The organism is Nonomuraea rubra (assembly GCF_014207985.1).
Lineage (GTDB): Bacteria > Actinomycetota > Actinomycetes > Streptosporangiales > Streptosporangiaceae > Nonomuraea > Nonomuraea rubra.
Genome location: NZ_JACHMI010000001.1, coordinates 11,422,787 through 12,301,034, shown reverse-complemented (window position 1 = coordinate 12,301,034; position 878,248 = coordinate 11,422,787). Strand labels below are relative to the sequence as shown.

Sequence of the window (878,248 nt, the reverse complement as noted above, 5' to 3'; positions counted from 1 at the left end):
GTCCCGGTCCCGGACGTGCTGGCCAACGTCGACCAGCGCCTGCGGCGGGAGAACGGCAAGCTCGACGTCCTCATGCTGAGCGGCGGCGAGCCCACCCTTCACCCCGAGCTGAAGACGCTGCTCGCCGAGCTGAGCGCCCGCCCGATCACCCGCATCCTGATCAACACCAACGGCGTCCTCCTCGCCAGGGACGACTCCCTGCTCGACCTCCTCACCGAGCACAGGGAGCGCGTCGAGGTCTACCTCCAGTACGACGGCACATCGGCCGACGCCTCCAGGCACCACCGGGGCGGCGACCTGACCAGGATCAAGGCGGAGGCCGTCGAGCGCCTGTCCGAGCGCGAGATCTTCACCACCCTCGTCATGACCGCCGCCCTCGGCGTGAACGACGGCGAGATCGGCGACGTCGTACGCCTCGCGCTCGACACCCCGTACGTCGGCGGCGTGTCCCTGCAACCCCAGTTCGGCTCGGGCAGGTCGGGCACCATCGACCCGAACGACCGCCTCACCCACACCGGCGTGCTCAAGCGCCTCGGCCCGCAGACCGGCGGCCTGGTGACCTGGCGCGACCTGACCGCCCTGCCCTGCTCCCACCCCCACTGCTGCTCGGTCGGCTACCTCATCCGCGACGACGCCCGCCAGTGGCGCTCGCTCACCGCGCTGATCGGCCACGACCGGCTCAAGGAGAACCTCGGCCTGGTCTCCAACCGCATCGCCGACAGCGAGCTGCCGAAGGAGCTGCGCCTGGCCGTACAGGAGTCGCTGCTCGGGCTGCTCTCCGAGCAGTCGTCGCTGTCGCACCCGCAGGTCGGGGACCTGTGGCGGACCATCTGCGAGAACTGCGACCTCGGCGTCTCCACCCTGCTCTCGCTCGCGTCGTCGGCGCTGCCCGGACGGCGCAGGAAGCTGCGCAGGATGCTCGGCGAGCGGGTCGTGCGGATCACGGTGAAACCGTTCATGGACATCTCGACGATGATCGAGGAGCGGCTCACGCAGTGCTGCGTGCACGTGGGCACCCGCGCCGAGCAGGACCAGTGCGCGCCGTTCTGCGCCGTGCAGGCGTGGCCGGAGCTGTCCAGGCAGCGGCTCTCGGCGGTGGCCCGGTGACGGCCGCGCCCCCGCCGGAGAAGGAGCCGTACGATCCGCTCCGGTTGTGCGTGTACGCGACCGTCGCGCTGCTGGGGTGGCTGCTCGGGCCGTGGGCGGTGCTGGGGTTCGCGGCGCTCGGGTTCGCGGGGTACTGGAAGGCGCGGCGGGCGGGGCTGACCCGGAGCAGGTGTTTCCTCCGGGACACCCGGCTCGTGCTGGCCTACCTCGGCCTGATCGGGCTGGCCGCCCTGGCGGCGATCATTCTCTGATCGCCCCGGGGTCGAGCACGGTGTACTCCTCGCCGCCGCCCCGCGTCCTGATCTCGCAGGCCCGGTCCGCGCAGTGCTGGTAGAACCGCGCGCCGGCGTCCCAGAAGAGCAGGGAAAAGTCCTGGATGCGGCCCACGTCGCCGCCCTCGACCCCCGGGGTGCGCTCGCCGACCCCGGCCAGCTCGCCGGTGGCGAGGTCGTACACGGCGGCGAGCGGCACGCCGGCCTTGTGCACGTCCGGTTCGTAGACGCGGAACAGGGCGTGCCGGTCGTCGAGCAGCCACCAGACGCCGTACCCCATCAGCATGGGCGGCAGCGTCCGCCGCCCGGACCCGTCCACCCGCTGGACGATCAGGCGGTCGTCCAGCAGGCCCGTGCACCACTCGGTGCCGCACTGCCACCGTTCGGCGCCCGGGGGCACCGCCACGCCGGTGGAGCCGCCCGTTTCGAGGTTGACGATCCTGGTCACGTTGCCGGCGGCGTCCCACTCGTGGGCCCACGGCCAGGAGGCCAGGCGCAGGTTCTCCGCGCCGGGCATCAGTTCCGGTGTGCCGCCCGCGAGCGGCAGCCGGTGGACGCCGCTCCGCTCGCCCGACCAGGCGAGGAAGCCGTCGGTGACCGCGAGCTCGTACACGTCGGACGCGGCCCGGCCCACGCGCCTGGCCTCGCCACCCTCCCTGGGCATGACCCACAGTGTGTGGTCCGGCCCGGCCCAGGCGAGGTGCCGGGCGCCCACCGCCACCCGTACCGGATCGGCCGGCACCTGGCCGAGCACGCGCGTGCCGCCCGTCGCGGCGTCGTACACCTCGAACCGTTTGTTCCGGAACGTCAGCACTTCGCGCGCGCTCAGCGCGGTCATGGGCAGCCTGTCCGCGGGCACCTTCAGCACGGCCTCGGGCCACACCTCGGTGGCGGGACTGATGACGGCGGGGGCGACCTCGCGTTCCTGAGCCGTCGTCACCGCCGTCGTGCCGCCCGCGACGGCGACCACCGCCGCGGCCGCCACCGCCACGCCCAGACGCTTCCTGGTACGCCGGGCGCGCCGCCGCCCTGCCACCCCGCTCGCGAGATCCGCCGGAAGCGCGGCCTGCCGCGCCGCCGCCCGCATGGTCAGTACGAGATCGTCTTCGCTTCTCATCGCAGCACCCGTGCCTCTCGGTTGATCCGGAGCTTGTCCAGGGCACGGGCCGCCTGGCTGCGCACGGTCCCCCGGGAGACGCCGAGTATGGCGGCGATCTCCTGGTCGGGCAGATCCTCGTAGTACCGCAGCACGAGTACGGCCCGCTGCTTGCGGGGCAGTTCCTGGAGCTCGGCCCACAGGTCGGCGTCGCCGTAGCGGTCGGGCACGCCGCGGTCGGGCACGGCGGCCACCAGGTCCTCCCGGTGCCGCCGCCGCCACGACCTGATGTGCAGCCGGACCATGGTCGTCCGGACGTACCCCTCGGGGTCGTGCTTCTGCCGTACGCGGGGCCAGGCGTCACCCAGGCGGGCCAGCGCCTCCTGGACGAGATCGGCGGCGTCCTCGGAGTTGCCGGCCAGCACGTAGCCGTACCGGAGAAGGGCGTCGCCCCGGGCCCGGACGAACTCGTCGAATTCCTCCACGAACCCAGGGAGCGTCTTACGCTGCCGGCTGTTGCACGCCTATTGGGCGCGCACGTACAGGCTGAGGGTTTCCGCGACGCAGGCGGGCCGCTTCTCGCCCTCGATCTCGATCGTCATCTTCAGGCTGGACAGGTGGCCGGCGGGGGAGTTCTTGACGTCGATGAGCTCGCCGACGGCCCTGATCCGGGCGCCGACGGGGACGGGCGTGTGGAAGCGGACCTTGTTGAGGCCGAAGTTGACGCCCATCGCGATGCCCTCCACCTTGATCAGGGAGAACATGAACGACGGCAGCAACGACAACGTCAGGTACCCGTGGGCGATCGTGCCGCCGAACGGCCCCTCCTTGGCCCGCTCCACGTCCACGTGGATCCACTGATGGTCGTCGGTGGCGTCGGCGAAGGTGTTGACCTGCTCCTGAGTGACCGTGCGCCACTCGGTCGGGCCGAACTTCTCGCCGACGGCCGCCTTGAGTTCATCGATGTTCGCGAAGGTCCGCATGGCCCCGAACGCTATTGCGCGGACGGGACGGCTGCCAAGTTCAGCACCTCGTACGCGCCCCGCCGCTCGCTCCAGTAGATGACCGTGCTGGGCTCGCCCGCAGCGCCGAGGGCCAGTGTCCTGGCCTCGATCGTGGCCGTCGAGCCGGTCGCGACGTCGTGGACGCCGTTCTTCAGCGGTACGAAGCGGTTGAGCAGCGGCGCCATCGACAGTGGCTTCGGATGCCCGAAAACGCCGTCGATGGCCCGCAGGTCGCTTCCGTTGATCCGCTGCAGGAAGCTGCCCCCCGCGCGGCGGCCGAGGCACCAGTGCGGGCCGCAGCGCACCCCCTTGGCCTCCGGCAGGCTGTCGACCTCGTGGGAGGTGATGAGGGTGAGGTCGACCAGCACCGTCTGGTTGCGGTCATCGAGGTCGGGCCCGGCGGGGGCGTCGCTCGCCCAGGGCCATCTCAGCAGGTGCAGGCCGTCCGCGGCGGCGATCCGGTCGGGCGCGCCGCCGGCCAGGGGGACCCGCCAGACGCCGCCGCTCCGCTCCGACCAGATGACCTGGTCGTCGTTGACCGAGATCGCGTCGAGGTCGGAGCGGCCGCCGGTCAGCTCGGTGACCAGCCTGGCCTCGCCGCCTGCCAGCGGTGCCGTCCAGATCTCCCGTACGGACTTGCCGGCGGACACCTGCCAGACCACGTTCCTGCCGTCGGCGGCCACGGACGGGATCACGAACTGCCGTGACCGCGGCAGCTCGGCGACCAGCCGGCTCCTTCCCGCCGCGGAGTCGTACACCTCCAGCCTGCTCCGGGCCTTCTCCCTCGGCATCCAGGCCAGGACCAGCACCTCCGTCGGGCTGATGCCGGTCATCGGGACGCGGCGCGCGCCGTCGGGCGCCTCCATGGGCAGGGTGAAGACGGCGCCCGGCCACAGCTCCTCCACGGGGGCCGATCGCGGGGTGGGTGGTTCCGGAGCCGGCGTCGTGGCCAGGTCGCCCTCGCCCCCGCCGGACAGGAGGACGCCCCTGATCCCTACACTCAGCACCACCACGGCGGCCGCCGCCGCCAGCACGCGCACCCTCCGGCGGGTCCTGCGCCGCCTGCGCAGCGCCACGCCCGCCAGCAGGTCGCCCCCGTCGTCGGGAGCGTGCTCGCCGGCCGCCCGCAGCGCGCCGATCAGCTCGTCCTCGCTTCTCATGACCGCTCCCCCTTCCGAACAGACCCGCTCAGGGACTCGCGTACCGACGGTTTGACGCGCAGCGCGTTGAGTGCGTGGAACGCCTGGCTGCGCACGGTTCCCCGCGAGATGCCGAGAATCTCGGCGATCTCCTGGTCGGACAGGTCCTCGTAGTACCGCAGCACGAGGACGACCCGCTGCCTGCGCGGCAGCGTGGCCAGCTCCTTCCACAGCTCGCCGAACGTGTGCACGTCGGTGTACGAGCCTTCGGGCAGGTCGTCGGTCAGGTGCTCCCTGCGCCGCCCGCGCCACCAGCTGATGTGCTGCCTGGCCATGGTCGTGCGGACGTACGCCTCCGGGTTGTCCTTGTTGCGGACCCGTTTCCAGGAGTCGCTCAGCTTGAGCAGCGCCTCCTGCACCAGGTCTGCCGCGTCGTCGGCGTTGCCGGTGAGCACGTAGCCGTACCGGAGCAGGGCCGGGCCCCGCGCCCGTACGAAATCGTCGAACTCCACATCTCCTGGACGCACCGGGGGCTCCGGCCTGTTGCAAAGATCTTTACTCGAAACCATCGCATGAGTGTTCGAGTCCGCGCTACAGTTCTAGGTACCGCAATCGAACAGAGGTTCGGCCTGGTGAGAGGGGGTGTGTCCGATGACGGTGCTTGCGCCCGCCCCTGCTCGGACACGCCGTAGCACTTTCTTCCCAAATCTAAGACGGCCGCTATATCCGGCAATAAAGTCCGAGAGCGTGGACCCTGTGCGAAACCCCTACGCTCCAGGCGCCGGGCAGCGCCCGCCGGAGCTCGCCGGGCGCGATCGCGAGCTGCAGCAGTTCGAGGTCGTGCTGGAGCGGGTGGCCCGCGGCCGTCCCGAGCGCAGCATGGTCGTGACCGGCCTGCGGGGAGTGGGCAAGACCGTCCTGCTCAACACGTTCAAGTCGATGGCCATGCAGCGGCTGTGGGGCACGGGCAAGATCGAGGCCCGGCCCGACCAGTCGATCAGGCGGCCGGTGGCCGCCGCCCTGCACATGGCCATTCGCGAGCTGGCGCCGCGGCACCGCGCGCCCGAGCGCATCGAGGAGTTCCTCGGCGTGCTCAAGGCGTTCGCGATGCGCGACCCGGCCGCGGCCAAGGGCACCTCCCACTGGTCGCCCGGGATCGAGGTGCCGGCCAGCCGCGGGCGCGCCGACTCGGGCGACCTGGAGATCGACCTCACCGAGCTGTTCGTCGACGCCGCGAGCGTGGCCACCGACCTGGCGGTGGGCATCGCCCTGTTCATCGACGAGATGCAGGACGTGCAGCCCGCCGACGTCTCCGCGCTCTGCGCCGCCTGCCACGAGCTGTCGCAGACGGGCGGGCCGCTGATCGTGGTGGGCGCCGGGCTGCCGCACCTGCCGAGCGTGCTGTCGGCCAGCAAGAGCTACTCCGAGCGGCTCTTCCGCTACGCGCGCATCGACAAGCTCGACCGGGAGGCGGCCGACCTCGCGCTGATCCTGCCGGCGCGCGAGGAGGAGGTCGAGTTCACCCAGGAGGCGCTCGACGCGCTCTACGAGGCCGCCGACGGTTATCCGTACTTCGTGCAGGCCTACGGCAAGGTCGCCTGGGATCTCGCCCCGCGCAGCCCGATCACGCTCGACGACGTCAAGGTCTCCGCGCCGGAGGCCGAGGAGGAGCTGGCGGTCGGGTTCTTCGGCAGCCGCTACGAGCGGGCCACCCCGGCCGAGCGCGACTACATGCACGCCATGGCGCAGATCGGCGACGAGCCGGTGCCGACCGCCGAGGTGGCCGACGCGCTCGGGCGCAAGCCGTCCAGCCTCTCGCCCGCCCGCGACAGCTTGATCAAGAAGGGTCTCATCTACAGCGCCGAGCGCGGCCTGATCGCGTTCACGGTGCCGCACTTCGGGAAGTTCCTGCGCGCTCAGCCGATCTGAGCGACGCCCCTAGACCTCTATTGGGCTGTCTAGTGGGGAAGCTAGACAGCCCAATAGAGTCATATCGCCATGCCTGTCGAGGGTTGTATACGGCTCTATAGCGTCAGGCCGATACTGCCGTATATTCCGGCAGAGACCCGCTGCCCTCCGTGCTGACCACGGCCATCCGCACCGCCGGGCGCCGTCCGGTCAGGTAGACGGCGAAGACGACGTCGTCCTCGTCGTGGTTGCGGAAGGCGAAGAAGCGCCAGCACAGCTCGCGCCAGCTGTCGTACGGCTCGGCCGAGGCCAGCTCGCCCTGATGCGCCCGCCAGGTGCCGCTCGACCTGAGCCGCGACAGGACGACCGACTCGGCGGGGCCGCGGCGCTGCTCGCAGGGGGCGCGGTGCCGTACGCGGTCGATCAGCTCCTCGATCTCGGGCGACAGCGCCACGAGCACCGCCACCCCAGCGGCGAGCAGCCACGACGGCGCGAGCGCCGCCGCCCAGCCCGGCACCGGCGCCCACACCGACACCCCTGCCATCCCGGTCAGCGCCACCGTCCTGCCGATCGAGCGCAGCCCGACCGGCGCCGAGCTCACCTCGCCGAAGCAGCCGCACCCCGCGTCGGGCCGCCGCCTGCGCAGTTCGAGCAGCACGTACGTGGACAGCGCGAAGAACGCCACCGTGCCCCAGCGGAACAGCGGATGCGTCGTGAGCAGCAGCCCCGCGGCCAGCACCAGCTCGCCCGCAGCGCACACCAGCAGGGCCGCGGCCTGGACTCGCTCGGGCACCAGCACCGCGGGCCCCAGCCTCGACAGGCCCCCTGGCTCACCCTTCGTGGCGACGGTGACCGCCTTGGCCGCCGTGCCCAGGACGAGCATGACGATCAGGAGCGGGAGCTGCGATTCGAGCACGAGCCTCACCCCAATCCGATCTGCGCGTTGAAGCATCCCTTGACCAGCTCGCCGCCGAGCTCCACGTAGGAGGACGGCGACAGCTCCGCGATCCGGCCGCGCGGCGAGGTGTCGCACTCCACGCACCGGTCGCAGAACCGCCCCGCCACGCACCCGCACGCGACCACCGGGACGTTCGAGGAGCGGTTCGAGCACACGTTCCTGACCTGCAGCAACGACCCCACCGAGAGGTACGGCAGGCCCGCGCACGACACCCCCGTCTGGGTGCAGCCGGTGTCGGCACGCTCCAGCATCGGGTAGGCCGCGCCCCGCTCCTCCTCGTCGAACGTGTCCGACCAGGTGACCGTCCCGGCGATGCGCGCCTGCTTGTACGCCGGCGACGGCGGCGGCACGGAGCGCGCGGGATACGCCGGCTGCGAGGTCGCGGGCAGCAGGGCCAGGCTCGCCCCGTCGCGTCTGACGCCGATCGCGTCGAAGAGGTAACCGGGCTCGAACTTGGGATGCCGCACCTGCAGCCGTCCCGACGAGCGGTAGGGGACGACGACCGTACGGTGGCCGCGGTGCGGCCCGCAGTCGAGCTCGACCGTCAGATCCTTGCGGCCCTGGATGGACAGGATCGTCCCCGTGATCCGGGTGGTGTCGGCCCAGATCCGCTCGACCACCCGGCCGTCGCGCAGCGCGCGCATCAGCACCATGGCGCCGATGGGCAGGTCTGCGGGGGCGAGCTCGGCGCCGTGCCAGGCGGTGGCCCACGGGGCGATCACCAGCCGCTCCTCGGCGCCCGAGGGGGTCTCGATGGTGATCAGATGCGGGCTGACGTCCAGCACCTCGCCCACCACGGCCCGCAGCGGGTCGCCGTCGGCCGGATCGGGGCCGGGAACGCCGCTCGCGCGTCCGAGCGCGGCCGCGGCGAGCACCCGGCGGCGCTCAACGCTCGGATACCCCATCCGCCCCTCCCTCGCTCGGGTACTAGATTCACATGACTTGAGGGCGGCTCACACCGTAGTGGTCCAGAACAGAGCAAAATACGCATCCTCGGGGAAGTGCCTTCACCTACGGCGGCATACAAACCACCACCGACCTTGACGGACCTTTATCCTCGGCGGGCCGAAACCTGAATTGCGGTTCAGGCCGAATAGGGCATCAGGCTGCGATTCTGGCCACGATGCAGACCACCAGCTGGGAAGACGAGTTCCGCGAGTACGTCATGGCCCGCGGTCCCGCGCTGCTGCGTGCGGCCCATCAGCTCACCGGGCATCCGCTGGACGCGGAGGATCTGTTGCAGAGCGCGCTGACCAAGACGTACCAGGCCTGGGAGCGCATCGAGGACCGGGGCGCCCTGGACGGCTACGTGCGGCGGGCCATGGTGAACATCAACATCTCGCAGTGGCGGCGGCGCAAGCTGGAGGAGTACCCGTCGGACGAGCTGCCCGAGCCGGTGACCTTCGAGCCGGCCGGGTCCTCCGAGGTGCACGAGGCGCTCGAACAGGCGCTCAGGGAGCTGCCGGAGCGCATGCGGGCGGCGATCGTGCTGCGGTACTACGAGGACATGACCGAGCCGGAGATCGCCAAGAAGCTCGGGATCAGCGTGGGCACGGTCAAGAGCACGGTGTCGCGCGCGATGGCCAAGCTCAGGGCCGCGCTGGCGCTTCCCTCTCAGTAGGGAACGAGCTCTCCGTGGATCCGGCGGTGGCGCAGGGGCGCACGACGTCCCTGATCTTGCGCAGGCTCTTGAGGAACGCCTCCAGCTCGTCGGAGCCCAGCAGCCCGGTGAAGCACTCCTCGATGTCGCGCAGGTGATCGGGCAGCACCGACTCCAGCCGCTCCCGGCCCGCGTCGGTGAGGGCGGCGTACGAGGCCCGCCGGTCGGTGGCGCACGACTCGCGCCTGACCAGCCCCTCGCGTTCGAGCCGGTCGACGACCCGGGTCACCCCGCTCGTGGACAGCTGCGTCTGCGCGGCGAGATCGCTCATGCGCAGCCGCTGGTGCGGGGAACGTGCCAACCGGATCACCGTCTCGAAGTCGATCTCCGACAACCCCGCGCCGCTCAGCACCGGCTGGAGCCGGCTCATCAACCCGGAGTGGACCTCGGTCAGCAGTCCGATCGCCGTCAGCCGGGGGTCGTCGAAGTTCGTCACGTTCATAGCTTAGCCGACGTTAGTTGACGTGCGGAATATTCCTCATGTAGAAAGTTGTTGCCGCAGACATCCGCACAACAGCTACTCTCTGAGGAGAACCCCGATGACCACCCGCACCTGGGAGTCCCTGACCATCCCGGCCGCCGGCACGTACAACCTCGACGCCGCCCACACCACCATCGGCTTCGTCGTCAAGCACATGATGGTCAGCAAGGTCCGCGGCCACTTCGGCACCTTCAGCGGCTCGGTCACGGTCGCGGAGAACCCGCTCGAGTCCGCCGCCGAGCTCTCGATCCAGGCCGACAGCATCTCGACCGGCGCGCCCGACCGCGACGGCCACCTGCGCAGCGACGACTTCCTGTCCGCCGAGAAGTTCCCGCAGATCACCTTCAAGAGCACCCGCGTCGTCGGCCACTCCGGTGACGAGTTCGTCGTCGCCGGCAACCTGACCATCCGCGACGTCACCAAGGAGGTCGAGCTCGCGGTCGAGTACGGCGGCGTGGGCACGAACCCCTGGGGCCAGCAGGTCTGGGGCTTCTCGATCAAGACGGAGATCGACCGCGAGGAGTTCGGCCTGACCTGGAACCAGGCGCTGGAGACCGGCGGGGTGCTCGTGGGCAAGAAGATCAAGATCGAGATCGAGGGCGAGGCCAACCCGGCCGCCTGACCGCCTTTCGTGATGGGTTATCCACAGGCCTGAAGCCCGTCCCAGCTCTGGACGGGCTTCGTCCACAGGGGGTTACCCACAGGCTGTTGATAACTCTTGGTGAAGAGCGCCGCGGTTATCGCTTTGCCGCCTCGCCAGAAGGCCGGTACGCTGTGCTGAGCCGCGGTGGCTCCGGGAGGATTCGCCTAGTCAGGTCTATGGCGCCGCACTGCTAATGCGGTTTGGGTTTACCGCCCATCCGGGGTTCAAATCCCCGATCCTCCGCAGGTGAGAGGCCCTCTCCCCCAAGTTGGGGAGAGGGCCTTTTTGATCTTCGGGGACGTCATAGTTGCAGTCCTAGTTGCAACGGCTACGAGTTTCCCCAGAGAGCGGACGCGAGCCGTTCCCCCGCATCGCGCATCAGCGGTGTGGATACGTGGGTGTAGCGCTCGGTGGTCGTCACGCGGGTGTGGCCGAGAACCTGCTGTACGACTCGGATGTTCACCCCTTGCTCGATGAGTAGGGTCGCGGCGGTGTGCCGGGCGTCGTGGACCCGGACGTCCCGAACGCCGGCCTGCTTGAGGATGGTCTTCCACAGCTTCCAGTCCTCGGTGCGCTCGATGGGAGTGCCGAGCTTGGTCGCGAACACCAGGTCATGATCCTGCCATCGATCTCCCGCCTTTTCTCGCTCAGTGTCCTGAATCTCGCGGTGTGCCTTGAGCTGGGCGAGGAGCTCGGGCGGGCATTGAAGGGTGAGCTTGCTCTTGCCCTTGCGCTGCCGAAAGACCACGCCGCCACCGCTTCGCTTGGGGCACTTGTCCGCGTGGCCGGTGCAGTCCTTGAGACAGGGCCGCTTGTAGCAGGCATGGCCCGGCTTTGAGCAGTCCGGCTTGCACGCCGGTCCATGTCCGTGGATCTTGCACTTCTTCTGGCACGGTCGGCGATGCCACTTCTCACCGCAGGCATGCGGGTCGTTGCACCCGTGACGCCATTCCTGGCGCTGCACCTGGAACCAGGCGCGGATCTCGCCGGTGTCCATGTCGATGTACGACCAGCGGAGCCCGAGGGCCTCGCCCTGGCGGATGCCGAGCGAGAGCGCCACCGACCAGCGGGTGCCGTTCCTCTTGGTCCTGGCCACGTAGAGGATGCGCCGAGCCTCCTCGCGCGACAGCGGTTCGATCTCGGTCTCCGCTGCTGTGGGCGCCTCAACGAGGGTCGCCACGTTCCGCGTGACCTTGTCGCGCCGCACAGCCACCTTGAGCGCGCGGGAGATGATCCGGTGCACCTTGAGGACGGTACTTGTGGACAACCCCTTGTCCAGCATCGCCGTGTACGCGGTGTCGAGGTGCTCAGGAGCGAGCCGGTTCAGCCGATGGCGGCCGAGAAGGGGAACGATCCAGTGACGTGTCTTCGAGCGGTAGTCCGCCAGGGTACGCGGTGCCATCCTCCCGGAGGCCACGAGGCGTTCGCAGATCACATCGAGGTATTCGGTCATCCATTCGGCGACCGTGGGCACCCGGCCCGGCTTGGTGACCTGTCCGGTCTCGCGGTTGCCCTCCAGTTCGGCGACCTTGCGGGTCACTTCAGCCTCGGTCTTGGCCATTCGGTGACGACGATCGGGAGAGCCATCCGGTTTGATGCCTACCGTGATCCAGCCGTGCCAATAGCCGTCGTTGCCGAAGTAGATGGAGGAGCGGCCATTCGGCTTCTTCGCCATCAGGCCACGTCCTCGGTCCGTACCAGCCCCGCTCTGGCTTCCAGCGTGCGAGCGAACTCCGCGAGCGCCCATCGCGGAACCAGGCGATAGCCGTCCTCCTTGATCGACTTGAGTTCGCCCGTCTTGATGAGTCGGAAGACAGCCGTGCGGCTCATGCCGAGAAGCGTGGCCGCGTCCTTGGGGCGATAGAACAAGGGCTCCATCACGCTGCCTCCTCTCTGACTGCCGAAAGATCTTGGCCCGCTGCTCGGGCTTCGAGTTGGGCCATGTGGGCTCGCCATCGTTGACGTTCGGCCACTGTGCGGAGGAGCCGGACGGCCAGGGGCGGCACGTTGGCGTCTCCGGCCGGGAAGGGCTTCCAGGCGTATCGGTGTGGGTCTGGTGGTTGGTCGGCTTGGCCGAGGGCTTCCAGGACCCACGTACGGCGGTCCTGCTTGTGTTCGGCCAGGGTTTTGTTGGACCACTTGCGGGAGACCAGGACGCGGCGCCCGGCGTAGCCGAGGTGTTCGGGCTTGTGGGCCTTGCCGCGGCAGCGGCCCGGGGTCATCCCGGCTTTGGCGTCCTTGGGCTGGATGCCGTAGCGGAGCCAGTTGGCGCAGGTGGGCGAGCAGGGTTCGAACCGCAGGGCTTCGGCCAGGCGGGCGGCGTGATCACGGCGTGCCTGGTGGTCGGTGTCGAGGCTTTCGCCGAGTGACTTGGTCAGGTACTTGGACAGGTAGCGGATGCACTGGTCGGCGTCGGGAGTGCCGGCCAGCACGCCTTGCACGTCCACCTGAGTGCCGAAGCGGATCACGTGCAGGGGTTCGGTCGTCTCGTCGGTGTCGAGCTGGTCGAGCGCCTCGTCCCAGGTGGGCAGGACCTCGCCCGTGGCGGGATCGATGTAACCGGTCTGGTCGTCCCAGACGGGCAGGTGTTCGCCGTCGAAGACGACCCGCTCGGCAGGGGGCCACCACACTTGGTGGTAGGTGGCCGCCGCGATCTGCTTGATCTCCGCGCGTGGCAGGGTGCCCCTGATCGCCATGTGCAGGTGCGGGGCGAGCCGCTTCTGAGGTTCCACGGAGGCGAAGTACTGCACGTCGTAGCCCGCTACCCGGCGGAGGTTCTGCACGAAGCGATCGACCAGCTTGGAGAAGTGCAGCGCGTCGCGGACCGCGCGAGCGTAGTCGTAGGTGTCGGGATCGATCGGGACGCCGTCGCGGATCTTGCCGTAGCTGGGCAGGGTCAGCGTGACGAACAGCGAGGGCCGGTAGACCTTGCCGTCCGAGCTGGTGAACGTCCGGCCGAGTGTCGTGCTGGCCATCTTGCGGCGGGGCAGGTCTGGAGCATCCTGCCGTCGCCGGGTCGATCGGGTGCGCTTGGGCGTGGTCCGGCCGAGGACGTTGCCGCGCATCCCGGCCGCGTTGATCTCGTCGTCCAGGCCGGACAGGACGGCGTCCAGGTCGGTGGTGTCCTCGCCGGCCTGCTCGGCGGCGTCCCGGCGGGCTTGCATGTCAGCACGGAACTCGATCAGCCAGCGTTGTTCGTCGTTCGGCTCGTCCGGGGTGATGGCCGGTTCGTGGTCGAGGTGCCAGCCTTCCCGGCATTGGGCCATGCGGAGCTGCCGGTTGCGCTTAGCGCACGGCGGGCAGACGGCCTCCCGCGTAGCCCCGCAGGGCACATCGATGATCTCGCTCTGCCCGGTCTGCAGGTCGATCCGCTTGAGTGCGACGGGCCGGATGCACACGCCGTACTGCTTGGCGACCTCCAGAGCGACGTCACGCGCCCACGGCATGCGCAGCCGTTCGGCCCGGGGCAGAGCGCGATCGTAGGTCACCGCTCCTCCCCGTCGTCGGCGACGATGAGCGCGCCCTGGCCGCATTCGCGGCACTCGACGATGCCCGGCTCCAGGTCGAGCCAGAGTGTGTTGTCGGACTGGCAGGTCGAGCAGCGCAGTCCCTCCAGCAGGTAGGCCACGTCACGCATCGGGACGCACCTCCGTCTCGGCCATCTCCGCGCACAGCCGGTACCGGCCGTCGTAGGGGTGGGCGAGCACGCGGGCCTGGTAGAGCTCGAAGACCCGCATCCGGGGCAGGCCATGGGCGGTCAGGAGAACCATGAGCGGGCGGCCCGCCACCAGGTCGAGCTCGTCGGCGGTGCCGTGGAAGCAGATCCTCATGCCGCCCTCCCGAAGGTGGCGACCATGGCGCGGATGTCGGTGTCGGAGACGTAGGCCGCGCGGACCCGGACGGGTTCGGGGCTGGTCTCCAGCCGGACGTATCCGATGCCCGCGCCGAGTTCGGGGACAAGGGAGATGTGGTCTGCCAGAGCGCCCCGGTCGCGGGCGCCGTCACCGAGGACCATGTCCACCTGTTCCGACTCGTCCAGCCGGAGGGCGATCTTGTCGGGGAACAGGTTGCGGATGTTCATGACCTCCTTGCGGGGGTCCTGGAGCGCCGCCAAGACACCGACGCCCACCGCGCGGCCCTGGGTGGTGAGCGTGGCCAGCGCGGCGGAGATGCGGTGCTTGAGCTGCCGGTCCGTCTGGTACGCGGTCAGGAACGCCACCTCATCGACCACGACCAGGACGAACGGGTCATCGACGGTGGGCGTGTGGTTGCGCTGGAGACCGGCGAACCGAGCGGCCCGCTTCTGCATGATGCTCACGGCCTCGTCCAGCAGATCGGCGCACTCTTCCGGCGTGGCTGCGTAGCGTGACCCGAACAGATCCCGGCCGTAGGACAGCTCCATCAGCTTGGGATCCAGCGCCCACAGTTCGGCCAGGCCCTCGGCCACGGCGGGGAGAAGCCCGCGGATCGCGGACCACAGGATCGAGCCCTTGCCGGCCCCGGTCGCGCCTGCCACGAGCACGTGAGTCCCGTGGACCTTGAGCAGCCAGGGACGCCCGTCCTCCTGCTTGCCGACCTCGATCGCCTCGACGGTGGCCGCGTCCGGCAGCGGGCGTGATGGGATCGGGACGGCGAGCGGGTCGTGACGCGGGAAGGTCAGTGTCAGCCGCCCGGAGTGAGTCAGCGCGACCCGGCAGGAGACGGCGCCGAAGCCCTGGGCGAGGTGGTCGAGGCGGTCGGCCCAGTCCTTGACCGCCTGGCCCTTGAGCATGCGCACGGTCACCAGATCCGCCCATGGGGTGCAGGTGACCTTGACGAGGCGGGGCAGGTAGTCGCGTCCCCGGATGTGCCTGCCCAGGCCGGAGACGATCATCACCGGTTGCCAGTGCCGCCGGTAGATCCAGATGAGCCGCCACCAGGCTTGCAGCCGACGCCCGACCAGCCGGACGAACGAGTCCCGGTCGGTCAGCGCCCAGGCGGCGAGCCCGGCCGGGGTGGGTGCGGTAAGCAGAAGCGCGGTCTGCCAGCCGTACAGGATGGTGAGCACGCCGGGAGCGACGGCGGCGAGCATGGCGATGGGGTGCCGCCAGGTCATCCGGACCAGCCCGGCCAGGACACGCCCGGCGAGGATGATCAGGGTGAGGATGGCGGGAGTGGTGACCACGGCCGGGCGGAAGACGACGGCCGTGTCCGGGGTCGTGGAGACGAGGTTGCGTGCCTCGTCGCCAGGTAGGCGCTTGAACATAAGCTGGACACCTCCTCGTTGATGTGGAAGTCGCGGGAGAACAAGGGGGCCGCCGGAAGTTGCCGCTTCTGGCGGCCCCGCCTTACTGGTCAGGCCGCCCCGGGGGTGGCCTGGTCGGTGGCCGACTGTTCGGCGTGCAGGCGCTCGCAGTCGGCCAGGTAGCGAGCGGCGGCGTTGAAGATCTCGCGGGCGGTGTCCAGATCGGCGCTGGTGACCGGCCCGGCTCCGGTGGTGGAGATGTGCAGGTCCGCGTCACGCGAACGGATCTCCAGGTACGGCCGCGGGTCGTCGAACAGCATCCCGGCGCTGACGCGCAGGCCCGGCGTGTAGAACGAGATGGCCAGATGGGGCTCGGAGCCCGGCCGCATCGACAACGTGACATAGGTGTACGGCCCGGAGCTCACGCCGCCGCCTCCTTACCGGCCGGTGCGGCCTGCTGCTTCGGGCGGGCGGGCTTCATGCCGGTGGCCCGGTAGGAGTAGGCCAGCCGTCCGGACGGGTTCACGTACGGCGTGATGGTCATGCCGGTGAACTCGACCGGTGCGATCGGCAGGCCGGCCAGAGCGGGCGGGGCGATGGGCTCGGTCTCCGACAGGATCTTGACCGCGATGGTCTTCTGTCCGGCCTTGAGGTTCGGGTCGCCGTCCATGACGGGGATCTGCCAGATCGGCTCGCCGGTCGTCTTGTCCCGGGCGTAGACGGTCTTGCCGCCGGTCGAGGCCTCGAAATTCTTGACCTGCTCGACCTGGCCGACGATGAAGCAGCCGTGCGGGAACGCCTGCTCGAAGCTGACCGGGATCGGTCCTTGAATTGCCATGAGGGATCCTCCTTTCAACGGGGACGACTCTTCGTTCGCTCGTCCACTTGTCCGCATGAGTTGAGAGTAGGTGATCGCAACTCGTCCGCACAAGTGGATAAGCGGTAAGGGGCGGGTAAGAGTTAGCTCACCTTGAAGACATCTTCGAGCTCGTGCAGGCTCCCCGGCAGGGCCAGGCTGACCACCATCAGCACGTTGCCGGCAGGGTCGTGCACGGTGGCCAGCACGCCGAGGACCGGCCCGGACGAGCCGAGCAGTTCGGCCTCTTCCTTGGTGGGCGGGCGGGCGTTGATCCGCTCGGTGATGTGGTCGAAGCGCAGGTGTTTGACGGCCTGGAGGTGCTGGCGGATGCCGTGCCGCAAGGGTTCGGGCTTGTCCAGGTCCGTGCCGAGGGCGTGTTCCAGGGGGACCCAGACGGTCTCTACCGCCGAGATCACGTCGGCTTGCCGGGCGAGCCGTTTGCGTACGACCACGGGGGTCTTCTCGGCGACGCCGAGCAGCCGGGCGATATGGCGGGGAGCCGGAACTCTTCCGGCTTCAAGGACCGCGTTCGGGCTCTCGCCCTGCTCTGCTGTCGTCAGGCTGGGGTGTGCACGGTCGGCCGCGCTCTGCGGGCGGCCTTTGACGAACGAGCCGCGTCCGTGCTCCCGTTCGATCCATCCCTGCATGGCGAGGGTCTGCAACGCGCGTACGACGGTGGTCCGGCCGACGCCGAGTTCGCGCACGAGCTGGGTTTCGGACGGCAGCATGTCGCCGGGGGCGTACTCGCCCGACTCGATGCGGTCCTGAATTGTCCGCATGACCTGCGCGTATTTAGGTGGGGCGAAATCCATGCCCATCTCAACCGCCCGTTCACTCTTCCACTTGTGCGCATAAGCACAGTACCGGCTGAGCTCAGGCCTGTCAGCGGCCCGCGTTCATAAGCGAGCAGGATGTAACTCAGGAGCCCGTCACCAGGGCCGCGCACATAGGGCAAGCCCGGGAAACGTGCGGAGAAAACCTGACCGACCAGCCGCAGAACGGCAGCGGCCGGACTGGAGCCGAGCAGAGGCTGGCCGTTGTGCCGGGGATGACCGCGTGCACCTGGCCCGCCGAGAGGCCGACCACGTAGTCCAGGGGACAAGCCACCTCGATCGGCTCTTTGAGATCGAGATCGTCCCATTGCAGTGGCCAGCGCAGGACTCCGCAGGGCAGACCGAACGGGTGCTCATCGAGCTGGACGAGAGCCGCTGTGCCGTTACGGAGCACCGCGACCACAACGCCCTCACGGCCTATCAGCGCAGCGCTGTTGGCACGGACGCGGGCATGGCTGTGCAGGGTGCTCACGATGGTGGCCCGCCAGCCGATCCGGCTCACAACGGCTCCGCCGAGGTGCCGGCACAGTGTGAGGTGATCGGGTGGTGCTGGGCGCGCAGCTCGGCGTACCGCATGGCGATGCGGCGGGCCGCCCGGAGAGGATCAGACGCCGGATGCCAGGCGTAAATGACGCGGCGGCGATCGGCATTCCATCCGGTACGCCACCAAAGACGTTCGCCGTCGCACCACACGACCAAGCCCACCCAGACTGAAACCAGCGCCAGTCCGTAACCGTCGTGGACGTCGGAATTGATGCCGTCTCGCTGCAAAGCGTCGCGGAGGGTTTCCGCTGACCGGCATGGGTCCAAAGTGACCATGGCCGGGGAGATCATTTCTCCACCCGCTCGAATCGCACGGACCCGGCTGGATCCACGTACGCGCGGAAGGTCTCGCGGTGAGCCTGGGCGTTCTCACCGGCGCCGAAGTCGTAGCAGGTGTGCCGGATGCTGCCCCGGATCGAGGTTTCGCGCGGCATGGCGCGCATCGCCGTGCGCAGCTCGTCCATCGCGGTGGCCTGGAACCCGCTCCATCCGCTCGGACCAGCGACTTCGCCGTTCTCGGTGAGAACGCGGACGGTCCAGGAGAAGCCCTCTCGCTGCGTCTCGGGGGAGCCGGTGCAGAAAAGGCAGTCCTCCTGAGCGGACGCGGCCAGGCCCAGCCCGGAGGCGGTCATGTGGCCGCGACGAGTGACGATCTTCCAGCCTCGTCCCTCGCACTCTGTGCATCTAACTGGCGTTGTCATGCCGGTCAGCATGAATGTCCATGCTTTTCAGACCTATCTCACGCTGATATAGCACGAGCGCATATAGGCTCCACGGCGGAGCACGACATCATCCCGGCAACGGAAAGCCGGAGGTCCGAAATGCAAAATGGCGCGTTCGACCCAATTGAGCTACCCGATGCCGTCTGGGATCAGGACGAAACCCGGGAAATACTCAAAAGCCGCGACATTGCCGGACTTTTCAGGATCGCCCGAAAATACGGCGCCAGCCAGGTCCGCATCGGCACCGCCACCGGCCTGGGCCAGCCTCGCGTCAACAAAATCCTCAACGGGGGCGGCTGTATCAAGGAGCTCGCCGTCATCGAGCGCGTCGCCAACGGCCTGCGCCTGCCCGATCACGCCCGCATGCTCCTCGGCTTGGCCCCGCTCGCCGGTACACCCCAGGCCCACGAAGAGGACGACGAGCACGAAGACCAGGCCCGCGAACTCGCCGCACTGCTGGACAGCACGGCGACCATCGACCCGACCACGGTCATGATCCTGCGCACCGATACCAACAACCTGCGCCTTCTGGATCGGCGGCTCGGGGGAGTGGCCATCGCGGACAAGATGCTCGCGCAGATCTCGCAGATCCAGCGTGCACACCGTCACTCCGTACGCCCCGGTATGCGCGCCGAGCTCGCCCACCTCCTCGCCGAGACCGCGTCCCTGGCCGGCTGGCAGGCCATTAACGCTCTGGCCCTCAAGGACGCCTGGCACCACTACGAGCAGGCCAAGGCCGCCGCCTACGAAGCCGAGGATCCCGCTGTCCTGGCCTACGTCTCCGGCGAACAGGCCTATGTCCTGATGGAACTCGGCCGGCCTGCTGAGGCGATGGAGCTCCTTCAGCACGTGCACGCCCAGCATCACACCCGCGTACCCGCCCGACTCAGGACCTGGCTCTCATCCGCCGAAGCGGAAGCCGCTGCTGTCCTGGGCGATGAGGCCACCTGCCGCCGAGCCCTCGATCAGGCCGTCTCGCTGCTCCCCGGCGGGGACGCCGACCCGGACATGCCCTACCTGTCGATCAACACCCACCACCTGGCCCGCTGGCGCGGCAACTGCCTGGTTCGCTTCGGTGACCCCGCCACCGCCGAGGACCTGCGCTCAGCCCTGGCCGGGATGGACGGCACCTACAACCGCGCGGAGTCCGGCGTCCGCTGCGACCTCGCCCACGCCCTGCTCGCCGCCGGAGACGCCGAAGCCGCCCAGCCCCACATTCAGCGAGCCCAGCAGTTGGCCACCATGACCGGCAGCCGCCGGCAACGCCGTCGCATCAACGAACTGGCCAAGGCCGTCAACCGCGGTCTTGGTTGTTGAGCCACACCTGCGCCTGCAGCACCCCGACCAAGGTCCCCGACGTCCAGATGTCCCCGCGGGCTACCAAGCCCGGGATCTCGCTCATGGGGACCCACTCGATCCGGTCGGCCTCTACTTCACCCTCAGGCTCGCCCACCAGCTCAGCCCCACGCCCAACGAACAGCATGTGCTCGGAGTCGACCATCCCCGCCATTGGCTGATACGAGACCAGAGGCTCCAAGCCCTTCGGCCGATACCCGGTCTCCTCCTCCACCTCCCGGAGAGCGGTGACCATCGGATCCTCACCCGCCTCGATCAGCCCGCCGGGAAGCTCCCACCCCCACCGATCGAACACGAACCGATGCCGCCACATCATCAACACCCGGTCCTGCTCATCCAGCACGACAGCGATCGCCGCCCGATCCAGGTGCACCACATGATGCTCAAACCGCTCCCCACCAGGGATCTCCACATCTGCCAGGCCCAACCGGACCCACCGGTTCTCGTAGACGAGTCGTTCTCCGTGCACTATCCAGCGCGTCAGCTCAGCGTCGTCAGCCACACCGCGAAGTTACCTTCTTGCTGATCGGCAGTACATAACTCCGAGAAAAGGCATCGCCGTAGATCCTTCCGAAGGCTGTACTCTGAGCTCTTCCTAGCACCCAGGACAGGAAGCCCGGTGGGTTCAGGCTGAGGGCGGCAAGTGCAATGGCAAATCTAGCCACAATCTGATCGAAAGGGCGATAACCACGCATATCGGGTGAACATAGGGTGGAACATGTCTCACCCATCGGATACTCTCAGCTCGTGACCGACTACCGTCTCGACGGGCTAAGCCCTCGTAGCTTCGAGCACTTCGTACAGGCTCTATGCATAAAGACGATAACAGAGACGACCACTCCTTTTGGAGACGGTCCTGACGGAGGTCGCGAGGCAACCTTCGACGGTCCAACCAAGTATGGTGTCGATTCCGGTCAATGGAACGGCTATGGCGTCATTCAGGCGAAATTCCTCCAACGCCCAAGCAATTCGACCGCGGATGGTCGATGGGTACTTAAGGAACTCAAAGCCGAGTTAGCGAAGTATGCTAAGCGAGACTCTAACCGGCAAATGGACTACTACATTTTGGCTACCAACGTTGCTCTAACTTCTGTTTCTCGTACCGGAAGCAAGGACAAAGTTTTCAGAGAGCTTCGCCAATTTGCCAGGAAGCATCAGCTAAAAGATGTAGACGTATGGGACTATGACAAGCTTCGCATCCTCCTCGATAATAACAAGGATGTGCGTGAAGCGTATATGGCATGGGTGACACCAGGTGACGTTTTGGCAGAACTGGCCCAGACACTGCAGTCTCAGCGACCCGATTATCGCTACTTAATTGCTCGGTTCTTACAGAAGGAGCTACGTGTTGACCAATTTGCCAAATTGGAGCAGGCAGGCCATTCGGCCGATGAGGCAATACCGCTTTCGCAGGTATTCGTAGACGTACCAGTGGCAGCGGAGCCGCATCCTGACCTAACAATCGATAGCCCTCATGGTATGCAAGCCAGCAAAGACCTATACTTTGCGGATCTCATTATCCGTGAATCATCCCTCCACTGTCGACAGGATGATTGGCAGGATAATTCTGAAAGAGCGCGGCCAGTTGGACGGCACGTTCTCATTGGAGGACCAGGGCAGGGAAAGACAACAGTCGGGCAGTATATATGTCAAGTATTTCGCGCAGCGCTGTTGGTTGATCTCCCAGATGGAACTGTTGAGCATGAGCCGGCAGCCATAGTAGCTGCGATTAAAAAACAATGGGATGACGGTCTTCTTGCCAAGCCTGGAGCGCGTCGAATCCCATTTCGGGTAGTCCTAAGCGAATTTGCTAAAAGTCTTGCCGATAAGCAAACTACCAGTGTCTTGGGATACCTAACTAATGTCTTCAACATGAGAACAGACGGCGATCTAAGGATACGTGACTTCCAATCCTTACTCGCCGCCTATCCAAGTATTCTCATATTTGATGGCCTAGACGAAGTTCCCGCGTCGACAAATCGCGACCAAGTCCTAGGGGCTATTAAGGACTTCTGGGCTGACATAGCTTCTTCAAAGCTAACAGGCTCCGACATTGACGTCTTGGTCGTCGCCACCAGTCGGCCTCAGGGATATAATGAGGAATTCTCGCCCAAGTTTTATTCCCATCACTGGATGACCCACCTTTCCCCTAATCAAGCCATCGAATATGGAAGTAAGCTTGCAGAGGTTAGATTCAGCGGAGATGTTGACCGGGTAGAGAAGATTAAAAGGCGCATTCGTCGTGCAGCCGAAAACGAGGCGACTGCGCGTTTAATGCGAAGTCCTTTGCAAGTCACCATTCTAACGTTACTGTTAGACCGCATGGGACAACCCCCGCAGGAGCGTTGGCCTCTCTTTGACGAGTATTTTAAGCTGATTTACCATCGAGAGATCGAAAGGGATATTCCGGCCGCTGCGGTCTTGCGTGAGTATAAAACTGACATCATTACCGTTCATCGACAGGTCGGCCTCCTGCTGCAAGTTGAAGCGGAACGATCAGGCGGAACTGATGCGAAGCTGACAATTGGTCAATTCCAAAAGATTGTGGAGTGCCACCTTCACGAAGAGGGGCACGAGAGCGAAAGTCTTTCCACGCTTGTCGCATCCATTATCGAGGCCGCAGCACACCGACTAGTGTTTCTTGTCGGGCTCGAACAAGGCCAGGTTGGTTTTGAGATTCGCTCCCTGCAAGAGTTTATGGCCGCAGAAGGTCTGATGGCTGCTGATGACAAGATGACCCAAAATCGCTTGAAGGCCATAGCGGGAAATACCAACTGGCGCAATGTATTTCTCTTCGCCACGGGCAAGTGCTTTTTTGACCGTCAATATTTGCGTGACACTATTCATGCGGTTTGTAGCGAGCTTAATGATGATATCGAGGACAGGGTTGCTAGGTACACGCTTGCAGGCTCTGAACTAGCTCTTGACGTTCTGGAGGAAGGTTCCGCACGACGCCAGCCACGATGGAATCGAATGCTTACACGTACAGCCCTGAGGCTTTTAGATGATCAGTTCACAGATTGGGCACCTCGCCTCGCTAATGTATGGCAGAAGGAAACTTCGGACGTCTTCTTATCTGAAATACGTAGCAGAATTGGCGGTAGCGATCCGAATGCTGCAAACAATGCATGGGTATGTCTTAGCTACCTAGCAGAGCACGACGCAGATTTCGCGCTTCTTTTTGCGAATCTGCTCGATAGTCGAAATATTGATGAGGAGTTGTTCCAGACGCTCCTCGTGGATGGCAACCACGATTCAGCATCACTGAACGGGTTTTTGGCCGGGAGAATTCTTGATTACCCGGCCAGTGCTCTCGCTCGGGCCCAGGGACCAATACGTGTCGCGGGCCTAGACGATGCACGTCAAACGTGGGTCAGCACGCCATCAGCTCCTGATTGGCTCGGCCCATTAGCAAATCTACTCTGGTTTCCAAGCCGCAAAAGTGGAGATAAGTCAATCAGGATTACGAGTGGGCGCAAACTCCTGCTAGTGGGTCGATTTCCCCCAATCCTGCCGACACGCCTAAGTGAGGCAATCGACACGTTTCCAGGAGGAGATCAAGGCTGGGATGCTATTAGAGCATATCTCGACTTCATGAAATCTCCTAACAGTGACAACCTTGCTAAGGTTCTTATCTCGGCGGCGCGTGAGGCAGATTATTACGTAGTATTCAAAATCGCATCTTTGGCGCCATGGCCACTTGCAGAAGCGCTGATCGCGTTTTGGGATCCGGATAGCACGGAAGCTTTGGTAAGCGCCGCTAGCAGTGGTGCCTTGGGGGACATTGATGATTGGCTGACTTGGCAGCAGGATTGGTTTGGGCGTGGCGTGCATCTCCAGCAACTTCATGATGGAGATATTATGAGGAGTGGGATAGCTGGCAAGCCATGGTTCCCGATAAGGCTGCTAGAGAGGGAATCGCATAATATTCCATACCCTAAAGATCCGCGCAACCTTATAAATGCTGCAATCGAATCTCCTGCTGGGCGGGTTCGTGAATTCCTGGCCAGTATGGCCTTGTCGCCGAGAGGGAGGGCGTCTATTGTCTTCGACGCCAGTTTCGCTGCTCTCTTAGACGGCGTGTTTGAGACGTCTCCGATGCTTGGGGTGCAATTATTGTGCCAGGTGTCTCCTGATGCGTTAAGAAAAAGCAGATGGGTCGAAGCTATCGCGAAATCTATTCGCCGAAATAGCAGTCTACATCTCATGTTCTTGCACGATATCAACGAGCGTAGATACGGCGATATAATGCAGCAGGCTTGGCTTGATCACCCGCAAGAAAAAGAGCTGCTGTTGGCTCTCTCCTATGTTGGAAATAGTCTTGAGCCCCACGCGCTCTTCCTTGAAAAGCTTATAAAGCTCGACACGTCTGAGATTTCAATAGAAGTGCGGCTTGCGCGCATAATGCTGCTATTAAGGTGCGGTTATTGGAATGAATCATTGATTGCTGAGCTTCGTGAATGTGAGGAAGATAACCCGAAGGAGCTGTCTGAGGCTCTCCACATACTATTGCTGGCCTTCAGCTCGTCGGGTTCGGCTAAAGAGGACATTCTAGTCAATTTATACGAGTCCGGCATATTGCATACTAGATGGACGGGACTTGCAATCCGTATACTTAGAGAGAAAATGAGATCGCGTCAAAGTGTGCTCACCCGTATAGCAGCTTGGGGGGAGCTGGGATTTTCTAGAGAACTGTCTCAACTGATCGCTTCGGATTTCCAAGCTCGCAAATAAGGCTTTGGATGTTGCGTCTACCATGGATATGCATTTGAGCGGACTGTTAATTTAAGGCGCGGTATGCTTGAAAAGGGCATCGTTGGGCTGTTAACCTTCTTTCCATCGTTGAGCCGGGCCACGCCAGTCTGTAGCGATGCGGAGACTCTTAAGGTGAACACGATAAGCGTGCGCATCTTGCTCGGTATCGGCCAGTTCGAGCCACACCTATAAAACCCCGGCGGGGAACGCACCGACAGCTGCCCTTGGGCGCTCGCCCTCAAGGACTTGCCGAATTGATCTCTCAGGTATCAAGCGGCGGCGCGGCGCGCCGCCGTACCTCCGGCCCTCCGCCCGCCCGCCGTCCGGGCGTGCGGCCTGGGGGCCGGTCCCGGACGGCGGCGGGACAGCGGGCCGGCCACCGCACGCCGCCCCCGCCGTGTCAACCGAACGCACCGACCAGGGTTGCCACGCCGCCGCACAGATGCAGCCCTACGATCGCCACTGCATGGCTGGCCATCGTGCATGATCGGGGGCGATCGAAGGTCCAGAGCTTCGTTCCTCAGCCCTGGCCCACGGTGTTGCGGGGTGCGGGTAGTGATCGTCGGAAGGTCGGAGGCAACTCCCGACGGCCAGGAAGACGCAGGTCCAGAATGCCTACAGATGCTCGGAGCCGTACGGCATCATGACTGTCATGACCCATCCCAGCATGGAGGAGATCCGCGAACGCAAGCGATGGGTCCTGTCTCTGATGGAGGTACAGGGCGGAGACTTCCTTCGGCTACCGCCAGGCGATCAGGCGTACACCTGCCCATGCTGCTTTCTCCCCACCCTGCACTACCGCGGCGGCTTCGAGATGTGTGAGGAGTGCTGTTGGGAGGACGACGGACAGGACGATCACAACGCTGACGTAGTGATGGGTGGCCCCAACGGATCGGACACCTTGACCGCAGAGCGACAGCGCTACCGAGAGGCTCAGGGACTGCCGCCACTGGAGCTGTGAGGGCCCGTGCAACTGCTCCCTTAGTTGCAGTGCTAGTTGCAATCCAGTGCCGTCTCACTTCGTTCCAGATGGACCGGGCGGGTCTGTTGATCCAGGTTGAACGGATCTGGACGGTCAAGATCCGAGCTGCTAATGCGGTTTGGGTTTACCGCCCATCCGGGGTTCAAATCCCCGATCCTCCGCAGGTAGGAGGCCCTCTCCCCTTAACCGGGGGGAGGGCCTTTGATCTTCTAAGAGGGCCAAGGTTGCAGTTGGCCGTTAGGGAGTGCCCCATGGGGCCTCGTCCATGCGGTTGCTGGCGTCCTTCATCTGGAGGGGCGCCACATGGGTGTAGCGCTCGGTGGCCGTGACGCGGGTGTGGCCGAGGACCTCTTGCACGACCCGGATGTGGACACCCTGCTCTATCAACAGGGTCGCCGCTGTGCGCCCCGCGTCGTGAACCCTGGCATCAAGTACGCCAGCCTGCTTGAGGATGGACGTCCTCTGCTTCCAGTCCTCCGTGCGCTCGATCGGGCCGCTGAGTTTCGTCGTGAAGACGAGATCATGATCGGTCCACTTGTGCCCGGCATTCAGCCGCTCTGCGGCCTGGAGCTTCTTGTGCGCGCGTAGGAGCGCCGGAGGGCACTGGAGCGTGCGCCTGACTCTTCCCCTTGCGTTGCCGAAAGAAGAGGCCGCCGCCCGTACGCCTCGGGCACTTGTCCGCGTGGCCCGTGCAGTCCTTCGGGCAGGGACGCTTGCAACAGCGATGGGAATGCTTCCCGCCCCTAGCGATGCTTCGCATTGGCGCGGAGTCGCGCCTGGTGGATGGTGATTCAGCCGTGATCAGAGTTCCGACCCTTGAAGCGTAGGATCGAAATCATGCTCCCGCCGGAACATCCAACTGCCAGTGCCAAAGCCCGGCACGCCAACTTATATAGGGCCGCGACCATAGTGCTGATGCTGATTCCCTTCACGTTGTCGTGCACTGTTCAGGATGCCACTCCACCTCTCCCAGCGCGTCCACAGGTGCTGCCCGAAGTGCCCGAACTTGAGTTGGCGGCGAACATATGGCGTGATGCTGTTGTCAAGGTGCCTGCGAAGGCCAAGGGCGAGCCAGCCATCAAGCCGGCGGCCATGTTGAGCGAGGACGAGGCTCTGATGGTCACCTCGTCAGAGATGCGTCCCACTTTTTACTCCTATGACCTTCGTACTGGCGGGGTTCACGCCCTCGGCACTGCGCCGAAGTGGGCAGAATGTAGTTTGTGCTTCGAGATCATGAGCGTGGCCACGAGTGAGACCAGGATCGTGTGGAGCGCAGGGGTCTACCGCTCGGAACCGTGGAACGCGGGCAAACGACACATGGAACTGTGGACGATGCCCCGGTCGGGCGGTGAAATGAGATTGGTGACCTGGTTGACCGGGCATGGCGAGGTGCCGTTTGAGGACAAGCTGTCGATAGTCGGTGATGACGTCGTTTGGTACGGAGATCGGCATGCCTATCGTGTGCCGATGGGTGGAGGGCCCGTTCAGCGGCTCCCGTCGGCCGCGCAGACGGCGCCGACGGCTGTGCGGGAATTGGATGGAACGCAGTGCGGGCGCGAGTGGTGTGTCGGCATGCCGCCAACTCGTCTCTATGAACTGACCAAACTCGTAGTGCTGCGAAAGGACGGGACGGAGCGTCGAGAAGTCGTGGCGTCGTACGGAGGGCCCCTGATGAACGATCGGTTCGGTCTTTTCGGGGGGCCGTATGTTAATGACAACAAGGAGATGAAGTACACGGCGAAGCATCCCGCGCCACAGCCGGTTCAGTACGACCGATGCACGGAGAAATCGGGGAGGATCGGCGGGCTGCTGGAGGACAGCGCCGCTTACGACGTGTTCACGGGAGGCGAGCGTGCGGCCAACCCAGAGGAACCGCTCCTATACTGGAACTCGTCTGACCGTAAATCGTGGATAGTGCTTGATCTGTCACGCATTCCCGACTCTTCGTGCACGTAAAGTATGCGAGTTGCCATGGATAGCTTTCCGTGCGGTCTCGTGAAGGTGCCGTTGGTGTAGCGCTCGGTGGTCGTCGCACGGGTGTGACCGAGAACTTGCTGTACGACTCGGAGGTTCACCCCCTGCTCGATGAGTAGGGTCGCGGCGGTGTGCCGAGCGTCGTGTACCCGGACGTCCCGAACGCCAGGCCTGCTTGAGGACGGTCTTCCACAGCTTCCAATCCTCGGTTTCCAGTCCTCGGTGCGTTCGACGGGAGTGGCGAGCTTGGCCGCGAACACCAGGTCATGGTCCTGCCGGCGATCCTCCGTCCTCTCTCGCCCGGCGCCTGGCATTCCGCGGTGTGCCTTGAGCTGAAGAAACTCGCCGTCGACAGCGACGCGCCGCCGTCATTCGACCGGCAGCTCCGGACGTCCGTCCTGCCCGCTTGGATCCAGTCCAAGCAGGTCCTCGTGCAGCCCTTCAAGGGTTCGGCCGGTCGGTACCGGATCGCGTCCGGTGACCTCGACCAAAAGCCAGCTTGGAAGCTGCTCCTGGAGCATCTCTGACACATCGTCCTCGGTGAGATCCGGCTCATCAAGGCGATACAGCACCCCGAAGATGGTTTCGAAGGCGACCCATCGAGCCAACGTGCCGATCTCCTCCGGGCTGACACCCAACTCGTCCACCAGGCGAAGCAGCACCTGCCCCGCATCGGAAAAGGGCCCACTTGGATTGCGCTGAAGCTCTCGTCGCGTGTTGGCTATCCAGGTGGCGGCGCTGTCTCGGTGGGCATCGATATGCTCTGACCACAAGCCGCGCAGCAGCCGGAACCTCGCGAGGTGAGGTACTCCCTCATCCATCTCCGCACGAGTGAACCCTTCGGGATCTCTCGCACCCAGAGCTGCGAATTTGTCGCGAAGCGCCATGGCCTCAGCTCGGACACCCGGAGCGAGAGCCGCGAGCCAATCAGCCCACGCGAGATTGTCCATACGCCGACTGCTCCATCCATGGTTGCACCCAGCCTCCGGCGGGGCTCCGGCTCCGAGATGATCGCCGGGCCCTGGGTGCTGCCCCGTGGCCCTGGCCCGCTTCCCCTTTGGGCGGGTCGACGGCAGACGGGACGATCAGGCAGGGTGAGGTACGCGCACCGCACAGGAACTCTCACCTCCGTCAGCGACATTGCGATGTTCTGCATGGGGTTGGCGCCATCCATCGCGGTACATCGACGACGCCGGCTCTACGTCAAGGTGCGATAGGGCGGTAGCTCAACGCCTGATCAACGACTTGTTCCGCGGTAAGCTCAGTTCCTTCGGGCCAGAAGATCAGGTCGGAGACATATTCCGAAGGACACACGAGCGCGCGGCTCATTTTCTCCAGCCAGCCGTTAAGTTCCCGCTCGTCTCCGTACTCCCCGTCCATGATCCGCTGTACCAAGGAGATCGCTTCCGCTCGACTCAGGTGCGCGCTCAACTAGTACCCTCCCTTGCTGCTGTTTCTTGGTTCGCTCTCCGCTGACTCCTGACGGCATTGTGCAATAGACGCGCAAGGATCTTGGTTTCAGGGGCGGTGAGGTCGACTCCTGCCGCAGGTGGAAGGCCATCTCTCGGTCGCAACGGTCACGTGCTGTAAGCCGAAGAGCCTTGGTCGTGGCCCAGGCGGCGTGATTACGGAGCGTGAGACGATCTGGACGGTCGGGATCCGAGCTGCTGATGCGGTTTGGGCTTGCCGCCCATCAGGGGTTCAAATCCCCGGCCCTTCGCAGGTAGGAGGCCATTTCCCAGATCTTGGGAGGGGGCCTTCTGATCTTCTGTGTGCGGCGGTGGGACACCGGGCCGGGCGCCGTACGCCTGCCGCGTCGTACCAACCGAACGCTCCGACCGGGGATTGCCGGGCCGCCCCTTACGGTCTGGTACCGGTGTCCGGTGAATCCCAGGACAGGACCACCGGCTCGGATGGCATCTCTCCACTCAGTAGGAGTTCCAGCAGGTCGGCGAGGCCGGCGGGGAGCACGCATTCATCCGTGGTACGCAGGTCGGCCGGCGTCCACCAGCGGAAGACGTCCAAGAGAGAGCGCTCGAACTCCTCCATGCCGGAGAAGTCCACCTGCAGGGACGGCACGCGGAGGAAGAAGAAGGAGTGCTCCGAACGCATCGGCGTGCCGTCGTGACGGGTCCAGTCGCCGACGCTGGTGGCAACGAGAGGTCCCAAGGCGCCGGGACGGACATCGTGCCCGATCTCCTCATGGAGCTCTCTCGCGGCTGCCATGCGCGGCGTCTCCCCAGGTTGGATGCCGCCCCCAGGGGTGTACCAAGCGTAATAGGGATCTTGGACGGACCTCAGCGCCCGGTACAGCAGGATCCGGTTACGGCCGTCGACGAGCAGGACGCGAGCCGACGCGCGCAGGATCGGTTGGGGAACGGGCGTAGCCCGGATGCTCGCGGGCGGGATGGTGTGATGAGGTGCTCCATCGCCGAGCATGTGGCCTCACTGCGATCCGCGGGTGCGCCGGCGCACTAGGACGATCAGCCCTATCTGGATGCCAAGTAGCATCAGCGCGATCAGCCCCGATGCGGTGATCGTCTCTTCCTCTGAAAGCCCGCCAACACATTCCGTTATGTTGCCGCCCTCATATATGAGGGCGCAGCTGCGTCCAAGGGCCATGGCGATGATGAACCAGTTGACAAGCAGAAGGGGGACTGCGCCCAAGACCAGGAGCGGTGTGATGTGGTTCACCCTTCCACTCGCCGGGTTCACCTTCGCCGGAAGGGGTTTGAGACGCCCAGCTGTATCGAGATCGCGACTCACTCCGAACACGTAAGCATGAGTAGACGATCAGGACAAGGTCGGTGCGGCCCACTTCCAATCCGGCGGGTGGGTACTGCAACAGCCCCGCACGATGAATCAAGATCACTTGCGAGTGCCCGGCCGGTCGTGCCTGTTCCCTTCCGGCGTAACGCCCGCTGCCCGTAGCCTGTCCTTCGAAGTTCCGGACATGCGCGAAAGCAGGTACCCGGTGGACAGCGCGTCGCCGATGTCTTACGCCTGGTTTGTCGAGGAGTATCGAAGGGACAGTGACCTGATCGGCGTGACGTTCGTGCGGGGCCTGTCTCCTGAGGGGGCGTTGCGCCGGATCGGCGCCACGCCCGGTGACATCTCCCGGGAAGTGGGCATCGCCGCCTACGCGGCGGACGGCGGAGCGGTCCTGATCGACTACCACTGCTGGCCACTCCCAGAGAGCCTCTCCCAGGGTACGGAGATGGCGCGGGTCGTCACAGGCGACACCATCGACGAGCACTTCGTCTACTCCGCCGACGGAGTGGTGATCACGAGCTTCGAGCCGTACTTCCCTGGCGATCGAGAGGGCAGTGAACCGGATCGCCTGCTGTCCCACATGCAGGTTCTGGGCATGCGGCTGGACGGGGAGGCTGACCCGCGGACTCGCCTCGCTCTCGCCATCGCGCTGGCCGCGCGGTCCACCGGGGTCACCCTGACATCGGCTCACTACGCGGCAGAGCCTACGGTCGGGTCGATCGACTGAAGGGTTCGGCAGGCGCCTCGACCCCACGGTCCTTGATCCCCGACAATCACCTCGTGCGTCTCCTCTTGAGGTCGGCCCTGGCGGGGTCCGCGGTGGCGGTCTTACTGGTGCTCCTGCTCCACTGGCCGACCTCAGACTCGGAGTCCGAGCTCAGGCTGGTGCAGGTGTTCGCCCTGGCGCCCTTCCTGCTGAGCATGGCGGTGGCCGGGTTCATCCCTGCGGCCCTGCTCTGTGCGTGGTTGTTCGGCGGAAAGCCGGCGGGCACGCCACAGGGAGACAGCGAACTCCGGGCTTGACCTGGAGTGCGCTCGACCTCCTAGCGTCGAACGCGTAGTGGGACGCCGTCCCCGTCCGGGCCGGCGGCCATCTGACTCTGCAGCGCACCGCTGTTCAGCCAGCTTCTGACGCCATCGACGACAGGAGAAGTCACGTGAAGACCGTACAACTCGGCCGTACCGGCGAACAGGTCAGCCAGCTCGCCCTGGGGTGCATGATCATGGGCACCGTCACGCCGGAGGGCGAGGCCGTCACCATGCTGGACCGGTACGTGGAGGCCGGCGGGAACTTCCTGGACACCGCCGACTGCTATTGCTGGTGGGAGAACCAGGGGAGTTACGGAGGGGACAGCGAGGAGCTGATCGGCCGCTGGCTGGCCGGGGCGCCCGGCCGACGGGAGAACGTGTTCCTGGCCACGAAGGGCAGCGCCGTTGTGCGGGACCTGGACGCGGTCTGGGCCGACGGCCGGCCCGACTGGAGTGCCGCGTACCGGAACTTCGTCGGGGCCGGGGCGAAGACGTTGCGGGACGCGATCGACGGCAGCCTGCGCCGGCTCGGCACCGACCACGTCGATCTGTACTACGTGCACGTCGACGACCGGGCCACGCCCCTGGAGGAGACGCTGGAGGCGCTCGCCGGCATCGTCCAGGCCGGAAAGGCCAGGTACATCGGCTGGTCCAACGTGCGGACCTGGCGGCTGGAGCGGATCCGGCAGCTGTGCGCGCAGCACGGCTGGCCGGCGCCGGTCGCGCTCCAGCAGCAGCACTCCTACCTGCGGCGCCGCGCGGGGCTGCGGCACGTGTCCATCGTGGACGACGAGCAGCTCGACTACCTGGAGACGCACGACGACCTGACGCTGGTGGCGTACTCCCCGATCCTCAAGGGCATCTACGACGACCCGGCCAAGCGGAGGGGCCACGGGATCATGGGGGCGTACGAGGGGCCGGATGCCGAGGCCCGGCTGGCCGCGGTCGGCGAGGTGGCCGCCGAGGTCGGGGTGACGCCGAACGCGCTGGTCCTCGCGTGGATGATGCACCAGACCTCGCCCGCGATCGTGCCGCTGATCGGGCCGCGTACGCTCCAGCAGTACGAGGCGGCGCTGCCGGCGCTCGACGTCAAGCTCACGGCTGAACAGCTCAGCCGGCTCGACACCGCCGGTGCCTGACTCCTCAGGGTCGATTACCCTGAGTGGTCGATATAGTGCGTAGAGCATGCGGATGCCACGGTTCTCGATGCTCGGCCTGGCGCTCGCGGCGGGGGCCGTCGATGCGCTGAGCTTTCTGGCGCTCGGACAGGTGTTCACCGCGAACATGACGGGGAACGTCGTGCTGCTCGGCCTGGCGCTGGGCTACGGGCGTACGGCGCACGTGATGGCGTCCGGGCTGGCGTTCGCCGGGTTCTGCGCCGGGCTGGCTGCCGGCTTCCTCCTGGTCGGACGGGGGGCCGGCGGCGGCGCGGCGCGGGGCCCGGCCGCCGCACTGGGCCTGGAGCTGGTGCTGCTGGCCGGGATCGCCGTGGGGTGGTGGGCCGTGCAGGTGCCCCGGCCGGTGCTCGTCGCGGCGTCGGCGGTGGCGATGGGGTTGCAGAGCGCGGTCACGCGGTGGGCCGGCGGGTCCGGGTTGTCCACGACGTACGTGACGGGCACGGTGACCGGGCTGGCGGGGCAGGTCGTCGCCTTGTGGCGGCCTGGGAGGGATGGGGGGAAGGGCGGCGGGATCGGGCGGCCGCTCGGGGTGGTGCTGGCGCTCGCGGTGGGGGCCGTGGTCGCGGCCCTGGCCCTGCGGCTGTACGAGCCCGCGGCGCCGCTGATCGCTCCGGTGGCCGTGGCGGTGGCGGCGGGCTGGTGGGCCTGGTCCGCGAGGCGTGGCCGGTGAGCAGCTTGGGTGCCTGAGCCTCGAACTCGCGAGGGAGCGGGGTGAGGCACTCGCGGGTGGGCCGCGGGCGGGATTAGCGTGGAGCGGGAGATCGCCCGCGATGACCCGGGGGTGGCCACATGCAGCCTGCCGCGGAGCCGCCGCAGGAGCTGCTGGAGCGGCTCGTCGAGGCGGACGAGCGCGTACGGGGCCCAGCGGAGCATGAGGGGCAGGCCGTGGGACTTCCCCTACCGCCACCTGCCGGGCAATGTCTTCGCGCTGGGCGCGGTGGTCGTCTGCATGACCATGCTGTCCGTGGTCTGGTTGTCGTACGGGACGGCGCTGAAGGTCGGGGGCGTCATGTCCGAGCTGGGGGACGAGGGGGGTCGTGGAGCTCGCGGATCCTGCTGTTTCTCATGGGCGGCTGGATGGGGTTCCTGGCCGGCGACATCCCGTACTGGCTGCCGGCGGCGGCCCTGATCCCCGGCCGGTTGCGGCGGTGCGGACGGCTGCGCATGGTGTGGATCGATCCGGCGAGCACGCCGGCGATCAGGGATCTGTGCCGTTTCTACGCGTTCGTCGCCGGCGGGCTGGCGGTCACGGTGCTCGTCTTCGAGGTGCTGGCCGCGGTGTACGCGCGCTGGCAGCAGTCGGAGGTGGCCGCCAACGTGGTCATCGCCTTACCGGTGCTGACGGTGGTCGTCGCGCTGTACGTGGGCGTGTGGCCGTTCGTGGTCATCGCCCGCCTGGTACGCGACCACCTGGACCATCTCCTCGACCCCGTACGCGCCCAGATGCGGCGACCCCCGGCCGCCCTGCTGACCACGCCCGGCTCCCCGCGACAGCAGGGAGCCGGGCCCGTGAGCCGCTACGGCTGCAGCACCGACAGGATGTTCCCCGAGGGGTCGGTGAACCAGGCGATCGCCGGGCCTTCGCCCCTGGCGATGCCACGCTCGTCCTGATTCATCCCGTCGTAACGCTCGAACCGCACACCCCGCGCCGTCAGCTCGTCCACCGCCCGGTCGATGTCCTCGACGGGGAAGTTCAGGACGGTGTACGTGGCCGGTGCGTGAGCGGCTCCCTTCGGGTAGACGAGCACGCCGTTCCCGACGGGCAGTGTCAGCATCCCGTGTTCCTCCGAGACGCTGAGGCCCAGCGTCTCGCCGTAGAACTTCTTCGCGCTCTCGACGTCGTTCACGGAGAACCCGCTGAACGCCTTGCCGGTGTCGAGCATCGTCACATCCCCTGCCGGTGTTCCTCGCTGAGCTGAATGATCTGCACGTAGTTGCCGTCCGGGTCGATCGCGGTGGCGAACAGGCTGCCGTCGCGGTCCTCCAGCTCGGCCAGCCACTGCGTGCCCGCCCGTTCCATGCGGGCGGCGACGGCGCGGGCGTCCTCGACGTCGAAGTTCAGTATGACCCTGCCGGGCTCCGGATTCTTGTCCGAAACGTCTGCCCGCGTGTCGATGAACAGGAAGAACTCCCCGAACTTGAGCAGGCGGTACCCGTTGACGTCGCTCGTCTCGCCCGGGTCGAGGGCGGCGGCGTACCAGGTGCTCAGCCGCTCGGGGTCGGTGCTGGACAGCAGCAGGCTGCCGAGTACGGGTCGCTTCATCGCGAGTTCCTTTCTCTTCTTCTCGATGTGCAGACCGGGCGGCCGGCCGGAAGTCATCGGTGCGGGAGAGGAGAAAGGAGCGCGGCGCGCCCGGGGAAGGGCACGCCGCGCGGATTTTCAGGGCGTCAGCCGGTTCTGAGCGTGAGGCCGTACACGCTCAGTGCTTCGTTGACCGGCTGGTGGTACGTGGTGCCGCCGGTGGTGCAGTTGCCGGAGCCGCCGGAGGTCATGCCCTGGGCCTGGCTGCCCGAGATGAACGAGCCGCCGGAGTCGCCGGGCTGGGCGCACGCGCTGGTGCGGGTCAGGCCGGAGACGGTGCCCTGGGCGTACCTGACGCTGGCGTTGTGCTGCTGGATGGTGCCGCAGCGCCAGCCGGTGGTCGAGCCGGAGCGGCAGATGGACGCGCCGACGGAGGCCTGGGTGGAGCCTCGTACGGTCACGTTCGCGCCGCCGGAGCCGCGCACGTACGGCGTGGCGGTGTTGCCGGGCGCGGCGACCCAGGCGTAGTCGTTGCCCGGGAAGGACGAGCCCTGGAAGGTGCCGGTCGGGTTGGTCGTCCTGGAGCCGGCCCGGCCGCAGTGCCCGGCGGTGGTGAAGCCGGGGGTGGTGCCGCGGGTGACGGCGAAGCCGACGCTGCAGCGGCTGGAGCCGATGTAGTACGCGGCACCGCCGATGATGTTGATGAACGTCGTCGGCCGCTCGGCCGTCGCCGACACGACGACCGCGTTCCTGTCCACGCCCGCCGCGGCGACGAGGGCCTCGGCGGCCTCGACGGTGGGAGCCTGGACGGAGACGGTGTTGGTCTTGACGTCGGCGAACCACAGCGAGGCCCCGGCCGAGACCCGCCTGGGGGCCCGGTCGAGCTGCTGCACGATGCCGTTGAGCTGGGACAGCGAACGCTGGACCACGACGGGCTGGGCGCCCTGTGCCTCGATGGACGGTGCGGCCGCCGGATTCGTGGTGGCGACCATGAGCTTGGAGGCGTCGTCGTTCAGCCAGGCGCCGCCGAACGTGTCACCCAGTGCGGGGGTGAGGCTCGCCTCGGCGGCGGCCGCGCGCTCCTCGTTGGCCAGGCGAGTGATGACCTGCGCCTCGGAGAGACCCAGGTCGCGCTCGAGCGCGTCGATCATGGAGGGGGGTGCGGTGGGCGGAGCGGCGGCTTGTGGCGCCGTGTCGGCTGCTGCCGGGCTGAGCGGGGTGGCCAGGCAGACGGCGAGGATGGCGCCGCCTACCAGCGCACAGCGTTTACTCAACATGTGCACTCCTCGGGTGGGGGTGCTGTCAAGCTAACGGTTGCTTCGGGCCCTGTTAGATACCAAACGGACACTATTTCGGTGTTATGGACCCTTTACGGCCATCGACCCGAATATGAAATTTTCAGCCTTTAAGGCGAAGGCCCTGATGGGTGGGTAAGGTGCCGTGGCTGGAGGTGTTCTCTGTGCGTAATGGTGTTCGTCATCTGCTCGGCGCCGGCGCAGGACTGCTGGCCACACCGCTCATCGCGGCGGGCCTTCTCTACTTCGCGAGCGGCCGGGCCCTGGCCGCCTGGATCGCCGTCGCCGCGCTCGGCGCCTCGATGGTCGTGGTCGGCGTGCTGTCAGGGTCGCGGATCTCGCCCATCGGATCGCTGGTGCCCGGGCTGGTCCTGGCCGTGGTGGCGGGGCTGGCGTACGTGCCGGGGGTGCGGGTCGCGGGCCTGCTGCCCGCCGAGTACGCCGAGCCGTACGCGAGGCTGGCGGGGACCTGGGCCCTGCCCCTGGCCTGCGTGTTGCTGGCCGCCTCGGTGTTCCCCGCGCGCTGGCGGGGCGCCACGCGTCCCGAGCCGTCGGCGGAGCCCGAGGACGAGGCCGTCCCCGAGCCGCCGCCACTGCCCAAGCGCATCCCGTCCCGCTACTGACCGGCCCGCGCGGGGCCACCATCAGCGCGGTACCGAACCGACCGGCCCGTGCGGGCCGCCGTCAGGGCGACGACGGGCCCGCACAGGCCGCCGTCAGGGCGATGACCGGACCGACCGGCGCGTGCGGGCCATCGCCAGGGCGATGACCACGTACGGCAGCGCCAGCAGGGCGAACGTCGCCCCGTGCGACACCTGGGACGACGCCGTCCCATACGCGGTGTAGACCCCGAGCGTCACCACGTTCGTCCCCAGGCCGGCCACCGAGGTCACGGTGGCGCGCGCCGGGCCGGTGATGCGCTCCTGCAGGCGCACGTCCGCCAGCACCTGGGCGAGCTGGAACGCCCCGACGGCCAGCCCGATCGCCACGAACCCGGCCGGATGCCCGCTGAGCGCGCCCGCCGCCAGGGTCAGCGCCGCCAGCCCGAGCAGCGCGGCGTACCCGCGGGACCCCAGGCGCTCGGCCGGCCCCGCCAGCAGCCCGCCGGCCGTGGCGCCCACCCAGACCAGCAGGATCAGCAGCGGGATCGTGGCCTTGGCCACGCCCGTCTCCGCCCCCAGGTACGGGACGTACTCCTCCAGCGCGCCCCAGATCGCCGTCACGAACGCGACCAGCAGCATCGCGCGCAGCACCCCTCGATCGGCCCGGGCCAGGCCGATCCCCTCGCGCAGGGCTGCCAGGTAGCCCAGGCCCCCGGCGGCGGCCGGCGCGCGGTGCTCGGGGAGGGTCAGCGCCGTGGCCGCGCACAGGACGCAGGCCAGCACGCTGGCCGCCGCCACGGCGGGATAGCCGCCGGCGGCGAAGACGGGAGAGGCCAGGCCGATCGCCGACGCGCTGCCGGCCAGGCCGAGGGCGGTCGCGCGGCCCATGACGGACGCGTACCTGCCGGAGCGGCCGCGCCGCTCCAGCTCCTCGTACGCGAGCGCCTCGTACGCGCCGGAGACCAGCGCCTCCCCGGCACCCCACAACACGAACCCGGCCGCGAACACCCAGTAGGAGGGGAAGAGCACCCAGAGAGCGAAGCCCGCGCCGCTCAGCAGCGGGCCGAGGAACAGCAGCAGCCGCCGGGAGACCGTGTCGGCCCAGGCGCCCGAGGGGATCTCCAGCACCATGCCCGTCACCGACCAGATGACGAACAGGGTGGAGACCTCGGCGACGGAGATCCCGGTGTCGGTGAACAGCAGCGCGTACACCGGGTAGATCAGGATGAATTCGCTGAGGAACGCGTAGACGTACAGCGATACGACAAGCATGAGGCCTTCCAGGGGGACGAGTGGGGACTCCGAGTGATCGCCGTCAGCTCGGAGGCCCGCGCGCCCCGCGCCGGCCCCTGGTTATGGATCAATGTCGCCAGGTCATGTGAACGAGTCTAGGCGTTGACGTCCCCGATGCGCTCGCGAAAATTCCGCCGCTCCAGTGCCTGGAGCGTGGCCGTCATGAGCTGCTCCAGCGGCACGGGCAGCTCGGCGTCCAGCTCGCGTACGGCCCGCTCCGTGGCCGCCCACTCGGCCTCGATGAGGGGGAGCGCGGCGCGGGCCCGGTCGGTGAGGTGGACGATGCGGTGGCGGGCGTCTGCGCCCTTCTCCAGGGTGACGAAGCCGCTGCGGCGCATCTGGACCACCGTCTGGCTGGCGGCGGAGTGGCTCACGCCGATCGCCCCGGCCAGGTCGCGGATGGCGAGCGGGCCCCGCGCCACCAGCGCGCGCACGACGGGCGAGTAGCGCGGCCGGTAGTCGGGCAGGCCGTGCTCGGCGTAGATGCCGGCGATGGCGCCGTCCATCAGCTCGTGCACGTGCCGCATCAACGTGCCCAGTGCGATCACGACACCAATGTAACAGTGCTGTCGGACTCGTCGCCTGGCGGCTGGCACCCGGCGACGTCACGGCGAACTGTCCAGGTACAGCGGCGCCATGCGGTAGCGGGTGGGCTGGGCTACGCTGCGGGGCGTGGCGCTGGCAGTGTGTGTGGTGGTCCGATATCGCAAGGCGGTGACGTACGGCGTGCACGCGCTGCTCGCCGCCCTGGAGACCGCGGGGGTCGAGCACGAGCTGCGGCTCGGCACCACCCCCGAGGAGACCGCCGGGCACATCCTGGCCAGCGAGGCCGACCGGGTGCTCGTGCTCTGGTCGTTCTACTCGCCCGACGCCGAGGCCATGGCCGCCGAGCTGGCCGAGGTCAGGGCGCGCAGCGGCGAGCGCGGGCTGCACATCGCGGGCGGCGTGCACGCCACCGCCGAGCCGCAGCAGGTCATCGACGCGGGCTGGGACCTGGCGGGCATCGGCGAGGGCGAGTCGACGATCATCTCCCTCGTCCGGGCGCTGCAGGAGGACACGCCGCTCACCGCCGTACCCGGCCTGGCGATCAAGGACGCCGACGGAGTCGCGCTGCGCACCAGGCCCGCGCCCCAGCTCCCGCTCGACACGTTCCCCTCGTTCGCCGGCAGGAGCGGGCCGATCGAGATCACCCGAGGGTGCCGCTACACGTGCCGCTTCTGCCAGACGCCGTTCATGTTCGGCGGGCAGTTCAGGCACCGGTCGGTGGCGAGCGTGCGCGAGCACGTGCGCGGCCTGGTCGAGCGCGGCCTGCGCGACGTGCGGTTCATCACGCCGACCTCGCTGTCGTACGGCTCGCCCGGGCCCGATCCCGATCTCGGGGCGGTGGAGGAGCTGCTGGCCGGGGTCAAGGAGGAGCTGCCGCCGCACGGGCGGGTCTTCTTCGGCAGCTTCCCCTCGGAAGTGCGGCCCGAGCACGTCTCGCCCGAGGCCATGCGGCTGCTCAAGCGGTACGTCGCCAACGACAACCTGATCATCGGGGCGCAGTCGGGGTCCGACCGGGTGCTGGCCGCCTCGGGGCGCGGGCACGACACCTCACCCGTACGCGACGCCGTCAGGATCGCCGTCGAGCACGGCTTTCGGCCGAACGTCGACTTCATCTTCGGCATGCCGGGGGAGTCGGAGTCGGATCAGGCGCAGTCGCTCCGGCTCGCGAGCGACCTGGCCGAGCTGGGGGCCCGCATCCACACCCACACGTTCATGCCGCTGCCGGGCACGCCGTGGCGGGACGCCGAGCCGGCGTTCATCCCGCTGGCGACGATGAGCGAGCTCGACCGGCTGGCGCAGCGCGGCGACGCCTACGGGCACTGGCGCAGGCAGGCCGAGCACGCCGTACGCCTGGCCGAGACCGCCAAGGCGTACCCCCGCAGGGCCCGCCGCAGGCGCACCGCCGACTAGCTCGGCCGGGGGCCGTCGTCCTCGTCGTCCAGCATGCGCAGCGCCCGTTCGAAGGCATCGCTCACCGGCCGCAGCGCCTGCGAGAACGCGTTGACGAGCGGGCCGAAGATCTCGCCCACCTCGGTCATGAGGTCGGGACTCTTGTTCTCGGGAGGCGCCCAGCGCATGGCGTCGGCGCTCAGCGTCTCCCACTCGTCGACGACGCCGTCGATGGCGTCGAGCACATGATCAGGATCGCTTGGCATGACCGGTTCTCCGTGAAGGGGCCGTCAAGCCCACGGTACGTCAAGCGGGGATGGACACGCCCACTCCGCCCCGGGTCTGCCCGCCGTACCGCTGCTTGTCGGCGTTCAGGTCGAGCGGGCGGATGCTGGCGCGCCCGGCGAGGAGCTCGTCGGTCAACAGCGAGGCGGGCACCAGCCACGACACCTCGAACTCCAGCCCGTCGGGGTCCCTGGCGTACAGCGCCTTCGTGGTGCTGTGGTCGGAGGAGCCGACCAGGGCGCCGAGCTCGGCCAGCTTGGCCTGCACGCGCTCCAGCTCCTCCAGGGTGTCGACCTCCCAGGCCAGGTGGTAGAGGCCGACGGAGGTGCGTCCGGCGGAGGAGGGGGACGCCTGCTCGCCGATCTGGAACAGGCCCAGGTCGTGATCGTTGGAGGAGCCGGGGGCCTGGAGGAAGGCGGCGCCCCGCATGCCCATGACGACCTCGAAGCCGAGGGCCTCCCGGTAGAAGGCCACGCTTAGCTCCACGTCGCGGACGTAGAGGACCGCGTGGTTGAGCCGCTGTACCGGCATGATGTGCCCCTTTCATCAGTCCTCTCCAAAATAGTTGAACGCGCATATATCTAGCGATGGCCAGATGAGGACGAACCGACACGCGGGGCTGGCGTAGCGCGCGAACTGTCGGGCCGAGGCCGTAGCGTTCTCCGGGTACCCGACCGAGGAGAGGCGATGTACGACACTGAAGATGCGCTGTTCAGGGCGGTTCACGGGGTCGCGGGGCGGTTCGCCGGCCAGCCCGTTCCCGTGGTGATGGAGGCCTTGCTGCGCCATCTGCCCAAGGGTTCGGGCGTCGAGGTGACGGACATCAGGAGAATCGCTGAGGAGATCAGCGTGGGGCGCGATCCCTCGGGCTTGTGAACAACCGCTTGTGAACAACTGATCGCCAGGGGAGCATCGAATCATGTACGAGCCAACCCCTGACGATCGGTTCACGTTCGGGCTGTGGACGGTCGGCTGGCAGGCGCGCGATCCGTTCGGGGACGCCACCCGGGCGCCCCTCGACCCGGTCGAGAGCGTGCACCGGCTTGCCGAGCTGGGGGCCTACGGCGTCACCTTCCACGACGACGACCTGCTCGCCGTCGAACCCGATCGCGAGAGGGCGATCGCGTCCTTCCGGAAAGCGCTAGCCGAGACCGGGCTGAAAGTGCCCATGGCCACCACCAACCTGTTCACCCACCCCGTCTTCCGCGACGGCGCCTTCACCAGCAACGACCGTGACGTGCGCCGGTACGCCCTGCGCAAGGTCATGCGCAACCTCGACCTGGCCGCCTCGCTGGGCGCCTCCACCTACGTGTGCTGGGGCGGCCGCGAGGGGGCCGAGTCCGACGCGGCCAAGGACGTACGCGCCGCGCTCGGCCGCTACAAGGAGGCCATCGACCTGCTCTGCGGCTACGTCCGCGAGCGCGGCTACGACCTGCGCTTCGCCATCGAGCCCAAGCCGAACGAGCCCCGCGGCGACATCCTCCTGCCCACCATCGGCCACGCCCTCGCGTTCATCGGCGAACTGGAGCACCCCGAGATGGTCGGCCTCAACCCCGAGGTCGGCCACGAGCAGATGGCCGGGCTCAACTTCGTGCACGGCATCGCCCAGGCGCTGTGGCACGGCAAGCTCTTCCACATCGACCTCAACGGCCAGCACGGCCCGAAGTACGACCAGGACCTGATCTTCGGCCACGGTGACGTGATGAGCGCGTTCTTCCTGGTCGACCTGCTGGAGCACGGTGGTTACGACGGGCCGCGGCACTTCGACTACAAACCTTTGCGCACCGAGGATCCCGGGGATGTCTGGGTTTCGGCCGCGGCGAACATGCGGACGTACCTGATCCTCAGGGAGAAGGCCCGAAACTTCCGCGCCGACCCCGAGGTGCGCGAGGCGATGCGGGCCTCCCGCGTCGAGGAGCTCGGCCTGCCCACGCTCAACCGCGGCGAGACGCTGGCCGACCTCGCGACGGACGACTTCGATCCCGAGGCAGCGGCCCGGCGCGGATACCATTTCTCCCATCTGAACCAGCTTGCGCTGGAGCACTTGTTAGGAGTTCGTGGGTGACGCTGGTCGCTGGGGTCGATTCCTCCACGCAGAGTTGCAAGGTCGTCATTCGAGACGCGGAGACGGGAGAGCTGGTCCGGCAGGGCCGTGCCGCTCACCCGGCGGGCACCGAGGTGCACCCCTCCCACTGGTGGACCGCGTTGTTGCGGGCCATCGAGGAGGCCGGTGGGCTCGACGGCGTGGCCGCCATCAGTGTGGGCGGGCAGCAGCACGGCATGGTCTGCCTGGACGAGTCCGGAAATGTCGTACGCGAGGCGTTGTTGTGGAACGACACCCGCTCCGCCCAGGCCGCCCTCGACCTGATCGCCGAGCTGGGCGGGCCGCAGGCGTGGGCCGACGGCGTGGGCTCGGTGCCCGTGGCGTCGTTCACGGTGACCAAGCTGCGCTGGCTGGCCGAGCACGAGCCGGACAACGCCCGCCGCACGGCCGCCGTGTGCCTGCCGCACGACTGGCTCACCTGGCGCCTGTCGGGCGCGCTGGCGTCCGGCGTCCCGTTCTCCGCCGCCGCCTGGGCGGACGCGCCGCTGCCTCCGCTGTCGCACCTGGTCACCGACCGGGGTGACGCCTCGGGCACCGGCTACTGGTCGCCCGCGACGGGCGCCTACCGTACGGACCTGCTCAAGGCCGCCTTCGGCGCGGTCCCGCTGCTGCCCAGGGTGCTGGGACCGGCCGAGGAGGCGGGCGCGGCCGTGGCGGGAGGGCCCGGCCCGATCCTGATCGCCCCCGGCACGGGCGACAACATGGCCGCCGCGCTGGGCGTGGGAGCCCGGCCGGGTGACGTCGTGGTCTCGCTGGGGACGTCCGGCACGGCGTTCGCGGTCGCGGAGACGCCCAGCGCCGACCCCACGGGCGCGGTCGCCGGCTTCGCCGACGCCACGGGCCGCTTCCTGCCACTGGTGGCCACGCTCAACGCCGCCCGCGTCCTGGACGCCGCCGCCCGCGTCACCGGGGTCTCCCTGGACGAGCTCGGCACCCTCGCCCTCCAGGCGCCCCCCGGCGCCGGTGGGCTCACGCTGGTCCCCTACCTGGAGGGTGAGCGCACCCCGAACCGGCCCACCGCCACCGGCTCCGTCCACGGCCTCACCCTGGCCACCTCCACCCCCGCCCACCTGGCGCGGGCCGCCGTCGAAGGCATGCTCTGCGGCCTGGCCGACGCGCTGGACGCGCTGGCCATGCGGCCGGAGCGGGTGCTGCTGATCGGCGGCGCGGCCCGCTCGGAGGCGGTCCGCCGGATCGCCCCCACGATCTTCGGCGTCCCGATCACGGTGCCGCCGCCCGCCGAGTACGTCGCCGACGGCGCCGCCCACCAGGCCGCCACGCTGGTGACCACGCCTGACTGGCGGTCGGGCGACACGGCCGTGTACGAGGGCGAGGCGATCCCCTCGATCCGCGACCGCTACGCCCGCGCCACGGGACACATCCTGGACTGACCGCCTGTCGGCGAGCGGGCACCAGGAAACCGGCTACCAGGGTGAGCGTCGGCAGTGCGACGCTCACCCTGTTCGTCACGCTGAAGGCCGCGCCCCAACAGGAGCCTGCCCGGCCGGCACGCCTTCCAGGGTGAGCCGGGCGAGGGGCGCGACGGCCAGGCCCATGCCAGGGGCCGGCGAGTGGTGACTCAGGGGCGGCTCAGGGTCGGGTCGGGGATGGGACCGGATGCCGGAGAAGGGGGCAGGCCGGGAGAGTTGGTGTCATGACCGCAGTGAAGAGGCTCTCCCCCTGGATCGCCTGCGCCTCGATTCTGTTCTCGGTGGTCGCCGTGGTGGCGGGCCAGCTCGGCCCCGACCCCTACCTCGACCCCATGAACGTCACCATCAGCGAGTACGCCGTGTCCGACCGCGGGGGCGTCACGGAGGTCGCGATGGCGGTGCTCGGAATCGGGTCCCTGGCGCTGCTGGCGGGGCTGCGGTCGGTGGGGGCGCCCATCAAGGGCGCGCCGCAGTGGTTGCTGATGGTGTGGTCGGGCGCTCTCGTGGTGGCCGCGTTGGTCCCGACCACGCCCATCGGCCAGGACCTCGACCTGGCGGCCCAGATCCACCGGTACGTCTCGGTCGCGGCGTTCGTGAGCCTGCCCGCCGCCGGCGCGCTGATGGTGCCCAGGCTGGCCTCAGACGCCTCCTGGAAGCCCGTCGCGAGGGCGGTGGAGTGGGTGGCCCTGGCGGGGGGTTTCGGGCTGCTGGCCATCACGTACGTGGCCATGCCCGGCGAGCGGGTGATGATCGGGCTCGTCGAGCGGTTGCTGCTGGGCGCGGAGGTGGCGTTGCTGGCCGTGCTGGCGGGCTGGCTCGTACGGCTCACGTGGCAGCGGAGCGCCGCACGGGCCGCCATGGCCGCAAATTTCCCGACATATCACAGATTTATCGCTAGTCGATCTTAAAAGCATCTGTTTCGGTGCTATTCTCTCCCGCGATCTTCTATCCGGGAGCAGGTGTCATGGCATCGGGCAGATCCATCAGATTCAAGATCTCGACGCTGCTCGTCATCCCCTTGATCTCCCTGATCGCGCTCTGGGGCTTCGCCGCGAGCACCACGTCGGGAGAGGCTCTCAACCTGCTCAAGGTCGAGACCATCTGGACCGATGTCATCAACCACACCGACGGCCTGGTCGGCAACCTGCAGACCGAGCGCCTGGCCTCGGCGCAGCGCCTGGCCGGCACGAGCGGCGACCCGGACGCCCTGGCCAAGGCCCGGGCCAAGGTCGACAACAACAACAAGACGCTGCGCCAGCGGGCGCTCGGCGAGGACGCGCAGTCGGCGCTGACGGACGACATGAAGACCCAGCTCCAGACGGTCTTCGAGGCGATCGACCGGCTGCCGGACATCCGGCGCAAGGTGGACGACCGCCAGCTCACGCCGGGCGGCCTCGTCACCGAGTACGCGAAGATCTCCGACGAGGTCCACCTCCTGTACTCCCGGCTGACGATGAGCACGGACCTGGAGCTGGCGCTGCAGGCGCAGGGCCTGATCTCGGCCGACGAGGTACGCGAGCTGCTGGCCCGCGAGCACGCCCTGATCGTCGCCGCGAACGGCCGGGCGAGCATGCACGACGTGCACCTGCTGGCCGGCATCGACGGCACCCGCAGGCACCTGTTCCCGAAGGCGCTGGCCAACCTCGACACCGAGCTGCGGGCCCCGTTCGAGAAGCTGTACTACTCGCCCCGCTACGTCACCATGGAGAACCTCCTGGAGGCGTACATCGGCGGCGAGCCGCTGGACCTGGACCTCTGGCGGGGCATCTCGGACCAGGTGCAGAAGGAGTACCGCGAGTCGATCTGGCGCACCGGTGACAAGCTGCTGGCCAGGATGGAGCCCGCGGGCGTGGGCATCGCGGTGCGGGCCGGGGTCGCCGGCGCGCTCGGCCTGATCGCGGTCATCGTCTCGATCGTCATCTCCGTCAGGATCGGCCGCAGGCTCACCCGGGAGCTGGGGGCGCTGCGCCGTACCGCGCTGGACCTGGCGGAGATCAGGCTGCCGGACGTGGTGGCCAAGCTGCGCAAGGGCGAGCCCGTGGACATCGCGGCCGAGGCCCCGCCGATCACGGTGAGCCAGAAGTCGACCAGCGAGGTGCGCGACCTGGCGGCGGCGTTCGACAGCGTGCAGAGCACGGCCGTGGACGCCGCCGTCGAGCAGGCCAAGCTGCGCGAGGGCGTCTCCGAGGCGCTGCGGAACCTGGCCAGGCGCAGCCAGTCGCTGCTGCAGCGCCAGCTCAGGCTGCTGGACGAGATGCAGCGCCAGACCGAGGAGCCGGAGGCGCTGGAGCGCCTGTTCAAGCTCGACCACCTCACCACCCGCATGCGCCGCCACGCGGAGGGCCTGGTGCTGCTCTCCGGCGGCGCGGCGGGCCGCAGGTGGCGCGGCGTCATCCCGATGGAGGACGTGCTCAGCGGCGCCGCCGCCCAGGTGGAGGAGTACACCCGGGTACGCGTCTACCCGATGCCCGAGGCCGGTGTCTCCGGCTCGGCGGTGGCCGACCTCATGCACCTGTTCGCCGAGCTGATCGAGAACGCCACCACCTTCTCCTCGCCCAGCAACGAGGTGGCGGTGCACGGCGAGATGGTCGGCAGGGGCTTCGCGGTCGAGATCGAGGACCGCGGCCTGGGCCTGGACGAGGCCACGCGCAGGGCCATCAACGAGCGGCTGGCCAGCCCGCCGGAGTTCGACGCGTCGCAGACCGAGCGGCTCGGGTTCGCGGTGGTCGGCATGCTCGCGGCCAGGCACGGCATCAAGGTCACGCTCAAGCCGTCGCCGTACGGCGGGACCACGGCCATCGTGCTCATCCCGGCCACGCTGGTGGAGCCGATCGCGATGCCGGTGCAGCCGGTGGAGTTCGAGCCGGTGCCGGTCTCGGTGATCCGGCCGGACCCGCAGGAGGTCACGGGGCCGGGCGAGCTGCCCAGGCGCGTACGCACCAGCAGGCGCAACGGCACCGCGTCCACCCCTGCGGCGCTGCCGCAGCAGGCACCGCCGCAGGACGACGCGCCGCCGCGGCAGTTGCCCCGCCGCGAGCGCCCGGCGGGCCTGCCCCAGCGCCAGCGGGCCGAGGGGCCGCCACAGCGCGAACGGCAGGCGGGGCTGCCGCAACGGGAACGGCAGCCGGGGCTGCCGCAGCGTGAAGGGCAGACAGGGCTGCCGCAACGGCTCGGCCAGGAGCCACCCGCCACGCCACCGATCGAGGAGCGTTCGCCGGAGGAGACCAGGGCGCTGCTCTCCTCGCTCCAGTCCGGCTGGCAGCGCGGACGGCAGGAAAGCGACCAGGATGGGGGATCTCAATCGTGAGCCGCGAGCACGAGTGGGTTGACGAGGAGGCCGGGCCTGTCGTGCGGCCGTACGCGGTCGCGCGGGGGCGCACCAAGTCGGCCGCCGCCGAGGTCGACCTGCTGGCGACCGTCGCCTCGACGGGGGTGCCCGTCCCCGCCAAGGCCGAGCTGAGCGCCCAGCACCGGCGCCTGCTGGCCGTGGCGGGCAAGAGCAGGCCCGTCGTGGAGATCGCCTCCGACCTGGGCCTGCCCGTCGGCGTCGTACGGGTGCTGCTGGGGGACCTGCTGGAGCACGGCCTGGTGACGGTGCGCCCGCCCCGCGACAAGGCGACCACCCCGACGGAGAGCCTGCTCCGCGAGGTGATCAACGGTCTCAGGGCGCTGTGACCACGATCAGTTGGCCGAGGTGAGCGTCCTCAGCGAGTGCTCGACCAGCGTGATCATGACCTCCTTGGCCGAGGTCCTGCGGCGTACGTCGCAGAGCAGGACCGGGACGTCGTCGTCCAGGTCGAGCGCGATGCGCACGTCGTCCACGCTGTGCCGTTCGGCGCCGTCGAAGCAGTTGACGGCCACCACGAACGGCGTGCCGCGCTGCTCGAAGTAGTCGACGGAGGGGAAGCAGTCGGTCAGCCGCCGGGTGTCGGCGATCACGACCGCGCCCAGCGCGCCGTAGGACAGCTCGTCCCACATGAACCAGAACCGCTCCTGACCCGGCGTGCCGAACAGGTAGACGACCAGCCCCTCGCGGATCGTGATGCGGCCGAAGTCCATCGCCACGGTCGTGGTGGTCTTGGCCTCGACCCCGTCGAGGTCGTCGACGCCGATCCCGCGGTCGGAGAGCACCTCCTCCGTGCGCAGTGGCTTGATCTCGCTGATCGACCCGACCAGGGTGGTCTTGCCGACGCCGAACCCCCCGGCGATCAGGATCTTGAGCGCGACGGGGTCCTCAGAGAGCACGGAGTCCATTGATCACTTCCTTGAGAATGCGCTCATTCGACCGCGCTCCTCCGGCTGAGGGCGACGTCACCGAGATGAGGCCGTGGTCACGCATGTCACCGAGCAGGACCCGGATGACGCCGACGGGCAGGTCGAGCTCGACGGCCAGGTCGGCCAGCGAGATCGGTTCACGGGCCGCCCGCAGGATGAGTTGCTGTTCGGGCCCGAGGTCGCCAGGGGGGTCGCCGATGGCGCGCACGGTGGCCACGAGGTCGAACGCGTCTCCTGATGAGCGCGTGCGACCGCGAATGAGAGCATAAGGCCGGACGACGGGTCCCGCCTCCTCATCGAACCACTGCGGGCTATCGCTCATGACGCTCCAGCGCGCGGGTTGGTGGTGATGTGCTGGCCCACCCGCTTGACCAGCATCGCCATCTCGTAGGCGATCTGACCGACGTCCACGTTCGCCTCGGCGATCACCGCCAGGCAGGTGCCCTGGCCCGCCGCCGTCACGAACAGGAACGCCGACTCCATCTCCACAATGGTCTGGCGCACGTCGCCGCCGCCGAAATGCCGCCCGGTGCCGCGGGCCAGGCTCTGGAACCCGGCCGCCACGGCCGACAGGTGCTCGGCGTCCTCGCGGGTCAATCCCTTGGAGTGACCCACGGCCAGGCCGTCGGTCGACAAGATGACCGCCTGGCGCACGGCGGCGACCCTCGTGGCGAGGTCGTCCAGCAGCCAGTTCAGCTCACCGGCGTTGGTGGTCGGCGCACTCATGCATCCCCCTTACTCATGGGCCCCTCCTGGGAGGCTTCTTCTCTGGCGCGTTGGGTCCCCCGCTGGAAGGCGGAGAACAGGTCGCGTACCTCGTCGGGAGAGCGTTCCGCCGGCTCGGGTGCCGGCTCCTGCTCGGGCTCCTCCGGGGTCTCCTTGAGCTGCGGGGCCAGGTTCGCCTGCCGTACCCGCCTGGGCAGCCCCGCGTGGGTGCCGGAGCTCACGACCGCGAGCGCCTTCTTCCTCGTACGGCTCGGCAGCGCGGCCTTGCCGTCGCCGCCGGCCGCCTCCAGCGCGGACTGCTCGGTCACCAGCGCGCGCGGCACCAGCACGATGACCGTGGTGCCGCCGAACGGCGAGCGGCGCAGCAGCACCTTGATCCCGTGGCGCTGGGCCAGCGTGGCGACCACGAACAGGCCGAGCTGGTCGCTGTCGGCCAGGTCGAACTCGGGGGGCGCGGCGAGCAGCGCGTTGAACCGCGCGTACTCGTCGGCCGACAGCCCGAGCCCCCTGTCCTCCACCTCGATGGCGTAGCCGTTGCTCACCATGTCGCCGCGCACCTGGACGGCGGTGTCGGGCGGCGAGTAGATGGTGGCGTTCTCGACGAGCTCGGCCAGCAGGTGGGTGACGTCGGCCGCGGCGGTGCCGTCGATGGCGCCCGCCGGCATCGTCTCCACGGAGACCCTGGTGTAGTCCTCGATCTCGGAGACCGCCGCCCGGACGATGTCGATCACGGGCACCGGCTTGCGCCAGGCGCGTCCGGGTGCGGCGCCGGACAGCACGATCAGGCTCTCCGCGTGCCGCCGCATGCGCGTGGTCAGGTGGTCCAGGCGGAAGAGCTCCTCCAGCCTGTCGGGGTCGTGGGTGCGCCGCTGCATGCCGTCGAGCAGCGCGAGCTGGCGGTGCAGCAGGCCCTGCTTGCGCCGGGCGAGGTTGAGGAAGACCTGGCCGATGCCGTGCCGCAGCGCCGCCTGGCCGACCGCCGCCGTCACGGCGGTGCGCTGCACGTACCCGAAGGCCCTGGCCACGTCGGTGATCTCAGCGGAACCGCTCACCTTGATCGCCTTGGCCTCCTTCCGTACGTCGACGTCCTCGCCCCTGCGCAGCCGCGCCACGATGTCGGGCAGCCGCCGGCCGGACAGCTCGACCGCGGCGGCGCGCAGCCCGGCCAGCTCTCCGGCCAGGCGACGACCGAAGCGTACAGAGATGATGATCGACGCGAGCACGGCGATCAAGCCGAGGCCGCCCGCGATGGCGATCTCGACGACGGTGCCGGTGGCGGCCTGCGACGTACGGGCGGCCAGGGTGTCGGAGGAGCTCTTGCCGAGGTCGTCGAGGCGGCCGGTGAGCTGGTCGACGGCCCGGTGCCAGCCGTCGGCGTCGGCGGGAGGGGCGCCGATCTTGATGACGCGCGACTCCATGGTGGCGAAGGTGAGGAACGGCTCGGTGGCGAAGACCTGCTCGTACGGCCTGCGCAGCGTCACGTCGAGCCCGGCCAGGCCGCGAGAGTGCAGGAACTTCCTGGAGGCCGCGTACTCGGTGAAGGCCGCCGTCTCCTGCGGGGTGAGCCGGCCGTCGGACAGCGCGCCGATGGCCAGGGCGTGCTCCCTGGCGATGTACTCCCTGGCCATGCCCATGGCCTGCAGCGACGAGGCCTGCTGGAAGATCTCCAGGTCGGAGACCGTGATCAGGTGGTCGTAGAGCTGGAAGAGGGCGTCGAGCACGCGGTTGTACTCGGTCAGGCCGTCCAGGCGGGAGCTGATCCCGTTGTCGATGTCCGACCGGATCAGGGCGAGCCTGTCGAGAGCCATGTTGAGGGTGTCGAGTGGCCGCCGGAGATCGTCGCCGACCGCGCCGCCGGCGTCGGTGACGGCCTGCCTGAAGTCGGTGACCGACTTGTCGGTGCGGGCGCGCTGGCCGCCGAGCACCTCGGTGAGTTCACGCGTTGTGAGCGCCTCCGCGGAGCGCACGCGCTCGGCCTGAAGCTGAAGTCCCAGGTCGGTGGAGGTGACGCCGATCGTGTCGTAGAGGGTGTTCGCGCGGAGCAGTGACTGGGCGTCGCCCATGGTGAGGTTGAGGACGAAACCCCAGAGCGCGCTCAGAGACAGGAGGGGTAGCAGCAGCAATAAAAAGATCTTGAACCGAATTGACCGGTTTCGCGAGCCCATGTCCCAACCTCGAGTCGGGGGCATTTCCACACCTTGTGTAAATACACCTCCGGAAGATCGCACAGGAGACTAGCACCGATTATGCTTCCGGCGCAGTGGGAGGAAGGCGTTCATTACCGTGATTATTGGGACAAGATCCCCCGATCCCGGCGCGCCGAGGCCACCGTCGTCCACAGCCACCCGAGCGCGACCAGCGAGATCACGATGAGTCCCGCCCAGTTCAGCAGCGTGTACACGTGCACCTGCCACTGCGTCACGTGCGGCACCCGGCCGATGCGCAGCAGCTCGAACTGCCACGGCCGCCCGGTCAGCACCAGCGTGATCGCGATCGCGATGGCGCTCATCGAGTCCCACAACGCGTGCAGCAGCGAGACGCCCAGGTAGGTCAGCACGACCGGCCCGGTCACCCGCCCACCCGCGCGGAACAGCGCCCCGCCCGCGATCGCCGTCCACAGGCCGTGCCCGACCGGCGTCAGGATGCCCCGCAGCACCTCGGTCTCCACGAGCTGCGTCAGCGACAGGCCGCCCGCGGTGAACAGGGCGTTGAAGGCGTAGCCCGCGCTCTCGAAGGCGGCGAAGCCGAAGCCGACGGTGGCGCCCAGCACCACCCCGTCCCTGGTCGCGCGCCTGACCACGTGCCGGGTGACGAAGACCAGGGCCGCCAGCTTGACGCCCTCCTCGATCAGGCCGACGAGCACGTACACCAGCAGCGACGGCCGCAGCAGCCAGCTCTCCAGCAGCGACGCGCCCAGCACCCCCAGCACGCCGCCCACCACGAACGCCACGAACAGCCGCTCGACCGTCACCTCCGGCGAGCGCCCCCGCCCGTACGCCCACACCACGAACGTCACCGGCACCAGGAAGCTGCCGAACAGCACCACCGTCGGCACCAGGTTCGAGTTCCCCGTCCACGCGGTCACCACCACGGTGGCCAGCCAGAGCACCAGCCCCGTCAGGAAGATCCGCAACCACAGGGCCGTCGTCGTGCCGTCTCCGCCGCTGTCCGCGGTCACAGGGCCCTTCATGGCGCCAGCTCCGCCACGGCGCGCAGGGCCGCCGCGACGGCCGCCTCGCCGCGCGCGGCGGGCTCGGCGTCGGAGCCCGCGATCGCGATCCTGCCGAACCGGCCGCGCGCCGCGTCCGCCGGGAACGGCCCGTCCGGGTAGAACGCGTGCCACGGCCGGCAGTACTCGGGCGCCAGCGCGTGCCCCCACCGGTGCACCGTGATCGCCGCGATGCCCCCGCCGGGGTCGAAGCCGGCCGGGCCGAGCAGCCGGGCGAGCTGATCCCTGACCGTGTGCTCCAGCGTGCTGTACGGCGTCCTGAGCAACTCCCGCCTGCCCGCAGCCGACCCCGTCCCAGGGCCCAGCTCGGACCGGCACGGCGTGGCCAGCATCCGCACGGTGTCCGGAGGCGTGAACTCGCTCGCGCACCAGTACGCCCCCGTCCACCGCACCCGCCGCACGCCCAGCCGCCGCCAGGCGCCCGGGTCGCGCAGCCGTACGGTCGCCTCCAGCAGCGGCACCCGCGTCGCCTGCCGCAGCGCCCGCCGCCGCTCCTCCGGCAGCTCGGGCACCAGGTACGGCACCACGGCGCTCCAGCAGGCCAGGATCACCGCCCCCGCCTCCACGGTGCGCACCTGATGCCCGTCGAAGTACCCCACGGTCGCGGACCCGGCGCCGTCCCGTACGGACACCACCGGGCTGGACGTCCGGACGCGCACCCGCCGGTCCAGCGGAGGCACGGCGGCCACGGGCGCGGGCCCGTGCCAGTGCCGGCGGACGGTCGGCGAGTTGTACCTGGAGGGCTCCTCCCTGCCGAGCCCCAGCCCGGCGAAGCCCGGATACCCGGTGCCCCAGGCGTCGATCGCGCCGAACGCCCGCGTGTCGTACCCCCAGCCGGGGCTCGGCATGGTCCTGCAGAACCGCTCCGCGTCGGGATGCGCCCCGCACACCTCCCGCAGGAACTGCGCGTACGTCAGCTCCGCCAGCCGCTCCTGCTTGCCCTCGGCCGGCAGCCCGGGGAACCAGTCGGGCGGGTCCTCGTGCAGGGCGCGCAGGTCCCGCCGCGCCTGCCAGGCGATCGGCAGCCGGTCGATCCAGCCGGGGGAGGAGGTCTCGACCAGGGTGTCGGCGCCGAAGCTCTCCGCGTCGCACATCACGGCGTCGAAGGCGGCCGGCCCGGCGAGGGCTTCACGGCTGCCGATGGCCTCGCGGTCGCCGGAGGTTTCGCGGTCGCCGGGGGCCTCGCGGCCGGCGAGGGGTTCGCGGTCGCTGAGGGCTTCGTGGTTGTCGAGCAGGAGGACGCTCGCCCGCGGGTGGCGGCGCAGCCACTCGGCCGCCGCGCTGCGCCCGCCGCGCCCTCCTCCCACCACAACGAGGTCGTGACTCTCCCCCGTGGGCACGGGCGGGCCGGCGTGCGCCCAGAAACGGCCGTCCCGCAGCGCGTGCGCGACGCTGAGCGCCTCACTGGTGTCGCCGCGCACCGTGAAGGCGTCCGGCGGGTCCGGCGGCTTGAGGGCCGTTCTCCCGGTCGCGCCGCCGGCCACGCAGCTCACGGCGATGCCGTCGAAGAAGTCCCTGCGGGTGATGGGCACGTCCATCCCGAGCGCGCGCGGAGAGAAGCTCATGCCGCGATCATCAGCAGCCGGGAGAAAAGCCGCATCGGGACGCGCAGGGCTCGGGAAACATTTTGCCCGCCCTATTACCGCGAGGCCGATTTGACGGGCGGTGCCGATCTCGCCCGCATCATCCCAGGTAGTGACATGGCGGAGAACCGGGAATCCGCTGAATCCCGTGAATACCGACGTTACTCTCTCCTGTGCTCCTCACTTCCTCTAGCGTTTTGACCAATGTCCATGTAGCGAAATGGAGCGGCCATGCATAAAGCAATTCCCGGGATATTCCTGAGCACTCTGGTCATCGCCGGATGTTCCTCGGCGGAGGAGCCCGCGCCCCCCGCCGCCTCGGCGCCGCCCGCGCAGTCGTCCGCCGCCAGCGCCAAGCTGCGCGCCGCGCTGCTGCCGGTGCCCAAGGGCATGAGCGTCGCGTACGGCCCCGAGCTGGGCGAGTTCGGCACGCTCAAGTCCACCCAGCAGGGGCTGGAGGCCGTCCGCAAGGCCAGGGCGCAGCACCCCGAGTGCGCGGGGGCCGCCCAGCTCGACGCCGCCAAGCCGGAGGTGGCCAAGTCGCCCGCCGCCGTCGTCGCCTTCTCCGCGGCCCGCGGCTCGATCACGCAGGCCGTGGTCTCGCTGCCGAAGGCCGCCTTCCCCGAGCCGCTGCCGAAGCAGTGCGCCGACTACACGGCCGACGTCGGGGGCGCGAAGGTCACGTACAGGACCAAGACGCTGGACATGCCCACCAAGGGCGACCAGTCGCGGGCCTACCTGACGACGGCGGCGGGCGAGAAGAACAACGCGCAGATCGGCTCGGTCATGATCAGGCGGGGGACCCTGATCATGAGCATGCTGGTGGTCGGGCAGCGGGTCAAGCCGCAGGGCCTGTACGAGCTGGCGAACCTGGCCGACCAGAACCTCGCCCGCGTGAAGCCGTAAGTTTCGCGATCTTTGGAAGTGTCGGAGGCGGCTCCGCGGCCCTTGTTAACGTCCCGAACGTTGATCAGGACCGACTTCTCAGGGGGACACATGATCGTACGCCGAGCCGCCGCCCTCCTCGCCGGATGCGCCGCGAGCCTCGCGCTGGCCGTGCCGGCCGCGCAGGCCGCCACCACCGTCGACCTGGTGCGGTACTACAACGGCGCCAAGCACTGGAGCACCACGGGCGAGGCGCCCGGCGGTAAGTACAGGCCGGAGGGGCGCGTCGCCATCCTGGCCAACCGCGCGCCGGGCACCATCCCGCTGTACGGCTGCATGGCCGGCCACGCCAAGCTCGACCAGTTCCTGAGCCTGCGGCGCGACTGCGAGGGCGACAACAACAGCTACCTCAGGCTGGAGGGCTACCTCTACGCCAAGCCCACCGCCGGCTTCACCCGCCCGATCTACCGCTGCCACTGGGCCGCGGCCGACAGCCACTTCTACTCCATCAAGGCCGACTGCGAGAACACGCCCACCACCAAGGTGACGGCCGAGGGCCGGCTCGGGTACGTCAGGGGCTAACCGGCGACGCCGTACAGGTCCATGAGGACGGCCGCGCGGGGCGTCCTGTAGACGTGGATCTCCCTGCCGTCCCGCCGCCGCTCGATCAGACCGGCCGACTCCAGCCAGTTGCAGTGGTAGGAGACCACGTTCGGGGCGTGCTTGACGCGCCTGGCCAGCGCGCCCATCGTCAGCGGGCGGTCCAGGCCGGTCAGGATGGCCGAGCGCACGTCCCCGACGAGGACCTCCAGCCTGTCGTCGCGCTCCTCGCGCCCGGGCTCGGCGCCCGGCAGGGGGTAGCCGATCCACACCGCGTCGGGGCCGTCGAGGCGGGCGATGAGCGCGTTCGGGCCCGCGAGCATGGGCATCAGCACCAGCCCGCGCGAGCCGATGGAGAACCGCTCGGGCTCGAAGTCGGGGAAGCTGAGCGTGCCGTCGGTGAAGCTGCAGCCGGCGTGCAGGTCGTTCAGCACCACGTCGAGCGACCTGCGCGCGGCGGCCACCGCCACGCGCTCGACCTCGCGCTCGAACAGCGGCCGCGCCCGGCTCCACACAGGCCGCATCGCGGCCCAGGCCGCCTCGACCAGGTCGGCGTAGCCGTGCAGCCAGCGGTCCGGGTCCTTCAGCGCGGGGTGCCAGTGCGCCGGCGGCTGCCCGTCGGTGATCGTGTCCAGCTCTTCCAGCAGGGCGTCGGGCCGCAGGTCGCGCAGCATCTCGACCTGTGACGGAACGTCCAGGTCGCGGGTGAACTCGCCGGGCAGCACCAGGTCGGGCAGCACGCTGAAGCCCGGGGTGGCCAGCGAGCGCAGCACCATCTCGTCCGGGATCCTGGCGGCCGAGCGCACCAGGCGGCGCCACGGCTCGGGGGCGCCCCTGGTCCGGCCCGAGAGCGCGTCGGTGATCAGGGCGAGCATGGACAGGCCCGGTGTCAGCGTCACCGACACCGGGATCCGGTCAAGCCGTTCGATGACCAGGCTCGTACGCATGCGCCGCTAGATGAGGACGTGCGCGTCCGGGCGGCCGACGAAGGAGAACTGGGCGTTCCTGGTCAGCTTGATGTGGTCGGCCTGCCAGGTGTGCATCGCGGTGTCGGCGCTGCGCCAGTAGACGAAGTTGAACCGGTCCGCCGAGTAGATCTTGACGCCGTCCTCCTTCAGCCGCCGCACGAGGTGGGTGTCCTCGCCGCGGGTGATGTCGGCGAACGGGTACGTGCGGAACAGGTCCGCCTTGCCGAGGAACGTGCCGCCCTGGACCAGCCACGAGTACCGGTGTTCGAGCCCGGGCAGCCGGAACATGGTGGTGTTGCTGCCCTCGAAGTAGGCGTAGTGCGCGCCCTTGCCGGTCATCTCCGCGTCGGAGTAGTCGAAGGAGCGCACCAGGTCCGACAGGTAGTGCTCGCCGTACAGGTTGTCGTCGTCCATCTTGGCGATCAGCTCGCCCTCGGCGGCGGCGATGCCCAGGTTCATGCACGCGCCGAGCGACAGCGAGGCGTCAGCGGGCAGGACGGTGACGTCCGTGATGCCCGCCATGCGGGCCTTGTCGGCCACCACGACCGGGTCGATGTCCAGGCCGTGCAGCACCATGACGAGCTGCAGCGGCCGGTGGAGCTGCTTGGCGACCGAGGAGATCGCGTGCTCGATCTGGGAGGCGCGGTTGGTGGGCAGCACGACGGTGATCGAGCGCGACCGGGGCGTCACCTGGTGGCCGAGGTCCTGGAGGATCTGGTCCACACGGTGCGAGAACAGGTGCTTGTCGAACACCTCGCGCATCGCCAGGTGCCCCATCCTGGCCCGCAGCTCCGGGCTGTTGATCAGGTGCAGGACCTGGTTGTACGACTCGATCGGCTCGCGCGCGATCGGGATCAGCTCGCCGAACGTCTCCTCGATGGCCCGGGACCACCCCGACACCACGGGCGTGGAGCAGGCGGACAGCTCGAAGACGCGCCGCGCGCACATGGTCGGCGAGTCGAGCACGGAGTTGACGTTGAGGAAGACCTTGTACATCCGGTACGCGGCCAGCATCTGGTCGTAGGGCAGCTCGCCCACGATGTGCGGCCGGTACTTCTCCGGCCAGGCGTACTTCTCGTCCACCTCGCCGTTGCGCGCGAAGATGTGCAGCCCCAGCTCCCTGACCGGGTCGAGCACGACCTCCATCTGCTCGCGGCGCTCGGGGTGCTTGTCGCGGAAGTACATGCCGGCGAAGACGACGTCGTGCAGGCGGCCCTTGTTCTGCTGGATCGGGTTGTGCACGCGGGGCTGGGCGGCGAACTGCAGCACGTCCACCCGGTCGTGTCCCAAAATTTCCCGATATTTCGGCAGCATGTCACCGTCGCAGGTGAACACGTAGTCGAACAGCTTGGCCGTGTCGATGAAGAAGTCGAAGTTCGGCGGGTCCTCCTTGTTCCAGAAGACCGTCGGGATGCCCTCGCTCCTGCACCAGGCCACCAGGTCGCGCAGCGGGTCCTTGGGCGCGTTCGTGCCGGTCATCTGGTAGCGCCAGCGGCCCTGGTTCCCGTGCCAGGCCGACTCGCAGAACAGCAGGTCGGGACGCTTCTCGGCGAAGATCTCCGGCCAGTCCTTGAGCCCGAACTCGATCTGGTCCCACTCGTAGCGGAAGGCCATCCTGGAGAAGTCGTCCAGGATCACCGCGACCTTCAGGTCGGGCCGGTTCACCGGGCCGTTCGGCCACTTCACCGCGGGCACCTCGACCAGCGGCGGCTTGTTCTCGGCCGCCGCGATGGCCAGGCTCACCGGGATGGGCGCCTTGGGCGCCTTCTCCCGCGACCGCACCGCCTCGACGATCTTCCCCGGGCTCTTCGAGCCCAGGGCCTCGCCCAGCTTGTACGTGCGCTTGGCCTGCGTGGCCTCCAGCTTCCAGGTGGCGTACGCGGCCTTGGCCTCGGCGATCTCCAGCCGCCGGCGCAGCTCCCTGACCTCCGCCTCGTACCGCTCGACGAGCTTGCGCTCCTCGGGCAGCCAGTTGACGGGGCCGAGACGCTGGTAAGTGGGCTGTTCAGGGGTTTCGGCCATGGTGGTACGCCAATCGCTCAGCAGAGGTAAGTCATAGTACGGCGGTTATCGCCGTTATTCGGGTCGTTTGCCCTGAGAGGCAGGCGCGAGGTTGTCCCCCTTGAGCCAGGCGGCGATCACCGTGGCGATGCGCGGCCCGGACTTGCCGTCCCACAGCACCGGCAGCTCGCCCGCAGGGGTGGCGGCCCCGTCGGCCAGCGCCTTCTCCGCCGCGGCAGGCAGCAGCGCGGGCGTGACCAGGCGGTTCGTGCCGTGGGTGATCGTGATCGGGCGCTCGGTGTTGGGCCTGACGGTCAGGCAGGGGACGCCCAGCATGGTGGTCTCCTCCTGGACGCCGCCGGAGTCCGTGACGACCAGCGCGGCACCGCGGACGAGTGAGAGGAAGTCCACATAGCCCAGCGGGTCGACCACCTTGATCGACTCGCCGTCCACAAGGCCCGCCTCGGCCAGCCGTACCTTGCCGCGGGGGTGGATCGGCACCACGATCGGGACCTGGCGCGAGACCTCCAGCACCGCGTCGACCAGCTCCTTGGCGGCCTCGGGGGTGTCCACGTTGGCGGGGCGGTGCAGGGTGGCGACCGCGTAGCGCTCCGGCAGGCCGAGCCGCGCCACCACGGGGGCCGGGTCGAGCTTGGGCAGCGCGGAGAAGAGGCTGTCGATCATCGGGTTGCCCACCAGGTGCACCTTGGCCGCGGGCACGCCCTCGTTCGCCAGGAACGCCAGCGCCTCCGGCGAGGTGGCGAAGAGCAGGTCGGCCAGCGCGTCGGTGACGACCCGGTTGACCTCCTCGGGCATGCCACGGTCGAACGAGCGCAGCCCCGCCTCCACGTGTGCGGTCGGCACGCCCAGCTTGGCGCAGACCAGGATCGCGGCCAGCGTGGAGTTGACGTCGCCGTAGACGACGACCAGGTCGGGCTGGTGCTCCTGGACGACCTCCTCCAGGCCCACGAGCAGCGCCGCCGTCTGCTTGGCGTGGCTGCCGGAGCCCACTCCCAGGTTCGCCACCGGCTCGGGCAGGCCGAGGTCGGCGAAGAAGACGTCGGACATCAGCGCGTCATAGTGCTGACCAGTGTGGATGATGCCCTGCCGCACGCCGAGCTCGCCGAGTGCCCGCACCACCGGAGCCGCTTTCACGAAATTGGGACGAGCACCCAATACGTGCAGGACCAGGGGGTTCTCCCTCATTGACCTCGCCTTTCATAGCGGAAGGGAAAAAACGCTGCCTATGGTACGGTCCCACCGTGGCATCCGACGCCAGTCGTCAAGACTCCTCCCGTTCATCAGACAGGGTTTCCGCGAAGTCCGCCCGTGCCGGCGTCGGTGGGCTTCTCAAGGGATTCGTCCAGCACCCGATCATCGTCTCCCGCGTGGTGATGACGAAGGTCAAATCAGACCCTGTACGCGTGGCACAGGCCGCCGCCGACACGCTCCCGCCGAAGTTGCGGCCCATCGTCGGCAGCGTCGCCTGGCCGGCCGCCCGGCGGGCCAGGCGCATCGTGCGCAAGTTCGGCATGCGCGTGGTCAAGGGGCCGTGGAACGAGGCCAAGGAGCACTGGGACGCCGGCCGCGTCAGCGAGGCCGCCGCCGTGCTCGAGGCCCACACCAAGTACCCGTTCGTCAAGCGCAGGGCCGCCTACTACCGGGGCGAGCTGGCCGCGATCAGCCCCGACCCGATCCCGCCGGGGCCCAAGGTGGCCATCCTGAGCCGGGTCCAGAACCGGGTCCTGCACGTGGTCACCAACGCCCTGCCGTACACGCAGGCCGGCTACACCGTCCGCACCCACCGCATCGTCACCTCGCAGAAGGCCGCGGGGATCGACCCGCACGTGGTCACGAGCTGGGGCTGGCCGATGTTGCAGGGGCACGCGGACGCGACGCCGTACGAGGAGATCGACGGCATCCCCTACCACCGGCTGCTGCCCGAGCCGCACGGCGAGATGCCGTTCGAGACCCAGGGGCGCATCATCAGGGGCGCCGACCGGGTCACCAAGCTCACCGCCGAGCTGCGGCCGCAGGTCCTGCACGCCGCCACCGACCACCGCAACGGCTCGATCGCGCACGCCGTGCGCGACAGGACGGGCACCCCGTTCGTGTACGAGGTCCGCGGCTTCCTGGAGGAGACCTGGGCCTCCCGCGACCCGATCCGCGTCGGCAGCCAGCGGCAGGTGCTCCAGCGCGAGCGCGAGGCGTTCCTGATGCGCGAGGCCGACGCGGTCGTCACGCTGGCCGAGACGATGGCCGCCGAGATCGTCGAGCGCGGCGTGCCCAGGGAGAAGATCCACCTGGCGCCCAACGCCGTGGACGACTCGCTGCTGACGGCGCACTACGACGGGGCCTCGTTCCGCCGCGAGTACGGCATCGCCGACGACGAGATCGTGGTCGGCTCGGTGTCCAGCATCGTAGCCTACGAGGGCTTCGCCACCCTGCTGAGGGCCGCCGCGCTGCTGCGCGACCAGCGGACCCCCGTACGCGTGCTCATCGTCGGCGACGGCACCGAGCGCCCGAACCTGCTGGAACTGGTCGAGGAGCTGGGGCTGAGCACCGCCATCCTGCCCGGGCGCGTCGGTCCCGACGAGGCGCTGCAGGCGCAGGACGCCATCGACATCTTCGCCTGCCCGCGTGAGGACCTGCGGGTTTGCCGACTTGTTACGCCATTGAAACCCGTCGAGGCGATGGCGCTCGGCAAGCCCGTCGTGCTCAGCGATCTGCCCGCCTTGTCCGAGCTCGTGGGCTCCGACGGCGCCGGGATGCTGGTGCCGGCAGGCGATCCGGCCGAGCTGGCCAAGGCGATCGCGGGGCTGCGCGAGGACCCTGCCAAGCGCGCCGAGATGGGCGAGGCGGGCCGCGCGGAAGTCGCCGCGAAGCGCACGTGGAGCCGCGTTGCCGAGACTTATCAAGCCCTATACCGCTCGCTTGCCGATTGATGACCATGAATCTTCCTTCCGTTTGGGACGGGTTCGGTCGCATTAGGCGTGAGCTAGGTGGACTTGAGATAACCTTTGCGACCATGAAGTGTTGTTTCCGGCTCCCAAAGGCACAGCTGTGACAGAAATCGACTTGACTGTCATCGGCCTGGGCTACGTCGGCATGCCTCTCGCCAAGGAGGCTGTGGCCGCCGGCCTGCGGGTCGTCGGCCTGGACGTGGACCCCGCCAAGGTCGACGCGCTCAGCGCCGGGCAGTCCTACATCGATGACCTGACCGACGCCGATCTCGAGCACATGCTGGCCAACGGGTTCAGCGCCACGCTCGACGAGACCGTGCTGGCCAGGAGCAACACGATCGTCATCTGTGTGCCCACCCCGCTGGACGACGACCACCGCCCCGACCTGTCCGCCGTGGAGGGCGCAACCAAGGCCGTCGCTCGCAACCTGAGCAAGGGCACGCTCGTCGTGCTGGAGTCCACCACGTGGCCCGGCACCACCGACGAGCTGGCCAGGCCGCTGCTGGAGACCTCCGGCCTCAAGGCCGGCGAGGACTTCCACCTGGCCTTCTCGCCCGAGCGCATCGACCCGGGCAACCCCAAGTTCGGCCTGCGCAACACCCCCAAGGTCGTCGGCGGTTACACGCCGACCTGCCGCGACCGCGCGACGGCGTTCTACGGGCGGTTCATCGAGCAGGTGGTGCCGGTCAGCGGCACCCGCGAGGCCGAGATGGCCAAGCTGCTGGAGAACACCTACCGCCACGTCAACATCGCCCTCGTCAACGAGATGGCGATCTTCTGCGACGAGCTCGGCATCGACCTGTGGGAGGCCATCGAGGCGGCGGCCACCAAGCCGTTCGGCTTCCACAAGTTCCTGCCGGGTCCGGGCGTCGGCGGGCACTGCATCCCCGTCGACCCGTCGTACCTGTCGTACACGGTGCGCAAGCTCGGTTACCCGTTCCGGTTCGTCGAGCTGGCACAGGAGATCAACGAGCGGATGCCGTCGTACGTGGTCGCTCGGGTACAGCGCTTGCTCAACAGGCATAAGAAGCCCGTGAACGGCGCCAAAGTCGTTATGCTCGGCGTCACCTACAAACCGGATATCGCCGACGAGCGTGAGACCCCGGCCCTCCCCGTGGCGCGTGCGCTGCTGGAGCTGGGCGCGGAGCTCTCGTTCGCGGACCCGTACGTCAAGGAGTGGGCGGTGGACGGCACCCCGGTGCCGCGTGAGGAGGATCTGGCCGAGGCCGTGATCAACGCGGACGTGACGCTGCTGCTGCAGCAGCACGCCGCGTTCGACCTCGACATGGTCGAGGCGAAGGCCAAGCTCGTGCTGGACACCCGCGGCGTGCTCGCCGAGGGTGAACGCGTCGAGCGGCTGTAGCGACGGAGGGCTGCGCGCAGTGCACGTGCTCGTCATGACGGTGGTGCATAACCCCGAGGACGCGAGAATTCTGCATCGGCAGATCCGTGCCCTTGTGGATGCCGGTCATGAGGTCACGTATGCCGCCTCGTTCACCGCGCACGGCGTCGTCCCCCGGCCGTGGGTCAACGGCGTCGACCTGCCCCGGGCCGCCCAGCGCAAGCGGATGGCCGCGGTGTGGGCCGCGCGCCGGCTGTTCAAGCGCATGCGGAACAAGGTCGACCTCGTCCTCATCCACGACCCCGAGCTGCTGTTCGCGGTCTGGGGCATCCGCAACAGGCCGCCCGTCGTGTGGGACGTGCACGAGGACACCCCCGCCACGCTCTCGCTCAAGCCGTGGCTGCCGGCGCCGCTGCGGCCGCCGGTGCGGTTCCTGGCGCGCATGCTCGAAGGCACCGCCGAGCGGCACATGCACCTGCTGCTGGCCGAGACGGCGTACGCGGGCCGGTTCAAGCACGCCCACCTGATCGTGCCGAACGAGACCTGGGTGCCCGACTCCGTCACCCCGCCCGGTGACGACCGGATCGTCTACCTCGGGTGGCTGTCCAGGGCTCGCGGGGTGTTCGAGGCGGTCGAGGTGGCCAAGCTGCTGCAGCCGTACCGGGTGGCGGTCGAGCTGATCGGGTACGCAGACCCGCAGAGCCGTCCGATGCTCAACCAGGCCGTCACGGAGGGCCTGCTGGAGTGGCGCGACTTCATGCCCAACGACGAGGCGCTCAAGCGGCTCGACGGGGCGCTGGCGGGCCTGTCACTCCTGCACGACGAGCCGAACTACCGGCACTCCATGCCGACCAAGATCGTCGAGTACATGGCGCACGGCATCCCCGTCATCACCACCCCGTCGCCGCGCGCGGTCGAGCTCGTGGAGCGCTACGACAGCGGCGTCGTGGTGCCGTGGCAGGACCCGAAGGCGGTCGCGCAGGCCGTGCTGACGCTGCGCGACGACGTACGGGAGCGGCGGGCCCAGGGTGCGCGGGGTTACGCGGCGGCCCGCGCGAACCACCACTGGCCCAACTCGGCCAAACGGTTCGTCGCGCAGCTGGAGTCCTGGGCCGGAGTCAAGCCGTAACTTCCGAGGGCGGAGTAGGTTCCTGAACGTGCGCTGGCTCTTCGTGGTCGCGGGCGCGGCCATCCTGGCCGTGGTGGCCGCCGTGATCATCGTCCTGCCGTCCGGCGATCCGGAACCCGTGCCGGCCAAGTCCGCCGCGCCCAAGCCGTCGAGCGCCGAGCCGACGCCCATGGTGGACGAGTTCACCGACGACTGTGGAACGTTCGACACCGACCAGAAGGCCCCGTACGCGGTCACCGGCTACTGGATCACCCCCAAGTCGAACCCCTGCACCTGGCGCAAGCAGCTCCAGGAGATCCACCGCGTCGGCGGTGACACGATCATCAGGATCGGCTACGGCCTCCAGTTCCGCAACGTCTCCGACGCCGGCGAGGTGCTGGACAAGGACGGGAAGCTCGACTCGCTCTACAAGCCGTGCGAGGAAGACGGCCTGACCTGCCACGACGCCGCCCTGCGGGACCTCCAGGAGGCCAACCCGGACAACCGCATCGGCCGCATGTACGTCTACCGCACCGACGAGGCGTTCGGGAAGGACCTGTTCCGCTGCCCCCAGATGGAGCACTCCATCGAGGCCGGCAAGCGCACCTACTACCGGCTGATCACCCAGGCCGACGGCTCCGACGACGCCACCTGCGACTTCAGCAGCAGGCCCCGGTCGTACGACATGATCCTCGTGGCCGGCTCGCCGCAGGACAGCCTGAAGAAGCTGCTCGACCTCGGCGACCAGTTCGGCATGCGGATCTTCCCCGCGCTGCCGCTCGCCCCGCGCGACCGGGACGCGCCGATCAGGGCCGAGAAGCGCCACCTCGGCACGCTCACCACGCTCACCCGGCGCATCCTCCAGGACTACGGCGTGCGCTTCGCGGGCCGCGACTCGCTCGGCGGGGTGTACCAGCCGTTCGAGGTGCAGATGTCGGCCACGCTGGCCACGAACCCGACGCTGGAGGTGTATGCCGACCAGCACACGATCGTCGACCAGGAGCTCCGCAAGCCGATCCTCATCAGCCCCTACCTCGACGCGCGCAAGCGGGTCGCCTTCGGGCAGACGCCCAAGCAGGTGGCCGAGGGGTTCAAGGCCCTGGTGAAGACCGGGGTGGGCATCATCGCGCCGCAGGACAGCCGGGGGACGGGCAAGGTCGGGCTGTTCTGGCCGGACGAGCGGGAGAGCGAGGTGGACGAACGCCTGCAGCCGCTGGTCGGGGAGTCCACGTACGACACCGCGTACCACGGGTCCACGCGCGACTACTACCGCGAGATGGCGGCGGCCCGCGAGGAGATGATCGACCAGGGCCACCACGTGGAGCTCTGGGCGAACGTCGAGGCCTTCGAGCCCTCCGGGGAGCAGCCGTGCGCGCCCACGGGCACGCGTGGCAAGACGGACAAGAAGCGCCTGGACCAGGCGGTCACGATGGCCGGGCGGTACGTGCAGAAGATCGTCTCCTATATGTGGAGCGATTTCATGACTTGTGGTGATCCGTCGCTGGAAAAGGAGATTGAGCGGGATTGGCAGCGGCCGATCGCGGTCGACGCGATCCGGCGGCCGCGCGACATCCAGGACGGGGTCGAGGTCCGCGGCTACAACCTCAAGAACGGCACCGTAACCGTGACCTGGTCCGGGGGGACCAAGGAGATGGTGGTGTCGGCGGTCGGGTGGCTGGATGAGGACCCGATCGAGGAGGAGCTGCCGGTGGGGATGGCTACGGCGTGGGTGCCGTTCGACTGGGCTCAGGTGCCGGCGGGGGAGTGGGTGCAGATCGGGGTCAAGCTGCCGTCGGGGCAGGCGACCACGGAGCCGCTGCACGTACGCATCTCCACGCAGGCGGCCGCGACAGAAGGCGGAGGTTGACCCGGCTCGCGGCGCTGTCGTCCGGTTCGCTGGCTCGAACTCCTGCGTGTAACGTGCCTGCCATGGTCCCGAGCATCCCGGTCAGTGTCGACCTGGTCGTGCTCACCGTACGCAACCAGGCGCTGTGCGCCCTGGTGTGGCGCCGCGACAACCCGCCGTTCCTGCGCCGCTGGTCACTCCCCGGCGGCTTCATCCAGCTCGACGAGGACCTCCCCGCAGCCGCCCACCGCCTCCTGTCCGAACGCGCGGGCCTGCCGGGCGCCCCGGTCCACCTGGAGCAGCTCCAGACGTACGGCTACCCGGACCGCGACCCCCGCCAGCGCGTCCTGAGCGTCGCCTACCTGGGGCTGGCCCCCGACCTCCCGGCCTCGGAGAAGGCCCACATGAGCTGGCAGCCGATCGACTCGCTCGCCGTCATGGCCTTCGACCACCGCCGCATCATGCTCGACGGAATCGAGCGGGCCCGCGCCAAGCTGGAGTACACCCCGCTGGGAGCGGCGTTCTGCCCGCCGGAGTTCACGGTGGCGGACCTGCGCAGGGTGTACGAGATCGTCTGGGGCCGCCACCTCGACCCGCGCAACTTCCACAGAAAGGTCACGAAGGCGGAGGGCTTCCTCCTGGAAACAGGCGGCACCACCACCCGCGACGGCGGCCGCCCCGCCAAGCTCTACCGCCGCGGCCCCGCCGAGCTCCTCCACCCCCCCATGCTCCGCAGCCTCAAGGAGTAGGCTCGGGCGGCACCGCCTCCGCGGCAACCACCCCGGCCAGCAGCTCGGCCGTGCCTTCCGGCGACTCCACCGGGAAGTGATGGCTACCCAGCTCGACGAGCACGATCTCGAGCCGATCCCCGTAACGCTCGATCGCCTCCCGAGTCACCAGCTCACGGATCGCGAACACCGTGACCGGCTGCCTGATCTCCCGCAGTGCCGCGTCCATGTCCCAGCGCACCAGCCCTTCGATGGACCGCACCCCCGCGGGCTGCCGCACGGCGACCATCTTCTCGAAGTACGCGTCCTTCAGAGCCGGATCCGTCCCCTCCGGCGACCCTCCCTCGACCAGCCCGCGCACCCCTGCGGCGAAGTCCTCCCGGAACACGCGCAGCATCCCCTCGACCTGCTCCTCGCTCATCGCCGGGAACAGGGACAGGTAGTGCAGCGCGTCGAGCGCGACCACGTGCGAGACCCTGGTGCGTGCCGTCGTCGGCACGGGCGGAGACGGCGCCGGCGTGTGCCGCAGGGAGCGCCAGCAGCAGCTCGAAGCCATACTCGAACGCGAACAGACCCGGGGTAACCCCACCCCGGCGACCGAGCGCGCCATCGACGCGCTGCTCGCCCCCCTCTACTACCGGGCCGTCTTCACCGACCAGGTCCCCACTCCCGAATGGGCGCGCACCCTCGTGTCACACCTGTTGCCGGACTGACGCCCGCCGACCCGGCCGAAAGTCCCGTCGCGGGTCCGGCGGTCCCGTCTCGCGGCCGATGTCCGCGCCCGGCCTCGTCCCCAGGATGGGCTCCATGCCCCCTCACCTCACGGCACCGGACGCCGCAGGCCCGGTCCTGACCTCCTCCGGACGGCCGCGGATCGCCGCGCTCGACGTCCTGCGCGGGTTCACACTGTGCGAAATCCTGCTCGCCAACATCCAGCTGATGGCCAGCGGAGACACCGCCGTCGCGGTGCAGCCCATGGGCGCCTGGGACCCCTGGCTCGGGCTGCCCGTCTTCTCCCTGCTGTTCGGCATCGGGTTCTCGCTGCTGCTCGACTCCGCCGCCGGCCGCGCCGCCCGCCCCCGGCTCGTGCTGCTGCGCCGGATGGCGGCGCTGCTCGCGATCGGTCTCGCGCACGTGCTGCTGTGGCCGGGCGAGATCCTGCACAAGTACGCCGCCGTCGGCCTGCTGGTGCTGCTGCCCTCGACCTGGCTGCCCCGGTGGGCCGTGGCGGGGTTGTCCGCCGTGTTCCTGGCGGTGGCGCTGGCCGGCGGGGGCGGGCCGCTGCTGATCGCCGGGCTGTTCCTGCTGGGCTCGGCGCTGGTCCGGTACGGGGTGGCCGAGAAGATCGGGACGTCCGCCCGGGGGCCGCTCCTGCTGGGCCTGGCCTTCGCGGCGGGCCTGGCCGCCGCCCTGTGGGTACGGTCCGCGGCGGGCACGACGCAGCCGGTCCTCGTCTCCGGCCTGGCCGATCTGCTGCTCGCAGGAGTGTACGTGTGCGCCCTGCTGGTCCTGCTCAGGACGCCGTTGCGGGTGGTGCTGCAGGTCGTCTTCGCGCCACTGGGCCGGATGGCGCTGACCTGCTACCTGACCGCCACGATCCTCGTCCTGGCGGCCGGTAACCTCCTCGGCCTGCCGATCAGTCGGTCGCTGACGACGGCGTACCTTGCCGCGGGGGTCGTCCTTGTGGCCCAGTGGCTGTTCTGCACGCTCTGGCTGCGCCGCCACCGGCAGGGCCCTGCCGAGTGGGCCTGGCGCTGGGCCACCTGGGCGCGCCGCCCCGCCGGCTGACCTCGACAGAGGAACGGCCCCGCGCTCTCGCGAGCGCGGGGCCGTGGAGGGGGATGGGGGGTTACTGTGTCGATCCGAGCCGTACGGCGAAGGCCTGGACGCCGGTGGGCGCGTCCCAGGTGGCGCCGACGCCTACCAGGCCCCAGCCGCCGGAGCAGTCGGCGGTGCCGTACAGGAACGCGGTGTCGGTGGTGTCGTTGGAGAAGCGGATGGCGCCTCCGGGCAGCTGCAGGCAGGTGTCGCTGGTGCGGCGGCCGGCACGAGCAGGCTGTGGGTGCAGGCTGGGGCCTCATCTAAAGTGATGCCATGCCTCGTTTCCGCCACATCCTGGACACCATGGCCGCCTACAAGCCGGGCAAGGCGGTCGCCGCGCCCGACGGGCGCTCGTACAAGCTGTCCTCCAACGAATCCCCGTACGACCCGCTGCCCTCCGTGGTCGAGGCCATCGCCGAGGGTGCGCGGCAGATCAACCGCTACCCCGACCCCGGCTCCGTCAAGCTGACCGAGGCCATCGCGGAGCGCTTCGGCGTGCCGGCCGAGCACGTCGCGCTCGGCCCCGGGTCCGTGACGGTGGCGCAGCAGCTCTTCGAGACGGTGGGGGAGCCCGGCGTCGAGGTCGTGTACGCGTGGCGGTCGTTCGAGGCGTACCCGCTGCTCGCGGACCTGGCCGGGGTGCGGTCCGTCATGGTGCCGCTGGCGGGCGAGGACCACGACCTGGACGCCATGGCGGAGGCGATCAACGACCGGACCCGCATGGTGTTCGTGTGCAACCCGAACAACCCGACGAGCACCGCCATCCGCCGGGCGGAGCTGGAGTCGTTCCTCGACCGGGTGCCCGAGGACGTGCTGGTGGTGCTGGACGAGGCCTACCGCGAGTACGTGCGCGACGAGGACGTGCCCGACGGCGTCACGCTCTACCGCGACCGGCCGAACGTCGCGGTCCTGCGGACCTTCTCCAAGGCGTACGGGCTGGCGGGGCTGCGTGTCGGTTACCTGATCGCGCCGGAGCCGGTGGCGACGGCGGTGCGCAAGACGATCATCCCGTTCGCGGTTAACCACCTCGCCCAGATCGCCGCCCTCGCCTCGCTGCAGGCCGAGGACGAGCTGCTGGAGCGGGTGGAGGCGGTGGTCAAGGAGCGCACCCGCGTGCGGGAGGCGCTCATCGCGCAGGGCTGGACGGTGCCGCCCACCGAGGCGAACTTCGTCTGGCTCCGCCTCGGTGAGCGCACCACCGCCTTCGCCGCGGCCTGCGCCGCGCAGGGCGTGGCGGTGCGGCCGTTCGGCGAGGAGGGCGTACGGGTGTCGATCGGCTCGCCCGAGGCCAACGACGCGTTCCTGGCCGCGGCGGAGGAGTTCCGCCGGTAGGGCGTCCGGGCCGTAGTAGCGGGAGTTCCGCCGGTAGGCGTCCGGCCGAAGTGGCGGGACTTCCGCCGGTAGGGCGCTTCAGGCGAAGTAGTGGCCCAGGTCGAGGTCGGCGAGCAGGCCGGGGTGGGCCGGCTGCCAGTCCAGCAGGCGCCGGGTGCGCTCGCTGGACGTCGGGTTGTCGAGCGGCACGATGGCCGCCAGGAACCCGAAGCGGTCCTGCGCCTGGTCTGACGGGACGGCGGCGACGGGCACGTCCAGGTGGCGGCCGATGGCTTCGGCGATCTCCAGGAACGGCACCCCCTCGTCGCCCACGGCGTGCAGCCGCGATCCGGCCGGCGCCTGCTCCAGGGCCAGGCGGTACACCCGGGCGGCGTCGAGGGTGTGGACGGCGGGCCAGCGGTTCGCGCCGTCGCCGAGGTAACCGCCAGGCGATCGTCTCGAGCCACGACGACCTGCGCGAACGCGAGCTGCTCAAGTTCGCCACGCTCACCGCGGGCATGGCGGACGCGCTGCGCGAGCGCGGGGTGCCTGATCCCGCCGCGAGCCTGGCCGCCGAGCTGGGCTGCCTCGCCTTCCGCAACGCCTTCGCGCGCTGGGCCGACCCGGCCAACGAGCAGGGCTTCGCCGACCTCGCCCGCCAGGAGCTGGACGACCTGAGAGCCGCCCACCGCCGCACTCGCCTGATGCGGCCCCGGTCACCGCTCAAAGCGGTGGCGGCGGCGCTTGATGAGCAGGCCCGTGGCCCCGGCGCACCCGGCCAGCACGACCGACCCGCCGACCAGCCAGCTCGCGTCCTTCCGCCGGACGCCGTCCTGCCGGCTCGCCGCCACGGGCCTGGCCCGCGGTACGGCGGCAGCAGCGGCGGCGGCGTTGGACGAACGCCGGAAGACCACGTCCGAGCAGGAGTAGTAGGTGTCCGGCGTGTCGGAGTTCTGCCAGATCGTGTAGATGAGGTGCCGGCCGCTCCGGGAGGGCAGCCGCCCCGAGATCGTGTACGACCCGTCCTTCAACGCGGGGTCGGTGGCCGTGAGGAACGGCTTGCGTTCCAGGTCGGACCACTTCAGGGGCTCGCGGGGATCGTACCCCTGCTTCGTGACGTACATCCGGAACGTCCCCCGGTGCGGGATGGTGCCCCGGTACTTGAAGGCGAAGCGGGCGCCGGGCCGTACCGTGGTGGCGGGCCAGTCGGCGCGCGCGAGGTCGAGCCCCCGGTACGCGGCCAGCCCTCCGCTGCACAGCTTGCCGTCGGGGATCACCTGGCGGTCACGCCCCGCCACGTTGGCGACCCGGAGATCGTCCCAGGCCCGGGTCAGGACACCGCCGCTCGCCCGCACGGCGGCCCGGCAGGCCGCGGAGCGGGCCGCCTGCCCGGGGCCCTCGGCGCCGCACGCGGCGGCCCGGCTGAGCGGATCCTCCAGCGCGCCGTGCGCGCCGGCGGGCCCGGCGGACACAAGGGCCCACGGCAACGACACGACGATCACGAACCCGACCCGGTACGACCACATCCGGCAGCCCTCCCGCCCTCGTCCCAAGGAGAGGTACGGCCGTCCGGCGGCCCGGGTTCAGCCGGACGGGGCGGCGACCTTCTCGGCCACGGGAGCCGCCCTGGCCCGCGCGCGCCGCTCGGTCGAGACGACGAGGGCGACGCCGATCAGGATCACCAGGCCGCCGAGCACGATCTGCACGGTCACGTGCTCGTTCACGACCAGCACGCCCAGGATGACGGCGACGATCGGGTTGACGTACGCGTACGTCGAGACCAGCGAGATCGGCGCGTTGCCGAGCAACCACGTGTACGCGGTGAACCCGACCAGCGACCCCACCAGCACCAGGTACGCCAGCGCGGCCCACGAGCGCCCCGACACGGCCGTCACGTCGAACCGTTCCCCGACGGTGGCGCCGACCAGGGCCAGCCCCGCGCCGCCGGCGAGCATCTCAACGGCGCTGGCCGTCCACACGTTGGGCGGCATCGGGATGCGCGACGACAGGAACGAGCCGATCGACCACGACACCGAGCCCAGCAGGATCACCACGATGCCGGTCGTGCCGGCGCTCTCGCCGCCGCCGTTCAGCGACAGGGCGGCCACCCCGCCGAACCCGACCAGCACCCCGGCCAGCGTCAGCACCGCCGGCCTGTCCCTGACGGCGAGCCTGAGCAGCACCAGCCAGAGCGGCACCGAGGCGACGAGCAGCGCGGCCAGGCCGCTGGAGATGTGCTGCTCGGCCACGGCGACCATGCCGTTCCCGCCGGTCAGCAGCAGCAGCCCGACCAGCGCGGCGCCGCCGGCCTGCTTCAGCGTCATCCTGAAGGGCGCCAGCCCCTTCGTGACCAGCAGGAAGCCGGCGAGCAGCAGGGCGGCGGAGACGAACCGCAGCGAGCCGTGGAACAGCGGCGGCATGGTCTCGATCGCGATCCTGATGCCGAGGTACGTCGAGCCCCACACCACGTAGACGATCCCCAGCGCGCCCCACACCATGAGGGTCCGGCGACCGTCAGCAGCGTTTGCACTCATGACTCGTGAACCTACAGGGAGAAGCCGACAAAATGCCCGCGAGTATCAGACTTCGGACTGTGGCGGGATATTAGCGATCAGCGGCTTTCGCGCCACTGGTGGCCGTGCCGGGGCGCCGGGCAGGATCGAGCCATGTCGAACGCACCCGCCATCGCGCACTTCACCGCCCGCCTGTCCTTCGAGACCGACGTCTCCGACGTGGCCGCCGACCTGGCCGCCTCGACCCCCGGCCTGGTCGTGGTCGACGCGCGCAACCGGGAGAGCTGGGACCAGGGTCACGTCGAGGGCGCCGTGCACCTGCCGCACCGCGAGATCGCCGCCAGGGCGGAGTCGTTGATCCCGAAGGACGCGACGGTCGTCACGTACTGCTGGGGCCCCGGCTGCAACGGCGCCACCCGGGCCGCCCTGGAGTTCGCCAAGCTCGGTTACGCGGTCAAGGAGATGATCGGCGGCTTCGAGTACTGGGCGCGGGAGGGCTTCCCGATGGAGACCGCCTCAGGTGTCACCCGGCGCCCGGTGGACGCGCTGACGGCGCCGATCTCCGGCGCCGCATGCGCGTGCTGATCGGAGCGTGAACGGCGCTCCAGCGCCCCCACAGCGCCGTACAGCCGTCTTTCCGGCCCCGCTATGCCGCAACTCCGCCCGAAACCCGCCAGATCGGTACCACCGGGCGGGGCCGGCTGCTCGAAATCGGGTGTTGCCCGAGGGAATCGTTCATCGAGAACGGCCCGGGCCCGCGGGGGAAGGATTTGGTGCCCCCGTCCGAATCCCGTCGATCGGGGGCGTCGGAGAACATACCCCTATCTACACGGGCCAACCAATGAGTTCACAAGAGTCAAGCCGCAAGTTCGCGAAGCTGACACTTTCCGTCAATGCCCGGGGTATGCCAGGGGGCGGGCCCGCGGCTGGCGGACCCGCTCCATGGCTCCGGCTCAGCGTGGACCGAGTTTCTCCACGATCAGCCGGTAGAGCTGGCGCGGCCGGCCGGGCTGCGGCGTACGGTTCGGCGGAAGCGGCCACGCGAGTCCCTCGTCAACCAACGTGCGCAGCAACCGCCGGGCCGTGCGAGGCGTGACCCCGAGCATCTTGCCCGCGCCCTCGGCATCGACCACGGTGTCGCCGCCTTCGAGCTTGGCCGCCAGTCTGGCCAGCACCTCCACCCCCTTCGGCTTGAGTGCGGTGGCCCCGGTCGGCGGCATCCGCGGGGCCGGGATGAGCGCCCGCCCCTCGCGGTCCACCGCGAAGCCCTGTGCCTGCTTGCCCGCCTGCGTGCGGGCCAGCGCGGCCCTGGCGTGCGACTCGGCGTCGTGCGTCGTGCGCCCCATGCCCACACCGACCTCGACCGCCAGCCCCAGCTCGTCCCTGATCCTGGCGGCGAACGGCAACACCCTGAACCCGTCGGTCGCCGCCGCGATCGAGCCCCTGGTGGCGGTCACCAGGTAGCTGTGATCGTCGATCGGCCAGACGGTGGCGTTGATCCGGTTCGCCTCCTGGACCAGGAGCCGGTGCAGCGACAGCCGCAGCTCGTCGCGCCAGTAGCGGGGCGCGGCGCGGCGTACGGGCTCGCGCAGCGTCGGCACCTCCACCAGCACCACGGTGAGCTGTGACTCCTCCAGCCGGTGATGCGCGCCGAGCAGTGCCGCCGTGTGCAGCGCCGTGCGTACCGCCGCGGAGGTCGGCCTGATCCTGATGACCGGCACGCCCGCGGTGTGCAGGCGCTCGGCCACCGCCGGGAGGCACGTCAGAGCTCCCGTCGTGGCGCCCTGCCGGGCCAGGCGTTCGTGGTAGGCCGCGATCGTGCCGGTGGCGCCCGGCTCGTCGCGGCTGTGCACGTCCCCCGCGGGGATGCCGAGGTCGGTGTAGGCCTCCTCGACATCGGCCCTGCTGACCACGTCGATGCTGACCCGTTGCGGGTCCATGCGGGTGTCCAGCGCGGCCTTGGCCAGCGCCGCCACCAGTGCTGCTCCGCCGAGTTGCACGTACGTCGCGGGCATCGTCAGCACACCGGATCGCCTGGCCAGGTCATAGGGGACCGGGCTGGCGAACAGGCATGCGTCGACACCGGGACCGAGCCGCGTCACCTTGTCGGGCGCCTCCTGCTCGTCGCGGTAAGCGGCCGCGACCAGGCGACACGGCAGCGGTGCCGCGGCGTGACCCATCAGCATGACTCGCTCGACCAGGTCGTGGGGTCCGACCACGCCGATGGTGAGGTCCGGTGTCATGGCGCCCGGGCGTGACACTCGGGGAGTTTCTTCGGCCCTCTCGACCAATGTTCGTCCCATCCTGCCGTCCGTTGCAGTGCTCTCTTTTGGAACGATCGCTCGCGGGGGCCGTAATGTCACGCCCGACTTTTCCGGAAAGCCGTTCTGGTTGACCGCCCGACATCATGTTTTAGCAGCTCAACGAGGCATTTCTCGCGTTTTTTAGCGCTCGGAAATCTCTCGTGTAATGTCCGCCCCGAGAGCGCGCATTCGCGCGGCGAGATGGGCGTGACCGCGATCGATCAGGTAACCCGAGTCGATCAGGGTCTCGCCTTCGGCGGCCAGCCCGGCGAGCACGAGCGCGATGCCGGAGCGGAGGTCGTGGGCCGTCACCTCGGCGCCCTTCAGCGGCGTGCGGCCGCGCACGATCGCCCGGCTGCCGTCGACCTCGACGTTGGCGCCCATCTTGTTCAGCTCGCCGGCCAGCGCGAACCGGCCGTCGAAGATGCGCTCGTGGATGTAGCTGGTGCCCTCGGCCAGCGCCGCGACGGTCATCATCGGCGACTGCAGGTCGGTGGCGAAGCCGGGGTAGGTGTCGGTGATGATGTTGATCGGACGCAGCGGGCCGTCGCAACGGACGTGCAGGACGGCACCCTGGCGGTGGAACTCGACCCCCATCTGCTCCAGCTTGTAGCGCACGACCCCGAGGTCGAGGCCGGTGCCCACGAGGCTGACCTCGCCGCCGGTGAGCGCCGCCGCCATCGCGAAGACGCCGGCGTCGAGCCGGTCGGGCATCACGGTGTGCTCGACGGCGTGCAGCTCCTCGACGCCCTCGACGGTGATGAACCCGGTGCCGCCGCCGCTGATGCGCGCGCCCATCTTGGTGAGCATGTCGATGACGTCGAGCACCTCGGGCTCCAGCGCCGCGTTCTCGATCACGGTGGTGCCCTTGGCCAGGGCGGCGGCCATGATGAGGTTCTCCGTGCCGGTGTGCGAGGGGGTGTCGAGGTAGAGCGTCGCCCCGGTCAGGCCGGACGCCTTGACGTGGATGACGGTCTCGCCCTCGTCCACGATCGCGCCCAGCCGCTTGTAGCCGAGGTAGTGGAAGTCGAGGTTACGGCTGCCGAGGTTGCAGCCGCCGACCCCTTCGACGATCGCCTCGCCGAGGCGGTGCAGCAGGGCCGGGGTGAACAGCACCGACCCGCGGAACCGCCTGGCGATCTCGGCGGGCAGGATGGGGCTGTTCACCCGGGAGGCGTCGATGACCAGCGTGCGCTCGGACTCGTGCAGCTCGACGTACGCCCCGACCGCCTCGGCCAGCTCGACCGCGCGGCGGACGTCCTCGATGATCGGCACGTTGCGCAGGACGGTGCGGCCTTTCGGGGCGAGCAGGGCCGCACCGATCATGGGAAGCACGGCGTTCTTCGCGCCCTGAATGAACGCGGTTCCACGCAGTGCGTTGCCACCGCGCACGCGGTAACGGACCATTCGTGCGGCTCCTTGAAATCAACGGTGAGGGCTCGATCGGGCCAACAGTAGTCGGTAACACCACATGACCCAGCCGAATCATCCGCTAAAGGAAGACCCCGTGATGCGCTCATACGCTTCTAGGTATCGCTGCCTGGTGCGCTCGACCACGTCGTCGGGGAGCCGAGGTGGTGGGTTTCCTGAGGCTTTGTCCCATCCGGATTCGGGCGATAGTAGCCAATCGCGTACAAATTGCTTGTCAAAAGAAGGTTGCGGCCTTCCCGGCTGCCATTCGCCGGCCGGCCAGAAGCGCGAGGAGTCGGGGGTCAGCACCTCGTCGCCCAGGGTCAGCACGCCGTCGGAGTCCCAGCCCAGCTCGATCTTGGTGTCGGCCAGGATGATGCCCCGCTCGCGCGCGATCTCGGCGCCGCGCGTGTAGACGGCCAGCGTGATTCGCCGCAGCTCCGCCGCCAGCTCCGCGCCGACCTCGGCCTCGACCTGCTCGTACGAGATCGGCTCGTCGTGCTGCCCCATGGGCGCCTTGGTGGACGGCGTGAAGATCGGCTCGGGCAGCCGCGACCCGTCCTCCAGCCCTTCCGGCAGCCGCACGCCGGACACCGCGCCGCCGGCGCGGTACTCGTTCAGCCCGCCTCCGGCCAGGTAGCCCCTGGCCACGCACTCGACCTGGACCATCTTCAGCGGCCTGCACAATACGGCGCGCGGCTCGTCGCCCGGCGCCACCACGTGGTTGGGCACGACGTCCTTGAGCTGGTCGAACCACCACAGCGACATCTGCGTGAGGATGGCCCCCTTGTCGGGGATGTCGGGCTCCAGGACGTAGTCGAAGGCCGACAGGCGGTCGGAGGCGACCATCAGCAGCAGGCCCTCGCCGGTCTCGTAGAGGTCGCGGACCTTGCCGGAGTGCACGTGCTTCATCGGGCGATGTCCGTTCTGTGGAAGGAGCCGCGCATCGTGATCCGGCCGACGAGGTCGTAGGCCGCCTGCCGCGCGCTCTGCTGGTCGGGGCCGTGGCCGACGACGCTGAGCACCCGCCCGCCGTTGGAGACGAGGGTGCCGCCGTCCTGCTTCGTCCCGGCGTGCAGCACGTACGCGTTCGCCGACGGCTCCACCTCCGTGATCGCGTCGCCCTTGACCGGTGCCTCCGGGTAGTTCTCCGCCGCGATCACCACGGTCACCGCGCAGCCGTCCTTGAACACCGGGTCGAGCCCCAGCTCGCCGGTCGCGGACGCCATCAGCAGCCCGCCCAGCGGCGTCTCCAGCCGGTCGAGGATCACCTGCGTCTCCGGGTCGCCGAACCGCGCGTTGAACTCGATGACCTTCGGCCCCTTGGAGGTCAGCGCCAGCCCGACGTAGAGCACCCCCTGGTACGGCAGCCCGCGCCGCGCCAGCTCGCCGATCGTCGGGTGCACGACCTCCCGCATGACCTGCTCGGTCAGCCCGTCGGGCGCCCACGGCAGCGGCGTGTAGGCGCCCATGCCGCCGGTGTTGGGGCCCTCGTCGCCGTCGTAGGCCCGCTTGAAGTCCTGGGCGAGCTGCAGCGGCACCGCCGTGCTCCCGTCGCACAGCGCGAACAGCGACACCTCGGGCCCGTCGAGGTACTCCTCGATCACCACCCGCTCGCACGCCAGCGCGTGCGCGAGCGCCTTGTCCCTGTCGCCGGTGACGACCACGCCCTTGCCCGCGGCCAGCCCGTCGTCCTTGACCACGTACGGGGCCCCGAACTCGTCGAGCGCCGCCGCGGCCTCCTCCTCGGTGGTGCACGCCCTGGACCGCGCGGTGGGCACGTCGGCCGCCTTCATGATCTCCTTGGCGAACGCCTTGGAGCCCTCGATCATGGCCGCGTCCCTGGACGGCCCGAAGCAGGCGAAGCCGGCCTCGCGTACCGCGTCGCTCACCCCCGCCACGAGCGGCGCCTCGGGCCCGACCACCACGAGGTCGACCCGCAGCCGCCCGGCCAGCTCGGCGACCTCCCCTGGGTCGAGCGGATCGACGGCGTGTACGGTCGCGACCTGCGCGATGCCAGGGTTGCCTGGCGCGCAGTGGAGCTCGCTGACCTGGGGATCGAGGCTGAGTGAACGGCACAGGGCGTGCTCACGCCCTCCGGAACCAATGACTAGAACGCGCACGCGCTCCATTGTCGCAGGCCCGCAGCCTGGCGCACGCTCAGGTCGCCGGTACACCAAATGCCGGAATAGGCAAGGAACTTTGTGGAGTTCTACCTGAGCCGGGGCCCTCAGCCGTGTACCGTCGGTTTGGTTCACCCGCCTGTGGTAACTTAGGGCGGCTTTATGGCGTCTCGTGTGATTGGAGGTGGTCCGGGATGAATCCTGGTGATCCCAGCAGTACGTGCTTCCACACGTACGGCTCGCGTACCCCCGACCACTCCAATCCGGCAGCCTGATCGTGCCTCCACGTCATCCGTGTTGATTGAGGTGACTTCATCGCGCGTGGAGCGTCCCTGGTCGGGCGGAAAGGGACTGCCATGCGCTCGTCCACCCTTTTCCGTCGCATCAACCGTCACCCGGTGCCGACGCGCACCGCGCACCCGCTCCCGAAGCCTGTGCGTGAGATCTGCGTGCCGCCGGTCGATTCGCTAGTGGAGTTCGGCGCCTACGTCCAGGGCAAGAAGGTCACGGCCCCTGGCATCGTCGAGGCGCTCGGCCTCGTACGGGCGCACAACGAGAGCAACGACGGCGCCCGCGCGTTCGTCTGGGTGGGCCTGCACGAGCCGGCCGCGCCCGAGGTGGAGTGGCTCTCCGAGGTCTTCGGCCTGCACCCGCTGGCCGTCGAGGACGCCGTCAAGGCCCACCAGCGGCCCAAGGTCGAGCGGTACGGCGAGTCGCTGTTCATGGTGCTCAAGACCATCGCCTACCTCGACCACGACGAGCTGACCGCCACCAGCGAGATCATCGCCACCGGCGAGATCATGGTGTTCCTCGGCCCCGACTTCGTGGTGACGGTGCGCCACGGCGCGCACTGCTCGCTCGCCGGGGTCCGCGAGCGCCTGGAGGACAAGCCGAAGCTGATGAACCGCGGCCCGGCGGGTGTCCTGCACGCCATCTCCGACCATGTCGTCGACCAGTACCTGCAGGTGGCCGACCTCATGCAGCTGGAGCTGGAAGAGGTGGAGGCGACCGTGTTCGCGGACGTCAGCTCCCGCGACATCAACCGGATCTACCAGCTCAAGCGCGAGATGCTGGAGATGAAGCGGGCTATCACGCCGCTGCAGTCGCCCATGGCCGCGCTGCCCCAGCGCCGCGTCATCCCCTCGGAGATGCGCGACTACTTCCGCGACGTCGGGGACCACCTGTCACGCGTGTGCGAGCAGGTCGAGTCCTCCAACGAGCTGTGCAGCTCGATCCTGCAGGCCGCGCTCGCCCGCTCGAACGCCCTCGCCAACGAGGACATGCGGAAGATCTCGTCCTGGGTGGCCATCCTGGCCGTGCCCACCATGATCGCCGGGATCTACGGGATGAACTTCGACTTCATGCCGGAGACCAAGCAGGTCTGGGGGTACCCGGCGGTGCTGGCCGTGATGGTCACGACCTGCGTGCTGCTGCACCGCGGCTTCCGCCGCAACGGCTGGCTCTAGACGCCGACGGGCTTGAGCGGGGCGACCGGCTCCGGCAGCTCCAGCCCCCGCTCCCGCCACAGCTCCCGCATCCGGTCGGGGTAGTCGGTGACGATCCCGGCCACCCCCAGGTCCAGCATCCTGGCGCCGAGTGCCCGGTCGTTGACCGTCCAGACGGCCACGTCGAGCCCAGCGGCGGACGCCCGCGCCATCAGCGACTCGTCCACCATGACGTGCTCGGGCGAGAGCGTGGTGGCGCCGGCGTCGCGCGCGGCGGCCGGCACGTCGCCGCCGTTGACGGTGCCCTCGTTCCAGTGCAGGGTGTCCAGCTCGATCAGCGCGAAGCGCCGCGTGCCCGGGGCGATCTTGGCGGCGTGCGCGATGACGCGCCAGTCGAAGCTGAGGATGGCGCAGTTGCCGAGCCTGCCGTGCCGGTCGAGCTCCTCGATCACCATCTCGGTGAACAGCTCGGGGTCGGCCGTCAGCTCCGGCCGCATCGGGTCGGACTTCAGCTCGACGTGCATGCGCACGCCCTCGGCGTCGTAGGCGCCCGCCAGGCCGAGCACCGCGCCGAGCGTCGGCATGCGGGTCTCGGGCATGGCGACCTGCGTCAGCGCGAACGGGTCGTCGGGGTGCCGCGGCAGCCGCACGCCCACGTCGAGCGTGCGGAGCTGGGCCAGGGTGAGCGTGTTGATCGGCCTGCCGACGTACGGGTAGAGCGGGTCGCCGGCGTGCAGCGGCCGCCGGTCGGCGCTGGTGACCGCGGAGACCGTGAGATCGTGCGTGAGCACGAGGCGCCGGTCGGCGGTGAGCGCGACGTCGAACTCGAGCGCATGCACGCCCAGCTCCATCGTGCGGCTCATCCCGGGCAGGGTGTTCTCCGGCCAGAGGCCCCTAGCCCCCCGGTGACCATGTATCTCAACGCGCACAACCGGGACCCTACCTGGCACGGGGCATGTCAGGGAGGTGCCACGCCGTGTCCTTTTTATCCTGCTACGCCCGGTCGTGGCGTTCCGGCCAGACAATAGGCTGTTCTCTATGACGGAGGTCCTCAAAGGTGCCCATTTCCCGACAGTTCGGGCATGGGTGGAGGGGTGGGTCATCTCCCGCAACGCCCCCAGACCCGTACGCGAGCCCTGGGGACTGCGGGTGGACGTCGGCCTGCCCGGCCACGTCGCCAGGCACATCGTGGCCGCCCCGACCCCGGAGACCCTCCGCCGCATCACGTCCGCGATCACCACTCCGGGCACCTGGCTCAAGCTCTGCGCTCCCGCCGAGGCCGTCGCCCCGCTGCTGACCTCGGGCTGGGCCGTCCAGGACCCGGAGTTCATGATGACGGCCGCGCTGGCGCGCCACCCCGCCCCGGTGATCCCGGCCGGCTACCACCTGGCCGTCACCACCAGGGCGGGCGTCACGGCGGCCCGCCTGCTGACGGGGGCGGGCGAGGTCGCGGCGCGCGGACAGTTCGCGGTCGCGGGCACGACCGCCGTCGTGGACCAGGTCGAGACCGCGGAAGGCCACCGCCGCCGCGGGCTGGGCACGGTGGTCATGAGGACGATCGCCGTCACGGCCGCCTCGATGGGCGCGCGCACGGGTGTCCTGGTCGCCACCGCCCAGGGCCAGGCGCTGTACTCGACCCTCGGCTGGAGCCTGCACACCCCCGTGACGGCGGCCGTGCTCACGGCAGCCGGTAGGTGACCCTGAACGTGCCGCAGGGGTCGTGGACGGCCTTGAGCGCGGCCAGGCGCTCCAGGTCGGCCGGGTCGTAGGCACTGCGCACCTGCTCGGGGCCCGCGTCCTCGCCGTGCCCCATGAGGTTCAGGAAGCGGCCCACGCTCCACGGGGCGAGCGCCCGTACCAGCTCCTTCGGGCCGTGCGCCGCGCCCGGGTGGAGCTCGGCCAGCAGGTAACGCGCGTCGCGGTGCCCGACGGCGTTCGGGTGGGCGGGCGGCCTGGACAGAGCGCCGCCGAGATGGCGCAGCTCCACGATCAGCTCGCCCCGCGAGATCCGCTCGTCGATCGTCCGGATCGCCGCGTCGTCCAGCTCGCCGAGCAGGACGTCGTCGCCGGTCCACGGCATCGGCACGGGCGGGTCGTCGTGGATGGAGCCGCACTCGGCGTACGGCAGGTCGCGCAGCGTCTCCACCAGCCTGGGCCCGATCGCGCGCAGCGGCTCGACCAGCCGCTCGCCCTCCTCGGCCGGCCCCGCGAACGCGATCCGCACGTGCAGGACCCGCCTGCCGCGCAGCTCCTCCGGCACGCCGGGCATGTCGGGGAACGGGATCAGCGCCACCGACGAGTTCATCCGCTCGGGCACGGTGGCCGTCCAGCGCAGGTACGCGGCCAGGACTCCCGGCACCCCGGCGGCGTCGAAGAACAGCCCGCCGCCGTAGAGCCGGCCCACCGGCACCAGGCCGAACTCCATGGCGGTCACGATCCCGAAGTTGTCCCTGCCGCCGAGCAGCGCCCAGTACAGGTCCGGTTCGCCATTAGGGGTGACGTGCCGCAGCCGCCCGTCCGCGGTCACCACGTCCATGCCGATCACCCGGTCGGCGGCGTACCCGTGGCTGCGGCCGAGCAGGGCGAGCCCGCCGCCGAGGGTGTAACCCAGCACGCCGACGTGCGGCGCCGACCCGTTCAGCGGAGCCAGCCCGTACGTCGCCGCCCGCTCGATCACGTCCCCCCACCGGGCGCCCGCGCCCACCCGTGCCGTGCGCGCCTCCGGATCCACCCGCACGTCCGTCATGCGCCGCGTGGAGACCAGCACCCCGCCCTCGGCCGCCACCGAGATCCCGTGCCCGGTGCCCTGCACCGCCACCGCCAGCCCGCGTGCCGCCGCGTACCCGACCGCCGCCCGCACGTCATCCGCCCCCAGGGCACAGACGACCACGTCGGGCGCATGGCGCGCGGCCAGGTTGAAGCCCGTGCGCTCCTCGTCGTACCCCTCGTCGCCCGGCCGCAGCACCGGCCCCTCCACCCGATCGATCAGGGTCTTCACGTCGTTGTCCATGCCGCCGAGTGTGGCGGCGTAACTTGACAGCCACCGTCATATATTGGGGCCGTGAAGTTCGACCGGCTGCTGTCGATCGTGCTGCTGCTCCAGCACCGCGACCTGGTCCCGGCCAGGGAGCTCGCCGAGCGGCTGGAGGTGTCGCCGCGCACGATCTACCGCGACGTCGAGGCGCTGTCGGCGGCCGGCGTGCCGGTCTACGCCGAGCGGGGCAAGCACGGCGGGGTCGGGCTGCTGGCCGGGTTCCGCACCGACGTCACCGGGCTCACCACCGACGAGGCCCGCGCGCTGTTCGTGCTGGCCTCCCGCAGCGCGCACTCGGCGCTCGGGCTGGACAGGGCGCTGTCGTCCGCGCTGCGCAAGGTGATGGCCGCGCTGCCCGCGCCGCACCGCCCGGCGGCCGAGCTGACCAGCCGGCGCATCCTCGTCGACCCCGACCGGTGGATGGCGCCGTCACGCGCGGAGCCCGACCTGGCGGCCCTGCACACCGCCGTGCTCGCCGACCGCAGGCTGCGCATCCGCTACCGGCACAGCGGCAGCACGAAGCTCGCCGGCTACACCGTGGACCCGTACGGGCTGGTGGCCAAGGCCGGCGTCTGGTACCTCGTCGCCGACCACCGGGGCAGGCCGCGGCTGTTCCGCGCCGACCGCATGCCGGGCGTCACCGTCACCGCCGCGGAGGTACGCCGCCGCGAGGGCGTGGAGCTCCAGGAGGTCTGGGACGACCTGCGGCGATCGGTGGAGGCGAGGAACGACGAGGTCCGCGTGTCCGTCCGGGTGGTGGCGGACCGGCTCGACATGTTCACCCGCATCGCGGGCGGCTACTTCACCGGCACGCCCGTCGCGGGCGACGACGGCTGGGCACGGGTGGAGCTGGCCTACCCCGTGCTCGGCGCCGTCCGCCACCTGCTGCAGTTCGGCCCCGACGCCGAGGTCATGGAGCCGCCCGAGGCCCGCGCGGAGATGGCCAGGGCGGCCGCCGAGATCTCCGCGCGGTACACGTGAAACATCAGACAGGCGCGCGCACCCGGACGAGTGCGCGCGAGACTCAGACCAGCGACCGCACCACGATCGTCTGGTCGCGGCCGGGGCCGACGCCGATGGCGGAGATCGGCGCGCCGCTCATCTCCTCCAGCGTGCGCACGTACGCCTGCGCGTTCGGCGGCAGGTCCTCGAACGACTTGGCGCTGGAGATGTCCTCCTGCCAGCCGGGGAACTCCTCGTAGATCGGCTTGGCGTGGTGGAAGTCGGTCTGCGTCATCGGGATCTCGTCGTGCCGCACGCCGTCCACCTCGTACGCCACGCACACCGGGATGCGCTCCAGGCCGGACAGCACGTCCAGCTTGGTCAGGAAGTAGTCGGTGACGCCGTTGATCCGGGTGGCGTACCGGGCGATCACCGCGTCGAACCAGCCGCAGCGGCGGTCGCGGCCCGTCGTGACGCCGTACTCGCCGCCGGTCGTGCGCAGCCACTCGCCCATCTCGTCGGTCAGCTCCGTCGGGAACGGGCCCGAGCCGACGCGGGTCGTGTACGCCTTCAGGATCCCGATGATCTTCGTGAGCCGGTTCGGCGGGATGCCGGCGCCCGCGCACGCGCCGCCCGACGTCGGAGAGGACGACGTGACGAACGGGTACGTGCCGTGGTCGATGTCGAGCAGCGTGCCCTGACCGCCCTCCAGCAGCACGAACTTGCCCTCGTCCAGCGCCTTGGACAGCACCAGCGAGGTGTCCGCGATGTGCGGCTTGAGCCGCTCGGCGTAGCCGAGGTACTCCTCCAGCACCTGCGCGGGGTCGATGCCGCGCCGGTTGTAGACCTTCGTGAGCACCTGGTTCTTCTCGGTCAGCGCGACCTCGATCTTCTTGGCCAGGATCCCCGGGTCGAGCAGGTCCTGCACGCGCACGCCCATGCGGTAGATCTTGTCGCCGTAGGCCGGCCCGATGCCGCGCCCGGTCGTGCCGATCTTCGCCTTCCCCAGGTAGCGCTCGGTGACCTTGTCGAGTGCCTTGTGGTGCGGCATGATCAAATGCGCGTTCGCGCTGATCAGCAGCCGCTCGGCGGAGATCCCGCGGGCGGCCAGCCCGTCGATCTCGCTGAGCAGCACCCCCGGGTCGATCACCACGCCGTTGCCGATGACCGGCACCACCTCCGGCGACAGGATCCCCGTGGGGAGCAGGTGCAGCGCGTACTTCTGGTCACCGATGACCACGGTGTGGCCCGCGTTGTTGCCCCCCTGATAGCGGACGACGTAGTCGACGTCGCCACCGAGCAGGTCGGTGGCCTTGCCCTTGCCCTCATCGCCCCACTGGGCACCAACGAGAACGGCAGCCGGCATGGTTCAGTCTCCCGAGCACAAAACGAAAACCCCTGGCGCAAGCGCGACAGGGGCTCTTGCGTAGAGAGACTACCCGAACGTGCCTATTCGTCCCAAGGGCTAGCCCTTGGTCAGCGCGTCGTACCCGCTCTCGGTGCTGTCCTTGAGGAACTGCAGGCACCGCTCGGCCTCGTCCTTCTCGCCGATCGCCTGCGCCGCCCTGGACAGGGCGTACAGGCAGCGCAGGAACCCCCGGTTCGGCTCGTGCTCCCACGGGATGGGGCCGTGCCCCTTCCAGCCGTTGCGGCGGAGCGCGTCGAGCCCGCGGTGGTAACCGGTGCGGGCGAAGGCATAGGAGGTCACGGCGTGCCCCTGGGCGAAGTACTCCTCCGCGAGAGCGGCCCAGGCCGCCGGGTGGGCGGGGAAACGGGCGGCCACGTCGGAGGCCTTGACACCCGACTCCAGCGCCTCCCTGGCCTCGGGCAGGTCCGGCAGGTGAGTCGGGGGCGGCCCGGCGAGAAGGTTATCCATAGGACAAGTCATACCCGCCGGGCCGCTGAACTGGCTAGGAGATCTTCGTCCCAGCGCTCTTCAGGCTCTGGCACGCCTCCACCACGCGGGCGGCCATCCCGGCCTCGGCGGCCTTGCCGTACGAGCGGGGGTCGTAGGTCTTCTTGTTGCCGACGTCGCCGTCGACCTTGAGCACGCCGTCATAGTTCTTGAACATGTGCTCCGCGATCGGGCGGGTGAAGGCGTACTGCGTGTCGGTGTCGACGTTCATCTTGACGACGCCGTACGAGATGGCCTCGTGGATCTCCTCCAGCAGCGAGCCGGAGCCGCCGTGGAAGACCAGGTCGAACGGCTTCTCCTTGCCGTACTTGGCGCCCACCGCGTCCTGGATCTCCTTCAGCACGCTCGGCCGCAGCTTGACGTGACCCGGCTTGTAGACGCCGTGCACGTTGCCGAACGTGGCGGCCAGCATGTAGCGGCCCCTGTCGCCGATGCCCACGGCCTCGGCCGTGGCCAGCGCGTCCTCGGCCGTCGTGTAGAGCTTCTCGTTGATCTCGCCGACGACGCCGTCCTCCTCGCCGCCGACGACGCCGATCTCCATCTCCATGATGATCCGCGCCCTGGCGCACTTGTCCAGGAGCTCCTTGGCGATCTCCAGGTTCTCGTCCAGCAGGACGGCCGAGCCGTCCCACATGTGCGACTGGAAGAGCGGGTCGAGGCCCCTCGACACCCGTTCCAGGGAGATGTCGATCAACGGCCGCATGAAGCCGTCGAGCTTGTCCTTCGGGCAGTGGTCGGTGTGCAGCGCCACCGTGACGGGATACTTGGCGGCCACCACCCTCGCGTACTCCGCCAGCGCCGTCGCGCCCGTGACCATGTCCTTGACCGTCGTCCCTGACAGGAACTCCGCGCCACCCGTCGAGACCTGCACGATGCCGTCGCTCTCCGCCTCCGCGAAGCCGCGCAGGGCGGCGTTCAGCGTCTGCGAGGACGTCACGTTGATCGCCGGATACGCGAATCCACCGGCCTTGGCCCGGTCGAGCATCTCAGCGTAGATCTCCGGAGTCGCAATAGGCATGATTCATCTCCCTGAGAAGTTGCGGCTGCGCGCCAGGGCCCAGTATTCCGGCTCCCTACCCGCTCGGGTAGAGACAACGCGTCCTTGTTGGTCATGTCCCTCACGCCGGGTACAGGTAGGCTCCTCGTCGTGGACTGGCTTCTGAATCTCCTCGACCCCACCTGGTGGCTGACGATTTTGGGCGCGTTCGCCACCATCGGCGTGCTCGCGATCATCTTCGCCGAGACGGGTCTGCTGCTCGGGTTCTTCCTGCCCGGCGACTCGCTGCTGGTGGCGGCGGGGATTTTCAGCTCGGCCTCGGTCGCCAAGGGAATGGGCATCGAGCCCCTCTCCTTCCCCGTCCTGCTGATCGGCACCCCCTTGTGCGCGATCGCCGGCGCGCAACTCGGACATTTCCTCGGAGCGCGATTCGGCCGCAAACTCTTCGACAAACCGGAATCGCGGTTGTTCAAGCGGGAGCACGTGCTGCGGGCCGAGGTGTTCTTCGAGAAGTTCGGTCCCGCCAAGGCGGTGATTCTGGCCAGGTTCGTGCCAATCGTGCGCACGTTCATGAATCCCGTCGCGGGCGTGCTGGAGATGACCTCCAAGCGCTTCTTCCTGTGGAACGTCGTCGGCGGCATCGTCTGGGTCGAAGGGCTCATCCTGCTCGGCCACTTCCTCGGCGGCCAGGTCGACCCCAAGCAGATCGACCGCTACATCCTTCCCGGCGTCTTCCTGATCGTGGTCATCTCGCTGATCCCGATCTTCGTCGAGGCCGTCAAGCACCGCCGCGCCGCCAAGTCCCTCCCGATCCCCAACGGCAAGCACCACCGCGTCCCGCCCAGCTTCGACGGCGAGTTCTGACCGGAGCCCCGCGGGAACGCACGGCGACGGCGGATCACCGCAAGGTACGCTGCCCCCTGTGGGACGCCACAGGTCAGATCCGATGGGCCTCGCCCGATTAGCGCTCGCCGTCCTGGCGGTGGGAGCCGTGGTGACGCTCCTGGTCATCGGCGGTCGCGCGCTCCTCGACCTCTTGGACGCGCCGCCTCCCGACCGCGAGTCCGCGACCGCGCCCGCCACCGGCACGGCCACCGGCCCGGCTTCCTCCGCGCAGGTCCCCACCGTGCGCATCGAGTGCGTCGCCGAGACCTGCCCCCTCGTCACGGTCCGCGTGCCGGGGGGTGACGTGCTGCAGCACCGGGAGATGAGCCGGGGCGAGGAGGTCCGCTACTTCGAGCCCGAGCTCGACGTCGTCCTCAGCGACGCGGGCACGGTCCGCGTCACGGAGAACGGCGTCCCCCGCGCCCAGGGCGCGGCCGGCGCCCGCGAGGCCTTCACCGTCCGCGGCAGGTGACCACGGGTCAGAGGCCAAGGTCCTCCAGGGTGTAGGCCGTCCGGTACTCCAGCCCCTCGCCCTCGACCCGCTCCCGAGCACCCCGGTCGACGATCGTCGCCACGGCCACCACCTCGGCCCCGGCCTCCCGCAACGCCTCCACGGCGGTCAGCGGCGAGCCGCCGGTGGTGGAGGTGTCCTCCACGGCGAGCACCCGGCGCCCCTTCACCTCGGGCCCTTCGATGCGCCGCTGCATCCCATGGGCCTTCTGCGCCTTCCGCACCACGAACGCGTCCAGCTCCCGCCCCCGGGCCGCCGCCGCGTGCAACATCGCGACCGCGACCGGGTCGGCGCCCATCGTGAGCCCGCCCACCGCCTCGTAGTCGAGATCGGCCGTGAGGTCGAGCATCACGCTGCCGACGAGGGGCGCGGCGACGCCGTCGAGCGTGATCCGGCGCAGGTCGAGGTAGAAGTCCGCCTCCTTGCCCGACGAGAGCGTGACCTTGCCGTGGACGATGGCCTTGTTCTTGATCTCGGCCAGCAGGTTGTCGCGATCAGTCATGCGTCCAAGCTTAGGGCCGCCGCCGTCGCGGCCCCGGTCCCCGTCACGAGCCCATGCTCCTGATCAGCGCCAGCGCCTGCCCGTACGCCTTCGGCAACGGCCGTACCCGCACCCGGGGTCTGTGCCCGTACAGGATCTCGGAGTCGCGCAGCCGCGCGACCTTCCCGCTCAGCTCGCCGTCCATCCGCGTCACGGCCCCCACCCGCACGGGCCCCAGCAGCGCCAGCGTCTCGTCCCCTGGGAAGGCCCGCCGCAGCGCGGTGGCCAGGTTGAGAGCGGCGGCGAGGCGTTCTGCCAGGTCCTCGGGGGGATCCGGCGGCTCGGCGGCCACCAGGCACGTCCCCCTGGCCGTGCCGCGGTAGAGCTGCGCCAGCCTGGTACGCAGGTACGCCGCCGTGACCAGCCCCGTCAGCGGGTCCTCGCAGTGCAGCTCCCCGAGCGGCGCGAAGCCGTGCTCGGCCCAGCCGGTCGCGAACGAGCGCAGCGCGGCGAACGGCGGCCCGCCCGCGCCGGTGACGGCGAACAGGGCGGCGAGGTCGTTCATGCCCTCGGCGACGCCGACGCCGGCACCGGCCCGGGCCGCGCCCAGCGCCCAGCACGCCTGCGGCAGGTCGCAGGTGCCGCGCACCGCCTTGAGCACGACCTCCACCTCGGGCGTCCACCAGTCCTCCGCCAGCGACCAGCCCGCCGCCATGCTCCTGTGACGCCAGCGCGACAGCACGTCCGCCTCCATCCGTCCCCCTCCGTCGGATCTCCCCGGGAGTAAAGACGCGTGCGCGGTTTAGTCATGACGGGGAATGCGGAATGATTGCGCGGGGCAACCCCGTGTAATCGTGAGGTCACTATGGGTGTCGAATCGCCGCAAAGCGATGCAGATCTGCTTCAAGCGGTCCGAGAGGGCAACGCCGCCGCGTACGGGGAGCTCTACGAGCGCCACGTCGCGGCGGCGCGCGCGCTCGCCCGGCAGCTCGTCAGGGGCGCCGAGGTCGAGGACGTCGTGGCGGAGTCGTTCACGAAGATCCTCGACCTGGTGGGCAGGGGCGGCGGGCCCGACTCCGGCTTCCGCACCTACCTGCTCACGGTGGTGCGGCGCACGGTCTACGACCGTTCCAGGGTCGAGAGCCGCCAGGTGACCACGGGCGAGATCGAGCTGTACGACCCGGGCGTGCCCTTCGTCGACCCCGCGCTGGTCGGGCTGGAGAAGTCGCTGATCGCCAGGGCGTACCTGTCGCTGCCCGAGCGCTGGCGGGCCGTGCTGTGGCACACCGAGGTCGAGCGGGCCAGGCCGGCCGACGTGGCGCCGCTGCTCGGCCTGTCGGCCAATGGCGTGGCCGCGCTGGCGTACCGGGCCAGGGAAGGGCTGCGGCAGGCGTACCTGCAGATGCACCTGGGCTCGCCGCCGCAGCACGACTGCCGGCCCGTGCTGGGCAAGCTGGGCGCGTACGTGCGGGGCGGGCTGGCCAGGCGCGACTCCAAGGCGGTGGACGAGCACGTCAGCGCGTGCGAGGAGTGCCACGGGGTGCTGCTGGAGCTGACCGACGTCAACCGCGGGCTGCGCGTCATGGTCGGGCCGCTGATCGCGGGCCCGCTCTTCGGCGGGTACGCCGCGGCGCTGGCCAGGCCGGGAGCCGTGGGCGCGGGCGGCGCGCTGCGGCTGCTGCGCCGGCTGCGGCGGGTGCCGAGGCAGCAGCAGGTGGCGGTGGCCGGCGGCACGGTGGCGGTGACGGCGGCCGTGCTGGCCTCGCTGCTGCTGGTCTCCGACGAGAAGCCGGTCGTGCGGCCACCCGCGATCACGCCGGTCGCGCAGCCGCCCGCGTCGGTCGCGCCGGTCCCGGTGCCCGTGCCGGTGCCGCTGCCGACCCAGCGGCCCGCGCAGGTGCCGCCTCCGGCCAAGAAGGACAAGCCGGGCAAGGCGCGGCTGCGGGCCACGATCGACGCGCTCGGCTCCCTCGTCCGCGCCCAGCCGGGCATCGTCGGCATCCGCCTGCGCAACTATGGCGAGAGCGCCACCGAGGAGCTGGCGGCCCAGGTGGACCTGCCCGACGGCGTCACCCTTGTCCCCCCGGCGCGGCGCGGCCACAGCGCAGCGCTGCTCGCCCCCGTCGGCACGGTCGACGGCTGGGCCTGCCGCCCGGTCAGCGGCGGCGCCCGGTGCGCCAGGGAGCCGCTGCAGGCGGGGCAGGGCACGGCGGTGTTCCTGCGGGTGCTGGTGGCCGACGAGGCGCCGCAGGGCGCGGGGCCCGCCGTCCGCATCGCCGCCGGCTCGCTGCGGCTCCAGGCCAGGGCCGAGGAGGGCGTACGGACCTCCGGCGCGCCCGCCAGGTTCGCCACCGACGGGAAGGTGGCGGTCAGGGCGGTCGGCAACACGCTGCTGAGCTGCCCGGCCGAGCGCGCGGGCTGCTCGGAGGCCAGGCGCAGGCAGGGCACGCAGCGTGACAACGACCTGTGGCCGATGACCGCGCTCGACCAGGACGAGCGGCCCGACACCACCTCGTCCAGCGGGGCGGAGCTGTCCCTGCCGAAGGGCAGCCAGGTCGTCTGGGCGGGCCTGTACTGGTCGGCGGCCGACGACGAGGCCGGGCCGATCAAGCTCAGGCCGCCGGGGCGGCGCAAGTACCTCACGGTCCAGCCGGGCGAGGTGACGATGCGCGAGCTGCCGCTGGGCCCCGTCTACCAGGCGTTCGCCGACGTGAGCCGGCTGGTCGGCGACGTACGCAGGAACGGCACCTGGTGGGCGGCCGACATCCCGATGAAGGCGGGCGTCTCGCGGCACGCCGGATGGAGCCTGGTGCTGATCGTCACCGATCCGGCGGAGCCGTACAGCCAGGCCGTGGTGCTCGACACGGCCACCGTGGTCGGCGGCCCGATGCGGCGGGTGCGGATGCCGCTGGGCGGGCTGAGCCCGGCGGCCTCGCCCGCCCGGGTCGAGCTGGTCACCTGGGAGGGCGACGCCGATCTCAAGGGCGACAAGGTCTCGCTCGGCTCCGGCGCCCTCGCCCCGGGCGGCGGCGACCGCGATCCGGCCAACGTCTTCGACGGGTCGTCGAACGGCGTGGCGGGGATGACGTTCGGCACGGACGTCGATACGGTCGGCGCTGAGCTCGGGGTGGATCCCGGGCTGACGATCGTCACGGACAAGGACGTGGTCCTGTTCGGAGTGGCCGCGCTGAGCGTGCGGGCGCGATCGTGACCGTGAATGGGACAAACTGGTACGGTCCGGCTAAGACGTCAGGCGCTACGGCGAGCCGGAGCCGAATCGTCGGGATTAACCCTCGCGCGATCACCTGCTTTCATTACCCTGAGAGAGGGCCGCCGAGTCCGGTCTCTGACGGTGCAGAGCCAGCAAGGTCGGACCACCAGGAAAGGGGCGGTGTCAGTGGATCGCTGCGCGCTGTTCGTGGACGCTGGCTATCTGCTGGCTGATGGAGCCATGGCCGTGCACGGCACGCGTCATCGCGAGGCGGTCTCCTGGGACTATCCCGGGCTGCTGCAGCTGATGACCAGCCTGTCGCGCGAGCGCACGGGGCTGCCGCTGCTGCGGTGCTACTGGTACGAGGCGACGGTCGAGGGCCGGCGCACGCCGGAGCACGACGCGCTGGCCGACATCCCCGGGCTCAAGCTCAGGCTGTCCCGCATCCGGCCGGGCAGGCGCGAGGGCGTCGACGCCCAGGTCCACCGCGACCTGATGACGCTCGCCCGCAACAACGCCATCTGCGACGCCGTCGTGGTCAGCGGCGACGAGGACCTGGCCCAGGTCGTGTGCGACGCGCAGGACCTCGGCATCAGGGTGAGCGTCATCCACATCGCGGCCGACGGCGGCTGGGCCGTCTCGCGGTCGCTGCGCCAGGAGTGCGACGACCTGGTGGAGCTGGGAGCGGCCCACCTGCGGCCGTACGTCAGCCTGCTCAGCGGCGTCTCCGAGTCCTCCAACGGCCACCACCAGCCGATCAGCAACGGGCACTCCACGCCCTCGCTGCCGCCGGCGCAGCCGCAGTCCCTGCCGCCGGCCTCGATGCCGAGCTCGCTGCCCACCTCGCTGCCGCAGAGCTCCAGCGGCGGCAGCCACGCCGCGCCCTCGTCCTCCGGCAACGGCCAGTCCTCCGGCCTGTCGCGCGGGCAGTCGTCCACGCCGCCGTCGCTGCCGTCGTACACCGGCTACCAGGCCGAGCAGCCGTCGTCGCCGCCGCCCTCCGCTCCCGTCACCGGGCCGATCCAGGCGCAGCCCCAGCAGTCCAGCCCGACCACCGGCCAGTTCTCCGCGCCGTCGAGCGGCACGTACCAGCCGTCGCAGCTGGGCCCGTACACCGGCCCGCAGCCCGCGCCCGTCACTCCGCCCGCCGCCGCCACGGCGGGGGCCACCACGCTGGCCGACGCCGTCAAGGCCGCGCACCGCGAGGGGCACGACTTCGGCGAGTCGGTGGCCCGCGACGCGCCCGCGCTGTGGCTGGAGGCGGTGCTGGCCCGCAAGCCCCGCATGCCGTCGGACCTGGAGGCCCGGCTGCTGCAGGGCTCGTCACTGCCGATCGACTTCCTGCTGCACGACGAGGTACGCCACGCGCTGCGGCGCGGCTTCTGGGACGCTTTGGAACGCGCCCGCCACTGACCGGTTCCACGTACGCCCTCATCAGCGCACCGCATAGCTTCCGAACAACGGCTCCAGGAGCTCGAACACCCGGCAGGCCGCCACCACCCGCGGCACCGGCCCCAGATCCCCGTCTCCCGTGCCAGGCCGCCTCCATGAAGACTCTCCTGAGCGCGGCGAGCGCGGACTCGCCAGGCTCCCTGCCGGCCACGACCCCGCTCCGCTGACGACCCCGAAGCCTACGGGCGGCCACATGAATCACCCCCGGGCGGACACGGGTCCCGGGGGTGGTGCGGCGAGATCAGGAGAGCGCGTCGAACCCGGCGCGCAAATGACTCAGGCGATCGGTCAGATCGGTCAGCGGTACGGCCAGAGCGGGGTCCTGCGACTTGCGGGCCAGCTCCCTGACCCTGGCCAGCTCGTCCTCCACCGCCGTCAGCCGCCGCGACAGCTCGGGCAGCACGGACGCGTGGTCGCCCGCCCCCGGCGGCAGCTCACCGCTGAGGCGGTCGCGGAGCATCGACGCCTGTTCGGCCAGGCGCTTGTTCATGTTGTACAGCTCGGTGAACACCGACACCTTCGCCCGCAGCACCCACGGGTCGAACGGCTTGGTCAGGTAGTCCACCGCGCCCGCCGCGTAGCCGCGGAAGGCGTAGTCGGGAGCGCTGTCCACCACGGTCAGGAAGATGATCGGGATGTTACGGGTACGCTCCCGCCGCTTGATGTGCGCGGCGGTCTCGAAGCCGTCCATGCCGGGCATCCGCACGTCCAGCAGGATGAGCGCGAACTCGGTGTTGAGCAGCGCCTTGAGCGCCTCCTCACCCGACCTGGCACGCACGGGCACCAGGTCGAGCGAGCTGAGGATGGCTTCGAGGGCGATCAGGTTCTCCTCGCGGTCATCGACGAGGAGGATCTTGGCACGATCCGGCATCGATCACGACCCTTCGGGCGACGAGGCTGACGAGTCGGACGCGGAGCCCCTGCCGCGGCTGAGCCAGCCGCGCAGCCGTTCGAGCAGGCGATCCACGTCGACCGGCTTGGGCACGTAGTCGGACGCGCCCGAGGCGATGGACTTCTCCCGATCGCCCCGCATGACCTTGGCGGTCAGCGCGATGATCGGCAGATCGGCGAACTGGGGCATCCGGCGGATGGCCGACGTCGTGGCCCATCCGTCCATTTCCGGCATCATGATGTCCATCAGCACGAGCGCGACATCCTCGTTGCGTTCGAGCTGCTCGATGCCCTCCCGTCCGTTCTCAGCGTAGACCACGGTGGAGCCGTGCCGCTCCAGCACGCTGGTCAGCGCGAAGACGTTGCGGATGTCGTCGTCCACGATGAGGATCTTGGCGCCGCTCAGCGGGTCGTCGCCCTGCCACTGGCTGGGCGTCTCCACCGGCGGCTCGACCAGCTCGGGCAGCGGCAGGTCGAGCGGCAGCGGCGGCTCGGGCGCGGTCGACGGCTCCTCGCTCGGCGGCGTCATGAGCTGCCTGCGCGCGGTGCCCGCGTCGGTCGCGGCCAGCGGGCCGGTGTACGAGGCCGGCAGGTAGAGCGTGAACGTGCTGCCCTTGCCCAGCTCGCTGTCCACGTGGATCTCGCCGCCGAGCAGCCGGGCGATGTCGCGGCAGATCGCCAGGCCCAGGCCCGTGCCGCCGTACTTCCTGCTCGTCGTGCCGTCGGCCTGCCTGAACGCCTCGAAGATGACCTCGCGCTTGTCGGGCGCGATGCCGATGCCGGTGTCGATCACCTGGAACGCCAGCAGGTCGGTGGAGTCGTGCAGGCTGTCGTCGTCGAAGTCGACCCCCGGAGGAGCCATCGAGACGCGCAGCTTGACCTCTCCGCGAGGGGTGAACTTCACCGCGTTGGACAGCAGGTTGCGCAGCACCTGCTGCAGGCGCTGCTCGTCGGCGCGCAGCTCGTGCGGCACCTCCGGCTCGACGTCCGCGGTGAACGACAGCCCCTTGTCCTGCGCCAGCGGCGCGAACGCGGCCTCCAGCAGGTCCACCATCTTCGGCAGCGACACCTGGATCGGATGGATGTCCATCCGGCCAGCCTCGACCTTGGACAGGTCGAGCATGTCGTTGATGAGCTGCAGCAGCGCCGAGCCCGCGCTGTGGATCGTGCGGGCGAACTCGACCTGCTGCGAGGTCAGGTTGCCCTCGGCGTTCTCGGTCAGCAGCTTGGCCAGCACCAGCAGGCTGTTGAGCGGCGTGCGCAGCTCGTGCGACATGTTCGCGAGGAACTCGGACTTGTAGCGCGAGGAGACCGCGAGCTGCTCCGCGCGCTCCTCCAGCGTGCGGCGGGCCTGCTCGATCTGGAAGTTCTGGATCTCGATCGCGCGGTTCTGCTTGGCCAGCAGCGCCGCCTTGTCCTCCAGCTCGGCGTTGGACCTGCGCAGCTCCTCCTGCTGGCGCTGCAGCTCGTCGGAGCGCTCCTGCAGCTCGCGGGTGAGCCGCTGGGACTCGGTGAGCAGGTCTTCCGTGCGGGAGTTGGCGATGATCGTGTTCATCGTGACGCCGATGGTCTCGACGAGCTGCGTCAGGAAGTCGAGGTGCACCTCGCCGAACGGGGTGAAGGAGGCCAGCTCCAGCACGCCGAGCACGCGGTTCTCGAACAGGATCGGCAGCACCACGATCTGCGCGGGCGTGGACCGGCTGAGCCCGCTGTCGATGGTGATGAACTGCGGCGGCACGTCGTCCAGCACGATGTGCCGGCCCTCGCTGGCCGCCTGCCCGACGATGCCCTCGCCGAACTCGAAGCGCTGGCGCGGCCCCCGGTCGGGGCGTACGCCGTAGCCGCCGATGAGGATGAGATTGCGCTCGTGCTCGGGCTCGATGCTGTAGAAGGCGCCGTAGCGGGCCGACACCAGCGGCGTCAGCTCGCTCATCGTGAGCTTGGCCACTTCCAGCAGGTCGCGGTGGCCCTGCATGAGCCGGGAGATGCGGGCCAGGTTGGACTTCAGCCAGTCCTGCTCCTGGTTGGCCTGCGTGGTCTCGCGCAGGCTGCCCACCATCGAGTTGATGTTGTCCTTCAGCTCCGCCAGCTCGCCCTGGGCGTCGATGGCGATGGACCGGGTCAGGTCGCCGCGCGCCACGGCGCTGGTCACGGTCGCGATGGCGCGGATCTGCGTGGTGAGGCTGCCGGCCAGCTCGTTGACGCTCTCGGTGAGCCGCTTCCAGGTGCCCTCGACGCCCTCGACCCGGGCCTGGCCGCCGAGCTGCCCCTCGGTGCCCACCTCGCGGGCCACGCGGGTGACCTCGGAGGCGAACGACGAGAGCTGGTCCACCATCCGGTTGACGGTCGTCTTGAGGGCGAGGATCTCGCCCTGCGCGTTCACGTCGATCTTGCGGGTGAGGTCGCCGTTGGCGACCGCGGTGGTCACCTCGGCGATGTTGCGCACCTGGTACGTCAGGTTGTTGGCCATCGAGTTGACGTTGTCGGTGAGGTCCTTCCAGACGCCCGACACGCCCTTCACCCTGGCCTGGCCGCCGAGCTGCCCCTCCGTGCCCACTTCACGGGCCACGCGGGTGACCTCGTCGGCGAAGGACGAGAGCTGGTCCACCATCGTGTTGAGGGTGTCCTTGAGCTGCAGCATCTCGCCCTGGGCGTCAACGGTGATCTTCTTCGACAGGTTGCCCTGCGCCACCGCGGACGACACGGCCGCGATCTGGCGCACCTGCGAGGTGAGGTTGTTGGCCATCGAGTTGACGTTGTCGGTGAGGTCCTTCCAGACGCCCGACACGCCGCGCACCTGCGCCTGGCCGCCGAGCTGCCCCTCGGTGCCCACCTCGCGGGCGACTCGGGTGACCTCGGAGGCGAACGACGAGAGCTGCTCGACCATCGTGTTCATGGTGGACTTGAGCTCCAGGATCTCGCCCTGTGCGTCCACGTCGATCTTGCGGGTGAGGTCGCCGTTGGCCACCGCCGTGGTGACCTGGGCGATGTTGCGCACCTGGTACGTCAGGTTGCGTGCCATGGAGTTGACGTTGTCAGTCAGGTCCTTCCAGACCCCGGACACGCCCTTGACCTCGGCCCGGCCGCCCAGCTTGCCCTCGGTGCCCACCTCGCGGGCCACGCGGGTGACCTCGTCGGCGAAGGACGAGAGCTGGTCGACCATCGTGTTGAGGGTGTCCTTCAGCTGAAGGATCTCGCCTTGCGCGTCAACGGTGATCTTCTTTGACAAATTGCCCTGGGCCACCGCCGTCGCCACGGTCGCGATACTTCGTACCTGCGAGGTGAGGTTGTTGGCCATGAAGTTGACGTTGTCGGTGAGGTCCTTCCAGACCCCCGACACGCCGGTCACCTGCGCCTGGCCGCCGAGCTGGCCCTCGGTGCCGACCTCGCGGGCGACCCTGGTCACCTCCTCGGCGAACCCGGAGAGCTGGTCGACCATCGTGTTGACGGTGTTCTTCAGCTCGAACATCTCGCCCACGGCGTCGACCGTCACCTTGCGGCTCAGGTCGCCCTTGGCCACCGCCGTGGTCACCACGGCGATGTCGCGGACCTGCGCCGCCACGCGGGACGACATCGTGTTCACGGCCTCGGTGAGGTCGCGCCAGCTTCCCGACATGCCGCGCAGGTTGGCGCTGCCGCCCAGCCGCCCCTCGGTGCCCGCCTCGCGCGCGACCCTCGTGACCTCGGAGTTGAACAGGGCGAGCTGGTCCACCATGCCGTTGATGGCCTTGCCGAGGCGGCGTACCTCGCCCCGCGCCGAGCGGTCGAGGTCGATGCGCCGTGACAGGTCGCCCTTGGCCACCGCGTCGATGACGTCGGCCGCGCCGCTCACCGGGCTCACCAGGGCGTCGATCAGCATGTTGACCGACTCGACGCTCTCCGCCCACGCGCCGACCCCCGGCCCGGGTGTCAGCCGCTCGCCGAAGCGGCCTTCCTTGACGACTTCTTTACGCACGCGGGTCAGCTCGTTGGCGAGGTGCTCGCGGCGATCGGCCACCTCGTTCAGCAGCAACCGCACCTCGCTGAGGATGCCAGGAGGCGCATGAGGAACCCGACGCCGGAAGTCGCCGTCACGCCAAGAGAAGAGAGTCTCCAGGATGGGCACGAGATCCGACTCGGTGTAAGTCCTCTCCTCTGGGCTTAGTGCGGCCTTGGCCGTGGTCATGGGGCCTCCTTCACTCGTCGCTGCCGCACGGCGAGTGATTCAAGTCTGTCACGATGAGTAGCTCGTAGTCCTGTCCTTGGATTTACCCCAAGTCAGCGGGAAGTGTGGTAGGCACGTTGGGATGACTGCTTCTCCCCATGCGGTGCTCGCTGCGACGTTCGCGCCCGGCGAGACCGCTGTGACGGCTGCGATGAGGTTCACGCGCGAGGTGATGACCGCGTGGGCCACCGGCGGCGTGCTCCATACTGCAGAACAGGTCGCCGCGGATCTGGCCGAGCAGGTCGCTGACGAGCCGTTTGAGGTGATTTGGAAGCATTTCGGGGACGCAGTCCAGGTGGAGTTGCGCCAGCGAAACCTCTCCCAGAGCGATCCGAAGGCTCCTTCCGTCAACGTCGAGGAGTGGGGAGTCACCTTTGCGGGCGATTCCCGTGTCCATTGGGCAAGGCTCACGCTACCTGGCTCCGCTGACCGGGTGGCAGCCGAATGGCTGGAGGAGAGCAGCCGCGGGCCGCACTGGCTGGGGTTCCTGGCCGACGCGAGTGACCTGCTGGCGGGCACGCTCGACCCCGACATGGTGCCGGCGATCATCGCCCAGGTGGTGGTGCCGCGGCTGTCGAGCTGGTGCGCCGTCTACACCTCCGACAACTCCGGGCCGCTGCGGCTGGTCTACCTCTGGCACGCCGACGAGGCCAGGATCGACGGCCTGCGCGAGCAGCTCGCGGACATGGACGTCGACGCCGCCGACACGCGCGTGACCTCCATGATCCACCTGCCCGAGTCGCAGGTGCTCGCCGTGCCGCTGACGGCGCGCGGCCGCGGCCTCGGCATGATGTGCCTGGGCCGGCCCGACCGCTTCCCCGACGAGGTCATCCAGTTCGCCGAGGACATCGGCAGGCGCGCCGCGCTGGCCACGGACAACGCCAGGCTCTACGCGCAGCAGGCCGCCGCCAACCGCGCCCTGCAGCGCAGCCTGCTCCCGCCGAACGAGCCCGAGGTGCCCGGTCTCGACTACGGCGTCATCTACGAGCCCGCCGGCGAGGCCAACGAGGTCGGCGGCGACTTCTACGACCTGTTCAAGGCGGGCGACGACTCCTGGCGCTTCGCCATCGGCGACGTCTGCGGCACCGGCCCCGAGGCCGCCGCCGTGACCGGCCTGGCCCGCCACACGCTGCGCCTGCTGGCTCGCGAGGGCTACGGCGTGGCGGCCGTGCTCGGCCGGCTCAACCAGGCGATCCTGGAGGAGGGCGAGCGGGCGAGGTTCCTCACGCTGCTGCACGGCGACATCACGCCCGTGCCCGACGGGCTGGAGGTGCGGCTCGTCTCCGCCGGGCACCCCGAGGCGCTGCGGCTCAAGCCGAGCGGCAAGGTCGAGGCGGTGACCACGCCGCAGTCGTTGCTGGGGGTCTTCCACGAGGTCGTCTTCGAGGCCGACACCGTGCATCTCGACCACGGCGACGTGCTGCTGGCCGTGACCGACGGGGTGACCGAGCGGCGCTCCGGCGGGCGGCTGCTCGACGACGACGGCGGGCTGGCCAAGCTGCTGGCCGAGTGCGCCGGGTTGTCGGCCAGGGCCGTGGCCGAGCGCATCCGCAGGGGCGCCGCGGAGTTCGCCTCCGAGCCGAGCGCCGACGACCTGGCGATCGTGGTGCTGCGCGCCCGCTGAGCTGCTGGTCAAGGTGCGCCTTTCGGGCTGACTACGGGTGGCGAGATGATGACAGGCGCGCTGGCCGAGCGTCAAGGGCCGTAGTCAGGAACGGTTTCAGAGCGTGACAAGTGTCACGGCGCACCCACGTGCTTGCGGGCGAAGTCGAGCTGCAGCGCCGTCTGCGCGATCCGCTCGGAGACCACGAGGGAGCCCCGGATGGCGTCGTAGGTGTAGACCTCGTGGTGGCGGCCGTGCTCTTCGAGCTTGGTGACGTACTTCTCGATCTGGCGCAGCGGGCAGCGCGTGTCGTTCTCGCCCGCGAGGATCAGCAGCGGGCTCTTGACCTGGTCGACGTAGGTGATCGGGGAGCTGGCCGCGTACCGCTCGGGCTGCTCCTCGGGCGAGCCGCCGAGCAGCGCGCGATGGTAGGCGCGCAGGCTCTCCGCCTCGTCCTCGTACGAGGTCTGGTGGCAGGCGATCGGCACCGCGGCGATGCCGCACGCCCACAGGTCGGGCTGGGTGCCGAGGCCGAGCAGCGTCAGGTAGCCGCCCCACGCCGTGCCGGCCAGCACGGTCTTGCCGGGGTCGGCGATGCCGTGGTCCACCACCCACTGCCGCACGGCCGCCACGTCGGCCAGCTCGATGTGCCCCACGTCGCCGTGCAGCGCGTCGCGCCAGGCCGAGCCGTAGCCGGTCGAGCCCCGGTAGTTGGCCCGGACCACCGCGAACCCGGCGTCCACCCAGGCCGCCACCGTCGGGGAGAACGCGTCGCGGTCGTGCGCCGTCGGGCCGCCGTGCAGCAGGAAGACCGTCGGGTAGGGGGCCGCGCCGAACTCGGGCTTGGAGACCAGCGCGTGGATGCGGCCGCCCTCGCCCTCCACGTCGATGTCCTCCACCGGGACGCTCGGGGGCGCAGGCGGGCCGATGGGGTTGACCACGACCTGGCCGTTGCTCGACCGGACGACCGGCGGGCGCGAGGCGCTGGACCAGGAGTACTCGACGTGGCCGCCGGGCCGCGGCGTGGCCTCGTCGATCACGCCGTGCGGCGTCTCGATGGGGGTCAGGCCGCCGCCGCGGAGGTCGTAGCGGTGCAGGTAGCTGCGGGCGCGGTCGTCGCGCAGGATGAGCAGGCCGCGGCCGTCGTCGTACCACTCGGCGTCCAGGTCGCCCGCGTCGCGCAGCCAGATCTCGCGCTGCTCGCCCGTCACCGGGTCCCAGACCAGGGGCTCCTGGCGCCGGCGGCGCTCGTGCAGGGCCAGCAGGCGGCGGTCGCCGACGATCGGGGCGAAGCTGAGGCCGACCACGCCCTTGGCGGGGCCGTCGTGCAGCTCGCCGACGACGTGGCCGTTCTCGCGTACGACGCGCAGCGCCGGGTGCCGGAAGTCGCCGTACTCGCCGTGGTTGATGGCGATGAGGGAGCCGTCGAGCGACATGGCGGCCACCCAGGCGGCCTCGGTGTGCTCGTACAGCGTCTCGGCCGGCTGGCCGGGGCGTACCAGGTGGATGCGGAACGTGCCCTCGCCGGCCAGGCTGATCGCCGCGACGCCGGTCGTGGACAGCGCGATGCCGCCGGGCTGGCCCGGCGGCAGGCCGGGGGCGATCGGCTCGTCGGGGCCGCCGGTGAACGGCTGGCGCCACCACCCGCCGTACTCGTCGCCGTCGGTGTCGGCGAACCAGTAGATCCACTGGCCGGTGGGGTCGATCGCGGCGTACGCGGTGCCCTTGGGCTGGTCGGTGACCTGGCGGGTGGCGCCGGTCACGCGGTCCCACGCGTAGACCTCCCACTTGCCCGTGCCGTTGGAGCGGTAGACGGCGCGGTTCGGGGCCTGGCGCGCCCAGGACGGCAGCGTCATGCGCGACGCCCGGAACCTGGCCTGCCAGCGTTCCTCCGCCTTCATCCGGCGCGCCCCCTCCCGTTGATGTCCCGCGCCTCCGGGCCCGGGATGCCGTCCAGTATTGCGCCTGTGCCGGGGAAATACTCCGATAATGTGGGGGAATTTCGGACTAAATGCCCCATCAGTAACACCAGTCGCACAGGTCCGTCAAGGAACAGGTCTTGATCGCTGTGCCGGCTCGAAGATAGACAGATGAAACGCGGCGCGCGTTACTACTTTTTGCTGTCCATTCGCGACATTTCGGGAGACAAATGCGGCGATACGCTCATCGAGCGTGTTCGCCTGGTGATGCCACGCACTCGGCCCCATCCCGACCACCTGGGCGATCTCGCCGGGCCCCAGCTCCATCTCGAACTCGATCGAGCGCCGCCCGGTCTCGGCGAACCCCTCCAGGCTCCGGGCCACCCTGCGCTCCTTCTCCTCGTCGACGGAGAGCAGCCCGAGCTCCTCGACCAGCGGGCTGAGATGCCCGGGCGCCGGGGTGACGACCACCGCCGCGCCTCCCGGCCGCAGAACGCGCCGGAATTCGGGCCCGTTCCTGGGCGCGAAAACATCGATCACCACATCAGCCACCCCGCTCCTGATCGGAAGCGGGCGCCACACGTCGGCCACGAACGCCCCTGCCCTGGGATGCACCCGCGCCGCCCGGCGTACAGCGTGCTTCGACACATCGAACGCCATCCCGATGCCATCGTTCACCGCGTTGAGCACGGCCGCCAGGTAGTGCCCGGTGCCCGCGCCCGCGTCGACGATCACCGGTGCGGTCCTGCCCTCCGCGCGGTGGCCCTCGACGCCTTCCGGCTCCCGCCCGCCGCCCGCAGGCGCCGCGCCGGAACCGGCCTCCACTTCAGCCCCACGGTACGCCCTCAACTCCGCGCCGTCATTGGTTTCCGTAGAGGACTCATGTTTTCCTGGAACGTTCTCCAGGTGTGCCCGTACGGCCTGCGCCACCGCGTCCGCCAGCGGGGCGTAGTGGCCCCGGTCGAGGAAGGCCGCCCTGGCGGCCACCATCTCGGTGGTGTCGGCGGTGCCCGGCTGCCCGGAGCCGGTGAGGAGGCTCACATAGCCCTGCTTGGCCACGTCGAAGCTGTGGTTGCCGGCGCATCGCAGGGTCGCCGCCACCAGGCGCAGATCGGCGCCGCAGACGGGGCAGATGAGGTAATCGACGATGTCAGCCAGCATGGGGCCCATTGTGGTGCACGGCCGGCGGTCAGGCGGCGTTGGCCGCTTCCAGGAGGAAGGCGGCGTTGGAGGGGGTGGAGCGGAGCTTGTCCACGAGGATCTCGAGGCCCTGCTGCTTCTCCAGCGACGTCAGCATGCGGCGCAGCCGCCACACCACCTGCTGCTCGGCGGAGTGCATGAGGATCTCCTCGCGCCTGGTGCCCGAGGCGTCGAGGTCCACGGCGGGGAAGAGGCGGCGTTCCGCCAGCTCGCGGACGAGGTGCAGCTCCATGTTCCCCGTCCCCTTGAACTCCTCGTACAGGTTGTTGTCCATCCGCGACCCCGTGTCCACCAGGGCCGTGGCGAGGATGGTCAGGGAGCCGCCGCCCTCGACGTTGCGCGCGGCGCCGAAGAAGCGCTTGGGCGGGTAGAGCGCCCGGGCGTCGATGCCGCCCGTGAGGACGCGCCCGCCGGGCGGCGTGAGGTTGTTGTAGGCCCGGCCCAGCCGCGTCAGCGAGTCGAGCAGCACGACCACGTCACGCCCCGACTCCACGAGGCGCTTGGCGCGCTCGATGGCCAGCTCGGCGAGCGCGGCGTGGTCGCGGTCGGGGTGGTCGAAGGTCGAGGAGAAGACCTCGCCCGCGATGGTGGCGCGCATCTCGGTGACCTCCTCCGGCCGCTCGCCCACCAGCAGCACCATGAGGTGCACTTCGGGGTTGTTGCGGGCGATCCCGGCGGCCAGCGCCTGGAGGACCATGGTCTTGCCGGCCTTGGGCGGCGCCACGATGAGGCCGCGCTGCCCCTTGCCGATGGGCGCGAACAGGTCGATGACGCGCGTGCTGAGCGACTCCGTCTCGATGGTGAGCCGCTCGGTCGGATGTACGGGGGTGAGCCGGTCGAACGCGGGCCGGTCACGCCACGACGTGGCGCCGTTGACCGACTCGACCCGGACCAGCTTGTTCCCGTCGAAGGACGCGGTGACGTGGTCACCGGGACGCAGGTCCCACTGGCGTACCTTCTCGGGGGTCAGGCGTACGTCGCCAGGCCCCGGCAGGTGGCCGGCCCGGATGAACGCGGACTTGTCGCGTATGTCCAGAAGCCCCGCCACGTGGCGGACCGGAGCGGCGGCACGCTGCTCAGGAATGGTGTGCACAGACATGATGAGCCCCTTTGGGGGAGATGCGCCGGAGCCTCGGACGAGGACCGGCGAGGTGATGAAGAAAGGCGGCCATGCCCTGCGCGGAAGGAGGGCCGGGGCCGGACTTGGAAGATCAAGCGGAGCTGGAGCTCGACGCTTGGTGGCAAGATACCACACCGTCCGACCCATACAACGCCTAGCCCTCTTGGGCTATTCCTGGACGGTAATCGGCGCTTCGCCCGCGAATCCGGGGCCCGCCGCGTGACAATGTTCTTCTCGGCAACGTGCAGCGAGGAAAATTACCGCGCCCCGGTGTGCCGAGCAGCACAGAGCCCCCGTCGATGCAGCGTCATCGTGTCAAGTGGCATGCAGGGTCCCTGCAACTCGGTGAGGGTTCCATAGGGACGAAACAGAGAAACCTCCTTGGGGGAGCACCATCATGAAGACCGTCAACTGCCCGCGGTGCCACCACGAGCTGGACGAAGGCCCGATCATGTACCGGTGCGCGAACTGCCGCCGCGCCGTCTACGCCGCCGACCTCGAGAACGAGTACGTTCCCGCCGCCCAGCCTGTCGCCGCCTGATCCGGCCCGCCTAATCTGGCTGGATGCCGCATCAACCGATAACCGTGTCCGGCGTCGAGGTGACACCGCTCTGCGACGCCGTCGGCCCCATGGGACCGGCCATCCGCCGCCCGCCGGCCGAGCTGTTCCCCGGCTCCGGGCTCCCCGACGAGCCGTGGATCCTGCACTTCCACTGCTACCTGATCCGCGACGCGGCCGACCGGCTGACGCTGGTCGACACCGGCATCGGCGGCACGGACTCGCCCGCGTCGAGCTGGGCGCCCGTTCCCGGCACGCTGGCCGGTGAGCTGGCCGCCGCGGGGGCCGACCCCGCCGAGATCGGCACCGTCGTCCTGACGCACCTGCACAGCGACCACGCCTCGGGCGCGGTCGCCGATGGCCGCCCGATGTTCGTCAACGCCCGCTACGTGGTTCAGCGGGCCGACCTGGACGCCGCGCGAGGGCCGGTGCTCGACGACGTGGTCACCGTGATCAAGGCCCAGCTCCAGGTCATCGAGGGCGACGCCGAGGTGGCGCCGGGCGTGCACGTGCACCACACCCCCGGCCACACCCCTGGCCACCAGATCGCCAGGGTGGGCGAGGTGGCCATGACCGGTGACCTGATCCTGCACCCGGCGCAGCTCGCCGACCCGGCCGTCCCGTACGCCTACGACGACGACGTGGAGACGGCCACCCGCACCAGGACCGAGGTGCTGGCCGCGCTCAGGGCCGAGCGGGCGATCCTGGCCACCGCGCACTTCAGCGAGCCGTTCCTGCGTCTGTGATCAGTTTCGGGCAGCATGTCGTGCCATGAAGATTCTTGTCGTGGCAGGGGCCGGGGTGCTCCTGACCACCGCGCTCCCCGCGTCGGCCACCGCGCCCGAGCTGTCCGGGGCCGCCGTCTACGCCGGCGCCTCCGACAACCAGCTCAGCAGGTACGAGGGCGGCGCGTGGAGCACGATCGCCAAGCCCGGCTCCATGCCCCAGTACGCCGCCTCCCCTGACGGCAGGAAGGCGGCCTGGGTGACGACCAGCGGCCGGCTCCAGGTCAGGAGCGGCGGCAGGACCACCACGATCGTCAGCGGCCTCCAGGGCGCCACGCCGTGCCTGACGCCGGTCTGGTCCGCCGACTCGACGCGGGTGGCCTACACCCAGGGCGGCGACACGATCATGTCCGTCAAGGCCGACGGGAGCGGGGCGCCGCGCAAGCTGGGCAGGTCGGCCGGCGTGTGCCACCTCGCCTGGTCGGCGGACGGCCGGTACGTCGCGGGTTACACCGGCGAGGCGAACGCCCTGTACCGGCTCGACGTCAAGACCGGCAAGGCGGTCAGGGCCAAGGGCGTCACGTGGATCACCCACGTGCAGAGCCTGTCGCCGAACGGCCGCAACGCCGTCGTGGAGGTCCCCGCCAACCCCGAGACACTGGGCGACGGGAGCTGGCCGGCCGCGTTCAAGCCGGTCCTGCTCGACCTGGTGACCGGCAAGAAGCGCGCGCCCGCGGTCAAGGGCAAGCTGCTCGGCGCACTGTACCTCAAGGACGGGCGGCTGGTCGTCCGGGTCGCCGGCGCCTCGCACAACACGCTGGTCGTGCTCGACGGCGCCGGCAAGGAGGTCCAGCGGATCGCCGAGCCCGCCAAGGCGAAGAAGCAGGCGCTGCTGCAGGTCCTGCCCTGAGCCCTACCTCCCGGCCAGCGCCGGCTGGTCGGCCAGCAGGGCGGCCGGCAGGGCCACCGTCGCGGTCAGGCCACCGTACGGCGAGGGCACCAGGGCGACCCTGATGCCGTGCCTGGCCGCGAGCCTGGAGACGACGAAGAGGCCGAGCCGGTCGCTCTGCGCCAGGTCGAACTCGGGGGTGTCGGTCAGCCGGTCGTTCAGCTCGTCCAGCTCGGCGCGCGGCAGGCCGAGGCCGCGGTCCTCCACCTCCACGACCAGGCCGTGCGGCGTGGCGGAGCTGCGTACGTCCACCCTGGTCTGCGGCGGCGAGAAGAGGGTGGCGTTCTCGATCAGCTCGGCCATCAGGTGGGCCACGTCGGTGACCGCCGAGCCGAGCAGCGCCACGGGCGGCGGCTGCACGACCTCCACCCGCTCGTACTCCTCGACCTCGGCCACGGCGGCGCGCAGCACGTCGAGGATCGGCACGGGGTTGCGCCAGCCGCGGCCGGGCGCCTGGTCCGACAGGATGATCAGGCTCTCGGCGTGCCTGCGCATGCGCGTGGTCAGGTGGTCGAGCTTGAACAGGTCCGCCAGCGTCTCCGGCGCCTCCGTGGCCCGCTCCATGCTGTCGAGCTGCAGGAGCTGCCGGTGCAGCAGCGACTGGTTGCGCCTGGCCAGGTTCACGAAGACCTGGCTGACGCCGTGGCGCAGCCTGGCCTGGTCGACGGCGGCCTCGACGGCCGTGGACTGCACGTCGTTGAAGGCGCGTACGATGTCGGCCACCTCGGAGGTGTGCGCCTTGACCTCCAGCGGCGCCACCTCGGCCGACGTCGGCGGCTCGGTGTTGGTGCGCAGCCGCTTGACCAGCCCGGCCAGCCGCACCTCGGCCAGCTCCGTGGCCGCGTCACGCAGCGCGGCCAGCTCGCGGACCAGGCGCTTGCGGAAGCGCAGCGACAGCAGGATCGAGGCGACGACGGCGATGAGGCCCACGCCGCCCGCCACGCCGATCTTGACGAGCATGCCGATGGCGGTCGGCGTCACCCGGCTCACGATGCCCTGGGTGGCCTTGGCCTGGTTGCGCTCGACGGCTACCCACAGGTTCTGGGCGTCGATGGGCCAGGTGGCCGCGCCCGCGGGCAGCCCGTTGACGGCCGCCTGCCCCCTGATGGCGTCCTCGGCCCGCAGGAACTCCTGGTAGACCGGCGCGTCGGCGAGCTTCCCGTACGGCCCGCGCAGGTCGCCGTCCAGGTGTGACAGCGCCTGGGAGAACAGCAGCCGCCTGGTCGCCACCATCCCCGTGAACGACTCGCGCTCGCGCGGCTCGACCCGGCCCCTGGCCAGCACGATCGCGATCACCGCCCGCTCCCTGGAGAGCACCTCCTTGGCCTCGCCGAGCATGGTCACCGCGCGGGCCTGCTGGTAGAGGGCCATGTCGGGGACCAGGACCATGGAGTCGTACATGCGGAATGAGGCGTCCACGATCTGGCTGTAGCCGTCGATGACGTCGAGCGGGGCGACGAGCGTGCCGTCCACCTCCTTGCGCACGTCGGAGAGCTGGTCGAGCTTGACGTTCAGCGCGTTGAGCTGGGTGCTCATCTCAGGTGTCAGGTCGCGCAGGTTCCCTGTCAGCGTGCGCAGGGTCTTCACCGCCCGGTCGGTCCTGCCGCGCTGCGCGGCCAGGTCGTCCGCGCCCTGCCCGGTCACCATGAACTCCACGGAGGCCAGCCGCTCGTTCTGCAGCTCGATGTTGACGGTCTCCGACGGTTGCGCCAAGTTGGTCGCCAGGTCGTTGATCGCGAGCAGGCGCATGCCGGCGCCGCCGGTCAGCCCGGCCGCGAACGCCCACAGGCCCACCAGGGAGAGCAGCGGGACCAGCAGGAGGATGAGAAGTTTCAGCGCGATGGGGCGGCCACGCGTGGGGGACATGCGACCTCCGGGTGCATGATGAGATCGCCTCGCAGAGTACACCCCCCTTTGGAAGGATTTCTGTGCGTCTTCCGCGTTCTTTCTCCGGCTGGACCATCGCGGTCTTCGGCTTCCTCGCCTTCGCGCTGGGCCTGCTCGGGCTGATCTCGCCCGACACGCTGCTGGCCATGCTGGGATTCGAGGTGCTCGACGTGCGTCCCGCCGGCGACTACACGCTGGTCTACATGGCCGCCAGCTCGATGGCGGCCGTGAACATGGGCGTCTACTACCTGTTCGCCGCCTCGCACGACTACACCCCGTTCTTCCGCTGGACCGTGCCTTTCAGGCTCGTCACGTTCGCGGTGTTCACCACGCTGGTGCTGACGGGTGCGGCGCCGGGCAAGTTCTTCGGCGTCGGGCTCTGGGAGGGGCTGGGAGCGGTGATCACCGGATTCGCGCTCTGGCGCGAGGGCAAGCTGATGCCCCAGCGCCAGAGCGCGAACGCGGTCTAGCGGCGCTCGTCGCTGCCGGCGACGAGACGGTCACCGGAGTGGTCGCCGTGCGCGGGCCCGTTCGTGTGCTCGCGTTCCAGCTTCCGCTCCAGGTCCCGCTTCTCGTCCTCCAACCGGGCCACCCGGTCCGAGGCCTCGGCCCTGGCGCTGCGCAGCCGGCGGCGTTGCCTGGCGGTCCTGCGCGAACCCGAGCCCAGCAACCAGACGCCCAGCAGGAGTACGGCCGAGGCGGCCGCCCCCGCGAGGAACATCTCCACGTGGTTGGGCTCGAAGGTGTAGCCGAACAGGATGTACCTGGCGCTCTCCTCGGTGAGCACCAGAGCGATACCAGCGCCGGCGAGCAGGATCAGGAGTACTCCCAGTATGATCATCCAACTCACCCCTTGTCGAAAGAGGCGTTTCTCCTGCCCGTAGATCGGCGGGGTATGCGCGATGATGGCGTTCATGAGACCCGAGCCGGGCCAGGTCCTGCACTTCTCCGAAGACCCGACGATCGAGCGCTTCGTGCCGCACGTGGCGGTGACGAGCGTACGGAGCGAGCCGTACGTGTGGGCGGTCGGCTACGAGCGCTGCCCCGACTACTGGTTCCCCAGAGCGTGCCCGCGCGCGATGGCGTGGGTCGGGCCGCGTACCACCAAGGAGGACACGGCCCGGATCATCGGCGCGGGCTGCGGCGAGCGGGTGCACGCCATCGAGTACTGCTGGCTGAAGGCGTTGATGGAGGTGCGCCTGTTCGCCTACCGCCTGCCGGCCGCCGGGTTCGCGCCGATCGGCGAGCCGCCGCACGCCGTGGTCTCCACGACGCCCGTGGTGCCGCTGGGGCCGCCCGAGCCGGTGGGCGACCTGTTCGAGCTGCACGAGCAGGCGGGGATCCAGCTCAGGGTGCTCGACAACCTGTGGCCGTTCTGGAACGAGGTGACGGCCAGCAGCCTGGAGTTCAGCGGGATCAGGCTGCGGAACGCGCGGCGATGAGGGCCTGGAGGGTCTCCAGCGGCATCGAGCCCGGCGGCAGCTTCTCGCGGGCGGCCCTGTTGGCCTCGCGCCGCAGTGTCTCGTTGACCGGCGTGGGCAGCCCGTGCTCGCGGCCCATCAGGACGATCTCGCCGTTGAGGTAGTCGGCCTCGATCGAGCCCGCGCCCCTGGCCAGGCTCTGCCACGACGAGCCGCCGCCGCGGTCCACGCCCTCGATGGGGCGCGCGTCGACCTTGTGCCCGCGTACCTCGGCCTCCTCCTCGGGGGTGGCGTACGCGATGCCGGCGTGCTCCAGCACGGCCCTGGCCTCGGCCCTGGCGCGCTCGACCACCTCGGGCAGGCCGGGCACGTGGCCGAGGAGCGCCTCGGCGGCGTTGCCCAGGTTGCCGAGGAGCTTGGCGTACTTCCAGCGCATCACGTCCGGAACGGCCCGGCCGACGAGGCCGCGCTTGCTCAGGTCGTCGGCGATGCGTGCCGCGAGCCCGTCGTCCACAGCCTGTGGATAGCGGCCGACGTGCAGCATGCCGGAGTAGGGGTGGGCGTGGGCGGCGATGACGCCGGGCTGGGGGATCTGTGCGGGCAACCACACGCACATGCCGTAGACGTGCTCGAACCGCCGCAGGACCATGCGCTCGTTGGCCACGCCGTTCTGGGCGCACACCACGGGCAGGTCGGCCGGCCAGGGGTCCAGCGCGGCGATCGTGTCCTGCGACTTGGTCGCCAGGATGAGCACGTCGTCATCGCGCGTGGGCACGGGGCCGTCGGCGGCGGGGATGTCCAGGGTCTCGGAGGATTCGGGGGTGATCAGTCGCAGGCCGTCACGCTTGAGAGCCTCGTAGTGGGCTCCTCTCGCGATGAGGAGAACCTCGTGCCCGCCCTGAAACAGGCGGGCCCCGATGGTTCCCCCGACTGCTCCTGCTCCGATCACTATGTAGCGCATTGTTCGAGGATGTCACTCCCTACTTGGCGAGTGCCACTTGGGCCTGCGCGGTGGTCACGGCGGCGCCGCGCGAGCGCTCGCGCCAGATCGTCCTGAGCACCCGCCAGCCGTCGCGCACCGCGTTCAGGTTGCTGACGCCGTGGATGCGGGAGCGCTCGTGGCTGGGGACCTCGCGGATGACGAGGCCGGCCTGGGCGGCGCGGACGTTCATCAGGGTCTCGATCTCGAAGCCGTCGCAGTCGAGGTCGAGGGCGTCGAGGTGGCGGGCCCAGAAGGCGTTGTAGCCGTAGCAGAGGTCGGTGTAGCGGGTGCCGTAGAGGAAGTTGGTGAGCCCGGTCAGGACCTTGTTGCCGAGCGAGCGGATCGGACTGAGGTCGTCCGAGCCGCCACCAGGGGCGTACCTGGAGCCCTTGGCGAAGTCGGCGCCGTTCACCAGCGTGGCGACGAAGGAACGGATCTCGCGGCCGTCGGTGGAGCCGTCGGCGTCGATCATGACGATGATGTCGCCCCGGGCGGCCTGGAAGCCCTCGATGAGGGCGTTGCCCTTGCCGCGCCGGCTCTGCACGACGACCCGGAGGTCGGGGCGCAGCCTTCGCGCGACGGCGATCGTGTCGTCGGTCGAGTTGCCGTCCACGAGGATGACCTCGTCGATCCACTCGGGCAGCGTTGCGAAGACGTGGGGAAGGTTCTCGGCCTCGTTCATCGCGGGGACGATGACACTGACGCTGGCGGCGAAAGGCTGCTTGTTCATGTCACCAAGGTTCTCCGTGACGCATGCAAGCCGCTTAACAGCTCCTTGCATAGATCATGCGTATGGCGAAATCTCAGGTGATTTGGGCCTCCCCGGACCGGGAGATGATCTCGTTCACGGTTTCTCCGACGCTCTGGCGGGAGGTGTCCAGCCAGAGGCCGAGGCGTGCCGTCTCGCGCCGTAGCGACGCGTCGAGCTGGGCAATCGTCCAGCCGCCCGCGTAACCGGTCTTGGCGCGGGCGGCCTCGCGGCGTGCCACCTCGGCGGGGTCGGGGGCCAGAACGATCACGTGCAGGGGCCGGGTAACGACCAGCTTCGTGAACCGCTCCAAATCCGCACCGAGAATGACATCTTGAACTATTGGCGTGAATCCGGCGTCGAAATACATATCCGCTGTTTTGGCTGCGATTCGGTAACGAAGATGGAGTTGCCGCACCGCCTCGCCGGTCAATTCCGGGGTCATGTCGGCGCGCCCGTTGACCACCATGCGCCGGAACGCGTCGCCCCGCACGTGGGCCGAGCGGGGCAGCCGCTCGGCCAGGGCCTGGGCCACGGTGGACTTCCCCGACGCCGAGATGCCCGTGATCAGCACGACCCCCTTCAAGCGCCCACCAGCTTGCGCACCCGCTCGGCGCCCACGGCCATCAGCAGCGTGGGCAGCCTCGGGCCGGTGTCGGAGCCGACGAGCAGGCGGTAGAGCAGGGTGAAGAAGGCCCGCTGCGCCGTCTTCATCTCGGGCGTGGGCTTGGCGTCCACCGGCAGCCCGGCCTGAAGCTTGGGCACGCCGTACACGAGCGCGGTCAGCCCCTCCAGAGTCCAGTCGTCGAGGCCGTCGGCCAGCAGCCGCAGCGCCTCGTGCTCCTCCTGCCCGAGCGAGTCGAGCAGCTCCTGGTCGGGCGACTCCCGCACGCGGGTGCGCTGGTCGGCGGGCAGGTGGAGCTCCACCCAGCGCTGCGCCCGCCCGAGGCGGGGGGCGACCTCGTCGAGTGCCTCGACACCGTCGAGGTCGCGCAGGATGCGCAGGGTCTGCTCGGCGTGGCCGGTCGTGATGTCCACCACGGAGGCCAGCGTGCGGTAGGCGACCGGGTGCGGCGTGGCGGGCAGCGGGCCGGCGGCCGTGCTCACCGCGCGGTTGTAGGCGGCCAGCTCGGCGGGCTGGGCCTGCCCGGCGGCGACCTTGCGGCCCAGGGAGTCCCACTCGTCGTAGAGCCGCTGGATCTCCTGGTCGAAGGCGATCTTGAAGGACTGGGCCGGCTTGCGGCGGGCGTACAACCAGCGCAGCAGCGGCGCCTCCATGATCTCCAGCGCGTCGGCCGGGATCGGCACGCCGCCCTTGGAGCTGCTCATCTTGGCCATGCCGGTGATGCCGACGAACGCGTACATGGGGCCGATCGGCTGCTGCCCGCCGAACACCTCGCCCACGAGCTGGCCGCCCACGATCCACGCCGAACCGGGAGAGTGGTGATCGACCCCGGACGGCTCGAAGATCACGCCCTCGTACGCCCAGCGCATCGGCCAGTCGACCTTCCACACCAGCTTGCCGCGGTCGTGCTCGGCCAGCCGGACGGTCTCGCCGAAGCCGCACTCGCAGGTGTAGGCCAGCTCGGTCGTCTCGTCGTCGTAGGCGGTGACCGTGGTCAGGTCGCGCTCGCACAGGTCGCAGTACGGCTTGTACGGGAAGTAGTCGTCGGCGGCCTGCTCGCTCTCCGCCGCCTGCTTGAGCCGGTAACGCGACAGCACGGCGTCGATGCCGGCCCGCGCGCGCACGGCCGTCAGGATCTGCTCGCGGTAGACGCCCGAGGTGTACTGCTCGGTCTGGCTGATCGGGTCGTACTCCACGCCCAGCTCCGCCAGCGCGGTGACCAGCGGGGCCTTGAAGTGCTCGGCCCAGTTGGCGTACGTGCTGCCGGGCGGGGCGGGCACCGAGGTCAGTGGCTTGCCGATGTGCTCGGCCCACGACGGGTCGATGCCCGCGGGCACCCTGCGGAAGCGGTCGTAGTCGTCCCACGACAGCAGGTGCCTGCACTCCAGGCCGCGCCGCCTGATCTCGTCGGCGACCAGGTGCGGCGTCATCACCTCGCGCAGGTTGCCCAGGTGGATCGGGCCCGACGGGCTCAGCCCTGAGGCGCAGACGATCGTTTTGCCCGGGGCACGTCGCTCCGCCTCGGAGATCACCTCGTCCGCGAACCTGGAGACCCAGTCGGTCTCGGCACTGTCAGCCATCGCGCCATTCTTGCGGGTCCGCTCGATTCAGGCGAACGCGCTACCCGTCACCGGGCTCCTGCGGCTCGACGCGCGGGTCGGAGAAGACGTCCACGAGCTCGGCCGGGACCCGCCCGGCCGCGAGGTCGCCGACCAGCCGGCGGGCCGCCTCCTCACTGACGCGCAGCACCCGCAGCCCCGGCACGACCGCCACCAGGCCGTAGCCGGCGTCGGCGTCCTCGTCGGACAGGCGGAGCAGGCGCAACGCGTCGGCGAGGGTGGCCTCCGGCGGCAGCCGCACCTGGACCATGGCCATGTCAGGCGGCTCGGGTGCGGTTCTGCCTGCCCAGCGCGGCCAGGACGGCGGCCGGGTCGATGACGCCGTAGCCGTAGTCGTGGTCGAAGCCGACCGTGCTGCGGTCGTCGGCGGTGCGGTGCAGCAGCGTACGCAGCTGCGCGGGCGACAGCTCGGCAGCGGAGCGGTGCGTGCGCACGGCGGCCACCACGCCGGCGGCCACGGGGCAGGCGGCGGACGTGCCGGTGTCGGCGGCGCCGACCGCCTCGGAGCCGGCGAAGTGCGTGTACGCGCACAGGTCGGGCTTGCGCTCCGACAGCCGCCCCGGCCCCTGCGAGGAGTAGCCGACGCGCTCGCCCCGCGTGTCCACGCCGCCGACGGACAGCACGCGCGGGTGGGAGTTGGCGCCCGCGATCGACCGGTCGGGGAAGCCGCACCGCCCGTCGGGGCACTCGCGCCCGCAGTTGCCCGCCGAGAACAGGATGTCGGCGCCCGCCTCCTCCAGGCTGCCGACGATCACGTTGAACGGGTGCGCCGGGTTGTCGGAGTAGTTGCCCGGATGGCCGGGCGGGAAGTCCATGTCGGGCGAGAACAGCCCCCAGCTGTTGGAGACCACCAGGGACCTTGAGTCGGCGGGCATGGCCTGCAGCACGGTGTTCAGGTGGGAGTAGGCGGCCACCGCGTCCGACAGCAGGCCGTCGGCGGTCGGGCCCGGCTTGCGGCTGAGCAGGACCGGGAGGTCGAGCAGGGTCGCCTTGGGCGCGGCGATCAGCGTGTCGAAGGCGCACATGGAGCCGTGACCCACGGGGTACCGGCCGGGGGACTTGCCGACACCGGGCGGGCTCCAGCTCCGGTCGGCGTCGATGGTCACGTCGTGGCCGAGGCGGGCGGCGACGTGGTCGGCGTTGATGCCGGTGTCGACGACGGCGATGGCCACGCCCTCGCCGTCGTGGCCCGCGGACCACAGGTCGTAGGCGTGCAGCAGCCGCCTGACCTCCTCCCAGTCGCCGACGGGGCCGCTGTCGCCGCAGGTCGGGTGCGAATGGATGGCGGGGTCGGCGAACACGCCCGCCACCTCGCGTACCGAGGAGGACAGCAGTGACGTGCGGGTGCCGAGCTCGGCGTCGGAGATCTCGCCGCGGACGAGCACGGAGGCGTCCTCCGGCGCCATCGAGAACCGCACCCCGTGGTGCAGGGAGAGCGGGGTGCCGTGGGCGGAGACCGGCCTGGGCACGGCCACGGGGGTGAACGCCCGGTCGAGGAGGACTCCGGGCAGCTCGGCGACGACGTCGGAGACCGCGCTGCGGACGCCGGGGTCGATCACCGACGCGACGACGTCGGGGGCCGGGCGGAGCTGGATCAGGACGCGCATGGGATCCCCTTTGGAGTGCTGTTACGAGACGATTACTCACCGTAACAGTGCCCCGCCCGGCGGGTGGTGACTCCTTTGACTTCGCGTAGGGCTTCGCGGTGGGCGGCGGAGGCCCGCCGCCCACGGCGTCAGGACAGCGTGGCGGCGTACGGGTCCCAGCCCGCGGGCAGCGGCTCCGGCGCCGCCGCCGTGGAGGCGATGGGCCTGAACTCCGACCGCTCGCCCGACTCGCTGATCGCCGACATCAGCTCCAGCACGTGGTAGGCCAGCTCGCCCGACGCGCGGTGCGGCGTGCCCGCGCGGATCGACCTGGCCATGTCCAGCACGCCGATGCCGCGCCCCGCCGTGGTGCCCGCCAGCGGCAGCTCCCGCCAGTCGGCGTCGCCGGGGCCGCGGGCGAGCAGCGGGCCGTCGAACGTGTTGGGGTCCGGCAGCGACAGCGCGCCCTCGGTGCCGATGATCTCGATCATCCGGCGGTTCACGGCCGAGTCGAAGCTGAAGGTGGCCGACGCCGTGGCCGAGCCGGGGAAGTCCAGCAGGGCGTTGACGTGGGTGGGCACCTCCACCGGGAACAGGGTGCCCGCCTTCGGCCCGGAGCCGATGACCCGCTGGTCGCGGGCCCTGCGCGTGCCGGCCGCCACGCGGGCGACCGGGCCGAGCAGGGACACCAGGGCGGTCAGGTAGTAGGGGCCCAGGTCGAACAGCGGGCCGCCGCCGAGCGCGTACAGGAACTCCGGGCTGGGGTGCCAGGACTCCGGGCCCAGGCTCTGCGTGGCGGCCGCGACGGCGACCGGCTCGCCGATCGAGCCCGTCCGCAGGGCGTGAACGGCGGACTGCAGCCCGGCGCCGAGGAAGGTGTCGGGGGCGCCGCCCACCCGCAGCCCCCGGCTCTCGGCCTCGGACATGACCTTCGCGGCCTCGTCCAGGTTCATGGCCAGGGGCTTCTCCCCGTACACGTGCTTGCCGGCGCGCAGCGACTCCAGCGCGACGGCCGCGTGCGCGGCCGGGATGGTGAGGTTGACGACGAGCTCGACCTCCGCCAGGGAGAGCACGGCGCCGAGGGTGCCGGACACGCGTACGTCGTGCTCCCTGGCCACGGTGGCGGCCCGGTCGGTGTCGAGGTCCGCGACGGCGACCACGCGCACGTCGGGGAAGGAGTTGAGGTTGCGGAGGTATTGGCCGCTGATGACTCCGGCGCCGACGATGGCGACGCCGACCGGGCCGTTGCTCAAGAGCCCTCCAAGGAGGTGAGGTAGGCGTGGCTGTCCGCGAGGGCGGCGAAGATGTCGGTCGCGCACTCGTCGAGCTCGACGATGCGCCACGCGCCGGGGGCGGCGGCGAGGATCGCGGGCACGGGCATCACGCCCGCGCCCACCGCGACGTGCGGCTCGCCCTTGACCCCCGGGCCGTCCTTGACGTGCAGCGCGTCGATCCGCTCCGACAGGCGGCCGAGCAGGGCGGGCACGTCGGCGCCGCCCACGGCAGCCCAGTAGGTGTCGATCTCCAGGAACACCTGCGGGGCGAGCAGGTCTGCCAGCACCTCGATGGCGTGCCTGCCGTCCACCCGCGGCTCGATCTCCCACCAGTGGTTGTGGTAGCCGATCCGCATCCCGTACGCGGCGGCCTGCTCGCCCAGGGTGTTGAGCAGGTCGGCCGTGCGCGCGAGGCCGTCGCGGGTGGTGAACTCCTCCTCGGCGATGCCGCCCGGGATGATCACCTTGTCGGTCCCGACCGTGGCGATCGCGTCGAAGACCTTCGAGGGCTCCTGGCTGAGCAGCGCGTACGCGTGCGTGCCCGACACGGTGAGCCCGAGGTCGTCGGCGACCCGGCGGAAGCCCTCCGGGTCGGCCGTGGGGTCGTAGGGCTCGACGGCCCGGTATCCGATCTCCGCGATCCGTCTCAGCACGGAGTCGCGGTCGGCGGCCAACTCGTCTCTGACGGTGTAGAGCTGGACACTGATCGGTCGGGTCATCCGCGTACCCCCATGAGGTGCTCGAGCGCGAGCTGGTTGAGCCGGGTGAAGTGGAAGCCGCGGGCGGCGGCCGCCTCGACGTCGAAGTCGTCCTTGGCCAGGTCCTGCCAGGTCTCGCCGGCGGCCAGCGTGGGCCGGGCCAGCTCGTCCACGCGGGAGTTGCGCAGGGCCTCCTGCACCTCGGGGTCGGCGCGGAAGACGCGCGACTTCTCCTTGAGGATCAGGTACGTGCGCATGTTCGCCGCGGCCGAGTCCCACACGTCCTGGGGGTCGTCGGTGCGCAGCGGCTTGTAGTCGAAGACCAGCGGGCCGTCGTAGCCGTGCGTCTCCAGCAGGTCCACCAGGAAGAACGCGCTCTTCAGGTCGCCGTGGCCGAAGATCAGGTCCTGGTCGTACTTGGGGCCGTGCTGGCCGTTGAGGTCGATGTGGAAGAGCTTGCCGTGCCAGAGGGCCTGGGCGATGCCGTGGACGAAGTTGAGCCCGGCCATCTGCTCGTGGCCGACCTCCGGGTTGACGCCCACCATCTCGGGGTGCTCCAGCTCGTTGATCAGGGCCAGGGCGTGGCCGATCGTGGGCAGGAGGATGTCGCCGCGGGGCTCGTTCGGCTTGGGCTCGATGGCGAAGCGGATGTCGTAGCCCTTGTCGATGACGTACTGGCAGATGACGTCCAGCGCCTCCTTGTAGCGCGACATCGCGGCCTTGACGTCCTTGGCGGCGTCGGACTCGGCGCCCTCGCGCCCGCCCCAGCACACGTACGTCTTCGCGCCGAGCGAGGCGGCCAGGTCGAGGTTGCGCATGACCTTGCGCAGGGCGTACCGGCGTACGTCGCGGTCGTTGCTGGTGAAGGCGCCGTCCTTGAACACCGGGTGGGTGAACAGGTTCGTGGTGGCCGCGGGGACCTTCATGCCGGTCTCGTCCAGGGCCTTCCTGAAGGCGGCGATGGCCTTGTCCCGGTCGGGCTCGACGGCGAGCAGGTCGTCGTCGTGGAAGCTGACGCCGTGGGCGCCCAGCTCGGCCAGGCGGTGCACGGTCTCCACCGGGTCGAGCGCGGGGCGGGAGGCGTCGCCGAACGGGTCGCGGGCCTGCCAGCCCACGGTCCAGAGGCCGAAGGCGAAGCGGTCGTCAGGGGTCGGCGTGAAAGCGGTCATTTCCATCCTTCGCGGGCTTTAGTCCATAATCTGTATTAATCCTGAGGAGGTGGGCATGGTGTCGTCAAGGGGGGTCCGGCATGATTCCATGCGCGCCCGTAACCTGGCCGTAGTCCTGGCGACCATCCACCGGTCAGGACCGCACACCCGCGCGGCTCTGGCGGAGAGGACCGGGCTCACCAAGACCACCGTATCCAGCCTGGTCGCGGACCTGCTGGAGGCGGGCGTGGTAACCGAGAGCGGCACCGTGCGGGGCGGCGAGCGGGGGCGGCCCGGCGTGGCGGTCAGCCTGAGCGGGCACCGGGTGGCCGCGCTGGGGCTGGAGATCAACATCGACTACCTGGCGGCGTGCGTGGTGGACCTCACGCGTACCGTGCGGCTGCGGCGGGTGCGGCGTGCCGACAACCGCAACTCCGATCCGGGACGGATCCTGGAGGAGCTGCGTGACCTGGTGAAGGACGTCACGGCGGAGGCCGAGGCCGGCGGGCTGCGGCTGATCGGGGCGGCCCTGGCCGTACCGGGCACGGTCGAGGGCGGGGTGCTGCGGAGCGCGCCGCACCTCGGATGGCGGGACGTGCGGGTGGCTGACCTGGTGGAGCTGCCCTTCGAGATCGACAACGAGGCGAACCTCGCGGCGCTCGGGGAGCTGTGGTTCGGCGCGCGCGAGCCGGACTTCCTCTACGTGTCCGGCGAGATCGGCATCGGCGCCGGCCTGGTGGTCGAGGGGGCGGTGTTCAGGGGCACGTTCGGGCTGGCGGGCGAGCTGGGGCACGTGGTGGTCGTGCCGGACGGGCCGGTCTGCCGGTGCGGCGGGCGGGGGTGCCTGGAGGTCTACGCCGGGCAGGACGCGCTGCTCGGCGAGCTGGCCTCGGTCGGCGACCTGGTGGCGCGGCTGGAGTCCGGCGACGCGGAGGCCCTGAAGGCGTGCGAGCGGGCCGGGAGGGCGCTGGGCGTGGCGCTCACCTCGGCCGTGCACCTGCTGGACCCGGGCAGGATCGTGCTCGGCGGCATCTTCGCGCCGCTGTTCCGGTGGCTGGAGGGGCCGGTGTCGGAGGGGCTGCGGGCGCGGCTGGGGCAGATGCGGGGGACGCCGCCGGCGCTGGTGGTCTCGGGGACGGGCGGCGACGCGGCCGTGCTGGGCGCGGCCGGCCTGATCATCCAGCAGATCCTCGCCGAGCCCGCCCAGATGCTCGGGCTGTGATCAGTAGTAGCCCTTGGTGCCGTCCAGCAGCTCCCTGATCGTGTCGAGGTGGCCGGCGTGCCTGGCGGTCTCCTCGACCATGTGGATGAGCATCCAGCGCAGCGTGGCATGCGCCGAGCGGAAGTCGGGGTGCTTGCCCACGTCGTCGAAGGAGTGGGCGGCGACGATCTCGTTGGAGGTCTGGCACTGGCGCTCGTACTCGTCGAGGAGACGGGCCAGGGGGACGCCTGCCACGCGCATGTCGGCATCCTCGACCGACTCGTCGAAAGCGGGGTTGACGGCCGAGTCGCCGCCGAGGAACAGCACCTCGAACCAGGTGTGCTCGGTCCAGCGCAGATGCGAGATCAGGCCCGCGGGCGTCATGAGCGGCGAGTCGGGCAGCACCGAGCGGTGGGCGTCCTCCTCCGACAGGCCCTCGCACTTCCATCGCACGATCGAGCGTTGCAGGTCGAGCCAGCCGAGCAGTTGCGTGCGTTCATCGGCGACGAAGGGAGGGCGGGGGAGAGCCATGGGCGCCGACGCTAGCTCAACCGGCGTCGGCGCCGCATCAGGTTTTCTACGCCTTCGTGCTGAGGGCGAAGATTTTCACGTTGGGGACGGCGGGCTGGTGAACGAGACCGCCTCGCGGGCCGGGTCGGTCGGCACCGAGACGCGCCAGATGCTCACCTTGCGGCCGTCGGCGGTGCCGTTGACGTTGTAGCGGGTGCCGGCCGTGAGCGCCGCCTCCTCACCGAAGTGCGGTGACGCCGCCGCCCAGTCGGTCACCTTGAGCGGGGCCGTGGAGGTCGTGCCGTCCGCGTAGGTGATCGTGAGCTCGATCTGCTGGTCGCCGTTGACGGCCGTGACCAGCAGGTCGAGCGCCTGGTAGCGGCCCGGCGTGAGGTACGTGCGCTGGCCGCGCAGGCTGTGGAAGTTGCCCGCCGTGCCCCTGGTGCCGGGGATCACGTAGGTCTCGTACGGGCCGGGGGCGGGGAGCTGTTCCGCGGGAAAGCTCCAGCCCTTGCCGTCCAGGTTGCCCTGGGCCTTGGCGTCGGCGGTGGCCACGCCGTCCACGTCGTACTGGAGCCGCTGGGCGCAGGCGGCTCCCGCGGGCTCGCACGCGGCGGGCAGGTTCGGGATCGGGGTCTGCGCGGCGGGCACGTGGTCCACGGGCAGGTCGGCTTCGGCGGTGGCCCACTGCCGGTTCGCGGTGGTGCCGACGTTGACGACGACCTCGCCGCCGCGGTTCAGCAGCGACTCGGGCAGCCACGACTTCGCGTACGCCCTGCCGTTGACCTTGACGTCCTGGACGTAGATCGCGTCCGGAGCGGCCTGCGGGGCCGTCACGGTGCGGAAGCCGTCGCCGCCGGTCGGCCAGGAGCCGTCGGGTCGACGTGGGCGACGGGGTCGGTGACCTTGGCGGGGGTGAGGGTGGATGCTGCTGTGGCGGGGACGGCGACGACGGTGCTGATTAAGGCGCCGGTGATCGCCGTGGCGAGCCACGAACGGGGAGAGAACACCTCGAGATCACACTGCCTCACCTTAACCGGGCCATGAACGCCTGAGTACGTGCAGAAAAATCTCCGGAGGGATGTCGAGGAGGCCGTCCCGGCTCCGACCGACCGGTGAGAGACGAGGAGGACACATCGTGAAGTACATGGTCATGATCTACGGCAACGCCGAGACGTGGGAGTCGTTCCCGGCCGAGGAGGCCGAGCGGGCCATCGAGCAGCAGGACGCGTTCAACCGCAAGTACGCCGAGACGGGCGAGCTGCTCCTCGCGTACGGGAACGCCGACGCGGCGGAGGCGAGGACCGTGCGCGTGCGCGGCGGCGTGCCCGCCGTGACCGACGGCCCCTACCTGGAGACCAAGGAGTACCTGGCGAGCTGGTACCTGCTGGACGTGCCGGACGAGCGCCGGGCCCTGGAGATCGCCGCCGAGGTGCCGTTCGCGTCGGTCGGCGCGGTGGAGGTGTGGCCGGTGCCTCACGAGGCGCCGGGCAACCGGCTCTGACCCGCCTCCGCCCGGTGGGCGTCCGAGATTTTTGCAACGGAGGCGGAGGCTCGGGCGTCCCTGGGGAGTGGAGTTCGAGGAGTTCGTCCGTGCCAGGGGGCAGGCGCTGCTGCGGTATGGGCTGGTGCTGACCGGCAACGCCGATGACGCCGCCGACCTGGTCCAGGAGGCGCTGCTCAAGCTGAGCTCCGCCTGGCGGCGGGTCCGCAACAAGGACGATCCCGAGGGCTACGTCCGCACGATCATGGCCAGGCAGCACGTGAGCTGGTGGCGCGGGCGGCGGCGGGAGTTGCTCACCGGCGAGGTCGTCGCGCCGGTGCGGGAGGACGAGCACGACCTCAGGGAGGTGTGGCAGCGCCTGCGTGCCCTGCCGCCCAAGCAGCGCGCCGTGCTGGTGCTGCGCTACCACGAGGAGCTCGCCGACGACGAGATCGCCGCCGTGCTCGGCATCTCGCGGGCGACCGTACGCAGCCAGGCCTCACGCGCGCTCGCCACCCTCCGGGTCCGCGCGCAGGCGTTCGACGGGAGGCGGGGATGAGGAGCGACGAGGAGATCGCCCGGGCGTTGCGGACGATCGGGGAGCGGGCCGAGGCGCTGGACCTGCTGGCCGGCGTGGCCGTCAAGCGGCGGCGAAGGAGGCGGCGGCGGGTGCGGGCCGCGCTCGCCGCGGTCTGCGCCGCCGCGCTCGGGTGGGGCACGCTGGTCCTGTGGCCCGCGCCGCCGGCCCCCGTCGTCGGCACGCCGGTCACGGCCATCGACTCGCCGCTCACGGCCATCGAGCGAAGGTGGCCGCAGGCGGTGTTCACGATGCCGGAGCGGTACCGGCCGCTGGCGGCGATCGACGCCACGCGGGTGCTGGTGCGGGCGGAGCCGGGGACGATCGAGGTGTACGACTCCGCGACGGGACGCTCGCGACCGCTGGCCACGCTTCCCGATCAGCCGCGGCAGCTGGCGGCCAACGGCGAGTGGGTCGCCTGGATGAGCGGCCGGGAGGTGGCGTTCGTGCCCGTACGCGGAGGGAAGGTCATCCGCACAGGGCCGGTCGAAGGGGAGAACGTCGACCGGATGGAGCTCGTCGGCGACCGGCTCGTGTGGTCGGCGCCGCTCGACGGCGTGTGGCGGCTGGACCTCCCCGCCGGAGTGATCGAGCGGGTTCCCGGATCGGCGGGGTTGCAGCTCGCCGCCTGGCCGTGGGCCACCGACGAGCCGCTCCACCTGCGTGGCAACCCCACCAGGCTCGTCAACCTGGAGACCGGCAGGACCGTGACGATCACCCCGGCGCGTGGGGTGGAGGGGCTGCGCTGCGGCTCCACCTGGTGCCTCGGGGTGCGGGACGGGGCCGCCGTGGTGCAGCGGACCGACGGCGGCCAGGCGCGCGTCCGGCCGGAGCTGCGAGGCCGGACGGGCTACCCCTACCGGGATCGCTTCTTCGTCGGCTCGGCGGTCTACGACACCCGGGCCGGCGTGCTCGTGCCGATCGAACCTCCCGACGGGAAGTGGTCCTCGGGGCCGGGCGTGATCTCGTGGGCGGCACGGGACGGCGAGGTTCGGGTGGTGAACCTGGCGGCCGTCCCGCCCGGGCGTTACTGATCCGACTCCGGAACCCTGGCGGCGCTCAGGCGCCTTCGTGGTGCTCGGCGTAGGCGAGGATGTGGTCGCGCAGCATGGCGCCGGCTCGCGGGTCGTCCCGCTCGAACGCCGCCACGAGGGGCTCGTGGTCGGCGGCGTTCTCCAGGGCGTGCGTCCTGAGCAGGCGGATCGACAGGTGCGTCCACACCTCGATGCCGAGCGACTCCCACACCGACAGCAGCACCTCGTTCCCGGCGGCCGCGACGATCTCGCGGTGGAAGGCGACGGCGTGGCGCACCTGGTCGGCCAGGGAGCCGCCGGCCGCCTCGTGCAGGCGCTCCAGGTGGGCGCGCAGGGCCGCCACGGGCGGGCGGCGCAGCCGTACGGCGGTCTCCTCCAGGCCCGCCCGCACCACGTAGACCTCGCGCAGGTCCGCCTGGGTGAGCTCGCGCACCCGCGCGCCCCTGTTGGGCGGGAACTCGATCAACCGCAGCGCCGCCAGCTCGCGCAGCGCCTCGCGCACCGGGGCCTGGCTGACACCCGCCTCGGCCGCGACCTGCCGCTCCACGATGCGGTCGCCCGGCCCCCACCGGCCGCCGATCAGGCCGTCGAGCAGGGTCTGGCGGATCTGGTCGCGAAGCGGCGAGCGCACGACGGGTTTCATCTGCTCAGCCTACAGAACATCGGATGATCGATCATAGGGTGTTTAATGGAGATATGGAGAAAGACCTGGATCCGCAGGAGACCGCCGAGTGGCTGGAGTCGCTGGAGGCGGTACGGCGGGCTGCCGGCCCCGAACGGGCCGACTACCTGTTGAGCAGGCTCGCCACGAGCAGCCGTCCCATCAACACGGTCCCCACGGCCGAGGAGCCGCCCTACCCGGGCGACCTCGCGCTGGAGGAGCGCATCTCGGCCTACGACCGCTGGAACGCGGCCGTCATGATCACCCGGGGCAGCAAGTACGGCCTCGGCGGTCACCTGGCCACCTACGCCTCGGCCGCCTGGCTGTACGAGGTCGGTTTCAACCACTTCTTCAACGGCGAGCACGACCAGATCTACTTCCAGGGCCACGCCTCGCCGGGCATCTACGCCCGAGCCTTCCTGGAGGGCAGGCTGAGCGAGGCGCAGCTCGACCTGTTCAGGCGCGAGCCCGAGGGCGGGCTGCCGTCGTACCCGCATCCGCGCTCCATGCCGGACTTCTGGCAGTTCCCCACGGTGTCCATGGGGCTGGGCCCGCTCAACGCGGTCTACCAGGCGAGGTTCAACCGCTACCTGCACCATCGCGGCATCAAGGACACCTCGCGCAGCCACGTGTGGGCCTTCCTCGGCGACGGCGAGATGGACGAGCCCGAGTCCACCGCCGCGCTCACCCTGGCCGCCCGCGAGGGGCTCGACAACCTCACCTTCGTGATCAACTGCAACCTCCAGCGGCTCGACGGGCCGGTGCGCGGCAACACGAGCATCGTCCAGGAGCTGGAGCGCGTCTTCAGGGGCGCCGGCTGGCACGTGGTCAAGGCGCTGTGGGGCCACGACTGGGACGGGCTGCTCGGCTCGGACGAGCTGGTGGCGCGGCTGGGGCAGGTGCCCGACGGGCAGTTCCAGACGTTCGCCGCCTCGGACGGCGGCTACATCAGGGAGCACCTGTTCCAGGGGCTGGACGTGCCGTACACCGACGAGGAGCTGCGGCGCATCGTGGGCGGGTCGCGGGCGGGCCACGAGCCGCGCAAGGTGTACGCCGCCTACCGCCGGGCGCTGGACAACCGGGGCGCGCCCACCGTGATCCTCGTGCAGACCGTCAAGGGCTGGATGCTCGGCTCGGGCATCGAGGCGCGCAACGCCAACCACCAGATGAAGAAGCTCACCCAGGACGAGTTCAGGGTGCTGCGCGACCGCCTGCGGCTGCCGGTGACTGACGAGGCGCTGGCGGGCGAGCTGCCGCCGTACGCGCACCCGGGGCCCGACTCCCCCGAGGCCCGTTACGCGGCCGAGCGGCGCCGGGCCCTGGGCGGTGCGGTGCCCCGCCGCACGGTCGTGCCGAGGCCGCTGCCCGAGCCGGGCGAGCGGGCGTTCCGCGCGCTGGAGAAGGGCTCGACCCAGCCGGTGGCCACGACCATGGCTCTGGTGCGGCTCGTCAAGGACCTGATGAAGGAGCCGGAGACCGGGCGCAGGTGGGTGCCGATCGTGCCGGACGAGGCCAGGACGTTCGGCATGGAGTCGCTGTTCCCCACGGCCAAGATCTACTCCCCGCTGGGCCAGCGCTACGAGTCAGTGGACAGGGAGCTGCTGCTGGCCTACAAGGAGGCCACCGACGGCCAGCTCCTCATCGAGGGCATCACCGAGGCGGGGTCGATGGCCTCCTTCGCCGCCGCCGCGTCCAGCTACGCCACGCACGGCGAGCCGATGATCCCGTTCTACATCTTCTACGCGATGTTCGGCTTCCAGCGGACCGGCGACCAGATGTGGGCGCTGGCGGACCAGCTCGGCCGCGGCTTCCTCGTCGGGGCCACCGCCGGCCGTACCACGATGACCGGCGAGGGGCTCCAGCACGCCGACGGCCACTCCCAGCTCCTGGCCTCCGCCAACCCGGCGTGCGTCGCCTACGACCCCGCCTTCGCGTACGAGGTGGGCACGATCGTCCGCGACGGCCTCAGGCGCATGTACGGCCCGTCCGCCGAGGACGTGTTCTACTACCTGACCGTCTACAACGAGCCGATGCCCCAGCCCGCCATGCCCGAGGGCGTCGAGGAGGGCATCCTGCGCGGCATCTACCGCTACGCGGAGGGTGGCGGCCAGGCACACCTGCTGGCCAGCGGCACCGCCATCCACTGGGCGCTGGCGGCGCAGCGGCTGCTCCAGGAGGACTACGGCCTGGGTGTGGACGTCTGGTCGGTCACCTCGTGGAGCGAGCTGCGCCGTGACGCCATGACCTCCTCCGGCGTGCCGTACATCCGGCAGGCCCTGGCCGGGGCGCAGGGCCCGGTGATCGCGGTCAGCGACTGGATGCGCGCGGTCCCCGACCAGATCCGCCCGTGGATCGACCAGCCGTGGACCTCGCTGGGGACCGACGGGTTCGGGCTGTCGGGCACCCGCGAGTCCGTACGCAGGCACTTCGGCGTCGATCCGCGCTCGATCGCCGACGCCGTGTTCAAGGCCGTCGAGGAGCAGGCCCGGCTCTGATCAGCCCGGCTCTGATCAGACATGCTGTGATCAGTCGAGGCAGAACTCGTTGCCCTCGGGGTCGGCCATGATGATGTGACCGGCCCCGAGCGGAGGGGCGGGGTCGGACCGGTGCAGGCGGGTGGCGCCGTGCGAGAGGAGCCGTTCGGCCTCCGCCTCCAGGGCCGCCATCCGCGCCTCGCCCTGGAGCCCGGGGGCGGCCCGCAGGTCGAGGTGCAGGCGGTTCTTGGTGCGCTTGTGCTCGGGCACCCGCTGGAAGAACAGCCGCGGCCCGGCGCGCTCCGGGTCGATCACCGCCGAGGCGTCGTTGCGGCGCTCGGGCGGCACGCCCATCGCGTCCAGGGCCTGCTCCCACGACTCGAAGCCCGGGGGCGGGTCGTCCAGCCGGTAGCCGAGGGCCTCGGCCCAGAACGCGGCCAGCTTGGCGGGATCCGCGCAGTCGAAGGTGATCTGTACTTCGCGGGCCATCTCAGCTCGCCTCCCGGCGGGTGTGCAGGTAGAGGTCGCGCAGCAGGCAGACCTCGGACAGGTGGTGGATCAGCTCGCGGTTGATGTGCAGCACCAGCGCCGCCATCGGATGCTCGGCGTACGGCCCCTCGGCCTCGCCGCACGGGCGGGCCAGGCCGTCCTCGCCGAGCGACTCGACCCCGGCCAGCCAGGTGGCGTACTCCGTGTCGAGCTGGGCCAGCGCTCCGGCGGCCGTCGGGGCGTACTCGAAGGAGTGGTAGTCGACGGGCGCGCGGCCGAAGTGCGAGGCGTTGCGCATCGCGAGCACGCCGACGATGACGTGCCCGAGCCGCCAGGAGATCGTGGTGAACGGCGCCGGGTCGGGCGGCGGCGCCGCGAACTCGATGGTCATCGCGCCGGTGCCGCCCTGGAGGGGCGCGACGCTGGTGCCGCGCGGCCGGAGGTTCCAGCCGGGGGCCGGCTCCCAGAAGTACTCGTCGTCGGTGAGCCCGTCGAGCCGCTTGCGCAGCTGGTGGGTCCAGTGCCAGTCGGTCTGCTCGCGCAGCAGCGTGTTCCAGTTCATGGGTCCAGCCTTCCCCGGATAGCGGACAGGTACGGTCCGTGTTCTGTGGAACGATGAGCGCATGACCGCCGAGGGGACGACCGGACGGGTGCTGCGCCTGCTCTCGCTGCTGCAGCGCCGGCTGTCCTGGACCGCCACCGAGCTCGCCGACGAGCTGGGGGTCACCGACCGCTCGGTGCGTCGCGACGTGGAGCGGCTGCGCGCGCTCGGCTACCCGGTGCACGCGACGGCGGGCGTCGGGGGCGGCTACCAGCTCGGCGCGGGCACCCGCCTGCCGCCGCTGCTCCTCGACGACGAGGAGGCGATCGCGACGGCGGTGTCGCTGCGGCTGGCGTCCGGCGGCACGGTCGCCGGGGCGGGAGAGGCGGCGCTGCGCGCGCTGACGAAGCTCGACCAGGTGATGCCGCCCCGGTTGCGTGCCGAGGTGCGGGCGGTGCACGGCGCCACCGAGACCCTGCTCGGCCCCGGGGTCGAGATCGACGCCGAGTTGCTGGTGACGCTGGCGCGGGCGTGCCGCGACGCCGTACGGGTGCGGTTCCGTTACGCGGGGCGCGGCGGGGAGGAGCGCGAGCGTACGGTCGAGCCGGTGCGGATGGTCGCCACCAGCCGGCGGTGGTACCTGATGGCGTACGACGTCGACCGCGACGACTGGCGGACCTTCCGGCTCGACCGCATGCGCGAGGTGGCGGCGACGACCTGGCGCTTCCGGCCCAGGGAACATCCCGACCCGGTGGCCTACGTGCAGCGGGGCGTGACCGAGGCGCCGTACCGGTATCTCGCCCGCGTGCGGTTGCGCGCCCGGCCCGAGCAGGTGCGGGAGCTGGTGCCGCCCCAGGTGGGGCGGGTGGAGGACGATCGCGACGGGTGGTGCGTGCTGGTCTCCGGCGGTGACGACCTGGGGTGGATCGCCATGCACGTGGCCCGGATGGGCTTCGAGGCGGAGGTCCTGGATCCGCCGGAGCTGCGGGAGGCCGCCGCCCGGCTCGCCCGCGACCTCGCAGCCCTGTCCGGGGGTGGGTGACGGCCGGTCAGTGGTGACGGGTGACGGTGAGCATGTGGCGGGCGCCGCGCTGGAACTCGTACGGGACCTCGCGCACCGCGCACGCCAGCCCCTCGCCGCGCAGCTCGTCCAGCAGCGCGCCGAGGAACGGGACCGGCTCGCCGTCGCCCATGCGGACCAGCGGGAAGATCCTGACCTCGCCCCGGCAGACCCGGCTCATCTCCGTGATCGCCGCCCGGTGCCACTCCCGGCCCAGCCGGTCGGCCCAGGTGAACAGCAGGTGCGAGCAGAGCACCAGGTCCACGCTGCCGCCGGCCAGCGGGAGGTGCGGCAGGCTCGCGGCGACGTACGAGCCGGGCCGCCGGCGCAGGTCGGCGACGAACGCCTTTCTCGCCCGGAGCCGCAGCTCGCTCCGGCGTTCCGGCGAGCCGTACCAGCGCCACACGAACCGCTCGGCGTTCGCGCTGATCATCGCGTTGCCCTGCTCCAGATCGGCCGCGAGCCGGTCGGCGAGCACGCCGGCGCCGTGCGCGTAGAGCGGGTCCGCCGCCAGCGCCCGGACGCCCATGGCCGCGGCCTCGGCGACGAACCCGGACGCGCCCCCCGCGCAGTCGAGGACGACGCCGTCCAGGTCACGCTCGCCGAGCGCGAACATGGCCCGGTACTCGGCGAAGGAACGAGAAGACATGATCATGTCTGCCTGGCCCACGATCCGAGGATGCCCCGCGCCGGATCGGGACATGGAGCCGGGGTATCCGGGTAATGGCCGCCCCACCGGAGTGAAGGATGAGCGGTATGGGCTTATGGGAGAGTTTGCGGGGCCGGTTCGGGCGGCGCGGGCGGAGGTTGCGGGCCGCGGCCCGGGAACGCTTCGGCTGGCGCACGTTGCGACCGGGCCAGCAGGAGGCGATGGAGCACCTGCTGCGCGGCAGGGACGTGCTGCTGGTCATGCCGACGGGCGGCGGCAAGTCGGCGGTCTACCAGGTTCCCGCGCTGCTGCTCGACGGGCCCGCGGTCGTCGTCTCGCCGCTGATCGCGCTCCAGCGTGACCAGGTGACCGGCCTGCTCCAGGCCGACGCGGGCGGCGCCGTGGCGGTGAACTCGACCTCCTCCGTGGCGGCCGGGCTGGAGAAGGTGACGGCCGGGGACGCGGCGTTCGTGTTCCTGTCGCCGGAGCAGCTCGCCAAGCCCGACGTCGTGGAACGGCTCGCGCGGGCGGGCCCGTCCCTGGTCGCGGTAGACGAGGCCCACTGCGTCTCCTCCTGGGGGCACGACTTCCGCCCGGATTACCTGCGGCTCGGGAAGGTCATCGAGCGGCTGGGGCATCCGCCGGTGGTGGCGATGACCGCCACCGCCGCGCCGAACGTCCGCGAGGAGATCGTCCGCTCGCTCGGCCTGACCCGGCCGGCGCAGATCGTCAGGGGCTTCGACCGCCCGAACCTCTTCCTGGAGGTCCGCCGCTTCGCCCGCGCGGAGGACAAGAGCCGGGCCCTGGCCGAGTACGCCGCCTCCCGCGAAGGGCTCGGCCTCGTCTACGTCGCCACCCGCAAGGCGGCCGAGGAGTACGCGGCGGAGCTGGCCCGCAGGGGGCGCAGGGCCGAGGCGTACCACGCGGGCCTGCGCGGCGCGGCCCGCAACCGCGTGCACGAGCTGTTCACCAGGGGAGAGGTGGACACCGTCGTGGCGACGTCGGCGTTCGGCATGGGCATCGACCGGCCGGACGTGCGGTACGTGCTGCACGCCGCGCCGCCCGAGTCGCCCGACGCGTACTACCAGGAGATCGGCAGGGCGGGCCGGGACGGCGCGCCGGCCTCGGCCGTGCTGTTCTACCGGCAGGAGGACCTGGGCCTGCGCCGCTTCTTCACCGGCGGCCGGGCCGACGGCGAGGCGCTGCTGCGCGTGGCGGCACTCGTCCGCGAGCACGCGGGCCCCGTGTCCGGCGGCCCTGTGTCCGGCGGCCCTGTGTCCGGCGGCCCTGTGTCCGACAGCTCCGTGTCCGGCGGCTCCGTGTCCGCCGGGTCCGTGCCAGCCGGTGAGGCGGCCGCGCTGCTCGGGCTGAGCACGTCACACCTGGCCAGGCTGGTCAACCTGCTGGAACGCGCGGGCGCGCTCACCGTGACCTCCACCGGCGACCTCAGCTACGTCCGGGGCGGGCCCGCGCCGGAGCGGGCAGCCGCGCGGGCGGCGGAGCTGGACGAGACCCGCCGCCGCGTCGACGACTCCCGCCTCGACATGATGCGCGGCTACGCGGAGACCAGGGGCTGCCGCCGCCGGTTCCTGCTCGCCTACTTCGGCGAGCCGTACCCGCCCGCCCCGTGCGGCGCGTGCGACACCTGCGAGAGCGGCGACGCGCCCGAACCCGCGCCCGGCCACGGGGAGTTCCCCATGGGGACGAAGGTGACGCACAACCTGTGGGGGCAGGGGACGGTCATGAGCGGCGAGCACGACCGGATCACCGTGCTGTTCGACTCGGTGGGCTACAAGACGCTCTCGCTGGCGGTGGTCAAGGACGTCCTGCGCCCGCTCTGACGGCTCAGCTCGCCGCCTGCGTGACGAGCCGGGCGATCCGGGTCTCGGCGTCGGGGGTCAGCTCGGTGAGGGCGAAGGCGGTGGGCCACATGGTGCCGTCGTCCAGGTTCGCGGCCTCGTTGAAGCCGAGCGTCGCGTACCTGGTCTTGAACTTCGTCGCGGCCTGGAAGAAGCAGACGATCTTGCCGGCCTTGCTGTACGCGGGCTGCCCGTACCAGAGCCTCGGCGCGAGCTCGGGCGCGTGCTCCTTGACGATGGCGTGGATGCGCTCGGCCATGACCCGGTCCGGCTCCTCCATCTCGGCGATCTTCTCGAGCACGTCCTTCTCGCCGTCGGCCTTGGTGGCGCGGGTGCCGCGGCGCGCGGCCTTCTTCAGCTCCTGGGCGTGCTCCTTCATCGCGGCCCGCTCCTCGTCCGAGAAGCCGTCGAACGAGGTGGCCTTGTCGTCCGCCATGGGGTGTTCCTCCCGTTCATGTTCCTCCTGGGGGATTTCATGGTAGGGAGTGGCCCCGGGTGCCGGCTTCTCGAAACCTGATCGATCGTCACCTGGTGGAGGTGAGTCCTGCCGCGATCTTCCGCAGCTCGGCGGTGACGGCCTCCGGGCCGGAGAACTCCTTGGCGTACACGGGGCTGAAGATGATCTCGGCCCACTGCGTGTCGGCCAGCTTCAGGAAGAGGGTCGGGGTGCCGGCCATGCCGTCCTCGCCGACGTTCGTCACGACCAGGTAGCCGCTGCGGTCGCCGACGGTCACGTCCTCGCCCTCGCCCTCGTCGCGGTGGATCTGGAGCCGGTCGCCGAGCTCCTGGACGGCCGCGTCCTCGTGCACGAAGATCTGCACCTGGTAGGTGCCCTCGTCGTCGCCCTTGTGGTTCCAGGAGGTGGAGTAGCTGTCGCCGTTGTCGATCGACCACGTGCTCCACCGCAGCCGCTCGGGCAGGTACCCCACCCTGACGTGGCCGAACTCCCTGCCGTCGCCGAGGTCCCCGAGGGTCTCCGGCTCGGTGCGTACGGGCGGGGTGTCGTCGATGGGGGGCGGCTCGGGCACCGCGGAGGTCGTCGCCCGCTCGCCGGCCGGGGGCGCCGAGCCGGCGGTCAGGTAGACCACGGGCGCGGCCACGACGGCCACGGACGCGATCACGGAGGCGGTCACGGCCGCGGTCCTGACCCTGCGCCGCCTGTCGCGGTGGGCGCGGACCACCCGCTCCAGCAGGTCCGGCGCGGCGCGGAGCCTGGCGGTCTCGTCCGCCATGAGCCGGCGGACCTCGTCCTCAAGTGTGGGCATTCCTGATCACTCCTTCCACTGTGTCGCGGCCGAGCGCCGAACGGAGCTTGGCCATGGCCTTCGACGCCTGGCTCTTGACCGTGCCGATGGAGCAGCCGAGCACCTCGGCGGTCTGCGTCTCGCTGAGGTCCTCCCAGTACCGCAGGACGACCACCGCCCGCTGCCGGGGCGGCAGCGCGCGCAGCGCGTCCATGAGCACGTGGGTCAGGTCGGGGTCGCCCGCACGGGCCGGCCGCTCCGGCGGGCTGTGCATGGGCACGATGCTGAGCACGGCCCGGCGGCGGGCCCGGCTGATGGCCGCGTTGACGATGACGCGCCGCACGTAGGGCTCGGGGTTGTCGTGGTCGACCCGATCCCACTTCCTGTACGTACGCTCCAGCGCCGTCTGCAGCAGGTCCTCGGCCTCCGTCTCGTCACCACAGGCGAGATAGGCGACCCGAAGCAGGCTCGTGGCACGCGCGGCCACGAACGCGCCGAAGTCGTGCTCCACGCCGCTCACGGCTCTCTGTCCGATGTCACGCCTCCTAATACGCCCGGCACTGCGCCGACCGTTGCCCGCCCGTCCCGGACGAATGCGCGGGCAACCTTCCGGGCGGCCAGAGCGTATGGATGGTCGTGAGTTGGAATCCAGTACGCAAGCTGATCACTCTCGGCGCCGGCCTGACCGTGGCGGCCACAGCCCTGGGCGCGCCACCCGCCGCCGCGGCCGCTCCCCCCGAGGGGGCCTACTGGCACACCAGGTCCGTGACGACCATCGCCCACCCCTGGCGCTTCGGCACCAAGCCGGACTCGTACGCGCTGCTCCAGCGGCGGGTCTCCGAGCGGTGGAGCGCGCCCGACGGCAGGCAGTGGTACGGCTACCGGGAGCTGGGCGTGCGTCCCGCGACCGAGGCCGACCAGAAGGCGTGGCAGCGTGACGGCTCTCCGGCCAAGTGGAGCAGGTCGATCGACGGCAAGGTCGTGAAGCTGTCGACCGAGCCGTCCAAGGGCCACGTGAACCGCCTGTACCGGGAGCGTAACCAGTTCCAGTTCGCGGGACAGTGGCTGACGTACGACGAGGTGCAGCGCCTGCCCGCCGACCCGAACCGGCTGAAGGACTGGCTCACGAAGGCCGGTCAGGTCTTCGGGATCAGCGACGCCTCCATGAACAGCTGGCTCTCCTCGTCCCTGCCGCTCCTCCTGCACACGATCCCAGCGCCCAGGGAGGTCCGCGCCGCCGCCTACCAGGCCCTGCTGACGCTGCCGGGCGTGCGTGCCGGCGGCGACACGAAGGACACCCTGGGCAGAACGGGCGCCGCCGTCGTGATCGAGAGCTCCAGCGGCACGGGCAAGAAGGCGTCCACGGCCAAGCAGACGCTGATCGTCGACACCGGCAGGATGGTGTTGCTGTCGGAGGGCCGGACGGTCACGGTCGGCGGCAAGGCGTTCGCGGCGAAGTCGTACACCGAGACGCTGGTCGCGGTCGGCTGGACCGACGCCGGGCCCGCCGTCCCCGCACTCCCCTGAGAGCGGCACGAACGTGGTGATCGCGGCAGTGCTGCTGCGAGCGTACGCAGGGCGTCCGCGAGCCCAACGCGCTGGAACGGCTCGCGGTCGCCACCGTCACCGCGCTCGTCGCCATCCACAGGCCGGCATCGTGCACCGCGACTTCAAGCCCAGCAACGTCGTCTGCGGCCCCGACGGGCCCCGGGTGATCGACTTCGGGCTGGCACGCGCGGCCCGGCCTGTCATCCCAGTAGTGCTTGAGCCGGGCTCTAGCCTCGCGCGCCACCATGAGCGGGAATCGATCAGCGCCATGGCATGACGAGAGACCGGAGAGGGTCAGATGGCCACCGAAAGCTTTCGGCGCAGCGAATTCCCCCGCAGGTGGTTCGCGCTGTTCATCGTCCTCACGGCCATGTTCATGAACCAGCTCGACGTGACGATCGTCAACGTCGCCCTGCCGTACATCCAGCGGGATCTCGGCGCCGGTATCTCCCTGCAGCAGTGGATCCTGGCCGGCTTCGCGCTCGCGTTCGCGCTGCTCCTGGTCACCGGGGGACGGCTCGGCGACATCACCGGCCGCAAGAAGGTCTTCCTCATCGGCATCGCGGGGTTCACCGCCGCCTCCGCTCTGGCGGGGCTCGCCCAGAGCGGCGAGATGATGGCCGCCGCGAGGGTGGCGCAGGGGGTGTTCGCGGCGCTGATGGTGCCGCAGGTGCTGTCCGTGATCCAGGTGATGTTCCAGCCGCCGGAGCGGATCAAGGCCATGGGGCTGCTCGGCGTCGTCGTGCCGTTCGCCTCGATCACCGGCCCGGTCGTCGGGGCCCTGCTCACCGCCGGGCCGGGCTGGCGCTGGATCTTCTGGGTGAACGTGCCGATCGGGGTGCTGGCCTTCTCGGGGGCGGCGCGGCTGGTGCCGGAGTCGAAGTCCGACCGGCCGCTGCGGCTGGACATCCCCGGGGTGCTGCTGCTCGGGCTCGCCTCGATCATGCTCATGTTCCCCCTGGTGCAGGGGCACGAGCTGGGCTGGCCGGCCTGGACGCTGGTGTCGATGGCGCTGTCGCTGCCGGTGTTCGCGGTGTTCGGGTTCCACCAGTTCCGCAGGGAGGGGTCGTCGCCGCTGGTGCCGCCGGCGCTGTTCCGCAACAGGTCGTTCGTCGCCGGCTCCGTGCTGATGGCGCTGGTCTTCTCCGGCATCATGTCGTACCTCATCGTGCTGGTGTGGGACTTCCAGGTCGCGCACGGCTGGAGCCCGCTGCGGATGGCGCTGACGGGGCTGGGCTGGACGATCGGGCTCGGCCTCACCGCCAGCCTCGCGATCAGGTACGGGTCCGTCGCCGGCCGCCGGCTCATCGGGCTCGGCCTGGTGATCATGGCGGCGGGGATGGCGGCCCTGATCCTGGTGCTGCGGCACTACGGCGGCGCCACGGACTCCTGGCAGGTCTTCGCCTGCCTCCTGGTGGCCGGCACGGGCTCTGGCCTGGTCGTGCCCATCCTGGTGGACCTGGTGCTGGCCGGGGTGCCCCCCAGGGACGCGGGCGCCGGGTCCGGTGTGGCCAACGCCACCATCCAGCTCGGCACCGCCGTGGGCGTGGCGATGGTCGGCGCGATCTTCTTCGGGCTGGTCGGCACCGGGCCGCGCGACCCGGCGGTGTGGGCGGGCGCCACCTGGCAGACCCTGATCTACAACGCCGGGGTCTTCCTGGTCGCGGTGGCGCTGGTGCCGCTCCTGCCCCGCCGGACCAGGCGGCACGAGACCCCCGCCGGCGAGGGACAGCCGGCCGGCGCGCCCTGAAATCAGCTCGCCACTAAGGCGATTAACCGCCTGGAAAAAGCAGCCGAGTTGTGGACCTGTGCGCATGACAAAAAATAGTGCACAGTCACCATGGGGCTTGTCAGAATTGTGTGAGTTCGTAAGATCGGGAAAGTGAGGGTGTGCGCGCAGGACGCCACGGCCCCGATGGCGGATCGCGGACAGCCGGGCACCACGTGATGAGCCAGGGGAGGCGGGATCTGGTTCTCCGGCGTCCGTGCCGCTGCACCGCGTAACGAGAAGTTCGCATGCATGTCGCTTGCCACTGATGACATTCCGGCACGGGGGTCGCTGTACATGGAAAAGGCAATGCGTTTCGCAATCCTGGGTCCCTTGGAAGTGCGGCGGGGGAGCCGGGCGATCGCTGTCAACGCCGAGAAACAACGCGTGATCCTGGCGACGCTGTTGCTGTCGGCGAACCGTGTCGTGCTGGCGGACGACCTCATGGAGCGCCTGTGGGAGGACCGTTTACCACGTTACGCGCGGGCCTCGCTGCAGACGCACCTGGCCCGGCTGCGCCGCACTCTTGAAGACGGCAACGGTGACGTCGAGGTGATCAGGACCAGCCCCGGCGGCTACCTCATCGAGGTCGCCCCCGACCATCTCGACCTGCTGCGCTTTCGCGGGCTGGTCGATCGGGCCGGCCACGCGGAGAGCGCGGGCGACCTGGTGGGCGAGCTCAGCCTGCTGCGCGAGGGGCTGGCGCTGTGGCGGGGCGCGCCGCTGGCCGGCATCCGCTCCGACGCCATCCTGCGCGACGAGGTGCCGCAGCTCACCGAGGAGTGGTTCCGGTGCCTGCACCGGCGCTTCGATCTGGAGCTCGCGCTGGGCAACCACGACCAGATCGTCGCCGAGCTGCGCAGCCTCGTCAGGAAGTTCCCGCTGCGCGAGCGGTTGTGCGGCCAGCTGATGATCGCGCTGTTCCGCTGCGGGCAGCAGGTGGAGGCGTTGAAGGCGTACGCGTCCGTCTCCGCGGTGCTGCGCCACGAGTACGGGCTCGACGTCGGTGACGAGCTCGAACGCCTCCAGCATGCCGTACTCACCGGAGATCCCGACCTGGTGTCGGAAAACGGTTACAGAAAGGGGGGCAGGGAGCTGGGCACGGCCGTCGCCCCGTGGACGACACCGCGCCAGCTGACCGTGAGCGCCGGGGACTTCGTCGGGCGGGCCGAGCCGCTCAGGCGCGCCGGTGCGGCCCTCGACCCGGGCCGGTCCGGCGCCATGGCGATCGTCACGATGACGGGGCCTCCCGGCGTCGGCAAGACCGCCACGGCCATCCAGGTCGCGCACCGGGTCCAGGACCGCTTCCCGGACGGCCAGCTGTACGTCCGGCTGCACGGCACGGGCGAGCACCCGCGCACCCCCGCCGAGATCCTGGGCGAGCTGCTGGAGGCGACCGGGCTGAACCCCGGCGCGATCCCGGAGGGCCAGGAGCAGCGCGCCGCACTGTTCAGGTCCAGGCTCGCCGACCGCCGGGTCCTGCTCATCCTCGACGACGCCCTCGACATCGAGCAGGTGGGGCCGCTCCTGCCGGGCACGCCGGCCTGCGCGGTGGTCATCACCAGCCGCCGCCTGCTGTCGGCGCTCCCCGGGGCCGTCCTGGTACGCCTGACGCACCTGTCGGAGCGGGAGTCGCTCGACCTGCTGGAGGCCACGGTCGGCAGCAGGCGGGTCCGGCAGGAGCCGCACGCGGCCGCCCGGATCGCCGCCGCGTGCGGGCACCTGCCGCTGGCCCTGCGGATCGTGGGGGCGAGGCTGGCGGCGCAGCCCCTGGCGCGCCTGGCGACGTTCGCCCACCGGCTGCAGGACGGGGCCCGGCGCCTGGACGAGCTGCGGATCAGCGACCTGGACCTGCGGCGGAGCCTGGAGCAGAGCTACGTCGCGCTCGACCCGCCCGCGCGTACCGCCTTCCGGCGGCTCGGCCTGCTGTCCGACACCGACATCACGCCGTGGACCGTGGCGGCGCTCGCCGGCGCGGGCGACGAGCACCTGGCCGACCGGCTCATCGAGCACAACCTCCTGGAACCGGTCGGCCTCAACACCATCCTCGACCCCACCTACCGCCTGCACCCCCTGTCCGCCCTGTACGCGGCCGACCTCGCCAGGCAGGACGACCCGGCCTCCACGGGAGCCGCCCTGCGCCGCTACATCGACTCCCTGCTGGCCTACGCGGAACGGGCGTCGCGGCAACTGCCCAGGGCGATCGGCCAGCTACCGCCGGAGGGCGGCGCCACGGCGGGCGTCCCCCACGGCGGAGTGCCGATCGACGACGTCGCCCGGGTCGACGTCAGGCCGTGGCGGTGGCTCGCCACCGAGCGCGACCACCTCAGGGACATGGCCCTGCGCTGCTGCCGGCACGGCTGGCACGTGCGGGCGGCGCGGATCACCGAGATCATCACGCAGCTCGCCAGCCACGACGACGCGCTGGAGGGCCTCGGCCGGCTGTGCGTCACGGTACGCGACGCCGCGTGGGCCAACGGCGACCAGCGGACCGGATGGCGCGCCGAGCACCACCGCGCCATGATGCTGCTGCGCCAGGGCCGGGTGGAGGCGGCCCGCAGGGTGCTCGCCACGTGCGTGAACGCCTTCAAGCAGCTCCAGGCCGCCCGCGAGCTCCCGTACAGCGTGGCGGTCCTGGCGGCCATGAGCGTGATGCAGCTCAGGGCCAGGGAGGGGCTCACGCTCGCCGAGCACGCCCACGAGCTCGCCACGGCGAACGCCGACCCGCACGCCGAGCTGCTCGCGCTCGGCGCCGTCGGTGACGCGCTGCTCGGCCTGAGGCGCAAGGCCGAGGCGCGCACCACGCTCGAACGGGTGCTGCGCCTCGCCAGGGAGCTGGGGGAGACCCGGCTGGAGGCGGTGACGCTGAACCGCATCGGCTGGTCGTCCCTGCGCGTCGGCGACCTGCGCGCGGCGCCCCTGATGGCCAAGGAGGCGAGGGGCCTGACCGGGATCGGCGACCGGTACGGCAAGGCGCGCCCGCTGGCGCTGCTCGGCGCGGTCGCCCTGGAGCAGGGGCGCCACCGGGAGGCGATCCAGCTCGCGGAGGAGAGCCGCCGCACGTTCGCCCGCCTCGGCGACGCGTGCGGGGAGGCGGAGGTCGCCTGCCTGGTGGGGGAGATCCACCTGTCGGCCGGTCGCCCGCGCGACGCCGTGGCACTGCTGGTCCCCGGCATGAGCAGGCTCGACGAGCTGGGCGCCTACCGGGTCCGCGACCGGGCCTCGCGGGTCCTCGCCAGGGCGGACGCCGCCCTCGGCGAGCAGCGGCCGGGCCGGCGGGACGGCCGGTGGGCGGAGGACCTGGCGGTGCGCTCGCTCAGCCGCGACGGGCGGAGCGGCGCCGCTTGACGCGGGACCACAACACGCGGACCGCGACGACGGTGCCCACGATCGCCGGAGGGGCCAGCGTGCCCCAGACGCCGCCGGCCTCACGGTAGGTGGCGCCGACGGCCGTCCCCGCGCCGACGTACAGGCATGACCACGTCACGGCGGCGGGGGCGGCCCAGCCGATGAACCGCCGGTACGGCATGCCCAGCGTGCCGGCCACGATCGGGACCAGCGAGTGGATCACGGTGACGAACCGGGAGCCGAACACGGCGGGGCCGCCGTGGCGGCGCAGGTGGTCCTCGGCCTTGGCCCACTTGGCCGCGCCGATCCGCCTGCCCGCCCAGCTCCGCCGGATCGACGGCCCGAAGCGGCGGCCCAGCGCGTACCCGAACGTCTCGCCCGCCAGGCAGCCCGCCGTGGTGGCCGCGACGAGGAGCGCGTAGCGCGCCGGCGAGTCGACGGTGGTCCCCGCCAGCAGGACCACCGCGTCGCCCGGCACGAACAGCCCCACGAGCAGCGACGTCTCCACGCACATGAACCCGAGCGCGGCCGCGCAGAGCAGCAGGGGGTGCAGCTCGGCCAGGTTCTCCAGTACTGGCATGCCGGGCTGCCCCCCTTTCCGATATGTCGAGGCGACTCGCGCGCCGGTCATCTCATGATGGCTTTGACTTGGTGTGTCCACTCCCCGGTCGCCGTATTGTCAGGGTCATTTCAGGGGCTTCCGGAGAAACGTCAGGGTTGTTCCCGATGGCGTGAGCCGGGGGCCGTCGCGATCATGGTGGTACGCGGTCCGATGTTCGGTATCCGACATCGAAGGAGCGACTTCATGACCTTCCGCTTCCTCGCCTCCCTGGCGGGATCCCCTCGCGGAGGACACCCGATCGACGCCACGGCCGGCGATCGCAGGCCGCTGCGGCTGCTCATCGGCACCGACACCTACCCGCCCGACGTGAACGGCACGGCCTGCGCCACGTACCGGCTGGCCCGGGCTCTCGTCACGCGGGGGCACGACGTCCACGTCGTGTGCCCGTCCGAGCAGGGGCCGCCGCGGGTGGAGCGGGCGGGAGGCGTCACGGTGCACCGGCTCAGGTCGGTGGCCGGGCCCGTGCGGCCGGACCGGCGGATCATCGTGCCGGTCCTGCTCACGGGGACGCTGGCGAGGATGGTCAGGAGGATCGCCCCCGACGTGGTGCACGTGCAGGACCACTTCGTCGTGGGACGCGCCCTGATCGAGGCGGCCAGGCGGTTGTGCGTGCCGGTGGTGGCCACCACCCGCTTCCTGCCCCGCGCCGGGCGGCAGGGGCGCGTGGCCGGCATCGCGGTGTGCGAGCTCGGCAAGGCCCTGGCCTGGCACGATCTCGCGAGGGTGTTCGGGCGGGCGGACCATGTCGCGGCCCCCAGCAGGGCCGCCGCCGAGCTGCTCGCGGGCCGGGGCCTCACCCGCCCGGTCGAGCCGGTGCCGTACGGGGTGGACCTCAGCCGGTTCCGGCCCAGGGAGGAGCCCAAGACGTGGGCCCGCGCGACGCTCGGCCTGCCCGACCGCGAGACCGCGCTGTTCGTCGGCCGGCTCGACGCGGAGACGCGGCTGGACGAGCTGCTCCAGGCGCTGCGGCAGGTGTGCCGCAGCGCCGACGCACAGGTGGTCCTGGTGGGCGACGGGCCGCGGCGCGGGAGGCTGGAGCGCCTGGCCGGCGCGCTGGGGGTGGGCGGGCGCGCCCACTTCCTCGGCCCGGTCCCCGAGGACGTCCTGCACCTCGCCTACGCCTCGGCCGACGTCTTCGCCATGCCGAAGGTCTCCGGGCTCGACAGCGCCGCCACCCTGGAGGCGATGGCCAGCGGCCTGCCCGTGGTGGCGGCGGAAGCGGGTGCGCGCACGCACCTCGTCCAGCACGGCACGACGGGTTACCTGTACCGGCCCGGTGAGGTGCCGGCGTTCGCCCGGTTCCTCACCCGGGTGCTGACCGACGGCGAGCTGGCCGCGACGATGGGCACGATCGCCCGCACCGTCGCGGCCACGCACGATCACCTGCGCTCGCTCTCCCGCATCGAGGAGATCTACGCCGGCCTCGCCCAGACGTACGGCGGCCGCGTCCAGCGGCTGGTCTAGCGGCCGGTCCAGCGGCCGGTCCAGCGGCTGGACTAGTGGCTCGCCTTGTCCGCGACCAGGACGCGGAAGGCCAGGCCGGGCACCTCGTAGCGGCGGCCGTTCACGAATCCGGCCCTGTCCAGCATGTGCGTGTAGTCCTGGACGGTGTGCACCTCGCCCTCGAACGTCCACGTCAGCATCAGGATCGAGAACAGGTGCGGCGCGGGGTCCTCGGCGGGCGGCGCGTCCAGCGTGAAGCCCACCAGCACGATCTTGCCGTCGGGCTTGACCGCGGGGGCGAGCCTGGCCAGCAGGTCGCCCGCCCGCTCCGCCGAGAAGTGGTGCAGCACGTTCGTGACGAGGACGACGTCGTACGGCCCGCCGAGCGGCACCTCGAACATGTCACCGGGCAGCCGGTGCACCCGGTCCCTGACCCCCATGCGCTCGGCGTGCTGCTCCGTCAGCGGCAGCACGTTGGGCCAGTCGAGCGCCCACACCTGCGCCTGCGGGTTGCGCTGCGCCAGGGTCAGCCCGTACAGGCCGTGACCGCAGGCCACGTCCAGCACGTCCAGGCTCTCGCGGCCGACCGCCCACGGCTCCAGCGCGTCGGCCACGACGCCGGCCGTGGGGCGGGCCACCGCGACCGCGTAGGACGCGAAGTCCTCCCAGTACTCGTAGCCGGGGGTCTCGGCGTGCACCTCCATGACGGTCCCGCCGTGCCGGACGGCCTCGTGCAGCTTCTTGAGCGCGTCCCACTCCCAGTCGCTGGCCATGACCCTGACCATGTCGCCCAGGTACTCGGGGCTCTTGCTCACCAGGAGCCGGTCGGCCCCGGCGGGCAGGGTGAACCGGCCGCCGTCCTCCACGGCCAGGCCGACGGCGGCCAGGGCGTTCAGCAGGATCCGCATGCCACGGACGTCGCTGCCGAGCCGCCCCGCCACGGTCTCGGCGTCGATCGGCCCCTCTGCCAGGCAGTCGAACACCCCCATCGAGACACCTGTCCTGAGCAGGCTCGTCGTCTTGTACGCCTGCATCATCCCGAGCAGCGACTCGCGGCTGATGGTCTTGTCGTTCGTGCTCATCGTCCCTCCCGCCGAAACGGTGACTGTGGTTTCCGGGCCGCGCGCTCGCCGGCCGGCTGACGTCAGTGCGGAAGCTGGGAGACCCTTCCCGGCTCCGCCTCCCATCGGTAGAACTCGCGGGCCATGGCGTCCCGGGGGGAGCGCCAGGTCTCGGGGTCGTACGGCTCGATGAACTCCGTCAGCCGCTCGCTCAGCCGCCGGAACTCCGGGTGCTCGCGGATCTGGCTCATCGTGTGGTGGGCGTTGTCGCGCACCTCCATGAGCTGGAAGTACAGGCCCTGGAAGGAGAACAGGCTGCGGCTCACGGCCCCGCCGAGCCACGGCAGCTCGGTACGGTCCGACTCGGCGAACAACTCGGCGACCTCCGCCTCGGAGGAGGGCCGCATGCGTGCCACGACCAGGATGCGTTCCATTGGCTGCTCCTCTGAACGATCTCGCGCTCAGTCTCCCCGGCCCGGCTCGCACGCGGCTTGAGTGAGCCTGGAGGGTCGAACGGCCTTCGACCTGTTCTCTAGCCGTGGCCAGGACCATGACAGGTGTTCGGAGACCCTGATCGCCGGCAAGCCCTGGAGGACTCATGAACCCGCCGTCCGGCATCGCGCGGCCATCAGGCCGGCCGCGCTGGCTCACCACGCTGTTCCTGGCCGACATGTGGGAGAGATTCAGCTTCTTCGGGATGCAGGCCATCATGATCTTGTTCGCGGTGGCCCCCGCCGAGGAGGGCGGCCTGAACCTGCCGCACTCGACCGCCGTCGCCCTGTACGGCGCCTACGTCGGCCTGATCTTCGTGCTCTCCATGCCGGGCGGCTGGCTCGGCGACCGGTTCCTCGGCGAGCACCGGGCGACGCTCTACGGCGGCGTCGTCATCGCGCTCGGCCACTACCTGATGATGGTGCTGGCCAGGCCCACCGCCTACCTCGGGCTGGTGACCATCGCCGTGGGCACCGGCCTGCTCAAGCCGAACATGCTGGCGCTGCTGGGCCGCTTCTACGGCCCCGACGAGAGCAACCGGCGCGAGGCCGCGCTCGTCGTGTTCTACATCGGCATCCAGATCAGCGCGCTGCTGGCGCCGCTCGTCACCGGCTTCCTGGGCGAGCGGATGAACTGGCACCTCGGGTTCGGCGCGGCGGGCCTCGGCATGACGTTCGGCGTGATCCAGTACGCCGTGGGCTCCCGGAGGTTCGGCACGATCGGGCGCGCTCCGGCGCACCCGGCGAGCCGGGCGGAGCTGCGTACCGTGGTGAGCAGGATCGCGGTCGCCGCCGCCGTCGTGGGCGTGCTGCTGACCGGCGCCGTCCTGACCGGCCACTTCGCGATCACCCACGGGATCGCGCTCGTCGGTCTCGTCACCCTGACGGCGCCGTTCGTCTACTTCGCGGTCCTGCGCCGCCGGGCCCGGCTCAGCCAGGATGAGACCCGGCGGCTGTCGGCGTTCCGGTGGGTGCTGCTGTCGGTGGCGCTGTTCTGGATGTTCGTGATCCAGGCCGGTTCGACGCTCAGCCTGTTCGCGCAGCGGCACACCGCGCGCGAGGTGGGCGGGTTCCTGGTGCCCGCGAGCTGGTTCCAGGCGGCGATCCCGCTGTTCATCCTGCTGGCGGCGCCCGTGGTGGCGTGGCTGCTGATGCGCGGGGGCGGTCGGGTCAGCGTGGTCGACAAGATCGCTTTCGGGCACCTGCTCGCGGCCGCCGGCTTCGGCGTGATCAGCGTGGCGGCCGTGCTCGCGGCCGGCGGGGAGACGGTGTCCCCGCTGTGGCTGCTGTTCGTGCTGCTCACCCTGGCGTGCGGCGAGGTGATCCTCGGCCCGACCGTGATGAGCGCGACGGTGGACCTGGCCCCCTCCGCGTTCGCCGGCCGCACCATGGCCCTGTACTGGATGTTCGCCGGAGTCGGCGGCGGGCTGGGCAGCATGCTCGGCCGGCTGGTCTCCGCCGGGGACCCGCAGCCGGTGTACTTCCTCGCGCTCGCCCTGCTGGCGCTGCTGACGGCCACGGGGTTCGTCGTGGCCCGGCGCCGGCTCGCGGCCGCCATGTCGTCCGGCTCGCCGGACGCGGCGCTCACGAAATCTTCCGCTGCCATGACCGGCTCAGGCCCGGCGTCGTCACCCTCCTGAAACGCGGCAACCGCGCTGGTGTACATCCCGTGTCCTTCCGGCTTCCGGGACCTCACGCCCGATCGAGCGCGAAAGAGAGACGAAAGCGGCGCTTTACCGCAGTCAACTACAAAGGGCACCTGAGGGGGATCGCGAAATCCCCTCAGGTACGGACAAGGCCGAAGAGCCAACGCCGCTACGTGAGGATCGATTCATGCGTTTTCAGGTGCTCGGAACATTGGAGATCCAGGACGGTACGCGCCGGTTGACACCGAGCGCCCCCAAGCAGCGCAGCGTGCTCGCGCTGCTGCTGTCCTCGGCGAACGAGGTCGTGCCCACGGAGGCGCTGATCGAGGAGCTCTGGGAGGAGCACCCGCCGGTGAGCGCGCTCACGACCCTGCAGACGTACGTGTACCAGCTGCGCAAGCTCCTGACGCGCGACGGGGGTGGGCAGGCCGGGCCGCGGCTCGTGACCAAACATGGGTCGTACCTGCTGCACCTGGACGAGGGCATGCTGGACGCCGTCGAGTTCGAGCGGCTCGTTGACGACGCCCGCCGTCACCTCCAGGCCGACGACCTCGAACGCGCCTCGGCGGTGCTGTGCGGCGCCCTGGACCTGTGGCACGGGACGGCGCTCGCGGACGTGGTCGCCGGCCCCCGGCTGGCGATCTACAAGACCCGGCTGGAGGAGCTGCGCGTGCACGCCACCAAGCTCAGGATCGACACCTGGTGGCGCATGGGACGGCACCACGAGACGATCGCCGAGCTCAAGGAGCTCACCGCGGTCCACCCGCTCGACGAGTGGTTCCACCTGAGGCTCATGGAGGGCCTGTCCCGGGAGAGCCGGCGCCACGAGGCGCTGGAGGTCTACCACAACCTCCGCTCGATCCTGCGGGAGGAGCTCGGGCTGGAGCCGGGCTCCGAGATGCGGGAACTGCAGCAGATGGTGCTCGCCGCCGACCACGTACCCGAGGCCGTGCACGCCGGGAGGAACGGCCGCCAGCCGGCCCGCAACCCGGTGCGCGGGCACCCGATCGCCCGGAAGGCGGACTGCGCGCTGTAAGAGCCGCGCCTCTTGGCCAGCGCCCGGTGGTCGCCCGGCTCACGCCCGGCCCGGGCCCTTCGGGGCCCCGGCCGGGCCTCTGCTCGTGACCGGCCCTGACCGGGCGGCGGTCATGAGGTCGCGGCCACCATGAGGTCCGCGAGGGCCGTCGTGTGCCTCGCCTCCCGGAACCGCGCGTCGTCCAGGATGTCCCGCAGGAACCCGATCGTCGTGCAGATCCCGCGCCCCGAGACGTGGAACTCGCTCAGCGCCCGCCGCATCCGGGCGATGGCCTGGTCACGATCGGGTGCCCACACGATGACCTTGGCCAGCAGGGAGTCGTACTCGGCGCCGATCGAGACCCCGTTGGCCCCGTGCGTGTCCACCCGCGTGAACGGCCCTCCGGGCGGCAGGAACTCCTCGACGACCCCTGGCGTCGGCAGGAAGCCGCGCCGCGGGTCCTCGGTGTTCACCCGGCACTCGATCGCCACGCCCCGCAGGGCGACGTCCCGCTGGCGCAGGGTCAGCGGGCGGCCGGCGGCGATCAGCAACTGCTCCCTGACCAGGTCGACCCCCGTGACCATCTCGGTCACGGGGTGCTCCACCTGGATCCGGCAGTTGGCCTCGATGAAGTAGAACGCGCCTTCGGGGTCGACCAGGAACTCGAAGGTCCCGGCGCTCGCGTAGCCCACGGCCCGCGCCAGCGTGACCGCCGCCTGCCGGATCCGCTCGGTCAGCTCGGGGGACAGACCGGGCGCGGGGGACTCCTCGATCAGCTTCTGCCTGCGCCGCTGCACGGTGCAGTCACGCTCACCCAGGCTCACGATGCCGCCGTGGAGGTCGCCCAGCACCTGGACCTCGATGTGGCGGGCGTCCTCGACGTACTTCTCGACGAAGACCCGCCCGTCGCCGAACACCGCCTGGGCGCTCGTCCGGGTCTCGGCGCACGCCTTCATGAAGTCCTGCGGGTCGCGTACGACGGCCATGCCGCGGCCGCCGCCGCCCGCCACGGCCTTGATGATGACCGGGTACCCGATCTCGTCGGCGACCTGCTTGGCCTCCTGCCCGGTACGCAGCGGCGCGGAGCTGCCCGGCAGCACGGGCAGCCCCGAGGCGGCGGCGAGGTTGCGCGCCTGCGTCTTGTCGCCCAGCGCGGCGATCACCGCCGGCGACGGGCCGATGAACGCCAGCCCCTTCGACTCGCACATCTCCGCGAAGTCGGCGTCCTCGGAGAGGAACCCGTAACCGGGATGTACGGCCTCCGCCCCGGCGTTCAGCGCCGCCTCCAGGATCGCGGGCGGGTAGAGATAGCTGCGCTTGGCCGCCGCGGGCCCGATCTGGACCCGCTGATCGGCCAGGCGCAGCGCGGGGGAGTCACGGTCGGCCGTCGAGTGGATCATGATGACGCGTACGCCCAGCTCGTTACAGCTACGGGCGATGCGCAGCGCGATCTCGCCACGGTTGGCGACGAGGACCGACGAGAACATGGAGCCTCCAGGCGCTCGGGCATCGAGGTGAGTCGTTCACGGTGTCGCGGGCGGGGCGACGGCGATCAGCTTCTGGCCGTACTCGACCGGCGTACCGTCCGGGACGAGGACCTCGACGACCCTGCCTGACACGTCGGCCTCGATCGGGTTCATCAGCTTCATGGCCTCCACGATGCCGACCTGCTGGCCCTTCTCCACCGTGTCCCCCACGGCGACGAAGGGCTCGGCGCCCGGCTCGGGAGCCCAGTAGAAGGTGCCCACCATCGGCGCGCACACATGCCGCAGGTCATCGCCCCCGGCGCCGGCGGCCGGCGTCCCGGAAGCGTCCGCCGGCGCGCCGTTAGCCGGTACGGCGCCTGGCCCCGCGTGTGGCGCGGCGCCTGGCCCGGCATGCGGCCCGGCGCCTGGCCCGGCGTGCGATCCGGCGTGCGGCGCGGCGTATGAGGCGGCGTCCGGGAGCGCGGCGGCGCCCGGCCATGCGGCGGTGGCCGGCCATGCGGCGGGGGCGGGCGGAGACCCGGCGGCGGTGACGGGCGGGCCCGCGGTGACGTCCGGCCATTCCAGCTCGACGACCGCGTCACCGGCCTGCAGCCGGACCCGGCGCATCCTGCCGCCGACCGCGATCAGCTCAGCGGCCTGACGGCACAGCTCTCCCATCAGCGCCTGCGAGGAGACATCCCCCACCCGCTCCGCGGTCTCCTGGGCGGCCGCGTTGCCCGCTCGCTCCGCGGTCTCCTGAGCGGCGGCGTCGCCCGCCAGCCCTGCGGCCTCCTGGGCGGCGGCGTCACCGGCCGGCCCCGCGCCTTCGAGGTCGGCCGCCGGCGCCGTGCCTTCGCGGGCGGTGGGGTCGGCCGCCCGGCCGGCGGCTTCGTGGGCGCTCATCGCGACCCCGTACCGAACTGGCGGAACCGCTGGCGCCGGTCCGCGATCAGCTTGCGCGGCTCGTGGATGGAGAGGTCGCCGAACGCCTCCGCCACCGCGGCGGCCAGCAGCCGTGCGGTCAGTGCCGGATCCGTGTGCGCCCCCTCACCCGGCTCCGGGATCACCCCGTCGACGATGCGGTGCCGCAGCAGCTCCCGGGCGTCGAGGCGCAACGCCTCGGCGGCGCGCGGAGCCGCGGACGGGCTCTTCCACAGGATGGACGCGCACCCTTCGGGACTGATCACCGAGTACACGGCGTTGGACAGGGCCAGCACCCGGTTGGCGACGCCCAGCGCCAGCGCGCCCCCGCTGCCGCCCTCACCGGTGACGACCGCGACGACCGGCACCGGCAGCGTGGACATCAGGCGCAGGTTCTCGGCGATGGCCCAGGCCTGACCGTTCTCCTCGGCCTCCAGCCCCGGGTACGCCCCCGGCGTGTCCACCAGAGTGAGAATCGGGCACCCGAGCTTGGCCGCCAGCCGCATCAGCCGGGCCGCCTTGCGGTACCCGGCCGGGGTGGGCATGCCGAAGTTGCGCTCGACGCGCTCCTTGGTGGTGTGCCCCTTCTGGTGACCGATGAGGACGATCGGCCGACCGTCGAGCCTGCCGAGCCCGCCGACGATCGCGGGGCAGTCGCCACCGAGCCGGTCCCCGTGCAGCTCCACGAACTCCTCGAGCATGTAACGGGCGTAGTCGAGCGTCGTCGGCCTGTCGGCGTGCCGGGCGAGCTGCACGGCCGTCCACCCGCTCCTGGCGGGCACCCGTTCCGGCTGGAACAGCAGCCGCGACGGCTCCCCAGCGGGCATCCGCTCCGGCTGGAACAGCAGCCGGGACGGTTCCCCGGCGGGTGACCGTTCCGGCTGGAAGAGCTCACCAGCGGCACCGGCGGCCTGCAGGGAGCAGAGGCGGGCGAGCGTGGAGCGCAGCTCCGCGCGGGGCCGCACGTCGTCGATCAGCCCCCTCGCCCGCAGGAACTCCGCGGTCTGGAACCCCTCGGGAAGCTCCTGCCCGATGGTCTGCTCGATCACGCGCGGCCCCGCGAAGCCGACGTGCGCGCCCGGCTCGGCCAGGAGCACGTCGGGGAGGGTGGCGAAGGAGGCGGCCACCCCGCCGTACGTCGGGTCGGTGATCAGCGCGATGGTCAGGATCCCGGCCTCGTCGAGCTCGGCCAGGGCCTGGCTGGTCGTGGCCATCTGCATGAGCGACAGCGTGCCCTCCTGCATGCGCGCCCCGCCCGACGCCGTCACCAGCAGGAACGGCACCCGCTCCACCAGCGCGGCCTCGGCGGCGGCGACGATGCGCGCGCCCACGGCGGATCCCAGGCTGCCGCCCATGAACCGGAAGTCCATGACGGCGGCGACGATCCCGTGGCCGTCGATCGTGCCGCGCACGCACAGCACGGCCTCGTCCAGCCCGGACTTCTCCCGCGCCTCGCGCAGCCGTTCGGGGTAGGGCTTGCTGTCGGTGAACCCGAGCGGGTCCTCCGGGGTCGGCGGCGCCTCGATGACCACCGTCGATCCGTCGTCGAAGAGCTGCTCGACCCGCTCGCGGGCGGTGATCCTGGTGTGCAGCGCGCACCCCGGGCACACGCCGAGCTCGCGGGCGAAGCGCTTGCCGTACACGATCTCCCCGCACCGCTCGCACCGGATCCACTCGGCCGCCTCGACCTTGGGGGGAAGGGTGATGGTCATCCTCGGTGCTCCTTTTCCTCGCTCAGCCACCCGTCGGCGAAGCCGGTCCGCCCGATTGCCTGCAGTCCGGCCCACAGGTGCCGCCCCACGGCGAGCAGCGCGCGCCGCACGCCGTACGGGGGAGGGGCGGCCCGCCGGAGCCGGCGCCGTCAGAACTGGTCCACGACTTCATAGATCCCGTAGCCCTTGCCGCGCTCGTCGTCGCGGTACGACCGCAGCGCGGACGTCTGCCCCTTGTGCCGCGACCCCTGCTCCCAGGCGTTGAACTCCGACAGGCTCGTCCACTCGCTCAGCACGGCGAACTCGCTCGGGTCCAGGGTCGAGCGCAGCAGCTGGCTGCTCAGCAGCCCGGCGGTGCCGCGCATGCCCATGTTGACGCGCCGGTAGGCGTCGATCACGGAGCCCGCGTCCCCGTTGGCGGCCGAGTAGTAGACGAGCACCCGGACCACTCCGATCATCGCCTGGCCTCCAGGCGTTCGCGGCCGAGGTCGAACACCACGTGCTGGGTGGTCATCGTGCCGTGCGAGCGGTAGGGGTGCAGCTTCTTGCGGTGCTCGACGTGCGCGTCGCTGCGCTCGAACGCGCGGAAGCCGGCCTCGTCGGCCCAGTCGCTCATGATGTAGTAGACGCCTTCCTCCTCGGCGCTCTTCGACAGCCACTGGCCGACGTTCGCCGGGTTCTCGCCGACCACGTCCGCGACCGAGTACCAGACCCGCTCGAACTCCTGCTCCTTCCCGGGCAGGATCTGCATCCTCAGCATCACCCGGAACACCTGCGTGTCAGCCATCTCAGATCCCTCCATCGACGTGCACGGTCTCGCCGGACATGTAGCGGGAGCGGTCGCTCGCCAGGAACAGCACGACGTCGGCGATCTCCTCCGGCTCGCCGAGCCGGCCGAGCGCGGTCATGTTGCGGTAGCGCTGCTCCTGCTCGGGGCTGAGCCCCTCGGCGGCGTGGGTGGAGATGATGCCGGGGGCGATCACGTTGATCCTGATCCCGTTCGGGCCGAGCTCCTTGCAGAGCGACCTGGCCAGGCCGAGCACGCCCGCCTTGGAGGCCGTGTAGTGGGTGCGCAGCGGCACGCCGACCATCGCGGCCTTGGAGCCGATGGCGACCACCGACCCGCCCTCGGACATCAGCGGCAGCGCGCCGTGCAGGACCAGGTACATGCCGGTCAGGTTGGTGTCCAGCACGCGCTGCCACTCGGTCAGTTCGAGCTGGGCGAACGGCACGTGGCTGATGGCGCCGGCGTTGTGCACGACGACGTCCAGCGAGCCGAGCCCGGTCCGGCACTCGTCGATCAGGCGGGCGACCTGGTCGGCCCTGCCCACGTCGGCCTGGACGACGCTGTGCTTGCCGGGCGTGGCGGCCAGGTCCTTCTCCAGCCGCGCGGCCGCCTCGGCGTCGCCGCGGTAGCACGCGACGACGTTGCATCCCTCCTGGGCCAGGCTCAGCACGACCGCCCGGCCTATCCCTCTCGTCCCGCCGGTGACCAGGGCGTTCTTGCCCTCAAGCCGAAAACTCATGATGCGTCTCCTCTCGGTTCGCGAGTGTCAGAGCAGCGCGACGGCGGCGGAGCCGTTCAGGACGAGGGCGAGCACGGCCAGCCACGTCCTGGTCCTGTTCCATCGCGCCCACGTGCGGCGGAAGGCCTCCATGTCCCATCCGGCGGGCAGCGCGTCCGGGTTCTGCGCCTTGACCCAGCGGTTCATCGGGACGTTCCGCGTGAGCGACACGATCACCACCGAGCCGGCCGTCAGTGCCGCCGCCGCGCACAGCACCCGGCCGGCGAGCCGCGGCTCCGTCGCCGCGACGAGCACGTCGGCGACGAACGTGACCAGCAGGCAGGCGGGCTGGAACGGGTCGTACCGCCCGACGGCGAAGGCGTGCGCCCTGACGTAGCTGGGGGCGGTGAGGGTCATGTAGAACGGCACGACGCCGAGCACCGTGGCCACCAGCACTCCCGCGGCCAGCCCGTTGGCCAGCAGCGCCAGCGGCAGCGCGACCCCGGTCACGAGACACCGCCCTGGGCCGTCAGCTCGGCGGCCCGCCCGGCGCGGGCCCTCTGCGCGGGCATCGCGGCCTCACGCCTTCCCGGCCTGTCGCGCCGCCCGCTCCACCTTCTCCTTGATCAGTTTCATCTGCACGGGCGAGTTGCCGTCGATCCGCCTGGTCATCTGCTCCAGGTTCACGGGGGAGTCCGGCTTCATGCGGAAGTCCTGGATCCAGCGCATCTCGACGCCGTCCGGCACCTCCCGGTACTCCCAGCGCAGGTTCATGTACTCGAACCAGCCCGTCTCGACGCGGTGCGCCTGGACGGTGCGGGTCCGCGGGTCGGCGGTCCGCTCCGACACCCACGACCAGGCGTTGCCGTTCTCGTCGGGGTGCATCGTCAGGCGGAAGCGCACCGTGTCGCCCGACCGGTGCAGCACCTCGGTCTTCGCGTACTCGTCGAACAGCTCCGGCCACGACTCGACGTCGTTCGTCATGGACCAGACGAGGTCCATCGGCGCGGAGATGACGATCGTGTTCTCGGTGTGCCCGGCCATCGTCACTTCACCGCCGCCCGCTCGTTGACGTAGTCGAGCACCGCGCGGGGCGTCTCCAGCGTGGCGGCGACCTCGTCGGGCACGACGACGCCCCAGTCGCGTTCGAGGCGGCTGGCCAGCTCCAGCACGGCCAGGGAGTCGTAGCCCAGGTCCCTGAAGCCGGCGTCGATGATGTCGCCGTCGAGGTCGGTCGACTCGTCCTCGCCGGCGCTGATCCGCATCAGGTGCCGCAGGTCGTCGAGCGTGAGTTCCTTCATCGGTCTCCTCCTGTCGAAGTGCTGTGGTCGGGGGCGCGGAGCACGAGCGCGGCGTTGAAGCCGCCGTATCCGCGGGCGATGATCAGCGCCGAGCGCACCTCCGCGTCGCGGGGCTCGTCCCTGACCAGGTCGATCGCGTAGCCGGGGACGAGGTCGGAAACGCCGATCGTCGGCGGCAGCACCGAGTGCCGCATGGCCATCAGCGCGGTGGCGACGTCCAGGGACGGGCCGCCCGCGTAGAGCCGGCCGGTCATCGTCTTGGGCGCCGTCACGGGCACGCCGCGGTCGCCGAAGACGGCCGCGATCGCCTCCGCCTCCGCCCGGTCGAGGTCCGGGCTGCCGGCGGCGTCGGCGAACACGACATCGAGGTCCCCCGGCTCCAGGCCCGCCTGGGCCAGCGCCTGCTCGATGGCGCGGCGCAGCGCGGGCGGGCGTCCCGAGCCGGGGGCCGGATCGAACGTGGCCGCGTGGCCGGCGATCACCCCGTACGTGTTGCGTGCCCCGCGCTCCCTGGCCTTGCCCGCGTCCTCCACGATGAGGATGGCGCCGCCCTCGCCGGGCACGTAGCCGCCGGCGCGGGCGTCGAACGGCCGGTAGGCGAGCTCGGGGTCGGTGTGGGTGCTGAGCCGGCCGTTCGAGATCTGGCAGGTCAGTCCGTACGGGCTGAACGGCGCGTCGGTGCCGCCGCTCACCACCAGCCGCGCGCCGTCCTCCAGCACCCGCCGGGCCTGTGCGAGCGACTCCAGCGCTCCGGCCTGCTCGGCGACCACGACCCCGCAGGGGCCGCGCATGCCGTGCCGGATGGAGATCTGCCCGGTGGTGGCCGCGTAGAACCACGCGATCGACTGGTAGGCGCCGACGTGCCGGGGGCCCTTGCTCCACAGCTCCTGGATCTCGCGCTGGCCGAACTCCACCCCGCCGGACGAGCTGGCCGTGACCACGCCCATCTCGTACTCGGGCAGGGCCGACGGGTCCACGCCCGCGTCGGCGAGCGCCTGGTCGGCGGCCACCAGCGCCATGTGCGTCCAGTGGTCGGTCTGCGGGATCAACCGGCCGGGCACGTTCCCCGGCGCGCTGAAGCCCTTGGCCTCTCCCGCCAGGCGCACCGGGTAGGACTCCGGGTCGAACCGCGTGATCGGGCCGATCGCCCTCGTCCCGCTCAGCGTGGCGGCCCAGTGCTCCGCCACGCCGATCCCGGTGGGGGCGACGACTCCGATCCCGGTGATCACCGGCGCGTCCTGGGCGAGGCTCATGCCGCCTCCCGCCCGGGGGCGGTGAGCACCATCGCGGTCTGGAACCCGCCGAACCCGCTGCCCACGCTGAGCACCACGTCCACCGGCTGCTCGCGCGCCACGCGGGGCACGTAGTCCAGGTCGCACTCCGGGTCCGGCGTCTCCAGGTTGGCGGTCGGCGGCACCGTGCCGTGCTCGATGGCCAGCGCGCTGGCGGCCACCTCGATGGCACCGATCGCGCCCAGCGAGTGCCCGACCATGGACTTGATGGAGCTGACCGGCGTCCGGTAGGCGTGGTCGCCGAGGCTGCGCTTGAACGCGGCCGTCTCGTGCCTGTCGTTCTGCTTGGTGCCGGAGCCGTGGGCGTTGATGTAGGCGACGTCGTCCGGGTTCAGCCTGGCCCGGCCGAGCGCCACCCTGATGGCCTCCGCCATCTCCCGCCCGTCCGGCTTCAGGCCGGTCATGTGGTACGCGTTGCCCCGCGTGGCGTAGCCGGCCACCTCGCAGTAGACGTGCGCCTCCCTGCGCCGGGCACGCTCCAGGTCCTCCAGCACGAACACGGCGGCGCCCTCGCCGAGGACGAAGCCGTTGCGGTCGCGGTCGAACGGGCGCGACGCGTGCGCCGGGTCGTCGTTGCGCGGCGAGGTGGCCTTGATCGCGTCGAAGCACGCCACGGTGATCGGCGAGATCGGCGCGTCCGTGGCGCCGGCCAGGACGACGTCCGCGGAGCCCTCCGCGATCAGCCGCGCCCCGTAGCCGACGGCGTCGAGCCCGGACGTGCAGCCGGTCGAGATGAGCGTGACCTGGCCCTCCGCGCCGCAGGTCCAGGCCACCTCGGCGGCCAGCGAGCTCGGCACCAGGTGCCCGTACAGGTGCGGCACCCCGTAGGAGGAGTCGACGAGCCAGTTGCGGCCGGAGTCGCTGACGACGACGTACTCCTCCTCGAGGCTCATGGTGCAGCCGACCGCGCTGCCCAGCGTCACGCCGGTCCGCGTCGGCTCCAGGTCGGAGGCGTCGAGCCCGCTGTCGGCGAGCGCCTCGCGCGCCGAGACGACGGCGAACTGCGCGGCGCGGTCCATCCGGCGGATCTCGCGGGCGCTGAGCCCCTCCGCGGCCGGGTCGAAGTCGCACTCCGCGGCGATCCGCGACCTGAACGCGCCCGCGTCGAACATCGAGATCGTCCGCGTGGCGGTGCGGCCCGAGGTCAGCAGCTCCCAGAACGCCTTGCGCCCGGTGCCTCCGGGGGCCACGACGCCGATGCCGGTGAGCGCCACCCGCCTGCCGGTCATCTCTGCTCCCCCACGTCGAGCGAGGGCTCCCCGGCGTTCGGGAGGGGCTCGGTGTCCACGTGGCCGAGCGACGGCTTCGGCGCGAGCGGGCCGAGGTGGAAGACGGCGACGGCCTGCGCCTCGCCGGGGTTCTCCACCCGGTGCCGGACGCCGATGGGGATGTGCAACGCCTCGCCGGGGGAGAGCCGCACCGGCGTCCCGTCCACCCGCACGACCAATTCCCCCCGGACGAGGCACAGGAACTCCTCGGAATATGGGTGGTAATGCTCGGACACGAACTCGGCGGGTTCCAGCGTGAGCATTCCCATGAATCCGGAGGTGGCGCCGACCGTCGCAGGACCGAGCAGGACGCGAATATCACCACCACGCCGCCGATTGGGCGCGATGTCGTCGGCATTCACCTTCGACGCCCGAGTAATCGTCATGTAGAGGCCTCCCTGCCAGCCGGACTGCTTTTGCTGAGCAGCATCATGGCCGGGGCAGCTAGAGCAGACCTCGAAGCGTACTCAAGCCTTCGGCGGGCTAGTCATTAGCGGGATATTCCCCAGTCATATTCGAGTCCGCCTCAAGGTGCCGTCCGGATACTTCGGGGTGGTGGCAGAGGGAGGAGCGTGATGGTCCAGATTCTCACCGCCGCGGTGCTGGTCACCAGCGGGATCGCCGCGGGTGTGCTGTTCACCCACGCCGTCGGCGTATGGCCGGCGATGCAGGCCATGACCCCCGAACGCTATGTCGCGGCGCACAAGCTGCTGGGCCGCGCCTACGACCCGATGATGCCGATCATCGTCGGCTCGTCGGCGGTGCTCGACATCATTCTGGCCATTCTCTCCGAGCCTGGCCTGGCGCGCACCCTGTTCATCGCGTCGGCCGTGTGCCTGGCCGGTGTCGGCGCGGTCTCGCAGACCCGTAATGTGCCGATAAACCGGCGCGTCAAATCGCTCGACCCGCAGGCCATTCCGGCCGACTGGGAGGATCCGCGGGGCCTGTGGGGGAAATGGAACCTGGTACGCACGACGTTCGCCGTGCTCGCGCTCATCGGAAACGCCGCGGCGGCCGTATCGGCATTCTGACATTTTCGAAAAGACCTCTGGCGAAGGGATTCACCATGACTGCGCCCAGTGCCGGCCTCGCCCCTCCCCGCGATCTCGCCCAGCGCAAGGCGGACGTGCTCGGCAAGCTCGCCAGCGAACGGTTCGCCTGGCTGGCGACGAGCGGGGAGTCCGGCGCCCACCTCGTCCCCCTCGGGTGCGTCTGGGACGGCGCCCGGCTGGTGATGGCCACGCAGGAACGGCACGTCACGGTCCGCAACCTGCGCGAGGACGGGCACTGCCGCGTTGCGCTCGGCGACCCCGCGGACGTCGTCCTCGTCGACGGCACCGTGGAGCTCGTGGCGTACGAGGACCTGCCCGCCGACGCCCCGCCCGTCCTCGCGGACCTGCCCGTGAACCCGAGCCGGGTGCCGGGCTGCGTCTACCTCTTCCTCACCCCCCGGCGCGTCCTCACCTGGCGGCACCGCGGCGAGATCCCCGACCGGACGGTGATGGCGGACGGCCGCTGGCTCGCCTGAACTTCGTTGACCGTTCCCTGAGACCTCTTGAGGAGCCCAGATGCCAGAGGCGGCGACAGCCCCGATCGGCAGCATCCCGCATGCGGCCCTGACGGACCCGTATCCCTACTACGAGAACCTGCGGGCGAGCGGGCGGGTGCACCGCCTCAACACCCCCATCGGGCTGGAGGCGTGGTTCGTCCCGCACTACGAGGACGCCCGCCCCCTGCTCATCGACCCGCGCTTCAGCAAGGCCGCGCACCATTCCGACGTCGTGCACGAGGACGGGCAGAAGGCCGAGAGCTCGTTCGCCGACAACATGGTCAGCACCGACCCGCCCGAGCACACCCGCCTGCGCAAGCTGGTGCAGAAGGCGTTCACCCGCCGGCGGATCGAGCTGCTGCGGCCGCGCGTGGAGCAGTTCACCGACGACCTGCTCGACAGGATGGAGCGGGCGGGCGAGGCGGAGCTCATGGAGGACTTCTCCTACCCGCTGCCGATGATGGTGATCGGCGAGCTGCTGGGCATCCCGGTGGAGGACCTCGCTGACCTGCGCCACAAGAGCGTCTTCTGGTTCCTGGAGGAGGACTACGCCGGCAACCCGGTGGACCACTTCCGGGCGCGGCAGGCAGCCATCGGCGAGTACGTGCGCGGGCTGATCGAGCACCGGCGCAGCCATCCCGGCGACGACCTCGTCCAGGGCCTGATCGAGGCCCGCGACGGAGAGAACCGGCTCTCGGAGAAGGAGCTCGTCGCGACGGTGATGCTGCTCATCTTCGCCGGCTTCCTCACCACCGTGAACCTGATCACCAACGGCATGTACGCCCTGGTCCGCAACCCCGACCAGCAGGCCAAGCTGGTCGTCCAGCCCGACCTCATCGGCAGCGCCGTCGAGGAGTTCCTCCGCTACGACAGCTCCCTCTCCCTGATCGAGGGCCATGCGAAGGAGGACATCGAGGTCGGGGGCACCGTGATCCCCGCGGACTCGCTGATCATCGTCCCCGTGCACTCGGTCAACCGCGACCCCCAGGCGTTCCCTGACCCGCACCGGCTGGACATCACCCGCAACCCCAACCCGCACCTGGCCTTCAGCCACGGCGTGCACCACTGCCTGGGCGCGCCGCTGGCCCGGCTCGAAGCTCAGGTGGCCATCACCGCGCTGCTGCGCCGCTTCCCGGACATGACGCTGGCCTGCGACCCCGGTGAGGTGCGCTGGCACCGCGACTTCTTCCAGCGTTCCCTGCACGCGCTCCCGCTGCGGCTCAAGCCCTGACCCGCTGCTCTTGACCGTTCGAGAAAGGAAGCCCGATGTCTCTTCCCGAGACCGCAACACCCCTTGTCAGGACGGCAACGGGATTCTTCCAGGCGCAGGCCCTGTTCGCCGGGATCGAGCTGGGCCTGTTCGCCCGCATCTGCACCGCGCCGGCCACCGCCGAGGAGATCCAGCGCGAGTTCGGCCTGCATCCGAAGCTGACGCGCGACTACCTGGACTCGCTGGTCGCCATGGAACTGCTCGGCCGCGACGGCTCCTCCTACCGGGCCTCCCCCCTCACCGCCACCTACCTCGACCCGCGCAAGCCCGAGTACATGGGCGGCTTCCTCGCCCACAACCAGCGCCGCCTGTACCCCGCCTGGGGCAACCTGCCCGGCTTCCTGCGCTCCGGCGAGAGCCTGGTCAAGCAGCTCTCCGAGGGCGACTTCACCGACGGCCTGTACGCCGACCCCAAGCGCACCCGCCACTTCGCCGACGCCATGGACGGCTACGCGGTGCTGCTCGGCCGCCCGCTCGCGGAGAAGTACCCGTGGGAGAGCGTCAAGTCCTTCACCGACCTCGGCGGCTGCCGCGGTCTGCTCACGATGCGGCTCGCCGCGGCCCACGGCCACCTGCGCGGGGTGACCTTCGACCTGCCCCCGCTGGAGCCGCTCTTCGACGAGCTCGTCGAGAAGGAGGCCGGCGACAGCGACCTGCGCGATCGCGTTTCCTACCACGCGGGCAGCTTCTTCACCGACGACCTGCCCGACACCCAGGTGTACATCCTCGGCCACGTGCTGCACGACTGGGTGGACGAGCGCCGCCGCGCGCTGGTGAACCGGGCGTTCGAGCAGCTTCCCCCCGGCGGCACCCTGCTCGTCTACGACAGCATGATCGACGACGAGCGCCGCGACGCCGCGTTCGGCCTGCTGATGAGCCTCAACATGGCCATGATCAGCGGATCCTCGGAGTACACGGTGTCCGAGGGGATCGGGTGGATGAAGGAGGCGGGGTTCGAGGTCGAGCAGCCGGTCGCGCTGAACGAGCTCAGCACCCTGCTCATCGGCAACAAGCCGGTCTGAGATCCGGAGAGGTCAGGCGGCGCCGGCGCCGAAGGCCCGTTCCTTCAGTGCCGGGATCCGCTGGGCAGTGCGCAGGAAGGCGCGGAAGCCGCGCCGCGCCAGCGGGCTCCTGGTGACGAACCGCCTGGCCGTCCTCAGCGAGTCGCGCACGGCGGCGAAGCCGTACTCGCTCATCTGCCGCTCGTAGGCGCCGATCGCCGCCACGACGTCCGTGTCGCCGGCCGCGGCGGCGCTCAGCTCCCGGCAGAGCAGCCCGGCGTCGCGCAGCGCGGTGTTGGCGCCGAGGCCCAGGTGCGGGGCCATGGTGTGGATGGCGTCACCGAGCAGCGTGATGTTCGTGGCCGGCCACGGCTCCGCCGGCACGGCGCTGCGGATGGGGAGCAGGGACACCGTGTCCGGATCTGTCATGGTGATCATCCGCAGCAGGTCCGGATGCCAGTCCGCGACCATCCGCAGCACGAGCTCGCGGATCTCCGCCCCCGGGAGCGTGGCCGCGTTCTCGGGGAAGTGCCGGGTCTCGGCGCCGAAGGCCCACAACACGTAGCTGCTCGTGTTGTCGTGCATGGCGCCGTCACGCTCGCTGGCCCCGATGCCGCCGGGCAGCACGACGGGGTCGCCACCGAAGTCGTGCGGCGCGCAGAACATGGAGTATCCCCTGGCCGGGACGATGTTCGTGAGCCCCTCGTAGAGCTGCGCCGGGACCTGCCGCTTCGTCTCCTCGTCGAGCGGGAACTTGCCGGCCACGCGGGTGATGCCCGTGTCGATCCGCTCCGCCCGGGGCAGGTACTGCTGCCGCACCCTCGATCCGCTGCCGTCGGCGGCCACCAGGACGTCGGCCGTGGCGGTGGACCCGTCCGCGAAGTGGATCGTGATCCGGCCGTCCGCCGTGCGCTCGTACCGCTCGAACGTCCTGCCGAAGCGCACCACCTCGCCCAGGCCGGTGAGCAGGATCTGGCGCAGGGTGATCCGGCTGACCGAGTGGTGGTCGCGCCAGTTGGCGTCCCGCCGGTCGGCCTCCAGCTTGATCAGCGGCTTGAGCTGCTCGGTCATGAAGACGAAGTCGAGCCCGCCCCTGCCGGTGGTGGCCAGGAACGCCTGCCACAACTCGGGGCTCAGGCACTCGCGCAGCGCCTGCGCGCCGAGCGGGTTGATGTGCAGGCGATAGCCCTGCAGGCGGTTGGCCGGGGTGAGGTCCCGCTCGTAGACGGTGACGCGTACGCCGGCCCGGTGCAGCCCCTGGGCCAGGCAGAGCCCGCCCACCCCTGCACCGATGACTGCTACCTCGAAGGTGCCTCTCATCCCGTCGAACGTAACCCGGGACACCGCCCACGGCAACGGGGTTACGCGTCCCAGGTGACCGGGAGGCTCCATCGAGCTGGTTGCGTTCAGGAGATCTTGCGGCGGTAGGTGGTCATGGCGAAGGCGTAGGCGACGGCGAGGATGCCGGCGCACCAGCCGAGGGCGATCCAGATGTCGGTGCCGACGGGCTGTTCGGCGAACAGGGCGCGGATGGCGTTGACGATGGAGGTGACCGGCTGGTTGTCGGCGAAGATGCGCAGGATGGTGGGCATGGTGTCGGTGGGCACGAAGGCGGAGCTGAGGAAGGGCAGGAAGATCAGCGGGTAGGAGAAGGCGCTGGCGCCTTCCATGGTCTTGGCCGTCAGGCCGGGGATGACGGCGATCCAGGTGAGTGCCAGGGTGAACAGGGTGAGGATGCCGGCCACCGACAGCCAGGCCAGGATGCCGGCGCTGGAGCGGAAGCCCATGAGCAGGGCGACGAGCATGACGACGGCGAGGGAGACGAGGTTGGCGACCAGGGAGGTCAGCACGTGGGCCCACAGCACCGAGGAGCGGGCGGTCGGCATGGATTGGAAGCGTTCGAAGATGCCGCCCTGCAGGTCCATGAACAGCCGGTAGGCGGTGTAGGCGATGCCGGAGGCGACGGTGATGAGCAGGATGCCGGGCAGCATGTAGTTGACGTAGGAGGTGTTCGATCCGGTGTTGATGGCGCCGCCGAACACGTAGACGAACATGAGCATCATGGCGATCGGCATGATCGCGGTGGTGATGATGGTGTCGGGGCTGCGGGTGATGTGGCGCAGGGAGCGTCCGAGCAGGACGGTGGTGTCGCCGAAGAAGTGCTTGCTCATCGCGGCTGTCCTTGGGCTGTGGTGCCGACGAGGGAGAGGAAGACGTCCTCCAGGGTCGGCTGCTTTTCGATGTATTCGACCTTGGCGGGTGGCAGGAGTTGTTTGAGCTCGGCCAGGGTGCCGTTGACCAGGATGCGGCCCTGGTGCAGGATCGCGATCCGGTCGGCGAGATGTTCGGCTTCGTCCAGGTATTGGGTGGTGAGCAGGACGGTGGTGCCGCCGGCGGCGAGGTCCTGGACGGCTTGCCAGACCTCGAGGCGGGCTTGGGGGTCCAGGCCGGTGGTGGGCTCGTCGAGGAAGATGACCGGCGGGTGGCCGATCAGGCTCATCGCGATGTCCAGGCGGCGGCGCATGCCGCCGGAGTAGGTGGCGACCTTGCGGCCGCCGGCGTCGGTGAGGGAGAAACGGGCGAGCAGGTCGTCGGCGATCTGGCCGGGGTTGTTCAGGTGGCGTAGCCGGGCGACCAGGATCAGGTTCTCGCGGCCGGTGAGGATGTCGTCCACGGCGGCGAACTGGCCGGTCAGGCTGATCGACTCGCGCACGTTCGAGGAGTGGGTGCTCACGTCGAAGCCGTTGACGCGGGCGGTGCCGGCGTCCGGTTTGAGCAGCGTGGCGAGGATCTTCACGGCGGTGGTCTTGCCGGCGCCGTTGGAGCCGAGCAGGGCGAAGATGCTGCCGGGCGCCACCTCGAAGGTCACGCCGCGTAGCACGTGCAGGTTCTGGTAGGACTTCTCCAGGCCGTGCACCTGGATGGCCATCTGGGGTGGGGTCATTGCTGTGTCCTGTCGTGTTGCGCGGCGCGGGTGATGGCGCTGGTGAAGCGCTCGCGCTCGCGTCTGCGGTAGTGGCCGAGCGGGTAGTTGGCCATGAACGCCTCGACGAACTCGATCGGGTCGTCGCCGAACAGGTCGCGGATCGGGGTCCGGTCGGCCGCGCTCTGCTCGAACAGGTCGGCCAGGTCCTCGTACATGCTCATCGCGCCGGTGCCGTCGGCCGGCCCGAAGTGCATCAGGTAGCGCTCCAGCGCCTCGACCGCGATCCGGTAGTTCTCCGGCAGCGCCTTGACCCGGGCCTTGTAGGTGCGCCAGCGTTTCTTGTCCTCCAGGGATCCGGTGACGAGTTCCAGTGCCTGCTGCAGGCGGCTGCGCGGCTCGTTCGACTCCGTGGTCATTTCTGGTTGCCCCCTTCGCGGAGCTGTTCGAGGCGTTCTGCGAGGAAGCTCCAGGTCCTCCAGAACTCGTCGAGGTAGGCCCGTCCCTGCGCGTTCAGGGAGTACACCTTGCGTGGCGGCCCCTTCTCCGACGGCACCTTGTCCACGTCGACCAGGCCGCGTTGCTCGATGCGGACCAGCAGGGCGTAGATGGTGCCCTCGGCGATGTCGGCGAAGCCCCGCTCGCGCAGCCAGGCGGTGATCTCGTAGCCGTAGGCGGGCCGGCCGGCGAGGATCGCCAGGACGATGCCCTCCAGTGTTCCCTTGAGCATTTCGGTCATCTGCTTGCCCATGGAGCGCCCTCCTTCCAGCTACTTGGTGCTGCTGACTACCGGTACAAAGTAACACCGACTACCGGTACTTAGCAACACCAAATAGCGCCGATCGCATCGGCCATGGTCAGGGGGTGAGAGGCACCTACACCCGCGCGGTCAGTCGATCAACTCCTCCGCCGGCATCGGCTCCCGCGTCCAGCCCACCCGGCTCGTCCTCGAACACGACACCCGGTCACGAACGTCGTTCACTCGGGCCAGGGCGACTGAAGGATGGTGTCGACGAAGTTGCCGCGCCGGAAGCCGGGCACGTAGCGTTCGAGCACGTCGGCCTTGACGTTGCCGAAGGTGGTCTCCGGCTTGGGCGCGATGCCGTCGGCGAACGCCTGCAGGATCTGGTGCTTGAAATCCGGCCGCGGATGCAGCGCCGTGACCTGGGCCCGCTGCTCCTCGCTGAGATCGTGGTAGCCGATGCCCAGCACGTCGTACTCCACCCCGGCCGTGACCAGCGCCACCTCGGGCTCCATGAACTCGGGGATGCCCGGCGTCGTGTGCAGGGCGATCGCCGTCCACACCCGGCGGACGCTGTCCTCCGGCACCTGATGCTCCTGGAGGAACCGGCGGGCCGCGTCGGCACTGTCCACCTCGAACCGGCGGCCACTGCCGCGATGCTCCTCGTTCAACCCGAGATCGTGGAACATCGCGCCGATGTAGAGCAGCTCGGGGTCGAAACTCAACCCGCGGTTGTGGCCCTGCATCACGCCCCAGAAGTAGACCCGCCGGGAGTGGTGGAAGATCAGGTCGCTGGTCGACTCCCGCACCAGCTCGGTCGCCTCGGCGGCGAGCTTGGTGCCGGGAATGGTGATCTCGCTGGTGGGCATCAGACTCTCCTCGCACTGGTGCCGTCGCGCACACGTGAGCTCTTATCTGCCCGGCCGGACGACGGTGGAAGACCAGGCGAACGTCAAGCGCGGCTTTGACCGGCGCTGGACGGAGCGCTCTTCTGTGCGGCGACAGGAGTGAACGAGGCGTGCCGCAGTCTGGGCAGCCCTCAGCAGTCCCTCTCAAGCCAGCCGACGATGCTACGCACGTACCCCTCGACGTTCGTCAGCGGCCGCCCATCGAGAACCCCAACAAGATGCCCGACACCGAAGGGAGCATCGTAAATCCGAGCACGACGGTAGGTCTCGGGCTCCACGGCCATTTCGACGTTGTCCCAGCCATGCCAGGCCATCAGAGCAGCGTCGATGGCGGGGTCGAACAGATGGGCCTGATCCCAATCCAGCACGCCGACCAACTGCCCGCCCCTGCTCCAATGGACGTTGGAGCCGCCCAGATCGCCGTGAACGAGCACATCCGGCACGGGCTCCAGATCGCGCGCCACTTCGAGACGCCTGCGGCACGTGTCGCGCCACCTGTCCGGCAGCCCCGGAACGACCTGCTCGGCAAGGATCTCGGCCCAGCCCTTGTCCCCCGGGGCGTACAGCAGCTCCCTCAGCCGCGGCGTGACGGCGACTTCCCGTACGGCGCGCAGCAGCTTCCCGATCTGGCCGGGGTCGCCCTGCCCCTCGGGTAGTTCCTCGCCTTCGACCCAGGAGACGGCCACCGCCGTACGCTCGCCGAACCACGTCACGGGCGTGAGCGGCTCCGGCACCTTGAACGGCAGCCCAGCCCGCGAGATCTCGCGCAGCACCTCCATGCGGCGCGGCATCTCCTGGGCCGACGACGGCCGCTTGCTCACCCGTACGGCCGCCGTGCCCGGAAGGAGCACGACGTGGTGCAGGTTTCCGGCCGTGATCCGAGCGTCGTCGAGGGAGTGGCCGGGGAGCAGGGCGTCGGCGATCTCCAGCAGATCCTCGGCGGTCGGTTCGGGGGGCTGGGGGATCATGTCTGCACGAACATCCATGTCGATGCGAGGGTTCCGGGAGGCTTGAACGTCGCCACCGAGGCGACCCAGACGAGACGAGAGGCCACTTCTGAGCTTCGGGACCCTCTGGCCGCAGGTAGACCGGGCATTAGCGTACCAATCGCCGGCCATCGGTTCCCATGGGTGACGACCGCTCGGAGCCTGATGGCATCCGGTGGGCGCCGGCCTCATGTGCCGGCATCGGCCGATGCCGAGTGCACCGCCTCTCTCACGTGGGCCGGTGAGGTGCGCCAGGGGGCGCCGTGGCCGGGAAGCACCCAGGATGCCGGCAGGTCGGCGATCCGGTCGAGCGAGGAGAGTGCTTCGGCCGGGTCGTCGGTGAAGGGTGCCGGCTGGGGGCCCTCGCGGCCGGTGAGGACGTGCCGAGTGGTCAGCGCGTCCCCGACGAAGACCGCGTCGGCGAGCGGCACGTGCACCGCCACACTTCCCGGAGAGTGTCCTGGCATGCCCACGATCGCCGGGCTTCCGGGCAGATCCAGGACGTCGCCGTCACCGATCTCGGTAACGTCGCCGACGTAGCGGGTGCGCAGGCCGTTCTTGCGGATGGAGTATCCGAAGAACCCGAGCGTCGGCCCGAGACGCATGGGGCCGAAGGCGACCTTGGGCTTTTCTCCCGTCCGGGTGCGGACGGCGTCGGCGGCATGCACGAACACCGGTACGCCGTGGGCGCTTCGCAGGCGTTCGGCGAAACCGATGTGGTCGGAGTCGCCGTGGGTCAGGACGAGCCCGCGGATGTCGTCGACGGACTTGCCCAGAGAGTGGAGTTCGCGCTGCAGATCCCGCCAGTGGCCGGGCAGCCCGGCGTCGATGAGCGTGATGCCCTCGGCGGTGTCGACGAGGTAGCACGCCACGAGGTCGTTACCGAGGCGATGCAGACGGGGTGCGAGTTTCATGTGTTCTCTTTCGGAGGCCTGGACGGTTGAACGACAAGCTGAGGGAAGGTCCGCGGTCGTGATCGCCAGCCCATCAGGTCGTGCAGTGCGGTGATGGCGATGCGGCCGGTGGGGCTGGTGAAGTCGCGGACCATGCTCGTGACGAAGCTCGCCACCGACGTCACCGTGCCGCCCGCTGCCTCGATCTGGCGGAAGGCCGCGTTCTCCGTACGCTCCGACACGCCGCCGCTCGCGTCGGCCAGGACGATCACGTCATAGCCGTCGGCCAGGGCGTCGAGCGCGGTGTGCAGGACCACGATCTCCGAGGTCACGCCGCACATGGCCAGTGTTCTGCGGGCCCGCGCGACCCTGCCGAGCACCCCGGCCGAGCGCCTGATGGTCTCGGGGCTGCTCGTCCTGCTCAGGGCAACGACGCTGTCCTGCAGGTCGGCAAGGAGGACCTGTACGGTGCGATGGTCGACCATCGTTCTCATTTCTAATCGTTCACAACGTGAATGATATGGGGACGCTATCATGCTGATCGTGAACGATGTCAAATGGACCGATACCCTCAGCTTCCGGCTCGGCGCCGTGGGTGCGCTGGTCGCAGATCAGTACGCGGAGGCCCTGGCCGTCCACGATCTGAAACCCAAGCACGTCGGATTGCTGGGAGTCCTCGACTCGGGGCTGGCCGCCTCGCAACTTGAGATCGCCAAGCTGATGCGGGTGGCGCCCAGCCTCGTGGTGTCCCTTGCCGACCGCCTGGAGTCCATGGGCGCCATCGAACGGCTCCGTGACCCGGCCGACCGGCGCCGCCAGATCCTGAGCCTCACCGGCAAGGGGCGCGACCTCCTCGCGGAATGCACTGCCAAGGCGCTCGCTCTCGACGCGAACCTCGCCGCCGACCTCACCTCGTCCCAGCACGCCGAGCTCAGCGAGGCGCTCGGCCGCCTGGCGGCGTCCTTGGGTCTGCCCGTGCGCGGGTGATCAAGCGCGAGTACGGCACGCCCTGAGGCGGCAGTACCGGCCAGGAGAGGGTTCCCGCCCATAGGAGTGCCTGCTCAGTGGCTCCCTGGGCAGCATCGGCACGGCATGGCCACCGAGGCGTAGGCGCTTGGCCACGTCCAGCCGTACCTCGCCGTAGGGCTCCACCTTGTCGAGTCCCTCCGGGATCTTCCGCTGCCCCACACCGCACGATCGTCTGGACCTCCGGATCGCTGCCGGACAGCACTCACGACCTGACCGCCGCCCGCATCTGGGGCATCCCGCACGCACTGGCGAAGGCCGCCAACCGATCCCACGCCCGGCTACGCGGGCCTGGCGAACGCGAACATGCCCAGCTCAAGAGCCGGCGCATCGTCCGGGGTTTCGCTGAGAACTACGAGCTCACCACGGATGAAAAGGCCTCAGTGAATCACCTCGACACCATACGCATCGACATCGGCGTACTCGTGACAGACTGCCACCGAGGTATCGTTCTCGACGTAGGCATAATGCCCACGCGTCCAGTAGAGATTTCCGTCGTTCTCCAAACAAGTCGCCCATGCGTAGTAGTAGTCGCCCTTAGTCAGCAGCGGCAAGCCCCAACTGCACGTAGTTGGACCTAGACCTCTTCTCTCAACCACTTGGAAAATGGCTCGAGTCTAGCTATAAGCGACGATAGGCGGTGAAGGGCGTGAGCGAAGTTCGTTGCCAATCGTTTGAGCATCACCTCGAGCTCCACATAGTCGCAGTATTCGATCGGCGGATTGGGCGTCCAATCTGTTCTGGAAATACAGGCGATGGCTACAGTGTCTTGAACACGAGAGAACTTAAGAACACGCTCAACTCCTTGAGCGTACAGATCAATTTCGCCCGCTCCCTTCGTTCGAAGGTCGGCGAGGAGATCTGGCAGGCCCTCAATAAAGGACGACATGTCATACTCGACGTCTAGATTCCAATCATCGGAGCCAAATCCTCCGAGAGTGAACCGATAGTCGGCCGCAGCCAGCAAGCGACTGCCCACCATCACCAGATATTCGTAGTCTCCGTCATCCCCAAAGGGCTCTTGGCTGTCTACAGTCGACTTCATCTGCTTCGGGCAGATCAGGGCAAACTTAAACACTCCGCCTCATTCTATGTTGACGCGGTTACGCAAGTGCCTGGGAAACCTACGATGGTGAGGCGTAGGCATCCCAGGTGATTCTAGCTCCCGAGCGCAGCGGCGGGTTCGCCGCGCCCATTAGTCAAGGAACGGAAAGGCTGTTCTGTACATGCGATTCTTGCTGGGGATGAGTCGTGATCGGTCCACCTACCTTTAGGCTTTCCCTTCTTCAGCACCCGGTCCGCGAGCTGCGCCACGCTCTTGCCGTGATCGCTAAATGTATGGCCGAACGTCTTTACGCTATTCCACTTCCAGTTGATGACAGCCAGGTTGGTGAAATCTTCCGCCGCCTCTTCGATCGCCTTGCCGGGCTCCTTCGCCGCTTTGTCGGCACCGGCTGCCGCCATGTTCAGCAGCGCAGCTTCTGCCAGGCCCTGACAGGTGTCGTCATTACTCTTCCGCGCATTCGACGTAATCGTCGATCGTCAGGTTCGGTGGCGTAGTCGTAGCCGACGAAGCCTTCCACCGCGGTCTGCGCGCCGACGATATTGGAGGAACTGCTGCTTCCGGCGAGGGTCCAGGTGCCGGTGGTGACGGTCTGGCCGGTGTCGGAGTTGTCGGACAGGACGACATCGAGGCCGAGGGGGACGCCGTCGTCGGAGTGGGGTTTTGAGTTTGCCGTCGGGGTAGTGCGACCAGTCCAAAGCGCGCTGGCTGGAGCCGCCCGCGCTGGTGACGGTGCGGCTGGTCTGCAGGCCGAGCTCGTTGTACTGGTAGGTGCTCTTGATGTCGCACGGGTCGGTGGTGGTCTTGAACCAGCCGTTGTCCCAGTAGGTCATCTTCGAGACGTTGCGGACGGTCTGCCCGTGGGAGGGCGGGTGGGAGATCTCCTTCAGGCGGGAGGCCGCGTCGTAGGCGTAGATGGAGACTACGCGAAAAGCTCAAGAGTTATGAGTTCGATAAGTATTAGCAAGCCATTTTGTTGCTTGTTTTGCAGCATAAGACCTGCTAGCCCCGGATTCCAGTTGATGTGTACCTAGAAGCTGATCGCGGCATTCTAGTTCGTACTCGCCGTCGTCCATAATGGAGATGCAGACATACCAAGGCGGATCGACTCCCGGCTGTTCTATCACCACGAAACCGTTATCCGGTTGCCGCAACGTCATTAGCAGGTCAAAGATCGCGTCTTCCGAGGGGTCATTGATAAACGTACCGTTCTCGCACTCGGCCCGATAATACTGCCAATGTTGCACCATGCCGTCCAGTGTAGCCGTATCCAGCCGATTTGCAAGATGTACCATCGGCCTCCGAGTAGGAACTCGGAGGCCGATGGTCAAGCCTTGACTGAATCGCCTAGTGTAGGTTTAGCGCTCTTTGGAGTTCATCTTCCCAACTTCCTTGAGGGGTGATGCTATTGGCCCATGGCTCATCATTTTCCGGACCCCCGAACCGGGATGTCATATAACGCTCGGCCGCGAGCGCGTCTTCCTCTGAGTCGAAGTTCTTAAGGATCTGCATCCGGTAACTGCCGCCGTACTCTCTACTCCAGTCTTCGAAGTCCTTCGCGGTATATCTGCCGACCGGGTTATTACTTTTCCCGTATTTCCAGATGTTGCCGGTCGCAGGATTAACGATGATGTACACGGATGACTGGCCACCATCCGGCCGAGGCCCAAATATAGGCTTTTTCGTATTACAGAATGGGTTGAATGGTGAGTTGTGGACAAGTATCGCAGTCTTGCCTGCTAGCACATAGTACGTGTGGAGGTCTGCGACCGTGAGGTTGTGGACACGTTGTTGTGCGGTCCATTGCTTGATCGCCTTAACCTGAACCAGGGTGCCAGCGGAGGTGCGAAGCCACATGCCGGGCCCAAGCTTTTCGGCGTCGACCCACGTATGTAGTTCAGGGACCCAGAAGGGATGCCCATCGGTGGCTATGATGACGCCGGTGTCTCGGCCTTGTTCTCCATCGATGTCGATGGTGACATGGACGAGCTGCTTGTCACCTTCGCCCACGATGAGATCGATGACCTGCCTGGCCTCTGTCTTGCCAGTTTCTGGATCGGTGGCGAGAACTTCGTCGCCAACCTTGATGTCCTCGATTGGTTTCCGCGTGCCGTCGGCCATGAGCACTTCGGTGGAAGGTACGAAGCTATTGCATTCGGCGTCGAAATTCTTGCTGGTAATTCTTCTCAGGCTGGCCGGAGTTCCGCGCTTGCCGGTTCGGCCTCGGCTGGCACCGTTCGGATTGGCTCCGTTGGCTACAGCAACATCGGCATGCGCTAAAACTAGGCCGATGTACCATTTTCCACACTTGTGTTCCCCGATGATACGGCAGGCGTTTATGGCCGCATTCAGTTCGTCTTCGACGAGAGTCCAGCCGCTGGGGCTCCTGTCGCCGACGACTTCGCTGAATTTCTTCGTGAACGTTTCCCTGAACTTTTTGATGTCCACGTCGCCAGGCACTTTGATGGCACCCGTTTTCCCGATGTGTCGGCTCGTCCGCCCCTCGATGTTCACATTGTTCGTCTGTTTTGAGAGCGGGCCGTTCTTGGCGACTTCTTCAGAACAGACGCCGTAGAGACAGTTATCCGGAGAATGTCCATCGATCTCGGCGTTCGTTATGGGGTTTCCGCCGCCGAAGGCGTAGCGGTTGGCGGTCCAGGGGTCGAGACTGAGGGCGAGATCGTCCAGGGCGCCGTTGTAGCTGTCTAGGTTGAGGAAGCGGTTGAGGCCGGGGTTGTAGTCGCGGAACCCCATGTCGTACATGCCGGTGGAGTTGTCCCAGCGTTTGGCGTTGAAGCGGTAGGGGTTGTACTCCTCCTTGGTAGTGGGATCGACGGGGTCGGGTTTGTCTACGCCGGTGAAGAGTTCGTCGTCGTTCTTGCCGTAAGCGGTGTAGCCGTAAGTGGCGCGGGTATCGCCGGCGTCCCCGACGAGATGTTCAATGCACTCTTCGCCGCCCTCCGCCACAACAGGGACCGCGCTTTGCTGGCTTTCTGGGTTTCCAACGCTGCCCGCGCCGAAGAGCTCCTTACCAGTCGGCAGCGTGATGCCCTTCCCGGTCAGCAGTTGGTCGGCGTGATTCGGAAGGGAACCCGGGCCTACCAGCAGCTTCCCTGCTCAACCGACGCCTTCGTCTGGCTACGGCTCTACCAGGAGGAGGCCCGGCGAGACGGCGTCCCGCACGGCAAGAACCTGCCGTTGTGGTGGACGCTGAGGCGGCCGTGGCGTCCGCTGAACTACGACGCGGCGCGGGCGATGTTCAACCGGACCAACGATCTTCTTGGAGCGAACTGGACGCTCCACGATCTACGCCACACCGCGTCCTACCGACTCGCCCGCGACCCCAACATGCCTCTGACCGACGTCCAATGGGTCCTCGGTCACGCACATCTGACGACCACACAGCTCTACCTTCCGGCCAGTCAGGACGAGGTAATCGAACGCGTCCGCGCCCATCATGCACGCCGGGCCGAGCAGCGCGACCGGCCACCGGCGCCGCCGGCTCCTGGCTACAACTCCGACTCGATGAAGACTCTCTTCGGGAACTCGTGGTGACGAGCACTGAGACCTTGGTCGCTTCGACCGCCATCCGAGCCGCTCAGCCGCTCGCCGGCGAGGCCCTCCGGGCCGCCAAGAAACGTTTCCCGCCGCGGCCTTACGAGGACGACTGGACTGCCACCAGCCATTCCTATGACGAGGTTGTCGCCCGGCTGAACCGACCTCCGCTACGGGCCGCGAGCGAGAGCACCCACTTCTACCGGCGCCGGGGCGCAACACTCATTCTGCACTGGCTCCTGAAGCAGCCGGGCGACACCTGGCAGCAACGCTGGAACGCATCTCCCGCGGCGAGTGGCACCGGGGCACAGTGGAACGAGCTCAACGCGACCTGGGTCGGCTACAACGCGGAGAATGCGAACGGCATCCTCAACACCGGCCTGTTCGCCCTGGTCTGCGCCGACGTGCTCCGGCCATCGCTCCGCTGGCAGCTCACCCGGACCTCGACCAATCTGCGTGCCATCATCACCCGGCACCGTGACCCTGATGGCTTCGCCCGCCTTCAGGAGTTGGTGGGCCCAGAGGCATGGTCCTCCCATCTCGGCATTCTCGCCAAGAACGTGCTGGTCAAGCTAGTCATCGCCAAGGGAGGTGGCTTGGCCGACATCAATGTCGGAGACGCCATTGAGTACATGGAGGAGCATCGAGCTCAACGGGCCACGTCGGGCGGACAAAGCCTGTTCTACTCCTGGGTGAAGAGCCTGGGTCACCTGCCGCCCGACGCACCCGTGTCACTGAGGCTCCTGCACCGAACGTCCGGCCAAGTCTCGGTCGAGCAGCTCGTCGACCGCTACCAGCCGCAGTCCAAGCCGATCCGGGACCTGCTGGTCGAGTACCTCAAGGAACGCCAGCCCACCATGGACTACACGTCCTTGGAGGACGCGTCACGGACGCTCGTGAGGAACTTCTGGCTGCAGATTGAGCGCATTCAGCCCGGCATCGACACACTCCGGCTGCCGTCCGAGGTCGTCAGCGCATGGAAGCAGGCCAGCCGGACGAAAGTCACGCGCCGCCGGCTGCCCGATGGCACAGTCCACGAGGCAATATCGGAGCGCGCCAACTACGGCAGCCTCATGCTCGGAGTGCGAGCCCTCTACCTCGACCTGGCCCACTGGGCCGTCGAGGAACCAGAACGCTGGGGCCCGTGGGTTGCTCCTTGCCCGGTCAGCGCCGCCGATGCCAGTACCTCCAAGCACGAGAAGCGCCGCAAGGCGAAGATGGACCAGCGCACCCGCGAACGACTGCCCGCGCTGTCCACCGTTGTCCGTGCCGCCAGGGCGAATTGGACGGAGGCCCAGGAGGGGATGGACGCCCTCCGAGTCGCCCCACTCGGCGGCCAGTTCATGTTCAGAGGCAGGACCTACACGCGCCAGAAGAAGGACTCGTCGACTCCGTTCCGGGCCTACGACGAGTCCGGCCGACGCATTCATCTGGGACTGCTCGAGGAGCGGGCATTCTGGGCCTGGGCCACGATCGAATCCCTGCAGCACACCGGTGTCCGGATCGAGGAGATGCTGGAGGCCAGCCATCACGCCTTGATCCAATACAAGCTGCCCACCAGCGGTGACATAGTGCCTCTGCTTCAGGTCGCTCCCTCGAAAACAGACGAGGAACGGCTTCTCCTTGTCAGCCCAGAGCTGGCCGACGTCCTGAGCACGGTCATCGCCCGCGTCCGTGACCCTCGAACAGGCGCGATCCCGATGCTGCCCATCTACGACGTTGCGGAGAAGATCTGGAACCCGCCGATGCCGCTGCTGTTCCAGTGGACATACGGAGCCCAGCGCACGCCGGTGTCCCGCCAAATGATCCGCGATGGTCTTAACGAGGTCCTGAAACGAACCGGGCTCACCGACTCCGCGGGCGAGCCCCTCGACTTCGCTCCTCACGACTTCCGAAGAATCTTCATCACCGACGCAATCCGCAGCGGCCTGCCGCCCCATATCGCACAGGTCCTGGCCGGTCACTCCGACATCAACACCACGATGGGCTACAACGCCATCTACCCGGCAGACGCCATCGAAGCGCACCGCGCATTCATCGCCCGTCGACGATCGCTTCGTCCCAGCGAGGAATATCGGACCCCGACGAACGAGGAGTGGGACGCCTTCCTCGCCCACTTCGAGAAGCGCAAGCTCTCTCTGGGAACCTGCGCTCGGGCCTTCGGAACGTCGTGCATCCACGAGCACGCTTGTGTCAGATGCCGCTCCTCCGACCTGACCCGGCCCAACGGGCACGGCTTGCCGAGATCCGCGACAACTTGATCGCCCGAATCACCGAAGCTGAACAGGAGGGATGGCTCGGTGAGATCGAAGGACTCCAAGTCAGCCTCGCCAGCGCAGAGGAGAAGCTCGCCCAGCTCGATGCAGAGCAAGTCCGTCAACGCCAAGTGGTTGACGGACTTGCTCGGCATGCCCCGCTTCAGCCAGATCGCGACACGAATCAGTACGGCAAGAGGACCTTCAAGTTAGCCGAGCTCATCCACACGGATGATCTACACCACCCCGACCCAGGCCACGGGCCACGCTCTACGGGCGGCGGGCCAGCAAATGGGTGTCGAGGAAGCCCCGCTCGGACGCTGGGTCGTGGAGCAACCGAGCAACCGTGACGAGTCCGGCCCCGGTCAGCAACTCGGCAAACTGCTCCGCCGGCCAGCTATAGGCGGGCGCCACCTTGTGGTCGAAGCGGACCGGCTCCGGTCCCTCGGTCCCGAAGAAGGACACCAGGAGCAGGCCCCCTGGCGTCAGGACACGCACCTGTTCGGCGAGCAGCGCGGGCAATTCTCCAGGTGGGGTATGGATCATCGAGTAGTGGGCCAGCACTCCGCCGAGCGCGCCGTCCTCGATCGGCAGGGCCTCCATTCGCGCTTCGTCGAACCGCAGCGTCGGATGGGCCCGCCGGGCGTGGGCGACCATAGCCGGGGAGAGGTCGAGCCCGAAGGAGTCCAGCCCCAAGTCGTGCAGCATGGCTGTCAGATGCCCGGGTCCGCACCCGACGTCGGCTGCACGCAGGTTCCCCGTGCCACGCACGAGCTCGGCGAAGGTGCCGATCATGTTCCGCGCGAACGGCTGCGTCTCCAACCGATTAGCAAACATCGACGCGTACAGCTCGACGACCCCGTCGTAGGCCGCCCTGGTCTCGTCCTGGTGTTTTAACACGGGAAGGAAACTAACACCCGCGCCATTCGCACCCGTTCTCCGGCCCCACACCGGACCTCCCCTTCAGGACTGATCGTCCCGTCACCTGATCACAGGGCACACTCTCGTTGGTTCAGAGAAGCTTGCGTCCGATGTTCGCTCCTCCGGCCTGAACCGTCCCAGCGTGACCGCCTGATCGAGATCCGCTACAACCTGTTTGATCGGATCGCCGAAGCTCAGCGTGAAGGCTGGCTCGGCGAGGTCGAGGGCTTGGAGATCAGCCTGGCGGGCGCCGAGGAGAAGCTGACTCAGCTCATGCCGCACTCAAGCCTTCTGTGATCCACCTGGGCCTGCCCACCTTCAACCAGATCGCCGGGCGGTCCAGCACCCTCTGACCGCCCCTCTCTCAGAACCCGGCAGACGGACGACCCCGGTGCATCTCGACCTCAACGAGGAAGATCGCACTGGTAGTTCGGAGAAGGGATCTTGTGCCAGCAGTGCAACAGGGCGCTGGGGCTCTTGTACGAGAACGTGGAGACCATGCAGCGCATGATCGATTACGTTCTGAAGCACCAGTCTGAGACGCAAGCCACGGACGCCGTAGAAGCGTAGTCACGCACTTAGTCACTCAGAAGACAAGAGAGGCCGCTTCCGATCTTCGGAAGCGGCCTTCTACCTGCGGCGATACTGTCGGGGTGGCGGGATTTGAACCCACGACCTCTTCGTCCCGAACGAAGCGCGCTGCCAAGCTGCGCTACACCCCGGCGCACACACCCGTCGTGTGCGTGCTTGGAAAGTCTAGCGGACTTCCAAGGTGCTTGTGACCGCCTTTATCTCCGCGGCACCAGCGTCAGCAGAGTCGCCTCCGGGAAGCAGGCGAAGCGGACCGGCGCGTACGGGGAGGTGCCGAGCCCGGCGGAGACGTGCAGCCAGGCCGAGTCGTGGCGGTTGAGGCCCTTGACGCGGGCGCGGTCGATACCGCAGTTGGTGACCAGGGCGCCGTAGAAGGGGATGCAGAGCTGGCCGCCGTGGGTGTGGCCGGCCAGCAGGAGCTGGTAGCCGTCGGCGGCGAAGCGGGTCATGTTGCGGGGCTCGGGCGAGTGCATGACGCCCAGGCGGAGGTCGGCGTCCGCGGGGGCGGGGCCGGCGACCAGGTCGTAGCGGTCGCGGGCGATGTGGGAGTCGTGGATGCCGGCCACGGCCACGTCGAGGTCGCCGACCTTGATGCGGGCCGTGGTGTTGTTCATGTCGAGCCAGCCCTCGGCCGCCATGCCGGCGCCCAGCTCCTCCCAGGGGAGGGAGGGGACGTGCTGGCGGTGGTCGTTCTTGGACGTACGCCACAGGTAGCGGGCCGGGTTCTTCGGCACGGGGGCGTAGAGGTCGTTGGAGCCGTAGACGAACAGGCCGGGGCGCGACAGCAGGGGCTCCAGGGCGTGCAGGAGCGCGGGGACGGCCTCGGGGTGGGCGATCGAGTCGCCGGTGTTGACGACGAGATCGGGCTCCAGGGCGCCGAGCGAGCGGACCCAGTTGATCAGCATCGTCCGGCGCGGCGTCAGGTGCAGGTCCGACAGGTGGAGGACGCGCACGGGACGCTGGCCGCGCTCCAGCACGGGCACGTCGAAGCGGCGCAGGCGGAACCAGTTGCGCTCCACCACGGAGGCGTAACCCAGCCCGGCAAGGCCGAGACCGAGCATGGACAGGGGTACTGCGACGGCTTTCCTCACCTCTTCATGATGCCCGAGATCCGGCGTGACATCGGCCGGACGGAGCCGGGACGGCGACGGACGGGTCCCCGCAGGCGGCAAGATGGAGCGCATGAGCGCATTGAAGGACAAGCTGAAGGCCGACTTGACGGCCTCGATGAAGAGCAAGGACGAGGTACGCCTCAGGACCGTCCGCATGGCACTGGCCGCGATCAACGTCGAGGAGGTCGCCGGCAAGGAGGCCAGGCAGCTGTCCGACGACGAGGTCATCAAGGTCCTCACCAAGGAGGCCAAGAAGCGGCGCGAGGCGGCCGAGGCGTTCGCCAACGCGGGCCGCAAGGAGCAGTCGGAGGCGGAGCTGGCCGAGCAGGCGGTGCTGGAGGAGTACCTTCCCGCGCAGCTCTCCGACGAGGAGCTGGCCGAGCTGGTGGAGGCCGCCGTCGCCGAGACGGGCGCCGCGGGGCCGCAGGCCATGGGTCAGGTCATGAAGGCGGTCAACCCGAAGGTCGCGGGCCGGGCCGAGGGCGGCCGGGTGGCCGCGGCGGTCAAGGCCCGCCTGGCCAAGTAGCCCCCGGATCCGCGCCCCGAGCGCGGCCCGAACGCCTCTCCGCGCCCTTGAGACCCCTCAGGAGCCCCCGGGAGACGAGGCCTCCCCCACGAATGGTGGGCGGAGGCCTCAGCGCCTCAGGCGGCGGTCTCAGCGCCTCTCAGCCGTCCGGCTCAGCCGTTCAGCCAGTCGTCCGGCCCGGTCGTCCGGCCCGGTCGTCCGGCGTGATGATCGGCTCAGTCGTCCGGCGTGATGATCGGCCCGGCGTCGCCGCGGCCGTCACGGCCGCCGCCCGGCCCGTCGCCGCGGCCGTCGCGCCCGTCCGGCGGCCCGTCGCCGTTGTTGCCCGGGTCGAAGATGTCGAACGGATCGTCCGGCCCGTCCTCGTCCTTCTTGTCCTTCTTCGGCTTGGGCGCGCAGTTGTCGGTGCAGCCGCCGAACCGCGAGGTGTCGACCGGGTGGAACTCGACCGGCTCGACCCCCTTGAGCGCCTGGATCATGGAGTCCTTCCAGATCCGCCCCGAGATCGACGCGCCGTACACGTACGGGTAGTAGCGCCCGCCGATCGTGATCCCGATCAGCTTGTGCGCCGAGGTGCCGCGCGGGTCGCCCAGGCTGACGGCGGAGGACATGTTCGGCGTGTAGCCGGCGAACCAGGCCGACATGTAGTTGTCGGTCGTGCCCGTCTTGCCGGCCGCGTCGCGCCCGATGCCGCCGACCTCCGTCATCGTGCCCTTGGTGAACACCCCGGACAGGATGCCGCTGACCGCGTCGGCGACCTCCTCCTCCAGCACCTGGGAGCACTTCGGCTTGTACTGCTTGGCCTTGCCGAAGCGGTCCTTGATCTCGGTGATGGCCAGCGGCTTGCAGTACTGGCCGCGCGAGGCGAAGACGGCGTAGGAGCTGGCGATCGTGACGGGGTCGACCTCGTTGACGCCCAGCGTGAACGTCTCGACCTCCGACAGCTTCTGCCCGTCGGCCCGCTTGACGCCGAGCTTCTTGGCCATCTTGACGGTGTCGCAGAGCCCGACCTTCTCCTGCAGCTTGATGAAGAACGTGTTCACCGAGCCCCAGGTGCCGCTCTCCAGGGTCTTGAACCCGCCGCCGCCCTCGCTGGAGTTGCGTACGGTGTGGCTGGGGTCGCCGACGTTCTGGTTCTTGCAGTTCTTGAACGAGCTGTAGCCGCTGGCCTTGTAGCCGGCGGGGGCGGGGAAGCCGTCGCCGTACTTGAGGCCCTCCTCCAGCGCTGCGGCCAGCGTGTACACCTTGGCGGTCGAGCCCTGCTGGAACCCGCGACCGCCGCCGTGTGCGGCGTCGGCCACGATGTTGTAGCTCATCTCGTTCTTCTTCTTGCTGCCGCCGAACTTGCGCGAGCTGGCCATCGCCTTGATCTCGCCGGTGCCGGGCACCACCATGGCCTGCGAGGCCACGGGCTTGTCCTTGGTGCTGACGTACTTCTTGATCGCCTTCTCGGCGGCCTCCTGCATCTTCGGGTCGATCGTGGTCTTGATCCGCAGGCCGCCGCGCTGGAGCAGCTTCCTGCGCTCGTCCTGGTTCTTCCCGAAGTCCTCGTTGTTGAGGATCTCGTACTGGACGTAGAGGCAGAAGTACGGATACTTGCTGGCCTCGCAGCCGCCGGGCACCTTGACGTCCTTGAAGCCCAGCTTCTTCTCCTTGGCGGCCGCGGCCTCCTCGGCGGTGATCTTCTTCAGCTCGGCCATCCGGTCGAGCACGATGTTGCGCCGCTCCAGCAGCCGCTGGCGGGACTCGGGGCCGACGTTGGGGTCGGTCCTGGCCGGGTTCTGCACGGCGCCGGCGAGCGTGGCGGCCTCGACGAGGTTGAGCTCGGAGGCCGACTTGTCGAAGAAGCGCCTGGCCGCCGCCTGGACGCCGTGGGCGCCCGCGCCGAAGTAGGCGATGTTGAGATATTTCTCGAGAATCTCGTTCTTCGAGTACTTCTCCTCGATCGCCATCGCGTAGCGCAGCTCGGACAGCTTGCGCGAGACCGTCGGCGCGATGGCCGCCGCCTGCTCCTCCGGCGTCTCGGCCTTGTTGACCAGCACCTGCTTGACGTACTGCTGGGTGATCGACGAGCCGCCCTGCATGACGCCGCCGCTGCTGACATTCTTCAGCAGCGCTCTGACCGTTCCCTCCACATCGATCGGCCCGTGCTGGTAGAAACGGAAGTCCTCGATCGCGATCAGCGCCGTCTGCATGATCGGGGCGACCTTGTCGAGGGTCACGGACTGCCGGTTCTCGAAGTAGAACTGGGCGATCTTCTTGCCGTCGGCATCAAAGATCTCGGTGCGTTCGGACAGAGGAGGTTCGTCGAGGTTCTCGGGCTTGAGGTCGAGTGCTTCCACCGCGCTCCTGGTGGACATGCCCGCGCCGCCGACCGCCGGCAAGGCCACGGCAGCCGCGAGCACCCCCGCGGCCGCGCCTGCGATGACGAGCCGCAGGACGTTGAGCACGGGATTGGAGCGATCTTTGCGCTGGGCTTGCACGCTACCAAGAGTACGCGGAAACACTGACCGAATCGGTAGCACGACACCATTTCGCCTTGACTGACGGGGGTGACTAGTCATTCCCGGTCAAGACGGCGGCGAGAAATTGGTCCTCTGGGGTCTGTCGGCCCGAACGGGTAGTTGCGTACGTTCTCCTCTGCGGCAACTGAATACGGAGGCTCGGCGCCCGCGCCCGTCGGCCCCAAATGACGACTGACCACCTAAGGGGAGTGGGGTCGAACAATGTGGATCACGGATTGGACCTCCCGTGCCGCCTGTAAGGGTGCGGATCCGGATGCCCTGTTCGTGCAGGGCGCCGCGCAGAACAGGGCCAAGCTCATCTGCCGTGGCTGCCCGGTCCGTACTGAATGCCTCGCCGATGCGCTGGACAACCGCATCGAGTTCGGGGTGTGGGGCGGCATGACCGAACGGGAACGACGTGCGCTGCTTCGACGGCGACCCGACGTGGACTCGTGGCGAGAGCTGCTCGAGTCGGCGAAGGAAGAGTACGAACGAACCAACGAGCTGATCGCGGGCTGACCCCAGCCCGGCGACCGCGTACGGCCGGCGCCGCCGCCGGCCGTACTTCTATGCGGTGGCCAGCAGGTTTCCGATCTCCCGCAACCCGGTGAGATCGTGAACGTCCTCGGACATGGCGCGAACCTGCACCACGGGCACCGTGGGGTGGGCCGAGATGAAATGCTCCTGCTCGCGGCTTTCGCGGGCGGCGAGCTGCATTCGCCCGGCGTGCAGCCGCAGCACGGCCGCGGTGAGCTCGTGCTCGCCCCTCGACTCCAGGTCCTCCGCGGCGGCGGCGCTGCGGGCGGCGGAGAGCCCCGAGGCGGGCGCCTCGTGCACCCGGTTCACGACGAGGCCGGCCAGGGGCATGCGCTCCTCGGCCAGGCGCTCGACGAAGTAGGACGCCTCGCGCATCGCGTCGCGCTCCGGCGCGGCCACCACCAGGAAGGCCGTGCCCGGCGCCTGCAGCAGCCGGTACGTCATCTCGGCCCGCTGCCTGAACCCGCCGAACACCGCGTCCAGCGCCGACACGAACGTCTGCAGATCCTTGATCACCTGGGCGCCGAGCAGCTTGGTCATCGCCCCTGCCATCAGCCCGAATCCGGCGTTGAGCAGCCGGAACGCGCTGCGCCCTCCCGCCTTGGCCGGCGCCGTGAGCAGCTTGATGAACCGGCCGTCGAGGAAGCGCCCGAGCCGCTCCGGCGCGTCGAGGAAGTCGAGCGCCGAGCGTGACGGCGGCGTGTCCACGATGATCAGATCCCACTCGTCGGAGCGGCGGAGCTGGCCCAGCTTCTCCATGGCCATGTACTCCTGCGTGCCGGAGAAGCTGGACGACAGGGACTGGTAGAAGGGGTTCGACAGGATCTGGCGGGCCCGTACGGGATCGGCGTGCGCCTCGATGATCTCGTCGAACGTGCGCTTCATGTCGAGCATCATCGCGTAGAGCTGGCCACCGCCCTCCGGCGAGCTGACCAGGCGCGGGGTGTTGTCCAGCTCGGTCAGGCCCATCGACTGGGCCAGCCGCCTGGCCGGGTCGACGGTCAGCACGACCGCGCACCTGCCGCGTTCGGCGGCCCGCAGGCCGAGCGCCGCCGCGGTCGTGGTCTTGCCCACGCCGCCGGCGCCGCAGCAGACGATGATCCTGGTGCCCTTGTCGTCGAGGATGGCGTCGATGTCGAGGACGGCGGGCTTCTTCACGCTGCTCCCTGGGTGCGCATGCTCTCTGCCAGCTCGTACAGGCCGGCCAGGTCCACGCCGTCGGCCAGCAGCGGCAGCTCGTACCTCGTCAGCCCGGCTCCGGCGAGCGTCTCCCGCTCGGCGCGCTCCAGCTCGGTGCGGTGGGCGTGCTCCACGACCTCCTCGGCGAGCGCCTCCGCCAGCGCGGTGGCCTGGGCGCCGTCGGTCACGCCGGCCGCCTTGAGGCCCAGCGCCAGCTCCCCGGCGTCGAAGCGGCCCTTGACAGCCGTGTCAAGAGCGGCCTGTGGCAGGAGGGACTGGCGCACCATGTTGATGAAAACGCCACCGGCGGGAAGGCCGGCCGCGCGCAATTCCGCGATCCCGTCGAGGGTCTCCTGCACCGGCATCTCCTCCAGCAGCGTGACGAAGTGCACAGCCGTCTCGGGGGACTTCACGACGCCGCTGACCAGGTCGGAGTGGTTCTTGATGGGGCCGACCCTGGCCAGGCCGGCCACCTCCTTGGTGACGTTCAGGAAGCGCGTGATGCGGCCGGTCGGCGGCGCGTCGAGCACGACGGCGTCGTAGATGCGGCGGCCGTTCTTGCCGCGCCTGCGTACGGCCTCGGTGGTCTTGCCGGTGACGAGCACGTCGCGGAAGCCGGGGGCCACGGTGGTGGCGAAGTCGACGATGCCCATCTTGGTCAGCGCCCGGCCCGCCCTGCGCATCCCGTAGAACATCTCCATGTACTCGAGCATGGCCTCTTCGGGGTCGATGGCCAGCGCGTACACGTCGCCGCCCGACGGCGCGACCGCGATCCTGCGCTCCTCGTACGGCAGCGGCGGCAGGTCGAAGATCTGCGCGATGCCCTGCCTGCCCTCCACCTCCACCAGCAGCACCTTGCGGCCGCCCGAGGCGAGGGCGAGAGCCAGAGCGGCGGCGACGGTCGTCTTGCCGGTGCCGCCCTTGCCGGTGACGACGTGCAGTCGTACGTCGGCCCAATCCGTGTCCGGGGAGTCCACGCCTCCACGCTACCGAACGGTCACTTGTCGTCTGCCTGCGACCAACCTTTGAGATTGCTCACACTACGCTGATCCCCATGAAGAAATGGGAGTACCTCACGGCACCCGTGCTGATCCACAACACGAAGATGATCCTCGACAACTTCGGCGCCGACGGCTGGGAGCTGGTCCAGATCGTCCAGGGCGCCACGCCCGAGCAGCTGGTCGCCTACTTCAAGCGGGAGAAGCAGTGACGTCGCCCGAGCAGCGGGTCGAGGAGCTGGGGTTCACCCTGCCGTCGCCCGCCAAGCCCGCGGGCTCCTACCTGCCCGCCGTCCGCACCGGCGACCTGCTCTACACCTCCGGCCAGGTGCCGGTGGTCGAGGGCAAGCTGCACCAGACCGGCAAGCTCGGCGTCGACCTGGGCGTCGACGAGGGCAAGGCGCAGGCCCGCATCTGCGTGCTCAACGCGCTGGCAGCGCTGAAGGCCGAGCTGGGCGAGCTGTCCAGGGTGCGGCGGATCGTCAAGCTCACGGTCTTCGTGGCCAGTGCTCCCGACTTCACCGAGCAGCCGCAGGTGGCCAACGGCGCCAGTGACCTGCTCGCCGAGGTGTTCGGGGACCAGGGCAGGCACGCGCGCAGCGCCGTGGGGGTGGCCTCCCTGCCGCTGGACGCGCCCGTCGAGGTGGAGCTGATCGCCGAAGTCGGCTGAAGCGGGCATATGTCACCATGACCGAGTGATGTTCTAGGAGGAGGTCATGTGACCGGATTGCCACTTCCTGCCGAGCTCGCCGACCGGGCGCGGGACGTCCTGGCCGGCCGGGTCCAGCCGGTGCCGGCGCGGGACGCCGCCACGGTGGTGCTCCTGCGCCCGGGGCCGGAGGTCTATCTGCTGCGGCGCAAGGCGACGATGGCCTTCGCCGCGGGCGCGTACGTCTTTCCCGGCGGCTCCGTGGACGTGCGCGACACCGACCAGGCCGTCGCGTGGGCGGGGCCGTCCCCGGCGGAGTGGGGCGAGGTCTTCAAGGCCGGCGAACGGCTGGCGCGCGGGCTGGTGTGCGCGGCCGTGCGCGAGACGTTCGAGGAGTCGGGTGTGCTGCTGGCGGGCCCCGGGCCCGACTCGGTGGTGGCCGACACGACGGGGGACGACTGGGAGTCCGACAGGCTGGCGCTGATCGACCACAGCCTCGGCTTCGCCGACTTCCTCGCCAGGCGCGGCCTGGTGCTCCGCACCGACCTGCTCAAGCCCTGGGCCCACTGGATCACGCCGGAGATCGAGCACCGGCGCTTCGACACCCGGTTCTTCGTGGCCGTGCTGCCCGAGGGTCAGCGCACGCGCGACGTGGGCGGGGAGGCCGACCGGGTGGTGTGGCGACGTCCCGCCGAGGCGCTGAACGGCGAGTTCTTCCTGATGCCGCCCACCCACCACACGCTCACCGAGCTGACCGCCTACGACAGCGTGGCCGACGTGCTCGCGGCGCCCAGGGAGATCGAGACGATCATGCCCAGAGCCGTGGAGATCGAGGGTGAGATGCGGCTGGTGACGCGATGAGCGGCCTGCACATCCCGATCGGCACGCCCGACGGGTCCCGTACCGAACACGCCGAGAACCTGCTCGCCCCCAACCCCTCCGCGATGACCCTCGACGGCACCAACACGTGGATGATCGGTGCCGGGGAGGAGGTGCTCGTCGTCGATCCGGGCCCGGACGACCAGGCGCACCTGAGCCGCGTACGCGACCACCTCGGCGAGCGCCGCGTCACCGGGATCCTGCTCACCCACGGCCACTTCGACCACAGCGGCGGCGCGCGCGCCTTCGCCCGCATGGTGGACGCGCCCGTGCGCGCCCTGGACCCGCGCCACCGGCTGGGCGACGAGGGGCTCGGCGACGGCGACGTGGTGACCGTGGGCGGCCTGGAGCTGCACGTGTACGGCACGCCCGGCCACTCGTTCGACTCGCTGTGCTTCTGGCTGCCGGCCGACCGGGCGATGCTGACCGGCGACACCGTGCTCGGCAGGGGCACCACGATCATCGCCCGCGACGGCGGCCTGGCCGACTACCTGCGCAGCCTCGACCGGCTCAGGGCGGCGGCCGAGGGCCTGGAGGCGCGGGCCCTGCTGCCCGGTCACGGGCCGGTCCTGCCCGACCCGATCGGCGCGCTCGACGGCTACATCGCCCACCGGCGGCAGCGGCTCGACCAGATCAGGGCGGCGCGCGCGCAGGGCGCCCGCACGCCACGCCAGATCGTCAAGATCGTGTACGCCGACGTCGACCGCTCGCTCTGGCCCGCCGCCGAGATGTCGGTGGCGGCCCAGCTCGACTACCTCGACCGGTTGTAGAGCCGGTCCATGTCGAGGATGACCACGGCCTTGGCCTCGATCCGCAGCCAGCCACGCTGTGCGAAGTCGGCCAGCGCCTTGTTGACCGTCTCACGGGAGGCGCCGACGAGCTGCGCCAGCTCCTCCTGGGTCAGGTCGTGGTGCACCCGCAGGCCGTCGTCGGTCTTGGTGCCGAACCGCTCGGCCAGGTCGAGCAGCTGCTTGGCCACCCGCCCGGGCACGTCGGTGAAGACCAGGTCGGCCAGCACGTCGTTGGTACGGCGCAGCCGCTGCGCCAGCGCGCGCAGCAGGTGCAGCGCGACCTCGGGCCGGCCGGTCAGCCAGGGCCGCAGGTCGTCGTGCCCGAGCCCGGCCAGCCGCACCTCGGTCAGCGCCGTCGCCGTGGCCGTACGCGGCCGCGGGTCGAACAGCGACAGCTCGCCGAACATCTCGCTCGGCCCCAGGACGCTCAGCAGGTTCTCGCGCCCGTCCGGGGAGGTGCGGGAAAGCTTGATCTTGCCTTCCAGCACGACGTAGAGCCGGTCGCCCGTCTCGTTCTCGTGGAAGAGCGTCTGCCCCTTCGACAGCTGGACCTCGGTGATGCTCGTGCGCAGCGCCGCGGCGCTCTCGCGGTCCAGCGCGGCGAACAGGGGGGCCTTGCCCAGCACATCTTCGGTGTTCACTCTGCCTCCTCTGCTGCCATTGTGACTCACCCCACTCCGGGCAGCACACACAGGTTATGGGAATGCCGGAGTGTTCTGGGCTTGCCCAGGTGCGTGGAAGCCCGGGGGAAAGGTACCGGACCGTCGTTTCCGTACTGTGACCGGACTACCCGCAACCCCCGCTCACGACGTCATCCGGCCTGGCGGGCCAGCAGGTCGTCCACCGAGGCGACCGCCGCCGCCATGGAGCGGCTGAGCAGGACGCGCAGCACGTCCACGGACTTCGGGCGCACCGCCGGGTCGGGCAGGCGGCACTGCTGGACCGCGATGCGCAGCGCCGGCGTCAGCACGCGCAGGTCGCCGTCCTCGGCGCCCGTCGCCGCGAACACGACCAGGTCGGCCCAGGCCCGCACGTCCTCCGCCTCCGGCAGGTCGCCGGGGGCCGGGGAGGTCTCCCAGCCGATGAGCACCTGCCCGTGCGCGCCGAGCGCCACGCTCTCCTTGCCGGGCCGGATCCCGGCGGTGCCGCGCGCGTGCAGCTTGGCCATGGCCGCCACGCAGCTCACGGCCAGCCGGTGCAGTGCCTGGCCGCGCAGCGGCCCCGCCTGCTTGACGAACTCCGCCAGCGTCGCACCCTGATCACCCATGTCACGACCCCCTTCCGAGGCGCCAGGTTGTACGCGGCCGGGCCCGTCCTGGGTTCAACCGTTCGCGGGAGCTTCTACTCTTGCGGCATGGCGACGAACGCGGCGGGGCGCAAGCCGGAGACCCAGCTCGCACTGGTCCGGCGGGCGCGCAAGATGAACCGCATCCTCGCGGAGACCTACCCGGACGCCCACTGCGAGCTCGATTTCCGCAACCCGCTGGAGCTGCTGGTCGCGACCATCCTCTCCGCGCAGTGCACGGACAAGCGGGTCAACATGGTCACCCCCATCCTCTTCGCGAAATATCCGACGGTGGAGGACTATGCCGCCGCGGACCGGGAGGAGATGGAGGAGATCATCCGCTCCACCGGCTTCTTCCGCGCGAAGACCAACAGCATCATCGGCATGGCCCAGACGGTCTGCGACCGGTACGGCGGCGAGGTGCCCGCCAAGCTGAAAGACCTGGTCACGCTGCCGGGCGTGGGCCGCAAGACGGCCAACGTGGTGCTGGGCAACGCGTTCGGCGTGCCGGGCCTGACCGTGGACACCCACTTCCAGCGCCTCGTACGGCGCTTCGGCTGGACCGGGGAGACCGACCCGGTCAAGATCGAGCACGTGGTGGCCGAGCTGCTGCCCAAGCGCGAGTGGACGATCTTCTCCCACCGGGTGATCTGGCACGGCCGCCGCATCTGCCACGCCCGCCGGCCCGCGTGCGGCGTGTGCCCGCTGGCGGCGCTCTGCCCCTCGTACGGCACCGGCCCCACCGGCCAGGCAGAAGCACAGAAGCTCGTCAGATCCGGCCCCTTCTCCTGATGCGGGGAAGTCATTCGCACCGCGGCGTGTTGGAGGATGCGTGACCCAAGTGCCCGACTGGCTGGAGAGACTGGCGGCGCAAGCGCAGCGGACCCGAGTTCCCGTACCCCTCCGGCCACCCGACGGGCGCGGGCGGAAGGCGGCGGTGCTGCTGCTGTTCGGCGAGGGGCAGCACGGCCCCGACGTGCTGCTCATCCAGCGCAGCACCCGCGGGCGCAGGCACGCGGGCCAGCCGGCCTTCCCCGGCGGCGGCGTGGACCCCGAGGACGCCGGGCCCATCGAGGCGGCGCTGCGGGAGGCCGAGGAGGAGACCGGGGCCGACCCGCGCGGGGTGCACGTGTTGTGCACGATGCCCGAGCTCTACCTGACCTACAGCGACAACCGCGTCACCCCGGTGATCGCCTGGTGGCGCGAGCCGTCCGCGGTGCACGCGGCCTCGCCCGACGAGGTCGACTCGGTCGAGCGGGTGCCGATCGCCGAGCTGGTCGATCCGGGCAACCGGGTGATGTTGCGGCATCCGCGCGGCACGGCGGGGCCGGCGTTCCGGGTGCGCGGGATGCTGGTGTGGGGGTTCACCGCGATCATCCTGGACACCGTGCTCCGCGAGGGCGGCCTCGAACAGCCGTGGGACCCCACGCGCATGGAGGACCTGCCGCCCGACGTGGTGCGGCTCGCCGCGCGTACCGGCTGACCGGGTCAGTGGGCGGATCGCGGCGCGTACCGGCTGACGGGGTCAGTGGGCGGATCGCAACGCGACCCCGAGCGAGGCCCAGCCGGCCACGTCGGCGTCGCTGTCGGCCGCCAGCGTGCGCAGCGTCTCCAGGCCCGCCCGGTCGGGCGGATCCCCGAGTACGTGCTGCAGCGCGTACGCGGCCCCGTACCTGACCCGCGGGTCGAGGTGACCGGCCAGGTCGATCACGGACGGCAGCGACCGCGGGTCCGCCAGATGACCGAACGCGATCAGCACCGAGTACAGCACCATGGCGTCGTCCTCGCTGGCCGCCAGGTAACGCAGCACCGGCAGCGTACGGTCCACGAACGGCCGCAACATCCCCATGATGTCCACGCCGAGCAGCCGCTCGGCCACGGTGTCGGCGGCGCACAACCGCCTGGCCTCGATGAACGACTCCAGGTCACCCCGCTGGCGCAGCAACGAGATCACGTGCCAGCGCAGAGGCCCGTCAGGATCGGTGTCGCGCAGCGCAGCCTGGATGAGATCGCGCACTGTTCCCTCGTCCGGCGGCATACCGCTCAAGATAGCCAGGTGAGTGACGCCGTCCTGATCGAAGACGTGCACACTTGACCGTATCGCTGGTTACCTTTGAAGCGTGCGCGGTGATCTGCTTGACCTCATCTTGATCGGCCTCGTGATCGCCTTCGGCGTCTCGGGTTACCGGCAGGGTTTCATCATCGGGGCGATGAGCTTCGTGGGGTTCGTGGGCGGTGCCGTGCTGGGCGTCTTCATCGCGCCCCCCATCTCCAAGGCGGTCGTCGACGGTGACACGCCGCAGGCGCTGCTGGCCATCGTGATCGTGTTCCTGTCGGCCACCATCGGGCAGTTCGCCTCCTCGACGCTCGGCGCCGTCGTGCGCAGCCACGTCACGTGGGAGCCGGCCAAGATGGCCGACGCGATCGGCGGCACGTTCGCCAGCGCGCTGTCGGTGCTGGTCATCGCCTGGCTGATCGGCTCGCTGATCGTCTCCACCGCGTTCACCCCGCTCGTCGACCAGGTGAAGAACTCCGCGCTGCTCACCACGGTCGACGACGCGATCCCGCAGGCGGCGCGCAACTGGCAGCAGCCGTTCAAGAAGTTCATCGACCGCTCGGAGTTCCCGCCCGTCTTCGACGCGATAGGCGCGGGCACGCTGATCGACGTGCAGCCGCCCGACCAGAGCGTGCTGCAGGGCGCCAAGCTGGGCCGGGCCCGCCAGGCGATCGTGAAGGTCCAGGGCAACGCCGAGAGCTGCAACAAGCACATCGAGGGCACCGGCTTCGTCTACTCGCGCGGCCGGATCATGACCAACGCGCACGTGGTCGCCGGCGTCACCCGCGACCTCCAGGTGATCGACTACAACGGCGACCGGCACGCGGCCACGGTCGTGCGCTACAACCCGCGCCGCGACATCGCGGTGCTCTACGTGCCGGGGCTCGACCTGCCGCAGCTCGCCTTCGACGGCGACGGCGGCCGCGGCGACAACGCGATCATCGCCGGCTTCCCGAAGGGCAAGGGCTTCACCGCCGAGCCGGCCAGGATCGGCGGCCAGCTCGAGGCCGAGGGCCCCGACATCTACCGCGAGAACACGGTCAGGCGGAAGGTGTACGCGATCCGGGGCCAGGTGCTGCCGGGCAACTCCGGCGGGCCGCTGCTCACGGTCGACGGCCAGGTCTACGGCGTGATCTTCGCCGCCGCGATCAACGAGGAGCAGACCGGTTACGTGCTGACGGCCGAGGAGGTCGAGCCGGACGCCTCCGCGGGCCGCAACGACACCACGCCGGCCAGCACTCAGGAGTGCGACTGACGTCCTGAGCCGAGAGGGCTCCTTCTCTCGCACGCCTGAATGTGATAGCTTCTCACAATGTGAAAGCACATCACATGCTCAGAACGCTCGGGAAGACCGGCATCGAGATCACCCCCATCGGCCTGGGTTGCATGCAGTTCGCCGGCACCGCGAACGTGACACGCTGGATGGTCAGGCCCATTGGCCAGGACACGGCCACCTCCGTCGTACGGGCGGCGCTCGACGGCGGCGTCAACTGGTTCGACACGGCCGAGATGTACGGCAACGGCCACTCGGAGCGGATGCTGGCCACGGCGCTGAAGTCGTGCGGCATCACGCCCGGCGAGGTGACGGTGGCCACGAAGTGGGCGCCGCTGGGCCGTACGGCGGCCAGCATCACCAGGACGATCGGCGACCGCCTGCGCCACCTCGGCGGCTTCCCCGTGGACCTGCACCAGATCCACATGCCCACCGGCTCGCTGTCGAGCATCCCGGCCCAGCTCAAGGCCATGGCGGGGCTGCTGAAGGCGGGCCGGATCCGCTCGGTCGGGGTGAGCAACTTCTCCGCCCGCCAGCTGGAGCTCGCCCACCGCGTGCTCGCCGCCGAGGGCATCACGCTGGCCTCGAACCAGGTGCGGATCAACCTGGTGCACAGGAACGTCGAGCGCGACGGCGTCCTGGACACCGCCCGCCGGCTGGGCGTCACGCTGATCGCGTACTCGCCGCTGGAGGGCGGGCTGCTCACCGGCCGCTTCCACGACGATCCCGCGCTGGCCAGGTCGGCGCCGGTGATGCGCAGGTTCTTCGGCCGCCGCGAGCTGAGCGCCCAGGGGCTCGCCCGTACCAGGCCGCTCATCGACGAGCTGCGCGCGATCGGCCAGGCGTACGGCGTCACGATCTCGCAGGTGGCCATCAACTGGGTCATCAACCGGTACGGCGACACGGTCGTGGCCATCCCCGGCGCCTCCAAGCCGCGCCAGGCGGCCGAGGCGGCGGCCGCCATGGACTTCCGGCTCACCGAGAGCGAGATCGGCAGGCTGAACGAGCTGTCGCTAACCTGATGCGGTGCCCACGACCAGACGAGACCGCTACCACCACGGCGACCTGCGTGCCGCGCTCATCGACACAGCGATGGAGCTGATCGCCGAGCAGGGGGTGCAGGGGTTCTCGATGGCGGAGGCGAGCAGGCGGCTCGGCGTCGCGGTCAGCGCTCCCTACCGGCACTTCACCGACCGCGACGAGCTGCTGGCCGAGGTGGGGGTGCGCACGGGGGAGCTGCTGGTCGCGGCCGTGACGGCCGAACGCGGCGGCGACTCCGCCGAGGAGCGGCTGGTGGCGGTCGTGCGCGGGTACGTGCGCTTCGCCGCCGGGCACCGCGCCCTGTTCGAGGCGCTGCTGGCCACGCTCACCCCGGCCGCGGAGCCGGTGCTGGACCGGGCCATGCGACCGGTGAAGGCGGCCTTCCACGACGCCGCGACGGCCCTGTCGGGTGGTGACCCGGCGGCGGCCGAGGCGCTCGGGATGGCCGTCATCGCCACCGCGCAGGGGCACGCGGGGCTGCTGTACCTGGGGACGTTCGGCACGGGGGAGCAGGCTCTGGAGGCGGCGGTCGGGCGGGCGGCGGCGGCCACCCGGGCGCTGATCGCCGGTCGCGCCGCGCTCGGCTAGCCCGGCAGCTTGGCCAGGACTCGCGGCTAGCTTGGCAGCTTGGCCAGGATCAGGGCGATGGCCTCGTCCGGGTCGCTCTCCTGCGTCAGCGACGAGGCCGCCTTGCCGACGGGGTCGTACGCGCCGCCGTACGACTGCGCCTTGGCCGCCCCCCTGCTGAACAGCGTCACCGCCCCGCGCCCGTTGCCCCGCTGCAGGTGCGTCAGCCCGACGCAGATCTGCGCCAGCCCCTGCCACAGCTCCCGCTCCTCCTCGGGAGCGCACTTCCACCGCCCCTCGAATACCTCGTGCGCGTTGAACGGCAGCCCCTCCTCCAGGAACCGCCGTCCGTCGGCCAGCGCCTGCTCGGTGGAGGGCGCGTAGTCGTCGGGCACCCTGGGCATCCCGGTGGACCCGTAGGGCAGCGGCCGGCCGTAGGCGTCGCGCGGCCGGGCGTTGCGCGGCCTGCCCTCGGGATCGCGGTCTCTCATCGGTCGGGCTCCGGATCGTTCAGCCAGCCGAGCAGCTCGGTGTCGAACACGTCGGGAATCTCCTCATGGGGGAAGTGGCCGGCTCCCTCGAACAGCCGCCACCGATAGGGTGCCGCCACGTAGCGGCTCGAACCCTGTGCCGTACGCGGCAGGACGCTCGGGTCGAGCGCCCCGTGCAGGTGCAGCGTGGGTGCCTCGACCTCGGTCCGCATGGCGCGGGCGTACCGCCGTCCGTCGGGCCGCAGCTGGGAGCGGCCGAACCAGCGGTGGTACTCCAGCGCGCAGTGCGCCACGGTCGGGATCCGGAACGCCTCCCGGTACGTACGCGACTCCGCCGGCTCCGGCCACCCCGGCCGCGCCCGCTCCTCCAGCAGCCGCCCCACCATCGCCGCGTCGTGCCGGGTGAGCCTGCGCTCGGGCAGCAGCGGGAGCTGGAACCCGAACGTCCTGCGGCTGGCCTTGAGCTGCCCGAAGGGGTCGGTCAGCAGGGCGTTGCGCAGCCGCAGCGGGTGGGGGGCGGACACGGCCACGAGCCGGCGCACGCACTTGGGGTCGAGCACGGCCATCGTCCAGGCCAGCAGCCCGCCCCAGTCGTGGCCCACCACGATCGCCCCGGTCTCGCCCAGCGCCCTGATCAGCCCGGTCGCGTCGGCGGCCAGCGTGGGCAGGTCGTAGCCGCGCGGCGGCTTGTCGCTGCCGCCGTAGCCGCGCAGGTCGGCCGCCACGGCCCGGTAACCGGCCCCGGCCAGCGACACGAGCTGGTGCCGCCAGGTCCACCAGAACTGCGGGAACCCGTGCAGCAGCAGGACCAGCGGCCCCTCGCCCGCCTCGACGACGTGGAAGCGGGTGCCGCCCGCGTGCACCGCGCGGTGCGTCCAGGGCCCCTCGATGTGGACGACCGACTCGTCAGGCGCCATCTCGGGTCACCGGCTCGCGATCCCGATCGAGCGCCGGCAGCGTCTGCTCCTCAGGCGTGGCGATCTCCTTGAGATCCTTGATCGAACGCGCCGTCCGCTTCATCCCCGCCAGCCCCTTGAGCCGGCGGATCCCGATGAACACCAGCAGACCCGCGGCCAGCAGGTAGACCACGGTCACGATGAGGAAGGCGAGCCAGTTGGGCATCACCTGGGCCAGCGCGTACGCGATGGCGAACGAGGCGAGGATCAGGCACAGGTGCGCCATGAAGGCGGCGGCGGCGAACAACCCGGCCGCCATGCCGACCCGCTTGGCGTCGAACCTGAACTCGGCCTTGGCCAGCTCGATCTCCGAGCGGATCAGGGACGAGATGTGACTGCTCGCCTGGGCGACCAGCGAGCCCAGGGATTCTTCCTCGGGAGTCTGCGGCATGAACGTCTCCTATCGAGGCCTGGTGGCCGTGTCAAACATCATCCAGCGCAACGCGACGCTTGCGCACCCGTATGTTGAGCAGCACCGCCGCCAGGACCGACGCGACGACGCTGGCCGCGAGGATCCCGGTGGTGACGGCCTCGGCGCGCTGCGGGTCGCCGCCGTACGCCAGGTCGCCGATCAGCAGTGACACCGTGAACCCGATCCCGGCCAGCAACGACACCGCCGCCATGTCCCGCCAGTGGAGCTCCTCGGACAGTCTCGCCAGGCCGAGCCGCACTGACAGCCAGGCACCGCCGAACACGCCGAGGAACTTACCGAGCACGAGTCCCGCCATCACTCCCAGAACTACCCGATCGGACAACATAGCGCCGAGGCTTGATCCATCGAGTTTCACCCCCGCCGACACGAACGCGAACGCGGGCACGGCCAGACCCGCGGAAATCGGGCGAACGTAGTGATCGGCGGCCTCGGCGGGGGAGCGTCGCTCGTGCTCCGCCGTGGTGACCCTGGTCATCAGGCCGAGGGCGACGCCCGCGACGGTGGCGTGCACGCCGCTGGTCTCGACCGCGTACCAGGCGGCCAGGGCGATCGGGACGAGCACCCACGGGCTGGTGACCAGGCGGCGCTGGAGCAGCCCGTACGCGGCCACGAGGGCGGCGCCGAGCAGCAGCATGGGGACGTTCACGTTCTCGGTGTAGAAGACGGCGATGACCGCGATGGCGCCCAGGTCGTCCACGACGGCGCAGGTCAGCAGGAAGGCGCGCAGCGCCGCGGGCATCGCGCTCGCCGTGACGGCCAGCACGGCCAGGGCGAAGGCGATGTCGGTGGCGGTCGGGATCGCCCACCCCCTGGCGGCGTCCTCCGCCCCCCAGCTCACCAGCAGGAACACGATCGCAGGCATGACCATGCCCGCCAGGGACGCGATGATCGGGAGGGCGGCCTTGCGCGGGTTCGCCAGCTCGCCGTGGACGAACTCCTCCTTCACCTCCAGCCCCGCCACGAAGAAGAAGATGGTCAGCAGGCCGTGTTGGACCCACTGGTACAGCTCCATGGGACCGATGTGGGCGTGGCGCATGGCCTCGTAGCCGTCGATGGAGACGTTCGCCCAGAGCAGGGCGGCGACGGCGGCGGCCAGCATGATGATGCCGCCGATCGTCTCCGTGCGCAGGGCCTCGGCGAGGGCACGGGCATAGCGGGCACCGGTGGGGAAGGGCCACTTCTCGGTAGGCAAGGCACTCCTAGGTCGGGTCGGCATGCTCGTCGCACGCACGTGTCGCTCTGACTCGCCGACCAGACTTCCCGGCACACCTTGCGATACAGCGTACCGATATGAGGCCGCATGTCCCTATTTGTCCGGGACATGCGGCCTCATGGGGGTGCTGCTAGTCCTCCGACTTGGCGGAGGGGAGCTTCTCCGAGATCAGGTTCATCACCGTGCTGTCGGCCAGCGTGGTGACGTCACCGATGCTGCGGTTCTCGGCCACGTCGCGCAGGAGGCGGCGCATGATCTTGCCCGAGCGGGTCTTGGGCAGCTCGGGCACCACCAGGATCTGGCGCGGCTTGGCGATCGGGCCGAGCGTCTTGGCCACGTGGTTGCGCAGCTCGGCCGCGATGTCCTCGCCCTCCTCCGCCGTGCCGCGCAGGATCACGAACGACACGATGGCCTGGCCGGTCACCGGGTCGGTCGCGCCGACCACGGCCGCCTCGGCCACCTTCGGGTGGCTGACCAGGGCGCTCTCCACCTCGGTGGTGGAGATGTTGTGGCCGGAGACCAGCATGACGTCGTCCACGCGGCCGAGCAGCCACAGGTCGCCGTCCTCGTCCTTCTTGGCGCCGTCGCCAGGGAAGTACATGCCCTCGAACCGGCTCCAGTAGGTGTCGATGTAGCGCTGGTCGTCGCCCCAGATCGTGCGCAGCATGGACGGCCACGGCTCGCGCACCGCGAGGAAGCCGCCCCCGCCGTTCTGGACGCCGTTGCCCTGGTCGTCCACCACGTCGGCGACGATGCCGGGCAGCGGGCGCATGGCGGCGCCCGGCTTGGCCGCGGTCACGCCGGGCAGTGGGCTGATCATGATGGCGCCGGTCTCGGTCTGCCACCAGGTGTCCACGACCGGGCAGCGCTCGCCGCCGATGTGCTCGCGGTACCAGACGTACGCCTCGGGGTTGATCGGCTCGCCGACCGAGCCGAGGATGCGCAGGCTGGACATGTCGTACTTGGCGGGGATGTCGTCGCCCCACTTCATGAACGTCCGGATCGCCGTCGGGGCGGTGTAGAGGATCGTGATCTTGTACTTCTGCACGATCTCCCAGAACCGGCCGCGGTGCGGGGTGTCCGGGGTGCCCTCGTAGATGACGCTGGTGGCGCCGTTGGCCAGGGGGCCGTACACGATGTAGGAGTGGCCCGTCACCCAGCCGATGTCGGCCGTGCACCAGTAGATGTCGGTCTCGGGCTTGAGGTCGAAGACCGCGTGGTGGGTCCAGGCCGTCTGCGTCAGGTAGCCGCCGGTGGTGTGCAGGATGCCCTTGGGCTTACCGGTGGTGCCGCTGGTGTAGAGGATGTACAGCGGGTCCTCGGCGCCGTGCGGCTCGGCGGTGTGCTGGTCGCTCTGGCGCTCCACCAGGTCGTGCCACCAGACGTCCTTGCCGTTCGTGTCGACGTCCTGTCCGGTACGGCGTACGACGAGGACGTGCTCCACCTGCGGGCACTCGGCGACGGCCTCGTCCACCGTCGGCTTGAGCGCCGAGGGCTTGCCCCTGCGGTAGCCGCCGTCGGCCGTGATGACCAGCTTGGCGTCGGCGTCGTCGATCCGGCTCTTCAGCGCGGTGGCCGAGAACCCGCCGAACACCACCGAGTGGATCGCCCCGATGCGGGCGCAGGCCAGCATCGCGATCGGCAGCTCGGGGATCATCGGCATGTAGATCGCGACCCGGTCGCCCTTGCCCACGCCCAGCTCCTGGAGGGCGTTCGCGGCCTTGCCGACCTCGCGCTTCAGGTCGTTGTAGGTGAGGGTACGGGTGTCGCCCTCGGGCTCGCCCTCCCAGTGGTAGGCGACCTTGTCGCCGCGCCCCTCCTCGACGTGGCGGTCGACGCAGTTGTAGGCGACGTTGAGCTCGCCGCCCACGAACCACTTGGCGAACGGCGCCTTCCACTCGAGCGTCGTGTCCCACCGCTTGGCCCAGGTCAGCCGCTCGGCGGCCCGCTCCCAGAAGGCCAGGCGGTCCGCCGCGGCCTCCTCGTACGCGGCTTCGGTCACGTTCGCGGCCGCCGCAAGGTCAGCCGGCGGTTCGAACCGGCGGTTCTCCTTCAGCAGGTTGGACAGCGCCTGGGTCTCGTTACCAGCGGTCTCCGGGGCCACCTCGTGCTCCTTCTATGGCCAGATTGGATAGGTTCGTGTCCCACTTCACCAGCTCATGACCGTCGTACACAAGAGGTCTAGACAGGTCTGTACCGAGTCCTGGGAAGTGGGGGCGGGTTATCGGTGCGCATTACAAACGCTATTGAAATGTTGTCATCCTGAAATCGGGAAAATACGCGGGCGGGGGAAGGGGGCGGGTTTATGGGTCCCCCTCGCGTTCGGATTTATCGGCGTGGTCGGCCGTGAGCGGGGCTGCGCGCGGCTGTGCCTCGGGGGCGTCGGGTTGGATGCCTGACGCTCGTGCTCACTGTGCGCTACCTCTAACCCACCAAGCGTCAGCTCGGTAGCCGCGGGCTGGGGCTCGTGAACGCACAGGTAAGGTCGGGTCCTGTGAGTGACCCAGACCCGTTGGCCGTCATCGCCCAGCTCCCCGGCGTCCCCGAGGCGGTGGACGAGGCCCGGCAGGCCGTCGACAGGCTCTACCGGCACCGAGTCCTGCGCCGGGCCAGCCCCGCGGTGTCCACCGAGTCGTCCCTGCGCGGAGCGCGGGCGTCGGCCGCCATCGAGGGTGTGGACGTACCTCTGGACGCCCTGCGCCGGGACGCGGTGCACGACCCGCTCGTCCAGGGCGCGCTGCGTGCCTCGGCGGAGCTGGGCAGGCTGGGCTCGACCTGGCGGAAGGCGCCCAGGCAGGTGCTCGCCCGGCTGCACGCCGTCGCCGCCGCCGGCCTCACCTCACCTGAGGCCCTGGGCCGCCCCCGGACCGCGGGCGAGGCTCCTGACCCGCTCGCCCTGGGCCCCGCTCCCGGCGCCGCCGACACCGCGGCCCGTATGGAGGCCCTGTTCGAGCTGCTGGAGCGGCCCACGAAGGCGCCCGCGATCGTGCTGGCCGCCGTGGTGCACGCGGAGCTGGCGGTGTTGCGGCCGTTCGGTTCGGCCGACGGGGTCGTGGCGCGTTCGGCCGGGCGGCTGACGCTCGTGGAGTACGGGCTGGACCCGAAGTCGCTGGTGGTGGTCGAGGCCGGGCACCTGGAGCTGCCGTACGGGGAGGCGTTGCGGGCGTACCTGGAGGGGTCGCCGGAGGGCGTCGCCACCTGGGTACAACACTGTGCCTCTGCGGTAACCCTCGGCGTACGCGAGACGACTGCGATCTGTGAGGCCATGCAGCGGGGCTGACCCGACGGAAGGACTGACATAGCTGACGGCGTCTCAGTCAAGAGACGCCGTCCGCCGGTGCATCACACCGGGTTACCAAGCGTGCACCTCAATCCGTCGGAGCGGGTCAAGCCCGTCACGACGCGCCTCCCGCGGCTGGTCGCGCGTGGGTACCCGGCTGATGCACCCGGACAAGAGGTCCGTGACACCTTTCTACGACGGATCCGCCCTGATGGGAACCCCTCGGACCAAGACCTTTACTCGACCATGGGGTGGCGCTTCCGTCATATGGGGGCAGGCGGGTTCGTCCAGGCGGTTACCAACCTGTGATGATTACTCTCTGTGATCGGCTTTATGTGATCGTTATCGGGTGGCGAAAAAACTTGGCGAAAATGCGAGATTGCTGCTCGACGAAACTCGAGTCGATCGGGCAGCATACGGTGGTATCGCCCGAAACTGGAGCGCCCTTGCACGGGATTGCTTTGCAAGTCCCTTGCCAGGCTCCGGTCCAGTGATGAAAGCTTTCTTCTGAAACGGGACCGGCTCTACCCCCCCGGAGCCGGACCGATCAGGCGACCCCCGCTCTCCCCCCCGGCGGGGGTCGCCCCTTTTCCGGGCCACCCACACCTTCCCCAGCAGGCCATCCAGCCCATGCCGGCCCTGGCTTGTCACTGGCACTGGTGGTCCCTTAGGTCTTGCTCGTCTCGCGGCCGTGGCTCGTCCAGGCCCTGAGCCCGATCACACCCTGCCGCCTGTCACCCTCTGCGCCCGCAGGCCGGCCACTCACCACCCCCACACCCCGGCGGCCCGGCACCCCGCTCCTGCCTTGACGCACCACGCTCCTGGCGCCATCGCGCACCCCAAGCACCACAGCAAGCCTTCCCCGGCACCTCGCTGTGCGCCCAGCGCCCCACCTTGCCGCCTACGCCGCGCCCCGAGCCTTCCACCCCATCAACAAGAGGCGTCATCCACAGGTCCGCCCGCCCGAGCGCACCCTCATCCCCAGAACCCCATTCGGCTCAACCCCTCACCACCACCTCCAGCAAACTCGGCCTCCCACCCCCCGCCTCGCACAAGCCACATCCCACAGGGAGGCCGAACATGCACCGCCCCTTGGCCATCACCGAGGACCCAGCCCTCCTCGACGACCTCGTCCGCATAGCAGCCGCAGCCGGCGCCCAACTGGACGTGGCCCAGACCCCCACCCACGCCCGCCCGTTCTGGAACCTCGCCCCACTCATCGCCATAGGCGCCGACCAAGCAGACCCCGTCGCAGCCACCTCACCCCCACCCCGAGACCAGGTCCTCCTCGTAACCCGCGACCCCGAAGACCCCGACACCTGGCGAAAATGCGTTGCGGCAGGCGCCCGATCCGTCATGACCCTCCCCAACGACGAACGCGACCTGGTGGACAGATTCGCCGACGCCATGGACCCCGATCCCCGCTCAGGCGCCGTGATCTGCCTGATAGGCGGCCGAGGCGGCGCCGGCGCGAGCGTCCTCGCCGCCTGCCTGGCCCTCCGAGCCTCGACCGACCACCTCCGCACCCTCCTCGTAGACGCCGACCCCCTGGGCGGAGGCATAGACGCCTTGCTGGGCCACGAGGAGGCGACAGGCGCCCGCTGGGCAGATCTGGTGGCCAGAGAAGGCCGGATCAACTCCAGCGCGTTGCAGGCGGCCCTCCCGGCGTTCGGAGACCTGGCAGTCCTGTCCTTCCACAGAGGCGAGGTCGACGCGATCCCGCCCCAGGCCATGCGCTCGGTACTCGAAGCCGGCACCCGCGGCTTCGACCTGGTGGTCGTGGACCTCCCCAGACACCTCGACCCCTCAGCCATAGAGGCCCTGACCAGAGCCGGCTCCACCCTGTTGGTGGCCACGGCCGACGTGCGCGGCATCCTCTCCGCCGTCCAGGTCCTCTCCCAGCTGCGCGACCACACGGCCGACATCCGCGCGATCCTCCGCCCCGGCATCCTGGACGCCGACACGGCCATGACAGCCCTGGGCATCCCCTCCGCCGGCACCCTCCCCGACCAGCCCAGACTCACCGCCACCCTCAACCGTGGCGAGCTCCCGAGACTCGGCCCCCGCACCGTCCTAGGCGCCCTGTGCACCTCCCTGCTCCGAGACCTCCTCCCAGCCACATGATCCCGAACCCCACCACCCCACCCCGCCCCCAGAACCCACACCCCAACGAGCCACCCCGAACCCGGCTGGCCCAAGACCCACCATCCCCTCGCACCCACCCAAGCCCTAAACCCGCTCACCAGCCTCAACCACGGAGGACACCGGCCCCCGAACCGCCAACCGCCCTCTCCCCGGACCCGCCGCCGGCGCCGGTCTCCCCAGAGCTGGTGGAGGCGGTACGCGTCCGCCTGGCCAGAACAGGCGTCGAGCCCACCGCCGCCCAAGTAGCACTGGCCCTGAGAGCCGAGAAGTCCGTCTACGGCGACGCGGAGATCCTCGCCATAGCCCGGGCCCTCTGCGCCGACCTCATCGGCGCAGGCCCTCTCGAACCACTCCTGGCCCGCCCGGACGTAACGGATGTCCTGGTCAACGGCCCACGCGAGGTCTGGATCGACGACGGCACCGGCCTACGCCGCACCTCGATCACCTTCACCGACGACGGATCCGTCCGCAGACTGGCCCAACGCCTCGCGACCGCCGCAGGCCGACGCCTCGACGACGCCTCCCCGTACGTGGACGCCCGCCTCCCCGGCGGAGTCCGCCTCCACGCCGTACTTCCCCCGATCGCGTCCGGCGGCACCTGCGTCTCCCTGCGCCTCCCACCCCGCCGCGCCTTCACCCTGCAGGACCTCGTCACGGCAGGCATGATCGCCCCGCCCGCGATCCCCGTGCTCACCGCCATGGTCACCGCCAGACTCGCCTTCCTCGTCACAGGCGGCACAGGCACGGGCAAGACCACCCTCCTGTCAGCCCTCCTCTCCCTGGCCGACCCGGGCGACCGCCTCCTACTGGTGGAGGACTCAGCCGAGCTCCGCCCCCTCCACCCTCACGTGGTCCGCCTGGAAACCCGCCCGGCCAACCTGGAGGGCGCCGGCGGAGTGGGCCTGCGCGACCTGGTACGCCAGGCACTCAGAATGCGCCCCGATCGCCTGGTAGTCGGAGAAGTACGCGGAGCCGAAGTAGTCGACCTCCTGGCCGCCCTGAACACGGGCCACGAGGGCGGCTGCGGCACCCTGCACGCGAACACGGCGGCCGACGTCCCCCCACGCCTGGAAGCACTCGGCTGCGCGGCGGGCCTGACGAGAGAGGCCGTACACAGTCAGCTGGCAGCGGCCCTCGACGCGGTCATCCACCTGACGCGAGGCCGCCCGGACGGCCGAAGACGCGTCGCCGAAGTCTGCCTCCTCTCCAGAACACCGTCCGGCTTCGTCGAGTCGATCCCCGCTCTGACCTTCGACCCCCAAGGTCGCACCCACCCCGGCCCCGGCTACGAAGCCCTAGCCCAACGAGCCCGCCCCTAGCAAACCCACCCTCACCACCGCCCAACCACCGCCCCCAAAAAAACCACAGGCCAGCTGGGCCATCACAAGCAGGCCATCACAAGCCCGGACGAAACCAGACCATGACCAGCATCCTCATAGCCGCGTTGTCCACAGCCTGCGCCGTCTGGCTGTGGACAGGCCCCAACACGGCCACAACCCGCCTGAACAACCTGCTGACCTCACCCGCCCCCACCCCTCGATGGAAATCCCTGCTCAAACTCCTCACTCACCCCAGAGCCACGCCGACCCCAGCCCGCCGCGCCGAGGCCTGGCGACGCGCGTCGATCGAGCTGTGCCAGTCCCTCGCAGCAGAGCTCTCCGCCGGCCGCACCCCGAGCGACGCCCTGACCAGAGCCATCACAGCAGTCGACCTCCCAGACCCAGCCCTCCTGCGCCCGGTCATCGCGGCCGCACGGGACGGCGGTGACGTCTCAGCGGCCCTGACCTCATCAGCCCCCCAAGAAGGAGGCGAGGGCCTGCGCCACCTGGCAGCCTGCTGGGAGGTCAGCACCACAGCAGGCGCAGGCCTGGCCTCCTTGATCGACCGGGTCGCGCACACGTTACGAGCCGCCCACGCCCATCGCCAAGACGTAGCGGCCCAACTAGCGGGCCCCCGCACCACTGCCCGCATGCTCGCCGCACTCCCGGCCCTCGGCCTCCTCATGGCCGCAGCCCTGAACATGCACCCCCTGTCCTTCCTCTTCGGCACCATCCCCGGCCTCATGTGCCTACTGGCCGGCGTCACCCTGGACGTCTGCGGCCTGTGGTGGACCACCCGCATGGCCACCCGAGCCCAATCCTGACCCGATCGGACCCACCGATGCTCCAACTCCTCTCCGCCCTCTGCGCCGCAACATCGGCTTGGCTGTGGCTCTCCCCCCGAACCCCCACAGAACGCCTAACCCGCCTACGTCCAGACCTGACATCCCCCCAAGCCCCTCATCCCCCCACTCACCCAAACCGCGTCACCCGCAGAACAACACTCACCGCCACCGCCGCAGGCCTGCTCTCTTTCCTCCTGATCGGCGGCATCCCAGGAGCCATGGCAGGCATCCTCATCACCCCCGCAACAGCCCTGTTCCTCCACAAAAGAGCACTCCAGCAACCCCATCTCGACCACCGCCGCATAGCCGCCGACCTCCCCTTCGCCGCCGATCTGATGACCGCCTGCCTACACGCGGGCAGACCGGTGAGCGCCGCCACCGAAATCGCCGCCCACGCGATAGGAGGCCCCGTAGGCGAGCGCCTGGCATGGGTGAGCACCCAACTACGCCTGGGCGCCGACCCCGACCCAACCTGGGCATCCCTCGCCAAAGACCCCGCCATGGGCCAGCTCTCCAGAGCCATGAGCCGAGCAGCCCAGAGCGGCGCCCCCGTAGCCGACGTCCTGAAACGCTTGGCCGACGACGCCCGAGAATCATCCGGAGCCGCATCAGTCGCCGCAGCAAGAAGCGTCGGCGTAAAGGCAGTCGCCCCCCTGGGCCTGTGCTTCCTCCCCGCCTTCGTCCTCCTCGGCATCATCCCGGTGATAGCAGGCCTAGCCTCAACCTTCGCCATGCCCTGAGCCCCCCACCGGCACAAACCACGCTCTCCGAATCCCCACCCCGCCCACGCCCGGTGATCACGAAACCTACGCACCACCATCCCCGAGCACACCACCGCGCCACCCTGACTCCCGGCCGCCCTCGTCCCCGCCGCGCCCCGGGCCCACCGCCGTACCGACCTGTGCTTGATCCCGCCCGCTGCGCCCGAGCCCCCACCGCACCGGGCTGTGCCTGACCGTCCCCGCCGCGCCCAAGTACACCGCCGTACCAGCCTGTGCTTGATCGCGTGGCGGGGGCAGGGCGTGCGCGCGTGCTCCTGGCCCCAGGCGTGCGACCGGCCTCATGGCCGCGCCCGGATTCCGCCTGCGCGTGCCCCTATCCCGTGCGCCTTGCCCTCTGCGAGCACCGTGTTCCCACGCCCGCGCCGCCCCGTGCGTCAACACGTTTCCATCCCTGCAGGTCCGCTCTGCGTTCTCGTGAGACTGAGCTCAACCTCATGCTCCATCCACAAGGCAGCGACCAGGCCGTCACCCTTATCCACAGAACGCCGTTCGGCCCGCATCTCCCCACCCCGCCTCCGCCACCCTTTGAACTCCCGCCGGTCAAAACCCCGGCTCCAACCCCTGGAGGCAAGATGCACAGTCCCGCCACGACGCCAGACGACATCGCAGCCGCCACATCGCCTGCCGGCACCACCACACCACCCGCTCAAACACGCACCCTGATCACCGGAAGCCCGACAGCCCCTGTGGTCACCTTCTCCACACCCCGGCAGCACCCCCGCCGCACAGTCGCAACCGCCACCCCCGTAACCGCCACCCCCGCAACCGCCACCCCCGCAATCACCACCCCCGTAACCACCGGCCCCGTAACCACCGGCCCTGCCACGACCACCCCAGTGACCACCACTCCACGCCACAGCACCGCCGCGGATCGGCGCACTCACGAGCCCTCCACAAGCGCCCTCGCCATCCGCCAAAGGGACTCCAGCGCCCCGACCACTTCTACCTCCGACCAGTCACCCCCCTCTTCCTCGATCGGCAAGCGACACCGCATCAGCAACAGTTCCCGGCCGCGAATGAACAAGTGGCTCCACTACGCGGCCACCCACCGAGAGCACGGCATGTCCACCGCTGAATACGCGGTCGGAACCATCGCGGCCTGTGCCTTCGCTGCTCTCCTCTTCAAGGTCGTGAGCAGCCCAGAAGTCCAGGAAATGCTGACCTCACTCATCGACCGAGCACTCAAAACCGGGCAGGAATGACGCCGCGCCGCGCGCGGACCTCCAAGAGCAGCAAGCGGTCGGCATCGCGGGGCTCGGTGACGGCCGAGACCGCCGCGATGCTGCCCGCCCTCATGGTCGTCCTGGCTGCAGCCCTGTGGGCCATCCAAGCAGTCGGAGTCCAACTCGAATGCGTGGACGCCGCCCGGATGGCGGCTCGCGCCGCAGCCAGAGGCGAACCCCTGGATCAGGTTCGCGCCTTCACCCAAACAGCCACCCGCCCGAACGCCCAAGTAGCCATTACTCGCGGCGCTGAGCTCACCAAAGTGGAGATCACCGTAGAAGTACGCCCTTCCTGGGGCGAATCCCTGCCTGCAGTACGCGTCTCAGCCACAGCCACCGCAGCCACCGAACAGTGACAACACACCGCCCCCGCCCCAGGCGCCGAAACTTCCCTCGCCCAACCCCAGGAGTAAACGATCAATCCCAAGGACCGCGGCTCGGCCACCCTGTGGGGTGTGGCGCTCATGGGCCTCCTGATGGCGACGGCTACCGCACTCGCCACGGTGGGTTCCGTACGCGTCGCCCACCACCGAGCCAGCAGCGCCGCCGACCTCAGCGCCCTCGCAGCAGCCAAACTGGCGCTGATCGACCCAGAAGGAGCCTGCCGCAGGGCCTCCGAACTGGCCGCGGAGAACGACGTCGAGCTAACGAAGTGCGAGATAACCGACGACATCGCCGACGTCTGGACTGCCTTGCCCATCTCGCTGCCGTTATTAGGCCCCCGCACCGTACAAGGCAGGTCCCGTGCCGGCTCCACGGTATGGACACCCGACTGATGAAGCGATGGGTTCCTGCTGCCGGGCATGAGCATCTGCAGCGAGCCGGATCTACTCGTGCGCATGGATGCGGGCCGCCGAGGTGTCCGAGTGCATCCAGAGAGCGCGAACTGAAGGCCCGTCCATGGATGGGTGACAGCCCTCAGATGGGGCGGCGGCTGTGCGCTGAATGACAGGAAGAGGGGGAGGTTCGAGGAGGTGGGCGTTATGGGGTGGTTGAGGTCTGAGGGGCAAGGTCGCAATCAAGTCACGACTTCTTAGACGTGGTGTCCAAGAGCTGGATATCTACCGTAAGGTTCCGCTTACCCTCGGTCCATGCCGTATGCGTCAAGGAGCCTGGGAGAGCAGGAACACAGTCGCTAGGGTGCGGGTCCTGGGACGGTCGGTGACCGTATCGGCCGGGCGCACAGCACTTCCGGTCGTCGCGTGAATGCCCCGAGGGTGCTCAGGCGGCGCGAGGCTCTCGATGGAGGGAAGCGTCGTGTCGGTAGTCGGCAGAGTTGTAGCCGCAGGGATGATCGTGGCCGGATCCATCGCGCTCGGCGGTAGTGCCCAGGCGTCGGCGATGACGGCACAGGTCGGCTTCGCCGGACAGGCCGGCTTCTCCGGGCAGGCCGGGATTTCCGAACGGGTCGGGCTTTCTGAACAGGTCGGGCTCTCCGGACGGGTTGGCTCCTCTGGGCAGATCACGTCACCCTCCGATGGGGAGGTGATCTCGAGTTCGTCGGTGGTGGTCTCCGCGCGTACGGGGCTCATGCAGTTGAGGATGGGGCTGTACGTGGACGGACCTTCCACGCCCAGCCAGAAGGTCGCCTCAGGTGGGGCCAACCAGACGCTGTCCGGCACCTTCGACGCGGGCGATGCCCCCAACGGGACCTTCACTGTGACCCTCAAGGGGGAGATCACCGGAAGCAGGTACGCGAGCACCACGTTCAAGTTGCGGCGGCCGGCCGAAGCGCCAGGAGGCGTGAACGCGAGCAGGCAGGGCACCGACAAGGTTCTCGTCACCTGGAACAAGGGATCAGAGCCCGACCTGCAGTCGTACGAGGTCTCCAACACGCAGTCCGGTGTCGTGGGGCGGCTGTCCGCCGACAGTGCCTGCGCGGGTTCCTCGTGCAAGGCGGTGCTTGCCGTGCCGTCCAAGGCGGCGGGCCAGAAGGTGGGGTTCTCCGTCAAGGCGTTCAGAGGGGACGGCGACGGCGGTTCGATCGGGTCGGGCGATTCGGCGGCCGCGTACGTCACCTTCCCCGCCCCACCGGCGGCCCAGCCGACCAGGAAGGCCACCGACAGCGCGCAGGCGCCGAAGAACAGAGACGCCCGGGGCGTCGATGCGTTGCCGACGCTGCCCGCCAAGAAGCAGGCGATTCCCTCGCGCAAGCCGACCACACCCACCCGTAAGCCGACGACCACGAAGCTGCCCGACATTCCGGACGCCGACCCGAGCGGCAACCTTCCCATCCCCTCCGCTGTCGACCAGGGCGAGAACGACGGTCTGGTCCCGGCCGATACGAAAGACGGCGCCGACGAGGCTCCCGTGCAGAGCGATGGCGTGAAGGCCCAGTCGAGCGAGTCGCCGATCGGGAACATCGGCCAGTACGGCCTCTACGTGGCGGGAGGGATCCTCCTGCTGCTGCTCGGCGCGCACGCGGGCGCCTGGGCCAGGCGGCGCGCGCTCGCGACCGGCTCCAGCGGTTCCGCGCGCCTCACACCGGCACCTGACACGGACGCGCCCACGGGAGCGGCGCAGGCACACAACACGAATCCCGGGTTACATGTCAGGCAGCCGGAGACCGGCACTCCGCACACCACGGCCGCACCCCGTCGGCCCGCCGTCATCCTGGCCGTCGCCAAGACCCGGCTTCCCGAACAGCCCTCCCGGCCTCAGCAGGTTCCCGGAATGGACGCTGAGCGCTCACTCGACACTCCGAGTAAGCAGTCGGATGGCGAGGGGCGGTCGCTGTCCGAAGCACGGGGGCGGCGGTCGGAGGCGGGGATGGACGCTGGTGGTGCTGAGCCGCTGTTGCCGGCTTCCGCCGTCGAGTCGTCGCCGACCAGTCCTCTCGCATCCTCTGCTCCGCGCGCCTCCGCCTTGTCTGTGGAGCTTCCACTGCGTGCTGCTACTGCCAAGCCGCCCTACGGTGCTGCTCCTCGGCGGCGGGAGGTGTCCCCCTCAGACCGGAGGCGTGGGGAGGCGTCCACGTCGGATCGAGGGCAGGGGGAAGTGCCCAGACCTGATCGAGGGCGGAGGGATGTGCCCGGGTCTGATCGGGAGCGCGGGGAGGTGCCCAGGTCTGATCGGGAGCGCGAGGAGGTGCTCGCCTCTGATCAGGTGGTGGCTGATCGGATGGGCGGAGGGGCGGTCACGCCTGATTGGACGCGTCGGAGCGGGGCCGGTGGTCGTCGGAGCGGGGCGGGTGGTCCGCTGCCGCACGTTGCCGATGGCGACGATTCAGGTGGCGTTCAGGGGCGGCAGAAGGAGTGGGGCGCGCAGCAGGCGCCGCTCCAGATCGCTCTGCCGAGTTCGGCGGTCACGGACGTTCCCGAGCCCGCCGCTCCAGCGGTCGCTCCTGCCGTACGGCTGGAGGAACGTTGGGATGACTACCTGCCGCCGTCGCCGAGATCGATGGAGGACAGCGGGTTCTGGGAGCGTCCGCAGCCGGGGGCGGCCGACTTCTGGGCCGCGGATGAGGATGCGGATGATCGTGGCGACGAGAAAGGTGAGGAGCGGACTCAGGCGGGCCGTCGGCATCGAGATGGTTGGAGTTAGGCGAGGGCTCTCACTGCTGAGCCGCGGAGGCATGGACGGCACCATCCACCGCCGGGGCGGTCCGGAGATCCGTCGGTGTGTGTGATGCCGGTGTCCGGCTGCTCGTGATTTTCAGGCATTCATCGCGAGTGTCGGGAAGTGCGTAGAAGGTGCGAAGGCCGTAGGAGCTCGTGCTGGGGATGCGTGGCGGGGCTCAGGCTGGATTTCGGGCGTAAGTGATCACTGTGTACAGCTTGACGTGCGCTTGGTAGCAGGGTCCGTGTGGTGCTGATTTCGTAACTCGGATGGGCTTCGGTCAGGAGATTCGTAACTCGGGTGGGCTCGGTCAGGAGAGTTGTCGCGCGGACAATGTGGATGTGCCGTCAGGTTTGTGTTCTGAGGTTGCGTGCTCGTGCGGGCTTGGCTTGTTTGTCTGCTCGGGCCTTCATGAGACCCGGACCGGTTCAGACATGTGGCGATCATTGTGATGCGAGCAGTGTGTTGAGGAGGCGGATGGCGCCTCGTTTGTGCAAGGGCTCGTTGCCGTTGCCGCATTTGGGGGATTGGATGCAGGACGGGCAGCCTCGTTCGCATTCGCAGGACATGATCGCTTCCCGGGTGGCGGTCAGCCAGTCCGTGGCGCGGGCGTAGCCGCGTTCGGCGAAGCCGGCGCCGCCCTCGTGGCCGTCGTACACGAAGACGGTGAGCAGGCCCGTGTCGGCGTGCAGTTCCGTGGAGACGCCGCCGATGTCCCAGCGGTCGCAGGTGGCGAACAGGGGGAGCAGGCCGATCGAGGCGTGTTCGGCGGCGTGTGCGGCTCCGCCGAGGTCGATGCCGGCTTCGGCGAGAGGGGCCACCGCGGAGGCGGGGAGCGTCCACCAGACGGCGCGGGTGCGGAGGGTGCGAGGTGGCAGCTCCAAGGGCTCGTCGCCGAGCATCTCGCCTGATTGGAGGCGTCTCTTGAGGTAGGAGACGACTTGGCGGGTCACCTCCACCTCGCCGAAGTGGAGGGTGCCGGAGCCGAGGGCTTGGGAGCGTTCGGTGGAGAGGATGGAGATGTCGGTGATGTCCCGGGCGAACGTGGTGTAGTCCGGGTTGGCGCTCGTGACCAGGGCCACCCCGGCGTCCAGGTCCAGGAGCTCGACGAGGAACGTCTCGCCCTGGTGCAGGTAGATCGCGCCGGTGTGGACCGTGGTGTGGGCCGAGGGTTCGTCCACGCTGCCCAGGAGGCGGCCCGTGGACGACTCCACGACCTGGATGGGGTTGCCTCCGCCGCCTCGGATGTCGGCGAGGTCGGTGGCGCGCTCCCGCCTGGTCCAGAACCAGCCTGCCGGGCGCCTTCTGAGCAGGCCCTGCGCGACGAGGTCGTCGAGCACCTTCGACGTGGTGGCGCCGAAGATGGGCAGGTCGTCCTCGGTGAGCGGGATCTCGGCGGCCGCGGCGCAGAGGTGGGGGCCCAGGACGTACGGGTTGCCGGGGTCGAGGACGATCGCCTCCACGGGCCGGCCGAACAGGGCCTCGGGGTGGTGGACGAGGTAGGTGTCCAGCGGGTCGTCCCTGGCGATCAGTACGGCGAGCGCGTCCTGGCCGTCGCGGCCCGCCCGGCCCGCCTGTTGCCAGAGGGAGGCGCGGGTGCCCGGCCAGCCTGCGATCAGCACGGCGTCCAGGCCGGAGACGTCCACGCCTAGTTCGAGGGCGTTCGTGGTGGCCAGGCCCATGATGGTGCCGGCGCGGAGGGCCTTCTCAAGGAGCCTCCGGTCTTCGGCGAGGTAGCCGGCCCGGTAGGCGGCGATCTTGTTGGGGAGGTCGGCGAGGTCGTGGTCGGAGGCGTCCGGCAGGGCCCAGGTGAGGGGGCCGTGAGTGGGGGCGACGGTTGGGGCGGTTTGCGACGGCGCCGATGGCGACGGCGACGGCGACGGTTCCGGCTCCGGGGTGGGAGTGGATGTTGCCTTGGTGGACGGCGATGGGGAGGTGGCTCGGGTGGACGGCGACGGGGAGGTGGCTCGGGTGGACGGCGATGGGGAGGTGGCTCGGGTGGAGGGTGGTGTTGTGGTGGTGAGGGGGGTGGGGAAGGGGGGTGAGATGGAGAAGGCGACGTCGGCTAGTTTGGCGCGGGCCGAGAGGGCGACCGTTTCGGCGCCGCGGCGGGAGCGGACGAAGGCGAGCGTGCGTACGTCGGCCAGGACGAGGTCCGCCAGCAGGTCCGCAGCCTCAGCCGTGGCCGTCCGCCGTACAGGAGCCCCTCCCTCGCCCCGGAGCTCCGTCAGGGGCGGCTCCCACAGCGCGATGGTGGTAGAGCCCTTGGGCGAGGTGTCCACCGTCACCTCGTCCATCTCAAGCCCCGTCAGCCGCGTCGCGAACGCGCCCGGCTCGCTCGCCGTGGCCGAGGCGAGCATGAACGTGGGCCGGGCGTTGTAGCGGGCGCAGGCGCGGCGCAGGCGGCGCAGGATCTGGGCGACGTGCGAGCCGAAGACGCCGCGGTAGCCGTGGCACTCGTCCACGACGACCATGCGCAGACGCCGGAAGAACGTCGACCACTGCGCGTGCCTGGGCAGGATGCTCCGGTGCAGCATGTCGGGGTTCGTCAGGACGTAGTTGGCGTGCTGGCGTACCCAGGTGCGCTCCTCGAACGGCGTGTCGCCGTCGAAGCAGGCCGCGCGCAGCTGGGTGATGCGCAGTTCGCGCAGCCCGCGGAGCTGGTCGGCGGCCAGGGCCTTGGTGGGCGTCAGGTAGAGGACGGTGCCGCCGCCCAGACACGAGGCGATCGCCGGAGTGAGGTACGCCAGGGACTTGCCCGAGGCCGTGCCCGTGGAAATGATCACGTTTCGGCCACGGTGTGCCAGGTCGGCGGCCTCGTACTGGTGAGGCCAGAGTCCTGTCACCCCGCGGTTCGCCAAGCGCGTAACAAGTACTTCAGGCGTCCATTCGGGCCAGCGGACTTGACCCGCCTGACGTGCTGGAACATGCTCCACATGGGTGACACGCTCATGACGTGCGGGAACGCCAAGCAGGTGGTGGAGGAGTGGACCTGCCTGTTGTGGGGAGGATCCGGTAGAAGTCACTGTTTCCAGTCTTGCATCGAGGGGCAAAGTCGCCGGGAATCGTGATTTCGTATAGACACAAGCCAGGCGCGTGGTTGAATGCCGCGCGTCAGGGTCGGACAGTTTGGGGGCACGCTCCAGACTGCCAGGCCCGCAAGAGTACTTTCGCAGGCGAGGCGCTGGAGGATCTGTGGATCTGAAGTTGGATCACCGCACCGAAGACCGACTCACCATCGTGGAGGTCGAGGGTGAGATCGATGTCTACACGGCGCCGAGATTGCGTGAGCTCCTCATCGACCTGGTCAACAAGGGCAACTTCCACCTTCTTGTGAACATGGAGAAGGTCGACTTCCTCGACTCCACGGGCCTCGGTGTCCTGGTCGGGGGGCTCAAGCGGGTACGCGCGCACGACGGCTCCCTCGAGCTCGTCTGCACGCAGGAGCGCATCCTCAAGATCTTCCGGATCACCGGTCTGACCAAGGTCTTCGGGATCTACGCTTCGGTCGACGAGGCCAAGGAAGCTCACGGCAAAGACAAGTAGCATGGCTACCGTCGAGCTGACGTTCAGCGCCCTTCCCGCGCATGTGCGGACCGCCCGGCTGGTGGCGACGGCGATCGCTCGCCGCACCGGCGTGGAGGAGTCCCTGCTGGACGAGGTCAGGCTCGCCGTGGGTGAGGCGTGTTCCCGGGCAGTGGAGGCACATCGCGCTCACTGTCCGGGTGAGCCCATCCGCATCGAGCTGCGTGACGACTCGGGGCGCTTCGAGGTCACGGTCAGCGACCAGGCCCCCAGTGATGAGATCAAGCAAGAACAGCCCCTTGACCTGGGCATGCTCTCCGACTCGTTCATGTCGAACTTCGGCATCGCGGTCATCGAGGGCTTGGCGGACGACGTACAGGTCTTTCCCAGTCCCAAGGGGACGAATATTCGCATGAGCTGGCCGGCGGCTGTCGGCGTCTGACCCCGGCGTCCGGTCTCGGCTCACCCCTTGGGCGCGCGTGTGCCGGGCGTGTTCTGGTCACAAGCGTCCAGGGTCCTCGGCCCGTGCCGGTCATGTGGTGTCCCGCGTTCTTCCCGGCGTGTCCAGCGCGGCGTCGGGAAGAACGCGGCGTCGGGAAGGCCGCGGCGTCGGGAAGGCCGCGGCGTCGGGAAGGCCGCGGCGTCGGGAAGGCCGCGGTGTGCGGTCATGCATGCACGGGCGTGCTCTCCTGAGCGCGGGTCCTGCGTGGGCGGGGCGGCGCACGCAGGTACGTCGTGCGCGGGCGCTGGTCGTCCAGCGAGGCGGATGAAAGTGGGGCGGGGCACCCTACGCGCGCGGCGATCGCCGTGCAGTGCGAGTGAGTGACGGCACGCTAGTGATCAACGTCGCATCAGTACGTGACTTACGGCGCTCGGGTGATTCATGGTGCGTGATTCACGCCGCAAAGAGCGTAAGCGGGCAGCACAAACATGCGTACGCCCAAAACGCGCACGCACCGAGAGGACGCGGGCCGACGACCCGAGCGCAACCACACTCAAGCGCAGAACACCGCACGTCACCCACCCAATCCCTCTCCTCCCTTCCCGCCCATCCACCCCCAAAACCCTCCCCAGCCCCCAAACCATGCCACCTCCAAACCCAATTACGGTCCGCCCGTATCCCTCCCTTGCTCTGACCGTAACCCGGGGAAATTCCACTTGTCAGATCCCAAACCGGGTCCCAGGCAGGGGATTACTAGACACTCGCACAATTAGCGACCGCCAGAGCCTTCATATCCGCTGAGTGCCTGCGTAGACTCCCGGCACCGGCCAAGGTGATCCAGAGGAACGCGGATTCAACCGGAAGCGGCACCCACAACCCGGATGGTGCCGCAACACCCGCCGAGGAAAACTGCAGCACCGCCCGGGCAGGACGACCGGTCTTGCCGAGGAGAACGATGAGCAGGCACATGCTGGCAGCGGAGCCAGCGTCCAATCTGGCCCTGAGCGGAAACAATCTCACCATCGTGATCGTGGTCGCCGCGGTCGCACTCATCGCGCTGGCCGTAGCAGGCGGCCTGGTACGCGAAGTGCTGGCCGCCGGCCAGGGCACCGAACGAATGCAGAACATCGCGCGCGCCGTGCAAGAGGGCGCCGCCGCATACCTCGCGCGTCAGTTCCGCACGTTGGCGATCTTCGTCGTCGTGATTCCCTTCCTTTTGCTGCTGCTACCTGGAGAAACCGACGTACGCGTCGGGCGCTCCCTCTTCTTCGTCGTCGGCGCGGTGTTCTCCGCGCTGACCGGGTTCATGGGCATGTGGCTGGCCGTGCGCGGAAACGTCCGCGTCGCCGCCGCGGCCCGGGAGTCCGGGGAGAAGCTCGCCATGCGCATCGCGTTCCGCACCGGTGGTGTGGCCGGGATGTTCACCGTGGGCCTCGGCCTGTTCGGCGCGGCCGTGGTGGTGTTCGTCTACCAGGGCAACGCGCCCGGCGTGCTCGAAGGGTTCGGGTTCGGCGCGGCGCTGCTGGCGATGTTCATGCGAGTCGGCGGCGGCATCTTCACCAAGGCCGCCGACGTGGGCGCCGACCTCGTCGGCAAGGTCGAGCAGGGCATCCCCGAGGACGACCCGCGCAACGCCGCCACCATCGCCGACAACGTGGGCGACAACGTCGGCGACTGCGCCGGCATGGCGGCCGACCTGTTCGAGTCGTACGCGGTCATGCTCGTCGCGAGCCTCATCCTGGGCCGGGCGGCCTTCGGCGAGGAGGGGCTGGTCTTCCCCCTCATCGTCCCGATGATCGGTGTGATCACGGCGATCATCGGCATCTTCGTCACCAGGCTGCGCGACCGCGACCGCAGCGGCATGGCCGCGATCAACCGCAGCTTCTTCATCTCGGCCGCCATCTCGGCGGTGCTGGTGACGGCGGCGGCGTTCTGGTACCTGCCGAGCAGCTTCAGCGGCCTGACCGGCTCCACCATCACCGGCTTCGAGGGCGACCCGCGGCTGATCGCGATCGGCGCGGTCCTGATCGGCCTGGTGCTGGCCAGCGCCATCCAGTTGCTCACCGGGTACTTCACCGAGACCACTCGCCGCCCGGTCAGGGAGATCGGCGAGAGCTCGGCCACCGGCCCCGCCACCGTCATCCTGGCCGGCATCAGCGTCGGCCTGGAGTCGGCGGTCTACTCGGCGCTGATCATCGGCGGCGCCGTCTACGGCGCGTTCCTGCTCGGCTTCGGCAACGTGACGGTCGCGCTGTTCGCGGTGGCCCTGGCGGGCACCGGTCTGCTGACCACGGTCGGCGTCATCGTGTCCATGGACACCTTCGGCCCCGTCTCCGACAACGCCCAGGGCATCGCGGAGATGTCCGGCGACGTCGAGGGCGAGGGCGCCCGCGTGCTGACCAGCCTCGACGCCGTGGGCAACACCACCAAGGCCATCACCAAGGGCATCGCCATCGCCACGGCCGTCCTGGCGGCCACGGCGCTGTTCGGCGCGTTCCGCACGGCGGTGGAGGGCGAGCTGGCCACGGCCACGACGGCGGTCAAGGAGGCCCTGGGCAGCTTCTCGACCTTCTCGCTCAGCATCGACCAGCCGAACGTCCTGGTCGGCCTGATCGTCGGCGCCGCGGTCGTGTTCCTGTTCTCCGGCCTGGCGATCATGGCGGTCGGACGGGCCGCGATGCGGGTGGTCTTCGAGGTACGCGACCAGTTCCGCAACAACCCCGGCATCATGGACGGCACCCAGAAGCCCGAGTACGGCCGCGTCGTGGACATCTGCACCCGCGACTCGCTCCGCGAGCTGGCCACGCCGGGCCTCCTGGCGGTCATGACGCCGATCGCGGTCGGGTTCGCGCTGGGGTACGCGCCGCTGGGCGCGTTCCTGGCCGGCGCCATCGCCTGCGGCACCCTGATGGCCGTCTTCCTGGCCAACTCCGGCGGCGCCTGGGACAACGCCAAGAAGCTCGTCGAGGACGGTCACCACGGCGGCAAGGGCTCCGAGGCGCACGCGGCCACGGTCATCGGCGACACGGTCGGCGACCCGTTCAAGGACACCGCCGGTCCGGCCATCAACCCGCTGATCAAGGTGATGAACCTGGTGGCGCTGCTGGTGGCGCCCGCCGTGGTGCTGTACGCGGGCAACCCGGCGCTGCGCATCGGTGTCACGGTGGTGGCGGTGGCCGTGGTGGTCGGCGCGATCATCGTGTCCAAGCGGCGTTCGGTGACCAACGAGCCGGCCAGCGACAACAACAACGACCGCGACCCGGAGCCCGTCGCGTCGTAGCGGGCACACCCGGTCGGTAGCGGCAGGACGACCGCGCCCGTCCCTCCCGAGCGGGGGACGGGCGCGGCTCCATGCCAAGCCCCGAAGCGCTCGGGAAGACCGCGTGGCCATACAGACCCGGAAACGGGACCTCGCCCACCCCAGTGGGAAACTGGGCGCGTGAACGATGAAAACCGGCCCAGCGGCGGGAAGACCCTGGGCCTGATTCTCCTGGCGATGATCGGCATTCTCGCCCTGATCATCGCCCTGTCCGTCTGGGCCTCGAGGACGGGATGAACTCCGTGCGTACGTTGATCGTGCTCCGCCACGCGAAAGCCGCCCAGCTCCCGGGCCTGGCCGACCGCGAGCGCCCCCTGACGGACCGGGGCGAGCGGGACGCCAAGCGGGCGGGTGACGAGATCAGGGCGGCCGGTCTGGAGCCCGACGTGGTGCTCTGCTCGCCCGCGGTCAGGACCAGGCGCACCGCCGAGCTCGCCTTCCCCGAGGCGGAGATCAGCTACGAGCGCGAGATCTACGAGGCCTACCCCGAGGAGCTGCTGGAGCTGGTCCGCCGCACCGACCCCGGCCTGAGCACCGTCGTGCTGTGCGGCCACAACCCCGGCGTGCACGAGCTCGCGCTGGCCCTGGCCGGCGGCGAGTACGTGTTCAGGCCGGGGGCGTTCGCGGTCATCCGGGTGGAGCCCCCGTGGGAGGACCTCTGGCCGGGCCAGGGGAGTCTCGTCACCAGGTGGGACCCTAAAGAGCCGTGAGCACGCCGTCCTCGGCGTCCGCGGCCTCCACCTCGTCCCTGGAGATCCCCAGCAGGTAGAGGATCGAGTCGAGGTACGGCGTGTTGACCGCGGTGTCGGCCGCCTGCCGGACCACGGGCTTGGCGTTGAACGCGATGCCGAGCCCGGCGGCGGCGATCATGTCGAGGTCGTTGGCGCCGTCGCCGATGGCGACCGTCTGCGAGATCGGCAGCTTGGCCTCGCGCGCGAAGCGCTCCAGCGCCCGGGCCTTGCCGGGCCGGTCGACGATCTCGCCGACGACGCGTCCGGTCAGGCGGCCGTCGACGACTTCGAGCACGTTCGCGGCGGAGTAGTCGATGCCGAGCTCCTCGACCAGCCCGTCGGTGATCTGCGTGAAGCCGCCGCTGACGATGGCGAAGCGGTAGTCGAGCCGCTTGAGCGTGCGCACCAGCGTACGGGCGCCGGGGGTGAGCACGACCTCCTTGCGTACGTGCTCGAACACCTCGGCGGGCAGCCCTTCGAGCAGGGCGACGCGGCGGCGCAGCGACTCGGCGAAGTCGAGCTCGCCGCGCATGGCCTCCTCGGTGACCCTGGCGACCTCCTCCAGGCAGCCGGCGTGCGCCGCGAGCAGCTCGATGACCTCGCCCTGGATGAGGGTCGAGTCGACGTCCATGACGATGAGGCGCTTGGCGCGGCGGGACAGGCCGGTGCGCTGTACGGCCACGTCCACCTCCTGCGCGGCGGCCTCGGCGGCCAGCTCCACGCGCAGCGCGTCGGGATCGGCGCCGGAGACGGACAGCTCGATGCAGGTGACGGGCCACTGGGCGAGGCGTTCGATGCGGTCGATGTTCGCGCCGGCTGCGGCGATGCGGCCGGCGATGCCCGCGATGGCGGCGGGCTGCAGGGTGGCGCCGAGCACGCTGACCGACAGGCGGCCGCGGCGGCGCTGCTCCTTGGCCTGCGATCCGGTGGAGAGCTCCACCTCCATGCCGAGGTCCTCGGCCACGCGTTCGACGGCGGTCCACATGGCGCCGAGGGTGGTGCCCGTGCCGGTCGAGGGGCCGCCCGCGTACGCGACGAGCACGCCGAGCGTGAGCCGGCCTCGGATGACGACCTGCTCGATGTCGGCGACCGTCACCGGAAAGCGCGACAGGACAGAGAAAAGACGCGAGGTGACGCCCGGGCGGTCAGGGCCGGTCAGTGTGATCAGGAGGGTGCGCTGGTCCACATCCAGCCACGGTACTGCGCCCGGTCCGATGCTCGCGAAGCAGGTCGAGCATTCGGGCCCGGGCGCGGAGGGCGAACGCCTAGCGGACGACCTTGGTCTTGACCGTCTTGGCGAAGGCGAACTCGGGGACGCCGAGCCGGTCCAGCTCCTCCTTGGACATGTTCTCCATGCCCTGGTCGACGTTGTAGGTGACCACGCCGAGCGTCGCCGTCTGGGTGCCCTTGGCCTTCTTCGTGGTCTTCGCGACGAAGCGCATGCTGACGGCCTCGTCCTTCTCAACGACCCTGGGGATGAAGCAGTAGAAGGCACGCCCGTCGAGGAAGCACTCGGTGCCCTTTTCCGCCCAGTACTCGATCCGACGCAGGTCGACGCCCTTGGGGAACTCGCCGCCGACGAACCAGGAGTCCGCGTAGTGCGGGCCCTTGTTCACGGCGTGAATCGTGTAAGTGATCTTTCCGCCGGCCTTGACCGTCTTGGACGCCTTCACCTTGACGTCGAAGGTGGAGAACGGCTCAACGGCCGCGGTGGCGGCCGTCGTGACGGTGGTGGTGGCCGCGGCGGGAACGGCCGGGAGGAGCAGGGCGCCGGCCGCAATAGCCAGCGCGGCACCCTTGAGCAGGGAGTTTCGCATTCACGTCTCCGTTACGAAGGGACACGGGGACGTCACACAACCAGGCCCCCGTAAATGTCGGCTTTTCCTATCACAAACGCAAAATCTTCGTAAAGTGTATTACTTCAGAATCAGGTGTGTGTCGCCGAACTCGTGCCACAGATATCCCTTTCGCAACGCTTCGTGGTATGCCCGCCCCAGCGCCGCCTCCCCCGCGATCGCCGTCAGCATCAGCAGATGGCTGGACCGCGGCTCGTGCAGCCCGGTGATCAACCCCGTGACCGCCCGCACCCCGGCCTCGGGCGTGACGATGTGCCCGGTCCAGCCCTCCGACGCGGCGACCCGCCCGTCGGCGCCCGCGGCCGTCTCCAGGGCCCGCACGACCGTGGTGCCCGCCGCGACCACGCGCCCGCCGTTCTCCCTGGTCAGGTTCACCAGCCGGGCCGTGGAGGCCGGCACCTCGTACCGCTCGGCGTAGGGCGGCTCGTCCTTCTCGGCCGACGCCACCCCCGTGTGCAGCGTGATCGGCGCGATCCCGATCCCCCGCGCCACCAGCGCCGTCACCAGCTCCACCGTGAACGGCCGCGCCGCGCTCGGCATCTCCGCGCTCCCCGGCACGGTCGCGAACACGGTCTGGTACGCCTCGATCGGCCAGTCCCGCTCCACGTACGAGTAGCGGATCGGCACCCCGTGCACCCGCAGGTACGCCTCCACGTCCTGGTCGAGCACCGCCCGCCACAGCCGCGGCGTCTCCCGCCCGACCAGCCGCAACGTGGCCCGTCCCGGCATCGGCAGCCACTCGCCGGGCTCGCCGCCGCCGTACGGCTCCGACCCCTTGCCCGTACGGCGGCGCAGCTCCACCAGCCACGTGCCGTCCGGCCTGACGGTCGAGAAGTGCACGGCCAGGCGGTCCAGCCGGACGGCCGCGGGCAGGGTCGCCGAGTTGTTCACCACGATCAGGTCGCCGGGGTCCAGCAGGCCGGGCAGGTCGCTGAAGTGGTGATGGGACGGCTCGGCCTCGCCCCGCGAGACCATGAGGCGAACCGCGTCCCTGGGCATGCCCCTCGCCTCCGGCGGCTCGTTCGCCGACAGGCCGGGCGGCAGCGAGAAGTCCAGCGCGGCGGTCATTGCAGGCTCACTTTCCCGCTCGCCGGGCGGGAGGCGACCAGGTCGTGCAGCGCCGCCGCCACCTTGGCGGGGTCCGCGGCGGCCGCGGCCTCCTCGGCGCCCACGGCGTCGGCGAGCATGCGGGTGTTCATCTCGCCCGGGTCGGCCCACCAGACGCGCAGCTCGGGCTCCTCGGCGGACAGCACGTTGGAGAGCTGCTCCAGCGCGGCCTTGGTGGCGCCGTAGCCGCCCCAGCCCTCGTACGCGCCGGTCGCGGCGTCGGAGGTGATGTTCACGATCGCGCCGCGGGACGCGCGCAGCGCCGGCAGCGTGGCCTGGACGAGCGCGAGCGGAGCCGTCACGTTCGTCTCCAGCAGCGTCCTGAACGCCTCCAGCGGGTAGATCGCCAGCGGCGGCAGCGGCGTCACGCCCAGGTCGCTGGCGTTGTTGACCAGCAGGTCCAGCTCGGGCGCCGCCTCCGCCAGCCGCCGGACGTGCGCGGGGTCCGTCACGTCGCCCGGGATCGCGGTCGCGCCGAGCTCGTCGGCGGCCCGTTCCAGGTCGCGCGCCCCGCGAGCGGTGAGCACGAGGTTCCAGCCCGCGCCGGCCAGCACTCTGGCCAGGGCGAGCCCGAGTCCGCGGGAGGCGCCGGTGATAATCGCGGTGTTCGTCATGTACTCGACGGTAGGAACGCGACGCGCGCCTGACATCGGGCGCAGGGCCGGTGCGGGCCTCGGCACATCGTCCTAGGACCTTAGAGTGGGGCCGTGCCCTCCGACCGAGACGAGATCCTGCAGGCGGTGAGCTCCGCGGTGCTCGCGGTCACCCGCCACCTGTCGGTCCGCGAGGTGCTGCAGGTCATCGTACGCTCCGCGCAGCGGCTGCTCGACGCCCGCTACGCAGCCCTCGGCGTGCCCGACGAGGACGGGTCGTTCGCCGAGTTCGTCGCCGAGGGCCTGACCGACAAGCAGTGGGACGCGATCGGGCCGCTGCCCAGGCAGCACGGCATGCTCGGCGCCATGCTCCGTGACGGCACCCCCGTCAGGCTGCCCGACCTGCGCAAGGACCCGAGGTTCGAGTGGTGGCCGAAGGCGCACCCGGTGATGAAGGACTTCCTCGGGGTGCCGATCCGCGACGGCGAGCAGGTGCTCGGCATCATCTTCCTGGCCAACAAGCGCACCGGCGGCGGCTTCTCCCAGGAGGACCAGGAGCTGCTCACGTTGTTCGCCGCGCACGCCGCGATCGCGCTGACCAACGCCAGGCTGTACGAGCGCGGGCGCGAGCTGGCCATGCTGGAGGAGCGCAACCGGATGGCCAGGGAGCTGCACGACGCCGTCACCCAGAAGCTGTTCTCGCTGCGCCTGTCCGCACAGGCCGCCGGCGCCATGCTGGACAAGGCCCCCGACAAGGCCGCCGCCGAGCTCGAACGGGTCCAGCGGCTGGCCGGCGAGGCCCTGTCCGAGCTGCGCGCGGTGATCGTCGAGCTGCGCCCCGCCGAGCTCGACCGCCACGGGCTGTCCGAGACGCTGCGCAAGCACGTACGCCTGCTCGACCGGCTGCATCCGGCCGTGGTCACGTTCGAGTGCGCCGAGCTGCCGCCGCTCGGCTCGCCGGTCGAGGTGGCGGTGCTGCGGGTGGCGCAGGAGGCGCTGCACAACGCGCTGCGGCACTCGCGGGCCGAGACGGTGTCGGTGCGTCTGTCGTACGCCGGGGGCAGGCTGGAGCTGGTCGTGCGCGACGACGGCGACGGGTTCGAGCAGGCGGAGTCGCGCGGGCTGGGCCTGGCGTCGATGCGCGACAGGGCCGAGGCGGTCGGGGGCGAGCTGTCGGTGGAGTCGGTGCCCGGGATCGGGACCACCGTACGCGTGGAGGTGAGCGTGTGATCCGGGTGCTGATCGCCGATGATCATCCGGTGGTGCGGCAGGGGCTGCGGACGTTCCTCGACCTGCAGGACGACATCACGGTCGTCGGCGAGGCGGGCGACGGGGCGCAGGCCGTCGAGCTGGTCGGGGAGCTGTCGCCCGACGTGCTGCTGCTCGACCTGAAGATGCCGGTGATGGACGGGCTCGGCGCCCTGGAACGGCTGTCGGGCCGGGCGACCAGGATCGTGGTGCTGACCTCGGTGAGCGACCCGTCCGACGTGGGCCCCGCGATGCGGGCGGGGGCCGCCGGGTTCCTCTACAAGGACGTCGATCCGACCGCGCTCGTCCAGGCCGTACGCGCCGTGCACGGCGGGCAGGTGCTGCTGGCCCCCGAGGCGGCGGAGGCGATGCTGGCCACCGCCGCGGACGCGGCCGTCCCCGCGCCGGTGCCGCTGACCGAGCGCGAGCGCGAGGTGCTCGCGCTCATCGCGGCGGGCCGCTCCAACAGGGAGATCGCGCGGAGCCTGGCCGTGGCGGAGAAGACGGTCAAGACGCACGTCTCCAACGTGCTGATGAAGCTGGGTGTGCAGGACCGCACCCAGGCCGCGCTGTACGCGGTACGGCACGGCCTGGGCTGAAGGACGCTTACGTGTCCTTCTTCTTGTTCGACTCCTCGTGGCTGGCGGGCGGGTTGTAGTCCTTGACCGGAGGCGGCGGCGTCCAGCTCCTGCCCGGGTTGCGCGGCGGGCTGACGATCTTCGTCTTGACCGTCTTGAGGTCGTAGTGGTGCTCGACGCCCAGGCGCTTGAGCTCTGCCTCGCTCATGTTCTCCATGCCCTGGTCCACGTCGAACGAGAGCACGCCGATGCGCGCGGTGGCCGTGCCCTTGGTGCTGCTCTTGAGCGTGAGCTGGAAGTTCAGCCAGTCGGTCTCGCCCTTCTCCAGCGCCAGCGGGCCCCAGCACCAGAACCACTGGCCCTCCCAGTCGCACTTGGTGCCCTTGGGGCCGCCCCAGCGCAGGGTGGGCTTGACGCCCTTGGGCAGCTGGCCGCCGATGTAGTACAGGTCGGCGTAGTGCGGGCCGAGGTTCTTGGCCCGGAGGTAATACATGATCTTTCCGCCGCGCTTGGTGGTCTTGGACCATTTGGCGGTGATCTTGAAGTTCGAGTACGGCGCGACGGCGATCCCCGCGGTCCGGGTGACGGTCGTCGTCGCGGCGGCGCCGGCCTGGCCGGGCATGGTCAGGGATGCGGCGGCCAGTCCGCCGGCTAAGAACAGGCTGAAGCTTCTACGCATGTGACGGCTCCCCGTACGGTGCTGGAAATCCCCGATCATCTCCATGATTATTGCGTAGGGCAAATCTTTCGCAAAGAGCGATGATCTTTCGTGACCTGGGATGGCTTGCGGGCTTCTCCATAGGCTCATCACGCTTGTTGGGCGGGGTCACGCACAAGGGGGAGGACCAGGTGCCGGAAACGCACCCCTTACAGTCCAGTGATCCGGTTTCGCTGGGCGAATACCGGTTACTCGGGCGTCTGGGCAAGGGTGCGCAGGGAATCGTCTACAAGGCCGAGTCGCCGGACGGGCGGCTCGTGGCGATCAAGCTGCTGAACACCCGGCTGGACAAACCCGGCCTCGACTCCGAGCGGTTCCTGCGCGAGGTGGCCGCCGCGCGCCGGGTCGCCCAGTTCTGCACGGCCCAGGTGCTCGGGGCGAACATGGACGGGGAGCACCCCTACATCGTGAGCGAGCTGGTCGACGGGGTGTCGCTGCAGGTGGTGGTGCAGCGGGAGGGGCCCCGTGCGGGCGGCGCCCTCTACCGCCTGGCCGTCGGCACGGTGACCGCGCTGGCCGCGATCCACCGCGCGGGCATCGTCCACAGGGACTTCAAGCCGAGCAACGTGCTGCTCGGGACCGACGGGCCCAGGGTGATCGACTTCGGCATCGCGCGGGCGCTCGACTCGGCGATGACGATCAGCAGCGGGGTCGTGGGGACTCCGGCGTACATGTCGCCCGAGCAGATCTCGGCCGAGCGGGTGGGGCCGGCCAGCGACCTGTTCAGCTGGGCACTGACGATGATGTACGCGGCCACCGGGCGGCCCGCGTTCGGCCAGGACAGCCTGCCGGCGGTCATCTACCGGGTGATGAACGAGGAGCCCGACCTGTCGGTGCTGCCGGACGACCTGCGGCCCATCGTGCAGGCGTGCCTGAGCAAGCGGGCCGAGGACCGGCCGTCGGCGGCCGAGGTGCTGTTCTCGCTGCTGGAGAACCAGGGGGAGGAGCCGGGGGCGGACGACGAGGTCGCCCTGACCACGGGCTCCCAGGTCGCCGCCGAACAGAGCCGCCCCCCTGCCCCCGCCTGGGGCACCCCGGACGCCCCCGCCGCGGGCCCCGGCCCGGCTTCGCCCGGTGCGGGCTCCGGCGTGGGCTCGGCTGGTGCGGGCTCCGGCGTGGGCTCGGCTGGTGCAGGTCCGGGCATGGGCACGCCCAGCGCAGGCGGCGTGGGCTCGCCGGGCGAAGGTCCCGGCGTGGGCACGCCCGGTGCGGGCTCCGGTGTGGCTTCGCCGGGCGCAGGTCCAGGCGCGGTAGGTGGCGTGGCGGGTGCTGGGAGTGGGGCGGCCGGTCCTGGCTGGGCCGCGCCGGACAGCCGGCCACCCGCGTCAGGGGCTGCCGGTTCGGGCTGGGTCAGCCCCACGGGGTGGGTCAGCCCATCAGGCGACGGCTACCCGCCACCTCAGGGCCCGCCCGGCGGCTACCCGCCTGCGCCGCCTCAGGGCCCGCCCGGCGGCTACCCGCCCGCGCCGCCGCGGAGCGCGCCGGCTGGACACCCGCCTCACCGGCCTGCGCCACAGGGTCCGCCCGCTGGGTCGCCCGCAGCGCCCGGGGCCGGCTCGCCGCACCCGCCGGCCGCCGGGCCGCATGGCCGGGCGCCGCAGGGTGGTCAGACCGCTGGATGGGCGGGCGCGACGCACGGTGACGCGCCGCGAGCGGGGCACGCGCCGCCCGGTGGCCATGTGCCGCCAGCCGGGCACGGGCAACCGCACGCACCGTCGCCACAGGGCGGCCAGGCGGGCGCGGTCGGGCAGGGGCAGGGGCGGGTGCCGCTGGGCGAGCCCGAGCCGTCTCGTGCGCCGTCGGCCGGGCCGGTGCCCGTGCCCGTGCCCGGGCCCGTGCCCGGGCAGGGGCTGCCGCGGGGCGGCCGGGGCGCGGAGTGGGAGGCGGCGTTCCGGGCGTCATCGCATGATCAGCGCGGGGACGGGCGCGGGGACGGACCTGAGGGCGGACACGGGGGCGGACACGGGGACAGGCCCGGTGAGCGGGCAGGAGACGGGAACGACGCGTTCTTCAAGCACGCCCCCGCCGAGGAGAAGCCCGACGAGGTCAGGGCCAGGCGCCGGCGGGCGGCGCTGGTGTCGGTAACGCTGGTGGCCGCGCTGACCCTGGCCGGCGGCATCCTGTACTTCGGCCCCCGGATGTTCGGCACAGGCGACGGCGGCGGCGGGACGGTGGCGCAGGTGACCACGTCCATCACGCCGATGACCCCCACGACCCTCACGACGGCGCCGCCGACCCCCACCCCCACCGCGGTGACGCCGACGCCCGTGACCCCCACCCCGACCGGGACTCCGGCCGAGGTGGAGCAGGCGGCGGTCCCGGTCCTGGGCAAACAGGACGGCAAGTCGCTCAAGGGCCACACCAAGGGCGTGCAGACGCTCTCCGCCGTCCGTACGGGCGACAAGACGTGGCTGGTCACGGGCGGCCAGGACGGCCGGGTACGCCTGTGGGACCTGGCCGGGCACAAGTCCCTGGCCACGATGAGGGGCCACAGCGAGGAGGTGTACGCGGTCGCCTGCGTGATGATGGGCAAGACCCCGATGGCCGTCTCCGGCGGCTACGACGGCAGCGTCCGCCTGTGGAACCTCAAGACCCGCAAGGGCAAGGTCCTCGGCTGGCACGGCGACGCCGTCTACGCCGTCGCGCTGACGAAGGTCAAGGGCAGGTACGTGGCGGTGACCGGCGACGCCAACGGCTACCTGAAGTTCTGGGACCTGAGCAAGCGCAAGGCGACGGGCAAGATGATCAGGGCCCACCGCAAGCCGGTGAACTGGCTCAGCGCCACCCACATCGGCGACCGCGCGGTGGCGGTCTCCGCGAGCGAGGACGAGACGCTGCGCCTGTGGGACATGTCGTCGCGCAAGCAGTACGGCAAGACGTACAAGGGCCACACGAAGGGCGTGTACTCGGTCGCGCTGGCGAAGGTGGACGGCAAGACGGTCGTGGCATCGGGCGGTAAAGACGGAAAAATCCGGCTCTGGGATGCGAAGAGCGGCAAGACGATCGGCACCATGTCCGGCCACAAGAAGATCGTCTACTCGCTGTCCTTCGGCACCATGAGCGACCGGACCGTGCTGCTGTCGGGCGGCACCGACGGCACCATCCGCCTCTGGGACCCGGAGACCCGCAAGGCGCTCGGCAAACCGGTCAAGGCCCACAAGAGCGGCGTGTACGCCGTCGGCATCGTCCCCATGGACAAGGGAGTGGCCGTCGTCTCCGCCGGCAAGGACAAGCTGGTCAGGCTCTGGAAGTCCGCGGACGACGCTACGGGTTCCTGACGGGCTCGAAGATCGCGTGGTGCGCCGCCACGACCGCGCGGCGTACCGCACGGTCGAGCTCGCGCAGCGCGGCGCCGCGTACGGCGACCTGCCCCGAGGTGAGCCCCCGCTCGTCGGCCACGCGCAGCACCACCGCCAGCCGCGTGGCCAGGGCGGAGACCCGGTGGGCCCGCCCCGGGTAGCCGGGCGCGAGCTCCCCGCCGCGCGCCGGCCCCTCGGGACGGTCCTGCGCTGGACCGTCGACCGACGACAGGGCCTCGATGGCGGCGCTCATCGCGCCGGACAGCTCCCGCTCGGCCTCGGCCAGCGACGGCAGGTCGTGGCGGACGGGCCCGGCGTCGTGCACCTCCAGCCGTACCCCGACATAGGAGGACCCGCGCCGGTCGGGGTGGGGCACGAGACCGAGGTTGCGCTCGGCGAGCACGGCGATGGCCGCCTGGCCGGCGTCCACGGCGGCCGAGTTGAACGGCGGCGGGCCGGACAGCCCGAGCGGGTCTCCGGGCGCGGGCAGGGCCAGCCGCAGCTCGCTCAGACCTTCGGCGCGCAGGTTTGCGAGGTATTTACGCAGGGGCACGTCGCCCGCGACGGCGGGCCCGCCGACGGCTTCCACGTGGTCAGCCGCCTCGTCGAGCCCCACGTGGCCGGACAGCCACGCGTTGCCCCAGGCGACCAGGGACGGACAGACAGGCGATTCAGGGCGCACCGATCCACGATAAGCGCTCGCCCTGCAATAGGTTTGTCCCGAGGGTGACTCCTAAGGAGGTATCGGGGATGGGTGGTCAGGTGCTGCGGCTCCAGGACGTCGCCGTCAGGCGCGACGGAGCGGCCCTGTTGCGCGGCATCGACTGGACGGTCAACGGGGACGAGCGGTGGGCCGTCATCGGTCCCAACGGCGCGGGCAAGACGACGTTGCTGCAGGTCGCGGCCACGTTGCTGTACCCGAGCGAGGGTGTCGTCGAGGTGCTGGGGGAGCGGCTGGGGCAGGCGGACGTGTTCGACCTGCGACCCAGGATCGGGCTGGCGAGCGCCGCGCTGGCCGAGCGCATCCCGCCGGAGGAGAAGGTCATCGACCTCGTCCTGACCGCCTCGTACGGGATCATGGGCCGCTGGACGGAGGAGTACGACTCCAACGACGTGACGAGGGCCGTCGAGCTGATCGACATGATGGGCGCCGCCCATCTCATCAGGCGGCGCTTCGGCACCCTGTCGGAGGGCGAGCGCAAGCGCGTGCAGATCGCCCGCGCGCTGATGCCCGACCCCGAGATGCTGCTGCTCGACGAGCCGGCGGCCGGGCTCGACCTGGGCGGCAGGGAGGATCTGGTGCGCCGCCTGTCGGTGCTGGCCGGCGACTACCGCTCGCCGACGCTGGTGCTGGTGACGCACCACGTGGAGGAGGTGCCGGCCGGGTTCACGCACGCGCTGCTGCTGCGGCACGGCTCGGTGGTGGCCCAGGGGCCGCTGGAGCACGTCATGACCGCCGACAACCTCACGCAGACGTTCGGGGTGCCGCTTACGCTGGACCGGAGCGCGGAGGGCCGCTGGTACGCGCGCGCCCATTAGCCCCGGACGCGCGCTCGCTAGATCACCTTTTATGGTGATAAAAGACGCCGATCCCCAAAACCAAATAGGATCTACGGAGTCGGTTCCCTCGACTCCGGAGCGTCGCCATGTCCGTCGAGCAGCTCATCGTCGCCCTGGTCGTGGTCGCGGCAGTGGGCTTCGGGGTGGCCCGCACGATTCGCATCATCCCGCAGGCCACGGCCGCCATCGTCGAGCGCCTGGGGCGCTACCACCGCACGCTCACGCCCGGGCTGAACCTGGTGGTGCCCTTCATCGACCGCATCAAGGACATGATCGACCTGCGGGAGCAGGTGGTGTCGTTCCCGCCGCAGCCCGTGATCACCTCCGACAACCTCGTGGTCTCCATCGACACCGTCATCTACTTCCAGGTCACCAATCCGAAGGCGGCCACGTACGAGATCGCGAACTTCCTGATCGGCGTCGAGCAGCTCACCGTCACCACCCTGCGCAACGTGGTCGGCGGCATGGACCTCGAACGCACGCTGACCTCCCGCGAGGACATCAACACCGCGCTGCGCGGCGTGCTGGACGAGGCGACCGGCAAGTGGGGCATCCGGGTCAACCGGGTCGAGCTCAAGGCCATCGACCCGCCCGCCTCCATCCAGGACTCCATGGAGAAGCAGATGCGCGCCGACCGCGACAAGCGTGCCGCCGTGCTGACCGCGGAGGGGCAGCGCCAGGCGGCGATCCTGGCCGCCGAGGGCGAGAAGCAGGCGTCGGTGCTGCGGGCGCGCGGCGAGGCGGAGGCCGCCGTGCTGCGCGCGCAGGCGGAGGCCGAGGCCCAGGCCATGCGGGCCAAGGGCCAGGCGGACGCGATCGGCATGGTCTTCAAGGCCATCCACGAGGGCAACCCCGACCAGCACCTCCTCGCCTACCAGTACCTCCAGACCCTGCCCGAGATCGCCAAGGGTGACGCCAATAAGATTTGGATCGTCCCCTCAGAAATGGGCAAAGTCTTGGAGAACCTGGGCGGCCTGTTCACACCCCCCAAGGGACAGGACAGCCCGTAGGGACCCCGCCGCCGCGGCCTGCACCGGGCAGCACATGGCGGCATCGGGAGGGTTTCGTGACGGGCTGGGAGCTGGCCGCGGTGTGCGCGGCCGGTGTGGTGGCAGGGGCCATCAACGCGGTGGTCGGGTCGGGGTCGCTGATCACGTTCCCCACGCTGGTGGCGCTGGGCGTGGACCCCGTCACCGCGAACGTCTCCAACACCGTCGGCCTCGTGCCCGGCTCCTTCAGCGCCGCCTACGGGTACCGTACCGAGCTCCAGGGGCAGCGCGACCGGCTGCTGCGGCTGGGCGCGGCGTCGGCGCTCGGCGCGCTGATCGGCGGGATCCTGCTGCTGTTCCTCGATCCCGACGTGTTCGAGATCGTGGTCGTGGTCCTGATCGCGCTGGCCTGCGTGCTGGTGATGACGCAGCCCAGGCTCAACGCGTGGGTGGCCGCGCGGCGCGAGCAGGCGCACCCGCACGGCGGCCCGGCCCTGTGGCTGGGCGTGCTGGGCGCGGGCGTCTACGGCGGGTACTTCGGGGCCGCCCAGGGCGTGCTGCTGATCGGGCTGCTCGGCATCTTCCTCGACGACGGCCTGCAGCGGGTGAACGCCGCCAAGAACGTGCTGGCCCTGATCGTGAACGCGGTCGCGGCGGCCTTCTTCGTCGTGGCCGCGGACGTGGACTGGCAGGCGGCCGCGGGCGTGGCGGCAGGCGCGGTCGCGGGCGGCTTCCTGGGCGCCAGGCTGGGGCGGCGCATCCCCGCCCCGGTCCTGCGCGCGGTCATCGTGTGCGTGGGGATTGTGGCGATTGTCGTACTGGTGTACGGATAATCGCCTTTGGGTAGGAACCTGGTATGAAAGGTGACCGGGTGGAGATCGTCATCGACGCCGGAGAGTCGTCGCCGCGCACCTACGAGATCACGGCCACCCGCGCCGGCAGGCGGGTCGAGGTGGCCACCCGGCGAGGGCTGGTGGAGGTGAGCGAGGTCACCCGCAGCGGCACCCCGGTGCGTACGGCCCGCTTCATGTCCAGCCGCATCCTCGCCCTCGTCGAGCACCCCGCCGCCGCGGCCGACGGGGCCTGACCATCCCGGGGGGAAGGGTCAGCGGAAGTCCTCCGCGTGGTCCTCCGATCAGCGGAAGTCCTCCGCGTGGTCCTCCGCCCACTGCCGGAAGCTCAGCGCGGGCCGCCCGAGCAGTCGCCGCACCGTGTCCGTGGCCCGCTCGGGCCCGGCCACGAAGCTCTCCCACGCCTTCAGCGCACTGTCCACGAACGCCTCGTCCCCCCAGGCCGCCAGCAGCCGCTCCCTGGCCTCCTCCGGCGGCTGCTCCTCCCAGCGCACCTCACGCCCGACCACCTCGCCGATCACCCGTACCTGCTCGGCCTGGGTCAGCTCGTCGGGCCCGGTGATGGCGTACGCGGCCCCGTTGTGCCCCGCCGAGGTGAGCACGTGGACGGCGACGGCCGCGATGTCCTTCTCGTGGATCAGCGCCCGGGACGCCTCCCCGAACGGCCACCGCACCACTCCCTGCCGCACCTGGTCCGCCCACCCCAGCGTGTTCGCCGCGAACCCGCCGGGCTGCAGGAACGTCCAGCCGAGCCCCGACCGCCGGATGAGCCCCTCGATCTCCCCGTAGTGCCCCCCGGAGCCGCCCGGCACGAACGCCGACAGGTACACCACCCGCCGCGCGTGCCCGGCGATCGCCGAGACCACCTCCGCCGCGTTGCCCGTGGAGAGGCCGGGCCAGAGCAGGAACACGCTCTCCACGTCCTTCAGCGCGGGTTCGAGTGTCTCGGGGGCCGTCAGGTCGCCCTGAACGGCCTCCACGCCCGGCTGCACCCGCTCGGGACGCCTGGCGAACGCCCGTACGTCGATGCCCGCCGAGGCGAGCTGTGCCACCACATGACTGCCGACATTCCCGGTCGCGCCGGTCACAAGAATCTTGCCCATGTCACGACCGTAGAACCTCAACCAAACTTCAGGTCAACCCCGGCCGTACCTGGATGGTGCCGTCACGCCTGATCCGCGTCTCGAACACGGGCGCGGGCGCCGTCGCGGGCCCGTGCTTGACCGACCCGTCGGCCAGCCGGAACGTGCTGCTGTGCCACGGGCACACGACGCACGCCTCGCCGTCCTCCATGACGAGCCTGCCCTGGTGCAGCGGCCCCGCCAGGTGCGGGCACCGGTCCGCCAGCACGGTCACGCCGTCGCCCTGGCGCAGCACGAAGAGCTGGATGTAGCCCAGCCGCCTGGCCACCGGGCGGCCTTCCGGGAGGTCCTTGAGCGGGCACAGGTCGTGCCAGCCCAGCGGCACCAGGTGGGTGATCTGCGGCGCGTGGTTGGCCCCCGCGGCCTGCCGGTAGGCCAGGTGCCCGCCGAGGTACGCGCCGAGCCCGCCCACGGCCAGCCCGGTGAAGGAGAGGATCCGGCCGGGCCGCTCGTGGCCGCGTACGCGGGCCATCAGCGAGGCTGTCATGAGGCCGAGCGCGGTCAGGTTCGCCGCCATGTGCACGAAGCCGACCCGCTGCTGCTCGCGGTGGAGCGAGGACCAGTCGGTGAGCCCTGCCGCCGCCGTGGGCAGGGCGTTGACCAGGCCCGTGGCCAGCAGCAGCCGCGAGGCCCGCGGATCGGCGCGTGCCAGGTCCAGCACGGCCGCGGAGAGCCAGCAGCCCAGGCTGACCGTGGCCAGCGGCGGGTGTACCGGCTCGCCGATGGGGACGCCGTGCAGCAGGTCGCGCAGGCGGCCCTGGCGCAGCCGCTGGCGTACGACCTTGGCCAGTCCCCTGATCGGCTTGTCCATGGCCTTCGACTTCTCGAGCCGATCGGCGATGGCGACCGGCCCGGCGAAACCCCGAAACTGCCGTCGTTTCGCGCGTACTGTCTCTTTCACGACAAGTCCCCTACCCCGGGCATGTGGGGATCACTCGGACAGGTGTCCCCTGGCCACCGAGAGTTCGACCAGCTCCAGGGCGTACGCACCGAGCGAGGGCGAGCCCTCCTCGATGATCCGCACCTTCTCCCTGACCTCCGCGGCCGTCACCTTGAACAGCGGCCACGTGCCGCCCTCGGTGTGGTGGTTGGCCAGAATCGGGGCGAAGCGGTCGAGCGCCTTGGCGAACCTCGCCTCCGGCGTCTTCCTGGCCTCGAACTCGTCCCACAGCTCCCGCAGCCACACCCCCTGCTCGTCCGGCAGCAGGCCGAAGATCCGGTCGGCGGCGGCCCGCTCGGCCTCGGCCTGGGCCTCGACCGCCACCGCGTCGTAGACGAACGTGTCGCCGGCGTCGATCTCCACCAGGTCGTGCACCAACAGCATGGCCACCACCCGTTGGAGGTCCGTTCCGGGTGGGGCATGCTCTCCGAGGACCATCGCCAGCGTGCCCACGTACCAGGAGTGCTCGGCGGAGTTCTCCCGCCGCGAGCCGTCGATGAGATGGTTGCGGCGGATGATCCGCTTCAACTTGTCGATCTCGATGGCGAAGGCGATCTGGGCGTTCAGGCGGTCCTCTTCTGGCGCGATAGTCACGCGCGACACCCTAATGTGCGATGATCACCCCGGTTGGTGAAATCGTGACCGGAACTCCGTTGAACACTGCGTTACCACTCGGAACGTCTATGGTCGTCTCGTCGGTGAGCGTGTTGACGTTGACACCGGGATGCTCGGCCGCCACGTTCTGGGCGCTGCCCGCGTGCCCCCATCCGTGAGGCAGGCTGACGACGCCAGGCATGATCGTGTCGGTCTGCTCGACGGGCACGGTGACCTGGCCCTTCGCCGAGCGCACCACGGCCTCGCCGGCCAGGCCCAGCCTGTCCGCGTCCGAGGGGTGGATCTGCAGCGTGCACGTGTTGCTGCCGCCGACCAGCGGGCCGACGTTGTGCATCCAGCTGTTGTTGGAGCGCAGGTGCCGCCGCCCGATGAGGACGATCTCCGGCGGCTCCTCCTCCAGCTTGCCGCGCAGCCGTTCCACGTCCTCCATGAGCTGCGGCGGTGCCAGCTCGACCAGGCCCGAGGCCGTCTTGAGCACCTCGTCCAGGCGGGGCTCCAGCGCGCCCAGGTCGAGGCCGTGCGGGTTGTCGAGCAGCTTGCGCAGCGACAGGTCGCCCTTGCCGGCCCACTCGCCGTACGGGCCGAGCCTGAGCATGAGGTCGAGCCGCCGCTCGCTGCCCGTCTCGCCGTCCAGCAGGTCGCGCAGCTCCGCCACGTCCCGCCCCTCGATCCCCGAGCCGGGCGTCTGCGTCGCCTTGCCCAACATGTCGTCGATGACGAACGCGTCGAGGTCGCCCTCCAGCCCGGAGGCGATCATGGCCAGCCTGGCGAGGATCTGGGCCTCCGACGGCCGCTCGTCCAGCGGCAGCAGCGGCGGCGAGTACCGCGCGTAGTTGCGCACGGCGAACCCGAGCAGCGCGAAGTCGTAGTGCCCCGACTGCAGGACCCGCGGCGGCGGCAGGATGACGTTCGCGTGCCTGGTGGTCTCGTTCAGGTACGGGTCCACGCTCACCATGAAGTCGAGCCCGGCGAACGCGGTGTCCAGCCGGGCGCCGTGCGGCGCCGACAGCACCGGGTTGCCCGCGATCGTCAGCAGGAACCTGACCTGCCCCTCGCCCGGCGTCTCGATCTCGTCGGCCAGCGTGGCCACGGGCAGCTCGCCGTTCGCCTCGGGCAGGCCCCTGACGCGGCTCTTCCACCGCCCCACCACGTACGGCCTGCGCCGCCCCGCGAACTCGGTCGCGGGCTTGGGGAACATGGCACCACCGGGCCTGTCGAGGTTGCCGGTGAGCACGTTCAGCACGTCCACCAGCCACTGGGCCAGCGTGCCGAACTCGGCCGTGCACGTGCCGATCCTGGCGTAGACGGCGGCCGTGGGCGCCGCCGCCAGCTCCCTGGCCAGCCGCGTGATCGTCTCGGCGGGCACCCCGGTGCGCCTGGCCACGGACTCGGGCGGGAAGTGCTTGGCCGCCTCGCGCACCTCGGCCAGCCCGTTGACCTCGTGCCGCGGCCTGGCCAGGTCCTCGGCGAACAGCGTGTGCACGATGCCGAACAGCAGGTACGCGTCCGTGCCCGGGCGGATGAAGACGTGCTCGTCGCCCAGCGCGGCGGTGCGCGTGCGGCGCGGATCCACCACGACCAGCCGGCCGCCGCGCCCGCGCAGGGCCTTGAGCCTGCCGGGGAAGTCGGGCGCGGTGCACAGGGAGCCGTTGGACTCCAGCGGGTTGGCGCCCAGCATCAGCAGGTAGTCGGTCCTGTCCAGGTCGGGCACCGGGATGGCCAGCGGATGGCCGAACATGAGCCCGCTGGCCACGTGCTTGGGCATCTGGTCGGCGGTGCTGGCGGAGAAGACGTTGCGGGTGCCGAGCGCCTTGATCAGCGGGGCGGCGTACAGGGCGCCGGCCATGGTGTGGGCGTTGGGGTTGCCGAGGTAGACGGCGATGGAGCGGCGGTCCGCGAGGCGGTCGAGGCCGGCCTTCACGGCGGTGAACGCCTCGTCCCAGCCGACCTCGCGCCAGAGCTCGCCCTCCCTGATCAGCGGCTTGCGCAGCCGGTCGGGGTCCTCGTCGAGCCGGCCGAGGCTGGCTCCCTTCGGGCAGATGAACCCCTTGCTGAACGGATCGTCCTTGTCGCCCCGGACACTGGTGACGTGCCCGCCGTCGTCGAGGGTGAGGGTCAGGCCGCAGACGGCCTCGCACAGGGGACAGGTCCGGTGGACGGTCGACGTCATCACGACTCCTGAGTTCGCCAGATGAACTCATCTTCGCGCGGACCGGGCGCATGGGGAAGCCCCGGAGCCCCCGCGGTCTCCGGGGCTTGCACCCCTAGGGACGGCCCCGTTCCCTAGGTCTTCATGCCGCGTGCGGCAGTGTCGCCAGATCAGGCGGCTCCTCGAGCTCGGATCTCAGCGGGATCCACGATCTGTGCCCGTACAGGCGGTCCAGCCCGGGAGAGGTCGCCCCTGGCACCTCGTCCCGCCTGACGATCTCGACGATGAGGAGCTGGGCGCGCGTGCGGTGCCGGTAGACGTTCACGCTGCGGGCCCAGCAGGCCGCCGCGATCTCCTCGCTGTACGCCTCGAACGCCTCGGCGCTGACGCCCGCCCGTACCAGGATCAGCGCCTTCTCGCCGGTGGTCGTCGGGGTGATCCAGAGCACCAGCGGGATGCGGCCCGCCCTGGTGTGCATGGTGGTCTCCAGGCAGGTCCGCTGCAGGCGGTGCCTGGAGACGACGCACCAGAAGTGGGCCACGACCCAGTTGCGGCCGAACCTGGTGGCGGCGGGCACCGAGACGGCGCCGGCCACCAGGACGAAGGGCACCCACCGGCCCGCGTGCGCGGCGCTCAGCAGGGCCGTGACGAGCAGCGCCAGGCCGGCGAGCAGCAGCAGCTCGGTGCGCGCCCGCCAGAGCCTGGCCGGCAGCGAGCCGCCGCGCGCGGCGGGGAGGTCCTCGCTGGCAGGGTACAGCTGGTTGCGTGGGTTCCTCGGCATGTCACGACACCTCCTCGATCACCTTGCTGGGCTGGCGGAGCTGGTCGAACCGTGGGTCGCGGTACCGGCGGGAGCCGAATCCCGTCTTGGTGACGGTCCAGCCCACCCGGTAGGCGAACTCGTCGGGCTCCACGCAGATTTCGTAGTCGGCGGACGCGATGAGATCCTGGATCCAGGACTTGATTCGGCCGACCCCCTTGGTACCTTGTGAGTACATAAGAAGACCCCTTTCGCGGCATTTAGAGGTGGCTTCTTGCCGGTCCGACGGCTGGTGACCGAGTTTCGCCGCAGGGTGGCAGCCCAGATGCGGCGCTCGGTGACCAGCCTCGGCCCGGCTTTTTTCGTGCTCGAATGAGCGAAGTCGCGCTGCGTTGTTCAGACGATGACTGAATCCTTCCGGCAAGTGGCCTCCCTGTGGCGGATGTTCGTTTCGGGGACGGCGACGCTGCCGGAGATGCGGCCCTCGTACGGGCACGCGACGGTGGGCGGAAGCTCTCGTGCGCCGGGCCGTGTCGTCATGCCGGCCTCCTCTGCGACTCGAGAACCCTCCTGGTTCTGATCGTCCCTTGCAGTCGTCGTTGCTGCAAGTCTTCCAGCAAGGGAAGATTTACTTTTCTTTGCTTCTTGCGATGCAACTTGCACGACAAGCATCATGCGTCCGATGGAAGGCGGAAGATCTCCCCAGTATCAGACCTGTTCGCGGAGCTTGTCCTTGCCCCTACGCTGTACCCATGAAAGCCTTCTGGCAAGGCTGTGCGGCACAACTCATGCAACTTGCAGTGTAAGATTGGGCGAACGGCCCAAAAAGCCGGGCTCCAAACGGTCCCTTCCGGCTACACCTTCATTCCTGAGAAGGAGGGTGGACGGTGCCATCGCAGCAGGGCAGTCCAACAGTACGGCGCCTCCGGCTGGGGCAGGAGCTACGCCTCCTCCGCGAGCGGCGAAACTTCACCGGGGCCAAGGCCGCCAGAGAGCTCGGCTGGTCGGCGAGCAAGGTGAGCCGCATCGAGGCCGCCAAGACCATGCCGTCCGCCGAGGACATCAAGTCCATGGCGAAGCTGTACCGCGTCGACGGCGACAAACTTGACGAGCTCGTGGGCCTGTTGCGTGATGCGGAACAGCGCGGGTGGTGGGAAGATTACGAGGACACCCTCCCTGAGGAGTACACAAGATTCCTCGGCTTGGAGGCGGAGGCCGTCCACCAGCGCAACTGGGAACCCCAGGCTGTGCCGGGTCTCCTGCAGACCGAGGACTATGCCCGGGAGGTCATCCTCGCCACGCGGGGTATCGCGCGCATCACGCACAGCGGTGTCCGCAGCAGGGTCGAGGCACGGCTCGACCGGCAGGAGCGGGTCCTGCACAGAGCCGATCCCTGCCGAATGAGCGTCATTCTGGACGAAGCGGCACTTATGCGCCGTTTTGGGGAGCCCTCGGTCATGTGTGAGCAAATGGAACATCTCTTGGAGGTGTCCCTACTGTCACACGTCAGCGTTCAGGTCCTACCATTGGACTCGCTTCACCCGGTCAACACCGGTGCGTTCATTCATCTCAAGTTCGCGGAATTCGATGATGTGGTGTACCTGGAGCAGCTTTATTCTGCTCACTTCGTCGAAGACCTCGAGCGGGTGGCCGGTTACGAGACGGCCTTCGACCACATGCGGTCGGAAGCTCTGGACGAGGACGAGTCACGGGTGCTCATCCAGCGCAAGGCCATGCTCTGGCGGCGGTGACGACCCCGGTACCTCAATACAAGGCAACGGAGCCTAGGGATAAACATGCACAACGACATCACGAAGGCGGCCTGGCGCAAGGCCAGCTACTGCAACGGCGCAACGGCATGCGTCGAGGTTGCACCTCTGACGGATGGCAACGTCGCGCTGCGTGACAGCAAGCAACAGGATGGGCCGGTCCTGGTATTCACGCCGTCGGAGTGGGCTGCCTTTGTGGCAGGCGTTCAAGATCACCAGTTCGACCTGGCCACCCTCGCCGCCAGCTCATGACAAACGGCTCTGGGCAGTTGTTGCAGCAACTTCCCAGAGCCGTTCAACAGAGGCTGTGAATGCGCTCTGTCACAATGACCCGACCTTTCGGTGGGCATAGATCATTTACATTGTGGCATCGCCTGTCCAGCTCACGCAACTGCGCTCGTCCTGCGCGGACGCGGCGCGAGCGTGCCCTGGCACACCTGCGCGTTCCTGGCCTGCTCCCCGTAGTCGGCAGTTCCAGGAGAGACAAGCCATGCCGTTATTCGAGTCGAAGAGGCACTCTCGGCGATACCGGATCAGTGATCGCAAGAGGCTGAACCAAGTGCTCCCCAAGGTCGGGCGGGTGCTCGACGCCGCTCCCCACCAGTCGTTCCGCGTGGAGACGGTCGTGGCCGACGAGGGCTACGAACTGCGGATCCGCGTGCTGCTCGACACCCGGCAGCCGACCATCGACGTCATCGAGAGCGGCAGGGTGCCGCAGGACCTGGTGGAGGAGGTGATCGGCGTGATCCGGCCCCACTGCCGTGGCCGGAAGCCGAACAGTGGCGGGCCCGGGTGGCCGCGACGGGCCTGGGGCTGGTTCCGGGCCAAGGTCTGGCCGCAGACCCTGGCGCAGGTGCTCGGCGGCACCGTGGTCCTGGCACTTTCCGTGGTGGCGGCCGTCGCCGGCCTCACCGACCTCATCTGATGGCGCGCCCGCGGCGTGCCCGCGGGCGGTGTCGGCGAGATTAAGGAGCCATCCAACTCTAGGCGACGGCCGGAACCCGGCGCCGGACGAGGAACAGGGAGCTCACCCCGGCGAGCACGGCCAGGGCCGCCATGGCCAGGGACGTGGTCAGCGACGCGGAGGCCGAGGCGGTGGCGCTCGCGTCCAGGGAGATGAACAGCGTGCCCACGGTGGAGACGCCGATGACCTGGCCGAGCTGCATCACGGTGAGCAGGGCGCCGCTGGCGTCCGCCGCGTACGCGTCGTCCACCTGCTCGGTGGCCATGTTCGTCACCGCGACCTGCACGCCGAGGCCGGCGCCGATGAGGGCGCTCATCAGGGCGTAGCCGAGGCCGCCGCCGGAGGCGAGGCCGAGCCCGACGTAGGCGGGGGCGGCCACCACGTAGCCGAACGGCACCAGCGGGCGCTGCAGCCGTACGGGCAGGCGCGGCCAGGCCAGCCCGACCAGGCCGAACGCGAGGGCGCAGGGCACCAGCATCATGCCGGAGGCCAGCGGCGACAGGTGTAGGTCGCCCTGCAGGTGCAGGGCGGAGGTGAACAGGAACGCCCCCCACGTGGCCGGCCCGAACAGCAGGATCGCCAGCCCCGGCCGCATGCCGGGCGCGCGCAGCACCCGCGCGTCCACCAGCGGGCGCCCGCCCCGCGCGGTCACCCACCGCTCGATGCGGACGAACGCGGCGAACGTCACCACGCTCAGCCCCATCGAGACCCAGCCCCACACCGGCCAGCCGAGGTCGCGGCCGAGCACCAGCGGCACCACGAACAGCAGCACGGCGGCCGACAGGGTCGCCAGGCCGAGCGGGTCGAGCCCGGTACGGCCGCCGCCCTCGTCGGCGGGCAGCACCCGGAGCCCGGCCACCAGCAGCAGCGCCCCGATCGGGACCAGCGTCAGGAACACGAGCCGCCAGCCCAGGCCGAGCCCCAGCAGGATCCCGCCGAGCGCCTGGCCCACCACGATGCCACCGCTGATCACCAGCGACCACAGGCCGATCGCCCGGCCCCTGGCGGCGCCGTGATAGTTGCGCTGGATCAACGTCAGCACCTGCGGCATCATCATCGCGGCCCCGGCGCCCTGCAGCAGCCGGGAGGCCACCAGCCAGCCCGTCGCGGGCGCCAGGCCCGCGGCGAGCGTGGTGATGGTGAAAACGGCGAGCCCGCCCAGGAACGCCTTGCGATAGCCGAACAAGTCACCGACCCTGGCCCCAGTGATCAGCAAGACGGCGTAGACGATGGTGTAGCCCGCGACGATCATCTGCAGCCCGGCCCCCGACGCGTTCAGGTCGGCCTCGATGGTGGGGGTGGCCACGTTCACGATGTTGACGTTCAGGATCGCCAGGAACTGCCCCACGAGGATGATCGCCAGGAGCAGGCCGCTGGGCTTGGGAACGGCTTCCTGTGTCTGGGTGTTCACAGGAGGGGAGAAAGCGGCAGTTTGCGACATGCTGCTCAGTCTGCCGCCATCCTGGTACCAGTAACGAGAGCCCATTTATACTGGTACTGGTGCTAACTGGATAAGCACCCCGTGTGCCCCCATAGTGGAGAAATGACGGTGGCTGAGGCAAGACGTACCGACCTGTCGGCGTTCCTGCGCTCGCGGCGGGAGCGGATCACCCCGGAGATGGTCGATCTCGCGCCCGGCCCGCGCAGGCGGACGCCCGGGCTGCGCCGCGAGGAGGTCGCCCAGCTCGCCGGGGTGGGGGTCACCTGGTACACCTGGCTGGAGCAGGGGCGGCCGATCAACGCCAGCCCGCAGGTGCTCGACGCGATCTCCCGCACGCTCAAGCTCGACAGCGCGGAGCGCCACCACCTCTACCGGCTGGCCGGGCAGGCGGCCGACCCGGTCCCCGTGGACTCCGGCCAGGTGACGCCCGAGATGCAGGGGATACTCGACCGGCTCGGCGACCTGCCGGCCTGCGTGTCCAACAGCCGGTGCGACGTGCTGGCCTGGAACGACGCGTACGCGGCGCTCTTCCCCGAGCTGGTCGGGGCGCCGGAGGGGGAGCGCAACTCGCTCTGGCACGTCTGCCTGTACCCGGTGCCCGTGACGCGGCTGGTCGACCGCGACCACGAGCTGGCGCGGGCGGTGGCCGTCTTCAGGGGCGCCTACAGCCGGCACGCCGACTCGCCGTGCTGGCAGGACTTCGTCCGCCGGCTCAGCGTGGAGAGCGCCGAGTTCGCCCGGTTGTGGGCCCGGCAGGACGTGGCCGATCCGGGGCCCAGGGTGAAGCGCTACAAGCACCGGGAGCTCGGCGGGCTGCGCTTCAGCACGACGAGCCTGACGGCGGTGCCGGAGATCCGGCTGATCGTCTACACCCCGATGGATGACAGGACTCGACTGGCTATGTCCAGGTTGATGAGCATTGGGGAGCCTGCGCGGTAGTCCGTCCCACATGGCATGCTCGATCCCTGTAAGACAGGTTTCGAGCGGAAGTGGCGGCAGATGAGATTCCCCCGTGCCCTCCCGGTGATCGCTGTCGTCGGATTACTGGCCGCGTGCTCGGCGGCGCCCGAGCGCGAGCTCCAGAGCAAGGAGGTGGCCGCCTCTCCCGACCAGCCTGAGGAGGAGACGGCGAAGCCGACCCCCGAGCGCAAGCCGTTCACCATCGCCTTCGGCGGGGACGTGCACTTCGAGGGCATCCTGCGGCCACGGCTCAACAACCCGCGCACGGCGCTCGGGCCGATCGCGAGCGTGCTGCGCAAGGCCGATTTAGCGATGGTGAACCTGGAGACGGCCATCACCACCGGTGGGACGCCCGCGCCCGGCAAGCAGTACACGTTCAGGGCGCCGTCGAGCGCGCTGACGGCGCTCAAGGCCGCCGGGGTGGACGTCGCCTCCATGGCCAACAACCACGGCATGGACTACATGGAGACCGGGCTGGCCGACTCGCTCGCGGCGGTCAAGCGCAGCAAGTTCCCCGTGGTGGGGATCGGGGCGAACGCGGCGCAGGCCTACAAACCCTTCCGCAAGACCGTGAACGGCAACCGGGTGGCGATCATCGGCGCCACGCAGGTGCTGGACGCGGAGTTCATCCAGTCGTGGACGGCCACGGCGGACCAGGGCGGGCTGGCCTCGGCGAAGAACGAGCCGGCCCTCCTGCGCGCGGTACGCCAGGCCCGCAAGAACTCCGACACCGTGATCGTCCACCTGCACTGGGGCACCGAGATGCAGAAGTGCCCCAACCCGGCGCAGCTCTCGCTGGCTCCCAAGCTGGTCGAGGCGGGCGCCGACGTGGTGGTCGGCGGGCACGCGCACATCCTGCTCGGCTCCGGGTACCTCGACGACGCCTACGTCAACTACGGCATGGGCAACTTCGTCTTCTACAACTCCAACCCGGCCACCACCGGCAGGACGGGCGTGCTGACGCTGACCATCAACGGTCGGAAGATCTTGAAGGATTCGTGGACTCCGGCCACCATCCAGGGGGGTATCCCGATTCCGATGACCGGGTCGGCCCGCACCAGTGCCGTGGCCGACTGGAAGGCACTGCGCTCCTGCACGGGTCTGGCCGCCCGGCCCTGATCGATCTATTCTACTGGACAATTCGTCCAATAGGAGGTCGCGATGCGGATGGTCGAATCCGGTGACGTGCGGCTGGCGGTGTACGAGGAGGGCGATCCCGGCAGGCCCGCCGTGCTGCTCCTGCACGGCTACCCCGACACGCATCGCGTCTGGGACGAGGTGGCGGCGCTCCTGCGCGACCGCTTCCACGTGGTGCGTTACGACGTGCGCGGCGCCGGGGCGTCCACCGCGCCGGCGGACCGGGGCGACTACGGGTTCGACCGGCTGATCGGCGACCTGGACGCCGTGCTCGACGCCGTCGGGCGGGCCAAGGTCCACCTCGTGGGCCACGACTGGGGCTCGCTCCAGGGCTGGGAGGCCCTGGGGCGGCCGGGCGTCAGGGACCGGCTGGCCTCGTTCACCAGCCTGGGCGGGCCGGGGCTGCGGCAGGTCGCGGACTTCATGCGCCACGGACGGCCGCGCGACGTGGCGGCGCAGCGGGCCAGGTCCTGGTACATCGGGGCGTTCCGGCTCCCGGTGCTGCCCGAGCTGGCCTGGCGGTCCGTGCTGCCCGGGCTGGTGAGGCGCGCCCTGCGCGGCGACGGCATCGCGCCGCGGCCGGGGCATCCGGCGCCGACCCTGGTCCAGGACGGGATCAACGGGCTCGCACTCTACCGGCGCAACCCGCCGGATTCCGGGCTCGATCCGCGCGTGCCCGGTTTGCCCGTGCAGATCATCGAGCCCACGCGCGACGCGTACGTCACCCCGGCGCTGCTGGAGTCGGTGGGGCGGTGGGCGCCCAGGCTGTGGCACCGGAGGGTCGCGGCCGGGCACTGGGCGCACCGGAGCAGGCCCGGGACCGTGGCCGGGATGATCGCCGAGTTCGTGGAGCACGTGGAGGGCGGGCCCGCGAGCGGGGAGCTGCGGCGGGCACGGGCGGGCGGGGCGTTCGGCGGGCGGCTGGTGGTGGTCACCGGCGCGGGGTCCGGGATCGGGCGGGCGACGGCGCGGGCGTTCGCGGCGCACGGGGCTGAAGTGGTCTGCGCGGATATCGATATCGACGCCGCGAAGCGGGTGGCGGACGGTATTGCGAGAGACCTTCGGATTACGGCTCACGGCGTGCAGGTCGATGTGGCGAATGCCGATGATATGGAGGACTTCTCGCGAAATATCATCTCTGAATATGGTGTGCCGGATATTGTGGTGAACAATGCGGGGATCGCCGTCGCGGGCGCGTTCCTCGACCACACCCTCGACGACTGGCGCAGGACCATCGACGTCAACCTGTGGGGCGTCGTCCACGGCTGCCGGCTCTTCGGCGCCGCCATGGCCGAGCGCGGGCAGGGCGGGCACATCGTCAACGTCGCGTCCCTGGCCGCGTTCGCGCCCTCCCAGGTGCTGCCGGCGTACTCGACCTCCAAGGCGGCCGTGAAGATGCTCAGCGACTGCCTCAGGGCCGAGCTGGCGGGTCACGGCATCGGGGTCAGCGCCATCTGCCCCGGATTCGTCTCCACCGGCATCGCGAGCCACGCCACGTACACGAAGGACAGCCTGCGCGAGGACGCCGTGCGGGGGCTGGCGCGGCGCGGATACCCGCCGGAACGCGTGGCCGCGCACATTCTGCGGGCCGTGCACAGAAACCAGGCCCTCGTCCCCGTGAACGCCGAGGGGAAAATCGGCTACGCGTTGTCCCGGATTTCGCCGCGCGCGATGCGCGGGCTGGCCCGGTTGAGCAAATTCGCGGGTAAGGATCGCCCATACGGGAGAAGATGAATCCGTGTCTTCGCCGCAAATGGACGACGAGTGCGTCCACCCCAACGCCCTCAGGCGGCAGCCAGCACAGCGCCGCAGCGCCCGGCGCGTCGAGCGCATGCTCGACGCGTGTGCCGAGCTTCTCGACGAGACCGGCTACGAGGCCCTGTCCACCACCCGCATAGCGGAGCGGGCGGGCGTGGCCATCGGGTCGGTCTACCAGTTCTTTCCCGACAAGCGGGCCATCACCCAGGAGCTCACCCGGCGCAACGTCGAGGAGTTCGTCCGCAGAGTCGATCGCAGGTTCCTGGAGGAGGACTATCGCGGCTGGTGGGAGGCCGTCGACGCGATCATCGACATCTACGTGGACATGCACAGGACGGTCGCCGGGTTCAAGAGCCTGCACTTCGGCGACGTCGTCGACCTCAACCTGCTCGACTCCGACTCCGACAACAACACGGTGATCGCGGGGCGGCTGCGCGGCCTGTTCCTGAAGGAGTTCGGGCTGGCCGACAGCCCCGAGCTCGACCTGGCCGTGCTCGTGGCCGTCGAGGCGGGCGACGCCGTGCTGAAGCTGGCCTTCCGCCGGGATCCCGAGGGCACGCCCGAGATGATCGACGCGGCCAAGCAGCTGATCAGGGGGTTCCTGACCCGCCAGCTCAGATCCTGGTCGCCGCGCTAGCGCGTGGAGTCGTAGACGGCGACGGTCAGGTTGCCGGGGCGGCGCTCGTACCCGGAGATCTTGCTCCACAGGGTGACCTTGACGGTCACCTTGCCGTCAGGACCTGGCCGCGCCGGGGTGAGGACGGAGTAGCCCACGCCGCCACGCTCGGAAGGCGGCTCGGGGCAGTAGGCCTCCACGTCCTGCCGCCGGCCGTTGACGTGGACCTCGCCGGTCAGCCGCCCCGCGAGGCCGCCGTCGCAGTAGATGACCAGCGCCCACTGCCCGCCCGGCGGCGGGACGGTGACGGTCACCTCGCGGGCCGCCGGCCAGACGGCGCTCTTCGAGCCGATCAGCCGGAACTCGGGAGGCGTGCCGCCGAAGGACCGGGGCGGCGGCACGGGGGAGGGCGCGGGCGGCATGGTGGCGGGCGGGGTCCACTCGTAGACGCCGAACCGCCATTTTTTCGCCTGCTCGCCCGGGTCGGACTTCAACGCCTTCGGCATGGTGATGCTGAGCTTCGCCCGGCGCGTGCCGGAGGAGAACGGGCCGAGGTCGATCGGCATGTGCGTGTCGCACACCTTGATCAGGGACGACCTGGGGGTCAGCGCCCACTGGTCCGGGCCGGGCCGGACGATCCGGACCTGCGGCACCAGGCGGGTTCTGGACGGGCAGTCCGCCATGATGGCCAGCGGCTTCCCGCTCACCTTCACCTCGAACGTCACCTCGGACTTCTTCGGCGCGTCCAGCGTCGCCGTGGCGATCCGGCGGTAGGCCGTGCCGTCCGGCTCCTCGAAGCTCGCCGGGAGCAGGTGGGGCGAGGCGGCGGTGATCGGGGTGTCGTCCTGGCGGGGCTGGGCCACCTGGGCGGGCGACCACGGCGCGACGAGCACGCCCGCCAGCGCGACCGACGCGGCGGCGGCCCCGGCGACGGCGACCGCGACCAGACGGCGGCGCCGGGCCGCCCGCGTACGGGTGCGCAGCAGCTCCCACGGCACCGGCCGCTCCAGGGCGGGGCGGCTGCGCTCCTCCAGCAGGTCATGCAGGTCCTGACGGCTGACGGGCACGTCCCTACCCCTCTCTCGCGTACGCGGTCGCGACGGACTCGTCGATCCGCAGCTTGGCCAGCGCCTTGCTGGTCTGGCTCTTGACCGTGCCGACGCTGCAGCCCAGCGTCGCGGCGGTCTGGGCCTCGGTCATGTCCTCGAAGAAGCGCAGCACGATCACGGCCCGCTGGCGGGCGGGCAGCCGGCCCAGGGCCTGCCAGACCAGCTCGCGCTCGTCCGCCTGCCCCATGCGGTCGGCGACCTCGGGATGGTCCGGCGGCGCCCCCGTGGGCAGCTCCACCTGCCGCCAGCGCCGCCGCCACCACGACACGTGCACGTTGACGATGATCCTGCGCACGTACGCCTCGTGCTCGTCCCTGATCCGGCCCCAGGCCAGCCACGCCTTCATCAGCGCCGTCTGCACCAGGTCCTCGGCGACCGACCAGTCCCTGGTGAGCAGGTAGGCCGTGCGGAGCAATCGATGCCACGCCGCCGCGACGAACGCGTCGTACTCCGATCGATCCGCCATATGCGCAAGCCTCTCTCCACCGCCGGTCACCCGTACGACGCCGGTGAGCGGCGGGAAAGTTGCCCGCGACCCGTTACTGCTCGGCCGGCCCGCTGAGAATCCAGCGCTCGCCGTGATCCCCGAGCCGGTCCCCGAGCCGGTCCCCGAGCGCGGTGGCGGGCACCTGGTACAGGCGCGGCGTGGCCGGCGTGCGCGTACAGGGGGCGGGGAGCGAGACGGCGCGCGTGTCCCTGGCCTCGCGCACGCTCAGCCGGGTCTCCAGCGCCCGCAGGTTGCGTTCGGCCGTCTCGATGGCCTCCAGGCGGGCCGACAGGTAGCCGGCGACACCGGGGACGACAGCCGACAGCACGACGGCACAGGCCAGCGTGAAGGTCAGCTGCTTGGACATGCCCATCACAGTCCCTCCGCTCGCGTGGCGGCAAAGTGACTGGTATATGCCCTGTGACCTGCGCGGACACGCCTCTGGCCGGAAGGCTTGGGCGGGACGTTACCGTTTTGCGCATGACCGGCGATGTGGATTGACCGGGCAAAGGCCCGGGTGGCTCGGTAGTCTCGCGGTGTGGCGCATGTGACCCGTGAGCACCTTGATCGTCTGCTTGAGCAGGCGCTGTTGGCCGACGACCACGATTCCCTGGCCAGCCGGCTGTACGACGTCGCGCTCGACTATTCGTCCGGTGACGTGTCCAGGGCTTCGATCCTGGTTCTCGCCGCCGAGGAGTGGCGAGCGGCGGGGCAGCCGGCGCGCGCGATGGAGTGTTTCCAGCGCGCGGTCGAGGACGGTGGCGAGGCGGGTTTCGACCCGCGTGCCGGCATCGCCGACACGCTCTTCGAGCTCGACAGGCCGGACGAGGCGAGGGAGGTCATCGAGACGATACGCGCGGAGGGAAACGTCTCCACGGCGACGGCTCACACGATCGCCGAGACGCTGGTCGCCTACGGCGATCTCCAGGGGGGCCTCGACTGGGCCACCCAGGCCGCCCTGCGGTGTGACGAGAACGATCCGGAGCAGGTGGCGCTGCTGCGCACCCGCTACCGCATCAGGGTCGATCTCGGGCTCCCCGAGGACGAGCTGGACGAGCTCGTCTCCTGAGACGGCCGCGCGTCCGCTGAGCCCGTCCGGTTGGGCAGGGCTCGCTCAGCCATGCCCATGGGGCGCTCTCGCCGGAGGGGCCGCGGTCCCCGCATGTCCGTTCGGCGGGACCGCGACCCCTTCGGCCAGGGGATGCCGGGCGTGGCAGGCACGGTCCACGCCCGGGCAGGGTGGCTCATTTCAGCCCGAGACCGCCCACGGCATCGGTGAGCCCGGCCGCGCCGGACCCGCCGCCCGGCAGGATGGAGATGCCTTCGAGGCTGTCCACCGCCTTCGGCAGCACCTGGCCGATGACCTCCGCGCTGACCTCGCTGACCGGCTGCTGCAGGCCCAGCGGCGAATCGAGCCCGGTGCCGACGACGCGGTTGTGGTAGGGGCCCTGGCCCACGGTCATCTCGTGCGGCAGCCTGCTGTCCAGCGGCGTCCCCGGCACCTCGGGCAGCATCGGGAGCGGCGGCAGCGGCGGCAGGTTCGCCATGGTCGCCAGGTCCGCGACCCCCGCCGGGCCCGGCATCGTGGGGAAGAGCGCGGGAGAGGCCGAGAACAGCGAGGTCAGGCCCCAGGTGGCCCCCACGCCGCCGAGATCCGCCATGTCCACCACCTCCTTGCCCGCCGCCAGGCCGGTGTGGCCGAAGTACCTGGCCATCTCGCCGGCCGCCATGGCCAGCTTGTTGCTCTCGCTGGTGATCATGCGGCTGCCCGCGTTGCCGCTCTGCTCGATGTGCAGCGAGGTCGGGTCGCCACAGGTCGAGACGGCCGAGCTGGGCGACAGCACGGCGGTCTCCGTGCAATTGCCGGCCATGGAGGCGCCGGTGAACAGCCAGCTCACGCCGGCGGTCAGAGCGGCCACCGCGATCATGCTCCGGAACTTCTGGAATGACACCGCACGTCCCCCTGAGTCGATGTCGGTGATCTGACGAACGCTGACCGTAGTCACCCGCGGGACCGGAGGAGCGTGGCTTGTCCGAAGAGTGGGGCGAACCTTACCGAGCGGGGGGGCCGATGACCGTGCCGTGACACGCCGGAGCCCGGGGATCGCCTGGATCCCCGGGCTCCGGTGCGGACCGGGCTAGGCCGCTCGCTGGATGAGCAGCTCGTCGTCGCCCAGCTCCACCATGACCTTGTCGCCGTCGGCGATCTCGCCGGACAGCACCGCCTTGGCCAGCTTGTCGCCGATGGCGGACTGGACCAGGCGGCGCAGCGGGCGGGCGCCGTACAGCGGGTCGTAGCCGGTCAGCGCCAGCCACTCGCGGGCCGCCGGCGTGACCTCCAGCGTCAGCCTGCGGTCGGCCAGGCGCCTGGCCAGGCGCTCGACCTGGAGGTCGACGATCCGCGCCAGCTCCTCCGAGCCGAGCGCGTCGAAGAGGATCACGTCGTCGAGCCGGTTGAGGAACTCCGGCTTGAACGAGCTGCGCACCGCCCCCATGACCGCATCGCGCTTGGCACCGTTCTCCAGCTGGGGGTCGACGAGGAACTGCGAGCCGATGTTGGAGGTCAGGATCAGGATCGTGTTGCGGAAGTCGACCGTGCGGCCCTGGCCGTCGGTCAGCCGCCCGTCGTCGAGCACCTGCAGCAGGATGTCGAACACCTCGGGATGGGCCTTCTCGACCTCGTCGAGCAGCACCACCGTGTACGGGCGCCGCCTGACGGCCTCGGTGAGCTGGCCGCCCTCCTCGTACCCGACGTAACCGGGAGGCGCGCCGACAAGCCTGGCCACGCTGTGCTTCTCGGAGTACTCGCTCATGTCGATGCGGGTCATCGCCCGCTCGTCGTCGAACAGGAACTCCGCCAGCGCCTTGGCCAGCTCCGTCTTGCCCACCCCCGTGGGGCCGAGGAACAGGAACGAGCCCGTCGGCCTGTCGGGGTCGGCGATGCCGGCCCGGCTGCGGCGTACGGCGTCGGAGACGGCCTGTACGGCCTGCTGCTGGCCGATGAGCCGCCTGCCCAGCTCCTCCTCCATGCGCAGCAGCTTGACCGTCTCGGCCTCCAGCAGGCGCCCGGCGGGGATGCCGGTCCACGACGAGATCACCTCGGCGATGTCGTCGGCGCCGACCTCCTCCTTGACCATGGCGTTGTCCGGCGGCGCGGCGTCGGAGGCGGCCTTCAGCGCCTGCTCCAGCCTGGGCACCTCGGCGTACATCAGCCGGGAGGCCGCCTCGAAGTCGCCGTCGCGCTGGGCCCGCTCGGCGGCGCCGCGCGCCTCGTCGAGCTGCTTCTTCAGCTCGCCGACCTTGTTGAGGCCGGCCTTCTCGTGCTCCCAGCGGCCGACGAGGGCGTTCAGCTCCTCCTGCCTGTCGGCCAGCTCCTGGCGGAGCCGGTCGAGGCGCTGCACGCTGGCCTCGTCGGTCTCCTTCGACAGGGCCAGCTCCTCCATCTTCATCCGGTCCACGTTGCGCTGGAGCTGGTCGATCTCCACGGGACGGGAGTCGATCTCCATGCGCAGCCGCGAGGCGGCCTCGTCGACCAGGTCGATGGCCTTGTCGGGCAGGAACCGGTTGGTGATGTAGCGGTCGGACAGCGCGGCGGCGGCCACCAGCGCGCCGTCGGCGATCTGCACCTGGTGGTGGGCCTCGTAGCGGCCCTTGAGCCCGCGCAGGATCGCGATCGTGTCCTCGACCGTGGGCTCGCCCACGTAGACCTGCTGGAAGCGGCGCTCCAGCGCCGGGTCCTTCTCGATGCGCTCGCGGTACTCGTCGAGCGTGGTCGCGCCGATCATGCGCAGCTCGCCGCGGGCCAGCATGGGCTTGAGCATGTTGCCGGCGTCCATCGCGCCCTCGGCGGCCCCCGCGCCGACGACGGTGTGCAGCTCGTCGATGAACGTCACGATCTGCCCGTTGCTCTCCTTGATCTCGGAGAGCACGGCCTTGAGCCGCTCCTCGAACTCGCCGCGGTACTTCGCGCCGGCCACCATCGCGCCCAGGTCGAGCGAGATGAGCCGCTTGTTGCGCAGCGACTCCGGCACGTCGCCGGCCACGATGCGCTGGGCCAGGCCCTCGACGACCGCCGTCTTGCCGACGCCGGGCTCGCCGATGAGCACCGGGTTGTTCTTGGTGCGGCGGCTGAGCACCTGGACCACGCGGCGGATCTCCGCGTCGCGGCCGATCACCGGGTCGAGCTTGCCGCCGCGGGCCCGCTCGGTCAGGTCGACGCCGTACTTCTCCAGCGCCTGGTAGGTGTCCTCGGGCGTCTCGCTGGTGACGCGGGCGTTGCCGCGTACCTTCTCGAACGCGTCGAGCAGCGCCTGCGGCGTGGCGCCCTGCGCCTTGAGCAGCTCGGCCGACTGGCCCCCGTCGGCGGCCAGGCCGACCAGGAGGTGCTCGGTCGAGACGTAGAGGTCCTCCAGGCGGTTGGCGTGCTGGGCGGCGGTGTTCAGCACCGTCAGCAGCTGGCGCGAGCTCGACGGCGCCCCCACCGTCGAGCCCTGCGCCTTCGGCAGCGCCGCGAGCTGCTCCTCCGTACGGGCCCGCAGCGTGCGCCAGTCGGCGCCGACGGCCTCGAGCAGCGGCACGGCGGTGCCGCCCGTCTGGGAGAGCAGCGTGGTCAGCAGGTGAGCCGGGGAGATCTCCGGGTTGCCCTCAGCGGCGGCACGCCGCATGGCACCCGAGAGCGCTTCCTGGCTCTTCTGGGTGAGCTTGTAGTCCATCCTTCTAGGCCCCCGGTGGCAGCTCGTAGCGGATCAGGGCTCTGACCATGCGCATCTCTGCGCGCAGGCGGTGAACCTCTTCGCGCAGCCGCAGGGCTTCGTTCTCGAGCTCGAGAATCCGCTTGATCCCCGCGAGGTTGATGCCCTCTTCCTGGGAGAGCCGCTGCACCTCGCGGAGCTGGATGATGTCTCTCGTGGAGTAGAGGCGGCCGCGCCCCGCCGTGCGGCCAGGACTGACCAGGCCGAGCCGGTCGTACTGCCGCAGCGTCTGCGGGTGGAGCCCGGACAGCTGCGCGGCCACCGAGATCACATAGACAGGGGTGTCGTCTGACAGGTCGAAATAGTTGGCGTCCATCGGCTTACTCGCTTCTGGCTCGCTGAATGAGCTCGGCGCGCGGGTCGTCGCTCGCGTGCGCGGTGTTGAACTCGTTGAGCAGCTCGCGCGACTTGTCGTCGAGCGTCTTGGGCACGACCACCTCGACGCTGGCGAGCAGGTCGCCCTTGGTGCCGTCCTTCCTGGTGACGCCCCTGCCGCGGACGCGGAACGTGCGCCCGTTCGGAGTGCCCGCGGGAATGCGCAGCGTGACCGGCATGCCCTTGAGGATCGGCACCTTGATCTCGGCACCCAGAGCGGCCTCCGTGAACGTCACGGGAACCGTGATCGTGAGGTTGTCACCCGCCCGGCCGAACACGGCGTGCGGCTTGACGTTCGTCTGGATGTAGAGATCGCCCGCCGGGCCGCCGTTCTCGCCCGGCGCCCCCTTGCCCTTGAGCTTGACCCGCTGGCCGTCGGCCACCCCCGCGGGAATGCGCGCCTGGATGGTGCGGGTGCTCTTGGCGCGGCCGCTGCCCTCGCACACGGGGCAGGGGTCGTCCACGATCAGCCCGCGGCCCTTGCAGTCGCGGCAGGGCTCGGAGAAGGCGAAGTTGCCGAGGTTGCGGCTGGCCGCGCCGGTGCCCTCGCAGGTGGGGCAGACCCTGGGGGTCGTGCCCGCCTTGGCGCCGGTGCCGCTGCACGCGGTGCAGGCGGCGGAGCTGGTCAGCCTGAGTGACACGGTGGTGCCCTCGACGGCTTCGGTGAACGTCAGCGTCACCTCGGACTCGACGTCCTGGCCACGCCGGGGGCGGGTCGTGCCGGTGGTGCGGCCGGCGCCGCCACCGCGGTTGAACAGCCCGCCGAACAGGTCGCCGAGCCGCTCACCCGCGCTCCCGCCCTGACCGGTCTGCTGGCCGGTGCCCCCGAACAGGTCACCGAAGTCGAACGGGAAACCGCCACCGCCAGGACGCTGGCCGCCCACCCCGGACCCGAACAGCGTGCGCGCCTCGTCGTACTCCTTGCGGCGCTTGCTGTCGGACAGGACGTCGTACGCCTCGGAGACCTCCTTGAACTTGGTCTCCTTGGTGGCGTCGCCCTGGTTGGTGTCGGGGTGGTACTGCCTGGCCAGCTTCCGGTAGGCCTTCTTGATCTCGTCGGCGGTGGCGGTCTTGGGCACACCAAGGACGGCGTAGTAGTCCTTTTCCAGGTAGTCCTTGGTGCTCATCTACGGCCCTTCGTCCTAATGCCTTAGTTTTCGTCGTCATCGGACGCGGCAGGGGCGTCCTCGGGCTCGGCGACGGCCACCCGCGCCGGGCGCAGCACCCTGTCACCCATCCGGTATCCAGGCTGCAACACTTCGACGGCCGTTGGCTCGCTCACGTCCGGCGAATAGCTGTGCATCAGCGCCTCGTGGACGGTCGGGTCGAACGGCTCGCCCTTCTGCCCGAAGGCGCTGAGGCCGAGCTTGGTGAGCGCCGACTCCAGCGACTCCGCCACCTTCGCGAAGCCGCCGGTCAGCTCACCGTGGTCGCGGGCCCTGCCGATGTCGTCGAGCACGGGCAGCAGCTCGGTCAGCGCTCCGGCGACCGCCTGCTCGCGCACCGCGGCCCGGTCGCGCTCGACGCGCCTGCGGTAGTTGACGTACTCGGCCTGGAGGCGCTGGAGGTCCGCGGTCCGCTCGGCGAGCTGGGCCTCCAGCTCGCCGTTGCCGTAGCCGGCAGGCGCCTCGGGCGCCTCCTCGGCGGGGGCGGACTCCCTGACCTGACCCGTCTCCGGGTCGATCTTGCGGTTGTCGCGGATCACCGGCTCCTCGTGCCCGTTGTCACGCGGCGGCATCACTGGTCCTTCTTCGGCTGGTCGTCGTCGACGATCTCGGCCTCGACCACGTCGTCATCGGCCTTCTGGCCCTGACCGGCCGTGGCGTCCTGCGGGGCGCCCTCGCCGCCGGCCTGCTGCTGGCCCTGGCTGGAGGCGTAGATCGCCGAGCCCATCTTCTGGCTGACCGTGGCGAGCTTCTCCGCCGAGGTGCGGATGACGTCGGTGTCGGTGCCCTCCAGAGCCTTCTTCAGCTCGGCCAGGGCGTCGTTGACCTCGGTCTTGATGTCGCCGGGGACCTTGTCGTCGTTCTCGCGGAGGAACTTCTCCGTCTGGTAGGCCAGGCCGTCCGCGTTGTTGCGGACCTCGGCCTCCTCGCGGCGCTTCTTGTCCTCCTCGGCGTACGACTCCGCCTCGCGCATCATGCGCTCGATGTCGTCCTTCGGCAGCGCGGAGCCGCCGGTGATCGTCATCGTCTGCTCCTTGCCCGTGCCCAGGTCCTTGGCGGAGACGTTGACGATGCCGTTGGCGTCGATGTCGAAGGTGACCTCGATCTGCGGGATGCCGCGCGGAGCCGGCGCGATGCCGGTCAGCTCGAAGGTCGCCAGCTTCTTGTTGTACGAGGCGATCTCGCGCTCGCCCTGGTAGACCTGGATCTGCACCGACGGCTGGTTGTCCTCGGCCGTGGTGAAGACCTCGGAGCGCTTGGTCGGGATCGTCGTGTTGCGCTCGATGATCTTGGTGAAGATGCCGCCCTTGGTCTCGATGCCCAGCGACAGCGGGGTCACGTCGAGCAGCAGGACGTCCTTGACCTCACCCTTGAGCACGCCGGCCTGGAGCGCGGCGCCGATGGCCACGACCTCGTCGGGGTTGACGCCCTTGTTGGGCTCCTTGCCGCCGGTCAGCTCCTTGACGAGCTCGGAGACGGCGGGCATGCGGGTCGAGCCGCCGACGAGCACCACGTGCGCGATGTCGGAGACCTTGATGCCGGCGTCCTTGATGACCTGGTGGAACGGGCCCTTGGTCCGCTCGAGCAGGTCGGCCGTCAGGCGCTGGAACTCCGAGCGCGTCAGCTTCTCGTCGAGGTGCAGCGGGCCCTCGGACGACGCCGTGATGTAGGGGAGGTTGATGTTGGTCTCGGACTGGCTGGACAGCTCGATCTTGGCCTTCTCGGCCGCCTCGCGCAGGCGCTGGAGCGCCATCTTGTCCTTGGCCAGGTCGACGCCGTGCGCGTTCTGGAAGCGCTTGACGAGCTCGTCCACGACGCGCTGGTCCCAGTCGTCGCCGCCGAGGTGGTTGTCACCGGAGGTGGCCTTGACCTCGACGAAGCCGTGGCCGTCCTCCTGGCCGACGTCGAGCAGCGACACGTCGAAGGTGCCACCGCCGAGGTCGAAGACCAGGATCGTCTGGTCCTGCTCCTTGTCGAGCCCGTAGGCGAGGGCCGCCGCGGTCGGCTCGTTGATGATGCGGAGCACGTTCAGGCCCGCGACGGTGCCGGCCTCCTTGGTGGCCTGGCGCTGGGCGTCGTTGAAGTAGGCCGGGACGGTGACCACCGCGTCGGTGATCTTCTCGCCCAGGTAGGCCTCGGCGTCCTGCTTGAGCTTCTGCAGGACGAAGGCGCTGATCTGCTGGGGCGAGAACTTCTTCCCGTCGATCTCCTGCGACCAGTTGGTGCCCATCTCGCGCTTGACCGAGCGGATCGTGCGGTCCACGTTGGTGACGGCCTGCCGCTTGGCGACCTCGCCGACGAGGACCTCGCCGTTCTTCGCGAAGGCGACCACGGACGGCGTGGTCCGCGAGCCCTGCGCGTTGGCGATGACGGTGGGCTCACCGCCCTCGAGGATCGAGACGACGGAGTTGGTCGTCCCAAGGTCGATACCTACCGCACGTGCCATGAGTACGTCCTTGTAGTCAAAGTTGAGTCTGGTGGACTCAAGCTACGGATGCGTGTCGTCTTTGTCAAACGACTTGAGCCTACCCGACTCAACCTCGATGAGCGTGAAAGCATTCCCGCCGGCAGGGGAGGAACCGGCGCGTTTTTGCACACAACACGCGTAACGGATCCGGAAGGTACGGGGTTCCTCCTCCGGACAGGCGCGGACCCCCGGAACGGTGGGCGCGTCGCCGGGGGTCCGCTATCGGGAATGGCTTCAGAGTGGGGTGCTCATGTCGGTCTGGATCTGGACGGCGTTGAGTGCGCGGTTGTAGATGCGGACTTCGTCGATGAGGCCGTTGAAGTACTCGCCCCAGAGGCTGTTGCCGCCGATGCGGAGCACGCCGTTGTCGGTGCGGATGGGTCCTCCTGCGGTGCGTTCGCTCGTGAGGACGCCGTTGACGTAGAGGCGGAGGGTGGTGCCGTCGTAGGTGGCCGCCAGGTGGGACCACGTGTTGAGGGGGAGGGAGGCGGTGCCGCCGGTGCCGACTTCGCCGGTGGTGTGGATGACCGTGTGGGGGCGGTTGCTGTCGCTTCCGGCGGACAGGACGTAGGCGAGGTCGCCGGTGTACTGCTTCATGATGACGGTGCGCCAGCTGTTGACGGTGGTGGGGTTGACCCAGGCTTCGAGGGTCATGCCGGTGGTGAGGCGGAGGTTGGGGGCGTCGTTGACGGTGACCCAGCTGGAGGTGCCGTTGAAGGACAGGGCGGGGCCGTACTTGCCGGTGGCCGACCAGGTGGTGTTGGCGAGGGTGCCGGTGTTGGTCCCTGCGGAGTCGGCGATGGTGGAGCCCGCGTTCTCGTTCATTCCGTACGCCGCCACCAGGCCCGGGTTGGCCGGAGGCGTGGTGACGGTGGCGGAGACCTCGGGCGAGGCCGGGCTCAGGTTGCTGGCCGCGTCGAACGCGCGGATCCGGTAGTAGTACGTCCCGGCGGCCAGCCCGGCGTCGGTGAACGAGGTGGCCTGTGCGGAGCCCACCTGGTTCACGCCCGACGGCGTGAACCCGGGGGTCGTGGACCGGTGCACCGTGTACCCCTCGACGCCCACGTTGTCCGTGGCCGCGGTCCAGGTGAGCTGGGCGCTGCCGGGGCCGCCGGTGGCGGCGGGCGAGCCGGGGGCGGTGGGCGCCTGCGTGTCGGGTTCGGGTTCCGCGCCGATCGGGGTGTTCATGTCGGTCTGGATCTGGACGGCGTTGAGTGCGCGGTTGTAGATGCGGACTTCGTCGATGAGGCCGTTGAAGTACTCGCCCCAGAGGCTGTTGCCGCCGATGCGGAGCACGCCGTTGTCGGTGCGGATGGGTCCTCCGGCGGTGCGTTCGCTCGTGAGGACGCCGTTGACGTAGAGGCGGAGGGTGGTGCCGTCGTAGGTGGCCGCCAGGTGGGACCACGTGTTGAGGGGGAGGGAGGCGGTGCCGCCTGTGCCGACTTCGCCGGTGGTGTGGATGACCGTGTGGGGGCGGTTGCTGTCGCTTCCGGCGGACAGGACGTAGGCGAGGTCGCCGGTGTACTGCTTCATGATGACGGTGCGCCAGCTGTTGACGGTGGTGGGGTTGACCCAGGCTTCGAGGGTCATGCCGGTGGTGAGGCGGAGGTTGGGGGCGTCGTTGACGGTGACCCAGCTGGAGGTGCCGTTGAAGGACAGGGCGGGGCCGTACTTGCCGGTGGCCGACCAGGTGGTGCTGGTGAGGGTGCCGGTGTTGGTCCCTGCGGAGTCGGCGATGGTGGAGCCCGCGTTCTCGTTCATGCTGTAGGCCGCCACCAGGCCCGGCGGGGTCTGCACGGCCTCGTACGCCGCCGTGTACGTCGTCGCCGTGGCCGGCGCGACCAGGTTGTGCGTCGCCGCGCCGCCGTCCGACCAGGACTCGAAGGCGTGCTCACCCTGCGGGGACGGGGCCGTGACCGAGTTGCTGGAGCCCACGATCACCGTCCTGGTGAACGGCGCCACCGTCTGCTCCTGGTTGAAGCCGAGCTGGAGGCCGGGCGGGTCGGTCTGGAAGGTGAGGTTCACGGTCTTCGGCTGCAGCAGCACGCTCTTGGTGTCGGTCAGGCCGTGCTGGTCCGTCACGGTCAGGCGCAGCTCCAGGTGCGACGGGTACTCGTGGTCAGGGGCCTGGAAGGAGCCGGAAGCGCCGGTGTACCTGGTGATCTCGTGCTCGTGGCAGGCGCCGGGGCAGTGGTGCATGATCAGGGTCCAGGTCATGCGGGAGCCGGGGATCGAGCCTTCCTCCGGGTCCGTGCCGGTGCCCGAGAAGCCGATCGTGTCGCCGACCGCCCACGTGGCCGCGGACGACGGCGTGGTGATCGCCGCAGTGGGCGCGGTGTTGCCCACGTTGACGGTGACCGTGGCGTCCCCCTGGCCGCCCTTGTCGTCCTTCACGCGCAGCGCGACCACGTACGAGCCGGTCTGCGTGTACGTGCGTGACGGCGTGGCCGAGGTGGAGTCGTCGAGCTCGCCGTCGCCGTCGAGGTCCCAGGCGTAGGTGACGGGGTCGCCGTCGGCGTCCGTCGAGCCGGCGGCGGAGAAGTTCACCGTCAGCGGGGCGGCGCCCGAGGTGGGCGAGGCGCTGATGACGGCCGTGGGCGGCGCGTTGTTGTAGAGGTAGCGGACGATCGAGCCGTTGTCGTAGTCGACAGCGAACAGGTCGCCGTTCGGGCCGGTCTCCAGCTCGACCGTGCCGATGCCGGCGTCGAACGTGGTCACCGTCGCCGGATCGGGCAGGCCGTTCGCGCCCTTGGTCATCGCCCAGACGCACTTGCGGCTGTAGTCGGAGAAGAACAGGGCGCCGTCGTACGACTCCGGGTACGTGCCGCCCTCGTAGAAGGCGACGCCGCTGGAGGAGGACTGGCCGCCGGGCGAGCAGGTGTCGCCGGGGTAGAGGCGCTGGCCGTGGTTCCAGGCGTAGAACGGCTGGGCGTGCGCGGTGGCGCCGGCCGAGTAGAGGTTCTCGCAGAGGGTGAGGTTGAGCGCGTCGTAGCCGTCCTCCCTGGAGCCGCCCTCGTAGCAGGGCCAGCCGAAGTTGGCCACGCCGGCCGTCGGGTTGACGACGCGGTTGATCTCCTCGTACGTGCCCCAGCCGACCTCGCCGGACCAGATCTCGTCCGTGCCGGGGCGGTGGGTGATGCGGAACGGGTTGCGCAGGCCGTGGGCGACGATCCTGGCGACGTTGGGGTCGGAGCTGCCCGCGTTCGGGTTGCCGGAGGCGGCAGCCCCCGTGTCCGGATTTATCCGGATGATGGAGCCGGACAGGCCGGCCGGGTCCCCGTTCGTCCGGACGTCCTGGGACCGCAGGGCACCGCCCTCGGCGGCGGGCGGGCTCAGCGCGGTGCCCACCGCGTTCGGCGGGTCGCCGCACGGGTTGTCCGGCACCACGTCGGAGCCGGTCAGGTTGTCCTGGCCGTAGTCGGCGAACTGGAAGCTGGCGCCGTCACCGGCCGAGGCGTAGAGCGCGCCGTCGCGGCCGAACTGCAGGTCGCCGACCGAGTGGCTCGGATACTGCTGGCACCAGTCGGTGATCAGCGGCGTCTCCGCGCCCGAGGGGGAGATGACGGACAGGCGGCCGGTGATGCGGCAGCCGTCCGCGGTCGGCCCGGGAGGCGAGGGGCACTCGTCGTAGTCGTCGTTCACCTGGCCCCAGCGGGGGGCGCTGCCGCCGGGCTCGGCGTCGTAGGAGTAGAGCACGTAGACGCGCGGGTCGTCGGGGAAGTCGGGGTGCAGGGCCAGGCCCAGCAGGCCGCGGTCCCAGAAGTCGTGCACCCGGGTGCGCAGGTCGGCGTACACGGTGGGCGTGGTGTCCGTGAGCGAGTCGAAGACCTTGATGTAGCCGCCCTTCTCGGCCACGAACACGCGGCCGTCGGCGGCGAACTCCACGTTGGTCGGGCTCGTCAGCCCGCTGAAGACGGTCTGCTTCTGGAAGCGCTGGGGCAGGGCGACCGCCTGGGGCGCCAGCGCGACGAGGCTGGTGACGATCAGGGCAGCGGACATCAAGCAACGTAAAAGCCGTCTCACGGATCCCCCCATTGGAGCGTGACATCACCCCCGGCGCCCCCACGCCATGGTGTTCTGATCGATGTATCGCAAGTAATCGATCATTTGTCACTGGGGTTGTCCGTAAGTGGACATTTCGCTACTTCGCGCCGTCCACGATCTTGCGCTTGCCCAGGGAGCTCTTAAGCTTGACGGTCGTCGTCTTCTCGACCGCGATCATGATGCACGACATGTTCTTCGCCTTGGGGGACGTGCCCTCGTACAGGGTGATCGTGACCTTCTTGCCGGTCTCCTTGACCTTGACCCGGTCGAGCACCGTGCACGGCTCCACCCCCGACCACCAGGTGAGCTGCACCTTCTTGCCCTTCGAGACCGCCTTGGCCTTGGTCCAGCGGATCTTGTGGACGTTGATGGCGTTGCCCGTCGGCTTGACCGGCTGGGGGTCCTTCGTCGCCGGGCCGGTGGTCACCGGGCTCGACACGACCGGGTTCGACACGGCAGGAGGCTTCTGCGCGGCCGAGGTGGAGGCCCGCTCGGCCGGCGGGGCCGCCGAGCCGCAGCCCGTGGCGAGCGCCAGACATCCGGCCAGGAGAGTCGCTGTCATTGTCCGCATACCCTTACGACGGACCACAGCGCCCGGCGGTTCAGGTGACTAGTGTGGTTCGCGTGCTCCGACAGGCCATGCTCGCCCTTTCGAAGAGCCGGCGCGCCGAACGGCTCGTCACCACCTCACCGCTGACCGCGGACGTGGTCAGGCGGTACGTCGCCGACGACATCGGGGCCGTGGTCGGCGCGCTGACCCGCGACGGGCTGCTGGTCAGCGTCGACCACCTCGGCGAGGAGGTGAACGACCCGGCCCAGGCCGAGGCGGCCGTCGCGACCTACGTCGCGCTGCTCGACCTGCTGCCCGCGGGCTCCGACGTGTCGGTCAAGCTCACCGCGCTGGGGCTGCGGCAGTCGCAGTCGCTCGCGCTCGCCAACGCCGCCACCATCTGCGCCGCCGCGGCGGGCAGGGGCGTCACGGTCACGCTCGACGCCGAGGAGCACGACACGATCCCCGGGCTGCACGCCGTGCACGCCGCGCTGCGCAGGGAACATCCCGACGTGGGGGTGGTCGTGCAGGCGTACCTGCCGGACTCGCTCGACCGCTGCGAGAAGCTCGGCGGGGCGAGGGTGCGATTGTGCAAGGGGGCGTACACGGCGCCCGGCGCGTACACCAGGCCCGCCGACATCGACCGCTCCTACGTACGGTGCCTGAAGGTGCTGATGGCCGGCACCGGCTACCCGATGGTCGCCACCCACGACCCGCGGCTGCTGCGGATCGCCTCCGCGCTGGCGGTGCTCGACGGGCGCGACCTGAGCGGGTTCGAGTACCAGATGTTGTACGGCGTGCGCCCCGACGAGCAGGCGCGCCTGGCCGGGCTGGGAGCGCGGATGCGCGTCTACGTCCCCTACGGGTCCGACTGGTACGCCTACCTCATGCGGCGCCTGGCCGAACGCCCCCGCAACCTGGCCTTCTTCCTCCGCTCGCTGATGTCGCGCGGCTGACCGGCCCCGATCTCACGCTGTCCCAGCCGCTAGGCTGCCAGGTCAGCGTCTACTTCCTTTCGAGGGGCCGAAATGATCGCGATTCTGGGCACGGGCAAGATGGGCGAGGCCCTGCTGTCCGGGCTGCTGCGCGCCGGGTTCAAGCCGGGCGACATCATGGCGACCACGCGCAGGTCCGAGCGCGCGGAGGCACTGCGCGAGACGTACGGCGTGCGCACCGTGTCCAACGCCGAGGCCGCCAAGGCCGCCGACACGCTCATCCTCGCGGTCAAGCCGCAGGACATGGGGACGCTGCTGGCCGAGATCGCCCCCCACGTGCCCGCCGAGCGGCTGGTGATCTCCGCGGCGGCCGGCATCACCACGGCGTTCGTCGAGCAGCGGCTGGGGGTGGAGGTGCCGGTGGTGCGGGTGATGTCGAACACGCCGATCCGGTTCGACGAGGCGATGAGCGTGATCTCGGCGGGGGCGTACGCGGGGGAGGAGCACCTGAAGCTGGCCGAGGGGCTGCTGAAGCCGGTCGGCAAGGTGCTGCGCATCCCGGAGTCGCAGCAGGACGCCGCGACGGCGCTGTCCGGCAGCGGGCCCGCCTACTTCTTCTACCTGGTCGAGGCCATGGTCGACGCGGGGATCCTGCTCGGCATGCCGAGGGCCACCGCGCTCGACATGGTCACCCAGTCCATCGTGGGGGCGGCGGTGATGCTGCGCGACTCCGGGGAGCACCCGGTGATCCTGCGCGAGGCCGTCACGTCGCCGGGCGGCACGACGATCGCCGCCATCGCGGAGCTGGAGCGCCACAGCGTGCGCGCTGCCTTCCTGGCCGCCATCGAGGCCGCCCGCGATCGTGGCCGCCAGCTCGCGTCCGGCTGAGCACCCGCCCGTCCGTCGCGGCAGGCCCGCCCGAGCGGGCGCTTGTGCGGGGAGCTCGTGAAGATTCACGATAAGTCGGGTGACGATTCGGTACGGGGCCGCCCCGTTGCTCGTCCTGTTAGCGCTGACCGGCTGCACCTCTGAAGAACCGGCGACCGTCCAGCTCGCCGACGTTCGGCGGGCGCCGGTCACCGAGGTCGTCGAGGCGCCCGCCACCATCGGGGCGCGGGCCTCCGCGACACTGCGCTCGCCCGCCCAGGGCACGATCGACAAGCTCCACGTCCGCGACGGCGACCGCGTCCGCAAGGGGCAGATCGTGGCCAGGATCCGCTCGCCCCAGGCCGAGGACCAGCTCCGCCAGGCCCGCCGGGCGTCCGAACTGGCCACCCCGGCCCGCTTCAGCGCCCCGAGCGTGCGCCTGCCGTCGCTCGACACCGCCGCCTTCGACCGCAAGGTCGCGCGGCACTTCGCCAGGGCCCGCGCGGAGGCGCGGAAGGTCGAGGACAAGCGCACCCGCAAGCAGCTCCTGAACGCCATCGACCTCGCCGGCACCCAGTACCGGGCCCAGACCAGGGCGCTGGCCTCGATCACCGCCCAGCTCAACCGCTCGATCAGCGGTCTCATGACGGGCGTCACCAGCGGCCTGTCCAGCTCCATGGCCTCGCTGCAGGCGGCCTCCAAGTCGCAGGCCAGGGCCGCGGTCAAGGTGGCCGAGCGGACGGTGAAGTCGCTCACCGTCAAGGCGCCGTTCTCCGGGGTCGTCACGCTCGGACGGGTGTCGGGCGGCGGCGGCATGCCCGCTGGCGTCGAGAGCCTGCTCGGGCAGCTCCCCGGCGGTGGCGGCGGCCGGCAGCTGCCCTCCCTGCCCGCCGGCGGGGCGGCTCAGGGCACTCCGGTGGCGGCCGGTGTGCCGGTCTCGGCGGGCGACCCGATCGTCACCTTGACAGACGTCTCCGAGCTGACCCTGGACGCCGACGTGGACGAGACGGACGTGCTGCTCGTACGCGAGGGCGTCAAGGCGGAGGTCGAGCTGGACGCGGTGCCGGGCGCCACGTACGAGGCCGCGGTCACCGGCATCGGCGTCACCCCCATGGAGGGCACCACCGGCGGCGTCAGCTACCCCGTACGGCTCAGGCTCGGCGCCGGCGTGTTCGACGACGGCTCCGAGGCGCCCACGCCCAAGCCCGGCATGAGCGCGGTGGCGCGGCTGACCGTGCGCGAGTCGCCGTCGGCCGTCGCCGCGCCCGCCTCGGCCATCGTCTCCAGCGGGCGCGAGAGCGTGGTATGGGCGATCAGGAACGGCGTGGCCCAGCGGCGCGTGGTCAAGCTCGGGGCCCAGGGGGACGCGGTGGTGGAGGTGCTGAGCGGATTGTCCGTGGGCGAGCGGATCGTGGTCAGGGGAGCGGACTCCGTACGGGAAGGGCAGCGTCTCCCATGAGCGGCGGGGTGGCCATCGAGGCGGTGGAGCTGACCCGCCGCTACCAGCTCGACGGCGTGGCCGTCGAGGCGTTGCGCGGGGTCTCGCTGCGGATCGGCCAGGGCGAGTTCGCCGCGGTCGTCGGCCCGTCGGGGTCGGGGAAGTCCACGCTCATGCACCTGCTCGGCTGCCTCGACCGCCCGTCGTCGGGCGTGCTGAGAGTGGGCGGGGTGGACATCGCGCGGCTGTCCGACGGGGAGCTGGCCGAGCTGCGGAACAGGACGATCGGGTTCGTCTTCCAGTCCTTCCACCTGCTGGCCAGGACGTCGGCGCTGGACAACGTGGCGCTGCCGCTGGTCTACCGGGGGCTGGGCAGGGCCGAGCGGCGGTCCAGGGCCCGCGCGGCGCTGGAGTCGGTCGGGCTCGGGCACCGCCTGCACCACCGGCCCTCGCAGATGTCCGGCGGCGAGCAGCAGCGCGTGGCCATCGCCAGGGCGCTGGTCGGCGAGCCCGAGGTGCTGCTGGCCGACGAGCCCACCGGGAACCTCGACACCGCCAGCGGGGCCGAGGTGATGGCCATCCTCGACCGGCTCAACGCCGAAGGCGGCATGGCGGTGGTGCTGGTCACACACGAGGCCGGGGTGGCCGCCCACGCCAGGCGGCAGATCCACGTACGGGACGGCCTGATCGAGCGGGACGACGGCCCGCCGAGCGGCGGCGGGTCGTGAGGGGTGGCGGGCATGAGGAGTGGTGAGGCGCTGGCCATGGCGATGGAGGCGCTGCGCGTGAACCGGCTGCGCAGCGTGCTCACCATGCTGGGCGTGATCATCGGCGTGCTGGCCGTGGTGATCCTCGTGGCCATCGGCACCGGCGCGAAGGACGAGATCGAGAAGCAGATCTCCGGCCTCGGCACGAACATCATCCTCGTCGTCCCCGGCCGCCTCAGCCTCGGCGCGGCGCCCACGCAGAGCAAGCTGGGCCTGGCCGACGTGGCCTACGTGCGGCGGGTGGTGGGCGACCCGTCGAAGGTGACGGTGTCGCTGCAGTCGGGCGAGACCGTACGTGTGGGCAGGACGGAGGCGTTCGTCACGGTGATCGGCACCGACCAGAACCTGGTCAACATCTTCGAGCGGCCCGTCGGCAAGGGCCGCCCGCTGAGCGAGACCGACGTGGACACCCGGCGCAGGGTGGCGGTGCTCGGCTCTGAGGTGGCCGACCGGCTGTTCGGCGAGCTGGACCCGATCGGGCGGCAGGTGACGGTGGCGGGGGCGAGGTTCCGGGTGGTCGGGGTGTACGCCACGGTGGGGCAGACGTTCGGGCTCTCCCGCGACCAGGAGATCCACATCCCGGTGACGACCGCGCAGCGGCTGCTGGGGATCGAGCGGATCAACGGGCTGGCGGTGGGCGCGTCCGGGCCGGACGAGATCGACCCGCTGTCGGACCGGGTGACGGCGGCGCTGCGGGACCGGTATCCGGGCGAGCAGTTCTCGGCGGTCACGCAGACCGCGCTGCTCGGCACGGTCGGCAGCGTGCTGGGCATGCTCACCGGCGTGCTGGCGGCCATCGCGGGCATCTCGCTGCTGGTCGGCGGCGTCGGCGTGTCGAACATCATGCTGGTCAGCGTGCGCGAGCGGACCAGGGAGATCGGGCTGCGCAAGGCGCTGGGTGCCAGGCAGCGGGACATCCTGGCGCAGTTCCTGATCGAGGCGGTGCTGCTGACGACGATCGGCGGGCTCATCGGGATCCTGCTCGGGGTGGGTGGCGCGCTGGCCATCGAGGCGCTCACGGAGGTGCCCGCGTCGATCACGTGGTGGTCGATCGTGCTGGCGTTCGGGGTGTCGGCGGCGGTCGGGGTGTTCTTCGGCGTGGCGCCGGCGCGCAGGGCGGGCCGGTTGGACCCGGTGATCGCCCTCCGCGCCGAGTGAGCGGTCTTACTCCGGGCTCAGGCGTCGCGGCGCTGCATGAGGACCGCGCCCGCGAGCGTGGCGACGGCGACCCACGCCAGGTAGACGCCGAACCCGCCCCACGGCGACAGTGAGTCGCTGCCCTCCCCGACGACGAGCAGCAGGCCGGCGTTGGTGGTGAAGTGCTCGGCCACGAGCCTGCCCCACTGCCCGGGAAGCTGGTTGACCAACTGGGGCAGCACCAGCATGAGCGCGATGGCCGCCACGATCGCGCCGGGCGTGTGCCGGACGAGCGTCCCGAGCCCCAGGCCGAAGAGCCCGCAGGCGGTCAGGTACAGCGAGGCCCCGACCAGCGCCCGCACGACCTCGCCCAGCTCGAGCGCCGGCGGCTGGGTGAAGGCCACCCCCACGCCGAGCGCCGCGGCGGAGGCGAGCGCGGAGACGACCAGCGAGGTCGCGCCGAACACCACGAGCTTGCCGGTCAGCAGGCGCATCCGCCTGGGCACGCTCATCAGCGAGGTGTGGATGCCGCCGGTGCGGTACTCGCTGGAGATCACCAGCACGCCCAGCGTGGCGATGGCCACCTGGGCGAACATGATTCCCTGGAGGCTCGCGGCGATGGCCTGGAGGCCGGGGACCGGTCCGTCGGCGACGTTCTTGACGGAGAAGCTGAGCAGCGCGGACAGGCCCACCATCAGCCCGACGGTGGCCGCCAGCGTCCACACGGTCGAGCGCACCGAGCGGATCTTGGTCCATTCGGACCTGAGGATGTCGATCATGCCGAGAACTCCAGACTGTCCTTGGTCAGCTCCATGTAGGCGGCCTCCAGCGAGGGCTGCACGAACGTCAGCTCCTCCAGCGGGATGCCGGCCCTGGCCGTCAGCGTGCCGATCTCCAGCGTGCTCATCGCGGTCACCCGCAGGTGGTCGGGGTGCAGCTCGCCGACCTTGACCAGCTCGGCCACCTCGGCCAGCCGGGGTGAGCGGACCCGTACGTAACCCTGCGAGCTGCGGCCGATGAACTCCCGCACGCTCGTGTCGGCGATCAGCCGGCCCTTGCCGATGACGATCAGGTGGTCGGCGGTCTGCGCCATCTCGCTCATCAGATGGCTGGAGACGAACACCGCCCGCCCCTCGGCCGCCAGCTCCCGCATGAACGTACGGATCCACAGGATGCCGTCGGGGTCGAGCCCGTTGACGGGCTCGTCGAACAGCAGGATCTCGGGGTCGCCGAGCAGGGCCGCGGCGATGCCGAGCCGCTGCGACATGCCCAGCGAGAAGCCGCCGACCCGCCGCTTGGCCACCTCGCGCAGCCCGACGGCCTCCAGCACCTCCTCCACGCGGGAGGCCGGGATGCCGTTGCTCTGCGCGATGGCGAGCAGGTGGTTGCGGGCGCTGCGCCCGCCGTGCACGGCCTTGGCGTCGAGCAGCGCGCCCACCTTGCGCAGGGGGTGCCGCAGCTCCGCGTACGGGCGCCCGGCCACGAGCACGGACCCGCCGGACGGGTGGTCGAGGCCGAGGATCATGCGCATGGTGGTCGACTTGCCGGCGCCGTTGGGGCCGAGGAAGCCGGTCACCTGACCGGGCTCGACGTCGAACGACAGGTCCGCCACGGCCGTGGTCGACCCGTAGCGCTTGCTCAGGTTCGTTGCTCGAATCGCGGTCATGATCCAAGCGTGCCGTCGCGCCCGCCGGTTTTCTTCCTGCCAGGGAACCGTTCGCAGGCCGGCGGGGTAGGACCGTGGTCCTACTCTCCTGGGTGGACCAGCGCCGCCTCGTAGGCGATGATCACGGCCTGCGCGCGGTCCCTGACGCCGAGCTTGGCGAACAGGCTCGTCACGTGGTTCTTCACGGTCGAGGGGGAGACGGCCAGGCCGGCGGCGATCTCCGCGTTCGATCGGCCGCGGGCTATCAGCACGAGGATCTCCCGCTCGCGGTCCGTGAGCCCGGACAGCTCGGCGGGCGCCGTGCGCGGCGGCGCGGTGCGGACGAACGTGCCGATGAGCCTGGTCAGCAGGCGCGGCGCGACGGCCGACTCGCCCCTGTGCACGACGCGGACGCCCTCGATCAGCTCCTCGGGGGAGACGTCCTTGGGCAGGAACCCGTCGGCGCCGGCCCGCAGCGCGGCCACCACGTTCTCGTCCAGGTCGAACGTGCTCAGCGCGAGCACCCGCACGCCTGGCAGCTCCGCGGTGATCAGCTCGGTCGCGCGCACCCCGTCCATGCCGGGCATGTGCAGGTCCATGAGCACCACGTCGGGGCGCAGCCGCCTGCTCAGCTCGACCGCCTGCTCGCCGTCCGCCGCCTCGCCGACCACGCGAAGGTCGGGCTGGGCGTCGAGCATGAGCTTGAAGCCCGTACGCACGAGTGCGTGGTCGTCGGCCAGCAGCACCTCGATCATGCTCTCTCCAGGGGTAGGCGGGCGTGCACGCGGAATCCGCCCTCCGGCCGGGGGCCGGTGGACAGCTGGCCGCCGCAGAGCGCCACCCGCTCGGCCATGCCGCCGAGCCCGAAGCCCGGCGTGCCCTCGTCCTTGGGTAACCCGTCGTCGAGCACCTCGACCTCCACGGCCGCGCTCTCGAAGGCGACGCGCACGCTGGCCCTGGCGCCGGCCGCGTGCTTGCGGGTATTGGTCAGCGCCTCCTGCACGATGCGGTAGACGGCGTGGTCCACGGCGGCGGGCAGCTCGACGGGCTCTCCCGTCACGGTCAGGTGGGCCGGCAGCCCCGCGGACCTGGCCTCCTTGATCAGCGCGGGCAGGCGGTCGGCGCCCACGCCGGTGGCGGCGTCCGGCCCCTCGTTGCCGTCGGCGCGCAGCACGTCGAGCAGGCGGCGCATCTCCGACATCGCCTGGCGGGCGGTCTGCTCGGCGCTCTCCAGGGCGTCCCTGGTGACCTCCTGCTCCGGTGGCAGGGTGGCGCGGGCGCCGCCGACCAGGGCGTTGATCACGGTGATGTGGTGCGCGACCACGTCGTGCAGCTCCCTGGCGATGCGCCGCCGCTCGGCGCGCACCGCCGCGTCGGCGATCTCGCGCCTGCCGCGCTCGTTGAGCTCGGCCCTGAGCCGGACGAGCTGGCCGAGGCCCACGGGTAAGGCGACCGTGAACAGGGTCGTCACCCAGCCCGCCTGGATCGGCGTGCCCAGCTCCAGCAGGAGGGTGTAGAAGGCCCAGGCCGCCGCCGAGGCGATGGCGGTGGTGCGGCCGGGGGTGAAGCGGCTCATGCTGTAGAGGGCGACGGGCGTGGCGACGTTGAGGGAGTCGACGAGGCCCGTCAGGATGCTCACCGCGTCCACGGCGGCCACCAGGGCCAGGGTCGTGACCGGCCGGCTGCGGCGGATGAGCAGGGGGATCAGGGTCAGCAGGTAGTGCACGTTGCCCAGGGCGAGCCGGGCGTCGCCCAGGGCCAGCACGGTGATGGCGCCCAGGACCGACGGGATGGCGAGCACGATCACGAGCGTCCGGTCGGAGACCTTGGGACGCTGGAAGAACCGCACGATCTTCATGAAGGCCCGCGCCATGCGCACGATCAAACCCTAGTTCAGGAAATGTCGCCCTTGCCGTGAGCGCTCAACCCGGGCTACAACCAGGCGTCTGCCCTGCGGTAACGTCGGCGCAAGGCGAGGGACACGCGGAGGGGTTGGCATGAGCCGGTCGGCACGGGTGATCTGGGACGACGCTCTCACCTCCTACAACTTCGGCCCGAGCCATCCACTGGCCCCCGTGCGGGTGGAGCTCACCATGGCGCTCGCCCGCGAGCTGGGCGTGCTCGACAAGGTCGAGATGGGCGGCTGCGGCCCCGCAAGCGACGACGAGCTGGCCATGGTGCACGACCGGGCCTACATCGAGGCCGTCAAGCGGGTGTCCGCCTCCGGCAGGCCCGACCTGGCCGTGGGGCTCGGCACGAGCGACAATCCGGCGTTCGCGGGCGTGCACGAGGCGTCCGCGCTGATCGCCGGGGCCTCGCTGGCCGCCGCCCGCGCGGTGTGGGAGGGCGCGGCCGAGCACGCGGTCAACGTGGCGGGCGGGCTGCACCACGCGATGCCCGCCACGGCCAGCGGGTTCTGCGTCTACAACGATCCGGCGCTGGCCATCGCGTGGCTGCTGCGGCAGGGCGTGAGCCGCGTCGCGTACGTGGACGTGGACGTGCACCACGGCGACGGCGTGCAGGCCGTCTTCTACGACGACCCGAGGGTGCTGACGATCAGCCTGCACGAGAGCCCGCGCACGCTGTTCCCCGGCACGGGCTTCCCCGAGGAGACCGGGGCCGAGGGCACGGCCGTCAACGTCGCGCTCCCGGCCGGCACGGGCGACTCCGGGTGGCTGCGGGCCTTCCACGCGGTGGTGCCGCCGCTGCTGCACGAGTTCAGGCCCGAGATCCTGGTGACCCAGCACGGCTGCGACAGCCACGCGCTCGACCCGCTGGCCAACCTCATGCTCAGCGTCGACGGCCAGCGGGCCGCGTACGCCGCGCTGCACCGCCTGGCCCACGAGACGGCGGGCGGCCGGTGGATCGCCACCGGCGGGGGCGGTTACGAGCTGGTGCAGGTGGTGCCGCGGGTGTGGACGCACCTCATCGCCGAGCTGTCGGGGCATCCGGTCGATCCGGCCACGCCGACGGGTCAGGGCTGGCGGCAGTTCGTACGGGAGCGTACGGGCGAGGTCCCGCCGCTGACCATGACAGACGGCCGAAATCCGGAATTTCGTGACTTGTCCGGTGGTTATGATCCAGCGGACCCCATTGACCGTGCGGTCATGGCGACCCGAAACGCGGTGTTCCCCCTGCACGGCCTCGATCCGATGCCCTGACCGAGGCTCACGGCCTCGCTCCGTAGCCCTGACGAGGAAGAACCCAGTGCTGAGCCGCGACGAACTCCGAGATCACCTGGTATACAGCCGCATAGCCGGCGATGTCGCGACCCCCCGCGAGAACAACCTGGACCACTACAGCTCGCTGGCCAACGGCGACCCGTACTACGCGCTGGGCCTGACGTTCGACCAGCCGTGGTCCTACCGCGACATCCTCGCCCTGATGGCCAAGTCCGCGGGCGTGGTCTCCGACCCCGGCCACCGCTGGGGCCAGGACACCATCGACCCCGACCTGACGATCGACGCGATCGACGCCATGGCCGAGCGCATCGCCGCCGTGCTGTCGCGGCCGGAGCCGCGCATCCTGTTCGCCACCGGGCACCCCACCGGCCTGCTGGCCGTCCACCTGCCGCTGGCCGCCTTCTGCGCCGCCAGGGGCGCGCGGCTGCTGTCCCCCGGCGAGGGGTGGACGTACGCCGGGTCGGGTTTCGGTCGTCCCAGAAGGATCCGTTATCTCCAGGACATCGCCATGCTCGACGACCGCGGCGCGCTGGTGCACACCCACGACGCGGCCCCGATGCGGCACATGCTGGAGGAGCTGAACGGCGACCTCCCCGACCTCGTGATCGCCGACCACGGCTGGGCGGGAGCGGCCGGAGAGGCCGGTGTGCCGACGGTGGCGTTCGCCGACTGCAACGACCCCGGGCTCTTCGTCGGTGAGGCGGAAGGAAAGCTTGACGTGGTCGTTCCGCTCGATGACAACGTGCTACCCCGCTACTACGCTCCGTTGACCGAGAGGTTGGTCACAGGAGTCTCACGAGCCCTTTGAGTCTAATTCGGTCATCCGCATACCGTCTTTTCGCGCCTGCATTCCAAGAGGCTCGCTGTCCCTTTGCCAACTTTTGATGGGGCTCCGGCGACTCTTATGTGTGGCAACTTGGACAGTTCCAACGTCCAAAAGTGGTGCTCGGGCAGGCTGCTGGCCAGCGATTTTGCTGGTTCGGCTGACAGGTGGCTCCGGCAGTTGAGAAACTAGGGGGTTTGCGCACCCGGAGTCCCGACTTACGCTGACGGCAGTACACGTGCGTGAGCAATGGCACCAGTGGGGATAACCCGGAAACACGTGCGGAAGAGGCGTCCGATGGGTGCAGGCGAAAGACCTCTCAGCGAGGTGAAGTTCCTGACCGTCGCAGAAGTGGCGACGGTCATGAGGGTGTCCAAGATGACGGTGTACCGGCTCGTTCACTCGGGCGAGCTGCCGGCCATCAGAGTCGGCCGATCGTTCAGGGTGCCTGAGCAGGCGGTACACGACTATCTGCGGGAGGCCTACATCGAGGCAGGTTGACGTAGCGACACGCCGAGGCGTGTCGTGAATGCTCTCGCGGGAGAGGCCCGGCCGCCGCTGGTGCGGCCGGGCTCTCACCCCCCGAGGGGCGATCTACCGTGGATCGCCGGTAGTCTGTGAGCCGGTGTGCGCTCGCACTCCGGTTCAGACGTGCTATCAGTACCTGGGGGTCCCGTGGGCTCTGTGATCAAGAAGCGCCGCAAGCGGATGGCTAAGAAGAAGCACCGCAAGCTGCTCAAGAAGACGCGCATCCAGCGGCGCAACAAGAAGTAATCGACGCAGCTGCGAGGCGCTGATGACCCACACCGTGCTTGTCACCGGGGTCTCGCGCCACATCGGCGCCCGGGTGGCGAGTGCTCTGGCGGCGGCCCCGGACATCAGCCGTGTCATAGGAGTGGACACCGTGCCGCCCCCCTCGCTGACGCGAGACGGCGGCATCTCTCTCGGCCGGACGGAGTTCGTCCGGGTCGATCTGCGCAGCCCCGACATCGCTCAGGTGATCGCGGCCGCGGACATCGACACCGTTGTGCACATGAGCCTGGTCAGCGCTCCGTCGCGAAGCGGCGGCAGGGCGGCCATGAAGGAGCACAACGTCATCGGCACCATGCAGTTGCTCGGTGCCTGCCAGCGGTCGGCGACCGTGCGACGTGTGGTGGTGCGCTCCACCACCGCCGTCTACGGCTCGTCGCCCCGGGATCCGGCGGTGTTCACCGAGGATCTGGAGCCGCACGACGGCCCCATCCACGGATACGCCAAAGACGCGGCCGAGGTCGAGGGTTACGTGCGGGGTTTCGCCCGGCGCCGCCCCGACGTGGTCGTCTCGCTGCTGCGCTTCGCCAACTTCATGGGTCCCGGCGTTGACTCGCCGCTGACTCGTTACTTCACCCAGCCGGTGCTGCCGACCGTGTTCGGCTTCGACCCGCGGCTGCAGTTCGTCCACGAGGACGACGCGGTCGAGGTGCTGCGCCGGATGGCGACCGAGGATCACCCCGGCACGTTCAACGTGGCCGGGGCGGGCGTGCTGCTCCTGTCCCAGTGCGCCAGGCGGGCGGGGCGGCCGAAGCTGCCGCTGTTCTCGCCCGCGTTCAAGGCGCTGGGCGGCGCCGTGCGCAGAGTCGGGCTGGTCGAGTACTCGCCCGAGCAGGTCCGCCTGATGTGCCACGGCCGCGCGGTCGACATCGCCCGGCTGGAGGCCGAGCTGGGCTGGAAGCCCAAGTTCACCACCGGCGCGGCCTTCGACGACTTCCTGCGCTCTCGCGGCCTGCGGCCGCTCGGAGGTGTGCGCGCGTGAGCGTCCCCGAGCACGACCCGGAGGTGTGCGGGTGAGCGTCCCCCACGGGGACGAGGCGCGCGTGATCCCCATCAGCGAGGCCCCGTCCTTCGAACAGCAGTCCTTCGAACGGCCCTCCGCCGACGAGCTGGCCGAACGGCTGGCCAAGCTGCTGGCCTTCCTGCGCAGGCGGGTCACCGGCGACTACGAGGTCGACGAGTTCGGCTACGACGCCGAGCTGACCGACAAGGTGGTGCTCGAGCTCATCAGGCCGCTCTACACCCACTGGTTCAGGGTGGAGACGCTGGAGCTGAAGAACATCCCCGACGACAGCGGCGCGCTGGTCGTCGCCAACCACTCCGGCACGCTGCCGCTGGACGCGCTGATGCTGCAGGTGGCGCTGCACGACGAGGCCGGCAGGCCGCTGCGGCTGCTCGGCGCCGACCTGGTCTACCAGCTCCCGGTGCTCAGCCACCTGGCCCGCAAGACCGGCCACACGCTGGCCTGCCGCGAGGACGCCGACCGGTTGCTGCGCAAGGGCGAGCTGGTCGGGGTGTTCCCCGAGGGCTTCAAGGGCGTCGGCAAGCCGTTCGCCGAGCGCTACAAGCTGCAGCGCTTCGGCCGCGGCGGCTTCGTGGCCTCGGCCATCCGCGCCGGGGTGCCCATCGTGCCCACCGCGATCGTGGGGGCCGAGGAGATCTATCCCAAGATCGGCGATCTGAAGACCCTGGCCAGGATGCTGGGGCTGCCCTACCTGCCGATCACCCCGTTCTTCCCGCTGCTGGGGCCGCTCGGGCTGGTGCCGCTGCCGTCCAAGTGGATGATCGAGTTCGGCGAGCCTATCCGCACCGACGAGTACGAGCCGTCCGCCGCCGACGACCCCATGCTCGTCTTCAACCTCACCGACCACGTACGCGAGGTCATCCAGCAGCTGCTCAACGAGCTGCGGCTGCGCAGGGGGCACGCCTTCCCGCCATTTCTGTGACCCTCGGGTGCAACCGCCCCGGTCCCGCCGGTGTTCTTGGCACGGATTTCACGGAACACCGAAGGGAAACCCCATGGATCTGCAGCTTTCCGGCCGCGTCGCCGTCGTCACCGGCGCGTCCAAGGGCATCGGCCTGGCCGTCGCCCGCACCCTGGCCGAGGAGGGCGCCCACGTGGTCGCCGCCTCCCGCACGCCCGCCGAGGCCCTGGCCGACGCCAAGGTGACGCACGTCGCGGTGGACCTCATGGACCCCGCCGCGCCGGCGCGGGTCGTCGCGCGGGCGGTGGAGGAGTTCGGCGGGGTGGACATCCTGGTCAACAACGCCGGCGGGCCGCCGCCCGGGGCGACGCTGCCGCGGGCCGGGTTCATGGCGCCTGACGACGCGGACTGGGCGGCGATGTTCGAGTTCAACCTGTTCTCGGCCGTGCGCATGATTCGCGTCGCTGTGCCGTACCTGCTGGAGCGGGGTGGCGGGTCGATCGTCAACGTCTCCTCCACGATGGGCAGGCAGGCGGGTGCCGTGAACGTGGACTACAGCGCCGCCAAGTCGGCCGTGCGGGCGCTGAGCAAGTCCCTGTCCGCCGAGTACGCCCCGCAGGGCATCAGGGTCAACACGGTCACGCCCGGGGCGGTGCTGACGGACTGGTGGACGAAGGAGGGCGGCGCGGCCGAGGTCTTCGGGGGCATGGTCGGCGCCGACAGGGACAGCGTGATCAGCGAGGTGGCTCCTACGATGATGGGGCTGGCCACCGGCAGGCTGGTGCACCCGCAGGAGATCGCCGACGCGGTCGCCCTGCTCGCCTCGCCCCGATCGGGCAGCACCACGGGCGCGGAGTTCGTGATCGACGGGGGCCAGCTGAAGGAGATCTGAACCCGATCGGCGGGTTGTGGCAAGACATCCGTGACCGATCCCCCACAGAAGGGCGGAGATGATCACGCAACCCGCCGTCAGGGGTGCGGACGCGGACCTCGTACGGGCCTCGTGGACGGACCCCGAGGCCTTCGCCGAGCTCTTCGACCGCTACTCCGCCATGCTCTACCGGTACGTCTCCAGGCGCCTCGGCCCCGAGCCCGCCGAGGACCTCGTCGGTGAGACGTTCCTGGTCGCGTTCTCCCGCAGGAAGAGCTACGACCTGGCGTACCCGGACGCCAGGCCGTGGCTCTTCGGCATTCTCACCAAGCTCGTCTCCCGCCATCACCGCAGCGAGGCGGCCCGCTACCGGGCCCTGCTGCGTGCCCCTGTGGACCCCGAGGTGGAGTCCCCGGCCGACCGGGTGGCGGCCGGGGTGACCGCCCAGGCCGTGCGGGCCGAGCTGGCCGGCGCCCTGGCCGCGCTGCCCGCCAAGGACCGCGACGTGCTGCTGCTGATCGCCTGGGGCGATCTGACGTACGAGGAGGCCGCGCGGGCGCTCGGCATCCCCGTGGGAACCGTGCGCTCCCGCCTCAACAGGGGCAGGCGGAAGGTACGTGCCGCGCTCGGCGACGCCAACCCGATGGAGGAGGAGTGACGATGGACGACCTGAAGCTGCTCCGGGACCTCGGGGCCGAGCTGGAACACCAGCCACCTCCCACGCTCGCCCGCCAGCGCGAGCGGTTCCTGCGCGCCCGGCCCCGGCGCAGGTGGTCGGGATGGTGGACGGCCGGGCTCGTCGCCGTCGCCACGGCCGCCGCCGCCGTCGCGGCGCCCCTGACGTTCGTCGCCTTCCGGCACAACGCGGTGGGACCGCTGCCCGGGACGGACACGGTGGACATGAGCGGCACCAGGAACGTGCTGGTGATCGGCTCGGACACGCGCGAGGGCGCGGGCAACGAGAAGTACGGCCCCGAGTCGGCCAGGCGGGACGTGGGCCAGCGGTCCGACACCATCATGATCGTGCACGTCCCCGCGGACCGGGGCAGGGCCACCGCGGTCAGCATCTCGCGCGACTCGATGGTACGGATCCCGCGCTGCGGCCAGGAGCCCGCCAGGGTCGACCTGATCAACTCGGCCTACGCCAGGGGCGGCGCGGCCTGCCTCAGGACGACGCTGGAGAGCCTGACCGGGCTGCGGCTGCACCACACGGTCGACGTGGACTTCACCGGGTTCAAGAACATGGTGGACGCCATCGGCGGCGTGACGGTCAAGCTTCCACAGCCTGTGGACGACCCGGCCGCGAAGCTGAAGCTGCCCGCGGGCGAGAGCGTGCTCAACGGCGAGCAGGCCCTGGGCTACGCACGCCTGCGCCGCTACGGCGACGGCTCCGACATCTCGCGGATCAAGCGGCAGCAGACGCTGGTGCTGGCGATGCTGAGGAAGGTGCAGCGGCAGGTGGTCGCCGACCCGGGCAAGCTCAAGGACCTCCTCGGCGAGGTACGCCGGGGCGTGCGGACGGACCTGAGCCTGGAGGCGATGTTCGAGCTGGGCCGGCAGCTCCAGGAGGTCAAGGTGACCGTCGTGTCGGTGCCCTGGGAGCCTTACCAGGGTGACCCCAACCGCATCCAGTGGAAGCAGCCGGAGGCCGGCGAGCTGTTCGGCTCGCTGGAGTAAGGGCGGGTCAGCGGCGGTAGTGGCGGTCGGCGGCGGTCAGGGGCCGTCAGCGGCGGTAGTGGCGGCGCAGGGCGATTCCCGCCGCCACGCCCCCGGCCACGGCGCCCACGCCGGCCGCGATCGGCAGGGCCGTCAGCGTCGCCTTGCGCCCGGTGCGGAAGTCCTTGATCTCCCAGTCGTGCTTCCTGGCGTGCTCGCGCAGCTCGCTGTCGGGGTTGATCGCCACCGCCTTGCCGACCAGCGACAACATCGGCAGGTCGTTGGCCGAGTCGCTGTAGGCGGCGCAGCGGGTCAGGTCGAGGCCCTCCCTGCGGGCCAGCGCGCGCACCGCCTCGGCCTTGGCGGGCCCGTGGAGCAGGTCGCCGACCAGCCGCCCGGTGTAGACGCCGTTGCTGGTCTCGGCGACCGTGCCGAGCGCGCCGGTCAGGCCGAGCCGCTGCGCGATCACCCTGGCCAGCTCGATGGGGGTGGCGGTGACCAGCCAGACCCGCTGGCCGGCGTCGAGGTGGTGCTGGGCGAGCGCGCGGGTGCCGCCCCAGATGCGGTCGGCCATGACCTCGTCGTAGATCTCCTCGCCGAGGCGTACGACGTCGTCGACCTTGGCCCCGGCGACGAACGCCAGCGCCGTCTCCCTGGCCACCGCGATGTGCTCGGGGTTCTCGTTGCCGCGCAGCCGGAACACCGCCTGCCCCACCGCGAACTTGAACAGGTCGGACGTGGTGAACAGGCCGCGGGTGGCCAGCCCCCTGGCGAAGTGGTAGATCGACGCGCCGCGCATCATCGTGTTGTCCACGTCGAAGAAGGCCGCGGACTCCAGGTCCGGCTCGGCGGGCGCGACGGTGACCGCCGCCTGTGCCGCGACCTCGCCGGCGACCTCGGGCTGCGGTTGCTGTTGTCGTCGCATAAGCCGCCACATGGGCTTCAGCTTACTTACCTACTCAGGGGCGACCAGACCCTCGATGTAGTCGAGGTAGCCCTCGGCCTGGGCGAGCTGGTCCTCGTCGAGCTCCTGGAGCATGGGCTTGACGGCCTCCTCCTGCTCCCGCGCGAATTTCTTGATCTTCGGTGAGCGGGGCTCGGCCCGTTCGAGCCTGCTGATGCCCGCCCGCGTGGACTCCTCCATGTCCTTGAGCGTCTTCTTGACCAGCGGGCCGTCGGCGGAGGAGCCGAGCAGGCTGGCGACCTCCCTGGCACGGGTCTTGGCCGAGTCCAGCTCGCGCTCGCCGCGTTCGGCGTCGTCGGAGCTGAGGTGCACCAGCGTGGTCTCGGCGGCGCGCTTGAGCGGGTACAGCGAGTCGCCCGGCACGGCCTGGTAGGTCGCGAACGAGGACACCATGAGCGCCCCCGACAGCCCTACTGCGGCGAGCTGCGACAGCAGCGGCCTGCGCCGCGGCCGGCGCCGGCGACCCGGTGACGCGGCCGGCTCCGGCTCGGGCTCCGGGGCGCCGGACATCAGCTCGGCGCGCAGCCGCTCCTTGAACGCGACCCCCGGAGCGCCGCCGAGAGGCAGCTCCCGCAGCTCGGTGAGCTGCTCCAGCACGCGTTCGCGCCGCCTGCGCCCGCTACTCATGACGGCTCCCTGACCGACGCGGCCATGACACCTGCCTAACGAGGAGCGGAGGGTGGAGGTTACGCCAGGTCGTGCTTGAGCGCCCTGGCCAGCGCCCGTACGGCACGGAACTGCAGCGCTTTGATCGCTCCACTCTTCTTCCCCATGATCAGCGCGGTTTCCGCGAGCGAGAGGCCGTGCAGGAAGCGCAGGACGACGCATTCCTGTTGTTCGGGATTGAGGTCTCGTACGGCACGCAGCACCCGGTCGTTGATGATGGCCGTGACCACGGCGTTCTCGGGGATGTGCGAGCCGTCGAGCGGAACGTCGATGACCTCTCCAGTCGGGATCTCCAACCGGTAGCGCCCTGACTTGAAGTGGTCGGTCACCAGGTTTCTCGCGATGGTCACGAGCCAGGCCCCGAAGTCGCGGCCCTGCCAGGTGAAGTCGCCGATCCTGCGCAGCGCCCGCAGGAAGGTCTCGCTGGTGAGGTCCTCCGCCAGCGGGTGGGAGCCCACCCGGAAGTAGATGTAGCGGTAGACCAGGTCCACGTAACGGTCGTAGAGCGTGCCAAAGGACTGCGTGCAGCCGTTCTTGGCATGCATCACCAGCGTACGGAGGTCGCCCGAAGTGTCTTCAGGGACGTCTTCGCGCACGGCGAACTCGCCCGTCCGGGCAGGTCCAGCGACCGCTGGCGCCAGCAGCCCGGCGAACGGCGACGAGTCAGGCATCCGGTATCCCTAGGGGTAAGGGGTGCGGCGTGCTCGAACACTCTAGAAATCAACCGGAAAATCCACAATCCACGGAAGTCATGCATGACTAGGCGTAATCGGCGGATACCGTGGTGGACCGACCCGTTCCCTCTTCGGCTACCGGCTGGGAGGCATCGTCCGGCAGCATTGGAGTCACCATGGAGATCCTCGTTGCTGTCATCGCTTTTGCCGGTGCGCTCCTGGCCGCCGTCGCGGCCGGTGCCCTGATCCAACGACTGCGCGACGAGCCCGAGGGGTGGTTGATCGCCTGGACCGTTGCAGTCGTGGGCCTGTGCCTGTCACTGGGCGTGATCGGCTTCGGCTATCTCGCCGGCTTCGGCGGCGTCACGTTCCGGATCTACCAGGTCACGGGATCGCTCATCGCGCCCCTGTGGCTGGCCATCGGCCTGGTGCAGCTGCTGTCGGAGAAGGCGCCGCCGAGGTTCCTGGCGTGGCTGTTCGGCATCGCGCTGACCTTCGTCTCCACCGTGATCATGGTCTGGGACCCGCTGAAGACCGAGGAGATGGGCGCGTCCCTGCCCACCGCCTCGACGCACTGGAACGTCCCGCCCGCCTACCTGCTGATCGGCGCGCACGCGGTCGCCGTGCTCGTCATGCTGGCGATGCTGGTGGTGGCCGGGCTCAAGTGGCGCAACGGCGACGAGTACGACACCGACAACCTGCACGCGACCGTGGTCATCGTCCCGTCGGGGCTGGCGCTCGTGGGCGCCATGCGGTTCCCCGTGCCGGGGCTGTTCACCACGGCGCTGCTGGCCGTGGCCGCTGCCGCGGTCTGGTACACCGTGCTGCGGCCGCTGGCGCCGTACGAGGACGACGACGAGGACGATTTCGACGACGACCGCGAGGAGCGCGCCCCGCGCCGTGAGGAGCGCTCTCAGCGCCGCGAGGAGCGTCCCATGGTGCTGGAGGAGCACCGGATGACTCCCGGCGACCGCCCGATGTTCCGCGACGAGGTGCCGCAGCAGGGCGGCCACCGGGGCATGCCGGAGCCGGTGCCGGCCGCGGACCCGCAGCCCGGGCCGCCGCGCCGCTCGTCGGGGCTGGGCGACCTGGTGGCCGAGTACCGGGCGGGCGACGAGGGCTACCGGCAGCGGGAGGTCGACTACGCGGCCCGCATGTCCGCGCCGCTCGACGACGGCCCCTCGACCGGCTACATCATGAACGGCGCGCCACCCATGAGCCCGCCGACGGCTCCCCCCGCCCCGGCGACCGGAGTGGTCTACCCGGGCGCCGACCTGTTCTCGCCCGCCCAGCAGCAGCCAGGCCCGGGCAGGCCGTCACCGCACATCTACGGCCTGCTCACCGTCTTCACGATCGTGGACGGCGCGGGGGAGGCGTTCGACCGGCTGGCCGAGGCCACCGTCGAGGCCGTGCGCCGCGGCGAGCCCGACACGCTCGTGTACGCCTGCCACGCCGTGAAGTCGGCCCCGCTGCAGCGCATCGTCTACGAGCTCTACCGCGACGAGGTCGCCTACCGCGACCACCAGCGGCAGCCGCACGTGGAGCGGTTCGTCAACGAGCGGCAGGCGATGGTGCTGGCCACGAACGTCATCGAGCTCGACGTGAACGCCGCCAAGGTCGTGCCGCTCCCCATGGTCACGTACTGAGCGCGGCCCTCAGCCTGGCCTCGTCCACCCGCCAGAAGTCGTGCTGCACGCCGTCGATCAGCGTGACCGGGATCATCTCCCAGTACTTCTCCCGCAACTCCTCGGACGAGTCGATGCTGATCTCCTCCCACGGCACGCCGAGCTCGCCCGCGACCCGGGCGATGACCTCGCGCGCGTCGTCACACAAGTGACAGCCGGGCTTGCCGAGCAAGGTGATGCGATGCATACGGCAACCGTACCCCGCCGACTTTGTGCATCGGTTCACAAAGGGATTAACCTGAAAGACGGTTCGATTCCGTTCACGCGGTCCCCAAGCCGCCCCTACCCTGGAGCACCGGCACGTGAAGAGCCCGTCCCAGCCCCGTGACCGCGGTATACCCGAGGCGACGGTCGCCAGGCTTCCGCTGTACCTCCGGGCGCTGCACGGGATGGCCGAGCGGGGCATCGCGACCGTCAGCTCGGAAGACCTGGCCGTCGCCGCCGGGGTCAATTCCGCCAAGTTGCGCAAGGATCTGTCACATCTCGGCTCGTACGGCACGCGCGGCGTAGGCTATGACGTTGAGTACCTCGTCTACCAGATCTCCCGCGAGCTCGGCCTGACGCAAGACTGGGCGGTCGCGATCGTCGGAGTCGGTAACCTCGGCCGCGCGCTGGCCAACTACGGTGGCTTCGTCTCCAGGGGCTTCCGGGTCGCGGCGCTCGTGGACGCCGACCCCGAAGTCGTGGGCGACACCATCGCGGGATTGAATGTGGAGCACATCGACGAGCTGGAAGCCGTGATCAAACGGCGGGGAGTTTCGATCGTGGTTCTGGCGACACCGGCGGCAGCGGCGCAGGAAGTGTGCGATCGCGTGGTCGCCGTGGGCGTCACCAGCATCCTGAACTTCGCCCCCGTCGTGCTCACCGTGCCCGACAGCGTCGATGTCCGTAAGGTCGATCTATCCATAGAACTGCAGATTCTCGCGTTCCACGAGCAACGCAAGGCTGGGGGGCCACTCATGGCGGTGGACAGTCAATGAGTGTTCTGGCTATCGGACTGAGCCACCGCACCGCGCCGGTGGCTCTGCTGGAGCGGGTCTCGCTGACGGGTGACGCGCTCGTCAAGCTGCTGCACGACGTGCAGCAGGATCCCTGCGTCGCGGAGGCCATGGTGGTCTCGACCTGCAACCGGGTCGAGGTCTACGTCACGGTCGACCGCTTCCACGCCGCCGTCACCGCCATCAGCGACCTCCTGGGCGTGCACACGGGCGTCCCGGTCGAGGAGCTGACGCCGCACTTCTACGTGCACTACGAGGAGCGGGCGGTCGAGCACCTGTTCTCCGTGGTGTGCGGGCTCGACTCGATGGTGGTCGGCGAGGGCCAGATCCTCGGCCAGGTCCGCCAGGCGCTCAAGCTGGCGCAGCGCCAGGGCACCGTCGGCGCCACCCTCAACGAGCTGGTCCAGCAGGCGCTGCGCGTCGGCAAGCGGGCCCAGACCGACACCGGCATCGACAAGCACGGCGCCTCCCTCGTCACCGCCGGTCTCGCGCTGGCGGGCGAGCTGGAAGGGCGGCGCGCCCTGGTGATCGGCGCGGGCTCGATGAGCTCGCTGGCCGCCGCCACGCTGGCGCGCGCCGGGGTGAGCGACATCGTCGTGGCCAACCGCACGTACGAGCGGGGCGCCAGGCTGGCCGAGTCCGTCGGCGGGCGCGCGGTCGCGTTCTCCGCCGTGGGCGAGGAGCTGGCCGCCGCCGACATCGTCATCACCTGCACCGGCGCGGGCCGCCACATCGTCACGCCCGACATGCTCGCCGGGCCCGCGTTCCTGCTCGACCTGGCGCTGCCGCACGACATCGACCCCGCCGTACGCGCCGTGCCCGGCGTCACGCTGGTCGACCTGGAGACGATCCAGGAGTCCGGCATCGGCTCGCACGAGGGCGACGCGGTGCGGTCCGTACGCGCCCTCGTCGCCGAGGAGCTGCGCGCCTACCTCGACGCCGAGCGGGCCGCCAAGGTCACCCCGACCGTGGTGGCGCTGCGCAGCAAGGCGGCCGGCGTGGTCGAGTCCGAGCTGGGCCGCCTGCTCATGCGGGTGCCCGACCTCGACGAGCGGGCCAGGGACGAGGTCGCCATGACCGTCCAGCGGGTCGTCGACAAGCTGCTTCACGAGCCGACTGTGCGTGTCAAGCAGCTCGCCACCTGCCCAGGGGGCGATCATTATGCGGAAGCCCTGCGTGAGTTGTTCAATCTGGATCCGAAGGTGCCCGAGGCCGTGAGGGAGGTGGAGCTGTGACGTCGCGGTCCGGCGCGTTGCGGCTCGGAACCCGCCGCAGCCTCCTGGCGACCACGCAGTCCCGGATGGTGGCCGACGCCTACGTCGAGCGCACCGGGCGGGCGGTCGAGCTCGTCGGCGTGACCACGTTCGGCGACGTCACCAAGGCGCACCTGGCGCAGCTCGGCGGGACCGGCGTGTTCGTCAGCGCGCTGCGTGACAAGCTCGTCGAGAACGAGATCGACTTCGCCGTCCACTCGCTGAAGGACCTGCCGACCAAGCAGGACCCGCGCTTCACGCTGGCCGCGCTCCCGGCCCGCCACGACCACCGCGACGCGCTGGTGGGCACGCACAAGTTCGCCGACCTGGCCCCCGGGGCCAGGGTCGGCACCGGCTCGCCGCGCCGCGTCGCCATGCTCAGCGCGCTCCGCCCCGACCTCGAGTACGTCGCGATCCGCGGCAACGCCGACACGCGCATCGGCAAGGTCCACTCCGGCGAGCTCGACGCGGTCGTGCTCGCCTCCGCCGGCCTGCACCGGCTCGGCCGCGACGCGGAGATCGCGCAGATCTTCGAGGTCGAGGAGCTGCTGCCCGCGCCTGGCCAGGGCGCGCTGGCCGTGGAGTGCCGCGCCGACCGCCCCGACGTGATCGAGTTCCTGCGCGTGCTCGACGACCGGCGGACCCGCTCCGCGGTGACCGCCGAGCGTGCCCTGCTGGCCGCCCTGGAGGCCGGGTGCGCCGCTCCGGTGGGTGCGTTCGCGGCCGATGACGGGCACACTCTGAACCTGACCGCTGTGGTCGTCTCCATCGACGGCCGCGAAACGGTCCGCAAGTCCGCCGCCGGCTCTCCTTCGGAGGCTGCGAACCTGGGCCGCCTCCTAGCGGCCGAGATGATCGCCGAAGGTGCCGACAGATTGATGGGGGAGCATTCCCATTGAGCTCCGATAGTCCAACCTCCGGTTTCGTCGCGTTCGTGGGCGCGGGTCCCGGCGACCCCAACCTGCTGACGCTCCGCGCCGCCGAACTGCTCGCCAAGGCCGACGCGGTCGTGCTCGACGTCGAAACGCAAACCCCGCTGCTGCGCCACTGCCGTGAAGGCGTCGAGGTCGCCGAGCTCTCCGGCGGCGACTTCGTGCGGCGCGCCGCACGGGGGCAGCTCGTGGTCCGCCTGGTCGAGGGCGACCCCATGCTGTTCTCCTCGATCACCGAGGAGGCCGCGGCCTGCACCGCCGCGGAGGTGGACTTCGAGATCGTGCCCGGCGTGCCGCCCGCGACCGCCGTCCTCACCTACGCGGGCATCCCGCCGGCGACGGCGGTGCCCGAGTTCCGCATCGTCGACGCCGCCCAGGAGCAGGACTGGGCCGCGCACGCCGCCTGCCGCGGCACGCTGGTCGTCTACAACGGCATCGGCGACGCCGTGGCCATCGGCAAGGCGCTGATCGCCGGCGGCAAGCCCGACACCACGCCCGTCGCGGTCAGCAGCGGCGGCACCACCACCGAGCAGTACACCGTCGTGTCCTCGCTCGGCCGGCTCCAGGCCGACCTCAAGCACGCCGGGTTCACCGAGCCCGCGCTGATCGTGGTCGGCGAGGCCGTGGGGCAGCGCGACAAGCTGTCGTGGTTCGAGACCAAGCCGCTGTTCGGCTGGCGGGTGCTGGTGCCCAGGACGAAGGAGCAGTCGCGCTCCCTGTCCGAGCAGCTCGTCGCCTACGGCGCGGTGCCCGAGGAGGTGCCGACCATCTCGGTCGAGCCGCCCCGCACGCCGCAGCAGATGGACCGCGCGATCAAGGGTCTGGTCACCGGCCGCTACGAGTGGGTGGCCTTCACCAGCGCGAACGCGGTCAAGGCGGTACGCGAGAAGTTCGAGGAGTACGGCCTCGACGCCCGTGCCTTCGCCGGGCTCAAGGTGGCCGCCGTCGGCGACGCCACCTCGCGGGCCCTGGTCGAGTTCGGCGTCAAGCCCGACCTGCTGCCCTCCGGCGAGCAGTCGTCCGAGGGGCTGGTGGCCGAGTGGCCGCCGTACGACTCGATGCTCGACCCGATCAACCGGGTGCTGCTGCCGCGGGCCGACATCTCCACCGACACGCTCGTGGCCGGGCTCACCGAGCTGGGCTGGGAGTGCGACGACGTCACCGCGTACCGCACCGTGCGGGCCGCCCCGCCGCCCGCGCCCATCCGCGAGGCCATCAAGGGCGGCGGCTTCGACGCCGTGCTCTTCACGTCCTCGTCCACGGTGCGCAACCTCGTGGGCATCGCCGGCAAGCCGCACAACGTCACCGTGATCGCGGTCATCGGGCCGCAGACGGCCAAGACGGCCGAGGAGTTCGGGCTCCGGGTGGACGTCATGGCCGACAAGCCGTCAGCCTCCGCCCTGGCCGCCGCGGTGGCCGAGTTCGGAGCCAAGCAGCGCCAGGCCGCCCTGGTCGCGGGCGACATCCCGCGCCGGCCCTCGCAGAACCGCCGGGGCGCCAGGAGGAGAGCCAGATGAGGAGAAGCAGATGAGCGCGCAGTACCCCGTCTCCCGGCCCAGGCGGCTGCGGCGCAACCCCGCGCTGCGCCGGATGGTGGCGGGCACCAGGCTGCACGCCGCCGACCTGATCCTGCCGATGTTCGCCAAGGAGGGCATCACCGAGCCGCAGCCGGTGGCCTCGATGCCGGGCGTCGTCCAGCACACCCGCGACTCGCTGCGCAAGGCCGCCCACGAGGCCGCCGAGGCGGGCGTGGGCGGCATCATCCTGTTCGGCATCCCGGCGGTGAAGGACGCGCGCGGCTCGGCCGCCGACGACCCCGACGGGGTGCTCCAGGTGGCCCTGCGCGACGTGGTGGCCGAGGTGGGCGACTCCATCGTGGTCATGGCCGACACGTGCCTGGACGAGTTCACCGACAACGGGCACTGCGGGATCCTGACCCCGTCCGGCGACGTGGACAACGACCTGACGCTGGAGCGCTACGCCTCCATCGCGGTGGCCCAGGCCGAGGCCGGGTCGCAGATGGTGGCGCCGAGCGGCATGATGGACGGCCAGGTGGGCGCGATCCGCGCGGCACTCGACGCCGCCGGGCACGGCAACCTGCCGATCCTGGCCTACTCCGCCAAGTACGCCTCCGCCTTCTACGGCCCGTTCCGCGACGCCGCCGAGTGCGCGCCGCAGTTCGGCGACCGCAGCACCCACCAGCAGGACCCGGCGGGCCCGCTGGAGGAGGCGCTGCGCGAGGTCCGCCTGGACCTGGCGGAGGGGGCCGACGCGGTCATGGTCAAGCCCGCGCTGGCCTACCTCGACGTCATCGCCGCCTTCCGCGCCGAGGTGGACGTGCCGGTGGCCGCCTACCAGGTCAGCGGCGAGTACGCGATGATCGAGGCCGCCGCGGCCAACGGCTGGGTGGACAGGGAACGGATGATCATGGAGTCGCTGGTCGCGATCAAGCGGGCGGGCGCGGACCTGATCTTGACATATTGGGCTACAGAAGTGGCACGACGGCTCTAACCAAGGGGTTTCCCGCCGACTCGTGGGGCCCGTGGGTTAGAGTTGAATGACAAGTGCTGGTGTGTCCCGCGTGTGCGTAGGTGCCTGCGGCAGGCCGCTCAACGCGGCCGTCGTTCCGCCCGGGGTCGGGGCCTCCTCAGGCGCTGTGAGTCGAACGGGAGACACCATGGTGGGGGTACCACTGGCTCGGCGTACCAAAAAGCGGGCCCAGAAACAGGCACGGCCGACACGCATCTCGACCGTGCTCGAGTACGCCGCCCTGGGGTGGCCCGTCGTGCCGGGCGCCTATCCGCTGCGTCACGGGCCGCGCGCCTGTTCCTGCGACCGGGTCGGCTGTCCCGACCCCGGCGCCCATCCGCTCTCGCCCGCCTGGCACATGCAGGCCACCACCGACCCCGCCCTGCTCACGCGCTGGTGGCAGGCAGAGCCTGACGCCAATGTGATTCTGCCCACGGGGCGCGTGTTCGACGTCTTCGACGTACCGCTCGCCGTCGGCCTGTCGGCCCTGACCCGGATCGACGCCGCCGACGCCCACCCAGGCCCGGTCGCCGCCAACGGCGACCGGGTCTTGTTCTACGTGGCCACCAGGGGCAACCCGGAGGACGAGGACGAGTGGTGGTCGTGCCACCTCGACTGCGACCCGGCCACCATCGACGACACGCCGGGGCTGCGCTGGCACTGCCGCGACAGCTACGTGCTGGCTCCTCCCTCGGTGCTGCCCAGCGGCCAGCCCGTGGCCTGGCTGCGGCCGCCGGACGGCAGGCCGCTCCCGGATCCGCTGCGGGTCCTGGAGTGGCTGGCCGACTGACCGCGGAGGGGGCGACCCGGCCGGATAACCTAGCCCGGTGAGCCGTACACAGAAGTCCGAAGACCTGTTCGCCCGAGCCAAGGACATCGTGCCCGGGGGCGTGAACTCCCCGGTGCGAGCGTTCGGCGCGGTGGGCGGCACGCCGCGCTTCATGGCCTCGGGGCAGGGGCCCTACATCACCGACGTCGACGGCAACCGCTACGTCGACCTCGTCTGCTCCTGGGGGCCGATGATCCTCGGCCACCGGCACCCCGCCGTCGTCGAGGCGGTGCAGGGCGCCATCGCGGGCGGGTTCTCCTACGGCACCGCCACGCAGGGCGAGGTGGAGCTGGCCGAGGAGCTCGTGGCGCGGGTGGCGCCGGTGGAGAAGGTGCGGCTGGTCAGCTCGGGCACCGAGGCGACGATGAGCGCGGTGCGGCTGGCCAGGGGGTTCACCGGGCGGTCCAAGGTGATCAAGTTCGCGGGCTGCTACCACGGGCACGTGGACGCGCTGCTGGCCTCGGCCGGGTCAGGGGTGGCGACGTTCGGGCTGCCCGACACGCCCGGGGTGACGGGGGCGTCGGCGGCCGACACGATCGTGCTGCCGTACAACGACCTGGCGGCCGTCGAGGAGGCGTTCGCCGCCGCGGACATCGCGTGCGTGATCACGGAGGCGTGCCCCGCGAACATGGGGATCGTCCCGCCGCGCGACGGCTTCAACGCGCGCCTGCGCGAGCTGTGCACCGCCAACGGCGCGCTGCTCATCGTGGACGAGGTGCTGACGGGCTTCCGCGTCTCCGCGGCGGGCTGGTACGGCCTCGACCCCGTGGACGCCGACCTGATGACGTTCGGCAAGGTGATGGGCGGCGGCCTGCCGGCGGCGGCGTTCGGCGGCCGGGCCGACGTCATGGCCGACCTCGCCCCCGAGGGGCCCGTCTACCAGGCGGGCACGCTCTCCGGCAACCCGCTGGCCTGCGCGGCCGGGCTGGCCACGCTCCGGGCGCTGGACGCGGAGGCGTACGCGCGGGTGGACGCGGCGGCGCTCAAGGTGGGCGATCTGGCCTCGGAGGCGCTGGCCAAGGCGGGGGTGCCGCACCGGCTGCAGCGGGCGGGCAGCCTGTTCTCGATCTTCTTCACGGACGCCGAGGTGACGAACTTCGCCGAGGCCAAGACGCAGGACACCGCGGCGTTCACCGCGTTCTTCCACGCCATGCTCGACCAGGGGGTCTACCTGCCGCCGTCGGCCTACGAGGCCTGGTTCCTGTCGGCCTCGCACGACGACGAGGCCATCTCCCGGATCGCGGAGGCGCTGCCGGCCGCCGCGAAGGCGGCCGCCGCCGTCCACTGACTCACCGACTCAGGCTCAGCGAGCGGGCTTCTGGTAGCGGATGCGCTGCTCGCGAGCCTGCTCGGCGAGGACCTTGAGGTACGACACGGAGCTGGTCTGCTGCTTCTTCGTCTTCAGGATTCTCATGCAACTATTTTCGTCTGCTACACATTCAACGACAAGCGAGACTTTCTACGCTAAACCGTTTAGGCTGGCTTACATGTTGGACCTGAACCGGCTCAAAGCCCTTCACGCAGTCCACGTGTACGGCTCGGTCGGCGCGGCGGCCGACGCGCTCATGGTCACGCCATCGGCCGTCTCGCAGCAGATCGCCAAGCTGGAGCGCGAGACCGGCGCCCGCCTGATGGAGCGCAACGGCCGCGGCGTGCGCCTGACGGACGCGGCCGGGCTGCTGGCCGAGCACGCCGAGCGCATCCTCGCCCTGGTCGAGACCGCCGAGGCCGACTTCGAGGCGCTGCGCGGCGCGGTCGTCGGCCGGCTCAACGTGGCCGCCTTCCCCACCGCCGTCCGCGGCCTCATGCCCGGCGCGCTGGTCTCGCTCAAGCAGCGCCACCCCGACCTGTGGGTGCAGCTCAACGAGCGCGAGCCCGAGCGGGTCGTCCGCGAGGTCGCCAGGGGCGAGCTGGACCTGGGCGTGATCCAGGACTGGCTGAACCGCCCCATGGCCATCCCCGAGGGCCTGTCCAAGGCCACTCTGCTCGACGACGTCGCCGACGTGGCCGTGCCCGAGGGCCACCCCCTGGCGGACGCGCGGGAGATCGAGCTGGCCACCCTGCGGGGCGAGCAGTGGATCAGCGGCTCGCCCGGCACCGTCTGCCACGACTGGCTGGTGTTCACGCTGCGCAGCGCCTCGCTGGAGCCGGTGATCGCGTGCATGGCCGACGAGTACCCGACCCAGCTCGCCCTGGTGGCGGCAGGTCTGGGCTGCGCGATCGTGCCGCGGCTGGGCCGCGACTGCGTGCCCCCCGGCGTGCGGCTCGTCCCGCTGCTCCCGCGCCAGTCGCGGCGCATCTACGCGGTGTGGCGCACCGACGCGGCCCGCCGCCCGGCCATCAGAGCCATGGTGGAGGCGCTGGCCGAGTCGAGCAGGAAGCAGGAGAACGCCTGGGCGGTGAACTGACACCGGCCGGGGGCCTGAGCCGCACGGTCCGATCGAGCGGATAGGCTGTGCCCACCATGGCTGAAACCACCGTCGTCCACCTGCTGCGCCACGGTGAGGTGCACAATCCCGGAGGCATCCTGTACGGCAGGCTGCCCGGCTACCACCTGTCCGAGACAGGTCAGCTCATGGCCGAGACGGTCGCCAAGGCCGTCGGCGGCCGCGACATCGTCAAGCTGTTCAGCTCTCCGCTCGAACGCGCCCTGGAGACGGCGGCCCCGCTCGCCGACAAGCTCGGCCTGGAGATCACCCAGGACACCCGCCTGATCGAGGCGGGCAACCTCCTGGAGGGCCGCATCGGCAAGGGCATGGGCCTGCTGCGCGACTGGCGCAACTACCGCTACTTCTACAACCCGCTGCGCCCGTCCTGGGGCGAGTCGTACCCCGCGATCGTCAGCCGCATGAAGTCGATGATCGACGAGGCCAGGGCGGCGGCGCGCGGGCACGAGACGGTGCTCGTCAGCCACCAGCTCCCCATCTGGGCCATCAGGTGCGCCGCCGAGGGCCGCAGGCTCTGGCACGATCCGCGCCGCCGGCAGTGCGCGCTGGCCAGCCTGACCACGTTCACCTTCGACGGCGACCGCCTGATCAGCATCGGCTACAGCGAACCCGCCGGATCACTGGAGACGGGGCCCTCGCTCCCCGGGGCCTGATGTCCGGAGCGTGCGGTCGCCCCGGTAGAGTTGCAAGCTCTACCGGTTGTAGTACAAGGAGATCTTCCTCCGTGCGCGCCAAGTCCCTCCCCTCCGTTCTCCTCCTGGCCGCGCTGGCCGTGGTCACCGCGGGCTGCGCCGGCAACCAGGGCGGTCAGCCGCAGGCGGGCGACACCCGGTTCGTCGCGGGCGACGGGAAGATGCAGGTCTTCGAGGCCGCCGAGCGCAAGCCCGCGCCCGCGGTCGAAGGGCCGACCCTCGACGGCGCCACCGCCTCGCTGGCCGCGCACAAGGGCAAGGTCGTGGTGCTCAACTTCTGGGCCTCCTGGTGCGGCCCGTGCCGGGCGGAGGCGCCGGTGCTCAAGGAGGTCGCGGCCAAGACCAAGGGCAGCGGCGTGGAGTTCCTCGGCGTCGACTTCAAGGACCGCCAGGCCGACGCCAAGGCGTTCGAGCGCACCGAGCAGACCGGATACCCGCACATCTTCGACCAGCCGGGCAAGGTCGCGCTGGCCTTCCAGGGCACGGTGCCGCCCGCGGCCATCCCGTCCACGCTGATCATCGACAAGCAGGGCAGAATCGCCGCCAGGGCGCTCGGCGCCGTCAAGTACACCGACCTGATGAACACGGTGACCAAGGTGCGCGATGAGTGACGTCGTCGCGTCGGGCTCGCTGCTGCTGGCCGTGCCGATCGCGGTGCTGGCCGGGGTGGTGTCGTTCCTGTCGCCGTGCGTGCTGCCGCTGGTGCCGGGCTACCTGTCGTACGTCACCGGGATGAGCGCCGACCCCAGACGGGGGCGGCTGGTGCTCGGGGCGTCGCTGTTCGTGGCCGGGTTCGCGCTGGTGTTCGTGCTCAGCGGGGCGCTGTTCGGCGGTCTCGGCTCGGTCCTGCTGGGCAACGCCGACGTCATCACCCGGGTGCTCGGCGTGCTCACCATCGTGCTCGGGCTCGCCTTCCTGGGCGTGCTGCCCGGGCTGATGCGCGACGTGCGCATCCACCGCCTGCCGGCCGCAGGGCTGGCGGGCGCGCCGCTGCTCGGGGTGGTGTTCGGGCTGGGCTGGACACCGTGCATCGGGCCCACGCTCGCCGTGGTGCTGACGCTGGGGCTCAACGAGGGCAGCGCGGGCCGGGGAGCGCTCCTGGCCGTCGCGTACGCCCTGGGCCTCGGCCTGCCCTTCGTGGGCGCGGCACTGGCCTACAGCAGGGCCCTGCGCACGTTCCGGGCCATCCGCAAGCACTCACGCCTGATCACCAGGATCGGCGGCGGCATGATGGTGGCCGTCGGCGTGCTGCTGGTGACCGGGCTCTGGGGAGAGATGATCGCCGCCATGCAGGGGCTGATCGGCGCGTTCGAGCCGGTGATCTGATGAGCGTCCAGGAGCTGGAGAAGGAGCAGGCGCCCAAGCAGGCCGGGTTCGGCCCGGTGGCCTGGCTGCGCTGGGCGTGGCGCACGCTCACCTCGATGAAGACGGCGCTCATCCTGCTGTTCCTGCTGGCGCTGGGCTCGGTGCCCGGCTCGCTGGTGCCGCAGCGCAGCGTCGAGCCCGACAAGGTCGCCCAGATCTACGAGCAGAGCCCGGTGCTGGCCGAGTGGTACGACCGCCTTCAGCTCTTCGAGGTGTTCAGCTCGACCTGGTTCGCGGCCGTCTACCTGCTGCTGTTCACCTCGCTGATCGGCTGCATCATCCCGCGTACCGCGACCTTCGTGCGCGAGCTGCGCCGCAAGCCGCCCGCGGCCCCGAAGAACCTCTCCCGCCTGCCCCACGCGGCCTCGTTCGACAGCGACCTGGACGTCCAGCAGGCCGCCCGGAAGCTGCGCAAGCTGCGCTTCCGCGTCGTGACCGGCGACGGCTGGGTGTCGGCCGAGAAGGGGTACCTGCGCGAGATCGGCAACCTGTTCTTCCACATCGCCCTGCTCGGCGTGCTGGTGGCCATCGGCGCCGGCGCCCTGTTCGGCTACCGGGGGAACGTCCTGGTCGTGGAGGGCGACGGGTTCGCCAACACCGTGGCCGCCTACGACCGGTTCATGCCCGGCAACCAGGTCTCGGCCGAGTCGCTGCAGCCGTTCTCGTTCACGCTGTCGGAGTTCAAGGTGGCCTACCAGGTCGCCGGCGACAAGCGCGGCCAGGCGCTCGACTACTCGGCCCACCTCAAGGTCAGCGACACGCCCGCCGCGCCCGCCCGCGACTACGAGCTCAAGGTCAACGAGCCGCTCGAGGTCGACGGCACGCAGATGTACCTGATCGGCAACGGCTACGCGCCCGTGTTCAAGGTCACCGACGGGAAGGGGCAGGTGGCCTTCGAGGGGCCCGTGCCCTGCCTGATCGAGCAGAAGGCCACGATGACCTCGGGCTGCGTCGTCAAGGTGCCCGACGCGCAGCCGTCGCAGCTCGGGTTCCTGCTGCAGTTCCTGCCGACCAGCGTGCCGCTGACCAACGGCGACCACGCCTCGGCCTTCCCCGGCGAGCTCAACCCCGAGGTGAAGATCCTCGGCGCGTTCTCCGGCGACCTGGGCGTGCGCTCGGGCAAGCCGCAGTCGGTCTACGAGCTGGCCGAGCCCGAGGTGCTGAAGAAGCTCAAGCCGCTGGTCATGGGGTCCAGCGCGCCCAAGCCGCTGGCCGTGGGGCAGTCGATGGACCTGCCCGACGGGCTGGGCAAGCTGGAGTTCACCGGGGTCAAGGAGTGGATCACGCTCCAGACCTCCTACGACCCGGGGCGCTTCCCCGCCCTGGTGGCCGCCGCCACGGCCGTCGTCGCCATCGCGCTCTCGCTCATGATCCGCCGCCGGCGGGTCTTCGTACGCGTCTCCGAGGGCAGGGCCGAGGTGGGCGGCCTGACCCGTACCGAGGGCTCCGCGGCGGGCTTCGCCGAGGAGTTCGCCGACATCGTCAAGGTTCTATCAGCAGGAGACAAGGATGTCCGCTGAGCAACTCGCCGAGCTGAGCGACCTTTTCGTCGTCGCAGCCGTCCTGCTCTACGTCGTCGCCATGGTGTTCTTCGCGATCGACCTCGCCTTCGGCCGGACCCGGCAGGGCAGGGCGCAGGTGGCGCGGCCCGCCGAGGTCAAGCAGCCGGTCGCGGTCGGCGCGGCGGTGTCCGGCGAGGCCGCCGACCCTGCCGACCTCGCCGGGACCGCCGGGACGCCGTCCGGTGGAGACGCCGGCACCGTTGACGGTGAGGCGCCGGGAGCGCCCGCCGCCGCCCAGGCGCCGGGCTGGAGCGCGAAGGCCGGCGTGGTCGCGCTCGTGCTCGCCTGGGTGGGCTGGGCCGCCAACCTCGGGGCGATCGTCACGCGCGGTCTGGCCGTGGACCGGTGGCCGTGGGGCAACATGTACGAGTTCGTGGTCGCGATCTGCTTCGCCGCCGTGACCGCGTTCCTCGGCACCCAGCTCCGGCACAACGTGCGCTTCCTGGGCGGGTTCGTCATGGTCGCGGCGGCGCTCGGGCTCGGGCTGGCCGTCAAGGTGTTCTACACGGCCGCCGGTCCCGTGGTGCCCGCGCTGAACTCGTACTGGATCGCCATCCACGTCAGCGCGGCGATCGTCGCCAGCGGGCTGCTGACGCTGGCCGGCGTCGCCGGAGTGCTCTACCTGGTGCGGCGCGAAGGGGAGTCGCGGCTGCCGTCCCGCGCCGACCTGGAGAAGGTGGCGCACCGGGCGATCGTGTTCGCCTTCCCGCTGTGGACGTTCGCCGTGATCGCGGGCGCGCTCTGGGCCGACAGGGCCTGGGGCCGCTACTGGGGCTGGGACCCCAAGGAGGTGTGGTCGTTCATCACGTGGGTGGCCTACGCGGCCTACCTGCACGCGAAGGTGACGGCGGGCTGGCGGGGGAAGGCCGCGACCATCGTGCAGCTCGTGGCGTTCGGTTGCCTCCTGTTCAACCTGATCGGGGTCAACATCTTCATCGACGGCCTGCACAGCTACGCCGACGTGGACTAGGAGGGCTCAGGCGACGTCGTCGCCGCGCATCCGCCGGTCGAGGTCACGCAGGAAGTCGGGGTCGTCGTCCGGTCCCTTCGGCGCGCCCGGGCCCGGGGGGACGGGCCAGGCGGCCCGCGGCGCGCGCGGGCGGCCGCGCGCCATCCACACCACGCCGCCGAGCAGCGGGATGACCACGACGATGATGATCCAGAGAGGCTTTGGTACGTTCCGTACCTCGTCTTCTGGGGTGGTGACCACGTCGAACAGTGAGAAGAGCCAGAAGGCCAGCAGCGCCAGGCCGATCAGAACACCTGCCATGTCCCGAACTGTAAGCCATGTTTCGGCGTGATCGTGCTGCCTGATGTCCCATTTCGGGTGACTAGCGGAAGATCGGCGTCGTACGGTGGAAGCCGGTGCGTCGGTGTCCATGGGGCTCCACGTGGCGTTGAGGGGTGCGATGGCCTTTTCTTCCGACAGGGGACCCAACGACAGAGGACGGCATCGGCGTGGCCGTTGGTGGCGGCGCGGCTCGTACCTCTTCTCTCGCCGTGGCGAGGCGCACCCCGACGCCGACCGCTCGTTCTGGTCCGACGGCCGCGAGAACCGTGGCGATCAGCCCCACAAGGCGGCGCGGCCCGGCGAGCGGGGCAGGCCGTCCGGCGCGCGGGACACGATGATGTGGCCCGGTGGTGACGGACCGGAAAGCCCGAGCTGGCCGCTCGACGGCCGCCAGGACACCCGCTTCCCGGGCGCGGCACCGCGCGACCGCGGCCCCGGAACAGGCCGGGACGCCCGCGAGCGCGGCTGGGACGGTTTCACCGGGCGCGAGCGCGGCCCCGGGGCGGGGTGGGATGCGTTCGCGGTGCGCGAGCGCGGTGAGCGCCTGCCCGCCGCCGTCGTGGTCGACCGCCCCCGCTACACCTGGGACGACTTCGAGCTCGTCGACGAGCCGCTCAGGGCCCGCCCCCACCGGCCGGACGCGCCCTCGCTGGGCGACGGCCTGCGCCACTGCGGACGGCTGGAGTCGATCCTGCACCGGCAGTGGGACGCCAGGCAGGGCCCGCCGCCGGCGGACGTCATCAGGGCGGTGGAGAGCCTGGCCAGGCTGCCCGAGCGGCTGAAGGAGCTGCTCGCCTCGGGCCTGGAGGGCATCTACGTCGGCCCGGGCGGCGTCCCCGACCTCGACGACATGGGCTACCTGCGCGGCGCCCCGCTCCCGTCGAGCCGGGCGACCTGGGACATCTGCGCCGGCGCGTACGGCGACCGCAAGATCGTCGTGGGCGACCGCCCCTCGCCCACCCCCGACGTGATGATGCACGAGGTGGGCCACGCCATCGACGACATCGACGCGGCGTACGGCGACTGGGTGTCGGACTCGCCGGAGTTCGTGCGCCTGTACGACTCGGCCGCCCCGCTGCTGGCCTCGACGTTCCACCGCCAGGGGGGCGGGCTGGGCCGCAAGGAGTTCTTCGCCGACGCCTTCGCCGCCATCGCCTCGCGCCAGCGCCCGGCCCTGGTGGACATGCTCGGCGGCGACACGCGGATGGCGCTCGACATCATGCTCTTCTTCAACCGGCGCTACGGAATCTAGGTGATCGGCCATGTACGTCATCCGGCTCGCGGACGGGACCTTGCGCGTACCGCAGAGCCTGACCAGCCAGGACGGCCGTCTGATCGGCAACGCCTACGTCGAGGTCCAGCCGGGTGACCCCGACTACGAGCAGTGGCTGCCGGAGTCGCTGACCGAGGAGGAGGCGGAGCTGCGCCGCCGGCGCTGGGAAGAGGAGAACGACGACCTGGAGCGGGAGTTCCTGGCCTTCAAGGCGAGGCAGGAGGACGCCTGACCTGGTGGCAGCAGGGGGAGTGCCGCGGGGCCAGTCGAGGCGCCGGACTAACGGACAGGCGCCAGCCACGGTCGGCGGTTGGCGCCGCCCCATGCCGTTCCCGTACGGAAGTGTGGCCGGGAGGGCACGCGAACAGTGGGTTCCGCCAGCGGTGATCCTGGCGGGAAGGACCGCTGTTCAGGCGGCCCGCCGTGCAGGATCACCGACTAGACGGAACGTCAGACGCGCGGGGACTCACCTGCTGGCCTGTCGGCCGTGAGAACGTCCTCGCCTCGGAGAAGGGCGTGGACTTCCGACTCGCGGAAGCGCCGGTGCCCTCCGGGGGTGCGGATACTGCTGATGCGGCCTGCCGCAGCCCAGCGCGTAACCGTCTTTGGGTCTACCCGGAAGAGGGCGGCAACCTCTCCTGGGGTCAGCAGACGCTCGCTGCTACTCTCCACCAATCTCTCCCCCTCGCATCCCGCTTCCTGCCAGCGGGCGGACAGGTAACCAGTGTGTCGAGCGAAGCCTGATTTATCCGTGGTTTTCTACAAAGATCACGGGTTGTTATCAGCTGACTGCCCGATTGTTATATGATAGAGCCTCTTTGGGGCTCTCGTGGGTGTTTCTTTACGAAACTCCCTAACTGGGAACAGTAGCAGTGCTCGCGTCCGATGCGAAGAGCGACCGCTACGCAGGTCCGAGTAACCTCGAACCCGTGCGTCCCGTTCTCGTTTACACCGCGTCGCGGATCGGCCTGTTCGTCGTGACCCTGGGTGTCCTCTGGCTGCTAGGACTGCAAAACCCGTTCTGGCTGATCGTCATCTCATTTGTGATCAGTGGCATAGCGAGCTACGTCTTGCTGTCCAAGCAGCGCGACACCATGAGTGCGCGTCTCAGCGACAGGATCGACCGGCCGAAGCCGCACAACGACTAGGGCAGGGGGAACATGCCAATCCGGGCATGGTACTCCCGTCCGAGTCTCGTTGTGTCACTACCGACAAGTAGTCCACTGGCGTGCGCGTAAAACGCCTTCACGCCGATGCCGCGCTCCCGCGTGGGATTCCAACTGAGGGCCTTTCCGGTGCTCGGATGAATGGCACCGATGCCCGGCCGTGACACCGCCCCCGGCCCCGCGGAGTCGCGGCCCTTCGGGTTGTCCAGCCAGCGCTGGTGGCCGCCCACGTACACCGCCGCGCCGGTCACCGCGACCGCGTAGAGCGAGTCGCCTCCGGTGCTGTTCACCCAGGTGGGGCGGATGGCGGAGCCCTTGGCGTAGGTCTCGAAGCGGGCGGTCGTGTCGCACATGCCGCCCTTGGGGCCGCCGGTGGTGACGACCGCGAAGTAGCGGCCGTCGGGGGAGAAGTCGAGGCCGCGTACGTAGGAGGGGAACGAGCTGCTGCACCTGCGCGCGTACGCCTCGGTGCGCCACGGCGCCACCCTGGCGGCCGCCCCGCCGATGTCGATCAGCCCGAGCTGCGGGCGGGAATGGCCGTCGAGCGTGGTGAACGTGCCGTCCACCGCGAGCCTGCGGCCGGAGACCGCCAGCGCGTAGATCTTCACCCGCGAGGTCAGCGGTGCGCCAGGCTCGATGTCGAAGCCCGCGTCGGGCGTGCCGGTGGTGGCGTCCAGCCTGGCCAGCGCCGGGCGCGGGCTGGTGAAGTCGCCGCCGACGTAGAGGTCGGGACCCTGCCTGGCCAGCGCGGTCACCATGCCGCCGCCGATGCGCGGCTGGAAGCCGGGAACCAGGGCGCCGTCGGCCAGCTTGAGCCTGGCCAGGCCGCGCGCCCTGCGGTTGTCGACGCCGTGGAACTCCCCGCCGACGTAGACGGTGCCGCCGTCGCCGGCCGCCAGGCCGTAGACGGGGCCGGCCATGCTCGGCGCGAACCCGGGCAGGACGCGTCCGGTCACCAGGTCGTACGCGAACAGGTTGTCGCGCGGGTGGACCGTGGTGCGGGAGGCGTCGCTCACTTCGCTGAACGATCCGCCGACGACGACCGTGCGGCCGACGACGACGATGGCGTTGACGATGCCGTCGAGCACGTGGGGGGTGCTGTCGATCGGGTCGGCCGACACGACGCGCGAGTGCGGGACGGGGGCCGAGGCGATGATCGCCGCAAGGGCGACACGGGCAAGCATTCGCCAATATCTAGCAGACGTTCGGTAGTCATGCTGCTACTTTCCGTTGATTGTCCCGGATGGGCATGACCGCGTACCCGCAGGCGGGCCCCAATAAGGTGTGAGGCATGACGCGCGCTCAGTTGGACAAACAGCCGGACGAGGTCGCCGCGATGTTCGATCGCACCGCCCGGCGCTACGACCTGGTCAATGACGTGATCTCCCTCGGCCAGGTGCGGCTCTGGCGCAAGGCGGTGGCCGCCGCCGTGGACGCGGGGCCCGGGGAGCTCGTGCTCGACCTGGGGGCGGGCACGGGCACGTCCACCGACTCCTTCACCACGCTGGGCGCGCGGGCGATCGCCTCCGACTTCTCGCTCGGCATGCTCGGCACGGGGGTGCGGCGGCACGGCGGCAACTCGCTGTCGGGGCCCGGCGTGCCGTTCATCGCGGGTGACGCGATGCGGCTGCCGTTCGCCGACGAGGTGTTCGACGCGGTGACGATCTCGGTGGCGCTGCGCAACGTGCACGACACCTCCCAGGCGCTGCGGGAGATGCTGCGGGTGACGAAGCCGGGTGGGCGCCTGGTGATCCTGGAGTTCTCGCACGTGACGTTCGGGCCGTTCGACCTGGTCTACCGCGAGTACCTGATGCGGCTGCTGCCGCAGGTGGCCAAGGTGTTCGGGTCCAACGACGACTCCTACGAGTACCTGGCCGAGTCGATCAGGGACTGGCCCGACCAGCCGACGCTGGCCCGCACCATCCAGGAGGCCGGGTGGGAACGCGTGGCCTGGCGCAATCTCACGATGGGGATCGTCGCCATGCACCGGGGGTTCAAGCCCGCTTAATCGCCGCGCGGCGAAAACCTCATTTCCAGCCGGCCCGCATTCCATTTCCGCAGAGGAAATCATCGATTTTCGCTCGGGCGCGACCGCAGCCCGGCGAGGAAGCGTCTCGAGACGGCATCGCCTCACCGGGCGGGCTCTGATCGTCCAGGGGGCTGCTGCTAGCGTGACGATCATGACTGCGCGGCCTCAGGCGACACGCCGTCCTCATGGATCACAGAACCGCACCCCGACTGCCACTATGTACAGGAAAAGCAGTAGACTGCGGGCCGGTAAGTTTGTGAAGGGGTTCACAAAGGAACGAAGGCGCGACACCCCACGGCCTTCGAGCGTGTAGGGACAGGACAGTCCAGTGACCGTGCCAACAGCCATACCTCGAGCGCAGGAGCTCGCCGCGAGAGAGCGAAGCCAACGAGTGGCGAAGCGGGCGCGACCATGAACACTGATGACGCGGACGTCATCGTCGTCGGCGCCGGTCCCGCCGGTTCCGCAACCGCCTTTTACCTCGCACAGGCCGGGCTCGACGTGCTCCTCCTGGAGAAGACCAGGTTCCCGCGCGAGAAGGTCTGCGGCGACGGCCTGACCCCCCGTGCGGTCAAGCAGTTGCAGAACATGGGCGTCGACATCGACGCACCCGGCTGGATCAGGAACAAGGGCCTGCGCGTCGTCGGCGGCGGCCTGCGCTTCGAGCTCGACTGGCCGCAGTTGGAGCGGTTCCCCGACTTCGGGCTCGTCCGCACCCGCCAGGACTTCGACCAGATCGTCGCCGCCAACGCGGTCAAGAACGGCGTGCGCCTCATGGAGGGCGTCACCGTCACCGGCCCCGTGCTCGACGACCGCAGCGGCCACATCGTGGGCGTGACCACCAAGGACGGCCGCGAGTTCCGCAGCCGCCTGGTCGTGGCGGCCGACGGCAACAGCACCCGCCTGGCCCTGGGCATGGGCCTGCACAAGCGGGAGGACCGCCCGATGGGCGTGGCCGTGCGGACGTACTTCGAGAGCCCGCGCCACGACGACGACTACCTGGAGACCTGGCTGGAGCTGTGGGACGGCGACACGCTGCTGCCCGGCTACGGCTGGGTGTTCGGCGTCGGCGACGGCACCTCCAACGTGGGCCTCGGCCTGCTCAACACCAGCTCACAGTTCGGCAACATCGACTACCGCGACCTGCTGCGCCGCTGGTGCCGGTCGATGCCGCAGGAGTGGGGCTTCACCGAGGAGAACATGACGGGCCCGATCCGCGGCGCCGCGCTCCCGATGGCCTTCAACAGGCAGCCCCACTACACCCGCGGCCTCCTGCTCGTCGGAGACTCCGGCGGTTCGATCAACCCGTTCAACGGCGAGGGCATCGCCTACGCCATGGAGACCGGGGAGATCGCCGCCGAGGTCATCGCCAAGGCCCTCAGGGACACCACCCCCGCGCAACGCGAGCGGATCCTGCGGACCTATCCTCAGACGCTGAAGGACGCCTACGGCGGATATTTCACGCTCGGGAGGTTGTTCGTCGAGGCGATTGGGAAGCCGGGTGTGATGAGCTTCGGCACCAGGCACGGGCTCCCTCACCCGAGGCTGATGCGCTTCGCGCTCAAACTCCTTGGTAATCTCACCGACCGGCGAGGCGATGCGTCCGACATGATCATCAACGCACTCTCAAAGGTCGCGCCATCAGCATGAATCCCGCAATCAACAGATCCGGCTGCGCGCCCGCGCGCGCGGCGACTCCAGAGGAGGCGTAGCGATGGACCTTTACGTGCCCATCCTGGTGCTCGCCGTTCTCGCGGGGGGCTTCGCGATCTTCTCGGTCGCCATCGCTCCCTTCACCGGTCCCAAGCGCTGGAACCGCGCCAAGCTCGACGCCTACGAATGCGGCATCGAGCCCACGCCCCAGCCTGTCGGTGGTGGACGGTTCCCGCTCAAATACATGATCACGGCGATGCTCTTCATCGTCTTCGACATCGAGATCATCTTCCTTTACCCGTGGGCCGTCTCGTTCGCTCCGCAGACGGACGACCTCGGCCGCGTGCTCTCCTCGGGCCTTGGCCTGTTCGCGCTCGTCGAGATGCTGCTGTTCATCGTCACCGTGCTCGTCGCCTACGCGTACGTGTGGCGCCGCAAGGGTCTGGACTGGGACTGAAAATGGGACTTGAAGAAAAACTCCCCAGCGGGTTCATCCTCAGCACGGTCGAAGCGGCCGCGGGGTGGGCGCGGAAGAACTCCGTGTGGCCGGCGACGTTCGGTCTCGCGTGTTGCGCCATCGAGCTGATGGCCACCGGTGGCCCCCACTACGACCTGGCGCGCTTCGGTATGGAGCGCGCTTCGGCGTCTCCCCGGCAGGCCGACCTCATGATCGTGGCCGGGCGGGTGTCGCAGAAGATGGCGCCCGTGCTGCGCCAGATCTACGACCAGATGGCCGAGCCGAAGTGGGTCATCTCCATGGGCGTGTGCGCCTCCAGCGGCGGCATGTTCAACAACTACGCCATCGTGCAGGGCGTCGACCACGTCGTCCCCGTCGACATCTACCTGCCGGGCTGCCCGCCGCGGCCCGAGATGCTGATCGACGCGATCGTGAAGCTGCACGACAAGATCCAGAACATGAAGTTCGGCGCGCACCGGGCCAAGCAGATCGAGGAGCTCGAGCTGCAGGCGCTGCGCACGCTGCCGCTGATCGACCAGGGGGCCGCGAAGTGACCTCGCCCGACAACCTGCCCGGCAGCCCCGAGGGCGGCGAGACGCCGGAGGCCGCGGTCCCCGCGGTGCCCGAGGCGCCCATCGCGCGGCACGGCATGTTCGGCGCCCAGGACAGCGGTGACACCTCCGGTTACGGCGGCCTCGTCGTGCGCAGGGCGCCGCAGATCTCGACGCCGCGCCCGTACGGGAGCTACTTCGACGAGCTCGTCGACACCCTGGCGATGGACGACGCGATCGAGCGCGTGGTCGTCGACCGCGGCGAGCTGACCCTGCACGTCAGGCGTGAGCGCCTGGTGGAGGTCTGCCAGAAGCTGCGCGACGACCCGGCCCTGCGGTTCGAACTGTCGACCGGCGTGTCCGGCGTGCACTACCCGCACCTGGCCGGCGAGGAGCTGCACGCGGTCATCCACCTGGTGTCGATCACCCACAACCGGCGCGTGCGCGTCGAGGCGAGCGCGCCGGACTCCGACCCGCACATCCCATCGACGGTCAGCGTTTACCCTGGTCACGACTGGCACGAGCGCGAGACGTACGACTTCTTCGGGATCATCTTCGACGGTCACCCCGCGCTCACCCGGATCATGATGCCGGACGACTGGGACGGCCACCCGCAGCGGAAGGACTACCCGCTCGGCGGCATCCCGGTCGAGTACCGCGGCGCCACCATCCCCGCGCCTGACCAGAGAAGGAGCTACTCATGAGCACCGCTTATGACGAGGCGACCGAGGGCAAGGTCTATTCGGTCAACGGCGCTGACTGGGACCAGGTCGTCACCGGCGTGCGCGACTCCGAGGAGGAGCGCCTGGTCGTCAACATGGGCCCGCAGCACCCGTCCACGCACGGCGTGCTCCGGCTGGTGCTGACGCTCGACGGCGAGACGGTCACCGAGGCGCGCGGCGTCATCGGCTACCTGCACACCGGCATCGAGAAGAACATGGAGTACCGGACGTGGACCCAGGGGACCACGTTCGTGACCCGCATGGACTACCTCTCGCCGATCTTCAACGAGACGGCGTACTGCCTCGGTGTGGAGAAGCTGCTCGGCATCACCGACCGCGTGCCCGAGCGGGCGCAGGCCATCCGCGTGATGATGATGGAGCTCAACCGCATCGCCTCGCACCTGGTGGCGATGGGCACGTTCGGCATGGAGCTGGGCGCGACCACGCCGTTCCTGTTCGGGTACCGCGATCGTGAAATGATCATGGACCTGTTCGAGTACATCACCGGCCTGCGCATGAACCACGCCTACATCCGCCCCGGCGGCGTGAGCGTGGACCTGCCCGCCGGCGCGGTGGACAAGGTCGGCGAGTTCCTCAAGGAGATGCCCAAGCGGATCAAGGACATCCGCAAGCTCCTCGACGAGAACCCCGTCTACGTGCGCCGCACCAGGGACGTGGCCTACCTCGACCTGACCGGCTGCATGGCGCTCGGCGTCACCGGGCCCATCCTGCGCGCCGCCGGCCTGCCGTGGGACCTGCGCAAGTCGCAGCCCTACTGCGGTTACGAGACCTACGAGTTCGACGTCCCCACCGAGCGCGGCTGTGACGTGTACTCGCGCTACCTCGTCCGCATGAGGGAGATGGAGGAATCCCTCAAGATCATCGAGCAGGCGCTGGACCGCATCGCCGGTCCGCTCAAGGGCGACCCGGTCATGATCGAGGACAAGAAGATCGGCTGGCCCGCGCAGCTCGCGCTCGGCCCCGACGGGTTCGGCAACTCGCCTGACCACATCGCGCACATCATGGGCACCTCCATGGAGGCCCTCATCCACCACTTCAAGCTGGTGACCGAGGGCTTCAGGGTGCCGGCCGGGCAGGCGTACGCCAGCATCGAGTCGCCCAAGGGCGAGCTCGGCGCCCACGTGGTCAGCGACGGCGGCACGAGGCCGTACCGCGTGCACTTCCGCGAGCCGTCCTTCTGCAACCTGCAGAGCTTCCCCGCGATGGCGGAGGGCGGCCAGGTCGCCGACGTGATCGCCGCGGTGGCTTCTATCGACCCCGTCATGGGAGGTGTGGACCGGTGACTTATTCACCGGAGATCCGTGAGCGTCTGGAGCGGGACGCCAAGGAGATCATCGGGCGTTACCCGAAGACGCGGTCCGCCCTGCTGCCGCTGCTCCACCTCGTGCAGTCCGAGGACGGTTACGTCTCGGACGACGGCCAGGAGTTCTGCGCGGAGATGCTCGGCCTCAGCAAGGCCGAGGTCACGGGCGTGGCCACCTTCTACACCATGTACAAGCGCAAGCCCGCCGGCGAGTACCACGTCGGCGTGTGCATCAACGCGCTGTGCGCGGTCATGGGCGGCGACCAGATCTGGGAGGAGCTCTCCGAGCACGTCGGCGTCGGTCACGAAGAGGCGACCGCCGACGGCAAGATCTCGCTGGAGCGCCTGGAGTGCAACGCGGCCTGCGACTTCGCGCCGGTCATGATGGTCAACTGGGAGTTCTTCGACAACCAGACGCCCGAGTCGGCCAAGCAGCTCGTCGACGACCTGCGTGACGGCAAGGACGTGGCGCCCACGCGCGGCCCCAAGAAGCTGTGCACGTTCAAGCAGGCCTCGCGCGTGCTCTCCGGCCTGCCCGACGAGCTCGCGGGCGAGGGCCCGTCGGCCGCCGGCGCCTCGCTGGAGGGCCTGAAGGTCGCCAAGGCCAAGGGATGGAAGGCACCGGAGGCATGAGCACCACTTTGACACCGGTCCTGACCGCGAACTGGGACCAGCCCAACTCCTTCACCCTCGACTCCTACGGCGAGTACGAGGCGGCGAAGAAGGCCCTGGGCATGGACCCCGACGCGGTCATCCAGGCCGTCAAGGACTCGGGCCTGCGCGGCCGCGGCGGCGCGGGCTTCCCCACCGGCATGAAGTGGGGCTTCATCCCGCAGGGCGACGGCAAGCCGCACTACCTCGTCGTCAACGCCGACGAGTCGGAGCCGGGCACCTGCAAGGACATCCCGCTCATGATGGCCAACCCGCACGCGCTGGTCGAGGGCATCATCATCACCTCGTACGCGATCCGGGCCAACCACGCCTTCATCTACGTGCGCGGCGAGGTGCTGCACGTCATCCGGCGGCTGCACGCGGCCGTGCGGGAGGCGTACGAGAAGGGTTACCTCGGCACCGACATCTTCGGCTCCGGCTACGACCTGGAGCTCGTCGTGCACAGCGGCGCGGGCGCCTACATCTGCGGCGAGGAGACGGCGCTGCTGGACTCGCTGGAAGGCTTCAGAGGTCAACCGCGGCTCAAGCCCCCGTTCCCGGCCGTGGCGGGCCTGTACGCCTCGCCTACTGTCGTGAACAACGTCGAGTCGATCGCGTCTGTTCCCTCGATCATCGCCAACGGCGCCGAGTGGTTCGCCGGGATGGGCACCGAGAAGTCCAAGGGCTTCGGCATCTTCTCCCTCAGCGGCCACGTCACCAGGCCCGGCCAGTACGAGGCCCCGCTCGGCATCACGCTGCGAGAGCTGCTCGACATGGCCGGCGGCATCCGCGAGGGGCACCAGATCAAGTTCTGGACCCCGGGCGGCTCCTCCACGCCGATCTTCACCGACGAGCACCTCGACGTGCCGCTCGACTTCGAGGCGGTCGGCGCCAAGGGCTCCATGCTCGGCACCCGCGCGCTGCAGATCTTCGACGAGACCACCTGCGTGGTCCGCACGGTGCTGCGCTGGACCGAGTTCTACGCCCACGAGTCCTGCGGCAAGTGCACGCCCTGCCGCGAGGGCACGTACTGGCTCAAGCAGGTGCTCAAGCGCCTGGAGAAGGGCCAGGGCACCGAGGAGGACCTGGCCACGATCACCGACATCGCGGACAACATCCTGGGCCGCTCGTTCTGCGCGCTGGGTGACGGCGCGACGAGCCCGATCCACTCCTCGGTGAAGTACTTCCGCGAGGAGTACCTCAAGCACTTCGAGATCGGCGGTTGTCCGTTCGACCCGAAGAAGTCCACTCTCTGGGGTGAGCAGTGACCGTCGTAGAGACAGAAGTGAACCTGGTGACCCTGACCATCGACGGGTTCCAGGTCAGTGTTCCCAAGGGCACGTTGATCATCAGGGCCGCCGAGCTGCTGGGCATCCAGATCCCCAGGTTCTGCGACCACCCGCTGCTCGACCCGGCCGCCAACTGCCGGCAGTGCCTGGTCGACATCCCCGACGCGGGCAACGGCCGCGGCTTCCCCAAGCCGCAGCCGTCGTGCGCGATCGAGGTCGCCGAGGGCATGGTGGTGCAGACCCAGCTCACCTCGCCCGTCGCCGAGAAGGCGCAGCGCGGGGCCATGGAGCTGCTGCTCATGAACCACCCGCTGGACTGCCCGGTCTGCGACAAGGGCGGCGAGTGCCCCCTGCAGAACCAGGCCATGTCCAACGGCCAGGGCGAGTCCCGCTTCCAGGAGCAGAAGCGCACCTTCCCCAAGCCGCTGCCGCTGTCGACGCAGGTCCTGCTCGACCGCGAGCGCTGCGTCCAGTGCGCGCGCTGCATCCGCTTCTCCGACCAGATCGCCGGTGACCCGCTCATCGAGTTCTTCGAGCGCGGCGCCAAGGAGCAGGTGCGTACGGCCGAGGGCAAGCCGTTCAACTCCTACTTCTCCGGCAACACGGTGCAGATCTGCCCGGTGGGCGCGCTCACCGGGGCCGCATACCGGTTCCGGGCCCGGCCGTTCGACCTGGTGTCCACGCCGAGCTCGTGCGAGCACTGCGCCGGCGGCTGCGCCCTGCGCACCGACCACCGGCGCGGCCGGGTCACCCGCCGCCTGGCGGGCAACGACCCGCAGGTGAACGAGGAGTGGAACTGCGACAAGGGCCGCTGGGCGTTCACCTACGCGCAGCAGCCCGACCGGCTCAAGCAGCCGCTGGTCCGCAACGAGGAGGGCGTGCTCGTGCCCGCCTCGTGGCCGGAGGCGCTGGCGGTGGCCGCCGAGGGCCTGGCCAAGGCCCGCGGCAAGGCCGGCGTGCTGGTCGGCGGCCGTGTCACGGTCGAGGACTCCTACGCCTACGCCAAGTTCGCCAGGCTCGCGCTCGGCACCAACGACATCGACTTCCGCGCCAGGCCGCACTCCGCCGAGGAGGCGCAGTTCCTGGCCCACTCGGTGGCCGGCAAGGGCATCGAGATCAGCTACACCGACCTCGAGAACGCCCCGCACGTGCTGCTCGTCGGCCTGGAGGCCGAGGAGGAGTCGCCGATCCTCTTCCTGCGCCTGCGCAAGGCGTGGCGGAAGAAGGGCCTCAAGGTCACCTCGATCGCGCCGTTCGCCTCGCCCGGCCTGGTGAAGATGGGCGGCACGCTCGTCCGCACCGCCCCCGGCGCCGAGGCCGACGCGATCGGCGACCTGGTCGGCACGCTGGCCGCGGGCACGATCGTGCTGGCCGGCGAGCGGCTGGCCACCGTGCCGGGCGCGCTGTCCGCGGTCGTCCGCCTCGCCGCCGCCTCCGACGCCAGGATCGCCTGGATCCCGCGCCGGGCCGGTGAGCGCGGCGCCGTCGAGGCCGGCGCGCTGCCCAACCTGCTGCCGATCGGCCGCCCCGTGGACGACGAGAGCGCCAGGGCCGAGGTCGCCAGGGCGTGGAACGTGGCCTCGCTGCCCGCCACGCTCGGCCGCGACACCTCCGGCATCCTGGCCGCCGCCCGCGACGGCGAGCTGGACGCGCTGGTCGTCGCCGGCGTCGACCCCTACGACCTGCCGGACCCGGCGGCGGCGCTCGAAGCTCTGGAGCACACGCCGTTCATCGTCAGCCTGGAGATCCGCGCCAGCGCCGTCACCGACCGCGCCGACGTGGTCCTGCCCGTCGCCGCGGTGCAGGAGAAGGGCGGCACGTTCGTCAACTGGGAAGGCAGGGGCCGCTCGTTCGAGGCGCCGCTGAAGGTGCCCGGTTTGCAGTCGGACCTGTCCGTGATCGGCAACCTGGCCGACCGGATGGACGTGCACCTGGGCCTGCCGGACGCCAAGGCCGCCCGGCGCGAGCTGTCCAGCCTCGGCTCGTGGCGCGGCAGCCGCGTCAGCGCGCCGGTCGCCCTGCCCCGCGCCCTGGACATGCCGGAGCAGGGGCAGGCGCTGCTGGCCACCTGGCACCTGCTGCTCGACGAGGGCAGGCTGCAGGACGGCGAGCCGTACCTCGCGGGCACCGCCCGCACCGCCGAAGCGCTGGTCTCGGAGAGCACCGCCGCCGAGCTGGGTGTCACGGACGGCGACAAGCTCGTCGTCGGTGAGAACGTCACCCTGCCGGTGCGCGTCGCCGACCTGCCCGACCGCGTGGTCTGGGTGCCGGCGAACTCCGGCGGCTGCTCGGTCACGCGTGACCTGCGCGCGGTGGCCGGCGACATCGTCACCATCGGGAGCGCCTCATGAGTCCCACCCTGGAGAACTTCGGCCACGATCCGCTCTGGATCACCATCATCAAGGCCGTGATGCTGTTCGCCTTCCTGATGCTGGGCATCCTGTTCGGCGTCTGGTTCGAGCGCAAGCTGATCTCGCGGATGCAGCACCGCTACGGCCCCAACCGGGCCGGCAAGTTCGGCCTGCTGCAGTCCGTGGCCGACGGCCTGAAGATGGGTCTGAAGGAGGACCTCTTCCCGCGGACCGTGGACAAGGTGCTGTACCTGCTGGCGCCGGTGATCATGGTGGTGCCGGCGTTCCTGGCCTTCTCCATCGTGCCGTTCGGGCCGGTGGTGAACCTGTTCGGGGTGGAGACGCCGCTGCAGCTTGTGGACCTGCCGGTGGCGGTGCTGTTCATGCTGGCCATGGGTGCGGTGTCGGTGTACGGGGTGGTGCTGGCCGGGTGGTCGTCGCGCTCGCCGTACGCGCTGCTGGGCGGGCTGCGGTCGGCGGCCCAGGTGGTCTCTTATGAGATCGCGATGGGGTTGTCGTTCGTGGCGATCTTCCTGTTCGCCGGGACGCTGTCCACCTCCGAGATCGTCAAGGCGCAGGAGCAGACCTGGTTCGCGGTGCTGCTGATCCCGTCGTTCCTGGTGTACGTGGTGTGCATGTTCGGTGAGGCCGCGCGCATCCCGTTCGACCTGCCGGAGGGCGAGGGCGAGCTGGTCGGCGGGTTCCAGACGGAGTACTCCTCGTCGCTGAAGTTCGCGCTCATCATGATGGGCGAGTACCTGCACACCTTCACCGCCTCGGGCATCGCGGTCACCCTGTTCCTGGGCGGCTGGCGGGCGCCGGCGCCGATCTCCACGTTCTGGGAGGGCGCCAACCAGGGCTGGTGGCCGGTGTTGTGGTTCTTCATCAAGTTCGTGCTGACGTTCTGCTTCATCGTGTGGGTGCGCGCGTCGCTGCCGCGGGTGCGCTACGACCAGCTGATGTCGCTGGGCTGGAAGGTGCTGATCCCGGTCAACCTGGCCTGGATCCTGCTGGTGGCCGCCGTGCGCAACGTGGTGGTCAACGACCAGAACCGGACGCTCGGCATCGGGCTCGGCGTGGTCATCGTGATCGCCGCGCTGGCCATCTGGATGCGCTTCGACACCGTCAACCAGCGGCGCAAGGAAGCCAGGAAGGCACAGGTGGAGGCCGAGTTCGAGGAACTGTCCGAGGAGCCGACGGCCGGTGGCTTCCCTGTGCCGCCGCTCGACCTGCCGCACTACCACGGGGTGCAGCACAAGGAGATTCCCAGTGGGACTAACTGATTGGCTGAACCCCGTCAAGGGCTTCGGGGTCACCTTCCACACGATGTTCAAGAAGCCCGTCACGACGAACTACCCGGAGGAGAAGAAGCCCACGGCTCCTCGCTTCCACGGGCGTCACCAGCTCAACCGCTGGCCCGACGGGCTGGAGAAGTGCGTCGGGTGCGAGCTGTGCGCCTGGGCGTGTCCGGCCGACGCGATCTACGTCGAGGGTGCGGACAACACCGAGGAGGAGCGCTTCTCGCCGGGCGAGCGTTACGGGCGCACGTACCAGATCAACTATCTGCGGTGCATCCTGTGCGGCCTGTGCATCGAGGCCTGCCCGACCCGCGCGCTCACCATGACGAACGAGTACGAGCTCGCCGACACCAACCGCGAGAGCCTCATCTACACCAAGGAGATGCTGCTCGCGCCGCTGACCCAGGGCATGGAGCAGCCGCCGCACCCCATGCGGCTCGGTGAGACCGAAGAGGACTACTACCGGCTGGGGCGGACCAATGGGTGAGACCATCACTTTCTGGGTGCTGGCCGTCGTCTCCGTCGGCGCCGCACTCGGCATGGTCTTCAACCGCAAGGCCGTGTACTCCGCGCTGATGCTCGGCACCGTGATGCTCTGCCTGGCCGTCCTGTACGCGGTGCAGGACGCGCCCTTCCTGGCGGCGGTGCAGATCATCGTCTACACCGGCGCGATCATGATGCTGTTCCTGTTCGTGCTCATGCTCGTGGGCGTGGACTCCTCCGACTCGTTCGTGGAGACGCTCAAGGGACAGCGCGTCTGGGCGGTCCTGGCGGCCCTGGGCTTCCTGGCGCTGATCGTGCTGGCCGTCGGCAACGCGATCTTCGCTCCCCAGGCCGGGCTGGCACAGGCCACCGGGCAGGGCGGCTACATCCGCTCGATCGCGCTGCTGCTGTTCACCAAGTACGTCTTCGCGTTCGAGATCACCTCGGCCCTGCTGATCACCGCCGCGCTGGCCGCGATGGTGCTCGCGCACCGCGAGAAGCTCACCGAGAAGGCCACGCAGAAGGACCTGTCCCGCGCCCGGTTCCTCGGCGACCACCCGTCGCCGCTGCCGGGCCCCGGCACCTACGCCAGGAGCAACGCCATCGACATGCCGGCGCTGCTGCCCGACGGTTCGGTCGCCGAGACCTCGGTCAACCGCTACATCGCGCGCTACGACGTCGAGCACGACCACCTGCCCGAGGACCCGAAGCTCGCCGACGCGATCAAGCACACGGCCGAGCTCGACGAGGCGCCGACCGAGGCGGAGAAGGACGCCGAGACCAATGAGGTGACCAAGTGACGACGCACTACCTCGTCCTGTCCGGCATTCTCTTCGCCATCGGCGCCATGGGCGTGCTGATCAGGCGTAACGCGATCGTGGTGTTCATGTGCGTGGAGCTCATGCTCAACGCCTGCAACCTGGCCTTCGTCACCTTCTCCAGGCAGGTCGGCAACCTGGAGGGCCAGATCATCGCGTTCTTCGTGATGGTGGTGGCCGCGGCCGAGGTCGTGGTCGGCCTGGCCATCATCGTGACGATCTTCCGAACCCGCAGGTCAGCGTCCGTCGACGACGCGAACCTGCTGAAGTACTAAGAGGTGACTGGTGGAATCTCATATCGCTGAGATCGTCCAGCACACCGGTGGAGTGATCGGCAACGCCTGGCTGATGATCGCGTTCCCGCTCGTCGGGGCGCTCATCCTGCTGGTGTTCAACCGGTTCACCAACCGCTGGGGCCATCTGCTGGGCGTGGCCATGTCCCTCGCCTCGTTCGTCGTGGCGGTGCTGGCGTTCTTCGAGCTGATCGGGTTCGGGGCGGAGGAGCGCCGCCGGGCGGTGCACCTGTTCGAGTTCATTCCCGGCATGCCGGGTCAGTCGGCCATGGTCGACATGGGGCTGCTCATCGACCCCCTGTCCATCAGCTTCGCGCTGCTGATCACCGGTGTGGGCTCGCTGATCCACATCTACTCGATCGGCTACATGGCCCACGACGAGCACCGGCGCAGGTTCTTCGCCTACCTGAACCTGTTCGTGGCCGCGATGCTCCTGCTGGTGCTGGCCGACAACTATGTCGGCCTGTTCATCGGCTGGGAGGGCGTCGGCCTGGCCTCGTACCTGCTGATCGGGTTCTGGCAGTTCAAGCCGTCGGCGGCGGTCGCGGCCAAGAAGGCGTTCGTCGTCAACCGCGTCGGTGACTTCGGCCTGCTGGTCGGCATGTTCGTCATCTGGACCACGTTCGGCTCGCTCGCCTTCAAGGACATCCCGGTCAACGGTGCCGAGAGCGGCACCACGCTCGCCATCGGCCTGCTGCTGCTCCTCGGCGCCTGCGGCAAGTCGGCGCAGCTCCCGCTGCAGTCCTGGCTTCTGGACGCCATGGAGGGCCCGACCCCGGTCTCGGCCCTCATCCACGCCGCGACCATGGTCACCGCCGGCGTCTACCTGGTGGTCCGCTCCGGGGCGTTCTTCTTCCCCGAGGGCTCGGGCGCTGCGCTCGCCGTCGCCATCGTCGGCGCGGCCACGCTGCTCGCCGGTGCGATCATCGGTTGCGCCAAGGACGACATCAAGAAGGGCCTGGCCGGCTCGACGATGTCGCAGATCGGCTACATGATGCTCGGCGCGGGCCTCGGCCCGGCGGGGTACGCCTTCGCGATCGGCCACCTGATCACGCACGGCTTCTTCAAGGCCGACATGTTCCTCGGCGCCGGCTCGGTCATGCACGGCATGAACGACGAGGTCGACATGCGCAAGTACGGCGCCCTGCGCAAGGTCATGCCGATCACGTTCATCACGTTCTTCATCGGCTACCTGGCGATCATCGGGTTCCCGCTGCTGTCCGGTTACTTCACCAAGGACGGCATCATCGAGACCGCGGTGCACCACCAGCCGATCCTGGGCTGGCTGGCCGTGCTCGGCGCCGGCATCACCGGCTTCTACATGTCGCGGATGGTCTTCATGACCTTCTTCGGCCAGAAGCGGTGGGCCGACGACGCGCACCCGCACGAGTCGCCGCTCGTCATGACGGTGCCGCTGATGATTCTCTCGCTGGGCGCGCTCGGCCTGGGTGCCTACCTGGTGCTCAGCAACCGGCTCCTGCTGTTCCTGGCTCCGGCCGTGGGTCAGCCAGAGGAACTGCCGCACTTCGCCCCGTTCGCCCCGTCCGGTCTGGCCACGCTGGGGCTGGTCGCGGTCGGCGCGATCATCGCCTGGATGAAGTACGGCCGGGTCGAGGTGCCGTCGGTGCAACCGCGCGGCTCCTTCGTCACCACGTTCGCCCGGCGCGACCTCTACGGTGACGCGCTCAACGAGTCGCTCTTCATGCGTCCCGGCCAGTGGCTGACCCGGCTCGCGGTGTTCTTCGACAACCGCGGCATCGACGGGATCGTCAACGGCCTGGCGGCGGGCATCGGCGGCAGCTCCGGGCGCCTGAGGCGGGTCCAGACGGGCTTCGCCAGAACGTACGCGCTGTCCATCTTCATCGGTGCCGCCCTGCTGACCGGCGCCCTGCTCCTCGTTGGGAACATCTGATGTCACCCTGGCTCCCGATACTCATGGCGGTGCCCGTGGTGGGCGCCGTCGTGGTGGCCCTGCTTCCCAAGGGCAGTGACAAGCTGGCCAAGCAGGTAGCGCTGCTCGTCTCGCTGCTGGTGCTGGTCCTCACGGGCGTCGTGGCCGCCGGGTTCAAGCCGTCCGGCGACCGCTTCCAGTTCGTCGCCGAGTACAACTGGATCCCGAGCTTCGGCGTGAAGTTCGGGGTCGGCGTGGACGGCGTGGCCCTGGTGCTCATCGCGCTGTCGGCGGTGCTGGTGCCGATCGTCATCCTGGCCTCCTGGCACGACGCCGACGGCGTCAAGACCGCCGACGGCACGCTGATCACGCCCAAGCGGTCGGTCAAGACGTACTTCTCGCTGCTGCTCGTCCTGGAAGCGATGATGATCGGCGTCTTCGCGGCGACCGACATCTTCCTGTTCTACGTCTTCTTCGAAGCCATGCTGATCCCGATGTACTTCATGATCGGGTCGTACGGCGGCGCCCAGCGGTCCTACGCGGCCGTCAAGTTCCTGCTGTATTCGCTCTTCGGCGGCCTGCTCATGCTGGTCGCGGTCATCGGGCTGTACTTCGTCGCGGGCAAGCAGACGTTCATGTTCCCCGAGCTCGTCGGGGCCATCCAGGACCCGGTCATGCAGAAGTGGCTGTTCGCCGGCTTCTTCATCGCCTTCGCCATCAAGGCGCCGCTGTGGCCGGTGCACACCTGGCTGCCCGACGCGGCCGCCCAGGCCCCGGCCGGCGCCGCGGTGCTGCTGGTGGGCGTGCTGGACAAGGTCGGCACGTTCGGCATGCTGCGCTTCTGCCTGGAGCTGTTCCCCGACGCCGCCAAGGCGTTCACGATGCCGATCGTCGTCCTGGCGGTCATCAGCATCATCTACGGCGCCATCGTGGCCATCGGCCAGACCGACATGAAGCGGCTCATCGCCTACACGTCGATCTCGCACTTCGGCTTCATCGTCCTGGGCGTGTTCGCCATGTCGGACGTCGCCCAGTCCGGCGCGGCGCTCTACATGGTCAACCACGGCTTCGCCACCGGCGCGCTGTTCCTGGCGGCGGGCTTCCTCATCGCCAGGCGCGGGTCGCCGTTCATCAGCGACTACGGAGGCGTGCAGAAGGTCGCGCCGGTGCTCGCGGGCTTCTTCCTGGTCGCCGGTCTGGCCGGGCTCTCGCTGCCGGGCCTGTCGTCGTTCGTCAGCGAGTTCATGGTGATGATCGGCACGTACTCCAGCCAGGCGCACGGCTCCGGCGCGCTGACGGTGGCCGCGATCATCTCGGCGGTGGCCGTCATCCTCGCGGCCGTCTACATCCTGTGGATGATCCAGCGCACCATGAACGGGCCGACGGCCGAGCCGGTCAAGGCGTTCAAGGACCTGAACGCCCGCGAGGTCTGGGTGCTGGCTCCGCTGGTCGCCCTCATCATCGGCTTCGGCTTCTTCCCCAAGCCGCTGCTCGATGTGATCAACCCGTCTGTGCAACAGACGCTGACCAACGTGAAGGTGCCCACCTCCACCATCGCTGAGAAGGGGACAGGTCAGTGAACCCCGCCATCGAAGCGCCGACGATCGAGTACGGCACGCTGGCGCCGCTGCTGATCATCTTCGGCGCGGCCTGCATCGGCGTGCTCGTCGAGGCGTTCGCGCCGCGCTACCTGCGCAAGTCCATCCACGTGCCGCTCACCCTGCTGAGCCTGGCCGGCGCGTTCGCGCTGGTCCTGGTCCAGACGGTACGCGGCCAGGTGTCCACCACGCCCTCCGCCATGGGCGCGATCGCCGTGGACGGCCCCTCGCTGTTCATCTGGGGCATCATCCTCGTCCTGTCGTTCGTCTGCGTGCTGCTGATCAACGACGAGGGGCACTTCGTGGCCTCCGCCGCGGCCGTGCCGGGCAGCGCCGACGAGGAGGAGGCCGAGGCCCACGACAACGGCACCGGCCACACCGAGGTCTACCCGCTGGTCCTGTTCGCCGTGGGCGGCATGCTGCTCTTCCCGGCCGCGCACGACCTGCTGATGATGTTCGTGGCCCTCGAGGTCATGTCGCTGCCGCTGTACCTGCTGTGCGGCCTGGCCCGCAGGCGCCGCCTCCTGTCGCAGGAGGCGTCGATGAAGTACTTCCTGCTGGGCGCCTTCTCCTCGGCGTTCTTCCTGTACGGCACCGCGATGATCTACGGCTTCGCGGGCACCGTCTCGCTGCCGGGCATCAACCAGGCCATGGCCGCGGGCAACGCGCTCGACCCGCTGCTGCTGATCGGGTTCGCGATGCTCGGCGTGGGCCTGCTGTTCAAGATCGGCGCCGCGCCGTTCCAGGCCTGGAAGCCGGACGTCTACCAGGGCGCTCCGACCCCGATCACCGCTCTCATGGCCTCCGGCACGCTCGTGGCGGCCGTCGGGGCCGTGCTGCGGGTGTTCTGGGTCGGGCTGGGCAACCTCGACTGGGAGTGGCGGCCGGTCATCTGGGCCGTCGCCGCGCTCACGATGATCGTCGGCTCGATCCTGGCGATCACGCAGACCGAGATCAAGCGCATGCTGGCGTACTCGTCCATCGCGCACGCCGGCTTCCTGCTGGTCGGCGTGATGGCCACGTACGGCAGCGCCCAGCAGAACGCCGGCTCGCTCAAGGCGATCCTGTTCTACCTGGCGGTCTACGGCATCGCCACCGTCGGCGCGTTCGCCGTGCTGACGCTGGTGCGCGACCCGGGCGGCGAGGCGGGGCACCTGTCCCGCTGGGCCGGGCTCGGCAAGCGCGCGCCGCTGCTGTCCGGCGTGTTCGCCTTCTTCCTGCTCGCCTTCGCCGGCATCCCGCTGACGAGCGGCTTCATGGGCAAGTACGCCATCTTCGCCGCCGCCCTGAACAGCGGCACGCAGCCAGGCGACTCCATGGGCGGCTGGATGGCCGGACTGGTCGTGGTGGGCGTGGTCGCCTCCGCGGTCGCCGCGTTCTTCTACGTCCGCGTGATCGTGCTGATGTTCTTCAGCGAGCCGGCGGCCGACGGCCCGGCCGTGGCGGCCCCCAGTATGGGGACCGTGGCAGTCATCGCGGTTTCGCTGCTGGTTACCGTAGGGGTGGGGCTCTATCCGGAGTCCGTGCTCGGTGTCGCCAACGACGCTGCCAGCAGCCTGTTCATCAGATAGACAAGGGGATCTCGTATGTCTGCGCCACCCGTGGTTGACCTTCCCATTGCGGACGAGCGGTTGGCGCAGGACGTGGCCAACGGACTGGCCGCAGTCGAGAAGCTCCTGCGCTCGTCGGTGGAGACGGAGGACGCCTTCGTCACCGAGGTGTCCAAGCACCTCATCGAGGCGGGCGGCAAGCGGTTCCGTACGCTGATGGTGCTGCTGGCCGCCCAGTTCGGCGACCCGTCGGCGCCGGGCGTGGTGCCCGGCGCCGTGGTCATCGAGCTGACCCACCTCGGCTCGCTCTACCACGACGACGTCATGGACGAGGCCCCGGTCCGCCGGGGCTCCCCGTCCGCCAACGCCCGGTGGGACAACACCGTGGCGATCCTCACCGGCGACTACCTGTTCGCGCAGGCGTCCGACCTGCTGGCCGACCTGGGTCCCGAGCTGATCCGCATCCAGGCGCAGACGTTCTCCCGGCTCGTCCAGGGACAGATCCGCGAGACCATCGGCCCGCGCGCCGACGAGGACCCGATCGCCCACTACCTCGGCGTCCTGGCCGACAAGACCGGCTCGCTCATCGCCGCCTCCGGCCGCTTCGGCGCGCTGCTGTCGGGTTCCCCCGCGGACGTGGAGGAGCGCCTCAGCCGCGCCTGCGAGGCGATCGGCGTGGCGTGGCAGCTCGGCGACGACCTGCTGGACGTGGCCTCCTCCGGCGCCCAGTCGGGCAAGACCCCCGGCACGGACCTGCGGGAGGGCATCAAGACCCTGCCGGTCCTGTACGCGCTGGCCGCCGGCGACTCCCCGCGCCTGACGGCCCTGCTGTCGGGCCCCGTGGCCGAGGAGGACGTCGAGGAGGCGCTCACCCTGCTGCGCGCCCACCCCGGCATGGCGCGGGCCCGGGCGGAGCTGGGAGCCTGGGTGGACCGCGCCCGGACCGACATCTCGGGCCTGCCCGACATCCCGGCCAAGGACGCGTTCCTGGCGCTCTGCGACTACGTGGTCGAGCGCTCCGGCTGAAGCAGCGCCTGCGCTCTACGGGCGGTACGGGTCTTCCGTGCCGCCCGCAGGCTGTCGTACGTGAAGACGGCCAGCGCCAGCCACACGATCGAGAACCCGATCCACCGGCTCGACGGCATGACCTCCTTGGCGATCAGCACCCCGCACCCGAACTGCAGGATCGGCGCGATGTACTGCAGCAGCCCGATGGTGCTCAGCGGCACGCTGATGGCCGCCGCGCCGAAGCAGAGCAGCGGAACGGCCGTGATGACGCCCGCCCCCACCATCAGCAGCACGTGCCGGGCGCCCTCCTGCCCGAACGTGGCCTGCCCCGCCACCTGGAGGAACCCGAGGTAGCCGAGGGCGGGCAGCAGCAGGACCAGCGTCTCGACGGCCAGGCTCTCGGTGGCGGCCACGTTCGCCTTCTTCTTGACCAGCCCGTAGACGCCGAAGCTGAAGGCCAGCGTGAGCGCGATCCAGGGCAGGCGCCCGTAGTCGAGCGTCAGCACCAGCACCGCCAGCGCGCCGAACCCGACCGCCACCCACTGCAGGCCGCGCAGCCGCTCGCGCAGCAGCACCACCCCGAACAGCACGTTGACCAGCGGGTTGATGAAGTAGCCGAGGGCACTCTCCACGACGTGGCCGGTGTTGACGGCGTAGATGTAGGTGCCCCAGTTGACGGTGACGAAGATGGCGGCGAGGGTCAGCAGGCCGAGCTTCTTCGGTTGGCGGACGATCTCCTTGACCCAGCCCCAGTGCTTGCGCAGAGCCAGCACGGCGACGACGACCACCAGCGACCACACCATCCGGTGGGCGAGGATCTCGACGGCTCCGGAAGGTCTGAGCAGAGGCCAGTAGAGGGGGAACAGCCCCCACATGGTGTAGGCGGCGATCCCGAAGAACACGCCACGCCGAAGGTCAGGCATGTCTACCATTGTCGGGCCTTACCACCTTTAATCACAAATTTCATGCACTAAGTGGAAATGTGTAGACCTTCTTAACTGTCGGCGTGTGTAGGCTGGAGACTGACCTGTGGAGGTGGCGGCTATGGGCTGGCTGTTCGGCGGCAACAAGACATCGATGGTCCGACCCGAGGACGCCCTTCCGGGCCGCCCCGACCCCATCCCCGTCCCGGCCCGCCACGCCGTCCTCGACGCTCCTCTCGCCCCGCCGTACCCGGAGGGCCTGGAGATCGCCGACTTCGGCCTCGGCTGCTTCTGGGGCGCCGAGCGCAAGTTCTGGCAGACGCCCGGCGTCTACACGACGGCGGTCGGCTACCAGGGCGGCTACACGGCGAACCCGACGTACGAGGAGGTCTGCAGCGGCCTCACGGGTCACACGGAGGCCGTCAGGGTCGTCTTCGACCCGGCCCGGGTGTCGTACGAGCAGCTCCTGAAGGTCTTCTGGGAGTCCCACGATCCCACCCAGGGCATGCGCCAGGGCAACGACGTCGGCACCCAGTACCGGTCGGCGATCTACTATCACTCGCCTGAGCAGCAGCAGGCGGCTGAGGAGGCGCGGGAGGCGTACCAGAGGGTGCTGAAGGAGGCCGGCTACGGCGAGATCACCACGCAGATCGCCCCGGCCGGGCCGTTCCACTTCGCCGAGGACTATCACCAGCAATATTTGTACAAAGTGCCCAATGGGTACTGCGGCATCGGCGGCACGGGCGTGGCCTGCCCTGTGGGTCTGACGTCCGGCGAGGCATAGATCGCGGAGAGCCGGGCTCCAGCTCCTGATCCCCGGCCTGTCGGTGTTGATCAAGAGCTAGGGCTTCTTCGTCGCACCGACCTCGCAGAGACCCGCATCTTCTTCGCTCTTCGGACCTCTGACGCAGCGGTATGTCCATGGTCCTGCTGACGACCGTTCTCGACTGTGTCCGCCTCTGAGTCGCCAGCGATGTCGCTTGCGTTTATTTCGTTTGTTGCGGATACTTCGAAGAGGGGGTGACGTCGTGGGTGACGTGCAGGCCAAGAGAGTCCGGCCGGGAAGTATCGACGCCGAGGTGGCTGGCCGCGCGGTACGCCGGATCAAGGATTACCTGATGCAGTATCCCGAGCAGCCGACCGTACAGGTCGTCGGTGAGCACGGAGACGATGACCCCTTGATCCTGCCTCGCGAAGCCGTGAGTCTGCTGGCCTTCATCCTTGCCCAAGCAGCCGAAGGACGCGGAGTCACGGTGATTCCGTCGGATGCTGAGCTGACGACACAGCAAGCGGCGGACATGTTGAACGTCTCGCGCCCGTATGTCATCAAACTTCTGGAGACGGGGGAAATTCCCTTCCGGTTGATTGGTAAGCACCGCCGGATCAAGTGCGAGGATCTCCAGGAATACAAGCGTCGCGACGACGCCAAGCGCCGAGCTGCGGCGGATGAGCTCGCTGCGCTGGGGCAAGAGCTGGGCATCCGAGGATGACTCTTGTGGTGATCTACGACGCGAACGTGTTGTACGGCAACACGCTGCGGGACCTGCTCATCCGCCTCGCCATGACCGGACGGGTGCAAGCCAGGTGGACCAACAGCATTCTCGACGAGATGCAGCGCAACCTCGCCGCCAACCGGCCCGACATTCCTGCAGAGAAGCTCGACAAGCTTCGCTCCCTGATGAATTCCGCTGTCCGAGACTGCCTCGTCGAGGGGTATGAGCCACTGATCGAAGGACTGAAACTTCCCGACGCCGATGATCGGCATGTGCTGGCTGCGGCGATCAAGGTGGGCGCAAGGGTCATCGTTACGTCGAATCTCAAGGACTTCCCTGCCGACTACGTGACTCCGTGGGATATCGAGGTGAAGTCGCCCGACGACTTCGTGCTGGACCAAATCGATCTGGACGGAAGGGTCGTCTGGGCTTGTGTGCAGCAGATCGCGGACTCACGGATCAGTCCGCCGGAGACCGTTGACGATGTGCTCGACGCCTTGGAGGCGGCGGGCCTCGTCGAAGCGGTCGCTGCCCTTCGAGCCGGTTGAAGTCCTCCCACGCTGGTTCTGTAGCGCGAAGTGAAGTGCTACCACCAGCAGTACTTGTTCAAGGTGCCGGACGGGTATTGCGGGATCGGCGGCACGGGCGTCACCTGCCCTGTCGGCCTGACGTCCGGTGAGGCGTGATGCAGGCGGAGTGCCTGAAGAGCTTGATGTAGTCGGGCTTGGCAAGCCGACGCATGGTGGCAAATGGGACGTTCGTTTCGGTGCTGGCGAGGCCGTCCGGGGCGGGAAGAGCTGTGCCGTCACGTCTTGGCCAATACGCGTCGATGCTTCGAGACGTTGCGGGCTGATCCTCGCACGGGCGCCGGTCACGATCGGCACCATCGTCTACGTGGCGACCTCGCTACTCATCGTCACAACGGCAAGGATCTGGAGCAGTGGGAGTTCGAGGTCACCAGCGGCGGTCGCGTGCGACATGTCGTTGACGACACCACTCGTACCGTCTGGGTGATCTACGCATCACCCCGACACCCCAAGGACACGGAATAGGCGGTCATTGCTGCGTGGAACCGAGTGCTCGGTGGGGCGCGACCGGTCTGACTTGATTCACGTTGGGTGGATCAAAGAGGAGAACGCGAGGGTCTTCTGCGAGATCCCCGCGTCGCTCGCCGGGTACGAGTTCGATGATCTCGACTGGCAGGCGGCTGGGTATGCGCTGCCCGACACCGATGATGAGCAGGAAGAACGCTGGCCTGCGACGTTGCCGCCGCGTACGGCCTGAGCCGGGCATCGCCCTCGGCATGACCACCGTGCCCCACCCTCGTCTTCGGCGAGTTGCCGGATGATGCAACATCCAAGGGGTCCTGATGCGTCTCTGACGGGATGAACGAGAGGATCCCCCTTCGTGGATGACGCGCCGGATTTCGCGGACTTCGCCGCCAATCGGGGCCATGCGTTGTTCCGCTACGCCTACATGCTCACCGGCAACCCGCACGACGCCGCCGACCTCGTGCAGGAGGCGATGATGCGGCTGCGCGGCTCGTGGTCGCGCGTGCATCGCAAGCACAACCCGGAGAGCTACGTGAAGACCACGATCGCCCGGCTGCACATCTCCATCTGGAGGCGGCGCAGGCGTGAACACCTGGTGTGGGAGGTGCACGAGCGGCCGCAGCCGGTGGCGGAGTCGCCGTTGGACCTGTGGGACGAGCTGGCGAAGCTGCCCAAGCGTCAGCGGGCCGTGCTTGTCCTGCGTTACTACGAGGACCGGTCGGATGTGGAGATCGCCGAGATGCTCGGCATTTCTCCGGGAACCGTGCGGAGCCAGGCGTCCCGTGCCCTGGACAAGCTGCGCGCCACCGTCACCCAGCCGAGGAGCCTGCAATGATCGATGTTGAAGAGGCTTTGCGTCGTACGTTCGCCCGCGCGGAGGAGCGGGTGCCGGCCGTGCCGCCGGAGCTGTTGCGGCGGATGACCGTGCCGCAGGCCCGGCGCGGACGCCGGGGGCTGGTGCTGGCGGGTGTGGCGGCGACCGGGCTCGTGATCGGGGTGACGGCGGTCGTGGTGGAGCGGGCTTCCGGGCCGGAGCCTGCCGTCACGCCGCAGCCCGCCGTGACGGTGAGGCCGACGCCGCGGATCGAGGGGTCACGGGTCGTGGAGGAGGTCGCGCCGCCGTTGGAGCAGGCGCTGCCCGCGGTGGTCGCCGAGGTGCCGCGGAAGGTTCCGGGTGGTCGGGCCTTCACGCCGAAGTTGTTCATCGATGCGCGCACCATGCTGGGATACGTGTCGAAGCAGGGCTACGATCCTGCGCCTGAATTGTGGGCTTATCGCCTGGATTCGCGGACGTTCCGGCGGCTGGCCACCCTCGACAGTCCCATCGCGCCGGTGAACTCGCCGGCGGTGGGCGAAGGGGTGATCGCCTGGTTCAAGTACGTGAAGCGGGACATCCACATCATGACGGTCCCGGTGACGGGGGGCACGCCCCGCACGGTGGTGTCGTTCCCGGCCGAGCGGGATGTGGACAAGGTGAACGGCGACAGCGTCTACGGTGTCGACCTGGCCATCGGGGACGGCAAGATCTTCTGGTCGTCGACCAAGTCGGGCGGGGTCCATCAGGTTCCGGTGCGGGGCGGCGAGCCGTCGTTCGTGCCGGGCACGGAGAAGCTCCGGCTCTTCCGCTGGCCCTGGGCCGGGCGGGCCAACGACCGCTGGGTGGGCATGAGGGAGCTGCTCAACCTGAGCACCGGGGCGCGGCCCGACGACCCCCCGCAGGCGCTCTGCGACGTGACCTGGTGCTTCACCGACGATCAGGCGATCCGCCGCGACGGCAGCCGCGTCGTGGATCTTCCGGGCAACCATCCCCGATCGCTCGTGGCCGATCGTTTCGTCACCATCAGCCAGGTCGACAAGCAGGGACGGAAGGCCGAGGCGGTCTTCGATCTCGAGACGTCACGGGCCGGCAGGTTGTGGATCACCGACATCCACAAGGCCTCCCCGACCCTCTACGTCAGCACGGACACGCTCCACTTCAAGCGTGGGGACAACTGGCTCGTCATCCACGACAGCACAGCCGGTTAGGCGGGCACCGCTAACCTCTTCGGATGATTACCTACCGTACGATCGTCCCCGCGGAGCTCGACCGGGTGACGGACTGGGTCGTGACCGAGCCCGTCGGCTGGATCCGGGCCGATCGTTACCTGGCGGAGCTGTCCGAGAACATGTACCGGCCGGAATGGACGTGGATCGCCGAGGACGGCGACCGGGTCGTGGGGCGGGCCTTGTGGTGGGGGCGCGGTGACAGCGCGCATCCGGTCGCGCTCGACTGCCTCGACGTGGATCCCGCCGTGGGTGAGCGTACGGCCGTCGCCGCCGGGCTGATCGCGGCCGCGCTGGCAGGGTTCCGGCAGCCGGTGCAGTACGCGATCAAGGTGGCCGGCGGCTGGCGCGACGATCCGGTCACGTTCGCGGCCGTGGAGTGGCGACGGGCGGCGGCGCGGGTGGCCGGGCTCACCCGGGAGGTGGAGCGGCTGCAGTTCGAGTGGGCGCCCGCCGACGGGGTGCCCGCGGCGACCGGTTCGCTGCGGTTCGCCGAGGCGTCCGACGAGGAGTTCCTGACGGTCTTCCGGAGGATCGCCGAGGGCAGCCTGGACGCTCACACCCGGGCAGGCGTGGCGGCCAGGGGCGTGGAGGCGACCGCGCGCGAGGAGATGGACTTCTACCTCGGCGCGCCGGGCAAGAGGGAGTGGTGGCGGCTCGCCTGCACGCCCGAGGGCGAGGTGGCGGGCATGGCGATTCCGTCGGCGACGCCGTACAGCGTGAACGTGGGGTATCTCGGGGTGGTCCCGGAGTTCCGGGGGCGAGGCTACGTGGACGAGGTGCTGGGCGAGATCACCCGCATCCACGCCGGGAACGGCGAGTCGCGGATCACCGCCACGACCGACCTGGGCAACGCGCCGATGGCGGCCGCGTTCCGGCGGGCCGGGTATCGCAACACGGAGATCCGGATCAATCTCTCCAACGACGTTCCGGCCCAGAACGGCTAGCAGACACCCGGGAGCGTGCACACCTTGACGGCCATCTTCCTGGCATTCTTGGTCAGCCGGCCCGGGTCGTAGAAGCCCTCGCTGGTCGTGTAGATCATCAGCGCGCCGCCCCTGCGGGCGACGAGGCCGGTGATCGTCTGGTTCACGCTGCCGCCCTGGCGGGTCTCGTAACCCATGCCCACGGCCTCGTCCCCCGCCCTGGCCTTGCTCGTCCGCCACTGGATCTTGAGCCGCGGCGCGGACGGGTCGCTCTTGCGCGCGCATCGCTTGACGTCGGCGCGCAGGCCGTTCAGCGCGGCATGGGCGGCGCGGGGGCTCTTGTAGAGGACGAGCTGTTCGGAGGAGTGGCTCGGGGCGCTGGTCCAGTGGGTGATCGTGCGAGCCGCCAGCCGGTCGCGGTCGGTCGCGCGTTCGCGCAGGCAGGGGTTCAGCTCCAGCGGGGCGGTCCGCTTGCCGCTGATCGTGTAGCCCTGCTCGTCCGCCTGCACGGGGCCCAGGTCCTTGCGCGCGGCGCGCTCGCTCAGCAGGAAGTTCTTCGGGATCTCGGCCGCGGCCACGGGGGAGAGGGCCAGCAGCAGGGAGAGCGTCGCACTGATCACGATGGGTTGGACACCGGCGCGAGCGGGTTGGTTCGCTGGACGCCGATGACCTTCAGGAGCTGGAGCGCCCGGTGCGCGGGGGAGCCGGGATCGGCGGTGAAGATGATGACCTGCTGCTCCTGCTCGGGAACCGTGAGGATGTCGAACTCCAGCTCGATCGGGCCGATCTCCGGGTGGCGCACCGTCTGGCGCAGGTGCCGGTCGATGCGGAACTCGTGGGAGTTCCACCTCGCGGCGAAGTCCTCGCTGCCGGCCAGCAGTTCCTCGACCAGGCTCAGCAGCTCCGCGTTGTCGGGGTAGCGGGTGACGGCCATGCGCAGGTAGCTGACCGCCGTGACGACGAACCGCTCCGGATCCGTCACGCCGTAACGCGGCCGGTCCCGGTCGGGGTTCAGGAAGTAGCGGCGGATGACGTTGCGCTCCTCGCCCTCCAGCTCGGAGAAGTCCTCGAACACGGCCGCCGCCAGCGGGTTCCAGGCCAGGACCCGGCAGGTGGGGTCCACGACGATCGCCGGGGAGTCGGTCAGCCGGTCGATCAGGGTCCGGATGCTCGGCTGCACCTCGCGTACGGGATCGGCCGCCTCCCGCTCCTCCCGCTCGCCCGCGAGCTGGAACAGCCTCGCCCGCTCCTGGGCGGACAGGCGCAGCGCGCGCGAGATGCCGTCCAGCACGCGCCGTGACGGGTGCCGGCCGCGCGCCTGCTCCAGGCGGGTGTAGTGGTCGACCGAGATGTACGCCAGCTGCGCGACCTCCTCGCGCCGCAATCCCGGTGTACGCCGGCGGCGTCCCTGCGGCAGGCCCACGTCGGCCGGGCCGACCCGTTCGCGCTTGTTGCGCAGGAACTCCCCGAGGGCGTGCTTGTCCATGGTCCTGACTCTATGTCCGCAGGTGGGGCGTTACCCACAGACTCATGGTCCCTGGTTGCACGGGGGCGGATGGCGGGAGCGTGAGGTCGTACCGATCACCTAGCGAAGGCGTACGGAATCATGCGGATCTTCATCACCGGAGCGAGCGGCTACGTCGGCGGAGTCGTCGCCGAGCACCTCGTCAAGGCAGGTCACGACGTCGCCGCCCTGGCCCGCTCCGGCGGCGCGCGCGAGCGCGTCGAGGCGCTGGGCGCCAAGGCGGTGCCCGGCGGTCTCGAGGACCACGAGACCCTGCGTACGGCGGCCGCCGGCGCAGACGCCGTGGTGCACGCCGCCGTCGACTACCTTCATCCCGGAATGGGCGAGATGGAGGACGGCGCGCTGCGGGCGATGCTGGACGGGCTGAACGCCGGAGGCACGTTCGTCTACACCAGCACCGGCCTGGTCTACCCGGACGGCGAGGGCGTCGCCGTGGACGAGGAGCGGCCGCTCGACCCGGCTGCCTCGCCGCAACCGTACAAGGTGCTCGGCGAGCGCCAGGTCCTGGCCGCCGGGCACGTGACGGGCGCGGTGGTCCGGGCGGCCCTGGTGTACGGCCGGGGCGGGTCGGGGCTGCTGCAGGGGCTCATCGCCGGCGGCCGGCAGAGCGGCACCGTGCCGTACATCGGGGACGGCGCCAACGCGTGGTCGTCGGTGCACGTGGACGACCTTGCCGCGCTCTACGCGGCGATCCTGGAACGCCCGTCCCCCGGGACCGTCGTGAACGCGGCCGCGGGCGAAGGAACGCCGTTCCGGCGGATCGCCGAGGCGGTGGCCGGGCTGACCGGCGCCCGCGCCGTCTCGCTCACGATCGAGCAGGCGGAGCAGGCCATGGGGCCCTTCGCCGCCGTGCTGGCGCGGTCCGCGCCGATGGACTCGTCGCGGGCCAGGCGGCTGTTCGGCTGGGAGCCCACCGGCCCCGGGCTCCTGGACGACCTCGCCGCCGGCTCCTACCGCTGACGGGTGGCGGCGTCCAGGCCGGCCCTGATCTTCGCGGCGCCGGCCGGCACCCCCGGCGACGCGGAGAGGTTCGGCTGGTCTCCCGCGTACGGGTTGCCGTACACCGGCGTGCCCGGCTGGAACCGCCACCCCTCCGCCAGCGGGCCCGCGTCGGTGGCGTCGTAGCCGATCGCGTCCAGGAACGCGGTCACCGTCTCCTTCGCCGCGGCGTCGTCACCCGCGATCGGCAGGGCGGTGCGGTCGGAGGCGCCGGCCGGGCGGTGCAGGGCGCCCAGGTGCGCGAAGAAGATGTTGTTGAAGACCTTGACGACCTTCGACGCCGGCAGATGCTGCTGCAGCAGCTCGCTCGACGTGACCGACCCGTCGTCGAGCTGGGGGAGGTTCCCGTCCCGCTGCGGGTAGTAGTTGTTGGTGTCGAGGACGGGCTTGCCGGCGAGCGGCTCCACCGGGACGTCGCGGTAGGCCCGCAGCGGGATGCTGACCACCACCAGGTCGCCCGCCGCGGCCGCCTCGGCCGGGGTCGCCGCGCGGGCCCTGGGGCCGAGCTCGGCGACCAGGTCCTTGAGCGTCTCCGGGCCCCGGGAGTTGCTGAGCACGACGTCGTAACCGGCTGCGACGGAGAGCCGGGCCACGGTGCCGCCGATGTGTCCGCTGCCGATGAACGCGATTGTCGTCATGACCGGCCCAACCCCTGAGGCGGGTGCGGCATTCCCCCTTGAACCGACGGCATGAGCGTCGTCGTGGCGGCCAGGTGGCGGAGCCGGGCCTCCGACTCCGAGCCGGCCTCGGCCGCGAACAGGTCCATGCCCTGCAGCTCCGGGTCCCCTGGCAGGGTGACGAGCTCGGCCGACAGCCGCAGCTCGCCCACGACCGGATGGTCGAGGACGTAGTCCCGATGCGTCGCGGCGGCCACGTGATGCTCCCGCCACAGCTCGCGGAACTCGGGGCTCTCCTGGCGCAGGGCGTTGACATGCGCCGTGACGTGCGGGTTCGCCGGGTAGCGCGCGGCCAGGATGCGGAGCTGGGCCACGTGCTCCCTGGCCAGGCGCGGCCAGCGATCGCCGTGCAGGCGCCTGATGCCCTCGTCCATGAAGATCAGGTGGGCGATGGTCCTGCGCTCGTCGGGGATCGCGGCGAAGTCTGCGAACACGGCGGCGGCGAGCCTGTTCCACGCCACGATGTCGGCGTGGCGGCCCAGGACGAAGGCCGGGGTGAGCACGAGGGAGTCGAGCAGCCGTTGCAGCCCCGGCCGGACCGGCGTCCGGGGGAAGTCGCTGCAGCGGTGCGCCGGATGGGCCAGGGCGTGCAGGTACGCCCGCTCGTCCCCGGTGAGCCGCAGCACGTCGGCGATGGCGTTCAGCACCTCGGCCGAGACGTTCTGGCTGCGCCCCTGCTCCAGGCGGGTGTAGTGGGTGACGCTCACGCCGGCCAGCAGCGCCAGCTCCTCCCGGCGCAGCCCGCGCACCCGCCGCGTGCCGTTGCTCCTGTACGGCACGCCGACCTCCTCGGGCCGCAGCCGGGCCCGCCGCGACTTGAGGAACTCGCTCAGCTCAACGCTTCGATCCACATCAGCCCAGCCTAGGCAAAATTTGACTACCCAACACGCGGGGCTGGCTGTGCTTCCGGGCCGCCAGCAGGCTGTCCGGCATGAGAGCCATGATCCCTCTTGTCCTGTTGGGGCTGGGCAGCATGATCACTGCCCTTGACTTCACCATCGTCTACGTCGCGTTGCCGGAGATCGGCAGGGAGCTGGGGTTCTCCTCTGCCGACCTGCAGTGGGTGGTCAGCGCGTACGCCGTGCCGTTCGGCGGCTTCCTGCTGCTCGGCGGGCGGCTGTCGGACCTGCTCGGCAGGCGGCGCATGTTCGTGCTCGGCATGCTGCTGTACGGGGTCGCCTCGCTGCTCGGGGGGCTGGCCGGGGCGGCCGGGCTGCTCGTCGGGGCGCGGGCGTTGCAGGGGGTGGGTGGCGCGGTGTTGATGCCGGCGACGTTGTCGTTGGTGGTCACCATGTTCGAGGAGGGGCGGGCGCGGAACCGGGCCATGACGGTGTGGGCGGTTTGCGGTGCCAGTGGGATGAGTGTCGGGGCCTTGCTGGGTGGGGTGCTGACGGGGACGTTCGGGTGGGAGGCGGTGTTCTTCGTGAACGTGCCGCTGGCTGTGGTCGGGGTCGTGGGCGCGTTCTGGGTGCTCGCGCCTGATGGCGTGGGGCGGGTGGGCGTGCTCGCGGGGGACGTGCCGGGGTCCGATGGGGTGCGGCAGGCGGGTGTGTCTGCGGTGGATGGAGTGCGGCAGGCGGGTGTGTCTGCGGCGGGCGGGGCGCGGCAGGCCGGTGTGTCTGCCATGGATGGGGCTGGGCGTTTGGGTGGGTTTGATCTGCCTGGGGCGCTGACCGGCACCGCGGGTGTCACCGGGCTGGTGTTCGCGATCTCGCGTGGTGCGGAGTGGGGGTGGGGCTCCGCCGGGGTCCTGGTGCCGCTGGTGGTGGCGGTGGGGCTGCTCGTCGCTTTCGTGGTGATCGAGGCGCGCAGCCGCAGCCCGCTCATGCCGCTGCGGCTGCTGGCCAACCGGCACACCAGCGCCGCCGTCGGCGCCATCCTGGTGTACGGCATGACCCTGCAGTGCGTGCCGTACTTCCTCACCCTGTACTTCCAGGGCGTGCTCGGCTACGACGCCATGCAGTCCGGCCTGGCCTTCCTCGGGCCGACGCTGGGCATCGCCCTGGGCAACCTGGTCGGCGAGCGGCTGATCCCGCGTCTCGGGCTGCGCGGCACGCTGCTTCTCAGCGTGCTGGTGGGGGTGGCCGGTACGGGGGTGCTGGCGTTCAGCCTGTCCGTGGACGGTACGTACCTCGGGCTGCTCGTGGGGGCCGTTGGCTTCGGGGTGGGGTCCGGGCTGTCGTTCACCACCATGTTCATCCTCGCTTCCACCGGGGTGGCCGCGCACGAGCAGGGGGCGGTGTCCGGGTTGTCGTCCACGGTGCTGCAGGCGGGAAGTGGTGTGGGGCTGGCTGTGCTGGTGAGCGTGGCTGGCCGGGAGGGTGAGGGGCTGGCGGGGGAGGCGTTGCGGGTGGCGATGGTGGAAGGGCTGAGGGGGGCGTTCTTCGCTGCGGCGGGGATCGCGGTGGTCGGGGTGGTGGCTGGGCTGGTGATCCCGCGGCGGGCGCCCGCTCCGCGATGAGCTGGGCCGGCGCGCTGGTTCTCACCGCCGTGCGGCGCTGGGCTCTCGGGTGGTGCAGTGCGGTGCTCAGGCGCTGTTGCTGAGGGCAGCGGGAAGGGACGTCCGCTCGCGCTGGGTGTTGCGGCCGGTGAGGCAGGACGTTCGTTCGCGGGGACTGCGTTCTGGCTGTGGTCGGATCCTCGGTGCGGGAGAAACCCCAGGTACAACCAGGGTCTGAGGCGAAATCTCCGACCCTGGTCAGATGCCCCGCCCAACCCCCGCGCGGTACGTTCTCCGCATGATGACCCCAGCACGCCGGACGCTGTGGCGCCCGGCCGCCGAGGCCGGAGCGGCGGTGGCCCTGACCCTGTTCATCGGCTACGCGCTCGTCGACCCGCCGGGGCCGTCCTCATGGTTGCCGACGTGGGCGGCCTGGCCGGTCGCCGCTGTCATGAGCCTGCCGGTCGCCTTCCGGCGGCGATGGCCCCGGGCCATGTTCGCCGTCGCGGCCACGGCGGCCACGCTGGCGACCGCGGCGGGTGCCGTGGCCGCCGGCGCGATCTGGGTGACCTTCATCCCGGCCGCGCTCACGCTCTACCTGGCCGCCTCCACCCTTCCGCTCGGCCGTTCGGCGGCGTACCTGGCCGGATGCCTGTGCGGTGCGGAGGCCGCCGCGCTGGCCTTCTACACGCACGTGCTGCCGACCCTGCCACCCGCTCTCGAACGCACCGAATTACCCCCGTACCTGCCGGTGGAAGGCAGCACGATCGCCATCTTCATGAGCGCCGCGTGGGGGATCGGCGTGATGGTCCGCCGCCAGCGGTTCCTGGTCGCCCGCCTCGCTCGCCACCGTGCCGAAGCCGCCGTCACCGACGAACGCAGGCGCATCGCCAGAGAGCTCCACGACATCATCGGGCACAGCATGAGCGTGATCGCCGTCAAGGCCACCGTGGCCAACCACGTCGCCGACCTCCACCCCCAGGAGGTGCGCGCCGCGATGGCGGTCATCGAGCAGACGAGCCAGAGCACGCTGACCGAGATCCGCCGGGTGCTCGGCCTGCTGCGATCCGATGGTGACCCGCACGACTCCCTGTCGCCCGTGCCCGGCCTGGCCGACCTGTCCGGGCTGGTGGATCAGGCCGCGTCGGCCGGGGTCGAGGTCGAGCTGAGCGTGCCCGCGGACGCGGCGCTGCCGTCCGCGGTGGCCCTGTCGGCGTACCGGATCGTGCAGGAGGCCCTGACCAACGTCGTCAAGCACGCGGCGCCCACCCGATGCTCGGTCACCGTGCGGCTCGACGACGGACAAGCGGTGATCGAAGTCCTCGACAGCGGCCCGCGGACGCAGCGCGAAGCTCGGCCGGCGTTCGTGGGAGGGCATGGTCTCATCGGGATGCGGGAGCGGGCGGTGATGTTCGGCGGCACGCTCACCGCCGGCCCTGACGCCGATGGCGGGTTCCATGTGGTGGCACGCCTGCCCTACGGTCCGGTGGGTGCGGCAGCATGACCCCTCAGGTGGGGATCCGGCGCGGCTGGGTTCGTTCGGGGCTGGGTGGCGTGGTCGGTTCGGGCTGGCTGGAGTGGAGGTTGGGGTCGAGTGGCGTGGTGGGCCGGGCCGGCTGGAGTGGTGGGCCAGGTCGGCTGGCGTGGGGGTTGGGGTCGAGTGGCGTAGCGGGCCCGGCCGGCCGATGGGGTGGGTTCGGGGCTGGATGGGGTGATGGTGTGTGAGCCTGGACGCGGGTGAGGGAGTGAGCCGCTTGGGGGCGGAGGAAGGTGCGGGCTCGTCCATCAAGGTCCTGCTCGCTGAGGATCAGGTGCTGGTGCGTGACAGCTTCAAGATGCTCATCGACAGCACGCCGGGGATGGTGACCGTGGGCGAGGCGGGCACCGGGGGCGAGGCGGTGCGGCTGGCGGGCCGGTTGCGTCCCGACGTCGTGCTCATGGACGTGCGCATGCCGGAGATGGACGGGATAGAAGCGACCAGGCGCATCTGCGGCTCCCCGCACGGCTCCGGCACCCGCGTGCTGATCCTCACCACCTTTGACCTGGACGAATACGTCTATGCCTCGCTGCGGGCCGGGGCGAGCGGCTTCCTGATCAAGAACACCACGGCGGCCGAGCTCCTGAGCGCCATCCGGGTGGTGGCCGGCGGGGAAGCCCTGCTCGCGCCGACCGTCACGCGCCGGCTGATCGCGGAGTTCCTGCAGCGCGCCGAGCAGGCTCCGGCGCCGCGCCCCCTCGACGGGGTCACCCCCCGCGAGCGCGAGGTGCTCACGCTCGTGGCCACGGGGCTGTCCAATCGCGACATCGCCGAGCACCTCCACCTCACCGTCGGCACGGTGAAGACGCACATCGGTCATCTACTGGCCAAACTGCGGGCCCGTGATCGGGCGCAGCTCGTGATCGCGGCGTACGAGGCCGGGCTCGTGACCAGCCCTTCTCGGAGCGACCGGCGCTGATGCGCGATCCGGGACCGGTGCAGGCGCACACTCCAGTGGTCGGCCGAACGGTGGCGGGCTTCGGGGGTCACCGGGGGACGCGGTACGTCAGGTGGGTGACGAGGCTGGTGCCGGAGGGGGTGCCGAGGGGTTCGAGGGTGATGTCGCCGACGTTGTGGAGCAGGCGCTCGCCCCTGCCGAGGATCACCGGGGCGACGTGCAGGCGCAGCTCGTCGATGAGGCCTGCCGCCAGGTACTGGTTGACCGTCTCGGCGCCGCCCGCGATGGCGACGTCGCGGTCGCCGGCGGCCTCGCGGGCCTGAGCCAGCGCCGACTCGATGCCGTCGGTGACGAACGTGAACGTCGTGCCGCCCTTCTTCGGCAACGGCTCGCGCGGGTAGTGGGTGAGGACGTAGACCGGCGCGTGGTACGGCGGCTCGTCGCCCCACCAGCCGCCCCAGCTCAGGTCCCAGTCGCCGCGTCCGGGGGTGAACATGTTGCGGCCCATGATGAACGCCCCGGCCGCCGTGACGGCCTCGATCACCGCGGCGTGCTGCTCGGGCTCCTCGAACATCCACTGGTGCAGGCGATCGCCCACACCCTCGCCGAAGGGCTCTTCCAGGCTCTGGTGCAGCCCTGCCACGAAGCCGTCGAGGGACATCGCCATGTCACAAGTGACCTTGCTCATCTCACTGCCTCCTGTTGCTCGGGCGCCTGTCCGGCGCCGCCTTCACCATGAGGTCGGAGTCGCCTGGGCGTCTTCTACACGCCGGCGGAAAGAATTTGTTCGGGCCCGGTAGCCGGGGCGGCGGTCCAGGTTGACCGCCGTGGCGGGGTCAGGAAGATCCGCACTGCGCGGGCGCAGGCGGCTGCCTCGGGGGAGGGAAGAGGCTTGGCGGAGCATTTGCCCTGTGGGAAGGGAAGGCGCCTCGACGGAGCCTTGCCCCGGGGGAAGGCAAAGGGGCCTCGTGGGAAGGGAAGGGGCTTGATGGAGCACTGCTGCGCGGAGATGGCGACATCTGGAGCACGAGTGCGACCTGCATCCGGATCCCTTCGACCGCCCGGACGCGGTGGTGGTTCATTCAGCCGCGTACCGGAGCTACGGGCTGCCGATCCACGACGGGGGCAGCAGCTCCATCGCGATCCGGTACTGCCCGTGGTGCGGGGCGCGGCTGCCGTAACGGCTCGATGGGCGCGATGCTGCCGGGGGCATCACTTGCCGAGGGTGCTCCAGAACCGGTACTGGTGGTCCTTGGCGAAGTCGGCGCGCTTCCAGGCGCCGCGCGTCAGGGACTGCACGTGCCACCCCGCCTGACCGCGATCATCGCGCAGGACGGGCCAGGACTGCTCGCCGCCCCCGTTGGGGTCGCCGGTGCGGGCGAAGCGGGCCCAGGTGGCGATCAGCCGGTCGCCGAGGCGGGCCTGCTGGGGCGACAGCTTCTCGAACAGGGCCAGGTCGAACAGGTAGGGCAACTCGGCCATGTGCTGGGCGGCGGCGGGGAAGCTCGGCTTCGGGTAGCCCGCGTACCAGGGAGTCTGCTGCTCGGCGAACTCGAACATGCGCGTGGAGGTCCAGCGGGACAGGGTGCGGGCGGTGTCGAGGGCCGGTGCCGACCAGGTGGAGTCCGTCTTGACCGTCGCCAGGGTCCTGCCCGCCGACCTGCCCAGCGGGTAGCGCCGCAGCACGGCGGTGGCGTTCGCGCCGTACGCCTGCTCGACGGCGGGACGGTAGTCCTTGGCGGCCATGGGCTTGCCGGTGGCCAGCTCCAGGCCGAGGATCATGCCGTTCTCCTCGTCGTGGTTGACGCCGACGAGGACGGGGACGCGGTTGAAGCGGCCCGCGCGCAGGGCCTGGGCGACCGGGAGCGGCAGGGAGGGTGTGCCGCTGTACGGGCGCGGCTCCCGCTGGGTGCCGTAGGCGTCCAGGAGCTTGGCCATGGGGAGCTCGCGCAGGCAGCTCGCCACGTCGGTGGCGTCGGCGCAGCCTGCCTTCTCGATGACCTCGTTGCTCTCGGCCACCGCCTCCGCCTTCGTACGGGACGCCTCCCCGCAGGGCGCGCTCTGGATGATCGCCCGCTGGAACAGGCCCGCGGAGGCGGGGGAGGCCAGGTGGCCGCAGACGGCGAAGCCGCCACCTGACTGGCCCATGATGGTCACGTTGCGGGGGTCGCCGCCGAACGCCGCGATGTTCTCGCGCACCCAGCGCAGTGCCGCGCGCTGATCGTCCAGGGCCAGGGCGCCGGACTCCGGCAGCGACGGGTGGGTCAGGAAGCTGGTGACGCCCAGGCGGTAGTTCATCGACACCACGACGGCCCCGCCGGCGGCCAGCCGGTCGGCCCGGTACAGGTCGCCCATGCCGTACATCAGGCTGCCGCCGTGGATCCACACGATGACCGGCAGCTTGCCGCGCTTGCCCGCCGGGGTGGTGACGTTGAGGTTGAGGCAGTCCTCGTCGGTGCTGGGCTTGCCGATCGGGTAGCCGGTCGGCTGGGCGCACACGTGGCCGGGCTTGGTGGCGTCCCGGGTGCCCTGCCACGCGGCGATCGGTTTGGGCGCGGCGAAGCGGGTGGCGGTGGCGTACGGGATGCCCTGGAAGGTGCGCACCTGCGGGCCCGCGGTGCCGCGGACGGCGCCGTCGGTGGTGACCACGACGGCCGGATCGGGGGTGGCCGCGTGGGCCGGGACGCCGTACGGGCCGAGCAGCGCCAGGCCGAGGGCCGCCGACGCGATCAGCTGGTTCTTCACGGTCGTTCTCCTGTCGATCAAGTGATGGCAGGACCATAGCCCGAGTTTGCACGATCGCGCAAAACGAACGCGCAAAACGAATGCATCAGACGTTCGTGCTAATCTGTGGGCCCATGGGGAACCGTGAAGATCTGCTCGCGGGCGCCAAGCGGTGCCTGCGCGAGCAGGGTTACGACCGCACCAGCGTCCGCGACATCGCCGCCGCGGCCGGCGTGAGCACGGCGGCGATCGGCTACCACTTCGGATCGCGGGAGGCGCTGCTCACCCAGGCGCTGTTCGGCCTGCTGGACGAGTGGGGCGACAGCCTCGGCCGGGCGCTGGCCCCCGAGGCGGGTGACGACGAGGTCCGCGCGTACGAGCGCATGTGGGAAGGGCTCGTACGGCAGTTCGCCGAGCATCCGGATCTCTGGCTGGCCACGGTGGAGCTGTTCCTGCAGGGCCGGCGGCAGCCCGAGCTGGGCTCCCGGGTGGCGGAGGGGATGGCGGAGGGCTGGCGGGGCATGAGCGCGATCCTGCGGAGCGTGCCGGAAGAGAGCGTGTCCGAGCGGTCCGCCCGTACCCTCGGGATGGTGCAGACGGCGCTGATGTCCGGGGTGATGATCCAGAGCCTGGGCAATCCCGCGGACGCGCCCAGCGCGGCCGAGGTCCTGGAAGGGCTGCGGGCACTGGCGAAGCTGGCGGGCCCGGCGGATTCCTGAGCGGGCGACGGACTGGTCGGCGTTCGAGCCGGCCCGCGACCTCCCGCCCCTCAACCGGCGGTGACACCCCTTCCGCCTTCTACATCGTCCCCTCCTGGCCTACCTGATCCTCACCCACCGGGACGACCTCGCCCGGGAGCCGTCGGCGGAGGAGTGGCAGGCGCAGGGCTGGTTCGACGGCTGGGAGGCGGTGGAGGTGTTCGCCCGGCCGGGCGAGGGGGAGCCGGCGGCGCTCGCCGAGGCCTACGCCACGCTGCGGGAGACGCCCGGGACGCAGCGCGAGCACCCGACGGCGCTGCTCGCCGTGCGGGCGGCCGGGTGCGGCCACCTTCCGGCCGCGCTGGACCTGATCGCACGGCTGCCGGAGGACGACTTCAACGGGCGGGCGAGCCACGCGTTCCGCGCCCTGTGGATCACCGTCACCGGGCGACGTGGAGCCGTGGTGAGGGTCAGAACAGGGTATGAACCGGCCCTTTCCGGCAGGTAGCTATTTGCCGGGCGATGAGGCATTAGGTGGACAACAAGGATTAGGTCATCAGATATTGGAGGGAACGCGAAGGACGGTGTTGTATGCGCACACGCCTGGACCATCTCGTCTGCTGGGTCTCCGACCCCCGCGCGTCCCTGGACTTCTACGAGCAGGTGATCGGCCTGCCCGGCGTCCGGGCCGAGGAGTTCCGCGACGGGAAGGCGCCGTTCCCCAGCGTCCGGATCTCGCCCGAGACCATCCTCGACCTGATGGCGTTCGAGGCCATGCGCGGCGTGGACGAGGGCACCGGGGTGCAGGGCAGCGCCGGGCACCCGATCAACCACTTCTGCCTCGCGGTCGGCAAGGAGGACTACGACGCGCTGCAGGTACGGCTGAAGCAGCACGGCGTGGAGATCACCGGCGGCGGCGCGAACTCGTTCGGCGCCCAGGGCATCGCGCCCGAGACTATGTTCTTCCCTGACCCGGACGGGAACGTGATCGAGGTCCGATACTACGAGTGAGCCTGGCCCGCACGGTCCTGCGCAGCACCGGCCCGAGGTCGTCCAGGACCGTCACCAGCGCGGCCAGCTCCTCCAGCGCGTCCAGAGCCTGGGCCGCGCCGTCGGCGTCCACGCCCTCGTACAGCTCCAGCCCCACGAACGCCGCCGCCGTCGCCTTGGCCAGCCCGGTCACGTCCACGAACTCGGCCAGCGGCGAGCTCGCCAGCACCCGGCCCAGCGCCTGCTCCACCTCGGCCATCCACAGGTCGAGCCCCTTGACGACCGCCGCGGCCAGCTTCTCGTCGGTCTGGCTGCCCGCCAGGAGCTGGGCCAGCGCCGCGACGCTGCCTTCCGTGCGCTCCTGCGCGTGCAGCTCGCGGCCGAGGTCGAGCAGCTCGCTCAGCGAGGTCACCGCGGCGAAGCGGTCGCGGTAGAGGGGGATGCGCTGCTGGGCGCCGTGCTCGCAGGCGGCGGCCAGGAGCTGGTCGACGCTGCCGAAGTGGTAGAAGACGAGAGCCTGGTTGACGCCCGCGGTCGCGGCGATCGCCCGGGCGGAGGCGCCGGCCATCCCCTGCGTCCTGAGCGTTTCGAGCGCCGCGTCGAGCAGCTTCGTACGTGTGTCGGCCACCGGGCTCCCTCGAGCGTTCACAGGCGGGCCACCTCCCGCCTGGGCCTCACGCTAGCGGGAACGCCGTGCGCCGCGACGTCCACGTACGAGACGGTGAAGCTGCCCCAGTAGCCGAAGATCCGGCCGAGCAGCGGGTTCGACACGGTGACCGCGATCCTGAAGCGCCCGGCCTCGTCGTCGTACTGCTCGGTGACAAGCGCCGTGCCGGTGGCGGCGGCCGGGAGGCGGACGGCGAGCGGGCCTTCCAGCAGGCGTTGCGGGCCCGAGCGGATGACCAGGCCGCCGCGCTCGTCCACCGACAGGGCGAGCGGGGTGGCGAGGTGCTGGTGGGTGCCCAGGTAGTCGACGACCCGGGCGCCGGCCTCGTCGTAGACCATGGTCGCGTCGAAGCGGCTGAGCGGGAAGGTGCGGACGAAGGTGACGGTCTCGCGGCCGTACGAGTCGGTGTACGGGTAGTTCTCGATCCGGAACGGGATGTCGCGGCCGGTGTCCTTGACCAGGATGTTCCTGAGACCGCCGAGCGACAGGAACGGGCGGACGACGGGGCCGGCGTTCCAGACGCGGCGCATGACGCCCTCGCCTACGCAGGCCTCGCCGCTGTCGAGCCCGACGCCGAAGCGGCGCTGGAGCCGGGGGTGGAGGCGGGCGAAGTCGGGGCCGAGCGCGCGCTGGAAGATCGAGGGCATGGTCGCTCCCGTGGATGCTCGATGGGATGGCGGAGGCAGCGGCGGGCCGCGGGGGTGCCCGGCAGGGGCGGGACGGCGACGGCGAGCGCCGCGGCCGCCAGGGCGGCCAGCGGTCCGGCCAGCCAGGCGGTCAGGGCGACGGCGGCCGTTCTGGTGGCCGCCTCCGCCAGGGCCTGGAGAAGGGTGCGCACAGGGGATCTGCCGGTCTCCAGCCACAGGCGCAGCCGGTCGAACGACCAGGCGGTGGCCCACCACATGAGCCGGGGCGGCAGGACGTGCGGGCGGTAGCCGTAGGAGGTGAGGAAGCGGATCCCGGCCGGGGTGGGAAGGTAGCGCCAGTAGCCGGAGCCGGCGCGGATCGGGGAGAGCGGGTGGTCCGAGCCGAAGCGGAGCGCCGAGGTGCACGAGCCGTCGGCGGCGTGCCGGTCGCCCGTGTGCACGCCGACGCCGCTGATGCCGAGCGTCGAGTAGCGGAACCTGTGCTCCGAGAGCGGCTCGATGCGGCCGAAGCGCAGGTCCCAGCGCTGGTGCCGGGCCGGGTCCTGGGTGGCCCGCCACAGCGCCTCCAGATCGGCCCTGATCAGGATCTCGATGTACAGCCGCATGATCCCCCCGAATTGAGCGATCGCTTAAGACGACTATAGGAGTGTTTGAGCGTTCGCTCAAGACGCTCGGAACTGTCGGTCGGTTCTGGTACACAGGCGGCATGGGTGTCAGCGTCGATGAGTTCCTGAAGCTGCTGGACGAGCTGCCCGACGTGCGGATGAGCCACGGCGGGGAGTGGATCGGCCTCAAGGTGCACGACAAGGGGTTCGGCTACCTGTGGGAGGCCACCGAGACCGTCGGGCTGAAGGCGACGATCGAGGAGCAGATCGCGCTGGTCAACGAGCGGCCCGAGGTGTTCGAGGTGCAGTTCACGGCCGGGCGGTTCGGCTGGGTGGTGGTCCACCTCGACCGGATCGACGCCGAGGAGCTGTTCGAGCTGATGGCCGAGGCGTGGTGCCTGACCGCGCCCAAGCAGCTCGTGGCCGACTTCGAGGCGACCCACCCGATCGGGAAGAAGGTGCAATCCGGGTAATCTCCGACATTGTGACCCCTGTGAACGTCCGGCTGCGGGAGTGGCGCGAGGCCGACGCGCCAGCCGTGCTGCGTGCCTTCCAAGCCCCCGACCTGCGCCGCCAGGCCCCCTGGCCCGTCGTCACGCTCAAGGACGCCTCCGGCTGGATCGCCTCGTGGGACGGGGTCGGGCACGCCTTCGCCGTGGTCGAGGGCGAGCGGGTCGTCGGAAACGTGGCCGTGACCAGGCTCGACTCCCACGGCAACGGCTGGGTGTCCTACTGGGTCGTGCCCGAGGCGAGGGGGAAGGGGGTCGCGGTGGCGGCCACCGAGCTGCTGGCCCGGTGGGCGTTCGACGAGCGCGGGCTCTACCGGCTGGAGCTGGGGCACCGGACGAACAACCCGGCGTCGTGCCGGGTCGCCACGAAGGCCGGGTTCCTGCCGGAGGGCATCGAGCGGGGCAAGCTCGGCTACGAGGGGGTCCGGTACGACGTGGAGCGGCACGCGCGCCTGGCCACCGATTGATCGGCCGCACCGGTCGCCTGGCGTCACCTGTGCGGGCTGAACTACCCTGTGGCGGGTGGACAGCGAGAGTCTGGCCGCGGCCGGGCTGTTGGAGGCCCTGAGCCGGGCGTCGGAGATTCTCGCCGAGTTACGTCATCCGTTCGTGAGAAGCGAGCAGTTCTCCTATTTCTTCCCGCCCGCGGGCGCCCGCGTCGGCACCACGTTCATGCTGCCCGACGGTCGCGAGGTCAGGTTCGAGGTCTCCATCGCCGCGTCCGGCAGGGCCTTTCACGTGGAGGGCGGCATCCAGGCGGAGGAGGAGACGCTGCTGGAGCTGCCCCGTAAGAGCGTCCCCGACATCGAGGAGGGGCTGGCCGCGTTCGGCGACTACGCGGGGGAGGTGGCGGCGCCGGCGGAGCGGCTGATCGGGCAGTTGCTGGAAGAAATTGTCTGACAACTAGACGAACAGTGTCTGATTGTCTGACAATGGGCTCATGAGGAATGGACCGCTTGCCGTCGTGGGCGCCTCCGTGCTGTGGGGGACCGCGGGCACGGCCGGGCTGCTGGTGTCCGCCGATTCCGTGGCGCTGGCCGCCGCCCGGCTGGTGATCGGGGGCGCCGCGCTGGCGCTCGTGGCCGGGGCCGGGCTGTGGAAGGCCGTCAGGCCGGGGCTGCTGCTGGGAGCCGTGGCGGTGGCCGCGTACCAGCTCTGCTTCTTCGCCGCCGTCGGCCGTACCGGGGTGGCCATCGGGACGGTGGTCGCGATCGGCAGCGGGCCGGTGTTCACCGGGTTGCTGTCCTGGGTGCTGCACGGGCGCAGGCCGACGAGGCGGTGGAGCGCGGCCACCGCGGCGGCCATCTGCGGGTGCGCGGCGCTGATCGTGGGCGGCGGCGCCGAGGCGGGCGCGCAGGTGGTGTCCGGGATCGTGCTCGCGCTGGTGGGCGGGCTGCTGTACGCCTTCTACGCCGTCACGGCGGCCCGGGCGATCGGCCAGGGCGGTCAGTCGAACGCGGTCATGGGGGTGATGTTCGGCGGCGCCGCGCTGATCATGGTGCCGGTGCTCGCCGTCAGCGGCGTCGCCTGGATGGGCGAGCCGCGGGCGCTGCTCGCCGTGCTCTACCTCGGCCTCGGCACCACGGCCCTGTCCTACTTCCTGTACGGCCGCGGCCTGCGCACCACCCCCGTGGCCACGGCCGCCACGCTGTCGCTGGCGGAGCCGGCCGTCGCCGCGCTGCTCGGGCTGGTGGTGCTGGGTGAACGGCTGGCCCCGGTCTCGATCGCCGGGCTCGTGCTGCTGGGGCTGAGCCTGGTGGCGGTGGCCGTACCGGAAAGGGTGCAGGAAAGGGAGCGGATGCCGGAAAGGGAGCTAGAGTCGCAGCCGTGACGTTGCCGCTCAGACCCGTCTCCACCGTCGGCGCGCTCGCCGACGCCCTGCGCAGCAGGGTGTTGTCCGGCGAGATCCCGCCCGGCACCGCGCTGCCCGAGCAGGAGATCGCCGCCTCGTACGGCGTCGCCAGGCCGACCGTGCGGGAGGCGCTGGCGAGCCTGGTCCACGAGGGGCTGCTCAGACGCGAGCGCAACCGCAGTGCCTATGTCCCGGAAGTGACGCTTTCGGACCTCGAAGACCTCATGTACGTCCGCCGCCCCCTGGAGGACCTCATGGCCCGGGCCGTGACCGGCAGGACGGTCCCGGGCGCGGAGGCGGCGCTGCACCGGATGGCCGCCCTGCCCGCCGACGCGCCCTGGTCGGAGACCGTGGCCGAGCACATGGCGCTGCACCAGGCGCTCATCGAGGCCGTCGGCAGCCCGCGGCTGGAGCGGCTCTACGGCGTGCTGGCCGCGGAGACGCGGCTCGGCCTGGTGCGGCTGCGCGAGGTGTACAAGGACAGGGACGTGCTGGTCGCCGAGCACCGCGAGCTGCTCGACGCCATCGCGAACGGCCCCGAGGAGGCCGCGCGGGCGGCGGTCGCCGCGCATCTCAGCCACTCGTGGGGCGGCGACGGGCGAGTACATCGGCACCTTTGAGTGCGAACCCTTGCGGGACTGCCCCGTAACTCGCAAGAATCGCGGCCATGCACGGCAACCCGATGCCGGACTCCTACGTGTATGTCACGGAAGAGGGCGTCACTCGTCACTATGCGGACGGTAGCGTCGAAGCCCTCGCCTGGGAGGACGTGGTGGAGGTCCGTGTTGTCACGGAATCAGGGGAAGACGTCCTCTATATCCTGCTCGACCGTGACGGTGAGGGCTGCGTCGTGCCCCGCTCGGCCACGGACTCCACCTTTCTCGCCCGCCTGCGTTACCTCCCGGATTTCGACCTCGACCGGCTGACCCTGGCCGCGGACTCCGCGCACGACGGTGTCGTGGTGGTCTGGCGCAGCCCCGACCCGCCGTCGGCGCTGCCTGACCTGGAGTACGACTAGCCCTTCATAAATCGGCAACCTGCCGAAATACCGCAGTAAATCTGGCATTTCCCTGATCAACTGCTGCCACTTGTGGACCGTTCCGTCAAGCCCCCGCGGGGTCTGGCAATCGTCCGAATGTGGACATTTGCCGGTATTCCTCATGCCGGAATCGATCTTTACTCTTTAGTGGGGGCCGCCGCCCTTGATTGTGCGTGGGACTTGTCAACCCATGTGGTTCAAGGAACGTCCAGTTATCGCGGTGCACAGAGTTGTCAGGGTGGTGCTATGAGGGTGGGGACTGGGGAGTCCGCTGTCGTGCTCCTCAAGGCCGTACCACGCCGCGCGTCGAGCATCTGGACGCGTGCGTACTTACGGCTCCTGTTATCCGGCGACACGGTATGCGTGTTGCTCGCATGCGTGTGCGTGCTGGGCATCCGGCTGATCGCCGGCGCGTACATTCCGCTGGCCGAGTTCCTGCTGGGATTCGGCCTGGTCATCGCCTGGCCCATCGCGCTGTGGATGGGGGGCGCGTACCGCCAGCGCGCCAACGGCGAGGGAACAGAGGAGTTCAAGGCCGTCTTCAACGGCGGCATCGGGCTGATGGCGGCCGTCGCCATCATGGCCTACGCCACGCAGACCGCCATCGCGCGCAGCTTCGTGATGGCGATGCTCCCGCTGGCCCTGCTCGCGACGATCTACTACCGCTATCGCATGCGCAAGCGGCTGCACCGGCGCCGAGCCGTGGGCGACTACATGCGCCAGGTGATCGCGGTCGGGCACCGGGAGTCGATTCTCGACCTCGTGATGCAGTTCAGGCGCCAGCCGTACCACGGCATGCGGGTGGTGGGAGCCTGCCTGCCGGGCAACGCCATGGACGTGGACCTCGACGGCATCCCGGTGCTGGGCGACTTCGGCGACGTGGCCACCGTGGTCGAGCGGGAGCAGGCCGACGCCGTCGCCGTACTGGCCTGCCCGGAGCTGGACGGCGCCGCGCTGCGCCGGCTGGCGTGGAGCCTGGAGACCGCGCGCACCGACCTGTTCGTGGCGCCCGCGCTCCTCGACGTGGCCGGGCCCCGGATCAGCATCAGGCCGGTCGCGGGCATGCCGCTCCTTCACGTGGAGCATCCCGAGTTCGACGGCATGCGGCAGTTCGTGAAGACCGTCTTCGACCGCCTGGTGGCGGGGCTCGCGCTGCTGGGACTGGCGCTGCCGCTGCTGGCGATCGCGCTGGTGATCCGGCTGACCAGCCCCGGCCCCGCGTTCTTCTACCAGACCAGAGTCGGCAAGGGCGGCACGGAGTTCCGTCTGGTGAAATTCAGGACCATGGTGGTCGACGCGGAGCGGCTCAAGGGCGCGTTGCTGGAAGCGAACGAGTTCGACGGAGTGCTCTTCAAGATTAGGAACGATCCAAGGATCACCAGGGTAGGCGCTTTCCTCAGGAAATACTCGATCGACGAGCTGCCCCAGCTGCTGAACGTCCTGCGCGGCGAGATGTCCCTCGTCGGCCCGCGCCCGCCGCTGCCGGAAGAGGTCGCCGAGTACGGCACCGACGTCCGCCGCCGCCTGGTGGTCAAACCCGGCATCACGGGGCTGTGGCAGGTCAGCGGGCGCTCCGACCTGACGTGGGAGGAGTCCGTACGCCTCGACCTGCGTTACGTGGAGAACTGGTCGCTCATCCTCGACCTGCAGATCCTGTGGAAGACCTGGTCCGTCGTCACCCGTGGAGAAGGGGCTTACTAGCGGTGAAAGCACTCGTGCTCGCCGGGGGGTCGGGCACCCGGCTACGCCCCATCACGCACACGTCGGCCAAGCAACTCGTGCCGGTCGCCAACAAGCCGGTCCTGTTCTACGGCCTGGAGGCCATCGCGGAGGCCGGGATCAAGGAGCTCGGCCTGGTGGTGGGCGACACGCACGCGGAGATCGAGGCGGCCGTGGGCGACGGCTCCCCGTTCGGGCTGCAGGTGACGTACCTGCGGCAGGAGGCGCCGCTCGGGCTGGCCCACGGCGTGCTGATCGCCCGCGACTACCTGGGCGACGACGACTTCGTCATGTACCTCGGCGACAACTTCGTGGTGGGCGGCATCAGCGGGCTGGTCGACCGGTTCGCCAGGGAACGCCCCGCCGCGCAGATCATGCTGACCAGGGTCGGCGACCCGCGCCAGTTCGGCGTGGCCGAGCTGGACGCCGAGGGGCGCGTGATCGGCCTGGAGGAGAAGCCGGAACGGCCCAAGAGCGATCTGGCCCTGGTCGGCGTCTACCTGTTCAGCCCGGCCGTCCACGAGGCGGTGGCGGAGCTGAAGCCGTCGTGGCGGGGGGAGCTGGAGATCACCGACGCGATCCAGTGGCTGATCGAGTCGGGGGAACGCGTCGAGTCCTCGGTGATCTCCGGCTACTGGAAGGACACCGGCAACGTCACCGACATGCTGGAGGTCAACCGGCTGGTGCTGGAGTCGGTCGAGCCCAGGATCGACGGGCGGGTGGACGAGGCCAGCGAGCTCATCGGCCGCGTCGCCATCGAGCCGGGCGCGGTGGTCGAGCGCTCGCGCGTGGTCGGCCCGGCGATCATCGGCGCCGGCGCCCGCATCCAGGACAGCTACGTGGGCCCGTACACCTCCATCGGCGCCTCCTGTGCCGTCACCGGCAGCGAGATCGAGTACTCGATCGTGCTGCCCCGCGCCTCCATCGCCGGGGTGGGCCGCATCGAGTCGTCGCTGATCGGCCACGACGTCGAGGTCACCCCGGCGCCCAACACGCCCAGAGCCCACCGTCTCGTACTGGGCGATCACAGCAAGGTACAGATCAGTTCATGACAAGAATTCTGGTGACGGGTGGCGCGGGATTCATCGGCTCCCACTACGTCCGGAACGTCCACGACGCGTACGTGACCGTGCTCGACAAGCTCACCTACGCCGGTAACCGCGCCAACCTCGACGGGGTGCGGCACGAGTTCGTGCACGGGGACATCTGCGACGCCGAGCTGCTCGCGCGGGTCGTCCCCGGCCACGACCTCGTGGTCAACTTCGCCGCCGAGTCCCACGTGGACCGGTCGATCGAGGGCGCCGCCGAGTTCATGCGCACCAACGCGCTCGGCACCCAGACGCTGCTGCAGGCGTGCCTGGAGGCCGGGGTGCCGAAGGTGGTGCAGGTCTCGACCGACGAGGTGTACGGCTCGATCGACATCGGCTCGTGGGACGAGTCCGCGCCGGTGCGGCCCCGGTCGCCGTACGCGGCGTCGAAGGCGAGCGGCGACCTGATCGCGCGCGCGTACGCGGTCACGTACGGGCTGAAGGTCTCGATCACCCGCTGCGGCAACAACTACGGGCCCAGGCAGTACCCCGAGAAGCTCATCCCGCTGTTCGTCACGAACCTGCTGCGCGGCAGGAAGGTGTCGCTGTACGGCGACGGCGGCAACGTGCGGGACTGGATCCACGTCGAGGACCACTGCGCGGGCATCCGCCTGGTGGCCGAGAAGGGCGAGCCCGGCGAGGTCTACCACATCGCGGGCACGGCGGAGCTGACCAACAAGGAGCTCACCGCGCGCCTGCTCGAAGCCTGCGGCAGGGACTGGGACATGGTCGCGTACGTGGCCGACCGCAAGGGGCACGACCGCAGGTACTCGCTGGACGACTCGAAGCTGCGGGCGCTGGGCTACCGCCCCGAGATCCCGTTCGAGCAGGGGCTGAAGGACACCGTCCGCTGGTACGCCAGTCACCGTGACTGGTGGAGTCAATAGTCTCGCGATTGGGCCGGGAGGCCGCATGAGGTGGCTCATCACGGGGGCGGGCGGCATGCTGGCCGCCGACGTCCTCTGCAGGACCGCGCTGACGGGCGAGCCGGTGCTCGCGCTCGGCCGGACCGACCTGGACGTGCGCGACAGGCGGGCGGTGCACGACTTCGTCGCCGCCTACCGGCCCAGGGCCGTGCTGAACTGCGCGGCCTGGACCGCGGTGGACGACGCCGAGACGCACGAGGCCGAGGCGCTGGCCGTCAACGGGGACGCCCCCCGCTGGCTGGCCCAGGCGTGCGACCGGATCGGCGCCCGGCTCGTGCACGTGTCCACCGACTACGTCTTCGACGGGACGGCGGGCCCGCCCTACCCCGAGGACGCGCCGACCGGGCCGGTGAACGCCTACGGCAGGACGAAGCTGGCGGGCGAGGTAGCGGTGCTGGAGCACGGCCACTACGTGGTGCGCACCGCCTGGCTGTACGGCGCGCACGGCGCGAACTTCGCCACCACCATGATCAGGCTCGCCGGCGAACGGCCCACCCTGGACGTAGTGGACGACCAGCACGGCCAGCCCACCTGGACCGCGGACCTGGCCGACTACCTCGTCCGGCTGGCGCAGTCGGACCTGCCTCCCGGCGTCTACCACGGCACGAGCGAGGGGGAGACGACCTGGTGCGGGTTCGCCAGGGAGATCTTCACGCTGCTGGGCCAGGACCCGGAGCGGGTACGCCCGGTGCCGACCTCGGCCTTCGCCCGCCCGGCCAGGCGCCCGGCCAACAGCGTGCTGGCGCACACCCGAGGGGAGCCGATCCGGCACTGGCGTACGGCACTGCACGCGGCCTGGCCCGTCCTGTCGAGGAGCCGTCAGTGCAGCGTCGCGTGAGACGCCTCTCCGCGCAGCGCCGGCCGTCAGTGCAGCGTCGCGTGAAACTCCCTGCGCAGCCCCAGCCGTCAGTGCAGCGTCGCGTAGAACTCCTGGCAGGTGGCGTAGTCCGGCAGCACCCCGGCCCTGAGCGCCTCGTCGAGCGTGGGCGCCTTGGCGTCCTTCTCCGAGAGCACGGGCTCGATCCCGGCCGGCCAGCCGATCCCGAGCGCCGGGTCGAGCGGGTGCACCCCGTGCTCGCGGGCCGGCGCGTACGGCTCGGAGCACAGGTACATCACCGTGGCGCGCTCGCTCAGCGCCATGAACCCGTGCCCGAGGCCCTCGGCCACCAGGACGGCACTCCTGGTCACGTCGTCCAGCGTCACGCTCTCCCACCGGCCGAAGGTGGGCGAGCCCGTACGCAGGTCCACGACGACGTCCATGACGCTGCCGGACAGGCACATCACGTACTTGGCCTGACCGGGCGGCACGTCGGCGAAGTGCACGCCGCGCAGCACGCCGCGGGCCGAGACGGAGCAGTTGACCTGTGCCAGGTCGAACCGCCGCCCGGGCAGGTCGGCCGCGCGGAAGGCCTCGTAGAACGAGCCGCGGGGATCGGAGTACACAGGCGGCGTGTGGCGCCAGACGCCGTCGATGCCGAGGGGATCCATGGGCTGACAGTAACGAGATCACCGGCCCCCGCGAAATATCAATCTCTTGGAGCGTGCGAATGATGACTTGCCGGTTATGCGGCTCGGACGATCTCACCGGTGTGGTGGACCTGGGGGCGACGCCGCCCTGCGAGCGGATCCTCACGGCCGATCAGCTCGACGAGCCCGAGGTGACCTACCCGCTGCACCTGCGCGTGTGCACGTCGTGCTGGCTCGCGCAGATCCCGCCGTTGATCACCCCCGAGGAAACGTTCACGGACTATGCCTACTTCTCCTCCTACTCGGCCTCCTGGGTGGAGCACGCCCGCGCCTTCGTGGCGGGCCTCGACCTGCGGCCGGACTCGTTCGTGGTGGAGGTGGCCAGCAACGACGGCTACCTGCTGCGGCACGTGGTGGAGCGCGGGGTGCGCTGCCTGGGCGTCGAGCCGTCGGTGAACGTGGGCCAGGCCGCCAGGGAGCGCGGCGTGCCGACGGTGACGGCGTTCCTGACGCCCGAGAGCGCGCAGGCGGTCGTGGCGGAGCACGGCAAGGCCGACTACGTGGTGGCCAACAACGTCTACGCGCACATCCCCGACGTCATCGGCTTCACCGAGGGGCTGCGCACGCTGGTCGCCGACGACGGGCTGGTCTCGGTCGAGGTGCAGCACCTGCTCACGCTGATGCAGCTCAACCAGTACGACACGATCTACCACGAGCACTTCCAGTACTACACGGTCGCCTCCGCGCAGCGTGCGCTGGCGAGCGGCGGGCTGACGCTGGTGGACGTGGAGCTGCTGACGACGCACGGCGGCTCGATCCGGCTCTGGGCCGCGCCGTCGGGCGCCCCGTCGCAGCGGGTGTCGGACGTGCTGGCGATGGAGAAAGCGGCGGGGCTGCACGACATCTCCGGCTACATCGACTTCACCGAGCGGGTGGCCAAGGTCCGGCGCGACCTGTTGAGCTTCCTGATCACCGCCGCCGAGGAGGGCAGCACGGTGGTCGGGTACGGGGCTCCGGGCAAGGGCAACACGCTGCTCAACCACTGCGGCATCCGGCCGGACCTGCTGCCGTACACGGTGGATCGCAACCCGTACAAGCACGGAAAGTTCACCCCCGGCGCGCGCATCCCGATCTTCGAGCCCGAGCGCATCGCCGCCGACAAGCCGGACTACGTGCTCGTCCTGCCGTGGAACCTGCGCGACGAGCTGATCGACCAGCTCTCCTACATCCGCGACTGGGGCGGCCGGCTGGTCTTCCCCATCCCCACGCTGGAGGTCGTGTGAAGGTCGTGCTCTTCTGCGGGGGTTACGGCACCCGCATGCGTACGGGCGCCGCCGGCGACGCGCCGAAGCCGATGCAGCTCGTCGGCCCCAGGCCGCTGATCTGGCATGTGATGCGCTACTACGCGCACTTCGGCCACAAGGAGTTCATCCTCTGCCTCGGCTACGGGGCCGAGCAGATCAAGGACTTCTTCCTCCGGTACGAGGAGACCGCCTCCAACGACTTCGTCCTGCGCGGCGGCAACGTCGAGCTGCTGGGCGCCGACATCTCCGACTGGACGATCTCGTTCGTCCACACCGGCGTCGAGTCGTCGATCGGGGAGCGGCTGCGCCGGGTCCGCGACCATCTCCAGGGCGACGAGATGTTCCTGGCCAACTACGCCGACGTGCTCACGGACGCGCCGCTGCCGGAGATCATCGGCAGGTTCGAGAAGTCCGACGCCGGTGGCACGCTGATGGCCGTGCCGCCGCCAGGGACCTTCCACTGCGTCGAGATCGCCGAGGACGGGATGGTCGGCCAGATCACCGCCGTCACCGAGATGCCGCTGTGGGTGAACGGGGGATATTTCGTCTTACGTCAGGAGATCTTCGACCACATCCCAGAGAACGGGGACCTGCTCGTGGACGGCTGCAAGGAGCTGGCCAAGCGCGGGCGGCTGATGGCCTACCCCTACCGCGGCTACTGGCGGCCCACCGACACCGTCAACCAGCGCATGGAGCTGGACCGGGCCTACTCCCGCGGCGACCGCCCCTGGGCCCTGTGGGAGCGGGCGTGAACCGGCTCTTCCCCAGCGGCCTGAGCCGCGTCGCGCTGCTCGCCGCCCACTGTGACGACCTGGCGATCGGCGCGGGCGGCACCCTCCTGGTCATGTGCACCGCGCACCCGGGCCTCCAGGTGGACGCCCTGGTGCTCTCCGGCGGCGGGACCGCCCGCGAGGAGGAGGAACGCAACGCGCTGGCCGCCTTCTGCCCGGACGCGGACCTGCGGGTGACCGTGGCCAAGGTGCCAGACGGCCGGCTGCCCGCCCACTGGGACGAGGCCAAGAACGCGGTCGAGGAGCTGCGGATGCGGACCGAGCCGGACCTGATCCTGGCGCCGCAGGCCGGCGACGCGCACCAGGACCACCGGGGGCTGGCGCGGCTGGTGCCCACCGCGTTCCGCGACCACCTCACGCTTGGTTACGAGATTCTCAAGTGGGACGGCGACCTCGGCCGGCCCAACGCGTACCAGCCGCTCGACCTCGCGCTGGCCGAGCGCAAGGTCTCCCTGCTCTGGGAGCACTACCCGTCCCAGCGGCACCGCCCCTGGTTCGACAGGGAGGCGTTCCTCGGGCTGGCCAGGATCCGCGGCATCGAGTGTCACGCACGCTACGCGGAGGCCTTCTACCTGCACAAACTGGCTCTAGATCTAGCTGGAGGCTGATCGACATGCGTGTCTTACTCACGGGGCACCAGGGCTATCTCGGCACGGTCATGGCACCCATGCTCGCCAAGGCCGGCCACGAGGTCGTGGGCCTGGACTCGGGGCTGTTCGCCGAGTGCGTGCTCGGCCCCGTGCCGGACGACCCGCCGGGGCACCGCGTGGACCTGCGGGACGTGCCCGCGAACCTGCTCGAAGGCTGCGACGCGGTGATCCACCTGGCCGCGCTCTCCAACGACCCGCTCGGCGCGCTCGCGCCCGGGCTGACCTACGACATCAACCACCACGCCTCCGTGCGGCTGGCCAGGCTGGCCAGGGAGGCCGGCGTGCGCCGCTTCCTGTACGCCTCCACCTGCTCGGTCTACGGCGCCTCCGGGGGCGACGACCTGCTCGACGAGGACGCCCCGCTGCGGCCCGTCACCCCGTACGCCGAGTCCAAGGTGCGCGTCGAGGACGAGCTCGTCGAGCTGGCCGACGGCGACTTCACCCCGGTGTTCCTGCGCAACGCGACCGCGTTCGGGTTCTCGCCCCGGCTGCGGGCCGACATCGTGCTGAACAACCTCGTCGGCCACGCCCACCTGACCGGCCAGGTGCGCGTGCTGTCCGACGGCACCCCGTGGCGGCCCCTGGTGCACGTGGCCGACATCGCCGACGCGTTCCTGGCCGCGCTGGCCGCGCCGCGCGAGGCCGTGCACGCCAGGGCGTTCAACGTGGGCGGCGAGCTGAACAACCTGACCGTCGCCGAGATCGCCGAGCACGTCGTCGAGGCGGTGCCCGGCTCCGAGCTGGTGATCACCGGCGAGACCGGCGCCGACCCGCGCTCCTACCGGGTCTCGTTCTCGCGCATCCGCGAGGCGCTGCCCGGCTACCACGCTCGCTGGACGGTGAAGGCGGGCGCCGTCGAGCTGGCCGACGCCTACCGCTACCACGGGCTGACCGCGGAGGACTTCCGCCAGCGGTTCATCCGGCTGGCGTGGCTGGCCGACCGCCGCAAGGCCGGGACCGTCTCCGAGGAGCTGCGCACGTGACCGGCGAGGAGATGCACGCCCTGGTGGAGCGGCTCTACCCGCTGTGCCGCTCCATCACGGGCGACGGCGTGCGCGCCACGCTGGGGATCGTCGGGGAGCTGCTGGAGCTGGACGTGCACGAGGTGCCGACCGGGACCCAGGTGCTCGACTGGACGATCCCCAAGGAGTGGAACATCCGCGACGCCTACATCAAGGATCCGGCGGGGAACCGGGTGGTGGACTTCCAGCGGTCGAACCTGCACGTCGTGGGCTACAGCGTGCCGGTGTCGGCCACCATGACCCTGGCCGAGCTCCGGCCCCACCTGCACACGCTGCCCGACCAGCCGGACCTGGTGCCGTACCGGACCTCGTACTACGCCGAGACGTGGGGGTTCTGCCTGAGCCAGAACACGCTCGACGGGATGGGCGAGGGGCCGTACGAGGTGGTGATCGACTCGACGCTGGCCGACGGGCACCTGACGTACGCCGAGCACGTCGTGCCGGGGCGGACCGGCGACGAGGTGCTGATCTCCTGCCACGTCTGCCACCCGTCGCTGGCCAACGACAACCTGGCCGGGATCGCGGTGGCCACGGCGCTGGCCGGCAGGCTGCGCGATCCGCGCCACACCTACCGGTTCCTGTTCGCGCCGGGCACGATCGGGGCGATCACCTGGCTGGCGCGCAACCGCGAGCACACCGGGCGCATCAGGCACGGGCTCACGCTGGCCTGCGCCGGGGACCGGGGCGCGCTGACGTACAAGCGGAGCAGGCGCGGCGACGCGCCGATCGACCGGGCGATGGCGGCCGTGCTGCGCGACCGGCCGCACACGATCGTGGACTTCTCGCCGTACGGCTACGACGAGCGGCAGTTCTGCTCACCCGGCTTCGACCTGCCGGTCGGCAGCCTGACCAGGACGCCGTACGCGGGATACCCCGAGTACCACACCTCGGGGGACCACCCCGGCTTCGTCTCGCCGCAGGCCATGGCCGACACGCTGGAGGCCCTGTGGTCGGCGGTCGAGGTGCTGGAGCACGACGGCCGCTACCAGAACCTGAGCCCGTACGGCGAGCCGCAGCTCGGCAGGCGCGGCCTGTACGGGTCTCTCGGCGGCCGGAGTGACACGAAACAGGCGCAACTGGCGATGTTATGGGTGTTGAACCTGTCGGACGGCGAGCACAGCCTGCTGGACGTCGCCGGCCGATCAGGCCTGCCCTTCCGCGCGGTCGCCGAGGCGGCCGCCGCTCTGGAGGGCGCGGGCCTGCTCAAACGGGTGGGAGAGGGCGCATGAATCTGCGGGTGGGGGACCTCGTCGAGGTGCGGAGCGCGGCGGAGATCCTGGCCACGCTGGACGAGCGGGGTGAGCTGGAGAACCTCCCGTTCATGCCGGAGATGCTGGCCTTCTGCGGGCAGCGGATGACCGTGCACAAGGTCGCGCACAAGCTGTGCGACACCATCAGCCGCAGCGGCATGCGGCGCATGGACAGCGCGGTGCACCTGACCGGCGCGCGGTGCGACGGCGGCGGGCACGGCGGCTGCCAGACGGCCTGCTCGCTCTACTGGAAGGAGGCCTGGCTCAAACGGGTCGATCCGGACGAGCCCGCCACTCCCCAGATCCCGGAGGAGCGGCTGCTGAAGCTGCTCGACGCCAACACGCGCAAGGGGCCCGACGGCTACTCCTGCCAGGCCACCGAGCTGCTGCGGGCCGCGCCGGCCTGCCTGCCGTTCCGCGACCTCGGCCAGTACGTCACCGACGTGCGCAGCGGCAACGTGGGCGCCGGGCAGACCGTACGCACCTTCCTGGTCGGGCTGTTCAACCGCTTCCAGGATCTCAGCAAGAAGGTGCTGCCGCGCCGCCTGTGGATCAGGCGCGGGCTGCGCTGGGGCTTCATCGAGGGCCGGGCCGGTAAGAAGACGCCGACGGCCATGCTGGACCTCCAGGTGGGCGAGCTGGTCAGGATCAGGTCCAAGGAGGAGATCCTCGACACGCTCAACGACGACCTGCTCAACCGCGGGATGGGCTTCGAGGAGGAGATGGCCCGCTACTGCGGCAGGACCGCGCGCGTACGGGCCAGGGTCGAGCGCTGCCTGGACGAGAAGACCGGCCGGATGCTGACCATGAAGAGCCCGTGCATCATCCTCGATGATCTCGTCTGCGAGGGTGTCTACAACGCCAACTGCCCGCGCGAGTTCGTGCCGTTCTGGCGGGAGATCTGGCTGGAGAGGGTCGAGACTTCGTGAGTGAGGTCGGCGACATCGGCCGCAAGGCCGGTCGCGGGCTGCGCTGGAGCCTGCTGGGCAACCTGGTGATGAAGGCGGGCTCGTTCGTGATGAGCCTCGTGCTGGCCAGGCTGCTGGTGCCCGAGGACTTCGGCGTGTTCGCGATCGCGCTGGCGGCCACCCAGTTCGTCATCTACATCAACGACGCCGGCGTGATCGCGGCGACCGTGCAGTGGCGGGGCAGGCTGTCGGAGATCGCGCCCACGGCCACCGTCGTGGCGATCCTGTCGAGCTTCGCCCTCTACGCGCTGTTCTGGGTGATCGCGCCGTTCTACGCGCGGCTGGCCGGGAGCGAGGACGCCATCTGGGTGATCCGCATCCTCATGGCCACCAACCTCGTCTACGGGCTGACCGCGGTGCGCAGCGCCGCGCTCATGCGCCGGTTCGAGCAGGACAAGCTGGCGCTGGCGAACCTGGCCGGGTTCGTCGCCAACGCCTCCGTCTCCATCACCCTGGCCGCGAACGGCGCCGGGGCCTACAGCTTCGCCTGGGGGCAGCTCAGCGGCGGCGTGCTCACCGGAGTGCTGGTGGTCGCGCTGGCGCGCGTGAAGATCGAATTCGGCTTCGACCGCGCGCAGGCCGCGCGGCTGCTGCGGTTCGGGCTGCCGCTGTGTGTCAGCCTCGGCATCGAGGGCCTGCTGCTCAACGTGGACTCGGTCATCGTCGGCGACGTGCTCGGCCCGGCCTGGCTGGGCTTCTACCTGCTCGCCTTCAACATCTCCAGCTGGGTGCCCGGCCTGATCGGCACCGCCATCCGCTACGTCGCGCTGCCGAGCTTCTCGCGCCTGGCCGAGGAGGGCGGCGAGTCGATGCGGGAAGGCGTGCGGCAGTCCGTCCCGCTGCTCGCCGGCATGGTGCTGCCGATCGCGGTGCTGATGGGCACGCTCGCCCCCGCGGTCGTGGAGTTCCTCTACGGCGCCAACTGGCTGCCCGCCGCCCAGGTGCTGCGCTTCCTGGCAATTGTGATGGCCGTACGCATGCTGACGCTGCTCGTCACCGACATCCTGGCCGCGCTCGGCAGGACGAAGGCCACCATGTGGGTGAACCTGTGCTGGGCCGTCGCGCTGGTGCCGTCGCTGCTGGTGGGCGCCCGCCTCGACGGCATCGAGGGCGCGGCCGTGGCGCACGCGGTCGTCGCCGTGGTGGTGGCGCTGCCGCTGCTGGGCGTGGCCCTGCACCGTTCCGGAATACCCGTGGGGCTGGTCGGCGCCGGGCTGGCCAGGCCGCTGCTGGGCGCGGCGGCGGCCGGCCTGGTCATGGTCGCGCTGGCCACGGTGATCGACGGCGCCTTCTTCGAGCTCTGCGTGGCCGGAGGCGCGGGGTTGCTGCTGTTCGTCCTGGTCGTGGTGCCGCGCGCGGTGCTGAAGCGGCTCGTACGCCAAGGGAGGGCACATGCACGACTCTGACCTCGTATCGGTCGCGCTGCCGGTACGCAACGGGGCCGACCGCCTGGAGGCCGTGGTCGGCTCGGTGCTGGCCCAGGACCATCCGCACCTGGAGCTGGTCATCTCCGACAACGCCTCCACGGACGCCACCGAGGAGCTGTGCCGCGACCTGGCGGCCGGCGACCCGAGGATCGTCTACCACCGGCATCCGCGCAACATCGGCCTGCTCGGCAACTTCATGCACGCGGCCCGCATCTCCAGGGGCGCGTACGTGCGCTGGATCGGCGACGACGACCGGCTGGAGCCCCACTGCGTCTCGGCGGCCCTGGCGGCCTTCGCCGCGGACGAGCGGCTCATCCTCGTGACCAACCAGGTCGCCTACAGCGGCCCGGAGGGTGAGGTGACGGTGCCGTACACGGGCACGGAGCTGGGCTCCGACGACCCGGTCACGCGCTTCGCCGAGATGCTCAGGCTGCTCAACGAGAGCCCGTACCTGATCGACCCGCTCTACGGCCTGCTGCGGCGCGGGCCGGCCACCGGCATCCCGCGGCGGAACATGCTGCGCGAGGACGAGGTGTTCGCGGCCAAGCTGGCGCTGGCGGGGCCGTGGGCGCACGTCCCCGAGGTGCTCTCGCACCGCAACTGGCGGCTGGAGCGGATCGGCCGCGTCGCCCGGCGCCTGGACGTGCCGTCGTGGCAGTCCCACCTGGCCAACACGCTGCAGTGCAGGGAGCTGCTGAGATGGGTGCGCGACGCGGAACTGACCCCGGCGCTGACCGGGGAGCAGCGGCGGCGGGCGCGGAGCGAGGTGATGCGCATGTACGCGCGGCGCCAGCGGCGCACGCTCGCCCACCGCAGCCGCAAACTGCTGTCCCTGGTCGGTTTGGTGTAACACGTCCGATGAGCAGAGCGATTTCCCGTTTGCATCGGTACAAAAGTCGACGGGGGCGGAAATAGTGCGCTTCTGGAAGACCATCCTTGGTCTGGCCCGGAAGAGGTTCGTTGGGCCGCCTATCGCTGTCGCGGCCATCGGCCTCGCGCTGGCGGCGTACTTCCTGATGCCCGGCCGGTACGTCTCGACCGCCTCCATGGTGCTCACGGTGCCCGCCACCGGCGGCACGCTGGAGACCGAGCCGGCCAGCAAGCCCGGACTGACCAACCCGCTGCTGCAGTTCAACGACGCCTTGCGGACCACCGCGGGCATCCTGATCCTGGCCACCAACACGGCCGACGTCTACAAGGAGATCGGCGCGCCCGAGAACGGGCCCACCGTCGTGACCATCAACGACGGCCGGACCAATCCCGACCTGCTGAGCATCAGCACCAACGGGCCCTTCATCTACGTCGAGGTGGAGGGCGACGATCCCGCCACGGTGCGGGAGGTCATGCGCAAGGCGCAGCTCAGGGTGCGGCTGGAGCTGGCCAGGAGGCAGACGGCGCTGGACGCGCCGATCAGCACGCACATCGGCATCATGGACGTGATGCCCGCCTCCGGCCCCAGGGCCGCCATCGGCGACCGCCTGATGTACGCGGCCTCCGGCGGCGTGCTCGGCGTGATCGCCGGGCTCGGCGTGGCGTACGGCCTCCAGCGGGTGCGCTCGACCCGCACCGCACCGGAACCCCAGCCGGAGTCCCAGCCGGAGTCCCAGTCCGAACCCCGGCCGGAGATCTGGTCCGAGGTCGTCGCGGAGGAGCCGGAAGCCGGGAGCGAGCCGGCGCAGCCGCTCAACGGCTCCCGGCCGCACCCACCGGCGACGACCGCCGGCTTCCCCCTGACGGTGGCGGAGCTGGCCCAGGAGCAGACGGGACCGATCCAAGTGGTCAAGGACGGGGACGAGCCGGCCGGGAAGAGCGAGGACGGCGACGATCAGCTCGACTCGACGACCTGAGCGCACCTCCTGATGGCGGCTTGCCTGGCCTCCATCGGGGTGTGCGACTTGGCCGAGATCATCATCCCGACCGCGTCCTGCGGCAATTGGTCGGCGAAGGCCACCGCCCGGGCCTCGTCCCACGGCTCGTGGTTGTAGCTCAGGTGGCAGATCGTGGTGTTGATCGGCGGGTCGGCCTTCAGCACCTCGTCCACGAAGACGCCGTACAGGATGAACTCCGAGACGTGCAGCTGCGCGTTGAAGGCGTCGAGCCAGTCGCGGCCCGTCACCTGGGTGATGCGCCGCTGCATGGCCCGGACGATCTCCGGGTCCCAGAACGTCAGCGCTGTCACGTAGTCGGGCAGCGGCGCCGGAGGCGCCGGAGGCAGGCCGAGCAGGTCGCGGGCCACCTGGTGCCAGATGACGTGCCGCTTCATCTCCGCCGTCACGCCGTTCTCCAGCCGGTACAGGCACAGCCGCCCGTCCCTGCTGAAGGACTCGGCGCTGGTCGGGCGGACCAGGACGGCGTCGGAGTCCACGATGAGCATCGCGTCGGCGTCGATCAGCCCCACCGAGGCGATCTTGACGGTCTGCTGCATCACCCAGCCGCGCAGCGGCGGCCACGGGCGGCGGTAGTTGACGTAGACGTCGGTGCCCGGCATGCGCAGATAGCGGCGTGGCAGCAGCTCCGAGCGCACCCACACGTGGCAGCGGGGCCCCTCGAACCTGGCGAACGCCTCGCGGTCGCCCGGCGGCACGAAGACGTGGTGGATGGTGTCGTCGGAGGTGAATTCGAGCACTGATCGGTGCAGGTCGGCGAACAGTTCGGCGTCCGGGGCGTACGAAGGCGTGATGACCGCCAGCTTGCTCACGGATGACTCCCGTCGGGTCCGGTGATCTGGGAGCATCGCTCGATCGCCGCCAGCCTGGCCGCCATGGGCGTCTCCGACTTGGCCGAGATCATCATTCCCACCGCGTCGGGAGGCAGCCGGTCGGCGAAGGCGATGGCTCCGGCAGGGTCGAGAGGGGTGCGATCCCACCGGTTGTGGCAGATCGCGGTGTTGACCGGAGGTGCGGCCCCGAGCACCTCGTCCACGAACACGCCGTAGACGATGAACTCCGAGACCTGGAGGTGCGAGATGAAGGCGGACAACCAGTCCCGCCCCGTCGCCTCGGTGATCCGCCGCTGCATCTCGCGTACGACGGCGGGGTCCCAGCACGCCAGCGAGCTGACGTAGTCCGGCAGGGGCAGAGGCACGGGCCCCGGCAGGCCCAGCAGCTCGCGGGCCACCCGGTGCCAGGTGACGTGGTCGGTCATCAGCTCGTGCACGCCGCCGTCCATCCGGTACATGCAGACCTGGCCGTCCTGGATGAACAGGTCGGGGGTGGCCTCGCGGACCAGGACCACGTCGGAGTCGGCGACCAGCACCACCTTCGCGTCGAGCCGCGCCGTCACCGCCACCTTGACGGCCTGCTGCGCCACCCAGCCGCGCAGCGGCGGCCAGGGCCGGGCGGGATCGATCCACACGCCGGCCACCGGCATCCGGACGATGCGGCGGGGCAGGATCTCGGCGTAGGTCCAGATCCTGCAGCGGGGGCCCGCGTACCGGGCGAACAGGTGGCGGTCGGAGCCGGGCACGACCACGTGGTGCACCGTGTCGTGGGAGGTGTGCGCGAGCACGGATCGGTGCAGGTGGGCGAAGAGTTCGGCATCAGGGGCGTACGTGGGCGTGACGACGGCCAGTGCGCTCATGAACAGTGATCTCCGTCCCCCCGCCGGGTGAGTGGCGCCCCTCGTACTCCATATCGCCCGGTAATGGGTGGTGTTACAGGGTTTTGTGTAACGCTCCACTCCGGCCGGGCGACATGTATGAGGCGGGACTCGCGAGGGAGGGCGCGTGGATTTCTGGGGGACGCTCCTCGTCCTGTTTCGGCGGTGGTACGTCGCCCTGCCCGCCTTCCTGGCGGCCGTGGGCGCCGCCTTCTACGCGTACTCCACGATCCCGGTCACCTACACCACCACGGCCGTCCTCGTGCTCACCGCGCCCACCAGCGGCGGCACCCTGCCGCCCGACCCCGACCAGCCCATCCCCAGGGTCAACCCGCTGCTGAACTTCGACCACGGGCTCGACGTGGCCGCCTCCATCCTGATCAGCGTCATGAGCACGCCGGACATGGTGGCCGCGATGGGGGTCACGAGCGGCGGCCCCACCACGTACGCGGTCACGAACGGCACCAACAACCTGGAGTCGCTGGCCACGGGCCCGCTGGTGTTCGTCGAGGGGGAGAGCCGGACGCCGGAGGAGGCCACGCGGATCGCGCGCAAGGCCATCGACCGCATCGAACAGGAGCTGGACGTGCGCCAGCGGCAGGTGCAGGCGCCCAAGGGCACGTACATCACGATCAGCGAGGCCGTGCCGCCCACCACGCCGGCCCCCCAGCAGGGCAGGAAGCTGCGCTCCGCCGCCTCGGCGCTGGGCCTGGGGGTGATCGCCTCGCTGTGCGCGTCGTTCGCCGCGGAGAGCCTCTCAGGGCCGCTGCGCGGCACTCTGGCGCGCCTGCGCAGGCGCGGGGAGCCGCCCGCGCGGGCCAGGGAAGCGGTCCCCGAGAAGACGGGGGTCTAGGCGATGGCCGCCACGGGCGCGGGCGCGCCGCCGCCGCCCGGCCGCGCCGACGGTGCCACGGTCGCCGCGATCTTCGCCGCGGTGCTGCTGATCGTGCCCGCCCGGCTGGTGCTCAAGGCGCTGCCCCTCTCGCTCACCCCCGCCAACGTGGTGAGCCTGGGCGCGGCGCTGCTGTGGTTGTGCGCGCAGTTCACGCTCACGCTGGGCGCGGCCAAGGGGCGCAACCCGGTGCGTACGGCGCTGTTCGCGTACTTCACCTCGATGGTGGCCACCTACGGGTTCTCCACCTGGGGTTACATGGACTCCGACGAGCTGAACCTGAGCGATCACGCGTTCGTGCTGGTGGTCGCCCTGGTCGGCATCGCGCTGACGGTCTGCGACGGGGTGCGCGACCGGCGGCGGCTGGACTTCCTGCTGCAGACGCTGGTGGTCGGCGGCGCGGTGATCTCCGTGATCGCGGCCTTCCAGTTCCTGCTCTCCATCGACCTGACCAGGTTCCTGGAGCTGCCGATCCTGCGCTACACCAGCGAGGGCGACTCGTTCGTGCTGGAGCGGGCGGACCTGCGCCGCGTGGCCGCGACCACCGGGCATCCCATCGAGTTCGGCGTCACCTGCGCCATCCTGCTGCCGCTGGCCGCGCACTACGCGAGCCAGGCGCGGCTGCGAGCCGAGCCCGCGCTGCGCTGGTGGGTGTGCACGGCGCTGATCGGGTGCGGCCTGATGTTCTCCGTCTCTCGCTCGGCCATGCTCAGCCTGGCCGTGGTGGGGGCGGTGCTGTTCGCGGGCTGGTCGTGGCGGCGGCGCGGGTACACCCTGCTGGTCGCCGCCGCGTTCCTGGTCGTGATCAGGATCACGGTGCCCGGCCTGCTCGGCGCGATCACCGGGCTCTTCTCCAACATCGGCAACGACGAGAGCATCCAGTACCGCACCCACGACTACGCCGTCGCCGCCCAGGAGATCGGCCGGCACTTCTGGCTCGGCCGCGGCCTGGGCACCTGGTACGCCCCCAAGCACCAGATCTTCGACAACCAGTACATCCTGTCGATGGTCGAGACCGGCCTGTTCGGCACCGTCACGTTCGCCGGGATCTTCGCGGTCGCGTGCTACGCCGCCCTGCGGGCCCGGCACCTCAGTGCCGACGCCGGCGACCGCGACCTCGGCCTGACCCTCGCCGCCGTCATGCTGGTGCCGCTCGTCGGGTCGTTCACCTTCGACCTGCTGTCCTTCCACACCGTCACCGGCCTGGCGTTCGTCCTGGCCGGCGCGGCGGGCGCGCTGCTGCGCGCGGCCAGGGCGGAGCCCGGTCAGCTCTCTCCCGCGCAGGCCAGCGGGCCGACGATCGAGGTGACCCGATAGTTCTCGTCGATGATGACCAATTCGTTGCCGGCCCACTCCGTCCTGCCGCACTCGGAGTCCACCGGCCCGTACACCCACGACTTGTCCACCAGCTTGTTGCCGCGCACCACCTGCTTGCCACCCGCGTTGCGCACCTGGATGCTGTACGTGCCGCCCATGACGAGGTTGTCGGTCACCACCACGTCCCGCGACTTGGTGTCCACCAGGAAGATCGGCGCGGTGATGTCCTTGGCGTCCCGCTGGTCGACGGTGTTGTGGTGGAACAGCAGGCCCTTGCCGCCGTTGTAGGCCTGGATGCCGTCGGAGTGGTCACCCGGCCGCGAGCAGAGCTTGACGAAGGAGTCGCGGATCTCCACATCGTCGCCGGAGACGCGGAAGCCGTCGCTGTGCCCCTGCACCAGCACCCTGGTGGCCTTGTACTTGTCGTGGCCGATGCCGGGCAGCGGCTCGCACTTGCCCGTGGTGCCCACCGTGGAGTCGGTGATCGTGAACCGGAACGACTGCGGCCCGTCGGCGTTGATCACGTCGCCGTCGATCACGCTGTTCCTGACTGTCACGTCGTCGGCGTGGATCAGCAGGTGGCCGGGGACGTGCACGCCGTCGAGCACGGTGCCCGGCGTGCGCACGCGGAAGGCGACGTTCTCCGTGTTGAGCGCGACCTTGGTCAGCTCGGTCCCGCGCAGCACGCCCGTGCAGGCGGGCGTCGGATGGTCGGGGCAGGAGGAGCCGTCGGACCGGACGATGGCCGGCGGCGGGGACGACGTGGCCGGCGGGGGCGCCGGATCGGCGGGGGCGGCCTGGCAGGCCACCGGCGTCATCGCCGCCACGAGGAGCAGGAGGGCACGTCCGCGCATGGCCGCCACCTCTCAGGCGCCCAGCCCGGGCAGCAGCCCTGCCCAGGAGCCCGCGTCCAGGTCGCGCGGGCTGACCTCCGTCGGCGCGAGCGGCCAGGCTATCCGCAGGTCCGGATCGTCGTAGCGCACCGCCAGATCCTCGCTCGGATCGTGCTCCCTGTCGATGCGGTAGCACGTGTCGGCCTGCTCGGTGAGCGCCTGGAAGCCGTGCAGCAGCCCCGGGGGCACGTAGAGGGTGACGAAGTCCTCGTCGTCCAGGCGCACCGCCATGCTCCGGCCGAACGTGGGCGAGTGCGGCCTGGCGTCCACCAGCACGTCGTGGACCGCGCCCCGCGCGCACCGCACCAGCTTGGCCTCGCCCCTGCCGGAGCGCCCGTGCAGGCCGCGGATCACGCCCCTGCGGGACCTGGACTGGCTGTCCTGGATGAACGCGCACGGGTCCAGGCCCGCGCCGGCGGCCACGGCCGCGTCGAAGGTCCTGGTGAACACGCCGCGGCTGTCGCGGTGCGGCACCGGGGTGAACAGCAGCACCCCGTCGAGCTCGCCCTGCTCCACTTTCATGTCCGGTCCTTCCTGGAAGGCGTCATCCGATGAAGCCTGTGGTCAGTGTCGTGATCCCGGCGCACAACGAGGAGGCCGTGGTCCCGGCGGGGCTGGACCTGCTGCTGGCGGGGGCCGCGCCGGGGGAGTTCGACGTCGTCGTGGTGGCCAACGGCTGCTCCGACGGCACCGCGCGGGCCGCGGCCCGGCCGGGCGTGCGCGTGCTGGAGACGCCGGCCGCGGGCAAGGCCGGCGCGCTGCGCCTGGGCGACGCGGCCTGCCGCGCCTTTCCCCGCGTCTACCTGGACGCCGACGTGCGCCTCGACGCGGAGTCCGTGCGCCTGCTGGTCGAGGCGGCGGGCCGGCCGGGCGTGCTGGCCTGCGCGCCGGTGCCGGTGTGGGACCTGCGCGGCACCGGGCCGGTGGTCCGGCGGGTGCACCGGGTGCACGACCGGCTCATCGCGCCCTCCCGGGCGCTGGCCGGCGTGGGGGTGTACGTGCTCAACGAGCGGGGGCACGAGCGGGCCTTCCCGGTGCCCGACGTGATCTCCGACGACGGGTGGGTGGACGGCTGCTTCACCGGCTCCGAACGCGTCGTGGTGACCGAGGCCAGGTCCGTGGTGCGGCCACCGCGTACGGTCAGGGCCCACCTGCGCAGGCGGATCCGGGTCCGGCAGGGCAACCGGCAGCTCGCGGCGCTCGGCAGGCAGGGCAGCCCCCTGCGGCTCGGCGCGCTCGGCCGGCTGCTGGCCGCCCGCGAGGTCGGCCCGCTCGACGCCGCCTGCTACCTGGCCGTGCTCGCGATGGACCGGCTGCTGACCAGGCTCCGCCGCGGCCGGGCCGGCTGGGGCACCGACGCGGGCAGCCGTCACCGCGACCCCACGGCAGCCTCGTAGACCGCACTCACCGCAACCCCGCGGCATCCTCGTGGGCCGCGCTCATCGCGGCCTCACCGCTGCTTCGTAGGCCGCCAGTAGTGCTGTTTTCGAGTGTTCCCAGGACAGCGGCCCCGCCACGCGCTCGCGGCCGAGCTCGCCCATCCGCCGCCGCTCGTCCGGGTCGTCCAGCAGCCGGATGATCAGCTTGGCGAACTCCGACTCGTCGTTGGCGGGCGCGTACAGCGCGGCCTCGCCCGCCGACACGCGGGCCTCGCGTAACTCGAAGGAGACGATGGGCCTGGACATGGCCATGTACTCCATGACCTTGTTCATGGTCGAGACGTCGTTGAGCGGGTTGAGCGGGTCGGGCGACAGGCACACGTCGGCCGTCGAGAGGTAACGCATCAGGTCCTCGTCCGGGATCCGGCCGGTGAACTCCACGTAGTCGCCCAGGCCCAGCTCCCGCGACAGCGCCACCATCGCGTCGAACGTGTCACCGCCGCCGACGAACACCGCGTGCCAGTCCGTCCTGCCGTGCTCGTCCCGCAGCCTGGCCAGGCTGCGCAGCGCGTAGTCCACGCCGTCCTGCGGCCCCATCACGCCGAGGTAGCACAGCAGGTACGGCTTCCCGCGCCGGACCGACTCGTCGGGCGGCACCTGGTGGAAGCGCTCCACCACGGGCGCGCTGCGCACCACGAACACGTCGTCCGGCCGCTTGCCGCCCCTGGTCAGCGCGATCTGCCGATAGCTCTCGTTGGTCGCGATCACCACGTGCGCCGACCGGTACGTCAGCCGCTCCGCCAGCAGCACCGCCCGGTACAGCAGGTCCCTGCCCCGCCCGAACCGCGACAGGTACAGCTCGGGCACCAGGTCGTGCTGGTCGAAGACGAACCGCGCGCCGCGCCGCCGCATGGCCAGCGCGACCAGGAAGAACAGGTCGGGCGGGTTGCAGCCGTGCACGACGTCGAACCGTCCCAGCCTCCTGGCGAGGCGGAACGTGTGCCACAGCGCCGAGCCGTACTCCTGGACGAACCCGATCGGGCCGCCGGTCGCGGCACGCAGCGGGTAGCGGTGGATGTGCACGCCGTCGAGGACGACCTCCGCCTCGGTGTCCTGCTTGGCGCCCTTCGGGCAGATGACGTGCACCTCCCAGCCGGCCTGGCGCAGGGCGGTGCACTCCTGCCAGACCCGCCGGTCGAGCGGTACGGAGAGGTTCTCGACGAGGATCAGCGCTCTGCGAGCTCTACCAGCCAATGCCTGTGTAGTCCCTTCTGCCCCGTTGGGTTTCCGCGCCGGGAAGGCGTACGAGGTCGACGATCACGCGGTCGCCCGCGCGGGCCAGCGCCTCCAGCACCGGCGCGTCCTTGCACCCGACCACGCACACCTCGGCGTGCTCCAGCACCTCGTCCACCGAGTCGGCGAGCAGGTCGCCCAGGTGGGGCAGGCGCTCGGCGATGTAGGCCCTGTTGGCGCCGACGAGGCGCGACAGGGACACGTTCGCGTCGTGGATGCGCAGGTCGTAGCCCTTGCCGAGGAGCCGTTCGGCCAGCTCGACCAGGGGGCTCTCGCGCAGGTCGTCGGTGCCGGGCTTGAACGACAGGCCGAAGAGGCCGATCCTGCGCCTGCCGGGCGCGGTGACCAGCTCGAAGGCGCGCTGCAGGTGGGCGTCGTTGGCGGGCAGCACGTGCGACAGCAGCGGGACGGACACGTCGGCCTTCCTGGCCGCGTAGACCAGGCCGCGCAGGTCCTTGGGCAGGCAGGAGCCGCCGAAGGCGAAGCCGGGACGCAGGTAGGCGGGGCTGACGTTGAGCTTGCGGTCGGCCAGGAAGACGTCCATGACACGGTGGGAGTCGAGCCCCATGGCCTGGCAGATGGCGCCGATCTCGTTGGCGAAGCCGATCTTGACCGCATGGAACGCGTTGTCCGCATATTTCGTCATCTCGGCTACCGGGATCGGCACCCGGAAGATCTCGCCGGGCAGGCCCTCGTACAGGGCGGCCACCACGTTCCCCGAGGTCTCGTCCGACTCGCCGATCACCGTCTTGGGCGGCGCGAAGAAGTCGCGCACGCTGGTGCCCTCGCGCAGGAACTCGGGGTTGACCGCCACCCCGAAGTCCACCCCCGCCCGCATGCCCGACGACAGCTCCAGGATCGGCACCAGCAGCTCGGCGCAGGTGCCGGGCAACATCGTGCTGCGGAAGACCACCACGTGCCCCGGCCGCAGCGCCCGGCCGATCTGCTCGGCCACCCGCTCCAGGTACGTCGTGGACAGGCTGCCGTTCGGCGCCGACGGGGTGCCCACGCAGACCAGCGACACCTCGCTGCCCGCGACCGCCTCGGCCGCGTCCGTGGTGGCCCGTAACAGGCCGTCGGCCGTCGTCTTGGCGATCAGCTCGCCGATGCGCTCCTCGACGATCGTCGCCTGCCCGCTGTTGATCAGATCGACCTTGTCCGGATTCACGTCCACGCCGGTCACCTGATGCCCCATGGAGGCCAGGCAGGCCGCCGAGACGCACCCCACGTAACCGAGCCCGAAGACACTGATCCGCATGAGCCGCCCTCCGTGTTGGACCGTCTACCGTGGACCGTCTTTTGGAGGGCAGCGCGTGATTCCCCCCGCCTCCAAGGGATATGTCGGGCATGCGTATTGGAACGTTACCGACTTCTTGGTAAACGTCCTTTCCTTGCCGTCGCCCTGGCCCGGGCGACGGCGGCCGCCGCGGCCCGGCGCAGCGGATTGCGGGTCACGATGCCCTGGCACACCACGCTCTCGCCGGTCTTGGCCCGCCGCTTGTACTCGTCCTCGCCCCGGCCCAGATCGATCCGGGAGACCCCGAGCGCCGGGGACGCGGCGACCAGCTCGCGCAGCAGGATCCAGCCGGGCGACAGCTTCGCCAGCTCCGGGTCGTAGACCGGGAACCACCAGTGCAGCACCCCGCCGGACCGCAGCCCGAAGTGCGCCGCCAGCAGGTGCGGCCCCGCGTGCACCGTGGACAGCACGCCGCCGAAGGCCGGGTCGCGGGTCTTCAGCAGGCTCTCCATCAGCCGGACGCGCTCCGGCTCGGCGAAGTAGTCCTGCGCGCCGGTCGCGGCGTACTGGGCACGCTTGAGCTCGATCACCCGCGCCAGCGCGCCCACGTCCGTCGAGTCGGCCTCGAAGCGCAGCCCGCCCAGCTCCCGCCCGGCCCTGGCGGCCCGCCGCCTGGCCTGCCCCATGTTGTCCCTGCCGCTCTTGGAGGCCCGGCCCAGATAGCCTTCCAGCCCGCCGGTGACGTCCAGGTACGGCGACGGCCTGCGCGAGACCACCCACCGCTCGAACCCGGGCGCCTGCTCCACCAGATGGTCGAACGCGTAGCCGCCGGCCCCGTTCCCCAGCAGCTCCAGCGGCCGGAACGGGGTGCCTTCGGCCAGGATCGGCCCCTGGAAGTCCGCGCCGGGCCAGCCGACCGGCCGCAGCAGCCGCCCGTCCCTGTGGTGCGGCACGAACACGCCGTCGCCCACCGCCACGTGCACCGTCCGGCCGCTCGCGTGCACGGCCGCCGAGAAACCCGGATGGAAGTACGGGCTGTCCAGCGCCGGGTTGCCGGCCCGCACCTCCTCCCAGGAGTCCAGCTCGCCCGCCGTGAGCGCGTCGAAGCTCCTGATCCTCATTGGGGCAGCACCGTGACCCGCCGGGAGGGCCGCACCAGCGCCGCCACGCTGGCCCTGGACGTACGCCGGCCGGCCAGCGCCCGCACGGCCTCACCGGCCAGCACGGCCAGGTAGTACGCCGTCCCCCGCACCGGCCCGTGCCGCCGCCGGTACAGGCGGACCTTGTTCACCACGAGCATGGACGCCAGCATCGGATTCACCCCCGAGTCGCCGCCGATGTGCTCGATCACCGACGCGGGCTCGTACCAGGTGGCGTAGCCCAGATCGGCGGCCCGCAGGCAGAAGTCCGTCTCCTCGCTGTAGAGCAGGAACGACTCGTCCCACGGCCCCACCTCGCGGATGACCAGGGGCGAGAGCAGCATGGCCGCCCCCGTCGCCCAGGCGTACGCGCCCGGCTCCGCGTAGTCGCGCGGATCGGTCACCAGCTCGCCCAGCGTGCCGATCCGCCCGGCCAGCCCGCCGCCCACCACGGCCTCGACCAGCGCCCGCCCCACAGTCGGCATCCGGCGCAGCGACGGCTGCAACGTGCCGTCGGGATTGACCATGTACGGCACCGCGATGCCCCTGCCCGGCTCCCGCAAGGCGTCCAGCAGCGGCACGATCGCCCCCGGGCGCAGGCGGCAGTCCGGGTTGAGCACGTAGACGCCGTCGAGCCGGTCCAGGTCGAGCGCGGCGATCCCGGCGTTGACCGCCGCCGCGTACCCGGCGTTCCTGCCCACCTGCACCACGGTGGCTCCGGCCTTCTCCGCGATGGCGGCGGAGTCGTCCTTGGAGGCGTTGTCCGCCACCACGACCCCGGCCAGCTCCACGCCCCGCGCCCCCTCGGGCAGCGAGTCGAGGCAGCCGGGCAGCACGTCGGCGCTGTTGTAGGTGACGATGACGACCGCGGCCCTGCGCATCAACGCACCCGCTTGTACAGCCGCATGCCCAGCTTGCCCGCCCGGCGGCCGAGCGAGGGCCCGTCCAGCACCCGGCCGATCCAGGACGCGTCGAGGTCGTGCCTGAGGCTGTTGCGCGCCTGCAGCCAGGAGCCGGGCCTGGCCCTGCCGCCGTCACTGGTGTAGGCCCTGGTCACGCCGGCATGGCGTAACCGGCGCAGCACGCCCCTGTCGTACGAGCCGAACGGGATCGCCACCCGCGACACCGGCTCGCCGGTGAGCTCGCCGAGCACCTCGTGCGCCCGCTCCAGCTCCTCGGTGGCCTGGCCCTCGGTGATCGTCCGCCAGTCGCGGTGCGCCCAGCCGTGCGAGCCGATCCGCATGCCCTTGCCGGCCAGCTCGCGCACGCCGTCGGCGTCCAGCCTGCCCGGCTCGCCGAGCAGCCCGGCCAGCACGAAGAACTCCGCCTTCAGCCCGCGCTCCAGCAGCCGGGGGAGTGCGATCTCCACGTCGGAGGCGTTGCCGTCGTCGAACGTGATGCGCACGTCCGGCCGGCCGGCCACCGCGTCCACCACCCGCTCGAACTGCTCGACCGACACCCACGTCGTGTCCTCGCCCCGCTCCAGCTCCCGGGCCGTCTCTCCGATGCCGTGCACGGTCAGATTCGTCACCGCACGCATCCCGCCCCCTGATCAGAGTGCCGCCAGGAGTGTTATCGCCTTCCGGGATGGACCGTTACACGCGCTTTGAATGCCATTCGACGGTCTTTGTGAGCCCCTCCGTCAGGGACGTGGCCGGCCGCCAGCCCAGGACCCGCGCGGCCGGCTCGATGTCCGAGCGCTGCGTGCCGTCCAGCGGCCTGGCCGCCACGGCCCCGTACACCGGACGGGCCGGGCCGCCGACGAGATCGGCGATCAGGTCCGCGGTGTGGCGGATGGAGACGGGCTCGGGGGTGCCGATGTCCAGCACGTGCCCGGCCGCCTCGCCGCTCGCCCCCGCCCTGACGAACGCGTCCACCACGTCCTCCACGTACACCCAGGTGACGAGCCTGGTGCCGGAGGTCAGCTCGGGCGACTCGCCGCGCAGCAGCGACGTCGTCACGTACGGCACCAGCCTGCGCAGGTTCGGCTCCCCTGGCCCGTAGACCATGGCCACCCGCAGCACCGACACCGGGACCTGCCACAACGCGTGGTACATGCGGGCGTAACCGGTCGCCGCCGCCTTGGCCGCCGCGTACGGCGAGCCGGGCACCGCGCCGTCGCGCGGCTCCTCCACCGAGCCCGCCAGCACCACGCTGCGCACCCCGGTGCCGGTCACCGCCGTCAGCAGGTTCACCGCGGCGCCCAGGTTGGCGGCCAGGGTCGGAGCCACCACCGCCGGCTCGCGGACCCCGGTGACCTCGCTGGCCAGGTGGAAGACCACCTCGGGGCGGACCCGCCCGACCAGCTCGGCCGTGGCCGCGGCGTCGCTCAGGTCCACGCGGTGCCACCGCTCCCGCGCCGTGCTCGCGCGGCTGACCGCGTGCACCTCCGCGCCCAAGTCGTCGAGCCGCCGCACGAGATGGGCTCCGATGAACCCGGTCGCGCCCGTCACCAGGGCCCGCGTCCCCTGCCACATACGGCCTGCCTTCAGTCGTGTTGTTCGGGTGCCGGTATGGGATCGCCCGTGTCGTGCCAGACGTTTCCCTGCGCGCCCCGGAGCTCGGACTGGGTGCTCAGCAGGATCGGGCAGTCGTGCGCCGAGTTGCGCCCGAACCGGTTGCCCGTCACGCGCTGGCCGGTCAGCGGCCGGCCCAGCGGCGTGTGGTCGATGTTGACGACGCAGCCGCCGCCGTCGAGATAGTTGCCCTCCACGTGCAGCTCGTCGGCCGAGGACTGCACGGCCGCGTTCGGGTCCGTCGTGGTGGACAGGTCGATCGTGTTGTGCCGCAGCGTGACGCCCGTCTGGTCGGCGAAGGCCTGCACGCCGTCGTTGTGCGTGGCCTCCCCGCCCTGGTCGGGGTCGCTGGCGAACCAGCTCAGGTCGTGGATCCAGGAGTCCTGGACGAGGGTGCCGGTGTGGGCCTTGACGCCGTCCACCGTGCCGCGGAACTCCGAGCGGTAGATCTTGGTGTGCGCGGCCCAGATGCCGTCGATCGAGGCGGACGGGTGGGTCGGGTAGAACTCGGAGTCCTCGACCACGGTGCCGCGGGCGTGCTCGCTGTCGAGCAGCGGGCGCACGTCCTGGGTGGGGCCGCCGCGGAAGACGCACTTCCTGAACGTCACGTCGCTGGCGGTCACCACGACGAAGCCGTAGAAGACCTTGCCCTCGACGACCTCGCCGTCCGTGGCGAAGGTCTGGTCGCCGGTGACCTCGGTGAGCGGGGTGCCGGGCGGCACGCCGGTCGTGTCAGCGTTGGGAAAGCCCGCCGGGACCTGTGCCTGCGCGGAAGGCGTGGTGGCGGTCTCGGAGGCACGCCCGTCCGGGGTTCCCAGTTGCTGCGCGGCGGCCACGACCAGTGCCAGGGCGGCGACCGCGGCTATGACATACCACCACGTCTTCGCCACCCCGGCATAGTCGCGAAAAATCAGCCAATCCGCCAGGTGTCGCCACCCAGCAGCAGCTCGCTCAGGTCACCGGGGCCCTTCTGCGCTACGGCCTCCTCCAGCTGCTCGGACATCAGCGACTCGTACGAGGGCCGGTCCACGCTGCGGAAGATGCCGATCGGCACGTGCTCGAAGGCCGGCTCGTCGAGCCTGCTGAGCGCGAACGCCACCGACGGGTCGGGGTTGTGCGCGTCGTGCACGAGGATCTGGTCCTCGCTCACGCTGTCGCGGGCCAAGACCTCGACGCCGCCGTTCGCGCCGCGCACGACGGCCTTGGAGGCGCTCACGATCGGCTGGTCGTGCTCCAGGCGCAGCGTGATGTCGTCGCGGACCTCGGGGTCCTTGAGCTGCTCGAAGGCGTTGTCGTTGAAGATGTTGCAGTTCTGGTAGATCTCGACCAGCGACGTGCCGCGGTGCGCGGTGGCCTCGCGCAGCACCGACTGCAGGTGCTTGCGGTCGGAGTCGATGGTGCGGGCCACGAACGACGCCTCGGCGCCGATGGCCAGCGAGATCGGGTTGAACGGCTTGTCCAGCGAGCCCATCGGCGTCGACTTGGTGATCTTGCCGACCTCGGAGGTGGGCGAGTACTGGCCCTTCGTCAGACCGTAGATCCGGTTGTTGAACAGCAGGATGTTCAGGTTGACGTTGCGGCGCAGCGCGTGGATAAGGTGGTTGCCGCCGATCGACAGCGCGTCACCGTCACCGGTGATCACCCACACCGACAGGTCGGGGCGGGACGCGGCCAGCCCGGTCGCGATCGCCGGCGCCCGGCCGTGGATGGAGTGGAAGCCGTAGGTGTTCAGGTAGTACGGGAACCGCGAGGAGCACCCGATGCCGGAGACGAACACGATGTTCTCGCGCTTGAGCCCCAGCTCCGGCAGGAAGCTCTGCACCGCGGCCAGGATGGCGTAGTCACCGCAACCCGGGCACCAGCGCACCTCCTGGTCGGACTTGAAGTCCTTCAGGGTCTGCTTGACGTCCGTCTTGGGAACGAGCGACAGGCCCCTCCCGTTGACAAGCTCAGTCACTGTCGATCACGTCCTGGATGACTCCGGCCAGCTCCTCGGCCTTGAACGGGAGCCCGCGCACACGGTTGTAGCTGATCACGTCCACGAGGTACCTCGCCCGCAGCAGCAGGGCGAGCTGGCCGAGGTTGATCTCGGGCAGCAGCACCTTGTCGTAGCGCTTGAGCACCTCGCCGGTGTTGGCGGGCAGCGGGTTGAGGTGGCGCAGGTGGGCCTGGGCGACCTTGCCGCCCGCGCGCCTGATGCGCCGCGCGGCGGCGGCGATCGGCCCGTACGTCGAGCCCCACCCGAGCACGAGCACCTTCGCGTCACCGTCGGGGTCGTCCACCACGAGGTCGGGGACGTCGATCCCGGCGATCTTGGCGGCCCGCGTGCGGACCATCAGGTCGTGGTTGTTCGGGTCGTAGGAGATGTTGCCGGTGCCGTCGGCCTTCTCGATGCCGCCGATGCGGTGCTCGAGCCCGGGCGTGCCGGGGATGGCCCACGGGCGGGCAAGTGTCTCGGTGTCACGCTGGTAGGGCAGGAAGTCGCCGTCGGCGCCGTTCGGCTCGGCCGTGAACTCCTGCGAAATGTCAGGCAAGTCGGAAACATCGGGCAGGCGCCAGGGCTCCGAGCCGTTGGCCAGGTAACCGTCCGAGAGCAGCATGACCGGCGTGCGGTACTTGACCGCGATCCTGGCCGCCTCCACCGCCGCGTCGAAGCAGTCGCTCGGCGACATCGGCGCCACGATCGGCACCGGCGACTCGCCGTTGCGCCCGAACATGGCCATCAGCAGGTCCGTCTGCTCGGTCTTGGTCGGCATGCCCGTGCTCGGCCCGGCCCGCTGCACGTCCACGACGATCAACGGCAGCTCGGTCATGACCGCCAGGCCGACCGTCTCACCCTTCAGCACCACACCCGGACCGCTCGTCGTCGTCACGCCGAGCGCGCCGCCGAACGCGGCCCCGAGCGCCGCCCCGACGCCGGCGATCTCGTCCTCCGCCTGGAACGTGCGAATCCCGAACCGCTTGTGCTTCGACAACTCGTGCAGGATGTCGCTGGCCGGGGTGATCGGATACGACCCCAGGAACAGCGGCAGCTTCGACTGCACGCTCGCGGCGATCAGACCGTAGGCCAGCGCCTGGTTGCCGGAGATGTTGCGGTAGACGCCCGGTGCCAGCTGCGCCGGCTTGACCTCGTACGAGACCGAGAACGACTCGGTCGTCTCGCCGTAGTTCCAGCCGGCCTGGAAGGCCGCGATGTTCGCCTTGGCGACATCGGGCTTCTTGGCGAACTTCTGCTCCAGGAACCTGATCGTCTGCTCGGTCGGCCGGTGGTAGAGCCACGACAGCAGGCCGAGGGCGAACATGTTCTTCGACCGCTCCGCGTCCTTCTTGGACAGGTCGAAACCCTCGAGCGCCTTGACCGTGAGCGAGGTCAGCGGCACCGCGTGCAGGCGCCACTCGCTCAGCGAGTCGTCCTCCAGCGGGTTGGCGGCGTAGCCGACCTTCTGCAGGTTGCGCTTGGTGAACTCGTCGGTGTTCGCGATGATGTCCGCGCCCCTGGGCAGGTCGCCGAGGTTGGCCTTGAGCGCGGCGGGGTTCATGGCCACGAGCACGTTCGGCGCGTCGCCGGGCGTGAGGATGTCGTGGTCGGCGAAGTGCAACTGGAAACTCGACACGCCGGGCAGGGTGCCTGCGGGCGCGCGGATCTCCGCTGGGAAGTTGGGGAGCGTCGACAGGTCGTTGCCGAACTCCGCCGTGCCGGCAGTGAACCGATCACCGGTCAGCTGCATGCCGTCGCCGGAGTCCCCAGCGAATCTGATGATCACGCGGTCGAGTTGCTGGACCTGCTTCGTCACAGCTCAGTCCTCCTCGACGCGCCAATGCGCGGTTGCTTCGGGCGCGTTCTCTGTTTCCATGCTAGATCCTCGGAAGGTCACGCGTTTGCATGCCGCGCAAAGCGGGTAAACGCGGTCGGAGTTCAGTCAGGGTGAGGTGCGAGAACGACGACACAGTCCGGACGCGAGCCTGCAGAGGTCTACATGCAGGCGGGCGAACAGGACGGTTCGGGTCACGAGCGCCAACTATACGTCCCCCCAACACGTGCGCTACGTCAGGGGCTGCTTACCCGGCAGCTCGTTCCCTGACCTGTACAGGCGTCCGGCCTGCATCCCCGCAGAGCCGTACAACTCAGGAACGGTGACGAAGCTGTAACCCTTCCCGCGCAACCTTTTGAGGATGTCCGGAACCGCATCCACGGTTTCCCGATGAATGTCGTGCATGAGAATGATCGCACCTGGATGCGCTTCACGCACGGTCCGGTCGGCGATGTCTTTCGCCTTGCCGCCGTTCTGGTCGTTCGCGTCGACGTCCCAGGTGACCAGGGACAACCCCATCTCGCGGGCGACGTTGCCCACCTGCTGGCTCACCGCCCCGTACGGCGGCCGCACCAGCTTCGGCGTCTGCCCGATGATCGCCGACACCGCGTCCCCGGTCTTGGCGAGGGTCTCGGTGATTTTGCTGCTGCCCTGTTTCGACAGGTCCCTATGGGCCCAGGTGTGGTTCCCGACGAGATGGCCCTCCACGCTCATCCGCCGCAGCAGCGCCGGCTGTGCCATCGCGTTGCTGCCCACGGTGAAGAACGTGGCCCGCGCCCGCCCCTCCTTCAGCAGGTCGAGCAGCCTGCCCGTGTACGGCCCCGGCCCGTCGTCGAACGTCAGCGCCACGCACTTGACCTTCGCGCAGTCCACGCTCCCCGCCCGGTTGCTGACGGCGTCGGGGCTGTTCGCGAGGGCGAAGTCCGGGCTGACCGCACCTTGGACGCGATTCTCCCGCGCGCTCTCCTGCGCCTGCCGCCCCAGCTTCGACAGCAACGGTGCCACCTGCCCGGCCGGCACCGCCACGGCCACCCGGCCCAGCGAGCACGGCCCGACCTGGCAGTCGTCGAACTCGACGACGAGGTCCCCGTGCCGGTTGAACGCCATCGAGTCGAACGCGCCGCCCTCGTCCGTCACCTCGTCGCGCTCGACCTGGTTCCCGCGCTCCTTGAGCTGATCCCTGACCAGCGCCGTCAGCCGGGCCAGCGCGGCGTGCCCGTCCAGCAGCCCGGTGGAGCCGGTCGCCTCGCCGGTGCGCGGGTCGAACCAGAACGTACGCGTGGAGTTGGCCCAGCGCTGACCCTCGAACTCGCCGGTACGCAGCCGCACCGCGACGGCCTCGGGGGAGGCGGCGGCGAGTTGCCAGTCCACGTTCAGCTCGGGGCGCGGGCTCACGGGCTCGACCTCGCGGTTCCTGGCCCGGAAGTCACGCAGCTGCCGCTCGGCCTGGGCGTGCAGCTCGCGGTTGAGCGCGGTGGCGCCGGCGAACTCGGGGTAGTCGATGTGCACGTACCTGCTGCCCGGGGCGTCGCCCTCGGTCAGGGTCCTGGTGGACAGGCCGATGACGGTCGCGGGGTCGACGAAGTCGATCGCCGTCGGCTCTGCCGGAACCACGACGTCCCTCGCGGGGGACGCGGCGGCCAGAGCGCACCCTGAGGCCGAGAGGGCCAGCAGAGCGATTCCGGAGAAGAATCGCGATTTGTGCATGCCTGTCAGGGTATGGCTCCGATCTTACGATTTACCCCGATTTTGTGTGATAGCTCCGGACACTTTGACCACACTGGGTACTTCGAGGGGGTCGGGTTACCATCGCTTCATGGACGGCTACTACGGGTCGTACGTACTCGTCGCCGCGCTCCTCGCCCTCGGCGTCGCCATCGTGGCCGGCGCCCTGTTCGCCAACCGCCTCCTCCGCCCGAGCCGCCCCACCCCGGAGAAGCTGACCACGTACGAGTGCGGGGTCGATCCCGTGGGGGAGGGCTGGGCGCAGTCGCAGGTGCGCTACTACGTCTTCACCTACCTGTACGTCGTCTTCGCCGTGGACGCCGTCTTCCTGTTCCCCTGGGCCACCGTCTTCGACGCGCCCGGCTACGGCCTGACCACGCTGGTGGAGATGTTCGTGTTCCTGGGGTTCATCGCGCTGGGCATCCTGTACGCCTGGCGCAAACGGGTCCTTACCTGGACGTAGTGGCTTGGCCGGGGGGCTGGCTATCTTGCTGTGCCATGCCCGCCTGTCCCGAGTGCCACCACCCGCTCACGTCCGAGCCGCCCTATCCCGAGTGGTGCCCGTCCTGCGACTGGAACGTCGCCCGCCGCCCTTTCATCCCACGGAAGACCCGGTTCGCCCGCTTACAGGCTCGCCTGGTCCGAGGCCTGCACGAGGACGTCCTCCGTTCCCACCACACCACTCCCACCCCTGAGACCGGCCCTTTCCCTCGAACCGCTCCTCCTACCGAGCCTGGGCAGGCCGTCGGCTCCGGCCCCTCCCTCCGAACCGCTCCCCTCCCAGAGACTGGGCAGGCCCTCGACATCGGCCACCTTCCTGAGGCCGAGCGGGCCCTCAATCCCGGCCACGTCACCCAGACCGATCACAAGCGCCCTGCCGCTCCAGCCGGGATCGCCCGCGCCATCGTCTTCACCCTCGCCGTCCTGACCCACCTCCTCACCCCGGCCTTCCTCCTCCTCGGCATCTACCTCCTGACCCGCGGCACCCTCTTCGCCATCCTCCCGGCCCTGGTGGCGCTCGACCTGGCCTGGCTCCTACGCCCCCGCGCCGCCCCCTTCCCACCGGACACCCGCCCCCTCACCCGGGAGACGGCCCCACACCTGTTCGCCCTGCTCGACCGCATCGGCGCCGAGGTAGACGCCCCGCGTACCGACATCGTGGCCATCAGCGGCGAGGTGAACGCCTCATCCCGCACCTACGGCCTGCGCCGCCGCCCCGTGATCGAGATCGGCTACCCGCTGTGGCTGATCCTCACCCCGCAGGAACGCATCGGGCTCCTCGCCCACGAACTGGCCCATTCGAGCAACGGCGACAGCCGTCACGGTTTCGTCGTGGGCAGCGCACTCCACTCCCTCGCCGTACTGCATGACGTGACCCGCTTCGACTGGAGGGAGGGCGACGGTGTGGCCCGCTTCATCGCCGAGTCCCTGCTCGCCATCCTCGGCCTCCCCGTCCGCGGCCTCGTGGCGGCGATGGAGCTCCTGCTGTACCGCTCGTCCCAGCGTGCCGAGTACCGCGCCGACGAACTGGGCGCCCGCGTCGCCGGCGCCCCCGCCATGACCTCCCTCCTGGACGCCCTGAACACCAGAGCGACCTCCGCCGTCGGCTTCCTGCGGACGAGCGCGCACACCACCAAGCCCGAGAACCTGTGGACGGCCCTCCGCACCGCCGTCGACGCCCTGCCCGCCTCGGAACTCGAACGCCGCCGCCGTGCCGCCCGCCTGGAGGAACTCCGGGTGGACAGCACGCATCCGCCCACGTACCTGCGGATGGAGTGGGTGGCCGCGTTGCCGTACGAGCAGGGGCGGGTGCCGGCCACCGACGGCCCGGCGATCGACAAGGAACTCGAATCAGTCGCACTCCAGGTGGCACAGACGCTCAGAGAGAACGCCCAATCGGCCCTCTGGTCACTGACCTCCGCTCAGTGACCAGAGGAGGAGAGTCCGCTCAGTGACCAGAGGAGTCCGCCCAGCGACCAGAGGAGTCCGCCCAGCCACCAGAGGAGTCCGCTCAGCGCGCCACCACTGACCAGCGAGACCGCCCGCCCAACCCCAGCGGAGATCCCACCCCATCCAATCCCACGATTCCTTGATTTCTTCGTTCCTTTGCCTGACCTGTGATCCGCGCAAGAATGGCCATATGGCAGCAACGGATCTCCCGATGCCCACCGTGGGCCCGATCTCACGGTTGGCGCCCAAACCCATGCGTTTCGTCCTCAACTGGGGCCGCCGCTACTCCCTGTGGGTGTTCAACTTCGGGCTGGCCTGCTGCGCCATCGAGTTCATCGCCGCCTCGACGAGCCGCCATGACTTCATCCGCTTCGGCGTGATCCCGTTCGCGAACGGCCCGAGACAGGCCGACCTGATGATCGTCTCAGGAACGGTCACCGACAAGATGGCCCCGGCCGTGAAGCGCCTGTACGAGCAGATGCCCGACCCCAAGTACGTGATCTCGTTCGGCGCCTGCTCCAACACCGGCGGCCCGTACTGGGACTCGTACTGCGTCACCAACGGCGTGGACCAGATCATCCCCGTCGACGTCTACGTCCCGGGCTGCCCACCCCGACCGGAAGCCCTCCTGTACGGCATCACCAAGCTCCAGGAGAAGATCGCCGCCGAGAAGCTCAGCGACCGCTACGTCTGGTCCCGCCCCCACGCGGACCACCCTCAGGACGCGACCCCGAACTCGGACCAGGAGTCGCAGTGACCACCGACAACCCCGGCGACGACCACAACGCACCCACGCCGCCCAGCAACAACGACACCCCCACAAACCCCCCAGAGCCCACCCCCAGCCCCAGCCGCCCCCCAGCCGAAACCCCACCTACCCCGACCGGGACCGGCACCCCGACCGGCGCTGGCACCCCGACCGGGACTGGCACCCCGACCGGGACTGGCACCCCGACCGGGACTGGCACCCCGACCGGGACTGGCACCCCGACCGGGATCGGCACCCCGACCGGGATCGGCACCCCGACCGGGATCGGCACCCCGACCGGGATCGGCACCCCGACATCCATCACCGAGCACTTCGGCGACCGTGCCCAGATCTCCGAGTCCTACGGCGACACGACCATCGACGTCGCCCCCACCGACTGGCTCGACCTGCTCATCTACGTCCGCGACACCCTCGACTTCACCTTCTTCGACTGGCTGACCGGCGTCGACGCCCCGCCGGACTCGTTCGCCATCGTCGTCCACGTCTACAACCCGGCCGCCGGCCGCCGCCTGCTCCTCCGCACCCACGTACCCCGGGAGAACCCGCACCTCCCCACCGCCGTGGACATCTACCGCGGCGCGAACTGGCACGAGCGCGAGACGTACGAGATGTTCGGCGTCATCTTCGACGGCCACCCCAACCTCGTCCCGCTCCTCCTCCCGGACGGCTTCGAGGGCCACCCGCTCCGCAAGGACTTCATCCTGGCCGCCCGGGTGGCCAAGCCCTGGCCGGGCGCCAAGGAGCCGGGCGAGTCAGGCCACGGCGCCCCGAGCCGCCGCAAGACCCTTCCGCCAGGAGTACCAGCCGACTGGGGGCCACCTGATGCTTGAAGTGGTGCTGAGCTTCGTCGTCATCCTCGCCGTCTTCCTGGTCCTCCCCTTGATCGTCGGTCAGACCGAGCACAAGGTGATGGCCCACATGCAGTCGAGGCTCGGCCCCATGTACGCGGGCGGCTTCCACGGCTGGGCGCAGCTCATCGCCGACGGGGTGAAGTTCGCGCAGAAGGAGGACGTCGTCCCGGCCGCGGCCGACCGCCGCATCTTCATGATCGCCCCAGGTGTGGCCCTGATCCCGTACCTGGTCGTCCTGATCGCCATCCCCATCGACCGCGACCGCGTCGCCGTGAACCTCGACCTCGGCCTCTTCTTCGTCCTCGCCGTCATGGGCATCGGCGTCCTGGGCTCGATCATGGCCGGCTGGGCCTCCGCCAACAAGTATTCCGTCCTCGGCGGCATGCGCTCGGCGGCCCAGCTCATGTCGTACGAGCTGCCCCTGGTCCTGTCCGCGTCCTCGGTGGCCATGGCGGCGGGCACCCTGTCGCTCCCCGGGATCGTCGAAGCGTGGCAGTGGTGGTGGCTCCCCTGGCAGGCGATCGGCGCCATCGTCTTCTTCCTGGCCGGCCTCGCCGAACTCCGCCGCCCCCCGTTCGACATGCCGATCGCCGAGTCGGAAATCATCATGGGCCCGATGACCGAGTACACCGGCATGCGCTTCGCCCTCTTCATGCTCTCCGAGTACGCCGGCATCGTCGTCCTGTCGTTCCTGACCACCGTCCTGTTCCTGGGCGGCTGGCAGGGCCCGTTCCTCCCCGGCTGGCTCTGGACGCTCCTGAAGGTCTTCTTCCTCGCCTTCATCGTGATCTGGCTCCGCGTCACGTACCCGCGACTCCGCGAGGACCAGCTCCAGAAACTGGCCTGGGCAGTCCTGGTCCCCCTCGCCCTCGCCCAACTCGCCCTAACCGGCATCGTCAGAGTCCTCACCTGACAGCAGCATCAAGCCGAGCACTCCCCACCAGAAACCCCGCTTCGCCCCGCCTGCCCTTGACCCCAGAACAAGACCCACATCCCTGCCCCGGAACCACCCGCACCTGCCCGCCCACACCACACGTCGGCCCGCACCCCAACCCGCCCTCAGCAACCCAGCATCCCGAGGAACCCTTATGCCCGCCTTATTCGTCGTACCAAAACAAGGGGGCCCTGAGGGGGACGACGAGTGAACCAACTCCGACCATGCGCAGGCGCCACAAAAGACAGCCATCGCCCACAAACAATCCTGACCTCCACCCGCCAATCACTGACGGTCACCGACAATGCCTCGGGTGATTCGATCAGCCTGACACCCGCACGCCTCTACCACTACAGATACGACCACCAGAAATCCGACAGCCAAAAACCATCCACCATCCAAGGCCTCGCAGCCCTGGACCCCGACGGCCTGGTCCTCGTCGACCTACCAGGCGACTGGCACGAAACCGACCTCCAGGAATTCGCCCGCAAGGCCGGAATCCCGTTGGAGGACGCCCGCAACCACCCCTCCAGCAAGATCCGCGCCGCCCTCGCATCACGCGCCCCAGGTTGGCGCCGCGTACGCGGCCTCCCGCTCCCTTCCACCGCCAGATGGCGCAAGCCGCTCGGCATTTGCCTGGCGATCGCAGGCGCCGCCCTGATGGCGTATCTAGCCTCCCTGGGAATGTGGGCAGCCTGGCGAGGCCTGTCCACGATAGGCCGGGTAATTCTCGAACTCATCGAAGTCAAATGGCTCTTGGTGGCCTTCAGCCCAGCGTTACTCCTCCTCCGCCCCGCCCTGGCCAGAGCCCACCGCTGGCGCGTCGGACGCGGCACGATCCTCGGCCCGTACGGCGGCCCGTACCTCCACAGAGGCTCCCTGAACAAGCTGCACATCACGCAGGGCAACCACGTTGTGGCCAAGCTCCGCCTGGGGGAGAGCCCGGGCCAGGTCTTCAGCCTCCTCCTCTACCGGTACGAGGACCTGACCGGCCTGCTCGTCCTCGACCGCTTCGGCCGAACCCTCCACCACCTGCCAGGCCCCTGGTCCCCACCGGACGTGGAGCGGTTCGCGAAACGCCACGACCTCGTCCTGGCCGTACACCGGGTGTCCCGCGAGGAGTACCTCGCCTTCATGAAGAGCGCCGGAGAAGCCACCCCCTGAGCTGCGCACGCATATCGATCACCAGCAGGGCAGCCCGCGGATCCCTGCTCAGCTCAGCGAACGATCGCGAGCATGACATCCGAGGCCGAAGGTCGCTCCTCGGGCTGCTTGTTCAGGCAGGACTTCACGATGCCTCGTAACGCGGGCGGCAACGGCGATAAGTCGGGGTGGAAGGTGAGCACCCGGTGGAACACCGCGGGCACCGTGTCCTCCCCGAACGCCGGCCGTCCCGTGGCCGCGAACATGATCGTCACAGCCCAGCTGAACACGTCCGAAGCCGGCCCCACCGTCGCCCCCGTGAGCTGCTCAGGCGACATGTACGGCGGCGTCCCCACCATCTTCCCCGCCGTCATCGTCACCTGGTCGAGCGCCCGCGCGATGCCGAAGTCGATCACCCGCGGCCCGTCGTGCCCGATCAGCACGTTGCTCGGCTTGAAGTCGCGATGAACGACCCCCGCCTTGTGGATCGCCGCCAGCGCCCCCGCCGTGGACAGCGCCAGCCGCGTCAGGCTGTCCTCGTCACGCGGCCCGTACTTCCTGACGAGCTGCTCCAGCGACGGCCCCTCCACGTACTCGCTGACAATGTACGCGTGCCGCCCCGTGATGTTCACATCGAGCACGCGAGCTGTGGAAAACGTCGCCACTCGCCGCGCCGCCTCCACCTCCCGCGCGAACCTCGCCCGCGCCACCTCGTCCACCAGATCGTGCAGCACCTTCACGGCGACCCGCACCCCGTTGGGCGCCATGGCGAGGTAGACCGACCCCTGCCCGCCACGCCCGAGCTGCTGCAGCACCCGGTAGTGGCCGACCCACTCCGGGTCGCCCGGCCCGCGCTGCTGGCTGGGCGCGGTGGTGCGCTGCCGCAGGTCGACCGGCTGGTACGGGAGCCCCGCCGTGAGCCGGGCACGCGCCATGAACGGCACGAGGATGCCGGAATGGATGAGCCCGCCGAGCCAGCTGGCGAAGAACGCGACCGTGATGAACGCGGACAACGGCCCAGGCATGTCCTCGAAGTCGTCGTACGCCATCACGGCGATGAGGAACGAACCGATGCACACCAGATAAACGGCCGCGGCGACACCGTGCCAGATGTTGCGCAGCCAGAAAGCCGCGATCCCGATGGTGAGCGGGGTCGCCAGACCGCACGTGAACAAGGGCAGGCAGGCCCACACGACGGCGGCCGTCCACCTCAGGCTACTGGGGCGGACGGGATGGCTTTGGTGCATGGCCGAGAGACTATCGCCATGCCGTGGTTCATATCGGGCATGCACACAGGTTGTGGATAACCTCCCGTCAGCCTGTGGATAGCTGTGGAAAAACTGGGGACAACGCGCTGGCTCATTCACGTGCGCGCCCAAGTGCGTCATGATGTTGAACCATGGCGCGGATACCGGGAGTCGGACTGGCGAAGGGGCTGTCCATCACTCTTCGCCACATGCTGCGCAAATCGGTTACGCAGCAGTATCCCGAGGTCAAGCCCGATCTGCCGCCCCGCAGCCGAGGCGTTATCGCCCTGGTTGAGGAGAACTGCACCTCTTGCATGCTCTGTGCCCGAGAGTGCCCCGACTGGTGCATCTACATCGACTCCCACAAGGAGACGATCCCGGCCCCCGAGGGTGGCCGTGCCCGCCAGCGCAACGTCCTCGACCGTTTCGCCATCGACTTCGCCCTGTGCATGTACTGCGGCATCTGCATCGAGGTCTGCCCCTTCGACGCGCTCTTCTGGGCTCCGGAGTTCGAGTACGCGGAAGGCGACATCCGTAACCTCCTCCACGAGAAGGACAAGCTGGCCACCTGGGTGGAAGCCGTCCCACCGCCTCCGGCCCACGACGCCGGCGCCGAGCCTCCGAAGGAGCTGACGGCGGCCCCCCGGCGCCCGGCCGCCGACCGCCCGGCCCGTACGTCTGCAGCTCAGCGCCCCCGCACCGCCGCCCAGACACGCCCGGCTCCCGCCGAGGGTCAGGAACCGGCCACGAGCGCCGGGCCCACCCCGAACGCGCCGACCGGCACAACGCCCCCGGACGCCACGACCGGCGAATCCGCCCCCAGCACGCCGGAAACAGGCACGCCGGAAACGGGCACACCGGAAACGGGCACACCGGAAACAGGCACGCCGTCGCGCCGCCCCCGCCGCCCGATGACGAACGTACGAGGCATCCGCCCTCCAGGCGCCCTCCCGTCCACCGAGCAGCCCCATCCACAAGAAGAGCCATCCGGCGAGGCGCCATCCACAGCGCAACCACCCGGCGAGGCCCGAGACCACGCACCATCCACAACGCAACCGCCCGGCAAGGCGCAGGACCAAGCGTCGTCCACAGCACAACCGCCCGCGGACGAGTCGTCCACAGGCGCGGAGAAATCGCGACCGGAGCCCGGCAACGAGGAGCAGACTTCTGCCCCGAGCCCGCGCCGGCGCAGGATGGCCGATCCACGATCCATCCGACCGCCAGGGCGGCTCGGCCCTGACGACCAGAAGGAGTCCGAGGAGGAGTCGTGACCGAGGCGGTGCCCTCCTACCTGTCACCCACCGGGCAAGAGCTCGTCTTCTTGCTGCTGGGGGCGGTAGCGGTTGGATCGGCGCTGCTTGTCGTCACGACCAGGCAACTGGTCCACGCCGCCCTCTGGCTCGTGGTCTGCTTCGGTGCCCTGGCGGGCGGTTATCTGGTGCTGACCGCCGAGTTCGTGGCCTGGGTGCAGGTGCTCATCTACGTGGGCGCGGTGGTCGTGCTGATGCTGTTCGGCATCATGCTCACGCGCGCCCCCATCGGCCGCTCCACCGACCTCGACAGCGGCAACAGACTGGTCGCGGCCCTGGTGGCGGTGGCGACGGCGGCGATCCTCGTCACGGTGGTGATCGACGGTTTCCGTACGGCCTACGCCCCGCTCACCCCGGGCCAGGGAGCCGCGAAGGAACTCGGCGCCAGCGTGTTCGCCACCTGGGTGCTGCCGTTCGAGGCCCTGTCCGTCCTGCTGCTGGCCGCCCTGATCGGCGCGATCGTCCTGTCCCGTACGGACATCCCAGGCGGCGCGCCATCCCACACCAGCGAGCCGGGCACCAGCCCGCCCCACACCGGCCCGCCACCGCCGGACAACACCCCGCCATCGGCCCGCCCGAACGGCGCCGCACCACCCGACCAGCCGAAGAGCACCACACCACCCGACCAGAGCGGGGGTCATTAGTGCACATCGTCTACCCGGCGGTCGTCTCCGCGCTCCTCTTCTCCATCGGCGTCTACGGCGTGCTCGCCCGGCGCAACACGATCCTCGTGCTGATGTCGGTCGAGCTGATGCTCAACGCCGTCAACCTCAACCTGGTGGCGTTCGACGTGTGGCTCGGCGACCGCCTGCACAGCGGGCAGGTGCTCACCCTGTTCGTCATCGTCATCGCGGCCGCCGAGGTGGGCCTGGGCCTCGCGATCGTGCTGGCGCTGTACAGGAACCGCCGCACGGTGGACCTCGACCAGCTCCGCGACCTGGCGGAACCGGCCGACGACCATGCGGAGACCCCGACCGTGGTACGCCTCCAGCCCGACCCCGCCACCCAGCCCGACCCCGCCACCCAGCCCGGCCCCGCCACCCGGGCGGAGGCCGTCGAGGCCGGCGACCACCGCGACGGCGAGGGCGCCCCAGTCAGACGAGGGGGCGGCACCCGATGACGACCTTCCCGCTGCTGGCCGTGCTCCTGCCCTTCGCCGCCGCCTTCGCGGGCCTTCTGCTCTCCCGCCGAGCACGGATCAGACCCGAGAGCCCGGCGGCCCGCCGGCAGGCGGCGAACACCCGCGCCGCCTGGATCGCCATCCTCCCCACGGCCGCCTCGGCGATCGTGACCGTCGCCCTGGCCTGGACCCCGGGTCTGGCCTACTTCGCCGGCACCGCCATCCCGCCCACGGGCCGCACCTACGGCACGATCGTCACCGGTGGCATCCCGATCGAGCTCACCCTCCAGGCCGACGCACTGTCGAGCGTCATCGGCGTCCTGGTCACCCTCGTGGCCCTCGCTGTCCAGGTCTACTCGGTCGGCTACCTCAAAGACGACCCCCGCTACCCCTCCTACAGCGCCTTCATCAGCCTGTTCACCAGCGCGATGCTGCTGGTCGTGTACGCGGGCGACCTCCTGGTCCTCTACGTCGGCTGGGAGATCATGGGCCTGTGCTCCTACCTCCTCATCAGCCACTGGTGGGAGGACCGGGGCAATTCCCGCGCCGCGGTGAAGGCGTTCCTCGTCACCCGCCTCGGCGACGTCGGCTTCCTGTTCGGCATCTTCGTGCTCGGCCTGGCGGCGGGCAGCTTCCGCATCGCCGACGTGCTGGCGAAGGTGCCCGACATGTCCACGGCCACCCTGGTGACGGCCACGATGCTGCTGCTGGCAGGCGTGGCGGGCAAGAGCGCCCAGGTGCCGCTGCACACCTGGCTCCCCGACGCCATGGCGGGCCCGACGCCGATCAGCGCCCTGATCCACGCCGCCACCATGGTCGCCGCCGGCATCTTCATCGTGGCCAGGCTGTTCCCCGCGTTCCTCGCCGCCCGCCCCACGCTCGACGTGCTGGCCGTCATCGCCGCGCTGGGCATGCTGGGCGCCGCCCTGGCCGCGCTCGCCCAGGACGATCTCAAACGCGTCCTCGCCTACTCCACGGTCAGCCAGCTCGCCTACATGGCAGGCGGACTCGCCGCGGGCTCCGACACCGCGGCCGTCTTCCACCTGCTGACCCACGGCGCGTTCAAGGCGCTGCTGTTCCTCTGCGCGGGCGCGGTGATCCACCACGTCGGCTCCAACCTGATGACCCAGATGGGCGGGCTGCGCCGCGAGCTGCCGGTCACGTTCGTCACGATGACGATCGGGTTCGCCGCCCTGATGGGCATCCCACCGGCCAGCGGTTTCTTCAGCAAGGACGGCGTCCTGCTGGCCATGGACGGCGCGCTGTCCAGCGGGCGCCTCACGGACGCGGCCGCCCTCCTCCTGTACGGCTGCGCGCTCGCGACCGTGGCCGTCACCGGCGCGTACGCCACCAGAGCCTGGCTGCGTACCTTCTTCGGCCAGGCGCGGGCCGTGGCGCTCCCGGAGCCCGAGCCCGGCACCGCCCACGTCGTCGACGTCAGGGAAGCCCCGCGCACGATGCTCGTGCCCGTCATCCTGCTCGCGGCCCCCGCCCTCCTGCTGGGCTTCGCCGGCGAGCCGCATCTCGACGTCGGCGTGGCGCTCGTCAGCGTCGTGCTCGCGGCGATGGGCGCGGGGGCGGTGTACGCGTTCTGGCGCCTCGACCCCGTCGCCGATCCGGCCCGCCTGCTGGGCCCGCTCCGAGCGCCGTGCGAGCGCGCCTTCTACGTCGACACCCTGTACGCCGCCCTGTTCGTCCGTCCCGTGCTCGCCCTGGCCAGGCTCGTCGTCAGGACGGACGACGTGGTCGTGGACGGCGCGGTGCGCGGCTCGGGCACGTCGGCCCGCGGCCTGTCCGGGGTGCTGCGCCTGGCTCAGAACGGCAACGTCCAGCTCTACGTGAGCGGCGTGCTGGCCGGAGTCCTGCTGATCGCGGTGGGGGCGGTGGTGTTCACGTGATGGGCTGGATCCCGGTCGCGCTCCTCGCAGTACCCCTGCTGGGCGCCCTTCTGCTCCTCCTCGCGCCGCGAACGTTCCGGGACGTGCTCCGGACGTACGGACTGATCTTCTCGGGCGTCACGCTGGCACTGAGCCTGATCCTCCTGGCGGCGTTCGACTACGGCGGCCCCGCCCGGATGCAGTTCGAGCTCGACCTGCCCTGGATCCCGGGCCTGGGGCTGCGCCTGCACCTGGGCGTGGACGGCATCTCACTGCCGCTGATCGTGCTGACGACGCTGCTGACGTTCCTGTGCTTCGTCTACCTGTGCTGGGGCGGCGCGCGCGGGACCAGCGGGTTCATGAGCGCCAGGCCGAGGGCGCTGGTGTTCACGCTGCTCGTGCTCGAAGTCGGCATGATCGGCACGTTCCTCGCCCTGGACCTGCTGCTCTTCTTCGTCTTCTTCGAGATCGTCCTCATCCCGATGTACTTCCTGATCGGCATCTGGGGAGGCCAGGGGCGCAGGGCGGCGTCGATCAAGTTCATCCTGTACACGCTGCTCGGCTCGGTCGTCATGCTGCTCGGCCTGCTCCTGGTCTGGGCCCAGACCGGCACGCTCGACATCGAGGCGCTGAGTGCGGCACACGGCGCGGGTATGCCGAGATCCATCCAGATCCTGGCGTTCGTGGCGATCGGCATCGGCCTGGCGGTCAAGACCCCCATGTGGCCGCTGCACACCTGGCTTCCCGACGCGCACACGGAGGCTCCCACCACCGGCTCGGTGCTGCTGGCCGGCGTGCTGCTGAAGATGGGCACGTACGGCTTCGCCAGGATCGCCATCCCCGTCCTGCCCGAGGGCGCGGCGGCGGTGGCGCCATGGCTGGGGGCGTTCGCCGTGGTCGGCATCGTGTACGGCGCCCTGGCCTGCCTGGCCCAGCGCGACCTGAAACGCATGATCGCCTACTCCTCGGTGGGCCACATGGGCTTCGTCCTGCTCGGCTTCGCCACGCTCACACCCGTCGGCATCAACGGCGCCCTGTTCGCCAACGTCGCCCACGGCCTGATCACCGGTCTGCTGTTCTTCCTGGCAGGAGCCATCAAGGACCGCTACCACACCTCGGAGATGCCGGTGCTGGGCGGCGGCATGCTGGCGACGATGCCGCGGCTGGGCTCGGTGCTCACGTTCGCCTCGATCGCGTCGCTGGGGCTGCCCGGGCTGGCCGGGTTCTGGGGGGAGATGCTGGCGCTGTTCGGGGCGTTCCAGCCGGCGGACGGGCTGCCGCGCGGGCTCTTCCTCACGTACATGGTGATCGGGGGGCTGGGCGCGGTGCTGACGGCCGCGTACTTCCTGGTCATGTTGTCACGCGTCACCCACGGCCGGCCCCGAACCGCCACCGCGGATCCCCGCCCGCCCGACGACCTCGTGCCGCTGGACGACCACCTCGTCCACGAGCCCCCCGACGAACGCCCCGTCGTCTCCCTCGATTCGCCGGCCCGGCGCCCGGCCGCCGTGGCGACCCTCGACCCCGATGACATCCAACGCCACGAGCTGCTGGCCTGGACGCCTCTGGTCGTCCTGATCCTGCTGTTCGGCCTCTGGCCCGGCCTCCTGCTGTCGCTGACCACGCCACCCGTACAGACCCTGCTGGGAGTCATCTCATGATCCAGCAGATCGACTACTTCCTGATCGCACCCCCGCTGGTGCTCGCCCTGGCGGCGGGGCTGGTGCTGCTGCTCGACGCGTTCCTCCCCGTACGCCCGCGGACCCGGACCGGGCTGGGCCTCGTCACCCTCGCAGGCATCCTGCTCTCCCTGGGCTTCGTGGTGGCCCAGGCGTTCGGAAACGGCTCGCCGCGGTCGACGTTCTGCGTCCCGCCCGGTCTCGCCGCCGGTCAGGTGCTGTGCTCGTACGTGGTGGACGGGTTCACGCTGGTGTTCGCGGGCATGGTGCTGGCGGCCGCCGTGGTGATCGTCCTGATGTCGATGACCGAGCTCGCGGGCGGCGCCATCCCCGTGGGCGAGTGGTACTTCCTGCTCCTGTGCACCCTCGTCGGCGCGGTGACCCTGCCCGCGTCCCGCGACCTGATCATGCTGGTGGTGGCCCTGGAGCTGGTCTCGCTCCCGGTCTTCGCCCTCACCGCGCTGAAACGTTACGACGGCCGCTCCTCCGAGGCCGCCGTGAAGCTCTTCGTCGTGTCGGTGGTGTCCACGGCGATCATGCTGTTCGGTGTGTCCCTCCTGTACGGCATCGCGGGCTCGGTCTACCTGTCGCGCCTGGGGGAGGTCTTCAACCCGCAGGGGACGGCCGGCGCGGAGCTGCCCGCGGTCGTCACGGTGGGTGTGGTCCTCGTGGCGGCAGGATTCGCGTTCAAGATCGCCGCCGTGCCGTTCCACTCGTGGGCGGCCGACGTCTACCAGGGTGCGCCCATCCCCGTGGCGGCCCTGCTCTCGGTCATCTCGAAGGCGGCCGGGTTCGCCGGGCTGATCCTCGTGCTGGTCAGCGCCCTGTACGGGCAGGCGGGCACCTGGACGCCGATCGTGGCGATCGTGTCGGCGCTGACCATGACCGCGGGCAACCTGCTGGCCATGCGGCAGCGCTCCGCCGTACGCCTGCTGGCCTGGTCGTCGGTGGCGCAGTCGGGCTACATCCTGGCGCCGCTCGCGGTGGCGGCCACGACGCCTGGCGCGGTCGGCACGTCCACCGCCTACCTGGTCATCTACGCCGCCATGAACCTCGGCGCGTTCGCCGTCGTCATGCTCGTGTCCAGAACCACGACCCGCAACGAGCTCGACGACTACCGCGGCCTGGCGCTGCGCCGGCCGGCGGCGGGCATCACGCTCGCGTTCTGCCTCGTCTGCCTGGCGGGTCTGCCGCCGGGGCTGGCCGGGCTGTTCGCCAAGGTCTTCGTGTTCCGGGAGATCGTGGCCGGTGGGGCGGGCTGGCTGGCGGTGGTCATGGCCGTCAACACGGTGATCGGCCTGTACTACTACGCCGTCTGGACGGCCCGCCTCTTCACCCCGGCAGGCCGGGCGGAGCCGTCCCCGTACAGGCCACCGGTGACGGCCTGGCTGGCGGTCGGGCTCGCTCTGGCGGCGGCCGTGCTGTTCTCGATCGCGCCCCAGCTCGTCCTGGACATGACCTCGCTGTCCGCCTCCGGCTGAGAGCCGTACAACCGCCTGAGAGCCGTACAACCGCCTGAAAGCCGCACGACCGGCTGAGAGCCGCTCCACGGGCTTAGAGCCGTACGACGCCTCACCGCGGCCGCGAGACGCCGTGCCGTGGCACGCGAGAGGTCGGGTCGTGGCCCGTACTCGGCCGCACCGCGATTCTCCGACATAAGCGTTTTGGCGGGACGAATCACCCAGGCGCCCGATACGGGAAGTCGCGCTCCGCCCTCAGCTGAGCACACCGGGGAACGAAGCACCGGGTCTTCATCGTTGGACGTGGTGAACCCAGACCACGAGAGGGGGAACCTTGCACCACAACGGTCTGCGCACCGCCATCCTGCTCGGCGGGCTGTCGGCGCTGATCATCACGGTGGGCGCGTGGTTGGGCGGCGGCACCGGTGCGCGGATCGCGTTCGTGCTCGCCCTGGTGAGCAACGGCGTCGCCTACTTCTTCTCCGACCGCATCGCGCTGTCCGCCATGCGCGCCAGACCGGTCAGCGAGGTCGAGCACCCCACCCTCTACCGGATCGTCCGCGAGCTCTCCACGCAGGCCCGGCAGCCGATGCCCCGCCTGTACATCTCGCCGACGGTGCAGCCGAACGCCTTCGCGACGGGCAGAAGCCCCAGGAAGGCCGCGGTGTGCGTCACGTACGGACTGACCCAGCTGCTCAACGAGGACGAACTGCGCGGCGTCATCGGTCATGAGCTCTCCCACGTCTACAACAGGGACATCCTCATCTCCTCCGTGGCCGGCGCGTTCGCCACCATGATCACCTGGCTCAGCTACGTGGCCGTGTTCTTCGGCGGCTCGGACGACGACGAGGGCCCCGGCTTCGTCGGAGCGCTGCTCATGATGGTGCTCGGCCCGGTGGCGGCCACGATGGTGCAGATGGCGATCTCCCGTACGCGCGAGTTCCAGGCCGACGAGTCGGGCGCCAGGCTCACGGGCGACCCGCTGGCACTGGCCTCGGCCCTCCGCAAGATCGAGATGGGCGCCCGCAGGCTGCCGCTCCCGGAGAACAGCCGCCTCACCTCGGCGTCGCACATGATGATCGCGAATCCGTTCAGCGGCTCAGGCTTCGGCCGCCTCTTCTCCACCCACCCGCCCACTTCGGAGCGGGTCGCCCGCCTGGAGCGCATGGCCGGCTACCGCCGCTGACCTCGCCTACCGGGCCTGGTCAGCCTCGGCGATCTTCCGGAGAATGGTCGTGAGATCCGCGGGATGCACGACCTCCGCCGTACTCTCGAGCTCCTCCGAGCTCCACCACCGGTACTCGGTCGTCGTGTCCTTCTCGATCTGCTCCATGTGATCGAACGACACGACCGCGTCATCCACCCGGATCGCGAAGAACGACTGATCCTGTGTGAACGCGTACTGACCCCACTCGAACTCGATCAGTGCCTCGGCATGCGGTCCCGTGAACTCCTCCACCCCCGCCCGGATCCCGACCTCTTCGTACAGCTCGCGCGCCGCCGCCTCCTGCAGCGTCTCGCCATCCTCCACGGCCCCGCCGATCGTGAACCAGAACCGCAGTTCGGGTCGAGCCGGATCGAAGCCATGGAGCAGGAGCACTCGACCTTGCTCGTCAATGGGCAGTACACGTGCCGTGAACCGGCGCAGGGGGATCTTCGTCACGCTAACCGAGCATAAGGTCAAGGCCACCCGCCAGCGCCGCTTCCACGCCGAAGCCACCCGCCGGCGCAACCTCCACGCCGAGCCGCCCGCATCGCGAAGCCGCCCGCGTGTCGCGAAGCCGCCCGCGTGTCGCGAAGCCGCCCGCGTGTCGCGAAGCCGCCCGCGTGTCGCGAAGCCGCCCGCGTGTCGCGAAGCCGCCCGCGTGTCGCGAAGCCGCCCGCGTGTCGCGAAGCCGCCCGCGTGTCGCGAAGCCGCCCGCGTGTCGCGAAGCCGCCCGCGTGTCGCGAAGCCGCCCGCGTGTCGCGAAGCCGCCCGCGTGTCGCGAAGCTGTTCGCGCGCTGTGGAAGCTGTCGGCGCGCGCCACGGAGCGGCCCGGGACACAGAACAGCCCATTTGTGTCCCGGATACGCTCTCCGCGATCGTCGTGTGCGCCAACTCGGAGCCGTACGGCATACCTCGGGCTAGCGGTAGTTCACGAACTGCAGGGCGATGTCCAGATCCTTGCCCTTCAGCAGGGTGATGACGTCCTGCAGATCGTCCTTCTTCTTGGAGCTGACCCGCAGCTCCTCGCCCTGAATCTGCGCCTTGACCCCCTTCGGCCCCTCATCGCGGATCAACTTGGAGATCTTCTTGGCGTTCTCCTGGTCGATGCCCTCCTTCAGGCTGACCATCATCCGGTACTCCTTGCCCGACAGCTTGGGCTCGCCCGCATCGAGAACCTTCAGCGACAGCCCTCGCTTGACCACCTTCTCCTTGAACACGTCGAGCGCGGCACCCGCCCGCTCCTCGCTGTTCGCCTTGATCTCGATGTTGTTCTGCCCGGACCAGCTGATGCTCGCCCCGGTCCCCTTGAAGTCGAAGCGGTGTCCGATCTCCTTGACCGTCTGATTGAGCGCGTTGTCGACCTCCTGGCGGTCGATCTTGCTAACGATGTCGAAAGATGAATCGGCCAAAGCACCCATCCTCTCAACTGCGGCGAAATCGGCCCGGCCCACGAAACGCCCGGACCCAGCGAACGAGCCTAGCCAGCATCGGCCCTCCGTGCAGGACCACGCCCCCTTGCGCGCCCCCAACACGAAACATCCCCTTCACCCGAAGCCCTGGTCACGTCCCGTCGAGTGGTGTAGAACCGGCCCTCATCGGCGCGTCGCCTTTAACGACAGAGGGCCATCGCGTGAGTCTCTGTGTGAAACCGCCAAGTGACACGCAGAGGAGAAGCACACGATGGCCCTGGACCAGTCTGCCCTGTTAGAAGTCCTTTCGGTACTGAAGAACTCCGAGGCGAGCGAACGTATCCGGCACGCCGCCGAGACCATCTACCAAGCCCTCATCGAGGCCGAGCTGACCGCGGTGATCGGCGCCGCCCCGAACGAGCGCACCCCGACCCGGGTGGCGCAGCGCAACGGGCACCGCCCCCGCACGCTGACCACCACCGCGGGTGATCTGGAGCTGCAGGTTCCCAAGCTGCGCACCGGCTCGTTCTTCCCCTCGCTGCTGGAACGCCGCCGCCGCGTGGACCAGGCCTTGTTCGCCGTGGTGATGGAGGCCTACCTGCACGGCGTGTCCACCCGCAAGGTCGACGACCTGGTCAAAGCCCTCGGCGCCGACACCGGCATCTCCAAGAGCGAGGTCTCACGGATCTGCGCCGACCTGGACGAGGAAGTATCCGCCTTCCGCGACCGCTCGCTCGCCAAGCAGAGGTTCCCCTACCTGTTCCTGGACGCCACCTACTGCAAGGCGCGAGTGAACCGGCGGGTGGTCTCCCAGGCCGTCATCGTGGCCACCGGCGTCAGCGCCGACGGCCGCCGCGAAGTCATCGGCTTCGCCGTGGGTGACAGCGAAGACGGCGCCTTCTGGACCGCGTTCCTGCGCTCGCTCAAGGCGCGCGGCCTGGCCGGAGTGCAGCTGGTCATCTCCGACGCGCACGCCGGCCTGGTCGCCTCCATCGGCGCAGTGCTGCTCGGCGCGGCCTGGCAGAGGTGTCGCGTGCACTTCCTGCGAAATGTCCTGGCGACCGTCCCGAAGGGGTCGGCCGAGATGGTCGCCGCCGCCATCCGCACCATCTTCGCCCAGCCCACCCCGGACATGGTGCGCGACCAACTCGGCGTGATCGCGGGCATGCTCGGCCGCCAGTTCCCCAAGGTGCAGGCGATGCTGCACGAGGCCGCCGACGACATTCTGGCCTTCGCCGCGTTCCCGCCCGGGCACTGGAAGAAGATCTGGTCGACCAACCCTCTCGAACGGCTGAATAAAGAGATCAAACGCCGCACCGACGTCGTCGGCGTCTTCCCCAACCCAGAAGCGCTGCTCCGCCTGGCCGGTGCGGTGCTGGTCGAAGCCCACGACGAATGGCAAGTCGCCGACCGTCGCTACTTGTCGGAAAGCTCCATGGCCCTGCTCACCCCACCCACCACCAATCCACAGGGGGTGGCGCACACCGAACTCATGACGGCATAGTCGAACCAGCAGAGCCTCACGCGAGAACCGAACTACACCACTCCGCGGGACATGACCGAAGCCCTCACATCGCTCCACCCCTGCGTAACCGATCCCATCGACCACCGGCCCGAGCCGGGACGATCAGCCCCAGACGCGGAGAGCCGCCAGAGCAAGGCGAGGACGACTCAGACCCGCCTCGGGACAAACCGGTGTCACGTGCACCTCCGAAGTCCGCTATTCTTCTGTCTGTCGCCGCGAGAGCGGATGGCACGGCAGGTTGCCCGAGTGGCCAAAGGGAGCGGTCTGTAAAACCGTCGGCTCAGCCTACGCAAGTTCGAACCTTGCACCTGCCACCAGCAGTAGCTGCAGGTCAGAGGCCCTTCGGGGCCTCTTCTGCGTTTCAGGGGTGTGCAGCCGGATGCCGCTCTGAGCGGCCTGTTGTCGCTGGTCCACCAATATGCGTGCAATGATCTTGGGCGCGTTTCCGCAGGTCGGGCCTTGGTTCCGGCCAATACGCGGCCAAGAGCAAGAGCCCCGGTGGTGGCCGGGGCTCTGGGCGGGGTTGAGGTGTGGGTCATGCGGCGAGGGCGTCGCCGATCCGCTTGTTGGCGATCTCCTGTTGGCCGTCGATGCACTTGGCGTAGACCCTCAGCAGGACATCGACGCTGTGGCCCGCTCGTTCGGCCACATCCGGAGCTGACACGCCCGCGTTGAGCCAGAGGGACACCGCCGCGTGCCGGAGATCATATGGACGCTTGGCGAGCGGAGAGGCGACCTGGGCGGGCGTGAAGGCCAGGAGCCGGGCGGCCTGCCAGACCTCTGTGTAGGCCGTGGAGGCGACGACACCGCCTCGTTCGCTGCGGAAGATCCGGCCGTCCTTGGCCGCTCCGTACTCGGCGATGTGCTCGCGAACGATCTTGACCAGCTCGGGAGGGACGGGCACCGGTCGGACGTCTTGTCTGCCCCGGTGCTTGAGGCCGCGTTCCTCGTGTGCGTCCCCTGTGTCGGTCCACTGCGTGTTGACCTCGGGTCGAGATACGTCGATCGTCAGCCGTCCCCAGCCTGAGGCGGGCAAGTGGCAGTCCTGGATGCGGAGGCCGACTGCTTCGGCCGGTCGAAGGGCGGCGTAGTACATGCAGGCGAAGAGAGCCATGAGCCGCCGGCCTCTGCCGCGTCGTCCCACGTAGGTCACCGCGATCAGCAGTTCTTGCGCCTGGCGCGGGTTCACCACGACGCGAGGGTCCACCGTCTCCGTGGTCTTGGGCGGCTTCCACTTGATCTTGTGCAGCGGATTTGCCGAAAGTTCTTCCAGCTCTACCGCGTACTCCAGGAGGGCGTGGAAGACGGCGCGCTTGCGGGCGATCGTCGTGGATGCTGCGGCCTTGCCGTCGAGGCACAGCGTCAGGGCGTGCAGGGCGAGCCGTACGGTCTTGGCTTCTTCCAGGTTGGCCAGGTCGAGCGAGGCCGCCTTTATCCAGGCCACGGCGGCGGTGTGCTGCTGCGGTACGGTCGGGCGCTTGTCTTCGGGCAGGAGGAGGAGCTTACGGAGAACCGTGCGCAGCTCTTGGGCATCAGGGCGGCCCGCCCGTTCCTTGGTCAGGGCGGGTAGGACCGTCGCCAGGGCATCGGACATGCTGTCCCGGCTCTTGGCCGCTGAATGTGGCCACTTCATCTCTATGAACGCCTGGGCGAACTCCAGAACGCTACGAGCGTCCTTGGCTTTGATCATGGACGTTGGTAGCCCGGAGTCGACGTCGAAGGCTTCACCCCGCTTGGCGGCCTGGCGTAGGTCGGACAGGAAGCTTTCGGCGAGGGCCTTGGTGCGGTAGGTCTTCGAGGAGCGCTTGCGGGCGACGGACCAGCGGACGACGTACGAGGGTGTCTTGCTGGACTTGTTGCGGCTGATTTCGAAGAACTTCACGTCGTACGAGGTCGTCATGCGGCGCTCCGGAGGGATTCGAGCCAGGCGTTGAGGTCGCTGCGGTAGATGCGAATTTCGCCGTTGGGCAGGCGGATGCCCTCCGGTGCCTTGCCGACCTCACGCCAGCGGTAGAAGGTGCGCCGGGAGACGCCGCCGAGTTCGTCGAGGACCTGTCGGACGGTCAGCAGCTCGTCGCGTGTGGTCATGCGGCCCTCCCCATGTCCTCGGTTGCCGAAAGTTCCTGGCCGTCTCCTTTGGCTTCCAACGCTCTGAGGTGGGCTCGCCAGCGTTGGCGTTCGTGGACGGATCGGAGGAGGCGGACGGCGAGTGGTGGCACGTTGGCGTCGCCGGCCGGGACTGGGCGCCAGACGTAGCGGTGTGGGTCGGTGGGCTCGTCGGCCTGGCCGAGGGCTTCCAGGACCCAGGTACGGCGGTCCTGCTTGTGCTCGGCCAGGGTCTTGTTCGACCACTTCCGGGAGACCAGGACGCGACGGCCCGCGTAGCCGAGGTGTTCGGGCTTGTGGGCCTTGCCACGGCAGCGGCCGGGGTGCATGCCGGGCTTGGCGTCCTTGGGCTGGATGCCGTAGCGCAGCCAGTTCGGGCAGGTGGGTGAGCAGGGTTCGTAGCGGAGCGCGTCGAGCATGCGGGCGGCGTGTTGTTGCTGGGCCTGGCCGCCGTCGAGGGCGTCGCCGAGGCTTTTGGTGAAGTACTTGGACAGGTAGCGGATGCACTGGTCGGCGTCCGGGGTTCCTGCGAGCACGCCTTGGACGTCGACTTGTTCGCCGAAGCGGATGACGTGGAGCGGTTCGGCATCCTCGTCGAGTGCGTCGAGGGCTTGGTCCCAGGTGGGCAGGACTTCGCCGGTGGCCGGGTTCAGGTAGCCGGTGCCGTCCTGCCAGATGGGCATGTGGTCGCCGTCGAAGATGACTTCGTCGGCTTGGGGCCACCAGACCTGGTGGTAGGTGGCGGCGGCTATCTGCTTGATCTCGGCGCGTGGGAGCGTTCCACGGATGGCCATGTGCAGGTGCGGGGCGAGCCGCTTCTGAGGCTCCACGGAGGCGAAGTACTGCACGTCATAGCCCGCGACGCGGCGCAGGTTCTGCACGAAGCGGTCCACGAGCTTGGAGAAGTGCAGCGCGTCCCGTGCGGCGCGCCGGTAGTCGTAGGTGTCGGGGTCGATGGGCGCGCCGTCGCGAACCTTGCCGTACGAGGGCAAGGTGAGCGTGACGAACAGGGATGGCCGGTAGATCTTGCCGTCGGTACCTTGGAAGGTGCGTCCAAGGGTGGTGGGGGTCATCTTGCGCTTGGGCAGGTCGGGCGCGTCCTGGCGCCGTCTGGTCGAGCGGGAGCGCTTGGCGGCGGTACGGCCCAGGACGTTGCCGCGCATGCCTGCGGCGTTGATCTCCTCGTCCAGGCCGGAGATGATCGCATCCAGTTCGGTGGTGTCGTCGCCAGCCTTTTCGGCGGCGTCGCGCTGGGCTTGGTAGTCGGCGCGGAACTCCACCAGCCAGCGCTGTTCCTCGTTGGGCTCGTCGGGTGTGATGGCGGGTTCGGCGTCGAGGTGCCAGCCCTCGCGGCATTGGGCCTTGCGGAGCTGCTTGTTGCGCTTGGCGCACGGCGGGCACTTGCTGTCGAGCGTGGCCCCGCACGGGACATCGATGATCTCCGTCTTGCCGGTGACGACGTCGAGGCGCTTGAGCGGGATGGGGCGGATGCAGACGCCGTGCTGCTTGGCGACCTCTACGAGCACGTCGCGGGCCATCGGCATGGCCTGTCGGACGGCCCGGGGCAGGGCGCGGTCGTGCGCATGGGTCATATGGTCCTCCCTTCGTCGGGGTCGGTGACGATAAGCGCGGTCTGGCCGCACTCGGAGCACTCGACCAGGCCGCGGACGGGGTCGAGCCAGAGAACGTCCAGGGTGAGGCAGGTGGCGCAGCGCAGGCCGTGGAGCAGGTGAGTCATGCGGCCTGCCCGTAGTAGGCGACCATGGCGCGGATGTCGGTGTCGGAGACGTAGGCGGCACGAACCCGAATCGGTTCGGGCGAGGTCTCCAACCGCACGTAGGCGACGCCCGCGCCCAGCTCCGGGACGGGCGAGATGTGGTCGGCTAGGGCGCCCCGGTCGCGTGCGCCGTCGCCGAGGACCATGTCCACCTGCTCGGACTCATCCAGCCGGAGGGCGATCTTGTCGGGGAACAGGTTGCGGATGTTCATGACCTCCTTGCGCGGGTCCTGGAGAGCCGCCATCACGCCGACGCCGACCGAGCGGCCCTGGGTGGCGAGCGTGGCCAGGGCGGCGGAGATGCGCTGCCGCAGTTGCCGGTCGGGTTGGTAGGCGGTCAGGAACGCCACCTCGTCCACGAGGACCAGGACGAACGGGTCCTCGATCGTCGGGACGTGGGAGCGCTTGAGACCGGCGAACCGGGCGGCCCGCTTCTGCATGACGCTGACCGCCTCGTCGAGCAGATCGGCGCAGTCGGCCGGATCGGCGGCGTAGCGGCCCTCGAACAGTTCCCGCCCGAAGGACAGCTCCATCAGCTTGGGATCCAGCGCCCAGACCTCAGCCAGCCCCGCCCGCATCGCAGGGAGCAAGCCGCGGATGGTGTCCCACAGGAACGAGCCCTTGCCGGCCCCGGTCGCGCCCGCGATCAGCACGTGCGTTCCGTGGACTTTGAGCCGGAGCGGTCGGCCGTCTTCCTGTTTGCCGATCTCGACTGGTCCGACCGTTGGCTCGTCCGGGATGGGAAGGGCGGGCATGGGCGCGGCCAAGGGATCGCTGCGCGGGAAGGTCAGCAGCAGCCGCCCGCCCTTGACGAGCGCGACCCGGCAGGAGGTGGCGCCGAAGCCGTGGGCGAGGTTGTCGATGCGGTCGGACCAGTCCTTGACCGCCTGGCCGCCGAGCATGCGGACGGTGATGCGGTCGGCCCAGCCGTCGCAGGTGACGCGGAGCAGACGCGGCATGTAGACGCGTCCGTTGACGCGCTTGGCCAGGCCGGAGACGTCCATGACGCCGTGCCAGTGCCGCCGGTAGATCGACATGAGCCGCCACCAGGCCAGCAGTCGGAAGCCGACGAGGCGGGCGAAGAGATCGCCGTCGGTGCAGGCCCAGGCGAGCAGGGACAGCACGACGAAGCCGAGCGTGGAGGCCGCAGCAGGCCAGCCGTACCCGTAGCAGATGCCGCCGAGGGCGACGGGGACGGCGACGGCGACCGGGTGCCGCCAGGTGGTGCGGATGAGGGCGGACAGGAAGCGCCAGCCGTAGACGAGGAAGGTGATGATGGCGGGTGTCTTGAGTACGGCCGGTCGGAAGACGACGGCCGTGTCGGGCGTGGTGGAGACGAGGTTGCGCGCCTCGTCGCCAGGCAGCCGCTTGAACATAAGCTGGGTACCTCTCGTGATTGAGCAAGTCGTGGGAGAACCGAGGGGCCGCCGGAAGTTGCCGCTTCCAGCGGCCCCGCCTTCTTGTGTCAGGCCGCCGTGTCGGTGGCGTCCTTGTCGTCGGCCGTCTGTTCGGCGTGCAGTTGCTCGCAGTCGGCCAGGTAGCGAGCGGCGGCGTTGAAGATGTCGCGGGCGAGGGTCAGGTCGGCTTCGGTGACCGGTCCGGCCCCGGTGGTGGAGATGTGCACGTTCGCCTCGCAGGAGGCGAAGTCCAGGTACAGGCGCGGGCTGCTGAGCAGGAGCCCGGCACGGACCTTCAGGCGCGGGGTGTGGGAGGAGACGCCGATGTGCGGCGCGGAGTCGGGCTGCAGGGACAAGGTGACGTAGGTGTAGGGCCGGGGCTCGCTCACGCCGCCACCCCCTTGCCGTCCGGCAGACCGTAGAAGCTGCGTTCCACGGAGCGGGCGAAGCGGTGGGCCGCGTGGGCGAGCTGGCGGGCGAACTCCAGATCTTCGGCCGTCACGGGTCCGCTGGTGGTGACCAGGACGGAGGTGGCGCCGAAGTCAAGCGCCAGGACGGGCTCACGGCGGGCGAACGGGTGGTTCATGGTGCGGGCGGCGTGCCCGGTGGTCAGCCGGATCACGCTGTTGCGTGGAGTACGGCGTCGGGTCATCAGGCGGCTTCCTTTCCGGCCGAAGCCTTGCTCTGGGCGGGCTGATTGAGCTGGCGGGGAGCGTGCATCTGCTGAACCTTGATCGAGTAGGCGAGACGTCCGGCCGCGTTGACGTACGGGGTGACGGACATGCCGTCGAACTCGACCGGCGTGAACGGCAGCCCCGGCATGGGCTGCGGCGGCACCGGCTGGACCGGGGCCAGGATCTTGACCGCCACCGTCTTCTGGGCGGGCTTGAGGGTCGGGTCGCCGTCCATGACCGCGACCTGCCAGACCAGTTCGGCGGTCTGCTTGTCGCGGGCCTGCACGAACCGGCCGTTCGTCGAGGCGTCGAAGTCCTTGACGGGCTCGACCTCGCCGACGATGTAGCAGCCGTGCGGGAAGACCATGGCGAAGGTGACGGGGATGGGGCCTTGCAGAGCCATAACGTTGGTTCCTCTCTTGGATGACAGGCACTCGACCTATCAAGTAGCTAGACGATAACTCTCCGTAGCTTGATAGGTCAAGTGACTAGGTGTCGGGTGACGGGCGTGTCACCAACGCGATAGACAATCGCCCAAGCCTATGGCGGACATCTGGGGAGGATCTGGTGCGAATCTTGTGGAGTTTCTTAGCGGGAATCGGGATCGCCGTGCTGGCTGGGCTGTTCCTGCTGGCACTGATGCCGGTGTGGCGTGACGATGCCCGGCTCGACGACTTTCACGAGCGCGTGCTGGCCATCCCGCTACCGCCTGAGACGCGCAGCACCGGCGACAGCGAAGCCGAATTAAGCAAGAACTCCGGTGGAAGTGGCGACTACTGCCACTTCGAGATCCGGCTGCCTCTCAGCACCGGTCTATCGGAGGGGGAGATCGGCGCCTACTATCGCAAGGCCGCGATTACTGGAGTGGCGAACGAGGCCGACGTCCGTCTGGACTGGGGCGAGGACACCGAAGACGGTAGAGCCGTCGTTGTGGAGTTCAGCGACGTCTACTCCAGCGACTGGGACTTCCGCTGCACATAGATAGCAACCCCGTCACGTGATCGGGTAGGCGTCTTCCAACTCGTGCCGGTCGGCAGGTAGCAGGACCTCGACGACAGCAAGGGGCCGGCCGGAGGCGTCACGGACAGCGCCGAAGACCGCCAGGAGTGGGACGTTCTTGGGCATGGCCAGTTGCTTGGCCTCGTCGGCCGCAGGCATGCGCGCGGTGATCTGCTCCACGATGTGATCGAACCTGACGCCCTTACGAGCCTGGAGATGCTCGCGGAAGCCCTGCCGCAACGGCTCACCGCTGGTGAGGTCCGTACCACCGGAAAGATCCAGTGGCAGCCACAGCGACACGAGCTCGGTCGGCTCGCCGTCACGCACGATGAGCCGCCGCCGGACGAACACCTTGCTCTTAGACTGCACGTCGAGCAGCGCACCGACGCGGTTCGGGGCGGTGACGGCGCCCACTTCCACGACTTCGCCGGTGGTGTCGTTCTCGGGTGTGGTCAGGTACGCCTGTCCGGGCCGCTTCTGCTCGACGGAGGCCATGGCCGGACGGCCGCGCACGAAGCGCCCTTTACCCTGCTGAGACTCTATCCAGCCCTGCTCACGGAGCACGCGCAGGGCGGCGACCACGGTGGGACGGGAGACGCTGAACTCCTGGATGAGCTGGTTCTCACTGGGCAGGAGCGTGCCCGGTGGGTAGTCTCCGGCCTCGATGCGCCTCTGCAGAGTCTGGACAAGCTGCGCATACTTAGGCGGCACGGACTCTAGCGACATCATGACCGTCCAACAGCCGACAGGTTGTTTTACCAAGTTTGAGAGTAACCGGCGAACCACAGCCTGTCCACGCGGTTGGGGCAAGGCCGGGAGCCGTACAGAGAGAACCGGCAGGCAGCCCAGCAGCCGGGCGGGGAAAGGACGCCGCGGGGGCCACCACTGCAGCTGCCTGCCGGGAAAGGCGCGACGAGACAAGGCGGCGGCAATCCCTACCTCCTTTTGGCAGGGAGCGCACTTGTCTCGCCGCGCCGGTCATCACCTGGCGATGTACTCAGCCAGAAGCTTCGCCGCACCCTCCGGATCGCGGGTCGGGTGCCGCTGCTCGGCGCTCTGCCACGAGTAGTAGGCCCCGCCGAACCCGACGAACACCCACACCGGCAGCCCCGGCTCACGCTTGTGGACGACCAGCGCGGTGTTGTCGTCGCGCAGATCGGCGTTGACACCGAGGTGCGTGAGCTGGTCGCGCAGCCGGACGAGCATGTCGCTCTCACGCTGGTTCTGCAGGAAGCCGTTCATCGCCGCCTGCATGATCGAGTTCATCATCCGTTCCCTTCGGCCTGGCCGCCTCCGAGGCAGTCGAGACACTCCCGCTCCTCACTAGGGGTCTGATCTCTGCTGTCATCGCCGATGAGGAGCGCACGGCGCGAGTCGCGCAGCTTGATCCCGCGTCCCCGGCAGCCGGGGCACGGCGACGTCTTGCTCATCTCGTCTGGCCGGATCACCGTCGCCATCTCCTCGTTCATCCGGCGTTCCCTGTGGCGGGAGGCCGCGTGACGTACCGTGGTTGATTGATGACAAGTCCACCGGCAACCGAGTCTGAGCAGGACCCCTGAACGGCCCCCTCATTTCCCCTTTCGAGCCCCCAGCCGGGAGGAAGACCCGAAGATGCCCGACTACGTCCCGAACGTGCGTCTCCGCGCCTGGCGCAACCAGGAACACCTCAACCGCGCCCAGATGGCCGAGAAGATCAACGCCACACCCATCGGACTCGCGCAAAGGCTGACCTGTGACGAGGAGCGAATCCGGCGCTGGGAAGCAGGCGAAGTCAAGTGGCCGCGCACTGAATACCGGCTCGCGCTGACCCAGTTGACCGGGAAGGAGCCGGAAGATCTCGGGTTCTCCCAAGGGAGACAGAACGAGAGCCGCCTCATCGAGGCCCGCGTCATCCCGGCTGACGCCCTCCGTGCTGAGGCCGACCTGTACGGGACTATGGAACTCGCCCAACAACTCCAGGCATCCGACGTCGGGACCGGCACCCTGGAGGCCCTTGCCGAGGCCGTCGATCTACTGTGCCGCGCCTACCCCGTTGTACCCGCGAGCACCCTACGAGACCGCACCCAAAAGCGCCTGGCGCAGATCAACCACCTGCTCGCTGGACGCCTCACCCTGGACCAGCACCGCGAACTGCTCGTGATCACTGGCTGGCTCACCGCCCTGCTGGGCTGCGTTCACTACGACTTGGGCGAGAGGGAAGAGGCCGAAACCGCCCGACGCGCCGCCTTCGAAATGGGCCGCCAAGTCGGACACGGCGAACTCATGGGCTGGGCCCACGAAATGTCAGCCTGGTTCGCCCTCGTCGAAGGCCGCTACGAAGACGTCGTCACCGCCGCCCGAATGGGCCAAGCCGTCGCCGGCACCAGCAGCGCCATGGTCCAACTCACCCTCCAAGAAGCCCGCGGCCTGGCCCGCATCGGAGATCGCCGCGAAGCCGACCGCGCCCTATCCCGTGGAGCCGAAGTTCTCAGCAGCCTGCCAACGCCTGACCACCCGGACCACCACTTCGTCTTCGATCACTCCAAGTGGGTCTTCTACGCTGCCACTTGCTACACCTGGCTCGCGGACGACGACCGTGCCGAGGAACACGCTCGCGAAACTATCCAGATGCACACCCGTTCGGACGGCACCTCTAACGCGCCCATGCGCGTCGCCGACGCGCACATAGATCTTGCTATCGTCCACGCCCGGCGAGGGGAGCTTGACGCCGCTGTTGAGGAAGGCATGACCGCACTTGATATCGACCGGCGTTCTCTCACGGACCTCGTCAACCGCGCAGGAGATCTTGACCGTGTTCTACGACATCGCTTCCGGCGAGAAACGCTTGCCGAAGAGTTTCACGCACGATTCATGGTCGCGCGCCGTGCACTTACAAGTCGGCAACCAGAGTTGCTCGATTAAGGAGGCTGGACTTATTTAATCTTCGTCTCCAAGAGCGTTAAGGGCGTCCTTCCATCCCTGGAAAATCGCACTGATTTCCGCAAAGGTTAGCAGCGCCTGCTGTATCTGAGCTAGAGGCCTATTGAGCGGCTTGGATATACCTTTGCCTGACTCGATGGCTGTGCGCAGTACGTCTAGCTGCCCAAGAGAGTTCACTCCTATATCTGCAAGGTTGGCGATGCTGTCGACAAATGTGATCGTGTTCTCATTATCGATAGGCATCTTCCCTCTAGCTACCATTTCGATGCCGAACCGAACTCCTACGTCCCACCGATTAAGAGTGGACAAGAGGCGTTGTGAAAGGTCAGCCGCTTCCTCAGAGAGGGGGTTTAGCTGGTCGGCAAGTTGGCTTGAGACGGCGAGCTTTGCCCCAAAAGTTTGTGCGCTAGCGATTCGCGGTGCAGTATTGCTAGTTGATTCGCCAACCTCTGTGATAATCTCTGCAAATCTTTCGAGGTCAGTGCGTACTTGTGGTCCAGAGTCCTCCATGTCGGCGAACAGTTCGAGGAGGCCCGAATCTTCCTCCGTCGAGATCAGTTCGCTCCGCGAAGCATGATTCTCGGTCGTTTCTACGCTTGATAGCACCTCTTCGATCCGATACGAGATTTTCTCAACCGTTTGTATCCACTCCGATGAACCCCGATCCGTGGAACGCATGTTGTTGAGCGGCAACGCTTGCAACTTCTTGACTGTCATCCACAAGTCGTCTGAATCAAAATGTGCGTCTATCCGCTCAAAGTTCGAATACACGAGCGGGATGATTAGACGCGTCTCTGAGTTGGCGCCTAGAAATCCAAGAAATTCCTTGAATTCCTGTCGGCACATCTCGCTGCGCAGATAGGCGGGAGATATGAATGCGAGGAGTATCGTTGATGACGACAGGCCCATTCGAATTCTATCTCGCCAATCTTCGCCGGGTGCAATCGAATCAGTGTCTTTGAATACCTTGACGGTCGAACCAGTGAGGCTTTCGAGCATACTTTCAATATCGCTAACGATATTGGATATGCGACTATGTGTGGCCTTGTCATCGATGCGTGCGTAAGACGCGAAAATCGAAACCTCAAGTGCCAGACTGGAGGCGGGAATAGGCAGCGGAGCGCTCTGCTCGCCAGCGTCACGCGTCGCGGTCCAGCGCTCTCGCCACTCCTCCTCGTCGCCATCGAGTGCGGCAACGAGCTTAGCTAGCACAGGCCAAGAGGGAACGCGGGGGCCACGTAGCGCTGAGTGAACAGTGGTGTGGCTAAGATCGCTGGCTTTTGCGATGGCCCGTGTGCTCGGCTCGCCTGCCCGGAGGTGTAGCTGCCTCAGGGCGGCAAACAGCTCCTGAGCTGCGGGTGAGATGTCCTTGGATGGTGACTTGGCGTTCATTTGCGCTCTCCGCTTGACAGATCCATAGGCCGTACGCTTGTGTAAGCCATCGTAAAGATGACACTAGCTTACAGTCTCGTACGGGCTGCCGAAGGGGCGGGGTGCTGGCCGTGGCCTAGACAGTGCCCCAGGAAGGGTGTTGATGTTAGTCGACATACGTTGGGTGCTGCTGCTGCTTGCAGTGGCGGGAGTCGTTCTGCTCACCCGGAAGAGAGAGGGATGGGTCGCCCCGATTACAGTCGGGGTCGCTGTAGCGGGGTTGCTGGTCATTATCTTCAAGCTCTAGGGGCGAGACTATTCAAGACTATTCAACGCAGCACTGCCGAACTGAGCTTATGAGTATCAAGCGGCGGCGCGCCGCGCCGCCGTATGCCCCGCGTCGACGTCCCCGCGCCGCGCTGCGGCCTGGAGGCCGGTCACGGCGCGGGCGTCGCGCGGGGCATCGTCGCACGGCTGCCGCGCCGCAGCCAGCTAACGCGCCGACCGCCGGCACGCCGCCGCCACCCACGGCTGATCCGTCTGGCGCCACAATCGGCCGGTCGAGCCGCACACGCCTCTAGCCGGTAAGCCAGTCCGGGTATCCCTGCGACCGGTCACCCAATGACTGGGTCATCCTTCGCCTCCTGGCCAGCTCGCTTCCGCACCAGATATACGACTCCGGCAACAAGCTTGAGCAGAATGCTCAGCGAGAGAAACACCCACAGTCCTGTCAGCCAAGCATCCGGCATGGGCCCGCGAAACCCCGAGAGCCCGAACACCGCACCAGCCCCGCCCCACCCGCAGAAGATGAAGGTGCACGCGGACCCAAGCTGATACCAAAAAGATCGCCGCGCATCCATGCCGCCAACCCTCTCGCTTCATCACCCAACCAAACAGTGCCTCCGGCGGGGGCCTCTGGCTCCGGGATGATCGCCGCACCGAGTGCCTGGTCCGTAGGTGGCTGAGGTGGAAGCTGATCATCTCGCCCGCCATCGACCCGGGACAAGCCGAGCAGACCTGGGCCACGGGGTCAAGGTCGTTCGTCCAGTGGGGCGCTCCACCTTGACCCCGTGGCCCAGGCCCGCTTCCCCTGCGGGCGGGACGACGGCGGACGGGATGATCAGTCAGGGGTTGTGTGCGCCGAGCGCTCCCGTTGCTTGCTGACGCCGAGGCAAGCCACCACGCGTAATGCGTCTGGAGAGAGGAAGAGCTGAAAGCGATAGTCAGACTCGGTGCTCTTGACGATGCCGAGGATGAGGTGCTGGAGCCCACAGGCGCCGAGCTGCGTGACCGCCTCGTCGAAGCCGAGCGATGGGATGCCCATCCGGCGGGTAAGGCGCGCGCGGCGCTGGTAGATCTTGGCCAGAGGGAACGCCTCGATCGGGTCCGGCCAAATCTCGAAGGACGCTCCAGCCATGAGCGCTCGACGGCATGCACGGCCTGCTTCGCCTGCGTTGTCCAGGAGCTGAACGAGCGTCTCTCGGTCCACGAGGGCAGCGTACGCACAGTGCAGCCTTCCGGTGCTATGCAATATGCGTGCAATGATCAACGGAGGGCAGCGTGCTTGTATCGCTCCGCCCCAGGTAGAAGGCCATGTGCCCTCCGTAACGGTCACGCGCTGTAAAACCGTCGGCTCAGCCTACGCAAGTTCGAACCTTGCACCTGCCACCAGCAGTAACAGCAGGTCAGAGGCCCTTCGGGGCCTCTTCTGCGTTTCAGGGGTATGCAGCCGTGAGCCGCCCTGAGTGGCCGTTTGTCGCTGGTCACGCAATATACGCGCAATGATCTTGGGTGCGTTTTCCCTGGTCGGGATCGGCTTTCGCGGGTCGATGTACCCCTGGAGACGCAAGCGAGCCCCGGAGATCATCCGGGGCTCGGGGTGTATGAGAGGCAACGTCAGGCCGCCAAGGCGTCGGCTATCCGGCGGTTCGCGATCTCCTGTTGGCCGTCGATGCACTTGGCATAGACCCGCAGAAGGACATCCACGCTGTGGCCTGCCCGCTCGGCCACTTCGGGAGCCGAGACGCCCGCGTTGAGCCAGAGGGAGACGGCCGCGTGCCGGAGGTCGTACGGCCGTTTGGCGAGCGGAGAGGCGACCTGGGAGGGCGTCAAAGCGAGCTTGCGGGCTTCCTGCCAGACCTCCGTGTAAGCCGTTGAGGCGACGACCCCGCCGCGCTCGCTCTGGAAGAGACGTCCGTCGGGGCCAAGGCCGAACTCTTCGATGTGTTGCCGAAGGATCTTCACCAGAGTTGATGGGATGGGGACGGGACGCACGTCATCACATCCCCGGTGCTTGAGCCCGCGTTCCTCGTGGGCGTCTCCGGTATCTGTCCACTGTCTGTTGACCTCGGGGCGTGATACGTCGATGAGGAAGCGTCCCCAGCCGGTTGCCGGAAGGCGCAGTCCTCCCTGCGGAGGGCGATGGCTTCGGCGGGGCGTAGAGCCGCGTAATGCATGCAGGCGAACAGGGGCATGAGCCGCCGGCCTCGCCCCCGCCTGCCTACGTAGGTCACCGCGGTCAGCAGCTCTTGCGCCTGGCGAGGGTTCACCACAATTCGCGGGTCTACTGTCTCGGTCGTCTTGGCAGGCTTCCATTTGATCCGGTGCAGCGGATTTGCCGAAAGCTCTTCCAGCTCCACGGCGTACTCCAGAAGCGCGTGCAGCACAGCACGCTTGCGCTTGATCGTGTTCGCGCTAGCGGCCTTGCCATCGAGCCGGAGCGCGATCGCGTCGAGTGCCAACCGGACGGTCTTGGCCTCGCTGAGGGCGGCCATATCGAGCGAGGCACCTTCTAGCCAGCGGATCACCCGTGCCGCGTCCGGGGGAGGAACGGGGCGTTTGCTCTCGGGGAGGAGCGCGTATTTACGCAGGGCCGTCCGCAGCGACTCGACATCAGGGCGGCCGGGGCGGTCCTTTACGAGGGCAGGGAGTGCCGTGGAGAGGGCGTCCGAGATGCTGTCTCGGGTCTTGGCCGCCGCGTGAGGCCACTTCATCTCTATGTACGCCCGGACGAAGTCGAAGATCGTACGGGCGCTCTTGGCCTGCAACATGGACATGGGGAGACCCGTCTCCATATCGAACGGCTCGCCACGCTTGGCCGCCTCCCGGAGGTCTTCCAGCCAAGCTGTGAGTTCGCTGCGGTAGATGCGGATCTCCCCGTTGGGCAGCTTGAAGCCCTGGGGCGCCTTGCCGATCTCACGCCAGCGGTAGAACGTCCGGCGCGAGATTCCGCTGAGTACGTCGAGGATTTCGGGGACCGTCATCAGCTTGTCGTCCTTCATGCCGCCCTCCCTTCGATTGCCGGAAGATCTTGGCCCGCTGCTTGGGCTTCCAGGACCCAGGTACGGCGGTCCTGCTTGTGTTCGGCCAGGGTCTTGTTGGACCACTTGCGGGAGACCAGGACGCGGCGCCCGGCGTAGCCGAGGTGTTCGGGCTTGTGGGCCTTTCCACAGCAGCGGCCCGGGGTCATCCCGGGCTTGGCTTGCTTGGGCTGGATGCCGTAGCGGAGCCAGTTGGCGCAGGTGGGCGAGCAGGGTTCGAAGCGCAAGGCTTCGGCCAAGCGGGCGGCGTGATCACGGCGTGCCTGGTTGCCGGTGTCGAGGCTTTCGCCGAGTGTCGCGAACGCACCGACCAGGGTTGCCCCGCCGCTGCGCAGATGCAGCCCTACGATCGCCACTGCATGGCTATTCGCCGCACATGGTCGGGGGCGATCGAAGGTCCAGAGCTTCGTTCCTCAGCCCTGGCCCACCGAGCCATCTGGTTGATCACTGTGTCGGCATTCCGGCCACAGCAACCCTCCTGGCCGTGGTCGACGTCTGCCAGGGCCAGAGCGCCTCGGCTAGCAACAGCCGTTACGAGGGTCACATGGGCATCGGCACGTATGTCTTCGGGCCTCTGAACATCTCCTTGTCCAGGCGAACGCCGCTTTCCAGCTCGATCACTGCAAGACACGTGCCGAGCACCGATACCTCGGGGTCGTCCGACCAAGTCTCGGGTTCGCCCGACCAGGTGGCGTAGACGGCAGCAAATTCATCCGCGTAGGGCGCCAGCGGCCCGATCTGTTCGGTCCACGGAATGAAGGGCAACCAATCAGGTTCGGGAAAATGAAGCTGCCCGTCGCTCTCTCCATAGGAGGCATACAGAGTGGTGTTGCCCTCGATGTCGTCACTGAGATACCAGTGCCGGAATCCTTCACCCCCGAGTCGATCCGTCATCTCCCTGCCATCGGGATAAGGGTTGTTCGACCATGTGACGACGCCCGAGCCGACTTGCTGAAGTTCGAGGTCGTTGGGCTCGACCTCTCTCGCAGCGCGCAGGATGGCGACATCCAGCCCGAGCCGGCGCACCGCGTCTTCGACCGTCAGCACGCCATGGTCAGGAAGCGTCACCGTGCACGCCATGTTTTCCCATGGCATCCGGCTAACCAGCTCGGCGTAACGCTTAGCGACCTCACTGAACACAGGACAACCAGCTCTCTCGAATGGATCGACGCCGACAATCTAGAGCACGCGGTCCCGGTGGGGCCCTGGTCACCGGGTGGCTCTCTGCCGCGCGGAGGCGATTACCGAGGACGGAGTGCTCCCCGCCAGAGGCGTTCGTCGTGACCTGACAGTCCTGGACACGGAGGCCGACGGCTTCGGCCGGTCGAAGGGCGGCGTAGTCCATGCAGGCGAAGAGGGCCATGAGTCGCCGGCCTCTGCCGCGTCGGCCTACGTAGGTCACCGCGGTCAGCAGCTCTTGTGCCTGGCGCGGGTTCACCACGACGCGAGCGTCCACCGTCTCCGTGGACTTGGGCGGCTTCCACTTGATCTTTGCGCAGCGGATTTGCCGAAAGTTCCTCCAGCTCTGTCGACGGCGCGTGAATACTGACCCCCAGGCGACGGATGAGTGTTGACCCCTCCACTGTCTGGAGGGTGATCAAGGTGGAGGACTGGGCGGAGATCCGTCGGCTGCACCGGGCCGAGGGCATGCCTATCAAGGCGATCGCGCGGCATCTGGGTGTCGCCAGGAACACGGTGCGGCGGGCGCTGGCGGCCGAGGAGCCGCCGAAGTATCAGCGGCCGGGTAAGGGGTCGATCGTGGATGCGGCGGAACCGCAGATCCGGGAGCTGTTGCGGCAGTGGCCGGACATGCCCGCGACGGTGATCGCCGAGCGGATCGGCTGGCAGCGGTCGATGACGGTGCTCAAGGATCGGGTGCGGCGGATCCGGCCGCAGTATCGGCCCGTCGATCCGGCCTCGCGCACCAGTTACCAGCCCGGCGAGCTGGCTCAGTGCGATCTGTGGTTTCCGGCGGCGCGGGTGCCGGTCGGCCCGCAACGGGCGGTGAGTCTGCCGGTGCTGGTCCTGGTCTGCGGCTACTCGCGCTGGATGCTGGCCCGCATGTTGCCCTCGCGGGCGGCCGGGGATCTCTTCGCCGGGATGTGGGCGCTGCTGTCCCTGCTGGGCGCCGTGCCCAAGACGCTGGTGTGGGACAACGAGGGCGCGATCGGCGCGTGGAAGGGCGGCCGGGCGCAGCTGACCCGCGACGCCGAGTCCTTCCGCGGCAGCCTGGGGTGCGGATCCTGCAGTGCCGGCCGGGCGATCCAGAGGCGAAAGGACTGGTCGAGCGGGCCAACGGCTATCTGGAGACGTCGTTTCTGCCCGGCCGCACTTTCACCGGCCCGGATGACTTCAACGCCCAGCTGGAACCGTGGCTGCAGCGCGCCAATCAGCGCCCGCATCGCCGCCTGGGCTGCCGCCCGGTCGACCGGATCGCCGTCGACCGGGCCGCGATGGTCGCGTTGCCGCCGGTGGCGCCGATCGTCGGCTGGTGCACGGCGACCCGGCTGGCCCGCGACCACTACGTGCGCCTGGCCTCCAACGACTACTCGGTGCACCCGTCGGCGATCGGCCGGCTGGTCGAGGTCGTCGCCGATCTGGAGCAGGTCACGGTGACCTGCGCCGGGCAGGTGGTGGCCCGGCATCAGCGCTGCTGGGACGTTCATCAAACCCTCACCGACCCGGCCCACGCGCAGGCCGCGGCCGCGCTGCGGGCCATCCGGCTGCAACCGGTGGCCGCGCCGGTGGACACCGAGGTGGAGCAACGTTCGCTCAGCGACTATGACGCGCTGCTGGGCGTGGAGGGAGTGGCGTGATGGCCGCCCGCACCAGCAGCTCCGCCCCGCGATCGGCTGGCGGCGGGCGTAACATCGCCGCCGAGCTGGCCTATCTGACCCGGGTGCTGAAGGCGCCCTCACTGGCCGCCGCGGTCGAGCGGCTGGCCGAGCGGGCCCGCGCCGAGAGCTGGAGTCATGAGGAGTTCCTGGCCGCGTGCCTACAGCGGGAGGTGGCCGCCCGCGACGCGCACGGCGGCGAGGCCCGCATCCGCCAAGCGCGCTTCCCGGCCCGCAAGGCGCTGGAGGACTTCGACTACGACCACCAGCGCTCCCTCAAACGCGAGGCCATGGCGCATCTGAGCACGCTGGACTTCGTGGCGGGCAAGGAGAACGTGGTCTTCCTCGGCCCGCCCGGCACCGGCAAGACGCACCTGTCGATCGGGCTCGGGATCCGTGCCTGCCAGGCCGGATACCGGGTCGCCTTTGCCACCGCGGCCGAGTGGGTGGCCCGCCTGGCCGACGCCCACGCCGCCGGTCGACTCCAGGACGAGCTGGTCAAATTGGCCCGCGTCCCGGTCCTGATCGTGGACGAGGTCGGCTACATCCCGTTCGAGCCCGAGGCCGCCAACCTGTTCTTCCAGCTGGTCTCCTCCCGATATGAGCGGGCCTCGCTGATCGTCACCTCCAACAAGCCCTTCGGGCGCTGGGGCGAGGTGTTCGGCGACGACGTGGTCGCCGCGATGATCGACCGGCTCGTCCACCACGCCGAAGTGATCTCACTGAAGGGAGACAGCTACCGGCTGAAGAACCGCGACCTGGGCCGGGTCCCACCGGCCCGACCCGAGCACGAACAGTAACCAACGACAACATCAGGGGGTCACGATTCAGACGTCGTCAGGGGGTCAGAATTCGGCCGTCGTTGACACAGCTCTACCGCGTACTCCAGGAGGGCGTGGAAGAACGCACGCTTGCGGGCGATCGTCGTGGACGCTGCCGCCTTGCCGTCGAGGCACAGCGTCAGGGCGTGCAGGGCGAGCCGTACGGTCTTGGCTTCCTCCAGGTTGGCCAGGTCGAGCGAGGCCGCCTTCATCCAGGCCACGGCGGCAGTGTGCTGCTGCGGCACGGTCGAGCGCTTGTCCTCGGGCAGGAGGAGGAGCTTACGGAGGATCGTGCGCAGCTCGCGGGCATCAGGGCGACCCGCCCGGTCCTTGGTCAGGGCGGGCAGGACCGTCGCCAGGGCATCGGACATGCTGTCCCGGCTCTTGGCCGCTGCATGTGGCCACTTCATCTCTATGAACGCCTGGGCGAACTCCAGAACGCTCCTAGCGTCCTTGGCCTTGATCATGGACGTCGGTAGCCCGGAGTCCACGTCGAAGGCCTCACCGCGCTTGGCGGCCTGGCGCAGGTGGGACAGGAAGCTCTCGGCGAGGGCCTTGGTCCGGTAGGTCTTCGAGGAGCGCTTGCGGGCCACGGACCAGCGGACGACGTACGAGGGTGTCTTGCTGGACTTGTTGCGGGTGATCTCGAAGAACTTCACGTCGTACGAGGCCGTCATGCGACGCTCCGGAGGGATTCGAGCCAGGCGTTGAGGTCGCTGCGGTAGATGCGAATTTCGCCGTTGGGCAGGCGGATGCCCTTCGGGGCCTTGCCGATCTCACGCCAGCGGTAGAAGGTCCGGCGGGAGACACCGCCGAGTTCGTCAAGCGGCGGCGAGGCGCGCCGCCGTTCCCCGGCCCTCCGCCCGCCCGCCCGCCGTCCGGGCGTGCGGCCTGGGGGCCGGTCCCGGGCGGCGGCGGGACACTGGGCCGGGCACCGCACGCCGGCCCCGCCGTACTTGCCGAACGCACCGGCCGGTGTGCCGCACCGCCGCACAGACACAGCCCTTACGATCGCCACCATGCGGCCGGTCGCCGTACGTGCGTGGGGGCGATCGACGATCCAGGGTTCGTTCCTCACCCTGGCTCACCGGAGAACGTGGCTGACCTCCGTCTCCGGGATGGTGAGGGCGGCTGGGCACTGAGAGGAATGACGTGGCTGAGGCCAAGGACGCGCTGACGTCACAGCGGCCAACGGGCACGGCCTGGAGTTTGTCCTCACCGCGCAAGCCGACGACTGGCAGCACCTTGAGTCGATGACCATGGTCGCCTACCACCACGCTGGTCCTCCCCACCAGCGCTTGGACCACAGCCATGTCGTCCCGATCGGCCGGCCGTGGGTCGCCGACTCAGCGTGTGACCGGTACCTGATCAGCCTTCCATACCCCTTCGGTCCGGACTTCGAAGTCTGCGCGTGGGATGGCGGCCACGCTCGCATCCTCTGGCTTCTGCCGATCATCAAGGGGGAACGCGACCTACTCGTGAACGCCGGTCTGGAGGCGTTGGAAGCGCTCTTTGATGAGAAGGAGATCGACTACCTCGATCCTCGCCGGCCGTCGGTTGTCTGAGAGTGCGTTAAGCGAGCTAATGCCCCTTTCGGCGTTGCGGTTGGTTGGATGAGGTCTGCTGGTCGGTCAGCCGCCGTTCGGCCTACGGACGCGGCTGGCGCGGACACCGGACCGCTCGTGAGCAGGTTCTCTGCGTGTACCGCGACTGAGCTGGTCACAATCGGCCCGGTGCCCGCGGCGGCGGGCTTCACGCCGTAGGGCTTACACGGACATCTACTGTCGAAGGTCGGTCGTCGCGGGACCGGCTGGGACGGCGGGGGTTCGAGGCCATGTCCAGGCGGAGCGCAGGATGAAGGCCAGGAGCAGCACCTCGATTCCGATGGAGAGGCCGTAGAAGGGGGCCCAGTCCCAGGACTCCCCTGCCGCGTTGACCACCGAGTAGGGGATGTAGAGCGATGCCACGACGAGGTTCGTGGCGCGGTTCACCCGGGCGGGCAGCGTCATGGAGAGCATCACCATCAGGGCCGGGATCGACACGGACGCGAGCATCATGGTCAACAACGTCGGGCTGATGTCGAACTCAAAGACGACGCCAGCCAGGATGTTGTCGACGGTGCCAGGCTTGTAAAGGTGGAAGTAGTCGACGTAGATGTAGAGGAACATGAAGCTGGTCCATGCGGCGGCGAGCTTGACCTGCACGGGGACCGGCGGGTTGTCGAGCAGGTTCGGGGTTTTCGTCCGGATGGTCATCGGTTCTTCTTTCGAGAGGAGCGGTCCGTCCGCCGGAGTGGCGGCAGGGCGTACATACGCACGGGGTTGGGTCGTTCTCGTCGGTCCGGTCGTCAGACGGTGACGACGACCTTTCCTCGGGTGTCGCCGGCCGCGACGTAGCGGAGGGTGTCGGCTGCTTCGTCGGCGTTGCGGGTGCTGCACACGCCCGTCTCCTCGGCGCCAAACGCCTTGGCGATCTGTACGGCGAAGGAGCCCACGCCGCCCGACGTGCCCGTGACCAGCACCGTCTGGCCCGGTCGAACGTTCGCGATCTTGTTCAATGCCTGCAACGCCGTCATGGCCGAGGTGGGCACCGCTGGCGCGTCCACGACCGGCAGGTTGGCGGGGCACGGACACGAGGTTGTCCGCCGGGACGCGGGCGTACTCCGCGAGCGTTCCAGCGGTGCTCTGGCCGAACACCTCGTCGCCGGGGCGGAGAGCGGTGACGACTCGAGCGCTGAGGGCGGGCCGTAGCGGTGCTGGACGGCGGCCCGCATCGTCGTCGCCCCGGCCGGACTCGCGCTCGGCACCAGGCGTGCTCCGGCATTCGATCGCTGTTCAAATCCCACCGAAGCCTCCTCGCGTCCGAGCTGCTACTCGCGCAGGTTCGTACATCGTACTTCGTACGCCGTACTATGGTAGTACGCTGTACGAATGTCAAGCCGTTCGAGAGCGAGGAGACCCGTTGTCTGCGAGGGAACGACGCCAGGTCGCGTCAGATGCGGGGCTGAGCAAGAAGCGGGTGGTGGTCGAGGCGGTCCGGCTCGCCGACCGCGAGGGGGTCGACGGGCTCAGCATGCGCCGGCTGGCTAGCGCGCTCGGCGCGGGCGCGATGTCGCTCTACTACTACGTGGCGAACAAGGAGGAGTTGCTGGACGCCATGATCGACGTCGTGTTCGAGGAGATCGAGCTCCCCTCGGAAGAGACCGACTGGCAGTCAGCGATGCGACGTCGGGCGGTATCCGCCCGGCAGGTTCTCGCACGTCACCCGTGGGCGATCGGCCTGATGGAGTCGCGGACATCGCCGGGGCCCGCGAACCTCCGCCACCGCGAAGCGGTCACCGCCTGCCTGCGGAGGGCTGGCTTCCCGGTCTTGATGGCGACGCACGCCAACTGGTTGCTCGACAGCTACGTCTACGGTTTCGCCCTGCAGGAAGCCAGCCTGCCGTTCGACACCGCCGATGAGTTCGCGGACATGGCCGAGGACGTCTTCCTGCCCCGGCTTCCTCCTGAGGAGTTCCCCTACCTCAACGAGTCTGCCGCGGCGCTCGCCGCTGCCGGCTATGACCCAGCGGAGGAGTTCACCTTCGGCCTCGACCTCGTCCTAGCCGCCCTCGAGCCCCTGAGAGTGCCTACGTGAGCCTCCAGCCGTGATGTCGTTATGTGATCGTGTGGATTTGTAGTGTTACCGCCAGTCTGCGGGTCCAGATGTGCTGGGATGGAGAACCGGTCCTCACGGCAATGGAAGGCCGCGCACCCCTCGGTCAGCGGCCACGAAGGCAACTATGCGCTGCGGGAGATCGTCAACGCGATCCGCTACCAGGGACGAACCGGCGTCCAATGGGACTATCTGCCGCCCAAGGGCGCGACCTGCTACAACTTCACCAAATGGCGCGACGACGGCACCGACCACCACGACCGGCCGGGACGTCGCCAAGAAGGTGCCGGGACGCAAGCGAGGTCTGGCCGTAGACGTGCTGGGCCTGGTCATCGCGGTCGTCGTGCTCGCGGCCTCAGCCCACGAGAACACGGCCGGGATCGCCCTGCTGGACCAGGCCGCCGTCGTCACCGAGGGCAGCGTGACCAGAGCGCTGGTCGACCAAGGGTTCAAGAACACGGTCGTCGCCAATGACGCCAGCCTGGGGATCGCCGTGGACATCGTCGAACGCAACCCCGCCGACAAAGGCTTCGTGCCCAGCCAAAAACGATGGGTCGTCGAGCAGACCTACGGAATCTTGATGTTCCACCGGCGCCTGATCCGCGACTACGAGCACCGTCCAGCCAGGTCTGAATCACGGGTGTATTGGGCGATGACGGACGTGATGTCCCGGCGCCTGACCTCCGCAACCCCGTCCTGGCGGTGGACATGACCAGGCCCGATACCCGCCCGCCCGATCCCGGAACCTGGCTTCTGGACCGCCTTTATACCCGCGAACAGGCCCTGACCCGCCAGATCGAGCCGCGAATCACTCCCACGTGGGGGTGAACCGCGGATCAAACACTGGAGCGCGGCCCCGAGTGCCCATCCCCACGGCCATGGGGTGAACCGGTCATGCACGCGCCACCGGCGTTCGACCTGGCCCCGCCCCCACGCACGTGGGGCAAACCGCTGAAGTGGGTCGTCTCGCTACCGTAGATCTTGTCCCCACTTTCCCGATCGGATCGTGCAGAGGCCGGAGATAGCGCCGTTCCACAGCGTCGCTATCCATGAGCGTTCCCACCCCGTTCCCAGGAGAGCCCGATCGGCCAGGAAGCCGAGGTCAGAGCATGTTTACGACGGGACGGTACAACCGCCGACAGGCTGTGTCGGCCTGTAACCGTCTCGCTCTTGGCGGCCGCCTGCCGGTGGGGTTCCCCTGCTCAGAACTCCAGCAGCCTGCTTCCAAGCCGTTCGAGAAAGGGCGGCAGAGGAACATGTGCCGGGCGGATGCTGTAGCCGGGAAATCCCGCCCAAGCGAAAGACAGGCGCAGGTACTCAACGAGCGAAACAGGTTCTGCTACCCATACGCCCTCAAGCGGGGGATCGGGGTTCGCTGTCGGGAGATGGACGTACTGGTCGCCTCCGCTGAAGTTCTCTTTGGCCGCCCTGTCGGGCGCGATGCTGAAGGCGAAGCCGTACGCGTGAAGGCTGCACGGTTCCTCTTCCTCCGGATCCGTACAGGCGCATCCCAGGCTGAGGTCCCCCACGATTGAGCGGAGTTCGTTCCAGAGCATCTGGCCCGAGCCGAGGACCAGAGGGTCGGGGCCGACATGGCAGGACCCGCGTGGAGGCGTGTGGTAGCGAACATGCGGCAGCAGTGAGCCGCCGTCTCCGCACAAGTTGACTGCACCAACAACCGCCAGACAGGCTCGCACTGCTATGGGGAGGGGGCCGATGATCGTTTCGGCCTTTGGATCGCTTCGAGGTCATCCGCCGTGGGGGTCTGCCGGACGGTCGCGAGATGAGCGAAGGCGTAGTCCGCAGATGTAAGGCGCTCGACCAACATATTGACGTTGGCGGCAACTCGCCGCATGGTCTCACATGCCACCTCTTCGGCATCATCCCGTAGATGCTCGGGCACGCCGGCTGACCCGTAGGCTCGCATGTCGTTCCGCACTGCAACGTGCTCGCCTGACCGGTAGCGGCTGGTCCAGGGTGTCACGGTGCTGGTGCTAGATCAGCCGCTGGGAGGCAGATGCAGGGTACTTTCCCGTGATCGGCGGGTTCCTGGGGGCGGTCGTGGCTGTCTCTACCCTGTGGGATTCATGCGGGATGATCTTCCCTGGTGAAGGACGGTCAGAGCTGTACTTCGAGGTCAGGCGCTTGATTCAGTCAGGTACACCAGCCCGCTGTAAGACCGTCGGCCCAGCCTACGCAAGTTCGAACCTTGCACCTCCCACGATCCCGCCTATCACGTCATCCTTGACGCCGCCGTCCGGCTGCCAGCCCAACCGTTCGTAGAACCGAATCGCGCGGACATTGCCCTCCAGCACCCACAAGGTTGCGGACGCGAAGTCCGCCGTCCTGAGCGCGAGCATCGCCATTGTCATCAACCGGCGTCCAACACCGCGCCTCCAGGCAGTCGGCAGTACATAGATCGAGGTGATCTCCCCTATCCCCACGGAGTCATGGTCGTCGTCTCGGGTGGGGCCGAAGTTCACGAAGCCGACCACTTCACCGGCATCCTCCGCGACCAGTGTGCCCTGTCGAGGCCATACATCCTGCTGAATGATCCGCTTCCACCGCGGCACACGCTGGGACGGACGTAACTCGTCGAGAAACGGTTGCGGCAACAGCCCGTGATATCCCGTCTGCCAGGACCACACGTGAACCTCGGCAACACGCTGAGCATCTTCGACAACAGCCGGGCGAACCTGCATATCGCGATCATTCCATCGTGGCACCAAGCAGAGAATCAGCGGGAGACACCGGGCCTGATTCGAGAAACAGACCCTAAGTGCTGGCCTGACGTGGAGTCCTCGCGACGCGCGTGGGGGTGAACCGTCTGATCACACCCGACCACCGGCGGACGGAGCCCTCGGGACGCCTCCCAACATCGCCTCGTCCGCCCGTGGTCCGCCACAATCACCGAGTCGGCTCTTACGAAGGGAGCGCATGGTGACGCCCGAGGATGTGGTGCGGCATACGAAGCAGACCGTGATCTTCATGGGTGCCGCCTTCGGCAAGACTGACCGCTTCAGAGCTCGTGGGGAAGGTCTGGGGCTATCGCGCTGGCCGTTCTACTTCGGTGCGCGCGCGGGGGTGCTCGGTGATGTGGACGCCGAGGTGGTGACCGCGGCGTGCGGCTTCTTCTCGCCTGACCTGGTCCGTAACGCGTGGGACACCGCGCGGGCCGTGGTTCCGCTCACGAGCCTCGTTGAGGCGGACGTGGAGGAGTGCACGCACTGGGCGCGCACCACATACGGTGACCTCCCAGAGCTTGATCAGTTAGCCGACCTGGCCGAACGCGTGGTGGAGGCAGCCGAGCCAACCGACCGCCCGCTCTTCGCAGCATGGAGATCGCTTGCGGTGGCCGATGAGGATCCGGCATCCCGGGTGGCTTTCGCGTTGCTGCGGTTGCGCGAACATCGGGGCGCCTCTCATCTGATCGCCATCCATGAGCATGGCCTCACCCCGCTCAGAGCCATCCTCGCTGGACCGGGCGTCGACAAGGCGAGGGCGAATGGGTGGAGCGAACCGTGGCCGTCACTGCCGGCGACTGACCCCATGGCCCTCGCCAGGGCGGAGCAGCGAACAGATGAGCTCGCCGCCGCACCGTACGCCGCTCTCACGCCAGGGGAGCGAGAGCACTACGTGCGGCTTGTCGGCCAGGTTCATGACGCTTACGAGCATGGACAGCATCCGGGACAGGCTTGAATGGTCACCAGCGCTGGTACATGCCAGCAACCGAGATCGTCTGGCACCCTGCGTGTCCTCATCCCGAGTTCTTCAGGATGGCTGCGGGGGCGGCGTTTCAGCACTGGCCTGTCAGCGGGGGTTGTCTCGTGCGGTGATGACAGGCCGCCGTGCATCATGATGGACAGGTGCTGACTGAGCCGGAAGCTCGACGCCTTGCGGAAGCCGAGATGGCCCGCCTCCACCGAGAAGTAAGCGCGTACAACGATCCGGACGACAGCTTCGTCGTCTCCGCCGTGGAGGAGTGCTCAATCGGCTGGGTCTACTACTACCAATCTGCCCGGTATATGCGAACCGGGGAGTTCACTGCGGCATTGGGTGGTAACGCGCCAATCCTCATCGACCGCCGCAACGGTGCGATCTTGCCCACAGGCACCGCCTACCCGATCGAGCACTACATCAGCGATCATGAGCAACCGGGCGAGTAGGGGCAGGCAGAGTCCTTTGTGGTAGCGGGCTATCCCGTGCACCGTGCGTGTAATGATTTTGAGGGTGTGAGCGGCACGGGAGACTGCGCCCCAGGTTGCAGCCCTGTGGGTGGCCCGCTGTCAGCCCCGTCGCGGTCGTGGAGACCGCCGTCTTGTTCAAGGCCGACCGCATCGTGTGAGGCACTACGCCATGCTCTTCGCCCTGTTCCGGGCGATTGCCTGCGCGACCGCGTTGCCGTTGCCGTCGGACCAGGCGACGTGCTGGACGAGGCGCTCGATGCGCCAGCCGTCCGTCGTGCGCAGCATGTGGTTGGTGTACGAGCCGCGTAGCAGGTAGAAGTCGCCGCCATCGGCCCCTTCGAGGAGGTGCTGCGCGTACATGTAAGAGTGGCAGACCGCCCGGTCGGGATCCTTCTTGTCGAACTCGACGACGTGGTTGGGGCTGAGGTGCTGCGTGGCGGTGAAGCCGTCGAGGGCCTCGCGGACACCGCGCACCACCTCCTGTCTGGGGAAGCTTCCCGTCCGGCCGCCCAGTTCGGAGTAGTCGATGTACACGGGATCGGTGAAGCAGGTCGCGAACGACTCCCAGTCGCGGCGGTCGACGCTGGTCGCGTACCTGGTGACCTGCTCGACGATCTGAACGCGGTCTTCGAGCCAGCGGATGCGGGCTTCGAGGTCGGTGGTCATGCGTGAATCTCCCATCGGTATCCGAGGCAGAACCATACGACGATGGATTATCCGAAGCAAGATAATATGAGGCTGGACCATCCGAGAGGTAGGGGATAGCATGCACCCGTGCCCCGAAAGAGCGATCGCCGCGACGCGGCCGAGGACCTGACCTGGCTGGCCCATCGTGCCGCGGAGGCGCTCAAGGGCGCGTTCAACCAGGTGTCGCGTGCGGCGGGCCTCGCCGACCTCCGTGACTGGCTCGTTCTCGCCCTGGTCAGCGACGGCTCCCAGCGCACCCAGCTTGAGATCGCCCGCGAGCTCGACATCGACAAGACGACGCTGGTGGCCATCATCGATCGCCTGGAGAAGGACGGCCTGATCGTCCGCAACGTCTCAGAGCGCGACCGCCGCGTACGCATTCCCTCGGCCACCCCGAGGGGTGTCGAGGTGAAGAACCAGGTCGCCATCGCTCGCGACGCGGCCATCAGCGCACGCCTGGCCGCCATTCCTGCCGCCGAACACGCCAAGTTCCACGGCATGTTGTGGAGCATCGTCGAAGGCCCCTGAGAACGGCGGCCGTCGTCGGCATGGTGCTCCAGGACGGTACCCGGCCGGGGCGGTGTACCGGCGGACTCGGGACTGGCTCGTCGCAGCCTCTGCCAGGCTGGCACCATCGTTCCTGGCCTACGCCGCTACTCCCGCATTACGGCCTGGACGCTCTCGGTGCCGACCAGGAACGCATTACGTTCCTTCTCGGAGGCAGCGCCTGCCGGTGCCCGGGCCGTGCCGTGCTCTGCTCCGGTTCACCCCCGCTTCGCCTGCTTCACCTGCGCATCCCTACGGACAGAACACAATCCAGGGAGGAGACACGCCGGATCCCGGGAGAAAGATTCATACCCGCCGCAGACTTCTGCCCGGGCAGGCCTCCCCGTGTATGTCACTGTGCTCATCGACAGATCCCGGCGCTGCCGGCCAGTAGGCACGGGATCCCCCTTCTCACCTGGTAAAGGCAGGGGGTGCGTGAACCAAGAGGCACTGATCCTCGACCTGATGCTGCGCATCCGGACGCTGGAGACGAGCGCCCGCACGGGCGTGGACACCACCTCGATCGGCATCACCCTGGTGATGACCGAACTCGCCGACATCCGCAGCGAGATGCGGCAGGACCTCGCCGCCCTCGGCGATGAACTCGCCGGCCTCCGCCGGCACATGAACGAGCACCTCACCGCCCTGCGCTGCGAAATGCTGCACTGGCCCGGCGCACTCCAGCAACCCGGGGACCAGCTCGCCGGACGGGAACCGACCCACCTCTGAGCCGACAGGCCTGGTCTGCGCCTTTGCCGACGCAAGGGGTCACAGGCCAGGCCGTTTCGCAACATGGCTTCAGGAATGAGGTGACGACCGTGTCGCCGATCCGATAGACAGTCGATTGAAGGAATGGCCGGATATGTCGGGGGGCCTGGTGCGAGCCGTGTGGGTGGTTCTGGCCGCATGTGTGGTCATCCCGCTGGTCGGGCTGTTCCTGCTGGTCATGAACCCGGTGTGGCGTGATGACGCCCGGCTCGAAGCCTTCTACGAGCGGGTGGTCGCCTACCCGCTCCCGCCAAGTAGCCGGGATGCGTTCCCCATGGATCGCGATGTGACCTTCGGGAAGAACCTGGCGGGAGGCAGTGGCTCCTATTGCGACTACCGCGTTCGCATCACACTCGAGACGGCGCTCTCGCCGCAGGAAATCCGCCGCTACTACGACGGCGCCACGATTGCCGGAGCCGAGCACAAGGCGATGATTTCCTTGTACTTCCAGGACGATGCCTCTGCTGGTGGGCGCCGGGTCATCGTTGAGGCGTACGACTCCCACAACTGGGACTGGGACTGGCGCTGCTACTGACGTGCCGTGGGGGCCGGCGTTGACACTGCGGCGGGGGTCAGGAGCCACCGGGCGAAGCAGTTCTCTTCGTCCAGCTGGGTGTACCAGCGGACCTTGAACGCGAACGTTGTGTACGTCGTCGTGATCAGAAGGCCGGGATCGCCGTCGTGCGATGGTCTTCCGTGCACCGATGGCGTCGGTCCTGGGCGGGCGGGGACCAGGGGTTGGGAGTGAGGGCCGGTGCCGTCGCATGCGGCGCTGAACAGGGCGAGCTCGCCGCTGTGCACGATGAGCGGGTCGCCGGGTTCGTCGTCGGTGTCCGGGTGGCGGAGGGCCTCGGTCAGCACCCGCGGGTAGTCGGGACCGGATGCCTGGACAATGGCGATGCCGCCGTTCTCGGCCTGGAAGACCTCCAGCCAGCTGTCATCGCGGACGACTCCGTCGGTGCCGATGAGGGCTGCCAGGCCGGCGCCTACCCGGATGTTGGTGTCGTCCGGGCCGAGATCCACGATGTCGTCGTAGTGGTTGTCGCTGAAGCCATGCCACGCGCCGCGTAGTGCAGCGTCGACAGCGAGGAACGGATCGCCGTTCGTCCAGAGTCGGCCTGTATGTACCCACGATCCTCGCACTGGTCCATTGTGGATGACAGCTCAGTGATGGCCGCACGAAGATGGCACGGAGGGGACGAGAGGTGTGCGGTCGGCGGGAGCGCGGTGGTGGGCCTCTCTCATGTCGTGTCCGGTTGTTCAGGTCCGTGAGGTGGCCGGGTGACGGTGGTGAGGCGGCATCGGCCCGCATGGCAGTCCTGAAGGCTCTCTGCGGCTGCGCGTCGGGCTCGCGTCAGCTCGGCGATCCTGGCGTCGATCCGGTCCACCACCGCCTCCAGCCGCCAGCGCTCGCTGTCGCAGGTGGCGCCGCCCTGGTCATGGGCTGCGAGGGCATCGACGACCTCGTCCAGGGTGAAGCCGAGCTCCTGCAGGGCCTTGGCCATCTGGATGCGATCCACCGCCGTGGGGTTGAAGACGCGGTACCCCGACGGTCTGCGTTCGGCGGTGGGCAGGATGCCGCGCCGTTCGTAGAAGCGGACCGTGTCCACGCTCACCCCGGCTGCTTGTGCGACCTGGCCGATTTTCACGCGGCTCACCTCTTGACTCTGGACCTAGGTCCAGACTCTACGGTCAGGGTCACGGCGGCACAAGAGTGCCGGCAACCCACCACGAAGGAGTCCGCCGTGGACATCCCCGCCGCTTCCACCCCGATCGTCTGCGACATGAGCACCGCTCCCGACACCGCCCGGGAACGCCTGGAGGAGTACGCGCACCTGTTCGGCCGGTATCTCGTCGATCGCGAGAAGACCGGCCAGGGCATCCGTTTCCGCCTGCGCGCCGAGCCCGGCGTGGTGGCGTGGGTACGGGACCTGGCCGCGCGGGAGAAGGCCTGCTGCGCGTTCTTCGCCTTCGACGTCGGCGTGGAGGGCGAGCAGGTGATCTGGGACTGCGCCGTCAGCGACGACGACACCGCCCGCGCCATCCTGGAGGAGTACTACCTGCTGCCCGAGACCGCCTCCCAAGGCCCTGACACGGTGGAGAGGCACCTGGCCGCCAAGGGCCTGCGCTTCGTCGCCGACCAGGCCGAGCCGCTCCGCCATACGGTGCACTGATCGAGGTGCCGGATGCGCTGCCGACAGTCCGGCGGGGCCCCGCCGGACCGCCATGCGGTGTACTACCGGCCATGACGATGGTTCGCTCTCTGGTGTTGTTCGCCCTGGCAGCGCTCGCTGAGATCGGTGGTGCGTGGCTGGTCTGGCAAGGTGTGCGCGAGCAGCGCGGCCTGTTGTGGATCGGCGCCGGCGTCATCGCGCTGGGCCTGTACGGTTTCGTCGCCACACTGCAGCCGGACGCGAACTTCGGCCGCATCCTGGCCGCCTACGGCGGTGTCTTCGTCGCCGGGTCCCTGGCCTGGGGCATGGTCGTCGACGGATTCCGGCCCGATCGCTGGGATGTCATCGGCGCGGTGATCTGCCTGGCGGGCGTCCTGGTGATCATGTACGCGCCACGTGGTTGACCGCTGCTCGGCCGCCGGGGGACGCCTGTTCGGGCAAATTTGCCCAGTTGCAGGTCATGACCACCGCCGCACCCGGCGAGTACGTCGACAACCGCCACACATGTCACCCATGCTCGTCAAATAGGCCGACTGTCACTGTCCGTGATGATTCACGTTCGAGCACCCGGAACGAAGGGGAGCCCATGGCTGAGCAGGGACGCGTGCGCTGGAAGCGCTTCGCCTTGATCTTCGCTCCCGTCACGGTGATGACGTCGCTGCTGGTCGGCGCCACGGCTCAGGGGGTGATCGGTGCCACGTTCGTGGTCTCGGGCAACGCGTTCAAGCTCGCCGTCGGCGAGCTGCGCGGCCAGGGCTTCACGCTGGCCAGCGACCTCGTGGAGACCAGGAAGGGCCGCAAGATTCCCGTCATCGCGACCGGCGTCCGGCACGCCGTGGTCACGGACCTGTGCCAGAGCGCGCTCGTACGGACCCCCATGGGCACCATCACGATCCTGCTCACCGGAGGCCGGGCGGGCAACGTGGTGACGATCGACGATCTGGTGATCGAGCTGGAGACAGGGCGGACGGCGGCCTACCTCCGCGACCTGGAGCTGGGCCGGGACGCCGCCACCCTGGACCAGGTTCCCGGCTTCGGCGGCCCACCCGGCAGCTTCGGCAGCCAGGCGAGAGCGGTGACCCTCCGTAACGTCAGGCTGAGCCCGCGGGCCGCCACGGCCGCGACGTTCAGCCTGCCGGACCTCAGCCTCGACGCGGTGCGGGGTGAGCGCGAATGCTACTGAGCCGGGAGGCGCGCCAGGGCGCGAGGCGGCAGACGGTGAGGTCGTGGCGGCGGTCGCGGCCGTTCTGGGGCGGGCTGTTCATCGTGGCGGCGGGGGCGGAACTGCTCTGCATCCCGCTCGCGCTCGACGCGCTGCCGGTGGCCATCAGGTTCGGCGCGGTCGGGGTCAGCTACCTGATCGCCCTGATCATGATCATGGCGGGGGTGCTCGTCTGGTTGCAACCCGCCCAGCGGGTCTTCCTCGGCCTGGTGGTCGTGGTGCTCTCCATGGCCTCCTTCGTCTACTCCAACCTCGGCGGTTTTCTGGTCGGCATGATCCTGGGCCTGCTGGGGGGCATGCTGGCGGTGGCCTGGACCCCTGACAGCCGGCCCGACAACCGCTTCGACAGGGTCAGCGTGCGGGGCGCGTTCGTCGCCGTGCGGAAGCTCGGCGAGCGGGGCCGGGCGGCGATCGCGGCACGGCGCCGCGCCGCGATCGACACCTCTCCGGCGGACGCCCGGCAGGGGCACGTTTCCCCAGGCCGGCGGGAGCACGTTCCCTAGCGCGAGGTGACGATGGGGAAGTCCGGTGTGGGCTCCTCCAGGACGGCGGTCAGCCGCCGCAGGACGGTGATGTCGCCGTCGTGGTCGAGGCCGGCGGCGTCCCCGTCGCCGGTGAGCAGGCTCATCAGGCGCTCCTTGGACAGCCGGAGCGTCAGGTCCGCGCCGTCGCCGGACGGGTTCGGCTCGTGGATCAGGGCGCCGTTGGACATCGTGGTCCGATGGTGCTCGCCGGTGCCGGTGAGGTGCCAGTCGATGGTGAAGCGCTCGTTCCAGGCGTCGGGACCGTGCACGCGGATGGCGAGCGAGTCGAAGATCTGCTCCGCGGTGAGCGCGCCGAGCAGGTCAGGCGAGACGGTCTCGGTCGCGGCCTTCGACGGCCCGCCGGTCAGCTCGCCGGCGCCGGTCAGGTAGAAGTTGCGCCAGGTGGCGTTCTCGGCGCCGTGGCCGAGGCGGGTGTAGACCTGCGCCAGGAGCCGGCGGGCGGCGGAGTCGGCGGGGTCGGCGTAGACCGCGTGGTTGAGCAGGGTCGCGGCGAAGCGCAGGTCGCCTTCCTGTACGTAGCGGCCGGCCAGGGCGACGACGGCGGAGGTGCCGCCGAAGGCTTCGACGTAGCGGCGGGCCTGCTCGACGGGTGGGTGCTCCCACAGGTGGGCGGGGTTGCCGTCGAACCAGCCCAGGTAACGCTGGTAGATCGCCTTGACGTTGTGGCTGACCGAGCCGTAGTAGCCGTGCGTGTGCCAGGCCTGCTCCAGGGCGGGCGGGAGCTGCATGACCTCGGCGATCTCGGTGCCTGTCATGCCGCGGTTCAGCATGCGCAGGGTCTGGTCGTGCAGGTAGGCGTACAGGTCGCGCTGCTGGGACAGGAAGGTGACGATCCGCTCCCGGCCCCAGGTGGGCCAGTGGTGGGAGGCGAAGGCCACGTCCGCCTGGGCGGCGAACAGGGCGATGGCCTCGGTCAGGTAGCGGGACCAGACGCGCGTGTCGCGGACCAGCGCGCCGCGCAGGGTGAGCACGTTGTGCAGGTTGTGGGTGGCGTTCTCGGCCATGCACAGGGCGCGCCGGTCGGGGAAGAGGAAGTTCATCTCCGCCGGCGCCTCGGTGCCGGGGGTGAGCTGGAAGACGATGCGGACGCCGTCGACCGTCTCCTCCTGGCCGGTGCGGGTGATGTCGAGGGTGGGCGGGATGAGCGAGACGGTGCCGGTCGAGGTGCCCATGCCCAGGCCGCAGCCGAGCTGGCCCTCCGGGGTGCGCGGCAGGTGCTGGCCGTACATGTACGCGGCGCGGCGGTTCATGGCGGTGCCGGCGTGGACGTTCTCGGAGACGGCGTGCTCCATGAAGCGGGCGGGCGCGATGACGGGGATGTCCGTGCCGTCGGTGACGCCGCGGGCGCCCCCGAAGTGGTCGACATGGGAGTGGGTGTAGACGAGGCCGGTGACCGGCCTGTCGCCCCGGTGGTCGCGGTAGAGCCGCAGGGCGGCCGCCGCGCACTCGGTCGAGATGAGCGGGTCGATGACGATGACGCCGCGCTCGCCCTCCACGAGGGTCATGTTGGACAGGTCGAGGCCGCGTACCTGGTAGATGCCCTCGGTGACCTCGAAGAGCCCCTGCTTGGCGCAGAGTTGCGCCTGCCGCCACAGGCTCGGGTGCGCGGTCTGCGGGCACTCGCCGTCCAGGAAGGCGTACGCGTCGTTGTCCCAGATGACCTTGCCGTCGGCCGCCTTGACCACGGCGGGGGACAGCTTGGCGATGAAGCCGCGCTCGGCGTCGTCGAAGTCCGCCCGGTCATGGAAGGGAAGGTCTGCCATGCGACGGTGCTGCCCGGCGGGGCCTGTGAAGAAGGCAAGGGAGAGTCCAAGAATGGGCATGACGGGGAGCGCCGACGCCAAGAACGTGCCTTTGCGTCCCCTTTGTCGCGTCGGTGTGGGCCGGCGAGGGAACAAGCCAGGCGAGGCTGACGGGGCTGCTGTGACAGCCGCCGCCGCGTACCAGCAGGAGGAACCTCGTGGGTGAAGCCTTCGCCGACATGCTGCCCTACACGCTCGGCCTCATCGTCTCCCCCTTTCCCGTGGTGGCCGTGATCGCGCTGCTCGTCAGCACGGGCGGCCGGGCCAAGGCGACGGTGTTCGAGCTGGCGTGGCTGGTGGTGAGCTGGCTCGTCCTGCTGGCGCTCACCGCGCTGCTGGGCGCGCTGGGGGCGGGGGCCCACGGCCGGCAGCCGGCGTGGCTGTCCTACCTGGCGCTGGCCGTCGGGCTGGCTCTGCTGGCGGTCGCGTACGCCGGCGGGCGCCGGGCGGCCAGGAGAGCGGCCGGGCAGGCGCCGCGGGTGCCGAGGTGGATCGCGGCCATGGACGCCATGACGAAGCCGAAGATCGCCGGGGTGGCGACCGCGCTGATCGTGGCCAACCCGGTCAACCTCACCTCCCTGATCGGCGGCGCGATCGCGGCCGGGCGGGTGCCCCTCTCGCTGGTGCAGCAGGCCGTGCTGGCCGCGGTCTTCGTCGTGCTGGGCAGTGTCGGGGTGCTCGTCCCGTACGTCCTGACGATGCGCGAGGGCGGAGAGGAACGGCTGGCGCGGCTGCGAGCCTGGCTCATCCTGCACAACGGGGCTCTCACGCTGCTCCTGGTCATGGTCTTCGGCCTGCTGTTCCTGGCCAAGGGGCTGCGCGGCATCCTGTCCTGAACCGGTCAGGTCGGGGACTGCGCCTTGGCCGAGTGAAAGGACCGCATGTCCGAAGGAACGATCAACCGCCGCCCGCCGCGGCGCGGCCAGGGTGCTGGAGCCGGTTCTCTCCGCGACCGTGCTCGTGGTGGAGAGCGCCACGCACCTGGAGGAGCTCGCCGCGATCTGCGCCGGCGCGGGCGTGCCCATCCCTGAACGGCTCTCCGTCGTCGGCCTCGACACGGCCGGCGGCGACACGGCGCACGCCTGGACCCACGTCACCGTCCCGCTCCGGGCCATCGGGGCCCGCGCCGTCGAGATCCTGCTCGACGTGCTGGACGGCAGGCGCGAGCTCACCCACCACGAGCGGCTGGCCTGCGGCTTCGAGCCGGGCGCCACGCTGGCCCGGCCTCCTTGACCTCCACACCCCCGATCCATCTGCTTTGCGACACCCCGAGGGACCTCACGATGAGACGAGCCCAGAGATCGATGTCGGCTGCCCTGGCCGGCTGCCTGACCGCCATGGCCCTGTCCGCCTGCGGCGGCGAACCTCCATCCGGGACCGAGACCGCGGGCGGCCCGCTCACCGTGTGGTTCCCGGGCAACGCCGAGGCCGAGATGAAGCTGGTCAACGAGACGATCGTGCCGGCGTTCGAGAAGGCGAGCGGCACCGACGTGGAGATCACCTACGTCGACTGGGAGGAGATGTCGCCCAAGCTGAACGCCGCCTTCGCGGCGGGCACCGCGCCCGACGTGATCGGTCACGGCGTCGCCGCCACCGCCGACCTGGCGGCCAACGACCGCGTCGAGGACCTGACCCCGTACGTGGCCAAGCTGCCGGCGAGCGACCGTGAGGACCTCAAGTCGGCGCTGGACGGCGGCGTGGTGGGCGGGAAGCAGTACATCGCGCCACTGATCATGACCCTGCGGATGCTCGTCTACAGCGGCGCCGACTTCAAGGAGGCCGGGCTCGACCCCGACGCGCCGCCCAAGACGTGGGCGGAGGTCAGGGCCGCCGCCGAGAAGCTGACGAAGCGGGAGGGCGGGATGATCACCCGCGCCGGGCTGATCATGCCGAGCAACCCGATCAGCATCCAGCAGTCGTACGCCACCCTGCTGTGGTCGCACGGCGGCGACTTCCTGACCCCCGACGGCAAGAAGTCGGCCCTGACCTCGCCGGAGGCCGTCGCGGCGCTGGAGTACCTGACCGGCCTCTACCAGGGCGCGCAGGCCGTGGACAACACGCTCGGCACCGAATGGGGCGGCTCGCCGCACGCGCAGCAGCCCATCGTGACCGGGGAAGCGTCCATGCAGCTCAGCAGCTCGGGCGACATCAAGAAGTACCAGGACGCCGGCCCGGACCGGGACCTGCGCCTGATCCCGCCGCCCGCCGTCGAGGGCCACGAGGCCAGGTCGTTCGGCGGCGCCGCCAACGGCCTGATGATCAACAAGGACAGCGTCCAGAAGGACCAGGCCTGGGCCTTCATCACGCACATGCTCCAGCCCGAGACCAGCGTCGCCTACGCCGAGGCCCTCGGCGTCCTGCCGGCCCGCGCCTCGGCCGTCGACTCCGCGTACGTCTCCAAGAACCCCGAGCTGAAGAAGGCCGTCGAGTCCCTGCCCGCGGCCAAGGGCAACCCGAACGTCGTCGGCTGGGTGCAGATGCGCCACGCGATGGGCCAGAGCCTGGAGCGCGCGCTGCACGGCAAGACGCCACCGGCCGAGGCGCTGAAGCAGGCCGCCGCGGAAATGGACAAGATCATTGCTTCGAGCTCCTGACCGACCCGCCACCGCCAGGTCGGCGGGCGCGACGACTCCGCGGCGATGGCCGCCGAGCCGCCCGGCCCTGTTCGGGGTGCTGTTCGTACTGCCCGCCGCCCTGTACGTGGTGATCTTCCAGCTCGGCCCCGTCCTGTACGGCCTGGTGCTCAGCTTCAGCGAATACAGCCCGATCAAGCGGTCCGGCCCCGAGTTCATCGGCCTGGACAACTACCGCGCACTGCTGGACGACCCCGAGTTCGGCCGCGCCCTGCTCGTCACCGGCAGGTACGTGCTGCAGGTGCTGCCGTTCACCGTCGTCATCGCGCTCGTCCTGGCCATGCTGTGCAACCGGTCCTTCCGCGGGGTCGGCTTCTTCCGCACGGCGATGTACGTGCCGCACATCGTCTCGCTCACCGCGGTCAGCATGATCTGGCTGTGGATCTACTCCGACAACGGGGTCGTCAACGAGCTGCTCGGCCTGTTCGGCCTGCCCGAGCAGCGCTGGCTCGCCGACGAGGACGCCGCGCTCAACGCGGCCTCGGCGATGCGCGTGTGGAAGGCGCTCGGCAGCAACATGGTGCTGCTGCTCGCCGGGCTCCAGACCGTTCCGCGTGACCTCTACGAGGCGGCCCGGGTCGACGGCGCCAACGCCTGGCGGCAGTTCCTGGCGGTCACGCTGCCCGGCCTGCGGCCCATGCTCACGTACGTGCTGGCGATGGACATCATCTACCTGGCCCAGGGCTTCTCCGAGATCTTCGTGCTGACCCAGGGCGGCCCCTACGGCAGCACCACCACGGTCAACTACCTGATCTACACCGAGGCGTTCCAGTACAACCAGATGGGCAGCGCGTCCGCCATGGCCTTCGTCCTGTTCGCCTTCATCGCCGGGCTGTCGGTCATCGCGATCAGGTTCAGCCAGGGGAGGAAGGCATGACCTCATCGCGTACGTGGCCCCGGGTCCTCGTGCTGGCGCTGGTCACCGGCGTCGTGCTGCTGCCGTTCCTGTGGATGCTCAGGCTGGCGTTCACCCCGGAGGGCGAGGCGGTCTCCGGCGTCGGGTTCCTGCCCGACGATCCGACGCTGGACAACTTCGCCACCGCCGTCCAGACCGCCGACCTCGGCCAGGCGTTCGCCAACTCGACCATCGTCACCGTCGTGGCCGTGGCCGTGAACTGCGTCGTGCCGGTCATCGCCGGGTACGCCTTCGCCCACCTGCCGTTCCCCGGCAGCAAGGTCGCCTTCTACGCGCTGATCTCCACCGTGGCGATCCCGGTTTCGGTGACCCTGATCCCGCTCTTCCTCATGGCCAAGAACTTCCCGCTGGCCGGCGGCAACGACCTGCTGGGGCGGGGCGGCAGCGGCCTGCTCGACTCGGTGGGCGGGCTGCTCCTGCCGTACCTCGTCGGGACGATGAACATCTTCCTGTCCCGGCAGTACTTCGCGGGCCTGGACAAGGGCTTCGGCGAGGCGGCCCGCATCGACGGGGCGGGGGAGCTGCGCATCTTCTTCAGCGTCTACCTGCCGCTGGCCCGCCCGCTGCTGGCCCTGGTGGCCGTCTTCTCCTTCACCGGTGTCTGGGACGACTTCCTCTGGCCGCTGGTGACCTCCACCTCGGCCAGAAGCACGACCGTGCAACTGGCGATCACGACCTTCGCCTCCAGCGGCGACGTCAAGTACGGCGCTCTGATGGCCGCGACCATCCTGGTCAGCCTGCCCGTCATGGTGGTGTTCCTGCTGAACCAGCGGAGCTTCATCGCGGGCCTGTCCGAGGGCGGCATCAAGGGCTGAACGCCCTTCTCTCCACCATCACCACGATTCGGGGATCCGTGAATCACACTGCAGACATCCTGGTCATCGGCGGCGGCCTCGGCGGTGTCGCCGCCGCCCGGGCCGCTCTCACCCTCGGCAGGAGCGTCATCCTCACCGAGACGAGCGACTGGCTGGGCGGGCAGCTCACCAGCCAGGGCGTGCCGCCCGACGAACACCCGTGGATCGAGGGCGACCTCGTCTCCGCCGGCTACCGCGACCTGCGCGAGCGCATCCGCGACCACTACCGCCGCCACTACCCGCTCACCCCGGAGGCCCGCGCCGACCCGCGGCTCAACCCGGGGCGCGGCTTCGTCTCGGCGCTCTGCCACGAGCCCCGGGTCGCCGCCGCCGTGCTGGACGAGCTGCTGTCGCCGTGGGTGGCGGACGGCCGGCTGTTCCTGCTGCGGGAGCACGAGCCCGTGGCCGCCGCCCGCGACGGGGATCGCGTGACCTCGGTGACCGTACGGGACCGCCGCACGGGTGAGCTGCGGGAGCTGGCGGGCGGGCTCGTGATCGACGCGACCGAGCTCGGGGACCTGCTGGAGCTGGCAGGGGTGCCGTACGTGGTCGGCGCCGAGTCGCGGGCGGACACCGGGGAGCTGCACGCGCCCCCGGAGGCCGATCCGATGGACCAGCAGGCCATCACCTGGTGCGCCGCCCTCGAATACCGGCACGGCGAGTCGCACGTGATCGACGAGCCGGAGGACTACCGCTACTGGCGCGACACCGTGGACAAGAGGTGGCCGGGCTCCCAGCTCTCCTGGATCGACGTGCACCCGATCACGCTGGCCGAGCGGGACCGTCCCCTCTTCCTGCGCGACCCCCTGGAGGCGGCCCGCCACGACGACCGCGGCCTGTGGCACTACCGCAGGATCCTGGCCGGCACGCAGCTCGACGAGACGTTCACCGGCGGGGACGTCACCCTGGTCAACTGGCCGCAGACGGACTACTGGGAGCTGCCGCTCATCGGCGTGGACGCCGGGACCCGCGAGCAGGCGCTGGCCAGGGCCCGCGACCTGACGCTCTCCTTCGTGCACTGGATGCAGACCGAGGCGCCCCGGGCCGGTGGCGGGCACGGCTACCCGGAGCTGCTGTTGCGCGGCGACGTGCTCGGCACCGCCGACGGACTGGCGAAGGAGCCGTACATCCGGGAGTCGCGGCGCATCGAGCCGCTGTTCCGGGTGACCGAGGCGCACATCGGGTGCGAGATGCGCGGCCCCGGCGCCGGCTCGGAGCTCTTCGGCGACAGCGTGGGCATCGGCTACTACCGGATCGACCTGCATCCCTCGACGAACGGCCGCACGTACGTCGACATCCCCTCCTACCCGTTCCAGATCCCGCTGGGCGCCCTCATCCCCGCCGCGGTCTCCAACCTGCTGCCGGCGAACAAGAACATCGGCACCACCCACATCGCCAACGGCGCCTACCGGCTGCACCCCGTGGAGTGGTCCATCGGCGAGGCCGCGGGGGCTCTCGCCGCGTACTGCCTGGACACCGGTCTCACCCCGGCCCAGGTGCGCAGGGAGGAGCTCACCCGCTTCCAGGATCTCCTGACGGGCGCTCTCGGCATCCCGCTGGCCTGGCCCGACGAGGTCCGCCGCCACTCGCCCAACTGACGCCGCCACCACGGTGGGTTTGGTCCGCGCCGGTAGAGTTGGCCATGGCCGGGCCGCATGTGGCGAGCCACCATGCCTCCCCGCCGCTCGCCCCCGGTTGAAGGACTTTTTTTGCTCAGCTCATTCGTGCCCGGCCGCCCGGCCTGGCTCACGCCCTCGGTGGCGCGTACCGAGATCCTGTCCGGCCTGGTGGTGGCCCTCGCGCTCATCCCCGAGGCGATCTCGTTCTCGATCATCGCGGGGGTCGATCCCAGCGTCGGCCTGTTCGCCTCGTTCACCATGGCCGTGGTCATCGCCATCGCCGGTGGCCGCCCCGCGATGATCTCGGCGGCCACCGGCGCCATCGCCCTGGTGGTCGCCCCGCTGGCGCGCGAGCACGGCTTCGGCTACCTGATCGCCACCGTCATCCTCGGCGGCCTCATCCAGATCGTGCTCGGCGCGCTCGGCGTGGCCAGGCTGATGCGCTTCGTGCCGCGCAGCGTAATGGTCGGCTTCGTCAACGCGCTGGCCATCCTGATCTTCATGGCCCAGGTGCCGGAGCTGATCGACGTGCCGTGGGTCGTCTACCCGCTGGTCGGCGGCGCGCTCGCGCTGATGGTGTTCCTGCCCCGCCTGACCAGGGCCGTCCCGGCGCCGCTGATCTCCATCGTGGCGCTCACCGCGCTGACCATCGGCGCCCACCTGGCCGTGCCGACCGTCGGCGACCGCGGTGTGCTGCCCTCCTCGCTGCCCGTGCCCGGCCTGCCGGACGTGCCCTTCACGCTCGGCACCCTCACCCTCATCGCCCCGTACGCGTTCGGCTTCGCCCTGGTCGGGCTGATGGAGTCGCTGATGACGGCCAAGCTCGTGGACGACATCACCGACACCCACTCCTCCAAGACCCGCGAGTCCATCGGGCAGGGCCTGGCCAACATCGTCACCGGCTTCTTCGGCGGCATGGGCGGCTGCGCCATGATCGGCCAGACCATGATCAACGTGAAGAACGGCGCCCGCACCCGCCTGTCCACGTTCACCGCCGGCGTGCTGCTCATGGTGCTGTGCATCGTCTTCGGCCCGCTGGTCTCCCAGATCCCGATGGCCGCCCTGGTCGCCGTCATGATCCTGGTGTCGTTCGGGACGTTCGACTGGCACTCCGTCGCGCCGGCCACGCTCAGGCGCATGCCCGCCGGCGAGATCGGCGTCATGGTGATCACCGTCGCCGTGGTGGTCGCCACGCACAACCTGGCCATCGGCGTCGTCGTCGGCTCCCTGACCGGCCTGGTCATCTTCGCCCGCCGCGTCGCCCACCTCGCCCAGGTGACCTCCTGCCTCGACCCCGACGGCGAGCAGGTCGTCTACGCGGTCACCGGGGAGCTCTTCTTCGCCTCCAGCAACGACCTGGTCTCACAGTTCGACTACGCCAACGACCCTGCCGACGTGGTCATCGACCTCACCGGCGCGCACATCTGGGACGCCTCCTCCGTGGCCGCCCTGGACGCCGTCGAGGCCAAGTACGCCGCCCGCGGCAAGACCGTCCGGATCGTCGGCCTCAACCAGCCCAGCGCCCGCATGCACGGCACCCTGTCAGGGGAGCTGTCCGGCAGCCACTGACGCGGGTGCCGGTCAGCTCGTGAGGATGACGAGCTGCCGGGTCGCTCGCGTCATCGCGACATACCGGTCGACCGCCCCCTCGATGCCGTCACCGAAGGAGCCCGGGTCGACGAGGACGACCAGGTCGAACTCGAGCCCCTTCGACAGCTCCGGCGTCAGCGACCGCACGCGGGCCGTCTCCTCGAACGTGGGATCGCCGATGACGCAGGCCGTCCCGTCGGCGTGCGCGGCGAGCCAGCCGTCGAGGATCGAGCCCAGCTCGGAGGCGGCTCCGTGGTGGACGGGGACGCCGGTGCCGCGGATGGAGACCGGGACGTTGGCGTCGGGGAGCGCGGCCCTGATGACCGGCTCGGCCTCGACCATGATCTCTTCGGGCGTGCGGTAGTTGACGCTGAGCGAGGCCAGGTTGATCCGGTCGAGCCCGACCCGCTCCAGCCGCTCCTGCCACGACTCGGTGAACCCGTGCCTGGCCTGCGCGCGGTCGCCGACGATGGTGAAGCTCCTGGACGGGCAGCGCTGCAGCAACATCTGCCACTCGGCGTCCGTGAGCTCCTGGGCCTCGTCCACGACGATGTGCGCGAACGGGCCGGCGAGCAGGTCGGGGTCGGCGGCGGGCAGGGCGTTCTCGTCGACCAGGCTGCTCCGCAGGTCCTCGCCGCGCAACATGGTCACCAGGCCCTCGCCGTCGTCGTCGGCCGCGAGCAGGTTGTCGACGACGTGCGACATGCGCTCGCGTTCGGCGGCGATGGAGGCCTCCTGCCTGCGCCTGCGCCGGGACGCCTCCGGGTCGCCGAGCCGCTGGCGGGCCGCGTCCAGGAGCGGCAGGTCGGAGACCGTCCAGGCCTGGGCCTGCGCGCGCTGCAGCCGCCGGATCTCGTCGGGGGTCAGCCAGGGAGCGCACATCCGCAGGTAGGCGGGCACGGACCAGAGGTCGCCGACGAGGTCGGCCGCCTCGATCAGCGGCCACGCGCGGTTGAAGGTCTGGAGCAGCTCCCTGTTCTGCAGCAGGGACTTGCGGAGCAGGTCGGGCGAGATGTCCTCGTCGTCGTGCTTGTCCGTGAGGATCGCGAGCAGTTCCTCCCAGATCCGGTCGCGCGCCTCGTTGTGCGGGGTGCCGGGATCCGGCGCCGCGAACGCCTCGGCCCAGTCGTCGGGGCCCACCCAGATGTCGGACCAGTGGGTCGTGACCGTCATCCCCTTGGTGGGCGGGTTCTCGTAGAACCTGACGGCCGGCTCGATCGCCTTGACCAGGTCCGCGGACGCCTTCAGCCGCGCCACCTCCGGATCGGTCTCGGCCGCCGCCGCGGCCCCCTCGGCGACGAGGTCCCGCAGGGTGCAGGTCTGCACGCCCTCCTCGCCGAGGCTGGGCAGGACGTCGGCGACGTAGGCCAGGTACGGCTGGTGCGGCCCGACGAACAGCACGCCGCCCCGGCGGTGACCGAGGCGCGGGTCGGAGTAGAGGAGGTAGGCGGAGCGGTGCAGGGCGACGACGGTCTTGCCCGTACCGGGACCGCCGTCGACGACGAGGGCGCCGCGCGACCCGGCGCGGATGATGGCGTCCTGGTCGGCCTGGATGGTGGCCAGCACGTCGCGCATCCGGGGCGAGCGGCTGCTGCCCAGGCTGGCGATGAAGGCGGACTGGTCGTCGAGCGCGGCGTGCCCCTCGGCCCCGTCGGCGGTGAAGACCTCGTCCCAGTAGTCGCTGATCCGGCCGCGGGTCCAGCGGTACCTGCGGCGGCTGGCCAGGCCCATGGGGTTGCCGTGGGTGGCCCCGAAGAACGGCTCGGCCGCGGGCGAACGCCAGTCGAGCAGCAGGCGGCGGCCCTGGCTGTCGGTGAGGCCGAGGCGGCCGACGTACACGGGCTCGGGGTCGTCGGCGCTCACCATGTGGCCGAGGCACAGGTCCAGCCCGAAGCGGCGCAGCGCGCGCAGGCGGGCGGTCAGCCGGTGGATCTCCAGGTCCCGGTCCAGCGCCTGCCGGCCCGCGCCGCCCGGCGCCTTGCGCTCGGCGTCGAGCCGGTCCGACAGCTCGGCGATCGCCTCTTCGAGGCTCCGCGCGATGGCCGCGAAGTGCTGCTCGTCGCGGGCGATCAGCGCCGGGTCGGCCTTGGGGGTGAGGTGGTCGGGGAGGTCGAACGCGCTGGTGGTCAGCGGGGTCACGGGTGGTCGGCTCCGATCGGTTGCTCGCGGCAGGGGGTCAGGTCGTCGATTGTGCGGTACGACCGGGGTCTTGCCGCAAGCCCCCTGTTGCGCTATACGTTGAGAGTGGCGGGGGGTGTGTCGTCCTCCTTGCCCCTCGTCAGCCGAGGTCGAGGTCGAAGGTGACGTCGGCGAGCCGGATCGTCTTCACGTCCTCGTCGGGCAGCAGCGCACGCAGGTCGGCCAGTTTCCAGCGGTCCATGACGAGCCCGTACACGGCGCCCTCCTCGGCGGCCAGGGCCAGCCACTGGTAGTCCAGGCCGAATTCGCTGAGATCGTCCCCTTCATTGAGCAGCCCGACCCAGTTGCGGAACTCCCGGAGCGCCGTCCCGGGCTCGGTCTCGTGCTCGTAGGTGAACTCCTCCCAGGTGTTCTCCTCGATCATGTTGCGGTTCCACACGACCGCGTTGCGAGGCGGACTCGGGTCGGAGTCGTCGTAGAGCGAGGGCGGCGAGTAGATGTAGGAGACGTCGGGCCCACCGCGGAGGATGTGTCTCCGGTTGAAGGCGATGAGCTGCTCGGCGGACATCGGGTGCGTGAACTCCACGACCGCGGTGGCCACGAGCGTCTGGGGCAGCGCGTCGATGGTCTTTCTGGCGGTTTCCTTCTCTCCCTCGTCAGGGCCGGTCTCCACGGCGCTGATCGCATTGCCCAGGTTGCCGGACGGCCCGTCGAGGTTCGGTGCGTGGATGGTGCCGAACAGGGTCTCCACGATCTCGTACCGCTCGGGTTCGCTGTACCCGGCCAGGCGAGGCTCTGCCCATATCGTATAGGCCGACTGCAATAACCTCTCGCCGGAGTCGAAACCGTGGGACACGCGCTTGTCCGGGTTGGCGACGCGGGCGGCGGTGCCGTGCACCTGGGCCATGCGCTCGTCGCCCGAGGGCAGGAACAACCACAGCACCCGATCGGCGGCGCCCAGGGCCAGGTAGAGCACCACGGTGACGGCGAGCACCTTCCCGAGCGCCCTGGCCACCTGCGCCCAGTCGGGCTCCCTGGGGTTCAGCACCGCACACTCCTCGCGACGTAGATCAAATCGGGACGAGGGCCATGATGCAGGTGATCGGTTCGCCTGGCCAACGGGCCGAGGTCAGCGGCCGATGCCGCCAGGCCAGGGCTCCATCAGGCCCCCAGCAGCGCCAGCCAGGTGTGGTCAGGGCAGACCCGTTCGATCTCCGCGCGGGTCAGCCAGCCGGCCTCGGTGCTCTCGGAGCCGGCGGGCGGCCGCGTCGGCGCGCCGGGCCCCGGCAGCACCGCGCGGAACATCGCCATGTACGCCAGCGCCGGGTAGCGGTAGTCCGCCGGCGGCGGCTCCAGCAGCTCGATGCGCTGCCAGGCGAAGATCGACAGGCCGGACGGTGGCAGGCGCAGCCCGGTCTCCTCGTGCAGCTCCCTGGCCGCCGTCTCGGCCAGGCCCTCGCCCGGCTCCACGTGGCCGCCCGGAATGTCCCAGCCCCGGCCCTCGCGGTCGACGCGGGTCATCAGCGTACGGCCGGCGGCGTCGGACACGAACGCGAACGCCGACGTGGTCCGCTCGACCGGCGGCAGGGTCTCGGACAGGATCACGTCGAGGCGGTGCGGCACCGGGATCCAGGGCACCGTCCGCGTCGCCACCACAAGAGTCACCAGCTCACTCTGGTGGCGACGGGAAACGGATGTCAAAACGGCTCAGACGCCCCGGCGCAGTGCCCGGTTGCCCAGGTAGAGGCCGATCGCGGCGATGGCGCAGGCGGTGGCGGTGCCGTACAGGACCGAGGGGTTGGCCAGGTCGCCCGAGAACAGGGCGCGCTGGGCGTCCACGATGTAGGTGACGGGGTTGACCTGGCCGAGCACCCGCAACCAGGTGGGAGCGGTCTCCAGCGGGAGCAGCACCCCCGAGAGCAGCAGCAGCGGGAACATGATCGACTGGCTGACGATGTAGAACAGGGTGCCGCCGGGGGCCGACTTGATCGCCAGGACGAACGAGAGCGCCCCCAGCCCCACGCTGAAGACCACGAGCTGCGCCAGCGCTCCCAGGACGCCCGCCAGGTGCAGCTCGAAGCCCAGCGGCAGGGCCAGGGCGATGATCAGCACCGCCTGCACGAGCAGCGTCAGCATGGCCTTCACGCTCTTGCCGACCAGCATCGCCGTGCGGTTCAGCGGCGTGACCATCAGGCGCTCCATCGCGCCCCCGATCAGCTCGACCAGCAGCGTGTAGCCGGCGCCCATGGGACCGGTCAGGCACATCATGACCAGGATCCCGGGCACGAACCACTGCCACGACGAGCCGACCGCCCCGTCCAGCAGCGACCCGAACAGGAACAGGAACAGCAGCGGCTGCCCCATCTCGAACAGCAGCCCGACCGGGTTGCGCAGGCTGGGCTTGATCTCGCGGGAGAAAACGGTGGTGGTGTCACGCAGGAATGTCGTCATCGGTGAGGCTTCTCCCAGTGAGGGTGAGGAACACGTCGTCGAGGGTCGGGCGGATGGTCTCGGCGGTGACGACCTTGATGCCTGCGGCGTCCAGCGTCCGCAGGTAGTCGGGCAGGGCGGCGGTGGCCTTGGCGACCCGCAGGCGTACGGTGACGCCGTCGGCGGTGCCGCCGCCGATCCGCGCGGCCGTCTCCGCCTCGGCCTCGGTGCTGGTGGTGATGACGAGGTGGTCGCCGGCCAGGTCGTTCTTGAGCTGCTCGGCCGTGCCGTCCGCGATGATCCGGCCGCCGTCGATGATCACCACTCGCTCGGCCATGCTGTCGGCCTCCTCCAGGTAGTGGGTGGTCAGGAACAGCGTGGTCCCGTACGTCTCGCGCAGGCGCAGGATGTGCTCCCAGATCTCCGCGCGGCTCTTGGGGTCGAGGCCGGTCGAGGGCTCGTCGAGGAACAGCAGGTCGGGGCGGTGGATGAGGCCGAGGGCGATGTCGAGGCGGCGGCGCTGGCCGCCTGACAGGGTGCCGGGCAGGCGCTTGGCCAGCGGCGCCAGGTCGAGCAGGTCGAGCAGCTCGCCGGCGCGGGCGGCGGCCTCCTTCGGGCGCAGGCCGTAGCAGCGGCCCTGGCTGACGAGCTCGTCCCGGACGAGGAAGTCCTCGCCCGCGCTGTTGCGCTGGCCCACGTACCCGATGCGGGCCCGCACCCCCTTGGGGTCGGTGGCCACGTCGTGGTCGGCCACCGTGGCGGTGCCCGAGGTGGGCGGCAGGAGGGTGGTGAGCATGCGCAGGGTGGTGGACTTGCCGGCGCCGTTCGGCCCCAGGAACGCGACGAGCTGGCCGGCCTCCACGTCGAGGTCGAGGCCGCGGACGGCCTCCACGCTCTCCTTCTTCATCTTGAACACTCGGGTCAGTCCCCGGGCACGGATCATGGTCGCCCTCCTCCGGGCATGGCGAAGAAACCCCTGGTCGGGGGCGGTTGCTGGATCGATTCCCCAGTTTGTGCAGTCTCGGGGAGGTTTGGCAAACGCGAATGTTACGTTCATATCGGCCTCCTACCTGCGGAAACACCGTCAGGAGCGGCACCGGTGACGTGGTGAATTCAGGCCCTCCGAACTGCGGTTTCTCCGCGGCGGAGCGATTTTCTGGCAGCATTCCGCGCATGTGCGATCTCGTCGTGCTCGTCAACGGCCTGCCAGGATCCGGCAAGTCCACGGTGGCCCGGGCGCTCGGGCAGGCGCTCGGCTGGCCCGTCATCAGCAAGGACGACATCAAGGAGACGCTGGCCGACGTGCTCGCCAGGCCCGACTGCGTGCCGCCGCGCGAGTGGAGCAGGCGCCTGGGGGCGGCCGCGGGGGAGAGCATGTGGACCCTGCTGGCAGTGGCCGGTCGCGGCGCGGTGCTGGAAAGCCCCTGGCTGGCGCCGCTGAGGCCGGTGGTGCTCGCCGGGCTGCGGCGGGCGGGCGTCGAGGCGGGCCCGCGCGTGCGCGAGGTCTGGTGCGACGTGCCGCCGGAGCTGGCCAGGCGCCGGTACGAGCAGCGCGTACGGCACCCGATCCACCACGACGGCGAGGCCGGGGACGAGCGGTGGCGGGAATGGGCGGCCGGGGCGCGACCCCTCGGGCTGGGTCCCGTCTTTCGGGTCGAGACGTCGCGGGAAATTGATATTCCCGGACTTGCGGAATTGTGTACGGCTCCGCAAGGATCTCCGGCGTGAAACGTCTCTTGTTATTAGCGGCAATTGCTACGGTCGGCATGACCGGCGTCGCGCAGGCGGCCGACGGAGTGCCCGGTGTGGACGTCAGCAACTGGACGGGCGACATCGACTGGGCGAGCGTTGCTTCCGGAGGCGGGAAATTCGCGTTCGTGCAGGCCACCGAGGGCGCCGACTACACCAACCCGCGTTTCGCCGCCCAGTACGACGGAGCCGCGGCGGCCGGGCTCATCCGCGGCGCCTATCACTTTGCGCAACCACACGAAACCGATGGGACAGCGCAGGCCGACTATTTCCTGCAGCACGGCGGCAACTGGGTGAGCGACGGCCGGACCCTGCCGGGAGTGCTCGATATCGAGGACAATCCGTACAAGGACACGAACGGTAAGAACAACTGTTACGACCTGTCCGTCGAGGACATGGTCGGCTGGCTCAAGGCGTTCACGAAGAAGTACCACGAGGCGACCGGCCGGCACGCGATCATCTACACCACCACGAGCTGGTGGCAGACGTGCACGGGGAACTCCGACAAGTTCAAGTCGAACCCCCTCTGGCTGGCCCGCTGGGGCAGCGATCCCGGTGAGCTGCCGAAGAGCTGGAAGAAGTACACGTTCTGGCAGTCGTCCGACAAGGGGCCGCTGGTCGGCGGCGGGAACACGTTCAACGGCTCGGAGTCCCAGCTCGCCACGCTGGCCAACCCGCCGGCCTCGGTGACGGTGTCGGGCCAGGCCAGGAGCAGGAAGACCTACACGGTCACGATCAGGAACACGGGGCCGCACCCGGTCAAGGACGTCAAGCTGTCGGGCAAGGCGTTCGGCGGGCAGAACGTGGTCGGGGCGCCGGGCTGCGACATCAGCGGCACGGCGGTGCGCTGCACCATCGCCGAGCTGCCGCGCGGGCAGAAGAAGACGTTCACGTTCACCACCAAGCCCAGGAAGTCGAAGGGCACCGTGGGCATGTACGTGACAGTCGGCTCGGTGAAGCTCACCCTCAAGGCCCGATAAGAGCCCGAAAGAGGCAGTATCAATCCCAAGAGTGTGACTTTTGGGAGGGTATGGGATGAGACGGCGGTTAGCTGTGGCAGCGGCGCTGCTCCTGCTGACCGCCACGGCCTCCGTGCCGCTGGGGCTGTCCATGCCGCCGCTGATCGTGCGCATCGCGTACGAGATCGAGCAGCGCGGGATCGTCTACTCCTGGGGCGGCGGCCACGGCGCGTCGCCCGGGCCGTCCAAGGGCACCTGCAGGGGCTACCAGGGCCGGATCAAGCCCTGCCCGGCGGCCAGGACGCGGGGGCTCGACTGTTCGGGGTTCGCGCGCTGGGTGTACGCGCTGGCGCACGGCGAGGACGTGCTGGGGCCGGGGAACACCGACGACCACGTGCGCAAGATGCGCCGGGTCTCCTCTCCCCGGCCGGGGGACCTCGTGTTCTTCGGGAAGATCGGCAAGCGGTCTGTCAGGACCCATCACGTGGGCGTCTACCTGGGCGGCGGGAAGATGATGAACGCGCCGGAGACGGGGGCCGTGGTGCGGGTCGACGAGATCGGCCGGAAGAAGGGCTTCGCCGGGTACTACCGGTACTGAGTTGGGATTCGTACCGATTCGGTATGCCTGGTAACGCCTGTGGCAGGGCAAAAATGAGAGACCCCGCGGCTAATCTGTGCCGCTATGGACAGGCGATGGGTCGGGCTCGACGGCTACGAGGTCGTCGGCGTGGTGCGGGCGGGGCGGCAGGTGCTCCGGGTGCGCAGGAACGGGTGGCTGGTCGCTGACTGCACCTCGGTGGCCGAGGTGGCCAGGCACGTCGATCTGGCGGATCTGTGCGAGGTGATCGACTTTCCGGCGCGGCGGCGGGTGCGGGCTCCGGCGGCGGCCGGAACGAGTTCGCATCATCGCTGAGTGCCGTGTATGGTTACACCTGTCCGCAGCGCCGGACAGGCCCCTATAGCTCAGTCGGCAGAGCGTCTCCATGGTAAGGAGAAGGTCAACGGTTCGATTCCGTTTGGGGGCTCGCAACCTGAACAGGCAAAACGCCCGGTCCGAGGAAACTTGGAGCCGGGCGTTTCTGATCGTCGGGACGTTTTCGCGATGGATTCGCGATAGAGAGGCATTAACCCGCACGCGAGGTAGGGAATTCCAAGACCTCTCCCCGAGCCTCGTACGGCGCGATCGGCTCCCGCTTCCCGTCACGGAACGGAGCCAGCAACTCATCCAGAACAGCGACCGGTGAGTGAAGACCGAACCACGCCCGCCGCGCCAGGGCGTCCTGCCACAGCCGCTCCAGTTGCTCCCTCAGCCACGCTCGCGACTCCCGCGACACGTGCGTGTAGGTTCCGCGCATCCCGCGCATCTCCGGCGACGCGTGCCCCATCCGGTCGTCGCGAAGCTGCAGCGGCGTCCCCAGATCCATCAGCCACGTCGAATGCGTGTGCCTCGCCAACTCATGAGGGGTCGCCCCCTCCTTGATCGGTGCCCACGAGGCCACTGGAGCGTCCTCAGCGACATACCTGGACCGCACGAACAGATCCAAGATGGCGTTACGGGTCAGATCGCGCGCCTCCTCCTCCGGGATGCCCTGACCGACCGCGAACGCCACCAAGTCCGCCCGCGAAGAGGCCGCGTTCACACCGAGCCCCAACGGGCGCCTCTGATACCCGCGGATCCGCGGCGCCTCATACGGCTGCCCGGGAACGGCGGCGGGCCACGCCGGCAGCGGAGCACCCGGCCAGGCCGTGCCGAGCTCCACCAGGACGGGCTGGAACGCCTGCCCGGTCTTGTCATCCTTGCGGTGCTTCCTCGTCCCCCTCTTGCCCTTCGACGTCGGATACCAGCCATCCGCGGCGGGGTCGAAGACGCGGCGCGCGAAGTTCGAGTTCCGCAGATGGCCGCCACGCTCCCCGAGAAACACGAACGGGCCACCACCCTGGCACGGCTGCTCCTCCTGATCCTCGATCGTCACCGGGGTACAGCGACACCGCTGGTTCGGGTGGGCGGCGATCTGCCGATTCAGCAGATCCTGCAGGAACGTCGGCAGGTCGACGTCGCGGTTCGAGTCGTCCTTCGGAGGGGCCAGGTAGAACCTGCCGCCGTCCTCGACCAGTTGCCAGTCGATGCGCATCCGGCCGAGCCGCACGTACTCGCGTTGCAGGCCGATCGCTTCGCCGTACCGCAGCGCCCCCCAGGCGAGCGTCACACCGAAGATGAACTCATCGTCGCGCCCAGACAGGACGCCCATCCGCTCAGAGAGGCACACGGCCTCGAACGGCGTGATGGCACTCTTCTCGCGCCCGCGGCCAGCGGTCCCGACGCCGGAGCGGCGCCCGCGGTGACGTTGCCGTAGCGCCGGGTTGCTGCCGATCAATCCTTCGGTGACTGCGTCGCCGAGCAAGGTCGCGAGCCTTGTCCGGGCGCCGGAAGCTACCCCGTCGCGCGCGTACCCGGCTTTGATCATCCGCTGTTCCCAGGCGTTGACGTCGCTCGCCTTGATGTCGGCCAACTCCCAGTCGCCCCACTCGGGCAAGACGTGCGCCCTGAACAGGTAGGCGTAGTTGCCGCGGGAACGCAGGCCGACGTCGAGCCCTTCCCACCAGCGAGCGAACCACTCGTTCACGGTGACGCCGGCATCCCCCGCCTCCTCCTGCTCGGGTTCAGGCTCGGGCTTCTTCTTCGGCTTGCGCCGGTAGTCGGGGGCGATTCCTCGCAGTTCGAGGTCCTCCATCCAGGCGCCCCACGCGTCGGCCTCGTCGCCGTCTTTCCAGTACTCGTTCGTGTCGGGATGCCGAGACTTGGTGCCGATCGTCCCGTCCGCCCGCTTCCAGCGGGCGACGATGACGCCGTCCTTGCGTATCTGGTGGAACGCCATGAGGCAGCTCCTTGAGGGGTTGTGAGGGATTGATCGCAGGCTAGCCGAGCAGGCATACCGGGATGTCGATGTTCCCGAGGCTGACCCTGATATCGATGACGCCGTCACACTCGGCAGCGGTCGCAGGCTCAGGTTCGGGCTGGCTGGTCGGCGTGGGCCCGGGCGCTGCGGTGGTGCTTGGCGGGCGTGTGGGTTGTGGTTCGGGTTCTGGCCGGGGTCCGTTATCGCCGGCACCGAGAGGCTGGTCAGCTTGTGAGGGTTGCGTCGTCTGCGTGGCTTGGGGCGTTCGATCGGCGGCTTGGTCCGGGGATCTGGTGGTGGGCGTTCGGGTGGGCGATCGAGACGGCCGCGCCGGTGTACGGCTGGGTGTGTGCCGCGGCCTGGACGGAACGACGTTGGGTGCTGGCTGGGCGGCGGACGTTGCGCCTGTCGGTCGGCTTCGCGTTTCAGGTGGTCGACTGGTTGAGGACGCCTGTGGAGGTGACTGAGTGGGGACCGCCGTGGCTGAGGTGGTGACGGGCGGAGGAGGCAGGGTGACGGTCCGCTGGGCGATGACCGGGGTGGGGACCGCCTCGGGCCCGTTGCGGGAGATCTCGCTCACGGCCAGAGTGCTCCCGGACACGACTGTCGCTGTCCCCGCAAGGAGGACGAGTTGGCGCTTCGCTGACTGGCGAGCCCATTCGAAGATCCCGCCGATGGCGAGAATCCAGACGATGATCTTTTTGATCACGCCTTTCGCGGTCGGGTCATCAATATTGACGATCACTGTCGGATGTTCATCGTCCTCGTCAATTTCGACGGACATCGCCGCGATCTCTGGCTCTAATCGCTTCCGCCGGTACTCCTGAACATCATCCTCGCTCACTGATGCTGCCCCCGACGTCGCTTTCTCGTCTCCACCGCGTTGTCGCGCAAACAGTGCCACACTTTCGCTTCGCGGACAGGGTTTCGTTTTCCGGAAGGGTGAAGGGCGGCGCGGATTGTCATGCCGTCGTAGCGCAGCTCGATGACCTGATCGGTGCCCGCTGGAGAGCGCATGGCGCGGCTGACCTCGATGGGTGTGCCCTCGTCGTTGGAGACTTCGCGCACTTGGCGTTCGAGCCTGTCGCGCTCCAGGAGCGCCCTTGCGACCTCTGCTGCAATGACGCGCTCACGCGTGGGCCGCTGGACCAGCCGTAGCACTTTTTGGACCAAATTGTCGTAGGACGGTTCTTTCGGAGAAGCTCCATTGCTTCGTGGGGACGCCAAAACGCCCGCACCTCCCCAGGGACGCGCAGTTTCGTTTCCTATCCCTCGCCGTTATGAGTTGCCGGGACCTTTATGTGACGCCTATTCGCGATTAAAGGTCCAGACCTCAAAGCCGATCGTGGTCATTTTGTTACACAGCGTTGGGGAATGTTCAGTTGTGTAAGGGCGCACAATCACGCGCCCTTCTGGTTACGGCCGTCCCGCTCCCTCTCGTCGTGATCTGCTTGGCGCTCCGCCTGCATCACGGCCAACTGCTCTTTCAGGTGCCGGACATCCTCATGCACCGCGGCAAGCACGGCGAGCATTGCGGCCTCTGCCGGTGTCGGGTCCTTGATGTCGTCAAAGGAGGGGATGCCTGTGCTGGGCCGCGCCTTGTACCGGTTGGAGCCATCACGGATCTCCATCCGGTCTTCGGCCGGCGTGTCTCCTGTGTCTCGCGGATACACGGAGTTGATGAGTTCGTCTGGCCCGATGCCGAGGTGAGGGTAGTGCTCGGCGAGCGCGACACCGAGGGACTGCAAGCTTTCGTGTTTCGGCTTGCTGGTGCCGGCCTTCCAGCGGCTGAGCTGCGACTGGTCCATCGGGACGAGTGCAGCGAGTTGTACCTGGGGCAGCCCGGTGTCCCGCAGGATTTGGTCGATCAGTTCGCGGAAGCGGTCAACGGGCCAGCTTGGCTTCTTGACCATGTACAAGAGCATAGGGCTATGTGCATGATCCGTCCAGCTTGCATATGTGCATAACGCCACGTCAGCGCCCTATCTCTTGCGCCACACTCATAACACCAGCTCCTTACGGCCTAGACCGTTCCAGTCAACCTCGCGAACGTCTTGCGTTGCGCCATGTACATAGCTAATGTCTATGTACATGAGTCAAGGAGCAACCATCCGACTTCGCGCCGGAGTGGACGAACAACTCAAGGAGGCGCTCGGCTGCAAGACCGCCACCGAGGTCGCGGAGGCCCTAGGGGTTGACCAAGGCCAATACAGCCGCGTCATCCGCGGACGATCCGACCCCGGTCCCCAGTTCCAAGCCCGCCTCCTCCTCCGCGTGCAGCAGTACGGCCTGACCTTCGACGACCTCTTCCACGTCGTTGAATTCGACACGGCACTTGAGGAGACGGCGTGATCCCCCCGGGCTGCCACGATGCCGAGCAGGCGGGGAGGCTGGTCGGCAAGAGCAAGAGCTGGATGTACCAGCAGGGCGCGGCCGGTAACATCCCGCGCTCCAAGCTCGGACACCACGTGTTCTGGACGGACGAGCAGATCGCCGAGATCATCCGAGGCGCCGCTCAGGAGCCCCAGCAGCGCAAGGCCGAGACGCGACCGGCCACACAGAAGCGCACGCCACAGACGCCGCCGCGTGACACGCCGCGCAAGCGGCCAGCGCCTCCGACTGCGAACAACAAGAGGATCCCCGTCGCCGACCGCTCGGTGTCCCGCCTTTACCGGCAGGAGGGCTGAAGCATGACCGCCATCGAGCGACTCGCCGCCGCGGAGATGACGCTCGCCTTCTCGCAGCGGATCTCCCTCCTGTACGAGATCGACGCCGCGGACTCCTACGACGGCCGGCACCACAAGCCCGTACAAGCCGCGAGGCCAGCCGTCCAGGGCTGACCTCGCGATGACCCCGCTCAACCCGAAGTCGGACCAACGACCTGAGAGCGAGACCTGATGACCAAGGTACTTGAAACCCTCGCCGCTTACGCCCACGAGTACGGGCTCGACAACGGCGGCGGGCATTTGAGGACGGCGTTGCTGGCCGCGTGCTTGACCGAGCGGCAGCCTGAGATCCCCGCCGCGGAGGTGATCGCCCTCGCCGCTGGTGACCCGTGGGACCCGCGGGTGCGTGAGGCCAGCCAGGAGAAGGACCGGCTGCTTGACGCCGCATCGCTCGCTGCTCTGCTCGCGGAGCAGGGTGAGCAGGACAGTGAGGTGGCGTCGTGACGTACGTGCTGCCCCCGACGCCCAGGGCCGTTGCCGAGCAGATCGACCACTACGAGTGGGAGAAGCGCACCTACCCGTGGCTGTACGCGGCTGAGACGCAGATCGCCGAGCAGCGTCCGGAGCGTGAGCAGTGAACGCCGAGACGATCGCGTGGACGCCTCGCGAGGGCGACACCGTCACCTGGGACGGCGTGGACGGCACGTGGATCGTCAGCAGCTATGAGGACGACGACACCGTCTGGATCCACCGCCCAGACGTGCGCATGGTGCCCACAATCGGCCGCAACAGCGGCGGCTGGGTGGACCTCGCCGGGTGGCGGGAGCGGCCCGAGCACGAGGAACTCGTCGCGGTCGCCGCGCTCCACCCCGTTGAGGCTGCCCGTCTCGCTGAGAAGGCGGGAGCGGGAGCATGAGCGCCCTGTGGATATCCCTGTCGGACGCCGCTGTCCGCCTGCGCCTGCCGGTGCACGAGGTGCGCCGGATGGCAGTGGAGGAGGAGATCCTCTCCCGCCCGGCAGGTGACCACCTGGAGGTCCACGCCGGGGCGGTCGCCGCCCTGGTGGAACGGCAACGCCCGACCGTGGGCGGAGGCCCAGAGATCGGCGACGAGGCGGAAGACCTGTACCGGAAGGAGCAGGCGACGTGACCGCTCCCGCGATGGGCCGCTGGCTGAAGGTGAACACGGTCATCACCCGCGTCTGGGCCGAGACAGGTCACCTGCTCGGGATGGACGACGTCCTCAGGCTCGGCAAGCAGCGCGGTTGGCGCGGTCTGGTCGTGCAGCACGACCACGAGTGCACGCGAGTGCTGGAGCAGTCGGTGACGGACCACGTGGCGTGGCTGCTGACGGTCAGGGCGAGCATCCGCAAGGCCGGCCGCCGCGCCCCCAAGAACAAGGGAGACGACGCCTGATGGCGATCAAGACGAGGAAGCCCACCGGCGTGGTGCCCTGGCCGGTTGTCCTCCTTGAAGGCGGAGAAAAGGCGGGCAAGAGCTGGGCTGCCGCCGAACTGTCCGCCTCCGAGAAGGTCGGCCAGACGTACTGGATCGACCTCAACGAGGGCGCCGCCGACGAGTACGGCGCGATCCCTGGAGCGCGCTATCTCGTGGTGGAGCACGACGGCACGTGGCAGGACATCGTGGGCCAGGTCGCAGAGATCCGGCAGGAAGCTGCCCGGGCGGCCGACGCTGGCGAACCGCCGGTGGTGCTGGTCATCGACTCGATGACGGCCGAGTGGGACCTGCTCAAGGACTGGGCGGCGAACCGCGCCAAGGGGTCGAGGTCGAACCAGCAGCGGCTGCAGCGGGATCCGAACGCTGAGGTGCAGGTGCCCATGAACCTGTGGAACGACGCCACCGCCCGGCACCGGCGCCTGATGACGGTGCTGATGACCTTCCCCGGGATCGTGGTCATGACGGCCCGCGGCAAGGAGGTCGCCTCCCTCGACGCGTCCGGCAGGCCGGTCGAAGGGTCGAAGGACTACAAGGTGGAGGGCCACAAGAACCTCGCCTTCGACGCCTCCGTCTGGGTCCGCCTGTCCCGCGAGCACCCGCCCATCGTCGTCGGAGCGCGTTCGGTTCACGCGGAGATCCGCCCGGGTGTGGACAAGCCGCAGCCGATGCCGGACTTCACGCTGGAACGCCTCATCTTCGACGCCCTCAAGTGTGATCCGTCCGCGGCGAACGTCCGCGACATGACCGAGATGAAGCCCGGCGACGAGTCCCCGGACTTGGACAACCTGTCCGACGCGGCCAAGCGGCTGCTGAGCGAAGCCGAAGACGCCGCGAACCTCGACGCCCTTCAGGGCGTGTGGACCGCGATCAACCCGCTCGGCAAGGCCGGCGAGATCACCGCCCCGGAAGCGGAACTGGTTCGGGCCCGCGTGCGGGCGCTGAAGGGACAGATGACGTCCGAGTCGCACGGAGCCGCCGCGTGATCCTCTTCGAGATCGAACCCGAGAAGCCGTCTGAGGAGACGAACTTCCTCGACTGGCTGGAGGTGCGGGACCGCGACATCACCGCGTGCGCGGCCCGCCCCTCGGGGCACGCCTGGCAGGTCGAGGGCGAGCCCGGCGAGCAGCCGTCGCTGTCGTGCCAGGACTGCCCGGCGGGCGGGGACGACCTGTTCCCCGACATTCACGACTACCTGGCCTGCGACGAGCCAGAACTGATCGGCGGCCGTGAGGTGCTCTGGGGGCGCCCGCTGGCGGATGACGCGGAGCCGTTCACGATCCCCGTCCATGTGCGCATCAAGGAGCACCGGTACGCGTCGATGAACGCGATCGGCTGGGAGTACGACATCGAGGTCCACGTCACGCCGAGAGGAGACGAGGCGGCATGAGCGACCTGACCCCGAAGGACGCACGGATGGTGTTCGCGCTGCTGAAGATGCGCCAGTCGCAGATCAGCGCGGCTCTCAAGTACGTGACGCCGTTTATTGAGCAGGAGCCCGGCGACAAGAACGCGGCCAAGCTCGGCGCCGCCCGGCTGGGCAAGGTCGCCATGACGGAGCCGGAGCCGAAGGCGATCGTCACCGACAGGGACAAGTTCGTCGCGTTCGTCCAGGAGACCGCGCCCACCGAGGTCGAGCACATCCCGACCGTGCGGACCGCGTACGAGGTGAAGGTGCTGGAGGAGGCGCTGAAGAACGGCGCACCGGTGGACAAGGAAGGCCGGGAGATCCCCGGCGTGGAGATCGGTCTCGGGGCGACTCCTTCGCAGCGGTTCTACGCCGACGACGGCGCCGAGCGGTTCCTGGATGTTGTCGAGGAGAAGGACCTGCCACAGATCGACGGCATCGACCTGGCTGGCATGCTCGGCGTCCGCCGCGGCGGTGAGCCCAGTGAGTGATGACCTGACCACCCCTACCGGTGTCGAGGCTCGTCTTCGCCGCCTGGTGACGGACCTGACCCGCGCCCAGCAGGCTCTCGCTCAGGCGCGGGACGCTGAGGTGGACGCCAAACACGCCTACGAGGCCGCGAAGCGGCGGGCGATGTTCTCCGGCGACTGCCCGAAGGTGACCCGCGGCGGCTTCACCACCGCTGAGCGAGACGCGTGGGTGGACGAGCAGGCGGCAGGCCAGCGCTACCACTACGACATAGCAGTGGCCAAGCGTGAAGCCGCGCAGGACCACCTGAGGGTGGTCCGCGACCAAGCGGAGATCGTCCGCTCGCTGGGCGCGTCGGTGCGGCAGGCGTACGAGATCGCCGGGAGCGGGCGATGAAAACCCGCGTGCAGCCCTGCTGCAACAAGGAGACCTTCGCCAACGAGGCAGAGGCCCGCCGGCGACTGGACCGGATGCACGCCCTCGGGCTGCGGAGCGTCCTGCCGTCCGACGTGGAGCTGTGCCGGAACGGCTGGCATCTGAAGTTCCCTCAGCCGAACTCCGGCCCGTCTCCGAAGCTCCGCGCCCTAGTGGAGGCCCGCGACAAGGCGTGCGTCCGCTGCGGTGCTGTGGTGCCGCGCGATGAGGACTCCATCCACCACCGGATCCCGCGGGGCCGCGGCGGCGAGAACACGGCCGAGAACCTGCTGCTGTTGTGCGGCTCGGGGACGACCGGCTGCCACGGCTACGTGGAGTCGCACCGCACCGAGGCGTACAACCACGGCTACCTGGTGCGGACGGGCTTCGACCCGCTGGACGTACCCGTCCTGCTGCTCGGCACCACATGGGCGTACCCGAGCCCGGACGGCAAGTGGGTCATCTCTGGCGGTGAGCCGACGCCATGACCGAGCTCGAATGCCAGGCCGTCTACGAGTCCGGCGTGCGCTGCGGTGAGTGCGCCTGCTGTACGGCGATGGCCGCTTACCACCTGAGGGAGCAGGCCGTCATCGGCAATCCCTCCGACCTCCACGCCCCCTGAGGAGACCTCCATGATCTGGCCCACTCCCGCCCGTGACGAGCGAGACGACTCTCCCGGATGCCTGGCCAGTGGCCTGCTGAAACTGCTCGGGTTCGCCGTCCTCATTGTCGCAGTGGTCGCCGTCGCCGCCCACTACATCGCCTAGGAGACCCCTCATGACCCACATGGACGACCTGTCCTCGCCGAACGACCGGGAGCCGGGCGAGCCGGAGGAGCCGGAGCAGGCGCCGCCCCTCGACCTGGACGCTCTGGAGAAGCTCCTCGACCTGGCAGCCGGGCCGGACGCACTGCCGGCCTGGGGCCAGATGGTCTACATCCAGGTGCCCGATCTCATCGCCGAGCTGCGTGCGGCCCGCCAGCGGATCGCCGAGTGGGAGGCGCTGGAGAAGCGCGAGGAGTGGGCGGTCACGGGCGGGCCGAACTTCCCGGCTGAGCCCAGCGGGCCGCCGATCTCGCCGGACAAGGGCGTGATCGCGTACGTCAACCGGCACGCGGCGGCGCAGTTGTGGCGGCGGATGCTCTCGGTCCACGCGTGGGAGCCGGTCGACTCCGAGGCCCCGTTCTAGCCATCCAGAAAGGCAGTCATGCGCGTCAGTACTGATGTCCTCGCCGAGATCGACGCCCTGGTCATCGACGGCAACCAGGTCCGCATCGCGGGCCAGATGGAATACGCCTTCTACAAGAAGGTGGACAAGGTCTTGCAGGCGACGGGCGGGAAGTGGAACCGGAAGGCCAAGGCCCACCTGTTCGACGGCGACCCGTCCGAGGTGCTGGAGCAGGTGCTCCTCACCGGGCAGATCACCACACCGCAGGACCTCGGGTACTTCCCGACTCCACCCACGGTGGTGGAACACCTGCTGGACCTCGCGAACCTCTCGGCGGGTTCGACCGTCCTGGAGCCATCTGCCGGCACTGGTGCCATCGCAGGCCCCATGGCCGCGCGCGGGCTGGTCGTGGACTGTGTGGAGCTCGACCCCGAGAGGGCGGCGGTCGTTCGCGAGGCCGGGTATGCGCGGCAGGTACTGCTCGCCGACTTCCTGACGGTTCAGCTCGGCGACCTGGCGGGTGAGCGGTATGACGCCGCCGTCATGAACCCGCCGTTCGCCAAGCAGGCAGACATCACTCATGTCCGGCATGCCCTCGACTTGGTGAAGCCTGGCGGTCGCCTGGTGTCGGTGATGTCGATAAGCGTCTCGTTCAGGACGAACCGGACCGCTGCCGACTTCCGCGCTCTGCTCGACGAGCGCGGCGGCGAGGTGATCCCGCTGCCGGAGGACGCCTTCAGGGAGTCCGGGACCGGCGTTCGTACGGCGATCGTCGTCATCCCCGCCTGATCTTCCTTGCGCTACCGGCCCCGTCCATCGGGGGTCGGGGCCGGTAGCGGCACACCCCTAGACCCACACCGAGAACCAGGAAGGAGGAGCGGTGTCAGTCCTCTTCGATACGACGACGCATCTCAGCGGCTATGCGGCCCATCTCGGTGACGAGTTCTTCGGCGGTCATCTCGGCGTAGTCCCGGGGGACCTGCGTCAGCTCGATGTCCTCTTCGCTGACGAGTCCTGCGGCGAGCAGCGCTTCAAGCGGTGGCCGGTTGTACGCCTTGGCGAACGCGATCACGTTCTCGCTCTTGGGGATGACGGTCTTCCAGCGGTTGACGCTCGACTGCGCGATGCCCACCCGCTCGGCGATCGCCGGCTGCGATGCGGCACCGGTGATCTTCTGCACGTACTCCCACCAGCTCACGAGCGGAGTCTATGCGTGCGCGCATGCCCGGTCTACCTGACCAGCGCGGATTCCCTGAGTCAAACAGGGCTGTATCCGTTGAGGGATATGCGTCAACGGTATACGCTTATCCGTACACGGATAGTCCGAGGGGTGGAGAACCCCTCATGACCAGCCGAAAGGAGGTAACCGTGAAGTGCACGATCCGGCTCCGCCGCGACCAGCTCGACAAGTACAGGCGCATCGCCGGCCTCACCACCGAACAGCGGCTCGCCGACAAAATGGGCCACCACCAGGGCACCGTCAACAAGGTCCTCAATGGCTACCAGACGCCGTCCAAGGAGTTCATCGCCTCCCTGGTCGCCGCTTTCGACGGCGCCGCCTTCGATGACCTCTGGGAGATCGTTCCGCTGGAGGCAGCGTGAACGAGTTGGCCCTGACCGAGTCCAGCGCGCTCCGCATGGAGTACGCCGATCAGGTTGAAGTCCTCCGCGAGATCGATCCCATCGCCCTTATGAACGACGGCAAACACGTCTCCACGGAGATGGTCGCCGCCTACTTCGGCGTCGGCGTTGAAGCGATCAAGAGCCTCGTCAAGGACAACCGGCCCGAACTCGAAGACAACGAGTACAACGTCATCAGCGGAGACGAACTGAGGTCCTTCAAGGACCTCTGTGGAATCGCCACCCGAGGAAAGTCCTACGCCCGGTTCACGGAGCGGACCGTCCTCAACGTGGCCATGCTGCTTCGCGAGTCGAAGAAAGCTCGCGCAATCCGTACCCGCCTCCTCGACAAGGCGCAGGGCAAAGAGACGTTCCCGGCAACGGACCTGGATGAGCTCGAAGTCGCCGAGCGGTACGTCGCCACCCTCAAGCGGAACCGGGCGCTGGAAGCATCCAACCGCGAACTGGAGGAGCGTGCCGACAGGGCCGAGCACCGCGCCTCCCGCAGTGAGCGAAAGCTCGACGAGTACGAGGGCGGCCCTGGCATGACCCTCACCCGCTTCCACAAGAAGCACTTCTCCGAGGTGCCCCACCTCAGATTCTTCGAGCATCTGTACGGCGCGGACTACGTCATCGACGAGCGCGGCAAGGTGTGGGACGAGGTCAAGCAGGAGTACAAGCCGGGACCGCGCCACCTGGAGCCGAAGGCCAAGGGCAAGCCGTTCCTGTACCTGCATGAGGCCGGCTTCCACGGCGGTCGCCGCCGCTTCCGCACCTACGTCCGGCCGGGCAACGCCGAGCTGCTGTTTAAAGCGCAGCTCATCAAGGACGGCTTGCGCGGCAACCAGCACATGAACAACCCGCTGTTCGCCATCGAGGGCGGTGCGTCCTAATGACCGACACGCCTCTCTACACCATGGTCAACGGTGAGCCGATGATCTCCACCGAGGCGGTGGCGCTCCTTATGGGCATCCCGTATGAGCGGCTCCGTGCCGAGATCGACCGCCAGAAGGCCGAGAACCCGGAGTCGGAGACCTTCAAGCTGCCCCGCGCCTGGACCCGCCAGGGCAACCGGATCCGCAAGGAGACGCAGGCCGCTCTCGGCTACGAGGCCGGGATGAAGGAGTGCATCGACTACCTCGCGGCCAAGGCCGAGCGAAAGGCTGGTGGTGAGTCGTGAGCGCCCGCCCCCTGATCCTTCTGGACGTGGACGGCGTCCTCAACGTCCTCACCATCGATCCCGGCCCTGGCTGGGAGCGTCACACCTGCCAGAGCTGGAACGGCACCTACCGGGTGCGGCTCAACCCGGCGCACGGGCCGATGCTGCTGGAGTTGGCCGAGCAGACCGGCGCGGAACTGGTGTGGGCGACCACGTGGACGGACGACGCCAACCGCGAGATCGGCCCGAAGATCGGCCTGCCCAAGCTGCCGGTGATCGACGTCATGGCGGGCGACGACGAGCCGTGGATCAACCCGAAGGTGCCGCCCGTCGCCGCGTATGTGGCGGGCCGCCCGTTCGTGTGGTTCGACGACGAACTCGACGCCACAGACCGCGCCTACCTGGCGGATCAAGCAGGCGTCAGCGACTTCCTGATCGTGGACGTGCCCGCCGGCTTGGGGCTGTCCGCCGAGCACGTGCAGCAGGCCGCCGACTGGCTGGCCGCCCTCACCCCTCAGCCCTGATCCTCCCCTGTCGCTCTCCTCTCCCCGGGGGCGGGGAGAGCGCCCCGATCGACCGAACACTCGTACTAGCAGGAGATCAACTTGAGCACCACCAGCAGTGTTTTCGAGCAGCGTCTCGCCTACCGGCCGCAGGTCGTCGAACTGTTCCGCCGCACCGTGGACCCGGAGATCCAGCGGGCGGCCAACGACATCGCCGCCTGGCAGGAGCAGGTGAACGCCCTCCAAACGAAGATCGCCGACGCGAAGACGTACATCGGGGAACTCCGGCAGGCGACCCGCGACATCGAGGCCAGCGCCGACCTGCCGCCCCTCGCCGTTACGGAGGAGATCCCGTGCCGCACCTGCGGCCAGCCGGTCGTCCAGCGGGCGGACAGTTCGTGGACGCACGCCGGCCGCGAGCTGATGGAGCACGGCGACCGGTGCACCCCGAAGGACAAGAACAGTCCGGTGGCGGCCCCGACCGGGCAGAACACGGCGGCGATGCTGCTGGAGCGGATCGAGACGGCGCACGACGGCCCGAACGGGTCGAGAGGCATGGAGTCATGAGCCGCCTGTTCGCCCGCCACACCGGGCGTCGCTGCCGCCGCCGCTGGGCTTCTCACGGCTCGTCCACGGGCTGGTCTGCGCTCGCCCAGGTGGTGCCTGCCGTCGAGGACGTGTCCCGCCGCCGTTCCACCCCTCTGGCGCTCTGCCCGGTGATCGAGGGCGACCTGATCCCGTACGCCGACATCGCCTACTCCCCGCGCTACCAGCGCCCATACGACTCCCCGAACGGAAGTGCAGCATGAGCACGAACACCCCCGAGACGACGAACCCGTACAAGGCCCGCGCACAGGCTGTGGACCGCGCCCACAAGGCGTTCCACGAGCAGGTGGTGCCGTCCGAGCCCGCCCCGGGCGGAGGCCGGTACGTTCCCTCCACGCTGGAGGACTGCCTCAACGACGAGGGCGTGATCCTGCTGCCCCGTTCGACCGGCCACGGCAAGTGGCGAGTCCTCGTGGACGGGCAGCCCGCCCCGTACCCGGGCCAGACGGGGCCGTCGCACCCGATGGGTGCGGAGGAGGCCGCTGAGGCGTTCCTGACCGCCACGTCGGGCGACTACTACGGCCAGCGCCAGATCGTGATCCGGCCGGCGTCGGACGCGGAGATGGTGGCGTCGGCCGTCATTGGCGACACGACCGTCCGCGAGGAGCCGACGAAGATCGTGGCGAGCGCCTTCCTCGTGGAAACCGACGCCGACACCGGCGCAGCGCTGCTGCGGGTGTTCGACAAGGACGGCGCCGAGGTTCGGGTGGGTCTCGACGACCACATGCGGGAGTCGCTCCGGTGGATCCTGCGGTCGGACGATGACCAGGATGGGGGCGACGAGTGATCGCCACTCCGGAGATCGACGGCGTCACCTTCTGGGGTGCTGGCGGCATGTGCCCGTTCCAGGCCGAAGGGACGATCGACGGGCACGAGTTCTACTTCCGATACCGGGGCGGGCGGGCGACGTTCGAGGCCGACAACCGGCAGGTCGCCGAGCTGTACGGCGACGACCTGAAGGGCTTCCTCGACGACCCCGAGTTCGCCTCCCTCTTCACGCGCCTGGTTGCCGCGTGGCGAGGTGAGCCTGGGCCGATCGTGCTGGACCGCCCCGACATCACGGACTCGTCAGCGGTGACCGGCCCCCGCTTCGGCGAGGAGGCGGGTGAGTCGGCGGAGAACGGCTGGAGCGTCTTCGCCACAGACCACGTGCTGTTCGGCGGTACGGGCCACATCTCGCCGGCCGAGGCTCGCCGGTTCGCTGCCGCTCTGGTCGCTACCGCTGACGCCCTTGAGGCCGCTCAGGCTCAGACGGGTGGTGCCCAGTGATCAGCGAGGAGTTCCTCCACCGGTTCTGGGGCCCCGGCGGCGACCGAGACAAAGACGATCTCACCAAGCGTGTCGTCGTGGACGGCGAGCACTACCTCATCTGCGAGGAGATCGGCAGCCTGCGCTTCCGTGGGTTCGGTGGGCACCGCTTCCACATCGAGTTCTTCGACGGACGCAGGGCGACCACGACGAATCTCATGCATCAGGGCCGGATTCCGGCCAAGTACCGGGAGCGGTTCCCGGACAACGCCCGCTTCGTCACCGCTGCTGAGGCCCATTCAGGCGAGGACGGGGCGTACCCGATGAGCCGCCACATCATCCCCAACGCTCCGGGATCCCCTGACACCCGGGTGACCACGGTCGGCTGGGACGCCCCGCTCACCACGTTCTTCGCGATGGCGTTCGACGGCGACGACGAGGTGTTCTGGATCGGCATGATGCCGGGCGAAATCCCCACTCTGGAGGCCCTCGACGCCGCTCTCAAGCGGTACGGCGTGGACCTGCCCTTCCCGGTCGCTGCCGCGCTCGCGATGGACAAGGCCAACGAGGGCGACCGGTCGGACAACGTCGGCCGTCGCCTCGTGGACGCCATCTTGGCAGAGCAGGAGCGGCAGTCGTGAGCAAGGTCACCCGCGAGCAGGCGCACCGGGCGTTCGCCATGCACATCCGCAACCTGGCGCTGATCCGCTTCACGCCGCCTTCCGAGGGTGCCGGTCCCGCTCACTACCGAGACGGCGACTCCTACGTGTTCAAACTCTCCCCGAGCGAGGCTGACATGGCTGCACGCGGTGCCGTGACCGCGCTGGAGGAACTCGGGATCATCCCGAGGCAGAACCCGACCCACGCCGACCTGGCGAAGCGGGCCATGCGGGTGCTTGGCGAGGCCGGCCACCACGAGGCTGACGATGAGGTGGAGTTCGGCTGGCGGCGGCATCTGCCGATCGCGTCCGGTTCCCACCTGCTGATCACGTGCGAGCCGAACGCCTTCTGGCGGTCGATGCCGGGGCAGGCGGTGCGCACGAGCATCGCCCAGCACCTCGGCCGGTACGCGGCCACGCTCACCGAGGACGGGTTGGGTGTCGTCGCGTGGGGCCGGACTGACCAGCACGAGGTGCTGATCGTCGCCGCTGACCAGGACGCCGCTGACCGGCAGGCGCCGGACATCATCGACTACCTGCTCGTGCGGAACCCGCCCGTGAAGGCGCGCGAGGAGGAGCAGCAGGAAGAGGTGAAGTTCCTGTGACCTCCCTCGACCAGAACGCCCTGGCCATCGAGTACGCCCTGAACGCCGCCGACAAGGACGGAGCGGAGTCGGCGATCGGCTGGCTGTCCGACTACGCGGCCGGTATTGGCGGATTGTCGTTTGGCCTTGCTGACCCGGTCCAGCCTGTCCCGGACGGGGGCGAGGTCCGTGCCTAAGCCTCTCAAGGTCACCGTCGAGGACCCGGAGACGGGCGAGACCGCCACCACGGAGATCCCGCCCGGCTCCTACCTGCTGCTGTGCGCGGAGCCGTGCCACCGTACGGCGCTCAACGCCTACGCCACTGGCACCCACCAGATCACGGTGAAGGGCGTCACCAACCCGATGGACGGGGTGTTCCTCGGACAGCGGGGCCCGAGCGGCGGTGAGAACGAGTGAACGTCGCGAACCTCGCCGTGATCCTGGACATCCTGAACGCGGCCACGGCCGGCACGTGGATGCTGGCCGCCGCCCTGGTGGTGCTGATCCTGATCGCGGTCGCTGCCGTGCATGTCCGTGACCGGCGCCGCGCCCGCCACCAGCACGAGCAGGACGGACGGGACATCCACCCGCCGACCCGCCTGGACCAGCTCCTGCGGGACGAGGTCGGAGACGAAGCCGACCGCCTGGCCCGCCAATGGGAGCAGCGACAGGACGGTGGCCGGTGAACGCCTGGTCGTGGATCGGCTGGAGCCTGGTCACTGTCGGCTCCTACATCACGGCGGCCTCCGTGGCGCTGGCCATCGGCCACGAGGTCGTGGAGCGGAAGGCGTGGAAGTACGGCGACCCGTACGACGTGTTCGGGGCGGAGGCCGACGATGACTGAGCGTTTGCTGACCTCCACCCACCTGTTCGCCGGCGGAGGTGGAGACGCGTGCGGCTTCGACGGCAGCGGCTTCGGCGTGGCTGTGGCCGTAAACCACGTCACGCCAGCGGTGGAGACGCTGCGGGCGGCATTCCCCTCGTGCGATACCCGCCAGGCCGACATCACCAAGCTGGACTTCCGTTCGCTGCCTCGAACCAGGGTTTTGGTCGGTTCGCCGATCTGCAAGGAGGTGTCGCCGGCCGGGAGCAACCGGGCGGAGAAGGCGCAGACGGAGCTCACCGTTCAACCCTCGCCTGGACAGGAGGGCAAGACGGACTGGTCGTTGACGCGGATGACCGCCTACGACCTGTTGAGGGCTGCGGAGGTGCACGACTACGACGTGGTGTGCGGGGAGAACGTCCCGAGGTTCGCCACGACGTGGAGGCTGTTCGATCCGTGGCTGCGCATGTGGGCGGCCCTGGACTACCACATCCAGATCGTTGACGCCGATGCCGCGTTCCTGGCCGACCCGGGGTTCCCGGGGGTGCCTCAGCATCGCCGCCGGTTGCTGTTTTGCTTCACGCACAAGAGGTTGAAGCGGCAGCCGGACCTGCGTGTCCGTCCACCCGCGGAGTGCCGGGTGTGCGGGCCGGTGGTGGCGTTGCAGCGGTGGGCGAAGCCGCACGCGCGGAAGATCGTTCACGGTGGGCAGAGCGCCGTGTTCGTCTGCCCGAACCGGCGGTGCGGGCACCTGCCGGTCACGCCGACCGCACGCCCCCTCGCAGACGTGCTCGAACCCGGGTTGCCGACGCGCAGGATCGGTGACGGCAAGTACGTCCACAAGTTCGTCCCGTACGCGGAGGAGACCAGGCGCAAGGTCGAGATCGGGCTGCGCCGGTTCGGCGGCGCCCCGTTCATCGTCGTTCTGCGCCGCAACTGCACCGTCCTGGGCATGGACGAGCCGTTGGGGACGATCACCGCAGAGGGCAACCACTTCGCCTACATCGAGCCGGCCGCGACGGTGGACGACTCCGGGCTGCGGATGCTGTCCATCCGGGAGAAGGCCCGAGCCCAGGGGTTCGACGACGACCACCCGTTGCGCGGAACCGGCACCGAGAAGAACCGGCTGATCGGCAACGCCGTCCCGGTGACCGCCGCCGGATGGATGAGCAGGCGCGTCGCGGAGGTGTGCTCATGACGCCGTACTGCTGCCTCGTCGCGGCCTTTGAGGGCTACGCGGACCTCCACTCCCGGGTGTGCCCATACGCGGCTGAACGCCGACCTCAGGACACCTCCCTGTTCGATCTGCCCACCACGAGCACTGAGGAAGGAGGTCCGCACCGATGACGATCCCCGAGCCTCAGGTGCGCGTCACCCGCCACGTGGTGTCGTGCGTGCCGGAGTCCCACCCGGACGCGAGCCTCTTCACGCTGGTCGTCGAATACCGCGGCGAAGGCCGGTGGGCGGTCACCCTGAGCGGCGCCTGCTTCGACGCCGGCGGGAACCGCTCGTGGGGTCCGCCCGGCGACAAAGAGCCCGAGACAGCGGAGGAGATCGCCGAAGACGAGCGGCTCCGGTCCGAGTGGCTGGCACGCCACCGCTTCACCGAGCAGGACGCTCTCGACCTCGCCCGGCGGCTCGCCCCGACACTCCACTACCGCAGCTACACCGTCGCTGACGCTCTCCGGCGGGAGGTGACGGATGTCTGACTGCCTGATCGACCGCGAGGTCTGCACGGACGCTCCTGCCCGCTGCTGGGCCCCGTCCTGCACGTCTCCGGACACTCTCGGACCGTTTCGGAACGCTCCGGAACAACTCGGAACGGAGGCGAACACCGATGCCTCTTGACCCGTACTGGAGCGACGACACCGTCTCCCTGTACCTCGGCGACTGCCTCGACGTCCTTCGCGAGATGCCGGACGCGAGCGTCGACGCCGTCGTCACCGACCCTCCCGCCGGGATCTCCTTCATGGGCAAGACGTGGGACGCCGACAAGGGCGGTCGCGATCTGTGGGTGAAGTGGCTGACCGAGGTCATGTCCGAGGTGAGGAGGGTGCTCAAGCCCGGCGGTCACGCGCTCGTGTGGGCGCTGCCGCGCACCTCCCACTGGACCGCGACTGCCTTGGATGACGCTGGCCTGGAAATTCGTGACTGCGTGGTCCACATTTTCGGCAGCGGCTTCCCGAAATCGCTCGACGTGAGCGCGGCGATCGACAAGCTCGCCCGCCGGGACTACGTTCTCGCCGCCATCAACCTGGGACTCGACGTGCCAGGCAACAGCCTGCACGACTGGACCAAGGCCGAGCACTCGCCCGGCGACGCCTGGTGGGCGCGGTTCAAAAGCCACCTGTCCGTCGAGGATTGGGGGCGGCTGGAGCGCGTCGTTGTCGGACAAGGCATGTCGGGCACCACGGCGGGGATGCAGCAGCTTGGCCCGTCCGGCATCAAGGGTGGCACGTACGCCGTGACCGCCGCCGCCACTGGCGACGCCGCCCGCTGGGAGGGCTGGGGCACAGCCCTCAAACCCGGCCAGGAGCACTGGTGGCTGTGCCGCAAGCCGCTCAACGGCACTGTGGCGGCCAACGTGCTGGAGCACGGCACGGGCGCTCTCAACATCGACGCTACGCGCGTCCGGCAGCCCGGTTCCGGCGGAAGTAGTGGCGGTGATAGCACCGGCTGCACATGCCCTTCGCTCTCAGATGGCCGAACCATCCACAGTCGGAGCAAGCAGCGTCAGGCTTCGTCTGCGCCTTCACCTGGGGCTCGTAGTGCCCGCCCTGCCAGTGCTCAACAATGTGAGTCCGAGAGTCAACAACTTCCAGATTCTCTGGCCGATTGTCGTCCTTCACCCCATTGCGATGATGCACGTGCTCTGTCGGCAGAAGGGGACGTCCAAGCATCTCCTCAGCCACAACTCGATGCTGCCGAGTGTCACGCCCGTTGTGCCACATGCGGACGTATCCCTGCTGATCCTTCCAAGGCATACCTAAAGGATACGGCAGGGCATGTTGAGCGGTCGCGAAATGGAGAAGCATCTGCCAACCGCCGCTACACCGACAAGGGCAGTACAGACTTCGCCCCGCTGCCCGGCGTGCGCGGTGGTGCTCCTGAGGGCCGCTGGCCGACAAACCTGGTGTTCTCACACAGCGCCCTGTGTGTCGAGGACGGACCGTGCCAGCCGGACTGCCCCGTCGCCGAACTCGACCGGCAGAGTGGCTGGACACCCAGCAACTCCCGCGCCGAGAAGGGCAACGGCATGGGCTACCACGGTGCCAAAGGCCGCCGGGGGGGATGGGTGGGCGATGCGGGTGGAGGGGCAAGCAGGTTCTTCCCGGTCTTTCGCTACGAGGCCAAGGCCCCGTCATCCGAGCGGCCCAAGCTCAACGACGGGACCGCGCACGCAACGGTGAAGCCGCTCTCATTGATGAGGTTTCTTGTCCGCCTCGTGACCAGGCCCGGCGGTGTCGTCCTCGACCCGTTCGCCGGAAGTGGCACCACGGGGGAGGCGTGCGTCTTGGAGGGCTTCCAGTCGGTGCTGATCGAGCTGGATCTGAAGCATGCGGAACTCATCAAGGCCCGGCTGTCGAAGCCTCTCCAGCCCACTCTCGACCTGTTCTCGGGGGTGTCCGATGCGCCGTGACCCTCACATCTCCTGTCTGGAGCGCGCTGCTGCTGACCCTGCAGCTTCTCCTGAGGCTGCTGCCCGTCTCCGACGCATGGCAGAGATCGCCCGCAACCTGGCCGGCGACCCCACAAGAAACGAAGAGGAGGAGACCCCGCATGCCTGAGCGGATCACTAGCGACTGGACGGACCGTGCGGCTTGCCGCGATGCGGACCCACGGCTGTTCTTCCCCGCCGATGGCGAGCGCGAAGGGCAGCGGAAGTGGCGGGAGGTCAAGGCGAAGCGCGTCTGTGGCCCTTGCCAGGTGCAGGCGGACTGCCTGGAGTACGCGCTGGCCCGGAACGAGCGCGAAGGCGTCTGGGGCGGACTCAACCCTGTCCAGAGGGCGCGGGAGGCAGACAGACGCGCCGCTCTTCCTCCTCCTCCGAAGCCTGCGCTGGTGGTGGAGAAGACGTGCACCCGCTGCGGGGTTGTGCAGCCGGTGGCGGCGTTCACCAAGGACGCCAAGCAGAGAGATGGGCTCAACCCGTGGTGCCGTGGATGCACCATCGAGGCCAGCAAGCGCAGGCGCGCGGCTGAGCAGGCGGTGGCGTAGGTGGCGACCTCAGCGATGATCGACAAGGCTGCGTGGAAGCCCACCAAGTCGGCTGGCGCCTACAACGCGGACGCCACCCTCCACCGTCCCCGGATCGCGGAAGACGTTGAAACGGCTGAGCTGGCCGCGGCTGCCCGGTCGGTCGTGCGGATGGTGCTCGGCCGGCACTCCTGCCCGCGCCTAGCCGCCTGCCCGCAGCACGGCCAGGACCTGTGCGACTGCACGCCCTGCACCCACCCCGACCATGCTGCAGACGCCGCGGACGCCCGTGACGCGCTGCTCGCGTTCGGGATGGCCTCCAGCGCCCCGCTCACGCACCGCACCTGCTGCACCTGCCACCGCTCCAAGCCGCTATCGCGGTTCTCGAAGAAGAACCTGACGCGCAAGGAGTGCCTGTCAGAGAAGAAGGCCGAGCGGGAAGCGGGGCTGGCTGATGGCTGAGCATCCCCACGGCGACCTGAGACGGTACCGCTACGGCAGGTGCCGGTGCGCGCCATGCCGGGCGGCGAACGCCGAACGAGCCCGCCAGTTCCGTCGAGACGTCGCCTACGGGCGGCACCGCCCTGACGTTGACGCGGCACCGGTCCGGGAGCACGTGAACGGTTTGCGGGCTGCTGGCCTGTCTGTCGCGCAGATCGCCTTGCGGGCCGGCGTCCAGATGGGCGTTGTCAACGCCCTGTTGTACGGGCGCCCGCACCGAGGCGAGCCGCCCAGCCGCAAACTTCGGCCAGTCAACGCCGACAAACTGCTGGCCGTCCAGGCGCGTGTCCGGGTGGTGGCGTGATGGGTGAGGTCCGGCACGGCACGATGCGCCGCTACAACGCCTACCGCTGCCGGTGCACGCCCTGCCGGGCGGCCAAGAGCCGCTACGACATCAACCGGCGGCGCCTGATGGCGTACGGGCGCTGGTCGGCGTACGGAGACGCGAACCTCGTCCGCATGCACGTCGCCAGCCTGATGGACCGCGGGCTCAGCCCGTCCGCTATCGCCGACCTCGCCGGCGTCCACGCCGAGTGCGTGCTGCAAGTCCTCGGCAACGAGCACGTCCGGGGCCCTCTCGACATCAACGCCCGATCCCTGCTGTCTGTCTCGTTCGACCTCGACGCTGTCCCTGACCGGGTCATGGTCGACGCGACGGGGACACGCCGCCGAGTGCAGGCGCTGGTCGCCATCGGCTACTCGCTGAGCGCCCAGTGCGCTGTGCTCGGCCGGACGGTCAACAACTACTACAAGGTGCTGCGCCAGCCGAAGGTGTTCGCCGAGACGGCGCGAGCGGTCCGGGACCTGTACCGGGAGTTGTCGAGGACGCCGGCGCCACCCTCGCACGGCGCGACTCTGGCACGCCGGCACGCGGCCCGTAACGGCTGGCTGTCCCCGATGGCGTGGGACGACATCGACGACCCCCGAGAGAAGCCCAAGGGTCTGCGCCGGGAGGCGTCGTGACCCCGCAGGAGCTGTACGCCGCCGTGGACGCTCTCCGGCAGGCGAAGGGCTGGCCGTGGTGGAAGGTGCCCGTCGCCTTGGACATCTCTGCCGAGCGGATCCGGTTCATGCGGAGGGGCGAAGTGTCTCCTGAGCTGCGTTCCCGTGCTGAGGAGAGGCTGGGGGAGGCATCGTGAGGGCCTCAGCCTTGGTTGACGCTGTTCTCGTACTCGCGCTGGAAACGCCGGACCTGCTCGCGGGTCAACTCCAGGGTTTCCGCGATCGCGTCCTGGGTGATGCTCTGCCGGCGCGCTTCGGCGATCGTCCGGCCGAGATCGATGCGTGCCTGTCTGACGAGCTCGCGGGCGTCATCTTGAGCCTTCTCGTATGCCTTGCGCGCGGCGACTACATCACCCATCGGATCCGACACCCCTTCATGGTCTCACGCGTTGGCCTATCTCCATGATGGCACATAGGCCATGTGGCATATCGGCCTACGCCACATGTGGCGTAGGCATATACTGAATCCGAACAACTGAGTGACCAGGGGGACCGAAGTGGCGACACCCCGAAGACCGGCCCATCTCTCGTAGCCCCATCCCGAGCATCACCTGAGAGAGAGCCGCTCTACGTGACCGACGACGAACGATCTGCAGGCCCGTCGCCAGCAGGACTGAACCAGGCGGCGATCGACTGGGCGTGGGCCCAGCCGGTCGCCAACAACCCCGGCGCGCGAATCACGCTGCTGTGTCTCGCGCGCCTGGTGGATGAGGCGTGGGAGTGCGAGGCCAGCCAGGAGGAGGTGGCGGTGGAGGCGATGCTTTCGTCGCGGACGGTGCGCCGTCAGCTCGAACAGTTGGAGCAGGACGGGTTCGTGGCGCGTCTCAAGCGCTTCGACGACAAGGGCCACCGGCTTCCGGATCGGTGCCGGCTGAACCCTGGCATGGACCTCTCGGGCGGATTGGCCAGTAGAGATTTCCGCAGCTCTGGTCCACAGGACAATCTGTCCGCTGGGGCCGCCTCCCAGCGGACAGATTGCCCACCGGTCAATCTGTCCGCTGGGCCCGACCAGGGGGAATGCTCAGACGGCCTACCGGACAGATTGACCGGTGGTCAGATTGACCTCTGGCCAGATTGTCCGGTAGGCGATGATGCGCCACGACAAAACCCCAGCTCAGATCCACAGGACAGATTGACCAGTGGCCAGATTGTCCGCGCTATATGTGTTAACAACAGTTCTTCTTCTAAAGAAGAAGAACAAAAACCCTCAACAACCAAGGGGGGTGCGGGGGGAAAGCCGACCCGGCAGGCCACCAAGGAGCACCCGCGCTTCGCCGAGTGGTACGCCGCCTACCCCCTCCGCAAGGAACGCGCCGCCGCCGTCAAGGCGTTCAACAAGGCCGCCGCGAAGGTCGAAGACGTCCAGATCCTCTTCGACGCAGCGAAGCTCTACGCCGACACCGACCCCCACGTGTTGCGCGGCTACATCAAAAACCCGGCCACGTGGCTGAACAAAGAGTGCTGGCTCGACGAGCCCGCCCCGCGACTGGCTCTTGTCCGAAACGACGCGCCGTCCCCCGGCTCAACCCCACAGCAATTCACCGAGGAGGAATACCGTGCAGGCTGGTGACACCCCCGAGTTCGGGCCCCACAGCGACCCGGACGAATACAAGCGCTGGCAGCTCGAACAAGCCGTCCGCGGTTACGTCCCGCCGCGCTTCCAGGCTGAGATCCCGATCCCCGAGGAAGTCCGGGCCTGGGCGAAAGCTGGCCGCCGTGCCGGCGGGCTGTACCTGACGGGTCCTGTCGGGACGGGCAAGACCCACCTCGGATTCACCGCTCTGGCGGAGTGGTGCCGCAACACGGAGACCGTTCCGCGAGCCGCCCGCTACGACACGTGGGACACGATCCGCTTCGGGCCCACGGTGCACACCGTTCGCGCCACGGCGCTGCTTGATCAGCTCAGGCCTGGAGTCAACGATGCCCGGCTGGTCGTCGAGGACTGCCAGAACGCCCGCCTCCTGTTCATCGACGACATCGGCGCCGAGAAGCCGTCCGAGTGGACGCAGGAGAAGCTCTACGAGGTCATCGACGAGCGATACTCCCGCTGCTTGCCGCTGATCGTCACATCGAACCTGCCGCCACGCTCGCTCGCCGAGCATGTGGGGGAGCGCAGCGCCTCCCGCCTCGCCGAGATGTGCACGCTCGTGCCACTCACCGGTCCGGACCGCCGGAGGCCATCGTGACGCGCTTCCCGCCAGACCCTCAGCAGGCCCAAGACATCCGCGACGAGTACAAGCCCTGCCCCTGGAACTCCTGCCAGTGCACGCATGTCGGCTGCACCAACGGCTGGGTGGACCGCGACGACACTGACGACGCCGTCCCGTGCCCCACCTGCCGTCCCGAGGTGGCCGCGCACCTTCGCCGCCGCGACATGACGCCGCGCCGGTTACGGGCCGAGCTCCCGAACCTGCCTCGCCCGACGCGGCACAACCAGAAGGACGGCCCCTGGTGAGCCCCGATCTGGCGGCCCGGGTGGAGGCCCTCGAAGCAGAGCGTCTTCACCCCTCCCGCGATGAAGTGTTGGCGAATCCGCTGCGGGACCTGATCGGCCTGCTGGACCGGCTGCTCTCTGACCCGCCCCCTGCCGATCCCGTCCCTGGACCGCCTGACCGACCTACCCCAGAGATCACCGAGGAGACCAACCATGGCTGACACCAAGACCACGATCGAGACGACCGTCATCGACCTCGACAAGCCGTACCTGGGCTGGTTCGACCACTACCAGGAGGGCTGGCAGGCCGTCGTCGTCTACCTGAAGGACGGACAGAGAAAGGCTCACCGGCTCGGAGACGGAGTGTCGTTCGAGCGGGCCACGACGATGTGCCAGGTGCTGTCCGAGGTGACCGGCCTGCCGGTCGCCGGTGAGCTGAGCAAGCGGGAGTTCGCCCTGCCGGTCGCGAGCGGTGAGGAGACCTCGAATGGCTGACACCGCCAAGATCGAGACGACGGCCGCCGACCGTGAGGACGCCGAGAGCGTCCTGTACTGGCTCCTGACCGACTACCCCGACGCCCTCCACGCTGTGGCGCTCGCGGCAGCGCACGGCGACGCAATCCGGTCCGCTGTGGTCGCCAACGCGGCCCGAGGCTGGCGTGAGGCGTGCGCGAGCCTTGCGGCTGCCTGCGACGACGAACTCCAGGCCATCAAGGGGGACCGCGATGACCTGCGCGCCCGCCTCAAGGCCACTTCGGACGCCTGCAACGAAGCGCGCAACGCCATCGATCGCGTCCGCCAGCTCCACGCCGAGATCCCGTACAAGCCGGGCCAGTGCTTCTGCGCCAACCCGTACCCGTGCCCGACCATCCGCGCCCTCGACGGCGTAGACCTCCTGGAGACCAACCATGGGTGACACCACCAAGATCGCCCCGAACCCGTTCAGCCCGTACGCCAACGCTGACCTGAACCTGAGGCACGCGTTCCCGGCGTTCTTCGGCGCGGTGCCCGACCATGGAGTGCTGACCGTCACCGGCTGCCGGAGGATGGCCGTCGTAGCCGAGAGCACGCCGCGCGACGTCCTGGACGAGATCGCGGCCGGGAGCCTGCCCGAGGGCATGTGCCCGGTGTGCGTGAAGGCGGCCACCGAGGGCGAGCAGGGGATCAGTTCCCTGCCTGCCCAGCGGTGCCGGGAATGCGGCGGTGACTCCAGCCAGGGCGAGTGGTGCGCTCTGTGCCGCCAGGAGTTGCACGACATCTGGTGGGCGACCCGCGGCGAGGGGCACGGGGGCGAGGTGTTCTCCCGATGAGCGACCAGAGCAAGATCGAGTGGACGGATGCCACATGGAATCCCGTCACCGGGTGCACGAAGGTGTCGCCGGGCTGCGACAACTGCTACGCCGAGACGTTCGCCGAGCGGTGGCGCGGCACACCCGGACATCACTTCGAGCAAGGCTTCGACGTGGTTCTGCGTCCGGAGCGGCTGGACCAGCCGCTGAAGTGGCGCAAGCCGCGCCGGATCTTCGTCAACTCCATGTCCGACCTGTTCCACGAGAAGGTGCCGGATGAGTTCATTGCTCGTGTCTTCGCTGTGATGGCGTTGACCCCGCAGCACACCTACCAGCTCCTCACGAAGCGGCACGGCCGGATGCGGTCGCTGCTGAACAACGTCGCGTGGCGGTCCTCGATGTACCTCCACGAGAGCGTCATGGACCTGAGTGGGCCAGACCGCCCCATCCCGGAGTGGCCGCTGCCGAACGTTTGGTTGGGCGTCAGTGTCGAGGATCAGAAGTGGGCCGAGATCCGCGTCCCTGCCCTAATCCAGACTCCGGCTGCCGTGCGGTTCCTGTCGTGCGAGCCGCTGGTGAGCGAGGTCAACCTTCCCGCCACCGCGCTGGAGGAGCCGTACTGGCACAGCGGAATTGACTGGGTGATCGTCGGCGGAGAGTCCGGCCCCGGCGCGAGGCCGATGGAGCCGTGGTGGGCGCGGTCGCTGGTCGAGCAGTGCAAGGACGGGGATGTCGCCGTCTTCGTCAAGCAAATGGGCTCCGTGTGGGCGTCCGACCGGACGGTGGGTGGGAAGACGGTTCGCGCTCACGGCGACTCCAAGGGCGGTGACTGGTCGTACTGGCCGGCGGATCTCCGGGTCCGCGAGTTCCCGCAGGAGGTGGCTCTCCATGGCTGACTCTGCGCACGCCTGGTGGCTGAAGACGCTCGCCCTCGCGGACCGCGCGGTCGCTGACGACTCTGCGGACGATGGGAACACCTCATCGACGACGGAGGACGAATGACCGACATCGCGAGCGCTGCCTGGCGTAGGTCCTCCTTCTGCAACGGCGCCGCCACCTGTGTGGAGGTGGCTCCCCTCCCTGACGGTGGAGTGGCGGTACGGGACGGCAAGGATCCGGGGGCAGGGCAGCTCGTTTTCACGGCCGTCGAGTGGGCTGCGTTCACGGCCGGAGTCCGCGCTGGGGAGTTCGATCAGGCGGCTCTGGCGCTTCCGGTAGGGGACGGCTCGGACGGTGATGGCCGTAGCGAGTCCCAGAAGGCCGCTACGGCGGGCGTAGAGCCGTCTCGGGTCTCCGTGTAGCAGCCGCCCCGTCTCGCGGGGCTGTAGGGCATCTACAGCCCCGCGAGACGAACTCCAGATCGAAGCAAGATCGAGAGACTGTGCTACAAGATCCATGTTCGAGAGAGGAATCGAACGATGAAGCCACGTGTGCAGCAGTGCGACAGCCGCGCATGGGCCCCTGCCGCGCCCCTGCCGACGCAACCCGGTATTGACTTCGAGGTGATCGGTTCGGGTCCGTGGACCTGGCAGGCGTATTCCGGTGCTCGCCTGCTGGCGTCAGGACGGGCAAGGACCCGGATCGGGCCGGCATGGACGGTCTGGAGAGCGAACCGCCGTCTCGCCTCCCAGCAGACGGGGGAGACGTCCCAGTGACCCGGGTCTCTCACCGCCAGGTGACGAAGACCTGGATCGAGTACACGCTGCCGCTCCCGTGCGTGTGGGGAGACCTGACGGACCTGGTGGCGATGGCCCGCCAGGCTCTCGGCGAGGACGCCGCTGAAGTCGTCGCCACAGACGAGGAGCTGATCGTCCGCTGGGAGAAGCGGTGAACGGCTACTCCGAATCGCCAGCGATCTGCGGACGTTCGGGCAGTTTGGCGCCGGGCTCCCCGACGTACCACCGGACGAAGGCACGCAGGACCTTGGACATGTCAGCTTCAGGGTCGGGACCTCGTTCGACCGCTTCGCCGAAGCGTTCCCACAGCTCATCGGTGGTGCGGAAACGCCTGAGCCCTGTAGGCGCCTTGTTCGCCATATGCGTGCCTCCTTTGTAGCCACAAAAAGTCTCTCACAGGTCTTGTGCTGTGGCTACAGTGTGGCTACATTAGAGACATCAGCAAGGGGCGAGACACCAGGGAGAACGAGAGATGGTCACCTTCACCGACACCGAGGCCGTGATCGCCAGCTACATCACCGCCAACGCAACGCCCGGCCGGTGGACGAGCCTCACCGAGATCCGCCAGCACCTCACCCGCTGGACCCGCCCCCAGGTGGACACCACCCTCCGCCTGATGGAGCGCCTGGAGGACGTGTGCATCGCCCCCGAGTCGAACCAGAAGACGCTCACTGAGCAGGACAGGGCGGCGGCGGTGGAGATCGGCGGACAGGCCAAGCACCTCATCTGGATCGCCGGCTAGACCTCAGGGCCCCCGGAAGGGGGCCACACCTCTCCCTGAACGATCTTGAACGACCTGAGCAGACCACCCGCCACGGAGGATGAGATGACCGCCACGATCGCGACCAAGCTGACCGGCCACACCCTCACCGTCGAGCGCATCATGGACCTGCCCGAACTGGAGGGCGCCCGGCTGCGCGAGCGAGCCGAGACGAACACGTTCTCCGGCCCCGTCTGGGTGTTCGTCGAGCGCCGCGACGGCGTGTTCGTCGCCGACCACGGCACCAACGACCGCCGCGACCTGAACCCGAACAACCACATATGGGACAACGCCCGCTACCTCGCCGACCGCCTGTCCGGGCGGGTGGGCGAGTTCGAGGACCTGCGCTATGTCGGCCCCGGCCGCGAGGGTGACTGGCAGGCCGGCGCGGTGCGCGAGGGCTGGCACGTCCGCCTCACCCCGCGCGGGCCGTGGCTGCGCATCGTCGAGGTCGTCAAGCACATCAACCTGGCCAAGCTTCGCGCCACCGGCCAGATCCGCTACCGGCAGGTGACGCTCGTGCTGGAGGACGGCCAGTCGATCACCCGCAAGAACGCCACCTACCTGGACGCCCGCCCCTACTGCGCCTGACCGACCCCGAGGCGCCCGAGAGGGGGCCACCACCCCTCTCCCTGAACGATCTTGAACGACTGATCTTGACCGACCTGTCCCCGCCCGAGGAGAAGAGATGCCGATCTACCTCGAACCGCCCGCCTGCAGGCCCGGCGGCCCTGACGGTCGCGGCTGGAACCGGCTCTCCCTCAACGCCCACATGGGCCAGGACGCGGCCCACTGCGCTCTCCGGCCCCGCTCCTACGGCAAGTTGTACGAGTCGCAGGACACGCGCCGCGCCTCCTGGCCCGGCTTCGCCGCCTGCATTAACGAGAACCGATGCGACACCTGCCCGATCTTCAATGCTGAGCCCACCGAGTTGCGCTCGTTCACCGCGGACGTCCTGATCCGCATCGACGAGCGCGGTCGGCCCTGGGCGGTCAACAAGCCCGAGCAGGGCTGGTCATCCTCGGCGCAGTTGTGGAAGTGGGACGAGATCGCCCGCCTCAGCGGCTGGAAGATCGGCGCCCGCCACGTGGACGAGCACGGCGAAGGCTTCTGGCTCCACGCCGTGGGCGAGCCCGTCAACGGCACCTACGGCAAGACAAAGGAGTCCTGACCATGACCGAGCGTGAGCCCATCTACGACGTGGACGTGCGCGGTCGCGGGACAGGGTTCGACCTGAGCCTCGCTGGCGCGCTCGCGTACGCCAAGACCCACGACGGCACCGTCATGGTCAGCTACGACGGCGGCCAGACGTGGGAGCGCTATGAACCCGACGACACCTGACGCCCTCCGGTCCGAGAGGGACACCTCTCGGGCCACCCCTCACCGCCGATCTTGAAAGCCCGCCCCTGACGTAGGAGACCTGATGCTCATGGCCACGCAAGCTAACTACCAGTTGCGCGAACGAACAGGACTTGGAGGTGACGGCGGCGCCCTGCCGTTCCTCCGCGTTGAGCGGGAGATGTCTCTGCCGGACGTGCTTCACGTCGCCAGCATGCTGGGCCGCAGCATCGACGTGATGGCAGACGACGTCTACGTGGTGTCCTACTGTGGCGCCTCGCCCTACTGGTGGCTGCCCGGCACGCACGGCGGCGGCATGCACCAGATCTCCTCGCGCGGCTGGTGCTGGGACTGCCTGAAGCGAGAGAACGCCTACGTCCACCATCTGCCCCGCGACGTTGAGGTGGCCGTGCTGACGTGCGAGGCCACTCACGACCCGGTCTTCCGCAAGCGACTGGCAGAGGCAGGCCAGACGGCCGAGGAGTACGCCCAGATGACGGCAGGCAACGCCCTGCCGATGGATCGCTGACCTCCGGCCCGAGAGGGACACCTCTCCGGCCACACCCAAGACCCTCAACGAGCAAGGAGTCGACCGTGACCCTCGACACCCGCGTCTACGTCCTCGACGAGATCGCCTACAAGGACGTCTGGCTGAAGTGCAACCAGCTCATCGGGGCGACCGAGAACACCCGCTTCACCAACGAGCAGACGAAGACCTACCGGGATGGCGAGCGCTTCGTGGAGCCCGGCAACCCGTGGTGGATCTGGAATGCGCCCGGCCAGGGGTTATGCGCCCTGTTGGATATGCACTACCGGCCCTCCGCGCCGTACCGATCCGCCGCGCAGGCGGCAGCCCACGATGAAGACATCTGCAACATGCCGGGTGTCTCGTGGTACGACCCCGAGGACGGGCCGTGCGACGGCTCCGGGCACCGTCCGGCGTGCTGGCTGGAGATCTCGTTCGACACCGCCTACGGGTACAAGGGCGACGACGGTGAAGGCTGCGGCGACCTGCACGCCCGACTCGTCGCCAAACTGGGCCAGTGGCTCGACGAGCGCGGCGTCCGCTGGCTGTGGAAGAACGAGTTCACGGGAGAAGTCCACTCGGGCTACGAGCGGCTGATCGATCTCTGCTCGGGCGGGTTCGAGGCGACCGCCTGGTTCCGTACCTCGGTGCTGCCTGCCATCAAGGCTCACGCCCGCGATTGACCCCCTCTGGTCCGGCTCTCCTGCCGGACCAGACCTACACCCACCCCGACCCCCTGAGGAGCCCCCCGTGCTCGCCTACCTGCCTCGCACTCCCGCTGAGTTCGCCGCCGTGTTCGTCGAGGGCATGCGGTCCCTCTTCCGCCGGCCTCGCCCCGCCTCCCGTTGCCGCTTGTGCGGCGAGCCTCCCGAGGGGCGTCCGGCAGCCCCGGACGCGCTGTCCTGCCTTGTCTGCGGCAACCCGCTGTCCAGTTTGTTCCCGCCCGACTGACCCCCGACCCCTGCTCTCTTTTCCCGGCATACAGGCCGGACAGCGCGCGGAACGCGAAGAGAGCGCAAAGACCAGACACCCTGAGACGACCAAGGAAGGCGACAAGGAAGGCGACATGGACGACTTCACCGACAACGAGTACGAGGCGCTGTCCGATGCCCTGCCCGGCGCGGAGGAGATGACCATAGAGTTCGCGGTCATCTACGTCAGGCATCGCACGCTGGTAGTCGAGGGCCCGTTCCCTCGCCGCCTCGCTGAGATCAAGGCCCGCGACAAGGGCGGCAGGATCGCCGAGCGGACGAAGACCGTGAACTACGGGCTGTGGACGCCTGCGGACGACCGTTTCGCCGAGTTCGACAAGGCAACCGAGGCCGCCTCCCCGGACTCCCCGAAGGAGGACTGACCGATGGCCGATGTGATCACTCGCGCACAGACCCGCGATCTTTTCCTCGCCAAGCTCCGCTTCGCCACTCATCAGCGGCACAAGAGGTCCGAGATCGTGGAAGGGCCGTACGGGCCGGAATGCGCCTGGGTGGCCTACGAGGCGGAACGGATGCTCGCCCTCGTCAACGAGATCCGCGAGAAGCGCGGACTGGAGCCCGCCACGTTGGAGCAGGTGCGACGCATCGAACAGTCCGCGGCGGGTCACTCCGACTACCCGGACAAGTACGCCCTGCGGTGCGCGTTCCTGGCGCTCGGAGAGGAGGACTGACCCGATGCCCGCGAAGCCTCGCCGCCTCCGCCTGTCCCGCACCCGCGTAGAGCAGGCCGTTCGAGAGACGAAGACCAAGCAGATCGTCCACATGGTGGGCGGCACCGAGTCGTTGGACGACGGCCGTAAGCAGGTGCTCGTCCATCTGCTCGACAAGTTCGACGACCCGCGCGCCGAGTCGCCCGCTGCGGCGGAACTGATCGCCGCCCTGGAGCGTGACGGTTGGACAGTGGCGCATAGACGCGCCGTGGTTGCCTCCCGTCTGGTCGTCACCGAACCCGAGGAGGACTGACCCGTGGCTGCCGTGATCGAGTACGCCTGCCGCTGGACCGCCTGGACCAACACGGACGGCAGAGACCGCCAGGTCGTCAAGTACGACCGCGCCGGCACCGGCGAGTCCGGCAAGGAAGCGGCGCAGCACCTCGCCCGGCAGACGCGAGCCTGGCAGCCGCACCACGGACTGCCCGCAGACGCCACCGTTGTGTACCGGACCATCTCTGAGTGGACGGAGGAGGAGAAGTGACCTCTCCAGAGATCGACTGGCCGTACGACGCCGACCAGCACGATCCGCTCACCAAGCTCCGCATCCCGGTCGTCGGGCACGCCTGGCCGCGCTGGTTTTACATCGTCGCGTTCGACTCCGGACGCCTCGACGATGAGCGGCATCGCCCCACCGACCAGGAGGTGCGCATGCTCGCCTCCTTCCTGGACCAGTACATCGACCACTGGTACAACGACCGGTGGAAGGCGAAGATGGCTGAGCGCCCGTTCGACATCGATGGCGGCGCGAACGGCATCATCTTCCGCAAGTGGGGCGACGACGACTGGGGTTACCGCCGCCGCACCTGGGAGTACGGGCCGACATACGTTCCGGAGCATCCGCGCATCCGGGGCGAGAAGTCGCCCGGCCCGCTGACGCTCGCGCAGGTGATGGACCGCATCCACACGGTCGGCGAAGAGCCGTGGACGTACTGGACGGACTGGAAGGCCGCCCACCCTGAGGTGTTCGGAGAGGTGGCCGATGCCTGACCCCATCCCGGCAGAAGCCGTCTCCTTTGAGTCTCCTTTGGGGGAGCCCTCCACAGTGTCAGAAGCCTCAAAGGCCAGCCCGCTCACCTGCAAGTGGTGCCGCAACATGCCCGCAGCCCAGCTCGTCGTCGTGGACTGGCCGACGATCGGCCGGCACACCTCCCTCGTCTGCGACCCGTGTGGAGACGAGCGCCTGCCCGACACGCGCCCCGTGGACGCGATCGTGTGGCGGTACCGGCTCACCCTCGTACAGGAGGCTCAGCGTGCCTGACATCCCTGAGGAAGCGGTACAGGCCGTCATGGGCGTTCTCTTGGAGCGTCGTCTCACACCGTCCAAGATCTGGGCGGAACCGTTCGCGAGAGAGATCCTGGCGGTTGCTGCTCCTGTCCTCGCCGCCCAGGTACGGCAGCAGGTGGCCGAGGAGCTTCTGGCCCTCGCCGACGTGAAGCGCGCCGGCTACGACCCCGCACGCTTCGACGCCTTCCTGAAGGAGTACGGGCTCGTCTACCACCCGCGCATGAGGGACACGCTCAAGGCCGCAGCGCACCTGATCGGAGGGGGAGACCAATGACGCCCACTGAGGTGATCGAGAAGGCTCTCCGTGAGCACCTGAGGCTCCGCCTCGGGAAGCGTGCCCTCACCGACGCCATGCTGGACAAGGCCATCCCGCTGTCCGGCAGAGAGGCTGAAGACGCCGCCAGGATCGCCGTAGACGCCCTCACAGTGGCGGGCTTGGTCGTCGTCTCCGAGGCCGACTGCCGCCACGTACTTGATCGCGCCGAGCAGTTCGCCATGCATCGCTTTGACGCAGACGACTCTGTACTCGTCGCCCGCCTCCGTGCCGCCCTCGACGACCCGGAGGCCGCTAGCCTGCCGCCAGAGGAGGACCGATGACCACGGCTGCCTTGATCGCGTACGGCGTGCTCGCATTCTCTGCCGCAGCGCTGGTGTTCTCCATCCACACCTTGATCCAGATACGACGGTCCGCGAAGGAAACGATCGCCAACTGGAAGCGCGCTGAGGAGTCATGGAAGTCCGCTGAGCAGAACTGGAAGAGGGTTGCTGAGATCAACAAGCAGATTGCCGAGAGGCGGCGTCCGTGATCGGCTCTAGCCTGCCGCCTGAGACGACAGCCCCCGAGGAGAACACGTGACCGCTGTGGCAGCAGCCTTCCATCGCCGCGCCGAACTGGAGCGGACGCGACTCGGAATGACCAAGATGGCTCTGTGCGACAAGGCCGGCATCAGCCGCGTCACCTACGACCGGTTAGCAACCCAGCCGACGCTTCCGCTCGCCAGGACGGTCACGAGCCTCGCCGACGTGCTCGGTTTGGACAAGGACGAGGCGCTCACCTTGGCCGGGCTCATCGACGCACCAACACCCGCCCAGGTAGCAGAACGGCGCGTACGAGCCGCCATGGTGGAAGCCCTACGCCACCGCCTCCCCGACGTCGACCCGGCCATCCTCGCCAGGGTGGCACTCAACATGGGCGACATCCTTCACGGGCTCGCCAACGAGCTGTTCGACGCTGCGGGCGAGGACGAGCCGTGAACCTCCTGGACCTCGACGAGCCGGACACTCCAGCCGCGGGGGAGACGCCCACGGTAGGCCGCTGCCGCTGCTGCCGCCACAAGCTCCAAGACCCTGTGTCCCTCGCCTACGGGATAGGCCCGGACTGCAGGAAGGCGCTCGGCATCGTCTCCCGCAAGCCTGTACGCATCACAGGTGTCCCGACAGGATGGGACGTTGACGGCCAGACGGACCTGCTGGAGGAGACGGCATGACGCGGTGGCACATCAACCCCGAGACGCTCAACCTCGACCCTGAGGAGGACCGGGGCACCACCACCTTCACTGACCAGGAGTGGAACGCCCAGGAGTGGCCGGCCTGCCCGGTCTGCGGCACCACTATCGACGTGAGCAGGATCAGCACGCCGGATCTGGGGGACCGCACTCCGAAGTACATCATCGGCCGCTGGAAGTGCCTCTACCGCTGCGACATCAGAGGGGCGCTGCAGTAGAGATCGGCGGCTGGAAGGACGACGCCTTGACCGGCCACCAGTGTGTCCGCCCCGACACCCACAACACCGATCCATGGCGCTGCCCCGACTGCGGCACGCTGTGGGAACCCCTGCCAGCCGCTGCCGTCGCCGCGCCGGGCTGGAGACGCTGGCTTGGATGGCTCGAGACGGCGGCACGCATCGCCGGCGCCGTCGCCGTCTTCGCCTTCCTCTGGACGATCGGGATGCGGACCGCGGCTGTGGCTCTCACATTGGGCGCCCTCGCCGCGTGGGGCTGCCTGTGGGGTTGGACGCGGCTCCGCGGCAAGCACCAGTCTGGAAACTGACCAGGGAGATGCCACCTGCAGAAACGTGGCATATTTGACCTTGAACGCGAAAGCGGCCTCCTGCCACGAACAGGAGACCGCCTCGACCCCACTACGAAATCCCTCGCCCACCACCGTCACCACCAGTGGCCTACCCGCAAGCGTACATTCGGGGGAGGCCGAAATGTCCCAGCGCACCTACGACCTCGAACGCCTGTGTGCCGGCGCATGCATGAACGGCTACCGGCGCAAGGTCCGCACCTACGAAGCCGCCTACGTCGTCTACCGGGCCGACCACCAACAGTGGCGATCGGACGCCGCGGCCTGGCACGCCCCGCTCGTGTGGCCCGAAGAGCCCGCCGAACCCGACGAGCCGCGCCTGCCGTACCGGGTGGAGGGGGAGCCGGTCTACTGCCCGGACTGCATGTACGGCCTCAAGTCGAAGCTGTCCAAACTCGATGGCGCCGCGTGCGTGTACCTGCGGGAAGCGGACGGGTTCCGCGGCCAGACCGACCAGGCGAAGGTGTCGAGCAAGGGCAGCGAGCCGCCGTCGCTGTCGCCGACGATCGACGACATCGACGAGCTGGACGGCTGGCTCCGGGATTGGAAGGCGTCCTATCTCGGAGCGGAGACGATGGCTAGGCAGGGCATGCTCGCGGACTCGATCACGCTGGGCGCCTCGTGGCTGGTCGCCCGCGCCGAACGCATCCTCGGACACGCCGACCTGGCGCTGTTGTTCGGCGAGGAGATCGCCCGCTGGTACGGCAGGCTCGTCCGCTACGACCCGTCAGACGTCGTCGTCGAACCTCTCCGGGCGGCGCGCTGCCCCGAATGCAAGGGCCTCACGCTGGAACGGAAGGTCGGCGAGGACAAGGTGACGTGCCGCCGCCGAACGTGCGAACGGGTCTTGAAATGGTCGGAGTACCAGGAGATGGCAGAAGAGGTTCGCAAGACGCGCAAGGCATCGTGACGTGGGAAGATGACCCCACTGTGAACGCCTCCCCTGACTCTCCTCTCGACGTTGTCCGCATGCCCAACGGGGATGTGCTGCTGCTGCCTGCGGTGTGGCCTGTCCGGCTCACGCCGCAGCAGCGCAAGCGCCTGTGTGAACAGTTGTGCGGCGAGTCGTCTGACGAGAATTGGACAAGTCCATCGCGAGCGGTCTAACGTTGGGAAACAGCGGACGATCTATGCCCCGGAACGCTTTCAGCGCCGGGGCTTTCGCGTGTCTGGGGGTGCCCCGGATGCGCTTCCACTACGACCCGGACGGCGAACCGTGCGTGACCCGCCAGCAGGCTGCCGTACTGAAGGGCGTCAAGCCGGCGACGGTGGATCGGTGGGTGCGGATCGGCTACCTCGCCCCGATCCCTGGCTGTCCGCCTCGCCGGCGCCTGTTCAAGGTCGCGGATGTGGATGAGGCGGATCGTCTCGCGTATGAGGCTGCGGTCCGCACGTCGGGCAGCGACAAGCGCGTCCACCGCGCAGCCTAGACAGCCTTAGATTCCCCAAGAGCGCGCGTGCCCCAGGGGCGACGCGCGGGTTCCGCTGGACTTGCCCCGATGGTCCTGCGTTGAGCCTCCACCCAGGTGTCCTGGCCCTTGTCCTCTGGCGAGGGAAGCAAGGGCCAGGACCACCCACCCCCTCGAACGTGCGGCCCCGCCTGGCTGGGGGGTCTTGGCCGGGCCGCACCACAAAGACCCCCTACAACCCTCCGTGGAGATCGCCATGAAGAAGCCCTACATCGGGCAGATCGTTCACTACCAGTCGTACGGCACACCCGGAGGCGAGTACCCGAGCGTCTGCCGGGCCGCCATCGTGACCGATGTGGACACCTACCAGCACGGACCCACCGAGGATCACTGGGTTGGCCACGTGAATCTCGCGGTGCTTAACCCCGAGGGCATGTTCTTCAACCGGGGTGTGCACCAGGATCAGGACGAGTGCCGTGGCGGTACCTGGCACCTGGCGCACCCGTGATGCGCCGCTTCAGGAAGAAGCCCGTAGAGGTCACCGCCGTCCAGTGGACGGGGAGCAACGAGGCCGAGCTGGTCGCCTTCGCGGGCAGCGACTTTGAGGCCGTAGATCCGGAGGACCGGGGAGACGACCCCGAGCAGACCGCCGCTGTCCGTCACCCGGTGCACGGCACGTGGGTGGAGGTGTACGACGGGCAGTGGATCGTCAGGGACGCCAAGGGCAAGTTCCACCCGGTCGCTGAGGACGTGTTCGCCGAGACGTACGAGCCGGTTCCCTCGATGACGTGGGGGACGCGCTGATGAAGTACCTCAGCCTCAACCCTGACGACGTCAAGGCGCTCCTCGACTCGATGGAGTCCAACGACCACTGCACCATCGCCTACGACGCGCAAATCCAGGAGCTTCGCCAGCAGATCGAAACCTTCGCAGCCGGAGGCAGTCTCGTCCTGTTCCGGCATCCTGCGCGCGGCGAGCTGACTGCGCTGGACGCACTGCCCATCGAGGTGCGCGCCCTCGTGGAAGCCGTCGAACTCATGCGCGACGGGTGGGCCGAAGCGGCACTTCCAGGGCACAACAGGATGAGCGAGCGCCAGCAGGAGTTGTGGCGGGCCGTCCATGAGGCGTGCGACAACGTGTGGGCGCGCGTGGATGAGGCGGACGCCTGATGCGTATCCAGATCCTTCCTCTCCCCGCCGTGATGGTCGGCGACGACTTGGAAGAGCCGTTCGCGCTGGTCTTCGACCAGGCCGAAGAGGGCGTCAACAAGGAGTTGCTGTACGAGTTCGCGAAGCAGTGCGGCTCACGAACGCACCTCATCGTTTCGCAGACGGTGGAGATCGTGGACCGGGACGCTGAGCTGCAGCCTGCGCCGGTGGTCAACATCTCGGACATGACGATCAAGGATCCCGACGCCGCAAAGATCGGCGCAGCGTTTCGGGCAGCCTTCGAGCGGCTGCGTGACAAGGACCAGTGGCGCTGGTGACCGAACTGCTCTCGTGGCTCAGAGCCACGATCAATGCCGAACTCGAAGTTGCGAAGGCTGCCGACGAGGTCGCGCCCGGCCCGTGGGTGAACACCGGACAGGACGGCGACGGCGACGCCTGGCAGGTCCACGGCGCTCCCACGGGTGAGACCGAGTGGAACTACGAGCTGGAGGGCGAGGTGCCCGTCCTGCTCAGGGTCGCCACCCTCAACTACGACGACGGTGGCGGAGTGTGGGAGCGGGAAGCCGCAGACCACATCGTGCTTCAGCAGCCCAGGGACACGATCGCCCGGTGCGAAGCCGAACTGGCGCTGATCGCCCGGTGCGAAGGACCGGACGAGCCGGGGACGACGCCGGACTTCTGGTGGGGCATGCGGGAAGCGATAGACATGCTCGTGGTCGGCTACCGCCACCGTCCAGGGTTCAAGCCGGAGTGGGGCGAGTGATCCGCCGAGCCTGGCGGGTGTACGCCGACCCTGCCAGTAGCGAGGCGGCGGGCTTCCTGAAGGTGATGATCCCGCTGGAGTTGGCCGCATGGCTGTACCGGGTGTTCGCTCCCGAGGAGTGGCCCGCCTTGTCCGGGACGACGCTGCTTCAGGTGGCGACGTGGTACTTGGCGCTGTGGTTCGTACGGGAGAGAGACGCGGCGAGGGCCGAACTGAAGCGCGCGAAGTTCGAGCATGTGGTGACGCCCAACCCTGGGGCTGGTCGAATCGTGGAGTGGCGATCACGCAACGAGGGGGATCACTGATGCTGACCGCAACGTGCACGAGAACCCACGTCTACGTCACATTCGCGAACCCGTTCCTGGCGTGCGACAAGTGTCTTCGCCTGGTGAACGCATGGCACAACGACGATCGGTGCGGGTGCGTTGGCCCGTTCTGGAACGAGCCGTGCGGGTGTGAGAAGGCGGGCGTGACGTCCGTCTGCCCGTCGTGGGGTCCGGTGGACGGATGCCAGTGCATGCGGATATTCGGGAGCGTCGAGCACGCCCGTCCCGAGCCGCCGCAATAAACGCATCCTCCAGAAAAGGGGCTAATTCAGTGTGGCGTTCGTCACGCTGTTTAACCTGCCAAAACGCCCACTAATTCGATCATCGCAAATGCGTTCATTCCGGCGCTTAGATAGATCGAATAGTAGAATTCAAGTAATTCGGGCTCTCAAAATGAGAGCGCCCCGAACGGTCGTGTTGCGACGACCGCCGGGGCTTGCCGACCGCCTGCGTAACCAGGAGATCGACCATGGACAACGGTAGCTTGTTCGACCAGCGGGGACACAGCGAGGTCCCCACCTCAGGGGCGTTGGTGCCCTTTGAGTTCCCGTTCACTGGGCAGCAGGTCCGAGCCGCGATGATCGACGATGAGCCGTGGTTCGTCGCGCCGGACGCCTGCGCCATCCTCAAGCACTCCAACGTGACGATGGCAGTGAAGGGCCTCGACGACGACGAGAAGCGCACGATCGATCGTGCCAGCTCAGAAGCCCTAAGCTTCCCTGACCTCTTCTCGGACCCGCGCATTCAGTCGGTCACGCTGATCAACGAGTCGGGGCTGTACACGCTCGTCCTCCGGAGTCACCTCCCGGCAGCAAAGGCGTTCCGCCGCTGGGTCACTCATGATTTGCTGCCGTCGCTGCGCAAGAACGGGCGCTTCGACATCAAGAAGGTCAGCAACCGCGACCTGGCTCTGATGATCCTCGCTGAGTCTGACCGGGCCGATCAGGCGGAGGCTCGCGCCGTCGTCGCGGAGACCCGCAATGCCGAACTGGAGCCCGCCGCAGCTCAGGCTGAGACCTACGCTGCCGCCGATGGGCTGACGCCGAAGCGCGCGTTCGCTCGCGACGTCCAGCAGTGGGCGACGGAGCGCGGCATCAAGGTGCTCCAGAGCCAGGTGTTCGACTTCCTGGGGCACATCGGGCTCATCATCCGCGTCGCCGGGAGCGAGCACGACCAGGCGACGGCCGAGGCGATCAAGGACGGCAAGGCGAAGAACTCGACGAAGAAGGTCGAGATGCCGGACGGCACCGTCATCAAGGTCAAGTACGGCAAGCTGACCTCCAAGGGCGAGCAGTACGCCTGGAAGCGCATCTATGCCGCGATCGGCGAGCACGGCACCCTCGACCTCGACGTCATCAAGGGGACGCTCGTCCCGGCAGACCCCAAGGTGATCCGCCCATGACCGCCGATCAGAGCCCAGCCGGATACAAGGTGTCCGCCTACCGCACCGAAGAGGACCACCGCCTCGACCGCCCCGACTACGCTCGGACGTTCGTTGACGAGCCGGGGAAGTCGCCAGCGGGCGAACGGGCTGACGCCGCGTTCGGGGAGATGCTGATCCGGTCTACCTACAAGCGGTTCGGGTGGCGAGTCATCACCCGTACCCCGCTGACGGACCGGGAGGCGATCCGTTCATGACCTCCACCGCCACGGCCATCCACTGCCCGGACTGCCAGGTTGAGCCCGGCACTCCTCACGAGTTGGGCTGCGATGTGGCATGCTGCCCCGTCTGCGGTATCCAGCAACTTCAGTGCCGCGAGCACGAGTTCGCTGAGGTGTTTTCGATCTGGACGGGCCGCTGGCCTGGCGAGGTCGAGTGCGAACGTGAGGGCTGGTGGTGCATCTGGCGGCCCGGCGAGGGCGGCTGGGTGCGATGCGATCCTGATCATCCTGAGGCGAGGCACGACCTGAACAGGCTGCTCATCGCCGCTGGGAATCGCGAACTGGTGTGGAGCCGCGAGCACCAGCAGTGGGTCCGCCTGTGACCATCCAACCTCTCATCGAGCCGTGCCGTCTCTGCGCAGAGCAGGGGCGCACGTTCGAGGGGGAGGGCCTGCCGATCTTCAAGCGGTTCCTTGACGGGGACAGGACCCAAGCCTGTCTCCTCTGCGACGGGAGCGGGCCGCCTGACTACCGGCTGATCTGACCCCGTAAACCTCCGGGCGGGCGGGTAGGCAACCTCTCTCACCAGACAAGCCGCGCGCCTTCGCTTGGGACACGCGCCCGCCCGGACATCAACCCCTTACCCCTCGGAGACCCCTCATGGCCGATAACCTCCGCCAGCGGTATGCCGCAGCGATCCGGGAGAGCGGCCCTCTCTCTGTGACCAAAGTCCTCTACGCCGTCATGGCGGTACGAGACGAAAGAGATGGCGACCCTCCGTGCACGGGTTGCGGAAGAGATCGTCCTCGAACTCCGCGCCGAAGGGCATCATGCCCGCGAGGAGAGCAAGAGCCACACGCTCAGCGAGAGCGATCGGCAGCGGCGGGCGATCGAAGGCGATGTGCTTCTGTGGGCGGCCACGCGAGTGGAGGAGCGGTATGCCCGATGACCTCCGCGACCTCCCCGAGCGCCGTTGTCCCGAGTGCCCTGACGGGCGTCTGGTCGCGATGGAAAAGAACCTCGACCTGTCGATGCCCTCGTGGAGGCGGTTCGACTGCGGCCACTTCGTGGACGACCGGGCGCGCCTCAACGAGGTGACCGTGTCGTTCGTGCGGGACATCCCGGTCCTGGAACCGCCGACCACGGACGTGTCGTTCACGCTCCGAGGCTCACCCGACGACCTGACCCGCGTCATGTTCCGCGATCACGACGGCACCGTCCGCGAAGGTCTGAACATCACCAATCTCATCGCTCCCGAGCAGAGAGTGAAGCTGAGCGCTGCGTTGACGAGAGCCTTCGGCGTGACGCCTCGCGCTGAGTTCGTCCCATTGGATGACCTGGATGCACTCGAATAACCGTTCGACCTCGCGGGTAGGGTCGGACCATGCAAGACCCTCCCTCGGTACGCCTCCCGAACCACCCGGCAAAGGCCGGGCTGCTGCTCCAGTGGAGGCAGACCAAGACGGGCCAGTGGGAAGCGCTCGTGGCGTACACGCTGGAAGTGCCCGGCTATCGGGGCGGCCTGAAGCCTGAGGAGTCGTGGATGCAGGCGTACGAGGTGGAACCGATCAAAGGCGTCGACTACAGCAAGGTGCCGCGCAGCCGAACCTAGGCGTCCTCTTGCGGGTTTTCCTCGCCTGGTTCGCTGCCCGCTTCGAACTGTCCGAGGGCGAGTAAGGCCATGATGTCGGCGGGCCTTCTGTGCAGCTCTGGATGGCGATCGAAGAAGGCCGCCTCGCCGGGCGTGAGATGCCTTACTGCGGTCTGGCCTCCTTCCTTGACGACGAGTAGGCGACCCGCGCGCATCACGGCCGAAGGCGTCTCTGCCATGGCGTCGATCAGTCTGCTCATGGCCTCTGCCTCAAGGTTGTCGACCTTCGCTTGCCGTACACGGCCAAGATGTTCGGCGTCTTCGGCGAGTTGACGCGCTATCTGCTGAATGTCCTCACGCTTCGCGTCTGGGTCCAGGACTTGCTCGACCAGCGTTTCTACGTGAGCAGCCTGGCGGCTCTCGATCGCATCCAAGTCGATCTGCCCTCCCGGGTAGCTGACGGACTTCACGCGGTCGATCAAGCGTTCAAAGGCTGTCCGATGCCTTCGCATGATCAGCCACACCGCGAGTACTACCGCGACAGGCCATGCCACTGCGCCGACTAGCCCCGCGATTGCCTCAATCAGCTTCGCCCAGTCCGCCATGTCTTGAGCATCTCTGCGGAGTCGCCAGGTGGATAGCGAAGTGTCTGGACCGTAACCACTCAGGGCCTGCCACCGGGCGGGCCTTCCGCATGTCCGGAGGAGATCCCGCCATGTCCACGAGCGCTGACCGCGCTGCTGATCTACGAGCACAGGCTGACGCTCTGGACGCGCTGGCCGACCTGGAAACCCGCCTACTCGACGCCAAGCAGTCCGGTGACCCGGACGCGATCCGTGAAGCGGCTGAGGGCCTGCGGGCCGCCCGAGCCGAAGCCCGCCCCGAAGGCATGGCGGTGGGCGGCGACGCGTTCGTCTCCAACGCTGACGAGGAGGTCTGACCGTGGCCATCTCCGGAAGCGGCATCTTCGTCAACAACATCATCGCGGCCCTGGGAACCACCAACCTGGACATCGACCTGGAGTCGGAGACCGAGATCAAGGTCGCCCTCTTCCAGAACTCGATCACTCCCGACTACAACGCGTCCACCGCCAACGCCGCCTACGGTGCGGGCGCGTACGCCTCAGGCGAGGTGTCCGGCACCGGCTACACCGCCGGCGGGCTGGTCCTGACCACGACGACACTGACCGGCTCCTCGGGTGTGATGACGTTCGACTCGGCTGACCCGTCCTGGGCGTCTTCGACGATCACCAACGCACGAGGCGCGCTGATCTACAACAACGTCCTCAACCCCAAGAGCGGCGTCCTTCTGGTGGACCTGGTCTCCGACTACAGCACCTCCAACGGCACGTTCCTGATCACCGTCTCGGCTAGCGGCTGGTTCCAGGTCGATTTGGTTCCCTGACCTGCATAAACGGTCGCTGAACATCGCCGCCTGTGGGCCGCTTTCGCTGGCCCGCTTCCTTCCGAAGGGTGGCGGCTCGTGGCGATCGCACTGCACGGCTCCAGCCCGGCAGCCGCGACCGGCGGGTTCGGCACCCCCATCCAGACGGCCCAGTTCAGCCCTCCCGCTGACTCGCTGCTGGTCGTGTGCGTCGCCTTGTTCGACGCGCCGACCATCTCCAACACGGGCGTCGCCCGCACGTGGACGCTCGCCCGAGCGCACGCCACGTTCACCGGGGTCCGCATCTACACGGCGCAAAACCCGACCGCGCAGACGAACATCCGCATCACGGTGACGCCCAGCAGCGGCGAAGACGCCGGGGCGATCAAGGCGTACGTGTTCACCGGCGCCCACGCAAGCACAGCTGTCGGCGCTACCGGCTCGAACTCCACCACCACGAACAACGCCACCGTCACCGGCTACACCTCAACAGCCGCCGGCTCGTTCGGTGTGGCTGTCGCCCAGGACTGGAACGTGCTGGGCACGCCCACCTCGACGGACGTGGAGACCGTCCTCATCAACGAGGACTCCGGCACGCGCGCGATGGCGATCCTGAAGGCCGCCCCGACTTCTTCGGCGGGGTCGGATGTCACGTTCAACCTGGATGCTGCGGGGGCCAGCGCGGCGGACTGGGCGTGGGCGGCGGTCGAGCTGCTCCCTGCGGCGACCTCGACGGACGCGACCGCCACCCCGCCGGTGCTGTCGGCGGCGGCCATCGTGCCGTCCCCGACGCTGTCGGCGGGTGCTTCGCCGACACCTTCGGCTGTGCAGGCCGCCGCGACGGTTCCTGCCGCTTCCGTGTCGGCGGGCAGCACGGCTGCACCCACGGTGGTGGCTGCTACCGCGTCGATTCCGGCCGTTCAGGTGGAGCAGTCGTCCACGGCCACCCCTGCCACCGTCACCGCCACAGCGGCCATCGGCTCGCCGGCCACGTACACGGGCCAATTCCCGGACGAGCGCGGCACTCTGCAGGCCGTGTTCGGGCGCACCACCCCGCTGCCTGCGTTCAAACCGGAAGGGGTGCAGGCGGGCGATCTGCTGCTCGCCCACCACGCCGCCGACGTCGGCGCCCTCGCCAGCATGCCCGCCCCGGCGGGCGGCGCCGAGTGGCTGCTGCTGGACGAGTACTCGGCGGGCGACAACCTGCTGCAGGTGCGCGTCTGGTGGAAGATCGCCGGAAGCAGCGAGCCGGACGAGTGGAACTTCACCCAGGCTGACACCGCTGACGGTGTCGTGCTGACGTGGGCGTACTCCAACGCCTCCACCACAGCGCCGACGATCGCCCACACCGCGTCCACCGGCACCACGAGCGTGGCCACGCCCGGCATCACCCCGCCAGGAGACGGCGCCACCGAAATCCGCATCGCCTCCGGCGTCCCCTCCACGTCCGGGGACACGTCCTGGACAGCTCCGGAAGGGCTGACGGAGCGGCTTGACGCCCAGTCCATCAGCTACACCTCCACGACGCTCGCCACCCGCCTCCTCGCCAGCGGCGAAGACACCAGCACGGAGACGTTCACCGCGTCCGCGCAGCAGGCGTACGCAGCCGGGTTCACGATCGGCGTCACAACCCCCGCAGCACAGCAGGACGCCACCGCCACACCGTCCACCGTGAACCGGACGACCACCATCCCGGCGCCGTCCACGTCGACCAGCTCGACGGCGTCCCCTCCCGCTGTTTCCGCTGCGGCGTCCACCCCTGCCCCGGGCGTCGCAGCGGGGTCCACCGCAAGCCCTGCGGTCGTCGCCTGCGCGACCTCCATCCCAGGCCCGACCACGGCGGCTGGTGCCACCGCGTCACCGGCCACGGTGCAGGCGTCGGCCACGCTGCCCGCCCCGACCGTCACTGCGGTCACCACGGCGTCCCCGAGCACCGTCACGGCCACCACCGCGATCCCCGCTCCGGGCGTCTCCACTGGCTCTACAGCCACCCCGAACCTCGCCGAGTCCACGACCACGATCCCAGCGCCTACCACGTCCTCAGGGGCGACTGCTAGCCCGGCCGTGGTCTCGGCGGCCACCACCATCCCCGCGGCGACCGCCGCGACGGGCTCAACGGCGAGCCCCTCCGCTGTCCTTGCCGCCACGCAGTTCCCGGCGCCGGTCGTGTCGGCGGGCGCCACCGTCCAGGCCAGCACGGTCCAAGTCGTAGCATCCATCCCCGCGGCCACGGTCGCTACAGGCCAGGTCGCCACTCCCTCGACCGTCACCGCAACGGCCACGATCCCAACACCCGCGGCTGCCTGCGATCAGACCGCCACACCGGCCACGGTCACCGCGGCTACCACGATCCCGAGTCCTGCGGTCCAGTCGGGCTCGTCCACCACGGTGAGCTCTGTAACGGTCTCCACGGCGGCGGCGATCCCTGCCCCGACCATCTCGGCAGGAGCGACCGCGAGCGCCGCTGTAGTCGCCGCTGAGACGTCCATAGCCACACCTCAGGTCTCGGCAAGCACCACCGCCTCACCGAGCCCTGTAGCCGCTTCTACGACGATCCCAGGCCCGGACACGACCACGGGAGCAACCGCCAGCCCGGACACCGTCCAGGCGAGCACCAGCATCCCTACGCCTACCGTTCAGGCCGGCGGGAACGCCACCGCTTCCCCCGCCACGGTCAACGCCACGGCGGCCATCCCCACACCGGCCGTCGAAGCGGCCAGCGACGCCACCGCCAGCCCGATCGTGGTCCTCGCTACCGCCGCGGTACCGACACCCACCACGACGGTCCTGGTCGCTGCTACACCAGCTGCGATCGCTGCGTTCGCCACCATCCCCGCGGCGCTGCTGTCCACCACAGCCCGGCCTCTGGTCGTGGCCACCGTAGCCAGCATCCCCGGGCCGTCCGTCTCCACGGGCGAACCCGAGGACGACACCCCGATCGGTGTCGGTGCCGAACTCCCACGCCGATGGGCGGCCGAACCCGCACCAAGACGGTGGGACACCACCCCCACAAACGCGGCTCGCCGCTGGGACAGCCCATGAGGAGGCAGGCGTGGAGTCCTACCCCCGCGAGTCGAAGGAGTACCTGCCCGTCCCCATCGACGGGCCAGGCACACTCACCAGCCACGTCGTCGACATGCAGGTGTGCCTCTACCCGGTACGCCCCGCAGACGATGGCTGGAAGACAGCAGGCTGGGACACCGTGGACGGGCAGACCGTAGCCCAGATCATGATCGGTCCCGGCTCGGACTTCGACTTCTCCGACGAGCCCGGCACCTACGTGCCGTACGTGCGCATCCACGCCACACCAGAACTGCCTGTCGTTGAAGGCGCACCCGTACAGATCAGCTAACCCAGACACGCGCACCCAGCGCACCAGAACCCTGCGGCCCGTACACCGCAGGTAGACGGCCCCGAGACCTCCCTGGGCTCGGGGCCGTCGCCACTCCAGGGAGAACCCCCATGAACGCCATCGGCCTTGCCGCCATTCGTGCAGCACTCGAATCGCTCCCCGCCCAATGCCGGTACCACGGCGACTCCACCGAACCCCCTGCCAACAACCTGTTCCGGCGTGAGGCATGCTGCGACACCGGCATCCCAGCACAACGCCGAAAGGAGGCCGAGCAGGCGCTGATCGCTCTCGGCTGGACTCCTCCCTTCTCGACCGTCGCATGCAACGACTGGTCGATGAGCAAGGAACACCCGCCGCACGAGTGGGACGGAGACGTCCGCGTTCCCGGCCACTTCACGTGTCCTGGCTGGCCTTCGGCAGGTGAGCGATGACCACGGTTCGCGTCTCTTGGGTTCCCTCGACTGGCGAACCTGTCGACCTCGGAGAGACTGTGTCGGACCTGGAGTTCGTCACTGGTCCGCCCGCGCCGATCGACATGCTGTCCAGGACACATCGGTTTCTTGTGGTGTCCGCGTCGCTCCTGGAGCGAACGGGCCCGTACACGGTCAAGCTGCGAGGCCGCCTGCTCTGGTCCGGCTACCGGCTGGTGTTCGGCCGCACCTGCCCGCGCTCCGACGCAGTCAAGGCCGAGTATCGGCGCCGTTCTCGCGGGAGAAAGCGGTGACCGCACGCGTCGTCTACGCCTACGGGCTGCACTGGGGCGACTCAACTACGCCGGTAAAGCTGCACTGGTGGTGCGCCTGCGGAGGCGACGGCGTTGACATCCCAGGCGACAAGGTCACATGCCCGTCCTGCCGCGAGCCGATCACCGTCCCGGACGAGCAGATAGATCTGAGGGCATCCTCGCCCGAACTCCCAACAGCTGTAGAGCAACAGGAGCCGCCCGCTCTGGACTCGCGCTACGACCTCCGGGAGCTCGCCTACCGCGTCCTCACCAACCCTGACCTGGTTCTGTTCGGGCAGAAGGGCGGAGGCGTCGGCATGTACTGCCGGGCCTGCACGCCGATCGCACACGAGACGATCGCCTACCTCGGAGCGAAGGAAGGCGAGCAGGCGGCTCCCGGCATCACCTTCGCCACGTCTGTGTCCGGGCTGTGGAGCCAGGCGCTCATCCACCTCGCCATCCACCATCCGGCAGGTGATCAATGAGCGGAGGTTCGTACGACTACCTTTGCCACGCCTGGGACCTCGACGACATCCTCGCCAAGCGCGGCGAGCTCGAGCGCATGTCCGCTCGCCTCGCCGGGCTCGGCTGGGCAGAAGACGCGGCACGCGAGACCGAAGAACTCCTGGTCATGCTCCGCCAGTGGCAGATCCGCTCCGAGGTCCGTATCGCCCGGCTCCGCAGCGTCTGGAAGGCCGTCGAGTGGTGGGACTCCTGCGACTGGGGCGAGGACCAGGTCCGCGCCATCGTCGAGCACTTCCACGGATGCCCGTGCGACCCCAGCCTCTCGTGGAGTGCTGAGCAAGACCGCTGGGTGGTCACATGCAGAGCGGAGGCCGCAACACCATGACGGCCTCAACTGACGCCCTCATAGCAGCCCTCACCCACCCGAGCCTCTATCTGATGGGCAACGAAGACGGAGGCGTCGAACTCCTCTGCCGCGACCACTTCGACGGTGGGCGGCCCCTCGCCTGCTACAACTCACCAGGTGATCGGCAAGCGGATCCCAAGGTCGTACAGGTGGCCACCATTCCCGGACTGTGGATAGAAGCCGTCAAGCACCTAGCAAGCGGACATCAGGTAACACCGGAAAACGGTGACGCTCCGTGAGAGTTCGGCAGAATGGCTCCGAAATTCGGGGCTTTGCCCCTACTGTCAGTGAACGCCGCAGGTCGCTGTTCAACGAGGAGAGCGCAGCGCCACCAAGGGAACGCCCATGACGAAAGGAACGAGAGGCGGCCGGGGACGCTTCGAACGCAACCCGGACACCGCGGCCCGCGACGCCGAAGCGGCACGACTGCGAGTCCGCGGTTTCACCTACCGGCAGATCGCCGACGAACTCGGCATGGCAGGACCCGGCAAGGCGCACGAGGCCGTACAACGCATCCTCAAGGAGACCGTCCAAGAGGCGGCCGACGACCTCAGACTGGTCGAACTGGAGCGCCTCGACCGGATGTACCAAGCCGCGCTCAAAGTGCTGGAGACCGAGCATTACGCCATCTCGCACGGCAAGGTCATCTACCTGGAGGAGGGCGGCTCACCGCTCGCGGATGACGGGCCTGTCCTTGCCGCAATGGACCGGCTGTTGAAGATCCAGGAACGCCGCGCGAAGCTGCTCGGCTTGGACGCGCCGGCGAAGACGAACGTCACCGTCTCCGACGCCATCACCTCCGAGATCGAGCAGCTCGCCGCCCAACTCGGCATGGCCGAAGAGTCGGAGCCCACCAGTACGTAGCGAGGTGAGCATGACCACGCTCGCCACGCTGCCGCCCGACTGGCGGACATGGCCGCTCCCTGCGCAGGAGCGGCTGCTGAAGACACTCCGCACCGCCGCCCGCAAACGCAAGGTCACCACAAGGCCGCAGTGGGAGACGCCAGGGCACCTCGCTGCAGCGATCGAACCGACGACCATCCAAACACCGGCCCTGACCCTCATCGATCAGGCACTCATCGAGGTGGCCGAAGGCCGCTGCGATCGGCTCATCATCACGATGCCGCCACAGGAGGGCAAGTCCACCCGCGTCACGACGATCGGCCCGCTGTGGATGCTCACCCGCAACCCAGACCTGCGGATCGCGATCGCCTGCTACGCCCAAGACCTCGCCGACGAGTTCGGGCGGAACATCCGCAACCACATCATCTCGAACGACGGCACCGACGACACGCTGGATCTCGGACTGCGCATCGCCCCTGACAACGGCGCCGCTCGCCGCTGGCGTATCGACGGCCACCGCGGCGGCGTCCGTAGTGTCGGAATCACGTCCGGCCTGACCGGCAAGCCAGCCGAAATGCTCTACATCGACGACCCGATCAAGGACATGCGGGACGCCGACAGTAAGGCGTGGCGCGAGGTCGTCTGGTCGTTCTGGCAGGCGGTAGCGAACACCCGGCTCGCTCCAGGTGCGCCAGTGGTCATCATCTTGACGCGCTGGCACGAAGAGGACCTGGCCGGCAAGGTCCTCGCCGCTGAAGACGCCCATCGGTGGAAGGTCCTCAACATCCCGGCGCAAGCTGACCACGACCCGAATAAGGGCGAGACCGACCCGCTCGGCCGCGAGCCGGGCGAGTTCATGGTGTCGGCCCGTGGTCGAAGCCTCGAACAGTGGAGACAGACGCGCGTCGCTGTCGGCTCCCGAGTGTGGGCGGCCCTCTACCAGGGACGGCCGACACCTGCCGCTGGCGACATATTCCAGCGCGACTGGTGGCGGGAGTACACATCGCCGCGGTGGATCGAACGCCCTGACGGCTCCTGCTGGGCGCCAGGCGCTGACGAGGTCGCCATGTCGTGGGACATGGCGTTCAAGGACACGGACGGCTCCGACTACGTTGTGGGTCAGGTGTGGGCGCGGTACGGCCTCGAACTGTTCCTGCTGGACCAAGTGCACGAACGGCTGTCCTTCACCGCGACGTGTGCCGCCCTTCGGGAGATGGCAGCGAAGTGGCCCCAGGCCACGCTCAAACTCGTCGAGGACAAGGCAAACGGCACCGCGGTCATCAACTCGCTGCGCCGCCAGGTGCCCGGCCTGGTTCCGGTCGAGCCGGACGGCAGCAAGGAGGCTCGCGCTCGCGCGGTCACCCCGTTCATCGAGGCCGGATCCGTCTACCTGCCGGCCCCGGAACTGTGCCCGTGGGTCGGCAGCTTCCGGGACGAGCACGCCGCGTTCCCGAACGGATCACACGATGACCAGGTTGACGCTTGCACCCAGGCGATCAACCGGATGCTGCTCGCCCCGATCCTCGCCGGAGATCTGATCGTCGAGGCGGACGAGTTGGACGACGAGTTGGACGCGTTCGAGATCAGTTCCTATTGACGCATGAGGGAGGCTGCTCGTGGGCTTCGCCTCCCGCCTTCAGGAGTCGTTCTACCGGTGGACCGGCCGCGCCGAACTGGCGGAGACGCTCCGCGCCGAACGGTTGACGGTGGAGCATCTGCAGGAGTCGCTCGCCGACCTTGAGCGGCGCATGTACGAGCCGGGCTGGCAGCAGATGACGGCTCTGGCTGAGCAGGAGTTCTCCCGCGAAGGCTTGAAGCGCCTAACCGCGGTGTGTCGCGTGATGGGCATCAAGAACGTCCTGATCAAAAGAGGGCTTGCCCTGCGGACCGCTTACGTGTGGGGACAAGGCGTCGAGATCAGCGCCCGCTCCGGTGGCAAACGCGGTAAGGGCCGCACCTCGCAGGACGTGAACGCTGTCGTGCAGGTGTTCCTCGCCGACGACGGCAACCGTAAGACGCTGACCGGATCCCAGGCGGCGGAGGAGAACGAGAGAAGCCTGGGCACGGACGGCAACCTGTTCTTCGCGTGCTTCACCAACCCGCGCACCGGCCGCGTCCAGGTTCGGTCGCTGCCATACGACGAGATCACCGACATCATCACCAACCCGCAGGACGCCTCCGAGGTTTGGTACTACAAGCGGCAGTGGACGGAGCAGTCCACCGACCAGATCACCGGCGGCATCACGTCGGTGACCCGGACCGCCTACTATCCGGCGCTCGGCTACCGGCCTGTCCTCAAGCCGAAGCGGGTCAAGGACTCGTACGGCGCCGCTGAGGTGCTGTGGGACGCCCCCACCTACCACGTGAAAGTCGGCGCGCTCAAGAGCTGGAAGTTCGGCATCCCCGACGCGTACGCCGCCGTGGACTGGGCGAACGCCTACCGCGAGTTCCTCACCGACTGGGCCCGCCTGGTGAAGGCGCTCAGCCGCTTCGCCTGGAGACTCACCTCGAAGGGCAGCAAGCAGGCCGCGGCGAAGACCCGCATGGCCACCGGGCCTGCCACCGACCGCTACTCGGGAGAGCCGCAGCATGCCGGCGCCGCGGCGTTCCTCACCCCGGACATGATGCTCGAAGCCGTCCCCAAGACCGGGGCCACGATCGACTCCGAGTCCGGCCGGCCGCTCGCCGCCATGGTCGCCGCCGGTCTCGACGTGCCAGTGACGATGCTGCTCGGGGATCCGGGTACCACCGGGGCGCGGGCGACGGCCGAAACGCTCGACACGCCCACAGAGCGCGCCATGGAGATGCGGCGCGGCGTCTGGACCGACTGCTACCAGGCGATCCTCGCCCACGTCATCCTCGAATCCGTCCGAGCCCCCGAAGGGCCACTCAAGGGCACGATCACGCGAGACGACAACGGCAAGGAGATCGTCCGCCTCCAGGGGGACGCCGATCAGACCATCGACGTGTCCTGGCCTGACATCGACGATCTAGACCCGGCCTCGGTCATCGACAGCATCACCAAGGCCGACCAGACCGGCTATCTGCCGCCGCTTGTGATCGTTCGTCTTCTCCTCGAAGCGCTCGGCGTGCGGGACGTGGACTCCATCATCGACTCACTAACGGGGGAGGACGGCGAATTCGTCCCACCCGAAGGAGCGACAGGACGGGCCGGACAGGCGGCCGTGGACGCCTTTAGACGGGGCGAAGACCCGGCAGCAGCGCTCGGCGGAGGCGACCCCGTACCACCTGAACCTGAAGACAGGCCAGACGACGCCAATCCCTCGGACGACGAAGAGGAGTAGGCATGGCCATCACGGCAGAGACCCTCGCCATCGCCGAGCGTCTCCGCCGGCAGGTCGGCTCCATCGTGGACGACGTCACCAGGAGCCTCACTGCGGCTTGGGTGGGGGCGTGGGATCAGGTTGTTGTCGAGGTGATCGCCGCGATCGGCGAGTTGCTCCAACTCGGAGACGGCAAGTGGCCTACTCGGCGGCAGATCTTCCGGTCGGCGCGCACCATCTCCGCGCTGGACCTGATCGGCCAGACGCTGGACCGTCTCGCAACGGCGACGCTCGCCCAGACTGCCGTGGCCGCAGCACAGGCGGCACGCCTGGGGATCGAAGCTCAGGGAGACCTGGTCGCCTCCCAGCTCCCGTACGGCTCCACACGCGCCCTCGCAGCCAAGTACGGCGTGCAGCAGGCCGACACCATCGACGCGATCGCCCGCCGAACGGCGGAGCGGATCAACGCCAAGCACTGGCCGCTCTCCGACGAGGCGACCCGCCGCATGAAGAACGAGCTGGTGCGCGGCGTCGTCGTGGGCGACAACCCGCGCGAGGCCGCTGCGAGGATGGTCCGCAACCTGGAAGGCGAGTTCAACGGTGGTCTCGGCCGGGCGCTCAACCTGGCACGGACTGAGATCTTGGATTCCCACCGCGCAGCCGCCGAGGCCGGTCAGGAAGCGCACGGGGACGTCCTTGCCGGCTGGGTGTGGCACTGCGAGCTCAACTCCAGCCGCGGCAGGACCTGTCCAGCGTGCTGGGCTCTCCACGGGACGGTGCACCCGCTGTCCGAGCCGGGCCCGATCGACCACCAGCAGGGCCGGTGCTCACGGACACCCAAGACGAAGTCCTGGGCGGATCTCGGATTCGACGTCCCCGAGCCTCCCGACCTGATCCCGAACGCCCGCGAGGTGTTCGACTTGCTGCCCGAGGACGAGCAGGTCGCCATCATGGGCCGCCGCCGCCTCGACCTGCTCCGCTCGGGAGAGATCGAGTGGGAGGACCTGCCGCAGCTCCGGACCACACCTGACTGGAGAGACAGCTACGGGGTGAGGCCGGTCAAGGACCTGGAGCGCATCGCTGCAGAGCGGGCGCACCGCGCTGCCTGACCGCTCAGAACCCTTCGGAGATGCCCAGCAGCTCGTCAAACGGGTCCGGCTTGGCGTCTACCCGAAGCCACTCGGGGAGTTGGGCGCGCGTCTGGTGCTGCGCCTTGTAGACGTCCGAGGCGTCGTCGGCACACAGATCGATCCAGTCGCCCGGCTGCATCTCTCGCCCTGCGAAGCGTCCGCACTCGCGGGCAATGAACGCCGTCTGGGCCCGCTTGCCACAGCCGGGGCGGATGCAGTCGTGGACCTCGTCAGACACGCGGCGGTCGATCATCTGCGCCTCGTTCATCCGCCCATTCTCTCACCCAACCGCTGGGAGACCTCAATGTCCGTCCCTGAACTGCTGATCGTCATCGCCGCCCTCTGCCTGGTCGGTGCCGCCATCTACGCCGCCGTCCACAAGGCGTGGATCGCCACCCTCGTGTGCACGGCCGGCGCGCTCGTCCTGTTCGCCGGCTTCCTGCCTGACATCACCTGACCTGGAGGAACCATGCCCGAACCACAGGCGCTCACCGAGCGCGTGCCGCTCGCTGAGGCAGCCGGCGGGCAGACACCGAAGGGCCGCCGCTTCCGAGCCCGCATCATCGCCGGAGACGTTCAAGGCAGTTCCGGGTTCTATCCGGCGACGATGCTGAAGCGAGACGCCGGCGTGTTCAGGGAGGGCCTGCCCGTCTTCTTGGATCACCCCGGCGTGAACGAGTCCTACGACCGCCCCGAGCGGTCGGTGAGGGACCTGGCCGGAAAGCTGGCCAGCACCGCGGTCTACGAAGGCGACGGCCTGTATGCCGACGTCGAGGTGTACGAGCACTGGGCGCCCGTCATCGAGGCCATGTCCGGCGACATCGGCATGAGCATCCGCGCGTCAGGGACCGTCGAGCCATCCCAGCAGGAGAACATCCGCGGGCCCATCGTCACAGCGCTAACCGAGGCCGCGAGCGTCGATTTCGTGACCGCTGCCGGAGCTGGAGGAAAGATCGTGGCCCTGCTGGAATCCGCCCGCGAGCAGGGCGACCTGCTGCGCAAGGCGACTGAGGCGAAGGCTCCGCCGTTCACGAAGAAGGACGACGACGAGAACGCCACCAGCAAGGCCGGCGACAAGCCGGGCGACGCCGAAGACCAGGACGACGAGGACGACAAGCCGCCCTTCCTGAAGAAGGTGGCCGAGGCCCGCAACGTCGGCCACTGGCTCGAAAGCCGCGTCCACCGCGCATTCAGCGAGATGTGCGACGACATGTTCGGCGACGGGCGCCTGACGCGCGAGGAACGCATCAGCCTTTCCAGCGCGATCGGCGAAGGGCTGGACGCCTTCAACAAGGTCGTCGCCGAGAAGGTCCCTGGCCTGTACGAGCGCGATCTCTGGGATGAGCCTCCCGCCCCCGAGCGGCCTGCTGAGGTCGTGGAGACCGTTGCCCCAGACGACGAGCCGGACACCGAGACTGCCGCACCCGCTGAGGCCGCGGCACCCAAGAACGAGCCGGGCAGCTCGCCCGCCGACAACACCGACAAGGAGGGCGAGATGCCCGAACTGACCGAGGCGCAGGCGCGCGAGCTCGAAGAGGCTCGCACCGTCGCCGAGAACGAGAAGGCCGCAGCTCTTGCCGAGGCTGAGGCCGCGCGGCAGGAGGCGGCCGAGGCCGCGCTGAAGCTGGCCCGGTTCACCGCCCTGGAGGCTGCCCGGCCGATCGCCACGCAGGTGCTGGCCGAGTCCAGCCTCCCGCCGGCCGCCCAGTCCAAGCTGCTGGCCACGCTCACCTCCGAGACCGTGCCGCTCACCGCCGAGAACACGCTGGACGAGTCCGCACTGAAGACCAGCGTCGAGGAGGCCGCGAAAACTGAGGCCACCTACCTGGCATCCCTGGCCGAGGGCGACGGCGCCGGCCAGGTGCGCGGCCTGGGCGAGTCCGCCACCACCCCGTCCGTGCCCGACCCGGCGACCTCGACGGCGCTGGAGGAGACGTACCGATCCCGCGGGCTTTCGCCCGAGGCCGCCAAGCTCGCCGCTGCAGGCCGGCCGTAAGAGAGGACCTGACCCATGGCTACCAACATCGTGTTCGAGGACGGCGACCAGCTTCGCGTCAACGTGTCTGGGGTGACCGGCTCTGGCGCCTCCGGTGTGATCGTGTCCGGCGACCCGGGCGTTCTGGGCCAGCTTCCGTTCGTGGCGCTGACCGACGAGGGTTCGGACGGTTTCGCGACCGTGAAGTGCAACGGCGTGGCGGATCTGCTGGTGGACGCGGAGTCCGCCGCGGTGAACCCGGGCGATCTGCTGTATTTCGACGCCGCCGACGCCAACAAGATCAACAACGCGTCGTCGGGCAACGTCCGCTTCGGCTACGCGCTCGGCAGCGTCGGCAACGGCGCCACCGGCACCATCCCCGTGAAGATCGGCTATTAGGAGCCTCTCCATGACCACTCTGTTCTCTGCGGCCGTGGAGCGCATCGACTCCAACGCCGCCAGCCTCCGCGAGTCGTTCGGCGGCCAGCGCAAGGTGTCTTCCGCCCGGCCGCGCCGCGACCCGCAGTGGGAGCGGGCCCTGCTCGAAGCTGAAGCGTTCGTGCAGGACATCCGGTACGGCCGCCGACCGATCGACCACTTCCGCGAGGCCATGTCCACCAGCGACTTCCCGCTGCTGTTCGCGGACTCGCTGGACCGGCAGCTGTACGGCGCCTACGAGGCGACCGTGCCCACCTGGCAGAACTACGCCCGCGCCGCCACCGTCAACGACTTCCGCGAGGTCAAGCGGTTCGCCACGTCCGGCGTGCGCGGCCTGCTGTCCAAGGTCGGCGAACTCGCCGAGCACGAGCGCCGCGGCATGGACGAGACCGAGTACAGCTACGCGGTCGCCAAGTACGAGGCCGGGTTCGCCCTCTCCTGGGAGAACATGATCAACGATGACCTCAACGCGTTCATGCGGCTCCCGCAGGACCTGGCCGACTCCGCCCGCGACTCGGAGGAGGAGTTCGTCACCCGCCTGTTCTGCGGCGCGAACGGCCCCCTGACCAGCGTCTACACGGGCGGCAACCTGCTCACTGCCGCCCTGGACCGCGACTCCCTGCAGTCGGCGATCACCACGCTGATGAAGCGAACCGACGACAACGGCAACCCGATCGTCGTCAAGGCCGTCGAGCTCGTCGTCGGCCCTGGCCTGGCCCTGCAGGCTCAGGAGATCATCGACACGACCGAGTACCGGACGGTGGACCCCAACGGCAACGTCCGCATCATCTCCGGCAACGGCGTCGCCGCGAACCTGCGCATCAGCGTCAACTACTGGATCCCGTCCGTCGCCTCCTCCTCGAACGCGGACACCTCCTGGTGGCTGTTCGCCAACCCGAACGGCCCTCGCCCCGCGATGGAGTTCGGCCGGCTGCGCGGCTTCGAGGCGCCTGCCCTGTACGAGAAGATCCCGGACATGCGCCGGATCGGCGGCGGCGAGGAGCCCGTGTCGTTCGACACCGAAGGCGCCGAGAAGAAGATCAAGCACGTGTACGGTGGCGCGTTCGTCGACAGCCGGATGAGCATCGCCTCGACCGGCGCGGGCGCGTGACCTCGCCCGACCTTCCCCGGCCGCTCACCACAGACCACAAGCTTCTCGTGGCGCTGGCCGGGCGGCTGGACGCGCAGAACGACTTGCTGGCGCGCATTCTTGACCGTCTCCCCGAGCGGCCCGAGAAGGCGGATGACGGCACGGTCGAACTGCGCGAACCCGCCGTAGCACCGCCAGAGCGGGACATCGAAGCGAAGCCGGCGCCGCCGAGCAAGGCTGGGGCGTCCCGCCGCACTCGCAAGACCACTCCGAAGGGCGCGTCGCCCAGCAAGGAGACATCCTGATGGCCAACGCCGCCTACTACGGCACCAAGCCGGACACGATCCTGAAGGCAACCGCGACCTTGGACTTCGCGTCCATCGCCGCAGGCGCAGTCGGCACGCTGACCGCCACCGTGACGGGCGCCGCCACCGGCGACTTCGCCATCGCGGCACCGCCCGGCAATCTGAACGCCGGCCTGGTCGTGTGCGCGTTCGTCTCCGCAGCGAACACGGTCACGATCCGCATCATCAACGGCACCGCCGGCGCGATCGATCCGGGCTCGGCCACGTGGGGTGTCGCGGTCATCCCCGCCTAGGAGACGCGCGATGGCCATCGACTACTCCACCGACCGAGGTCGGATCCGGCTTCTCATCCCGGACACGGACGAGGACAACCTGCTGCTGATCGACCCACAGATCGACGCGTTTCTGTCGATGGAGGGCTCGGTCAAACTCGCCGCTGCTGCAGCCTTGGACGTCATCGCCTCCTCCGAGGTGCTGGTGTCCAAGGTCATCCGGACGCAGGACCTGCAGACGGACGGCGCCAAGGTCGCCGCTGAACTCCGGGCCCGAGCGGCAGGACTACGCCAGCAGGTGGACGACGGGGTCGGTGACGACACTGTGGGGTTCGACGTCGTCGACTTCGACCGGTGGGCTGGCTACGCCAGATACGAGCCGTAGGGGGTGTGATGCCGCTCGCGGGACACACCCCCATCCACGGCAGATGGTCGCAGCACCACCGGCCGACAGCGACAGGAACCCAGACCGGCAGGTGCACAATCAGTCGGCCGGGCAGCGGAGACGGGACGACGGACGATGACGATGTCTGGCATCCGCCAGAAGCGGCCGTCGTCTACCAGGGCCCATGCCGGGTCACCCCGCAGCCTGCGGACTCCAGGTACGTCGTCTCCGGCGACCAGCGGGTCACCACCCGCGGCTACGAGGTCGCCATCGAATGGGACGCAGCCGAGGTCCGCGAGCACGACAACATCCACATCGACACCGCTCACGATCCGCGCCTGGCTGGCGTGGATCTACGCGTGACCGATGTCCGGATGGCGTCCGAGCAGTGGGAACGCGTCCTCATCGCCGAACAGGATCTAACCGACCTGGAGGCGTCATGAACGGCTGGGATACCTCCGAACTCGACGGCCTAATCAAGGACCTTGATGAAGTGGCGCCGAGAACCGAGGCGCTGACCAGGACAGTCGTGAAGAAGATCGGACACGACACGGTCACGCTCGGCCAGAACAAGGCCCCAGTCGACACCGGGAACCTGAAGAACTCGATCGGCGTGGATCCGATCGACGACTGGATGGGCTTCGAAGCCGGCCCAACGGCAGCGTATGGAGCTGACGTCGAGTACGGCACCGAGCCGCACGAGATCAAAGCCCGCAACGCTGGCGCCCTCTTCTGGGAAGGCGCAGAACACCCGGTCAAGAGCATCCAGCACCCAGGCACAGACCCGCAGCCGTACATGCGGCCCGCGTTCGACCAGGCCACCGAGCCTCTGGACAAGGTGATGGCGCAGATCGCGAAGAAGGCGATCACATGACCATCCCCATCGCCGCGACCACACCCCACACGGACGCGGTAGTGGCCGCCATCCAGGCGATCCCCATGCTGGTCGGCCGAGCGCGCCGGCCAGACGGGGCAGGCTGGCAAGGGAGCCCCGGCACGTCCACCTTCATCCGGTACGCCGTCGTCTACCCGTTCGGCGGCATCCCGGACGGCAACGTGTCCGAGCCGTACGAGTACCTCGACTACCAGGCGCAGATCAACCTGTTCGGCGCGAACGCCACCCAGGTCGAGGACGCGGCCGACGACGTACGTGCCGCCCTGATCGGCCGCCGCCTCACTGTGCCCAGCCGATCCACTTACCCGGTCCGCACCCCTGGCGGGCCACCTGTGAGACGGGACGAGTCCGTGACTCCACCCACCTTCATGGCGGTTGTTGAGATCGCGTTCCGCTCGCAGCCCGCCTAACCCACTTCACCTGACTTAGCCCGGCACCCGAGGTGTGCGGGCTCTTTGGCATGCCCGAAAGGAGCCCGTAGTGGCTACCCGCACAGCTCAGGCGGTCACGGTGGCCGGCGTCACGCCGACCTACCACGCTGCGACCGCCACCACCGGGGACAAGGTCCTCGCCGACTCACGAACGTTCATCCACGTCAAGAACGGCTCCGGCGGGTCGATCACCTGCACCATCTCCGGCGCAGGCCAGACCGCCTACCTGGTGGACAACCCGGACAAGGCGTACACGATCGGCACCGGCGCCGAGATGTGGATCCCAATGCTGCCGGAGTTCGGCGACCCAAGCGATGGCCGCCTGGTCACCTTCATCTGCTCGTCGGTGACGAGCGTGACGTTCGCGGCGGTGCGCATCTGATGGCCCGCCCCACTGTCCGCGTCCGCTCCAAGCTGACCGGCCACACCGCGCTGGTCTCCCCGGACGCGCTGCGTCACTTCCCCGACTACGAGCCGGTCGACGCCACCCCTGAGCAGGCATCGCCCGCCCCTGCGTCGCCTGCCGAGGCGGACACCCCCAAGACCACCACTGCTACGCGCCGCGCCGCGGCCACGAAGGATGAGGAGTAGGCCATGGCTGGCGCTGACCTTCTCGGTGATGGCAACGTCAAGGTGACGTTCTGCCTCACCATCGCCAACATTTCCGCCCCGACCGCTGCCGAGCTGAACGCGGGCGTGGACCTGCAGGAGTTCATCACCAAGGACGGTCTCGGCATCAGCCCGGAGCAGGCCGCGGTGGACAACACCGCACTGGCCTCCCGGGATGAGACGGAGGACGCGGGGACCGTCAAGTACTCGATCGAGCTGACGGTCAAGCGGAAGGAAGTCGCGGTCGAGGACATCGGCTGGGACACGCTCGTGGACCGGCAACTCGGCTACCTGGTGGTGCGCCGCAATATGGCGCACGAGACCGCGTACGCCGCGGGCCAGAACGTCGAGGTGTACCCGGTCCGGTGCGGTCGGCCGAACATGCAGCCGCCTGAGCTGAATGCCGCTCAGCGGTTCGTGTCGAAGCTGTTCAACCACACCACCGCTGACGCTGACGCGCTGGTTGCCGCCTGATGACGTCGATCGACGACCTGCTCGGGCAGATGCGTCTGCCCGAGCGGACCTTCAATCTGTGCACCCGGGCGGACCTGCAGGGCGAGTGGGAGCAGGTAGAGCAGAAGCTCGCACGCGCCGAACTGCAGGCTCGGGATTCGCTCGCGGGCAACTCCAGCGAAGTGCGCCAGCTCGCGTCCCGTGTTCAGGAGTTGGAAGCGGAGATGGCCGCCCACACGGTGGCGATCAAGCTTCGTGCGGTCACTCACAAGACGTGGATGGACCTGCTGGCCAAGTATCCGCCGCGTGAGGGGAACGACAACGACGGCGCCTTCAACAGCGAGACGTTCGGGCCGGGTCTGTTGGCGGCGTGCGCGGTCGACCCGGCGATGAGCGAGGAGCAGGCCGGCAAACTCGTGGACGCCATGTCGACGGGCCAGTGGAACGACCTGTTCCAGACGCTGTGGGGGCTCAACCGGTCCGGGGTTGACGTCCCAAAATCCAGGAGAGCCTCCGAAGCTCTCCAGAACTCGCCGAAGAAGTAGCGCTCGCCGCGGCCTACCGGGTGCCGCGGTCGGTGCTCCTGGGGCGGCAACGCCGCTCGGTCACCGTGTACGAGTACGAGGACGGCCGGCTGGTACGTGCCGTCACCACTCACGATCCGGAGTGGACGGACGAGGACCTCGGGTACGCGAAGGCGCACCGGAGGAACGAGTTCGACAAGTGTCCGGGGTGCGGACTGCCGCTCAGCGAGACGACCGACCCGGAGAACGAGGGAAGGTACGAGGCGCCGCCCCCGATGCGGTGCCATGCCTGCACGCCCTTGGAGCACCGGAAGTCGGAGTACACGGAGTCTCCGCCCGGCCTGCTGTTCCGCGTGTACCTCAAGGTGAAGAAGGCGCTGGTCAGAACCTGATCATTCCCAGCCGGCGCATTCGAGGACCTTCTCCGGGTTCTTCGCGATGCACTCCTGCAACGCCTTCTGCCGCTCCGCGTCCGACTGAGCAGGCTCGGCGGAAAGCGTCCACACCAGGAACGCGACGGGCAGCGACAGCATCGACAGGACGAGCCCGGTGACGGCGAACCATGTGCCGCCCTGGCTTTTCGCCGCCAACGCGATCGTGGCGAGGATGGCGGTGACGAGCGCTACGGCGAGGCCGACGCCTCGCAGCGTAGTCAGCGCCAGCAGCACGGCCACCAGGCCAAGCGCCACTGTCGTGATCGCTAACCCTTGGCCGCGCCGCGGCGCCGCGTGCCCCGCCGGGGCGGGCGCGTAGGACGGCTGCTGCTGCGGCGTGTACTGCTGCCCGTACGGGTTCGGCGGCTGCTGTGGCGGCCCGTACGGCTGCGATGGGGGCTGCTGCGGGCCGGATTGCTGCCATGGCTGCATGAGTGGCTCCTGAGGAAGTAGATGGAGGCGCGGAGTAGACGCGCCTGAAGGTGACGCGGTTTGCACCGTGCCACGACGGAACGTCTGTAGGCCACTGATTCCGCTGGGATTGGGCCCCTTCGATCGGAGGTGAGCCCGATCGCCGACAGGTCCGTAACGGTTGTTCTGAAGGGCGATGTCAAGCCGTTCGTCACCGAGATGAGCAAGGCTGCCCTCGCCGCGAGCAAGTTCCGCGACTCGCTCGGCAAACCGCTGCCCGTCAACATCGATGCGGTCAGCGCTCAGGCGAAGATTCTGCAACTTGAGCGGGACCTAGCCAAGCTACGGGACCGCCGCGACCCGATCCGGCCAGACGTCGACACCGCGCAGGCTCAGGCGAGCCTCGCTGAGTTGCAGCGTCGTATGGCGGACCTGTCGTCACGCACGATCGGTGTTGACCTCGACGCTGGCGCCGCCAAGACCGAGATTGCTGCGATCCAGCGGGACCTGGAGGATCTGAACCGGTCCTCAGCCGACATCGAGGTCCGAGTGGACACGACGCGGGCGCTGGGAGATCTGCGGTCGCTGGAGGCGTCGATGACGTCAGTGTCCAGCCGGTCGGGCCGTGTCAAGGTGGATGCGGATGTCGGCGGGGCACTCGCGGGCATTGCCATGGTCGGCGCGGCGCTGGCCAGCTTGCCGGCGGTGACGACTCTCGCGGTCGGCGTGGGCGCGCTCGGCGGCGCCTTCACCGCGGCGGGCGTAGGAGCGGCCGGGTTCGCCGCCGTGGCCGTCCCCAGTTTGGGTCGCATCAACGAGGCGCTCCAGCAGCAAGCGACCGCCGCTGGTAGCGCGGGCGGTGCGACCAAGAGCGCCGCCCAGTCCGCTGCGGAGGCGGCGTCTCGAGCCCTCCAACTGGAGCAGGCCGAGCGCCGTGTCGCCGACGCCCAGAAGGCCGTCAAGCAGGCCCAAGAGGATCTGACCAGGGCACGCAAGGACGCCAAGCGGGCCAACGAGGACCTCGCGTTTTCTGTCCGGGACGCTGCTCTCGCTGAGGAGGACGCGGCTCTCTCAGTGGAGGAGGCGGCGAGGCGGCTGGCCGAGGTGCGCGCCGACGACGAGTCGACCGACCTGGAGATCCGCCGCGCCGAACTGGCTCATCGGCAGGCGATCGCGCGGCTGGACGAGCAAGAGGTACGCACGAAGCGGCTCCGCGAGGACAAGGCTGAAGCGGACAAGAAGGGCATCGAAGGCAGCGCCCAGGTTCGGGCGGCCCAGGACAAGCTGCTCAAGTCGCAGCAGGACCTCGCCGAGGCGCAGAAGCAGCTCACGGTGCTGCAGCTTCAGCAGAAGGCCGCAACGCAGCAGACAGGGAGCGCGGCGGGCGCTGCGGCCAGCAAGTTCGCCGAACTGTCCAAGGCTGAGCAGGCGCTCGCCAGGGACGTCAAGGCGTTCCAGGACTCCTACGTCAAATGGCAGAGGTCACTCCAGCCGGACGTGTTCCCGGTGATCCGCTCCGGCATGGACCTGATGCGGACCGGGATGGAACTCAGCACGCCGGTCATCAAGTCCAGTTCGAAGGCGTTCAACGGCTTCTTGAAGGAACTCAACTCCGAGCTGAAGACGCAGGAGTGGCGGTCCTTCTTCGACGACCTGGCCGCGACCGCGCCGGGCACGATCGACCGGCTGGGCGACTCGGCGATCAACGTCGGCAACGGCCTCAGAGGCGTGTTCGAGGCGCTGCTGCCGTACAGCGATGACCTGCTGGACATCGTGGTCCGGCTGACGGAGCGGTTCGAGTCGTGGGGTGAGAACCTCGAAGGAAGCCCGGAATTCGAGGAGTTCATCGCCTACGTGCAGGAGAACGGGCCCAAGGTCGCCGAGATCTTCGGCAACCTGGCCACGTTCGCAGGCAAGATCGTGGACGTCGGCGCGGACCTCGGACCAGGCGTCCTGGACTTCATGGTCGTCTTGTCCGAGCGGCTCGCCGGCATGGACCCGGCGCAGATCGAAGCCATCGCCAAGGGCGTCGGCTTGATCTTCGCCGCGGCGAAGCTGGGCACCACCATCAAGCTGGGCGCGCTCGTGCTACTGGCTGACGTCCTGTCGAAGATGTCGCCCGAGCAGATCGAGGCGCTCGCCGTCGCCATCGGCCTCACCATCGCCGCCGTCAAGGGCTACCAGGCCGTCAGCGGAGCGGTCGGCTTCTTCCAGAACCTGTCCGGAGGGATCGACAAGGCCGGCAAGTCCGCAGGTGGCGCCCAGGGCAAACTGTCCGCGCTGGGTGGCGTGTTCGGCAAGGGCGGGCTCATCGCCGCGGCGGTGGCAGGGACCGCTGTCGCCATGGACCAGCTCGGTGACGCCATCTACGGCCTAAACCCTGACCTGGACAAGCTCTCGAAGGGGCTGTCCGACTTCGGGAAGGGTGGCGCGCCGGCAGGGGAACTGCTGGACCAGCTCGGCCCGAAGATGTCCGGCCTGAGTTCAGCGATGGAGACGTTCGGCGACTCGGCAGCCCGGCTGGCGTCAGACAACTGGTTCAACATCGCCGGCAACCAGGTGGCGGGGTTCATCGACTCGTTCGACATCATCACCTTGGACAACGGCAAACAGTCGATCGAAAACATCGACCAGGCGCTGGCGACCATGGTGGCGAACGGTCAGGGCGACCAGGCGGCCAGCGCGTTCAACCGGCTCGCCAGCCAGGCCGCTGCCGCCGGCACGCCCATAGACAAGCTCCGGGAGCTGTTCCCCGAGTACGCGGCGACCTTGGACGGCACGATCCCGCGCACTGGTGAGATGGCGTCGGCCATGTCCACGCTCAAGGTCGAGGTGGATCCGACCGCTGTGGCGATGCAGGCGTTGAACGAGTCGCTCGACATCTACAACGCCAAGACCGACACGGCCCGGCTGACGCTCGAACTGAAGGACGCCTTCAACGAGGCCAAGACGGCGATCGCCGAAGCGGGCGGCAAGCTGGACTTCACCTCGCAGATGACCGATAAGCAGAGGGAAGCCGTCATCAAGGCGCGCGACCAGTTCGCTGGCTACATCGAAAAGGTGCAGGCGGCGGCCAAGGCTGCAGGTGAGATGGCGGGCAAGACCGGCGAAGCCGCCGTCAAGAGCGATGAGGCGAAGGAAGCCATCCTCCGCCAGTTGCCGAGCCTGGGCGAACTCGCGGGCAAGTCGGGCGAGGCGCGCGAGAGGGTCCTCAAGCTGGCTGAGGCGTACGGGATCTCCAGGTCTGACGCGGAGAAGGCGATGAAGTCCGCGAAGGACTTCCAGGAGGTGCTCGACAAGTTCAAGAACCGCGAGATCTACGTGAAGCTGGGCCTGAAAACGGATGAGGCCATCGCAGCGTTCGAGCGGTTCGTGCAGAAGGTCGGCAACCGCTCCCTGGCTGTCGCGTTGACAGCCAAGCAGGAGAAGCCGGCGCGAGCGGGCGGCATCTTCAAGTACGCCGCTGGCGGTCTCCAGGAGTTCGCTGCGGGCGGGAGGAGCACGCCACCGAACATCGCCAGCCAGCCGACGATCTTGTATGGCGAGGGCGCGGACATTGAGGCGTTCATCCCGTACGAGACCAAGTACCGGGATCGGGCGATCGCCCTGCTGGCGCAGGTGGCGAACGACTTCGGGCTCAGCCTCAACAACCAGGAGGCGGCCCGCGGGCTGTCGGACCTGCGTGTCACCATCGACGACTCAGGGCTTGTGATCGCTGACGGGCTCACCGGCGTCATGGGATCCCTGCAGTCCACGATGGGTCAGACGGGCTCGCTGACGTCGTCGATTACCAAGGTCGGCTCCACGGCGGACCAGCTCAACCAGTCGTGGATCGCGGGCTCGGACGTCTTGCAGGACTCGATCAGCAACGTGGCCACGGTCACGGCCGACAGCGTCGAGGTCATGTCCACCTCAGTGGATGGACTGACCGCGTCCGTGAAGGACTTGCTCCTCGGTCTTGCCGCTGCACAGACGGGCGGCAAGGCGGGATCGTCGGGTAAGCCGTCGTCGGCGGTGAAGTCGGCGCTGGACCTGCTGGCGAAGAAGGCGCAGCAGATCACCGGCAAGGCCGGGTCGAAGAAGCCGTCCAACATGATCGAGGGCGACTATGGGTCGTCGGGCACGCCGGATTGGACGCCCGGCGCCTACTCGGCGATCAGCTACGGGACGCCGGTGAACGCTTCTCGGGTGTCTGCTCCCCAGCAGATGCCGGCGTCGTCGTACGGCGGCGGCTCGTCCAACAGCGGCAGCAGCTCGGCGGGCGGTGGTTCGTCCACCGTCTCCAAGGGCGGCTCGCTGGTGCAGATCCTGGGCGACATGGTCGTCAGGGAGCAAGCGGACGTCGACCGGGTGGCCGCCAGCCTGTACTCGCGTCTCGGCTCCAAGGGCCCGTAACCCCTCATCTCGGAAGCCCCGGCCCGGCGCGGTCCGGGGCTTCGTCATTTCCCACACCTTTCAGCAAGGGAGGCGGTTCGGCATGCCCGGACTTATCGCCGCTACGGCGGCGGACCTGGCCCGGCTCAGGTCGGTCCAGCACATCCGCGGCGGTCGCACCGCCGCCACACAGGACCAGCGGCGCGAGTTCCGCGACGAGCGGGGCCGTCTGGTGCAGGTGGTGACGGACCAGCTCGGTAACCGGGTGCGGCGCCGCCGGGTCGGGCGTGAGGGCGAAGCGCAGGACGTGAAGATCCTCAACGTGCAGACCGTGGTCGGGCAGATCCCCGCCCACCTCGTGAACTGGGAGAGGTTCCAGTGACCAGCGCACGAGTGGCGGCGATGCACGCGCGGCGGGGCCTGGAGTTCCTGGACGTCTGCGAGGGCTACGAGCAGCGTCTCGCCGCCGCCAAGCAGGCCGTGAAGGACGCCACAGGTGAGCAGCAGGCCGAGGCGGTGGCCGCGCTGAAGACGGCCAAGGCCGAGATGCGCGGCTTCCGGGAGTGGGCGCGCACGGTCGGCCGTCCGCCCGAGGGAGTGCCCGGCAGGGACGCGACGATCAGGATCGGAGGGCCGGTCTCCCATGGCATGGACCGCTAGCGGCTGGTACGCCGACACGATCGTGGACGCGCTCGGCGTCGCCCAGTTCACGCTCGACCTGGACGACGACACGCACAAGCTGGCGCTGTACGACAACACGGTCACCCCGAACTTCGCGACCGACCAGTCGTACAGCACGAGCGGCGAAATCACCGGCACCGGTTACACAGCCGGCGGCCTGGCGATCGCGTCCGCCACGTTCACCGTCACGACCAGCGGAGGCACGTTCGCCACGTGGGACGGCAACGACGTCCAGTGGACCGACAGCACGCTGACCGGCGTCAGGGGTGGTATCGCCTATGCGGATGGCGAGACGCCGAAGAGGTTGATTCTCGGGATCGACTTCGGGAGCGCCTATACAACTGCCTCGGGCACTCTGCTCGTGGCCTTCAACGCCAGCGGAATTGGTCGCGTGAACGTCATCAGCGCATAGCAACGTCAACCACCTGACCTGCGCATAGTCGCCGCCTGCGGGCGGCCTTTCCATGCCCGCCCGTCCTGTGAGCGAAAAGGGGGCGGGTGTGGCGTCACCTTCTGTCCGGTCTGTGTCCACGGCCAACGGGTCCGGGCCGAGCGTCAACTGCTCGCGGCCGACCGGCACGGTGCAGGGCGACATCCTGCTGGCGTGGCAGTCCGACACCACTGGCGCGTTGACGGACATGACGACGCCGACCGGCGGCGCGGCGTGGACGTTGCTCATCTCGCGCGGCGACACCAACTCCGGTAGCGATATCCGGACGAAGATCTGGTGGAAGGTCGCCGGGGCGTCGGAGCCATCCACATATGGGTTCGCGTTCAACGCGTCCACGTTCGGCCCCAACGTCACCATTGCCGCCATCCAGAACGCCGCCACGAGCACGCCGGTGTCGGCGGGGGTATCGACGCTTGCGGGCCTCAACATCGCCACCCCGGGCGTGACGCCGCCGGACGCGGCCAGCCTGGAGATCCGCTACGTCGCGGTGAACACGGGCGAGCAGTTCATCGCGATCGCTACCCCGGCCGGGTTCACGAACCTGGGTGCGGCGTCCCAGGGCAACGGCTTCACGATGCAGGCGGGCGCACGCCGCACGCTCGCCTCCGGCGCAGCTACGGGCACGGTCAACTTCGCTGCTGACGTGGCACCGCTCGCCTGGCACGGGTTCACCGTCGCCCTGGCGACGGGATCTGTGGACGCCACCGCGACGCCTGCCGTGGTGGCGGCTGCCGGCGAGGTACCGGCACCGACCATTCAGGCAGGGCAGACGGCGTCACCCGCGGTGGTGGGCGCGACGGCGCAGGTCCCCGCGCCGGCCATCCACGCCGACCAGACGGCCTCGCCTGCGGTCGTCGGAGCGTCCGCCCAGGTGTTGGCCCCGAACGTTGTCGCCGGGGACGCTGAACTCGTCGAACCTGCTGTGGTGGAGGCGTCCGGCGACATCCCGGCACCGTCGATCACGGCGATCCAGAACGCCGTCGCCTCCCCGGCCGTTGTGGATGCTGGGGCTGACGTGCCAGCTCCGGCGGTGGCGGCTTCTGTGACGGTGGCGCCCGCTGTCGTGCAGGCGCAGGGTGTGGTGCCGTCTCCGGGCGTGTCCGTGCCGATCCTGCCCGGCGACCTGATCACCGCTGACGGGCAGGCCGAATGGGGCGGAACCGCCCTGTGGGGTGCGGGCACCTCGTACGCGCTGCTGGAAATCACCGGCTGGGACGCCAAACCTCGTGTGGATTCGCTCACGGCGGAAGAGGCCGGCAGGCATGGCGCGTACGCGGGCCGGTCCTACCTGCAGCGCCGGATCGTCACGGTGAAGCTTCAGGTGCAGTCGTTGTCGGATCCGACACAGGTGTCCAGCCTGCTCGCTCAGCTCCGCTACGACACGAGGACGTTGCGCGACAACACGCTGTGGACGCTGGTGGTGCGCGGCTACACCGAGACGCTGATGGTGTTCGGGAAGGCGATCGACCGGACCGGGGTGATGGACCGGGACTGGTCGATCGGCGCTCCAGAGCCGGTTATCACGATCGAGTGCCCGGACCCGCGGCGCTACAGCCTCGCCCAGCACTCCGCAGTAATCCCGGCGAACGCGTCCGGCCCCACAGCGATCGTCAACGACGGCGACCTGTACACGAACCCCACCTTGCGGTTCACGGGACCGGCCACGAACCCGATGATCGTGAACGAGACGCTGGACAGAATCCTCGCCTTCGACATCACGCTCGGCGCCGGCGAACTCCTCGTCGTGGACACCCAGCTCGGCAAGGCGACGATCGGCGACGCCGACCATGAGAACGATCTGGCGGACACGATTTCGGTCCCGTTGAAGGAATGGTTCGCCGAAGTCGGATCCAACGACATCAGCTACGAGACCGACTCCGGCGGCACAGCAGGCGTAGAGATCCTGTGGCGCGACGCCTACGAATAACCCCCTCACACCTTCTGAACTGCGGCGACGGGACGGGGGTGGGCTGTGGCGATCCTCCGCTCCGTCTCCTCCACCGGCAGCAGCAACCCGGTCTTCACCTGCCCCAAACCGCCCGGCGTCCAGCAGGGTGATGTCCTGATCGCCTTCCAGACGTGTGACGCTGTCGGCGACGGCGACATGTCGGTGCCGACCGGCGGCACCACCTGGCAGTTGCTCGGGCAGCGCAGTCAGATCGAGTGGGCTGGGACGCGTGTCTGGTGGAAGGTCGCCGGGCCGTCCGAGCCCGTCTCGTACCGGTTCACGCAGAGCGGCGTGGACCCCGATTTCCCATTCCTGTTCTCCGGCGGTGTCGTCGCGATCGCCGCCATCTCGGACGCGGACGGCACGACACCGCTGATCGCGTCGCTGGAAAACGGCGCCGACAACAACGTCGGCTGCCCCAGTGTCGCCGCGACGAACGCTCCGGGTGTGACGCTGCGCTGGGCAGCCGCAGCGAACAACAGCGGCACGTGGACGCCTCCACCCGGCCATGCCGAGCAGGCTGACCGCAGGCAGGATAATTCGACGGCGTCTCTTGCGTCCCGGACGCGCACCACCGCAGGGTCGACCGGAACCGCCAGCTTCACGTACGTCTCCGACATCACGCTCACGCAGTCGCATGGGTTCACCGTGGACGTGGGCGGCAGCAGCGTCCCGCAGCCGGAACCGCCGAGCATCCCGCCGTCGCAGGACATCCACTACAAGTACGTGTTCTGCGATCTCCTCACCGATGACTACGTGGCCACCTTGGACCTGGATGACGTCACGTACACGCGGGTGATTGGGGAGCCGGGGACTTTCTCGGCGACCGTGAACGTGGTCAACTCCGACATCGCCGACACCGTGGCCAAGGTCGTGCCGCGCTGGGTGGACGACCCGACAGAGCCGGACAGCCTCTCGACGGGGCCGGGCCGCACCCTGTGCCACGTCTACCGCAACGGGATCGTGTGGGGAAGCTACGTCATCTGGAGAGCCGCCGTCGCATCCGATGGGCGCGGCGCCATCAAGGTGTCCCTCAACGGGTCCACCTTGGAGAGCTACCTGAACGCCGTGGAGATCCGGCAGGACTACTCGTACGAGAGCGTGGATCAGTTCGAGATCGCCCGCGGGCTGATCTCGGAGATGCAGGCCCTGTCGTCGGCGGACATCGGGCTGACGCTCCCTGTGGGGGCGTCCGGCGTCAACCGGGACAGGACCTACCTGGCGTCCGAGGGCGGCACGTTCGGGCAGCGGCTCAAGGAGCTTGCTGACGTCGATGACGGGTTCGAATGGCTGCTCGCCACATCAGACCCTGGCACGGGCACCCGCGTACGTGAGTTGAAGCTTGGCTACCCGAAGCTCGGCACACAGACAGATCACGTGTTCGCGCAGCCCGGCAACGTCCTGTCGTGGTCGCAGGAGACCGACGGGATCCGGGGCGCCACGTCGTACCGGGCCAGGGGCGAGAGCGTCTCCACGGACGCCTCAACCCGCTCTGAGCCGCTCATGTCGTCGCCGCAGAACGCCACGGCGCACCTGCTGGCGGGCTGGCCGAGGATCGACAAGACCGTGGACTACAGCACGGTCAAAGAGGTCGGCACCCTCAACGCGTACGCGATGCGGTGGGCTGGCGAGAGGCCCGGAGCGGTGCGCGTCCACCAGATCAGCGTCCGCCTGGATGACACCGACTGGACGCCGCAGAACCTGGGCGACTACGCGCGCGTGATCCTCGTCAACGACTGGTGGCCCATCCGCTCGGGCGGCGCCTCGTTCAACCACAGGTGGCGGGTCATCGGCATCTCCGTGCGCGCCACCAACCGCAGCAGCCAGGAGTCCGCGACGTTCGTGTTCGAGGAAGAAGTGGAGATCTGAGCGATGCCGCTGCCGCAGCCTGAGGACGTCATGGACCGCATCCGCGCCCTGGAGCAGGCGGTCAGAGAACTCCGCTCCTCTGTCACCAACCAGGGCGGATTCACCGAGGCCAGCCAAGGGTGGAAAATCCCCAACCAGACGCTGCCGTCCACACCGGACAGCGGCGGCCACCTGACCGCCAACGGCGACGAGCCGATGTGGAGCGGCGCTGACGGATCCGTCTACTCCCTCAAACCATCGCCACCCTTCACTCCGGGTGCTGCTGTGGCGAGCCCGCCGGTTTTCACCAGCCCGTCATCGCCGCCCGAGGTGACGGTGTCCGTCTACCAGGACCTGCGCAATGATGCTCAGCTCGCGCGGGGTGTCCTCGTGACGCTGCTTCAGTCGCTGCGGGCCGCCAACATCATCAACTCCTGACGGACGCCCCCCTTGAACGTGGCCGCCCGCGTATCGACTCCTCAGCTCTGAACGGTGGCTGGCGTCGGTAGAGGGAAACGCGGGCGGCCACTCATTACTTGTCAGAGCGGCTGCTTCTTCGTTCCCGCCAGGCGCGAAAAGTTAGTCCGACAACCACGACGGCAACGGAGCCGGCACCGGTCAGCAACGCGTCGGAGATGTCCCCGTGGATGAGGAACGGAACCACAGCCAGGGCAGCAGCCACGATCGCTGCGACCGCAGCCAGGATCAGCGCGGCCAGCCCATACCGCAGCGCCCTTTTCAAGATCTCATCCCCACGTGCGGAGTTTAGCCGCGAGGTCTATCTCCTTGATCGGTGCCGCCCGGGTCTTGAGGGTGCTCCCGGGCGGCACCTCCACCCATCCCAGCTCAACGATCCGAGGTGCGTGTGCAGGACCCGAACATCATCGGCATCCTTCTCAACGCCGGTCTGGCCGGGCTCGCATTCATCCTGTTTCTCAAGGGCTGGATAGCGCCGAAACCCACCGTGGACAGGCTGGTCAAGGAGATCGAGCAGTGGCGCAAGCTGTACGACACCGAACGCGCCGCCCACGACCTCACCAGGAAGGCCCACGCCGAAGAGACCCGCGCCGCGCTCCAAGCCGCGGCCGAAGGCAGCCAGACAGCGATGGCGCTGCTGGAAGAGATCCGCAAGCGCCAGAGCGAGGCCCAGCGATGACGCCAGAGGAAGAGATCAGACGCGCCGAACGCGAGGCTGCCGAGTCGAAACTCCGCGCCCAGCAGGACCTCCGGCAGGCGCGTGAACGAGCCGGACGCGCCCGCTCCATCGCCCAGAGGCTGCGGGAACTCCGCGAGGCGAACGGGTTCAGCGCCCTCCTCGACGATGCGTTCGGAGGCGGGCATGCATGACGAGCTGTACCTCATCGGCAGCGTCCTCCTGATCGTGACGTCGCTGCTCGCGCTCGCCTGCGTGGCCGCTCAGGCGCTGCTGGCCCGCTGGTGGGAGACGCCTGGCGGCAGGCACGTGATGGCGTTCCAATCCGTCCTGGCAGCCGTCCTGGCGCTGTGGGCGCTGCGGGTGTGGATCCCGGACAGCGACCTGATCCGGACGCTGCGGTCCATCGCGTTCGCCGGCGTACCGGTGGTGCTCGGCTGGCGGCTCCTCATCATCCTCAAGACCTGGCGCGAGAAGCGCCGCGAGCACACGCGGAAGGAGGCGTGATGCCCTACCTGACGCAACTCGCCAAGGTGGCCCGGCGTACGGGCTGCCCCGTGACAGAGGTGGCGGGGTGGAAGACGCGCGGCCACGGTCCGCTTCAAGAGGTCGATGGGGTGGTCTGCCACCACACCGCGGGCTGGAACGACATGCACGTGGTCCGAGACGGACGACCAGGCTTGGACGGTCCGCTCTCCCAGATCTGGCTGAGGCGCGACGGCCGGATCTTCATCGTCGCCGCAGGCCGGTGCTGGCACAACGCACCAAGCCTGTCGTTGGGGCACACCAACAGCCGGTCCATCGGCATCGAGGCGGAGAACGACGGCCGGACGCCATGGCCGAAGGTGCAACTCGACGCCTACAAGCGGCTGTGCGCTGAGTTGTGCCGCGAGTTCGGTCTGCCGGTGTCCACCGTGAAGGGGCACAAGGAGGTCAACGCCTCGAAGCCCGACCCTCACTCGATCAACATGAACAACTTCCGCCGGGACGTCGCCGCGCTGTTGCGTGGCGAGCCCGCGGCGCCGGCCGACGACCTGAGCTGGACGGAGAAGCTTGTGAAGGATCTGCCCCTGCTGCGGCCCGGGGACGACAACTGGGACGTCAAGACGGCGCGCGGCCTGCTGAACGCCCGCGGCTATCTGCCTGAGGCTGTGTACGCCGCGGCGGGGTTGAAGGAGTGGCTGGACCGCACCGGGTACGACGATGAGTTCGTCAAGCTCATCAAGGGCTTCCAGAAGCTGAAGAAGCTCGACTCGGACGGCCTGGTCGGTCCTCTGACGTGGGCCGCCTTGGCGAGGGTGTCGTGAGCGACGGCCTGTGGCTGCGCTGGTGGCACACCCTCTACCCATCCCTACTTCCGCGGCATCCCGAGCCCGCGGAGAACGAGCCCGGAGACGGGCGCATTCCGAGCCTCATCGACGAGGCCAACTAACGAGCCGTATTCAAGGCTCACGTGAAGCGTCCCCGCAGGTGCGAGGGCGCTTCTTCTGTATTCACCTCTCAAGGAGAGCATCCTCATGCGTCTCAACAAGAGCGCGCTTCTGTTCGCTGCCGTCGTCGCCGCTGCTGGCCTCGCAGGCAGCCCGGCCTCGGCCTCCACGTCCGCCCTGGACCTGCCTGCGGGCGCCCTGACGATCGTCGAGGTCGGCACGGACGCGATGGGCAGCGACACATGGGCCAACCGGAACCGCGAGTTCGTCACCTTCAAGGTCACGGGCGGTGCACCGGTCGACGTCGACGGTCTCGTGGTCCAGGACAACTGGTCGAAGAACAACACGAACCCGCACACCTGCAACAAGTACACGGTCACCGGCCTGCCCGGTCAGGGCTCAGCCGCGATGCTGCAGCCCGGCGAGACCGTCACCGTGTTCAACGGCTCCCGGTGGGGCGGCAACTACAAGAACGGCACCGAGTACCGGCTGTACGCCAAGAGCGACGTCGACTGCGGAGCTTCCGGCCACTTCCTCAACAACGACGCCGACTCGGTGTGGCTGACCTCGGGCGCCACGCAGGTGGCCAGTAAGTCGTGGGACTGGAACGGCGGCTACACCGTCAACTAGGGAGGCCCTCATGCCTACGATCTTTGGTCGCGAGCCCGCGGTCATCCTGGGTTTCCTGAGCGCCGGTCTGCAGATGCTGACGGCGTTCGTGCTGCCTCTCACGCAGGAGCAGGTAGGCGCCCTGAACGCCATCTTCGCTGCGGCGATCGGCGTGTGGACCGCGATCGTCACCCGGGCCGCGGACGGCGGCAGCTCCATCCATTCGGCGGTGCTGGGCTTCGCTCAGGCGGCCATCACGGTGGCGCTGGTGTTCGGTCTGGCCCTGTCGGATGAGCAGACGGCGGCCATCATGGCGTTCGTCGCCATGGCGGCCAGCATGTTCGTGCGGCAGAACGTGTCGCCGAAGCCGGCTGTACGCTGAGCCAGCCAGAGGCGCTGAAGCGCCGTCTGGAGGCATCGTCTCGTTGCTGCTGCGGGCGGCGAGCCATGCCATGAGGGGCCGGGTCATCCTTCGGGGTGGCCCGGCCCCTCTTTCGCGTCCACCTCCCAGAACTGGGAGATGCTGGGAGCAGACCGGGAGGTGGCATGGACGACCCCGAGATCGTCAGGTGGCACGACGGGCGAGACGTCTACGTCTATCCGAATGGAGACCGCTTCTACGTGGACGAGATCGAAGCCATGCGGGCCGGCGCAGAGGAGAGACGTAACCAGCCGCTGAAGGTGGACAGCATCGAGGACATCGGCCGGATGTATCTGGAGGCCAGAGCGAAGGCCGCCAACCCGCCACTCATCTCCCGCAACGTCGCCGTGCTGCTCGGCATCCCGCTCGATGACCCAGACGTAGAGCAGCCATCAAATGCCCATTCAGAGGGCTGATCTGCGGGACTTGAGTAGCCCGCGCGCCAGCGAAACAAACTAATCAAACAGCCGCATACTTGATGTGCGCGACCAACGCATCGGCCCCTGTTGGGTGGCTGACCTTGCCCCCGCTCTGGTCCTCACGGACCGGGGCGGGGGCTTCTTCGTGTTGTACGGCCTCTACTCGGATTCCTTCACGAGCCGCTTGAACTCGGCCCAGAACTCCGGGCTACTGTTCGCCTGCAGGCTGCGGAGGGCTGATGACGCATCATCAAGGCGGACAGGGATGCGGCGTCGACGAATGCCGGCCGCAATGGCGGCCGCGTGGACGCTCTTCTCGCCGCGCTGGACCGCGGCAAGTTCCTCAGGGGCTTCCCTAGCCAAGCGGGCAACATCTCTACCAGTAGTGTCGTCCGCCAGACTTGACGGTGATTCACCGTCAAGTAAGTCGGTGCGGGCCCCACGACCTCGGGCCTTGGCCGTACGCAAAAGAATCAGCAGTTCCGGATCGTCAGTGCCAACGATCCTCTCGATTAGATCCATCGACGCTCCCAAGCCCTCGGTAGCCGGGGTAGTGACGAAATCCCCGAAAGACTTGAACGCCACGATGCTCCTAGACTTGGCGTCATATCGCTCCCGCCACGCCTCGGTCTCGAGCACCTTCTTGAGTAGGCGGGGTACGTAGGCCAGTCCGGATTCGCCGTTGTGGACGGCGCCGCGGAGATCGGTGATCAGGTGGTCGTTCTCCACACGAAGATCCACGGTCATTCGGCTTCCTTTCCGGGGGCAGTGCCGGTAGCGAGCCACTGCTGCGCGTAGCGCAGGCGACGCTCGAGCTGCTCTTCGCTGCACTGCCGTACGCCTCGCGATACGGACACGCCGACCAGCTTGTTGAGGTGCCCGTTGACTTTGCTGTGGGGGATGTCGAGGGCGCGGGCGATGCGCTGGGCGGCGGTGTTGTTGCTCTTCTTCAGCTTCTCCTTGCGCTCGAAGGGTGCTTCGGTTGTCTCGAACGAGGGCGCTGGAGCGGTCGGCGCGGTTGTGCCTGCATTGCGGAGCAGCTTGGCAACGAGCGCCGTCGGCATGGCTACCGTGGTGGGGTCCATGCGCTTGATCTGCTCGGCGTTGGCCAGTTCCACCGGCGTGATGGTGTCCGAGTCGACAATCACGCCCTCGTCGGTGGGTGTGGCCGAGATCGGAGAGAACAGGGAGAACAAGGGCTGCTCTCCCGAGGGGCCGGCGTTGGCTTCGCTCTCTCCGAGGAGTTCTGCTTCCTGCTGGTCGAGGATGTGGTCGCGCTGCTGCTTGATCTGCGCGGCCATCTCGCGGAGTCTCGCGTCGTCAGGAATGTAGAGGTATGCGGTCGGGTCGTCTTCGCCGGGGCGGATTCGCACGAGCCGGCCGACCACCTGGCGGAAGAACAGCTCCGTGATCCATGGGGTGGCGTACACGCCGACGCGGAGCCGCGGGATGTCGACACCTTCGCTGACCTTGCGAATGGTGACGATCCACGCTGCTGTCGAGGACTTGAAGGTCTTGATCCTCTCATCCGCGTCGGGCTCGTCGGTGATGGCGAGCACCGGTGATTGACCGAGGGCGGTGAGCAGCTTGACGACCTCGCGGGCGGTGAAGGAGTCTTCACAGAACACGATGCCGCCGGCCTGCGGGTCAACCGTTCGCAGCTCGCTCAACTGTGCGTCGGCCTCCTTGAGCACCGATGGCAGCCAGTCGCCCGTCGGCGACAGCGCGGTGCGCAGGCGGTGGGCGGCCTCGCGGTCGTTGAGTTGATCCTCGAAGGTCGCTCTGCGGGAGTCGCCGTTCGGAGCGGTCCATTCCATGAGGCCGCCGCGGCGCGGGAAGAAGACCGCGCGGACCACGCCGTCGGCCAGTGCCCGGTCGTAGCCGTAGCGGAAGTCCGGGGCGCCGACCCCATCCACGTAGTTGACGAAGGGGATCTCGTCGTTGTCGGACCGGAAGGGCGTGCCCGAGAGGAGGAGCTTCGCGGTGGCCGGCTGGAAGGCGGTGCGGACGCCAGCTCCCCATGCTCGATCGTCTCCGCCGCAGTGGTGGATCTCGTCGAGGATGACGAGGGTTGGCTTCTCGGAGATGAGCTTGCGATAGATCTGCGGCTGTTTGGCGATCTCCGCGTATGTGGCGGCGCACCCTTGCTCGTCGGAGGCGAGACGTCCGTCGGCGGCCTGCCACCCCGGGTTGATGCTGACACCCTGCTTGCCGAACTCCTCGGCCCACTGGCCTTCCAGACGCGCGGTCGGCACGGCGATGACGATGCGCTGGACGCGCCCCGATGCCAGCGCCCGGCAGGCGACTTCGATCGCCAGCCTTGTCTTCCCCGCGCCAGGGGTGGCCTCGACGAGGAAGCCGTTGCCCTCACGAGGCGTCCAGAGGCTGTACTCCCTGAGGGCGTCCTCTTGCCAAGCCCTGAGCTGACTCATGCGATCCCCTTTCTGGAGATTGCATCCGGGGCACAACGCTTCACCGTTGGTCACGTCCGTAGCGCCGCCTCTGGAGTGAGGCATGACGTGATCGCCGTGCCAGCCTGGCTGTAGCTCCTCACCGCAGCGTGCGCAGCGGCCGTTCGTAGCCAGGAAGAGGGCGGCCCTCTGGGATTGGTTGAAACGGCGGCTCACCGCGCGCCTCCCCCGAAGCATGACGCGGCGGCGTTCCCGTTAACGCACACTGAACCGCGCTGACTCGTGAGGCACAAGGATGCATGAATCAACGCCGCTCTGTAGCGATTCACCACCAGACGCGAAGGGTTCTCATGGATGAACCTAAAGTGATAGGCACACCAAGCAAGCGCCTTCCGAAGATCATCGTTACAAAATTGATGGCTTATATGTGATGCAAATCACTGCATTCTCTGCGCATCTGGTAGATGATGCTCGCCTTCAATGATCGTTTCGGCTCTGATGATTCTTTTCACGCTGCGTCATGCTGACCGCTCCCCGTACAACTCCCGCACCGCCTCACTCACCTCAGGTGGTACAGGCTCGGTCTCCTGGATGTGGTCCACCAGCGCGGCCCGGAGCCTCGCGCCTGCCATGAGCTCGTCGGCCTGCTGTTGATCCATGAGCGACATCGTGGCCCCAGTACGTGATCACCCGCAGGCGTGTCCGTAGGATCCCGTTTATGGCCGACCTCGACATCCCAGAAGAAGTGATCGCTGCCCAGCGGGCGTACGACGAAGCGGACGCTGAAGTGCACCGCATCGTCGCCTCCATGCCGTCCGGGAGTGCGGTCGCCGCAGGCGAGGCGGAGATCCCAGACGACCTGGCAGACGAGCTGCACCGGGCACGGATGGCCCGGCTGGACCGCATGGAAGAGCTACGAAACCTGCCATGGTGGGACGAGGTGGAATCGGTGCTGAAGGCGGAGATGGCACTGAGGAAAGCGGCCCGTGGTGACGGACCTCAGGACGCGGCATGACGGTCGGCGGGGAAGTCCAGCACTTCGACTAGGTCTGCGAGGTCGCCCACGTGGTGGAGGACGCCTGCCAGGTTGCCGTAGTAGCCGAGCAGGTAGCGGCGCTTCCCTACGGTTTGGGTGACCTTGAAGCGCTGGTAGCCGTTCAGCACGATGACCTCGATCTCGATGCCTCGGGGTCCTCGCCAGCGTGTCACGCCAACAGAGTAAGCAAACCGGACAAACGAATACAATCCGGACCTACGGGTATGGGGTTCGATGGGATCGACCACCCACCAGAACGCCTCGGCTAGCAGGGGGAAGCCGGGGCGTTCGTATGAGAAGACCCCGGCCGCGAGGTTCGGGCGGCCGGGGCTGGATATGTGAACACCGCTAACGGTGCTGGGTGCGGGCCGGTGTCAGCTCTGCTGCTGTGACGCCGGATCCGACTTGATCTCCTGCAGTCTCACCATGGCCTCTTGCGCTCTGCGCGCATCGGGCGCCGTCAGGTATCTGGAGATTTCGTCGCGGATCTTCTCTTCCGCTTCCTGGGTCCAGTCGGACGACATGTGCTCTTCTCCTTTCGTCGATGATGGGGGCGCCGATATGTGGACACCCTCAAGGGGTGCTGGTCAACGAGGTGGTTCCTCGCCGAACTTCTCGTCCGCCCACTCCTCGACGCGGCGGGCGGTTTCGGCCGTGATGTGGGCGGCCACCCCGGTCAGGGCAACGGCTGCTGCTGGGCGGGCTTCCGCCACGGTCACGTCCTGGCGTGCGGAGTTGTGGCCTCATGGCGGGTAGCCGTGCCGCTCAAGCGCATCCTCCACGTAGTCGATCTCCGCTTTCGTGCACTTCGCCCGCGCCCGGTAGTACCGGTCTCGGTTGGCTTCGAAGTCGTCGCCGTCGGGGTCGCCTCCGTACCAGGTCATGCCGAGCTTGAGCAGGTTGCGCACCAGGTTCCGCCGCAGCGGCGGCGGGTCGGGGCTCGGAGTCTTCTTGTTGCTGAACAAGCCCATGACAGGTCTCCGTTCTCGTTGCGTGGCTACTCTGGCGCCCACCAAGTCGTGGCGAGCGCTCGCAAGGTCAGCGGTCGGACGCTGGGCCTTCCTTCGCCCAGGGCGCGTCGATGGTGTGGCCCTTGTCGCACGCCCCGTTGTAGGGCCCGTTCTTGTTCCTGCTGGTCATTGATGCGTCCGCGCCGCAGCCCGCTACTGGGCAGGGCAACGTAGCCAGAAAGCTGCCGTCGCTGCACTCCTGAACCAGCATGTTTCTGATCGCGCGATCACCCACGATTGGCCTCCTTGAGGCGAGGTGGAGCTGACTGCTCCGGAAGCCCGCCACAGCCCCCGCGGTGGCGAGCACCCGCAACAGTCACCCCCGTCAGGCGACGAACGCGTTGAAAAACACGGCCAACTGGTTGGCGCCCGTGAGGATCCCGTCAAACACGCCGTTCACAGCAGCAGCAGCACTGGTGGGGCGAGAGAACAGGTAGAACAGCGCGAACCCGGCGGCGACGTACAGGACCACCTTCTTGGCTTTACCGTGACCCATGATCAGGTCCTTTCGGTGTGATGAGGCTTGAGGGAGCGGACGCTCCGGGCCGCTCTCCTGACCCGCGGGGAAGTGGGGGTCAGGAGAGCGCACCCGCAACAGCCGCTCAGTCGTGCTGGTGGATGCGGAGACGCTTCATTTCGGCGAGAGCGCCTGCGGTGGTGGTGACGCCCACCACTCGGACGGTCTCGCCGCAGCCGCCGCAGTGGATCGCGACGTGAGCCACGCCGTTGACCCACCGCACAGGGTGGTCGAGAGGCGGAACGGACTTGCTCATCGGCCCTCCTGGGTGTCGGTGCAGGCGCCTCCGCAGGGGAGTGCCGGTCGGTAGTGGGCGGCCATGCAGGCACTGATTGCCGCCTCCAGTGGGCGGCCTTGCCTGGTGAAGGACTCGGCGGCCTTATCGGCCCCGTCGGCAGCGGCGCGGAGATCGATTCGGTGAGGCATCAGCCGAACCACTTCCGTAGGCCCTTGGGGCGGGCGCCAGCACGGAGGAGCTCGTTCTCCTTGAGCTGGGCCGCCTTCCGCTTGCCGAAGGTGCGGACCAACGTCTCTTCGGCCTTGCGCCGCTCGGCGCCGGTCACGCCGTGACCGTTGGCGGCCCTGGCGAGCTTGCTGGCTTCGCCGGCCTGCTGAGCCTGTCCCTTGGCCTTGGCCAGCTTCTCGGGCGGCATCCTGTCGAACATGATTCCTTCTTTCTTGATCGGTTGAGTCGGGTATTGCGGTGCGGGTGAACTGGTGGGGACGCAGCGTGGGGGATCTACTCAGGCGGCCGGGACGGCGAGTTGGCGACTCGGATAAGGCACCAGACCCCTGCGACGATCAGCACGCCGACCACGACCAGGACCGGCACGCGAAGTGCTGGGTTGGCGACAGCCAGCACCAGCGCGCACGGCATCCCGATCACGGCTACGACGATCAATCCCAAGATCTTCACGAGGTCCATGTGACCTCCCATCGGTTGATTGGAGCGGATGCTCCAGGCCCACGCCCGACACGGATGCCGGTCGGGCGTGCACCTGCAGCCGCCGCTACGCCACCGCGGACACCGGGGACTGCTGGGAGCGGGCACGCCCGCGGACCGCGGTCTTCAGCCCGGCAGCGGGCGCGAACTTGACCGTCCACGACTCGCCGATCCGCATCGGCTGCCCGGTCTGCGGGTGGCGGCCGTCACGGGCCGGCGTGTGCTTGCGCTTGAAGCTGCCGAAGAACTGGATGGCGACCTCGCCGCCGTCGGACACCTCGGCCTGGATGGTCTCGGTGATCCCGGCGAGGACGTCGGCGACGGCCTGGCGTGAGTGGCCGGTCCGGCGGGCGACGGCGGCGATCAGTTCGGTCTTGTTCATGATCTGGTTCCTTCTGATGTGTGGGGAGCGGGATGCTCCGGACACCCCTCCCGAAGATCGGGGGAGAGGTCTCCGCAACCACCGCGAGTGACCGTCTGGGAGGTGCAGTCGAGGGGGCGTCTCGTGCGCTGCAAGGGTTAAGGGGCGCTGAGGAAGGTTAAATTTTTAGTCCCTGGGTTAAATCCGGCGATCAGGCCGTTGACCAGGGAGAAGTTAAACGCGGTACGGGGTTAAGCGGGTTAAGCGAAGGGCTACATGAAGGGCTTGGAAGGCGATGGCTGAACGGCCTCCGCTTAACCCGCGCCGTCTTCGTCGGCGGCTCCGGCTGCGGCAATCTCGGCCATGCGGCCACGGATGGTGATCGGATCGATGAGGTGGCGGTTCTTCGACGAGGGCACCTTGACGCCGAGCGCATCGAGCTCGCGCACCAGCTCCAGGCGGTCGCGAAGCAGCGCGTAGGGGCGATGCCGCGAGTACGTGGACTTCAGGGCGGCCAGCGCCTGAGCGGCCGGCACTGGGTCGGCGCCGATCACGTCAAGCAGGTCCGCCAGCAGGTCCCGCCTCTCATCGTCGAAGGAGGTGCCGCCGAGGATTGCCTTCTCGCGTATCGCCATCGCCCGTGCCACGACGGAGCCCATCTCGGCGTAGGGCACGTAGTAGGTGCGCAGCAGGCCGGCCTTGGCCTGGAAACCGGTGGCCATGCAGGTGCCGATGTCGCCTGGCCCTTCCTCTGTCTTCGGTTCCAGCCCTACGGCGGAGATGCCTTGCTTGTATGAGCCGGTGCCGAGTACCGCGTCGTTCGACGTCTGATCGCCGATGGCGAAGCACGCCTTGTTGGAGATGACTGCCATCAGCTTGCGAGGCAGCGACGCCGACGACGGCTCGGGAGTGGCGAAGATCAAGGTGACGGCGTACTTGCGGGCGGCACCCATCAGCTTCACGCACAGTTCCTCGGCTTCCTCCCCATACTCCTCGTGGAGGAATAGTGCCTGGCATTCGTCGATGACGATGATGCGCGGGCGTAGCCGTGCGTCCTTCTCGGCGAGTTCCCTGGTCACCGCGGGCGCGCCGTGCTCCTTCAGCGCGTTGCCGCGGACGCTGAGTTCGGCGTAGGCGTCGCGCAGCAGGAACAGGCACGCCTCGACGACCTCGTCACCCGGGCCGGTGAGCAGAGTCCGCAGCCGGGGCTTGAGCGGGTCGTAATCGGCGTTCGTGGCGAACACGAACACGTCCACCTCGACCAGCCAGTCCAGGATGGCCCCCAGCAGCAGCGTGAGGATCATCGTGGACTTGCCGGAGCCCATCATGCCCGCCAGCGCATAGTTCTTCTGGAACAGCAGCCCGATGACGGTCTTGCCGCGAATGTTCCGCGACACGGGGACGCCCTCGAAGTAGTCGGCGGTTCCGTCCTTCAGCAGCGGCCAGTCGGGCAGAGGGCCGGTCAGCGACCCCTGGTCGGCCACCCACAGGTCAAGTACGCCGGGCTGCTTCTTCGGCTCGGTCGGCCACACCTCGACCGGCAGGCGGACGAGATTGTGCGCGAGCACGGACTTCTTCTGGTTGATCATCTCGACGGTGACGCCGGGCGGCGGCTCCAACTGGGTCCGATAGCCTTCGCCGTCACGCTGGGTCGGCAGCACGATCCGCGGTCTCCAGCCCGCCTTGAACGCCTTGTTCAGCGGGGCGATACCCAGGTGCTTGAGCGCGTTGATGATCGCCGACTCGTCGGGGATCCGATCCCGGCCACTGCTATCATCGGCCGAGCCCGGCTCAACGGCCCATGCTGGCGCTACCTCGGTCTCGCGCCCGGCACGGTGGCCGGCCCACACCAGCAGCAACGGCCAGGCGAACACGAACACTGACCAGGCGACCGACAGGGCGCCGATCACCCAGCGGAGCACGCCGCCGAGCCACAACCACACGTCAACCCACTCGCCGGCGCCGGTCAGCCACACGAGTGTCGCGACCAGCACCAGTAGCACCAGCAGTCCGAGCAGGACCCCACCAGACAGCATCGCCATCTTGAGCGCGAGCAGCGGCAGCTTCATCAGCCGCTCCCCGCGGCGGGTCTTCGCCTCATCGAGCTTGTCGAGCCACACGGCTAGTGCCTCCAGGTTGCCGGTCGCGTCCGCGATCCGAATCTGCTTGCGGATCCGGCCGATCGTCAGCCCCTTCCACAGGCGGACGATCCAGGAGTGCCAGCCGGCCAGGACCAGCGCGCCATGCTGGGCCGCAGTGCGTGCGACCTTCTTGGCCGCAGGGTTGGGCCGCAGCACCGTGACCTTGTCGACGACCACGGACGGCAGGAACCGGGAGCGTTCGGGCTCGTCAGAGACGATCTCGCCCTCGTAGACCTGCTCGACCTCGCCGCCGCCTTGCAGAGCCAACTCCTTGTGCTCGTCGTCCTCGGACAGGGGCAGGTCGGGGGCGTCCTCGCCGTGGCGGATCAGCCGCAGGTGCTCGGATCGTGCCTTCTCGCTCACGCTGCCTCCACGCGTCCGATCGGAAGAGGCGGGTTGAGCAGGTCGGTCAGGTGCTCCCGCACCACGGAGGCGATGAATCCCAGAACCTCGATCGCCTTGGCAGTCACGGTCAGCACGACCAGGGCGACGCTGCCGGTGAACTTGAACGCGAACACCACCACGCCGACGACCGTCAGCGCTGTGCCGCGGCCCCACCCGTTGGCGCGGGCCGGCTCCCACAACTCACTCAGCGTCTTGGCGTTGCCGACCTGGCGACGATTGGTCGCCAGGATCAGCGCGAGCATGACAAGCAGGAAAGTCATCAGAGGACTCATGACCGTCTCCCGTGCCTTCTGTTGATGAGGGCAAAGTAGGCGTCGCTGCCGAACTCGGGGCACGCGCATGGCGCTTCGAGACAGAGAGTGCACCGGATCTTGCTGGCGTCGGTCTCGCCGCCCAGGTAGGCGTCCAGGTCGGGCGACCACTTCGCGCCGAGCTCGTCGAGTACCTCACGGGGATTCTTCGGCTGGTTGTTCTTGGTCATGATGCAGTCACCTTCTTCGGGTCGGCCTTGCGCTGCTCGTACCAAGGCAGCTCTGAAACCCAGGTCTTCCGTAGGCGGGAAGCCAGCGTGTGGTGTGCGCTCGCTTTCGTGGCCAGTTCCATGACGGACGGGTAGCGACCTTCCTGCCGTTCGGCGTCCCAGAAGTCGCGCATGACCTTGGTTTTTGGCTGCTCATCCGGCTCGGGGTCCGGCTCAGATTCGGGGGCCGGCGTGACCTCGTCCGTTACTCGGTTCGTGGTCACGGGCGGTGTCACATAAGGGGTCACGGGCGGTGTCACATAGGAGCCGTTGGTTGAGGCCGGATCGGCGGGCGGAGAGTCCGGGTCCGTGACTCCTTCCGTGACCCGTCTCGTGACAAGGTTCGTGACCACGGAGGAGGTCACATCCGGGGTCACGGACGCGACTGGACGGCCGGCGATAAAGGCGGCCATCGACGTCACCGCCGCCGACACCTCGGGGTCGTGTTGAGAGCGGAGCGCCTCGCTCCACTCGTTCATCGCCTCCGCGAGCTGGACGGCCTCGTGGTGCTTGGCGGCGCCGGTGACAAGCGGGTGGTCCGTCTGGGTCCACGGCCCGGAGGCGGTCTCGAGTAGGTCGCACAGCGTCTGTGCGCCACCCAGCGTGCCGACCTGGTCGAGGAGCGCCCACTTCATGCGGTCGTCGCGGGCAAGTCCGGTGTGTTCGACCGCCTGGTCCAGTCGCTTGTCCAGCGCGGCAGCCGCCCTACGGATCTTCCTGGCGGAGGCGCCCGCGGCGCGCAAAAGGTGGAGCTTCTTGGCGGCCAGTGCGACCCGCGTGATGCGCCGGTGGGCATCTACCTCGGACGCGGTCCGGTCGCTGGACTCCGCCAGGCCGAGCCGCACAAGGACCCGCTCGGGGGTGATGCGCCAGTGGATGCCAGACAGGCCGCGGAGCTTGCGCCGCTCGAGCCGCATGCCACGCTCCCACAGCCATGCCGCCACCAGCGGGGCAGCTAGGCGGAACACGACCTCGCCTGCGCTCTTTGTGTCCAAGCTGGCCAACACGGCGGTGAGTCCGGCGAGGACCCAGACGGCGATCCCGTCGAGGCCGGCCGTGTAGTTCTCCCGCATGCTGCGGCGGGCACGCAGGGCGGAGATGACGATGGCGCCCTCGATGAACGCGAAGAACAGCACCCGCCAGAAGCCCTCAAGCTTCAGCACGTCCCCGGCGAACTTCCACATGCCCGACGCAGAGACGGCGGTGGCGATGCCGGCCATGACCCACGTGAGGATGTCCTCGAGCTCGGGCGGCTTGCGATCGACGCTCTTGTTGCTGGTGCGCTGGCGTCCTCGCAGGGCGCGGGCAGCGTGACGGAGGCCGTCGGCGACGGCTCGCGTGGTGAACCAGGTGACGATGAGCGAGCAGACGCCGACGACGGTCCACACGACCCAGTCAGGCGGCAGGTATGAGGTCCAGTCCATCAGGCGCTCCTCCGGGGCGGTCGGCCGGTCTTCCACTCCGCGCCCCGCCCGCCCTCGTCGCTGGCCTGCAGATGCACGACGCCAGCGACGCGCAGCAGCTCCAGGTACCTCCACACCTCGCGCACGGTCAGGCCGAGCGTGTCGGCGGCGTCCGTCGTTGAGATGCCGTTCTTAGCGATCTCAAGGAGGCGCTTGCGGACGGCTGGCGGGACTGTCGGGCTGGGGACCGCCTCCTCAGGGGAGACGGTGACGGGCGGCTTCATGGCAGGGGGTCCGTTCAGTCGTGGTGTGCGGGGGTCAGCGGAAGATCCAGGGGACGTCCTTCTCGGCGTTGAGGACCTCGCTGTTGCGGCGCAGGTACTCCGGGTCGTCTGCGCTGGTCTCCGGCAGGTCGGCGAGGTTCTCGCGGGCGTCCCGCAGCCTCTGGCGGGCAGCCCTCCGGTCGTTGCTGCGCTGCCGTGCTTGCTCGTTCTTCGACATGTCGATCTCCTTGGGGTCAGATGATGAACAGGGCCTGCGTGACGCCCTCGCCGGGCTCGTCGACCTGGACGGAACCGTCCCACCAGGCGACCTGGAGTTCGCTGGCGATAGTGAAGGAGTCCTCATCGTTGGAGGCGTCCTCGGTCCGGTGGAAGATCGTGTCGTCCGGGATGGCGAGGTCGGCGATCGTGTTCCGCAGGGCGTCGAGGGTGGCCACCGGGTGGAAGGTGCCGTCATCGGCTACGCCTTCCGGGTGCTGGGCGGGGTAGATGAAGAACGGCGCCAGCTCGGCACCCTCGTCGGTGGCGGCGCAGCGCTCGTAGCCGTTCCAGTGGGTGACCTGCAGCTCGGTGGCGGGCGCGTACTGGTCCGCCTCGTTGCCGTCGCTGAGGGCGAGGATGACCGGCGTGTCGCCGGGCAGGTCGGCCAGGACAGCCAGGGTCTCGCGCAGCTTCTCCACGCTGTACATGGGGTGGAAGTCGGCGTATCGCGCCATCGGGTCGGCGGCGGTGTCGGACATGGCGATCTCCTTTGGAGGTGGTCTGTCGTGCCCGTTCAGGGCCTGCTCCCTGATGCGCCGGCGTGGATACCGGAACGGGGGCTGGGGGTCAGCAGGCTTTGCAACTGTCGGCGTGCCGCTCAGCAAGGACGGCGGCCACATCCTTGAGGGATGCGCCGCACCCCTCGCACGACCAGTCGCCGACCGCGTAGTTGAGCTGGCAGCCAGTGGTGCCCGTCTTGTTCCAGATCACGAACACTCCGCCCTTGTTGCGGTAGCGGAGGGTGTCCTTCATGTCGATCTCCTTCGGTGCTGTGGTGGTGAGCCCCCGCCCCGGAGCGGTGTGGGTGGATTCCGGACCACGTCCGCGGGCGGGGGAGTCTGGGAGATCCCGTCCAGGAGCCGAGCGGCTGCGCGGTGGGATGAGAGCGCGGCTCCTGGACGGGAGTAGAGCCCCGGCTGCCGTGGGCCGTGGAGGGACAGGCAGCCGGGGGGTCGGTGGGGTCAGGCGCCGTTCAGGGCCCGGGCGTGGTCGCCGTGCGCCCTCTCGGCCTGCGCCTCGGTGCCGAAGAAGGTCTTGCTCTGCGTGTTGCACGAGCAGGACCACCGGTACTGAGGGCTCGGCGTGGGGACAGGGACGATCGTGAGTTTGTGGGCAGTCATGTCGATCTCCAGGTGAGTTGGAGGGATGGCCCGGCCACCGCTGCGAGGGTGGGTGCGGTAGCCGGGCCTGGTCATCGCGGACCGTCCGCAGCAGGGCGTTCGGTCTCGCAGTAGGTGGGGTGCTCCATGTAGGCGCACCAGCCGCACATGCAGGCGCCGTTGGCGAACTGGAGGTGGTCGGTGACGACCATGTCGAGCTCCCAGGTGTCGAGCAGCTCGGGAGGCTCTTCCGGGTAGGAGCGGCCGGTGCTGGTCATCGCGTCCTCCGCGAACAGGAAGAGCAGCGAGGGTCAGTGCAGTCGCGGGTATCCACCGTGTGAGCCAGAGCCCTCGGGGGAGACGTCATCTCGCGTTCGAGCTTGGCGATCGCGGCGATGATCTGCGCGTCGGTCATCACGCACCCCCGTTCGGCCGGGGCATCGCCCGGCACTTCTCGGCGTGCGCCTGCGCCCACTTGCGCATCTTCTGCGTGGAGCGGTGACCGCCTTCGTCGTGCTCGTCGACCATGCGGTCGTTGGTGTAGTCCCACACCCGCTGGGTCCACTCGACCTTCTCCGTCGCCGCACAACCGGTGCAGATGGCGAACGTCTCGGTGGGGTCGGTGCTGGTCATGTAGCCAGCCCGCTCGGTGATGTCGACGGTGGCGCCGCCGATGGTGAGGTAGCGGGCGACAGTGTTGGCGGGCCAGGCAGCCGTGTGGTTGGAGGTCACCGGGACACCGCCTGACGACGAGTGCGGAAGTCGTTGAGAGAGAAGACGTTCGGCGGGAGCGCGGCCGGCGCCTGCGTGGGGACGGCCAGCCCGGCCACGATCAGCAGGTTGTTCGCCTCCTGTACGTGTCCTCTCGCCCGCCAGGCGTCGGCGGTGACCTGGACCGCTTGCAGCCTCTCCGGGGAGAGGGTGGTGCTGAACGCGGGCTGTGCCATGATGGGGGCGTCCTTTCATGCTTTGACCGGTCTGGAGGACACGCGATTGGGCGGCATCGTCTTGGCGGATGAGGGCCGCCCTTCGCACGTCCAGGGAAAGTGCGTTCATTAGCTGGCCGCCTCAAGGCTGTTGCGCCACTCGGCGGCGAATTCCTCGAACTCGATCCGGCGCCCGGTCTCAACCTGCGCGACGAACTCCTCTACGAAGGAGCGCAGGATGACGCGAGCGCGCCCGTAGCTGGTGCCAGGGAACTTGCCGTTGCGAAGTCCCGAGTACAGGTACTCCTTGGAAGCGCCGAGGACAGTCTCGGCCTCGCCGACAGACATGAACCGCGCTCCCACGCAGGCGGCGCACGCCACGGTCTCTGTACGCCCCACGCTCGTGATGGGCTCCTCGGTCTGCATGCTCGTCACCGTACTGCGTACCGCGAAAGGCCGCAAGCATCCGTTCGCGAAAAGCCGAAAGGCTATCCATGCGGTGAGGTGCGGGTTTGTTGATCGACGTCCTTACTGCCTTACGAGTAAGGTGGCAAGGGCGTAGGTGCATTCGCATGCGAGGAGGCTCATGGAGGACTCGACGTGGACCAACGTTTCTGCTGACTACGTACGCCCTCAACAGTCAGGCGAAGCCGATGCCTGGACGACTGAAGCTGCCACTCAAGGAGGGGTGGGGTCGAACGAACTGCGAGAGGTCGCCCAGGTGCAACCGCCGACAGCCATCGCTCGCGCATTGGGACTCTCAGAGGCAGAGCCCGCCATCGTCCGCCGACGATTGGTGCTGCTCGATGGCACCCCGGTCGAGCTCGCTGACTCCTTCTATCCCTTGCAGGTTGCTGCTGGTACACCTCTCGCCGAACCACGTAAGGTTCGCGGTGGTGCGGTGACACTCCTCGCCGAGTTGGGGTTCCTCCCTCGGCGTGTCGTAGAAACAGTGAGGTCAAGACCTGCAACCGACGAAGAGCGTGACCTCCTCAACCTCGGCCCACATGACTGGGTTCTGGTATTGAGTCGAGTCACGCACGCAGGGGACGATCGCCCGTTCGAGGCCACTGTGATGACGATGGTTGCCGCGGGGCGAGAGCTCCGCTATGAGATGACGATCTGAAGAGTAAGGATGACGGCTGTGGTCAAGGAGCCAGACAAGAGCCAGCATGTTGCCGCTGACCTGCGCGACAAGGTCATGACGGGCTTTTACGAGCCAGGAGAGGCGCTGCCATCCACGGCACGCCTAGTGGAGACGTACCAAGTCGCGGCCTCGACCGTGTCCAAAGCAGTCGGCATCCTCAAGGAGGAAGGGTTCCTCCGGGGCGAGGTTGGAAGGGCCGTATTCGTCCGGAACAAGCAGCCTTTCGTTGTTGCGGCCACCGCCTACAAGGAGCCGTCCCCGCGCGGCTACAAGTACGACTTGCTGCAGGTCGCAGAGGTTGACCCGTCGAAGGAGGTGTCGCAGGCCCTCAGGCTGGCAGAGGGCGAACGAGTGGTTGTGCGCAAGCGGCTGCTCTTGTGGGACGGCGATCCAGTCGAGCTCTCCTGGTCGTACTATCCGTTGTCCTTCGCGGCCGGCACTCCGCTCAGCAGGAAGGCGAAGATACGAGGTGGGGCACCGCAGGTGCTCACGGACCTCGGCCTATCCGAGAAGGCATTCGAGGACCGCGTTTCAGTCCGCCAGCCGCTAAAGGAAGAGATTGACGCCCTTCGTCTTCCCGCCAGCGTGCCAGTCTTCCGGCAGTTCCGAACCGTCTACACCGACAACAACCGACCGGTTGAGGTATCTGTGCTCATCAAGGGTGGACACCTCTTTGAATTGCTCTATCACCAGCCCGTGCTACCTGAGAAGGACAGCACGACGAACCGCTAGTCAATGACGTCTTATATCTCTCTAGAGAGACCCAACAGTGCCCTGACCATGGACTATCCGGCAAAGGTGATCCTTCATATCTTCCACATGACTGATCCATATCTCCTGCTCGTAGCGAGGGCGCTGCATGGGATTCTGGACGCGGTGGACGAAGGACGACTTCGAGAAGTGGTTCCAAGCCCGGTTCGATCAGTGGGTCACTGAACGGCTGGACACCGAGATCAACCAGCGAGTTCAAGCGTGGCTGAGCAACGCCGACGACCGACTCCAGGAAGGCGTGGGCGCCCATTTCGAAGCCCACTTCGACCCGCGGTTCAACGACCGCATCGGGGCATGGAAGGACCGGGAACTCAAGAAGGGGTTCGACACCTGGGTCGCCAACTGGTTCGACAACCTCTTTACCGTCTACGCCAACACATGGGCGGACAGCTCCGGCTTCCAGGAGCGGTTCGACCAGCGGTTCAAGGACGTGTTCGAGGAGAGCCTCAACAGCGCCGTCAAGGCGCGCATCGCTAATGAGATCAGCGGCCAGATTGACCGGCGCATCGAAGTATGGCTGATGGCCGCTCGTAAGGACCTCCTCGACGCGGCAGGAAGCGACGGGAACCAGACAGACAGCACCACGCCGACGGCGACACCTGAGCCCCCTGAAGCCACGAGGGAGGCCATGACCGCGACGGCTGCTCAACTCGCTAAGTGTCTGGAGAAGGGGCCACTCCAACCCCGGCGAATCCGCAGGCTTCTACAGGGCATGGAGATACCGGGCACAAGGCCGGCCGCCTACCCGGTCAAGGAAGCCGCAGCCGCGCTGCTCCTACGACGCAGCCGGCAGGCCAGAGATCCCGGCGATGAACCCCCACCTCGCGAGTCGGCCTAGTCGCGTGTGGTGTCGGGTATTTGGTACACCCTCACGCTTCTGTTCTCTGCAGGTCATCGAGCGAGACAAGCAACTGAGTGGCTAGGGCGAAGTCCAAGCGACGAAACGCGTCCAAGGGCACCTCGACGGCGTGCTGAAGCAGGACTGCCTTGAGCCCGGCCGCGGGCCGATATAGGTCCGCCACCACCCCGAACGGTTCGGCATCGCGGGCGGTGTAGACGAGCGCCTTGTGGCGCAGCCGCGGGCACATCGCGCGTGCGACGGGGATGCACGCCCGGCAGCACGGCGGCACGTGCGTGAACGGCATGCCGCCTCCGGTCGTCCCTGGAGGTTCGGGCATCAGCCACCAGATCCGGCCGTCGTCGTCCACCGTGGACCGGCCGCACACCTGGCACAGTAGGCGCATCATGCAGCGCCGTTGCCTCGGAGTATTGATCAGTTTCCAGAGCGGGCGCCCGGTCTTGGTGATGCCCTGCCGATACCACAGCGCCCCGTACAACCGGTCCGTCTCGACGGCGTCGACATAGGAGAGACGTATCCCCTCGGTCGCCTCCGCGGACGGCTCCACAACGAGTTGGTAGGCCAGGGCCTCACCCTCGTAGGCGGTGACGTACGGCACGGGCATTCGCGTCGGAGCTCTTGTCATGTGATCGCCTGACCGCTGGTCCACGCGGCGATCCACGCCTCGTTGGAGGCCACGCGGTCTTGCAGAGCACTGGCGTCGCAGGTTCTGATCCGCAGGAAGCAGCCCACACTGATCGCTTCAACAGGAACGGTCTCGTGCCGGAGAGCCGTATAAGCGCCACTCTCGGCGTCGTACGAGGTTGAATAGCCAGGGATGCACGGCACCGCCGCACGCAGACGAGGCGGCTCGTACCTGTCGAGAGCGTGAAGCCACCAGACTCGGGGCGGGTCAGGGGCCGTCACGTCGGATCCCCCGCCCGGAACTCCGACTCCGCGGTCAGGGCGCACACCCGTGGGGACCGCATCTGCCCGGCGGGCTGGTGCTTCTGCTGCCACGGGTGCTGCTCGGGCGAGTGGGGGCAGCGCACGCGGTCCACGGATGGGTCGCGCTCAGTAGACCGCCAGCCGACCTCTTCGATGACGATCGGCTTGTCGCAGTACCCGCACCTCGTAGCAGGGCTCCATCGTGGGTACGATTCGCTCACTCGGACCTCCATCGTCCGACAGGGCCTGATCGAGCGTTCGCCGCGCTGGTCAGGCCCGAAGTCTCTCGGGTGCGTATCGTCACCATAGACCAAACGTTTGGCAACGTCTGCCCCTGTCGGACAACGTGGGCGGCTGAGGGGCCACGCCAGGGGACATTTACGGTCCGTGGCCATGGAGATCGACCACGACGGCCGGAAGCCGCTCAAGTACCAGCTCGCTGATCTGCTGCGCGAACAGATCATGTCGGGCGAACTGGCGCCGGACCGGGCGATCCCCTCCGAGCAGCAACTCATGCAGCGATACGAGTTGGGTCGGGACACGGTCAGAGCCGGAGTCGCCATCCTGAAGGAGGAGGGCTACCTTGTCGCCGAGCGAGGCCGGGGAACGTTCGTACGGCCGCGCGAGGAGTGGCCGGCCCAGTGAACGGACTAGTGCGTGAAGGCGCGGCGGCGCGGGCCCGGCAACCCACCGACTGAGGGGGGTTGATTCCCGCGCCGCCGCTTTTGCTTGCCTTTCCCGCAAAACTCTTCGAGGAAACCTCAGATGTCGGAGGATCGGAAGGGTACGCATGGGTGGTCCTGGCACCGCCTAGGACGGCCCGGGTAATTCCCGGATCGCCTGGGCTCGCCCAGGTGCTACTACCTTCTCTCCATGATCAAGTGGGAGCCGAAGTATCGCTACGAGGAGGTCGCCGACGATCTCCGCGAGCGGATCCACAGCGGCGAGTTCCCGCCCCGCACGGCGATCCCGGCCATCCCGCGCATCATGCAGCAGTACGAGGTCGGCCGGAACACCGCGTTGCACGCTGTCGCCGTGCTCGCGGAGGAGGGGCTAGTGGTGATCAAGCGGTCGCAGGGCACGTTCGTGGTGCCGCCTGAGGACCGCCCGGCCTGATCAGGCCGCGTCGGGCACCTGTGTGATGAGGAGCTGCTCGTCCAGGGCTGCCACGAGGGCGTCCAGGCTCGGCTCGATGATGAAGTGCCGGACGCCGGCCGTGGTCTGCTCTGCGGGCGTCTGGGTGATGCGGAGGGCGATCCAGTCGCGGGCGCGGCGGCGGATGGACCATGCCGGGTAGGTGTGCTCGACGATGTGGAGGCGGCGTTCGAAGTCGCGCATCTCGATGGTGGTGGGTGGCGGTTGGGTCATTCAGGCCCCCTGGGTGCTGCTGTTGCTGTGGGTCCCGGCTGTCTCCCCTGCGCCGGGACTGACAGCATGCGTCGTCACATACGTGAACGGAAGATGTGCTTGAAGTTTCACGTGACGGTCGATCGGCCGTCAGCCGGGCCGGCGCGTGACGGGTACGGCGGGTGACGGTCTGGCGGCTCCGGTTCGATTCGCGATGGATTCGCGATGATCAGGCGATGATGCGAGGGCTTGCCGAGGGTTCGCTGATAGGGACTGACACTCTGACCTGCCCTTACGGGCTTCCTCGCTGGTCGCCCCGATGCGCGAATCTGCATGGTAAGGAGAAGGTCAACGGTTCGATTCCGTTTGGGGGCTCGCATTTTACGCCCGACCCGGAAGTCCACGGGGTCGGGCGTTTCTCGTTTGTGAGGGCACGGCCGCCGCTGCTCGGGCCTTCCGGGGCCGCGGGTATGGCGCATCTTTTCGTTCAAGTCCGAAATTTGAGATGTGGCTGATGGGCCGCATTCCGGCTGGTCCATAGCCTAAGGAAAATGGCAAGGTCAACCTGGATCGCTGCAGTGGTCGTGATCGTCGCCATCGCCGTGACGGCCGGCGCCGCCCTGGCGATCGGGATCCTGCTGCTGAGCACCAAGCGCGAACACCGGAGCCCGCAGGTCGCCGCGGCCGTCCGCGGCTCCGGCTCGACGGCGCAGAAGGGCGCGATGGACGCCTGGCGCGCCGATTTCGAGCGCACGCATCCAGGGCTGCGGGTGACCTACGACGCCACCGGCTCGGGTGACGGCATCCGCGACTTCGTCAGCGGGCGCAGCGTGTTCGCCGGCTCCGACGTCCCGATGAACCCGCAGGAGCAGGCGGCGGCCGACCAGCGGTGCGGGGGCCGCGCCATGCACCTGCCGATGGTGATCGGGCCCATCGCGCTGGCCTACAACCTGCCGACCGTGCCGGATCTGAAGCTCTCGCCCACCACGCTGACCGGCATCTTCAGCGGGCGCATCACCAGGTGGAACGCTCCGGAGCTCGCCGCGGACAATCCCGGCAGCCGCCTGCCGGACACCGCGATCCGCGTCTTCCACCGCTCCGACGACTCCGGCACCACCCACAACTTCCTGTCGTACCTGAAGGCGGCCGGCCGCTGGCCGCACCAGCCGTCCAGGAGGTGGAGCGGCGCCACCGGGGAAGGGGTGGTGAGCTCCAGCGGCATGGCGCAGGCCGTCGCGCACAGCCAGGACTCGATCGGGTACGTGGAGTACGGCTTCGCCAGCAGCGCCCGGCTGGAGATGGCGAAGATCCGTAACGCCGCCGGGCAGTTCGTCCCGCTCACGCCGGAGAGCGCCAGTAAGGCGCTGAAGGGCGCCAGGAGCGCCGGCCGCGCGGACGACCTCGTGGTGCGGCTCGACTACCTGACCGAGGTCCCGGGCGCCTACCCGCTCATCCTCGTCACCTACGAGATCGTCTGCGCGAACCGGAAAGACCCGGTGGTGCTCACCTTCCTGAACTACACCGCCAGCGACGCCGGCCAGTCCTACCTCCCCCTGTACGGCTACGCCGCGCTTCCCGACGACCTGCTCGCCAAGGTCCGCGGGCGGCTCGGTGCCAGGACCTGAGCACGCGGCCGGTGTGCGGGGGTCCGCGACCGCTGCTACGCTGATCACCCCTCGGGGTGGACGGCAGACGGGGCTGCCGGGTATTTGATTTCGGTTGTCGGGGGTTCCTGAGGCATACTGGGAGCACCCCACCTGACCGGGTGAGTTACGAATGTGCTCGCCGTGTCGGGTATCCTCTACGGGCCGGGCCTTTCCGGCTCAAAGGCGGAGTAGCTCAGTCAGGCAGAGCAAACGGCTCATAATCGTTGTGTCGCCGGTTCAAGTCCGGCCTCCGCTACTGCCCCAACCCAGGTCGTCAGGCCTGGGTACGGGCGTGTCCATGTCCCGAACGTAGAAAGGCACTCCCAAGTGGCTGCCACCGACGTTAGGCCGAAGATCACGCTGGCCTGCCAGGAGTGCAAGCACCGCAACTACATCACGCGGAAGAACCGGCGCAACGACCCGGATCGGCTTGAGCTGAAGAAGTACTGCCCCAACTGCCGCTGCCACCGCGCGCACCGCGAGACCCGATAGGGCCTCCGGGCAGGGCTTCTGCCCTCCTACAGACATATCGCACAACCGGCGTCCCCTAGCAGGGCGCCGGTTTGTCGTGTTTACGGGCGTTTTCGCGCCGCGCGGTTCCCGGGCAAAAAGCAGCCCATCCCCAGCGACAGCCGAACCTTGTTCTGTTAGCGTCGGCCCCATCAGCGCTGGGACGACGGAGACATGCGAGGGAGCAGCGATGGCCTTGAATCGTGACTTCGTGGGCAGGACCTACCCGCCGAGTGCCCCGTACGAGGTCAGCAGGGTGAAGATCAAGGAGTTCGCGGCCGCGATCGGCGACAACAACCCGCTCTACCGCGACAGGGAGGCCGCCCAGGCCGCCGGGTACCCCGACGTGATCGCGCCGCCCACGTTCCCCATCGTGTTCAGCCTGCAGAGCGGCGGAGAGGCGCTGGTGGACCCCGAGCTGGGGCTGAACCTGGCCATGGTGGTCCACGGCGAGCAGCGGTTCGAGTACGTACGGCCCGTCCACGCCGGCGACGAGCTGGTCATGACCTCCACCATCACCGACATCCGCACCGCCGGCGCCAACGAGCTGCTGACGGTCAGGAGCGACATCCGGACGGTGGCCGGCGAGCCGGTGTGTGTGACGTACAACACGATCGTCGAGCGCGGAGGGGCGGGCTGAGATGACTGCCACGGTGAGGTACGACGAGGTCGAGGTCGGGCAGGAGCTGCCGGCGGCGGAGTACCACGTGCGCCGGGTCAACCTGGTGATGTACGCGGGCGCGTCGGGGGACTTCAACCAGATCCACTGGAACGAGCGCTTCGCCAGGATGGTCGGCCTGCCCGACGTGATCGCGCACGGCATGTACACGATGGCGCAGGCCGGGCGGTTCGTCACGGACTGGGCGGGCGATCCGGGGGCGGTGGTGGACTTCGGGGTGCGCTTCTCGTCGATGGTGGTCGTGCCCGACGACGACCGGGGGGCGCCTATCTCGGTGAGCGGGGTCGTGGAGGAGAAGCTCGAGGACAAGAGGGTGGTCGTCGGGCTCACCGCCAGGTCGGGCGACGCGAAGGTGCTCTCCAAGGCCCGCGCCGTGGTGCAGCTCTCGTGATAGGGAGGGCGGCTCCCGGGTAGCGCGTGTCCGTATGAATGATGCTGCGCGACAGGTCTGGCCGACGGTTCGATCCATCCCCGTGTCCGCGGTGACCGATGCCAAGCCGCCCGGCCACCTGCGGCCCGCGCGGCCGGAGGAGGTGGCGGGCGGCACCGGAACCGGCCGCGACACGGCAGGCGGCGCGGCACTCGGCGGTGGCGGGCGGGCGCCCGGCGTCGGCACGGCGGGCACCCGGCCCAAGGGCACGCACGCCAGGCTGAACCCCGCCGCCGAGCTGGGCTTCTCCGGGGATCCCGGGCAGCACGGCGATCCCGGTGACGAGATGTTGCACGCCCAGCGCGTCTGGGACGGCACGCTGGCCACCAACCGCCTCGACCACCTGGGCGTCAACACCGAGCGGCAGCGCGTGGAGACCAAGGGCGTGACGGTCGGCGCGAGCCTGCTCGTGGACGGCTGGCCCGAGGACGTGCGCAGGTGCCTGCAGTCGCTGGTGGACCACACGGACGCCCGCGTGCTCGCCCTCGACCTGGGGAACGTGGACGGCGCCGGCGACGTGCTGCGCGAGCTGGCCGAGCGGCACCCGGAGCGGATCGCCGCCTGGCACGTGGCCGAGCAGCCGCACTGGCGCGGCGGCACCGCGACCTGGGGCGAGAGCCGGGCCAAGCTGCTCCAACTGGACGAGTCCGAGGTGCACGTGCTCATGGACACGGACGTGGCGCTGCGGGGCGACGCGCTCACCCCGCTGGTCGCGGCGGTCGTGGCGGGCGCGGTGGCGGCGGGCTGGACGGGCGTGGAGCCGTCGGACGGCGCCACGGCCCAGACCAGCATCGGCATCGTGCCGCAGTGGCGGCAGGGGCCCGGCGGCGAGGGGCCCGAGTGGCGGGAGGCCGGGCCGGGGAAGGTGCGGGCGCTCACCGGGGGGCTCCTGGCCGTGCGCAGGGCGCAGGCGATCGGCGCGCTGCCCGAGGACGCCTGCTACGGCGCGTACGCCGACCTGGAGTTCTCGCTGGCGCTGCCCGGCGACCTGGTCGTCCCCGACGAGCAGCCGCCCGTGGAGCGGCTCGGCAGGCACGACGTGCCGCCCGCCTACCTGGACCGGGAGTCCCGCCGCAACTACGACGGGGTGCTGCGCATGCTGAGCGCCTCCTGAGCCGCTGAGCCAGGACGGGGGGTGCTGCGCATGCCGAGTGCCTCATAAGCTAGTTGCTCATGGAGATGCTCGCGCCGTACACCACGCTGCGCCTGGGCGGCCCCGCCCGCGACTTCGCCGAGGCGACCTCGGCGGAGCAGCTCGTGTCCCTGATCGCCGAGGCCGACATGAACGGCGTCCCCACGCTGGTGCTCGGCGGGGGCAGCAACGTCGTGGTGTCCGACGCGGGCTTCGACGGGCTCGTCGTCAAGGTCGCCACCGAGGGCGTGGCCGTCTCGCGCGACGGCGAGCAGGTCGTGCTGGTGGTCGAGGCGGGCGAGGACTGGGACCGGCTGGTGGCCCGCGCGGTGGCCGAGGGCTGGTCGGGCATCGAGTGCATGTCCGGCGTGCCCGGCCTGGTGGGCTCCACGCCCATCCAGAACGTCGGCGCGTACGGGCAGGAGGTCGCCCAGACGATCAGGTGCGTGCGGGCCTACGACCGGCGCACCCGGCAGGTGGTCGACCTGGAGGCGCGGCAGTGCGGGTTCTCCTATCGCGACAGCCTCTTCAAGCGTGACCTGAGCAGGTACGTGGTGCTGGCGGTGACGTACGCGCTGGACATCTCGGATTTGTCCGGCCCGCTGGCGTACGAGGAGCTGGCCCGGAGGCTGGGCGCCGAGGCCGGTGGCCGGGTGCCGCTCGACCGGGCCCGTGCGGCCGTCCTGGAGCTGCGCAGGGGCAAGGGCATGGTGCTCGACCCGGACGATCCCGACACGCGCAGCGCGGGCTCGTTCTTCACCAACCCGGTGCTCACGCCGGAGCAGGCGGCGGAGCTGGCCGGGCGCGCGCCGGGGCATCCGCGCTGGGAGCTGCCCGGCGGGCTGATCAAGGTGCCGGCGGCGTGGCTGATCGAGCATGCGGGTTACCCGAAGGGGTACGAGCGCGGCCCCGTACGCATCTCCACCAAGCACACGCTCGCCCTCACCAACCCGACCGGGAGCGCCACCGCCGCCGACCTTCTGGCCCTGGCCGGGGAGGTGCGTGACGGGGTGCGCGAGAAGTTCGGGGTCACCCTGGTCAACGAGCCGGTGCTGGTGGGCTGCTCCCTCGGGGAATAACCACCGGACGCGGCCTGTTATGGTGGGTTGGAATTACCGAAGGGGAGTAGTCCCAATCGCGTGATCGACATACTGGCGCCTCCGGGTGCCCGGTCGCGCGGGCCTTTCAAACGGGCGGACGAGACCTTCGGCCTGGCAGTCATGACCAAGACGCTGCCGGGCCGAAGTCGTGCCCGAAAACCTCTCCCCGGGTGCCTGCTTCCGGCCTGGTCGCGCGGAAGAGGACCAGTTGGAAGCTTTCTGGATCAGCACCGTCGCCATCTTCGTGGCCGAGCTCGGTGACAAGAGCCAGCTCATGGCGATGACGTTCGCCACCCGGTTCAAGGCCTGGACCGTGATCCTCGGCATCACCGTCGCCACCCTCGTGGTGCACCTGCTCAGCGTGGCGCTGGGCGGGCTGGTCGGCGACTGGCTGCCGACCACGGCGATCTCGATCGTGGCGGGCCTGGCCTTCCTCGGCTTCGCCCTGTGGACGCTGCGCGGTGACGAGCTGACCGAGGAGGAGTCCAAGAAGGCCCAGCGCACCACCAGGAACGCCCTGATCGCGGTGACCGTGGCGTTCTTCCTGAGCGAGCTGGGCGACAAGACCATGCTGGCCACCATCACGCTGGCGACGCGCTACGACGACTGGGTCGGCACGTGGATCGGCTCGACGGTGGGCATGGTGGCGGCCGACGCGCTGGCGATCCTCGTGGGACGCCTGCTGGGCAAGCACCTGCCCGAGAAGGTCATCAGGTACGGCGCCGCCGCCGCGTTCGCCGTCTTCGGGGTCGTCCTCCTGGTGGAGGCGTTCCTCTAGGAGAGAGCAGCGAGTTCCTCTAGGAGGAGAGCAGCGACAGGCGGTGGGCGGCCGCGGCCGCCTCGCCGCGCGTGGTGACGCCGAGCTTGGCCAGGATGTTCGACACGTGCACGCTCACCGTCTTCGCCGAGATGAACAGCTCGGTCGCGATGTCGCGGTTGGTCCGCCCCAGGGTGACCAGGCGCAGCACCTCCAGCTCGCGCGGCGTGAGCAGCTCGGACGGCTCCTGCCCCGGCTGCAGCCCGCCCACCCGGCGCGACAGCGCCTCGATGTCGGCGACGAGCGGGGCCGCGCGCAGCGCCTGGGCCAGCGGGAGCGCCGCCTTGAGCCGGGTCGCCGCACCCTCCCTGTCGCCTCCCGCCGCGGCGTGACCGGCCGCCCGCAGCAGGGCCTTGGCGCGGTTGTGCGGGCGCCTGAGCCGCTCCCAGGCCGCCGCCGCGGCGTCGAAGTCGCCGGAGTACGACAGCCGGTACGCCTCCACGACCGGCCCGATGACGGTCAGCTCGGCGGCCACCTCGGCGGCGTGCCTGCGTACCGCGTCGGTCCGGGCGGGCTCGGCGTCCTGGGCGGCGTCGCAGACGACACGGAGCAGGGCGAGCAGCCGCCAGCCGAGCATGGCCTTGCTGGGCTGGCGGAAACGCGCGAGCACCCGCTCCGCCTCGTCCAGCGCGGCGGCGGGTTCCCCCGTGGCCAGCCGCCAGCCGATGCGCAGGCGGGCGTTGTTGACCAGGTCCTGGACGAACTCCTCCTGGTGGTCCTTGAACACGCCGATCTCCGCCAGCAGGGCCTCGACGAGCTGCAGCTCGCCCCTGGCCATGGCGATGTCGGCGTGCACGCGCAGCAGGGCGAGCCGGTGGCGCAGGACGGGGCCGTGGCTGAGCGCGCTCTCGACGATCTCGATGGCCTCGTCCCAGCGGCCGAGCACCTCCAGCGACTCGGCCCAGTTGTTGGCGATGAACAGGCCGCTGCCGCGCAGCCGGCCGTACTGCTTCGCGATGCCGTAGCCGTCCTCGGCCAGGCGCAGGGCCTCGTCCTCGCGGCCCATGTCGAGCAGCGCGTCGATGTTGTTGCCGAGCGCCCGGGTGATCAGGCGCGGCGAGCGCTCCTCCCGGCCGATCCGCGCCGCCTGCTCGTTGAGCGCGATCGTCTTCTCCGTCTCGCCGTTGAGCGAGTGGCCGAGCGCCTGGTTCATCAGCAGGTCGCCTTCGAGGCAGCGGTCGCCGTACTGCCTGGCCAGGCGCAGGCCCTCGGCGATGAGCCCGTCGGCCTCCTCGATCTGGCCGCGCAGCATCAGGTGGCGGCTCAGCGTCATCACGACCTCGGCCCGGTCGGGGCTGTCCTGGGAGACGAGCTGCAGCGCGTGCCTGAGGTCGTCGATCACGCCGGTCTGGTTCTTGGAGTTCCTGAACGCGGCCTTGCGCTTGATGAGCTGGGCCACCCGCTCCGGCTCCTCGGCCTCGTCGAGCTGCGCCAGCGCCGCCTTGACGAACTTCAGGCCCCTGTCCACGTCGCCACCCGCGTTGGCGGCCTCCGAGGCGCGCTCCAGCACGGCGGTGTGGTCGGCGCCGATGAGGCCGGCGGCGTCGGGCACCCGGACCCAGAGCATGAGCACGCGCTCCAGCAGCTGGACGGCCTCGGTGTACGCGTACGCCTTGAACGACTTCTGTGCCGCCTCCCAGGCCGAGATCAGCGCCCAGCGGTCGTCGCGGGCGCCGTACCAGTGGTGTGCCAGCTCGACGGCGGCGCGGCCGGGCGGGACGAGACCGCGGTCCTTGGAGATCTCCTCGGCGAACCTGGCGTGCAGGCGCTGGTGCTCGCCCGGCAGCAGCTCGTCGTGGACGGCCTCGCGGATGAGGGAGTGGCGGAAGACGTAGGCGCGGTTGTCGGCGATCTGCAGCACGTTGCGGGCGATGGCCGGGCGCAGCGCGCTCTCCAGCTCGACGTCGGACAGGCCGCTCACGGCCGCCAGCAGCGCGTGGCCGACGCGGTTGCCGCCGGCGGCGGCCACGCGCAGCACGCGCTGGGTCTCCTCGGGCAGGCGCTCGACGGTGCCGAGGATGAGGTCCTGCATGGACTCGGGGAACGTGCAGTCGACGCCGCACTCCAGCAGGGCCTCGACGAACAGCGGGATGCCCTCGCTGCGCTCGTAGACCTGGTCGACGGCGCCGTACTCGGAGGCCTTGCCGAGGATCGCGGTCATCTGCTGCGCGACCTCGTCGCGTGACAGGCGGGGCAGGTCGAGCCGGTGCACGCCGTTGACGCGGCCCAGCTCGGCCAGGACCGGCCTGAGCGGGTGCTGGCGGTGCAGGTCGTCGGACCGGTACGTCATGACCATCATCACCTGCGGCGCGTGCAGGTTGCGGCTGAGGAAGGCGATGAGGTCGCGGCTGGAGCGGTCGGCCCAGTGGATGTCCTCGATGACGAGGATGGTCGGGCGGCTGTCGGCCAGGCGCTCGAGGAGGGTGAGGAACTGCTCGAACAGGCGCGCGCGGCCCGTGTCGGTCTCGCCGTCGCCGTTGGGCTCCCCGAACTCGGGCAGCAGCCTGGCCAGGTCGCGCTCGGCGCCGTCGGGCAGCAGCCCCGTCACGGCGGCCGGGCCCTGCTCGCGGACGAGCTGCCGGAGCGCGGCGGTGAACGGCGCGTACGCCAGACCTTCGGTGGACAGCTCGACGCAGCCCCCGAAGAGCACGTGGGCGCCGTCCGCGGCGCGCTGATCGGCGAACCGCTGGACGAGCCTGGTCTTGCCGACCCCGGCCTCGCCTCCCAGCAGGACGGCCGTCACGAGGCCTTTCTTGGCCTCGCCGAAGCTTTCAGACAGAGCCGCCAGCTCCTCTTCCCGCCCCACGAAGACGGGACTGACAGATCGTCCCCGCATGTCGTCCAGCATGTCATGCAACTTCCGGTGCTTTCGACGGTTTTATGGTGGTCGTGAGGCCCGGCCGCGAGCGAGGATGCGGCCGGGCTCTCGTGGGGTGGTCATGAGGAGCGGCGCTTGCCGAAGAACGAGCGGCGCTCGCTCTTGTTGCCGCGCTCCGCCTCGAGTACGCGGCGGTGGTGGGCGGCCGCCCTGCGCAGCTCGCTGGCCTGACTCTTCATGAGCTCGAACTCGATCTCGGGATTCATGGTGTGTCTCCTGATGTTCCGTGCGTCTTCCTGACACCTTTAATGCTCGGTCTAAGGCCCACCCCGGCACATCGGGTGGATGCCTTATCTCCGGCGGGAGAAGGGCTCCGGCATACCTAGGACCGGGTCCCCGGGTGCCCTAAGGTGGTCCGGTTTGGAGGTAGTGGCCCTGGTCGGCGATGCTGTCTAGGTGTCAACTGTGACTACCTCGCTCGCGGACGTCGCCTCGTCCGACGCGGCGTTGCGAGCATTCCTGCAGGGCCTGCCCGGGGTCGACCGGGTCGGCGCGGACCAGCGGGCGGCGATGCTGGGCACCCGTTCGATCAAGACCACGGCCAAGGCGCAGGCCATTGACCTGGCCATCTCGATGGTCGACCTGACCACGCTGGAAGGGGCCGACACGGCCGGCAAGGTGCGCGCCATGTGCGCCAAGGCCGTACGGCCCGGCGGCGACGCGCCCTCGGTGGCGGCCGTCTGCGTCTATCCCGACCTCGTCCCCGTCGCCGTCGAGGCGCTCAAAGGCACGGGGATCAAGGTGGCCTCCGTGGCCACCGCGTTCCCCAGCGGGCGCACCTCGCTGGAGGTCAAGGTGAGCGACACCGCGCTGGCGGTGTCGGCCGGGGCCGACGAGATCGACATGGTGATCGATCGGGGCGCGTTCCTGTCCGGGCAGTACATGAAGGTCTACGAGGAGATCGTCGCGGTGAAGGCGGCCTGCGGGGCGGCCCACCTGAAGGTGATCCTGGAGACCGGCGAGCTGTCGACCTACGACAACGTGCGGCGCGCGTCCTGGCTGGCGATGCTGGCCGGCGCCGACTTCATCAAGACCTCCACCGGCAAGGTGTCCCCGGCGGCCACGCCGCCGGTGACCCTGATCATGCTGGAGGCCGTGCGCGACTTCCGCGACGCGACGGGCCGCCAGGTCGGCGTGAAGCCGGCCGGCGGCATCCGCACCACCAAGGACGCCATCAAGAACCTCGTGCTGGTCAACGAGACGGCCGGCGATGACTGGCTGACCCCCGACTGGTTCCGCCTGGGCGCCTCCTCGCTGCTGAACGACCTGCTGATGCAGCGCCAGAAGCTGGCCACCGGCCGGTACGCGGGTCCCGACTACTTCACCCTGGACTAGACGATGTTCGAATACGCACCCGCACCCGAGTCGCGCGACGTCGTCGATCTGAGGTCGTCCTACGGGCTGTTCATCAACGGCGAGTTCGTCGAGGGCTCCGGCACCTCGTTCAAGACCGTCAACCCCGCCACCGAGGAGACGCTGGCCGAGGTGGCCACCGCCACCTCCGACGACGTCGACCGCGCCGTGCAGGCGGCGCGCAAGGCGTTCGGCGTCTGGAGCGCGCTGCCCGGCGCCGAGCGCGCCAAGTACCTGTTCCGCATCGCGCGGCTGATCCAGGAGCGGGCCAGGGAGCTGGCCGTGCTGGAGTCGCTCGACAACGGCAAGCCGATCCGCGAGTCGCGCGACGTGGACCTGCCGCTGGTCGCGGCGCACTTCTTCTACTACGCGGGCTGGGCCGACAAGCTGCAGTACGCGGGATTCGGCACCAAGCCGCTGGGCGTCGCCGGGCAGGTGATCCCGTGGAACTTCCCGCTGCTCATGCTGGCCTGGAAGATCGCTCCCGCGCTGGCCTGCGGCAACACCGTGGTGCTCAAGCCGGCCGAGACGACGCCGCTGACGGCGCTGCTGTTCGCCGAGATCTGCCGGCAGGCGGACCTGCCGCCCGGCGTGGTGAACATCGTCACCGGCGCGGGCGAGACCGGCGCCGCCGTCGTGGCCCACCCCGACGTGAACAAGGTGGCCTTCACCGGCTCCACCGAGGTCGGCCGGATCATCGCCAGGTCGGTGGCCGGCACGGCCAAGAAGCTCACCCTGGAGCTGGGCGGCAAGGCCGCGAACATCGTGTTCGACGACGCCGCCATCGACCAGGCCGTGGAGGGGATCGTCAACGGGATCTTCTTCAACCAGGGTCACGTGTGCTGCGCCGGCTCGCGGCTGCTGGTCCAGGAGTCGATCCAGGAGGAGCTGCTGGCCGCGCTCAAGCGGCGGCTGGCCACGCTGCGGCTGGGCGACCCGCTCGACAAGAACACCGACATCGGCGCGATCAACTCGGCCGAGCAGCTGGCCAAGATCAGGCAGCTCAGCGACCTGGGCGAGGCCGAGGGGGCCGAGCGCTGGTCGCCCGCGTGCGAGCTGCCCGGCAAGGGGTTCTGGTTCCCGCCGACGCTGTTCACCGGGGTGGCGCAGTCGCACAGCATCGCCAGGGAGGAGATCTTCGGCCCGGTGCTGTCGGTGCTGACCTTCCGCACGCCCGCCGAGGCCGTCGAGAAGGCCAACAACACGCCGTACGGGCTGTCGGCGGGGGTGTGGACCGAGAAGGGCTCGCGCATCCTGTGGATGGCCGACAGGCTCAGGGCCGGAGTGGTCTGGGCCAACACGTTCAACAAGTTCGACCCGGCCTCGCCCTTCGGCGGCTACAAGGAGTCGGGTTACGGGCGCGAGGGCGGGCTGGCCGGGCTGGAGGCCTACCTTGATGTGTGAGCACCGCCGGGCCCGCCGCCGTCAGCGGCGCGCCGAGGCCACCAGGGGGCACGCCTTCGCCAGGGCCGGCCGTCCCGTACGCACCGGCTGGTACGCCCACCGCTGCGGCGTGAGCCGGTGCGGGCAGGTCTTCGTCCCGGTCCAGATGTCGCAGGAGTCCACGTGGAGGGGGCGGGGCGATGAGTAGGTTGTCCGTCAAGAAGACCTACAAGCTGTACATCGGCGGGGCGTTCCCGCGCTCGGAGAGTGGAAGGTCCTACCCCGTGACCTCGGCCAAGGGCGAGTTCCTCGCCAACGCCTCGCGGGCCTCGCGCAAGGACGCCCGTGACGCGGTGGTGGCCGCGCGCAAGGCGTTCGCCGGCTGGTCGGGCGCGACGCCGTACAACAGGGGGCAGATCCTCTACCGCGTCGCCGAGATGCTGGAGGGGCGGCGGGCCCAGTTCGCCGAGGAGCTCGGCGGCGGCAAGCGTGCCGCGCTGGAGCAGGTCGACGCGGCCGTCGACCGGCTGGTCTGGTACGCGGGCTGGTCCGACAAGATCGCCTCGGTGCACGGGGCGGCGAACCCGGTGGCCGGGCCCTACTTCAACCTGTCAACGCCGGAGCCGACCGGAGTGGTGGCCGTGGTGGCGCCCGCCGATCCGCTGGTCGGGCTGGTGTCCGTGGTCGCGCCGGTGATCGTGACCGGCAACACCTGCGTCGTGGTCGCCTCCGAGCCCGCGCCGCTGCCGGCGATCACCCTGGCCGAGGTGCTGGCCACGTCCGACCTGCCGGGCGGGGTCGTGAACCTCCTCACCGGCAGGCAGGCCGAGCTGGCCCCCTGGCTGGCGGCGCACATGGACGTCAACGGCCTCGACCTCACCGGGGTCGCGGACGCCGACCTGGCGCTGAGCTGCGAGCAGGCGGCGGCGGAGAACCTCAAGCGGGTGCTGCGGCCCGTCCAGGAGGACTGGGCGGCCGATCCGGGGACCGGCCGCATGACGCGCTTCCTGGAGACCAAGACCGTCTGGCATCCGGTCGGCATCTGAGCGCGCGGCCCGGGGCCTCAGTACGTCTGGTACAGGCCCCGGGCCTTCAGGTCCGCGACGAGGTCACCCGGCAACGAGCGGCAGTCGGTCACGCGGACCTCCTTGAGCGACGGGAGGCCGGTGATCGCGCCGAGGTCGTTCAGCCTGGGGCAGCTGTAGAGGTCGAGCGTGCGCAGGGCGGGCAGGCGATCGACGTCGCCGAAGGTGCGCAGGTCGGTGAAGCAGACGTGCAGCTCCTCCAGGTGGAGCAGCCCCGAGAACGGGGTGAGGTCGGCGAGCTGCTCCAGGCCCTGCAGCGTCAGGGTGCGCAGGGCGGGCATGCGGGCGAGCGCCGAGAAGTCGGTCAGGTCCTCCGCGTAGGCCAGGTGCAACTCCTGCAGTGACGGATGCCCTTCGAGCCCGTCGAGCGAGGTGAGCCGCTGGTCCCCGTCGATGCTCAGCCGCTCCAACGCGGGCAGCCGCGACAGCGGGCGCAGGTCGGGCAGCCGACAGGGCGGCAGGCCGAGAGTGGTGAGCCGGGGGTGGTGGCCGAGGCCGTCGAGGCTCTTCAGCTTCGTGCTGCCGCCCAGGTAGAGCGTCTCCAGCTCCGTCATGACGCCGATGCCGTCGAGGCCCGTCAAGCGGGTGCTGTGCAGGTGCAGCTCGGTGACGGAGCCGAGGTCGTGCAGCCCCTCCAGGGTCGTGATCCTGGTGCGGCTCAGGTCCAGCTCCCTGAGGCTGCGCAGCCCCGACAGGCCGCGTACGTCCTCGATGAACCGGCAGCCGCTCAGGTCGAGCTCTTCGAGCCCGGGGAACGCGTCACCCACCCCGGCGACGCTCGCTACCGAGGTGCCGCGCAGGTCGAGCCTGCGCAGGCCGCGCAGGCCGAACAGCGGCGTCAGGTTCGCCACCTGGCGGCAGTTGCGGAGCAGGAGGCTCCTCAACTCGGTGAGCCCGGACAGCGGGCGGAGGTCGCTGACGGCCGCGCAGCCGTCCAGCTCCAGCGTGCGCAGCCCGGTCAGCGCGGCCACCTCGGACAGGTCCGCCAGCGTCTTGCAGTGGTCCAGGGTCAGGCTTTCGAGCATCGTCAGGTGGCGCAGCCCCGTGAGCGAGCCCTGCTTGCTCAACTCCAGCTCGGTACGCCCCTCGGCGTCGAAGGCCGGGGCCAGCACGTGCTCGGCGAACCCGTCGGGGTCCAGCGCCTGGGGCCAGAGCCTGAGCAGCTTGTCCGTGGACGGCTTCGCGAGCTGGACGTAGTCGTCGGCCAGGGAGAGCGCGTCGCGCCCCCGTCCGCCCAGCACGAGCCGCCGGACGGCCTTCCAGGCGTTGGCCGGGGACGCGGTGGCCAGCTTGGCACGCAGGTCGATCAGGTCTGAGGGCTGGATCATGACCCGAGACCCTACGGGGCAGGAGCGACGCTTTCAGGAGAATCCGGGTGGCCTGAGCGGCGGATGCGCGTGCTGGAGCTGGGCGGCCAGGCCCAGCAGGTGCGGCTCGCCGCCGGGAGGGGCGACGATCTGGACGCCGATGGGCATCGCGCTGGAGTGCGTCGCCACGGGGACGCTGATGGCGGGCCAGCCGCACATGTTCCAGGGGCCGGCGGTGGGGGCGTAGGTGACGTTCGTCCAGGCGTTGCGCAGGAAGCCGCGCTCGCCCCAGCGCTCGGCCTTCGGCGGGACGGCGGCCAGGGCGGGCGTGATGAGCGCATCCGCCTCGCCGAACCACTGGTCGGCGCCGTATCCGCGCCAGCGTTCCCGGCCTCGCACGCCGTTCAGCCCGACTGCGCGCAGCGTCCGGCCCGCGCGGGCCAGCGCCCTGGTGCGGCGTTCGAGCCGGTCGGGAGCCTCGGCGGACTCGGCCGCCCTGAGCAGCCAGGTCGCGACGGTGGCCGGGCCGAGCCACGCGGGCAGCCTGCGCTCGTGCTCCACCACCGTGTGCCCCGCCACGCGCAACGTCTCGGCCGCCGCGCGCACCGCCGCCTGGAACTCCTTGTCCACCCGCATGCCGACCGGCAGCGGCTGCGGCGCGTACGCCACCCGCAGGTCGAACGGCTCGGGGCCGGTGGGCGGCGGCTGCGGCTGCCACACCTCGTCGTCGTCCGCCCAGACCGAGCGCAACATGCGCGGCGGCGGCTCCACCCGCCGCCCGCTCCGCCACGCCTCCGCCAGGGCCGGGTCCGCCGCCAGCACCGACAGCGCCAGCGCCAGGTCCGAGGCGGTGGCGGCCAGAGGGCCGTTCTCGGTGAGGCGGTCCCAGTCGTTCGACGGCGGGGGCACCAGGTCGGCGCCCGGCTTGATGGCGAGCACGCCGCAGCACGCCGCCGGGATGCGCAGCGAGCCCATGCCGTCGTTGCCGAGCGCGATCGGCACCATGCCGGCCGCCACCGCCGCCGCGCTCCCCGAGGACGAGCCGCCCGCCGTGCGCGACAGGTTCCAGGGGTTGCGGACGATGCCGTACGCGCTGTCGCCGAGCGCCACCAGCCCCAGCTCCGGCAGGTTGGTGAGGCCCACGATCACCGCGCCGGCCGCGCGCAGCCGCGCCACCGTCGCATGGTCCTCCGGCGCGGGCGTGTGCGGGCCGGCGGCCGACCCGTGCAGCGTGGCCTCGCCCGCCACCTCCAGGTTGTCCTTCACCGCCACCGGCACCCCCGCCAGCGGCAGCTCGGCCAGGTCGCGCCGCTTCTGCAGCAGCCGCGCCTCGTGCACGGCCTGCTCCCTGACCCGCCGGAACGCTCCTACCTGCGGATCCCGCTCCGAGATGACATGAAGGTGCTCCTCGACGACGGTCGTGGCCCTGACCTCGCCCTGCCGGACGGCCGTCGCGATCTCGATGGCGGACCTGCCTGCCCACAACATGAGAAGAGTGTGCAGCTTTTCACTCATCGTTGCGAGGGTCGATAGGGTCGATTCACGTGAACGGACCTTCGCTTGCCCTCCGCCAGCGTTCCCTGGGCGACCCCACGGCCGAGTTCCCCCTGTTCCCGCCGCTGACGCGGGGCTGCCCCAAGACCAGCACCGAAGAGATCGCCTATCCGCTGGACGTCGTCTACGACTACGCGAAGGTGGACCGGCGCCTGTTCGAGCAGGCGCCGGGGCCGGACCTGGCGCGGTGGTCGCCGCTGCTGCCGCCGCTGGACGCGCCCACGCTGGGCGAGGGCGGCACCCCGCTGGTGCCGTTCGGGGACGTCTTCATCAAGGACGAGTCGCGCAACCCGACGTGGTCGCACAAGGACCGGCTCAACCGGGTCGCCGTCAGCGCGGCCGTCGCCTCGGGGGCGCCGGGGGTGGTGGTGGCCTCCTCCGGCAACCACGGGGCCTCCGCCGCCGCGTACGCCGCCCGGGCCGGGCTGCCCGCCATCGTGCTGGCCTCGGCCGACTCGCCGCCCGCCGTTCAGGCGTTCGTCCGGGCGTACGGGGCCAAGGTCGCGTCCGTGCCCGGCGAGAAGCGGTGGCCGCTGCTGCGGGAGATCGTGGACCGGCTGGGGTACCACCCGGTCAGCAACCAGACCGTGACGCACACCGGGCATCCGTTCGGGCCCGAGGGCTACAAGACGATCGCGTACGAGCTGTTCCTGCAGCTCGGCGAGGTGCCCGCGGCCGTGTTCACGCCGACCGGCTACGCCGAGCTGCTCTACGGGGTGTGGAAGGGGTTCGCGGAGCTGCTGCTGCTCGGGGTGACGGAGAAGGCTCCGCGGATGTTCTCCTGCGAGACGGCCGCCGGCGGGCCGCACGCCAAGGCGCTGGCCGCGGGGCTGCCGGCCGCCGTCGTCGAGCTGGGGCCGACCGACGCGTACGGGGTGGCCGGATCGGTCGGCGGGCACCGGGGAGTCGTCGCCGTGCGCGACAGCGGCGGTGAGGCGGTGCTCGTGACCGACGAGGAGATGCGGCGGGCACAGCGGGAGCTGGCTCGGGCGGGGCTGTGGCAGGAGCTGTCGGGCACCGCCGGGCTGGCCGGGCACCGGAGGCTGCGCAGGGACTTCGACGGGCCCGTGGTGTGCGTCGCCACGTCGAGCGGGTTCAAGGATCTCGGGGTGGGCGGCGAGCGCTACCCCGTCCTGGAGGACCCCACGCTGGACGACCTCATGCCCTGAGCCAGACGCGGAGTGGGCCCGTCGTGGTGAAGCCGTGCCGCAGCGCGGGCGCCGGGTCGCTCTCGTAGCCGACCAGGGGGCGGCCGGGGAACAGCTCGGCCGCCGCCGCCAGGACGCCCGCCCAGTCGCCGAACACGTTCGACACGCCCACGGCCCTGCCGGTCGCCGTCAGGACCGCGCCCGAGCTCAGGTCGGGGGCGTGCACGATCGTCGCCTCGTCGAGGAGCGGCGGCAGGAACAGGTCCTTCATGCCGCACGCCCGCTCCCACTCGGCGAGCGTGGATGCGTCCCTGACCACCTGCCAGTCCGTGGTGGTTCTCCCGGGGGCGTCACGGTGGATCCACTGGGCCTCGAACAGCACGTCGAAGCCGGGCAGGTCGAGGGTGGCGAAGCTGTCCTTGATCGACGCGCCGGGGCCCGCGTCGAGGTGCGGGAGCAGGTCGGCGGCGGTCGCGGCGGGGGAGAGCGTGACGGCGTCCGGGTAGAACGGCGGGGTCCTGACCGGGCTGGTCCAGGCGAGGTCCGTGAACGTGCCGGCGAGGCCGTGGGCGCGGCACATCAGGTCGCACCAGCGCGCGTTGTCCCTGGCCGCCTCGTGTCGCCAGTCGGTCATGGGGAGTTCCTCTTGGTACGGCGGGTGGGCTGGGCGGTGAGCGGGTCCTCGGGCCAGGGGTGCTTGGGGTAGCGGCCGCGCATCTCCGCGCGTACGTGACGGTAGCCCTCACGCCAGAACGAGGCCAGGTCCGCGGTGACGGCCAGGGGGCGGCCCGCGGGGGAGAGCAGGTGGACCAGGACGGGGACGCCCGCGATACGCGGGGTCTCCAGCCAGCCGAACAGCTCCTGCAGCTTGACCGCCAGCACCGGCTGGTCGCCCGAGTAGTCCAGGCGGACGCTGGAGCCGGTGGGGACCTCGATGCGCTCCGGCGCCACCTCGTCCAGGCGCTCGCTCCACGGGATGAGGCGTCTCAGGGCCGTGGCGACGTCGATGCGCTCCACGTCGGCGCGGCGGCGGGCCCGGCCGAGCTCGGGCTCCAGCCACTGGTCGGCGAGGGCGGCCAGGTCGTCCATCGGGGGCCAGGGGGCGCCGATCGCGCGGTGGCAGAACGCCAGGCGGTCGCGCAGGTCCCTGGCCTGCTTCGTCCAGGTCAGGAGCTCCTCGGTGCGCAGGCCGTGCAGGATGGCTTCGCGGACGTCGGCGTCCTTGAGCGGGGTGGCCGAGAGCTCGATCGCGCCGAGGCGTTCGACGCGGCGGGCCGAGACGTCGCCCCGGCGCTCGCCTGGCGGGACGCGCCAGGCGATCTCGTCCTCCGTGGTGGTGGGCAGCGCGGCTCTGGCGGTGGCCTCGTCGATGACGACGGCCTGCCTGATGCGGGCCGAGGCCGAGCCGGTGGGGCGGTCGGCGATCGCGATGGCCAGCCATTCGGCGGTGTGGAGCCTGGAGGTGCCCGGGAGCTGGGCCTGGGTGCCTGATGCCATGAGGTAGCCGCCGCCGCGACGGCGCGCCACCCGCTCCGGGAACGCCAGCGCCACCGCCAGCCCGGCCAGCGCGTCGCCATGGTGCGCCTTCGAGGTGGTGCGGGGTTCCGTGGTGGGGCGGCTGTCGCTGGGGGTGCGGGCCTCCGCGGTGGTGCGGGCTTCTGTGGTGGTGCGGCGCAGGCGGGTGGATTCCTGGCGCCAGCGGGAGGCGAACGGGGTGCCGCCGCGGCGGGCCGTGCGCCAGACCTCCACCAGGTCGTCGGACGCGTCGCGGGGTAGTTGCTCCGACAGCAGAGCCACCACCTCGGCGGCCTCGGGGCCGAGGTCGAGCAGGGCCCTGGCCAGGCGCGGGTGCACGCCGGCCAGCACCATCCGCCGCCCGCGCTCCGTTACCCGCGCCCGCGCGGCCCCGCCGGGCGGAGAGGCCGCTTCAGGCGCCGGTCGGCCTACTCCGTCGGAGGAGGGCGCCGGTTGGCCTGCTCGGTCGGGGGTGGGTGGTGGGAGGGTGAGGGCGCCGAGGGCGGTCAGGGTGGCGAGGGCGGCGGACAGGGCGGCGGGCGGGGGCGGGTCCAGCAGGGCCAGGCCCGAGGCGTCCGGGGCGCCCCAGCAGGCCGCCTGGAGCGCGAAGCCCGTCAGGTCGGCGAGCGCGATCTCCGGGCGGGCATGGTCGGCCAGGCGGTCGTGGTCGGCGGCCGGCCAGCAGCGGTAGACCGTCCCGGGAGCCTCCCGGCCGGCGCGGCCGGCGCGCTGGGTGGCCGACGCCTTGGAGACCCGGACCGTGGTGAGGGAGCCCAGACCGCGGGCGTGATCCGTACGGGGCTCGCGGGCCAGCCCGGAGTCCACCACCACCCGCACGCCGGGAACGGTCAGGCTCGACTCGGCGACCGACGTGGCCAGCACCACCCGCCGCGCAGTCCCGGGCCGCAGCACGGCGTCCTGGACGTGGGCCGGCGCCTGGCCGTGAACTTGCAGGAGCTGCTCCACGTCCCCCGCCAGCATCCCCGCCACCTTGGCGATCTCGCCCACGCCGGGCAGGAAGCAGAGCACGTCGCCGTCCCGCTCCGCCAGCGCCCGGCGTACGACCGAGGCCACGTGCGAGAGCAGCGCGGGATCGACGCGCAGGCCGTGGGGCGGGGCGACCGGGCGCGGGGGCGGGGCCCAGACGGTCTCCACGGGGTGGGCGGCGCCGGTGGCGGCGACGATCGGGCCGCCGATCAGGTCGGCCCACGGCTGGGCGTCGGCGGTGGCGGAGGTGGCCAGCAGGCGCAGGTCGGGCCGCAGCGTCTCGCGTACGTCGAGGAGGAACGCCAGCGCCGTGTCCGCGTCGAGGTGGCGCTCGTGGCACTCGTCGAGCATGACCGCGTCCACCCCGGCCAGCTCCTGGTCGCGCTGGAGCCGCTGGAGCAGCACGCCGGTGGTGACGACCTCGACCATGGGGTTGGCACCCACGTGGCGCTCGCCCCTGATCGTGTAGCTGACGCCCATGCGGCGGGCCGCCGCTCGTACGGCCAGGCGGCGCGGCTCCGCCACCACCACGCGCAGGCCCGCCTCGGCCAGGGCCAGGGGCACCACGGTGGTCTTGCCGGTGCCGGGCGGGGCGGTCAGGACCGCGCTGCCGTGCCGTTCGAGCGCGGAGAGCAGCTCGGGCAGGACGCGCCGGATGGGCAGCACCTCCGGACGCGAGCCGGCGTCGGCCGGTGCCGAGGCGGCGCGGGGAGGCGGCGTGGCGGCGCCGGGAGGTGGCGTGGCGCTCTGATCGGGGTCAGGCATGGGCCCCGGCGGGGAGGGGAAGTGCGGCGGTCAGGACCGCGTCGAGCAGCCCGGGGAAGCGGCTCTCCAGGTCGTCGCGGCGCAGGCTCATGTACTTCAGCCGACCCTCCTGCTTGGTCAGGACCACGCCGGCCTCGCGGAGCGTGCGGTAGTGGTGCGAGGCCGTGGACTTGTGCACGCCGAGGTGATCGCCCGCGACCGTGCACGTCATCTCCCCGGCCGCGGCGAGCCGGATCACGATCTCGAGGCGTACGGGGTCGCTGAGGGCCCGCAGAACCTCCGTGAGCTGGATGTTCTCCGTGGACGGATGCGGCAGCAGACGCATGCTGAAACCCTACCTCCGTTCCATTGTTTGACAACGATCCAACTATACGTCAGTTTGATGAGCGTCCAACTATTGCTGGAGTGGAGGCTCCATGAGCTCACGGCTCTATCCGATGGCTGCCGGAAATTTCGCGATCGGTACGGGCATGTTCGTGACCGCCGGGCTGCTGCCGCCCATCTCGACGGACCTGGGGGTCTCCCGATCCGCCGCGGGGCAGCTCATGACGGTGTTCGCACTGGCGTACGCGCTGCTCTCGCCGGTGCTCGCCGCGCTGACGGCACGGATGTCACGCAGGACGGTGTTGCTGGTGGCCATGGGGGTGTTCGTGGCGGGCAACACGTTGACGGCGCTGGCTCCCACGTACGCGCTGGTCATGCTGACCCGGGTGGTCGCGGCGGCGGGGGCGGCCATGTTCACGCCCACGTCGTCGGCCGTGGCGAACGCGCTGACCGAGCCCGAGCGGCGCGGGCGGGCGCTGGCGCTGGTCATGGGCGGGCTGAGCGTGTCGTCGGCCATCGGGGTGCCGCTCGGCACCTGGCTGGGCGAGGCGGCCGGCTGGCGGGCGACCCTGTGGCTGGTCGCGGGGCTGGGGCTGGTCGGCCTGGTGGGAGTGGCCGCGCTGGTGCCGGAGGTGCGGATCCCGGTGTCGGGGCGGTTGCGGGAGCGGTTCGAGCCGTTGCGGGACCGGGGGGTGCTGGCGGTGATGGTGACGCAGCTGCTGATGTTCGCGGCGGGTTTCACCGCCTACACCTACATCGGTTCGCTGTTCGACCTGCCGCTGCCCGCGCTGCTGTGGGCGTGGGGGGTGGGCGGCATCGTGGGCAACGCGCTCGGCGGGCGGCTCACCGACGCGTACGGGCCGCGCCGGATGATCCTCGCAGGGCTGGGCACGTCCGTGGTGTTCCTGGCCCTGATCCCGGTCGCGAACCTCGCCATCCCCGTCGCGCTCGTCTGGGCCTTCCTGTGGGGCGCGACCGGCTGGCTGGTGGCGCCCGCGCAGCAGTTCAGGACCGTCACAGCGGTGCCGGGCAACGTGCCGATCGGGCTGGGGCTGCTGTCGTCCGCCCAGTACGTCGGGCTGTTCGTGGCGGGGCTGGCCGGTGGCGCGGCGCTGGAGTCGTACGGCCGGGCGGGGGTGGTCGTGCTGTCCACCGGGTTCGGGCTGGTGGCGCTGCTGTTCACGCTGGCCACGTACCGGGAGCGGCCGAAGGTGGGCGTGCCCGCTACCTAAGTAGGGGTTCAGATCGCCGGGTTGTTCGCCAGAATGTCAGATGTGTCTGACGAGCGGGACCCACGTGACGAGCCCCTGTCCGATGACGCGGGGCAGGCGCCCGTGCCGCCCGGCGGCGATCCGCGCGACGAGCCCGCCCCGTTCGGCGCCGTCGTCCTGCTGACGGCAGCGGCGGCGGCGGGCGTCATGGTGCTCGGCGCGCTGGCGCCCACGGCGCTGAACCTGAAGTTCCTGCTGTTCGGGCCGATCGCCCTCGTCCTGTTCGAGATCGCCGTGCACGAGGTGTGGTGGAAGCGGTGGTGGGGGGCGATCCCGGGCGCGGTGCTGGGGCTCGCGATCTACTTCGAGGGCCGCGCGGCGCTGGCCGACCTGATCGGGGACGCGTGGGCCCATCCGGCCGCGTACGTCACCGCCTGGGCCCTCTTCGCAGCCGTCTTCGCCTGGGCCAGCCGCTACCCCCGCACGTTCTCCTCCGCGTAGGGAACGGTCTCCTCCTCGTAGGGGACGGCCGGTAGGCCCGCAGGGGGACGACCGGCGGCGGCCCGCCCGCCTACGGTCGGCCGCATGTTCAACGACCACGTGAAATTCCGCCGCGTCGCGGCGGGCACCCTGCTCGTCGTGGCCCCCCTCCTGCAGGCCGTGGCCGTCGTCCTCGACCCCGGCACCTGGGGCGACGACCGGGAGGCCGTCAGCTTCGGCGACAACCCCGCGCTGGCCCAGACCCAGTCCGTGCTCTACCACTGGAGCTGGATGCTGATGGCCGTCGCGGTCATCGGCCTGATGCACCTGACCAGGCACCGGGCCACCCGGCTCGGCCACGTGTCGGGCGGGCTGGCGCTGATCGGCTATCTCCAGCTCTCCGGGCTGCTGCTGACCGACCCCGTCGAGTGGTACCTGGGGCAGCACAACAGCCCGGAGGAGGCCCAGCGGATCCTCGACGAGATGATGAACCTGCCAGGGGTGACGTTCGGGTTCCAGCTGCCGTGGATGTTCTTCGGCTTCATCGGGCTGCCGCTGCTGACCGTGGCGGTGTGGCGGGCCGGGTTCGTCGGGTGGTGGGTGCCGCTGGTGGTGGCCGCCGGGTACCTCGGCAGCTTCCTGGTCGAGTACGGGCCGCTGACGGTGCTGTTCTGGACCGCCCCCGTCGCCGCCCTGGGCTGGACCGGGGTGAAGGTCCTGCGCATGGGCGACGCCGCCTGGGCCGGGTACTACCAGGTCAGCCGATCGCCGGAATCCAGCCTGCGGTGACCGCGAGGATGATGAAGAAGCCGAGGACGATCCGGTAGATCACGAAGGGCGTGAAGCGGTGGGTGCTGATGTAGCGCAGGAACCACGCCACCGCCGCGTACCCCACGATGAACGAGACGATCGTGGCCACGATCGTGGGCCCCCAGTCGGGCGTGTTCGCGCCGCCGATCTCGAACAGCTCCAGCAGGCCCGAGGCGAAGACGGCCGGCATGGCCAGCAGGAACGAGTACTTGGCCGCGTCCTCGCGGCGGTAGTCGAGCAGCAGGCCGGCCGTCGTGGTGCCGCCCGAGCGGGACACGCCGGGGATGAGGGCCAGCGCCTGGGCGAAGCCGTAGATGAGGGCGTGGGTGATGCTGAGGTGCTTCTCCAGCGTGAGCTTGTTGCGGGCGGTACGGTCGGCGAACCACAGGATGAGCGCGAAGACGATCAGCGTGGTGCCCACCAGGCGCAGGTCACGGAAGACGGTCTCGATCTGGTCCTTCAGCACCAGGCCGAGCACACCGATGGGCAGGGTGCCGATGATGATGTACCAGCCCATGCGGGCGGCCCAGTGGCCGCGCAGCTCCTTGACGAACAGCGAGCGCGTCCACGTCGAGATGATCTGCCAGAGCTCCTGACGGAAGTAGATCACCACGGCCAGCTCCGTGCCGATCTGGATGACCGCCGTGAACGCCGCCCCCGGGTCCGGCCAGCCGGCGAAGGCGGAGACCACCCGGATGTGGGCGCTGGAGGAGATCGGCAGGAACTCCGTGAGCCCCTGGACCAACCCCAAGATCACCGCTTCTAGCCAGCCGATCACGACTACACCTCTCGTGCATGCGGGAGTGACGAGGGTGAGGTTAGCGGAATCGGGGGCCCGGCAATCGCTCTCGTCCGCCGTGAGGGCGGTCGGTGCGGGGAAGGCGGCCAGGACGGCGACTGCCCGGGCCGGTGGATGATCCCGGCAATTCACCGGAAGTTTGTACGATGTTCGCCCGGATATGCCTGTCGCGCGCCGGGCTGGGCCGGGTGTGACCCCGCCCAGCGCGTGGACGAGCCTGCCAGCGCTTCCGGACGAGCCTGCCAGCGCTTCCGGACGAGCCTGCCAGCGCTTCCGGACGAGCCTGCCAGCGCTTCCGTTTCCCGGCGAGGCTGCTAGCGCTTCCAGACGTGCGCGTTCGCGCGTACGAAGTCCGCGAAGTCGCGGGACGGGCGGCCGAGCGCCTCCCGCACGCCGTCCGTCACGCTGGCGTTGCGGCCGTCCAGGATGTCGGTGAACAGGTGGCCCAGACCCTCGGCCGCCTCGCGCGGCACCCCGTGTTCCACGGCCCCGGTCACGTACTCCTCCGGCGTGACCCGGACGAACGTGATCTCCCTGCCGATGATCTCCGACAGCTCCCTGGCCACGTCCGCGAACGTCAGCAGCCTCGGCCCCGTCATCTCGTACAGCTTGCCCGCGTGCCCCTCCTGGGTGAGCGCGGCCACGGCCACGTCCACGATGTCCTCCACGTCCAGGAACGGCTCGGGCACGTCGGCGGCCGGCAGCGCGATCACGCCGTCGAGCACCGCGCCGAGCAGGAAGTCCTCGCTGAAGTTCTGCATGAACCAGCTGCAGCGCAGGACCGTCCACTCGGCGCCGGACTCCTGCATGGTGCGCTCGCTGGCCTGCGCCTCCGGCTCGCCCCTGCCGGACAGCAGGACCAGCTTGCGCACGCCGTTGCGGACGGCCAGCTCGGTGAACGCCTTGACGTCGTCGTACGCGCCGGGGAAGGCCAGGTCGGGGTAGTAGGACACGTAGACGGCCGTCACGCCGTCGAGCGCGGCCTGCCAGGTGCCGCGGTCCTGCCAGTCGAAGGCCGGGGTGGCGGAGCGGGAGCCGACACGTACGGGCAGGCCGAGCGAGGTGAGCCGGTCAGCAATGCGGCGGCCGGTCTTGCCGGTGCCGCCGAGCACCAAAGTCGTCATGCATCTAGTAAGCCCCGATACCGATAAGACTCTCCATGGTTGAGAAGCGCAATCCCATATGCGATCGTCTAGCCTATGGACCAGCTCGCGGCGCTACTCGACGGCCCGAGAGCCCACGGCGCCTTCCTGCTCCGCTCCCTCCTGGAACCGCCCTGGTCGCTGCGCATCCAGGACGAGGCCCCGCTGTCGGTGATCGCACAGGTGCGGGGCGAGTCGTGGGTCTTGTTCGACGACGGTGAGCCCGTACGGCTGGAGCCCGGGCAGGTGGCCATCGCGCGGGGGCCGGAGCCGTACACGGTGGCCGACCACCCCGGCACCAAGCCGCAGGTCGTCATCAACCCCGGCCAGCAGTGCACCACGCTCGACGGCGAGGTCCTCTACCAGACCCTCGACCAGGGCCTGCGTACGTGGGGCAACAGCTCCGCCGGCGGCACCGTGCTGCTCACCGGCACCTACAACCTGGAGGGCGAGGTCAGCAGGCGGCTGCTCGAAGCGCTGCCCCAGCTCATCGTGCAGCCGGGCGGCCCGATCATCTCGCTGCTCGGCGCGGAGATCGTCAAGGACGAGCCGGGGCAGGAGGCGGTCCTCGACCGGCTGCTGGACCTGCTGCTCATCGCCGTCCTGCGAGCCCACTTCGCCACGAACGAGGCGCCCGCCTGGTACCGCGCGATGAGCGACCCGGTGGTCGGCAAGGCCATGCGCCTGCTGCACAACAACCCGGCCCACCCGTGGACGGTGGCCGCGCTGGCCGCCGAAGTGGGGGTCTCCAGGGCGGCGCTGGCCAGGCGCTTCACCGAGCTGGTCGGCGAGCCGCCGATGTCGTTCCTCACCGACTGGCGCCTGGCCCTGGCCGCCGACCTGCTGCGCGAGCCGGACGCCACGATCGGCTCGGTGGCCAGGAAGGTCGGGTACGGCAGCCCGTTCGCGCTCAGTGCGGCCTTCAAGCGGGTGCGCGGCGTCAGCCCGCAGGCATACCGGTCGGCGACGGCAGCGGGGGCCAAGTGAAGCCCCTGCTCCTGCTGGACGTGGACGGCGTGCTCAACCCCATGGGCCGCCCCACGCCCGACTTCCGCCGCTACCGCTGCACGATCGGCACCGACGTCTACACCGTGCACCTCAACCCCCGCCACGGCCGCCGCCTGCTGGAGCTCGCCGTGGTCACCGGCTCCGAGCTGGTCTGGGCCACCACCTGGGAACACCACGCCAACGACTGGATCGCCCCCCGGATAGGCCTGCCGTCGCTGCCCGTCATCTCCATGGGCTCCTCCTCCGACGCGCCCGCGAGCGAGTACGGGGAGATGTTCAAGACGCCGCACGTGGCGGCGTACGCGGGGCAGCGGCCGTTCGTCTGGTTCGACGACCAGGTGTGGGCGGAGGACGAGGAGTATCTCAGGGTCCATCAGGGTCTGGCCGACTTCCTGCTCGTCCACGTGGATCCCAGGCAGGGACTGACCAGCCGACATCTGGGCATGGCACATGAATGGCTGACCCTTACAGGGTTTTCTCAGGGTTCCTGACGGGAGTCTTGCGGCCACGCTGTCCGTTTTCCAGATAGGTCGCGAAAACCACACGGAGGAACAGCATGTACCGCTCTCGTGAGCACCGGATCATCGCAGGCGTCTGCGGCGGGCTCGCCGACAAGATGGGCCTGCCGCCCACCCTCGTACGAATCCTCTGGCTGCTGCTGTCGCTCATCCCGGGGCCGCTCTGGGTGGTCTACGTCGTGATGTGGATCCTCGTCCCGGAAGCGCCGAAGGGCTACCGCACGGCGGCCTGACCCCGGGGCCCGGCAGGGGGCGCTGACGCGCCCCTACGCCGGCGGCGCGAGCCGCGCCACCTGGTCCAGGAGCGCCTCATCCGGTTCGCCCTGCAACAGCCCGTTGTTCACCGAAGGGCGGCAGTGCGGCATGACGTGCACCCAGGCCGCCGGGCCCTCCTCGTACCGGAAGATCAGCCGGAACGTGTCGGTCACGGGCCCGACCTGCTGGCAGCCGTTCGTGCTCGGCCTGGTGGCCAGCGTGTTCAGTGCCGACGCCAGTTCGGCGGCCTCCCGTGCCCCGTGTTCGGCGCGGGGATCCGCCTTCCGGTTGCTCCGAGCTCTGCAGACCAGCACGTTGACGGCACCTTCCGGCACCATCCGCTCGTTCTGGCCGCGCCGGCCGAGCGGCTGCTCGCACGGGTCGCCGGGCTGGTCCAGGCGCCAGGTTCCCGTGCGGTAGGCGGCGGTGAGGCTGCGGCCGACGTACACGTCGCTGGTCACCGTGCCGTTGGTGAGCGTGGCGCAGGAGTTGACCTCTTCCGCGCCGCCCAGCCACAGGCCGCTGCCGTCCGGATAGGTGAAGCGCACGAGGTAGTTCGTCATCCGCCCGCCCATCAGCGTGCACCCGCGCTCGGCACCCGCGGTGTCGACCGGAAGGTAGGCCAGGTCGCGGGCCATCGCCCCGGCCTGGCCGGGCAACGTGCGCGAGCCGGCCAGCCTCTCGCCGCCCGGGTCGGTGTTCTCTCCCGGGTAGGCGCAGATCAGCGCGTCGACGGGAGTGCCGGGCACCAGCGAGTCCGCCGCGCCCTCGATGCCGGAGGCGGCGGGAACCCAGTTGCCGATCTCCTCGCTGTTCCACTGCTGCGGGCAGGAGGCAGGCACCGCTGGTTCCCGCTCTCCAGGTGCTGGTGGAGTCCTTTCTCCCGCGAGGCCCGGAACCACCGCGACCACGGCACACGCCGCGACCGCCGACGCGCCGATGGCGACCCAATGGAGTGGCTTCACACCGGTTGAGACGGATCGGGCCCCCGCCCGGTTCAGCCCCGGAAGGGTACGTGCCGGTGCGTGCGGACAGCGGCATATCCTCGAAGCATGAGGGCAAGGCCGCTGACGCTCATCCAGGATGAGCTCGTCGATTACGACCAGGCGATGGAGCGCATGACCGACCTCGTCGGGCAGCGCCAAAGGGACGAGCGGCCGGACACGCTCTGGCTGCTGAGCCACCCGTCCGTCTACACCATCGGGCGCCGCACCCCGATCTCCCACCTGCCCGACCCCACCCGCGGCATCCCCGTCATCGAGACCGGGCGCGGCGGTCAGCTCACCTACCACGGGCCCGGGCAGCTCGTCGGCTACCTCGTCGTCAAGCTGGACGAGAGCGAGGGCATCGTCGACTACGTGCGCGAGGTGGAGCTGAGGCTGGTCGAGGCGCTGGGCAAGCTGGGGCTGCCGGCCGAGCGGCGCGACACGCCGCCGGGCTCCGAGCTGCTGACCGGGGTCTGGACGGCCGAGACCGGGCGGAAGATCATCTCGATCGGGATGCGGCAGAGCCGGGGCGTCACCAGCCACGGGTTCGCGCTCAACGTCGACGGCGACCTGACGCCGTGGAACTGGGCCGTGGCCTGCGGGATGCCCGACGTCGACATGACCTCGCTCAAGCGCGAGCTGGGCGCCACCGCCATGGACGAGGTGCGCGCGGTCGTGGCCGAGGCGTTCGAGGCGGCCTGACCGGCGGAGGTCATCCTCAGGGAGGAAATCTTGTCATTTCTCCCCGTTCATGCTTGAACTTAGGCGATGATCCAATCTTGGTCGCACGCCCCGACGGGGGGATCGACTGAAGATTGGAGCACTGTGCGAAGAAGGTTTTCCCTGCTCGCCGCCGCCTTAATGGCGATGGCGACGCTGTCGTCCGTCTCGCCCGCCAGCGCGGAGACGACGAAGACGACGGAGACGGCACCTACGATCACCTGGGCGCCCTGCGAGGAGGAGCCCACCGCCGAGTGCGGCAAGCTGACCGTCCCGATCGACTGGTCCCAGCCCGACGGGCCGACCGTGGACATCGCCGTCGCCCGGCGCAAGGCCACCGACCCGGCCGCCCGCATCGGCTCGCTCGTGATCAACCCGGGCGGTCCGGGCGGCTCCGGCGTGGAGGCCGCGTACGGCGCCACCTGGTTCACCGATGAGCTGCAGAAGCGGTTCGACATCGTCGGGTTCGACCCTCGGGGTGTGGGGCGCAGCAACCCGGTGATCTGCTCGGCGTCGGTGTACAACCAGATGCCGCACACCGTCATGAAGAGCCAGGCCGACTTCGACGCCTGGAACGCGTTCACCAAGAAGCTGCACGCCGACTGCCGCGAGCGCACCGGCCCGCTGTACGACCACGTCGACTCCAAGGACGTGGCCCGTGACCTGGACGCGCTGCGCGCCGCCCTCGGCGAGGAGAAGCTGACCTACTACGGCATCTCCTACGGCACGCTGATCGGCCAGATGTACGCGGAGATGTTCCCCGGCCGCGTCCGCGCGCTCGGCCTCGACAGCAACATGGACCACAGCCTCGGCGTCGCCGGCTTCCTGTCCACCGAGGCGCTCGCCGTCGAGGACGCCTTCGACCAGTTCGTCGGCTGGTGCGAGCAGGACCCGAGCTGCGTCCTGCACGGTCAGGACATCCGGGCCATCTGGAAGGGCCTGCTGGAGAAGGCGCGGCGCGGCGAGCTCGTCTACCCGAGCACCGGCACGAAGATGACCGAGCTGCAGGTCATCTACAACGCCGCGCTGGGCAACGAGGGGCCCGACTGGCAGACGCTGAGCCAGACGATCAACTGGCTGAACGGCGGCCCGGAGCCGGAGTGGGTGCCCCCGCTGCCCGGCCGCGGCCCCGTGGAGGGCGACGTGGCGTACCTGCCGACCGCCATCCTCTGCCAGGACTACAACCTCAAGGTGCGCAGCTACGCCGAGTACGCGGCGCTCATGAAGGTGTCCAGCACGCTGGCGCCGGACACGCGGTACCACCCGTACCCGATCGACGACCTGCCGATCTGCATGAACTACCCGACCACCAACCCGCCGCACGCGCTCAAGTACACGGGCGACGCCCCGCTGCTGCTCGGCAACTCGCTGCACGACCCGGCCACGCCGTGGATCTGGTCGGCCAACGCCGCCCGCCAGCTCGGCTCCAAGGCGGTGCTGCTCACGTACGAGGGCTGGGGCCACCGCATCTACGGCAAGGACAAGTGCCAGACGGACATCTTCGACGAGTATTTGATCTCGCTGAAGGTGCCCGCGCACGGCACGCGCTGCGCCGTCGGCACGCTTGCGGAGACGCTCAAGCTCAAGAGCACGAAGCCGGCCTGGCCGACGGACAAGCTCTCCTGGTAGGCCGTCCGGTGGGTACGGCATCGCGCCGTACCCACCGGTTTCACGCTGCAGCGTTCATGAGATGGGGACCTCGTCGACCGTACGGCGGGGTCCCGTGAACCAGTGGCGGGCCGACAGGGCCCACCACAGCGCGATCCCGATCAGCACCACCCCGACGGCGATCGGCGCGTAGTTGACCGACGTCCAGGTGAAGTCGGCGTTGCCGGGCACGCCGGCCGGCGAGAACGGCATGATGAAGTAGATCGAGACGATCACGATCTCGACGCAGGCGATCCAGCACAGCGCCTTGTACTTCTTGCCGAGCGTCCACGGGCCGGGCTGGAAGGCGTCGCCCATGCGCAGGCGCAGCCAGATCGGGATGAGGAATGCCAGGTAGAGCCCGATGACGGCGATGGACACGACGGCGTAGAAGGCGACCGGCGTGGTCAGGCCGGGAGGGGCGTACAGGGCGGGCAGCGTGATCAGGGCGGCGGCCACGCAGCCGGCGATGATCGCGTTGACGGGGGTGCGGTTGCGGTCCACCTTCGACCACAGGCGCCAGCCGGGGACGGCGCCGTCGCGCGAGAACGCGAACGTCATCCGGGACATCGAGGTCACGCAGCTCATCCCGCAGAAGAACTGGCCGATCGTGGAGATCGCGAAGATGGCCGTGGCGAGCGGGGAGGACAGCGCGGTCTCGAAGATGGCGCCGACGAACCCCGCCTGGTTGTTGAGCTCGTCCACGTTCGTGGCGGCGAACAGGAACGACAGCAGCAGGATCCAGCCGCCGATGGCCGAGTAGAAGATCGACTGCCACAGGCCGCGGGCCGCGCTCCTGGCCGCGCCCTGGGTCTCCTCCGACACGTGCGCGCAGGCGTCGAAGCCGGTGATCGTGTACTGGGTGAGCAGGAAGCCGAGCGGCAGCACGTACAGCCAGAAGGGCAGCCCGTCCGAGCCGTCGCCGAAGCCCGAGTTGTTGTTGGTGCCGAAGAAGACGAAGTCGGCCGACTGGTGGCTCTCCGGGGCGAAGATCAGGATGGCGACGACGATCGCGGCGCCGGCCACGTGCCACCAGACGCTCACGTTCTGCAGCAGCGAGATCAGCTTGTGGCTGTAGATGTTGATCAGCGCGTGCAGCGCGAGGATGATCACGAAGAGCAGGAACGCCTGCGGGAGAGTGCCCTCCCAGGCGCCGCCGGTCAGGCGGTTCAGGGTGATGTTGAGGAACGTGGCGCAGCCGTAGTCGACCGACGCGGTGACGGCGATGAGGCCGATGAGGTTGAGCCAGCCGGTGAGCCAGCCGTGGATCGGCTTGCCCAGCTTGGCGGCCCACCAGTAGATGCCGCCCGCCGTCGGATATGCCGACACCAGCTCCGACATGCAGAAACCGATGATCAGGATGAACAGGGAGATCAGCGGCCAGCCCCAGGAGATGGCGATGGGGCCGCCGTTGTTCCACGCTTGTCCGAAGGTCGTGAAGCAGCCGGCGAGGATGGAGATGATCGAGAAGGAGATGGCGAAGTTCGAGAATCCGCTCCAGGTGCGTGCCAGCTCCTGCTTGTAGCCGAGCTCGGCCAGTCGCCTGGAATCCTCTTCAGTGGTCATTGAGGTCTCCCTGGGGGGCGCGGAGGACGCTCCTTTTGGTCTACGTCTAGACCATTTCTTTCCAGGGGACAAGGCGTTACAGGAGGGTTTCGATCTCGTCAGGCGGAATGGTGGTCTCCCCCGCCGGCCGGGAGGAGACCACCGCAGGGGTCAGGAGAAGGCGTCCGTGGCCGCCTGGCAGAACGCCTTGAGGTCGTCCGGCTTGCGGCTGGTGACCAGCGTGTTCGGGCCTTCCGTGCAGACCACGACCTCCTTGTCCACCCAGGTCGCCCCGGCGTTGCGCAGGTCGGTCTGCAGGCTGGGCCAGGACGTCAGGGTCCGGCCGCGTACGACGTCCGCCTCGATCAGCGTCCACGGCGCGTGGCAGATGGCGGCCACCGGTTTGCCCGAGTCGAAGAAGGCCCGGACGAACCGTACGGCCTGCGGCACCGTACGCAGGAAGTCGGGGTTCGCGACGCCGCCTGGCAGGACGAGGCCGTCGAAGGAGGCCGCGTCCACGTCGTCCACCGTGTCGTCCACGGCGAAGGTGTCCGCCTTGTCCAGGTGGTTGAACCCCTGAGCCTGTCCGGAGGCGGTCGAGACGAGCCGGGGCGTGCCACCGGCCTGCTTGACCGCCTTCCACGGTTCCGTGAGCTCGACCTGCTCGACTCCCTCGGGAGCGACCAGGAAGGCGATGGTCTTGCCGTCCAGCATGTGACTGCCCTCCCTTGTTGTTCTCACCCCCTCTATCCATGGCCGCCGGATGTATGCTTCTTTACCCCTAGGGGGTATATTGGGTGTCAGGAGAGACGAGAGTGAGGGGTGTGACCATGACTGTCGCGACGTACCAGGTGGAGGGCATGACCTGCGGCCACTGCGTGAGCGCCGTGACCGAGGAGGTCGGCAAGGTGAGCGGTGTGAGCGGGGTCGAGGTCGATCTGGCGTCCGGGGCGGTGACGGTGACCAGCGCGGCGCCGGTCGACGCCGCGCTGATCGACGCCGCGGTGGCCGAGGCCGGTTACGAGCTGGCCGGCAAGGTCGAGCTGCTGCCCCAGGTGAGCGGGTCGTCGTGCTGCGGCAGCGGCGGCTGCCACTAGGTCACCAGGGCAGCGGACCGGCGGCGTCGAAGTAGCCGCCGGTGGGGCCGTCTGGGGCGACCTGGGCCATCCGCACGATGATCTCGGCGCCCTCCTCGACGGTCTGGATGCCCGTGTTGTGGTTCAGGTCCGTCTTGGTGAAGCCCGGCTCCACGGCGTTGACGCGGATGGCGGGGAACGCCTTCGCGTACTGCACGGTGATCATGTTCACCGCCGCTTTGGAAGCCGGGTAGGCGACCCCCGGGTACGCGTACGTCGGGGTGCCCTCGGTGGCGACCCTGGCGAGCGAGGCCAGGCCGCTGCTGAGGTTCACGATGACGGGGGCGGCCGAGCGCAGCAGCAGGGGCAGGAAGGCGTGCGTGACGCGGACCAGGCCGAAGACGTTCGTCTCGAAGACGGTCCGCACGTCACCGGCCGTCACCTCCGCGGCGCCGATCACGCCGCCGTCCGCCGTCCGTCCCTCGACGCCGGCGTTGTTGATCAGTACGTCCAGCCCGCCGCCCGCCTCGACGGCGCGCACGGCGGCGGCCACGGAGGCGTCGTCGGTGACGTCGAGGACGACCAGCCGCGCGCCGAGCCGGTCGGCGGCCTCCCGGCCGCGCCCGGCGTCGCGGCTGCCGAGGTAGACGGTGTGGCCGGCCTCGACGAGGCGGCGGGCGGTCTCGAAGCCGAGTCCCTTGTTCGCTCCGGTGATCAGTGTCGTGGTCATGTCTCCAGCGTGCGGCGGGGCTCCGGGAGTAGCCATTCGTCCGGTTTTCCTGGGACTGACAGTGCCAGGAACATCCCGGTCAGGCGGGGCAGACTGGGACGTATGAGGGAGTTCGGGCAGGCAGTGCGGCGCTGGCGCGACCGGGTGACGCCGGAGACGGTGGGGCTGGCCGCCGGCGGGCACCGGCGCGCGGCCGGGCTGCGCCGCGAGGAGCTGGCGCTGCTGGCCGGGATCTCCGCCGACTACGTCACCCGGCTCGAACAGGGCCGGGCCACCAACCCGTCACCGCAGGTCGTCGAGGCGCTGGCCCGGGCGCTGCGGCTGTCGGCGGACGAGCGGGCGTACCTGTTCAGGACGGCCGGCCTGGCGCCGCCGTGCCCCGACACCGTGCCCGCGTTCATCCCGCCCAGCGTGCACCGGATGCTGGACAGGCTGTCCGGCACGCCGGTCGGCGTCTACGACGCGGCCTGGACGCTGCTGCTGGCCAACCCCATGTACGCGGCGCTGATGGGCGACCCCTCCGGATGGCGCGGCAACGAGCGCAACGGCGTGTGGCGCAACTTCACCGGGGCGGGCGGCCGGGTCAGGTACACGCCAGAGGAGCGGCGCCGCTTCGAGGCCATGATGGTGGCAGACCTGCGTACGACCGCCGGGCAGTATCCGGCCGACCAGCAGCTCAGGCGGCTGATCGGGGAGCTGCGGGCCAGGAGCGAGCGGTTTGCCGAGCTGTGGGACACGGGGGCCGTCGGGCGGCAGGAGGGCGGGCGGAAGATCATCGATCATCCGCAGGTGGGGCCGCTGACGCTGGACTGCGACCTCCTCAGCGTGGCGGGCAGCAACCTGCGCGTCATGATCTACACGGCCGAGCCCGGCACGGAGGACGCCGAACGGCTAGCCCTGCTCGGCGTGCTCGGCACGCAGTCGATGGTGGGCTAGCCAGCAGAGGGCGGCTCCTACGGCGTACCAGAGCAGGTCGGGCGGGTTGAACGTGCTGCCCAGCACCGGGCGCAGCACCTCCGGGATCTCGCCGAGCTGCAGGAACTCGATCGCCCAGCTCAGCCCGGCCGACACCGCCGCGGCCACCCACGGCCGTACCCTGGGCACGGCGAGCACGAGGAGGGCGTAGATCAGCGCGGTGTAGAGGGCGTCACCGGCGTACTTCGGCACGGGGCCGTCCCAGAGCGCGCGGATGCCGAGGCCGCAGGCGACGATCACGAGGCAGGTTAGGGCGGTCGGCAGGCGGGGCACCAGCTCACGGTAGTGCCAAGGGTGCTGAAAATTTACACCGCTAAAGGAAACGAAGGTGAAACAATTTTCCGCACCTCGTTGACATGCGGACTCCGTATGGTGTGCCTTTCTCTACACAGGAACCCCCCTGCCTGAAGGTGAGGCACTCATGAGGAGATGGTTCGCACGCCTGGCTGCACTGGGCGTCGCGCTATTAGTGGCCGGTCAGGGCACTACGGCCGCCCTTGCCCAAGATCCGGCGGCGGGGAAGAAAGTCTTTCGCGTCGGCGCGACGCAGGCCATGGACTCGATGAACCCCTTCCTCGCGGTCCGCCTGGTCTCGACGTCGATCCACCGCTGGATGTACGGCTACCTGACGGTGCCCGACTCCAAGACGCTGCAGCCCAGCCCCGACCTGGCCGAGTCGTGGACCACGTCCGAGGACGGGCTCACGTGGACGTTCAAGATCCGCGCCGCCAAGTGGTCCGACGGCAAGCCCGTCACGGCCGACGACGCGGCCTGGACGTTCAACAAGATGATGACCGACGAGGCCGCCAAGACCGCCAACGGTCCCGCGGTGGAGAACTTCGAGAGCGTCACCGCCAGCGGCCAGGACCTGACGATCAAGCTGAAGGCGCCGCAGGCGTCCATGCTGGAGAACCCGGTCCCGATCATGCCCAAGCACGCTTGGGAGTCGGTCACGGACATGGCGAACTACGACGCCGAGAAGTACCCGACCGTGAGCAGCGGGCCGTACATCGCGGTCGAGCACAAGAAGGACCAGTACGTCAAGCTGCAGGCCAACCCCAACTACTGGCGGGGCAAGCCCAAGATCGACGAGCTGCAGGTCATCTTCTACGACAACCCGCAGGCCGCGATCGCCGGCCTGAAGAAGGGTGACATCGACCTGCTCGGCCGGATGACCCCGCAGGAGTTCGAGGCCATCCAGAACGACCCGAACATCGAGGCGTGGAACACCCAGGGCCGCCGCGCGGCGTACCTGCAGGTCAACCACGGCGCCACCACCACCGACGACAAGGCGGTCGGCGACGGTCACCCGGCGCTGAAGGACGTCAAGGTGCGCCAGGCGCTGCACTACGCCATCGACAAGCAGAAGCTGGTCGACGAGGTCCAGAACGGCCTGGCCAAGCCCGCCGACGGCTCCATCGTGCCGCCGATGTACAAGGACTTCTTCTGGGAGGCCACGGGCGACACGAAGGTCACCTACGACCCCGCCAAGGCCAACCAGATCCTCGACGACGCGGGCTACAAGAAGGGCGCCGACGGCGTCCGCACGATGCCCGACGGCGACCGCAAGCTGGAGTTCCGCTTCACGATCCACACGGAAACGCCGATCGAGGACAAGCTCGCCGAGTACCTGACCGCCTTCTTCAAGGAGGTCGGCATCACGCTGACCACGGTGAAGCTGGAGTCCAGCAAGTTTACCGAGGAGACCGGCGTCACCGGCAACTTCGACATCGCGATCAGCGGCTGGTCGGTCAACCCCGACCCCGAGGAGGTCATGGCCACCCACCTGTGCAGCCGCAGGCCGGCTCCGGGCGGCGAGGGTGGCGGCACCGAGTCGTTCTTCTGCGACGACACCTTCGAGAAGCTCTACCAGGACCAGCTCAAGGAGCTCGACCGCCCCAAGCGCATCGACCTCCTCAAGCAGATGCAGGAGCGGCTCTACACCCAGGCTCCGATCATCGCGATCTACTACACCAACGACCTGGAGGGTTACCGCAAGGACAAGGTCACCAGCATCACCCCCATCCCTGAGGACAAGGGTCTGCTGTACGGAGGCAGCGGCTACTGGCCGTTCTACACCGTGGACGTCAAGGCCGCGGCGGTCGCCGGCGGCAGCACCGGCGGCGGCTCCAACACCGGCCTCATCGCCGGCATCGTGGGCGCCGTGGTGGTCGTCGGGGCCGCGGCCTTCTTCCTGACCAGGCGGCGCAAGAGCACCGCAGACGAGCGCGAATGACGACACCGCTCGAAGCAGCAGAGCCCGCCGCCGTCCAGGCGGCGGGCCCTGGTGACGAGCGCCCCACCCACCGAGGCGCGCTGCGGTACGCGCTTTCGAAGGCCGGTGGGGCGCTGTTCAGCATCGCCATGGTGCTGGTCGGCACGTTCTTCGTGTTCCGGCTGCTGCCCGGCGACCCCGTGCGCAACCTGGCGCAGGGCCGCAACATGACGCCGACCCAGCTCGACATGGAACGCCGGCGGCTCGGCCTCGACAAGCCGCTGCTCGACCAGTTCATCGACTTCGTGGGTGACACGCTCAGGCTCGACCTCGGCACCTCATACGAGTACAAGCGGCCCGTCCTCGACCTCATCGGCGAGCGGCTCGGCCCGACCCTGCTGCTCGCGGGCACCGGCCTGGTGATCGCGGTCAGCCTCGGCATCTGGCAGGGCACGCGGGCCGGCTGGCGGCACGGCAGCCGCTTCGACCGCCTGTCCACCGGCGCGTCCCTGCTGCTGTGGTCGGTGCCGACGTTCTGGCTCGGCCTGCTGCTCATGATGGTGTTCGGCGTAGGCATCGGGCCGATCCCGGGCATCTTCCCGTTCCGGGGCATCGAGAGCGTGGACGCTCCCGACGGGTTCGCGTACGTGCTGGACGTGGCCTCGCACATGGTGCTGCCGTGCCTCACGCTGGTGGCGGTGGTCTACGCGCAGTACCTGCTCGTCATGCGCTCGTCGCTGATCGAGGAGGTCAGCCAGGACTACGTCACCGTCGCCCGCGCCAAGGGGCTGCGCGACGACGACGTGCGACGCCGCCACGCGGTGCCCAACGCCCTGCTGCCCACGGTGACGCTGGTCTTCATGCGCATCGGGTTCGTGGTCGGCGGCGCGGTCACCGTCGAGACGATCTACACCTGGCCCGGGCTGGGGCAGTTGTTCTACGAGGCGATCAGCGTGCCCGACTTCACGCTCATGCAGGGGACCTTCCTGCTGATCACGGTGGCCGTGATCGTCATGAACACGCTGGCCGACGTGGTCTACCACCTACTCGACCCGAGGGTGAGGTCGGCGTGACCAGTGTCTCCACGGCCCGCAGACGGCTCGCGCTGAGCCGGTTCTGGGCCGAGTACCGCCATCACCGCGGCGGCGTGATCGGCCTGGTCGTGCTCGTCGTCTCCGTGCTGCTGGCGCTGGTGGCGCCGCTGTTCATCAGCGAGGACGTGACCAGCGTCGTCAGGGGCGTCGGCCAGAAGTGGGCGGCGCCGAGCCTGAGCGAGCCGTTCGGCACCGACGAGTCGGGCCGCTCGATCCTGCTGATGGTCTGGTGGGGCTCGCGCACGTCGTTGCTCATCGGCTTCCTCGCGGCGCTGCTCAGCATCGTCATCGGCCTGGTCTTCGGCGTGGCCGCCGGGCACTTCCGCGGCTGGCTGGGCGCCACGCTCATGCGGATCACCGACTGGTTCCTGGTGCTGCCCTCGCTGGTCACGGCCCTGGTGCTGTCGGCCATCCTGGGCGGGAGCACGTTCACGATCATCATGGCCATCGGCATCACCACCTGGCCGTCCACCGCCCGCCTGATCAGGGCGCAGACGCTCGCCGTCGAGGCCAGGCCGTACATCGAGCGCTCCAAGGCGCTCGGCGCCGGGCACTGGCACATCACCACCCGGCACGTGCTGCCGAACGTGGCGCCGCTGCTGCTCGCCAGCACCACGCTGGAGGTCGCCAGCGCCATCGTCACCGAGTCCACGCTGGCCTTCCTCGGCGCCAGCTCCAACAAGACCTCGTGGGGCACCATGCTGCGCGCCTCCTACGACTTCGGCGCCGCCACCCAGGGAGCGTGGTGGTACATCCTCATCCCCGGCCTGGCCATCCTCGTCGTCGTCATGGCGTTCACGCTGGTCGGGCGGGCGCTGGAGGCCGTGCTCAACCCCAGGCTGAGGAGGGCCGCATGAGCCTGCTCGAACTCGACGACGTGTCGGTGACCTACCGCATCGCCTCCGGCGAGGTGCCCGCCGTACGGGGGGTGTCGCTGACCCTGGACTCCGGAGCGGCGCTCGGCGTCGCCGGCGAGTCCGGATCCGGCAAGTCGACGCTGGCCATGGCGCTGCTCCGGCTCCTGCCCAAGGACGCGCGCGTCGGTGGCAGGATCCTGCTCGACGGCGACGACGTGCTGGCCATGAAGTGGGGGCGGCTGCGGGCCGTACGCTGGGCCGAGGCGTCGATCGTCTTCCAGGGCGCCCAGCACGGGCTCAACCCCGTGCGCCGCATCGGCGAGCAGATCGCCGAGCCGCTGCTCGTACACAACCTGGCCAAGCCGGACGCCGCCCGCAAGCGCGTCGCCGAGCTGCTCGAACAGGTCGGCCTGCCCGCCTGGCGGGGCCGCAGCTACCCGCACGAGCTGTCCGGCGGGCAGCGGCAGCGCGTGATGATCGCGATGGCGCTGGCCTGCTCGCCCCGGCTGATCATCGCCGACGAGCCGACCACCGCGCTCGACGTGATGGTGCAGGCGCAGGTGCTCACCCTGATCAAGGAGCTGGTCGCCGAGCAGGGCATCTCGCTCATCATGATCTCGCACGACCTCTCCGTGCTCGCCGACGTGTGCGATCAGCTCGCCGTCATGTACGCGGGCCGCGTGGTCGAGCACGGCCCGTCCGGCGAGGTGTTCCACGAGGCCAGGCACCCCTACAGCCGGGCGCTGGCCGCCGCGTTCCCGACCGTGGGCGACCCGGTCTCGCGGATGGCGCCCAAGGGGCTGGGCGGCGACCCGCCCGACCCCATGCACCTGCCCAGCGGCTGCTCGTTCCACCCGCGCTGCCCGGTGGCTCTGGACGAGTGCCCCTCGCTGGACGTCGAGCTGTGGCCGGCCGGGCCGGGCCGTACGGCGGCCTGCGTGCACGTCAGAGCGACGGAGGAGGTCGGATGACCGAGACGCAGACCACGGCCGAAGAGGTGGCGACCACGCGGCCGACCCTGCTGGAGGCGCGCGACCTGCGCGTCGAGTTCTCCTCCAGAGGCCGCCGCGCCCGCGCCGTGGACGGCGTGAACCTGGCCATCGGCGCAGGCGAGATCGTCGCCCTGGTCGGCGAGTCCGGCTGCGGCAAGACCACGCTCGCCCGCACCCTCCTCGGCCTCGAACGCCCCACCTCGGGCGAGGTCCGCTACGACGGCGACCCGCTGAGCTACACCTCCAAGGCGCTCAAGGCCTACCGCAGGCAGGTGCAGCTCGTCCTCCAGGACCCGACCGGCTCACTCAACCCCAGGCACACCGTGTACGAGGCCGTCGCCGAGGGCCCCCGCATCCACGGACTCCGCGACGAGCAGGACATCGTGGCCACGGCCCTGTCGCACGCCGGGCTGCGGCCGCCCGACCGGTTCTTCCTGCGGTACCCGCACGAGCTGTCGGGCGGTCAGCGGCAGCGCGTGGTGATCGCGGGCGCGCTGGCGCTGAACCCGAAGGTGCTGATCGCCGACGAGCCGGTGGCCTCGCTCGACGCCTCCGTACGCGGTGAGATCCTGGCCCTGCTGCTGCGCCTGCGCGCCGAGCTGGGCCTGTCGGCGCTGGTCGTCACCCACGACCTGGGCCTGGCCTGGAACATCGCCGACCGGGTGGCCGTGATGTACCTGGGGCGGATCGTCGAGTCAGGGCCGGTGGAACAGGTGCTGACCGCGCCTCGGCATCCGTATACGCAGGCGCTGATGTCGGTGCTGCCCGAGTCGCCGGAGCGGGTGGTGCTGACCGGTGAGCCGCCGGACCCGACCAGGATCCCGGGCGGGTGCCGCTTCCACGCCCGCTGCCAGGTGCTCGCCTCCGGCAAGGCCGCCGAGGCGGGGGTGGACGGGCGGTGCCGTACGGAGCTGCTGGACATCCTGCCCGCCGTGCCCGAGGCGCAGGCGGCCTGCTACTACGCGGAGAAGACCGCCCACTGACCCGGTGACCCGCCCCCGCCCGGCCGGCCGCCTCGCCAAGCGTGGCGGTGTGGCCGGGTGTGGCGGTGTGGCCGGGCGGGTCGGTGCTCGCTGGGGTGCTCGCTGGGGTGGTCAGCGGAGGTCGGCGTCGTGGACCAGGATCGCGGCCTGGACCCGGTTGGCCAGGCCCAGCTTGGCCAGCACCCGGCTGACGTGCGCCTTCACCGTGGCCTCCGTCAGGCGCAGCTCGCGGCCGATCTCGGCGTTGGACAGGCCGCGGGCCAGCGCCCTGATCACGTCCCCCTCCCGGCCGGTGAGCCCGTCCAGCTGCCTGCGGGCGGCCTCGGCGCGCGAGGGGGCGCGGTCGGCGTACTGCGCGATCACCCGCTTGGTCACGGACGGCGAGAGCATCGCCTGACCGTCGGCGACCGTGCGCACGGCGGCGGCCAGCTCTCTCGGCGGGGTGTCCTTGAGCAGGAAGCCCACGGCGCCCAGGCGCAGCGCCGTGTGCACGTACTCGTCCACGTCGAAGGTCGTCAGCATGACCACCTTGGGCGCCTGGGGGTCCAGGAGGATGCGGCCGGCGGCGGTCAGGCCGTCCATGACCGGCATCCGCACGTCCATCAGCACCACCTCGGGCCGCAACCGCCCCACCGCCGAGACCGCCTCGGCACCGTCACGCGCCTCGCCGATCACCGAGATGTCGCCCGCCGCCTCCAGGATCATCCGCAGCCCCGACCGTACGAGCGCCTCGTCGTCCACCACGAGCACCCTGATCACGCCGAACTCCCGTCACGCACGGCGAGAGGTCCGCTTCGGTCACCTACGGCGGCGAAATGCCCGCTCTGGTCGTTTACGGCGGCGGAGGGCCCGCTCCGGTCGTTTACGGTGGCGCCGCTCGTGGGAGGCCCGTTCATGCCGGTGTCCCGTCGCCGGCGGCGGGCGGGGAGGGCGCGCCTCAAGCCGGGATCCTGGCGCTGACGAGGAAGCCGCCGCTCTCCTCGGCACTGGTACGCAGCGAGCCGCCGAGCAGCTCCACCCGCTCGCGCAACCCCACCAGGCCCCAGCCCGCACCGGGCAGCTCATCGGGCGGCGCGTGCGGCGCCTGGTTGCGCACCTCCACCTGCAGCTCGCCGTCCCCGAACCGCAGCAGCACGTCCGTGGGCACACCCCCCGCGTGCTTGTGCACGTTGGTGAGCGCCTCCTGGATCACCCGGTACGCCGTCCGCTCCACCGTCTCCTCCACCGGCCGGGGCTCGCCCTCGTCATGCCTGGTCACCGCGATGCCCAGGGCGCGGGACTGGTCGAGCAACCGGTCGAGGTCCCCGAGCGTCGGCTGCGGCCGGTAGCCGGCGTCGAGGTCACCCAGCGCGGGCCGCGGCCGATGATCGGGCTGCGACGGGGAGCGGGCTTCAAGGGCATCGAGGCCGTCAAGGGCATCGAGGGCGTCGAGGGCATCGACGCGGGGCGCGCGCAGCACTCCGAGCACGTCGCGCAGGTTGGTCAGGGCCTCCCGGCCGATCCCGCCGATCAGGGCGGCGGTCTCGGCCGTCTCCTCGTCGGTGGCCCGCACCTCCAGCGCCCCCGCGTGCAGCACGATCAGCGACACCCGGTGGGCCACGACGTCGTGCATCTCCCTGGCGATCCGGGCGCGCTCCTGCGCCCTGGCCTGCTCGGCCCGCATGACCTGCTCGCGTTCGAGTCGCTGCGCGCGCTCCCTGGCGGCCTCCAGCACCTCGGCCCTGGCCCGCGTCCACATCCCCACCGCCAGCGGCAGCCCGATCATGCCCAGCGCCATGAACAGCGCGTTGCCCAGGCTGGCGGTCATCAGCTCCTGCAGCCCGTCGCGGGCCTCGCCGATCACCGCGGAGACGGCGCAGACGACCAGGGAGGCGCCGATGTAGGCGGCGATGCCGCGGCTCCTGTCGAGCGTGCGGCCCGCGAAGTAGGAGGCGACCAGCAGCGGCGGCCACACCACGAGCCAGGCGTAGGTGACGGCGCCGACGGCGGCCAGCGGCCACCAGGACCGCCGCGCGTGCCAGGCCGCCACGCCCGCCACCGCGGCGATCGCGACCTGCACGGGCAGCGGGAGGCCGGACGGCACCCCCATCTGCCCGCTCATCACGAACAGGGACGTCGCGAAGATCCCCGCGCCGAGCAGTACGAACCGCATGGTCACAGCGTAGGGGCGCGGCGGGGAACGGCCTTACGACGAAAGTAGTGGGTGTCGATCGACGATCGGCGAGGACGCTCCCGCCCGCCCTTCCGGCAACGTGGTCGCCATGCGAAGCACCGCTGCCGCGGCAGCCCTGTCGTTCATCGTCCTCTCCGTCATCCCCGCCCAGGCGCACGCGGCCGCGCCTGCCGGAGCCACGGCGGGCCTCACCCTGCCCGGGCCGACCGGCTCGAAGCCCATCGGCACGACCACGCTGCACCTGGTCGACCGGAGCCGCCCCGACCCCTGGAACCCGGAGGCGGACCGGCGGGAGCTGCTGGTGTCGCTCTGGTATCCGGCGAAGAAGGCGGCCGGGCGGCCGGCGCCGTACCTGACCGAGCAGGAGTCGGCGGCGGTGCTCAAGGACTTCCAGGTCGATCCGGACGCCCTCACCAAGGTCAGGACACACGCCCGCCTGGACGCCCCCGCCGCGGGAGGCAGGCGGCCGCTGATCGTCATGTCCCCCGGGTTCAGCTTCCCGCGCGCCACCCTGACCTCGCTGGCCGAGGACTTCGCGAGCAGGGGATACCTGGTCGCGGCCGTGGAGCACACGTACGAGTCGGTCGCCACCACCTTCCCCGACGGCCGCACCACCACCTGCCTGGCCTGCGTGAAGGGGCAGGACAGCGCGAAGGTGGCCGCGAGCAGGGCGAAGGACGTGCGGTTCGTGCTCGACGAGCTGACCGAGGGCGGCTGGGGCAAGAGCTGGGGCAAGCGGATCGACCGGTCGCGGATCGCCATGGTCGGGCACTCGATCGGCGGTTACTCGGCCGCTCGGACGATGCTCGCGGACGGCCGGATCAAGGCCGGGGCGAACCTGGACGGCACGTTCCGGGTGGAAGAGCCGCTCAAGCGGCCGTTCCTGCTGATCGGGGCGACCAAGTCGCACACGCCGGACGGCACCGACGAGTCATGGAAGCAGGCGTGGCCGAACCTGAAGGGCTGGAAGCGCTGGATCACGGTGAAGGGCACCGACCACTCGGCGTTCGTGGACTACGCGGTGCTCAGGCCGCAGCTGGGGCTGCCGGCGCAGGAGCTCGACGGCGCGCGGGCGCTGGAGATCACCCGCGCTCACCTGGCGGGCTTCCTCGACCGGCACCTGCTGGGCAAGCGCACTCCGGTCAAGGACTATCCGGAGGTCACCGCGCATAATCCTTGAGCGTGATCGCGTTCGCGGCGCGGAAGATGGGGCCGGTGATGCGCTCGATCATCAGGTCCCTGCCGGGCAGGCGCGGGAGCAGCCGCATCATCGTGAGCTGGAACCACAGCGCCGCCCGCGACCCGATGACCATGCCCTTGAGGTTGGCGGGCCCCAGCGCCTGGTTGGCCGCCACGAAGGGCCGCAGCTCGCGCTCGTACCCCTCCGTCCCGCCGCCCGTGGCCAGCTCCCCCGCCAGCACGTACGCGCCGACGAGCGCCAGGCTGGTGCCCTGCCCCGAGGCGGGCGAGGCGCAGTACCCCGCGTCGCCCACCAGCACGGCCCGGCCTTTCGACCAGCGGTCCAGGTGGATCTGGGCGACCGAGTCGAAGTAGAAGTCGTCGGCGTCGCGCACCGCCTCCAGCAGCGCGGGCACCTGCCAGCCGGCCCCGTCCATGGCCCGCGCGAGCAGCTTCTTCTGCCCGGCGACGTCGCGGTGGTCGTGGTCCAGCGGCGGCGACGACCACATGAACAGGGCCTTGGCCGCCGTGTCCTGCCGGGTGCTGTAGACGTTCGCGGTCCTGCCGGCGGCGGCGTGCACGGCCTCCTCGCGGTCGAGGCCGAGCGTGTTCGGCACGGTGCAGATGGAGACGTAGTGGCCGAGGTCGCGGGTGAAGTCCCGCTCCGGGCCGAAGACGAGCCGCCGGACGTTGGAGTGGGCGCCGTCGGCCCCGACGACCAGGTCGAACGTGCGGGGCCCTGAGCGCTCGAACGTCACGGTGCCGTCCTCGGCGATGCCGGTGATCGAGTCGCCGAAGACGTACTCGACCTCGTCGCGGGTCAGGTCGTACAGCAGCTCGTTGAGGTCGCCGCGCATGATCTCGGCGTCGTCGCCCGTACGCCCGCCGAACAGGTCGGCGCCCACGGCGGCCAGCGGGCGGCCGGCGGCGTCGTAGTAGGTGGCGACGCGCATGTCCGTGCCCCTGGCGCGGACCGCGTCCAGCAGGCCCATGCGCTCGATCACCGTCAGCGCGGCACCGCGCACGTCCACCTTGTAGCCGCCCGGGCGGATGGCGGGGGCCCGCTCGACCACGGTCACGGTGTAGCCGTGCCGCCGCAGCCAGTACGCCGTCGCCGTGCCCGCGATGCTCGCGCCCGAGATGAGGATGTTCGTCATGAGCGTGACAGTACAGACGTCTCAGACGCTTGTCTAGCACGGGTGTGTTAGCCTCTGGGCATGGGAAACAGGGAAGATCTGCTGGCGGGGGCGAAGCGGTGCCTGATCGAGAAGGGCTACTCGCGCACGACCGCGCGCGACATCGCGACCGCTTCCGGAGTTAGCCTGGCGGGCATCGGATACCACTTCAGGTCGAAGGAAGCGCTGATGAACGAGGCGCTGTTCGTGGTGATGCAGGAGTGGGGCGACGAGCTGGCGGCGACCCTGTCGGCCGACGTGCGGGCGGACGCCACGCCGCTGGAGCGGTTCGAGGCGGCGTGGGACCGGGTGGTGGAGTCGTTCGAGAAGCTGCGTCCGCTGTGGGTGACGCAGTTCGAGCTGCTCGGGCAGATCGACCACGCCGCGCCGGAGCTGCGGGAGCAGCTCGCCCGGGCCATCGGGGAGGCGCGGCTGGGGCTCGCCGAGCTGTTCGAGGGGATCACGCTGGGCACCGATCCCGAACGCGAGCGGCTCACGGGCACGGTCTACCAGGCCATGCTGACCGGGTTCCTGTCGCAGTGGCTGCTCGACCCGGACAGCGCGCTGTCGGGCCGCGAGGTGGTCGCGGCCCTGCGCATGATCGTGGACTGACCGCGCTGACCGAGGCTGGAGGGCGCTGATCGGGGCCAGAAGGCGCTGATCTAGGCCGGAAGGCGCTGATCGAGGTCAGAAGGCGCTGATCGTGGCCGGGGCCCGCTCGGCCCTGCTCAGCGTGCGGATGACCGCCGTGGGCCCGTGGCGGTGCACGGCCAGCCGGGCCAGCAGCTCCACCACCGGATCGATCACCGAGGTGGGCAGCTCGGGAGTCTCCACCCCCACGCTGGCCGCCAGGTCGTCGGAATGCACGACCAGCTCCACGAGCCGGGTGAGCAGGAAGTCGTCCAGCCGCAGCGACCAGCCGGACCACGGCAGGTGTACGACCCGGTCGGCCGGCTCGCCGGCCAGCGCGGCGCTCTGCATCTCGTACAGCGCCTGCGCCCGCTCGACCAGCACCGCGGGGCCGGCCGCCGCGGCCGCCTCGCCGCCGCGCCGGACGCTGAGGTTGCTCTCGTGGTCGAGCCCCGCCTGCACCCACGGCGAGCGCGAGTAGTGCTCGATGAGCGTGACGGGCTCCCCGGCCAGCCCGTTGGGCACCAGCACGTCGCCGACCCTGACGAGCTGGTGTGCCAGATGCCCGGCCAGCCCCGCGACGCTGAACTCCATCAGCGCGCTCGGCTTGTCCCACGATGCCGCCACGGCCGGATCGCGCAGGAGCGACACCGCCGACGCCGCGGCTGCCAGATAGGACTGCCTGCTCTCCCCCATTTGCCGCCCTTCCCAGGTTTCAGGTGGTGATTGGCGCTAACACTACGCACGTAACAAACCACCGGCGCATCGCCATTCTTCCTGGTGAGATGGGATTCATCTCAGGCCAGCGCCCGCCTGATCGCCGACCTGACGAACGCCCGGGCCAGGCGCCCCCGCCTGAACCGGCTCAGCACCGGCGCCGGCGTGCCGTAGCGGCGGGCGCGGATGTCGGCGACCACCGGCTCCGGCGCTCCCAGCTCGGCGAGCACGTCCAGCGCCTCCAGCTTGCTGATCAGTCGCCCGTCCCGCAACGTGACGGTGGCCCTGGCCACCGTCACCATGCCCAGGTCGACCCAGACGTCTTGTAGCCAGCGCCGCCGTTCCTGCGCCTTGACCAGCCAGAAGTCCCGCAGGTCCGTACGGACGTAGCGGGTCAGCTCGTCGTCCGACACCGGCGGCAGCAGGCCGGCGGGCGGCGGGCCGTACAGCACCCTGGCGCCGGCGTGCAGCTCGCGCCGGGTGACCGCGCTGACCGGCCGACGGAAGATCTGGCTGTGCGCCCACGTGATGTGCTCGGCCGCGTGGTCGTCCAGCTCCTGCCTGGACATGTACGAGCAGTGCAGCCGCTCCGCCAGCGGCAGGCGGAGCCTGCGGTGCACGGCCTTGATCCGCCGCCAGTCGCCCATCGTGGCCGGCGAGTCGAGCACCGCGATCAGGTCGAGGTCACTGCGTCCCTCTTGGTAGTCGCCCGCCGCGAGCGAGCCGTGCGCCCAGAGCGCGACCAGGGGGACGGCCGGCTCGATGCTCTCGAGAAAATGCCGTAGCAGTCGTTCGGTGGCTGCGTGCATGATGGCAACTATGATCGATACACGGCTGACAGGAAAGGTTGCGCTGATCACAGGTGCCAATCACGGCATCGGTGCGGCGACGGCGACCGCGCTGGCGGCCGAGGGGGCGGCCGTGTTCCTGACGTACAAACGGCTCGCGCCCCTGAATGAACCCGCCTATCCGGACACCTACGACCGGGTCAGGGCGGGCACCGCCGACGACGTCGTCCAGCGTATCCGCGAGGCGGGCGGCACCGCGCAGGCCGCCGAGGCCGACCTGTCCGACCCCGAGACTCCGGAACGGCTGTTCGACCTGGCCGAGAAGGCGTTCGGGCCGGTGGAGATCCTGGTCAACAACGCCAGCGGCTGGCTCAGCGACACCTTCACGCCCACCGAGCGCGACGCCTTCGGCCGCCCGCTGCGGATCGTGGACGTGCAGACGCACGACAGGCAGTTCGCCGTGGACGCGCGGGCGCCCGCGCTGCTGATCTCCGAGTTCGCCCGGCGGCACGTGGCTCGCGGCGCGACCTGGGGCCGCATCATCGGCCTGACCTCCGGCGGATCCGACGGCTTCCCGACGGAGGTCTCGTACGGCGCGGCGAAGGCGGCCCAGGAGAACTACACCATGTCGGCCGCCCACGAGCTGGGCCGCTACGGCATCACGGCCAACATGGTCTACCCGCCCGTCACCGACACCGGCTGGATCAACGACGAGGTGGCCAGGGCGGTCGCCGGGAGCGCGGTGCTCAAGGAGATCGCGCAGCCGGAGGACGTGGCCGAGGTGATCACGTTCCTGGCCTCGCACCAGGGGCGGCGGGTGACGGGGCAGACTCTCAGGATGTACTGAACAGGGCGCTCACCGACTCGCCGTAGTGGATCCGCCGCATGGCCTCGGACAGCGCGGACGCGATCGACAGCACGGTGAGCTTGTCGCCGGGCTTGGCCGGTGGCGGGACGGTGTTGGTGCAGACGATCTCCTGGACCTCGGGGAACGCGCTGAGCCGCTCGATGGCGCCGCCGGAGAACAGGCCGTGCGTGCACGCCACCCGTACGGACCGCACGTCGCGCTCGCGCAGCCGGTCGAGCAGCTCGATGACGGTGCTGCCCTTGGCGATCTCGTCGTCCAGGATGATGACGTCCTTGCCCGCCACCTCGCCGATCACCGAGCTGATCACGACGCGGTCGTCGCTGAAGCGCTGCTTGGCGCCCATCGCGACCCCGGTGCCGAGCAGGCGGGCGAAGTGGGCGGCCTCCTTGGCGTTGCCGAGGTCGGGGGAGACGACGACCGTGTTGGACAGGTCGTACTGGCGGAAGTACGCGGCCAGCTCGCGCAGCGCGTGCAGGTGGTCGACGGGGACGCTGAAGAAGCCGTGCACCTGCGGCGAGTGCAGCGTCATCGCCAGCACCCTGCTGGCGCCCGCGGCCACCAGCAGGTCGGCGACCAGGCGCGCGCCGATCGAGATGCGCGGAGCGTCCTTCTTGTCACTTCTGGCGTAGGCGTAGTGAGGCATCACCACGGTGGTCCTGGCGGCGGAGGCGCCGCGGGCGGCGTCGAGCATGAGCAGCAGCTCGACGAGGTGCTCCTGCACGGGCGGCACGAGCGGCTGGATGAGGAACACGTCGCGCTCGCGACAGTTGGCCTGGAGCTGCACTTCGAGCACGTCGTTGGCGAAGCGGTTGATCTGAACGGGGTGCAGAGGTGTGCCCAGGTGGGCGCAGATCTCCTCGGCCAGGTCGGGGTGGGCGCTGCCAGAAAAAACCGTGATGTCTCGCACGATTCCCACATGGTAGCCAGAGGTGCCGACGTTCCACGAGACCCGCCCCTGGTCCAGCGCGCCTCAGGCGTTTCAGGCGGCCAGTCCAGGCGGCCAGTCCAGGCGCCCAGTTCAGACGACCAGTTCAGACGACCAGTTCGGACGTCAGCGCGTCCAGGCCGGGCAGGACGCGCCAGGCCAGGGCGAGCGCGTCGGGCGCGGGCGGGTAGCGGGGGTGCGGCACGGCGATCACCCGCATCCCGGCCGCGTACGCGGACCGCAGCCCGTTGCTGGAGTCCTCGACCGCCACGCAGCCATGCGGGTCCACCCCGATCCGTCGGGCCGCCTCCAGGTACCCGTCGGGCGCCGGCTTGCCGCGCGGCACCTCCTCGGTGGAGACGGTGGCCGCGAAGCACTCCTCCAGACCGGCCGCGTCCAGCACCACGTCGATGAGCCGGCGCGGGGACGAGCTGGCCAGCCCCAGCGTGACCCGCCCCGCCACCCGCCGCACCACCTCGACGGCCCCGGGCATCAGCGGCACCTCGTCCCGGTAACGCCCGGCCATCTGCTCGACGACCCCGCGGGCGATCTCGTCCGGCGGCAGCCCGACGCCGAGCTCGTGCAGGTACGCGGCCCACTCGCCGGTGCTCATGCCCATCAGCCTGGACTGCGTGTCCGGCTGCCAGGTGCCGCCGTGCTCGGCGACGAACGCCCGGCGCACCTCCTCCCAGACCGGCTCGCTGTACACCAGCACGCCATCGAGGTCGAACACGCACGCTTCCATTGGCTCCCCCTGGACGATCAGCTCAGGACCAAGCCAACCACATGGACTTGTCGGAGATTCATCCTATTTAGGGCCTTTATTGAGCTATTTGCCGGGAAAGGGGGGCATGCGGCTGAGCATGGCAGACCTTCCCTTCCACGACAGGGCCGACTTCGAGGACGCCGACCGCGGTTTCCTCGCCAAACTGAGCCCCGCGGTGATCAGAACGGTCGACGGCAGGGTCGTCTGGGACAACGACACCTACGACTTCCTCCAGGAGGACTGCCCCGACACCGCCCATCCCAGCCTCTGGAGGCAGAGCCAGCTCTGCTCCAAACAGGGCCTGTACGAGGTCACGGACGGCGTCTACCAGGTCCGGGGCCTGGACCTGTCGAACATGAGCCTGATCGAGGGCGAGCGCGGCGTCATCGTCGTCGATCCGCTCATCTCCACCGAGTGCGCCGCCGCCGCGCTCAAGCTGTACCGCGCCCACCGCGGCGACCGCCCCGTCACCGGCGTGATCTACACCCACGCCCACGCCGACCACTTCGGCGGCGTACGCGGCGTCACCGGCGGCGGCGTGCCGATCCTGGCCCCCGCCGGCTTCATGCGGCACGCGGCGGCCGAGAACTTCTACGCCGGCCCCGCCATGACCCGCCGCGCCGTCTACATGTACGGCCGCGCCCTGCCCCGCTCCCCGCGCGGCCAGATCGGGGCCGGGCTCGGCATGACCGCCTCGACGGGCACCATGTCGCTCATCCCGCCCACGGACGAGATCGCCCGCACGGGCCAGGAGGAGACGGTCGACGGGGTCAGGATGGTCTTCCAGCTCACCCCCGGCGCCGAGGCCCTGGCCGCGATGAACTTCCTGCTCGTCGACCGCCGCGCCCTCTGCATGGCCGAGAACGCCACCCACAACCAGCACACGCTCCTGCCGCTGCGCGGCGCCGCCGTCCGTGACGTGCGGGCCTGGGCCAGGTACCTGACCGAGGCCATCACCCTGTTCGCCGGCCGCGCCGACGTCGCGTTCGCCTCGCACCACTGGCCCACCTGGGGCGCCGAGCGCGTGGAGCGCTTCCTCAGCCAGCAGCGCGACCTGTACTCCTACCTGCACGACCAGACCCTGCGCCTGCTCAACAAGGGCCTGACCGCGGCTGAGATCGCCGAGACCGTGCAGCTCCCGCCCGAGCTGGAGCAGGCCTGGCACACGCACGGCTACTCCGGCTCGCTCGTGCACAACGTCAAGGCCGTCTACCAGCGCTACCTGGGCTGGTTCGACGGCAACCCGGCGCATCTGTGGGAGCACCCGCCGCGGGAGAGCGCGATCCGGTACGTCGAGTGTCTGGGCGGCGGGGCGGCCGTGGTCGCGTTCGCCAGGCGCTACATCGACGAGAACGACCTGCGCTTCGCCGCCCAGCTGCTCAACCACGCGGTCTTCGCCGACGAGGGCAACAAGGAGGCCCGCGACCTGCTGGCCGAGGTCTACACCCGGCTCGGCCACGGCGCCGAGAACGCCACCTGGCGCAACTGCTACCTGATGGGCGCGCTGGAGCTGGCCGACGGCATCGTGCCCGCCGCCATGGACAGCGCCTCGCCCGACTTCTTCGCCGCCCTGACCGTGGAGCAGATCTTCGACTCCATCGCCGTCCGCGTGGACGGGCCGCGGGCCTGGCACGAGCGGCTGTCCATCGACTGGCACCTGACCGACCTGGGGGAGCGCTACCGTACGACGCTGTCGAACGGCGCCTTCATCCAGCAGCCCGCCCCGCGCGACGGCGCCGCGGACCTCACGCTGCGGCTGACCAAGGCGCAGCTCGTCGGCCTGCTGACGGGCAAGGGCGTGGAGGGCGTGCGGCGCGAGGGGGACACGACGGTGCTGCAGCGGCTGGTGTCGGTGCTCGACCGCCCGGTGCCGGACTTCGCCATCGTGACGGCCTGACCCCGTCACTCCCGGTCGGCCTCCGCGCGCAGCGCCTTGCAGGCGAGCGCGAGCAGCGTCACCACGGCCGCCGCGACCCCGGGGCCGACCAGCAGCGGCGTGGTCAGCTCGCCCGCGTGCCAGGCCGCCGCCACGACCGCCGCCGACGTCAGCACCGTCACGCCGAACATCGCGCCCCACAGCGGCAACACGTGCAGGTACGCGAACAGCAGCGGGAAGGCCACCCACACGAACGGCGGCGCCAGCACGGCCAGCACGGCCCACCCGCCGGTCACCAGCCCCAGCCACGCCGGCCCGGCGACCGCCCTGGCCTGCACCGCGGGGCCGGCGGCGTACAGCAGGCCGAGCAGCACGCCCCCCGCCGCCGGGCCGGGGCGATCCTCGCGCAGCGCACCCACCACGGCGATCGCCAGCAGCCCGAAGGCCGTGACATGCACCGCCCAGCTCAGCAGTCGCAACGGGACGTCAGTCATCAATCACTAAGAGTAATCCTCCGGCGGGGCCGCGCGACAGAGGCGATCAGGAAGTACAGCAGCCCGGCCAGCACGAGCGCGATCACCACGCCGATGTTCGCCGTCCCGAACGTGCCCGCCCTCAGCTCGTCGCTCATCAGGAAGCCGACGACCCTGGCGATGTTCGGGTCCGCGGAGGTGATCAGCCCCAGCCCCACGACCGACGCCACGACCAGCGACACCAGGCCCGGCCAGTTGAACGCGGGCGCGCCGGCTCGCAGCAGCCGCTCGTCGTAGGCCCGCCCGCCGGCCCGCAGCCGCCACATGTCCACCAGGAAGATCGCGACCCAGGCCGCCATCACGACGCCGACGATCGCCAGGAACGCCTGGAACGTGGCCAGGAAGCTGGTGGAGACGAACAGCAGGTAGTAACCGCCGAGCACCATGAGCAGCCCGTCGATCAGCACCGCGTAGTGCCGCCTGATGGGCACGCCCAGCGCCAGCATCGACAGCCCCGACGAGTAGATGTCCATGATCGCGCCGGCCAGGAAGCCGCCGACGGCGGTCAGCAGGTACGGCACCAGGAACCAGGTCGGCAACGCCCCCGCCAGCGCCGCCACCGGGTTGGCCCCCGCCGCCTCGGCCAGCGTGGGATCGCCGCCGACGAGCATCACTCCGAACACGAGCAGCACCAGGGGCGGCAGCGCGCCCCCGAGCGTCGTCCACAGGGCCACCGAGCGCGGCCTGGAGCTCGCGGGCAGGTAGCGGGAGTAGTCGGCGCCGCAGTTGACCCAGCCCAGGCCCAGCAGCGTCATGGCGAAGATGACCCCGCCCACCCAGCCGCCCGCGCCCGACGTGCTCTCCAGCGAGCCGGTGCCGAGCCTGGGCACCATGAGGATCAGGTAGACGACGGTCAGCACGATGAACGCGTAGGTCAGGTAGCGCTGGACCACCATGATCATCGCGTGGCCGTACACGCCGACCGCGATCACCACGACCGCCGCGACGGCGAAGCAGACGGCCGTGGCCGCCGTGGGCGGCACGCCGGCCTCCAGCTGCCCCGACTCCGGGAGGCCGGGCCCGAGCCGCCGGATGATCTCCGCGCCGCTCTGCGCCGCCAGCGTGACGAGCACGATCTCCCAGCCGACGTTGGAGACGTACGAGAAGAGCGTGGGCAGCTTGTTGCCCTGGAAGCCGAACGGCGCCCGGCCCAGCGTCATCGTCGGCACCCCCGACCTGGCGCCGCCGACGGCGACCAGGCCGACCAGCAGGAACGACAGCGCGTACCCCGCCGCACCGGTGATGATCGCCGGCACCACGCCCAGCCCCAGCCCCACGACGTACACGCCGAAGGCGACCCCGAACAGCGACAGGTTGCTGCCCGCCCAGGGCCAGAACAGGTCCCTCGGCCTGCCGCGCCGCTCCCCCTCGGGGATCGCGTTGATGCCGTTCTGCTCGACCGCCATCGTGCCCATGATCGGACGTTACCCATCCTTGGCCGAGAAACGAACCTTTCTCCGGTGACGAGCAAAGAAACGGCTGATAGGCGATATTTCAGGGCCTCAAGGGAAGCATGTGCGGGGTGATGGGGGAGTCCGGAACCGACACGCGCAGGCGCGCGCTGGCCGTCTGCCTGGTCTCCGCGTTCATGACCGGGCTGGACGTGAGCATCGTCAACGTCGCCCTGCCCTCCATCCGCGAGGGGCTGCACGCCACGGACGACGGCCTGCAGTGGACCCTGTCCGGCTACGCGCTGACGTTCGGCCTGCTCCTGGTCCCCGCCGGCCGGCTCGGCGACGCCAGGAGCCGCAGGACGATCTTCCTGTGGGCCGTGGCCCTCTTCACGCTCTCCAGCGCGTTCTGCGGCTTCGCCTGGAGCATGAACGTGCTGATCGCGGCCCGCCTCGTGCAGGGCATGGCGGCCGGGATGCTGAACCCGCAGGTCTCGGGGCTGATCCAGCAGATGTTCCACGGGTACGAGCGGGGCCGCGCCTTCGGCGCGCTCGGCGCCACCATCGGCGTGTCCACGGCCGCGGGGCCGCTGATCGGCGGCGCGCTGGTGACCGTGTTCGGGGCCGACCACGGCTGGCGGTGGGTGTTCCTGGTGAACCTGCCCATCGGGCTCGTGCTGCTCCCGCTGGCCTGGCGACTGCTGCCGCGCCCGCAGCTCGTGCACAGGCGGCCGGAGAGCATGGACCCGGTGGGCGTGCTGCTGCTCGGGATCGGGGTGGCCGGGCTGCTGCTGCCGTTCATCCAGCGGCACCAGTGGGAGGGGCCGGCCAAGTGGCTGCTCGTGCCGGGCGCGCTGGTGGTGCTGGCCGGGTTCGTGACGTGGGAGCGGTTCTACCGGCGCGAGCCGCTGGTGAAGCTGGAGCTGTTCCGCAAGCGCTCGTACAGCCTGGGCTCGGCCATCGCGCTGTTCTACTTCGCCGGCTTCACCGGCATCTTCTTCATCTTCACGCTGTACCTGCAGAGCGGCCACGGCTACAGCCCGCTGCTGGCCGGGCTGGCGATCACGCCGTTCGCGCTCGGCTCGGCCTCGGCCGCCATGGTCGGTGGGCACCTGGTGTCCAGGATGGGGCGGCGGCTGGTCGCCATCGGGCTGACCATGGTGATCGTCGGGCTGCTGGCCACCATGGGCGCCACCGCGCTGGTGCCGGCCGCGGGCGCGGGCCTGGCGACCGCGCTGCCGCTGCTGGTGGCGGGCATGGGCAGCGGGCTGGTCATCTCGCCCAACCAGGCCATCACGCTGTCGGAGGTGCCGCCCTCCGGCGGCGGGAGCGCCGCCGGGGTGCTGCAGACGGGGCAGCGCCTCGGGTCGGCCATCGGCATCGCGGCGGCCGGGACGACGTTCTTCGGCTCGCTGGGCGAGGGCTGGCCGACGGCCTTCCGGCACGGGCTGGTCGTGGTGGTGTCGTCGGTGTGCATCGCCCTGGCAGCCGCCCTGTACGACCTCGTACGCACCCACCGCGACCTGCGGCACGCCGACGCAACCTCATGATCGCCAGGGTCACGACGTCGGGATCATGACGCCAGGATCATGAGGCCGGGATCATGACGCCAGGATCCGGGCCTCCAGCTCCGGGTCGAGGCCCTTGAGCGGCCGGTCCGCCCGCTGGGGTGCCTTCCCGCCGAGGCCGCGCAGCCACGCCCACGTGTCGGCCACCGTCTCCGCGACCGGGCGCAGGCGCAGCCCGGCCGCCACCGCCTTGCCGACGTCACCGCCGTGCATGAAGTCGTAGTCGGCGCCCACCAGCCAGAACGGCAGCCCGACCCACGGCTCGGCCCCGGCCGCCAGCAGCCGATCCTCCTCGATCCAGCGCAGCTCGGCGTCGGAGCCGGTCACCTTCACGCACGTCTGGAGCAGCTCGCCCATCGTCGTGCCTCCGGGCGGCCCCACCACGTTGAACGCCCCGCCGACGCCCCGCGCCCCCGCCTCCAGGCACCACCCGGCCAGGTCGCGGGCGTCGATGTACTGCAGGCCCCGGTCCGCCGGACCGGGCGCGACCACGGGGCCGCCACGCGCGATCCTGGTCAGCCACCACGGCAGCCGCCCCACGTTCTCGTGCGGCCCGATGATCAGGCCCGCCCTGGCCAGCAGCGCCCGGTCGCCGAACGCGGCCACGGCCCCCAGCTCGCCGCCCGCCTTGTTGTTCGCGTAGGGGCCGTCGCCGTCGTCGGGCGAGGCCGCCACCAGGGGCGCGCTCTCGTCGGCCCCGAACGGCACCGGCTCGGCGTAGGCCGACCTGCTGGAGACGTACACGTAGGAGCCGGCCCGGCCGGCCAGCAGCGCGGCGGAGTCCCTGACGGCCGAGGGCGCCCACGACCACGTGTCGACCACGACGTCCCACTCGCCGCGCTCCAGCGCCGCCAGGCCGCCCGGCGCCGATCGGTCACCGCGTAACGCCGTCACCCCCGCGGGCGGCTCCTGGCTGCCCCGGTTGAACGCCGTCACCTCCCAGCCCCGCGCCAGCGCCTCGTCGATGACGACCCGGCCCACGAACCCCGTACCGCCCAGCACCAGTACCTTCATGGCACCCACCCTGCCCGCGACGCCGCCCGGCCGGAAGGCACGCACGCCCTCAGCGGAATCGCCGCGAGCGAAACGTGTACGGAGAGTATCCGTCGATCATGTTGCGCACGTCATCCGCGGGTAAATGTCACAGACAGTGATCGCAGGAAGGCAGGGTGGGGGATTGGCAAGCCGGCTCCTTACGCACTCGTTCCGGAGGCTCGTCCCGCGCTCGATCCGCGCGCGGATGACCACGGCCGCGACCCTGGTGGCCGCCGTCGTCTTCATCGGCGCGTCGGCTCTCACCCTGGCCACGGTGCCGGAGAACCTGTACGGGACCGTCCACGCCAGGGTGGAGCTGGCCGTGCGCCGGGTGGCGAGCGAGGCCCAGGCGGGAACCCTGCCCAGGGAGCTGAAGACGCCGGCCCGCGTCCAGCTTCTCCGCGTGCTCTCCCCGACCGGCGAGGTGCTCGCGAGCAGCACGTCCTTCCCGCAGGACGCGCGGGTCACCGCGTTCAGGCCGGCCAGGCCGGAGACGGTGGAGACCATGGAGCTGGACCTGGCGCGCCACCCCGAGGAGCCCAGGAGCCACCACCTGCTGATGGCCATGACGGTGCGCTCGCCGCGGGGGCTCGTGACCGTGCAGGGGGCCTCCTCGCTGGCCGACGTCGACACGGCGCTGATGTGGATCCACCTGATGGTCTACCTCGGCACGCCGCTCGTCCTGGTCATCGTCGCGCTCCTCACGTGGGCCGTGGTCAGCTACGCGCTGCGGCCGGTCGAGCGCGTACGCGCGGAGCTGGCCGAGATCACCGGCCAGGACCTGAGCAGGCGCGTCCCCGTGCCTCCCACCGGCGACGAGATCGCCGACCTGGCCGAGACCACCAACCACACGCTCGACCGCCTGGAGCGCTCGGCCGAGACCCAGCGGCGGTTCGTCGCCGACGCCTCGCACGAGTTGCGCAGCCCCATCTCCGCGCTGCGCGCCCAGCTGGAGGTGGCCAACAGCTACCCCGACGAGACGGACTGGCCGGCCACGGGCGCGCGGGCGCTGGCCGCCGCCGACCGGCTCACGGGCATCATCGACGAGCTGCTGATGCTGGCCAAGCTCGACGCGGGCGCGGTCACGCCGCGCCGGGTGGTGGACCTGTGCCTGGTGGCCGAGGAGCAGATCCGCCGCCGGGAGGGCGGCCGGGCGCCGATCTTCCTGCACGCCTGCGCGGCCGCCCCGGTCCTCGGCTCGCCCGTGCAGCTCGACCGCCTCCTGACGAACCTGCTCGACAACGCCGCCCGCCACACCGCGTCCAGGATCGACGTCGAGGTGACGGTACGGGGAGACCAGGTGGTGGTGACGGTCACCGACGACGGCGACGGCATCGCGCCGGAGGACAGGGAGCGGGTCTTCGAGCGGTTCACCCGGCTGGAGAGCTCCAGGGCCAAGGACAAGAGCGGCAGCGGCCTCGGCCTGCCGTTGTCGAGGGAGATCGCCGTGGCCCACGGCGGCACGCTGACGGTCGCCGACCACGCGCCCGGCGCCCGGTTCGTCGCCGTCCTGCCGCTGCACCGTACCTGACCAGGGGGCCTAGACTCGGCGGCATGGACCTGCGCGCGCTCTCCGAGGAGATCGAGTCCATCTCGCGGCGCTACGCCGATCACCTGGGCATCGAGCGTGACGACACGTGGTTCCTGCTCAAGCTGCAGGAGGAGGTCGGCGAGCTGACGCAGGCGTTCCTCATGCTCACCGGCAGGGCCAGGACGAAGGGGCGCACCGGGGCGGAGCTCGACGCCGACTTCCGGGCGGAGCTGGCCGACGTGGTGTGCCACGTGCTGCTCATGGCCCGCCATCACGGAGTGGACCTGGAGGACGAGATCACGCGGAAGTGGCTGGCGTGGAGACGCCGGGAAGGGCCCGCCTCCGGCGGAGACGGGCCCGGGGAGATCACTTGACGAAGGTGATCCGGTCGGCGGGGGACGGGCTGATGGGCGAGCGGGCGCTCAGGTAGGCCGTGAACGCGTCCAGGTCGATCGGGCCGCTCCAGGTGTCACTGCTCTGCGTGAACACGGAGAAGCCGTCACCGCCGCCCATGAGGAAGTTGTTGGCGGCGATCTTGATGGACTGGGTGTCCGTGACCGGCGTCCCGTTCAGCTTGATGTCGGACACGCGCGAGCCCACGGGCTTGGTCGTGTCGAACGTGTACGTGAGCGACGACGACACCTGCAGGATGCGGTGCGAGATCGCGCCCGTGGCCGGGTTGGGCGTCCAGACCTGCTGCTCCAGCAGGGCCTTGAGCTGCGCGCCCGTGTACGTCCGCACCTGCACGATGTTGCTGAACGGCTGGACCTCGAACGCCTCGCCGTAGGTGACGACGCCGTCGCCCTCGGAGCCCTTCTGCGCGTACGTCAGCGACGTGCGGATGCCGCCGGGGTTCATCAGCGCGATCTCCGCCCCGCCCGCCTTGGCGGCTTCGAGCTGGGAGTCGGCGATGAGGTCGCCGAGCGGCGTCTCCGGCTTCGTCGTCGCGGCGGAGGTGTTGTTGACCACGTTGGAGATGTCGGCGGTGATGGTGCCGAGCTTGCGGTCGGCGACCTCGGCGCTGCGCGTCTTCCACGTCTGGACCTGCGCCTCGACCTGCGGGTCAGGGGTGACCGTCCGCGTGACGACCTTGTTGTCCGCCTTCACCGAGGACCGGATCACGTCCCTGGTGCGCTTGTCGATCTGCAGGTCGATCTGGGTGAGCACCCGGCCGAACGACGACCCCTGCGTGTAGTAGCGGTCCTGGCCCGCGGGGTCGGCGGTCTTGCAGATGTAGGCCTGGTGCGAGTGGCCGCTGATGACCAGGTCGATCTGCGGGTTCAGCTCCCTGGCGATGCGCGAGCCCGCGTTCGCGGTGTTCACCGAGCAGGCGTCCGGGCTCTGGTTCGGGGTGATCGAGTCGCCCTCGTGCACCAGCACGACCTGCGCCTTGACCCCCTTGCGCGCCAGGTAGGCCGAGGCCCTGTTCGCCGCGGCGACCTCCTCGGTGAACTGCAGGCCCTTGATGCCCTCCGCGGTGACGATGGTCGGCGTCGTCGCGGTGACCAGGCCGATGAAGCCGACCTTCACGCCGTTGATCGTCTTGACGTGGTAGGGCGGCAGCGCGTACTGGTCCGTGCCTTCCTTCAGCACGTTGGCGGCCAGGAAGTCGAAGCCGGTGCCCTGCCACTCGCCCGCGGGCGAGCAGCCGTCCACGGGGTGGCAGCCGCCGTTCATGAGGCGCCGCAGCTCGGCGTAGCCCTCGTCGAACTCGTGGTTGCCCGCCGACGTGGTGTCCAGCCCGAGGGAGCCGAGCACCTCCAGCGTGGGCTCGTCGTGGTAGGCGGCGGAGATCAGCGGCGACGCGCCGATCAGGTCACCGGCCGCCACGAGCAGCGTGTTCCTGTTCTGCGCCTGCTTGATGTGCGTCGCCAGGTAGGCGACGCCACCGGCGATCGAGTACCTGCCGCCGGCGATGCCGGTCAGGGTGCCGTCCGCGTCGACCAGGGGCCCGTCGGGGTCGAGGATGCGGCTGGAGGAGCCGGACGGGGGCTCCAGGTTGCCGTGCAGGTCGTTGATGCTGAGCAGGCGGACCGGGACGGTCCTGCTGCCATGGCTGCCGCGGTCGTCATGGGGACCGGTCGAGGCGAGGGCGGGTGCCACGGCGAGGGCGATCCCGGCCGCGGCCGCGGCTCCGGCCGAGATCAGCCGGAGGAGGGTGCGTGACGTCATGACAGGAAACGTTACGGCGTGATGCTATGTAACAAATGTCGCAAAAGGTAACGATTGTCAGGAGTACCTGATGGCACTGTTCGCCAGGGGTACGCCTAGAGTTCGGTCTGTGGGTGCGCACGTGGAGATCAAGGAACGGCTCGGCGACCGTGACGTCGCCGAGGTGCTGGGCGTCGTAGAGAAGGCCACCGAGGCGGACGGCGTCCGCCCGCTCAACGAGCACGTGATGCTCCATCTGCGCTACGGAGGTGACCCGCGCGCTCGGTCGTTGCTGCTGTGGACGGACGACGGCACGCTGGCCGGCTACGCGCACGTGGACCCCACCGACGAGGTCGAGGGGCCGAGCGTGGAGCTGGTCATCCACCCGTCCCATCGGCGCCGGGGGCACGGCGCGCGGCTGCTGCGAGCCGTGCTGGAGCTGACCGGAGGCACCGTGCGGCTGTGGGCGCACGGCGACCACGCGGGCGCCGGGGCGCTGGCCGCGTCCTTCGGCTTCGAGCGGGTGCGCTCGCTCTGGCAGATGCGCCGCTCCCTGTTCGCCCCGCTGGCGCCCTACCCGCTCCCGGACGGCGTGACGCTGCGCACGTTCGTGCCCGGGCAGGACGAGGAGGCGTGGCTCAAGGTGAACGCCGCCGCCTTCGCCCACCACCCCGAGCAGGGCGCGTGGACGATGGACGACCTGCTGCGGCGCGAGCAGGAGCCCTGGTTCGACCCCGAGGGCTTCTTCCTCGCCTTCCGCGGCGACCGGCTGGCCGGCTTCCACTGGACGAAGATCCACGGCTCGTCCGAGCACGGCCACGAGCCGCTGGGCGAGGTGTACGTGGTCGGCGTGGACCCCACCCAGCAGGGCGCCGGCCTCGGCCGGTCGCTCACCGTGGCCGGCCTGGTCCACCTGCGGGCCCGTGGTCTCGCCCAGGCGATGCTGTACGTGGACGAGACCAACACGGCGGCGATCAGGGTGTACGAGTCGCTCGGGTTCAACCGATGGGACGTGGACGTGATGTACGCCCCCGCGTAGTCACCCCTCGACGATGGCGTGCAGGACGAAGTAGGACACGGCCGCCACGAGTGCGGCGGCGGGGATGGTCAGGATCCAGGCGGTCACGATGTTCCCCGCGACGCCCCACCGCACGGCACTGAGCCGCTTGGTGGCCCCCACGCCCATGATCGCCGAGGTGATCGTGTGCGTGGTGGAGATGGGCGCCCCGAACCCGATGGCGGCCCCGTACAGGACGGTCGCCGCCGCCGACTCCGCGGCGAACCCCTGGGGCGGGTCCAGCGCGATGATGCGCCGCCCCAGCGTACGCATGATGCGCCAGCCGCCCGCGTACGTCCCGAGCGAGATCGCCCCCGCCGCGGCGAGGATGACCCACTGCGGGATGGGATCCGTGGGCTGGGCGAACCCGCCGACGGTGAGCGCCAGGAAGATGACGCCCATCGTCTTCTGCGCGTCCTGGAGGCCGTGCCCGAGCGCCATGGCGGCGGCCGAGACGGTCTGCGCGTAGCGGAAGCCGCGGTTGGTGCGGCCCGGCTGGCTGTTGCGGAAGATCCAGTATATTGCGATCATGATCAACGCGGCCAGGGAGAACCCGACCAGCGGTGACAGGATCATCGGGATGACCACCTTCTCCAGGACGCCGTCCCAGTGCACCACGCTGGCCGAGGCCAGCGCGGAGCCCACCAGACCGCCGATGAGGGCGTGACTGGAGGAGGAGGGCAGCCCGAAGTACCAGGTGATCAGGTTCCACGTGATCGCGCCGATCAGCCCGGCGGCCACGATGACCAGGCCATGTGAGCCGTTCGGAGCGTCGATGATGCCCTTGCCAACCGTCTGGGCGACCTGGGTGCCCAGGTGGGCGCCGATGAAGTTCATGGCCGCGGCCATGAACAGCGCGGCCCTGGGGGTCAGGGCCCGGGTCGAGACGGAGGTGGCGATCGCATTCGCCGCGTCGTGGAAGCCGTTGGTGTAGTCGAACACCAGGGCGATGACGACTACGCCGATGACGAGGCCGAGCGTGAGGTCCACTGTCTGGGCCTAGCTTTCCTTGACCGCGATCGACTCGACGGTGTTGGCCACGTGCTCGAAGGCGTCGGCCGCCTCCTCCAAGGCGTCGACGACCTCCTTCATCTTCATGACGGTGAGAGCGTCGTACTCACCGCTGAACAGCTTGGCCAGCAGCCTCCTGTAGACCTGGTCGCCCTGGTTCTCCAGGCGGTTGACCTCGATCCAGTACTCGTTGAGGTTCTTCATCGACCGCAGGCGCGGCATCGCCTCGGCGGTCAGCTCGGCGGCCCGCTCCAGCACCTCCACCTGGCGTACGACGTCCTTGGGGAGGTGGTCGAGCTGGTAGAGGACGATGAGGTCGGAGGCGGCCTCCATGGCGTCCATCACGTCGTCGAGGTTCGAGGCCAGCCGGTAGATGTCCTCGCGGTCGAACGGAGTGATGAAGCTCTCATTGAGCCGGTTCATGATCGCATGGGTGCGTTCGTCACCGGCGTGCTCGCAGGCGCGCATCTTCTCGGCCAGGGCTTCCCTGTCCGAGCCGTCGCTGATGATCTCTACCAGCAGGCGGGATGCTGTGACCAGGTTGTTCGCCGAGTCGGCGAACAGGTCGTAGTAGCTGTCCTCACGTGGCGTGAGACGCAGACGCACGTCGTTCTCCAGATGTGCGGGGATGGTCCGTGGAAGAGGGTATGGCTTACCAGGCGAAATGCGAACTTCATGTCCCCTTCGCCTACTGGCTACCCCCCGTATGTTGTGCAACACCGCAGAACCGCGTAGTTTTAGGCGGTTTTTCGCTGCTCGCGCCTAGTTTGGGGCCGTCCCTAACGCCTCACCGGGGCGGGGTGAGGCGGGTGAAGTCCTCCGTACGTTCTCTATATGTTCACCTAGTGTTCATCTTGTTCAGATCTTGGTCCGGTGGAAGTTCCGGAACGACCGGGACGGGGTCGGGCCGCGCTGCCCCTGGTAGCGGGACCCGTACTTGCTGGACCCGTATGGGTGCTCGGCCGGAGAGCTCAGCCTGAACACGCACAGCTGCCCGATCTTCATCCCGGGCCACAACTTGATCGGCAACGTCGCCACGTTCGACAACTCCAGCGTCACATGCCCGCTGAACCCCGGATCGATGAACCCGGCCGTCGAATGCGTCAGCAACCCCAGCCGCCCCAGCGAGCTCTTCCCCTCCAGCCGCGAAGCCAGATCGTCGGGCAGGCTCACGACCTCGTACGTGGAGGCCAGCACGAACTCACCCGGGTGGAGGATGAACGGCTCGTCCCCCTGGGGCTCCACCATCCGCGTGAGATCCGGCTGCTCGACGGACGGGTCGATGTGCGGGTACCGGTGGTTCTCGAACACCCGGAAGAAGCGGTCGAGCCGTACGTCGATGCTGGACGGCTGGATCATCTCCGGGTCGAACGGGTCGATGCCCAGGCGGCCGGCGTCGATCGCAGCGAGGATGTCACGGTCAGATAGCAACACGGTGAGCAACTTACCGGTCTGGTCGGAAGAGTGTGGGGCTGGGATTGCTGTTGCGGGGCAAGTTTCCGCTACAGTGGGGGGCGCAACCTTCGGGGTGTGCGCGGGTGTAGTTCAATGGCAGAACATCAGCTTCCCAAGCTGACAGCGCGGGTTCGATTCCCGTCACCCGCTCCAAACTGGCTTGATCGTTTCTAGGGTTCTTTTCGATCTTCCGCGCCCGTTACGTGCCCGATCCGTCTGGATCTTGCTCGTCCGGCTCGGGTTCCTCGGGCTTCAGGGCCTCCTCAGCTTGGACCCGGTTCTTGGACCCGGGCCGGATGGCCGCTAACCGCCTCTCGACATACGTCAACCTCGGCGACGAACGCCGCGTCATCGACGAAGGCCAGCCGCCCTCAATGCCCTCTCCCACGAGACCGACCACAAGAAGATCGCCGCCGCCCAGCTTCGCATTGGCGACCTCAACGAAGGCATCACCAGCGGACGCCTGGCCCTGGAAACCGCCCAGCGCACCGAATCCCGCTGGGCCTTCCAACAACTGGCCGGAGTAGAGAACGCCCTCACCGGCAAGCGCGACGCCTCAGCCCGCGAACTGCTGACCGCAATCAACGCGGCACACCGCAGCCTCAGCCAATCATCTGCTTGAGCACGTCAGACATGCAGTCGCCATGCTCGGGCTGCTCATGGACAGATGAAGCCGCCCAGTCCCACGATCTCCAAGCCGAGCAGTCCATACCCGTAACCGCTATCTCAGACCGAAGTGGTTGATGGCTAGCTGCGCGACTGCGGCCGCCGACAGCTCGGTATTGTCGATCTGCAAGTAGTCGGCCCGATCCTTGAACGCGCCATTCGAGTTCAGCTGGTACTTGGCGTCCATCTCCAGGAGGTTTTGCCGCGACCAGTCGAGATCACGTTTCGACGGCTTCTCAGCCAGGCGAAGCTCTCCCTTGTTTCGCTCCAGACGCACCTCCTGGCTCGCGGACAGCTCCAGGTAGAAGACCCGTCCTTCCCTGTTACGGAAGGGAGCAGCGTAACGCTCCAGCTCTGCCTCGTCCTCAGGAACGTCGAACGCCCACACGAACGTGAAGATCAGACCAGCCAGATCGCTAGCGGCCACCTCCTCAAAGACCCGTCGTCTGAACTCGCCAACGAGACGCACGTAAGGCTCGCTGCCGAACTCGAAAAACCGCAGCACCGGCTCGATGGCCAAATGGTTGTGAAAGACCTTCATCCCGGTCAGCTGTGCGATCTCATAGGCGACCGTCATCTTGCCAACCGCTGGAGGCCCAACAATGCACAACAGAGCAGGACCGTTCAACTCCGCAACCTCACCCACCGTGGCAACCTAGACAACTCGCCCGGCTCCAGCAACCATATTTCCTCGTCGAACAGCGTGAGTCATACGCATGAGTGACAACACAGACAAGCCTCAGGCGGGGGCGCTCCGGCTCCGGGATGACCCGCAGTGCCGGGTAGATGGGCTGTTGTGGCTGAGGTGGAAGCCTGATCATCTTGCTCGCCATCGACCCGGGAAAAGCCGAGCAGACCAGGGCTACGGGTATCAGATCGTTCGTTCGGTGGGGCGCTCCATCTGGTACCCCTAGCCCTGGCCCGCTTCCCCTTCGGGCGGGTCGACGGCAGACGGGATGATCAGGCGGGCAGGGTGCGCTCGTCGCGCGAGAAACACCAGGTCGCGGGCTGATCGCCGGGGACCGTTAGCGGGCCATTAAGAGGGTGACGAGGGGTCAACCACGGTCACCCAGGACCGGCTCTCCGCCCAGCTCAGCGCCTAATGGGCCGTGATCGATGCAGTTCCCAAGCTGACAGGCGGGTTCGATTCCCGTTACCCGCTCTCAGACTGAAAGCCAGGTCGTCCACGCCTCATGTCCGCTGAAGAGGTCATCGTGTGCGGACTAGACAAAACACGTTGGCTTGCGCCTCTGGATGTTCGCTACTCCAGTGGCTAACCATGATCTCATTCCGGGCGCATCGACTGTTGTCCGGCGACTCGGAATCCAACTTTGCACGGGTTGCGACAGTCTTCTTAGTGATCTTCCATGCAGCAGTTGCGTCAGCGCACGGAACCACCTTGTAGTCCGTGTAGCTGCCGCCGGTAACGCAGTCGTTGACCTTAGCGGTTTGGTAGAAGTCGACTGCTGGGGAACTAACCTCGTCGGCTTCCGCTCTGGCGTGCTGACTTGCTGCCGCGGTAGCGGCCCATGCTAGGCAGTAAACGGTCGCCTTGGCATTGTCATCTCCTTCTGAATAGGCGATAGTCCTCTCGCCTTCGGGGCAGACGTCGCCGCCGTTGGCCATTCTGGCGTCAAAGGCGGCCATGGTCATGTCGGTGAAGACATGTGTGATCCTCTGGATTGAATCTGGGTCTGTACAGGCGACGACCTCGTGCTCTGTGTTCTTGCCGGCCTTTAGGCAGTCGCCGGCTTTGGCGTTCTTTGGTATGCCCGACCGGTCCGGCATCTCAACCGAGACGACGGTGCGCGTGACTTGGCGGAGCACGGCGCTGACGGCGAGCAGAGATCCTGCGACCAGAACGGCAATCCCAACTACGATGAGCGCGATTGCTGGAGGGCGAAGCCGTCTACGACGGACGGGATATGGCGTAGGTGCTGTCCAGGTCTCAGGAAATTGCCCGCTGTCACCTCCGCGCAGTACGGACTTTTCCGGCTGCGACGACTGACCTCCGGGGGGTGTCGACATGCAGGAGCTCCTCTCATGATCACTTATTGCTCAATCAAACGTTCCGATGACCAACTGAGGTTCCAGCTATACCAGAGGCAATTCCGGGCCCGACGATGGGCTGGCGTTGAAGGTGCATCGCTGTGCTCCTCGGCGTGTCGGCCGCATGTCTCCAACAGAAATGATCTACGCGATCTCACAGAGTCCCGCAATATCATTTGGGTGTAGCTCTTTCTCAGTGAGTGCCTGAGCTGGGCTTTTGTGTCGTGACTGTTTAGTCCGGGAACGCCTTCTACTGTGAGTGCAGACGGTGAGGCGGTGGTGACGGTGTGCTCGTTGCTGGAGGAGCTGGCACGGCGTGAGGCTACGGTCCGGCAGCGGATTGAGGAGATCCGCGAGCAGATCACCGCGCTGACGTCACGGCTGGAGGATGAGCAGGACCGGTTGTCACGGCTGACGATCACACGGGAGACGGTGGAGGAGATCCTGGGCGAAGCGGCCGGGCCGGTCGGTGAACCCGTGGAAACGGCCGAGATCGCAGGCGTCGGCGCGGCCGGTGCGGCACCGCGCACCTCGATCTGCGGGCGCTGCGCGAGCAGCAGCAGGCGCATCACGCCCGCCAGGACACGGCCGCAGGAGCATCCGCAGCTCCGCGCCATCGCCGCCGAATCCAGCTCGGAGCCTTGATCGTCGTGCCATTGGCGTGCCGTTAAGGGCGGCAACGAGGGGTCAGTCCAGATCCTGTCCGGGCGCGAGAATGCGATCGGCTAACTCCGCTGTGCTAACGGTGCCATCTGGTTCAACGCTGATGGGAGTGGCTCCACCATCAGTGTGGATCAGCCAAGCGAGTACCGACTCGGTCACCGGCGTGCCGTCGTACCCCTCGTTCCAGTGAGTACGCCATCCACCCCCTGGGATGACGCCCACAACGCGCTCTCCCCGTTCTAGGTGGGAGAAGTCTGGCCAGTCGGTGACGGGACGCAGCGCACCCTTCTGGGGATCCACGACGAGCGCCACCCCAGTAGCCGAATCCCAAGCCTCCACTGGTCGCATGCGTCCGATCTCAGTCTCCGTCCCGGAGAAGATCGCCGTCCAGCCTGTCTCACTGAAGTAACGCATAGATCATTTTGCACTAGTGCTCGCTCAGCGGCCAAGAAAGCGTCGGTGCGGATTCTGGCAAGGGGATCGGGTGTCCCGTGCCCGTTGCCTGCCCGTTCGGTTGGTGACCACGGGGAAATCGCGGGGACTCACGTCCCGGGTGGGGACATGAATCCCGGCCCCGGGCCTTGATTGCTCGGACTCGCTTGATCTTGGCGGTCATTAGCTTCTTGATCGCCCTGCCGGGCCAGCGCGCCATGCTCTCGTCGTCGTCATCGTCTCGTGCTTCGAGTTGCCGATCGATGGCGTTCGTGATCGCCTCGTCGGCCCCCCTGACCGCGTGTTGCCCGTGTGCCTCCGATCGCGGAAATGAAGCCCCAGGAGGCAATGCGGCGGCGCGGTGCGCCGTCGTACCCCCGGCACTCCGCCCGCCCGCCGTCGGGGCACGCGGCCTGAGAGCGGGTCCCGGGCGGCAGCAGCACGGGCCGCCACGCCGACCGTGGCGCCCGCCGTACTGAGCAAGCTCACCGACCCCAGCATCACGCCGCCGCACGGATGCAGCCCTACGATCGCCCCGTGTTGGCCGGCCTCCCTTGATGGTGGCGGGCGATCGACGATCCGGATATGCAGTCGCCTGCCCGTACTTCCGGCCGCCTGCCCTGGCTCGTAACCTGTCATCGGCCGGAACACGATCATGCCCCTCATCGACAGGAGTGTCCCGCATGAGCGCCATGTGTGACTATTACCGGGCTCCCGATCGCGCCACAGCCACCCTGCGGCCGACCACTGTACGGGACCGCAGCAAACCCCTTCGTGGCGCGCCAGTGTTCGATGTCGTGGAAATCACCTGGGTCGACCCCAGCGGATCTCTGGGCAGCCTCGTGGCCGCCATCAAGAACGTTCCCAACTCGGATGATCTCGTCGAGACGGTCACCTTGTACCCTCCGCCTGAAGGGGCACCACAAACCGAAGAAGAATGGCTGGCCCTTCCGGAGGACTCGCCATACGTCGATGGACCACAAATCGATGAATTATCGGCGAGTGCACGTGATGCGCTCGCCGAGGTCGAGGACTCCCGCCTGCTCGAAGTGGCCCGGCGTTGGACGATGGACCCGCTCTGCCCCTTCCGTGACGGTGAAGACGTGGTGGACCTGGTCGAAGAGCTGGTCGCCCTTGCGCGGCGGGCCAAGGAGAGCGATGAACTGCTCTACTGCTGGTGGATCACGGGTTAGGCATCCACTACTGACCACGGCCTGCTCATCAGGAGGCGGCAGGACGCCGCATGCGTCGTCGATTTCTCCAGTCGCGACGAGCGTCATGAACGTCGCGCACCGGCGAGTGCCGTCGGACAGTGTGATGGTCGCGTCCGCTTGGTCGGCGGTTTCGGGGGCGTTCCCTGCCAAGGGTGGGGTCAGTGTTTCTGTGTGCCCAGCTGGGCCGTTCCTTCACCCGGAGGAGTGGAAGAGGCACGTGCCGGCAGGCCCTGAGTACCGGAAGACCTGCCCCTGAGTACGGCCCGGCCGTACCTAGGCCTGGTCGAGGTCGATCCCCGAGGCCAGCATCCGCGCGGTCGCGTCCACCCCGTGGCGGCCGTCGAACTCGCTGAAGGCGCGGGCCTGCTCCGCGTGCACGCGTTCGACGAGCGGTGCCCTCTCGCGATGGGTGACGATCATGAACTGCCGGGCCCGGATCGCCTCGACCACCTGCTCTCCGACCTTGCCGGGGTCGGCGCCGGCCGCCAGCAGGGTGCTGTTGCGCTCGATGACCTGGACGTCCATCTCCTTGCCCAGCAGTTTCGCCTCGCCCTCGCCTGCGGTGACCCCCAGCCGAGTGGCCACCGTACCGGGGCAGAGGACCGACACCCCGATGTCGGTGCCCCGCAACTCGTCGCGCAGCACCATCGAGAACCCGAGGCTGGCGAACTTGGAGGCGACGTACGCGCCCTGGGTGACCATCGGCACCATGCCGCCGGCACCGCCCTGCTGGCCCGCGACCGTGGCGGCCCCTCGCTGGCCGGGCAGGCGCTCATCTACCCCATGCTCGACGACCGCGACCAGACCGTGTCGTCCTTGCAGATGGACGGCGTCGGCCTGTGGGACCGCGCGAGCAACGTGATGGGCTGGTCGGCGAGCGGCGGAGCACGGAGAACGTCTCGATCTACGCCGCCCCGGCCCGCGCGACCGATCTGGGCGGACTGCCGCCCGCGTTCATCGACTGCGGCTCCGCCGAGGTCTTCCGCGACGAGGACGTCGACTACGCCATGGGGCTGTGGAAGGCGGGCGGCCAGGCCGATCTGCACGTGTGGCCGGGCGGGTTCCACGGCTTCGACCTGCTCGCCCCGCACTCGGCGCTCGCCCAGGCGATGGTCGCGGCACGGAACGCCTGGGTGGCACGCGTGCTCGGTCAGTGACTCAAACGCGCTCCCGACCTGCGGGTATGTTGGTGGTCACCGGCCGAGGGAGCACACATGCAGGATCTCGTCGGACGGCTCACAGCCCTTGACCCGGATGCGAGTGAGGCGCTCAAGGTCATCTCCTACTTCGACACCCTCAGCGCGGGCGGAGCCGGCCTCGACTCCGCCGCGCCCGCCGACGAGCGCGCCAAGGCCCTCGCCAGGCTCCGCGTCCGGCCGAGCGCACGTCCGGCTCATCGCGACGGCCACGGAGGCGCCCGTGATGTGCGCTCCGTCCACCGTGGTCCCGACCCGCTACGGCCTCCTGCGCGCCACCCTCGACCTGACCGGCGACCTCCCCCTCACCGAACCCGCCGGATTCGGACCGCGTCTCAGCGCCGACCGCGCGCCGGAGTCGTGGGAGGGCGCCGTCATCGCCTACCGCCTCACCGAGCCGGAAACCCCCGTCGTGGACGCCACTGACATCGGGGCGCTGCTGATACTCGCGCAGGCGTACGAGCCGCGTACGCCGCACGACGATGTGCGCGCGCTCGCCCGTCTCGATCCCCGGTCGGCTGACATCGTTCGCGTCCTCGTCGAGTCCGACAGCGTGCGGTCAGCGGCGGCGGCGCTGGGGATGCATCATTCGACCGTGCAGGCCAAGCACGAGTCGCTGACGCGGGCGCTCGGGTACGACCCTCGGAGCATCACGGGGCACGCGCGCTACATCGCGGCCGCGCTGCTTCTCCGGCTCACCGATCCTGCGTGGCTCGAGAACTCGACTCATCTCCAGCGCTGAGCTCTGCGTTCGGTTCCGGTGGGGTTCTGGCCGATTTCCGCGCCATGCTCGACAGCAAAGCCGCCAAGACATCCAACACGATCGAGTGCCGGCCCCGTGCTGGGTGGGATGCCGTTGCCGTGGTAGCAGCCCTGGAACTCCACCCAGGCCTCACCGCGGTCGTCCCAGTCAGGGGTGATCAAGCGGAGGGTGCCGGTGATGCCTCGGGCGCGGACGTCGCGCTCCACCACCTCCAGTGCGTGCTCCAGCACGGCCCACAGGCCGGGTTCGAGGGCGAAGGAGGGCTCGAAGTTGGTGTCGGCTGGATCTTCAGAGGGCACGCTGCAGTGTCGCGTACGGCACGAACCCGCGGCAAGCAAGAGCTTCCTCGTGCTATCCGCTCCCATCATCACGTCGCCGGCGATGTTGCCACCAGGCCCCGTGGGAGTCCGGGGAGATGAACGGCACCGGTGAGGTTCGACGGAGGTAATAACGGTCGACGGGTAAGACCAGGGCGTACAGGTGCGCTCCGGCCCACGACGGCAAGGTGACGAGAGCCTGGTGAAGCCGCCAGCGGGGTGCGTTTCCGGTGCACTCGTCGCATTCGCACCTGGCGAAGTGGCGATCAGCGGTCCCGATCAGGGCGGCTTCCTGCCATGCCACCAAGGCGTCCGCCACCGCGCCGGGCCACATCCGCGTGTGTTCGAGGGCGGTCACCGCGGTCATGGGACGACGGCCGAGTCCGGGAACGTGATGGATCACGGCTCTGTGGGTCCCGCACGCCGATCCACGCGTACGGACCTGGGAAGGGCGCCTACGCGGCATGGCCCTTTCTGATCGATGACATGGCCGGGATGATCTCATGCGATGAGCGTGCCGTCCAAGCCCCGAGCCTCCGGGACACAGCCGACGGCAGGGACCTGACTTTCGGCAGGGACGCCGGTGGACGATCGGCAGATGATTCGCCGCCCCCGCTTCGACACGCTGATCCGCGTGAACACATACTTTCCAGGGCGATGGATCGGTGGGGTGGCGCTCATCCTGGGGCCGGTGGTCATGTGCGCCGGATACCTGTTGCGTCACCTGAGCACCGTCACCGCCCTCACCCCGCAGCAACAAGCCTGGGCCGAGGCGCAGCCTTTCGCCGCCTACGGCCAGCTGCTCGCCTACAGCTCGGAACCCGCCCTGCTCACCCTCTCCTACGCGGTCTTCGCACTGGGCGCGATCCTGCTCTTCCCCGCCTTCGTCGCCCTCGCCCAGCGGGTCGGCGGCGGGCTCGCGTTCTGGGGGGCCGCTCTGCTGGTCGCCGGGCTCTTCGCCCGCCTGTACTTCGCCGGCGCCGACCAGACCGCCTTCCAGCTCACGGAGGTCGTGGGGCTGGAGCAGGCGACGAACGCGATCATGAAGGAGTACGTGGACATCTCCTACGGGCCGTGGCGGGTGCCGGTGTGGGCCTCGGTCGGTCAGTACGCGGGCTCGCTCCTGCTGGCCATCGCCACGTGGCGCTCGGGGCTCTTCGGCACCGCCCGCTCCTTGATGTTGCTGCTGGCAGGAGGCACCTGGATGGGGGTGCTGAAGGGAGCCTCCCTCCCCGACGCCCTGGTCACCGGCCTGCTCTGCGTGGCGCTGGTTCCGCTGGGCGTGCGGATGCTGCGGGGCCGGCTGCCCGCCCCTGCCGGGCGTCCGGCGGTGCTGAGCTGGTGAACCGAGGGTCATGGGCCGTGGCTTGGTAGGGTGCCAGGCGGCGTTCGACGGAGAGGACATCAGGGACGATGCAGGCGTCAGAGGTCCAGCGTGCGGTGTCCGCGGCCAGGTCGGTCGCCTCGTCACTCGGTCTGCCGGCCGACGACGCGGTCGTGCTGCAGGACTCGAACAAGCTCACCCTGCGGCTGCTGCCCTGTGACGTCCTGGCGCGGGTGTCGCCCGCGGCGCATCAGGTCGCGCAGTTCGAGGTCCGGCTCGCTCAGCAGCTCGCCGGCTCCGGGTGTCCTGTGGCCGTTCTGGAGCCGCGGGTGGAGCCACGCGTTTACGGGCGTGATGGCTTCGAGGTCACGCTGTGGACGTACTACGAACCCGTGGCACCCGGAGAGATCTCACCGGCCGGTTACGCCGACGCGCTCAAGCGGCTGCACGCCGGCATGCGAGCGGTCGAGGTCCCGACGCCGCACTTCACGGATCGGGCCGCGGAGGCGGAGGCGCTCGTGGCGAGCCGCGAACGTTCGCCGGCGCTCGCCGACGCGGACCGGGAGCTGCTCGGCGACACGTTACGGCGCCTGAGAGCTGTGATCGGTGCGCGTGGCGCCCCCGAGCAGGTGCTGCACGGCGAGCCGCACCCGGGGAACGTGCTCACCACGAAGAACGGGCTGCTGTTCATCGACTTCGAGACGTGCTGCCGCGGGCCGGTCGAATTCGACCTCGCCCATGCGCCCGAAGAGGTCGGCGAGCACTATCCGGATGCCGATCAGGACCTGCTGCGCGAGTGCCGGACTCTCATGCTGGCGATGATCACAGCGTGGCGCTGGGATCGAGACGACCAGCTTCCGGACGGGCGGCGGCTGGGTGTGGAGTGGCTCGCCCAGCTCCGGGCGGCGGTCGATCGAAACGGGTCGGACGCCCGCGGCTGATCGCGGGCCTCCGACGCCGGATTCGCGATGGCTCGCCCCCGATGCCGTGGGGCTCGTTTCTCGCGGTGAGGCTGAGACGTCCCTGACCACGGTCAGGCGGCGTCGAGGGCTTCGGTGATCTTGCGGGCCATCTCGGTCATGGTGGGGCTGGGGTCGCCGGTCTGGGACTGGAGGGCGGCGTCGATGGCGACGGTGACGGTGCGGCGGAAGTTGCCGGCCTCGTCGGGGGCGTGCTGCTTGAGCAGGGCGGTGGAGGCGGTCAGGGCGGGCAGGACCTGGTCGGCGAGGGCGGCGACGGTCTTGCCGGACAGGCCCTTGGGGGCCTTGGCCAGGACGTGGCCGGTCAGGCCGGTGGCGGAGGTCAGGGCGATGGAGCCGTTGGTGGCGGCCTTGTGGGCCGAGCCGGCGGCGCCGGCGGCCGACATCAGGGAGACGGCGCCCCAGGCGGCGGTGCGGAGGGTGAGCTGGTCCTGGTCGGAGAGGGTGATCGACATGGCGGGTGCGCTCCTTGGGTGAGGTTCGGGTGGAACGGGCGGGGTGTCGCGCCGTTCATGTCGATGACGATCGCGGAGCGCGCTGACACCGGCCTGTCGCCGTGCTGACGCGACCGCTGACGGCGCGCTCCTCGACACGCTGGAGATGCTCTCGGGCGCCCATAGTGGCGCAATTCCGACCATCGCCACCGAGCCGGAGCTCAACACCTGATCGAGCTGCTCTTCCATCCCGTGACCGAGGCGCTGGTCGCGGCGTTGTTCGTGACGCTGTTCCCGAGCCTCGCCCGGGCGTGGAACGCCACGTCGGGATGCGGGTCTTCGGCGAGCACCCGCAGGACGGCCTGCGGGGTGGTATGCAACGCGGTCAGCAACCATCGCACGTGGACCGAGCGGTCATGGGCGAGGCGTTGCAACTCGTCGGGAGGGAGCTCGCCCCACTGCACCGCGGCCATCCGCACGTCGGCCAACCTGTCGCGGGCGAGGAGGTGGTGGTCGGCGAGGGGGTTCTCGGCGGCGCGGGCGCGGACCTCGGGGGCGGGGTCGGTCTGCAGGGTGGCGAGGAGGTGCGGGTCGTCGGTGTGGGCGGCCAGGCCGGCTCGGACGTCCGGGGAGCGGTCCGCGGCGAGTGCCGCGTTCGTCTCCGCGTCCAGGCCCCCGCTCTCGGCGAGCAGGCGGCGCAGAACGTCGTCCGCGGAACGGCAGATGGCGCGGCGCACCTCGACGCCGGTGGCCGGATGGTCCGGCAGCGACCAGCGGACCGACCAGTGCGGGTCGTCCACCAGGATGATGAGGATCTCAGGGGGACAGGCGGGATTGGCGACCACGGCCAGCCGGTCCGCGACCGTCTGGGTGCGGGTGCGCGTCATGGGGTGAGCCGGTTCGAGGGCCCGCCAGTTCAGGCGTGCCCGGTGGAGGGCCATCAGATGGGAATCGCGGGCTTTCCAGGGGACGGCGAGGAGCCGCGTTCAGAGGGCGCCGGGCCGGTACCGCCAGACGGACTCCAGCCACGGCGGGGCGACCCCCGTGAAGTGCGCCCAGCTGCCCGGCTCCGCGCCCGGATAGTCGCCGCGCACTTCCGACAGGAACGTCAGCACGAAGCCTTCCTGGATCAAGCTGTTCGTCATCCGGCTCAACGTCTGCCGGTACTCCCTGGGCTCCTGGATGCGATGGGCGGACGGCTCGTAGACCCAGTCCTGGTCGGGATAGGAGGTCGCGGTCTCGTCCGTGTAGGGCTGGGTGAGCAGGTATCCGGTGCCGTTCCAGGAATGGTGGGTGAGCCCCGAGAAGAACGGGTTGGCGCACATCAGGTAGTAGTGGCCGCCCGTTCCGACGACCTTCGCGACCTCGCGGAACACGATCCGGCAGTCGGGGACGAAGGTCAGCGAGTACGGATGCCAGACCAGCTCGAACGAGGAACCTTCGAGGGCCGACAGGTCCCGCATGTCCCCCTGGACCGTGCGGACCGTGGTGCCGTAGTGCTCGGCGGCCGAGCGGTCCCGCTCCAGCTGCCCCGAGGAGATGTCGAAGACCGTCACGTCGGCCCCGAGCAGGGCGAAGGCCACCGACTGCTGGCCGCCTCCTCCCGCCAGGCAGAGCACCTTCCGGCCCGTGAGGTCGCCGGAGAGGCCGAGCCGTTCCAGGCCGAGATAGGCCCGGGCCTGCTCCTCGTCCAGGTCGAGCATGGGACGGGTGAACAACGCGTCCGCCTCCACGAGGGCTTCCCAGCGTTCCTCGTTGTAGCGGTAGATCTCGTCCTGCACGGTGAACACCCTAAGATCCCCGGGTACGCCCGGGGAAATGCTTTCTGCGGCGGATCGGGCTGAGCAGGAGGATGGCGAGCGAGCCGAGCTGGAGGGCCGCCATCAGCCACATGGTCTCCCTGACCCCGATCGACTCGCCGAGCAGGCCGCCGAGCAGCCCGCCCAGGGGGATGGCGCCGTAGTTGAGCGCCGAGGTGCTCGCGGTGATCCGCCCGAGCAGCTCAGGCGGGCAGTACTGCTGGCGGAAGGTGCTGGTCAGGATGTTCGAGGCGACGATGCCCGCGCCGGCGCAGAAGCCCGCCACGGTGAACAGGACGAGGCCGTCGCCGACCGGCCCGAGCAGCAGCATCGGCGCGGCGAACGCCTCGCACAGCAGGAACCCGCGTGCCGTCCCGAACCGGGCGGCGACGCGGCCGGCCAGCGCCGCCCCGAACAGGCCGCCCGCGCCGGCCAGCGCCAGCACCAGGCCCACCTGGCCCGCGCCCGCGCCGAGCAGCCGGGCCAGGAACACGACCTGGATCGACTGGTAACCCATCAGCGCGAGGTTGGACATCGCGCTGAAGAGGGTGAGCGTGCGCAGGTACGGGTCGGGGACGACGAACCGTACCCCGTCGCGGATCTCCGCGAGCAGCCGCCGCTCCGCCGGGCCGCGCGGGCGGGCGGCCTCGCGCGTACGTACGGAGCGCAGGCAGAGCGCGGCGACCCCGAAGCTGAGCGCGTCGGCGAGCACGCCGCTGACCGCGCCGAAGGCGTGCGCGAGGAGACCCGCCAGGCCGGGGCCGGCGAGCTGCGCCGCCGACTCGCTGCCCTGGAGCTTGGTGTTGGCCTCCAGCAGCCGCTCGCTTCCGACCAGGACGGGCAGGTACGCCCGGTAGGCGAGGCTGAAGAACACCTTCGCCACGCCACCCACCGCGGCCACCACGAGCAGGTGCGCCATCGTGAGCCCGCCCAGCCACGCCGCCACCGGCACGCTCGCGAACGCCACCGCGGACACGGTGTTGCAGGCCAGCATCACCGGCCGCTTCGGCATCCGGTCCACCCACGCGCCGGCGGGCAGCCCGGCCACCAGCCACGGCGACCAGGCGGCCGCGGTCAGCAGGCCGACAGTGAAGGTCCCGGCGTCCAGCGTCACCACGGCGACCAGCGGGAGCGCGACGGCGGCGACGGAGCTGCCCAGCATGCTGGTCGTCTCGCCGGCCCACAACAGCCGGAAGTCGCGCATCCGCAGCAGCCCGCCGCGCGTGGCCGGCGGGGCCGAGGTCACGGCTGTCCGGGCACGGCGCGGACGGTGAGGAAGACGAGCTTGCGTTCCTGCCCGTCGTCGGGGATCTCCCTGTCGGCCACGGAGGACAGCAGGGCGAGTATCCGCTCCTCCAGCTCGGCCAGCTCGGCGACCGACAGCCTCGCCCAGTGGTCGGAGGTGAACGCCGCCCGCCGCCACGGCTCCGGGTAGCCGTCGCGCTCGGCGAACCACTGCCTGACCAGGCCGGCCTGGCGGTCGAGCAGCAACGATTCCGCCGCCGCCGCGACGGGGTCGCCGGGGAAGTCCGATGGTGACCAGCTCAGCACGTCCGCCGATCTGCGCCACCAGCGTTCGCGGCGGTCGCGGGCGAGCTCGGGGGCCTCCTCCACGAGCTCGCAGGCGGCGAGCACCTTGAGGTGGTGGCTGATGTTCCCGACGGCCTGGCCGGTCCTGGCGGAGAGGGCCGAGGCGGTCGAGGGCCCGTCGACCCGGAGGAGGTCGAGCAGGCGGCGGCGCAGGGGATGGGACATGGCGGCGAGCACCTTGGAGTCGCGGATCTCGCGCGTCGGGCGGTCGGGCATGGGCTCAGCGTAGATGCGCAAGAGTCCTTGTACAACGACTCTTGTGCATCAGTCGCGGAGTTCGGCGTTGAGGCGGGCGGCCTGGCGGGTGAGGTGGTCCCGTTCGGGGAGGTTGGGCGCCGATCGGGCGGCCTCGGCGTAGAGGCGGGCCGCCGTCGCCAGGTCGCCGTCACGCTCGTGCAGGTACGCCAAGGCGGCGGTGTGGCGGGGCAGGGAGGCGTCGAGCTCCGCCAGGGCGGCCAGGCCGGCTCGCGGGCCGTCGGCCTCGCCGACCGCGACGGCCCGGTTGAGGCGGGCCACCGGGCTGCCGGTGAGGCGCACCAGCTCGTCGTACCACTCGACGATCTGCACCCAGTCGGTCTCCGCGGCCGTACGGGCGTCGGCGTGCAGCGCGGCGATCGCGGCCTGGGCTTGGAACTCGCCCAGCCGGTCGCGGGCGAGGGCGGCCTGGAGCACGTCCACGCCCTCGGCGATCAGGCGGGTGTCCCACAGGCAGCGGTCCTGCTCGGCGAGCGGCACGAGCCTGCCGTCGGCGGCCGTCCGCGCCGGGCGGCGGGCGTGGTGCAGCAGCATGAGCGCGAGCAGGCCCGCCACCTCCTCGTGCTTGGTCCTGGCGGCGAGCTGGCGGGTGAGCCGGATCGCCTCGGCGGCGAGGTCCACGTCGCCGGAGTACCCCTCGTTGAACACGAGGTAGAGCACGCGCAGCACGGTGGCGACGTCCCCGGGCTGGTTGAACCGGACGGCGGAGACGGTGCGCTTGGCCCGGCTGATGCGCTGGGCCATCGTCGCCTCCGGCACCAGGTAGGCCTGCGCGATCTGGCGCGTGGTCAGGCCGCCGACCGCGCGCAGCGTCAGCGCGACGGCCGAGGCCGGAGTGAGCGACGGGTGCGCGCACAGGAAGTACAGCTGGAGCGTGTCGTCCACCTCCTCACCGGGGACGGGATCGGGCTCGCCCTCGACGAGCACCTCGCGGTGCCGCCTGGAGGTGTCGGCGCGGGCGGCGTCGAGGAACTTGCGCCAGGCCACGGTGACCAGCCAGCCCTTGGGGTCGCGCGGCGGATCGTCCGGCCACCCGCGCACGGCCTCGATCAGGGCTTCCTGGACGGCGTCCTCGGCCGCCGCGAAGCCGGCTCCGCGACGGACGAGGATGCTGATCACCGTGGGGGTGAGGGTCCGCAGCAGGGACTCGTCCACCGTTCGTCACTCCGTGATGGTCGGGAGGGCGCACATGAACGGGCGTACCTCGAGCCACTCGTGGATCGGCTTGCCGCCCGCGCCGGGAGCCGCGGACAGCTCGGCGGCCACTTCGAGCGCCCGCTCGTACGTCTCGACGTCGATGATCATCCAGCCGGCGATCAGGTCCTTGGTCTCGGCGAACGGGCCGTCGGTGACCGGCGGCCGGCCCTCGCCGTCGCCCCGGACGAACGTGCCCTCCGGGGAGAGCGCCTGGGAGCTGACGAACTCGCCCGTGCTCTGCAGCCGGGCGGCGAACTCCCGCATGTACCGCTCGTGGGCCGACAGCTCCTCCGGCGTCCACTGGTCCATCGGCACGTCGTTGGCCGGCGCGGGCGCGCCACGGTAGTGCTTCAGCAGCAGGTACTTGGCCATCGTGTTCTCCTCTGTGCGATACGGCCCATTGTGGCCGGTGTTCACGCCGGGGACGGAGCCGCGCGCGGGTTCTCGACATCCCGCCGCCGTGAATTCTCAGGAACGCCGCTCCTCCCGCTGCCGCACCAGCTCCTCTACCGCGCTCGGCAGGGTCGTCTCGAAGTCGATCAGCTTCGCCCACGACGGGGTCACCACGATCCGCACCATGCCGTCGTACAGCGAACGCACCTCCGCCTCCCACTTGATCCGCTGCTCGGGGGACATCTGGTAGGAGCCGTTCATCTGGAGGTACTCGTCCGGGATGCCCTCGACGACGTCCAGCTCGGCCCGGCCGCGGATGAGCAGGATCTTGGGCGGGTGCACCTCAATGTCGATCGTCAGGGCGACCATCGGGTTCTCGCGCAGGGCCGCCAGCTTCGGGGCGTTCTTCGAGGTGCACATGACGAGCTGCGAGCCGTTCCAGGTGAACGCGATGGGGACGTTGCGCGGGGTGCCGTCCTTGGCGACGTAGGCCAGGCGGGTCAGGTCGCGGGCCAGCAGCTCCTGGCTGTACGGGCGGTTCAGCACCTCGGTGATCTCGTTCGGCAGCATGGCCGTTCCTCTCCGTCGTGCGGCCGGTGGTGGCCGCTGTTGTCCCTGGGACGGAGCCCGGGCGGGCCTTCTCGACATCCCTCCGTCATATATCGCAGCCATTTATCGCAGCGCGAGCCGGGCCGCGACGGGGAGGTGGTCGCTGCCGGTGGCGGGCAGGGTCCAGGTGGTGGCGGGGGTCGTGCCGCGGGTCATGACGTGGTCGATCCTGGCCAGGGGGAACGCGGCGGGCCAGGTGAAGCCGAACCCTTCGAGCGCCGGGGTCAGCCGGGAGGTGAGCGGGGACAGGCCGCGGTCGTGGACGGTGCCGTTCAGGTCGCCCAGCAGGACGATCCGCTCCAGCTTCTCGGCGGCCACGGCGGTGGCGAGCGCGGCGGCGCTCTCGTCGCGCCAGGCCGTGCCGAAGCCGTCCTGGGGGCGGATGCGTACCGAGGGGAGGTGGGCGACATATACGGCTATGTCGCCTGTCGGGGTGCGTGCGGTGGTACGCAGCCCGCGGCGCCAGTCGGCGGTGATGTCCCTGGGTTTGATGTCGACGGGGCGGCTGTCGGCGAGGGGATACCTGGACCAGAGGCCGACGGTGCCGACGACGATGCGATGGGGGTGTTCCGGGGCGAGGGCGGCCTCGTAGCCGGGCAGGGCCTGGGGTGACAGCTCCTGGAGGGCGACGAGATCGGCGCCGGCGGCGGCCAGGGCGCGCGCCGTTCCCGCGGGGTCGGCGTTGTCGTCGGCGACGTTGTGCTGGAGCACCGTGAGGATGGACGCCGGTTCCGGGGCGCCCGCATCCACCGGGCGCGGGTGCGTGGAGCCGGGGAACACCGACGTGCCGAACATGACGGCCCAGACCACCGCCGGCAGGGCCGCGGCCGTGACCGCGACGGCCGAGCGCCGCCAGGACGCCAGGACGAGCAGCACCACGACCGCCAGGCCGAGCCAGGGCAGGAACGTCTCCAGCAGGCTGCCGAGGTTGCCCACGGTGTTGGGGACGGCGGAGTGGAACGCCAGCAGCCCGGCGACCAGCACGGCCGCCGGGACCAGGACCCACGGCCTCCGCCTGCGTGCGCCCGGCCTGTCAGCGCCTTCGCCGTCCGGCTCTCTCATCCGGCGCGCGGGACCCAGAGGCGGGCCGGGATGGCCGTCTCCCGGCTCGCGCCGTCGCCGTCGGGCTCGACGAACCAGGCGTTCCTGCCGGGCAGCACGCTCAGGGCCTCGTGGAACCGGGTGCCCACGTAGTGCAGGGCGACGCCGTCCTCCGAGGCGTACCCCGGCGGGAGCGTTCCCCCGCCGACCAGGCGCCGGTACGTGTCCCGCCGCGGCTGATCGCCCAGGTCGTCGTGGACGCCGTTGCTGAACGGCAGGAAACCCAGGCAGTCGTGAACCGGGTCGAGCGCGTCACCGAAGGAGTCGGTCACCCCGCCCACGTGCCAGCACAGGCTGCCCGCGCTCTGGCCGGCCAGCACCACGCCCGCCTCCCAGCACTCCCGCATGATCTCGTCGAGCCGGTGCGCCCGCCAGACCGCGAGCAGGTTCACCACGCTGCCCCCTGACACGAACAGGACGTCCTGGGAGAGCAGGTGCGCGCGCACGTCGGGGACGTTCGGCTGGGTGAACAGCTGCAGGTGGGACAGCTCGGCGTCGCCGAACGTCGCCGCGAGCCTGTACCAGCCGTCGATCTGCTCGCGGGCGTCCCCGGTCGCCGTCGGGACCAGGCACATGCGCGGCCTGGGCACCCCGGCCAGCTGTCTCGCCTGCCAGATCTGCACACCCACGTGGGCGAACCCCTCGGGCGGATAAAGCACACCGGAACAGGCCAGAATCTGCGGCTCTCGGATCATGGACATGATCCTTCACCGGCGGCCGGTCGCCCCGCAAGGCGCTCATGACCGCCGTCGGCCCTGCGCCTACCTCGGTTCGAGGAGCAGGTAGTCGATCTTGCCGTCGTCCCCGACGGAGATCTTCGTGTCGTACTTCTGCCCGACGGGAATGGACGTCACCCCGGCCAGCTCGTTCGGCTTGGTGCTGCTCAGCTCCTCCAGCTTGAGCCCGGCCAGATCCTTGGCGAGCGTGTTGAACTTCTCCGCCGGCACCTCCTTGAGGAACGCCTCGGCGAGGTGCTCGCCGAGCTCCTTCTCGGGGATCGGCGTACGGTTGACGGCGTCCAGATACCACTGGAGCTGCTTGCCGACCGGGCTGTCGGGGACGGCGACGCTCTCGGCCGCCGAGCAGCCCGTCACGAGGACGGCGAGCAGGGTGACCAGGCCGGCTAACAGGCGGATCGATCGCATGGAGGGCTCCTGATGATCAAGTTGTGGAGCAGAAATGCTAGCAACCAGGTCAGATCAGGACGATGGGGTTGGTTAGCGCCGCCATGTGCCCGTCCGCGTGCCGGACCTCGACGCGGACGAACGCCGACTCCGCCGCGCTGGTGCGCCACTCCACGACGCCCGCGCCGCCGCCGGGCAGCGACTCGCGCAGCACCGTACCGCGTTCGGTGTGGAAGGTGACGGCGCCGGACGGGACGCCGCGCACGTCCACCCGGACGGCGGCAGGCTCGCCACCGGTCTCCAGCCGCTCGCCGACGCCGGCCCGGCCGCCACCGGCGGACGCCTCGAAGGACAGCTCGATCGCGGCCGATCCGGCGATCCAGCTCCGGCCGGCCCGGATCGCGGCGAGCACGGCGCCCGCGCCGAGCTCGCCGGCCAGGACGACGGTGTGCGGCGTGCCGAGCTGCCCCTCCAGGTGGGCGTCGCTGTTGCCCATCGCGGGCCGCCACGCGCCCCGGTGCACGTCATGGGCCAGGCTGCGGCCCCACTCGGCCAGCGCGGCCTCGTTGTCCGCGTTCCACGGCAGGTCGGAGGCCCAGCGGCCGTTCCACACCTCCACCGCATCGAACCCCTGGTACGGGTACATGAACACCCCGGACGGGTACGGCGCGTGCGGATGGGCCGCCACGCACAGGCCGCCGGAACGGCGCACCTGGTCCAGGTGGCGGTCCACGGCGTCGTCGCGCACGCCGTAGCGCCACTCGACCACCTCGCCGGGGGTGAGGCCGAGCGCGAGCCAGTGCCCGGTGCGGGTGGTCACCTCCTGGCCGGTGATCACCAGCAGGCCGTCCCCGGACAGCGGGCGCCACTCTTCGTGCGCGGCGGCGGTGTTGTGCTCGGTGACGGCGATGAAGTCGAGCCCGGCGGCGCGGGCGGCGGCCGCCAGCTGCGCCGGCGTCTGGTCCGCGCCCTGCGAGAGGAGCGAGTGCACATGGCAGTCGCCCCGGAACCAGCGCCTCCTACCCTGGTCGGTCGCCATCCCGGCAGGGTACTAGGCGCGCGGCGGCGCGTCGTCGGCGGTGATGCGGGTGCCGATGTCCTCGCCCTCGCAGATCGCCCGCATGACGCCCCTGGCGGCGACGTCGAAGACGTGCATGCGCAGGCCCTGCTCGTTGGCCAGCACGAACGCGCTCTCGTCCATGACCCGCACCCCCGCCGTCAGCGCCTCCCGGTAGGTGAGGTTCGTGTAGCGCTTGGCGTCAGGGTTGCGGTTCGGGTCGCTGTCGTACACGCCGTCCACGCCGCGCTTGGCCACCAGCAGGGCGTCCGCGTCGAGCTCCAGGGCCCGCTGCACGGCGGGGTAGTCGGTCGTGACGTACGGCTGGCCGATGCCGCCGGCCAGCAGCACGATGAGGTCGCGGCGCAGGTGCCGGTCGGCGCGCAGCCGGATGTACGGCTCGGCCACGCTCTGCATGGGCACGGCGGTCATGACCCGGACGTCCGTGTCCGAGCGGGCGGTGAGCACGCCGCGCATCATCAGCGCGTTCATGACCGTGCCCAGCATGCCGATGTTGTCGGCCTCGGCCCTGCCGATGCCCCAGCCCTCCGCCATGCGCCCGCGGAAGTAGTTGCCGCCGCCGATCACCACGGCGATCTGCACGCCGAGGTCGTGGACGGAGAGGATCTCGTCCGCGAGCTGGGCCAGGCTCGCCGGGTCGGTGCCCCAGCCGGTCTCTCCCGAGAGCGCCTCGCCGCTGAGCTTGACCACGACACGTGAGTAACGACGCATTCCCGCAATCCCTTCGCGGCCGCGCGCTCGGCGACCCGCCCAAGGATACGTGGCCGTGGTCCGCTCCCACCCCGGCCACGCTCGTTCACAGAGTGAGCACGCCGACCGTCTGGTCGCCGCTCACCTCGCCCTTGAGCTCGAAGCCGAGCTTGCGGTAGAACCCCTCGGGCCCGCCGTCGCCCGGATGCCACGTGACGTACATCCGCGTCGCGCCCTGCCGCCTGAGCTCGGCCGCCACGGCCGAGACGGCGAACCGTCCGACCCCGCGCCCCTGTGCGCCGGGCACCACGTTGAGCTGCCACAGCCCGGACCGGAAGTCGACCCTCTTGCCGTTCCATGGGGACCAGGCGGAGGCCGGCGGTCAGGGGCGTTCCAGCGCCAGCTTCACGCCGAGCCCGACGAAGACGCCGCCCGTGGCGACGTCGATGCGGCGCCGGGCGGCGCGCCGGTGGCGCAGCCAGCCGCCGATGCGGCCCGCGAGCACGCCGACCGTGCCGTCCACGACGAACTCAAGCGCGATGAGCACGGCCCCGAGAATCGCGAACTGCAGCCACACCTGGCCCAGGCTCGGAGTGACGAACTGCGGCAGGAACGCGATGGTGAAGGTGACCATCTTCGGGTTCAGCAGGTTGGTCATCAGACCGCTCAGGTACGCCCGGCGGCCCGACATGCCGCCGCCGCCCACCGCCACTTCCAAGGGGCTGTCGTCACGCTTGCGGATGGCCTGGACACCCAGGTAGATCAGGTACGCGGCCCCGGCGATGCGTACCACGGTGAAGGCGACCGGCACCGCCTCGAACAGCGCCGCCAGGCCCGCCGCCGCCACCGCTACGTGGACGGCCTCGCTGGTGGCCACCCCCGCGGTGGCGAGCAGGCCGGCCCGAGGGCCGCCCCGCATCCCGCATCCCAGCACGAACAGCATGTCAGGCCCAGGAGTGATCATGGCGACGATCGTGGTCACGGTGAAGAGCGCGAGAAGATGGGGGTCGATAGGCATACCCAAAATTCTCCCATGGCGTCCAATGACGGGAAAAAGTGTGACATCTACCTGGGATGAGGCGTTCGCGGATCGATATGCGGAATGGTCGGCGCACATGGCGGCCGACATCGCGTTCTACGTCGGCCTGGCCCGGGAGGCGGACGGGCCGCTCGTCGAGCTGGCCATCGGGAACGGGCGGGTCGCGATCCCGGTCGCGCGGGCGACGGGGCGCCCGGTCATCGGCGTCGACCTCTCGCCGGCCATGCTCGCCCAGGCCCGCACGAACGCCGCCGAGCAGGGCGTCCAGCTCGACCTGCGCGAGGGCGACCTGCGCGAGCTCACCCTGGAGGAGCCCGCGGCGCTGGTCTACTGCCCGTTCCGCTCGCTGCAGCACCTGCCGACCTGGGCCGACCGCCGGAGCGTCTTCGAACGGGTGGCCGCGTCGCTGCGCCCGGGAGGCCGCTTCGCCTGGAACGCCCTCGCCTTCGACCACCACGTCGCCGCCCGCTTCGACGGGACCCGCCGGTCCGAGCCGGTGCCGCACACGACCCGCTTCGCCGTCGGCGACAACCGGATCGACATCGTGCTGGACGGCGGGGAGACGAGCTCGTCCTGGTGGGCGACGAAGAACGAGTGGCTCGGCCTCATCGACGTCGCGGGGCTGGAACTGGAGGCGCTGTACGGCGGATTCGCCCGCGAGCCGTTCACCGAGGACAGCCGCGAGTACGTGTTCGTCACCCGCAGGCCCGGCCGATAGAGCACAGCCCGGCTCTCACAGCCAGCGCAGCCGGCCGCCGTGCATCGCGGAGAACGCCGCCGGGCGCCCGTCCAGGGCGAGCACGTACATGGTGGTGTCCGCCGGCGGCGGCAGGGGGAGGCGGGCGGCGACCTGCGGCAGGACGCCCGGGGTCTCCTGCGAGATCCAGCGGCAGCCGAGCCGCCCGAGCAGGGCTGCGAACGCGGCCCTGCCCTCTTCGGGCACGAGGTAGAGGACCGCCGTGTGGTAGACGACGAGCGTCGCGTGCGGCGGCGCCTGCGCCGCCACCTCGGCGAGCCGGTCGTTCAGGTCGCCGCGCACGATGCGCGGCGGGTCCTGGCGCGCCAGCTCCATCGCCAGTTCCAGGCGGTGCAGCCGCTCCCGCTGCTCCGGCCAGACCAGCGTGCGCAGCCACCGGACGTCGTCGGGGTCGGTGACGTCGAGCGGGTTGAGGTCGATGCCCGCCCGCCACGCGACGGTGATCGGGCCGGGCCGGGCGAGGTGCGGCGGCGGCACGCCCTCGACCCGGCAGCGCAGGCGCAGCGGGCTGTCCACGGCACCGGTCACATGACCACCGGGTACGTCATAGTCGTAGGCGTACCGGTCGGGCAGCAGGCACAACCCCGCCGACGCGCCCACCTCCAGCAGTGCCAGCGGCTGGGGCAGCGCCGCGAGCAGCGGGTACAGGGCGGCGCACCTGGCCGGCTCGTTGGTCTGGGTGCGCCGGGCGAGCATCGTCGCGACGACGGCGTCCCGGTGCTCCAGCAGCGAGCCGCGGAAGTCGTCGTAGCCGGACGGGACCCCGTTGACGTACCGGGCGGCGGCGAAGAGCAGGTTGGGCTGGCGCTTGGCCGGCGGCAGCTCGAACAGCAGGCCCAGCACCTCCCGGTCGGACGCGACGCCGGCGGCGAGCCGCTCGTAGAGGGGCGAGGCGCCGCGAGCTTCCCGCGTGGCGAACCGCCGGTACCACTCCACCGTCGCGTCCTGCTCATCCCGCATCGCCGCCTCCACGCCGCCCTTCAGGCCCGGTTGTTCATTACCTCGCCGAGCAGCTCGAAGAACGCGTCACCGCGGACGATCTCGAACGGGTCGCCGAGCAGCTCGCCCAGCTCCGCGATGTCACCCGGCGCCCAGTTCCAGGCGTTGACCGCGCCGGCGATGAACAGCGGCCGCCCGCCGTCCCAGCCCTCGATGTGCCTGACCAGCGTGTCCCGGTACTCCTGCGCCTTGCCCTGCGGCGAGAAGTTGCCGATCAGGGGCAGCCCCGCGGGGGCGGCCTGGAGGTCGCCGGTCTCCCACGACTGGATGATGCCGCGCAGCGGCGTGTTCTTCCTGTACGAGGCCGCGATCCGCTCGTCGAACGCCACCCAGCCGTCGCCCGCCGCGTTGCGATGGTTGTAGGCGTAGACCAGGTCCATTCCCGTGCGGCGCAGGAATCGCCCGGTCAGCGCGGTGTAGGCGTCGAGGGCGTCCCGCGGCCACGACCCGGGGTAGGTGTAGCCCGCGCCGGACGGGCCCGCGATCAGCAGGTCGTGGTCCGTGGCCGTGCGCTGGTAGTAGGCCAGCAGCGCCGGTCCGATCTCGGCGAGCAGCGGGCTGACCGTCCAGTTGGTGGGCACCTGTCCGCGCGCGGGGTCGTCCCAGATCTGGCGCATCCTGCGCTGGCAGTACTGGATGTTGTCGCCCTCGCCCACGGTCAGCGTCAGGTAGACGCGATCGCGCAGCGTGGTGCGCGGTCTCGGGCGTACGCGGTCGGAGACCCTGGCCTGGACGCCCGCGTGCACGGTGGCGTTCATGTAGTAGTCGGCGGGCACCACCTCGACGGCGTGTTGCGAGGCCCGGTCCACCCCGCCCCACTCGCCAGCCACGTCGTTGGAGAACCAGCCCGCGTACGGCGTCGTGGGCCGCACCTCGCTCAGGATCTCATCCAGCAGCGCGCCCGTCTCACCGCTGGGCGGCAGCCAGAACACCATGGCCCGCATCGCCACCGTGTAGTCGCGGAAGTAGGGGAAGGGCTCCACCCGGGTGGGCGCCGTGGTGGTGGCGGTGACCAGGAACTGGTTCCACAGGTCCACCTCGACGAGCAGCTGGCGGGTGCCGGCGGGGGCGGTGAAGCGGTAGATGAAGTAGTTGCCGCCGTCGGCGAAGCGGTTGGCGTCCCCGCCGATGGCGGAGTTGAGGCCGTCGAAGAGGTACGGGGTCTCGGCGTCGGTGCCGGGGGTGAACGAGGCGATCTGCGTGCCGTCGGCCTTCACCACGACCGAGCCGACCGAGGCGCCCCAGCCGTCGTCGCCCAGGGAGTCCTGGAAGCGCAGGTAGACGCCGTCCTGGCCGGTCAGCTCCTGGCTGAGGTCGAAGGTGCGTACCTGCCGGTTCGAGGAGTCCCTGATCCGCTCGGTCTCCCTGGCCACCTCGCGCCAGCGCACGTCCTCGACGCGTACCGTCCTGGTCGGCGGCAGGCCGCTGAGCAGGGCCTTGGTGCAGCGGGGGAACAGGTTCTCGAGCTGCCAGCGGTAGGTGGCGAGCACGTCGCCGGGGTCGAAGCGGCCGCGCAGGTCGGTGAGGACCGTGAAACCGTGCTCGGCGGCCTGCTCGGCGGTGGCGGCGACGGCGTTCTCCAGCCCGGCCAGGGTGGTGGCGACATTCACCGAGTCGGGGACGGCCGGGTCGTGCAGGATCGCGCCGCGGGCCTCGCCCCGGTAGCGGGCGATCAGGTCGAGCGGGCGGTCGTGGCGGGTGATCCGGGCGCCGGTGCCGTCGAGCCAGGCGGTGTCGTAGTTCTCGGGGCCGTAGTTGAAGTACAGGCGGGGGCGGCGGCGGTTGACGACTCCCTGGAGGGTGGTCAGGAGTAACTGGTCGTCGCCGTGCAGGGTGCTGACGTCGGCGAAGTCGAGGCGGGTGGGGCGGCCGAAGCCCGGCAGGAGGGGGGCCGCGGCGGCGGTGGCCTGGGCGGGGAGGGCGATTCCGAGCCCGCCGGCCGCGAGGGCCAGGCCGTTCGCCCGCAGGAAGGTACGTCGGGACACCATGGGCGTTCACTGCTCCTCGTCGGGGGGAGACCAGGAATGACAGCGTTGTCATCGTGAACGTAACAACGTGACGGAATGTTGTCCATGGTGTAAAACCCGCCGAAAGGGTCGAACCATACTTTCGGCCGGTACTGCGTTCGTGGCCGGGCGCCTACCGTGGGTGGCATGAGGGAGCGGTGGGAGGCCGCCGGGCTCGGCGTCGCGTTCGCGGTGGTCCTCGCCGAGTGGGCCTACCGGATCGTGGACAGCTGGGGCGGCGGCTACTGGGTGGCCGGCTGCGTGGCGGGCACGGTGGTGGGCGTGCTGGCCCTCCTGCGCCGCCGCGCCCGGCTGTGGACGGCCGTCGCGGGGCTGGCCGTCGCGGCGGTGGCCATCGTGGTCGCGCGGCTCTTCGGCTTGCCCGCCGAGCCGGGGCCCGGGGTGGCTCTCGCCCTGTCCGTGCTGGTCGGCTCCGCTCTCCGGAGGCTGCCGGTGCCGCAGGCCGCCGCCGGCGTCGGCGCGGGCGGGCTGGCGGTCGCCCTGGGCAGCCAGTTCTCCGGGTCGCCGCACAGCGCCGTACTGGCGCTGAACCTCGGGGCCTGGCTCGCCGCGCTCGCGGGCGGCCTGGGGCCACGGTGGCTGGCGGCCCGCCGGGCCGCGGCGGCCGAGCGCGTACGCCGGTCCGAACGCCTGGAGCTGGCCAGGGAGCTGCACGACGTCGTCGCCCACCACGTCACGTGCGTCGTGCTCCAGGCCCAGGCCGCGCAGCTCGTCGCCCGCAAGGACCCAGGCCGGGTGGCCGGGTCCCTCGCCGACATCGAGGCCGCCGGGTCCGACGCGCTGGCCGCCACCCGCCGCGTCGTCGGCCTGCTGCGCGAGCCCGGCGGGCCCGCGGCGTTCGGCCCGGCGGAGCGGCTCGGCGAGCTGGTCGCGCACTTCGGCGGGCCGCCCGTGGCACTGCGGCTGCCCGACGGGGAGCCGGCGTGGCCCTCCGAGGTGGCGGGCACCGTCTACCGGCTGGTCCAGGAGTCGCTGACCAACATCTCCCGCCACGCCCCCGGCGCGAGCGCGGTCACCGTCAGCGTCACGCAGGAGGACGAGGAGCTGGTGGTGGAGGTCACCGACGACGCCCCGCCGGCCCACCGCAACCGTGGCCGGCTGGGCGGCGGCTACGGGCTGGTCGGGATGCGCGAGCGGGCCGAGGCCCTCGGCGGCACGCTGTCGGCGGGCCCCCGTCCGGAGGGCGGCTGGACCGTGCACGCCAGGCTGCCCCTTCCCGAGCGAGCCACCACCGGCAGCACGTCGGCCACCGCCCGCGGCACGTCGGCCACCGACCGCCGCACATCGTCCACCGACCGCCGCACGTCGGCCGGCGCCGGTGGGTGGGAGCGGCGGTGAGCATCACGGTGCTGCTGGCCGACGACCAGCCCATGATCCGGAGTTGCCTGCGCCTGATCCTGGAGGACCAGCCCGACATCCGGGTGATCGCCGAGGCCGGTGACGGCGCGGAGGCGGTCGCGCTGGCACGCAGGCTGCGGCCCGACGTGTGCCTCGTGGACGTGCAGATGCCCGGGCTCGACGGCATCGAGGTCACCGCCGCCCTGGCGGGGCCCGACACGCGCGACCCGCTGCGGGTGATCGTGGTCACCACGTTCGACCTCGACGAGTACGTCTACGGCGCGCTGAGGGGCGGCGCGGCCGGTTTCGTGCTCAAGGACGCCGGGCCCGAGCTGCTCGTCGAGGCGGTCAGGGCCGCGCACGCCGGCGACGCGCTGATCTCCCCGTCGATCACGCTCCGCCTGCTGCGCCACGTCACTGCCGCCGCCGCCAGGACCGCCCGCGCGCTCACCCCGTCGCTGTCGGAGCGCGAGAGCGAGGTCGTGCGCGCCATCGCCAGGGGCCGCACCAACCAGGAGATCGCCACCGAGCTGCGCATCTCGCTGAGCACGGTGAAGGGCCACGTGTCGTCCGTCATGACCAAGCTCGGGATGCGCAACCGGGTCGAGATCGTCGCCTGGGCGTGGGAGAGCCGCCTCGTCCGCTAGTCCACGGGGAACGTGCGCAGCTCCTTGCGCGAGGCCAGCCCCAGCTTGCGCAGCGCGTTGGCGATGTGGCTCTCCACCGTGCGCCTGGACAGGAACAGCGCGTCGGCGATCTCCTGGTTCGTCTTCCCCGCCGCCGCCAGCAGCGCCACCTCGCGTTCGCGCGATGACAGCGTCCCGCCGTGCGAGGGCCGCCCGCCCCGCCAGGGGTACGGGATCGGGACCCCGTTCTGCCGCATGACGCGGCAGATCCGCGCGATGTCGCGATCCGCCCCCATCGCCCCGTACGCCCGCAGGGCCTCCTCCAGCAGCGCCCCGCCGTCGCCGGACCCGCGCTCGCAGTGCCACCGCCCCAGCCGCTCCCCGGCCAGCGCCTCCTCGTACCGCAGCCCGGCCTTGCGCAGGAGGATCCGGGCCTCGTCGAGGAGCCGGCCGGCGTCGTCCGCGGGCGCGATCGCGGCCTCGGCGGTCAGCAGCGCCGCCTGCGCGAGCGGCGCGTCGGCCACGCCGAGACCGGCGCGCAGCTCCGCCACCACGTCCGCGCCGCCGCGCCCGCCCAGGGCGTCCACCAGGCACGACACGCTCTCGGCCGCCCACACCCAGTTCCCCTTGGCCCGGGCCAGGTCCAGGGCGGCGGTGGCGTGCTCGGCGGCGCCGGGGGCGTCGTCCAGCGACAGCAGCAGCCGCGACAGCGTCGTCTCGGCCGGGATGAGCGGCCACACCGCACCCGTCCGCCCGGCGATCGCGATCACCTCGCGCAGGACCTCGACGGCCTGCTCGGCGGGGCCGGTGGCGGCCAGCACGGCCCCGCGCAGCAGCATCGAGTCCAGCGAGGCCGCGGCGAACGTGGCGGACGTGTCGCCCAGCCGGCGCAGCCGCTCCTCCAGCCCGTCCCACCGCCCGGCGGCGCGGTCCACGGCGGCCGTCACCAGCGAGACGACCTCCGCCACCCGCAGGTACTCCGCCTCGTCGGCCACCCGCCGTCCCTCCGCGAGCAGGGTCTCGGCCCGGTCCAGCCGCCCGGCGTGCAGGGCGCCCTGGGCCCAGTTGAGGCAGGCGCGGGCGTGTTCCCTGGGCGAGGCGCGCAGCCGGTCGTCGGCCAGCAGCGCGTCGATCAGCCGCCAGCTCTCCGGGTCGCCCTGCTCCAGCAGCAGGCTCGCGCGCGTGATGCGGACGGCGATGGCCACGTCCGGGTCGCCGCTGCGGTGCGCGGCCCGCTCCGCCTGGTCGCAGCGGGCGGCGTGCTCGCTGACATGCCGGTCCACGACGGTCTCCGGCGCGGCCAGCACGGCCAGCGCACGGCCCAGGAGCGCGGGCCGCTCGCCGAGGTCCTCGACCGCCCGCTCGATCTGCAGGTATCCCGCCCTGGCCTGGCCGTGCTGGCGCAGCAGGCGGCCCAGCGCGAAGCGCAGCTCGCCGCGCAGCGGGGCGGGCAGCGGCTCGGTGGCCAGCAGGCGCTCGAGTATCGGCACCGCCTCCGCGTGCGCGAGCCCGTCCACGGCCGACCGGGCGAGCTTGACGGCCAGCCGTACGCGTACGTCGCGGGACAGCTCGCCGACCTCCAGCGCCCGCAGCAGGAAGCGGGCGGCCGTGGCGTCGTCGCCGTGGGAGAGTGCCGTGTCGGCGGCGGCCTCGGCGTTGCCGACGAAGTCGGAGGTGCGGCCCGCGTGCAGGAAGTGGTGCGCCAGCCGGGCCACCGGCCGGGGGCCGCCGCCGGACTCCAGGGCCCGCGCCGTGCGCAGGTGCAGCCAGCGCCGCCCGGAGACGGCCACGGACTCGTACACGATCTGCCGCGCCAGCGCGTGCCTGAACCGGCAGCGGCCGTCCTCCTCGTGCAGCAGCCCCACCGCCTGCGCCCTGGCCAGCGCCCTGGCCACCTCAGGCGGGCTGCGGTCGCTGACCTCGGCCAGCACGCGATCGTCGGGGGTCATGCCGATGACGGCCGCGGCGCCCAGGATCTCCTGCGCGGGGTCGTCGAGCGAGGACAGGCGCTGCAGCACGACGTCCCGCAGCACGGTGGGCACGGCCAGGTCGGCCAGCACGTCGGGGCGGCCGGGGATCTCACCGGCGGGCAGCCGCTCCAGCAGCGTGCGCAGCACCTCCTCCACGACGAACGGGATGCCGCCGGTCTTCTCGTAGAGGGGGCCGGCGAACGTGCGGGGGAGCTCGGCCCCGAGCACGCCGCCCGCCAGCTCCTCCACCTCGGGCAGGCTCAGCGGGGCCAGGCTGATCGTGCGGGCCGGGCCCGACGGCGCCCTGGCGAAGGCCTCGCGGATGGGGAGCAGGCCCGCCTCGGTGCGTACGGTGAGGATCACGGCCACGTCGCGCGGCTGGTGGGCGGCCAGGAAGGCGAGGAAGTCATGGGTGCCGGCGTCGGCCCAGTGCACGTCCTCCAGCACGAGCACCAGCGGGCCGAGGTGGTCGAGCAGCGCGACCGCCGCGCGGAACACCCGGTGCCGCTCCGCCCGCTGGTCGGGCAGCGGCGGGAGGGGCGGCGGCAGGTGCTCGGCGATCTCGGGCAGCAGCGGCGCCAGCGCCCCGGCCACGGGGTTGAGCGGCAGGCCCGACCGGGCCAGCCCGGCCCCCGCGGAGCGGAACGCGTCGAGCAGCGGCGAGAGCGGCAGCGGCTCCTGGAGCTGCTCGCACTGGCCGACGAGCCGCCGGGTCCCGGCCAGGTCGGGCGCGGCCAGCAGCTCCGCCACCAGCCGGCTCTTGCCGATGCCCGCCTCGCCCTCGACCAGGGCGAGCGCCGGCGGTGACCCGATGACGGAGCGCAGCAGCGCCAGCTCGGAGCGGCGGCCGACGAGTACGTCGGAGAGCGAGCCCGAGGGGGCCGGTCCCAGAGGCAAGCGGCCACCCCCTACCGGATATCAGCGGCAACAGGCTACCGGATGTTAAATTTCCGTTTTGTGACGCCATAAATCCGTATTCAGTACGGATACCGGCCCAGCCCGCCCCTGATTAGCGTCGGCGATCATCCGCGTTACCCGCGGAACGCATGAAGGGGCGACGATGCATCTGTCCAGATCCCCCAGACGGTTGGTGGCGACTGCCGCGCTGACCGGGCTGGCGATGGCCGGGCTCGCCTGGCCGAGCACGGCGGCGGCCGGCGCGGAGGAGCAGAAGACCTATCTCGTGCGGCTCGCCGCGGAGCCCGTGGCGACGTACGAGGGTGACGTGGCCGGGCTGGCGCGGACCAAGCCGGCGGAGGGCGAGAAGATCGAGACGGGCTCGGCCGAGGTGACCGAGTACGTCGAGCACCTGAAGGGCCGCCACGACGCCGCGCTGCGCAAGGCGGGCGGCCGCAAGCTCTACGAGTACGTCTACTCCTACGAGGGATTCGCCGCGCGCATGACCGCCGACCAGGCGGCGAAGATGCGGGCCTTACCCGAGGTCGTGTCGGTGACCGAGGACAGGAAGGTCTCGGTGGCGACCTCCTCGACCCCGGCCTTCCTCGGCCTGGACGCCCGCGGCGGCCTGTGGGACCGGCTCGGCGGCCCGACCGGCGGCAGGAAGGACGGGGGCGCCGGTGACGGCCTGGTCATCGGGGTGATCGACAGCGGCATCTGGGCGAGCAGCCAGAGCTTCGCCAACCCGGACAAGAGTGGCAAGCGGTACGGCCCGCTCCGCGGCTTCCACGGCGGTTGCGCGCAGAGCAGCCCGGACCAGTCGTGGGACGCCACGCTGTGCAACGGCAAGATCGTCGCGGCCAGGCACTTCAACGCCGGCTGGGGCGGGGACGCCGCCGTCAAGGAGCAGCTCCCGTGGGAGTTCCAGTCGCCGCGCGACTACAACGGCCACGGCACGCACACGGCCTCCACGGCGGGCGGCAACCATGACGTGACCGTGACGGGGCCGGCGGCGGCGTTCGGCGAGATCAGCGGCATCGCGCCGCGCGCCAGGATCGCCGCGTACAAGGCGCTGTGGTCCACGCAGGACGCCTCGACGGCGAACGGCTACTACTCCGACCTGGTCGCCGCCATCGACCAGGCGGTGGCCGACGGCGTGGACGTGATCAACTACTCGGTCTCGGGGACCAGCACGGACCTGCTCGACCCGGCCGAGCTGGCGTTCCTGGCGGCGGCGGAGGCCGGCGTGTTCGTGGCCGCGGCGGGCGGCAACGACGGGCCGGGGGCCGCCACGGTGGCGCACCCGTCCCCGTGGGTGACCACGGTCGCGGCCGGCACGCACAACCGCGGCACGAAGGGCTCGGCGACGCTCGGGAACGGCGCCTCGTACGCCGGCGTCGCGGTGGCCGCCACCAAGGCGGGGCCCGCGCCGCTCGTCGACGCCGCGGCGGCCGCGGTGGCCGGCGCGGACCCGGTCAAGGCCGCGCAGTGCTGGGCCGCCAGGGACAACGGCGGCACGGCGGTGCTGGACCCGGCCAAGGTCAAGGGCAAGATCGTGCTCTGCGACCGCGGCACGACGCCGCGGGTCAACAAGAGCGTCGCCGTCTCCGAGGCGGGCGGCCTCGGCGTGATCCTGGCGAACACCGACGAGAACTCGCTCAACGCCGACCTGCACCCCATCCCCACCGTGCATCTCGCGGTCGGGGACCGGCAGGCCGTCAAGGACTACGCCGCCACGGCCGGGGCCACGGCCACGGTCGAGCAGGCGAGCATCACCACGGACGTCCCCGCCCCGTACGTGGCCGCGTTCTCCTCGCGCGGCCCGCTCCAGGCGGCGGGCGGCGACCTGCTCAAGCCCGACCTGATCGCCCCCGGGCAGGACATCCTGGCCGCGTACGCGCCGCCGGGCGCGAACGGGCTGGAGTTCAACGTCTCCAGCGGCACCTCCATGGCCGCCCCGCACGTGGCAGGGCTGGCCGCGCTGCTGAAGGACCTCAACCCGCGCTGGTCCCCGATGGCCATCAAGTCGGCCCTGATGACCAGCGGCTCCGACGTCAAGGACGGCCCGTCCACCGACCCGTCGGTCATCTTCGGCCAGGGCGCCGGGCACGTCACCCCGAACAGCGCCGCCGACCCCGGCCTCGTCTACGACAGCGGCATCGAGGACTGGACGGCCTTCCTCTGCGGCAGCACCGGCGCCGTCGAGCCCGGGGTGTGCGACGCGCTGGCGGGCAAGGGCCGCTCCTTCGACGCCAGCGACCTGAACGTGCCCTCGATCGCCATCGGCAGGCTCCCCGGCACGCAGCGGGTGACCCGCGAGGTGACCAACGTGGGCCGCTCGACCGCCACGTACACCGCCTCCGTCACCGGCCTCGACGGGATCGACGTCAAGGTGTCGCCGAGCCGGCTGACGCTGCGTTCGGGACAGACGAAGTCGTTCACGGTCACGTTCACGCGGACCACGGCCCCCATGAACGCCTACGTGGGCGGGCAGCTCACCTGGAAGGAGCGCAGGCACACCGTGCGGACGCCCGTCGTGGTGCGCCCGGTGCCCGAGAAGTGGGCGGCCACGTACGGCGTCGCGGGCGGCCAGGACAGCGCCGAGTTCATCGTCAACGACCCCGCGGGCAAGCGGGTCTACGTGACCGGCGCCAGCTACGGCGCCACGCCCGGCCTGCTCAGCCCGAGCATCGCCACCGTCGCCTACGACGCCGCGACCGGCAAGGAGCTGTGGAGCAGGACCTACGCCGGCCCTGCGGGCAACTACGACGAGCCGTTCGCGCTGGAGCTGACCCCCGACGGGAGCAAGCTGCTCGTGGCGGGCATCAGCGCGGGCACCGAGACGGGCACCGACGCCGTCACGCTCGCCTACGACGCGGCCTCCGGCGAGCCGCTCTGGACGGCCCGCTACACCGCGGCGAACGCGCACTCCGACCACGCCAACGCCGTCAAGGTCGCACCCGACGGCAGGACCGCCTACGTCACCGGCATGACCACGGTCGGCGACAACGGCGAGGCCGACTACTTCGTCGCGGCCTACGACACCGCCGACGGCAAGGAGAAGTGGCAGGCCCGCTACGACGGCCCCGGCAAGGGCACCGACGACGCCCGCGTGATCGAGCTGACCCCCGACGGCACGAGGCTCTTCGTCAGCGGTCAGAGCCAGGGCGAGGAGGGCACCGGCCTGTCCGACTGGGGCACGGTCGCCTACGACGCCGCCACCGGGCAGCAGCTCTGGACGGCCAGGCAGGACGGCCCGGCGAACCGCATCGACGTGCCTTCCGGCATGGCCGCCGACGCCGGGGCCGTCTACGTCACGGGCAGCATCGAGACGCAGGACACCCAGAGCGACGTGATGACGATCGCGTACGACGTCACCACCGGAAAGGAGCTGTGGACCGACCGCTACGACGGCCCCGGGCACGAGAGCGACACCCCGCACGACCTGACGCTCGCGGGGGGCAGGCTGTACGTCACCGGCAACACCACCGGCGAGGGCACCGGATCCGACTTCACCACCCTCGCCTACGACGCGGCCACCGGGCAGCGGTCCTGGGTGCAGCGTTTCGACGGGCAGGCCAGGAACGAGGACTACGCCTGGGCCGTCAGGGTGACGCCGGACGGCGGCAAGGTCGTCATCGCCGGTCAGAGCGCCGACGACCAGGCGAAGGGCACGGACTACGTGACCGTCGCGTACGACGCGGGGAGCGGCGAGCAGCTCTGGGTCGGCCGCTACGACGGCGCGGTCGGCGCTTCCGACAACGCCCACGGCCTGGCCGTGGACGCGACCGGCGCCGATGGGGTCCGGATCTTCGTGACGGGCGCCAGCGGGACCGGCGGCACGCCTCCGTTCGCCCTGGAGGTCGACTTCGCCACGGTGGCGTACTTCGAGCCGTGGAAGCAGTGACGTCCTGACGAAGGAGCGCCCCCCGGAAATCGGGGGGCGCTTCTGTTGTTTCGGAAGTGATTACAGCGGGTAAGGCCCGGGTTAATTCTGAGCTGCCTGATCTTCAGGAGCCCCAGATGTCCCGTATCACGCTCACCTCCGCAGCCCGTGAAGCTCTCCGCGACGGAGAAGTGGTCTTCTTCGACTGGCACGTGACCGGCCTCTGCTGCGCGGACGCGGGGGAGTTCTCGGTCAGGGCGCTGAGCCGCGCCAAGCTGCCCCGCCGGGCCCGCCCGCTGGGGCCGACCGGCCTGGCGTACGCCCATCCGACCGCCTGGCTGCATCTCGCCGACCTCCCCGTCACGATCGACTGCCGCCCGCTGTGGCGCTGGCGGCGCTTCGTCTCCGATCTGCCGCCGGACGCCGGTCTGCGCTGCTGCCTGGGGCGCCCCATATATGGCCCTCACTACGGGAGGTAATCGGTGAAGGTGCGTTCCATCATCATCTGGACGGCGGTGGCCATCGTCGGCGCCGTGGGGTGGGCGGTGCTCGCCCTGTCCAGGGGCGAGAACGTCAACGCGGTGTGGCTGCTGTGCGCCGCGCTCGGTTCGTACGCCATCGCCTACCGGTTCTATGCCCGCTTCATCGTGCGCAAGGTGCTGCGTGCCGACGACCGCAGGGCCACCCCTGCCGAGCGGCTCGACAACGGCATCGACTACCAGCCGACCGACCGCCGGATCCTGTTCGGCCACCACTTCGCCGCCATCGCCGGGGCGGGGCCGCTGGTGGGGCCCGTACTGGCGGCCCAGATGGGATACCTGCCGGGCACCATCTGGATCATCGCCGGGGTGATCTTCGCCGGGGCCGTGCAGGACATGGTGATCCTGTTCTTCTCCATGCGCCGCAACGGCAGGAGCCTCGGGCAGATGGCCCGCGAGGAGATCGGGCCGGTCGGCGGGGCCGCGGCGCTCATCGCGGTGTTCGCCATCATGATCATCCTGCTGGCCGTGCTGGCGCTGGTCGTGGTGAACGCGCTGGCGCAGTCGCCGTGGGGCGTCTTCTCGATCGCGATGACGATCCCGATCGCCCTGTTCATGGGCTTCTACCTGCGGGTGATCAGGCCGGGCAGGGTCGTCGAGACCACGGTCATCGGCGTCGCGCTGCTGATCCTCGCGATCGTGGCGGGCGGCTGGGTGCAGGAGTCGAGCTGGGCGCCGTTCTTCACGCTGAGCCCGTCGGCGCTGGCGCTGTGGCTGATCGCGTACGGGTTCGTCGCGGCCGTGCTGCCCGTGTGGATGTTGCTGGCGCCCCGCGACTACCTGTCGACGTTCATGAAGATCGGCACCATCGTGCTGATCGCCATCGGCATCGCCATCACCGCTCCTCCGCTGCGGACCACGGCCTTCACCGACTTCGCCTTCAACGGCGAGGGCCCGGTGTTCGCCGGGTCGCTGTTCCCGTTCGTGTTCATCATCATCGCCTGCGGCGCGTTGTCGGGCTTCCACTCGCTGATCTCGTCGGGCACGACGCCGAAGATGATCCAGAAGGAGACCCAGGTCCGGATGATCGGCTACGGCTCCATGCTCATGGAGTCGTTCGTGGCCATCATGGCGATCACGGCGGCCTGCGTGCTGACCCCCGGGCTCTACTTCGCGATGAACGCCCCGGCGGGCGTGCTCGGCCCGACCGTGGAGACCGCCGCCGAGGCGGTCAGGAACATGGGCTTCGTCATCACCCCGGAGGATCTGCGGGCCGCCGCCGCGGCCGTGCAGGAGGAGACGCTGATCGCCAGGACGGGCGGCGCGCCCACGCTGGCCGTGGGCATCTCGCAGATCTTCTCCGGCTTCCTCGGCGGCGCGGCGCTGCAGGCGTTCTGGTACCACTTCGCGATCATGTTCGAGGCGCTGTTCATCCTCACCACCGTGGACGCCGGCACGCGCGTGGGGCGGTTCATGCTCCAGGACACGCTGGGCAACCTGTGGAAGCCGATCGCGCGGGTGAGCTGGTGGCCGGGGCTGGTCGCGACCAGCGCCGTGGTCGTGGCCGCCTGGGGCTACTTCCTCTACCAGGGCGTCAACGACCCGCTCGGCGGCATCAACCAGCTCTTCCCGCTGTTCGGCATCGCCAACCAGCTCCTGGCCGCCGTGGCGCTGACCGTGGCCACGACCCTGCTGATCAAGAGCGGGCGGCTGAAATGGGCCTGGGTGACGGGCGTGCCGCTGGCCTGGGACGTGGCGGTCACGCTGACCGCCAGCTACCAGAAGGTGTTCTCGCCCGACCCGGGGCTCGGCTTCTTCGCCCAGCGTGACCGCTACCAGACCGCGCTCGACCAGGGACAGCTTCTCGCGCCGGCCAAGACGACCGGCGCGATGCAGCAGATCGTCGTCAACTCCACCGTGGACGGCATCCTGGCGGCGCTGTTCGCGATCCTGATCATCGTGGTGATCGTCGACGCCGCCCGGGTGTGGATCAAGGCGATCCGGGCGCAGGAGCCGCTGCCCGACACGGAGGCGCCGTTCGAGGAGTCGAAGCTCTACGCCCCCGCCGGGCTCATCGCCACCCGCGAGGAGAAGGAGGCGATGGCCAGGGCCTCGTCAAGCGGTTAGCCACCGCTCCGTGGGCCAGCTCTCGCGCCGCCACGCGCTGTCCCAGAACATCCACTCGTACGCCGCCGCCCGGCAGTACGCCTGCGCCATCGCCTCGCGGGTGTCCGGGCCGGCGGCGGCCGCGAGCCGGTCGGCGATGGCCTTGGCCTGCTCGACGGAGGCCGCGAAGCCCGGGTCGGCGTAGGTGGAGATCCACTTGCCGTACGGGTGGCCGGCGGTGTCGCCGACGCGCTCCAGCAGCGCCGTGCCGACGTCCTGGTAGATCCAGAAGCACGGCAGCACCGCCGCCACGACCACCGGGTACGGTGCGGTCAGGGCCGTGGCCTGGAGGTACGACGCGTACGCCAGGCACGTCGGCGAGGTGGGGCCCTTGGCGTCGAGCTCCTCGATGTACCCGGCGTGCAGCATCCGCTCGGCCACCAGCGCCGTGTGCGCGCTCTGCGCCCAGAACGCCGCGTCGCCGGCGTCGCCGGCCCGCACGGACGCCGTGGCCAGCGCCTTGGAGAACGCCTCCAGGTAGCGGGCGTCCTGCACCATGTAGAACCCGAACCGCTCGCGGTCGAGGGTGCCGTCACCGAGGGCGGCGATGAAGGGGTGCTCGTGGATGGCGCGCATCAGCCCGGCCGTGCGCTGCCAGATGTCGTCGCAGAACATGCAGGACCTACCAGATGGCGTGGAAGTGGTGGACAGGACCGTGACCGTGGCCGACGTGCAGGCTGTCGGCCGCGCGCAGCGCCTCGGTGAGGTACGTCTTGGCGGCCCGCACCGCGCCCTCCCAGTCGTCGTGGCGGGGGCGCAGCGCCGCGATGGCCGAGGACAGCGTGCAGCCCGTGCCGTGCGTGTTCTTCGTGTCCACGCGGGGCGCGGCCAGCTCGACCGTGCCCTCCGGCGTCGCCAGCACGTCCACGCACGTCTCGCCGTCGAGGTGGCCGCCCTTGAGCAGCACCTGCCGCGCGCCCAGCGCCCGCAGCCGCTGCGCCTGCTCGTGCATCTCCGCCAGGCTCCCGGCCGGCTTCTCGGCGAGCAGGTCGGCCGCCTCCGGCAGGTTGGGGGTGATCAGGTGCACGCGGGGCAGCAGCGTCTCGCGCAGTGCCGCCACCGCGTCGGCCGGCAGCAGCCGGTCGCCGCTCTTGGCCACCATGACCGGGTCGAGCACGACGTACTCGGGCCGGTACGTGTCGAGCGCCGCCGCCACGGCCTTGATCAGCGGCGCGTTGCCCAGCATGCCGATCTTGACGGCGTCGGCGGGCACGTCGGCCAGCAGCGTGTCGAGCTGCTCGGCGACGAACTCGGCCGGCACCTCGTGGATGCCCTTCACGCCGGTGGTGGTCTGCGCGACCAGCGCGGTGACGACGGTCATGCCGTACGCGCCGAGCGCGGAGAAGGTCTTCAGGTCTGCCTGGATCCCGGCACCGCCGCTGGGATCGGTGCCCGCGATGGACAGGACTTTGGGAACAGCGCTCACGGCTGCGACGTCCCTTCGCTAGTCCGAACTAGATCAGGTTCGACGGGTGTGATCTCAGCCCGGCCTTCCGGGCACCCCGCGTCAAGGGCCCACTGTAACAGGGGTCGTTGTTGACCACACGTTCGAGGATCGGCATCGTAGGGCGGGTGGCCGCTGATGAGACGCGTGACGGGGTCGATCTGACCAACCTGGACCAGCCGCTGTTCGACGGTGCCGACGCCACCAAGCGCGACCTGGTCGACTACCTCGACGCCGTCCGCGACCGCATCATCCCGGTGCTGCGCGACCGCCCGCTCTCGGTCGTCCGCGTGCGCCCAGGGCAGGCGCCGTTCATGCAGAAGAACCTGCCCAAGTACGCCCCCGCCTGGGTGCGGTCGGTGTCCCTGTGGGCGGAGGCGTCGCGCAGGCAGGTGACGTACGCGCTGTGCGACGACAGGAAGACGCTGCTGTGGTTCGCCAACCAGCGGGCGGTGGAGTACCACCCGGCACTGTTCGCCGGCGAGCACGCCACCCACCTGGTGCTCGACCTCGACCCGCCCGAGCACGACGACTCGTTCTCGCTGGCGGTGCGCGGCGCGCTGCTGGTCCGGCAGGCCCTGGAGGACATGGGGCTGGCGGGCGCGGTGAAGACGAGCGGCGCCAAGGGGGTGCACGTGTTCGTGCCCGTGGTGGCGGGCACGGCGATGGACGACCTCGCGGCGGCCACCCGGGCGCTGGCGGCGCGGGCCGAGCGGCTGGACCCGGCGCTGGCGACCACCGCGTTCATCCGGGAGGACCGCGAGGGCAAGGTGTTCCTCGACTCCACCCGGGCGGGCGGGGCCACGGTGGTGGCCGCCTACAGCCCGCGCATCCGGCCCGGCGTGCCCGTCTCGTTCCCGCTGGCGTGGTCGGAGCTGGACCGGGTGTCGCCGCGGGACTTCACCGTGCGGACCGCGCCGGGGCTGCTGAAGGACGGCGACCCGTGGGCCGAGCACATGCCGGCGCCGCAGCGGCTGCCCGCCGACCTCGTCGAGGAGGGACACACGATCCCGATCGCCCGCGTGCAGGCGATGCACGAGGGCAAGCGGCGGGCCCGCGCCCGCCGTACGGAGTGATGTCGCGAATTTGCCACATAGTGGGTCTTCACGGTGATTGTTCGCCGGGTTACGTTCGGGCAGCGGCGCCTCGGGGGGAAATGCCGCATTCCTGGTAACCCATGGGGACCTGTATGCGAAGAATCATCACCGTTCTGATCGCCACCCTCGCCTTACCCCTGGCCATGGCCGTGCCCGCGCACGCGGGCGGCCTCGACGACGCCTTCGCCAAGGTGCTCGTCAAGAAGGTCAAGGGCACCAACGTCAAGAAGCATCTCGACGCGTTCCAGGCCATCGCCGACGCCAACGGCGGCAACCGCGCCGTCGGCACGCCCGGTTACGACGCCTCCGTCGCCTATGTCGAGGGCAAGCTGCGCAGGGCCGGTTACAAGGTCACGCGCCAGCCGATCAACTTCGTCGAGAGCTGGAGCGAGAACAGCCCGCCCGTGCTCGACCTCACCGCGCCCACCACGAAGTCGTACGTGCCCGGCACCGACTTCGTCACCTTCCAGCCCTCCCCGGCCGGTGACGTGACCGCCCAGGTCCAGGGCGTGGACCTGACCCTGCCGCCGACCCCGGCGCCCAGCTCGACCAGTGGTTGCGAGGCGTCCGACTTCGCGGGCTTCGTGCCCGGCCGGATCGCGCTCATCCAGCGCGGCACCTGCCCCTTCGTCAACAAGGTGGTCAACGCCGGCCAGGCCGGAGCGTCCGGGATCATCGTCTTCAACGAGGGCCAGCCGGGGCGTACGGACCCCTTCCCGCTGGACATCGGCGAGTGGCGGGCCGGGATCCCCATGGTGTTCTCCAGCTTCGCCGTGGGCAACGAGCTGGCCGCCACGGCCGGCGCCACCGTCCGGCTCAAGGTCGACGCCAACCTCGTGCTCGGCACCAACGACAACGTGATCGCGGAGAGCCGCTTCGGTGACCCGCGCAACGTCGTCATGGTCGGCGCGCACCTCGACAGCGTGCCTGAGGGGCCCGGCATCAACGACAACGGCTCCGGCAGCGCGGCCCTCATCGAGATCGCCGAGGAGATGGCGCTCGTCCCGACCAAGAACAAGGTGCGCTTCGCGTTCTGGGCGGCCGAGGAGGTCGGGCTGCTCGGGTCCGACCAGTACGTCGCCTCCCTGTCGGAGGCGCAGCGCGACCGGATCAGGGTGTACCTGAACTTCGACATGATCGCCTCGCCGAACTACGCGTACAAGCTGTACGACGGTGACGACTCGGACGGCGTCGGGTCGCCCGCTGGACCGCCCGGCTCGGACGAGATCGAGGAGCGGTTCGAGGCCTTCTTCGGCTCCCGGTCGCTGCCGACCGTCGGCACCGACTTCGACGGGCGCTCGGACTACGGGCCGTTCATCGCCGTCGGCATCCCGTCCGGTGGCATCTTCACCGGTGCCGAGGGCCTCAAGACGCCCGAGGAGGCGGCGCTGTTCGGCGGCACGGCCGGCGTGGCGTACGACGTCTGCTACCACCAGGCGTGCGACACGATCGCCAACATCAACCACACGGCGCTGGACGTGGACTCGGATGCGATCGCGGACTCGGTCGCCCGGTTCGCCTTCAACCTGCGCGGCATCCCGCCCAGGACGGCGCCCCAGGCGGCGGCCGCCCTGTCGGCGGAGTCGGCCACCGGCTGACGATCTGTGACCGGGTGGGCGGGCGGTGCGCCCGCCCACCCGGGCCGCGCTCGGCTCGCGAGGCCGGACGCCTGTACTCAGCTCGCGGGGGCCGGATGGCTGACGGGGCTGCGATGTCCCTGCTTGTCCACCGCCCGCACCCCGAACTGGAAGTTGTCCTTCGACAGGCCCTCCACCGTGTACGAGGTCACGTTCCCCACGAAGCGGGAGTGGGTCCACAACGGCTCGGTCGTGTCCCGCCAGACCACCTCATAACCCGAAATGTCGGGCTCGGGGTTGGCGTCCCACCGCAGCTCGGTGTCGTTCGTGAGCCGGCTCGTCACGATCGCCGCCCGCGAGGGAGAGCGCGGCGCGCGGGCCAGCACCGCCAGCGCGGCCAGGTTCACCTGCGCCACCCGCGCCACGTAGTCGTTCTCGACGAACCGCAGCAGGTCCCCGTACTGCACGCCGTCCTCCACCCGCACGTCCTGGTGCTGGTGCCGGTAGTTCTCGTGCACCTCCGTGAAGCGCACCGCCGCGTACCCCTGCTGCAGGAACGGGATCTGGTCGCCGCCCCGCAGGTACCGGTCCCTGCGGTAGTACAGGCGGGCGTCGAACCAGGGCACGTACTGGCCGGCCGTCTCGTGCACGAACCGGGCGAGCTGCCGCGACACCCCGTCGTTCTCGCCGCCGACCGACTGGCGGACGGCGGCCTGGGCCGGGGTCTCCGAGGTGGGCACGCCCTCGGAGAACACCCGCACCGCCCCGGCGTCCCGCCCGTTCTCGCCGTCGGCGCTGCCCACGATGTCGTTGGTGAACATGCCCTGGACGTCGACGTTGTTCTGCTTGGCCCGCTGGGCGTAGTACGCGGACCCGTACAGGCCCTGCTCCTCTCCCGCGACCGCCATGAACACCACGGTCGCGTCGAACGTGCGGGTGGCCATGACCCGGGCGGCCTCGATGGCGACCGCCACCCCGGAGGCGTCGTCGTTCGCGCCGGGGGCGTCGCAGGTGGCGTTCATGACGTCGCTGCAGCGGGAGTCGTAGTGGCCGCTGACCACGTACGTGCGGCCGGCGGCGGCGTCCTGGGTGCCGCGCAGCGTGGCGACCACGTTCGTGATCACTGTCGGGGCGGGGATGCGCGGCGAGACGGGCTGGACGAACGACTGCTTCTCCACCGTCATGCGCCCGCCGGAGGTGGCGGCGATCCTGGAGAACTCGTCGTGGATCCAGTCCCGGGCGGCGCCGATGCCGCGTACAGGATCGTCCTGGCTGGACAGCGTGTGCCGGGTGCCGAACGAGGCCAGCTTGGCGATGATCCGGCCCAGGTTGCGCGCGTCCACCTGCCGGACCATCTTCTCGATCTCCGGGTCGCGCGGCGCCCCCGCCTCGGCGGCGGGGGTCAGCACCCCGGCGAGCAGGACGGCGGCGAGGAAGGGCAAGGCCGATTTTCGGATGAGTGGTGACAGTGCCATGGCATGGCTCCACAACGGATGGCGGACCTTCGGCGGCCCGGCCAGGGGAACTATCGGGTGATCCGGACGTCGTCCACGCCCGCCTCGACCAGCGAGGCGCCGGAGGCGTCGGCGGCGTCCACGAGGATGCGCACGGTCTGGCCGGCGAACGCGTTCAGGCTCGCCGAGGCCGTGGCCCAGGCGCCGTTGCGGTTGACGGCCGCGCCCGCCTGGCTGAACACCGTGGTGGTCGTGCCGCCGACCACGCGCACGCGCAGGTAGTCGGCGCTGGAGGCGTTCGAGCCGTGCGCCAGGTACCACGAGAACGACAGGTTCAGCGTGCTCGCCGACGGCAGCGTGATCGGCGGCGACTGGATCGAGGTGACCCCGCCGTCGAGGTCGTACGCGCCCGCCGAGGAGCCTGCCAGGCGGCCGGTGACCAGGTCGTTCGTGCCGCTGACCGTGGTGCCGAGCTGCTTGGCGCCGCTGGACGTGGTGGCCTCCGGGTCGCCGCGCTCCCACTGGCCGGTGGTGGCGGTGTCGGTGCCGTTCGGGTTGACGGTCCAGCCCGTGGCCGTCTCGAACGGGTCCGACCAGACGGTCACCGGCGGGACGGCGGTGCCGATCGTCCACACCGCGTACGCGATGGCGTCGGCGTTCCTGTCGAGCGCGGTGTCGTTGACGTTGGCGGTCGTGTCGCAGGCGCGGTGGTAGCAGACGTCGAACGCCTGTCCGGAGGTGCCGCCCCACAGCGTGGCCTGGGCGGCGGTCTTGATGCCCTCCGCGCCGGTGAACGTGCCGCCCGCCGGGATGCCCACGGCGATGAACGGCCCGTAGTCGGAGCGCCCGTCGAAGTCGGTGCCCCGGGTGGGCACGCCGATGGAGGTGAAGTAGTCCTGGAGGGTCCGCTCGAGCTGCGCCGAGCCGGCCGGGCCCGGCCCCGACCCCGTTCCGTCCGAGTTGTCGCCGTCGTACACGAAATAGCCGGCGTTCGGGGAGCCGACCATGTCGAAGTTCAGGTACCCCTTGATCCGCGCCCGCTCGGCGGCCGGCAGGTTGCTCACGTAGAACTGCGAGCCGCGCAGCCCCAGCTCCTCCGCGCCCCACCAGGCGAACCGCAGGTGCTTGGACGGTTGTAAGGCCTGGCGGGACACCTCCAGCGCGGTCTCCAGGATGGCCGCGCTGCCGGAGCCGTTGTCGTTGATGCCCGGCCCGGCGGTCACGCTGTCGAGGTGCGCGCCGACCATGAGGACGTCGTTCGGATCGCCGCCCGGCCAGTCGGCGATGACGTTGTAGCCGGTGGCGCCGTTGTAGGTGAACGACTGCAGGGTGGTGGTGTAGCCGGCGGCGTCGAGCCGGGCCCTGACGTAGTTCGCCGAGGCCAGATAACCGGGGCGGCCGTGGGCCCGGGTGCCGCCGTTGGCGGTGGCGATGGACTGGAGCTCGGTCAGGTGGGCCTTGACGTTGGCCAGCGGGATGTCCGGCGGCGCTGCCGCCCGGGCGGCCGGGGTGGCCAGGGTGGTGGGGGTGAGGGTGACGATCGCCGCGACGATGAGTGTTCTCATGCCGGTTGTCCAGGCGCGTCGGCTGGATAAGAGCATGGCGGCGCCTCCATCCGAGGTCGAGGGTGGAAGATCCCGAGATGGTGCTCACTGGAACGTAACGCCGCAAATCGGGTTCGCCTAGGGCCGGGTGCGGGATGCGTCACGGGCGTCCCGCTGAGAGGCGCCGCCAGGCCGCGCTACGGGCGGGCGGCCTCGCCGGTCCGGAGTGCCGCCAGGACGACGTCCGGCGAGTCGGCGAAGAACCGGATCGAGCTCACCTCGGCCCGGCTGCCGAGCGGTCGCACGACGGTGAGCGGCTCGGCCAGCTCGATCGCCACGTTCACGCGCGAGGAGACCGCCACGGTCAGCCTGCCGTCCTTGACCGCGACCATGCTGTCCTCGTTGTACGACCCCCCAGCCCGCACAGCGGCGATGAGGTCACGGGGCACGCGCACCTCGAAGTAGGCGCCGTACCTGATCCACACCTCGTCACTGGTCACCACATGCGGCCTGGTCGCGCAGCCGGCGGCCATCATGGCCACGAACAGCAGGCCGTACAGGTCGGCGATCAGCACCCCGAACCGCAGCCACTCCGGCACCCCGAGCGCGACCAGCAGCAGGTCGATCACCACGGTCTCGACCGCCATGGCGAACGCGAACAACGTCAGCACGAAGGCCTGCTCCCTGGCGTACGTCACGACGGTCGCGCCCTCGGGCACCCCCTGCCTGCGGCGGCGAAGGACCCACAGCCCGATGGCGGCCAGGCCCTTGAGCTCGAACCCCACGATCCGCAGCGCGACCCGCAACATAACGTTCCTTCCTGTCGGCGGCCTCGCCTGCGATTAGAAACGTTGACGTCGCGTCAAGGTCAAGCTGGGCGCCGACCTCGTCGGCCGGCCGTTCCAGGTAGGCCGCGAACCGGACCCGGTCGGGCTCGTCCCAGGAGGCGGTCAGCTCGGCGAACGACCGGCGCTGCCACGCCCGCGCCCCCGCCGGCAACGCGTGCCCGCTGTCCGTGAGCCGGAGTGCGGCGCGGCGCCGGTCGTGCTCGGAAGTGGCGCGGCCGCCTGCCCGGCCCACCGCCGTGACCGGAACCGCATCAGCCGAAACGAGCTCTTCACAGCGGTCCCCGGCTGAACCCATGCCGGTTCCCGGAAGCGAGAAGGATTTTCGCGAATTCGATTGAACCCGTCCCCGCCCGACCGCGTACAACCTGTCGGACAACAGCACGCACCGACATCGAAAAACGCCACTTGACCTGCGCGAAGGCGGATTTCGAGCGTGCCCTGCCGCGCTGACCGGCTGCCACGGGGATGGCGATGGAATTTCAGGGATGGAGCGACGGCCTGGCCCTGCGGCCGCGCGATTACCTGGGAAAGGGCCAGACGCTCGCCGCTGCCGTCAGGACGGCGGGCCCCCTCAAGGACGAGGCGCTCTACCTGTTCGCGCTCGGCACCGCCGCCACCATGGCCAGGCTGCACCTGGGCGGGATCGCGGGGCTGCGGCTCACCCCCGCCAACGTCCTGATCGGGCCGCGCGGCCAGGCGTTCTTCGCGCCAGGGCCGCGCGACAGCCTGTTCCCCGCCCACGACGTCAAGGACTGGGCCGGCGTGGTCGTGTTCGCGGCGACGGGCCGCGAGCCCGACGACGGGGCCGACCTCGACCGGCTGCTCCCCGCGCTGCGCGCGGTGATCGGCGAGTGCCGCCGCTCCGACGCGGCCTCCCGCCCGTCGGCCGTCGATCTGGTACGCATCCTGCTCGGCCACTCCGGCGCCGCCCAGGGCGCCACGGCACACGAGCTGCTGCTGGAGGCCGAGCGGCGGACCAGGCCGGAGGAGCCGGCGCCGTACGTTGAGCAGGTCGTACCCACGCCGTTCTGGCGCAGGCCGGCGTACCTCACGGGCATCGCCATCGGCATCGCGCTCGTCGCGGGGGCGGCAGGCGCGGTGATCATGATCTCCGGCCGGGAAGGCGGGACGCAGCCGCGCGCGAGCGACGTGCTGAGCGCGGTCGGCCGGCGCACGGCCACGTTCCGCCAGGTGATCGAGGAGACGCCGGCGACGGGGCAGGCGGTGGCCGAGGGCCGGCTGAGCTTCGACCCGGGCACGCCAGCCACGTCGTACGACATGGAACTCACCTGTGGGAACGATCCACGCCCCACCCCGGTGGCCCTCGTCGGCAGCAGGGGCGTGGCGGGCGGCGTGGCGTTCGACGCCGACCATCCGCCGGTGGAGCCGTGCGCGCAGCGGACGGCGGGCACCGTCCGGGAGCTCAGCTCGCCACGCACCATCAAGGGCCTGATCGACGCGGCCGGCTCGAACGTGACCAGCGAGCCCGCCGGCACGAACGGCCGCACGCTGCGCGGCTCCGCCCCGGCCCACCGGGTCAGGGGCGAGGAGGGCCAGGACGCGTGGGCGGGCCTGCCGGCCGAGGGGCCGGTGCGGTTCACGCTGCAGGTGGACGGCCAGGGCCGGCCGGTGCGGCTGCAACTGCGCATGGAGGGCCGCGGCAGCGTGCCCCGGATCATCGAGACCGTCTATCGGGATTGGCGCGCGTTCGAGGCCATCAAGGGGGAGACGAGCAATGGCTGAGGAATTCACCGCGAACCGCCAGGAGGCCGCGAACGTCTCGCGGGACCTCAAGGCCATCCGCGCGGCACTGGACGGCGGCAACGCCGGCGCGCTCGACGCGAAGACCGGGTCGGAGAAGGTCGACGACGCCGTACGGAGGTTCTTCGAGGAGTCCTCCGACAACCGGGAGCGCATGAACCAGCTCCTGGAGCGCGCGGCAGGCCTGCTGGACGCCCTCGTCGAGGGCACCGGCACGCTCGACGGCTCGCTGGCCGACTCGCTCTCGACCAGCACGGGCGGCTCGTGATGAAGGCGCTCGGCCTCGGCGTGCTCACCGGCGTCGTGATCGCGACGGTCGCGGTGTCTCTGGTGTTCGCGCTGACGGACCGGCCGGCGGCCCCGGCCGGCGCGCGGGCCGTGTTCATCGAGGAGCCACCCGGGCAGAGCCCGGACTCCACGCCGACGGGACAGGCCGCCGCGCCCCAGCGGAGCGAGGACCCCACGCCGGACAAGGCCGACTTCGCCGGGCGGGTGTCCTCCGGCGGCGGGCTCGTCGCCCTCTCGGTGCGCGAGGGCAAGGCCATCGGCTACTTCTGTGACGGCCGCCGCGAGATCTGGATGTCGGGCGACGCCCGCGACAACCGCGTGACGCTCACCGCGCCCAAGGGCGGCAAGGCCCTGATGACCGCCGACCTGGACGAGGACGGCGCGATGGGCAACCTCGTGCTCGGCGAGGACGCCTTCCGCTTCACCGCGCCCGTCGTGGAGCGCCCGTCGGGCCTGTACCGGGCGACGGGCCAGGTCCGCGGGGCGTCGGTCGTCGGCGGCTGGATCGTCCTGCCGGACGGCCGCCAGGTCGGCGCCGTCAACGTCGGCGGCGTCGAGCAGCCCGCACCCCGGCTCGTGCCGGGCCGCGCCGTCCGGGTGGACGACGTCACGCTCGCGCCCGAACCCGTGGACGCCTTCATGGAGGAGCTGACCGATGGCTGATCTACCCTTCGGGTTCACCGTGCGCGTGCCCGACTCCTGGTACGAGTTCGACGTCTGGCGCGCCGGCCGTACCGGTGACCTGGCCCGCCTGGTGGACGCCCGCGTGGCGGCCACGCCGGAGCTGGCCCCGCACCGGTCGGTGCTGCTGAAGGTGCTGCGCGAGGTCGCCGACCTGGCGGCGAGGCACGGGGCGATCTTCGGCGCGGCGATGACCGACCACGTGGAGGACGCCGGCACCGTGCTGGCCACCCTCATGGTCCTGCACACGCGGGGCCGTTCCGACCCCGAGGGCAACACGGTCGAGGCGATCGCCTCGGGCATCGTCGCCGTGCCGCCCAGGCCCGGCACGCCCGGCTGGCGCGGCGTCGAGATCGTGGAGCTGGACGCGGGCCGTGCCGTACGCGTGACCGGCGTCGAGACCGGCGAGCTCGACTCGGTGGTCATGCAGACCCTCATCCCCGTGCCCGGCGGGCACGGCGTGCTGGACCTGGTGCTCACCAGCCCGCACCTCAGCCTGGCCGAGCCCATGCTCGACCTGTTCGACGCGATCAGCGCCACCCTGGCCTGGTCCGACCCCCAAGGAGAGTGAACCGTCATGGCAGGTGGGACCCATCACCTCAGCTTCCCGCAGGTGGAGAACAGCGCCACCCGGCTGAACAAGGAGAAGGAGGACATCGAGAGCCGGCTGACCCAGCTCAAGGCGATGATCGACCAGCTCGTCAGCAGCGACTTCGTCACCGAGCGGGCCTCGGGCAAGTTCCAGCAGGACTACGACCAGTGGAACAACGGCGCCAGGCAGGTCATGCAGGGCCTGGAGGGCATGAGCCAGTTCCTCAAGACGGCCATCGCCAAGCACCGCGAGCTGGACGCCTCGCTCAGCGGCGGCGCGGGAGCGTGACGCCATGCCGGGCGGATGGGACGTGCTGGGACTGGCCGGCGACCCCGCCCCGGGGGACCCCGGGCAGGTCAGAGGGCTCGCCGACCGGCTGCTCAAGGAAGCGCGGCTGGCCGAGGACAACACGGCCAAGCTGAGCACCGTGTCGGGTGACAGCTCGGCGCTGCGGATGCGCGGCGACTACGCGGCCCGCTACGCCGAGGCGCTGGGCGAGCTGCCCGGCGAGCTGGCCAAGCTGGGCAAGGCGTACCGGGGCGCCGGCGAGGCGCTGATGACGTACGCGGGCAGCCTGGAGGCGGCCAGGACCCAGGCCGGTACGGCACTGCGCCGTGGCCAGGAGGCCGCGGCCCAGTCGCAGGGGGCGCTGCGCGAGATCCAGGCGCAGCTCCCCGGCCCGGTACGCGACGTGCCCGAGGCGGAGTCGGCCCTGGCACAGGCGGACCCGGCCACCCAGGAGGCCACCCGCTCGGCGCTGCAACGGGCCCGCCGGGCGGAGGACGACCGCGCGCGGGCCCGCCGGATCGCCGAGGAGGCGGCCACGTTGCGCGCGGACGCCGAGACCCGGGCCACCCGGGAGATCGACCAGGCGCTCGAAGGCAGCGGCATCAAGGACAGGTCGTGGCTGCAGAAGGCCTGGGACACGATCAGCACGCCGTTCAGGTCCTGGGACGACTTCGTGGCCTTCGCGGGCACCATCGGGGCGGTGGCCGGGCTGGTGGTGCTGGTCATCGGCACCGGCGGCGTGGCCGGGGTGATCCTGGCCGGCGTGGCGGTGGCCGCGGGCGCGGTGGTGCTCGGCGACGCGCTGAACAAGTACCGCCAGGGCAGGGGCTCGCTGGGGCAGGTCGGGCTGGCCGCGCTCGGCGTGCTCCCGATCGGCAAGGGCATCGCCCTGGCAGGCCGCGGCGCCAGGGCCGTGATGGGCATGAGCGGCACGATCCGCGGCGGCGGGGGGACGCTGGCCGGCACCGGCGCCCTGAGCGTGCGCGGCGGCGGGAACGCGCTGGGCTCGCCCTCGCTGCGTACGGCCGTGCGGAGCGGCGGCGCCCGCCAGGGCACGGCCGCGACCGCGTCGTGGCAGCGCGGCCGCCAGTTCTTCAGCCAGGACCCGGTGCACTTCCCGACCGGCACCGTGCTGCTCCCGCAGACGGACGTCGAGCTGCCCGGCGTGCTGCCGCTCCACCTGGAACGCACCCACCTGTCCACGTACCGCACCGGCCGCTGCTTCGGCCGCTCCTGGGCCTCCACGCTGGACCAGCGGCTGGAGGCCGACGCCGACGGGCTCTGCCTGGCCACCGAGACCGGGGCCCTGCTCACGTTCCCGTACCCCGAGCAGGACCGCCCCGCGTACCCGGACGACGGGCCCCGGCTGGCCCTGCGCGAGACCGACGACGGCTACACGGTCACCGACCCCCTCACCGGCCGGACCACGCACTTCGCCGAGACGACCGAGGCCGGCGTGCTGCCCGTCGCGGCGATCACCGACCGCAACGGCAACCGCCTGGACGTGCGCTACACCGACGGCCTGCCTTCCGAGATCGTCCACTCCGGCGGCTACCACCTGGACATCGAGACGTCCCAGGGCCGCGTCGTGGAGATCCGGCTGCGCGGCGCCGGACAGCGGCTGCTCTCGTACGCCTACGACGAGGCCGGCGACCTGACCGAGGTGACCAACTCCTCCGGCCTGCCGCTGCGCTTCACCTACGACGACGACGGCCGGCTGACGCGCTGGAAGGACCGCCTCGGCACCTGGTACGCCTACACCTACGACCTGGAGGGCCGCTGCGTGTACGGCACCGGGTCGGCGGGCGTGTTCAACACCGAGCTCTCGTACGGCGACGGCGTCACCCGGGCCCGCGACTCGCTCGGCCACGTCACGACCTATCACCACAACGAGCTGCTCCAGGTCACCGCCGAGACCGACCCGCTCGGCCACACCACCCGCTACCTCTGGGACCACCACGACCGGCTGCTCGCCCGTACGGACGCGCTCGGCCGCACCACCCGCTACACCTACGACGAGGCGGGCGCCCCGCTGTCGGTCACCCGCCCGGACGGCGCCACCAGCCGCTGCACGCGCGACGCCCTGCACCTGCCGGTCACCGTCACCGGCTTCGACGGCGCCACGACCATCCTGCGCCACGACGCCCGCGGCAACCTCGTCGCCATCCTGCGCCACGACGACCGTGGCAACCTCGTCGCCACCCCCGACACCACCCGCGCCTACGACGACCGCGGCCACCTGACCACGATCACCGACGCGCTCGGCCACACCCACACCATCACCTCCGACCCGGCCGGCCTGCCCCTGACGATCACCGACCCCACCGGCGCCACGACCCGCTGCGAACGCGACGCCTTCGGCCGCGTCACCTCCGTCACCGACCCGCTCGGCCACACCACCCACTACACGTGGACGGTCGAAGGCCGCCCCGCCACCTGCACCGGCCCCGGCGGCGCGGTGGAACGCTGGACCTACGACGCCGAGAACAACCTGGTCGAGCACGTGGACGCGATGGGCGAGCCCACCCGCTTCGAGATCGGCCCCTTCGACGTCCCCACGGCCCGCACCACGCCCGACGGCGCCCGCCTGGAGTTCGCCTACGACACCGAGCTCCGCCTCACCAAGGTCACCAACCCGCAGGGCCTGACCTGGCACTACACCTACGACCCGGTGGGGAACCTGGTCCAGGAGACCGACTTCGACCACCGCGTGCTGAGCTACCTGCACAACCCCGTGGGCAACCTCACCGAACGGATCAACGGCGCCGGCCAGTCCACCAGCTTCGTCTACGACGTCCTGGACCGGCTCATCGGCCGCCGGGCGGGCGACCGCCTGACCACGTTCGACTACGACCCGCTCGGCCGCCTCGTGCACGCCGCGAACCCCGATGCCGACCTCACCATCGGCCGCGACGCCCGCGGCCGCGTCGTCCGCGAGACCTGCAACGGCCGCACGCTCACCTCCGCCTACGACGCGCTCGGCCGCCGGGTGCTGCGCCGCACGCCGTCCGGGGCGGAGACCGTCTGGACGTACGACGCCCGCGACCTCCCCCTCACCCTCGAAACGGCCGGCCAGACCCTGCACTTCACCCACGACCAGGCGGGCCGCGAGACCTCCAGGACGTTCGGCGCCGGCATCGCCCTGCTGCACGACTGGGACGACGACGGCCGGCTCCACTCCCAGACCCTCACCAGCGGCCCGGCCGGCCGGATGGTCCAGCGCCGCACGTACGGCTACCGCAGGGACGGCGAGCTCACGGAGATCGACGACCTCCTCTCCGGCCGCCGCCGCTTCGACCTCGACCCCGCCGGCCGCGTCACCGCCGTCCACGCGACGGGCCGGCCGGAGACGTACCGCTACAACACCGCAGGCCAGATCACCGACGCCACCTGGCCGGCGCCGGGAGACTCGCAGGGCCCCCGCGCGTACACCGGCACCATGGTCCGCCAGGCGGGCCGCACCCGCTACGAGTACGACCGCCAGGGCCGTACGATCCTCCGCCAGCGCAAGGGCCTGTCCACCAAACCCCGCACCTGGCACTACACGTGGGACGCCGACGACCGCCTGACGGCCGTCACCACCCCCGACGGCACCCGCTGGCGCTACCTCTACGACCCGCTGGGCCGCCGTATCGCCAAGGAACGCGCCGACGGCGCCCACCGCACCGACTTCACCTGGGACGGCCTCACCCTGGCCGAACAGTCCACCGACGACCGCACCACCTCCTGGGACTGGGCCCCCGGCTCCTTCCGCCCCCTGACCCAGACGGAACGCTCCCAGCCATGGGTGGACGAACGCTTCTACGCCATCGCCACGGACCTGCTGGGAACACCCGCCGAGCTGGTGTCGGCGGAGGGCGAGATCGCCTGGCGCACCCGCCGCTCCCTGTGGGGCGCCTCACCGGACGCGATCACGTCGGACGCCGACTGCCCGCTGCGGTTCCCCGGGCAGTACGAGGATCAGGAATCGGGGCTGTTCTACAACTTCCTGCGGCATTACGACCCGGATGCCGGGTGTTACGTGGCGGCGGATCCGATCGGGTTGCGGGGTGGGTGGGATCCGCACGCGTACGTGCTCAATCCACAGGTGTGGATGGACCCGCTGGGTCTGACCCCCTACGGGATCTGGACCAGGACGCGTGGGATGTCCCGGGTCGAGAACGCCTATGATCACTGGGCACGGCACGGAAGCGACTTCCCGCACCTGAACAACGCGAAGGAGTATGTGGAGGAGGCGACGGACTTCCTGACCGGCAGCCATCCCGGCGTGCTCACCAAGACCCGGTCGAACGGCGACGTCGTTCGCTACGATCCGCAAACGGAGCAATTCGGTGTGGCGACCGCCCAGGGCGTGCCCCGCACCTACTACAAGCCGGATCCACAGCGCCATCCTCATCCCACGAACTTGGACTACTTCAATGCCCAATGACGGCGACATGCACTGCCGGGTTTGCGGTCTGCTCCAGTCGGAGCCTCCGTGGGGTGATGACGGCATGACACCCAACCGGGCGATCTGTGCCTGCTGCGGCACCGAGTTCGGTTACGAGGACTCCTCCCCGGACTCGGTGCGCCGTGCCAGGGAGGAATGGATCGCCAATGGATGCCCCTGGTTCCGCAAGTCGAAGCGGCCCCCGGACTGGAACATGGAAGAGCAGCTCCGCCACGCCCAGCGCCTCTAAAGCACCGCGAACTGCACCAGATCCAGCCGCCGAGCCGTCCCCATGTACGCCCGCCCCACCGGCCCCCCGAAGAACTGGTCCGGCTCCAGGTTGATGCCGTGCTCGCGGGCGTGCACCCGGCTGGTGGGCGTCAGCAGGAACCGGGTTCCCGACCGCAGCACCTCGCTCACCTCGCCCGACAGTGCCCGCCGGTGCCCCTCCAGCAGCGGCGTGGCGTCCCCGCACAACACCAGCGCCCGCCGCCCCAGCTCCGACGGCGCGAGGATGTCCTGCAGCAACGTGGGCAGGGTGTCGAACCCCTGCTCCCTGGCCGTGACGGTCACCTGGTCGAGGTCGTCCACCACCACCGCGTACCGTTCCCCCTCGAAAGCCTCCACGGCCTCCCGCAGGGCGGCGTCCGTGAACGAGGTGCCCGCAAGCGCCCGCGCCTCGGGCAGCGAGCGCACCAGCGGCGAGCGGGGCGGCCCGATGGCCAGGACCCGCACCCCCGCCCGCAGCAGTACGGTGGCCATGACCAGCGCCGCGTTGCTGCGGCCCGAGCCGGAGGGGCCGGAGACCAGCACGAGGTGGGGACCGAGGTCGAAGAGGTCGAGCTCGACGGGGGTGACGTCGGGGCCGCCGACGCCGATGGCCTGGTCCGGCAGCTCGCCCAGCGGGACGGCGGCCGGGAGCGGCGGGAAGGGCTTGGGGCCTTGGGCGGGGCGGGCGTGGGAGGGGCGGCGGGCGGGGGCGGGCAGGTCCTCGGGTGGGAGGCAGATCTGGGCGTGCAGCCCGCCGGCCGCCTCGATGGCCCGTCCGGCGAGTACGGGCGGCGACACCATGCCGGACGTCAGGTACGACCGCCGCGTCTCCTCCCGGGGGAACGGCAGGAACAGCCGCCGTGAGAACAGGTCGGGCGTCTTGCCCCGCAACATGTCGTGCCCGCCCACGGCCACCGTGTGGACGCCCACGGGCGGCCCGCCGGCCACGATCCCGCGCAGGGTGACGAGCAGCGGCGTCTCGAAGAAGTCGGGGCTGCCGCGATCCTCGAAGTACTCCCACCCGTCGATGACGAGCACGATCACCGGCGCGGACGGCTCCCCGGGCGACAGGCGGGCCAGCCGCCGCCGCTCCACCTCCTCGGCCAGCCACGTCACCAGCCGCCTGATCCGGTCGGGCTCCCCGCCGCCGATGACGGCCCCGCAGTGCGGCAGCGACGCGTACGCGGCCAGCCCGCCCGGCTGGTTCTCCACCACGTACAGCCACACCTGCTCGGGCGAGCAGCGCGCCGCCAGGCTGGAGATCAGCGTCCGGCAGAACGTCGTGCGCCCCGACTGCGGCCCCCCTGCCACCATGAGCCGCTCGGTCCCGCCCAGGTCCAGCCCCATGGCGGGCTGCGCCTGGTTGGCCGGGTCGTCCAGCAGCGCGAACGGCACCCCGCCCGCCCCCGGCAGCGCGGTCAGCGGCAGCGCGGCGGGCAAGGGCGGCAGCAGGGGCCGGAACGGCGGCTCGGTGGACAGGCGCGGCGCGGCCTCCAGCACGGCCGCGATGGCCAGGTCCTGGTCGGTACGGCTGGCCCGCGGCGCGTCCCGGAGCTCCGGCCTCGGCAGCCCGAGCGCGGGCCAGGGCGTCAGCCGGGCGGTGGCGGGGGCCGAGCCGGTGGGCGGCGGGTCGCCCAGGTAGCCGGTCTGGAAGAGCTGGGGAGTGCGCTGCTCGCCGCCCACCCGCATGATCATGCCGCGGCCGCGCAGCCGTGACGGGATCGTGGCGGCGTCGGGCACGCCGAGCACCTCGGTGCTGTCGGAGGGCTCGTTCTGGCGCAGGGTGATGCGCAGGGAGATGTTGTTCTTCAGCTCGGGTGACAGCTTGCCCTGCAGCGACTGCGTGGCCAGCACCAGGTGCATGCCGAGCGAGCGGCCCTTGGCGGCCACGTTCACCAGCTCGCGCAGGAAGTCGGGCGAGGTCTCCAGCACGCGGGCGAACTCGTCGAACACCATGACCAGCCGGGGCAGCCGCCCTCCGGCGTTCCAGTAGGCGTCGATCTCGCCGCCGTACCTGGCGAGGATGGCCTCGCGCCGCCGCACCTCGGCCCGTACGGAGGCCAGGACGCGGCGGGCGGCGCTCTCGTCGAAGACGTCCGCGGCGGTGTCGCCGGTCGAGCGGATCAGCCCGACCACGTGCGGGCAGTGCTCGAACGGCAGGAACGCGCTGCCGCCCTTGAAGTCGACGAGCACCAGGTTCAGCTCGTCGGGGCGGTTGGCCAGCAGCAGCGAGGTGACCAGGGTCTGCAGCAGGATGCTCTTGCCCGCGCCCGTGGCCCCGCCGAGCATCGTGTGCGGCCCGTCCGCCGCGAGGTCCACGGTCACGGGGCCGGTGCCGTCGGCGCCGATGCACACCTTCGTCGTGGGCCCGGGGTCGGCGGCCCAGCGCGCCAGCACGGCCTCGGGGCCGGGGACGCCCAGGCCGAGCGCGTCGAGCAGGCGTACGGCGTCGGGGATGACGCTCTCGGCCCTGGCCAGGGTGAGGCGGTCGCGCATGGGCGCCACGGCGCGGGCGATGCGCTCGGCGGCCTGCTCGCCGAGGCTCTCGGGCTGCACGGCGACCGGCAGGCCCTGGCGGCCCCTGGTGAGCAGCATGCCGGTGCCGTCCAGCTCGCAGACGCCGCGGCACTCGTTCAGGCTGCGCTGGTCGGCGCAGATCACGTACACGCCGACGGAGGGGCCCTCCCGCAGCACCTCCTTCATGCCGGGGATGTCGCGTAACGCCCGCGCCCCGTCGAGGACGACGACGATCTCCTCGCCGAAGGCGACGCGCCGCTCCTTGGCCTTGAGCCGCTCGGTGACCAGGTCCTTGAGCTCCTCGATGCGTTCCGTGCGGGTCTCGGGCGTGTTGCCGACCAGGCACGGTACGGGGGCGTCCACGTTCAGGTGCGGCAGCCAGCGCGCCCAGGCCAGGTGCCCGCCCCCGGACGCGGTGATCACCACCAGCCGCAGCTCGTCGGGCGCGCGCAGGGTGCCGAGCTGGACCAGCAGCCAGCGCAGCAGCGCGTCCACCGGCTCCGGCGGGCCGATGACGCCCAGCACGCCGATCTGGCGCAGGTCCACGGTGACGGGCACGCCGCGCAGGACCGGCGGCGTGAACTCCGGCCACGGCTCGCCGTCGAACGTGATCGTGGCCGGCTCGTCCGCCACGCCGACGCGCAGGGTGAGCCCGTCGGGCGAGTCGGCGTTGCGCGGCCACAGGCCCGGCCCCTCGTGAGTGGCGGCGAACGTCAGGTCCACCTCGTCGGGCGCGACGACGTGCCGCAACCACTGCTCGTGCACGACGTGCTGCCTGATGCGTTCAAGCGTGTCGCGTTTGCGCTGGTCGAACTCGCGCTCTTTCTTCTTGCGCTGCCGCCCTTCCACCCACTGCGTGCCGAAGAACGTGATCGGCGTCAGAATTCCGAACAGCAGAAAATATGGACTTTTCAACAGGACTGCCATCGCGATCGATATCGGCAGCGGCAACAGTGACGAAATCAGCGCCACGGCGATATTGCGCTGCGGGATCTCGTTCCTGGGCATGGTGATGCGGGCGCCCGCGACGGCTGGGGCGGGGGAGAAGGCCCGGTCGAAGTCGATGCGGCCGTCCCGCGCGCGGGTGGTCCTGAGCCGGGTGGACGGCAGCGGCGCCCACCGCATCCGGTCGTCGCCCACCTGGAGCACCCCGTCGGGACGCAGCGCCACCGGGCTCTGGACGCGCAGCTCGTTCACCAGGGTGCCGTTGCGCGAGCCGAGATCGACGACCGTGGCCTCGCCGGTCCACGACACGTCGAGGCGGGCGTGCCGCCTGGACGCCTTCTGGTCGCGCGGCAGGCTGAGGTCGGTCCACTCGCGGCCGATGACGTAGCTGCCGGGGCTGAGCCAGATCACCCGGCCGGCGTCCGGGCCGGCGAACACGCGGATCGCGCCCGCCGCCGCCAGCGGCCGCCAGGGCTGCGTACGCTCCGGCTCGCCCACGCTGATCGTCGCCCCCGGCACCAGGGGGCTGTCGGCGACGCGGGAGTCGGGGTCGAGCTTGTCGCCGCCGACGTAACAGGGGCGGCCTCTGACGGGGAAGGGCAGCGCCCGCAGCAGCGAGCCGACGAGGGTCTCGGGCTCCGCCGTCACCTCGGCGTCGACGGCGGTGGAGGCCGCCGGATCGCGGATCGTCAACCGAATGATCATAATCCCCTCTCCAGGGGACTGAAGCACGATTTAACGGATAAATCTAGCTATACGGCGAGACGGGCAAACTACCCAACCCTGGCCTCGCCTCGTGGCTAGAGTGATAATTCTCAATATCAGCCTACCGAGCGCGATATTTCATGATATCCGCTGCGCGAGGAGCCCCGGAGTGACTCACCGCGTAACCGACGAGGCCATGGTCAGAGCCCTCTACCGCGAATATGGCGCCCCCCTGATGGCCTTCGCCGTCAGGCTGACGGGCGGCGATCGCCGCTGGGCCGAGGACGTCGTCCAGGAGACCCTGGTCCGAGCCTGGCGCAACCTTCACGACCTCCGTACGGACTCAGGTTCGCTGATGCCCTGGCTGGCCACGGTCGCGCGGCGGGTCGTCATCGACAACCGCCGCCGCTCCGGCTCCCGCCCCCTCGACACGGTCGAGGACATCCCCGAACGCGTCATGCCCGTGGCGGCCGAGGACGAGCAGCTCCTGCGGGAGATCGTCGTCACCGACGCGATGATGTCGCTCTCCCCGGCGCACCGGCAGGTGCTCACCGAGACGTTCCTCCTGGACCGCACCGTCCAGGAGGCGGCGGAGACGATCGGCGTGCCCGTGGGCACGGTGAAGTCCCGCGTGTACTACGCCATGCGCGCCTTACGGGTCGCGCTGGAGGAAAGGGGGGTGACGCTGCCGTGATCCAGGTGCGTCACGATGACAGGGGGGTGGCGCCATGACAGAGGTACACCACGAGGACGTGGCCGCGTACGCGCTCGGCCTGCTCAGCGAGGAGGAGCGGGCCGCTTTCGAGCGCCATCTGGACGGCTGCGGGAGCTGCGCGTCGGAAGTGGGGTCGTTCGCCGCGATGGGCGAGCTGATCAAGACCGTCCATCCGGACGATCTCCTGCCCCATCCGGCCGACCCGCAGGTGGAGTCCCTGCTGGTCCACCGCGCCGCCAAGGAGCGCAGGCGCCGCCGCCTCCACCGCGGCTTCATGACCGCCGCCGCGTGCCTCGTGGTCGCGGCCGGCGTCTTCCTCGGCGTCAGCTCCTTCACCAGCGGCCCCAACCCCGACAGCATCCACAGCCCGGCCCGCGCCCTGCTCATGACCGGCCGCACCTACCCCGTCAGCGACCCGGCCACCGGCGTGTCCGGGCTCGTCGGCGTGGAGGACAAGGGCTGGGGCACCCACGTCGCGCTGGAGCTCAAGGGCGTCAAGGGCCCGCTGCAGTGCCGGCTCATGGCGGTGGGCGACGACGGCCGCTCGGAGGTCGTCGCGAGCTGGGGCGTGCCCGAGAAGGGGTACGGCGTGCCCGGCTCGCCCGACCCGCTGCTCCTGCACGGCGGCACCAGCCTCCCGCAGTCCGAGCTGAACCACTTCACCATCCAGACCTTCGACGGGAGGACGCTGGCGACGGTGGCCGTCTGACCGCTCACAGGGCCGATAACAGCGCCCGCAGCTCGCTGACCTGCCTGGGCTCGGCGATCCCGTCCCAGGGTGACAGGGCCGCCAGCCCGGCCTCCCGGTGCTCCGCGGCGCGCTCCCTCCGCAGCCTGCCCAGGTGCAGGTGGACCAGCGCGGTGCTCACCCCTGCCTGGGGCAGCCGCGGCTCGGCCTCCTCCAGCAGCGCCGCCACCGCGTCGGCGGCCTGCCCGGGGTCCTCCAGCATGATCCCGGCCCGGTGCACCAGGCAGCGCGCCCGCCCCAGCTCGTCCGCCGCCCCGGCGTAGAGCCGCTCGGCCTCGTCCAGGTGGAGGCCGGCGTCGTGGCTCTGGCCCAGGTAGTGGTGGGCCAGCGCGAGCAGTTCCTGGGCGTGCGCCTCGGTCGCGGGCTCGCCGGCCCGCCGCGCCAGGTCGACCGCCTGGAACAGCACCACCCTGGCGTTGGTGTACAGGCTGCGGGCCTCGGGGCCGCGGCCGTCGTGGTCGAGCGTCTGGCCCCTGCGCATGAGCAGCGCCGCCACGTTCGCCAGCCGGATGGCCTGGCCGAGGACGTCGCCGCCGGCCAGCGCCTGCCCGTACCGGACGAGGGCGGACTCGACGGCGGTGAACTCGTCGCCGCCGGACAGGAGGATCGCCGCGTGCGCCAGGTGCAGCTCCGCAGGCCACGACTCGACCCTGACCCGCAGCGCCGCCGAGCGGTTGAAGTGCTGGCGCGCCTTGCGCGGGTCGCCCGAGGTGAGCAGGATCGCGCACTGGCGCAGCTCGGCCGTGGCCTGCACCGGCTCGTCCCCGAGCGCCTCTGCGGCCCTGGCCAGCTCCGCCGCCGCGCGCAGCCGGTCCTCGTGCCGCTGTTCGAGCCGGAACCAGGTCTCCAGCGCGTCCGCGATCCGCGCGAGCGCGCGCCCGGTCCTGGGCGCGGGCGCCTTGCGGGCCAGCACCTGGAGCAGCACCCGGTCCTCCATCGCGAACCAGGTCCTGGCCTCCTCGGCGGGCAGCCGCTCCGCGTACGCGCCGGCCTGCTCGGCGAAGTGCTCGACCAGCCGCCGCCAGGCCGCCACCTCCCGGGGCGTGCTGTCCGCGCCGCCGCCGCGGAACGCGCTCGACACCCTGACGCGCGTCATCCGGACGTTCTCCACCAGCCCAAGCTCGGCCAGCTCGTTGATCGCGTCCGCGGCGGACGGCACGCCGAGCAGCGCGGCGGCGGCCTGGTGGTCCACCTCCGCGATCGGCAGCCCGGCCAGCAGCACGAAGAGCTGCTTGGCCGTCGGCCTGAGCTGCTTGACGCTGAGCCCGAGCACGAAGTCGAGCGTGTCGGCGACAGACAGGCTGCGCAGGTCGTCCACCAGCGTCTGGAGCGGCACGTTCGGATTGCCCGCCAGCCAGCGGCCGACCCTGACGATCTCCAGCGGGCTGCCCAGGCAGGAGTCGACCAGCAGGTCCAGCGCCTTCGGGTCGGGGGAGCCCCGCTCGGCGCCGAGGTGGCGGGTGAGCAGGGCCCGGCCCGCGTCGGGGGCGAGCGGGCCGAGCTGGATGGGCTGCACGTGCTGCGGCGGCGGGTCGGTGAGCGTGCCCGCCACCACGACGTGCGCGCCGGGCACCCGGGTCGGCAGCCACTCGACCTGGCTCCACGAGCTGACGTTGTCCAGCAGGAGCACGCAGCCCGTGCCGGTGAGCGCCTCGATCACCTGCGCGGTCGCGTCCTGTGGCTCCTGGATGCCGCCCGGCGGGCGGTTCAGCGTGCGCAGCACCCGCTGGGCCACGCTCAGCGGCGTCTCGGGACGGTCCCTGTCGGGGCCGCGCAGGTCGGCGTAGCGCTGCTTGCGCTCCTCGCCCGCCAGGTCCCACCCCGCCTGGATGGCCACGGAGGACGTGCCCATGCCGATGCCGCCGTGCACCACGACGATCCCGTGCTCCAGGGCCTCCTCCTTGATCCGCCGCAGCTCGGCGTCCCTGCCCACCAGGCCGTCCACCCGGTCGGGGAACGGCATGGCCGCCAGGACCGGCCGGGGCCCGGGCTCGGGACGGCGGCGGCGCACCAGGTACGTGAGCACGCCCGCCACGACCGGCACCACCAGGACGAGCACGATCAGCAACCAGGTCGGGAACCCGCCGATGAGCTGCTTGATCAGCTCCTCCTGGAGGATCAGGATCGTGCCGCCCACCGTCAGCACCCCGCCGATCCCCAGCTCTGGCAGGTGCGCCGCGGCCCGCCGGTACAGGCGCGACAGCCGGAAGCTCAGCCGCTCCCTGCGCGAGATCTCCGTCACCGGCGCACCCCCCGGGTCAGCCCTCTGTAGAGCCGGCGCGCGGTCACGGCCACCACCAGCACGGGCACCGCTGTGGCGATCACCGCCTGCGCCGCCAGCGGGCTCGCCGCGCTCATGAAGTGGCGGGCCTGCTCCAGCAGGATCAGCGGCAGGTGGTCGCCGGACGGCCAGTTGAGCAGCAGCCCGACGACCGCGTCGTTCCAGACCAGGACGAACGCCAGCACCCCGGCCAGCACCACGGCCGGGCGCGCCTCGCGTACCACGTGGAACAGCTCCCACCGGTCCCGCGCGAGCATGGGGGCGGGCACCCGGACGAACGCGTTGTGCAGCACCAGCACCGCCAGCGGCATCACCAGCGCCGCGTGCACGATGATCAGCGCGAGCGGGGTGCCGACCGGGCTCAGCCAGCGCTGCAGCGGCACGGCGAACGCCTGCGGCGGCAGCGCCGCCAGGGCCACCGACACCAGCAGGACGGGCCGCCAGGCGCGCCGGGGCAGCAGGTGCTCGTGGGCCAGCACGTACGCGGCCGGCACCGAGGCCAGCAGCACCACGCACACCACCGCGACGGCCCGGAGGAACGTGGTGCCCAGCGCCCCGGTGAACGCGCTGTCGGACAGCGCCTCCGCGTACGAGCCGAGCGTCCACGGCTCGCCGTTCCACCACCCGGTCCGCGCGGCGGCGACCGGCTCGCGCAGGGACGTGAACAGCAGCGCCGCGAACGGCAGCAGCCACAGCACCGCCACCGCGCCGCCGAGCGGCCACAACCGCCGGCCCCGGCCAGCCGGGGGCGGCGCCACGGGAGCCGGATCCGCCCAGCTCACCCGCCCCCGCAGGCCGAGCAGCGCCAGCGAGGCCAGCCCCGCCACCAGCAGGGACATCAGCACGGCCAGCGCGGCGGCCCCGGCGTCGCCCAGATCGTCGTTGTGCCGCCACCAGTACAGCCCGCCGCCCTCCACCAGCGCCTGCGTCGCCCCCGGCACCCCCATCAGCACCAGGTCGAACACGCGGGCCGCCGCCACCAGCGCGAACAGGTACGCCAGCGCGGCCGGCCCGGCCAGCGCGGGCAGCACCACGGACCAGAGCCGCCGCTGCCGCCCGACGCCGAACGCCCTGGCCATGCGCAGCAGGTTCGACGGCAGCCGGTTCAGCGCCTCGTGGAAGACCAGGAACGCGACGCCGGCGTACTGCCAGACGAAGGCCAGCCCGAGCACCAGCCAGATCCAGCCGGGCCCGAGGAAGGCCGTGTCCCTGCCCAGCAGGGCGGCGGCCATGCCGCGCTCGCGGCTGGTGTCGAACAGCAGCCGGAAGATCGCTCCCGTGGTGAGCGGGGAGACCACGGCGGGCAGCACCAGGATGACCCGCATGACCAGGCCGAGCGCGGGGCCGGCGTTCCTGACCAGCCAGGCCAGGCCGAGGCCCACCGCGCACACGACCACGACCAGCACCCACCAGATCAGCGTGTTGCCGACCGCCTGCCAGGCCTGGCCGTCGCTCAGCACGTCGGACCAGGCGCCGGGCCTGGAGAAGCTGATGAGCACGGTCACCAGGAGCGGGGCCAGGATCACGCCCGCCGACAGCAGCACCGCCAGCAGCAGGTAGAGGGCGGCCCGCCAGCGGCTGAGCCCCTGACCGGCCACCGGCACCCTGGCGTCGTGGTGCGGGGCCACCTCGAACAGGAAGGCGTTCTGCTCGCTCATCGGGCGGCGCCCTCCACGATCTTCTCGCGGGCGGCCGCGGCCGCCGTGGCGGGCGCGACCGTGCCCGCGGTGACGTCGGTGAACAGCTCGGTGAGCACCCGCCACAACCCGCGCCCGTCGCCGCCTTCCAACCTGCCGATGAGCCGGTCGGACAGGTCGTAGTGGCGGTTCTCCGCCCTGCTCAGCGCCTGCGCGGGCGCGCGCAGCAGGGGGTGCGACGGCGCCCTGTACGGGGTCAGGAAGCCGCCCTCGTCCACCCAGTCGGTCAGCGCGTCACGCTCGCCGGCGGCGCGCGGCCTGGTCAGCCAGTTCACGAAGTCGAGCGCGTCCTGCCCGCCGCCGCGCATCGCCACGGCCACGTCGCCCCCCACCACCAGCGGGGGCGGTTTGTCCCCGTGCCGCGGGAAGGGGAAGTGGCGGGCCACGTCCCGGCCGCCGTAGAGCTCGATGACGGGCAGCGCGAAGTCGGGCGCGGCCACCACGTCGGCGGTGCGGTAGCTGAACACGTCGAGGATCGAGTCGTGGAACTGCATGGTCAGCGCCCGCCGGCCCTGGTCGTGGGTGAACGCCTCGCGCCAGATCGTGGCGAGCAGCGTGAGCGCCTCGGTGACCTGGGCCACGCCCCACCACGCCTGGTTGCCCCGCTCCGCCGGCGGGAAGAGGCCGTCGTACACCTCGGGGGCGTAGGCGAGCAGCACGTTCTCAAACCAGTCGCTGAGCACCCACCCGTCGGCCGCGCCGATCGCCAGCGAGCCGGGGCGGGGCTGCCAGGAGGTCAGGCTCGCCGGCGCCCACTGCTCGCCCGTACGCTGCCACACCAGCGACTTGTTCGCGATCTTGAACCAGGCGCCGAGCTCCTCCCCGCTCCCACGAGGCGTGACCAGCCGCCGCCAGAACTCCGGCTGCGCGTGCCCGCCGGTCCTGGGCCTGATGCGGGGCCGTACCACGGGGTCGAAGAGCAGCCCGAGGCGCGGGATGACGGCCACGTCGGGGATGACGTCCTCGGCGGGGCCGCGCAGCAGCGCGCTGATGTTGTCGCCCGCCGAGTAGACGCTGACGGGCCGCCGGAAGGCCGCGACGTACGCGTCCACCACACGCAGGAAGCGGCGTAACTCCTCGCCGCTCCAGACCACCGCCACCCGCAACGGCGGCTGCCCGGCACAGCCCGCCACCAGCACGGCGGGAACGGCGGCCAGCAACACCCTACGGCTGATCGGCATCGGCGATCTCCCAGATGCACGAGGGGGAGGCGAGGCTGGCCACCCTGGTGCCGTCGTCGGTGACGACGAGCACGGCCAGCCCGGGATCGGCGCCCAGCGCCCCGCTCACGGCCCCGTGGCACGGCCCGCAGCCCGTCCGGTCCTCGATCACCACCACCTTCACGGGCAGCGGCCGGCACAGGACCCGCGCCAGCGCGACGCTCAGCCGCTCGTCGTGGGCCAGCTCGTGCGGCCTCGAACGCAGGAAGCCCTGGATGTCCATCCGCCTGGCCATGAACGCGATCCGGCCCTGCACGAACGACGGCGCCAGGTCGTCACGCGCGGCCAGCGCCAGGTTCCGCTCGACGGTCAGGTGCGGCAGCAGCCCCGCGCCCGCCGGGACCAGCCCGATCTCGCGCTCCGCCGGCAGCCGCATGGTGATCTCCTGGCCGCCGAGGCGGATCGGGCCGCCGACGGGCATCTCCAGGCCGAGCAGCAGGTCGGTGAACGCGTCGGCCTCCGCGTGCCCCCCGGCCACCACCACGGCGGTCTGGCCGGGGTCGAGGGTCAGCGGGTCGGGCGACAGGCGGCGCCGGAGCCCGTGCGTCTCCCAGGTGAGACCGTTGATCTCCAGAAGTGGCACGTCCGCAAACCGCCGTCGAGTCGGGATGTCATCCGCACCTGACGTTCGCACAAACCGTGCGTGACTTCAACGTGATGGATCAGCACCGCTACGTGTTCACGAAGAGGCAGAAGGGGTGACCGTCCGGGTCGAAGTGCACGCGTACGTGCTGCTGGGGCTGGAAGCCGGCGACCGTCGCGCCCAGCTCGACCGCCCTGGCGCTGGTCTCGTCGAGGTCGTCCACCTCGATGTCCAGATGCGCCATCATCTGCTGGGCGCCGGGCCTGGCCGGCCAGGTCGGCCGTACGTACTGGGGGTCGGTCGAGAACGACAGCCCGGCCCCGCCGCCGGGCGGCGCGAGCATCACCCAGCCGGGCTCCTCCTCCCTCACCTGCCAGCCGAGCAGGGCCAGGTAGAAGGCGGCCAGCGCGTTCGCGTCGGGCGACTCCAGAACGGTGGCGGACAGTCTCACATCGGCTCCCGGGGTCCGGAGAAGTGCGTGGTGAACCAGTCTCGGGCATGCCCGGCCACGGCCTCCAGCGCGCCGGGCTCCTCGAACAGGTGCGTCGCCCCCGGCACGACCGTGATCAGGCTCTCCGCGCGCAGGCGCCCCCGCGCCTCCTCGTTCAGCTCCACCACCACCGGGTCGCGCCCGCCCACGATGAGCAGGGTCGGCGCGCGTACCTCGGCCAGCCGGTCCCCGGCCAGGTCGGGACGGCCGCCGCGCGAGACGACCGCGGCGACCGCGTTACCCGGTTCCGCCGCCGCCCACAGGGCCGCCGCCGCGCCGGTGCTGGCGCCGAAGTACCCGATCGGCAGGCCCTTGGCCTCCGGTTGCTCGCGCACCCAGGCGGTGCGTTCCAGCAGCCGTTCGGCCAGCAGCGCGATGTCGAACACGTTCGCCCTGTCGGCCTCCTCCTCGGGCGTCAGCAGGTCGAACAGCAGCGTGCCCAGGCCCGCCTCGTTGAGCGCGGCCGCCACGTAGCGGTTGCGCGGGCTGTGCCGGCTGCTGCCGCTGCCGTGCACGAAGACCACCACGCCCTGAGCGGCGTCAGGAACGATCAGATCGCCGGACATGTGCCACCCCTCCTCAGCTGCCGCGACCCTGCCGCTACCCGATCGAAGGGGGCTCTATCAGCGACTTCGCTGGGAAGAGGTCCTGGACATGGAGACCGAAACGGGGCGCGGGCGCGAAGTGGCCGGCTCCCCGCTCGAACGCATCGTGTCGGGCGGGGCGGCGGCGCTCTCGCGCGTGCGGAGCATGGGGTTCGGGCGCTGGCTGCGCATGGAGCGCGAGGCGCTGGCCCAGACGGTCAAGGTGACGGCGGCGTGCGCGCTGGCCTGGTGGCTGGCCGCGTACGTGCTCAAGGTGGACCTGCCGGTGCTGGTGCCCATCGGTGTCCTGCTGACGGTCTCCGCGACCGCGTACAGCACGCTCGTCCGCGGCGGCCAGCAGATCCTGGCCGTGGTCGCCGGCGTGGGCGCGGCGACGGTGCTGATCTGGCTGATCGGAGCCAACGTGGTGACGCTGGCCGTGCTGGTGGTGGCGGGCCTGGTCCTGACGCGCCTGCTGAACCTGCCCGCCCAGAACGTGCAGATCCCCATCACGGCGCTGCTGGTGTTCGCGCTCGGCAGCACGTACGGCTTCGCCCGCCTCGCGGACGTGCTCCTCGGCGCCGCGATCGGCATCGCGGCGAACCTCCTGGTCCTGCCGCCCCGCTACGTGGACAAGGCCGGCAAGGAGCTGTGCGGCCTGTCCGCCGAGCTGGCCGACCTGGCCGAGGACATGTCGCGCGGCCTGCGGGGCGACTGGGACAGGGACATGGCGGGCGACTGGCTGGAGCGGGCCCGCGGCCTGTCGACGCGCCTGGAGGACACCGAGGAGGCCGCGGAGCAGGCGGCCGAGTCCGTACGGCTGTCGCTGCGCCGCCGCCGCTACGACCGCCGCCTGCGCCAGGTGGCCGAGGCCGCCACCGCACTCGACCACGCCTGCCACCAGCTCAGGGGCATCGCCAGGGGCCTGGTGGACCTCATCGCCGGCGTACGCGGGCTGCCGGGCGAGCGCGGCGCGGACCTGCCCGAGCCCCTGGCGGACGAGCTGGCGGCGCTGTCACGCGTGTTCAGGGACTTCGGCATGCTGCAGGTCGGCCGCGGGCGGCGCGAGGACCTCGAAGACCTGTGCGCCGCGCTCGACGACGGCGCGCACCAGCAGCAGCGGCTGGTCATGGCGTTCCACCAGACCCGGAACACGGAGCTGCGCTCGCTGCAGGGGGCGCTGCTGGAGGACTGCGCGCGGATCCGCCACGAGTTCGACCCCGACAGCGGCCCGCACACCTCCGCCTTCCCGAGGCAGGATTGATCGCATGCCGGAAGATCCGGAGCCCGAGTGCCGGCTCCATCCCGACCTGGAGGTCCGCCCCTCACCGATCGCGGGCCAGGGCCTGTTCGCCACGGCGGCCATCCCCGCGGGCACCACCGTCTCCCGCCTGGGCGGGCGCCTGGTCACCTGGGACCGGCTCCAGGCCCTGTTCGCCGACCCCGCCGTCCCCTACGTCGACACCATCACCGTGAGCGCCGAGCTCCACCTGGTCCTGCCTCCCGGCAGCCCGATCGGCAAGGCCAACCACAGCTGCGACCCGAACCTGTGGTGGACCGGCCCCTACACCCTCGCGGCCCGCCGCGACCTCTCGCCGGGCGAGGAGGTCACCAGCGACTACGCCACCAGCACCGCCGACCCCGGCTTCGCGCTCGACTGCCGCTGCGCCACCCCGCTCTGCCGCGGCCGCGTCACCGGCACCGACTGGCGCCGCCCCGACCTGCGCGAACGCTACGGCGACCACTGGGTCCCCGCCCTCCTCGCGCTCATCCGGCGCCCCTGACGCGGCTCAATCCATGAGCCGCAGCCGGGCCTCCGCTTGGGCGGCGAGCTGGTCGAGCAGCTCGCGTCCGGCGCCCGCCACCACGGCCTTCTTGGCGTTGAACGCCCGCACCCACAACCCGGCCGCCCACGCCACCCCCCACTCCTCGCGACCCCAGCCCACATCCCGCGCCCGCACGTAACACTCCAGGAAGCGCGCGCTCTCCTCCACCGTGGCCCGCTCGGCTGCCCGCCCCGTCTCGGTGAACACCGCGGCGGCCGCACCCGCGACGGCGGGTTCCGGGAGTGCCACGACGCTGTCCCAGTCATGTACGGCGAGCAGCTCGCCCCCGCGCCACCACACGTTCTGCGACTCGAAGTCCCCGTGCCCCACCACGGCAGGCAGCCGCGTGCCCAGCAGCCGCTCCCGCACCCGCCGGCCCAGGTCGTCGAGCCAGCCGGGCCCAGGGTGGGCGTTGAGGTCGGCGTCCAGGTCGTCGGGCCACGGCCACACCCCGGCCCCGGCGTGCTCCCACCCCACCCACGGCGGCGCGGGCGAGAGCGGGCCGGCGGCGCCGGGAGAGGGAGCGAGCCCCACCAGCCGGGCCAGCGCCTCCGCGAACGGCCGCGCCCGGTCCACCCCGCTGCCGCCGAGCTGCTCACCCCTGGACACGTACTCCTCGGCCGTCACGACCTCCTCGCCGAGCAGTTCGGGTTCGGCGAGCGGGACGGGGCAGGCGAGCAGCTCGGGGCCGGCGAGCGGGGCGGGGCAGGGGAAGCCCGCCCCGGCCAGGTGCCGCTGCACGCCCACGCACCCCCGGACCCGGGCCTCGTCCGCCACCCGGCACTTGACCACCACCCGCCGCCCGTCGGCCAGCTCCAGCCCCCGCACCACCGAGAGATGCCCCGCCCGGAAGAGCTCCCCGACCGGCGCCGCCCCCAGCCACCTCGCGCACCACTCCGCCAGCTCCATCGCGCCAGTATCACGCGGGAGGCGGGCGCTGATCATGGCATACTGCACGGATGTCCGATTTCGTGGAGTTCCGGGCGAGGGGACGCGCGGCCCTGCTGGCCGGCGAGGCCACCCACGACCTCCCCATGGTGGACGGTGCCACGCGCTGGGGAGCCGCGGCCGTGCTGCGCCCCGAGGGCGAGATCGTGGACCGGATGACGGAGCTGGCCGCCACCGTGAGCGCCCCCGGCCACTGGGTGCACGGCGGCCGGACCCTGCACGTCACGCTCAGGACGCTGGAGCCGTACCGCACGCACATCCCCCAGGACGACCCGCTGCGCCGCGCGTACGGCGCCGCGCTGGCGGAGGCGGCGGACGGCCTGCCCCCGGCGGAGGTACGCCTGGCCGGCGTGAGCCCGCACCGGGGCGGCGTCCTCGTGGGCGCCCACCCGCAGGACGACACCCTGGACACGCTCCGCAAGCGCTTCGCCCACGCGCTGGAGTCGCGCCGCGTGCGGGACCTGGAGCACGGCCGCGTCCGCGACCTCTGGTACGTCAGCCTCGTGCACTTCGCCGCTCCGCTGACGAACCCCCGGGAGCTGGTCGAATGGTGCGACACCCACGCGGACGCCGACTTCGGCACCATCGGGCTGCCTGCGGCCGAGATCGTCCAGTTCCTGCACACCGGAGAGGGCATCCGCGTCCACTCCCTGGAGAGCGCCGCCCTCGACGGAGGCGGCGGGGCTTCACCCCGGCCCCATTCCTGAGGTGACACCCCGCCGCCGGCCCTTCAGCCCAGCAGCAGTGCTGTCACGAAGTGCAGCAGGTGCCAGGCCACGTAGGCGCTGAGCGAGCAGAACGCCCACTCCTTGCCGCGGCTGATCCGCGCGATCCAGCGCAGTTCCTCCGCCGGCTCGCGCCGGACCCGCAGGGTCCGCGACACGAAGTACGCCGCCAGCAGCCACGCGCCCGCCGACCCCATGACGAGCGCGGCCGAGATCGCCAGCAGCAGCGGCGAGGCGGAGTCGTCCCCGGCGGCGGGAAGCTGGTGGACCCAGGCCGCCAGGAGCCCGGCGAGCAGCCCGACGGTGATCCGCCTGTCCTTGCGCGCCTGTCGCTTGAGCCACTGAAGGTCTCGACGCAGATGGTTCTTGAGCATCCGGATCACCTCCGTTGGAGTAGCTGGTGTCACCAGCTAACGGGAGTTTCCGGCGAAGATCTGCGACCTCAGGCCCGGGATTTAACGACTTTTGTCGGCATTTCGTGGAGAAGCCGGAGTTCCTCCGCCACCTGCTTCGCCTCGAAGACGTCCCCGACCTCCTCCAGCGTCCGTACGGCCTCCCGGAGGTGGGAGACGGCGGCCCACCGGTGCCCGAGCCGGGCCGAGGTCAGCCCGAGCGCGCGCAGCGCGCACCCGAGGTCCCGCCGCGTCCCGCACTCGCGGTGCACGTCCCTGGCCTGCCGGGCGTACACCACGGCCTCGTCCGTCCTGTCCAGGTCCAGCAGCACCAGGGCGAGCGTGGTGAGCGCCGCACCCCACCGGTCGCGGGTGCCGGTCTCGTGCTGCAGCTCGACCGCCTCCCTGGCGGGCTCCAGCGCCTGCGCCGACCGGCCGGCCGCGAGCAGCGCCTGCGCCATCGACAGCAGCGCGCTGCCCCGGTTGTCGCGCAGCTCCTCCCTGATCGCCAGCGCCGCCCTGGCCGCCCGCAGCGCCGACCTGGGCTGCCCCAGCGACAGGTACGTGTACGTCAGCGTCTCCTGCACGTCGGCCTCGACCCGCCGGTTCCCCAGGCCCTGCACGATGTCCAGGGCTTCGAGCGCGTACACGAAGGCCACCTGCGACCGGCCCTGGCGCCGCCGCACCCGCGCGAGCCGGTTCAGCATGCGGGCCTCGATGGGCCCGTCGCGGATCACCCGGCTGATCGCCAGCGCCTGGCTCAGGTACTCGTCGGCGCGCAGGTAGTCCGACAGCCGCCAGTGCACCAGCCCGATGTCGCCGAGCGTCTCGGCCTTGCCCTGCTCGTGGTGGAGCTCGACCTGCACCGTCAGGGCCTGCTCGTAGTAGGACAGGGCCTCGGCGTAGCGGGAGCCGTTGCGCGCGATGCGGCCGAGCGCGCACAGGGCGCGGCCGCAGCCGTACTGGTCGCCGGTCGCGGTGTAGCCGGCCAGGGCGCGCTCGGCGTCGCGCTGGGCGTCGTGCGGGAGCCTGAGCAGGTCGTAGATCTCCGCCAGGCACAGCAGCGTCTCCGCCTCGGCGTGCTCGTCGCCGAGGTCGTGGCAGATCGACAGCGCCTCCAGGCCCTCCGACAGCGCGGCGTTCGGCTCACCCAGGTTGCGCTGCACGGTGGCCAGGATGATCAGGCTCTGCGCGGTGCCGCGCCGGTCGCCGAGCTCCTCGCGTACGTCGAGGGCCTGGCCCGCGTGGTGCAGGGCCAGCTCGTACCGCTCCTGCGACAGGTGCAGCCGGGACAGCGTGTGCAGGCTGCTCGCCACGCCGGCCGGGTCGTCGATCGCCCGGTGGAGCTCCAGCGCCTCGCCCGCGTAGCGCAGCGCGTCCTCGCTGTTGCCCGCGATGCCGTGCACCTCGGCCAGCTCGTTCAGCGCCCGCGCCTGGCCTTCGAGGTCGCCCAGCTCGGCGAAGTCCGCCAGCGCCTCGCCGATCAGCCTGGCCGCCAGCGTGGAGGGCCCGATGTCCCGGTGGAGGCTGCCCAGGCGGCTGCGCATCAGCGCGATGGCCCGCCGGTTGCTCACCTGCATCGCCGAGGTCAGCCCGCCCTGCTGCACCTCCAGGTTGTTCTCGTAGAACCGCAGCCGCCTGAACGGCTCGAACACGGCCTCGGCCAGCCGCCAGGCCATGCCGTGCGCGCCGCTCTCCCCGGCCAGCCGTACGGCGGAGACCAGCGAGCGCCGCTCGGCCTCGAACCACTCGCGCGGCGTCGCCGGGTCCGTCGCCACCGCCAGGTAGTGGTCGAGCAGCCGCGCCCTGGCCTCCCGCACGCCCGCCTCCGCGTGCCTGCCCAGCTCCCTGGCCAGCCGCTTGACCAGGTCGTGCACCCGGTAGCGCGGCCCGGGCAGCGGCTCCACCAGGTACGCCCTGTGCAGCCCCTCCACCGCGACCACCGCCTCGGTCACCGGCACGCCCAGCGCCGCCGCCAGCACCTCGGGCGTGAAATCGCGCCCGGGCAGCAGCCCGACGTGCCGGAACGCCCGCCGCTGCACCGGGCTCAGCGACTCGTACGCCAGGTTGAGCGCCTGCGTGAACGCCTCCTCGGGGTCGCCCACCAGCCGCCGGTCGGGCCGGCGCAGCTCCTGCGCCCGTGACTGCACGCTGAGCCCGGGGTTCTCGGCCAGCTTGGCCGCCGAGATCCGCAGCGCGAACGGGTGGTAGGAGCACACCCGCGCCAGCTCGGCCAGCGCGTCGCGGTCGGCGGCCCGCGGCGAGCCCTCGCCGAGCACCGCGACCAGCAGCGCCACCGCGTTGCCCGGGTCGAGCACCGGCAGGTCCATCAGGTCGGCGTGCCCGGTGGCGCGCAGCGGCGCCATCCGCGTCCTGCTGGTGACCAGCACCACGCAGTCCTTGCTGCCCGGAAGCAGCGCCCGCACCTGCGCGGGGTCGGCGGCGTTGTCGAGGATGAGCAGCAGCCGGCGGCCGGCGATCCTGCTGCGGTAGAGCAGCATCAGCTCGGCCTCGTCGGAGGCGGGCTCGCCGATGCCGAGCGAGCGCAGGATCTGCCCCAGGGCCTCGACCGTGCTCATCGGCGGCTGGCTCGGCGACTGGCCGCGCAGGTCGATCACGATCTGCCCGTCGGGGAACCGGTCGGCGTGCAGGTGGCCCCAGTGCGTCACCAGCGCGGTCTTGCCCACGCCAGGCAGGCCCTGCACGACCATCGTGTTCGTCCGCCTGTGCCGTTTCAGCCAGGCGGTGAGCAGGTCCAGGCTCTGCTGCCGCCCGATGAAGTCCGGCATGTCGGCGGGGAGCTGGCGCGGCTTGGGCACCTCGCCCACCGGCAGGGGATCGGCGGGCCCGGCCGGCCGGATCAGGAAAGGCGTCACCCGCCCCGCCCACGGTGCCGACAGGTGCTCCCAGCTCCCGGCGGCATCGCGCAGCGCGGACGGGTCGGCGATCCGCAGCCGCCGGTAGCGCAGCCGTACCAGCCAGCCGCGCTGCGTCCACTGCGTGATCTGGCGCTGCACCACGTCGGCGGAGCTGCCCACCAGGCCGGCCAGCGTCTCCATGGTCAGCGGCGGGGCCTGCTCGGAGCCCAGCCCGTAACGTTCGTCCAGGTGCAGCAGCCACACGGCCAGCCGGGCGGCGACGGGGGCGCGGGCCAGCGCCTCGTGCCTGCGCGCGGCCACGTTCCTGGCGAACAGCTCCTGAACCAGCGCCGTGGCCACGGCCGGGCCGGTGGAGGCGTGCTCGCGCAGCCGCCGCAGGTCGATGGGCCAGGCGCGTACCTCGGTCAGCGCGTCGACCCCGACGCGCTCGGCGGGGCTCCAGAAGGCCAGCTCGCCGACGAGGTCGCCGGCGCCCCTCAGGTCGTGCAGGGCCTCGCGGCCGCCCGCCGGGGTGTACTCGCGGGCGTAGCCGGAGTCGATCAGGTAGACGTTGTGGTCGGCCCGCGCCGGCGAGCACATCATCTCGTTGCGGTGGTACACCCGCAGGCGGGCGCCCTCGTCGACCAGCGACCTGAAGAGACTCACCCGGACACCACCCCCTTCAGGACGGCGGTGTCCTCGACATGACAGACGCGAAACGGCGCGTACGACTATCTGTCACATCAGTGGAGCGCAGCGGGAACCCGCTGTCAATCGGGCGCTGTCAATCGGGCGCTGTCAATCAGGTGCTGTCGATCAGACGTTGGCGGCGTCGGCGCGGTCGGGCACGAAGCGGTAGCCGACGTTGCGCACTGTGCCGATCAGCGACTCGTACTCCGTGCCGAGCTTCGCGCGCAGCCGCCGCACGTGCACGTCGACCGTCCTGGTGCCGCCGAAGTAGTCGTAGCCCCAGACCTCCTGGAGGAGCTGGGCGCGGGTGAAGACCCTGCCCGGGTGCTGGGCGAGGTACTTGAGCAGCTCGAACTCCTTGAACGTGAGGTCGAGCACGCGGCCGCGCAGCCGCGCGGTGTAGGTGGCCTCGTCGATCGACAGGTCGCCGCTGCGGATCTCGTCGGGGACCTCCTCCGTCGCGGCCTGCGAGATCCGGCCGGTGGCCATGCGCAGCCGGGCCTCCACCTCGGCCGGCCCTGCGCTGTCGAGCAGCACGTCGTCCACGCCCCACTCGGCGGTCATCGCGGCCAGCCCGCCCTCGGTCACGATCACCAGGAGGGGGCAGTCGATGCCGGTGGTGCGGATCAACCGGCACAGGCTCTTGGCCTGCGCCAGCTCCTTGCGCGCGTCCACGATGACGGCGTCGGCGGGAGGGGCGTCGATGAGGGCGGACGCCTCCGCCGGGGCGACCCTGACCGAGTGGAGCAACAACCCCAGCGCCGGTAGCACCTCGGCAGACGGCTCGAGGGCGTTGGTCAGCAGGAGCAGGTTGCTCATTACGGCCTCCTCAAACACGCAAGGACCCGGGGGCTACGTCGCCCAGGTCCTGTAGGCGAGGATATCCCACGAGTAAGTCGCGTCCATTGCGCGTCCAGCAGGTGAACAGCGCGTCTCCTGGAACAAGCTCGTTAAGGGCGACGCACAATAGTGCGGAAAGGATTGTGAGGTACGGCATGGCCATGGGAAAGGTGCGTTATTGGGCGGCCGCCAAGGAAGCGGCAGGAGTGGCCGAGGAACCGTTCGAAGCGGTCACTCTTGGTGAACTCATGACGAAAATCACACGAAATCGGTCAGAGCTGGCACGGGTCGTGCAACGATGCTCGTTCCTCGTGGACGGCTCCCCGGTCGGCAAGCGCCCCCACGGCGAGGTGATCCTCGGCGAGGGCGCGACCGTGGAGGTGCTCCCGCCTTTCGCCGGTGGGTGAGCGGTCAGGTGAGTGGCCGCTTCGCGGGGGAATGAGGATGCCAGTCGGTAGTCTCTTGATCCCCCGCTCGAGACAGGGAGCTCCATGCGCAAGCTGATCGTCTTTCTGATCGTGCTCGTCATTCTCCTTGTCGCCGTCGATCGGGTCGCCGTGGCCGGCGTCGAGCGCGATCTGGCGAACCGCATCGCGGCGACGGCCGATCTCTCCGGTACCCCGACCGTGACAATTGAGGGCATCCCATTTCTCACTCAGGCCGTCTCCGGGCACTATCCAGAGGTACGGTTCAATCTCGGCACGTTCACGTACGGCGATGTGCCGGTGAAGAACCTGCGGGGCGCCGCCTACGACGTGACGGCCCCCCTGGCCGACATCATCCAGAACAGACCCGACATCCGGGCCGGTCGCGTGACCGTCAGCGGCACCCTCACCAGGGCCACGATCGACAAGTACGCCCCCCAGGGCGTCAAGATCGGCGGGAACGGGCGGCGGCTCACGGCGTCGGGCGAGGTCACGTTGGGGGCGAACAAGGTGCGGTTCAACGCCGAGATGCGGGTGGTGCTCGCCGATGGGGGGATCAAGATCCAGGCCGAGAAGATCGAGGGCGTCCCCGACCAGGTCGCCCAGCTGGTCTCCTACACCATCCCGTTCCAGGGCAAGCTGCCCTTCGACGTGAGGGTGACCGGCGTCAAGAGTGTGGCCGAGGGGCTGGAGTTCTCGGCCGAGGCGTCTGACGTGCCGATTCGTGGATGAGATTGAACCGCTCTCGCCTGCCGTACGTGATGAGGGCGTGAGCACAGCCGGGACCGCCGACGAGGAACTCGTGAAGACCCTCTTCGACGAGCATGCCGGGCCCCTCTACGGCTACGTTCTGCGACTGACCGGTGACTCCGGGCGGGCCGAGGACGTCGTGCAGGAAACGCTGTTGCGGGCCTGGCGGCATCCCGAGGCGATGTCCGGCAGGCCCATCCGCGCGTGGCTGTTCACGGTGGCCCGTAATCTCGTCGTGGACCAGCACCGCGCCAAGAAGGCCAGGCCGCCCGAGACGGGCGACGAGGCGCTGGCGGTCCTGCCGGCCGACGACGAGCTGGAACGCGCGGTCGAGTCGTGGGCCGTGGCCGAGGCGCTGGCGGCGCTGCGGGCGGAGCACCGGGAGGTGCTGCTGGAGGTCTACTACCGGGGGCGATCGGTGAAGGAGGCGTCGGCGACGCTGGGCATACCGCCGGGCACGGTGAAGTCCCGCACGTACTACGCGTTGCGCGCGCTCAAGCTGGCGCTCGAGGAACGGGGGCTGGCACCGTGATGACGTGCGAGGAGGTCCGGATCTCACTGGGCGCGCACGCGCTGGGCGCGCTGGATCCGGAAGAGGCGGCGGAGATCGACCACCACCTGGCGACCTGCGAGGCGTGCGGCGCCGAGCTGCTGGAGCTGGAGGGAGTCGGCGCGTTCCTGGGCAAGGTGTCGGAGCGCGACGTGGAGCTGGTGGCCAGCCCTCCGCGCCAGGTGCTCGACCGGCTGCTGAACGACCGCGTCAAGCGGACCAGGCGCGGCCGCGCCCTGATGTCCCTGGTCGCGGCCGCGGCGGTGCTGGTGGTCGGCGGCACGGTGTGGACGGCGATCCAGACCGGTTCAGGGAGCGAGACGACGTCGGCGCAGGCACCCGTGCCCGTCGCTTCGCAGGCGCCCGAGGTCATGCGGGACCAGGGCTACGAGACCTACGACGAGAAGGCCAGGTCGAAGAGCCCCGCGGAGGACTCCCAGAGCGCCGCGTCGGCCTCCCCGAGGAGCCAGGCCTCCCGGAGCCCGGCGCCCGAGAGCGCCACGGACGCCCAGATCCGGCCCACCTCGAAGCCCGCCAGGGCGGACGAGGTCGCGTTCCCCGGCGAGAACAAGGCCGAGGAGTACTACGCCACCGTGCTCGTCCGGCCGGCGGCCACGGGCTCGGAGCTCGGCGTGCAGGTCACCGGGGTGCCGGTGGGCACCGACTGCCTGGTCGTCGTGGTCGGCGTGGACGGGCGGCAGGAACGTTCGGACAGCTGGGTCGTGCGGCGCGCGGACTACGAGACCGGGAAGATCTTCCGCTTCGGGACGGCGATGAGCCTCAAGGAGATCGCCAGGTTCGAGATCGTGGACACGGCCGGGAAGCTGCTCGTCCAGGTGCCCGTGCCGCCCACGGCCCGCGGGAAGTGAAGCGGTCGCCCGCGCGCTTCGGGAAGCGAACGGGCCGCCCGCGCGGTTGCACCAGGGGATGACGGTGACAGGCTTGTGGGTGGCGCTGGCGACGCTGGCGCTCGGAACGGTGATCGGGGTGGTCCGGTTGCGCCGCGACGGACGCGTGCACGAGGCCGGCGGCGACCGGCTGTCCGCCGACGACCTCGGCTCGGGGCTGGGGGCGAGGGCCACCCTGGTGCAGTTCTCGACCGCGTTCTGCCAGCCCTGCCGGGCCACCCGGCGGGTCCTGGCCGACGTGAGCGCGCTCGTGCCCGGGGTCGGCCACGTCGAGATCGACGCCGAGTCCCGGCTCGACCTCGTACGCCGGCTCGGCATCACCCGCACCCCGACCGTGCTGGTGCTCGACGCGGCGGGCGGCATCGTCAAGCAGGCCGCCGGGCAGCCGCGCAAGGCCGACGTGCTGGCCGCTCTGGCGCAGGCCGTACCGGACTCGTGAGTGTGACCCGTCTCACAAGTTGTCTCACCAACCGGACGAGATGTGACAGATGACGAGACGCCGAGTAGTGTCGTCGCCATGAACCCATCGACAGAGCTGCTGACGAAGCGGCGCGCGGTTGATTTCTGCCGCGTCGCCACCGCGCTCTGTCGCGCTGCCTGAGGACGATCTCGCGCGGACCTGTGATCCGCCCCAATCGACCCTTCAGGAGCATCCCGCGATGCGTGCCGATCCTAGAGCGCTGCGCTTCGGCGCGGCCATCACCACCCTGGTCCTGGTCTCCGTCCTGGTGACGGAGAGCTTCTGGCTGCTCGCCGCCCAGGTGGTGGTCTTCGCGCTCGGGGCGCACCGGCGCTCGCCGTACGCGATGCTCTTCAAGGTGCTCGTTCGGAGCGATCCAACGGAGACCGAGGATGCCCGTCCGCCCCGCTTCGCGCAGGGGGTAGGGCTGGCCTTCGCGGTCGTCGGCCTGGTCGGGTTCGCTGCCGGGATCACCCCGCTGGCCCTCGCGGCCACGGCCGCGGCTCTCCTCGCCGCCTTCCTCAACGCAGCCTTCGGATTCTGCCTCGGCTGCGAAACGTACCTGCTCATTCGCCGACTACTGCCCGCCGCCAACATGGAGGTATCCAAATGAGCCGCTCCGCCGCCCTGGTGGACGCCGACTGGGTCGAGGCCAACCTCGACACCCCCGGAGTCGTCCTCGTCGAGGTCGACGAGGACGTCAGCGCCTACGACAAGGGCCACATCCGTGGTGCCGTGAAGGTCGACTGGCGTAACGACCTGCAGGACCCTGTGCGCCGCGACTTCGTGGACAAGACCGGTTTCGAGGCGCTGCTGTCCGACCGCGGCATTGCCAACGATGACACCGTGGTGCTGTACGGCGGGAACAACAACTGGTTCGCCGCCTACGCGTACTGGTACTTCAAGCTGTACGGCCACGAGAACGTGAAGCTGCTCGACGGCGGGCGCAAGAAGTGGGAGCTCGACTCGCGCGAGCTGGTGAAGGACGTGCCGCAGCGGGCCAAGACCCAGTACGTCGCCCAGGAGCAGGACAGCGCCATCCGCGCCTTCCGCGACGACGTGGTGTCGGCCATCGGCAAGCTCAACCTGGTGGACGTGCGCTCGCCCGACGAGTTCACCGGCAAGCTGCTCGCCCCCGCCCACCTCCCGCAGGAGCAGGCGCAGCGCGGCGGCCACGTGCCCACCGCCCGCAACATCCCGTGGTCCAAGGCCGCGAACGACGACGGCACCTTCAAGTCCGACGACGACCTGCGCACCCTCTACCAGGAGGCCGGCGTCGACTTCGGCAAGGACACCATCGCGTACTGCCGCATCGGCGAGCGCTCGGCGCACACCTGGTTCGTGCTGCACGAGCTGCTGGAGCAGTCCAACGTGAAGAACTACGACGGTTCGTGGACCGAGTACGGCTCGCTCGTGGGCGTGCCGATCGAGCTGGGGGAGGCCCGCTGATGTCGGCTGCAGCACAGGGTTGCGGCGCGCCGGAGCAGACCGTCGCGCTGCCCGCTGGGATCGATCTGACCAACCAGGCCGTGATCCAGGGCGTCGTCACCGGCGCCGGCACGGCGTACGCACGACTGCTCGACCACTCCGGTGAGTTCACCGGCGAGGTCGTGGTCTCCGAGGACGGCGTCTTCCGCTTCTTCGCCGCTCCCGGCGACTGGACCGTCCGCATCATCGCGGGCGGCGGCGTCACCAGGGACGTGCAGGTGGAGGCCAAGCTGGGCGAGGTCGCCCAGCTCGCGGTGGCCGTCTGAGCATCCGCGTGGAGGCCCGCGTTCCCCAGCCGGGGAACGCGGGCCTTTCGCGTGCGACCGGATCCCGCTTCGCGGTGCTTCCGCGTGCAACCGGATGCCGTCCTGCGGTGTTGTAGAGAACGTGGTGGAAACCGACTGTCCCGACCCGGTGCGCAAGGCGCTGCTCGACGACCTCGACGAGGGGTTCGCCGAGCTGTACGGCGCCTACCGCGGCCTGGTCTTCTCGACCGCGCTGCGGCTGACCGGGCGCTGGGCCGACGCCGAGGACTACACGGCGGAGGCGTTCCTGCGCGCGTACCGGGCCCTGTCCGGGTACTCGCCCGAGCGCCTCGCCGGGCTGCAGCCGCGGGCCTGGCTGATGACGATCCTCATGAACGTCTGGCGCAACTGCGCCCGCGCCAAGTCCCGCAGGCCGCCGACCGACCTGGTCGAGGAGCCGCTGGACGAGGCCGACCCCGGCGAGGACGTCGAGGCGGCCGCCGTCCGCCGCGAGACCGGCGACGAACTGGCCGCGCTGCTGGGACAGCTCCCCGACGAGCAGCGGGCCGCGGTCGTGCTGCGCCACGTCGTGGACCTGCCGGTCAGCGAGATCGCCACCGTGCTGAAGATCCCCCAGGGCACGGTCAAGTCGCACGTGTCCAGGGGGCTGAGGCGGCTACGCGTACTAGGAGGTGCCCGATGACTCAGGATCCCCTGCTCACCGGACTCGCGGCACTCGCCGTGGAGCCGCCGGAGAGCCTGCTCGAACGGATCGCGGCCCGCTGGGTCCGCGTGCCGGCACCGATCGGGGAGCTGGCCGTGGCGTACACCGATCAGGGTGTGGCCTATGTGCACGCGGGAGAGGGCTTCGCGCAGGCGTTCAGGGAACGCTTCGGCCGCCCGCTGCTGCCGGCCGCCCGCCCGCCCGCCGGGCTGCTGCCCGCCCTGCGCACCGGCCGCCTGGGAGGGCTGCGGCTCGACCTGCGCGGGCTGAGCCCCTTCCAGCGTTCGGTCCTGGAGGCGGCGCGGGAGATTCCGCGCGGCGAGGTTCGGCCCTACGCCTGGATCGCCGCCCGCATCGGGCGCCCCAGGGCCGTACGGGCCGTCGGGACCGCGCTCGGGCGGAACCCGGTGCCGCTGCTCATCCCCTGCCACCGGGTCACCCGGTCGGACGGGATGGTGGGCGACTACGTGTTCGGCTCGCCGGCCAAGGAGCGGTTGCTGATCGAGGAAGGGGTGGATCTGGAGCGGGTGCGGGCGTTGGCGGGGGAGCGGGTGTTCTACCTGGCCAGCGACACGACCGGGGTGGTGTGCTTTCCGACCTGCCACAACGCGCGGCGCATCACGGCGGCGCACCGGCACGGGTTCCGCAGCCTCGCCCAGGCACGCGCGGCGGGCTACCGGCCGTGCCGCACCTGCCGGCCGGCCCAGGACGTCCCGGCGTAGCGCCCTGCGCTGGGCGAGTTCGGAACGCCCTGGCGTTGCGTCCGCACCGGGTGCCTCGCGTTGTGCTGGTTCACGACGCTCTGGCGTTGCGCCACGCCGGGCGTCGTACTCGTTGCGCCGGACGCCGCCGTACCCCGTCCCGCCGACCCGGCGCCGGTTGCGGCGGCGTGCCGGCACGCGGGCGCGCCGGGATGCGGTGGCGTGTCGGGTGGAACGGTGGTGGGGTGGGGGTCAGACGGGCTTGGTGGGGTAGCGCATGAGGAGTGTGGCGCGGACCACGTCGGGGCCGTGGGCCCGGTAGCCGTGCGGGACGTCCGACACCCAGGAGATGTGGTCACCGGGCCCGGCCGTGAGCGGCTCGTCCATGGGGCCGGCGCTGAGGGTGCCGGTGAAGACCGTGAGGTGCTCGCTGACCCCCTCGTGATGCGCCGGTGAGGTCTGCGTGAGCCCTGGCGGGATGCGCAGGCGGTACAGCTCGTACGTGACCCGATCGTCCTCGAACACCTCGAGCAGCTCGGCCTCGATGGCGGTGCCCCGCATGATCTGCGGTTCGGGCGGCGCGTCGAGGATGGCCCCGATCGGCACCCCGAGCTGCGCGGTGATCGCCCAGAGCGTTTCCAGGGTGGGGTTGCGCGTGCCGGTCTCCACGCCCGACAGCGTGGCCTTGCCGATGCCGGCGCGCTTGGCGAGCTCGGAGAGCGAGACGCCGCGCGCCTGGCGCAGCCGCCGCAGTCGATCTCCCACCACGCGAGGATCGGTGTCGAGTGCGGGCTGCGGCTCCATACAGCCATATTGCCGCACATCCGACCAGCATGTGGGTCCCGCTCCCCGACTCGTCGCAGTGGCCGCACCTCTGGAACCCGGCCGCGGTTCATGATCGCCGCGTGCTCATGATCGATCTGCGGAGAGTAGCGCTTTTGCCAGGTTGCGGCTGCGCCACAAGGGACAGACCGATACGATTCCACAGATGTCCGGATCGACAGGTGTGACGGCACCTCCGCGACCTGGGCCTACGCCGGCTCAGCAGATGCCCTCGCCGTACTCGCTGCCCCTGCACGCCCTTCGCCTGGCGGGCAAGTGCGCCCTGCCCTTGATCCTGTGGTTCTCGGCAGGTGAGCTGGCCCGCTGGGTGGTGCTCTACATCGCCACCGAGATCTCGCACGGCTCGTGGTGGCAGGCCCGGCTGGTCGCCACCCTGGTGCTGGTCACCATGGTGATCCTCATCTCCATGACCGTCGTCACCGGCATGTTCCTGTCTCTGCGCGAGGTCCTGTGGGAGACGCAGGCACGCAGGCGCGACGGCCAGGAGGACGAGAAGTTCTGGGTCTCGCTGAACCGGGTGGCACCCGCCTTCGCGGTCATCTACCTGGCCTGGGAGCTGTACTACCGGGACGCGAGCGACTTCCTCTCGATGGACCGGTTCCACAACCTGGACGACAATTTCTACACCCCGATACTCAACAACATCGCCAACGGTACCGACGAGAAGGCCACGTACGGGCTGGGCCTGGTCGGCCTGGACTGGCGGGTCTCCCTGGGCGCCATGGTGGTGACCTTCGGGCTGCGCATGCTCTTCTCGCGCCTGGTCGAGAGGGGCTCGGGGAAGTTCGCCGGCGTCGCAGCCGCGTTCGCCGAGTTCTCGTTCGTGTTCTGCGGCCTGAACGCCATCTTCACCTTCACGCAGCTACGCGGGGACTGGACCGAGCACCGCGCCGTCGTGAGCAGCGCCACCGAGGCGTGGAAGCACGCGCAGGAGACGGTGCCGGGCTGGAAGGCGTTCTGGGACTGGGTCGGAAGCGTCTGGCCGCACCTCATCGACGCGCTGGCCGTGCCGCTCACCTGGCTGGCCATCGCCGTGCTGGTCTTCGGCGCCTCCGTCGACGACGCCCGCCGCGCCCTGCGCGGCACCCGCCTGGAGCGGGGCATGGACAAGCTGGAGGAAAGCCACGACATCACCCAGCGCGCGGTGGACCGGGTCGTCGGCGGCTGGCGGGATCGCTGGGTGCCCGTCGCCAACGCCTTCCGGATCACCTTCCGGGGCGGCATGGCGCTGTTCGGGTTCATGTGCCTGCTGTACGTGGGCATCCACATCGGAGTCGAATACCTGGACAGGGGCGTACGGACGCTGATCGGCTCCGACGTCGCGTTCATGTGGCTGGTGGTCAGCAAGCCCGTGGTGTTCATCGGGAACCTGCTGACCACCTGCCTGTCCTACTGCGTGCTGGCCGCGGCGTTCGACATCGCGGCGACCAGGGCACGCCTGCGCGGCGAGGACATCACCGCCTGAACACCAGCACGTCCTTGTGCTTGGCCTTCTCCTGCTCCGCGGGGTCCGTCGGGACGGCGAACAGCTTGTCCGTCGGCGTGTCGGACCGGTAGGTGGTGTTCGGGCGCAGGTACAGCTCGACCTGGGCGGCCACCGTCTTGGGCACGACGGCGACGGCGTTGTAGGTGTAGGCCTTGCCCACCTCGGCGTCCTCGTCGAGCGCGACGTTGTCCTCCGTGACCTCCACCTGCCAGGAGCGGCCCTCGCGGTCCCGCAGCTCCAGCTCGGGCTTGGCGGTGAGCCTGATGCCCGTGTCGTCGGCGCCCTTCCTGGTGATCGTGATCTTCATCCACTGCCGCTCCGGCGCGGTGGGCTGCGGCGGATCCATGGTTTCGAGCCGGGCCTTCCACGACACGTGCTCGAACGTCAGCTCCTTGCCCGCCTCCACCACGTGCACGATGTCGGCGGGCTGGCCGCTGCGGTAGAAGAGGAACGCGTCCACGGTGGGCGCGCCGACCCCGACCAGCAGCGCGACGACCGCGCTCACGCCCAGCATGACCGTACGCGGACGGCGCGGCGGCGGAGCGGCCTGCCCCTCCGGCGTCCCGTCGGAGGGCGGGGGCGCATCGGACGAAGCCGCCTCCGGCTCGGCGGGGCCCGCGGGCGGCGCGACCATGCCGTGCGCGCCTGCCCCGGGGTGCTCGCCCCGGGCCGCCTGTGCGGGGTGCTCGCCCTGGCCCGCCTGTACGCCGGGGAACGGTGGCATCGGGCCCGCCGCGGGAACGGCCGGGAGGGGCTGCGTGGAGCCGGTGCGGAAACCCGGGTGCGCGGGCGGCCAGACCTGCTGGTCCGGCTGGGTGCCGCGCCGGGGCGCGAACGGGTCGGTCTGCGGAGGCTGCCGCCGCGGCCCGGGCCGGTGACCCGCCTGGCCACCACCCTGCGGAGGCTGCTGGTCGAACCGGGGCTGGTGCAGGGGCTGCGTGGGCTGCCCGTGCTGCGGCCGGTAGGGGGCCTGCCCCGGCTGCCCCGGCTGCCCCGCCTGGCCGGGCTGGGGGTACTGGGGCTGATGCGGGGGTTGCGCGGCCTGGCCGGGCTGCGGCCGCTGCGGTAGCTGGCCGGGCGGCGCGGGCCGCGGATGAGGCTGCGTGGGCCGCCCGTGCTGAGGCTCGTAGTGCGGTTGTGCCGGGTCCTGACCCTGGGGCGGCTGCCCGTGCGCTGGCTGCCCGTGCGCTGGCTGGCCGTGCGCTGGCTGGCCGTGCGGAGGCTGGCCATACGCCGGCTGCCCGTGCGGAGCAGGCTGGCCGTGCAGAGGCTGCCCATACGCCGGCTGCCCGTATGCAGGCCGCTCGTCATCGTGCGCCGGAACAGCAGGGTGCGGAACGGTGTCCTCCGACTGGGACGGCTGGCCGGAAGGCGGCGCGAACCAGTCGCGGTTCGATTCGTTCTGGCTCATGGCCTTACTTCTTCTTCTCGTCCAGGTCGTAGACCTCCGCGGGCGCGGAGCCGAGCTGCTTGGCGGCGGCCTCGTCGATGCCGAGGTCGACCTGCGCCTCCGGCGGCAGCGGCTCGGAGTAGAGCCCGCTGACCGGCAGCGTGAAGACGGCCTGCGCCCCCGGCAGCGCCGTGGCCGGCACCTCGAAGACGTACCTGCCCTTCGACCACCACCCCGGCTGGATCCACGGGTACGCCAGCGTGTCCATCTTGTCGACCTTGTCGCTCGCCACGAACTTCTTGCCGTCGGCGGTGAGCAACTGGGCCTCACCCAGGTGGAGCGGCTTGCTCGGCACCGTGGCCGCGGCCTCGACGACCAGGAAGACCTGATCCGTCGCGGTGGTCTTCCCGTCGGCCTTGAGGGTCTTGGCCGAGGACACCTTCTCCACCCGGACGGAGAAGCGGCCCGCGTCGACGTTCTCCCCCTTCGCCCCCGTGTACGTGAGCGGCATGCTGTGATCGTCGCCCGACAGGTCCAGGGACTGGATCCCCACGGCCCCGGCGGCCAGCAGCAGCCCCACCACGAGGTGCAGCGCCCCGGATCCTCGCTCCCGCCGGGCCGCCTGCCTGCGGGAGCGCCCCCCGCGCGGCGCCACGCTGCGTTCCTGAGTCGCGGTCATCACGCCCCCTCTGGCTTGACCGGCAGGGTGACCTTGGCGGCGACCGTGTTCTCGTCCTCTTCCGTGAGCGGGTCCTGCTCGCTCTCGAGGAACCACTCGGAGGTGTCCTCCAGGGCGTTCTCGAACAACTTGTACTTGCCGACGTCGTAGGTGATCTGCTCGGGCGCCTGCGCCGAACCCTCCAGCTCGTAGCGCGCCACCACGATGGACGGAATGCCGGGATGCAGCTGGGAGTACTGGCCGCCGTGGGAGGACACGAAGAGGTCGCCCCCGGTCTCCGACTTGATCGCCGGCGTCATCTTCAGCAACGTGGCCCCGAAGTTCCAGCCGCCGCTCTTGCCCGAGGGCAGGCCGCCCACGTTGACGGTCTCGTCGGTCTTGTTGGTCACCTTGAAGATCACGTCGAGGAACCGCTTGTCCTCGGCGAAGTCGTTCTCCGCACGCTGTAGAGTGATCTTGGACTCGACGAACTGGGTGTCGAACCGCCCTTGGTCCAGCACCTGTCCGGGCTTGAGCTGAGGAGGCGCGGGATCCGGTCGCTCGTTCAGGCCACCCAGCAGAGCGGTGATTCCGATGGCGGCGAGCGCCACCAGGGCGATCGCGGGCACCACTACCGGGCGTCTGGGCTTGTCAGTGCTGCCGCCGGAGGGTTCCGTCATGGGTAAGGATGGTAATAGGTCTCGCTTGTCCCATCTGCCGCAATGCTCCCATCGAGCCGGTCGAATTGCCGAGAACCCTGCCGCTATAGCGCTTGTAACTCATACGCTGTCACGGAGCGGAAAGGGCTGACCCCTACTCCTCATGACATATCGGCGGCCGGAGGGTCACGTGGCAGACGTGCATCCCGAGCATGCCCAGCTCCAGGCGGACCGCATCTACCTGGGCTGGCAGTACATCCTGCTGCATCCCGACCCGGGCCCCCCGCCCCGACGCCCCTCGCCCGTCGAGGAGTCGCCGGACGAGCCCGACCCCGCCGAGCAGGAGCTGCTGCGCCGCGAGCGCATGCAGGAGGACATGCTCAACCGGCCGGTCCGGTTCCTGCGGATGTTCATGCTGGCCCTGACCGTGGTGATCCTGGCCGTCGCCCTGGCCGGCTACCTCGCCTGGCCCTTCGCGCTGGTCGCGCTGGCCGCCGCCGGCGGCGTGGCGGCCATCCTCAGCTACGCGCTGCTGCAGGGCGACCGCGCGGTCAGGTACCGGGTGCTCGAACAGCAGGCCAGGGACGAACGGCAGCGCCGGGAACGCGACAAGGACCTGTTCCGCGCCCAGGAGGAGCACGCCCAGCGCTACCGGGAGTGGCAGGAGTCCAAGGAGCGCCACGACAGGCAGCTCACCTGGTACGCGGTCGCCGTCCCCGACGAGCTCGACCGCATCGACGTGGCCGGCGGCACGTTACCGGGCTGGTCCGCGCTGGTCACGCTGCTCGGCGCCACCCGGCTCTACAGCGGCGGTCACCTGACCGTGCTGGACCTGTCGGAGGGCGCGATCGCCAAGGACCTCATCGAGCTGGCCCGCAAGGGCGGCGACGACCCGCTGGTCTGGGTGCTGCCCGTAGACCTGCCCCGGCTCGACCTGGGCGCCACGCTCAAGCCCGAGGCGTTCGCGGACGTGCTGGCGCATGTGGTGAGCGTGAGTGAGGAGCAGCGCAGCACCCGCGACCTCAGCTTCGACAACGCGATCCTGGAGCGCGTGCTGGAGGTGCTCGGCGAGAACGCCACGATCAGCCAGGTCACCGCCGCGCTGCGAGCGCTGGCGCAGGTCGGCGACCCGCGCGACGACCTGCGGTTCGGGCTGATCACCGCGACCCAGCTGGAGCGCATCGGCACGCTGTTCGGGCGCGGCGTGAGCGACCGGGTGGTGATCGAGCGGGCCTGGGCGCTGGAGTCGCAGTTACGCAAGCTGGAGACGCTCGGCACGCAGGCCGTACGGCTGCCGCCCGCCCGGCTCCGGGTGGTGAGCATGGACCGGCAGGCCGGCGTGTTCGGCAACCGGGTGCTCGGCACGTACGTGGCCACCGCCCTGACCCACATCCTGCGCCAGTCGCCCTCCTCCGACCGGCCCTGGTACCACACGATCATCGTGGCCGGGGCGGACAAGCTCAGGGGTGACGTGCTGGACCGGCTGATGGACGCGTGCGAGACCTCGCGTACCGGGCTCGTCCTGACGTACCGCTCGCTGACCCCCACCGTGCGGGAGCGGCTCGGCAGGGGGCACGCCGCGGTGGCGTTCATGCGGCTCGGCAACGCCGAGGACGCGCGGGTCGCCAGCGAGCACGTCGGCACCGAGCACCGGCTGGAGCTGGCACAGCTCACAGAGACGATCAGCGAGTCGCTGCCGGGCCTCGACGGCGGTTACACCTCCACGATCTCCCAGGTCGAGGAGGACCGGGAGGAGCGCGACGGCGACCACGCGGACCTCGCGGAGGACATCACCGAGTCCACCGAGTGGGGCAGGACCGCCGACAAGATCTCGGAGAAGGAGCGGGTGCTGCAGCGCTCGCGCGAGTTCCTCGTCGAGCCGCACCAGCTCCAGCAGCTCCCCACGACGTCCGTGATCGTCACGGACGCCACCGCGGACGGCCGCCGGGTACGCCTGGCGGACGCCAACCCGGCCATCCTCACCTTCCCCAAGACCACGCTCGGCGAGCTGGAGGACGTCCGGGAGGCGGTGCTGTCGCTGAACCCCCAGGCCGTGGACGGCAACGGAGAGCCGCCACCGAACCTCGGGCCACCACCGCCACGCCTGGACTGGCGCAAGGGCAGGCAATGACATGGTCAATGTCGAGGTGATGAGCTGACGGTTGGCGGAATTTAACAAAGAACCGTCTGTGGGGGATTGAAATGCAGCCGAGTGTCTCGCTGAGCGGGCCCTGGTACCGGATTCAGTCGATCGCAGCACCCTCGCGAAGCTCGTCGGCGGAATGGGATTTCGTCACTGTGCTTCCCGCGGTGCTGTCGGCGGCGCAGCGCGACCGGCCGTTCGTCATCGGATGGTTGTCGCGGGGCTCGGGGGCGCCGCTCGAACTCATCACCAACGCCGGCCCCTTGTCGCCGCCGCGCCAGCCACGCAGGTCCACGGACCTGCCCGACGACCCGAGCGGGCCGCAGCCGCTGCTGTTCCCCGGCGGGGCCCGCGGGGTGCGGCTGAACCAGGAGTACCTGGCCGACTTGGCGGATCTGGTGTGGACGCCGTGCCCGGGGCGGCAGGCGCCGCCACTGGGCAGCAAGGGCCGCGAGTTCGACCCGGACGAGCTGAAACGGCCCACGTTGTTCGAGTCGACGCTGGTGACGCTGATGTCGCGGCCGTTCGCCTGGCTGGTCGTGGCCGAGCCGACGGACCTGCTCGACGCAGAGGTGGCGCACCTGCGTACGCAGCTCAACGTGCTGCGGCAGTACGGCGACGCCTCCGAGCGCTCCCGCTTCGACGCCGAGCGGGCCGAGCGCCGCATGCAGGAGCTGGACGCCTTCCGCGAGGCCGGCCTGTGGAACGTGCGGGTGCTGGCCGGCGGGGCCACGGCCGACGAGCTGCGGCAGATCGCGCCCGTGCTCGTCGGGTCCGTCGAGATGAGCCAGCACCCGTACCGGCTGCGCAGCTCGCACGGCGCCGCCTACTCCCTGACGGAGGCCCTGGCCATCACCATGCAGGACCCGGCCGACGGCGCCGCCGCCCCGTTCGCCGCCACCGCGGGGGCGCTGGCCGCGCTGGCCGGGCTGCCCAGGCGGGAGGTGCCCGGCGTACGCGTGCTCGACTCGGGCTTCTTCGACGTGACCTCGGAGTCGGAGGGCGGCGAGCTGGAGCTCGGGGAGATCCTCGACGGGCAGGACCGCGCCGTGGGCTCCTTCCGGGTGCCGCTGGCCACGCTGAACCGGCACGCGTTCGTCACGGGCGCGACCGGCTCCGGCAAGTCGCAGACCGTACGGCACCTGCTGGAGCAGCTCAGCAGGGCCCGCATCCCGTGGCTGGCCATCGAGCCGGCCAAGTCCGAGTACGCCGCCATGGCCGGCCGCGTCGACGAGCCCGTCACCGTGATCAACCCGTCGGCGCCCGACGGCGTGCCGCTCAGCGTCAACCCGCTCGAACCCGAGCCGGGCTACCCCGTCCAGGCGCACATCGACATGGTCAGGGCGCTGTTCATGGCCGCGTTCGACGCCGAGGAGCCGTTCCCGCAGATCATGTCGCTGGCGCTGCAGCGCGTCTACGAGGCGACGGGCTGGGACGTGGTCACCGGCGGCGCCGTGCCCGGCTCGAACGTGCCGCCCAGCGTCCCCACCCTCGAACAGCTCCAGCAGCACGCCATGGACGTGATCAAGGAGATCGGCTACGGCCGCGAGGTGCAGGCGGACGTCGAGGGCTTCATCTCGCTGCGGCTGCGCTCGCTGCGCGTCGGCTCGGCCGGGCGCTTCTTCGAGGGCGGCCACCCCGCCGACATCGGCGGCCTGCTGGAACGCCAGGTCGTGCTGGCCATCGAGGACGTGGCCAACGACGAGGACAAGGCGTTCCTCATGGGCACGCTGATCATCCGGATCGTCGAGCACCTGCGCATGCGGGCCAGGCGGGAGCGCTCGGCGGAGCTGCGCCACGTCATCGTGATCGAGGAGGCGCACCGGCTGCTGCGCGACCGCGGCCACGGCCGGGCCTCCACCCACGCCGTCGAGCTGCTGGCCGGGATGCTCGCCGAGATCAGGGCGTACGGGGAGGGCATCGTGGTGGCCGAGCAGATCCCCACCAAGCTCGTCCCCGACGTCGTGAAGAACACCGCGCTGAAGGTCGTGCACCGGCTGCCCGCCGAGGACGACAGGCAGCTCGTCGGCGCCGCCATGAACCTCAGCGACGAGCAGTCGCGCCACGTGGTGTCGCTGCAGCCGGGCTCGGCCGCGGTGTTCGCCGACGGGATGGACCGGCCGCTGCGGGTGCGCGTACCGCTCGGGGAGTCCAGGGAGAAGGCGCTGCCGGGCCCGCCGCCGCCCATCCGCGGCCGCCGCTCGGCGGCGTGCGGCGCGCAGTGCCGTACGGGGCTGGCGTGCACGCTGGTGGAGCTGCGCGAGGCCGACGTGCTGGCCGGCGCGGCCGAGTGGGCGTGGCTGCGCATCTGGTGCGACACGGTCGTGCTGGCCTTCGTCGGCAACCGGCCGCTGCCGGGCGTGCCGCGCGCCCTGTCTGCCGCCTGGGGCGACCTGCCGGCGCGGCGCCGCGAATGCCTGCTCGCCACCCTGATCGAGCGCTCGGTGCAGCGGCGGGCCTGGTCGCTGCGCACGTGGTTCGACCCGGCCCTGCTGACCGAGAAGGCCGCCGAGACGGCCACGCGGCTGCTGGCCGGCGCCGACAGCGGCGGCGAGCGTCCAGGGGCGTCCTGGGTCATCCCGCAGGTGCGCTGGCTGCACGAGGTGGACAGGCTCTTCCCGTACGGCCAGCCGGCCCCGAACCTGCGCAGCCCCGCACCCCCCATGGAGTACGCCCTGTTCCGCCAGCCAGGCGGCCCCGCCACCGGCCCAGGCTCCGTCGAGCCCGAGCTGCTCGGCCACCGGGCCAAGGCGCTGCGGCACCACCCGCTGTCGATGGAGGTGGACCACAACCGGGCGCTGGCCTGGCGGGTGATCCTCGGCGACGACGAGCACGAGGGGGTGCAGCGCGACATCGGCACGGTGGCGATCGGCGTGGAGTCGTCGGCCAGGATCAGGCACGTGGGGCAGACGATGGGGGCGGGCTGGCTGGAGGGCGTGCTGTCGTGGCCGCGCCGCTTCGTGCTGCCGTTCGAGCAGGGCGGCTCGCCGGAGATCGCGTTCGCCGACCCGCCGAGCGCCTGATCGTAAAGGGGCGTTTTCGCGCGTGTCTCCAGACTTGGGGCCAACGCCGACTAGGATCCTTGCTCATGACCCAGCTTCCTCTGCGGGCCCAGCTCGCCAGTGCCCTGGGCCGCAGCGCCGCCACGCTGTCCAGGATGACCGGGCGTGGCGACGGCTCGGTGATCGGCGGTCGGGTCGGCCTGCTGCTCGAGCCCGACCTCCTGCGCCAGCTGGCCCGCGACCGCAAGCTGGCCCTGGTCAGTGCGACCAACGGCAAGACCACCACCACGAGGTTGATCACCTCGGCGCTGCTGGAGTTCGGCGAGGTGGCCACGAACGCGTTCGGCGCCAACATGCCCGCCGGCCACGTCTCCGCGCTCTCCCAGCACAAGCGCGCCCCCTACGGTGTGCTGGAGGTGGACGAGAAGTATCTGCCCGAGGTGCTCGCCCCGACCGGCGCCGGCCTCGTCTGCCTGATGAACCTCAGCCGCGACCAGATGGACCGCGCCGCCGAGATCTGGCTGCTGGCGCAGAAGTGGCGCAGGGCCCTGTCCGGCAAGCCCACCCACGTCATCGCCAACTGCGACGACCCGCTCGTCACCTGGGGCGCCTCCACGGCGGCCAAGGTCACCTGGGTCGCGGGCGGCCAGCGGTGGAAGGAAGACTCCTGGTGCTGCCCCGAGTGCGGCGGCCCGCTCGACCGCAAGGACGCCGACTGGGCGTGCCGGGAGTGCACGTTCCACCGGCCGGAGCCGCAGTGGGTGGTCGCCGACGACTCGGTGATCGACCCGCGCGGGCAGCGCTGGCTGCTCGACATCCAGCTCCCCGGCCAGGCCAACCGCTCCAACGCGGTGATGGCGCTGGCGGTGGCCGAGGCGTTCGGGCTGCCGGTGGAGCGGGCGCTGCCCCGGCTGCGCGAGGTCACCTCGGTGGCGGGCCGCTACACCACCGTCGAGCGCGAGGGCCGGCACGCGCGGCTGCTGCTGGCCAAGAACCCGGCGGGCTGGCTGGAGGCGTTCGACGTCGCCGACCCGCAGCTCCCGATCATCCTGTCGGTCAACGCGCAGGGCCCCGACGGGCGCGACACCTCGTGGTTGTGGGACGTCGACTACCGCATCCTGCGCGGGCGCCCGGTGTTCGTCACCGGCGAGCGCCGCCTCGACCTGGCGCTCCGGCTCGACGTGGCGGACGTGCCGTTCACGCTGTGCGGCACGTTCACGGAGGCGCTGGCCATGCAGCCGCCCGGGCGGGTGGACGTGATCGCCAACTACACCGCCTTCCAGCAGATCCGATCGGAGTTCGGCCGTGCCGTCTGACAGCGCCCTTCGCATCGTCTGGATCTACCCCGACCTGCTGAGCACGTACGGTGACCAGGGCAACGTGCTGGTCCTGGAGCAGCGGGCGCAGCGCAGGGGGATCGAGACCGAGACGATCCACGTACGCTCGGCCGACCCGGTCCCCGAGACCGGCGACATCTACCTGATCGGCGGCGGCGAGGACCGCCCGCAGATCCTGGCCGCCCAGCGCCTGCGCAGGGACGGCGGCCTGCACCGCGCCATCGCGCGCGGCGCGGCCATGCTGGCGGTGTGCGCCGGTTACCAGATCATGGGCAGCACGTTCGGCGGCGAGGAGGGCCAGCCGGTCGACGGCATGGGCCTGCTCGACATCTCCAGCGCCCGCGGCCCCGCGCGGGCGGTGGGCGAGCTGGTGGCCGAGGTGGACGCCGCGCTCAACCTGCCCACGCTGACCGGTTTCGAGAACCACATGGGCGTCACCCACCTGGGCCCCGGCGTCCGGCCGCTGTCGCGGACGGTCAAGGGCGTGGGCAACGGCGACGGGTTCGAGGGCTGCTACGCGGGGCACGTCGTGGGCACCTACCTGCACGGGCCGGCGCTGGCGCGCAACCCGGCGCTGGCGGACCTGCTGCTGTCGTGGCGGGTGGGCGAGCTGGCGCCGCTCGACGACTCCCGCTACGAGGCGCTGCGCCAGGAACGCCTGGCGACGGTGCTGCAGTCCACCTGAGGGCCGATGACGTGAATCGCCCCGAAGCGGGGTAGAACGTCGGCCGTGGGATCCACGGTCACCGTCCCCCAGACCCGCTCGATGAGCGGGGAGGAGCTGTCCGCCGACGACGCGTGGGAGACGCTGCGCAAGTACGGCGGCTGGCACTTCGTGCGCGACTCGTTCACCAGGTTCCGGTACGGCGACGGCATGAGCCATTCGCGGGCCCTGGCGTTCCAGATCTGTCTGGCCATCATCCCCGGCGCCATCGCCGTCGTCGGCCTGAGCGCGGTCACCCACCAGGAGGAGCTGGGCCGGGTGCTGCGGCTGACGCTGAGCGCGCTGGCGCCCGGCGGCGGCGCGGAGGCCGTCGCGCAGGTGCTCGCCGGTGGGAACGGCACCAGGGACGAGCTGGCCCTCTGGCTGGGCCTGGCCACCACGCTGGCCGCGCTCGCCTCGGCGATGGCGCAGTTCGAGCGGGGAGCGAACCGGATCTACGGCGTCGAGCGCGACCGGCCGTTCCACCGCAAGTACGCCAGGGCGGTCGTGCTGGCGCTGACCGCCGGGATCTGCATGATCACCGGCTTCACGGTCCTGGTGGGCGGCGGCGAGCTCGGCGACGCCCTGAGCGAGACGTACGGCTGGGGAGCCGGAGCCCGCCAGGCCTTCGCCCTCGTCCGCTGGCCGATCGGCTTCCTGCTGGCCCTCGCCTCCACGGTCACCCTGTTCAGGGCCTCGCCCCGGCGCAGGCAGCCCGGCCACACGTGGCTGGCCGCCGGGGCGCTGGTGGCGCTGGGGTTATGGACGCTGTTCACGCTGGCCCTGGCGGCCTACACCGAGTACAACAGCTCGTTCGGCGCCACGTACGGGCCGCTGACCGCCGTGATGGCGCTGCTGCTGTGGTCGTTCCTCAGCTCGATCGCGCTCTTCCTGGGCCTGGCGTTCGCGGCGCAGCTCGAAGCGTGCCGCGCGGGCTGCGTCGAGCCCGCGCACCCCGACTCGGGGCCGACGGCTACGGAGGAGCGCGAACCCCTGGTGGGAGAGGTCGGCTCGGCGATGATCGGCGCGGTCAGGGGCCTGTTCCGCAGGAGAAGGCCCGCTCGGGGGCGCCAGGACGGCTCAGGAGCCCGGGGCGACGTCAACCACGCTTCCTGAGCTGACTGCGTACGACGAGTGCCACACCCACCCAGACGAGCAGTTGCATCACGCTGTTCCTGGCATGCCGCCACCAGGTGACGGGCTGCTCTCCCATCGCCAGGGAGATGGCGACTGCGAGCAGGAAGAAGCACACCGCGGCGATCGCCCCGAGAACCGTCAGCGCGGCGATGGGGTGGGCGTTGATCTGCCTGCCGTACCAGTGGCCGGCAGCGTTGATCCTTGTCCGTATCGCACCGATCGTCCTCACGATCACCATCGTAAGCGGTCGATGCCGCCGAGATCAGTAGACCAGGGCCTGCACGCCCTCCGCGGTCACTTCCTCGACGAACGCCGGCGCGCCCGCGATCCGTACCCCCTCGATGAGGTCGTCCACGGTGATGTTCCTGCGCGCGGCGCACTGCGTGCAGAGCGTCACCCGGCCCGCCGCCAGCACGGCGTCGAGCAGGTCGGCGAGCGGCGCGGCATGCGGCAGCGCGAACTCCTTGGCCCGGCCGGGCAGCGCGAACCACGACGACTCGCCGGTCAGCCACAGCGAGACGGATACCCCGCTCGCGAGCGCGGCGGCCGCGACCGTGAACGCCTGGTTGCAGCGCTCGGGAGCGTCGGCTCCAGCGGTCACCTTGATCACCAGTGAACGTGCCATATCCGTCACCCTAGCTCCGCGGGCGGCCGTACGGGCGTGGTACGCCACTACGCTTGGGAACCATGGAAGAACCTGAGGTGCACCCCGACCTGGAGCCCATCGCGTTCCTGCTCGGGCGGTGGGAAGGCGCCGGCGTGGGCGGCTACCCGACGATCGAGAGCTTCAACTTCGGCCAGGAGATCGAGTTCGGGCACAACGGCAAACCGTTCCTGACGTACGTGAGCCGCACCTGGCTGCTCGACGAGGCCGGCAACCGGGTCAGGCCGCTGGCCACGGAGTCCGGCTACTGGCGGTCCCTGCCCGACCGGCAGATCGAGGTCGTGCTCTCGCACCCCACCGGGATCGTCGAGATCTACATCGGCGAGGTCGTCTTCCACAAGATCGAGCTGCGTACGGACGTGGTGGCGCGCACCGCCACGGCCAAGGAGTACACCGCGGGCCATCGCCTGTACGGCCTGGTCAACGGCAACCTCATGTGGGCGTACGAGATGGCGGCCGTCGGTCACCCGCTCACGGACCACATGTCGGCAGAGCTGAAGAAGGTGGCCTGAACCGATGAGCACGCCGTTCACCGCCGACGCCATCGAGGCGATCAAGCGGCACATGAATGACGACCACGCCGACGACGGGCTGATCATCGTACGGGGGCTCGGCGGGCGGCCCGAGGCCAAGACGGCGCTGACCAGCGACGTCGACGCCGAGGCGATCACGTTCACGATCGACGGCGGGGAGCGGGTGCGCGTGCCCTGGGGCGAGACGCTTACCGAGCGGGCCCAGGTGCGCAAGGCCGTCGTGCGGCTCTACCGCGAGGCGTGCGAGAAGCTCGGCCTCCAGGCCCGCGGCGAGCACTGAAAATGAAGAAGGGCCCCAGGCAACACTCCGCCGTGGCGGCGGGCCGGATGGACCATGGTCGGGACCGGTGTCCCGCCCTCCGGCTGCCAGGGGCCCCGGTGGTTGCCTCGTATTCGCGTCACGTCACGAGACAACAGTCCGCGAGGTCAGCGGACAACCACCTCGCTAGCCCGACTATGACTATCCATTATTCGGACCACCTCCTTTCCGCGTACTCAAGAAGCTATGCGGTCCGTCGCGAAACGGGCAAGTGAATATCGCCGGGTCGTAGTATCGGAGGCATGACCGAGACGCAGTGGCATGAGGAACTCCGCGCCAAGGGCTACCGGGTCACCCCCCAGCGCCAGCTCGTCCTGGAGGCGGTCAAGGAGCTGGAGCACGCCACGCCGGAGGAGATCTGCGTCAAGGTCCGCCAGACGGCGCGCGGGGTGAACATCTCGACCGTCTACCGCACGCTGGAGCTGCTCGAAGAGCTCGGCATGGTCACCCACACCCACCTCGGGCACGGCGCCCCCACCTACCACCTGGCGGCCGAGGCCGACCACGTGCACCTGGTGTGCCGGGGGTGCGACGAGGTGTTCGAGGTGCGGCCCGAGCTGGCGGAGGGGCTGGTCAAGGGGCTGGACGAGGAGCTGGGCTTCGTCGCCGACGTCCACCACCTGACCGTCTTCGGCCGCTGCCGCAACTGCCGCTAGCCCCCGGACAGCCGTGCCGGCGGTGCAGATAGCCTGGAAGACATGCGTAGCCCTCTGCTCGACCTCCCCGGCGCCGTTCCGGCGGACGCCCCTGACTCCGACGTAGCCGCGCACTACGGCGACCTGTTCGCCGAGCAGCGCGCGCTGGTCAAGGGAGAAGCGGTCGTCGACCGCAGCAACCGCGAGGTGATCCGCATCTCCGGCGCGGACCGGTTGAAATGGCTCAACGACCTCACCTCGCAGAAGCTCGACACGCTCAAACCGGGCGAATGGACGCAGACGCTCGACCTCGACCTGCAGGGCCGCGTCCAGCACCACCTCACGCTGACCGACGACGGCGTGAGCATCCTGGCCCACGTCGAGCCGGGCACCGCGCAGAGCCTGATCGACTACCTCGACCGCATGCGGTTCATGCTGCGGGTGGAGGTGTCGGCGGCCGACGACCTGGCCGTGCTGTCCACCGCCACGGAGGACTTCCTGGTGCCGCGCGCCGAGCTCGCCGACCACCTGGGTAAGCCGCTGGCGGGGCTGTGGGCGTACGAGGCCCTGCGCATCGAGGCGCACCGGCCGCGGCTCGGCTTCGAGACCGACCACAAGACGATCCCGCACGAGGTGGGCTGGATCGGCGGGGCCGTACACCTCAGCAAGGGCTGCTACCGCGGGCAGGAGACGGTGGCCCGCGTGCACAACCTGGGGCACCCGCCGCGGCGCCTGGTGTTCCTGCACCTGGACGGCAGCGTCGACACGCTGCCCGCGCACGGCGCTCCCGTGATCTTCGAGAGCCAGGAGGTGGGCGTCGTCGGCTCGGCCGCCCGCCACCACGAGCTCGGCCCGATCGCGCTGGCGGTGATCAAGCGCACGGTCCCGGTGGACGCGCCGCTGCTCGCGGGCGGGGTCGCCGCCGCCCAGGAGGTCATCGTCCCGCCGGACGCCGGCCGCAACGTCACCATCGACCCCTCCCTCCGCCGCCGCATCCGCTGATCAACTTCACCGCGCCGGGCTGAACTCCGGCGGGCATCGCCCCCGTGCCGTGCCGTGTGCCGCGCCCCCCGTCGCGCTGGGCGGGCGGCGCGTCGCAACCGGCGCCGGGCCGGCGGGACGGTGTGCGGTGGTGGCCGGCGCAACGCGCACGGTGCAACGAGTACGGCCGCCCGGGGTCACAGGTCCAGGACGAGGGTGATGGGCCCGTCGTTGACGAGGGCCACCTTCATGTCAGCGCCGAACACCCCGGTCTCCACCCTGGCCCCCAACCCCCGCAGCTCCCCCACCACCGCCTCCACCAACGGCTCCGCCACCGCCCCGGGAGCAGCGGCCTGCCAGGTGGGCCGGCGGCCCTTGCGGGCGTCGCCGTACAGGGTGAACTGGCTGATCACGAGGAGCGGCGCCGACACGTCCGAGCAGGACTTCTCGCCGTGCAGGATGCGCAGCCCCCACAGCTTGGCGGCGAGCTTGGCGGCCTCGGCGCGCGTGTCCGTGTGGGTGACCCCCACCAGGACGAGCAGGCCGGGCTCGCTGATCGCCCCGACCACGCGCCCCTCGACCTCGACCGACGCCGAACTGACTCTCTGTACGACTGCTCGCATGGCATCCCATTCTGGACCAGCACCAAACGCTTCATACACTCATGTCGAAAGGGGAATGTGAAATGTCGTTGATTGTGGAAGTTGTCCGGTCCGGGTTCGTGGAGTCCACGCATCAGGCTCGCATGCTGACCGTGGACGCGGCCGGCCGCCCGGTCGAGACCAGGGGTGCGGTGCACGTGCCGGCCTCGCCACGGTCGTCGATGAAGCCGCTGCAGGCGCTGGGCATGCTCCGCAGCGGCCTGCGCCTGGAGGACGAGCTGCTCGCGCTGGCCTGCGCCTCGCACTCCGGCGAGCCCTTTCACGTGGACGGCGTCAGGAAGATCCTGGCGGGAGCCGGGCTGGACGAGTCGGCGCTGCAGTGCCCCGAGGACTACCCGTTCGACCGCGCGGTGACCGAGCGCGGGCGCGTCTACATGAACTGCTCGGGCAAGCACGCCGCCATGCTGGCCACCTGCGCGGCCAACGACTGGCCGCTGAGCACCTACCTGGAGCCGGCGCATCCGCTGCAGCGGGCGATCCGCGAGACGGTGGAGGAGCTGACCGGGGAGCGGGTGGCGGCCTCCGGGGTGGACGGGTGCGGGGCGCCGCTGTTCTTCGTGTCGATGCTGGGGGTGACCAAGGCGTTCCGGGCGTTCCCGATGTCGTCGGAGGACGCGTACGAGCGCAAGATCTTCGACGCCATGCGCACCTACCCCGAGTGGACCTCCGGCACCGACAGGGCGGAGGCCAGGCTGATGCGGGCGGTGCCCGGGCTGATGCTGAAGGCGGGGGCGGAGGCGTTCGACGCGTTCGTGTTCGAGGACGGGCGCGCCGGCACCGTCAAGATCGAGGACGGTGGCACGCGCGCCCGCGTGCCCGTCACCGTGGCGGCGCTGCGCTCGCTGGGCCTGGACGCGCCCGAGCTGGCCGAGCTGGCCTCCGGGGCGGTCCTGGGCGGCGGGCGGCCGGTCGGCGAGCTCCGGGTGCGCTGAAGCCCCTACTCCGGGTCGGTGGCCACGCGGTCGGCGAGGCGTTCGTAGCGCTGCCTGGCGGCCTGCGGGGTGCCGAGGCCGAGCCCGAAGGCGATGTCCTGCCAGGTCATGTCCCGCCCGCGGGCGAGCTGGAGCAGCGAGGCTTCGAGCGCGTCCAGCTCCCCGCGGACCAGCGGGACGAGGCTCAGCGCGGCGGTGATGTCGGCGTGGTCCACCGCCGCCTCGCCGTCGTCCAGCCGCGCGGCCCCGCTGAGCAGGAACGTGACGAGCCTGACCGCCTCGTGCGGCGCGAGGGCCGACGGGTGGACCTGCCGCTGGCGCTGCTCGTCGGTGGCCGCGTGCCGCTCGGCGATGCGGTGCAGGGACGCGTACACGCGCTGCGCACGTGCCTGCTCGGCCTGCGGGGGGCTGAAGAGCTCGGAAGACATGAGATCACCATGGTGTACCGACACCGCTGCTGTCAACGGTTTGTTTTGAACAAGTTGTTCACTTCCTTGACGCCGGTGTCAAGCTTCTAGCCTGGTCGGGCGTCCCGCCGTGCCGATCGAGGAAGCAGCAGATGAAGTTCGGAATCAGTTACAGCACGCCGCATCACGGCGTGGATCCTGACAAACTCGCCGCGTTCGCCCGGCTGGCCGAGGAGTGCGGGTTCGAGTCGCTGTACGTCCCCGAGCACATCGTGCTGTACCCCGGCGCCAGGATCGGCCACTTCGAGCTGCCGCCTACGCTGCCGTACGCCGACCCGCTCGACGCCCTGACCTTCGTCGCCGCCCACACCGAGCGGATCCTGCTCGGCACCGGCGTGCTGCTGCTGCCGTACCACCACCCGGTGACCCTCGCCAAGCGGCTGGCCACCATCGACGTGCTGTCCAAGGGCAGGATGCGGCTGCTCACCGTGGGCCTCGGCGCCCTGCCGGGCGAGGCGGCGGCGGTGGGGGTCGACTTCGCCGGCCGGGGCCGCCGCGCCGACGAGGCGATCGACGTGCTGCGGCTGCTCTGGGCGGGCGGCGAGGAGGGCGTCGGCTTCACCGGGGAGTTCTTCGACCTGGACGGCCTCTGCAGCTACCCCAAGCCGCACGGGGCCACCACGCTGCCGATCCACGTCGGCGGATCCAGCCGGGCGGCCGCCCGCCGGGCGGGCCTGCGTGGCGACGGCTTCTACCCCGGCGGCAGGCTGCGCCCGGAGGAGCTGGCCGCGCTGTGGGAGCTCGCGCGCACCACCGCCGCCGGGGCGGGCCGCGACCCGGACGCGCTGGAGTACACCCGCTTCGGGGCGATCGACATGCCCGAGGGTCGTGCCGAGGAGCTGGCCGCGCAGGGGGTGACCCGCCTCGTCGTCAGCCCTTCGACCACGGAGCCGGACGAGCAGCGCGCGGAGCTGTCGGCGTTCGCCGAGCGCTTCTTCCTCTAGAGCGAATCCTAGAGCGAACGGAACTGGCGGGTCGCGGAGATGGCGCCCGACGTCGTCTGCGTGAACGTGCGCATCGAGCCGGCGAACTTCGACAGGTCCCACTCCGCGGGCCCGTGGTACCAGTACAGGTTGTCGGCCTGGTGCCCGTTGCCCGTGACGGAGGCCACCACCCGCGACCAGTGCTCCACCCCGTCGAAGATCACCGCGTACGGCAGGTAGCGCGAGAACAGCTCCACCCGGTGCTGCTCGGGCACGTCCCCCAGCTCGCCGGAGAACAGGTACTGCCGGAAGCCCATCGTGTGCGCCAGCGCCGCCGACCCCTTGGCGGTCTTGGCCGGCATGTACTGCCCGCCGGCCGCCAGCGCGCCGCCCGCGATGACCACGGCCAGGCCGAGCAGCCCGTACGTGGTGAACCAGGCCAGCCCCACCGTGGCCAGCAGCCCCACGCCGATGAGCACCACGCCGATCGTGGTCCACCTGGTGCGCTCGGTGTCGGGACGGCGGGCGAACCAGCCCTGCCTGACCACGTCGGCGTAGAGCGCGTCGCGCACCTTGCCGAGGTGGGCCGCGAACGACCCGGACAGCTGCGACAGCAGCACCGCGTCACGCCCGTCGAAGATGGCCTGGTAGAGCGCCAGCTCGTACGGCAGCAGCGCGTTCACCGGCGCGTTCGGCAGCCTGACGAGCATCCAGTCGGGCGCGTCGTACGCCTGCCTGGGCTGCTCGTCGATGCGCAGGTAGCCGCGGACGGCGAGGTCCACGATGGTGGCGGTCACGTCCACCACGTCGGCCTGCTCGTCCACCAGCGTGCCGATCTGGCCGGGGCGCACCCCGTCGGGCGGGGTGAAGTGGCCGTTCTGCACCGGATCGACCTTGCCGCTCTCGTGGCCGGCGACCCGCGCGTCGCGGCCGCGCGTCCAGTAGAGCAGGGCGACGCCGCCGAGCATCAGCACCAGCAGCCCGGCCAGGGCGCCGCCGGTGACGGTGTCGAGCGTGAACGCGGCCGACAGGGAGAACCGCTTCTCCAGGATGGGCTTGCCGCTGCTGGAGCCCTCGGGGTATCCGACGACGACGGTGAGGGCCTGGTCGGAGGCGATGTTCTCCTGCTCGAAGTCGGCCTGCGTGGCGCCGTGGTCCATGGAGGCCGAGGTGCAGCCGATGGCCGAGGTGAGCGCGCCGGCGAAGCAGGACAGGTTCTGGACCTGGCCGGGGCCGGTCACCTTGACCGTGGCCTTGGCGACCGGCTGGTTCCAGCCGTTCACGGCGAACCAGCGCAGCTCCTCGATGCCGCCCGAGGTCGTCACCGCCCCCTTGACGTCGTACTCGACGGTCTGGCCCGTCACGGTGAGCACGTCGCCGGCGAGGGTGCCGCCCTTGACGTTCGAGATCTGGTAGAGGCGGTCGTTGCTGTCGTCGTACCGCGTCCGGGTGATGAACGTGCGCTTGAGCTGCCCGGACGCGCCGCTGATCTTCTCGACCACGTGCAGGGTGCCGTCCTTGCCGAGGGTCATCGTGACCTCGTCCGTTATCCCGGCCTCCGCTGCGAGAGCGGCGGGGGTTGCGGACAACGTCAGAGCGGTGGCCGCCAGGGCGGCCATCGTGAGTCTGATACCCATGGCGGCAAATCGTATCGGTTCGTACTGTCAGTTCAGAGTGATGCTGTTCGCCGCCCGCTGGACGCTCTCCGGTGCGGCGCCCTGGCCGGGGTTCTCGTGGGCCAGCGCCTGGTTCGCGGCGACGAACGGGCGCATGCGCTGCTCGTACCTGTCGTAGGCGTCCGCGCCGCCGGCGCCGAGCTCCTGCGCCAGCACGTACGCGCCCACCAGCGCCAGGCTCGTGCCCTGCCCGGACAGCGGCGAGGCGCAGTACCCCGCGTCGCCCACCAGCGCGACCCGGCCCTTCGTCCAGCGCTCCATCTTCACCTGGGCCATCGAGTCGAAGTAGAAGTCGTCGGCCTTCCACATCGCCTCCAGCAGCCTGGGCGCCTCCCAGACCTGCGAGCAGTGCTCCTGGATGAGCCGCTTCTGCTGGTCGAGGTCGCGGTAGTCGTAGTCGATCTCGCCGGACCTGAAGCCGAGGTTGACCCGCATCTCGGCCGGGTCGCGGTCGCTGAACAGCGCGCCGCCCGCCTCGCCGGCGTTGAACCAGGTCTGCCAGTGGTCGAGGCCGGCGAAGTTGTCCGCGGTGTAGATGGAGACGTAGGTGCCGAGGTGGTGCAGGAACTGCTGCTCGGGGCCGAAGGCGAGCCTGCGCACGTTGGAGTGCAGGCCGTCTGCGCCGATGACGTGGTCGTAGCGGTCGCTCCACCCGCCCTCGAACGTCACCTCGCCGTCCTCGCCCAGCGTGGCGATCGAGTCGCCGTAGACGTAGCGGGCGCCCGCCGAGGCGTCCAGGAGGATGCGGTTGAGGTCGTCCCGCATGATCTCGACGTCGGGGCTGTCGAACCGGCCGCCGCTGAGCGTCTCCTCCTCGCTGCGCATGATCTCGTTGCCGTCGCCGTCCAGCATGTTCATGCCGCGCATGGTGGTGCGCAGCTCGCGGACCCGCTCCAGCACGCCCATCCGCTCGACCACCGTCAGCGCCGCGCCCCTGATGTCCACCGCCTGCCCGCCCTTGCGAGGCGCGGTCGCCCGCTCGACCACCGTCACGTCGAACCCGTGCCGCCCCAGCCAGTACGCCAGGACGGGGCCGCCGATGCTCGCGCCGGAGACGAGAACCTTCTTCATGACTGCGCTCCCTGTGTGTTGACGTTGTACGCAGAACTGAATGTACGTAGTACATACAGCAGGTGGCAAGGATATAGTGGGAAGATCTGTACTAGTACAGGAGGATGGATGGACACCCCGCCCCACGCCCGCATCGCAGCCGACATCAAGCAGCGCATCGCCGACGGCCGGCTCCGCCCCGGCGAGCGCGTGCCCTCGACCAGGCAACTCGCCAGAGACTGGAACGTCGCCCTGGCCACGGCGGCCAAGGCGCTGACCCTGCTGGCGCGCGACGGCGCCGTGGTGGCCGAGCCGCGCGTGGGCACGGTGGTGGCGGAGCGGCCCGGCACCCCGTCCAGACCCCGGCCGGGCGCGACGGCGGAGCACGAGCTGACCCGGCGCCGCGTCGTACGGGCGGCCATCGAGATCGCCGACGCGGAGGGGCTGTCAGAGCTGACGATGCGAGCCGTGGCCGGCCGGCTCGGAGCGGCCACCATGTCCCTCTACCGGCACGTGGGCGGCAAGGACGACCTGGTCATGCTCATGGTGGACGCGGCGTTCGCCGAGTTCCCGCTGCCCGAGGAGCGTCCGGAAGGCTGGCGTGCGCGGCTGGAGACCTCGGCGCGCGTGCAGTGGGCCGCCTACCGGGCGCACCCCTGGATGGCCGGGGCCACCCCGCTGACCCGGCCGGTGCCCTCGGAGGCCCTGCTCCAGCACTCGGAGTTCGTCATGGAGGTGCTGCAGGGCACCGGGCTTGACGCCGCGACCCGGATGTACGTGATGATCCTCATCTACAGCTTCGTGCAGGGCATCGCCGCCCACATCGAGCTGGAGCAGCGGGCCAGGGCGGACACCGGCATCACGGACGAGGAGTGGATGACCGGCCAGGAGGCGTTCCTGGGCGACGTCAAGGCGGCCAACCCGGCCTTCTCGCAGCTGCTCGACGAGCTGGGCGAGTTCGACCTCGACCTCGACCGGCTCTTCGAGTTCGGGCTGCGCTCGCTGCTCGACGGGCTGGCCAGGCTGGTCGAGCCCCGCTAGTCGGAGATCTGGATGCGCAGGCGGCGGAAGCCGCGGCCCTTGCTCTCGATCTTGGCGACCTTGATCCGCCCGATCTGCTTGGTGGAGGCCACGTGGGTGCCGCCGTCGGCCTGCGTGTCCAGGCCCACGATGTCGACGATGCGCACGTCCTCGACGGTCTCCGGCACCAGGTTGGTGGCCGTGCGGATGATGTCGGGGATGGTGAACGCCTCGGCCCTGGGCAGCACCCGCACGTCGATGCGCCGGTCGGCGAGGATCTCGGCGTTGCAGGCGTCCTCCACGGCCTCCTTGAACCCGGGGGGCACCTCGGGCAGGTTGAAGTCCATGCGGGCGCTGAGCTCGTCCATGTTGCCGCCGGTGACCAGGCAGCCGTAGTCGCGGAAGACCACCCCGCACAGCACGTGCAGGCCGGAGTGCGTACGCATGAGGGCCGAACGCCGCTCGTCGGCCACCGCGGCCCGCACCGTGGTGCCGGCCGGCGGGATCGGGTCGCCCTCGGCCGGGATCAGGTAGAGATCGTCACCTTTGCGCACCCCCACGATGCGCGTCTCGACACCCTGCCAGATCAGAACCCCGTGATCCGCCGGCTGGCCGCCCCCTCCCGGATAGAATGCCGACCTGCTCAGCACGATCCCCTCGGGCGTGGCGTCCAGGACGACGGCTTCGAAGTCGCGCAGGCTCTGGTCGGACAGCTCCAGTCTTTCGGTGCGCCCGTGGAGTTCGGTGCTCATGTCGGCAGCCTAGTGCCCTGAGGTGGTCATGCGTGGCCTGATGAGACGCGTCGTGGTGCTCGTCGCGGTGCTGGGGCTGCCGTCGTGCGCGTTCGCGGCGAAACCGGCGCCCGCCGAGCGGCAGGCGCCGGTGATGATGTTCGTGGGCGACAGCTTCACGGTCGGGTCGGGCCCGGTCCCGCCGTGGCAGACGTACGCCTCGCAGACCGCCCGCCTGCTGGGCTGGCAGCCGATCATCGCGGGCGCGGGCGGCACCGGGTTCTGCAACGCGGGGCGGGCGGGCCGCACGTTCCAGCGCTCGTTCGAGGTGGAGCTGGCCTGGCGCCCGGCCCCCGACCTGCTGGTCATCTCGGGCGGCCACAACGACCGCCGCTGGAGCCCCGAGCGGGTGCGCGGGGCCGCCGCGAGCCTGCTGGCCGAGGTGCGCGCGCACTGGCCCGAGACCAGGACGGTGGTGGTCGGCCCCATCTGGATGGGGGAGCCGCCGAAGAAGGCGTACGGGGTGCGCGACGCCGTGGCGGAGGCGGCCAGGGCCGGGAAGGTGTCGTTCCTCGACCCGATGCGCGGGACCTGGCCCAGGGACGCGGTGCTGCCCGACGGCGTGCATCCCACGCTCGCCGGGCACGAGGGCCTGGCCGCCTGGCTGGCGGCCGAGCTGAGGTGATCTCTACCAGGGGCCGTACGGGCCGCTGCTGCCCCGGCCGCCGCCCATGCCCTTGACGGCGGGCTTGACGTCGACGATGTAGATCGTGGCCGCGATGACGGCCGCGATGGAGAACAGCCCGAGGCCGATGCCGATGAACTGGGCGCCGCCGACCACCATGAAGGCCTGGAAGTAGCTCAACGCGCCCGCGGCCGAGAACAACGTGGCGAGACCGAGGATCAGCAGCCACAGGTTCTTCTGCAGCTTGCCCGCCGAGACGAACGCGTTGGCCGGCACCCGGAGCGCGTGCACGAGCGCGTAGATCGACATGCCGAAAATGGCCACGGCGAGCACCAGGAAGAGGAGGTTGAAGACCCCGTTGATCATGTCCATGTAGTCGTCTCCGCCCAACGCCGCGATGCAAACGGCTTCAGCCTAATAGGCGCCCCCGACATGCGGGCACCCCCGAACGGAAAGGCCCGCCTCCCTGCGGGAGACGGGCCGTGGACGTGCGTCAGGCCTGGGCCTTGGTGGAACGGGTCTTCTTGACCGGCTCCACGGGCTCGGCGACGGCCGGCTCGGCGGCCTCCGAGACCTCTTCGAGCTCCAGCGCGGCGGTGCCGGTCGTCTTGCTGACGACCTTGCGGCCGCGCGTGGCGAAGTCCTCGTAGACCTCGGTGGCCCTGTGGGTGAGCTGGTCGGCGTACTCGCGGGCCTTCTCGGGCAGGTCGCGGGCGAAGCCCTCGGCCTTGTCGGCGTACTCGCGAACCTTGACCGGCAGGTCCGTGGCGAGCTCGGAGCGCCGCGACTGCAGCTTGGAGAGCTGCTCAGGCAGCTCGCGCAGCTTCTCCACGGCGAAGTCGCCGGCACCGGCGACGGCGTAGAACGGCTTGGACTCGGTGAGCTTCTTGACCTCGGTGGCGAGCGTCATGGGTTAACCTTCCTTGGTTTCCTGGGTGACGTTGCCGTTGCGTGAGGTCGCCGCATAGGGCTCAAGAGCGGCGAGAAACTCCTCGGGCAGCGGCGCGTCGTCCGAATCGGAGTCATGCCGGGGGCGGGCGTTCTGGGAGGTCTGCTCGTCCTCGGCGTGCTTCTCCTTGCGGAACGACTCGTAGATATCGATCAGCACCTGGCGTTGCCGTTCGCTGAGATGAGCGTCGGCCCTGATCGCGGTGATCACGTCGCTGGGCGGCTCGCGGTCCTCGATGAGGCCCGCCTGCACGTAGAGCGCCTGCGAGGAGATGCGCAGACCTTTGGCGATCTGGTTGAGGATCTCCGCGCTCGGCTTGCGCAGGCCGCGCTCGATCTGGCTCAGATAGGGGTTGGAGACCCCCGCAGCCGCGGCGAGCTGGCGCAGCGAGATCTTCGCTTGCTGCCGCTGCTCGCGGATGTACTCACCGATCGAGCCGACTTTGGGTAGTGCCATGCCCACAGTCTGCCGCGCGGTGCTTGCAATTGCAAACGCGGTGATTAACACCAGCAAGCATCAGAGCTGGAAAACCCACAGGACGGGTGCGGCGGTGACCAACGTCACAGACAGCGCGATGAAGCCGTAACGGACGGACGTGGCCAGCTCGGGAGCGGGCTTGATCAGGCGATCGACCCTGGCCATGACGTTGTGGACGTGCACGCCCAGCATCCCGTGGGGCGTCGGCATGGCCCCCGCGGTGCCGAACCTGAGCAGCGCCGTGGCCAGCCGGCGCGGCGAGCAGTAGCGGCGGGCGCGGTCGTCGGCCGCCATCTCGACCAGCAGCTCGACCTGCGCCTGCGCGTCGGCCACCACCCTCGACCAGGGCAGCGCCCTGCGCAGCGCGGCGAACGGCAGCAGCACCAGGTCGTGCCGCTCGCGTACGTGGGCGGCCTCGTGCGCGAGCACGGCGGCCAGCTCGTCCTCCGACAGCAGCTTGAGCGCGCCCTCGCTGACCACGACCTGCGAGCGCAGCCCCGGCACGCAGTACGCGGCGGCGCTGGGGTGGGCCAGCACCCGCACGCCGGGCACGCCGGGATCGTCGTGCGAGATCAGCGCCAGCAACATGCGGTGCCTGCGACGGGCGCGCAACGCCTGCACGCCCGCGGTGAGCAGCACCGCGACCAGCACCGTCAGCGCGGTGAGCCCCGCGATCAGGGCCAGCACGTGCAGCGCGTCCCACGCCTGCGGCGGCGCCACACCCTGCGCGAACGCGATCAGACCGGGCAGGATCCCCACGTCGTACGGCTGCACGGCGAAGGCGAGCATCGCGCCCGTGGTGGCCAGGCCCCAGCACACGCCGAGGGACTGCCAGAGAATGATGGCCAGCCGGGGGGCGCGTGAGGTCCACCGGGCCGTGGTGAAACGCCAGGAGCCGACCGCGCACGCCGTGGCGAGCGCTGCCAGCGCCGCTGCCGTGATCACTCTTCCTCCAGCTCCGTAAGGGCTCTGCGCAGGATCTCCGCCTCCGTGCCCGACACGGCCTGGGCGAAGCGGGTCAGGGCGGCCGAGCGGTCACCCGTCAGGTCCAACGCCTCCAGCATAAGCTCAGCGATGTATGCGTCGCGGCTTTCCGCCGGTTGGTACCGCCATGCGCGCCCGTCACGGGTGCGCTCGAGGAAACCCTTGCGGGTGAGACGGTCGAGAACGGTCATGACCGTGGTGGGGGCCAGGTCGCGGTCGGCAATCAGCCTGCCGACCTCGCGGGCGGTCAGCGCGTTGCTCTCCGCCCAGAGGATGTCCATGATGCTGCGTTCAAGCTCGCCAAGACCCTTCACGCCCTTCAGGGTAGCTCTACAACGCGTCGAGCTGGCATCCGGGTGGCGAAGACGCCCCCCGATTCGCGCGGGAAACCGCCGGCTGACAGGCTGAGTGAGATGAAGCTCACGCTGGTCCAAGGCGACATCACCGAGCAGCGGGTCGACGCCGTCGTCAACGCCGCCAACTCCTCCCTGCTGGGCGGCGGAGGCGTGGACGGCGCCATCCACCGCCGGGGCGGCCCCGAGATCCTGTCGGAGTGCAGGAAGCTGCGCGCCGGCCACTACGGCAAGGGCCTGCCGGCCGGTCAGGCCGTGGCGACCACGGCCGGGCGGCTGCCCGCCCGGTGGGTGATCCACACGGTCGGCCCCGTCCACTCCGCCTCGGAGGACCGGTCCGGGCTGCTGGCCTCCTGCTACCGCGAGTCGCTGCGCGTGGCCGACACGCTGGGCGCCGCCTCGGTGGCCTTTCCCGCGATCTCGACCGGCCTCTACGGCTGGCCCATGGACGACGCCGCCCGGATCGCCCTGGAGACGGTCCGGACGGCGGGCGCCCAGGTGGAGGACGTGCGGTTCGTGCTGTTCGACGCCGCCGCGTACGCCGCCTTCGAGGCGCGCCTCTAGCTCATGGCGCCCAGGGCGATGCGACGGCCCACGTCACGTCCTGGTCGTAGCTCGCCGCCGCGTCGAAGGCGTGCGAGCCGCCCGGCACCGCGATGTGCACGGCCTCGGCGAAGTGCCGGACGTGGTGGCCGGCGATGTTGTACGAGGCCAGCGTCACCCCGCCGCCCCCGGCCCTGCCCGGCTGGGCGCAGAAGGTGGCGTCCTGGTCGAACAGGGGCGTGCCGTCGCGCGCGTCCTTGCGTACCCGGAAGTCGGCGTGCCGCAGGTAGTGGCCGGGGAAGTTGCGCGACTCGAAGGAGTAGCAGCTCCCCTCGGCCAGCCCCCGCCGCACGTAGAACGTGGCGTCCTCCCTGAGGAGCGGCGGGCTGGTGGCGCTCACCACGTCGGTACGCGCCAGCGAGTCCTGGTGCCGCAGGTACCGGTCGGTGAACCCCGGCGTGGTCACCCGCAGCGACTGGGCCGCCCCCACGGTCAGGCCGGCCCCGCTGCGCCACCACGGCGTACTCGGCAGCCAGGTGACGTCGGCGGCGAACGACGTGGCGGTGTCCCAGGCGTTGGGGCCGCCGCTGCGCGCGATGTAGACGGCGTCGTTGTTGTGGCGCAGGTAGGAGCCGGGCTGGTTGAGCGGCTCCAGCGACACGCCGGTGCCCGCCTGGGCCGCGCGGGCGCAGAACGTGGCGTCCTGGTCGAACAGGGGCGTGCCGTCGCGCGCGTCCTTGCGTACCCGGGAGTTGGCGTGCCGCAGGTAGTGGCCGGGGAAGTTGCGTGACTCGAAGGAGAAGCAGGTGGCGTTCGCCAGGCCGCGCCGGACCCAGAAGGTGGCGTCCAGCTTCAGGGTGTCCGTGCTGCCCGCGGTGACCACGTCCGTGCGGGCCAGGCCGTCCTGGTGGCGCAGGAAGCGGTCGGTGTGGCCGGCGGTGGTGACGCGCAGCGAGACGAGGCCGCCGGCCGTCAGGCCGGTCGCGGACTGGAGGACGGAGCGGTTGACGGTGCGTACGCGGTCCGCGTTCATCTTCGGCACCCGGCGGTCGTACGTCCACAGGCCGTTGACCTCGTTCTCGACGTCCGTGGGCTGGGTGTAGATGGACGCCGACAGGCCGTTGTTCGCGATGAGCGGCTTGAGCTGCTCGTTGATCGAGACGTAGCGGTCGGTCAGCGCCGTGGAGCTCGCGGTCATCTCGTACGCGAAGCCGGTGCCCGGCCACTGGTGGCCGGGGCTGAGCAGGCCGAGGCCGCCGAACTCGCCCAGCACCGCCACCCTGGTCGTGCTGGGCCGCTGCGGCGTGCCGGGGCCGACGTAGATGTGGTCGTCCACCACGTCGCCGTTGCCGCCGTCGAAGCCGCAGCAGTTGGAGCCGGAGTTGTTGTTGACCAGACGGCCGGGGTCCCAGCTCTTGACCAGGTCGGCGATGCGGGCGGGGTCGTACTCGCCCCAGCCCTCGTTGAACGGCACCCACTGCACGATCGAGGTGATCCCGCGCAGGTGGTCCACCATGCGGCGCAGCTCGCTCTCGAAGTTCGTCCTGTCGGCCGTCGAGGGGCTGACGCCGGTGCGCATGGAGGGCATGTCCTGCCAGACCATCAGGCCGAGCCGGTCGGCCCAGTAGTACCAGCGGGCGGGCTCGACCTTGACGTGCTTGCGCACGGTGTTGAAGCCGAGCGCCTTCTGCTGCTCCAGGTCGAAGCGCAGGGCCGCGTCGGTGGGGGCGGTGGAGATGCCGTCGGGCCAGTAGCCCTGGTCGAGGGTGCCGAGCTGGAAGACGAACCGGCCGTTCAGCGCCGGGCGCAGCACGCCGCCGACCATGGCCTTGCCGACCGATCTCATGCCGAAGTAGCCGGTCACGACGTCCCCGCCGCCGGCGCCGGTGAGCGTGACGCGCAGGTCGTACAGGAACGGGTCGTCGGGCGTCCACAGGCGGGCGTCCGGCACCGGGACCCGCAGGTGCGCGCCGATCGCGCCGGTGGCCGTGCCGACCACGTTCCCGCCGGTCAGGACCTCGGCCCTGACCTGCTGTCCCGACGCGCCCGCCGCGTGCACGACGAGGTCGAGCTGCCCGGCCGCGACGTCAGGGGTGGTGTCGAGGCGGGTGATGCTCGCGGCGTTGACCGGCTCCATCCACACGGTCTGCCAGATGCCGGAGTGCGCGGTGTAGAAGATGCCGCCGGGGGAGCGGCGCTGCTTGCCGATCGGGGCGCCCGTCGCGTCCACGGGGGCGTACACGCCGACGATGAGCTCGTTCGAGCCGGAGCGCAGGGCCGGGGTGATGTCGAAGGCGAACGGGTCGTAGCCGCCGGTGTGGGTGCCGACCTGGGTGCCGTTCACCCAGACCCTGGTCTCCCAGCTCACGGCGCCGAAGTTGAGCCGGACGCGGCGGCCCGACCAGCCGGCGGGCACGGTGAACGTCCTGCGGTACCACATGCGGTCCTCGTGCCGCTGGATCCGCGAGAGCCCCGATTCGATCGGGTACGGGACCAGCACCTGCTCGGCGAGGTTCTGGCCGGTGGGCGGGGTGGTGATGGAGCCGGTCGCGGCGAACTGCCACAGGCCGTTGAGGTTCTGCCATTCGGAGCGTACGAGCTGGGGCCGCGGATACTCCGGCAGGGCGTTGTCCGGGGTGACCTCGGCGGTCCATGGGGTGGTGAGCGGGGGCGCGGCCAGCGCCTCCTGCACGGGTAAGGCGACGACTGCTCCTGAGAGGACCAGCACCGCGGTGAGGCGGCGGGCCCAGCCTGAGAATCTGCTCATCTCGGCTCCTTGACGAGGACCGTGCCTGACTTCCCCCGACAGGTTGCGACCGAACTTGAACGAGTTGGATCGCACCGTGACCATATAACGCAGATCACCTGTGCGAAATAGACCATTTACCGGGGATCGACGGCCGCCCACGGAAGGGTCAGCTCACCGAGCCGCCACCGGGCGGGACCGCCCAGCGGCGGATGCGCCGGGACCGGCCAGGACTCGGCGAGCACGCCGACGGCGGCCAGCCACCGCTGCCGCCGCCCATGCGCCCCGTAAGGCGCGCTGACCGCCCAGGCGCGGTCGAAGTCGTTCAAAAACGCGTGGATCCGCTCACCCGGCACGTTCCGGTGGATGAGCGTCTTCGGCAGCCGGTCGGCCAGGTCGGACGGCCGCTCGAAGGCGTCGAACCTGGCCGCGAACGTGATCGTCTCCGGCCCGCGCCGCGACAGCCCCACCCACACCGCCCGGCGGCCGTTCTCCGAACAGGTGCCCTCCACCAGGACGCCGTGCGGAGCCAGCCTGCCCGTCAGCACGTCCCAGTAGTGCCACGCCTCGTCCTCGCCGTACTGCCGCAGCACGTTGAACGCGCGGACCAGCGTCGGCGGGCGCGGGACGGGCAGCTCGAAGCCGCCCAGCCGGAAGCTCAGCCCCTCCCGCTCGTACGGCTTGCCCAGCGCCACCCTGGCCGGGTCGATCTCGACGCCCACCACGTCCACGTCGGGCGCCACCCGGCGCAACCGGGTGAACAGTTCCAGCGTCGTCGTGTGCGAGGCGCCGTACCCGAGGTCCACCACCAGCGGCCGCCCGCCGGCGGCGCCCCGCAGCAGCGGGCCGTGCACCGCCGCGATCCAGCGGTCGCAGCGCCGCAGCCGGTTGTGGCCGGTCGTGCCCCGGGTGATCGTCCCAACCGGTTTAGCCACCGACGCGGTGCACCTTGTGCTGCGCGGCCTGGGCCCGGGGGCGGATGATCAGGCGATCGACGTTCACGTGGGCCGGGCGGGTGACGCACCAGGCGATCGCGTCGGCGACGTCGCCGGCCGTGAGCGGGTCGGGCACGCCCGCGTACACGCGGTCCGCCGCCTCCTGGTCGCCCCTGAACCGGGTGACCGCGAACCCCTCCGTCTGCACCATGCCCGGCGCGATCTCGACGATCCGCACCGGCTGCCCGACCAGCTCCAGGCGGAGCGTCTCCGCCATGGTGCGCTGGGCGTGCTTGGCCGCGACGTAGCCGCCGCCGCCCTCGTAGGCGCCGTGCCCGGCCGTCGAGGTGAGCATCACCAGGACGCCGTCGCCCGACTCGACGAGTTTGGGGATCAACGCCTGGGTCATGCGTAGGGAACCGAGCACGTTCACGTCGTACATGCGCTGCCAGTCGTCCAGCCGGGCGTCGGCCACCTGCTCCAGGCCGAACGCGCCACCGGCGTTGTTGACCAGCACGTCACAACGCTCCAGGCCGGCGGCCAGCGCGTCGACCGACTCCTGAGAGGTCACATCCAGCGTCACCGGCCTGATCGAGGGCACCTCAGCGGCCAGCTTGTCGAGCCGGTCGCGGCGCCGCGCGCCCGCGACGACGTCGTATCCCTCGGCGGCGAGGCGCCGCGCGGTCGCCTCTCCGATCCCGCTGCTCGCACCCGTCACCACAGCCGTCTTCCGCATGCTCCACATCCTAGGAGGTGGCTTCCCTACGCCTAGTTGTGACCGTCTGTCGGGAATGTCGAAAAAATCGGGACAGTTGTATTCCGTCTGGAGGTGGTGTCGAGTGAGGCACTTCGGAGGTGAAGTCGGGTGAGGCGACGACGGGTCAGCCGGGTCGCGACCATCAGCATGCACACATCGCCGCTGGACCAGCCCGGAACGGGCGACGCCGGAGGCATGAACGTGTACATCGTCGAGTCCGCCAGACGACTGGCCCAGCTCGGAGTGGAGGTGGAGATCTTCACCCGGGCCACCGCCCGCGACCTGCCGCCCGTGGCCGAGCTCGCTCCCGGCGTCCTCGTCCGCCACCTCACGGCCGGGCCGTACGAGGAGATGGACCGCGCCGACCTGCCCGCCCAGCTCTGCGCGTTCCTCTCCGAGGTCCTGCGCACCGAGGCCATGTACGACCCGGGCCGCTACGACGTCATCCACTCCCACTACTGGCTGTCCGGCCAGGTCGGCTGGCTGGCCAAGGAACGCTGGGGCGTGCCCCTCGTGCACACCATGCACACCATGGCCAAGGTCAAGAACCTCCTGCTCGCCCAGGGCGACAAACCGGAACCCCAGGCCCGCGTGGTCGGCGAGCAGCAGGTCGTCGAGATCGCCGACCGCCTCGTCGCCAACACCGCCGACGAGGCCCGTGAGCTGATCGACCTGTACGGCGCCCCCGAGCAGCGCGTCGCCGTCGTGAACCCCGGCGTCAACCTCACCCGCTTCCAGCCCGCCTCACAGGGCGCCGCCCGCCACCGGCTCGGCCTGCCGCAGAACGCCCACGTCCTGCTGTTCGTCGGCCGCATCCAGCCGCTCAAGGCCCCCGACGTGCTGCTCCGCGCCGCCTCCAGGATGCTCATCGACGACCCGTCGCTGCGCTCCCGCCTGGTCGTCGCCTGCGTGGGCGGTCCCTCCGGCAACGGCCTGGCCCGCCCCTCCCTCTTGACGGACCTGGCCGCGGAACTCGGCATCGCGGACGTCGTCCGCCTCGTACCTCCCGCGCCGCAGGAGGAGCTGGCCGACTGGTACCGGGCGGCGGACGTCACCGTCGTCCCCTCCTACAGCGAATCGTTCGGCCTGGTGGCGCTGGAGTCGCAGGCCTGCGGCACCCCCGTGGCCGCCGCCGCGGTCGGCGGCCTGCGCACCGCCGTCCGCGACGGAGTCTCCGGCCTGCTCGTCGACGGCCACGACCCGGCCGAATGGGCGCAGGCGCTGCGCCGCTTCGTCACCGCACCCCGCTGGCGCGACCAGCTCTCCCACGGCGCCCGCGCCCACGCGGCCGCCTTCGGCTGGCAGGCCACCGCCGCCCGCCTCATGGAGGTGTACGCCGGAGCCCTCGCCCACATGCACAAAGTGCCCGTCGCCGTGTCCTGACTTTTATTCTGGTCGGCATGCGCGATGTCGTCGAAGCCGCGCTCAAGGCCGCGGACGTCTCCTACGACGAGCCGCGGCCCGGGGCGTTCCTGGCCAAACTGCCCGGACAGCACAAGCTCGCCACCATGACCTGGCTGATCGTGGGCGAGCGCGTGCTGCACGTCGAAGCCTTCTTCTGCCGCCAGCCGGACGAGAACCACACCGAGTTCTACCGGTGGCTGCTCGGCAAGAACGGGTCCATGTACGGGGTGCACTTCTCCCTCGACCCCGTCGGGGACGTCTACCTGGTCGGGCGGGTGCCGCTGGCCGCGGTGAGCGAGGAGGAGATCGATCGGCTGCTGGGGTGCGTGCTGACGTACTCGGACGAATGGTTCGACCGGGCGTTGGAGCTGGGCTTCGCCTCCTCGATCCGGCGGGAGTGGGCCTGGCGCGCCAAGCGCGGCGAATCCCTCGCCAACCTCCAGGCCTTCGCCCGCTTCGCCGACCCTGACCGGTGACGCGCAGCAGGAAGAGAGTGCGGCGGCTCGTCGTCGGGGGCGAGGTCTTTCTCTGGACGGTGGCGCATGATCATCGCGATGGGGAGGGGCGGCTCGGCGAATGCCGGGAGATGCTGAGGTTGCGGGGCGGTCGAGGCCGGTTGCTCATCGTCTTCGAGGGCGGGCCGGGGCGGTTCGTACCCGATGGGTTCGTGCATTCGGGGGCCGTTGGGACCGGGGGGCTGTGGTTGAACCTGCACGAGCCTGGGACCGTACGGGCTCTGCTCGATGAGGCGGTGCGGCGGGGGTGGGACGGCGACGATCCGCGGACGGTGTGTCTCGACGGCTGGGATCTCTTCACCGCGGCCGCCACCCGCATCACCACGGCCGCCACCGGCGTCACCGCGCCTGCGACCCGCATAACCGCGACCGCCACTCGCATCACCTCGACGGCGCCATCCCCGCCCTCCGCCGAATAGGCACGGCCCCGAACTCACTGCCCCGCCTGCTCATCAACTGGCGCGCCTGACCCGTACGGCGGGGTACAGGCAGTGCGGCGCACGCCAGGAGCAGGCATGCACAACTCGTCCGGCGCTTCACCGGGGCGACGTCCAACTGGCACGGCCCGCAACCCCGCGCACTTCCCAAACCATAGGATTGGCCCCATGGCGACTTTGGTGCTGCTTAGGCACGGCGAGAGTGACTGGAACGCGAAGGGCCTGTTCACCGGCTGGGTGGACGTGAGCCTCTCGGCCAAGGGCGAGGACGAGGCCCGCCGCGGCGGCAAACTCCTCCAGGAAGCCGGGCTGAGCCCGGACGTCGTCCACACCAGCCTCCTGACCAGGGCCATCCAGACGGCCCAGCTGGCGTTGGCGGAAGCGGACCTGCTCTGGCTCCCGGTGAAGCGCAGCTGGCGTCTCAACGAACGCCACTACGGCGCCCTCCAGGGCAAGAACAAGGCCCAGACCAGGGAGGAGTTCGGCGACGAGCAGTTCATGCTGTGGCGGCGCTCGTACGACGTCCCGCCGCCCCCCATCGCCGACGACGACGAGTACTCCCAGGCCGGCGACCCCCGCTACGCCCTCCTCCCGCCGGAGCTCATGCCCCGCACGGAGTGCCTGAAGGACGTGGTCGACCGCATGCTCCCGTACTGGTACGACGAGATCGTCCCCGACCTGGCCGCCGGCCGCACCGTCCTCGTCGCCGCCCATGGCAACTCGCTGCGCGCCCTGGTCAAGCACCTGGACGGCATCAGCGACGACGAGATCGCCGGCCTCAACATCCCCACGGGAATCCCCCTCCTGTACGACCTCGACCCCAACTACCGCCCAACCACCCGAGGCGGCAAGTACCTGGACCCGGAGGCCGCCAAGGCCGCCATCGAAGCCGTCGCCAACCAGGGCCGCTAACAACTGCCCGGCCTTCGCGCCCACCGCGCGCTTCGCGCGACGCAGCTTCAGCCACCGCTGTGTGGGGGGCCCGGCCCCCCACCCTCCGGTCCAACTGCTCGGTCTTCGCCCAAGGCGCGCTTCGCGCCACGCAGCCTCAGGCAGCGCCCTGTGGGGGCGGGCCCCATACCCCGGGCGAGTGGCCTGCCGGCCCCTCGCGCTCCCCGGCCCCTGGCCAGGCGCACAAGCCACACCAGGCTGTGCCGACGATCATCGCCTCTCATCGACCGGTCGCCTGCTGAGGCGGTCGCGCTCTGGAAAAGGGGAAACCCATCGAGTCCGCCGTGGACCGGGACAGAACAAGGCGCTGCGTTTCGCGGAGACCGTTCCTGCCCTGTCCGTTCCCCGAGCCCGTGCGGCGGCATAGGGGTTCAGCGGTGCTGGACCCAGACGTTCGCTTCCACGAGCTCGCCGACATCATGCTCCCGGTCGATCATGACAGGGGCGAGCGCCCCTGGCACGATGTACCGGCCCGACTCCGGAAAGGGCAGGCCGGCCCACTCCTCCCACTCCGCGACGGAACCCTGCATGACCATCGAACGCTCCGCCGCACACAACATCCGAGCGCCCATCCGGTGGTGAGTACGAAGCCAAGGATCCAGCGGGGCGCCGTCCGGGCCGGTCCACGTCATGAACCGGGCCATGGGCGTCAAGGGATAGCGCGCCTTCAGCGCCGGCCGGACCGGTGCGATCACCCGAGTAAGCCCCGCCCGCGTACCCGCGTCGGCGAGGTGCAGGAGCATCAGCGCGGCCAGTCCCTGCCCCTGTAGGTCCGGCCGGACCTGGGCGGCGGCGATGACCATGGTGTCGGCCCGGCCGTTCGCTTCGCGCAGTTCGACCGCTTGGCGCAACGCGTCGTCGTAGCCGCCGGGCAGGTCGCCGATGGTGCCGTCCCAGCCCACGGGGACACCCCATCCTCCTGCGGCTATCTGGTCGTCCGCGTCCAGGAGGAGCAGGCTCAGGTGGGCGAAGAAGGCCTGTACGCGTTCGAGATATCGATCAGCGATCCGGTCGTGGAAGATGAACTCGGGCCAACCGGCGCTGAAGATGGTGTTCGCCTGCTCGTGCAGGTCGGGGCGGTCGGCGAAGACGACAGGGCGAAGGTCCACGGCTGTGCAGCCTACGCAGAGCGGGGCAGCGGGCACGAGGGGGCGGTGCAGCCGGTCAGAAGGTGCGGGGCTGGCGGTGCCGGACGAGCCCGCGCGGATCGAATGACGTGGCCCGGCGAAGGGGCGGCCTGGCCGGGTACAGGGACGTCCTGACCGGGCGCAGGAACGATCTGGCATCGCGAATGGGCAGCTCGGCCGGACCACAGGAACAGCCTGCCTGGAAAGGAGCCGAATACGGCCCACGAGCACGACACGCAAGCCGGACCCGAAAGCCCCAACCCCCAACTCGTCCCGAATCCCAACCCCAACTCAGCCCCAAGGCTTGACCCTTGATCGCGACCCGCAAGTCCGACCCGGGAGCCCGATCCGGAGGTGCGGAAAAGCGATGGACAGCCTCGATAGCGTGCTCATTATGGACAGCGTTGACGTCGAACAGTTCGTCCGCGACGGGTTCGCCAAGCTCGAAGGCATCGTGCCGCGCGAGGTCGGCGATGCGGCCAGGGCGTTGCTCTGGCAGCGGATCGGCCTGTCGCCGGATGATCCCTCAGGATGGACGCAGCCGGTGGTGTGGACGTCGGACATGACCGGCGAGGGGCCGTTCGGGCAGTTCATGGCCAGCCCGAAGTTGCATGCGGCCCTGGACGCCGTCGCCGGACCTGGCGGATGGCATCCGCGCGGAGCCGTCGGCAACATCCCGATCCGCTTCCCCCGGGTGGCACCGGCCGATGACCGGGGGTGGCACATCGACTCCAACACCATGCGAGCCGACGGTACCTGGGGAGTGAGCGCGCGTCCCGCCACCCTGCTGCTCCTCGTGTTGTTCTCCGAGGTCGGCACGGACGACGCACCCACCCGGATCCGCGCAGGGTCACACCGCGACATGGTCAAGGTGCTGGACGGCAAGCAGGTGCTCGACCCCATGAAGATGGGGCCGATCTTCGACGCGGCGGGCAGCGACCGGCCGCTGGCCCTGGCGACGGGCAGCCCAGGTGATGCCTACGTGGTGCACCCGTTCACCGTGCACGCCGCTCAGGAGCACCTGGGCACCGAGCCGCGGTTCATGGCGCAGATGCCTTTCGTCCTGACCAAGCCGCTGTCACCAGGGGGCGACACACCGCTCGCCCGCGCCATCGGTTGGTGAGGCGCCCGAGCGACCCACCATTACCGGCCGCCCGGTACGCGCAGCAGCCGTGGTGGCCCGCCTCACGATCCGGGGAGCGTGCAGCAGCCAAGCGCCGCATCGCGCACGCCAGGCTGCGCACGCCAGGCTGCGCACGCCACGCCACGCCACCCGCGCCGCGCGCGCCACACCGCGCGTGCCCGACGCCGCGTGTGCGAGTCTCACGCCGCATTGTGTCGCAGGCTGCGTGTGCGTGCGGCACAGTGCCCTGTGAGTGCGTCACGCCGCATGTCGCATCGCCGCCCCGCACGTGCCTCGCGTTGCCCCGCGGGTGCCTCATGCCGCCCAGCGTGTGCCTCACGGTGCGTGCCTAACGCTGCGTGTGCGTGACTTACGCCGCCCTGCACGCGTGTACGCCGTGCTCCACGTGCCGCACGCCGTGCTCCACGTGCCGCCGCACGGCGTACTTCGCGGGCCGCACGGTTGCGTGTGGGTGTCGGCGGCCTTGGGACGCCACGCCTCACCACCTCACGGGCTCGGATGCCGAGCGCGTTCACCTCATCCCGTGAGGCCCTCGGGGCCGCCGCGCCAGGACGGGAACGGTCGTAGACCGGCGGCTACGTCGTAGGCGGCGGTCGACAGGAGGCGGGTTGAGTCGAGTGTGGGGAGCGGTGAGTGCTGGGGCTCGATCAGGAGGGGGATCTCGGTGCAGACCAGTGCCACCGCGTCGCAGCCGCGGGCGGCCAGCCGTTCGACGACCTTGACGTAGGCGGCACGTGAGTCGTTGGTGAACAGGCCGTTGACCAGCTCGTTGAAGATGATTTCGTTGACCAGCTCGCGGTCTTCGGAGTCCGGTACCTCGGCGGCGATTCCCCGGGAGCCGAGGGCGCGGGGATATACCGGGCCTTCCATCGTGTAGGTGGTGCCGAGCACTCCCACGCGGGTGCGGCCGTCGCGCGCGGCCTGCTCGGCGACCACCTCGGCGATGTGCAGGCCCGGCAGGGCGAGAGGCGGGCCGGGGCGTTCCAGTGCCAGGTGGGCGGTGTTGTCGGGGCAGATGAAGAACTCCGCGCCCGCTCGGGCCAGCCGGTCCACGCTCACCGCGAGTGTCTTGCGTACGGCGTCGTGATCTCCCGCGTCCCAGGCGGGCATGCTGCGGCCGAACGGGATGTAGTCGAGTGTCACGTCGGGGTGGTCGTGCTGGCCCAGACGCTGGAAGCCCTCCTGGCAGAAGGACAGGAAGCTCAGCGCCGCGCCTTCGGTGCTGTGCGCGAGGATGCCGAGATGGCGCATGGACGGCGGTGGCAGGGTGGCGGCTCGGCCGTGCTCGGGCGTGGCGTGACTGCTGTTGCCGGGGAGCGGCCGGTCCCGCCCTTGTGGGTCGTGCATGTGGCCCCCGTTCGGTATATCGGAACGCTCGACCGCTATAGTGGACCGCGCGTGGGTGTTCGTCAAATCGAACAGATGGAAGTTTGGAGCGAACAGTGGCGGATGACAGACCTCCCTTCGAGCGGATCGCGGCGGCGATCAGGCGTGAGCGGGACCGTGCCGGGATGTCGCTGACGGAGCTCGCTCGACGCTCTGGGCTGGCCAAGTCGACGCTGTCCCAGCTCGAATCGGGCAGCGGGAACCCAAGCCTGGAGACGCTCTGGGCCCTCGGGGTGGCGCTGGGCGTGCCGTTCAGCCGGCTGGTGGACCCGCCGCGTCCGGCGGTACGGCTGATCCGCGCCGGCGAGGGGCCGGCCGTCCACTCCGGCCACGCCGGCTACACCGCGACGTTGCTGGCCTCCAGCCCGCCTGGCGCCCGCCGCGACCTCTACAGGGTCGAGGCGCAGCCGGGCGAGTCGCGGCGATCGGACCCGCACATGCCGGGGACTGTCGAGCACCTGGTGATCGGGGTGGGGCGGGCGCTGGCAGGGCCCTTGGACGAGCCGGTCGAGTTGGGGCCCGGGGACTATCTGTCCTATCCCGGTGATGCGCCGCATGTCTTCACCGCGCTCGTCCCTGACACGAGCGGGGTGATCGTGATGGAACATGTCTGAGCGGGAGCGTGGTCGCCGGGGCGTGCTGGATGGGGGATTTCCGCGCCTCCTCCAGTAGGTCTGCCCACGGCGACGATCTGCTCGCCGAACTCGGCGTAGCCGCGAGCGATGATCGTCCGATGCCGTGATGCCGCTGGTGATCACTGTGGCTCTGAGGCTCAAAGTGAGAGCGGCCTCAATTTATCTAAGTTGTTGGGGAGACGCGCAAAGGAACGGCACGTCCGTCAAGGGCCCTCCCCAGGCAGGTGTCACGTGAAGAGTCATCCCGGCGGCGACCGGCTGAGGGTTGCCGCGCTGCAGGCGGGGCTGAGCGGCTCGGCCGCCGGTGACCTTCCGTACGTCCTGGAGCGATGCGCCCAGGAGCGCATCGACCTGCTCGTTCTTCCGGAGTGTTACTTCGGCGGCATGCCCGCCGACAGGCCGGCCGCCGAGGCGGTGGCGATCGCGCCGCCCTACGCGAGCCTGCTCGCGGCCCTGGCGGACGCCTCCGCGGCGACGACGGTGGTCGCCGGGTTCACCGAGCGTTCGGCCGATGGGCGACTGCACAGCTCGGCGGCCATCGTTCGTGAGGGGAGGCTGGTCGGGGCGATCTCCCGCAAGTTGTTCCCCCGGGAGCCCGTCTTCAGCCCGGGCGATGACCTGCCGTTGCATCGCCACGGGGAGCACGCGTTCGGGGTCGTGATCTGCTACGACTGCAACTTCATCGAGCCGTCCCGTCTCCTGGCGCTGGCCGGAGCCCGCATCCTGGCCTGTCCGCTCAACAACGACCTGCCTGTGGACGTCACCCGCCGCTGGCTGAGCAGGTCGCGTTCGGCGTTCGTCGCGAGGGCGGTGGAGAACGACTGCTGGGTGATCACAGCGGACGTGGCGGGAACGGTGCCGGGGCGGGAGGGGATCGGCGCGACGCTCGTCGTCGCCCCGGACGGCCGGATCGTCGCCGAGTCGGACAGGAGTGCGGCCTCGGCGCTGGTGGTGGCCGAGATCGTGGTGGGCGGCGATTCCATGCTCGGTCGATGGGACGTCCGCAGGAACCCGGCGATCTTCGACAGGTGGCGGCGAAGCCAGGAACCATAGCCGTGGCGGGGGTGGTAGGCCAATGCGCATGAGGGCTGACCGCCATCGCCGGTCGCCCGACGCGCCGCCGCGGTGGTGGCCGACCGACTTTGCGGTGATGGGTCGGCCGACCCGCCGTGGCCGGCCGGCCGGCCGAGGCGGTGCGGGCCGGCCGACCAGCGGTGGTTGGCCGGCCCGCCCGCGGTCCCTATGGAGCCGGGTAGTCCGTGATGTACACAGGTGCACCCACCTTGGTGGTGTCGGCCGCGTCACCGACGCCGTTGACGACGTGATCGATGATCCCGGCGCTGAGGTTGACCGTCATGATGTGATGCAGCCTCACCCCCGGCGCCTGAGGCACCTCGAACCCATTCTCGGTGTGGATCTCCGGATTGTTCTGATTGAAGACGTACACCCCGCCCCCGTACAGGCGGTGCCTGCGCACGCGGTCGCCGACTTTGTAGCCGGCCCAGCCCTCGACGGCGCCGTTCATCCAGTCGGCCTGGGTCGGCGGGTCGTACGGCAGCTCGTTCTGGTACAGGATCGTCGTGCCGTCGTCGCCGTTCCAGATCGTGTTGTACTGCTGGAAGTGCTCGACGAACAGCCCGGTCGCGGTCACGTGGTCGCCGTTGATGACGGCGCCGTTGCGGCCCAGGTTGGTGTTCCAGCGCTGGGTGTCGTTGAGGCCCTCGACGCCGTGGTCGGCCCGCCACACCCAGGTGTGGTCGATGAGCACGTGGTCGCTGTTGACCTCGAGCGCGACGTCGGTCTTGCCGATGTGCGGCCCGCCCACCCGGAAGTACACGTCGGACAGGGTCGTCGGGTTGTCCGGCGAGGCCCGGCGCTCGCCGTGGCGCTTGCCGACGCGCAGCAGCACCGGGGACTTCTCCGTGCCGGCGTCGATGGTGACGCCCGCGACGACCACGCCGGGTACGTCGGCGACCTCGATCGGGGTCGAGCCGCGGGTGGCGGTGAGCGTGGCGTGCCCGAGCCCGAGCACGACCGTGTTGGGGCGCTTGACCTCGATGCTGCGCGGGATGTCGTACACGCCGGGAGTGAGCAGCAGGTTCTTGCCGCGGGCGAGCTGCCTGTTGATGTCGTGCACGGAGTCGGACGGCCTGGCGACGAAGAAGTCGCTGATCGGCAGCGTGCGGCCGGGCGTCAGGCCGGTGGCCCACGAGATGCCGCGGGTGTCCCGCCTGGCGGCGGGCACGCGGACGTTGTACCTGCCCTTCGCGTCGGCGTACAGGTAGGGCTTCTCGCGGCTGACCGGGGTGGTGTCGAGCGTGGTGTACGGCGGGCTCGGGAACCCGGTCTCGGCCGGGGCGCCGGTGACGCCCGAGAAGACCTGGTTCCACACGCCGTTCGACCAGCCGGCGACCTCGCTGTTGCGGGTCAGCCACTGCTGCTGCGAGCCGTTCGTGACGGACGGCAGCCTGGAGTCGGCGATGAAGCCGCCGCTGGCGTACTGCGGGCCGGCGGTGCAGTAGTCCATCAGCGACAGGGTGCCGCCGCTGACGTCGAGCCGGCGCATGGACACGGCCTGCGAGACGGCCCAGAAGTTCGCCGAAGACCGGCAGCCGTCCTGGCCTGCGGCGTTGATGTTGATCGACAGGTTCGACAGGGTGCGCCAGAAGTTGACGAGCGCGAGGCAGTTGCTGGTGCCGCCGTCCGCCAGGCAGCGGTTGTAGACCTCGACCTTGCCGTTGATGACGACGTCCGTGGGGGAGGCGCCGAGGCCGGCGATCTCCGTGTAGTAGCCGACCTTGATCTGGAGCGGCTGCTCGGCGGTGCCGTACGTGCCGGGCTTGAAGAGGTAGGCGTGGCGGGTGGTGCCCATCTCGTTGTCCACCTGGGCGGCGTGGGCGGCGTCGAGGGTGGCCTGGATGTCGCCGACCGGCATGCCGGGGTCGAACACGGTGACGTTCGGCCCGAGGTCGGGGGTGGCGGGTGACGCGGCGGCGGCGGTGGTGGCCGCCGATAAGACGGTGGTCGTGGCGGCGGCGGTCAAGAGGGCGGTCGTCAGCACGAGGCCGAATCGCGGCGCCCGGCCGCCGGGGGGCTGGGTCGTCGTCATACGGTCCGTCCCTTCCACTGCGGGGTTCGCAGTGCGCTCTGGACATCGCCGGATCCCGTTCGAGAGAGCGCTCTCTCGAACGGCCCGGCTTATATCGAGGCCCGAAGAATGTGGTTGCGGTTGTTTCTACCGCGTCACCCGGCCCGATCACAAGATGTGCGGAACGCCGCGGGCCGGACGTTCAGCCGCAGGGAGAAGGGGTCCAACGTCTTGGGCAGCGGGCCGGCCCGGCCGAGAACGGGAAGATCCACCAGTCGGCCGTGGCCCGCCCGTCCAGCCAGGCCTCGGGGGTGAAGGTGTCGGCGTAGCCGAGCTGAGGGTTCCGGCTGTGAACGGCGACCGGGATCATGATGTCGGTGCCGGCGGGGAGCGTGGCTCCGTGCCAGGCGGTGGGCTCGGTGACGACGCGGGGCAGCGTGGCCACGAGCGGCCACAGGCGCAGGGACTCGTACAGGCAGGCACGCAGGTGCTCCCGCTCGCGGCCGGACGCGCCCGCCTCGGCCCGTGCCCGTTCGTAGTGCTCGGGATGGCCGGCCGCAGCCCGCGCACGCTCTCCCGCCGCCGAGGCCCCAGACCCAGCCAGTTGCCCTGCCGCCGCAGCGCGTTCAGCGCCGTCAGGATCTGTACGTCATCGCGGGCCGAGTCGCCGAGCACCAGCCTCAGGACGGCCCGGTCGTAGCCGCCGCGCAGCCGCTTCCAGTCCACCATGGCCGGCCGGCGACCGAGAACCCCGTCGAGCTCCTCCGCCACCACCTGGTCGACCCGCTGGACCAGCTCGTCCGCCGCCTGCGTGCCGAGACGGGCCAGCAGCCGCGTCACCGAGGGCCTGGGGACGACGATGCCGCGGGCGAACTCCGGTAGGGAGTAGAGCAGGGCGAACGTCAGGCTCTCCACCCCGGTCGCCTTCGGTACCTCGGTCAAGACAGACCTCCCGGCTTACACAAAAGTGCAACCGGCTGCTGACCAGACGCGACCTCATCCCGGCCACCTCGCTGAACATGCTGGCCGCCGCGTGGATCCAGTTCCAGAACCACGACTGGTTCAGCCACGGCGACAACCACCTGACCGACCCCATCGAGGTGCCGATCGCCGACGGCGACCACTGGTACGAGCCGGCGATGCGCGTGCGCCGCAGCCGTCCCGACCCCACGCCCCACACCGCGCCCGGCGCCCCGCCCACCTACGAGAACACGGTCACCCACTGGTGGGACGGCTCGCAGCTCTACGGCAGCCCCGAACGGCACTGCCGCTCGCTGCGCACCGGCGAGGGCGGCACGATGATCCTCCAGGACGGGCGGCTGCCGGAGGGGCTGGCCGGGATCGACCTGACCGGGTTCGACGACAACTACTGGGTCGGCCTGGCGCTGCCGCACACCCTGTTCGTCAAGGAGCACAACGCCATCTGCGGCAGGCTGCGCGAGGCGTACCCGTCGTGGGACGACGAGCGGCTCTTCCAGACCGCCCGCCTGGTCGACGTCGCCGTCATGGCCAAGATCCACACGGTGGAGTGGACTCCCGGCATCCTCGACAACCGGGCCGTGCGTGGGCATGAACACCAACTGGTCAGGGCTGCTGGGGCCCGGCTTCCGCCGCCGTCACGGCCGGGTGGGGCGCGGCGAGGTGATCTCCGGCATCCTCGGCTCGCCGATGGAGCACCACGCGGCGCCGTTCTCGATGACGGAGGAGTCCATCGCCTCCTACCGGTTCCATCCGCTGATCCGCGACGACTACCCGGTCCGCTCGCACCGCGACGGCAGCCTGATCACCACCGAGGAGCTGCTCCCGATCCAGGGGCAGCACACGCGCGCCGCCGTCGACAGGCACGGCATGTCCGACTGGCTCTCCTCCTTCGGCGTCAAGCATCCCGGGGCGCTGACCCGCACAACCACCCCAACACCCTGCGCGACCTGGTACGCGTCAGCGGCGAGCGCGTCGACATCGGCACCCTCGACGTCCTGCGCGACCGCGAGCGCGGGGTGCCCCGCTACAACGACTTCCGCCGCATGCTGCGCAAACCGCCCGTGACCGAGTTCGCGCGGATGGACGGCGACCCCGGGTGGGCCAGGCAGCTCGAAGAGGTGTACGAGGGCGACCCCGAGCGCGTCGACGTCACCATCGGGCTGCTCGCCGAGCCCAAGCCGCCCGGGTTCGCGCTGTCCGACACCGCCTTCCGCGTGTTCGTGCTGATGGCGTCCCGGCGGCTGAAGAGCGATCCGTTCTTCACCGACCTGTACACGCCCGAGGTCTACAGCCCCGAAGGGCTGGACTGGATCGACAGGACTGGCATGACCGAGGTCCTGCTCCGCCACCACCCCGAGCTCGCGCCCGCTCTCAGCGGCGTCCCGCACGCGTTCGCGCCCTGGCGGGCGCTCGCCTGACTCTCAGGCAGGCGCCGGTCAGGTCTCGGAGGCGGCCCGCCGCCCGCCGCGCCCCTTGGCCGTGTACGGCAGCACGAACAGGTACAGGCCGGTGAGGAACTGCAGGATGAGCGGGACGAGCGGCAGGTAGAACACCCACATCGCGGGATTCTCCTGCGAGACGGCGACGATGCAGCCGAGCACGGTCACGGTGAAGATCATGGACAACCAGCGGTGACTCTGCCGGATCCACTTCCTCGCGTTCATGGGAGAACCTCCTCCTCCAGGGCTCAGCGGGCTTGCTGGATGCGGATCAGGTTGCCGGCGGGATCGCGTACGGCGCAGTCGCGGACCCCGAACGGCTGGTCGATCGGCTCCTGCACGATCTCGGCGTCGCCCGCCTGCAGCCGTTCGAAGACGCCGTCGAGGTCGGGGGTGGACAGCAGGATGCCGGCGTACGTGCCCTTGGCCATCATCTCGGCGATGGTGCGGCGCTCGTCCTCGGTGACGCCGGGGTCGGCCGCGGGCGGCTGCAGGACGATGGAGATGCCGGGCTGGCCGGCGGGCCCGACCGTGATCCAGCGCATCCCGTCGTACCCGACGTCGTCGCGGATCTCGAAGCCGAGGACGTCGCGGTAGAAGGCCAGCGAGGCGTCCGGGTCGTCGTGCGGAAGGAAGCTCGAGTGGATGGAGATGTCCATGCGAGTCACGTTAGGGGCGGCTCGCGGGGCGAGGCTTCTCGATTCCTGACCGATACTGACCCCAGGGCTCCACAAGGACGATCCGGAGGCGCATTCATGTCGGAAGAGCGCGAGATGGAGACAGGCCGTTGTTTCGTCTGTAAGCGCGAATTCACCTACGACCCCAGAGAGGTCATCACTTTCCTGATAGATCCGGAAACCGGAGTTCCGCCGGGTTTCAGCGTTCTGGGAACGATGCGGCCTGCCAAACCGGAAGCGGTGGCCCGGTCCACCGATGAGCCTCTCTGCCCCGATTGCCTGGACATGGCCGAGCGGTACACGGACCAGCTGAACGCGCCGCCTCCCCGGTGGGAGAGCTGGCCGCCCAACGGAAATTGAGCCGGGCGAAGGGATGACCCTTCACCCGGCTCGAACGGCGGGCAAAGTCCGACGCGTTCGCGGGACTTCCCGGCCCGGAGGCTGTTAGCTTGGGCGCGCGCCGGTGACCAGGTAGACGACGTCCTGGGCCACCCGTACCGCATGATCCGCGTACCGCTCGTAGTAACGGCCGACCAACGTGATGTCGATCGCCGGCTCCACCCCGTGCTGCCAGTCCTTGGCCAGGATGTTCCTGAACAGCCTGCGATGCAGCCGGTCCATCGCGTCGTCGTCCTGCTCGAGCTCCATCGCCGACTCCACGTCGCGCGACGCCACGCAGCTCCCGGCCTTGGTGACCAGGTTCTCGGCGATCTGGCCCATCTCCAGGATGGTGGAGCGCAGCTCCGGCGGGATGGCGGAGTCGGGGTGCCGCAGGCGGGCCACCTTGGCGACGTGCACCGCGAGGTCGCCCATGCGCTCCAGGTCGGTGCCCATGCGCAGCGCCGTGATGACCATCCTCAGGTCCACCGCGACCGGCTGCTGGCGGGCCATCAGCTCGAAGATCGACCCCTCGACGTCGGCGAACACCGCGTTCACCTCCTCGTCGCGGGAGATGACGCTCTCGGCGAGCTGGAGGTCGGCGTCGAGCAGCGCCGTGGTGGCACGGGATATCGCCGAGCGGACAAGACGGGTCATCTCGACCAGCTTGTCTGTCAGTGCATCAAGTTCTTCATGGTACGCGTCGCGCATGTCGTCACCGTACGACCCGCTCGATGAACGAACCCCTACAGCAAGATGAACTTTCCAGGAAAGGGCCGTTCATCCCCTGATGAGGGGGTCTGTCCCTGCGGAAACGCCACCTACCATCGGAGTCATGAGTGAGATGGCCATGAGCTTCGCGGCCCTGGCCGGGTTCGTGGTGGGCGCGCTGGCGGTCCTGTTCTACCGCAATCAGATCGAGGCCCCCAGCCGTGCCGCCGCGGCGGACGGCGTGGAGACCGGCGCCGCGCTGCCGCAGGGCGTCGCATCGGTGCTGGCCGTGCTGCCCTCGTCCGCCGTGGTCCTTGACGCCCACGACCGCGTCCTGCGCGCCAGCTCGGCCGCAAGAGCGTTCGGGCTGGTCAAGGGCGACCGCCTGATGGCCGCGGAGCTGCTCGCCCTGGCGAGGCAGGTACGCCGCGACGGCGAGATCCGCGAGAGCGAGATCGACGTCGCCGGGCACAAGTTCGGCCAGGAGACCACCAACTTCGCCGTCCGCGTGGCACCTCTCGGCTCCTACGGCCAGGTGCTGGTGCTGGCGGAGGACCAGACCGAGCGGCGCCGGGTCGAGGCCGTGCGCCGCGACTTCGTCGCCAACGTCAGCCACGAGCTGAAGACCCCGGTGGGCGCCATGAGCCTGCTGGCCGAGACCATCCAGGACGCCGCCGACGACCCCGAGGCGGTCAGCCGCTTCGCCGGGCGCATGCAGCACGAGGCCGCCCGGCTCAACTACCTCATCCAGGACCTGATCACGCTCAGCCGGATCCAGGGCGCCGAGCCCATCCCGACGCCGGGTCAGGTCTCGATCGACGAGGCGATCCACGACGCCATCGAGTACTGCAACACCAGGGCCTCCGCCAAGGACATCGCACTCGTCACCGGCGGCACCGAGGGCCTGCGCATCTGGGGCGACGACGAGCTGCTCGTCACCGCCCTGCGCAACCTGATCGACAACGCGGTCGCGTACAGTCCCGACCACACCAGGGTCGTCGTCAGCGTGCGGCCCGCCGGCGACTCCGTCGAGATCAGCGTCAGCGATCAGGGCATCGGCATCCCCGAGGAGGCGCTGGAGCGCATCTTCGAGCGTTTCTTCCGCGTGGACGCGGCCAGGTCGCGCGCCACCGGCGGCACCGGCCTCGGCCTCGCCATCGTCAAGCACGTCGCCGCCGCGCACGCCGGCGAGGTGTCCGTCTGGAGCAAGGAAGGGTCCGGCTCCACCTTCACCCTCCGCCTGCCCGCCTTCGGCGGCACGGCGGTGGCAGTACCACCCTCGATTCCCCTGGAGGCAGCCAAATGACCCGTGTACTCGTCGTGGAGGATGAAGAGTCCTTCTCGGACGCCCTGTCCTACATGCTGCGCAAGGAGGGCTTCGAGGTGTCCGTCGCGGCGACCGGGCCCGAGGCGCTGGAGACGTTCGACCGCAACGGCGCCGATCTGGTGCTGCTGGACCTGATGCTGCCCGGCCTGCCCGGCACGGAGGTGTGCCGCTCGCTGCGGCAGCGCTCCAAGGTGCCGGTCATCATGCTGACGGCCAAGGACAGCGAGATCGACAAGGTCGTGGGCCTGGAGCTGGGCGCCGACGACTACGTCACCAAGCCGTTCTCCTCGCGCGAGCTGGTGGCCCGCATCCGCGCGGTGCTGCGCCGCCAGGGCGACGTGGTGGAGGAGCTGGAGACGGCCGTGCTGGCCGTCGGCCCGGTACGCATGGACGTCGACCGCCACGTCGTGGCCGTGCGGGGCGAGCAGGTGCAGCTCCCGCTGAAGGAGTTCGAGCTGCTGGAGGTGCTGCTGCGCAACGCGGGGCGGGTGCTGACCAGGGGCCAGCTCATCGACCGGGTCTGGGGCGCCGACTACGTGGGCGACACCAAGACGCTGGACGTGCACGTCAAGCGCCTGCGCGCGAAGATCGAGTCCGACCCGTCGAACCCGCGCTGCATCCTGACCGTGCGCGGCCTGGGCTACAAGTTCGACGCCGTCGAGGAGTAGGCGAATACGGAAAAACCCCGGTACCGCGCGGTACCGGGGTTTTGTCGTTCGCTCAGTGACCCTCTTCGGCCGCGGTGGCGGACGGGGTCGGGGTGGGCGTGGGAGCCGCGGTGGCGCCGGGGGCCGGGGGGTAGTCCTTGAATTCGCGGCTGCGCGTCACCACAGGCACGTTCATGGACACGACCCCGGCGTTGGCGAACTGGAGGTCCAGCTTGATGCTCTCGCCGCCCCTGAGGCCCTTGGGGATCGCCTCGAGCATGAGCTGCGGGGTGGGCTTGCCGGTGTTGACGAGCGTGTTGCTCGGGAGCTGGATCGGGGCCGTGACCTTCACCGTGCCCATGTTGCCGGCCGAGACCGCCTGGAGGGTGTCGGCGGTGCCCGCGGTGTTCAGGATGTTGAGGTAGATGGGGGCGGAGCCGCGCCAGGGGATCTGGGCTCCGGAGTCGGGCCCGAGGATGAACGCCTGCGGGATGTGAATGCCGCTCTTGCCGTACGCGTCCTTATCGATCAGCACTTGTGCTTCGTTGGGGGCGTACGGCTGGTTGGTGGTGGCGTCGAATCCGGCCGCGCAGCCCGCGAGCGCGGGGGCTGCCAAGAACGCGGCGGCTACGGCAATCCAGCGACGGCTGGTCACGGGCGGGTACTCCTTGGTCTTGCGCAGGTGTCGCGCGTGCGTGATGTGCAGCGCCCACCATATCCACCCCAATGCAAGGTCATATCCACACCCCCGCAGGTCATTCGCTATGTCCGGAAATGCGATTCATACAGTTGAGCGCTTGTCAAGCCCCAATATGCGGCTTTGACCTGCAGTTATGAGGATTTCACTGTTCCGGGAGGCTGTGGATGCGTGGTACCCTGGAGTACAGCGGAAGGGGTACTTGTCACATGACTTTCCAGGTCGGCGACACTGTCGTCTACCCCCACCATGGGGCTGCTCGGATCGAAGCAATCACGACGCGATCCATCAAGGGTGAGGAAAAGACCTACCTGGTGCTCAAGGTCGACAAGGGCGACCTTACCGTCCAGGTGCCAGCTGAAAACGCAGAACTCGTCGGCGTGCGCGATGTTGTCGGTCAGGAAGGCCTTGAGCGGGTTTTCGATGTCCTTCGGATGCCGCACACCGAGGAGCCGACCAACTGGTCTCGTCGCTACAAGGCCAATCTCGAGAAGCTCGCCTCCGGCGATGTGAACAAGGTCGCCGAGGTGGTTCGGGACCTGTGGCGGAGGGACCGCGAGCGCGGCCTGTCCGCGGGCGAGAAGCGCATGCTCGCCAAGGCTCGTCAGATCCTGGTCAGCGAGCTGGCTCTGGCCGAGAAGACCAATGAGGACAAGGCTGAGGCCCTGCTCGACGAGGTCCTCAACTCCTGAACACGAATCTTCCACGGGTGGGCGTCGGTGTCGACGTCCACCCGTTCTCATCGAGAGACTCAGGACGCGAGCTCAACCTCGCGGGCCTGCGCTGGCCGGGCGAGGTCGGCCTCGAAGGCCACTCCGACGGCGACGCCGCCGCGCACGCCGCCTGCGATGCGCTGCTGTCGGCGGCCGGGCTGGGCGACCTGGGCCGGCTGTTCGGCACCGCCGATCCGCGCTGGGCGGGCGCCTCGGGTGCCGTCCTGCTGGAGGAGACGGCGCGGCAGGTACGCGCCGCCGGCTTCGAGATCGGCAACGTGGCGGTCCAGGTGGTCGGCAACCGGCCCAAGCTGGCCCCGCGCCGCGAGGAGGCCGAGAAGGCGCTCAGCGCGGCCGTGGGGGCGCCTGTGAGCGTCTCCGCCACCACCACCGACGGGCTGGGCCTGACCGGGCGTGGAGAGGGCGTGGCGGCCATCGCGACGGCGCTGGTCGTCAACCATTCCTGAGCTCCCGGCGTCATACCTAGGGACGCGTGAGGGTGTCCTGGCGGGTCGTCGCCGAGCCCGCCTGATCCGGAGGCGGCGGTTCGTCACTGGCGCGGTACGGGCCGCCGCCTTCTCATGGGTAGTTTGCCTGCTCAGGGGGTATGTGTCTTCCCAAGACATGTGAACGTCTCGGGGGGAGCTACACATGATCGGCGCTATTGTTTCCGCAGTAGTCATCGGCGCCATCGTCGGTGCGCTGGCCAGGCTGCTGGTGCCCGGCAGGCAGAACATGTCCATCGGCCTGACCCTCATCGTCGGCATCGTGGCCGCTCTGGTCGGCACGCTGATCGCGCACGCGTTCGGCTGGGCCGACACCAGAGGGATCGACTGGATCGAGCACATACTCCAGCTCGCTCTGGCCGTCATCGGTGTGCTGCTTGTGACCCGCATGGGCATGGGGCGCGGTGGTGGCCGTACTGGCAGAACCACGACCTGACCTGGCCCTTCTTTACGGCATGCATAATCGCCGTAGATCGGGTAGCGACCTCCCTGTGAGAGTGAACCGCTCACCCTCACGGGGAGGTTTCATGTCATGACCATCGAATCCATCCTTGGCGCCATTGTGATCGGCGCCGTGATTGGCGCAATCGGTCGTCTGCTGCTTCCCGGCAGGCAGGCCATCGGGTGGATCCTCACCATCGTCGTCGGCATCGTCGCGGCCCTCCTGGGCACGCTGCTCGCGCAGGTGCTGGGCGTGCAGACCACGCCCGGCATCGACTGGATCGAGCTGGTGATGCAGGTGGTGCTCGCGATCGTCGGAGTCGGACTGGTCGCCGGGCTCAGGCGCGGTCGCAGCGTCTGACGACCGGCTCAAGCGGGATACATCGGCCCGCCCGGGAGAGCTCCCGGGCGGGCCCGCGCATGCCCTGATCAGTCCTCCGGCGGGCGCGGGGTGGCGCGCAGGCGTCCCGACGGGGCCGGGGTGTCGTCGGGCACCACCGGGTGCGGGGCGGTGTCCTCCATCTCCTCCCGGGTTTCCTCGGGGGTGTCTTCGTCCTCGAAGACGGGATGCGGCTGGGTGTCGGCGTCGTCCTCGTCCTCCTGGCGGGGGTGGACCAGGACGTCGGTGGGCTTGACCCGGTCACCCCAGCGGACGGGGCGCGTCACCGGCTCTGGCTCTGGCTCTGGTTCAGGCTCGGGTTCCGGTTCCGGTTCCGGTTCCGGTACGGGCTCGGGGGCGAGGTCCTTCTCCTGCATCGGCCACTCGGACACGCGGGCCGAGACCGGCGGCGTCTCGGGGGCGGCGGTGGGGCCGACCACCGGCGTGGGCTCCAGGACGGGCGCGGGCACCTCGGCGGCCAGCGGGGGAGCCGTCTCGGGACGGTGGAACGGCACGATGTCCTGCTCGACCGTACGGTCCTCGTCCTCGCCGCGCTCGGGGCCGCGTACGTGCTTGATCAGCAGTAACCACAACCACAGGGCCAGCGCCAGCATGACCCAGGGCGCCAGGGCCACGCCCACGGCCGTCTCCCGCACGCCGAACTGGAACCGCACCGCCGTGGCCACGTTCACCGCCGCGGCGGCCACGATCAGCAGCACCAGCACGAACGCCGCCTGCGCGCGCACCAGGATCCTGGCCGGGCGCAGCAGCAGCACGGCGATCAGCGCGATCAGCAGGAGCGCGTCGAAGGCCGCCGGGTAGAGGAAGGCGAGATCGGGCCTGGCCTCGCCGGTGACGGCGAGCGCGCGCAGGTCGTCGAAGGACAGCGCGCAGGCGGCCCCGGCGAGGGCGGCGACGGCGAGCCCGGCCAGGGCGATGCCCAGGCGGCGGAGCGTAGAGGGGGGAGTCACGTCCATGGCGGGTTCGAGCCTACAGAACAATGATGGTCCAGACCGATCAAGGGAGAGCCCCGCATGACAGTGCTTCCGGAAGATGCCCGTCTGCTCCTGGACGCGCCCAATTTCGCCACGGTGACGAGTCTCAACCCCGACGGAGCACCGCAGTCGACGGTGGTGTGGGTGCGCACCGACGGCGATGACGTCCTCTTCTCGACAGCGAAGGGACGCAGGAAGCCGCGGAACTTCGAGCGGGACCCGCGGGCCAGCCTGCTGGTCATCGACCCCGTCGATCCGTACCGGTACGTGGAGGTGCGCGGGCGGGTGACCATGACACCCGACCCCGAGGGGGCGCTCATCGAGGAGCTGTCGCAGAAGTACCAGGGCACGTCCTGGACGGACAAACCGGGCACCGAGCGGATTATCGTACGGCTCTCTCCCGACAGGGTCATCTTGCGGGGTTGATTTATCGGCGTGCTGACCGCCCTGAGGCGTTAGCCTTGCCTTCGTGAGCCTGCACATCTACGACACCAGCACGCGTGCCATCCGCGAATTCGTTCCGGTCGAAGCCGGCCGGGCGTCGATTTACCTGTGTGGGGCCACCGTGCAGGCTCCGCCGCACATCGGGCACATTCGCTCGGGTGTGAACTTCGACGTGCTCAGGCGCTGGATGACGCGTTCCGGGTACGACGTGACGTTCTGCCGCAACGTCACCGACATCGACGACAAGATCATCAGGGTGTCGGCCGAGGAGGGCGTGCCCTGGTTCGTCGTGGCCGAGCGCAACCAGCGGGCCTTCACCTGGGCGTACGACACGCTGGGCTGCCTGCCGCCGACCGTCGAGCCGCGCGCCACCGGGCACGTGCCCGAGATGATCACGCTGATGGAGCGCCTGATCGAGCGCGGCCACGCGTACGCGTCGGGTGGTGACGTCTACTTCGACGTGCAGTCGTACGCCGACCGCTACGGCTCGCTCTCCAACCAGAGGCTGGAGAACATGCGGCCCGCGGCCGACACCGACGACGAGTCCTGCAAGCGCGACCCGCGCGACTTCGCCCTGTGGAAGGGCGAGAAGCCGGGCGAGCCGACGTGGCCGACGCCGTGGGGCCCCGGGCGGCCCGGCTGGCACCTGGAGTGCTCGGCGATGGCGACGAAGTACCTGGGCCCGGCGTTCGACATCCACGGCGGCGGCATCGACCTGATCTTCCCGCACCACGAGAACGAGATCGCCCAGTCGCAGGCCGCCGGCGACGGGTTCGCCCGGAACTGGATGCACAACGGCATGCTCAAGATCGGCGCCGAGAAGATGAGCAAGTCGCTCGGCAACTCGCTGCTGATCCCCGAGATGGTGCAGAAGGTCCGGCCCGTGGAGCTGCGCTACTACCTGGCGGGCCCGCACTACCGCTCCTCGATCGAGTACTCCGAGGAGGCGCTGCTGGAGGCCGCCGCGGCGTACCAGCGGATCGAGGGCTTCGTGACGCGGGCCGCCGAGGTCATCCACGACGTCGACGCCGACGCGCCGCTGCCGCAGGCGTTCGCCGACGCGCTCGACGACGACCTCGGCACGCCGCAGGCGCTGGCCGTCGTGCACGAGGTGGTGCGCGAGGGCAACGTGGCGCTGTCGCGCGGCGACAAGGAGGCCGTGGCGCGGCTGCTGGCCGAGACCCAGAACATGCTCGACGTGCTGGGCCTCGACCCGCGCTCGCCGCAGTGGCGCGGCACCGGCTCCGACCTGACGCCCGTCGTGGACGCGCTGGTGGCGGTGGCGCTGGAGCAGCGCAAGGCGGCCAGGGAGCGCAAGGACTACGCGGCCGCCGACGCCATCAGGAACCAGCTCGCCGCCGCCGGCATCACCGTGGAGGACACGCCGCACGGGGCGCGCTGGGAGCTGAGCCGCTAGGACGAGGCGATCCGGGCGAGCTGGATTCCGGCGAGGCCGATCAGGACGAAATGATCCGGGCGAGGTCGATGATCACGAGCTTGCCCTTGAGCTCGTACCAGACCAGCCGGTCGTTGGTGAGGCCCGGCTGGACGCTCGTCATCCGTCCCTTGGCGTCCGGGCGCAGGCCCAGGTCGCCGGACTTGCCGGTCATCAGGTCGACCAGGGCCTGGTCCCGCCCGGGCGGGTGGACCGTCATGAAGCGGTCCTGCGACAGGCCGTGCATGGCGCTCTCCTCCAGCTCGCGCTCCTGCGAGCCGTCGCGCAGGCGGAAGAACGGCTTGCCGGCGGCGTTCTGCCCGACGCAGGTCGTGACGCCGCACCTGACGTAGCGGTCGCCGGGGCGGACCAGGGCCTTGCTCAGCTCGCCCGTCTCGACGTTGTAGAGCTCCTCGAAGCTGGGCTCCTGGTTCGGCGTGTACTCGCCGGGCGTGCCCACCCACGGCCAGCTCAGGATGTGGTGGCGGCCGGCGTTCTCGACGGGGGTCACGGCGCCGCCCTCGACGGGAACCGTGAAGACGCCCCCCGTCCTGAACGCGGAGAAGGCCAGCCTGTCACCGGCTACCACCAGCTTGTCCGCGCCCTGCCTGATCGGGGTGTCGGTCGGGACGACCGCGGGCTTGCCGCCCGAGATCGGCACGGACCAGAGCCTGGTACGCGTGTTCTCGATGGTCTGCCAGAAGATCCGGCCGGCGCCCGCCGTGAAGGCCGAGGCGTACACGCCCTTCGGCGTCCTGATGTCGGTGATCTTGCGGGTCCGGCCGGTTTCGAGCTCGTACGCGTACAGGGCGTCGGCCTTCTCGTGGCTCGCCCACGTCTCCAGCAGCAGCGTGTGGTCGTCGATGAAGATGACCGGGCGGAGCTTGCGGGTCTGCTGCGGGATCTTCCACACGGCGTCCGGCCAGACCTTCTCGACCGGGCCGGGGTTGGTGGCCTGCTCGGCAGTTGGCGTGGGGCCGGGGTTCACCGCCACTGGTGGGGGCTCCTGGGGGCCCCGTACCGAGAGGGTGACGCCGCCCGCTACCACGACCACGCCGGCCGCCGCGAGCGCCGTCACCGCGGTCAGCGTGTGGGTCCGGCGGCGCCGGGAGCGGCCCATCACCTGCGTGGGCAGGTCGCTCGGGGCCTGCGGCGCGCTCTCCGCGGCGCGGCCGAGGACCCTGGTGAGGTCGTTCTCCAGATCCTTGCTGCTCATGAGGCGTTCCCCTTGGCTGGTGTGTGGTGGGTGATCGTGGCGCGCAGCCTGGCCAGGCCGAGCGAGGCGTGGCTGCGTACGGTCCCCTGGGAGATGCCGAGCACGCGGGCGATCTCCGCGTCGGGGAGCTGCTCGTAGAAGCGGAGGACGAGCACGGTGCGCTGCTTGCGCGGCAGCTCCCCGAGGGCCTGCCACAGCTCCTGGTCGCCGTCGGAGGGCAGCGCGTCGTGCAGGGGCGTCTCGGGCGGCGCCCACGCGAGCTGCTCCCGCCGGCGGCGACGCCAGACGCTGATGTGCAGCCTGGTCATGATGACCTTGGCGTAACGCTCGGGGTCCTCCTTGCTGCGGACCCTCGGCCACGCCCGGTGCAGCCTGATCAGCGCCTCCTGCGTCAGGTCGGCCGCGTCATGCGGGTTGCCGCTGAGCGCGTAGCCGTAGCGCAGTAACGCGTTGGCCCGCTCGGCGACGAACTCCGTGAAGCGGGAGTCGTCTTCCACTTGTCATCGCCTTTCCGTGGTTTGTCACCACAGAGACGGACTTGGCGGAACATTTGTTGAATCCATCGTGGCTCGGGCTCACCAACGGCCCGAGTACCCTTGTTCACATGGCAGCAGGCGGTAGGGCTTCGGGCAGGCCCGCGAAGAAAAAGGGCCCGGCCAAAGGCACCGGAGGGCAGAACCGCCGGTCGCTCGAGGGCCGGGGCGCGACCCCGCCCGCCGAGATGCGCCACTGGTACAAGGACAAGGCCCGCGCCGAGCGCGTCGCCCGCGAGGAGCGCGGCGGCACCCGCCGCGCCGCCCCCGCCAGGCAGCAGCGCCGCTCGGAAGACGCCCCCGACTACGTCGGCGGCCGCAACCCGGTGCTGGAGGCCCTGCAGGCGGGGGTGCCGGCCAGCGCCCTCTACGTCGCCCAGCGCATCGACAACGACGACCGCGTACGCGACTCCATCAAGATCGCGGCCGAACGCGGCATCGCCCTCCTCGAGGTCACCCGCGACAAGCTCGACCGCCTGACCGAGGGCGGCGTCCACCAGGGCATCGCACTCCAGATCCCGGCGTACGACTACGCCCACCCGTCGGAGCTGATCGACCTCGCCCACGACACCGCCGAGACCCCGCTCATCGTGGCCCTCGACTCGGTCACCGACCCCCGCAACCTCGGCGCCATCGCCCGCTCCGCCACCGCCTTCGGCGCCCACGGCCTGCTCATCCCGTCCCGCCGCTCGGCCGGCGTCACGGGCGGCGCCTGGAAGACCTCCGCGGGCACCCTCGCCAGCCTCCGCGTCGCCCGCGCCGCCAACCTGACGGCGGCCCTGCGCGAATACCGCGAGTCCGGCATCTTCATCATCGGCCTCGACGGCGCCGGCGAAACCGACATCGGCGACGTCGACCTGCTGACCGAGCCACTGGTGGTCGTCGTCGGCTCGGAGGGCAAGGGGCTGTCGCGGCTGGTGCGGGAGCAGTGCGACGTGGTGGCCCGCATCCCGATGCAGGCGGCCGCGGAGTCGCTCAACGCGGGCGTGGCGGCTGGGGTGGCGCTGTATGAAGTCGCTCGTCACAGGCGTCGCTAGCGTCTACACTGGTAGGCCGTGCCGACGTAGCTCAATCGGCAGAGCATCTGTCTTGTAAACAGAAGGTCAGGGGTTCGATTCCCCTCGTCGGCTCTGCAGCTCAAAGGCCCCTTCCTCGTCTTGGAAGGGGTCTTTTTGATCTCTGTACAGCAGCGCCGTACAGCAACCGCGTTAGCTCGCCTGGTCCTGGCCTTGATCGCCGTTAGCCAGCCGGTCGTTGAGTCGGTCGAGTGCCTTGCGGGTCTCCGGGCTTGGGATCTGGGTGTAGACGTTCATGGTCACGCTGATCTGTGAGTTCGGAGGAGTGGAGGCGCTGAGCGGTGTCGAAACGGAGCCGGTCAAGGTGACCGTCGATCGCGTCGCCCTGATCGTCCAGAACCGAGTCCTAGAGCCGGAATGGGTGTATCGCTGGAACACACTCACGCGGTCGTACCCTTGGGAGCCGAGAGCCGCACCTGAGCGGCAGCAAGACAGTGGCGGCGGCCCTGACGGCGGCTGAGTGGTTACACGTTCTATACGCGTTCAAGTCGCCGCCCGATAGGGCGGCCGGGCGGTCCGGGCGGGCGTGCGGCCTCTCCGGGCCGGCCCCGCCGCGCATCGAATGTGCATGGCCGTCGGCAGAAACTCACCGGCGCGACGCGGGCAGGGCACAGTGCCGCCTGGACGTGCCGAGGTAGCAAGGCTTGATTCTGCACCGAATCTCTATGGTGTGCCCGCTATTCGATCATATGGATGTGCTTCTCTTGCTGGAGGCCACCGTGGCCCTGCTCGTGGGAGCACGTGTCGATTGTGAGGTCTGTGGGTGACTGGCGCCGTGATCAAGTCGCATCCGGCGAGAGCGAAGGTGAGAGACCCCTGGCTGGTGATGGTCCTCATCGTCCTGACCATTGTCTTCTCTTCTGGGTACGGAGTCATGGCAGTGGCCGCGAATGAGGGGTTGTGTCAGAAACGGGCGAATTATGAGAACGCCCTTGTCCGGAAGGCGTTGAGTCCCGTTCTCTCCCACGCTGGGCTGGTCGGGTCCATGGAGGACCAGAGCGACTGTGATTCCTCGACGTACGGGTCGTATGTGTATGTCTCCATTGAGAATGTGAAGCCGGAGAACGTCGTTGCCGCCTTCGCGAAGGCGGGGTGGAGCAGCGGCCCGGCCTCCGAGCGCACTCGGGACTGCGCTGCTGGGTGCGACGCATACGACTTGACCAAGAAGTTCGGGGAGCGGATCGTTAACGTGTTGGTCGAGGGAGCCCATGACGTGGAGATCTTGGCCTCGGCGGCCGACGACTGCTGGGATGCCGATGGCTACAGGTGCGTCGACGGGTAAAAGGCAATGTTCCCATGATCTGTACTTCCCATCGGGCGAAGGTGCCGCGGGCTTCCCGTCCTCGGGCCCGGCGTCCCCCCCGTACGGTCCCTTGCCATCGGATGAGCGGGCTGAGGTCACTTGCGATGGTTGTCGTACACCAACGGAAGACAGTCACATGGATCTTTAGTGAAGCTGATTTCGCGGTTTCGGGAAGATCCCGTCCGTACGTCAGATTGAGTAGTCCTGCTTGGGCAGCTGCAGCCAGGTACCGGGTGCGGTGATCGGCTGAGCGTCCATCAGGCGCAGTCCTGCGCCACCGCAACAAAACGCCACAGGGTGGTTGCGGTAGAGGTAGGCAGCGAGGATCTTGTCGGCCCTAGCGTCCGGGGGGACCATGTAGGCACTGTCCGGCTCCCAGGCTACGACCGCGCAATCTCGGGCGATGTACCCGAAGATGCCGCCTTTGGGATTGGAGTACATGCTGTAGCAGACAGTGCCCTGTGAGACGCGCTTAACGACGCCGGGTGTGGATGGGGTGAAACCCCAGGGTTGGGTGATGACGCAGCCGCCGGGCACATCCGTGATGCCGACGATCATGTCGGCGTCCGGGACGTTCCACCAGGTCTCGTAGAGAACGTCGATGTCCACGTCGTCGGCAGGTGCGGCTTCGAGGCGCGCTGTTGCCTCGGCCGCGCTCACGTCGGCCACGCAGGCCAGGCTCAGGCCGCCGTAGTAGAAGTCTCCCAGGGCAAGGATGAGACGTTTGGCTTCTGCCGCGGCGGCGGCCTCGGCCTCGGACAGACCGGTCTCCGGAGAGGGGACGGGGAAGAGGTCAGGGGTGGGGTCGGCCAGACTGAGACGGCCGGGGGACCAGCCGTCCATCATGAGGCGCCAAGGGTCCGCCCCAGCGGCGAGAAGGGCCCGGGCGTTGTCCACGCGGCCTTCGAAGACGGCCATCCAAAGCGCGGTACGGCCTCGATGTTCCGCATCGACGTCGTCGACCCGCATGGCCAGCTCGGCGACCACTTCAGGCGATCCCTGCTCGGCCGCGACGTGTAGCGGCTTGTCAAAGATGCGCACGCCAGAGTTGGGATCAGCGCCCGCGGTGAGCCGGTCACGGATCAGGTCGAGGTCTGACCACCCGTCATAGCCGACGATCCACCATCCGTCGTCGTCGGTGGCAGCCATGACACTCCTTGGATGACGCAGGGACACGTGCGCCACTGATCATGGCCCATGGGGCCGACATTTTGGTCGGTACCTTGCGAGGTGTCGGAGAATGGCAGTCCGAAGGGGGCCTGCCTCGGTAGAGTTTCGCGACCCGACGTCATGTGATCGGAGAGTCGTGGACGGCTGTGGATGATCTCGAAACTGGCGGGCTCGTTCTTGACGGAAGAGGTGCGTCGCGTTGCCCTGCGACCAGGCCCAACTCGTACACCACTCCCGCGGACGCAACCAGCAGACCAGGGCACCGGGCGCTTCCCGCCGGGCAGGTAGTTGTGGCGCATGCCGACCGGGCGCGGTGTCGCTGGATGCGCGGCTCAGGCCCTACTCGTCCTCTTCGTAGTGCCACTCCTCAAACAACCAGGGCGCTCCTATCGAGGCTCTGCGGGCGGCATATCCACACGGGAGGGACGCGGTTTCGGCCACGGCCGGATCGAGATCGATGATGTGTGCCACATGGCAGATCGCCGAAGGACCTGCCGCCTTTGAGCAGGGGTAGAGCGAGCGCTCAGACCTGTTCGAAGTGGAAGGCCTTGATGAAGCAGTCACGGGGCTGGGTGACCGCGAACAGGATGCAGTCCACGAGCGACTGTGCGGTGAGGGCGTCCTTGGCCTCCCGGGGTGTGGAGTTCCACTCCTCAGAGAGGGGGTCGGTGTTGTCGAAGTCGGGCGGGTAGAGCGATATCACCCGGACTCCCTGGGGGCGCAGGCGCTTGGAGAGGATTTCGGTGAAGCCGGCTTGGGCGCTCTTGGCCGCGTAGAAGGCGTCGTGTGCGTTCGAGCGGTGGTGGCCGGCCGTTCCGCAGGCGGAGACCATCGTCACCACGTCTGGCTTGTCGGAGTTGAGGAGGAGGGGGAGGAAGTTCTTCACGGTCAGGACGGTGCCCGTTGCGCCGGAGGCGATGGTGTCGACGACGTCGGCGTCGGAGGCTGACTGGAGGTCCGGCCCTTCGAGGTAGCGCGAGCCGTTGTTGATGAGGATGTCGACGCGGTCGGTGTGCTGGGTGACGCCGGAGGCGAAGTCGCGGATCGAGGCGGGGTCCGTCAGGTCGCAGGCGAAGGCGTGGACCTGCCGATGGCCTCGGGCGCGGATCTCGTCGCGGACGCGCTCGGCGGCGGCGAGGGTGCGTGCGGACAGGAAGACCTCCGCGCCGAGGTCTGCGAGCCGGATGGCCAGAGTTCGCCCGAAGTCGCGGCCGGCGGCAGTGATGACAACGCGGTAGTCGTCGAATCGCATGGTCTCGCTCCTTGAGCGCTTTTCATCCTGCGTAGCGGCCCTCTTCGATGAGTTGCAGGACGAGGATGGCCTGCACGATGGTGGTGGCGCGGTGCGGGCAGCAGCGCAGGCGGGTCAGGACTTTCCAGGTCTTCAAGGTGGCGACGGCGCGTTCGCCGCAGGCGCGGATGCGGGCGTGTGCGCGGTTGACCGAGCGCTGATGGCGTGACAGCGGTGGCCGCAGTCGATGGCCTTTGAACGGCGTGCGGATGCTGCCGCCTGCGCCTTGGTATCCCTTGTCGGCGAAGGTCTGTACGCCTGTGGTGGTCAGCGCGTCGATCAGGCCGGTGGCGCGTGCCGCGGTCAAGTCATGCGTGGCGCCGGGCATCGCAGGTGAGGCCCAGACGAGGCGGCCGGCCGGATCGGCCAGGACCTGCACGTTCACGCCGTGGCATCGGTGTTTGCCGGAGTAGTACGGCCGTTCGTCGGCCAGCCGGTCGATCGGGATCAGGGTGCCGTCCAGGATGGCGTAGGCCAGCCGGCCGGCGCGTAAGGCGGCGGCGTGCACATCGTCGGCGAGCATGGCGAGCAGGTCGGTCGCCTCACGGACGTAGCGCCAGGCGGTGCTGGTGCCGATGGCGAAGCCCGAGGCCAGACGCGCGTAGGTGTCGCCGTTGCGCAGATGGGCGAGCACGAGCAGGGCTTGCCGGGATGGGTCCAGGCGCCGCCACCGGCAGCGGCGCTCGGCACGCCGGGCGCGGATCAGTTCGGCCAGCCGGATCAGGGTGTGATTGGACAGCGGAATCGCGGCAGGGTAAGACAGCAACGAGGCTCTCCGGTAGAGGCATCGGATCTTGGTCGACTGCTGTCTTACCGAGAGCCTCTTCTCATGCCAACCCGTCCTCGCGCCGCCCCCGCTGACCAGCGCGATCAGGTTGGAAAAGCCTCCTTGATTGGAGAGGCTGTTTGTCGCGGTGAAGCGTGTCGGCCAGGGTTGCCCGGTGTCCCGCCGCCGTCCGGGACCGAACCTGGATCTGGGGGGATCGACGATCCAGGGCCGGGATGATTCACGGTGTCCGAGCGGGGCCTTCAAGCTCTTCCAAGAGCCGGCGCATCGCCGCACGGATGTGCTCTTCGATCTGTGCTCGCTTCTCGGGGTGGTCCTCCCAGGCCGTTTGCAGGCTGAGGAACGCCATCATGATCTCGGTCCGAGATGGCCGGGACGTGGAGATGTAGCAAGACTGCCAGTAGACCCCATGGGCAGCCGAAGGGAGGGACATCTCTCCGCGCAGTGCCCGCCGCGCGACCACCGCCATCATTCGAGGGCGCGCCTCCTCCACGTCCGGGACCGGCGAGCCCAACTCCTCCATGGCCTGGTGGAAAAGATCACGGGATTCGCGGACCTCATGGGAGAACAGGCCCGCCAGCTCGCGCAGTGCAGGCGAGTCCACTCCGCGTGCCAGCGCTTCGGCCGCGAGCATCGGCAGCTCGTCAGGGAGCATGTCCTCCAGAACGAGCCGGACTGCGACCTCAACCAACTGTTCCACGCCGCCACCCTATGATCGACTACTACGTGATCGGTTACGACGGAGGCGCCGGGACGGCGGTGGGCGTCAGCGGGGCACACGCGGACGAGGTCGTGCAGGCCAGCGCCGGCAGCAGGAGGGCGGTCAGCATCCGTTTCATCGTTGTGCGCGTTCCCTCCTGTGCCGGAGACATCACCGCAGCTCGCGATGGCGGAGAAGAGGTGACAGGGGCAGCGTAGGCAGGGGTGGTCGAAGCCGTGGGCGTCTACACCCATCCGGCATCGTGCGGCCGGCTGCTGTTCGTACACTGAGCGGATGCCTGATGCGGATCATGCCAGGTTGTGCCGGATCGCCGGCAAGCTCGCCGCGGTGCGCGCCATGCCCGTGCTGCCGAGTGCCTTCGGGGTGGAAGCGCATGGGTTCGAGCTCGGGCCGCCGCTGTCCGAAGCTGTGGTGGCCGAGTACGAGGAGCGGCACGAGGTGGCGCTGCCTGCGGGGTACAGGTTGTTCGTCACCGAGTTGGGCGACGGCGGCGCCGGTCCGGGGTGCGGGTTGCGCCGGCTCGACACCTCATGTTGCGAGCGTCGCCGGTCGGGACATCTGGCTCGGCCCAGTCCGTACGTGCCCGGACCGCGTTACCTCGACGATTGGGAAGAGCGGTACGAGGATCCGCCGGGGCCGGATCGTGTGTTCCTTCGCGGCACGCTGGGGATCGCCGATCACGGCTGTTCTCTCGTCAGCCGGCTGACCGTGACGGGGCCGGCGCGGGGCCGGGTGTTCAATCTCGACCATGAAGGACCGCTCGGCCCGTACGTCGTCGAGGACGCCGACTTCCTGGCCTGGTACGAGCGGTGGCTGGACGAGGCGGTCGCCGGTTACGACGTCGGCTGGTTCGGTGAGCGGCTGCCGCTGCAGGAGGCGGAGCTGGTCGCCGTGCTCGCCGGTGAGCCGTCGCCGGAGCGCCGGGCTCGGGCCGGGGAGTCGTTGCTGCAGTTGCCGGTCGTCAGTGAAGGTGGCTGGACGGCGTTGACCGACGCCATGGTCGGCGACGCGCATCCGACTGTGCGTGCCGTGGTGTGGGACCTGCTGCGATGGCAACGGCACCGGCACGGGCGTCCGCTGGACGACGCCGAGGCGATCGCGGACGACATCGCGCGGTACGCCAGGTCTTACGTGCCACCGGATCTGGAGGCGCTCGGGATTCTGGGCAGGCTCGCCTTCGCCGATGTGCTGCCGGAAGTGAGGTGCCCTGATCTCGAACGGCGTCGGCGGGCGGCGTACCGGCTGGCCTGGAAGCCTTGGGAGTGCAGCCGTGAGGACCTCCAGCGGGACGTCCTCGTCGAGGTGGCCGGTGGGCTGCTGGACGAGGACGACCCGGTGCTCCGCTCACACGGCGTCGTCGTCGTCCGCCAGTTCGGCCTGACCGGGCTTCATCCCGTGCTGCGCCGGCTGCAGAGAGCGGAGACCGGCCCGTGGGTGCTGCACAACATCGAGTGGTGCTTCGAGGAGCCGCCGGTCCCGGCGTCGACGGCGCGGGGATGCAGCGATGATCCGCCGTTCTGAAGGAGGGCTTGTCTGAGCATGACGGGCAGGTACTTCTCGCTTCCCGAGGGGGAGACCCTGCCGGGGATCGCCTTCGTTCACGGCGATGGAGTGCCATACTCGCCGGATGCCCTCCCTGATCTCCCGCGAGAACGCGTTCCACCTCAACGGCTCCCGGCCGACGCTGGTTCTCGTCTCGGCCGAGCCCGTCGAGCAGCTTCCGGTGTTCGAGCTTGGCTCGGGCGAGCCGTCGGTGTGCCCTGGCTGGCAGCTGGTCGCGGGTCTTGCCGTCTCCGTTGTGGACGGGCCGGGTGAGGCCGGGTTCCTCGTCGACGGACTCGTCTCTCCGGATCGGGTGGAGGAGCGATTCACCTGGTTGAGGGCGGTGGATCGGGCCGGTGGTGCCGTTGTGGCGGTGGTGGGGTCGCGGGAGCAGGCGCAGGACTGGGTGACGGTGGCCGGGACCGGAGGGGTGCGCGGCGGGTTCGTGCCGTTGGCGGAGCCCGACGAGGAAGCGGCTCAGTGACGGAGCCTGCTGGGATCGTGGTCGGCCGCAGTGAGGAGACCGATCACGTGCTCATCCAGGTGCGGCCGGTGGGTTCACGCCGCTCGTGGACGCGCTGGTCGCCGTCGATCGGCAGCCCGTGACCGCGCCTCAGCCGGGGCTGATCGTCGCGGCGAGCGTGGCGCCGAGTTCCCAGCAGGCCGCCAGGTCGTCCTTGCCCGGTGCCCCCGTCACCGTCACCGGTGGGTGGGCGCGCTGCCAGCCCAGGCCGGTGGTGATCGACTCCACCGCGCGGATCGCGCCCGTCGTGTCGTTGTTGCCGTGCACGTACAGCCCGTACGGCAGGCGCCGGGTCTCCTCCAGGCACGGGTAGTAGACGGTGTCGAAGAAGTGCTTGAGGGCTCCGCTCATATAGCCGAGGTTGGCCGGGGTGCCGAGGATGACGCCGTCGGCCTCGAACAGGTCGACGGCGGTGGCGCGGAGCGCGGCACGGGTGACCACGTCGACGCCCTCGATCTCGTCCGTGGTGGCGCCCTGTCGTACCGACTCGAAGAGTTCCTGCAGCGTCGGCGAGGCGGTGTGATGCACGATCAGCAGGCGTGACACGGTGCGATCCTCTCACGCACAGATGCGGCTTCCGGGCAGGGGCTCGCTAGTCGCCCGGGGTCACGGTGGCGCCGGGCAGGGACTCCGACCGGGCCTCGGGCGAGCCGACGGTTCGTGATGACTCGTGCGATCTTCGCTCACGGTCAAGGTGCCAGGAAGCCGTTGAGCTCGCCGTAGTCGAGGGTGCCGTCGAGGGAGGTCAGGGTGCCCTTGCCGAGGAGTTCGAGGGTGACCTGGCGGGCCGTGGTGTAGGCGGCCTGGGCGACGGCCGAGCCGAGGCTGATCCTGCGGACGCCCGCTGCGGTGAGTGCGGCCACGTCCGGGCCGCCGGGCATGGCCATGGCGTTGACCGGGAGGGGGGAGGCGTCGCTGAGCGTGCGGAGCGCGGTCAGGTCGAGCAGGCCGGGGACGAAGATGCTGTCGGCGCCGGCCTCGGCGTAGGCGAGCGTGCGGGCGATGACCTCGTCGAGGTCGCCGAGACCGAACAGGATGACGTCGGTGCGGGCGTTGAGCACCAGCCCGGGCAGTCCTGCCCGGGTCGCGGCGGTGCGGGCCTGCCGGATGCGGGCCGCCTGCTCCTCGACCGGGTAGAGCGGGCCGCCGGCGGCGCGGGAGTCCTCCAGGTTGACGCCGACCGCGCCGGCGGCGATCACGTCGGTGACGGTGGCCGTGAGGTCGTCGTAGCCGCCCTCGACGTCGGCGGTGACCGGGACGTCGACCACGGCCGCGATGCGGGCGACGGCGTCGATCGCGTCGGCTCGGCCGAGGCCGTGGCCGTCCTGGCGTCCCCGGCTCCAGGACACGCCGGCGCTGGTGGTGGCGATCGCGGGGGCTCCGGCTGCGGCGATCACGGCGGCGCTGGCGGCGTCCCAGGCGTTGGGCAGGAGCAGTACCGAATCGGTTTGCAGCGAACGGAGCAGGTCGGCCTTGCCGGCGGCGGTCATGGAAGGGGTCTCCTCGGCAGGTGGACGTCGTGGTGCGTGCTCCCAGGTATAGCGCCTGGCGAGGCGCGGCCTGAAGCGGATTTCGGACCTCATCGTCCCGTGCCCGAGGCCACCGTGAACGACTGCGCGGCGCTGAACCGGAACCAGCCGGGCGCCTGCGCGGCCGACGGCACCCCGGCCAGGCCGCAGAAGGTGGCCGAGATGCCCTGAGCCCTCGGCCACGGAGTATCCGCTGGTCTGCGAGCCGTCGTGAGGTCAGCGGTAGCCGGTCGTGTCCGCGGGCTTGCCCGGGTCCTGGACCTCCACCAGGTAACGCCAGCAGTCGGGCTGTGAGCCGTCCACGTCCGTGAAGCCGTACTCGCGGGCGAGTTGCCCGCTGGACAGCGACCGTCCGCTCCAGCGCATCACCTCGGCGTCCGCGGCCAGGGCGGCGACCGCGCGGCCGACGTAGCGGGGCGTCTCGGAGATCACGAAGTGCGGCTCTCGGGCGGTGGCGTCGCGCCAGTTGGCCTCGGTCACCCCGTAGTGCTCCAGCATCATCTCGGATCTGAGCCAGCCGGGCGTCAGGGTCACGGCCGCGCACCCGTACGTCCGCAGCTCCTGGGCCTGCGCGAAGCCGAGCCTGATCACGGCGCTCTTGGCGTGGTCGTAGAAGAATGAGACGCGGTAGTTGTCGTCGTTGTACTCCTTGGTCCCGTCGGTCATCTCCACCACGAGGCCGCCCGGGCGCTTGATCAGCAGCGGCAGCGCGTAGTGGCTGGTGATGATGTGCGTGTCGATGGCCAGCCTGAGCAGGCGCAGCCCGGCGTCGAGGTCGTGCTCCCACAGCGGCTTCTCCCACTGGGCCAGCAGTTCACCGCCCCAGATGTCGTTGACGAGCACGTCCAGGCGGCCGTGGTCGCGTCCGATGCGGTCCACGAGGGCCTTGACCTGCTCGCGTTCCAGATGGTCCACCTGGACGGCGATGCCCTCGCCGCCCGCCTCGGTCACCAGCGCGGCCGTCTCCTCGATGGTCTCGGGACGGTTGTACTCGGATCGGCTGCCGCCGGTGGTGCGGCCGGTCACGTACACGGTGGCTCCGGCGGCGCCCAGCTCGACGGCGATGCCCCGGCCCGCGCCCCGCGTGCCCCCGGTCACGAGGGCGACCTTGCCCTTCAAGTCACTCATGCCGGAGACGCTAGAGCGAAAAGCCGACAGGGTGTGTCATGTTTTCCGGAGCGGCCTTGACCGCCCCCGGCGCTTGCGTACGTTGGGACGGAGGAGGCCGCGATGACCGAGCAGCCCAGCAGCAAGGGAGCCTGGCCCGATCTGCCCCCGGGCCCGTACGGCACCCCCTCTCCCGACCTGGCCCGCAGGCTCGCCGAGGCGCCGATGGAGGCGGCCACGATGCCGAGCGGCGACCGCATCCCCATGATCGTCCGGTACGCGGACGTACGGGGCCTGCTGTCCTCCCCCGCCAGCAGCCGGAACCTGCGCGAGCCCGGTCTGCCCAGGATGGTCAGCGGCACGTTCCTGGACGACGACCCGGCGGCGCTGAACAACCAGGACCCGCCGGAGCACACCCGCTACCGCCGCATCATGCACGGCACGTTCACCCCCAGGCGGATCGAGCGCTGGCGGCCCCGCGTCGCGGCGATCGCCGGCGAGCTGCTCGACGCGGCGGGCGAGGAGTTCGACCTGGCCGCGGACTTCGCGCTGCTGCTGCCCGCGCGGGTGATCTGCGAGCTGCTCGGCGTGCCGATGGACCGGTTCGAGCAGTTCCGTGGCTGGACCGAGCTGTTCCTGTCCACCTCGACCGCCGGCGCCGAAGCGAGGGCCGAGGCGTACACCGCGTTCATGGCCTACGCGGCCGAGCTGATCGCGCGGCACCGGGACGAGCCGGGGGACGACCTGATCGACGTGCTCGTCGAGGCGCGGGACGAGGACGACCGGCTCAGCGAGGACGAGCTGACCAACATGGTCTTCACGCTGATCCTCGCCGGGCACGAGACCACCGCCTCCATGGTCATCCGGGGCACCTTCCGGCTGCTGTGCCATCCCGGCCAGTACGCCCGGCTCGTGGCGCACCCCGAGCTGGTGGAGCCGGCGGTCGAGGAGATCCTGCGGCACGAGGGGCCGGGAGGCCCCGGCATGCTGCGCAGGATCACCGAGGACGTCGAGGTGTCCGGCGGGACCATCCCCGCGGGCACGGTCGTGCTGCCCAACCTGTCGGCGGCCAACCACGACCCGTCGGTGTTCGGGGACCCGATGACGTTCGACGTCGGCCGGTTCGCCGGTGATCCGTCCCACCCGCACCTGTCCTTCGGGCACGGCCCGCACTACTGCCTCGGCGCGAACCTCGCCAGGATGGAGCTGCAGGAGGCGTTCCGCGCGCTGGTGACCCGGCTGCCGGGGTTGCGCGCGCAGGAGGACCTGGCGGCGGTGCGGTGGAACGACGACGCGTTCGCCTACCGGCCGCGGCGGCTGCTGGTCAAGGCCGGATGAGCGGGCGGCCTTTCATGACCCGAATGCTGTGAAGGCGCGGGCATGGCCGGGAAATGGGGAATAAGATGTCCGCCGAATCCCGTCGGCCATCCGTTTGAGGGAAGAGCGTGGGTCAGTTCCGTGCGCTGCTGTTAGGTGTGGCCGAATACGACGACCCGGGTATCGAGGACCTGCCTTTCGTCACCGATGACCTGGTCGACGTGGCCGTGGCGTTGGAGACGCGCGGCTGTGCGGTCGACGTGGTGGACGGCGGCGGACGCGTCGGGCGGACGCGGGTGTTCACGGAGGTCAGCCGTTTCCTCGCGGCCGCGCGCCCCGATGACACCCTGCTCGTCTATCTGAGCGGCCATGGTGCGCACAACGACAACGTCGACTACCTGTTGCCGACGGACGCGGATCTGCAGTGGCTGCGGCTGGCCGACGTCGCGGTGCCGCTGACCGCGTGGGAGACCGTCATCGAGAGCAGCCCGGCGGCCGGGGTGCTCTTTCTGGTGGACGCCTGCCGGGAGGGATACCACGAGAACGTCAAATCGGGCGTCTCGCGGACCGCGTGGTCGCAGAGGAGGGTTTCCGGAGCCGCGCGGCGGAACGTCGCCTGGCTGTTTCCGTGTTCTCCCGGCGAGGTGTCCAGGTATGTCCGCGCAAAGCCGGAGATCAGGCCGTTCAGTGTGTTCGCCCGCGCGCTTGAGCGCGCGATCGCCGATGCCGGCTGCCCCACCACGCTGTCTGAGCTGAAGAACGCGGTGGCCCGGCACATGGCGGCACTGGTCGCCGAGCACGGCCAGCCCCAGCAGCAGATCCGGCTGCGCGGCGAGGCCGATCACGACGGCTTCGTCGTGCTGCCCGGTGTGCACGTGGCCGCCGGGACGTCCGACGGCTGGACCGAGGCCGCCGCCGGGCACGTGGCATGGCAGAAGACCCGCGAGGTTCCCGGCGCCGAGCGGCTGCGTGACGACGTGATATCCCTCGTCCGCGCTCTGTCCGCCAAACGGCGAGCGGCCCGCGCGAAGCTGGCAGCCGACCCCTGGGACGATCCCCGGCTGGCGCTGCGCATGGCGGAGCGGACGAGTTTCCTGCTCGGATCGCTCCTGAACGACCTGCGGCTCTCCCCGGCCGAGGCGGCGCTCGTGGTCGCCCTGCCCTTCATCCACGACGCCTACTGGGCGGGCACGGCCGCTGCCGCGAGCGTGGTCCGCCCAGCCGGACTGGCCGCCGTCACCATGCCCACACCGGAGCGCGAGGCGTTCGAGGCGTACGTGCGCAAACATCCACGACTGCTACGACGCGGGCTGGCCGCGGGCCAGCGGACCGGCGCGGAGATCGGCTGGTGGCTGCTGCACAGGTGGATCACCGGCCGGGCCGGCGCCTACGATCCGCAGGCCATCGGCGCCCTGCTCGCGGGGCAGGGGAGCACGGGAAGACTGTTCGGGGAGGTACTGGAACCCGGGCGGCTGAGCGAGATGATGCGGCTGCTGTACGCCGACGCCGGATTCATCGCGCGGACCGACCGGCCCAAGGGGCTGTCCGCCTCCGTCGTCATCGCGCCCGGCCTGCTCGGGGAGCAGGAGCTACGCGAGCGGATGGTCGGCCATCTGGTGATCGTGGCCCACCGCATGGCGATCGAGACCACGCGCCTGAGCAGCGTGATCGTCGATCATGTCGGCATCGCGAAGCCCGTGGTCCCGGTGGACGTGCTCCGCTCGATCGACGAGGCCCGCTGGGAGCCGCGGGGCGCCGGCCGGGTGCTCAGGGCGGCGTGCTCGCATCCGGCCGTGGAAGTGGCACTGCGCGACCATGTGGGCAACGTGGATCGGCTGCTCACGGACATCAGGACGTCCGAGGACCCGTCGCTCGCGCCGCTCGCCGGGCTTCCCGGGCACGCGGACGCGGACCAGGTACGGGCCGCGGAGAACGACGGTGGCACGGCGTACACGTCGGCCGGCATCCGGTTCGTGCTCGACGAGGAGCGCGTGCAGGAGCTGCTGATGGGCGAGCAGCTCTACGGCGACGAGGATCTCGCCATCAGGGAGATCTACCAGAACGCGCTCGACGCCTGCCGGTATCGCAAGGCCCGCACCGAATACCTGCGGCGTACGGGTGCCGAACTGCCCGCATGGGAGGGACACATCCGGTTCACGCAGGGGATCGACGACCAGGGACGGCCGTACATCGACTGCGCGGACAACGGCATCGGCATGGGGGTCAGGGAACTGCGTGACGTCTTCGCGCAGGCCGGCGCCCGGTTCGCGGAGCTGCCGGAGTTCCTGGAGGAGCAGGCGGAGTGGGAGGCGCTGGATCCGCCGGTGAAGCTCTATCCGAACAGCCAATTCGGCATCGGGGTGCTCAGCTACTTCATGCTGGCGGACGAGATCACGGTGACGACGTGCCGGCTCGGCAGGGACGGCACGCCGGGGCGGCGGTTGCGGGTGTCCATCGCAGGGCCGGGGACGTTGTTCCACATCCAGGACCAAGGGCCGGGGACGGACGCCGGTACGGTCGTGCGGCTGCATCTGCGCACCGCGGGGGACAAGAGCCCGGTTTCCTGTACGGACACGTTGCGCCTCATCCTCTGGTTTTCCGAGTTCCGAGTCGAAGCCGTGGACAGTGTCAACGTGGAGGTCTGGCTTCCGAACGTGTTGCAGGAGCGGCACTTCAAGGGCAATCGCCATCCCGTGCCCGGGATGCCCGTCTGGTGGTGCGATGGTCAGGGGGCCGAGCTGGCCGACGGGCTGAAAACCCAGAGCATGAGCTTCGGGGTGATCGTCAACCTGACGGGCGAGAACATGCCGGAGCTGTCCGTCGACCGGAAATTTCTGCTCAACTCCCCGCGGAACATGAAGATCGTCACGCAGGTCCTGTCGGACGCGGTACACGTCTTCTCGGAGCCGGACGGGCCTCTGGCGAGCTTCGACTGGCTTTGCGAGTTCGTGGAGAATCAGCCGGTCGTCGCCGATCTGATCTTCGAGACCGTGATGGCGGAGGAGCGGCCTCTGTCGCTCAACGGAAGAAGCCTGGACTTCCGCAAGGCCGGCCTGCTGAGCCCTGATCGCCATCTTGTGCGGCCCGTCGACTCCTACCGTCGCGGGGACTATTTCACGCAGCGGCTGGCGAACCGGCGGGAAAGACGTGGAGCGGAGCCGCTGACCGATCACCTGATGGAGTGGCGCCTGGCGAGCCTGAGTTCCGATCGCCCCGCCGCAGGCGAGCGCGCGCGTCCTTCCGATGCCATCCTCCTCGACACGCACCCGATGAGTCTGAACACCGTCCGAGGTCGCAGGCACAGTTGGCTGCCTGTGGACGACCCCGTCCCCGCCCACCACATCGTGTCGGTGGCGATACGGACGGGATACACGATCGGCGACATGGCCCGGCGTCTTCAGGCGCTGGGCTTCCAGGTCCCCTCGGCGCTGCTCGAGGTGGGCGATCCTGAACCGACCGACCTGATGCTGCTCAGCACCAACCTGAACGGGGTGCGCCTGTGGATTCGCGCACATGACGAGGCTGGCCGCCTGCTTCCCGTCGCAATCGGGCATGTGGTGGCGGCGGCGGCTCAGTTCGGCCAGCCCATCAGAGTGGTGGCTGATCGGTTGACGGCGCTGGGATTCGCCGTGCCCGCCCCCTTGAGCAGGCTCGGAGCCGCCGAACCCGCCGACCGCATCATCGTCAGTCAGGACCTCGACGGCACCCTCCCCTGGCTACGGCCATACGACGGCCTCGGCCGTCCCGAACCGGTGGCCGCGGGACACGTGCTGGCCGCCGCTGCCCAACTGAGGCGGGAGGTGGCGGTTGTTGCGCAGCGCCTGACGGAGTTCGGTTACGTCGTGCCGGACGACCTGCGGAAGAGAGGCCAGGTGGAGCCGCAGCACCAGGTATTGATGAGCCGCAATCTGGATGGTTGTGCCCCGATGATCTCCGGCACGCGGGCTGTCCCGATCGGACACGTGCTGTTCGCTGCGGAACGGCTCGGGCACAGCATCGAAGGCGTGGCCGAGCGGTTGACCGCTCTCGGGTTCCAGGTGCCGGACACGATCGGCGAGGCGGACCGTCGCGATCTCGTCATCGTGAGCGCATGGCTCAACGGCGAGCCGCCATGGCGGGTGATGGAGGAGCGGCTGCGGTCCACGGACGTGATCGACATCGCGCGAAAGGTGCACCGCCCGGTTGGCGAGCTGGCAGGACGCCTTTCCCGGTTGGGCTTCGAGGTGCCAGAAGCGCTGTGTGACGCGGGCGAGACCCAGCCGAACGATCACTTGCTCGTCATGCGTGATCTCATGGCCGAGTCCCCTTACTCCCTGCGTCAGTGGGATGAGAGCGGTCGGCCCGTTCCTGTGCCACTCGGCCATCTGGTGGCCGCGGCCGAGAAGCTGGGCGGTTCGATCGGCCAGGCCGGGCGGCGGCTCGCGCAGCTCGGGTACCTGGTCTCGCCCGCCTCGCTGGATCTGGGCAAGCCCAGGTCCGGGGACCGGCTGATCACCAGCCGGGATCTCACGGGCGAATGGCCCTGGCTGGGCGACTCCGTCGTGCCGCTGGGACACCTGGTCACCACCGCGCAACGACTGGGACGGCCGCGCGAGGCGATCGCCCAACGCCTGCGGGAGCTCGGGTTCACCGTGCCGGCTCTGCCCGGACAGTCGATCAGCGGTGACGATCTCGTGCTCATGAGCCGTGAGCTCGCCCTGCTCCCCGCCGCGGACGCGATGCACTCCCGCCAGATCAGCGAGTGCGGCTGGTGGCTGGATCAGGAGGAGCCCGTGCCGATCTGGAACGTGGTGGCCGGGGCGGCGCAGCTCAACCTCGGTATTCCGGAGGTCGTCATGAGGTTGCTGGGGTTGGGATTCGACGTTCCCGACGTCCCGATGACGAAGCTCTGAGCGCGGCTGCTACAGCTCGCCCAGCTCCCCGAGCGGTTTCGTCCAGTAGTCGCGGTCGAAGGGCCTGCCCTCCGCGATGGCGTCGGTGTCGGAGATGGCGCGGTGCGGGTCGGCGGCGATGTGCACGATGTCGTTGAAGGTCTTGAACGCCTGCTCGTCCCCCGGCTGCATCGCACAGGTGTGGATGCGGTCGTACCAGTACTTCTGCTCCTCCTCGATGCGTGGCAGGAGCTCGGCGCGAGTGAGGGTTCTGGCCTCCGCGATCGTCAGCCGTTCGAAGCTCGGCATGCAGCCATTCTGTCCGAGCCGGCAGGCGGAGGCCAGAACCGTGCGGAGGCTCAGCCCCGTACGGCGCACAGCAGGCGGTTGTTGCCGCGCTGCCAGAGCGTGCCGATCTCCGTGAAGCCGGCCTCACGCAGGGCCGTCACGTGGTGGGAGAGCAGGTGGGACTCGGAGCCCCGGTGGGAGGAGCCGGCCGTCGTCCTGGCGGCGTTGAGCGCGGCGAGGTCGGGGTCGGCCTCGATCGCGTCCCACCAGGACCGCCAGTCCTCCGGCGGGTTCGCGCCGAACACCCGCTCGGTCTCGAGCCGGTGCACCTCGTGCTCCAGCCGCGAGAGCGCGGGCGTGGTGTCCTCGGTGTCCATGTGGTCGCCGTTGAGCAGCAGGCCGCCGGGGCGCAGTACGGTGGCCAGCTCCGCGTACACGGACTTCAGCTCGGGGCCGGAGATCCAGTGCAGCGCGGTCGTGCTGACGGCCGCGTCCACGGGCCGGCCGTCCAGGCCGAGCAGCCCGGTCCACCCGCTCGTCCGCAGGTCCGCCGAGACGAACGTGAGCTGCGGGTAGGCCGCCCGCCCCAGGCCGAGCAGCAGCGGGTCGGCGTCCACCGCGACCACCGTGGCCCCGGGCAGCCGCTCCAGCAGCCGCGCGGACAGCGACCCGGGGCCGCACCCCAGGTCCACCACCACGGGGTCGGGCCGCCCCAGCGCCTCCACCGCGTCGATCAGGGCCGTGAAGCGCGCCTCCCGGTCGGGCAGGTAGCCCTCCTGCTGGCGGTCCCAGCGCGCGATCCACGCCTGCGCGGCATCGTGAGTAAGCATGAACGCCCCCTGTAACTGTCATCTAAGATTTGGACAGTCACAACCTAGAACATGAAGGTGTAACCGGTCAATTGGACTACAACAGTCACACGGACATCGTGATCAGGGTGGCGGTGTCACTCGTCAACGAGCTGACCCCCGGCGAGCGGCGCGGGCGGCCCTTCCCCGCGCCGGTGGACGCCGGTGCCGCCGCCTCCGCCGGCCTGCGCGCCGTCTACCCCTCCTACCGCGAGGTCACCGAGGCCGAGGGGGCCGAGCTGGCGCGGGTCGCCGCCCGGCTGCGTACGGTCTTCACCGCGGTCGCCGCCGGCGACCTCGACAGCGCGGCGACGGAGGTGAACGCGCTGCTGGAGGAGACGCACGCCAGGCCGAGGCTCGAACGGCACGACGGCGAGCCCTGGCACCTGCACTTCCACGGCCGTGGCGGCACCACGGCGGGCGACTGGGCGGCGAGCTGCGCCACGGGGCTGGCGATCGTGCTGGGCAGCGAGTTCAACGACCGCCTGGGGGTCTGCACGGCGCCGCACTGCGACCGCGTCTACGTGGACGTCTCGCGCAACGGCACCCGCCGGTTCTGCTCCACGGCCTGCCAGGGCCGGGTGAAGACGGCCGCGTTCAGGGCCAGGACCAGGTCAGAGTGACAGGACCCTGATCGGGGCACCGTCGATGAAGGCGTCGATGTCCTCGACGGCCTCGCGGAAGTAGGTGCCGTAGTTCAGCTCCGTCACGTACCCGAGGTGCGGCGTGGCCAGCACGTTCGGCAGCGTGCGGAACTCGTGCCCCTCGGGCAGCGGCTCCTGGTCGAACACGTCCAGCCCGGCCCCGGCTATCCGCCTCGTCCGCAGTGCCGCGGCCAGCGCGTCCTGGTCGACGATCGCCGCCCGGGAGGTGTTGATGAGATAGGCGGTGGGCTTCATCAGCGCCAGCTCCCGCTTGCCGATGAGCCCGCGCGTCCGGTCGCCGAGCACGACGTGGATCGAGACGAGGTCGGAGCCGGTCAGCAGCGCGTCGAGGTCGGGAGCCAGGCGGGCGCCGCCGGCCGCGGCCCGCTCCTCGGTGAGGTTCGCGCTCCACGCCACGACGTCCATGCCGAACGCCCGCCCGACCGCCGCCACTCCCTGGCCGATCTTGCCCAGGCCGACCAGCCCGAGCGTGCGGCCGTGCAGGTCCGTGCCGATCGTGTGCTGCCAGGGCCCGCCCGCGCGCATGGCCGCCGACTCGGGCACCAGGTGGCGGGCCAGGCCGAGGATGAGTGCCCAGGTCAGCTCGACCGGCGGCGTGGCGATGCTGCCCGTGCCGCAGACGGTGACGCCGTGCTCCCGCGCCGCCGCCATGTCGATGGAGGCGTTGCGCATGCCGGTGGTGACGAGCAGGCGCAGGTTCGGCAGCCGGTCGAACATCTCGGCCGGGAACGGCGTGCGCTCCCGCATGGCGACGACGATCTCGCAGTCGTGGATCGCGGCCACGAGGTCGTCCTGGCGGCTGAAGTGCTCGCGGAAGCTCTCCACCCGCACCCGGGACCAGTCGGCCAGGCCGAGGGCCACATCCTGATAGTCGTCCAGCACGGCGCAGCGCAGCATGGCTCCGGATCTTACGCCCCGCCGCGCCGGCATCCAGTAAGCCCTCTTACCGGAGGGAGGTTTTCCCCTTACCCCGCGAACCGGGCGTCCCGCGCAACCGTGCGGAAGGGTGTCCTGAAGACCGATGGGAGAGGAATCCATCCCATGCTCAGACAACTGGCAGCAGCCGGCCTGGCCGCCGCTGCCACCCTCACCACCCTCGTGGCGCTCCCCGCTTCGGCTGACGCCGCCGCCAACGCGCGGCGGGTCGCGATGAACGGCAAGCAGGAGGTCCCCGGTCCCGGCGACCGTAACGGCTCCGGCGTGTTCGCCTACGAGGTGAGCCGCGGGCGGCTGTGCTACGTCATCACCGCCCGCAAGATCAGGCCCGCCACCATGGCCCACATCCATCGGGGCAGGAAGGGTGTGGCCGGCCCCATCGTGGTCACGCTCAAGGCTCCCGCGAAGGGCTTCGCGCGCGGCTGCGTCAAGGCGGTCAGACACCAGAACGCCAGGAACGCCGCCACCACGCTCACCTTCAGGGAGCTGCGCGGCATCGTGAAGTGGCCGCACCTCTACTACGCCAACGTGCACAACAAGAGGTTCCCGGCCGGCGCCATCAGGGGTCAGCTCGGCTGATCGCGGCGCCGGCCCCCTGCTCCAGCTCCCCGGTGGTGTGCCCCGGGGAGCTGGAGCCCGTTCAGTCGGCGGCCAGCCGCTCCGCCTCTTCGTGCAGCGCCTGGATCAGGATCAGCTCAAGGCGGAGCCGTTCGAGATCGGGCGCGACGTCGTCCAGGACGTGCATGATCGGGCCTCCCTAGAGTTTAGGACGCCCCATATGCCACAGAGGTTCACAACGCCTCAGGTTTCGCTCCTGAAACGTTCCCACGCGGACTGGCGAGTCATGCCGAGGGCGGCGCCGACGCGCTCCCAGCTGACGTCCCGGGAGCGGAGGTGCGCCACCCAGTCGCGTAGGTTGTCGTCCACCTGTGCCTGTACGGCGGCGATTTTCGGGAGATGTTCGAGAATTTGCTCGACGGTCATGGTTTCCCAGGCGGGAAGGCGCGGTTCGGTGGAAGCGGCGAGCCGTTCCTGTTCGAGGATTTCTACGCACAGCCCGACACATTCGTCACAAATGTGTACGCCGGGCCCGGCAATCAACTTGCTCACGTCCCCGCTCTTCTTGTGACAGAAGGAGCAATGGAGGTTCTCTTTCCAGTCAGGCATGACCTGACGGTAGCTCCGTCAGGCAGCACCTGACAACCCCTGCAGCCGATCCCGGTCCATGTGCGCCCGCAGGATCTCCTGCCGCTCCTCGCTGATCCTGCGGGACAACAACAGGTACGCGCTTAGCACCTGCCCGTACCTCTCGCGTGCCTGTTCGAGCTGGTCGCGCAGCAGGTACGCGCGTTTCGTGTCGCCATGTCGCTCGGCCTCGGCCAGCAGCGCGCGAGCCTCGTCCACGATCTCTTCGGCCCGCGCCCTCGTGCGGCGCAGCACCGCGGAGCACTCGTGCAGCTCCGTCAGCCGCGCCGAGGAGACGATGAACTCGGCAGTGTGCACGGCCGAGCCGTCGGCCGTTCCGCTGCAGAGATCAGATCCCATTTCCCGCCACCTCCCGGTCAAGGTTGCCTAACTGTAGACGCGCAACTCCGGGGCCGGGATCACCGAAGGTGCGCGGTGGTGGCGTAATGAACCCGGCGGAGATAAATCCTCTCCCGGGGAGGAAATCCTCCTCCCTGAAACTCATTCGGTGCCGGTTGAATGAGGTATTTGGCGGAGATCCCGCTGCTTATCGGTGGAATGCCGTGAATCTCCAAGGCCGCCAAAGCAGTGAGAACGAGACGCCGCGATCGCCCCCCACGGGCACCCGCACTCGTCACATACTGAGACGGGATGACGGCGCTACGTGACTGTGGAGTGGTGGAGATGCGCGGGGCAGGCGACGAGGACGACGCGGTCGACGTCAGCGTCGTGATCCCCGTTCACAACTGCCGGGCCTTCCTCGACCGGTGCCTCACCTCCGCGCTCGTCCAGCGCGTGAAGAAGGAGCTCGTCGTCGTGGACGACGGCTCCACCGACGGCAGCGGCGAGCTCCTCGACCTCTACGCCAGCTACCACCCGGGCAGCGTCAAGGTGGTGCACATCGAGGCCAGCGGCGGCGCGGGCCGGCCGCGCAACGTCGGCATCGAGCACGCCACCGGCCGCTACGTCTTCTTCTGCGACGCCGACGACCACCTCGGCCCCGAGGCGCTCGAACGCATGGTCGCCGTCGCCGACCGCAACGACACCGACATCGTCCTCGGCAAGATCGTCGGCCATGGCAGGCGGGCGCCCGTGTCGATGTTCGCGCGTGGCGCCGACCGGGTGCAGCTCGGCGACAGCAACGTCTACAACAGCCTGAGCTGCTTCAAGCTGTTCAGGAGGGAGCTGCTCGTCCGCCACCGCATCAGGTTCGGCGAGGGCATGCTGGTCGGGGAGGACATCCTCTTCACCGTGCACGCCTACTGCCACGCCCGGGCGATCTCCGTGGTGGCCGACCACGACTGCTACCACCTCGTCTCCAGGCCCGACGGCAGCAGCATCATGCAGCAGCCCGGCAGCAGGGACCCGCTGGCCTGGCTGGCCATGATCCGCGAGCCCATCCGGCTGATGGCCCGGCACGTCGAGCCCGGCCCGCTGCGCGACCACCTGCTGCGCAGGCACTTCAGGCTCGACATCTTCACCCAGCTCGGGGCCGTGTTCCTGGACAGCGACGACGTGCGCCGCAAGGACATCGCGCGCGAGGTCGCCGCGTTGTGCGAGGAGTGGTACACCCCCGGCGTCCACGAGCGGCTCAACACCATCGACCGGCAGCGGGCCGGCGCCCTGGACGACATCGACCGCCTCCTGCGCCTGGCCCGCATCGAGAGCGCCACCGTGCGGCGCCGGCTGACCGGGCTGCGCTGGGAGGGCGAGCACCTGGTGGTGACGGGCGCCGCCAGGCTCGCCGGGATCACCAGGGACGACGGCCTGGCCGTGGTGCTGCGCGCCAGGCACGACCCCGACAGGGAGCTGGTGGTGCCGGCCGAGCGGAAGGGCGGCGAGTTCACCGCCAGGGTGGACGCCGGCACGCTCGACTCCGGCGTCTGGGACCTGCGGGTCGCGGTCGAGATCGAGGGCGTGATCCGGCTCGGCAGGCTCGGGGCCGACCGCGACAGCGGCATCGGCAGGCCGCGGCCCCGGATGATCGGCGGCGTCGTGGCCCTGCCCTACTTCACCAGGGACAACGGGAACCTCAGCATCGACGTGGGCGGTCACGTCGTCGCGGTGCCCGGCGCGGTGCGGCTGATCAGGATGCGCTGGGCGCTCGGGCACCGGCTGCTGATGGACGGCGAGGTCACCGTGGCCGGCACCACCCCGCCCACCTCGGCGGTCAAGCGGGTCGTGTGGCGGGAGCGGCGTACCGGGCGCGAGCGGGCCGAGCGCGTGGTGGCGCTGCCCGGGGGCGGGTTCACGGCCAGGCCCGCGGTCGGGAAGCTGACGCCCGGCACCTGGGACGCCTACCTGGAGCTCGATCTGGGCGGGCCGCCCGCGCGGTTCAGGATCGAGACGGATACGGTGGCGGGGCCACGCCGGTGGTGGGGGGCGGCCCTGCTCAGGACCGTGCGGCCGTACACGACCTCGGGGAAGGGGCGGCTGAGCGCGGTGGTGCGGCGGCTGACGGCGGCGAGCCTGCTCAGAAGAATTCTCCGGTAATTGCCATCTATGTGCAGGTGCAAGACGATGTCCTAAAGTAGGACCGTTTGTCCGTCCTCTTCTCGGAGACCGTCCTCTTCCTGGAGGCAGCCGTGCACGTACCCGATGGCTTCTTCAACGCGGTGACATCCATCTCGGCCGGCGTCGTCGCGGCCGCCGGCGTCGCGGTCTGCCTGCGCGGGGCGCGGCGCGAGCTCGACGACCGCACCGCGCCCATGGCCGGGCTCGTCGCCGCGTTCATCTTCGCCGTGCAGATGCTCAACTTCCCCGTCGCCGCCGGCACCAGCGGCCACCTGCTGGGCGGCGCGCTGGCCGCGATACTCGTCGGGCCGTACACAGGAGTGTTGTGCATGGCCGTGGTCCTGCTGGTGCAGGGCGTGTTCTTCGCCGACGGGGGGCTGACGGCGCTCGGCATCAACATCACGATCATGGGCATCGTCACGGTGCTCGTCGGCTGGGGCGTCTTCCGGCTGGTCACGTCCATGGCCAGGGGGAAGGTCGTGGTGGCGGCGTTCCTGGCCGCGCTGATCTCGGTGCCTGCCTCGGCGCTGGTGTTCACGCTGCTGTTCTGGATCGGCGGCACCGCGCCGATCGAGGTCGGCACGGTGGCGGCCGCGATGGGCGGCGTGCACCTGCTGATCGGCATCGGTGAGGGCCTGATCACCGCGGTGACCGTCGGCGCCGTCCTGGCCGTCCGGCCCGACCTCGTGTACGGCGCCCGCGGCCTGGCCAAGCCGCTGGAACTGCGCGGCGCCGAGGGCACGACCACGGTCGCCGGCGAGGAGCGGCCGGTGGCCATCGGCGGCGCGCTCAAGCCGTTCCTGCTCGGCGGCGTCGGCGTGACGCTGGTGCTGGCCGGGCTCGTCTCCTTCTTCGCCTCGTCCTCGCCCGACGGGCTGGAGGCGGTGGCCGAGAACAAGGGCTTCATCGACCAGGCGGCCGACCACCTGTTCGGGGAGTGGGCGCTGGCCGACTACGGTGAGGTGGGCGGGATTCCCGTCGGCGTGGCCGGGATCATCGGCGTCGGTCTGGTGTTGCTCATCGCCGGGGCCGTGGCCTGGGTCGCGCGAAGCCGTAACAAGATCAGGGTGTGATTCGTGGGCGCTGGGCACCACCACCGGCTCTACCTGCCGGGCGAGTCGGTCGTGCACCGGCTGCCGCCGCAGTGCAAGCTGCTGGCGGTCTTCGCCTTCGCGCTCGTGGTGGTGGCCACGCCGCGCGAGCGGTTCTGGGCGTTCGCCGCGTACGCCGTCCTGCTGGGCGGCGTCGCGGTGGCGGCCAGGGTGCCGGCGGCGTACGTGCTGCGGCGCATGGTGATCGAGGTGCCGTTCGTGCTGTTCGCGTTCCTCATCCCGGTCGTCGGGCTGGGGGAGCGGACCGAGATGCTGGGGCTCTCGCTGAGCGTGCCCGGCCTCTGGGCGGCCTGGAACATCCTGGCCAAGGCCTCGCTGGGCGTGGTGGCGTCCATCCTGCTGGCGGCCACCACGGAGCCGCGGGCCATCCTGCTGGGGGCGCAGCGGCTGCGGCTGCCGAGCCTGCTGGTGCAGATCGCCATGTTCATGCTCAGGTACCTGGACGTGATCGTGGAGGAGATGCGGCGGATGCGGGTGGCCAGGGAGTCGCGCGGGTTCGAGGCGCGTAACCTCCGGCACGTCCCGGTGATCGCGCGGTCGGCCGGGGCGCTGTTCATCCGCTCGTACGAGCGGGGCGAGCGCGTGCACCTCGCCATGCTCAGCCGCGGCTACTCGGGGCAGATGCCGGTCATCCAGGAGCTGCGAGCGTCCGCCACCCACTGGGGGACCGCCCTCGCCCTGCCCGCCGTCGCCCTCGCCATCTGGGGACTAACGTGGTGAACTCTCTCGAAGTCCGGCAGCTCGCCTACGCCTATCCGGACGGCACCCAGGCACTGTTCGGGGTGGACCTGACGATCGGCCGTGGCGAGCGCGTGGCCCTGCTCGGCCCGAACGGGGCCGGCAAGACCACGCTCGTGATGCATCTCAACGGCATTCTCACCGCCGGGCACGGCAGCGTCACCGTGGCCGGCACGCCGGTGCGCAAGGACACGCTCAAGGAGGTCAGGCAGCGCGTCGGCCTGGTCTTCCAGGACCCCGACGACCAGCTCTTCATGCCCACGGTCCGCGACGACGTGGCCTTCGGCCCCGCCAACGCGGGCCTGCGCGGCGAGGAGCTGGACCGGGTGGTCAAGGACGCGCTGGACCGGGTGGGCATGCTGGAGGCCGCCGACCGGCCGCCGCACCACCTGTCGTTCGGGCAGCGGCGCCGGGTCGCGGTGGCGACGGTGCTGGCCATGGCGCCCGAGATCCTGGTGCTCGACGAGCCCTCCTCCAACCTCGACCCGGCGGCCCGCAGGGAGCTGGCCGAGGTGCTGCGCTCCCTCGACGTGACGGTGCTCATGGTCACGCACGACCTGCCGTACGCGCTGGAGCTGTGCGAGCGCTCGCTCATCCTGTCCGGCGGCGTGATCGCCGCCGACGGGCCCACCCGCGAGCTGCTGGCCGACGCCGACCTGCTGGCCCGGCACCGGCTGGAGCTCCCGTACGGCTTCGCGATCCCCACCGGCTGAAGCAATCTGGCCTCCCAGGCAAGGGCATGGGCGGCGAGATGGGTAGAAACCCGGAGCATGGCTCTTGACGGGGCGTTTGGTACGCGTTTAGGCCCGCCTTGTTCTCCTGCATCCGACTTTTCGTAGTTTGTGCATGCCCGGTATCCGGGGATGTCGAAGTACAGTGGCTCATCGAGGAGGGGCCCATGAAGCTGCGGCTTGCGCGACACGCCCTGGGCGACGCCGTGGTGGTGGCCGTCGAGGGAGAGCTTGACCTGTTCACCGCACCGTTCCTGCGTGACGAGGTGCGTGACGCCATCAAGCAGGACAGCGCGCGGCTCGTGCTCGATCTCCAGCAACTGTCGTTCATGGACTCCAGCGGCCTGTCGGTGCTGATCGAGGCCTGGCGGCTGGCCACGGGGGAGGGCGGCGGCGTGTCCCTGGCGGCGCCGCAGGCGCCGGTGGCGCGCATCCTCCGCACGACCGGCCTGGACCGGCGGATCAAGGTGTACTCCGACGTGGACACCGCCGTGGGTGAGATTTAACCGGCCCCGAGTAGAACTTCATTCGGTCTGCGGGTTAGGGTCCAGCCATGGACGTGAACGGATCTGCAGCAATCATCTCCGGCGGCGCCAGCGGCCTCGGTGAGGCCACGGCCCGCCTGCTGGCCCAGGCGGGCGCCACCGTGGTCATCGCCGACCTCAACGAGGAGCGCGGCAAGGCCGTCGCCGACGAGATCGGCGGCGTCTTCGCCAAGACGGACGTCTCCGACGACGAGCAGGTGCAGGCGGCCGTGGACGCCGCCGTGGCGACCGGCAAGCCGCTGCGCGTGGTGGTCAACAGCGCCGGCATCGGCTGGGCCGAGCGTACGGTCAACCGTGACGGCAACCCGCACAACCCGGCCACTTACCGCAAGGTCATCGAGGTCAACCTGATCGGCACGTTCAACCTCATGCGCATCGCCGCGGCCGCCATCGCCAAGACCGAGCCGGCCGACGCCGACGGCCAGCGCGGCGTGGTGATCAACACGGCGTCCGTGGCCGCGCTGGAGGGGCAGACGGGGCAGCTCGCCTACTCGGCCTCCAAGGGCGGCATCGTGGGCATGACCGTGCCCGCCGCCCGCGACCTGGCCGCCATCGGCGTACGCGTGAACACGATCTGCCCCGGCATCATCGACACCCCCATCTACGGCTTCTCGCCCAACTCCGAGGAGTTCAAGGCCAAGCTGGTGGCGCCGGTGGTCTTCCCCAAGCGCATGGGCCGGGCCGACGAGTTCGCCCACCTGGTCAGGTCGCTCGTCGAGAACGACTACATGAACGCCGAGGTCATCCGCTTCGACGGCGGCATCCGCTTCCAGCCCAAGTAAGGCAGGTCCCGTGTCTGACGAAGTGCTCGTCGAAGAGTCCGGCCATGTGGCGATCCTCACCATCAACCGCCCCCAGGCGCGCAACGCCATCAACGGGGCCGTGGCGAGGGGCGTCGCCGAGGCGCTGGACACGCTGGACGCCCGTCCCGACATCTCCGCCTATGTTCTGACCGGCGCCGGCGGCACGTTCTCCGCGGGCATGGACCTCAAGGGGTTCCTGTCCGGGGACTTCCCGGTGGTCAAGGGCCGCGGGTTCGGCGGGCTGACCGAGGCGCCGCCGAAGAAGCCGCTGGTGGCAGCCGTCGAGGGGTACGCGCTGGCGGGCGGGTTCGAGCTGGCGCTGGCCTGCGACGTCATCGTGGCCTCGTCGGCGTCGAAGTTCGGCCTGCCGGAGCCCAAGCGCGGCCTGGTGGCGGGCGCGGGCGGGATCATGCGGCTGCCGCGGCGGATCCCGTACCACGTGGCCATGGAGATGGCGCTGACCGGCGACCACTACGAGGCCGCCCGCCTGTACGAGCTCGGCCTGGTCAACCGGATCACCGAGCCGGGCGCGGCCCTGGAGGGCGCCCTGGAGCTGGCCAGGAAGATCGCCGCCAACGCCCCGCTGGCGCTCGCCGCGACCAAGAAGGTGGTCATCGAGTCGCAGGACTGGTCGCTGGAGGAGATGTTCGAGAAGCAGGGCGCGATCATCAACCCGGTCTTCGGTTCGAAGGACGCCATGGAGGGCGCCGCCGCTTTCGCCGAGAAGCGCGCGCCCCAGTGGAAGGGCGAATGACCGTCCCCCTCCCGTCTTCCTCATGGAACGGGAGGGGTCTCCTTTAGCGCGCGCATAGCTCTGCCTGGATACGGTAAAGAGAGAGGAGACAAGTTACCGGGAGAGCGCATGAGCGACTATTCGGGTTCCAGGTTCGAGTCGGCCAAGCGCGGGGCCGGAGCGCTCCTCTCCGGCGCGCTCAGCGCGCTGATCCTCGTGGTCGGCATGGTCGCGGTCATGTGGGTGGTCGAGGGGGTCGACTTCTTCCTCGGCGGCGCGCTCGACTACCAGTTCGGCATCGTCGGCTGGGATCCCGACGGCCTGGTGGGCATCCTCTTCGCGCCGTTCCTGCACGGCGGCTTCGGGCACCTGATGGCCAACTCGGTGCCGCTGCTCGTGCTGGGCTTCCTGGCAGGCATGCGGGACGTGCCCAAGTTCCTCTGGGCCACCGTGCTGATCATCGTCATCGGCGGCCTGGGCACCTGGGCGACGACCAGCCCGGAGTTCGTCACGATCGGGGCGAGCGGGCTGGTGTTCGGCTACTTCGGCTTCATCCTGGCCCGCGGGCTGTTCGACCGCAGGGTGCTCGACATCGTCATCGGGGTCGGCGTGGGCATCGCGTACTGGGGGATCCTGGCGGGGCTGCTGCCGAACCAGCAGGGCATCTCCTGGCAGGGGCACCTGTTCGGGCTCATCGGCGGCGTGGTGGCCGCCTGGGTGCTGCGGCGCAGGCCGCGGCGCGAGGTGAAGCCGGCCGCCCAGTACCCGTTCTGATAAGAATTGTCCATCTTTCTCCCTACCTCGGGTCCTTAGCCCGAACGCGGGCAGGCGTCGGTCAGAGCTGCTGAAGGACGGGAGCGCTGACCATGTCGAACAAGATGCGCATTGGGCTTGCCCTGCTCGCCGGGTACTTCCTCGGCCGGCGCAAGAAACTGCGCATGGCCGTGGCACTGGCGGCGGCCGGGGCTGCCGGTCGCGCGCGCGGGGGCAAGGGTGGTGGCGGTGGCGGTGGGCTGCTGTCGCAGGGGATCAAGAGCCTCACCTCCTCCGCGGACGTGGCGCCGATCGTCGACCGCCTGCGTGGAGATCTTCTGGAAGTCGGCAAGGCGGCGGCGGTCGCCGCGGCCGGCAGGCAGATCGACTCCCTGAGCGACAAGCTGCACGAGCGCGCCGAGGCTCTGCGGACGCCGGAGAAGAAGCCCGGCGACGACACGGAGCAGGCGGACGCGTCCGAACGCGCGCGGAACGGGGCGGGCGAGCCGCAGGACGAGCCACGGGACGAGCCGCAGGACGAGCCACGGGACGAGCCGCAGGACGAGCCACGGGACGAGCCACGGGACGAACCCGAGGACGCCGCCGAGTACGAGGACGAGGGCGAGGAGCCGGAACCGACGGCTCAGGAGCCGGAAGAACCCGAGAGGACCCATCGGCGGCCCCGCATGCTGCGGCGGACGCGCCGGGCTGTGAGGGGGAGCACGCATGGCTGAGACAGAGGCCGGGCGAGCCAGGAGGGTGGCCCGAGCGGCGGGACGAGCCGGGACAGGAACGGCCAGGCAAGCCGCCGGCGCAGGCAGGCGCCTGGCCGGCGCGGCGAAGAGCACGGGCGAGCAGGCGGCCCCCGCGGCGAAGGGGGCCACTGGGACGCTGGCCGGAGCCGCGAAGGGCACCACGCGAGCGGTGGCCGGCGCGGCGAAGGAGGCCGGGCAGGAGATCGTCAGGAACCTGCCCACCGACCGGCTCAAGGAGGAGGCGCGGAACCTGCTGCACGCCGCGGCAGGCCGGGCGCTCTCCCGCGCCGAGGACAAGCTCGAAGGGCTGACCGGCCGGCTGGCCGACTACGCCGGTGGCAAGGGATCCAGCCTCCTCGGCGCGGTGACCGGCTCCGGGGGCGACAGCCCGGGCATCGGCGGCGGAATGATGAGCGGAGCCATCAAGGGCGGCCTGAAGGGCGGGCTCAAGGGCGGGCTCAAGGGCCTCATGCAGAAGCTCACCGGCAAGGGCGACAAGGGAAACCGGAAGATCACCAACATCGTCGAGACCATCGACGTCGGTGCTCCCCGGCGCCTGGTCTACAACCAGTGGACCATGTTCGAGGACTTCCCGACGTTCATGAAGAAGGTCGAGAACGTCAAGCGGGAGTCGGACAACGACTCCATGTGGAAGGCCCAGGTCTTCTGGTCCCACAGGAACTGGAAGGCGCACATCGTCGAGCAGATCCCCGACCAGCGGATCATCTGGAGGTCCGAGGGCCCGAAGGGGTTCGTCGACGGCGCGGTGACCTTCCACGAGCTCACCGACGACCTCACCCGCATCCTGGTGGCGCTGGAGTACCACCCGCAGGGGCTGTTCGAGCGTACCGGCAACCTGTGGCGCGCCCAGGGGCGGCGCGTACGGCTGGAGCTCAAGCACTTCAGGCGGCACGTGATGGCGCACCTCCTCCTGCATCCCGACGACGTGGGCGACGGCTGGCGCGGCGAGATCCGCGACGGCGAGGTCGTCAAGGATCACGAGACGGCGCTGGAGGAGGAGCGCGCCGCCGAGGAAGAGGAGCAGCCGGAGGAAGCAGCGGACGAGTACGAAAAGGAGGAGCCCGAGGAGAAGGAGCCCGAGGAGGAGGAGCCCGAGGAGGAGGAAGAGGAAGGCGAGGAGCCGGAAGAGGAAGAGGACGAGTACGAGGAGCCGGAAGAGGAGGGCGAGTACGAGGAGGAGGAAGAGGAGGAGCCCGTCCCCGCGCGTGGCGCCCCCCGCTCCCGGGCGCGCTAGAGGTGGGAGCGCGTGTGCTCGGCCGGTGACGTGGCCAGCAACCGGTCGATGTAGGCCAGGCCCACGGCCGACGCCACGAACGCCAGATGGATCAGCGTCTGCCACATGATCTTGTCGTTCGGCGTGCTCTGCGCCCGGATGAACGTCTGCAGCAGGTGCACCGACGAGATCCCGATGATGGCCGTGGCCAGCTTGACCTTCAGCACGTTCGCGTTGACGTGGGAGAGCCACTCCGGCTCGTCGGGGTGGTCGTTGAGGTCGATGCGCGAGACGAACGTCTCGTAGCCCCCGATGATCACCATGATCAGCAGGTTCGAGATCATCACCACGTCGATGAGGGCCAGCACCGTGAGCATGACCACGACCTCGGGCGACGGCGCCCCCGCGACCGGGGCGTCACCGTGCAGGAACACGGTCTCGATCAGGTGCCACAGCTCCAGCGCGAACTGGTAGACGTACACGGCCTGGGCGACGATGAGACCCAGGTAGAGCGGGACCTGGAGCCAGCGGCTGGCGAACATCAGGTAGCCCAGGCTCTTCGGCCGGGCGGATGGGGGATTGGCGGGCAAGAAGGGTTCCTACTCGTAGGGGCGCAACGACAAGGAGGAGGAGGGCGCGATCGCCCTCCTCCTCGACGGTCCGGAGGCTGACTAGAGGCGCTCGACCACGTAGTCGACGCAGGTCGTCAGCGCCTCGATGTCGGCCGGGTCGACGGCCGGGAACATCGCGATGCGCAGCTGGTTGCGGCCCAGCTTGCGGTACGGCTCGGTGTCGACGATGTCGTTGGCGCGCAGCACCTTGGCCACGGCGGCGGCGTCGACGGAGTCGCTGAAGTCGATCGTGCCGACCACCTGGGAGCGGAACTCGGGAGCGGCGAACGGCGTGGCGTAGGCCGACTTCTCCGCCCAGGTGTAGAGGCGCTGGCTGGACTCGGCGGTGCGGGCGGTGGTCCAGGCCAGGCCGCCGTTGCCGTTCATCCAGTCGAGCTGGTCGGCCAGCAGGAACAGCGTGGCCACCGCCGGGGTGTTGTAGGTCTGGTCCTTGGCGGAGTTGTCGATCGCGACCGGCAGGCTGAAGAACTCCGGCACGTACCGGCCGCTCGCGGCGATCTCCTCGACCCTGGCCAGGGCGCGCGGCGACATGATCGCGATCCACAGGCCGCCGTCGGAGGCGAAGCTCTTCTGCGGCGCGAAGTAGTAGACGTCCGTCTCGTTCAGGTCGACGGGCAGGCCGCCGGCGCCGGAGGTGGCGTCCACGAGCACCAGCGAGTCGTCGGAGCCGACGCGCTTGATCGGCATGGCCACGCCGGTCGAGGTCTCGTTGTGGGTGAGCGCGTAGGCGTCCACGCCGTCCTCGGCGACGGCCTCGGGGTGGGTGCCCACCTCGGACTTGATCACGCTCGGCTCGCCCAGCCAGGGCGCCTTCTTGGTGACCGCGGCGAACTTCGAGGAGAACTCGCCGAACGACAGGTGCTGCGACTTCTCGCGGATCAGCCCGAAGGCGGCGATGTCCCAGAACGCGGTGGTGCCGCCGTTGCCCAGCACGACCTGGTAGCCCTCCGGCAGCGAGAACAGGTCGGCGAGACCGGAGCGCACGCGGCCGACCAGGTTCTTGACCGGCTTCTGGCGGTGCGAGGTGCCCATCAGGCTCGCGCCGGAGGCGGCGAGCGCGGCCAGTTGCTCGGTGCGAACCTTCGAGGGCCCGCAGCCGAAGCGGCCGTCGGCGGGCTTGATGTCAGCGGGAATAACGATGTCAGCCACGTAACGGAGCCTACCGACCGGCACGGAATGGCTTGCACCCGGTCCGGAGTATGAGATCGGTGAAACTTTCACCTCGCGCGCCAGGTCAGCGGCTCGTGCCTGACCGAAGGCTTGACGAAGTCGCCAGGAAATCCCACTTTCCAGACAAGTCGCAAGAGGCGTTGATGGCCATGGCTGACGCTGACGTCCTGACCGCCAGAGAGCTGGAGATCCTCTCCCTGACCGGTTCAGGCCACAGCGCCCAGGAGATCGCCGATCTGCTGCGGCTCTCCCGGTGCGCGGTGGAGAACCACCGGCGGCGCATCTACCGCAAGCTCGGCGTGGCGGGGCAGGGGCAGGCCGTCTTCCGCGGCCTCGGCCTGCTGGAGCCCGCCGGTCCCGCGCACGCGGAGCGCGCGGGAGGCAGGGAGCTGGTCGTGCTGAACGCCAGGTGCCCGATCGCCGCCGAGGTGGTGACGCGGGCGGTGGTCGGTGCGGGGCGGGCGCTCGCGGCCTTGCGGGGGCCGCTGGCGTACGAGGAGGAGATGCAGGGCATCCGGCTCACGGCGGTGCTCGTGGACCCCGTACCGGCGGACTGGGCGCTTCCTGGGCGGCTCGGGGCGCGCGCGGTGGCCGTGCCGTCGGACCCACCGGGGCCGTGCGCGGTGACCGACGCCGTGGCGCGGGGCGCGTACGCGGTGTTGTGGCTGGGGGACGTGCCCGGCCACCTGTGCGCGGTGCTGGACCTGGTGGCGCGGGAGTACCTGGTGGTGGGGGCGGGCATGGTGCGCCGGCTCGGGCCCGCGCCGCGGCTCACGGGGCGCGAGGCCCAGGTGCTGGCCTCGATCGCGCGCGGCGACACCATCAAGCAGACCGCCCGCCTGCTCGGCATCGCGGGCAAGACCGTGGAGAGCACCAGGGCCAGGCTGTTCGTGAAGCTCGGCGCGCGCAACCGGTCGGAGGCGCTGACCAACGCCTACCGCGCGGGCCTGATGCCGGTCGAGCGCCCCCGCCGCAGGCTCACTGGCCGCGGCTCGCCGGATCGACCCGGGCGAACGTGAGCAGGTCCACCATCCTGAAGTCGCCCGCCGGGCCGGAGCGCCGAGGCAGCGTGGGCCGCCAGGACGGGTTGGTGCGCAGGAACGAGGCCGGATCGAGCTGCAGCAGCCCGACGAAGACCTCGCCCACGATCCGTGCCCCCACCCCGGCCAGCCTGAGGCCGCCGCCCAGCACCTCGGCCTCCTTGAGCACGTAGTACCAGAGCGGGGTGCTGGAGGGCAGCCCGTGCCCGATCGCCTGCAGCTCGGGGAAGTGCTGCGCCTCCAGGGACTGCACGCCGACGGCCCGCGCGATGTTCTGCCCGGACGGCAGCGACCAGGTGATGTGCCGCAGCAGGTTGCGCTGCGCCAGCGAGGTCGGCGGGTCCGCGGACGGGATCGCGGCCAGCGGCAGGTTGAACAGCGGGGTGGAGACCCTGGTGTCGATGCGCTTGTTCGGCCGCACCTCGCCGTCGCCGAAGTCGAAGAACGTCTGCCAGCCGATGAACCGCCTGGCCGCTCTGGCCCCGCCGCGCAGGTCCACCGGGTCGGCCTGGCCCTGTCCCGCGGGGTCGAAGATGAAGCCGAAGAAGGCGGTGCCGTCGGGGTTGCCCGCCAGGTTCGCCCGGTACGACGGCCTGACCATGCTGTGCCCGAACCGGTAGGCCGCGCCCTGGAACTCGACCGGGATGAACTGCTGCCCGGCCACCGGACGGTAGAAGCGCCGCCCGTTCGCGAGGAGGTCGTCGACGACGCCCTGGCCGACGATCTGCGGCAGGAACTCCCTGAGCACCAGCCACTGGTAGTGCCACCTGACCTGCTGCCTGGCCGCCTCGAACACGTTGCCCTGCTGCCCCTGGGCGCGCAGGTGGTCCACGACCCGGTTGTGGAACAGCAGGAACGCGGCGTGCATCCCGCTGATCATCAGGTTCTCGTCGTTGCGGGGGTCGGGGATGATCGCCGTACGGTTCGCCCTGCGCGGCAGGTCCTCGAACCGGCCGCCGCTCTCCAGCCGGAACTTGGCGGTGTCGGCGGGGTCGTAGTACTGGGGGGTGGCCGCCGGGCCGCCGCCGTAGACGCTGTCGAGGTCGAAGCCGGGGGTCCTGGTGTTGGGCGACTGCTCGGGCGCGGTCGGCACGCCGAGGGGCGAGCCCTCGTCGAAGGTCATGTCGTGGTCGATGAACTGGCCGAAGAACGTCGTGCCGGCCGTGTGCGTGGCGTTGTCGAGGTTGTTCGGGCTCAGCTCGGGGTTGGTGATCAGCCGGATCGGGCCTTCCTGCAGCGGGTCCCTGGCGTCGATCAGGCCGCCGGGACGGCCCATCTCCATCAGCGCGGTCCTCAGGCTGGGCGCGTTGAGGTCGGCGAACGCGCCCAGCGTGAAGATGCGGCCGAACCGGTCGGGGGAGGTCGCCAGGCCTCCCGCGCGTGCCGTGACGACCTTGGCGAGTGCCTCTGCGGGGGTGAGCGTCAGTGCGGCGGCTCCGGCGCCTACGCCGGTGAGGAAGCCGCGCCTGGTTAAGCCGGATGTGGGCTCCATGACGTGCTCCTTACTGACCCTCACACCGGAGGAGGGCAGGCGCGCGCAGAACGTCATACCTGCTCGTGGGAGGGCCGAGGGTGCCTGCCGCCAGGCTGAGCCTCTGACAGGAGGCGGTCAAGGAACCACTTTCCCCTAGGGTCTTTCGTCCCCGGGAACGCGAAACGGCTACCGCGGCGGCCCTTCCTGGTCCAGGGCCGCGCGGTAGCCGCGCCACGAAATCAGTACTTGCCGACGACCTCGTCGGCGCCCTCGAGCTCGCTGAGCGGGCGCGAGGTGGGACCGGTGTAGGTGGCACTCGGGCGGACCAGCCTGCCCGTGCGCTTCTGCTCCAGGATGTGCGCGGCCCAGCCGGCCGTACGCGCGCAGGTGAACATCGAGGTGAACATGTGGGAGGGCACCTCGGCGAAGTCCAGCACCACGGCGGCCCAGTACTCCACGTTCGTGGCCAGCACGCGGTCCGGCTTGCGGGCGTGCAGCTCCTCCAGCGCGGCCTGCTCCAGCGCCGCGGCGACCTCGTAGCGGGGCGCGTCGAGCTCCTTGGCCGTACGGCGCAGCACGCGGGCGCGCGGGTCCTCGGCGCGGTAGACGCGATGGCCGAAGCCCATGAGACGGTTGCCCTTGTCGAGCTCGCTCTGGACGTACTTCTTGGCGTCGCCGAGCTGCTCGACGCCCTCGATCATGTGCAGGACGCGCGCCGGAGCGCCGCCGTGCAGCGGGCCGGACATGGCGCCGACGGCGCCGGAGAGCGCGGCGGCCACGTCGGCGCCGGTGGAGGCGATGACGCGGGCGGTGAACGTCGAGGCGTTCATGCCGTGCTCGGCCGCCGAGGTCCAGTAGGCGTCGATGGCCTTGACGTGCTTGGGATCAGGCTCACCGCGCCAGCGGATCATGAAACGCTCGACGATGGTCTTGGCCTCGTCGACCTTGCTCTGCGGCACCATCGGCAGGCCGAGGCCGCGCGCGGACTGCGCCACGAACGACAGGGCCATGACGGAGGCGCGGGCGAGCTGGTCACGGGCCTCCTCGTCGCTGATGTCGAGCAGGGGCTTGAAGCCGTAGGCAGGGGCCAGCATCGCCAGCGCGCTCTGCACGTCTACACGGATGTCACCGGAGTGGACAGGAATGGGGTACGGCTCCGCCGGGGGCAGGCCCGGCTGGAACTGATTGTCGACCAGCAGGCCCCAAACGTGCCCGAACGGGACACGGCCGACCAGCTCTTCGATGTCGACGCCCCGGTATCGAAGGGCGCCCCCTTCTTTGTCCGGTTCCGCGATCTCGGTCTCGAAAGCTACGACGCCTTCGAGCCCGGGTTTGAAGTCGGACATACTCGGCCGCCTCCCTTTCTTGCCATGTTTCGGCAACGCGATGCCTTGATGTCGAGATACCGGCGGGTCAATTTAACCCCCTCCCAGCTCATGCTCGGTCTCGGGACCCGCCGTTCCGGCAAACCCGCTGGTCGGGAGCGGTGCATGGGATCTACCACGCAAGCGCGCAAGAATATCGTCTCGTGGATGCCACCCCGCGCCCGCCCACGCTGGCGGGGCTTCGCCGTACGTACGAGGGCGAGCCGTTGCTCGAATCAGACCTCGCGTCCGACCCCATCGCGCAGTTCACCACCTGGTTCCAGGACGCGCTCGACGCCGGCCTGCCGGAACCCAACGCCATGGTCCTGGCCACCGCCTCCGCCGGCGGCCGCCCGAGCGCCAGGACGGTCCTGCTCAAGGGCTACGACGAACGCGGATTCGTCTTCTACACCAACTACGAGTCGCGCAAGGGCCGCGACCTGGCCGAGAACCCGCGCGCCTCCCTGCTGTTCCCCTGGCACCCGGTACGCCGCCAGGTGCGCATCGAGGGCACTGTGACGAGGATCTCCCACGCGGAGTCGGCCGAGTACTTCGACTCGCGCCCGTACGGCTCGCGCATCGGCGCCTGGGCCTCGCGGCAGTCGGCGGTCGTGCGTTCCAGGGAGGAGCTGGACGCCCGGTACGAGGAGCTCGCGGCCCGCTGGCCGGAGGATCCGCCGGTGCCCGACTTCTGGGGCGGCTTCCGGGTCGCCCCGATCGAGGTGGAGTTCTGGCAGGGACAGCTCGACCGGTTGCACGATCGGCTGCGCTACCGGCGGACGCGACCCGGGTGGGTTCTGGAGAGACTTGCCCCTTAATGTTCGTTAAGTGGCATTCGGGGATCTGGTCAAGCGTCATCTCGTAGACACCCGGCCGCTGGGCGTTCCCGCGTACCGGCGGATCTGGCTGGGCCAGGCAGTGTCACACGTCGGCGTCGGCGTGACCGTCGTGGCGGTCGGGCAGCAGGTCTACGTGATCACGCAGTCGTCGTTCTACGTCGGCCTGATCGGCATCGCCAACCTGATCCCGCTGATCGTCTTCGGCCTGTGGGGCGGGGCCGTCGCCGACGCCGTCGACCGGCGCAAGCTGCTCATCGCCGGCTCCCTGATCGCCTGGGCCGCCACACTCTTCATCCTCGTCCAGGCGCTGCTCGGGCTGAACAACGTCTACCTGATCTTCCTCGCGGTCGCGCTGAACTCCACCGGCTTCGCCATCACCGGCCCGACCCGGGGCGCGATCATCCCCAGGATCCTCGACGCGGAGCTGGTGCCCGCGGCGAACGCGCTCAACTCGCTCGTCTACAGCATGGGCGCGGTACTCGGCCCGATGGTCGGCGGGGTGGCGATGTCGTCCGGCGGGTTCGCCTGGGCGTACGCGGTGGACGCCGTCCTGTTCAGCGCCAACCTCTACGCGGCGCTCAGGCTGCCCTCACTGCCTCCGCTGGGTGAGGTGCAACGTCCGGGTGCCAGGTCCGTCCTGGACGGGCTCAGCTTCATCGTCAGGACCCCGGTGCTGCTGATGTCGTTCGTCGTGGACATCATCGCGATGGTGTTCGCCCTGCCGCGGGCGCTCTTCCCCGAGCTGACCGCCGTGCGCTTCGGCGGGGACCTGATCGCGCTGGGCTGGATGAACTCCGCCATGGCCATCGGCTCCGTCGCCGGGGCGCTGTTCTCCGGCTGGGTGGGGAGGGTCAAGCGGCAGGGGATGGCGCTGACGGTCGTCATCGCCGTCTGGGGGCTGGCCGTGGCCGCCGCCGGGCTCGTCCACGACCTGTGGCTGCTCGTGCTGTTCATGGCCGTCGGCGGGGTGGCGGACGTGATCTCCTCGGTGTGGCGGCAGTCGATCCTGCAGCTCTACGCGCCGGACGAGATGCGGGGGCGGTTGCAGGGGGCGTTCATGGTGGTCGTGGCAGGCGGGCCGCGCCTGGGCGACCTGCGGGCCGGCGCCACGGCCACGGCCTTCGGGCTCACCGGGGCGTGGGTGGGCGGCGGCCTGGCCTGCGCCGTCACCGTGCTGATCGTCGGGCTGTCGGTCGCCGGGTTCCGCAACTACCGCGCCGGCTCGTCCGCCGTGGTCCCGTCGAAGGGCAAGTCTCCCGCCTGACGTTCAGGCGACCCGCGCCGCTGCCTGGAGGTCGGCGAGGAAGCCCGCGTACGCCACGTCCCTGTCGGGCGCGCGCAGCACGGCCGACGGATGGATCGTGGCCACCGCCAGCGACTCGCCGAGCGGCACCGGCTCGCCGCGGTGCTGCGTCACCTTGAACGCCCGCCCCAGCAGCGACCGCGCCGCCGTCGCGCCGAGCACCACGACCACCTCGGGCCGCACCACGGCCAGCTCGGCGTTGAGCCATGGCTGACAGGCGTCGATCTCGGCCGCCGTGGGTTTCTGATGGATCCGCCTCTTGCCCCGTGGCGTGAAAGAGAAGTGTTTGACGGCGTTGGTGAGGTAGACGTCGTCCCGCTCGATTCCCGCCTCCTGCAGCCCTCTGTCCAGAATGCGCCCCGCCGGGCCCACGAACGGGTGCCCCTGCCGGTCCTCCTGATCCCCCGGCTGCTCGCCGACCAGCATGAACCTCGCCTGCTTCGGCCCCTCGCCGAACACCGTCTGCGTGGCGTTCCTGTACAGGTCGCAGCCCTCGCAGCAGGCCGCGGCGCTCCGGAGCGCGTCAAGATCGAGACGGTCGGGAAGGAACTCGGCCGCCCCATTGTTGCCGTCCTTAACCATCGCCGGTCGTTCTCCCAATAGGGTTCCCTGTGACTCCTGTGCCCGCAGCGGACGGGCTCAGTCCCACGACCGGCGAAGTACCATTCACTTGGGAGGAGCCTTGACCGCACACGGCCTGATCGACACCACGGAGATGTATCTCCGTACCATCTACGAGCTCGAAGAAGAGGGCATCGTCCCGCTGCGGGCCCGCATCGCGGAGCGTCTTCAGCAGAGCGGCCCCACAGTCAGCCAGACCGTCGCCCGTATGGAACGTGACGGGCTCGTCCGCGTCGAGGGTGACCGCCACCTGTCGATGACGGAGCTGGGCCGCACGCTCGCCACGCGGGTGATGCGCAAGCACCGCCTCGCCGAGTGCCTGCTCACGCAGGTGATCGGCCTTCCCTGGGAAGAAGTGCACATCGAGGCGTGCCGCTGGGAGCACGTCATGTCGGAGTCGGTCGAGTCGCGCCTGGTGACGCTGCTGGACAACCCGACGGTGTGCCCGCACGGCAACCCGATCCCCGGGCTGGCCGAGCTGGGGGCCAGGGAGCCGGTCGAGAGCGGCGACGACGTGCTGACGACGATGTGCGACCTCGCCGGCACACGCGACACACCGGTAGTCGTGCGTCGAATTAGCGAACAAGTGCAAAGCGATCCCGCTGTGATGCTTAAACTCAAGCAAGTTGGGATACAACCCGGACGCGAGGTGACGCTCGCGGCGAGCGACGACGGTGTACGGGTGACAGGTGACGGTGACGCGAAGGATACTCCCGCGGAGCTTCCGCGCGATGTCGCCGCGCACGTTTTTGTCTCCAAGCGCTGACGCGCGCCCAGCTACTTGGTAGAATCCCTCCTGGGAGGCCCTCCACTCTCCCCTGGCCAAGACCGTTGCAGGAGCGCCCGTGGTCCGCTTTGCATTCACGCCACCCCGAGGAGTGGTCTCCGGATGAAGCGATGGGGGGATCTGTCACAAGAAGCGGCTGATCACCTTGCTGCCGGGTCCGTGCTCGACCACGCCGAAATGGCCGTGGTCGTCACCGACCGTTTCAGCAATCTCCTCTATTGGAATCCGTTCGCCGAAAAACTTTTCGGCCGGCAAGGTAAGTCGCCTTCGCGTGACTCGTCCGTCCTGTCCCTCGGGATCATGGAGAAGGACCACCCGATGGCGATCGAGCTCGCCAAGCACGTGCTCAAGGGCGGCGTGTGGGAGGGCACGTTCGACGTCAGGCGCGGCGACGGGACGATCGTCTACGTCCGCGCGCAGGCCGTGCCGCTGCGCCCCGCGTCGGGCGGGGTGACCGGGATCGTCATCATGGCCCGCGAGGCGCTGCGCAGCAACGAGCGGGAGAAGGACCGCTTCGGGCTGCTGGAGCGCATCGGCGAGCGGCTGGCGGGCTCCCTGTACGTCGAGGAGACGCTCAAGCGGGTCGCGGAGATGCTCGTCCCCCAGTTCGCCGACCACTGCTTCATCGAGCTGATGGAGGGCGACCGGCTCGTCCGCAGGGTCTCGCAGCACGTACAGGGGTGGACGCCCCCGTCGGGAACATGGAAGCCGGTGGGCGCGGAGATCCGCTACCCCTCCGGCCACTACGCTGACACCGCGCTCCGCCGCCAGGAGACCATCCTGGTCGAGGACTTCTCCACCAACCGCAGCCCCGCCCCCCATGAGGGCAGCGCGCGCCTGTGCGGCGAGATCGGCATGACCTCCGCCATCGTGGCTCCGCTGCTGGTGCGGGGGGAGACGCTGGGGCTGATGTACCTCGGCCTGTCCAACCTCACCGACCGCCGCAGCCCCCACTACGACGCCTTCGACCGCGACTTCGTGGGCGCCATCGCCACCCGGGTCGCGCTGGCCATCGACAACGCGCTGCTGTTCGAGGAGGAGCGGCACACGGCCGAGTCGTTCCAGAAGTACCTGCTGCCCCGGGCGCTGCCGCAGCTCGACGGCCTGCAGATCGCCGTGCGCTACTACCCGGCCGCCCCGCTGGCCTCCCACGGGCAGGGCATCCAGACCCAGGTCGGCGGCGACTGGTACGACGTCATCCCGCTGTCCGCCGGCCGCGTCGGCATCGTGATCGGCGACGTCGAGGGCAGGGGCGCCAAGGCCGCGGCCATCATGGGCCAGCTCAGGGCGGCGCTGCGGGCCTTCGCCCAGGACGACAAGTCCCCGGCCGACATCCTGGCCAGGCTCGACGAGTGGACCCGCATCATCGCCACCCCCGAGCAGGACGACAACGGCGCCGACGTCAGCATCCCGCCCATCGTGACCTGCCAGTACCTCGTCTACGACGCCTGGTCCCGCCAGCTCTCCTTCGCCAACGCCGGGCACGCCCCGCCGCTGCTGCTGGTCGACGGGCAGTGCGTCGAGCTCGACATCGAGGAGGTCGGCCAGCCGCTCGGGGTGCGCGCCAAGGGCCTGCACGCCGACCTGGTCTACAAGGAGGAGACCCGCACGCTGCCGCCTGGCGCGGCGCTGCTCCTCTACACCGACGGCCTGGTCGACCGCCGCCCGGGCCGCGACGGCCGGATGCCGAGCGAGGCCGAGACGCTGGGCGTGCTCTGCGAGAAGCTGGCCAAGATGTCCGAGGCCGAGGTCGAGCGCATCGCCGACGCCGCCACCGTCGCGGTGCCCGGCGAGATCGACGACGACATGGCCATCCTCGTGGTCCGCTCCAGCGACGTGGACCTCGACGTGGAGGCCCGCACGTTCCCCGCCCAGCCGATCATGGTCGGCGAGGCGCGCCGGATGGCCGCCGAGGCGTTCGCGAGCTGGAACGTGCCCGAGGAACGCGCCGAGCTCGCCTGCCTGCTCGTCTCCGAGGTCGTCACCAACGTGGTCCTGCACGCCGCCACCGCCGGGGTGCCGCGCAGGGAGCTGGTCGTGGAGGGCCCGCCGCTGCCGTTCGAGGAGTCCTGGGACGTGCCGGGCTTCGAGGACGAAGTGGTCGGCGACAAGGAGTTCACGCTGCGGCTGCGCAGGGGCGAGGAGTCGGTCTGGGTCGAGGTGTTCGACCAGGACCTGCGGCTGCCCCGGATCCGCAGCGCGGGCGAGAACGACGAGGGCGGGCGCGGCCTCTACCTGGTCGACCAGCTCGCCAGGCGCTGGGGGTCGCGGCCCACCAGGGAAGGCAAAGCGGTCTGGTTCGAGATTCCCACGCGTGGCAGGTGAGTGATTCACTGGCGGCCATGGAGCTGGCCTTCGAGCGCCGGGGCACCGGCGCGCCGCTGATCCTCGTCCACGGCATCGGCCACCACTGGCAGGGCTGGCTGCCGGTGCTCGACCGGCTCGCCGCCGCGCGCACGGTGTTCGCGGTGGACCTGCCCGGCTTCGGGGTCTCGCCAGAGCTGCCGGCGCGCATCCCGTACACCGCCGAGTCGCTGGCCGACGCGGTCGAGTCGTTCTGCGCCCGGCTCGGCATCCGCGAGCCCGCCGTGGCGGGCAACTCCCTCGGTGGCTACATCGCGCTGGAGCTGGCCTCGCGCGGTGTCGTACGCTCCGCCGTCGCCCTCTCCCCGGCCGGCTTCTGGTCCCGCGCCGAGCTGCTCTACTGCCAGGCGATGCTGCGCGCCATGCGCGCCTCGGCCCGCTCCCTGCCCCTGGAGCAGCTGGAGAACCGTCAGGTCCGTACGGTGGCCTCCGGGCTGCTCGTCGCCCACCCCGCCAGGCTCGACCCGGCCGCCCTGATGGCCGCCACGCAGGCGCTCGCCAACGCGCCGGGCTTCGACGAGACGCTGGAGTCGTTCAGCGGGCTGATGCCGCCCGCGCCGCCGAAGTCGCCCGTCACGATCGCGTGGGGCGAGCACGACCGGCTGCTGCTGCGCCGCCAGGCCGTACGCGCGGCGCGGTGGTCGGGGCAGCGGGTCAAGCTGCTGAAGGGGTGCGGTCACGTGCCGATGAGCGATGATCCGGAGCTGGTTGCCCGGATCATCCTGGAATCGGCGTGAGGTCGCAGGCGGGAATGAGAGGATCGTGACCCTCACCTAGACGGGGGGTCACGAGTGCCTTCTGATCGGTATGTGCTGCTGGAGCGGCTCGGCAGCGGGGGCATGGGCACCGTGTGGCGGGCCACCGATCAGCTCCTCGCACGTACGGTCGCCGTGAAGGAGATGCACCTGCAGGCGGCGGGCAAGGCCAGGACGCACAGGGAGGCGCACGCCATCGCCCGGATCTCCCACCCGAACGTCGTCAACGTCTACGACCTCGTGATCCAGGACGAGCGGCTGTGGCTGGTGATGGAGCTCGTGGACGGGCCCTCCCTGAAGGAGCACGTCGCCGCCACCGGTCCGATGAGCCCGTCCGACGTGGCGGGGATCGGTCTGCAGCTGCTGTCCGCCCTGGAGGCCGTACACGCGGCGGGCGCGCTGCACCGGGACGTCAAGCCGGCCAACGTCCTGCTGCGACGCGACGGCAGGGTGGTCCTGTGCGACTTCGGCATCGCGGCGCTGGCCGGGGCCGGCACGCTCACCGAGAGCGGCGCGGTCGTGGGGTCGTTCGAGTTCATCGCTCCCGAGCGGCTGAACGGCGGGGCCGTGGGGCCGGCCAGCGATCTGTTCTCCCTCGGCGTCACCCTGTGCGTGCTGCTGGGCCGTTCCCCGTTCGCGCGGCCGGCGCCGGTCGGCGTGCTGCACGCCATCACGGAGGCCGAGCCGGAGCTTCCGGCCGCCGCGGGGCCGCTGCGGCCGGTGCTCGAAGCGCTGCTGCGCAAGGACCCGGCCGCCCGGCCGTCCATCGCGGAGGCGAGCGCGATGCTGCGGCCCTTCGCCGGAACGGACGCGACCGCTTACGACCTCTCGATGCCCTCGCCGGCTCCGCGCCGCCGCCGCCAGCTCGTCGGCCTGGCGGGGATCGCCGTCGCCGCCCTGGTCGGCGCCGCCGCCACCATGGTGGCGCTGACGAGCCGTTCGGCGGACGACGCCACGGCCGCTGCCGGCGGGACGCCCGCCGCTCGCGGGACGGCGAGCCCCGCGCCCCCGAGCTCCGTGGCTTCCGAGCCCCCGACCCGCATCGACGCCGTGATGCCGCTCCCGGACCACCCGAAGCAGCACTGGATGTTCTCCGGCGACCGCTACGTCCGGGTGAGCCTCACGCCGTCGGGCTACCCGGTGCGGCCCCTTCAGGCGCCCGCCCCGCTCGGAAGGTGGAGCGACACCCTCGGGCTCCTGCCGGGATTCCAGGACGGCGTGGACGCGACGATGCGGGTCCCCGGCTCTCCCGGCGAATACTGGGTCTTCTCCGGCACCCAGTACATCCGCATCCGGCTCGCCGGCGCCGACCAGGACCATGACGACACGCTGGTGTCCGGTCCGCGGCCGATCACCGACTGGGCGGACGCCTTCGGCGAGCTCGCCGGCGGCCCCATCGACGCCGTGATGCCGGTCCCGGACGACAAGCAGCAGTTCTGGGTGTTCTCCGGCGGCCGGTACGTGCGGACCACGCTGACCGGCACAGGCCCCCGCGGCCGGGTCACCTTCGGGCCGACCCCCCTCGACGCGTGGACCGGCACGTTCGGCAAGGTCGGCGAGTTCAAACAGGGCCTCGACGCGGTGCTGCCCGTGCCGGGCATGCCCAACGACTACTGGGTGTTCTTCGGGACGCACTACATGAAGATCCGCGTCACGGACCAGGTCTACGAGGACACGGTGCTCGAAGGGCCGCACACCCTCCGGAGCTGGTCCACCCCGGAGTGATCGCGGGTCAGCCGTCGCGGGAGGTGACGAACTCCTCGATCAGGACGGGATACTGCTCCCCGCCGTGCCCCGCCGCGATCGCGCGGTCGGCCAGCGTCTTGATCAGCCTCGGCAGCTCGGCGTTGACCCCGGCCGCCTCGCTCTCCTCGACCAGGTGCGCCATCGCCCGCGCGTCCGTCTCCAGGGCCGACACCTCAGCGGGGAAGGCGCCCCTGTCGACCTGCTCGGCATAGCCCGGCAGCCAGCCGGCCACCCCGGTGGCGATCTCCCGGGCGAACGGCGCGAAGGTCGCCGCGTCCACCCCGGCCGTCCTGAGCAGTGCGGTGCCCTGCAGCCAGGCGTTCAGGACGCTCCACATCATGGCCAGCCCGGCCGCGTCGTACAGGGAGGCCAGTCCCGGGTCCGCGCCGAGGTAGGTGACAGTGCCGAGCACGCCGAGCGCCTGCTCGTGCTCCGCGAAGTCCGCGTGCGGCCCGCTGAGCAGGATCACCGCCTCGGCGGTCCCGATCGCCGGCGGGATGGCCATGATGGCGCCGTCCAGGTAGCGGGCGCCGCGCTCGGCGGCCTCCCTGGCCTGGGCCGAGGTGCCCGAGGTCAGGTTGATCAGCGTCGTGCCCTCCAGGTCGTTCTCGCTGATCAGCTCGTGCACGGCGCCGTAGTCGGTGACGCAGACGATCGTCAGGGGACTCGCCTGGAGCGCGTCGCCGACCGTAGGTGCCAGCCGCGCGCCCCCTGCCACCAGCTGCTCGGCCTTGGCCGCCGTACGGTTCCACACGGTCGTGGGGTGCCCGGCCTTCAGGAACGCGCCGGCGAGTGCCTGTCCCATCAGTCCGAGCCCGATGATTGTCACAGGTGTAGCGGTTCTGTCGTTCATGGCAGCATCGTCAACGTTGAGACCGGTATGAAGGTCAAGTGAGGTTTCGATGCGAATCGGGGAACTGAGCCGCCGGACGGGCGTCAACGCCCACCAGTTGCGTTACTACGAAGCCCAGGGCCTGCTGGAGGCAGAGCGCGGGGCGAACGGTTACCGCGAGTACGACGAGGGCGCGGTGCTGCGGGTGAAGCAGATCCGGCACCTGCTCGGGGCCGGCCTATCGTCGGAGGACATCGCGTACCTGCTGCCCTGCGCGGTCGGGGAGGCCCCTGAGCTGTACGGATGTCCCGAGCTGCTGGCCGCGATGCGATCACGGCTGCGGCGGCTCGACGACCAGATGGTCCGCCTCGCCCAATCCCGCAGCGCGCTGGCCGACTACATCGACGCGGCCGAGCGGACGGGCCGCGACACCTACCCGCCCTTCGACCACGCGGACCTGGAGCCCGTCCCCGGCTGAACGGCCGGCGCCGCACGGTCCGGCGGCGTCCAAGCCGTTCGCGGGGCGGACAGTCCGGCGGCGTCCTGGCCGTTCGCGGGACGGGCAGTCCGGCGGCGTCCTAGCCCTGCGGCTCCGGCTTGTAGTCCTGGGCGAGGAGCCCGAGCAGCACCTCGTCCAGCCACTCGCCCATCACCCACGCCGAGGAGCGCAACACGCCCTCGCGCACGAACCCGTTCCGCTCGGCGGAACGCAACATCGCGGTGTTGTCCGCCAGCGTCTCGATCTGCAGCCGGTGCAGCCCGCGCACCACGAACCCGTAGTGGCACATCACCGCCACCACGTCGGTGCCGTAACCCTTGCCGCGGGCGGACGGCCGCAACCCCAGCCCGATGTGCGCCATCCGGTTGTGCGTGTCGATGCCCCACAACGTCGCGGTGCCGACCAGCGCGCCGCCGTCCAGCTCCACCACGGAGAACGCGACGTACCCCTGCGCCTTGTCGTCCACCTGGACCAGCGACTCCTGGGAGCCGGGCGTGATCGGGCGCCACGGGCTGGCCTGGGCACGCGAGTGGGTGACCACGTCGTCGTAGAGCTCGGCCTGCAGGACCGGGATGTCGTCCTCGTGCCGGGCCCTGAGCCCGACCTTACTGCCCTTCAGCATGCGAGATTCCTAGCCGAGAGGTCTGGGCGGCGGCAAACACTTAAACCAAGGGACAGCCGGATCATCACCCTGCGGGAACATCACCGCCGGTGCGCACCGCCGCTCCGGTGCTCCGGGGGAAGTCCGCACCGCGGGCGATGGCCTCCTGGCCACGAAGTTCGGCGATCATGGCGTCCAGGTGGCCGGCCACGGCGTCGTACCCCGCGCCGCCGAGGACGAGCCGCTTGGGAAGGACGTCCTGGTCGATCGCGGCGACGACGGCCCGGGCGCCACGATCGGGATCGCCGGGCTGCCTGCCGTCCTGCTCGATCATGGCGGCGCGCACCGCCGCGAGCATCGGCTGGTAGTCCGTGAGGTGCTCGTCGATCGGCTCGTCGGCGAACCCGCTGTAGGCCCGCGTGCGGAACGCGCCGGGCTCCACCGCGAGCACCCTGATCCCGAACGGCTCCACCTCCTGGCGCAGCACCTCCGTCAACCCCTCGATCGCGAACTTGGCGGCGGTGTAGATGCCGAAGCCGGGCACTCCGACCAGGCCGGCGACCGAGGACATGTTGATGATCGAGCCGCCCCCGCGCCTGCGCATGCCGGGCAGCACGGCCCGGGTGACCGCGAGAACCGAGAAGAAGTTCAGCTCGAACGTCCTGCGTACGTCGGCGTCACTCATGCCCTCGACCGAGCCGTACCATCCGCGGCCGGCGTTGTTGACCAGGACGTCGATGCCGCCGAAGCGGCTCTCGGCCTCGGCCACGCTCTCCTGGACCTGCCGGGTGTCGGTGACGTCCACGGGCAGGACGAGCGCCCGTTCCGGATGCCGGGCGGCCCAGTCGCTCAGTTCCGCCGGCCGGCGCGTGGTCAGCACGACGCGGTCGCCGGCCTCCAGCGCGGCGTTCGCGTACGCCATGCCGAAACCACCGGGGGTGCCACCCGTGATGTACCAGGTCTTCATCGGATGTCCTCTCATGGCGCGATCTCCAGCTGCCGGATCCGGTCGCCGGCGAGGGTGAAGCGCCATTTCAGGTCCGCGGTCCCGCCCGGGAAGTTGCCCTCCAGGCGGCCGGTGACCAGCACGGTGTCCGCGCCGGTGGTCTCGGCGCCGAGCAGCGTGATCGTGTACTGGTACTGCGACGCGGGGCCTCGAAGCCAGGCCAGGATCTCCGCGGCCCCGCGCCGGGTCTGGCCTTCGTCGGTGACCGCGGCGTCATCGGTGAACTGGGCGATGACGGCGTCCGGGTCGCGGCGGCGGTCGGCCTCGAAGTATCGGGCGACAACGCCGGGAAGGTCGAGGTTCATGAGCTCTCCTTGAGGTGACATCAGCGCTATATACGCTACAGGAGTCTATATAGCGCTACATAAGCTACTATAACGGCATGGGTAACCAAGGACGGAGTGGCAGCGCCCGCGATCGGCTCCTGCTGGCCGCCGCCGAGCTGCTGGACAGCTCAGGGGATCGCACGCTGTCGACGCGTGCCGTCTGCGAGCGCGCGGGGGTCCAGGCGCCCACGCTCTATCACCACTTCGGGAGCAAGCAGGGCTTGATCGACGCCGTGCTCGACCACGGGTTCACCCAGTACGTCCAGCCGCCGCAGGCTTCCAGCGATCCGGTGGACGACCTCCGCCAGGGCTGGGACCGGCACGTACGGTTCGGGCTGGACCATCCCACCTTCTACGCGCTGCTGTACGGCCAGATCGAGCCCGGCAAGCCCTGCGCCATCACGGCCCCCGCACACGCCATGCTGCGTGACCTGCTGACCGTGGCCGCCCGTCGGGGGCTGCTGAGAGTCCCGCCCGGCGACGCGGCCGACCAGATCCTGGCCGCGAACATCGGCGTCACCCTGAGCCTGATCACCCGGCCTGACGCCGATCGCGACCTGGGGTTGTCCGACCGCGTCCGCGAAGCGGCACTGGCCGCCGTCCTCCACCCGGGCGCGGTCCGGCCGGCTGACGCGGTGACGCGGGCCGGAGCGGCACTGACGCTGCGCGCGCTGGTGGACCAGGACCCCACGGAGCTGACGGCCGGAGAGTACGCCCTGCTTCGCGAACTGCTGGACCGGCTCGCCGAATCCCGATCCCGCCCGGATCCGGCCTGAAATCCGCGGCGCTAGATCTTGGTCTGGCCCCAGAGCAGCAGCATGACGATGACGAACACGATCACCACGCCGGCATAACCGATCGGCCCCAGGCGGATCGCCCGGCGCACGCGGTTGAGCAGCCAGGCGAACAGCAGGGCCAGGAAAACCAGGAGGATCAGGCCGCCGTCCATGTTGTCCAGTATGCGGCCCGATCCCGCCTTCCGCGCGAGTCGTCAGAAACCGAACGACCTGCCGATGATCTCCTTCATGATCTCGGTGGTGCCGCCGTAGATCGTCTGGACGCGGCTGTCCATCCACGCCTTGGCCACCGGGTACTCGGTCATGTACCCGTACCCGCCGTGGAGCTGCAGGCAGCGGTCGATGACCTTGGTCTGCAGCTCGGTCGTCCACCACTTCGCCTTGGCCGCGTCCACGGCCGTGAGCCGGCCGGCGTTGAGGGCAAGGATGCATTTGTCGACGTAGTGGCGGGCGATGTCCGTCTCGGTGGCCAGCTCCGCCAGCACGAAGCGGGTGTTCTGGAACGACCCGAGGTTGCGGCCGAACGCCTGGCGGGTCTTGCAGTACTCGACGGTCTGCTCCAGCACCGCCTCGGCCGCGGCGACCGCCGCCACGGCGATCGACAGGCGTTCCTGCGGCAGGTTGTGCATGAGCTGGAAGAAGCCCTCGCCGTCCTTGGGGCCGAGGCGGTTGGCGGCGGGCACGCGTACGTTGTCGAAGAACAGCTCGGCCGTGTCCTGGGCCTTCATGCCGACCTTGTCCAGGTTCCGCCCGCGGGCGAAGCCGTCCATGCCCCGCTCTACCACGACCAGCGTGGTGCCCCTGGCGCCCGCCTCCGGGTCGGTCTTGGCCACGACGACCACGAGGTCGGCGTTGATGCCGTTCGTGATGAAGGTCTTCTGGCCGTTGACGACGTAGTGGTCGCCTTCGCGGATCGCGGTGGTCCTGATGCCCTGCAGGTCGCTGCCGGCGCCGGGCTCGCTCATGGCGATCGCCGTGATCAGCTCACCGGACGCGAAGCCGGGCAGCCAGCGCTGCTTCTGCTCGTCGTCGGTGAGATCCACGACGTACGGGGCCATGACGTCGTTGTGCAGCGAGAAGCCGAGGCCGGTGGCACCGTTCCGCATGATCTCCTCGACGATCACGGCGTTGAACCGGAAGTCCTTGACGCCCGCGCCGCCGTACTCCTCCGGCACCGAGAAACCGAACATGCCCAGCTCGCCGGCCTTCTTCCAGACCTCACGCGGGACGATCCCGTCCTTCTCCCATTGGGGGTGGTGGGGGACGACCTCGCGGGACATGAAGTCGCGCACGGTCTCCTGGAAGAGGAGGTGCTCGTCGTCGAAGAGGTCTCGCTGCATCAGTCGCCTCCGCTTGCAGAACAGGATTCTGTTACCGGAAGGTATACCCGGCGCGGGGAGCTGGGGACACGGGTTCATCACAAGTGCTGGAAGAAGCGATTTTCGGCATGTGTTGCGGGTGTTTCGACTCTAAGATCTACCCTCGGTCTGGTATGTGGGGGATCGGAGTCTCCGTGAGTCGGTGGCACAAGGCGTTATTCGCCGCATCCTTGGGCATCGCGGCATCTGCTGGGATGGTCGTGACTTCCTCGATCCCCAGCCAGGCGGCGACGTCGCTGGTGATCAAGTACCGATGCACGGGGGGCATCGCGGGCACCGGCGTGGATCTGGAAGCACGCATGACGCCGCAGGTCACGGCCGGACGGATGGACGTCCGCTGGGACATGTCGTACAAGAGCCTGCAGCGATTCGGCTCGCCGGGCTTCTTTCCCGAGGGCTCCAAGCTGAGTCTCGAGGGCGTGGTGAACGCCAGCGGCGCCTGGAACGGTCAACTCGAACCTCGCGGAGACAAGACCCAGGGGCAGCTGGTTCCGGGAAGCTACCTGGACCTGCCTGAAGGGCTGACCGACGGTGCGGCGCTTGATCGGGCGGGCACGATCCGCTTCGAACCCGCCGGCCTGAGCCTCAAGTTCACGCCCGCCGAGGGCGACGTGAAGATCAACAGCGACGACTCCACGGACATCCAGTACACCGGGGCGTGGCAGTGGGACTACACCGCGGCGACGTACGACGACTACTTGAAGGACATCCGCTGGACCGAGGGGCTGGACGCGACCGCCAAGCTGGAGTTCCTCGGCACCAAGGTCTCCTACATCGGCCGGCGTGAGCAGGACCTCAGCAAGATCAGGGTGAAGATCGACGGCCAGGTAGTCACCTCGGGCCTGGTCGAGCCCGGCAAGGACAGCAGCGGCAATCCCATGACCGGCACCAAGAGCCAGGAAGTGCTCTGGACGTCGCCGCAGCTCGACTACGGGCCGCACACCATCGAGATCGTCAACACCGAGAGCAAGCGTGCCTACCTGGACGCCTTCCAGGTGTTCATCAGCGACGTGCCCGAGCCTCCGGAGCACGACAAGACCACCTGCACCATGCAGAACGACCCGGGCGCCATCGACGTGACCGTCCCCGGCAGCACGCCCACGGGCACCGGCACCCAGACGCCGACGGACGATCCCGGCACGGATCCGCCCACCGAAGACCCGAACGACCCGGATCCGAACGACCCCGACCCGAACGATCCGGACCCGAACGACAACGAGGCCGACTCCGGCGCCACCATCGGCGGTGACTTCGTCCAGGTGGTCACGCCGTCCGGCACCGCCACCGCCACCGCGACGGTCACCCCGAGGAGCACCGGCCCCACCGCGACCAGGTACTACCGCGCCCAGGTGGCCAACACCCCCAGTGGCGGCGTGGAAACCGGCGTCGCCCCCGACGAGGACAGGCCCCCGTTCGGCCTCATGGCCAGCGGCATGGCGTTGGTGATGGGAACTGCCGGCGGCGGCCTGCTGCTGCGCCGGCGCAGGGCCGCGCACGCGGGAGGAGCGCAGTGATGGCCGAGGAGAAGATGGCCGAGCAGGAGAAGTCGCCGATGCAGCGGGCGCTGCCCGGGCTGCTCATCGCCGGCTCGCTCGGCGGCATCGGCCTGGTCATGGTCAGCCTGCTCTCGCTGGCGCCCCCGGTGGACGACGGCTCGGGCTCGGGACAGCCGCTCGCCGCGCCCCAGGGCGCGCCGTCCACGCTGGAGATGTCGAACGCGGGCGCGTTCATCCTCCCGCCGACGGTCGGCCCGGGCGGCAAGAACGTCCCCCTGACCCCGGCCCGCCTCGACGCCCCGCCCCCGCTGGCGGCCGTTCCGGTCGTGCCGGCGATCCCCAAGGCCAAGCCCAAGGTCGGCAAGGCCGCGCCCAAGCCGACCCGCATCAAGATCCCCAAGATCAAGGTGAACGCGCCGATCGGCTCGGTCTCGGTGAACAAGAAGGGCGTGCTCGGCACGCCCCCGCTCAGCAAGCCCAACCAGACGGGCTGGTACAAGGGGTCACCGGTGCCCGGGGAGATCGGCCCGGCGATCATCAACGGTCACGTCAGCACCCGCTCGGGGCCCGCTGTGTTCGATCGGCTGCGGGAGCTGGCCAAGGGCGACCAGATCTACGTGTATCGGTCGGACGGGAAGGTCACCCGGTTCACGGTGAGCGGGATCGAGCAGGCGAGCAAGAACTCGTTCCCGACCAAGCGGGTGTACGGCAACACCAGCAACTCCCAGATCAGGCTTATCACTTGCGGTGGGGTCTATAACCGGACTACTCACCACTACACAGACAACATCGTCGTTTACGCAACGTTGTCGAAGAAGAAGGGTTGATGTGGGAAAGTTGGGGTGGATTTGGCGGTTTACGGGAAGTTGACAGGGACAGTTCGTAGGATCTCAACCTAACCGTGACCAACGGCTGGAATTCTGGCACGACTGTTGACACTGGCTTTGAACGGAGAAGGACCCGTGCTCATGTCCCAGGTGAGGCGCCGCCTCGCCCATACGACATCCGCGTTGGGATTGATGAGCGCGCTCGTCATCTCCGTTTGCTCCGTCTTCATCATGGCAACGCCTACGCCGGCGTCTGCGGCGTCGAAGCAGTTCAGCTATACCTGCGGTACTGGCGGCCCCTTCACATTCACCGCCAACACTCCGATTACTGTCACCCTTAGTGCGCCGGACTCGGTTGCGGCTGGCCAGACCTTTGACCTGACCGTGAACATCCCAGCGTTGACGCTGGCCCAGCCTGCGACTGCCAACAACACCGTGCAGGCCACTCTGACGATGACGGCGACCGGCGGTAGTGTCTCCGACCCTGGTGCGAAGTCAGGGCCGACCATCGCCTCAGGCCAGAACGCGTCGCAACCCGGAAACGTCGTCTACAAGATCGCGGCAGGTGCCACCACCACCACTAAGGTCAGCGTGGATCCCGGTGAGCTGAAGCTGGGCCTGACCACTGGTTCGACCGCCACCGCGACCTGCACTACGGCCTCCACTGAAGTCCTGGACGTCGCGATCGGCACGGGCAACGGCGGTGGCAACGGGACCGACATCGTCGCCTACGTTTGCGACGTCCCCACCGGTACCACGGACACGAACTACCCCACCGAGGCGGACGTCGACATCAAGGTCGTCATGACGCCCCCCACCAGTGCCACGGCCAACGCCGACGCCTCGATCACGTGGACCGGCACCATCCAGACCACCGGCGACACGCTGAAGGCTCCTCAAAACTGGCCCGCGTCTGGTGCCAAGCTCTTCGCCACGATCAAGGCGACCGGCGCCGGAGCCCCCGCCACCGCGACCGGCGAAGGCTCGTTCACGACGACCATCCAGCCGGGCGCGGACATCACGACCCTCCCCAGCGTCACCATCAAGGTCAAGCCGACGACCACGGGCACCGTGTCGCTGACCGCCGGCGACCTCGCTTTCGGCACCAGTTCGACCAGTCCCGTGCTCAGGTGCACTGCCCCGACCACCGGCCTCAAGGCGTACACGTTCACGGTGGGTGCATCCACCAGCCCCAGCCCCACCACAACGAGCCCCACCCCCACAACCACCAGCCCCCGCCCCACCACAACCCGCACCTCCACGGTGACGGTCACCCCGTCGAGCAGCCCCACCAGGAAGTCCCAGACCCCCAAGGCGGGCGCGGACACCGGTGCCGGTGGCATGATGGGCCCTGACGGCCGCCTGTTCATCCTGACGGGCACGGCCCTGGTAGGCGCGGCCGCGGTCGGCGGGCTGCTCATGCGACGCCGCTCCATCAAGGGCTGACGGAACGATGTCGGGCTACTATTCGTACGGCGGCGGCCAGACCCCCACCCCTCCGCCATCCCAGGACAAGGGCAGCACCGCTCTCAGAGCGGTCCTGATCACGGCCGCGATCGCCGGTGTGGTGACGGTCGTGGCCGGGCTGCTGATCGTCCTCAAGTCCCCCGCGGAGTACGGCCTCCAGAGCAACAGGGACGCCCTGGACCTCCAGGCCCAGCCGAAGCAGACCGCCCAGCCGGAGCAGGCCTGGTTCCAGGCCCCGGCGAACGTGCCGCCCCCGCTGCCGCAGATCACCCCGGCCCCCCCGATGCTGCCCTCCACCCCGATCAGGCTGGTGATCAAGCGCCTCGGGATCAACGCCCCGATCCAGTCGGTCGGCCTGAAGAGGGACGGCACGATCCAGGTCCCCCCGTCGGAGAACCACAACCTGGTCGGCTGGTACCGGAACATGTCCACCCCGGGCGAGGTGGGCCCCGCCGTGCTGCTCGGGCACAAGGACACCCGGACCCGCGCCGCCGTCTTCGCCCGCTTGCCGGAGCTCAAGAACGGCGACACCATCGAGGTCAAGCGCCAGGACAAGACGACCGCGGTGTTCACCGTCGGAGGGGTGGAGCAGGCGGACAAGCAGACCTTCCCGACCCAGCGCGTGTACGGGGAGCAGCAGAACGCCCAACTGCACCTCATCACCTGCGGTGGCACCTACGATCGGTCCACCGGGCACTACACGGACAACGTCATCGTGTACGCCACGATGACGAGCTCTTACAGAAGCTGAGCGCGGAGGCGGGCATGGGCTGGATGGCGAAGCGGAGACTGCGTACTGGCCCCACGGCGGCACTGCCCGCCAAACCGGACCCCGGCGAGCTGCTGCGCCTCGTCCAGCTCGCCGACCCGAACGCCAGGCGGGACGGCGACGACATCGTGGCGGTGGACGTCCGCGTGCACGCCCCGGTCGAGGCGGACAAGGACCTGACCGGCGGCGAGCTGGAGCAGGCGTGGGCGGTGCGGGTGGCCGCGGAGGGCCCGCTGCCGCTGGACTTCTTCGACCGCTACCTGGCCGAGGGCCTGGCGTTCCGGCTCGGCGGGCTCGCGGTGTGCCGGGGTGAGGTGAGCGATCCGGCCGACGGCAGCGCCGAGAGCGGGCCCGCGGTGATTCTCCCGGTACGTCCCACCGCCGAGGAGCTGGCACCCCTGCTGGAGCAGGACGAGGACGACGAGTTCCTGTTCACGGCCGGCGAGATCAAGGCCGCGCTGGTGCCGCAGAAGGGGCAGCCGCCGGCCGTACAGGAGCTGCTGCCCTTTGCCACCGAGCTGACCGCGGTCGAGTTGCGCGGCGACGACCCGGCGAAGCTGGGCGCGCTGGCGCTGGAGCTGTCGGAGGCGCTGAACGGCATCCCCGTGGACCGCTGGCGCTTCCGGATCGACGCACCGGAAGACCTGGTGCCCGCAACGGACGACGCCACGGAGGACCCCACGGAGGACCCCACGGAGGACGCCGTACCCCCCACGGCCCCTGCACCCGAATGACGTTCTGTTGTACCCTGCACCTAGTAACCGAATAATGCTCGGTTTCCAGGAGGCACTGTGGCAGAGGCGTACATCGTCGGGGCGGTCCGCACCCCGGTCGGCAAGAAGAAGGGCGGCCTTTCCACCGTCCACCCCACTGACCTGGCCGCTCACACGCTGAGGGCGCTGATCGACCGCACCGGCGTCGACCCCGAGGCGGTCGAGGACGTCATCATGGGGTGCGTCATGCAGTTCGGCCCCCAGAGCATGGACATCGCGAGAAATGCCTGGTTGTCGGCCGGTCTGCCCGAGACCACGGCCGGCGTCACGATCGACCGGCAGTGCGGCTCCTCGCAGCAGTCGATCCACTTCGCGGCCCAGGGTGTCCTGTCCGGCACCCAGGACCTGGTGGTCGCCGCCGGGGTCGAGTCGATGAGCATCGTGCCCATGGGCTCCTCGATCACGGCCGCCCTGGAGAAGGGCATGCCGTTCCCGTTCGGCGAGAAGTGGGTGGAGCGGTACGGCAAGCAGGAGATCTCGCAGTTCCGCGGCGCGGAGCTGATGTGCGAGAAGTGGGGCTACACGCGGGAGGTGCTGGAGCAGTTCGCGTTCGAGTCCCACCAGCGCGCCGCCAAGGCCATCGCGAACGGCTACTTCAAGGACCAGATCGCCCCCATCAACGGGGTCGAGGACGACGAGGGCCCCCGCGCCGACACGACGCTGGAGAAGATGGCCGGCCTGAAGACCCTGAAGGAGGGCGGCCAGATCACCGCCGCCACCTCCTCGCAGATCTCCGACGGCTCCGGCGCCGTGCTGATCGCCTCGGAGCAGGCCGTACGCGACCACGGTCTGACCCCGCGGGCCCGCATCCACCAGCTCGCGCTCATGGGCGACGACCCGGTCTACATGCTGACCGCGCCGATCCCCGCCACGCAGCGGGCGCTGAAGAAGGCCGGCATGTCGATCGGCGACATCGACGTGGTCGAGATCAACGAGGCGTTCGCGCCGGTGCCGCTGGCCTGGATGCACGAGCTCGACGCCGACCCGGCCAGGGTCAACCCGAATGGCGGCGCCATCGCCCTCGGCCACCCGCTGGGAGGCACGGGCTCGATCCTGATGACCAAGCTCCTGCACGAGCTGGAGCGCACCGGCGGCCGGTACGGCCTGCAGACGATGTGCGAGGGCGGCGGCCAGGCCAACGTCACCATCATCGAACGGCTGTAGCAAAGCGCGAGTGCCGCCCCGGGCGTAACGTGGGGGCGGCGCTCGCCTAACTACCCATCCTGGTAGTTGCTCTCATCTGCCCTTGGAAGGGATGCGGCGCGGCGGCGCGATGGGCCGCTGCGGCATCTTGGGCATCGGCCGCACGACCGGCAGGGCGGGGCGGCTCTTCTTGTTGGACGCACGGATGAACATACAAAGCTCCTCTACGTAATTCGGGACGCGGCTTCCTACGAAAGGGGCCGCTCTGCGAGCTCAGCTGCGTGCCGCGTCACTTGGCTGGACGGGGGACAGGGCTTGCTTGCGAATTACAGGTAAAGGCGCATGTCCTAGAGGCTAGGGGGGCGCCGGAGGCCCGTGCAACCGAATTAACGCCCCGGCGGACTCGAGGGTCGCCGCCACAACTCCCGCCTGGTCCGGCCCTCCGGACGGCAGCTACGAACGCCTCTCGGCCGGCGTTTCGGGAAGCTGCCCGACCACCTTGCCCTCGGAGTCCAACACCTTGATCATCGGGTTGTCGTCACCATCGATTTCCAGCACGATCCGCGGGCGTCCTCGCGAGTCGCTGAGCACCAGGAATGCTCCTTCCGGAGTGCTGTAGCCGAGCTGGACACGAGGCGGCATGGCGGGGACTTGGCCGATCGGGAGCGCCGGATCAGGCATGTGCTTCATCTCCAGCACTGCCGCGCCGAGGGTGCCCTCCCACCGAGTGGCCATAGTGATCGCCTGCGCGTTGGTGTAGTCGAGCGAGAGGCTGGCTCCGGCAGAAGAGGCAGTGATCCCTCCCTTCTCGTTGCCGTCCCCATCATTGAAGATCAGATAAGTGCCCTCGGGCCCCTGGCGTTGGTCGGCGGGATACGTCCTGCCCCCGATGATGATCGGTGGCTTACGCGAGCTCGCCAGAAAACGCTGTCGGCCTCGGAGGTCTATGACCCGGAACGATTCCCGGGCCTGCTCGCCGGAGGACTCCGCTCGTGCGGGTCTGCTGCCCGCCATCACGGTCACGCCACTCGCCAAGAGCGCGGCCGCCGTTCCGATCGCGGCCCGCCGATCACGTTGCTCCATCTCCCGTTTCCCCTTCCTCTTCGGAGGGCACCAGTCGATCATGCAAGCGTGGCTGTGTCCCTACGGCATGCATGAAGATCACGAGTGGGGATAGCCCCCGTTGCTGAAGCAAGCCAGATGTCGTCACGTCACTCGGACCGGGAACCTTCCTGATCGGGAACGGAACGCCCTTCGGCTCTCGCTGACCCCATGTGCCGGTTGCCTTCCGTTCGGTCCGGTGGATGTGGCCGAGGCCGCGGATCGGGCAGCAGCATGTCGCGTGCCTTCGCGTATTCGTTGGCCATCCACCCGGCCGGCAGCCGGCCCAGCCCGGAATCGGCCACCAGAAACAGGATGATGGCTGGTCGGTCTGCATCCGGCTCTCTGGCCTCGACGACGGTGAAAACCGCTTGCTGCGCTTGGCTGCCCGTGGAAGGCTGCGCTGCGGGTCGGCCCCGGTACGGGAGGCGCGCGTGAGCAGGTTCTCGATCTTGAATGTGACGTTCGACTGCTCCGACGCCGAAGCCATGGCGCGCTTCTGGAGCGAGGTCACCGGCTGGCCCTGGACCAAGGTGGAGATGCCCGGCAACCCCTTCTGGTGGGTGGGCGCCGATGATGACACCTTCCCTCACCTCGTCTTCGTCAACGTCCCAGAGCCCAGGCGCACCAAGAATCGCGTTCATCTCGATCTCCTGCCACATGGCGAACCTCAAGACCGGGAAGTTGCCCGGCTGGAATCGCTGGGTGCTCGCGTCGTGGACGATCGCAGGGGTGTCAGCCCAGGCGGATGGGTCGTGATGGCCGATCTTGAGGGCAATGAGTTCTGCGTCGAGGACGGCGACTAGCACGTCCTGCTGATCACGATGGTCGCCGGCGGCCTGCCCTGGTTCACACCCGTGCTGCCGAGATGACCAGGTCCAGGGCCTGCCTCGACTCGCTCAGATCGCGCATCGCCTGGTCGATGCGTTCGCGTTCCCTGCGGAGCCGCCCCACCACGTCCGGACATGTAGGCGCCAGCCGCTCCCCCCGCGCCTCCAGGCACGGCAGCACGGTCGCGATGGTCGAGGTGCTCAGGCCGGCCGCGAGCAGGCAGCGGATGCGCCGCACGGTCTCCACGTGCGCCTCGGTGTACTCGCGGTACCCGCTGGGCAGCCGTGACGGATGCAGCAGGCCCTGCTCCTCGTAGTAGCGCAGCAGCCGCTCGCTCACGCCGGTGCGCCGGACGAGCTCGCCGATCCGCATCCCCACCCACCTCCACGACTTGACTCTCACATACATGTGAGACTTTAGCGTTCCCGCATGAAGAAGAGTCTGCTGGTGCCGGCCATGCTGATGGTGAGCGTGTTCGTGGTCGGCACGTCCGAGTATCTGATCGCGGGGCTGCTGCCTCAGGTGGCCGCCGACCTGGGCGTTTCCGTTTCGACTGCGGGGCAGGCCGTGACGGCGTACGCGCTGGGGGTGGTGATCGGCGGGCCGTTGGTGACGGTCGCGACCGTGCGGCTGCCACGCAAGGGGCTGGCGCTGGGGTTGATGCTGCTGTTCGCCGCCGGGAACGCGGTGTGCGCGGCGGCGGGGTCGTACGAGGTGCTGATCGTCGGGCGGGTGGTCGCCTCGCTGAGCCACGCGGCCTTCCTGACCCTGGCGTTGATGGTGGCGACGCGGGTCGTCGAGCCGCAGCGGGTCGGGACGGCGATCGCCGCCGTGGGGTCCGGGTTCTCGGTGGCCACGCTGCTGGGCGTGCCTCTGGGGGTGCTGCTGGGGGAGGACGCGGGGTGGCGGACGCCGTTCGCCGTGCTGGCGGTGCTGGCGCTGGCCATGACCGGGTTGCTGGCCGCCGTGCTGCCCCGGCAGGAGGCGCCCGCCACGAGCGTGCGGGACGAGATCGCCACGGTGATGGGGCGGAGGGTGCTGGTGGTGATCGCGACGACGGCGGTCGGGCTGGCGGCGACCTCGACCGTGTTCACCTACCTGGCGCCGACGCTGACCGAGATCACCGGGTTCGGGCCGGCGGCGGTGTCGACGCTGCTGCTGGTGTACGGGGCCGGGAGCCTGGCCGGAGGGCTGGTGGCGGGGCGGCTGGCGGACCGGTCGCTGGGGACCACCGTGCGCGGCACGTTCGCCGGGCTGAGCGTGGTGCTGGCCGTCTTCCCGTTCGCGGTGCCGTGGGCGGGGTCCGCCGTCGTGGCGGTGCTGGTGTTCGGGCTGCTGACCTCGGCCACGACGCCGGTGCTGCAGAGCCTGGTGCTGCGGCACGCCGGGCGGGCGCCCACGCTGGCGGTGTCGGTGAACGTGTGCGCGTTCAACATCGGCATCGCGGCCGGGTCGGCGCTCGGCGGCGGGCTGGTGGCGGTGGACGGGCTGCGGTGGCTCGGACTCGCGGCCGCCGCGCTGAGCCTGGCCGCCCTGGCCGTCAGCTACGCGGCCATCCCGCGCCGGGAACCTCTGACGAGTTCCCCGGCCTGAGCAGCGCAGGCCGGGGAACGCGGGTCAGCCGAGCTGCGTCGGGTCGTGCTCCGGAACGCACGGCTTGACAGGCCCCTCGATCACCATCGCGTTGAGCTGCGCCTTGACGGGCCCCTTCGGGTTCTCGGTGAACTCCAGCGCCATCGTCTGCCCCTTCCCGACCTGGCGGGGATCGATGACGAACCCCTTCGGCCCCGGCCTGGCGACCTTGTAGTGCACGGACGCGCGCCACTCCTCCGGAGTGTCGTATCCGCCGCCGGCCATCGCGCCCCGGTCGTTCTGGCACTTGGTGTAGGGCTTGAGGTACGTGATGTCGGCGCTCACGCCCAGCTTCTTGAGGTCCTGCTCCAACTGCTCGGCGTCCCTGAACTCCTTGAGCTCCACCGTGATGGTGCCGTTGGCGTTCTCGCTCACCGCGTACGCCGGCTCCGGCCCGGTCAGCAGCGGCAGCGCCACCGCCGTCACGGCCGCCAGCCCGGCCACCGCCGCCCCCGCGAGCAGGCGGCGGCCGACACGGCGGCTGCGTTCGTTCCGCGCGGTCATCTCGGCTTTGAGGTCCATCAGCAACTGCTCCTCGAATCTCATCGTGGGATTCCTTCCATGACGAAGGGCAGGTCGCGAAGTGCCTTGCGGGCGCGGTGCAGCCGCACCATGGCGGTCCCCGGCCGGATTCCCAGCGCTGCCGCCGCCTCCGACGGCGTGAGCTGCTCCAGGACCACCAGTTCCAGGACGGCGCGCTCCCCGTCGGGTAACCCGGCCATGGCCTCGAAGGCCGCCCTGGCGGGCCGTTCCGCGTCTATCTGCTCCTCCAGCCGGGACACGTCGTCGCCGTCGAGCGGACGCCGCCCGCTCACGCGATGCGTGAGCTGGGACTCCCGCAGCGCCCGCCGCCGCTCGGACGACAGCGTGTTGCGCGCGACTCCGTACAGCCACGCGATCTCGCTGCCCTTGCCCGGGCGGTACGTGTGCGCCGAGCCGAGCACCGCGAGGAACACGTCGGCCGCCAGATCGGCGACCGTGTGCGGGTCGTCGACCCGGCGTGACAGGAACCGCGTGACAGCGTCGATGTGCCGCCGGTAGAAGGCTTCGAACGCCACGGGGTCGGTGGCGAGCTTCCCCCGTTTGAGACGCACCGGCCTTGCTCCCTTCGTCGATCTACACCCGTACTTGGTGAGAACCGACGAAAGGCTTACAAGTCAGGTCGCATCGGGTGCCGTTCGAAGCCTGTCACCATGGACCTGGCGAAGGGCACGAAGGCGGGCGACCGTCACGCCCAGTCCCGCGAGCGCCGCGACCAGCACCGTGACCGACAGCGGCGCCGGGAAGTAGGTGAGCTGCGCCCAGGTGACCGTCCGCCCGTTCACCAGGACGGACACCAGGTCCGGATATCCGACCAGCACCGCGACCGGGACGAGCGCCGGCAGCAGCCGCAGCCCGATCCGCCACCACGGCCGCCCCGGCCTGCGGGCGGCCCAGCGCCGCGCCCGCGCCACCCCCATGGCGCCCAGCCCGGCCGCGACCAGCGCGAACGCCGCCAGCGCCGCCTCGAAGAGTTGCCGTTCGTTGCCCGGCCCCTCCGGCGCCCTGCCCTCGCTCATCGCCGTGAGCCCGAGCATGATGTCGTACGTCGGGTCGTACAGCGTCGCGTTGTTGGTCATCACCGCGAACCCGTAGCCGGTCTTCGGCGAGACGGCCTCGACGGCGTTGTAGGTGAACAGGTTCCCTGAGTGCACGAGCTGCCCGTTGTCCTCGATGCCCCACCCCATCCCGTACGGGCGCAGCTTCGAGGGCTGGTGCATGACCTCCAGGCTCTGCCGCCCGACCAGCGGCCGCCCGTCGCCCGCCTGCGCGATCAGCCATTTCCCCATGTCGGCGGCCGTCGTGATGACCCCGCCCGCCCCGCTGTCGTCGTGGAACCCGTCGAGCTCCGGCCGGGGCAGCCAGGCCCCGAAGAGGGAGTTGTAGCCATGAGCGGGCCGGACGACCTGCGCGGAGACCGCGCTGGACGTCATGCCGAGCGGCCCGAACACCCGATCCCGCAGGTAGTCCCCGAACCGCCGCCCGCTCGCCACCTCCACCAGCCGCGCCGCCAGGTCGTAGTTGACGTTGCAGTACTCGTAGCGGGTGCCGGGGTCGGCGGCGAGCCGGGACTCGGCCAGGCGGGCGGTGTAGTCGGCCAGCGAGCCGGCCTCCTCGGTGGCGGCGATGTCCACGGTGCTGTCCGACAGGCCGGAGGTCTGGTTCAGCAGTTGCCGTACGGTGATCCGCGCCGCCCGGGGATCGGCCATCGTGAAGCCGGGCAGCTGCGCGGCCACCGGCGAGTCCAGCGAGATCTTCCCGCGCTCCACGAGCGTCATGACGGCCATGGCGGTGAACGACTTGCTGACGGACGCCACCCGCATCGGCGTGCCGGCGGTCATCGGCCGCCCGTCGGAGTCGTGCCCGTACCCGGCCGCGTGCACGACCTCGTCGCTGCGGGTCACGACCACGGACAGTCCCGGCACCCCGGTGGATTCCATCGCCTCCTGGAGGTAGGCGTCGATGGCGGCGGGCGTCAGCTCGGGCGCGGGGGCCGGGGTGAGGGTCAGGGCGAGGGCGAGAAGGAGTTTCACGGGGAAGAACCTAGGAAGCAGGGGCCCTGCCGCGTATCCGCCGACCGTCCAGAAGCACCCCTGTCGAAAGTCAGGTGTCCTCCAGCCGCGTCGGCACCGCCTTCTGCACCTGCTGGAACACCACCGACGTCCGGAACCCCACAATCTCCTTGCGCTTGCTCAGCCGGTCGAGCAGGAACCCGTGCAGGTGATCGAGATCCCGCACCCCCACGTGCAGCAGGAAGTCGTCCCCGCCGGCCAGCACGAACACGCTCAGCACCTCCGGCATGGCCGCCGCCGACTCCTTGAACGTGTTGATCACCGCCCGGCTCAGCGGCCGGACCTGCACCGAGACCATCGCCTGCACGCCGCGGTTGAGCGCCGCCGGGTCGATGTCGGCGTGGTAGCCGCGGATCACGCCGCGTCTGGTCAGCGACCTGACCCGTTCCAGGCAGGTGGAGGGGGCGATGCCGAGCTGCCGGGCCAGCTCGCGGTTGGACTGCCGAGCATCCGTTTGGAGCAGCCGTATGATCGCCGAATCAAGTTCGTCCATGTGCCCAGGTTCGCACGCCATTCCGGCCGAACGTTCGCTCAGCACCCGATCAAGCCGAATGTTCGAGCTACTTTCAGCGACATGAATGGACATATGGGGGCATGGCACGGCACTGCGCTTCTCGTCGGAGCCGTGCTGGGGCCGGGCATGCTGGTGCTGCCGCACCTGGCCGCCGCCTCGGCCGGGCCGGCGTCGGTGCTGGCCTGGGCGGGGATGCTGGCGCTGAGCGTGCCCGTCGCGCTGACGTTCGCCGCGCTCGGCACGCGTTACCCCGGCGGCGGGGGCGTGGCCGCCGTCGTCGGCCTCGCGTTCGGCCGCCGCGCCGCCGCGGTGACCGGCTGGTGGTTCTACGGCGCCGTCCCGATCGGTACGGTCGCCGGCGCGCTCGTCGGCGGCCAGTACGTCGAGGCGTGCCTGGGCCTGGACGCCACCCTGGCCGCGTGCCTCATCCTGGCCGCCGCGTTCGCCGCCAACGCCGCGGGGCTGCGCACGTCCGGACGGCTGCAGATCGGCTTCGTCGCCCTCCTCGTCGCGCTGCTGGCCACGGCGGTGATCAGCGCCGCCCCGCACGCCGACCCGGCCAACTTCACCCCCTTCGCCCCGTACGGCCTGGCGGGCGTGGCCGGCGCGGCCGGGGTGCTCATGTTCGCCTTCGTGGGCTGGGAGGCGGCCAGCCACCTGTCGGGCGAGTTCGCCGGCAGGAACGGCCTGCTGCGCGCCACCGCCGCGACCCTCGTGGTGATCGGCCTGCTGTACGCGGGCGTCTCCGTCACCTCCGTCGGCGTGCTCGGCGCGGACATGTCCGCCGTGCCGCTCACCGGGATGCTGGAGCTCGGCCTCGGGCCCGTCGCCCGCCCGGTGACCGGGGTGGTGGCGGTGCTGCTGACCTTCGGCGCGGTCAACACCTACCTCGCCGGGGCGGCGAGGCTCGGCGCGGCGCTGGCGGCGGACGGGGCGCTGCCGCGCTGGTTCGCCAGGGGCGGGGCGCCGGGGCAGACGCCGTACCGGAGTCTCGGGCTGGTGCTGGCGCTCAGCGTGCCGGTGCTGGTGTGGGCGGTGGATCTGGACCTGCTGATGCGGGCCACCTCGGCGTGCCTGGCGGCGGTCACGTCGGCGGGGGTGGCGGCGGCGGTACGGATGTTGCCGGCGGGCCGCCACCGGGTCACGGCGATCGTGGGGACCGGGATGTCGCTGCTGGGGCTGGCGTTCTGCGGGGCGTACCTGCTGGTGCCGGCCGTGCTCGGCGCGGTGGCGCTCGCGGCGACCGGCCTCAACCCTCGCCGTTCCTACAAAATCGGGCTATAAACGGCGACAGGGCGCCGTCAGGCGGGCAGTACACATGAGCATCAGACGGCGCGACGTCGGGAGGGTGCCATGACCCAGCACGCCAAGTACGCGGAGTCCAGGCAGGTCGGCGAGCAGGCTCGGGAGAGGGAGTGGGCGCGCCCGAGCTTCGCCAAGCAGCTCTTCCTCGGCGACTTCCGGATGGACCTGGTGTATCCGGCGCCCACGCCGCCCGGCGAGGCGACCAAGAAGGGGGAGGAGTTCGTCAGGGCGGTGCGCCGCTTCCTCGACGCGCGCGTCGATCCGGCGCTCGTCGAGCGGACCGCGCAGGTGCCCGACGACGTGGTGAAGGGGCTGGCGGAGCTCGGCGCGTTCGGGATCACGATCAAGGAGGAGTACGGCGGCCTGGGCCTGCCGTACCTGTACTACTGCCGGGCCCTCATGCTCGTCGGCTCCTACTGCCCGGCGCTGGCCACGCTGCTGTCGGCGCACCAGTCGATCGGGGTGCCGCAGCCGCTCAAGCTGTTCGGCACCGAGGAGCAGAAGCGCGAGTTCCTGCCCAGGTGCGCGGCGGGGGAGATCTCGGCGTTCCTGCTGACCGAGCCGGACGTCGGCTCGGACCCGGCGCGGCTGGCCACCACCGCCGTGCGCGACGGCGACGACTACGTGCTCGACGGCGTCAAGCTGTGGACCACGAACGGCGTCATCGCCGACCTGCTGGTGGTCATGGCCAGGACCGGCAAGAAGATCAGCGCGTTCGTGGTCGAGGCCGACACGCCGGGCATCACGGTCAAGCGGCGCAACACGTTCATGGGCCTGCGCGGCATCGAGAACGGCGTGACCGAGTTCTCCCAGGTCAGGGTGCCCGCCCGGAACCTCATCGGCAAGGAGGGCGAGGGCCTGCGCATCGCGCTCACCACGCTCAACACCGGGCGCCTGTCCCTGCCCGCCACCTGCGCGGGCAACGCCAAGTGGGCCGTCAAGATCGCCCGCGAGTGGGGCAACGAGCGCGTGCAGTGGGGGCGCAAGGTCGGCCTGCACGAGGCCGTGGCCACCAAGGTCGCCTTCATCGTGGCCACCGCGTACGCCGTCGAGGCCGTCTGCGAGCTGACCGCCCGCCTGGCCGACGACAGGCGCAACGACATCAGGATCGAGGCGGCGCTGGCCAAGCTGTTCGCCTCGGAGCTGTCGTACGAGGTGCTGGACGAGCTGGTCCAGATGCGCGGCGGGCGCGGCTACGAGACCGCCGAGTCGCTGGCCGCCAGGGGCGAGCGCGGGGTGCCCGCCGAGCAGATGCTGCGCGACTCGCGCATCAACCGCATCTTCGAGGGCTCCTCCGAGATCATGCGGCTGGCGATCACCCGGGAGGCGGTGGACGCGCACCTGTCGGCCGCCGGCGAGCTGATCAACCCCGAGGCCAGCCGCCAGGAGCGCGCCCAGGCCCTGCGCCGGGCCAGCCGCTTCTACGCCAAGTGGCTGCCCACGCTGGTGGCCGGCACCGGCAACCTGCCCACCGCGTACGCCGACTTCGGCCCGCTGGCCGCCCACCTGCGCTTCGTGGAGCGGACCAGCAGGAAGCTGGCCAGGTCCACCTTCTACGGCATGTCCCGCTGGCAGGGCAAGCTGGAGCACAAGCAGTCGTTCCTGGGCAGGATCGTGGACATCGGGGCCGAGCTGTACGCGATGACCGCCGTCTGCCTCAAGGCCGCGGAGGACTCCAAGGACCTGGGGCGCCGGCCGTACGAGCTGGCCGACACGTTCTGCCGGCAGTCCAGGCGCCGGGTGGACACGCTGTTCGACCGGCTGTGGGACAACAGCGACAACCACGACGTACGGGTGGCCGGCTACGTGCTCGACGGCCGCTACACCTTCGTCGAGGAAGGCATCCTCGACCCGTCGATCGAGGGCCCGTGGATCGGCGCCCCCGAGGGCGGGGAGAACGTCCGCCGCAAGATCCTCTGACATCCGGTCTAGACCACGTGTGCGGCCCTCGCGGCCCGAGTGTTGCCAAACCGAGACAGGGCGGTATAGACCGGCTGCTGAACTCCGGCTTACGCTTGCGCAAACGCGGGCATCTGCCGGCCCGCGTGCTCATCCCCCTGGGCGGGGTCCCGTTGGCTGGTACGGACCAGTAGGACCCGTCCGACGAGAAGGCGGTATCTCCAGTGAACATCAAGCTTGTGGGCGGCGCCGCTCTCGGCCTTGCCACGATGCTGGTCCTGTCCGCTTGCGGTTCCGGCGGCTCCGGCGGTTCCGGCGGCGACACCCAGGCGGCCGGCGACGGCCAGGTCACGCTGAAGATGGTCGCGGCCGACTACGGCGACGGCCCCGGCAAGCCGAACTCCGGCGAGACGTTCTGGAAGGGCGTCACCGAGGAGTTCACCAAGGCCAACCCGAACATCAAGGTCGACGTCCAGGTCATCAACTGGAACGACATCGACAAGCAAGTCGCCACCATGGTGCAGAACGGGCAGATCCCGGACATCCTGCAGACCGGCGACTACTCCGGCTTCGTCCAGGACGGCCTGCTCTACAAGGTGGACGAGGTCCTGTCCCCGAACGTCTCCGGCGACATGCTGCAGAAGTTCGCCGAGTTCGGCAAGGTGGACGGCACCGCGTACGGCATCCCGTTCGTCTCCTCCGCCCGCGCCCTGTTCTACAACAAGGACCTGTTCGAGCAGGCCGGCATCGCCGAGCCGCCGAAGACGTGGGACGAGCTCAAGGCCGCGGCCGAGAAGCTGAAGGCCAAGGGCGTGACCCAGCCGTTCGGCCTGCCGCTCGGCCAGGAGGAGGCCCAGGCCGAGTCGTTCCTGTGGATGCTCGGCAACGGCGGCGGCTACAAGGACGCCTCCGGCAAGTGGTCGATCAACTCGCCGCAGAACGTCGAGACGTTCACGTACATGAAGGGCCTGGTCGACGCCGGCCTGACCACCCCCAACCCGGGCACCAAGGACCGCAAGACGGTCTGGGAGGACTTCGGCGCGGGCAAGGTCGGCATGGTCAACGGCGGCCCCATGTCCATCCCGATCTTCGACGCGGCCGGGCTGAAGAACTACGGCGTCGCGCCCATCCCCGGCAAGGCCGGCCCGCTCGACACCACGCTCGGCGTCATGGACTGGATCATGGCGTTCAACAAGAACGGCCACGCCGCCGAGATCAAGAAGTTCTTCGACTTCTTCTACACCGGCACCGCCGCGCAGAAGATCTCCGACACCTACAAGCTGCTGCCCGTCACCAACGGCGGCATCCAGAAGCTGTCCGGCGACGAGAAGCTCAAGCCGTTCCTCGACGCCCTGCCCAACGCCAGCTTCTACCCCTTCCAGGACCCCAAGTGGGCCACCCTGAACCCGGCGATCAAGCAGACCATCGGCGGGGCCGTCAAGGACGACCCGGCCAAGGTCCTCGGTGAGCTGCAGAAGACCGCGGAAGCGGCCGGCTGATCCCAGCAGGACCACGGTGCGGCCGGCTGACCCAGCCGGCCGTGCCGTCCTTGCGAAAGGTGCTTGAGTGACAACGCTGGATGTGAAGAAGCCCCGCGCCAGGCGGGGCCTGCGCGCCCTCGAACCCCTCGCCTGGATCGGGCCCGCCATCGTGCTGATCGCCCTGGTCGTGCTCTGGCCCGTGGTCGAGATGATCAGGTCCTCGTTCCTGGAGATCAGCCGGCTGGGCGTGGTGCGCGGGTCGGCAGGGTTCGCGAACTACGAGAAGCTCTTCGCCGAGAAGGACTTCGCCGACGTCATGCTCCGCAGCGTGATCTGGGTGATCGCGGTCGTCGCGCTCACCGTGCTGATCTCGCTCGCCCTGGCCCAGCTCTTCAACCAGCGCTTCCCGCTGCGCAAGCTGGCCCGCTGGGCGCTCATCGCGCCGTGGGCCGCGTCGGTGCTGATGACGGCCATCATCTTCAAGTGGATGCTCGACCCCGAGGTCGGCGTGATCAACCAGATCCGCGTCCGGCTCGGGCTGATCGACGCGATGGGCGGCGCCGCCGCCGACCAGCTCGGCGACGCCTCCACCGCCATGCCGTGGCTGGTGTTCGTCGCCGTCTTCGTGTCGGTGCCGTTCACCACGTACGCGCTGCTCGCCGGGCTCGCCACGATCCCTGCCGACGTGTACGAGGCCGCCAGGATGGACGGGGCAGGACGCCTGCGGACGTACTGGTCGATCACGCTGCCGCTGCTGCGACCCGCGCTCACCGTGGCCGCCCTGATCAACGTCATGAACGTCTTCAACAGCTTCCCGATCATCTGGGCCATGACCCACGGGCAGCCGGGCTACTCGACCGCCACCTCGACCATCCTCATGTACATCCTCAAGGGCTCCGACATCGGCGAGTCGGCCGCCATGTCCGTCGTCAACTTCGGCATGGTGATCGTCCTCACGGTGATCTTCCTCAAGGTGTCGCGGTGGAACAAGGAGGTGGCCTGATGGCCGTCAAGACCATGCCGGCGCAGGCCCAGCCCCATCACCACCACGCCCGCCCCGGGCGGAGCGCCGCCCGCCGCGCGATGCCCAGGCTCAAGACCGTGCTCATCGCGGCCACCGCCTACGTCGTGGCGTTCCTGTTCCTGTTCCCGTACGTGGTCATGCTGCTGACCTCGCTGCGCTCCCAGGAATCGCTGCGCGACGTAACGTTCTGGCCCGAGGAGTGGGTGTGGTCGAACCTCACCGACTTCTGGGGCAGCGGCCTGGCTGGGAACCTGTGGGTGACGATCAAGGTGGCGGCCGGCTCGACCCTGCTCGTGCTGCTGGTCGCGCTGCCCGCCGCGTACTACTCGGCCCGGCACAACTTCCGCGGCCGCACCGCGTTCCTGATCCTCGTGCTGATCACCCAGATGTTCCAGCCCACCGCCATGGTGGTCGGCATCTACCGCGAGTTCTTCCAGTTCGGGCTGGTCGACTCGATCTGGGCGCTGATCCTCGTCAACGGCGGCTTCAACCTGGCCTTCGCCGTGTGGATCCTGAACGCGTACTTCTCCTCCATCCCGCGCGAGCTGGAGGAGGCCGCCTTCATCGACGGGAACGGGCGCTTCGGCGCACTGTTCAGGATCACGCTGCCGCTGGCCATGCCCGGCGTCATCACCGCGCTGATCTTCACGTTCATCGCCGCGTGGAACGAGTTCGTGGTCGCGCTGACCCTCACCACCACGACCGAGAACCAGCCGCTCCCCGTGGCGCTCAACTCGTTCATCGGGCAGTACCAGGTGGACTGGCAGAACCTGTTCGCCGGCTCGGTGATCGCCACCATCCCGGTGATCATCCTGTTCGCCCTGATCGAGCGGAAGGTGGTCGGCGGTCTGACCGCCGGCTCCATCAAGTAGCCCGCCCGGGCCGCCTCGCCATCCTCTGGGGCGGCCCCGGCGTGGTCACCGCTTCTGCGGAACGCGCGCCACGCAGAACACCGTCTGGCCGAACGGCGGCGTGACGAACCGCTCGATGAGCCTGGTCAGCGGCACCACCGTACGGTCGTAGATCTTGACCAGCCGCGGGTCCGGGTAGCCCACGCCACCCCGGCGCACGGCCGCCCACCAGGCGATGCCGCCCAGGAAGTTGATCGGCTTGAGCACCTCGACGTCGAGCCCCGCCTTGGCGACCGTGGTGCCCAGCGTCTTAGGCGTGTACCGCTGGACGTGGCCCACCTTGCGGTCGAAGTCCCCGTAGAGCTGCATGTAACCGGGCACCCAGATGATGATCCGCCCGCCCGGCAGCGTCACCCGCGCCAGCGAGCGCAGCGCCTCCGCGTCGTCCTCGATGTGCTCCAGCACGTTCATCATGACGACGGTGTCGACCTTGTCCTCCAGCGGGATGTCGGTCGGCAGCCCGAACTGCAGGACGCTGATGTCGTCGCGGTCCACGAAGCGCTTCTCCAGCTGCTCGACGCAGTAGGGGTCGAAGTCGCTCACCACGAGCCGGTCGAGCCGCGGCAGGAACTGCTCCGCGAAGTGGCCCAGCCCCGAGCCGATCTCCAGCATCGACCGGCCGACATGCGGGGCGACCATGTCGAACTCGTACTGCCGATAGTTCTTGGCCTCGTCCCCACCCAGGTGGTTCTCCAGGGCCTCGTCACCGGCCGCCGGTTGCACTACACGGTCATACCCAGAAGACATAATCCCGTTCCTTCGAGGGGCTCATGGATTGCCCGAGTCTAATGCCCTGAACAGTCACCAGGATGACACGATCCGCCGATCGCTCTTCCGCACGTGACCTGTTTGCGGTGGAATCTGACTCGCCATGGACGATGACGAGGCGATCGCCCGCTCGCTCGAAGGTGACCTGGCGGCCTACGAGGTGCTGGTCGCCCGCTACAGCGCGCTCGCCCATCGCACCGCCTACCTGCTCGGCGCCGGTGACGAGGCGGAGGACGTGGTGCAGGAGGCTCTCGTCAAGGCGTTCCGGCACCTGTCCGGCTTCCGCAAGGACGCGCCCTTCCGGCCGTGGCTGCTGCGGATCGTCGCCAACGAGACCCACAACCTGACCCGGGCGCGCGGGCGGCGCTCCTCGCTAGAACTGCGGCTCGTGGGCACCGCCGACACGCGGGTGCCCGACGACCCGGAGGGCGCCGCCGTCGCCACCGACCGCCGCTCCCGCCTGCTGGCCGCCGTACGGGGGCTGCCGGAGCGGGAACGTCAGGCCGTCGTGTGCCGGTACTTCTTACAACTGAGCGAGGCGGAGACCGCTCAGGTGCTCGACTGGCCCGTCGGCACCGTCAAGTCCAGCACTCATCGGGGGCTGGCCCGGCTGAGGGAGGAGGTGGGGGATGAACTCGCATGAGCCCTTCGACGAGCCCTCGAACGAGCCCTTCGACGAGCCCTCGAACGAGCCCTTCGACGAGTCTTCGGGTGAGCCCTTCGGCGAGCTCGAAGCCGAGCTGACGGCTCTCGGCGGCCTCCTCGACGTCCCCGGCCCGCCGCCCCCGGCCGACCTGGCCGCCGCCGTCCGAGCCCGCCTCGGACAACCCGCTCAGGCCCCTGACGAGCCGTACGGCACCTCCGGGCCGGATCCGGCGCACGGGCCGGTCACCGCTCCCGTGCGGCCGCCCGCCCGCAGGGACTCCCGGGCGCCGTCGCGGCATCGCAGGCGGACGAGGTGGGCGATCGTGGCGGCCGTGGTCGTCGCCGTGGTCACCGTCACGGCCGCCACCCCGCAGGGCCGCGCCGCCGTGACGCAGATCCTGCGCTTCGCCGGCATCGAGATCGAGCTCGGCGGGACGACACCCCCACCCGTCACCACCACGGCCACACCCCCGGGCGAACACGAGGTCCCCCTGCCGGACGTCCCCGCACAGGCCAGGTTCCAGGTGCGGACCCCGGCGGCACTCGGCCCCCCTGACCGCGTCACGGTGGCCGACGGCGGCAGGCTGGTGTCGATGTTCTGGCCGGGCGGCATCAGGCTCGACCAGTTCGACGGCACCGTGTCCCCGTTCTTCTTCAAGAAGCTGGGCCCGCCCACCCCCGAGTACACCCGGGTGAACGGCCGCGAAGCCTGGTGGATCCCCGGCGAGCACCCCCTCGGCTACATCCCCCGCCAGGACGGCCCGCCGGTCCCGCTCCGCCAGGCCGCCGCCACGCTCATCTGGCAGCAGGACGCGCTCAACTTCCGCCTGGAGGGAGCGAAGAGCATGGCGGAGGCCGTCCGCGTGGCGTCGTCAATCAAGTGAGCGCGTGAGCCAGTCGTCCACGCCCTTAAGCAGCTCCTTGCGCACCGACTCGGGCGCGGTGGACGACCGTACGGACTGCCGCGCCAGCTCCGCCACCTCCGCGTCGCTGAACCCGTACACGTCCCTGGCCAGCTCGTACTGCCGCAACAGCCGCGTACCGAACAGCAGCGGATCGTCGGACCCGAGCGCGATCGGCACCCCCGCGTCGAACAGCCGCCGCACGGGCACGTCCGCGGCCGACTCGGCCACCCCCAGGCCCACGTTCGAGGTGGGGCAGACCTCGCAGCAGATCTGCCGGTCGGCCAGCCGCTGCATCAGCCAGTCGTCCTCGGCCGCCCGCACCCCGTGCCCGACCCGGTCGGCGCCCAGGTCGTCCACGCACTGCGCCACGCTGCGCGGCCCCAGCAGCTCGCCCCCGTGCGGCACCGCCAGCAGCCCGCCCCGCTTGGCGATCCTGAACGCCCGCTCGAAGTCCCTGGCCGCGCCGCGCCGCTCGTCGTTGGACAGGCCGAAGCCGACCACTCCCTTGCCGGCGTACTGGGTGGCCAGGCGGGCCAGGGTGTTCGCGTCGAGGGGGTGGCGGGTGCGGTTGGCCGCGACGATCACCGCGATCCCGACGCCCGCGTGCCGCGCGGCCTGCTCCACCGCGTCCAGCATCAGCTCCAGCGTGGCCGTCAGGCCGCCGAAGCGCTGCGCGTAGCCCGAGGGGTCCACCTGGATCTCCAGCCACCGGGATCCGGCCGCCACCTCGTCCTCGGCGGTCTCCCGCATGAGCCGGTAGACGTGGTCCGGACGGGTCAGCACGGACCTGGCGATGTCGTACAGCCGCTGGAACCTGAACCAGCCCCGCTCGTCCGTCGCCCGCAGCTTGGGCGGCCAGTCCTGCTCCAGCGCGTCCGGAAGGGTGAGCCCCTGCTCCCTGGCCAGCTCGATCAGCGTCGAGTGCCGCATCGAGCCGGTGAAGTGCAGGTGAAGATGGGCCTTGGGAAGCGCGTGCAGGGGCCGGAGCATCTGCATATCTTGCCACTCAACCTCTGGGCGGGTTCGCGCGTTGGGGAGGGCGAAGGGGGACCCTCGCTGATGACAGACGACGACGAAGCGGCCTTCGACGAGTTCCTCGCCGCGCGCAGCACCTCGCTCCTGCGTACCGCGATGCTGGTCTGCGGGGCGACCAGGCACGACGCCGAGGACCTGGTCCAGCACGCGCTGGAGAAGGTCTACCGGAACTGGCCCCGCATCAGGCGCGACAACCCCGAGGCGTACGCGCGCAAGGTCATCGTGAACGCGGCCATCAGCAGGTCGCGGCGGCGCGGGGTGATCAGGGAGATCACATTCGCCAGGCTGCCGGAGACCGCCGCGGACAGCCCGGACCTGGACCTGCGCGACACGCTCATCGCCGAGCTGCGCAGGCTGCCGCCCAGGATGAGGGCCGTGCTCGTGCTGCGCTACTGGGAGGACCAGTCGGAGCAGGCCACGGCGGCCCTGCTCGGCTGCTCGGTCGGCAGCGTCAAGAGCCAGGCGGCGCGAGGGCTGGCCAGGATCCGCGAAAACCTGGATGTCTCAGAGGAAGTGACGAGATGACGATCGAGGACGACCTCGCCGCCGCCATGGCGGCGCACGTCTCCGATGTGCGGGCCGCACCCGGCCTGGGCCGCGCCGTACGCCGCCGGCACCACGCCCGCGTGATCCGCTTCCGTACGGCGGGCGCGGCGCTTCTCACGGCGGCGGTCGCGGCGGCCGTACCGGTGGCGATGAACCTCGCCGGCACCGCCGGCGCGGGCGAGGCCGCCAATCGAGCCGTCATGACCGAACCTCCGAGCGGTGCCCGCGAGTACGCCGGCCTCCGCCTGGAGTACCTGCCCGAGGGTCTCGCCTGGATCCCCGAGCCCGGCGACGGCCTGGTGGACCCACCGGCGAGCTACATCGCCGGCTTCGACAAGCTCGGCGACACGACCGGCCGCCGCTTCGTGCAACTCGTCGTGGCCCACGGCGAATCCGCCCTGGAACGAATCGGCCCGCCGTCCGGGCCGGGCACCGAGGTCGTGGACGTGAACGGCAGGCAGGCGCGCCTGGCCACGATGTCCCAGAACGGCGAGGTCGTCCCGTACGGCACCGGGGGCGGCACCCCCACGATCGCCTGGGAGCTGCGCCCCGGCCTGGCCGTCGAGCTGTGCGTCAGCCCCGAGTACGCCGAGGAGATCGACGCCGCCGAGGAGCTGAAGAAGATCGCCAGAGGCATCCGCGAGATCGGCTGAAACCCACGGTACGGACGGGGCCCGGCGGGGGATCATGAAAGCATGATCCCCGAGGGGCACGAGATCGGGCAGGGATGGCGTGCGGCCCTCGCGGCGCTGGCGCTCGGAGTGACGGCCCTCGTCATCTACGGCCTGTTCTCCTCCGGATTCGGACGCCTGCCACGCGCCGCCGTACCGACTCCCGAACCGGCGCCCAGCCAGGCCGAGCCCGCGCCTCTCGCGGAACCCGACCGGCCGGCCGCCGCCGGGGCCGGGCAGCCGAGCCCTGTCCGCGCCTCCGGATCGGGCGCGCTCTGGGTGGTCTCCGGCGGGTTCTGGCTCACGTACCTGCCGGACGGGCTCGCGCGCAGCGGCGGCGAGGTCACCGCGTCGGCCGCGCGCGCCAGGTTCGGCTCGGCGAGCAGGTTCGTCGAGGTCCAGGTCGAGCACGGTACGGTAGCCACCGACTGGGGCGCCTACCGCAAGCGGATCACCGTGCTGGACGCCCGCGCGACCACCGTGCGAGGCAGGCCCGCCGTGGCCGGCAGGCACCCCGGCGGCGGGCGGCTGATCGCCTGGCTCGAACGCCCTGGAACGGGCGCGTGGATCCGCGTCAGCGACTCCCTGAGCAGCGAACTCGTCGCTATTGCCGCCTCGGTCAAGGCTCCTGTAGGAGACTAGGAGCCTTTTCCCTGGTTCCACTCACTCTCATGGGGGGTCGATGCGGCGGTTGGCGGCGGTTCTCCTCCTGCTCACGCTCGCGGCGTGCGGGGCGGGCACCGGCGGGGGCGGGGGCGGCGACGAGGTGCGGGAACCCTGGAGCGCCACGCCGCAGCCCAAGCCGGCCATCACCGCCGACGCCGACACGATCGTGCTGTCCTGCGACGACACCGGCGTGCGCGTGCCGGCCTCGCCCGCGGGCCTCACCCCCGCCGGTACGTTCGCCCGCCTCGACTCGCTCACCCGCCCGCACAAGGTCGAGGGCCGCATCTGGAGCGACAACGACGAGCGCATGTACGTCGGCGTGGTGTGCGGGGCGCGGACGGCCGAGCAGTTCGCCACGCTGGTCGCCAGGTCGACGCTGACCGCTTACCAGGGCAAACCCGCGCTGCGCTGGACAACGCGGACGGGCGTGCGCAGCTTCATGTGGCTGGAACGGCCGGGCACCGCCGTCTACATCGGTGCGACGCCCGGCCTCGCCGACGACATCAGGTCGATCGCCGCCGACATCGCCTTCACCGCCTAGCTTCTAGTGTGCTTCGGCGAGCAGCTTGCCCATCCGGCTGACGCCCTCGGCCAGGTCGTCGTCACCCAGCGCGTAGGACAGCCTGAAGTAACCCGGGGTCCCGAAGGCCTCACCCGGCACCACGGCGACCTCGGCCTCCTCCAGGATCAGCTCCGCCAGCTCGCTGGACGTCTGCGGCCGCCTGCCCCGCAGCTCCTTGCCGATCAGCTCCTTGACCGACGGGTACGCGTAGAACGCCCCCTTCGGCTCAGGGCAGAAGACGCCGGGGATGTCGTTGAGCATCCGGACCATCGCCTGCCGGCGCCGGTCGAACGCCGCCCGCATCTCCGCCACCGCCGACAGGTCGCCCGACACCGCGGCCAGCGCCGCCATCTGGGCGACGTTGGAGACGTTGGAGGTGGCGTGCGACTGCAGGTTCGTCGCGGCCTTGACCACGTCGGACGGGCCGATCAGCCAGCCCACGCGCCAGCCCGTCATCGCGTACGTCTTGGCCACGCCGTTGAGGATCACCACCCGGTCGCCCAGCTCGGGGACGGCCGTGGCGATGCTGGTGAACTCGGCGCCGCCGTACACGAGGTGCTCGTAGATCTCGTCGGTGACGACCCACAGGCCGTGCTCGGCCGCCCAGCGGCCGATCGCCACCGTCTCCTCGCGCGAGTAGACGGCGCCCGTCGGGTTGGACGGCGAGACGAACAGCAGCACCTTCGTACGCTCGGTGCGCGCGGCCTCGAGCTGGTCCACGCCGGCGAGGTAGCCGGTGGACTCGTCGGTCACGACGTCCACCTGAACGCCGCCCGCCAGCTTGATCGCCTCGGGGTAGGTCGTCCAGTACGGGGCGACGACCAGCACCTCGTCACCCGGGTCGAGCAGCGTCGCGAACGCCTCGTACACCGCCTGCTTGCCGCCGTTGGTGACCAGCACCTGCGAGGCCTCGACGGCGTAGCCGGAGTCGCGCAGGGTCTTGGCGGCGATGGCCTTCTTCAGCTCGGGCAGGCCGCCGGCGGGGGTGTACTTGTGGAAGCGCGGGTCGCGGGCCGCCTCGATCGCCGCCTCGACGATGTACCCGGGTGTCGGGAAGTCTGGCTCGCCCGCGCCGAAGCCGATGACGGGGCGCCCTGCCGCCTTCATCGCCTTGGCCTTGGCGTCCACGGCGAGGGTGGCGGACTCGGAAATCGCGGAAATTCTCGCGGAGATGCGGGATCGGGTGGACATGCCTCCATGCTCCCATGGGCTCGTGACCTGGGCGATCAGGTTTTGGTTCGACGTGGCGGGCAATCACCCGTATGCTTTCGCCTGGTCCTTCCGCCGCATGTCGGCGAGCGGTTCGGTCCAGGCAGTGAGTCGATCAGGGTAGTCTGGTCAACGACATAGGGCACTGGCGCAATTGGTAGCGCACCGGTCTCCAAAACCGGCGGTTGGGGGTTCGAGTCCCTCGTGCCCTGCGAGTGCGGTCCGCGCAACAATAGGCGTGTAAGCGCGCCGCAAGACTGCGTTGGATACGACGGATCAGGTGAGGACTGTGGCGATCGACACGCGCGGCGAGACCGCAGACAAGCCTAGTGGCGAGAAGAAGACACGCACTTCTCCTGCCCTCTTCTACCGGCAGGTCGTCAACGAGCTGCGTAAGGTCATCTGGCCGACACGCAAGGATCTCATCACCTACACCACGGTCGTTCTGATATTCGTTCTGATCATGGTTGGGATCGTGTACGGGCTCGACGCTGCCCTCGGGTGGGCGGTCCTCCGCGTCTTCGGCGGATCCTGACCGAGACGCCGCCGGGTGGGTCGCCTGACGGAGTCGCCATTCGAAACCACGAAAGAGGAAGAGTCACCGTGTCCGAGTCTTCATTTCCGGCGGACGAGTCCCGCGACGAGTGGGGCGACGAGCTGGAAGAGGCCACTGAGGAGTCCGCCGAGGCGGCTCTCGAGGAGGCCGCCGAGGTCGAGGAGAGCGACGAGGCCGCCGACGAAGAGGCGGCCGCCGTCGAGGACGAATCGGTGCTTCCTGACGTCGACCCCGTCGAGGAGTTCAAGAGCTCGCTGCGCGGTCTTCCCGGCGAGTGGTACGTGATCCACTCCTACGCCGGTTACGAGAACCGCGTGAAGTCCAACATCGAGAGCCGCAACGTGTCGCTCAACATGGAGGACTACATCTACCAGGTCGAGGTGCCGACGCACACCGTCCAGGAGTTCAAGAGCGGCAAGAAGGTTCCGGTCAAGGAGCGGGTGCTGCCCGGCTACGTGCTGGTGCGCATGGAGCTGACCGACGAGTCCTGGGCCGCCGTGCGCAACACGCCCGGCGTGACCGGCTTCGTGGGCCTGTCCAACAAGCCGAGCCCGCTCAGCCTCGACGAGGTCGCCAAGCTGCTGGCGCCCGAGCCGTCCGAGGAGACCAAGAAGACCACGACGAAGGCCGCCAGCGGCCCCACGGTCGAGTTCGAGATCGGCGAGTCCGTCACGGTCATGGACGGCCCGTTCGCGACGCTGCCCGCCTCGGTGAGCGAGATCAGCCCCGAGTCGCAGAAGCTCAAGGTGCTCGTGTCGATCTTCGGTCGGGAGACCCCGGTGGAGCTCTCGTTCAACCAGGTCTCGAAGATCTAGGACGATCACATACACTTAGACGTTCGGTCGGCCGCCTAATCGCGAGGGCGGCCTCCGACATGTCCGGGCCCGCAATCCTTCGGGCCGGACGCAACGCAATCAGGACCCGGAGAAGGACAAATGCCTCCGAAGAAGAAAATCGCCGCACTCGTCAAGGTGCAGCTCCCGGCCGGCCAGGCCACGCCGGCGCCGCCCGTGGGTACCGCCCTCGGTCCCCACGGCGTCAACATCATGGACTTCGTCAAGCAGTACAACGCTGCGACGGAGGCCCAGCGGGGCAACATCATCCCCGTTGAGATCACCATTTTCGAAGACCGCAGCTTCACCTTCGTCACGAAGACGCCGCCGGCGCCTGAGCTGATCAAGAAGGCCCTGGGTCTCGACAAGGGCAGCGCGGTCCCGCACCGCGACAAGGTGGGCAAGCTCAGCCGCGAGCAGCTGCGCAGCATCGCCGAGACGAAGATGCCCGACCTCAACGCCAACGACATCGAGGCGGCCGAGAAGATCATCGCCGGCACCGCCCGGTCGATGGGCATCACCGTCGCCGAGTAAGACCTTTCCCAGCAGTTCGTGGGAGGGCCGCCGGCAACCGCGGCCCGGACACCACTAGGAGTCAAGAATGCAGCGCAGCAAGGCGCACAAAGACGCGGCCGCCAAGGTCGACCGCGACAAGCTCTACTCGCCCGTAGAGGCCGCGAAGCTGGCCAAGGAGACGTCGACCACCAAGTTCGACGCGACCGTGGAGGTCGCCCTCCGGCTCGGCGTCGACCCTCGCAAGGCCGACCAGATCGTGCGCGGCACGGTCAACCTCCCGCACGGCACCGGCAAGACCGCCCGGGTCCTGGTCTTCGCGACCGGTGACCGTGCCGAGGCGGCCCGCGAGGCGGGCGCCGACATCGTCGGCGCCGACGAGCTGATCGACGAGATCGCCAAGGGCAACCGGCTCAACGAGTTCGACGCCGTCGTGGCCACGCCCGACCTGATGGGCAAGGTCGGCCGCCTGGGCCGCGTGCTCGGTCCGCGCGGTCTCATGCCCAACCCGAAGACCGGCACCGTGACGCCCGACGTCGCCAAGGCCGTGACGGAGATCAAGGGCGGCAAGATCGAGTTCCGTACCGACCGGCAGGCCAACCTGCACTTCATCATCGGCAAGACGTCGTTCGGCGAGCGCCAGCTCATCGAGAACTACGCTGCCGCGCTGGACGAGGTGCTGCGTCTCAAGCCGTCGGCGGCCAAGGGCCGTTACCTGAAGAAGGTCACCTTCTCGACGACGATGGGGCCGGGCGTTCCGGTCGACCCCAACCTCACGCGCGGCCTCACGGCCGAACTGGAGGCCTGAGCCTCCGGCTCAGCGGCTCATTAGCGCCCCTGCCCGATTCGTTCGGGTGGGGGCGTTTTCTTGTTGGTGCGGGTGCGGGTGCGGGTGCGGGTGCATGGCAGAGGCCATGCGGTGACGCAGGTGCGGCGGGAGATGCCAGCCGGGTGGCGCGTGGTTGTGGCAGGGTGAGTGGCGCGCGGCGAGGTGGCGCGCGGCGAGGTGGCGCGAGACGCCGTGACGCGAGAGCGACGCCCCCGCCTTCGCGACCGGCGCCGGGTCGGCGGGGCGTTGTGCGGTGGAGTCCGGCGCAACGTGGTCGGTGCGATGTTGTCGGTGGGGTGGCTGGTCGGGGGTAGGGGTGGGGTCCGTGGGCGGGGCGGCCGCGTACGGTGGATGTGTGGGGGATGTGCAGAGGGGGTGAGGGTTAACCCTGGGTTTTCCCCTAATTGTGCGGGGAAGGCGCCATGACCCATCAACTTAAACGTAGGGTCAAAGCATGCTGAAGCGCACGATAAGTATGACCGCGGCAGGAGCCGCGCTGGTGGTGGCGGCGGTCGCCGGTTGTGGATCGAACGCCCAGCCCATCCAGGTCAACCTGGCAGCCTCCGAGGTGCTCGCGCAGGCCGCGCAGAAGACCGCCGAGGTCACCAGCTACACGGTCGACGCCGTGGTGAATGTCTCGCACCCCCAGGAGGGTGCCGGCAAGGTGCAGGGCCGCATGCTCTACCAGAGCAAGCCGCAGCTCGCCGCCGACCTCACCCTGGACACCGTCGACATGGGGGGCCGCAGCGTTCCCGGCGGGGTGCGGGCGGTGCTCCAGGGCGACACCGTCTACGTGAAGGTCGAGGCGCTCAACGACTTCCTGGGCAACACCAAGCCGTGGATCAAGGTCTCGCTGAGCGAGACGGGTCACGCGGGTGAGGTGAACCAGTACCTCGGCCAGATCCAGCAGTTCGACCTCGCCAACATGACGAAGCTGGTCACGGCGTCGCAGGACGTGAAGTCGGTCGGGACCGAGAGCGTCAACGGCGAGGACGCCACGCACTACAGCGGCACCTTCCCGGTGGACGTGGCCGTGCAGCAGCTGCCCGCCGACAAGCAGGCGCAGGCCCGTGAGGGGCTGGCCGAGCTGAAGGACGTGAAGTTCGACATGTGGGTGGCGGCCGACGGGCTGCCGCGCAAGCTCGCGCTGAACGGTTCCAAGGAGGGCGCCACGCTCGACGCGACCCTGTTCTTCAAGGGTTACAACGAGGCCGTCAACATCCAGACCCCGCCCGCCGACCAGGTCGGCGAGCTGCCCAAGGGCACGACCAACTGAGAACGATTTGGAAACTCGGCGGCCAGCACGTACTCTGGTCGTTGCCGAAGACCGCCGGTCGTCGTCGGGTGCTCTGAGCCTGGCGACCGAAGGATCCACGTCATGTGGGCGACCTGCGCAGGTGTGATGCGAGTTTCCCACATGGTTGATTCCGTGTGCGTGAGCCCCGTGCGCCCCTGCGCCGGGGCTGTTCTCATTTCTGGGCCTTCTCCGGCGGCACATTCTGGAAGGAGGCCCATGGCGAGGGCGGATAAGGCGACAGCGGTTGCCGAGCTCAAGAGTGAGTTCGAAGGCAGCCAGGCCGCCGTTCTGACCGAGTACCGCGGTCTCACCGTCGCGCAGCTCAAGGAGCTGCGCACCTCTCTCGGTGGGAATGCGAAGTTCGCCGTGGCGAAGAACACCCTGACCAAGATCGCGGCCACCGAGGCCGGTCTGACGGGCCTCGACGGCCTGCTCACCGGTCCGACCGCGATCGCCTTCGTCAACGGCGACGTTGTCGAGGCGGCCAAGGGTCTGCGTGACTTCGCCAAGGCCAATCCCCTTCTGGTGATCAAGGGCGGCGTCCTCGACGGCAAGACGCTCGACGCCACCGAGATCACCAAGCTCGCCGACCTCGAGTCCCGCGAGGTTCTCCTCGCGAAGCTTGCCGGTGCCCTCAAGGCCAAGCAGAGCGCCGCGGCCGCGATGTTCGCCGCTCTGCCGACGCAGATGGCTCAGCTTGCTGAGGCCCTGCGTGCCAAGCGCGACGAGGCTGGCGAGTAACACCCGGGGGTTGCCGCACGTACCGCGGTCCCGTTCCAAGTTTTCAGCAAGACCTAACGTAAGGAATCAATCATGGCGAAGCTCAGCACCGACGAGCTGCTCGACGCGTTCAAGGAGATGACCCTCCTCGAGCTGTCCGAGTTCGTGAAGGTCTTCGAGGAGACCTTCGACGTCAAGGCCGCCGCCCCCGTCGCGGTTGCCGCCGCCCCCGCCGCCGCTGGTGGTGGCGAGGCCGCCGCCGTCGAGGAGCAGGACGAGTTCGACGTCATCCTCGAGGCTGCCGGCGACAAGAAGATCCAGGTCATCAAGGAGATCCGCGCCCTGACGTCCCTGGGCCTCAAGGAGGCCAAGGACCTGGTCGACGGCGCTCCGAAGCCGGTCTTCGACGGCAAGGTCAACAAGGAGCAGGCGGAGAAGGCCAAGGCTGCCCTCGAGGGCGCCGGCGCCACCGTCACCGTGAAGTAACTTCCCCTTCGCTTCACGCAAGAGCTCTTCGGAAAGAGGCGGATACACCCTGGTGCCGGGTGTGCCCGCCTCTTTTCGCATGTCCGGGCCCTGAATGGCTCAGCAGATTCTCATGTACGTCTCATCGCCCGGCGAACCGGCCTGCCTAGCGTGCCCGGTGTGGTTACCGAAACGAAGTCTCGCTGGGCACTGGCCGCGCTGCTGGCCGGCACCGGGGTGCTCTACCTCTGGGGTCTGGGGGCCTCGGGGTGGGCTAACTCCTTCTACTCGGCGGCGGTGCAGGCCGGCAGCCAGAGCTGGAAGGCGTTCTTCTTCGGGGCTTCCGACGCCGCCGGCGCGATCACCGTGGACAAGACCCCGGCCTCGCTGTGGCCGATGGTGCTCAGCGTGCGCCTGTTCGGGCTGAGCTCGCGGGCGATCCTCGTGCCGCAGGCGCTGATGGGCGTCGGTTCGGTGGCGAGTTCCAGAGGCCGGCTGGTTCCGCGCGGGGGAGGCCGTCCGGGGGCGTTCAGGGGCGTGGCCGTGGCGGGACGGGACGGATGGGGGGTGGCGGCATGGGCGGGCTGCTGAACGCCGCGGCCCCGAGCGCCGAGCTGACCGCGCTGCTGGAGTCCGGCGCCTCCGGTTACACGTGGGCGGCGGCGACGGTGGGGTCCAACAACGCGGCCGGTTACCAGCTCGCCACGGAGCTGCCGGTGATGGCGGTGGGCGGGTTCAACGGCACGGACCCGGCGCCGACGCTGGAGCGGTTCAAGCAGTACGTCGCCGAGAAGCAGATCCGGTACTTCATCGGCACCGGCATGGGCGGCGCCGGTCGCAGCACGGGTGGCAGCGACGACGCGGCGCGGATCGCGGCCTGGGTGCAGGAGACGTTCACCGCCACCACGGTCGGCGGCACGACGGTGTTAGATCTCACTTCGTCCTGAAATATCGCAGAATGGGGGCGTGACGGCCACTGCCCCCCAGGTGGATTCCCGGATCATCGCGCCGCGGCTCAGCCGGTTCGGCGCCTGGCTCGTCGACATCGTGGTGTGCGCGATCCTCGTGTCCGGCCTCCAGCAGTTGTTCTCCGTCAACTGGGACGAACCCGTCAACCTGCTCCCCGGACTCGCCTACTTCGTGCTGTTCCACACCTGGTCCGGACGGACTCCGGGGAAGTGGCTGCTCGGGATCAAGGTGGTCGCGCGGGGAACGGATCGGCGGCCGTCGTGGTGGGGCTCGGCCCTACGCTCCGTCTGGCTGCTCTTCCCGCTGATCCCGGTGGTCGACTGGGTGATCGGGCTGGCGGCCTGGTTGTGGTCGTTCTACGACCGCGACAAGCGGTGCCTGCACGACGTGCTCGCGGGCACCGTCGTCGTGATCGCCAGCGCCAAGGACTGATCAGCCGGCCGCCCGGATCCGGGCGATGGCGCTGAAGTCCATGTAGTCCCTGGCGTGCACGATGCGGCCGTCCCTGATCCGGAGCACGAGCAGGCCGGGGACGGTCAGCTCCCGGCCGCCGGCCGTGCCGTGCACGGTCTGCTCCACGACCACGACCTCCGGGTCCTCCGTACGGTGCAGCGAGACCCTGCGTACCTCGTCGGCCTCGAACGGCGTGGCGCCCCACATCGCGCGGTAGCTCTCCCGTACCGCCTCCCTGCCCTCCAGTGGGGCCATCTCGCCGAACGGGAACTCGTGCAGCCCGTCCTCGGCGTAGAGGCCGGCCAGCTCGTCGGCCGACTTGTGCCGCATGGCGGCGTGGAAGCCGGTCACGATCTCGTCGATCGACATCGATCTCCTCATTTCGCTCAACGACTGTTGACTCAACGAGCGTAGAGTGAAAGAGGGTGCTCGGTCAACGCATGTAGAGTCAGGGGATGGGCGAGAGGGTGCTTCCGAGGGCCGAGAGGCGGCGCAGGACCGAGGGGAAGATCCTCGACGCGGCCAGGTCGCTCTTCGCCGAGCTCGGCTACGAGCGCACCACGATCAGGGCCGTAGCCAAGGCGGCCGGGGTCGATCCGGCCCTGGTGATGCAGTACTTCGGCAACAAGCAGCGGCTGTTCCAGCAGGCCGTACGGATGACACCGCCCGGCGGCGGCGAGCTGGGCCCGGAAGGGGCGGTCGAGCACGTGCTCGGCGCGCTCACCATGAAGCTGGGCGAGCTGCCGCAGAGCTCGCTGGCCATGATGCGTTCCATGCTCACCCACCCCGAGGCGGCCGCGTCGGCGCGGGAGGCGCTCGGCGAGCAGATCGAACGCCTGGCCGAGGCGTTGCCCGGCGAGGACGCCCGGCTGCGGGCGGCGCTGATGACGCTGGTCATGCTCGGCATCACCGTGGGCCACCAGCTCCTGGAGATCGACGAGCTGCGCGGCGTGCCGCAGGAGGAGCTCGCCCGGCTGCTGCGGCCGAGCCTGCTCGCGCTTACTGGACTCTAAGTCTCATAACTGCCCGGTAACAAGCTGCGGGATCCGGTTCCCGTTTCCCGGAACGCCGTTACCGTGAGGGCATCGTCGGCCTGCACTCGGGAAGGTGACCGTGGGCGTGGAAGTCGTGATCGACGGGTTGACCAAGTCCTTCGGCCGGCAGGTCATCTGGGAGGACGTCTCGCTCACGCTGCCCGCCGGCGAGATCTCGGTGCTGCTCGGGCCCTCGGGCACCGGCAAGTCGGTCTTCCTCAAGACCATGGTCGGCCTGCTGCGGCCCGACACGGGGCACATCTGGATCGACGGGTTCGACCTGGCCAACTGCGCCGAGGCGAAGCTGTACGAGCTGCGCCGCCTGTTCGGCGTGCTGTTCCAGGACGGCGCCCTGTTCGGCTCGCTCAACCTCTACGACAACATCGCCTTCCCGCTGCGCGAGCACACCAAGAAGAGCGAGGCCCAGGTTCGCCAGATCGTGATGGAGAAGGTGGAGCTGGTCGGCCTGCTGGGCGCCGAGACCAAGCTGCCGGGCGAGATCTCCGGCGGCATGCGCAAGCGGGCGGGGCTGGCCAGGGCGCTGGTCCTGGACCCGGAGATCATCCTGTTCGACGAGCCGGACTCGGGGCTCGACCCGGTCCGCACCGCGATACTCAACCAGCTCATCGTGGACATCAACGCCGACATCGAGGCCACGTTCCTGATCGTGACGCACGACATCAACACCGCCCGCACGGTGCCCGACAACATCGGGCTGATGTTCCGCAGGGAGCTGGTGATGTTCGGCTCGCGGGAGATGTTGCTGTCGAGCGACGAGCCGGTGGTGCGGCAGTTCCTGAACGCCAGGAAGCACGGGCCCATCGGCATGTCCGAGGAGAAGGACCTGTCGGAGCTGGAGGCCGAGGCGCAGATGGGGCACGACCCCGGGCCGCTGCCGCCGATCCCGCCGCAGCTCATGCCGTCCGGCAACAAGCTCCGCCGCACGCAGCGGCCTCCCGGCACCTGGCTGGCGGCCAACGGGGTGATCCCGCCGCAGGGGTCGTTCGTGGACGAGCGCGGGCGGAACTGGCTGGAGGAGTATCCACGGCTGGTCAACGCGCACCTGCACGGGATCGCCTGAGCCCGCACCTGCACCCGCCTGAGCCCGCCCGCCTGCATGGGCCTGAGGCCGCCGGCCTGCACGGGCCCGCCTGCCCGCTTCGCCGGAGCGGCCCCTGGGCGCGAGCTGCGCCGCCCGAGCCCCGAGTCTCAGGAGGGCCGTGCCGGGCTCTCAGCGGGCCTCTGAGGGCCATCTGAGGGCATTTGTGGAGATCCTTCGGCTCTGACCGATTCCTTCCGCAAGGGCTCCGTACGGGCTCCGTGAGCACGAGAGGGCGGTGACGCGCCACCCGCCCAACCACCTCCGTCGGTTGACAGGCTTCTGGAGCGGATGTCGCGTTATGATCCGGCAGCGGCCGGCCGGGAAAGGGGTGAGCAGACGTGGCAGGACTTGCCGTTCGCCCCGCTCGCATCCTGATCGCGGCACTCAGCGGGGTGCTGGCGGTGCTCGTCGGCGGCGGCGTGTGGATCGCGGCCCAGGCGCGCGAAGAACAGGGCAGGGCAGGCGACAAGCGCGCCGCGCTCCAGGCCGCGGGGCAGCACGCCAAGAACCTCGTCTCGCTCGACTACAAGAGCGTGGACACCGACATGCGGCGCATCCTCGAATCCTCGACCGGCACCGCCAGGGCGCAGTACGAGGCCGGCTCCGCCAAGCTCAGGTCCACCACGGTCGAGAACAAGGTCGTCCAGCACGGCGTGCTGCGCGCCACCGGCCTGGTCTCGATCACCGCCACCACGGCCAGGGTGCTGGTGGTGGCCGACGTGGAGATCCGCTGGGACGGCTCCGACAGCCCGCCGCAGGAGCGCTTCTACCGCTGGCAGATGGACCTGACCAAGGCCCGCGGGGTCTGGCTGGCCTCGAAGGTGGTGCAGGTCAAGTGAGGATCTTCGTGATCGCGCTGCTCGGCGTCCTCGTGGTCGTGGGCGGGGTGCTGGTGCCGACCATGTGGTTCGACCTGCGCGAGCTGCGCGACAGCGACGCGGCCGGGGCGGAGGCCGTGGTCGCGGCCAGGAAGGTCGCGCCCGATCTGCTCTCGTACGACTACCGGACGGTGGAGGAGGATCTGGCCCGGGCCGGCACGTTCACGACCGGCGAGCTGGCCGGGCACTACAAGGAGCTGGCAAAGTCCCTGGTGCCCAAGGCGAAGGAGGAGAAGATCGTCCAGACCGTGGCCGTGGCGGGCGCCGGGGTGGAGCGGGCGGAGCCCGACCGGGTAGAGGTTCTGCTCTTCGTGAACACTGGTACGGTCAAGGAGATCCCTGGTAAAGAAGGGGTCCAGCAAGAGTTCACCCAGAATCGCGCCAGGTTCGTCATGGTGCGGCAAGACTCTCGCTGGCTGGTGGCGGGCCTGTCCACCCTCCTGGGTACGGCCTGAGGCTCCAGGTGATCGCGGGCGCGTCGCTTCCTTCAATTGTTACCAAAAATCAGGTTTAGCGAAGCCTTTGATAGGGGTACCCCAGTCACTGCAACACCGGTTGTCGGCATGGGTTCGACCCCCGGTGTGACGGAGCGTTAACCGCCCCCGTTCGCGGGTATCGTCTTGGGCCTGGCGGTAGGCGATCAGTCACACAGGGGAGAAAACCCAGCGTCCGGGCCCTGAGTCGGCTAAAAGTCGCGCTCGCGGGCTTGACGTTTCCGCCTGAACGGGCGATGCTGCGACCAACGTGGAGCATGCAGCGAGGGCGAAGTGGACAGGCGTGTGCCGTTCGGCTACACTGCCCCTTTGCGCTGCCCTTTGACGACCCGCGATGCTTGCTCACGTTGCGAGGTTGTCTGGCGTGCGTGTAGTCAGTCCGCCGCGAGCCCTCGGAAGGACATCTGTTGGCAGCCTCGCGCAACGCCTCCGCCGTACCCGCTGGTCCCCGTCGCGTCTCTTTCGCGCGTATCCAGGAGCCTCTCGAAGTTCCTGACCTTCTTGCTCTGCAGACCGAGTCTTTCGACTGGCTGCTCGGAAACGAGAAGTGGAAGGCCCGGGTCGAGGCGGCTCGCCAGGCCGGGCGCAGGGACGTCCCGACCCAGTCGGGCCTCGAAGAGATCTTCGAAGAGATCAGTCCGATCGAGGACTTCTCGGGGACCATGTCCCTGTCGTTCCGCGACCACCGGTTCGAGCCGCCGAAGTACTCCGTAGATGAGTGCAAAGAGAAGGACATGACCTTCTCCGCCCCGATGTTCGTGACGGCGGAGTTCATCAATAACACCACCGGCGAGATCAAGAGCCAGACGGTGTTCATGGGCGACTTCCCGCTCATGACGCCGAAGGGCACCTTCATCATCAACGGCACCGAGCGTGTCGTGGTCTCCCAGCTGGTCCGTTCGCCCGGCGTCTACTTCGAACGCAATGTCGACAAGACGTCCGACAAGGATCTGTACGGCTGCAAGGTCATCCCGTCGAGGGGTGCCTGGCTGGAGTTCGAGATCGACAAGCGCGACAGCGTCGGTGTGCGCATCGACCGCAAGCGCAAGCAGGCCGTCACCGTGCTTCTCAAGGCACTGGGATGGACCAGCGAGCAGATCCTCGAGCGCTTCGGCCAGTACGAGTCGATGCGGGCCACCCTGGAGAAGGACCACACCGCCGGCCAGGATGACGCCCTGCTCGACATCTACCGCAAGCTGCGGCCGGGTGAGCCGCCGACCAAGGAGTCGGCGCAGACCCTGCTGGAGAACCTCTACTTCAACCCCAAGCGGTACGACCTCGCCAAGGTGGGTCGCTACAAGATCAACAAGAAGCTGGGTGTCGACTCGGAGATCACCCAGGGCACCCTCACCGAAGAGGACATCGTCGCCACCATCGAGTACATCGTCCGCCTGCACGCGGGCGAGGAGTCGATGCCGGGCGCCAATGACCGTGAGGTCATCGTCGAGATCGACGACATCGACCACTTCGGCAACCGCCGCCTGCGCAGCGTCGGCGAGCTCATTCAGAACCAGGTCCGCCTGGGTCTGGCCCGCATGGAGCGGGTCGTGCGCGAGCGCATGACCACGCAGGACGTCGAGGCCATCACGCCGCAGACCCTGATCAACATCCGCCCGGTCGTGGCGTCGATCAAGGAGTTCTTCGGCACCTCGCAGCTGTCGCAGTTCATGGACCAGACCAACCCGCTGGCCGGTCTGACGCACAAGCGTCGTCTGTCCGCGCTGGGTCCCGGTGGTCTGTCCCGCGAGCGGGCCGGCTTCGAGGTCCGCGACGTGCACCCGTCCCACTACGGCCGGATGTGCCCGATCGAGACCCCTGAAGGCCCGAACATCGGCCTGATCGGCTCGCTGGCCTCCTACGGCCGGATCAACGCCTTCGGCTTCGTCGAGACGCCGTACCGCAAGGTCGTCGACGGCAAGGTGACCGACCAGATCGACTACCTCACCGCCGACGAGGAAGACCGCTACGTCAAGGCGCAGGCCAACACGACGCTCAACCCTGACGGCTCGTTCGCCGAGGCCCGCGTCCTGGTCCGCACCAAGGGCGGCGAGACCGAGCTCATGCGGGCCGAGGAGGTCGACTACATCGACGTGTCGCCGCGCCAGATGGTGTCGGTCGCCACCGCGATGATCCCCTTCCTCGAGCACGACGACGCCAACCGCGCGCTCATGGGCTCCAACATGCAGAGGCAGTCCGTGCCGCTGCTGAAGAGCGAGGCGCCGCTGGTCGGCACCGGCATGGAGTACCGTGCCGCGACCGACGCCGGCGACGTCATCAGCGCCGAGAAGGCGGGCGTGGTGGAGGAGGTCTCCGCCGACTACGTCACCGTGATGAACGACGACGGCACGCGGACGACGTACCGCGTCGCGAAGTTCAAGCGCTCCAACCAGGGCACCAGCTTCAACCAGAAGCCGATCGTGGCCGAGGGCGACCGGGTGGAGGTCAACCAGGTCATCGCCGACGGTCCCTGCACCGACCAGGGCGAGATGGCGCTGGGCAAGAACCTGCTCGTGGCGTTCATGCCGTGGGAGGGTCACAACTACGAAGACGCGATCATCCTGTCCCAGCGGCTGGTCCAGGACGACGTCCTGTCCTCGATCCACATCGAGGAGCACGAGGTCGACGCCCGTGACACCAAGCTGGGCCCGGAGGAGATCACCCGGGACATCCCGAACGTCTCCGAGGAGGTCCTGGCCGACCTCGACGAGCGCGGCATCATCCGGATCGGCGCCGAGGTCGTGCCCGGCGACATCCTGGTCGGCAAGGTCACCCCGAAGGGTGAGACCGAGCTGACCCCGGAGGAGCGGCTGCTGCGCGCGATCTTCGGCGAGAAGGCCCGCGAGGTCCGCGACACCTCGCTGAAGGTGCCGCACGGCGAGCAGGGCAAGGTCATCGCCGTCCGCGTGTTCAGCCGCGAGGAGGGCGACGAGCTTCCCCCCGGCGTCAACGAGCTGGTCCGCGTCTACGTGGCCCAGAAGCGTAAGATCACCGACGGTGACAAGCTGGCCGGCCGGCACGGCAACAAGGGTGTCATCTCCAAGATCCTGCCGGTCGAGGACATGCCGTTCCTGGAGGACGGCACCCCGGTCGACATCATCCTCAACCCCCTCGGCGTGCCCGGTCGAATGAACGTCGGCCAGGTGCTGGAGACCCACCTGGGGTGGATCGCCGCCCGTGGGTGGGACATCTCGGGCATCCAGGAGGCCTGGGCCGAGCGGCTGCGTGACAAGGGCTTCGAGCAGGTCGCCCCGCGCACCAACATGGCCACCCCGGTCTTCGACGGCGCCCACGAGGAGGAGATCGTCGGCCTGCTCGGCAACACCATCGCCAACCGTGACGGTGACCGGATGGTGCAGCCGACGGGCAAGGCGCAGCTCTTCGACGGCCGTTCCGGCGAGCCGTTCCCGTACCCGATCGCGGTCGGTTACATCTACATCCTCAAGCTGCTGCACCTGGTCGACGACAAGATCCACGCGCGGTCGACCGGTCCGTACTCCATGATCACCCAGCAGCCGCTCGGCGGTAAGGCCCAGTTCGGTGGCCAGCGCTTCGGTGAGATGGAGGTGTGGGCGCTGGAGGCGTACGGTGCCGCGTACGCGCTGCAGGAGCTGCTGACCATCAAGTCCGACGACGTTCTCGGCCGGGTGAAGGTCTACGAGGCCATCGTCAAGGGCGAGAACATTCCCGAGCCGGGCATCCCCGAGTCCTTCAAGGTGCTCATCAAGGAGATGCAGTCGCTGTGCCTCAACGTCGAGGTGCTCTCCAGCGACGGCATGTCCATCGAGATGCGCGACACCGACGAGGACGTCTTCCGCGCCGCGGAGGAGCTCGGTATCGACCTGTCCCGGCGTGAGCCGAGCAGCGTGGAAGAAGTCTGAGGGGGAGATCGCACAAAATGCTAGACGTCAACTTCTTCGACGAGCTCAGGATCGGTCTTGCGACGGCTGACGACATCCGTCAGTGGTCGCACGGCGAGGTCAAGAAGCCCGAGACGATCAACTACCGAACCCTCAAGCCGGAAAAGGACGGGCTCTTCTGCGAGAAGATCTTCGGTCCCACCCGCGACTGGGAGTGCTACTGCGGTAAGTACAAGCGCGTCCGGTTCAAGGGCATCATCTGTGAGCGCTGTGGCGTCGAGGTGACTCGCGCCAAGGTGCGTCGTGAGCGGATGGGCCACATCGAGCTGGCCGCGCCGGTCACGCACATCTGGTACTTCAAGGGCGTTCCCTCGCGCCTCGGCTACCTGCTCGACCTGGCCCCGAAGGACCTGGAGAAGGTCATCTACTTCGCGGCCTACATGATCACGCATGTCGACACCGAGATGCGTGAGCGTGACCTGCCCTCGCTGGAGGCGAAGATCTCCGTCGAGCGGCAGCACGTCGAGCAGCGCCGTGACGCCGACGTCGAGGCCCGGCAGAAGAAGCTCGAGGCCGACCTGGCCGAGCTGGAGGCCGCCGGGGCCAAGGGCGACCAGCGCCGCAAGGTCCGCGAGGGCGCCGAGCGCGAGATGCGTCAGCTGCGCGACCGCGCCCAGCGCGAGCTGGACCGGCTCGACGAGGTCTGGAGCCGCTTCAAGAACCTCAAGGTCCAGGACCTGGAGGGCGACGAGCTGCTCTACCGCGAGATGCGCGACCGCTTCGGCCGCTACTTCAAGGGCGGCATGGGCGCGCAGGCGATCCAGGACCGCCTGATCAGCTTCGACCTCGACGCCGAGGCCGAGAACCTGCGCGAGACCATCCGCAGCGGCAAGGGCCAGAAGAAGGCCCGCGCGCTCAAGCGGCTCAAGGTCGTGTCGGCGTTCCTGAACACGACCAACTCGCCGCGCGGCATGGTGCTCGACTGCATCCCGGTCATCCCGCCGGACCTGCGCCCGATGGTGCAGCTCGACGGTGGCCGGTTCGCCACCTCCGACCTGAACGACCTGTACCGCCGGGTCATCAACCGGAACAACCGCCTCAAGCGTCTGCTCGACCTCGGCGCGCCCGAGATCATCGTGAACAACGAGAAGCGGATGCTGCAGGAGGCCGTGGACGCGCTGTTCGACAACGGCCGTCGCGGTCGCCCGGTCACCGGTCCCGGCAACCGGCCGCTGAAGTCCCTCAGCGACATGCTGAAGGGCAAGCAGGGTCGTTTCCGCCAGAACCTGCTGGGCAAGCGAGTCGACTACTCCGGCCGTTCGGTCATCGTCGTCGGCCCGCAGCTCAAGCTGCACCAGTGCGGTCTGCCCAAGCAGATGGCGCTGGAGCTGTTCAAGCCGTTCGTGATGAAGAGGCTCGTGGACCTCAACCACGCGCAGAACATCAAGTCGGCCAAGCGGATGGTCGAGCGCGCCCGCCCCGTCGTGTGGGACGTGCTCGAAGAGGTCATCACCGAGCACCCGGTGCTGCTCAACCGCGCTCCGACGCTCCACCGCCTGGGCATCCAGGCGTTCGAGCCGCAGCTGGTCGAGGGCAAGGCCATCCAGATCCACCCGCTCGTCTGCACCGCGTTCAACGCGGACTTCGACGGCGACCAGATGGCCGTGCACCTGCCGCTGTCGGCTGAGGCCCAGGCCGAGGCACGCATCCTGATGCTCTCGACCAACAACATCCTCAAGCCGGCCGACGGCAAGCCCGTCACCATGCCCACCCAGGACATGGTCATCGGCCTCTACTGGCTGACCACCCAGAAGGACGGCGCGCTGGGCGAGGGCCGCGTGTTCGGCTCGATCGCCGAGGCGCAGATGGCCTTCGACCGCCGCGAGCTGGAGATCCAGGCGAAGATCCAGATCCGGCTCAAGGACGTCCTGCCGCCGCGCGAGTGGGTGGCCCCCGAGGGCTGGGAGCAGGGCGACGCGATCCGGCTGGAGACCACGTTCGGGCGGTGCCTGTTCAACCAGACGCTGCCGGACAGCTACCCCTTCGTCGACTTCCAGGTCGGCAAGAAGCAGCTGTCCACGATCGTGAACGAGCTGGCGGAGACCTACCCCAAGATCGAGGTCGCCAACTCGCTCGACGCGCTCAAGGACGCCGGCTTCCGCTGGGCGACCCGCTCCGGTGTCACCATCTCGATCGAGGACGTCGTCGCGCCCCCGAACAAGCAGGACATCATGGAGAACTACGAGCGCCGGGCCGACAAGGTTCAGCGCGAGTACGAGCGCGGTCTGATCACCGACGAGGAGCGCCGTCAGGAGCTCATCGAGATCTGGACGCACGCGACGGCCGACGTCGAGACCGACATGGTCAACGCCTTCCCGGCGACCAACCCGGTCTGGATGATGGTCAACTCCGGTGCCCGTGGTAACAAGATGCAGGTCCGGCAGATCGCCGGTATCCGCGGCCTGGTGTCCAACACCAAGGGTGAGACGATCCCGCGGCCGATCAAGGCCTCGTTCCGCGAGGGCCTGTCGGTGCTGGAGTACTTCATCTCCACCCACGGCCAGCGGAAGGGTCTGGCCGACACCGCTCTGCGTACCGCCGACTCGGGTTACCTGACCCGTCGTCTGGTGGACGTGGCGCAGGACGTCATCGTCCGCGAGATCGACTGCGGCACCGACCGCGCGGTCCCGCTGCACGTGGCCGACCGCGACGCGTCGGGCAACCTGGTCAAGGCGGAGAACGCCGAGTCCAACGTGCACGGCCGCATCCTGGCCGAGGACGTCGAGGTCGACGGCAAGATCATCGCCCCGGCGGGTGTCGACATCAACGACATCCACGTGACGAAGCTGGTCGAGGCCGGCGTCGAGACCGTCCGCACCCGTAGCGCGCTCGTCTGCGAGGCCAAGATCGGTGTCTGCGCGACCTGCTACGGCCGCTCGCTGGCCACCGGCAAGCTCGTGGACGTCGGCGAGGCGGTCGGCATCATCGCCGCCCAGTCGATCGGTGAGCCCGGCACGCAGCTGACGATGCGTACCTTCCACACCGGTGGTGTGGCCGGTGCCGACATCACCCACGGTCTGCCCCGTGTCACGGAGCTGTTCGAGGCGCGCATCCCCAAGGGTGTCGCCCCGATCTCCGAGGCCGAGGGCCGCGTCCGGATCGACGAGACGGACAAGACCAGGAAGGTCGTCATCACCCCGGACGACGGCTCGGAGGAGATCGCCTACCCGGTCTCGATGCGCTCCCGACTGCTCGTGCAGGAGGGGCAGCGCGTCACGGTCGGGCAGCAGCTCGTCGCCGGTGCCGTCAACCCGAACGAGGTGCTGCGCATCCTCGGCCCGCGGGCCGTGCAGCTGCACCTGGTGGCGGAGGTCCAGCAGGTCTACCGCTCGCAGGGTGTGTCGATCCACGACAAGCACATCGAGATCATCGTGCGGCAGATGCTCAAGCGCGTGAACGTGCTGGAGTCCGGTGACACCGACCTGCTGCCCGGCGAGCTCGTCGAGCGTCCGCGCTTCGAGCAGATGAACCGCGAGACCGTGGCGGAGGGCGGCTCGCCCGCCGCCGGCCGTCCGGTGCTCATGGGCATCACGAAGGCGTCGCTGGCCACCGAGTCGTGGCTGTCGGCGGCCTCCTTCCAGGAGACGACCAGGGTGCTGACGGACGCGGCGATCCACGCCAAGTCCGACTCGCTGCTGGGCCTGAAGGAGAACGTCATCATCGGTAAGCTCATCCCGGCCGGTACCGGCATGCCGCAGTACCGCAACATCCGGGTCGAGCCGACCGAGGAGGCCAAGGCCGCCATGTACACCGTGGGTGGATACGACGGCTCCGCCGCCGACTACACCTTCGGCACCGGCAGCGGCGAGGCGGTTCCCCTGGAGGAATACGACTTCGGCCAGTACAACAGGTGATTTCTTCCTGATCGCTGAGTGATGCGCCCGGGTCTCTCGACAGAGAGACCCGGGCGCGTCGCGTTCCGGCCCTTCTCCGGTTACGGCGGTGCGGTGGCCCCCCAGACGCCGTACGGGGCTGAGGGCCTTCCAGGGAGACGCCTGCTGAGCCCTTCAGCGGCCGGCCGCCGCTACGGCGCTCTGTGGGCCGTGTTCCGTGGTGAGCGCCCACCAGCGACGCGGGCAATGCGAAGTAACAGGTGGGTGGCTGTTTGGGGAGTTGGGGGCGGAACACCCCCGGGCCCTATATCATGGGCTCCGGAGCTGTAGATGGGCTGGATGAGAAGGCCCCGGCGACCCGGAGTGGCAAGGCTAGCCGCCTTGTCGCGCCGTTTTGACGTGTCGCCAGGGCCTGGGTAGTCTTGAGCATCGTGCCCGTCTTCTAGCGGGCTTTCGACCGTGCGCTCATTACGGGCGCGGGACGGCTTCCTGGCTCGTAATCCTCGCGGACGTGTCTGTGTGAACAGCGCGACACGCCCGAGCGCGGGGGCGCCGAGACAAGAACAATCAGCAGGTCATGACACCGGCAGTACCTGCGAAATGCAAGACCTGATGACGTAACACCGGCCAAGGCACGAAACGGAGTGGCAGTGCCCACTATTCAGCAGTTGGTCCGCAAGGGCCGGCAGGACAAGGTCTCCAAGACCAAGACTCCTGCCCTCAAGGGGAGTCCGCAGCGGCGCGGCGTGTGCCAGCGCGTGTACACCACGACCCCGAAGAAGCCCAACTCGGCACTGCGCAAGGTGGCCCGCGTTCGGCTCACGAACGGCATCGAGGTCACGGCCTACATCCCCGGTGTGGGCCACAACCTGCAGGAGCACTCCATCGTGCTCGTGCGTGGCGGTCGTGTGAAGGACCTGCCGGGTGTTCGCTACAAGATCATCCGTGGTTCGCTCGACACCCAGGGTGTCCGCAACCGCAAGCAGGCCCGTAGCCGCTACGGCGCGAAGAAGGAGAAGAGCTAACAATGCCTCGTAAGGGTTCTCCTGGCCGTCGTCAGCTCATGTCTGACCCGGTTTACAGCTCGCCGCTGGTGACCGCCCTGATCAACAAGGTGCTTCTGGACGGCAAGCGCTCCATCGCGCAGTCGATCGTCTACGGCGCCCTCGAGGGCTGCAGGGAGAAGACGGGCAACGACCCGGTCGTCACCCTGAAGCGCGCGCTTGACAACGTCAAGCCGACCCTCGAGGTCCGCAGCCGTCGCGTCGGTGGCGCGACCTACCAGGTGCCGGTCGAGGTGCGCGCCGCGCGCAGCACCACCCTGGCCCTGCGCTGGCTGGTGCAGTACTCCCGCGCCCGCCGCGAGAAGACCATGACCGAGCGCCTCATGAACGAGCTCCTCGACGCCAGCAACGGCCTCGGGGCGAGCGTGAAGAAGCGCGAGGACACCCACAAGATGGCCGAGTCCAACAAGGCCTTCGCTCACTACCGCTGGTAGTGGGTTCGACGAGACGACGAGGACGCGAGAGAAGTGGCCACCCAGACCGCTCTTGACCTGGCCAAGGTCCGAAACATCGGGATCATGGCCCATATCGACGCGGGCAAGACCACCACGACCGAACGCATCCTGTTCTACACCGGGATCAACTACAAGATCGGTGAAGTCCACGAGGGCGCTGCCACGATGGACTGGATGGAGCAGGAGCAGGAGCGCGGCATCACGATCACGTCGGCCGCGACCACCTGTGAGTGGGCCGGTCACACGATCAACATCATCGACACGCCGGGTCACGTCGACTTCACCATCGAGGTTGAGCGCTCGCTGCGCGTCCTCGACGGTGCCGTCGCCGTGTTCGACGGTGTGGCCGGTGTCGAGCCGCAGTCGGAGACGGTGTGGCGTCAGGCTGACCGCTACGACGTCCCCCGGATCTGCTTCGTCAACAAGATGGACCGTGTCGGCGCGGAGTTCCACCGCTGCGTCGACATGATGATCGGCCGTCTGGGCGCGACCCCGGCCGTCATCCAGCTTCCGTGGGGTGTTGAGGCCGACTTCAAGGGCGTCATCGACCTCATCAAGATGAAGGGGCTCATCTGGAGCGCCGAGGCTGCCAAGGGCGAGATGTACGACACCGTCGACATCCCGGCCGACCACGCCGAGGCCGCCCGTGAGTGGCGTGACCGCCTCATCGAGACGGTCGCCGAGAACGACGACGAGCTGATGGAGCTCTTCCTCGAGGGCACCGAGCCCACCGAGGAGCAGCTGGTCGCGGCCATCCGCCGCGCGACGCTGGCCAGCGCCATCAACCCGGTCCTGTGCGGTACCGCGTTCAAGAACAAGGGCGTGCAGCCCCTGCTCGACGCGATCGTCGCCTACCTCCCCGCGCCGACCGACATCCCGGCCTTCAAGGGCCACGCGGTCGGCAACGAGGAGAAGGTCATCGAGCGTCACGCGGACCCGACCGAGCCGTTCTCCGCTCTCGCCTTCAAGATCGCCAGCGACCCGCACCTGGGCAAGATCACCTACATCCGCATCTACTCGGGCACGCTCGAGGCCGGTTCACAGGTCATCAACTCTGTGAAGGGCAAGAAGGAGCGGATCGGCAAGATCTACCAGATGCACGCCAACAAGCGCGAGGAGCGCCCGTCGGCGATCGCCGGTCAGATCGTGGCCGTCATGGGTCTGAAGGACACCACGACCGGTGACACCCTCTCCGACCCGTCGAACCAGGTCGTGCTCGAGTCGATGACGTTCCCGGCTCCGGTCATCAACGTCGCCATCGAGCCCAAGACCAAGGGCGACCAGGAGAAGCTGTCCACCGCCATCCAGCGACTGGCCGAGGAGGACCCGTCCTTCCAGGTCCGCCGTGACGAGGAGACCGGTCAGACGGTCATCTGGGGCATGGGCGAGCTTCACCTCGAGATCCTCGTCGACCGCATGCGGCGCGAGTTCAAGGTCGAGGCGAACGTGGGCCGCCCGCAGGTGGCCTACCGCGAGACCATCCGCCGCAAGGTGGAGAAGATCGACTACACCCACAAGAAGCAGACCGGTGGTTCCGGTCAGTTCGCGCGGGTGATCATCAACCTCGAGCCGCTGGGCGAAGGCAACGACGGCTACGAGTTCGAGAACAAGGTCACCGGTGGCCGCGTCCCGAGGGAGTACATCCCGTCGGTCGACGCCGGTGCCCAGGAGGCCGCCGAGTTCGGCGTGCTGGCCGGTTACCCGATGGTGGGCGTGAAGGTTACGCTGACCGACGGTGCGGCCCACGACGTGGACTCCTCGGAAATGGCGTTCAAGATCGCCGGTTCGATGGCCTTCAAGGAGGCCGCGCGCAAGGCGGACGCCGTGCTCCTCGAGCCGATGATGGCCGTGGAGGTGACCACGCCCGAGGACTACATGGGTGATGTCATCGGTGACCTCAACGGTCGCCGCGGGCAGATCCAGGCGATGGACGACCGGGCCGGCGCCAAGGTCGTCCAGGCGCTCGTGCCGCTGTCTGAGATGTTCGGCTACGTGGGTGACCTGCGTAGCAAGACGCAGGGGCGCGCGAGCTACAGCATGCAGTTCGACTCCTACGCGGAGGTGCCTCCGGGCATCGCCAAGGAGATCGTCGCGAAGGCCCGGGGCGAGTAGTTTCCAGTCCGATCCCGCGAGGGATCGGACCGGGACTTCTGTCCTGGTCCCTGGTGGGGTGGTGCGAGCCACCCCGCCGCCAAGGGGTTCGGGAGTTCCCGGGCCCGAGTGTGTAGACGAAAGTCAGTCAGATTCTCAAGGAGAGAACCAGTGGCTAAGGCCAAGTTCGAGCGGACCAAGCCGCACATGAACATCGGCACCATTGGGCACATCGACCACGGCAAGACCACGCTGACCGCGGCGATCACCAAGGTGCTTCACGACCGTTACCCCGAGCTCAACAAGGCGACCCCGTTCGACAAGATCGACAAGGCGCCGGAGGAGAAGGCTCGCGGTATTACGATCTCCATCGCGCACGTCGAGTACCAGACGGAGAAGCGTCACTACGCGCACGTTGACTGCCCGGGTCACGCCGACTACGTCAAGAACATGATCACCGGTGCCGCCCAGATGGACGGCGCCATCCTCGTGGTCGCCGCCACCGACGGCCCGATGCCGCAGACGAAGGAGCACGTCCTCCTGGCCCGCCAGGTCGGCGTTCCCTACATCGTCGTGGCCCTGAACAAGTCCGACATGGTGGACGACGAGGAGATCCTGGAGCTCGTCGAGCTCGAGGTTCGCGAGCTCCTGTCCGCTCAGGAGTTCCCCGGCGACGACCTGCCCGTCGTCCGCGTCTCCGCGCTCAAGGCTCTTGAGGGCGACGAGAAGTGGGCCGACAGCATCATCGAGCTGATGAACGCCGTCGACGAGAACGTCCCCGAGCCCCCGCGTGAGACGGAGAAGCCGTTCCTCATGCCGGTCGAGGACGTCTTCTCGATCACCGGTCGCGGCACCGTCGTCACCGGTCGTATCGAGCGCGGCATCGTCAAGGTCAACGAGCAGGTCGACATCATCGGCATCAAGCCGGAGAAGACCACGACCACCGTCACCAGCATCGAGATGTTCAACAAGATGCTCGACGAGGGTCACGCGGGTGACAACGCCGCCCTGCTGCTCCGCGGCATCAAGCGCGACGACGTCGAGCGCGGCCAGTGCATCATCAAGCCGGGCACGACCACCCCGCACACCGAGTTCACCGGCCAGGTCTACATCCTGTCCAAGGACGAGGGCGGCCGCCACACGCCGTTCTTCAACAACTACCGTCCTCAGTTCTACTTCCGTACGACTGACGTGACCGGCGTTGTGAACCTCCCCGAGGGCACCGAGATGGTCATGCCGGGCGACAACACCGAGATGCGCGTTGAGCTGATCCAGCCCATCGCCATGGAGGAAGGCCTCAAGTTCGCGATCCGTGAGGGTGGCCGCACCGTCGGCGCCGGTCGGGTCACGAAGATCATCAAGTAGCTAGACCGTCGGGGCGGCGGTCGGCCCCGAACCTTCGGGCCGGCCGCCGCAACGCGTGAAGGGCCCCATGCAAGAGGCGCCGTGATCCAGCAGTCACTTCGGCCAACGAGCGAAGGCTAGTGACCGAAGTCACTGCCGGATCACGGAAGAAAAGGCAGATCGACTACGTCTGCCTCGTGGGGTTAATGCGGGGTTTCACCTGCATGAACACACAGCGGCACAGGCCGCACGATACTTTTTCAGACGACAGCGAAGGACACCGAGGCCACTATGGCGGGACAGAAGATCCGCATTCGGCTCAAGGCCTATGACCACGAGGTCATCGACAGCTCGGCCAAGAAGATCGTCGAGACGGTGACGCGGACTGGCGCGAAGGTCGCGGGCCCGGTGCCGCTGCCGACCGAGAAGAACGTGTACTGCGTCATCCGCTCGCCGCACAAGTACAAGGACAGCCGCGAGCACTTCGAGATGCGCACGCACAAGCGGCTGATTGACATCATCGACCCGACCCCCAAGACGGTTGACTCGCTCATGCGGCTCGACCTCCCCGCGGGTGTCGACATTTCGATCAAGCTCTGAGGGAACGCACTGACATGGCTAAGACGATCAAGGGCGTCCTGGGCAAGAAGCTCGGCATGACCCAGGTCTTCGACGCGGACAACCGGCTCGTTCCGGTCACCGTGGTCGAGGCCGGTCCGTGCGTGGTGACCCGCGTCCGCACCGCAGAGAAGGACGGCTACTCCGCCGTTCAGCTCGGCTTCGGGCAGGTCGACCCCCGGAAGGTCAACAAGCCGCTCGGCGACTACCTGCGTAAGCACGACATCACCCCGCGCCGTTACTTCGCGGAGATCCGCACCGACGACGCGAGCGACTACACCCTGGGCCAGGAGCTGCTGGCCGACACCTTCGAGGCGGGCCAGTTCGTCGACGTGACGGGCAAGAGCAAGGGCAAGGGCTTCGCCGGTGTCATGAAGCGGCACGGCTTCGGTGGTCTGGGCGCGTCGCACGGTACGCAGCGCAAGCACCGTTCGCCGGGTTCCATCGGTGGCTGCGCCACCCCGGGCCGCGTTTTCAAGGGTCTGCGCATGGCTGGTCGGATGGGTAACGTCCGCACCACTGTGCAGAGCCTCAAGGTTCACGCCGTGGACGCCGAGAAGGGCCTCATCCTGATCAAGGGTGCGATCCCCGGCGCCAACGGCAGCCTGGTCCTCGTCCGTACCGCTGCCAAGAAGGGGGCTGCCAAGTGAGCACCACTATTGACGTCCTCGACGCCAGCGGCGCGAAGGCCGGCACCGTCGACCTGCCCGAAGACATCTTCGGCGCGAAGGTCAACGTTCCGCTGATCCACCAGGTGGTCGTGGCCCAGCTCGCCGCTCGCCGGCAGGGCACCCACAAGGCCAAGACCCGCGGTGAGGTCTCCGGCGGCGGCAAGAAGCCGTACCGCCAGAAGGGCACCGGCCGCGCCCGCCAGGGCTCGACCCGCGCGCCGCAGTTCACCGGCGGTGGCACCGTCCACGGCCCCGTGCCGCGCGACTACTCGCAGCGCACGCCCAAGAAGATGAAGGCCGCCGCCCTGCGTGGCGCCCTGTCCGACCGGGCGAGCGGCAACCGCGTGCACGTCGTGAGCTCCCTGGTCTCGGGCGAGACGCCCAAGACCAAGGCCGCGCTGGAGGCCCTGCGCAAGGTCACCCAGTCCGCCCGCGTCCTGGTCGTGGTCGACTCGGACGACGAGCTGACCTGGCTGAGCCTGCGCAACGCTCCCGAGGTCCACCTGCTGGACGCCGGGCAGCTCAACACCTACGACGTGCTCGTGCACGACGACGTGGTCTTCACCCAGGAGGCGTACGACCAGGTCGTGGCGCGGCTGAGTGGCGGGAAGGAAGACGCCTGATGGAGAAGATCGCCGACCCGCGCGACATCATCATCAAGCCGGTCGTCTCTGAGAAGAGCTACGGCCTGATCGATGAGAACAACAAGTACACGTTCCTGGTGAAGAAGACCGCGAACAAGACCCAGGTCAAGATCGCTGTCGAGCAGATCTTCGGGGTCAAGGTCACCAGCGTGAACACGATCAACCGGCAGGGCAAGCGCAAGCGGACCCGTACCGGCTACGGCAAGCGTCCCGACACCAAGCGCGCGATCGTGAGCCTGGTCGAGGGCGATCGGATCGACATCTTCGGTCAGATCGGCTGACAGCCATAGAAGTGAGTGGGCCTGCCAAGGGCCCGCGGGGCTGAGACCGTCGCACTCCGGTGCGGCGGGCTCACCCATGTAACCGACGAAGGATGAACGAAAAAGATGGGCATCCGTAAATACAAGCCGACGACTCCGGGTCGCCGCGGATCGAGTGTCTCGGACTTCTCCGAGATCACCCGCAGCACTCCTGAGAAGTCGCTGCTTGCGCCCCTTCACAGCAAGGGCGGCCGCAACGTACACGGCCGGGTCACCGCTCGCCACCAGGGCGGCGGTCACAAGCGCGCCTACCGGATCATCGACTTCCGCAGGCACGACAAGGACGGCATCCCGGCCAAGGTCGCTCACATCGAGTACGACCCCAACCGCACCGCCAACATCGCCCTGCTCCACTACGCCGACGGCGAGAAGCGCTACATCATCGCGCCGACCGGCCTCAAGCAGGGCGACCGGATCGAGAACGGTCCCGCCGCCGACATCAAGCCGGGCAACTGCCTGCCGCTGCGCAACATCCCGACCGGTACCTTCATCCACGCGGTGGAGCTCCGTCCGGGTGGTGGCGCCAAGCTCGGCCGCTCCGCGGGCGCTCAGATCCAGCTCCTCGCCAAGGAGGGCCAGTACGCCACGCTGCGTATGCCGTCCGGTGAGATGCGCATGGTGGACGTGCGCTGCCGCGCCACGGTGGGCCAGGTCGGCAACGCCGAGCAGGCCAACATCAACTGGGGTAAGGCCGGACGTATGCGGTGGAAGGGCAAGCGCCCGACCGTCCGTGGTGTCGCGATGAACCCCGTCGACCACCCGCACGGTGGTGGTGAGGGTAAGACCTCCGGTGGTCGTCACCCGGTGAACCCCAAGGGCAAGCCCGAGGGCCGTACCCGTCAGGCGAACAAGGCCAGCGACAGGCTGATCATCCGCCGTCGGTCCAAGAGGAAGAAGCGGTAGGAGCAGCCGAAATGCCACGTAGCCTTAAGAAGGGTCCCTTCGTGGACGACCACCTTCAGAAGAAGGTGGACGCCCAGAACGAGAAGGGCACCAAGAATGTCATCAAGACGTGGTCGCGTCGCTCCATGATCGTTCCCGACATGCTCGGGCACACGATCGCCGTGCACGACGGCCGCAAGCACGTCCCGGTGTTCGTCACCGAGTCGATGATCGGGCACAAGCTCGGAGAGTTCGCCCCCACGCGGACGTTCCGCAGCCACGTCAAGGAAGACCGCCGCAGCCGGCGGTAAGCGTCCCAGAAGTAGGAGAAAGCGATGGAAGCCAGGGCTCAGGCGCGGTTCGTCCGTGTCACGCCCCTCAAGGCCCGCCGCGTGGTGGACCTTATTCGCGGGCTGCCCGCTTCGGAGGCGCAGGCCGTGCTGCAGTTCGCTCCCCAGTCGGCGAGCGAGCCGATCTACAAGGTGCTCAGCTCCGCCATGGCGAACGCCGAGCACAACTTCGATCTCGACCCGAGCACGCTCTTCGTGAGCCGCGCCTGGGTCGACGAGGGCCCGACGCTGAAGCGGTTCCGCCCGCGTGCACAGGGTCGCGCCTATCGGATCAACAAGCGGACGAGCCACATCACCGTGATCGTGGAGTCCCGCGAGCCGAAGGGAAGGACCCGATAGTGGGCCAGAAGGTTAACCCGCACGGGTTCCGCCTCGGCATCACGACCGACTTCAAGAGCCGGTGGTACGCCGACAAGCTGTACAAGTCGTATGTCGCCGAGGACGTGGCGATCCGTCGCATGCTGCAGAAGGGCATGGAGCGGGCCGGCATCTCCAAGGTCGAGATCGAGCGCACGACGGACCGCGTGCAGGTGGACATCCACACCGCGCGTCCCGGCATCGTGATCGGCCGTCGCGGCGCCGAGGCCGACCGCATCCGCGGCGACCTGGAGAAGCTGACCAAGAAGCAGGTCCAGCTCAACATCCTCGAGGTCAAGAACCCCGAGATCGACGCGCAGCTCGTCGCGCAGGGCGTGGCCGAGCAGCTGTCGAGCCGCGTCTCGTTCCGTCGTGCCATGCGCAAGGCGATGCAGTCGGCCATGAAGTCCGGCGCCAAGGGCATCCGTGTCCAGTGCTCCGGTCGTCTGGGCGGCGCCGAGATGTCGCGGTCGGAGTTCTACCGCGAGGGTCGCGTGCCGCTGCACACGCTCCGCGCGGACATCGACTACGGCTTCTACGAGGCCCGTACGACCTTCGGCCGCATCGGCGTGAAGGTCTGGATCTACAAGGGCGAGGCTCCGACGAGCCGCGCCGAGCGTGAGGCGGCCGCCGCCGGCGCTCGTGCCGGCCAGCGTCGCGAGCGCGACGACCGTCGTGGTGGCGGCGGCGACCGTCCGCGTCGTGGTGGCGGCGACCGCCCCCGTCGTGGTGGCGGCCGTGGCGACCGCGCCCCCCGCAACGAGGCGGCCTCGCAGGCCGCCCCCGAGACCGGCCCGGCTGCGCAGCCGGGTGCTGAAGGGAGCTGACCATGCTGATCCCGCGCAGGGTCAAGCACCGCAAGCAGCACCGGCCTGACCGCAGCGGAGCCGCCAAGGGCGGCACCAGGGTCGTGTTCGGCGAGTTCGGCATTCAGGCTGTTGAGCACTCCTACGTGACCAACCGCCAGATCGAGTCCGCTCGTATCGCCATGACCCGTCACATCCGCCGTGGCGGCAAGGTGTGGATCAACATCTACCCCGACCGTCCGCTCACGAAGAAGCCGGCCGAGACCCGCATGGGTTCCGGTAAGGGTTCGCCGGAGTGGTGGATCGCCAACGTCAAGCCCGGACGCGTGATGTTCGAGCTGTCCGGCGTGGCGGAGCCGATCGCTCGCGAGGCGCTTCAGCGTGCGATCCACAAGCTCCCGATGAAGTGCAAGATCGTTAAGCGTGAAGTGGGTGAGGCGTGATGGCTAAGGGCCTGACCGCCGGGGAGCTGCGGCTCGAGGACGAGGAGACCCTCGTCCAGAAGCTGAAGGAGGCGAAGGAGGAGCTGTTCAACCTCCGCTTCCAGTCGGCGACCGGTCAGTTGGAGAGCCACGGGCGGCTGCGCGCCGTCCGCCGCGAGATCGCCCGTATCTACACCGTGATGCGCGAGCGCGAGCTGGGCATCGTCACGGTCGAGAAGGAGACGAGCGATGGCTGAGACCACCGAGACCAACGAGACCGCTGAGACCGCCGAGTCCGGGCGGCACTTCCGCAAGGTCCGCGAGGGCCTCGTCGTCAGCGACAAGATGGACAAGACCGTCGTCGTCGCCGTCGAGGACCGCGTGAAGCACCGTCTGTACGGCAAGGTCATCCGCCGTACGACCAAGTACAAGGCGCACGACGAGGCCAACGCCTGCGGCGTCGGCGACCGCGTGCTGCTGATGGAGACCCGCCCCCTCTCCGCCACCAAGCGGTGGAGGGTCGTGGAGATCCTCGAGAAGGCCAAGTAGGCCCTCTCGGATACAACGCGCCTCGTGGGGGCTCTGTGAGCCCCCATGACGGCGTCCAAGGACGCGGGGCCCGACGGCCTCGCGTCGCCTGCGGTGCGGCGCCCTGAGGGGCGCTGTGGCCGTGGGAACAAGACAATGCCAGGTTCCGCCAGGCTCAGAAATGAGAACCGGCGCGACTAACAGGAGTAGACGTGATCCAGCAGGAGTCGCGGCTCAAGGTCGCCGACAACACGGGCGCGAAGGAGATCCTTTGCATCCGCGTTCTCGGTGGTTCGGGCCGACGCTACGCCGGTATCGGCGACGTCATCGTCGCCACTGTCAAGGACGCGCTGCCGGGCAGCACGGGCGTCAAGAAGGGCGATGTGGTCAAGGCCGTCATCGTCCGCACGGTCAAGGAGCGGCGCCGGCCCGACGGCTCCTACATCCGCTTCGACGAGAACGCCGCCGTCATCATCAAGGACAGCGGTGACCCTCGTGGCACTCGTATCTTCGGCCCGGTCGGCCGCGAGCTGCGCGACAAGAAGTTCATGCGCATCATCTCGCTCGCCCCGGAGGTGTTGTAATGCCGAAGTCGCTGCACGTGCGCAAGGGTGACCTGGTCCAGGTCATCGCCGGCAAGGACAAGGGTGCCAAGGGCCGTGTGATCGCCACGCTGCCGCGCGAGGACCGCGTGGTGGTCGAGGGCGTCAACATGATCAAGAAGCACGCCAAGGAGACCCACCAGGGCCCGCGCGGCGCCAAGACCGGCGGTGTGCAGACCATGGAGGGCCCGATCCACGTCTCGAACGTGAAGAAGCTCAAGGACGACAAGCCCGCCGACAAGAAGGCCGACGAGAAGAAGGCCGACGAGACGGGTGAGGACAGCTGATGACTGCCACGACCACTGAGACCGAGACCGAGCGTCCGACGCCGCGACTCAAGACGAAGTACCGCGAGGAGATCGCGGCGCAGCTTCGCGAGCAGTTCGGCATCGAGAACGTCATGCAGATCCCGGCCCTGACCAAGATCAAGGTCAACATGGGCGTGGGCGAGGCGGCTCGTGACTCCAAGCTCATCGAAGGTGCCGTCCGCGACCTCACCGCGATCACCGGCCAGAAGCCGGCCGTCGTCCGGGCGCGCAAGTCCATCGCGCAGTTCAAGCTGCGCGAGGGCATGCCGATCGGCGCGCACGTCACGCTGCGCGGCGACCGCATGTGGGAGTTCCTCGACCGGCTGCTGGCGCTGGCCCTGCCCCGAATCCGGGACTTCCGGGGCCTGTCGCCGAAGCAGTTCGACGGCAACGGCAACTACACGTTCGGTCTGACCGAGCAGGTCATGTTCCACGAGGTCGACCAGGACAAGGTCGACCGGCCGCGGGGCATGGACATCACGATCGTGACCACCGCGAAGAACGACGACCAGGGCCGGGCGCTGCTGAAGCTCCTCGGCTTCCCGTTCAAGGAGGCCTGATCCAATGGCGAAGAAGTCGCTGATCGCCAAGGCGGGGCGCAAGCAGAAGTTCGAGGTCCGGGCGTACACGCGGTGCTCGCGCTGCGGCCGTCCGCGCGCCGTCTACAGGAAGTTCGGCCTGTGCCGCGTGTGCTTCCGCGAGATGGCGCACCGGGGCGAGCTGCCCGGCATCACCAAGTCGAGCTGGTAGGTAACCTGGTGGGCGGCCCGAGTGCCGCCCATCGGGCACTCATATTCGGATAGCAGAATCAGGACGCCTCTCCGGGGGTGTCCGTGACCACGCCGAAGGTCCACCGGTAGAGCGCGGAGAGGTAGCCGCAAGGCGGACTCGACCGTCAAAAGCGCTTCACCGACTGGAAACCGCGGCGAGGAAGGCCACTGGCCATGACGATGACCGACCCGATCGCAGACATGCTCACGCGTCTGCGTAACGCGAATTCGGCGTACCACGACAGCGTGTCGATGCCGTACTCGAAGATCAAGGCGCACATCGCCGAGATCCTCCAGCAGGAGGGTTACATCCAGGCTTGGACCGTCGAGGACGCCAAGGTCGGGAAGAACCTCGTGGTGGAGCTCAAGTTCGGGCCCACCCGTGAGCGCTCGCTCGCGGGCCTGCGCCGGGTTTCCAAGCCCGGTCTGCGGGTTTATGCGAAGAAGGACAACCTGCCTCGAGTCCTGGGCGGACTGGGCGTCGCGATCATCTCGACGTCCCACGGCCTCATGACCGACAAGCAGGCCGGCAAGCGTGGCGTGGGCGGCGAAGTCCTCGCCTACGTCTGGTAGAGGGGAGGAACACAGCATGTCGCGAATCGGACGGCTGCCCATCCCTGTGCCGAGTGGCGTCGACATCACGATCGACGGCCAGGATGTCCAGGTCAAGGGCCCGAAGGGCACGCTCACTCACACGGTCGCCGAGCCCATCACGGTGGTGCGCGACGACGACGGCGCGATCGCCGTCTCCCGGCCCAACGACGAGAACAAGGTCCGTGCGCTGCACGGCCTGTCCAGGACGCTGATCGCCAACATGGTGCAGGGCGTCACTCAGGGCTACTCCAAGAGCCTTGAGATCGTCGGCGTCGGTTACCGCGTCCAGGCCAAGGGCCCGACGCAGCTGGAGTTCTCTCTGGGCTTCAGCCACCCGGTCATCGTCGACGCCCCCGAGGGCGTCAGCTTCCGCGTCGAGAAGCCGACCCTGTTCCACGTGGACGGCATCGACAAGCAGAAGGTCGGCGAGGTCGCGGCCAACATCCGCAAGTTGCGCAAGCCTGACCCGTACAAGGGCAAGGGCGTGCGCTACCAGGGCGAACAGATCCGCCGCAAGGTCGGAAAGGCTGGTAAGTAGGCATGGCTCCGAAGGTTGCGTTCAGCAAGCACACGGCTGCCCGCACCGTTTCGCGGGCCCGCCGTCACCGCCGCGTCCGCAAGTTCGTGGTCGGTACGGCCGAGCGTCCGCGCCTGGTCGTCAACCGCTCGACGCGTCACATGTTCGTCCAGATCGTGGACGACTCCGTCGGCCACACGCTGGTGAGCGCCTCCACCATGGACGCCTCGCTGCGTTCGCTGGAGGGCGACAAGACGGAGAAGGCGAAGAAGGTCGGCGAGCTCCTCGCTCAGCGGGCCAAGGAAGCCGGGATCACCAAGGTCGTCTTCGACCGCGGTGGCAACCGCTACGCCGGCCGCATCGCGGCCCTGGCGGACAGTGCCCGCGAAGGCGGGCTCGAGTTCTGATGGCTACTGAGAAGAGGAACCACTGATGGCTGCAGCTCCGCGTCGCGGTGGCGGCACCGGTGGCGAGCGGCGGGACCGTCGTGACGATCGCCGCGGCGGCGCCGCCGACAAGGGCGTCTCGTACATCGAGCGCGTAGTGAAGATCAACCGAGTGGCCAAGGTCGTGAAGGGTGGTCGTCGCTTCAGCTTCACCGCCCTCGTCGTCGTCGGTGACGGCAACGGCCTGGTCGGCGTCGGCTATGGCAAGGCCAAGGAAGTCCCCGCGGCCATCGCCAAGGGTGTCGAAGAGGCGAAGAAGCACTTCTTCAAGGTGCCCAGGATCCAGGGCACGATCCCGCACACCGTGCAGGGCGAGGAGGCGGCCGGCGTCGTCTTCCTGCGTCCGGCCTCGGCCGGTACCGGCGTCATCGCCGGTGGCCCGGTGCGCGCGGTCCTGGAGTGCGCGGGCATCCACGACGTGCTGTCCAAGTCGCTCGGCTCCGACAACCCGATCAACATCGTGCACGCCACCGTGGCGGCTCTGAAGGGCCTCTCGCGCCCCGAGGAGATCGCCGCCCGCCGTGGCCTGCCGATCGAGGACGTGGCCCCGCCGGCCATGCTCAAGGCTCAGCGTGAGGGCCTGGCGGAGGCTGCGGCCGCGAAGGCGGTGAGCTAGTCATGGCACGCCTGAAGATCACTCAGGTTCGCTCGAAGATCGGTGGCAAGCAGAACCAGCGTGACTCGCTGCGTTCGCTTGGCCTGAAGCGAATCGGCGACGTCGTCGTCAAGGAGGACCGGCCCGAGATTCGCGGGATGGTCTCCGTGGTGACGCACCTCGTCGAGGTGGAAGAGGTCGACTAGTCATGACTGACAAGGCTCCGCTCAAGATTCACGACCTGCGTCCCGCCCCCGGCGCCAACAAGTCGAAGATCCGCAAGGGTCGCGGCGAGGCGTCGAAGGGCAAGACGGCCGGTCGCGGCACCAAGGGCTCGCACGCCCGTACGACGGTTCCCCTCGGCTTCGAGGGTGGCCAGGTGCCGCTGCAGAGGCGTCTGCCGAAGCTCAAGGGCTTCTCCAACGCCCTGTTCAAGACGACCTACCAGGTCGTCAACCTCGACAGGATCGGCGAGCTGTTCCCCGAGGGTGGCGAGGTCACCGTCGAGGGTCTGGTCGCCAAGGGTGCTGTTCGCAAGAACCAGCTCGTGAAGGTGCTCGGCACCGGCGAGATCTCGGTCGCGGTGAACGTGACGGCTCACGCCTTCTCGTCCTCCGCGAAGGAGAAGATCGCCGCCGCCGGTGGTTCCGTTACCGAGCTGTAGTAACGCTATGACGAGGCGTGGGGGCTTTGACAATGGGCCCCCACGCCCGTAGTGCGTTAGAGTTCGCGAGACGGCAGGCTTCTGTCCGGCTCGTTTGACATGAGACTTCAGATGGCAGATCCCCGCACCATCGCTTACTCACACCGCCGTAAAGGCGCGCAGGAGGGACCGTGCTGACCGCGTTTACCCGGGCGTTCCGGACACCGGACCTGCGCAAGAAGTTGCTCTTCACCCTGGGCATCATCGCGCTTTTCCGTCTCGGCTCGGTTCTTCCGACCCCGGGAGTCCACGTCCAGAACCTCGCCGCCTGTTTCGACCAGGCTCGGAGTGGCGACACCGGCAACATCTACGGGATGGTCCAGCTCTTCAGCGGCGGTGCGCTGCTGAAGCTTTCCGTGTTCGCGCTGGGCATCATGCCGTACATCACCGCGAGCATCATTCTCCAGCTGCTCGTCGTGGTCATTCCGCGACTCGAAGCGCTGAAGAAGGAAGGCCAATCCGGCCAGACCAAGATCACGCAGTATACGCGTTATCTGACCATCGGGCTCGCGGTTCTGCAGTCCACCGCCTTCATCGCGCTGGCCCGTACCGGCCAGCTCTTCCCGAACTGCCAGCAGGACGTCCTGCTCGACCCCGACAACATCTTCATGATCGTGACGATGGTGGTCATCATGACCGCCGGTACGTCGGTGATCATGTGGCTGGGTGAGCTCATCACCGACCGCGGTGTCGGCAACGGCATGTCGATCCTGATCTTCACGCAGGTCGTCGCGGTCTTCCCCTCCGAGCTGGCCAACATCTTCCAGGCGAACAAGTTCACCTTCGCCGTCGTCATGGTGGTCGGCGTCTTCATGATCGCCGCGGTCGTGTTCGTCGAGCAGGCCCAGCGCCGCATCCCGGTGCAGTACGCCAAGCGCATGGTGGGCCGCAGGATGTACGGCGGCACCTCCACCTACATCCCGCTGAAGGTCAACCAGGCCGGCATCATCCCGGTGATCTTCGCGTCGTCCCTGCTCTACCTGCCGCAGCTGATCACGTCGCTCTTCCAGACCAGCGACAACGTGGTGATCACCTGGATCTCGCAGAACCTGGCCACGGGCGACACCCCGATCTACATGGCCACGTTCTTCCTGCTGATCATCTTCTTCACCTACTTCTACGTGTCGATTACGTTCAACCCCACTGAAGTCGCCGACAACATGAAGAAGTACGGTGGATTCATTCCGGGCATCCGCCCCGGCCGTCCGACGGCTGAATACCTGAACTTCGTGCTCACCCGTCTGACCGCGCCTGGCGCGCTCTATCTGGGTCTGATCTCCATGGTCCCGATCGTCGCGCTGGCGGTGGCCGGTGCGAGCCAGAACTTCCCGTTCGGAGGGACGAGCATTCTGATCATGGTAGGCGTCGGCCTGGACACGGTGAAGCAGATCGAGAGCCAGCTGCAGCAGCGTAACTACGAAGGTTTCCTGCGGTAGTGCGTCTCGTTCTGGTCGGGCCCCCCGGAGCGGGTAAGGGGACACAGGCCCAGTACATCGCATCGAACCTGTCCATCCCGAAAATCTCGACAGGTGACATCTTCCGTGCCAACGTCTCCGGCGGCACGGACCTTGGCAAGCTGGCCAAGACGTACATGGACCGTGGCGACCTGGTGCCCGACGAGGTCACCATCGCCATGGTCCGTGACCGTCTGTCCGAGGACGACGCGCAGGACGGGTTCCTGCTCGACGGCTTCCCGAGGAACGTCGCGCAGGCGGAGATCCTGCGCGACATGCTCAAGGACTGGGGCCAGGCGCTCGATCTCGTTCTGGAGCTCGTGGTCGACGACGACGAGGTGGTCAGGCGGCTCGCCGGCCGGCGCACCTGCAGCCAGTGCGGCCGCATCTGGCACGTCGAGTTCGACGACAAGAAGGACGACAAGTGTGACGCGTGCGGGGGCGCGCTCTTCCAGCGTGACGACGACAAGGAGGAGACCGTCAGGCACCGCCTGGAGGTCTACCAGGAGCAGACGGCACCGCTGGTCTCCTACTACGCCGACGAGGACATCCTCGTGGGCGTCGACGCGACAGGGCCGGTCGAGGAGGTCACTCAGCGGGCCATGGACGCGATCCGGCCGTTCCTGGGCTAGTCCAGTTACGACCGATTTGCGGAGGTGGCACGGGTTTCCGTGCCACCTCGCGGCTATTGTGGGGGGAATTGGGCCCCCACCGTGGCCCGTTGAGACCCAGGGGGGCAGAAGATGTTCAAACGCAACAGACACGGCATCCAGATCAAGTCGCCGGAGCAGCTCGAGAAGATGCGGGCCGCGGGCCTGGTGGTCGGGCGCACGCTCGACCTGCTCAAGCGCTCGGTCGAGCCCGGCATGACGCCGCTCGACCTCGACGTCATCGCCGAGAAGGCGATCAGGGGCGAGGGCGCGATCCCGTCGTTCAAGGGCTACCAGGGCTTCCCCGCCACGATCTGCGCGTCGGTGAACGACGAGGTCGTTCACGGCATCCCGACGGACGCCCGCAAGCTGCGCGAGGGCGACATCATCTCCATCGACTGCGGCGCGATCCTGGAGGGCTGGCACGGCGACTCCGCCGTCACGGTCCCGGTCGGCGAGGTGGACCAGAAGCTGACCGAGCTGATGCGGGTCACGGAGGAGGCCATGTGGCGCGGCATCGCCGCGCTGAAGCCCGGCCGGCACCTGTCCGACATCGGGTACGAGGTCGAGCGCTACGTGAAGTCCCAGGGCCGCTACGGCATCCCTCCCGAGTACGGCGGCCACGGCATCGGCACCGAGATGCACATGGACCCGTGGATCGCCAACCACGGCAAGCCCGGCCGCGGCCCGGCGCTGGAGGAGGGCATGTGCCTGGCCATCGAGCCGATGGTCAACCTCGGCACCGAGCGCACCCGCGTGCTGGCCGACGACTGGACCGTCGTGACGATCGACGGTAAGCACTCCGCACACTTCGAACACAGCGTGGCCGTGACACATAATGGTCCTTGGGTGCTTACCGCCCTGGATGGGGGCGAATCGCGCCTGGCTCAACTTCAGCTCTAGCCGGGAGTGATTGGGATGGCGAAGAACAGCCCCGAGATGCGTGCCTCCGACGCCGACCGAGACCGGGTCGCTGCCATCCTCCGCGAGCACACGGCGCAGGGCCGCATCACGATGGACGAGTTCAACGAGCGGCTCGAGAGCCTCTACCAGAGCAAGACCTACGGTGAGCTGGCCAAGCTGACGTCCGACCTGCCCGACGTGGACCTGCGCCACCTGCCGGTCAAGGCGGGCGCGGCGGCCAAGCCGCAGCAGCAGGGCATGCACAGCGGCATGAAGGCGGCCTGGAGCGCCTGGGCGGCGGCCAGCGGCATCAACTGGGTGATCTGGCTGATCGTGAGCATCACGTCCGGCGACCCCGCCTACCCCTGGCCGCTGTGGGTGATGGGCCCGTGGGGCGTGATCCTGCTGGTGAGCACCATCTTCGGGGACAGCAGGCCGAAGCGTACGTAGGGGCTCTGTGCAGTAGTGCACTGTGTGAATTCCTGCGCAGTGCGGACAGGCCCGGCTTCCTAACGTGAGCTGTGTCGGACCACGACTCACGGAGGAACCCACATGCGCAAGGTCCTTGCAGCCACCGCTCTCGCCGGCTCGATGGTGTTCGCCGGCCTCGCCGCAGCCCCCGCCGCCCAGGCCGCCACGCAGGCGACCGGGTCGCTGGGGAGCTGGGGCCCGTACCACTCCAGCGGCAAGAAGGCCTACACCTACGGCAAGACCTACAAGTCGGGCAAGAAGGTCTACACCCACTGGTACGGCAAGGAGTACACGCCGAAGTACGGCTACGTCTGGTTCAAGTACTACTCCGGCGGCAAGTGGTACAAGTTCTACAAGAAGTGGGACGGCTCGCACCACGGGGTGTGGTCGGGCAAGGGGATCAAGAAGGTCTACACCTGGACCTGCTGGGGCGGGAAGTACGCGTACTGCGGCTCGCAGCACCGCATCTACTGATGGACCCCACACGGACGGGCCCGCCGGGAATCTCCGGCGGGCCTCGCGCTGTGCGCGTCAGGCATTGGAGGCGTGGGGTACACTCACTCATGGTTGTGTCAGGACACCTGGCACGCGTTTCGCGTTTTGGGCTCAGGTGTCGTACACTCCTTAGTCGGCTCACTATGACTTTCCACGCGTCGGCGATCCTTGCCGATCGTCGCTCTCTTCGAAGCGTGAAGGTCGCGGCTGCGTAGTGAACCGGAGCCTCAGACGACCGATCAGTGAAACGCGAGGAATTTTGGCCAAGAAAGACGGCGCCATCGAGATCGAGGGCACTGTGGTCGAATCGCTCCCGAACGCCATGTTCCGGGTGCAGCTCGACAACGGCCACAAAGTCCTGGCCCACATCAGCGGACGCATGCGGATGCACTACATCCGAATCCTTCCCGATGACCGGGTCGTTGTTGAGCTGAGCCCCTACGACCTGAGTCGTGGGCGGATCGTCTACCGATACAAGTAAAGACGTCTGAGGACACGAAGGACAATGAAGGTAAAGCCGAGCGTCAAGAAGATCTGCGACAAGTGCAAGGTGATCCGCCGGCACGGTCGCGTCATGGTGATCTGCGACAACCTGCGCCACAAGCAGCGCCAGGGTTAGTCGCCGCAAGGCTTCTCCGAGTCCGCCCCATCAGGGAGCGGGCTCGATCCATGAGGAGCCTGCATCAAGTAGTCGCGTCTCACACCTGAACAGGCAGTGCTCTCGCTGAACCGTTCAGGAGACCCCCGGTCGGAGGCCGGGGCCCTCACCCCGGGCATTGGGGAGGGGTAGTGCGGCGCAAGACCTCCGCCACAAAGAAGGAGAATGCCCGACCATGGCTCGCCTGGTTGGCGTCGACCTCCCCCGCGACAAGCGGCTGGAGATCGCTCTCACCTACATCTACGGAATCGGCCGCACCCGCGCCCAGGAGATCCTCCAGGCCACCGGCGTCAGCGGCGATCTCCGCGTGCACCAGCTCTCCGACACCGAGCTCGTCCCGATGCGTGACTACATCGAGGCGAACTTCAAGATCGAGGGTGACCTGCGCCGCGAGGTTCAGGCCGACATCCGTCGCAAGATCGAGATCGGTTGCTACCAGGGCATCCGGCACCGCAAGGGCCTGCCCGTGCACGGTCAGCGCACCCAGACCAACGCGCGTACCCGTAAGGGCAAGAAGAAGACCGTCGCCGGCAAGAAGAAGCCCGGTAAGAAGTAGTCCCGCGCCGCGGACCGAAGACCTCAGGAGTGAAGGCAAGCAATGCCTCCTAAGAGCCGCCAGGGTGCGCCGAAGAAGGTGCGCCGCAAGGAGAAGAAGAACGTCGCTCATGGGCACGCCCACATCAAGAGCACGTTCAACAACACGATCGTCTCGATCACGGACCCGAACGGGAACGTGATCTCCTGGGCCAGCGCCGGCCACGTGGGTTTCAAGGGCTCCCGTAAGTCCACCCCGTTCGCCGCCCAGATGGCCGCCGAGAACGCCGCCCGCCGCGCCATGGAGCACGGCATGCGCAAGGTCGACGTCTTCGTCAAGGGCCCCGGCTCCGGCCGTGAGACCGCGATCCGCTCGCTGCAGGCCACCGGCCTGGAGGTGGGCTCGATCCAGGACGTCACCCCGGTCCCGCACAACGGTTGCCGGCCGCCGAAGCGCCGCCGCGTCTGAATTAGCCCAGGAGATACAGAGAAATGGCTCGTTACACGGGCGCGGACTGCAAGCTCTGCCGTCGCGAGAAGACCAAGCTCTTCCTCAAGGGCAGCAAGTGCGAATCCGCCAAGTGCCCCATCGAGATCCGTCCTTACCCGCCGGGTGAGCACGGCCGCGGACGCCCCAAGGAGTCCGAGTACCAGCTTCAGCTTCGTGAGAAGCAGAAGACCCGCCGCATCTACGGCGTCCTCGAGAAGCAGTTCGCGAACTACTACGAGGAGGCCACCCGCAAGACGGGCAAGACCGGTGAGGTGCTGCTCCAGATCCTGGAGAGCCGCCTCGACAACGTCGTCTACCGCGCCGGTTTCGCCCAGTCGCGCGACGCCGCTCGCCAGCAGGTCCGCCACGGGCACATCACGGTGAACGGCAAGAAGGTCGACATCCCGTCGTACCGCGTGCGCGAGCACGACATCATCGAGGTGCGCGAGACCAAGCGCAACCTCCTGCCGTACGAGGTGGCCCGCGCCACCGCCGGCGAGCGCACCGTGCCCGCGTGGCTCGGTGTCGTGCCCGAGAAGCTCCGCGTCCTGGTTCACCAGCTGCCGGTCCGCCAGCAGATCGACACCCAGGTCCAGGAGCAGCTCATCGTCGAGCTCTACTCGAAGTAAGTAGTCACCGGTCCGGTCGGGGTGCGGCACGCCGCATCCCGACTAGGCTGTTTTTATCGGAGTGGCGTCATATAGCGGTCGCCACACGAAACCAGGGGAGACCCACATGCTGATCGCTCAGCGTCCGACTCTTCTCGAAGAGTCGATCGACGAGACCCGGTCCCGGTTCGTCATCGAGCCGCTGGAGCCGGGCTTCGGTTACACCATCGGCAACTCTCTGCGCCGCACGCTGCTGTCGTCCATCCCGGGCGCGGCCGTGACGAGCATCCGCATCGAGGGCGTGCTGCACGAGTTCTCGACCGTTCCCGGGGTCAAGGAAGACGTCACCGACATCATCCTCAACCTCAAGGAGCTGGTCGTCTCCTCCGAGCACGACGAGCCGGTCGTGATGTACCTGCGCAAGCAGGGCCCGGGCGAGGTCACCGCCGCCGACATCGCGCCTCCGGCCGGTGTCGAGGTGCACAACCCCGAGCTGCGCATCGCCACGCTGAACGGCAAGGCGAAGCTGGAGATGGAGCTGACCGTCGAGCGCGGTCGCGGCTACGTCTCCGCCGCGCAGAACAAGCAGCCGGGCCAGGAGATCGGCCGGATCCCGATCGACTCGATCTACTCCCCGGTCCTCAAGGTCACCTACAAGGTCGAGGCGACCCGAGTCGAGCAGCGCACCGACTTCGACCGCCTCATCCTCGACGTCGAGACCAAGCCGGCCATGAAGCCCCGCGACGCGGTGGCCTCCGCCGGTAAGACCCTCGTCGAGCTCTTCGGCCTGGCCCGCGAGCTCAACGTCGAGGCCGAGGGCATCGACATCGGCCCGTCGCCGACCGACGCCGCCCTCGCGGCCGACCTGGCGCTGCCGATCGAGGAGCTGAACCTCACGGTCCGCTCCTACAACTGCCTCAAGCGCGAGGGCATCCACACCGTGGGTGAGCTCGTCGCCCGCAGCGAGCAGGACCTGCTCGACATCCGCAACTTCGGCGCCAAGTCGATCGAAGAGGTCAAGCAGAAGCTGCACGAGATGTCGCTGGCGCTCAAGGACTCCCCGCCCGGGTTCGACCCGAGCGCGGTGGCCGGCGGCGGCTACGACGACGACGACAGCGCGTACGTCGAGACCGAGCAGTACTGATTCCCAGATAGCGCGGGCCCCCGACCCGGGGGCCTGGCGGCCCGACCCCGGTACCTGGTACGGCCGGAGCGGGTGAACTCCCAAGGAGAACTAACATGCCCAAGCCCACCAAGGGTGCACGTCTTGGCGGCAGCCCGGCGCACGAGCGGCTGATCCTGGCCAACCTGGCCACGGACCTGTTCCGCCACGGCAAGATCCGCACGACGGTCGCCAAGGCCAAGCGCCTGCGCCCGCTGGCGGAGCGCCTGATCACCAAGGCGAAGAAGGGCGACATCCACAACCGGCGTCAGGTCCTGACCGTCGTTCGGGACAAGGGCGTCGTGCACCACCTGTTCACCGAGCTCGCGGTGACGTTCGCCGAGCGGCCCGGTGGCTACACCCGTATCACCAAGATCGGCCCGCGTAAGGGCGACAACGCCCCGATGGCGGTCATCGAGCTGGTGACCGAGCCGCTGGGCGGCGTCACCACCCGCCGCACCGAGGCCCCGGCTGCTGCTCCGGCCGCCGCCCCGGCCGAGGAGGAGACCAAGGCCGAGGCCGCTGAGGAGGCCCCCGAGGCCGCCGCCGCTGAGGAGACCAAGGCGGAGGCCGCCGAGGCTCCCGCCGAGGGCGCCGAGGCTCCTGAGGCGAAGAAGGACGAGGCCTGATCTTTCAGGCTGGATGAGATGGGCCCGGATCCCCTCGCGGGGGTTCGGGCCCTTTTCCATAGGTGAGGGAGAACCATCGTGGTACGGCTCCGCCTCGATCTCGCGTACGACGGGACCGGCTTCTCCGGATGGGCCAGGCAGCCGGGGCTGCGTACGGTCCAGGGGGAGATCGAGCAGGCGCTCGGCCGGATCCTGCGGCTCGACGGGCCCGCCATGCTGACCGTGGCCGGGCGTACCGACGCCGGGGTGCACGCGCGGGGGCAGGTGGCCCACGTGGACGTGCCGGAGGCGGCGCTGGGGGAGCTCGACGGGAACCGGGGGCGCCTGGGCGTCGATGAGCGGCTCGCTGCGCTCGTGAGACGGCTCGGCGGGGTCCTGGAGCCAGATGTACGGATTTATCGGGTCTCGGTGGCTCCTGAGGGCTTTGACGCACGGTTCTCCGCGATGTTCCGGCGGTACGCGTACCGGGTGGGTGACGCTCCCGGCGGCGTCGACCCGCTGCGGCGGCGCGAGGTGGTCTGGCACAACCGGCCCCTCGACCTCGGGGCGATGAACGCGGCCGCGTCGCGACTGATCGGCGAGCACGACTTCGCGGCATTCTGCAAGAAGCGCGAGGGCGCCACGACGATCAGGGAGCTGCAGCGGCTGGACTGGGCCCGGCAGCCGGACGGGGTGCTGGAGGCCACCGTGGTGGCCGACGCGTTCTGCCACTCGATGGTGCGGGCGCTGGTCGGGTCGCTGCTGGCGGCCGGTGACGGGCGGCGGCCCGTGGAGTGGCCCGGGCAGGTGCTGACGGCGGCCGTACGGGACTCCGGGGTGCACGTCGCGCCCGCGCACGGGCTGTGCCTGGAAGAGGTCGGATACCCGCCGGAGCCGGAGCTCGCCGCGCGGGCGCGGGCCACGCGGCGAGTGCGGACGGCGGCCTCAGCCCTTGGTGATGCGGCGCTCGAGCACGAGTGAGGTCTGGTCCCTGAACGCCCCGCTGACCTTGGGCAACGTCTTGTCCTTGGCCTCCGGCGTGTGGCCGTCGGCGTGGGTGGCGTAGCTGAAGACGATGTAGCGGCCCCAGACCAGGCCCGAGGCGTAGCCGCCCGCGATGTGCACGCGCTCGCCGCCCGACTTCTCCGGGCCGGGCAGCGGGCGGAACCAGATGTTGCGGGAGAGGTTCTTCGCCTGGTCGGCGGTGGCGGCGGCGTTCCTGTCAGGCAGGACGGCGATGCCGGTGGTGACGGCGTAGCGGCGCTTGCTGTCGACGTACGTGGCCCTCAGGACCCGGCTGCACTTCTGCTCCTTGAGCGCGTCGGCGAACTCGCCCGTGGCGGCCTTCTCGCAGGTCGTCTCCATGTCGGCCTTGACCCTGGTGAACGTGGTGCCCGCCGCGCCGACCTTCTTCTTCGGGAACGCCTCCGACAGCGACAGCTTCTGCGGGTCGGTCTGCTCGGAGTTGAGTATCGACGTGCCGGCGGCGTCCGGCGGCGGGGTCTGCGCGGTGGCGGCGCTCGGTGGCGCGGTGGAGCGGGCCGCGGCCGTGGTGGGCGGGGCGCCGCTCACGGCCTGGAAGGCGAAGAAGCCGCCCGTCGCCACGCCCGCCAGGGCCAGCGCGCCCAGCGTCACCAGCAACGCCCGCTTGCTCTTCGCCGGTGGTGGGGGTGGGGGCGGGGTCTGGAACGGGGGCTGCTTGAACGCGCCCGGCGGGAAGGCCGGGCCGCCTGCCGGGGGCCGGGGGAGGTCCAGCGAGGTGGACGGGCGCTGGCCCCAGGTTTCTCTGGAGAAGGGGAGCTCGGGCAGTTTGTCACCGGTGGGGGGTGTGGGGGGCCAGACGGGTACGTCGCCGGGCTCCGGGGGGCGGGTGGACTGGTTCGCGTTGGGGTCGAAGTAGTGGGCCGGGGGCTGGTCGGCGGCGGGGTCTTCCGTGGCGACGGGGGCGCCGAGGGGTGGGGGGTGGGCGCCCGGGGCGGTCGGGAAGGGGAGGGCCAGGCGGGTGTCGTCCGGCTCCAGGTCTTCCTGGTGGCCGGTGGGGGGCTGGCCCTGGGCGGGGGCCGGTGGGGTGCCTTGGCCGGTGCCCGGCGTGGAGCCTTGGCCGGTGCCCGGCGTGGGGCCTTGGCCGGGGCTCGGGTGTGCGGCGTCCTGGGCGGTGCCTTGGCCGGGGCTCGGCTGGGTGGCGGGCGGCTCGCCGTCGGGCGGTGTCGTGGCGTCCGTGGTCAGGAAGGCGGGGCGGGGGCCGGTGGGGTTGGTGGCGTCCTGCTCGGTGGGGGCGGGTGTGCTCTGGGCCGGGTGGTGGGCGGCGTCCAGCTTCGCGGCCTCGGGGTCGAAGTAGTGGGCCGGGCGGGCGAAGCCCTCGGGGTTGGTGGCGTTCGGGTCGAAGGGCGGGGGGAGGCTCGGCTCGTCAGGCTCGGCCTCCAGCTCGCCCGTGGCGGCCGGCCAGGGTGGCATGGCGTGCGGGTCCGAGATGGGGGCGGGCCAGGCCGGCATGCCCGCCGCTGCGGCCGTGAACGCGGGCGGCGGCTCCCACGGCGGCGCGCCCGGCACCACCGGCTCCGCCGGCCACCGGCCCAGGTCCTGGCCGGGGTCGTGCTCCTGCTGGTCCCAGGGGCGGATGTCCTGGATGCGGCCCGGGCGGGTCTGGTCGTCGTCCGCCTGCCACGGGTGGTCGGACTCGGGGGTGCCGAAGGGGGTGAAACCGGTCGGGGGCGCGGCGAACGGCTCCTGGTACGCGGGCGGGGTGAAGGGCTGGTGGGCAGGTGCCTCCTGGGCGCCCTGCGCGTCGAAGGGCTGGTCGGCAGGTGCGTTCTGCGGGAGGAAGTGCTGGTCCTGCTGAACGTCATGCGGGTGGACGTGCTGGTCCTGCTGAACGCCCTGCGGGTGGACGGGCTGGTCCTGCTGAACGCCGTGGGCGCCGTGGGGCTGGTCCGCCTGGGGAACCTGCGTGCCATCCTGCGCGGTCGGCGGCTCCCAGGTGGGCGGCTGCGGGGCGAAGGCGTGATGGCCGGTGGGTGGTTCGGGGGACTGGTGCTGTCCGCCGAAGGCGTGCTGGTCGGGCTGTGGGGGACCGGAGAGGCCGTGGTCGGGGTGGGTGGGGTCGGAGAACCAGTCGTACGGGGCGGCGTCGTCGCCCGGCACTTCCCATGGCTGGGCGCCGGGCGACGTCTCCTCGTCGGAGGCCGATCCCTGGAGGACGGGTGGGACGGGAGCGTCCGCCTCGCCGGATGGAGCGAACGCCGCTGGAACGTCTTGCCCGTCGGTCTGGCCGAAGCTCGGCGGTGGCGTCGCGGGTACGGCCGAGCGGTCGGCTTCCCTGCGATCGTGCTCAGACCCGGGTTCCTGGCCACGCATAGCTGGAGCCTAGCGAGAGTAGCGAGATCGTTATGTCGGTATGGGTGTTCCCAGAGGTCTCACGAGCCCGCTACAGGCGCATATGCCCCACAAAGACCGCTCAGCTCAGCGCGCTGCCGGTGAGCGCCCGGTGATCCAGAGCCTGGAACACGGTGGCCTTGGTGATGTCGTTGATGGCCTCGGAAATCTGCTTCGACCCCTTCGAGTCGGGCTTCGTGCCGTCCTTGTTCTGGAACCAGACCAGGATCGCGTAGTGCCCGAACGTCGAGACCTTCGCGCCGCCGGCACCGGAGCCGAGGAGCTTCGTGACGCTGTCCTTGCCCGCCAGCGGCTTGACGTAGTTCTCGTCGTTGCCGCTCTTGGCCACCTTGCTCGCGTTCTTGCTCGTGCTGAGGTTGGCCACGCCCACCGTGCCGATCACCTTGCCGGCCTTGTCGCGGAAGCTCGCGCGCAGGAACTGGTTGCACTTGGCGGACTTGAGCGCCTTCTTGAGGGCATCGCCCAGGGCGCCGTCCTCGCACTTCTTGTCCTTGCTGGTGATCGTCATCTCGTAGCCGCGGCCCGAGACCGTGAACTTCTTCTTCGAGCCGAAGAACTCCTTCACCGAGATCCCGTCGGGGTCGGTCTCGCGGTCGGCGGCGAACCCGTACTTGCCGGGCGGGGCCGACGGCAGCGGCGCCGAGGTCTGTCTGGGGGTGGCGGTCTCGGCGGAGGTGGGGGAGTCGGCGTTCCACATCAGGTAGAGGCCGCCGCCGAGGAGGCCGAGCACCACCACGCCGCCGATCGTGGCCAGCAGCGGGCCGCGCGAGCGGTTGCCGCCCTCGTCGTAGGGGCTCCAGCCGACCCGGCTCTGCGTTCCCCGGGAGGTGTCGTCCTTGTCGTTCTGGTCGGTGTCGTCGGACGCCTTGCGGTCCTTGCGGGAACGGCGGGACTTGCCGGTCGCGGGAGCGTCGTCGCCGGGGGTGTCGGTGGCGAAGGGGTCCTTGCCACGGCTGGGAGGTGCGCTGTCGTCGGAGTCGGCCGCGCGCCTTCCACGGCGGCCTCCGCCGCGTCCCTCGGCACGCCCTTCGGCGCGCCCATCAGGACGTCCGTCGGGGCCTTGCCCGCCCGGGCCACCGCCGGGGCCACCACCGGGACCGCCACCTGGGCCGCCAGGGCCGCCGCCGGGGCCGCCTGGGCCGGGGCCGTTCGGGCCGCCGCCGCCGAAAGGCCCGCCGCTGAAGGGGTCACCACCGAACGGGTCGGAGCCGAAGAAGCCGCCACCGGACTGCGGGCCGCTCGGAGGGCCGCCGGAGGGCCTGCCGCCCCCGGCACCACCGCCACGGCCGCCGCCACCGGGACCGCCACTGCCAGGGCCGCCACCGGGGCCGCCGCCACCGGCGAAGGGGTCGCCGCCGGAGCCGCTACCTCCCGGCCCGCCGCCGCCGAAGAAGTCGCCGCCTCCCGGCCCGCCGGCGCTGAAGGGGTCGCCGCCTCCGGAGCCGCCTCTGGGCTCGCCGTTGCCGGGGCCGCCGTTCGTGGGGCCGCCTGGGCTGCCGTTGCCGGGTGCGCCCGCGGGGCCGCCGCTGGTGAAGAAGCTGCCGGAGGGGCCGCCGAAGCCGCCGGGGCCGCTGTCGAAGGGGTCGCGCGGCCTGCTGCCGAAGGGGTCGGTGGACCCGGAGGGCCGGTCGGGCCCGTTGCCGGAGGGGCCGCCGAAGAAGCCGCCCGAGGAGCCGTTGCCGCCGTTCGCGGGGCCGCCGTTCACAGGGCCGCCGTTCGGGGGGCCGCCGTTGCCGGGTGCGCCCGCGGGGCCGCCGCTGGTGAAGAAGCCACCGGAGGACGGCCCGTTGCCCGAGGCGCCGTCGTTCGCGGGGCCGCGGCTGGTGAAGAAGCCACCAGAGGAACCGCCGTCAGCGGGACCGCCACCGTAGGGGGCACCGTCTGCGGGAGCGTCGCCCGGACCTTTCGGGCCGCCTCCCAACCCGTAGGGGGCGCTGCCCGAGCCGTTCTCACGTTCCCCACTGCCGTTGGAAACCATGCGGCGACATTACCGTGATGTTCGTCATTGGGTTCCGAAGTCCTGAGTCCACCATGGTCCGCCCGGGCCCGAGGCGACGCCGACGCCGATGGCTTTCAGGTCGCAGTCCAGGATGTTCGTGCGGTGGTCGCGGCTGGCCATCCAGCCGTCCATCGCCTCTTCGGCGGTGACGTATCCGGCGCCGATGTTCTCGGCGGAGCCCCAGCGGTATCCGGCGCGCTCCATCCGTTCCCAGGGTGAGGCGCCGTCGGGGGAGTTGTGCGACAGCCGCCCCGTACGGGCCATCTCGAGCGAGTGCGCACGCGCGGAGCGGGTGAGCGAGGTGTCCACCCGCAGCGGCCCGCAGCCGCGCCGCGCCCGGGCGGAGTTGGTCAGGGTGACGACCCTGGAGGCCAGGCCCGTGATGACCCGCACCTCGTCGTCGTGGGGGTCGGCGAGCACCGCGGGGTCGTCGTGCGTGTTGAAGCCGTCGATCTGGTCCTTGGGAGTCCTGGTCGGCTTGGGGGTGGCCGGGTCGCGGGCCGACTGCTTCGTGGTGATGCCGCGGGGGATGCGCTCGGCCTGGGGCTGTGCCTTCCTGGCCGCCGTGGGCGCGGGGTTGGCGGTGGCGGCGGCGGGCGGGACGGTCTCGTTCAGGTAGACGTGGGGGGCGGGCTCGGGACCGTTGGTCAGCCGGCCGATGAGCACGCCGGTGAAGAGCACGGCCAAGAGGCAGGTCAGCAGACCCAAGCGGCTCCGGCGCCGAAGGCCGCGCTGGGTTTGCCGGGTGTGAGAGATCCGCCACATACCGCCGCTAACGATAGAGATGTCTGGTCCTGGGAAAGAAGGGGTCCCAGGGAAACGAAATCGAACCGTTCTGCGGTCGGGTAGACTCGCCTCGGGTTACCGGTCACTTTGACCTGCACGCCTTTGGGCGGGTAGCTTAGGTTCGTTGTGTGCATAGGTCCAGCGTGACCAATGCGCGGCGCGTCCGGCGTCATCTCCCGTGTTGAGGAGACGGAAGGTCCGGGCCGTCGTGTGCCCGCACCGACCGACCAATGTAGCTGTCGCATCCGACAGCGCCGAAGACGCGAGCATAAAGAAGGCTACGACCGTGCGCACGTACTCACCGAAGCCCGCCGACGTCCAGCGTCAGTGGTACGTCATCGACGCGACCGATGTCGTGCTGGGCCGGCTGGCCAGCCACGTCGCGACCCTGCTCCGCGGCAAGCACAAGCCGATCTTCGCGAACCACGTCGACACCGGTGACTTCGTCATCGTCATCAACGCCGACAAGATCGCGCTGAGCGGTAACAAGCGTGAGCAGAAGAAGGCGTACCGCCACTCGGGCTACCCGGGCGGTCTGCGTTCCGTCAGCTATGGCGAGCTCATGGACAAGCGCCCCGACAAGGCCGTCGAGAAGGCCGTGAAGGGCATGCTGCCGAAGAACTCCCTCGGTCGGAAGATGGCCAAGAAGCTGAAGGTCTACGCGGGTTCCGAGCACCCGCACCAGGCCCAGCAGCCGGTGCCGTTCGAGATCACCCAGATCGCCCAGTAGTAGTTCGAAAGAGTTAGAGGAGAACCGTGGCTGAGCCCACCGGTGTCGAGACGGCCGTAGAGACGGCCGAGCTGGAGGACTTCTCCGGCGAGGACTTCCCGTCCGAATACACCACCGAGTCCGCCGCCAGCGCCGACGCTCCCGTGCGCAAGCCCGTCACCACGGGCAACTCGTACGGCACCGGCCGCCGCAAGGAGGCGATCGCCCGCGTGCGCATCGTCCCCGGCACCGGCAAGTGGACGATCAACGGTCGTTCGCTGGACGTCTACTTCCCGAACAAGGTCCACCAGCAGATCGTCAACGAGCCCTTCGTGGTGCTCGGCGCCGAGGAGGCGTTCGACGTCATCGCCCGCATCGACGGCGGCGGCGTCACCGGCCAGGCCGGCGCGCTGCGCATGGGCCTGTCCCGCGCCCTGGCGATCCTGGACGTCGAGGTCAACCGCCCGCCGCTGAAGAAGGCCGGCTTCCTCACCCGTGACGCCCGCGCCACGGAGCGGAAGAAGTACGGCCTCAAGAAGGCCCGTAAGGCTCCGCAGTACAGCAAGCGCTAAGTTGGCGCGCCTTTTCGGCACCGACGGGGTACGTGGGGTCGCTGGTCGCGACCTCACGGCGGAGCTCGCCATGGATCTGTCCGTGGCGGCGGCGCACGTCCTCGGCGATGCAGGCGCGTTCGCCGCTACCGGACGCCGTCCGGTGGCGGTCGTGGGCCGGGACCCGCGTGCCTCGGGAGAGTTTCTCGAGGCCGCCGTGGTCGCCGGCCTCGCGGCGTCTGGAGTGGATGTGCTGCGCCTCGGCGTGCTGCCCACCCCGGCCGTCGCCCACCTCACCGCCGCGCTCGGCGCCGATCTCGGGGTCATGCTGTCGGCCTCGCACAACCCGGCGCCCGACAACGGCATCAAGTTCCTGGCGCGCGGCGGCTTCAAGCTGTCCGACGCCGTCGAGGACGAGATCGAGCGCCGGCTCGGTGAGGAGTGGAGCTTCCCCGTCGGCTCCGGCGTCGGCCGCGTGCGCGACGCGTACGGGGAGGCGGACCGGTACATCTCCCACGTGCTGACCACGATGAGCGCGTCCCTGGACGGGCTGAACATCGTGGTCGACTGCGCACACGGGGCCGCCCACATGGTGGCACCGGAGGCGCTGCTGCGCGCGGGCGCCAGGGTCGAGGCGATCGGCGCCAGGCCCGACGGCCTGAACATCAACGCCGGCCACGGCTCGACCCACCTGGACAAGCTCCAGCAGGTCGTCATCTCGCGCGGGGCCGACCTGGGTGTGGCCTACGACGGCGACGCCGACCGCTGCCTGGCGGTGGACCACACGGGCGCGATCATCGACGGCGACCACATCATGGCCATCCTCGCCGCCGCCATGCACGGCGAGGGCACGCTGGCCAAGGACACCGTCGTCGCCACCGTGATGTCCAACCTGGGCTTCAAGCTCGCGATGCGCGGCGCGGGGATCACCGTGGTGGAGACCGCGGTGGGCGACCGCTACGTGCTGGAGCGGATGAAGTCCGACGGCTTCAACCTGGGCGGCGAGCAGTCGGGGCACGTCATCATGCTCGACCACGCCACCACGGGCGACGGCCTGCTCACCTCGCTGCACCTGCTGGGCGTGATGGCCAAGTCGGGCGTGCCGCTGAAGGAGCTGGCCGCGGTGATGACGCCGCTGCCGCAGATCCTGATCAACGTCAAGGACGTGGACAAGGGCAAGGCCTCGGTGCCCGAGCTCGTCGCCGCCGTCGCCGAGGCGGAGGCCGAGCTGGGCGAGACCGGCCGGGTGCTGATCCGGCCGAGCGGAACCGAGCCGATGATCCGGGTCATGGTGGAGGCCGCTTCCGAGGAGCACGCCACCCAGGTGGCGGGGCGGCTGGCCGACGTCGTGCGTACGGCCTGCGTCTGAACGACCCTTCCTGTACGGCCCGCGGGTGGATGCGCCCGCGGGCCGTACTCGCGTCCGCTACTCGTCGCCCGTGAGCGAGAAGACGCGCAGGCGCTGGCCGGCCCAGAAGACCGCGCCGACGGTGACCACGAGCAGCGCCGGGATGGCGAAGCCGAGCGTGACGTCGGCCTGGAAGAACGGCGAGTCGCTGAACTGGTCGGCGATCGACTGCCCCCAGTACTGGATGGAGAACTTGCGGGCGCCCGGGATGAGGTTGCCCACCAGGCTCTCCCAGACCAGCGCGTAGATGATGCCGATCGTGACCGCGTGCCGGGTGACGACGCCGAGCAGCAGGAAGACGGCGGCGTAGGCGATGCCGGCGACCAGGGTGCCCACCGCGAACCCGGTCGCGATGCCGTCCTCCGAGCCGATCAGCAGCCAGCCCGCGACGTAGGTGGGCACCGCCCCGAACACGGCCAGCAGCGAGGCCGCGACCAGGAACTTCGTCTGGATGATGACCGGGCGCGAGATCGGCTTGGACATCAGGTGGATGATGGTGCCGTCGTCGATCTCCGGGGCGATGACGCCGGTGCCGGCGATCAGGCCGAGCAGCGGCAGCATGGTGCTGATGGCGAAGCTCTGCAGCAGCATGACGGCCGAGCGCTGGTCCCCGCTGCCGACGACGCGGAACAGCACCGCCAGCGCGATCAGGGCGAGCGGGAGCAGCAGGAGCAGGATGATGCGCCGGCGGCCCAGCAGGGCGCGGTACGTGATGCCCGCTACCACGGTGTTCATTCAGGTGCTCCTGTTGATCAGGTAGGAGAAGACGCTCTCCAGGTCCTCGTCCGCCGGGGAGACCTGGTGGAGGCGGACGCCCTCCTCCTGCGCCACGCGGGGCAGGAGGCGGGCGAACCGGCGGAACTCGGTGGCCTGGACCTCCAGGCCCTCTGGGCGCAGCGTGATGCCGCCGGTCGAGGCGTCGCGGACGAGGGCGGCGGCGAGCCTCCTGTCGTCGCTGGAGCGGATCATGAACAGGTGGGGCCGGTCGGTCATCAGCCGCCTGATCTCGCGGAAGTTGCCCGACGCGGCGTGCCGTCCCGCGACCAGCACCTCGATGTGCTGGGCGACCCGCTCGACCTCCTCCAGGATGTGCGAGCTGAACAGGATCGTCTTGCCCGCCGTGCCCATCGAGCGGATCAGGTCCATGAGGTGCAGGCGCTGGCGCGGGTCCATGCCGTTGAACGGCTCGTCCAGCAGGAGGACGGGCGGGTCGTGGACGAGCGCGGCGGCGACCTTGACGCGCTGGCGCATGCCCTTCGAGTACGTCTCGACGCGCCGGTCCTTCGGCTCCTCCATCTCCACCGTGGCCAGGGCCTTGCGGGCGGCCTCGACCGGGTCGGGCAGGCTGTGCAGCCGGGCGGCGGACAGGACGAACTGCCAGCCGGTCAGGAAGCCGTAGACGCCCTCCTTCTCCGGCACTAGGCCGATATTTCGGTAGATGTGGTGGTTCTTCCACACGGTGGTGCCGTCCAGCGTGACGGTGCCGCCCGACGGGGACAGGAAGCCGGCCATCATGTGCAGCAGCGTCGACTTGCCCGCGCCGTTCGGCCCGAGCAGGCCCGTGACGCCGGGCCCGATGGTCATCGTGACGTCGTTGACCGCCACCACGTTGCCGTACCAGCGGGACACCTGCGAGAGCTCGATCTTCATCGCGCGGCCGCCTTCCTGTAGCGCAGTGCGAGGGCGGCCAGGCCGGCGGCGAGCAGCACCACCAGGACGGCGACCGAGGCGGCGCCGCCCGGGTACGGGGCGTCCTCGATGGAGTGCCGCGGGGTGCCGAGCAGGTTGTGCTGCACGGAGTCGACCAGCCAGAACGGGCTCGCCAGCCAGGCCCAGACGGCCGCGGACTCGTTGCCCGACGAGTACAGGGTGCCGTAGACGATCGGGACCGAGGCGAACGACAGCAGGTAGACCGTGATCACCGAGGCCACGCCGAGCCCGCGCCGCGGCGTGAACGAGGCCAGCGCCAGCCCGAACACCGACAGCAGCAGCGCCAGCATCAGGGCCATCAGCATGGCGCCGAGGTACTCGCCGGTGGCCGGCGGACCCGGCATGTCCACGATCAGCTCGCCCAGGAAGGTCACCGTCAGCGGCACCCCGATCAGCGCGAACACCGCCACGGTCATCGCCGCCACCTTGGCGCCGACGTACTCGGTGATCGCGACGGGCCGCGACAGGTAGAGCGGCAGCACGCGGTAGCGCAGGTCGGGCGCGACCACCGTGGGGGCCTGCGCGGCCAGGAAGATCGCGACCACGGCCTGCATGACGACCGCGAAGCCGCTGTAGGGGATGCCGCGCTGCTGGATCAGGGCCATCATGGCGATGCCCACGACGGAGGGCAGGATCATGATCGCGGCCAGCGCGAACGGCACGATCTTGCTGCGGGCCGGGCGGCCGAGGCCGAAGACGCCGCGCAGGCTGTGGACGGCCAGCGCTCTGGTCGAGTAGCCGCGGCCGAGCCGGGGGCCGTCGTAGTGGCGGTAGCCGATGTCGTAGATCTCAGACATGCGCCACCTCCTCCCTGAAGACGTCCTCGATGCGGTGGCGTCCCTGTTCGAGACGGATGAGGGCCAGGTCCAGCTCGGCCGTGGCGTCGCGGATCGTGTCGAACGTCTCGGGCCCCAGCACCTTGACCACCAGCATGCGGCCCTGCCGCGAGACGGTCTGCCCGCCGGCCGACAGCCTGGCGGCCAGCTCGTCGAGGCCCTCGTCCACCTCGACCGTCACCGTCTGCGTGGCCTGCGTGAACTCGCCGATCCCCGACGAGCGCAGCAACCGCCCCGCGTCGATGACGACGACGTGGTCGCAGATGCGCTCCAGCTCGCCGAGCAGGTGGGAGGTGACCAGCACGCTGATGCCGAACTCGGTGCCGATGCGCCTGATCAGCGCGAGCATCTCGTCGCGGCCGCGCGGGTCGAGGCCGTTGGTCGGCTCGTCGAGGAAGATCAGCTTGGGGTCGTGGACGAGCGCCTGGGCCAGCTTGACCCGCTGCTTCATGCCGGTCGAGTAACCGCCTACAGGGCGGTAGCGCTCTTCGGCCAGGCCCACGTGGCGCAGCACGTCGGCGGCGCGCTCGCGGGCCGCGGTGCGCGGCAGGCCGGACATCCGGGCGAGGTGGACGACCAGTTCGGTGGCGGAGACGTCGGGGGGCAGGCATTCGTGCTCGGGCATGTAGCCGACGAGCCGGCGGATCTCGGCGCCCTGGGCGGTGACGTCCAGATCCAGCACGCGCGCGCTGCCGCCGGACGGCGGCAGCAGGCCGAGCAGGATCTTGATCAACGTCGACTTGCCCGCGCCGTTCGCGCCGACCAGCCCGGTCACGCCGGGTCCCACGGTGACCGTGAGCTGGTCGACCGCGGTGACGGTGGGGAACCGCTTGGTCAGCCCCTCGGTGGCGAGGATGTGCATGTGCCGGACCCTACTAGCCGCCCAGGCGGTGTGGCCTCGGTCATATGGATGAACGGCGTCCTACTTGAGGCCAGAATTTCCGCTGGACCACGAGGGTGACCGTGCCCGAGATGACCATCCCCAGGATGTTGACGCCGAGCTGGGAGACGGAGGGCGCGACCTCCTTCCAGTCGGACACCGCCGCCGCGACGGCCACGTAGCCGGCCGCGGGCACCGTGGTGACCGAGATGAAGACGCCGACCAGGGCCGACGACTTGCCCGCCGTGATCGACAGCACCCCGGCCGCGCCCGCCAGCAGCGCCACGATGAACGACCAGCGGTCCGGCTTCACGATGAACTGGACCTCCACGTTCGAGTCGAGGTTGTGGTAGTCGATCCAGCCCCACCAGTGGGAGACGAGCGCGCACACGTACGTGATCGCGATGGCCACCAGGAACCCGATGACCAGCGTCCGCAACGCGGTCACGATCAGGTGCCCCCTGCGCTGCAGCAGGCCGAAGCAGATGGCGGTCACCGCACCGAACTCGGGCCCCAGGACCATCGCGCCGACGATCAGGATGGGCGAGTTTTGCAGCACGCCGATGCCCGCGAGCTGGGTGGCGATGGCGAGGAAGGCCAGGTAGGCCCAGGTCACCCGGGAATCGGTGGAGACCTTCTGCGCCAGATCCTCCCAGACCACCGCGTCGTCGGGCTCGCCGGGCGCCTCCTCGACCGCCTCGTCCGCCACCTTGGACAGCGAGAGATCGACCTGCTCGACGGCGATGGAGCCCTCGGTCTCCAGCCACTTGAGCTTGCTCAGCACCTCGTTGGCCGACTCCCTGGCCGAGTCGCAGAGGATCACGTCGCCCAGCGGCTCGCGGGCCGCGCCGGGCAGCACCACGAGGTTGGTGACGCCCGGGCAGCCCTCCAGCACCCCGATCGCCTCGTCGGTGCGGGCGGGAGGGATGATCAGTCGCAGATGAAGCACGCAGCCATTGTGTCGAACGAACTTTGACGAGGTGTTGATAGCGGTAAGCGAGGCTCCCTCACATGATCTGGATCTGGTGCCATGACCACGGTGAGGAGTGCTGGTTCGCCGGCCTCGACGACCTGGAGTGCGCGGGCAGGTTCGCGCGCTACCTGTTCGAGGAGGCGTTCAGGTCTGGCGGAGCCGAACCCGCCGTACGGAGTGGTCGGCGCCCTTCTTGAGCACGAGGTCGGCGCGGCCCCTCGTGGGGGCGATGTTCTCGACGAGGTTGCGCTCGTTGATGTCGCGCCACACGTTGCGCGCGAAGTCGGTGGCCTCGTCGTAGGACAGTTCCGCGATGTGCCGGAAGTACGACTTCGGGTCCTCGAAGGCCGTACGGCGGAGCTTGTGAAACCGTTCGACGTACCAGGTGCGGATGTCCTCGATCTTGGCGTCCACGTAGATGGAGAAGTCGAAGTAGTCGTTGACGGCGAGGGAGGTGGGCGGGGCCGGTTGGAGGACGTTGAGCCCTTCGATGATCAGGATGTCGGGATTTTTCACGGTCTGGTGGGCGCCGGGGACGATGTCGTACTCGAGGTGGCTGTAGACGGGCGCCTTGACCTCCGCTCCGCCCGCCTTCACCTCCGCCACGAACCTGACCAGCGCCCGCCGGTCGTAACTCTCGGGGAAACCCTTGCGATGCATGATCTTCTTGGCCTCGAGCACCGCGTTGGGGTAGAGGAAGCTGTCGGTGGTGATCAGCTCCACGTGCGGGTGCTCGGGCCAGCGGGCCAGGAGGGTGTGCAGCAGGCGCGCCGTGGTCGACTTGCCGACCGCGACGCTGCCCGCGATGCCCAGGATGTACGGCACGCGCTGCTCGGATTTGCCGAGGAACGCGCTCAGCACGCTGCTGCGCTGCTTGGACCCGGTGAAGTGCAGGTTGAGCAGCCGGGTCAGGGGGAGGTAGATGTCGGTGACCTCGGTGAGGTCGATCGGGTCATCGACGCCGCGTAGCTCTTCCAGCTCGTCTGCGGTGAGAGTCAAGGGCGTGTTCTTGCGGAGCTCGCTCCACTGCTCCCTGCTCAGTTCCACGTAGCCGTTGTTCACCTAGGCAGCGTAGCGATGTGCCACGAACCGGACCTCGGGCGGGGCGCCCCCAACGATCCACAGCCTGTGGACAAAGACGTGGGATTACCGAGAGCCAGTTCGGGGAAGATAGACGGGTCTTGGCGAAACACGCCGTGCAACGGCTGACCAGCGGCTACTGTCCCGACGGGAGGTATTCCGTGGACCGTCGTCGCTTCATCTCCAACGTCGTCGCCGGGATGGCCGGCCCGTTCGCGGGCGTCGCGTGCGCCGGCGCGAAGGGCGGGGCCGATCCCGTGCGCGGGTACGGCCCGCTGCGCCCCGTACGCGACCTGCGTGACGGGAAGGCGCGGCTGCACCTGCCCGACGGGTTCAGATACCGCTCGTTCAGCGTGGCGGGAGACAAGTACAGCGACGGGTCCACCGTGCCGGGCAAGCACGACGGCATGGCCGCCTTCTCCGGCCCGAAGGGCAGCGCCGTGCTCATCCGCAACCACGAGGTCAACGGGCCGGTGGGCGCGTTCGGCGACAGGCGCAAGGCCTACGACCCGATGGCGGGAGGCGGCACCTCGACGCTCCAGGTCACCCGCTACGGCGAGGTGATCAGCAGCATGCCGTCGCTGAACGGCACCATGATGAACTGCTCGGGCGGCCCCATGGCCTGGCGGGCCTGGGTGAGCTGCGAGGAGACGGTCAACGGCCCCGACGTGGCCGACGACCGTTCCGGCGAGGACAACTCCAGGCTCACCCGCAAGCACGGCTACCTCTTCGAGGTGCCGGTCGCCCGCGCCGCCACCGCCAGGCCGATCCGCTCAGCCGGGCGCTTCCCGCACGAGTCCGCCGCCTTCGACCCCTCCTCCGGCGCCATCTACCTGACCGAGGACAACTTCTCCTTCCCCTCCGGCTTCTACCGCTACCTGCCGCCCAAGCACCCGATCCTGGCAGGGCGGCTGCTCGACGGCGGCAGGCTGCAGATGCTCGCCGTGGACGGCACCGACCGCGCGGACCTGTCGAAGGGCCAGGAGCCCGGCGCCACGTACGGGACCGCCTGGGTGGACATCGACGACCCCGACCCCGGCTTCACCGGCAGGCCCGCCTACGACGAGGCCGCCCAGGCCGTCGGCAGGCAGGGCAGGAAGAAGGGCGCGGCGATCTTCGCCCGGCTGGAGGGCGCCGTGCACCACCACGGCACGGTGTACTTCGTCTCCACCCAGGGCGGGGCCACGGCGCCGGGCGAGCGGGCGCCCGACGGGTTCGGCGACGGGCGGGGGCAGGTGTGGGCGTACGAGACGTGGAGCGGGCGGCTCAGGCTCGTCTACGAGTCGCCGCGCTCGTCGGTGCTCGACCTGCCCGACAACGTGACGGTCAGCAGGCGCGGCACGCTGGTGCTGTGCGAGGACGGCGACGAGGACAACTACCTGCGCGGGCTCACGAAGAGCGGGCAGATCTTCGACTTCTGCCGGTTGCAGCCCGTCGCGGGTGACGACGGGGCCGAGTTCGCCGGCACCACGTTCGGCCCCGGCGGTCACACGCTCTACGTCAACCTGCAGGCCAGGCAGGGCATGTCCATCGCGATCTGGGGGCCGTGGGAGCGCGGGCCGTTCTAATACGCTGGGACGATGATCCTGGGTATCGGCGTGGACGTCGTGGACATCGCCCGCTTCGAGGCGGCGCTGGAGCGTACGCCGCGGCTGAAGGAGCGGCTGTTCACCGAGGGCGAGCGGCCGCTGCCGGTGCAGTCGCTGGCCGCCAGGTTCGCCGCCAAGGAGGCCGTGGCCAAGGCGCTCGGCGCGCCGAAGGGGCTGGGGCACCTGGAGGCCGAGGTGCACTGTGACGAGCTGGGCAAGCCCGAGCTGCGGGTCTCCGGCAAGGTGGCCGAGGTCGCGTACGGGCTCGGGGTCAAGCGCTGGCACGTCTCGCTCAGCCACGACGCGGGCGTGGCCGTGGCCTATGTGATCGCGGAGGGATAGCTTCGGATCATGCGTACCGCGTACACCGCCGACCAGATCAGGGGCGCCGAGCACGCGCTCATGGCCAGGCTGCCCGAGGGCACGCTGATGCAGCGGGCCGCCGCCGGGCTCGCCGCCGTCTGCGCCGACCTGCTGGGCCGGGTCTACGGCACCCGCGTGGTGCTGCTCGTCGGCAGCGGCGACAACGGCGGCGACGCCCTTTACGCGGGCGAGCGGCTGGCCAGGCGCGGAGCCAGGGTGGACGCCGTGCTCGCCGGCTCGAAGACGCACGAGGCCGGGCTGCGCGCGCTGCTCGACGCCGGCGGCCGGGTCGCCGAGGCGGCCGCGATCGGGCGGGCCGACCTGATCGTCGACGGGCTCGTGGGCATCGGGGCCTCGGGCGCGCTCAGGGAGCCGTACGCGCGGCTGGCGGAGGAGGCGAACGCCGCCCGTGGCGCGGTCGTGGCCGTGGACGTGCCCAGCGGGGTGGACGCGAGCACCGGCCGGGTGGAGGGGGCCGCCGTCCGGGCCAGGGTGACCGTCACCATGGGGGCGTACAAGACGGGGCTGCTGGTCGATCCGGGCGCCGCCTTCGCCGGGGACGTCCGGCTGATCGACATCGGGCTGGGGGAGTACCTGCCCGATCCCGACGTCGCCGCGCTCACCGGCCGCGACGTGGACGACCTGATCCCGCGACCGGGCGAGGAGTCGGACAAGTACCGCAGAGGGGTGCTGGGCGTCGCGGCGGGCAGCGACCTGTTCACCGGCGCGGCCGTGCTGGCCGTCGGCGGCGCGCTGCGGGGCGGCGCGGGCATGGTCAGGTACGCCGGCCGCGAGGCGCCGGTCGCCCAGGTGCGCGCGCACTGGCCGGAGGCCGTGGTCACGCTCCTCGACGAGCCCTCGATCGCGCACGTGGGCCGGGTGCAGGCGTGGGTGCTCGGCCCCGGGCTCGGCACCGACGCCTGGGCGCACGAGCTGGCGGCCAGGGTGCTCGCCACCGACGTGCCCGTGCTGATCGACGCCGACGGCCTGACCCTGGTGGCCGGGGACAGGAGCCTGCTGCGGCGCGCCGCGCCGGTCCTGATCACCCCGCACGCGGGCGAGCTGGCCAGGCTGATCCGCGCCGACCGCGCCGCCATCGAGGCGGCCCGGCTGGAGCACGCCCGGCGGGCGGCGGCGGAGCTGGGGGTGACCGTGCTGCTCAAGGGCTCGACCACGGTGGTGGCCGAGGACGAGCGGCCCGCGCGGGTGAACGTCACCGGCACGCCCTGGCTGGCCACCGGCGGCACCGGCGACGTGCTGTCCGGGCTCGCGGGCGCACTGCTGGCCCAGGGGCTGAGCTGCTACGACGCCGCCTCGTGCGGCGCCTACCTGCACGGGCTGGCCGGGCACCTGGCCGCCGACGGCGCCCCGCTCGCCGCCGCCGACGTGGCCACCGCCGTTCCCGCGGCCATCCGTACCGTGACCAGCGTCGGCCCGTGACACGTCCCGGATGAAAACTGGACTCGGCCACGAGCCGGAGCTGCCACACTAGAAGGATGTACTCTCCAGTGGCCACGCCCGCCCAGGCGCGGGTCGATCTGGCCGCCATCAGGCACAATGTCGCCCTGCTCAAGGAGCGCGCGGGTGGCGCGGAGATCATGGGCGCGGTCAAGGCCGACGCCTACGGGCACGGGCTGGTGCCCACGTCCGAGGCGGTGCTGGAGGGCGGGGCGAGCCGGCTCGGCACGGCGTTCGTCAGGGAGGCGCTGGAGCTGCGCGCGGGAGGCGTGACCGCGCCGATCCTGTCCTGGCTGATCACCCCGGGCGAGCCGCTCGACGAGGCGCTGGCCGCCGACATCGAGCTGTCGGCCGCCGACGTGCGGCTGCTCGACGAGATCGCCGCCGCCGCCAGGCGCGCGGGCCGCCCCGCGAAGCTGCACCTGGAGGCCGACACCGGCATGAGCAGGGGCGGCGCCCCGCTCGCGGCCTGGCCGGACCTGCTGGCCAGGGCGGTGGAGCTGCGGGCCGAGGGCGTCATCGAGATCGTCGGGCTCTGGTCCCACTTCGCCTGCGCCGACATCCCCGGCCACCCGTCGATCGCGCAGCAGCACGAGGCGTACGAGGCGGCGCTGAAGCTGGCCGACCAGGCCGGCGCGGCGGACTCCGGCGTGATCAGGCACCTCGCCAACTCCGCCGCCACGGTGACGCTCCCCGAGACGCGCTACGACCTGGTCAGACCGGGCATCGCCATGTACGGCCTGAGCCCCATCCCCGAGCTGGGCGACTTCGGCCTCAGGCAGGCCATGACGCTGACGGCCAGAATCGCCCTGGTCAAGCGGGTCACCGAAGGCTGCGGCGTCTCCTACGGCCACCTGTACGTCACCGACTGCGAGACCACGCTCGGCCTGGTCCCCCTCGGATACGCGGACGGCATCCTGCGGCACGCGACGGGGCGGGCCGAGGTCCTGGCGGGAGGCCGCCGCAGGCTGGTCGCGGGCCGGGTGTGCATGGACCAGTTCGTGATCGACCTGGGCGACGACCCGCTGTCGGCAGGCGACGAGGTCGTGCTGTTCGGGCCGGGCGACGAGGGCGAGCCGACCGCTCAGGAGTGGGCGGATACCCTCGGCACGATCACGCATGAGATCGTGACCAGGATCGGTGCGCGCGTGCCGCGCGTTCACCAGAACGTGACGCAGGGCACTTCGCGGCGGGCATGAGCGGAGAAGGATCGGGGACATGACGACGACGACAACACGGCGCAGGGTCGGGATCGCCGGCGCGCTCGTCGGTGCGGCTTCCGCCGGTGTCGCGGCGGCGGCGCTGGCCAAGCGTTACGCGGTGGGCCGGATCAGGCTGCGTCCCGACCACGAGGCGAGCGAGCCGTTCGGCGAGCTGCGGGGCAGGGAGCGCACGCTCGTCACCTCCGACGGTTACGCCCTGCACGTCGAGATCGACGGCCCCGAGGACGCGCCGCTGACCGTGGTGCTCTGCCACGGCTACTGCCTCAGCCTGGAATCCTGGCACTACCAGCGCAAGGACCTGCGCGAGAACTACCGGATCGTGCTGTGGGACCAGCGCTCGCACGGCCGCTCCCAGCGGGCCGGCGCCGACGACTGCACGATCGACCGGCTGGGCGACGACCTGGCCGAGGTGATCGAGAAGTTCGTGCCGGGCCCGTGCGCGCTGGTCGGCCACTCCATGGGCGGCATGACCATCATGGCGCTGGCCGACCGCCGCCCCGAGCTGTTCGGCGACAAGATCCGCGCGGCGGCGCTCATCGCGACCTCGGCCGGCAAGCTGGCCGAGCTGACGCTGGGCCTGCCCGCGATGCTCTCCAAGGTCGTGCACAAGGTGGCCCCCGGCACGGTGTCGCTGCTGGGCAAGCGCGGCACGTGGATCGACAGGACCCGCCACGCGGGCAGCGACATCGCCTTCCTGATCACCCGCCTCATCGGCTTCGGCGACTCGAAGAACGTCAGCCCCACCGTGGTCGACTTCGCCGAGTCCATGATCAGGGCGACGCCGACCGAGGTGGTCGCCAACTTCTACCCGGCCCTGATGAACCACGACAAGCTCGCCGCCCTCCACGTGCTCGACCCGGTGCCCACCGCGATCGTGGTCGGCGACCGCGACTGGCTGACGCCGCCCGACCACAGCAAGGCCATCGCCGCCGCGCTGCCCAAGGCGCAGCTCACCGAGGTGCCCGAGACCTCGCACCTGATCCAGATGGAGCGGCCGGGCATCGTCAACGACACGCTGCGCGACCTGCTGAAGAGGGTGGAGATCTAGTGCGGCTCGCGACTCCCGACGACATGCGGGCCTACGGCGCCCGCCTGGCCGCCCGGCTGCGCCCCGGCGACCTGCTGGTGCTGTCCGGCCCGCTCGGCGCCGGCAAGACCACGCTCGTCCAGGGCATCGCCGAAGGGCTCAAGGTGCGGGGCCCGATCACCTCGCCCACGTTCGTGATCGCCAGGGTGCATCCCTCGCTGCGCCAGGGGCCGCCGCTCGTGCACGTGGACGCGTACCGGCTCGGTGGCGACCTGGAGGTGGACGACCTCGACCTCGACGCCTCGCTGGAGGAGTCGGTCACCGTCGTCGAATGGGGCGAGGGGCTGGTCGAAGGGCTGGCCGACGACCGGCTGGAGATCCACATCGACCGCGAGGCCGGCGACGAGGCCCGCATCGTGACACTGCGAGGCGTGGGCCCCAGGTGGGCCGACACGCCGTCTGATCCGCTACAAGACTGAAACCTCCGTCAACGCCCGGTAAAGCTGGCACCCTTGACGTACCAGGCCAACGATATAAATCATGATCGTTGGTCAGGGATTCGCCCAGATTTTCTGGGTATCAGGACGAGCGAGTTCACCGATTCTGGTGGATGCTGGGGTGCAAGACGGCGGAGTGGGGTGCGGGCCGGTGCTCAGGGTCAGGCGTGTCGCGTACGCGGGAGCCATCGTCATGGTCGGTCTGACCGGCTGCTCCGCCTCGGCGGAGACCAATCCAACAGGCACACCCACCCCGACAGCCTCGACACCGAGCCCAGGCACCCCGACAGGCACCACCACCACGACGGCGACCGGCAGCCCGCGGCCGACCACCACCACGACCAGGCGGACCATCTCGGTCCAGCTCAACCCCGACCGCGTCACCGCCGGTGAGACGTCCAGGGTCTGGATCCTGGCCAACTGCCCCGTCCCGACCGGCGGCCCGGCCCACACCGGCACCGCCACGTCCAGGGCGTTCATCAACGGCGTCACGCTCAATCCGGTCCCCGCGGCCTCGCTCAGCCCCTCCCCGACCGCCACCGCCGGCTCGCCCTGGGTGCGCGGCGAGGCGCAGGTCTCGGGAACGATCCGACGCGGCAGCTACCGCGTGGACGTCAAGTGCGACGGCACCAACGACCTGGGCAGGGCCACGCTGCGGGTCGTCGCGGCCGAGACCGACGAGCCGAACACCACCGTGCCCACCAGGGCGCCCAGGGCGGGCGGCGGAGGCACGTTCGCGCAGGACGCCTCGGACGAGTCCTCGATCCCGCTCGGCCCCGCCGGCGTGCTGATCGCGCTGGCCCTGGCCGGAGGCATCGGCTTCGCGGTCAAGCGGCGCAACCGGGCCTAGCGCCGTGGCCCGCCCTGGACGGGTGGTGCTGGCCGGCGCCATCACCGGTCTGGTGCTGGTCGCGTTCGGCAGGGGGATGCAGACCGGCACCACCACCACGCCCGCCGCCGACGTCGTGCCCAAGAGCATCGACATCCCCTCGATCGACGTCGAGGCTCCGCTGATGGAGCTCGACCTGCTGAAGAACGGCGAGGTCGAGCTGCCGCCGTACGAGAAGCCGAAGCTGGCCGGCTGGTACAACGGCAGCGCGGTGCCCGGCGAGAAGGGCGCCTCGGTGATCATCGGCCACGTCGACACCAAGACCGCGCCCGCCGTCTTCTACAAGCTCAGGCAGTTACGCAAGGGCGAGACCGTCAAGGTGGAGCGCAGCGACGGCAAGGTCGTCGAGTTCAAGGTCGACTCCATCGAGCAGGTGCACAAGGACCGGTTCCCCGCCGAGCGCGTCTACGTCGAGGACGGGCTCAAGCTGGTGACGTGCGGCGGCAAGTTCGACTACGCCAAGGGCGAGTACCTTGACAACGTCATCGTGTACGCGTCCCAGGTCTGAGAGCAGATGAGCAGCGACGATCACCCGCCGGCCACCGGCAGCCGGATCCCGTGGCACGAGGTGCACCCGAAGGTGCGCGCGGCCGTCGAGGAGTTCCTCGGCGAGCCCGTGGCCGAGGCCGTCACCCAGCCGGGCGGCTTCTCGCCGGCCGCCGCCGTACGCGTGCGCACGACGGGCGGCAGGCGCGCCTTCGTCAAGGCCGTCGGCCCCGAGCCGAACGCCGACAGCGTGCGCATCTACCGGTCCGAGCTCAGGATCGCCGCCGCCCTGCCCGCGCACGTGCCCGCCCCCAGGCTGCTGACCGGCTTCGAGCTGGACGGCTGGGTGACGCTGGTCTTCGAGGACGTCGAGGGCCGGCACCCGGCGATGCCGTGGCGGCGCGACGAGCTCGACCGGGTGCTCGCGGCGGTGGCGGAGATGTCGGCGGCGCTCACCCCCGCCCCGATCGACGCGCCGGGCATCGAGGAGGTGTTCGGCGGCCCGTTCACGGGCTGGCGCAGGCTGCTGGACGAGGACACCGGCGGGCTCGACCCGTGGATCCTGCGCCACCTCGGGGAGCTGGCCGAGCTGGAGTCGGGCTGGGCGCGGGCGGCGGCGGGCGACAGCCTGGTCCACGCCGACCTGCGAGCCGACAACATCCTGCTGAGCGGCGAGCGGGTCTACGTCGTGGACTGGCCGTGGGCCTGCCGGGCGGCGCCCTGGTTCGACCGGGTGGCCCTGCTGCCGTCCGTGGGGATGCAGGGCGGGCCGGCGCCGCACGAGCTGTTCACCGACGGCGATCCCGCGGTGACCGCGGTGGTGGCGGCCCTGACCGGCTACTTCGTCCGGCAGTCGCGGCAGCCGGGCCCGCCGGGGTTGCCGACGCTCAGGGCGTTCCAGCGGGCGCAGGGCGTGGTGGCGCTCGACTGGCTGAAGCGGCGTACGGGCTGGGCCTGAAGCGGCCGGGTGAGACCCGCGCGGCGGGTAGGCTAAACAGTCGTGCTGGTCCTGGCCTTTGATACCGCGACGCCCGCCGTCACCGCCGCGCTCCACGACGGGGAGCGCGTGCTCGCCGAGTCGACCACGATCGACGCCCGGCGCCATGGTGAGCTGCTCGTGCCCACCATCGAGGCCGTGCTGCGCGAGGCGGGCGTGCCGCTGCGCGCGGTGACGGCCATCGTGGCGGGCAGCGGCCCCGGCCCCTACACGGGGTTGCGCGTCGGGCTGATGACCGCGCAGGGCCTGGCCACCACGCTGGGCGTGCCGGCGTACGGCATCTGCACGCTCGACGCCGTCGCCTACGGCAGCGGGCTGTCCGAGCCCTTCCTGGCGGCCACCGACGCGCGGCGCAAGGAGGTCTTCTGGGCGCGTTACTCCGACCACCGCACCCGTGCCGACGGGCCCTTCGTCGACCGGCCGGCCGACGTGCCCGTCGAGGGGCTGCCGGTCGTGGGCGCGGGCGCGCAGCTCTACCCCGACCTCCTGGGCGGCGGTCTCGATCTGCCGCCCTACCCGTACGCGGGCGCCCTGGCCGCGCTGGCGGCCGAGCGGCTCGGCGAGGGGGTCCAGCTCGACCCGCCACGCCCCATCTACCTGCGCAGACCCGACGCGGTGGTGCCGGGCGCGCCCAAGAGGGTGACGGCGTGAAGCTGCGCACGATGACCGAGGCCGACCTGCCGGCGGTCATGGCGATCGAGCGGGCCACGTTCCCGCTCGACGCGTGGAGCGAGGGCATGATGCGCGGCGAGCTGGCCGAGATGCCCCGCACCCGCCACTACGTGGTGGCCCTGGTGGACGACGAGATCGTCGCCTACGCCGGGCTCGCCGCCGCGGGCGACCAGGCCGACGTGCAGACCATCGCGGTGCTCGACAAGCACCAGGGCACGGGCATCGGCAGCGCGATGCTGACCGAGCTGCTGGGCGAGGCGGTCCGCAGGGGCGCGCGGGAGATCTTCCTGGAGGTACGCGCCGACAACCCGCGCGCGCAGGCGGTCTACCGGCATTTCGGGTTCGAGGAGATCGGCACCCGCCGCCGCTACTACGACGACGGCACCGACGCGATCATGATGAGAAGGAAGCTTGGTGACTGACGCACCCCTGGTCCTCGGCATCGAGACGTCCTGCGACGAGACCGGCATCGGCATCGTCAGGGGTCACACGCTGCTGGCCAACACGATCGCCTCCAGCATGGACGAGCACGCCAGGTTCGGCGGCGTGGTGCCCGAGGTCGCCTCGCGCGCCCACCTGGAGGCCATGACGCCGACCGTGGAGGCCGCGCTGGCCGAGGCCGGGCTGAAGTTCTCCGACATCGACGCCATCGCCGTGACCGCCGGCCCCGGGCTGGCGGGGGCGCTGTTGGTGGGCGTGGCCGCGGCCAAGTCGTACGCGCTGGGCCTGGGCGTCCCCCTCTACGGCGTCAACCACCTGGCCGCGCACGTCGCCGTCGACCAGCTGGAGCACGGGCCGCTGCCCAAGCCGTGCATCGCGATGCTGGTCTCGGGCGGCCACTCCTCGCTGCTGCTCGTGCCCGACGTGGCCGAGGACGTCATCTCGCTCGGCTCCACCGTCGACGACGCGGCCGGCGAGGCGTTCGACAAGGTGGCGCGGGTGCTGGGCCTGCCGTTCCCCGGCGGCCCGTACATCGACAGGGCCGCCCGCGAGGGCTCGGGCATGGCGATCGCGTTCCCGCGCGGCAAGCTCGACGACGGCACGCTCGACTTCTCCTTCTCCGGGCTCAAGACGGCCGTCGCGCGCTGGGTCGAGGCCCGCGAGGCGTCGGGCCAGTCCGTCCACGTGCCCGACGTGGCCGCCTCCTTCCAGGAGGCCGTGGTGGACGTGCTGACCCGCAAGGCCCTTCAGGCGTGCCGCAAGTACGACGTGCACGACCTGCTCATCGGCGGCGGCGTGGCGGCCAACTCGCGGCTGCGCGCGCTGGCCCAGGAGCGTTGCGACGCGGCCGGCGTACGGCTGCGCGTGCCCAGGCCGGGGCTGTGCACCGACAACGGCGCCATGGTCGCCGCCCTCGGCTCCGACCTGGTCGCCGCCGGGGTCACGCCCTCGACGCTGGAGATCCCCGCCGACTCGTCGCTGCCGATCACGACCGTGCACGTGTGAGCTCGCGCCTGCGGGAGAGCACCCGCAGGCGCAGCACCAGGGCCACCGCCGCCAGCACCGAGAACAGGCCGAGCTGCCACCAGTCGTCGTCGCTGCCGCCCAGGTGCCGGTCCAGCACGTGGTTGACGGCGTGGAAGGTGTTGGTGAACACGTATCCGGCCAGCACCACCGCGAGCACGTCGCGCCACCACAGGGCGCACACCATCATCATGCCGATGCCGATCTGGAAGACACCGGCGTCGTGGAGGAAGTGCTCGTGGTTGGGCCAGTTGGCCCACTCGGCGAAGCTCGCCGGGTCGATCCGCATCCACACGCCGGTGACCAGCATCGTGGCCGCCGCGACGACCACCGTGATCTTGACGAACATCCGTCGCTCTCCCTTCGGGTTCCGAGCAACGGACGGTCATGACCCCGCGAACGTGACAGCCGCGCCTGTGAGCCTGCCCACAGGCGCGGCGCTCGTCAGTCCTTGGCCCTGGTCGGGCGCAGGAGGGCCTCGGCCAGCGCGAGCATGGTCTCCTCCAGCGCGTCCAGCCGCTTGTTCAGGTCTGCCGCGGCCGGCTGGACGATGCCCGTCACCGTGCCGGCCAGCTCGTCGCCGTCGGGCCTGGCCCTGACCAGCTCGGTGAGCGCCTCGGTGGCGGCCGTCAGGCGCTCGGCCTGCTCGCCCACGTGCGCCTGGAGCACCTCGCCCACCCGCTCCTGGATGGCCAGGTCGGCGGGCAGCCGGCCCACGGACGCGGTGACCGCCTCGATGCGCTCGTCGACCGACTCCAGGTGCTCGCCCGCCTGCTCGGCGCGCGCGGCCAGCCCGTTGAGGTGGGTGTCGAAGCCGTGGAAGCGGGTGTCGAGGCCGCCGAAGTGGCCGTCGATGGCGTCGAAGCGGCTGCTCATGTGCTCCTCGGCCTCGACCAGCCGCTCGTCGATGGCGTCCATCTGGTTGTCGAGCTTGTTGAAGCGGCCCTCGTTGCGGGTGGCGAGCTCGGCGGCGTGCTGGTCGGCGGCGGACATGCGCTCGTCGAGCGAGGAGAAGCGGGCGTCGATGCGCACGTCGAGCGCGTCGAACCGGTCGTCGTGGCGGCCCAGGTGGCCGTCGAGGGTGCCCAGCCGCTTGTCGACCCCGCCGAGCTGGCCGTCCATGGAGACGAGCCGCTTGTCCACGCCGCTCATGCGGCCGTCGAGGCCGTCGATCCTGGTGTCGATGTCGGCCAGGCACTCGTCGGCGGACTCCAGCCGGCTGTCGAACCCGGTGAGCCGCGAGTCCAGGCCGGTGAGCTTGCCCTCGGCCCTGTCGAGCCGGGCGTCCACGCCGCTGAGCCTGGCCGTCAGGCGCTGCTCGCTCTCGCCGAGCTGCACGGCGAGGTGCTGGTCGGCCTCGTCGAGCCTGGTGGTCAGGCGCTGCTCGACGCCGGCCAGGCGGCCGGTGAGCGTCTCGTCGGCCTCCTTGAGCCGGCTGACGAGGCGCTCGTCGGCCTCCAGGAGGGCCGTGGCGAGCCGCTGGTCGGTCTCGTCGAGCCGGGTGCCGAGCCGCCGGTCCGTGTCGTCCAGGCGGGCGCTCAGCCGTTCGTCGGTCTCGTCGAGGCGGGTGGTGAGCCGCTCGTTCGTCTCGTCCAGCCGGGTGCTGAGCCGCTGGTCGGTGTCGGCGAGCCGGGCGGTGACGCTCTCGGACAGGTCGTTGACGACGTCCTCGACCCGGTCGGTGCGGCCGGCCAGCTCGGCCATCGACTTGTCGAGCCGGGTGAAGCGGCTGGCGGCGGCCTCCATGCTGGAGTTGAGGCCGGCCAGCTGCGCCGCGAAGTCGGACATGCCCTTGGTGATGCCGTCGGTGGTGTCGAGCACCGACTGCAGGCGCCTGAGCGCCTCCTCCACGCTCTCGCCCACCGTGCCCACGTCGGCCCACAGGCTCGGCAGCTCGGCCACCGGGGTGACCCGGGCGTCGACGTGGCCGACCTTCTCGCCCACGGCATCGACGTGGTCGCGTACGGCCTCCACGTGCTGCGCCAGGCCCTCCGCCCACATCGGTGGCTTGGCGGAGATCTCGTCCAGCCGCCCGCTGACCGTCTCCAGCGCCCCGCTGAGGCCGCCCAGCTCGCGCTCGCGCACCTCGCGCAGCAGCCACTCCATGCCTTCGAGCCGCTGGCGGATCTCGTCGAGCACGGCGCCCTGGGTGCGTTGCTCGTAGACATGGTCCTGGGCGGCACGCGCGAGCAGGTCTCGCATCCTCTTGGGGACGGCGTCGTAGCCGTTTGGAAGAAGGGCGGCGTGGTTGGAATGGTCCACCGAAAGCTCCTTCGCTCGCCGACGGTCTGCCGCGCAGCGGTGGGATAGGTCCGGTTTATCGTTGAAAGGTGAGAGCGCGGTCAACCGCAATGGGGCGGAGAACTCCTCGCCCGCCCACCTTAGCCTTTCGATCAAGGTCCGTCAGGGGTGAATTGAAAGATCGCCATTAACGTACGGATGGCCGGATTCGGCGATTCAGGCAGGTGGGGAGGGCTTGCACAGGATTACTGAGGGTTTGTCGGCAATTCTGGTGAGCATGATCACCATGGATTTGTCGCCCTTGAGGCGCAAATCGGTGCGCAGGCGCTCGATGTCCACGGCGGAGCCGCGCTTTTTGATGGTGACATTGCCGATTTGTCGCTCACGGAGGGCGGTGCGGAGCCTTTTCAGGGAAAAGGGAAGAATGTCATCCACTTCGTAGGCGGCGGCCCACGGGGTGTCCACCGGCTCGTCGGCCGTGACGTAGGCGATCATCGGGTCGAGCAGCCTGCCGCCGACCAACTCGGCCACCTCGCCGACCAGGTGCGCGCGGACGGCCGCACCGTCCGGCTCGTAGACGAAGCGGCCCGGCGCGCCGACCGGGGCCCGCACGCCGGTGGCGGTCATCGTGTGGCCGCCGGGCAGCAGGGTCGCCCGCCTGCCACCTCGGGACCCGGTCCACAGGGTGGCCTCCTTGACCTCCCCCTTGTACGAGATCCACTCCGCCTCGGCGCCCTCGGGGATGAACTCGTACGGGATGCCGGGGGCGACCTTGAGGCAGGCCAGGCGCGCCCGGGAGACCAGGTCCAGCACCACGGGCCAGGGCGGCGAGTAGGCCAGGGGGTCGAACGTCCGGCCCCGGCCCGTCCGCCTCGCAGGGTCGGCGAACAGCGCGTCGTAGTCCTCCGGCCGGACGTCCGCCGCGTCCGCCACGGTCACCGTGACCCGGTCGGCCAGCCCGAACTCCTCCGCGTTGGCCCTGGCCACCGCGACGGTCAGCGGGTCGGTGTCCACGGCGGCCACGGTGCAGCCGGCGCGGGCCAGCGCGAGCAGGTCGCCGCCGACGCCGCAGCACGCGTCCACGACCCGGGGCGCCCGCGCGCCGTGCAGGTCGAGCAGGCGGCGGGCACGGTGCGCGGCCACCTCCGCCCTCGTGGACTGCTCCAGGCCGTGCGGCGTGAAGAACATCCGCCCGGCGTCCGCGCCGAACTTGGCCCTGGCCCGCTCCCTGAGCCCGGCCTGGGTGAGCGCCGCCGAGGTGAGCGCCGCGTCGTACGTCCTGCGCAACGTGGTGGCGGCGACGACCGGGTCGGCGCCCGCCAGCTCCCCGGCCTCCGCCAGCGCGCGCCTGCCGCGCGGGGTCAGCAACTCGGTGAAGGCGTCGAGGTCCACGTCATCTGACGTTAGCGGCACGCGGGAGCGGGGTGGCCTCCGGGCGGCGCGGCGGCGGCCGGGAGGTTCACGCACGTGGAAGACTCGACCATGCCGGGGGCCTGATCGCTCTCAGCAGACGCGTTCGTGTTGACTGTCAAGCCCCTCTTGCATATGTTTCCTGTTGGCACTCTCCCCTTGAGAGTGCCAACGTGCGACGAGGCAGGTCTGACACCCGCGACGGCAGGCCCCGCTGGTCGCCTCTTCTAGATCATTCAAATCTGAAGGGGAGGTCCGATCGTGACGACCGCCACCAAGGTTCCCGTTAAGCCGCTCGGCGACCGCATTGTGGTCCAGCCGCTTGAGGCCGAGCAGACCACCGCTTCCGGCCTGGTCATCCCTGACACCGCCAAGGAGAAGCCGCAGGAGGGCAAGGTCCTCGCGGTGGGCCCGGGCAACTGGGACGAGGACGGCGACAAGCGGATTCCGCTCGACGTCTCTGAGGGCGACATCGTCCTCTACAGCAAGTACGGCGGCACCGAGGTCAAGTACGGCGGCGAGGAGTACCTCGTGCTCTCCGCCCGCGACGTTCTCGCGATCATCGAGAAGTAAGCCGGTTGTGTCGAGCCCCGGGCGCTCTTGAGGGCGGCCGGGGCTTTCGACGCTAGGAGAGGACTTTCAGCAATGGCGAAGATCCTGGAGTTCGACGAGGACGCCCGCCGCGCGCTCGAGCGCGGCGTGAACGCCCTCGCGGACGCCGTGAAGGTAACCCTCGGCCCGCGTGGCCGCAACGTCGTCATCGACAAGAAGTTCGGTGCGCCGACGATCACGAACGACGGTGTGACCATCGCTCGTGAGATCGAGCTGGAGGAGCGCTACGAGAACCTCGGCGCCCAGCTCGCCAAGGAAGTTGCCACCAAGACCAACGACATCGCGGGCGACGGCACCACCACCGCGACCGTCCTGGCCCAGGCCATGGTCCGCGAGGGCCTGCGCAACGTGGCCGCCGGCGCCTCGCCGCTGTCGCTCAAGCGCGGCATCGACAAGGCCGCCAAGGCCGTCAGCGACAAGCTGCTGGCCAGCGCCCGCGAGGTCGGCGACAAGAAGGAGATCGCCAATGTCGCGACGATCTCCGCGCAGGACGCGCAGATCGGCGGCCTGATCGCCGAGGCGTTCGACAAGGTGGGCAAGGACGGTGTGCTCACCGTCGAAGAGTCCAACGCCATGGGCATGGAGCTCGAGTTCACCGAGGGCATGCAGTTCGACAAGGGCTACCTGTCGGCCTACATGGTGACCGACCCCGAGCGGATGGAGTCCGTCCTCGAGGACGCCTACATCCTGCTCACCCAGGGCAAGATCTCCTCCATCGCGGACTTCCTGCCGCTGCTGGAGAAGATCGCCCAGACGAAGAAGCCGCTCCTCGTGGTCGCCGAGGACGTCGAGGGCGAGGCCCTGGCCGTCCTGGTCACCAACAAGATCCGCGGCACCTTCACCTCCGTGGCCGTCAAGGCCCCGGGCTTCGGCGACCGCCGCAAGGCGATGCTGCAGGACATGGCCATCCTCACCGGCGGCCAGGTCGTCAGCGAGGAGGTCGGCCTCAAGCTGGAGCACGTCGGTCTCGAGGTGCTCGGCACGGCCCGCCGCGTCGTCGTCACCAAGGACGCCACGACCATCGTCGACGGCGCCGGTGACGCGCAGGCCATCGAGGACCGCGTCAAGGAGATCAAGATTGCCATCGAGCAGTCCGACTCCGACTGGGACCGCGAGAAGCTGCAGGAGCGTCTGGCCAAGCTCGCCGGCGGTGTGTGCGTG

General features: G+C 69.9%; 983 protein-coding genes, 8 tRNA genes, 13 pseudogenes and 1 riboswitch (2 of these 1005 cut by a window edge). Of the genes and pseudogenes, 597 read left to right on the top strand and 407 right to left on the bottom strand.

What is annotated here, in order from left to right; genetic code table 11:
• Together HD593_RS57000 and HD593_RS56995 are read left to right on the top strand one after the other, a co-directional pair.
• Window positions 1-1,107 carry the 3' portion of a radical SAM protein gene (locus HD593_RS57000; RefSeq protein WP_185111163.1) on the top strand. The gene continues 411 nt to the left of window position 1, outside the view, so only the last 1,107 of its 1,518 coding nucleotides appear in the window; its start codon lies off the left edge, out of view; the stop codon is at window positions 1,105-1,107.
• Window positions 1,104-1,358, top strand: a complete 255-nt coding sequence (locus HD593_RS56995) for a hypothetical protein (protein ID WP_185111162.1) — start codon at window positions 1,104-1,106, stop codon at window positions 1,356-1,358. The genes HD593_RS57000 and HD593_RS56995 overlap by 4 nt, the downstream gene beginning before the upstream one ends.
• Here the strand turns inward: HD593_RS56995 and HD593_RS56990 are convergent.
• From HD593_RS56990 to HD593_RS56970, 5 genes are read right to left on the bottom strand one after another with little or no spacing between them, the layout of a single operon-like run.
• Window positions 1,348-2,496 (bottom strand): TolB-like translocation protein, encoded by a 1,149-nt coding sequence (locus HD593_RS56990; protein ID WP_185111161.1) that lies wholly within the window; start codon window positions 2,494-2,496, stop codon window positions 1,348-1,350. The two genes, HD593_RS56995 and HD593_RS56990, sit on opposite strands and share 11 nt — an antisense overlap.
• Window positions 2,493-2,960 (bottom strand): SigE family RNA polymerase sigma factor, encoded by a 468-nt coding sequence (locus HD593_RS56985; protein WP_185111160.1) that lies wholly within the window; start codon window positions 2,958-2,960, stop codon window positions 2,493-2,495. The genes HD593_RS56990 and HD593_RS56985 overlap by 4 nt, the downstream gene beginning before the upstream one ends.
• Before the next feature lie 39 nt (window positions 2,961-2,999).
• On the bottom strand, window positions 3,000-3,458 hold the full coding sequence (locus HD593_RS56980) for a MaoC family dehydratase (RefSeq protein ID WP_185111159.1): 459 nt from the start codon (window positions 3,456-3,458) through the stop codon (window positions 3,000-3,002).
• A gap of 11 nt (window positions 3,459-3,469) precedes the next feature.
• Window positions 3,470-4,639 (bottom strand): TolB-like translocation protein, encoded by a 1,170-nt coding sequence (locus HD593_RS56975; protein WP_185111158.1) that lies wholly within the window; start codon window positions 4,637-4,639, stop codon window positions 3,470-3,472.
• Window positions 4,636-5,130: a SigE family RNA polymerase sigma factor gene (locus tag HD593_RS56970; RefSeq protein WP_312904401.1), complete on the bottom strand. Its 495-nt coding sequence runs from the start codon at window positions 5,128-5,130 to the stop codon at window positions 4,636-4,638. The genes HD593_RS56975 and HD593_RS56970 overlap by 4 nt, the downstream gene beginning before the upstream one ends.
• Window positions 5,131-5,365: 235 nt before the next feature.
• Here HD593_RS56970 and HD593_RS56965 point away from each other — a divergent pair, with 235 nt between their 5' ends.
• Entirely contained in the window at window positions 5,366-6,547 is a 1,182-nt protein-coding gene (locus tag HD593_RS56965; RefSeq protein WP_185111156.1) for an ATP-binding protein, read from the top strand.
• A gap of 103 nt (window positions 6,548-6,650) precedes the next feature.
• On the opposite strand, the gene HD593_RS56960 is transcribed toward HD593_RS56965, so the two are convergent.
• A complete protein-coding gene (locus tag HD593_RS56960; RefSeq protein WP_312904400.1) occupies window positions 6,651-7,442 on the bottom strand; it encodes a MauE/DoxX family redox-associated membrane protein in 792 nt (263 codons plus the stop codon).
• A gap of 5 nt (window positions 7,443-7,447) precedes the next feature.
• Window positions 7,448-8,389: a hypothetical protein gene (locus HD593_RS56955; RefSeq protein WP_185111154.1), complete on the bottom strand. Its 942-nt coding sequence runs from the start codon at window positions 8,387-8,389 to the stop codon at window positions 7,448-7,450.
• A gap of 218 nt (window positions 8,390-8,607) precedes the next feature.
• On the opposite strand from HD593_RS56955, the gene HD593_RS56950 reads away from it, so the two are divergent.
• Window positions 8,608-9,105: a SigE family RNA polymerase sigma factor gene (locus HD593_RS56950; RefSeq protein WP_185111153.1), complete on the top strand. Its 498-nt coding sequence runs from the start codon at window positions 8,608-8,610 to the stop codon at window positions 9,103-9,105.
• Here HD593_RS56950 and HD593_RS56945 read toward each other — a convergent pair.
• Window positions 9,074-9,586 (bottom strand): MarR family winged helix-turn-helix transcriptional regulator, encoded by a 513-nt coding sequence (locus HD593_RS56945; RefSeq protein ID WP_185111152.1) that lies wholly within the window; start codon window positions 9,584-9,586, stop codon window positions 9,074-9,076. The two genes, HD593_RS56950 and HD593_RS56945, sit on opposite strands and share 32 nt — an antisense overlap.
• Before the next feature lie 97 nt (window positions 9,587-9,683).
• Here HD593_RS56945 and HD593_RS56940 point away from each other — a divergent pair, with 97 nt between their 5' ends.
• Together HD593_RS56940 and HD593_RS56935 are read left to right on the top strand one after the other, a co-directional pair.
• A complete protein-coding gene (locus HD593_RS56940) occupies window positions 9,684-10,247 on the top strand; it encodes a YceI family protein (RefSeq protein WP_185111151.1) in 564 nt (187 codons plus the stop codon).
• A gap of 174 nt (window positions 10,248-10,421) precedes the next feature.
• Window positions 10,422-10,511, top strand: a tRNA-Ser gene (locus HD593_RS56935).
• An 85-nt stretch (window positions 10,512-10,596) separates the two neighbouring features.
• Here the strand turns inward: HD593_RS56935 and HD593_RS56930 are convergent.
• From HD593_RS56930 to HD593_RS56875, 12 genes are all read right to left on the bottom strand, one after another.
• A complete protein-coding gene (locus HD593_RS56930) occupies window positions 10,597-11,943 on the bottom strand; it encodes a tyrosine-type recombinase/integrase (protein WP_221525444.1) in 1,347 nt (448 codons plus the stop codon).
• Window positions 11,943-12,146 (bottom strand): helix-turn-helix domain-containing protein, encoded by a 204-nt coding sequence (locus tag HD593_RS56925; RefSeq protein ID WP_185111150.1) that lies wholly within the window; start codon window positions 12,144-12,146, stop codon window positions 11,943-11,945. Before HD593_RS56925 ends, HD593_RS56930 begins: the two co-directional genes overlap by 1 nt.
• Window positions 12,146-13,714, bottom strand: coding sequence for a replication initiator (locus HD593_RS56920; RefSeq protein WP_185112723.1), 1,569 nt, complete (start codon window positions 13,712-13,714; stop codon window positions 12,146-12,148). Before HD593_RS56920 ends, HD593_RS56925 begins: the two co-directional genes overlap by 1 nt.
• Window positions 13,715-13,752: 38 nt before the next feature.
• Window positions 13,753-13,905, bottom strand: a complete 153-nt coding sequence (locus tag HD593_RS56915; RefSeq protein ID WP_185111149.1) for a hypothetical protein — start codon at window positions 13,903-13,905, stop codon at window positions 13,753-13,755.
• Entirely contained in the window at window positions 13,898-14,098 is a 201-nt protein-coding gene (locus tag HD593_RS56910) for a hypothetical protein (protein WP_185111148.1), read from the bottom strand. The genes HD593_RS56915 and HD593_RS56910 overlap by 8 nt, the downstream gene beginning before the upstream one ends.
• Window positions 14,095-15,513 carry an FtsK/SpoIIIE domain-containing protein gene (locus HD593_RS56905; RefSeq protein WP_185111147.1) on the bottom strand — a complete coding sequence of 473 codons (1,419 nt, stop codon included), beginning with the start codon at window positions 15,511-15,513 and terminating at the stop codon, window positions 14,095-14,097. Before HD593_RS56905 ends, HD593_RS56910 begins: the two co-directional genes overlap by 4 nt.
• Window positions 15,514-15,602: 89 nt before the next feature.
• Window positions 15,603-15,917, bottom strand: coding sequence for a hypothetical protein (locus HD593_RS56900; protein ID WP_185111146.1), 315 nt, complete (start codon window positions 15,915-15,917; stop codon window positions 15,603-15,605).
• Complete coding sequence (locus HD593_RS56895) at window positions 15,914-16,330, bottom strand: plasmid replication, integration and excision activator (RefSeq protein ID WP_185111145.1); 417 nt, start codon at window positions 16,328-16,330, stop codon at window positions 15,914-15,916. The genes HD593_RS56900 and HD593_RS56895 overlap by 4 nt, the downstream gene beginning before the upstream one ends.
• Before the next feature lie 122 nt (window positions 16,331-16,452).
• A complete protein-coding gene (locus tag HD593_RS56890; RefSeq protein ID WP_312904399.1) occupies window positions 16,453-17,163 on the bottom strand; it encodes a GntR family transcriptional regulator in 711 nt (236 codons plus the stop codon).
• Window positions 17,164-17,269: 106 nt separating this feature from the next.
• Window positions 17,270-17,686 carry a hypothetical protein gene (locus tag HD593_RS56885; RefSeq protein WP_185111143.1) on the bottom strand — a complete coding sequence of 139 codons (417 nt, stop codon included), beginning with the start codon at window positions 17,684-17,686 and terminating at the stop codon, window positions 17,270-17,272.
• Window positions 17,683-18,018 carry a hypothetical protein gene (locus tag HD593_RS56880; RefSeq protein WP_185111142.1) on the bottom strand — a complete coding sequence of 112 codons (336 nt, stop codon included), beginning with the start codon at window positions 18,016-18,018 and terminating at the stop codon, window positions 17,683-17,685. The genes HD593_RS56885 and HD593_RS56880 overlap by 4 nt, the downstream gene beginning before the upstream one ends.
• Window positions 18,015-18,440 (bottom strand): hypothetical protein, encoded by a 426-nt coding sequence (locus HD593_RS56875; protein WP_185111141.1) that lies wholly within the window; start codon window positions 18,438-18,440, stop codon window positions 18,015-18,017. The genes HD593_RS56880 and HD593_RS56875 overlap by 4 nt, the downstream gene beginning before the upstream one ends.
• 108 nt (window positions 18,441-18,548) lie before the next feature.
• Here HD593_RS56875 and HD593_RS56870 point away from each other — a divergent pair, with 108 nt between their 5' ends.
• The gene (locus HD593_RS56870) at window positions 18,549-19,766 is read left to right on the top strand and encodes an NsdA family TPR-like regulatory protein (protein ID WP_185111140.1); all 1,218 of its coding nucleotides are present in this window, start codon (window positions 18,549-18,551) and stop codon (window positions 19,764-19,766) included.
• On the opposite strand, the gene HD593_RS56865 is transcribed toward HD593_RS56870, so the two are convergent.
• Complete coding sequence (locus HD593_RS56865; protein WP_185111139.1) at window positions 19,744-20,307, bottom strand: NUDIX hydrolase; 564 nt, start codon at window positions 20,305-20,307, stop codon at window positions 19,744-19,746. The two genes, HD593_RS56870 and HD593_RS56865, sit on opposite strands and share 23 nt — an antisense overlap.
• 245 nt (window positions 20,308-20,552) lie before the next feature.
• Here HD593_RS56865 and HD593_RS56860 point away from each other — a divergent pair, with 245 nt between their 5' ends.
• Both HD593_RS56860 and HD593_RS65535 read left to right on the top strand, forming a co-directional pair.
• Window positions 20,553-24,539 carry an NACHT domain-containing protein gene (locus HD593_RS56860; RefSeq protein ID WP_185111138.1) on the top strand — a complete coding sequence of 1,329 codons (3,987 nt, stop codon included), beginning with the start codon at window positions 20,553-20,555 and terminating at the stop codon, window positions 24,537-24,539.
• Window positions 24,540-25,203: 664 nt separating this feature from the next.
• Window positions 25,204-25,521, top strand: coding sequence for a CPCC family cysteine-rich protein (locus HD593_RS65535; RefSeq protein WP_185111137.1), 318 nt, complete (start codon window positions 25,204-25,206; stop codon window positions 25,519-25,521).
• Between the two features lie 258 nt (window positions 25,522-25,779).
• Here HD593_RS65535 and HD593_RS65530 read toward each other — a convergent pair whose 3' ends face one another.
• Window positions 25,780-26,031, bottom strand: a complete 252-nt coding sequence (locus HD593_RS65530; protein WP_379478856.1) for a tyrosine-type recombinase/integrase — start codon at window positions 26,029-26,031, stop codon at window positions 25,780-25,782.
• 426 nt (window positions 26,032-26,457) lie between these two features.
• Here HD593_RS65530 and HD593_RS63030 point away from each other — a divergent pair, with 426 nt between their 5' ends.
• Window positions 26,458-27,498 carry a TolB-like translocation protein gene (locus tag HD593_RS63030; protein WP_246549841.1) on the top strand — a complete coding sequence of 347 codons (1,041 nt, stop codon included), beginning with the start codon at window positions 26,458-26,460 and terminating at the stop codon, window positions 27,496-27,498.
• A gap of 53 nt (window positions 27,499-27,551) precedes the next feature.
• Here the strand turns inward: HD593_RS63030 and HD593_RS65525 are convergent.
• The 5 genes and pseudogenes from HD593_RS65525 to HD593_RS56825 all read right to left on the bottom strand — a co-directional run.
• Window positions 27,552-27,830 (bottom strand): annotated as a pseudogene (locus tag HD593_RS65525) (tyrosine-type recombinase/integrase); the annotation flags it as partial.
• 54 nt (window positions 27,831-27,884) lie between these two features.
• Window positions 27,885-28,466: a hypothetical protein gene (locus HD593_RS56840; protein ID WP_185111135.1), complete on the bottom strand. Its 582-nt coding sequence runs from the start codon at window positions 28,464-28,466 to the stop codon at window positions 27,885-27,887.
• Window positions 28,467-28,719: 253 nt separating this feature from the next.
• On the bottom strand, window positions 28,720-28,947 hold the full coding sequence (locus HD593_RS56835; protein ID WP_185111134.1) for a bacteriocin immunity protein: 228 nt from the start codon (window positions 28,945-28,947) through the stop codon (window positions 28,720-28,722).
• A 429-nt stretch (window positions 28,948-29,376) separates the two neighbouring features.
• The gene (locus tag HD593_RS56830; RefSeq protein WP_185111133.1) at window positions 29,377-29,955 is read right to left on the bottom strand and encodes an NUDIX hydrolase; all 579 of its coding nucleotides are present in this window, start codon (window positions 29,953-29,955) and stop codon (window positions 29,377-29,379) included.
• Window positions 29,956-29,961: 6 nt separating this feature from the next.
• Complete coding sequence (locus HD593_RS56825; protein WP_185111132.1) at window positions 29,962-30,210, bottom strand: hypothetical protein; 249 nt, start codon at window positions 30,208-30,210, stop codon at window positions 29,962-29,964.
• A gap of 280 nt (window positions 30,211-30,490) precedes the next feature.
• On the opposite strand from HD593_RS56825, the gene HD593_RS64140 reads away from it, so the two are divergent.
• From HD593_RS64140 to HD593_RS56800, 5 genes are all read left to right on the top strand, one after another.
• Window positions 30,491-31,015 carry a DUF6461 domain-containing protein gene (locus HD593_RS64140; RefSeq protein ID WP_185111131.1) on the top strand — a complete coding sequence of 175 codons (525 nt, stop codon included), beginning with the start codon at window positions 30,491-30,493 and terminating at the stop codon, window positions 31,013-31,015.
• 53 nt (window positions 31,016-31,068) lie between these two features.
• On the top strand, window positions 31,069-31,311 hold the full coding sequence (locus HD593_RS56815; protein ID WP_185111130.1) for a hypothetical protein: 243 nt from the start codon (window positions 31,069-31,071) through the stop codon (window positions 31,309-31,311).
• 134 nt (window positions 31,312-31,445) lie between these two features.
• On the top strand, window positions 31,446-32,456 hold the full coding sequence (locus HD593_RS56810) for an aldo/keto reductase (protein WP_185111129.1): 1,011 nt from the start codon (window positions 31,446-31,448) through the stop codon (window positions 32,454-32,456).
• A gap of 46 nt (window positions 32,457-32,502) precedes the next feature.
• Window positions 32,503-33,165: a DUF1275 family protein gene (locus tag HD593_RS56805; RefSeq protein WP_185111128.1), complete on the top strand. Its 663-nt coding sequence runs from the start codon at window positions 32,503-32,505 to the stop codon at window positions 33,163-33,165.
• Between the two features lie 395 nt (window positions 33,166-33,560).
• A complete protein-coding gene (locus HD593_RS56800) occupies window positions 33,561-34,106 on the top strand; it encodes a hypothetical protein (protein WP_185111127.1) in 546 nt (181 codons plus the stop codon).
• Here HD593_RS56800 and HD593_RS56795 read toward each other — a convergent pair.
• The 3 genes from HD593_RS56795 to HD593_RS56785 all read right to left on the bottom strand — a co-directional run bounded on the left by HD593_RS56795 (window position 34,013) and on the right by HD593_RS56785 (window position 36,014).
• The gene (locus HD593_RS56795) at window positions 34,013-34,378 is read right to left on the bottom strand and encodes a VOC family protein (protein ID WP_185111126.1); all 366 of its coding nucleotides are present in this window, start codon (window positions 34,376-34,378) and stop codon (window positions 34,013-34,015) included. The two genes, HD593_RS56800 and HD593_RS56795, sit on opposite strands and share 94 nt — an antisense overlap.
• A gap of 2 nt (window positions 34,379-34,380) precedes the next feature.
• Window positions 34,381-34,758 carry a VOC family protein gene (locus HD593_RS56790; protein ID WP_185111125.1) on the bottom strand — a complete coding sequence of 126 codons (378 nt, stop codon included), beginning with the start codon at window positions 34,756-34,758 and terminating at the stop codon, window positions 34,381-34,383.
• A gap of 125 nt (window positions 34,759-34,883) precedes the next feature.
• Entirely contained in the window at window positions 34,884-36,014 is a 1,131-nt protein-coding gene (locus tag HD593_RS56785) for a S1 family peptidase (RefSeq protein ID WP_185111124.1), read from the bottom strand.
• Window positions 36,015-36,196: 182 nt separating this feature from the next.
• Here HD593_RS56785 and HD593_RS56780 point away from each other — a divergent pair, with 182 nt between their 5' ends.
• Window positions 36,197-36,655, top strand: a complete 459-nt coding sequence (locus HD593_RS56780) for a hypothetical protein (RefSeq protein ID WP_185111123.1) — start codon at window positions 36,197-36,199, stop codon at window positions 36,653-36,655.
• A gap of 93 nt (window positions 36,656-36,748) precedes the next feature.
• On the opposite strand, the gene HD593_RS64135 is transcribed toward HD593_RS56780, so the two are convergent.
• Window positions 36,749-37,906, bottom strand: a complete 1,158-nt coding sequence (locus tag HD593_RS64135; RefSeq protein WP_185111122.1) for an MFS transporter — start codon at window positions 37,904-37,906, stop codon at window positions 36,749-36,751.
• 116 nt (window positions 37,907-38,022) lie between these two features.
• A complete protein-coding gene (locus tag HD593_RS56770) occupies window positions 38,023-38,475 on the bottom strand; it encodes a MarR family winged helix-turn-helix transcriptional regulator (protein WP_221525440.1) in 453 nt (150 codons plus the stop codon).
• Between the two features lie 124 nt (window positions 38,476-38,599).
• On the opposite strand from HD593_RS56770, the gene HD593_RS56765 reads away from it, so the two are divergent.
• The gene (locus HD593_RS56765; protein WP_312904398.1) at window positions 38,600-39,883 is read left to right on the top strand and encodes a TIGR04013 family B12-binding domain/radical SAM domain-containing protein; all 1,284 of its coding nucleotides are present in this window, start codon (window positions 38,600-38,602) and stop codon (window positions 39,881-39,883) included.
• Here the strand turns inward: HD593_RS56765 and HD593_RS56760 are convergent.
• Together HD593_RS56760 and HD593_RS56755 are read right to left on the bottom strand one after the other, a co-directional pair.
• Window positions 39,880-40,128 carry a hypothetical protein gene (locus HD593_RS56760; RefSeq protein ID WP_185111121.1) on the bottom strand — a complete coding sequence of 83 codons (249 nt, stop codon included), beginning with the start codon at window positions 40,126-40,128 and terminating at the stop codon, window positions 39,880-39,882. The genes HD593_RS56765 and HD593_RS56760 overlap by 4 nt on opposite strands.
• Before the next feature lie 40 nt (window positions 40,129-40,168).
• On the bottom strand, window positions 40,169-40,678 hold the full coding sequence (locus tag HD593_RS56755; RefSeq protein ID WP_185111119.1) for a VOC family protein: 510 nt from the start codon (window positions 40,676-40,678) through the stop codon (window positions 40,169-40,171).
• 156 nt (window positions 40,679-40,834) lie between these two features.
• On the opposite strand from HD593_RS56755, the gene HD593_RS56750 reads away from it, so the two are divergent.
• The 6 genes from HD593_RS56750 to HD593_RS56725 all read left to right on the top strand — a co-directional run bounded on the left by HD593_RS56750 (window position 40,835) and on the right by HD593_RS56725 (window position 47,356).
• Window positions 40,835-41,023, top strand: a complete 189-nt coding sequence (locus tag HD593_RS56750; protein WP_185111117.1) for a hypothetical protein — start codon at window positions 40,835-40,837, stop codon at window positions 41,021-41,023.
• Window positions 41,024-41,066: 43 nt separating this feature from the next.
• Window positions 41,067-42,212 (top strand): xylose isomerase, encoded by a 1,146-nt coding sequence (xylA, locus tag HD593_RS56745; RefSeq protein WP_185111115.1) that lies wholly within the window; start codon window positions 41,067-41,069, stop codon window positions 42,210-42,212.
• A complete protein-coding gene (locus tag HD593_RS56740; protein WP_185111113.1) occupies window positions 42,209-43,642 on the top strand; it encodes a xylulokinase in 1,434 nt (477 codons plus the stop codon). The genes xylA (HD593_RS56745) and HD593_RS56740 overlap by 4 nt, the downstream gene beginning before the upstream one ends.
• Window positions 43,643-43,905: 263 nt before the next feature.
• On the top strand, window positions 43,906-44,589 hold the full coding sequence (locus HD593_RS56735; protein WP_185111112.1) for a DUF998 domain-containing protein: 684 nt from the start codon (window positions 43,906-43,908) through the stop codon (window positions 44,587-44,589).
• 56 nt (window positions 44,590-44,645) lie between these two features.
• Window positions 44,646-46,988 (top strand): sensor histidine kinase, encoded by a 2,343-nt coding sequence (locus HD593_RS56730; protein ID WP_185111110.1) that lies wholly within the window; start codon window positions 44,646-44,648, stop codon window positions 46,986-46,988.
• Window positions 46,985-47,356 carry a DUF742 domain-containing protein gene (locus tag HD593_RS56725; RefSeq protein WP_185111108.1) on the top strand — a complete coding sequence of 124 codons (372 nt, stop codon included), beginning with the start codon at window positions 46,985-46,987 and terminating at the stop codon, window positions 47,354-47,356. Before HD593_RS56730 ends, HD593_RS56725 begins: the two co-directional genes overlap by 4 nt.
• A gap of 6 nt (window positions 47,357-47,362) precedes the next feature.
• On the opposite strand, the gene HD593_RS56720 is transcribed toward HD593_RS56725, so the two are convergent.
• The 6 genes from HD593_RS56720 to HD593_RS56695 all read right to left on the bottom strand — a co-directional run bounded on the left by HD593_RS56720 (window position 47,363) and on the right by HD593_RS56695 (window position 53,476).
• Window positions 47,363-47,935 carry a GTP-binding protein gene (locus tag HD593_RS56720; protein WP_185111106.1) on the bottom strand — a complete coding sequence of 191 codons (573 nt, stop codon included), beginning with the start codon at window positions 47,933-47,935 and terminating at the stop codon, window positions 47,363-47,365.
• Window positions 47,916-48,278, bottom strand: a complete 363-nt coding sequence (locus tag HD593_RS56715; protein WP_185111104.1) for a DUF742 domain-containing protein — start codon at window positions 48,276-48,278, stop codon at window positions 47,916-47,918. The genes HD593_RS56720 and HD593_RS56715 overlap by 20 nt, the downstream gene beginning before the upstream one ends.
• Window positions 48,275-48,682, bottom strand: coding sequence for a roadblock/LC7 domain-containing protein (locus HD593_RS56710; RefSeq protein WP_185111102.1), 408 nt, complete (start codon window positions 48,680-48,682; stop codon window positions 48,275-48,277). Before HD593_RS56710 ends, HD593_RS56715 begins: the two co-directional genes overlap by 4 nt.
• Window positions 48,679-50,805 carry a sensor histidine kinase gene (locus tag HD593_RS56705; RefSeq protein ID WP_185111100.1) on the bottom strand — a complete coding sequence of 709 codons (2,127 nt, stop codon included), beginning with the start codon at window positions 50,803-50,805 and terminating at the stop codon, window positions 48,679-48,681. Before HD593_RS56705 ends, HD593_RS56710 begins: the two co-directional genes overlap by 4 nt.
• A gap of 164 nt (window positions 50,806-50,969) precedes the next feature.
• Entirely contained in the window at window positions 50,970-51,872 is a 903-nt protein-coding gene (locus HD593_RS56700; protein WP_185111099.1) for a PrsW family intramembrane metalloprotease, read from the bottom strand.
• Window positions 51,869-53,476 (bottom strand): FAD-dependent oxidoreductase, encoded by a 1,608-nt coding sequence (locus HD593_RS56695; protein ID WP_246547290.1) that lies wholly within the window; start codon window positions 53,474-53,476, stop codon window positions 51,869-51,871. Before HD593_RS56695 ends, HD593_RS56700 begins: the two co-directional genes overlap by 4 nt.
• A 249-nt stretch (window positions 53,477-53,725) precedes the next feature.
• Between HD593_RS56695 and HD593_RS56690 the strand changes: the two genes are divergently transcribed.
• Both HD593_RS56690 and HD593_RS56685 read left to right on the top strand, forming a co-directional pair.
• Window positions 53,726-54,400: a hypothetical protein gene (locus HD593_RS56690; RefSeq protein ID WP_185111098.1), complete on the top strand. Its 675-nt coding sequence runs from the start codon at window positions 53,726-53,728 to the stop codon at window positions 54,398-54,400.
• Between the two features lie 90 nt (window positions 54,401-54,490).
• A complete protein-coding gene (locus HD593_RS56685; RefSeq protein WP_185111096.1) occupies window positions 54,491-54,961 on the top strand; it encodes a hypothetical protein in 471 nt (156 codons plus the stop codon).
• On the opposite strand, the gene HD593_RS56680 is transcribed toward HD593_RS56685, so the two are convergent.
• The 3 genes from HD593_RS56680 to wecB are packed head-to-tail and all read right to left on the bottom strand — an operon-like array spanning window position 54,958 to window position 59,154.
• Window positions 54,958-55,926, bottom strand: coding sequence for a winged helix-turn-helix domain-containing protein (locus HD593_RS56680; protein WP_185111094.1), 969 nt, complete (start codon window positions 55,924-55,926; stop codon window positions 54,958-54,960). The genes HD593_RS56685 and HD593_RS56680 overlap by 4 nt on opposite strands.
• A gap of 6 nt (window positions 55,927-55,932) precedes the next feature.
• The gene (locus HD593_RS56675; RefSeq protein WP_185111092.1) at window positions 55,933-57,969 is read right to left on the bottom strand and encodes a glycosyltransferase family protein; all 2,037 of its coding nucleotides are present in this window, start codon (window positions 57,967-57,969) and stop codon (window positions 55,933-55,935) included.
• Between the two features lie 54 nt (window positions 57,970-58,023).
• Window positions 58,024-59,154 carry a non-hydrolyzing UDP-N-acetylglucosamine 2-epimerase gene (gene wecB / locus HD593_RS56670; RefSeq protein WP_185111090.1) on the bottom strand — a complete coding sequence of 377 codons (1,131 nt, stop codon included), beginning with the start codon at window positions 59,152-59,154 and terminating at the stop codon, window positions 58,024-58,026.
• A 218-nt stretch (window positions 59,155-59,372) separates the two neighbouring features.
• Here wecB and HD593_RS56665 point away from each other — a divergent pair, with 218 nt between their 5' ends.
• From HD593_RS56665 to HD593_RS56645, 5 genes are all read left to right on the top strand, one after another.
• Complete coding sequence (locus tag HD593_RS56665) at window positions 59,373-60,893, top strand: glycosyltransferase family 4 protein (protein ID WP_312904397.1); 1,521 nt, start codon at window positions 59,373-59,375, stop codon at window positions 60,891-60,893.
• Between the two features lie 133 nt (window positions 60,894-61,026).
• Window positions 61,027-62,274, top strand: coding sequence for a nucleotide sugar dehydrogenase (locus tag HD593_RS56660; protein ID WP_281402529.1), 1,248 nt, complete (start codon window positions 61,027-61,029; stop codon window positions 62,272-62,274).
• Between the two features lie 19 nt (window positions 62,275-62,293).
• Window positions 62,294-63,382 (top strand): glycosyltransferase, encoded by a 1,089-nt coding sequence (locus HD593_RS56655; RefSeq protein ID WP_185111085.1) that lies wholly within the window; start codon window positions 62,294-62,296, stop codon window positions 63,380-63,382.
• Between the two features lie 28 nt (window positions 63,383-63,410).
• Window positions 63,411-65,228, top strand: coding sequence for a DUF4434 domain-containing protein (locus HD593_RS56650; RefSeq protein ID WP_185111083.1), 1,818 nt, complete (start codon window positions 63,411-63,413; stop codon window positions 65,226-65,228).
• Between the two features lie 62 nt (window positions 65,229-65,290).
• Entirely contained in the window at window positions 65,291-65,956 is a 666-nt protein-coding gene (locus HD593_RS56645; RefSeq protein ID WP_185111081.1) for an NUDIX hydrolase, read from the top strand.
• On the opposite strand, the gene HD593_RS56640 is transcribed toward HD593_RS56645, so the two are convergent.
• The gene (locus HD593_RS56640; RefSeq protein WP_221525437.1) at window positions 65,946-66,401 is read right to left on the bottom strand and encodes an alpha/beta fold hydrolase; all 456 of its coding nucleotides are present in this window, start codon (window positions 66,399-66,401) and stop codon (window positions 65,946-65,948) included. The two genes, HD593_RS56645 and HD593_RS56640, sit on opposite strands and share 11 nt — an antisense overlap.
• Before the next feature lie 13 nt (window positions 66,402-66,414).
• Between HD593_RS56640 and HD593_RS56635 the strand changes: the two genes are divergently transcribed.
• The 3 genes from HD593_RS56635 (at window position 66,415) to hisC (ending at window position 69,088) form a co-directional block, all read left to right on the top strand.
• Complete coding sequence (locus HD593_RS56635) at window positions 66,415-66,648, top strand: TetR-like C-terminal domain-containing protein (protein WP_221525436.1); 234 nt, start codon at window positions 66,415-66,417, stop codon at window positions 66,646-66,648.
• 94 nt (window positions 66,649-66,742) lie between these two features.
• Complete coding sequence (locus HD593_RS56630) at window positions 66,743-67,723, top strand: DUF418 domain-containing protein (protein WP_185111080.1); 981 nt, start codon at window positions 66,743-66,745, stop codon at window positions 67,721-67,723.
• Window positions 67,724-68,029: 306 nt separating this feature from the next.
• Window positions 68,030-69,088, top strand: a complete 1,059-nt coding sequence (gene hisC / locus HD593_RS56625; protein ID WP_185111078.1) for a histidinol-phosphate transaminase — start codon at window positions 68,030-68,032, stop codon at window positions 69,086-69,088.
• Between the two features lie 78 nt (window positions 69,089-69,166).
• On the opposite strand, the gene HD593_RS56620 is transcribed toward hisC, so the two are convergent.
• From HD593_RS56620 to HD593_RS56610, 3 genes are all read right to left on the bottom strand, one after another.
• A complete protein-coding gene (locus HD593_RS56620) occupies window positions 69,167-69,451 on the bottom strand; it encodes a Rossmann-fold NAD(P)-binding domain-containing protein (RefSeq protein WP_221525435.1) in 285 nt (94 codons plus the stop codon).
• A gap of 332 nt (window positions 69,452-69,783) precedes the next feature.
• Window positions 69,784-70,593 carry a lytic polysaccharide monooxygenase auxiliary activity family 9 protein gene (locus tag HD593_RS56615; protein ID WP_185111076.1) on the bottom strand — a complete coding sequence of 270 codons (810 nt, stop codon included), beginning with the start codon at window positions 70,591-70,593 and terminating at the stop codon, window positions 69,784-69,786.
• A gap of 57 nt (window positions 70,594-70,650) precedes the next feature.
• Window positions 70,651-71,601 (bottom strand): EamA family transporter, encoded by a 951-nt coding sequence (locus HD593_RS56610; RefSeq protein WP_246547288.1) that lies wholly within the window; start codon window positions 71,599-71,601, stop codon window positions 70,651-70,653.
• A gap of 132 nt (window positions 71,602-71,733) precedes the next feature.
• On the opposite strand from HD593_RS56610, the gene HD593_RS56605 reads away from it, so the two are divergent.
• Window positions 71,734-72,165 (top strand): rhodanese-like domain-containing protein, encoded by a 432-nt coding sequence (locus tag HD593_RS56605; protein ID WP_185111075.1) that lies wholly within the window; start codon window positions 71,734-71,736, stop codon window positions 72,163-72,165.
• Window positions 72,166-72,533: 368 nt separating this feature from the next.
• Here the strand turns inward: HD593_RS56605 and HD593_RS56600 are convergent, their stop codons facing one another.
• The 4 genes from HD593_RS56600 to purD form a co-directional block, all read right to left on the bottom strand.
• Window positions 72,534-73,823 (bottom strand): GTP cyclohydrolase IIa, encoded by a 1,290-nt coding sequence (locus tag HD593_RS56600; RefSeq protein WP_185111073.1) that lies wholly within the window; start codon window positions 73,821-73,823, stop codon window positions 72,534-72,536.
• Between the two features lie 201 nt (window positions 73,824-74,024).
• Window positions 74,025-75,290: a UDP-N-acetylglucosamine 1-carboxyvinyltransferase gene (gene murA / locus HD593_RS56595; protein WP_185111071.1), complete on the bottom strand. Its 1,266-nt coding sequence runs from the start codon at window positions 75,288-75,290 to the stop codon at window positions 74,025-74,027.
• A 78-nt stretch (window positions 75,291-75,368) separates the two neighbouring features.
• Window positions 75,369-76,205, bottom strand: coding sequence for a phosphoribosylaminoimidazolesuccinocarboxamide synthase (locus HD593_RS56590; protein WP_185111069.1), 837 nt, complete (start codon window positions 76,203-76,205; stop codon window positions 75,369-75,371).
• Window positions 76,202-77,416, bottom strand: coding sequence for a phosphoribosylamine--glycine ligase (gene purD, locus HD593_RS56585; protein WP_185111067.1), 1,215 nt, complete (start codon window positions 77,414-77,416; stop codon window positions 76,202-76,204). The genes HD593_RS56590 and purD overlap by 4 nt, the downstream gene beginning before the upstream one ends.
• A gap of 398 nt (window positions 77,417-77,814) precedes the next feature.
• Between purD and corA the strand changes: the two genes are divergently transcribed.
• Complete coding sequence (gene corA / locus HD593_RS56580) at window positions 77,815-78,882, top strand: magnesium/cobalt transporter CorA (protein ID WP_312904396.1); 1,068 nt, start codon at window positions 77,815-77,817, stop codon at window positions 78,880-78,882.
• Here corA and HD593_RS56575 read toward each other — a convergent pair.
• Entirely contained in the window at window positions 78,879-79,790 is a 912-nt protein-coding gene (locus HD593_RS56575) for a glycerophosphodiester phosphodiesterase family protein (RefSeq protein WP_185111063.1), read from the bottom strand. The two genes, corA and HD593_RS56575, sit on opposite strands and share 4 nt — an antisense overlap.
• A gap of 157 nt (window positions 79,791-79,947) precedes the next feature.
• Between HD593_RS56575 and HD593_RS56570 the strand changes: the two genes are divergently transcribed.
• Window positions 79,948-80,559 carry a GNAT family N-acetyltransferase gene (locus tag HD593_RS56570; protein WP_312904395.1) on the top strand — a complete coding sequence of 204 codons (612 nt, stop codon included), beginning with the start codon at window positions 79,948-79,950 and terminating at the stop codon, window positions 80,557-80,559.
• Here the strand turns inward: HD593_RS56570 and HD593_RS56565 are convergent.
• Window positions 80,540-81,871: an FAD-binding oxidoreductase gene (locus HD593_RS56565; protein WP_185111062.1), complete on the bottom strand. Its 1,332-nt coding sequence runs from the start codon at window positions 81,869-81,871 to the stop codon at window positions 80,540-80,542. The two genes, HD593_RS56570 and HD593_RS56565, sit on opposite strands and share 20 nt — an antisense overlap.
• A 51-nt stretch (window positions 81,872-81,922) precedes the next feature.
• Between HD593_RS56565 and HD593_RS56560 the strand changes: the two genes are divergently transcribed.
• Window positions 81,923-82,876, top strand: coding sequence for a helix-turn-helix transcriptional regulator (locus HD593_RS56560; RefSeq protein ID WP_185111061.1), 954 nt, complete (start codon window positions 81,923-81,925; stop codon window positions 82,874-82,876).
• A 43-nt stretch (window positions 82,877-82,919) separates the two neighbouring features.
• On the opposite strand, the gene HD593_RS56555 is transcribed toward HD593_RS56560, so the two are convergent.
• The 3 genes from HD593_RS56555 to fbaA form a co-directional block, all read right to left on the bottom strand.
• Window positions 82,920-84,203 (bottom strand): adenylosuccinate synthase, encoded by a 1,284-nt coding sequence (locus HD593_RS56555; RefSeq protein ID WP_185111060.1) that lies wholly within the window; start codon window positions 84,201-84,203, stop codon window positions 82,920-82,922.
• A 99-nt stretch (window positions 84,204-84,302) separates the two neighbouring features.
• Window positions 84,303-84,713 (bottom strand): DUF3151 domain-containing protein, encoded by a 411-nt coding sequence (locus HD593_RS56550; RefSeq protein ID WP_221525432.1) that lies wholly within the window; start codon window positions 84,711-84,713, stop codon window positions 84,303-84,305.
• A gap of 34 nt (window positions 84,714-84,747) precedes the next feature.
• A complete protein-coding gene (gene fbaA, locus HD593_RS56545; protein WP_185111056.1) occupies window positions 84,748-85,770 on the bottom strand; it encodes a class II fructose-bisphosphate aldolase in 1,023 nt (340 codons plus the stop codon).
• A gap of 129 nt (window positions 85,771-85,899) precedes the next feature.
• On the opposite strand from fbaA, the gene HD593_RS56540 reads away from it, so the two are divergent.
• Window positions 85,900-86,613: a DedA family protein gene (locus HD593_RS56540; RefSeq protein WP_312904394.1), complete on the top strand. Its 714-nt coding sequence runs from the start codon at window positions 85,900-85,902 to the stop codon at window positions 86,611-86,613.
• Window positions 86,614-86,671: 58 nt separating this feature from the next.
• On the top strand, window positions 86,672-87,106 hold the full coding sequence (locus HD593_RS56535) for a hypothetical protein (protein WP_185111053.1): 435 nt from the start codon (window positions 86,672-86,674) through the stop codon (window positions 87,104-87,106).
• Between the two features lie 7 nt (window positions 87,107-87,113).
• Here the strand turns inward: HD593_RS56535 and pyrE are convergent, their stop codons facing one another.
• The gene (gene pyrE / locus HD593_RS56530) at window positions 87,114-87,647 is read right to left on the bottom strand and encodes an orotate phosphoribosyltransferase (RefSeq protein ID WP_185111051.1); all 534 of its coding nucleotides are present in this window, start codon (window positions 87,645-87,647) and stop codon (window positions 87,114-87,116) included.
• Between the two features lie 43 nt (window positions 87,648-87,690).
• Window positions 87,691-88,380, bottom strand: a complete 690-nt coding sequence (locus HD593_RS56525; RefSeq protein WP_185111050.1) for a hypothetical protein — start codon at window positions 88,378-88,380, stop codon at window positions 87,691-87,693.
• A gap of 111 nt (window positions 88,381-88,491) precedes the next feature.
• Here HD593_RS56525 and HD593_RS56520 point away from each other — a divergent pair, with 111 nt between their 5' ends.
• Both HD593_RS56520 and HD593_RS56515 read left to right on the top strand, forming a co-directional pair.
• Window positions 88,492-90,837 (top strand): sigma-70 family RNA polymerase sigma factor, encoded by a 2,346-nt coding sequence (locus tag HD593_RS56520; protein ID WP_185111049.1) that lies wholly within the window; start codon window positions 88,492-88,494, stop codon window positions 90,835-90,837.
• A gap of 186 nt (window positions 90,838-91,023) precedes the next feature.
• The gene (locus tag HD593_RS56515) at window positions 91,024-92,250 is read left to right on the top strand and encodes an NYN domain-containing protein (protein ID WP_185112715.1); all 1,227 of its coding nucleotides are present in this window, start codon (window positions 91,024-91,026) and stop codon (window positions 92,248-92,250) included.
• A 280-nt stretch (window positions 92,251-92,530) separates the two neighbouring features.
• Here the strand turns inward: HD593_RS56515 and HD593_RS56510 are convergent, their stop codons facing one another.
• The gene (locus tag HD593_RS56510) at window positions 92,531-93,160 is read right to left on the bottom strand and encodes a response regulator (RefSeq protein WP_185111047.1); all 630 of its coding nucleotides are present in this window, start codon (window positions 93,158-93,160) and stop codon (window positions 92,531-92,533) included.
• Between the two features lie 3 nt (window positions 93,161-93,163).
• Window positions 93,164-97,345, bottom strand: coding sequence for a HAMP domain-containing protein (locus HD593_RS56505; RefSeq protein WP_185111045.1), 4,182 nt, complete (start codon window positions 97,343-97,345; stop codon window positions 93,164-93,166).
• Between the two features lie 472 nt (window positions 97,346-97,817).
• Between HD593_RS56505 and HD593_RS56500 the strand changes: the two genes are divergently transcribed.
• Window positions 97,818-99,008: a PP2C family protein-serine/threonine phosphatase gene (locus HD593_RS56500; RefSeq protein WP_185111043.1), complete on the top strand. Its 1,191-nt coding sequence runs from the start codon at window positions 97,818-97,820 to the stop codon at window positions 99,006-99,008.
• Window positions 99,009-99,121: 113 nt separating this feature from the next.
• Here HD593_RS56500 and HD593_RS56495 read toward each other — a convergent pair whose 3' ends face one another.
• From HD593_RS56495 to rho, 3 genes are all read right to left on the bottom strand, one after another.
• Entirely contained in the window at window positions 99,122-100,888 is a 1,767-nt protein-coding gene (locus tag HD593_RS56495) for a S9 family peptidase (protein WP_185111042.1), read from the bottom strand.
• Between the two features lie 144 nt (window positions 100,889-101,032).
• Window positions 101,033-102,067 (bottom strand): putative RNA methyltransferase, encoded by a 1,035-nt coding sequence (locus HD593_RS56490; protein WP_185111040.1) that lies wholly within the window; start codon window positions 102,065-102,067, stop codon window positions 101,033-101,035.
• A 28-nt stretch (window positions 102,068-102,095) separates the two neighbouring features.
• Window positions 102,096-103,205: a transcription termination factor Rho gene (rho, locus tag HD593_RS56485; RefSeq protein WP_185111038.1), complete on the bottom strand. Its 1,110-nt coding sequence runs from the start codon at window positions 103,203-103,205 to the stop codon at window positions 102,096-102,098.
• A gap of 418 nt (window positions 103,206-103,623) precedes the next feature.
• Between rho and HD593_RS56480 the strand changes: the two genes are divergently transcribed.
• The 3 genes from HD593_RS56480 to HD593_RS56470 are packed head-to-tail and all read left to right on the top strand — an operon-like array spanning window position 103,624 to window position 105,420.
• A complete protein-coding gene (locus tag HD593_RS56480; RefSeq protein ID WP_185111036.1) occupies window positions 103,624-103,767 on the top strand; it encodes a hypothetical protein in 144 nt (47 codons plus the stop codon).
• 23 nt (window positions 103,768-103,790) lie between these two features.
• Window positions 103,791-104,531, top strand: a complete 741-nt coding sequence (locus tag HD593_RS56475; protein WP_246547282.1) for an MBL fold metallo-hydrolase — start codon at window positions 103,791-103,793, stop codon at window positions 104,529-104,531.
• Between the two features lie 25 nt (window positions 104,532-104,556).
• On the top strand, window positions 104,557-105,420 hold the full coding sequence (locus HD593_RS56470; protein ID WP_185111034.1) for a TolB family protein: 864 nt from the start codon (window positions 104,557-104,559) through the stop codon (window positions 105,418-105,420).
• Window positions 105,421-105,423: 3 nt separating this feature from the next.
• Here HD593_RS56470 and HD593_RS56465 read toward each other — a convergent pair whose 3' ends face one another.
• On the bottom strand, window positions 105,424-107,325 hold the full coding sequence (locus HD593_RS56465; protein WP_185111032.1) for a sensor histidine kinase: 1,902 nt from the start codon (window positions 107,323-107,325) through the stop codon (window positions 105,424-105,426).
• 62 nt (window positions 107,326-107,387) lie between these two features.
• Between HD593_RS56465 and HD593_RS56460 the strand changes: the two genes are divergently transcribed.
• Window positions 107,388-107,816 carry a hypothetical protein gene (locus HD593_RS56460; RefSeq protein ID WP_312904393.1) on the top strand — a complete coding sequence of 143 codons (429 nt, stop codon included), beginning with the start codon at window positions 107,388-107,390 and terminating at the stop codon, window positions 107,814-107,816.
• On the opposite strand, the gene HD593_RS56455 is transcribed toward HD593_RS56460, so the two are convergent.
• Window positions 107,813-108,187, bottom strand: a complete 375-nt coding sequence (locus tag HD593_RS56455) for a hypothetical protein (protein ID WP_185111030.1) — start codon at window positions 108,185-108,187, stop codon at window positions 107,813-107,815. The two genes, HD593_RS56460 and HD593_RS56455, sit on opposite strands and share 4 nt — an antisense overlap.
• Before the next feature lie 73 nt (window positions 108,188-108,260).
• Here HD593_RS56455 and HD593_RS56450 point away from each other — a divergent pair, with 73 nt between their 5' ends.
• A complete protein-coding gene (locus HD593_RS56450; protein WP_185111028.1) occupies window positions 108,261-108,788 on the top strand; it encodes a DUF6886 family protein in 528 nt (175 codons plus the stop codon).
• On the opposite strand, the gene HD593_RS56445 is transcribed toward HD593_RS56450, so the two are convergent.
• The 9 genes from HD593_RS56445 to xylA (HD593_RS56405) form a co-directional block, all read right to left on the bottom strand.
• Entirely contained in the window at window positions 108,763-109,728 is a 966-nt protein-coding gene (locus HD593_RS56445) for a ketopantoate reductase family protein (RefSeq protein ID WP_185111027.1), read from the bottom strand. The two genes, HD593_RS56450 and HD593_RS56445, sit on opposite strands and share 26 nt — an antisense overlap.
• A gap of 19 nt (window positions 109,729-109,747) precedes the next feature.
• Entirely contained in the window at window positions 109,748-110,479 is a 732-nt protein-coding gene (locus tag HD593_RS56440; protein WP_185111025.1) for a glycosyltransferase family 2 protein, read from the bottom strand.
• Between the two features lie 73 nt (window positions 110,480-110,552).
• Window positions 110,553-111,083: an AAA family ATPase gene (locus HD593_RS56435; protein WP_185111024.1), complete on the bottom strand. Its 531-nt coding sequence runs from the start codon at window positions 111,081-111,083 to the stop codon at window positions 110,553-110,555.
• Entirely contained in the window at window positions 111,080-112,702 is a 1,623-nt protein-coding gene (gene lysS, locus HD593_RS56430; protein ID WP_185111022.1) for a lysine--tRNA ligase, read from the bottom strand. Before lysS ends, HD593_RS56435 begins: the two co-directional genes overlap by 4 nt.
• A 40-nt stretch (window positions 112,703-112,742) precedes the next feature.
• A complete protein-coding gene (locus HD593_RS56425) occupies window positions 112,743-112,997 on the bottom strand; it encodes a hypothetical protein (protein ID WP_185111020.1) in 255 nt (84 codons plus the stop codon).
• 1 nt (window position 112,998) lies between these two features.
• Complete coding sequence (locus HD593_RS56420; protein WP_185111019.1) at window positions 112,999-114,348, bottom strand: S8 family serine peptidase; 1,350 nt, start codon at window positions 114,346-114,348, stop codon at window positions 112,999-113,001.
• A 128-nt stretch (window positions 114,349-114,476) separates the two neighbouring features.
• Complete coding sequence (locus HD593_RS56415; RefSeq protein WP_185111017.1) at window positions 114,477-115,580, bottom strand: Gfo/Idh/MocA family protein; 1,104 nt, start codon at window positions 115,578-115,580, stop codon at window positions 114,477-114,479.
• Complete coding sequence (locus HD593_RS56410) at window positions 115,577-116,320, bottom strand: sugar phosphate isomerase/epimerase family protein (protein WP_185111015.1); 744 nt, start codon at window positions 116,318-116,320, stop codon at window positions 115,577-115,579. The genes HD593_RS56415 and HD593_RS56410 overlap by 4 nt, the downstream gene beginning before the upstream one ends.
• The gene (xylA, locus tag HD593_RS56405) at window positions 116,317-117,468 is read right to left on the bottom strand and encodes a xylose isomerase (RefSeq protein ID WP_185111013.1); all 1,152 of its coding nucleotides are present in this window, start codon (window positions 117,466-117,468) and stop codon (window positions 116,317-116,319) included. The genes HD593_RS56410 and xylA (HD593_RS56405) overlap by 4 nt, the downstream gene beginning before the upstream one ends.
• An 88-nt stretch (window positions 117,469-117,556) precedes the next feature.
• Here xylA (HD593_RS56405) and HD593_RS56400 point away from each other — a divergent pair, with 88 nt between their 5' ends.
• Window positions 117,557-118,669 carry an ROK family transcriptional regulator gene (locus HD593_RS56400; protein ID WP_246547279.1) on the top strand — a complete coding sequence of 371 codons (1,113 nt, stop codon included), beginning with the start codon at window positions 117,557-117,559 and terminating at the stop codon, window positions 118,667-118,669.
• Here HD593_RS56400 and HD593_RS56395 read toward each other — a convergent pair whose 3' ends face one another.
• The 3 genes from HD593_RS56395 to HD593_RS56385 all read right to left on the bottom strand — a co-directional run bounded on the left by HD593_RS56395 (window position 118,670) and on the right by HD593_RS56385 (window position 120,168).
• The gene (locus HD593_RS56395; protein WP_185111010.1) at window positions 118,670-119,179 is read right to left on the bottom strand and encodes a DinB family protein; all 510 of its coding nucleotides are present in this window, start codon (window positions 119,177-119,179) and stop codon (window positions 118,670-118,672) included. It abuts the gene before it with no gap.
• A 75-nt stretch (window positions 119,180-119,254) separates the two neighbouring features.
• Complete coding sequence (locus HD593_RS56390; RefSeq protein ID WP_185111009.1) at window positions 119,255-119,995, bottom strand: hypothetical protein; 741 nt, start codon at window positions 119,993-119,995, stop codon at window positions 119,255-119,257.
• Window positions 119,992-120,168 (bottom strand): hypothetical protein, encoded by a 177-nt coding sequence (locus tag HD593_RS56385; protein WP_185111008.1) that lies wholly within the window; start codon window positions 120,166-120,168, stop codon window positions 119,992-119,994. The genes HD593_RS56390 and HD593_RS56385 overlap by 4 nt, the downstream gene beginning before the upstream one ends.
• A gap of 137 nt (window positions 120,169-120,305) precedes the next feature.
• On the opposite strand from HD593_RS56385, the gene HD593_RS56380 reads away from it, so the two are divergent.
• From HD593_RS56380 to HD593_RS56370, 3 genes are all read left to right on the top strand, one after another.
• Entirely contained in the window at window positions 120,306-120,662 is a 357-nt protein-coding gene (locus HD593_RS56380) for a YciI family protein (protein ID WP_246549772.1), read from the top strand.
• Window positions 120,663-120,729: 67 nt separating this feature from the next.
• Window positions 120,730-121,200 carry a SigE family RNA polymerase sigma factor gene (locus HD593_RS56375; RefSeq protein WP_185111006.1) on the top strand — a complete coding sequence of 157 codons (471 nt, stop codon included), beginning with the start codon at window positions 120,730-120,732 and terminating at the stop codon, window positions 121,198-121,200.
• A complete protein-coding gene (locus HD593_RS56370) occupies window positions 121,197-122,252 on the top strand; it encodes a hypothetical protein (protein ID WP_185111005.1) in 1,056 nt (351 codons plus the stop codon). The genes HD593_RS56375 and HD593_RS56370 overlap by 4 nt, the downstream gene beginning before the upstream one ends.
• Before the next feature lie 25 nt (window positions 122,253-122,277).
• On the opposite strand, the gene HD593_RS56365 is transcribed toward HD593_RS56370, so the two are convergent.
• Window positions 122,278-122,895, bottom strand: a complete 618-nt coding sequence (locus HD593_RS56365; RefSeq protein WP_185111004.1) for a GntR family transcriptional regulator — start codon at window positions 122,893-122,895, stop codon at window positions 122,278-122,280.
• A gap of 53 nt (window positions 122,896-122,948) precedes the next feature.
• Here HD593_RS56365 and aceE point away from each other — a divergent pair, with 53 nt between their 5' ends.
• Window positions 122,949-125,408: a pyruvate dehydrogenase (acetyl-transferring), homodimeric type gene (aceE, locus tag HD593_RS56360; protein WP_246547276.1), complete on the top strand. Its 2,460-nt coding sequence runs from the start codon at window positions 122,949-122,951 to the stop codon at window positions 125,406-125,408.
• A 30-nt stretch (window positions 125,409-125,438) separates the two neighbouring features.
• Here the strand turns inward: aceE and HD593_RS56355 are convergent, their stop codons facing one another.
• Together HD593_RS56355 and HD593_RS56350 are read right to left on the bottom strand one after the other, a co-directional pair.
• Window positions 125,439-125,876 carry a VOC family protein gene (locus HD593_RS56355; RefSeq protein WP_185111002.1) on the bottom strand — a complete coding sequence of 146 codons (438 nt, stop codon included), beginning with the start codon at window positions 125,874-125,876 and terminating at the stop codon, window positions 125,439-125,441.
• Between the two features lies 1 nt (window position 125,877).
• On the bottom strand, window positions 125,878-126,438 hold the full coding sequence (locus tag HD593_RS56350; RefSeq protein ID WP_185111001.1) for a DinB family protein: 561 nt from the start codon (window positions 126,436-126,438) through the stop codon (window positions 125,878-125,880).
• 61 nt (window positions 126,439-126,499) lie between these two features.
• Between HD593_RS56350 and HD593_RS56345 the strand changes: the two genes are divergently transcribed.
• A complete protein-coding gene (locus HD593_RS56345) occupies window positions 126,500-127,459 on the top strand; it encodes a helix-turn-helix transcriptional regulator (RefSeq protein ID WP_185111000.1) in 960 nt (319 codons plus the stop codon).
• 7 nt (window positions 127,460-127,466) lie between these two features.
• Here HD593_RS56345 and HD593_RS56340 read toward each other — a convergent pair whose 3' ends face one another.
• Entirely contained in the window at window positions 127,467-128,126 is a 660-nt protein-coding gene (locus HD593_RS56340) for a methyltransferase domain-containing protein (protein ID WP_221525428.1), read from the bottom strand.
• Between the two features lie 107 nt (window positions 128,127-128,233).
• Between HD593_RS56340 and HD593_RS56335 the strand changes: the two genes are divergently transcribed.
• Entirely contained in the window at window positions 128,234-129,967 is a 1,734-nt protein-coding gene (locus HD593_RS56335; protein WP_185110999.1) for a RecQ family ATP-dependent DNA helicase, read from the top strand.
• 4 nt (window positions 129,968-129,971) lie between these two features.
• Here HD593_RS56335 and HD593_RS56330 read toward each other — a convergent pair whose 3' ends face one another.
• The 3 genes from HD593_RS56330 to HD593_RS56320 form a co-directional block, all read right to left on the bottom strand.
• On the bottom strand, window positions 129,972-130,421 hold the full coding sequence (locus HD593_RS56330) for an iron chaperone (protein ID WP_185110998.1): 450 nt from the start codon (window positions 130,419-130,421) through the stop codon (window positions 129,972-129,974).
• 88 nt (window positions 130,422-130,509) lie between these two features.
• On the bottom strand, window positions 130,510-131,250 hold the full coding sequence (locus tag HD593_RS56325; protein WP_185110997.1) for a hypothetical protein: 741 nt from the start codon (window positions 131,248-131,250) through the stop codon (window positions 130,510-130,512).
• Window positions 131,237-131,749 carry a SigE family RNA polymerase sigma factor gene (locus HD593_RS56320; protein WP_185110996.1) on the bottom strand — a complete coding sequence of 171 codons (513 nt, stop codon included), beginning with the start codon at window positions 131,747-131,749 and terminating at the stop codon, window positions 131,237-131,239. The genes HD593_RS56325 and HD593_RS56320 overlap by 14 nt, the downstream gene beginning before the upstream one ends.
• A 116-nt stretch (window positions 131,750-131,865) precedes the next feature.
• Between HD593_RS56320 and HD593_RS56315 the strand changes: the two genes are divergently transcribed.
• The 4 genes and pseudogenes from HD593_RS56315 (at window position 131,866) to HD593_RS56300 (ending at window position 137,893) form a co-directional block, all read left to right on the top strand.
• On the top strand, window positions 131,866-132,756 hold the full coding sequence (locus tag HD593_RS56315) for a hypothetical protein (protein ID WP_185110995.1): 891 nt from the start codon (window positions 131,866-131,868) through the stop codon (window positions 132,754-132,756).
• Between the two features lie 68 nt (window positions 132,757-132,824).
• Window positions 132,825-132,964: pseudogene (locus tag HD593_RS65520) on the top strand (protein kinase domain-containing protein); the annotation flags it as partial.
• A 111-nt stretch (window positions 132,965-133,075) separates the two neighbouring features.
• Entirely contained in the window at window positions 133,076-134,527 is a 1,452-nt protein-coding gene (locus HD593_RS56305) for an MFS transporter (RefSeq protein ID WP_185110994.1), read from the top strand.
• A 327-nt stretch (window positions 134,528-134,854) separates the two neighbouring features.
• Complete coding sequence (locus HD593_RS56300) at window positions 134,855-137,893, top strand: AfsR/SARP family transcriptional regulator (protein ID WP_185110993.1); 3,039 nt, start codon at window positions 134,855-134,857, stop codon at window positions 137,891-137,893.
• On the opposite strand, the gene HD593_RS56295 is transcribed toward HD593_RS56300, so the two are convergent.
• A complete protein-coding gene (locus HD593_RS56295) occupies window positions 137,862-138,473 on the bottom strand; it encodes a DedA family protein (RefSeq protein ID WP_185110992.1) in 612 nt (203 codons plus the stop codon). The two genes, HD593_RS56300 and HD593_RS56295, sit on opposite strands and share 32 nt — an antisense overlap.
• Window positions 138,474-138,698: 225 nt before the next feature.
• Here HD593_RS56295 and HD593_RS56290 point away from each other — a divergent pair, with 225 nt between their 5' ends.
• Window positions 138,699-139,979, top strand: coding sequence for a glycosyltransferase (locus HD593_RS56290; protein ID WP_185110991.1), 1,281 nt, complete (start codon window positions 138,699-138,701; stop codon window positions 139,977-139,979).
• Window positions 139,980-140,011: 32 nt separating this feature from the next.
• Here the strand turns inward: HD593_RS56290 and HD593_RS56285 are convergent, their stop codons facing one another.
• Together HD593_RS56285 and HD593_RS56280 are read right to left on the bottom strand one after the other, a co-directional pair.
• Window positions 140,012-141,040 (bottom strand): class I SAM-dependent methyltransferase, encoded by a 1,029-nt coding sequence (locus tag HD593_RS56285; RefSeq protein ID WP_246547273.1) that lies wholly within the window; start codon window positions 141,038-141,040, stop codon window positions 140,012-140,014.
• A 62-nt stretch (window positions 141,041-141,102) separates the two neighbouring features.
• Complete coding sequence (locus HD593_RS56280; protein ID WP_185110990.1) at window positions 141,103-141,453, bottom strand: TcmI family type II polyketide cyclase; 351 nt, start codon at window positions 141,451-141,453, stop codon at window positions 141,103-141,105.
• A 164-nt stretch (window positions 141,454-141,617) separates the two neighbouring features.
• Here HD593_RS56280 and HD593_RS56275 point away from each other — a divergent pair, with 164 nt between their 5' ends.
• Window positions 141,618-143,150: a peptide MFS transporter gene (locus HD593_RS56275; protein WP_185110989.1), complete on the top strand. Its 1,533-nt coding sequence runs from the start codon at window positions 141,618-141,620 to the stop codon at window positions 143,148-143,150.
• 193 nt (window positions 143,151-143,343) lie between these two features.
• On the top strand, window positions 143,344-144,192 hold the full coding sequence (locus tag HD593_RS56270; RefSeq protein ID WP_185110988.1) for an AfsR/SARP family transcriptional regulator: 849 nt from the start codon (window positions 143,344-143,346) through the stop codon (window positions 144,190-144,192).
• A gap of 110 nt (window positions 144,193-144,302) precedes the next feature.
• Here HD593_RS56270 and HD593_RS56265 read toward each other — a convergent pair whose 3' ends face one another.
• From HD593_RS56265 to HD593_RS56210, 12 genes are all read right to left on the bottom strand, one after another.
• A complete protein-coding gene (locus tag HD593_RS56265) occupies window positions 144,303-145,658 on the bottom strand; it encodes an acetyl-CoA carboxylase biotin carboxylase subunit (protein ID WP_185110987.1) in 1,356 nt (451 codons plus the stop codon).
• A gap of 36 nt (window positions 145,659-145,694) precedes the next feature.
• Window positions 145,695-146,540 (bottom strand): acetyl-CoA carboxylase biotin carboxyl carrier protein, encoded by an 846-nt coding sequence (gene accB, locus HD593_RS56260; protein ID WP_246547271.1) that lies wholly within the window; start codon window positions 146,538-146,540, stop codon window positions 145,695-145,697.
• Window positions 146,537-148,270 (bottom strand): acetyl-CoA carboxylase carboxyltransferase subunit alpha, encoded by a 1,734-nt coding sequence (locus HD593_RS56255; RefSeq protein ID WP_185110986.1) that lies wholly within the window; start codon window positions 148,268-148,270, stop codon window positions 146,537-146,539. Before HD593_RS56255 ends, accB begins: the two co-directional genes overlap by 4 nt.
• A 149-nt stretch (window positions 148,271-148,419) precedes the next feature.
• Window positions 148,420-148,728: an antibiotic biosynthesis monooxygenase family protein gene (locus HD593_RS56250; protein ID WP_185110985.1), complete on the bottom strand. Its 309-nt coding sequence runs from the start codon at window positions 148,726-148,728 to the stop codon at window positions 148,420-148,422.
• Window positions 148,725-149,057 (bottom strand): antibiotic biosynthesis monooxygenase family protein, encoded by a 333-nt coding sequence (locus HD593_RS56245; RefSeq protein WP_185110984.1) that lies wholly within the window; start codon window positions 149,055-149,057, stop codon window positions 148,725-148,727. Before HD593_RS56245 ends, HD593_RS56250 begins: the two co-directional genes overlap by 4 nt.
• Before the next feature lies 1 nt (window position 149,058).
• A complete protein-coding gene (locus HD593_RS56240) occupies window positions 149,059-149,796 on the bottom strand; it encodes an SDR family NAD(P)-dependent oxidoreductase (protein WP_185110983.1) in 738 nt (245 codons plus the stop codon).
• 27 nt (window positions 149,797-149,823) lie between these two features.
• Complete coding sequence (locus HD593_RS56235) at window positions 149,824-150,285, bottom strand: anthrone oxygenase family protein (RefSeq protein ID WP_185110982.1); 462 nt, start codon at window positions 150,283-150,285, stop codon at window positions 149,824-149,826.
• Window positions 150,286-150,354: 69 nt separating this feature from the next.
• A complete protein-coding gene (locus HD593_RS56230) occupies window positions 150,355-150,819 on the bottom strand; it encodes an SRPBCC family protein (protein WP_185110981.1) in 465 nt (154 codons plus the stop codon).
• 2 nt (window positions 150,820-150,821) lie between these two features.
• The gene (locus tag HD593_RS56225) at window positions 150,822-151,076 is read right to left on the bottom strand and encodes an acyl carrier protein (RefSeq protein WP_185110980.1); all 255 of its coding nucleotides are present in this window, start codon (window positions 151,074-151,076) and stop codon (window positions 150,822-150,824) included.
• Complete coding sequence (locus HD593_RS56220) at window positions 151,073-152,329, bottom strand: ketosynthase chain-length factor (RefSeq protein WP_185110979.1); 1,257 nt, start codon at window positions 152,327-152,329, stop codon at window positions 151,073-151,075. Before HD593_RS56220 ends, HD593_RS56225 begins: the two co-directional genes overlap by 4 nt.
• Window positions 152,326-153,597 carry a beta-ketoacyl-[acyl-carrier-protein] synthase family protein gene (locus tag HD593_RS56215; protein WP_185110978.1) on the bottom strand — a complete coding sequence of 424 codons (1,272 nt, stop codon included), beginning with the start codon at window positions 153,595-153,597 and terminating at the stop codon, window positions 152,326-152,328. The genes HD593_RS56220 and HD593_RS56215 overlap by 4 nt, the downstream gene beginning before the upstream one ends.
• On the bottom strand, window positions 153,594-154,022 hold the full coding sequence (locus HD593_RS56210; protein WP_185110977.1) for a cupin domain-containing protein: 429 nt from the start codon (window positions 154,020-154,022) through the stop codon (window positions 153,594-153,596). Before HD593_RS56210 ends, HD593_RS56215 begins: the two co-directional genes overlap by 4 nt.
• Window positions 154,023-154,211: 189 nt before the next feature.
• Here HD593_RS56210 and HD593_RS56205 point away from each other — a divergent pair, with 189 nt between their 5' ends.
• Genes HD593_RS56205 through HD593_RS56190 form a run of 4 tightly spaced genes read left to right on the top strand, consistent with a single transcriptional unit; the run spans window position 154,212 to window position 157,477 of the window.
• Window positions 154,212-154,667 carry an anthrone oxygenase family protein gene (locus HD593_RS56205; RefSeq protein WP_185110976.1) on the top strand — a complete coding sequence of 152 codons (456 nt, stop codon included), beginning with the start codon at window positions 154,212-154,214 and terminating at the stop codon, window positions 154,665-154,667.
• A gap of 35 nt (window positions 154,668-154,702) precedes the next feature.
• On the top strand, window positions 154,703-155,164 hold the full coding sequence (locus HD593_RS56200; protein ID WP_185110975.1) for a pyridoxamine 5'-phosphate oxidase family protein: 462 nt from the start codon (window positions 154,703-154,705) through the stop codon (window positions 155,162-155,164).
• 40 nt (window positions 155,165-155,204) lie between these two features.
• Window positions 155,205-156,416 carry a cytochrome P450 family protein gene (locus HD593_RS56195; protein ID WP_185110974.1) on the top strand — a complete coding sequence of 404 codons (1,212 nt, stop codon included), beginning with the start codon at window positions 155,205-155,207 and terminating at the stop codon, window positions 156,414-156,416.
• A gap of 35 nt (window positions 156,417-156,451) precedes the next feature.
• Window positions 156,452-157,477: a methyltransferase gene (locus tag HD593_RS56190; protein ID WP_185110973.1), complete on the top strand. Its 1,026-nt coding sequence runs from the start codon at window positions 156,452-156,454 to the stop codon at window positions 157,475-157,477.
• Window positions 157,478-157,489: 12 nt separating this feature from the next.
• Here the strand turns inward: HD593_RS56190 and HD593_RS56185 are convergent, their stop codons facing one another.
• The 9 genes from HD593_RS56185 to HD593_RS56145 all read right to left on the bottom strand — a co-directional run bounded on the left by HD593_RS56185 (window position 157,490) and on the right by HD593_RS56145 (window position 164,402).
• Window positions 157,490-158,776, bottom strand: coding sequence for an FAD-dependent oxidoreductase (locus HD593_RS56185; protein WP_185110972.1), 1,287 nt, complete (start codon window positions 158,774-158,776; stop codon window positions 157,490-157,492).
• Between the two features lie 86 nt (window positions 158,777-158,862).
• Complete coding sequence (locus HD593_RS56180; protein ID WP_185110971.1) at window positions 158,863-159,627, bottom strand: ABC transporter permease; 765 nt, start codon at window positions 159,625-159,627, stop codon at window positions 158,863-158,865.
• A complete protein-coding gene (locus HD593_RS56175) occupies window positions 159,624-160,400 on the bottom strand; it encodes an ABC transporter ATP-binding protein (RefSeq protein WP_185110970.1) in 777 nt (258 codons plus the stop codon). The genes HD593_RS56180 and HD593_RS56175 overlap by 4 nt, the downstream gene beginning before the upstream one ends.
• Window positions 160,397-160,798, bottom strand: a complete 402-nt coding sequence (locus tag HD593_RS56170) for a DUF1048 domain-containing protein (RefSeq protein ID WP_185110969.1) — start codon at window positions 160,796-160,798, stop codon at window positions 160,397-160,399. Before HD593_RS56170 ends, HD593_RS56175 begins: the two co-directional genes overlap by 4 nt.
• Window positions 160,795-161,130 (bottom strand): PadR family transcriptional regulator, encoded by a 336-nt coding sequence (locus tag HD593_RS56165; RefSeq protein WP_185110968.1) that lies wholly within the window; start codon window positions 161,128-161,130, stop codon window positions 160,795-160,797. The genes HD593_RS56170 and HD593_RS56165 overlap by 4 nt, the downstream gene beginning before the upstream one ends.
• A gap of 227 nt (window positions 161,131-161,357) precedes the next feature.
• Window positions 161,358-161,990 carry an HD domain-containing protein gene (locus HD593_RS56160; protein ID WP_185110967.1) on the bottom strand — a complete coding sequence of 211 codons (633 nt, stop codon included), beginning with the start codon at window positions 161,988-161,990 and terminating at the stop codon, window positions 161,358-161,360.
• 170 nt (window positions 161,991-162,160) lie between these two features.
• Entirely contained in the window at window positions 162,161-162,997 is an 837-nt protein-coding gene (locus HD593_RS56155) for a phosphotransferase family protein (RefSeq protein ID WP_185110966.1), read from the bottom strand.
• A gap of 206 nt (window positions 162,998-163,203) precedes the next feature.
• On the bottom strand, window positions 163,204-163,929 hold the full coding sequence (locus HD593_RS56150; protein ID WP_185110965.1) for an MBL fold metallo-hydrolase: 726 nt from the start codon (window positions 163,927-163,929) through the stop codon (window positions 163,204-163,206).
• On the bottom strand, window positions 163,926-164,402 hold the full coding sequence (locus HD593_RS56145) for a cysteine hydrolase family protein (RefSeq protein ID WP_221525427.1): 477 nt from the start codon (window positions 164,400-164,402) through the stop codon (window positions 163,926-163,928). Before HD593_RS56145 ends, HD593_RS56150 begins: the two co-directional genes overlap by 4 nt.
• A 40-nt stretch (window positions 164,403-164,442) precedes the next feature.
• Here HD593_RS56145 and HD593_RS56140 point away from each other — a divergent pair, with 40 nt between their 5' ends.
• Entirely contained in the window at window positions 164,443-164,895 is a 453-nt protein-coding gene (locus tag HD593_RS56140; protein ID WP_185110964.1) for a MarR family winged helix-turn-helix transcriptional regulator, read from the top strand.
• A gap of 191 nt (window positions 164,896-165,086) precedes the next feature.
• Window positions 165,087-165,272: pseudogene (locus tag HD593_RS63000) on the top strand (IS5/IS1182 family transposase); the annotation flags it as partial.
• Window positions 165,273-165,314: 42 nt separating this feature from the next.
• Here the strand turns inward: HD593_RS63000 and HD593_RS56135 are convergent.
• From HD593_RS56135 to HD593_RS60835, 5 genes are all read right to left on the bottom strand, one after another.
• Window positions 165,315-165,488, bottom strand: a complete 174-nt coding sequence (locus HD593_RS56135) for a hypothetical protein (RefSeq protein ID WP_185110963.1) — start codon at window positions 165,486-165,488, stop codon at window positions 165,315-165,317.
• Between the two features lie 23 nt (window positions 165,489-165,511).
• A complete protein-coding gene (locus HD593_RS56130; protein WP_185110962.1) occupies window positions 165,512-166,012 on the bottom strand; it encodes a hypothetical protein in 501 nt (166 codons plus the stop codon).
• Window positions 166,013-166,092: 80 nt separating this feature from the next.
• Complete coding sequence (locus HD593_RS56125) at window positions 166,093-166,398, bottom strand: hypothetical protein (RefSeq protein WP_185110961.1); 306 nt, start codon at window positions 166,396-166,398, stop codon at window positions 166,093-166,095.
• 534 nt (window positions 166,399-166,932) lie between these two features.
• Window positions 166,933-167,247 carry a hypothetical protein gene (locus HD593_RS56120; protein WP_185110960.1) on the bottom strand — a complete coding sequence of 105 codons (315 nt, stop codon included), beginning with the start codon at window positions 167,245-167,247 and terminating at the stop codon, window positions 166,933-166,935.
• 97 nt (window positions 167,248-167,344) lie between these two features.
• A complete protein-coding gene (locus HD593_RS60835; RefSeq protein ID WP_221525426.1) occupies window positions 167,345-168,964 on the bottom strand; it encodes a polymorphic toxin-type HINT domain-containing protein in 1,620 nt (539 codons plus the stop codon).
• 15 nt (window positions 168,965-168,979) lie between these two features.
• Between HD593_RS60835 and HD593_RS56105 the strand changes: the two genes are divergently transcribed.
• Both HD593_RS56105 and HD593_RS64905 read left to right on the top strand, forming a co-directional pair.
• Window positions 168,980-169,552: a site-specific integrase gene (locus HD593_RS56105; protein ID WP_246547269.1), complete on the top strand. Its 573-nt coding sequence runs from the start codon at window positions 168,980-168,982 to the stop codon at window positions 169,550-169,552.
• Window positions 169,549-171,813, top strand: coding sequence for a tyrosine-type recombinase/integrase (locus tag HD593_RS64905; protein WP_221525425.1), 2,265 nt, complete (start codon window positions 169,549-169,551; stop codon window positions 171,811-171,813). Before HD593_RS56105 ends, HD593_RS64905 begins: the two co-directional genes overlap by 4 nt.
• Before the next feature lie 264 nt (window positions 171,814-172,077).
• Here HD593_RS64905 and HD593_RS56095 read toward each other — a convergent pair whose 3' ends face one another.
• The gene (locus tag HD593_RS56095) at window positions 172,078-172,707 is read right to left on the bottom strand and encodes a class I SAM-dependent methyltransferase (RefSeq protein WP_185110958.1); all 630 of its coding nucleotides are present in this window, start codon (window positions 172,705-172,707) and stop codon (window positions 172,078-172,080) included.
• 81 nt (window positions 172,708-172,788) lie between these two features.
• Window positions 172,789-173,010, bottom strand: a complete 222-nt coding sequence (locus HD593_RS56090; RefSeq protein WP_185110957.1) for a hypothetical protein — start codon at window positions 173,008-173,010, stop codon at window positions 172,789-172,791.
• 162 nt (window positions 173,011-173,172) lie between these two features.
• Here HD593_RS56090 and HD593_RS65515 point away from each other — a divergent pair, with 162 nt between their 5' ends.
• On the top strand, window positions 173,173-173,298 hold the full coding sequence (locus HD593_RS65515) for a hypothetical protein (RefSeq protein WP_197093450.1): 126 nt from the start codon (window positions 173,173-173,175) through the stop codon (window positions 173,296-173,298).
• A 78-nt stretch (window positions 173,299-173,376) separates the two neighbouring features.
• Here HD593_RS65515 and HD593_RS56080 read toward each other — a convergent pair.
• Window positions 173,377-173,450: transfer RNA gene (locus tag HD593_RS56080), tRNA-Pro, on the bottom strand.
• 66 nt (window positions 173,451-173,516) lie between these two features.
• The gene (locus tag HD593_RS56075) at window positions 173,517-174,380 is read right to left on the bottom strand and encodes a metallophosphoesterase (protein ID WP_185112707.1); all 864 of its coding nucleotides are present in this window, start codon (window positions 174,378-174,380) and stop codon (window positions 173,517-173,519) included.
• Window positions 174,381-174,501: 121 nt separating this feature from the next.
• Between HD593_RS56075 and HD593_RS56070 the strand changes: the two genes are divergently transcribed.
• On the top strand, window positions 174,502-174,957 hold the full coding sequence (locus HD593_RS56070) for a GatB/YqeY domain-containing protein (RefSeq protein WP_185110955.1): 456 nt from the start codon (window positions 174,502-174,504) through the stop codon (window positions 174,955-174,957).
• Window positions 174,958-175,172: 215 nt separating this feature from the next.
• Here the strand turns inward: HD593_RS56070 and HD593_RS56065 are convergent, their stop codons facing one another.
• Window positions 175,173-177,440 carry a transglycosylase domain-containing protein gene (locus HD593_RS56065; protein ID WP_312904392.1) on the bottom strand — a complete coding sequence of 756 codons (2,268 nt, stop codon included), beginning with the start codon at window positions 177,438-177,440 and terminating at the stop codon, window positions 175,173-175,175.
• 243 nt (window positions 177,441-177,683) lie between these two features.
• Between HD593_RS56065 and HD593_RS56060 the strand changes: the two genes are divergently transcribed.
• Entirely contained in the window at window positions 177,684-177,980 is a 297-nt protein-coding gene (locus HD593_RS56060) for a WhiB family transcriptional regulator (RefSeq protein WP_020542548.1), read from the top strand.
• 48 nt (window positions 177,981-178,028) lie between these two features.
• Here HD593_RS56060 and bagB read toward each other — a convergent pair whose 3' ends face one another.
• Both bagB and bagA read right to left on the bottom strand, forming a co-directional pair.
• Window positions 178,029-179,156, bottom strand: coding sequence for an ATPase BagB (gene bagB, locus HD593_RS56055; protein ID WP_185110953.1), 1,128 nt, complete (start codon window positions 179,154-179,156; stop codon window positions 178,029-178,031).
• Window positions 179,153-180,154: an ATPase BagA gene (gene bagA / locus HD593_RS56050; protein ID WP_185110952.1), complete on the bottom strand. Its 1,002-nt coding sequence runs from the start codon at window positions 180,152-180,154 to the stop codon at window positions 179,153-179,155. The genes bagB and bagA overlap by 4 nt, the downstream gene beginning before the upstream one ends.
• A 77-nt stretch (window positions 180,155-180,231) precedes the next feature.
• On the opposite strand from bagA, the gene sp36 reads away from it, so the two are divergent.
• From sp36 to HD593_RS56030, 4 genes are read left to right on the top strand one after another with little or no spacing between them, the layout of a single operon-like run.
• Window positions 180,232-180,387: a Sp36 family protein gene (sp36, locus tag HD593_RS56045; RefSeq protein WP_148438127.1), complete on the top strand. Its 156-nt coding sequence runs from the start codon at window positions 180,232-180,234 to the stop codon at window positions 180,385-180,387.
• Window positions 180,384-180,845 carry a RidA family protein gene (locus tag HD593_RS56040; RefSeq protein ID WP_185110951.1) on the top strand — a complete coding sequence of 154 codons (462 nt, stop codon included), beginning with the start codon at window positions 180,384-180,386 and terminating at the stop codon, window positions 180,843-180,845. The genes sp36 and HD593_RS56040 overlap by 4 nt, the downstream gene beginning before the upstream one ends.
• Before the next feature lie 57 nt (window positions 180,846-180,902).
• A complete protein-coding gene (locus HD593_RS56035; RefSeq protein ID WP_185112706.1) occupies window positions 180,903-181,685 on the top strand; it encodes an NUDIX hydrolase in 783 nt (260 codons plus the stop codon).
• On the top strand, window positions 181,682-182,473 hold the full coding sequence (locus HD593_RS56030) for an MBL fold metallo-hydrolase (RefSeq protein WP_185110950.1): 792 nt from the start codon (window positions 181,682-181,684) through the stop codon (window positions 182,471-182,473). The genes HD593_RS56035 and HD593_RS56030 overlap by 4 nt, the downstream gene beginning before the upstream one ends.
• Here HD593_RS56030 and HD593_RS56025 read toward each other — a convergent pair.
• Both HD593_RS56025 and HD593_RS56020 read right to left on the bottom strand, forming a co-directional pair.
• Window positions 182,455-183,135 carry a Crp/Fnr family transcriptional regulator gene (locus tag HD593_RS56025; RefSeq protein ID WP_043629901.1) on the bottom strand — a complete coding sequence of 227 codons (681 nt, stop codon included), beginning with the start codon at window positions 183,133-183,135 and terminating at the stop codon, window positions 182,455-182,457. The two genes, HD593_RS56030 and HD593_RS56025, sit on opposite strands and share 19 nt — an antisense overlap.
• Window positions 183,136-183,305: 170 nt before the next feature.
• The gene (locus HD593_RS56020; protein ID WP_185110949.1) at window positions 183,306-183,761 is read right to left on the bottom strand and encodes a hypothetical protein; all 456 of its coding nucleotides are present in this window, start codon (window positions 183,759-183,761) and stop codon (window positions 183,306-183,308) included.
• Window positions 183,762-183,848: 87 nt separating this feature from the next.
• Between HD593_RS56020 and nth the strand changes: the two genes are divergently transcribed.
• Both nth and HD593_RS56010 read left to right on the top strand, forming a co-directional pair.
• Window positions 183,849-184,571, top strand: coding sequence for an endonuclease III (nth, locus tag HD593_RS56015; RefSeq protein WP_185110948.1), 723 nt, complete (start codon window positions 183,849-183,851; stop codon window positions 184,569-184,571).
• A gap of 40 nt (window positions 184,572-184,611) precedes the next feature.
• Entirely contained in the window at window positions 184,612-185,262 is a 651-nt protein-coding gene (locus tag HD593_RS56010) for an NUDIX hydrolase (protein WP_185110947.1), read from the top strand.
• Between the two features lie 42 nt (window positions 185,263-185,304).
• Here the strand turns inward: HD593_RS56010 and HD593_RS56005 are convergent, their stop codons facing one another.
• Complete coding sequence (locus HD593_RS56005) at window positions 185,305-185,796, bottom strand: HEAT repeat domain-containing protein (RefSeq protein WP_312904391.1); 492 nt, start codon at window positions 185,794-185,796, stop codon at window positions 185,305-185,307.
• A gap of 103 nt (window positions 185,797-185,899) precedes the next feature.
• Between HD593_RS56005 and HD593_RS56000 the strand changes: the two genes are divergently transcribed.
• The 3 genes from HD593_RS56000 to HD593_RS55990 all read left to right on the top strand — a co-directional run bounded on the left by HD593_RS56000 (window position 185,900) and on the right by HD593_RS55990 (window position 188,737).
• Window positions 185,900-187,090: a MarP family serine protease gene (locus HD593_RS56000; protein ID WP_185110945.1), complete on the top strand. Its 1,191-nt coding sequence runs from the start codon at window positions 185,900-185,902 to the stop codon at window positions 187,088-187,090.
• 74 nt (window positions 187,091-187,164) lie between these two features.
• On the top strand, window positions 187,165-188,130 hold the full coding sequence (locus HD593_RS55995) for an aldo/keto reductase (protein ID WP_185110944.1): 966 nt from the start codon (window positions 187,165-187,167) through the stop codon (window positions 188,128-188,130).
• Window positions 188,131-188,134: 4 nt separating this feature from the next.
• Window positions 188,135-188,737, top strand: coding sequence for a TetR/AcrR family transcriptional regulator (locus HD593_RS55990; protein WP_185110943.1), 603 nt, complete (start codon window positions 188,135-188,137; stop codon window positions 188,735-188,737).
• Between the two features lie 26 nt (window positions 188,738-188,763).
• On the opposite strand, the gene HD593_RS55985 is transcribed toward HD593_RS55990, so the two are convergent.
• From HD593_RS55985 to acs, 5 genes are all read right to left on the bottom strand, one after another.
• A complete protein-coding gene (locus HD593_RS55985) occupies window positions 188,764-189,207 on the bottom strand; it encodes a DUF309 domain-containing protein (protein WP_185110942.1) in 444 nt (147 codons plus the stop codon).
• Window positions 189,204-190,124, bottom strand: coding sequence for an alpha/beta fold hydrolase (locus HD593_RS55980; protein ID WP_185110941.1), 921 nt, complete (start codon window positions 190,122-190,124; stop codon window positions 189,204-189,206). Before HD593_RS55980 ends, HD593_RS55985 begins: the two co-directional genes overlap by 4 nt.
• The gene (locus HD593_RS55975; RefSeq protein ID WP_185110940.1) at window positions 190,114-190,554 is read right to left on the bottom strand and encodes a phage holin family protein; all 441 of its coding nucleotides are present in this window, start codon (window positions 190,552-190,554) and stop codon (window positions 190,114-190,116) included. Before HD593_RS55975 ends, HD593_RS55980 begins: the two co-directional genes overlap by 11 nt.
• Before the next feature lie 31 nt (window positions 190,555-190,585).
• Entirely contained in the window at window positions 190,586-191,788 is a 1,203-nt protein-coding gene (gene nhaA, locus HD593_RS55970; RefSeq protein ID WP_246547267.1) for a Na+/H+ antiporter NhaA, read from the bottom strand.
• Window positions 191,789-191,939: 151 nt separating this feature from the next.
• The gene (gene acs, locus HD593_RS55965) at window positions 191,940-193,913 is read right to left on the bottom strand and encodes an acetate--CoA ligase (RefSeq protein ID WP_185110938.1); all 1,974 of its coding nucleotides are present in this window, start codon (window positions 193,911-193,913) and stop codon (window positions 191,940-191,942) included.
• A gap of 390 nt (window positions 193,914-194,303) precedes the next feature.
• On the opposite strand from acs, the gene HD593_RS55960 reads away from it, so the two are divergent.
• From HD593_RS55960 to HD593_RS55920, 9 genes are all read left to right on the top strand, one after another.
• Entirely contained in the window at window positions 194,304-195,089 is a 786-nt protein-coding gene (locus HD593_RS55960) for a Fic family protein (protein WP_312904390.1), read from the top strand.
• Window positions 195,090-196,169: 1,080 nt separating this feature from the next.
• The gene (gene ssd / locus HD593_RS55955) at window positions 196,170-197,213 is read left to right on the top strand and encodes a septum site-determining protein Ssd (protein WP_185110937.1); all 1,044 of its coding nucleotides are present in this window, start codon (window positions 196,170-196,172) and stop codon (window positions 197,211-197,213) included.
• 203 nt (window positions 197,214-197,416) lie between these two features.
• A complete protein-coding gene (locus HD593_RS55950) occupies window positions 197,417-198,553 on the top strand; it encodes a TadA family conjugal transfer-associated ATPase (protein ID WP_185112704.1) in 1,137 nt (378 codons plus the stop codon).
• 101 nt (window positions 198,554-198,654) lie between these two features.
• A complete protein-coding gene (locus HD593_RS55945; RefSeq protein WP_185110936.1) occupies window positions 198,655-199,377 on the top strand; it encodes a type II secretion system F family protein in 723 nt (240 codons plus the stop codon).
• Between the two features lie 239 nt (window positions 199,378-199,616).
• Window positions 199,617-200,138: a type II secretion system F family protein gene (locus tag HD593_RS55940; protein WP_246547265.1), complete on the top strand. Its 522-nt coding sequence runs from the start codon at window positions 199,617-199,619 to the stop codon at window positions 200,136-200,138.
• Between the two features lie 1,058 nt (window positions 200,139-201,196).
• Window positions 201,197-201,382: a DUF4244 domain-containing protein gene (locus HD593_RS55935; RefSeq protein WP_185110934.1), complete on the top strand. Its 186-nt coding sequence runs from the start codon at window positions 201,197-201,199 to the stop codon at window positions 201,380-201,382.
• Window positions 201,379-201,759 carry a TadE family type IV pilus minor pilin gene (locus HD593_RS64130; RefSeq protein ID WP_185110933.1) on the top strand — a complete coding sequence of 127 codons (381 nt, stop codon included), beginning with the start codon at window positions 201,379-201,381 and terminating at the stop codon, window positions 201,757-201,759. The genes HD593_RS55935 and HD593_RS64130 overlap by 4 nt, the downstream gene beginning before the upstream one ends.
• Window positions 201,760-201,819: 60 nt before the next feature.
• Window positions 201,820-202,179, top strand: a complete 360-nt coding sequence (locus HD593_RS55925) for an Rv3654c family TadE-like protein (RefSeq protein ID WP_312904479.1) — start codon at window positions 201,820-201,822, stop codon at window positions 202,177-202,179.
• Between the two features lie 520 nt (window positions 202,180-202,699).
• Window positions 202,700-204,946: a hypothetical protein gene (locus HD593_RS55920; RefSeq protein ID WP_185110931.1), complete on the top strand. Its 2,247-nt coding sequence runs from the start codon at window positions 202,700-202,702 to the stop codon at window positions 204,944-204,946.
• 458 nt (window positions 204,947-205,404) lie between these two features.
• Here the strand turns inward: HD593_RS55920 and HD593_RS55915 are convergent, their stop codons facing one another.
• On the bottom strand, window positions 205,405-207,747 hold the full coding sequence (locus HD593_RS55915; protein ID WP_312904389.1) for a DEAD/DEAH box helicase: 2,343 nt from the start codon (window positions 207,745-207,747) through the stop codon (window positions 205,405-205,407).
• Between the two features lie 409 nt (window positions 207,748-208,156).
• On the opposite strand from HD593_RS55915, the gene HD593_RS55910 reads away from it, so the two are divergent.
• The 4 genes from HD593_RS55910 to HD593_RS55895 all read left to right on the top strand — a co-directional run bounded on the left by HD593_RS55910 (window position 208,157) and on the right by HD593_RS55895 (window position 212,957).
• Window positions 208,157-208,507 (top strand): STAS domain-containing protein, encoded by a 351-nt coding sequence (locus HD593_RS55910; RefSeq protein ID WP_043629845.1) that lies wholly within the window; start codon window positions 208,157-208,159, stop codon window positions 208,505-208,507.
• A gap of 1 nt (window position 208,508) precedes the next feature.
• Window positions 208,509-208,928: an ATP-binding protein gene (locus tag HD593_RS55905; protein WP_103956794.1), complete on the top strand. Its 420-nt coding sequence runs from the start codon at window positions 208,509-208,511 to the stop codon at window positions 208,926-208,928.
• A gap of 955 nt (window positions 208,929-209,883) precedes the next feature.
• A complete protein-coding gene (locus HD593_RS55900; RefSeq protein ID WP_185110929.1) occupies window positions 209,884-212,208 on the top strand; it encodes a sodium-translocating pyrophosphatase in 2,325 nt (774 codons plus the stop codon).
• Window positions 212,209-212,480: 272 nt separating this feature from the next.
• Window positions 212,481-212,957, top strand: coding sequence for a SixA phosphatase family protein (locus tag HD593_RS55895; RefSeq protein WP_221525423.1), 477 nt, complete (start codon window positions 212,481-212,483; stop codon window positions 212,955-212,957).
• Here HD593_RS55895 and serB read toward each other — a convergent pair.
• The 4 genes from serB to HD593_RS55875 form a co-directional block, all read right to left on the bottom strand.
• The gene (serB, locus tag HD593_RS55890) at window positions 212,944-214,164 is read right to left on the bottom strand and encodes a phosphoserine phosphatase SerB (RefSeq protein WP_185110928.1); all 1,221 of its coding nucleotides are present in this window, start codon (window positions 214,162-214,164) and stop codon (window positions 212,944-212,946) included. The genes HD593_RS55895 and serB overlap by 14 nt on opposite strands.
• Window positions 214,165-214,243: 79 nt before the next feature.
• Entirely contained in the window at window positions 214,244-214,795 is a 552-nt protein-coding gene (locus tag HD593_RS55885; protein ID WP_185110927.1) for a DUF11 domain-containing protein, read from the bottom strand.
• A 99-nt stretch (window positions 214,796-214,894) separates the two neighbouring features.
• A complete protein-coding gene (locus tag HD593_RS55880; protein WP_185110926.1) occupies window positions 214,895-215,902 on the bottom strand; it encodes an S-adenosylmethionine:tRNA ribosyltransferase-isomerase in 1,008 nt (335 codons plus the stop codon).
• A complete protein-coding gene (locus HD593_RS55875; protein ID WP_185110925.1) occupies window positions 215,899-216,555 on the bottom strand; it encodes an SDR family oxidoreductase in 657 nt (218 codons plus the stop codon). Before HD593_RS55875 ends, HD593_RS55880 begins: the two co-directional genes overlap by 4 nt.
• Before the next feature lie 93 nt (window positions 216,556-216,648).
• On the opposite strand from HD593_RS55875, the gene HD593_RS55870 reads away from it, so the two are divergent.
• Together HD593_RS55870 and HD593_RS55865 are read left to right on the top strand one after the other, a co-directional pair.
• Entirely contained in the window at window positions 216,649-217,764 is a 1,116-nt protein-coding gene (locus HD593_RS55870; RefSeq protein WP_312904388.1) for a GAF domain-containing sensor histidine kinase, read from the top strand.
• Window positions 217,761-218,381: a response regulator transcription factor gene (locus HD593_RS55865; protein ID WP_312904387.1), complete on the top strand. Its 621-nt coding sequence runs from the start codon at window positions 217,761-217,763 to the stop codon at window positions 218,379-218,381. Before HD593_RS55870 ends, HD593_RS55865 begins: the two co-directional genes overlap by 4 nt.
• A 7-nt stretch (window positions 218,382-218,388) precedes the next feature.
• On the opposite strand, the gene HD593_RS55860 is transcribed toward HD593_RS55865, so the two are convergent.
• Window positions 218,389-219,039 (bottom strand): hypothetical protein, encoded by a 651-nt coding sequence (locus tag HD593_RS55860; RefSeq protein ID WP_185110924.1) that lies wholly within the window; start codon window positions 219,037-219,039, stop codon window positions 218,389-218,391.
• 170 nt (window positions 219,040-219,209) lie between these two features.
• Between HD593_RS55860 and HD593_RS55855 the strand changes: the two genes are divergently transcribed.
• Window positions 219,210-222,356: a protein kinase domain-containing protein gene (locus HD593_RS55855; protein WP_185110923.1), complete on the top strand. Its 3,147-nt coding sequence runs from the start codon at window positions 219,210-219,212 to the stop codon at window positions 222,354-222,356.
• Here HD593_RS55855 and HD593_RS55850 read toward each other — a convergent pair.
• Window positions 222,343-223,059, bottom strand: a complete 717-nt coding sequence (locus HD593_RS55850) for a hypothetical protein (protein ID WP_312904386.1) — start codon at window positions 223,057-223,059, stop codon at window positions 222,343-222,345. The two genes, HD593_RS55855 and HD593_RS55850, sit on opposite strands and share 14 nt — an antisense overlap.
• A gap of 68 nt (window positions 223,060-223,127) precedes the next feature.
• Here HD593_RS55850 and HD593_RS55845 point away from each other — a divergent pair, with 68 nt between their 5' ends.
• From HD593_RS55845 to HD593_RS55830, 4 genes are all read left to right on the top strand, one after another.
• On the top strand, window positions 223,128-223,916 hold the full coding sequence (locus HD593_RS55845; RefSeq protein ID WP_185110922.1) for an ABC transporter ATP-binding protein: 789 nt from the start codon (window positions 223,128-223,130) through the stop codon (window positions 223,914-223,916).
• A gap of 107 nt (window positions 223,917-224,023) precedes the next feature.
• Window positions 224,024-224,947, top strand: a complete 924-nt coding sequence (locus tag HD593_RS55840) for an SPFH domain-containing protein (protein ID WP_185110921.1) — start codon at window positions 224,024-224,026, stop codon at window positions 224,945-224,947.
• Between the two features lie 56 nt (window positions 224,948-225,003).
• On the top strand, window positions 225,004-225,759 hold the full coding sequence (locus HD593_RS55835) for a sulfite exporter TauE/SafE family protein (protein WP_185110920.1): 756 nt from the start codon (window positions 225,004-225,006) through the stop codon (window positions 225,757-225,759).
• 23 nt (window positions 225,760-225,782) lie between these two features.
• Window positions 225,783-226,013: a hypothetical protein gene (locus HD593_RS55830; RefSeq protein ID WP_185110919.1), complete on the top strand. Its 231-nt coding sequence runs from the start codon at window positions 225,783-225,785 to the stop codon at window positions 226,011-226,013.
• 48 nt (window positions 226,014-226,061) lie between these two features.
• On the opposite strand, the gene HD593_RS55825 is transcribed toward HD593_RS55830, so the two are convergent.
• The 6 genes from HD593_RS55825 to HD593_RS55800 all read right to left on the bottom strand — a co-directional run bounded on the left by HD593_RS55825 (window position 226,062) and on the right by HD593_RS55800 (window position 231,621).
• Window positions 226,062-226,880, bottom strand: a complete 819-nt coding sequence (locus HD593_RS55825; protein WP_185110918.1) for an NAD(P)H-binding protein — start codon at window positions 226,878-226,880, stop codon at window positions 226,062-226,064.
• 28 nt (window positions 226,881-226,908) lie between these two features.
• Window positions 226,909-227,820 (bottom strand): Rieske 2Fe-2S domain-containing protein, encoded by a 912-nt coding sequence (locus HD593_RS55820; RefSeq protein ID WP_312904385.1) that lies wholly within the window; start codon window positions 227,818-227,820, stop codon window positions 226,909-226,911.
• 30 nt (window positions 227,821-227,850) lie between these two features.
• Window positions 227,851-228,462 carry an HD domain-containing protein gene (locus HD593_RS55815; protein ID WP_185110917.1) on the bottom strand — a complete coding sequence of 204 codons (612 nt, stop codon included), beginning with the start codon at window positions 228,460-228,462 and terminating at the stop codon, window positions 227,851-227,853.
• A gap of 1 nt (window position 228,463) precedes the next feature.
• Complete coding sequence (locus HD593_RS55810; protein WP_185110916.1) at window positions 228,464-230,644, bottom strand: molybdopterin-dependent oxidoreductase; 2,181 nt, start codon at window positions 230,642-230,644, stop codon at window positions 228,464-228,466.
• A 121-nt stretch (window positions 230,645-230,765) separates the two neighbouring features.
• Complete coding sequence (locus HD593_RS55805; protein ID WP_185110915.1) at window positions 230,766-231,404, bottom strand: hypothetical protein; 639 nt, start codon at window positions 231,402-231,404, stop codon at window positions 230,766-230,768.
• 1 nt (window position 231,405) lies between these two features.
• Window positions 231,406-231,621 (bottom strand): hypothetical protein, encoded by a 216-nt coding sequence (locus HD593_RS55800; RefSeq protein WP_185110914.1) that lies wholly within the window; start codon window positions 231,619-231,621, stop codon window positions 231,406-231,408.
• 649 nt (window positions 231,622-232,270) lie between these two features.
• Here HD593_RS55800 and HD593_RS55795 point away from each other — a divergent pair.
• The 3 genes from HD593_RS55795 (at window position 232,271) to HD593_RS55785 (ending at window position 234,077) form a co-directional block, all read left to right on the top strand.
• Complete coding sequence (locus tag HD593_RS55795) at window positions 232,271-233,134, top strand: helix-turn-helix domain-containing protein (protein WP_185110913.1); 864 nt, start codon at window positions 232,271-232,273, stop codon at window positions 233,132-233,134.
• Window positions 233,135-233,179: 45 nt separating this feature from the next.
• Window positions 233,180-233,404 (top strand): DUF397 domain-containing protein, encoded by a 225-nt coding sequence (locus HD593_RS55790; RefSeq protein WP_185110912.1) that lies wholly within the window; start codon window positions 233,180-233,182, stop codon window positions 233,402-233,404.
• 307 nt (window positions 233,405-233,711) lie between these two features.
• Complete coding sequence (locus HD593_RS55785; RefSeq protein ID WP_185110911.1) at window positions 233,712-234,077, top strand: hypothetical protein; 366 nt, start codon at window positions 233,712-233,714, stop codon at window positions 234,075-234,077.
• Window positions 234,078-234,135: 58 nt separating this feature from the next.
• On the opposite strand, the gene HD593_RS55780 is transcribed toward HD593_RS55785, so the two are convergent.
• Entirely contained in the window at window positions 234,136-235,527 is a 1,392-nt protein-coding gene (locus HD593_RS55780; protein ID WP_312904384.1) for an MFS transporter, read from the bottom strand.
• A 138-nt stretch (window positions 235,528-235,665) separates the two neighbouring features.
• On the opposite strand from HD593_RS55780, the gene HD593_RS55775 reads away from it, so the two are divergent.
• Genes HD593_RS55775 through HD593_RS55760 form a run of 4 tightly spaced genes read left to right on the top strand, consistent with a single transcriptional unit; the run spans window position 235,666 to window position 240,049 of the window.
• The gene (locus HD593_RS55775; protein WP_221525421.1) at window positions 235,666-236,496 is read left to right on the top strand and encodes a helix-turn-helix transcriptional regulator; all 831 of its coding nucleotides are present in this window, start codon (window positions 235,666-235,668) and stop codon (window positions 236,494-236,496) included.
• A 60-nt stretch (window positions 236,497-236,556) separates the two neighbouring features.
• Window positions 236,557-237,636: a CapA family protein gene (locus HD593_RS55770; RefSeq protein ID WP_185110908.1), complete on the top strand. Its 1,080-nt coding sequence runs from the start codon at window positions 236,557-236,559 to the stop codon at window positions 237,634-237,636.
• A 42-nt stretch (window positions 237,637-237,678) separates the two neighbouring features.
• Window positions 237,679-239,388, top strand: coding sequence for an SDR family oxidoreductase (locus tag HD593_RS55765; RefSeq protein WP_185110907.1), 1,710 nt, complete (start codon window positions 237,679-237,681; stop codon window positions 239,386-239,388).
• Window positions 239,389-239,407: 19 nt separating this feature from the next.
• Complete coding sequence (locus HD593_RS55760; RefSeq protein ID WP_185112698.1) at window positions 239,408-240,049, top strand: TetR/AcrR family transcriptional regulator; 642 nt, start codon at window positions 239,408-239,410, stop codon at window positions 240,047-240,049.
• Here HD593_RS55760 and HD593_RS55755 read toward each other — a convergent pair.
• The 3 genes from HD593_RS55755 to HD593_RS55745 all read right to left on the bottom strand — a co-directional run bounded on the left by HD593_RS55755 (window position 240,046) and on the right by HD593_RS55745 (window position 241,991).
• Window positions 240,046-241,095 carry a hypothetical protein gene (locus tag HD593_RS55755; protein WP_185110906.1) on the bottom strand — a complete coding sequence of 350 codons (1,050 nt, stop codon included), beginning with the start codon at window positions 241,093-241,095 and terminating at the stop codon, window positions 240,046-240,048. The genes HD593_RS55760 and HD593_RS55755 overlap by 4 nt on opposite strands.
• Window positions 241,096-241,099: 4 nt before the next feature.
• The gene (locus tag HD593_RS55750; RefSeq protein WP_185110905.1) at window positions 241,100-241,603 is read right to left on the bottom strand and encodes a SigE family RNA polymerase sigma factor; all 504 of its coding nucleotides are present in this window, start codon (window positions 241,601-241,603) and stop codon (window positions 241,100-241,102) included.
• Window positions 241,604-241,676: 73 nt separating this feature from the next.
• A complete protein-coding gene (locus tag HD593_RS55745) occupies window positions 241,677-241,991 on the bottom strand; it encodes a hypothetical protein (protein WP_185110904.1) in 315 nt (104 codons plus the stop codon).
• A gap of 171 nt (window positions 241,992-242,162) precedes the next feature.
• Here HD593_RS55745 and HD593_RS55740 point away from each other — a divergent pair, with 171 nt between their 5' ends.
• Window positions 242,163-242,693, top strand: a complete 531-nt coding sequence (locus HD593_RS55740) for a tetratricopeptide repeat protein (RefSeq protein ID WP_253753840.1) — start codon at window positions 242,163-242,165, stop codon at window positions 242,691-242,693.
• A 175-nt stretch (window positions 242,694-242,868) separates the two neighbouring features.
• On the opposite strand, the gene HD593_RS55735 is transcribed toward HD593_RS55740, so the two are convergent.
• The 8 genes and pseudogenes from HD593_RS55735 to HD593_RS55700 all read right to left on the bottom strand — a co-directional run bounded on the left by HD593_RS55735 (window position 242,869) and on the right by HD593_RS55700 (window position 254,989).
• Window positions 242,869-243,576 (bottom strand): hypothetical protein, encoded by a 708-nt coding sequence (locus HD593_RS55735; RefSeq protein ID WP_185110903.1) that lies wholly within the window; start codon window positions 243,574-243,576, stop codon window positions 242,869-242,871.
• Between the two features lie 186 nt (window positions 243,577-243,762).
• Window positions 243,763-246,336, bottom strand: a complete 2,574-nt coding sequence (gene clpB / locus HD593_RS55730) for an ATP-dependent chaperone ClpB (protein ID WP_185110902.1) — start codon at window positions 246,334-246,336, stop codon at window positions 243,763-243,765.
• 31 nt (window positions 246,337-246,367) lie between these two features.
• Window positions 246,368-246,691: pseudogene (locus tag HD593_RS55725) on the bottom strand (heat shock protein transcriptional repressor HspR); the annotation flags it as partial.
• 4 nt (window positions 246,692-246,695) lie between these two features.
• Window positions 246,696-247,877 carry a molecular chaperone DnaJ gene (gene dnaJ, locus HD593_RS55720; protein WP_185110901.1) on the bottom strand — a complete coding sequence of 394 codons (1,182 nt, stop codon included), beginning with the start codon at window positions 247,875-247,877 and terminating at the stop codon, window positions 246,696-246,698.
• A gap of 23 nt (window positions 247,878-247,900) precedes the next feature.
• Window positions 247,901-248,488, bottom strand: coding sequence for a nucleotide exchange factor GrpE (grpE, locus tag HD593_RS55715; RefSeq protein ID WP_185110900.1), 588 nt, complete (start codon window positions 248,486-248,488; stop codon window positions 247,901-247,903).
• Complete coding sequence (dnaK, locus tag HD593_RS55710) at window positions 248,488-250,362, bottom strand: molecular chaperone DnaK (RefSeq protein WP_185110899.1); 1,875 nt, start codon at window positions 250,360-250,362, stop codon at window positions 248,488-248,490. The genes grpE and dnaK overlap by 1 nt, the downstream gene beginning before the upstream one ends.
• Before the next feature lie 255 nt (window positions 250,363-250,617).
• Window positions 250,618-254,382: a LamG-like jellyroll fold domain-containing protein gene (locus HD593_RS55705; RefSeq protein WP_221525420.1), complete on the bottom strand. Its 3,765-nt coding sequence runs from the start codon at window positions 254,380-254,382 to the stop codon at window positions 250,618-250,620.
• A 142-nt stretch (window positions 254,383-254,524) separates the two neighbouring features.
• Window positions 254,525-254,989 (bottom strand): hypothetical protein, encoded by a 465-nt coding sequence (locus HD593_RS55700; RefSeq protein ID WP_221525419.1) that lies wholly within the window; start codon window positions 254,987-254,989, stop codon window positions 254,525-254,527.
• A 62-nt stretch (window positions 254,990-255,051) separates the two neighbouring features.
• Between HD593_RS55700 and HD593_RS55695 the strand changes: the two genes are divergently transcribed.
• The 5 genes and pseudogenes from HD593_RS55695 (at window position 255,052) to HD593_RS55675 (ending at window position 260,142) form a co-directional block, all read left to right on the top strand.
• A complete protein-coding gene (locus HD593_RS55695) occupies window positions 255,052-255,933 on the top strand; it encodes a proline dehydrogenase family protein (protein ID WP_185110897.1) in 882 nt (293 codons plus the stop codon).
• Window positions 255,934-256,005: 72 nt separating this feature from the next.
• Window positions 256,006-256,800 (top strand): pyrroline-5-carboxylate reductase, encoded by a 795-nt coding sequence (gene proC, locus HD593_RS55690; protein ID WP_185110896.1) that lies wholly within the window; start codon window positions 256,006-256,008, stop codon window positions 256,798-256,800.
• A gap of 79 nt (window positions 256,801-256,879) precedes the next feature.
• Window positions 256,880-258,238, top strand: a complete 1,359-nt coding sequence (locus HD593_RS55685) for an efflux RND transporter periplasmic adaptor subunit (RefSeq protein WP_185110895.1) — start codon at window positions 256,880-256,882, stop codon at window positions 258,236-258,238.
• A pseudogene (locus tag HD593_RS55680) lies at window positions 258,235-258,768 on the top strand (ABC transporter ATP-binding protein); the annotation flags it as partial. The gene HD593_RS55685 and the pseudogene HD593_RS55680, both read left to right, overlap by 4 nt.
• Window positions 258,769-258,957: 189 nt before the next feature.
• Window positions 258,958-260,142: an ABC transporter permease gene (locus HD593_RS55675; protein WP_185110893.1), complete on the top strand. Its 1,185-nt coding sequence runs from the start codon at window positions 258,958-258,960 to the stop codon at window positions 260,140-260,142.
• A gap of 17 nt (window positions 260,143-260,159) precedes the next feature.
• On the opposite strand, the gene HD593_RS55670 is transcribed toward HD593_RS55675, so the two are convergent.
• The 4 genes from HD593_RS55670 to HD593_RS55655 all read right to left on the bottom strand — a co-directional run bounded on the left by HD593_RS55670 (window position 260,160) and on the right by HD593_RS55655 (window position 263,639).
• Window positions 260,160-260,900: an ABC transporter permease subunit gene (locus tag HD593_RS55670; protein WP_185110892.1), complete on the bottom strand. Its 741-nt coding sequence runs from the start codon at window positions 260,898-260,900 to the stop codon at window positions 260,160-260,162.
• Window positions 260,897-261,787, bottom strand: a complete 891-nt coding sequence (locus HD593_RS55665) for an ABC transporter ATP-binding protein (RefSeq protein WP_185110891.1) — start codon at window positions 261,785-261,787, stop codon at window positions 260,897-260,899. The genes HD593_RS55670 and HD593_RS55665 overlap by 4 nt, the downstream gene beginning before the upstream one ends.
• Before the next feature lie 80 nt (window positions 261,788-261,867).
• A complete protein-coding gene (locus HD593_RS55660) occupies window positions 261,868-262,521 on the bottom strand; it encodes a response regulator (RefSeq protein WP_185110890.1) in 654 nt (217 codons plus the stop codon).
• Window positions 262,518-263,639, bottom strand: a complete 1,122-nt coding sequence (locus HD593_RS55655) for a sensor histidine kinase (protein ID WP_246549760.1) — start codon at window positions 263,637-263,639, stop codon at window positions 262,518-262,520. The genes HD593_RS55660 and HD593_RS55655 overlap by 4 nt, the downstream gene beginning before the upstream one ends.
• Window positions 263,640-263,763: 124 nt before the next feature.
• Between HD593_RS55655 and HD593_RS55650 the strand changes: the two genes are divergently transcribed.
• From HD593_RS55650 to HD593_RS55610, 9 genes are all read left to right on the top strand, one after another.
• Complete coding sequence (locus tag HD593_RS55650) at window positions 263,764-264,927, top strand: acetoin utilization protein AcuC (protein ID WP_185110888.1); 1,164 nt, start codon at window positions 263,764-263,766, stop codon at window positions 264,925-264,927.
• 46 nt (window positions 264,928-264,973) lie between these two features.
• Window positions 264,974-265,756: a phosphatase gene (locus HD593_RS55645; RefSeq protein WP_185110887.1), complete on the top strand. Its 783-nt coding sequence runs from the start codon at window positions 264,974-264,976 to the stop codon at window positions 265,754-265,756.
• 312 nt (window positions 265,757-266,068) lie between these two features.
• Window positions 266,069-266,272, top strand: coding sequence for a helix-turn-helix domain-containing protein (locus tag HD593_RS55640; protein ID WP_026214222.1), 204 nt, complete (start codon window positions 266,069-266,071; stop codon window positions 266,270-266,272).
• Window positions 266,273-266,446: 174 nt separating this feature from the next.
• Window positions 266,447-266,545 carry a 30S ribosomal protein bS22 gene (locus HD593_RS55635; protein WP_018654693.1) on the top strand — a complete coding sequence of 33 codons (99 nt, stop codon included), beginning with the start codon at window positions 266,447-266,449 and terminating at the stop codon, window positions 266,543-266,545.
• Between the two features lie 22 nt (window positions 266,546-266,567).
• Window positions 266,568-267,563: an NAD-dependent epimerase/dehydratase family protein gene (locus tag HD593_RS55630; protein ID WP_185110886.1), complete on the top strand. Its 996-nt coding sequence runs from the start codon at window positions 266,568-266,570 to the stop codon at window positions 267,561-267,563.
• Window positions 267,564-267,594: 31 nt separating this feature from the next.
• Window positions 267,595-268,527, top strand: coding sequence for a lysophospholipid acyltransferase family protein (locus HD593_RS55625; protein ID WP_357795375.1), 933 nt, complete (start codon window positions 267,595-267,597; stop codon window positions 268,525-268,527).
• A gap of 73 nt (window positions 268,528-268,600) precedes the next feature.
• Window positions 268,601-269,398 (top strand): SDR family NAD(P)-dependent oxidoreductase, encoded by a 798-nt coding sequence (locus HD593_RS55620; protein WP_185110885.1) that lies wholly within the window; start codon window positions 268,601-268,603, stop codon window positions 269,396-269,398.
• A 58-nt stretch (window positions 269,399-269,456) separates the two neighbouring features.
• The gene (locus HD593_RS55615; protein ID WP_185110884.1) at window positions 269,457-270,035 is read left to right on the top strand and encodes an RNA polymerase sigma factor; all 579 of its coding nucleotides are present in this window, start codon (window positions 269,457-269,459) and stop codon (window positions 270,033-270,035) included.
• Window positions 270,036-270,037: 2 nt separating this feature from the next.
• Window positions 270,038-271,054, top strand: a complete 1,017-nt coding sequence (locus tag HD593_RS55610) for an LCP family protein (protein ID WP_185110883.1) — start codon at window positions 270,038-270,040, stop codon at window positions 271,052-271,054.
• A 46-nt stretch (window positions 271,055-271,100) separates the two neighbouring features.
• On the opposite strand, the gene HD593_RS55605 is transcribed toward HD593_RS55610, so the two are convergent.
• Genes HD593_RS55605 through HD593_RS55595 form a run of 3 tightly spaced genes read right to left on the bottom strand, consistent with a single transcriptional unit; the run spans window position 271,101 to window position 273,334 of the window.
• Window positions 271,101-271,970: an HAD family hydrolase gene (locus HD593_RS55605; protein WP_185110882.1), complete on the bottom strand. Its 870-nt coding sequence runs from the start codon at window positions 271,968-271,970 to the stop codon at window positions 271,101-271,103.
• 18 nt (window positions 271,971-271,988) lie between these two features.
• Complete coding sequence (locus tag HD593_RS55600) at window positions 271,989-272,624, bottom strand: DUF5667 domain-containing protein (RefSeq protein WP_185110881.1); 636 nt, start codon at window positions 272,622-272,624, stop codon at window positions 271,989-271,991.
• A 59-nt stretch (window positions 272,625-272,683) separates the two neighbouring features.
• Complete coding sequence (locus HD593_RS55595) at window positions 272,684-273,334, bottom strand: sigma-70 family RNA polymerase sigma factor (protein ID WP_185110880.1); 651 nt, start codon at window positions 273,332-273,334, stop codon at window positions 272,684-272,686.
• Between the two features lie 179 nt (window positions 273,335-273,513).
• Here HD593_RS55595 and HD593_RS55590 point away from each other — a divergent pair, with 179 nt between their 5' ends.
• Window positions 273,514-274,983, top strand: a complete 1,470-nt coding sequence (locus HD593_RS55590) for a putative quinol monooxygenase (RefSeq protein WP_185110879.1) — start codon at window positions 273,514-273,516, stop codon at window positions 274,981-274,983.
• Here HD593_RS55590 and HD593_RS55585 read toward each other — a convergent pair.
• Window positions 274,973-275,209, bottom strand: coding sequence for a glutaredoxin family protein (locus HD593_RS55585; RefSeq protein WP_185110878.1), 237 nt, complete (start codon window positions 275,207-275,209; stop codon window positions 274,973-274,975). The genes HD593_RS55590 and HD593_RS55585 overlap by 11 nt on opposite strands.
• A gap of 115 nt (window positions 275,210-275,324) precedes the next feature.
• Here HD593_RS55585 and HD593_RS55580 point away from each other — a divergent pair, with 115 nt between their 5' ends.
• The 13 genes from HD593_RS55580 (at window position 275,325) to ccsA (ending at window position 288,599) form a co-directional block, all read left to right on the top strand.
• Window positions 275,325-276,002 carry a redox-sensing transcriptional repressor Rex gene (locus HD593_RS55580; RefSeq protein ID WP_185110877.1) on the top strand — a complete coding sequence of 226 codons (678 nt, stop codon included), beginning with the start codon at window positions 275,325-275,327 and terminating at the stop codon, window positions 276,000-276,002.
• Complete coding sequence (locus HD593_RS55575) at window positions 275,999-277,255, top strand: glutamyl-tRNA reductase (RefSeq protein ID WP_185110876.1); 1,257 nt, start codon at window positions 275,999-276,001, stop codon at window positions 277,253-277,255. Before HD593_RS55580 ends, HD593_RS55575 begins: the two co-directional genes overlap by 4 nt.
• Window positions 277,252-278,172 carry a hydroxymethylbilane synthase gene (hemC, locus tag HD593_RS55570; protein WP_185110875.1) on the top strand — a complete coding sequence of 307 codons (921 nt, stop codon included), beginning with the start codon at window positions 277,252-277,254 and terminating at the stop codon, window positions 278,170-278,172. Before HD593_RS55575 ends, hemC begins: the two co-directional genes overlap by 4 nt.
• A 35-nt stretch (window positions 278,173-278,207) precedes the next feature.
• Window positions 278,208-279,722: a bifunctional uroporphyrinogen-III C-methyltransferase/uroporphyrinogen-III synthase gene (locus HD593_RS55565; RefSeq protein WP_185110874.1), complete on the top strand. Its 1,515-nt coding sequence runs from the start codon at window positions 278,208-278,210 to the stop codon at window positions 279,720-279,722.
• A 10-nt stretch (window positions 279,723-279,732) separates the two neighbouring features.
• Window positions 279,733-280,716, top strand: a complete 984-nt coding sequence (gene hemB / locus HD593_RS55560; RefSeq protein WP_185110873.1) for a porphobilinogen synthase — start codon at window positions 279,733-279,735, stop codon at window positions 280,714-280,716.
• Window positions 280,717-280,882: 166 nt separating this feature from the next.
• Window positions 280,883-281,524 carry a bifunctional DNA primase/polymerase gene (locus tag HD593_RS55555; RefSeq protein WP_185110872.1) on the top strand — a complete coding sequence of 214 codons (642 nt, stop codon included), beginning with the start codon at window positions 280,883-280,885 and terminating at the stop codon, window positions 281,522-281,524.
• Between the two features lie 37 nt (window positions 281,525-281,561).
• Window positions 281,562-282,851 carry a glutamate-1-semialdehyde 2,1-aminomutase gene (hemL, locus tag HD593_RS55550; RefSeq protein ID WP_185110871.1) on the top strand — a complete coding sequence of 430 codons (1,290 nt, stop codon included), beginning with the start codon at window positions 281,562-281,564 and terminating at the stop codon, window positions 282,849-282,851.
• Between the two features lie 199 nt (window positions 282,852-283,050).
• Window positions 283,051-283,971, top strand: coding sequence for a LysR family transcriptional regulator (locus HD593_RS55545; protein ID WP_185110870.1), 921 nt, complete (start codon window positions 283,051-283,053; stop codon window positions 283,969-283,971).
• A 56-nt stretch (window positions 283,972-284,027) separates the two neighbouring features.
• Entirely contained in the window at window positions 284,028-284,663 is a 636-nt protein-coding gene (locus HD593_RS55540) for a histidine phosphatase family protein (RefSeq protein WP_185110869.1), read from the top strand.
• Window positions 284,664-284,734: 71 nt separating this feature from the next.
• Window positions 284,735-285,313: a TlpA family protein disulfide reductase gene (locus tag HD593_RS55535; RefSeq protein ID WP_185110868.1), complete on the top strand. Its 579-nt coding sequence runs from the start codon at window positions 284,735-284,737 to the stop codon at window positions 285,311-285,313.
• Window positions 285,306-286,028: a cytochrome c biogenesis CcdA family protein gene (locus HD593_RS55530; RefSeq protein WP_185110867.1), complete on the top strand. Its 723-nt coding sequence runs from the start codon at window positions 285,306-285,308 to the stop codon at window positions 286,026-286,028. Before HD593_RS55535 ends, HD593_RS55530 begins: the two co-directional genes overlap by 8 nt.
• Window positions 286,028-287,587 carry a cytochrome c biogenesis protein ResB gene (gene resB / locus HD593_RS55525; protein ID WP_185110866.1) on the top strand — a complete coding sequence of 520 codons (1,560 nt, stop codon included), beginning with the start codon at window positions 286,028-286,030 and terminating at the stop codon, window positions 287,585-287,587. The genes HD593_RS55530 and resB overlap by 1 nt, the downstream gene beginning before the upstream one ends.
• Window positions 287,577-288,599 carry a cytochrome c biogenesis protein CcsA gene (ccsA, locus tag HD593_RS55520; protein WP_185110865.1) on the top strand — a complete coding sequence of 341 codons (1,023 nt, stop codon included), beginning with the start codon at window positions 287,577-287,579 and terminating at the stop codon, window positions 288,597-288,599. Before resB ends, ccsA begins: the two co-directional genes overlap by 11 nt.
• 6 nt (window positions 288,600-288,605) lie before the next feature.
• Here ccsA and HD593_RS55515 read toward each other — a convergent pair whose 3' ends face one another.
• Entirely contained in the window at window positions 288,606-288,899 is a 294-nt protein-coding gene (locus tag HD593_RS55515; protein WP_185110864.1) for a PLDc N-terminal domain-containing protein, read from the bottom strand.
• 139 nt (window positions 288,900-289,038) lie between these two features.
• Between HD593_RS55515 and HD593_RS55510 the strand changes: the two genes are divergently transcribed.
• A complete protein-coding gene (locus HD593_RS55510; RefSeq protein ID WP_185110863.1) occupies window positions 289,039-290,172 on the top strand; it encodes a hypothetical protein in 1,134 nt (377 codons plus the stop codon).
• Between the two features lie 10 nt (window positions 290,173-290,182).
• Window positions 290,183-290,425, top strand: coding sequence for a hypothetical protein (locus HD593_RS55505; RefSeq protein WP_185110862.1), 243 nt, complete (start codon window positions 290,183-290,185; stop codon window positions 290,423-290,425).
• A 218-nt stretch (window positions 290,426-290,643) separates the two neighbouring features.
• On the opposite strand, the gene HD593_RS55500 is transcribed toward HD593_RS55505, so the two are convergent.
• Window positions 290,644-290,865, bottom strand: coding sequence for a BldC family transcriptional regulator (locus HD593_RS55500; protein WP_026214226.1), 222 nt, complete (start codon window positions 290,863-290,865; stop codon window positions 290,644-290,646).
• A 257-nt stretch (window positions 290,866-291,122) separates the two neighbouring features.
• On the opposite strand from HD593_RS55500, the gene HD593_RS64125 reads away from it, so the two are divergent.
• Window positions 291,123-291,341: a DUF4229 domain-containing protein gene (locus HD593_RS64125; protein WP_185110861.1), complete on the top strand. Its 219-nt coding sequence runs from the start codon at window positions 291,123-291,125 to the stop codon at window positions 291,339-291,341.
• On the opposite strand, the gene HD593_RS55490 is transcribed toward HD593_RS64125, so the two are convergent.
• Window positions 291,338-292,543, bottom strand: coding sequence for a hypothetical protein (locus tag HD593_RS55490; protein WP_185110860.1), 1,206 nt, complete (start codon window positions 292,541-292,543; stop codon window positions 291,338-291,340). The two genes, HD593_RS64125 and HD593_RS55490, sit on opposite strands and share 4 nt — an antisense overlap.
• A gap of 107 nt (window positions 292,544-292,650) precedes the next feature.
• On the opposite strand from HD593_RS55490, the gene HD593_RS55485 reads away from it, so the two are divergent.
• The 17 genes from HD593_RS55485 to HD593_RS55405 all read left to right on the top strand — a co-directional run bounded on the left by HD593_RS55485 (window position 292,651) and on the right by HD593_RS55405 (window position 311,343).
• The gene (locus HD593_RS55485) at window positions 292,651-293,367 is read left to right on the top strand and encodes a demethylmenaquinone methyltransferase (protein ID WP_185110859.1); all 717 of its coding nucleotides are present in this window, start codon (window positions 292,651-292,653) and stop codon (window positions 293,365-293,367) included.
• A 432-nt stretch (window positions 293,368-293,799) separates the two neighbouring features.
• Window positions 293,800-295,038 carry a geranylgeranyl reductase family protein gene (locus HD593_RS55480; protein WP_185110858.1) on the top strand — a complete coding sequence of 413 codons (1,239 nt, stop codon included), beginning with the start codon at window positions 293,800-293,802 and terminating at the stop codon, window positions 295,036-295,038.
• A 64-nt stretch (window positions 295,039-295,102) separates the two neighbouring features.
• Window positions 295,103-295,498, top strand: coding sequence for an NADH-quinone oxidoreductase subunit A (locus tag HD593_RS55475; protein WP_080043646.1), 396 nt, complete (start codon window positions 295,103-295,105; stop codon window positions 295,496-295,498).
• 2 nt (window positions 295,499-295,500) lie between these two features.
• Window positions 295,501-296,052, top strand: coding sequence for a NuoB/complex I 20 kDa subunit family protein (locus HD593_RS55470; protein WP_132608802.1), 552 nt, complete (start codon window positions 295,501-295,503; stop codon window positions 296,050-296,052).
• Complete coding sequence (locus HD593_RS55465) at window positions 296,049-296,753, top strand: NADH-quinone oxidoreductase subunit C (protein ID WP_185110857.1); 705 nt, start codon at window positions 296,049-296,051, stop codon at window positions 296,751-296,753. The genes HD593_RS55470 and HD593_RS55465 overlap by 4 nt, the downstream gene beginning before the upstream one ends.
• Window positions 296,750-298,075, top strand: a complete 1,326-nt coding sequence (locus tag HD593_RS55460) for an NADH-quinone oxidoreductase subunit D (protein ID WP_185110856.1) — start codon at window positions 296,750-296,752, stop codon at window positions 298,073-298,075. The genes HD593_RS55465 and HD593_RS55460 overlap by 4 nt, the downstream gene beginning before the upstream one ends.
• Window positions 298,072-298,728 (top strand): NADH-quinone oxidoreductase subunit NuoE, encoded by a 657-nt coding sequence (gene nuoE, locus HD593_RS55455; protein ID WP_185110855.1) that lies wholly within the window; start codon window positions 298,072-298,074, stop codon window positions 298,726-298,728. The genes HD593_RS55460 and nuoE overlap by 4 nt, the downstream gene beginning before the upstream one ends.
• Complete coding sequence (nuoF, locus tag HD593_RS55450; RefSeq protein WP_185110854.1) at window positions 298,725-300,014, top strand: NADH-quinone oxidoreductase subunit NuoF; 1,290 nt, start codon at window positions 298,725-298,727, stop codon at window positions 300,012-300,014. The genes nuoE and nuoF overlap by 4 nt, the downstream gene beginning before the upstream one ends.
• Entirely contained in the window at window positions 300,011-302,386 is a 2,376-nt protein-coding gene (locus tag HD593_RS55445; RefSeq protein ID WP_185110853.1) for an NADH-quinone oxidoreductase subunit G, read from the top strand. Before nuoF ends, HD593_RS55445 begins: the two co-directional genes overlap by 4 nt.
• Window positions 302,383-303,669: an NADH-quinone oxidoreductase subunit NuoH gene (gene nuoH / locus HD593_RS55440; protein WP_185110852.1), complete on the top strand. Its 1,287-nt coding sequence runs from the start codon at window positions 302,383-302,385 to the stop codon at window positions 303,667-303,669. Before HD593_RS55445 ends, nuoH (HD593_RS55440) begins: the two co-directional genes overlap by 4 nt.
• Window positions 303,656-304,171, top strand: a complete 516-nt coding sequence (gene nuoI / locus HD593_RS55435) for an NADH-quinone oxidoreductase subunit NuoI (RefSeq protein ID WP_148433094.1) — start codon at window positions 303,656-303,658, stop codon at window positions 304,169-304,171. The genes nuoH (HD593_RS55440) and nuoI overlap by 14 nt, the downstream gene beginning before the upstream one ends.
• Entirely contained in the window at window positions 304,164-304,967 is an 804-nt protein-coding gene (locus HD593_RS55430; protein ID WP_185110851.1) for an NADH-quinone oxidoreductase subunit J, read from the top strand. The genes nuoI and HD593_RS55430 overlap by 8 nt, the downstream gene beginning before the upstream one ends.
• Window positions 304,964-305,260, top strand: coding sequence for an NADH-quinone oxidoreductase subunit NuoK (nuoK, locus tag HD593_RS55425; RefSeq protein WP_148433096.1), 297 nt, complete (start codon window positions 304,964-304,966; stop codon window positions 305,258-305,260). The genes HD593_RS55430 and nuoK (HD593_RS55425) overlap by 4 nt, the downstream gene beginning before the upstream one ends.
• A 73-nt stretch (window positions 305,261-305,333) precedes the next feature.
• Window positions 305,334-307,190 carry an NADH-quinone oxidoreductase subunit L gene (gene nuoL, locus HD593_RS55420; protein WP_185112695.1) on the top strand — a complete coding sequence of 619 codons (1,857 nt, stop codon included), beginning with the start codon at window positions 305,334-305,336 and terminating at the stop codon, window positions 307,188-307,190.
• Window positions 307,190-308,749, top strand: a complete 1,560-nt coding sequence (locus HD593_RS55415) for an NADH-quinone oxidoreductase subunit M (RefSeq protein WP_185110850.1) — start codon at window positions 307,190-307,192, stop codon at window positions 308,747-308,749. The genes nuoL and HD593_RS55415 overlap by 1 nt, the downstream gene beginning before the upstream one ends.
• The gene (gene nuoN / locus HD593_RS55410) at window positions 308,746-310,338 is read left to right on the top strand and encodes an NADH-quinone oxidoreductase subunit NuoN (RefSeq protein WP_185110849.1); all 1,593 of its coding nucleotides are present in this window, start codon (window positions 308,746-308,748) and stop codon (window positions 310,336-310,338) included. Before HD593_RS55415 ends, nuoN begins: the two co-directional genes overlap by 4 nt.
• 15 nt (window positions 310,339-310,353) lie before the next feature.
• Complete coding sequence (locus HD593_RS55405; RefSeq protein WP_185110848.1) at window positions 310,354-311,343, top strand: polyprenyl synthetase family protein; 990 nt, start codon at window positions 310,354-310,356, stop codon at window positions 311,341-311,343.
• On the opposite strand, the gene rarD is transcribed toward HD593_RS55405, so the two are convergent.
• Complete coding sequence (rarD, locus tag HD593_RS55400) at window positions 311,319-312,248, bottom strand: EamA family transporter RarD (protein ID WP_185110847.1); 930 nt, start codon at window positions 312,246-312,248, stop codon at window positions 311,319-311,321. The two genes, HD593_RS55405 and rarD, sit on opposite strands and share 25 nt — an antisense overlap.
• A 121-nt stretch (window positions 312,249-312,369) precedes the next feature.
• Here rarD and msrA point away from each other — a divergent pair, with 121 nt between their 5' ends.
• The 8 genes and pseudogenes from msrA to HD593_RS55365 all read left to right on the top strand — a co-directional run bounded on the left by msrA (window position 312,370) and on the right by HD593_RS55365 (window position 317,783).
• Window positions 312,370-313,032, top strand: a complete 663-nt coding sequence (msrA, locus tag HD593_RS55395) for a peptide-methionine (S)-S-oxide reductase MsrA (protein WP_185110846.1) — start codon at window positions 312,370-312,372, stop codon at window positions 313,030-313,032.
• A 244-nt stretch (window positions 313,033-313,276) separates the two neighbouring features.
• A complete protein-coding gene (locus tag HD593_RS55390) occupies window positions 313,277-313,738 on the top strand; it encodes a helix-turn-helix domain-containing protein (RefSeq protein WP_312904383.1) in 462 nt (153 codons plus the stop codon).
• Window positions 313,735-314,289 carry a PIN domain-containing protein gene (locus HD593_RS55385; protein WP_185110845.1) on the top strand — a complete coding sequence of 185 codons (555 nt, stop codon included), beginning with the start codon at window positions 313,735-313,737 and terminating at the stop codon, window positions 314,287-314,289. Before HD593_RS55390 ends, HD593_RS55385 begins: the two co-directional genes overlap by 4 nt.
• 39 nt (window positions 314,290-314,328) lie before the next feature.
• Window positions 314,329-314,427, top strand: a pseudogene (locus tag HD593_RS62980) (peptide-methionine (S)-S-oxide reductase MsrA); the annotation flags it as partial.
• 397 nt (window positions 314,428-314,824) lie between these two features.
• Window positions 314,825-315,025: a hypothetical protein gene (locus HD593_RS55380; protein WP_185110844.1), complete on the top strand. Its 201-nt coding sequence runs from the start codon at window positions 314,825-314,827 to the stop codon at window positions 315,023-315,025.
• 123 nt (window positions 315,026-315,148) lie between these two features.
• Window positions 315,149-315,628: a SigE family RNA polymerase sigma factor gene (locus HD593_RS55375; RefSeq protein ID WP_185110843.1), complete on the top strand. Its 480-nt coding sequence runs from the start codon at window positions 315,149-315,151 to the stop codon at window positions 315,626-315,628.
• Between the two features lie 59 nt (window positions 315,629-315,687).
• Window positions 315,688-316,818, top strand: a complete 1,131-nt coding sequence (locus HD593_RS55370; RefSeq protein WP_221525416.1) for a hypothetical protein — start codon at window positions 315,688-315,690, stop codon at window positions 316,816-316,818.
• A gap of 23 nt (window positions 316,819-316,841) precedes the next feature.
• The gene (locus tag HD593_RS55365; RefSeq protein ID WP_185110841.1) at window positions 316,842-317,783 is read left to right on the top strand and encodes a GNAT family N-acetyltransferase; all 942 of its coding nucleotides are present in this window, start codon (window positions 316,842-316,844) and stop codon (window positions 317,781-317,783) included.
• On the opposite strand, the gene HD593_RS55360 is transcribed toward HD593_RS55365, so the two are convergent.
• Both HD593_RS55360 and HD593_RS55355 read right to left on the bottom strand, forming a co-directional pair.
• Window positions 317,780-318,382, bottom strand: a complete 603-nt coding sequence (locus tag HD593_RS55360; RefSeq protein ID WP_185110840.1) for a hypothetical protein — start codon at window positions 318,380-318,382, stop codon at window positions 317,780-317,782. The two genes, HD593_RS55365 and HD593_RS55360, sit on opposite strands and share 4 nt — an antisense overlap.
• Complete coding sequence (locus HD593_RS55355) at window positions 318,379-319,248, bottom strand: helix-turn-helix transcriptional regulator (protein ID WP_185110839.1); 870 nt, start codon at window positions 319,246-319,248, stop codon at window positions 318,379-318,381. Before HD593_RS55355 ends, HD593_RS55360 begins: the two co-directional genes overlap by 4 nt.
• 120 nt (window positions 319,249-319,368) lie before the next feature.
• Here HD593_RS55355 and HD593_RS55350 point away from each other — a divergent pair, with 120 nt between their 5' ends.
• The gene (locus tag HD593_RS55350) at window positions 319,369-320,247 is read left to right on the top strand and encodes an NAD-dependent epimerase/dehydratase family protein (protein ID WP_185110838.1); all 879 of its coding nucleotides are present in this window, start codon (window positions 319,369-319,371) and stop codon (window positions 320,245-320,247) included.
• On the opposite strand, the gene HD593_RS55345 is transcribed toward HD593_RS55350, so the two are convergent.
• Together HD593_RS55345 and HD593_RS55340 are read right to left on the bottom strand one after the other, a co-directional pair.
• Window positions 320,238-320,924 (bottom strand): NADPH-dependent F420 reductase, encoded by a 687-nt coding sequence (locus HD593_RS55345; RefSeq protein WP_185110837.1) that lies wholly within the window; start codon window positions 320,922-320,924, stop codon window positions 320,238-320,240. The two genes, HD593_RS55350 and HD593_RS55345, sit on opposite strands and share 10 nt — an antisense overlap.
• Window positions 320,921-321,814, bottom strand: a complete 894-nt coding sequence (locus HD593_RS55340) for a helix-turn-helix domain-containing protein (RefSeq protein WP_185110836.1) — start codon at window positions 321,812-321,814, stop codon at window positions 320,921-320,923. The genes HD593_RS55345 and HD593_RS55340 overlap by 4 nt, the downstream gene beginning before the upstream one ends.
• A gap of 122 nt (window positions 321,815-321,936) precedes the next feature.
• On the opposite strand from HD593_RS55340, the gene HD593_RS62975 reads away from it, so the two are divergent.
• The 3 genes from HD593_RS62975 (at window position 321,937) to HD593_RS55325 (ending at window position 325,859) form a co-directional block, all read left to right on the top strand.
• Complete coding sequence (locus HD593_RS62975) at window positions 321,937-323,424, top strand: MFS transporter (protein ID WP_185110835.1); 1,488 nt, start codon at window positions 321,937-321,939, stop codon at window positions 323,422-323,424.
• 277 nt (window positions 323,425-323,701) lie between these two features.
• Window positions 323,702-324,907, top strand: a complete 1,206-nt coding sequence (locus tag HD593_RS55330) for a sensor histidine kinase (RefSeq protein ID WP_185110834.1) — start codon at window positions 323,702-323,704, stop codon at window positions 324,905-324,907.
• Window positions 324,908-325,148: 241 nt separating this feature from the next.
• A complete protein-coding gene (locus tag HD593_RS55325) occupies window positions 325,149-325,859 on the top strand; it encodes a response regulator transcription factor (RefSeq protein WP_312904382.1) in 711 nt (236 codons plus the stop codon).
• A gap of 67 nt (window positions 325,860-325,926) precedes the next feature.
• Here the strand turns inward: HD593_RS55325 and HD593_RS55320 are convergent, their stop codons facing one another.
• Window positions 325,927-326,526 (bottom strand): dihydrofolate reductase family protein, encoded by a 600-nt coding sequence (locus HD593_RS55320; protein WP_185110833.1) that lies wholly within the window; start codon window positions 326,524-326,526, stop codon window positions 325,927-325,929.
• Between the two features lie 382 nt (window positions 326,527-326,908).
• Between HD593_RS55320 and HD593_RS65510 the strand changes: the two genes are divergently transcribed.
• Window positions 326,909-327,019, top strand: coding sequence for a DUF6980 family protein (locus HD593_RS65510; protein ID WP_425262870.1), 111 nt, complete (start codon window positions 326,909-326,911; stop codon window positions 327,017-327,019).
• A 31-nt stretch (window positions 327,020-327,050) separates the two neighbouring features.
• Here HD593_RS65510 and HD593_RS55315 read toward each other — a convergent pair whose 3' ends face one another.
• Entirely contained in the window at window positions 327,051-328,583 is a 1,533-nt protein-coding gene (locus HD593_RS55315; protein WP_185110832.1) for a carboxylesterase/lipase family protein, read from the bottom strand.
• A 113-nt stretch (window positions 328,584-328,696) separates the two neighbouring features.
• Here HD593_RS55315 and HD593_RS55310 point away from each other — a divergent pair, with 113 nt between their 5' ends.
• The 3 genes from HD593_RS55310 (at window position 328,697) to HD593_RS55300 (ending at window position 330,271) form a co-directional block, all read left to right on the top strand.
• Entirely contained in the window at window positions 328,697-329,281 is a 585-nt protein-coding gene (locus HD593_RS55310; protein WP_185110831.1) for a TetR/AcrR family transcriptional regulator, read from the top strand.
• Between the two features lie 190 nt (window positions 329,282-329,471).
• On the top strand, window positions 329,472-329,768 hold the full coding sequence (locus HD593_RS55305) for a hypothetical protein (protein ID WP_185110830.1): 297 nt from the start codon (window positions 329,472-329,474) through the stop codon (window positions 329,766-329,768).
• Between the two features lie 83 nt (window positions 329,769-329,851).
• Window positions 329,852-330,271 carry a VOC family protein gene (locus HD593_RS55300; protein WP_185110829.1) on the top strand — a complete coding sequence of 140 codons (420 nt, stop codon included), beginning with the start codon at window positions 329,852-329,854 and terminating at the stop codon, window positions 330,269-330,271.
• Here the strand turns inward: HD593_RS55300 and HD593_RS55295 are convergent.
• Genes HD593_RS55295 through HD593_RS55285 form a run of 3 tightly spaced genes read right to left on the bottom strand, consistent with a single transcriptional unit; the run spans window position 330,216 to window position 332,169 of the window.
• Window positions 330,216-330,878, bottom strand: coding sequence for a TetR family transcriptional regulator (locus HD593_RS55295; protein WP_312904381.1), 663 nt, complete (start codon window positions 330,876-330,878; stop codon window positions 330,216-330,218). The genes HD593_RS55300 and HD593_RS55295 overlap by 56 nt on opposite strands.
• A 17-nt stretch (window positions 330,879-330,895) precedes the next feature.
• Window positions 330,896-331,564, bottom strand: coding sequence for a DUF4166 domain-containing protein (locus HD593_RS55290; protein WP_185110828.1), 669 nt, complete (start codon window positions 331,562-331,564; stop codon window positions 330,896-330,898).
• Window positions 331,459-332,169, bottom strand: coding sequence for a hypothetical protein (locus HD593_RS55285; protein ID WP_185110827.1), 711 nt, complete (start codon window positions 332,167-332,169; stop codon window positions 331,459-331,461). Before HD593_RS55285 ends, HD593_RS55290 begins: the two co-directional genes overlap by 106 nt.
• Window positions 332,170-332,327: 158 nt before the next feature.
• Here HD593_RS55285 and HD593_RS55280 point away from each other — a divergent pair, with 158 nt between their 5' ends.
• The 10 genes from HD593_RS55280 (at window position 332,328) to rfbD (ending at window position 340,140) form a co-directional block, all read left to right on the top strand.
• Window positions 332,328-332,642: an MmcQ/YjbR family DNA-binding protein gene (locus HD593_RS55280; protein WP_379478822.1), complete on the top strand. Its 315-nt coding sequence runs from the start codon at window positions 332,328-332,330 to the stop codon at window positions 332,640-332,642.
• Window positions 332,643-332,653: 11 nt separating this feature from the next.
• Window positions 332,654-333,145 carry a GNAT family N-acetyltransferase gene (locus HD593_RS55275; RefSeq protein ID WP_185110825.1) on the top strand — a complete coding sequence of 164 codons (492 nt, stop codon included), beginning with the start codon at window positions 332,654-332,656 and terminating at the stop codon, window positions 333,143-333,145.
• A 55-nt stretch (window positions 333,146-333,200) separates the two neighbouring features.
• Window positions 333,201-333,578 (top strand): hypothetical protein, encoded by a 378-nt coding sequence (locus tag HD593_RS55270; RefSeq protein ID WP_185110824.1) that lies wholly within the window; start codon window positions 333,201-333,203, stop codon window positions 333,576-333,578.
• A 40-nt stretch (window positions 333,579-333,618) separates the two neighbouring features.
• Window positions 333,619-334,509 (top strand): DMT family transporter, encoded by an 891-nt coding sequence (locus HD593_RS55265; RefSeq protein WP_185110823.1) that lies wholly within the window; start codon window positions 333,619-333,621, stop codon window positions 334,507-334,509.
• The gene (locus tag HD593_RS55260) at window positions 334,506-335,150 is read left to right on the top strand and encodes a GntR family transcriptional regulator (protein ID WP_185110822.1); all 645 of its coding nucleotides are present in this window, start codon (window positions 334,506-334,508) and stop codon (window positions 335,148-335,150) included. Before HD593_RS55265 ends, HD593_RS55260 begins: the two co-directional genes overlap by 4 nt.
• Window positions 335,151-335,197: 47 nt before the next feature.
• Window positions 335,198-335,548 (top strand): hypothetical protein, encoded by a 351-nt coding sequence (locus HD593_RS55255; protein ID WP_185110821.1) that lies wholly within the window; start codon window positions 335,198-335,200, stop codon window positions 335,546-335,548.
• Window positions 335,549-335,815: 267 nt separating this feature from the next.
• Window positions 335,816-337,270: a sugar transferase gene (locus tag HD593_RS55250; RefSeq protein WP_185110820.1), complete on the top strand. Its 1,455-nt coding sequence runs from the start codon at window positions 335,816-335,818 to the stop codon at window positions 337,268-337,270.
• Between the two features lie 2 nt (window positions 337,271-337,272).
• A complete protein-coding gene (locus HD593_RS55245) occupies window positions 337,273-338,340 on the top strand; it encodes a glucose-1-phosphate thymidylyltransferase (protein WP_185110819.1) in 1,068 nt (355 codons plus the stop codon).
• Window positions 338,337-339,263 (top strand): dTDP-glucose 4,6-dehydratase, encoded by a 927-nt coding sequence (gene rfbB / locus HD593_RS55240; protein WP_185110818.1) that lies wholly within the window; start codon window positions 338,337-338,339, stop codon window positions 339,261-339,263. The genes HD593_RS55245 and rfbB overlap by 4 nt, the downstream gene beginning before the upstream one ends.
• Before the next feature lie 25 nt (window positions 339,264-339,288).
• Window positions 339,289-340,140: a dTDP-4-dehydrorhamnose reductase gene (rfbD, locus tag HD593_RS55235; RefSeq protein ID WP_185110817.1), complete on the top strand. Its 852-nt coding sequence runs from the start codon at window positions 339,289-339,291 to the stop codon at window positions 340,138-340,140.
• A 68-nt stretch (window positions 340,141-340,208) separates the two neighbouring features.
• Here rfbD and HD593_RS55230 read toward each other — a convergent pair whose 3' ends face one another.
• A complete protein-coding gene (locus HD593_RS55230) occupies window positions 340,209-340,790 on the bottom strand; it encodes a dTDP-4-dehydrorhamnose 3,5-epimerase family protein (protein WP_185110816.1) in 582 nt (193 codons plus the stop codon).
• Between the two features lie 59 nt (window positions 340,791-340,849).
• Here HD593_RS55230 and HD593_RS55225 point away from each other — a divergent pair, with 59 nt between their 5' ends.
• The 9 genes from HD593_RS55225 (at window position 340,850) to HD593_RS55185 (ending at window position 350,028) form a co-directional block, all read left to right on the top strand.
• Entirely contained in the window at window positions 340,850-342,052 is a 1,203-nt protein-coding gene (locus tag HD593_RS55225; protein ID WP_185112691.1) for a class I SAM-dependent methyltransferase, read from the top strand.
• Window positions 342,049-342,825 (top strand): sugar phosphate nucleotidyltransferase, encoded by a 777-nt coding sequence (locus HD593_RS55220; RefSeq protein WP_185110815.1) that lies wholly within the window; start codon window positions 342,049-342,051, stop codon window positions 342,823-342,825. Before HD593_RS55225 ends, HD593_RS55220 begins: the two co-directional genes overlap by 4 nt.
• On the top strand, window positions 342,822-343,472 hold the full coding sequence (locus HD593_RS55215) for a PIG-L deacetylase family protein (RefSeq protein WP_185110814.1): 651 nt from the start codon (window positions 342,822-342,824) through the stop codon (window positions 343,470-343,472). Before HD593_RS55220 ends, HD593_RS55215 begins: the two co-directional genes overlap by 4 nt.
• Window positions 343,473-343,477: 5 nt before the next feature.
• On the top strand, window positions 343,478-344,497 hold the full coding sequence (locus HD593_RS55210; RefSeq protein ID WP_185110813.1) for an NAD-dependent epimerase/dehydratase family protein: 1,020 nt from the start codon (window positions 343,478-343,480) through the stop codon (window positions 344,495-344,497).
• Entirely contained in the window at window positions 344,494-345,765 is a 1,272-nt protein-coding gene (locus HD593_RS55205) for a DUF4910 domain-containing protein (RefSeq protein WP_312904380.1), read from the top strand. Before HD593_RS55210 ends, HD593_RS55205 begins: the two co-directional genes overlap by 4 nt.
• Window positions 345,762-346,715, top strand: a complete 954-nt coding sequence (locus tag HD593_RS55200; RefSeq protein WP_185110812.1) for a hypothetical protein — start codon at window positions 345,762-345,764, stop codon at window positions 346,713-346,715. Before HD593_RS55205 ends, HD593_RS55200 begins: the two co-directional genes overlap by 4 nt.
• Complete coding sequence (locus HD593_RS55195; RefSeq protein ID WP_312904379.1) at window positions 346,712-348,160, top strand: oligosaccharide flippase family protein; 1,449 nt, start codon at window positions 346,712-346,714, stop codon at window positions 348,158-348,160. Before HD593_RS55200 ends, HD593_RS55195 begins: the two co-directional genes overlap by 4 nt.
• A complete protein-coding gene (locus HD593_RS55190) occupies window positions 348,147-349,031 on the top strand; it encodes a glycosyltransferase family 2 protein (RefSeq protein WP_185110811.1) in 885 nt (294 codons plus the stop codon). Before HD593_RS55195 ends, HD593_RS55190 begins: the two co-directional genes overlap by 14 nt.
• Window positions 349,032-349,095: 64 nt before the next feature.
• Window positions 349,096-350,028, top strand: coding sequence for a hypothetical protein (locus tag HD593_RS55185; protein ID WP_185110810.1), 933 nt, complete (start codon window positions 349,096-349,098; stop codon window positions 350,026-350,028).
• Here HD593_RS55185 and HD593_RS55180 read toward each other — a convergent pair.
• Together HD593_RS55180 and HD593_RS55175 are read right to left on the bottom strand one after the other, a co-directional pair.
• The gene (locus HD593_RS55180; protein ID WP_185110809.1) at window positions 350,007-350,879 is read right to left on the bottom strand and encodes a DUF6492 family protein; all 873 of its coding nucleotides are present in this window, start codon (window positions 350,877-350,879) and stop codon (window positions 350,007-350,009) included. The genes HD593_RS55185 and HD593_RS55180 overlap by 22 nt on opposite strands.
• On the bottom strand, window positions 350,876-351,760 hold the full coding sequence (locus HD593_RS55175; RefSeq protein ID WP_185110808.1) for a DUF6492 family protein: 885 nt from the start codon (window positions 351,758-351,760) through the stop codon (window positions 350,876-350,878). The genes HD593_RS55180 and HD593_RS55175 overlap by 4 nt, the downstream gene beginning before the upstream one ends.
• Before the next feature lie 145 nt (window positions 351,761-351,905).
• Between HD593_RS55175 and HD593_RS55170 the strand changes: the two genes are divergently transcribed.
• Together HD593_RS55170 and HD593_RS55165 are read left to right on the top strand one after the other, a co-directional pair.
• Window positions 351,906-352,631 (top strand): hypothetical protein, encoded by a 726-nt coding sequence (locus tag HD593_RS55170; protein WP_185110807.1) that lies wholly within the window; start codon window positions 351,906-351,908, stop codon window positions 352,629-352,631.
• A gap of 3 nt (window positions 352,632-352,634) precedes the next feature.
• Entirely contained in the window at window positions 352,635-353,987 is a 1,353-nt protein-coding gene (locus HD593_RS55165) for an O-antigen ligase family protein (RefSeq protein ID WP_185110806.1), read from the top strand.
• Here HD593_RS55165 and HD593_RS55160 read toward each other — a convergent pair.
• Both HD593_RS55160 and HD593_RS55155 read right to left on the bottom strand, forming a co-directional pair.
• The gene (locus HD593_RS55160) at window positions 353,936-354,841 is read right to left on the bottom strand and encodes a right-handed parallel beta-helix repeat-containing protein (RefSeq protein ID WP_185110805.1); all 906 of its coding nucleotides are present in this window, start codon (window positions 354,839-354,841) and stop codon (window positions 353,936-353,938) included. The two genes, HD593_RS55165 and HD593_RS55160, sit on opposite strands and share 52 nt — an antisense overlap.
• A 12-nt stretch (window positions 354,842-354,853) precedes the next feature.
• Window positions 354,854-355,402, bottom strand: coding sequence for a dTDP-4-dehydrorhamnose 3,5-epimerase family protein (locus HD593_RS55155; RefSeq protein ID WP_185110804.1), 549 nt, complete (start codon window positions 355,400-355,402; stop codon window positions 354,854-354,856).
• Window positions 355,403-355,431: 29 nt separating this feature from the next.
• Between HD593_RS55155 and HD593_RS55150 the strand changes: the two genes are divergently transcribed.
• Window positions 355,432-356,277, top strand: a complete 846-nt coding sequence (locus HD593_RS55150; RefSeq protein ID WP_185110803.1) for a glycosyltransferase family 2 protein — start codon at window positions 355,432-355,434, stop codon at window positions 356,275-356,277.
• A gap of 42 nt (window positions 356,278-356,319) precedes the next feature.
• Here HD593_RS55150 and HD593_RS55145 read toward each other — a convergent pair whose 3' ends face one another.
• The 11 genes from HD593_RS55145 to HD593_RS55100 form a co-directional block, all read right to left on the bottom strand.
• The gene (locus HD593_RS55145; RefSeq protein ID WP_185110802.1) at window positions 356,320-357,513 is read right to left on the bottom strand and encodes a glycosyltransferase family 4 protein; all 1,194 of its coding nucleotides are present in this window, start codon (window positions 357,511-357,513) and stop codon (window positions 356,320-356,322) included.
• Window positions 357,503-358,810, bottom strand: coding sequence for a nucleotide sugar dehydrogenase (locus tag HD593_RS55140; RefSeq protein WP_185110801.1), 1,308 nt, complete (start codon window positions 358,808-358,810; stop codon window positions 357,503-357,505). Before HD593_RS55140 ends, HD593_RS55145 begins: the two co-directional genes overlap by 11 nt.
• 104 nt (window positions 358,811-358,914) lie before the next feature.
• The gene (locus HD593_RS55135) at window positions 358,915-359,910 is read right to left on the bottom strand and encodes a GNAT family N-acetyltransferase (protein WP_185110800.1); all 996 of its coding nucleotides are present in this window, start codon (window positions 359,908-359,910) and stop codon (window positions 358,915-358,917) included.
• Window positions 359,907-360,809 carry a glycosyltransferase family 2 protein gene (locus HD593_RS55130; protein ID WP_185110799.1) on the bottom strand — a complete coding sequence of 301 codons (903 nt, stop codon included), beginning with the start codon at window positions 360,807-360,809 and terminating at the stop codon, window positions 359,907-359,909. The genes HD593_RS55135 and HD593_RS55130 overlap by 4 nt, the downstream gene beginning before the upstream one ends.
• Window positions 360,809-361,468 carry a polysaccharide deacetylase family protein gene (locus tag HD593_RS55125; protein WP_185110798.1) on the bottom strand — a complete coding sequence of 220 codons (660 nt, stop codon included), beginning with the start codon at window positions 361,466-361,468 and terminating at the stop codon, window positions 360,809-360,811. Before HD593_RS55125 ends, HD593_RS55130 begins: the two co-directional genes overlap by 1 nt.
• Window positions 361,469-361,523: 55 nt before the next feature.
• Window positions 361,524-362,405 carry an NAD-dependent epimerase/dehydratase family protein gene (locus HD593_RS55120; protein ID WP_185110797.1) on the bottom strand — a complete coding sequence of 294 codons (882 nt, stop codon included), beginning with the start codon at window positions 362,403-362,405 and terminating at the stop codon, window positions 361,524-361,526.
• A gap of 11 nt (window positions 362,406-362,416) precedes the next feature.
• Window positions 362,417-363,334, bottom strand: coding sequence for a hypothetical protein (locus HD593_RS55115; protein WP_185110796.1), 918 nt, complete (start codon window positions 363,332-363,334; stop codon window positions 362,417-362,419).
• 20 nt (window positions 363,335-363,354) lie between these two features.
• A complete protein-coding gene (locus HD593_RS55110) occupies window positions 363,355-364,401 on the bottom strand; it encodes a 2-oxoacid:ferredoxin oxidoreductase subunit beta (RefSeq protein ID WP_185110795.1) in 1,047 nt (348 codons plus the stop codon).
• Window positions 364,394-366,238: a 2-oxoacid:acceptor oxidoreductase subunit alpha gene (locus HD593_RS55105; RefSeq protein ID WP_185110794.1), complete on the bottom strand. Its 1,845-nt coding sequence runs from the start codon at window positions 366,236-366,238 to the stop codon at window positions 364,394-364,396. The genes HD593_RS55110 and HD593_RS55105 overlap by 8 nt, the downstream gene beginning before the upstream one ends.
• Window positions 366,239-366,364: 126 nt before the next feature.
• Window positions 366,365-366,454 (bottom strand): putative leader peptide, encoded by a 90-nt coding sequence (locus HD593_RS65505; protein ID WP_350669203.1) that lies wholly within the window; start codon window positions 366,452-366,454, stop codon window positions 366,365-366,367.
• Between the two features lie 33 nt (window positions 366,455-366,487).
• Window positions 366,488-367,963, bottom strand: coding sequence for a polysaccharide deacetylase family protein (locus HD593_RS55100; RefSeq protein ID WP_185110793.1), 1,476 nt, complete (start codon window positions 367,961-367,963; stop codon window positions 366,488-366,490).
• Between the two features lie 109 nt (window positions 367,964-368,072).
• Between HD593_RS55100 and HD593_RS55095 the strand changes: the two genes are divergently transcribed.
• The 6 genes from HD593_RS55095 (at window position 368,073) to HD593_RS55070 (ending at window position 373,649) form a co-directional block, all read left to right on the top strand.
• Window positions 368,073-368,444 (top strand): NADH-quinone oxidoreductase subunit A, encoded by a 372-nt coding sequence (locus HD593_RS55095; protein WP_185110792.1) that lies wholly within the window; start codon window positions 368,073-368,075, stop codon window positions 368,442-368,444.
• 35 nt (window positions 368,445-368,479) lie between these two features.
• Window positions 368,480-369,910, top strand: coding sequence for a M48 family metallopeptidase (locus HD593_RS55090; RefSeq protein ID WP_185110791.1), 1,431 nt, complete (start codon window positions 368,480-368,482; stop codon window positions 369,908-369,910).
• A 274-nt stretch (window positions 369,911-370,184) separates the two neighbouring features.
• Window positions 370,185-370,688, top strand: a complete 504-nt coding sequence (locus HD593_RS55085; protein ID WP_246547254.1) for an NADH-quinone oxidoreductase subunit B — start codon at window positions 370,185-370,187, stop codon at window positions 370,686-370,688.
• Window positions 370,685-371,530 (top strand): NADH-quinone oxidoreductase subunit C, encoded by an 846-nt coding sequence (locus HD593_RS64900; protein ID WP_312904378.1) that lies wholly within the window; start codon window positions 370,685-370,687, stop codon window positions 371,528-371,530. Before HD593_RS55085 ends, HD593_RS64900 begins: the two co-directional genes overlap by 4 nt.
• Window positions 371,523-372,464, top strand: coding sequence for an NADH-quinone oxidoreductase subunit NuoH (nuoH, locus tag HD593_RS55075; protein WP_185110789.1), 942 nt, complete (start codon window positions 371,523-371,525; stop codon window positions 372,462-372,464). The genes HD593_RS64900 and nuoH (HD593_RS55075) overlap by 8 nt, the downstream gene beginning before the upstream one ends.
• A 780-nt stretch (window positions 372,465-373,244) precedes the next feature.
• Window positions 373,245-373,649 (top strand): hypothetical protein, encoded by a 405-nt coding sequence (locus tag HD593_RS55070; RefSeq protein WP_185110788.1) that lies wholly within the window; start codon window positions 373,245-373,247, stop codon window positions 373,647-373,649.
• 53 nt (window positions 373,650-373,702) lie between these two features.
• Here the strand turns inward: HD593_RS55070 and HD593_RS55065 are convergent, their stop codons facing one another.
• The gene (locus tag HD593_RS55065; RefSeq protein ID WP_185110787.1) at window positions 373,703-374,875 is read right to left on the bottom strand and encodes a serine/threonine-protein kinase; all 1,173 of its coding nucleotides are present in this window, start codon (window positions 374,873-374,875) and stop codon (window positions 373,703-373,705) included.
• A 152-nt stretch (window positions 374,876-375,027) separates the two neighbouring features.
• Between HD593_RS55065 and HD593_RS55060 the strand changes: the two genes are divergently transcribed.
• The 7 genes from HD593_RS55060 to htpX all read left to right on the top strand — a co-directional run bounded on the left by HD593_RS55060 (window position 375,028) and on the right by htpX (window position 383,507).
• Window positions 375,028-376,146 (top strand): NuoI/complex I 23 kDa subunit family protein, encoded by a 1,119-nt coding sequence (locus HD593_RS55060; protein WP_185110786.1) that lies wholly within the window; start codon window positions 375,028-375,030, stop codon window positions 376,144-376,146.
• The gene (locus HD593_RS55055) at window positions 376,143-376,829 is read left to right on the top strand and encodes an NADH-quinone oxidoreductase subunit J family protein (RefSeq protein WP_185110785.1); all 687 of its coding nucleotides are present in this window, start codon (window positions 376,143-376,145) and stop codon (window positions 376,827-376,829) included. The genes HD593_RS55060 and HD593_RS55055 overlap by 4 nt, the downstream gene beginning before the upstream one ends.
• Window positions 376,829-377,305 carry an NADH-quinone oxidoreductase subunit NuoK gene (gene nuoK, locus HD593_RS65615; protein ID WP_312904377.1) on the top strand — a complete coding sequence of 159 codons (477 nt, stop codon included), beginning with the start codon at window positions 376,829-376,831 and terminating at the stop codon, window positions 377,303-377,305. Before HD593_RS55055 ends, nuoK (HD593_RS65615) begins: the two co-directional genes overlap by 1 nt.
• A complete protein-coding gene (locus HD593_RS55045) occupies window positions 377,302-379,203 on the top strand; it encodes an NADH-quinone oxidoreductase subunit 5 family protein (protein ID WP_185110784.1) in 1,902 nt (633 codons plus the stop codon). The genes nuoK (HD593_RS65615) and HD593_RS55045 overlap by 4 nt, the downstream gene beginning before the upstream one ends.
• Window positions 379,203-380,843, top strand: coding sequence for a complex I subunit 4 family protein (locus HD593_RS55040; protein WP_185112687.1), 1,641 nt, complete (start codon window positions 379,203-379,205; stop codon window positions 380,841-380,843). The genes HD593_RS55045 and HD593_RS55040 overlap by 1 nt, the downstream gene beginning before the upstream one ends.
• The gene (locus tag HD593_RS55035) at window positions 380,840-382,342 is read left to right on the top strand and encodes an NADH-quinone oxidoreductase subunit N (RefSeq protein ID WP_185110783.1); all 1,503 of its coding nucleotides are present in this window, start codon (window positions 380,840-380,842) and stop codon (window positions 382,340-382,342) included. The genes HD593_RS55040 and HD593_RS55035 overlap by 4 nt, the downstream gene beginning before the upstream one ends.
• A 313-nt stretch (window positions 382,343-382,655) precedes the next feature.
• Window positions 382,656-383,507, top strand: a complete 852-nt coding sequence (gene htpX / locus HD593_RS55030; RefSeq protein WP_185110782.1) for a zinc metalloprotease HtpX — start codon at window positions 382,656-382,658, stop codon at window positions 383,505-383,507.
• A gap of 6 nt (window positions 383,508-383,513) precedes the next feature.
• Here htpX and HD593_RS64890 read toward each other — a convergent pair whose 3' ends face one another.
• Together HD593_RS64890 and HD593_RS55020 are read right to left on the bottom strand one after the other, a co-directional pair.
• Window positions 383,514-383,984: an NUDIX hydrolase gene (locus HD593_RS64890; RefSeq protein ID WP_185110781.1), complete on the bottom strand. Its 471-nt coding sequence runs from the start codon at window positions 383,982-383,984 to the stop codon at window positions 383,514-383,516.
• A gap of 461 nt (window positions 383,985-384,445) precedes the next feature.
• Window positions 384,446-384,946: a YajQ family cyclic di-GMP-binding protein gene (locus HD593_RS55020; RefSeq protein WP_221526720.1), complete on the bottom strand. Its 501-nt coding sequence runs from the start codon at window positions 384,944-384,946 to the stop codon at window positions 384,446-384,448.
• Between the two features lie 262 nt (window positions 384,947-385,208).
• Between HD593_RS55020 and HD593_RS55015 the strand changes: the two genes are divergently transcribed.
• Window positions 385,209-386,441, top strand: coding sequence for an IS256 family transposase (locus tag HD593_RS55015; RefSeq protein WP_185110780.1), 1,233 nt, complete (start codon window positions 385,209-385,211; stop codon window positions 386,439-386,441).
• A gap of 253 nt (window positions 386,442-386,694) precedes the next feature.
• Window positions 386,695-386,779, top strand: a tRNA-Tyr gene (locus HD593_RS55010).
• A 218-nt stretch (window positions 386,780-386,997) separates the two neighbouring features.
• Here HD593_RS55010 and HD593_RS55005 read toward each other — a convergent pair.
• From HD593_RS55005 to HD593_RS54970, 8 genes are all read right to left on the bottom strand, one after another.
• Window positions 386,998-388,362, bottom strand: coding sequence for a tyrosine-type recombinase/integrase (locus HD593_RS55005; protein ID WP_185110779.1), 1,365 nt, complete (start codon window positions 388,360-388,362; stop codon window positions 386,998-387,000).
• The gene (locus tag HD593_RS55000) at window positions 388,359-388,550 is read right to left on the bottom strand and encodes a helix-turn-helix transcriptional regulator (protein ID WP_185110778.1); all 192 of its coding nucleotides are present in this window, start codon (window positions 388,548-388,550) and stop codon (window positions 388,359-388,361) included. Before HD593_RS55000 ends, HD593_RS55005 begins: the two co-directional genes overlap by 4 nt.
• Window positions 388,547-390,160, bottom strand: a complete 1,614-nt coding sequence (locus HD593_RS54995; protein ID WP_185110777.1) for a replication initiator — start codon at window positions 390,158-390,160, stop codon at window positions 388,547-388,549. The genes HD593_RS55000 and HD593_RS54995 overlap by 4 nt, the downstream gene beginning before the upstream one ends.
• Entirely contained in the window at window positions 390,157-390,306 is a 150-nt protein-coding gene (locus tag HD593_RS54990; RefSeq protein ID WP_155128686.1) for a hypothetical protein, read from the bottom strand. The genes HD593_RS54995 and HD593_RS54990 overlap by 4 nt, the downstream gene beginning before the upstream one ends.
• The gene (locus HD593_RS54985; RefSeq protein ID WP_185110776.1) at window positions 390,303-391,721 is read right to left on the bottom strand and encodes an FtsK/SpoIIIE domain-containing protein; all 1,419 of its coding nucleotides are present in this window, start codon (window positions 391,719-391,721) and stop codon (window positions 390,303-390,305) included. Before HD593_RS54985 ends, HD593_RS54990 begins: the two co-directional genes overlap by 4 nt.
• Before the next feature lie 89 nt (window positions 391,722-391,810).
• Window positions 391,811-392,131: a hypothetical protein gene (locus HD593_RS54980; RefSeq protein ID WP_185110775.1), complete on the bottom strand. Its 321-nt coding sequence runs from the start codon at window positions 392,129-392,131 to the stop codon at window positions 391,811-391,813.
• Entirely contained in the window at window positions 392,128-392,394 is a 267-nt protein-coding gene (locus HD593_RS54975; protein ID WP_185110774.1) for a hypothetical protein, read from the bottom strand. The genes HD593_RS54980 and HD593_RS54975 overlap by 4 nt, the downstream gene beginning before the upstream one ends.
• A complete protein-coding gene (locus HD593_RS54970) occupies window positions 392,394-392,819 on the bottom strand; it encodes a plasmid replication, integration and excision activator (RefSeq protein WP_185110773.1) in 426 nt (141 codons plus the stop codon). The genes HD593_RS54975 and HD593_RS54970 overlap by 1 nt, the downstream gene beginning before the upstream one ends.
• Before the next feature lie 164 nt (window positions 392,820-392,983).
• Here HD593_RS54970 and HD593_RS54965 point away from each other — a divergent pair, with 164 nt between their 5' ends.
• Window positions 392,984-393,397, top strand: coding sequence for a hypothetical protein (locus HD593_RS54965; protein WP_185110772.1), 414 nt, complete (start codon window positions 392,984-392,986; stop codon window positions 393,395-393,397).
• Between the two features lie 12 nt (window positions 393,398-393,409).
• Here HD593_RS54965 and HD593_RS54960 read toward each other — a convergent pair whose 3' ends face one another.
• Together HD593_RS54960 and HD593_RS54955 are read right to left on the bottom strand one after the other, a co-directional pair.
• Window positions 393,410-394,144, bottom strand: a complete 735-nt coding sequence (locus tag HD593_RS54960) for a GntR family transcriptional regulator (protein ID WP_221525414.1) — start codon at window positions 394,142-394,144, stop codon at window positions 393,410-393,412.
• Between the two features lie 252 nt (window positions 394,145-394,396).
• Window positions 394,397-394,684 (bottom strand): hypothetical protein, encoded by a 288-nt coding sequence (locus tag HD593_RS54955; RefSeq protein ID WP_185110771.1) that lies wholly within the window; start codon window positions 394,682-394,684, stop codon window positions 394,397-394,399.
• A 342-nt stretch (window positions 394,685-395,026) separates the two neighbouring features.
• Here HD593_RS54955 and HD593_RS54950 point away from each other — a divergent pair, with 342 nt between their 5' ends.
• Window positions 395,027-396,316, top strand: a complete 1,290-nt coding sequence (locus HD593_RS54950; RefSeq protein ID WP_185110770.1) for an NsdA family TPR-like regulatory protein — start codon at window positions 395,027-395,029, stop codon at window positions 396,314-396,316.
• Window positions 396,317-396,331: 15 nt separating this feature from the next.
• On the opposite strand, the gene HD593_RS54945 is transcribed toward HD593_RS54950, so the two are convergent.
• The 6 genes and pseudogenes from HD593_RS54945 to HD593_RS54925 all read right to left on the bottom strand — a co-directional run bounded on the left by HD593_RS54945 (window position 396,332) and on the right by HD593_RS54925 (window position 402,165).
• Entirely contained in the window at window positions 396,332-397,726 is a 1,395-nt protein-coding gene (locus HD593_RS54945; protein ID WP_185110769.1) for a toll/interleukin-1 receptor domain-containing protein, read from the bottom strand.
• Window positions 397,727-398,825: 1,099 nt separating this feature from the next.
• Complete coding sequence (locus HD593_RS54940) at window positions 398,826-399,194, bottom strand: hypothetical protein (protein WP_185110768.1); 369 nt, start codon at window positions 399,192-399,194, stop codon at window positions 398,826-398,828.
• Window positions 399,195-399,601: 407 nt separating this feature from the next.
• Window positions 399,602-399,949: a site-specific integrase gene (locus HD593_RS62965; RefSeq protein ID WP_246547251.1), complete on the bottom strand. Its 348-nt coding sequence runs from the start codon at window positions 399,947-399,949 to the stop codon at window positions 399,602-399,604.
• The gene (locus HD593_RS65495) at window positions 399,946-400,986 is read right to left on the bottom strand and encodes a helix-turn-helix domain-containing protein (protein WP_379478875.1); all 1,041 of its coding nucleotides are present in this window, start codon (window positions 400,984-400,986) and stop codon (window positions 399,946-399,948) included. Before HD593_RS65495 ends, HD593_RS62965 begins: the two co-directional genes overlap by 4 nt.
• A 44-nt stretch (window positions 400,987-401,030) precedes the next feature.
• A pseudogene (locus tag HD593_RS54930) lies at window positions 401,031-401,303 on the bottom strand (replication initiator); the annotation flags it as partial.
• A 262-nt stretch (window positions 401,304-401,565) separates the two neighbouring features.
• The gene (locus HD593_RS54925) at window positions 401,566-402,165 is read right to left on the bottom strand and encodes a hypothetical protein (RefSeq protein WP_185110767.1); all 600 of its coding nucleotides are present in this window, start codon (window positions 402,163-402,165) and stop codon (window positions 401,566-401,568) included.
• A gap of 453 nt (window positions 402,166-402,618) precedes the next feature.
• On the opposite strand from HD593_RS54925, the pseudogene istA reads away from it, so the two are divergent.
• Together istA and istB are read left to right on the top strand one after the other, a co-directional pair.
• Window positions 402,619-403,841 (top strand): annotated as a pseudogene (gene istA, locus HD593_RS54920) (IS21 family transposase).
• On the top strand, window positions 403,841-404,659 hold the full coding sequence (istB, locus tag HD593_RS54915) for an IS21-like element helper ATPase IstB (RefSeq protein ID WP_185110766.1): 819 nt from the start codon (window positions 403,841-403,843) through the stop codon (window positions 404,657-404,659). Before istA ends, istB begins: the two are co-directional and overlap by 1 nt.
• A 20-nt stretch (window positions 404,660-404,679) precedes the next feature.
• On the opposite strand, the gene HD593_RS54910 is transcribed toward istB, so the two are convergent.
• Both HD593_RS54910 and HD593_RS65490 read right to left on the bottom strand, forming a co-directional pair.
• Window positions 404,680-405,357 carry a hypothetical protein gene (locus HD593_RS54910; protein ID WP_185110765.1) on the bottom strand — a complete coding sequence of 226 codons (678 nt, stop codon included), beginning with the start codon at window positions 405,355-405,357 and terminating at the stop codon, window positions 404,680-404,682.
• Complete coding sequence (locus tag HD593_RS65490) at window positions 405,354-405,680, bottom strand: helix-turn-helix transcriptional regulator (RefSeq protein ID WP_379478876.1); 327 nt, start codon at window positions 405,678-405,680, stop codon at window positions 405,354-405,356. The genes HD593_RS54910 and HD593_RS65490 overlap by 4 nt, the downstream gene beginning before the upstream one ends.
• A 199-nt stretch (window positions 405,681-405,879) precedes the next feature.
• Here HD593_RS65490 and HD593_RS54900 point away from each other — a divergent pair.
• A pseudogene (locus HD593_RS54900) lies at window positions 405,880-406,245 on the top strand (suppressor of fused domain protein); the annotation flags it as partial.
• Window positions 406,246-406,458: 213 nt separating this feature from the next.
• Here HD593_RS54900 and HD593_RS54895 read toward each other — a convergent pair.
• Window positions 406,459-406,935, bottom strand: a complete 477-nt coding sequence (locus HD593_RS54895; RefSeq protein WP_185110764.1) for a DUF6326 family protein — start codon at window positions 406,933-406,935, stop codon at window positions 406,459-406,461.
• 92 nt (window positions 406,936-407,027) lie between these two features.
• Complete coding sequence (locus tag HD593_RS60815; RefSeq protein ID WP_221526841.1) at window positions 407,028-407,285, bottom strand: hypothetical protein; 258 nt, start codon at window positions 407,283-407,285, stop codon at window positions 407,028-407,030.
• Between the two features lie 356 nt (window positions 407,286-407,641).
• Here HD593_RS60815 and HD593_RS62960 point away from each other — a divergent pair, with 356 nt between their 5' ends.
• From HD593_RS62960 to HD593_RS54880, 3 genes and pseudogenes are all read left to right on the top strand, one after another.
• Window positions 407,642-408,316, top strand: a complete 675-nt coding sequence (locus HD593_RS62960) for a TetR/AcrR family transcriptional regulator C-terminal domain-containing protein (protein ID WP_185110763.1) — start codon at window positions 407,642-407,644, stop codon at window positions 408,314-408,316.
• Window positions 408,317-408,394: 78 nt separating this feature from the next.
• Window positions 408,395-408,571 (top strand): annotated as a pseudogene (locus tag HD593_RS65485) (transposase); the annotation flags it as partial.
• Window positions 408,525-409,046: a transposase gene (locus HD593_RS54880; protein WP_350668597.1), complete on the top strand. Its 522-nt coding sequence runs from the start codon at window positions 408,525-408,527 to the stop codon at window positions 409,044-409,046. The pseudogene HD593_RS65485 and the gene HD593_RS54880, both read left to right, overlap by 47 nt.
• 490 nt (window positions 409,047-409,536) lie before the next feature.
• Here HD593_RS54880 and HD593_RS54875 read toward each other — a convergent pair whose 3' ends face one another.
• Entirely contained in the window at window positions 409,537-409,890 is a 354-nt protein-coding gene (locus HD593_RS54875) for a hypothetical protein (RefSeq protein ID WP_185110762.1), read from the bottom strand.
• 636 nt (window positions 409,891-410,526) lie between these two features.
• Complete coding sequence (locus HD593_RS54870) at window positions 410,527-411,036, bottom strand: GNAT family N-acetyltransferase (RefSeq protein WP_185110761.1); 510 nt, start codon at window positions 411,034-411,036, stop codon at window positions 410,527-410,529.
• A 235-nt stretch (window positions 411,037-411,271) separates the two neighbouring features.
• Here HD593_RS54870 and HD593_RS54865 point away from each other — a divergent pair, with 235 nt between their 5' ends.
• Window positions 411,272-412,033: an SCO6745 family protein gene (locus HD593_RS54865; RefSeq protein ID WP_185110760.1), complete on the top strand. Its 762-nt coding sequence runs from the start codon at window positions 411,272-411,274 to the stop codon at window positions 412,031-412,033.
• A gap of 167 nt (window positions 412,034-412,200) precedes the next feature.
• Entirely contained in the window at window positions 412,201-412,500 is a 300-nt protein-coding gene (locus HD593_RS54860; protein ID WP_185110759.1) for a YrhB domain-containing protein, read from the top strand.
• A gap of 183 nt (window positions 412,501-412,683) precedes the next feature.
• On the opposite strand, the gene HD593_RS54855 is transcribed toward HD593_RS54860, so the two are convergent.
• Window positions 412,684-413,187 (bottom strand): nuclear transport factor 2 family protein, encoded by a 504-nt coding sequence (locus HD593_RS54855; RefSeq protein WP_185110758.1) that lies wholly within the window; start codon window positions 413,185-413,187, stop codon window positions 412,684-412,686.
• Between the two features lie 108 nt (window positions 413,188-413,295).
• On the opposite strand from HD593_RS54855, the gene HD593_RS54850 reads away from it, so the two are divergent.
• The 3 genes from HD593_RS54850 to HD593_RS54840 all read left to right on the top strand — a co-directional run bounded on the left by HD593_RS54850 (window position 413,296) and on the right by HD593_RS54840 (window position 415,057).
• On the top strand, window positions 413,296-413,736 hold the full coding sequence (locus HD593_RS54850) for a MarR family winged helix-turn-helix transcriptional regulator (protein ID WP_185110757.1): 441 nt from the start codon (window positions 413,296-413,298) through the stop codon (window positions 413,734-413,736).
• Window positions 413,737-414,189: 453 nt separating this feature from the next.
• Window positions 414,190-414,483 carry a basic helix-loop-helix domain-containing protein gene (locus HD593_RS54845; protein WP_185110756.1) on the top strand — a complete coding sequence of 98 codons (294 nt, stop codon included), beginning with the start codon at window positions 414,190-414,192 and terminating at the stop codon, window positions 414,481-414,483.
• A 157-nt stretch (window positions 414,484-414,640) separates the two neighbouring features.
• Window positions 414,641-415,057, top strand: a complete 417-nt coding sequence (locus HD593_RS54840; protein WP_185110755.1) for a hypothetical protein — start codon at window positions 414,641-414,643, stop codon at window positions 415,055-415,057.
• Here the strand turns inward: HD593_RS54840 and HD593_RS54835 are convergent.
• The gene (locus tag HD593_RS54835; RefSeq protein ID WP_185110754.1) at window positions 415,051-415,665 is read right to left on the bottom strand and encodes a hypothetical protein; all 615 of its coding nucleotides are present in this window, start codon (window positions 415,663-415,665) and stop codon (window positions 415,051-415,053) included. The two genes, HD593_RS54840 and HD593_RS54835, sit on opposite strands and share 7 nt — an antisense overlap.
• Before the next feature lie 98 nt (window positions 415,666-415,763).
• Entirely contained in the window at window positions 415,764-416,180 is a 417-nt protein-coding gene (locus tag HD593_RS62955) for a MerR family transcriptional regulator (RefSeq protein ID WP_185110753.1), read from the bottom strand.
• An 87-nt stretch (window positions 416,181-416,267) separates the two neighbouring features.
• Between HD593_RS62955 and HD593_RS54825 the strand changes: the two genes are divergently transcribed.
• From HD593_RS54825 to HD593_RS54810, 4 genes are all read left to right on the top strand, one after another.
• Window positions 416,268-416,696 (top strand): hypothetical protein, encoded by a 429-nt coding sequence (locus HD593_RS54825; RefSeq protein ID WP_185110752.1) that lies wholly within the window; start codon window positions 416,268-416,270, stop codon window positions 416,694-416,696.
• A gap of 71 nt (window positions 416,697-416,767) precedes the next feature.
• Window positions 416,768-417,100 (top strand): YnfA family protein, encoded by a 333-nt coding sequence (locus tag HD593_RS54820; protein ID WP_185110751.1) that lies wholly within the window; start codon window positions 416,768-416,770, stop codon window positions 417,098-417,100.
• Between the two features lie 182 nt (window positions 417,101-417,282).
• A complete protein-coding gene (locus tag HD593_RS54815) occupies window positions 417,283-417,879 on the top strand; it encodes a DUF6230 family protein (RefSeq protein WP_185110750.1) in 597 nt (198 codons plus the stop codon).
• Window positions 417,870-418,421 (top strand): DUF6114 domain-containing protein, encoded by a 552-nt coding sequence (locus tag HD593_RS54810; RefSeq protein WP_185110749.1) that lies wholly within the window; start codon window positions 417,870-417,872, stop codon window positions 418,419-418,421. Before HD593_RS54815 ends, HD593_RS54810 begins: the two co-directional genes overlap by 10 nt.
• On the opposite strand, the gene HD593_RS54805 is transcribed toward HD593_RS54810, so the two are convergent.
• Complete coding sequence (locus tag HD593_RS54805; protein WP_185110748.1) at window positions 418,418-420,226, bottom strand: alkyl/aryl-sulfatase; 1,809 nt, start codon at window positions 420,224-420,226, stop codon at window positions 418,418-418,420. The genes HD593_RS54810 and HD593_RS54805 overlap by 4 nt on opposite strands.
• Window positions 420,227-420,423: 197 nt before the next feature.
• Here HD593_RS54805 and HD593_RS54800 point away from each other — a divergent pair, with 197 nt between their 5' ends.
• From HD593_RS54800 to HD593_RS54770, 7 genes and pseudogenes are all read left to right on the top strand, one after another.
• Entirely contained in the window at window positions 420,424-421,101 is a 678-nt protein-coding gene (locus tag HD593_RS54800) for a GAP family protein (RefSeq protein WP_185110747.1), read from the top strand.
• A 73-nt stretch (window positions 421,102-421,174) separates the two neighbouring features.
• A pseudogene (locus HD593_RS54795) lies at window positions 421,175-421,498 on the top strand (substrate-binding domain-containing protein); the annotation flags it as partial.
• 50 nt (window positions 421,499-421,548) lie between these two features.
• Window positions 421,549-422,859: an ABC transporter substrate-binding protein gene (locus tag HD593_RS54790; protein ID WP_185110745.1), complete on the top strand. Its 1,311-nt coding sequence runs from the start codon at window positions 421,549-421,551 to the stop codon at window positions 422,857-422,859.
• Between the two features lie 76 nt (window positions 422,860-422,935).
• On the top strand, window positions 422,936-423,775 hold the full coding sequence (locus HD593_RS54785) for a carbohydrate ABC transporter permease (RefSeq protein WP_185110744.1): 840 nt from the start codon (window positions 422,936-422,938) through the stop codon (window positions 423,773-423,775).
• Window positions 423,772-424,629 (top strand): carbohydrate ABC transporter permease, encoded by an 858-nt coding sequence (locus HD593_RS54780; RefSeq protein ID WP_185110743.1) that lies wholly within the window; start codon window positions 423,772-423,774, stop codon window positions 424,627-424,629. The genes HD593_RS54785 and HD593_RS54780 overlap by 4 nt, the downstream gene beginning before the upstream one ends.
• Before the next feature lie 38 nt (window positions 424,630-424,667).
• Entirely contained in the window at window positions 424,668-426,266 is a 1,599-nt protein-coding gene (locus tag HD593_RS54775; RefSeq protein WP_185110742.1) for an FAD-dependent oxidoreductase, read from the top strand.
• Window positions 426,267-426,377: 111 nt separating this feature from the next.
• Entirely contained in the window at window positions 426,378-427,856 is a 1,479-nt protein-coding gene (locus HD593_RS54770) for a SulP family inorganic anion transporter (protein ID WP_246547247.1), read from the top strand.
• A 12-nt stretch (window positions 427,857-427,868) separates the two neighbouring features.
• Here HD593_RS54770 and helR read toward each other — a convergent pair whose 3' ends face one another.
• The 5 genes from helR to HD593_RS54745 form a co-directional block, all read right to left on the bottom strand.
• Window positions 427,869-430,016 carry an RNA polymerase recycling motor ATPase HelR gene (gene helR, locus HD593_RS54765; protein ID WP_185110740.1) on the bottom strand — a complete coding sequence of 716 codons (2,148 nt, stop codon included), beginning with the start codon at window positions 430,014-430,016 and terminating at the stop codon, window positions 427,869-427,871.
• 139 nt (window positions 430,017-430,155) lie between these two features.
• On the bottom strand, window positions 430,156-431,064 hold the full coding sequence (locus HD593_RS54760; protein WP_185110739.1) for a hypothetical protein: 909 nt from the start codon (window positions 431,062-431,064) through the stop codon (window positions 430,156-430,158).
• 113 nt (window positions 431,065-431,177) lie between these two features.
• Window positions 431,178-431,681: an NUDIX hydrolase gene (locus HD593_RS54755; protein WP_185110738.1), complete on the bottom strand. Its 504-nt coding sequence runs from the start codon at window positions 431,679-431,681 to the stop codon at window positions 431,178-431,180.
• A 42-nt stretch (window positions 431,682-431,723) separates the two neighbouring features.
• Complete coding sequence (locus HD593_RS54750; protein ID WP_185110737.1) at window positions 431,724-432,467, bottom strand: ABC transporter permease; 744 nt, start codon at window positions 432,465-432,467, stop codon at window positions 431,724-431,726.
• Window positions 432,448-433,389 carry an ATP-binding cassette domain-containing protein gene (locus HD593_RS54745; RefSeq protein WP_185110736.1) on the bottom strand — a complete coding sequence of 314 codons (942 nt, stop codon included), beginning with the start codon at window positions 433,387-433,389 and terminating at the stop codon, window positions 432,448-432,450. The genes HD593_RS54750 and HD593_RS54745 overlap by 20 nt, the downstream gene beginning before the upstream one ends.
• A gap of 230 nt (window positions 433,390-433,619) precedes the next feature.
• On the opposite strand from HD593_RS54745, the gene HD593_RS54740 reads away from it, so the two are divergent.
• The 5 genes from HD593_RS54740 (at window position 433,620) to HD593_RS54720 (ending at window position 436,179) form a co-directional block, all read left to right on the top strand.
• Complete coding sequence (locus tag HD593_RS54740; RefSeq protein WP_185110735.1) at window positions 433,620-434,174, top strand: P-loop nucleotide/nucleoside kinase family protein; 555 nt, start codon at window positions 433,620-433,622, stop codon at window positions 434,172-434,174.
• Window positions 434,171-435,175 carry a lysozyme gene (locus HD593_RS54735; protein WP_221525411.1) on the top strand — a complete coding sequence of 335 codons (1,005 nt, stop codon included), beginning with the start codon at window positions 434,171-434,173 and terminating at the stop codon, window positions 435,173-435,175. Before HD593_RS54740 ends, HD593_RS54735 begins: the two co-directional genes overlap by 4 nt.
• Window positions 435,176-435,230: 55 nt before the next feature.
• Window positions 435,231-435,752, top strand: a complete 522-nt coding sequence (locus HD593_RS54730) for a C40 family peptidase (RefSeq protein WP_185110734.1) — start codon at window positions 435,231-435,233, stop codon at window positions 435,750-435,752.
• 84 nt (window positions 435,753-435,836) lie between these two features.
• Window positions 435,837-436,067: a transposase gene (locus tag HD593_RS54725; RefSeq protein WP_185110733.1), complete on the top strand. Its 231-nt coding sequence runs from the start codon at window positions 435,837-435,839 to the stop codon at window positions 436,065-436,067.
• A gap of 39 nt (window positions 436,068-436,106) precedes the next feature.
• Window positions 436,107-436,179: transfer RNA gene (locus HD593_RS54720), tRNA-Thr, on the top strand.
• Between the two features lie 99 nt (window positions 436,180-436,278).
• Here HD593_RS54720 and HD593_RS54715 read toward each other — a convergent pair.
• From HD593_RS54715 to HD593_RS54705, 3 genes are all read right to left on the bottom strand, one after another.
• Window positions 436,279-438,030, bottom strand: a complete 1,752-nt coding sequence (locus HD593_RS54715) for a site-specific integrase (protein WP_185110732.1) — start codon at window positions 438,028-438,030, stop codon at window positions 436,279-436,281.
• A gap of 861 nt (window positions 438,031-438,891) precedes the next feature.
• Window positions 438,892-439,212 (bottom strand): hypothetical protein, encoded by a 321-nt coding sequence (locus HD593_RS54710; RefSeq protein WP_185110731.1) that lies wholly within the window; start codon window positions 439,210-439,212, stop codon window positions 438,892-438,894.
• Window positions 439,213-439,451: 239 nt separating this feature from the next.
• Complete coding sequence (locus HD593_RS54705; RefSeq protein WP_185110730.1) at window positions 439,452-439,964, bottom strand: helix-turn-helix domain-containing protein; 513 nt, start codon at window positions 439,962-439,964, stop codon at window positions 439,452-439,454.
• A gap of 214 nt (window positions 439,965-440,178) precedes the next feature.
• Between HD593_RS54705 and HD593_RS54700 the strand changes: the two genes are divergently transcribed.
• Genes HD593_RS54700 through HD593_RS54625 form a run of 17 tightly spaced genes read left to right on the top strand, consistent with a single transcriptional unit; the run spans window position 440,179 to window position 446,417 of the window.
• Window positions 440,179-440,403: a helix-turn-helix domain-containing protein gene (locus tag HD593_RS54700; protein WP_185110729.1), complete on the top strand. Its 225-nt coding sequence runs from the start codon at window positions 440,179-440,181 to the stop codon at window positions 440,401-440,403.
• Window positions 440,400-440,738 (top strand): hypothetical protein, encoded by a 339-nt coding sequence (locus HD593_RS54695; RefSeq protein ID WP_185110728.1) that lies wholly within the window; start codon window positions 440,400-440,402, stop codon window positions 440,736-440,738. Before HD593_RS54700 ends, HD593_RS54695 begins: the two co-directional genes overlap by 4 nt.
• Before the next feature lie 3 nt (window positions 440,739-440,741).
• The gene (locus HD593_RS54690) at window positions 440,742-440,891 is read left to right on the top strand and encodes a hypothetical protein (RefSeq protein WP_185110727.1); all 150 of its coding nucleotides are present in this window, start codon (window positions 440,742-440,744) and stop codon (window positions 440,889-440,891) included.
• Between the two features lie 57 nt (window positions 440,892-440,948).
• Complete coding sequence (locus HD593_RS54685) at window positions 440,949-441,221, top strand: hypothetical protein (protein WP_185110726.1); 273 nt, start codon at window positions 440,949-440,951, stop codon at window positions 441,219-441,221.
• On the top strand, window positions 441,218-441,355 hold the full coding sequence (locus HD593_RS54680) for a hypothetical protein (RefSeq protein ID WP_185110725.1): 138 nt from the start codon (window positions 441,218-441,220) through the stop codon (window positions 441,353-441,355). The genes HD593_RS54685 and HD593_RS54680 overlap by 4 nt, the downstream gene beginning before the upstream one ends.
• Window positions 441,352-441,633: a hypothetical protein gene (locus tag HD593_RS54675; protein ID WP_185110724.1), complete on the top strand. Its 282-nt coding sequence runs from the start codon at window positions 441,352-441,354 to the stop codon at window positions 441,631-441,633. The genes HD593_RS54680 and HD593_RS54675 overlap by 4 nt, the downstream gene beginning before the upstream one ends.
• The gene (locus HD593_RS54670) at window positions 441,630-441,866 is read left to right on the top strand and encodes a hypothetical protein (protein ID WP_185110723.1); all 237 of its coding nucleotides are present in this window, start codon (window positions 441,630-441,632) and stop codon (window positions 441,864-441,866) included. Before HD593_RS54675 ends, HD593_RS54670 begins: the two co-directional genes overlap by 4 nt.
• Window positions 441,863-442,132, top strand: coding sequence for a hypothetical protein (locus HD593_RS54665; protein ID WP_185110722.1), 270 nt, complete (start codon window positions 441,863-441,865; stop codon window positions 442,130-442,132). Before HD593_RS54670 ends, HD593_RS54665 begins: the two co-directional genes overlap by 4 nt.
• Window positions 442,132-443,157, top strand: a complete 1,026-nt coding sequence (locus HD593_RS54660; protein WP_221525410.1) for an AAA family ATPase — start codon at window positions 442,132-442,134, stop codon at window positions 443,155-443,157. The genes HD593_RS54665 and HD593_RS54660 overlap by 1 nt, the downstream gene beginning before the upstream one ends.
• Entirely contained in the window at window positions 443,154-443,561 is a 408-nt protein-coding gene (locus tag HD593_RS54655; protein WP_185110721.1) for a hypothetical protein, read from the top strand. Before HD593_RS54660 ends, HD593_RS54655 begins: the two co-directional genes overlap by 4 nt.
• Window positions 443,558-444,070 carry a hypothetical protein gene (locus HD593_RS54650; RefSeq protein ID WP_185110720.1) on the top strand — a complete coding sequence of 171 codons (513 nt, stop codon included), beginning with the start codon at window positions 443,558-443,560 and terminating at the stop codon, window positions 444,068-444,070. The genes HD593_RS54655 and HD593_RS54650 overlap by 4 nt, the downstream gene beginning before the upstream one ends.
• Window positions 444,063-444,443, top strand: coding sequence for a hypothetical protein (locus HD593_RS54645; protein WP_185110719.1), 381 nt, complete (start codon window positions 444,063-444,065; stop codon window positions 444,441-444,443). The genes HD593_RS54650 and HD593_RS54645 overlap by 8 nt, the downstream gene beginning before the upstream one ends.
• Window positions 444,440-444,949 (top strand): HNH endonuclease, encoded by a 510-nt coding sequence (locus HD593_RS54640; RefSeq protein WP_185110718.1) that lies wholly within the window; start codon window positions 444,440-444,442, stop codon window positions 444,947-444,949. The genes HD593_RS54645 and HD593_RS54640 overlap by 4 nt, the downstream gene beginning before the upstream one ends.
• The gene (locus tag HD593_RS54635) at window positions 444,946-445,083 is read left to right on the top strand and encodes a hypothetical protein (protein ID WP_185110717.1); all 138 of its coding nucleotides are present in this window, start codon (window positions 444,946-444,948) and stop codon (window positions 445,081-445,083) included. The genes HD593_RS54640 and HD593_RS54635 overlap by 4 nt, the downstream gene beginning before the upstream one ends.
• Window positions 445,084-445,093: 10 nt before the next feature.
• Window positions 445,094-445,228, top strand: coding sequence for a hypothetical protein (locus HD593_RS64120; RefSeq protein ID WP_281402526.1), 135 nt, complete (start codon window positions 445,094-445,096; stop codon window positions 445,226-445,228).
• 10 nt (window positions 445,229-445,238) lie between these two features.
• On the top strand, window positions 445,239-445,649 hold the full coding sequence (locus tag HD593_RS54630) for a hypothetical protein (RefSeq protein ID WP_185110716.1): 411 nt from the start codon (window positions 445,239-445,241) through the stop codon (window positions 445,647-445,649).
• A gap of 18 nt (window positions 445,650-445,667) precedes the next feature.
• Window positions 445,668-446,417 carry a methyltransferase gene (locus tag HD593_RS54625; protein WP_185110715.1) on the top strand — a complete coding sequence of 250 codons (750 nt, stop codon included), beginning with the start codon at window positions 445,668-445,670 and terminating at the stop codon, window positions 446,415-446,417.
• A gap of 94 nt (window positions 446,418-446,511) precedes the next feature.
• Here the strand turns inward: HD593_RS54625 and HD593_RS54620 are convergent, their stop codons facing one another.
• Window positions 446,512-446,826: a helix-turn-helix domain-containing protein gene (locus tag HD593_RS54620; RefSeq protein WP_185110714.1), complete on the bottom strand. Its 315-nt coding sequence runs from the start codon at window positions 446,824-446,826 to the stop codon at window positions 446,512-446,514.
• Window positions 446,827-446,996: 170 nt separating this feature from the next.
• On the opposite strand from HD593_RS54620, the gene HD593_RS64115 reads away from it, so the two are divergent.
• From HD593_RS64115 to HD593_RS65480, 17 genes and pseudogenes are all read left to right on the top strand, one after another.
• The gene (locus tag HD593_RS64115) at window positions 446,997-447,230 is read left to right on the top strand and encodes a helix-turn-helix domain-containing protein (RefSeq protein WP_185110713.1); all 234 of its coding nucleotides are present in this window, start codon (window positions 446,997-446,999) and stop codon (window positions 447,228-447,230) included.
• Window positions 447,227-448,141 (top strand): hypothetical protein, encoded by a 915-nt coding sequence (locus HD593_RS54610; protein ID WP_185110712.1) that lies wholly within the window; start codon window positions 447,227-447,229, stop codon window positions 448,139-448,141. Before HD593_RS64115 ends, HD593_RS54610 begins: the two co-directional genes overlap by 4 nt.
• Window positions 448,141-448,428 carry a hypothetical protein gene (locus HD593_RS54605; RefSeq protein WP_185110711.1) on the top strand — a complete coding sequence of 96 codons (288 nt, stop codon included), beginning with the start codon at window positions 448,141-448,143 and terminating at the stop codon, window positions 448,426-448,428. The genes HD593_RS54610 and HD593_RS54605 overlap by 1 nt, the downstream gene beginning before the upstream one ends.
• Window positions 448,425-448,931 carry an HAD domain-containing protein gene (locus HD593_RS54600; protein ID WP_185110710.1) on the top strand — a complete coding sequence of 169 codons (507 nt, stop codon included), beginning with the start codon at window positions 448,425-448,427 and terminating at the stop codon, window positions 448,929-448,931. Before HD593_RS54605 ends, HD593_RS54600 begins: the two co-directional genes overlap by 4 nt.
• 81 nt (window positions 448,932-449,012) lie before the next feature.
• Window positions 449,013-449,477: a hypothetical protein gene (locus HD593_RS54595; protein ID WP_185110709.1), complete on the top strand. Its 465-nt coding sequence runs from the start codon at window positions 449,013-449,015 to the stop codon at window positions 449,475-449,477.
• Complete coding sequence (locus HD593_RS54590; protein ID WP_185110708.1) at window positions 449,474-449,719, top strand: hypothetical protein; 246 nt, start codon at window positions 449,474-449,476, stop codon at window positions 449,717-449,719. The genes HD593_RS54595 and HD593_RS54590 overlap by 4 nt, the downstream gene beginning before the upstream one ends.
• Complete coding sequence (locus HD593_RS54585; protein WP_185110707.1) at window positions 449,716-450,303, top strand: hypothetical protein; 588 nt, start codon at window positions 449,716-449,718, stop codon at window positions 450,301-450,303. The genes HD593_RS54590 and HD593_RS54585 overlap by 4 nt, the downstream gene beginning before the upstream one ends.
• Window positions 450,300-450,785, top strand: coding sequence for a hypothetical protein (locus HD593_RS54580; protein ID WP_185110706.1), 486 nt, complete (start codon window positions 450,300-450,302; stop codon window positions 450,783-450,785). Before HD593_RS54585 ends, HD593_RS54580 begins: the two co-directional genes overlap by 4 nt.
• Complete coding sequence (locus tag HD593_RS54575) at window positions 450,782-451,405, top strand: hypothetical protein (RefSeq protein WP_185110705.1); 624 nt, start codon at window positions 450,782-450,784, stop codon at window positions 451,403-451,405. The genes HD593_RS54580 and HD593_RS54575 overlap by 4 nt, the downstream gene beginning before the upstream one ends.
• Entirely contained in the window at window positions 451,402-452,028 is a 627-nt protein-coding gene (locus tag HD593_RS54570; protein ID WP_185110704.1) for a hypothetical protein, read from the top strand. Before HD593_RS54575 ends, HD593_RS54570 begins: the two co-directional genes overlap by 4 nt.
• Window positions 452,025-452,204, top strand: a complete 180-nt coding sequence (locus HD593_RS54565) for a hypothetical protein (protein ID WP_185110703.1) — start codon at window positions 452,025-452,027, stop codon at window positions 452,202-452,204. Before HD593_RS54570 ends, HD593_RS54565 begins: the two co-directional genes overlap by 4 nt.
• Window positions 452,197-452,424: a hypothetical protein gene (locus tag HD593_RS54560; RefSeq protein WP_185110702.1), complete on the top strand. Its 228-nt coding sequence runs from the start codon at window positions 452,197-452,199 to the stop codon at window positions 452,422-452,424. Before HD593_RS54565 ends, HD593_RS54560 begins: the two co-directional genes overlap by 8 nt.
• Entirely contained in the window at window positions 452,421-452,693 is a 273-nt protein-coding gene (locus tag HD593_RS54555; RefSeq protein WP_185110701.1) for a hypothetical protein, read from the top strand. Before HD593_RS54560 ends, HD593_RS54555 begins: the two co-directional genes overlap by 4 nt.
• Window positions 452,690-452,851, top strand: a complete 162-nt coding sequence (locus HD593_RS54550) for a hypothetical protein (RefSeq protein ID WP_185110700.1) — start codon at window positions 452,690-452,692, stop codon at window positions 452,849-452,851. Before HD593_RS54555 ends, HD593_RS54550 begins: the two co-directional genes overlap by 4 nt.
• Window positions 452,844-454,028, top strand: coding sequence for a DNA cytosine methyltransferase (locus HD593_RS54545; protein WP_185110699.1), 1,185 nt, complete (start codon window positions 452,844-452,846; stop codon window positions 454,026-454,028). The genes HD593_RS54550 and HD593_RS54545 overlap by 8 nt, the downstream gene beginning before the upstream one ends.
• A gap of 145 nt (window positions 454,029-454,173) precedes the next feature.
• Window positions 454,174-454,539 (top strand): hypothetical protein, encoded by a 366-nt coding sequence (locus HD593_RS54540; protein ID WP_185110698.1) that lies wholly within the window; start codon window positions 454,174-454,176, stop codon window positions 454,537-454,539.
• A 128-nt stretch (window positions 454,540-454,667) separates the two neighbouring features.
• Window positions 454,668-454,970 (top strand): annotated as a pseudogene (locus HD593_RS65480) (DNA methyltransferase); the annotation flags it as partial.
• Between the two features lie 481 nt (window positions 454,971-455,451).
• On the opposite strand, the gene HD593_RS65475 reads toward HD593_RS65480, so the two are convergent.
• Window positions 455,452-455,730, bottom strand: a complete 279-nt coding sequence (locus HD593_RS65475; protein ID WP_350668596.1) for an HNH endonuclease — start codon at window positions 455,728-455,730, stop codon at window positions 455,452-455,454.
• 356 nt (window positions 455,731-456,086) lie between these two features.
• Between HD593_RS65475 and HD593_RS65470 the strand changes: the two genes are divergently transcribed.
• The 5 genes from HD593_RS65470 (at window position 456,087) to HD593_RS54500 (ending at window position 458,667) form a co-directional block, all read left to right on the top strand.
• Window positions 456,087-456,470, top strand: coding sequence for a DNA methyltransferase (locus HD593_RS65470; RefSeq protein ID WP_185112679.1), 384 nt, complete (start codon window positions 456,087-456,089; stop codon window positions 456,468-456,470).
• Between the two features lie 140 nt (window positions 456,471-456,610).
• Entirely contained in the window at window positions 456,611-457,048 is a 438-nt protein-coding gene (locus HD593_RS54515) for a WhiB family transcriptional regulator (RefSeq protein WP_185110697.1), read from the top strand.
• A 15-nt stretch (window positions 457,049-457,063) separates the two neighbouring features.
• Window positions 457,064-457,489, top strand: coding sequence for a hypothetical protein (locus tag HD593_RS54510; RefSeq protein ID WP_185110696.1), 426 nt, complete (start codon window positions 457,064-457,066; stop codon window positions 457,487-457,489).
• A 342-nt stretch (window positions 457,490-457,831) separates the two neighbouring features.
• Entirely contained in the window at window positions 457,832-458,491 is a 660-nt protein-coding gene (locus tag HD593_RS54505) for a hypothetical protein (RefSeq protein ID WP_185110695.1), read from the top strand.
• Entirely contained in the window at window positions 458,488-458,667 is a 180-nt protein-coding gene (locus HD593_RS54500; protein WP_185110694.1) for a hypothetical protein, read from the top strand. Before HD593_RS54505 ends, HD593_RS54500 begins: the two co-directional genes overlap by 4 nt.
• Before the next feature lie 5 nt (window positions 458,668-458,672).
• Here HD593_RS54500 and HD593_RS54495 read toward each other — a convergent pair whose 3' ends face one another.
• Window positions 458,673-458,888 (bottom strand): hypothetical protein, encoded by a 216-nt coding sequence (locus HD593_RS54495; RefSeq protein ID WP_185110693.1) that lies wholly within the window; start codon window positions 458,886-458,888, stop codon window positions 458,673-458,675.
• Between the two features lie 213 nt (window positions 458,889-459,101).
• On the opposite strand from HD593_RS54495, the gene HD593_RS54490 reads away from it, so the two are divergent.
• From HD593_RS54490 to HD593_RS54445, 10 genes are all read left to right on the top strand, one after another.
• On the top strand, window positions 459,102-460,100 hold the full coding sequence (locus tag HD593_RS54490) for a helix-turn-helix domain-containing protein (protein ID WP_185110692.1): 999 nt from the start codon (window positions 459,102-459,104) through the stop codon (window positions 460,098-460,100).
• Entirely contained in the window at window positions 460,087-460,716 is a 630-nt protein-coding gene (locus tag HD593_RS54485) for an ATP-binding protein (protein ID WP_185110691.1), read from the top strand. The genes HD593_RS54490 and HD593_RS54485 overlap by 14 nt, the downstream gene beginning before the upstream one ends.
• Complete coding sequence (locus HD593_RS54480; RefSeq protein WP_185110690.1) at window positions 460,713-460,985, top strand: hypothetical protein; 273 nt, start codon at window positions 460,713-460,715, stop codon at window positions 460,983-460,985. The genes HD593_RS54485 and HD593_RS54480 overlap by 4 nt, the downstream gene beginning before the upstream one ends.
• Window positions 460,982-461,185, top strand: a complete 204-nt coding sequence (locus HD593_RS54475; RefSeq protein WP_185110689.1) for a hypothetical protein — start codon at window positions 460,982-460,984, stop codon at window positions 461,183-461,185. The genes HD593_RS54480 and HD593_RS54475 overlap by 4 nt, the downstream gene beginning before the upstream one ends.
• Window positions 461,178-461,459: a hypothetical protein gene (locus HD593_RS54470; RefSeq protein WP_185110688.1), complete on the top strand. Its 282-nt coding sequence runs from the start codon at window positions 461,178-461,180 to the stop codon at window positions 461,457-461,459. Before HD593_RS54475 ends, HD593_RS54470 begins: the two co-directional genes overlap by 8 nt.
• Window positions 461,452-461,880, top strand: coding sequence for a hypothetical protein (locus HD593_RS54465; protein ID WP_185110687.1), 429 nt, complete (start codon window positions 461,452-461,454; stop codon window positions 461,878-461,880). Before HD593_RS54470 ends, HD593_RS54465 begins: the two co-directional genes overlap by 8 nt.
• Entirely contained in the window at window positions 461,873-462,274 is a 402-nt protein-coding gene (locus tag HD593_RS54460; RefSeq protein WP_185110686.1) for a hypothetical protein, read from the top strand. The genes HD593_RS54465 and HD593_RS54460 overlap by 8 nt, the downstream gene beginning before the upstream one ends.
• Window positions 462,271-463,149 carry a DUF5131 family protein gene (locus HD593_RS54455; protein WP_185110685.1) on the top strand — a complete coding sequence of 293 codons (879 nt, stop codon included), beginning with the start codon at window positions 462,271-462,273 and terminating at the stop codon, window positions 463,147-463,149. Before HD593_RS54460 ends, HD593_RS54455 begins: the two co-directional genes overlap by 4 nt.
• Before the next feature lie 102 nt (window positions 463,150-463,251).
• Entirely contained in the window at window positions 463,252-463,554 is a 303-nt protein-coding gene (locus tag HD593_RS54450; protein WP_185110684.1) for a DUF397 domain-containing protein, read from the top strand.
• Between the two features lie 350 nt (window positions 463,555-463,904).
• Complete coding sequence (locus HD593_RS54445) at window positions 463,905-464,084, top strand: hypothetical protein (RefSeq protein WP_185110683.1); 180 nt, start codon at window positions 463,905-463,907, stop codon at window positions 464,082-464,084.
• Between the two features lie 4 nt (window positions 464,085-464,088).
• On the opposite strand, the gene HD593_RS54440 is transcribed toward HD593_RS54445, so the two are convergent.
• On the bottom strand, window positions 464,089-464,289 hold the full coding sequence (locus tag HD593_RS54440; protein ID WP_185110682.1) for a hypothetical protein: 201 nt from the start codon (window positions 464,287-464,289) through the stop codon (window positions 464,089-464,091).
• A 112-nt stretch (window positions 464,290-464,401) separates the two neighbouring features.
• On the opposite strand from HD593_RS54440, the gene HD593_RS54435 reads away from it, so the two are divergent.
• From HD593_RS54435 to HD593_RS54285, 31 genes are all read left to right on the top strand, one after another.
• Window positions 464,402-464,671 carry a hypothetical protein gene (locus HD593_RS54435; RefSeq protein WP_185112786.1) on the top strand — a complete coding sequence of 90 codons (270 nt, stop codon included), beginning with the start codon at window positions 464,402-464,404 and terminating at the stop codon, window positions 464,669-464,671.
• An 84-nt stretch (window positions 464,672-464,755) separates the two neighbouring features.
• Complete coding sequence (locus tag HD593_RS54430) at window positions 464,756-465,280, top strand: hypothetical protein (protein ID WP_185110681.1); 525 nt, start codon at window positions 464,756-464,758, stop codon at window positions 465,278-465,280.
• 97 nt (window positions 465,281-465,377) lie between these two features.
• Window positions 465,378-465,860, top strand: a complete 483-nt coding sequence (locus HD593_RS54425; protein WP_185110680.1) for a hypothetical protein — start codon at window positions 465,378-465,380, stop codon at window positions 465,858-465,860.
• Between the two features lie 2 nt (window positions 465,861-465,862).
• On the top strand, window positions 465,863-466,030 hold the full coding sequence (locus HD593_RS54420) for a hypothetical protein (protein WP_185110679.1): 168 nt from the start codon (window positions 465,863-465,865) through the stop codon (window positions 466,028-466,030).
• Window positions 466,031-466,112: 82 nt separating this feature from the next.
• Entirely contained in the window at window positions 466,113-466,556 is a 444-nt protein-coding gene (locus HD593_RS54415) for a hypothetical protein (RefSeq protein WP_185110678.1), read from the top strand.
• Window positions 466,557-466,621: 65 nt separating this feature from the next.
• Window positions 466,622-467,236: a hypothetical protein gene (locus HD593_RS54410; RefSeq protein ID WP_185110677.1), complete on the top strand. Its 615-nt coding sequence runs from the start codon at window positions 466,622-466,624 to the stop codon at window positions 467,234-467,236.
• 383 nt (window positions 467,237-467,619) lie between these two features.
• Window positions 467,620-467,907, top strand: coding sequence for a hypothetical protein (locus HD593_RS54405; RefSeq protein ID WP_185110676.1), 288 nt, complete (start codon window positions 467,620-467,622; stop codon window positions 467,905-467,907).
• Between the two features lie 3 nt (window positions 467,908-467,910).
• On the top strand, window positions 467,911-468,216 hold the full coding sequence (locus HD593_RS54400; RefSeq protein WP_185110675.1) for a spore germination YkwD domain-containing protein: 306 nt from the start codon (window positions 467,911-467,913) through the stop codon (window positions 468,214-468,216).
• A gap of 4 nt (window positions 468,217-468,220) precedes the next feature.
• Complete coding sequence (locus tag HD593_RS54395; RefSeq protein WP_185110674.1) at window positions 468,221-468,508, top strand: hypothetical protein; 288 nt, start codon at window positions 468,221-468,223, stop codon at window positions 468,506-468,508.
• Window positions 468,509-468,511: 3 nt separating this feature from the next.
• The gene (locus HD593_RS54390; protein ID WP_185110673.1) at window positions 468,512-468,739 is read left to right on the top strand and encodes a hypothetical protein; all 228 of its coding nucleotides are present in this window, start codon (window positions 468,512-468,514) and stop codon (window positions 468,737-468,739) included.
• Window positions 468,736-469,245 carry a hypothetical protein gene (locus HD593_RS54385; RefSeq protein WP_185110672.1) on the top strand — a complete coding sequence of 170 codons (510 nt, stop codon included), beginning with the start codon at window positions 468,736-468,738 and terminating at the stop codon, window positions 469,243-469,245. The genes HD593_RS54390 and HD593_RS54385 overlap by 4 nt, the downstream gene beginning before the upstream one ends.
• 55 nt (window positions 469,246-469,300) lie before the next feature.
• On the top strand, window positions 469,301-469,516 hold the full coding sequence (locus HD593_RS54380) for a hypothetical protein (RefSeq protein ID WP_185110671.1): 216 nt from the start codon (window positions 469,301-469,303) through the stop codon (window positions 469,514-469,516).
• Window positions 469,509-469,817, top strand: coding sequence for a hypothetical protein (locus HD593_RS54375; RefSeq protein ID WP_185110670.1), 309 nt, complete (start codon window positions 469,509-469,511; stop codon window positions 469,815-469,817). Before HD593_RS54380 ends, HD593_RS54375 begins: the two co-directional genes overlap by 8 nt.
• On the top strand, window positions 469,814-470,140 hold the full coding sequence (locus HD593_RS54370; RefSeq protein WP_185110669.1) for a hypothetical protein: 327 nt from the start codon (window positions 469,814-469,816) through the stop codon (window positions 470,138-470,140). The genes HD593_RS54375 and HD593_RS54370 overlap by 4 nt, the downstream gene beginning before the upstream one ends.
• A complete protein-coding gene (locus HD593_RS54365; protein ID WP_185110668.1) occupies window positions 470,137-470,349 on the top strand; it encodes a hypothetical protein in 213 nt (70 codons plus the stop codon). The genes HD593_RS54370 and HD593_RS54365 overlap by 4 nt, the downstream gene beginning before the upstream one ends.
• Window positions 470,350-470,395: 46 nt before the next feature.
• Entirely contained in the window at window positions 470,396-470,797 is a 402-nt protein-coding gene (locus HD593_RS54360; protein WP_185110667.1) for a helix-turn-helix domain-containing protein, read from the top strand.
• Window positions 470,794-471,030 carry a DUF6011 domain-containing protein gene (locus HD593_RS54355; RefSeq protein WP_185110666.1) on the top strand — a complete coding sequence of 79 codons (237 nt, stop codon included), beginning with the start codon at window positions 470,794-470,796 and terminating at the stop codon, window positions 471,028-471,030. The genes HD593_RS54360 and HD593_RS54355 overlap by 4 nt, the downstream gene beginning before the upstream one ends.
• Window positions 471,027-471,266, top strand: coding sequence for a hypothetical protein (locus HD593_RS54350; protein WP_185110665.1), 240 nt, complete (start codon window positions 471,027-471,029; stop codon window positions 471,264-471,266). The genes HD593_RS54355 and HD593_RS54350 overlap by 4 nt, the downstream gene beginning before the upstream one ends.
• 489 nt (window positions 471,267-471,755) lie before the next feature.
• Window positions 471,756-472,541 (top strand): hypothetical protein, encoded by a 786-nt coding sequence (locus tag HD593_RS54345; protein ID WP_185110664.1) that lies wholly within the window; start codon window positions 471,756-471,758, stop codon window positions 472,539-472,541.
• 274 nt (window positions 472,542-472,815) lie between these two features.
• The gene (locus HD593_RS54340; protein WP_185110663.1) at window positions 472,816-473,061 is read left to right on the top strand and encodes a hypothetical protein; all 246 of its coding nucleotides are present in this window, start codon (window positions 472,816-472,818) and stop codon (window positions 473,059-473,061) included.
• Window positions 473,062-473,296: 235 nt separating this feature from the next.
• A complete protein-coding gene (locus HD593_RS54335; protein WP_185110662.1) occupies window positions 473,297-473,548 on the top strand; it encodes a hypothetical protein in 252 nt (83 codons plus the stop codon).
• Window positions 473,548-473,844 (top strand): hypothetical protein, encoded by a 297-nt coding sequence (locus tag HD593_RS54330; protein WP_185110661.1) that lies wholly within the window; start codon window positions 473,548-473,550, stop codon window positions 473,842-473,844. Before HD593_RS54335 ends, HD593_RS54330 begins: the two co-directional genes overlap by 1 nt.
• Entirely contained in the window at window positions 473,844-474,209 is a 366-nt protein-coding gene (locus HD593_RS54325) for a hypothetical protein (RefSeq protein WP_185110660.1), read from the top strand. The genes HD593_RS54330 and HD593_RS54325 overlap by 1 nt, the downstream gene beginning before the upstream one ends.
• Window positions 474,209-474,526 (top strand): hypothetical protein, encoded by a 318-nt coding sequence (locus HD593_RS54320; RefSeq protein ID WP_185110659.1) that lies wholly within the window; start codon window positions 474,209-474,211, stop codon window positions 474,524-474,526. The genes HD593_RS54325 and HD593_RS54320 overlap by 1 nt, the downstream gene beginning before the upstream one ends.
• Complete coding sequence (locus HD593_RS54315) at window positions 474,523-474,972, top strand: DUF6221 family protein (protein ID WP_185110658.1); 450 nt, start codon at window positions 474,523-474,525, stop codon at window positions 474,970-474,972. The genes HD593_RS54320 and HD593_RS54315 overlap by 4 nt, the downstream gene beginning before the upstream one ends.
• 17 nt (window positions 474,973-474,989) lie before the next feature.
• A complete protein-coding gene (locus HD593_RS54310) occupies window positions 474,990-475,277 on the top strand; it encodes a hypothetical protein (protein WP_185110657.1) in 288 nt (95 codons plus the stop codon).
• 490 nt (window positions 475,278-475,767) lie between these two features.
• The gene (locus HD593_RS54305; protein ID WP_185110656.1) at window positions 475,768-476,700 is read left to right on the top strand and encodes a BRO family protein; all 933 of its coding nucleotides are present in this window, start codon (window positions 475,768-475,770) and stop codon (window positions 476,698-476,700) included.
• Window positions 476,697-476,936, top strand: a complete 240-nt coding sequence (locus tag HD593_RS54300; RefSeq protein WP_185110655.1) for a hypothetical protein — start codon at window positions 476,697-476,699, stop codon at window positions 476,934-476,936. Before HD593_RS54305 ends, HD593_RS54300 begins: the two co-directional genes overlap by 4 nt.
• The gene (locus HD593_RS54295) at window positions 476,933-477,283 is read left to right on the top strand and encodes a hypothetical protein (protein WP_185110654.1); all 351 of its coding nucleotides are present in this window, start codon (window positions 476,933-476,935) and stop codon (window positions 477,281-477,283) included. Before HD593_RS54300 ends, HD593_RS54295 begins: the two co-directional genes overlap by 4 nt.
• A gap of 555 nt (window positions 477,284-477,838) precedes the next feature.
• Window positions 477,839-478,255 carry a hypothetical protein gene (locus HD593_RS54290; RefSeq protein WP_185110653.1) on the top strand — a complete coding sequence of 139 codons (417 nt, stop codon included), beginning with the start codon at window positions 477,839-477,841 and terminating at the stop codon, window positions 478,253-478,255.
• 29 nt (window positions 478,256-478,284) lie between these two features.
• Window positions 478,285-478,512 (top strand): hypothetical protein, encoded by a 228-nt coding sequence (locus HD593_RS54285; RefSeq protein WP_185110652.1) that lies wholly within the window; start codon window positions 478,285-478,287, stop codon window positions 478,510-478,512.
• Here HD593_RS54285 and HD593_RS54280 read toward each other — a convergent pair.
• Window positions 478,509-479,096: a hypothetical protein gene (locus HD593_RS54280; protein ID WP_185110651.1), complete on the bottom strand. Its 588-nt coding sequence runs from the start codon at window positions 479,094-479,096 to the stop codon at window positions 478,509-478,511. The genes HD593_RS54285 and HD593_RS54280 overlap by 4 nt on opposite strands.
• 110 nt (window positions 479,097-479,206) lie before the next feature.
• Between HD593_RS54280 and HD593_RS54275 the strand changes: the two genes are divergently transcribed.
• From HD593_RS54275 to HD593_RS54215, 13 genes are all read left to right on the top strand, one after another.
• Window positions 479,207-479,431 (top strand): hypothetical protein, encoded by a 225-nt coding sequence (locus tag HD593_RS54275; protein WP_185110650.1) that lies wholly within the window; start codon window positions 479,207-479,209, stop codon window positions 479,429-479,431.
• Window positions 479,432-479,433: 2 nt separating this feature from the next.
• Window positions 479,434-479,895, top strand: coding sequence for a hypothetical protein (locus tag HD593_RS54270; RefSeq protein WP_185110649.1), 462 nt, complete (start codon window positions 479,434-479,436; stop codon window positions 479,893-479,895).
• Window positions 479,896-479,973: 78 nt separating this feature from the next.
• A complete protein-coding gene (locus HD593_RS54265; RefSeq protein WP_185110648.1) occupies window positions 479,974-482,916 on the top strand; it encodes a hypothetical protein in 2,943 nt (980 codons plus the stop codon).
• 10 nt (window positions 482,917-482,926) lie between these two features.
• Window positions 482,927-483,226, top strand: a complete 300-nt coding sequence (locus tag HD593_RS54260; protein WP_185110647.1) for a hypothetical protein — start codon at window positions 482,927-482,929, stop codon at window positions 483,224-483,226.
• A gap of 110 nt (window positions 483,227-483,336) precedes the next feature.
• Window positions 483,337-483,657 (top strand): hypothetical protein, encoded by a 321-nt coding sequence (locus tag HD593_RS54255; RefSeq protein WP_185110646.1) that lies wholly within the window; start codon window positions 483,337-483,339, stop codon window positions 483,655-483,657.
• 59 nt (window positions 483,658-483,716) lie between these two features.
• Entirely contained in the window at window positions 483,717-483,950 is a 234-nt protein-coding gene (locus tag HD593_RS54250) for a hypothetical protein (RefSeq protein ID WP_185110645.1), read from the top strand.
• Window positions 483,947-484,435, top strand: a complete 489-nt coding sequence (locus HD593_RS54245) for a hypothetical protein (protein WP_185110644.1) — start codon at window positions 483,947-483,949, stop codon at window positions 484,433-484,435. Before HD593_RS54250 ends, HD593_RS54245 begins: the two co-directional genes overlap by 4 nt.
• Window positions 484,432-484,800, top strand: a complete 369-nt coding sequence (locus HD593_RS54240) for a hypothetical protein (protein ID WP_185110643.1) — start codon at window positions 484,432-484,434, stop codon at window positions 484,798-484,800. The genes HD593_RS54245 and HD593_RS54240 overlap by 4 nt, the downstream gene beginning before the upstream one ends.
• A gap of 53 nt (window positions 484,801-484,853) precedes the next feature.
• The gene (locus HD593_RS54235; RefSeq protein WP_185110642.1) at window positions 484,854-485,060 is read left to right on the top strand and encodes a hypothetical protein; all 207 of its coding nucleotides are present in this window, start codon (window positions 484,854-484,856) and stop codon (window positions 485,058-485,060) included.
• Between the two features lie 106 nt (window positions 485,061-485,166).
• Window positions 485,167-485,685, top strand: a complete 519-nt coding sequence (locus tag HD593_RS54230) for a hypothetical protein (RefSeq protein WP_185110641.1) — start codon at window positions 485,167-485,169, stop codon at window positions 485,683-485,685.
• 10 nt (window positions 485,686-485,695) lie between these two features.
• Entirely contained in the window at window positions 485,696-487,261 is a 1,566-nt protein-coding gene (terL, locus tag HD593_RS54225) for a phage terminase large subunit (protein ID WP_185110640.1), read from the top strand.
• A gap of 19 nt (window positions 487,262-487,280) precedes the next feature.
• The gene (locus HD593_RS54220; protein WP_185110639.1) at window positions 487,281-488,969 is read left to right on the top strand and encodes a hypothetical protein; all 1,689 of its coding nucleotides are present in this window, start codon (window positions 487,281-487,283) and stop codon (window positions 488,967-488,969) included.
• 2 nt (window positions 488,970-488,971) lie between these two features.
• Window positions 488,972-490,057: a structural protein gene (locus HD593_RS54215; protein ID WP_185110638.1), complete on the top strand. Its 1,086-nt coding sequence runs from the start codon at window positions 488,972-488,974 to the stop codon at window positions 490,055-490,057.
• A 4-nt stretch (window positions 490,058-490,061) separates the two neighbouring features.
• Here the strand turns inward: HD593_RS54215 and HD593_RS54210 are convergent, their stop codons facing one another.
• Window positions 490,062-490,346 (bottom strand): hypothetical protein, encoded by a 285-nt coding sequence (locus HD593_RS54210; RefSeq protein ID WP_185110637.1) that lies wholly within the window; start codon window positions 490,344-490,346, stop codon window positions 490,062-490,064.
• Between the two features lie 36 nt (window positions 490,347-490,382).
• Between HD593_RS54210 and HD593_RS54205 the strand changes: the two genes are divergently transcribed.
• The 15 genes from HD593_RS54205 (at window position 490,383) to HD593_RS54135 (ending at window position 497,847) form a co-directional block, all read left to right on the top strand.
• Window positions 490,383-490,535, top strand: coding sequence for a hypothetical protein (locus HD593_RS54205; RefSeq protein ID WP_185110636.1), 153 nt, complete (start codon window positions 490,383-490,385; stop codon window positions 490,533-490,535).
• A 150-nt stretch (window positions 490,536-490,685) separates the two neighbouring features.
• On the top strand, window positions 490,686-492,074 hold the full coding sequence (locus tag HD593_RS54200; RefSeq protein WP_185110635.1) for a hypothetical protein: 1,389 nt from the start codon (window positions 490,686-490,688) through the stop codon (window positions 492,072-492,074).
• 15 nt (window positions 492,075-492,089) lie between these two features.
• A complete protein-coding gene (locus HD593_RS54195; protein ID WP_185110634.1) occupies window positions 492,090-492,452 on the top strand; it encodes a DUF2190 family protein in 363 nt (120 codons plus the stop codon).
• A gap of 10 nt (window positions 492,453-492,462) precedes the next feature.
• Window positions 492,463-493,602: a phage major capsid protein gene (locus tag HD593_RS54190; protein ID WP_185110633.1), complete on the top strand. Its 1,140-nt coding sequence runs from the start codon at window positions 492,463-492,465 to the stop codon at window positions 493,600-493,602.
• Window positions 493,599-493,886 (top strand): hypothetical protein, encoded by a 288-nt coding sequence (locus HD593_RS54185; RefSeq protein WP_185110632.1) that lies wholly within the window; start codon window positions 493,599-493,601, stop codon window positions 493,884-493,886. Before HD593_RS54190 ends, HD593_RS54185 begins: the two co-directional genes overlap by 4 nt.
• Window positions 493,886-494,179, top strand: coding sequence for a hypothetical protein (locus HD593_RS54180; protein ID WP_185110631.1), 294 nt, complete (start codon window positions 493,886-493,888; stop codon window positions 494,177-494,179). The genes HD593_RS54185 and HD593_RS54180 overlap by 1 nt, the downstream gene beginning before the upstream one ends.
• A gap of 10 nt (window positions 494,180-494,189) precedes the next feature.
• Window positions 494,190-494,543: a hypothetical protein gene (locus tag HD593_RS54175; RefSeq protein WP_185110630.1), complete on the top strand. Its 354-nt coding sequence runs from the start codon at window positions 494,190-494,192 to the stop codon at window positions 494,541-494,543.
• A gap of 8 nt (window positions 494,544-494,551) precedes the next feature.
• Window positions 494,552-494,986, top strand: a complete 435-nt coding sequence (locus HD593_RS54170) for a DUF6093 family protein (RefSeq protein ID WP_246549736.1) — start codon at window positions 494,552-494,554, stop codon at window positions 494,984-494,986.
• Window positions 494,983-495,417, top strand: coding sequence for an HK97-gp10 family putative phage morphogenesis protein (locus HD593_RS54165; RefSeq protein ID WP_221525408.1), 435 nt, complete (start codon window positions 494,983-494,985; stop codon window positions 495,415-495,417). The genes HD593_RS54170 and HD593_RS54165 overlap by 4 nt, the downstream gene beginning before the upstream one ends.
• Window positions 495,414-495,848 carry a hypothetical protein gene (locus tag HD593_RS54160; RefSeq protein ID WP_185110628.1) on the top strand — a complete coding sequence of 145 codons (435 nt, stop codon included), beginning with the start codon at window positions 495,414-495,416 and terminating at the stop codon, window positions 495,846-495,848. The genes HD593_RS54165 and HD593_RS54160 overlap by 4 nt, the downstream gene beginning before the upstream one ends.
• 70 nt (window positions 495,849-495,918) lie before the next feature.
• Window positions 495,919-496,251, top strand: coding sequence for a hypothetical protein (locus tag HD593_RS54155; RefSeq protein ID WP_185110627.1), 333 nt, complete (start codon window positions 495,919-495,921; stop codon window positions 496,249-496,251).
• The gene (locus HD593_RS54150) at window positions 496,251-496,460 is read left to right on the top strand and encodes a hypothetical protein (RefSeq protein WP_185110626.1); all 210 of its coding nucleotides are present in this window, start codon (window positions 496,251-496,253) and stop codon (window positions 496,458-496,460) included. Before HD593_RS54155 ends, HD593_RS54150 begins: the two co-directional genes overlap by 1 nt.
• Window positions 496,461-496,463: 3 nt before the next feature.
• Window positions 496,464-496,952, top strand: coding sequence for a phage tail tube protein (locus HD593_RS54145; protein WP_185110625.1), 489 nt, complete (start codon window positions 496,464-496,466; stop codon window positions 496,950-496,952).
• On the top strand, window positions 496,952-497,476 hold the full coding sequence (locus HD593_RS54140) for a hypothetical protein (protein ID WP_185110624.1): 525 nt from the start codon (window positions 496,952-496,954) through the stop codon (window positions 497,474-497,476). Before HD593_RS54145 ends, HD593_RS54140 begins: the two co-directional genes overlap by 1 nt.
• Before the next feature lie 32 nt (window positions 497,477-497,508).
• The gene (locus HD593_RS54135) at window positions 497,509-497,847 is read left to right on the top strand and encodes a hypothetical protein (RefSeq protein WP_185110623.1); all 339 of its coding nucleotides are present in this window, start codon (window positions 497,509-497,511) and stop codon (window positions 497,845-497,847) included.
• Here the strand turns inward: HD593_RS54135 and HD593_RS54130 are convergent, their stop codons facing one another.
• Window positions 497,848-498,321, bottom strand: coding sequence for a hypothetical protein (locus HD593_RS54130; protein WP_185110622.1), 474 nt, complete (start codon window positions 498,319-498,321; stop codon window positions 497,848-497,850). It lies immediately after the preceding gene.
• A 129-nt stretch (window positions 498,322-498,450) separates the two neighbouring features.
• Here HD593_RS54130 and HD593_RS54125 point away from each other — a divergent pair, with 129 nt between their 5' ends.
• The 7 genes from HD593_RS54125 to HD593_RS54095 all read left to right on the top strand — a co-directional run bounded on the left by HD593_RS54125 (window position 498,451) and on the right by HD593_RS54095 (window position 508,040).
• Window positions 498,451-502,695, top strand: a complete 4,245-nt coding sequence (locus HD593_RS54125; protein ID WP_185110621.1) for an AAA family ATPase — start codon at window positions 498,451-498,453, stop codon at window positions 502,693-502,695.
• Window positions 502,696-502,777: 82 nt separating this feature from the next.
• Window positions 502,778-503,056, top strand: a complete 279-nt coding sequence (locus HD593_RS54120) for a hypothetical protein (protein WP_185110620.1) — start codon at window positions 502,778-502,780, stop codon at window positions 503,054-503,056.
• Window positions 503,053-503,334, top strand: coding sequence for a hypothetical protein (locus HD593_RS54115; RefSeq protein ID WP_185110619.1), 282 nt, complete (start codon window positions 503,053-503,055; stop codon window positions 503,332-503,334). Before HD593_RS54120 ends, HD593_RS54115 begins: the two co-directional genes overlap by 4 nt.
• Entirely contained in the window at window positions 503,318-503,767 is a 450-nt protein-coding gene (locus HD593_RS54110; protein WP_185110618.1) for a hypothetical protein, read from the top strand. Before HD593_RS54115 ends, HD593_RS54110 begins: the two co-directional genes overlap by 17 nt.
• A gap of 112 nt (window positions 503,768-503,879) precedes the next feature.
• A complete protein-coding gene (locus HD593_RS64885) occupies window positions 503,880-505,733 on the top strand; it encodes a phage tail domain-containing protein (RefSeq protein ID WP_185110617.1) in 1,854 nt (617 codons plus the stop codon).
• A 45-nt stretch (window positions 505,734-505,778) separates the two neighbouring features.
• The gene (locus HD593_RS54100; RefSeq protein ID WP_185110616.1) at window positions 505,779-507,623 is read left to right on the top strand and encodes a hypothetical protein; all 1,845 of its coding nucleotides are present in this window, start codon (window positions 505,779-505,781) and stop codon (window positions 507,621-507,623) included.
• A 3-nt stretch (window positions 507,624-507,626) separates the two neighbouring features.
• Complete coding sequence (locus tag HD593_RS54095) at window positions 507,627-508,040, top strand: hypothetical protein (protein WP_185110615.1); 414 nt, start codon at window positions 507,627-507,629, stop codon at window positions 508,038-508,040.
• Window positions 508,041-508,134: 94 nt separating this feature from the next.
• Here HD593_RS54095 and HD593_RS54090 read toward each other — a convergent pair whose 3' ends face one another.
• Window positions 508,135-508,344 carry a hypothetical protein gene (locus HD593_RS54090; protein ID WP_185110614.1) on the bottom strand — a complete coding sequence of 70 codons (210 nt, stop codon included), beginning with the start codon at window positions 508,342-508,344 and terminating at the stop codon, window positions 508,135-508,137.
• A gap of 117 nt (window positions 508,345-508,461) precedes the next feature.
• Here HD593_RS54090 and HD593_RS54085 point away from each other — a divergent pair, with 117 nt between their 5' ends.
• From HD593_RS54085 to HD593_RS54060, 8 genes are all read left to right on the top strand, one after another.
• Complete coding sequence (locus tag HD593_RS54085) at window positions 508,462-508,758, top strand: hypothetical protein (RefSeq protein ID WP_185110613.1); 297 nt, start codon at window positions 508,462-508,464, stop codon at window positions 508,756-508,758.
• Entirely contained in the window at window positions 508,755-508,949 is a 195-nt protein-coding gene (locus HD593_RS65465) for a DUF7620 family protein (protein WP_425262869.1), read from the top strand. Before HD593_RS54085 ends, HD593_RS65465 begins: the two co-directional genes overlap by 4 nt.
• Complete coding sequence (locus HD593_RS54080) at window positions 508,942-509,262, top strand: putative phage holin (RefSeq protein WP_185110612.1); 321 nt, start codon at window positions 508,942-508,944, stop codon at window positions 509,260-509,262. Before HD593_RS65465 ends, HD593_RS54080 begins: the two co-directional genes overlap by 8 nt.
• Window positions 509,262-510,062 carry a peptidoglycan recognition protein family protein gene (locus HD593_RS54075; protein WP_185110611.1) on the top strand — a complete coding sequence of 267 codons (801 nt, stop codon included), beginning with the start codon at window positions 509,262-509,264 and terminating at the stop codon, window positions 510,060-510,062. The genes HD593_RS54080 and HD593_RS54075 overlap by 1 nt, the downstream gene beginning before the upstream one ends.
• Window positions 510,059-510,187, top strand: coding sequence for a hypothetical protein (locus HD593_RS64110; protein ID WP_281402524.1), 129 nt, complete (start codon window positions 510,059-510,061; stop codon window positions 510,185-510,187). Before HD593_RS54075 ends, HD593_RS64110 begins: the two co-directional genes overlap by 4 nt.
• An 85-nt stretch (window positions 510,188-510,272) precedes the next feature.
• The gene (locus HD593_RS54070; RefSeq protein ID WP_185110610.1) at window positions 510,273-510,815 is read left to right on the top strand and encodes a lamin tail domain-containing protein; all 543 of its coding nucleotides are present in this window, start codon (window positions 510,273-510,275) and stop codon (window positions 510,813-510,815) included.
• A gap of 10 nt (window positions 510,816-510,825) precedes the next feature.
• Window positions 510,826-511,176 carry a hypothetical protein gene (locus HD593_RS54065; protein WP_185110609.1) on the top strand — a complete coding sequence of 117 codons (351 nt, stop codon included), beginning with the start codon at window positions 510,826-510,828 and terminating at the stop codon, window positions 511,174-511,176.
• A gap of 164 nt (window positions 511,177-511,340) precedes the next feature.
• On the top strand, window positions 511,341-511,631 hold the full coding sequence (locus tag HD593_RS54060) for a hypothetical protein (protein WP_185110608.1): 291 nt from the start codon (window positions 511,341-511,343) through the stop codon (window positions 511,629-511,631).
• 162 nt (window positions 511,632-511,793) lie between these two features.
• Here HD593_RS54060 and HD593_RS54055 read toward each other — a convergent pair whose 3' ends face one another.
• The 4 genes and pseudogenes from HD593_RS54055 to HD593_RS54045 form a co-directional block, all read right to left on the bottom strand.
• The gene (locus HD593_RS54055; RefSeq protein WP_185110607.1) at window positions 511,794-512,381 is read right to left on the bottom strand and encodes a hypothetical protein; all 588 of its coding nucleotides are present in this window, start codon (window positions 512,379-512,381) and stop codon (window positions 511,794-511,796) included.
• Window positions 512,378-514,066, bottom strand: a complete 1,689-nt coding sequence (locus tag HD593_RS54050; RefSeq protein WP_246547240.1) for a DEAD/DEAH box helicase — start codon at window positions 514,064-514,066, stop codon at window positions 512,378-512,380. Before HD593_RS54050 ends, HD593_RS54055 begins: the two co-directional genes overlap by 4 nt.
• Before the next feature lie 9 nt (window positions 514,067-514,075).
• A pseudogene (locus HD593_RS65460) lies at window positions 514,076-514,282 on the bottom strand (HNH endonuclease); the annotation flags it as partial.
• A gap of 281 nt (window positions 514,283-514,563) precedes the next feature.
• Window positions 514,564-514,704, bottom strand: a complete 141-nt coding sequence (locus tag HD593_RS54045; protein ID WP_185110605.1) for a hypothetical protein — start codon at window positions 514,702-514,704, stop codon at window positions 514,564-514,566.
• Window positions 514,705-514,763: 59 nt separating this feature from the next.
• Between HD593_RS54045 and HD593_RS54040 the strand changes: the two genes are divergently transcribed.
• Window positions 514,764-515,060, top strand: coding sequence for a hypothetical protein (locus tag HD593_RS54040; RefSeq protein ID WP_185110604.1), 297 nt, complete (start codon window positions 514,764-514,766; stop codon window positions 515,058-515,060).
• Here HD593_RS54040 and HD593_RS54035 read toward each other — a convergent pair.
• From HD593_RS54035 to HD593_RS53930, 23 genes are all read right to left on the bottom strand, one after another.
• Window positions 515,045-515,254: a hypothetical protein gene (locus HD593_RS54035; protein WP_185110603.1), complete on the bottom strand. Its 210-nt coding sequence runs from the start codon at window positions 515,252-515,254 to the stop codon at window positions 515,045-515,047. The genes HD593_RS54040 and HD593_RS54035 overlap by 16 nt on opposite strands.
• Window positions 515,255-515,455: 201 nt before the next feature.
• Window positions 515,456-515,605 carry a hypothetical protein gene (locus tag HD593_RS54030; protein WP_185110602.1) on the bottom strand — a complete coding sequence of 50 codons (150 nt, stop codon included), beginning with the start codon at window positions 515,603-515,605 and terminating at the stop codon, window positions 515,456-515,458.
• Between the two features lie 63 nt (window positions 515,606-515,668).
• A complete protein-coding gene (locus HD593_RS64105; RefSeq protein ID WP_281402523.1) occupies window positions 515,669-515,794 on the bottom strand; it encodes a hypothetical protein in 126 nt (41 codons plus the stop codon).
• Window positions 515,795-515,824: 30 nt separating this feature from the next.
• Window positions 515,825-516,052, bottom strand: a complete 228-nt coding sequence (locus HD593_RS54025; RefSeq protein WP_185110601.1) for a hypothetical protein — start codon at window positions 516,050-516,052, stop codon at window positions 515,825-515,827.
• A 67-nt stretch (window positions 516,053-516,119) separates the two neighbouring features.
• Window positions 516,120-516,326 carry a hypothetical protein gene (locus HD593_RS54020; RefSeq protein ID WP_185110600.1) on the bottom strand — a complete coding sequence of 69 codons (207 nt, stop codon included), beginning with the start codon at window positions 516,324-516,326 and terminating at the stop codon, window positions 516,120-516,122.
• Between the two features lie 90 nt (window positions 516,327-516,416).
• Entirely contained in the window at window positions 516,417-516,587 is a 171-nt protein-coding gene (locus HD593_RS54015; RefSeq protein WP_185110599.1) for a hypothetical protein, read from the bottom strand.
• A 106-nt stretch (window positions 516,588-516,693) separates the two neighbouring features.
• Entirely contained in the window at window positions 516,694-516,864 is a 171-nt protein-coding gene (locus HD593_RS54010) for a hypothetical protein (RefSeq protein ID WP_185110598.1), read from the bottom strand.
• A 169-nt stretch (window positions 516,865-517,033) separates the two neighbouring features.
• Window positions 517,034-517,273 carry a hypothetical protein gene (locus HD593_RS54005; RefSeq protein WP_185110597.1) on the bottom strand — a complete coding sequence of 80 codons (240 nt, stop codon included), beginning with the start codon at window positions 517,271-517,273 and terminating at the stop codon, window positions 517,034-517,036.
• Window positions 517,274-517,347: 74 nt separating this feature from the next.
• The gene (locus HD593_RS54000) at window positions 517,348-517,533 is read right to left on the bottom strand and encodes a hypothetical protein (protein ID WP_185110596.1); all 186 of its coding nucleotides are present in this window, start codon (window positions 517,531-517,533) and stop codon (window positions 517,348-517,350) included.
• Between the two features lie 85 nt (window positions 517,534-517,618).
• Entirely contained in the window at window positions 517,619-517,933 is a 315-nt protein-coding gene (locus tag HD593_RS53995) for an HU family DNA-binding protein (RefSeq protein ID WP_185110595.1), read from the bottom strand.
• A gap of 293 nt (window positions 517,934-518,226) precedes the next feature.
• A complete protein-coding gene (locus HD593_RS53990; RefSeq protein ID WP_185110594.1) occupies window positions 518,227-520,416 on the bottom strand; it encodes a hypothetical protein in 2,190 nt (729 codons plus the stop codon).
• Window positions 520,413-520,730: a hypothetical protein gene (locus HD593_RS53985; protein WP_185110593.1), complete on the bottom strand. Its 318-nt coding sequence runs from the start codon at window positions 520,728-520,730 to the stop codon at window positions 520,413-520,415. Before HD593_RS53985 ends, HD593_RS53990 begins: the two co-directional genes overlap by 4 nt.
• Window positions 520,727-520,939 (bottom strand): hypothetical protein, encoded by a 213-nt coding sequence (locus tag HD593_RS53980; RefSeq protein WP_185110592.1) that lies wholly within the window; start codon window positions 520,937-520,939, stop codon window positions 520,727-520,729. Before HD593_RS53980 ends, HD593_RS53985 begins: the two co-directional genes overlap by 4 nt.
• A complete protein-coding gene (locus HD593_RS53975) occupies window positions 520,936-522,402 on the bottom strand; it encodes a hypothetical protein (RefSeq protein WP_185110591.1) in 1,467 nt (488 codons plus the stop codon). The genes HD593_RS53980 and HD593_RS53975 overlap by 4 nt, the downstream gene beginning before the upstream one ends.
• On the bottom strand, window positions 522,402-522,665 hold the full coding sequence (locus HD593_RS53970; protein WP_185110590.1) for a hypothetical protein: 264 nt from the start codon (window positions 522,663-522,665) through the stop codon (window positions 522,402-522,404). The genes HD593_RS53975 and HD593_RS53970 overlap by 1 nt, the downstream gene beginning before the upstream one ends.
• Window positions 522,666-522,699: 34 nt before the next feature.
• Window positions 522,700-522,882, bottom strand: coding sequence for a hypothetical protein (locus HD593_RS53965; RefSeq protein ID WP_185110589.1), 183 nt, complete (start codon window positions 522,880-522,882; stop codon window positions 522,700-522,702).
• A gap of 16 nt (window positions 522,883-522,898) precedes the next feature.
• Window positions 522,899-523,402, bottom strand: coding sequence for a hypothetical protein (locus HD593_RS53960; protein WP_185110588.1), 504 nt, complete (start codon window positions 523,400-523,402; stop codon window positions 522,899-522,901).
• An 88-nt stretch (window positions 523,403-523,490) separates the two neighbouring features.
• On the bottom strand, window positions 523,491-523,676 hold the full coding sequence (locus HD593_RS53955; protein WP_185110587.1) for a hypothetical protein: 186 nt from the start codon (window positions 523,674-523,676) through the stop codon (window positions 523,491-523,493).
• A gap of 209 nt (window positions 523,677-523,885) precedes the next feature.
• Window positions 523,886-524,044 carry a hypothetical protein gene (locus tag HD593_RS53950; protein WP_185110586.1) on the bottom strand — a complete coding sequence of 53 codons (159 nt, stop codon included), beginning with the start codon at window positions 524,042-524,044 and terminating at the stop codon, window positions 523,886-523,888.
• 71 nt (window positions 524,045-524,115) lie between these two features.
• The gene (locus HD593_RS53945; protein WP_185110585.1) at window positions 524,116-524,301 is read right to left on the bottom strand and encodes a hypothetical protein; all 186 of its coding nucleotides are present in this window, start codon (window positions 524,299-524,301) and stop codon (window positions 524,116-524,118) included.
• 136 nt (window positions 524,302-524,437) lie between these two features.
• Window positions 524,438-524,755 (bottom strand): hypothetical protein, encoded by a 318-nt coding sequence (locus HD593_RS53940; protein ID WP_185110584.1) that lies wholly within the window; start codon window positions 524,753-524,755, stop codon window positions 524,438-524,440.
• A complete protein-coding gene (locus HD593_RS53935; RefSeq protein WP_185110583.1) occupies window positions 524,752-524,970 on the bottom strand; it encodes a hypothetical protein in 219 nt (72 codons plus the stop codon). The genes HD593_RS53940 and HD593_RS53935 overlap by 4 nt, the downstream gene beginning before the upstream one ends.
• 108 nt (window positions 524,971-525,078) lie before the next feature.
• Window positions 525,079-525,375 (bottom strand): hypothetical protein, encoded by a 297-nt coding sequence (locus HD593_RS53930; RefSeq protein WP_185110582.1) that lies wholly within the window; start codon window positions 525,373-525,375, stop codon window positions 525,079-525,081.
• 160 nt (window positions 525,376-525,535) lie between these two features.
• Between HD593_RS53930 and HD593_RS53925 the strand changes: the two genes are divergently transcribed.
• From HD593_RS53925 to HD593_RS53915, 3 genes are all read left to right on the top strand, one after another.
• Complete coding sequence (locus tag HD593_RS53925) at window positions 525,536-526,075, top strand: GntR family transcriptional regulator (protein WP_185110581.1); 540 nt, start codon at window positions 525,536-525,538, stop codon at window positions 526,073-526,075.
• A gap of 9 nt (window positions 526,076-526,084) precedes the next feature.
• Entirely contained in the window at window positions 526,085-526,828 is a 744-nt protein-coding gene (locus HD593_RS53920; RefSeq protein WP_185110580.1) for a GntR family transcriptional regulator, read from the top strand.
• A 127-nt stretch (window positions 526,829-526,955) separates the two neighbouring features.
• Entirely contained in the window at window positions 526,956-527,705 is a 750-nt protein-coding gene (locus tag HD593_RS53915) for a hypothetical protein (RefSeq protein ID WP_185110579.1), read from the top strand.
• Between the two features lie 31 nt (window positions 527,706-527,736).
• On the opposite strand, the gene HD593_RS53910 is transcribed toward HD593_RS53915, so the two are convergent.
• Both HD593_RS53910 and HD593_RS53905 read right to left on the bottom strand, forming a co-directional pair.
• The gene (locus HD593_RS53910) at window positions 527,737-528,324 is read right to left on the bottom strand and encodes a hypothetical protein (protein ID WP_185110578.1); all 588 of its coding nucleotides are present in this window, start codon (window positions 528,322-528,324) and stop codon (window positions 527,737-527,739) included.
• A 304-nt stretch (window positions 528,325-528,628) separates the two neighbouring features.
• Window positions 528,629-528,874, bottom strand: a complete 246-nt coding sequence (locus tag HD593_RS53905) for a hypothetical protein (protein WP_185110577.1) — start codon at window positions 528,872-528,874, stop codon at window positions 528,629-528,631.
• 172 nt (window positions 528,875-529,046) lie between these two features.
• On the opposite strand from HD593_RS53905, the gene HD593_RS53900 reads away from it, so the two are divergent.
• Together HD593_RS53900 and HD593_RS53895 are read left to right on the top strand one after the other, a co-directional pair.
• Window positions 529,047-529,298: a GntR family transcriptional regulator gene (locus tag HD593_RS53900; protein WP_185110576.1), complete on the top strand. Its 252-nt coding sequence runs from the start codon at window positions 529,047-529,049 to the stop codon at window positions 529,296-529,298.
• 228 nt (window positions 529,299-529,526) lie between these two features.
• Window positions 529,527-529,769 (top strand): winged helix-turn-helix domain-containing protein, encoded by a 243-nt coding sequence (locus HD593_RS53895; RefSeq protein WP_185110575.1) that lies wholly within the window; start codon window positions 529,527-529,529, stop codon window positions 529,767-529,769.
• Here HD593_RS53895 and HD593_RS53890 read toward each other — a convergent pair whose 3' ends face one another.
• On the bottom strand, window positions 529,770-530,021 hold the full coding sequence (locus HD593_RS53890; RefSeq protein ID WP_185110574.1) for a hypothetical protein: 252 nt from the start codon (window positions 530,019-530,021) through the stop codon (window positions 529,770-529,772).
• 530 nt (window positions 530,022-530,551) lie between these two features.
• Here HD593_RS53890 and pstS point away from each other — a divergent pair.
• The 8 genes from pstS to HD593_RS53850 all read left to right on the top strand — a co-directional run bounded on the left by pstS (window position 530,552) and on the right by HD593_RS53850 (window position 536,275).
• Window positions 530,552-531,625, top strand: a complete 1,074-nt coding sequence (gene pstS / locus HD593_RS53885) for a phosphate ABC transporter substrate-binding protein PstS (RefSeq protein ID WP_185110573.1) — start codon at window positions 530,552-530,554, stop codon at window positions 531,623-531,625.
• A 203-nt stretch (window positions 531,626-531,828) separates the two neighbouring features.
• Window positions 531,829-531,902 (top strand) — tRNA-Met (locus HD593_RS53880).
• Between the two features lie 71 nt (window positions 531,903-531,973).
• Window positions 531,974-532,138, top strand: a complete 165-nt coding sequence (gene rpmG, locus HD593_RS53875; RefSeq protein WP_019632658.1) for a 50S ribosomal protein L33 — start codon at window positions 531,974-531,976, stop codon at window positions 532,136-532,138.
• A 208-nt stretch (window positions 532,139-532,346) separates the two neighbouring features.
• A complete protein-coding gene (locus HD593_RS53870) occupies window positions 532,347-532,796 on the top strand; it encodes a MaoC family dehydratase N-terminal domain-containing protein (RefSeq protein WP_185110572.1) in 450 nt (149 codons plus the stop codon).
• A 1-nt stretch (window position 532,797) separates the two neighbouring features.
• The gene (locus HD593_RS53865; RefSeq protein WP_185110571.1) at window positions 532,798-533,226 is read left to right on the top strand and encodes a MaoC family dehydratase; all 429 of its coding nucleotides are present in this window, start codon (window positions 532,798-532,800) and stop codon (window positions 533,224-533,226) included.
• Window positions 533,227-533,317: 91 nt separating this feature from the next.
• On the top strand, window positions 533,318-534,379 hold the full coding sequence (locus tag HD593_RS53860) for a glycosyltransferase family 2 protein (protein ID WP_185110570.1): 1,062 nt from the start codon (window positions 533,318-533,320) through the stop codon (window positions 534,377-534,379).
• A gap of 59 nt (window positions 534,380-534,438) precedes the next feature.
• Window positions 534,439-535,476 (top strand): UDP-N-acetylmuramate dehydrogenase, encoded by a 1,038-nt coding sequence (locus HD593_RS53855; RefSeq protein WP_185110569.1) that lies wholly within the window; start codon window positions 534,439-534,441, stop codon window positions 535,474-535,476.
• A 229-nt stretch (window positions 535,477-535,705) separates the two neighbouring features.
• Window positions 535,706-536,275 (top strand): TMEM165/GDT1 family protein, encoded by a 570-nt coding sequence (locus HD593_RS53850; protein WP_185110568.1) that lies wholly within the window; start codon window positions 535,706-535,708, stop codon window positions 536,273-536,275.
• Between the two features lie 19 nt (window positions 536,276-536,294).
• Here the strand turns inward: HD593_RS53850 and HD593_RS53845 are convergent, their stop codons facing one another.
• Together HD593_RS53845 and HD593_RS53840 are read right to left on the bottom strand one after the other, a co-directional pair.
• On the bottom strand, window positions 536,295-539,150 hold the full coding sequence (locus HD593_RS53845; RefSeq protein ID WP_246547238.1) for an ATP-binding protein: 2,856 nt from the start codon (window positions 539,148-539,150) through the stop codon (window positions 536,295-536,297).
• Window positions 539,151-539,251: 101 nt separating this feature from the next.
• Window positions 539,252-539,398 (bottom strand): hypothetical protein, encoded by a 147-nt coding sequence (locus HD593_RS53840; RefSeq protein ID WP_185110566.1) that lies wholly within the window; start codon window positions 539,396-539,398, stop codon window positions 539,252-539,254.
• 199 nt (window positions 539,399-539,597) lie between these two features.
• Between HD593_RS53840 and deoC the strand changes: the two genes are divergently transcribed.
• The 4 genes from deoC to HD593_RS53820 are packed head-to-tail and all read left to right on the top strand — an operon-like array spanning window position 539,598 to window position 542,974.
• Window positions 539,598-540,527 carry a deoxyribose-phosphate aldolase gene (gene deoC / locus HD593_RS53835; RefSeq protein WP_185110565.1) on the top strand — a complete coding sequence of 310 codons (930 nt, stop codon included), beginning with the start codon at window positions 539,598-539,600 and terminating at the stop codon, window positions 540,525-540,527.
• A gap of 3 nt (window positions 540,528-540,530) precedes the next feature.
• Window positions 540,531-541,949, top strand: coding sequence for an aldehyde dehydrogenase family protein (locus HD593_RS53830; protein WP_185110564.1), 1,419 nt, complete (start codon window positions 540,531-540,533; stop codon window positions 541,947-541,949).
• Window positions 541,942-542,136: a hypothetical protein gene (locus HD593_RS53825; protein WP_148433332.1), complete on the top strand. Its 195-nt coding sequence runs from the start codon at window positions 541,942-541,944 to the stop codon at window positions 542,134-542,136. Before HD593_RS53830 ends, HD593_RS53825 begins: the two co-directional genes overlap by 8 nt.
• Window positions 542,129-542,974 carry an aldehyde dehydrogenase family protein gene (locus tag HD593_RS53820; RefSeq protein ID WP_185110563.1) on the top strand — a complete coding sequence of 282 codons (846 nt, stop codon included), beginning with the start codon at window positions 542,129-542,131 and terminating at the stop codon, window positions 542,972-542,974. Before HD593_RS53825 ends, HD593_RS53820 begins: the two co-directional genes overlap by 8 nt.
• A 17-nt stretch (window positions 542,975-542,991) precedes the next feature.
• Here the strand turns inward: HD593_RS53820 and HD593_RS53815 are convergent, their stop codons facing one another.
• Window positions 542,992-544,341 carry a leucine-rich repeat domain-containing protein gene (locus HD593_RS53815; protein ID WP_185110562.1) on the bottom strand — a complete coding sequence of 450 codons (1,350 nt, stop codon included), beginning with the start codon at window positions 544,339-544,341 and terminating at the stop codon, window positions 542,992-542,994.
• A 33-nt stretch (window positions 544,342-544,374) separates the two neighbouring features.
• Window positions 544,375-545,835 (bottom strand): amidase, encoded by a 1,461-nt coding sequence (locus tag HD593_RS53810; protein ID WP_246547236.1) that lies wholly within the window; start codon window positions 545,833-545,835, stop codon window positions 544,375-544,377.
• A gap of 29 nt (window positions 545,836-545,864) precedes the next feature.
• On the opposite strand from HD593_RS53810, the gene HD593_RS53805 reads away from it, so the two are divergent.
• Window positions 545,865-547,043, top strand: coding sequence for a threonine synthase (locus HD593_RS53805; protein WP_185110561.1), 1,179 nt, complete (start codon window positions 545,865-545,867; stop codon window positions 547,041-547,043).
• Here the strand turns inward: HD593_RS53805 and HD593_RS53800 are convergent.
• The 3 genes from HD593_RS53800 to HD593_RS53790 are packed head-to-tail and all read right to left on the bottom strand — an operon-like array spanning window position 547,033 to window position 550,614.
• Complete coding sequence (locus tag HD593_RS53800; protein ID WP_185110560.1) at window positions 547,033-547,656, bottom strand: hypothetical protein; 624 nt, start codon at window positions 547,654-547,656, stop codon at window positions 547,033-547,035. The two genes, HD593_RS53805 and HD593_RS53800, sit on opposite strands and share 11 nt — an antisense overlap.
• The gene (locus tag HD593_RS53795; protein WP_185110559.1) at window positions 547,653-550,289 is read right to left on the bottom strand and encodes an ATP-dependent RNA helicase; all 2,637 of its coding nucleotides are present in this window, start codon (window positions 550,287-550,289) and stop codon (window positions 547,653-547,655) included. The genes HD593_RS53800 and HD593_RS53795 overlap by 4 nt, the downstream gene beginning before the upstream one ends.
• Window positions 550,282-550,614, bottom strand: a complete 333-nt coding sequence (locus HD593_RS53790) for an ArsR/SmtB family transcription factor (protein WP_185110558.1) — start codon at window positions 550,612-550,614, stop codon at window positions 550,282-550,284. Before HD593_RS53790 ends, HD593_RS53795 begins: the two co-directional genes overlap by 8 nt.
• 91 nt (window positions 550,615-550,705) lie before the next feature.
• On the opposite strand from HD593_RS53790, the gene HD593_RS53785 reads away from it, so the two are divergent.
• The 3 genes from HD593_RS53785 (at window position 550,706) to HD593_RS53775 (ending at window position 553,093) form a co-directional block, all read left to right on the top strand.
• Complete coding sequence (locus tag HD593_RS53785) at window positions 550,706-551,845, top strand: MFS transporter (protein ID WP_185110557.1); 1,140 nt, start codon at window positions 550,706-550,708, stop codon at window positions 551,843-551,845.
• A gap of 42 nt (window positions 551,846-551,887) precedes the next feature.
• Complete coding sequence (locus HD593_RS53780) at window positions 551,888-552,325, top strand: hypothetical protein (protein WP_185110556.1); 438 nt, start codon at window positions 551,888-551,890, stop codon at window positions 552,323-552,325.
• A gap of 84 nt (window positions 552,326-552,409) precedes the next feature.
• Window positions 552,410-553,093, top strand: coding sequence for a hypothetical protein (locus HD593_RS53775; protein WP_185110555.1), 684 nt, complete (start codon window positions 552,410-552,412; stop codon window positions 553,091-553,093).
• Here the strand turns inward: HD593_RS53775 and HD593_RS53770 are convergent.
• Entirely contained in the window at window positions 553,062-553,871 is an 810-nt protein-coding gene (locus HD593_RS53770) for an undecaprenyl-diphosphate phosphatase (protein WP_312904376.1), read from the bottom strand. The genes HD593_RS53775 and HD593_RS53770 overlap by 32 nt on opposite strands.
• Before the next feature lie 356 nt (window positions 553,872-554,227).
• Window positions 554,228-555,037, bottom strand: a complete 810-nt coding sequence (locus tag HD593_RS53765; protein ID WP_185110553.1) for a Rossmann-fold NAD(P)-binding domain-containing protein — start codon at window positions 555,035-555,037, stop codon at window positions 554,228-554,230.
• A 75-nt stretch (window positions 555,038-555,112) separates the two neighbouring features.
• Here HD593_RS53765 and HD593_RS53760 point away from each other — a divergent pair, with 75 nt between their 5' ends.
• From HD593_RS53760 to HD593_RS53750, 3 genes are all read left to right on the top strand, one after another.
• On the top strand, window positions 555,113-556,042 hold the full coding sequence (locus HD593_RS53760; protein WP_185110552.1) for an AraC family transcriptional regulator: 930 nt from the start codon (window positions 555,113-555,115) through the stop codon (window positions 556,040-556,042).
• On the top strand, window positions 556,039-556,554 hold the full coding sequence (locus HD593_RS53755) for an HAD domain-containing protein (protein ID WP_185110551.1): 516 nt from the start codon (window positions 556,039-556,041) through the stop codon (window positions 556,552-556,554). The genes HD593_RS53760 and HD593_RS53755 overlap by 4 nt, the downstream gene beginning before the upstream one ends.
• 65 nt (window positions 556,555-556,619) lie before the next feature.
• A complete protein-coding gene (locus HD593_RS53750) occupies window positions 556,620-556,814 on the top strand; it encodes a PspC domain-containing protein (protein ID WP_185110550.1) in 195 nt (64 codons plus the stop codon).
• A gap of 33 nt (window positions 556,815-556,847) precedes the next feature.
• Here HD593_RS53750 and HD593_RS53745 read toward each other — a convergent pair whose 3' ends face one another.
• Entirely contained in the window at window positions 556,848-557,678 is an 831-nt protein-coding gene (locus HD593_RS53745; protein ID WP_185110549.1) for a hypothetical protein, read from the bottom strand.
• A 210-nt stretch (window positions 557,679-557,888) separates the two neighbouring features.
• Here HD593_RS53745 and lipB point away from each other — a divergent pair, with 210 nt between their 5' ends.
• Window positions 557,889-558,524, top strand: a complete 636-nt coding sequence (gene lipB, locus HD593_RS53740) for a lipoyl(octanoyl) transferase LipB (protein WP_185110548.1) — start codon at window positions 557,889-557,891, stop codon at window positions 558,522-558,524.
• A gap of 123 nt (window positions 558,525-558,647) precedes the next feature.
• The gene (locus HD593_RS53735) at window positions 558,648-560,171 is read left to right on the top strand and encodes an alpha/beta fold hydrolase (protein ID WP_221525406.1); all 1,524 of its coding nucleotides are present in this window, start codon (window positions 558,648-558,650) and stop codon (window positions 560,169-560,171) included.
• A 54-nt stretch (window positions 560,172-560,225) separates the two neighbouring features.
• Here the strand turns inward: HD593_RS53735 and HD593_RS53730 are convergent, their stop codons facing one another.
• Together HD593_RS53730 and HD593_RS53725 are read right to left on the bottom strand one after the other, a co-directional pair.
• Complete coding sequence (locus tag HD593_RS53730) at window positions 560,226-561,755, bottom strand: amino acid permease (protein ID WP_185110547.1); 1,530 nt, start codon at window positions 561,753-561,755, stop codon at window positions 560,226-560,228.
• A 150-nt stretch (window positions 561,756-561,905) separates the two neighbouring features.
• Entirely contained in the window at window positions 561,906-562,448 is a 543-nt protein-coding gene (locus tag HD593_RS53725; RefSeq protein ID WP_185110546.1) for a type 1 glutamine amidotransferase domain-containing protein, read from the bottom strand.
• Window positions 562,449-562,564: 116 nt separating this feature from the next.
• Between HD593_RS53725 and HD593_RS53720 the strand changes: the two genes are divergently transcribed.
• On the top strand, window positions 562,565-562,831 hold the full coding sequence (locus tag HD593_RS53720; RefSeq protein WP_185110545.1) for a heavy-metal-associated domain-containing protein: 267 nt from the start codon (window positions 562,565-562,567) through the stop codon (window positions 562,829-562,831).
• A 1-nt stretch (window position 562,832) separates the two neighbouring features.
• Here the strand turns inward: HD593_RS53720 and HD593_RS53715 are convergent, their stop codons facing one another.
• Window positions 562,833-563,540 (bottom strand): SDR family NAD(P)-dependent oxidoreductase, encoded by a 708-nt coding sequence (locus HD593_RS53715; protein WP_185110544.1) that lies wholly within the window; start codon window positions 563,538-563,540, stop codon window positions 562,833-562,835.
• Between the two features lie 102 nt (window positions 563,541-563,642).
• Here HD593_RS53715 and HD593_RS53710 point away from each other — a divergent pair, with 102 nt between their 5' ends.
• Window positions 563,643-564,476 carry a helix-turn-helix transcriptional regulator gene (locus HD593_RS53710; RefSeq protein ID WP_185110543.1) on the top strand — a complete coding sequence of 278 codons (834 nt, stop codon included), beginning with the start codon at window positions 563,643-563,645 and terminating at the stop codon, window positions 564,474-564,476.
• Here HD593_RS53710 and HD593_RS53705 read toward each other — a convergent pair.
• On the bottom strand, window positions 564,432-564,788 hold the full coding sequence (locus tag HD593_RS53705) for a ribosomal maturation YjgA family protein (protein WP_221525405.1): 357 nt from the start codon (window positions 564,786-564,788) through the stop codon (window positions 564,432-564,434). The genes HD593_RS53710 and HD593_RS53705 overlap by 45 nt on opposite strands.
• Window positions 564,789-565,077: 289 nt before the next feature.
• On the opposite strand from HD593_RS53705, the gene HD593_RS53700 reads away from it, so the two are divergent.
• From HD593_RS53700 to HD593_RS53680, 5 genes are read left to right on the top strand one after another with little or no spacing between them, the layout of a single operon-like run.
• Window positions 565,078-566,751 (top strand): ABC transporter substrate-binding protein, encoded by a 1,674-nt coding sequence (locus HD593_RS53700; RefSeq protein WP_246547234.1) that lies wholly within the window; start codon window positions 565,078-565,080, stop codon window positions 566,749-566,751.
• Window positions 566,748-567,803 carry an ABC transporter permease gene (locus HD593_RS53695; protein ID WP_185110541.1) on the top strand — a complete coding sequence of 352 codons (1,056 nt, stop codon included), beginning with the start codon at window positions 566,748-566,750 and terminating at the stop codon, window positions 567,801-567,803. The genes HD593_RS53700 and HD593_RS53695 overlap by 4 nt, the downstream gene beginning before the upstream one ends.
• Window positions 567,800-568,681 carry an ABC transporter permease gene (locus HD593_RS53690; RefSeq protein ID WP_185110540.1) on the top strand — a complete coding sequence of 294 codons (882 nt, stop codon included), beginning with the start codon at window positions 567,800-567,802 and terminating at the stop codon, window positions 568,679-568,681. Before HD593_RS53695 ends, HD593_RS53690 begins: the two co-directional genes overlap by 4 nt.
• Window positions 568,678-569,652, top strand: coding sequence for an ABC transporter ATP-binding protein (locus HD593_RS53685; RefSeq protein WP_185110539.1), 975 nt, complete (start codon window positions 568,678-568,680; stop codon window positions 569,650-569,652). Before HD593_RS53690 ends, HD593_RS53685 begins: the two co-directional genes overlap by 4 nt.
• Window positions 569,649-570,656: an ABC transporter ATP-binding protein gene (locus tag HD593_RS53680; RefSeq protein ID WP_185110538.1), complete on the top strand. Its 1,008-nt coding sequence runs from the start codon at window positions 569,649-569,651 to the stop codon at window positions 570,654-570,656. The genes HD593_RS53685 and HD593_RS53680 overlap by 4 nt, the downstream gene beginning before the upstream one ends.
• Before the next feature lie 111 nt (window positions 570,657-570,767).
• Here HD593_RS53680 and HD593_RS53675 read toward each other — a convergent pair whose 3' ends face one another.
• A complete protein-coding gene (locus HD593_RS53675; RefSeq protein WP_185110537.1) occupies window positions 570,768-571,415 on the bottom strand; it encodes a response regulator in 648 nt (215 codons plus the stop codon).
• A 178-nt stretch (window positions 571,416-571,593) separates the two neighbouring features.
• Entirely contained in the window at window positions 571,594-572,808 is a 1,215-nt protein-coding gene (locus HD593_RS53670; RefSeq protein WP_185110536.1) for a sensor histidine kinase, read from the bottom strand.
• 109 nt (window positions 572,809-572,917) lie between these two features.
• On the opposite strand from HD593_RS53670, the gene HD593_RS53665 reads away from it, so the two are divergent.
• Window positions 572,918-574,009: an alpha/beta hydrolase family protein gene (locus tag HD593_RS53665; RefSeq protein WP_185110535.1), complete on the top strand. Its 1,092-nt coding sequence runs from the start codon at window positions 572,918-572,920 to the stop codon at window positions 574,007-574,009.
• Here the strand turns inward: HD593_RS53665 and HD593_RS53660 are convergent.
• Window positions 573,990-575,165, bottom strand: coding sequence for an FAD-dependent monooxygenase (locus HD593_RS53660; protein ID WP_185110534.1), 1,176 nt, complete (start codon window positions 575,163-575,165; stop codon window positions 573,990-573,992). The two genes, HD593_RS53665 and HD593_RS53660, sit on opposite strands and share 20 nt — an antisense overlap.
• Before the next feature lie 60 nt (window positions 575,166-575,225).
• Here HD593_RS53660 and HD593_RS53655 point away from each other — a divergent pair, with 60 nt between their 5' ends.
• Window positions 575,226-575,795 (top strand): TetR/AcrR family transcriptional regulator, encoded by a 570-nt coding sequence (locus tag HD593_RS53655; protein ID WP_185110533.1) that lies wholly within the window; start codon window positions 575,226-575,228, stop codon window positions 575,793-575,795.
• A gap of 75 nt (window positions 575,796-575,870) precedes the next feature.
• Here HD593_RS53655 and HD593_RS53650 read toward each other — a convergent pair whose 3' ends face one another.
• Both HD593_RS53650 and HD593_RS53645 read right to left on the bottom strand, forming a co-directional pair.
• Window positions 575,871-576,509: a maleylpyruvate isomerase N-terminal domain-containing protein gene (locus HD593_RS53650; protein WP_185110532.1), complete on the bottom strand. Its 639-nt coding sequence runs from the start codon at window positions 576,507-576,509 to the stop codon at window positions 575,871-575,873.
• Window positions 576,510-576,610: 101 nt separating this feature from the next.
• The gene (locus tag HD593_RS53645; protein WP_185110531.1) at window positions 576,611-577,339 is read right to left on the bottom strand and encodes a nucleotidyltransferase domain-containing protein; all 729 of its coding nucleotides are present in this window, start codon (window positions 577,337-577,339) and stop codon (window positions 576,611-576,613) included.
• Window positions 577,340-577,349: 10 nt separating this feature from the next.
• Here HD593_RS53645 and HD593_RS53640 point away from each other — a divergent pair, with 10 nt between their 5' ends.
• Entirely contained in the window at window positions 577,350-578,165 is an 816-nt protein-coding gene (locus tag HD593_RS53640) for an SDR family NAD(P)-dependent oxidoreductase (protein ID WP_185110530.1), read from the top strand.
• Here HD593_RS53640 and HD593_RS53635 read toward each other — a convergent pair.
• Window positions 578,152-579,093, bottom strand: a complete 942-nt coding sequence (locus HD593_RS53635) for a ribose-phosphate diphosphokinase (protein WP_185110529.1) — start codon at window positions 579,091-579,093, stop codon at window positions 578,152-578,154. The genes HD593_RS53640 and HD593_RS53635 overlap by 14 nt on opposite strands.
• 124 nt (window positions 579,094-579,217) lie before the next feature.
• Complete coding sequence (locus tag HD593_RS53630; protein WP_312904375.1) at window positions 579,218-579,844, bottom strand: HAD family hydrolase; 627 nt, start codon at window positions 579,842-579,844, stop codon at window positions 579,218-579,220.
• A 130-nt stretch (window positions 579,845-579,974) separates the two neighbouring features.
• Between HD593_RS53630 and HD593_RS53625 the strand changes: the two genes are divergently transcribed.
• Complete coding sequence (locus tag HD593_RS53625; protein WP_185110527.1) at window positions 579,975-581,774, top strand: alkyl/aryl-sulfatase; 1,800 nt, start codon at window positions 579,975-579,977, stop codon at window positions 581,772-581,774.
• 5 nt (window positions 581,775-581,779) lie between these two features.
• On the opposite strand, the gene HD593_RS53620 is transcribed toward HD593_RS53625, so the two are convergent.
• Together HD593_RS53620 and HD593_RS53615 are read right to left on the bottom strand one after the other, a co-directional pair.
• The gene (locus tag HD593_RS53620; protein WP_185110526.1) at window positions 581,780-582,247 is read right to left on the bottom strand and encodes a hypothetical protein; all 468 of its coding nucleotides are present in this window, start codon (window positions 582,245-582,247) and stop codon (window positions 581,780-581,782) included.
• The gene (locus HD593_RS53615; protein ID WP_185110525.1) at window positions 582,247-583,701 is read right to left on the bottom strand and encodes a purine-cytosine permease family protein; all 1,455 of its coding nucleotides are present in this window, start codon (window positions 583,699-583,701) and stop codon (window positions 582,247-582,249) included. The genes HD593_RS53620 and HD593_RS53615 overlap by 1 nt, the downstream gene beginning before the upstream one ends.
• Window positions 583,702-583,811: 110 nt before the next feature.
• Between HD593_RS53615 and HD593_RS53610 the strand changes: the two genes are divergently transcribed.
• On the top strand, window positions 583,812-585,227 hold the full coding sequence (locus HD593_RS53610; protein ID WP_221525404.1) for an MFS transporter: 1,416 nt from the start codon (window positions 583,812-583,814) through the stop codon (window positions 585,225-585,227).
• A 51-nt stretch (window positions 585,228-585,278) separates the two neighbouring features.
• On the opposite strand, the gene HD593_RS53605 is transcribed toward HD593_RS53610, so the two are convergent.
• On the bottom strand, window positions 585,279-586,259 hold the full coding sequence (locus HD593_RS53605) for an NAD-dependent epimerase/dehydratase family protein (protein ID WP_185110523.1): 981 nt from the start codon (window positions 586,257-586,259) through the stop codon (window positions 585,279-585,281).
• A gap of 226 nt (window positions 586,260-586,485) precedes the next feature.
• On the opposite strand from HD593_RS53605, the gene HD593_RS53600 reads away from it, so the two are divergent.
• Both HD593_RS53600 and HD593_RS53595 read left to right on the top strand, forming a co-directional pair.
• The gene (locus HD593_RS53600) at window positions 586,486-587,811 is read left to right on the top strand and encodes a sensor histidine kinase (RefSeq protein ID WP_185110522.1); all 1,326 of its coding nucleotides are present in this window, start codon (window positions 586,486-586,488) and stop codon (window positions 587,809-587,811) included.
• Window positions 587,812-587,834: 23 nt separating this feature from the next.
• Window positions 587,835-588,185 (top strand): nucleoside triphosphate pyrophosphohydrolase family protein, encoded by a 351-nt coding sequence (locus tag HD593_RS53595; RefSeq protein WP_185110521.1) that lies wholly within the window; start codon window positions 587,835-587,837, stop codon window positions 588,183-588,185.
• Here HD593_RS53595 and HD593_RS53590 read toward each other — a convergent pair.
• Entirely contained in the window at window positions 588,178-589,983 is a 1,806-nt protein-coding gene (locus HD593_RS53590) for a bifunctional metallophosphatase/5'-nucleotidase (protein ID WP_185110520.1), read from the bottom strand. The two genes, HD593_RS53595 and HD593_RS53590, sit on opposite strands and share 8 nt — an antisense overlap.
• Window positions 589,984-590,092: 109 nt before the next feature.
• Between HD593_RS53590 and mshD the strand changes: the two genes are divergently transcribed.
• Window positions 590,093-591,001, top strand: a complete 909-nt coding sequence (mshD, locus tag HD593_RS53585; protein WP_312904374.1) for a mycothiol synthase — start codon at window positions 590,093-590,095, stop codon at window positions 590,999-591,001.
• On the opposite strand, the gene HD593_RS53580 is transcribed toward mshD, so the two are convergent.
• The 3 genes from HD593_RS53580 to dcd all read right to left on the bottom strand — a co-directional run bounded on the left by HD593_RS53580 (window position 591,002) and on the right by dcd (window position 593,464).
• Window positions 591,002-592,009, bottom strand: coding sequence for an inorganic phosphate transporter (locus tag HD593_RS53580; protein ID WP_185110518.1), 1,008 nt, complete (start codon window positions 592,007-592,009; stop codon window positions 591,002-591,004). It lies immediately after the preceding gene.
• Between the two features lie 9 nt (window positions 592,010-592,018).
• Window positions 592,019-592,636 carry a DUF47 domain-containing protein gene (locus HD593_RS53575; protein WP_043625094.1) on the bottom strand — a complete coding sequence of 206 codons (618 nt, stop codon included), beginning with the start codon at window positions 592,634-592,636 and terminating at the stop codon, window positions 592,019-592,021.
• Between the two features lie 252 nt (window positions 592,637-592,888).
• On the bottom strand, window positions 592,889-593,464 hold the full coding sequence (gene dcd / locus HD593_RS53570) for a dCTP deaminase (RefSeq protein WP_185110517.1): 576 nt from the start codon (window positions 593,462-593,464) through the stop codon (window positions 592,889-592,891).
• A gap of 100 nt (window positions 593,465-593,564) precedes the next feature.
• Between dcd and HD593_RS53565 the strand changes: the two genes are divergently transcribed.
• Window positions 593,565-593,638 (top strand) — tRNA-Gly (locus HD593_RS53565).
• 568 nt (window positions 593,639-594,206) lie between these two features.
• Here the strand turns inward: HD593_RS53565 and HD593_RS53560 are convergent.
• Window positions 594,207-594,797 carry an AAA family ATPase gene (locus HD593_RS53560; protein WP_221525402.1) on the bottom strand — a complete coding sequence of 197 codons (591 nt, stop codon included), beginning with the start codon at window positions 594,795-594,797 and terminating at the stop codon, window positions 594,207-594,209.
• A 563-nt stretch (window positions 594,798-595,360) separates the two neighbouring features.
• Window positions 595,361-595,978, bottom strand: coding sequence for an LppU/SCO3897 family protein (locus tag HD593_RS53555; RefSeq protein ID WP_185110516.1), 618 nt, complete (start codon window positions 595,976-595,978; stop codon window positions 595,361-595,363).
• A gap of 516 nt (window positions 595,979-596,494) precedes the next feature.
• Between HD593_RS53555 and HD593_RS53550 the strand changes: the two genes are divergently transcribed.
• Window positions 596,495-596,845, top strand: coding sequence for a hypothetical protein (locus HD593_RS53550; RefSeq protein WP_185110515.1), 351 nt, complete (start codon window positions 596,495-596,497; stop codon window positions 596,843-596,845).
• Window positions 596,846-597,978: 1,133 nt separating this feature from the next.
• Complete coding sequence (locus tag HD593_RS53545) at window positions 597,979-598,488, top strand: hypothetical protein (RefSeq protein ID WP_185110514.1); 510 nt, start codon at window positions 597,979-597,981, stop codon at window positions 598,486-598,488.
• Window positions 598,489-598,782: 294 nt separating this feature from the next.
• Here the strand turns inward: HD593_RS53545 and HD593_RS62935 are convergent, their stop codons facing one another.
• Window positions 598,783-599,220 (bottom strand): SDR family NAD(P)-dependent oxidoreductase, encoded by a 438-nt coding sequence (locus tag HD593_RS62935; protein WP_185110513.1) that lies wholly within the window; start codon window positions 599,218-599,220, stop codon window positions 598,783-598,785.
• 128 nt (window positions 599,221-599,348) lie between these two features.
• Here HD593_RS62935 and HD593_RS62930 point away from each other — a divergent pair, with 128 nt between their 5' ends.
• Both HD593_RS62930 and HD593_RS53530 read left to right on the top strand, forming a co-directional pair.
• The gene (locus HD593_RS62930) at window positions 599,349-599,666 is read left to right on the top strand and encodes an alpha/beta hydrolase (RefSeq protein WP_312904373.1); all 318 of its coding nucleotides are present in this window, start codon (window positions 599,349-599,351) and stop codon (window positions 599,664-599,666) included.
• 265 nt (window positions 599,667-599,931) lie between these two features.
• A complete protein-coding gene (locus tag HD593_RS53530; protein WP_221525400.1) occupies window positions 599,932-600,447 on the top strand; it encodes a hypothetical protein in 516 nt (171 codons plus the stop codon).
• Here the strand turns inward: HD593_RS53530 and HD593_RS53525 are convergent.
• The gene (locus HD593_RS53525) at window positions 600,432-600,767 is read right to left on the bottom strand and encodes a hypothetical protein (protein WP_185110512.1); all 336 of its coding nucleotides are present in this window, start codon (window positions 600,765-600,767) and stop codon (window positions 600,432-600,434) included. The two genes, HD593_RS53530 and HD593_RS53525, sit on opposite strands and share 16 nt — an antisense overlap.
• Window positions 600,768-601,455: 688 nt before the next feature.
• Here HD593_RS53525 and HD593_RS53520 point away from each other — a divergent pair.
• On the top strand, window positions 601,456-602,130 hold the full coding sequence (locus HD593_RS53520) for a hypothetical protein (protein WP_312904372.1): 675 nt from the start codon (window positions 601,456-601,458) through the stop codon (window positions 602,128-602,130).
• 68 nt (window positions 602,131-602,198) lie between these two features.
• The gene (locus HD593_RS53515; RefSeq protein WP_185110510.1) at window positions 602,199-603,050 is read left to right on the top strand and encodes a phosphotransferase enzyme family protein; all 852 of its coding nucleotides are present in this window, start codon (window positions 602,199-602,201) and stop codon (window positions 603,048-603,050) included.
• A gap of 92 nt (window positions 603,051-603,142) precedes the next feature.
• On the opposite strand, the gene HD593_RS53510 is transcribed toward HD593_RS53515, so the two are convergent.
• The 15 genes from HD593_RS53510 to HD593_RS53440 form a co-directional block, all read right to left on the bottom strand.
• Window positions 603,143-603,544: a hypothetical protein gene (locus tag HD593_RS53510; protein ID WP_185100160.1), complete on the bottom strand. Its 402-nt coding sequence runs from the start codon at window positions 603,542-603,544 to the stop codon at window positions 603,143-603,145.
• A gap of 200 nt (window positions 603,545-603,744) precedes the next feature.
• Window positions 603,745-604,410, bottom strand: coding sequence for a hypothetical protein (locus tag HD593_RS53505; protein ID WP_185110509.1), 666 nt, complete (start codon window positions 604,408-604,410; stop codon window positions 603,745-603,747).
• A 99-nt stretch (window positions 604,411-604,509) separates the two neighbouring features.
• Window positions 604,510-605,313, bottom strand: a complete 804-nt coding sequence (locus HD593_RS53500; protein WP_185110508.1) for a class I SAM-dependent methyltransferase — start codon at window positions 605,311-605,313, stop codon at window positions 604,510-604,512.
• A 1-nt stretch (window position 605,314) separates the two neighbouring features.
• Entirely contained in the window at window positions 605,315-606,568 is a 1,254-nt protein-coding gene (locus HD593_RS53495; RefSeq protein ID WP_312904371.1) for an MFS transporter, read from the bottom strand.
• Window positions 606,565-607,128 carry a winged helix-turn-helix domain-containing protein gene (locus tag HD593_RS53490; RefSeq protein WP_185110507.1) on the bottom strand — a complete coding sequence of 188 codons (564 nt, stop codon included), beginning with the start codon at window positions 607,126-607,128 and terminating at the stop codon, window positions 606,565-606,567. The genes HD593_RS53495 and HD593_RS53490 overlap by 4 nt, the downstream gene beginning before the upstream one ends.
• Window positions 607,129-607,176: 48 nt before the next feature.
• Window positions 607,177-608,322, bottom strand: a complete 1,146-nt coding sequence (locus HD593_RS53485) for an RNA polymerase sigma factor (RefSeq protein ID WP_185110506.1) — start codon at window positions 608,320-608,322, stop codon at window positions 607,177-607,179.
• 6 nt (window positions 608,323-608,328) lie between these two features.
• A complete protein-coding gene (locus tag HD593_RS53480) occupies window positions 608,329-608,736 on the bottom strand; it encodes a YciI family protein (RefSeq protein ID WP_185110505.1) in 408 nt (135 codons plus the stop codon).
• A 96-nt stretch (window positions 608,737-608,832) separates the two neighbouring features.
• Window positions 608,833-609,327 (bottom strand): pyridoxamine 5'-phosphate oxidase family protein, encoded by a 495-nt coding sequence (locus tag HD593_RS53475; RefSeq protein ID WP_185110504.1) that lies wholly within the window; start codon window positions 609,325-609,327, stop codon window positions 608,833-608,835.
• Between the two features lie 102 nt (window positions 609,328-609,429).
• Window positions 609,430-610,428 (bottom strand): endonuclease/exonuclease/phosphatase family protein, encoded by a 999-nt coding sequence (locus HD593_RS53470; protein ID WP_185110503.1) that lies wholly within the window; start codon window positions 610,426-610,428, stop codon window positions 609,430-609,432.
• Window positions 610,425-611,162: a Type 1 glutamine amidotransferase-like domain-containing protein gene (locus tag HD593_RS53465; RefSeq protein ID WP_246547232.1), complete on the bottom strand. Its 738-nt coding sequence runs from the start codon at window positions 611,160-611,162 to the stop codon at window positions 610,425-610,427. The genes HD593_RS53470 and HD593_RS53465 overlap by 4 nt, the downstream gene beginning before the upstream one ends.
• Before the next feature lie 66 nt (window positions 611,163-611,228).
• Window positions 611,229-611,612: a Cpe/LpqF family protein gene (locus tag HD593_RS53460; protein ID WP_185110501.1), complete on the bottom strand. Its 384-nt coding sequence runs from the start codon at window positions 611,610-611,612 to the stop codon at window positions 611,229-611,231.
• Window positions 611,613-611,661: 49 nt separating this feature from the next.
• On the bottom strand, window positions 611,662-612,630 hold the full coding sequence (locus HD593_RS53455) for a CehA/McbA family metallohydrolase (protein ID WP_185110500.1): 969 nt from the start codon (window positions 612,628-612,630) through the stop codon (window positions 611,662-611,664).
• Window positions 612,631-612,642: 12 nt separating this feature from the next.
• The gene (gene pyrH / locus HD593_RS53450) at window positions 612,643-613,380 is read right to left on the bottom strand and encodes a UMP kinase (protein ID WP_185110499.1); all 738 of its coding nucleotides are present in this window, start codon (window positions 613,378-613,380) and stop codon (window positions 612,643-612,645) included.
• Between the two features lie 85 nt (window positions 613,381-613,465).
• The gene (locus HD593_RS53445) at window positions 613,466-613,684 is read right to left on the bottom strand and encodes a GNAT family N-acetyltransferase (RefSeq protein WP_185112672.1); all 219 of its coding nucleotides are present in this window, start codon (window positions 613,682-613,684) and stop codon (window positions 613,466-613,468) included.
• Between the two features lie 57 nt (window positions 613,685-613,741).
• Window positions 613,742-614,377, bottom strand: coding sequence for a LysE family translocator (locus HD593_RS53440; RefSeq protein ID WP_185110498.1), 636 nt, complete (start codon window positions 614,375-614,377; stop codon window positions 613,742-613,744).
• Between the two features lie 97 nt (window positions 614,378-614,474).
• Here HD593_RS53440 and HD593_RS53435 point away from each other — a divergent pair, with 97 nt between their 5' ends.
• The gene (locus HD593_RS53435) at window positions 614,475-615,116 is read left to right on the top strand and encodes a class I SAM-dependent methyltransferase (RefSeq protein WP_185110497.1); all 642 of its coding nucleotides are present in this window, start codon (window positions 614,475-614,477) and stop codon (window positions 615,114-615,116) included.
• A 15-nt stretch (window positions 615,117-615,131) separates the two neighbouring features.
• On the opposite strand, the gene HD593_RS53430 is transcribed toward HD593_RS53435, so the two are convergent.
• Both HD593_RS53430 and HD593_RS53425 read right to left on the bottom strand, forming a co-directional pair.
• Window positions 615,132-616,115 (bottom strand): DUF2332 domain-containing protein, encoded by a 984-nt coding sequence (locus HD593_RS53430; RefSeq protein ID WP_185110496.1) that lies wholly within the window; start codon window positions 616,113-616,115, stop codon window positions 615,132-615,134.
• Between the two features lie 20 nt (window positions 616,116-616,135).
• Window positions 616,136-618,142, bottom strand: coding sequence for a GxGYxYP domain-containing protein (locus tag HD593_RS53425; RefSeq protein WP_185110495.1), 2,007 nt, complete (start codon window positions 618,140-618,142; stop codon window positions 616,136-616,138).
• A gap of 165 nt (window positions 618,143-618,307) precedes the next feature.
• Here HD593_RS53425 and HD593_RS53420 point away from each other — a divergent pair, with 165 nt between their 5' ends.
• Window positions 618,308-619,519: a sensor histidine kinase gene (locus tag HD593_RS53420; protein WP_185110494.1), complete on the top strand. Its 1,212-nt coding sequence runs from the start codon at window positions 618,308-618,310 to the stop codon at window positions 619,517-619,519.
• Window positions 619,516-620,166, top strand: a complete 651-nt coding sequence (locus HD593_RS53415) for a response regulator (protein ID WP_185110493.1) — start codon at window positions 619,516-619,518, stop codon at window positions 620,164-620,166. Before HD593_RS53420 ends, HD593_RS53415 begins: the two co-directional genes overlap by 4 nt.
• Here the strand turns inward: HD593_RS53415 and HD593_RS53410 are convergent.
• Window positions 620,163-623,012, bottom strand: a complete 2,850-nt coding sequence (locus HD593_RS53410; protein ID WP_185110492.1) for a helix-turn-helix transcriptional regulator — start codon at window positions 623,010-623,012, stop codon at window positions 620,163-620,165. The two genes, HD593_RS53415 and HD593_RS53410, sit on opposite strands and share 4 nt — an antisense overlap.
• Window positions 623,013-623,175: 163 nt before the next feature.
• Between HD593_RS53410 and HD593_RS53405 the strand changes: the two genes are divergently transcribed.
• The 3 genes from HD593_RS53405 to HD593_RS53395 all read left to right on the top strand — a co-directional run bounded on the left by HD593_RS53405 (window position 623,176) and on the right by HD593_RS53395 (window position 629,504).
• Window positions 623,176-626,919: a S8 family serine peptidase gene (locus tag HD593_RS53405; protein WP_185110491.1), complete on the top strand. Its 3,744-nt coding sequence runs from the start codon at window positions 623,176-623,178 to the stop codon at window positions 626,917-626,919.
• Window positions 626,920-627,035: 116 nt separating this feature from the next.
• Complete coding sequence (locus HD593_RS53400) at window positions 627,036-627,377, top strand: hypothetical protein (protein ID WP_185110490.1); 342 nt, start codon at window positions 627,036-627,038, stop codon at window positions 627,375-627,377.
• 3 nt (window positions 627,378-627,380) lie between these two features.
• The gene (locus tag HD593_RS53395; protein WP_185110489.1) at window positions 627,381-629,504 is read left to right on the top strand and encodes a carbon starvation CstA family protein; all 2,124 of its coding nucleotides are present in this window, start codon (window positions 627,381-627,383) and stop codon (window positions 629,502-629,504) included.
• Here HD593_RS53395 and HD593_RS53390 read toward each other — a convergent pair.
• Together HD593_RS53390 and thiD are read right to left on the bottom strand one after the other, a co-directional pair.
• Window positions 629,493-630,158: a TenA family protein gene (locus HD593_RS53390; RefSeq protein ID WP_185110488.1), complete on the bottom strand. Its 666-nt coding sequence runs from the start codon at window positions 630,156-630,158 to the stop codon at window positions 629,493-629,495. The two genes, HD593_RS53395 and HD593_RS53390, sit on opposite strands and share 12 nt — an antisense overlap.
• A 7-nt stretch (window positions 630,159-630,165) precedes the next feature.
• The gene (gene thiD, locus HD593_RS53385; RefSeq protein WP_185110487.1) at window positions 630,166-630,969 is read right to left on the bottom strand and encodes a bifunctional hydroxymethylpyrimidine kinase/phosphomethylpyrimidine kinase; all 804 of its coding nucleotides are present in this window, start codon (window positions 630,967-630,969) and stop codon (window positions 630,166-630,168) included.
• A riboswitch (TPP riboswitch) is annotated at window positions 630,963-631,058 on the bottom strand. It overlaps the preceding gene by 7 nt.
• Before the next feature lie 57 nt (window positions 631,059-631,115).
• Between thiD and HD593_RS53380 the strand changes: the two genes are divergently transcribed.
• Together HD593_RS53380 and HD593_RS53375 are read left to right on the top strand one after the other, a co-directional pair.
• Window positions 631,116-632,063, top strand: a complete 948-nt coding sequence (locus HD593_RS53380; protein ID WP_185110486.1) for a DNA polymerase domain-containing protein — start codon at window positions 631,116-631,118, stop codon at window positions 632,061-632,063.
• A gap of 113 nt (window positions 632,064-632,176) precedes the next feature.
• Complete coding sequence (locus tag HD593_RS53375; RefSeq protein WP_246547230.1) at window positions 632,177-633,682, top strand: M28 family peptidase; 1,506 nt, start codon at window positions 632,177-632,179, stop codon at window positions 633,680-633,682.
• Window positions 633,683-633,759: 77 nt separating this feature from the next.
• Here HD593_RS53375 and HD593_RS53370 read toward each other — a convergent pair whose 3' ends face one another.
• The 3 genes from HD593_RS53370 to HD593_RS53360 all read right to left on the bottom strand — a co-directional run bounded on the left by HD593_RS53370 (window position 633,760) and on the right by HD593_RS53360 (window position 637,468).
• A complete protein-coding gene (locus HD593_RS53370; protein ID WP_185110484.1) occupies window positions 633,760-635,136 on the bottom strand; it encodes a M28 family metallopeptidase in 1,377 nt (458 codons plus the stop codon).
• A 50-nt stretch (window positions 635,137-635,186) separates the two neighbouring features.
• Window positions 635,187-636,680, bottom strand: a complete 1,494-nt coding sequence (locus tag HD593_RS53365; RefSeq protein ID WP_185110483.1) for a M28 family peptidase — start codon at window positions 636,678-636,680, stop codon at window positions 635,187-635,189.
• Between the two features lie 176 nt (window positions 636,681-636,856).
• On the bottom strand, window positions 636,857-637,468 hold the full coding sequence (locus HD593_RS53360) for a hypothetical protein (protein ID WP_185110482.1): 612 nt from the start codon (window positions 637,466-637,468) through the stop codon (window positions 636,857-636,859).
• Between the two features lie 510 nt (window positions 637,469-637,978).
• Between HD593_RS53360 and HD593_RS53355 the strand changes: the two genes are divergently transcribed.
• The 7 genes from HD593_RS53355 to HD593_RS53325 all read left to right on the top strand — a co-directional run bounded on the left by HD593_RS53355 (window position 637,979) and on the right by HD593_RS53325 (window position 645,796).
• Window positions 637,979-639,250, top strand: coding sequence for a protein kinase family protein (locus HD593_RS53355; protein WP_185110481.1), 1,272 nt, complete (start codon window positions 637,979-637,981; stop codon window positions 639,248-639,250).
• On the top strand, window positions 639,243-639,536 hold the full coding sequence (locus HD593_RS53350) for a hypothetical protein (RefSeq protein WP_185110480.1): 294 nt from the start codon (window positions 639,243-639,245) through the stop codon (window positions 639,534-639,536). Before HD593_RS53355 ends, HD593_RS53350 begins: the two co-directional genes overlap by 8 nt.
• On the top strand, window positions 639,536-640,219 hold the full coding sequence (locus tag HD593_RS53345; RefSeq protein WP_185110479.1) for a hypothetical protein: 684 nt from the start codon (window positions 639,536-639,538) through the stop codon (window positions 640,217-640,219). The genes HD593_RS53350 and HD593_RS53345 overlap by 1 nt, the downstream gene beginning before the upstream one ends.
• On the top strand, window positions 640,212-640,808 hold the full coding sequence (locus HD593_RS53340) for a hypothetical protein (RefSeq protein WP_185110478.1): 597 nt from the start codon (window positions 640,212-640,214) through the stop codon (window positions 640,806-640,808). Before HD593_RS53345 ends, HD593_RS53340 begins: the two co-directional genes overlap by 8 nt.
• Window positions 640,809-640,814: 6 nt before the next feature.
• On the top strand, window positions 640,815-641,117 hold the full coding sequence (locus HD593_RS53335; RefSeq protein ID WP_185110477.1) for a WXG100 family type VII secretion target: 303 nt from the start codon (window positions 640,815-640,817) through the stop codon (window positions 641,115-641,117).
• A 4-nt stretch (window positions 641,118-641,121) separates the two neighbouring features.
• Window positions 641,122-645,546 (top strand): DUF6531 domain-containing protein, encoded by a 4,425-nt coding sequence (locus tag HD593_RS64100; RefSeq protein WP_185110476.1) that lies wholly within the window; start codon window positions 641,122-641,124, stop codon window positions 645,544-645,546.
• A gap of 64 nt (window positions 645,547-645,610) precedes the next feature.
• A complete protein-coding gene (locus HD593_RS53325) occupies window positions 645,611-645,796 on the top strand; it encodes a hypothetical protein (RefSeq protein WP_221525398.1) in 186 nt (61 codons plus the stop codon).
• Here HD593_RS53325 and HD593_RS53320 read toward each other — a convergent pair.
• Window positions 645,793-649,971, bottom strand: coding sequence for an FtsK/SpoIIIE domain-containing protein (locus tag HD593_RS53320; protein ID WP_221525397.1), 4,179 nt, complete (start codon window positions 649,969-649,971; stop codon window positions 645,793-645,795). The two genes, HD593_RS53325 and HD593_RS53320, sit on opposite strands and share 4 nt — an antisense overlap.
• 181 nt (window positions 649,972-650,152) lie before the next feature.
• On the opposite strand from HD593_RS53320, the gene HD593_RS53315 reads away from it, so the two are divergent.
• Together HD593_RS53315 and HD593_RS53310 are read left to right on the top strand one after the other, a co-directional pair.
• Entirely contained in the window at window positions 650,153-650,677 is a 525-nt protein-coding gene (locus HD593_RS53315) for a sigma-70 family RNA polymerase sigma factor (protein WP_425568372.1), read from the top strand.
• Between the two features lie 34 nt (window positions 650,678-650,711).
• Complete coding sequence (locus tag HD593_RS53310) at window positions 650,712-651,407, top strand: anti-sigma factor family protein (protein WP_185110473.1); 696 nt, start codon at window positions 650,712-650,714, stop codon at window positions 651,405-651,407.
• Between the two features lie 4 nt (window positions 651,408-651,411).
• Here the strand turns inward: HD593_RS53310 and HD593_RS53305 are convergent, their stop codons facing one another.
• The 6 genes from HD593_RS53305 to HD593_RS53280 form a co-directional block, all read right to left on the bottom strand.
• Entirely contained in the window at window positions 651,412-653,688 is a 2,277-nt protein-coding gene (locus HD593_RS53305) for a hypothetical protein (RefSeq protein WP_185110472.1), read from the bottom strand.
• Window positions 653,685-655,385: an ABC transporter permease subunit gene (locus HD593_RS53300; protein ID WP_185110471.1), complete on the bottom strand. Its 1,701-nt coding sequence runs from the start codon at window positions 655,383-655,385 to the stop codon at window positions 653,685-653,687. Before HD593_RS53300 ends, HD593_RS53305 begins: the two co-directional genes overlap by 4 nt.
• On the bottom strand, window positions 655,382-656,605 hold the full coding sequence (locus tag HD593_RS53295) for a hypothetical protein (RefSeq protein WP_185110470.1): 1,224 nt from the start codon (window positions 656,603-656,605) through the stop codon (window positions 655,382-655,384). Before HD593_RS53295 ends, HD593_RS53300 begins: the two co-directional genes overlap by 4 nt.
• Window positions 656,589-657,227, bottom strand: a complete 639-nt coding sequence (locus HD593_RS53290; protein WP_185110469.1) for an ATP-binding cassette domain-containing protein — start codon at window positions 657,225-657,227, stop codon at window positions 656,589-656,591. Before HD593_RS53290 ends, HD593_RS53295 begins: the two co-directional genes overlap by 17 nt.
• A gap of 88 nt (window positions 657,228-657,315) precedes the next feature.
• Window positions 657,316-657,678: a VOC family protein gene (locus tag HD593_RS53285; RefSeq protein WP_185110468.1), complete on the bottom strand. Its 363-nt coding sequence runs from the start codon at window positions 657,676-657,678 to the stop codon at window positions 657,316-657,318.
• The gene (locus HD593_RS53280) at window positions 657,675-658,283 is read right to left on the bottom strand and encodes a dienelactone hydrolase family protein (RefSeq protein WP_185110467.1); all 609 of its coding nucleotides are present in this window, start codon (window positions 658,281-658,283) and stop codon (window positions 657,675-657,677) included. The genes HD593_RS53285 and HD593_RS53280 overlap by 4 nt, the downstream gene beginning before the upstream one ends.
• A gap of 88 nt (window positions 658,284-658,371) precedes the next feature.
• Here HD593_RS53280 and HD593_RS53275 point away from each other — a divergent pair, with 88 nt between their 5' ends.
• On the top strand, window positions 658,372-659,565 hold the full coding sequence (locus HD593_RS53275) for an FUSC family protein (protein WP_185110466.1): 1,194 nt from the start codon (window positions 658,372-658,374) through the stop codon (window positions 659,563-659,565).
• 4 nt (window positions 659,566-659,569) lie between these two features.
• A complete protein-coding gene (locus tag HD593_RS53270; protein WP_185110465.1) occupies window positions 659,570-660,085 on the top strand; it encodes an SET domain-containing protein in 516 nt (171 codons plus the stop codon).
• Between the two features lie 6 nt (window positions 660,086-660,091).
• Here HD593_RS53270 and HD593_RS53265 read toward each other — a convergent pair whose 3' ends face one another.
• Window positions 660,092-661,036 carry a protein kinase family protein gene (locus tag HD593_RS53265; RefSeq protein ID WP_185110464.1) on the bottom strand — a complete coding sequence of 315 codons (945 nt, stop codon included), beginning with the start codon at window positions 661,034-661,036 and terminating at the stop codon, window positions 660,092-660,094.
• Between the two features lie 50 nt (window positions 661,037-661,086).
• On the opposite strand from HD593_RS53265, the gene HD593_RS53260 reads away from it, so the two are divergent.
• Window positions 661,087-661,782: a hypothetical protein gene (locus HD593_RS53260; RefSeq protein ID WP_185110463.1), complete on the top strand. Its 696-nt coding sequence runs from the start codon at window positions 661,087-661,089 to the stop codon at window positions 661,780-661,782.
• 23 nt (window positions 661,783-661,805) lie between these two features.
• Here HD593_RS53260 and HD593_RS53255 read toward each other — a convergent pair whose 3' ends face one another.
• The 3 genes from HD593_RS53255 to HD593_RS53245 all read right to left on the bottom strand — a co-directional run bounded on the left by HD593_RS53255 (window position 661,806) and on the right by HD593_RS53245 (window position 666,559).
• On the bottom strand, window positions 661,806-662,174 hold the full coding sequence (locus HD593_RS53255) for a hypothetical protein (RefSeq protein WP_185110462.1): 369 nt from the start codon (window positions 662,172-662,174) through the stop codon (window positions 661,806-661,808).
• A 68-nt stretch (window positions 662,175-662,242) separates the two neighbouring features.
• Complete coding sequence (locus tag HD593_RS64095) at window positions 662,243-665,716, bottom strand: tetratricopeptide repeat protein (protein ID WP_185110461.1); 3,474 nt, start codon at window positions 665,714-665,716, stop codon at window positions 662,243-662,245.
• A 150-nt stretch (window positions 665,717-665,866) separates the two neighbouring features.
• Window positions 665,867-666,559, bottom strand: a complete 693-nt coding sequence (locus HD593_RS53245; RefSeq protein WP_185110460.1) for a response regulator transcription factor — start codon at window positions 666,557-666,559, stop codon at window positions 665,867-665,869.
• 176 nt (window positions 666,560-666,735) lie between these two features.
• Between HD593_RS53245 and HD593_RS53240 the strand changes: the two genes are divergently transcribed.
• From HD593_RS53240 to HD593_RS53195, 11 genes are all read left to right on the top strand, one after another.
• Complete coding sequence (locus tag HD593_RS53240) at window positions 666,736-666,987, top strand: MoaD/ThiS family protein (RefSeq protein WP_185110459.1); 252 nt, start codon at window positions 666,736-666,738, stop codon at window positions 666,985-666,987.
• 84 nt (window positions 666,988-667,071) lie between these two features.
• Window positions 667,072-667,737, top strand: coding sequence for an LmeA family phospholipid-binding protein (locus HD593_RS53235; protein ID WP_185110458.1), 666 nt, complete (start codon window positions 667,072-667,074; stop codon window positions 667,735-667,737).
• Window positions 667,738-667,774: 37 nt separating this feature from the next.
• Entirely contained in the window at window positions 667,775-668,287 is a 513-nt protein-coding gene (locus HD593_RS53230; protein ID WP_185110457.1) for a sigma-70 family RNA polymerase sigma factor, read from the top strand.
• On the top strand, window positions 668,287-669,174 hold the full coding sequence (locus HD593_RS53225; protein ID WP_221525396.1) for an anti-sigma factor family protein: 888 nt from the start codon (window positions 668,287-668,289) through the stop codon (window positions 669,172-669,174). The genes HD593_RS53230 and HD593_RS53225 overlap by 1 nt, the downstream gene beginning before the upstream one ends.
• 64 nt (window positions 669,175-669,238) lie before the next feature.
• Window positions 669,239-669,652, top strand: a complete 414-nt coding sequence (locus tag HD593_RS53220) for a thioredoxin family protein (RefSeq protein WP_312904370.1) — start codon at window positions 669,239-669,241, stop codon at window positions 669,650-669,652.
• Window positions 669,653-669,730: 78 nt separating this feature from the next.
• Entirely contained in the window at window positions 669,731-669,814 is an 84-nt protein-coding gene (locus HD593_RS65455) for a putative leader peptide (RefSeq protein ID WP_350668905.1), read from the top strand.
• A 58-nt stretch (window positions 669,815-669,872) separates the two neighbouring features.
• Window positions 669,873-670,286, top strand: coding sequence for a DUF4395 domain-containing protein (locus HD593_RS53215; RefSeq protein WP_185110454.1), 414 nt, complete (start codon window positions 669,873-669,875; stop codon window positions 670,284-670,286).
• On the top strand, window positions 670,283-671,122 hold the full coding sequence (locus tag HD593_RS53210; RefSeq protein ID WP_185110453.1) for a sulfurtransferase: 840 nt from the start codon (window positions 670,283-670,285) through the stop codon (window positions 671,120-671,122). Before HD593_RS53215 ends, HD593_RS53210 begins: the two co-directional genes overlap by 4 nt.
• The gene (locus HD593_RS53205) at window positions 671,122-671,427 is read left to right on the top strand and encodes a DUF1416 domain-containing protein (protein WP_185110452.1); all 306 of its coding nucleotides are present in this window, start codon (window positions 671,122-671,124) and stop codon (window positions 671,425-671,427) included. The genes HD593_RS53210 and HD593_RS53205 overlap by 1 nt, the downstream gene beginning before the upstream one ends.
• A gap of 121 nt (window positions 671,428-671,548) precedes the next feature.
• Window positions 671,549-672,109, top strand: a complete 561-nt coding sequence (locus tag HD593_RS53200; protein ID WP_312904369.1) for an RNA polymerase sigma factor — start codon at window positions 671,549-671,551, stop codon at window positions 672,107-672,109.
• The gene (locus HD593_RS53195; RefSeq protein WP_185110450.1) at window positions 672,106-672,852 is read left to right on the top strand and encodes a methylated-DNA--[protein]-cysteine S-methyltransferase; all 747 of its coding nucleotides are present in this window, start codon (window positions 672,106-672,108) and stop codon (window positions 672,850-672,852) included. Before HD593_RS53200 ends, HD593_RS53195 begins: the two co-directional genes overlap by 4 nt.
• 231 nt (window positions 672,853-673,083) lie before the next feature.
• Here the strand turns inward: HD593_RS53195 and HD593_RS53190 are convergent, their stop codons facing one another.
• Window positions 673,084-673,596 carry a helix-turn-helix domain-containing protein gene (locus HD593_RS53190; protein WP_312904368.1) on the bottom strand — a complete coding sequence of 171 codons (513 nt, stop codon included), beginning with the start codon at window positions 673,594-673,596 and terminating at the stop codon, window positions 673,084-673,086.
• A gap of 283 nt (window positions 673,597-673,879) precedes the next feature.
• Between HD593_RS53190 and HD593_RS53185 the strand changes: the two genes are divergently transcribed.
• Entirely contained in the window at window positions 673,880-675,139 is a 1,260-nt protein-coding gene (locus HD593_RS53185; RefSeq protein ID WP_185110448.1) for a hypothetical protein, read from the top strand.
• Here the strand turns inward: HD593_RS53185 and HD593_RS53180 are convergent.
• Window positions 675,129-675,794, bottom strand: a complete 666-nt coding sequence (locus HD593_RS53180) for a flagellar basal body-associated FliL family protein (protein WP_185110447.1) — start codon at window positions 675,792-675,794, stop codon at window positions 675,129-675,131. The genes HD593_RS53185 and HD593_RS53180 overlap by 11 nt on opposite strands.
• A gap of 3 nt (window positions 675,795-675,797) precedes the next feature.
• On the opposite strand from HD593_RS53180, the gene HD593_RS53175 reads away from it, so the two are divergent.
• On the top strand, window positions 675,798-676,229 hold the full coding sequence (locus HD593_RS53175) for a hypothetical protein (protein WP_185110446.1): 432 nt from the start codon (window positions 675,798-675,800) through the stop codon (window positions 676,227-676,229).
• Between the two features lie 346 nt (window positions 676,230-676,575).
• On the opposite strand, the gene HD593_RS53170 is transcribed toward HD593_RS53175, so the two are convergent.
• On the bottom strand, window positions 676,576-677,229 hold the full coding sequence (locus HD593_RS53170; protein WP_185110445.1) for a hypothetical protein: 654 nt from the start codon (window positions 677,227-677,229) through the stop codon (window positions 676,576-676,578).
• Window positions 677,229-677,888, bottom strand: a complete 660-nt coding sequence (locus HD593_RS53165; protein ID WP_185110444.1) for a hypothetical protein — start codon at window positions 677,886-677,888, stop codon at window positions 677,229-677,231. Before HD593_RS53165 ends, HD593_RS53170 begins: the two co-directional genes overlap by 1 nt.
• 169 nt (window positions 677,889-678,057) lie before the next feature.
• Between HD593_RS53165 and HD593_RS53160 the strand changes: the two genes are divergently transcribed.
• The 5 genes from HD593_RS53160 to HD593_RS53140 all read left to right on the top strand — a co-directional run bounded on the left by HD593_RS53160 (window position 678,058) and on the right by HD593_RS53140 (window position 686,168).
• Window positions 678,058-679,998 (top strand): hypothetical protein, encoded by a 1,941-nt coding sequence (locus tag HD593_RS53160; protein ID WP_185110443.1) that lies wholly within the window; start codon window positions 678,058-678,060, stop codon window positions 679,996-679,998.
• Between the two features lie 167 nt (window positions 679,999-680,165).
• A complete protein-coding gene (locus HD593_RS53155; RefSeq protein ID WP_312904367.1) occupies window positions 680,166-683,033 on the top strand; it encodes an ATP-binding protein in 2,868 nt (955 codons plus the stop codon).
• Between the two features lie 65 nt (window positions 683,034-683,098).
• Window positions 683,099-684,328, top strand: coding sequence for a MurT ligase domain-containing protein (locus HD593_RS53150; protein ID WP_185110441.1), 1,230 nt, complete (start codon window positions 683,099-683,101; stop codon window positions 684,326-684,328).
• Window positions 684,318-685,034, top strand: a complete 717-nt coding sequence (locus HD593_RS53145; protein WP_185110440.1) for a type 1 glutamine amidotransferase — start codon at window positions 684,318-684,320, stop codon at window positions 685,032-685,034. The genes HD593_RS53150 and HD593_RS53145 overlap by 11 nt, the downstream gene beginning before the upstream one ends.
• Before the next feature lie 45 nt (window positions 685,035-685,079).
• A complete protein-coding gene (locus HD593_RS53140) occupies window positions 685,080-686,168 on the top strand; it encodes a YihY/virulence factor BrkB family protein (RefSeq protein WP_185110439.1) in 1,089 nt (362 codons plus the stop codon).
• Here HD593_RS53140 and HD593_RS53135 read toward each other — a convergent pair.
• The gene (locus HD593_RS53135) at window positions 686,152-686,418 is read right to left on the bottom strand and encodes a hypothetical protein (protein ID WP_185110438.1); all 267 of its coding nucleotides are present in this window, start codon (window positions 686,416-686,418) and stop codon (window positions 686,152-686,154) included. The genes HD593_RS53140 and HD593_RS53135 overlap by 17 nt on opposite strands.
• A gap of 33 nt (window positions 686,419-686,451) precedes the next feature.
• Window positions 686,452-686,814, bottom strand: coding sequence for a DsrE family protein (locus HD593_RS53130; RefSeq protein ID WP_185110437.1), 363 nt, complete (start codon window positions 686,812-686,814; stop codon window positions 686,452-686,454).
• A gap of 62 nt (window positions 686,815-686,876) precedes the next feature.
• On the opposite strand from HD593_RS53130, the gene HD593_RS53125 reads away from it, so the two are divergent.
• The 4 genes from HD593_RS53125 (at window position 686,877) to ygfZ (ending at window position 689,342) form a co-directional block, all read left to right on the top strand.
• The gene (locus tag HD593_RS53125) at window positions 686,877-687,365 is read left to right on the top strand and encodes a heme-binding beta-barrel domain-containing protein (protein WP_185110436.1); all 489 of its coding nucleotides are present in this window, start codon (window positions 686,877-686,879) and stop codon (window positions 687,363-687,365) included.
• Between the two features lie 4 nt (window positions 687,366-687,369).
• Window positions 687,370-687,666, top strand: a complete 297-nt coding sequence (locus HD593_RS53120; RefSeq protein ID WP_185110435.1) for a DUF2470 domain-containing protein — start codon at window positions 687,370-687,372, stop codon at window positions 687,664-687,666.
• A 281-nt stretch (window positions 687,667-687,947) separates the two neighbouring features.
• Window positions 687,948-688,361 (top strand): Fur family transcriptional regulator, encoded by a 414-nt coding sequence (locus HD593_RS53115; protein ID WP_185110434.1) that lies wholly within the window; start codon window positions 687,948-687,950, stop codon window positions 688,359-688,361.
• A 42-nt stretch (window positions 688,362-688,403) separates the two neighbouring features.
• On the top strand, window positions 688,404-689,342 hold the full coding sequence (gene ygfZ / locus HD593_RS53110) for a CAF17-like 4Fe-4S cluster assembly/insertion protein YgfZ (RefSeq protein ID WP_185110433.1): 939 nt from the start codon (window positions 688,404-688,406) through the stop codon (window positions 689,340-689,342).
• A gap of 176 nt (window positions 689,343-689,518) precedes the next feature.
• On the opposite strand, the gene dtd is transcribed toward ygfZ, so the two are convergent.
• Complete coding sequence (dtd, locus tag HD593_RS53105) at window positions 689,519-689,944, bottom strand: D-aminoacyl-tRNA deacylase (RefSeq protein ID WP_185110432.1); 426 nt, start codon at window positions 689,942-689,944, stop codon at window positions 689,519-689,521.
• 62 nt (window positions 689,945-690,006) lie between these two features.
• Between dtd and HD593_RS53100 the strand changes: the two genes are divergently transcribed.
• A complete protein-coding gene (locus HD593_RS53100; RefSeq protein WP_185110431.1) occupies window positions 690,007-690,915 on the top strand; it encodes an asparaginase in 909 nt (302 codons plus the stop codon).
• 5 nt (window positions 690,916-690,920) lie between these two features.
• Here HD593_RS53100 and HD593_RS53095 read toward each other — a convergent pair whose 3' ends face one another.
• A complete protein-coding gene (locus HD593_RS53095; protein WP_185110430.1) occupies window positions 690,921-691,343 on the bottom strand; it encodes a DNA-binding protein in 423 nt (140 codons plus the stop codon).
• Between the two features lie 131 nt (window positions 691,344-691,474).
• Between HD593_RS53095 and HD593_RS53090 the strand changes: the two genes are divergently transcribed.
• Window positions 691,475-692,326: a TIGR03619 family F420-dependent LLM class oxidoreductase gene (locus HD593_RS53090; RefSeq protein ID WP_185110429.1), complete on the top strand. Its 852-nt coding sequence runs from the start codon at window positions 691,475-691,477 to the stop codon at window positions 692,324-692,326.
• Between the two features lie 8 nt (window positions 692,327-692,334).
• Here HD593_RS53090 and HD593_RS53085 read toward each other — a convergent pair whose 3' ends face one another.
• Window positions 692,335-693,942 (bottom strand): DUF2207 domain-containing protein, encoded by a 1,608-nt coding sequence (locus tag HD593_RS53085; RefSeq protein WP_246547225.1) that lies wholly within the window; start codon window positions 693,940-693,942, stop codon window positions 692,335-692,337.
• 27 nt (window positions 693,943-693,969) lie between these two features.
• Window positions 693,970-695,052, bottom strand: a complete 1,083-nt coding sequence (locus HD593_RS53080; protein WP_185110428.1) for an FAD-dependent monooxygenase — start codon at window positions 695,050-695,052, stop codon at window positions 693,970-693,972.
• Window positions 695,053-695,160: 108 nt separating this feature from the next.
• Here HD593_RS53080 and HD593_RS53075 point away from each other — a divergent pair, with 108 nt between their 5' ends.
• A complete protein-coding gene (locus HD593_RS53075; protein ID WP_185110427.1) occupies window positions 695,161-696,072 on the top strand; it encodes a TetR/AcrR family transcriptional regulator C-terminal domain-containing protein in 912 nt (303 codons plus the stop codon).
• On the opposite strand, the gene HD593_RS53070 is transcribed toward HD593_RS53075, so the two are convergent.
• Complete coding sequence (locus HD593_RS53070; protein WP_185110426.1) at window positions 696,069-696,803, bottom strand: alanyl-tRNA editing protein; 735 nt, start codon at window positions 696,801-696,803, stop codon at window positions 696,069-696,071. The genes HD593_RS53075 and HD593_RS53070 overlap by 4 nt on opposite strands.
• Before the next feature lie 40 nt (window positions 696,804-696,843).
• On the opposite strand from HD593_RS53070, the gene HD593_RS53065 reads away from it, so the two are divergent.
• Window positions 696,844-697,467 (top strand): SGNH/GDSL hydrolase family protein, encoded by a 624-nt coding sequence (locus tag HD593_RS53065; RefSeq protein ID WP_185110425.1) that lies wholly within the window; start codon window positions 696,844-696,846, stop codon window positions 697,465-697,467.
• 3 nt (window positions 697,468-697,470) lie between these two features.
• Here the strand turns inward: HD593_RS53065 and HD593_RS53060 are convergent, their stop codons facing one another.
• From HD593_RS53060 to HD593_RS53040, 5 genes are all read right to left on the bottom strand, one after another.
• A complete protein-coding gene (locus HD593_RS53060) occupies window positions 697,471-697,839 on the bottom strand; it encodes a DUF2516 family protein (protein ID WP_185110424.1) in 369 nt (122 codons plus the stop codon).
• Between the two features lie 121 nt (window positions 697,840-697,960).
• Entirely contained in the window at window positions 697,961-698,377 is a 417-nt protein-coding gene (locus HD593_RS53055) for a hypothetical protein (RefSeq protein WP_185110423.1), read from the bottom strand.
• Window positions 698,378-698,380: 3 nt separating this feature from the next.
• Complete coding sequence (locus HD593_RS53050) at window positions 698,381-698,872, bottom strand: helix-turn-helix domain-containing protein (protein WP_185110422.1); 492 nt, start codon at window positions 698,870-698,872, stop codon at window positions 698,381-698,383.
• Window positions 698,873-698,932: 60 nt separating this feature from the next.
• Window positions 698,933-699,838, bottom strand: coding sequence for a M56 family metallopeptidase (locus tag HD593_RS53045; protein ID WP_185110421.1), 906 nt, complete (start codon window positions 699,836-699,838; stop codon window positions 698,933-698,935).
• Window positions 699,835-700,191 carry a BlaI/MecI/CopY family transcriptional regulator gene (locus tag HD593_RS53040; RefSeq protein WP_080043346.1) on the bottom strand — a complete coding sequence of 119 codons (357 nt, stop codon included), beginning with the start codon at window positions 700,189-700,191 and terminating at the stop codon, window positions 699,835-699,837. Before HD593_RS53040 ends, HD593_RS53045 begins: the two co-directional genes overlap by 4 nt.
• A 99-nt stretch (window positions 700,192-700,290) precedes the next feature.
• On the opposite strand from HD593_RS53040, the gene HD593_RS53035 reads away from it, so the two are divergent.
• Window positions 700,291-700,794, top strand: a complete 504-nt coding sequence (locus HD593_RS53035) for an O-acetyl-ADP-ribose deacetylase (RefSeq protein WP_185110420.1) — start codon at window positions 700,291-700,293, stop codon at window positions 700,792-700,794.
• 1 nt (window position 700,795) lies between these two features.
• On the opposite strand, the gene HD593_RS53030 is transcribed toward HD593_RS53035, so the two are convergent.
• The 3 genes from HD593_RS53030 to HD593_RS53020 all read right to left on the bottom strand — a co-directional run bounded on the left by HD593_RS53030 (window position 700,796) and on the right by HD593_RS53020 (window position 705,190).
• A complete protein-coding gene (locus tag HD593_RS53030) occupies window positions 700,796-703,540 on the bottom strand; it encodes an AbfB domain-containing protein (RefSeq protein WP_185110419.1) in 2,745 nt (914 codons plus the stop codon).
• Window positions 703,541-703,656: 116 nt separating this feature from the next.
• Window positions 703,657-704,454, bottom strand: coding sequence for a class I SAM-dependent methyltransferase (locus HD593_RS53025; protein ID WP_185110418.1), 798 nt, complete (start codon window positions 704,452-704,454; stop codon window positions 703,657-703,659).
• Window positions 704,447-705,190, bottom strand: coding sequence for an SDR family NAD(P)-dependent oxidoreductase (locus tag HD593_RS53020; RefSeq protein ID WP_185110417.1), 744 nt, complete (start codon window positions 705,188-705,190; stop codon window positions 704,447-704,449). Before HD593_RS53020 ends, HD593_RS53025 begins: the two co-directional genes overlap by 8 nt.
• A 129-nt stretch (window positions 705,191-705,319) precedes the next feature.
• On the opposite strand from HD593_RS53020, the gene mshA reads away from it, so the two are divergent.
• The 4 genes from mshA to HD593_RS53000 all read left to right on the top strand — a co-directional run bounded on the left by mshA (window position 705,320) and on the right by HD593_RS53000 (window position 708,479).
• Entirely contained in the window at window positions 705,320-706,594 is a 1,275-nt protein-coding gene (gene mshA, locus HD593_RS53015) for a D-inositol-3-phosphate glycosyltransferase (RefSeq protein WP_312904366.1), read from the top strand.
• 17 nt (window positions 706,595-706,611) lie between these two features.
• Window positions 706,612-707,091: a type III secretion system chaperone family protein gene (locus tag HD593_RS53010; RefSeq protein ID WP_185110416.1), complete on the top strand. Its 480-nt coding sequence runs from the start codon at window positions 706,612-706,614 to the stop codon at window positions 707,089-707,091.
• Between the two features lie 17 nt (window positions 707,092-707,108).
• Window positions 707,109-707,549 (top strand): hypothetical protein, encoded by a 441-nt coding sequence (locus tag HD593_RS53005; protein WP_185110415.1) that lies wholly within the window; start codon window positions 707,109-707,111, stop codon window positions 707,547-707,549.
• 186 nt (window positions 707,550-707,735) lie between these two features.
• A complete protein-coding gene (locus HD593_RS53000; protein WP_185110414.1) occupies window positions 707,736-708,479 on the top strand; it encodes a phosphoglyceromutase in 744 nt (247 codons plus the stop codon).
• 410 nt (window positions 708,480-708,889) lie between these two features.
• On the opposite strand, the gene HD593_RS52995 is transcribed toward HD593_RS53000, so the two are convergent.
• On the bottom strand, window positions 708,890-709,627 hold the full coding sequence (locus HD593_RS52995) for a hypothetical protein (RefSeq protein WP_185110413.1): 738 nt from the start codon (window positions 709,625-709,627) through the stop codon (window positions 708,890-708,892).
• A 412-nt stretch (window positions 709,628-710,039) separates the two neighbouring features.
• On the opposite strand from HD593_RS52995, the gene HD593_RS52990 reads away from it, so the two are divergent.
• Window positions 710,040-710,768 carry a phytanoyl-CoA dioxygenase family protein gene (locus HD593_RS52990; RefSeq protein WP_185110412.1) on the top strand — a complete coding sequence of 243 codons (729 nt, stop codon included), beginning with the start codon at window positions 710,040-710,042 and terminating at the stop codon, window positions 710,766-710,768.
• Between the two features lie 537 nt (window positions 710,769-711,305).
• On the opposite strand, the gene HD593_RS52985 is transcribed toward HD593_RS52990, so the two are convergent.
• Window positions 711,306-712,136 carry an aspartate/glutamate racemase family protein gene (locus HD593_RS52985; protein ID WP_246547222.1) on the bottom strand — a complete coding sequence of 277 codons (831 nt, stop codon included), beginning with the start codon at window positions 712,134-712,136 and terminating at the stop codon, window positions 711,306-711,308.
• Between the two features lie 95 nt (window positions 712,137-712,231).
• Here HD593_RS52985 and HD593_RS52980 point away from each other — a divergent pair, with 95 nt between their 5' ends.
• Both HD593_RS52980 and HD593_RS52975 read left to right on the top strand, forming a co-directional pair.
• Window positions 712,232-712,789, top strand: coding sequence for a helix-turn-helix domain-containing protein (locus tag HD593_RS52980; protein ID WP_312904365.1), 558 nt, complete (start codon window positions 712,232-712,234; stop codon window positions 712,787-712,789).
• A gap of 252 nt (window positions 712,790-713,041) precedes the next feature.
• A complete protein-coding gene (locus tag HD593_RS52975; protein WP_185110410.1) occupies window positions 713,042-713,863 on the top strand; it encodes a carbon-nitrogen hydrolase family protein in 822 nt (273 codons plus the stop codon).
• Window positions 713,864-714,050: 187 nt separating this feature from the next.
• Here the strand turns inward: HD593_RS52975 and HD593_RS52970 are convergent, their stop codons facing one another.
• The 3 genes from HD593_RS52970 to HD593_RS62895 form a co-directional block, all read right to left on the bottom strand.
• Window positions 714,051-715,919, bottom strand: a complete 1,869-nt coding sequence (locus HD593_RS52970) for an adenylyl cyclase (RefSeq protein WP_185110409.1) — start codon at window positions 715,917-715,919, stop codon at window positions 714,051-714,053.
• Window positions 715,920-716,100: 181 nt separating this feature from the next.
• Complete coding sequence (locus HD593_RS62900) at window positions 716,101-716,343, bottom strand: cytochrome P450 (protein WP_312904364.1); 243 nt, start codon at window positions 716,341-716,343, stop codon at window positions 716,101-716,103.
• On the bottom strand, window positions 716,265-716,840 hold the full coding sequence (locus HD593_RS62895) for a cytochrome P450 family protein (protein WP_246547218.1): 576 nt from the start codon (window positions 716,838-716,840) through the stop codon (window positions 716,265-716,267). The genes HD593_RS62900 and HD593_RS62895 overlap by 79 nt, the downstream gene beginning before the upstream one ends.
• A 35-nt stretch (window positions 716,841-716,875) precedes the next feature.
• Between HD593_RS62895 and HD593_RS52960 the strand changes: the two genes are divergently transcribed.
• Entirely contained in the window at window positions 716,876-718,297 is a 1,422-nt protein-coding gene (locus HD593_RS52960) for a peroxidase family protein (protein WP_312904477.1), read from the top strand.
• Between the two features lie 18 nt (window positions 718,298-718,315).
• Here HD593_RS52960 and HD593_RS52955 read toward each other — a convergent pair whose 3' ends face one another.
• Together HD593_RS52955 and HD593_RS52950 are read right to left on the bottom strand one after the other, a co-directional pair.
• The gene (locus HD593_RS52955; protein WP_185110408.1) at window positions 718,316-718,543 is read right to left on the bottom strand and encodes a hypothetical protein; all 228 of its coding nucleotides are present in this window, start codon (window positions 718,541-718,543) and stop codon (window positions 718,316-718,318) included.
• 23 nt (window positions 718,544-718,566) lie between these two features.
• On the bottom strand, window positions 718,567-718,977 hold the full coding sequence (locus tag HD593_RS52950; RefSeq protein ID WP_185110407.1) for a VOC family protein: 411 nt from the start codon (window positions 718,975-718,977) through the stop codon (window positions 718,567-718,569).
• A 96-nt stretch (window positions 718,978-719,073) separates the two neighbouring features.
• On the opposite strand from HD593_RS52950, the gene HD593_RS52945 reads away from it, so the two are divergent.
• Window positions 719,074-719,355: a hypothetical protein gene (locus tag HD593_RS52945; RefSeq protein WP_185110406.1), complete on the top strand. Its 282-nt coding sequence runs from the start codon at window positions 719,074-719,076 to the stop codon at window positions 719,353-719,355.
• A gap of 84 nt (window positions 719,356-719,439) precedes the next feature.
• Here the strand turns inward: HD593_RS52945 and phoU are convergent, their stop codons facing one another.
• Window positions 719,440-720,084 carry a phosphate signaling complex protein PhoU gene (gene phoU / locus HD593_RS52940; protein WP_185110405.1) on the bottom strand — a complete coding sequence of 215 codons (645 nt, stop codon included), beginning with the start codon at window positions 720,082-720,084 and terminating at the stop codon, window positions 719,440-719,442.
• Between the two features lie 133 nt (window positions 720,085-720,217).
• Here phoU and HD593_RS52935 point away from each other — a divergent pair, with 133 nt between their 5' ends.
• Together HD593_RS52935 and HD593_RS52930 are read left to right on the top strand one after the other, a co-directional pair.
• A complete protein-coding gene (locus tag HD593_RS52935) occupies window positions 720,218-721,390 on the top strand; it encodes a sensor histidine kinase (protein ID WP_185112666.1) in 1,173 nt (390 codons plus the stop codon).
• Window positions 721,387-722,079, top strand: coding sequence for a response regulator transcription factor (locus HD593_RS52930; RefSeq protein ID WP_185110404.1), 693 nt, complete (start codon window positions 721,387-721,389; stop codon window positions 722,077-722,079). The genes HD593_RS52935 and HD593_RS52930 overlap by 4 nt, the downstream gene beginning before the upstream one ends.
• Before the next feature lie 52 nt (window positions 722,080-722,131).
• Here the strand turns inward: HD593_RS52930 and HD593_RS52925 are convergent, their stop codons facing one another.
• Complete coding sequence (locus HD593_RS52925; protein WP_312904363.1) at window positions 722,132-722,713, bottom strand: copper chaperone PCu(A)C; 582 nt, start codon at window positions 722,711-722,713, stop codon at window positions 722,132-722,134.
• A gap of 251 nt (window positions 722,714-722,964) precedes the next feature.
• On the opposite strand from HD593_RS52925, the gene HD593_RS52920 reads away from it, so the two are divergent.
• From HD593_RS52920 to HD593_RS52905, 4 genes are all read left to right on the top strand, one after another.
• Complete coding sequence (locus tag HD593_RS52920) at window positions 722,965-723,447, top strand: CarD family transcriptional regulator (protein ID WP_020544658.1); 483 nt, start codon at window positions 722,965-722,967, stop codon at window positions 723,445-723,447.
• A gap of 17 nt (window positions 723,448-723,464) precedes the next feature.
• Window positions 723,465-723,935, top strand: a complete 471-nt coding sequence (gene ispF / locus HD593_RS52915; protein ID WP_185110403.1) for a 2-C-methyl-D-erythritol 2,4-cyclodiphosphate synthase — start codon at window positions 723,465-723,467, stop codon at window positions 723,933-723,935.
• A 184-nt stretch (window positions 723,936-724,119) separates the two neighbouring features.
• Window positions 724,120-724,410, top strand: coding sequence for a GlsB/YeaQ/YmgE family stress response membrane protein (locus tag HD593_RS52910; RefSeq protein ID WP_185110402.1), 291 nt, complete (start codon window positions 724,120-724,122; stop codon window positions 724,408-724,410).
• Between the two features lie 96 nt (window positions 724,411-724,506).
• The gene (locus tag HD593_RS52905) at window positions 724,507-724,776 is read left to right on the top strand and encodes a GlsB/YeaQ/YmgE family stress response membrane protein (protein ID WP_185110401.1); all 270 of its coding nucleotides are present in this window, start codon (window positions 724,507-724,509) and stop codon (window positions 724,774-724,776) included.
• A 68-nt stretch (window positions 724,777-724,844) separates the two neighbouring features.
• On the opposite strand, the gene HD593_RS52900 is transcribed toward HD593_RS52905, so the two are convergent.
• Window positions 724,845-725,771, bottom strand: coding sequence for a DUF2637 domain-containing protein (locus HD593_RS52900; RefSeq protein WP_185110400.1), 927 nt, complete (start codon window positions 725,769-725,771; stop codon window positions 724,845-724,847).
• Window positions 725,772-725,828: 57 nt separating this feature from the next.
• Between HD593_RS52900 and HD593_RS52895 the strand changes: the two genes are divergently transcribed.
• Together HD593_RS52895 and cysS are read left to right on the top strand one after the other, a co-directional pair.
• Window positions 725,829-726,215 carry a PPOX class F420-dependent oxidoreductase gene (locus HD593_RS52895; RefSeq protein ID WP_185110399.1) on the top strand — a complete coding sequence of 129 codons (387 nt, stop codon included), beginning with the start codon at window positions 725,829-725,831 and terminating at the stop codon, window positions 726,213-726,215.
• Window positions 726,216-726,258: 43 nt separating this feature from the next.
• Window positions 726,259-727,650 (top strand): cysteine--tRNA ligase, encoded by a 1,392-nt coding sequence (gene cysS / locus HD593_RS52890; RefSeq protein ID WP_185110398.1) that lies wholly within the window; start codon window positions 726,259-726,261, stop codon window positions 727,648-727,650.
• Window positions 727,651-727,690: 40 nt separating this feature from the next.
• On the opposite strand, the gene HD593_RS52885 is transcribed toward cysS, so the two are convergent.
• Window positions 727,691-728,884, bottom strand: coding sequence for a TolB family protein (locus tag HD593_RS52885; RefSeq protein ID WP_185110397.1), 1,194 nt, complete (start codon window positions 728,882-728,884; stop codon window positions 727,691-727,693).
• Window positions 728,881-729,381: a SigE family RNA polymerase sigma factor gene (locus tag HD593_RS52880; RefSeq protein ID WP_185110396.1), complete on the bottom strand. Its 501-nt coding sequence runs from the start codon at window positions 729,379-729,381 to the stop codon at window positions 728,881-728,883. The genes HD593_RS52885 and HD593_RS52880 overlap by 4 nt, the downstream gene beginning before the upstream one ends.
• Window positions 729,382-729,488: 107 nt before the next feature.
• Here HD593_RS52880 and rlmB point away from each other — a divergent pair, with 107 nt between their 5' ends.
• The 4 genes from rlmB to HD593_RS52860 all read left to right on the top strand — a co-directional run bounded on the left by rlmB (window position 729,489) and on the right by HD593_RS52860 (window position 731,775).
• Window positions 729,489-730,454: a 23S rRNA (guanosine(2251)-2'-O)-methyltransferase RlmB gene (gene rlmB, locus HD593_RS52875; RefSeq protein WP_185110395.1), complete on the top strand. Its 966-nt coding sequence runs from the start codon at window positions 729,489-729,491 to the stop codon at window positions 730,452-730,454.
• Window positions 730,455-730,474: 20 nt separating this feature from the next.
• A tRNA-Thr gene (locus tag HD593_RS52870) sits at window positions 730,475-730,547 on the top strand.
• 181 nt (window positions 730,548-730,728) lie between these two features.
• Window positions 730,729-730,953 carry a hypothetical protein gene (locus tag HD593_RS52865; RefSeq protein ID WP_185110394.1) on the top strand — a complete coding sequence of 75 codons (225 nt, stop codon included), beginning with the start codon at window positions 730,729-730,731 and terminating at the stop codon, window positions 730,951-730,953.
• Between the two features lie 315 nt (window positions 730,954-731,268).
• The gene (locus HD593_RS52860) at window positions 731,269-731,775 is read left to right on the top strand and encodes a hypothetical protein (RefSeq protein ID WP_185110393.1); all 507 of its coding nucleotides are present in this window, start codon (window positions 731,269-731,271) and stop codon (window positions 731,773-731,775) included.
• A gap of 210 nt (window positions 731,776-731,985) precedes the next feature.
• On the opposite strand, the gene HD593_RS52855 is transcribed toward HD593_RS52860, so the two are convergent.
• The 4 genes from HD593_RS52855 to HD593_RS52840 form a co-directional block, all read right to left on the bottom strand.
• Window positions 731,986-732,945: an ankyrin repeat domain-containing protein gene (locus HD593_RS52855; RefSeq protein WP_185110392.1), complete on the bottom strand. Its 960-nt coding sequence runs from the start codon at window positions 732,943-732,945 to the stop codon at window positions 731,986-731,988.
• Window positions 732,946-733,489: 544 nt separating this feature from the next.
• Window positions 733,490-734,218, bottom strand: a complete 729-nt coding sequence (locus HD593_RS52850) for an SDR family oxidoreductase (protein WP_185110391.1) — start codon at window positions 734,216-734,218, stop codon at window positions 733,490-733,492.
• Window positions 734,219-734,240: 22 nt separating this feature from the next.
• On the bottom strand, window positions 734,241-735,023 hold the full coding sequence (locus HD593_RS52845) for a transposase family protein (protein ID WP_185101767.1): 783 nt from the start codon (window positions 735,021-735,023) through the stop codon (window positions 734,241-734,243).
• A 241-nt stretch (window positions 735,024-735,264) separates the two neighbouring features.
• Entirely contained in the window at window positions 735,265-735,744 is a 480-nt protein-coding gene (locus tag HD593_RS52840) for a hypothetical protein (protein ID WP_185110390.1), read from the bottom strand.
• A gap of 11 nt (window positions 735,745-735,755) precedes the next feature.
• On the opposite strand from HD593_RS52840, the gene HD593_RS52835 reads away from it, so the two are divergent.
• From HD593_RS52835 to HD593_RS64090, 4 genes are all read left to right on the top strand, one after another.
• Window positions 735,756-735,962 (top strand): hypothetical protein, encoded by a 207-nt coding sequence (locus HD593_RS52835; RefSeq protein WP_185110389.1) that lies wholly within the window; start codon window positions 735,756-735,758, stop codon window positions 735,960-735,962.
• A gap of 76 nt (window positions 735,963-736,038) precedes the next feature.
• On the top strand, window positions 736,039-737,286 hold the full coding sequence (locus HD593_RS52830) for a hypothetical protein (RefSeq protein ID WP_185110388.1): 1,248 nt from the start codon (window positions 736,039-736,041) through the stop codon (window positions 737,284-737,286).
• Window positions 737,287-737,392: 106 nt separating this feature from the next.
• A complete protein-coding gene (locus tag HD593_RS52825; protein ID WP_185110387.1) occupies window positions 737,393-737,791 on the top strand; it encodes a hypothetical protein in 399 nt (132 codons plus the stop codon).
• Window positions 737,788-737,913 carry a hypothetical protein gene (locus HD593_RS64090; RefSeq protein ID WP_281402522.1) on the top strand — a complete coding sequence of 42 codons (126 nt, stop codon included), beginning with the start codon at window positions 737,788-737,790 and terminating at the stop codon, window positions 737,911-737,913. Before HD593_RS52825 ends, HD593_RS64090 begins: the two co-directional genes overlap by 4 nt.
• 7 nt (window positions 737,914-737,920) lie before the next feature.
• Here HD593_RS64090 and HD593_RS52820 read toward each other — a convergent pair whose 3' ends face one another.
• The 3 genes from HD593_RS52820 to HD593_RS52810 form a co-directional block, all read right to left on the bottom strand.
• Window positions 737,921-738,376: a flavodoxin family protein gene (locus HD593_RS52820; RefSeq protein ID WP_185110386.1), complete on the bottom strand. Its 456-nt coding sequence runs from the start codon at window positions 738,374-738,376 to the stop codon at window positions 737,921-737,923.
• Window positions 738,377-738,519: 143 nt separating this feature from the next.
• Window positions 738,520-739,320 (bottom strand): isocitrate lyase/PEP mutase family protein, encoded by an 801-nt coding sequence (locus HD593_RS52815; protein ID WP_185110385.1) that lies wholly within the window; start codon window positions 739,318-739,320, stop codon window positions 738,520-738,522.
• A gap of 255 nt (window positions 739,321-739,575) precedes the next feature.
• The gene (locus HD593_RS52810; RefSeq protein WP_185110384.1) at window positions 739,576-740,487 is read right to left on the bottom strand and encodes an SDR family oxidoreductase; all 912 of its coding nucleotides are present in this window, start codon (window positions 740,485-740,487) and stop codon (window positions 739,576-739,578) included.
• 102 nt (window positions 740,488-740,589) lie between these two features.
• Here HD593_RS52810 and HD593_RS52805 point away from each other — a divergent pair, with 102 nt between their 5' ends.
• Window positions 740,590-741,804, top strand: a complete 1,215-nt coding sequence (locus HD593_RS52805) for a cytochrome P450 (RefSeq protein ID WP_185110383.1) — start codon at window positions 740,590-740,592, stop codon at window positions 741,802-741,804.
• A 107-nt stretch (window positions 741,805-741,911) separates the two neighbouring features.
• On the top strand, window positions 741,912-746,675 hold the full coding sequence (locus HD593_RS52800; protein WP_185110382.1) for a wHTH domain-containing protein: 4,764 nt from the start codon (window positions 741,912-741,914) through the stop codon (window positions 746,673-746,675).
• A gap of 9 nt (window positions 746,676-746,684) precedes the next feature.
• Here the strand turns inward: HD593_RS52800 and HD593_RS52795 are convergent, their stop codons facing one another.
• Together HD593_RS52795 and HD593_RS52790 are read right to left on the bottom strand one after the other, a co-directional pair.
• The gene (locus HD593_RS52795; RefSeq protein ID WP_185110381.1) at window positions 746,685-746,963 is read right to left on the bottom strand and encodes a hypothetical protein; all 279 of its coding nucleotides are present in this window, start codon (window positions 746,961-746,963) and stop codon (window positions 746,685-746,687) included.
• Window positions 746,964-747,013: 50 nt separating this feature from the next.
• Window positions 747,014-747,772, bottom strand: coding sequence for a class I SAM-dependent methyltransferase (locus HD593_RS52790; protein ID WP_185110380.1), 759 nt, complete (start codon window positions 747,770-747,772; stop codon window positions 747,014-747,016).
• Window positions 747,773-747,843: 71 nt separating this feature from the next.
• On the opposite strand from HD593_RS52790, the gene HD593_RS52785 reads away from it, so the two are divergent.
• On the top strand, window positions 747,844-748,413 hold the full coding sequence (locus HD593_RS52785; protein WP_185110379.1) for a CGNR zinc finger domain-containing protein: 570 nt from the start codon (window positions 747,844-747,846) through the stop codon (window positions 748,411-748,413).
• On the opposite strand, the gene HD593_RS52780 is transcribed toward HD593_RS52785, so the two are convergent.
• Entirely contained in the window at window positions 748,405-749,352 is a 948-nt protein-coding gene (locus HD593_RS52780) for a D-2-hydroxyacid dehydrogenase family protein (RefSeq protein WP_185110378.1), read from the bottom strand. The genes HD593_RS52785 and HD593_RS52780 overlap by 9 nt on opposite strands.
• A 144-nt stretch (window positions 749,353-749,496) precedes the next feature.
• Between HD593_RS52780 and HD593_RS52775 the strand changes: the two genes are divergently transcribed.
• A complete protein-coding gene (locus tag HD593_RS52775) occupies window positions 749,497-749,970 on the top strand; it encodes a CHRD domain-containing protein (protein ID WP_185110377.1) in 474 nt (157 codons plus the stop codon).
• A 222-nt stretch (window positions 749,971-750,192) separates the two neighbouring features.
• Here HD593_RS52775 and HD593_RS65450 read toward each other — a convergent pair whose 3' ends face one another.
• Both HD593_RS65450 and HD593_RS52765 read right to left on the bottom strand, forming a co-directional pair.
• On the bottom strand, window positions 750,193-750,558 hold the full coding sequence (locus HD593_RS65450) for a ClpX C4-type zinc finger protein (RefSeq protein WP_185110376.1): 366 nt from the start codon (window positions 750,556-750,558) through the stop codon (window positions 750,193-750,195).
• A gap of 18 nt (window positions 750,559-750,576) precedes the next feature.
• The gene (locus HD593_RS52765; RefSeq protein ID WP_185110375.1) at window positions 750,577-750,936 is read right to left on the bottom strand and encodes a hypothetical protein; all 360 of its coding nucleotides are present in this window, start codon (window positions 750,934-750,936) and stop codon (window positions 750,577-750,579) included.
• Window positions 750,937-751,227: 291 nt separating this feature from the next.
• On the opposite strand from HD593_RS52765, the gene HD593_RS52760 reads away from it, so the two are divergent.
• The 10 genes from HD593_RS52760 (at window position 751,228) to HD593_RS52715 (ending at window position 760,515) form a co-directional block, all read left to right on the top strand.
• Window positions 751,228-753,069 (top strand): glycosyltransferase family 2 protein, encoded by a 1,842-nt coding sequence (locus tag HD593_RS52760; RefSeq protein ID WP_185110374.1) that lies wholly within the window; start codon window positions 751,228-751,230, stop codon window positions 753,067-753,069.
• A 47-nt stretch (window positions 753,070-753,116) separates the two neighbouring features.
• Entirely contained in the window at window positions 753,117-754,163 is a 1,047-nt protein-coding gene (locus HD593_RS52755; protein WP_246547216.1) for an energy-coupling factor ABC transporter permease, read from the top strand.
• Between the two features lie 3 nt (window positions 754,164-754,166).
• Window positions 754,167-754,922, top strand: a complete 756-nt coding sequence (gene cbiQ, locus HD593_RS52750) for a cobalt ECF transporter T component CbiQ (protein WP_185110373.1) — start codon at window positions 754,167-754,169, stop codon at window positions 754,920-754,922.
• Complete coding sequence (locus HD593_RS52745) at window positions 754,916-755,653, top strand: energy-coupling factor ABC transporter ATP-binding protein (protein ID WP_379478757.1); 738 nt, start codon at window positions 754,916-754,918, stop codon at window positions 755,651-755,653. Before cbiQ ends, HD593_RS52745 begins: the two co-directional genes overlap by 7 nt.
• 185 nt (window positions 755,654-755,838) lie before the next feature.
• On the top strand, window positions 755,839-756,177 hold the full coding sequence (locus tag HD593_RS52740) for an STAS domain-containing protein (RefSeq protein ID WP_148442055.1): 339 nt from the start codon (window positions 755,839-755,841) through the stop codon (window positions 756,175-756,177).
• A gap of 47 nt (window positions 756,178-756,224) precedes the next feature.
• A complete protein-coding gene (locus tag HD593_RS52735) occupies window positions 756,225-756,998 on the top strand; it encodes an SDR family NAD(P)-dependent oxidoreductase (protein ID WP_185110371.1) in 774 nt (257 codons plus the stop codon).
• Between the two features lie 10 nt (window positions 756,999-757,008).
• On the top strand, window positions 757,009-757,773 hold the full coding sequence (locus HD593_RS52730; protein ID WP_185110370.1) for a crotonase/enoyl-CoA hydratase family protein: 765 nt from the start codon (window positions 757,009-757,011) through the stop codon (window positions 757,771-757,773).
• Window positions 757,774-757,881: 108 nt separating this feature from the next.
• A complete protein-coding gene (locus tag HD593_RS52725; RefSeq protein ID WP_185110369.1) occupies window positions 757,882-758,526 on the top strand; it encodes a rhomboid family intramembrane serine protease in 645 nt (214 codons plus the stop codon).
• A gap of 104 nt (window positions 758,527-758,630) precedes the next feature.
• A complete protein-coding gene (locus HD593_RS52720) occupies window positions 758,631-759,239 on the top strand; it encodes a hypothetical protein (RefSeq protein WP_185110368.1) in 609 nt (202 codons plus the stop codon).
• Window positions 759,232-760,515: an SRPBCC family protein gene (locus HD593_RS52715; protein WP_185110367.1), complete on the top strand. Its 1,284-nt coding sequence runs from the start codon at window positions 759,232-759,234 to the stop codon at window positions 760,513-760,515. Before HD593_RS52720 ends, HD593_RS52715 begins: the two co-directional genes overlap by 8 nt.
• Here HD593_RS52715 and HD593_RS52710 read toward each other — a convergent pair.
• Complete coding sequence (locus HD593_RS52710; RefSeq protein ID WP_246547214.1) at window positions 760,512-761,084, bottom strand: TIGR00645 family protein; 573 nt, start codon at window positions 761,082-761,084, stop codon at window positions 760,512-760,514. The genes HD593_RS52715 and HD593_RS52710 overlap by 4 nt on opposite strands.
• A gap of 81 nt (window positions 761,085-761,165) precedes the next feature.
• Window positions 761,166-762,275, bottom strand: coding sequence for a phosphoserine transaminase (serC, locus tag HD593_RS52705; RefSeq protein WP_185110366.1), 1,110 nt, complete (start codon window positions 762,273-762,275; stop codon window positions 761,166-761,168).
• Window positions 762,276-762,445: 170 nt separating this feature from the next.
• On the opposite strand from serC, the gene HD593_RS52700 reads away from it, so the two are divergent.
• Window positions 762,446-763,315 carry a LuxR C-terminal-related transcriptional regulator gene (locus tag HD593_RS52700; protein WP_246547212.1) on the top strand — a complete coding sequence of 290 codons (870 nt, stop codon included), beginning with the start codon at window positions 762,446-762,448 and terminating at the stop codon, window positions 763,313-763,315.
• On the opposite strand, the gene HD593_RS52695 is transcribed toward HD593_RS52700, so the two are convergent.
• Window positions 763,275-764,828 carry a peroxidase family protein gene (locus tag HD593_RS52695; protein ID WP_185110364.1) on the bottom strand — a complete coding sequence of 518 codons (1,554 nt, stop codon included), beginning with the start codon at window positions 764,826-764,828 and terminating at the stop codon, window positions 763,275-763,277. The genes HD593_RS52700 and HD593_RS52695 overlap by 41 nt on opposite strands.
• A 221-nt stretch (window positions 764,829-765,049) precedes the next feature.
• A complete protein-coding gene (locus tag HD593_RS52690) occupies window positions 765,050-766,156 on the bottom strand; it encodes a citrate synthase 2 (protein WP_185110363.1) in 1,107 nt (368 codons plus the stop codon).
• Between the two features lie 182 nt (window positions 766,157-766,338).
• Here HD593_RS52690 and pdxH point away from each other — a divergent pair, with 182 nt between their 5' ends.
• Window positions 766,339-766,992 (top strand): pyridoxamine 5'-phosphate oxidase, encoded by a 654-nt coding sequence (gene pdxH, locus HD593_RS52685; RefSeq protein ID WP_185110362.1) that lies wholly within the window; start codon window positions 766,339-766,341, stop codon window positions 766,990-766,992.
• A 10-nt stretch (window positions 766,993-767,002) separates the two neighbouring features.
• Window positions 767,003-768,277, top strand: coding sequence for an MFS transporter (locus tag HD593_RS52680; protein WP_185110361.1), 1,275 nt, complete (start codon window positions 767,003-767,005; stop codon window positions 768,275-768,277).
• 3 nt (window positions 768,278-768,280) lie between these two features.
• Here HD593_RS52680 and HD593_RS52675 read toward each other — a convergent pair whose 3' ends face one another.
• Window positions 768,281-768,898: a UdgX family uracil-DNA binding protein gene (locus HD593_RS52675; RefSeq protein ID WP_185110360.1), complete on the bottom strand. Its 618-nt coding sequence runs from the start codon at window positions 768,896-768,898 to the stop codon at window positions 768,281-768,283.
• Window positions 768,899-768,998: 100 nt separating this feature from the next.
• Here HD593_RS52675 and HD593_RS52670 point away from each other — a divergent pair, with 100 nt between their 5' ends.
• The 4 genes from HD593_RS52670 (at window position 768,999) to HD593_RS52655 (ending at window position 774,568) form a co-directional block, all read left to right on the top strand.
• On the top strand, window positions 768,999-769,703 hold the full coding sequence (locus tag HD593_RS52670; RefSeq protein WP_185110359.1) for an iron-dependent transcriptional repressor DtxR: 705 nt from the start codon (window positions 768,999-769,001) through the stop codon (window positions 769,701-769,703).
• 123 nt (window positions 769,704-769,826) lie between these two features.
• On the top strand, window positions 769,827-772,049 hold the full coding sequence (locus HD593_RS52665; protein WP_185110358.1) for an ATP-binding SpoIIE family protein phosphatase: 2,223 nt from the start codon (window positions 769,827-769,829) through the stop codon (window positions 772,047-772,049).
• A complete protein-coding gene (locus HD593_RS52660) occupies window positions 772,046-772,825 on the top strand; it encodes an alpha/beta fold hydrolase (RefSeq protein ID WP_312904362.1) in 780 nt (259 codons plus the stop codon). The genes HD593_RS52665 and HD593_RS52660 overlap by 4 nt, the downstream gene beginning before the upstream one ends.
• A 54-nt stretch (window positions 772,826-772,879) precedes the next feature.
• Window positions 772,880-774,568 (top strand): serine/threonine-protein kinase, encoded by a 1,689-nt coding sequence (locus HD593_RS52655; protein WP_185110357.1) that lies wholly within the window; start codon window positions 772,880-772,882, stop codon window positions 774,566-774,568.
• A 7-nt stretch (window positions 774,569-774,575) separates the two neighbouring features.
• Here the strand turns inward: HD593_RS52655 and HD593_RS52650 are convergent, their stop codons facing one another.
• On the bottom strand, window positions 774,576-775,442 hold the full coding sequence (locus HD593_RS52650; RefSeq protein ID WP_185110356.1) for an NAD(P)-dependent oxidoreductase: 867 nt from the start codon (window positions 775,440-775,442) through the stop codon (window positions 774,576-774,578).
• 49 nt (window positions 775,443-775,491) lie between these two features.
• Here HD593_RS52650 and HD593_RS52645 point away from each other — a divergent pair, with 49 nt between their 5' ends.
• Window positions 775,492-775,899: a MerR family transcriptional regulator gene (locus HD593_RS52645; protein WP_185110355.1), complete on the top strand. Its 408-nt coding sequence runs from the start codon at window positions 775,492-775,494 to the stop codon at window positions 775,897-775,899.
• A gap of 100 nt (window positions 775,900-775,999) precedes the next feature.
• Here HD593_RS52645 and HD593_RS52640 read toward each other — a convergent pair whose 3' ends face one another.
• The 3 genes from HD593_RS52640 to HD593_RS52630 all read right to left on the bottom strand — a co-directional run bounded on the left by HD593_RS52640 (window position 776,000) and on the right by HD593_RS52630 (window position 777,832).
• A complete protein-coding gene (locus tag HD593_RS52640; RefSeq protein WP_185110354.1) occupies window positions 776,000-776,542 on the bottom strand; it encodes a GNAT family N-acetyltransferase in 543 nt (180 codons plus the stop codon).
• Window positions 776,543-776,606: 64 nt separating this feature from the next.
• A complete protein-coding gene (locus HD593_RS52635; RefSeq protein ID WP_185110353.1) occupies window positions 776,607-777,488 on the bottom strand; it encodes an SDR family NAD(P)-dependent oxidoreductase in 882 nt (293 codons plus the stop codon).
• 11 nt (window positions 777,489-777,499) lie between these two features.
• Entirely contained in the window at window positions 777,500-777,832 is a 333-nt protein-coding gene (locus HD593_RS52630) for a nuclear transport factor 2 family protein (RefSeq protein WP_221525392.1), read from the bottom strand.
• A 77-nt stretch (window positions 777,833-777,909) separates the two neighbouring features.
• Between HD593_RS52630 and HD593_RS52625 the strand changes: the two genes are divergently transcribed.
• Window positions 777,910-778,629: a TetR/AcrR family transcriptional regulator gene (locus HD593_RS52625; protein WP_185110351.1), complete on the top strand. Its 720-nt coding sequence runs from the start codon at window positions 777,910-777,912 to the stop codon at window positions 778,627-778,629.
• 11 nt (window positions 778,630-778,640) lie between these two features.
• On the opposite strand, the gene HD593_RS52620 is transcribed toward HD593_RS52625, so the two are convergent.
• On the bottom strand, window positions 778,641-778,802 hold the full coding sequence (locus tag HD593_RS52620; protein ID WP_185110350.1) for a hypothetical protein: 162 nt from the start codon (window positions 778,800-778,802) through the stop codon (window positions 778,641-778,643).
• Window positions 778,803-778,844: 42 nt separating this feature from the next.
• Window positions 778,845-779,990: an acyl-CoA dehydrogenase family protein gene (locus HD593_RS52615; RefSeq protein WP_185110349.1), complete on the bottom strand. Its 1,146-nt coding sequence runs from the start codon at window positions 779,988-779,990 to the stop codon at window positions 778,845-778,847.
• Window positions 779,991-780,229: 239 nt separating this feature from the next.
• Here HD593_RS52615 and HD593_RS52610 point away from each other — a divergent pair, with 239 nt between their 5' ends.
• The 6 genes from HD593_RS52610 to HD593_RS52585 all read left to right on the top strand — a co-directional run bounded on the left by HD593_RS52610 (window position 780,230) and on the right by HD593_RS52585 (window position 786,525).
• Window positions 780,230-781,543 carry a hypothetical protein gene (locus HD593_RS52610; protein WP_185110348.1) on the top strand — a complete coding sequence of 438 codons (1,314 nt, stop codon included), beginning with the start codon at window positions 780,230-780,232 and terminating at the stop codon, window positions 781,541-781,543.
• A complete protein-coding gene (locus tag HD593_RS52605) occupies window positions 781,543-782,352 on the top strand; it encodes a class F sortase (protein WP_185110347.1) in 810 nt (269 codons plus the stop codon). Before HD593_RS52610 ends, HD593_RS52605 begins: the two co-directional genes overlap by 1 nt.
• A 192-nt stretch (window positions 782,353-782,544) precedes the next feature.
• The gene (locus tag HD593_RS52600) at window positions 782,545-783,798 is read left to right on the top strand and encodes a hypothetical protein (protein WP_185110346.1); all 1,254 of its coding nucleotides are present in this window, start codon (window positions 782,545-782,547) and stop codon (window positions 783,796-783,798) included.
• 7 nt (window positions 783,799-783,805) lie between these two features.
• The gene (locus tag HD593_RS52595) at window positions 783,806-784,570 is read left to right on the top strand and encodes a class F sortase (protein WP_185110345.1); all 765 of its coding nucleotides are present in this window, start codon (window positions 783,806-783,808) and stop codon (window positions 784,568-784,570) included.
• A gap of 23 nt (window positions 784,571-784,593) precedes the next feature.
• Window positions 784,594-785,322, top strand: coding sequence for a hypothetical protein (locus HD593_RS52590; protein WP_185110344.1), 729 nt, complete (start codon window positions 784,594-784,596; stop codon window positions 785,320-785,322).
• Between the two features lie 57 nt (window positions 785,323-785,379).
• A complete protein-coding gene (locus HD593_RS52585) occupies window positions 785,380-786,525 on the top strand; it encodes an acetyl-CoA C-acetyltransferase (RefSeq protein WP_185110343.1) in 1,146 nt (381 codons plus the stop codon).
• 432 nt (window positions 786,526-786,957) lie between these two features.
• Here HD593_RS52585 and HD593_RS52580 read toward each other — a convergent pair whose 3' ends face one another.
• Window positions 786,958-787,587 (bottom strand): hypothetical protein, encoded by a 630-nt coding sequence (locus tag HD593_RS52580; RefSeq protein WP_185110342.1) that lies wholly within the window; start codon window positions 787,585-787,587, stop codon window positions 786,958-786,960.
• A gap of 452 nt (window positions 787,588-788,039) precedes the next feature.
• On the opposite strand from HD593_RS52580, the gene HD593_RS62885 reads away from it, so the two are divergent.
• Window positions 788,040-788,411: a VOC family protein gene (locus HD593_RS62885; protein ID WP_312904361.1), complete on the top strand. Its 372-nt coding sequence runs from the start codon at window positions 788,040-788,042 to the stop codon at window positions 788,409-788,411.
• A gap of 43 nt (window positions 788,412-788,454) precedes the next feature.
• Here HD593_RS62885 and HD593_RS52570 read toward each other — a convergent pair whose 3' ends face one another.
• On the bottom strand, window positions 788,455-788,808 hold the full coding sequence (locus HD593_RS52570) for a MerR family transcriptional regulator (protein WP_185110340.1): 354 nt from the start codon (window positions 788,806-788,808) through the stop codon (window positions 788,455-788,457).
• A gap of 57 nt (window positions 788,809-788,865) precedes the next feature.
• On the opposite strand from HD593_RS52570, the gene HD593_RS52565 reads away from it, so the two are divergent.
• Window positions 788,866-790,029 (top strand): MFS transporter, encoded by a 1,164-nt coding sequence (locus HD593_RS52565; protein ID WP_185110339.1) that lies wholly within the window; start codon window positions 788,866-788,868, stop codon window positions 790,027-790,029.
• Between the two features lie 24 nt (window positions 790,030-790,053).
• Here the strand turns inward: HD593_RS52565 and HD593_RS52560 are convergent, their stop codons facing one another.
• The 4 genes from HD593_RS52560 to HD593_RS52545 all read right to left on the bottom strand — a co-directional run bounded on the left by HD593_RS52560 (window position 790,054) and on the right by HD593_RS52545 (window position 793,173).
• Window positions 790,054-790,614 carry a hypothetical protein gene (locus HD593_RS52560; protein WP_185110338.1) on the bottom strand — a complete coding sequence of 187 codons (561 nt, stop codon included), beginning with the start codon at window positions 790,612-790,614 and terminating at the stop codon, window positions 790,054-790,056.
• On the bottom strand, window positions 790,611-791,162 hold the full coding sequence (locus HD593_RS52555; RefSeq protein WP_185110337.1) for an RNA polymerase sigma factor: 552 nt from the start codon (window positions 791,160-791,162) through the stop codon (window positions 790,611-790,613). Before HD593_RS52555 ends, HD593_RS52560 begins: the two co-directional genes overlap by 4 nt.
• A 63-nt stretch (window positions 791,163-791,225) precedes the next feature.
• Window positions 791,226-792,641 (bottom strand): serine hydrolase domain-containing protein, encoded by a 1,416-nt coding sequence (locus HD593_RS52550; RefSeq protein ID WP_312904360.1) that lies wholly within the window; start codon window positions 792,639-792,641, stop codon window positions 791,226-791,228.
• 70 nt (window positions 792,642-792,711) lie between these two features.
• Window positions 792,712-793,173 (bottom strand): Lrp/AsnC family transcriptional regulator, encoded by a 462-nt coding sequence (locus HD593_RS52545; RefSeq protein ID WP_185110336.1) that lies wholly within the window; start codon window positions 793,171-793,173, stop codon window positions 792,712-792,714.
• Window positions 793,174-793,254: 81 nt separating this feature from the next.
• On the opposite strand from HD593_RS52545, the gene HD593_RS52540 reads away from it, so the two are divergent.
• The 5 genes from HD593_RS52540 to HD593_RS52520 all read left to right on the top strand — a co-directional run bounded on the left by HD593_RS52540 (window position 793,255) and on the right by HD593_RS52520 (window position 799,775).
• Entirely contained in the window at window positions 793,255-794,478 is a 1,224-nt protein-coding gene (locus HD593_RS52540) for an APC family permease (RefSeq protein ID WP_185110335.1), read from the top strand.
• Between the two features lie 69 nt (window positions 794,479-794,547).
• A complete protein-coding gene (locus HD593_RS52535; protein WP_185110334.1) occupies window positions 794,548-796,419 on the top strand; it encodes an acyl-CoA dehydrogenase family protein in 1,872 nt (623 codons plus the stop codon).
• A 203-nt stretch (window positions 796,420-796,622) separates the two neighbouring features.
• Window positions 796,623-797,897, top strand: a complete 1,275-nt coding sequence (locus HD593_RS52530; RefSeq protein ID WP_312904359.1) for an extracellular solute-binding protein — start codon at window positions 796,623-796,625, stop codon at window positions 797,895-797,897.
• Between the two features lie 67 nt (window positions 797,898-797,964).
• A complete protein-coding gene (locus tag HD593_RS52525) occupies window positions 797,965-798,882 on the top strand; it encodes a carbohydrate ABC transporter permease (RefSeq protein WP_185110333.1) in 918 nt (305 codons plus the stop codon).
• Window positions 798,882-799,775 (top strand): carbohydrate ABC transporter permease, encoded by an 894-nt coding sequence (locus HD593_RS52520; protein ID WP_246547210.1) that lies wholly within the window; start codon window positions 798,882-798,884, stop codon window positions 799,773-799,775. Before HD593_RS52525 ends, HD593_RS52520 begins: the two co-directional genes overlap by 1 nt.
• 45 nt (window positions 799,776-799,820) lie before the next feature.
• On the opposite strand, the gene HD593_RS52515 is transcribed toward HD593_RS52520, so the two are convergent.
• The gene (locus HD593_RS52515; RefSeq protein WP_185110332.1) at window positions 799,821-800,561 is read right to left on the bottom strand and encodes a class I SAM-dependent methyltransferase; all 741 of its coding nucleotides are present in this window, start codon (window positions 800,559-800,561) and stop codon (window positions 799,821-799,823) included.
• Between the two features lie 124 nt (window positions 800,562-800,685).
• Here HD593_RS52515 and HD593_RS52510 point away from each other — a divergent pair, with 124 nt between their 5' ends.
• Entirely contained in the window at window positions 800,686-801,225 is a 540-nt protein-coding gene (locus tag HD593_RS52510) for an RNA polymerase sigma factor (RefSeq protein ID WP_185110331.1), read from the top strand.
• Window positions 801,212-802,111, top strand: coding sequence for a hypothetical protein (locus tag HD593_RS52505; protein WP_185110330.1), 900 nt, complete (start codon window positions 801,212-801,214; stop codon window positions 802,109-802,111). The genes HD593_RS52510 and HD593_RS52505 overlap by 14 nt, the downstream gene beginning before the upstream one ends.
• Here the strand turns inward: HD593_RS52505 and HD593_RS52500 are convergent.
• Complete coding sequence (locus tag HD593_RS52500; RefSeq protein WP_185110329.1) at window positions 802,100-803,122, bottom strand: adenosine deaminase; 1,023 nt, start codon at window positions 803,120-803,122, stop codon at window positions 802,100-802,102. The two genes, HD593_RS52505 and HD593_RS52500, sit on opposite strands and share 12 nt — an antisense overlap.
• A 69-nt stretch (window positions 803,123-803,191) precedes the next feature.
• On the opposite strand from HD593_RS52500, the gene HD593_RS52495 reads away from it, so the two are divergent.
• The 4 genes from HD593_RS52495 to HD593_RS52480 are packed head-to-tail and all read left to right on the top strand — an operon-like array spanning window position 803,192 to window position 805,591.
• On the top strand, window positions 803,192-803,692 hold the full coding sequence (locus HD593_RS52495; RefSeq protein ID WP_185110328.1) for a SigE family RNA polymerase sigma factor: 501 nt from the start codon (window positions 803,192-803,194) through the stop codon (window positions 803,690-803,692).
• Window positions 803,689-804,366, top strand: coding sequence for a hypothetical protein (locus HD593_RS52490; RefSeq protein ID WP_185110327.1), 678 nt, complete (start codon window positions 803,689-803,691; stop codon window positions 804,364-804,366). Before HD593_RS52495 ends, HD593_RS52490 begins: the two co-directional genes overlap by 4 nt.
• Window positions 804,367-804,408: 42 nt before the next feature.
• Window positions 804,409-805,026: a hypothetical protein gene (locus tag HD593_RS52485; protein WP_185110326.1), complete on the top strand. Its 618-nt coding sequence runs from the start codon at window positions 804,409-804,411 to the stop codon at window positions 805,024-805,026.
• A 40-nt stretch (window positions 805,027-805,066) separates the two neighbouring features.
• Entirely contained in the window at window positions 805,067-805,591 is a 525-nt protein-coding gene (locus tag HD593_RS52480) for a hypothetical protein (protein ID WP_185110325.1), read from the top strand.
• A gap of 3 nt (window positions 805,592-805,594) precedes the next feature.
• Here HD593_RS52480 and HD593_RS52475 read toward each other — a convergent pair whose 3' ends face one another.
• Window positions 805,595-806,803, bottom strand: a complete 1,209-nt coding sequence (locus HD593_RS52475) for a pyridoxal phosphate-dependent aminotransferase (protein WP_185110324.1) — start codon at window positions 806,801-806,803, stop codon at window positions 805,595-805,597.
• 157 nt (window positions 806,804-806,960) lie between these two features.
• Here HD593_RS52475 and HD593_RS52470 point away from each other — a divergent pair.
• From HD593_RS52470 to HD593_RS52420, 11 genes are all read left to right on the top strand, one after another.
• A tRNA-Trp gene (locus HD593_RS52470) sits at window positions 806,961-807,033 on the top strand.
• Window positions 807,034-807,110: 77 nt separating this feature from the next.
• Entirely contained in the window at window positions 807,111-807,356 is a 246-nt protein-coding gene (gene secE, locus HD593_RS52465; RefSeq protein WP_185110323.1) for a preprotein translocase subunit SecE, read from the top strand.
• A 68-nt stretch (window positions 807,357-807,424) separates the two neighbouring features.
• Window positions 807,425-808,192: a transcription termination/antitermination protein NusG gene (gene nusG, locus HD593_RS52460; RefSeq protein ID WP_185110322.1), complete on the top strand. Its 768-nt coding sequence runs from the start codon at window positions 807,425-807,427 to the stop codon at window positions 808,190-808,192.
• Window positions 808,193-808,312: 120 nt separating this feature from the next.
• On the top strand, window positions 808,313-808,744 hold the full coding sequence (gene rplK / locus HD593_RS52455) for a 50S ribosomal protein L11 (RefSeq protein WP_148442008.1): 432 nt from the start codon (window positions 808,313-808,315) through the stop codon (window positions 808,742-808,744).
• Between the two features lie 67 nt (window positions 808,745-808,811).
• Window positions 808,812-809,531, top strand: coding sequence for a 50S ribosomal protein L1 (rplA, locus tag HD593_RS52450; RefSeq protein ID WP_185110321.1), 720 nt, complete (start codon window positions 808,812-808,814; stop codon window positions 809,529-809,531).
• Between the two features lie 496 nt (window positions 809,532-810,027).
• Window positions 810,028-810,828 (top strand): SCO4651 family lipoprotein, encoded by an 801-nt coding sequence (locus HD593_RS52445; protein WP_246547208.1) that lies wholly within the window; start codon window positions 810,028-810,030, stop codon window positions 810,826-810,828.
• 237 nt (window positions 810,829-811,065) lie between these two features.
• Window positions 811,066-811,590 (top strand): 50S ribosomal protein L10, encoded by a 525-nt coding sequence (gene rplJ / locus HD593_RS52440; RefSeq protein WP_185110320.1) that lies wholly within the window; start codon window positions 811,066-811,068, stop codon window positions 811,588-811,590.
• Between the two features lie 72 nt (window positions 811,591-811,662).
• A complete protein-coding gene (rplL, locus tag HD593_RS52435) occupies window positions 811,663-812,055 on the top strand; it encodes a 50S ribosomal protein L7/L12 (protein ID WP_185110319.1) in 393 nt (130 codons plus the stop codon).
• Window positions 812,056-812,214: 159 nt separating this feature from the next.
• The gene (locus tag HD593_RS52430; RefSeq protein ID WP_185110318.1) at window positions 812,215-812,625 is read left to right on the top strand and encodes a hypothetical protein; all 411 of its coding nucleotides are present in this window, start codon (window positions 812,215-812,217) and stop codon (window positions 812,623-812,625) included.
• The gene (locus HD593_RS52425; protein WP_185110317.1) at window positions 812,610-812,981 is read left to right on the top strand and encodes a mannosyltransferase YkcB-related protein; all 372 of its coding nucleotides are present in this window, start codon (window positions 812,610-812,612) and stop codon (window positions 812,979-812,981) included. The genes HD593_RS52430 and HD593_RS52425 overlap by 16 nt, the downstream gene beginning before the upstream one ends.
• 19 nt (window positions 812,982-813,000) lie before the next feature.
• The gene (locus HD593_RS52420) at window positions 813,001-813,435 is read left to right on the top strand and encodes an RDD family protein (RefSeq protein WP_185110316.1); all 435 of its coding nucleotides are present in this window, start codon (window positions 813,001-813,003) and stop codon (window positions 813,433-813,435) included.
• Here HD593_RS52420 and HD593_RS52415 read toward each other — a convergent pair whose 3' ends face one another.
• Window positions 813,436-813,825: a nuclear transport factor 2 family protein gene (locus HD593_RS52415; protein ID WP_221525390.1), complete on the bottom strand. Its 390-nt coding sequence runs from the start codon at window positions 813,823-813,825 to the stop codon at window positions 813,436-813,438.
• Between the two features lie 86 nt (window positions 813,826-813,911).
• On the opposite strand from HD593_RS52415, the gene HD593_RS52410 reads away from it, so the two are divergent.
• The 44 genes from HD593_RS52410 to truA all read left to right on the top strand — a co-directional run bounded on the left by HD593_RS52410 (window position 813,912) and on the right by truA (window position 848,815).
• Entirely contained in the window at window positions 813,912-814,469 is a 558-nt protein-coding gene (locus tag HD593_RS52410) for a TetR/AcrR family transcriptional regulator (RefSeq protein ID WP_185110314.1), read from the top strand.
• Window positions 814,470-814,569: 100 nt separating this feature from the next.
• Window positions 814,570-815,571, top strand: coding sequence for an ABC transporter ATP-binding protein (locus HD593_RS52405; RefSeq protein WP_185110313.1), 1,002 nt, complete (start codon window positions 814,570-814,572; stop codon window positions 815,569-815,571).
• Window positions 815,572-815,930: 359 nt separating this feature from the next.
• Complete coding sequence (locus HD593_RS52400) at window positions 815,931-816,431, top strand: hypothetical protein (protein ID WP_185110312.1); 501 nt, start codon at window positions 815,931-815,933, stop codon at window positions 816,429-816,431.
• On the top strand, window positions 816,428-816,925 hold the full coding sequence (locus HD593_RS52395) for a hypothetical protein (RefSeq protein WP_312904358.1): 498 nt from the start codon (window positions 816,428-816,430) through the stop codon (window positions 816,923-816,925). The genes HD593_RS52400 and HD593_RS52395 overlap by 4 nt, the downstream gene beginning before the upstream one ends.
• 446 nt (window positions 816,926-817,371) lie before the next feature.
• The gene (rpoB, locus tag HD593_RS52390) at window positions 817,372-820,842 is read left to right on the top strand and encodes a DNA-directed RNA polymerase subunit beta (RefSeq protein WP_185110311.1); all 3,471 of its coding nucleotides are present in this window, start codon (window positions 817,372-817,374) and stop codon (window positions 820,840-820,842) included.
• A 17-nt stretch (window positions 820,843-820,859) separates the two neighbouring features.
• Window positions 820,860-824,735 carry a DNA-directed RNA polymerase subunit beta' gene (locus tag HD593_RS52385; RefSeq protein ID WP_185110310.1) on the top strand — a complete coding sequence of 1,292 codons (3,876 nt, stop codon included), beginning with the start codon at window positions 820,860-820,862 and terminating at the stop codon, window positions 824,733-824,735.
• A 629-nt stretch (window positions 824,736-825,364) separates the two neighbouring features.
• Window positions 825,365-825,739 carry a 30S ribosomal protein S12 gene (gene rpsL / locus HD593_RS52380; protein ID WP_020542315.1) on the top strand — a complete coding sequence of 125 codons (375 nt, stop codon included), beginning with the start codon at window positions 825,365-825,367 and terminating at the stop codon, window positions 825,737-825,739.
• Between the two features lie 2 nt (window positions 825,740-825,741).
• Window positions 825,742-826,212, top strand: coding sequence for a 30S ribosomal protein S7 (gene rpsG, locus HD593_RS52375; protein ID WP_043623423.1), 471 nt, complete (start codon window positions 825,742-825,744; stop codon window positions 826,210-826,212).
• A gap of 84 nt (window positions 826,213-826,296) precedes the next feature.
• On the top strand, window positions 826,297-828,345 hold the full coding sequence (gene fusA, locus HD593_RS52370; RefSeq protein ID WP_221525389.1) for an elongation factor G: 2,049 nt from the start codon (window positions 826,297-826,299) through the stop codon (window positions 828,343-828,345).
• Window positions 828,346-828,495: 150 nt separating this feature from the next.
• Window positions 828,496-829,689, top strand: a complete 1,194-nt coding sequence (gene tuf / locus HD593_RS52365) for an elongation factor Tu (RefSeq protein ID WP_043623429.1) — start codon at window positions 828,496-828,498, stop codon at window positions 829,687-829,689.
• 270 nt (window positions 829,690-829,959) lie between these two features.
• The gene (gene rpsJ / locus HD593_RS52360; protein ID WP_012887830.1) at window positions 829,960-830,268 is read left to right on the top strand and encodes a 30S ribosomal protein S10; all 309 of its coding nucleotides are present in this window, start codon (window positions 829,960-829,962) and stop codon (window positions 830,266-830,268) included.
• A 14-nt stretch (window positions 830,269-830,282) separates the two neighbouring features.
• On the top strand, window positions 830,283-830,936 hold the full coding sequence (gene rplC / locus HD593_RS52355; RefSeq protein ID WP_148439698.1) for a 50S ribosomal protein L3: 654 nt from the start codon (window positions 830,283-830,285) through the stop codon (window positions 830,934-830,936).
• Complete coding sequence (gene rplD, locus HD593_RS52350; RefSeq protein ID WP_185110308.1) at window positions 830,933-831,580, top strand: 50S ribosomal protein L4; 648 nt, start codon at window positions 830,933-830,935, stop codon at window positions 831,578-831,580. The genes rplC and rplD overlap by 4 nt, the downstream gene beginning before the upstream one ends.
• Entirely contained in the window at window positions 831,580-831,882 is a 303-nt protein-coding gene (gene rplW, locus HD593_RS52345; RefSeq protein ID WP_080043238.1) for a 50S ribosomal protein L23, read from the top strand. Before rplD ends, rplW begins: the two co-directional genes overlap by 1 nt.
• Before the next feature lie 105 nt (window positions 831,883-831,987).
• On the top strand, window positions 831,988-832,824 hold the full coding sequence (gene rplB, locus HD593_RS52340; protein WP_080043237.1) for a 50S ribosomal protein L2: 837 nt from the start codon (window positions 831,988-831,990) through the stop codon (window positions 832,822-832,824).
• An 11-nt stretch (window positions 832,825-832,835) separates the two neighbouring features.
• Window positions 832,836-833,114 carry a 30S ribosomal protein S19 gene (rpsS, locus tag HD593_RS52335; protein WP_030451498.1) on the top strand — a complete coding sequence of 93 codons (279 nt, stop codon included), beginning with the start codon at window positions 832,836-832,838 and terminating at the stop codon, window positions 833,112-833,114.
• Window positions 833,115-833,138: 24 nt separating this feature from the next.
• A complete protein-coding gene (rplV, locus tag HD593_RS52330; protein WP_049572697.1) occupies window positions 833,139-833,492 on the top strand; it encodes a 50S ribosomal protein L22 in 354 nt (117 codons plus the stop codon).
• Window positions 833,492-834,337: a 30S ribosomal protein S3 gene (gene rpsC, locus HD593_RS52325; protein ID WP_080043234.1), complete on the top strand. Its 846-nt coding sequence runs from the start codon at window positions 833,492-833,494 to the stop codon at window positions 834,335-834,337. Before rplV ends, rpsC begins: the two co-directional genes overlap by 1 nt.
• 2 nt (window positions 834,338-834,339) lie before the next feature.
• Window positions 834,340-834,759 (top strand): 50S ribosomal protein L16, encoded by a 420-nt coding sequence (gene rplP, locus HD593_RS52320; RefSeq protein WP_080043233.1) that lies wholly within the window; start codon window positions 834,340-834,342, stop codon window positions 834,757-834,759.
• Window positions 834,759-834,995, top strand: a complete 237-nt coding sequence (gene rpmC / locus HD593_RS52315; protein WP_132337013.1) for a 50S ribosomal protein L29 — start codon at window positions 834,759-834,761, stop codon at window positions 834,993-834,995. The genes rplP and rpmC overlap by 1 nt, the downstream gene beginning before the upstream one ends.
• A complete protein-coding gene (gene rpsQ / locus HD593_RS52310) occupies window positions 834,988-835,287 on the top strand; it encodes a 30S ribosomal protein S17 (protein ID WP_185110307.1) in 300 nt (99 codons plus the stop codon). The genes rpmC and rpsQ overlap by 8 nt, the downstream gene beginning before the upstream one ends.
• A gap of 191 nt (window positions 835,288-835,478) precedes the next feature.
• Entirely contained in the window at window positions 835,479-835,850 is a 372-nt protein-coding gene (rplN, locus tag HD593_RS52305; RefSeq protein WP_026214151.1) for a 50S ribosomal protein L14, read from the top strand.
• Window positions 835,850-836,155 (top strand): 50S ribosomal protein L24, encoded by a 306-nt coding sequence (gene rplX / locus HD593_RS52300; protein ID WP_185110306.1) that lies wholly within the window; start codon window positions 835,850-835,852, stop codon window positions 836,153-836,155. Before rplN ends, rplX begins: the two co-directional genes overlap by 1 nt.
• Entirely contained in the window at window positions 836,155-836,736 is a 582-nt protein-coding gene (gene rplE / locus HD593_RS52295; RefSeq protein ID WP_185110305.1) for a 50S ribosomal protein L5, read from the top strand. Before rplX ends, rplE begins: the two co-directional genes overlap by 1 nt.
• Before the next feature lie 4 nt (window positions 836,737-836,740).
• Entirely contained in the window at window positions 836,741-836,926 is a 186-nt protein-coding gene (locus HD593_RS52290; protein WP_020542298.1) for a type Z 30S ribosomal protein S14, read from the top strand.
• Window positions 836,927-837,120: 194 nt separating this feature from the next.
• On the top strand, window positions 837,121-837,519 hold the full coding sequence (gene rpsH / locus HD593_RS52285; RefSeq protein ID WP_020542297.1) for a 30S ribosomal protein S8: 399 nt from the start codon (window positions 837,121-837,123) through the stop codon (window positions 837,517-837,519).
• Window positions 837,520-837,535: 16 nt separating this feature from the next.
• On the top strand, window positions 837,536-838,078 hold the full coding sequence (gene rplF, locus HD593_RS52280) for a 50S ribosomal protein L6 (RefSeq protein ID WP_185110304.1): 543 nt from the start codon (window positions 837,536-837,538) through the stop codon (window positions 838,076-838,078).
• Window positions 838,079-838,080: 2 nt separating this feature from the next.
• A complete protein-coding gene (rplR, locus tag HD593_RS52275) occupies window positions 838,081-838,464 on the top strand; it encodes a 50S ribosomal protein L18 (protein WP_185110303.1) in 384 nt (127 codons plus the stop codon).
• 25 nt (window positions 838,465-838,489) lie between these two features.
• On the top strand, window positions 838,490-839,119 hold the full coding sequence (gene rpsE, locus HD593_RS52270) for a 30S ribosomal protein S5 (RefSeq protein WP_043623468.1): 630 nt from the start codon (window positions 838,490-838,492) through the stop codon (window positions 839,117-839,119).
• 2 nt (window positions 839,120-839,121) lie between these two features.
• A complete protein-coding gene (rpmD, locus tag HD593_RS52265) occupies window positions 839,122-839,304 on the top strand; it encodes a 50S ribosomal protein L30 (RefSeq protein WP_080043226.1) in 183 nt (60 codons plus the stop codon).
• 2 nt (window positions 839,305-839,306) lie between these two features.
• Window positions 839,307-839,762 carry a 50S ribosomal protein L15 gene (rplO, locus tag HD593_RS52260; protein ID WP_185110302.1) on the top strand — a complete coding sequence of 152 codons (456 nt, stop codon included), beginning with the start codon at window positions 839,307-839,309 and terminating at the stop codon, window positions 839,760-839,762.
• Window positions 839,763-839,932: 170 nt separating this feature from the next.
• On the top strand, window positions 839,933-841,237 hold the full coding sequence (secY, locus tag HD593_RS52255) for a preprotein translocase subunit SecY (RefSeq protein WP_185110301.1): 1,305 nt from the start codon (window positions 839,933-839,935) through the stop codon (window positions 841,235-841,237).
• Entirely contained in the window at window positions 841,237-841,887 is a 651-nt protein-coding gene (locus tag HD593_RS52250) for an adenylate kinase (RefSeq protein ID WP_185110300.1), read from the top strand. Before secY ends, HD593_RS52250 begins: the two co-directional genes overlap by 1 nt.
• A 111-nt stretch (window positions 841,888-841,998) precedes the next feature.
• Window positions 841,999-842,808: a type I methionyl aminopeptidase gene (gene map, locus HD593_RS52245; protein WP_185110299.1), complete on the top strand. Its 810-nt coding sequence runs from the start codon at window positions 841,999-842,001 to the stop codon at window positions 842,806-842,808.
• A 15-nt stretch (window positions 842,809-842,823) separates the two neighbouring features.
• A complete protein-coding gene (locus HD593_RS52240; protein ID WP_185110298.1) occupies window positions 842,824-843,258 on the top strand; it encodes a DUF1707 SHOCT-like domain-containing protein in 435 nt (144 codons plus the stop codon).
• A gap of 102 nt (window positions 843,259-843,360) precedes the next feature.
• Window positions 843,361-843,753, top strand: a complete 393-nt coding sequence (locus HD593_RS52235; RefSeq protein ID WP_185110297.1) for a hypothetical protein — start codon at window positions 843,361-843,363, stop codon at window positions 843,751-843,753.
• 280 nt (window positions 843,754-844,033) lie between these two features.
• A complete protein-coding gene (gene infA / locus HD593_RS52230) occupies window positions 844,034-844,255 on the top strand; it encodes a translation initiation factor IF-1 (protein WP_012887858.1) in 222 nt (73 codons plus the stop codon).
• 24 nt (window positions 844,256-844,279) lie between these two features.
• Window positions 844,280-844,393 (top strand): 50S ribosomal protein L36, encoded by a 114-nt coding sequence (rpmJ, locus tag HD593_RS52225; protein WP_003956441.1) that lies wholly within the window; start codon window positions 844,280-844,282, stop codon window positions 844,391-844,393.
• A 214-nt stretch (window positions 844,394-844,607) separates the two neighbouring features.
• On the top strand, window positions 844,608-844,988 hold the full coding sequence (rpsM, locus tag HD593_RS52220; RefSeq protein ID WP_043623489.1) for a 30S ribosomal protein S13: 381 nt from the start codon (window positions 844,608-844,610) through the stop codon (window positions 844,986-844,988).
• A 42-nt stretch (window positions 844,989-845,030) separates the two neighbouring features.
• Window positions 845,031-845,435: a 30S ribosomal protein S11 gene (gene rpsK / locus HD593_RS52215; protein ID WP_020542285.1), complete on the top strand. Its 405-nt coding sequence runs from the start codon at window positions 845,031-845,033 to the stop codon at window positions 845,433-845,435.
• A 23-nt stretch (window positions 845,436-845,458) separates the two neighbouring features.
• A complete protein-coding gene (gene rpsD / locus HD593_RS52210; protein ID WP_185110296.1) occupies window positions 845,459-846,085 on the top strand; it encodes a 30S ribosomal protein S4 in 627 nt (208 codons plus the stop codon).
• Between the two features lie 106 nt (window positions 846,086-846,191).
• Window positions 846,192-847,208, top strand: coding sequence for a DNA-directed RNA polymerase subunit alpha (locus HD593_RS52205; protein WP_043623495.1), 1,017 nt, complete (start codon window positions 846,192-846,194; stop codon window positions 847,206-847,208).
• Between the two features lie 95 nt (window positions 847,209-847,303).
• Window positions 847,304-847,855 (top strand): 50S ribosomal protein L17, encoded by a 552-nt coding sequence (rplQ, locus tag HD593_RS52200; RefSeq protein ID WP_185110295.1) that lies wholly within the window; start codon window positions 847,304-847,306, stop codon window positions 847,853-847,855.
• Window positions 847,856-847,933: 78 nt separating this feature from the next.
• The gene (gene truA, locus HD593_RS52195; protein ID WP_185110294.1) at window positions 847,934-848,815 is read left to right on the top strand and encodes a tRNA pseudouridine(38-40) synthase TruA; all 882 of its coding nucleotides are present in this window, start codon (window positions 847,934-847,936) and stop codon (window positions 848,813-848,815) included.
• Here truA and HD593_RS52190 read toward each other — a convergent pair.
• The 3 genes from HD593_RS52190 to HD593_RS52180 form a co-directional block, all read right to left on the bottom strand.
• Window positions 848,780-851,188: a hypothetical protein gene (locus HD593_RS52190; RefSeq protein ID WP_185110293.1), complete on the bottom strand. Its 2,409-nt coding sequence runs from the start codon at window positions 851,186-851,188 to the stop codon at window positions 848,780-848,782. The genes truA and HD593_RS52190 overlap by 36 nt on opposite strands.
• A gap of 100 nt (window positions 851,189-851,288) precedes the next feature.
• Complete coding sequence (locus HD593_RS52185; RefSeq protein ID WP_185110292.1) at window positions 851,289-853,205, bottom strand: hypothetical protein; 1,917 nt, start codon at window positions 853,203-853,205, stop codon at window positions 851,289-851,291.
• Between the two features lie 24 nt (window positions 853,206-853,229).
• Entirely contained in the window at window positions 853,230-853,934 is a 705-nt protein-coding gene (locus HD593_RS52180) for a CAP domain-containing protein (RefSeq protein ID WP_185110291.1), read from the bottom strand.
• Between the two features lie 364 nt (window positions 853,935-854,298).
• Here HD593_RS52180 and rplM point away from each other — a divergent pair, with 364 nt between their 5' ends.
• From rplM to glmM, 3 genes are read left to right on the top strand one after another with little or no spacing between them, the layout of a single operon-like run.
• The gene (gene rplM, locus HD593_RS52175; protein ID WP_106236123.1) at window positions 854,299-854,742 is read left to right on the top strand and encodes a 50S ribosomal protein L13; all 444 of its coding nucleotides are present in this window, start codon (window positions 854,299-854,301) and stop codon (window positions 854,740-854,742) included.
• A gap of 26 nt (window positions 854,743-854,768) precedes the next feature.
• Window positions 854,769-855,293, top strand: a complete 525-nt coding sequence (gene rpsI / locus HD593_RS52170; RefSeq protein WP_185110290.1) for a 30S ribosomal protein S9 — start codon at window positions 854,769-854,771, stop codon at window positions 855,291-855,293.
• Between the two features lies 1 nt (window position 855,294).
• Complete coding sequence (glmM, locus tag HD593_RS52165) at window positions 855,295-856,641, top strand: phosphoglucosamine mutase (RefSeq protein ID WP_185110289.1); 1,347 nt, start codon at window positions 855,295-855,297, stop codon at window positions 856,639-856,641.
• Window positions 856,642-856,698: 57 nt separating this feature from the next.
• Here the strand turns inward: glmM and HD593_RS52160 are convergent, their stop codons facing one another.
• The 6 genes from HD593_RS52160 to coaA all read right to left on the bottom strand — a co-directional run bounded on the left by HD593_RS52160 (window position 856,699) and on the right by coaA (window position 862,126).
• Window positions 856,699-857,415, bottom strand: a complete 717-nt coding sequence (locus HD593_RS52160) for an ABC transporter permease subunit (RefSeq protein WP_185110288.1) — start codon at window positions 857,413-857,415, stop codon at window positions 856,699-856,701.
• Entirely contained in the window at window positions 857,416-858,330 is a 915-nt protein-coding gene (locus HD593_RS52155; protein WP_185110287.1) for an ABC transporter ATP-binding protein, read from the bottom strand.
• On the bottom strand, window positions 858,327-859,187 hold the full coding sequence (locus HD593_RS52150; protein ID WP_185110286.1) for an ABC transporter permease: 861 nt from the start codon (window positions 859,185-859,187) through the stop codon (window positions 858,327-858,329). Before HD593_RS52150 ends, HD593_RS52155 begins: the two co-directional genes overlap by 4 nt.
• Complete coding sequence (locus HD593_RS52145) at window positions 859,180-860,088, bottom strand: ABC transporter ATP-binding protein (RefSeq protein ID WP_185110285.1); 909 nt, start codon at window positions 860,086-860,088, stop codon at window positions 859,180-859,182. The genes HD593_RS52150 and HD593_RS52145 overlap by 8 nt, the downstream gene beginning before the upstream one ends.
• 40 nt (window positions 860,089-860,128) lie before the next feature.
• The gene (locus HD593_RS52140) at window positions 860,129-861,055 is read right to left on the bottom strand and encodes a DUF389 domain-containing protein (protein ID WP_185110284.1); all 927 of its coding nucleotides are present in this window, start codon (window positions 861,053-861,055) and stop codon (window positions 860,129-860,131) included.
• Between the two features lie 168 nt (window positions 861,056-861,223).
• Window positions 861,224-862,126, bottom strand: a complete 903-nt coding sequence (gene coaA, locus HD593_RS52135; RefSeq protein WP_185112656.1) for a type I pantothenate kinase — start codon at window positions 862,124-862,126, stop codon at window positions 861,224-861,226.
• Between the two features lie 194 nt (window positions 862,127-862,320).
• Between coaA and HD593_RS52130 the strand changes: the two genes are divergently transcribed.
• The 12 genes from HD593_RS52130 (at window position 862,321) to tsaD (ending at window position 872,806) form a co-directional block, all read left to right on the top strand.
• A complete protein-coding gene (locus tag HD593_RS52130) occupies window positions 862,321-863,727 on the top strand; it encodes a PhoX family protein (protein ID WP_312904357.1) in 1,407 nt (468 codons plus the stop codon).
• Window positions 863,728-863,739: 12 nt separating this feature from the next.
• On the top strand, window positions 863,740-864,090 hold the full coding sequence (locus HD593_RS52125; RefSeq protein WP_185110283.1) for a holo-ACP synthase: 351 nt from the start codon (window positions 863,740-863,742) through the stop codon (window positions 864,088-864,090).
• 9 nt (window positions 864,091-864,099) lie between these two features.
• Window positions 864,100-865,551 (top strand): NAD(P)H-hydrate dehydratase, encoded by a 1,452-nt coding sequence (locus tag HD593_RS52120; RefSeq protein WP_185110282.1) that lies wholly within the window; start codon window positions 864,100-864,102, stop codon window positions 865,549-865,551.
• A 56-nt stretch (window positions 865,552-865,607) separates the two neighbouring features.
• Entirely contained in the window at window positions 865,608-866,768 is a 1,161-nt protein-coding gene (gene alr / locus HD593_RS52115) for an alanine racemase (protein ID WP_185110281.1), read from the top strand.
• 19 nt (window positions 866,769-866,787) lie between these two features.
• A complete protein-coding gene (locus tag HD593_RS52110) occupies window positions 866,788-867,840 on the top strand; it encodes an alpha/beta fold hydrolase (protein ID WP_185110280.1) in 1,053 nt (350 codons plus the stop codon).
• On the top strand, window positions 867,840-868,298 hold the full coding sequence (gene tsaE, locus HD593_RS52105; protein WP_379478750.1) for a tRNA (adenosine(37)-N6)-threonylcarbamoyltransferase complex ATPase subunit type 1 TsaE: 459 nt from the start codon (window positions 867,840-867,842) through the stop codon (window positions 868,296-868,298). The genes HD593_RS52110 and tsaE overlap by 1 nt, the downstream gene beginning before the upstream one ends.
• 169 nt (window positions 868,299-868,467) lie before the next feature.
• Window positions 868,468-869,166: a hypothetical protein gene (locus tag HD593_RS52100; protein ID WP_185110279.1), complete on the top strand. Its 699-nt coding sequence runs from the start codon at window positions 868,468-868,470 to the stop codon at window positions 869,164-869,166.
• Between the two features lie 4 nt (window positions 869,167-869,170).
• Window positions 869,171-869,713 (top strand): class F sortase, encoded by a 543-nt coding sequence (locus HD593_RS52095; RefSeq protein ID WP_312904356.1) that lies wholly within the window; start codon window positions 869,171-869,173, stop codon window positions 869,711-869,713.
• Between the two features lie 6 nt (window positions 869,714-869,719).
• On the top strand, window positions 869,720-870,649 hold the full coding sequence (locus HD593_RS52090; RefSeq protein ID WP_185110278.1) for an aminoglycoside phosphotransferase family protein: 930 nt from the start codon (window positions 869,720-869,722) through the stop codon (window positions 870,647-870,649).
• A gap of 42 nt (window positions 870,650-870,691) precedes the next feature.
• Complete coding sequence (gene tsaB, locus HD593_RS52085) at window positions 870,692-871,339, top strand: tRNA (adenosine(37)-N6)-threonylcarbamoyltransferase complex dimerization subunit type 1 TsaB (protein ID WP_185110277.1); 648 nt, start codon at window positions 870,692-870,694, stop codon at window positions 871,337-871,339.
• 11 nt (window positions 871,340-871,350) lie between these two features.
• Complete coding sequence (rimI, locus tag HD593_RS52080) at window positions 871,351-871,782, top strand: ribosomal protein S18-alanine N-acetyltransferase (protein ID WP_185112652.1); 432 nt, start codon at window positions 871,351-871,353, stop codon at window positions 871,780-871,782.
• Window positions 871,775-872,806: a tRNA (adenosine(37)-N6)-threonylcarbamoyltransferase complex transferase subunit TsaD gene (tsaD, locus tag HD593_RS52075; RefSeq protein ID WP_185110276.1), complete on the top strand. Its 1,032-nt coding sequence runs from the start codon at window positions 871,775-871,777 to the stop codon at window positions 872,804-872,806. The genes rimI and tsaD overlap by 8 nt, the downstream gene beginning before the upstream one ends.
• Here tsaD and HD593_RS52070 read toward each other — a convergent pair.
• The 3 genes from HD593_RS52070 to HD593_RS52060 form a co-directional block, all read right to left on the bottom strand.
• Window positions 872,787-873,173, bottom strand: coding sequence for a hypothetical protein (locus HD593_RS52070; protein ID WP_185110275.1), 387 nt, complete (start codon window positions 873,171-873,173; stop codon window positions 872,787-872,789). The genes tsaD and HD593_RS52070 overlap by 20 nt on opposite strands.
• Before the next feature lie 95 nt (window positions 873,174-873,268).
• The gene (locus HD593_RS52065) at window positions 873,269-875,086 is read right to left on the bottom strand and encodes an apolipoprotein A1/A4/E domain-containing protein (protein ID WP_185110274.1); all 1,818 of its coding nucleotides are present in this window, start codon (window positions 875,084-875,086) and stop codon (window positions 873,269-873,271) included.
• A gap of 195 nt (window positions 875,087-875,281) precedes the next feature.
• Window positions 875,282-876,457, bottom strand: coding sequence for a class I SAM-dependent methyltransferase (locus HD593_RS52060; RefSeq protein WP_185110273.1), 1,176 nt, complete (start codon window positions 876,455-876,457; stop codon window positions 875,282-875,284).
• Window positions 876,458-876,736: 279 nt separating this feature from the next.
• On the opposite strand from HD593_RS52060, the gene groES reads away from it, so the two are divergent.
• Complete coding sequence (groES, locus tag HD593_RS52055) at window positions 876,737-877,048, top strand: co-chaperone GroES (protein WP_043623565.1); 312 nt, start codon at window positions 876,737-876,739, stop codon at window positions 877,046-877,048.
• 72 nt (window positions 877,049-877,120) lie between these two features.
• Window positions 877,121-878,248: the 5' portion of a chaperonin GroEL gene (groL, locus tag HD593_RS52050; protein WP_185110272.1), read on the top strand. 492 nt of this gene lie beyond the right edge of the window; only the first 1,128 of its 1,620 coding nucleotides appear in the window; its start codon is at window positions 877,121-877,123; the stop codon falls past the right edge of the window.

What these genes read in the sequence shown, in the direction of transcription:
- HD593_RS56340 (WP_221525428.1), bottom strand. Translation starts at nt 128,126, where the DNA reads ATGTCTTCTCGTTCCTTCGCCGAGTACCGGGCCATGTTCGCGCTCGGC.
- rplW (WP_080043238.1), top strand. Translation starts at nt 831,580, where the DNA reads ATGGAGAAGATCGCCGACCCGCGCGACATCATCATCAAGCCGGTCGTC.
- HD593_RS56950 (WP_185111153.1), top strand. Translation starts at nt 8,608, where the DNA reads ATGCAGACCACCAGCTGGGAAGACGAGTTCCGCGAGTACGTCATGGCC.
- HD593_RS56075 (WP_185112707.1), bottom strand. Translation starts at nt 174,380, where the DNA reads ATGCTCGGTCTCGGCCTTGCCGGGCTGGGTTACGCCTCCGTGGTGGAG.
- HD593_RS56630 (WP_185111080.1), top strand. Translation starts at nt 66,743, where the DNA reads ATGCCCCCTCACCTCACGGCACCGGACGCCGCAGGCCCGGTCCTGACC.
- HD593_RS55470 (WP_132608802.1), top strand. Translation starts at nt 295,501, where the DNA reads ATGGGACTTGAAGAAAAACTCCCCAGCGGGTTCATCCTCAGCACGGTC.
- HD593_RS56880 (WP_185111142.1), bottom strand. Translation starts at nt 18,018, where the DNA reads ATGATCTCCCCGGCCATGGTCACTTTGGACCCATGCCGGTCAGCGGAA.
- HD593_RS56280 (WP_185110990.1), bottom strand. Translation starts at nt 141,453, where the DNA reads ATGGAACGCATCCTGGTCGTGGCACGCATGCGGCCCTCCTCCGAGGCG.
- HD593_RS53270 (WP_185110465.1), top strand. Translation starts at nt 659,570, where the DNA reads ATGCCGGAAGATCCGGAGCCCGAGTGCCGGCTCCATCCCGACCTGGAG.
- HD593_RS52110 (WP_185110280.1), top strand. Translation starts at nt 866,788, where the DNA reads ATGACGACGACGACAACACGGCGCAGGGTCGGGATCGCCGGCGCGCTC.
- HD593_RS55005 (WP_185110779.1), bottom strand. Translation starts at nt 388,362, where the DNA reads ATGACGACCTCGTACGACGTGAAGTTCTTCGAAATCAGCCGCAACAAG.
- HD593_RS55620 (WP_185110885.1), top strand. Translation starts at nt 268,601, where the DNA reads ATGGATCTGCAGCTTTCCGGCCGCGTCGCCGTCGTCACCGGCGCGTCC.
- HD593_RS56875 (WP_185111141.1), bottom strand. Translation starts at nt 18,440, where the DNA reads ATGCTGACCGGCATGACAACGCCAGTTAGATGCACAGAGTGCGAGGGA.
- HD593_RS52520 (WP_246547210.1), top strand. Translation starts at nt 798,882, where the DNA reads ATGGCCGTCAAGACCATGCCGGCGCAGGCCCAGCCCCATCACCACCAC.
- HD593_RS54815 (WP_185110750.1), top strand. Translation starts at nt 417,283, where the DNA reads ATGGCTGAGCAGGGACGCGTGCGCTGGAAGCGCTTCGCCTTGATCTTC.
- pyrH (WP_185110499.1), bottom strand. Translation starts at nt 613,380, where the DNA reads ATGCGTCGTTACTCACGTGTCGTGGTCAAGCTCAGCGGCGAGGCGCTC.
- HD593_RS52425 (WP_185110317.1), top strand. Translation starts at nt 812,610, where the DNA reads ATGGGCGGGCTGCTGAACGCCGCGGCCCCGAGCGCCGAGCTGACCGCG.
- HD593_RS55610 (WP_185110883.1), top strand. Translation starts at nt 270,038, where the DNA reads ATGGACGACCTGAAGCTGCTCCGGGACCTCGGGGCCGAGCTGGAACAC.
- HD593_RS53085 (WP_246547225.1), bottom strand. Translation starts at nt 693,942, where the DNA reads ATGGGTATCAGACTCACGATGGCCGCCCTGGCGGCCACCGCTCTGACG.
- HD593_RS53830 (WP_185110564.1), top strand. Translation starts at nt 540,531, where the DNA reads ATGTTCGAATACGCACCCGCACCCGAGTCGCGCGACGTCGTCGATCTG.
- HD593_RS52760 (WP_185110374.1), top strand. Translation starts at nt 751,228, where the DNA reads ATGACGGCGCTACGTGACTGTGGAGTGGTGGAGATGCGCGGGGCAGGC.
- rplK (WP_148442008.1), top strand. Translation starts at nt 808,313, where the DNA reads ATGCCTCCGAAGAAGAAAATCGCCGCACTCGTCAAGGTGCAGCTCCCG.
- HD593_RS54255 (WP_185110646.1), top strand. Translation starts at nt 483,337, where the DNA reads ATGAACGCCATCGGCCTTGCCGCCATTCGTGCAGCACTCGAATCGCTC.
- HD593_RS53325 (WP_221525398.1), top strand. Translation starts at nt 645,611, where the DNA reads ATGACACCCAACCGGGCGATCTGTGCCTGCTGCGGCACCGAGTTCGGT.
- HD593_RS52950 (WP_185110407.1), bottom strand. Translation starts at nt 718,977, where the DNA reads ATGGACATCTCCATCCACTCGAGCTTCCTTCCGCACGACGACCCGGAC.
- HD593_RS53095 (WP_185110430.1), bottom strand. Translation starts at nt 691,343, where the DNA reads ATGTCTTCCGAGCTCTTCAGCCCCCCGCAGGCCGAGCAGGCACGTGCG.
- rplC (WP_148439698.1), top strand. Translation starts at nt 830,283, where the DNA reads ATGGCTAAGACGATCAAGGGCGTCCTGGGCAAGAAGCTCGGCATGACC.
- HD593_RS54120 (WP_185110620.1), top strand. Translation starts at nt 502,778, where the DNA reads ATGCCCGGACTTATCGCCGCTACGGCGGCGGACCTGGCCCGGCTCAGG.
- HD593_RS55750 (WP_185110905.1), bottom strand. Translation starts at nt 241,603, where the DNA reads ATGGCGGATCGATCGGAGTACGACGCGTTCGTCGCGGCGGCGTGGCAT.
- HD593_RS53840 (WP_185110566.1), bottom strand. Translation starts at nt 539,398, where the DNA reads ATGAATCCCGAGATCGAGTTCGAGCTCATGAAGAGTCAGGCCAGCGAG.
- HD593_RS56750 (WP_185111117.1), top strand. Translation starts at nt 40,835, where the DNA reads ATGTACGACACTGAAGATGCGCTGTTCAGGGCGGTTCACGGGGTCGCG.
- HD593_RS55155 (WP_185110804.1), bottom strand. Translation starts at nt 355,402, where the DNA reads ATGAAAGTGGAGCAGGGCGAGCTCGACGGGGTGCTGCTGTTCACCCCG.
- HD593_RS56645 (WP_185111081.1), top strand. Translation starts at nt 65,291, where the DNA reads ATGGTCCCGAGCATCCCGGTCAGTGTCGACCTGGTCGTGCTCACCGTA.
- HD593_RS56030 (WP_185110950.1), top strand. Translation starts at nt 181,682, where the DNA reads ATGAGCGGCCTGCACATCCCGATCGGCACGCCCGACGGGTCCCGTACC.
- rimI (WP_185112652.1), top strand. Translation starts at nt 871,351, where the DNA reads ATGACCGAGGCCGACCTGCCGGCGGTCATGGCGATCGAGCGGGCCACG.
- HD593_RS55130 (WP_185110799.1), bottom strand. Translation starts at nt 360,809, where the DNA reads ATGCGCAGGGCCGCGGTCGTCATCGTCACCTACAACAGCGCCGACGTG.
- HD593_RS56490 (WP_185111040.1), bottom strand. Translation starts at nt 102,067, where the DNA reads ATGCTGGCTGACATCGTCGATTACCTCATCTGCCCCGTCTGCGGCGCC.
- HD593_RS54045 (WP_185110605.1), bottom strand. Translation starts at nt 514,704, where the DNA reads ATGGATCAACAGCAGGCCGACGAGCTCATGGCAGGCGCGAGGCTCCGG.
- HD593_RS56870 (WP_185111140.1), top strand. Translation starts at nt 18,549, where the DNA reads ATGCAAAATGGCGCGTTCGACCCAATTGAGCTACCCGATGCCGTCTGG.
- HD593_RS54190 (WP_185110633.1), top strand. Translation starts at nt 492,463, where the DNA reads ATGACCACTCTGTTCTCTGCGGCCGTGGAGCGCATCGACTCCAACGCC.
- HD593_RS52605 (WP_185110347.1), top strand. Translation starts at nt 781,543, where the DNA reads ATGGCCGAGGAGAAGATGGCCGAGCAGGAGAAGTCGCCGATGCAGCGG.
- HD593_RS54095 (WP_185110615.1), top strand. Translation starts at nt 507,627, where the DNA reads ATGCCGCTGCCGCAGCCTGAGGACGTCATGGACCGCATCCGCGCCCTG.
- HD593_RS55405 (WP_185110848.1), top strand. Translation starts at nt 310,354, where the DNA reads ATGTCTGCGCCACCCGTGGTTGACCTTCCCATTGCGGACGAGCGGTTG.
- HD593_RS55700 (WP_221525419.1), bottom strand. Translation starts at nt 254,989, where the DNA reads ATGACAGCGACTCTCCTGGCCGGATGTCTGGCGCTCGCCACGGGCTGC.
- HD593_RS56145 (WP_221525427.1), bottom strand. Translation starts at nt 164,402, where the DNA reads ATGAGAACGATGGTCGACCATCGCACCGTACAGGTCCTCCTTGCCGAC.
- HD593_RS55285 (WP_185110827.1), bottom strand. Translation starts at nt 332,169, where the DNA reads ATGCGGCTGTACATCGAGATCCTGATCAGGGCCGATCTGGAGGCGCTG.
- HD593_RS56890 (WP_312904399.1), bottom strand. Translation starts at nt 17,163, where the DNA reads ATGGATTTCGCCCCACCTAAATACGCGCAGGTCATGCGGACAATTCAG.
- HD593_RS54505 (WP_185110695.1), top strand. Translation starts at nt 457,832, where the DNA reads ATGGGTGAGGTCCGGCACGGCACGATGCGCCGCTACAACGCCTACCGC.
- HD593_RS54855 (WP_185110758.1), bottom strand. Translation starts at nt 413,187, where the DNA reads ATGACCACCGACCTCGAAGCCCGCATCCGCTGGCTCGAAGACCGCGTT.
- HD593_RS56190 (WP_185110973.1), top strand. Translation starts at nt 156,452, where the DNA reads ATGTCTCTTCCCGAGACCGCAACACCCCTTGTCAGGACGGCAACGGGA.
- HD593_RS56795 (WP_185111126.1), bottom strand. Translation starts at nt 34,378, where the DNA reads ATGCTCGACACCGGCAAGGCGTTCAGCGGGTTCTCCGTGAACGACGTC.
- HD593_RS53420 (WP_185110494.1), top strand. Translation starts at nt 618,308, where the DNA reads ATGAGGGAGCGGTGGGAGGCCGCCGGGCTCGGCGTCGCGTTCGCGGTG.
- HD593_RS56410 (WP_185111015.1), bottom strand. Translation starts at nt 116,320, where the DNA reads ATGACCCGACCGATCAGTGTCCAGCTCTACACCGTCAGAGACGAGTTG.
- rpsQ (WP_185110307.1), top strand. Translation starts at nt 834,988, where the DNA reads ATGGCTGAGACCACCGAGACCAACGAGACCGCTGAGACCGCCGAGTCC.
- HD593_RS55250 (WP_185110820.1), top strand. Translation starts at nt 335,816, where the DNA reads ATGAGGGTGGGGACTGGGGAGTCCGCTGTCGTGCTCCTCAAGGCCGTA.
- HD593_RS56830 (WP_185111133.1), bottom strand. Translation starts at nt 29,955, where the DNA reads ATGCTCGGCGATGGAGCACCTCATCACACCATCCCGCCCGCGAGCATC.
- HD593_RS53210 (WP_185110453.1), top strand. Translation starts at nt 670,283, where the DNA reads ATGAGCCGCTCCGCCGCCCTGGTGGACGCCGACTGGGTCGAGGCCAAC.
- HD593_RS53120 (WP_185110435.1), top strand. Translation starts at nt 687,370, where the DNA reads ATGAGCACGCCGTTCACCGCCGACGCCATCGAGGCGATCAAGCGGCAC.
- terL (WP_185110640.1), top strand. Translation starts at nt 485,696, where the DNA reads ATGACCACGCTCGCCACGCTGCCGCCCGACTGGCGGACATGGCCGCTC.
- HD593_RS53390 (WP_185110488.1), bottom strand. Translation starts at nt 630,158, where the DNA reads ATGTTCTGCGACGACATCTGGCAGCGCACGGCCGGGCTGATGCGCGCC.
- HD593_RS54975 (WP_185110774.1), bottom strand. Translation starts at nt 392,394, where the DNA reads ATGACCCGACGCCGTACTCCACGCAACAGCGTGATCCGGCTGACCACC.
- HD593_RS53750 (WP_185110550.1), top strand. Translation starts at nt 556,620, where the DNA reads ATGTACCGCTCTCGTGAGCACCGGATCATCGCAGGCGTCTGCGGCGGG.
- HD593_RS54790 (WP_185110745.1), top strand. Translation starts at nt 421,549, where the DNA reads ATGAGACGAGCCCAGAGATCGATGTCGGCTGCCCTGGCCGGCTGCCTG.
- HD593_RS54590 (WP_185110708.1), top strand. Translation starts at nt 449,474, where the DNA reads ATGAGCCGCCTGTTCGCCCGCCACACCGGGCGTCGCTGCCGCCGCCGC.
- HD593_RS54745 (WP_185110736.1), bottom strand. Translation starts at nt 433,389, where the DNA reads ATGATCCGTGCCCGGGGACTGACCCGAGTGTTCAAGATGAAGAAGGAG.
- HD593_RS54910 (WP_185110765.1), bottom strand. Translation starts at nt 405,357, where the DNA reads ATGACGGCCTCGTACGACGTGAAGTTCTTCGAGATCACCCGCAACAAG.
- HD593_RS56680 (WP_185111094.1), bottom strand. Translation starts at nt 55,926, where the DNA reads ATGCGTACGAGCCTGGTCATCGAACGGCTTGACCGGATCCCGGTGTCG.
- HD593_RS54080 (WP_185110612.1), top strand. Translation starts at nt 508,942, where the DNA reads ATGCATGACGAGCTGTACCTCATCGGCAGCGTCCTCCTGATCGTGACG.
- HD593_RS55020 (WP_221526720.1), bottom strand. Translation starts at nt 384,946, where the DNA reads ATGGGTGCTTTGGCCGATTCATCTTTCGACATCGTTAGCAAGATCGAC.
- HD593_RS53825 (WP_148433332.1), top strand. Translation starts at nt 541,942, where the DNA reads ATGTGTGAGCACCGCCGGGCCCGCCGCCGTCAGCGGCGCGCCGAGGCC.
- HD593_RS53340 (WP_185110478.1), top strand. Translation starts at nt 640,212, where the DNA reads ATGGCTGATCTACCCTTCGGGTTCACCGTGCGCGTGCCCGACTCCTGG.
- HD593_RS53235 (WP_185110458.1), top strand. Translation starts at nt 667,072, where the DNA reads ATGCGCAAGCTGATCGTCTTTCTGATCGTGCTCGTCATTCTCCTTGTC.
- fbaA (WP_185111056.1), bottom strand. Translation starts at nt 85,770, where the DNA reads ATGCCTATTGCGACTCCGGAGATCTACGCTGAGATGCTCGACCGGGCC.
- HD593_RS56070 (WP_185110955.1), top strand. Translation starts at nt 174,502, where the DNA reads ATGAGCGCATTGAAGGACAAGCTGAAGGCCGACTTGACGGCCTCGATG.
- HD593_RS55875 (WP_185110925.1), bottom strand. Translation starts at nt 216,555, where the DNA reads ATGACGAACACCGCGATTATCACCGGCGCCTCCCGCGGACTCGGGCTC.
- HD593_RS56690 (WP_185111098.1), top strand. Translation starts at nt 53,726, where the DNA reads ATGCATAAAGCAATTCCCGGGATATTCCTGAGCACTCTGGTCATCGCC.
- HD593_RS56980 (WP_185111159.1), bottom strand. Translation starts at nt 3,458, where the DNA reads ATGCGGACCTTCGCGAACATCGATGAACTCAAGGCGGCCGTCGGCGAG.
- HD593_RS55460 (WP_185110856.1), top strand. Translation starts at nt 296,750, where the DNA reads ATGAGCACCGCTTATGACGAGGCGACCGAGGGCAAGGTCTATTCGGTC.
- HD593_RS52885 (WP_185110397.1), bottom strand. Translation starts at nt 728,884, where the DNA reads ATGAGCAGCAAGGATCTGGAGAACGACCTCACCAGGGTCCTCGGCCGC.
- HD593_RS53090 (WP_185110429.1), top strand. Translation starts at nt 691,475, where the DNA reads ATGAAGTTCGGAATCAGTTACAGCACGCCGCATCACGGCGTGGATCCT.
- HD593_RS52625 (WP_185110351.1), top strand. Translation starts at nt 777,910, where the DNA reads ATGGGTAACCAAGGACGGAGTGGCAGCGCCCGCGATCGGCTCCTGCTG.
- HD593_RS53435 (WP_185110497.1), top strand. Translation starts at nt 614,475, where the DNA reads ATGGCGGCCGACATCGCGTTCTACGTCGGCCTGGCCCGGGAGGCGGAC.
- HD593_RS53625 (WP_185110527.1), top strand. Translation starts at nt 579,975, where the DNA reads ATGGCAGACCTTCCCTTCCACGACAGGGCCGACTTCGAGGACGCCGAC.
- HD593_RS56505 (WP_185111045.1), bottom strand. Translation starts at nt 97,345, where the DNA reads ATGACCACGGCCAAGGCCGCACTAAGCCCAGAGGAGAGGACTTACACC.
- HD593_RS53965 (WP_185110589.1), bottom strand. Translation starts at nt 522,882, where the DNA reads ATGTCGAAGAACGAGCAAGCACGGCAGCGCAGCAACGACCGGAGGGCT.
- HD593_RS54325 (WP_185110660.1), top strand. Translation starts at nt 473,844, where the DNA reads ATGAAGTACCTCAGCCTCAACCCTGACGACGTCAAGGCGCTCCTCGAC.
- HD593_RS56445 (WP_185111027.1), bottom strand. Translation starts at nt 109,728, where the DNA reads ATGCGCTACATAGTGATCGGAGCAGGAGCAGTCGGGGGAACCATCGGG.
- HD593_RS52765 (WP_185110375.1), bottom strand. Translation starts at nt 750,936, where the DNA reads ATGGGATCTGATCTCTGCAGCGGAACGGCCGACGGCTCGGCCGTGCAC.
- HD593_RS55655 (WP_246549760.1), bottom strand. Translation starts at nt 263,639, where the DNA reads ATGGCGCGGGCCTTCATGAAGATCGTGCGGTTCTTCCAGCGTCCCAAG.
- HD593_RS55975 (WP_185110940.1), bottom strand. Translation starts at nt 190,554, where the DNA reads ATGCCGCAGACTCCCGAGGAAGAATCCCTGGGCTCGCTGGTCGCCCAG.
- HD593_RS56225 (WP_185110980.1), bottom strand. Translation starts at nt 151,076, where the DNA reads ATGAAGGAACTCACGCTCGACGACCTGCGGCACCTGATGCGGATCAGC.
- HD593_RS55905 (WP_103956794.1), top strand. Translation starts at nt 208,509, where the DNA reads ATGGCTACCGTCGAGCTGACGTTCAGCGCCCTTCCCGCGCATGTGCGG.
- HD593_RS55165 (WP_185110806.1), top strand. Translation starts at nt 352,635, where the DNA reads ATGGCCGCCACGGGCGCGGGCGCGCCGCCGCCGCCCGGCCGCGCCGAC.
- HD593_RS53360 (WP_185110482.1), bottom strand. Translation starts at nt 637,468, where the DNA reads ATGTTGCGGGTCGCGCTGCGGATCGTGGGGTTCGAGCTCAAGGGCCTG.
- alr (WP_185110281.1), top strand. Translation starts at nt 865,608, where the DNA reads ATGTACTCTCCAGTGGCCACGCCCGCCCAGGCGCGGGTCGATCTGGCC.
- HD593_RS53440 (WP_185110498.1), bottom strand. Translation starts at nt 614,377, where the DNA reads ATGCCTATCGACCCCCATCTTCTCGCGCTCTTCACCGTGACCACGATC.
- HD593_RS53265 (WP_185110464.1), bottom strand. Translation starts at nt 661,036, where the DNA reads ATGGAGCTGGCGGAGTGGTGCGCGAGGTGGCTGGGGGCGGCGCCGGTC.
- HD593_RS52640 (WP_185110354.1), bottom strand. Translation starts at nt 776,542, where the DNA reads ATGCTGAAGGGCAGTAAGGTCGGGCTCAGGGCCCGGCACGAGGACGAC.
- HD593_RS56925 (WP_185111150.1), bottom strand. Translation starts at nt 12,146, where the DNA reads ATGGAGCCCTTGTTCTATCGCCCCAAGGACGCGGCCACGCTTCTCGGC.
- HD593_RS53640 (WP_185110530.1), top strand. Translation starts at nt 577,350, where the DNA reads ATGATCGATACACGGCTGACAGGAAAGGTTGCGCTGATCACAGGTGCC.
- HD593_RS54470 (WP_185110688.1), top strand. Translation starts at nt 461,178, where the DNA reads ATGGCTGACACCAAGACCACGATCGAGACGACCGTCATCGACCTCGAC.
- HD593_RS53350 (WP_185110480.1), top strand. Translation starts at nt 639,243, where the DNA reads ATGGCTGAGGAATTCACCGCGAACCGCCAGGAGGCCGCGAACGTCTCG.
- HD593_RS55675 (WP_185110893.1), top strand. Translation starts at nt 258,958, where the DNA reads ATGAGGAGTGGTGAGGCGCTGGCCATGGCGATGGAGGCGCTGCGCGTG.
- HD593_RS53170 (WP_185110445.1), bottom strand. Translation starts at nt 677,229, where the DNA reads ATGACCGCGACTCAGGAACGCAGCGTGGCGCCGCGCGGGGGGCGCTCC.
- HD593_RS56295 (WP_185110992.1), bottom strand. Translation starts at nt 138,473, where the DNA reads ATGCCAGTACTGGAGAACCTGGCCGAGCTGCACCCCCTGCTGCTCTGC.
- HD593_RS55880 (WP_185110926.1), bottom strand. Translation starts at nt 215,902, where the DNA reads ATGACCGCCGCGCTGGACTTCTCGCTGCCGCCCGGCCTGTCGGCGAAC.
- HD593_RS56165 (WP_185110968.1), bottom strand. Translation starts at nt 161,130, where the DNA reads ATGGGCAAGCAGATGACCGAAATGCTCAAGGGAACACTGGAGGGCATC.
- HD593_RS54210 (WP_185110637.1), bottom strand. Translation starts at nt 490,346, where the DNA reads ATGAACGAGGCGCAGATGATCGACCGCCGCGTGTCTGACGAGGTCCAC.
- HD593_RS54635 (WP_185110717.1), top strand. Translation starts at nt 444,946, where the DNA reads ATGACCGAGCTCGAATGCCAGGCCGTCTACGAGTCCGGCGTGCGCTGC.
- HD593_RS53375 (WP_246547230.1), top strand. Translation starts at nt 632,177, where the DNA reads ATGCGAAGAATCATCACCGTTCTGATCGCCACCCTCGCCTTACCCCTG.
- HD593_RS52920 (WP_020544658.1), top strand. Translation starts at nt 722,965, where the DNA reads ATGACTTTCCAGGTCGGCGACACTGTCGTCTACCCCCACCATGGGGCT.
- HD593_RS55190 (WP_185110811.1), top strand. Translation starts at nt 348,147, where the DNA reads ATGCACGACTCTGACCTCGTATCGGTCGCGCTGCCGGTACGCAACGGG.
- HD593_RS56440 (WP_185111025.1), bottom strand. Translation starts at nt 110,479, where the DNA reads ATGAACAAGCAGCCTTTCGCCGCCAGCGTCAGTGTCATCGTCCCCGCG.
- HD593_RS55135 (WP_185110800.1), bottom strand. Translation starts at nt 359,910, where the DNA reads ATGAGGATCAGGAGCTTCGACGCGCTCACGGCGGGCGAGCTGGACTCC.
- HD593_RS54350 (WP_185110665.1), top strand. Translation starts at nt 471,027, where the DNA reads ATGACGCGGTGGCACATCAACCCCGAGACGCTCAACCTCGACCCTGAG.
- HD593_RS53460 (WP_185110501.1), bottom strand. Translation starts at nt 611,612, where the DNA reads ATGCGATCGATCCGCCTGTTAGCCGGCCTGGTCACCCTGCTCGCCGTC.
- HD593_RS56495 (WP_185111042.1), bottom strand. Translation starts at nt 100,888, where the DNA reads ATGAAGGCGGAGGAACGCTGGCAGGCCAGGTTCCGGGCGTCGCGCATG.
- HD593_RS54670 (WP_185110723.1), top strand. Translation starts at nt 441,630, where the DNA reads ATGAGCGCCCTGTGGATATCCCTGTCGGACGCCGCTGTCCGCCTGCGC.
- HD593_RS55330 (WP_185110834.1), top strand. Translation starts at nt 323,702, where the DNA reads ATGATGACCCCAGCACGCCGGACGCTGTGGCGCCCGGCCGCCGAGGCC.
- HD593_RS52945 (WP_185110406.1), top strand. Translation starts at nt 719,074, where the DNA reads ATGTCGGAAGAGCGCGAGATGGAGACAGGCCGTTGTTTCGTCTGTAAG.
- HD593_RS54870 (WP_185110761.1), bottom strand. Translation starts at nt 411,036, where the DNA reads ATGCAGGTTCGCCCGGCTGTTGTCGAAGATGCTCAGCGTGTTGCCGAG.
- rplV (WP_049572697.1), top strand. Translation starts at nt 833,139, where the DNA reads ATGGAAGCCAGGGCTCAGGCGCGGTTCGTCCGTGTCACGCCCCTCAAG.
- HD593_RS55045 (WP_185110784.1), top strand. Translation starts at nt 377,302, where the DNA reads ATGACGACCTTCCCGCTGCTGGCCGTGCTCCTGCCCTTCGCCGCCGCC.
- HD593_RS53465 (WP_246547232.1), bottom strand. Translation starts at nt 611,162, where the DNA reads ATGATCCGAGAGCCGCAGATTCTGGCCTGTTCCGGTGTGCTTTATCCG.
- HD593_RS56220 (WP_185110979.1), bottom strand. Translation starts at nt 152,329, where the DNA reads ATGAGCCTCGCCCAGGACGCGCCGGTGATCACCGGGATCGGAGTCGTC.
- HD593_RS55530 (WP_185110867.1), top strand. Translation starts at nt 285,306, where the DNA reads ATGAGTGACGTCGTCGCGTCGGGCTCGCTGCTGCTGGCCGTGCCGATC.
- HD593_RS52235 (WP_185110297.1), top strand. Translation starts at nt 843,361, where the DNA reads ATGCGCAAGGTCCTTGCAGCCACCGCTCTCGCCGGCTCGATGGTGTTC.
- rplF (WP_185110304.1), top strand. Translation starts at nt 837,536, where the DNA reads ATGTCGCGAATCGGACGGCTGCCCATCCCTGTGCCGAGTGGCGTCGAC.
- HD593_RS55280 (WP_379478822.1), top strand. Translation starts at nt 332,328, where the DNA reads ATGAGCCACGGCGGGGAGTGGATCGGCCTCAAGGTGCACGACAAGGGG.
- HD593_RS56685 (WP_185111096.1), top strand. Translation starts at nt 54,491, where the DNA reads ATGATCGTACGCCGAGCCGCCGCCCTCCTCGCCGGATGCGCCGCGAGC.
- HD593_RS54690 (WP_185110727.1), top strand. Translation starts at nt 440,742, where the DNA reads ATGACCGCCATCGAGCGACTCGCCGCCGCGGAGATGACGCTCGCCTTC.
- msrA (WP_185110846.1), top strand. Translation starts at nt 312,370, where the DNA reads ATGGGCTGGCTGTTCGGCGGCAACAAGACATCGATGGTCCGACCCGAG.
- HD593_RS56955 (WP_185111154.1), bottom strand. Translation starts at nt 8,389, where the DNA reads ATGGGGTATCCGAGCGTTGAGCGCCGCCGGGTGCTCGCCGCGGCCGCG.
- HD593_RS56335 (WP_185110999.1), top strand. Translation starts at nt 128,234, where the DNA reads ATGGGCTTATGGGAGAGTTTGCGGGGCCGGTTCGGGCGGCGCGGGCGG.
- HD593_RS56455 (WP_185111030.1), bottom strand. Translation starts at nt 108,187, where the DNA reads ATGATCATACTGGGAGTACTCCTGATCCTGCTCGCCGGCGCTGGTATC.
- HD593_RS55385 (WP_185110845.1), top strand. Translation starts at nt 313,735, where the DNA reads ATGACTCTTGTGGTGATCTACGACGCGAACGTGTTGTACGGCAACACG.
- HD593_RS55090 (WP_185110791.1), top strand. Translation starts at nt 368,480, where the DNA reads ATGCCCGCCTGTCCCGAGTGCCACCACCCGCTCACGTCCGAGCCGCCC.
- HD593_RS54625 (WP_185110715.1), top strand. Translation starts at nt 445,668, where the DNA reads ATGCGCGTCAGTACTGATGTCCTCGCCGAGATCGACGCCCTGGTCATC.
- HD593_RS55810 (WP_185110916.1), bottom strand. Translation starts at nt 230,644, where the DNA reads ATGACGTCGACCGTCCACCGGACCTGTCCCCTGTGCGAGGCCGTCTGC.
- HD593_RS55540 (WP_185110869.1), top strand. Translation starts at nt 284,028, where the DNA reads ATGGCTGAAACCACCGTCGTCCACCTGCTGCGCCACGGTGAGGTGCAC.
- rplP (WP_080043233.1), top strand. Translation starts at nt 834,340, where the DNA reads ATGCTGATCCCGCGCAGGGTCAAGCACCGCAAGCAGCACCGGCCTGAC.
- HD593_RS52635 (WP_185110353.1), bottom strand. Translation starts at nt 777,488, where the DNA reads ATGAAGACCTGGTACATCACGGGTGGCACCCCCGGTGGTTTCGGCATG.
- HD593_RS55600 (WP_185110881.1), bottom strand. Translation starts at nt 272,624, where the DNA reads ATGAGTAGCGGGCGCAGGCGGCGCGAACGCGTGCTGGAGCAGCTCACC.
- HD593_RS54010 (WP_185110598.1), bottom strand. Translation starts at nt 516,864, where the DNA reads ATGAGCAAGTCCGTTCCGCCTCTCGACCACCCTGTGCGGTGGGTCAAC.
- rplR (WP_185110303.1), top strand. Translation starts at nt 838,081, where the DNA reads ATGGCTCCGAAGGTTGCGTTCAGCAAGCACACGGCTGCCCGCACCGTT.
- HD593_RS53245 (WP_185110460.1), bottom strand. Translation starts at nt 666,559, where the DNA reads ATGAGCAACCTGCTCCTGCTGACCAACGCCCTCGAGCCGTCTGCCGAG.
- HD593_RS53670 (WP_185110536.1), bottom strand. Translation starts at nt 572,808, where the DNA reads ATGCGGTTCGTACTGCTCGGCGCGGGGATCTTCGCGACGTCCCTGTTC.
- HD593_RS56525 (WP_185111050.1), bottom strand. Translation starts at nt 88,380, where the DNA reads ATGGAGGCGGACGTGCTGTCGCGCTGGCGTCACAGGAGCATGGCGGCG.
- HD593_RS55745 (WP_185110904.1), bottom strand. Translation starts at nt 241,991, where the DNA reads ATGTCCAAGCAGCTGACCTTCACGCTGGCCTGTGCCGTCGTGCTGTCG.
- HD593_RS53515 (WP_185110510.1), top strand. Translation starts at nt 602,199, where the DNA reads ATGCAGGCGTCAGAGGTCCAGCGTGCGGTGTCCGCGGCCAGGTCGGTC.
- HD593_RS54875 (WP_185110762.1), bottom strand. Translation starts at nt 409,890, where the DNA reads ATGCTCTGGAACGAACTCCGCTCAATCGTGGGGGACCTCAGCCTGGGA.
- wecB (WP_185111090.1), bottom strand. Translation starts at nt 59,154, where the DNA reads ATGAGGGAGAACCCCCTGGTCCTGCACGTATTGGGTGCTCGTCCCAAT.
- HD593_RS54015 (WP_185110599.1), bottom strand. Translation starts at nt 516,587, where the DNA reads ATGGGTCACGGTAAAGCCAAGAAGGTGGTCCTGTACGTCGCCGCCGGG.
- HD593_RS56020 (WP_185110949.1), bottom strand. Translation starts at nt 183,761, where the DNA reads ATGGGTGATCAGGGTGCGACGCTGGCGGAGTTCGTCAAGCAGGCGGGG.
- HD593_RS55000 (WP_185110778.1), bottom strand. Translation starts at nt 388,550, where the DNA reads ATGACCACACGCGACGAGCTGCTGACCGTCCGACAGGTCCTCGACGAA.
- HD593_RS56175 (WP_185110970.1), bottom strand. Translation starts at nt 160,400, where the DNA reads ATGACCCCACCCCAGATGGCCATCCAGGTGCACGGCCTGGAGAAGTCC.
- HD593_RS52935 (WP_185112666.1), top strand. Translation starts at nt 720,218, where the DNA reads ATGGCCATGAGCTTCGCGGCCCTGGCCGGGTTCGTGGTGGGCGCGCTG.
- HD593_RS56245 (WP_185110984.1), bottom strand. Translation starts at nt 149,057, where the DNA reads ATGGCTGACACGCAGGTGTTCCGGGTGATGCTGAGGATGCAGATCCTG.
- HD593_RS56905 (WP_185111147.1), bottom strand. Translation starts at nt 15,513, where the DNA reads ATGTTCAAGCGCCTACCTGGCGACGAGGCACGCAACCTCGTCTCCACG.
- HD593_RS54430 (WP_185110681.1), top strand. Translation starts at nt 464,756, where the DNA reads ATGACCGCCACGATCGCGACCAAGCTGACCGGCCACACCCTCACCGTC.
- HD593_RS54275 (WP_185110650.1), top strand. Translation starts at nt 479,207, where the DNA reads ATGTCCACGAGCGCTGACCGCGCTGCTGATCTACGAGCACAGGCTGAC.
- HD593_RS54330 (WP_185110661.1), top strand. Translation starts at nt 473,548, where the DNA reads ATGCGCCGCTTCAGGAAGAAGCCCGTAGAGGTCACCGCCGTCCAGTGG.
- HD593_RS56420 (WP_185111019.1), bottom strand. Translation starts at nt 114,348, where the DNA reads ATGCGCGTCCTGATCCAGCTCCGCCCGGCCCCCGACGTCGTCGCGTCG.
- HD593_RS52070 (WP_185110275.1), bottom strand. Translation starts at nt 873,173, where the DNA reads ATGTTCGTCAAGATCACGGTGGTCGTCGCGGCGGCCACGATGCTGGTC.
- HD593_RS55640 (WP_026214222.1), top strand. Translation starts at nt 266,069, where the DNA reads ATGGGTGCAGGCGAAAGACCTCTCAGCGAGGTGAAGTTCCTGACCGTC.
- HD593_RS52690 (WP_185110363.1), bottom strand. Translation starts at nt 766,156, where the DNA reads ATGTCCGACTTCAAACCCGGGCTCGAAGGCGTCGTAGCTTTCGAGACC.
- HD593_RS54030 (WP_185110602.1), bottom strand. Translation starts at nt 515,605, where the DNA reads ATGTCGTCCGACTGGACCCAGGAAGCGGAAGAGAAGATCCGCGACGAA.
- rpsS (WP_030451498.1), top strand. Translation starts at nt 832,836, where the DNA reads ATGCCACGTAGCCTTAAGAAGGGTCCCTTCGTGGACGACCACCTTCAG.
- HD593_RS56195 (WP_185110974.1), top strand. Translation starts at nt 155,205, where the DNA reads ATGCCAGAGGCGGCGACAGCCCCGATCGGCAGCATCCCGCATGCGGCC.
- HD593_RS54165 (WP_221525408.1), top strand. Translation starts at nt 494,983, where the DNA reads ATGAACGGCTGGGATACCTCCGAACTCGACGGCCTAATCAAGGACCTT.
- HD593_RS55355 (WP_185110839.1), bottom strand. Translation starts at nt 319,248, where the DNA reads ATGGACAAGCACGCCCTCGGGGAGTTCCTGCGCAACAAGCGCGAACGG.
- HD593_RS55225 (WP_185112691.1), top strand. Translation starts at nt 340,850, where the DNA reads ATGATGACTTGCCGGTTATGCGGCTCGGACGATCTCACCGGTGTGGTG.
- nth (WP_185110948.1), top strand. Translation starts at nt 183,849, where the DNA reads ATGGCGACGAACGCGGCGGGGCGCAAGCCGGAGACCCAGCTCGCACTG.
- HD593_RS52205 (WP_043623495.1), top strand. Translation starts at nt 846,192, where the DNA reads ATGCTGATCGCTCAGCGTCCGACTCTTCTCGAAGAGTCGATCGACGAG.
- HD593_RS53660 (WP_185110534.1), bottom strand. Translation starts at nt 575,165, where the DNA reads ATGACGAACATCCTCATCTCGGGCGCGAGCATCGCGGGCACGGCGACG.
- HD593_RS52120 (WP_185110282.1), top strand. Translation starts at nt 864,100, where the DNA reads ATGCGTACCGCGTACACCGCCGACCAGATCAGGGGCGCCGAGCACGCG.
- HD593_RS53800 (WP_185110560.1), bottom strand. Translation starts at nt 547,656, where the DNA reads ATGACCGACTGGCGACACGAGGCGGCCAGGGACAACGCGCGCTGGTGC.
- HD593_RS54780 (WP_185110743.1), top strand. Translation starts at nt 423,772, where the DNA reads ATGACCTCATCGCGTACGTGGCCCCGGGTCCTCGTGCTGGCGCTGGTC.
- HD593_RS56805 (WP_185111128.1), top strand. Translation starts at nt 32,503, where the DNA reads ATGCGGATGCCACGGTTCTCGATGCTCGGCCTGGCGCTCGCGGCGGGG.
- HD593_RS54455 (WP_185110685.1), top strand. Translation starts at nt 462,271, where the DNA reads ATGAGCGACCAGAGCAAGATCGAGTGGACGGATGCCACATGGAATCCC.
- HD593_RS56555 (WP_185111060.1), bottom strand. Translation starts at nt 84,203, where the DNA reads ATGCCGGCTGCCGTTCTCGTTGGTGCCCAGTGGGGCGATGAGGGCAAG.
- HD593_RS55945 (WP_185110936.1), top strand. Translation starts at nt 198,655, where the DNA reads ATGACCAGCATCCTCATAGCCGCGTTGTCCACAGCCTGCGCCGTCTGG.
- HD593_RS54450 (WP_185110684.1), top strand. Translation starts at nt 463,252, where the DNA reads ATGACCGACATCGCGAGCGCTGCCTGGCGTAGGTCCTCCTTCTGCAAC.
- HD593_RS55515 (WP_185110864.1), bottom strand. Translation starts at nt 288,899, where the DNA reads ATGGCAGGTGTTCTGATCGGCCTGGCGCTGCTGGCCTTCTGGCTCTTC.
- HD593_RS53915 (WP_185110579.1), top strand. Translation starts at nt 526,956, where the DNA reads ATGGGATTCTGGACGCGGTGGACGAAGGACGACTTCGAGAAGTGGTTC.
- HD593_RS56305 (WP_185110994.1), top strand. Translation starts at nt 133,076, where the DNA reads ATGGCCACCGAAAGCTTTCGGCGCAGCGAATTCCCCCGCAGGTGGTTC.
- ccsA (WP_185110865.1), top strand. Translation starts at nt 287,577, where the DNA reads ATGTCCGCTGAGCAACTCGCCGAGCTGAGCGACCTTTTCGTCGTCGCA.
- HD593_RS52865 (WP_185110394.1), top strand. Translation starts at nt 730,729, where the DNA reads ATGGTCACGCTGATCTGTGAGTTCGGAGGAGTGGAGGCGCTGAGCGGT.
- rplL (WP_185110319.1), top strand. Translation starts at nt 811,663, where the DNA reads ATGGCGAAGCTCAGCACCGACGAGCTGCTCGACGCGTTCAAGGAGATG.
- rpmC (WP_132337013.1), top strand. Translation starts at nt 834,759, where the DNA reads ATGGCTAAGGGCCTGACCGCCGGGGAGCTGCGGCTCGAGGACGAGGAG.
- HD593_RS53100 (WP_185110431.1), top strand. Translation starts at nt 690,007, where the DNA reads ATGTCGTTGATTGTGGAAGTTGTCCGGTCCGGGTTCGTGGAGTCCACG.
- HD593_RS54150 (WP_185110626.1), top strand. Translation starts at nt 496,251, where the DNA reads ATGGCCCGCCCCACTGTCCGCGTCCGCTCCAAGCTGACCGGCCACACC.
- HD593_RS53595 (WP_185110521.1), top strand. Translation starts at nt 587,835, where the DNA reads ATGGACCTGCGCGCGCTCTCCGAGGAGATCGAGTCCATCTCGCGGCGC.
- HD593_RS54140 (WP_185110624.1), top strand. Translation starts at nt 496,952, where the DNA reads ATGACGTCGATCGACGACCTGCTCGGGCAGATGCGTCTGCCCGAGCGG.
- HD593_RS55630 (WP_185110886.1), top strand. Translation starts at nt 266,568, where the DNA reads ATGACCCACACCGTGCTTGTCACCGGGGTCTCGCGCCACATCGGCGCC.
- HD593_RS54730 (WP_185110734.1), top strand. Translation starts at nt 435,231, where the DNA reads ATGAGACGGCGGTTAGCTGTGGCAGCGGCGCTGCTCCTGCTGACCGCC.
- rplJ (WP_185110320.1), top strand. Translation starts at nt 811,066, where the DNA reads ATGGCGAGGGCGGATAAGGCGACAGCGGTTGCCGAGCTCAAGAGTGAG.
- HD593_RS55805 (WP_185110915.1), bottom strand. Translation starts at nt 231,404, where the DNA reads ATGCCGAGGAACCCACGCAACCAGCTGTACCCTGCCAGCGAGGACCTC.
- HD593_RS52415 (WP_221525390.1), bottom strand. Translation starts at nt 813,825, where the DNA reads ATGTCGATCGACGAGATCGTGACCGGCTTCCACGCCGCCATGCGGCAC.
- nuoH (WP_185110852.1), top strand. Translation starts at nt 302,383, where the DNA reads ATGAGTCCCACCCTGGAGAACTTCGGCCACGATCCGCTCTGGATCACC.
- HD593_RS54405 (WP_185110676.1), top strand. Translation starts at nt 467,620, where the DNA reads ATGGACGACTTCACCGACAACGAGTACGAGGCGCTGTCCGATGCCCTG.
- HD593_RS65455 (WP_350668905.1), top strand. Translation starts at nt 669,731, where the DNA reads ATGAACCCATCGACAGAGCTGCTGACGAAGCGGCGCGCGGTTGATTTC.
- HD593_RS52985 (WP_246547222.1), bottom strand. Translation starts at nt 712,136, where the DNA reads ATGCACGACCCACAAGGGCGGGACCGGCCGCTCCCCGGCAACAGCAGT.
- HD593_RS52510 (WP_185110331.1), top strand. Translation starts at nt 800,686, where the DNA reads ATGGACGATGACGAGGCGATCGCCCGCTCGCTCGAAGGTGACCTGGCG.
- sp36 (WP_148438127.1), top strand. Translation starts at nt 180,232, where the DNA reads ATGAAGAAATGGGAGTACCTCACGGCACCCGTGCTGATCCACAACACG.
- HD593_RS54065 (WP_185110609.1), top strand. Translation starts at nt 510,826, where the DNA reads ATGCCTACGATCTTTGGTCGCGAGCCCGCGGTCATCCTGGGTTTCCTG.
- HD593_RS52090 (WP_185110278.1), top strand. Translation starts at nt 869,720, where the DNA reads ATGAGCAGCGACGATCACCCGCCGGCCACCGGCAGCCGGATCCCGTGG.
- rplA (WP_185110321.1), top strand. Translation starts at nt 808,812, where the DNA reads ATGCAGCGCAGCAAGGCGCACAAAGACGCGGCCGCCAAGGTCGACCGC.
- HD593_RS52850 (WP_185110391.1), bottom strand. Translation starts at nt 734,218, where the DNA reads ATGCGATTCGACGACTACCGCGTTGTCATCACTGCCGCCGGCCGCGAC.
- nuoL (WP_185112695.1), top strand. Translation starts at nt 305,334, where the DNA reads ATGATCGCGTTCCCGCTCGTCGGGGCGCTCATCCTGCTGGTGTTCAAC.
- HD593_RS56140 (WP_185110964.1), top strand. Translation starts at nt 164,443, where the DNA reads ATGCTGATCGTGAACGATGTCAAATGGACCGATACCCTCAGCTTCCGG.
- grpE (WP_185110900.1), bottom strand. Translation starts at nt 248,488, where the DNA reads ATGCCGCCGCGTGACAACGGGCACGAGGAGCCGGTGATCCGCGACAAC.
- HD593_RS54180 (WP_185110631.1), top strand. Translation starts at nt 493,886, where the DNA reads ATGGCCAACGCCGCCTACTACGGCACCAAGCCGGACACGATCCTGAAG.
- HD593_RS54070 (WP_185110610.1), top strand. Translation starts at nt 510,273, where the DNA reads ATGCGTCTCAACAAGAGCGCGCTTCTGTTCGCTGCCGTCGTCGCCGCT.
- HD593_RS54510 (WP_185110696.1), top strand. Translation starts at nt 457,064, where the DNA reads ATGATCGACAAGGCTGCGTGGAAGCCCACCAAGTCGGCTGGCGCCTAC.
- HD593_RS54000 (WP_185110596.1), bottom strand. Translation starts at nt 517,533, where the DNA reads ATGGACCTCGTGAAGATCTTGGGATTGATCGTCGTAGCCGTGATCGGG.
- HD593_RS54705 (WP_185110730.1), bottom strand. Translation starts at nt 439,964, where the DNA reads ATGGTCAAGAAGCCAAGCTGGCCCGTTGACCGCTTCCGCGAACTGATC.
- HD593_RS52715 (WP_185110367.1), top strand. Translation starts at nt 759,232, where the DNA reads ATGGCTGAGACAGAGGCCGGGCGAGCCAGGAGGGTGGCCCGAGCGGCG.
- HD593_RS56170 (WP_185110969.1), bottom strand. Translation starts at nt 160,798, where the DNA reads ATGACCACGGAGTCGAACGAGCCGCGCAGCCGCCTGCAGCAGGCACTG.
- HD593_RS52485 (WP_185110326.1), top strand. Translation starts at nt 804,409, where the DNA reads ATGATCCCCGAGGGGCACGAGATCGGGCAGGGATGGCGTGCGGCCCTC.
- HD593_RS53020 (WP_185110417.1), bottom strand. Translation starts at nt 705,190, where the DNA reads ATGCGGAAGACGGCTGTGGTGACGGGTGCGAGCAGCGGGATCGGAGAG.
- HD593_RS56590 (WP_185111069.1), bottom strand. Translation starts at nt 76,205, where the DNA reads ATGAAGCACGTGCACTCCGGCAAGGTCCGCGACCTCTACGAGACCGGC.
- HD593_RS55100 (WP_185110793.1), bottom strand. Translation starts at nt 367,963, where the DNA reads ATGCACAAATCGCGATTCTTCTCCGGAATCGCTCTGCTGGCCCTCTCG.
- HD593_RS54420 (WP_185110679.1), top strand. Translation starts at nt 465,863, where the DNA reads ATGACCGAGCGTGAGCCCATCTACGACGTGGACGTGCGCGGTCGCGGG.
- HD593_RS53855 (WP_185110569.1), top strand. Translation starts at nt 534,439, where the DNA reads ATGGAGATGCTCGCGCCGTACACCACGCTGCGCCTGGGCGGCCCCGCC.
- HD593_RS55120 (WP_185110797.1), bottom strand. Translation starts at nt 362,405, where the DNA reads ATGTGGCAGGGGACGCGGGCCCTGGTGACGGGCGCGACCGGGTTCATC.
- HD593_RS56975 (WP_185111158.1), bottom strand. Translation starts at nt 4,639, where the DNA reads ATGAGAAGCGAGGACGAGCTGATCGGCGCGCTGCGGGCGGCCGGCGAG.
- HD593_RS53355 (WP_185110481.1), top strand. Translation starts at nt 637,979, where the DNA reads ATGGAATTTCAGGGATGGAGCGACGGCCTGGCCCTGCGGCCGCGCGAT.
- HD593_RS52795 (WP_185110381.1), bottom strand. Translation starts at nt 746,963, where the DNA reads ATGCCGAGCTTCGAACGGCTGACGATCGCGGAGGCCAGAACCCTCACT.
- HD593_RS56125 (WP_185110961.1), bottom strand. Translation starts at nt 166,398, where the DNA reads ATGGCGGCAGCCGGTGCCGACAAAGCGGCGAAGGAGCCCGGCAAGGCG.
- HD593_RS52735 (WP_185110371.1), top strand. Translation starts at nt 756,225, where the DNA reads ATGGACGTGAACGGATCTGCAGCAATCATCTCCGGCGGCGCCAGCGGC.
- fusA (WP_221525389.1), top strand. Translation starts at nt 826,297, where the DNA reads ATGGCCCATATCGACGCGGGCAAGACCACCACGACCGAACGCATCCTG.
- HD593_RS56475 (WP_246547282.1), top strand. Translation starts at nt 103,791, where the DNA reads ATGCCGCATCAACCGATAACCGTGTCCGGCGTCGAGGTGACACCGCTC.
- HD593_RS52955 (WP_185110408.1), bottom strand. Translation starts at nt 718,543, where the DNA reads ATGAACGCGAGGAAGTGGATCCGGCAGAGTCACCGCTGGTTGTCCATG.
- HD593_RS56565 (WP_185111062.1), bottom strand. Translation starts at nt 81,871, where the DNA reads ATGGACAACGACGTGAAGACCCTGATCGATCGGGTGGAGGGGCCGGTG.
- HD593_RS54340 (WP_185110663.1), top strand. Translation starts at nt 472,816, where the DNA reads ATGCGCTTCCACTACGACCCGGACGGCGAACCGTGCGTGACCCGCCAG.
- HD593_RS55200 (WP_185110812.1), top strand. Translation starts at nt 345,762, where the DNA reads ATGAATCTGCGGGTGGGGGACCTCGTCGAGGTGCGGAGCGCGGCGGAG.
- HD593_RS55210 (WP_185110813.1), top strand. Translation starts at nt 343,478, where the DNA reads ATGCGTGTCTTACTCACGGGGCACCAGGGCTATCTCGGCACGGTCATG.
- HD593_RS53545 (WP_185110514.1), top strand. Translation starts at nt 597,979, where the DNA reads ATGAGCGCCATGTGTGACTATTACCGGGCTCCCGATCGCGCCACAGCC.
- HD593_RS56160 (WP_185110967.1), bottom strand. Translation starts at nt 161,990, where the DNA reads ATGCCCACCAGCGAGATCACCATTCCCGGCACCAAGCTCGCCGCCGAG.
- HD593_RS54960 (WP_221525414.1), bottom strand. Translation starts at nt 394,144, where the DNA reads ATGATGTCGCTAGAGTCCGTGCCGCCTAAGTATGCGCAGCTTGTCCAG.
- HD593_RS54215 (WP_185110638.1), top strand. Translation starts at nt 488,972, where the DNA reads ATGGCCATCACGGCAGAGACCCTCGCCATCGCCGAGCGTCTCCGCCGG.
- HD593_RS53425 (WP_185110495.1), bottom strand. Translation starts at nt 618,142, where the DNA reads ATGGTGTCCCGACGTACCTTCCTGCGGGCGAACGGCCTGGCCCTCGCG.
- HD593_RS62975 (WP_185110835.1), top strand. Translation starts at nt 321,937, where the DNA reads ATGATCACTGCCCTTGACTTCACCATCGTCTACGTCGCGTTGCCGGAG.
- HD593_RS54820 (WP_185110751.1), top strand. Translation starts at nt 416,768, where the DNA reads ATGACGATGGTTCGCTCTCTGGTGTTGTTCGCCCTGGCAGCGCTCGCT.
- HD593_RS56605 (WP_185111075.1), top strand. Translation starts at nt 71,734, where the DNA reads ATGTCGAACGCACCCGCCATCGCGCACTTCACCGCCCGCCTGTCCTTC.
- HD593_RS55575 (WP_185110876.1), top strand. Translation starts at nt 275,999, where the DNA reads ATGAGTGTTCTGGCTATCGGACTGAGCCACCGCACCGCGCCGGTGGCT.
- HD593_RS52495 (WP_185110328.1), top strand. Translation starts at nt 803,192, where the DNA reads ATGACAGACGACGACGAAGCGGCCTTCGACGAGTTCCTCGCCGCGCGC.
- HD593_RS53775 (WP_185110555.1), top strand. Translation starts at nt 552,410, where the DNA reads ATGTTCAACGACCACGTGAAATTCCGCCGCGTCGCGGCGGGCACCCTG.
- HD593_RS53870 (WP_185110572.1), top strand. Translation starts at nt 532,347, where the DNA reads ATGGCCTTGAATCGTGACTTCGTGGGCAGGACCTACCCGCCGAGTGCC.
- HD593_RS53455 (WP_185110500.1), bottom strand. Translation starts at nt 612,630, where the DNA reads ATGGCGACCGACCAGGGTAGGAGGCGCTGGTTCCGGGGCGACTGCCAT.
- HD593_RS53365 (WP_185110483.1), bottom strand. Translation starts at nt 636,680, where the DNA reads ATGAGAACACTCATCGTCGCGGCGATCGTCACCCTCACCCCCACCACC.
- HD593_RS52560 (WP_185110338.1), bottom strand. Translation starts at nt 790,614, where the DNA reads ATGAGATTCGAGGAGCAGTTGCTGATGGACCTCAAAGCCGAGATGACC.
- HD593_RS54955 (WP_185110771.1), bottom strand. Translation starts at nt 394,684, where the DNA reads ATGATGAACTCGATCATGCAGGCGGCGATGAACGGCTTCCTGCAGAAC.
- accB (WP_246547271.1), bottom strand. Translation starts at nt 146,540, where the DNA reads ATGAGCGCCCACGAAGCCGCCGGCCGGGCGGCCGACCCCACCGCCCGC.
- HD593_RS54145 (WP_185110625.1), top strand. Translation starts at nt 496,464, where the DNA reads ATGGCTGGCGCTGACCTTCTCGGTGATGGCAACGTCAAGGTGACGTTC.
- HD593_RS53050 (WP_185110422.1), bottom strand. Translation starts at nt 698,872, where the DNA reads ATGGCACTACCCAAAGTCGGCTCGATCGGTGAGTACATCCGCGAGCAG.
- HD593_RS56150 (WP_185110965.1), bottom strand. Translation starts at nt 163,929, where the DNA reads ATGAAACTCGCACCCCGTCTGCATCGCCTCGGTAACGACCTCGTGGCG.
- HD593_RS54335 (WP_185110662.1), top strand. Translation starts at nt 473,297, where the DNA reads ATGAAGAAGCCCTACATCGGGCAGATCGTTCACTACCAGTCGTACGGC.
- HD593_RS56240 (WP_185110983.1), bottom strand. Translation starts at nt 149,796, where the DNA reads ATGAGTTTTCGGCTTGAGGGCAAGAACGCCCTGGTCACCGGCGGGACG.
- HD593_RS53310 (WP_185110473.1), top strand. Translation starts at nt 650,712, where the DNA reads ATGACAGAGGTACACCACGAGGACGTGGCCGCGTACGCGCTCGGCCTG.
- HD593_RS56250 (WP_185110985.1), bottom strand. Translation starts at nt 148,728, where the DNA reads ATGATCGGAGTGGTCCGGGTGCTCGTCTACTACTCGGCCGCCAACGGG.
- HD593_RS55650 (WP_185110888.1), top strand. Translation starts at nt 263,764, where the DNA reads ATGAGCCGGTCGGCACGGGTGATCTGGGACGACGCTCTCACCTCCTAC.
- HD593_RS53650 (WP_185110532.1), bottom strand. Translation starts at nt 576,509, where the DNA reads ATGGGGGAGAGCAGGCAGTCCTATCTGGCAGCCGCGGCGTCGGCGGTG.
- HD593_RS53945 (WP_185110585.1), bottom strand. Translation starts at nt 524,301, where the DNA reads ATGACCAGCACCGGCCGCTCCTACCCGGAAGAGCCTCCCGAGCTGCTC.
- HD593_RS53985 (WP_185110593.1), bottom strand. Translation starts at nt 520,730, where the DNA reads ATGAGTCCTCTGATGACTTTCCTGCTTGTCATGCTCGCGCTGATCCTG.
- HD593_RS52445 (WP_246547208.1), top strand. Translation starts at nt 810,028, where the DNA reads ATGACCGCGGCAGGAGCCGCGCTGGTGGTGGCGGCGGTCGCCGGTTGT.
- HD593_RS54400 (WP_185110675.1), top strand. Translation starts at nt 467,911, where the DNA reads ATGGCCGATGTGATCACTCGCGCACAGACCCGCGATCTTTTCCTCGCC.
- HD593_RS55140 (WP_185110801.1), bottom strand. Translation starts at nt 358,810, where the DNA reads ATGCGGATCAGTGTCTTCGGGCTCGGTTACGTGGGGTGCGTCTCGGCG.
- HD593_RS55545 (WP_185110870.1), top strand. Translation starts at nt 283,051, where the DNA reads ATGTTGGACCTGAACCGGCTCAAAGCCCTTCACGCAGTCCACGTGTAC.
- HD593_RS55480 (WP_185110858.1), top strand. Translation starts at nt 293,800, where the DNA reads ATGAACACTGATGACGCGGACGTCATCGTCGTCGGCGCCGGTCCCGCC.
- lipB (WP_185110548.1), top strand. Translation starts at nt 557,889, where the DNA reads ATGAGGGCAAGGCCGCTGACGCTCATCCAGGATGAGCTCGTCGATTAC.
- aceE (WP_246547276.1), top strand. Translation starts at nt 122,949, where the DNA reads ATGGAGAAAGACCTGGATCCGCAGGAGACCGCCGAGTGGCTGGAGTCG.
- rarD (WP_185110847.1), bottom strand. Translation starts at nt 312,248, where the DNA reads ATGCCTGACCTTCGGCGTGGCGTGTTCTTCGGGATCGCCGCCTACACC.
- HD593_RS52500 (WP_185110329.1), bottom strand. Translation starts at nt 803,122, where the DNA reads ATGCTCCGGCCCCTGCACGCGCTTCCCAAGGCCCATCTTCACCTGCAC.
- HD593_RS54305 (WP_185110656.1), top strand. Translation starts at nt 475,768, where the DNA reads ATGGACAACGGTAGCTTGTTCGACCAGCGGGGACACAGCGAGGTCCCC.
- HD593_RS56785 (WP_185111124.1), bottom strand. Translation starts at nt 36,014, where the DNA reads ATGTTGAGTAAACGCTGTGCGCTGGTAGGCGGCGCCATCCTCGCCGTC.
- rpsK (WP_020542285.1), top strand. Translation starts at nt 845,031, where the DNA reads ATGCCTCCTAAGAGCCGCCAGGGTGCGCCGAAGAAGGTGCGCCGCAAG.
- HD593_RS54740 (WP_185110735.1), top strand. Translation starts at nt 433,620, where the DNA reads ATGTGCGATCTCGTCGTGCTCGTCAACGGCCTGCCAGGATCCGGCAAG.
- HD593_RS55670 (WP_185110892.1), bottom strand. Translation starts at nt 260,900, where the DNA reads ATGATCGACATCCTCAGGTCCGAATGGACCAAGATCCGCTCGGTGCGC.
- HD593_RS55035 (WP_185110783.1), top strand. Translation starts at nt 380,840, where the DNA reads ATGATCCAGCAGATCGACTACTTCCTGATCGCACCCCCGCTGGTGCTC.
- HD593_RS52580 (WP_185110342.1), bottom strand. Translation starts at nt 787,587, where the DNA reads ATGGAGCAACGTGATCGGCGGGCCGCGATCGGAACGGCGGCCGCGCTC.
- HD593_RS53615 (WP_185110525.1), bottom strand. Translation starts at nt 583,701, where the DNA reads ATGGGCACGATGGCGGTCGAGCAGAACGGCATCAACGCGATCCCCGAG.
- HD593_RS52150 (WP_185110286.1), bottom strand. Translation starts at nt 859,187, where the DNA reads ATGTCTGAGATCTACGACATCGGCTACCGCCACTACGACGGCCCCCGG.
- HD593_RS56615 (WP_185111076.1), bottom strand. Translation starts at nt 70,593, where the DNA reads ATGTGGTCGTACCGGGTCGGGTTCGTGATCGTCGTGTCGTTGCCGTGG.
- HD593_RS55255 (WP_185110821.1), top strand. Translation starts at nt 335,198, where the DNA reads ATGCACGGCAACCCGATGCCGGACTCCTACGTGTATGTCACGGAAGAG.
- HD593_RS54435 (WP_185112786.1), top strand. Translation starts at nt 464,402, where the DNA reads ATGGTCACCTTCACCGACACCGAGGCCGTGATCGCCAGCTACATCACC.
- HD593_RS53950 (WP_185110586.1), bottom strand. Translation starts at nt 524,044, where the DNA reads ATGACTGCCCACAAACTCACGATCGTCCCTGTCCCCACGCCGAGCCCT.
- HD593_RS53115 (WP_185110434.1), top strand. Translation starts at nt 687,948, where the DNA reads ATGACCGAGACGCAGTGGCATGAGGAACTCCGCGCCAAGGGCTACCGG.
- HD593_RS55125 (WP_185110798.1), bottom strand. Translation starts at nt 361,468, where the DNA reads ATGCGTGCGGTGACGAATCTGACCGTGCACGGCATCGGAGAGACGGCC.
- HD593_RS53920 (WP_185110580.1), top strand. Translation starts at nt 526,085, where the DNA reads ATGACGGCTGTGGTCAAGGAGCCAGACAAGAGCCAGCATGTTGCCGCT.
- HD593_RS53680 (WP_185110538.1), top strand. Translation starts at nt 569,649, where the DNA reads ATGACCGAGACGCAGACCACGGCCGAAGAGGTGGCGACCACGCGGCCG.
- HD593_RS55660 (WP_185110890.1), bottom strand. Translation starts at nt 262,521, where the DNA reads ATGATCGAGGTGCTGCTGGCCGACGACCACGCACTCGTGCGTACGGGC.
- HD593_RS55595 (WP_185110880.1), bottom strand. Translation starts at nt 273,334, where the DNA reads ATGCCTGACTCGTCGCCGTTCGCCGGGCTGCTGGCGCCAGCGGTCGCT.
- HD593_RS64120 (WP_281402526.1), top strand. Translation starts at nt 445,094, where the DNA reads ATGATCTGGCCCACTCCCGCCCGTGACGAGCGAGACGACTCTCCCGGA.
- HD593_RS52240 (WP_185110298.1), top strand. Translation starts at nt 842,824, where the DNA reads ATGGCGAAGAACAGCCCCGAGATGCGTGCCTCCGACGCCGACCGAGAC.
- HD593_RS55505 (WP_185110862.1), top strand. Translation starts at nt 290,183, where the DNA reads ATGTACGTCATCCGGCTCGCGGACGGGACCTTGCGCGTACCGCAGAGC.
- HD593_RS56285 (WP_246547273.1), bottom strand. Translation starts at nt 141,040, where the DNA reads ATGAGCACGAACGACAAGACCATCAGCCGCGAGTCGCTGCTCGGGATG.
- HD593_RS55830 (WP_185110919.1), top strand. Translation starts at nt 225,783, where the DNA reads ATGAAAGGTGACCGGGTGGAGATCGTCATCGACGCCGGAGAGTCGTCG.
- HD593_RS52835 (WP_185110389.1), top strand. Translation starts at nt 735,756, where the DNA reads ATGATCGACTACTACGTGATCGGTTACGACGGAGGCGCCGGGACGGCG.
- rpsM (WP_043623489.1), top strand. Translation starts at nt 844,608, where the DNA reads ATGGCTCGCCTGGTTGGCGTCGACCTCCCCCGCGACAAGCGGCTGGAG.
- rpsD (WP_185110296.1), top strand. Translation starts at nt 845,459, where the DNA reads ATGGCTCGTTACACGGGCGCGGACTGCAAGCTCTGCCGTCGCGAGAAG.
- HD593_RS52990 (WP_185110412.1), top strand. Translation starts at nt 710,040, where the DNA reads ATGGACAGCGTTGACGTCGAACAGTTCGTCCGCGACGGGTTCGCCAAG.
- HD593_RS55490 (WP_185110860.1), bottom strand. Translation starts at nt 292,543, where the DNA reads ATGCTTGCCCGTGTCGCCCTTGCGGCGATCATCGCCTCGGCCCCCGTC.
- HD593_RS56710 (WP_185111102.1), bottom strand. Translation starts at nt 48,682, where the DNA reads ATGAGTGCGCCGACCACCAACGCCGGTGAGCTGAACTGGCTGCTGGAC.
- HD593_RS52600 (WP_185110346.1), top strand. Translation starts at nt 782,545, where the DNA reads ATGAGCGCGCTCGTCATCTCCGTTTGCTCCGTCTTCATCATGGCAACG.
- HD593_RS53405 (WP_185110491.1), top strand. Translation starts at nt 623,176, where the DNA reads ATGCATCTGTCCAGATCCCCCAGACGGTTGGTGGCGACTGCCGCGCTG.
- HD593_RS56395 (WP_185111010.1), bottom strand. Translation starts at nt 119,179, where the DNA reads ATGGCTCTCCCCCGCCCTCCCTTCGTCGCCGATGAACGCACGCAACTG.
- HD593_RS54725 (WP_185110733.1), top strand. Translation starts at nt 435,837, where the DNA reads ATGGACAGGCGATGGGTCGGGCTCGACGGCTACGAGGTCGTCGGCGTG.
- HD593_RS56465 (WP_185111032.1), bottom strand. Translation starts at nt 107,325, where the DNA reads ATGTCCCCCACGCGTGGCCGCCCCATCGCGCTGAAACTTCTCATCCTC.
- HD593_RS52505 (WP_185110330.1), top strand. Translation starts at nt 801,212, where the DNA reads ATGAACTCGCATGAGCCCTTCGACGAGCCCTCGAACGAGCCCTTCGAC.
- rpsG (WP_043623423.1), top strand. Translation starts at nt 825,742, where the DNA reads ATGCCTCGTAAGGGTTCTCCTGGCCGTCGTCAGCTCATGTCTGACCCG.
- HD593_RS52155 (WP_185110287.1), bottom strand. Translation starts at nt 858,330, where the DNA reads ATGAAGATCGAGCTCTCGCAGGTGTCCCGCTGGTACGGCAACGTGGTG.
- HD593_RS53865 (WP_185110571.1), top strand. Translation starts at nt 532,798, where the DNA reads ATGACTGCCACGGTGAGGTACGACGAGGTCGAGGTCGGGCAGGAGCTG.
- HD593_RS53935 (WP_185110583.1), bottom strand. Translation starts at nt 524,970, where the DNA reads ATGGCACAGCCCGCGTTCAGCACCACCCTCTCCCCGGAGAGGCTGCAA.
- HD593_RS56215 (WP_185110978.1), bottom strand. Translation starts at nt 153,597, where the DNA reads ATGACCGGCAGGCGGGTGGCGCTCACCGGCATCGGCGTCGTGGCCCCC.
- HD593_RS56275 (WP_185110989.1), top strand. Translation starts at nt 141,618, where the DNA reads ATGAACCCGCCGTCCGGCATCGCGCGGCCATCAGGCCGGCCGCGCTGG.
- HD593_RS56480 (WP_185111036.1), top strand. Translation starts at nt 103,624, where the DNA reads ATGAAGACCGTCAACTGCCCGCGGTGCCACCACGAGCTGGACGAAGGC.
- HD593_RS56425 (WP_185111020.1), bottom strand. Translation starts at nt 112,997, where the DNA reads ATGGCCATGGTCCAGGTGCGGCTGCCGCCGGAGGCCACCCTCGCCGAC.
- HD593_RS52645 (WP_185110355.1), top strand. Translation starts at nt 775,492, where the DNA reads ATGCGAATCGGGGAACTGAGCCGCCGGACGGGCGTCAACGCCCACCAG.
- HD593_RS56735 (WP_185111112.1), top strand. Translation starts at nt 43,906, where the DNA reads ATGACCGCAGTGAAGAGGCTCTCCCCCTGGATCGCCTGCGCCTCGATT.
- HD593_RS56230 (WP_185110981.1), bottom strand. Translation starts at nt 150,819, where the DNA reads ATGGCCGGGCACACCGAGAACACGATCGTCATCTCCGCGCCGATGGAC.
- HD593_RS54230 (WP_185110641.1), top strand. Translation starts at nt 485,167, where the DNA reads ATGACGAAAGGAACGAGAGGCGGCCGGGGACGCTTCGAACGCAACCCG.
- HD593_RS56840 (WP_185111135.1), bottom strand. Translation starts at nt 28,466, where the DNA reads ATGGACAATCTCGCGTGGGCTGATTGGCTCGCGGCTCTCGCTCCGGGT.
- HD593_RS54805 (WP_185110748.1), bottom strand. Translation starts at nt 420,226, where the DNA reads ATGGCAGACCTTCCCTTCCATGACCGGGCGGACTTCGACGACGCCGAG.
- HD593_RS52675 (WP_185110360.1), bottom strand. Translation starts at nt 768,898, where the DNA reads ATGGTTAAGGACGGCAACAATGGGGCGGCCGAGTTCCTTCCCGACCGT.
- HD593_RS55940 (WP_246547265.1), top strand. Translation starts at nt 199,617, where the DNA reads ATGGCAGGCATCCTCATCACCCCCGCAACAGCCCTGTTCCTCCACAAA.
- HD593_RS53810 (WP_246547236.1), bottom strand. Translation starts at nt 545,835, where the DNA reads ATGAGTGAAAAGCTGCACACTCTTCTCATGTTGTGGGCAGGCAGGTCC.
- HD593_RS53030 (WP_185110419.1), bottom strand. Translation starts at nt 703,540, where the DNA reads ATGAGCAGATTCTCAGGCTGGGCCCGCCGCCTCACCGCGGTGCTGGTC.
- HD593_RS56205 (WP_185110976.1), top strand. Translation starts at nt 154,212, where the DNA reads ATGGTCCAGATTCTCACCGCCGCGGTGCTGGTCACCAGCGGGATCGCC.
- HD593_RS54660 (WP_221525410.1), top strand. Translation starts at nt 442,132, where the DNA reads ATGGCGATCAAGACGAGGAAGCCCACCGGCGTGGTGCCCTGGCCGGTT.
- HD593_RS52830 (WP_185110388.1), top strand. Translation starts at nt 736,039, where the DNA reads ATGCCTGATGCGGATCATGCCAGGTTGTGCCGGATCGCCGGCAAGCTC.
- HD593_RS54440 (WP_185110682.1), bottom strand. Translation starts at nt 464,289, where the DNA reads ATGGCGAACAAGGCGCCTACAGGGCTCAGGCGTTTCCGCACCACCGAT.
- HD593_RS52620 (WP_185110350.1), bottom strand. Translation starts at nt 778,802, where the DNA reads ATGGACGGCGGCCTGATCCTCCTGGTTTTCCTGGCCCTGCTGTTCGCC.
- HD593_RS64100 (WP_185110476.1), top strand. Translation starts at nt 641,122, where the DNA reads ATGCCGGGCGGATGGGACGTGCTGGGACTGGCCGGCGACCCCGCCCCG.
- HD593_RS54300 (WP_185110655.1), top strand. Translation starts at nt 476,697, where the DNA reads ATGACCGCCGATCAGAGCCCAGCCGGATACAAGGTGTCCGCCTACCGC.
- HD593_RS55015 (WP_185110780.1), top strand. Translation starts at nt 385,209, where the DNA reads ATGGCCCTGGACCAGTCTGCCCTGTTAGAAGTCCTTTCGGTACTGAAG.
- HD593_RS53240 (WP_185110459.1), top strand. Translation starts at nt 666,736, where the DNA reads ATGGCCATGGGAAAGGTGCGTTATTGGGCGGCCGCCAAGGAAGCGGCA.
- HD593_RS55160 (WP_185110805.1), bottom strand. Translation starts at nt 354,841, where the DNA reads ATGCGCGGACGTGCCCTCCTGCTCCTCGTGGCGGCGATGACGCCGGTG.
- HD593_RS54200 (WP_185110635.1), top strand. Translation starts at nt 490,686, where the DNA reads ATGCTGAAGCGAGACGCCGGCGTGTTCAGGGAGGGCCTGCCCGTCTTC.
- rpmD (WP_080043226.1), top strand. Translation starts at nt 839,122, where the DNA reads ATGGCACGCCTGAAGATCACTCAGGTTCGCTCGAAGATCGGTGGCAAG.
- HD593_RS54130 (WP_185110622.1), bottom strand. Translation starts at nt 498,321, where the DNA reads ATGCAGCCATGGCAGCAATCCGGCCCGCAGCAGCCCCCATCGCAGCCG.
- HD593_RS56290 (WP_185110991.1), top strand. Translation starts at nt 138,699, where the DNA reads ATGACCTTCCGCTTCCTCGCCTCCCTGGCGGGATCCCCTCGCGGAGGA.
- HD593_RS54055 (WP_185110607.1), bottom strand. Translation starts at nt 512,381, where the DNA reads ATGACCGTGGATCTTCGTGTGGAGAACGACCACCTGATCACCGATCTC.
- HD593_RS56155 (WP_185110966.1), bottom strand. Translation starts at nt 162,997, where the DNA reads ATGATCCCCCAGCCCCCCGAACCGACCGCCGAGGATCTGCTGGAGATC.
- HD593_RS52535 (WP_185110334.1), top strand. Translation starts at nt 794,548, where the DNA reads ATGACCCAGCACGCCAAGTACGCGGAGTCCAGGCAGGTCGGCGAGCAG.
- HD593_RS56255 (WP_185110986.1), bottom strand. Translation starts at nt 148,270, where the DNA reads ATGACCATCACCCTTCCCCCCAAGGTCGAGGCGGCCGAGTGGATCCGG.
- HD593_RS55790 (WP_185110912.1), top strand. Translation starts at nt 233,180, where the DNA reads ATGCACAACGACATCACGAAGGCGGCCTGGCGCAAGGCCAGCTACTGC.
- HD593_RS53275 (WP_185110466.1), top strand. Translation starts at nt 658,372, where the DNA reads ATGGAGACCGAAACGGGGCGCGGGCGCGAAGTGGCCGGCTCCCCGCTC.
- HD593_RS53725 (WP_185110546.1), bottom strand. Translation starts at nt 562,448, where the DNA reads ATGCTGGACGGCAAGACCATCGCCTTCCTGGTCGCTCCCGAGGGAGTC.
- HD593_RS56380 (WP_246549772.1), top strand. Translation starts at nt 120,306, where the DNA reads ATGGTCATGATCTACGGCAACGCCGAGACGTGGGAGTCGTTCCCGGCC.
- HD593_RS53335 (WP_185110477.1), top strand. Translation starts at nt 640,815, where the DNA reads ATGGCAGGTGGGACCCATCACCTCAGCTTCCCGCAGGTGGAGAACAGC.
- HD593_RS56695 (WP_246547290.1), bottom strand. Translation starts at nt 53,476, where the DNA reads ATGAGCTTCTCTCCGCGCGCGCTCGGGATGGACGTGCCCATCACCCGC.
- HD593_RS55415 (WP_185110850.1), top strand. Translation starts at nt 307,190, where the DNA reads ATGTCACCCTGGCTCCCGATACTCATGGCGGTGCCCGTGGTGGGCGCC.
- HD593_RS55095 (WP_185110792.1), top strand. Translation starts at nt 368,073, where the DNA reads ATGGACGGCTACTACGGGTCGTACGTACTCGTCGCCGCGCTCCTCGCC.
- HD593_RS55840 (WP_185110921.1), top strand. Translation starts at nt 224,024, where the DNA reads ATGTCCGTCGAGCAGCTCATCGTCGCCCTGGTCGTGGTCGCGGCAGTG.
- HD593_RS56930 (WP_221525444.1), bottom strand. Translation starts at nt 11,943, where the DNA reads ATGGCGAAGAAGCCGAATGGCCGCTCCTCCATCTACTTCGGCAACGAC.
- HD593_RS54285 (WP_185110652.1), top strand. Translation starts at nt 478,285, where the DNA reads ATGCAAGACCCTCCCTCGGTACGCCTCCCGAACCACCCGGCAAAGGCC.
- HD593_RS53300 (WP_185110471.1), bottom strand. Translation starts at nt 655,385, where the DNA reads ATGAGCGAGCAGAACGCCTTCCTGTTCGAGGTGGCCCCGCACCACGAC.
- HD593_RS52725 (WP_185110369.1), top strand. Translation starts at nt 757,882, where the DNA reads ATGAGCGACTATTCGGGTTCCAGGTTCGAGTCGGCCAAGCGCGGGGCC.
- HD593_RS65535 (WP_185111137.1), top strand. Translation starts at nt 25,204, where the DNA reads ATGACTGTCATGACCCATCCCAGCATGGAGGAGATCCGCGAACGCAAG.
- HD593_RS54240 (WP_185110643.1), top strand. Translation starts at nt 484,432, where the DNA reads ATGAGCGGAGGTTCGTACGACTACCTTTGCCACGCCTGGGACCTCGAC.
- HD593_RS54175 (WP_185110630.1), top strand. Translation starts at nt 494,190, where the DNA reads ATGGCCATCGACTACTCCACCGACCGAGGTCGGATCCGGCTTCTCATC.
- rplQ (WP_185110295.1), top strand. Translation starts at nt 847,304, where the DNA reads ATGCCCAAGCCCACCAAGGGTGCACGTCTTGGCGGCAGCCCGGCGCAC.
- HD593_RS56675 (WP_185111092.1), bottom strand. Translation starts at nt 57,969, where the DNA reads ATGGCCGAAACCCCTGAACAGCCCACTTACCAGCGTCTCGGCCCCGTC.
- HD593_RS56800 (WP_185111127.1), top strand. Translation starts at nt 33,561, where the DNA reads ATGGGCGGCTGGATGGGGTTCCTGGCCGGCGACATCCCGTACTGGCTG.
- HD593_RS56510 (WP_185111047.1), bottom strand. Translation starts at nt 93,160, where the DNA reads ATGCCGGATCGTGCCAAGATCCTCCTCGTCGATGACCGCGAGGAGAAC.
- HD593_RS64135 (WP_185111122.1), bottom strand. Translation starts at nt 37,906, where the DNA reads ATGCTTGTCGTATCGCTGTACGTCTACGCGTTCCTCAGCGAATTCATC.
- HD593_RS52515 (WP_185110332.1), bottom strand. Translation starts at nt 800,561, where the DNA reads ATGTCTTCTGGGTATGACCGTGTAGTGCAACCGGCGGCCGGTGACGAG.
- HD593_RS52565 (WP_185110339.1), top strand. Translation starts at nt 788,866, where the DNA reads ATGAAGAAGAGTCTGCTGGTGCCGGCCATGCTGATGGTGAGCGTGTTC.
- HD593_RS53900 (WP_185110576.1), top strand. Translation starts at nt 529,047, where the DNA reads ATGGAGATCGACCACGACGGCCGGAAGCCGCTCAAGTACCAGCTCGCT.
- HD593_RS52125 (WP_185110283.1), top strand. Translation starts at nt 863,740, where the DNA reads ATGATCCTGGGTATCGGCGTGGACGTCGTGGACATCGCCCGCTTCGAG.
- HD593_RS55290 (WP_185110828.1), bottom strand. Translation starts at nt 331,564, where the DNA reads ATGCCCTCGATCTTCCAGCGCGCGCTCGGCCCCGACTTCGCCCGCCTC.
- rplO (WP_185110302.1), top strand. Translation starts at nt 839,307, where the DNA reads ATGACTGACAAGGCTCCGCTCAAGATTCACGACCTGCGTCCCGCCCCC.
- rplE (WP_185110305.1), top strand. Translation starts at nt 836,155, where the DNA reads ATGACTGCCACGACCACTGAGACCGAGACCGAGCGTCCGACGCCGCGA.
- HD593_RS53695 (WP_185110541.1), top strand. Translation starts at nt 566,748, where the DNA reads ATGACGACACCGCTCGAAGCAGCAGAGCCCGCCGCCGTCCAGGCGGCG.
- HD593_RS56940 (WP_185111151.1), top strand. Translation starts at nt 9,684, where the DNA reads ATGACCACCCGCACCTGGGAGTCCCTGACCATCCCGGCCGCCGGCACG.
- HD593_RS55150 (WP_185110803.1), top strand. Translation starts at nt 355,432, where the DNA reads ATGAAGCCTGTGGTCAGTGTCGTGATCCCGGCGCACAACGAGGAGGCC.
- HD593_RS52900 (WP_185110400.1), bottom strand. Translation starts at nt 725,771, where the DNA reads ATGGACGTGACTCCCCCCTCTACGCTCCGCCGCCTGGGCATCGCCCTG.
- HD593_RS53710 (WP_185110543.1), top strand. Translation starts at nt 563,643, where the DNA reads ATGAGGGAGTTCGGGCAGGCAGTGCGGCGCTGGCGCGACCGGGTGACG.
- HD593_RS53730 (WP_185110547.1), bottom strand. Translation starts at nt 561,755, where the DNA reads ATGACCACTGAAGAGGATTCCAGGCGACTGGCCGAGCTCGGCTACAAG.
- HD593_RS53785 (WP_185110557.1), top strand. Translation starts at nt 550,706, where the DNA reads ATGAGCTCACGGCTCTATCCGATGGCTGCCGGAAATTTCGCGATCGGT.
- HD593_RS53890 (WP_185110574.1), bottom strand. Translation starts at nt 530,021, where the DNA reads ATGACCCAACCGCCACCCACCACCATCGAGATGCGCGACTTCGAACGC.
- HD593_RS65450 (WP_185110376.1), bottom strand. Translation starts at nt 750,558, where the DNA reads ATGCCTGACTGGAAAGAGAACCTCCATTGCTCCTTCTGTCACAAGAAG.
- ygfZ (WP_185110433.1), top strand. Translation starts at nt 688,404, where the DNA reads ATGCGTAGCCCTCTGCTCGACCTCCCCGGCGCCGTTCCGGCGGACGCC.
- HD593_RS52855 (WP_185110392.1), bottom strand. Translation starts at nt 732,945, where the DNA reads ATGGCTGCCACCGACGACGACGGATGGTGGATCGTCGGCTATGACGGG.
- HD593_RS52290 (WP_020542298.1), top strand. Translation starts at nt 836,741, where the DNA reads ATGGCGAAGAAGTCGCTGATCGCCAAGGCGGGGCGCAAGCAGAAGTTC.
- HD593_RS53080 (WP_185110428.1), bottom strand. Translation starts at nt 695,052, where the DNA reads ATGAAGAAGGTTCTCGTCTCCGGCGCGAGCATCGGCGGCCCCGTCCTG.
- HD593_RS56370 (WP_185111005.1), top strand. Translation starts at nt 121,197, where the DNA reads ATGAGGAGCGACGAGGAGATCGCCCGGGCGTTGCGGACGATCGGGGAG.
- HD593_RS53205 (WP_185110452.1), top strand. Translation starts at nt 671,122, where the DNA reads ATGTCGGCTGCAGCACAGGGTTGCGGCGCGCCGGAGCAGACCGTCGCG.
- HD593_RS52590 (WP_185110344.1), top strand. Translation starts at nt 784,594, where the DNA reads ATGGCGAAGCGGAGACTGCGTACTGGCCCCACGGCGGCACTGCCCGCC.
- HD593_RS54945 (WP_185110769.1), bottom strand. Translation starts at nt 397,726, where the DNA reads ATGAACGCCAAGTCACCATCCAAGGACATCTCACCCGCAGCTCAGGAG.
- HD593_RS52695 (WP_185110364.1), bottom strand. Translation starts at nt 764,828, where the DNA reads ATGGAGCCCACATCCGGCTTAACCAGGCGCGGCTTCCTCACCGGCGTA.
- HD593_RS54040 (WP_185110604.1), top strand. Translation starts at nt 514,764, where the DNA reads ATGGCCGACCTCGACATCCCAGAAGAAGTGATCGCTGCCCAGCGGGCG.
- HD593_RS53665 (WP_185110535.1), top strand. Translation starts at nt 572,918, where the DNA reads ATGCGAAGCACCGCTGCCGCGGCAGCCCTGTCGTTCATCGTCCTCTCC.
- HD593_RS53605 (WP_185110523.1), bottom strand. Translation starts at nt 586,259, where the DNA reads ATGAAGGTACTGGTGCTGGGCGGTACGGGGTTCGTGGGCCGGGTCGTC.
- HD593_RS56730 (WP_185111110.1), top strand. Translation starts at nt 44,646, where the DNA reads ATGGCATCGGGCAGATCCATCAGATTCAAGATCTCGACGCTGCTCGTC.
- HD593_RS53720 (WP_185110545.1), top strand. Translation starts at nt 562,565, where the DNA reads ATGACTGTCGCGACGTACCAGGTGGAGGGCATGACCTGCGGCCACTGC.
- HD593_RS53760 (WP_185110552.1), top strand. Translation starts at nt 555,113, where the DNA reads ATGGACCAGCTCGCGGCGCTACTCGACGGCCCGAGAGCCCACGGCGCC.
- HD593_RS54750 (WP_185110737.1), bottom strand. Translation starts at nt 432,467, where the DNA reads ATGACGACATTCCTGCGTGACACCACCACCGTTTTCTCCCGCGAGATC.
- pyrE (WP_185111051.1), bottom strand. Translation starts at nt 87,647, where the DNA reads ATGACTGATCGCGACAACCTGCTGGCCGAGATCAAGAACAAGGCCATC.
- HD593_RS56180 (WP_185110971.1), bottom strand. Translation starts at nt 159,627, where the DNA reads ATGAGCAAGCACTTCTTCGGCGACACCACCGTCCTGCTCGGACGCTCC.
- HD593_RS54415 (WP_185110678.1), top strand. Translation starts at nt 466,113, where the DNA reads ATGCTCATGGCCACGCAAGCTAACTACCAGTTGCGCGAACGAACAGGA.
- HD593_RS53590 (WP_185110520.1), bottom strand. Translation starts at nt 589,983, where the DNA reads ATGACGTCACGCACCCTCCTCCGGCTGATCTCGGCCGGAGCCGCGGCC.
- dnaJ (WP_185110901.1), bottom strand. Translation starts at nt 247,877, where the DNA reads ATGAGCACCAAGGACTACCTGGAAAAGGACTACTACGCCGTCCTTGGT.
- HD593_RS55935 (WP_185110934.1), top strand. Translation starts at nt 201,197, where the DNA reads ATGAACAAGTGGCTCCACTACGCGGCCACCCACCGAGAGCACGGCATG.
- HD593_RS56550 (WP_221525432.1), bottom strand. Translation starts at nt 84,713, where the DNA reads ATGGATAACCTTCTCGCCGGGCCGCCCCCGACTCACCTGCCGGACCTG.
- HD593_RS56520 (WP_185111049.1), top strand. Translation starts at nt 88,492, where the DNA reads ATGGGTGTCGAATCGCCGCAAAGCGATGCAGATCTGCTTCAAGCGGTC.
- resB (WP_185110866.1), top strand. Translation starts at nt 286,028, where the DNA reads ATGAGCGTCCAGGAGCTGGAGAAGGAGCAGGCGCCCAAGCAGGCCGGG.
- HD593_RS54170 (WP_246549736.1), top strand. Translation starts at nt 494,552, where the DNA reads ATGCCGCTCGCGGGACACACCCCCATCCACGGCAGATGGTCGCAGCAC.
- HD593_RS56325 (WP_185110997.1), bottom strand. Translation starts at nt 131,250, where the DNA reads ATGCCCACACTTGAGGACGAGGTCCGCCGGCTCATGGCGGACGAGACC.
- HD593_RS52630 (WP_221525392.1), bottom strand. Translation starts at nt 777,832, where the DNA reads ATGAACCTCGACCTTCCCGGCGTTGTCGCCCGATACTTCGAGGCCGAC.
- HD593_RS53345 (WP_185110479.1), top strand. Translation starts at nt 639,536, where the DNA reads ATGAAGGCGCTCGGCCTCGGCGTGCTCACCGGCGTCGTGATCGCGACG.
- HD593_RS54050 (WP_246547240.1), bottom strand. Translation starts at nt 514,066, where the DNA reads ATGAGTCAGCTCAGGGCTTGGCAAGAGGACGCCCTCAGGGAGTACAGC.
- HD593_RS56450 (WP_185111028.1), top strand. Translation starts at nt 108,261, where the DNA reads ATGAGACCCGAGCCGGGCCAGGTCCTGCACTTCTCCGAAGACCCGACG.
- hemB (WP_185110873.1), top strand. Translation starts at nt 279,733, where the DNA reads ATGAGCGCGCAGTACCCCGTCTCCCGGCCCAGGCGGCTGCGGCGCAAC.
- HD593_RS53185 (WP_185110448.1), top strand. Translation starts at nt 673,880, where the DNA reads ATGCCCTCGCCGTACTCGCTGCCCCTGCACGCCCTTCGCCTGGCGGGC.
- HD593_RS52665 (WP_185110358.1), top strand. Translation starts at nt 769,827, where the DNA reads ATGAAGCGATGGGGGGATCTGTCACAAGAAGCGGCTGATCACCTTGCT.
- HD593_RS53010 (WP_185110416.1), top strand. Translation starts at nt 706,612, where the DNA reads ATGCGCGATGTCGTCGAAGCCGCGCTCAAGGCCGCGGACGTCTCCTAC.
- HD593_RS54365 (WP_185110668.1), top strand. Translation starts at nt 470,137, where the DNA reads ATGACCACGGCTGCCTTGATCGCGTACGGCGTGCTCGCATTCTCTGCC.
- pstS (WP_185110573.1), top strand. Translation starts at nt 530,552, where the DNA reads ATGGCAAGGTCAACCTGGATCGCTGCAGTGGTCGTGATCGTCGCCATC.
- HD593_RS52720 (WP_185110368.1), top strand. Translation starts at nt 758,631, where the DNA reads ATGCGCATTGGGCTTGCCCTGCTCGCCGGGTACTTCCTCGGCCGGCGC.
- HD593_RS52185 (WP_185110292.1), bottom strand. Translation starts at nt 853,205, where the DNA reads ATGGTTTCCAACGGCAGTGGGGAACGTGAGAACGGCTCGGGCAGCGCC.
- HD593_RS55900 (WP_185110929.1), top strand. Translation starts at nt 209,884, where the DNA reads ATGAGCAGGCACATGCTGGCAGCGGAGCCAGCGTCCAATCTGGCCCTG.
- HD593_RS55350 (WP_185110838.1), top strand. Translation starts at nt 319,369, where the DNA reads ATGCGGATCTTCATCACCGGAGCGAGCGGCTACGTCGGCGGAGTCGTC.
- HD593_RS54495 (WP_185110693.1), bottom strand. Translation starts at nt 458,888, where the DNA reads ATGGGTGATGTAGTCGCCGCGCGCAAGGCATACGAGAAGGCTCAAGAT.
- HD593_RS53610 (WP_221525404.1), top strand. Translation starts at nt 583,812, where the DNA reads ATGGGGGAGTCCGGAACCGACACGCGCAGGCGCGCGCTGGCCGTCTGC.
- HD593_RS55265 (WP_185110823.1), top strand. Translation starts at nt 333,619, where the DNA reads ATGAGGAATGGACCGCTTGCCGTCGTGGGCGCCTCCGTGCTGTGGGGG.
- HD593_RS53895 (WP_185110575.1), top strand. Translation starts at nt 529,527, where the DNA reads ATGATCAAGTGGGAGCCGAAGTATCGCTACGAGGAGGTCGCCGACGAT.
- HD593_RS52190 (WP_185110293.1), bottom strand. Translation starts at nt 851,188, where the DNA reads ATGCGTGGCCAGGAACCCGGGTCTGAGCACGATCGCAGGGAAGCCGAC.
- HD593_RS53955 (WP_185110587.1), bottom strand. Translation starts at nt 523,676, where the DNA reads ATGAAGGACACCCTCCGCTACCGCAACAAGGGCGGAGTGTTCGTGATC.
- dtd (WP_185110432.1), bottom strand. Translation starts at nt 689,944, where the DNA reads ATGCGAGCAGTCGTACAGAGAGTCAGTTCGGCGTCGGTCGAGGTCGAG.
- HD593_RS56060 (WP_020542548.1), top strand. Translation starts at nt 177,684, where the DNA reads ATGTGGATCACGGATTGGACCTCCCGTGCCGCCTGTAAGGGTGCGGAT.
- HD593_RS53125 (WP_185110436.1), top strand. Translation starts at nt 686,877, where the DNA reads ATGGAAGAACCTGAGGTGCACCCCGACCTGGAGCCCATCGCGTTCCTG.
- lysS (WP_185111022.1), bottom strand. Translation starts at nt 112,702, where the DNA reads ATGGCTGACAGTGCCGAGACCGACTGGGTCTCCAGGTTCGCGGACGAG.
- HD593_RS56270 (WP_185110988.1), top strand. Translation starts at nt 143,344, where the DNA reads ATGCGTTTTCAGGTGCTCGGAACATTGGAGATCCAGGACGGTACGCGC.
- HD593_RS52385 (WP_185110310.1), top strand. Translation starts at nt 820,860, where the DNA reads ATGCTAGACGTCAACTTCTTCGACGAGCTCAGGATCGGTCTTGCGACG.
- clpB (WP_185110902.1), bottom strand. Translation starts at nt 246,336, where the DNA reads ATGGACTACAAGCTCACCCAGAAGAGCCAGGAAGCGCTCTCGGGTGCC.
- HD593_RS55665 (WP_185110891.1), bottom strand. Translation starts at nt 261,787, where the DNA reads ATGACCGCGATTCGAGCAACGAACCTGAGCAAGCGCTACGGGTCGACC.
- HD593_RS53960 (WP_185110588.1), bottom strand. Translation starts at nt 523,402, where the DNA reads ATGTCCGACACCGCCGCCGACCCGATGGCGCGATACGCCGACTTCCAC.
- HD593_RS52825 (WP_185110387.1), top strand. Translation starts at nt 737,393, where the DNA reads ATGCCCTCCCTGATCTCCCGCGAGAACGCGTTCCACCTCAACGGCTCC.
- HD593_RS56210 (WP_185110977.1), bottom strand. Translation starts at nt 154,022, where the DNA reads ATGACGATTACTCGGGCGTCGAAGGTGAATGCCGACGACATCGCGCCC.
- istB (WP_185110766.1), top strand. Translation starts at nt 403,841, where the DNA reads ATGGCCGCCCGCACCAGCAGCTCCGCCCCGCGATCGGCTGGCGGCGGG.
- HD593_RS54425 (WP_185110680.1), top strand. Translation starts at nt 465,378, where the DNA reads ATGCCGATCTACCTCGAACCGCCCGCCTGCAGGCCCGGCGGCCCTGAC.
- HD593_RS56300 (WP_185110993.1), top strand. Translation starts at nt 134,855, where the DNA reads ATGCGTTTCGCAATCCTGGGTCCCTTGGAAGTGCGGCGGGGGAGCCGG.
- HD593_RS53470 (WP_185110503.1), bottom strand. Translation starts at nt 610,428, where the DNA reads ATGAGAGAGCCGGACGGCGAAGGCGCTGACAGGCCGGGCGCACGCAGG.
- HD593_RS55510 (WP_185110863.1), top strand. Translation starts at nt 289,039, where the DNA reads ATGGCCTTTTCTTCCGACAGGGGACCCAACGACAGAGGACGGCATCGG.
- HD593_RS53620 (WP_185110526.1), bottom strand. Translation starts at nt 582,247, where the DNA reads ATGACTGACGTCCCGTTGCGACTGCTGAGCTGGGCGGTGCATGTCACG.
- nuoF (WP_185110854.1), top strand. Translation starts at nt 298,725, where the DNA reads ATGAGCACCACTTTGACACCGGTCCTGACCGCGAACTGGGACCAGCCC.
- HD593_RS55300 (WP_185110829.1), top strand. Translation starts at nt 329,852, where the DNA reads ATGCGCACACGCCTGGACCATCTCGTCTGCTGGGTCTCCGACCCCCGC.
- HD593_RS53975 (WP_185110591.1), bottom strand. Translation starts at nt 522,402, where the DNA reads ATGGACTGGACCTCATACCTGCCGCCTGACTGGGTCGTGTGGACCGTC.
- HD593_RS52815 (WP_185110385.1), bottom strand. Translation starts at nt 739,320, where the DNA reads ATGACCGCCGCCGGCAAGGCCGACCTGCTCCGTTCGCTGCAAACCGAT.
- HD593_RS54320 (WP_185110659.1), top strand. Translation starts at nt 474,209, where the DNA reads ATGCGTATCCAGATCCTTCCTCTCCCCGCCGTGATGGTCGGCGACGAC.
- HD593_RS53060 (WP_185110424.1), bottom strand. Translation starts at nt 697,839, where the DNA reads ATGGACATGATCAACGGGGTCTTCAACCTCCTCTTCCTGGTGCTCGCC.
- HD593_RS53430 (WP_185110496.1), bottom strand. Translation starts at nt 616,115, where the DNA reads ATGCGGGATGAGCAGGACGCGACGGTGGAGTGGTACCGGCGGTTCGCC.
- HD593_RS54060 (WP_185110608.1), top strand. Translation starts at nt 511,341, where the DNA reads ATGGACGACCCCGAGATCGTCAGGTGGCACGACGGGCGAGACGTCTAC.
- HD593_RS54110 (WP_185110618.1), top strand. Translation starts at nt 503,318, where the DNA reads ATGGCATGGACCGCTAGCGGCTGGTACGCCGACACGATCGTGGACGCG.
- HD593_RS54160 (WP_185110628.1), top strand. Translation starts at nt 495,414, where the DNA reads ATGACCATCCCCATCGCCGCGACCACACCCCACACGGACGCGGTAGTG.
- HD593_RS56600 (WP_185111073.1), bottom strand. Translation starts at nt 73,823, where the DNA reads ATGACACCGGACCTCACCATCGGCGTGGTCGGACCCCACGACCTGGTC.
- HD593_RS56910 (WP_185111148.1), bottom strand. Translation starts at nt 14,098, where the DNA reads ATGAGGATCTGCTTCCACGGCACCGCCGACGAGCTCGACCTGGTGGCG.
- HD593_RS53070 (WP_185110426.1), bottom strand. Translation starts at nt 696,803, where the DNA reads ATGAGCACCGAACTCCACGGGCGCACCGAAAGACTGGAGCTGTCCGAC.
- HD593_RS53055 (WP_185110423.1), bottom strand. Translation starts at nt 698,377, where the DNA reads ATGACGCTCGCCACCGAGGTCAAGAAGCTCACCGAGTCCAAGCCGTTC.
- HD593_RS52805 (WP_185110383.1), top strand. Translation starts at nt 740,590, where the DNA reads ATGACCGAGCAGCCCAGCAGCAAGGGAGCCTGGCCCGATCTGCCCCCG.
- HD593_RS53075 (WP_185110427.1), top strand. Translation starts at nt 695,161, where the DNA reads ATGGACACCCCGCCCCACGCCCGCATCGCAGCCGACATCAAGCAGCGC.
- rplB (WP_080043237.1), top strand. Translation starts at nt 831,988, where the DNA reads ATGGGCATCCGTAAATACAAGCCGACGACTCCGGGTCGCCGCGGATCG.
- HD593_RS54715 (WP_185110732.1), bottom strand. Translation starts at nt 438,030, where the DNA reads ATGGCGTTCCACCAGATACGCAAGGACGGCGTCATCGTCGCCCGCTGG.
- rlmB (WP_185110395.1), top strand. Translation starts at nt 729,489, where the DNA reads ATGGCAGCAGGCGGTAGGGCTTCGGGCAGGCCCGCGAAGAAAAAGGGC.
- HD593_RS56755 (WP_185111119.1), bottom strand. Translation starts at nt 40,678, where the DNA reads ATGCCGGTACAGCGGCTCAACCACGCGGTCCTCTACGTCCGCGACGTG.
- rfbD (WP_185110817.1), top strand. Translation starts at nt 339,289, where the DNA reads ATGAGGTGGCTCATCACGGGGGCGGGCGGCATGCTGGCCGCCGACGTC.
- HD593_RS55485 (WP_185110859.1), top strand. Translation starts at nt 292,651, where the DNA reads ATGACGCGCGCTCAGTTGGACAAACAGCCGGACGAGGTCGCCGCGATG.
- HD593_RS53150 (WP_185110441.1), top strand. Translation starts at nt 683,099, where the DNA reads ATGACCCAGCTTCCTCTGCGGGCCCAGCTCGCCAGTGCCCTGGGCCGC.
- HD593_RS54650 (WP_185110720.1), top strand. Translation starts at nt 443,558, where the DNA reads ATGAGCGACCTGACCCCGAAGGACGCACGGATGGTGTTCGCGCTGCTG.
- HD593_RS56760 (WP_185111121.1), bottom strand. Translation starts at nt 40,128, where the DNA reads ATGCCAAGCGATCCTGATCATGTGCTCGACGCCATCGACGGCGTCGTC.
- HD593_RS55985 (WP_185110942.1), bottom strand. Translation starts at nt 189,207, where the DNA reads ATGAGAGACCGCGATCCCGAGGGCAGGCCGCGCAACGCCCGGCCGCGC.
- HD593_RS54640 (WP_185110718.1), top strand. Translation starts at nt 444,440, where the DNA reads ATGAAAACCCGCGTGCAGCCCTGCTGCAACAAGGAGACCTTCGCCAAC.
- HD593_RS54465 (WP_185110687.1), top strand. Translation starts at nt 461,452, where the DNA reads ATGGCTGACACCGCCAAGATCGAGACGACGGCCGCCGACCGTGAGGAC.
- HD593_RS53790 (WP_185110558.1), bottom strand. Translation starts at nt 550,614, where the DNA reads ATGCGTCTGCTGCCGCATCCGTCCACGGAGAACATCCAGCTCACGGAG.
- HD593_RS54630 (WP_185110716.1), top strand. Translation starts at nt 445,239, where the DNA reads ATGACCCACATGGACGACCTGTCCTCGCCGAACGACCGGGAGCCGGGC.
- HD593_RS54990 (WP_155128686.1), bottom strand. Translation starts at nt 390,306, where the DNA reads ATGACTCACCTGCTCCACGGCCTGCGCTGCGCCACCTGCCTCACCCTG.
- HD593_RS52490 (WP_185110327.1), top strand. Translation starts at nt 803,689, where the DNA reads ATGACGATCGAGGACGACCTCGCCGCCGCCATGGCGGCGCACGTCTCC.
- HD593_RS53370 (WP_185110484.1), bottom strand. Translation starts at nt 635,136, where the DNA reads ATGGCACTGTCACCACTCATCCGAAAATCGGCCTTGCCCTTCCTCGCC.
- HD593_RS55585 (WP_185110878.1), bottom strand. Translation starts at nt 275,209, where the DNA reads ATGCATCGCATCACCTTGCTCGGCAAGCCCGGCTGTCACTTGTGTGAC.
- HD593_RS53180 (WP_185110447.1), bottom strand. Translation starts at nt 675,794, where the DNA reads ATGGTCGCGCCGCCCGCGGGCCCCGCCGAGCCGGAGGCGGCTTCGTCC.
- HD593_RS53600 (WP_185110522.1), top strand. Translation starts at nt 586,486, where the DNA reads ATGACCACGGCCGCGACCCTGGTGGCCGCCGTCGTCTTCATCGGCGCG.
- HD593_RS55175 (WP_185110808.1), bottom strand. Translation starts at nt 351,760, where the DNA reads ATGAGCGCACTGGCCGTCGTCACGCCCACGTACGCCCCTGATGCCGAA.
- HD593_RS52740 (WP_148442055.1), top strand. Translation starts at nt 755,839, where the DNA reads ATGAAGCTGCGGCTTGCGCGACACGCCCTGGGCGACGCCGTGGTGGTG.
- HD593_RS53260 (WP_185110463.1), top strand. Translation starts at nt 661,087, where the DNA reads ATGTCCGATTTCGTGGAGTTCCGGGCGAGGGGACGCGCGGCCCTGCTG.
- HD593_RS52910 (WP_185110402.1), top strand. Translation starts at nt 724,120, where the DNA reads ATGATCGGCGCTATTGTTTCCGCAGTAGTCATCGGCGCCATCGTCGGT.
- HD593_RS55060 (WP_185110786.1), top strand. Translation starts at nt 375,028, where the DNA reads ATGGCGCGGATACCGGGAGTCGGACTGGCGAAGGGGCTGTCCATCACT.
- rfbB (WP_185110818.1), top strand. Translation starts at nt 338,337, where the DNA reads ATGACAAGAATTCTGGTGACGGGTGGCGCGGGATTCATCGGCTCCCAC.
- HD593_RS54235 (WP_185110642.1), top strand. Translation starts at nt 484,854, where the DNA reads ATGGGCAACGAAGACGGAGGCGTCGAACTCCTCTGCCGCGACCACTTC.
- HD593_RS53280 (WP_185110467.1), bottom strand. Translation starts at nt 658,283, where the DNA reads ATGTCCGGCGATCTGATCGTTCCTGACGCCGCTCAGGGCGTGGTGGTC.
- HD593_RS54295 (WP_185110654.1), top strand. Translation starts at nt 476,933, where the DNA reads ATGACCTCCACCGCCACGGCCATCCACTGCCCGGACTGCCAGGTTGAG.
- HD593_RS54515 (WP_185110697.1), top strand. Translation starts at nt 456,611, where the DNA reads ATGCCTGAGCGGATCACTAGCGACTGGACGGACCGTGCGGCTTGCCGC.
- rpsH (WP_020542297.1), top strand. Translation starts at nt 837,121, where the DNA reads ATGACGATGACCGACCCGATCGCAGACATGCTCACGCGTCTGCGTAAC.
- HD593_RS52540 (WP_185110335.1), top strand. Translation starts at nt 793,255, where the DNA reads ATGAATGGACATATGGGGGCATGGCACGGCACTGCGCTTCTCGTCGGA.
- HD593_RS56120 (WP_185110960.1), bottom strand. Translation starts at nt 167,247, where the DNA reads ATGGTGCAACATTGGCAGTATTATCGGGCCGAGTGCGAGAACGGTACG.
- dnaK (WP_185110899.1), bottom strand. Translation starts at nt 250,362, where the DNA reads ATGGCACGTGCGGTAGGTATCGACCTTGGGACGACCAACTCCGTCGTC.
- HD593_RS53530 (WP_221525400.1), top strand. Translation starts at nt 599,932, where the DNA reads ATGTGCGCTCCGTCCACCGTGGTCCCGACCCGCTACGGCCTCCTGCGC.
- HD593_RS55555 (WP_185110872.1), top strand. Translation starts at nt 280,883, where the DNA reads ATGGTGGGGGTACCACTGGCTCGGCGTACCAAAAAGCGGGCCCAGAAA.
- HD593_RS55760 (WP_185112698.1), top strand. Translation starts at nt 239,408, where the DNA reads ATGGACGACGAGTGCGTCCACCCCAACGCCCTCAGGCGGCAGCCAGCA.
- HD593_RS52545 (WP_185110336.1), bottom strand. Translation starts at nt 793,173, where the DNA reads ATGGACGAACTTGATTCGGCGATCATACGGCTGCTCCAAACGGATGCT.
- HD593_RS53505 (WP_185110509.1), bottom strand. Translation starts at nt 604,410, where the DNA reads ATGACGCGCACCCGCACCCAGACGGTCGCGGACCGGCTGGCCGTGGTC.
- HD593_RS56345 (WP_185111000.1), top strand. Translation starts at nt 126,500, where the DNA reads ATGACCGCCGAGGGGACGACCGGACGGGTGCTGCGCCTGCTCTCGCTG.
- rplX (WP_185110306.1), top strand. Translation starts at nt 835,850, where the DNA reads ATGCCGAAGTCGCTGCACGTGCGCAAGGGTGACCTGGTCCAGGTCATC.
- HD593_RS53490 (WP_185110507.1), bottom strand. Translation starts at nt 607,128, where the DNA reads ATGCCCGACCGCCCGACGCGCGAGATCCGCGACTCCAAGGTGCTCGCC.
- HD593_RS64130 (WP_185110933.1), top strand. Translation starts at nt 201,379, where the DNA reads ATGACGCCGCGCCGCGCGCGGACCTCCAAGAGCAGCAAGCGGTCGGCA.
- HD593_RS54195 (WP_185110634.1), top strand. Translation starts at nt 492,090, where the DNA reads ATGGCTACCAACATCGTGTTCGAGGACGGCGACCAGCTTCGCGTCAAC.
- HD593_RS55825 (WP_185110918.1), bottom strand. Translation starts at nt 226,880, where the DNA reads ATGGGCAAGATTCTTGTGACCGGCGCGACCGGGAATGTCGGCAGTCAT.
- HD593_RS54540 (WP_185110698.1), top strand. Translation starts at nt 454,174, where the DNA reads ATGACGATCCCCGAGCCTCAGGTGCGCGTCACCCGCCACGTGGTGTCG.
- HD593_RS56355 (WP_185111002.1), bottom strand. Translation starts at nt 125,876, where the DNA reads ATGGCCCGCGAAGTACAGATCACCTTCGACTGCGCGGATCCCGCCAAG.
- rho (WP_185111038.1), bottom strand. Translation starts at nt 103,205, where the DNA reads ATGTCTGTGCACACCATTCCTGAGCAGCGTGCCGCCGCTCCGGTCCGC.
- HD593_RS56945 (WP_185111152.1), bottom strand. Translation starts at nt 9,586, where the DNA reads ATGAACGTGACGAACTTCGACGACCCCCGGCTGACGGCGATCGGACTG.
- phoU (WP_185110405.1), bottom strand. Translation starts at nt 720,084, where the DNA reads ATGCGCGACGCGTACCATGAAGAACTTGATGCACTGACAGACAAGCTG.
- HD593_RS52780 (WP_185110378.1), bottom strand. Translation starts at nt 749,352, where the DNA reads ATGCTGCGCTGCGCCGTGCTGGACGACTATCAGGATGTGGCCCTCGGC.
- HD593_RS53995 (WP_185110595.1), bottom strand. Translation starts at nt 517,933, where the DNA reads ATGAACAAGACCGAACTGATCGCCGCCGTCGCCCGCCGGACCGGCCAC.
- rpsE (WP_043623468.1), top strand. Translation starts at nt 838,490, where the DNA reads ATGGCTGCAGCTCCGCGTCGCGGTGGCGGCACCGGTGGCGAGCGGCGG.
- HD593_RS56790 (WP_185111125.1), bottom strand. Translation starts at nt 34,758, where the DNA reads ATGAAGCGACCCGTACTCGGCAGCCTGCTGCTGTCCAGCACCGACCCC.
- HD593_RS53655 (WP_185110533.1), top strand. Translation starts at nt 575,226, where the DNA reads ATGGGAAACAGGGAAGATCTGCTGGCGGGGGCGAAGCGGTGCCTGATC.
- HD593_RS54290 (WP_185110653.1), top strand. Translation starts at nt 477,839, where the DNA reads ATGCCCGATGACCTCCGCGACCTCCCCGAGCGCCGTTGTCCCGAGTGC.
- HD593_RS53845 (WP_246547238.1), bottom strand. Translation starts at nt 539,150, where the DNA reads ATGCGGGGACGATCTGTCAGTCCCGTCTTCGTGGGGCGGGAAGAGGAG.
- HD593_RS54460 (WP_185110686.1), top strand. Translation starts at nt 461,873, where the DNA reads ATGGGTGACACCACCAAGATCGCCCCGAACCCGTTCAGCCCGTACGCC.
- HD593_RS65495 (WP_379478875.1), bottom strand. Translation starts at nt 400,986, where the DNA reads ATGAAGGACGACAAGCTGATGACGGTCCCCGAAATCCTCGACGTACTC.
- HD593_RS56200 (WP_185110975.1), top strand. Translation starts at nt 154,703, where the DNA reads ATGACTGCGCCCAGTGCCGGCCTCGCCCCTCCCCGCGATCTCGCCCAG.
- HD593_RS53400 (WP_185110490.1), top strand. Translation starts at nt 627,036, where the DNA reads ATGTCCCGTATCACGCTCACCTCCGCAGCCCGTGAAGCTCTCCGCGAC.
- HD593_RS52595 (WP_185110345.1), top strand. Translation starts at nt 783,806, where the DNA reads ATGTCGGGCTACTATTCGTACGGCGGCGGCCAGACCCCCACCCCTCCG.
- HD593_RS54395 (WP_185110674.1), top strand. Translation starts at nt 468,221, where the DNA reads ATGCCCGCGAAGCCTCGCCGCCTCCGCCTGTCCCGCACCCGCGTAGAG.
- HD593_RS53700 (WP_246547234.1), top strand. Translation starts at nt 565,078, where the DNA reads ATGAACCCCTTCCTCGCGGTCCGCCTGGTCTCGACGTCGATCCACCGC.
- HD593_RS54985 (WP_185110776.1), bottom strand. Translation starts at nt 391,721, where the DNA reads ATGTTCAAGCGGCTGCCTGGCGACGAGGCGCGCAACCTCGTCTCCACC.
- HD593_RS53795 (WP_185110559.1), bottom strand. Translation starts at nt 550,289, where the DNA reads ATGCCTGACCCCGATCAGAGCGCCACGCCACCTCCCGGCGCCGCCACG.
- HD593_RS56365 (WP_185111004.1), bottom strand. Translation starts at nt 122,895, where the DNA reads ATGAAACCCGTCGTGCGCTCGCCGCTTCGCGACCAGATCCGCCAGACC.
- HD593_RS54025 (WP_185110601.1), bottom strand. Translation starts at nt 516,052, where the DNA reads ATGGGCTTGTTCAGCAACAAGAAGACTCCGAGCCCCGACCCGCCGCCG.
- HD593_RS54685 (WP_185110726.1), top strand. Translation starts at nt 440,949, where the DNA reads ATGACCAAGGTACTTGAAACCCTCGCCGCTTACGCCCACGAGTACGGG.
- HD593_RS55430 (WP_185110851.1), top strand. Translation starts at nt 304,164, where the DNA reads ATGGGTGAGACCATCACTTTCTGGGTGCTGGCCGTCGTCTCCGTCGGC.
- HD593_RS56990 (WP_185111161.1), bottom strand. Translation starts at nt 2,496, where the DNA reads ATGAGAAGCGAAGACGATCTCGTACTGACCATGCGGGCGGCGGCGCGG.
- HD593_RS55615 (WP_185110884.1), top strand. Translation starts at nt 269,457, where the DNA reads ATGATCACGCAACCCGCCGTCAGGGGTGCGGACGCGGACCTCGTACGG.
- HD593_RS52570 (WP_185110340.1), bottom strand. Translation starts at nt 788,808, where the DNA reads ATGCGGATCGGCGAGCTCGTCCGGCGCACCGGCGTGAGCGAGCGGCTG.
- HD593_RS53035 (WP_185110420.1), top strand. Translation starts at nt 700,291, where the DNA reads ATGAAGCTCACGCTGGTCCAAGGCGACATCACCGAGCAGCGGGTCGAC.
- HD593_RS52930 (WP_185110404.1), top strand. Translation starts at nt 721,387, where the DNA reads ATGACCCGTGTACTCGTCGTGGAGGATGAAGAGTCCTTCTCGGACGCC.
- rpsJ (WP_012887830.1), top strand. Translation starts at nt 829,960, where the DNA reads ATGGCGGGACAGAAGATCCGCATTCGGCTCAAGGCCTATGACCACGAG.
- HD593_RS65465 (WP_425262869.1), top strand. Translation starts at nt 508,755, where the DNA reads ATGACGCCAGAGGAAGAGATCAGACGCGCCGAACGCGAGGCTGCCGAG.
- HD593_RS55995 (WP_185110944.1), top strand. Translation starts at nt 187,165, where the DNA reads ATGCTCAGAACGCTCGGGAAGACCGGCATCGAGATCACCCCCATCGGC.
- HD593_RS52700 (WP_246547212.1), top strand. Translation starts at nt 762,446, where the DNA reads ATGGCTGACGCTGACGTCCTGACCGCCAGAGAGCTGGAGATCCTCTCC.
- HD593_RS54585 (WP_185110707.1), top strand. Translation starts at nt 449,716, where the DNA reads ATGAGCACGAACACCCCCGAGACGACGAACCCGTACAAGGCCCGCGCA.
- HD593_RS52970 (WP_185110409.1), bottom strand. Translation starts at nt 715,919, where the DNA reads ATGACGACGACCCAGCCCCCCGGCGGCCGGGCGCCGCGATTCGGCCTC.
- HD593_RS53820 (WP_185110563.1), top strand. Translation starts at nt 542,129, where the DNA reads ATGAGTAGGTTGTCCGTCAAGAAGACCTACAAGCTGTACATCGGCGGG.
- HD593_RS55320 (WP_185110833.1), bottom strand. Translation starts at nt 326,526, where the DNA reads ATGAGCAAGGTCACTTGTGACATGGCGATGTCCCTCGACGGCTTCGTG.
- HD593_RS55605 (WP_185110882.1), bottom strand. Translation starts at nt 271,970, where the DNA reads ATGTGGCGGCTTATGCGACGACAACAGCAACCGCAGCCCGAGGTCGCC.
- HD593_RS53215 (WP_185110454.1), top strand. Translation starts at nt 669,873, where the DNA reads ATGCGTGCCGATCCTAGAGCGCTGCGCTTCGGCGCGGCCATCACCACC.
- HD593_RS53195 (WP_185110450.1), top strand. Translation starts at nt 672,106, where the DNA reads ATGACTCAGGATCCCCTGCTCACCGGACTCGCGGCACTCGCCGTGGAG.
- HD593_RS54950 (WP_185110770.1), top strand. Translation starts at nt 395,027, where the DNA reads ATGCCCGACTACGTCCCGAACGTGCGTCTCCGCGCCTGGCGCAACCAG.
- HD593_RS55800 (WP_185110914.1), bottom strand. Translation starts at nt 231,621, where the DNA reads ATGTACTCACAAGGTACCAAGGGGGTCGGCCGAATCAAGTCCTGGATC.
- HD593_RS54280 (WP_185110651.1), bottom strand. Translation starts at nt 479,096, where the DNA reads ATGGCGGACTGGGCGAAGCTGATTGAGGCAATCGCGGGGCTAGTCGGC.
- HD593_RS55770 (WP_185110908.1), top strand. Translation starts at nt 236,557, where the DNA reads ATGAGATTCCCCCGTGCCCTCCCGGTGATCGCTGTCGTCGGATTACTG.
- HD593_RS55475 (WP_080043646.1), top strand. Translation starts at nt 295,103, where the DNA reads ATGGACCTTTACGTGCCCATCCTGGTGCTCGCCGTTCTCGCGGGGGGC.
- HD593_RS56700 (WP_185111099.1), bottom strand. Translation starts at nt 51,872, where the DNA reads ATGAAGGGCCCTGTGACCGCGGACAGCGGCGGAGACGGCACGACGACG.
- HD593_RS53510 (WP_185100160.1), bottom strand. Translation starts at nt 603,544, where the DNA reads ATGTCGATCACCCTCTCCGACCAGGACCAGCTCACCCTCCGCACCGCC.
- HD593_RS56920 (WP_185112723.1), bottom strand. Translation starts at nt 13,714, where the DNA reads ATGCCGTGGGCGCGTGACGTCGCTCTGGAGGTCGCCAAGCAGTACGGC.
- HD593_RS53925 (WP_185110581.1), top strand. Translation starts at nt 525,536, where the DNA reads ATGGAGGACTCGACGTGGACCAACGTTTCTGCTGACTACGTACGCCCT.
- HD593_RS55980 (WP_185110941.1), bottom strand. Translation starts at nt 190,124, where the DNA reads ATGGCGCCTGACGAGTCGGTCGTCCACATCGAGGGGCCCTGGACGCAC.
- map (WP_185110299.1), top strand. Translation starts at nt 841,999, where the DNA reads ATGTTCAAACGCAACAGACACGGCATCCAGATCAAGTCGCCGGAGCAG.
- HD593_RS53000 (WP_185110414.1), top strand. Translation starts at nt 707,736, where the DNA reads ATGGCGACTTTGGTGCTGCTTAGGCACGGCGAGAGTGACTGGAACGCG.
- HD593_RS55590 (WP_185110879.1), top strand. Translation starts at nt 273,514, where the DNA reads ATGGAGATCCTCGTTGCTGTCATCGCTTTTGCCGGTGCGCTCCTGGCC.
- xylA (WP_185111013.1), bottom strand. Translation starts at nt 117,468, where the DNA reads ATGACCGCTTTCACGCCGACCCCTGACGACCGCTTCGCCTTCGGCCTC.
- HD593_RS52650 (WP_185110356.1), bottom strand. Translation starts at nt 775,442, where the DNA reads ATGAACGACAGAACCGCTACACCTGTGACAATCATCGGGCTCGGACTG.
- HD593_RS53165 (WP_185110444.1), bottom strand. Translation starts at nt 677,888, where the DNA reads ATGACGGAACCCTCCGGCGGCAGCACTGACAAGCCCAGACGCCCGGTA.
- HD593_RS52145 (WP_185110285.1), bottom strand. Translation starts at nt 860,088, where the DNA reads ATGCACATCCTCGCCACCGAGGGGCTGACCAAGCGGTTCCCCACCGTC.
- HD593_RS53255 (WP_185110462.1), bottom strand. Translation starts at nt 662,174, where the DNA reads ATGCTCAAGAACCATCTGCGTCGAGACCTTCAGTGGCTCAAGCGACAG.
- HD593_RS56330 (WP_185110998.1), bottom strand. Translation starts at nt 130,421, where the DNA reads ATGGCGGACGACAAGGCCACCTCGTTCGACGGCTTCTCGGACGAGGAG.
- HD593_RS54205 (WP_185110636.1), top strand. Translation starts at nt 490,383, where the DNA reads ATGTCCGTCCCTGAACTGCTGATCGTCATCGCCGCCCTCTGCCTGGTC.
- HD593_RS52775 (WP_185110377.1), top strand. Translation starts at nt 749,497, where the DNA reads ATGCTCAGACAACTGGCAGCAGCCGGCCTGGCCGCCGCTGCCACCCTC.
- HD593_RS54345 (WP_185110664.1), top strand. Translation starts at nt 471,756, where the DNA reads ATGTCCCAGCGCACCTACGACCTCGAACGCCTGTGTGCCGGCGCATGC.
- HD593_RS56265 (WP_185110987.1), bottom strand. Translation starts at nt 145,658, where the DNA reads ATGTTCTCGTCGGTCCTCGTCGCCAACCGTGGCGAGATCGCGCTGCGC.
- HD593_RS54075 (WP_185110611.1), top strand. Translation starts at nt 509,262, where the DNA reads ATGCCCTACCTGACGCAACTCGCCAAGGTGGCCCGGCGTACGGGCTGC.
- HD593_RS53685 (WP_185110539.1), top strand. Translation starts at nt 568,678, where the DNA reads ATGAGCCTGCTCGAACTCGACGACGTGTCGGTGACCTACCGCATCGCC.
- HD593_RS56350 (WP_185111001.1), bottom strand. Translation starts at nt 126,438, where the DNA reads ATGAACTGGAACACGCTGCTGCGCGAGCAGACCGACTGGCACTGGACC.
- HD593_RS55065 (WP_185110787.1), bottom strand. Translation starts at nt 374,875, where the DNA reads ATGCACCAAAGCCATCCCGTCCGCCCCAGTAGCCTGAGGTGGACGGCC.
- HD593_RS53130 (WP_185110437.1), bottom strand. Translation starts at nt 686,814, where the DNA reads ATGGCACGTTCACTGGTGATCAAGGTGACCGCTGGAGCCGACGCTCCC.
- HD593_RS56470 (WP_185111034.1), top strand. Translation starts at nt 104,557, where the DNA reads ATGAAGATTCTTGTCGTGGCAGGGGCCGGGGTGCTCCTGACCACCGCG.
- HD593_RS54970 (WP_185110773.1), bottom strand. Translation starts at nt 392,819, where the DNA reads ATGGCTCTGCAAGGCCCCATCCCCGTCACCTTCGCCATGGTCTTCCCG.
- proC (WP_185110896.1), top strand. Translation starts at nt 256,006, where the DNA reads ATGATCGCGATTCTGGGCACGGGCAAGATGGGCGAGGCCCTGCTGTCC.
- HD593_RS53765 (WP_185110553.1), bottom strand. Translation starts at nt 555,037, where the DNA reads ATGACGACTTTGGTGCTCGGCGGCACCGGCAAGACCGGCCGCCGCATT.
- ssd (WP_185110937.1), top strand. Translation starts at nt 196,170, where the DNA reads ATGCACCGCCCCTTGGCCATCACCGAGGACCCAGCCCTCCTCGACGAC.
- HD593_RS55860 (WP_185110924.1), bottom strand. Translation starts at nt 219,039, where the DNA reads ATGCGTAGAAGCTTCAGCCTGTTCTTAGCCGGCGGACTGGCCGCCGCA.
- HD593_RS63030 (WP_246549841.1), top strand. Translation starts at nt 26,458, where the DNA reads ATGCTGATTCCCTTCACGTTGTCGTGCACTGTTCAGGATGCCACTCCA.
- HD593_RS53815 (WP_185110562.1), bottom strand. Translation starts at nt 544,341, where the DNA reads ATGATCCAGCCCTCAGACCTGATCGACCTGCGTGCCAAGCTGGCCACC.
- HD593_RS53475 (WP_185110504.1), bottom strand. Translation starts at nt 609,327, where the DNA reads ATGCTGCCGAACGAGATCACCGAGGTGCTGAACCGCCCGTACAGCCAG.
- HD593_RS53930 (WP_185110582.1), bottom strand. Translation starts at nt 525,375, where the DNA reads ATGCAGACCGAGGAGCCCATCACGAGCGTGGGGCGTACAGAGACCGTG.
- HD593_RS55765 (WP_185110907.1), top strand. Translation starts at nt 237,679, where the DNA reads ATGCGGATGGTCGAATCCGGTGACGTGCGGCTGGCGGTGTACGAGGAG.
- HD593_RS52895 (WP_185110399.1), top strand. Translation starts at nt 725,829, where the DNA reads ATGACAGTGCTTCCGGAAGATGCCCGTCTGCTCCTGGACGCGCCCAAT.
- HD593_RS56720 (WP_185111106.1), bottom strand. Translation starts at nt 47,935, where the DNA reads ATGGACTCCGTGCTCTCTGAGGACCCCGTCGCGCTCAAGATCCTGATC.
- HD593_RS62935 (WP_185110513.1), bottom strand. Translation starts at nt 599,220, where the DNA reads ATGGTGCCGATGGTCACCCAGGGCGCGTACGTCGCCTCCAAGTTCGCC.
- HD593_RS55085 (WP_246547254.1), top strand. Translation starts at nt 370,185, where the DNA reads ATGCGTTTCGTCCTCAACTGGGGCCGCCGCTACTCCCTGTGGGTGTTC.
- HD593_RS53970 (WP_185110590.1), bottom strand. Translation starts at nt 522,665, where the DNA reads ATGAAGCCGCCCGTCACCGTCTCCCCTGAGGAGGCGGTCCCCAGCCCG.
- HD593_RS52810 (WP_185110384.1), bottom strand. Translation starts at nt 740,487, where the DNA reads ATGAGTGACTTGAAGGGCAAGGTCGCCCTCGTGACCGGGGGCACGCGG.
- HD593_RS54895 (WP_185110764.1), bottom strand. Translation starts at nt 406,935, where the DNA reads ATGACCATCCGGACGAAAACCCCGAACCTGCTCGACAACCCGCCGGTC.
- HD593_RS52160 (WP_185110288.1), bottom strand. Translation starts at nt 857,415, where the DNA reads ATGAACACCGTGGTAGCGGGCATCACGTACCGCGCCCTGCTGGGCCGC.
- HD593_RS56715 (WP_185111104.1), bottom strand. Translation starts at nt 48,278, where the DNA reads ATGAGCGATAGCCCGCAGTGGTTCGATGAGGAGGCGGGACCCGTCGTC.
- HD593_RS55845 (WP_185110922.1), top strand. Translation starts at nt 223,128, where the DNA reads ATGGGTGGTCAGGTGCTGCGGCTCCAGGACGTCGCCGTCAGGCGCGAC.
- HD593_RS53225 (WP_221525396.1), top strand. Translation starts at nt 668,287, where the DNA reads ATGACGTGCGAGGAGGTCCGGATCTCACTGGGCGCGCACGCGCTGGGC.
- HD593_RS53480 (WP_185110505.1), bottom strand. Translation starts at nt 608,736, where the DNA reads ATGGCCAAGTACCTGCTGCTGAAGCACTACCGTGGCGCGCCCGCGCCG.
- HD593_RS53645 (WP_185110531.1), bottom strand. Translation starts at nt 577,339, where the DNA reads ATGCACGCAGCCACCGAACGACTGCTACGGCATTTTCTCGAGAGCATC.
- HD593_RS55885 (WP_185110927.1), bottom strand. Translation starts at nt 214,795, where the DNA reads ATGCGAAACTCCCTGCTCAAGGGTGCCGCGCTGGCTATTGCGGCCGGC.
- HD593_RS52410 (WP_185110314.1), top strand. Translation starts at nt 813,912, where the DNA reads ATGGGCGAGAGGGTGCTTCCGAGGGCCGAGAGGCGGCGCAGGACCGAG.
- rpmJ (WP_003956441.1), top strand. Translation starts at nt 844,280, where the DNA reads ATGAAGGTAAAGCCGAGCGTCAAGAAGATCTGCGACAAGTGCAAGGTG.
- murA (WP_185111071.1), bottom strand. Translation starts at nt 75,290, where the DNA reads ATGGTCCGTTACCGCGTGCGCGGTGGCAACGCACTGCGTGGAACCGCG.
- HD593_RS54370 (WP_185110669.1), top strand. Translation starts at nt 469,814, where the DNA reads ATGACGCCCACTGAGGTGATCGAGAAGGCTCTCCGTGAGCACCTGAGG.
- HD593_RS53065 (WP_185110425.1), top strand. Translation starts at nt 696,844, where the DNA reads ATGAGACGCGTCGTGGTGCTCGTCGCGGTGCTGGGGCTGCCGTCGTGC.
- HD593_RS65470 (WP_185112679.1), top strand. Translation starts at nt 456,087, where the DNA reads ATGGGCTACCACGGTGCCAAAGGCCGCCGGGGGGGATGGGTGGGCGAT.
- HD593_RS56185 (WP_185110972.1), bottom strand. Translation starts at nt 158,776, where the DNA reads ATGAGAGGCACCTTCGAGGTAGCAGTCATCGGTGCAGGGGTGGGCGGG.
- HD593_RS55230 (WP_185110816.1), bottom strand. Translation starts at nt 340,790, where the DNA reads ATGGATCCCCTCGGCATCGACGGCGTCTGGCGCCACACGCCGCCTGTG.
- HD593_RS54810 (WP_185110749.1), top strand. Translation starts at nt 417,870, where the DNA reads ATGCTACTGAGCCGGGAGGCGCGCCAGGGCGCGAGGCGGCAGACGGTG.
- HD593_RS54545 (WP_185110699.1), top strand. Translation starts at nt 452,844, where the DNA reads ATGACTGAGCGTTTGCTGACCTCCACCCACCTGTTCGCCGGCGGAGGT.
- HD593_RS53715 (WP_185110544.1), bottom strand. Translation starts at nt 563,540, where the DNA reads ATGACCACGACACTGATCACCGGAGCGAACAAGGGACTCGGCTTCGAG.
- HD593_RS55705 (WP_221525420.1), bottom strand. Translation starts at nt 254,382, where the DNA reads ATGTCCGCTGCCCTGATCGTCACCAGCCTCGTCGCGCTGGCGCCCCAG.
- HD593_RS52480 (WP_185110325.1), top strand. Translation starts at nt 805,067, where the DNA reads ATGCGGCGGTTGGCGGCGGTTCTCCTCCTGCTCACGCTCGCGGCGTGC.
- HD593_RS56915 (WP_185111149.1), bottom strand. Translation starts at nt 13,905, where the DNA reads ATGCGTGACGTGGCCTACCTGCTGGAGGGACTGCGCTGCTCGACCTGC.
- hisC (WP_185111078.1), top strand. Translation starts at nt 68,030, where the DNA reads ATGCCTCGTTTCCGCCACATCCTGGACACCATGGCCGCCTACAAGCCG.
- nuoH (WP_185110789.1), top strand. Translation starts at nt 371,523, where the DNA reads ATGCTTGAAGTGGTGCTGAGCTTCGTCGTCATCCTCGCCGTCTTCCTG.
- HD593_RS53295 (WP_185110470.1), bottom strand. Translation starts at nt 656,605, where the DNA reads ATGCCGATCAGCCGTAGGGTGTTGCTGGCCGCCGTTCCCGCCGTGCTG.
- xylA (WP_185111115.1), top strand. Translation starts at nt 41,067, where the DNA reads ATGTACGAGCCAACCCCTGACGATCGGTTCACGTTCGGGCTGTGGACG.
- HD593_RS54995 (WP_185110777.1), bottom strand. Translation starts at nt 390,160, where the DNA reads ATGACCCATGCGCACGACCGCGCCCTGCCCCGGGCCGTCCGACAGGCC.
- HD593_RS55345 (WP_185110837.1), bottom strand. Translation starts at nt 320,924, where the DNA reads ATGACGACAATCGCGTTCATCGGCAGCGGACACATCGGCGGCACCGTG.
- HD593_RS52790 (WP_185110380.1), bottom strand. Translation starts at nt 747,772, where the DNA reads ATGCTTACTCACGATGCCGCGCAGGCGTGGATCGCGCGCTGGGACCGC.
- HD593_RS56895 (WP_185111145.1), bottom strand. Translation starts at nt 16,330, where the DNA reads ATGGCAATTCAAGGACCGATCCCGGTCAGCTTCGAGCAGGCGTTCCCG.
- HD593_RS56400 (WP_246547279.1), top strand. Translation starts at nt 117,557, where the DNA reads ATGCGCGCCCGTAACCTGGCCGTAGTCCTGGCGACCATCCACCGGTCA.
- HD593_RS52905 (WP_185110401.1), top strand. Translation starts at nt 724,507, where the DNA reads ATGACCATCGAATCCATCCTTGGCGCCATTGTGATCGGCGCCGTGATT.
- HD593_RS55895 (WP_221525423.1), top strand. Translation starts at nt 212,481, where the DNA reads ATGAACTCCGTGCGTACGTTGATCGTGCTCCGCCACGCGAAAGCCGCC.
- HD593_RS54005 (WP_185110597.1), bottom strand. Translation starts at nt 517,273, where the DNA reads ATGTTCGACAGGATGCCGCCCGAGAAGCTGGCCAAGGCCAAGGGACAG.
- HD593_RS65475 (WP_350668596.1), bottom strand. Translation starts at nt 455,730, where the DNA reads ATGCTTGGACGTCCCCTTCTGCCGACAGAGCACGTGCATCATCGCAAT.
- HD593_RS55040 (WP_185112687.1), top strand. Translation starts at nt 379,203, where the DNA reads ATGGGCTGGATCCCGGTCGCGCTCCTCGCAGTACCCCTGCTGGGCGCC.
- HD593_RS54865 (WP_185110760.1), top strand. Translation starts at nt 411,272, where the DNA reads ATGGTGACGCCCGAGGATGTGGTGCGGCATACGAAGCAGACCGTGATC.
- HD593_RS52615 (WP_185110349.1), bottom strand. Translation starts at nt 779,990, where the DNA reads ATGCAGCGAGACCTCTTCGACGACGAGCACCTCCTCTTCCAGGAGACC.
- HD593_RS54605 (WP_185110711.1), top strand. Translation starts at nt 448,141, where the DNA reads ATGACCGACACGCCTCTCTACACCATGGTCAACGGTGAGCCGATGATC.
- HD593_RS56610 (WP_246547288.1), bottom strand. Translation starts at nt 71,601, where the DNA reads ATGAGTGCAAACGCTGCTGACGGTCGCCGGACCCTCATGGTGTGGGGC.
- HD593_RS55310 (WP_185110831.1), top strand. Translation starts at nt 328,697, where the DNA reads ATGGGGAACCGTGAAGATCTGCTCGCGGGCGCCAAGCGGTGCCTGCGC.
- HD593_RS55365 (WP_185110841.1), top strand. Translation starts at nt 316,842, where the DNA reads ATGATTACCTACCGTACGATCGTCCCCGCGGAGCTCGACCGGGTGACG.
- HD593_RS53980 (WP_185110592.1), bottom strand. Translation starts at nt 520,939, where the DNA reads ATGACCAAGAACAACCAGCCGAAGAATCCCCGTGAGGTACTCGACGAG.
- HD593_RS52475 (WP_185110324.1), bottom strand. Translation starts at nt 806,803, where the DNA reads ATGTCCACCCGATCCCGCATCTCCGCGAGAATTTCCGCGATTTCCGAG.